This window comes from Methylobacterium sp. 1A (assembly GCF_058072805.1).
In genome coordinates, this window is sequence record NZ_JBYQVE010000001.1 from 1,052,186 (window position 1) to 1,948,118 (window position 895,933).

838 protein-coding genes, 10 tRNA genes, 1 other RNA gene, 42 pseudogenes, 2 riboswitches and 4 other annotated features (2 of these 897 cut by a window edge) are annotated in these 895,933 nt (G+C 69.1%); of the genes and pseudogenes, 455 read left to right on the forward strand and 436 right to left on the reverse strand.

What is annotated here, in order from left to right; genetic code table 11:
* The 3 genes from ACX9MN_RS05120 to ACX9MN_RS05130 all read right to left on the reverse strand — a co-directional run.
* A protein-coding gene (locus tag ACX9MN_RS05120) for a lytic transglycosylase domain-containing protein (protein WP_489723841.1) crosses the window boundary here: on the reverse strand, positions 1-93 show its 5' end (the start). Its footprint begins 1,017 nt before the window's first position; only the first 93 of its 1,110 coding nucleotides appear in the window; it begins with the start codon at positions 91-93; its stop codon lies beyond the left edge, outside the window.
* A gap of 89 nt (positions 94-182) precedes the next feature.
* Positions 183-812 carry a flavin reductase family protein gene (locus tag ACX9MN_RS05125; RefSeq protein ID WP_489723842.1) on the reverse strand — a complete coding sequence of 210 codons (630 nt, stop codon included), beginning with the start codon at positions 810-812 and terminating at the stop codon, positions 183-185.
* Between the two features lie 11 nt (positions 813-823).
* A complete protein-coding gene (locus ACX9MN_RS05130; RefSeq protein WP_100251030.1) occupies positions 824-1,387 on the reverse strand; it encodes a nitroreductase family protein in 564 nt (187 codons plus the stop codon).
* A 153-nt stretch (positions 1,388-1,540) separates the two neighbouring features.
* Between ACX9MN_RS05130 and ACX9MN_RS05135 the strand changes: the two genes are divergently transcribed.
* Positions 1,541-2,458: a hypothetical protein gene (locus ACX9MN_RS05135; protein WP_489723843.1), complete on the forward strand. Its 918-nt coding sequence runs from the start codon at positions 1,541-1,543 to the stop codon at positions 2,456-2,458.
* Positions 2,459-2,488: 30 nt separating this feature from the next.
* On the opposite strand, the gene ACX9MN_RS05140 is transcribed toward ACX9MN_RS05135, so the two are convergent.
* A complete protein-coding gene (locus ACX9MN_RS05140) occupies positions 2,489-3,376 on the reverse strand; it encodes a DMT family transporter (RefSeq protein WP_489723844.1) in 888 nt (295 codons plus the stop codon).
* Positions 3,377-3,655: 279 nt separating this feature from the next.
* Here ACX9MN_RS05140 and ACX9MN_RS05145 point away from each other — a divergent pair, with 279 nt between their 5' ends.
* On the forward strand, positions 3,656-4,054 hold the full coding sequence (locus ACX9MN_RS05145; protein ID WP_020091631.1) for a PRC-barrel domain-containing protein: 399 nt from the start codon (positions 3,656-3,658) through the stop codon (positions 4,052-4,054).
* A 51-nt stretch (positions 4,055-4,105) separates the two neighbouring features.
* Here the strand turns inward: ACX9MN_RS05145 and ACX9MN_RS05150 are convergent, their stop codons facing one another.
* On the reverse strand, positions 4,106-4,348 hold the full coding sequence (locus ACX9MN_RS05150; RefSeq protein WP_020091630.1) for a hypothetical protein: 243 nt from the start codon (positions 4,346-4,348) through the stop codon (positions 4,106-4,108).
* Between the two features lie 281 nt (positions 4,349-4,629).
* Here ACX9MN_RS05150 and ACX9MN_RS05155 point away from each other — a divergent pair, with 281 nt between their 5' ends.
* The 4 genes from ACX9MN_RS05155 to ACX9MN_RS05170 all read left to right on the forward strand — a co-directional run bounded on the left by ACX9MN_RS05155 (position 4,630) and on the right by ACX9MN_RS05170 (position 6,071).
* Entirely contained in the window at positions 4,630-5,124 is a 495-nt protein-coding gene (locus ACX9MN_RS05155) for an HD domain-containing protein (RefSeq protein ID WP_020091629.1), read from the forward strand.
* Positions 5,125-5,233: 109 nt separating this feature from the next.
* Complete coding sequence (locus tag ACX9MN_RS05160; RefSeq protein WP_020091628.1) at positions 5,234-5,440, forward strand: hypothetical protein; 207 nt, start codon at positions 5,234-5,236, stop codon at positions 5,438-5,440.
* 120 nt (positions 5,441-5,560) lie between these two features.
* A complete protein-coding gene (locus tag ACX9MN_RS05165; protein ID WP_489723845.1) occupies positions 5,561-5,818 on the forward strand; it encodes a hypothetical protein in 258 nt (85 codons plus the stop codon).
* Between the two features lie 94 nt (positions 5,819-5,912).
* Positions 5,913-6,071: a hypothetical protein gene (locus ACX9MN_RS05170; protein ID WP_165923055.1), complete on the forward strand. Its 159-nt coding sequence runs from the start codon at positions 5,913-5,915 to the stop codon at positions 6,069-6,071.
* 185 nt (positions 6,072-6,256) lie between these two features.
* On the opposite strand, the gene ACX9MN_RS05175 is transcribed toward ACX9MN_RS05170, so the two are convergent.
* From ACX9MN_RS05175 to ACX9MN_RS05220, 10 genes are all read right to left on the reverse strand, one after another.
* On the reverse strand, positions 6,257-6,445 hold the full coding sequence (locus ACX9MN_RS05175) for a hypothetical protein (RefSeq protein WP_020091625.1): 189 nt from the start codon (positions 6,443-6,445) through the stop codon (positions 6,257-6,259).
* A gap of 344 nt (positions 6,446-6,789) precedes the next feature.
* Entirely contained in the window at positions 6,790-8,478 is a 1,689-nt protein-coding gene (locus tag ACX9MN_RS05180) for a methyl-accepting chemotaxis protein (RefSeq protein WP_489723846.1), read from the reverse strand.
* Positions 8,479-8,705: 227 nt separating this feature from the next.
* Positions 8,706-9,155, reverse strand: a complete 450-nt coding sequence (locus ACX9MN_RS05185; protein ID WP_020091622.1) for a DUF3617 domain-containing protein — start codon at positions 9,153-9,155, stop codon at positions 8,706-8,708.
* Positions 9,156-9,415: 260 nt separating this feature from the next.
* Positions 9,416-10,684 carry an MSMEG_0569 family flavin-dependent oxidoreductase gene (locus ACX9MN_RS05190; RefSeq protein WP_489723847.1) on the reverse strand — a complete coding sequence of 423 codons (1,269 nt, stop codon included), beginning with the start codon at positions 10,682-10,684 and terminating at the stop codon, positions 9,416-9,418.
* A complete protein-coding gene (locus ACX9MN_RS05195) occupies positions 10,681-11,862 on the reverse strand; it encodes an MSMEG_0565 family glycosyltransferase (protein WP_489723848.1) in 1,182 nt (393 codons plus the stop codon). The genes ACX9MN_RS05190 and ACX9MN_RS05195 overlap by 4 nt, the downstream gene beginning before the upstream one ends.
* Positions 11,859-12,854, reverse strand: a complete 996-nt coding sequence (locus ACX9MN_RS05200) for a sll0787 family AIR synthase-like protein (RefSeq protein WP_489723849.1) — start codon at positions 12,852-12,854, stop codon at positions 11,859-11,861. The genes ACX9MN_RS05195 and ACX9MN_RS05200 overlap by 4 nt, the downstream gene beginning before the upstream one ends.
* Positions 12,851-13,393: an MSMEG_0567/Sll0786 family nitrogen starvation N-acetyltransferase gene (locus ACX9MN_RS05205; protein ID WP_489723850.1), complete on the reverse strand. Its 543-nt coding sequence runs from the start codon at positions 13,391-13,393 to the stop codon at positions 12,851-12,853. The genes ACX9MN_RS05200 and ACX9MN_RS05205 overlap by 4 nt, the downstream gene beginning before the upstream one ends.
* On the reverse strand, positions 13,393-14,496 hold the full coding sequence (locus tag ACX9MN_RS05210) for an MSMEG_0568 family radical SAM protein (protein ID WP_489723851.1): 1,104 nt from the start codon (positions 14,494-14,496) through the stop codon (positions 13,393-13,395). The genes ACX9MN_RS05205 and ACX9MN_RS05210 overlap by 1 nt, the downstream gene beginning before the upstream one ends.
* Positions 14,450-15,526, reverse strand: coding sequence for a Nit6803 family nitrilase (locus ACX9MN_RS05215; RefSeq protein ID WP_056521589.1), 1,077 nt, complete (start codon positions 15,524-15,526; stop codon positions 14,450-14,452). Before ACX9MN_RS05215 ends, ACX9MN_RS05210 begins: the two co-directional genes overlap by 47 nt.
* A 69-nt stretch (positions 15,527-15,595) precedes the next feature.
* Positions 15,596-16,078, reverse strand: a complete 483-nt coding sequence (locus ACX9MN_RS05220) for an MSMEG_0572/Sll0783 family nitrogen starvation response protein (protein ID WP_020091615.1) — start codon at positions 16,076-16,078, stop codon at positions 15,596-15,598.
* Between the two features lie 359 nt (positions 16,079-16,437).
* Between ACX9MN_RS05220 and ACX9MN_RS05225 the strand changes: the two genes are divergently transcribed.
* The 3 genes from ACX9MN_RS05225 to ACX9MN_RS05235 all read left to right on the forward strand — a co-directional run bounded on the left by ACX9MN_RS05225 (position 16,438) and on the right by ACX9MN_RS05235 (position 20,795).
* On the forward strand, positions 16,438-17,877 hold the full coding sequence (locus ACX9MN_RS05225; RefSeq protein WP_489723852.1) for an aminotransferase-like domain-containing protein: 1,440 nt from the start codon (positions 16,438-16,440) through the stop codon (positions 17,875-17,877).
* 443 nt (positions 17,878-18,320) lie between these two features.
* Positions 18,321-19,805: a methyl-accepting chemotaxis protein gene (locus tag ACX9MN_RS05230; RefSeq protein WP_489723853.1), complete on the forward strand. Its 1,485-nt coding sequence runs from the start codon at positions 18,321-18,323 to the stop codon at positions 19,803-19,805.
* A gap of 171 nt (positions 19,806-19,976) precedes the next feature.
* Entirely contained in the window at positions 19,977-20,795 is an 819-nt protein-coding gene (locus ACX9MN_RS05235) for a hypothetical protein (protein ID WP_091978477.1), read from the forward strand.
* Positions 20,796-20,874: 79 nt separating this feature from the next.
* Here the strand turns inward: ACX9MN_RS05235 and ACX9MN_RS05240 are convergent, their stop codons facing one another.
* The 3 genes from ACX9MN_RS05240 to ACX9MN_RS05250 all read right to left on the reverse strand — a co-directional run bounded on the left by ACX9MN_RS05240 (position 20,875) and on the right by ACX9MN_RS05250 (position 25,143).
* The gene (locus ACX9MN_RS05240; protein ID WP_489723854.1) at positions 20,875-21,588 is read right to left on the reverse strand and encodes a hypothetical protein; all 714 of its coding nucleotides are present in this window, start codon (positions 21,586-21,588) and stop codon (positions 20,875-20,877) included.
* Positions 21,589-21,676: 88 nt separating this feature from the next.
* The gene (locus ACX9MN_RS05245; protein WP_489723855.1) at positions 21,677-23,461 is read right to left on the reverse strand and encodes a glycosyltransferase; all 1,785 of its coding nucleotides are present in this window, start codon (positions 23,459-23,461) and stop codon (positions 21,677-21,679) included.
* The gene (locus ACX9MN_RS05250) at positions 23,461-25,143 is read right to left on the reverse strand and encodes a hypothetical protein (protein WP_489723856.1); all 1,683 of its coding nucleotides are present in this window, start codon (positions 25,141-25,143) and stop codon (positions 23,461-23,463) included. Before ACX9MN_RS05250 ends, ACX9MN_RS05245 begins: the two co-directional genes overlap by 1 nt.
* 173 nt (positions 25,144-25,316) lie before the next feature.
* Here ACX9MN_RS05250 and ACX9MN_RS05255 point away from each other — a divergent pair, with 173 nt between their 5' ends.
* The gene (locus ACX9MN_RS05255) at positions 25,317-26,312 is read left to right on the forward strand and encodes a glycosyltransferase family protein (protein ID WP_091978474.1); all 996 of its coding nucleotides are present in this window, start codon (positions 25,317-25,319) and stop codon (positions 26,310-26,312) included.
* Positions 26,313-26,344: 32 nt separating this feature from the next.
* The gene (locus ACX9MN_RS05260; protein ID WP_489723857.1) at positions 26,345-29,548 is read left to right on the forward strand and encodes a glycosyltransferase family protein; all 3,204 of its coding nucleotides are present in this window, start codon (positions 26,345-26,347) and stop codon (positions 29,546-29,548) included.
* A 55-nt stretch (positions 29,549-29,603) separates the two neighbouring features.
* Here the strand turns inward: ACX9MN_RS05260 and ACX9MN_RS05265 are convergent, their stop codons facing one another.
* A complete protein-coding gene (locus tag ACX9MN_RS05265) occupies positions 29,604-30,698 on the reverse strand; it encodes an aldo/keto reductase (RefSeq protein WP_489723858.1) in 1,095 nt (364 codons plus the stop codon).
* A gap of 95 nt (positions 30,699-30,793) precedes the next feature.
* Between ACX9MN_RS05265 and ACX9MN_RS05270 the strand changes: the two genes are divergently transcribed.
* A complete protein-coding gene (locus ACX9MN_RS05270; protein WP_489723859.1) occupies positions 30,794-31,705 on the forward strand; it encodes a LysR family transcriptional regulator in 912 nt (303 codons plus the stop codon).
* A 53-nt stretch (positions 31,706-31,758) separates the two neighbouring features.
* Here the strand turns inward: ACX9MN_RS05270 and ACX9MN_RS05275 are convergent, their stop codons facing one another.
* Positions 31,759-32,637 (reverse strand): SDR family oxidoreductase, encoded by an 879-nt coding sequence (locus tag ACX9MN_RS05275; protein ID WP_489723860.1) that lies wholly within the window; start codon positions 32,635-32,637, stop codon positions 31,759-31,761.
* Between the two features lie 122 nt (positions 32,638-32,759).
* On the opposite strand from ACX9MN_RS05275, the gene ACX9MN_RS05280 reads away from it, so the two are divergent.
* Entirely contained in the window at positions 32,760-33,650 is an 891-nt protein-coding gene (locus tag ACX9MN_RS05280) for a LysR family transcriptional regulator (RefSeq protein ID WP_489723861.1), read from the forward strand.
* Positions 33,651-33,702: 52 nt separating this feature from the next.
* Here ACX9MN_RS05280 and ACX9MN_RS05285 read toward each other — a convergent pair whose 3' ends face one another.
* Positions 33,703-34,656: a LysR substrate-binding domain-containing protein gene (locus tag ACX9MN_RS05285; protein ID WP_489723862.1), complete on the reverse strand. Its 954-nt coding sequence runs from the start codon at positions 34,654-34,656 to the stop codon at positions 33,703-33,705.
* A 108-nt stretch (positions 34,657-34,764) separates the two neighbouring features.
* Here ACX9MN_RS05285 and dsdA point away from each other — a divergent pair, with 108 nt between their 5' ends.
* Positions 34,765-36,054, forward strand: a complete 1,290-nt coding sequence (dsdA, locus tag ACX9MN_RS05290; RefSeq protein ID WP_489723863.1) for a D-serine ammonia-lyase — start codon at positions 34,765-34,767, stop codon at positions 36,052-36,054.
* 115 nt (positions 36,055-36,169) lie between these two features.
* Here the strand turns inward: dsdA and ACX9MN_RS05295 are convergent, their stop codons facing one another.
* The 3 genes from ACX9MN_RS05295 to ACX9MN_RS05305 all read right to left on the reverse strand — a co-directional run bounded on the left by ACX9MN_RS05295 (position 36,170) and on the right by ACX9MN_RS05305 (position 37,423).
* Positions 36,170-36,421: a PilZ domain-containing protein gene (locus ACX9MN_RS05295; RefSeq protein ID WP_020091601.1), complete on the reverse strand. Its 252-nt coding sequence runs from the start codon at positions 36,419-36,421 to the stop codon at positions 36,170-36,172.
* Positions 36,422-36,538: 117 nt separating this feature from the next.
* Positions 36,539-36,844 (reverse strand): hypothetical protein, encoded by a 306-nt coding sequence (locus tag ACX9MN_RS05300; RefSeq protein WP_020091600.1) that lies wholly within the window; start codon positions 36,842-36,844, stop codon positions 36,539-36,541.
* 291 nt (positions 36,845-37,135) lie between these two features.
* The gene (locus tag ACX9MN_RS05305) at positions 37,136-37,423 is read right to left on the reverse strand and encodes a hypothetical protein (protein WP_489723864.1); all 288 of its coding nucleotides are present in this window, start codon (positions 37,421-37,423) and stop codon (positions 37,136-37,138) included.
* A 590-nt stretch (positions 37,424-38,013) separates the two neighbouring features.
* On the opposite strand from ACX9MN_RS05305, the gene ACX9MN_RS05310 reads away from it, so the two are divergent.
* Genes ACX9MN_RS05310 through ACX9MN_RS05325 form a run of 4 tightly spaced genes read left to right on the forward strand, consistent with a single transcriptional unit; the run spans position 38,014 to position 44,894 of the window.
* The gene (locus ACX9MN_RS05310) at positions 38,014-41,280 is read left to right on the forward strand and encodes an efflux RND transporter permease subunit (RefSeq protein WP_489723865.1); all 3,267 of its coding nucleotides are present in this window, start codon (positions 38,014-38,016) and stop codon (positions 41,278-41,280) included.
* Positions 41,280-42,665, forward strand: coding sequence for an efflux RND transporter periplasmic adaptor subunit (locus ACX9MN_RS05315; protein WP_020091597.1), 1,386 nt, complete (start codon positions 41,280-41,282; stop codon positions 42,663-42,665). The genes ACX9MN_RS05310 and ACX9MN_RS05315 overlap by 1 nt, the downstream gene beginning before the upstream one ends.
* A 5-nt stretch (positions 42,666-42,670) precedes the next feature.
* Positions 42,671-43,522 carry a response regulator transcription factor gene (locus tag ACX9MN_RS05320; protein ID WP_489723866.1) on the forward strand — a complete coding sequence of 284 codons (852 nt, stop codon included), beginning with the start codon at positions 42,671-42,673 and terminating at the stop codon, positions 43,520-43,522.
* Positions 43,509-44,894, forward strand: coding sequence for a sensor histidine kinase (locus ACX9MN_RS05325; RefSeq protein WP_020091595.1), 1,386 nt, complete (start codon positions 43,509-43,511; stop codon positions 44,892-44,894). Before ACX9MN_RS05320 ends, ACX9MN_RS05325 begins: the two co-directional genes overlap by 14 nt.
* A 78-nt stretch (positions 44,895-44,972) precedes the next feature.
* On the opposite strand, the gene ACX9MN_RS05330 is transcribed toward ACX9MN_RS05325, so the two are convergent.
* Both ACX9MN_RS05330 and ACX9MN_RS05335 read right to left on the reverse strand, forming a co-directional pair.
* On the reverse strand, positions 44,973-45,266 hold the full coding sequence (locus ACX9MN_RS05330) for a hypothetical protein (RefSeq protein ID WP_091677772.1): 294 nt from the start codon (positions 45,264-45,266) through the stop codon (positions 44,973-44,975).
* A gap of 562 nt (positions 45,267-45,828) precedes the next feature.
* A complete protein-coding gene (locus tag ACX9MN_RS05335) occupies positions 45,829-47,427 on the reverse strand; it encodes a porin (protein ID WP_489725207.1) in 1,599 nt (532 codons plus the stop codon).
* A gap of 754 nt (positions 47,428-48,181) precedes the next feature.
* Between ACX9MN_RS05335 and ACX9MN_RS05340 the strand changes: the two genes are divergently transcribed.
* From ACX9MN_RS05340 to ACX9MN_RS05355, 4 genes are all read left to right on the forward strand, one after another.
* Positions 48,182-49,954 carry an ethylbenzene dehydrogenase-related protein gene (locus ACX9MN_RS05340; RefSeq protein WP_056521640.1) on the forward strand — a complete coding sequence of 591 codons (1,773 nt, stop codon included), beginning with the start codon at positions 48,182-48,184 and terminating at the stop codon, positions 49,952-49,954.
* A 14-nt stretch (positions 49,955-49,968) separates the two neighbouring features.
* Complete coding sequence (locus ACX9MN_RS05345) at positions 49,969-51,006, forward strand: 2Fe-2S iron-sulfur cluster-binding protein (protein ID WP_489723867.1); 1,038 nt, start codon at positions 49,969-49,971, stop codon at positions 51,004-51,006.
* A gap of 75 nt (positions 51,007-51,081) precedes the next feature.
* Positions 51,082-51,891, forward strand: coding sequence for a PstS family phosphate ABC transporter substrate-binding protein (locus tag ACX9MN_RS05350; RefSeq protein WP_489723868.1), 810 nt, complete (start codon positions 51,082-51,084; stop codon positions 51,889-51,891).
* The gene (locus ACX9MN_RS05355; RefSeq protein ID WP_489723869.1) at positions 51,888-54,749 is read left to right on the forward strand and encodes a putative bifunctional diguanylate cyclase/phosphodiesterase; all 2,862 of its coding nucleotides are present in this window, start codon (positions 51,888-51,890) and stop codon (positions 54,747-54,749) included. Before ACX9MN_RS05350 ends, ACX9MN_RS05355 begins: the two co-directional genes overlap by 4 nt.
* 42 nt (positions 54,750-54,791) lie before the next feature.
* Here the strand turns inward: ACX9MN_RS05355 and ACX9MN_RS05360 are convergent, their stop codons facing one another.
* The 4 genes from ACX9MN_RS05360 to ACX9MN_RS05375 form a co-directional block, all read right to left on the reverse strand.
* Positions 54,792-55,274, reverse strand: coding sequence for a DUF1203 domain-containing protein (locus ACX9MN_RS05360; protein ID WP_489723870.1), 483 nt, complete (start codon positions 55,272-55,274; stop codon positions 54,792-54,794).
* 97 nt (positions 55,275-55,371) lie between these two features.
* The gene (locus ACX9MN_RS05365; RefSeq protein WP_447680399.1) at positions 55,372-56,427 is read right to left on the reverse strand and encodes an adenylate/guanylate cyclase domain-containing protein; all 1,056 of its coding nucleotides are present in this window, start codon (positions 56,425-56,427) and stop codon (positions 55,372-55,374) included.
* Between the two features lie 33 nt (positions 56,428-56,460).
* On the reverse strand, positions 56,461-56,820 hold the full coding sequence (locus tag ACX9MN_RS05370; protein WP_026604690.1) for a response regulator: 360 nt from the start codon (positions 56,818-56,820) through the stop codon (positions 56,461-56,463).
* A 49-nt stretch (positions 56,821-56,869) separates the two neighbouring features.
* Positions 56,870-59,797 carry a response regulator gene (locus tag ACX9MN_RS05375; RefSeq protein ID WP_489723871.1) on the reverse strand — a complete coding sequence of 976 codons (2,928 nt, stop codon included), beginning with the start codon at positions 59,795-59,797 and terminating at the stop codon, positions 56,870-56,872.
* Between the two features lie 338 nt (positions 59,798-60,135).
* Between ACX9MN_RS05375 and ACX9MN_RS05380 the strand changes: the two genes are divergently transcribed.
* From ACX9MN_RS05380 to ACX9MN_RS05435, 12 genes are all read left to right on the forward strand, one after another.
* The gene (locus ACX9MN_RS05380; RefSeq protein WP_020091585.1) at positions 60,136-60,345 is read left to right on the forward strand and encodes a hypothetical protein; all 210 of its coding nucleotides are present in this window, start codon (positions 60,136-60,138) and stop codon (positions 60,343-60,345) included.
* Positions 60,346-60,644: 299 nt separating this feature from the next.
* Positions 60,645-60,785, forward strand: coding sequence for a hypothetical protein (locus ACX9MN_RS05385; protein ID WP_020091584.1), 141 nt, complete (start codon positions 60,645-60,647; stop codon positions 60,783-60,785).
* Positions 60,782-61,045, forward strand: coding sequence for a hypothetical protein (locus ACX9MN_RS05390; protein ID WP_056521660.1), 264 nt, complete (start codon positions 60,782-60,784; stop codon positions 61,043-61,045). Before ACX9MN_RS05385 ends, ACX9MN_RS05390 begins: the two co-directional genes overlap by 4 nt.
* Positions 61,046-61,106: 61 nt before the next feature.
* Positions 61,107-61,256 carry a hypothetical protein gene (locus tag ACX9MN_RS05395; protein WP_489723872.1) on the forward strand — a complete coding sequence of 50 codons (150 nt, stop codon included), beginning with the start codon at positions 61,107-61,109 and terminating at the stop codon, positions 61,254-61,256.
* A gap of 11 nt (positions 61,257-61,267) precedes the next feature.
* A complete protein-coding gene (locus tag ACX9MN_RS05400; protein WP_020091582.1) occupies positions 61,268-61,357 on the forward strand; it encodes a K(+)-transporting ATPase subunit F in 90 nt (29 codons plus the stop codon).
* 23 nt (positions 61,358-61,380) lie between these two features.
* Positions 61,381-63,096 carry a potassium-transporting ATPase subunit KdpA gene (gene kdpA / locus ACX9MN_RS05405; protein WP_489723873.1) on the forward strand — a complete coding sequence of 572 codons (1,716 nt, stop codon included), beginning with the start codon at positions 61,381-61,383 and terminating at the stop codon, positions 63,094-63,096.
* 1 nt (position 63,097) lies between these two features.
* Positions 63,098-63,292 (forward strand): hypothetical protein, encoded by a 195-nt coding sequence (locus tag ACX9MN_RS05410; RefSeq protein WP_091677801.1) that lies wholly within the window; start codon positions 63,098-63,100, stop codon positions 63,290-63,292.
* A gap of 106 nt (positions 63,293-63,398) precedes the next feature.
* Positions 63,399-65,489: a potassium-transporting ATPase subunit KdpB gene (gene kdpB / locus ACX9MN_RS05415; protein WP_489723874.1), complete on the forward strand. Its 2,091-nt coding sequence runs from the start codon at positions 63,399-63,401 to the stop codon at positions 65,487-65,489.
* A 21-nt stretch (positions 65,490-65,510) separates the two neighbouring features.
* The gene (locus ACX9MN_RS05420; protein WP_489723875.1) at positions 65,511-66,116 is read left to right on the forward strand and encodes a K(+)-transporting ATPase subunit C; all 606 of its coding nucleotides are present in this window, start codon (positions 65,511-65,513) and stop codon (positions 66,114-66,116) included.
* A gap of 184 nt (positions 66,117-66,300) precedes the next feature.
* Positions 66,301-69,018 carry an ATP-binding protein gene (locus tag ACX9MN_RS05425; protein ID WP_489723876.1) on the forward strand — a complete coding sequence of 906 codons (2,718 nt, stop codon included), beginning with the start codon at positions 66,301-66,303 and terminating at the stop codon, positions 69,016-69,018.
* The gene (locus ACX9MN_RS05430; protein WP_489723877.1) at positions 69,015-69,743 is read left to right on the forward strand and encodes a response regulator; all 729 of its coding nucleotides are present in this window, start codon (positions 69,015-69,017) and stop codon (positions 69,741-69,743) included. Before ACX9MN_RS05425 ends, ACX9MN_RS05430 begins: the two co-directional genes overlap by 4 nt.
* Before the next feature lie 45 nt (positions 69,744-69,788).
* Positions 69,789-70,235: a PTS sugar transporter subunit IIA gene (locus tag ACX9MN_RS05435; RefSeq protein WP_489723878.1), complete on the forward strand. Its 447-nt coding sequence runs from the start codon at positions 69,789-69,791 to the stop codon at positions 70,233-70,235.
* A gap of 16 nt (positions 70,236-70,251) precedes the next feature.
* On the opposite strand, the gene ACX9MN_RS05440 is transcribed toward ACX9MN_RS05435, so the two are convergent.
* From ACX9MN_RS05440 to ACX9MN_RS05450, 3 genes are read right to left on the reverse strand one after another with little or no spacing between them, the layout of a single operon-like run.
* Positions 70,252-71,592: an NCS2 family permease gene (locus tag ACX9MN_RS05440; RefSeq protein WP_091677815.1), complete on the reverse strand. Its 1,341-nt coding sequence runs from the start codon at positions 71,590-71,592 to the stop codon at positions 70,252-70,254.
* Entirely contained in the window at positions 71,592-74,327 is a 2,736-nt protein-coding gene (locus tag ACX9MN_RS05445) for a molybdopterin-dependent oxidoreductase (protein WP_489723879.1), read from the reverse strand. Before ACX9MN_RS05445 ends, ACX9MN_RS05440 begins: the two co-directional genes overlap by 1 nt.
* Complete coding sequence (locus ACX9MN_RS05450) at positions 74,324-75,163, reverse strand: FAD binding domain-containing protein (RefSeq protein ID WP_100250985.1); 840 nt, start codon at positions 75,161-75,163, stop codon at positions 74,324-74,326. The genes ACX9MN_RS05445 and ACX9MN_RS05450 overlap by 4 nt, the downstream gene beginning before the upstream one ends.
* Positions 75,164-75,336: 173 nt before the next feature.
* Between ACX9MN_RS05450 and pucL the strand changes: the two genes are divergently transcribed.
* Together pucL and ACX9MN_RS05460 are read left to right on the forward strand one after the other, a co-directional pair.
* Positions 75,337-76,179 carry a factor-independent urate hydroxylase gene (gene pucL / locus ACX9MN_RS05455; protein WP_489723880.1) on the forward strand — a complete coding sequence of 281 codons (843 nt, stop codon included), beginning with the start codon at positions 75,337-75,339 and terminating at the stop codon, positions 76,177-76,179.
* Positions 76,180-76,592: 413 nt separating this feature from the next.
* The gene (locus ACX9MN_RS05460; protein ID WP_489723881.1) at positions 76,593-78,077 is read left to right on the forward strand and encodes a methyl-accepting chemotaxis protein; all 1,485 of its coding nucleotides are present in this window, start codon (positions 76,593-76,595) and stop codon (positions 78,075-78,077) included.
* Positions 78,078-78,102: 25 nt separating this feature from the next.
* Here ACX9MN_RS05460 and ACX9MN_RS05465 read toward each other — a convergent pair whose 3' ends face one another.
* Positions 78,103-78,822, reverse strand: a complete 720-nt coding sequence (locus tag ACX9MN_RS05465; RefSeq protein WP_100250982.1) for an HWE histidine kinase domain-containing protein — start codon at positions 78,820-78,822, stop codon at positions 78,103-78,105.
* A 215-nt stretch (positions 78,823-79,037) separates the two neighbouring features.
* Entirely contained in the window at positions 79,038-79,226 is a 189-nt protein-coding gene (locus ACX9MN_RS05470; protein ID WP_489723882.1) for a hypothetical protein, read from the reverse strand.
* Between the two features lie 891 nt (positions 79,227-80,117).
* On the opposite strand from ACX9MN_RS05470, the gene ACX9MN_RS05475 reads away from it, so the two are divergent.
* Both ACX9MN_RS05475 and ACX9MN_RS05480 read left to right on the forward strand, forming a co-directional pair.
* Positions 80,118-81,848, forward strand: coding sequence for a methyl-accepting chemotaxis protein (locus ACX9MN_RS05475; protein ID WP_489723883.1), 1,731 nt, complete (start codon positions 80,118-80,120; stop codon positions 81,846-81,848).
* 36 nt (positions 81,849-81,884) lie between these two features.
* Positions 81,885-82,835: a substrate-binding domain-containing protein gene (locus ACX9MN_RS05480; RefSeq protein WP_489723884.1), complete on the forward strand. Its 951-nt coding sequence runs from the start codon at positions 81,885-81,887 to the stop codon at positions 82,833-82,835.
* A gap of 48 nt (positions 82,836-82,883) precedes the next feature.
* Here ACX9MN_RS05480 and ACX9MN_RS05485 read toward each other — a convergent pair whose 3' ends face one another.
* On the reverse strand, positions 82,884-83,012 hold the full coding sequence (locus ACX9MN_RS05485) for a hypothetical protein (RefSeq protein WP_489723885.1): 129 nt from the start codon (positions 83,010-83,012) through the stop codon (positions 82,884-82,886).
* A 55-nt stretch (positions 83,013-83,067) separates the two neighbouring features.
* Between ACX9MN_RS05485 and ACX9MN_RS05490 the strand changes: the two genes are divergently transcribed.
* Both ACX9MN_RS05490 and cydB read left to right on the forward strand, forming a co-directional pair.
* Positions 83,068-84,510 (forward strand): cytochrome ubiquinol oxidase subunit I, encoded by a 1,443-nt coding sequence (locus ACX9MN_RS05490; protein ID WP_489723886.1) that lies wholly within the window; start codon positions 83,068-83,070, stop codon positions 84,508-84,510.
* A gap of 4 nt (positions 84,511-84,514) precedes the next feature.
* Positions 84,515-85,528, forward strand: a complete 1,014-nt coding sequence (gene cydB / locus ACX9MN_RS05495; protein WP_489723887.1) for a cytochrome d ubiquinol oxidase subunit II — start codon at positions 84,515-84,517, stop codon at positions 85,526-85,528.
* A gap of 72 nt (positions 85,529-85,600) precedes the next feature.
* On the opposite strand, the gene ACX9MN_RS05500 is transcribed toward cydB, so the two are convergent.
* From ACX9MN_RS05500 to ACX9MN_RS05535, 8 genes are all read right to left on the reverse strand, one after another.
* Complete coding sequence (locus ACX9MN_RS05500) at positions 85,601-86,425, reverse strand: alpha/beta hydrolase (protein ID WP_489723888.1); 825 nt, start codon at positions 86,423-86,425, stop codon at positions 85,601-85,603.
* Between the two features lie 64 nt (positions 86,426-86,489).
* Positions 86,490-87,773 carry a hypothetical protein gene (locus ACX9MN_RS05505; RefSeq protein ID WP_489723889.1) on the reverse strand — a complete coding sequence of 428 codons (1,284 nt, stop codon included), beginning with the start codon at positions 87,771-87,773 and terminating at the stop codon, positions 86,490-86,492.
* Positions 87,770-89,554, reverse strand: a complete 1,785-nt coding sequence (locus ACX9MN_RS05510) for an alpha/beta fold hydrolase (protein WP_489723890.1) — start codon at positions 89,552-89,554, stop codon at positions 87,770-87,772. The genes ACX9MN_RS05505 and ACX9MN_RS05510 overlap by 4 nt, the downstream gene beginning before the upstream one ends.
* The gene (locus tag ACX9MN_RS05515; RefSeq protein WP_489723891.1) at positions 89,544-91,979 is read right to left on the reverse strand and encodes a glycosyl hydrolase 2 galactose-binding domain-containing protein; all 2,436 of its coding nucleotides are present in this window, start codon (positions 91,977-91,979) and stop codon (positions 89,544-89,546) included. Before ACX9MN_RS05515 ends, ACX9MN_RS05510 begins: the two co-directional genes overlap by 11 nt.
* 8 nt (positions 91,980-91,987) lie before the next feature.
* Positions 91,988-92,959, reverse strand: coding sequence for a DUF1839 family protein (locus tag ACX9MN_RS05520; protein ID WP_489723892.1), 972 nt, complete (start codon positions 92,957-92,959; stop codon positions 91,988-91,990).
* Between the two features lie 4 nt (positions 92,960-92,963).
* Positions 92,964-93,920 carry an amino acid--[acyl-carrier-protein] ligase gene (locus ACX9MN_RS05525; RefSeq protein ID WP_489723893.1) on the reverse strand — a complete coding sequence of 319 codons (957 nt, stop codon included), beginning with the start codon at positions 93,918-93,920 and terminating at the stop codon, positions 92,964-92,966.
* Positions 93,920-95,083 carry an acyl-CoA dehydrogenase family protein gene (locus tag ACX9MN_RS05530; protein WP_489723894.1) on the reverse strand — a complete coding sequence of 388 codons (1,164 nt, stop codon included), beginning with the start codon at positions 95,081-95,083 and terminating at the stop codon, positions 93,920-93,922. The genes ACX9MN_RS05525 and ACX9MN_RS05530 overlap by 1 nt, the downstream gene beginning before the upstream one ends.
* Positions 95,080-95,328 (reverse strand): acyl carrier protein, encoded by a 249-nt coding sequence (locus tag ACX9MN_RS05535; RefSeq protein WP_170855117.1) that lies wholly within the window; start codon positions 95,326-95,328, stop codon positions 95,080-95,082. The genes ACX9MN_RS05530 and ACX9MN_RS05535 overlap by 4 nt, the downstream gene beginning before the upstream one ends.
* A 390-nt stretch (positions 95,329-95,718) precedes the next feature.
* On the opposite strand from ACX9MN_RS05535, the gene ACX9MN_RS05540 reads away from it, so the two are divergent.
* The 9 genes from ACX9MN_RS05540 (at position 95,719) to ACX9MN_RS05580 (ending at position 108,321) form a co-directional block, all read left to right on the forward strand.
* A complete protein-coding gene (locus ACX9MN_RS05540; RefSeq protein WP_489723895.1) occupies positions 95,719-96,807 on the forward strand; it encodes an acyltransferase family protein in 1,089 nt (362 codons plus the stop codon).
* Positions 96,808-97,116: 309 nt separating this feature from the next.
* Positions 97,117-98,286 (forward strand): glycosyltransferase, encoded by a 1,170-nt coding sequence (locus ACX9MN_RS05545; RefSeq protein WP_489723896.1) that lies wholly within the window; start codon positions 97,117-97,119, stop codon positions 98,284-98,286.
* 11 nt (positions 98,287-98,297) lie between these two features.
* Entirely contained in the window at positions 98,298-100,493 is a 2,196-nt protein-coding gene (locus tag ACX9MN_RS05550) for a GumC family protein (RefSeq protein WP_489723897.1), read from the forward strand.
* On the forward strand, positions 100,490-101,716 hold the full coding sequence (locus ACX9MN_RS05555) for a glycosyltransferase (protein WP_489723898.1): 1,227 nt from the start codon (positions 100,490-100,492) through the stop codon (positions 101,714-101,716). The genes ACX9MN_RS05550 and ACX9MN_RS05555 overlap by 4 nt, the downstream gene beginning before the upstream one ends.
* A gap of 44 nt (positions 101,717-101,760) precedes the next feature.
* Positions 101,761-102,897 carry a glycosyltransferase family 4 protein gene (locus tag ACX9MN_RS05560; RefSeq protein ID WP_489723899.1) on the forward strand — a complete coding sequence of 379 codons (1,137 nt, stop codon included), beginning with the start codon at positions 101,761-101,763 and terminating at the stop codon, positions 102,895-102,897.
* On the forward strand, positions 102,878-104,134 hold the full coding sequence (locus ACX9MN_RS05565) for a glycosyltransferase family 4 protein (protein ID WP_489723900.1): 1,257 nt from the start codon (positions 102,878-102,880) through the stop codon (positions 104,132-104,134). Before ACX9MN_RS05560 ends, ACX9MN_RS05565 begins: the two co-directional genes overlap by 20 nt.
* A gap of 110 nt (positions 104,135-104,244) precedes the next feature.
* Complete coding sequence (locus tag ACX9MN_RS05570) at positions 104,245-105,468, forward strand: glycosyltransferase family 4 protein (protein ID WP_489725208.1); 1,224 nt, start codon at positions 104,245-104,247, stop codon at positions 105,466-105,468.
* Positions 105,465-106,976: a lipopolysaccharide biosynthesis protein gene (locus ACX9MN_RS05575; protein ID WP_489723901.1), complete on the forward strand. Its 1,512-nt coding sequence runs from the start codon at positions 105,465-105,467 to the stop codon at positions 106,974-106,976. Before ACX9MN_RS05570 ends, ACX9MN_RS05575 begins: the two co-directional genes overlap by 4 nt.
* 100 nt (positions 106,977-107,076) lie before the next feature.
* A complete protein-coding gene (locus tag ACX9MN_RS05580; RefSeq protein WP_489723902.1) occupies positions 107,077-108,321 on the forward strand; it encodes an O-antigen ligase family protein in 1,245 nt (414 codons plus the stop codon).
* Between the two features lie 38 nt (positions 108,322-108,359).
* Here ACX9MN_RS05580 and ACX9MN_RS05585 read toward each other — a convergent pair whose 3' ends face one another.
* The 8 genes from ACX9MN_RS05585 to mdcA form a co-directional block, all read right to left on the reverse strand.
* Positions 108,360-109,841 carry an aldehyde dehydrogenase gene (locus ACX9MN_RS05585; protein WP_489723903.1) on the reverse strand — a complete coding sequence of 494 codons (1,482 nt, stop codon included), beginning with the start codon at positions 109,839-109,841 and terminating at the stop codon, positions 108,360-108,362.
* 68 nt (positions 109,842-109,909) lie between these two features.
* Entirely contained in the window at positions 109,910-110,893 is a 984-nt protein-coding gene (gmd, locus tag ACX9MN_RS05590) for a GDP-mannose 4,6-dehydratase (RefSeq protein ID WP_489723904.1), read from the reverse strand.
* A gap of 176 nt (positions 110,894-111,069) precedes the next feature.
* Positions 111,070-111,996 (reverse strand): acyltransferase domain-containing protein, encoded by a 927-nt coding sequence (locus tag ACX9MN_RS05595; protein WP_489723905.1) that lies wholly within the window; start codon positions 111,994-111,996, stop codon positions 111,070-111,072.
* Positions 111,993-112,652: a malonate decarboxylase holo-[acyl-carrier-protein] synthase gene (gene mdcG, locus ACX9MN_RS05600; RefSeq protein WP_489723906.1), complete on the reverse strand. Its 660-nt coding sequence runs from the start codon at positions 112,650-112,652 to the stop codon at positions 111,993-111,995. The genes ACX9MN_RS05595 and mdcG overlap by 4 nt, the downstream gene beginning before the upstream one ends.
* A complete protein-coding gene (gene mdcE, locus ACX9MN_RS05605) occupies positions 112,645-113,361 on the reverse strand; it encodes a biotin-independent malonate decarboxylase subunit gamma (protein WP_489723907.1) in 717 nt (238 codons plus the stop codon). Before mdcE ends, mdcG begins: the two co-directional genes overlap by 8 nt.
* The gene (locus ACX9MN_RS05610; RefSeq protein WP_489723908.1) at positions 113,348-114,277 is read right to left on the reverse strand and encodes a biotin-independent malonate decarboxylase subunit beta; all 930 of its coding nucleotides are present in this window, start codon (positions 114,275-114,277) and stop codon (positions 113,348-113,350) included. Before ACX9MN_RS05610 ends, mdcE begins: the two co-directional genes overlap by 14 nt.
* A 2-nt stretch (positions 114,278-114,279) precedes the next feature.
* Complete coding sequence (mdcC, locus tag ACX9MN_RS05615; protein WP_020091538.1) at positions 114,280-114,588, reverse strand: malonate decarboxylase acyl carrier protein; 309 nt, start codon at positions 114,586-114,588, stop codon at positions 114,280-114,282.
* Positions 114,589-114,626: 38 nt separating this feature from the next.
* Positions 114,627-116,273, reverse strand: coding sequence for a malonate decarboxylase subunit alpha (mdcA, locus tag ACX9MN_RS05620; RefSeq protein ID WP_489723909.1), 1,647 nt, complete (start codon positions 116,271-116,273; stop codon positions 114,627-114,629).
* 227 nt (positions 116,274-116,500) lie between these two features.
* Between mdcA and madL the strand changes: the two genes are divergently transcribed.
* The 3 genes from madL (at position 116,501) to ACX9MN_RS05635 (ending at position 118,505) form a co-directional block, all read left to right on the forward strand.
* The gene (gene madL / locus ACX9MN_RS05625) at positions 116,501-116,932 is read left to right on the forward strand and encodes a malonate transporter subunit MadL (RefSeq protein ID WP_489723910.1); all 432 of its coding nucleotides are present in this window, start codon (positions 116,501-116,503) and stop codon (positions 116,930-116,932) included.
* A gap of 17 nt (positions 116,933-116,949) precedes the next feature.
* Positions 116,950-117,714 (forward strand): malonate transporter subunit MadM, encoded by a 765-nt coding sequence (gene madM / locus ACX9MN_RS05630; protein WP_489725209.1) that lies wholly within the window; start codon positions 116,950-116,952, stop codon positions 117,712-117,714.
* Between the two features lie 122 nt (positions 117,715-117,836).
* Entirely contained in the window at positions 117,837-118,505 is a 669-nt protein-coding gene (locus ACX9MN_RS05635; RefSeq protein ID WP_020091534.1) for a GntR family transcriptional regulator, read from the forward strand.
* 15 nt (positions 118,506-118,520) lie between these two features.
* Here the strand turns inward: ACX9MN_RS05635 and ACX9MN_RS05640 are convergent, their stop codons facing one another.
* Positions 118,521-119,405, reverse strand: coding sequence for an NmrA family NAD(P)-binding protein (locus ACX9MN_RS05640; protein ID WP_489723911.1), 885 nt, complete (start codon positions 119,403-119,405; stop codon positions 118,521-118,523).
* A gap of 74 nt (positions 119,406-119,479) precedes the next feature.
* Between ACX9MN_RS05640 and ACX9MN_RS05645 the strand changes: the two genes are divergently transcribed.
* Positions 119,480-119,914 carry a winged helix-turn-helix transcriptional regulator gene (locus ACX9MN_RS05645; protein WP_091677906.1) on the forward strand — a complete coding sequence of 145 codons (435 nt, stop codon included), beginning with the start codon at positions 119,480-119,482 and terminating at the stop codon, positions 119,912-119,914.
* Between the two features lie 72 nt (positions 119,915-119,986).
* Here the strand turns inward: ACX9MN_RS05645 and ACX9MN_RS05650 are convergent, their stop codons facing one another.
* Together ACX9MN_RS05650 and ACX9MN_RS05655 are read right to left on the reverse strand one after the other, a co-directional pair.
* Complete coding sequence (locus ACX9MN_RS05650; protein WP_020091531.1) at positions 119,987-120,358, reverse strand: cell division protein ZapA; 372 nt, start codon at positions 120,356-120,358, stop codon at positions 119,987-119,989.
* A gap of 42 nt (positions 120,359-120,400) precedes the next feature.
* Complete coding sequence (locus tag ACX9MN_RS05655) at positions 120,401-120,685, reverse strand: DUF4164 family protein (protein ID WP_091978416.1); 285 nt, start codon at positions 120,683-120,685, stop codon at positions 120,401-120,403.
* A gap of 452 nt (positions 120,686-121,137) precedes the next feature.
* Here ACX9MN_RS05655 and gap point away from each other — a divergent pair, with 452 nt between their 5' ends.
* From gap to ACX9MN_RS05690, 7 genes are all read left to right on the forward strand, one after another.
* On the forward strand, positions 121,138-122,142 hold the full coding sequence (gene gap / locus ACX9MN_RS05660; protein WP_012317185.1) for a type I glyceraldehyde-3-phosphate dehydrogenase: 1,005 nt from the start codon (positions 121,138-121,140) through the stop codon (positions 122,140-122,142).
* An 89-nt stretch (positions 122,143-122,231) separates the two neighbouring features.
* A complete protein-coding gene (locus ACX9MN_RS05665; protein WP_026604681.1) occupies positions 122,232-122,726 on the forward strand; it encodes a hypothetical protein in 495 nt (164 codons plus the stop codon).
* Positions 122,727-122,760: 34 nt separating this feature from the next.
* Entirely contained in the window at positions 122,761-123,963 is a 1,203-nt protein-coding gene (locus tag ACX9MN_RS05670) for a phosphoglycerate kinase (RefSeq protein ID WP_489723912.1), read from the forward strand.
* A gap of 91 nt (positions 123,964-124,054) precedes the next feature.
* Positions 124,055-124,279, forward strand: a complete 225-nt coding sequence (locus ACX9MN_RS05675; protein ID WP_331299571.1) for a hypothetical protein — start codon at positions 124,055-124,057, stop codon at positions 124,277-124,279.
* A 63-nt stretch (positions 124,280-124,342) separates the two neighbouring features.
* Positions 124,343-125,413 carry a class II fructose-bisphosphate aldolase gene (fba, locus tag ACX9MN_RS05680; protein ID WP_020091526.1) on the forward strand — a complete coding sequence of 357 codons (1,071 nt, stop codon included), beginning with the start codon at positions 124,343-124,345 and terminating at the stop codon, positions 125,411-125,413.
* Between the two features lie 20 nt (positions 125,414-125,433).
* Positions 125,434-126,078 (forward strand): thiamine phosphate synthase, encoded by a 645-nt coding sequence (locus ACX9MN_RS05685; RefSeq protein WP_489723913.1) that lies wholly within the window; start codon positions 125,434-125,436, stop codon positions 126,076-126,078.
* A 17-nt stretch (positions 126,079-126,095) separates the two neighbouring features.
* Entirely contained in the window at positions 126,096-127,127 is a 1,032-nt protein-coding gene (locus ACX9MN_RS05690; protein ID WP_020091524.1) for a tetratricopeptide repeat protein, read from the forward strand.
* A gap of 4 nt (positions 127,128-127,131) precedes the next feature.
* On the opposite strand, the gene ACX9MN_RS05695 is transcribed toward ACX9MN_RS05690, so the two are convergent.
* The 9 genes from ACX9MN_RS05695 to ACX9MN_RS05735 all read right to left on the reverse strand — a co-directional run bounded on the left by ACX9MN_RS05695 (position 127,132) and on the right by ACX9MN_RS05735 (position 133,913).
* Entirely contained in the window at positions 127,132-127,572 is a 441-nt protein-coding gene (locus ACX9MN_RS05695) for a cupin domain-containing protein (protein ID WP_020091523.1), read from the reverse strand.
* Positions 127,569-127,982 (reverse strand): carboxymuconolactone decarboxylase family protein, encoded by a 414-nt coding sequence (locus ACX9MN_RS05700; protein ID WP_489723914.1) that lies wholly within the window; start codon positions 127,980-127,982, stop codon positions 127,569-127,571. The genes ACX9MN_RS05695 and ACX9MN_RS05700 overlap by 4 nt, the downstream gene beginning before the upstream one ends.
* Positions 127,983-128,010: 28 nt before the next feature.
* Positions 128,011-128,436, reverse strand: coding sequence for a DUF779 domain-containing protein (locus ACX9MN_RS05705; protein WP_489723915.1), 426 nt, complete (start codon positions 128,434-128,436; stop codon positions 128,011-128,013).
* A gap of 162 nt (positions 128,437-128,598) precedes the next feature.
* Positions 128,599-130,122 (reverse strand): aldehyde dehydrogenase, encoded by a 1,524-nt coding sequence (gene adh, locus ACX9MN_RS05710; protein ID WP_020091519.1) that lies wholly within the window; start codon positions 130,120-130,122, stop codon positions 128,599-128,601.
* A gap of 308 nt (positions 130,123-130,430) precedes the next feature.
* Entirely contained in the window at positions 130,431-130,778 is a 348-nt protein-coding gene (locus ACX9MN_RS05715) for a DUF3325 domain-containing protein (protein ID WP_489723916.1), read from the reverse strand.
* Complete coding sequence (locus tag ACX9MN_RS05720) at positions 130,775-132,268, reverse strand: PepSY-associated TM helix domain-containing protein (protein WP_489723917.1); 1,494 nt, start codon at positions 132,266-132,268, stop codon at positions 130,775-130,777. Before ACX9MN_RS05720 ends, ACX9MN_RS05715 begins: the two co-directional genes overlap by 4 nt.
* 26 nt (positions 132,269-132,294) lie before the next feature.
* Positions 132,295-132,606, reverse strand: a complete 312-nt coding sequence (locus tag ACX9MN_RS05725; protein WP_489723918.1) for an iron transporter — start codon at positions 132,604-132,606, stop codon at positions 132,295-132,297.
* Positions 132,607-132,767: 161 nt separating this feature from the next.
* Positions 132,768-133,034: a hypothetical protein gene (locus ACX9MN_RS05730; protein WP_056521820.1), complete on the reverse strand. Its 267-nt coding sequence runs from the start codon at positions 133,032-133,034 to the stop codon at positions 132,768-132,770.
* Between the two features lie 96 nt (positions 133,035-133,130).
* Positions 133,131-133,913: a cold-shock protein gene (locus ACX9MN_RS05735; RefSeq protein ID WP_091677933.1), complete on the reverse strand. Its 783-nt coding sequence runs from the start codon at positions 133,911-133,913 to the stop codon at positions 133,131-133,133.
* A gap of 314 nt (positions 133,914-134,227) precedes the next feature.
* Between ACX9MN_RS05735 and ACX9MN_RS05740 the strand changes: the two genes are divergently transcribed.
* The 4 genes from ACX9MN_RS05740 (at position 134,228) to ACX9MN_RS05755 (ending at position 137,403) form a co-directional block, all read left to right on the forward strand.
* Positions 134,228-134,701: a response regulator gene (locus tag ACX9MN_RS05740; protein ID WP_012317168.1), complete on the forward strand. Its 474-nt coding sequence runs from the start codon at positions 134,228-134,230 to the stop codon at positions 134,699-134,701.
* Positions 134,702-134,811: 110 nt separating this feature from the next.
* The gene (locus ACX9MN_RS05745) at positions 134,812-135,894 is read left to right on the forward strand and encodes a Ppx/GppA phosphatase family protein (protein WP_489723919.1); all 1,083 of its coding nucleotides are present in this window, start codon (positions 134,812-134,814) and stop codon (positions 135,892-135,894) included.
* A gap of 10 nt (positions 135,895-135,904) precedes the next feature.
* Positions 135,905-136,630 (forward strand): RlmE family RNA methyltransferase, encoded by a 726-nt coding sequence (locus ACX9MN_RS05750; protein WP_100250946.1) that lies wholly within the window; start codon positions 135,905-135,907, stop codon positions 136,628-136,630.
* A gap of 11 nt (positions 136,631-136,641) precedes the next feature.
* Entirely contained in the window at positions 136,642-137,403 is a 762-nt protein-coding gene (locus ACX9MN_RS05755) for a hypothetical protein (RefSeq protein WP_489723920.1), read from the forward strand.
* A gap of 69 nt (positions 137,404-137,472) precedes the next feature.
* Here the strand turns inward: ACX9MN_RS05755 and ACX9MN_RS05760 are convergent, their stop codons facing one another.
* From ACX9MN_RS05760 to ACX9MN_RS05780, 5 genes are all read right to left on the reverse strand, one after another.
* Positions 137,473-138,510: a DUF4167 domain-containing protein gene (locus ACX9MN_RS05760; protein WP_489723921.1), complete on the reverse strand. Its 1,038-nt coding sequence runs from the start codon at positions 138,508-138,510 to the stop codon at positions 137,473-137,475.
* A 420-nt stretch (positions 138,511-138,930) separates the two neighbouring features.
* Positions 138,931-139,830, reverse strand: coding sequence for a peptide chain release factor N(5)-glutamine methyltransferase (prmC, locus tag ACX9MN_RS05765; protein ID WP_489723922.1), 900 nt, complete (start codon positions 139,828-139,830; stop codon positions 138,931-138,933).
* A gap of 8 nt (positions 139,831-139,838) precedes the next feature.
* Positions 139,839-140,924 carry a peptide chain release factor 1 gene (gene prfA, locus ACX9MN_RS05770; RefSeq protein ID WP_056521837.1) on the reverse strand — a complete coding sequence of 362 codons (1,086 nt, stop codon included), beginning with the start codon at positions 140,922-140,924 and terminating at the stop codon, positions 139,839-139,841.
* A 221-nt stretch (positions 140,925-141,145) separates the two neighbouring features.
* Positions 141,146-143,407: a phosphoenolpyruvate--protein phosphotransferase gene (gene ptsP / locus ACX9MN_RS05775; protein WP_020091506.1), complete on the reverse strand. Its 2,262-nt coding sequence runs from the start codon at positions 143,405-143,407 to the stop codon at positions 141,146-141,148.
* Positions 143,408-143,593: 186 nt separating this feature from the next.
* Positions 143,594-144,829: an aspartate kinase gene (locus ACX9MN_RS05780; protein WP_056521840.1), complete on the reverse strand. Its 1,236-nt coding sequence runs from the start codon at positions 144,827-144,829 to the stop codon at positions 143,594-143,596.
* Between the two features lie 226 nt (positions 144,830-145,055).
* On the opposite strand from ACX9MN_RS05780, the gene ubiG reads away from it, so the two are divergent.
* The 6 genes from ubiG to ACX9MN_RS05810 all read left to right on the forward strand — a co-directional run bounded on the left by ubiG (position 145,056) and on the right by ACX9MN_RS05810 (position 149,256).
* Positions 145,056-145,817, forward strand: a complete 762-nt coding sequence (ubiG, locus tag ACX9MN_RS05785; protein WP_489723923.1) for a bifunctional 2-polyprenyl-6-hydroxyphenol methylase/3-demethylubiquinol 3-O-methyltransferase UbiG — start codon at positions 145,056-145,058, stop codon at positions 145,815-145,817.
* 46 nt (positions 145,818-145,863) lie between these two features.
* Entirely contained in the window at positions 145,864-146,436 is a 573-nt protein-coding gene (locus ACX9MN_RS05790; RefSeq protein ID WP_489723924.1) for a YbhB/YbcL family Raf kinase inhibitor-like protein, read from the forward strand.
* 175 nt (positions 146,437-146,611) lie between these two features.
* Entirely contained in the window at positions 146,612-147,190 is a 579-nt protein-coding gene (locus tag ACX9MN_RS05795; protein WP_489723925.1) for a PAS domain-containing protein, read from the forward strand.
* Between the two features lie 177 nt (positions 147,191-147,367).
* A complete protein-coding gene (ykgO, locus tag ACX9MN_RS05800) occupies positions 147,368-147,493 on the forward strand; it encodes a type B 50S ribosomal protein L36 (RefSeq protein WP_003601867.1) in 126 nt (41 codons plus the stop codon).
* A gap of 138 nt (positions 147,494-147,631) precedes the next feature.
* Positions 147,632-148,243, forward strand: coding sequence for a tetratricopeptide repeat protein (locus ACX9MN_RS05805; RefSeq protein WP_489723926.1), 612 nt, complete (start codon positions 147,632-147,634; stop codon positions 148,241-148,243).
* Positions 148,240-149,256 carry an alpha/beta fold hydrolase gene (locus ACX9MN_RS05810; RefSeq protein ID WP_489723927.1) on the forward strand — a complete coding sequence of 339 codons (1,017 nt, stop codon included), beginning with the start codon at positions 148,240-148,242 and terminating at the stop codon, positions 149,254-149,256. Before ACX9MN_RS05805 ends, ACX9MN_RS05810 begins: the two co-directional genes overlap by 4 nt.
* Before the next feature lie 36 nt (positions 149,257-149,292).
* Here the strand turns inward: ACX9MN_RS05810 and pyk are convergent, their stop codons facing one another.
* The 3 genes from pyk to ACX9MN_RS05825 form a co-directional block, all read right to left on the reverse strand.
* On the reverse strand, positions 149,293-150,729 hold the full coding sequence (gene pyk, locus ACX9MN_RS05815; protein ID WP_056521857.1) for a pyruvate kinase: 1,437 nt from the start codon (positions 150,727-150,729) through the stop codon (positions 149,293-149,295).
* 139 nt (positions 150,730-150,868) lie between these two features.
* The gene (locus tag ACX9MN_RS05820; protein ID WP_170868104.1) at positions 150,869-151,351 is read right to left on the reverse strand and encodes a DUF1036 domain-containing protein; all 483 of its coding nucleotides are present in this window, start codon (positions 151,349-151,351) and stop codon (positions 150,869-150,871) included.
* A complete protein-coding gene (locus ACX9MN_RS05825) occupies positions 151,317-152,636 on the reverse strand; it encodes a glycerate kinase type-2 family protein (protein WP_091978400.1) in 1,320 nt (439 codons plus the stop codon). The genes ACX9MN_RS05820 and ACX9MN_RS05825 overlap by 35 nt, the downstream gene beginning before the upstream one ends.
* A gap of 190 nt (positions 152,637-152,826) precedes the next feature.
* Here ACX9MN_RS05825 and ACX9MN_RS05830 point away from each other — a divergent pair, with 190 nt between their 5' ends.
* From ACX9MN_RS05830 to ACX9MN_RS05845, 4 genes are all read left to right on the forward strand, one after another.
* Complete coding sequence (locus ACX9MN_RS05830; RefSeq protein ID WP_489723928.1) at positions 152,827-153,591, forward strand: N-formylglutamate amidohydrolase; 765 nt, start codon at positions 152,827-152,829, stop codon at positions 153,589-153,591.
* Positions 153,592-153,653: 62 nt separating this feature from the next.
* Positions 153,654-153,962, forward strand: coding sequence for a DUF1244 domain-containing protein (locus ACX9MN_RS05835; protein WP_091677964.1), 309 nt, complete (start codon positions 153,654-153,656; stop codon positions 153,960-153,962).
* 130 nt (positions 153,963-154,092) lie between these two features.
* Positions 154,093-154,371 carry a DUF2312 domain-containing protein gene (locus ACX9MN_RS05840; RefSeq protein ID WP_026604676.1) on the forward strand — a complete coding sequence of 93 codons (279 nt, stop codon included), beginning with the start codon at positions 154,093-154,095 and terminating at the stop codon, positions 154,369-154,371.
* A 64-nt stretch (positions 154,372-154,435) separates the two neighbouring features.
* Positions 154,436-154,648 carry a hypothetical protein gene (locus tag ACX9MN_RS05845; RefSeq protein WP_447680344.1) on the forward strand — a complete coding sequence of 71 codons (213 nt, stop codon included), beginning with the start codon at positions 154,436-154,438 and terminating at the stop codon, positions 154,646-154,648.
* A gap of 82 nt (positions 154,649-154,730) precedes the next feature.
* Here the strand turns inward: ACX9MN_RS05845 and ACX9MN_RS05850 are convergent, their stop codons facing one another.
* On the reverse strand, positions 154,731-155,768 hold the full coding sequence (locus ACX9MN_RS05850) for an aspartate-semialdehyde dehydrogenase (RefSeq protein WP_020091495.1): 1,038 nt from the start codon (positions 155,766-155,768) through the stop codon (positions 154,731-154,733).
* Positions 155,769-156,129: 361 nt separating this feature from the next.
* Here ACX9MN_RS05850 and ACX9MN_RS05855 point away from each other — a divergent pair, with 361 nt between their 5' ends.
* From ACX9MN_RS05855 to ACX9MN_RS05865, 3 genes are all read left to right on the forward strand, one after another.
* A complete protein-coding gene (locus tag ACX9MN_RS05855; RefSeq protein WP_489723929.1) occupies positions 156,130-156,933 on the forward strand; it encodes a hypothetical protein in 804 nt (267 codons plus the stop codon).
* Between the two features lie 136 nt (positions 156,934-157,069).
* The gene (locus tag ACX9MN_RS05860; RefSeq protein WP_020091493.1) at positions 157,070-157,492 is read left to right on the forward strand and encodes a hypothetical protein; all 423 of its coding nucleotides are present in this window, start codon (positions 157,070-157,072) and stop codon (positions 157,490-157,492) included.
* 157 nt (positions 157,493-157,649) lie between these two features.
* The gene (locus ACX9MN_RS05865; RefSeq protein ID WP_427507599.1) at positions 157,650-159,269 is read left to right on the forward strand and encodes a gamma-glutamyltransferase family protein; all 1,620 of its coding nucleotides are present in this window, start codon (positions 157,650-157,652) and stop codon (positions 159,267-159,269) included.
* Between the two features lie 4 nt (positions 159,270-159,273).
* Here the strand turns inward: ACX9MN_RS05865 and ACX9MN_RS05870 are convergent, their stop codons facing one another.
* From ACX9MN_RS05870 to ruvA, 8 genes are all read right to left on the reverse strand, one after another.
* Positions 159,274-160,242 carry a hypothetical protein gene (locus tag ACX9MN_RS05870; protein ID WP_020091491.1) on the reverse strand — a complete coding sequence of 323 codons (969 nt, stop codon included), beginning with the start codon at positions 160,240-160,242 and terminating at the stop codon, positions 159,274-159,276.
* 75 nt (positions 160,243-160,317) lie between these two features.
* On the reverse strand, positions 160,318-161,676 hold the full coding sequence (locus ACX9MN_RS05875) for a DUF817 family protein (protein ID WP_489723930.1): 1,359 nt from the start codon (positions 161,674-161,676) through the stop codon (positions 160,318-160,320).
* A gap of 13 nt (positions 161,677-161,689) precedes the next feature.
* Positions 161,690-162,337 (reverse strand): alpha-ketoglutarate-dependent dioxygenase AlkB, encoded by a 648-nt coding sequence (locus ACX9MN_RS05880; RefSeq protein ID WP_489723931.1) that lies wholly within the window; start codon positions 162,335-162,337, stop codon positions 161,690-161,692.
* Complete coding sequence (locus ACX9MN_RS05885; RefSeq protein ID WP_489725210.1) at positions 162,338-162,976, reverse strand: 2,3-bisphosphoglycerate-dependent phosphoglycerate mutase; 639 nt, start codon at positions 162,974-162,976, stop codon at positions 162,338-162,340. It lies immediately after the preceding gene.
* 17 nt (positions 162,977-162,993) lie between these two features.
* Positions 162,994-163,791, reverse strand: coding sequence for a 4-hydroxy-tetrahydrodipicolinate reductase (dapB, locus tag ACX9MN_RS05890; protein WP_489723932.1), 798 nt, complete (start codon positions 163,789-163,791; stop codon positions 162,994-162,996).
* A 119-nt stretch (positions 163,792-163,910) separates the two neighbouring features.
* The gene (bfr, locus tag ACX9MN_RS05895) at positions 163,911-164,408 is read right to left on the reverse strand and encodes a bacterioferritin (protein ID WP_012317139.1); all 498 of its coding nucleotides are present in this window, start codon (positions 164,406-164,408) and stop codon (positions 163,911-163,913) included.
* A gap of 44 nt (positions 164,409-164,452) precedes the next feature.
* Entirely contained in the window at positions 164,453-164,725 is a 273-nt protein-coding gene (locus ACX9MN_RS05900) for a (2Fe-2S)-binding protein (RefSeq protein ID WP_083916283.1), read from the reverse strand.
* Positions 164,726-164,918: 193 nt separating this feature from the next.
* Complete coding sequence (gene ruvA, locus ACX9MN_RS05905; RefSeq protein ID WP_020091486.1) at positions 164,919-165,536, reverse strand: Holliday junction branch migration protein RuvA; 618 nt, start codon at positions 165,534-165,536, stop codon at positions 164,919-164,921.
* 131 nt (positions 165,537-165,667) lie between these two features.
* Between ruvA and ACX9MN_RS05910 the strand changes: the two genes are divergently transcribed.
* The 16 genes from ACX9MN_RS05910 to ACX9MN_RS05985 all read left to right on the forward strand — a co-directional run bounded on the left by ACX9MN_RS05910 (position 165,668) and on the right by ACX9MN_RS05985 (position 179,384).
* Positions 165,668-166,300, forward strand: a complete 633-nt coding sequence (locus ACX9MN_RS05910) for a YceI family protein (RefSeq protein ID WP_100250929.1) — start codon at positions 165,668-165,670, stop codon at positions 166,298-166,300.
* 208 nt (positions 166,301-166,508) lie between these two features.
* A complete protein-coding gene (locus ACX9MN_RS05915; protein WP_489723933.1) occupies positions 166,509-166,913 on the forward strand; it encodes a hypothetical protein in 405 nt (134 codons plus the stop codon).
* A 189-nt stretch (positions 166,914-167,102) separates the two neighbouring features.
* Positions 167,103-167,417, forward strand: coding sequence for a 50S ribosomal protein L21 (gene rplU, locus ACX9MN_RS05920; RefSeq protein ID WP_489723934.1), 315 nt, complete (start codon positions 167,103-167,105; stop codon positions 167,415-167,417).
* Positions 167,418-167,503: 86 nt separating this feature from the next.
* Positions 167,504-167,770 carry a 50S ribosomal protein L27 gene (rpmA, locus tag ACX9MN_RS05925; RefSeq protein ID WP_012317134.1) on the forward strand — a complete coding sequence of 89 codons (267 nt, stop codon included), beginning with the start codon at positions 167,504-167,506 and terminating at the stop codon, positions 167,768-167,770.
* Positions 167,771-167,956: 186 nt separating this feature from the next.
* A complete protein-coding gene (locus ACX9MN_RS05930) occupies positions 167,957-168,553 on the forward strand; it encodes a GNAT family N-acetyltransferase (protein WP_132366200.1) in 597 nt (198 codons plus the stop codon).
* A gap of 88 nt (positions 168,554-168,641) precedes the next feature.
* On the forward strand, positions 168,642-169,670 hold the full coding sequence (obgE, locus tag ACX9MN_RS05935; RefSeq protein WP_489723935.1) for a GTPase ObgE: 1,029 nt from the start codon (positions 168,642-168,644) through the stop codon (positions 169,668-169,670).
* A 70-nt stretch (positions 169,671-169,740) separates the two neighbouring features.
* Positions 169,741-170,856, forward strand: a complete 1,116-nt coding sequence (gene proB, locus ACX9MN_RS05940; RefSeq protein ID WP_100250928.1) for a glutamate 5-kinase — start codon at positions 169,741-169,743, stop codon at positions 170,854-170,856.
* Between the two features lie 159 nt (positions 170,857-171,015).
* The gene (locus ACX9MN_RS05945) at positions 171,016-172,314 is read left to right on the forward strand and encodes a glutamate-5-semialdehyde dehydrogenase (RefSeq protein ID WP_489723936.1); all 1,299 of its coding nucleotides are present in this window, start codon (positions 171,016-171,018) and stop codon (positions 172,312-172,314) included.
* 19 nt (positions 172,315-172,333) lie between these two features.
* Positions 172,334-172,993, forward strand: a complete 660-nt coding sequence (locus ACX9MN_RS05950; RefSeq protein WP_489723937.1) for a nicotinate-nucleotide adenylyltransferase — start codon at positions 172,334-172,336, stop codon at positions 172,991-172,993.
* 129 nt (positions 172,994-173,122) lie between these two features.
* A complete protein-coding gene (gene rsfS / locus ACX9MN_RS05955) occupies positions 173,123-173,455 on the forward strand; it encodes a ribosome silencing factor (RefSeq protein ID WP_085986769.1) in 333 nt (110 codons plus the stop codon).
* A gap of 15 nt (positions 173,456-173,470) precedes the next feature.
* Entirely contained in the window at positions 173,471-173,965 is a 495-nt protein-coding gene (gene rlmH / locus ACX9MN_RS05960; protein WP_489723938.1) for a 23S rRNA (pseudouridine(1915)-N(3))-methyltransferase RlmH, read from the forward strand.
* 12 nt (positions 173,966-173,977) lie between these two features.
* Positions 173,978-175,333: a murein hydrolase activator EnvC family protein gene (locus ACX9MN_RS05965; RefSeq protein WP_489723939.1), complete on the forward strand. Its 1,356-nt coding sequence runs from the start codon at positions 173,978-173,980 to the stop codon at positions 175,331-175,333.
* Positions 175,333-176,670: a S41 family peptidase gene (locus ACX9MN_RS05970; protein ID WP_020091475.1), complete on the forward strand. Its 1,338-nt coding sequence runs from the start codon at positions 175,333-175,335 to the stop codon at positions 176,668-176,670. Before ACX9MN_RS05965 ends, ACX9MN_RS05970 begins: the two co-directional genes overlap by 1 nt.
* Before the next feature lie 175 nt (positions 176,671-176,845).
* Positions 176,846-178,081 (forward strand): divergent polysaccharide deacetylase family protein, encoded by a 1,236-nt coding sequence (locus tag ACX9MN_RS05975; RefSeq protein WP_489723940.1) that lies wholly within the window; start codon positions 176,846-176,848, stop codon positions 178,079-178,081.
* A 94-nt stretch (positions 178,082-178,175) separates the two neighbouring features.
* Positions 178,176-178,730, forward strand: coding sequence for an RNA pyrophosphohydrolase (locus tag ACX9MN_RS05980; protein ID WP_056521916.1), 555 nt, complete (start codon positions 178,176-178,178; stop codon positions 178,728-178,730).
* A 24-nt stretch (positions 178,731-178,754) separates the two neighbouring features.
* The gene (locus ACX9MN_RS05985) at positions 178,755-179,384 is read left to right on the forward strand and encodes a DUF2939 domain-containing protein (RefSeq protein ID WP_020091472.1); all 630 of its coding nucleotides are present in this window, start codon (positions 178,755-178,757) and stop codon (positions 179,382-179,384) included.
* Positions 179,385-179,413: 29 nt separating this feature from the next.
* On the opposite strand, the gene ACX9MN_RS05990 is transcribed toward ACX9MN_RS05985, so the two are convergent.
* Both ACX9MN_RS05990 and ACX9MN_RS05995 read right to left on the reverse strand, forming a co-directional pair.
* Positions 179,414-179,800, reverse strand: a complete 387-nt coding sequence (locus ACX9MN_RS05990; RefSeq protein ID WP_489723941.1) for a photosystem reaction center subunit H — start codon at positions 179,798-179,800, stop codon at positions 179,414-179,416.
* A 24-nt stretch (positions 179,801-179,824) separates the two neighbouring features.
* The gene (locus ACX9MN_RS05995) at positions 179,825-180,256 is read right to left on the reverse strand and encodes a response regulator (RefSeq protein WP_447680329.1); all 432 of its coding nucleotides are present in this window, start codon (positions 180,254-180,256) and stop codon (positions 179,825-179,827) included.
* Positions 180,257-180,463: 207 nt separating this feature from the next.
* Here ACX9MN_RS05995 and ACX9MN_RS06000 point away from each other — a divergent pair, with 207 nt between their 5' ends.
* The 4 genes from ACX9MN_RS06000 (at position 180,464) to ACX9MN_RS06015 (ending at position 184,111) form a co-directional block, all read left to right on the forward strand.
* Positions 180,464-181,138: a YoaK family protein gene (locus ACX9MN_RS06000; RefSeq protein WP_026604673.1), complete on the forward strand. Its 675-nt coding sequence runs from the start codon at positions 180,464-180,466 to the stop codon at positions 181,136-181,138.
* Positions 181,135-182,148 carry a WD40 repeat domain-containing protein gene (locus ACX9MN_RS06005; protein WP_489723942.1) on the forward strand — a complete coding sequence of 338 codons (1,014 nt, stop codon included), beginning with the start codon at positions 181,135-181,137 and terminating at the stop codon, positions 182,146-182,148. The genes ACX9MN_RS06000 and ACX9MN_RS06005 overlap by 4 nt, the downstream gene beginning before the upstream one ends.
* Positions 182,149-182,241: 93 nt before the next feature.
* Positions 182,242-182,766, forward strand: coding sequence for a DUF2937 family protein (locus ACX9MN_RS06010; protein WP_091678012.1), 525 nt, complete (start codon positions 182,242-182,244; stop codon positions 182,764-182,766).
* Positions 182,767-182,872: 106 nt separating this feature from the next.
* A complete protein-coding gene (locus tag ACX9MN_RS06015) occupies positions 182,873-184,111 on the forward strand; it encodes a peptide ABC transporter permease (RefSeq protein ID WP_489723943.1) in 1,239 nt (412 codons plus the stop codon).
* A gap of 4 nt (positions 184,112-184,115) precedes the next feature.
* On the opposite strand, the pseudogene ACX9MN_RS06020 reads toward ACX9MN_RS06015, so the two are convergent.
* Positions 184,116-185,129, reverse strand: a pseudogene (locus tag ACX9MN_RS06020) (alpha/beta hydrolase).
* Positions 185,130-185,243: 114 nt separating this feature from the next.
* Positions 185,244-186,626, reverse strand: coding sequence for an RsmB/NOP family class I SAM-dependent RNA methyltransferase (locus ACX9MN_RS06025; protein ID WP_489723944.1), 1,383 nt, complete (start codon positions 186,624-186,626; stop codon positions 185,244-185,246).
* 155 nt (positions 186,627-186,781) lie between these two features.
* Between ACX9MN_RS06025 and ACX9MN_RS06030 the strand changes: the two genes are divergently transcribed.
* Complete coding sequence (locus ACX9MN_RS06030; protein WP_165923052.1) at positions 186,782-186,955, forward strand: hypothetical protein; 174 nt, start codon at positions 186,782-186,784, stop codon at positions 186,953-186,955.
* A 21-nt stretch (positions 186,956-186,976) separates the two neighbouring features.
* Here ACX9MN_RS06030 and panE read toward each other — a convergent pair whose 3' ends face one another.
* The 3 genes from panE to ACX9MN_RS06045 form a co-directional block, all read right to left on the reverse strand.
* The gene (gene panE / locus ACX9MN_RS06035; protein ID WP_489723945.1) at positions 186,977-187,921 is read right to left on the reverse strand and encodes a 2-dehydropantoate 2-reductase; all 945 of its coding nucleotides are present in this window, start codon (positions 187,919-187,921) and stop codon (positions 186,977-186,979) included.
* Positions 187,922-187,928: 7 nt separating this feature from the next.
* Positions 187,929-189,422: an IMP dehydrogenase gene (gene guaB, locus ACX9MN_RS06040; protein WP_091924395.1), complete on the reverse strand. Its 1,494-nt coding sequence runs from the start codon at positions 189,420-189,422 to the stop codon at positions 187,929-187,931.
* Positions 189,423-189,640: 218 nt separating this feature from the next.
* Positions 189,641-190,531, reverse strand: a complete 891-nt coding sequence (locus ACX9MN_RS06045) for a DUF3313 domain-containing protein (protein WP_091678023.1) — start codon at positions 190,529-190,531, stop codon at positions 189,641-189,643.
* Positions 190,532-190,738: 207 nt separating this feature from the next.
* Between ACX9MN_RS06045 and ACX9MN_RS06050 the strand changes: the two genes are divergently transcribed.
* Positions 190,739-192,187 (forward strand): MFS transporter, encoded by a 1,449-nt coding sequence (locus ACX9MN_RS06050; protein ID WP_091924771.1) that lies wholly within the window; start codon positions 190,739-190,741, stop codon positions 192,185-192,187.
* Here the strand turns inward: ACX9MN_RS06050 and ACX9MN_RS06055 are convergent, their stop codons facing one another.
* The 4 genes from ACX9MN_RS06055 to ACX9MN_RS06070 form a co-directional block, all read right to left on the reverse strand.
* On the reverse strand, positions 192,188-192,715 hold the full coding sequence (locus ACX9MN_RS06055) for a DoxX family protein (protein ID WP_091924389.1): 528 nt from the start codon (positions 192,713-192,715) through the stop codon (positions 192,188-192,190). It abuts the gene before it with no gap.
* Positions 192,716-192,816: 101 nt separating this feature from the next.
* Entirely contained in the window at positions 192,817-193,983 is a 1,167-nt protein-coding gene (locus ACX9MN_RS06060; protein WP_489725211.1) for a multidrug effflux MFS transporter, read from the reverse strand.
* Positions 193,984-194,175: 192 nt separating this feature from the next.
* The gene (locus ACX9MN_RS06065) at positions 194,176-195,462 is read right to left on the reverse strand and encodes an MFS transporter (protein ID WP_489723946.1); all 1,287 of its coding nucleotides are present in this window, start codon (positions 195,460-195,462) and stop codon (positions 194,176-194,178) included.
* A 29-nt stretch (positions 195,463-195,491) separates the two neighbouring features.
* On the reverse strand, positions 195,492-195,908 hold the full coding sequence (locus ACX9MN_RS06070; RefSeq protein ID WP_489723947.1) for a MarR family winged helix-turn-helix transcriptional regulator: 417 nt from the start codon (positions 195,906-195,908) through the stop codon (positions 195,492-195,494).
* Between the two features lie 159 nt (positions 195,909-196,067).
* Between ACX9MN_RS06070 and ACX9MN_RS06075 the strand changes: the two genes are divergently transcribed.
* Positions 196,068-200,912: an NAD-glutamate dehydrogenase gene (locus ACX9MN_RS06075; protein ID WP_489723948.1), complete on the forward strand. Its 4,845-nt coding sequence runs from the start codon at positions 196,068-196,070 to the stop codon at positions 200,910-200,912.
* Between the two features lie 4 nt (positions 200,913-200,916).
* Here the strand turns inward: ACX9MN_RS06075 and ACX9MN_RS06080 are convergent, their stop codons facing one another.
* On the reverse strand, positions 200,917-202,092 hold the full coding sequence (locus ACX9MN_RS06080) for an MFS transporter (RefSeq protein ID WP_331299602.1): 1,176 nt from the start codon (positions 202,090-202,092) through the stop codon (positions 200,917-200,919).
* A 153-nt stretch (positions 202,093-202,245) separates the two neighbouring features.
* Positions 202,246-202,746 (reverse strand): Ros/MucR family transcriptional regulator, encoded by a 501-nt coding sequence (locus ACX9MN_RS06085; RefSeq protein WP_091924377.1) that lies wholly within the window; start codon positions 202,744-202,746, stop codon positions 202,246-202,248.
* Positions 202,747-203,062: 316 nt separating this feature from the next.
* Here ACX9MN_RS06085 and ACX9MN_RS06090 point away from each other — a divergent pair, with 316 nt between their 5' ends.
* On the forward strand, positions 203,063-204,841 hold the full coding sequence (locus ACX9MN_RS06090) for an outer membrane beta-barrel protein (protein ID WP_020091451.1): 1,779 nt from the start codon (positions 203,063-203,065) through the stop codon (positions 204,839-204,841).
* Positions 204,842-204,848: 7 nt separating this feature from the next.
* Here the strand turns inward: ACX9MN_RS06090 and ACX9MN_RS06095 are convergent, their stop codons facing one another.
* Positions 204,849-205,553: an SDR family NAD(P)-dependent oxidoreductase gene (locus tag ACX9MN_RS06095; protein ID WP_489723949.1), complete on the reverse strand. Its 705-nt coding sequence runs from the start codon at positions 205,551-205,553 to the stop codon at positions 204,849-204,851.
* A gap of 58 nt (positions 205,554-205,611) precedes the next feature.
* A complete protein-coding gene (locus tag ACX9MN_RS06100) occupies positions 205,612-206,100 on the reverse strand; it encodes a nucleoside deaminase (RefSeq protein WP_489723950.1) in 489 nt (162 codons plus the stop codon).
* 146 nt (positions 206,101-206,246) lie between these two features.
* Between ACX9MN_RS06100 and ACX9MN_RS06105 the strand changes: the two genes are divergently transcribed.
* The 4 genes from ACX9MN_RS06105 (at position 206,247) to rsmD (ending at position 209,208) form a co-directional block, all read left to right on the forward strand.
* Positions 206,247-206,438, forward strand: a complete 192-nt coding sequence (locus tag ACX9MN_RS06105; protein ID WP_020091448.1) for a CsbD family protein — start codon at positions 206,247-206,249, stop codon at positions 206,436-206,438.
* Between the two features lie 77 nt (positions 206,439-206,515).
* Positions 206,516-206,692, forward strand: coding sequence for a DUF1328 domain-containing protein (locus tag ACX9MN_RS06110; RefSeq protein ID WP_012317097.1), 177 nt, complete (start codon positions 206,516-206,518; stop codon positions 206,690-206,692).
* A gap of 132 nt (positions 206,693-206,824) precedes the next feature.
* Positions 206,825-208,654, forward strand: a complete 1,830-nt coding sequence (locus ACX9MN_RS06115) for a pseudouridine synthase (RefSeq protein ID WP_489723951.1) — start codon at positions 206,825-206,827, stop codon at positions 208,652-208,654.
* Positions 208,651-209,208: a 16S rRNA (guanine(966)-N(2))-methyltransferase RsmD gene (gene rsmD / locus ACX9MN_RS06120; protein WP_489723952.1), complete on the forward strand. Its 558-nt coding sequence runs from the start codon at positions 208,651-208,653 to the stop codon at positions 209,206-209,208. Before ACX9MN_RS06115 ends, rsmD begins: the two co-directional genes overlap by 4 nt.
* A gap of 7 nt (positions 209,209-209,215) precedes the next feature.
* Here the strand turns inward: rsmD and ACX9MN_RS06125 are convergent, their stop codons facing one another.
* The 4 genes from ACX9MN_RS06125 to ACX9MN_RS06140 form a co-directional block, all read right to left on the reverse strand.
* Positions 209,216-209,590, reverse strand: a complete 375-nt coding sequence (locus tag ACX9MN_RS06125; protein ID WP_489723953.1) for a cupin domain-containing protein — start codon at positions 209,588-209,590, stop codon at positions 209,216-209,218.
* Positions 209,591-209,646: 56 nt separating this feature from the next.
* Positions 209,647-210,087 carry a helix-turn-helix domain-containing protein gene (locus tag ACX9MN_RS06130; RefSeq protein ID WP_056521969.1) on the reverse strand — a complete coding sequence of 147 codons (441 nt, stop codon included), beginning with the start codon at positions 210,085-210,087 and terminating at the stop codon, positions 209,647-209,649.
* A gap of 397 nt (positions 210,088-210,484) precedes the next feature.
* The gene (locus tag ACX9MN_RS06135) at positions 210,485-211,423 is read right to left on the reverse strand and encodes an alpha/beta fold hydrolase (protein WP_489723954.1); all 939 of its coding nucleotides are present in this window, start codon (positions 211,421-211,423) and stop codon (positions 210,485-210,487) included.
* A complete protein-coding gene (locus ACX9MN_RS06140) occupies positions 211,420-211,959 on the reverse strand; it encodes a phasin family protein (RefSeq protein ID WP_489723955.1) in 540 nt (179 codons plus the stop codon). Before ACX9MN_RS06140 ends, ACX9MN_RS06135 begins: the two co-directional genes overlap by 4 nt.
* Before the next feature lie 220 nt (positions 211,960-212,179).
* Between ACX9MN_RS06140 and ACX9MN_RS06145 the strand changes: the two genes are divergently transcribed.
* Positions 212,180-213,832, forward strand: coding sequence for an AMP-binding protein (locus ACX9MN_RS06145; protein WP_489723956.1), 1,653 nt, complete (start codon positions 212,180-212,182; stop codon positions 213,830-213,832).
* Positions 213,833-213,872: 40 nt separating this feature from the next.
* Here ACX9MN_RS06145 and ACX9MN_RS06150 read toward each other — a convergent pair whose 3' ends face one another.
* From ACX9MN_RS06150 to ACX9MN_RS06185, 8 genes are all read right to left on the reverse strand, one after another.
* Positions 213,873-214,640: an SDR family NAD(P)-dependent oxidoreductase gene (locus ACX9MN_RS06150; RefSeq protein ID WP_489723957.1), complete on the reverse strand. Its 768-nt coding sequence runs from the start codon at positions 214,638-214,640 to the stop codon at positions 213,873-213,875.
* A 212-nt stretch (positions 214,641-214,852) separates the two neighbouring features.
* Positions 214,853-216,799 carry a DNA mismatch repair endonuclease MutL gene (mutL, locus tag ACX9MN_RS06155; protein ID WP_489723958.1) on the reverse strand — a complete coding sequence of 649 codons (1,947 nt, stop codon included), beginning with the start codon at positions 216,797-216,799 and terminating at the stop codon, positions 214,853-214,855.
* A 58-nt stretch (positions 216,800-216,857) separates the two neighbouring features.
* Positions 216,858-217,211 carry a hypothetical protein gene (locus ACX9MN_RS06160; protein ID WP_020091438.1) on the reverse strand — a complete coding sequence of 118 codons (354 nt, stop codon included), beginning with the start codon at positions 217,209-217,211 and terminating at the stop codon, positions 216,858-216,860.
* 144 nt (positions 217,212-217,355) lie between these two features.
* Positions 217,356-218,342 carry a branched-chain amino acid ABC transporter permease gene (locus ACX9MN_RS06165; RefSeq protein WP_489723959.1) on the reverse strand — a complete coding sequence of 329 codons (987 nt, stop codon included), beginning with the start codon at positions 218,340-218,342 and terminating at the stop codon, positions 217,356-217,358.
* Positions 218,343-218,362: 20 nt separating this feature from the next.
* Entirely contained in the window at positions 218,363-219,250 is an 888-nt protein-coding gene (locus tag ACX9MN_RS06170; RefSeq protein WP_489723960.1) for a branched-chain amino acid ABC transporter permease, read from the reverse strand.
* A 28-nt stretch (positions 219,251-219,278) separates the two neighbouring features.
* Positions 219,279-220,496: an ABC transporter substrate-binding protein gene (locus tag ACX9MN_RS06175; protein WP_020091435.1), complete on the reverse strand. Its 1,218-nt coding sequence runs from the start codon at positions 220,494-220,496 to the stop codon at positions 219,279-219,281.
* A 94-nt stretch (positions 220,497-220,590) separates the two neighbouring features.
* Positions 220,591-221,331: an ABC transporter ATP-binding protein gene (locus ACX9MN_RS06180; RefSeq protein ID WP_042674624.1), complete on the reverse strand. Its 741-nt coding sequence runs from the start codon at positions 221,329-221,331 to the stop codon at positions 220,591-220,593.
* Entirely contained in the window at positions 221,324-222,082 is a 759-nt protein-coding gene (locus ACX9MN_RS06185; RefSeq protein WP_026604669.1) for an ABC transporter ATP-binding protein, read from the reverse strand. The genes ACX9MN_RS06180 and ACX9MN_RS06185 overlap by 8 nt, the downstream gene beginning before the upstream one ends.
* Positions 222,083-222,293: 211 nt before the next feature.
* On the opposite strand from ACX9MN_RS06185, the gene ACX9MN_RS06190 reads away from it, so the two are divergent.
* On the forward strand, positions 222,294-223,172 hold the full coding sequence (locus ACX9MN_RS06190; RefSeq protein ID WP_489723961.1) for a 2-dehydro-3-deoxygalactonokinase: 879 nt from the start codon (positions 222,294-222,296) through the stop codon (positions 223,170-223,172).
* The gene (locus ACX9MN_RS06195) at positions 223,169-223,804 is read left to right on the forward strand and encodes a 2-dehydro-3-deoxy-6-phosphogalactonate aldolase (RefSeq protein WP_091978361.1); all 636 of its coding nucleotides are present in this window, start codon (positions 223,169-223,171) and stop codon (positions 223,802-223,804) included. The genes ACX9MN_RS06190 and ACX9MN_RS06195 overlap by 4 nt, the downstream gene beginning before the upstream one ends.
* A gap of 210 nt (positions 223,805-224,014) precedes the next feature.
* Here ACX9MN_RS06195 and ACX9MN_RS06200 read toward each other — a convergent pair whose 3' ends face one another.
* From ACX9MN_RS06200 to ACX9MN_RS06215, 4 genes are all read right to left on the reverse strand, one after another.
* Positions 224,015-224,257 carry a hypothetical protein gene (locus ACX9MN_RS06200; protein ID WP_091978360.1) on the reverse strand — a complete coding sequence of 81 codons (243 nt, stop codon included), beginning with the start codon at positions 224,255-224,257 and terminating at the stop codon, positions 224,015-224,017.
* 143 nt (positions 224,258-224,400) lie between these two features.
* Positions 224,401-224,574 carry a hypothetical protein gene (locus tag ACX9MN_RS06205; RefSeq protein WP_447697953.1) on the reverse strand — a complete coding sequence of 58 codons (174 nt, stop codon included), beginning with the start codon at positions 224,572-224,574 and terminating at the stop codon, positions 224,401-224,403.
* A 185-nt stretch (positions 224,575-224,759) separates the two neighbouring features.
* The gene (locus tag ACX9MN_RS06210; RefSeq protein ID WP_489723962.1) at positions 224,760-225,680 is read right to left on the reverse strand and encodes a histone deacetylase family protein; all 921 of its coding nucleotides are present in this window, start codon (positions 225,678-225,680) and stop codon (positions 224,760-224,762) included.
* Complete coding sequence (locus ACX9MN_RS06215; RefSeq protein ID WP_489723963.1) at positions 225,677-226,618, reverse strand: NAD(P)/FAD-dependent oxidoreductase; 942 nt, start codon at positions 226,616-226,618, stop codon at positions 225,677-225,679. Before ACX9MN_RS06215 ends, ACX9MN_RS06210 begins: the two co-directional genes overlap by 4 nt.
* A gap of 402 nt (positions 226,619-227,020) precedes the next feature.
* Between ACX9MN_RS06215 and ACX9MN_RS06220 the strand changes: the two genes are divergently transcribed.
* The 8 genes from ACX9MN_RS06220 to ACX9MN_RS06255 all read left to right on the forward strand — a co-directional run bounded on the left by ACX9MN_RS06220 (position 227,021) and on the right by ACX9MN_RS06255 (position 240,804).
* Positions 227,021-228,442, forward strand: a complete 1,422-nt coding sequence (locus tag ACX9MN_RS06220) for a tyrosine-type recombinase/integrase (protein WP_489723964.1) — start codon at positions 227,021-227,023, stop codon at positions 228,440-228,442.
* A complete protein-coding gene (locus ACX9MN_RS06225) occupies positions 228,435-228,737 on the forward strand; it encodes a helix-turn-helix domain-containing protein (RefSeq protein ID WP_489723965.1) in 303 nt (100 codons plus the stop codon). The genes ACX9MN_RS06220 and ACX9MN_RS06225 overlap by 8 nt, the downstream gene beginning before the upstream one ends.
* Before the next feature lie 12 nt (positions 228,738-228,749).
* Positions 228,750-229,118, forward strand: a complete 369-nt coding sequence (locus ACX9MN_RS06230; RefSeq protein WP_489723966.1) for a type II toxin-antitoxin system RelE/ParE family toxin — start codon at positions 228,750-228,752, stop codon at positions 229,116-229,118.
* A gap of 1 nt (position 229,119) precedes the next feature.
* Entirely contained in the window at positions 229,120-229,488 is a 369-nt protein-coding gene (locus ACX9MN_RS06235) for an XRE family transcriptional regulator (RefSeq protein WP_489723967.1), read from the forward strand.
* Between the two features lie 716 nt (positions 229,489-230,204).
* Positions 230,205-233,306, forward strand: coding sequence for an HsdM family class I SAM-dependent methyltransferase (locus ACX9MN_RS06240; RefSeq protein WP_489723968.1), 3,102 nt, complete (start codon positions 230,205-230,207; stop codon positions 233,304-233,306).
* Positions 233,306-233,932, forward strand: a complete 627-nt coding sequence (locus ACX9MN_RS06245; protein WP_489723969.1) for a hypothetical protein — start codon at positions 233,306-233,308, stop codon at positions 233,930-233,932. Before ACX9MN_RS06240 ends, ACX9MN_RS06245 begins: the two co-directional genes overlap by 1 nt.
* 144 nt (positions 233,933-234,076) lie before the next feature.
* The gene (locus ACX9MN_RS06250) at positions 234,077-237,430 is read left to right on the forward strand and encodes a helicase-related protein (RefSeq protein WP_489723970.1); all 3,354 of its coding nucleotides are present in this window, start codon (positions 234,077-234,079) and stop codon (positions 237,428-237,430) included.
* Between the two features lie 14 nt (positions 237,431-237,444).
* A complete protein-coding gene (locus ACX9MN_RS06255; RefSeq protein ID WP_489723971.1) occupies positions 237,445-240,804 on the forward strand; it encodes an Eco57I restriction-modification methylase domain-containing protein in 3,360 nt (1,119 codons plus the stop codon).
* A 204-nt stretch (positions 240,805-241,008) separates the two neighbouring features.
* On the opposite strand, the gene ACX9MN_RS06260 is transcribed toward ACX9MN_RS06255, so the two are convergent.
* From ACX9MN_RS06260 to ACX9MN_RS06280, 5 genes are read right to left on the reverse strand one after another with little or no spacing between them, the layout of a single operon-like run.
* Entirely contained in the window at positions 241,009-244,086 is a 3,078-nt protein-coding gene (locus tag ACX9MN_RS06260; RefSeq protein WP_489723972.1) for a C-terminal helicase domain-containing protein, read from the reverse strand.
* Positions 244,083-245,921, reverse strand: a complete 1,839-nt coding sequence (locus ACX9MN_RS06265) for a hypothetical protein (RefSeq protein ID WP_489723973.1) — start codon at positions 245,919-245,921, stop codon at positions 244,083-244,085. Before ACX9MN_RS06265 ends, ACX9MN_RS06260 begins: the two co-directional genes overlap by 4 nt.
* A complete protein-coding gene (locus ACX9MN_RS06270) occupies positions 245,918-247,147 on the reverse strand; it encodes a DUF6361 family protein (RefSeq protein ID WP_489723974.1) in 1,230 nt (409 codons plus the stop codon). The genes ACX9MN_RS06265 and ACX9MN_RS06270 overlap by 4 nt, the downstream gene beginning before the upstream one ends.
* Before the next feature lie 4 nt (positions 247,148-247,151).
* A complete protein-coding gene (locus tag ACX9MN_RS06275; protein ID WP_489723975.1) occupies positions 247,152-247,274 on the reverse strand; it encodes a hypothetical protein in 123 nt (40 codons plus the stop codon).
* 60 nt (positions 247,275-247,334) lie between these two features.
* Positions 247,335-247,946, reverse strand: a complete 612-nt coding sequence (locus ACX9MN_RS06280; RefSeq protein WP_489723976.1) for a hypothetical protein — start codon at positions 247,944-247,946, stop codon at positions 247,335-247,337.
* Positions 247,947-248,260: 314 nt separating this feature from the next.
* Between ACX9MN_RS06280 and ACX9MN_RS06285 the strand changes: the two genes are divergently transcribed.
* The 5 genes from ACX9MN_RS06285 (at position 248,261) to ACX9MN_RS06305 (ending at position 252,762) form a co-directional block, all read left to right on the forward strand.
* Positions 248,261-249,454 (forward strand): DUF932 domain-containing protein, encoded by a 1,194-nt coding sequence (locus ACX9MN_RS06285; protein WP_489723977.1) that lies wholly within the window; start codon positions 248,261-248,263, stop codon positions 249,452-249,454.
* Positions 249,455-249,629: 175 nt separating this feature from the next.
* On the forward strand, positions 249,630-251,774 hold the full coding sequence (locus tag ACX9MN_RS06290; RefSeq protein ID WP_489723978.1) for a ParB/RepB/Spo0J family partition protein: 2,145 nt from the start codon (positions 249,630-249,632) through the stop codon (positions 251,772-251,774).
* Positions 251,775-251,836: 62 nt separating this feature from the next.
* Positions 251,837-252,058, forward strand: a complete 222-nt coding sequence (locus ACX9MN_RS06295) for a hypothetical protein (protein WP_489723979.1) — start codon at positions 251,837-251,839, stop codon at positions 252,056-252,058.
* 72 nt (positions 252,059-252,130) lie between these two features.
* Positions 252,131-252,532 (forward strand): hypothetical protein, encoded by a 402-nt coding sequence (locus ACX9MN_RS06300; RefSeq protein WP_489723980.1) that lies wholly within the window; start codon positions 252,131-252,133, stop codon positions 252,530-252,532.
* Entirely contained in the window at positions 252,529-252,762 is a 234-nt protein-coding gene (locus ACX9MN_RS06305; RefSeq protein ID WP_018429571.1) for a DUF6117 family protein, read from the forward strand. The genes ACX9MN_RS06300 and ACX9MN_RS06305 overlap by 4 nt, the downstream gene beginning before the upstream one ends.
* Positions 252,763-252,765: 3 nt before the next feature.
* On the opposite strand, the gene ACX9MN_RS06310 is transcribed toward ACX9MN_RS06305, so the two are convergent.
* Positions 252,766-253,125: a hypothetical protein gene (locus tag ACX9MN_RS06310; protein ID WP_489723981.1), complete on the reverse strand. Its 360-nt coding sequence runs from the start codon at positions 253,123-253,125 to the stop codon at positions 252,766-252,768.
* A gap of 241 nt (positions 253,126-253,366) precedes the next feature.
* Between ACX9MN_RS06310 and ACX9MN_RS06315 the strand changes: the two genes are divergently transcribed.
* From ACX9MN_RS06315 to ACX9MN_RS06330, 4 genes are all read left to right on the forward strand, one after another.
* Complete coding sequence (locus tag ACX9MN_RS06315) at positions 253,367-253,804, forward strand: antirestriction protein (protein WP_489723982.1); 438 nt, start codon at positions 253,367-253,369, stop codon at positions 253,802-253,804.
* A 150-nt stretch (positions 253,805-253,954) separates the two neighbouring features.
* Positions 253,955-258,301 (forward strand): strawberry notch-like NTP hydrolase domain-containing protein, encoded by a 4,347-nt coding sequence (locus ACX9MN_RS06320; protein WP_489723983.1) that lies wholly within the window; start codon positions 253,955-253,957, stop codon positions 258,299-258,301.
* A complete protein-coding gene (locus ACX9MN_RS06325) occupies positions 258,301-259,347 on the forward strand; it encodes a DUF7146 domain-containing protein (protein ID WP_489723984.1) in 1,047 nt (348 codons plus the stop codon). The genes ACX9MN_RS06320 and ACX9MN_RS06325 overlap by 1 nt, the downstream gene beginning before the upstream one ends.
* Before the next feature lie 315 nt (positions 259,348-259,662).
* On the forward strand, positions 259,663-260,598 hold the full coding sequence (locus ACX9MN_RS06330) for a DUF2493 domain-containing protein (RefSeq protein WP_489723985.1): 936 nt from the start codon (positions 259,663-259,665) through the stop codon (positions 260,596-260,598).
* A gap of 10 nt (positions 260,599-260,608) precedes the next feature.
* On the opposite strand, the gene ACX9MN_RS06335 is transcribed toward ACX9MN_RS06330, so the two are convergent.
* Positions 260,609-261,169, reverse strand: coding sequence for a flavin reductase family protein (locus ACX9MN_RS06335; protein WP_489723986.1), 561 nt, complete (start codon positions 261,167-261,169; stop codon positions 260,609-260,611).
* Positions 261,153-261,437, reverse strand: coding sequence for a hypothetical protein (locus ACX9MN_RS06340; RefSeq protein WP_489723987.1), 285 nt, complete (start codon positions 261,435-261,437; stop codon positions 261,153-261,155). The genes ACX9MN_RS06335 and ACX9MN_RS06340 overlap by 17 nt, the downstream gene beginning before the upstream one ends.
* 68 nt (positions 261,438-261,505) lie before the next feature.
* Here ACX9MN_RS06340 and ACX9MN_RS06345 point away from each other — a divergent pair, with 68 nt between their 5' ends.
* From ACX9MN_RS06345 to ACX9MN_RS06485, 29 genes are all read left to right on the forward strand, one after another.
* On the forward strand, positions 261,506-261,673 hold the full coding sequence (locus ACX9MN_RS06345) for a hypothetical protein (protein ID WP_175506928.1): 168 nt from the start codon (positions 261,506-261,508) through the stop codon (positions 261,671-261,673).
* A 144-nt stretch (positions 261,674-261,817) separates the two neighbouring features.
* Positions 261,818-262,258, forward strand: a complete 441-nt coding sequence (locus tag ACX9MN_RS06350) for a hypothetical protein (protein WP_286771572.1) — start codon at positions 261,818-261,820, stop codon at positions 262,256-262,258.
* A 579-nt stretch (positions 262,259-262,837) separates the two neighbouring features.
* On the forward strand, positions 262,838-263,167 hold the full coding sequence (locus tag ACX9MN_RS06355) for a DUF736 domain-containing protein (RefSeq protein WP_314070618.1): 330 nt from the start codon (positions 262,838-262,840) through the stop codon (positions 263,165-263,167).
* Positions 263,168-263,355: 188 nt separating this feature from the next.
* A complete protein-coding gene (locus tag ACX9MN_RS06360; RefSeq protein ID WP_314070615.1) occupies positions 263,356-263,598 on the forward strand; it encodes a helix-turn-helix domain-containing protein in 243 nt (80 codons plus the stop codon).
* 114 nt (positions 263,599-263,712) lie between these two features.
* Positions 263,713-263,988 carry a DNA -binding domain-containing protein gene (locus ACX9MN_RS06365; protein WP_018429587.1) on the forward strand — a complete coding sequence of 92 codons (276 nt, stop codon included), beginning with the start codon at positions 263,713-263,715 and terminating at the stop codon, positions 263,986-263,988.
* 119 nt (positions 263,989-264,107) lie between these two features.
* Positions 264,108-264,398, forward strand: coding sequence for a transcriptional regulator domain-containing protein (locus ACX9MN_RS06370; RefSeq protein ID WP_489723988.1), 291 nt, complete (start codon positions 264,108-264,110; stop codon positions 264,396-264,398).
* Positions 264,373-264,867: a DUF2285 domain-containing protein gene (locus ACX9MN_RS06375; RefSeq protein WP_092160964.1), complete on the forward strand. Its 495-nt coding sequence runs from the start codon at positions 264,373-264,375 to the stop codon at positions 264,865-264,867. The genes ACX9MN_RS06370 and ACX9MN_RS06375 overlap by 26 nt, the downstream gene beginning before the upstream one ends.
* Positions 264,868-265,005: 138 nt before the next feature.
* Positions 265,006-265,287, forward strand: a complete 282-nt coding sequence (locus ACX9MN_RS06380; protein WP_018429589.1) for a helix-turn-helix transcriptional regulator — start codon at positions 265,006-265,008, stop codon at positions 265,285-265,287.
* Positions 265,288-265,298: 11 nt separating this feature from the next.
* A complete protein-coding gene (locus tag ACX9MN_RS06385) occupies positions 265,299-266,186 on the forward strand; it encodes a replication initiator protein A (RefSeq protein WP_489723989.1) in 888 nt (295 codons plus the stop codon).
* Between the two features lie 208 nt (positions 266,187-266,394).
* Positions 266,395-267,033, forward strand: a complete 639-nt coding sequence (gene parA / locus ACX9MN_RS06390) for a ParA family partition ATPase (protein WP_489723990.1) — start codon at positions 266,395-266,397, stop codon at positions 267,031-267,033.
* Positions 267,030-267,284 (forward strand): ribbon-helix-helix protein, encoded by a 255-nt coding sequence (locus tag ACX9MN_RS06395; protein ID WP_092160967.1) that lies wholly within the window; start codon positions 267,030-267,032, stop codon positions 267,282-267,284. The genes parA and ACX9MN_RS06395 overlap by 4 nt, the downstream gene beginning before the upstream one ends.
* On the forward strand, positions 267,281-267,799 hold the full coding sequence (locus ACX9MN_RS06400) for a DUF2840 domain-containing protein (protein ID WP_489723991.1): 519 nt from the start codon (positions 267,281-267,283) through the stop codon (positions 267,797-267,799). The genes ACX9MN_RS06395 and ACX9MN_RS06400 overlap by 4 nt, the downstream gene beginning before the upstream one ends.
* The gene (locus tag ACX9MN_RS06405) at positions 267,796-268,341 is read left to right on the forward strand and encodes a S26 family signal peptidase (RefSeq protein WP_489723992.1); all 546 of its coding nucleotides are present in this window, start codon (positions 267,796-267,798) and stop codon (positions 268,339-268,341) included. The genes ACX9MN_RS06400 and ACX9MN_RS06405 overlap by 4 nt, the downstream gene beginning before the upstream one ends.
* A gap of 45 nt (positions 268,342-268,386) precedes the next feature.
* Complete coding sequence (locus tag ACX9MN_RS06410) at positions 268,387-268,734, forward strand: DUF736 domain-containing protein (RefSeq protein ID WP_066115925.1); 348 nt, start codon at positions 268,387-268,389, stop codon at positions 268,732-268,734.
* A gap of 3 nt (positions 268,735-268,737) precedes the next feature.
* Positions 268,738-269,499, forward strand: coding sequence for a lytic transglycosylase domain-containing protein (locus tag ACX9MN_RS06415; RefSeq protein WP_489723993.1), 762 nt, complete (start codon positions 268,738-268,740; stop codon positions 269,497-269,499).
* Between the two features lie 244 nt (positions 269,500-269,743).
* Positions 269,744-271,483 carry a relaxase/mobilization nuclease domain-containing protein gene (locus tag ACX9MN_RS06420; RefSeq protein WP_489723994.1) on the forward strand — a complete coding sequence of 580 codons (1,740 nt, stop codon included), beginning with the start codon at positions 269,744-269,746 and terminating at the stop codon, positions 271,481-271,483.
* Positions 271,484-271,508: 25 nt separating this feature from the next.
* Positions 271,509-273,494 carry a conjugal transfer protein TraG gene (locus ACX9MN_RS06425; RefSeq protein WP_292510100.1) on the forward strand — a complete coding sequence of 662 codons (1,986 nt, stop codon included), beginning with the start codon at positions 271,509-271,511 and terminating at the stop codon, positions 273,492-273,494.
* An 8-nt stretch (positions 273,495-273,502) separates the two neighbouring features.
* Positions 273,503-273,937: a CopG family transcriptional regulator gene (locus tag ACX9MN_RS06430; RefSeq protein ID WP_242222627.1), complete on the forward strand. Its 435-nt coding sequence runs from the start codon at positions 273,503-273,505 to the stop codon at positions 273,935-273,937.
* A 217-nt stretch (positions 273,938-274,154) separates the two neighbouring features.
* Positions 274,155-275,090, forward strand: a complete 936-nt coding sequence (gene trbB, locus ACX9MN_RS06435) for a P-type conjugative transfer ATPase TrbB (RefSeq protein WP_428833432.1) — start codon at positions 274,155-274,157, stop codon at positions 275,088-275,090.
* Entirely contained in the window at positions 275,087-275,419 is a 333-nt protein-coding gene (locus ACX9MN_RS06440) for a TrbC/VirB2 family type IV secretion system protein (RefSeq protein WP_242222623.1), read from the forward strand. Before trbB ends, ACX9MN_RS06440 begins: the two co-directional genes overlap by 4 nt.
* Positions 275,419-275,700 carry a VirB3 family type IV secretion system protein gene (locus ACX9MN_RS06445; protein ID WP_489723995.1) on the forward strand — a complete coding sequence of 94 codons (282 nt, stop codon included), beginning with the start codon at positions 275,419-275,421 and terminating at the stop codon, positions 275,698-275,700. The genes ACX9MN_RS06440 and ACX9MN_RS06445 overlap by 1 nt, the downstream gene beginning before the upstream one ends.
* Positions 275,701-275,712: 12 nt before the next feature.
* Positions 275,713-278,169: a conjugal transfer protein TrbE gene (gene trbE / locus ACX9MN_RS06450; RefSeq protein ID WP_242222618.1), complete on the forward strand. Its 2,457-nt coding sequence runs from the start codon at positions 275,713-275,715 to the stop codon at positions 278,167-278,169.
* Complete coding sequence (gene trbJ, locus ACX9MN_RS06455) at positions 278,166-278,936, forward strand: P-type conjugative transfer protein TrbJ (RefSeq protein ID WP_242222616.1); 771 nt, start codon at positions 278,166-278,168, stop codon at positions 278,934-278,936. The genes trbE and trbJ overlap by 4 nt, the downstream gene beginning before the upstream one ends.
* A gap of 10 nt (positions 278,937-278,946) precedes the next feature.
* Positions 278,947-279,336, forward strand: a complete 390-nt coding sequence (gene trbK-alt / locus ACX9MN_RS06460; RefSeq protein WP_242222614.1) for a putative entry exclusion protein TrbK-alt — start codon at positions 278,947-278,949, stop codon at positions 279,334-279,336.
* A 4-nt stretch (positions 279,337-279,340) separates the two neighbouring features.
* The gene (trbL, locus tag ACX9MN_RS06465) at positions 279,341-280,705 is read left to right on the forward strand and encodes a P-type conjugative transfer protein TrbL (protein WP_489723996.1); all 1,365 of its coding nucleotides are present in this window, start codon (positions 279,341-279,343) and stop codon (positions 280,703-280,705) included.
* A complete protein-coding gene (trbF, locus tag ACX9MN_RS06470) occupies positions 280,705-281,388 on the forward strand; it encodes a conjugal transfer protein TrbF (protein WP_018429608.1) in 684 nt (227 codons plus the stop codon). The genes trbL and trbF overlap by 1 nt, the downstream gene beginning before the upstream one ends.
* Complete coding sequence (gene trbG / locus ACX9MN_RS06475; RefSeq protein WP_489723997.1) at positions 281,385-282,434, forward strand: P-type conjugative transfer protein TrbG; 1,050 nt, start codon at positions 281,385-281,387, stop codon at positions 282,432-282,434. Before trbF ends, trbG begins: the two co-directional genes overlap by 4 nt.
* Positions 282,431-283,651 carry a TraB/TrbI/VirB10 family type IV secretion system protein gene (locus tag ACX9MN_RS06480; protein WP_489723998.1) on the forward strand — a complete coding sequence of 407 codons (1,221 nt, stop codon included), beginning with the start codon at positions 282,431-282,433 and terminating at the stop codon, positions 283,649-283,651. The genes trbG and ACX9MN_RS06480 overlap by 4 nt, the downstream gene beginning before the upstream one ends.
* Before the next feature lie 2 nt (positions 283,652-283,653).
* Entirely contained in the window at positions 283,654-283,890 is a 237-nt protein-coding gene (locus ACX9MN_RS06485; protein WP_242223836.1) for a DUF2274 domain-containing protein, read from the forward strand.
* Here ACX9MN_RS06485 and ACX9MN_RS06490 read toward each other — a convergent pair.
* Positions 283,887-284,789 (reverse strand): LysR family transcriptional regulator, encoded by a 903-nt coding sequence (locus ACX9MN_RS06490; RefSeq protein ID WP_242222607.1) that lies wholly within the window; start codon positions 284,787-284,789, stop codon positions 283,887-283,889. The genes ACX9MN_RS06485 and ACX9MN_RS06490 overlap by 4 nt on opposite strands.
* A 190-nt stretch (positions 284,790-284,979) precedes the next feature.
* Between ACX9MN_RS06490 and ACX9MN_RS06495 the strand changes: the two genes are divergently transcribed.
* Entirely contained in the window at positions 284,980-285,600 is a 621-nt protein-coding gene (locus ACX9MN_RS06495; protein WP_311936242.1) for a MarR family winged helix-turn-helix transcriptional regulator, read from the forward strand.
* A 4-nt stretch (positions 285,601-285,604) separates the two neighbouring features.
* Positions 285,605-286,555: a YeeE/YedE thiosulfate transporter family protein gene (locus tag ACX9MN_RS06500; RefSeq protein WP_489723999.1), complete on the forward strand. Its 951-nt coding sequence runs from the start codon at positions 285,605-285,607 to the stop codon at positions 286,553-286,555.
* A gap of 47 nt (positions 286,556-286,602) precedes the next feature.
* Here the strand turns inward: ACX9MN_RS06500 and ACX9MN_RS06505 are convergent, their stop codons facing one another.
* Entirely contained in the window at positions 286,603-287,046 is a 444-nt protein-coding gene (locus ACX9MN_RS06505) for a DUF6314 family protein (RefSeq protein ID WP_242222600.1), read from the reverse strand.
* A gap of 13 nt (positions 287,047-287,059) precedes the next feature.
* Complete coding sequence (locus ACX9MN_RS06510; protein WP_242222598.1) at positions 287,060-287,548, reverse strand: YkgB family protein; 489 nt, start codon at positions 287,546-287,548, stop codon at positions 287,060-287,062.
* A 749-nt stretch (positions 287,549-288,297) separates the two neighbouring features.
* On the opposite strand from ACX9MN_RS06510, the gene ACX9MN_RS06515 reads away from it, so the two are divergent.
* Positions 288,298-288,792, forward strand: a complete 495-nt coding sequence (locus ACX9MN_RS06515) for a MarR family winged helix-turn-helix transcriptional regulator (RefSeq protein ID WP_004099028.1) — start codon at positions 288,298-288,300, stop codon at positions 288,790-288,792.
* 360 nt (positions 288,793-289,152) lie between these two features.
* On the opposite strand, the gene ACX9MN_RS06520 is transcribed toward ACX9MN_RS06515, so the two are convergent.
* The 3 genes from ACX9MN_RS06520 to ACX9MN_RS06530 are packed head-to-tail and all read right to left on the reverse strand — an operon-like array spanning position 289,153 to position 292,005.
* Positions 289,153-290,178, reverse strand: coding sequence for a zinc-binding alcohol dehydrogenase family protein (locus ACX9MN_RS06520; protein WP_489724000.1), 1,026 nt, complete (start codon positions 290,176-290,178; stop codon positions 289,153-289,155).
* The gene (gene msrA, locus ACX9MN_RS06525) at positions 290,156-290,740 is read right to left on the reverse strand and encodes a peptide-methionine (S)-S-oxide reductase MsrA (RefSeq protein WP_081623570.1); all 585 of its coding nucleotides are present in this window, start codon (positions 290,738-290,740) and stop codon (positions 290,156-290,158) included. Before msrA (ACX9MN_RS06525) ends, ACX9MN_RS06520 begins: the two co-directional genes overlap by 23 nt.
* Before the next feature lie 32 nt (positions 290,741-290,772).
* Positions 290,773-292,005: a bifunctional alpha/beta hydrolase/OsmC family protein gene (locus ACX9MN_RS06530; protein WP_242222592.1), complete on the reverse strand. Its 1,233-nt coding sequence runs from the start codon at positions 292,003-292,005 to the stop codon at positions 290,773-290,775.
* 228 nt (positions 292,006-292,233) lie between these two features.
* Between ACX9MN_RS06530 and ACX9MN_RS06535 the strand changes: the two genes are divergently transcribed.
* The 8 genes from ACX9MN_RS06535 (at position 292,234) to ACX9MN_RS06570 (ending at position 297,754) form a co-directional block, all read left to right on the forward strand.
* Entirely contained in the window at positions 292,234-293,109 is an 876-nt protein-coding gene (locus ACX9MN_RS06535) for a LysR family transcriptional regulator (RefSeq protein WP_011191349.1), read from the forward strand.
* Between the two features lie 146 nt (positions 293,110-293,255).
* Complete coding sequence (msrB, locus tag ACX9MN_RS06540) at positions 293,256-293,699, forward strand: peptide-methionine (R)-S-oxide reductase MsrB (protein WP_004099035.1); 444 nt, start codon at positions 293,256-293,258, stop codon at positions 293,697-293,699.
* Position 293,700: 1 nt separating this feature from the next.
* Entirely contained in the window at positions 293,701-294,240 is a 540-nt protein-coding gene (msrA, locus tag ACX9MN_RS06545) for a peptide-methionine (S)-S-oxide reductase MsrA (RefSeq protein WP_004099036.1), read from the forward strand.
* A gap of 132 nt (positions 294,241-294,372) precedes the next feature.
* Positions 294,373-295,077, forward strand: coding sequence for a glutathione S-transferase N-terminal domain-containing protein (locus ACX9MN_RS06550; RefSeq protein ID WP_004099038.1), 705 nt, complete (start codon positions 294,373-294,375; stop codon positions 295,075-295,077).
* The gene (locus ACX9MN_RS06555) at positions 295,074-296,042 is read left to right on the forward strand and encodes a magnesium and cobalt transport protein CorA (protein ID WP_018429622.1); all 969 of its coding nucleotides are present in this window, start codon (positions 295,074-295,076) and stop codon (positions 296,040-296,042) included. Before ACX9MN_RS06550 ends, ACX9MN_RS06555 begins: the two co-directional genes overlap by 4 nt.
* A 94-nt stretch (positions 296,043-296,136) precedes the next feature.
* A complete protein-coding gene (locus ACX9MN_RS06560) occupies positions 296,137-296,709 on the forward strand; it encodes a hypothetical protein (protein WP_018429623.1) in 573 nt (190 codons plus the stop codon).
* A gap of 87 nt (positions 296,710-296,796) precedes the next feature.
* Positions 296,797-297,246 (forward strand): hypothetical protein, encoded by a 450-nt coding sequence (locus ACX9MN_RS06565; protein WP_018429624.1) that lies wholly within the window; start codon positions 296,797-296,799, stop codon positions 297,244-297,246.
* Positions 297,247-297,325: 79 nt separating this feature from the next.
* Positions 297,326-297,754: a RidA family protein gene (locus tag ACX9MN_RS06570; RefSeq protein WP_018429625.1), complete on the forward strand. Its 429-nt coding sequence runs from the start codon at positions 297,326-297,328 to the stop codon at positions 297,752-297,754.
* A gap of 30 nt (positions 297,755-297,784) precedes the next feature.
* Here ACX9MN_RS06570 and ACX9MN_RS06575 read toward each other — a convergent pair whose 3' ends face one another.
* From ACX9MN_RS06575 to ACX9MN_RS06600, 6 genes are all read right to left on the reverse strand, one after another.
* The gene (locus tag ACX9MN_RS06575; RefSeq protein ID WP_322994130.1) at positions 297,785-299,056 is read right to left on the reverse strand and encodes an MFS transporter; all 1,272 of its coding nucleotides are present in this window, start codon (positions 299,054-299,056) and stop codon (positions 297,785-297,787) included.
* Between the two features lie 8 nt (positions 299,057-299,064).
* On the reverse strand, positions 299,065-299,556 hold the full coding sequence (locus ACX9MN_RS06580) for a DM13 domain-containing protein (RefSeq protein ID WP_018429627.1): 492 nt from the start codon (positions 299,554-299,556) through the stop codon (positions 299,065-299,067).
* 3 nt (positions 299,557-299,559) lie between these two features.
* Positions 299,560-300,030: a thioredoxin domain-containing protein gene (locus tag ACX9MN_RS06585; protein WP_322994129.1), complete on the reverse strand. Its 471-nt coding sequence runs from the start codon at positions 300,028-300,030 to the stop codon at positions 299,560-299,562.
* A gap of 151 nt (positions 300,031-300,181) precedes the next feature.
* Positions 300,182-300,472 (reverse strand): DUF1330 domain-containing protein, encoded by a 291-nt coding sequence (locus ACX9MN_RS06590; RefSeq protein ID WP_311936284.1) that lies wholly within the window; start codon positions 300,470-300,472, stop codon positions 300,182-300,184.
* A 62-nt stretch (positions 300,473-300,534) separates the two neighbouring features.
* The gene (locus ACX9MN_RS06595; protein WP_242222578.1) at positions 300,535-300,966 is read right to left on the reverse strand and encodes a GlcG/HbpS family heme-binding protein; all 432 of its coding nucleotides are present in this window, start codon (positions 300,964-300,966) and stop codon (positions 300,535-300,537) included.
* Positions 300,967-301,039: 73 nt separating this feature from the next.
* The gene (locus ACX9MN_RS06600) at positions 301,040-302,053 is read right to left on the reverse strand and encodes a zinc-binding alcohol dehydrogenase family protein (RefSeq protein ID WP_242222576.1); all 1,014 of its coding nucleotides are present in this window, start codon (positions 302,051-302,053) and stop codon (positions 301,040-301,042) included.
* A gap of 605 nt (positions 302,054-302,658) precedes the next feature.
* Between ACX9MN_RS06600 and ACX9MN_RS06605 the strand changes: the two genes are divergently transcribed.
* The 8 genes from ACX9MN_RS06605 (at position 302,659) to ACX9MN_RS06640 (ending at position 307,419) form a co-directional block, all read left to right on the forward strand.
* Positions 302,659-303,264 (forward strand): sulfite oxidase-like oxidoreductase, encoded by a 606-nt coding sequence (locus ACX9MN_RS06605; RefSeq protein ID WP_242222574.1) that lies wholly within the window; start codon positions 302,659-302,661, stop codon positions 303,262-303,264.
* Positions 303,257-304,000: a ferredoxin reductase gene (locus ACX9MN_RS06610; RefSeq protein ID WP_242222572.1), complete on the forward strand. Its 744-nt coding sequence runs from the start codon at positions 303,257-303,259 to the stop codon at positions 303,998-304,000. The genes ACX9MN_RS06605 and ACX9MN_RS06610 overlap by 8 nt, the downstream gene beginning before the upstream one ends.
* A 65-nt stretch (positions 304,001-304,065) precedes the next feature.
* On the forward strand, positions 304,066-305,331 hold the full coding sequence (locus ACX9MN_RS06615) for a thiolase family protein (protein ID WP_242222570.1): 1,266 nt from the start codon (positions 304,066-304,068) through the stop codon (positions 305,329-305,331).
* A 52-nt stretch (positions 305,332-305,383) separates the two neighbouring features.
* Positions 305,384-305,656 (forward strand): glutaredoxin 3, encoded by a 273-nt coding sequence (gene grxC, locus ACX9MN_RS06620; protein WP_242222568.1) that lies wholly within the window; start codon positions 305,384-305,386, stop codon positions 305,654-305,656.
* Between the two features lie 66 nt (positions 305,657-305,722).
* Entirely contained in the window at positions 305,723-306,004 is a 282-nt protein-coding gene (locus ACX9MN_RS06625; protein WP_242222566.1) for a DUF427 domain-containing protein, read from the forward strand.
* Positions 306,005-306,170: 166 nt separating this feature from the next.
* Positions 306,171-306,437, forward strand: coding sequence for a hypothetical protein (locus tag ACX9MN_RS06630; RefSeq protein WP_242222565.1), 267 nt, complete (start codon positions 306,171-306,173; stop codon positions 306,435-306,437).
* A gap of 259 nt (positions 306,438-306,696) precedes the next feature.
* Complete coding sequence (locus ACX9MN_RS06635; protein ID WP_142172135.1) at positions 306,697-307,131, forward strand: Dps family protein; 435 nt, start codon at positions 306,697-306,699, stop codon at positions 307,129-307,131.
* Positions 307,132-307,185: 54 nt separating this feature from the next.
* Positions 307,186-307,419, forward strand: coding sequence for a peptide-methionine (S)-S-oxide reductase (locus ACX9MN_RS06640; RefSeq protein WP_311936295.1), 234 nt, complete (start codon positions 307,186-307,188; stop codon positions 307,417-307,419).
* A 35-nt stretch (positions 307,420-307,454) separates the two neighbouring features.
* Here the strand turns inward: ACX9MN_RS06640 and ACX9MN_RS06645 are convergent, their stop codons facing one another.
* Together ACX9MN_RS06645 and bdcA are read right to left on the reverse strand one after the other, a co-directional pair.
* On the reverse strand, positions 307,455-308,135 hold the full coding sequence (locus ACX9MN_RS06645) for an NADPH-dependent F420 reductase (protein WP_018429643.1): 681 nt from the start codon (positions 308,133-308,135) through the stop codon (positions 307,455-307,457).
* The gene (gene bdcA / locus ACX9MN_RS06650) at positions 308,128-308,841 is read right to left on the reverse strand and encodes an SDR family oxidoreductase (RefSeq protein WP_026227545.1); all 714 of its coding nucleotides are present in this window, start codon (positions 308,839-308,841) and stop codon (positions 308,128-308,130) included. Before bdcA ends, ACX9MN_RS06645 begins: the two co-directional genes overlap by 8 nt.
* Positions 308,842-308,912: 71 nt before the next feature.
* On the opposite strand from bdcA, the gene ACX9MN_RS06655 reads away from it, so the two are divergent.
* Positions 308,913-309,506, forward strand: coding sequence for a TetR/AcrR family transcriptional regulator (locus ACX9MN_RS06655; protein WP_018429645.1), 594 nt, complete (start codon positions 308,913-308,915; stop codon positions 309,504-309,506).
* A gap of 488 nt (positions 309,507-309,994) precedes the next feature.
* Here ACX9MN_RS06655 and ACX9MN_RS06660 read toward each other — a convergent pair.
* Positions 309,995-310,079, reverse strand: a tRNA-Leu gene (locus tag ACX9MN_RS06660).
* 320 nt (positions 310,080-310,399) lie between these two features.
* Here ACX9MN_RS06660 and ACX9MN_RS06665 point away from each other — a divergent pair.
* Both ACX9MN_RS06665 and ACX9MN_RS06670 read left to right on the forward strand, forming a co-directional pair.
* Positions 310,400-310,981, forward strand: coding sequence for a YqaA family protein (locus ACX9MN_RS06665; protein WP_056522002.1), 582 nt, complete (start codon positions 310,400-310,402; stop codon positions 310,979-310,981).
* Positions 310,982-310,983: 2 nt separating this feature from the next.
* Positions 310,984-311,472, forward strand: coding sequence for a disulfide bond formation protein B (locus ACX9MN_RS06670; RefSeq protein ID WP_489724001.1), 489 nt, complete (start codon positions 310,984-310,986; stop codon positions 311,470-311,472).
* A 23-nt stretch (positions 311,473-311,495) separates the two neighbouring features.
* On the opposite strand, the gene ACX9MN_RS06675 is transcribed toward ACX9MN_RS06670, so the two are convergent.
* The 4 genes from ACX9MN_RS06675 to cpdR all read right to left on the reverse strand — a co-directional run bounded on the left by ACX9MN_RS06675 (position 311,496) and on the right by cpdR (position 313,559).
* On the reverse strand, positions 311,496-311,948 hold the full coding sequence (locus tag ACX9MN_RS06675; protein ID WP_091980542.1) for a DUF1178 family protein: 453 nt from the start codon (positions 311,946-311,948) through the stop codon (positions 311,496-311,498).
* A 20-nt stretch (positions 311,949-311,968) separates the two neighbouring features.
* Complete coding sequence (locus ACX9MN_RS06680) at positions 311,969-312,826, reverse strand: carbon-nitrogen hydrolase family protein (RefSeq protein ID WP_489724002.1); 858 nt, start codon at positions 312,824-312,826, stop codon at positions 311,969-311,971.
* Positions 312,819-313,088, reverse strand: coding sequence for a glutaredoxin 3 (gene grxC, locus ACX9MN_RS06685; protein ID WP_331299618.1), 270 nt, complete (start codon positions 313,086-313,088; stop codon positions 312,819-312,821). The genes ACX9MN_RS06680 and grxC (ACX9MN_RS06685) overlap by 8 nt, the downstream gene beginning before the upstream one ends.
* A 114-nt stretch (positions 313,089-313,202) precedes the next feature.
* Entirely contained in the window at positions 313,203-313,559 is a 357-nt protein-coding gene (gene cpdR / locus ACX9MN_RS06690; protein ID WP_003603128.1) for a cell cycle two-component system response regulator CpdR, read from the reverse strand.
* A 206-nt stretch (positions 313,560-313,765) separates the two neighbouring features.
* Between cpdR and ACX9MN_RS06695 the strand changes: the two genes are divergently transcribed.
* Positions 313,766-314,668, forward strand: a complete 903-nt coding sequence (locus tag ACX9MN_RS06695; RefSeq protein ID WP_489724003.1) for an N-formylglutamate amidohydrolase — start codon at positions 313,766-313,768, stop codon at positions 314,666-314,668.
* A 341-nt stretch (positions 314,669-315,009) separates the two neighbouring features.
* On the opposite strand, the gene galU is transcribed toward ACX9MN_RS06695, so the two are convergent.
* The gene (gene galU, locus ACX9MN_RS06700) at positions 315,010-315,879 is read right to left on the reverse strand and encodes a UTP--glucose-1-phosphate uridylyltransferase GalU (RefSeq protein ID WP_091924328.1); all 870 of its coding nucleotides are present in this window, start codon (positions 315,877-315,879) and stop codon (positions 315,010-315,012) included.
* Positions 315,880-316,050: 171 nt separating this feature from the next.
* On the opposite strand from galU, the gene galE reads away from it, so the two are divergent.
* The 3 genes from galE to ACX9MN_RS06715 all read left to right on the forward strand — a co-directional run bounded on the left by galE (position 316,051) and on the right by ACX9MN_RS06715 (position 319,759).
* On the forward strand, positions 316,051-317,043 hold the full coding sequence (gene galE, locus ACX9MN_RS06705) for a UDP-glucose 4-epimerase GalE (protein ID WP_489724004.1): 993 nt from the start codon (positions 316,051-316,053) through the stop codon (positions 317,041-317,043).
* A 4-nt stretch (positions 317,044-317,047) separates the two neighbouring features.
* Entirely contained in the window at positions 317,048-318,235 is a 1,188-nt protein-coding gene (locus ACX9MN_RS06710) for a lytic murein transglycosylase (protein WP_489724005.1), read from the forward strand.
* A gap of 93 nt (positions 318,236-318,328) precedes the next feature.
* Positions 318,329-319,759 carry an SGNH/GDSL hydrolase family protein gene (locus ACX9MN_RS06715; RefSeq protein ID WP_489724006.1) on the forward strand — a complete coding sequence of 477 codons (1,431 nt, stop codon included), beginning with the start codon at positions 318,329-318,331 and terminating at the stop codon, positions 319,757-319,759.
* A 35-nt stretch (positions 319,760-319,794) separates the two neighbouring features.
* On the opposite strand, the gene ACX9MN_RS06720 is transcribed toward ACX9MN_RS06715, so the two are convergent.
* Together ACX9MN_RS06720 and gltB are read right to left on the reverse strand one after the other, a co-directional pair.
* The gene (locus tag ACX9MN_RS06720) at positions 319,795-321,228 is read right to left on the reverse strand and encodes a glutamate synthase subunit beta (protein ID WP_020091416.1); all 1,434 of its coding nucleotides are present in this window, start codon (positions 321,226-321,228) and stop codon (positions 319,795-319,797) included.
* 102 nt (positions 321,229-321,330) lie between these two features.
* Positions 321,331-326,046, reverse strand: coding sequence for a glutamate synthase large subunit (gltB, locus tag ACX9MN_RS06725; RefSeq protein ID WP_489724007.1), 4,716 nt, complete (start codon positions 326,044-326,046; stop codon positions 321,331-321,333).
* A gap of 549 nt (positions 326,047-326,595) precedes the next feature.
* Here gltB and ACX9MN_RS06730 point away from each other — a divergent pair.
* Positions 326,596-327,456 carry a hypothetical protein gene (locus ACX9MN_RS06730; protein WP_489724008.1) on the forward strand — a complete coding sequence of 287 codons (861 nt, stop codon included), beginning with the start codon at positions 326,596-326,598 and terminating at the stop codon, positions 327,454-327,456.
* A 23-nt stretch (positions 327,457-327,479) separates the two neighbouring features.
* Here the strand turns inward: ACX9MN_RS06730 and fdhD are convergent, their stop codons facing one another.
* Positions 327,480-328,253, reverse strand: a complete 774-nt coding sequence (gene fdhD, locus ACX9MN_RS06735) for a formate dehydrogenase accessory sulfurtransferase FdhD (protein ID WP_489725212.1) — start codon at positions 328,251-328,253, stop codon at positions 327,480-327,482.
* Positions 328,254-328,623: 370 nt separating this feature from the next.
* On the opposite strand from fdhD, the gene coxB reads away from it, so the two are divergent.
* From coxB to ACX9MN_RS06785, 10 genes are all read left to right on the forward strand, one after another.
* Positions 328,624-329,463 carry a cytochrome c oxidase subunit II gene (coxB, locus tag ACX9MN_RS06740; protein ID WP_056522032.1) on the forward strand — a complete coding sequence of 280 codons (840 nt, stop codon included), beginning with the start codon at positions 328,624-328,626 and terminating at the stop codon, positions 329,461-329,463.
* Positions 329,464-329,513: 50 nt separating this feature from the next.
* Positions 329,514-331,142 carry a cytochrome c oxidase subunit I gene (gene ctaD, locus ACX9MN_RS06745; protein WP_020091411.1) on the forward strand — a complete coding sequence of 543 codons (1,629 nt, stop codon included), beginning with the start codon at positions 329,514-329,516 and terminating at the stop codon, positions 331,140-331,142.
* 215 nt (positions 331,143-331,357) lie between these two features.
* Positions 331,358-332,308: a heme o synthase gene (locus ACX9MN_RS06750; RefSeq protein ID WP_020091410.1), complete on the forward strand. Its 951-nt coding sequence runs from the start codon at positions 331,358-331,360 to the stop codon at positions 332,306-332,308.
* A 5-nt stretch (positions 332,309-332,313) separates the two neighbouring features.
* Positions 332,314-332,478, forward strand: a complete 165-nt coding sequence (locus tag ACX9MN_RS06755; RefSeq protein WP_020091409.1) for a cytochrome c oxidase system small membrane protein — start codon at positions 332,314-332,316, stop codon at positions 332,476-332,478.
* Between the two features lie 10 nt (positions 332,479-332,488).
* Positions 332,489-333,100 (forward strand): cytochrome c oxidase assembly protein, encoded by a 612-nt coding sequence (locus ACX9MN_RS06760; RefSeq protein WP_489724009.1) that lies wholly within the window; start codon positions 332,489-332,491, stop codon positions 333,098-333,100.
* Positions 333,101-333,247: 147 nt separating this feature from the next.
* Positions 333,248-334,111 (forward strand): cytochrome c oxidase subunit 3, encoded by an 864-nt coding sequence (locus ACX9MN_RS06765; protein ID WP_427507563.1) that lies wholly within the window; start codon positions 333,248-333,250, stop codon positions 334,109-334,111.
* A 115-nt stretch (positions 334,112-334,226) separates the two neighbouring features.
* The gene (locus tag ACX9MN_RS06770) at positions 334,227-334,637 is read left to right on the forward strand and encodes a DUF983 domain-containing protein (RefSeq protein WP_170855114.1); all 411 of its coding nucleotides are present in this window, start codon (positions 334,227-334,229) and stop codon (positions 334,635-334,637) included.
* A complete protein-coding gene (locus ACX9MN_RS06775) occupies positions 334,634-335,398 on the forward strand; it encodes an SURF1 family protein (RefSeq protein ID WP_489724010.1) in 765 nt (254 codons plus the stop codon). Before ACX9MN_RS06770 ends, ACX9MN_RS06775 begins: the two co-directional genes overlap by 4 nt.
* A gap of 212 nt (positions 335,399-335,610) precedes the next feature.
* Positions 335,611-336,726: a dimethylsulfone monooxygenase SfnG gene (gene sfnG / locus ACX9MN_RS06780; protein WP_489724011.1), complete on the forward strand. Its 1,116-nt coding sequence runs from the start codon at positions 335,611-335,613 to the stop codon at positions 336,724-336,726.
* Positions 336,727-336,768: 42 nt separating this feature from the next.
* A complete protein-coding gene (locus ACX9MN_RS06785; RefSeq protein ID WP_489724012.1) occupies positions 336,769-338,025 on the forward strand; it encodes an SfnB family sulfur acquisition oxidoreductase in 1,257 nt (418 codons plus the stop codon).
* Positions 338,026-338,033: 8 nt separating this feature from the next.
* Here the strand turns inward: ACX9MN_RS06785 and ACX9MN_RS06790 are convergent, their stop codons facing one another.
* From ACX9MN_RS06790 to ACX9MN_RS06800, 3 genes are all read right to left on the reverse strand, one after another.
* Positions 338,034-338,921: a cation diffusion facilitator family transporter gene (locus tag ACX9MN_RS06790; protein WP_427507558.1), complete on the reverse strand. Its 888-nt coding sequence runs from the start codon at positions 338,919-338,921 to the stop codon at positions 338,034-338,036.
* Between the two features lie 97 nt (positions 338,922-339,018).
* Positions 339,019-339,237, reverse strand: a complete 219-nt coding sequence (locus ACX9MN_RS06795) for a hypothetical protein (protein WP_489724013.1) — start codon at positions 339,235-339,237, stop codon at positions 339,019-339,021.
* Positions 339,234-339,491, reverse strand: coding sequence for a hypothetical protein (locus tag ACX9MN_RS06800; protein WP_489724014.1), 258 nt, complete (start codon positions 339,489-339,491; stop codon positions 339,234-339,236). The genes ACX9MN_RS06795 and ACX9MN_RS06800 overlap by 4 nt, the downstream gene beginning before the upstream one ends.
* 98 nt (positions 339,492-339,589) lie before the next feature.
* Here ACX9MN_RS06800 and queA point away from each other — a divergent pair, with 98 nt between their 5' ends.
* Positions 339,590-340,654: a tRNA preQ1(34) S-adenosylmethionine ribosyltransferase-isomerase QueA gene (gene queA / locus ACX9MN_RS06805; protein ID WP_020091399.1), complete on the forward strand. Its 1,065-nt coding sequence runs from the start codon at positions 339,590-339,592 to the stop codon at positions 340,652-340,654.
* Entirely contained in the window at positions 340,651-341,787 is a 1,137-nt protein-coding gene (tgt, locus tag ACX9MN_RS06810; protein WP_489724015.1) for a tRNA guanosine(34) transglycosylase Tgt, read from the forward strand. The genes queA and tgt overlap by 4 nt, the downstream gene beginning before the upstream one ends.
* A 7-nt stretch (positions 341,788-341,794) precedes the next feature.
* Here tgt and ACX9MN_RS06815 read toward each other — a convergent pair whose 3' ends face one another.
* A complete protein-coding gene (locus ACX9MN_RS06815) occupies positions 341,795-342,838 on the reverse strand; it encodes a hypothetical protein (RefSeq protein WP_489724016.1) in 1,044 nt (347 codons plus the stop codon).
* A gap of 211 nt (positions 342,839-343,049) precedes the next feature.
* Here ACX9MN_RS06815 and ACX9MN_RS06820 point away from each other — a divergent pair, with 211 nt between their 5' ends.
* On the forward strand, positions 343,050-343,802 hold the full coding sequence (locus ACX9MN_RS06820; protein ID WP_091678120.1) for a class I SAM-dependent methyltransferase: 753 nt from the start codon (positions 343,050-343,052) through the stop codon (positions 343,800-343,802).
* A gap of 148 nt (positions 343,803-343,950) precedes the next feature.
* Positions 343,951-344,661: a restriction endonuclease gene (locus ACX9MN_RS06825; RefSeq protein WP_489724017.1), complete on the forward strand. Its 711-nt coding sequence runs from the start codon at positions 343,951-343,953 to the stop codon at positions 344,659-344,661.
* Between the two features lie 781 nt (positions 344,662-345,442).
* On the opposite strand, the gene ACX9MN_RS06830 is transcribed toward ACX9MN_RS06825, so the two are convergent.
* Positions 345,443-345,519 (reverse strand) — tRNA-Pro (locus tag ACX9MN_RS06830).
* 85 nt (positions 345,520-345,604) lie between these two features.
* Positions 345,605-346,321, reverse strand: a complete 717-nt coding sequence (locus ACX9MN_RS06835) for a 4'-phosphopantetheinyl transferase family protein (RefSeq protein WP_489724018.1) — start codon at positions 346,319-346,321, stop codon at positions 345,605-345,607.
* Positions 346,322-346,451: 130 nt separating this feature from the next.
* Here ACX9MN_RS06835 and ACX9MN_RS06840 point away from each other — a divergent pair, with 130 nt between their 5' ends.
* The 3 genes from ACX9MN_RS06840 to ACX9MN_RS06850 all read left to right on the forward strand — a co-directional run bounded on the left by ACX9MN_RS06840 (position 346,452) and on the right by ACX9MN_RS06850 (position 351,183).
* Positions 346,452-347,744 (forward strand): MFS transporter, encoded by a 1,293-nt coding sequence (locus tag ACX9MN_RS06840; protein WP_489724019.1) that lies wholly within the window; start codon positions 346,452-346,454, stop codon positions 347,742-347,744.
* 64 nt (positions 347,745-347,808) lie between these two features.
* The gene (gene ligA / locus ACX9MN_RS06845) at positions 347,809-350,241 is read left to right on the forward strand and encodes an NAD-dependent DNA ligase LigA (protein ID WP_489724020.1); all 2,433 of its coding nucleotides are present in this window, start codon (positions 347,809-347,811) and stop codon (positions 350,239-350,241) included.
* A 72-nt stretch (positions 350,242-350,313) separates the two neighbouring features.
* A complete protein-coding gene (locus ACX9MN_RS06850) occupies positions 350,314-351,183 on the forward strand; it encodes a 3'-5' exonuclease (protein WP_489724021.1) in 870 nt (289 codons plus the stop codon).
* Between the two features lie 6 nt (positions 351,184-351,189).
* Here the strand turns inward: ACX9MN_RS06850 and ACX9MN_RS06855 are convergent, their stop codons facing one another.
* Both ACX9MN_RS06855 and ACX9MN_RS06860 read right to left on the reverse strand, forming a co-directional pair.
* Complete coding sequence (locus ACX9MN_RS06855; RefSeq protein WP_042674655.1) at positions 351,190-352,248, reverse strand: GntG family PLP-dependent aldolase; 1,059 nt, start codon at positions 352,246-352,248, stop codon at positions 351,190-351,192.
* Positions 352,249-352,263: 15 nt separating this feature from the next.
* Complete coding sequence (locus ACX9MN_RS06860) at positions 352,264-353,148, reverse strand: amino acid ABC transporter substrate-binding protein (protein ID WP_056522091.1); 885 nt, start codon at positions 353,146-353,148, stop codon at positions 352,264-352,266.
* A gap of 185 nt (positions 353,149-353,333) precedes the next feature.
* On the opposite strand from ACX9MN_RS06860, the gene ACX9MN_RS06865 reads away from it, so the two are divergent.
* Complete coding sequence (locus tag ACX9MN_RS06865) at positions 353,334-354,296, forward strand: LysR substrate-binding domain-containing protein (protein WP_489724022.1); 963 nt, start codon at positions 353,334-353,336, stop codon at positions 354,294-354,296.
* Here ACX9MN_RS06865 and ACX9MN_RS06870 read toward each other — a convergent pair.
* Positions 354,266-356,467 (reverse strand): 3-hydroxyacyl-CoA dehydrogenase NAD-binding domain-containing protein, encoded by a 2,202-nt coding sequence (locus ACX9MN_RS06870; RefSeq protein ID WP_489724023.1) that lies wholly within the window; start codon positions 356,465-356,467, stop codon positions 354,266-354,268. The two genes, ACX9MN_RS06865 and ACX9MN_RS06870, sit on opposite strands and share 31 nt — an antisense overlap.
* 113 nt (positions 356,468-356,580) lie before the next feature.
* Between ACX9MN_RS06870 and ACX9MN_RS06875 the strand changes: the two genes are divergently transcribed.
* Complete coding sequence (locus ACX9MN_RS06875) at positions 356,581-357,360, forward strand: EAL domain-containing protein (RefSeq protein WP_489724024.1); 780 nt, start codon at positions 356,581-356,583, stop codon at positions 357,358-357,360.
* A 30-nt stretch (positions 357,361-357,390) separates the two neighbouring features.
* On the opposite strand, the gene ACX9MN_RS06880 is transcribed toward ACX9MN_RS06875, so the two are convergent.
* The 6 genes from ACX9MN_RS06880 to ccmA all read right to left on the reverse strand — a co-directional run bounded on the left by ACX9MN_RS06880 (position 357,391) and on the right by ccmA (position 363,382).
* Positions 357,391-357,906, reverse strand: coding sequence for a hypothetical protein (locus ACX9MN_RS06880; protein ID WP_489724025.1), 516 nt, complete (start codon positions 357,904-357,906; stop codon positions 357,391-357,393).
* A 120-nt stretch (positions 357,907-358,026) separates the two neighbouring features.
* Positions 358,027-359,235, reverse strand: a complete 1,209-nt coding sequence (locus ACX9MN_RS06885) for an acetyl-CoA C-acetyltransferase (RefSeq protein ID WP_447693035.1) — start codon at positions 359,233-359,235, stop codon at positions 358,027-358,029.
* Between the two features lie 279 nt (positions 359,236-359,514).
* The gene (gene dnaA, locus ACX9MN_RS06890) at positions 359,515-361,011 is read right to left on the reverse strand and encodes a chromosomal replication initiator protein DnaA (RefSeq protein WP_020091382.1); all 1,497 of its coding nucleotides are present in this window, start codon (positions 361,009-361,011) and stop codon (positions 359,515-359,517) included.
* 489 nt (positions 361,012-361,500) lie between these two features.
* Positions 361,501-361,767 carry a 30S ribosomal protein S20 gene (gene rpsT, locus ACX9MN_RS06895; protein WP_007561677.1) on the reverse strand — a complete coding sequence of 89 codons (267 nt, stop codon included), beginning with the start codon at positions 361,765-361,767 and terminating at the stop codon, positions 361,501-361,503.
* A gap of 311 nt (positions 361,768-362,078) precedes the next feature.
* Positions 362,079-362,747, reverse strand: coding sequence for a heme exporter protein CcmB (ccmB, locus tag ACX9MN_RS06900; RefSeq protein WP_482958623.1), 669 nt, complete (start codon positions 362,745-362,747; stop codon positions 362,079-362,081).
* Positions 362,744-363,382: a heme ABC exporter ATP-binding protein CcmA gene (gene ccmA / locus ACX9MN_RS06905; protein WP_489724026.1), complete on the reverse strand. Its 639-nt coding sequence runs from the start codon at positions 363,380-363,382 to the stop codon at positions 362,744-362,746. The genes ccmB and ccmA overlap by 4 nt, the downstream gene beginning before the upstream one ends.
* Before the next feature lie 127 nt (positions 363,383-363,509).
* Here ccmA and ACX9MN_RS06910 point away from each other — a divergent pair, with 127 nt between their 5' ends.
* On the forward strand, positions 363,510-363,695 hold the full coding sequence (locus ACX9MN_RS06910; protein WP_056522110.1) for a hypothetical protein: 186 nt from the start codon (positions 363,510-363,512) through the stop codon (positions 363,693-363,695).
* On the opposite strand, the gene ACX9MN_RS06915 is transcribed toward ACX9MN_RS06910, so the two are convergent.
* Positions 363,696-364,481, reverse strand: a complete 786-nt coding sequence (locus tag ACX9MN_RS06915; RefSeq protein WP_489724027.1) for an RNA methyltransferase — start codon at positions 364,479-364,481, stop codon at positions 363,696-363,698.
* A gap of 206 nt (positions 364,482-364,687) precedes the next feature.
* Between ACX9MN_RS06915 and ACX9MN_RS06920 the strand changes: the two genes are divergently transcribed.
* Complete coding sequence (locus ACX9MN_RS06920) at positions 364,688-365,902, forward strand: NADP-dependent isocitrate dehydrogenase (protein WP_020091377.1); 1,215 nt, start codon at positions 364,688-364,690, stop codon at positions 365,900-365,902.
* A gap of 78 nt (positions 365,903-365,980) precedes the next feature.
* Here ACX9MN_RS06920 and ACX9MN_RS06925 read toward each other — a convergent pair whose 3' ends face one another.
* From ACX9MN_RS06925 to ACX9MN_RS06935, 3 genes are all read right to left on the reverse strand, one after another.
* Positions 365,981-366,160, reverse strand: a complete 180-nt coding sequence (locus tag ACX9MN_RS06925) for a hypothetical protein (RefSeq protein ID WP_020091376.1) — start codon at positions 366,158-366,160, stop codon at positions 365,981-365,983.
* A gap of 2 nt (positions 366,161-366,162) precedes the next feature.
* On the reverse strand, positions 366,163-366,786 hold the full coding sequence (locus tag ACX9MN_RS06930) for an acyl-homoserine-lactone synthase (protein WP_489724028.1): 624 nt from the start codon (positions 366,784-366,786) through the stop codon (positions 366,163-366,165).
* 175 nt (positions 366,787-366,961) lie between these two features.
* Complete coding sequence (locus tag ACX9MN_RS06935) at positions 366,962-367,690, reverse strand: autoinducer binding domain-containing protein (RefSeq protein ID WP_056522117.1); 729 nt, start codon at positions 367,688-367,690, stop codon at positions 366,962-366,964.
* Positions 367,691-367,840: 150 nt separating this feature from the next.
* On the opposite strand from ACX9MN_RS06935, the gene ACX9MN_RS06940 reads away from it, so the two are divergent.
* Positions 367,841-368,071, forward strand: a complete 231-nt coding sequence (locus tag ACX9MN_RS06940; protein ID WP_020091373.1) for a hypothetical protein — start codon at positions 367,841-367,843, stop codon at positions 368,069-368,071.
* A 31-nt stretch (positions 368,072-368,102) separates the two neighbouring features.
* On the opposite strand, the gene ACX9MN_RS06945 is transcribed toward ACX9MN_RS06940, so the two are convergent.
* Both ACX9MN_RS06945 and ACX9MN_RS06950 read right to left on the reverse strand, forming a co-directional pair.
* A complete protein-coding gene (locus tag ACX9MN_RS06945) occupies positions 368,103-368,540 on the reverse strand; it encodes a DUF3429 domain-containing protein (RefSeq protein WP_020091372.1) in 438 nt (145 codons plus the stop codon).
* Between the two features lie 138 nt (positions 368,541-368,678).
* The gene (locus ACX9MN_RS06950; protein ID WP_489724029.1) at positions 368,679-371,948 is read right to left on the reverse strand and encodes an SEL1-like repeat protein; all 3,270 of its coding nucleotides are present in this window, start codon (positions 371,946-371,948) and stop codon (positions 368,679-368,681) included.
* A gap of 301 nt (positions 371,949-372,249) precedes the next feature.
* Between ACX9MN_RS06950 and ACX9MN_RS06955 the strand changes: the two genes are divergently transcribed.
* Positions 372,250-374,037 carry an acyl-CoA dehydrogenase C-terminal domain-containing protein gene (locus tag ACX9MN_RS06955; protein ID WP_091980470.1) on the forward strand — a complete coding sequence of 596 codons (1,788 nt, stop codon included), beginning with the start codon at positions 372,250-372,252 and terminating at the stop codon, positions 374,035-374,037.
* A 128-nt stretch (positions 374,038-374,165) separates the two neighbouring features.
* On the opposite strand, the gene ACX9MN_RS06960 is transcribed toward ACX9MN_RS06955, so the two are convergent.
* The 3 genes from ACX9MN_RS06960 to ACX9MN_RS06970 all read right to left on the reverse strand — a co-directional run bounded on the left by ACX9MN_RS06960 (position 374,166) and on the right by ACX9MN_RS06970 (position 376,054).
* Entirely contained in the window at positions 374,166-375,446 is a 1,281-nt protein-coding gene (locus ACX9MN_RS06960) for an O-acetylhomoserine aminocarboxypropyltransferase (protein WP_020091369.1), read from the reverse strand.
* Positions 375,447-375,561: 115 nt separating this feature from the next.
* Entirely contained in the window at positions 375,562-375,777 is a 216-nt protein-coding gene (locus ACX9MN_RS06965) for a hypothetical protein (RefSeq protein WP_056522126.1), read from the reverse strand.
* Between the two features lie 34 nt (positions 375,778-375,811).
* Entirely contained in the window at positions 375,812-376,054 is a 243-nt protein-coding gene (locus ACX9MN_RS06970; RefSeq protein WP_020091367.1) for a hypothetical protein, read from the reverse strand.
* A 190-nt stretch (positions 376,055-376,244) separates the two neighbouring features.
* Here ACX9MN_RS06970 and ACX9MN_RS06975 point away from each other — a divergent pair, with 190 nt between their 5' ends.
* The 3 genes from ACX9MN_RS06975 to ACX9MN_RS06985 all read left to right on the forward strand — a co-directional run bounded on the left by ACX9MN_RS06975 (position 376,245) and on the right by ACX9MN_RS06985 (position 380,274).
* Positions 376,245-376,445, forward strand: coding sequence for a hypothetical protein (locus ACX9MN_RS06975; protein WP_056522129.1), 201 nt, complete (start codon positions 376,245-376,247; stop codon positions 376,443-376,445).
* Positions 376,446-376,735: 290 nt separating this feature from the next.
* On the forward strand, positions 376,736-378,574 hold the full coding sequence (locus ACX9MN_RS06980; RefSeq protein ID WP_489724030.1) for an ATP-binding protein: 1,839 nt from the start codon (positions 376,736-376,738) through the stop codon (positions 378,572-378,574).
* Positions 378,571-380,274: a putative bifunctional diguanylate cyclase/phosphodiesterase gene (locus tag ACX9MN_RS06985; RefSeq protein WP_489724031.1), complete on the forward strand. Its 1,704-nt coding sequence runs from the start codon at positions 378,571-378,573 to the stop codon at positions 380,272-380,274. Before ACX9MN_RS06980 ends, ACX9MN_RS06985 begins: the two co-directional genes overlap by 4 nt.
* Before the next feature lie 25 nt (positions 380,275-380,299).
* Here ACX9MN_RS06985 and ACX9MN_RS06990 read toward each other — a convergent pair whose 3' ends face one another.
* The 8 genes from ACX9MN_RS06990 to ACX9MN_RS07025 form a co-directional block, all read right to left on the reverse strand.
* A complete protein-coding gene (locus ACX9MN_RS06990; protein WP_489724032.1) occupies positions 380,300-382,174 on the reverse strand; it encodes a Hint domain-containing protein in 1,875 nt (624 codons plus the stop codon).
* 757 nt (positions 382,175-382,931) lie between these two features.
* Positions 382,932-384,833, reverse strand: coding sequence for a TRAP transporter large permease (locus ACX9MN_RS06995; protein WP_489724033.1), 1,902 nt, complete (start codon positions 384,831-384,833; stop codon positions 382,932-382,934).
* A gap of 12 nt (positions 384,834-384,845) precedes the next feature.
* The gene (locus tag ACX9MN_RS07000) at positions 384,846-385,862 is read right to left on the reverse strand and encodes a TRAP transporter substrate-binding protein (protein ID WP_489724034.1); all 1,017 of its coding nucleotides are present in this window, start codon (positions 385,860-385,862) and stop codon (positions 384,846-384,848) included.
* A 303-nt stretch (positions 385,863-386,165) separates the two neighbouring features.
* On the reverse strand, positions 386,166-387,188 hold the full coding sequence (locus tag ACX9MN_RS07005; RefSeq protein ID WP_056522138.1) for a transketolase family protein: 1,023 nt from the start codon (positions 387,186-387,188) through the stop codon (positions 386,166-386,168).
* Positions 387,185-388,036, reverse strand: a complete 852-nt coding sequence (locus tag ACX9MN_RS07010) for a transketolase (RefSeq protein WP_056522141.1) — start codon at positions 388,034-388,036, stop codon at positions 387,185-387,187. Before ACX9MN_RS07010 ends, ACX9MN_RS07005 begins: the two co-directional genes overlap by 4 nt.
* A gap of 13 nt (positions 388,037-388,049) precedes the next feature.
* Complete coding sequence (locus ACX9MN_RS07015; protein WP_056522144.1) at positions 388,050-388,799, reverse strand: SDR family NAD(P)-dependent oxidoreductase; 750 nt, start codon at positions 388,797-388,799, stop codon at positions 388,050-388,052.
* Positions 388,800-389,018: 219 nt separating this feature from the next.
* Entirely contained in the window at positions 389,019-389,915 is an 897-nt protein-coding gene (locus ACX9MN_RS07020) for a LysR substrate-binding domain-containing protein (RefSeq protein ID WP_091924202.1), read from the reverse strand.
* An 839-nt stretch (positions 389,916-390,754) separates the two neighbouring features.
* Positions 390,755-391,363: a PAS domain-containing protein gene (locus tag ACX9MN_RS07025; protein WP_489724035.1), complete on the reverse strand. Its 609-nt coding sequence runs from the start codon at positions 391,361-391,363 to the stop codon at positions 390,755-390,757.
* 170 nt (positions 391,364-391,533) lie between these two features.
* On the opposite strand from ACX9MN_RS07025, the gene ACX9MN_RS07030 reads away from it, so the two are divergent.
* Positions 391,534-391,842, forward strand: coding sequence for a hypothetical protein (locus ACX9MN_RS07030; protein WP_489724036.1), 309 nt, complete (start codon positions 391,534-391,536; stop codon positions 391,840-391,842).
* 67 nt (positions 391,843-391,909) lie between these two features.
* On the opposite strand, the gene ACX9MN_RS07035 is transcribed toward ACX9MN_RS07030, so the two are convergent.
* Positions 391,910-392,302 (reverse strand): Ivy family c-type lysozyme inhibitor, encoded by a 393-nt coding sequence (locus ACX9MN_RS07035; RefSeq protein ID WP_489724037.1) that lies wholly within the window; start codon positions 392,300-392,302, stop codon positions 391,910-391,912.
* Positions 392,303-392,522: 220 nt separating this feature from the next.
* Here ACX9MN_RS07035 and ACX9MN_RS07040 point away from each other — a divergent pair.
* Together ACX9MN_RS07040 and ACX9MN_RS07045 are read left to right on the forward strand one after the other, a co-directional pair.
* Positions 392,523-392,975 (forward strand): annotated as a pseudogene (locus tag ACX9MN_RS07040) (transposase); the annotation flags it as partial.
* Between the two features lie 200 nt (positions 392,976-393,175).
* The gene (locus ACX9MN_RS07045) at positions 393,176-394,393 is read left to right on the forward strand and encodes a flagellin N-terminal helical domain-containing protein (RefSeq protein WP_489724038.1); all 1,218 of its coding nucleotides are present in this window, start codon (positions 393,176-393,178) and stop codon (positions 394,391-394,393) included.
* Between the two features lie 445 nt (positions 394,394-394,838).
* Here the strand turns inward: ACX9MN_RS07045 and ACX9MN_RS07050 are convergent, their stop codons facing one another.
* Genes ACX9MN_RS07050 through ACX9MN_RS07065 form a run of 4 tightly spaced genes read right to left on the reverse strand, consistent with a single transcriptional unit; the run spans position 394,839 to position 397,104 of the window.
* Positions 394,839-395,045 carry a hypothetical protein gene (locus tag ACX9MN_RS07050; protein ID WP_244540100.1) on the reverse strand — a complete coding sequence of 69 codons (207 nt, stop codon included), beginning with the start codon at positions 395,043-395,045 and terminating at the stop codon, positions 394,839-394,841.
* A 58-nt stretch (positions 395,046-395,103) separates the two neighbouring features.
* Positions 395,104-395,247, reverse strand: a complete 144-nt coding sequence (locus ACX9MN_RS07055; RefSeq protein WP_489724039.1) for a hypothetical protein — start codon at positions 395,245-395,247, stop codon at positions 395,104-395,106.
* An 8-nt stretch (positions 395,248-395,255) separates the two neighbouring features.
* A complete protein-coding gene (locus ACX9MN_RS07060; protein ID WP_489724040.1) occupies positions 395,256-395,405 on the reverse strand; it encodes a hypothetical protein in 150 nt (49 codons plus the stop codon).
* 7 nt (positions 395,406-395,412) lie between these two features.
* Positions 395,413-397,104, reverse strand: coding sequence for a methyl-accepting chemotaxis protein (locus tag ACX9MN_RS07065; RefSeq protein WP_489724041.1), 1,692 nt, complete (start codon positions 397,102-397,104; stop codon positions 395,413-395,415).
* 1,117 nt (positions 397,105-398,221) lie between these two features.
* Here ACX9MN_RS07065 and ACX9MN_RS07070 point away from each other — a divergent pair.
* The gene (locus ACX9MN_RS07070; protein ID WP_489724042.1) at positions 398,222-398,671 is read left to right on the forward strand and encodes a Ros/MucR family transcriptional regulator; all 450 of its coding nucleotides are present in this window, start codon (positions 398,222-398,224) and stop codon (positions 398,669-398,671) included.
* Positions 398,672-399,088: 417 nt separating this feature from the next.
* Here the strand turns inward: ACX9MN_RS07070 and ACX9MN_RS07075 are convergent.
* Positions 399,089-399,178: transfer RNA gene (locus ACX9MN_RS07075), tRNA-Ser, on the reverse strand.
* A 178-nt stretch (positions 399,179-399,356) separates the two neighbouring features.
* Between ACX9MN_RS07075 and ACX9MN_RS07080 the strand changes: the two genes are divergently transcribed.
* The 10 genes from ACX9MN_RS07080 to ACX9MN_RS07125 all read left to right on the forward strand — a co-directional run bounded on the left by ACX9MN_RS07080 (position 399,357) and on the right by ACX9MN_RS07125 (position 410,088).
* Positions 399,357-399,430: transfer RNA gene (locus ACX9MN_RS07080), tRNA-Gln, on the forward strand.
* A 201-nt stretch (positions 399,431-399,631) separates the two neighbouring features.
* The gene (locus ACX9MN_RS07085) at positions 399,632-399,943 is read left to right on the forward strand and encodes a hypothetical protein (RefSeq protein WP_331299924.1); all 312 of its coding nucleotides are present in this window, start codon (positions 399,632-399,634) and stop codon (positions 399,941-399,943) included.
* Positions 399,944-399,982: 39 nt separating this feature from the next.
* Positions 399,983-401,359 carry a PepSY-associated TM helix domain-containing protein gene (locus tag ACX9MN_RS07090; RefSeq protein WP_489724043.1) on the forward strand — a complete coding sequence of 459 codons (1,377 nt, stop codon included), beginning with the start codon at positions 399,983-399,985 and terminating at the stop codon, positions 401,357-401,359.
* 76 nt (positions 401,360-401,435) lie between these two features.
* Positions 401,436-401,777, forward strand: coding sequence for a DUF2946 family protein (locus ACX9MN_RS07095; RefSeq protein WP_489724044.1), 342 nt, complete (start codon positions 401,436-401,438; stop codon positions 401,775-401,777).
* 53 nt (positions 401,778-401,830) lie between these two features.
* The gene (locus tag ACX9MN_RS07100; RefSeq protein WP_489724045.1) at positions 401,831-404,140 is read left to right on the forward strand and encodes a TonB-dependent receptor family protein; all 2,310 of its coding nucleotides are present in this window, start codon (positions 401,831-401,833) and stop codon (positions 404,138-404,140) included.
* 123 nt (positions 404,141-404,263) lie between these two features.
* On the forward strand, positions 404,264-405,241 hold the full coding sequence (locus tag ACX9MN_RS07105) for an ABC transporter substrate-binding protein (RefSeq protein ID WP_056527425.1): 978 nt from the start codon (positions 404,264-404,266) through the stop codon (positions 405,239-405,241).
* Positions 405,238-407,304 (forward strand): sensor histidine kinase, encoded by a 2,067-nt coding sequence (locus ACX9MN_RS07110; protein ID WP_489724046.1) that lies wholly within the window; start codon positions 405,238-405,240, stop codon positions 407,302-407,304. Before ACX9MN_RS07105 ends, ACX9MN_RS07110 begins: the two co-directional genes overlap by 4 nt.
* Positions 407,301-407,699: a response regulator gene (locus ACX9MN_RS07115; RefSeq protein ID WP_020096377.1), complete on the forward strand. Its 399-nt coding sequence runs from the start codon at positions 407,301-407,303 to the stop codon at positions 407,697-407,699. Before ACX9MN_RS07110 ends, ACX9MN_RS07115 begins: the two co-directional genes overlap by 4 nt.
* Positions 407,696-408,961 carry an adenylate/guanylate cyclase domain-containing protein gene (locus ACX9MN_RS07120; RefSeq protein WP_489724047.1) on the forward strand — a complete coding sequence of 422 codons (1,266 nt, stop codon included), beginning with the start codon at positions 407,696-407,698 and terminating at the stop codon, positions 408,959-408,961. The genes ACX9MN_RS07115 and ACX9MN_RS07120 overlap by 4 nt, the downstream gene beginning before the upstream one ends.
* 140 nt (positions 408,962-409,101) lie before the next feature.
* A complete protein-coding gene (locus tag ACX9MN_RS07125; RefSeq protein ID WP_489724048.1) occupies positions 409,102-410,088 on the forward strand; it encodes an ABC transporter substrate-binding protein in 987 nt (328 codons plus the stop codon).
* 63 nt (positions 410,089-410,151) lie between these two features.
* On the opposite strand, the gene ACX9MN_RS07130 is transcribed toward ACX9MN_RS07125, so the two are convergent.
* The 4 genes from ACX9MN_RS07130 to ACX9MN_RS07145 all read right to left on the reverse strand — a co-directional run bounded on the left by ACX9MN_RS07130 (position 410,152) and on the right by ACX9MN_RS07145 (position 414,061).
* On the reverse strand, positions 410,152-410,628 hold the full coding sequence (locus tag ACX9MN_RS07130; RefSeq protein ID WP_489724049.1) for a YidB family protein: 477 nt from the start codon (positions 410,626-410,628) through the stop codon (positions 410,152-410,154).
* 63 nt (positions 410,629-410,691) lie between these two features.
* On the reverse strand, positions 410,692-412,107 hold the full coding sequence (locus ACX9MN_RS07135) for a TAXI family TRAP transporter solute-binding subunit (protein ID WP_020096373.1): 1,416 nt from the start codon (positions 412,105-412,107) through the stop codon (positions 410,692-410,694).
* A gap of 94 nt (positions 412,108-412,201) precedes the next feature.
* Positions 412,202-412,384 (reverse strand): CsbD family protein, encoded by a 183-nt coding sequence (locus tag ACX9MN_RS07140; RefSeq protein ID WP_427507519.1) that lies wholly within the window; start codon positions 412,382-412,384, stop codon positions 412,202-412,204.
* 216 nt (positions 412,385-412,600) lie between these two features.
* Entirely contained in the window at positions 412,601-414,061 is a 1,461-nt protein-coding gene (locus tag ACX9MN_RS07145) for a helix-turn-helix transcriptional regulator (RefSeq protein ID WP_489724050.1), read from the reverse strand.
* 215 nt (positions 414,062-414,276) lie between these two features.
* Here ACX9MN_RS07145 and ACX9MN_RS07150 point away from each other — a divergent pair, with 215 nt between their 5' ends.
* A complete protein-coding gene (locus ACX9MN_RS07150; RefSeq protein WP_489724051.1) occupies positions 414,277-414,951 on the forward strand; it encodes a sigma-70 family RNA polymerase sigma factor in 675 nt (224 codons plus the stop codon).
* A gap of 89 nt (positions 414,952-415,040) precedes the next feature.
* On the opposite strand, the gene ACX9MN_RS07155 is transcribed toward ACX9MN_RS07150, so the two are convergent.
* Positions 415,041-415,538 (reverse strand): DUF6894 family protein, encoded by a 498-nt coding sequence (locus tag ACX9MN_RS07155; RefSeq protein ID WP_489724052.1) that lies wholly within the window; start codon positions 415,536-415,538, stop codon positions 415,041-415,043.
* A 796-nt stretch (positions 415,539-416,334) separates the two neighbouring features.
* Between ACX9MN_RS07155 and ACX9MN_RS07160 the strand changes: the two genes are divergently transcribed.
* Complete coding sequence (locus ACX9MN_RS07160; protein ID WP_056527464.1) at positions 416,335-416,622, forward strand: hypothetical protein; 288 nt, start codon at positions 416,335-416,337, stop codon at positions 416,620-416,622.
* Between the two features lie 55 nt (positions 416,623-416,677).
* Here the strand turns inward: ACX9MN_RS07160 and ACX9MN_RS07165 are convergent, their stop codons facing one another.
* Positions 416,678-416,875 (reverse strand): hypothetical protein, encoded by a 198-nt coding sequence (locus ACX9MN_RS07165; protein ID WP_091980151.1) that lies wholly within the window; start codon positions 416,873-416,875, stop codon positions 416,678-416,680.
* A gap of 690 nt (positions 416,876-417,565) precedes the next feature.
* Positions 417,566-417,641 (reverse strand) — tRNA-Glu (locus tag ACX9MN_RS07170).
* A gap of 103 nt (positions 417,642-417,744) precedes the next feature.
* On the opposite strand from ACX9MN_RS07170, the gene ACX9MN_RS07175 reads away from it, so the two are divergent.
* Complete coding sequence (locus ACX9MN_RS07175) at positions 417,745-418,749, forward strand: RluA family pseudouridine synthase (RefSeq protein WP_489724053.1); 1,005 nt, start codon at positions 417,745-417,747, stop codon at positions 418,747-418,749.
* A gap of 237 nt (positions 418,750-418,986) precedes the next feature.
* The gene (gene rpoH / locus ACX9MN_RS07180; protein WP_042672026.1) at positions 418,987-419,880 is read left to right on the forward strand and encodes an RNA polymerase sigma factor RpoH; all 894 of its coding nucleotides are present in this window, start codon (positions 418,987-418,989) and stop codon (positions 419,878-419,880) included.
* A gap of 75 nt (positions 419,881-419,955) precedes the next feature.
* Here the strand turns inward: rpoH and ACX9MN_RS07185 are convergent, their stop codons facing one another.
* The 9 genes from ACX9MN_RS07185 to hemB form a co-directional block, all read right to left on the reverse strand.
* The gene (locus ACX9MN_RS07185; protein ID WP_489724054.1) at positions 419,956-421,473 is read right to left on the reverse strand and encodes a histidine kinase; all 1,518 of its coding nucleotides are present in this window, start codon (positions 421,471-421,473) and stop codon (positions 419,956-419,958) included.
* Between the two features lie 280 nt (positions 421,474-421,753).
* Positions 421,754-423,046, reverse strand: coding sequence for an adenylosuccinate synthase (locus tag ACX9MN_RS07190; protein ID WP_489724055.1), 1,293 nt, complete (start codon positions 423,044-423,046; stop codon positions 421,754-421,756).
* Positions 423,047-423,203: 157 nt separating this feature from the next.
* A complete protein-coding gene (locus ACX9MN_RS07195; RefSeq protein WP_091681985.1) occupies positions 423,204-423,500 on the reverse strand; it encodes a hypothetical protein in 297 nt (98 codons plus the stop codon).
* Positions 423,501-423,612: 112 nt separating this feature from the next.
* Positions 423,613-424,470 carry a D-amino-acid transaminase gene (locus ACX9MN_RS07200; protein WP_489724056.1) on the reverse strand — a complete coding sequence of 286 codons (858 nt, stop codon included), beginning with the start codon at positions 424,468-424,470 and terminating at the stop codon, positions 423,613-423,615.
* A 79-nt stretch (positions 424,471-424,549) separates the two neighbouring features.
* Positions 424,550-425,857, reverse strand: a complete 1,308-nt coding sequence (gene purB / locus ACX9MN_RS07205; protein WP_026604876.1) for an adenylosuccinate lyase — start codon at positions 425,855-425,857, stop codon at positions 424,550-424,552.
* Between the two features lie 119 nt (positions 425,858-425,976).
* Positions 425,977-426,723, reverse strand: coding sequence for an arginyltransferase (locus tag ACX9MN_RS07210; RefSeq protein WP_091925038.1), 747 nt, complete (start codon positions 426,721-426,723; stop codon positions 425,977-425,979).
* A gap of 124 nt (positions 426,724-426,847) precedes the next feature.
* Positions 426,848-427,336, reverse strand: coding sequence for an RDD family protein (locus tag ACX9MN_RS07215; protein WP_042672022.1), 489 nt, complete (start codon positions 427,334-427,336; stop codon positions 426,848-426,850).
* Positions 427,337-427,445: 109 nt separating this feature from the next.
* The gene (locus tag ACX9MN_RS07220; protein ID WP_091681993.1) at positions 427,446-427,814 is read right to left on the reverse strand and encodes a hypothetical protein; all 369 of its coding nucleotides are present in this window, start codon (positions 427,812-427,814) and stop codon (positions 427,446-427,448) included.
* Positions 427,811-428,869: a porphobilinogen synthase gene (gene hemB, locus ACX9MN_RS07225; RefSeq protein WP_026604877.1), complete on the reverse strand. Its 1,059-nt coding sequence runs from the start codon at positions 428,867-428,869 to the stop codon at positions 427,811-427,813. The genes ACX9MN_RS07220 and hemB overlap by 4 nt, the downstream gene beginning before the upstream one ends.
* Positions 428,870-429,080: 211 nt before the next feature.
* On the opposite strand from hemB, the gene ACX9MN_RS07230 reads away from it, so the two are divergent.
* Together ACX9MN_RS07230 and ldtR are read left to right on the forward strand one after the other, a co-directional pair.
* Positions 429,081-429,539: a DUF6163 family protein gene (locus tag ACX9MN_RS07230; RefSeq protein WP_026604878.1), complete on the forward strand. Its 459-nt coding sequence runs from the start codon at positions 429,081-429,083 to the stop codon at positions 429,537-429,539.
* 160 nt (positions 429,540-429,699) lie between these two features.
* Entirely contained in the window at positions 429,700-430,212 is a 513-nt protein-coding gene (ldtR, locus tag ACX9MN_RS07235) for a transcriptional regulator LdtR (RefSeq protein ID WP_056527383.1), read from the forward strand.
* Positions 430,213-430,221: 9 nt separating this feature from the next.
* Here ldtR and ACX9MN_RS07240 read toward each other — a convergent pair whose 3' ends face one another.
* Positions 430,222-430,824 (reverse strand): exopolysaccharide biosynthesis protein, encoded by a 603-nt coding sequence (locus tag ACX9MN_RS07240; protein ID WP_267965786.1) that lies wholly within the window; start codon positions 430,822-430,824, stop codon positions 430,222-430,224.
* 293 nt (positions 430,825-431,117) lie between these two features.
* Between ACX9MN_RS07240 and bcsS the strand changes: the two genes are divergently transcribed.
* On the forward strand, positions 431,118-431,843 hold the full coding sequence (bcsS, locus tag ACX9MN_RS07245; protein ID WP_489724057.1) for a cellulose biosynthesis protein BcsS: 726 nt from the start codon (positions 431,118-431,120) through the stop codon (positions 431,841-431,843).
* On the opposite strand, the gene ACX9MN_RS07250 is transcribed toward bcsS, so the two are convergent.
* Positions 431,810-433,408 carry a cryptochrome/photolyase family protein gene (locus ACX9MN_RS07250; protein WP_489724058.1) on the reverse strand — a complete coding sequence of 533 codons (1,599 nt, stop codon included), beginning with the start codon at positions 433,406-433,408 and terminating at the stop codon, positions 431,810-431,812. The two genes, bcsS and ACX9MN_RS07250, sit on opposite strands and share 34 nt — an antisense overlap.
* A gap of 199 nt (positions 433,409-433,607) precedes the next feature.
* Here ACX9MN_RS07250 and ACX9MN_RS07255 point away from each other — a divergent pair, with 199 nt between their 5' ends.
* Both ACX9MN_RS07255 and ACX9MN_RS07260 read left to right on the forward strand, forming a co-directional pair.
* Complete coding sequence (locus tag ACX9MN_RS07255; RefSeq protein ID WP_091681999.1) at positions 433,608-434,471, forward strand: formyltransferase family protein; 864 nt, start codon at positions 433,608-433,610, stop codon at positions 434,469-434,471.
* An 82-nt stretch (positions 434,472-434,553) separates the two neighbouring features.
* Positions 434,554-434,895, forward strand: coding sequence for a hypothetical protein (locus tag ACX9MN_RS07260; RefSeq protein ID WP_020092859.1), 342 nt, complete (start codon positions 434,554-434,556; stop codon positions 434,893-434,895).
* Between the two features lie 16 nt (positions 434,896-434,911).
* Here the strand turns inward: ACX9MN_RS07260 and ACX9MN_RS07265 are convergent, their stop codons facing one another.
* Positions 434,912-435,955 carry a hypothetical protein gene (locus ACX9MN_RS07265; protein WP_091682001.1) on the reverse strand — a complete coding sequence of 348 codons (1,044 nt, stop codon included), beginning with the start codon at positions 435,953-435,955 and terminating at the stop codon, positions 434,912-434,914.
* A 407-nt stretch (positions 435,956-436,362) separates the two neighbouring features.
* On the opposite strand from ACX9MN_RS07265, the gene ACX9MN_RS07270 reads away from it, so the two are divergent.
* Positions 436,363-436,653, forward strand: coding sequence for a PilZ domain-containing protein (locus ACX9MN_RS07270; protein ID WP_020092862.1), 291 nt, complete (start codon positions 436,363-436,365; stop codon positions 436,651-436,653).
* An 18-nt stretch (positions 436,654-436,671) separates the two neighbouring features.
* On the opposite strand, the gene ACX9MN_RS07275 is transcribed toward ACX9MN_RS07270, so the two are convergent.
* On the reverse strand, positions 436,672-436,851 hold the full coding sequence (locus ACX9MN_RS07275) for a hypothetical protein (RefSeq protein ID WP_020092863.1): 180 nt from the start codon (positions 436,849-436,851) through the stop codon (positions 436,672-436,674).
* A 263-nt stretch (positions 436,852-437,114) separates the two neighbouring features.
* Between ACX9MN_RS07275 and ACX9MN_RS07280 the strand changes: the two genes are divergently transcribed.
* Complete coding sequence (locus ACX9MN_RS07280) at positions 437,115-438,053, forward strand: alginate O-acetyltransferase AlgX-related protein (protein WP_489724059.1); 939 nt, start codon at positions 437,115-437,117, stop codon at positions 438,051-438,053.
* A gap of 73 nt (positions 438,054-438,126) precedes the next feature.
* Here the strand turns inward: ACX9MN_RS07280 and ACX9MN_RS07285 are convergent, their stop codons facing one another.
* The 4 genes from ACX9MN_RS07285 to aroA all read right to left on the reverse strand — a co-directional run bounded on the left by ACX9MN_RS07285 (position 438,127) and on the right by aroA (position 440,692).
* Positions 438,127-438,414 carry a hypothetical protein gene (locus ACX9MN_RS07285; RefSeq protein WP_489724060.1) on the reverse strand — a complete coding sequence of 96 codons (288 nt, stop codon included), beginning with the start codon at positions 438,412-438,414 and terminating at the stop codon, positions 438,127-438,129.
* A 116-nt stretch (positions 438,415-438,530) separates the two neighbouring features.
* A tRNA-Lys gene (locus tag ACX9MN_RS07290) sits at positions 438,531-438,606 on the reverse strand.
* A 92-nt stretch (positions 438,607-438,698) separates the two neighbouring features.
* Positions 438,699-439,337, reverse strand: coding sequence for a (d)CMP kinase (gene cmk / locus ACX9MN_RS07295; protein WP_051123743.1), 639 nt, complete (start codon positions 439,335-439,337; stop codon positions 438,699-438,701).
* Positions 439,338-439,342: 5 nt separating this feature from the next.
* Entirely contained in the window at positions 439,343-440,692 is a 1,350-nt protein-coding gene (aroA, locus tag ACX9MN_RS07300) for a 3-phosphoshikimate 1-carboxyvinyltransferase (RefSeq protein ID WP_489724061.1), read from the reverse strand.
* Positions 440,693-440,959: 267 nt separating this feature from the next.
* Here aroA and ACX9MN_RS07305 point away from each other — a divergent pair, with 267 nt between their 5' ends.
* The 3 genes from ACX9MN_RS07305 to ACX9MN_RS07315 all read left to right on the forward strand — a co-directional run bounded on the left by ACX9MN_RS07305 (position 440,960) and on the right by ACX9MN_RS07315 (position 441,706).
* On the forward strand, positions 440,960-441,346 hold the full coding sequence (locus ACX9MN_RS07305) for a TIGR02300 family protein (RefSeq protein ID WP_026604880.1): 387 nt from the start codon (positions 440,960-440,962) through the stop codon (positions 441,344-441,346).
* Positions 441,347-441,499: 153 nt separating this feature from the next.
* Positions 441,500-441,575: transfer RNA gene (locus ACX9MN_RS07310), tRNA-Ala, on the forward strand.
* A 55-nt stretch (positions 441,576-441,630) separates the two neighbouring features.
* Positions 441,631-441,706: transfer RNA gene (locus ACX9MN_RS07315), tRNA-Ala, on the forward strand.
* 236 nt (positions 441,707-441,942) lie between these two features.
* Here the strand turns inward: ACX9MN_RS07315 and ACX9MN_RS07320 are convergent.
* A complete protein-coding gene (locus ACX9MN_RS07320; RefSeq protein WP_020092868.1) occupies positions 441,943-442,431 on the reverse strand; it encodes an Lrp/AsnC family transcriptional regulator in 489 nt (162 codons plus the stop codon).
* Between the two features lie 180 nt (positions 442,432-442,611).
* On the opposite strand from ACX9MN_RS07320, the gene mdeB reads away from it, so the two are divergent.
* From mdeB to ACX9MN_RS07350, 6 genes are all read left to right on the forward strand, one after another.
* A complete protein-coding gene (gene mdeB / locus ACX9MN_RS07325) occupies positions 442,612-445,296 on the forward strand; it encodes an alpha-ketoglutarate dehydrogenase (RefSeq protein WP_489725213.1) in 2,685 nt (894 codons plus the stop codon).
* Between the two features lie 75 nt (positions 445,297-445,371).
* Positions 445,372-446,748 (forward strand): 2-oxo acid dehydrogenase subunit E2, encoded by a 1,377-nt coding sequence (locus tag ACX9MN_RS07330; RefSeq protein ID WP_489724062.1) that lies wholly within the window; start codon positions 445,372-445,374, stop codon positions 446,746-446,748.
* Between the two features lie 11 nt (positions 446,749-446,759).
* The gene (lpdA, locus tag ACX9MN_RS07335) at positions 446,760-448,499 is read left to right on the forward strand and encodes a dihydrolipoyl dehydrogenase (protein ID WP_489724063.1); all 1,740 of its coding nucleotides are present in this window, start codon (positions 446,760-446,762) and stop codon (positions 448,497-448,499) included.
* A 319-nt stretch (positions 448,500-448,818) separates the two neighbouring features.
* Positions 448,819-449,427 (forward strand): hypothetical protein, encoded by a 609-nt coding sequence (locus tag ACX9MN_RS07340; RefSeq protein ID WP_489724064.1) that lies wholly within the window; start codon positions 448,819-448,821, stop codon positions 449,425-449,427.
* 34 nt (positions 449,428-449,461) lie between these two features.
* Positions 449,462-449,872: a DUF2147 domain-containing protein gene (locus tag ACX9MN_RS07345; RefSeq protein WP_020092873.1), complete on the forward strand. Its 411-nt coding sequence runs from the start codon at positions 449,462-449,464 to the stop codon at positions 449,870-449,872.
* 104 nt (positions 449,873-449,976) lie between these two features.
* Entirely contained in the window at positions 449,977-450,246 is a 270-nt protein-coding gene (locus ACX9MN_RS07350) for a hypothetical protein (RefSeq protein WP_012322495.1), read from the forward strand.
* 84 nt (positions 450,247-450,330) lie between these two features.
* On the opposite strand, the pseudogene ACX9MN_RS07355 reads toward ACX9MN_RS07350, so the two are convergent.
* From ACX9MN_RS07355 to ACX9MN_RS07400, 10 genes and pseudogenes are all read right to left on the reverse strand, one after another.
* Positions 450,331-450,995: pseudogene (locus tag ACX9MN_RS07355) on the reverse strand (IS630 family transposase); the annotation flags it as partial.
* 40 nt (positions 450,996-451,035) lie between these two features.
* A protein-coding gene (locus tag ACX9MN_RS07360; RefSeq protein ID WP_091713013.1) for an IS3 family transposase occupies positions 451,036-452,264 on the reverse strand; the annotation gives its coding sequence in 2 pieces (ribosomal slippage) (positions 451,036-451,976 and positions 451,976-452,264; 1,230 coding nt in all).
* Positions 451,867-451,983, reverse strand: a sequence feature (AL1L pseudoknot). (Overlaps the previous gene by 117 nt.)
* A 46-nt stretch (positions 452,265-452,310) precedes the next feature.
* Positions 452,311-452,595, reverse strand: a pseudogene (locus ACX9MN_RS07365) (IS630 family transposase); the annotation flags it as partial.
* Positions 452,596-452,792: 197 nt separating this feature from the next.
* On the reverse strand, positions 452,793-453,035 hold the full coding sequence (locus ACX9MN_RS07370; RefSeq protein WP_489724065.1) for a hypothetical protein: 243 nt from the start codon (positions 453,033-453,035) through the stop codon (positions 452,793-452,795).
* The gene (locus tag ACX9MN_RS07375; RefSeq protein ID WP_489724066.1) at positions 453,032-453,508 is read right to left on the reverse strand and encodes a hypothetical protein; all 477 of its coding nucleotides are present in this window, start codon (positions 453,506-453,508) and stop codon (positions 453,032-453,034) included. Before ACX9MN_RS07375 ends, ACX9MN_RS07370 begins: the two co-directional genes overlap by 4 nt.
* Before the next feature lie 112 nt (positions 453,509-453,620).
* The gene (locus ACX9MN_RS07380) at positions 453,621-453,935 is read right to left on the reverse strand and encodes a hypothetical protein (RefSeq protein WP_489724067.1); all 315 of its coding nucleotides are present in this window, start codon (positions 453,933-453,935) and stop codon (positions 453,621-453,623) included.
* An 11-nt stretch (positions 453,936-453,946) separates the two neighbouring features.
* Entirely contained in the window at positions 453,947-454,597 is a 651-nt protein-coding gene (locus ACX9MN_RS07385) for a BON domain-containing protein (RefSeq protein WP_482960229.1), read from the reverse strand.
* Between the two features lie 71 nt (positions 454,598-454,668).
* Entirely contained in the window at positions 454,669-455,016 is a 348-nt protein-coding gene (locus ACX9MN_RS07390) for a DUF1476 domain-containing protein (protein ID WP_489724068.1), read from the reverse strand.
* Positions 455,017-455,105: 89 nt separating this feature from the next.
* Entirely contained in the window at positions 455,106-457,709 is a 2,604-nt protein-coding gene (gene mgtA / locus ACX9MN_RS07395) for a magnesium-translocating P-type ATPase (RefSeq protein WP_489724069.1), read from the reverse strand.
* A gap of 38 nt (positions 457,710-457,747) precedes the next feature.
* Positions 457,748-458,854 carry a S41 family peptidase gene (locus tag ACX9MN_RS07400; RefSeq protein ID WP_489724070.1) on the reverse strand — a complete coding sequence of 369 codons (1,107 nt, stop codon included), beginning with the start codon at positions 458,852-458,854 and terminating at the stop codon, positions 457,748-457,750.
* Positions 458,855-458,896: 42 nt separating this feature from the next.
* Here ACX9MN_RS07400 and ACX9MN_RS07405 point away from each other — a divergent pair, with 42 nt between their 5' ends.
* Positions 458,897-459,166, forward strand: a complete 270-nt coding sequence (locus ACX9MN_RS07405) for a hypothetical protein (protein ID WP_489724071.1) — start codon at positions 458,897-458,899, stop codon at positions 459,164-459,166.
* A 94-nt stretch (positions 459,167-459,260) separates the two neighbouring features.
* Here ACX9MN_RS07405 and ACX9MN_RS07410 read toward each other — a convergent pair whose 3' ends face one another.
* A complete protein-coding gene (locus tag ACX9MN_RS07410) occupies positions 459,261-460,847 on the reverse strand; it encodes a bifunctional aminoglycoside phosphotransferase/ATP-binding protein (protein WP_489724072.1) in 1,587 nt (528 codons plus the stop codon).
* Between the two features lie 156 nt (positions 460,848-461,003).
* Here ACX9MN_RS07410 and ACX9MN_RS07415 point away from each other — a divergent pair, with 156 nt between their 5' ends.
* From ACX9MN_RS07415 to ACX9MN_RS07430, 4 genes are all read left to right on the forward strand, one after another.
* A complete protein-coding gene (locus ACX9MN_RS07415) occupies positions 461,004-461,405 on the forward strand; it encodes a DUF6455 family protein (RefSeq protein ID WP_489724073.1) in 402 nt (133 codons plus the stop codon).
* Positions 461,406-461,490: 85 nt separating this feature from the next.
* Complete coding sequence (locus ACX9MN_RS07420) at positions 461,491-464,115, forward strand: cation-translocating P-type ATPase (RefSeq protein WP_489725214.1); 2,625 nt, start codon at positions 461,491-461,493, stop codon at positions 464,113-464,115.
* A 51-nt stretch (positions 464,116-464,166) separates the two neighbouring features.
* A complete protein-coding gene (locus ACX9MN_RS07425; RefSeq protein ID WP_091682926.1) occupies positions 464,167-464,463 on the forward strand; it encodes a hypothetical protein in 297 nt (98 codons plus the stop codon).
* A gap of 115 nt (positions 464,464-464,578) precedes the next feature.
* Positions 464,579-465,439, forward strand: coding sequence for a universal stress protein (locus ACX9MN_RS07430; RefSeq protein ID WP_489724074.1), 861 nt, complete (start codon positions 464,579-464,581; stop codon positions 465,437-465,439).
* Positions 465,440-465,658: 219 nt separating this feature from the next.
* Here the strand turns inward: ACX9MN_RS07430 and ACX9MN_RS07435 are convergent, their stop codons facing one another.
* Together ACX9MN_RS07435 and ACX9MN_RS07440 are read right to left on the reverse strand one after the other, a co-directional pair.
* Entirely contained in the window at positions 465,659-466,681 is a 1,023-nt protein-coding gene (locus ACX9MN_RS07435) for an efflux RND transporter periplasmic adaptor subunit (protein ID WP_489724075.1), read from the reverse strand.
* Positions 466,665-468,365, reverse strand: coding sequence for an ATP-binding cassette domain-containing protein (locus ACX9MN_RS07440; RefSeq protein WP_489724076.1), 1,701 nt, complete (start codon positions 468,363-468,365; stop codon positions 466,665-466,667). Before ACX9MN_RS07440 ends, ACX9MN_RS07435 begins: the two co-directional genes overlap by 17 nt.
* A 937-nt stretch (positions 468,366-469,302) precedes the next feature.
* On the opposite strand from ACX9MN_RS07440, the gene ACX9MN_RS07445 reads away from it, so the two are divergent.
* Positions 469,303-470,250 (forward strand): LysR substrate-binding domain-containing protein, encoded by a 948-nt coding sequence (locus ACX9MN_RS07445; RefSeq protein WP_489724077.1) that lies wholly within the window; start codon positions 469,303-469,305, stop codon positions 470,248-470,250.
* Here ACX9MN_RS07445 and ACX9MN_RS07450 read toward each other — a convergent pair.
* From ACX9MN_RS07450 to ACX9MN_RS07485, 8 genes and pseudogenes are all read right to left on the reverse strand, one after another.
* Entirely contained in the window at positions 470,207-470,899 is a 693-nt protein-coding gene (locus tag ACX9MN_RS07450; protein WP_489724078.1) for a helix-turn-helix domain-containing protein, read from the reverse strand. The two genes, ACX9MN_RS07445 and ACX9MN_RS07450, sit on opposite strands and share 44 nt — an antisense overlap.
* A gap of 88 nt (positions 470,900-470,987) precedes the next feature.
* Positions 470,988-471,242 (reverse strand): hypothetical protein, encoded by a 255-nt coding sequence (locus tag ACX9MN_RS07455; protein WP_489724079.1) that lies wholly within the window; start codon positions 471,240-471,242, stop codon positions 470,988-470,990.
* Between the two features lie 91 nt (positions 471,243-471,333).
* The gene (locus ACX9MN_RS07460; RefSeq protein WP_489724080.1) at positions 471,334-471,702 is read right to left on the reverse strand and encodes an SPW repeat protein; all 369 of its coding nucleotides are present in this window, start codon (positions 471,700-471,702) and stop codon (positions 471,334-471,336) included.
* A gap of 448 nt (positions 471,703-472,150) precedes the next feature.
* A protein-coding gene (locus tag ACX9MN_RS07465; protein WP_100250497.1) for an IS630 family transposase occupies positions 472,151-473,094 on the reverse strand; the annotation gives its coding sequence in 2 pieces (ribosomal slippage) (positions 472,151-472,758 and positions 472,758-473,094; 945 coding nt in all).
* Between the two features lie 533 nt (positions 473,095-473,627).
* Positions 473,628-473,777, reverse strand: a pseudogene (locus ACX9MN_RS07470) (MFS transporter); the annotation flags it as partial.
* Positions 473,737-474,801: an ACR3 family arsenite efflux transporter gene (gene arsB, locus ACX9MN_RS07475; protein ID WP_489724081.1), complete on the reverse strand. Its 1,065-nt coding sequence runs from the start codon at positions 474,799-474,801 to the stop codon at positions 473,737-473,739. The gene arsB and the pseudogene ACX9MN_RS07470, both read right to left, overlap by 41 nt.
* 9 nt (positions 474,802-474,810) lie before the next feature.
* Positions 474,811-475,248: an arsenate reductase (glutaredoxin) gene (gene arsC, locus ACX9MN_RS07480; protein WP_489724082.1), complete on the reverse strand. Its 438-nt coding sequence runs from the start codon at positions 475,246-475,248 to the stop codon at positions 474,811-474,813.
* Complete coding sequence (locus ACX9MN_RS07485; RefSeq protein WP_489724083.1) at positions 475,241-475,603, reverse strand: ArsR/SmtB family transcription factor; 363 nt, start codon at positions 475,601-475,603, stop codon at positions 475,241-475,243. Before ACX9MN_RS07485 ends, arsC begins: the two co-directional genes overlap by 8 nt.
* Positions 475,604-475,642: 39 nt before the next feature.
* Here ACX9MN_RS07485 and ACX9MN_RS07490 point away from each other — a divergent pair, with 39 nt between their 5' ends.
* From ACX9MN_RS07490 to istB (ACX9MN_RS07500), 3 genes and pseudogenes are all read left to right on the forward strand, one after another.
* A complete protein-coding gene (locus ACX9MN_RS07490) occupies positions 475,643-476,152 on the forward strand; it encodes a DUF6428 family protein (RefSeq protein ID WP_489724084.1) in 510 nt (169 codons plus the stop codon).
* Between the two features lie 228 nt (positions 476,153-476,380).
* Positions 476,381-477,874, forward strand: a pseudogene (istA, locus tag ACX9MN_RS07495) (IS21-like element ISMex39 family transposase); the annotation flags it as partial.
* 5 nt (positions 477,875-477,879) lie between these two features.
* A complete protein-coding gene (gene istB, locus ACX9MN_RS07500) occupies positions 477,880-478,611 on the forward strand; it encodes an IS21-like element ISMex39 family helper ATPase IstB (RefSeq protein ID WP_043766072.1) in 732 nt (243 codons plus the stop codon).
* Positions 478,612-478,744: 133 nt separating this feature from the next.
* On the opposite strand, the gene ACX9MN_RS07505 is transcribed toward istB (ACX9MN_RS07500), so the two are convergent.
* From ACX9MN_RS07505 to ACX9MN_RS07525, 5 genes and pseudogenes are all read right to left on the reverse strand, one after another.
* On the reverse strand, positions 478,745-478,999 hold the full coding sequence (locus ACX9MN_RS07505) for a hypothetical protein (RefSeq protein ID WP_489724085.1): 255 nt from the start codon (positions 478,997-478,999) through the stop codon (positions 478,745-478,747).
* 144 nt (positions 479,000-479,143) lie between these two features.
* Positions 479,144-480,044: pseudogene (locus tag ACX9MN_RS07510) on the reverse strand (IS3 family transposase).
* A 53-nt stretch (positions 480,045-480,097) separates the two neighbouring features.
* A pseudogene (locus ACX9MN_RS07515) lies at positions 480,098-480,370 on the reverse strand (transposase); the annotation flags it as partial.
* 37 nt (positions 480,371-480,407) lie between these two features.
* A complete protein-coding gene (locus ACX9MN_RS07520; RefSeq protein ID WP_447701342.1) occupies positions 480,408-481,628 on the reverse strand; it encodes an IS256 family transposase in 1,221 nt (406 codons plus the stop codon).
* A gap of 58 nt (positions 481,629-481,686) precedes the next feature.
* Positions 481,687-482,225, reverse strand: a pseudogene (locus ACX9MN_RS07525) (IS5 family transposase); the annotation flags it as partial.
* Positions 482,226-482,995: 770 nt separating this feature from the next.
* Between ACX9MN_RS07525 and ACX9MN_RS07530 the strand changes: the two are divergent.
* Positions 482,996-483,550, forward strand: a complete 555-nt coding sequence (locus ACX9MN_RS07530; RefSeq protein ID WP_489724086.1) for a PAS domain-containing protein — start codon at positions 482,996-482,998, stop codon at positions 483,548-483,550.
* 270 nt (positions 483,551-483,820) lie between these two features.
* Here ACX9MN_RS07530 and ACX9MN_RS07535 read toward each other — a convergent pair whose 3' ends face one another.
* The 7 genes from ACX9MN_RS07535 to ACX9MN_RS07565 all read right to left on the reverse strand — a co-directional run bounded on the left by ACX9MN_RS07535 (position 483,821) and on the right by ACX9MN_RS07565 (position 492,392).
* Positions 483,821-485,344, reverse strand: coding sequence for an aspartate ammonia-lyase (locus tag ACX9MN_RS07535; RefSeq protein WP_489724087.1), 1,524 nt, complete (start codon positions 485,342-485,344; stop codon positions 483,821-483,823).
* 91 nt (positions 485,345-485,435) lie between these two features.
* Positions 485,436-486,332: an amino acid ABC transporter substrate-binding protein gene (locus ACX9MN_RS07540; protein WP_489724088.1), complete on the reverse strand. Its 897-nt coding sequence runs from the start codon at positions 486,330-486,332 to the stop codon at positions 485,436-485,438.
* An 88-nt stretch (positions 486,333-486,420) separates the two neighbouring features.
* Positions 486,421-487,752 carry a dicarboxylate/amino acid:cation symporter gene (locus ACX9MN_RS07545; RefSeq protein ID WP_489724089.1) on the reverse strand — a complete coding sequence of 444 codons (1,332 nt, stop codon included), beginning with the start codon at positions 487,750-487,752 and terminating at the stop codon, positions 486,421-486,423.
* Positions 487,753-487,857: 105 nt separating this feature from the next.
* Positions 487,858-489,039 carry an aminotransferase class V-fold PLP-dependent enzyme gene (locus ACX9MN_RS07550; protein ID WP_489724090.1) on the reverse strand — a complete coding sequence of 394 codons (1,182 nt, stop codon included), beginning with the start codon at positions 489,037-489,039 and terminating at the stop codon, positions 487,858-487,860.
* Positions 489,040-489,239: 200 nt separating this feature from the next.
* Complete coding sequence (locus tag ACX9MN_RS07555; protein WP_489724091.1) at positions 489,240-490,046, reverse strand: IclR family transcriptional regulator; 807 nt, start codon at positions 490,044-490,046, stop codon at positions 489,240-489,242.
* Positions 490,047-490,417: 371 nt separating this feature from the next.
* On the reverse strand, positions 490,418-490,999 hold the full coding sequence (locus ACX9MN_RS07560) for a cupin domain-containing protein (protein WP_489724092.1): 582 nt from the start codon (positions 490,997-490,999) through the stop codon (positions 490,418-490,420).
* Positions 491,000-491,309: 310 nt separating this feature from the next.
* The gene (locus ACX9MN_RS07565; protein WP_489724093.1) at positions 491,310-492,392 is read right to left on the reverse strand and encodes a catalase family protein; all 1,083 of its coding nucleotides are present in this window, start codon (positions 492,390-492,392) and stop codon (positions 491,310-491,312) included.
* Positions 492,393-492,645: 253 nt separating this feature from the next.
* Here ACX9MN_RS07565 and ACX9MN_RS07570 point away from each other — a divergent pair, with 253 nt between their 5' ends.
* Together ACX9MN_RS07570 and ACX9MN_RS07575 are read left to right on the forward strand one after the other, a co-directional pair.
* Positions 492,646-493,710, forward strand: a complete 1,065-nt coding sequence (locus tag ACX9MN_RS07570) for a catalase family protein (RefSeq protein ID WP_489724094.1) — start codon at positions 492,646-492,648, stop codon at positions 493,708-493,710.
* 374 nt (positions 493,711-494,084) lie between these two features.
* Positions 494,085-494,570 (forward strand): response regulator, encoded by a 486-nt coding sequence (locus ACX9MN_RS07575; RefSeq protein WP_489724095.1) that lies wholly within the window; start codon positions 494,085-494,087, stop codon positions 494,568-494,570.
* A gap of 279 nt (positions 494,571-494,849) precedes the next feature.
* Here the strand turns inward: ACX9MN_RS07575 and ACX9MN_RS07580 are convergent, their stop codons facing one another.
* Positions 494,850-495,257, reverse strand: coding sequence for a winged helix-turn-helix transcriptional regulator (locus tag ACX9MN_RS07580; protein WP_489725215.1), 408 nt, complete (start codon positions 495,255-495,257; stop codon positions 494,850-494,852).
* A gap of 86 nt (positions 495,258-495,343) precedes the next feature.
* Here ACX9MN_RS07580 and ACX9MN_RS07585 point away from each other — a divergent pair, with 86 nt between their 5' ends.
* Both ACX9MN_RS07585 and ACX9MN_RS07590 read left to right on the forward strand, forming a co-directional pair.
* Positions 495,344-495,967: an FMN-dependent NADH-azoreductase gene (locus tag ACX9MN_RS07585; protein ID WP_489724096.1), complete on the forward strand. Its 624-nt coding sequence runs from the start codon at positions 495,344-495,346 to the stop codon at positions 495,965-495,967.
* Positions 495,960-496,658 carry a DsbA family oxidoreductase gene (locus ACX9MN_RS07590; RefSeq protein ID WP_489724097.1) on the forward strand — a complete coding sequence of 233 codons (699 nt, stop codon included), beginning with the start codon at positions 495,960-495,962 and terminating at the stop codon, positions 496,656-496,658. Before ACX9MN_RS07585 ends, ACX9MN_RS07590 begins: the two co-directional genes overlap by 8 nt.
* Before the next feature lie 249 nt (positions 496,659-496,907).
* Here the strand turns inward: ACX9MN_RS07590 and ACX9MN_RS07595 are convergent, their stop codons facing one another.
* Positions 496,908-497,174, reverse strand: a complete 267-nt coding sequence (locus ACX9MN_RS07595) for a hypothetical protein (RefSeq protein WP_489724098.1) — start codon at positions 497,172-497,174, stop codon at positions 496,908-496,910.
* Positions 497,175-497,310: 136 nt separating this feature from the next.
* Here ACX9MN_RS07595 and ACX9MN_RS07600 point away from each other — a divergent pair.
* Positions 497,311-498,475, forward strand: a pseudogene (locus ACX9MN_RS07600) (IS3 family transposase).
* A 172-nt stretch (positions 498,476-498,647) separates the two neighbouring features.
* On the opposite strand, the gene ACX9MN_RS07605 reads toward ACX9MN_RS07600, so the two are convergent.
* Positions 498,648-498,722, reverse strand: a tRNA-Gly gene (locus ACX9MN_RS07605).
* 254 nt (positions 498,723-498,976) lie between these two features.
* On the opposite strand from ACX9MN_RS07605, the gene ACX9MN_RS07610 reads away from it, so the two are divergent.
* Entirely contained in the window at positions 498,977-500,746 is a 1,770-nt protein-coding gene (locus tag ACX9MN_RS07610; protein WP_489724099.1) for an N-acetylglutaminylglutamine amidotransferase, read from the forward strand.
* Between the two features lie 118 nt (positions 500,747-500,864).
* Positions 500,865-501,689, forward strand: a complete 825-nt coding sequence (locus tag ACX9MN_RS07615; RefSeq protein WP_489724100.1) for a class II glutamine amidotransferase — start codon at positions 500,865-500,867, stop codon at positions 501,687-501,689.
* Positions 501,690-501,699: 10 nt separating this feature from the next.
* Here the strand turns inward: ACX9MN_RS07615 and ACX9MN_RS07620 are convergent, their stop codons facing one another.
* Positions 501,700-502,038 (reverse strand): flagellar protein FlaG, encoded by a 339-nt coding sequence (locus tag ACX9MN_RS07620; protein ID WP_020092829.1) that lies wholly within the window; start codon positions 502,036-502,038, stop codon positions 501,700-501,702.
* A 254-nt stretch (positions 502,039-502,292) separates the two neighbouring features.
* Between ACX9MN_RS07620 and ACX9MN_RS07625 the strand changes: the two genes are divergently transcribed.
* The gene (locus ACX9MN_RS07625) at positions 502,293-502,811 is read left to right on the forward strand and encodes a TY-Chap domain-containing protein (RefSeq protein WP_489724101.1); all 519 of its coding nucleotides are present in this window, start codon (positions 502,293-502,295) and stop codon (positions 502,809-502,811) included.
* A gap of 22 nt (positions 502,812-502,833) precedes the next feature.
* Here ACX9MN_RS07625 and thiC read toward each other — a convergent pair whose 3' ends face one another.
* Complete coding sequence (gene thiC / locus ACX9MN_RS07630) at positions 502,834-504,720, reverse strand: phosphomethylpyrimidine synthase ThiC (RefSeq protein ID WP_091680898.1); 1,887 nt, start codon at positions 504,718-504,720, stop codon at positions 502,834-502,836.
* 71 nt (positions 504,721-504,791) lie between these two features.
* Positions 504,792-504,897, reverse strand: a riboswitch (TPP riboswitch).
* A gap of 114 nt (positions 504,898-505,011) precedes the next feature.
* Between thiC and ACX9MN_RS07635 the strand changes: the two genes are divergently transcribed.
* The 3 genes from ACX9MN_RS07635 (at position 505,012) to ACX9MN_RS07645 (ending at position 507,419) form a co-directional block, all read left to right on the forward strand.
* Complete coding sequence (locus tag ACX9MN_RS07635; protein WP_489724102.1) at positions 505,012-505,842, forward strand: alpha/beta hydrolase; 831 nt, start codon at positions 505,012-505,014, stop codon at positions 505,840-505,842.
* Positions 505,843-505,857: 15 nt separating this feature from the next.
* Positions 505,858-506,232, forward strand: coding sequence for an HNH endonuclease family protein (locus ACX9MN_RS07640; protein WP_020092825.1), 375 nt, complete (start codon positions 505,858-505,860; stop codon positions 506,230-506,232).
* Positions 506,233-506,348: 116 nt separating this feature from the next.
* The gene (locus ACX9MN_RS07645; RefSeq protein WP_489724103.1) at positions 506,349-507,419 is read left to right on the forward strand and encodes an acyltransferase family protein; all 1,071 of its coding nucleotides are present in this window, start codon (positions 506,349-506,351) and stop codon (positions 507,417-507,419) included.
* A gap of 6 nt (positions 507,420-507,425) precedes the next feature.
* Here the strand turns inward: ACX9MN_RS07645 and ACX9MN_RS07650 are convergent, their stop codons facing one another.
* Both ACX9MN_RS07650 and ACX9MN_RS07655 read right to left on the reverse strand, forming a co-directional pair.
* Complete coding sequence (locus tag ACX9MN_RS07650) at positions 507,426-507,671, reverse strand: hypothetical protein (RefSeq protein WP_020092823.1); 246 nt, start codon at positions 507,669-507,671, stop codon at positions 507,426-507,428.
* Between the two features lie 100 nt (positions 507,672-507,771).
* Positions 507,772-508,275 carry a hypothetical protein gene (locus tag ACX9MN_RS07655; RefSeq protein WP_489724104.1) on the reverse strand — a complete coding sequence of 168 codons (504 nt, stop codon included), beginning with the start codon at positions 508,273-508,275 and terminating at the stop codon, positions 507,772-507,774.
* Positions 508,276-508,459: 184 nt separating this feature from the next.
* Between ACX9MN_RS07655 and ACX9MN_RS07660 the strand changes: the two genes are divergently transcribed.
* Complete coding sequence (locus tag ACX9MN_RS07660; protein WP_026604872.1) at positions 508,460-508,843, forward strand: hypothetical protein; 384 nt, start codon at positions 508,460-508,462, stop codon at positions 508,841-508,843.
* A gap of 37 nt (positions 508,844-508,880) precedes the next feature.
* On the opposite strand, the gene ACX9MN_RS07665 is transcribed toward ACX9MN_RS07660, so the two are convergent.
* Entirely contained in the window at positions 508,881-509,597 is a 717-nt protein-coding gene (locus tag ACX9MN_RS07665; protein ID WP_489724105.1) for a YoaK family protein, read from the reverse strand.
* 4 nt (positions 509,598-509,601) lie between these two features.
* On the reverse strand, positions 509,602-509,820 hold the full coding sequence (locus ACX9MN_RS07670) for a hypothetical protein (RefSeq protein WP_042672292.1): 219 nt from the start codon (positions 509,818-509,820) through the stop codon (positions 509,602-509,604).
* A 96-nt stretch (positions 509,821-509,916) separates the two neighbouring features.
* Between ACX9MN_RS07670 and ACX9MN_RS07675 the strand changes: the two genes are divergently transcribed.
* The 4 genes from ACX9MN_RS07675 (at position 509,917) to ACX9MN_RS07690 (ending at position 516,121) form a co-directional block, all read left to right on the forward strand.
* The gene (locus ACX9MN_RS07675) at positions 509,917-510,786 is read left to right on the forward strand and encodes a LysR family transcriptional regulator (RefSeq protein WP_020092818.1); all 870 of its coding nucleotides are present in this window, start codon (positions 509,917-509,919) and stop codon (positions 510,784-510,786) included.
* A 92-nt stretch (positions 510,787-510,878) separates the two neighbouring features.
* Positions 510,879-511,822 (forward strand): IS630 family transposase gene (locus tag ACX9MN_RS07680; protein WP_100250497.1). Its coding sequence is split into 2 segments (ribosomal slippage): positions 510,879-511,215 and positions 511,215-511,822, totalling 945 coding nucleotides; the frame shifts between segments, so codons are not numbered across the junction.
* A 269-nt stretch (positions 511,823-512,091) separates the two neighbouring features.
* Positions 512,092-514,278 carry a transglycosylase domain-containing protein gene (locus tag ACX9MN_RS07685; protein ID WP_489724106.1) on the forward strand — a complete coding sequence of 729 codons (2,187 nt, stop codon included), beginning with the start codon at positions 512,092-512,094 and terminating at the stop codon, positions 514,276-514,278.
* A 235-nt stretch (positions 514,279-514,513) separates the two neighbouring features.
* On the forward strand, positions 514,514-516,121 hold the full coding sequence (locus tag ACX9MN_RS07690; protein WP_489724107.1) for a GGDEF domain-containing protein: 1,608 nt from the start codon (positions 514,514-514,516) through the stop codon (positions 516,119-516,121).
* Positions 516,122-516,134: 13 nt separating this feature from the next.
* On the opposite strand, the gene ACX9MN_RS07695 is transcribed toward ACX9MN_RS07690, so the two are convergent.
* Entirely contained in the window at positions 516,135-516,974 is an 840-nt protein-coding gene (locus tag ACX9MN_RS07695) for an aldo/keto reductase (RefSeq protein ID WP_489724108.1), read from the reverse strand.
* 297 nt (positions 516,975-517,271) lie between these two features.
* Between ACX9MN_RS07695 and ACX9MN_RS07700 the strand changes: the two genes are divergently transcribed.
* From ACX9MN_RS07700 to ACX9MN_RS07710, 3 genes are read left to right on the forward strand one after another with little or no spacing between them, the layout of a single operon-like run.
* Entirely contained in the window at positions 517,272-518,345 is a 1,074-nt protein-coding gene (locus ACX9MN_RS07700) for an adenylate/guanylate cyclase domain-containing protein (RefSeq protein ID WP_489724109.1), read from the forward strand.
* Positions 518,345-518,548, forward strand: coding sequence for a hypothetical protein (locus ACX9MN_RS07705; RefSeq protein WP_056527984.1), 204 nt, complete (start codon positions 518,345-518,347; stop codon positions 518,546-518,548). Before ACX9MN_RS07700 ends, ACX9MN_RS07705 begins: the two co-directional genes overlap by 1 nt.
* Positions 518,545-519,027 (forward strand): YaiI/YqxD family protein, encoded by a 483-nt coding sequence (locus tag ACX9MN_RS07710; protein ID WP_091978859.1) that lies wholly within the window; start codon positions 518,545-518,547, stop codon positions 519,025-519,027. Before ACX9MN_RS07705 ends, ACX9MN_RS07710 begins: the two co-directional genes overlap by 4 nt.
* A gap of 42 nt (positions 519,028-519,069) precedes the next feature.
* Here the strand turns inward: ACX9MN_RS07710 and ACX9MN_RS07715 are convergent, their stop codons facing one another.
* The 7 genes from ACX9MN_RS07715 to ACX9MN_RS07745 form a co-directional block, all read right to left on the reverse strand.
* Positions 519,070-519,330, reverse strand: coding sequence for a BrnA antitoxin family protein (locus ACX9MN_RS07715; protein ID WP_056527989.1), 261 nt, complete (start codon positions 519,328-519,330; stop codon positions 519,070-519,072).
* Between the two features lie 6 nt (positions 519,331-519,336).
* On the reverse strand, positions 519,337-519,654 hold the full coding sequence (locus ACX9MN_RS07720; RefSeq protein WP_020665400.1) for a hypothetical protein: 318 nt from the start codon (positions 519,652-519,654) through the stop codon (positions 519,337-519,339).
* Between the two features lie 299 nt (positions 519,655-519,953).
* Complete coding sequence (gene tolA / locus ACX9MN_RS07725) at positions 519,954-520,949, reverse strand: cell envelope integrity protein TolA (protein WP_489724110.1); 996 nt, start codon at positions 520,947-520,949, stop codon at positions 519,954-519,956.
* Positions 520,950-520,953: 4 nt separating this feature from the next.
* Positions 520,954-521,457 carry an ExbD/TolR family protein gene (locus ACX9MN_RS07730; RefSeq protein ID WP_489724111.1) on the reverse strand — a complete coding sequence of 168 codons (504 nt, stop codon included), beginning with the start codon at positions 521,455-521,457 and terminating at the stop codon, positions 520,954-520,956.
* 54 nt (positions 521,458-521,511) lie between these two features.
* Entirely contained in the window at positions 521,512-522,201 is a 690-nt protein-coding gene (locus ACX9MN_RS07735) for a MotA/TolQ/ExbB proton channel family protein (RefSeq protein WP_020092809.1), read from the reverse strand.
* A 132-nt stretch (positions 522,202-522,333) separates the two neighbouring features.
* Positions 522,334-522,804, reverse strand: coding sequence for a Tat pathway signal protein (locus ACX9MN_RS07740; RefSeq protein WP_489724112.1), 471 nt, complete (start codon positions 522,802-522,804; stop codon positions 522,334-522,336).
* Between the two features lie 74 nt (positions 522,805-522,878).
* Positions 522,879-523,358 carry a hypothetical protein gene (locus ACX9MN_RS07745; protein WP_020092807.1) on the reverse strand — a complete coding sequence of 160 codons (480 nt, stop codon included), beginning with the start codon at positions 523,356-523,358 and terminating at the stop codon, positions 522,879-522,881.
* 413 nt (positions 523,359-523,771) lie between these two features.
* Here ACX9MN_RS07745 and ACX9MN_RS07750 point away from each other — a divergent pair, with 413 nt between their 5' ends.
* Together ACX9MN_RS07750 and ACX9MN_RS07755 are read left to right on the forward strand one after the other, a co-directional pair.
* Positions 523,772-524,200 (forward strand): Hsp20 family protein, encoded by a 429-nt coding sequence (locus ACX9MN_RS07750; protein ID WP_012320108.1) that lies wholly within the window; start codon positions 523,772-523,774, stop codon positions 524,198-524,200.
* A 101-nt stretch (positions 524,201-524,301) separates the two neighbouring features.
* Complete coding sequence (locus ACX9MN_RS07755; protein WP_020092805.1) at positions 524,302-524,586, forward strand: BQ00720 family protein; 285 nt, start codon at positions 524,302-524,304, stop codon at positions 524,584-524,586.
* A gap of 41 nt (positions 524,587-524,627) precedes the next feature.
* Here the strand turns inward: ACX9MN_RS07755 and ACX9MN_RS07760 are convergent, their stop codons facing one another.
* Positions 524,628-525,395, reverse strand: a complete 768-nt coding sequence (locus tag ACX9MN_RS07760; protein ID WP_489724113.1) for an alpha/beta hydrolase — start codon at positions 525,393-525,395, stop codon at positions 524,628-524,630.
* 107 nt (positions 525,396-525,502) lie between these two features.
* Between ACX9MN_RS07760 and ACX9MN_RS07765 the strand changes: the two genes are divergently transcribed.
* The 3 genes from ACX9MN_RS07765 to ACX9MN_RS07775 all read left to right on the forward strand — a co-directional run bounded on the left by ACX9MN_RS07765 (position 525,503) and on the right by ACX9MN_RS07775 (position 528,401).
* Entirely contained in the window at positions 525,503-526,789 is a 1,287-nt protein-coding gene (locus ACX9MN_RS07765) for a glycosyltransferase family 4 protein (RefSeq protein ID WP_489724114.1), read from the forward strand.
* Positions 526,790-526,989: 200 nt separating this feature from the next.
* Entirely contained in the window at positions 526,990-527,511 is a 522-nt protein-coding gene (infC, locus tag ACX9MN_RS07770) for a translation initiation factor IF-3 (protein ID WP_020092802.1), read from the forward strand.
* 104 nt (positions 527,512-527,615) lie between these two features.
* Positions 527,616-528,401 carry a HesA/MoeB/ThiF family protein gene (locus ACX9MN_RS07775; RefSeq protein WP_489724115.1) on the forward strand — a complete coding sequence of 262 codons (786 nt, stop codon included), beginning with the start codon at positions 527,616-527,618 and terminating at the stop codon, positions 528,399-528,401.
* On the opposite strand, the gene ACX9MN_RS07780 is transcribed toward ACX9MN_RS07775, so the two are convergent.
* The 5 genes from ACX9MN_RS07780 to rpmI form a co-directional block, all read right to left on the reverse strand.
* The gene (locus tag ACX9MN_RS07780) at positions 528,390-529,271 is read right to left on the reverse strand and encodes a DUF1186 domain-containing protein (RefSeq protein ID WP_489724116.1); all 882 of its coding nucleotides are present in this window, start codon (positions 529,269-529,271) and stop codon (positions 528,390-528,392) included. The genes ACX9MN_RS07775 and ACX9MN_RS07780 overlap by 12 nt on opposite strands.
* 9 nt (positions 529,272-529,280) lie before the next feature.
* Complete coding sequence (gene pheT / locus ACX9MN_RS07785; protein ID WP_489724117.1) at positions 529,281-531,701, reverse strand: phenylalanine--tRNA ligase subunit beta; 2,421 nt, start codon at positions 531,699-531,701, stop codon at positions 529,281-529,283.
* A 67-nt stretch (positions 531,702-531,768) separates the two neighbouring features.
* Positions 531,769-532,851 (reverse strand): phenylalanine--tRNA ligase subunit alpha, encoded by a 1,083-nt coding sequence (pheS, locus tag ACX9MN_RS07790; RefSeq protein ID WP_489724118.1) that lies wholly within the window; start codon positions 532,849-532,851, stop codon positions 531,769-531,771.
* A 156-nt stretch (positions 532,852-533,007) separates the two neighbouring features.
* Positions 533,008-533,385, reverse strand: coding sequence for a 50S ribosomal protein L20 (gene rplT, locus ACX9MN_RS07795; RefSeq protein ID WP_012320099.1), 378 nt, complete (start codon positions 533,383-533,385; stop codon positions 533,008-533,010).
* 51 nt (positions 533,386-533,436) lie between these two features.
* Entirely contained in the window at positions 533,437-533,640 is a 204-nt protein-coding gene (gene rpmI, locus ACX9MN_RS07800; RefSeq protein WP_007561407.1) for a 50S ribosomal protein L35, read from the reverse strand.
* Between the two features lie 465 nt (positions 533,641-534,105).
* On the opposite strand from rpmI, the gene ACX9MN_RS07805 reads away from it, so the two are divergent.
* The 3 genes from ACX9MN_RS07805 to dapE all read left to right on the forward strand — a co-directional run bounded on the left by ACX9MN_RS07805 (position 534,106) and on the right by dapE (position 538,989).
* Positions 534,106-535,236, forward strand: a complete 1,131-nt coding sequence (locus tag ACX9MN_RS07805; protein WP_489724119.1) for a glycosyltransferase family 4 protein — start codon at positions 534,106-534,108, stop codon at positions 535,234-535,236.
* A 148-nt stretch (positions 535,237-535,384) separates the two neighbouring features.
* Positions 535,385-537,730, forward strand: a complete 2,346-nt coding sequence (locus tag ACX9MN_RS07810) for an amylo-alpha-1,6-glucosidase (protein WP_489724120.1) — start codon at positions 535,385-535,387, stop codon at positions 537,728-537,730.
* Positions 537,731-537,810: 80 nt separating this feature from the next.
* Entirely contained in the window at positions 537,811-538,989 is a 1,179-nt protein-coding gene (gene dapE / locus ACX9MN_RS07815) for a succinyl-diaminopimelate desuccinylase (RefSeq protein ID WP_489724121.1), read from the forward strand.
* On the opposite strand, the gene truA is transcribed toward dapE, so the two are convergent.
* The 4 genes from truA to recR form a co-directional block, all read right to left on the reverse strand.
* Positions 538,971-539,732, reverse strand: a complete 762-nt coding sequence (truA, locus tag ACX9MN_RS07820) for a tRNA pseudouridine(38-40) synthase TruA (protein ID WP_489724122.1) — start codon at positions 539,730-539,732, stop codon at positions 538,971-538,973. The genes dapE and truA overlap by 19 nt on opposite strands.
* Before the next feature lie 220 nt (positions 539,733-539,952).
* On the reverse strand, positions 539,953-540,882 hold the full coding sequence (fmt, locus tag ACX9MN_RS07825) for a methionyl-tRNA formyltransferase (RefSeq protein WP_489724123.1): 930 nt from the start codon (positions 540,880-540,882) through the stop codon (positions 539,953-539,955).
* Positions 540,883-540,889: 7 nt separating this feature from the next.
* The gene (gene def, locus ACX9MN_RS07830) at positions 540,890-541,405 is read right to left on the reverse strand and encodes a peptide deformylase (protein ID WP_020092792.1); all 516 of its coding nucleotides are present in this window, start codon (positions 541,403-541,405) and stop codon (positions 540,890-540,892) included.
* 104 nt (positions 541,406-541,509) lie between these two features.
* Positions 541,510-542,115 (reverse strand): recombination mediator RecR, encoded by a 606-nt coding sequence (gene recR, locus ACX9MN_RS07835; protein WP_020092791.1) that lies wholly within the window; start codon positions 542,113-542,115, stop codon positions 541,510-541,512.
* 415 nt (positions 542,116-542,530) lie between these two features.
* Between recR and ACX9MN_RS07840 the strand changes: the two genes are divergently transcribed.
* Positions 542,531-544,150, forward strand: coding sequence for a phosphoenolpyruvate carboxykinase (locus ACX9MN_RS07840; RefSeq protein ID WP_020092790.1), 1,620 nt, complete (start codon positions 542,531-542,533; stop codon positions 544,148-544,150).
* Between the two features lie 135 nt (positions 544,151-544,285).
* Here ACX9MN_RS07840 and ACX9MN_RS07845 read toward each other — a convergent pair whose 3' ends face one another.
* From ACX9MN_RS07845 to ACX9MN_RS07860, 4 genes are all read right to left on the reverse strand, one after another.
* Entirely contained in the window at positions 544,286-544,609 is a 324-nt protein-coding gene (locus ACX9MN_RS07845; protein ID WP_020092789.1) for a YbaB/EbfC family nucleoid-associated protein, read from the reverse strand.
* Positions 544,610-544,671: 62 nt separating this feature from the next.
* Positions 544,672-546,585 carry a DNA polymerase III subunit gamma/tau gene (locus tag ACX9MN_RS07850; RefSeq protein ID WP_489724124.1) on the reverse strand — a complete coding sequence of 638 codons (1,914 nt, stop codon included), beginning with the start codon at positions 546,583-546,585 and terminating at the stop codon, positions 544,672-544,674.
* A 37-nt stretch (positions 546,586-546,622) separates the two neighbouring features.
* Positions 546,623-546,721: signal recognition particle sRNA small type (gene ffs, locus ACX9MN_RS07855), an RNA gene on the reverse strand.
* Between the two features lie 75 nt (positions 546,722-546,796).
* On the reverse strand, positions 546,797-547,057 hold the full coding sequence (locus ACX9MN_RS07860; protein WP_489724125.1) for a PepSY domain-containing protein: 261 nt from the start codon (positions 547,055-547,057) through the stop codon (positions 546,797-546,799).
* 143 nt (positions 547,058-547,200) lie between these two features.
* Here ACX9MN_RS07860 and ACX9MN_RS07865 point away from each other — a divergent pair, with 143 nt between their 5' ends.
* Together ACX9MN_RS07865 and ACX9MN_RS07870 are read left to right on the forward strand one after the other, a co-directional pair.
* Complete coding sequence (locus ACX9MN_RS07865) at positions 547,201-548,739, forward strand: YifB family Mg chelatase-like AAA ATPase (RefSeq protein WP_489724126.1); 1,539 nt, start codon at positions 547,201-547,203, stop codon at positions 548,737-548,739.
* Positions 548,736-550,493: a bifunctional protein-serine/threonine kinase/phosphatase gene (locus ACX9MN_RS07870; RefSeq protein ID WP_489724127.1), complete on the forward strand. Its 1,758-nt coding sequence runs from the start codon at positions 548,736-548,738 to the stop codon at positions 550,491-550,493. The genes ACX9MN_RS07865 and ACX9MN_RS07870 overlap by 4 nt, the downstream gene beginning before the upstream one ends.
* Before the next feature lie 15 nt (positions 550,494-550,508).
* Here the strand turns inward: ACX9MN_RS07870 and ACX9MN_RS07875 are convergent, their stop codons facing one another.
* From ACX9MN_RS07875 to ACX9MN_RS07895, 5 genes are all read right to left on the reverse strand, one after another.
* A complete protein-coding gene (locus ACX9MN_RS07875) occupies positions 550,509-551,228 on the reverse strand; it encodes a glutathione S-transferase (protein ID WP_489724128.1) in 720 nt (239 codons plus the stop codon).
* Positions 551,229-551,276: 48 nt separating this feature from the next.
* Positions 551,277-551,726 carry a hypothetical protein gene (locus ACX9MN_RS07880; protein ID WP_091680812.1) on the reverse strand — a complete coding sequence of 150 codons (450 nt, stop codon included), beginning with the start codon at positions 551,724-551,726 and terminating at the stop codon, positions 551,277-551,279.
* Between the two features lie 135 nt (positions 551,727-551,861).
* Positions 551,862-552,320, reverse strand: a complete 459-nt coding sequence (locus ACX9MN_RS07885) for a hypothetical protein (protein ID WP_489724129.1) — start codon at positions 552,318-552,320, stop codon at positions 551,862-551,864.
* Positions 552,280-554,169 carry a methylmalonyl-CoA mutase family protein gene (locus ACX9MN_RS07890; protein WP_489724130.1) on the reverse strand — a complete coding sequence of 630 codons (1,890 nt, stop codon included), beginning with the start codon at positions 554,167-554,169 and terminating at the stop codon, positions 552,280-552,282. Before ACX9MN_RS07890 ends, ACX9MN_RS07885 begins: the two co-directional genes overlap by 41 nt.
* A 229-nt stretch (positions 554,170-554,398) precedes the next feature.
* The gene (locus tag ACX9MN_RS07895) at positions 554,399-555,202 is read right to left on the reverse strand and encodes an undecaprenyl-diphosphate phosphatase (protein WP_020094652.1); all 804 of its coding nucleotides are present in this window, start codon (positions 555,200-555,202) and stop codon (positions 554,399-554,401) included.
* Between the two features lie 253 nt (positions 555,203-555,455).
* Here ACX9MN_RS07895 and ACX9MN_RS07900 point away from each other — a divergent pair, with 253 nt between their 5' ends.
* The 3 genes from ACX9MN_RS07900 to ACX9MN_RS07910 are packed head-to-tail and all read left to right on the forward strand — an operon-like array spanning position 555,456 to position 558,183.
* Positions 555,456-556,148 carry a glutathione S-transferase family protein gene (locus ACX9MN_RS07900; protein ID WP_020094651.1) on the forward strand — a complete coding sequence of 231 codons (693 nt, stop codon included), beginning with the start codon at positions 555,456-555,458 and terminating at the stop codon, positions 556,146-556,148.
* 29 nt (positions 556,149-556,177) lie between these two features.
* The gene (gene queG, locus ACX9MN_RS07905) at positions 556,178-557,323 is read left to right on the forward strand and encodes a tRNA epoxyqueuosine(34) reductase QueG (RefSeq protein ID WP_489725216.1); all 1,146 of its coding nucleotides are present in this window, start codon (positions 556,178-556,180) and stop codon (positions 557,321-557,323) included.
* A complete protein-coding gene (locus ACX9MN_RS07910) occupies positions 557,320-558,183 on the forward strand; it encodes an SDR family oxidoreductase (RefSeq protein WP_489724131.1) in 864 nt (287 codons plus the stop codon). Before queG ends, ACX9MN_RS07910 begins: the two co-directional genes overlap by 4 nt.
* On the opposite strand, the gene ACX9MN_RS07915 is transcribed toward ACX9MN_RS07910, so the two are convergent.
* From ACX9MN_RS07915 to ACX9MN_RS07925, 3 genes are read right to left on the reverse strand one after another with little or no spacing between them, the layout of a single operon-like run.
* Entirely contained in the window at positions 558,184-559,008 is an 825-nt protein-coding gene (locus ACX9MN_RS07915) for a metal ABC transporter permease (protein ID WP_051123769.1), read from the reverse strand.
* A 47-nt stretch (positions 559,009-559,055) separates the two neighbouring features.
* Positions 559,056-559,853 (reverse strand): metal ABC transporter ATP-binding protein, encoded by a 798-nt coding sequence (locus ACX9MN_RS07920; RefSeq protein WP_042672223.1) that lies wholly within the window; start codon positions 559,851-559,853, stop codon positions 559,056-559,058.
* Entirely contained in the window at positions 559,850-559,984 is a 135-nt protein-coding gene (locus ACX9MN_RS07925) for a hypothetical protein (RefSeq protein WP_020094646.1), read from the reverse strand. Before ACX9MN_RS07925 ends, ACX9MN_RS07920 begins: the two co-directional genes overlap by 4 nt.
* A 124-nt stretch (positions 559,985-560,108) precedes the next feature.
* Between ACX9MN_RS07925 and ACX9MN_RS07930 the strand changes: the two genes are divergently transcribed.
* Positions 560,109-560,594 (forward strand): transcriptional repressor, encoded by a 486-nt coding sequence (locus ACX9MN_RS07930; protein WP_489724132.1) that lies wholly within the window; start codon positions 560,109-560,111, stop codon positions 560,592-560,594.
* A gap of 37 nt (positions 560,595-560,631) precedes the next feature.
* On the opposite strand, the gene ACX9MN_RS07935 is transcribed toward ACX9MN_RS07930, so the two are convergent.
* Both ACX9MN_RS07935 and hmuQ read right to left on the reverse strand, forming a co-directional pair.
* Positions 560,632-562,137 (reverse strand): undecaprenyl-phosphate glucose phosphotransferase, encoded by a 1,506-nt coding sequence (locus tag ACX9MN_RS07935; RefSeq protein WP_020094644.1) that lies wholly within the window; start codon positions 562,135-562,137, stop codon positions 560,632-560,634.
* A gap of 335 nt (positions 562,138-562,472) precedes the next feature.
* On the reverse strand, positions 562,473-562,820 hold the full coding sequence (gene hmuQ, locus ACX9MN_RS07940; RefSeq protein WP_042672224.1) for a heme-degrading protein HmuQ: 348 nt from the start codon (positions 562,818-562,820) through the stop codon (positions 562,473-562,475).
* Between the two features lie 355 nt (positions 562,821-563,175).
* Between hmuQ and ACX9MN_RS07945 the strand changes: the two genes are divergently transcribed.
* Positions 563,176-563,613 (forward strand): helix-turn-helix domain-containing protein, encoded by a 438-nt coding sequence (locus tag ACX9MN_RS07945; RefSeq protein WP_020094642.1) that lies wholly within the window; start codon positions 563,176-563,178, stop codon positions 563,611-563,613.
* A 60-nt stretch (positions 563,614-563,673) separates the two neighbouring features.
* On the opposite strand, the gene ACX9MN_RS07950 is transcribed toward ACX9MN_RS07945, so the two are convergent.
* Genes ACX9MN_RS07950 through cbiE form a run of 4 tightly spaced genes read right to left on the reverse strand, consistent with a single transcriptional unit; the run spans position 563,674 to position 567,384 of the window.
* On the reverse strand, positions 563,674-564,993 hold the full coding sequence (locus ACX9MN_RS07950) for a cobyrinic acid a,c-diamide synthase CobB (RefSeq protein WP_489724133.1): 1,320 nt from the start codon (positions 564,991-564,993) through the stop codon (positions 563,674-563,676).
* Complete coding sequence (cobM, locus tag ACX9MN_RS07955; protein WP_091680797.1) at positions 564,990-565,766, reverse strand: precorrin-4 C(11)-methyltransferase; 777 nt, start codon at positions 565,764-565,766, stop codon at positions 564,990-564,992. The genes ACX9MN_RS07950 and cobM overlap by 4 nt, the downstream gene beginning before the upstream one ends.
* Positions 565,763-566,185 (reverse strand): cobalamin biosynthesis protein, encoded by a 423-nt coding sequence (locus ACX9MN_RS07960; protein WP_489724134.1) that lies wholly within the window; start codon positions 566,183-566,185, stop codon positions 565,763-565,765. Before ACX9MN_RS07960 ends, cobM begins: the two co-directional genes overlap by 4 nt.
* A complete protein-coding gene (cbiE, locus tag ACX9MN_RS07965) occupies positions 566,164-567,384 on the reverse strand; it encodes a precorrin-6y C5,15-methyltransferase (decarboxylating) subunit CbiE (RefSeq protein ID WP_091978813.1) in 1,221 nt (406 codons plus the stop codon). The genes ACX9MN_RS07960 and cbiE overlap by 22 nt, the downstream gene beginning before the upstream one ends.
* A 13-nt stretch (positions 567,385-567,397) precedes the next feature.
* On the opposite strand from cbiE, the gene ACX9MN_RS07970 reads away from it, so the two are divergent.
* A complete protein-coding gene (locus ACX9MN_RS07970) occupies positions 567,398-568,195 on the forward strand; it encodes a cobalt-precorrin-6A reductase (RefSeq protein WP_489724135.1) in 798 nt (265 codons plus the stop codon).
* Here ACX9MN_RS07970 and cobJ read toward each other — a convergent pair.
* The 9 genes from cobJ to ACX9MN_RS08015 form a co-directional block, all read right to left on the reverse strand.
* Positions 568,162-568,923, reverse strand: coding sequence for a precorrin-3B C(17)-methyltransferase (gene cobJ, locus ACX9MN_RS07975; RefSeq protein ID WP_489724136.1), 762 nt, complete (start codon positions 568,921-568,923; stop codon positions 568,162-568,164). The two genes, ACX9MN_RS07970 and cobJ, sit on opposite strands and share 34 nt — an antisense overlap.
* Positions 568,920-569,699 carry a precorrin-2 C(20)-methyltransferase gene (locus ACX9MN_RS07980; RefSeq protein WP_091680789.1) on the reverse strand — a complete coding sequence of 260 codons (780 nt, stop codon included), beginning with the start codon at positions 569,697-569,699 and terminating at the stop codon, positions 568,920-568,922. The genes cobJ and ACX9MN_RS07980 overlap by 4 nt, the downstream gene beginning before the upstream one ends.
* Positions 569,699-570,391 carry a precorrin-8X methylmutase gene (locus ACX9MN_RS07985; RefSeq protein WP_280142561.1) on the reverse strand — a complete coding sequence of 231 codons (693 nt, stop codon included), beginning with the start codon at positions 570,389-570,391 and terminating at the stop codon, positions 569,699-569,701. The genes ACX9MN_RS07980 and ACX9MN_RS07985 overlap by 1 nt, the downstream gene beginning before the upstream one ends.
* Positions 570,388-571,647, reverse strand: a complete 1,260-nt coding sequence (locus ACX9MN_RS07990; protein ID WP_489724137.1) for a precorrin-3B synthase — start codon at positions 571,645-571,647, stop codon at positions 570,388-570,390. The genes ACX9MN_RS07985 and ACX9MN_RS07990 overlap by 4 nt, the downstream gene beginning before the upstream one ends.
* Before the next feature lie 74 nt (positions 571,648-571,721).
* Positions 571,722-575,051 (reverse strand): cobaltochelatase subunit CobN, encoded by a 3,330-nt coding sequence (cobN, locus tag ACX9MN_RS07995; protein WP_489724138.1) that lies wholly within the window; start codon positions 575,049-575,051, stop codon positions 571,722-571,724.
* Between the two features lie 46 nt (positions 575,052-575,097).
* Positions 575,098-576,132 carry a cobalamin biosynthesis protein CobW gene (cobW, locus tag ACX9MN_RS08000; RefSeq protein WP_489724139.1) on the reverse strand — a complete coding sequence of 345 codons (1,035 nt, stop codon included), beginning with the start codon at positions 576,130-576,132 and terminating at the stop codon, positions 575,098-575,100.
* Positions 576,129-576,530, reverse strand: coding sequence for a DUF1636 domain-containing protein (locus tag ACX9MN_RS08005; protein ID WP_020094630.1), 402 nt, complete (start codon positions 576,528-576,530; stop codon positions 576,129-576,131). The genes cobW and ACX9MN_RS08005 overlap by 4 nt, the downstream gene beginning before the upstream one ends.
* Entirely contained in the window at positions 576,523-577,275 is a 753-nt protein-coding gene (locus tag ACX9MN_RS08010) for a CbtA family protein (protein ID WP_132366460.1), read from the reverse strand. The genes ACX9MN_RS08005 and ACX9MN_RS08010 overlap by 8 nt, the downstream gene beginning before the upstream one ends.
* Before the next feature lie 16 nt (positions 577,276-577,291).
* Complete coding sequence (locus ACX9MN_RS08015; RefSeq protein ID WP_024829520.1) at positions 577,292-577,474, reverse strand: CbtB domain-containing protein; 183 nt, start codon at positions 577,472-577,474, stop codon at positions 577,292-577,294.
* A gap of 35 nt (positions 577,475-577,509) precedes the next feature.
* A riboswitch (cobalamin riboswitch) is annotated at positions 577,510-577,704 on the reverse strand.
* A gap of 161 nt (positions 577,705-577,865) precedes the next feature.
* Here ACX9MN_RS08015 and ACX9MN_RS08020 point away from each other — a divergent pair.
* On the forward strand, positions 577,866-579,230 hold the full coding sequence (locus ACX9MN_RS08020) for a discoidin domain-containing protein (RefSeq protein ID WP_489724140.1): 1,365 nt from the start codon (positions 577,866-577,868) through the stop codon (positions 579,228-579,230).
* A 22-nt stretch (positions 579,231-579,252) separates the two neighbouring features.
* Here ACX9MN_RS08020 and ACX9MN_RS08025 read toward each other — a convergent pair whose 3' ends face one another.
* The 4 genes from ACX9MN_RS08025 to secG form a co-directional block, all read right to left on the reverse strand.
* Positions 579,253-580,845, reverse strand: a complete 1,593-nt coding sequence (locus ACX9MN_RS08025; protein WP_489724141.1) for a S10 family peptidase — start codon at positions 580,843-580,845, stop codon at positions 579,253-579,255.
* Positions 580,845-581,297, reverse strand: a complete 453-nt coding sequence (locus ACX9MN_RS08030; RefSeq protein WP_020094625.1) for a DNA polymerase III subunit chi — start codon at positions 581,295-581,297, stop codon at positions 580,845-580,847. The genes ACX9MN_RS08025 and ACX9MN_RS08030 overlap by 1 nt, the downstream gene beginning before the upstream one ends.
* 58 nt (positions 581,298-581,355) lie before the next feature.
* Complete coding sequence (pyrG, locus tag ACX9MN_RS08035; protein WP_103985736.1) at positions 581,356-582,984, reverse strand: CTP synthase; 1,629 nt, start codon at positions 582,982-582,984, stop codon at positions 581,356-581,358.
* Positions 582,985-583,140: 156 nt separating this feature from the next.
* Positions 583,141-583,575, reverse strand: coding sequence for a preprotein translocase subunit SecG (secG, locus tag ACX9MN_RS08040; protein WP_042672232.1), 435 nt, complete (start codon positions 583,573-583,575; stop codon positions 583,141-583,143).
* Positions 583,576-583,880: 305 nt separating this feature from the next.
* On the opposite strand from secG, the gene ACX9MN_RS08045 reads away from it, so the two are divergent.
* Entirely contained in the window at positions 583,881-584,339 is a 459-nt protein-coding gene (locus ACX9MN_RS08045) for a nuclear transport factor 2 family protein (RefSeq protein WP_489724142.1), read from the forward strand.
* 55 nt (positions 584,340-584,394) lie between these two features.
* Here ACX9MN_RS08045 and tpiA read toward each other — a convergent pair whose 3' ends face one another.
* Entirely contained in the window at positions 584,395-585,156 is a 762-nt protein-coding gene (gene tpiA, locus ACX9MN_RS08050) for a triose-phosphate isomerase (RefSeq protein WP_489724143.1), read from the reverse strand.
* A 186-nt stretch (positions 585,157-585,342) separates the two neighbouring features.
* On the opposite strand from tpiA, the gene ACX9MN_RS08055 reads away from it, so the two are divergent.
* From ACX9MN_RS08055 to ACX9MN_RS08085, 7 genes are all read left to right on the forward strand, one after another.
* The gene (locus ACX9MN_RS08055) at positions 585,343-587,244 is read left to right on the forward strand and encodes a peptidylprolyl isomerase (RefSeq protein WP_489724144.1); all 1,902 of its coding nucleotides are present in this window, start codon (positions 585,343-585,345) and stop codon (positions 587,242-587,244) included.
* Between the two features lie 3 nt (positions 587,245-587,247).
* Positions 587,248-588,768, forward strand: a complete 1,521-nt coding sequence (trpE, locus tag ACX9MN_RS08060; RefSeq protein WP_489724145.1) for an anthranilate synthase component I — start codon at positions 587,248-587,250, stop codon at positions 588,766-588,768.
* Positions 588,769-588,874: 106 nt separating this feature from the next.
* Entirely contained in the window at positions 588,875-589,489 is a 615-nt protein-coding gene (locus ACX9MN_RS08065; RefSeq protein ID WP_042672235.1) for an anthranilate synthase component II, read from the forward strand.
* Between the two features lie 34 nt (positions 589,490-589,523).
* On the forward strand, positions 589,524-590,561 hold the full coding sequence (gene trpD / locus ACX9MN_RS08070; protein WP_489724146.1) for an anthranilate phosphoribosyltransferase: 1,038 nt from the start codon (positions 589,524-589,526) through the stop codon (positions 590,559-590,561).
* Positions 590,558-591,445, forward strand: a complete 888-nt coding sequence (gene trpC / locus ACX9MN_RS08075; RefSeq protein WP_056528117.1) for an indole-3-glycerol phosphate synthase TrpC — start codon at positions 590,558-590,560, stop codon at positions 591,443-591,445. The genes trpD and trpC overlap by 4 nt, the downstream gene beginning before the upstream one ends.
* A 3-nt stretch (positions 591,446-591,448) precedes the next feature.
* Positions 591,449-591,940: a cyclic pyranopterin monophosphate synthase MoaC gene (gene moaC, locus ACX9MN_RS08080; RefSeq protein ID WP_489724147.1), complete on the forward strand. Its 492-nt coding sequence runs from the start codon at positions 591,449-591,451 to the stop codon at positions 591,938-591,940.
* Positions 591,937-593,166 (forward strand): molybdopterin molybdotransferase MoeA, encoded by a 1,230-nt coding sequence (locus ACX9MN_RS08085; RefSeq protein ID WP_489724148.1) that lies wholly within the window; start codon positions 591,937-591,939, stop codon positions 593,164-593,166. Before moaC ends, ACX9MN_RS08085 begins: the two co-directional genes overlap by 4 nt.
* Positions 593,167-593,169: 3 nt before the next feature.
* Here ACX9MN_RS08085 and ACX9MN_RS08090 read toward each other — a convergent pair whose 3' ends face one another.
* The gene (locus ACX9MN_RS08090; protein ID WP_489724149.1) at positions 593,170-594,954 is read right to left on the reverse strand and encodes a hypothetical protein; all 1,785 of its coding nucleotides are present in this window, start codon (positions 594,952-594,954) and stop codon (positions 593,170-593,172) included.
* 208 nt (positions 594,955-595,162) lie between these two features.
* Between ACX9MN_RS08090 and ACX9MN_RS08095 the strand changes: the two genes are divergently transcribed.
* The 3 genes from ACX9MN_RS08095 (at position 595,163) to ACX9MN_RS08105 (ending at position 598,682) form a co-directional block, all read left to right on the forward strand.
* Positions 595,163-596,665: an NAD(P)/FAD-dependent oxidoreductase gene (locus ACX9MN_RS08095; protein WP_489724150.1), complete on the forward strand. Its 1,503-nt coding sequence runs from the start codon at positions 595,163-595,165 to the stop codon at positions 596,663-596,665.
* 267 nt (positions 596,666-596,932) lie between these two features.
* Entirely contained in the window at positions 596,933-598,216 is a 1,284-nt protein-coding gene (locus ACX9MN_RS08100) for a PQQ-dependent sugar dehydrogenase (RefSeq protein WP_489724151.1), read from the forward strand.
* Between the two features lie 148 nt (positions 598,217-598,364).
* Positions 598,365-598,682: a c-type cytochrome gene (locus ACX9MN_RS08105; RefSeq protein WP_091680759.1), complete on the forward strand. Its 318-nt coding sequence runs from the start codon at positions 598,365-598,367 to the stop codon at positions 598,680-598,682.
* A 107-nt stretch (positions 598,683-598,789) separates the two neighbouring features.
* Here ACX9MN_RS08105 and lepA read toward each other — a convergent pair whose 3' ends face one another.
* The 3 genes from lepA to ACX9MN_RS08120 all read right to left on the reverse strand — a co-directional run bounded on the left by lepA (position 598,790) and on the right by ACX9MN_RS08120 (position 601,865).
* Positions 598,790-600,592, reverse strand: coding sequence for a translation elongation factor 4 (gene lepA / locus ACX9MN_RS08110; RefSeq protein ID WP_042669970.1), 1,803 nt, complete (start codon positions 600,590-600,592; stop codon positions 598,790-598,792).
* A 225-nt stretch (positions 600,593-600,817) separates the two neighbouring features.
* Entirely contained in the window at positions 600,818-601,018 is a 201-nt protein-coding gene (locus tag ACX9MN_RS08115) for a hypothetical protein (protein ID WP_010682254.1), read from the reverse strand.
* 61 nt (positions 601,019-601,079) lie between these two features.
* Positions 601,080-601,865 carry a HugZ family pyridoxamine 5'-phosphate oxidase gene (locus ACX9MN_RS08120; protein WP_489724152.1) on the reverse strand — a complete coding sequence of 262 codons (786 nt, stop codon included), beginning with the start codon at positions 601,863-601,865 and terminating at the stop codon, positions 601,080-601,082.
* Between the two features lie 313 nt (positions 601,866-602,178).
* On the opposite strand from ACX9MN_RS08120, the gene ACX9MN_RS08125 reads away from it, so the two are divergent.
* From ACX9MN_RS08125 to ACX9MN_RS08140, 4 genes are all read left to right on the forward strand, one after another.
* Positions 602,179-602,889, forward strand: coding sequence for a response regulator transcription factor (locus tag ACX9MN_RS08125; protein WP_020094607.1), 711 nt, complete (start codon positions 602,179-602,181; stop codon positions 602,887-602,889).
* Between the two features lie 17 nt (positions 602,890-602,906).
* Positions 602,907-604,712: a sensor histidine kinase gene (locus ACX9MN_RS08130; protein ID WP_020094606.1), complete on the forward strand. Its 1,806-nt coding sequence runs from the start codon at positions 602,907-602,909 to the stop codon at positions 604,710-604,712.
* On the forward strand, positions 604,712-605,152 hold the full coding sequence (locus tag ACX9MN_RS08135; RefSeq protein WP_489724153.1) for an HPr kinase/phosphorylase: 441 nt from the start codon (positions 604,712-604,714) through the stop codon (positions 605,150-605,152). Before ACX9MN_RS08130 ends, ACX9MN_RS08135 begins: the two co-directional genes overlap by 1 nt.
* 174 nt (positions 605,153-605,326) lie before the next feature.
* Entirely contained in the window at positions 605,327-605,728 is a 402-nt protein-coding gene (locus tag ACX9MN_RS08140; RefSeq protein ID WP_010682249.1) for a PTS sugar transporter subunit IIA, read from the forward strand.
* Positions 605,729-605,738: 10 nt separating this feature from the next.
* Here the strand turns inward: ACX9MN_RS08140 and ACX9MN_RS08145 are convergent, their stop codons facing one another.
* From ACX9MN_RS08145 to ACX9MN_RS08175, 7 genes are all read right to left on the reverse strand, one after another.
* Positions 605,739-606,626, reverse strand: a complete 888-nt coding sequence (locus ACX9MN_RS08145; protein WP_020094603.1) for an EamA family transporter — start codon at positions 606,624-606,626, stop codon at positions 605,739-605,741.
* A gap of 161 nt (positions 606,627-606,787) precedes the next feature.
* On the reverse strand, positions 606,788-608,101 hold the full coding sequence (gene hslU, locus ACX9MN_RS08150) for an ATP-dependent protease ATPase subunit HslU (RefSeq protein ID WP_091680751.1): 1,314 nt from the start codon (positions 608,099-608,101) through the stop codon (positions 606,788-606,790).
* Positions 608,102-608,201: 100 nt separating this feature from the next.
* Positions 608,202-609,698, reverse strand: a complete 1,497-nt coding sequence (locus tag ACX9MN_RS08155; protein ID WP_091680749.1) for a SulP family inorganic anion transporter — start codon at positions 609,696-609,698, stop codon at positions 608,202-608,204.
* A gap of 60 nt (positions 609,699-609,758) precedes the next feature.
* Positions 609,759-609,814, reverse strand: a sequence feature (sul1 is cis-regulatory element that is thought to sense ions involved in sulfur or methionine metabolism; They are found in Alphaproteobacteria).
* A 129-nt stretch (positions 609,815-609,943) separates the two neighbouring features.
* Complete coding sequence (locus ACX9MN_RS08160; protein ID WP_489724154.1) at positions 609,944-611,614, reverse strand: methyl-accepting chemotaxis protein; 1,671 nt, start codon at positions 611,612-611,614, stop codon at positions 609,944-609,946.
* A 148-nt stretch (positions 611,615-611,762) separates the two neighbouring features.
* On the reverse strand, positions 611,763-613,451 hold the full coding sequence (locus tag ACX9MN_RS08165) for a methyl-accepting chemotaxis protein (RefSeq protein ID WP_331299853.1): 1,689 nt from the start codon (positions 613,449-613,451) through the stop codon (positions 611,763-611,765).
* 470 nt (positions 613,452-613,921) lie between these two features.
* A complete protein-coding gene (hslV, locus tag ACX9MN_RS08170) occupies positions 613,922-614,449 on the reverse strand; it encodes an ATP-dependent protease subunit HslV (protein ID WP_020094598.1) in 528 nt (175 codons plus the stop codon).
* 124 nt (positions 614,450-614,573) lie between these two features.
* Positions 614,574-615,383, reverse strand: coding sequence for an SGNH/GDSL hydrolase family protein (locus ACX9MN_RS08175; protein WP_489724155.1), 810 nt, complete (start codon positions 615,381-615,383; stop codon positions 614,574-614,576).
* 332 nt (positions 615,384-615,715) lie between these two features.
* Between ACX9MN_RS08175 and ACX9MN_RS08180 the strand changes: the two genes are divergently transcribed.
* The 3 genes from ACX9MN_RS08180 to ACX9MN_RS08190 all read left to right on the forward strand — a co-directional run bounded on the left by ACX9MN_RS08180 (position 615,716) and on the right by ACX9MN_RS08190 (position 617,611).
* A complete protein-coding gene (locus tag ACX9MN_RS08180; protein ID WP_489724156.1) occupies positions 615,716-616,942 on the forward strand; it encodes an MSMEG_0565 family glycosyltransferase in 1,227 nt (408 codons plus the stop codon).
* Entirely contained in the window at positions 616,935-617,213 is a 279-nt protein-coding gene (locus tag ACX9MN_RS08185) for an MSMEG_0570 family nitrogen starvation response protein (RefSeq protein WP_489724157.1), read from the forward strand. Before ACX9MN_RS08180 ends, ACX9MN_RS08185 begins: the two co-directional genes overlap by 8 nt.
* A gap of 98 nt (positions 617,214-617,311) precedes the next feature.
* Positions 617,312-617,611 (forward strand): hypothetical protein, encoded by a 300-nt coding sequence (locus tag ACX9MN_RS08190; RefSeq protein ID WP_489724158.1) that lies wholly within the window; start codon positions 617,312-617,314, stop codon positions 617,609-617,611.
* Between the two features lie 83 nt (positions 617,612-617,694).
* Here ACX9MN_RS08190 and selB read toward each other — a convergent pair whose 3' ends face one another.
* On the reverse strand, positions 617,695-619,632 hold the full coding sequence (gene selB, locus ACX9MN_RS08195) for a selenocysteine-specific translation elongation factor (RefSeq protein ID WP_489724159.1): 1,938 nt from the start codon (positions 619,630-619,632) through the stop codon (positions 617,695-617,697).
* Between the two features lie 375 nt (positions 619,633-620,007).
* On the opposite strand from selB, the gene ACX9MN_RS08200 reads away from it, so the two are divergent.
* The 10 genes from ACX9MN_RS08200 to ACX9MN_RS08245 all read left to right on the forward strand — a co-directional run bounded on the left by ACX9MN_RS08200 (position 620,008) and on the right by ACX9MN_RS08245 (position 630,290).
* Positions 620,008-621,525 (forward strand): CYTH and CHAD domain-containing protein, encoded by a 1,518-nt coding sequence (locus tag ACX9MN_RS08200; RefSeq protein ID WP_489724160.1) that lies wholly within the window; start codon positions 620,008-620,010, stop codon positions 621,523-621,525.
* 90 nt (positions 621,526-621,615) lie between these two features.
* On the forward strand, positions 621,616-622,782 hold the full coding sequence (locus tag ACX9MN_RS08205) for a carboxylate-amine ligase (RefSeq protein WP_489724161.1): 1,167 nt from the start codon (positions 621,616-621,618) through the stop codon (positions 622,780-622,782).
* Between the two features lie 230 nt (positions 622,783-623,012).
* Positions 623,013-623,474, forward strand: coding sequence for a tellurite resistance TerB family protein (locus ACX9MN_RS08210; RefSeq protein WP_489724162.1), 462 nt, complete (start codon positions 623,013-623,015; stop codon positions 623,472-623,474).
* Between the two features lie 117 nt (positions 623,475-623,591).
* On the forward strand, positions 623,592-624,857 hold the full coding sequence (locus ACX9MN_RS08215; protein WP_419545634.1) for a Zn-dependent hydrolase: 1,266 nt from the start codon (positions 623,592-623,594) through the stop codon (positions 624,855-624,857).
* A 99-nt stretch (positions 624,858-624,956) separates the two neighbouring features.
* Positions 624,957-626,240 (forward strand): beta-ketoacyl-ACP synthase, encoded by a 1,284-nt coding sequence (locus tag ACX9MN_RS08220; RefSeq protein WP_489724163.1) that lies wholly within the window; start codon positions 624,957-624,959, stop codon positions 626,238-626,240.
* Positions 626,237-627,004, forward strand: a complete 768-nt coding sequence (locus ACX9MN_RS08225) for an SDR family oxidoreductase (protein WP_489724164.1) — start codon at positions 626,237-626,239, stop codon at positions 627,002-627,004. The genes ACX9MN_RS08220 and ACX9MN_RS08225 overlap by 4 nt, the downstream gene beginning before the upstream one ends.
* A gap of 32 nt (positions 627,005-627,036) precedes the next feature.
* Positions 627,037-627,324, forward strand: coding sequence for an SH3 domain-containing protein (locus tag ACX9MN_RS08230; protein ID WP_482958387.1), 288 nt, complete (start codon positions 627,037-627,039; stop codon positions 627,322-627,324).
* A gap of 11 nt (positions 627,325-627,335) precedes the next feature.
* Positions 627,336-628,358, forward strand: coding sequence for a zinc-binding dehydrogenase (locus ACX9MN_RS08235; RefSeq protein WP_489724165.1), 1,023 nt, complete (start codon positions 627,336-627,338; stop codon positions 628,356-628,358).
* A gap of 140 nt (positions 628,359-628,498) precedes the next feature.
* Complete coding sequence (locus ACX9MN_RS08240) at positions 628,499-629,515, forward strand: lipid A biosynthesis lauroyl acyltransferase (RefSeq protein ID WP_489724166.1); 1,017 nt, start codon at positions 628,499-628,501, stop codon at positions 629,513-629,515.
* A 7-nt stretch (positions 629,516-629,522) separates the two neighbouring features.
* The gene (locus ACX9MN_RS08245; RefSeq protein WP_020094583.1) at positions 629,523-630,290 is read left to right on the forward strand and encodes a DUF1223 domain-containing protein; all 768 of its coding nucleotides are present in this window, start codon (positions 629,523-629,525) and stop codon (positions 630,288-630,290) included.
* A gap of 18 nt (positions 630,291-630,308) precedes the next feature.
* On the opposite strand, the gene ACX9MN_RS08250 is transcribed toward ACX9MN_RS08245, so the two are convergent.
* Positions 630,309-630,476 carry a hypothetical protein gene (locus tag ACX9MN_RS08250; protein ID WP_244526958.1) on the reverse strand — a complete coding sequence of 56 codons (168 nt, stop codon included), beginning with the start codon at positions 630,474-630,476 and terminating at the stop codon, positions 630,309-630,311.
* A gap of 276 nt (positions 630,477-630,752) precedes the next feature.
* Between ACX9MN_RS08250 and ACX9MN_RS08255 the strand changes: the two genes are divergently transcribed.
* From ACX9MN_RS08255 to ACX9MN_RS08275, 5 genes are all read left to right on the forward strand, one after another.
* On the forward strand, positions 630,753-631,469 hold the full coding sequence (locus ACX9MN_RS08255) for a DUF1194 domain-containing protein (protein ID WP_091680721.1): 717 nt from the start codon (positions 630,753-630,755) through the stop codon (positions 631,467-631,469).
* A 32-nt stretch (positions 631,470-631,501) separates the two neighbouring features.
* Positions 631,502-633,001 carry a M81 family metallopeptidase gene (locus ACX9MN_RS08260; protein WP_489724167.1) on the forward strand — a complete coding sequence of 500 codons (1,500 nt, stop codon included), beginning with the start codon at positions 631,502-631,504 and terminating at the stop codon, positions 632,999-633,001.
* A 120-nt stretch (positions 633,002-633,121) separates the two neighbouring features.
* Entirely contained in the window at positions 633,122-634,192 is a 1,071-nt protein-coding gene (locus tag ACX9MN_RS08265) for a malate/lactate/ureidoglycolate dehydrogenase (protein ID WP_427509845.1), read from the forward strand.
* 107 nt (positions 634,193-634,299) lie between these two features.
* Complete coding sequence (locus tag ACX9MN_RS08270) at positions 634,300-635,610, forward strand: MFS transporter (RefSeq protein WP_489724168.1); 1,311 nt, start codon at positions 634,300-634,302, stop codon at positions 635,608-635,610.
* 46 nt (positions 635,611-635,656) lie between these two features.
* Positions 635,657-637,180: a UxaA family hydrolase gene (locus ACX9MN_RS08275; RefSeq protein WP_489724169.1), complete on the forward strand. Its 1,524-nt coding sequence runs from the start codon at positions 635,657-635,659 to the stop codon at positions 637,178-637,180.
* Positions 637,181-637,323: 143 nt separating this feature from the next.
* On the opposite strand, the gene ACX9MN_RS08280 is transcribed toward ACX9MN_RS08275, so the two are convergent.
* The gene (locus ACX9MN_RS08280; protein ID WP_091926893.1) at positions 637,324-638,370 is read right to left on the reverse strand and encodes a saccharopine dehydrogenase family protein; all 1,047 of its coding nucleotides are present in this window, start codon (positions 638,368-638,370) and stop codon (positions 637,324-637,326) included.
* 141 nt (positions 638,371-638,511) lie between these two features.
* Between ACX9MN_RS08280 and ACX9MN_RS08285 the strand changes: the two genes are divergently transcribed.
* Together ACX9MN_RS08285 and putA are read left to right on the forward strand one after the other, a co-directional pair.
* Complete coding sequence (locus ACX9MN_RS08285; RefSeq protein ID WP_489724170.1) at positions 638,512-639,324, forward strand: polysaccharide deacetylase family protein; 813 nt, start codon at positions 638,512-638,514, stop codon at positions 639,322-639,324.
* 102 nt (positions 639,325-639,426) lie between these two features.
* Positions 639,427-643,113 carry a trifunctional transcriptional regulator/proline dehydrogenase/L-glutamate gamma-semialdehyde dehydrogenase gene (gene putA, locus ACX9MN_RS08290; RefSeq protein ID WP_489724171.1) on the forward strand — a complete coding sequence of 1,229 codons (3,687 nt, stop codon included), beginning with the start codon at positions 639,427-639,429 and terminating at the stop codon, positions 643,111-643,113.
* 16 nt (positions 643,114-643,129) lie between these two features.
* On the opposite strand, the gene ACX9MN_RS08295 is transcribed toward putA, so the two are convergent.
* The 3 genes from ACX9MN_RS08295 to ACX9MN_RS08305 form a co-directional block, all read right to left on the reverse strand.
* Complete coding sequence (locus ACX9MN_RS08295; RefSeq protein WP_482958378.1) at positions 643,130-644,722, reverse strand: ABC transporter substrate-binding protein; 1,593 nt, start codon at positions 644,720-644,722, stop codon at positions 643,130-643,132.
* Between the two features lie 149 nt (positions 644,723-644,871).
* On the reverse strand, positions 644,872-645,165 hold the full coding sequence (locus ACX9MN_RS08300) for a DUF2218 domain-containing protein (protein ID WP_012320003.1): 294 nt from the start codon (positions 645,163-645,165) through the stop codon (positions 644,872-644,874).
* Between the two features lie 258 nt (positions 645,166-645,423).
* Entirely contained in the window at positions 645,424-646,869 is a 1,446-nt protein-coding gene (locus ACX9MN_RS08305; protein WP_489724172.1) for an FAD-binding oxidoreductase, read from the reverse strand.
* Between the two features lie 137 nt (positions 646,870-647,006).
* Between ACX9MN_RS08305 and ACX9MN_RS08310 the strand changes: the two genes are divergently transcribed.
* The 8 genes from ACX9MN_RS08310 to ACX9MN_RS08345 all read left to right on the forward strand — a co-directional run bounded on the left by ACX9MN_RS08310 (position 647,007) and on the right by ACX9MN_RS08345 (position 652,670).
* Complete coding sequence (locus ACX9MN_RS08310) at positions 647,007-647,702, forward strand: fumarylacetoacetate hydrolase family protein (RefSeq protein ID WP_489724173.1); 696 nt, start codon at positions 647,007-647,009, stop codon at positions 647,700-647,702.
* 13 nt (positions 647,703-647,715) lie between these two features.
* Positions 647,716-648,180, forward strand: a complete 465-nt coding sequence (locus ACX9MN_RS08315) for an NUDIX domain-containing protein (RefSeq protein WP_042670671.1) — start codon at positions 647,716-647,718, stop codon at positions 648,178-648,180.
* Positions 648,181-648,287: 107 nt separating this feature from the next.
* Positions 648,288-648,362: transfer RNA gene (locus tag ACX9MN_RS08320), tRNA-Gly, on the forward strand.
* A 1,144-nt stretch (positions 648,363-649,506) separates the two neighbouring features.
* Entirely contained in the window at positions 649,507-649,845 is a 339-nt protein-coding gene (locus tag ACX9MN_RS08325; protein WP_489724174.1) for a hypothetical protein, read from the forward strand.
* Positions 649,842-650,216 (forward strand): helix-turn-helix domain-containing protein, encoded by a 375-nt coding sequence (locus ACX9MN_RS08330; protein ID WP_489724175.1) that lies wholly within the window; start codon positions 649,842-649,844, stop codon positions 650,214-650,216. The genes ACX9MN_RS08325 and ACX9MN_RS08330 overlap by 4 nt, the downstream gene beginning before the upstream one ends.
* A 3-nt stretch (positions 650,217-650,219) precedes the next feature.
* Positions 650,220-651,233 (forward strand): ImmA/IrrE family metallo-endopeptidase, encoded by a 1,014-nt coding sequence (locus ACX9MN_RS08335; protein ID WP_489724176.1) that lies wholly within the window; start codon positions 650,220-650,222, stop codon positions 651,231-651,233.
* 161 nt (positions 651,234-651,394) lie between these two features.
* A complete protein-coding gene (locus ACX9MN_RS08340) occupies positions 651,395-651,916 on the forward strand; it encodes a C1 family peptidase (protein ID WP_489724177.1) in 522 nt (173 codons plus the stop codon).
* Positions 651,888-652,670 (forward strand): hypothetical protein, encoded by a 783-nt coding sequence (locus ACX9MN_RS08345; RefSeq protein ID WP_489724178.1) that lies wholly within the window; start codon positions 651,888-651,890, stop codon positions 652,668-652,670. The genes ACX9MN_RS08340 and ACX9MN_RS08345 overlap by 29 nt, the downstream gene beginning before the upstream one ends.
* 104 nt (positions 652,671-652,774) lie before the next feature.
* On the opposite strand, the gene ACX9MN_RS08350 is transcribed toward ACX9MN_RS08345, so the two are convergent.
* From ACX9MN_RS08350 to ACX9MN_RS08360, 3 genes are all read right to left on the reverse strand, one after another.
* Complete coding sequence (locus tag ACX9MN_RS08350) at positions 652,775-653,341, reverse strand: uracil-DNA glycosylase (protein WP_489724179.1); 567 nt, start codon at positions 653,339-653,341, stop codon at positions 652,775-652,777.
* Positions 653,342-653,448: 107 nt separating this feature from the next.
* Complete coding sequence (locus ACX9MN_RS08355; RefSeq protein WP_489724180.1) at positions 653,449-654,603, reverse strand: nucleoside triphosphate pyrophosphohydrolase family protein; 1,155 nt, start codon at positions 654,601-654,603, stop codon at positions 653,449-653,451.
* 173 nt (positions 654,604-654,776) lie between these two features.
* On the reverse strand, positions 654,777-655,019 hold the full coding sequence (locus tag ACX9MN_RS08360; protein WP_489724181.1) for a helix-turn-helix domain-containing protein: 243 nt from the start codon (positions 655,017-655,019) through the stop codon (positions 654,777-654,779).
* 123 nt (positions 655,020-655,142) lie between these two features.
* Between ACX9MN_RS08360 and ACX9MN_RS08365 the strand changes: the two genes are divergently transcribed.
* Positions 655,143-655,658 (forward strand): metallophosphoesterase family protein, encoded by a 516-nt coding sequence (locus tag ACX9MN_RS08365; RefSeq protein WP_489724182.1) that lies wholly within the window; start codon positions 655,143-655,145, stop codon positions 655,656-655,658.
* 149 nt (positions 655,659-655,807) lie between these two features.
* Positions 655,808-657,379 (forward strand): annotated as a pseudogene (locus tag ACX9MN_RS08370) (IS1182 family transposase).
* A gap of 36 nt (positions 657,380-657,415) precedes the next feature.
* Here the strand turns inward: ACX9MN_RS08370 and ACX9MN_RS08375 are convergent.
* Positions 657,416-658,621, reverse strand: a complete 1,206-nt coding sequence (locus ACX9MN_RS08375) for an IS256 family transposase (protein WP_489724183.1) — start codon at positions 658,619-658,621, stop codon at positions 657,416-657,418.
* A gap of 432 nt (positions 658,622-659,053) precedes the next feature.
* Here ACX9MN_RS08375 and ACX9MN_RS08380 point away from each other — a divergent pair, with 432 nt between their 5' ends.
* Together ACX9MN_RS08380 and ACX9MN_RS08385 are read left to right on the forward strand one after the other, a co-directional pair.
* Entirely contained in the window at positions 659,054-659,752 is a 699-nt protein-coding gene (locus ACX9MN_RS08380; protein WP_489724184.1) for a cyclic nucleotide-binding domain-containing protein, read from the forward strand.
* Positions 659,753-660,515: 763 nt separating this feature from the next.
* Positions 660,516-660,755 carry a hypothetical protein gene (locus ACX9MN_RS08385; RefSeq protein WP_489724185.1) on the forward strand — a complete coding sequence of 80 codons (240 nt, stop codon included), beginning with the start codon at positions 660,516-660,518 and terminating at the stop codon, positions 660,753-660,755.
* A 23-nt stretch (positions 660,756-660,778) separates the two neighbouring features.
* Here the strand turns inward: ACX9MN_RS08385 and ACX9MN_RS08390 are convergent, their stop codons facing one another.
* The 5 genes and pseudogenes from ACX9MN_RS08390 to ACX9MN_RS08410 form a co-directional block, all read right to left on the reverse strand.
* Positions 660,779-661,159, reverse strand: a complete 381-nt coding sequence (locus ACX9MN_RS08390; protein ID WP_489724186.1) for a response regulator transcription factor — start codon at positions 661,157-661,159, stop codon at positions 660,779-660,781.
* Positions 661,160-661,268: 109 nt separating this feature from the next.
* Positions 661,269-661,880, reverse strand: a complete 612-nt coding sequence (fixJ, locus tag ACX9MN_RS08395; RefSeq protein WP_489724187.1) for a response regulator FixJ — start codon at positions 661,878-661,880, stop codon at positions 661,269-661,271.
* Complete coding sequence (locus ACX9MN_RS08400) at positions 661,873-663,441, reverse strand: PAS domain-containing sensor histidine kinase (RefSeq protein ID WP_489724188.1); 1,569 nt, start codon at positions 663,439-663,441, stop codon at positions 661,873-661,875. Before ACX9MN_RS08400 ends, fixJ begins: the two co-directional genes overlap by 8 nt.
* 436 nt (positions 663,442-663,877) lie before the next feature.
* A complete protein-coding gene (locus tag ACX9MN_RS08405; RefSeq protein ID WP_489724189.1) occupies positions 663,878-664,216 on the reverse strand; it encodes a c-type cytochrome in 339 nt (112 codons plus the stop codon).
* Between the two features lie 64 nt (positions 664,217-664,280).
* A pseudogene (locus ACX9MN_RS08410) lies at positions 664,281-664,907 on the reverse strand (divalent metal cation transporter); the annotation flags it as partial.
* A 472-nt stretch (positions 664,908-665,379) separates the two neighbouring features.
* On the opposite strand from ACX9MN_RS08410, the gene ACX9MN_RS08415 reads away from it, so the two are divergent.
* Positions 665,380-665,610, forward strand: coding sequence for a hypothetical protein (locus ACX9MN_RS08415; protein ID WP_489724190.1), 231 nt, complete (start codon positions 665,380-665,382; stop codon positions 665,608-665,610).
* Positions 665,611-665,686: 76 nt separating this feature from the next.
* Complete coding sequence (locus tag ACX9MN_RS08420) at positions 665,687-665,866, forward strand: Hsp20/alpha crystallin family protein (protein WP_489724191.1); 180 nt, start codon at positions 665,687-665,689, stop codon at positions 665,864-665,866.
* Positions 665,867-665,983: 117 nt separating this feature from the next.
* On the opposite strand, the gene ACX9MN_RS08425 is transcribed toward ACX9MN_RS08420, so the two are convergent.
* From ACX9MN_RS08425 to ACX9MN_RS08435, 3 genes are all read right to left on the reverse strand, one after another.
* Positions 665,984-666,358, reverse strand: coding sequence for a c-type cytochrome (locus ACX9MN_RS08425; RefSeq protein ID WP_489724192.1), 375 nt, complete (start codon positions 666,356-666,358; stop codon positions 665,984-665,986).
* Positions 666,355-666,576, reverse strand: a complete 222-nt coding sequence (locus ACX9MN_RS08430; RefSeq protein ID WP_489724193.1) for an SPW repeat protein — start codon at positions 666,574-666,576, stop codon at positions 666,355-666,357. The genes ACX9MN_RS08425 and ACX9MN_RS08430 overlap by 4 nt, the downstream gene beginning before the upstream one ends.
* 222 nt (positions 666,577-666,798) lie before the next feature.
* Positions 666,799-667,038: a biotin/lipoyl-containing protein gene (locus tag ACX9MN_RS08435; RefSeq protein WP_489724194.1), complete on the reverse strand. Its 240-nt coding sequence runs from the start codon at positions 667,036-667,038 to the stop codon at positions 666,799-666,801.
* Between the two features lie 407 nt (positions 667,039-667,445).
* On the opposite strand from ACX9MN_RS08435, the gene ACX9MN_RS08440 reads away from it, so the two are divergent.
* The 3 genes from ACX9MN_RS08440 to ACX9MN_RS08450 all read left to right on the forward strand — a co-directional run bounded on the left by ACX9MN_RS08440 (position 667,446) and on the right by ACX9MN_RS08450 (position 669,460).
* Complete coding sequence (locus ACX9MN_RS08440) at positions 667,446-668,093, forward strand: BON domain-containing protein (protein ID WP_489724195.1); 648 nt, start codon at positions 667,446-667,448, stop codon at positions 668,091-668,093.
* A gap of 85 nt (positions 668,094-668,178) precedes the next feature.
* The gene (locus ACX9MN_RS08445; RefSeq protein ID WP_489724196.1) at positions 668,179-668,991 is read left to right on the forward strand and encodes a universal stress protein; all 813 of its coding nucleotides are present in this window, start codon (positions 668,179-668,181) and stop codon (positions 668,989-668,991) included.
* A 22-nt stretch (positions 668,992-669,013) separates the two neighbouring features.
* Complete coding sequence (locus ACX9MN_RS08450) at positions 669,014-669,460, forward strand: host attachment protein (protein WP_489724197.1); 447 nt, start codon at positions 669,014-669,016, stop codon at positions 669,458-669,460.
* Between the two features lie 802 nt (positions 669,461-670,262).
* Here ACX9MN_RS08450 and ACX9MN_RS08455 read toward each other — a convergent pair.
* The 4 genes and pseudogenes from ACX9MN_RS08455 to ACX9MN_RS08470 form a co-directional block, all read right to left on the reverse strand.
* On the reverse strand, positions 670,263-671,246 hold the full coding sequence (locus tag ACX9MN_RS08455; RefSeq protein WP_489724198.1) for a zinc-dependent alcohol dehydrogenase family protein: 984 nt from the start codon (positions 671,244-671,246) through the stop codon (positions 670,263-670,265).
* 12 nt (positions 671,247-671,258) lie between these two features.
* Positions 671,259-671,903, reverse strand: coding sequence for a BON domain-containing protein (locus tag ACX9MN_RS08460; RefSeq protein ID WP_489724199.1), 645 nt, complete (start codon positions 671,901-671,903; stop codon positions 671,259-671,261).
* A gap of 151 nt (positions 671,904-672,054) precedes the next feature.
* A complete protein-coding gene (locus ACX9MN_RS08465) occupies positions 672,055-672,402 on the reverse strand; it encodes an ATPase inhibitor subunit zeta (RefSeq protein WP_489724200.1) in 348 nt (115 codons plus the stop codon).
* A gap of 159 nt (positions 672,403-672,561) precedes the next feature.
* Positions 672,562-673,262: pseudogene (locus tag ACX9MN_RS08470) on the reverse strand (PAS domain-containing protein); the annotation flags it as partial.
* A gap of 169 nt (positions 673,263-673,431) precedes the next feature.
* On the opposite strand from ACX9MN_RS08470, the gene ACX9MN_RS08475 reads away from it, so the two are divergent.
* The gene (locus ACX9MN_RS08475; RefSeq protein WP_489724201.1) at positions 673,432-674,286 is read left to right on the forward strand and encodes a universal stress protein; all 855 of its coding nucleotides are present in this window, start codon (positions 673,432-673,434) and stop codon (positions 674,284-674,286) included.
* Positions 674,287-674,811: 525 nt separating this feature from the next.
* Here the strand turns inward: ACX9MN_RS08475 and ACX9MN_RS08480 are convergent.
* The 4 genes and pseudogenes from ACX9MN_RS08480 to ACX9MN_RS08495 all read right to left on the reverse strand — a co-directional run bounded on the left by ACX9MN_RS08480 (position 674,812) and on the right by ACX9MN_RS08495 (position 678,676).
* Positions 674,812-675,254: pseudogene (locus tag ACX9MN_RS08480) on the reverse strand (Ros/MucR family transcriptional regulator).
* A 389-nt stretch (positions 675,255-675,643) separates the two neighbouring features.
* Positions 675,644-675,808, reverse strand: a pseudogene (locus tag ACX9MN_RS08485) (sigma-70 family RNA polymerase sigma factor); the annotation flags it as partial.
* 298 nt (positions 675,809-676,106) lie between these two features.
* On the reverse strand, positions 676,107-677,306 hold the full coding sequence (locus tag ACX9MN_RS08490) for an IS256 family transposase (RefSeq protein WP_489724202.1): 1,200 nt from the start codon (positions 677,304-677,306) through the stop codon (positions 676,107-676,109).
* A 407-nt stretch (positions 677,307-677,713) separates the two neighbouring features.
* A complete protein-coding gene (locus ACX9MN_RS08495; protein WP_489724203.1) occupies positions 677,714-678,676 on the reverse strand; it encodes a LysR family transcriptional regulator in 963 nt (320 codons plus the stop codon).
* A gap of 302 nt (positions 678,677-678,978) precedes the next feature.
* Between ACX9MN_RS08495 and ACX9MN_RS08500 the strand changes: the two genes are divergently transcribed.
* From ACX9MN_RS08500 to ACX9MN_RS08525, 6 genes are all read left to right on the forward strand, one after another.
* Positions 678,979-680,172, forward strand: a complete 1,194-nt coding sequence (locus ACX9MN_RS08500) for an ABC transporter substrate-binding protein (protein WP_489724204.1) — start codon at positions 678,979-678,981, stop codon at positions 680,170-680,172.
* A gap of 136 nt (positions 680,173-680,308) precedes the next feature.
* A complete protein-coding gene (locus ACX9MN_RS08505) occupies positions 680,309-681,184 on the forward strand; it encodes a branched-chain amino acid ABC transporter permease (RefSeq protein WP_489724205.1) in 876 nt (291 codons plus the stop codon).
* Positions 681,181-682,962: a branched-chain amino acid ABC transporter ATP-binding protein/permease gene (locus ACX9MN_RS08510; protein WP_489724206.1), complete on the forward strand. Its 1,782-nt coding sequence runs from the start codon at positions 681,181-681,183 to the stop codon at positions 682,960-682,962. Before ACX9MN_RS08505 ends, ACX9MN_RS08510 begins: the two co-directional genes overlap by 4 nt.
* Positions 682,962-683,699, forward strand: coding sequence for an ABC transporter ATP-binding protein (locus ACX9MN_RS08515; protein ID WP_489724207.1), 738 nt, complete (start codon positions 682,962-682,964; stop codon positions 683,697-683,699). The genes ACX9MN_RS08510 and ACX9MN_RS08515 overlap by 1 nt, the downstream gene beginning before the upstream one ends.
* Before the next feature lie 81 nt (positions 683,700-683,780).
* Positions 683,781-684,482 carry a cyclase family protein gene (locus ACX9MN_RS08520; RefSeq protein WP_489724208.1) on the forward strand — a complete coding sequence of 234 codons (702 nt, stop codon included), beginning with the start codon at positions 683,781-683,783 and terminating at the stop codon, positions 684,480-684,482.
* 53 nt (positions 684,483-684,535) lie between these two features.
* On the forward strand, positions 684,536-685,945 hold the full coding sequence (locus ACX9MN_RS08525; protein WP_489724209.1) for an amidase family protein: 1,410 nt from the start codon (positions 684,536-684,538) through the stop codon (positions 685,943-685,945).
* 293 nt (positions 685,946-686,238) lie between these two features.
* Here ACX9MN_RS08525 and ACX9MN_RS08530 read toward each other — a convergent pair.
* The 7 genes and pseudogenes from ACX9MN_RS08530 to ACX9MN_RS08560 form a co-directional block, all read right to left on the reverse strand.
* A pseudogene (locus ACX9MN_RS08530) lies at positions 686,239-686,762 on the reverse strand (tyrosine-type recombinase/integrase).
* Positions 686,763-687,116: 354 nt separating this feature from the next.
* The gene (locus tag ACX9MN_RS08535; RefSeq protein WP_489724210.1) at positions 687,117-688,007 is read right to left on the reverse strand and encodes an NAD-dependent epimerase/dehydratase family protein; all 891 of its coding nucleotides are present in this window, start codon (positions 688,005-688,007) and stop codon (positions 687,117-687,119) included.
* Between the two features lie 102 nt (positions 688,008-688,109).
* Positions 688,110-689,018: a LysR family transcriptional regulator gene (locus tag ACX9MN_RS08540; RefSeq protein ID WP_489724211.1), complete on the reverse strand. Its 909-nt coding sequence runs from the start codon at positions 689,016-689,018 to the stop codon at positions 688,110-688,112.
* Positions 689,019-689,381: 363 nt separating this feature from the next.
* Positions 689,382-690,563: an ABC transporter permease gene (locus tag ACX9MN_RS08545; protein WP_489724212.1), complete on the reverse strand. Its 1,182-nt coding sequence runs from the start codon at positions 690,561-690,563 to the stop codon at positions 689,382-689,384.
* A gap of 1 nt (position 690,564) precedes the next feature.
* Positions 690,565-693,330 (reverse strand): ribosome-associated ATPase/putative transporter RbbA, encoded by a 2,766-nt coding sequence (gene rbbA, locus ACX9MN_RS08550; protein WP_489724213.1) that lies wholly within the window; start codon positions 693,328-693,330, stop codon positions 690,565-690,567.
* Complete coding sequence (locus ACX9MN_RS08555; RefSeq protein ID WP_489724214.1) at positions 693,297-694,316, reverse strand: HlyD family secretion protein; 1,020 nt, start codon at positions 694,314-694,316, stop codon at positions 693,297-693,299. The genes rbbA and ACX9MN_RS08555 overlap by 34 nt, the downstream gene beginning before the upstream one ends.
* A gap of 301 nt (positions 694,317-694,617) precedes the next feature.
* A pseudogene (locus ACX9MN_RS08560) lies at positions 694,618-695,025 on the reverse strand (hypothetical protein); the annotation flags it as partial.
* Between the two features lie 339 nt (positions 695,026-695,364).
* On the opposite strand from ACX9MN_RS08560, the gene ACX9MN_RS08565 reads away from it, so the two are divergent.
* From ACX9MN_RS08565 to ACX9MN_RS08585, 5 genes and pseudogenes are all read left to right on the forward strand, one after another.
* Positions 695,365-696,546: an RNA-guided endonuclease InsQ/TnpB family protein gene (locus ACX9MN_RS08565; protein ID WP_489724215.1), complete on the forward strand. Its 1,182-nt coding sequence runs from the start codon at positions 695,365-695,367 to the stop codon at positions 696,544-696,546.
* A 305-nt stretch (positions 696,547-696,851) separates the two neighbouring features.
* Positions 696,852-697,043 (forward strand): helix-turn-helix domain-containing protein, encoded by a 192-nt coding sequence (locus ACX9MN_RS08570; RefSeq protein ID WP_489724216.1) that lies wholly within the window; start codon positions 696,852-696,854, stop codon positions 697,041-697,043.
* Between the two features lie 86 nt (positions 697,044-697,129).
* Positions 697,130-698,623: pseudogene (istA, locus tag ACX9MN_RS08575) on the forward strand (IS21-like element ISMex39 family transposase); the annotation flags it as partial.
* Between the two features lie 5 nt (positions 698,624-698,628).
* A complete protein-coding gene (gene istB, locus ACX9MN_RS08580) occupies positions 698,629-699,360 on the forward strand; it encodes an IS21-like element ISMex39 family helper ATPase IstB (protein ID WP_043766072.1) in 732 nt (243 codons plus the stop codon).
* Positions 699,361-699,537: 177 nt separating this feature from the next.
* Positions 699,538-699,948: a TetR/AcrR family transcriptional regulator C-terminal domain-containing protein gene (locus ACX9MN_RS08585; protein WP_489724217.1), complete on the forward strand. Its 411-nt coding sequence runs from the start codon at positions 699,538-699,540 to the stop codon at positions 699,946-699,948.
* A gap of 183 nt (positions 699,949-700,131) precedes the next feature.
* Here ACX9MN_RS08585 and ACX9MN_RS08590 read toward each other — a convergent pair whose 3' ends face one another.
* Positions 700,132-700,740, reverse strand: a complete 609-nt coding sequence (locus ACX9MN_RS08590) for a TonB C-terminal domain-containing protein (RefSeq protein WP_489724218.1) — start codon at positions 700,738-700,740, stop codon at positions 700,132-700,134.
* Positions 700,741-700,825: 85 nt separating this feature from the next.
* On the opposite strand from ACX9MN_RS08590, the gene ACX9MN_RS08595 reads away from it, so the two are divergent.
* Positions 700,826-700,987, forward strand: a complete 162-nt coding sequence (locus ACX9MN_RS08595) for a hypothetical protein (protein ID WP_489724219.1) — start codon at positions 700,826-700,828, stop codon at positions 700,985-700,987.
* Positions 700,988-701,155: 168 nt separating this feature from the next.
* Here the strand turns inward: ACX9MN_RS08595 and ACX9MN_RS08600 are convergent, their stop codons facing one another.
* Positions 701,156-701,413 carry a hypothetical protein gene (locus tag ACX9MN_RS08600; protein ID WP_489724220.1) on the reverse strand — a complete coding sequence of 86 codons (258 nt, stop codon included), beginning with the start codon at positions 701,411-701,413 and terminating at the stop codon, positions 701,156-701,158.
* A gap of 345 nt (positions 701,414-701,758) precedes the next feature.
* Here ACX9MN_RS08600 and ACX9MN_RS08605 point away from each other — a divergent pair.
* From ACX9MN_RS08605 to glgP, 4 genes and pseudogenes are all read left to right on the forward strand, one after another.
* Positions 701,759-702,225: pseudogene (locus tag ACX9MN_RS08605) on the forward strand (ABC transporter permease); the annotation flags it as partial.
* A 121-nt stretch (positions 702,226-702,346) separates the two neighbouring features.
* A complete protein-coding gene (locus ACX9MN_RS08610) occupies positions 702,347-704,746 on the forward strand; it encodes a phosphoketolase family protein (protein ID WP_489724221.1) in 2,400 nt (799 codons plus the stop codon).
* A 302-nt stretch (positions 704,747-705,048) separates the two neighbouring features.
* Entirely contained in the window at positions 705,049-705,240 is a 192-nt protein-coding gene (locus ACX9MN_RS08615; RefSeq protein WP_489724222.1) for a hypothetical protein, read from the forward strand.
* A 135-nt stretch (positions 705,241-705,375) separates the two neighbouring features.
* Entirely contained in the window at positions 705,376-707,880 is a 2,505-nt protein-coding gene (gene glgP / locus ACX9MN_RS08620) for an alpha-glucan family phosphorylase (protein WP_489724223.1), read from the forward strand.
* Positions 707,881-707,985: 105 nt separating this feature from the next.
* Here glgP and ACX9MN_RS08625 read toward each other — a convergent pair whose 3' ends face one another.
* The 5 genes from ACX9MN_RS08625 to ACX9MN_RS08645 form a co-directional block, all read right to left on the reverse strand.
* On the reverse strand, positions 707,986-710,079 hold the full coding sequence (locus ACX9MN_RS08625) for a glycogen debranching protein (protein WP_489724224.1): 2,094 nt from the start codon (positions 710,077-710,079) through the stop codon (positions 707,986-707,988).
* 156 nt (positions 710,080-710,235) lie between these two features.
* Positions 710,236-711,009, reverse strand: coding sequence for an enoyl-ACP reductase FabI (gene fabI, locus ACX9MN_RS08630; protein ID WP_489724225.1), 774 nt, complete (start codon positions 711,007-711,009; stop codon positions 710,236-710,238).
* The gene (locus tag ACX9MN_RS08635; protein WP_489724226.1) at positions 711,006-712,211 is read right to left on the reverse strand and encodes an acetate/propionate family kinase; all 1,206 of its coding nucleotides are present in this window, start codon (positions 712,209-712,211) and stop codon (positions 711,006-711,008) included. Before ACX9MN_RS08635 ends, fabI begins: the two co-directional genes overlap by 4 nt.
* The gene (locus tag ACX9MN_RS08640; RefSeq protein ID WP_489724227.1) at positions 712,208-713,653 is read right to left on the reverse strand and encodes a bifunctional enoyl-CoA hydratase/phosphate acetyltransferase; all 1,446 of its coding nucleotides are present in this window, start codon (positions 713,651-713,653) and stop codon (positions 712,208-712,210) included. Before ACX9MN_RS08640 ends, ACX9MN_RS08635 begins: the two co-directional genes overlap by 4 nt.
* Before the next feature lie 5 nt (positions 713,654-713,658).
* Positions 713,659-715,488 carry a PHA/PHB synthase family protein gene (locus ACX9MN_RS08645; RefSeq protein ID WP_489724228.1) on the reverse strand — a complete coding sequence of 610 codons (1,830 nt, stop codon included), beginning with the start codon at positions 715,486-715,488 and terminating at the stop codon, positions 713,659-713,661.
* Positions 715,489-715,689: 201 nt separating this feature from the next.
* Between ACX9MN_RS08645 and ACX9MN_RS08650 the strand changes: the two genes are divergently transcribed.
* Positions 715,690-716,409 carry a Crp/Fnr family transcriptional regulator gene (locus ACX9MN_RS08650; protein WP_489724229.1) on the forward strand — a complete coding sequence of 240 codons (720 nt, stop codon included), beginning with the start codon at positions 715,690-715,692 and terminating at the stop codon, positions 716,407-716,409.
* Positions 716,410-716,811: 402 nt separating this feature from the next.
* Here the strand turns inward: ACX9MN_RS08650 and ACX9MN_RS08655 are convergent, their stop codons facing one another.
* Positions 716,812-717,114, reverse strand: coding sequence for a helix-turn-helix transcriptional regulator (locus ACX9MN_RS08655; RefSeq protein ID WP_489724230.1), 303 nt, complete (start codon positions 717,112-717,114; stop codon positions 716,812-716,814).
* 253 nt (positions 717,115-717,367) lie between these two features.
* Between ACX9MN_RS08655 and ACX9MN_RS08660 the strand changes: the two genes are divergently transcribed.
* From ACX9MN_RS08660 to ACX9MN_RS08690, 7 genes are all read left to right on the forward strand, one after another.
* Entirely contained in the window at positions 717,368-717,796 is a 429-nt protein-coding gene (locus ACX9MN_RS08660; protein ID WP_489724231.1) for a hypothetical protein, read from the forward strand.
* A gap of 82 nt (positions 717,797-717,878) precedes the next feature.
* Positions 717,879-718,694, forward strand: a complete 816-nt coding sequence (locus tag ACX9MN_RS08665; RefSeq protein WP_489724232.1) for a hypothetical protein — start codon at positions 717,879-717,881, stop codon at positions 718,692-718,694.
* The gene (locus tag ACX9MN_RS08670; protein WP_489724233.1) at positions 718,691-720,760 is read left to right on the forward strand and encodes an AAA family ATPase; all 2,070 of its coding nucleotides are present in this window, start codon (positions 718,691-718,693) and stop codon (positions 720,758-720,760) included. Before ACX9MN_RS08665 ends, ACX9MN_RS08670 begins: the two co-directional genes overlap by 4 nt.
* Before the next feature lie 198 nt (positions 720,761-720,958).
* A complete protein-coding gene (locus tag ACX9MN_RS08675) occupies positions 720,959-721,813 on the forward strand; it encodes a hypothetical protein (RefSeq protein WP_489724234.1) in 855 nt (284 codons plus the stop codon).
* Between the two features lie 616 nt (positions 721,814-722,429).
* On the forward strand, positions 722,430-723,848 hold the full coding sequence (locus tag ACX9MN_RS08680) for a tyrosine-type recombinase/integrase (protein WP_489724235.1): 1,419 nt from the start codon (positions 722,430-722,432) through the stop codon (positions 723,846-723,848).
* On the forward strand, positions 723,845-724,564 hold the full coding sequence (locus ACX9MN_RS08685) for a tyrosine-type recombinase/integrase (protein WP_489724236.1): 720 nt from the start codon (positions 723,845-723,847) through the stop codon (positions 724,562-724,564). The genes ACX9MN_RS08680 and ACX9MN_RS08685 overlap by 4 nt, the downstream gene beginning before the upstream one ends.
* A gap of 434 nt (positions 724,565-724,998) precedes the next feature.
* Positions 724,999-725,130: a hypothetical protein gene (locus ACX9MN_RS08690; RefSeq protein ID WP_489724237.1), complete on the forward strand. Its 132-nt coding sequence runs from the start codon at positions 724,999-725,001 to the stop codon at positions 725,128-725,130.
* Positions 725,131-725,170: 40 nt separating this feature from the next.
* Here the strand turns inward: ACX9MN_RS08690 and ACX9MN_RS08695 are convergent.
* Positions 725,171-725,578: pseudogene (locus tag ACX9MN_RS08695) on the reverse strand (transposase); the annotation flags it as partial.
* On the opposite strand from ACX9MN_RS08695, the gene ACX9MN_RS08700 reads away from it, so the two are divergent.
* Positions 725,575-725,862, forward strand: a complete 288-nt coding sequence (locus tag ACX9MN_RS08700) for a hypothetical protein (RefSeq protein WP_489724238.1) — start codon at positions 725,575-725,577, stop codon at positions 725,860-725,862. The pseudogene ACX9MN_RS08695 and the gene ACX9MN_RS08700 overlap by 4 nt on opposite strands.
* Here the strand turns inward: ACX9MN_RS08700 and ACX9MN_RS08705 are convergent.
* On the reverse strand, positions 725,859-726,611 hold the full coding sequence (locus ACX9MN_RS08705) for an IS6-like element ISMpo1 family transposase (RefSeq protein ID WP_048464881.1): 753 nt from the start codon (positions 726,609-726,611) through the stop codon (positions 725,859-725,861). The two genes, ACX9MN_RS08700 and ACX9MN_RS08705, sit on opposite strands and share 4 nt — an antisense overlap.
* A 318-nt stretch (positions 726,612-726,929) precedes the next feature.
* Between ACX9MN_RS08705 and ACX9MN_RS08710 the strand changes: the two genes are divergently transcribed.
* Positions 726,930-727,223, forward strand: a complete 294-nt coding sequence (locus tag ACX9MN_RS08710; RefSeq protein ID WP_489724239.1) for a hypothetical protein — start codon at positions 726,930-726,932, stop codon at positions 727,221-727,223.
* Between the two features lie 165 nt (positions 727,224-727,388).
* On the opposite strand, the gene ACX9MN_RS08715 is transcribed toward ACX9MN_RS08710, so the two are convergent.
* Positions 727,389-728,617 (reverse strand): IS3 family transposase gene (locus ACX9MN_RS08715; protein WP_489724240.1). Its coding sequence is split into 2 segments (ribosomal slippage): positions 727,389-728,329 and positions 728,329-728,617, totalling 1,230 coding nucleotides; the frame shifts between segments, so codons are not numbered across the junction.
* Positions 728,220-728,336: a sequence feature (AL1L pseudoknot), on the reverse strand. It overlaps the preceding gene by 117 nt.
* A 372-nt stretch (positions 728,618-728,989) precedes the next feature.
* Positions 728,990-729,850, reverse strand: coding sequence for a metal-dependent phosphohydrolase (locus ACX9MN_RS08720; protein ID WP_408903610.1), 861 nt, complete (start codon positions 729,848-729,850; stop codon positions 728,990-728,992).
* A gap of 501 nt (positions 729,851-730,351) precedes the next feature.
* Between ACX9MN_RS08720 and ACX9MN_RS08725 the strand changes: the two genes are divergently transcribed.
* The 6 genes and pseudogenes from ACX9MN_RS08725 to ACX9MN_RS08750 form a co-directional block, all read left to right on the forward strand.
* Positions 730,352-731,632 (forward strand): AraC family transcriptional regulator, encoded by a 1,281-nt coding sequence (locus tag ACX9MN_RS08725; RefSeq protein WP_408902964.1) that lies wholly within the window; start codon positions 730,352-730,354, stop codon positions 731,630-731,632.
* Between the two features lie 52 nt (positions 731,633-731,684).
* The gene (locus ACX9MN_RS08730; protein ID WP_408902963.1) at positions 731,685-733,037 is read left to right on the forward strand and encodes an IS701 family transposase; all 1,353 of its coding nucleotides are present in this window, start codon (positions 731,685-731,687) and stop codon (positions 733,035-733,037) included.
* Positions 733,038-733,053: 16 nt separating this feature from the next.
* Positions 733,054-733,359, forward strand: a pseudogene (locus ACX9MN_RS08735) (hypothetical protein); the annotation flags it as partial.
* Positions 733,360-733,631: 272 nt separating this feature from the next.
* Positions 733,632-734,534, forward strand: a pseudogene (locus tag ACX9MN_RS08740) (tyrosine-type recombinase/integrase).
* Between the two features lie 6 nt (positions 734,535-734,540).
* Positions 734,541-735,438, forward strand: a pseudogene (locus ACX9MN_RS08745) (IS91 family transposase); the annotation flags it as partial.
* A pseudogene (locus ACX9MN_RS08750) lies at positions 735,438-735,668 on the forward strand (GNAT family N-acetyltransferase); the annotation flags it as partial. The pseudogenes ACX9MN_RS08745 and ACX9MN_RS08750, both read left to right, overlap by 1 nt.
* Before the next feature lie 203 nt (positions 735,669-735,871).
* Here ACX9MN_RS08750 and ACX9MN_RS08755 read toward each other — a convergent pair.
* Positions 735,872-736,690, reverse strand: coding sequence for a helix-turn-helix transcriptional regulator (locus tag ACX9MN_RS08755; protein ID WP_408902962.1), 819 nt, complete (start codon positions 736,688-736,690; stop codon positions 735,872-735,874).
* Between the two features lie 60 nt (positions 736,691-736,750).
* On the opposite strand from ACX9MN_RS08755, the gene ACX9MN_RS08760 reads away from it, so the two are divergent.
* The 3 genes from ACX9MN_RS08760 (at position 736,751) to ACX9MN_RS08770 (ending at position 738,624) form a co-directional block, all read left to right on the forward strand.
* The gene (locus tag ACX9MN_RS08760; RefSeq protein ID WP_489724241.1) at positions 736,751-737,332 is read left to right on the forward strand and encodes a carboxymuconolactone decarboxylase family protein; all 582 of its coding nucleotides are present in this window, start codon (positions 736,751-736,753) and stop codon (positions 737,330-737,332) included.
* A 64-nt stretch (positions 737,333-737,396) separates the two neighbouring features.
* Positions 737,397-738,206, forward strand: coding sequence for an IS5 family transposase (locus ACX9MN_RS08765; protein WP_408902960.1), 810 nt, complete (start codon positions 737,397-737,399; stop codon positions 738,204-738,206).
* A gap of 214 nt (positions 738,207-738,420) precedes the next feature.
* Entirely contained in the window at positions 738,421-738,624 is a 204-nt protein-coding gene (locus tag ACX9MN_RS08770; protein ID WP_408902959.1) for a hypothetical protein, read from the forward strand.
* Between the two features lie 580 nt (positions 738,625-739,204).
* Here ACX9MN_RS08770 and ACX9MN_RS08775 read toward each other — a convergent pair.
* Together ACX9MN_RS08775 and ACX9MN_RS08780 are read right to left on the reverse strand one after the other, a co-directional pair.
* Positions 739,205-740,401: an IS91 family transposase gene (locus ACX9MN_RS08775; RefSeq protein WP_408902958.1), complete on the reverse strand. Its 1,197-nt coding sequence runs from the start codon at positions 740,399-740,401 to the stop codon at positions 739,205-739,207.
* Positions 740,402-740,407: 6 nt separating this feature from the next.
* Positions 740,408-741,316, reverse strand: coding sequence for a tyrosine-type recombinase/integrase (locus tag ACX9MN_RS08780; RefSeq protein WP_408902957.1), 909 nt, complete (start codon positions 741,314-741,316; stop codon positions 740,408-740,410).
* A 1,152-nt stretch (positions 741,317-742,468) separates the two neighbouring features.
* Between ACX9MN_RS08780 and ACX9MN_RS08785 the strand changes: the two are divergent.
* From ACX9MN_RS08785 to ACX9MN_RS08800, 4 genes and pseudogenes are all read left to right on the forward strand, one after another.
* A pseudogene (locus ACX9MN_RS08785) lies at positions 742,469-742,642 on the forward strand (IS630 family transposase); the annotation flags it as partial.
* A gap of 312 nt (positions 742,643-742,954) precedes the next feature.
* On the forward strand, positions 742,955-745,573 hold the full coding sequence (gene clpB / locus ACX9MN_RS08790; protein ID WP_489724242.1) for an ATP-dependent chaperone ClpB: 2,619 nt from the start codon (positions 742,955-742,957) through the stop codon (positions 745,571-745,573).
* A gap of 231 nt (positions 745,574-745,804) precedes the next feature.
* Positions 745,805-746,716, forward strand: coding sequence for a DnaJ C-terminal domain-containing protein (locus ACX9MN_RS08795; RefSeq protein WP_489724243.1), 912 nt, complete (start codon positions 745,805-745,807; stop codon positions 746,714-746,716).
* Positions 746,713-747,039: a chaperone modulator CbpM gene (locus tag ACX9MN_RS08800; protein WP_489724244.1), complete on the forward strand. Its 327-nt coding sequence runs from the start codon at positions 746,713-746,715 to the stop codon at positions 747,037-747,039. The genes ACX9MN_RS08795 and ACX9MN_RS08800 overlap by 4 nt, the downstream gene beginning before the upstream one ends.
* Positions 747,040-747,287: 248 nt before the next feature.
* On the opposite strand, the gene ACX9MN_RS08805 is transcribed toward ACX9MN_RS08800, so the two are convergent.
* Entirely contained in the window at positions 747,288-747,554 is a 267-nt protein-coding gene (locus ACX9MN_RS08805; RefSeq protein WP_489724245.1) for a hypothetical protein, read from the reverse strand.
* Positions 747,555-747,999: 445 nt separating this feature from the next.
* On the opposite strand from ACX9MN_RS08805, the gene ACX9MN_RS08810 reads away from it, so the two are divergent.
* The 5 genes and pseudogenes from ACX9MN_RS08810 to ACX9MN_RS08830 form a co-directional block, all read left to right on the forward strand.
* Positions 748,000-748,815, forward strand: a complete 816-nt coding sequence (locus ACX9MN_RS08810) for a universal stress protein (protein WP_489724246.1) — start codon at positions 748,000-748,002, stop codon at positions 748,813-748,815.
* Positions 748,815-749,144, forward strand: coding sequence for a c-type cytochrome (locus ACX9MN_RS08815; RefSeq protein ID WP_489724247.1), 330 nt, complete (start codon positions 748,815-748,817; stop codon positions 749,142-749,144). Before ACX9MN_RS08810 ends, ACX9MN_RS08815 begins: the two co-directional genes overlap by 1 nt.
* 15 nt (positions 749,145-749,159) lie before the next feature.
* Entirely contained in the window at positions 749,160-750,023 is an 864-nt protein-coding gene (locus tag ACX9MN_RS08820) for a universal stress protein (RefSeq protein WP_489724248.1), read from the forward strand.
* A gap of 250 nt (positions 750,024-750,273) precedes the next feature.
* Positions 750,274-752,592: an HAD-IC family P-type ATPase gene (locus ACX9MN_RS08825; RefSeq protein ID WP_489724249.1), complete on the forward strand. Its 2,319-nt coding sequence runs from the start codon at positions 750,274-750,276 to the stop codon at positions 752,590-752,592.
* Between the two features lie 133 nt (positions 752,593-752,725).
* Positions 752,726-753,169 (forward strand): annotated as a pseudogene (locus ACX9MN_RS08830) (transposase); the annotation flags it as partial.
* A gap of 143 nt (positions 753,170-753,312) precedes the next feature.
* On the opposite strand, the gene istB (ACX9MN_RS08835) reads toward ACX9MN_RS08830, so the two are convergent.
* The gene (istB, locus tag ACX9MN_RS08835) at positions 753,313-754,044 is read right to left on the reverse strand and encodes an IS21-like element ISMex39 family helper ATPase IstB (RefSeq protein WP_043766072.1); all 732 of its coding nucleotides are present in this window, start codon (positions 754,042-754,044) and stop codon (positions 753,313-753,315) included.
* Positions 754,045-754,049: 5 nt separating this feature from the next.
* Positions 754,050-755,543 (reverse strand): annotated as a pseudogene (gene istA, locus ACX9MN_RS08840) (IS21-like element ISMex39 family transposase); the annotation flags it as partial.
* Positions 755,544-755,773: 230 nt separating this feature from the next.
* Here istA (ACX9MN_RS08840) and ACX9MN_RS08845 point away from each other — a divergent pair.
* The 11 genes and pseudogenes from ACX9MN_RS08845 to ACX9MN_RS08895 form a co-directional block, all read left to right on the forward strand.
* Positions 755,774-756,106: pseudogene (locus ACX9MN_RS08845) on the forward strand (response regulator transcription factor); the annotation flags it as partial.
* A 215-nt stretch (positions 756,107-756,321) separates the two neighbouring features.
* A complete protein-coding gene (locus tag ACX9MN_RS08850; RefSeq protein ID WP_489724250.1) occupies positions 756,322-757,383 on the forward strand; it encodes a histone deacetylase family protein in 1,062 nt (353 codons plus the stop codon).
* A gap of 64 nt (positions 757,384-757,447) precedes the next feature.
* Positions 757,448-758,789 (forward strand): annotated as a pseudogene (locus tag ACX9MN_RS08855) (IS1380 family transposase).
* Between the two features lie 207 nt (positions 758,790-758,996).
* A pseudogene (locus ACX9MN_RS08860) lies at positions 758,997-760,066 on the forward strand (IS630 family transposase).
* A 317-nt stretch (positions 760,067-760,383) separates the two neighbouring features.
* Positions 760,384-761,058 (forward strand): c-type cytochrome, encoded by a 675-nt coding sequence (locus ACX9MN_RS08865; protein ID WP_489725217.1) that lies wholly within the window; start codon positions 760,384-760,386, stop codon positions 761,056-761,058.
* 11 nt (positions 761,059-761,069) lie between these two features.
* Positions 761,070-762,326: a c-type cytochrome gene (locus tag ACX9MN_RS08870; protein ID WP_489724251.1), complete on the forward strand. Its 1,257-nt coding sequence runs from the start codon at positions 761,070-761,072 to the stop codon at positions 762,324-762,326.
* A 4-nt stretch (positions 762,327-762,330) separates the two neighbouring features.
* Positions 762,331-762,507, forward strand: coding sequence for a hypothetical protein (locus tag ACX9MN_RS08875; protein ID WP_489724252.1), 177 nt, complete (start codon positions 762,331-762,333; stop codon positions 762,505-762,507).
* Between the two features lie 12 nt (positions 762,508-762,519).
* A complete protein-coding gene (locus ACX9MN_RS08880; RefSeq protein WP_489724253.1) occupies positions 762,520-763,083 on the forward strand; it encodes a cupredoxin domain-containing protein in 564 nt (187 codons plus the stop codon).
* Complete coding sequence (locus ACX9MN_RS08885; protein WP_489724254.1) at positions 763,073-764,695, forward strand: b(o/a)3-type cytochrome-c oxidase subunit 1; 1,623 nt, start codon at positions 763,073-763,075, stop codon at positions 764,693-764,695. The genes ACX9MN_RS08880 and ACX9MN_RS08885 overlap by 11 nt, the downstream gene beginning before the upstream one ends.
* On the forward strand, positions 764,692-765,504 hold the full coding sequence (locus ACX9MN_RS08890; RefSeq protein ID WP_489724255.1) for a c-type cytochrome: 813 nt from the start codon (positions 764,692-764,694) through the stop codon (positions 765,502-765,504). The genes ACX9MN_RS08885 and ACX9MN_RS08890 overlap by 4 nt, the downstream gene beginning before the upstream one ends.
* 561 nt (positions 765,505-766,065) lie before the next feature.
* Complete coding sequence (locus ACX9MN_RS08895) at positions 766,066-766,542, forward strand: hypothetical protein (RefSeq protein WP_489724256.1); 477 nt, start codon at positions 766,066-766,068, stop codon at positions 766,540-766,542.
* Positions 766,543-766,868: 326 nt separating this feature from the next.
* Here the strand turns inward: ACX9MN_RS08895 and ACX9MN_RS08900 are convergent.
* Positions 766,869-767,027: pseudogene (locus ACX9MN_RS08900) on the reverse strand (universal stress protein); the annotation flags it as partial.
* A 120-nt stretch (positions 767,028-767,147) separates the two neighbouring features.
* On the opposite strand from ACX9MN_RS08900, the gene ACX9MN_RS08905 reads away from it, so the two are divergent.
* Positions 767,148-767,900 carry an IS6-like element ISMpo1 family transposase gene (locus ACX9MN_RS08905; protein ID WP_048464881.1) on the forward strand — a complete coding sequence of 251 codons (753 nt, stop codon included), beginning with the start codon at positions 767,148-767,150 and terminating at the stop codon, positions 767,898-767,900.
* On the opposite strand, the gene merB is transcribed toward ACX9MN_RS08905, so the two are convergent.
* From merB to ACX9MN_RS08940, 7 genes are all read right to left on the reverse strand, one after another.
* Positions 767,897-768,712 carry an organomercurial lyase gene (merB, locus tag ACX9MN_RS08910; RefSeq protein ID WP_489724257.1) on the reverse strand — a complete coding sequence of 272 codons (816 nt, stop codon included), beginning with the start codon at positions 768,710-768,712 and terminating at the stop codon, positions 767,897-767,899. The genes ACX9MN_RS08905 and merB overlap by 4 nt on opposite strands.
* A gap of 38 nt (positions 768,713-768,750) precedes the next feature.
* Positions 768,751-770,190 (reverse strand): mercury(II) reductase, encoded by a 1,440-nt coding sequence (gene merA, locus ACX9MN_RS08915; RefSeq protein WP_099957658.1) that lies wholly within the window; start codon positions 770,188-770,190, stop codon positions 768,751-768,753.
* Positions 770,187-770,450, reverse strand: coding sequence for a mercury resistance system transport protein MerF (gene merF / locus ACX9MN_RS08920; RefSeq protein ID WP_099957659.1), 264 nt, complete (start codon positions 770,448-770,450; stop codon positions 770,187-770,189). Before merF ends, merA begins: the two co-directional genes overlap by 4 nt.
* Positions 770,451-770,469: 19 nt before the next feature.
* Entirely contained in the window at positions 770,470-770,808 is a 339-nt protein-coding gene (locus tag ACX9MN_RS08925) for a cation transporter (protein ID WP_043075327.1), read from the reverse strand.
* A gap of 31 nt (positions 770,809-770,839) precedes the next feature.
* Positions 770,840-771,244, reverse strand: a complete 405-nt coding sequence (locus tag ACX9MN_RS08930) for a mercuric transporter MerT family protein (RefSeq protein ID WP_043075326.1) — start codon at positions 771,242-771,244, stop codon at positions 770,840-770,842.
* Positions 771,245-771,337: 93 nt separating this feature from the next.
* Complete coding sequence (gene hisI / locus ACX9MN_RS08935) at positions 771,338-771,754, reverse strand: phosphoribosyl-AMP cyclohydrolase (RefSeq protein WP_043075325.1); 417 nt, start codon at positions 771,752-771,754, stop codon at positions 771,338-771,340.
* Positions 771,755-771,863: 109 nt separating this feature from the next.
* Positions 771,864-772,793 carry a Vgb family protein gene (locus tag ACX9MN_RS08940; protein WP_489724258.1) on the reverse strand — a complete coding sequence of 310 codons (930 nt, stop codon included), beginning with the start codon at positions 772,791-772,793 and terminating at the stop codon, positions 771,864-771,866.
* Positions 772,794-773,007: 214 nt separating this feature from the next.
* On the opposite strand from ACX9MN_RS08940, the gene ACX9MN_RS08945 reads away from it, so the two are divergent.
* Entirely contained in the window at positions 773,008-773,436 is a 429-nt protein-coding gene (locus ACX9MN_RS08945) for a MerR family transcriptional regulator (protein WP_043075324.1), read from the forward strand.
* Between the two features lie 3 nt (positions 773,437-773,439).
* Here ACX9MN_RS08945 and ACX9MN_RS08950 read toward each other — a convergent pair whose 3' ends face one another.
* From ACX9MN_RS08950 to ACX9MN_RS08960, 3 genes and pseudogenes are all read right to left on the reverse strand, one after another.
* On the reverse strand, positions 773,440-774,783 hold the full coding sequence (locus ACX9MN_RS08950; protein WP_489724259.1) for a dihydrolipoyl dehydrogenase family protein: 1,344 nt from the start codon (positions 774,781-774,783) through the stop codon (positions 773,440-773,442).
* A gap of 319 nt (positions 774,784-775,102) precedes the next feature.
* Positions 775,103-775,900 (reverse strand): annotated as a pseudogene (locus ACX9MN_RS08955) (MFS transporter); the annotation flags it as partial.
* Positions 775,901-775,970: 70 nt separating this feature from the next.
* The gene (locus ACX9MN_RS08960; protein ID WP_010339851.1) at positions 775,971-776,513 is read right to left on the reverse strand and encodes a MarR family winged helix-turn-helix transcriptional regulator; all 543 of its coding nucleotides are present in this window, start codon (positions 776,511-776,513) and stop codon (positions 775,971-775,973) included.
* A gap of 104 nt (positions 776,514-776,617) precedes the next feature.
* On the opposite strand from ACX9MN_RS08960, the gene ACX9MN_RS08965 reads away from it, so the two are divergent.
* The 3 genes from ACX9MN_RS08965 to ACX9MN_RS08975 all read left to right on the forward strand — a co-directional run bounded on the left by ACX9MN_RS08965 (position 776,618) and on the right by ACX9MN_RS08975 (position 780,795).
* Positions 776,618-777,094, forward strand: a complete 477-nt coding sequence (locus ACX9MN_RS08965) for a YkgB family protein (protein ID WP_010339850.1) — start codon at positions 776,618-776,620, stop codon at positions 777,092-777,094.
* A gap of 133 nt (positions 777,095-777,227) precedes the next feature.
* Positions 777,228-777,812: a recombinase family protein gene (locus tag ACX9MN_RS08970; RefSeq protein WP_010339849.1), complete on the forward strand. Its 585-nt coding sequence runs from the start codon at positions 777,228-777,230 to the stop codon at positions 777,810-777,812.
* Between the two features lie 4 nt (positions 777,813-777,816).
* Entirely contained in the window at positions 777,817-780,795 is a 2,979-nt protein-coding gene (locus tag ACX9MN_RS08975) for a Tn3-like element ISMpo10 family transposase (RefSeq protein WP_012449407.1), read from the forward strand.
* Positions 780,796-780,843: 48 nt separating this feature from the next.
* On the opposite strand, the pseudogene ACX9MN_RS08980 reads toward ACX9MN_RS08975, so the two are convergent.
* The 6 genes and pseudogenes from ACX9MN_RS08980 to ACX9MN_RS09005 form a co-directional block, all read right to left on the reverse strand.
* A pseudogene (locus tag ACX9MN_RS08980) lies at positions 780,844-781,230 on the reverse strand (MFS transporter); the annotation flags it as partial.
* Positions 781,227-781,469: a heavy-metal-associated domain-containing protein gene (locus ACX9MN_RS08985; protein WP_043075330.1), complete on the reverse strand. Its 243-nt coding sequence runs from the start codon at positions 781,467-781,469 to the stop codon at positions 781,227-781,229. The gene ACX9MN_RS08985 and the pseudogene ACX9MN_RS08980, both read right to left, overlap by 4 nt.
* Positions 781,470-781,484: 15 nt before the next feature.
* On the reverse strand, positions 781,485-782,165 hold the full coding sequence (locus ACX9MN_RS08990; protein ID WP_052517025.1) for a cytochrome c biogenesis CcdA family protein: 681 nt from the start codon (positions 782,163-782,165) through the stop codon (positions 781,485-781,487).
* Positions 782,162-782,509 (reverse strand): heavy-metal-associated domain-containing protein, encoded by a 348-nt coding sequence (locus tag ACX9MN_RS08995; RefSeq protein ID WP_099957663.1) that lies wholly within the window; start codon positions 782,507-782,509, stop codon positions 782,162-782,164. Before ACX9MN_RS08995 ends, ACX9MN_RS08990 begins: the two co-directional genes overlap by 4 nt.
* Positions 782,510-782,523: 14 nt before the next feature.
* On the reverse strand, positions 782,524-784,974 hold the full coding sequence (locus tag ACX9MN_RS09000; RefSeq protein ID WP_489724260.1) for a heavy metal translocating P-type ATPase: 2,451 nt from the start codon (positions 784,972-784,974) through the stop codon (positions 782,524-782,526).
* A 33-nt stretch (positions 784,975-785,007) separates the two neighbouring features.
* Complete coding sequence (locus ACX9MN_RS09005; protein WP_236012845.1) at positions 785,008-785,691, reverse strand: MerR family DNA-binding protein; 684 nt, start codon at positions 785,689-785,691, stop codon at positions 785,008-785,010.
* Between the two features lie 294 nt (positions 785,692-785,985).
* Between ACX9MN_RS09005 and ACX9MN_RS09010 the strand changes: the two genes are divergently transcribed.
* A complete protein-coding gene (locus tag ACX9MN_RS09010; RefSeq protein ID WP_052517036.1) occupies positions 785,986-786,273 on the forward strand; it encodes a 2OG-Fe(II) oxygenase family protein in 288 nt (95 codons plus the stop codon).
* Positions 786,274-787,025: 752 nt separating this feature from the next.
* Here the strand turns inward: ACX9MN_RS09010 and ACX9MN_RS09015 are convergent.
* A complete protein-coding gene (locus tag ACX9MN_RS09015) occupies positions 787,026-787,415 on the reverse strand; it encodes a PIN domain-containing protein (protein WP_489724261.1) in 390 nt (129 codons plus the stop codon).
* Complete coding sequence (locus ACX9MN_RS09020; RefSeq protein WP_489724262.1) at positions 787,412-787,654, reverse strand: AbrB/MazE/SpoVT family DNA-binding domain-containing protein; 243 nt, start codon at positions 787,652-787,654, stop codon at positions 787,412-787,414. Before ACX9MN_RS09020 ends, ACX9MN_RS09015 begins: the two co-directional genes overlap by 4 nt.
* A 264-nt stretch (positions 787,655-787,918) precedes the next feature.
* On the opposite strand from ACX9MN_RS09020, the gene ACX9MN_RS09025 reads away from it, so the two are divergent.
* Positions 787,919-788,515 carry a recombinase family protein gene (locus ACX9MN_RS09025; protein ID WP_489724263.1) on the forward strand — a complete coding sequence of 199 codons (597 nt, stop codon included), beginning with the start codon at positions 787,919-787,921 and terminating at the stop codon, positions 788,513-788,515.
* A gap of 853 nt (positions 788,516-789,368) precedes the next feature.
* Entirely contained in the window at positions 789,369-790,883 is a 1,515-nt protein-coding gene (locus ACX9MN_RS09030) for a type IV secretory system conjugative DNA transfer family protein (protein ID WP_489724264.1), read from the forward strand.
* A 4-nt stretch (positions 790,884-790,887) separates the two neighbouring features.
* Here ACX9MN_RS09030 and ACX9MN_RS09035 read toward each other — a convergent pair whose 3' ends face one another.
* Positions 790,888-791,385: a hypothetical protein gene (locus ACX9MN_RS09035; RefSeq protein WP_489724265.1), complete on the reverse strand. Its 498-nt coding sequence runs from the start codon at positions 791,383-791,385 to the stop codon at positions 790,888-790,890.
* A gap of 92 nt (positions 791,386-791,477) precedes the next feature.
* Positions 791,478-792,197 (reverse strand): P-loop NTPase family protein, encoded by a 720-nt coding sequence (locus tag ACX9MN_RS09040; RefSeq protein WP_489724266.1) that lies wholly within the window; start codon positions 792,195-792,197, stop codon positions 791,478-791,480.
* 182 nt (positions 792,198-792,379) lie between these two features.
* On the opposite strand from ACX9MN_RS09040, the gene ACX9MN_RS09045 reads away from it, so the two are divergent.
* The 3 genes from ACX9MN_RS09045 to ACX9MN_RS09055 all read left to right on the forward strand — a co-directional run bounded on the left by ACX9MN_RS09045 (position 792,380) and on the right by ACX9MN_RS09055 (position 797,192).
* Positions 792,380-793,132: an IS6-like element ISMpo1 family transposase gene (locus ACX9MN_RS09045; protein WP_048464881.1), complete on the forward strand. Its 753-nt coding sequence runs from the start codon at positions 792,380-792,382 to the stop codon at positions 793,130-793,132.
* A gap of 133 nt (positions 793,133-793,265) precedes the next feature.
* Positions 793,266-793,658: a hypothetical protein gene (locus ACX9MN_RS09050; protein ID WP_489724267.1), complete on the forward strand. Its 393-nt coding sequence runs from the start codon at positions 793,266-793,268 to the stop codon at positions 793,656-793,658.
* A 252-nt stretch (positions 793,659-793,910) separates the two neighbouring features.
* A complete protein-coding gene (locus tag ACX9MN_RS09055) occupies positions 793,911-797,192 on the forward strand; it encodes a recombinase family protein (protein ID WP_489724268.1) in 3,282 nt (1,093 codons plus the stop codon).
* 39 nt (positions 797,193-797,231) lie between these two features.
* On the opposite strand, the gene ACX9MN_RS09060 is transcribed toward ACX9MN_RS09055, so the two are convergent.
* The 3 genes from ACX9MN_RS09060 to ACX9MN_RS09070 all read right to left on the reverse strand — a co-directional run bounded on the left by ACX9MN_RS09060 (position 797,232) and on the right by ACX9MN_RS09070 (position 800,409).
* Positions 797,232-797,765, reverse strand: coding sequence for a hypothetical protein (locus ACX9MN_RS09060; RefSeq protein WP_066924439.1), 534 nt, complete (start codon positions 797,763-797,765; stop codon positions 797,232-797,234).
* Positions 797,762-799,405 (reverse strand): anti-phage dCTP deaminase, encoded by a 1,644-nt coding sequence (locus tag ACX9MN_RS09065; protein WP_082773168.1) that lies wholly within the window; start codon positions 799,403-799,405, stop codon positions 797,762-797,764. The genes ACX9MN_RS09060 and ACX9MN_RS09065 overlap by 4 nt, the downstream gene beginning before the upstream one ends.
* Positions 799,406-799,668: 263 nt before the next feature.
* Positions 799,669-800,409: a DNA-binding protein gene (locus tag ACX9MN_RS09070; protein ID WP_230366169.1), complete on the reverse strand. Its 741-nt coding sequence runs from the start codon at positions 800,407-800,409 to the stop codon at positions 799,669-799,671.
* A gap of 374 nt (positions 800,410-800,783) precedes the next feature.
* On the opposite strand from ACX9MN_RS09070, the gene ACX9MN_RS09075 reads away from it, so the two are divergent.
* From ACX9MN_RS09075 to ACX9MN_RS09100, 6 genes are all read left to right on the forward strand, one after another.
* A complete protein-coding gene (locus ACX9MN_RS09075) occupies positions 800,784-801,626 on the forward strand; it encodes a metallophosphoesterase (RefSeq protein ID WP_082772982.1) in 843 nt (280 codons plus the stop codon).
* The gene (locus ACX9MN_RS09080; protein ID WP_066921159.1) at positions 801,626-801,931 is read left to right on the forward strand and encodes a hypothetical protein; all 306 of its coding nucleotides are present in this window, start codon (positions 801,626-801,628) and stop codon (positions 801,929-801,931) included. Before ACX9MN_RS09075 ends, ACX9MN_RS09080 begins: the two co-directional genes overlap by 1 nt.
* 420 nt (positions 801,932-802,351) lie before the next feature.
* The gene (locus tag ACX9MN_RS09085; protein ID WP_489724269.1) at positions 802,352-804,226 is read left to right on the forward strand and encodes an AAA family ATPase; all 1,875 of its coding nucleotides are present in this window, start codon (positions 802,352-802,354) and stop codon (positions 804,224-804,226) included.
* 117 nt (positions 804,227-804,343) lie between these two features.
* Positions 804,344-804,955, forward strand: coding sequence for a metallophosphoesterase (locus ACX9MN_RS09090; protein ID WP_066925647.1), 612 nt, complete (start codon positions 804,344-804,346; stop codon positions 804,953-804,955).
* A complete protein-coding gene (locus tag ACX9MN_RS09095) occupies positions 804,952-806,190 on the forward strand; it encodes an exonuclease SbcCD subunit D (protein ID WP_066925643.1) in 1,239 nt (412 codons plus the stop codon). Before ACX9MN_RS09090 ends, ACX9MN_RS09095 begins: the two co-directional genes overlap by 4 nt.
* A 26-nt stretch (positions 806,191-806,216) precedes the next feature.
* Positions 806,217-809,969, forward strand: a complete 3,753-nt coding sequence (locus tag ACX9MN_RS09100) for an AAA family ATPase (protein ID WP_066925640.1) — start codon at positions 806,217-806,219, stop codon at positions 809,967-809,969.
* Positions 809,970-810,022: 53 nt separating this feature from the next.
* Here the strand turns inward: ACX9MN_RS09100 and ACX9MN_RS09105 are convergent, their stop codons facing one another.
* On the reverse strand, positions 810,023-810,346 hold the full coding sequence (locus ACX9MN_RS09105; protein ID WP_066925637.1) for a hypothetical protein: 324 nt from the start codon (positions 810,344-810,346) through the stop codon (positions 810,023-810,025).
* A gap of 215 nt (positions 810,347-810,561) precedes the next feature.
* Here ACX9MN_RS09105 and ACX9MN_RS09110 point away from each other — a divergent pair.
* The 6 genes and pseudogenes from ACX9MN_RS09110 to ACX9MN_RS09135 all read left to right on the forward strand — a co-directional run.
* Positions 810,562-810,741 (forward strand): annotated as a pseudogene (locus tag ACX9MN_RS09110) (efflux RND transporter permease subunit); the annotation flags it as partial.
* Between the two features lie 65 nt (positions 810,742-810,806).
* The gene (locus ACX9MN_RS09115) at positions 810,807-811,283 is read left to right on the forward strand and encodes a DUF411 domain-containing protein (protein ID WP_066925634.1); all 477 of its coding nucleotides are present in this window, start codon (positions 810,807-810,809) and stop codon (positions 811,281-811,283) included.
* Between the two features lie 127 nt (positions 811,284-811,410).
* A complete protein-coding gene (locus ACX9MN_RS09120; RefSeq protein WP_082773261.1) occupies positions 811,411-812,133 on the forward strand; it encodes a TIGR04282 family arsenosugar biosynthesis glycosyltransferase in 723 nt (240 codons plus the stop codon).
* A 23-nt stretch (positions 812,134-812,156) separates the two neighbouring features.
* Positions 812,157-813,428 carry an MptA/MptB family glycosyltransferase gene (locus tag ACX9MN_RS09125; RefSeq protein WP_066925628.1) on the forward strand — a complete coding sequence of 424 codons (1,272 nt, stop codon included), beginning with the start codon at positions 812,157-812,159 and terminating at the stop codon, positions 813,426-813,428.
* Complete coding sequence (locus ACX9MN_RS09130) at positions 813,425-814,498, forward strand: radical SAM/SPASM domain-containing protein (protein WP_066925625.1); 1,074 nt, start codon at positions 813,425-813,427, stop codon at positions 814,496-814,498. Before ACX9MN_RS09125 ends, ACX9MN_RS09130 begins: the two co-directional genes overlap by 4 nt.
* Positions 814,495-815,238 carry a glycosyltransferase family 2 protein gene (locus tag ACX9MN_RS09135; protein ID WP_082773260.1) on the forward strand — a complete coding sequence of 248 codons (744 nt, stop codon included), beginning with the start codon at positions 814,495-814,497 and terminating at the stop codon, positions 815,236-815,238. Before ACX9MN_RS09130 ends, ACX9MN_RS09135 begins: the two co-directional genes overlap by 4 nt.
* 8 nt (positions 815,239-815,246) lie before the next feature.
* On the opposite strand, the gene ACX9MN_RS09140 is transcribed toward ACX9MN_RS09135, so the two are convergent.
* From ACX9MN_RS09140 to ACX9MN_RS09160, 5 genes are all read right to left on the reverse strand, one after another.
* The gene (locus ACX9MN_RS09140; protein WP_066925619.1) at positions 815,247-815,909 is read right to left on the reverse strand and encodes a hypothetical protein; all 663 of its coding nucleotides are present in this window, start codon (positions 815,907-815,909) and stop codon (positions 815,247-815,249) included.
* A 74-nt stretch (positions 815,910-815,983) separates the two neighbouring features.
* The gene (locus tag ACX9MN_RS09145; RefSeq protein WP_230366168.1) at positions 815,984-817,579 is read right to left on the reverse strand and encodes a PhnE/PtxC family ABC transporter permease; all 1,596 of its coding nucleotides are present in this window, start codon (positions 817,577-817,579) and stop codon (positions 815,984-815,986) included.
* The gene (locus tag ACX9MN_RS09150) at positions 817,576-818,244 is read right to left on the reverse strand and encodes an ATP-binding cassette domain-containing protein (protein ID WP_066925616.1); all 669 of its coding nucleotides are present in this window, start codon (positions 818,242-818,244) and stop codon (positions 817,576-817,578) included. The genes ACX9MN_RS09145 and ACX9MN_RS09150 overlap by 4 nt, the downstream gene beginning before the upstream one ends.
* A 10-nt stretch (positions 818,245-818,254) precedes the next feature.
* Positions 818,255-819,142, reverse strand: a complete 888-nt coding sequence (locus ACX9MN_RS09155) for a putative selenate ABC transporter substrate-binding protein (protein ID WP_082773259.1) — start codon at positions 819,140-819,142, stop codon at positions 818,255-818,257.
* A 158-nt stretch (positions 819,143-819,300) separates the two neighbouring features.
* A complete protein-coding gene (locus ACX9MN_RS09160; RefSeq protein ID WP_066925610.1) occupies positions 819,301-820,146 on the reverse strand; it encodes a class I SAM-dependent methyltransferase in 846 nt (281 codons plus the stop codon).
* A gap of 94 nt (positions 820,147-820,240) precedes the next feature.
* On the opposite strand from ACX9MN_RS09160, the gene ACX9MN_RS09165 reads away from it, so the two are divergent.
* Positions 820,241-821,278, forward strand: a complete 1,038-nt coding sequence (locus ACX9MN_RS09165; RefSeq protein ID WP_066925607.1) for a radical SAM protein — start codon at positions 820,241-820,243, stop codon at positions 821,276-821,278.
* Positions 821,271-821,525, forward strand: coding sequence for a hypothetical protein (locus ACX9MN_RS09170; RefSeq protein WP_489724270.1), 255 nt, complete (start codon positions 821,271-821,273; stop codon positions 821,523-821,525). Before ACX9MN_RS09165 ends, ACX9MN_RS09170 begins: the two co-directional genes overlap by 8 nt.
* A 30-nt stretch (positions 821,526-821,555) precedes the next feature.
* Here ACX9MN_RS09170 and ACX9MN_RS09175 read toward each other — a convergent pair whose 3' ends face one another.
* The 5 genes from ACX9MN_RS09175 to ACX9MN_RS09195 form a co-directional block, all read right to left on the reverse strand.
* Positions 821,556-822,308, reverse strand: a complete 753-nt coding sequence (locus tag ACX9MN_RS09175) for an IS6-like element ISMpo1 family transposase (RefSeq protein ID WP_048464881.1) — start codon at positions 822,306-822,308, stop codon at positions 821,556-821,558.
* A gap of 42 nt (positions 822,309-822,350) precedes the next feature.
* A complete protein-coding gene (locus ACX9MN_RS09180; RefSeq protein ID WP_489724271.1) occupies positions 822,351-822,608 on the reverse strand; it encodes a response regulator in 258 nt (85 codons plus the stop codon).
* A 127-nt stretch (positions 822,609-822,735) separates the two neighbouring features.
* Complete coding sequence (locus ACX9MN_RS09185; RefSeq protein WP_489724272.1) at positions 822,736-823,179, reverse strand: TadE/TadG family type IV pilus assembly protein; 444 nt, start codon at positions 823,177-823,179, stop codon at positions 822,736-822,738.
* Positions 823,176-823,739 carry a TadE/TadG family type IV pilus assembly protein gene (locus tag ACX9MN_RS09190; RefSeq protein WP_489724273.1) on the reverse strand — a complete coding sequence of 188 codons (564 nt, stop codon included), beginning with the start codon at positions 823,737-823,739 and terminating at the stop codon, positions 823,176-823,178. The genes ACX9MN_RS09185 and ACX9MN_RS09190 overlap by 4 nt, the downstream gene beginning before the upstream one ends.
* A gap of 14 nt (positions 823,740-823,753) precedes the next feature.
* The gene (locus ACX9MN_RS09195) at positions 823,754-824,158 is read right to left on the reverse strand and encodes a hypothetical protein (RefSeq protein WP_489724274.1); all 405 of its coding nucleotides are present in this window, start codon (positions 824,156-824,158) and stop codon (positions 823,754-823,756) included.
* A gap of 231 nt (positions 824,159-824,389) precedes the next feature.
* On the opposite strand from ACX9MN_RS09195, the pseudogene ACX9MN_RS09200 reads away from it, so the two are divergent.
* The 7 genes and pseudogenes from ACX9MN_RS09200 to ACX9MN_RS09230 form a co-directional block, all read left to right on the forward strand.
* A pseudogene (locus ACX9MN_RS09200) lies at positions 824,390-824,800 on the forward strand (ISL3-like element ISMdi2 family transposase); the annotation flags it as partial.
* A gap of 502 nt (positions 824,801-825,302) precedes the next feature.
* The gene (locus ACX9MN_RS09205) at positions 825,303-827,099 is read left to right on the forward strand and encodes a patatin-like phospholipase family protein (RefSeq protein WP_082772922.1); all 1,797 of its coding nucleotides are present in this window, start codon (positions 825,303-825,305) and stop codon (positions 827,097-827,099) included.
* Between the two features lie 103 nt (positions 827,100-827,202).
* Positions 827,203-828,549 carry a glycosyltransferase gene (locus ACX9MN_RS09210; RefSeq protein WP_230366164.1) on the forward strand — a complete coding sequence of 449 codons (1,347 nt, stop codon included), beginning with the start codon at positions 827,203-827,205 and terminating at the stop codon, positions 828,547-828,549.
* Entirely contained in the window at positions 828,550-828,765 is a 216-nt protein-coding gene (locus tag ACX9MN_RS09215; protein ID WP_066921024.1) for a ferredoxin, read from the forward strand.
* On the forward strand, positions 828,762-830,087 hold the full coding sequence (locus tag ACX9MN_RS09220; RefSeq protein ID WP_230366165.1) for an NAD(P)/FAD-dependent oxidoreductase: 1,326 nt from the start codon (positions 828,762-828,764) through the stop codon (positions 830,085-830,087). Before ACX9MN_RS09215 ends, ACX9MN_RS09220 begins: the two co-directional genes overlap by 4 nt.
* Positions 830,080-831,321, forward strand: coding sequence for a cytochrome P450 (locus ACX9MN_RS09225; RefSeq protein WP_063986898.1), 1,242 nt, complete (start codon positions 830,080-830,082; stop codon positions 831,319-831,321). Before ACX9MN_RS09220 ends, ACX9MN_RS09225 begins: the two co-directional genes overlap by 8 nt.
* A gap of 38 nt (positions 831,322-831,359) precedes the next feature.
* Complete coding sequence (locus tag ACX9MN_RS09230) at positions 831,360-831,671, forward strand: hypothetical protein (protein WP_063986897.1); 312 nt, start codon at positions 831,360-831,362, stop codon at positions 831,669-831,671.
* 290 nt (positions 831,672-831,961) lie between these two features.
* Here the strand turns inward: ACX9MN_RS09230 and ACX9MN_RS09235 are convergent, their stop codons facing one another.
* A complete protein-coding gene (locus ACX9MN_RS09235) occupies positions 831,962-832,795 on the reverse strand; it encodes a 3-hydroxybutyrate dehydrogenase (RefSeq protein WP_063986896.1) in 834 nt (277 codons plus the stop codon).
* Between the two features lie 160 nt (positions 832,796-832,955).
* Between ACX9MN_RS09235 and ACX9MN_RS09240 the strand changes: the two genes are divergently transcribed.
* The 6 genes from ACX9MN_RS09240 (at position 832,956) to ACX9MN_RS09265 (ending at position 838,149) form a co-directional block, all read left to right on the forward strand.
* Positions 832,956-833,885, forward strand: a complete 930-nt coding sequence (locus tag ACX9MN_RS09240; protein ID WP_489724275.1) for a LysR family transcriptional regulator — start codon at positions 832,956-832,958, stop codon at positions 833,883-833,885.
* Positions 833,886-834,018: 133 nt separating this feature from the next.
* Positions 834,019-834,522 (forward strand): cupin domain-containing protein, encoded by a 504-nt coding sequence (locus tag ACX9MN_RS09245; RefSeq protein ID WP_063986894.1) that lies wholly within the window; start codon positions 834,019-834,021, stop codon positions 834,520-834,522.
* A 27-nt stretch (positions 834,523-834,549) separates the two neighbouring features.
* Positions 834,550-835,788, forward strand: a complete 1,239-nt coding sequence (locus tag ACX9MN_RS09250; protein ID WP_082773257.1) for an MFS transporter — start codon at positions 834,550-834,552, stop codon at positions 835,786-835,788.
* Positions 835,789-835,833: 45 nt separating this feature from the next.
* Positions 835,834-837,033, forward strand: coding sequence for a patatin-like phospholipase family protein (locus ACX9MN_RS09255; protein WP_082773265.1), 1,200 nt, complete (start codon positions 835,834-835,836; stop codon positions 837,031-837,033).
* Positions 837,034-837,234: 201 nt separating this feature from the next.
* Entirely contained in the window at positions 837,235-837,501 is a 267-nt protein-coding gene (locus tag ACX9MN_RS09260; RefSeq protein ID WP_012457154.1) for a hypothetical protein, read from the forward strand.
* Positions 837,502-837,993: 492 nt separating this feature from the next.
* Positions 837,994-838,149 (forward strand): hypothetical protein, encoded by a 156-nt coding sequence (locus ACX9MN_RS09265; RefSeq protein ID WP_230366166.1) that lies wholly within the window; start codon positions 837,994-837,996, stop codon positions 838,147-838,149.
* 139 nt (positions 838,150-838,288) lie between these two features.
* Here ACX9MN_RS09265 and ACX9MN_RS09270 read toward each other — a convergent pair whose 3' ends face one another.
* Positions 838,289-839,830 carry a CYTH and CHAD domain-containing protein gene (locus ACX9MN_RS09270; protein WP_012457151.1) on the reverse strand — a complete coding sequence of 514 codons (1,542 nt, stop codon included), beginning with the start codon at positions 839,828-839,830 and terminating at the stop codon, positions 838,289-838,291.
* A 394-nt stretch (positions 839,831-840,224) separates the two neighbouring features.
* Positions 840,225-841,190: a selenoneine biosynthesis selenosugar synthase SenB gene (senB, locus tag ACX9MN_RS09275; protein ID WP_012457150.1), complete on the reverse strand. Its 966-nt coding sequence runs from the start codon at positions 841,188-841,190 to the stop codon at positions 840,225-840,227.
* 27 nt (positions 841,191-841,217) lie between these two features.
* Here senB and senA point away from each other — a divergent pair, with 27 nt between their 5' ends.
* A complete protein-coding gene (gene senA / locus ACX9MN_RS09280; RefSeq protein ID WP_066925594.1) occupies positions 841,218-842,522 on the forward strand; it encodes a selenoneine synthase SenA in 1,305 nt (434 codons plus the stop codon).
* Here the strand turns inward: senA and ACX9MN_RS09285 are convergent.
* The 4 genes and pseudogenes from ACX9MN_RS09285 to ACX9MN_RS09300 all read right to left on the reverse strand — a co-directional run.
* Complete coding sequence (locus tag ACX9MN_RS09285) at positions 842,519-843,322, reverse strand: nucleoside phosphorylase (protein WP_066925597.1); 804 nt, start codon at positions 843,320-843,322, stop codon at positions 842,519-842,521. The genes senA and ACX9MN_RS09285 overlap by 4 nt on opposite strands.
* A gap of 9 nt (positions 843,323-843,331) precedes the next feature.
* Positions 843,332-844,399, reverse strand: a complete 1,068-nt coding sequence (gene selD / locus ACX9MN_RS09290; protein ID WP_066925600.1) for a selenide, water dikinase SelD — start codon at positions 844,397-844,399, stop codon at positions 843,332-843,334.
* Positions 844,400-844,445: 46 nt separating this feature from the next.
* Positions 844,446-845,003, reverse strand: a complete 558-nt coding sequence (locus ACX9MN_RS09295; protein ID WP_489724276.1) for an HAD family hydrolase — start codon at positions 845,001-845,003, stop codon at positions 844,446-844,448.
* Positions 845,004-845,078: 75 nt separating this feature from the next.
* Positions 845,079-845,438, reverse strand: a pseudogene (locus ACX9MN_RS09300) (DDE-type integrase/transposase/recombinase); the annotation flags it as partial.
* 3 nt (positions 845,439-845,441) lie between these two features.
* Here ACX9MN_RS09300 and ACX9MN_RS09305 point away from each other — a divergent pair.
* A pseudogene (locus ACX9MN_RS09305) lies at positions 845,442-845,630 on the forward strand (hypothetical protein); the annotation flags it as partial.
* Between the two features lie 34 nt (positions 845,631-845,664).
* Here the strand turns inward: ACX9MN_RS09305 and ACX9MN_RS09310 are convergent.
* Together ACX9MN_RS09310 and ACX9MN_RS09315 are read right to left on the reverse strand one after the other, a co-directional pair.
* Complete coding sequence (locus ACX9MN_RS09310) at positions 845,665-846,456, reverse strand: EAL domain-containing protein (RefSeq protein ID WP_489724277.1); 792 nt, start codon at positions 846,454-846,456, stop codon at positions 845,665-845,667.
* 357 nt (positions 846,457-846,813) lie between these two features.
* Positions 846,814-848,394, reverse strand: a complete 1,581-nt coding sequence (locus ACX9MN_RS09315) for a GGDEF domain-containing protein (protein ID WP_489724278.1) — start codon at positions 848,392-848,394, stop codon at positions 846,814-846,816.
* A 590-nt stretch (positions 848,395-848,984) separates the two neighbouring features.
* Between ACX9MN_RS09315 and ACX9MN_RS09320 the strand changes: the two genes are divergently transcribed.
* Complete coding sequence (locus ACX9MN_RS09320; protein WP_489724279.1) at positions 848,985-849,137, forward strand: hypothetical protein; 153 nt, start codon at positions 848,985-848,987, stop codon at positions 849,135-849,137.
* 310 nt (positions 849,138-849,447) lie between these two features.
* On the opposite strand, the gene istB (ACX9MN_RS09325) is transcribed toward ACX9MN_RS09320, so the two are convergent.
* From istB (ACX9MN_RS09325) to ACX9MN_RS09350, 6 genes and pseudogenes are all read right to left on the reverse strand, one after another.
* Positions 849,448-850,179, reverse strand: a complete 732-nt coding sequence (gene istB, locus ACX9MN_RS09325) for an IS21-like element ISMex39 family helper ATPase IstB (RefSeq protein WP_043766072.1) — start codon at positions 850,177-850,179, stop codon at positions 849,448-849,450.
* A gap of 5 nt (positions 850,180-850,184) precedes the next feature.
* Positions 850,185-851,678: pseudogene (istA, locus tag ACX9MN_RS09330) on the reverse strand (IS21-like element ISMex39 family transposase); the annotation flags it as partial.
* A 60-nt stretch (positions 851,679-851,738) separates the two neighbouring features.
* Complete coding sequence (locus tag ACX9MN_RS09335) at positions 851,739-855,353, reverse strand: PAS domain S-box protein (RefSeq protein WP_489724280.1); 3,615 nt, start codon at positions 855,351-855,353, stop codon at positions 851,739-851,741.
* A 142-nt stretch (positions 855,354-855,495) separates the two neighbouring features.
* Positions 855,496-855,639 carry a hypothetical protein gene (locus ACX9MN_RS09340; protein ID WP_489724281.1) on the reverse strand — a complete coding sequence of 48 codons (144 nt, stop codon included), beginning with the start codon at positions 855,637-855,639 and terminating at the stop codon, positions 855,496-855,498.
* A gap of 39 nt (positions 855,640-855,678) precedes the next feature.
* Positions 855,679-856,884, reverse strand: coding sequence for an IS256 family transposase (locus tag ACX9MN_RS09345; RefSeq protein ID WP_489724282.1), 1,206 nt, complete (start codon positions 856,882-856,884; stop codon positions 855,679-855,681).
* A 41-nt stretch (positions 856,885-856,925) separates the two neighbouring features.
* Positions 856,926-857,315, reverse strand: a complete 390-nt coding sequence (locus ACX9MN_RS09350) for a response regulator (RefSeq protein WP_489724283.1) — start codon at positions 857,313-857,315, stop codon at positions 856,926-856,928.
* Between the two features lie 155 nt (positions 857,316-857,470).
* Here ACX9MN_RS09350 and ACX9MN_RS09355 point away from each other — a divergent pair, with 155 nt between their 5' ends.
* The 5 genes from ACX9MN_RS09355 to ACX9MN_RS09375 all read left to right on the forward strand — a co-directional run bounded on the left by ACX9MN_RS09355 (position 857,471) and on the right by ACX9MN_RS09375 (position 860,498).
* On the forward strand, positions 857,471-858,139 hold the full coding sequence (locus ACX9MN_RS09355; protein WP_489724284.1) for a LuxR C-terminal-related transcriptional regulator: 669 nt from the start codon (positions 857,471-857,473) through the stop codon (positions 858,137-858,139).
* 440 nt (positions 858,140-858,579) lie between these two features.
* Positions 858,580-858,939 carry an Hpt domain-containing protein gene (locus tag ACX9MN_RS09360; RefSeq protein ID WP_489724285.1) on the forward strand — a complete coding sequence of 120 codons (360 nt, stop codon included), beginning with the start codon at positions 858,580-858,582 and terminating at the stop codon, positions 858,937-858,939.
* A gap of 47 nt (positions 858,940-858,986) precedes the next feature.
* Positions 858,987-859,523 (forward strand): Ros/MucR family transcriptional regulator, encoded by a 537-nt coding sequence (locus tag ACX9MN_RS09365; RefSeq protein ID WP_489724286.1) that lies wholly within the window; start codon positions 858,987-858,989, stop codon positions 859,521-859,523.
* 427 nt (positions 859,524-859,950) lie between these two features.
* Entirely contained in the window at positions 859,951-860,193 is a 243-nt protein-coding gene (locus tag ACX9MN_RS09370; protein ID WP_489724287.1) for a hypothetical protein, read from the forward strand.
* A gap of 86 nt (positions 860,194-860,279) precedes the next feature.
* Complete coding sequence (locus ACX9MN_RS09375; RefSeq protein ID WP_489724288.1) at positions 860,280-860,498, forward strand: hypothetical protein; 219 nt, start codon at positions 860,280-860,282, stop codon at positions 860,496-860,498.
* 740 nt (positions 860,499-861,238) lie between these two features.
* On the opposite strand, the gene ACX9MN_RS09380 is transcribed toward ACX9MN_RS09375, so the two are convergent.
* A complete protein-coding gene (locus ACX9MN_RS09380; RefSeq protein ID WP_489724289.1) occupies positions 861,239-862,174 on the reverse strand; it encodes an IS110 family RNA-guided transposase in 936 nt (311 codons plus the stop codon).
* A 209-nt stretch (positions 862,175-862,383) separates the two neighbouring features.
* Here ACX9MN_RS09380 and ACX9MN_RS09385 point away from each other — a divergent pair.
* From ACX9MN_RS09385 to ACX9MN_RS09415, 7 genes and pseudogenes are all read left to right on the forward strand, one after another.
* A protein-coding gene (locus tag ACX9MN_RS09385) for an IS3 family transposase (RefSeq protein WP_408902965.1) occupies positions 862,384-863,612 on the forward strand; the annotation gives its coding sequence in 2 pieces (ribosomal slippage) (positions 862,384-862,672 and positions 862,672-863,612; 1,230 coding nt in all).
* Positions 862,665-862,781, forward strand: a sequence feature (AL1L pseudoknot). It overlaps the preceding gene by 117 nt.
* A 493-nt stretch (positions 863,613-864,105) precedes the next feature.
* Positions 864,106-864,345, forward strand: coding sequence for a hypothetical protein (locus ACX9MN_RS09390; RefSeq protein WP_408902966.1), 240 nt, complete (start codon positions 864,106-864,108; stop codon positions 864,343-864,345).
* Between the two features lie 267 nt (positions 864,346-864,612).
* The gene (locus ACX9MN_RS09395; RefSeq protein ID WP_408902967.1) at positions 864,613-864,795 is read left to right on the forward strand and encodes a hypothetical protein; all 183 of its coding nucleotides are present in this window, start codon (positions 864,613-864,615) and stop codon (positions 864,793-864,795) included.
* A 31-nt stretch (positions 864,796-864,826) separates the two neighbouring features.
* Positions 864,827-865,126: a hypothetical protein gene (locus ACX9MN_RS09400; RefSeq protein ID WP_408902968.1), complete on the forward strand. Its 300-nt coding sequence runs from the start codon at positions 864,827-864,829 to the stop codon at positions 865,124-865,126.
* Between the two features lie 201 nt (positions 865,127-865,327).
* Positions 865,328-865,828 carry a hypothetical protein gene (locus tag ACX9MN_RS09405; RefSeq protein WP_408902969.1) on the forward strand — a complete coding sequence of 167 codons (501 nt, stop codon included), beginning with the start codon at positions 865,328-865,330 and terminating at the stop codon, positions 865,826-865,828.
* Positions 865,829-866,693: 865 nt separating this feature from the next.
* Positions 866,694-867,467 (forward strand): sugar transferase, encoded by a 774-nt coding sequence (locus tag ACX9MN_RS09410; protein ID WP_489724290.1) that lies wholly within the window; start codon positions 866,694-866,696, stop codon positions 867,465-867,467.
* Positions 867,468-867,866: 399 nt separating this feature from the next.
* A pseudogene (locus ACX9MN_RS09415) lies at positions 867,867-868,252 on the forward strand (MucR family transcriptional regulator).
* A 57-nt stretch (positions 868,253-868,309) separates the two neighbouring features.
* Here ACX9MN_RS09415 and ACX9MN_RS09420 read toward each other — a convergent pair.
* The 16 genes and pseudogenes from ACX9MN_RS09420 to ACX9MN_RS09495 form a co-directional block, all read right to left on the reverse strand.
* Positions 868,310-868,654 (reverse strand): hypothetical protein, encoded by a 345-nt coding sequence (locus ACX9MN_RS09420; RefSeq protein WP_408902971.1) that lies wholly within the window; start codon positions 868,652-868,654, stop codon positions 868,310-868,312.
* Between the two features lie 962 nt (positions 868,655-869,616).
* Positions 869,617-869,727: pseudogene (locus ACX9MN_RS09425) on the reverse strand (IS481 family transposase); the annotation flags it as partial.
* Between the two features lie 155 nt (positions 869,728-869,882).
* Positions 869,883-870,107: a hypothetical protein gene (locus ACX9MN_RS09430; protein ID WP_408902972.1), complete on the reverse strand. Its 225-nt coding sequence runs from the start codon at positions 870,105-870,107 to the stop codon at positions 869,883-869,885.
* Positions 870,104-870,454, reverse strand: a complete 351-nt coding sequence (locus ACX9MN_RS09435) for a helix-turn-helix domain-containing protein (RefSeq protein ID WP_408902973.1) — start codon at positions 870,452-870,454, stop codon at positions 870,104-870,106. Before ACX9MN_RS09435 ends, ACX9MN_RS09430 begins: the two co-directional genes overlap by 4 nt.
* 134 nt (positions 870,455-870,588) lie before the next feature.
* Positions 870,589-870,723, reverse strand: a complete 135-nt coding sequence (locus tag ACX9MN_RS09440) for a hypothetical protein (RefSeq protein WP_408902974.1) — start codon at positions 870,721-870,723, stop codon at positions 870,589-870,591.
* Between the two features lie 72 nt (positions 870,724-870,795).
* Complete coding sequence (locus ACX9MN_RS09445) at positions 870,796-871,143, reverse strand: hypothetical protein (protein WP_408902975.1); 348 nt, start codon at positions 871,141-871,143, stop codon at positions 870,796-870,798.
* Between the two features lie 88 nt (positions 871,144-871,231).
* Positions 871,232-871,423 (reverse strand): hypothetical protein, encoded by a 192-nt coding sequence (locus ACX9MN_RS09450; protein ID WP_408902976.1) that lies wholly within the window; start codon positions 871,421-871,423, stop codon positions 871,232-871,234.
* Positions 871,424-871,650: 227 nt separating this feature from the next.
* The gene (locus ACX9MN_RS09455) at positions 871,651-871,827 is read right to left on the reverse strand and encodes a hypothetical protein (RefSeq protein WP_408902977.1); all 177 of its coding nucleotides are present in this window, start codon (positions 871,825-871,827) and stop codon (positions 871,651-871,653) included.
* Between the two features lie 1,151 nt (positions 871,828-872,978).
* Positions 872,979-873,296: a DUF1330 domain-containing protein gene (locus tag ACX9MN_RS09460; RefSeq protein ID WP_408902978.1), complete on the reverse strand. Its 318-nt coding sequence runs from the start codon at positions 873,294-873,296 to the stop codon at positions 872,979-872,981.
* A 54-nt stretch (positions 873,297-873,350) separates the two neighbouring features.
* Positions 873,351-874,580: pseudogene (locus tag ACX9MN_RS09465) on the reverse strand (ABC transporter substrate-binding protein).
* Positions 874,581-874,633: 53 nt separating this feature from the next.
* Positions 874,634-875,329 (reverse strand): glutathione S-transferase C-terminal domain-containing protein, encoded by a 696-nt coding sequence (locus ACX9MN_RS09470; protein WP_408902979.1) that lies wholly within the window; start codon positions 875,327-875,329, stop codon positions 874,634-874,636.
* A complete protein-coding gene (locus ACX9MN_RS09475; protein ID WP_408902980.1) occupies positions 875,326-876,048 on the reverse strand; it encodes a glutathione S-transferase family protein in 723 nt (240 codons plus the stop codon). The genes ACX9MN_RS09470 and ACX9MN_RS09475 overlap by 4 nt, the downstream gene beginning before the upstream one ends.
* A gap of 22 nt (positions 876,049-876,070) precedes the next feature.
* On the reverse strand, positions 876,071-876,646 hold the full coding sequence (locus ACX9MN_RS09480; RefSeq protein WP_408902981.1) for a carboxymuconolactone decarboxylase family protein: 576 nt from the start codon (positions 876,644-876,646) through the stop codon (positions 876,071-876,073).
* A gap of 18 nt (positions 876,647-876,664) precedes the next feature.
* The gene (locus ACX9MN_RS09485) at positions 876,665-877,123 is read right to left on the reverse strand and encodes an NAD(P)-dependent oxidoreductase (protein WP_408903611.1); all 459 of its coding nucleotides are present in this window, start codon (positions 877,121-877,123) and stop codon (positions 876,665-876,667) included.
* Between the two features lie 106 nt (positions 877,124-877,229).
* Positions 877,230-877,679, reverse strand: a pseudogene (locus ACX9MN_RS09490) (Rossmann-fold NAD(P)-binding domain-containing protein); the annotation flags it as partial.
* Positions 877,598-878,464: an alpha/beta fold hydrolase gene (locus ACX9MN_RS09495; RefSeq protein WP_408902982.1), complete on the reverse strand. Its 867-nt coding sequence runs from the start codon at positions 878,462-878,464 to the stop codon at positions 877,598-877,600. The pseudogene ACX9MN_RS09490 and the gene ACX9MN_RS09495, both read right to left, overlap by 82 nt.
* Before the next feature lie 314 nt (positions 878,465-878,778).
* Here ACX9MN_RS09495 and ACX9MN_RS09500 point away from each other — a divergent pair, with 314 nt between their 5' ends.
* The 4 genes from ACX9MN_RS09500 (at position 878,779) to ACX9MN_RS09515 (ending at position 882,080) form a co-directional block, all read left to right on the forward strand.
* The gene (locus tag ACX9MN_RS09500) at positions 878,779-879,669 is read left to right on the forward strand and encodes a LysR family transcriptional regulator (RefSeq protein WP_489725218.1); all 891 of its coding nucleotides are present in this window, start codon (positions 878,779-878,781) and stop codon (positions 879,667-879,669) included.
* Positions 879,670-880,604: 935 nt separating this feature from the next.
* On the forward strand, positions 880,605-881,177 hold the full coding sequence (locus tag ACX9MN_RS09505) for a chlorite dismutase family protein (protein WP_408902984.1): 573 nt from the start codon (positions 880,605-880,607) through the stop codon (positions 881,175-881,177).
* Positions 881,164-881,826: a sigma-70 family RNA polymerase sigma factor gene (locus ACX9MN_RS09510; RefSeq protein ID WP_408902985.1), complete on the forward strand. Its 663-nt coding sequence runs from the start codon at positions 881,164-881,166 to the stop codon at positions 881,824-881,826. Before ACX9MN_RS09505 ends, ACX9MN_RS09510 begins: the two co-directional genes overlap by 14 nt.
* Positions 881,827-881,852: 26 nt before the next feature.
* On the forward strand, positions 881,853-882,080 hold the full coding sequence (locus tag ACX9MN_RS09515) for a zf-HC2 domain-containing protein (protein WP_489724291.1): 228 nt from the start codon (positions 881,853-881,855) through the stop codon (positions 882,078-882,080).
* A gap of 7 nt (positions 882,081-882,087) precedes the next feature.
* Here ACX9MN_RS09515 and ACX9MN_RS09520 read toward each other — a convergent pair whose 3' ends face one another.
* Positions 882,088-882,351, reverse strand: a complete 264-nt coding sequence (locus ACX9MN_RS09520) for a hypothetical protein (RefSeq protein WP_408902986.1) — start codon at positions 882,349-882,351, stop codon at positions 882,088-882,090.
* A 184-nt stretch (positions 882,352-882,535) separates the two neighbouring features.
* Here ACX9MN_RS09520 and ACX9MN_RS09525 point away from each other — a divergent pair, with 184 nt between their 5' ends.
* Positions 882,536-884,521: an amylo-alpha-1,6-glucosidase gene (locus ACX9MN_RS09525; protein WP_408902987.1), complete on the forward strand. Its 1,986-nt coding sequence runs from the start codon at positions 882,536-882,538 to the stop codon at positions 884,519-884,521.
* Between the two features lie 11 nt (positions 884,522-884,532).
* Positions 884,533-887,244 carry an MGH1-like glycoside hydrolase domain-containing protein gene (locus ACX9MN_RS09530; protein ID WP_408902989.1) on the forward strand — a complete coding sequence of 904 codons (2,712 nt, stop codon included), beginning with the start codon at positions 884,533-884,535 and terminating at the stop codon, positions 887,242-887,244.
* A 237-nt stretch (positions 887,245-887,481) separates the two neighbouring features.
* On the opposite strand, the gene ACX9MN_RS09535 is transcribed toward ACX9MN_RS09530, so the two are convergent.
* The 8 genes from ACX9MN_RS09535 to ACX9MN_RS09570 all read right to left on the reverse strand — a co-directional run.
* Positions 887,482-888,723 carry a cytochrome P450 gene (locus ACX9MN_RS09535; RefSeq protein WP_408902990.1) on the reverse strand — a complete coding sequence of 414 codons (1,242 nt, stop codon included), beginning with the start codon at positions 888,721-888,723 and terminating at the stop codon, positions 887,482-887,484.
* Positions 888,716-890,041 (reverse strand): NAD(P)/FAD-dependent oxidoreductase, encoded by a 1,326-nt coding sequence (locus tag ACX9MN_RS09540; protein ID WP_408902991.1) that lies wholly within the window; start codon positions 890,039-890,041, stop codon positions 888,716-888,718. Before ACX9MN_RS09540 ends, ACX9MN_RS09535 begins: the two co-directional genes overlap by 8 nt.
* On the reverse strand, positions 890,038-890,253 hold the full coding sequence (locus ACX9MN_RS09545; protein WP_408902993.1) for a ferredoxin: 216 nt from the start codon (positions 890,251-890,253) through the stop codon (positions 890,038-890,040). Before ACX9MN_RS09545 ends, ACX9MN_RS09540 begins: the two co-directional genes overlap by 4 nt.
* 71 nt (positions 890,254-890,324) lie before the next feature.
* Positions 890,325-891,980: a patatin-like phospholipase family protein gene (locus ACX9MN_RS09550; RefSeq protein ID WP_408902994.1), complete on the reverse strand. Its 1,656-nt coding sequence runs from the start codon at positions 891,978-891,980 to the stop codon at positions 890,325-890,327.
* A gap of 251 nt (positions 891,981-892,231) precedes the next feature.
* Positions 892,232-893,452, reverse strand: coding sequence for a pyridoxal phosphate-dependent aminotransferase (locus tag ACX9MN_RS09555; RefSeq protein WP_408902995.1), 1,221 nt, complete (start codon positions 893,450-893,452; stop codon positions 892,232-892,234).
* 8 nt (positions 893,453-893,460) lie between these two features.
* Positions 893,461-894,159: a glycosyltransferase family 2 protein gene (locus ACX9MN_RS09560; protein WP_408902996.1), complete on the reverse strand. Its 699-nt coding sequence runs from the start codon at positions 894,157-894,159 to the stop codon at positions 893,461-893,463.
* Between the two features lie 3 nt (positions 894,160-894,162).
* Positions 894,163-895,215: a radical SAM protein gene (locus ACX9MN_RS09565; RefSeq protein ID WP_408902997.1), complete on the reverse strand. Its 1,053-nt coding sequence runs from the start codon at positions 895,213-895,215 to the stop codon at positions 894,163-894,165.
* A protein-coding gene (locus ACX9MN_RS09570) for an MptA/MptB family glycosyltransferase (RefSeq protein ID WP_408902998.1) crosses the window boundary here: on the reverse strand, positions 895,212-895,933 show its 3' portion. The gene runs 637 nt beyond the window's last position; 722 of the gene's 1,359 nt are visible here — the last part of the coding sequence; its start codon lies off the right edge, out of view; the stop codon is at positions 895,212-895,214. The genes ACX9MN_RS09565 and ACX9MN_RS09570 overlap by 4 nt, the downstream gene beginning before the upstream one ends.

Below are 895,933 nucleotides of genomic sequence, written 5' to 3' on the forward strand. Positions count from 1 at the left end.
GACCACCGGCCCGGAGGCGGGCGTGCCCGGCAGCGCCCGCGCCTGGGGCGGCGGGCTCTCCGGTGGGCTCGACGGCGTGGTGAACAGGAACATCCGGGCGGGCACGGTGCTGGAGACCGCCCGAACCTGCGCCCGCTATGGTAAACAAGTCCTCAATCGGCCGCGCGCGACCGGTTCCTGTTTCAGGACCCGGTGAACTCCCCCGCGCCCTTCGGCCGGCGCATCTGGAAGCGCGTGTCGGCGGTAGCGTGGAAGTAGTCGAAGTACCCGCCGCGCATGATCGGGTGCATCGCCGCCGTATCGACCATTCCGTCCGCGACGTACCGCTCGTCGACGTAGATCGATACCACCTGCCCGATCACCAGGAAGTTCTCCGCCTCCCCGCCCGAGAGGGGCACCAGCGGCACGGTCTGGAGCCACCGGCACTCCAGGGCCGCCGGCGAGGCGGCCACGCGCGGCGGCCGCACCTTCTGCGAGGGCGCGGTCTCCAGGTTGGCGAAGGCGAACTCGCTCGTTCCGCGCGGCAGCGGCGCCGAGGAATCGTTCATCCCGTCGCGCAGGTCCCAGGTGGCGAGGCTGCAGACGAACTCCCGGCCCTCCTCGGCGAAGGTCATCGCGTCCTTCCGGCCCGAGGAGGAGAACGCGACCATGTTGTCGGCCACAGCGTTGAAGAGCGAGTAGGGCGCGAGGTTGAGCGCGCCCGCGCGGTCCATGGCGCTGATCCAGCCGATCGGTCGCGGCGCGACGATGGCCTTCAGCGGGTTGTGCGGGAGGGCGCGCGACTCGCGCGGCAGGTCGAGGTCGTAGTGCACGGCCGGTCCCTTCAGAGGTAGGTGACGATCTCGTCGAGGGCCGGCCGCGGCCGGTCGGATGGCACCTCGCGCGCCCGGCCGATATGGACGAAGCCGGCGAGCTTCTCGGTGGGCGCGAGGCCGAGGGCGTCGAGCACGCGGCGGTCGTAGGCGAACCACTCGGTCAGCCACGACGTGGCGAAGCCGGCGGCGTTCGCGGCGATCACGAGATTCATGGTGGCGGCACCGGCGGAGAGCACCTGCTCCCAGTCCGGGATCTTCACGTGCGGACCCGCCCGCGAGACCACCGCGACGACGACCGGCGCGTGGGTCAGGCGGGCGCGTTCCTGCGCGAGCCGCTCGGGCGCCGCGTCGGGATTGTCGGCCGCGAAGGTCGCCGCGATGACCTCGCCCACCTTCGCCCGGGCCTCGCCGGCGATGACGATGAAGCGCCAGGGCGCGAGCTTGCCGTGGTCGGGCACCCGCGAGGCGGCCGTCAGGATGGTGTCCAGCTGCGCCCTGTCGGGCCCGGGTTCGTCCAGCAGCGCCGGCGGCACCGAGCGTCGGGTCTTCAGGAGATCGAGGGTGGCGGTCATGCGCTCCGTCCCGGTATCGCGTCCCGACCGGGATGTGGCATGCGCGGGCCGCCGGTGGAAGAGCGGCCTTGCCGCCGCCACGGTCGGGAGTCAGAGGCAGGCCCGGACGATCCGGTGCCGCGACCGGCGAGACGAGCAGAGAAGGGCCGACCGATGCGCATGAGGCTTGCAGCGACCGCGCTGGCGATGCTCGCCGCCGGCCCGCCGGCCGCGCTCGCGCAGCAGGACCCGTTCCAGAACCGGCTCGGCGGCGCCCTGCCCTCGCCGTCGATCACGACCCCGAACCTGCCGCCGTCCCTGCCCCCGGCCGAGCCGGACGCGCAGCTGTCCCTGTCGGCGCTCCTGTCGGGACCGGGCACTGCCCTGCGCCAGGGGCTCGCGTGGCGGATCTACGAGGATCGCGGCGACGGCACGCGGCCGTCGATCGTCGCCCGCTCGACCGAGGCCGAGCCGCATTTCACCCTCGCGCCGGGCTCCTACGTGGCGACCGTGACCTACGGCTTCGCCAGCGCCTCGAAGCGGATCGTGATGGGCGGGCAGCCGACGACCGACACGCTGCGGGTGGCCGCCGGCGCCCTGAAGCTCGCGGGCGCCGTGGGCGATCAGAAGATCCCGGCCGGTCAGGTGATGTTCTCGGTCTTCGTCCCGGTGGGGACCAATTCCGAGGGTCGGCTCGTGCGCGCCGGCATCAAGACCGGCGAGCTGCTGCGGCTGCCGGAGGGCACATACCACGTCGTCTCGACCTACGGAGAATCGAACGCGATCCAGCGCGCGGACCTGCGCGTCGAGAACGGCAAGGTCACGGAGGCGACACTCAACCACCGCGCCGCGACGGTGACCCTGAAGCTCGTCGCCGCCCCCGGCGCCGAGGCCTTCGCGGGCACCGCCTTCTCGGTCCTCACCCCCGGCGGCGACACGATCCGCGAGGCGATCGGCGCCTTCCCGCAGGTCACCCTGGCGGAGGGCGACTACGTGCTGATCGCCCGCCACGACGGGCAGGTTTACACCCGCGAGTTCAAGGTCGAGAGCGGGCTCGACCGCGACATCGAGGTCGTGGCGAAGTCCGGCTGACGCTCCCGGGCCGACAACTCCGCGCCGTTCTCAGGCGAAGCGCCGCGCCAGCGCCACGCAGGCGGCGACGGCCAGCGCTGCGGCGATCATCGCCGGCTCGATCCGCTCGCCGAGGACCATCGCGGCCACGCCGAGGCCCAGGAACGGCTGCAGCAGCTGCAGCTGGCCGACCGACGCGATGCCGCCACGCGCCAGGGCGCGGTACCAGAACACGAAGCCGATGAGCATGCTGAACAGCGCGACGTAGCCGAGGCCCGCCCAGGCCGGCAGCGGGATCGCCGCCAGCTCGGCCGGCCGGAGCAGCAGCGCGATGGGCAGGCTCACGGGCAGCGACAGGACGGTGGCCCAGGCGATCACCTGCCAGCCGCCCAACCGGCGGGCCAGGACGCCGCCCTCGGCGTAGCCGAGCCCGCAGAGCAGGATCGCGGCCAGCATGAAGGCGTCGCCGGGACCCGGCGGACCGTCGAGCCCCCGCGCGGCGAAGCCGACCGTGACCAGCGCACCGGTGATCGAGAGCAGCCAGAAGACCGGTGACGGCCGCTCGCCGGAGCGCAGCGCGCCGAACAGGGCGGTGGCGAGGGGCAGCAGGCCGACGAAGACGGTGCCGTGCGCGGCGCCGACCGTGCGCAGGGCCAGGGCGGTGAGGAGCGGGAAGCCGACCACGACGCCCGCCGCGACGATGGCGAGCGCCGGGAGATCGGTCCGGCGCGGGCGCGCCTGCCGGAGCGCCAGCAGGGCGGCCGCGCCGGCGAGGCCGGCGAGCGCCGCCCGGGCCGCGCTCAGGAACAGGGCGTCCATGCCGGTCAGCGCGAGGCGCGTCGCGACCAGCGACGCGCTGAAGATCGCGACGCCGATGAGGCCGTCCACCCAGGCGCCGGTCGCCGGTCCGCGCGTCGTCTCGATCACTCCCCCCGCCACGGATGTCCCCTCCCGATACGTGCGGGTCCCGGCATGCCGTGCCGGGGCGCGGTCGGCCAGGAACGGTCGGGGCGCCGCCGGCCAATCTGTCCCGGTCGATCTTCGATACAGTTAGCCACCCCGTTCACCGCGCCGGAGCCTCGTGAGGGGTGTCGCCGCGCGGGTCGCGCGCCGGCCGAAGGTTCCATGTTCCGCGCATTAACATTTCCGTGCAGTCGCGGAACGATGCGCCCGAGGCGGCCATTTCAGACCACCCATACCGGGCCACTGGAGTACACCATGCGCCGCCTCGTCATCGCCGCCTTCGCCGCCGCCGCCCTCGCCGGGCCCGCGCTCGCCGCCAACGAGGCGCCGCAGACGGTCGCGCCCAAATTCGAGACCGTGCCGCAGGACGCGGTGCTCAGCTACAACCTCATCGGCCTCAACGTGACCGACGCGCAGAACAACACGGTCGGCGAGATCAAGGACCTCGTGATCGATCACGGGAAGCTGGCCGGTTACATCGTCTCGGTGGGCGGCTTCCTCGGCCTGGGCGAGCGCTACGTCGCGGTCTCGCCGAGCTCGATCGCGCTCGGCTACGACGCCGACGCGAAGAAGTGGAAGGCCATCATCGGCGCCAGCAAGGACCAGCTGAAGGCGGCGCCGGAGTTCAAGTACGAGGGCAAGTTCAAGCGCTGAGGCGCACCGCCGCGGCCGGGCCCAGCGCCCGGCCGACCCGGCGCCCCGCACTCAGACGGAGGCGTCGAGGGCCTGTCGCGCCAGGCGGGCGACGAGGGCCTCCCGCTTGGCCTGACGCAGAACGATCCGCGCCGCGGCCCGCGCGTTGGACGCGCGCAGCTCGGCCCGCGGGCCGCCGTCGCGCAGGGCGCGCCACGCCAGCGCGCGGAACCAGCGAACGTTGGCCAGCGCCGCCGCCCTGCGGCTCAGCGGCCCGCCGACATCCAGCGGCTTCTCGAGTGTTCCGGACGTCATGGTCTCGATCCTGAAGCGCGACTCGCCGCTTGTCCGATTATGGAACAACAGATGGCGATTCCACGGGAGCTGAGCAATAGTGTTGCCAACGTGAACTTTTGAATCGAGCGCGAAGACTGCGCATCCACGAAATGAGGTAGTCCCGCCCCGGGACGGCATCCGGCGACGGGGCGCCCCGCGGCGGGCGACCCCGCGGGAACGCCGCGGCGGGGACCCGACTTCCCGGAACGGGAAGCCGGTGCGGCGCCGATCCGGGCCGGTCGATCTGGAGAGCCGGTCGCGTGCCGACGATTTTCGATGCCCATACCTTCGCCCTCACGGCCCATGCGGGTCAGCTCGACAAGGGCGGCGAGCCGTGCATGCGGCACCTGGAACGCGTTGCGAACGCCGCCCAGACCCGGGCCGGTCACGCCCGACTCATCGACGGGCTCGACATCGACCCGATGCGAGTCATGCAGGCGGCGCTCCTGCACGATGTGCTGGAGGACACGCCGCGCACGGCGGCGGACCTCCGCGCCGCCGGCTTCGAGGCCGACATCGTCGAGACGGTGACGCTTCTCACGAAGCCGCAGAGTCGGATCGCTTATTCCGAGCGGATCACCACCCTGATCGCGGCCGGCAACCTCGCCGCGCTGCTGATCAAGATGTCCGATACCGAGGACAACCTCTGCCCGACCCGGATCCCGCCGAACGCCGCGTTCCTGCGCGAGCGCTACGCGACGGCGTTTGAGCGCCTGAAGGCGGCGGCGGCGGCGCGCGGGTACACCGGCCGCTGAGCACCAACCCAGGCGGGGAACATTCGCGCGAGCGTCCGGTAGATCCTGCAACGCCCGGGCTGACCGCCGAGGTTCCGGACCCGGGGATGTGAGTGCCGGAGAAGCGCCGATGACACCGTCGACCCGTTCACCCGCCGCGATCAGCGACGAGGGGCGCCACGCCCGCGACCGCGGCGATCCGATCACCGCCAACCCCTATCCGGCGGATTCGGAATCCTGGGCCACCTGGGATCGCGGCTACCGGATGCCCGACGAGCAGGCGCGCGCCGCCACCCCGGCTGCGGTCCGGGAGGACGCGCCACCGGAAGCATCGTGATCCGGGACCCGTGCCGGCCGGTCGCCGACGCGGTCGGAACAGCGGCGGTGGCGCGGGGTTGCCCGCACGACCGGTAACGGCTCCGCGAGCGCGATTGCCGGACCGAGAGGGAGATCCGCCATGAAGGTCACGAGTCTCGCCATCGCCGCCCTCCTCGCGGCCGCGATTCCCGCCACGGCAGCAGAGAATGCCGGCAGCGCGACCAGCCGGTCGGGCACGGCAAACAGCACCGGCCCGAGCGACGCGGGGTCCGGCTCGACACCCGGCGCCGCCGGGAGCGGCCCGTCGACCGGCTCGATGAGCCGCTCCGGCACGACGAACAGCACCGGTCCGAACGATGCCGGATCCGGCTCCAAGCCGCTGGCCGGCGGCCGCTGACCGGACCGCGTCGCGCAGCGAGCGGCGCGGAGATCCTGTTTGGCGATATCGCCAAACAGGATCTCCGCGCCCTCACACGCCAAAGGGAGGATCCATGCCGCTAGGCACCCGCATCGCACTCGCCGCCCTTCTGCTGCTCGGCCTCGCCGCCTGCGACGACAAGCAGGCGCAGAACAACACGCCGACGAAACCCGACTCCACCAAGATGGAGCCGCAGACCGACCAATCGGCGCCGAACACGCAGAAGCGCTAGAGCCGTTCCCGAACGGGGCAGGTGCGGACGGGGACGCTCGCCGAGCCGCCGCTGTTCGTGGCGCGGGTCCGTTCCCTCTGTGGCGGAGGCCACACGTCTCTGCGGCCCGACCGGGGAACCCGATCATCCGGACCGTCGCGACACCTCCGGGGTCGGCACCGGTGACGGTTGAGAATCCCGGTCGGTCAAGTCCGGATCGGCGAGGGACTTGTCTCGGATTGGCCGGTGGTTGCGCCGGTCGGCGGATCGCCGGACGGGTCGGCGATCAGCGGTACGGCGGCGCCGAAGCCGAGAGCCGCCTCGACGAGGATATCGTCGAGTGCGTCCGCGACCCACACGGCGCCGTCGAGGACGGATGTCAGGATTCGAGTCATCGGCACCTCCCTCCCGCATCCCGGGTCGCCGCCGCCGGACGGCGGCGACCCGGGATGCGGTCTTCAACCGGTTCGCACCCGCCGTCTCAGACGAAGTGCATCGGGAGGGCACGGTCCAGGATCTCGACGTAGGTCCCGGCGAGAACCGCGACGGTGGCGGCGGCGACGGCCGTGGCGAGGGCGAAGCGGGCAACGAGGGTCATGGAAGTCTCCATCAGGTCCGCGACTGTGTTCGCGGTGTAACCCTGATGTAAGCTCAAGCTTTCCCCGCCGAGGTGCTGCGGCACACCCCGGCGATGAACTGGCCGGAGCGGCCTATATCGCCGGGCTCCTCAGTCGGCGCGTCAGGCGGCGCGCACGGTCGCGAGGAACCGACCGACCTCGGCGGACAGGTGCTCGGACTGGCGCGACAGCTCCGACGCCGCGCCGAGAACCTGGCTCGCCGCCGCGCCGGTCTCCTCCGCGGCGCCGGCCACGCCGGCGATGTTGCTGGTCACCTCGCCGGTGCCCTGCGCGGCCTGGGTGACGTTGCGGACGATCTCCTGCGTCGCCGCGCCCTGCTCCTCGACGGCGGCCGCGATCGAGGTGGCGACGCTGTTGATCTCGCGGATGCGCCCGGTGATCGTCCCGATGGCGGAGACCGCCTGACCGGTCACGCCCTGGATCCGGCCGATCTGACTGGAGATCTCCCCGGTCGCGCGGGCGGTCTGCTCCGCCAGCGCCTTCACCTCGGAGGCGACGACCGCGAAGCCGCGGCCCGCCGCGCCCGCGCGGGCGGCCTCGATCGTGGCGTTCAGCGCCAGGAGGTTGGTCTGACCGGCGATCGAGGAGATCAGGCCCACCACGTCGCCGATCTTGGCGACGGCGCCGCTGAGTTCCTGCACGAGGGCGCCGGTCTCGTCCGCCTCGCCGGCGGCGGAGCGGGCCAGCTCGGCCGAACCCTGGACCTGGCGCCCGATCTCCTGGACGGAGGCGCCGAGCTCCTCGGCGGCGGCCGCGACGGTGCTGACGTTCGAGGCAGCCTCCTCGGCGGCGGCCGCGACCGCCCCCGACTGCGCCGAGGTCTGGCCTGCCATGGCCGACATGGAGCCGGCGGTGGCCTGCAGCTCGGTCGCGGAGGCCGAGACCTGCCCGACGATGCCGCCGACCGCCGCCTCGAAGCTGTCGGCCATCTGGCGCATGCCGATCCGGCGCTGCTCCTCGGCGGCGAGGCGCGCCTGCGCGGTCTCGGCCTCCAGCGCCTTCATCTGGATAAGGCCCTGCTTGAACACCGCGACGGCCGACGCGATGGTGCCGATCTCGGTCTTCTCGCCCTGATGCGGGATCTCGGCCGACAGGTCGCCGGCGATCAGCGCCTGCATCGGCCGCACCACCGCGGCGATGCCGCGGGTGACGCCGAGGACGATGATCACGCCCGACAGAGCGGAGACCGCCACGGCGAGAGCGATCGCGACGAGGCTCACCGTCCAGGTCTCGTTGAAGACGGCGGTGCCCTGCGCCTGCGCGGCATCGGCGCCGGCGTTGTTGATGGCGATCAGCTTCTCGAGGGCCTTGGAGGCGGCGCGGCGCGGGATGAGGCCCTTCGTCTCGTAGAGCTGATAGGCCTCGGTCTTCTTCCCGGCGCGCGACAGGTCGACCACGTCGTTGCGCACCGTCTTGAAGGTCTGCGATTCCTGGTTGAACGCGTCGAAGAGCGACCGCTCTTCGGGCGAGCTGAGCAGGCCCTTGTAGACCCCGACCCGGTCGGCCAGCTTCCGGTCGAAGCTGTCCATATCCTTCTCGATGCTGGCGAGCAGCGCCGGATCGGTCGCCTGCGTGTGCCGCAGGAGAAGGCCGCTGCTGCGGGCGGTCAGCGTGTCGATCTCGCCCAGCGCCCGGATGCTCGGCAGCCAGTTCGTATCGATCTCGACCGCCTGCTCGCGCAATTTGCGCGTACTCACGAGCCCGAGCACGCCGAGCCCGATCACGAAAACGGTCAGGACCGAGAAGGCCACGACCAGCTTTGTACGAATGGAGACACTCTGTAGCGACACGGCGGCCTCGACGGAGCCGAATAGAACAATTCTGCGGCTGCACGACGCACGATTAGCGAAATGTATTTAATATCCGCTAATCAGACCTTCCCCTGCATCGCGGGCTGTCGCTCGCCGTCTCACGGAGGGATGCCGGTTTCGCGGCATGGATCTCCGCGGCGGCGCCCAGGGGGACGCGGGGCGGCACCCGACGGGCTCGCCCGCGCCCGAGGCGCCTGCCGGTGTGCCTATCGGGCCGCCGGCTGGGGCATCTTCACGATCTTGCCGTCGGGCAGGATGATGTCGCCCGGGCTCTGTCCGGCCGCGCAGGGACCGATGTAGGTGGCGTCGATCACCATCTGGCGTCGCACGGGCTCCTTGGCGTTCGGCATGCCGGTCAGCGTCGTATCCACCTCCATGTGGATCTTGCTGTTGAAGTCGCCGCTGATCTCAGTCGTGCCCGCGGCCGAGATCGGGCCGAGCTTGCACTCGGTCTCGCCCTTGTAGCCGGTGCTCGTCTTGACGATGGTGCGCTTCGCGCAGTTCTGGCCGCCCCCGAACGCGGCCTGCGCGATCTGATCGGTCTTCTCGTCGATGCATTGACGCGCGGTCGTGTTGCCGTCGGGCGACGTGGTCTTGCTCTCCCACAGGCCGGCCTTGCGTGCCGGCAACGTCTCGGCGGAGGCCACACTGGTCATCACGGACAGAATCGCCGCAATTCCGATACCGACGGTACGTGCTCGCATGGATGATCCCTGGATCTGACGCGACTCAGGCGCCGCAACGGGGCGTGGCTAACCGATGCGATACAGGCGAACAAGTCGATCCTGGACCAGCGTTCGCTCCGGAACACTGGAGGGGATCGGCACTTCGGCCGCGGATACCCGGCGTGACCGGTCCGAATGCCGGGATGACCGAGGGGAGGCCCCGCCCTGGTTCGACCCGGCGGTGATCCGGCTCACACCGCCCGCTTCAGGCCGACCGCACCGGCGCCGAGACGCGCCGCGATCACCTGCACGATGTACTCGGCGTCGCGGCCGACCGCGCCGAAGCGGCCCGAGCCCCAGGTGTTCAGCCAGGGCAGGCCGATGAAGGAGATGCCCATCTCGGCCGTGACGCCGCGCCTGTGCTTCGGCTGGCCGGCGCCGTTGAACACGGACGCGTCGAGCCACCGGAAATCCGGCGCGAAGCCGATGCACCAGACCACGCTGGCGATGCCGGACCCTTCGAGGGGGAGCGCGGTGACCGGCTCGCCCGGCTCCCAGACCGGCGCGTAGGGCGCCTGGACCGGCGCCGCGATGCCGGCCGCGTCGATATGGGCATCGATGGCCGCGTTGATGCCGTTGTAGGTCCGGTCGGCCTGGTCGAGCGCGGGCCGGAGGTTGTCCCGGAAGCGGAGCGCGCCCGCCGCGTAGTCCTCGAGCACGCCGTAGAGCGCCACGCCCTCCAGGGCGAAGCGGCGCAGGTCGATGTCCCGGCCGCCGTCGCGACCGGTCACGTAGTGGTTGGTGTTGTCCCGGACGCCGTCGCGCAGCGGGTGATCGTCGACGGTCTTCTCGTAGTAGCCCATGTCGGCGAGCCACGCGACGACGTCGCGGCCGCGGTAGAAGCGGGCGCAGCGGGGTGCGTCGCCCACGGCGAGATGTACCTGCCGTCCGGCGAGATGCAGGTCCTCGGCGATCTGCGCGCCGGACTGCCCCGAGCCGACGACCAGGATCGCGCCGTCGGGCAGCTGCGCCGGGTTCCGGTACTGGTTCGAGTGGATCTGGGTGATCGCGGGCGGCAGCTTCTCGGCCATGCGCGGGACGATCGGCGTGTGGTAGCCGCCGGAGGCCACCACGATCTCGTCGGCGGTGTAGTCGCCCTCCGAGGTCCGGACCGCGAACACGCCGTCGTCGCGCCGCGCCACGCGCGTGACCGCTACGCCCTCGCGGAGCGGCGGCCTCACCTTGACGACGAAGGCCTTCAGGTAGGCGACGATCTCGTCCTTCCTCATGAACCCGTCCGGGTCCGGCCCGTCGTAGGGGTGGCCCGGCAGGTCGCACTGCCAGTTCGGGGTGACGAGGCAGAACGTGTCCCAGCGCTGCGTCGCCCAGGTGTGCGCGGCCGTGTGCTTCTCGAAGACGAGGTGCGCGATGCCGCGCTGCTTCAGGTGGTAGCTGACCGAGAGGCCAGCCTGGCCGCCGCCGACGACGGCGACGGGAACGTGACGGGTCGTTGTCGTCATGGCTGCAACTCCGTGAAGGCTGCCGCGCCGCGGGCGCAGGCGGCGTAGGCGTCGCGGTGACGCGTCGCGCAGGCGCGCCAGGAATGGGCGGCCGCGCGCGCGAGCCCCGCCGCCCGCAGGCGGGCGCGGGTCCGCGGTTCCAGCGCCGCCGCCATGGCGGCGGCGATGCTGTCGGGGTCGGCGGGATCGACGAACAGCGCGTCGGCCGGCGTCAGGTACTCGGTGAAGGGCGGTCGGTCGGAGACGATCGCCGGCGTTCCGCAGGCCATGGCCTCCAGCACGCAGAGGCCGAACCCCTCGGTCCAGGACGGGAAGGCCAGCAGGTCCGCGGCCCGGTAGAGCGCCGGCATGTCGGCCTGCGCGACGGGCCCCGTCTCGATGACGGCCGCGCCGCGGCCCTCGTCCAGACCCGCGGCGACGAGGGTGGCGCGGCAGCGTTCGCGGTAGCCGGCGTGGTCGAGGAGCGAGGCGCCGCCCGCGACGACGAGCTGGGCGTGCGGGTGGCGCGTCCGCAGGCGCGCGAACCCCGCGATGATGCCGAGGCTGTTCTTGCGCTCCTCGAGGCCACCGACGCTGAGGACGATCGGACCCGCGCCGAGCCCCCAGCGCGCCCGCAGAGCCGCGTCGCCCTCCGCGGCCGCGGGGCGATAGACCGACAGGTCGACCCCGTTGCCGACGATCCCGGCCTCGGCGCCGATCGCGTCCCTGATCCAGTCGGCCCACAGGCGGCTGACGCAGAGCAGCCGGCCGGCCTCGCGGATCGCGCGGTCCTGCCAGCCCGCGAGGACGGGGTCGGCGAAGCTGTCGACGTGGTGGACGGTCCGGACGAAGCCCGGGATCAGGCGCCGGTGCTTCAGGGTCGCGAGGGCGTTGCCGCCGATGCCGTCATGGGCGTGGAACACGTCGAAGTCGCGGGCCGCCGGGCTCGCGAAGTGGCGCAGGTAATCGTGGATGCGGGCCCGCACGAGGTCGGTCGTCCCGCCAGCGACCGGCTCGGCGGCGACCGCCACGGTGGGGCAGGACGCGTCCCGGAAGAACCCGCGGCCGGACGGGTCGGGCGCGTGGACCACCGCCGCGTGACCGAGTTCGCACAGGGCCTCGGCGAGGGCGAGGCAGTGGGCGACGCCGCCGCGCGGGTTGGTGGAGTGGGTCAGGAGGGCGACGCGCAGCGGCTTCACGGCGTCGCCCCCGGGCCGTCCCTGCCGCAGCCGATCAGCGGGCCGGCGGCGAAGTCCCAGACGACGGCCTCGGCGCCCGAGGCGTCCCGCACCCGGACGGCCCGGCCGGCGTCGAGGCCCCCGATCCGGGCCGCCGCGATGCCGCGCTCGGCGAAGCGCGCGGTGACGGCCGCCGTGCGGTCGGGGCGGACGCTCACGAGGTAGCCGAAGCTCGGGAACGCCGTCAGCCAGCGCGCGAGCGGGACGTGGTCGGGCCGCGGGATCGCGTCGAGGTCGATGACGCCGCCGACGCCGGAGCATTCGAGCAGCATCAGGGCCGTACCGACGATGCCCGCCATGCTGATGTCCTTGGCGGCGCCGGCCAGGCCGTCCTCGGCGAGGCCCGGCAGCAGGGCGAGGTCGCCGCGCAGCCGCGCGCCCGGCGCGCCGGTCGAGGCGTCCCAGTAGGGGTGCGGGTCGCGGAAGCGCCCGCGCAGGTCGATGGCGGCGACGAGGTCGTCGCCGGGCGCGGCGTCGAAGCTCGTCAGCAGGCGCGGTCCCGCCCGGCCGAGCACCGCGACCGCGAGGTTGCTGGCGGCCGCGCGGGTGTTGGTGTGGCCGCCGACCACCGGGACGCCGTAGAGCGCGGCGGCGTCGGACAGGCCGGCCAGGATCGGGTCTGCGGCCCCAGCGTCCCGGGCCCAGAGGGCGTCGACGACGGCGAGCGGGCGCCCGCCCATGGCGGCGACGTCGCTCAGGTTGACCATGATCCCGCAATAGCCCGCGAAGTACGGATCGTCGGCCACGAAGCTGTCGAGGAAGCCCTCGATGGCCAGCAGCAGGTGCCCGTCGCCGTCGGGGATCGCCGCGCAATCGTCGCCGACCGGCACGGCCGCGTGCCGGCTCCCGAGCCCGAGCCGCCGCACCACCGCGTCGATGTCGCGCTTGTGGCCGACCCCGCGGGCCTCGCGGATCTGGCGGGCCAGCGCCCGGATGTCGATCCCGGCGGTCACGCGGCCCTGCGGAAGGTGAGGAGGCCCTGCTCGGGATCGTGCATCGGCGGGTAGGCCGCGAGGTCCGCCTCCATCAGGCGGTGGGGCCGCCCGTGCAGGTCCAGCGCGTCGAGGCTCTCCCAGTGCAGGGCCTCGAACAGCGCGACGTTGCCCTCCTGGACATGCGCGAGGAAGCGGGTGCAGCCCCGCGCGTGGGCCGAGGACACCGCGACCCGGATCAGGCCGGTGCCGAGGGCGGCGGCGCTGCGGAACGGTTTGGCGACGGCGAGACGCGAGCCCCACCACGTTCCCGGGCGCGCGCCGTCTTCGTGGATCCGCACGGTGCCGACGACGGCGTCCGCGTCGCCGCCGAGCGTCGAGAGGGCGCAGACCGGGATGGCGTGCGCGTCGATCGCGTCGCGATCGTCCGCCCTGAAGATCCCCTGCTCCGCGCAGAAGACCTGCCGCCGCAGGGCCGCGCAGGCGCGCCGCTCCCAGGGTGCGACCGCGAATTTCACCCGGAAGTGGCTGGGCCGGTACGGCGGAACGGGGTCGAACATCAGGCCGCCTCCCCCGCGCGCTCGTAGGTGGAGAGCGCCGAGCAGGCACCGCACCGGCCGCAGCCGGCCTTGATGTCGGTGGAGCGCAGGTTCGCCCGCCCCAGCATCTCCGCGAGCGGCTTCAGGACGGCGTGCATGAAGTCGGGCCCGGGGGCCGGATGGCTCTCCAGCGGCGTGCCGGAGATCGGCACGAAGGGCACCACGAACGGGTAGACGCCCATCCCGATCAGCCGGTCGGCCATCGCGAGGATCGCCTCCGGCGCGTCGCCGAGGCCGGCGAGGATGTAGGTGGAGACCTGGCCGCGCCCGAAGACCGGGACAGCGGCCGCGAAGGCGTCGTAGTACCGCTCCAGCGGCACGCCCGCCTTGCCGGGCATGATCCGCGCCCGCACCTCGGACGTGACGGCCTCGAGATGCATGCCCAGCGCGTCGATGCCCGAGGCCTTCATCCGCTCGAACCAGCGGTCGTCGTCGGGCGGCTCGCACTGGGCCTGGATCGGCAGGTCGACGGCCGCCTTCACCGCGAAGGCGCTCTCACACAGGATCGCGGCGCCGCGGTCGGTGGCGTTCGGCGTGCCGGTGGTCATGACCATGTGCTTCACGCCGTCGAGCAGCACGGCGGCGCGGGCGACCTCGGCGAGCTGCTCGGGTGTCTTGCGGGCCACCGTGCGGCCGGCCGCCAGCGACTGGCCGATCGAGCAGAACTGGCAGGTCTTCGCGCGGCTCTGGTAGCGGATGCAGGTTTGCAGCACCGTGGTAGCCAGCACGTCGCGCCCGTGCAGAACGGCGATTTTCGCGTAGGGCACGCCGTCGAAGGTGGAGAGGGCGTAGAAGCGCGGGCGGCCCGGGAAGGTGACGTGGCCGACCACGACGCCCGCGTGCTCGATCACCGCGATCCCGTCCGCGTCCGGCGGGCGCACGAGGAAGGGCGAGTCGAAGGAGGCCTCGGTGTGGACCGGCACCATCACGGTGCGGCCCGCGATGGTCATCGCCTTGTGGTCCGAGGGGCCGGCGCCGCCGCGGCGGCTCGGCGCGCCGGCGCGGCTGTCGGCGAGCCTAACGCCGCAGGATTGCAACGCGTTGATCAGGCGCTCCGTCGGCATCCCGATCAGGCCCGTCGGGGCCGTCGGGGATATGGGACGGCGCGTCGGAAGCGGGCTGCTGTTCATGGTCGGGGCTCCGGGGGGCGGTCTGCGAACGGGCCGGCCGCTGCACGAAGGCGGCCGGGCGGTCGTCGTGGAGCAGGCTGAGGAGCTCCGGCCGCGCGTAGTGGCCGACCGAGTCCATCATCCGCTTGCGCTTGGTCACCAGCGCGAGATCCATGTCGGCGATCAGGATGCCCTCGCCCGGTCCCAGGGGATCGGCGAGGTGCTTGCCCTCGGGCGACACGATGGCGGTGCAGTTCCCGCCGCGGCAGGCGCCGCGCAGGCGCTCGTCCGGGCAGACCTGCGCGACCTGCGCGTCGGTGAGCCAGCCGGTGGCGTTGACCACGAAGCAGGCCGCTTCCAGGGCGTGGTGGCGGATCGTCACCTCCATCTGATCGGCGAAGATCTGGCCGACGAGGGAGCCCGGGAACTGCGCGGCGTGGATCTCCTCGTGGCCCACCATCAGGGCGTAGCGGGCGAGCGGGTTGTAGTGCTCCCAGCAGGCGAGCGCCCCCACGCGGCCGACCGCCGTCTCCACCACGGCGAGGCCGGCGCCGTCGCCCTGCCCCCAGATCATGCGCTCGTGGTAGGTCGGCGTGATCTTCCGGCGCTTGAGCTTCAGGGCGCCGTCCGCGTCGAAGATCAGCTGCGCGTTGTAGAGCGATCCGTGATCGCGCTCGTTGACCCCGACCACGATCACGGCCCCGTGGCGCCGTGCGGCCGCGGAGATCGCCTGCGTCACCGGACCCGGCACGGCGACCGCACGCTCGTAGAGGCGCAGGTGCTCGGGCCCCTGGAGCGCGGGCGGGAGAACGAACGAGAAGTAGGGATAGTAGGGCACGAAGGTCTCGGGGAAGACCATGAAGCGCGCGCCCTTGGCGGCGGCCTCGTCGACGGCGTTGAGCACGCGCTCCAGGGTGCCGTCCGGGCGGTCGAGGTCCGGCGCGATCTGGATCGCGGCAGCCCGCACGATCCGGGTCTCTGACATGGGTGGTCCTCCGGCTGAGCCAGCGGCTGCGCGCGTCGCGCGCGGCCGCCGGGGGCGTTGGCGCGGTCGTCAGACGGTCCAGGTGTCGATGATCACCGCGTTGTCGCGCTTGTGCAGGAGGATGCAGTCGAGCACGTCGAGGGGGTTGATCATGCGAATACCCTCGATGAAGGCCGCCTCGCTGTGCCCATACAGGGCCTGTGTCGAGAAGCGGCAGGCGTAGACCTTGCCGCCCTCGGCCATGAACTTCTCGAGCTGGTTGTTGAAGTTGAGATGGCCCGGGAACGCCTCGTCGCCGAGCCGGGGGAACCCGCGCTGGACCCCGAGGGTGATGCCCGGGCCGTAGAGCAGGATCGAGGTCTCGAAGCCCTTGCGCTGCAGGCGGGTGGCCTGGAGCAGGTTGACGAGGCCGATCGAGCCCTCGAACGCGACGGTGTGGAAGGTGACGAGGGCCTTCTGGCCCGGTTCGGCCTTCACGTCCTCGAAGACCTTCTCCTCGTAGTCGACCAGGACGTCGCCCTTCTTGTGCGGCTCGCGGTTCACGGCAGGCATTGCTCACGCTCCTCGATGGTCTGACCCGCGGCAGGGGGTGCTGCGCACGTTCAGACAGTCGGATGGCAAGCCATGTGCCAGATCGGAGCCGTCAGGAATGCATTCAATAACGCGCCCTGCGATACATACAATGATGCGATCAATTGAGCGAGGTCGATCCGCCCAGATCTACTCGACGACGCACAATTCATCATCAGGATTTGCGCACGTCGTCGCCAGATGACGCGCGCTTCGGCGACGAGTATTGTACGCATTGCACGCATCGGTCGCGCCGTGATAGGCCGTCACGCGCCCGGTACGGCGCTTGCAAGCCATACAATCGATCATTGATCGGTTTTCAGGTCGCGGGTGCTGGACGGATGAAGGCTGGCGGGCGGGGAGGACGGTCGGTCGACCGGGGCGACGCGGCCGGTATCTGGACGCCGGACCTCAGGCGCTGGGGCAAGCCCCATTACCTGGCCATCGCGGACGCGCTGGCGGACGACATCCGGACCGGCCACCTGCTTCCGGGCACGCGCCTGCCGACCCAGCGCGCGCTCGCCGCCACGCTCGACCTCAACTTCACGACCGTGTCCCGCGGCTACGTCGAGGCCCACAGGCGCGGCCTGATCGAGGGCCGGGTCGGCCGGGGCACCTTCGTGGTCGACCCGGCGGATGCCGCCCGCACCGCTGGGCCAGCCCTTCCCCGGCGGCCGGGACCGGTCGACTTCACCATGAACCTGCCCCCGGAACCCGACCTGCCCGGCCTGCGGGCCCGCATGCGCTCGTCCTTCGCGGAGCTCTCGGGCGATCTCGCCGACCTCCTGCGCTACCAGGGCTTCGGCGGGACGGAGGCGGACAAGGAGACCGCGCTGCGCTGGCTCGCGGGTCGCGGGATCGCGGCGGCGCGCGAGCGCCTGCTGATCTGCCCCGGCGCGCACAGCGCCCTGTCCAGCATCCTGGGGCAGGTCGCGCAGGCGGGCGACACGATCTGCGCCGAGCGCATCACCTATCCGGGCATCCGGACCCTCGCGGCGCACCGGGGCCTGCGCCTCGTCGGCCTGCCGATGGACCGCCACGGGCTCGACCCCGACGCCTTCGCGGCCGCCTGCACGCGGGGGGCGCCGAAGGCGCTTTACCTCAATCCCCTGCTGCAGAACCCGACCACCGCGACCCTGTCCCGCGCCCGGCGCGAGGCCGTCATCGCGACGGCCCGCCGCTACGCGGTCACCATCATCGAGGACGACGCCTACGCGCGCATCTGCCCGGCACCGCCGCCGAGCTTCGCCGAACTGGCGCCCGAGATCACCTATTACGTGGCGGGCGTCGCGAAGTGCCTGGGCGCCGGCCTTCGCCTCGCCTTCCTGATCGCCCCGAACGCGCGGGCCGCCCTGCCCCTCGGCGACGCCCTGCGCGCCGCCACCGTGATGGCGTCGCCGATCTCGACCGCGCTGACGACGCGCTGGATCACGGACGGGACGGCGGACGCCATCGTGGATTTCGTCCGCGCCGAGTCGGCCGCGCGCCAGAGCCTCGCGGCCGCGCTGCTGCCCTCCGAGGCCTACGTCGCGGACCCGCACGCCTTCCATGTCTGGATCACCCTGCCGGCGGGATGGACGCGCTCGGCCTTCGCCAGCCAGGGCCGCGCGGCGGGTCTCGGGGTGGTCGGCAGCGACCCCTTCTGCGTCGCGGGGACGCCGCCCGAGGCCGTCCGCCTCTGCCTCGGCGGCCCTTCGACCCGGCAGCAGATCGCCCACGGGCTGGAGAGGCTGGCCCACGCCCTGGACGGCTCGCCGGCGCTGGCCTCGACCTACATCTGACGGAGCCGGCTGCGTCCCTTCGACCGCGGGCGTCGGGTCGGTCGAATCGTCCCGGCGCGTGGCATCCAGCCTCATCGAGTCGCGGTGCGCCGATCCGGCAGCGAAGACCAGAAATCCTATTCTACGTTAGCATATGAACTTCCGTGCAACCTGAGAGCATGACGGCACCGGATCTCGGCGTCGAAATCCGTACCCTCGATTGCATAGTTTACCGGCACTGAGATCGAAGATTGCGTAAAAATTTACTCCTCTGGTAGTTTTGCACTATCTCACACCCCCTCAATCTCGAACTATTGTGCCGTTCAGATTTAAGTCATCGTTCACGATTGTGCGCAATCATTATGCGAGGCCGTCATGCCGTGACAGTAAATCAGCGGCAGATCCCAAGAAGAACCGCGTGTTCGCACTCGGGATCCCCGGCAATGACAAGAAGGGATGGGATCATGCTCGGCGCCCTGCGCGGTCGTGAAGGTCTGGCGGCGAAATTCGACGCCCTCGACCGCTCACAGGCCGTCATCGAGTTCGAGCCGGACGGCACCATCATCACGGCCAACGCCAATTTCCTGACGATGATGGGCTACGCCCTGTCCGACATCCGGGGCCAGCGCCACGCCCTGTTCGTGGAGGCGGCGCACCGGGACAGCCCGGCGTATCACGCCTTCTGGGACGCCCTGCGGCAGGGCACCTGCCAAGTGGCCGAGTTCAAGCGGATCGCCCGGGGCGGCCGCCACGTCTGGGTGCAGGCGAGCTACAACCCGGTGCTCGACCGCGCGGGCCGCGTCGTGAAGGTCGTCAAGTTCGCGTCCGACGTCACGGCGCAGAAGCTGCTGATGCTCGACTACGCCGGTCAGATCGCGGCGCTGCACCGGTCGCAGGCGGTGATCGCGTTCGATCCGACCGGCACGATCCTGGAGGCCAACGGCAACTTCCTCGAGACGATGGGGTATCGCCTGGAGGAGATCCGGGGCCAGCACCACGGCGTGTTCGTGGACCCGGCCGAGCGGTCGAGTGCCGGCTACCGCGCGTTCTGGGAGGGCCTTGGCCGGGGTGAGTTCGCGGGCGGCGAGTTCCGCCGCATCGCGAAGGGCGGCCGTGACGTCTGGATCCAGGCGACCTACAACCCGATCCTCGACGCCAGCGGCTGCGTCCTCAAGGTCGTCAAGTTCGCCGCCGACATCACCGCGCAGGTCCAGGAGCGCCACCGGCGCGTCGCGGCGCAGCGGGCGATCGGCGTCGACCTCGACGCGATCGGCACCGCCGTCGAGGGCGCCAGCCGCCGGACCGCGGAGGCCGTCGACCTCGCCGGGCGGGTGTCCGGCGATATCCAGAGCGTGGCCTCGGGCGCCGAGGAACTGTCGGCCTCGGTGGGGGAGATCAGCCAGCAGGTCAGCCACGCGGCGCGGATGGCCGGCGAGGCCGTCGAGCAGGCCCGGCACACCAGCACGATCGTCGAGGGCCTGAGCGGGCAGGCGGCGCAGATCGGCGACGTCGTGACCATGATCCAGGGCATCGCGGCCCAGACCAACCTGCTCGCGCTCAACGCCACGATCGAGGCGGCCCGGGCGGGCCTCGCCGGCAAGGGCTTCGCGGTCGTGGCGTCGGAGGTGAAGGCGCTCGCCGAGCAGACCGCCAAGGCCACGGATCAGATCCGCGACCAGATCACCACGACGCAGGCCACCACGCGCGAGGCGGTGGCGGCGATCGGCTCGATCCAGGGCACGATCCGGGCGCTCGACGAGATCTCGGCGGCGATCGCGGCGGCCGTGGAGGAGCAGTCGGCGGTGACCCAGGAGATCTCCGGCAGCATGCACACGGCCTCCCGCGGGGTCGGGACCATCGCGGGCGGCATGGCGGCGATCGCGCGGGCCAACGAGCAGGTCGACGCGGCCACCCGCCAGGTCCGGGAAGCCGCGCGCGCCGTCGGCTGAGGTCGCCCGCCCCGGTTCCGGGGGCGCACCGGCGCTCGCGGGTCGCCGCGACCGGTTTCAGACGGGCGGATTCGCCAGCCGGGTGCTTTGGCCCGGACAGGCCGCCCATGATAGCGAGGGCGCGGCTCCGATGCCGGCCCGGGTCGGCGGCGCGACGCGCGGGAAACGACCTTGGCGGCGATTTGGCTGACGGCCCTGATCCGGGCGCTGACCTCAGGGACCGTGGTGGTGCTCGCCTCCGTCCTGGCCGAGTGGCTGGGACCGGTCTGGGGCGCGCTCGTCGTCAGCCTGCCGGTCTCCGCGGGGCCGGCCTACGTGTTCATGGCGATGGAGCACGACGCCGCCTTCGTGGCCGGGGCGGCCCTGAACGGCTTCGCGGCGAACGCCGCGACGGGCCTGTTCCTGATCGTCTACGCCCACCGGGCTGCCGGCCGGGACATGACCGCCACCCTCGGGCCGGCGATCCTCGCGTGGCTCGCGGCGGCCCTGCCGGTCTCGGCACTCACCTGGACGCCGACGACGGCGTTCCTGCTGAACGCCCTGGTCTACGGGGCCGGCGCGCTCTCGACCCGGCACGTCGTGCGCGCGACCCTCGTGCGGAGCGCCGTCGTCGCGCGGCCGCGCCCGCTGGATCTGCTGATCCGCGCGAGTGCCGTCGCGCTGTTCGTCGCGGCCCTCCTGGCGCTGAGTACGGCGCTGGGCCCCGCCAGGACCGGGGTCATCGCCGCCTTCCCGGTCACGATGACGAGCGCCTTCGTCATCCTCCATCGCCGCATCGGCGGGGCGGCGATGGCGCGGCTGGCGAGCGTCGCGATCCGCGGGGTGTTCGGCTTCGGCCTGACCCTGCTGACACTCCACCTGATGATCCAGCCCTACGGTGCCGCGCTCGCGCTGACGGTCGCGCTCCTCGTCTCGCTGATCTACTCGGCGGGTCTCCTCGTGGTGCAGCCCCGTCCCGGTCGGCAGGAGCCCGGCATCGTCACGCGCTGAGGCGCGCCGTCCGACCGGCCCCTCCCCACCCCTCGTCCCGGCGCCGCCGACCACGCGCCGCCGCGGCAGCCGCAGCGCCTCAGACGCGATCGTCGTCCCGCTGCAGGGCCCGCTTGCGCCAGGCCGTGAGCAGGCTGGCGAGCGCGTCGGGATCCAACCCATAGCTGTCCGGCAGACCCGCGTTGCGCCCGATCAGGTGCCGGTTCATCGCCCCGAGGCGCGTCGCGCCGGCGCTCGTGTCGTCGAACGTGACGAGGCGTTGCCCCGAACCCGGCATGGAGACCGGCTCGAACACGCTCACGTCACGCCACCGGACGCGCCGCGCGCGGCCCAGCTGCACGACGGTGAAGCCCGTCTCGTCGAGGTGCAGCGCCGAGCCGCGGATCGCCGTCAGGATGAGGAACGGGACGCCGCCGAGGAAGAGCACGACGCCCGGCCAGAGCAGCAGTTGCATCGCCGTGGAGGGCGCCTCGTGCAGCACCATCCAGAGCGTCACGCCGCCGAAGCCGGCGGCCATCAGGGCCAGGAACAGGAGTTTCCGCACCGAGGCGCGCAGGATCACGGGGCCGGGGAACTGCGCCGCCAGCGACCCCGCCGACCGGCTCTCGGATTCGAGCAGGTCCGGCCGCAGCTGCCACACGGCGACGGCCGCGCACACGCCGAAGAACACCGTCGTCGTGACGCCGCCATCCGCGCCGGTGGCGATCATCCCGAGGCCGGCGGCGACGAAGAGGAGGCTGATGCCGAGCAGCAGGACGTTCCGGCCACGGTCGCCGCGCGCGAGTTTCAACACGATCGCCCCGCCCTCCCGCGACGCCGATGGCCGGTGTGGCCACCCGATTCCGAGACGCGACCATACAGGCCGCGCCGCGAGGCGGCGATCACGCGCGCCGCGCCGTGTGGCCGCTCTCACCCAGCATCGCCAGCACCTGCGCGGCCCCCTCCTCCGGCGCGATGCGGGACGTGTCGAGGAGCGGCACCCGCAACTCCTCCGCGAGCGCCCGATAGCCGGCGATCCGGGCCTCGGTCATGTGCTCCGACGGGTTCGGGACGCCGCGCGCGACCATGCGGGCGATGGTGGTGGGACGGTCGGCCCAGCACATGACGGTGAACGGGCGCGGCTCCCAGCCCGGACGGAAGGCCGGCGAGAGGAGCTGCGAGGCGGTGAACCAGTGCCGGTCGAACACGACCGGTCCCGGCGGGGCGTTGGCGATCGCCGCCGCCACGGCCGCGTGCGCCAGGTCGTCGGCCAGCACGTGCTGCCCCGTCCGGGCGAGGTGGACCAGGATCGCGCCGACCGGACCGCTGAACGGGTTGAGCACCGTCGCGCCGAGCGCCTCGGCGACGTGCCGCGCGATACTCGACTTGCCGGAGCCGTCGAGCCCGTCGACCGCGAGCGCGATCCGCGAGGCCTGGGCGGACTTCTGCTGGGCCCGCGTCAGGTTGGAGGGGTAGATGCGCCCCTCGCGCCGGCCGTGCTCGAGGTAGTGCAGCTGCCCCTGCCACGCGTGCTCGAACAGCGCCGCGAGGTCGGCGTGCAGCCGGATATAGCCGAGGGCGTCGAAATCCTCCGGCAGGGGCCCGTCCCGGCTCGCGAGGTCGGCGAGGCGCAGCGCGGTCTCGCGCGGCGGGCCGGACGGGCGCGCCGCATCGGTCCGGCCCGCCCGCAGCGCGATCGCCTCCGCGACGACGGCGAGCAGGCCGTCCGCGTAGGTGTCCCAGTCGAGCGCCCGGATCCGCGCCCGTCCCGCCTCGGCCCGGGACGCGGCGCCGGCCGGATCGGTCGCGATCCTGTCCACGGCCTCCGCGATGGCCGCGCCCAGCGCCGCGTCCGGACCGTCCGGCACCACCAGGGCCGTGACGCCGTCCTCGGCGAAAGCCAGCGTGCCGTGCACGGTCGCGACGAGCGGCGTGCCGCAGGCCATCGCTTCCGCGGCCGGGTTGCACCAGCCGGCATGCGCCTCCGCGCTGCAGAACGCGTCGAGCCCGTGATACCACGCGGGCAGGTCGGCCTCGGGCAGCGGCCCGTGCACGACGAGGCGGCCCGACGCCACCAGATCGGCGCGCGCGCCCACCAGCCCCCAGTCCGGCCGTCCGAACCAGTGCAGGGCCCACGCGTCACCGAGCCTGTCGAGCGCCGCGAGCTGCGCGGCGGGGCGCTTGTTGGCGATGCCGCCGAGCCGGCGCCGGTCGCCGCGCGCGAGCGGCGAGACGGGCGGCGCGAACAGCCCGCTATCGACCGCACCGACGAGGCGCCGCCACGGCAGGCCGAGGGCCTGGAGGGCGGCGTCGTCCCAGTGGTCGTTGTTCGCCACGACGAGGTCGGGCGCGAGGGTCCGCGTGACGCGCGCGTAGGCGTCGCGCCGCACCGGCGCGTTGAGGAGGTGCTGGATCCGGGCGCCGAAGTTCGGGGCCCGGAGGTCCGCGAATCCCTCGATCGTGGCATCCGGGAATCCGCCGCCGGGCACCATGACGGCGTCCCAGCTCCCGCGCGCGGCGTCCTCGCGGTGCAGGACGGGCAGCCGCGTCTCGAACCCGTCCTCGCCGGTGCCCAGAGTCAGGTACGCGAACGCGTGACCGCGACGCGCGAGCACCCGCCCGACCCGCTCGAACCGGAGCAGGCCGCCCGTCAGCGCCAGGTGGTCACAGGCGACGAGCAGCCGCATCACGGGGTTCCTCTGATGAGACGCAGGAGGCGAAGGGACAGGCGGCTGCCGTCGCCGGCCGAAGCGCGGCGGGCGTCGAGGGTGTCCTGGAGGTGGTCGCGCGCGCGGTGCATCTCGGCCGCGTAGGCGATCACGCGGTCGGTGCGGCGGACGCTCTCGCGCGCGGCGGCCTCGTGCGCGGCGGCGTCGGCGGCGCGCGCGGCGCGCAGGGCCGCGTTCTCCTCGAGCAGCCGCGCGATCTCCGCGGAGGCCTCCGCGAGCGCCGCGCGCGGATCCGCGTCGATCCGGGTCTCAGTGCCGACCGGCAGGCGCGTCGCCGCCGCCCAGTCCAGGCCGCGCTCCGTCACCCGGTCGCTGACGATCGTCTGGAAACGGCTTTCCCGGGCCAGCCGGTCGGCGAGCTGCGCATCGTCCAGAGCCAGCCCGAGTCGCGGCAGCAGGGCGCGCAGGGCGTCCAGAAGGGTCAGCGTGGACGGCCCGCCGGGACGCCAGTCTCGTGCATCGGTCAGCGCGTTGACGAGTCCCCGCACGGCGAGGTGGCCAGCGTCCAGAGGGCCCCCGAGCTCCCATTCCAGGTCTATGAACGTGCCGTCGGCGCCCGAGACGAGATTCTTCGGGATGGCGTCGAGGGCCGGTCCCGGGAGGATCGTCTGGGTCTCGAGCAACGCTCCCGCCGCGAAGCGGCGTGAGACGGCTTGAAGCCACGTTCCGGCCCAGGCGGCGACGGCGTCCGGGCACCAGCCTTCCCGCGCCAGCCGCGCCTCGAGGACTTCAGACCAGAGGGAGCCCGGCACGTAGGTCTCCGACGGCAACAGGTTCGTGACGCCTCGAACCGCGGCGGGAAGGTCGGGATTCGCGCGCGCGCGGCGCACCGCGATCTGCGACCCGGCCTCCGCGAAGGTCACCAGCCGCTCGAATTCCGGCCGGCGGCGCAAACCCGCGTGGATCGCCAGCCGGTCGTCCGGCGGCAGCGGCTCCGCCGATGCCGCGACCACGAAGGCGGGCGCCAGATCGCCGATGAGCCCCTGCTCCGCCACCGTGGCCCAGGCGCGCCGCGGCGAGAACAGCGCGCCCGCGCGGGCTGCCGGATCCGGCCCGGCCGCGCCGATGGCGAGCATTCCGGGATCGAACCCGCCCGGCCGTGCGAGGCCCCGCTCGGCGATGAAGCTCACGGGCTCCTCCCGCCCCGGGAACGGGAACCACCATTCCTGATAGGCCAGGCCGCGGGCCTGCAGGGACCGTTTCAAGCCTGCCCGCGTGGGCAGCCGGAGGCCGTCCGACCTGAGGCGTCCCTCGAGGCTCGGGAAGCCGCGCTGCCCCACCGTCTCGGAGCCCGCAGCGAGTCCGTGAAGCGAGAAAGCGTTGTCGATGACGAGGATCAGCCGCCCGCCGGGCCGCAGCCGTTTCTGAGCCCAGGCGATCGTCGCGTCGAGCGCGTCCCGGCCCCCGTCGTCGCGACACGACAGCAGCCCCGTCAGCACGACGCCATCGAAGAGCGTGGAAGCCGGCAGGTCGGCGCCATCCGCAGTGGTGACGAGGGTGGCGTCGGACGCCCAGCGCGCGCGGTTCCCCGCGTCGGGCTTCGGGCCCAGCAGCAGGAGCGTGCCGGTCAACCACGGCAGGAAGGGGCGCAACGCCTCGGCGCAGGGCTCGCGCGGCGGGTGCGGCGCGCCTATTGCCACTTCATCCCGTGCCATACTTCCTGATTGCCAACATTGAATTGCCCGAAATTACCCAATCGCCAAGTCGTTGGGGGAAATTAATCGACGAAATGGACATGCGACAGTTGCGTGTCTACTTACAATTGGCATTAACCTGCAATTAAAACTGGCCCGTCTCGCCGAGGTCACGAGGGATGAATTTCGTCAGCGCGATCTCGTTGGCCGGGCCGCACGTCCTGGTCACGAGCACCTTCCCCGATGCGCTCAACAGGAATCCCGGGATCCGGAGCGATCTGGCCGACGGCTTCGCCGAACTGCTCGGCGCCGAGCGCGTCAGACACACCCCTCTGGAACTGGCGGTCGCGGCGGTCCGGGCGACCCGGCCGGATGTCGTGATCGCGGTCGGAAGTCTCGTGCCTGACCTGGCGGATCTGCGCGCGCTTCGGCGCGCCGCGGACGCCGTGGGTGCCGTCCTGATCTTCTGGCTGACGGACGACCCGTACGAGTTCGACTACGCCTTCAAGGCGGAACTCTACGCAGACATCGTCGTGAGCAACGATTCCTGGGCGGCGCAGCACTACCGGCACCCCGACGTCCACCACCTGCCGCTGGCCGCGGCGCCCGACCGGCATTTCCGGCCGATCGCCCCGGTGGCGGAGCGGGAGACAGTCCTGTTCTTCTGCGGCGTCGCCTACCCGAACCGCGTCGCCCTGATGCGCCGGATCGACGATCTTCTGTGCCGGCACGTCGTGGAGATCCTGGGCGCCGAGTGGCCGGACACGCTCCGATGCGCGGTGAACCGCCGCCTCACGCCGGCGCAGATGGCCGACTACGCCGCGGCGGCGCGGCTGACGCTCAACATCGGCCGCGACCTCGACGTGGCCAATCGCCGGCTGTCGCTCCCGCAGGCGACGCCGGGACCGCGCACCTTCGAGGTCGCTCTGTCGGGCTCGGCGCAGCTGTTCTTCGTCACCGGCCTGGAAATCTGCGCGCATTTCGAGCCGGACACGGAGATCCTGCTGGTGGACGGCGCGGCCGATATCGCGCGCGCCATCGAGCGGTCGCTCGACGAGCCCGCCGCGATCGAGGCGATCGCGCGCCGGGCGCAGGCGCGGGCGCTCCGCGAGCACACCTACCGGCATCGCGCGGCGCGCCTGCTCGATCTGAGCCGCCTGACGGTCCCGGCCTGATCACGCCGCCGCTGAGACGGACGAGACCGCGCATGTCCGACCTGTCGATCCTGCTGCTCGACACCGAGCCGCAGACCCACAACCGCTACCTCGTGCTCGCCATCGCGGACGCGCTGCGCCGGCATCCCGCGGTCGGCCGGGTCCATGTCGGCGGGCACGGCGATGCCCTGGCCGCCTTCGTCGAGCAGGGTCTCGACACGCTGATCGCTTTCGGCGGCGCGCGGGCGCACGCGCCCCTGGTCGGTCGCCTCGCGGGGCTCGCTCGGACCAGCGTGCTCTGGACCACGGAGGATCCGTACGAGCGCGAAGCGAACGTGCGCGGGTCCGGGGTCTTCGATCTGGTCTTCACGAACGACCTTGCCACGGTCCCGGCCTACGGAGGCCGGGCGCACCACCTCGCCCTCGGCGCCTCCTCGCTCTTCCACGATCTCCCGGTTCTCGAGGACGACGCGCGCTACCGCTACGATCTCCTCTTCATCGGAACGGCGTGGCCGAACAGAATCGCGACCCTGAACGCGCTCTCGGCCAAGCTGCCGCGGGACGTGAAGTTCAAGCTGGCGCTGCCGTGGAACGCGCATATCGGTCCGCCGGAGCTGGAGGACGAGGCGCTCGTCACGGACTGGCGCTGCGGCAACCGCGACTTCGCCCTCCTGGCGAACCGCAGTCGCGTCGTGCTCACTCTGCCCCGGATCTTCTCGGCGGCGCGCGCCGATCAGGCGACCGGTTCGACGCCGCCGCCGCGGCTGTTCGAGACGGCGCTGGCCGGCGGCTACCAGGTCGTGGTGTCGCCCGAGCCGGAGACGGCCGCCTACTACACGCCGGGCGCCGAGATCGCGCTCTGCGACGACGAGGCCGGTGCGGTCGAGGCGATCCTGACGGCCCTGACCGAACCGGAGGCCCGCATCGCGCGCGCGCGCGCCGCGCAGGCACGGACCCGCGCCGAACACCTCTACGACCATCGCGTGGCGACGATCCTGGACGCGGTGATCGACCGGCGCCGGACGCAGACGCGCCGGCCGCCCCTCGAACCGTCAGCGCCCCGCACGGTCCTGATGCTCACCCACAACCGGATGGGGCATCGTCCCGGCGGCGGGATCGAGGTCTATCAGGAACTGCTGACCGAGCTCGGCGAGCCGTACCGCGTCCTGTTCCTCTTCTCCGTCTTCGGCGACGGGCGCTGGTCGCTCCGGCTCGAGGGCCCCGGGATCGCGGAGAGCTTCGCCTGCGGTCCCGTCACGCCGCCGCTCTCGACGGACCCGTTCGTGGAGGGGATCTTCCAGAGACTGCTGTTCGAGCATCAGGTCGACCTCGTCCACATCCATCACCTGATGCACGTCCCGCTGTCGCTGCCGCTGATCGCGCGGGCCTGCGGCATACCCACCGTCTACCACCTGCACGACCATTTCCTGATCTGCGAGCGCTGGCTGCTGCTCGATCACACCGGCCGGTTCTGCGACGTCGTCAATCGCGGGGCGGACCAGTGCGACGCCTGCCTGGTCTCGGGAAACCAGTATCCGCCCGGCTCCAAGGCGCGCCGCGACGGCATGATGACCCTGGTGACCGACGCGATCGACGCCTTCGTCACGAGCACGCCCGCCACGGCGGGGTACCTCCGGCGCTACTTCCCCGGCATCCCCGCCGACCGGATCGTCGAGATCCCGATGGTGGCGCCGAACACCGCGCCGGCCGGGGCGCGGCCGGTGTCCAGGCGCAGGCGCGACGGCGATCGGCTGACCGTGGCGATCCTGGGCAATCTCGCGGCCCACAAGGGCGGTCAGCAGGCGATCGACCTGATCCGGAGCTGCGAGGCCTATCCCATCCATTTCAAGGTGATCGGCCGCATCGACGACCCGTACCGCGAGGCGGTCACGGGCTTCGGACCGGATCAAGTCACCGTGACGGGCGCCTACGAGCAGCACGCGATCGGCGGCCTGCTGGCCGGCTGCGATGTCTCGCTGCACCTCTCGACCTGGCCCGAGACGTTCGTCATCGCGCTGACGGAGGCGTGGCAGGCGGGCCTGGTCCCGATCGTCGCCGATATCGGGGCCCTGGCCGAGCGCGTCGAGGACGGGGTCGACGGGTTCAAGGTCCCGCCGGACGATGCCGGCGCCGTCCGCGCGCGCCTCATCGCGCTGCACTACGATCGCGCCCGCCTCGCCCGGATGCAGGCCTCCATCGGCCGGAAATCCTTCCCCGACACCGACGGCCACCTTGGGTCGGTCCGCGCCCTCTACGAGCGCCTGATCGGGGCGCGGCCGCTGCGCCACGGACGGGTTCCCAGCCACCTGCGGCACGGTTTCGACCTGCGGCTCGAGACCCTGGGATACCGGACGAACGCCGCCTCCTGGACCAGCGCGGCGATCGCGTGGGACGAGGCGGCCCGCGCGCCGGAGGCGTCGCCCGCCGTGACGGCGGCGGCGCGCGCGCGCCCGGTTCCGGAGCTGCCCGACGCGTTCCGGCGTCTGACGCTGAGGCCGGTCCGGCGCAGCGAGTGCGGCTGGAGCCTCGACGTGCTGCGCACGGACGAGCGCCTGAACCGGAGCCTGGATCTCTCGTCGGTCGTCGCGCGGGCCTCCGTGTTCCTGCGCGGCTGGCTGCACGTCTCCGGGCCGGCGCCGAAGGCGATCTACCTGCGGCTGACGGGTCGCACCGGGACATCGTGGGTCGCCCTGCAGAGCGATCTCCGTCCGGACGTGGCCAAGTGGTACGGTGAACCCGCTGCCGCGACGTCCGGCTTCACCGGCCAGATCGACGTCGCGGGGATGTCCTTCGGACGCTACGCGCTCGCGATCGTCCAGATCGCCGACGGTAGCCTGCGCATCCTCGAAGACGTCGCCTCGATCTTCATCGCCCCCGACACCGAGCCGCCGGCGCGCTTCGTTCCGGAGCCGCGCCATCTCGTCAGCGGCCCGCCGCACGTCCCGGATCTGCACCACAGCCTGCCGGATGCCGGCGACGCGCTCCGCGTGTCGCCGGGGCAGCTCTGGGCCGCGGAAGTCGCGTTCCCCGGGACCGCGCCCCGGCTTGGCAAGGACACGCTGGCGGTGTTCCGCGGCACGAACGGTCAGACGTGGCGGGCGCCCGTCCTCAAGATCGACGAGCGGACGGTGCGCATCACCGCCTCCGTCCCGAACATCGATCCGGGCGCCTACACGGTGTCCCTCGCCGAGCCGCACAACAGGACGTTGCGGACCCTCGCGACGCTGTTCCGCACCCAGGTGGCGCGTTCGGAGTGACGGGAATCACCGGCAAGCCCGGTCTCGATCCCCCGAGCCGATCGCGGACGCGGGTCTACCACGCCTCAACCCGTTCACCGCCGAAGATGCGCGACGTCGGCAGCTCGAAGATGAAGTAGGGATTGAGCTGCGGCGGAGCCGCGGCCTCATCCAGGCGGGACTGCTGCTCGGGCGTCAGGACGACCTCGAGCGCGGCGATGTTCTGCGCCAGCTGCTCCGGGCGGCTCGCCCCGACCAGGACCGAGGCGACGCCGGGGCGCCGCGCGACCCAGGCCAGCGCCACCTGCGCCATCGGTCGACCGACGTCCGCGGCGACCGCCCGCAGCACGTCCACCACCGCGAAGTTCGCCTCGGTGAACAGCATGCCGCCGAAGGGATTGTCGCCGTTGAGCCGGCCGTCGCTGCCGCCCTCGGCCGCGTCGCCGGCCCGGTCCGGGAGCGAGCCTGCCGGACCGGCCAGAGCGAGCTTCTCGCGCCCGTACTTGCCGGTCAGCAGGCCGGCCGCCAGCGGGCTCCAGGGCACCAGCCCGAGCCCGAGGGCGCGGCCCGCGGGCAGCACGTCGAGTTCCACGCCCCGGTCGAGCAGCGAGTAGGCGTATTGCAGGCCGATGGGTTCCGGGAGGCCGTGGGCACGGGCCAGCGCGGCGATCTGCGCGGCGTACCAAGCGGGCGCGTTCGAGAATCCGTAATACAGGATGTCGCCGCGCGCGACGGCGTCGGTCAGCGCCCGGAGGACTTCCTCCGGCGGCGTGGTCCGGTCCCAGACATGGGTCCAGTACAGGTCGATCCAGCCGGTCCTGAGACGGCGCAGGGAGCTCTCGAGACCGGAGCGGATGTTCCGCGCGCTGTTGCCTCCGGCGAGCGGCGTCCCCTGCGCGCGCGGAAAGCCGGACTTCGTCGCGACGACCAGGCGGTCGCGCAGACCGCGCGCCGCGATCAGGTCGCCGAGCATCGTCTCGCTCGCGCCGCCCGCGTAGACGTCGGCCGTATCGAGGAAGTTGCCGCCCGCTTCGACGTAACGGTCGAAGATGGCCGCCGAGACCGTCGCGTCGCTGCCCCAGCGGGCGGCGCCGAAGGTCATGGTCCCGAGCGCAAGGGGGCTCACGGCCAGACCCGAGCGTCCCAGGGTTCGATAGTGCCTCAGATCCATCGCCGCACCTCACTGTTGAGGACTGGGACGTAGTCCGCCGTAGGGATCGGGATTAGCAGTGCTATTCCGCATGCGTCTGTGAGCAGAGTTCAGGAATGCGGCGCGGCACCCTCGACGATCTGGCGGCTTTCGCGGCGGTGGCGCGCCATCGCAACTTCACGCGGGCGGCCGCGGAGATGGGGCTGTCGCCCTCCGCGCTCAGCCACACGATGCGGGCTCTGGAGGCGCGTCACGGCGTGCGCCTGCTGGCCCGCACCACCCGCAGCGTCGCGCTCACTCCGGCCGGCGAGCGGCTGCTGCGGTCGGTCGGCCCCGCGCTCGAGGACGTCGCGCGCGGGCTCGACGCGCTGGCCGAGTGGCGCGGCGCGCCGTCGGGGCGGCTGCGGCTGACGACCTTCGCGTACGCCGCGCGGGCGATCCTCGAGCCCAGACTGCCCGCCTTCCTGATCGATTACCCGGCCGTCTCGGTTGAGGTGATCGTGGACGACCCCCTGACCGACATCGTTGCCGCCGGCTTCGACGCCGGGATCCGCTTCGGCGAGACGGTCGAGCGCGACATGGTGGCGGTCCGGGTCGGACCCGACCTGCGCACGGTGGTCGTCGCGACCCCGGACTACTTTGCCCGCCATCCGCGCCCGGAGAGCCCGGCTGACCTGGAAGCGCATCGCTGCGTGAACTACCGGCTCGTCGGCGGCGGCGGGTTGCTGCCCTGGGAGTTCGCCCGCGACGGCCGCGAGATCCGGGTGCGCGCGGCCGGCCAGCTCGTCGTGAACGATGGCCGGCTCGCGGCCGCCGCGATCCGGGCCGGTGCCGGGCTCGGCTACATGCTGGAGGACGAGGCGGCCGACGACCTGGCCACGGGCCGTCTCGTCCAGGCGCTGGACGCGTGGTGTCCGTCGTTTCCCGGCTGCCACCTCTACTACCCCGACCGGCAGGTCACGCCCGCCCTGCGCAGCCTGATCGACGCGCTGCGGTGGCGGGAGGCGTCGCCGCCTCCCGGCCCGTGAGACCGTGCCCGCGTGACAGTGCCCGTGAGACCGTACCCGCGGGGCCTCCCCGCTCAGGCGCCCCGCCAGTCGCGGGCGACCTCACCCGCGAAGTCGCGGTAGCTGCGCGGCTTGCGGCCGAGGAGCCTCGCGAAGTCCGCAACCTCGGCCTCGGCCGCCACGGCGCCGTCCTCCTGGTAGCGGCGCATCATCACCCGCAGGTCATAGGCGAGCCAGGCGGGAGCGAAGCTCCGGAGCCGCTGCTCCAGCGCGTCGAGATCGTCTCCTCCGTAGCGGACCGCGCGCCCGAGCGCCTCGGACCAGATCTCCGCCAGGGCGTCGCCCGTCAGGGCGTCCGGCCCGACGACGTCGTAGGTCTCGGCCGGAAGACGGTCGGCCGCGCGCTCGCGGCGCAGCAGCGCGTTGGCCGCCGCCTCGGCGATATCGCGCACGTCGACCATCGAGACGCCGGCCTGCCCGAGGGGCACGGCATACAGGCCGGCCCCGAGGAGCGGCTCCTTCTGGGCGAGGTCGTTCTGCATGAAGTAGGAGGGCCGCAGCACCGTAGCGGGCAGGTCGAGGGCCGCGATCATCCGCTCGACGGCGTGCTTGCCGGTGAAGTGCGGGGCATCGACGAAGGCCTCGCTCTTGAAGACCGAGAGGTAGACGATGCCGCGCACGCCCGCGTCGCGGGCGAGGCTGAGCGTCGTGATCGCCTGGGTCAGCTCGTCCGGCGCGTTGGCGACGAGCAGGAACAGGGTGTCGACCCCGACCAGCGCCACGCGCATCGCGTCGATGTCGGCGGGATCGCCGCGGACGGCCTCGACGCCGGAGGGGAATCGCGCCTTCTCGGGCGAGCGGGTCAGAGCGCGCACGGCGGCCCCCTCGGCGACGAGATGATCGATGACGGCGGAGCCGATGCGGCCCGTGGAACCGGTGACGAGGATGGTCATGGCGGATCTCCTGGATGCGGGGCGGCCCCGAGCGGGCCGCCGATGACCCGAAGATGCGCCGTTCCTTTTCTGAGCCATAGTCGGCAAGATCGGGACTGGGTGTCCCGGATCTGGAACAGCACATGGACCTCGCGGCGCTCGCCGACTTCAATCTCGTCGCCGGCCACGGCGGCTTCGGCCGCGCCGCCCGGGCGAGCGGGCGGCCGAAGGCGACGCTGTCGCGGCGCGTCGCCGAGCTCGAGGCGAGTCTCGGGACGCGGCTGATCGAGCGGGGCGAGCGCAGCCTGCGCCTGACCGAGGCGGGGGCACTCCTCCACGCCCGGACTGGGCCGCTGCTCAGCGAGATCGCGGAGGCCGGCGCCGTCGTCGGTGGCGGCCTCGACCGACCCCGTGGGCGGCTCCGGGTGAGTGCGCCGCTGCTCCTGTCCGACACGCAGCTCGGCCGCGTCGCCGCGGACTTCGCCCGCGCCTATCTCGAGGTCGAGCTGGAGATCTCCGCCGAGGACCGGTTCGTCGACCCGATCGAGGAGGGTTTCGACGTGATCATCCGGGTCAATCCGAAGCCGGACGAGCGCCTCGTCGGGCGCTGTGTCCTGCGGGACGAGCTCTGGCTGGTGGCACCGCCCGAGGTCCCGCGTCCCGAACCGTCGGCCGGGACCGACGCGGCGACCGTGCCGGCGGCGGTGCGCTGGACGCCGCGTCAGGACGAGACGTGGCAGGTCCATGACGGCCGGACGCGCCGGTCCTACGCGCCCGTGCCGGTCCTGCGCCTGTCCTCGCTGCCGATGCTGCGCGACGCCGTGGTGGCGGGCGCCGGCGCGGCGCTGCTCCCGCGCTCGCTTGTCGGGGGCGACGTGGCGGCCGGACGCCTCGCCTGCTGGGGCTGGCTGGAGGGGCCGCCGACGGAGCTGTGGGCGCTCCACACGTCCCGGCGCTTGGTCAGTCCCAAGGTGAACGCCTTCGTCGCCCATCTGGCAGCCGCGCTGTCGACGGATCGACCCGCCGGGCGGTAGATCGAGCGTTCGAACCGAAGGGCGCCGAGCGCGGCGCGCGCGGGACGGTGCCCTATCCGCATTCCGCCGCACCGTCCCGACGCGGCGCCTCGGGCGAGCCCGGCGGACCCGCCATCGTCCGGCCGAGCCAGTCCACGAAGGCCGCCGCCGGCCCCGCGGGTGGCAGGGCACGCACGAGAACGAAGTACCGGAGCCCGTTCATGAGGGCCGCGTCGCAGGCGGGCACGAGGCGCCCGTCGGCGCGATAGGGCGCGACGATCAGCGATCGCCCCAGGGCGATGCCCGAGCCGCCGAGCGAGGCGCGCAGCGCCAGTTGCGCGAGGTTGAAGTAGAGATTCCGGACGCGGCCGCCCCAGGGCGCCCCGTGGACGCGTATCCAGCGATCCCACTCCTCCGAGACGCTCGCGGCCGCCTCCCACGGCGTCGCGTCGTGGAGCAGGACGACGGCCCCGCCGGGATCCGCCGCCTCCCGGTAGGCCGGGGCGCAGACCGGGTAGACCGGCTCGGGATGGTCGAAGACGACCGTCGCACCGGGAGGCGGCGCCGGGCCGTACCGGATCGCGACGTCGATACCGGACTGCGCCATGCGTCCCGGATCCAGGTCGTGGGTCTCCCCGAAGACGGCGACGTCGATGTCGGGATGCGTGTCGCTGAAGGCTTTCAGCCTTGGCGCGAGCCATTCCGAGGCCAGGGAGGGGACGCAACTGATCCGCAGCGTCGCCCGGCCCTCGCGCCGTTCCCCCCGGAGCAGGGCCTCGCCCATCCCGTCAAAGCCGCTCCGCGCCGCGGCGAACAGGTCGTGACCCGCGGCGGTCAGCCGGATCTCGCGGGTGCCCCGCTCGAGCAGCGGGTAACCGAGGCGCCGCTCCAGCCGCTGGATCCGCTGCGTGACCGCGCTCTGCGTGACGGCGAGGCGGTCGCCCGCACGGGCGAAGCCGCCCGCCTCGACCAGGACGCGGAAGAAGAACAGGTCGCCGGCCAGGCGCGCGTCGAGCCTCACGGGCATGCCCGATCATAAGCGGGCCTAATAGACCGCACCAGAGAATATAATTGGCCGCATGAGCGCCGCTCGCGCAGGGTCGGCGCGGACAAACCGGGCAGGATCGGGAGCGCCATGGCAGCCGTCGGCGGGATGGAGACTCGACTATCGGGCGACCGGATTCCGGAGGCGGTCAGGCGCGCCAGCCCCACGGTCTGGATGAACCCGGCGCTGGACGCCACCGCGTCCGTCCTGCCCGGACTCGCGACCGGCCGTGCCGACGTGGACGCGGCCGTGGCGCGCTGGCAGCGGTTCGCGCCGCTCCTGGCGCGCCTCTTCCCCGAAGAGGGCGCCGGCCGGATCGACTCGCCGCTCGTCCCGCTGGAAGAGCGCCTGTCCCGTGACGTCCTGGACGGCGCCGACGGGCGCGTGCTGGTGAAGGCCGACCACGCGCTGCCGGTGACCGGCTGCATCAAGGCGCGCGGCGGCGTCTACGAGGTCCTGGCCTATGCCGAGGACCTGGCCGCGCGGGCCGGGCTGCTCACCGAGGGGCGATCCTACGCGGCCTTCGCCGACTCGGAATTCCGCGCCCTGTTCGCCCGCCACGTGATCGCGGTCGGCAGCACCGGCAATCTCGGCTTCAGCGTCGGCCTGATGGGGCGCTCGCTCGGCTTCGCGGTCGAGGTCCACATGTCCCACGACGCCAAGGCGTGGAAGAAAGAGCGCCTGCGCGAACTCGGCGCCCGCGTCGTCGAGCATCGCGGCGATTACGGGGCGGCGGTCGCGGCGGCCCGCGGCGCGTTCGCCGGCCGCGCGGACGCCCATTTCGTCGACGACGAGGATTCCGTCGACCTGTTTCTCGGCTACGCGGCCGCGGCCCTCGACCTTCAGCGCCAGCTCGCGGAGTCCGGGATCGCGGTGGGCCCGGCGCAACCCCTGTTCGTCTACCTGCCCTGCGGCGTGGGCGGCGCGCCGGGCGGCGTCGCCTTCGGCCTGAAGCTCGTGTTCGGTGACGCCGTGCACCCGGTCTTCGTCGAGCCGGTCGCGTCCCCGTGCATGCTGGTCCAGCTCGCGGCCGGTCTCGAGCGCCCGGTCAGCGTCTACGATGTCGGCCTCGACAACCGCACCGCGGCGGACGGGTTGGCCTGCGCCTCCGCGTCGATGCTGGTGGCCCGGACGCTCGAGAAGCTGGTGGCCGCCGTGGTCACGGTGCCCGACGACGCGCTGTACCGCTGGCTCAGGGTGATGTGGACCGAGGCGGGCCTGCGCCTGGAGCCCTCCGCGGCGGCGGGCTTCGCGGCGGCCGGGCGCTTCGCCGCCACGCTGCCCGCGGCGGTCGGCGCCGCGGCCACCCACGTGATCTGGACGACCGGCGGCGCGCACCTCCCGGCCGAGGAATTCGAGGCGGCCCTCGCCCGCGGTTGAGGCGCGCTGGACGTCTTCTCAAAAACCGAGACCGCGCGGCCGCGGCTCCTCGATCGTACCCGATCGCCAGGCGATCCGCGGCCGATTCAAAGTGAGGGCCAGACCCGGCCGTCGCTCACTCCATCAGGTCGGTCAGGGCCCCGATCTCGTCGGCGTTCTTCCAGACCGTCTCGCAGCCGATCACCGTGTCAGTGGCGTCGATCGTCAGCGTGAACGCGGGGGGCACCCGCTCGGTCCCGACGAGCCGGAGGCGAACACCCCACCGCGACATGTCGTGCACCACGCAGGGGATGGCGGGATGGCCGGCCACCGAGATGCATCCGCTCAGGTTGACGGAGACGCGTCGGGCGTTGCGCTGGTTGTCCATAAGTACTCCGCGCTAGAGCGCCGGAGGATAAGCGGCGACCGATCAAGGGCCGGTTTACGAACTGAACTCAATTGCGCCTAAAATTCGCGTCGAGGTGGCCAATACCGAAGTCTCGACCTACCGATTGGGAAGCCACCGGGAGACGAAGGTCAGCGGACGCGACGTGCCGGCCCGGCCGTCGGCATCCGCACGCGCGTCCTCGTCCGGCAGCAGCGACCCGATCAGGCGGAGCAGCTTCTCCCGCTCCTCTCCGGTGAACAGCACGAGGAAGGAACCGAGATCCAGTTGGACCTCCGGCGCATCATCGCCTGGGGAGTGAGAGACGTAGGGCTGTCCGGTCTGGAGGTCGCGCATCAGGGCCCAGCGGTCGCCGCCGACGCCGACATGGAATTCGCGCGCTATCCGTGGGCCCTGTTCAATCATTGCTCATCCCGCACGCCGTCAACGTGCAATTTTCAACGGGATAGATCGTGCAAACGCCTTGCGATATAACCTGGCTCAAGAATTCACAGGTATCGTCGACTGCAGCCCCACCGGCGCGAGCCGCCGGTGGCGGGATGTCGGCGCGGTCTCGGGCTGGAGGTCAATGCACTTGCGGCGCAGGATCGCGGACGATCCGACGCCGGACTGACATGCCCCATCTCCGCGCGGCAGAGGGCGCGTTTTCGGACCGAGAAGGGCGAGCGCTCCGCTCTCGCCCGGTCGGCGCCGGCCCTAGCGATACGCGTGGGGGCGTAAGCGCTCGAAGGCGGCCGCGCAGGCCGTGTCGAAGAGCTTGCAGGGCGGCGGGGCGTCGCTCGGTTCGACGAGCATCGGCTGTCCGCGGATGTCTCCGGTGGCGTGAGCCTGCGAGTACCGTGACCGCGGGTCGAAGTAAGGATCCGAAGTGTAACTGCTCATGAAGGCGCCTCCTGCCGGCATCTCGCTCTCGGACAGCGCCACGCCGGTCTGCAGCGCCAGTGAGAGCACCGAGACCAGGATCAGCAGACATCGTCTGGTCATAGGCCCGCGCCTCCTCGCGCGCACGAGATCGGCAGCGCGGACGCCGCGCTCCGGATGTCCTGGATGTGTTCGACGGGACCGCCGCGGGCGTCAGCGGCCGGTCTCTGCGAGCAGGCCCGCCACAACGCGTGCGCGCTTCGGAACAGCCGCCCGACGGGATCACCGCGTGGCCGCGACTCACTGCCTTCAGCGACGTTGGCGGGTCAGCCCATCTCGACATTCGGAAGATGGCGCAAGCCGACCGCGCACTGCAATCAAATAGGCTTTTCAGCAGTGAAAACGGAATTGATTTGAGAAATTTTCTTTAAAATTCGATGCGCGCCCGTCCGGCCGCGGCCTGGGACGGAGACAGTGCAAGCATCGGATTCGTGCCGCACTTTAGAGATCCGCTGCCGCTTTAAGTTTCTTAAACGCGCTTTATTTTGTCGTGTCGAATTCATTCGAAGAGTGTCTTTGCCAGGACTATAACTTCGGCGTGCCGGGCATTCGCCCTGCCTTCTCTTCGCACACGAGGCTTGATCGGCTCCCAGTCCACGCGGGCACCCCGCGGGAATGGGAGCCGGGTCACGGCGGGACACCCGACTGATCACATGGAACTCGTCCGGTTCGCTCTGAAGTTCCGCAAGAGCTTCTATGTTCTTGCCGTCCTCATGTTCCTCGCGGGGCTCGGCTCGATCACCGTCGCGCCGAAGGACGTGTTGCCCGCCGTCGATATCCCGGTGGTGGTGGTGGTGTGGACCTATAACGGTCTCGACGCGACCGACATGGTCCAGCGCATCACGAACTACAGCGAGTTCTCGCTGTCGAGCAACGTGAACAACATCCGCCGGATCGAGTCGACGTCGATCCAGGGCACGGTGACCGAGCGGATCTACTTCGATTCCGCGGTCAGCATCGATCTGGCGATGACCCAGGTCGACTCGGCGATGAACGCGATCCGCTCGCGCATGCCGCCGGGCGTGCAGCCCCCCGTCATCATGCGCTTCTCCGCCTCGTCGGTGCCCGTCATTCAGATGGCGCTGTCGTCCTCGAAACTGCCGCTCACCAAGGTCTTCGACTACGCGCAGTACCGGACCCGCCGCCGGCTCGCCGAGGTGCCGGGCTCGACCCTGCCCTCCCCCTACGGCGGCGCGCCCCGTCAGGTCATGGTCGATCTCGACCCCGGCAAGCTGCGCGCGATCGGCATGACGCCGCTCGATGTCCTGAACGCGGTCCTCAAGCAGAACCTCGTCGTGCCCTCGGGCCTCGCGAAGATCGGGACGCAGCAATACACGGTGCGGCTAAACTCGAGCCCGCAGCTGGTCGATCAGCTCAACCGCATTCCCATCAAGGTCGAGAACAACCAGCCGGTCCTGCTGCGCGACGTCGCCCATGTCCGGGACGGCTCGCCCCCGCAGATCAACATCGTCCGCGCCGACGGCCACCACTCCGTACTGTTGCAGGTCCTCAAGAATGGCGCGGCCTCGACCCTGGACGTCGTGAACGCCGTCAAGGCCGCGCTGCCGGACATCCACGCGGCCGCGCCGAAGGGCATGACCATCACGCCGCTGTTCGATCAGTCGGTCTTCGTCTCGGACGCCATCTCCGACGTGGTGCGCGAGGCGGTGATCGCGGCGGGGCTCACCGGTCTCGCCATCCTGCTGTTCCTCGGCTCCTGGCGCTCGACCATCGTGGTGCTGGTGTCCATCCCGCTCTGCATCCTGACCTCCCTGTCGATCCTGGTTGCTCTGGGCCAGACCATCAACGTGATGACCCTGGGCGGCCTCGCCCTGGCCGTCGGCATCCTCGTGGACGACGCGACGGTCGCGATCGAGAACACCTACCGGATGTTCGAGGAGGGCTTCTCCTTCCGGCGCTCGGTGGTCGAGGGCGTGGCCGGCATCGCCAAGCCGGCCCTGATCTCCACGCTGGCGATCTGCTCGGCCTTCTCGGCGGTCTTCTTCCTCACGGACGCGCCCCGCTACCTCTTCGTCCCGCAGGCCGAGGCGGTGGTCTTCGCGATGCTGACCTCCTACCTCCTGTCGCGGACGCTGGTGGCGATCCTCATCGACGTCCTGGTCGCCCCGGAATACGCCCGGCATCACGGCCCGGCCGCCGAGGTCGATGAGGCGTCACCACCCCGCCGCCGCTCCGTCCTCGGCCGGATTCTCCGCGCGCCCACACGGCCCCTCGCCTGGCTGCTTCAATATCCGCTGCGCGGCGCCCTCGCCTTCCGCAACGCGTTCGAGCGCGGGTTCGCGCGCTTCCACGCGGGCTATGTCGGCCTCCTGTCCGCGGTGCTCGGCCATCCGGCCCGCGCGCTGTCCGGCGCGCTCGCCGTCTTCGCGGTGACGGCCGCGATCTTCCCCTTCGTCGGTCAGGACTACTTCCCGCAGATCGAATCCAGCCAGATGACCCTGCATATCCGCACGCGTCCTGGCGAGCGGATCGAGCAGGCGGAGAAGACCTTCGCGCAGGTCGAGGACGTCGTCCGGCAGGTCGTCCCGAAGGACGAGCTCGGGCTCATCCTGGACAATATCGGCCTCCCCGCCTCGAACTACAACTTCGCCTTCATGGATGCGTCGTTCGTCGCCTACAATGACGGGCAGATGCTCATCAACTTGAAGGGTGAGCATAAACCGATCTCCTTCTACGAGAAGCGGCTGCGCCAGGTCCTGCACCAGGCCTTTCCCGACGACACCTTCTACTTCCAGCCGTCCGACATCATCACGCAGATCCTGAATTTCGGGACCGTCGCGCAGATCGACGTGCAGGTCTCCGGGCGGCACGATGCCGAGGACCTCGCCGTGGCGCAGGACCTCGTCCGCCGCATCGCGGCGGTCCGCGGCGCCGTCGACGTCCACCTGCACCAGATCGTCGACGCCCCGCAGATGTACGTGAACGTCGACCGCAGGCTGGCCTCCGAGATGGGCGTCAGCGAGCAGTCCATCGCGCAGAACCTGAACGTCTCGCTCTCCGGCTCCTTCCAGGTCAGCCCGAACTTCTGGGCCGATCCCAAGTCCGGCATGCCGTACCAGCTCTGGGTCCAGACGCCGGAGTGGCGCAACGCCGACATCACACAGCTGATGAACACGCCGGTTTCGGTGCACACGGACGCGGGTGACAGGCCCGGCATCCCGATCCTGCTGTCGAACATCGCCACGATGCAGCGGCAGCCGGAGCAGACCGTGATCAACCACGTCAACCAGCAGCCGACCTTCGACATCCTCGCCAACGTCCAGAACGCGGATCTCGGCAGTGTCCGAAACGCCGTGGACCGGATCGTCGCCGAGGAGCAGGTCAAGCTCCCGGCCCCGGACAAGATCCTCGTCCGCGGCCAGATCGAGAGCATGGAGAGCGCCTTCTCGCGCATCGAGCTCGGGCTCGGGATCGCGCTGGTGGCGGTCTACCTGCTCCTCGTCCTGAACTACCAGACCTGGGTCGATCCCTTCGTGGTCATCGCCGCCCTGCCGCTGGCCTTCTGCGGCATCGTGATGAGCCTGTTCATCACCAGCACGGCGTTCTCGATCCCCGCCCTGTTCGGCGCGATCATGTCGGTCGGCGTGGCGAGCGCGAACTCGATCCTGCTCGTCACCTTCGCCAAGGAGCACCGCGAGGCCACCGGCTGCTCTGCCCGCGAGGCCGCCCTGATGGCCGGCCATACCCGCCTCCGGCCGGTGCTCATGACCGCCTCCGCGATGTTCCTGGGCCTGATCCCGATGGCGATCGGGTCCGGCGAAGGCGCCGAGCAGAATGCCGCCCTCGCCCGCGCGGTGATGGGCGGGATCGGGATGGGCACCGTCTCGACCCTGCTCTTCGTCCCCCTTCTCTACACCCTGCTCCGCCGCAACCCGATCAAGCCCCTCGAGGATTATTGATGACCCGTTTCAACGACGCCCCCGGGAGCGGCGCCGAGGCTGCCGCGCGGGCGCACCAGCACGCGGTCGAGATCGACCCGCTGCGGCAGGACGGGGCCGGCGAGGCCCTCGTCCACGCGGTGCCGCCGCCGCCGCGCAAGCGCCCGTTCCTCGTGGCGTTCCTCGCGCTCGGCAGCGCCCTCGGGCTCGGCGCCTGGCACCATTGGGAAACCTACCAGGCCTCCCTGGAGACCCAGGCCGAGGCCGTGAACTTCGTTCCGACGGTCCGCACCGGGCCGGCGCAGGTGGATGACGGGCCCATGACGCTGACCCTGCCGGGCCAGACCGAGGCCTTCGACCATGCCGACATCTTCGCCCGCGCCACCGGCTACATCGCCGAGCGCCGGGTCGACATCGGGTCGCGGGTCAAGAAGGGCGACCTGCTGGTCCGGATCGCCGCGCCCGACCTCGACCAGCAGGCCCGGCAGGCCGAGGCCCAACTCGGCCAGTTCAAGGCGCAGCTCGCCGTCGCGCAGGCGGATGTGGAGCAGGCCAAGGCCAGCGTGACGCTCGCGAACGTGACCGACGCCCGCACCGCGACCCTGGCCGGACAAGGCTGGGCCTCGAAGCAGAACGCCGACCAGACCCGCGCGGGGATGCTGACCGCCACCGCGACCCTCGCCGCCGCGCAGGCGAAGGTGAAGGTCGCGGAAGCCAACATCACCGCCCAGCAGGCGACCGTCGACCGGCTCCGCACGCTGACCACCTTCGAGAACGTCGTCGCGCCGTTCGACGGCATCGTGACCGCCCGCAAGGTCGATGTCGGCGACCTCGTCCACGGCGATGCCGGCTCCGGGACGCCGCTCTTCACGGTCGACAGCACCGATGTCCTGCGCGTCGCGGTGCAGGTGCCGCAATCGGCCGCCGTGGGCATCCGCGACGGGGTGAAGGCGCGCGTCCAGGTCGCGCAGATCCCGGACCGGACCTTCGACGGCACGGTCTCGCGCAGCTCGGTGGCTCTCCAATCCTCGGTGCGGACGCTGGACACGGAGGTCGACGTCGCCAATCCCGACGGAATCCTGCGGCCGGGCCTCTACGTCGCCGTCACCTTCGCGGTGCCGCGCACGCATCCGCGAGTGATCGTGCCGTCCGAGGCGCTCATCTTCGACGCGGAGGGGACGCGCGTGGCCGTGGTCGGGGCGGACGACACCGTCCGGCTCCGGCCGATCACGATCGCGCGCGATCTCGGCACGCGCCTCGAGCTGCGCAGCGGCCTCGACAGCGGCGAGACCGTCGTCCTCAACCCGCCCGCCGGCCTTCAGGACGGCAGCCGCGTCGTCCCCCGCGGCTCCGTCGCCTCCCAGGTCCCGACAGCCAAGCTCTCCGAGCAGGCGAGCGCGGAGTGAGGCGCATGGTCCAGATCCCTCGCTCCCTTGTAAGCTTCGCCGGCGGGATGACGCAGGGCGGCCGCCGCGACCGAACCGCATTTGACTCCGGCTCCGAAGAGGATAATTCCACCTCTCCCTCCGAGCCGCAGGAGACCAGACAGGGCCGGCGAATACAAAATAAGAAGGAAAAACGAATGGCCAGCGTATTGGTAGTCGAGGACGACCGGCGGGTCGCCGCGGAGATCGGTTCGGCCCTCGCGGAATACGGATTTCAGGTCGACGAAGCTCCCAGTGGCAGCATCGGACTACGCAAGGCCCTGGACGGTAACTTTGACGTGATCGTGCTCGACCGGATGCTCCCGGAGATCGACGGCCTGTCGCTGCTGACCGAGCTGCGCGCCGCGAAGGTCTCGACGCCGGTCCTGATCCTCAGCGCCCTGTCGGCCGTCAACGAGCGTGTCGACGGGCTGCGCGCCGGCGGAGACGACTACTTGGCCAAGCCATTCGAGTTCATCGAGCTGACCGCCCGCGTCGACGCGCTGGCGCGGCGCAAGATGGCCGCGGAGGCGGTGAACGAACTCGTCGTCGGCGACCTGCGCCTCGACCTGATCGAGCGCGTCCTCCACTGCGGGAACCGGGAAATTGAGCTCCTGCCCAAGGAGTTCGCGATCATCGAGTTCCTGATGCAGAACGCCGGCACGCTGGTGAGCCGGAAGATGATCTTCGAATCCGTCTGGGGCTACAGCTTCAATCACCAGTCCAGCGTCATCGACGTCCACATCGGCAAGATCCGCAAGAAGCTCGATCCCGACGGGCTGAACCCGCGGATCCACACGGTGCGCAACACGGGCTTCATCCTCCGTGCGCCTTCTTGAGGTCCGGCGCACCAGCGGCTTCCGGGTCGCGTGCCTGTTCTTCGCGACCTTTGGGACCGCCTCGCTGGCGCTTTCGGGCTTCCTCTACGTCGACACGCGCAGCTACGGCCGCAAGGCCGCGTTCGAGTGGGTCGAGTGGGAATCGAAGCACCTCCTGAACCTGTCGCCGCGCGCGCTGCGCGAGCGGATCGACGCGTCCGAGGATTTCGCCGAGGGCGGCCGCCCGCTCGTCCTGTTCGGGCCCGACCACGTGCGCCGGGCCGGCGCGCCGATCGCCTTCCCCGACAGGGCGCCGATCGGGAAGCCGTTCATCCTGGCGCAGCCGCTGGATCACCGCAGCCGCACGCTCTTCAGTCAGCTCACCGAGCTCCCGAGCGGCGAGTACGTGCTGGTCAGCCGCTCGGCCCAGGATCTCCAGTCCCTCGAGAAGGCGCTGGTCGAGACCTTCGTCTGGGGCATGGCCGCCACCATCGTGATCGGCCTGATCGGCGCCGTCGTGTTCGGCGCCGGCTCGCTGCGGCAGAACGATGCGATCACCAAGGCGGTCGAGCGCATCATGCGCGGCGACCTGAGCGAACGCCTGCCGACGCGCGGCGTCTCGGCCGACCTCGCTCACCTCACGCGCGTCGTGAACGACATGCTCGACCAGCTCGAGCGGCTGATGCTGGAGATCAAGGGCGTCAACGAGAACATCGCCCACGACCTGCGCACCCCGCTGACCCGGGTGGTCGGCACGCTGGAACGGTCGCTGCGCAAGGCCGACAGCGTCGCGGCCTTCCGCGCCTTCAACGAGGACGTCCTGGCCGAGGTCAAGAGCATCGTCGTCCGGTTCTCGGCCCTGCTGCGCATCTCCGAGATGGAGGACCGCCTGCGCCGATCGGGCTTCACCCAGGTGGATCTCGGCCGGCTGCTCGAGGATGCGGTGGAGTACTACGAGCCCCTGGCGATCGAGCGCGACATCCGACTTCTCTGGGACCGGCCGGACGGCCCGTGCGCGATCGAGGGCGACCGCAGCCTGATCTTCGAGGCGGTGAGCAACCTGATCGACAACGCCCTGAAGTTCACGCCGGCCGGCGGGCAGGTGACGGTCGCGCTGCTCCGGAATCCGACGGGGATCCAGGTCACCGATACGGGCTGCGGCATCCCAGCGGAGGAGCTGAGCGCCGTGCGCGCCCGGTACCGCCGCGGCGCGCTGAAGACCGACAAGAGCGGCTTCGGGATCGGCCTGAGCCTGGTCGATTCCATCGCGCGGCTGCACAGCGCCACCTTCGACATCGCCTCCGACGGGAGCGGCTGCCGCGTGACCCTCAGCTGGACCCACAGCGTCGCGGGTCACCCGTCGATCGACCTCCTGCCGGCCGCATCCCTCTGACGCCGTCGTCACGCCGTCGCGCCCGGCCGGTCCCGCATCGCGGGGCGTGCCGGGCGCGGGGCCGTACCGGGTGGGCGCTCAGTAGGACGGCTGGCCGCGGCGGCGCTCGCGGCTGTTGAGATGGCTCCACTGGCGATTGGCCGGGACGGTCTCGACCGCGCTGGGCCGCTGGATCGCGGCGCTGTAGCCGGTCGCACCTTCCCACATGCCGCCCGCCTTGTCGTTGCCCTCGGAGGCGGACCACGCGTCGAGGCCGCTGCCGTTGGTCCGGACGATGAGGCTGGGATCGATGGTCGCGCCACCGTCCTGAGCGAGAGCAGGTCCCGCGATCAGCATCGCGCCCATCGAGCAGGCGAGGACGATGTTCTTCATGATGATCTCCCGTTACACAAGCTGTCGCTCACCGGCGACGTGGTAGTAAGATGCTGCAATACCCATTTAAACTCTATATTTTATTGCGGAATAATTCTTTCGCTCTTTGGACGGGCTTCAATCTTGAAACGATTTTTGAATTTCTCGTGGAGGATGGCCTCAGGTCGGCCACATCCCGGTCACCGGGATCAGGGCTTGTGTCGCCCAAGCCTGACGGACAATCCTGCCCGGCTTGCGCCGGCAGCGAGCACGAAAAAGCCGACCGGTTGCCCGGTCGGCGAAGTCGTATGGGTCTGAAGCTCTGGGTCAGACCGGCCCTGCCCTGGTACCCGGGCCAGCCGCTCTGAAACCATAGCATCCGCTCGGTCGGCGGCGAAGCAAGCCGCTGAAGAGCTGACTCTCTTGTAGATGATTTTGCGACGATCGCAAGCAAAAGATCTTTTATTTGTTGAATATGGCCCAACTTGCGAGATAACTTACTTGGCGTTCCAAATAGAGAAGCCCGGCCTTGCGGCCGGGCTCGAGACTGGACGTTGCGCCTGCGAAGGCGCGTCGGATCGGTTCAGAAATCCCGCTGCACGCGGAACCGGAATTGGGCCGCATCCTGCGAATTGACGTAGCGCAGCGCGTTCTTCGAGATGTCCGGCGTGACGCCGCTGTTGAGCGCCGTGCGGATGTACTCGCCCTCGACGCCGATATCGAGATCCTTCACGGGGGTCCAGATCAGGCTGGCGCCGGTGATCATCTGGTTGTTGCCCCGCAGGATGGGACTCGTGGCGAAGGCCAGGGCATTCGACGCACTGGCGCCGGCCGGGGCGAAGCCGAAGCCGAGGAGGCCCAGAGCGTTGCGCCCCTTGGAGTTGTAGTCGATCTGCGCGTAGCTGCCGAAGAAGGCCGAGCGCCAGGCGGGCGACCAGTAATGGAGCAGGGAGGCGACAGCGGAGAACGAGGTCGACAGCTCGAGGCGGCCGGTCGCGGGATTGAGCACCGCGTCCGCGTAGTATTGCGCGAACGAGCCGCCGCCGACCGGCGCCGCGCCGAGGGCGTCGTACGGCGCCGTGTAGTTGGAGATGCCCGTATAGGCGATGGCACCCTGCCCGTAGGCGCCCTGGAGGTAGAGCGTGTCGCCCGTCGCGATGAACGGCAGGTTGACCTTCAGGCCGCCCTGGACCGCCCAGCCGTAGGCGTTCGAGGCGCGTCCCGTCGGCGAGATGCCGAGGCCGGTCGTGGCGGTGGAGATGCCCGCAACCGTGCTGCCGGCGTCGCCGGCATTGATCTCGTGGACGGAGGCCGAGAGCTGCGCCGAGCCCCAGGCCTGGTCGATGCGGGCCGCGCCGACGAAGTCCGGCATGCGGCTCTTCTGGGTGACGTCGACGAAGGCGACATTGCCGGGACCGACGACGATCGGCGCCAGCCAGGTCGAGGGGGTGAACGGGTTGAAGGCGTTGCTGTAGCCCGCGAAGCCGCCACCGGCCGTGAAGGCCCCGACGGCCGAGCCGGTGCCGAAGATCGGGAAGCGCCGGTAGGTCGGATCTTCCATCGAGGCCGTCAGCGTGATGCCGTTCCCGAGGATCGCCGAGTAGGCGAGCAGGTTCGTGCTGAACGTATCCGAGCCGGCCGTGCCGCCGATCAACTCGAAGTCGTGCGCGTAGAAGTCGAAGAAGGAGGACGCACGGCCCGCGGTGAGCCCGGCGAACTGAATGAAGGCCTTATCGGCGTTGACATAGGTCTGCGTGCGCCCGAAAGCGTCGGCGCCGAGGCCCGCGATGGCCAAGCTCTCGCGCTGCCGGGATCCCGAGGTCAGGAACGGGCCGCTGCGGTTGGCGACATCGATGCGCAGGAAGGCGCGCAGGGTTCCGTAATCGGTCTGGGTCCGCGAATCGAGGTTCAGACGCATCAGGCCGAGATAGCCGGTGAGGTCGCCGCCGCCGCCCGTGCGAACCTTGCTGGTCTGATACAGGAAGTCATACCGCGCCCGTCCGGACAGACGAATGCAGGTATCGGTCCCGGGGATGTAGAAGAAGCCGGCGCCGTAGGCGTTGCAAACGCGTACGAACTCGACCGGCGCAGCCTTGAACGTCGGGAGATCGGCAGCGTACGCACCGCCGATCGGGATCATCAGGGCCGAGGAGCCCAGTAACAGCGCCTTGATTCTGGTCATCATATCCCCGCATCCGACGCCGTGGTCGTGCCACTGCCAGCGTCAACCCAATGATCCGCGTTCACGCACGTGTACGGGTTCCGACACGGTGCGACGTCGCAGTAGTTTTTGAGAATTGGCCACTCTATCGCTCGGCAGCTTGACCGTATCCGTCAAGATTTGATTTTACAAATAAATTGCGATTGCGTTTTTCAACCGTAATTGACTTCCTAAAATTTGTTTATGTATCTGAATTGATCACGGAAATGGGAGTGCGCGGGCGAGGCGAGCTGCGGATCGCGGCCGCGTCGGCTCAGCGAGGCTGGTTGATGGTGCAGTCCATCGCGTGGACTCCGCCGACCGAGACCTTGAGTTCTGCGCCGTGGATGTCGCTATCAGGGATGAAGAGGCATCTGCCGCCCTATCAGGCCTGCTCCCTGAGATCCGGCGACAGATCCCGTGCCAGCGCTAGGAGACCCTGTCTCCAAGCATTCCTGACTGAGCGCTCTGTCATGACAGGTGGCTGAGGTGCCGCTCTGAGGCCGTACCCTGTCGGCCGCGTCCGCCTCCCATCGACGCGCGACCTGAAACGGTTTGCGCCGCGGCGGGGCGGAGCCACGGCATGCCCTGCTGACCGACCGGGCCGCAACCGCCGTTAAGCATATCGATCAAGAGTTATAGATTGCAAAGCTCGGCTATATCGCGCGGCCGGCATCATGATTTACAAAGTTCTAACGTAGCGCGTCCAATTTGCGGCGACGGTGCGGAGGATCGAATGTCGGAACCGCTGACCCTCGCGCCGCATCCGCCCGGCGGAGCCGAGACCGCCCCCGGGTGGCGTAGTACAGCCGCCGCGCAGGTCGACCGGCATCCCCGCTCCGATGTCGGGACCATCGTGATTCACTGGGTGGTCGCCATCGCCATGGTGGCGAGCCTGCTCACGGGCCTGCGCATCTCGGCCGACGCACCCGTGGCGCGGACCGCGAAGTTCCTGGCGCCCCTGCTTCCGCAAGGTGAAGTCTGGACGGTCCACTTCGTGGCCGGCCTGACCCTGTTCTTCGGAATCACCGCCTATCTGGTCTACCTCGTGCGCGGGCGTCTCACGGATCGCAACGGCCTGTCGCGGCTCCGCGCCCTCCGTGTCAGCGGGCGAAGCAAGGCCGCCCGGAAGGCACGGTGGGGCGGCATCAACGTCGCGCTGCACTGGCTGATCTACGCCGTCACGCTCGTCCTGACGGGTACCGGGGTCGCGCTCTACCTCGGCTATGGCGGCTGGGTGGTCTGGCTGCACGCCACCTGCGCGCTGGTCGCCCTGGCCTACATCGCGGTCCATACCCTCGCGCACTTCATGTACGGCGGCTTGTGGCAGCTGCTTCGGTTGTTCCGCCCGGCGGCCCTGGCGGACGGTGCGGCGCGGCGGCGACGCCCACTTCTGGCCGCCGCCATCATCGGCCTCCCCGTCGTCGGCGGCCTCGCCTTCGCGGATGTGAGAGGCCGCTCCACGCTGGTGATCGACAAGGTGTCGGCCGGGCCCGACCTGTCGAAGCTCCTCGAAGACCCGGTCTGGCGCACCGCGCGCCCGGTCTCGGTCCGGACGATGCAGGGGGCCAATTTCGGCGGGACCGGTGAGACCACCGTCGAGATCCGCGCCGTGCGCGACGCGACGAACGTGTATTTCGCCTTCCGCTGGTGGGACCCGTCGCGCTCGCTCAAGCGCGTCCCGATGATCAAGAAGGCGGACGGCTGGCACCTCCTCGACGCGGACGCGGCGCGCGCGGACGTGACCGCCTACTACGAGGACAAGCTGGCGGTGATCTTCTCGCGGTCCGACGCGTTCGGCAGCGGCGGGTCGACCCATCTCGGCGCCCGGCCGCTGCCCGACGCCCCCGCCCCGCTCAACGGCCGCGGCTACCACTACACCACCGACGGCAGCTACATCGACATGTGGCAGTGGAAGGCGGCCCGCGGCGGCATGCTCGGCGTCGTCGAGGACATGCATATCGGTCCGCCCACCGACCCCACCGCCGCCGAGCGGGCCGTGAAGGGCCGCTACCAGGCCGGCTACTGGGGCGATCCCGGCACCAGCGCGTACCGCTACAACTTCAAGTTCGAGGGTCCGGGCGGCTACGCGGGGGCGGTCGAGCCGCTGCGGCTTCCCAAGGACTGGCAGGCGACGGTGGCCAAGCTCGGTACCGTGGATCTGGACTTCGATGCCAGCACGTCGCCGGGCTCGGCGTGGTGGATGGTCGAGAAGACCGAGACGGTGCCGTACTCGGCGGCAGCCGACGCGGAGATCCCGGTCGGCACCGTGATGCCGGGCGTGCTCATGACCGACGGCTATACGGGGGATCGCGCCGGGATCTCGGCGGCCGCCGACTGGGCCGACGACCACTGGACCCTCGTCGCCGCGCGCAAGATCGCGACCGGCAGCAAGTACGACGTCGATTTCCTGCCCGGGAACACCTTCTATCTGTACGTCTCGGCCTTCGATCACACGCAGACGCGCCACACGCGGCACATGCGGCCGGTCGAAGTCCTTCTGCGCTGAGCCGGGAGCGCGCCGTGGCCGAACGCGTCACCCTCGTCATCAACGGAAGGCGGGTCAGCGCCAGCGCCGGCCAGACCCTGCTCGACGCGGGTCTGGCGGCCGGCCAGGCGATCCCGCACGACTGCGCCACTGGGCAGTGCGACACCTGCCGCGTCCGGATCCATGCGGGCGCGGTCGACGATGCGGGGACGCGCATCGGCGAGACCGTGCAGGCCTGCCGGGCTCGCCTGACCACCGACGCGGTCATCGAGTTCGACGAGGTTCCGGAAACCGTCCGGCGGGCCGGCACCGTGGACCGCGTCGTCGATCTCACCGCCGAGATCGTCGAGGTGACGGTCGCGCTGCGCAAGCGGCTGACCTACCTGCCCGGCCAGTATGTCCGGGTCTCCTTCGCCGGGCTGCCCGCGCGGGACTACAGCCCGACCCTGCGCGCGGACGGATCGGGCGAACTGAACGAATTGATCTTTCAGATCCGCCGCCAGCCCGACGGCGCGGTCTCGCCGCTGCTCGGCGGCAGGATCGGACCGGGAACCGCGGTGAAGGTCGAGGGCCCGTTCGGGACCGCCTTCCACCGGCTCGGGCGTGGCCGTCTCGTGATCGTCTCATCGGGCGTCGGCTGGGCGCCCGCCTGGGCGGTCGCCCGCGCGAGCCGGATGCGTGAGCCGGAGCGCGACCTGCTCGTCGTGGCCGGCGCGCGGCACCCGCAGAATCTCTACATGCGCCCGGCGCTCGACTGGCTGCGCGAGCGGGGGGCGACGACGGTCCTGACCTGCAGCGGCGGCAACCCGCCTCCGGATGCCCGGCCCGGGCGGCCGACGCTCCACATGCCGATGCTCACGCGCGACGACACCGTTCTCGCGGCGGGCGCCCCCGAGATGGTCGCGGCTGTCCAATTCCTCGCCGCGGCGACCGGGGCGACCTGCTACGCCGATCCCTTCTACGCGGACGCGCGCGGCGCGGACGGGAAACCGCCGTCCGACACCAACTTCCTGCAGCGCTTCCTCCAGCGCGTCGCGGGTCATCGGACCGCTAAAACGGAGCCTGTCGCCTAGCAGATCGTCAACCACACCTTCGGTGTACGGTATCCGGTGACCTCGGGTTAAGCACTCGAGGCGCATTCTCGGGTTATGGCACTGTTATTCACGTCTCTTCGGCGCATCATCGCGGGTGGAATCATCCTCCTGGCCCTGCCGGCCGCCGCGCGCGCGGACGACCTCGCGGTCGTCGGCACGGGCGACGGGATCGAGATGCTCCAGGCCGTGGCGGCCGCCTACAATGCCGACAGCGGCGACGCGCGCGTGTCGGTGCCGCCGAGCATCGGTTCCGGCGGCGCCGTCGCGGCCGTGGGCGGCGAGCGCCAGAGGCTCGGGCGGGTCGCGCGCCCGCTGACCGAGGCCGAGAAGGCCCAGGGACTCGTGGAGGTGCCGCTCGCCCGCATCCCCTCGGCGATCTTCGTCCATCAGGGCGTCGGCGTCACCAACCTGACCAGCGCGCAGACCGCCGCGATCTTCGCCGGCACGGTCGACAATTGGAGCGCCCTCGGCGGCCCCGATCTGAAGATCCGCGTCGTCCGGCGCGAGGACACGGACAGCACGCTCACGGTCCTGCGGGCCACCATGCCGGGCTGGCGCGACCTCGTCCTGACCAGCCGCTCGAAGACGGCGACCACGACCCAGGACGCGATCGCAACGGTGCGGGAGACGCCCGGCGCGATCGGCTTCGGACCGTTCTCGCCGGCGCTCGCGGGCGATCTCGCGGTCCTGACGATCGACGGCCGGGCCCCGCGCGATCCGACCTATCCGAGCGCCGTGACCCTCGCGCTGATCTACAAGGCCGCCACGCGCGACGCCGCGGCGTCGGCGTTCCTCGCTTTCGCGACCTCCGACCGCGCGGGACAGGTCATGGCGGAGCGGGGCGGCGCCCCGCTCAGGCCGTGACGGGCACCGTCTTCTCGCGTTCCCTGCGCGCGCGCCTCGTCGGCGCCACGCTCTCGACGGCCGCGATCGCGCTGGCGGCGTTGGTTTTCCTGGTGGTTCTGCGCTCCGGCCAGACGCTCCGCGAGCAGGCGCAGGAGGTCTCGACCTGGTCCGAGGCCCAGCTCTCCGACCGCCTGCTCAGCGACGCCAAGCTCGCCGCGGCGCGGCTGCAGATGCAGCGCGAGGACGTCGAGCGGCGCTTCGCCACCATGGCCAAGCGCTGGGACGTCGCGAAGGCGGTCTTCTCCGGCAACACGGTGGCGGCCTCGGAGCTTCTGCGGCCGGCTCTCGCCCTCGCCGACCTCGACGGCGCCATCGCCTTCGACCTCAATCTCCGCGCCCTGACCGCCGACCGCGTCGAGGCGGACCTCCTCGCCGCCAACGCGGCGTTCCGGACGTCGCCCGTCGCGGCGTCCCTGCGGGCCGTGCTCGCCCGCAACGATCGGGAGCACGCGGACGGGTTCGTGCTGTCGCTGCGCTGGGACGACGCGCTCGCGCGGGCGCTCGCCGCCACCGAGAGCGGAACGGTCGCCGACATCTTCGGCGAGCCGCTGTTCGACGATTTCGGCGAGGTGATCGGCGGCCTCGTCGGTTACCGGGTCCTGCGCGCGCACGAGCCGACCCTGACGGCGTTCGCGTCCCTCAGCAACCGCGACGTCCTGATCCTCGCCGACCAGAACCTCCTCTCCTCGGCGGGCTCGGAGGTCTCCAACGCCCAGCTCGGACCCGCGTCGGGCGCTGAGCTGCACGCCGTGCTCGGCGCCGAGAAGGTCGCGCGCTGCATCCCGCAGCCGCCCGACATACGCCTCTGCGTCGCGGCGCCGCTGCGGGAGCTGCAGCAACTCACCGGCAAGGTCGTGGGCATCGGCGAGGAGAGCTCGCGCGCGCTGCTGCAGACGCTCAGCGTCGTCGCCGGTCTCACGCTGTGCCTCGTCGCCGTCGTCATGCTCTTCCTGTCGAGCCGGATCACCCGTCCCCTGGTGCGCATCACCCAGACGGTCTCCGAGGTCGCGCGCGGCAACTGGCACGTCAGCGTGCCCGATATCGACCGTGCCGACGAGGTCGGCGATATCGCGCGGGCCGTCGTCGTGCTCGAGCATTCCCTCTCGGAGCGCGATCAGCTGCGCGACGACGTGTTCCGGCAGAACACGGTCCTGACGGAGCGCGAGCGGCAGCTGCAGGAGCAGAACGAGCGCTTCGACGCCGCCCTGAACAACATGTCCCAGGGCCTGTGCATGTTCGGCGTCCACGGCCGGCTCAAGGTCTACAATTCCCAGTTCTGCCGGATCTACGGGATCGCTCCGGGCGTGCTGGATCTCGACCCGACACAGGATGAGGTTCACCGGCTCGCCGGTCTCACGGACTGGTCGGCCGCGGAGAGCGGGCCGATCCGCCGGACCCTCACCCGGACGCTCGCCGACGGCCGCTGCATCGAGATCACGGTCGAGCCGATGGCCGATGGCGGCTGGGTGGAGACCCACGAGGACGTCACCGCGAGCGTCACCGCGCAGGCGCGGATCGCGCATCTCGCGACCCACGACGCGCTGACCGGCCTCTCGAATCGAGCGCTCCTGGCCGACCGCCTGGCCGCCGCCTTCGCGGACCATGCGGTCGGCGGCCGGGCGGTGACTGTCATCTGTCTCGACCTCGACGACTTCAAGGGCATCAACGACACCCTCGGACATCCGGCCGGCGACGAACTCCTCCGACAGGTCGGCCGCCGCCTCACCGGACTGTGCCCGTCCGGCGGCACGGTGGCGCGCCTCGGCGGCGACGAGTTCGCGATGGTCCTCTTCGAGGCAGACCTGCGGGACGGCGTCCTCGCCCTGGCGGAGCAGATCCTGATCCAGCTCAGGCGGCCATTCTTCCTCGCCGGCCAGTTCGTGGCCGTCGACGGGAGTCTCGGTATCGCCGTCTCCGGCACGGAGGATGCCGACGGCGACGATCTCCTGCGCCGCGCCGACGTCGCCCTCTACGCCGCGAAGGCCGACGGCGGTCGGCGCGTCCGCGTCTTCGAGCAGGAGATGGAGGAGCGTCAGAACCAGCGGCGCTGGCTGGAACGCGAGCTGCGGCTGGCGATCGGCACCGCGCAGATCGAGCTGCACTATCAGCCGCTGTTCGACCTGGCGACGAACGCGGTGACGAGCTTCGAGGCCCTCGCGCGGTGGCACCACCCGGAACGCGGGATGATCTCGCCCGGCGAGTTCATCCCGGTCGCCGAGGCGACGGGGCTGATCGACGCCCTCGGCGCCTACGTGCTCGAACGGGCCTGCGCCGATGCCATGACATGGCCCGGCTCCCTGCGGGTCGCCGTCAACATCTCGCCGATCCAGTTTCGCGAAGGCAATCTCGACCGGTTCGTCGAGGAGGTCCTGCTGAAGACCGAGCTGCCGAGTCACCGTCTCGAGCTGGAGATCACCGAATCGGTCATTCTGAGCCAGGATCAGGCGAGCTTCGAGATGCTGAGCCGCCTGCGCTCCTTAGGCGTGCGGTTCTCGATGGACGATTTCGGGACCGGCTACTCGTCCCTCTCCTCCCTGAACACCTTCCGATTCGACAAGATCAAGCTGGACCAGTCCTTCGTCCGGAACCTCCTGGAGAAGGACGAGGCGGCGGCGATCGTCCACGTCGTCGCCGAACTCGGCCGCAGCCTGAAGATCACGACGACGGCCGAGGGTGTCGAGACCCCGGAGCAGCTGGCCCGGCTGCGGGCGAGCGGGTTCTCGGAGGTCCAGGGCTACCTGCTGAGCAGGCCGATCCCGGCCGCTGACGTGGCGGCCTTCATCAACGCGCAGGAGCATATCCACGTCGCGGCCTGAGCGGGCCGCGCAACGGCCCGTTGGCGGCTCGGCGGCTCGCGCTCAGTCGGCGACGCGCTCCACGCGGGACAGGAGGCACCCGGGCCGCGCCGTGTGGATGTTGACGAAGCGGGTGCGCGGATCGTCGAGGGCGCGGCGGAGCGGAATCTCGACCTCGCTCCCGGGACAGACCTGTCCGAGATCGTAGAGGCAGAGATGGTCCGCGTCGTAGGCACGGACCGAGACCAGCGTGTTCGCGCGGACGATCGGCGCGAGGCCGTCGACCGCCTCGGCGCGCTTGCACTGGTCCGCGTGCAGGAAGATCGGACTGGGTGTCCAGTAGATCCCGCGCGGCTCGGGCAGATCGTAGGATCCGAGCAGCATGGTGTCGCCGGGCCGGCCGAGCCGCAGGCAGTGTCGGCAGGGAAAGCCGCCATCCGCCGTCGCGACGACCCGACGGACCGGGTTGCCCCGGTCGTCAAAGCCGGTGGTACGGAAGCGATCGGCGGTCTCCGTCGGGATCGGAACGCAGCGATAACGGGTCATGGTGCACCTCCGGGACGGGCCCTAAGCTCCGTCCCGGCGCGCCGCATCCCGCTTCTTGCTGCGCAATCCGGAACGCTCCGCGGCCGCCGCGGGCGTCTCAGGCCGGGGTCGCGTCGCCGGCCGCGAGGGCGTGGCAGTACACGTCGACCGCGCCCTTGCCCTTCAGCGTCACCGGGCCGATCGGCCGGACGTCGCGCGGGTCCGGCAGGCGCGCGAAGGCCTCGCGCGACAGGTGCAGCGCGCACCCGTCGCCGAGGCCCGCGAGCCGGGCGGCGACGTTCACGGTGTCGCCCCACAGGTCGAAGGTGAACTTCGTCCGGCCGACGATGCCGCCGACGACCGGCCCGATATGGATGCCGCCGCGGATCCGCCAGCCCGGCTCGCCCTCGGCCGCGATCGCCACCATGTCGGCGGCGCAGCGGATGGCGGCGGAGACCGGGTCGTCGTGCGGCCGCAGCAGGTTGGCCGTGGCCATGAAGGCGTCGCCGATCGTCTTGATGTTCTCCAGACCGCGCGCCTGCGCGACCACCTCGAAGGCCTCCGCGAGGCGCTGGATCTCCGCGACGACGACGTCCGGGCTCTGGTCGTGGCACCACGTGGTGAAGCCGACGAGGTCGATGAACAGGACGGCGACGTCGCCGAACAGCCGCGGCTTGACCTGCCCGGTCTCCATCAGCTCCGCCACCGCCGAGACCGGCAGGATGGCGTGCAGGAGCTCGTCGGCGCGCTTGCGCTCGCGCTCGATGGTCCGCAGATGCGCCACCTCGCGGTCGTGCGCCCGCTTCCGCTCCAGGCAGGACCGGATGCGCGCCTCCAGGATCACGGGCTCGAAGGGCTTCGGCAGGTAGTCGAAGGCGCCGAGCTCGATGCACCGGACGATGCTGCCGATCTCCATGAGGGCGGAGATCATCACGACGGGCGTGTGGCGCCAGGCCTCGTGGGCCTTCATCCGCTCGAGCACGGCGTAGCCGTCCAGGGCCGGCATCATCACGTCGAGGAGCACGAGGTCGAACGGCTCCTCGCTCAGCCGATCGAGGGCCGCCCGCCCGTTCGCCGCCCGCACGCTGGCGTGGCCGAGGAGCTCCAGCTCCTGCTCCAGCAGGTCGAGGTTGAAGGGCTCATCGTCGACGATGAGGATGCGGGCTGGCTCCACGGGTCCTCCCTTCCTGGCGTGAGACGGCCGCGCTCAGCCGAGCCAGTGCTGCAGCTTGGCGAAGAGCAGGTCCTCGTCGACGGGCTTCGTCATGAAGTCGTCGCAGCCGGCGGCCCGCGCGCGGTCCTCGTCGCCGGTCATCGCGTTGGCGGTGATCGCCATCACGGGGATGGCGGCGGTCGTCGCGTCGGCCTTGATGCGGCGCGTCGCCTCCCAGCCGTCGACGAGCGGCAGCGACAGGTCCATGAGTATGAGATCCGGCCGGTGCGCGATCGCCATGTCCACGCCGGCGGCCCCGTCGACGGCGATCAGGATCTCGTACTCGTCCTCGAGCAGCTGGGTCAGCAGATCGCGGTTGAGCGCGACGTCCTCGACGATGAGAATCCGCTTCATGACTCGGTCCCGCGCGATTCGGGCCGTCGCGCGCGGGTCGTTGCCGACCTCATCGGTCACCGTCGGCGGTCTCGGTCTCCAGGACCGGCAGCACGCGGCGGACCTCCCGGACCAGGGCGGCGCGATCGAGCCCGCCCTTGTCGATCAGTCCGAGCACCCGCTCGCGGAGCATGCCGCGCTCGGCGGGATCCAGGGACGCGGCGGTCAGGACCACGACGGGGATCGACCGGGCGGCGGGATCCGCCTGCAGGGCGTCCAGGAAGGCGAGGCCGTCCATCCGCGGCATGAGCAGGTCGAGGAGGATGACGCTCGGGCGGGCCTGCGCGATGCGCTCCAGGCCGGCCGCGCCGTCGGCCACCCAGTCGACGGTGCAGTGCTCCGAGTCGAGCAGCTGGCGCACGAGGTCGGGCACGTTGGGATCGTCGTCGATCACGAGGACGCGCTCGTTGTCGGGGGCGATCCGCGCGAGGGCGCCGATCAGGGCCTCCCGCTCGAACGGCTTCACGATGTAGTCGGTCGCGCCGAGCCGGAAGCCGAGCTCCTTCTGGTCGACGATGGAGATCAAGACGACCGGGATGTCCCGGGTCAGCGGATCGGTCTTCAGCGCGTGCAGCACCTGCCAGCCGTCGGTGCCGGGCATCATGATGTCGAGGGTGATGGCCCGCGGCTGCAGCTCCCGGGCCTTGACCAGCCCTTCCTGGCCGCTCGCCGCCCCGACCACCGTGTAGCCGGCATCGGCGAGGTTCTCCTTCAGCAGGTAGACGACGTTGGGATCGTCGTCGATCGCGAGCACGACCTTGGCGCCCGAGCGCGGCGCGGTGACGGCGGCGGGTGCCGGCTTCGGGGGCGGCGGCACCTCGGCGCCGCCGGCGATCCGCGGCGGGATGGTGAGCGTGAAGGTCGAGCCCTCGCCCTCGCGGCTCTCGACGCCGATCCGGCCGCCGAGCAGGCGCGCGAGCCGGTGGCTGATCGCGAGCCCGAGCCCGGTGCCGCTGTGGGACCGGGTCGCGCTGTTGTCGACCTGATGGAACTCCTCGAAGATCGCGCTCAGGGCGCCCGCCGGGATGCCGATGCCGGTATCCATCACGGCGAACTCGATGCCCTCATCGACCGAGCGGACGCGGAGCGTGACCGATCCGGCCTCGGTGAACTTGATGGCGTTGCTGAGCAGGTTGATCAGGATCTGCCGCAGCTTCTCCTCGTCCGTGCGCAGCATCGGGGGCGGGTCCCGGACGTCCCGGACGAGGCGCACGCCCTCGTTCTTGACGAGGGGCTCGACGGTGCGGAGGCACAGGTCGAGGACCGGCTCCAGGGCGAAATCCGAGGGTTTCACCTCCATGCGCCCCGCCTCGACCTTTGCGAGGTCGAGGATGCTGTTGATCAGCGAGAGCAGGTGCTCGGAACTCGCCAGGATCTTCTCGAGATTCTCGAACTGCTTGACCGGCAGGACATCCTTCGCCCGCCGCATCACCAGCCGGGTGAAGCCGATGATCGCGTTGAGCGGCGTCCGCAATTCGTGGCTCATGTTGGCGAGGAAGCTGCTCTTGGCGCGGCTCGCCTCCTCGGCCGCCTCCTTCGCCTGACGCAGGCTCTCCTCGGCCTGCTTGCGCTCGATCACGCGGCCGAGCTGCGCGCCGATATTGCTCATGACCCGGAGCAGCGAGGCGTCCGGCGGGGACGCGTCACGGGCGAAGAACTCCAGCACCGCGACGACGTCGCGCCCGACCGTCACCGGAAAGCCGAATCCCGCCCGAATGCCGTGCTCGACCGCCGCCGGCGCGCGCGGGTCCGCGGCCAGCGTCGGGTCCCCGACGCTCCATTCCGGCGCGCCCGAGACCAGAACGCGGCCGGCCAGGCCCGATCCGGCGGCCAGCGACGTGGCGGCCGTGGCAGCCTGGAATCGCGCGACATCCGCGCCGGGGTCGCAGTGCCAGATGCCGGTCGGGAGCAGCGTCCGCGTTCCGTCCCGGGCCAGGATATGGGCGTGACCGACGGGCCAGCCGGCGTGCTGCGCGACGCGCTCGAGGCAGAAGCGCAGGGCGTCCTCGACCGTCGGGGCCTCGTTGGCGGCCGCGGCGGCGGCCTGGAGCAGCTCGACGAAGGCGGTCTGCTTCTGCAGCGCCAGCTCGGCCTCCTTGCGCTCGGTGATGTCGCTCCAGGACTCGACCACCTCGACGGGCTGGCCCGTCGCGTCCCGCAGGAGGCGCTGCTCGTCCCGGACCCAGCGATAGGTGCCGTTCGCGTGCAGGAACCGGTACTCGATGACGTTGTGCCCGTCCGCGAGCAGGTGCGGGAACTCGGCGAGCACCCGGTCCCGGTCGTCCGGGTGAAGCCGCTCCAGCCAGAATTCCGGGCCCGCCAGGTAATCGCCGGGCTCGTAGCCGAGGAGATCGCGCACGTTCTCGCTGATGAAGGTCGGCGCGTTGCGGCCCCCCACCTCGAAGCTGCAGATCATCGACGGGGACGCGGTGAGCAGGTAGGTCAGCCGCCCCTGCGTCGCCTGGAGCACCTGCTCGGCGCGCTTGATCTCGGTCACGTCGGTGTAGACCGCGACGACGCCGCCGTCGTTGGTCTTGCGCTCGTTGACCTGGACCCAGCGGCCGTCGACGCGCTGCTGGAGAAGCGGACCGCGCGGCGCGCGGTAATGGGCGATGCGCTCGGCGACCCAGTCCTCGACGCTCATCCCGTCCGGCCGTACGACGCAGGTCTCCGCGACGGCGTTGGCGATGGCCTCGAAGGTCACGCCGGGCACGATGATGGCCGACAGGCCGGGATGGAAACCCTGGAAGTGCCCGTTGCACAGGACGAGGCGATCGTCCGGGTCGAACAGCGCGAAGCCCTCCGAGCTGCTCTCGATCGCCTCGACGAGCTTCTGCTTGGCGACCCCGGCCTCGTCGAGAGGCCCGGCGCTCCGGCTAGGGCCGGCGTCGGCGGCCCGACCTGTCTCGCTGGGTGATCCGGCCGGCGCGTGGGACATACCTCGAACCACTCCGACACCGACGCGCCAGGGGTGACGCCTTGCCCTGCCAAGCCTGATCTGCGCGATGCCCGAGGGCGCGCAATTCATTATTCGGCACCGTCGCATGGTCTATTTTGCGGATCAAGCTGTACGGGAATTGCTGTCCCGCCCCAGTCACGGGCTCGCCGTTCGTCGCCCGGTTCGTCGCCCGGTTCGTCGCCCGGTTCGTCGCCCGGTTCGTCGCCCGTCTGCCGGCTTCTCGCTTCCAATCCCGTCCGGAACGCATCGGTGCCATGTCTCGGCGCGGCGTGGCGGCACGTCGAGAAGGTGTATCTTCCGTGAAAACGGAGGAAACGATGGCTTACAAGATCACTTTTCGCCGCGGAAAACGCGAGAGCTTCACCAAGCTGTGGCCGTGCGACCTCGAGGCGGCGACGGCCTACGCGCTCGCACAGCTCCCTCTGCAGCAGCGCGAGAACGGGGCGACCTCTGTCACCGTGGTCTGCGAGCGGACCGGCGAGGTCGTGTTCAACTCGACCGAGCAGCCCGAGGCCGCGACGGTCTAGGGCGTCGCCCGGCCGCGGACCGGACGCTCACGGAGGGGCCGCGTCGTGCCACTAGATCCCCTCCGTGCGCCCGAGCCCGTCCCGGCCTCGGTGGGCCGCGCCGAACCGGGATCCGGCGCCCACGACTCACCGCCCCGCGTCCTGCACGCGCTCGATCCGCGCTTTCTCGGGCTGACGGGCGCGCCGGCCCCCCATCCTGATGACATCCCTATGCCGGACGCCCCGCGCGCGTCTTGGTCCCTCACGGCCGATGCGGACGTGGTCGCGCCATCGGGCATCAGCCCGGATGGAGCCTCCGCATGCCGATCGTCCGTTACATCCTCGCCGAGTGCAGGGCCGACCGCGTCTTCGCGCTGATGGTCGTCGCGCTCGGCGGGTGGTCCGCCGTGTCCCTCGCGCTGCTCGCGCTGAACGTCTTCGAACCCCTGCGGGTCCAGTGAGCGCCGGGGTCGCGCCGCCCTGTCGCGGCGACGCCGCGTCGCCGTCCGGCACGGCACCCCCGGGGTTATCCATCCAGCCGCTGGCGGGCCGCTGCCGCGTCTGCGGCCTCGCCTACGGCGGCATCCTCGGCCGCGAGGCGGGGGTGATCCGGCTCGATCGCGCCCGGTGGCGCCGTCTCTGCCCGGGCGCGGCGTGGCTGACCGTGCCGGCCGCCTGCGCGGGTCTCCGGGCCAGCTTCGGCGGCGACGCCGGATCCTAACGCGGCCCTTATAAACTCCCGCCCGGTCCTCGCTCGAACCCTAACGCGGTTCCCGGCGACAGTGCTGGTCGGCCAAGGCCGGCCGCGGAGCCTCCGCGGCCGGTCCGCCGAACCGGACCCGACCACCATGCTCGACATCGTCTTCCTCGCAGGGGGCCTCGCCTTCTTCGCCGCGGCGGCCGGCTACGCGGCCGCCTGCGACCGGCTTTGAGAGAGGCCGCCATGACCCTCGATCTCGCCCTCGGCGCCTGCGTGACCGCCGGCCTCCTCGTCTACCTCACCTACGCCCTCGTCCGCCCCGAGCGGTTCTGAGCGGCCCTGACGGATCTCCCCCCATGACCCTCAACGGCTGGATCCAGATCGCGCTGTACGGCGCGATCGTTCTGGCGCTCGTGAAGCCCCTTGGGTCGTACATGACCCGCGTCTTCACCGGAGAGCGCACCCTCCTCTCGCCCGTTCTCGGACCGATCGAGCGCGGGCTCTACCGCGTGTCCGGCATCGATGACCGCCAGGAGCAGCACTGGCTGACCTATACGGGCGCGGTCATCCTGTTCCATGTGCTGGGCTTCGCGGTGCTCTACGCGATCCTGCGCCTGCAGGCGGTACTGCCGCTGAATCCGGCCGATCAGAGCGCGGTCGCGCCGGATCTCGCGTTCAACACGTCGACCAGCTTCATCACCAACACCAATTGGCAGTCTTACGGCGGCGAGACCACGCTGTCGTACCTGTCCCAGATGCTGGGCTTGACGCACCAGAACTTCCTGTCGGCGGCGACCGGCATCGCGGTCGCGGTGGCGCTGATCCGCGGGTTCGCCCGCGCCTCCAGCGGCACGATCGGCTCGTTCTGGGTCGATGTGACCCGCGCGACCCTCTACGTGCTGCTGCCGATCTGCATCCCCTACACGCTGTTCCTGGTCTGGCAGGGCATGCCGCAGACGCTCAGCGCCTACGCGGACGCCACGACACTCGAGGGCGCCAAGCAGACCATCGCCCTGGGCCCGGTCGCGAGCCAGGTGGCGATCAAGATGCTCGGCACCAACGGCGGCGGCTTCTTCAACGCCAACGCCGCGCACCCCTTCGAGAACCCCACCGCCCTGTCGAACTTCGTCCAGATGGTCTCGATCTTCGCGATCGGCGCCGCGCTGACCAACGTCTTCGGCCGCATGGTCGGTGACGAGCGTCAGGGCTGGGCGATCCTCGGCGCGATGGGAATCCTGTTCCTGGCCGGCGTCGCCGTCACCTACTGGGCCGAGGCCAACGGCAGCTCGGTGCTCAGCAGCTTCGGGCTCACCGGCGGCAACATGGAGGGCAAGGAGGTCCGCTTCGGGATCAGCGCCTCGGCGCTGTTCGCGGTGATTACCACCGCGGCCTCCTGCGGCGCGGTGAACGCGATGCACGACTCGTTCACGGCGCTCGGCGGCCTGATCCCGCTGCTCAACATGCAGCTCGGCGAGGTCATCATCGGCGGCGTCGGCGCCGGCCTCTACGGCATGCTGATCTTCGTCATCGTGGCGATCTTCGTGGCGGGCCTGATGGTCGGCCGCACCCCCGAATACCTCGGCAAGAAGATCGAGGCGAAGGAGGTGAAGATGGCCATGCTCGGCATCCTCTGCCTGCCGCTGATGATGCTGGGCTTCACCGCCCTGGCGACGGTGGTGCCGGCGGGCCTCGCCGGCCCGGCCAATGCCGGCCCGCACGGCTTCTCGGAGATCCTCTACGCCTACACGTCGGCGGCGGCCAACAACGGCTCGGCCTTCGGCGGGCTGACGGCCAACACGCTATTCTACAACAGCACGCTCGCCGTCGGCATGCTGGTCGGCCGGTTCTTCGTGAAGATCCCGGTGCTCGCCATCGCGGGCTCGCTCGCGGCCAAGAAGACGGTCCCGGCCTCCGCGGGCACGTTCCCCACCCACGGTGGTCTGTTCGTCGGGCTGCTGGTCGGCGTCGTGCTGATCATGGGCGGCCTGACCTTCTTCCCGTCGCTCGCGCTCGGCCCGATCGTGGAGCACTTCGCGGGCGCGGCCGGCCAGACCTTCGCGACGGGGGGCTGAGATGCCGCGCGCTTTCCCCGCCCGGCGCGTCCCGCGCCACCACCTCGCGCTGCACCGCTCTCCACTGCGGCACGACCGCGGCGGCGCTCAGCCCCTGCGGACCTCCGACCTCATCCTGGCGCTCCTCGGCGTCGTGATGCTCGGCGGCTTCGCCCTGCTGGCCGCCTACGCGCTGACCCTCGGCGCCGGGGGCTGAGCCTCCGCAACCGTGATCGCGCGCGCAGCGAAGCGCGGCCCTGGGTTGCTTCGCTCCGCTCGCAAGGACGGCAGCCTCACTTCAATCTCTCCTCCGGACATCTCCCATGTCGCGTCAGACATCATCCCTGTTCAGCGCCGCCCTGATCGGGCCGGCCCTCCTCGGCTCGGTACGAAAACTCGATCCGCGGGCCATGATCCGAAACCCGGTCATGTTCGTGGTCGAGGTCGTGGCGCTCCTCACCACCGTGCTGTTCGTCCGCGACCTCGTCACCGGCGGCAGCGACCTGCTCTTCTCGGGCCAGATCATCCTCTGGCTGTGGTTCACCCTGATCTTCGCCAACTTCGCCGAGGCCCTCGCGGAGGGGCGCGGCAAGGCCCAGGCCGACAGCCTGCGGCGCACCCGCACCGAGATGACCGCCAAGCGCCTGACCGGCCAGGGCCGGGCCTTCGAGACGGTGCCGGGCACCTCGCTCAGGGTCGGCGACGTCGTCCTGGTCGAGGCCGGAGACCTGATCCCGTCCGACGGCGAGGTGATCGAGGGCGTCGCCTCCGTGAACGAGGCGGCCATCACGGGCGAATCCGCCCCGGTGATCCGCGAATCCGGCGGCGACCGCTCGGCGGTGACCGGCGGCACGCAGGTCCTCTCGGACGAGATCAAGGTCCGCATCACCGCCGCGGCCGGCTCGACCTTCGTCGACCGGATGATCGCGCTCGTGGAGGGCGCCTCGCGGCAGAAGACGCCGAACGAGATCGCCCTGAACATCCTGCTCGCCGGCCTCACCATCGTGTTCGTCTTCGCGGTGGCCTCGATCCCGAGCTTCGCGAGCTACGCGGGCGGGTCGATCCCCGTGATCGTTCTGGTCGCCCTGTTCGTCACGCTGATCCCGACGACCATCGGCGCGCTGCTCTCGGCGATCGGCATCGCCGGCATGGACCGGCTGGTCCGCTTCAACGTGCTCGCGATGTCGGGCCGCGCCGTGGAGGCGGCGGGCGACGTCGACACGCTGCTCCTTGACAAGACCGGCACGATCACCCTCGGCAACCGGCAGGCGACCGAGTTCCGTCCCGTCCGCGGCGTCACCGCGCAGGATCTCGCCGACGCGGCGCAGCTCGCCTCGCTCGCCGACGAGACGCCGGAGGGCCGCTCGATCGTGGTACTGGCCAAGGAGAAGTACGGCATCCGCGCCCGGGACATGGGCGGCCTCAACGCCACCTTCGTGCCGTTCACCGCGCAGTCGCGGATGTCGGGCGTGGACCTTCAGGGCACGTCGATCCGCAAGGGCGCGGTCGACGCCGTCATCGCCTCGGTCTCGGGCCAGCCGGTCGCCTCGCGCGGCTCCAACGTCGCCCTGGCCGTCCGCCCCGAGGCCGAGACCGGCGTCGTGACCGAGATCCGCGCCATCGCGGAGGAGATCGCCAAGGCCGGCGGCACGCCGCTCGCCGTGGCCAAGGACGGCCGCCTGCTGGGCGTGGTCTACCTCAAGGACATCGTGAAGGGCGGCATCCGCGAGCGCTTCGCGGAGCTGCGCCAGATGGGCATCCGCACGGTGATGATCACCGGCGACAACCCGATGACCGCGGCGGCGATCGCCGCCGAGGCCGGCGTCGACGACTTCCTCGCCCAGGCCACCCCGGAGGACAAGCTCGCGCTGATCCGCAAGGAGCAGGCGGACGGCAAGCTCGTCGCCATGTGCGGTGACGGCACCAACGACGCCCCGGCGCTGGCCCAGGCCGATGTCGGCGTCGCCATGAACACCGGCACCGTCGCGGCCCGCGAGGCGGGCAACATGGTCGACCTCGACAGCGACCCGACCAAGCTCATCGAGATCGTCGGCATCGGCAAGCAGCTGCTGATGACCCGCGGCGCGCTGACGACCTTCTCGATCGCCAACGACGTGGCCAAGTACTTCGCCATCATCCCGGCGATGTTCCTCACGCTCTACCCGCAGCTCCAGGCGCTGAACGTCATGGGCCTGGCCTCCCCGCAGAGCGCGATCCTGTCGGCGATCATCTTCAACGCCCTGATCATCGTGGCGCTGATTCCGCTGGCGCTGCGCGGCGTCACCTACCGGGCCGTCGGCGCGGCCGCGCTGCTGCGCCGCAACCTCCTGATCTACGGCCTCGGCGGCGTCCTCGTGCCCTTCGTCGGCATCAAGGCTATCGACCTCGCCGTCAGCGCCCTCCACCTCGCCTGAACCGGCCCCCGGAGACCTGCCATGCTCAACCAGCTTCGCCCTGCCCTGGTCCTGCTCACCGCTCTGACGGCGATCACCGGCCTCGCCTACCCCCTCGCGATGACGGGCCTCGCCGGCGCCATCTTCCCCGCCAAGGCCGCCGGCAGCCTGATCGCGCGCGACGGCACGGTCGTCGGCTCCAGCCTGATCGGCCAGAACTTCTCGGGTGCCGGCTACTTCCACGGCCGGCCCTCGGCGACGACGGCGCCGGACCCGTCCGACGCCGCGAAGACGGTGCCGGCTCCCTACAACGCGGCGAACTCCTCGGGCTCGAATCTCGGGCCGACCAGCGCCGCCCTCGCCGAGCGGGTGAAGGGCGATCTCGACGCGCTCAGGGTCGAGAACCCGGATGCGCCCGTCCCGGTCGACCTCGTCACGACCAGCGGCTCGGGCCTCGACCCGGACATCTCGCCTGAGGCCGCCTACTTCCAGGTTCCCCGCGTCGCCAAGGCCCGCAACATCCCGGCGGACAAGCTGCGCGCGCTGGTGTCGTCCCGCATCGAGGCGCGCACCCTCGGCCTCCTGGGTGAGCCGCGCGTCAACGTGCTGGCGCTGAACCTCGCGGTCGACGATCTCGCCCGTCGCTGAGGCGCGCCCGACAGCAGGGGGACCCCGAAGCTGCGCTGCGGATCCCGCTTCGTCTTTGCGAGCGAAGCGAAGCATTCCAGCCGCGCCACGCGCACCGGCGTCCCGCTGCCCTGGGTTGCTTCGCTCCGCTCGCAATGACGCGACGATCCCGCGTTGTCCGCGGCGTTTTGCTAAGATGGCGCTCATGCCCGAGACCGGCCGCGACCCGACCCGCCCCTCCCCGGACGCCCTGCTCGAAGCGGCGCGCCGCGAGGAACGGACGCGCGGCCGACTGAAGGTGTTCCTCGGCGCCGCCCCCGGTGTCGGCAAGACCTACGAGATGCTGACCGTCGGCCGAGCCCGGCTGAAGGCAGGGCTCGACGTCGTGGTCGGCGTCGTCGAGACGCACGGCCGCGCCGAGACCGAGGCCCTGCTCGACGGGTTCGAGACGATCCCCCGCCGTTCCGTTCCGTATCACGGCACCGTCCTGCAGGAGATGGACCTCGACGCCCTGCTGGCGCGCCGGCCGGCCCTCGCCTTGGTCGACGAGCTCGCCCACACCAACGCCCCGGGCTCGCGCCACCCGAAGCGCTACCAGGATGTCGAGGAGTTGCTCGATGCCGGCATCGACGTCCTGACGACGCTCAACATCCAGCACGTCGAGAGCCTCAACGACGTGGTGGCGTCGATCACCCGCATCCGGGTGCGCGAGACGGTGCCGGACGGCGTCCTCGACCGGGCGGACGACATCGAGGTCGTGGACCTCAACCCCGACGACCTGATCCAGCGCCTGAAGGACGGCAAGGTCTACGTCCCGACGCACGCCGAGCGCGCGCTCAAGCACTACTTCTCGCGCGGAAACCTCACGGCGCTCCGCGAGCTGGCGCTCCGGCGCACCGCCGACCGGGTCGACGACGAGCTGCTCGGCCACATGCGGGCCAACGCGATCGCCGGTCCCTGGGCTGCGGGCGAGCGCGTGCTGGTCTGCGTGAACGAGGATCCCCGCTCCGCCGGCCTCGTGCGCCACGCCAAGCGCCTGGCCGACCGCCTGCACGCCCCCTGGACGGCGCTCTCCATCGAGGGCGCGCGGGCGGCGGCCCTGAGCGAGGCCGAGCGCGACCGCATCGCCGAGGCCCTGCGGCTCGCCGACCGCCTCGGCGGCGACGCCGTCACCCTGCCGGGTGGGCGCCGGATCGCCGACGACGTGCTCGATTACGCGCGCTCGGCCAACGTGAACCACATCGTCGTCGGCAAGGCGAACCGCTCGTGGCTCTTCGAGCTGGTCAACGGATCGGTGGTGTACGACCTCGTGCGCCACAGCGGCGCCATCAGCGTGCACGTCGTCCCCGGCGAGGCAGTCCCGGACGAGAAGCCGGCGCGCCGCGCCGTGGCGGTGACCGCGCCGCGCCCGGGGCGCGACGCGCGGCCCTACGCGATCGGACTGGCGGCGATCGCCGCGGGCCTCGGCGCGGCCATCGTCGCGGAACCCTACGCGGGCGTCGAGAACGCCGACCTGTTCCTGCTGACCGCGGTCGTGGCCGTGGCGGTGCGCTGGGGCCTCGGGCCGTCCCTCGTCTCGGTGGTGGCGGCCTCGCTTGCCTACAACTTCTTCTTCCTGCCGCCGGTCTACACGCTCACCATCGCCGATCCGACCAACGTCGCGGCCTTCCTGCTCTTCACCCTGGTGGCCGTCCTGGTCTCGAACCTCGCCTCCCGCGCCCGCCGCGTCGCGGTGGTCAGCCAGGGCCGGGCGCGGGCCACGGAGCGGCTCTTCGGCTTCTCGCGGAAGCTCGCCGCCTGCGGCACCCTCGACGACGTGCTCTGGGCCACCTGCGCCCAGGTCGCCGCGATGCTGAAGGTGCGCGTCGTCCTCCTGCTGCCGGACGGCCAGGCCGTCACGGTGCGGGCGGGCTACCCGCCCGAGGACATGCTGGACGAGGCCGACCTCGCGGCCGCGCAGTGGGCCTTCGACAACGACCGGCCCGCGGGCCGGGGCGCCGACACGCTGCCGGGCGCCAAGCGCCTGTTCCTGCCGATGCGGACCGGGCGCGGGACGATCGGGGTGATCGGCCTCGATTCCGACGGCACCGGGCCGATCCTGTCGCCGGAGGGCCGCCGCCTCCTCGACGCCCTGGCCGACATGGGCGCCCTCGCCATCGAGCGGGTCCGGCTCGTGGAGGATCTCGACCGGGCCGAGCGCGCGGCCGAGACCGACCGCCTGCGCCAGGCGCTGCTCACCTCGATCAGCCACGACCTGCGCACGCCGCTCGCCTCGGTCCTGGGCGCGGCCAGCACGCTGCGCGACCTCGAGGCGGCGCTCCCAGCCGACGCCAAGGCGGAGTTGCTGGCCACGATCATCGAGGAATCGGAGCGGCTCAACCGCTTCATCGCGAACCTCCTCGACATGACCCGGCTGGAGGCCGGCGCGGTGGCGCCGAACCTCTCCGCGCAGGACGTGGCCGAGACCGTCGACACCGCCCTGCGCCGCACCCAGAAGATCCTCGCCGACCACCGCGTCGCCGTGGAGGTCGAGGCCGACCTGCCGCCGCTGGCGCTCGACCCGGTCCTGTTCGAGCAGGTCCTGGTCAACCTCCTCGACAACGCCGCCAAGTACGCGCCCGAGGGCTCGACCGTGACGGTGCGCGCGCGCCGCGCGGACGACCGGGTCCGGATCGCCGTGCTGGACGAGGGGGACGGCCTGCCGGAGGCGGATGTCGAGCGGGTCTTCGACAAGTTCTACCGCGTCCGGAAGGGCGACCGTGTCCGGGCCGGCACCGGGCTGGGCCTCGCCATCTCCCGGGGCTTCGTCGAGGCGATGGGCGGCACCGTCACGGCCGAGAACCGCCGCGACCGCGGCGGCGCCTGCTTCACCGTCAGCCTGCCGATTCCGGCCCGGAACGCGCCCAGGGACATCGCCGCATGAGCCCCACGATCCTGGTCGTCGACGACGAGCCGCCGATCCGCAAGCTCCTGCGCATGGGTTTGGCCACGCAGGGCTACGCGATCCTGGAGGCGCCCGATGCCCGGACCGCCCTGGCGCTGCTCGGCCGGGAGGGCGTCGATCTCGTGATCCTCGATCTCGGCCTGCCCGACATGCGCGGCCACGACCTGCTGCGGTCGGTTCGATCGAGCCATCCCGACCTCCCGGTCGTCGTCCTGTCGAGCCGCGACGACGAGAACGGCAAGGTCGAGGCGCTCGATCTCGGCGCCAACGACTACGTGACCAAGCCGTTCGGCATGGCGGAGCTGCTGGCGCGCCTGCGCGCCGCCATGCGCCACCAGCTCGCCGCGCGGGGCGAGCGGCCGATCTTCCGCGTCGACACCCTGTCCGTCGATCTGGTCCGCCGGATCGTGAAGGTCGACGAGGCCGAGGTGAAGCTGACGCCGCGCGAGTACGACTTCCTGCGCGTCCTGGTCCTGCATGCCGGCAAGGTGCTCACCCACGCGCAGCTGATGCGCTCGGTGCCGTCCTCGTCCGATCCGCAATACCTGCGCGTCTACGTGCGCCAGCTCCGCCAGAAGCTGGAGGCGGATCCCGAGCGCCCGCGGATCTTGCTGACCGAGACCGGTGTCGGCTACCGCCTGCGCGCGCCCGACGACGAGCCGGCCCCGCCGCACCGCGGCGCCGGCGGCGCGACCGCCCACTGATCCCGAGGACGACCCGATGTGTCCCAGCGCCCGCGATCACGCGCGATGAGTGTGGACCGGATCCTCGCGCCCTCCGACGCGCTCGTCGGCCTGCGCGCTGCCGGCAAGGGGCCGCTGCTCGAGGAGCTGGCGCGCCGCGCCGCCAACGCCCTCGGCCTCGCCGCGGAGGCGATCCTCCCCGCGCTGATCCGGCGCGAGAGCCTGGGCTCGACCGGGGTCGGCGACGGCATCGCCCTGCCGCACGCGCGGCTCGAGGGCATCGCGCGCCCCTACGGGATCCTGGCCCGGCTCCGCGACCCGATCGATTTCGACGCGGTCGACGATCGGCCGGTGGACCTCGTCGTCCTGCTGCTGCTCCCGGCCGTCGCCGAGGGCGAGACGCTGAACGCGCTGGCCTGCGTGGCGCGGCGCCTGCGCGACCCCGGGGCCGCCGCGGCGATGCGCGCCGCGCGGGACGCGGCGGCGCTCTACGCGGCCGCGACGGGCCGGTAAGGGCGCCGCGCGGCCGTCAGTGCGCGCCGCCGGTCTCGACGAACTTGAACAGGAAGACCGCCGCGATCACCCAGACGATCGGCTTCACCTCCCGGGCGCGGCCCGCCAGCAGCTTCAGCGCCGCGTAGGTGATGAACCCGCAGGAGACGCCGGTGGCGATCGAGTAGGTGAACGGCATCAGCAGGGCCGTGACGCAGGCCGGCACGACCTCGGTGATATCGTCCCAGTCGAGCTCGACCAGCTCGCGCAGCATCAGGCAGGCGACGTAGAACAGCGCCGGCGCCGTGGCGTAGGCGGGCACCGCGCCCGCGAGCGGCGCGAAGAACAGGCAGGCGAGGAACAGCACCGCCACGGTGGCGGCCGTGAGCCCGGTGCGGCCGCCCTCCTCGACGCCGGAGGCGCTCTCCAGGTACGCCGTCGTGCTCGACGTGCCGAGGAGCGAGCCCGCGAAGACCGAGACGGAATCGGCCATCAGCGCCCGGTCGAGGCGGCGCATCTTCCCGTCGGTCAGGAGCCCGGCCCGGCTCGCCACGCCCATCAGCGTGCCCGTGGCGTCGAACAGCTCCACCAGGAACAGGACCAGGATGACGTGGAGCAGGCCCGCCGAGAGGGCACCCGGGATGTCGAGGGCGAACAGGGTCGGGGCGATCGACGGCGGCAGGGAGACGATTCCCTGGAAGGTGTTGCCCGCGAAGACGAAGCTCAGCGCCGTGACGGTGAGGATGCTCGACAGCAGCGCCGCCCGCACCTTCCGGGCGGAGAGGACGGCCACCATCAGGAAGCCCAGCACCGCCAGGATCGCCTCGGGCTTGTGCAGGTCGCCGAGGGTGACGAAGGTCGCCGGGCTCGCCGCGACGAGGCCGGCGTTCTTGAGCGCGATGATCGCCAGGAACAGGCCGATCCCGACCGTGATGGCGATCCGCATGGAGCGCGGGATCCCCTCGACGATCAGCGCGCGCAGGCCTGTCAGCGTGACGATCAGGAAGCACACGCCCGAGATGAACACCGCGCCGAGGGCGGCCTGCCAGCTGAAGCCGAGCTGCTGGACCACCACGTAGGTGAAGTAGGCGTTGAGCCCCATGCCGGGCGCGAGGGCGATCGGGTAATTGGCCCAGAGCGCCATGATCAGCGAGCCGAGCGCCGCCACGAGGCAGGTCGCCACGAAAACCGCGCCCCGGGGCATGCCGGCATCCCCGAGGATGCTCGGGTTGATGAAGACGATGTAGGCCATCGTCAGGAAGGTGGTCAGCCCCGCCAGAACCTCCGTGCGCACGCTGGTGCCGTGCTCGGCCAGGCGGAAGGTGCGTTCCAGGAAGCCGGGCCTCGCCGCCGGCACCGCGTCCCGCGGGCGGTCCATCACGCGAGCCCGGCCCGGCCGGCCGCGACGGCCCGGTAGATCCTGTCGGGCGCGAAGGGGGTCGCGGTCAGGCGAGCCCCAGTCGCGTCCCGGATGGCGTTGCCGAGCGCCGCCGCCACCGGGTTGAACGGCGACTCGCTCATCGACTTGGCGCCGAGGGGGCCGACGCTGTCGTGGGTATCTGCGAAAAGGACCTCGGTGTCGGGCACGTCGGCGCAGGCGGGGATGTGGTAGTCGCGGAACGTCTGGGTAACGAGGCTCCCGTCCGCGGCGACTTGGACGTCCTCGTAGAGCGCCGCGCCGAGCGCCTGCGCGATGCCGCCCTCGACCTGACCGCGGCACTGCATCGGGTTGATCACCCGCCCGGCATCGGCGGCGTGGACGCTCCTGAGGATCTGCACCGCGCCGCTCACCGGGTCGACCGCCACCCGGAAGGCGTGGACGTTGAACGCCACCGAGCGCGGGCTGCCGTCGGCCCGGCCGGTCGCGTCCAGGGGACCGATCGCCGCCAGCGTGACCGGTCCGGCCGGCGTCTCGACCCGCTCCCCGTCGAAGCGGCAGGCCTCCGGCACCGCGCCCGCGATCTCGGCGGCCCGCGCGCGGATCCGGAGCGCGAGCGCCTCGGCGGCGCGCAGCGTCGCCAGACCCGCCACCACCGTGCCGGTGCTCCCGTAGGCGCCGGTGTCGTGCCCGACGATATCCGTGTCCGCGCCCGCGACACGGACACGTTCCGGCGCGGCGCCGAGCGCCGAGGCCGCGATCTGCCGATGCACCGTGCTGGTGCCGTTGCCGAACTCGGCCGTCCCGACGCGCACGGTGAAGTGCCCGTCGGCGTCCAGGCTGACCCGCGCGTCGGCGTGGTGGCCGCGCGGCGGGATCGTGTCGATCATCGCCATCGCCATGCCGGTCCCGGCGCGCCAGCCGGGCTCGGGCTCGGGCCCCGGATCGGCCCGCAGCGCGTCCTCGACCAGGGTGAGGCACTGGTCGAGCCCGTAGCTGCCGAAGATCACGTCGTGCGGTTCCAGGCTGTTCGACACCATGGCGTCGCCCGGCTTGACGGCGTTGCGCCGCCGCAGGGTGAACGGGTCGATGCCGAGTTCGCGGGCGACCTCGTCCAGGGCGGATTCCAGCGCGAAGATCGTCTGGCTCAACCCGTAGCCGCGGAAGGCCCCCGCCGGCACCGTGTGGGTGTAGACGGCGCGGCCGATCACCTGCTTGTTCGGGCAGACATAGGCGGCCAGCACCTCGTGGCAGGCGTGGTGGATCACGCCGCCCGCGTGGTTCCCGTAGGCGCCGGTATCGGACAGGACGTCGAGGCTCAGCGCCGTGAGGGTGCCGTCGCGGCGGGCGCCGACCTTCACGTCCACCCGCATCGGGTGGCGCGTCGTCGTCCCGACGAACTGCTCCCGGCGGGTCAGCTCCCAGCGCACCGGCCGGCCGGTGTGCAGGACCGCCAGGGCGACGAGATCCTCGGTCAGCATCTCCTGCTTGCCGCCGAAGCCGCCCCCGACCCGCGCGCAGACGACGCGCACCGCGTCCTTCTCGAGGCCGAACAGGTCCGCCAGCGCGTCCCGGGTCAGGAACGGCACCTGGGTGCTGGTGCGCAGCGTCAGGCGGCCGTCCTCGGCGCGCCAGCCGACGCAGCCGTGCGTCTCCATGGCGGCGTGCTGGACGCGCTGCGACCGGAACGTCCCGGCGTAGACGAAATGGGCCTCGGCGAGGCCCGCCGCCACGTCGCCGACCGCGCCGTGCACCTCGCCGGCGAGGTTGGGATGCTGTTCGAGGGGCGGCGCGTCCTCGCCCGGGCAGTCACGGGGATCGTGGACGCGGGCTGCGTCGGAGTCGAGGGCGCGCTCCGGATCGAGGAGCGCCGGGCGCACCTCGTAGGTCACCCGCAGGGCGCGGCAGCCGGCCTCGGCGGCGGCTTCCGTCTCCGCCACCACGGCGGCGACGCGCTGCCCGACGAACCGCAGGATCGGGTCGAGCACCCGCGTGTCCGAGGCGTCGTCGCGCGGGTCCTCGTGGCGGGCGGTCGAGAAGCGGCGCGTCGGCGCGTCGGCGTGGGTCAGCACGGCCACGACGCCCGGGACGGCGCGGGCGGCCGTCGCGTCGATCGCGACGATCCGGGCATGGGCGTGCGGCGAGCGCAGCACCTTGAGGTGGAGCGTGTCGCCGAGCGGTGCGTCCATCGTGAAGCGGGCGCGGCCGGACACGACCAGCGGCGCGGCCGGTGCCGCGAGGTTGCGGCCCACAGGATCGCCGCAGCCGCCGCTCTCGATCGAGCGCGCGCCGCCCGCGATGGCCTCGCGTACGGCGCGGTAGCCGGTGCAGCGGCAGAGATTGCCCTTGAGGGCGGTGCCGAGATCCTGCTTCTGGCCCTGATCGAGGCGCGCCGCGGTCATGATCATGCCGGGCGTGCAGAAGCCGCACTGGAAGCCCTGGGCCGCCAGGAAGGCTTCCTGCATCGGGTGGAACGCCGCCGGCTCGGCCGCGTCGGCGCGGCAGGGACCGGCCAGCCCTTCGATCGTGGTCACGCTCCGTCCCTCGGCGCGGAAGGCCGGTACCAGGCAGCTGTGCACGGGCTCGCCGTCGAGATGGACCGTGCAGGCGCCGCAATCGCCGGCGTCGCAGCCCTTCTTCACGCCGAACCAGCCGGCCTCGCGCAAGTAGGTCCGGAGGCACTGCCCGGCTCTCGGTGCGCCCTCGTGCGCGGCACCGTTGATCGTGAGCTTCATGACGCGGCTCCCGGCGACGGCGCCGCGTCGAGCGACCCGCGGATCTCCTCGGCGAAGTGCCGGGTCATGTGGCGGCGCCAGTCGGGCCGCCCGTGGACATCGTCGTGGTAGAGCGCGTCCGGGATCGCCTCGTCCAGCGCCCGCATCAGCGCGGCCGGATCCGGCAGACCGTCGAAGGCGAGGCGGAGCGGTCGTTTGACGGAGGCCGTGACCGTGAGCGCGAAGGCGCCGTCCGCGCCGCGCGTCCCGATCAGCAGCGCGCCGGAGCGCCCGTTCGGGCTGAGGCTGATGCGGCGGAAGGCCGTGCGACGCGCGAGCGCCGCGACCGGCATCGACAGGCTCCGCAGGATCTCGCCCGGTGCCAGGGCGTTCCGCTGCGGCGCGAGGACGAAGTCGAGGATCGGGAGCTCCCGCTCGGCCCCGTCGGCGGACCAGATCGTGCAGGTCGCGTCGAGGGCCGTCGCGAGGGCGATCATCGGCCCGGCCGGGAGGGCGAGGCAGACGTTGCCGCCGACCGTGGCCACGTTCCAGATCTTGAAGGAGCCGAGCAGCGCGCGGCAGCACTGGCCGACCAGCGGCGCCGCGTTCCATCCCGGCGGCAGTTCCAGCCGGTCGAGCTGGGCGATGGTGCAGGTCGCCGCGAGGGTCAGGCCCTCCGCGTCGACCGCGTGCGGTGGCCATCCGAGCGCCGCGAGGTCGACGAGGCGCCGCATCCCGACCTGCGGCTCGGAGAACAGCCACGTCCCGCCTCCCAGGCAGGCATCGCCGTCCGCCCAGGCGGGAAGCTCGGTCCGACTCCGCGGCCGGACGACGGTCTCGATCGTGTTGAGGTCCATGCCCGCTCGCCGGTCCGAGGCCGGTTCGGCCCGGCCCGACACTATGCCGGTTCTAATCGGGCCCCGGTCAAGCCGCGCCGGCAACTTCGAACCTTGGCGCCCCCACGTGCGTCGGCCTAGGATGAATCAGATTTGCGTGAGATGGCCGGCGGCGGTCCGGATCGGAGATCCCCATGGCCCTGACGGCATCGCGGTACGGCAAGGAACGGGTTCGCGTGCTGCGCCTCGCCCGCGACGGCGACCACCACACGCCGCGCGAGCTGACCCTGTCGGTGATGCTGACCGGGCGCTTCGAGGCGGCCTGGACAGAAGGTGACAACCGCGCCTCCATCGCCACGGACAGCATCCGGAACATCGTCAACGTGACGGCGGCGCGGCATCTCGGGCTCGACGCCGAGGGGTTCGTCGCCGCGGTCGCGCGGGTGCTGCTCGAGACCTACCCGCAGGTCGAGACCGTCACGATCGACGCGGAGGAAGTCCGCTGGCTCCGCCACGCGATCGCCGACGCGCCGCACGGCCACACCTTCACGCGCGACGGGAACGGCGCCGGCTACGTGGGGCTCACCGCCGACCGGACCCGGTCGACCCTGCGCTCCGGATTGCGCGGCTACACCTTCATGAAGACCACGCAATCGGGCTGGACGGGGTTCGTGGCGGACCAGTACCGGACCCTGCCCGACACGACCGACCGCATCGCCGCGACCAGCATGGACGCGACCTGGACCTGGGCCTCGGCGCCGCACGATTCCGCCGGAACCAACGCCCGCATTCTCGCGACGCTGTTGACCGTCTTCGGCACCACCTACAGCCGCGGGATCCAGGACAGCATGTACCGGATGGGCGAGGCCGCCCTGGCCGCCGTCCCGGAACTGGCCGAGATCGACTTCGTCATGCCCAACAAGCACTACCTGCCGATCGACCTGACACCGTTCGGCCTCGACAACCCGGGCGTTGTCTTCCTGCCGACCGACGAGCCCTACGGCCGGATCGAGGCGACCATCGGCCGGACAGGTTGATCAGTCCGCGCCGCGACGCCCTTCCCAGATTCCCCACGCATCATCGCGCGCCGCGTCGATCGGTGGGCTGTGGATCAGCGGTGCAATCCTACAACCGCAGGCTGGCAAGCGGCGGGCAAACGCGGGCGACGCACAACGCAAGATAGTCTCGCCCTTGATCTATGCTGTCCCATGGCTTTTCATTAAGTGGGACTGTGCATTTAGCGGCTCACCGCGAATATCTTGAGCAAAGCGAACCATTTTAACCGCCGCGCAACGGCATCCCATTATCGAAGCCCGCGCTAGAGCCGGGCATCGACAGGTTTATGGTGTCTCCCGGCGCAATAAAAATTTATCTCGATCAAGAAATTCTTGATCCGACCGGCTCGGTGCGCGCTTCGGCCGCACCCTCATCTCAGGATGCGGAGACATCGATGTTCGAGGGCGTTCTGGCTGGGAGGGATCACGCGGCCAAACTCGCGGCGTTGAGCCGGTCCCTCGCCACCATCGAGTTCGCGCTGGACGGCACGATCCTCGACGCCAATCCGAACTTCCTGGAAGCCATGGGCTACGCGCTCGAGGAGATCCGCGGCCGGCATCACAGCCTGTTCGTCCCGCCGGCCGAGCGGGAGAGCGAGGCCTATCGGGAATTCTGGGACAAGCTGCGGCGCGGCACCTTCGCCAGCGCCGAGTACAAGCGGCTCGCCAAGGGCGGGCGGGAGGTCTGGATCCAGGCCTCCTACAACCCGGTGCTCGACGCGCGCGGCGGACCGGTCAAGATCGTCAAGTTCGCCACCGACATCACCGCCCAGAAGCTCCGCGCCCTCGATCTGGAAGGGCAGATCAGCGCGCTGCACCGCTCGCAGGCGGTGATCGCCTTCGCGCTCGACGGCACGATCCTCACCGCCAACGCGAACTTCCTCGACGCGGTGGGCTATCGGCTCGACGAGATCGCGGGGCGGCATCACAGCCTGTTCGTCGGCGAGGCGGAGCGCGCCAGCGAGGCTTACCGGCTGTTCTGGGCCGCCCTGGCGCGCGGGGAGTATCAGTCCGGCGTGTTCAGCCGCACCGGCAAGGGCGGGCGGGAAGTCTGGATCCAGGCGACCTACAATCCGATCACGGACGCGGATGGACGGCCCGTCCGGGTCGTCAAGTTCGCCACCGACATCACCGCCCAGGTCCACGAGCGGCAGCAGCGCGCCGCCGCGCAGAGCGCCATCGGCGCCGAGCTGGACGCCATCGGCGACGCCGTGGCGGATGTGACGCGCCAGGCCGACGCGGCGGTCACGCGGGTGGACCGCGTGTCCGGCGACATCCGCTCGGTGGCCACCGGCGCGGAGCAGCTGTCGGCTTCGGTGGATGAGATCAGCCAGCAGGTGAGCCACGCCGCCGAGATGGCCGGGCAGGCCGTGGAGCAGGCGCAGCGCACCGGCCGGATCGTGACCGGCCTCAGCGACCAGGCCGCGCAGATCGGCGCGGTGCTGAGCCTCATTGCCGGCATCGCCGCGCAGACCAACCTCCTCGCGCTCAACGCCACCATCGAGGCGGCCCGTGCCGGCGAAGCCGGTCGCGGCTTCGCGGTGGTGGCGTCGGAGGTCAAGACCCTGGCCGCGCAGACGGCGCGCGCGACGGAACAGATCCGCCAGCAGATCGCCTCGACGCAGGCGGCGACCCGGGAGGCCGTCGACGCCATCGACACGATCCAAAGCACGATCCGGACCCTGGACGCGGCCTCGTCGACCATCGCGGCGGCCGTGGAGGAGCAATCCGCGGTGATGCGCGAGATGTCGGGCACCATGCGGACCGCCGCACAGGACGTCTCGGCAATCTCCGGCGGGATGACCACGATCGCGCGGGCGAGCGGCCGTGCCGACCGCGCGACGCGGCAGGTCCGGGAGACCGCGCGGGCTTTCGGCTGAGGCGATCCGGGCGGTCGCCGCCGGGTCAGCCCGGATCGCCGCCTTCGTCCGCGCGCTCGTCCTCGACCAAGCGCCCGATCCGGGGGATCAGCGGGCAGGTGACCGTGCAGCGCAGGCCGTCGGGCTCGAAGGCGAGCGCGACGGTTGCCCGCAGCTCGTAGCTCAGCATCTCGGTGAGCACCTGCATGCCGAAGCCGCGCCGGCTCGGCTGCGCGACGCCTGACCCTCCCGATTCCTTCCAGACGAGCGTCAGGTCGCCGGGCGGGCTCGCCCCGGCGCCGGCGACGACCCAGGTGACGTCGACACCGCCCTTCGAGAGACCGAAGGCACCGTGCTCGATCGCGTTGCTGCAGAGTTCGTGGACCGCGAGGGCCATGAGTTGCGCGGCCTTCGGCCGGAGGCGCACGGTCGGCCCCGCCAGCGTCGCCTGCTCGCCTTCGCGGATCAGGTGGATCATCAGCTCGTCGGAGATGAGCGTGTGCAGGCTGACCTCGCCGAACGTGTCTGCCGCGACCCGCACGCGCGCGATGGCGTCCAGCCGACCTTCGAGATGCGTCGCGTAGCCGTCGACGGTCTCGGCGGTCTCGGCCGAGAGACGCAGGACCGCCCGCAGCATCGCCAACGTGTCGCGCAAGCCGTGACGCAGACCGTCCGGTGTCCCGGACTCGTCCAGGAGGCGGCGAAGACGGGCATTGTCCGCTTCGAGGTGCGCGACGCGCGCGGCCATTGCTTGAGGCTCTGCCATGTTCGCTCTCTCAGCGCCGAAAGCCGGGAGGTTCCGTTCAGCTCACATAACGTATCGCGGACCTGCGCCAGCATCACAGACCGGAGATTTTCGCTGAACCGGGCGGGAAGTGCCGGCTCGTGCCCGTCTGACCTGAACACGCCCCGCCGCGGAGCGATCATCGAGCTCCGAGATGCTGTCAGCCAATACCGGCAATCATTCGTCCAGGTTTCAGGCTACGTTCTGACCAGAGGCCGATCTTCGACGAAGCACCTCCGAGCCGCACGCAAAGCTTCGGCCTTGATCACCCCGAGCGACAATCCGGCCGCGTCGACGGTCGCGATCATCCCGAGCCGGCCGAATGCCGGATGGCGGTTTCGGCATGATCCGAGCGTCATCGTCGGACCCGGTTCGACCTGCACCATCCGCCGGCGATCCGGAAAACGCCAGCGGTAGGGCGGCGGACGCGCCCGCCCAGGGGGCCTCGCATACGCCCCACGCCGGGCCGGAGTCCGACCCTTGTTTCGGTTCGGCTAACCATCCCTGCCCCGGTCGCCTACCCGTGGCCGCACTTCGTTGTGTGGGAGACGGATGCGTGGCGGGACAAAGCTTGCGGAAGGCAGGACGGCTGAAGCGGCTCTGGCCCGGGCGCGCGGCTGCCCTTCCGCCGGCACCGCGTTCGCCGGGACTGGCCGACCTGCCTGAACCGCCGCCGTCGCGCGGTCTCACGGCCTCCGAGCTGATCGCCATGGCGCGCCAAGCCCGGGCCATGTCCGATCAGAGGGATCCGGCAAAAACCACGAGCGTTTCCTGAGGTCCGCTGCGCGCTGTCGGGAGGTCGTCATGGGGCTGGTCGCCTTCATCGTCTTCGTCTGTCCCTGGATGGGCATCGCCGGCCTGCTGTGGATGCGGGCACAGCAGGCCAAGCCGCTCTGACCGAGGCTCCGTCGCCGCGTCGCCCGGCGATCGTCTCGGCTGCGATATGCCCTCCGAGCAGCCCGCCCAGAGGCACGCCATGGCCCGCGCGTCGGCCTGTATCGAGCCGGTCCTGAAGCTCACTGACGAGCGCGGCCGCGCGGCTCTCCGGCAGCAACAGAATCGGACGCCTAGCAGCTTCCCCTACAGTAATGCATCGCCCTCTCGCTCGCCATTCCGATATTTGTCTTATATAGTTTAATTGTGTAAATTATAAGTCTGCCGATATCAGCATATGATCCAGCTTAACCGAGTATCGAAGCGAAATTTCAAAAATTTTGACGCATTTGTTGGCCCATTGAAGGCAATTGATTTTTCTCGGTCCGTAACATAGACGCACCATGGTGATCCTTCCTAGGGTCAGGATTGTGGTGCCATTCATTATCCGAACGACCCATCGCTGCACCCTGCGTTTCAGAACGATCGTGATCGTCTTCGCAGGGTCGATGACCTCGCTCACATTTGGAATTGTCTACGTCCTGCTAGTGCAGGTCGGCGCGATCGACGCTGCCAGCCGCACCCTGGCTCAGGAGATCGGGGCTGTCCGGGCTCTCGGCACCATGAAGCAACGGACACAGGAGCTCGGTGCGTTGGAATGTCCTGCGCGCGCCGTATCGACCGAGGCCGACCCTCGGGAGGACATCGACCGGACAATTGAGCCGCACGAGGCATTCCTGAAGGCCTGGACCACCTATGTGTCGACGATCAGGACGGCGGACGAGCGGGAGCGCGCTCGAGGTCTGTGGGACGCGTGGCAGCATTTCCTCGCCGTGGAGGCGGAAGCGGCCGCCCTCGACAGGGCTGGGGAACGCGATCTCGCCGACAGGGTGCGGGCGACGGCGCTTCAGGCCGACGCGGCAGCCGTCGCACGGGATATCGACGCGCTGCTGACCGACCGCGACGCCGCGGTCACCGGGCAACTCGGAGCTGTCGACGCCGCCGGCTCGACCTTGCGCCCGCGCCTCGTGGCCGGCTTGTCCGCCGCTGCGCTGGCTGCCCTGGTCCTGGTGCAGGCCATCCTGCGCGGCGTCGCGCAGCCGATGACAGCGCTCGCCTGCGCCATGCAGCGACTGGCCGACCACGATCTCACCGTCGCGGTCTCGGCAGCAGCAGGCTGCACCGAACTCGGCGTCATGGCGGCCGCGACGAGAGCTGTTCAGGAAACGCTGCGGCAGGCCGTGTTGCGGGACGCCGAGGCCGATCGGTCGCGCGCTCAGAGCGAGCAGCGCCGCGCCGTGATCGAGCACGCGACCGAGCGGGTCGAGACCACGATCGGTGGCATGGTCGAGGCTGTGTCTTCGACCGCCGCGGCACTGCGCGTCACCGCCGACGACGTGGGCCAAGCGATCCGCGATGGGGCGGTTCGATCGACCACCTTGGGCGCCGCGCTCGCGCAGACGCGATCGAAGGTCCGGCAGATCACCGGCTCTGCCGAGACGTTCGGCGCGGCGGTCGAAGAGGTCGGGGCGCAGGCTGAGGCCACCGCGGCCCTGGCCGGAAGCGCCGCGGCGGACGCGGCCCGGACGACCGCCCGCGTTCAGGCGCTGAGCAGCGCCGTCGACCGGATCGGCGACGCGGTCCGCCTCATCGCCAAGATCGCCGCACAGACGAACCTGCTGGCCCTCAACGCCACGATCGAGGCCGCCCGGGCCGGCGACGCGGGCCGCGGCTTCGCGGTGGTCGCCTCCGAAGTGAAGGCCCTGGCCGCGCAGACCAGGGAGGCCACCGAGATCATCGGCCAGCACGTCTCCGAGATCCGAGGCTCGACCGACGCGGCGGTGTCGGCGATCGCGGGCATCACGGCGCGGGTCGAGGACATGAGCCGCGCGGCGAACGTTATCGTCGAGTCCGTGGAGCGGCAGGGTGCGACCGCGCGGGAGATCGTGACGGCCATCGCGGAGGCGGCCGACGGCACCGAGGGGTTCGACGCGAAGGGCGCGGGCGTCACCGAGATTCCCGAGGCGGCCGAGCCGACGACGGCCGTGTTGACCGCGGCCGACAGCCTGACCCAGGACGCCGCCCGTCTCGGCGAGGCGCTCGCTGGCCTCCTGGAGAGCCTCCGTGCGGCGTGAGGCGGGGCCCGCTGAGAGCGGGACGGAACTGGCCGCATGAACTGGATTGAGTGGGCACGCGGCCGCTCGATCGGCGGGTCGCTCCGGAGGGGATCCCTCGTCCTCGCTCTCGCGGCTTGGGCGCTGCCGGCCTCGGCCACCACCATCGCGTTCCTGACACCGGCGGGCGTCGCCCGGCGCCTGCACGACGGCCTCGACGAGCAGGCACGCGCGCGGGGCGTCGCGACTCGCTTCGCCTACGCGCCCGACGGTGCGGGCGACGAGCAGATCGCGCAGGCGCGGCGGCTGATCGCCGAGAGAGCCGACGCTCTCGTGGTCGTGCCGGTCGACTCCGCGGCGCGCGAGGAGATCACCCGGCTGGCCCTGGAAGCCGACGTACCACTCGTCCTCATCGGCCACGGCGCACGGACCGACTGGTTCGCCGGACGCGTCACCCAGGTCGTGCCGAGCGATCTCGTCGCCGGGCGGCTGCAGATGCGCAAGCTCGCCCAGATGTCGGGTGGGGCCGGACGCGTCGCGATCCTCGCGGGCAGCGCCACCGATCCCGTCTCGGCGCTCCGCAGCAGAGGTGCCAGGGAGGTGCTGGCGGAGAGCCCGCGCCTCCGCCTCGTCGCGGAGGCCGCGACGGATGCGAGCCGCGCGACGGCGCGGGCCACCGTCGCCGGGTGGCTCGCCCGAGGCATCGGCATCGACGCGATCGCCGCGACCAGCGACGAGATGGCGCTCGGCGCCGCCGATGCGGTCGAGGCGGCCGGGTTTCCGGCGGGCCGGATCCGCATCGGCGGGGTGGATGCCACCGCCGAGGGCATGCAGGAGATGCAGGACCTGCGCCTCGCCGTGACGGTCTTCCAGGACGCGGGCGTCCAGGGCCGGCGCGCGGTTGACGACGCCCTGGCGCTGATCCGTCGCGAGCCGGTTCCGCCCAGCGACTGGGTCCCGTCCGAGCTGATCACGGACCGCATGTCGACCACGCACTTCTCGCGCTAGACCGCGCCGGCGGGCAAACGCCAGTCGTCCCGGCGCCGGTTCGGCCCGTCAGTGCGCCATGAGGCAGCAGAAGGTGCTCGCCTGCAGGATGTCGCGGGTGGCGCGGGCGAGGGCCTTGATCCAGCGCAATCGCGCCGACGCCCTCAGATTCACGGCACCGGCCTTGAGCTGAATCAACGCGTCGCGATCCGGGCCACGGCAGAGCTGCCGCGTTCGTCCCCTGGAGACCGCGATGTCCGCCCTCGAACTGCCGAGTGCAGTCAATCTCGCGCGAGCCCAATTCGCGCTCACCGTCGTCTGGCACTTCCTGTTCCCGGCCTTCACCATCGGGCTCGCGAGCTACCTCGCCGTGCTCGAAGGCTTCTGGCTGCGCACCGGGAAGGCCGTCTATCTGGACACCTACCGCTACTGGCTCCGCATCTTCGCGGTCGCCTTCGCGATGGGCGTCGTGTCCGGCCTGGTCATGAGCTACCAGTTCGGCACGAACTGGTCGGTCTTCGCCGACCGGACGGCGCCGGTGCTCGGGCCGCTTCTCGGCTACGAGGTGCTCACGGCCTTCTTCCTGGAGGCGGGCTTCCTCGGCGTCATGCTGTTCGGCCTCGAGCGGGTCGGCAAGGGGCTCCACTTCCTGGCGACCTGCCTCGTCGCCGTCGGCACCCTGACCTCCGCGTTCTGGATCCTCTCGGCCAATTCCTGGATGCAGACTCCCACCGGCCACGTCGTCGCGCCGGACGGCCGCTTCAACCCGGCCGACTGGTGGGCGATCGTCTTCAACCCGTCCTTCCCCTACCGCTTCGCCCACACGGTCACCGGCGCCTACCTCACCACCGCGATGATCGTCGGCGCCGTGGGCGCGTGGCACCTGCTGCGGGACCGGGCCAATCCCCGGGCCCGGCTGATGTTCTCGATGGCCATGTGGATGGCCGCCGCTGTGGCTCCGGCCCAGCTGGTGATCGGCGACCTGCACGGCGGAAATTCCTACGCGCACCAGCCCGCCAAGGTCGCCACCATGGAGGGTCATTTCCGGACGGAGCGCCGGGCCCCCGCGATCCTGTTCGGGTGGCCGGACGCGGAGGCGGGCGCGGTGCGGGGCCGGATCGAGATTCCCGGCCTCGCCAGCCTCTACCTGACCCACGATCTCGACGGTGAGGTCCGCGGGCTCAACGACATGCCGCGCGACCTCTGGCCGACCAACCTCCCCCTGGTGTTCTGGTCGTTCCGGATCATGGTCGGCCTCGGCCTGCTGATGATCGCCCTCGGTCTCGCCGCGCTCTGGCTGCGCCACCGCGGGCGGCTCTACGACACGCCCTGGCTGCACCGCTTCGCGGTCGGCATGGGGCCGTCCGGCCTGATCGCCGTCACGGCCGGCTGGACGGTGACCGAGGCGGGGCGTCAGCCCTTCACCGTCTACGGCGCGCTGCGCACCGTCGACAGCGTGTCACCGGTGGCGGCCCCGGCCGTCGCCGCCTCGCTGGCGGCCTTCGCGGCGGTCTACCTCGCGGTGTTCGGCGCGGGCATCTGGTACCTCCTGCACCTGTTCAATCAGGCGCCGCACGCCCACGAGCCCGGCCCGCCGCCCGGACAGCCGATCCGCACCGCTGGCATCACGCCCGCCCCCGCCCTCGTCGCCGGCGCTCCGACCGCCGGCCGCCCCCTCGCGCAGCCCGCGGAGTAGCCCGATGCCCCTCGATCTCACGCTCATCTGGGCGCTCCTCATCGCCACGGCGGTCTTCCTCTACGTGGTGATGGACGGCTTCGACCTCGGGGTCGGCATCCTGTTCCCGGCGGTGCGCGGCAAGGCGGACCGGGACGTCATGGTCAACACCGTGGCGCCGGTCTGGGATGGGAACGAGACCTGGCTCATCCTCGGCGGCGGCGGGCTGTTCGCGGTGTTCCCGCTGGCCTACGCCACGATCCTGCCGGCGCTCTACATGCCGCTGATCCTGATGCTCCTCGCGCTGGTCTTCCGCGGCGTCGCCTTCGAGATGCGGTTCCGCGCGGCCTCGCCCGCGAGCCAGCGGACCTGGGACCGGTCCTTCTCGTGGGGCAGCTACGTGGCGACTTTCTGCCAGGGCATCTGCCTCGGGGCCCTGGTCCAGGGCATCCGGGTCGAGGGTCGCGCCTACGCGGGCGGCTGGTGGGACTGGCTGACGCCGTTCTCGGTGCTGACCGGGGCCGCCCTGGTCGCCGGCTACGGTCTGCTCGGCGCCTGCTGGCTGATCTGGAAGACGGAGGGCGAGCTCCAGCTCCGGGCCTACCGGCTCGCGCGCCGGCTCGGCCTCGTCACGCTGGCGGCCATCGTGATCATCTCGGCGGCGATGCCGATCCTCAGCGACGCGTTCCGCGCGCGGTGGTTGTCCTGGCCGAATCTCGCCTTGGCCGCGCCGGTGCCGGCCCTGGTCGCGCTGCTGGCGTGGCGCTTCTTCGTCGCGCTCGATCGGCGGGCCGAAGTGACGCCGTTCCTCTGCGCCCTGGGCCTGTTCCTCATGTCGTATGTCGGGCTCGGCATCAGTCTGTGGCCGATGATGGTCCCGCCGGTGGTCACGATCTGGGACGCGGCGACCCACCCGAGCAGCCAGGCGTTCCTGCTGGCCGGCGCGGTAATCCTGGTCCCGATGATCCTGGCTTACACCGGCTACGTCTACTGGCTGTTCCGCGGCAAGGTCGCGGCGGGCGCGCCGGGCTATCACTGAGACCCGCGGCCCGTCGGATGGGGATGCAGGGATCGGCGCGCCGCGCCGGTCCCTGCCCTCGCGCGCTCGGCCTCACGGGCCGGCACGGGCGCCCTTGACGAAACGCGCGACGTCGTCCGCGACCGAGTACCGGAGGCTGAACGGGAAGCTCATCGCGTGGACGATCTGCCCGTGCCCGAGACCCGGGTAGATCTTCATCGTCTCCCTGCCGTCGAAGCCGCGCAGCGCCCGGTCGAGCGCCAGGGTTCCGGCGGGGTTGACGTCGAGATCCGCCGCGCCGGTGGCCAGCAGCATCGCCGGATGGGGATCCGTGGCGTGGTTGATCGGCTGCAGGGCCGGATCGCTGCCCGCGAACACCTGGCGATCCAGCGGATCGGTCAGCGCCGAAGTCGCGTAGGGTCCGGCCAGCCCGACGATCCCGGCGAGCTTGGCGGGACTGGAGCCGGCCCGCTGGAGCCAAGTCGCGTCGAGGCCCAGCATCGCGGCGGCCCAGGCCCCCGAGGAATGCCCAACGACGGTGACGCGGGCGGGATCGCCGCCGTACTCGGCCGCGTGCGCGAGGGTCCAGGCGACGGCGGCGGCGTTGTCCGCGAGGATGTGCTGGAGGCTCGCCGCCGGCACGTGGCGGTACTCGGGGATGACCGCGACGACGCCCCGCCGCGCGAAGGCCGCGCCCACGTAGGCAACCTCGTCCTTCGATCCGGTCCGCCACCCGCCGCCGTACAGGAACACGGCGACCGGACGCGGCTTCCCGGCGGCTGGCCGGTAGATGTCGGCGCGGTGCGCGCTCCCGTCGGCATAGGGGACGCCCTTGTCCACGTGGACTTCGAGCGGCGCCAGCGCGTTCAGGACCGCGAGGGTCAGGCCGACGATCGTGTCACCCAGGTAGCTCAGCATGGATCAGGCCTCCGCGAGGGTCGGAGATCGGGCGCGTCACGGAACGACCCCGTCGGCGGCGACCCTAGGTGAGCTCGACGACGCCGAGGCGGTCCGTGACCGGGACCGGCACCCGCCTGTCTGCGGGAAGCTTCACCACGCTCACGGCGCCGTCGTCGTCGAAGCGATGGAGGCGCACCCGCCGGGGCTGCCGTGACAGCCGGAGCTCGGCGGTCCGCGCCGGCAAGTCCGGCCGGGGTGCCCGGCTACGCCGGTCCCAGCCGTCGAGGCCGAGCCAGATCGGGACGAGCGTCGCCCCGTCTCGCCGCGCGAACCGCGCGGTGATGAGATCGGGAACGGGGCTGCCGAGCGTGACATCGCGATCGGCCGGAACGGCGGCGATCTCCCCGGCGGGGGCGCCGAACAGCCGGACGAGGTTGCTCACCGCCGCGAAGGCGGGTGTGGGGCGACCGTCGTGGGCGAGAAGGCCGAAGCGGCTCTCGGGATCGGCGTCGCCGCGGTCGAAGCTGGAGATCAGCTCGTACAGGTAGGTCCGCCGCACGCCCTGGAGGTAGCTCCAGAGCAGCATCCGCGGGAGGTAGCGGGCGCGCAGTCCCGGCGAGATCGGCAGGTGGGCGCTGCCGGTGGCGAGCGCCGTGTGGTAGCCGTTCTCGGTCGCGATCACGGGCGCGTCGCCGAAGACCGGGCGCGCGGCCGCGACGAAGCGCGCGAGGCTGCCGCCGCCGTCGGTTTCCGGGGGCTCGGCCCCGGGATAGGCGTGGATGTTGGCGAGGTCGACGACCGCTGCGAGGTTCTGCGCCGCCGCGACGTTACCCTGGATGTAGCTCGGTCCGGCCACGCGGACGGCCTCGGCCCGCGTGTCCGCCCGCACCGCGCGGAACAGGGCCGCCTGATGATCGGCCGAGAGCCGCGCGAGGCCCGGCCGCGCCGCGACCGGCGGCTCGTTGCCGCCCTCCGCCACGATGAGCCCGTCGCCGGCCCAGCCGGCGATCTCGGCGAAGCGCTCCGGCGGCACCCGCGGCCCCGGCGTGAGCCCGTCGTAGAAGATCAGGCTGAAACGGTAGCCCCGGTCGGCCAGATCGGCGATGCGCTCGAACTGCCCGGCCGGCTCGTCGCCGACGAGCACGATGTCGTCGCGCAGGTGCCGGATCCCGAGTACGTCGAGCGCCTGGGCGCAGGCAGCGAAGCGGTCGACGTAGGGGGTGCCGCGATGGCCGAGATGCACGTTGACGCCGATCGAGTCGATCAGCGCCTCGCAGCGGTGCAGCGGCTCGGCCGCGGCGGCCCGCCCGGCCGCGAGGGCGCCCGCTGCCAGGGCGAGGGCCGACCGGCGCGTGAGACGGGTCACGTCCGGCCCGCCAGGGTGAGACCGCTTCCCGGCGCGGCGGCCTTCGCCGCGACGGTGCGCGTCGCGTGGGCGCGGCGGACGGCGCGCAGGAGGTCCTGCAGCGCCTCAGCGACCCGGGCCTGGGCCTCGCGGGAACCGAAATTGTGGTCCACGCCCGGTACCACCGTCACAGGCGCTCCGACACGGCGGTCGGCCGGTCCGGGCGAGCGTCCCAGATGGCGGCGGACGGCCGCGAGGCCCGGATCGCCCGCGCTGTAGAGCAGGCGGATCTCCGCGCCCCGCCGACGGAGGGCCGCGACCCGCCGGGCGGGCGAGCCCCCGAGCGGACCGGGGCGGAGAGCCCGGCGCAGGCGGCGGATCCCGGCCTCGATGCCGCGCCGGGCGAGGACCGAGGCGATGGCGGCGATCCGGATCTCGCCGCGGATCAGCCGGCGCCAAGTCGCGCCCCGCTTGAGCAGGGCCGCGTAGGTGGACGCGCTTCCGAAGGTCTGCCGGATGACCTGGTCGAGGTCCTGATCCGGGTCCCAGTCGAAGCAGTAGAGGTTGAGCAGGAGCGCGCCGTCGATCCGGCGGTCCCGGCAGAGCGCGTGGAAGGCCGCGTAGGCGCCGCTGCACCCGCCAACCAACAGGATCGGGCCGCCCGCGCCGGCGATCAGGTCGACCGCCGCCGCGACGTCGGCGAAGCCGTCCCCGGCGAAGAGGGGCTTGCGGCCGTCCGGCCGCTCGTCGCTGTCGCCGATGCCGCGCAGGTCGAACCGGACCGACGCGATCCCCTCCGCGGCGAGGCGCCGGGCGAGATCCGTGGTCTGGCGCCCCCATCCGGAATGCACGCTCATGCCCGTCGAGACGAACAGGATCGTCGGCGCCGCGCTTTCCGCCCGGTCGGGCCGGCAGCGGATGCCGATCAGGCCGCGCCCGAAGCGGACCGGCGCCTCCGCCCAGCCCGGTCCGGTCAGCCCGTTCCGGCGCCCGTCGATGGCGATGCCGCCGGGTCGCGGCCCGGCGGCCGCCATCCCGTCGGTCGCGAAGCCGATGACGCGGGCGAAATCCGCGGTCGGGACATCCGAGAAGATCGGATCGGCGACGAGCGCCGCGAGACCCGGGAACGCTCCCGTCGCCACGTCGCAGCCGAGAGCGCCGAGGTTCGCGGCCAGCGCCTTGGTCTCGGGTGCGAGGAGCAACGCGTGGCGGGCCGGCGCCCGCGCGAGCCGCGCGAGGTTCAGGTCGGCGAGATCGGTGAGGAACGCCGCCTCCATCCGGAAGCCGCCCACGGTGAGGCTGTCCGGCTCCTGCGCCGGGGCGGACCCATCCGGCAGGCGGCCGATCGTCTGCGCCCGCAGCCGCATCTCGCGCAGATACGCGCGCCCGGTCGTGACCGGCGCCAGCAGGACGAGGCGGTCGACGGCCTCCGCCTCGCCGGCCAGAGCCGCGAAGGTCGCGCCGAGCCGCAGGCCGACGACGACGATCTCCGCGACGCCGGTCGTCGCGCGCAGGTACGCGATGGCCCCACGCACCGCAGCGACGCAGCCAGCGACCCGCGCCTCGTCCAGATCGGCCGAGTCGCCCTCGCCCGGATAGTCGAAGCGCAGCGTCGGGCAGCCCGCCGCGGCGAGGCCCTCGGCCAGGAAGCGCCAGGGCCGATGCGCGGCCATCTGCTCGAAGCCGTAGGCCCCGCAGAGGACGACGCCCCGCGTCCCGGCCGCCGGATGAAGCCACCCGAACAGCCCGTCGAAGGTCACCGGCACCGACACCGCGGCCTCGGACCCGACTTCACCCGTCATGACCGAATTCCACGATCTCGTCGCTGTTGATGGCCCGCACGCGCCCGCGCGGGAACCGGGCGGCCTCCGCGAAGGTGATGATCCGGCTCGACCCCGGGGCGACGTGGAAGCCGCTGTCGGTCGGCCGTGCCCCCGGGGCCAGCACCTGGACGCCGCGGGCGAAGCGCTCGGTGCTGATCCGCAGACCCGGCCCCGCCGCGGTCGCGACAGCTTCGGCCCGGAGGCCGACGGCCGACCGGTCGAGCGGCCCCGCGCTCAGGATGTGGAAGCTCTCGGCGATCACGCGCCCGTCGGAGTCGGTCAGCCGCGCGTGCGCGAGATCGTGGATCCGGGGCCCGAATCGGTAGCTGTCGGTGGCGTCGAAGAAGCGCCCGAGAAGGGTCGCGGAGGTGAACGTGAGCGCCGCCCGCGGGCCGGCCACGAGATCGCGCTCGGCGCGCGCCGCGACGCGGGCCGCCACATCGCAGAAGATCAGGGACAGCGTCAGCGCCCGGGCCGTCGCCGTCTCGTTGAGAATGTGGACATGGAGGCCGTCGAGGCCCTCATCGGTGAGGAGGACTTGGACCGGGCGGAAGGCGCGCCTCAGCGCGTACCAGGCCGATTTCGGGCGCTGCGTCCAGTCGATCACGCCCCAGCCGGCTCCGGGCGCGAGGTCGCGCATCATCAGGACGAGGCCGCCGGCCGTCGGCGAGCGCGGCCGGCGCCACTCGGAGAAAGTCGCCTCCATGACCTCGGCCACCGCCGCGCGGCCGAGCTCGAGGTAGCGGTCCGGGTCCTCGGCGCGCAGGGTCGCCGGATCGACGCCGTAGAGCGCGCCGACGTAGTGGTCGCGCACCGTCTCGAAGTCCCAATCAGCGCCGCGGTCCTGCGGGATGCCGGCCTGCCAGAGCGGGTCGGCCGGTCCGGTCGGGCCCGGCGTGCCGGGTTCGGGCGGGTTGGCGAAGGCGAGGCACTCGCTAGCGAAGCCGACCTCGGCCCGGCGGGCATCTTCCAGGGGCCGTCGATAGGCGCCGACGCCGAAATAGTGCGTGCAACCCCCGCGCGGCGAGAACGGCAGGTCGCCGCCGGAGGGCGAGTTCGGCACGACGACGAGATCGGGCCGCCACGCTGCCACCCGCTCCGCCAGCGTCTCCGCGCAGTAGGCGTCGGCCCAGACGGCGCGCGGCGCCCCGAGCATCGCCGCCTGCTGCCAGACCTCGCTGCCGCCGCAGACCACGCAGAGCGACGGCGCGGTCTGCGTGCGGTCGAGGAATCCGCTCAGCTCGCGGTCGAGCGCGGCCGCGAAAGCCGGTTCGGCGTGCGGGTAGTCGAAGTTGGCGAGCATCAGGTCCTGCCAGACCAGGATGCCGAACTCGTCGCAGAGATCGTAGAAGTCCGGGGCCGGATAGAGCGTCGTCCCGGGCACGCGCAGCATGTTCATGCCGGCCTCGCGCGCCAGCTCGAGCAATGCGCGGGTGCCGTCCGAGCCCAGCCCGACGAGGTCCGGCGGCGTCCAGACGGCGCCCCGGCAGAAGAGCGGCACGCCGTTCACGGCCAGCGCGAGCCCCTCCGCGAACGGCCGCGTGAGCGACAGGGTCCGGAAGCCGACGCGGCCCAGGTCGATTTGCGCCCCGTCGACGCGGACTTCGACCGGGTGGAGGTTCGCTGCGCCGTGGGTATGCGGCCACCAGGGCGCGATGCCGGGCAGCGCCAGCGCGCCCGCGAACAGGCCCGGCTCGACCTCCGCGAGCGGGGCTTCGCCGCCGCCGCATCGGAGGAGGACGGTGCCGACCGGACCGTCGACCCGCAGGCGCACGGCCACCCGGCCGACGTCGCCGTAGAGGGTCGTGCGCACATCCGCGGCGCTCGCGCGGCGGCGGACCGGCTCGACGGTTATCGGGCGGTAGGGCCCGACGAGGTCGATCTCGGGACACCAGCCCGGCATGAAGCCGAGGACGCTGGTGCGCACGTGGCGCAGCGACCCGGGCGTGATCATCCGCGGCCGCCAGCGCCCGCGCTTGGCCGGGCGGTCGAGTTCCGCCCGGAGCGCGCGGAAGCAGAGCGCGAGCTCGGAAGCGCCGCCGAGGTCCACGTCGACGACGTGCTCCTCGAACATCGCGCGGGCGCACAGGACCGGGACGCCGTCGAGCCAGACTTCGGCGAGGGTGGCGAGGCCCCCGAAGCGCAGCCGGGCCGGGCCGGAACCGGAGATGCGTGTCCGATACCAGACGTCGCGGTCGTGGATCGGCTCCGGCGCCGCCTCGCTCCAGCGTCCGGCGGCTCGAAGGGCGCCGGCGGCGGTGCCCGGAACCTCGGCGACGATCCAGTCGGTGACCCCGTCCAGATCGCCGGGACCCGCGCAGGCGCCCGCCGGCGTCGCGGCGAGCCGCCAGGGCCCGAATCGGACCTCCGGCGCGCGGTCGTCGACGCTGCGGATGCGGGCCATGACGCCTCTCAGCGGTCCAGCGCGCGGTCGAGATCCGCGAAGACGCGGTCGTAGGTCGCCGCGAGGCGGTCGAGGCGCGGCGCCAGGCCCTCGGCCGAGCGGCGATGGAACGCGCGGGCGAGCTGGAACTGGAAGGCCTTGGCCTCGCGGCTCAGGTCCGCGGCGGCCGCGGCGGCAGGCCCGAATCCGCCGGCTTCCCGGGCCTCGAGCCACGTGAGATGGCTGGCCAGCATCTCGAAATTGCCGCCGAGCTGGCGCGTCGTGTTGAAGGCGTAGGCGTGGAACACGCTGAGCGGCCGGACGACCAGCTCGGCGGCCGTCGCCGCGAGGGTGTCGCGGAACGCCAGGACGGGGTTGCGCCGGGGCGCCCGGGCGCGATGCCGGACGAGCAGTTCGCGCGCGACCGCCGGCAGATCCGCCGGGCCAAGCGACGGTGCGACGGTCTTCACGAACTCGGCGTAGGGCGGCAGCGTCGCCGGCCCGAAGATCCCGGCGTAATCCTTCCCGGCGAGGCGGAAGCGACCCGCATTGTGGAGGTAATCGAGCTCCTGCGCGGCCGGATCGATGGCCTGGATCCCGATCGTGGTCTTGCCGTGCTCGCGTCCGTAGGTGGTCCCCTGGGTGTCCGGCAGGTAGATCGCGTCGACCTCGACCAGCACCGGCCGGCCGGCCGCGGCCTGGATCACGGCGTGGTTCTCAAGGCCGCCGTAGACCGCGAGTTCCAGCACCTCCAGACCGTAGAGGCGCTCGATATCGCCGGTCGGCGGTTTGAAGAAGGTGAACTGGTCGCCCTCGAAATCCTGCCTCACGGTGAAGCCCAGCATCGCCTCCGGCACGAGGCCGCGTCCGTGCAGGAGCTCGATCCAGAGGTCGACGTAGCAGTTCGTCTCCGGCCAGTCGCGGCCGGAATCGTGGAGCGAGTGCGGGACGTAGGGTCCCGCGGCTCCGAGACCCTCCGGCAGGCGCAGCGCGACGGTCACCGCCTCAGCCCCACAGCTCGGCGCGCACGGCGGCCGGCCACGCGGCGAGATCGAGCCCGTGGTGGCGCAGGAGCGCCAGCGTGATCCGCTCCAGGCCGAAACCGACGCAGGCCGTGTGGGCGACCTCGCCGTCGGCCTGGCGCAGCTCCCAGGTGCTGCCGAAATGGTCCTGGTGATAGTTGAAGCTGAGGCAGGCCGTCGGCTTGTCGACGCTGTTGACCGGGACGTTCAGCTCGAATTTCAGTCCCTGCGCCCGCTGGTTGTTGGCGAGCATCCGGCCGGCGCGGCCGAAGAACGGGTCGTTGGCCGCGTCGATCGCGAGGGGGAGACCGAGGGCGCGGATCATGGCCGTGCCGCGCTCGAGCCAGGCTTCGCGGAAGGCCAGGACCTGCTCGGGGCTACCCATGCGCACGTATTCGCGCATCCGGAACAGCTGCATCCGGGTCGGCTCGAGCGAGGGCTCGCGCCGGAAGCAGTAGGATTGCAGGTCGAACAGGCGGCCCTCGGCCGGCAGCGCGCCCCGCGCGGCGGCGACCGGGTAGACCGGGTAGCAGGCCGCGGGCGTCAGCACGATGTCGGTGGCCTCCTGCTGCCCGGTCCAGTCGGTCCCGGCCTCGAGGCAGGCGAGGATCTCGGCGTGGCCGCGCGCGTCGCCGCAGAAGCTGTGTACGGTGCCGGCGAGGTTCGGGAAGCCCTTCAGGTAGCCGCTGCGCTCGAAGGCCGGGCGGCTCATGGCCGGCGGGAAGCGCAGCACCTCGGCCTCCTCGGCGGCCCCGAGTCGCGTGATCATCCGGTCGAGGGCGTCGACGACGCTCTCGAAGCCGCCGCTGCGGCCGTAGAGGCCGTCGACGCCGGTCCGGACGAGCAGGCCGTGGTCGAACAGGCGGTCGAGGAAGGTGGGACCGCCGGCCGGCTCGTCCTCGAGCAGCACTTCGACGGGGGCAGAGGAGATCGATTCCATCACGCACTCATGAGCTGGCCGCTGCCCTTCTGCACGAGCAGGAGCTTGGCGGTGTTGGCGAGGATGCGGTCGTTGCCGATCATCAGCGGCGCGGAGAGGACATCGCGCAGCGGCCGCCCCAGGCTAAAGGGCGTGTCGTTGCGGTAGCCGGCGAGGCCGACGATCGCGAGTGCCCGCCGGACGATGTCGACCGCCATGTCGGAGACGGTGATCTTCAGGTTGTTGAGCATCACGCAGAAGCCGACCGCGCCGATCGTGTCGGCGTCCCCGTGCGCGTCCTCGAAGCGGCGCAGGGCCGACACGATGGTGCCGCGCATGGCCTGATGCGCGCTGGAGACCTCGGCGAGGCGCGTCGCGGTCGGCGGCACCTGCCCGGGCCGGCGCCGCGCCTCGGCCTGCACGAAGGCGCGGGCGCGGTCGACCGCGTAGGTCGCGATCCCGTACCAGACGCTGCTCCACAGCAGGTGCGAGGAGGCCAGCATCGACTGGGCGGCGATCTCCGCGAACGGCTTCGGCAGGATCTGCTCGACCGGGACGTTCCGCGCCTCCAGGCGGAAGCCGTCGCTGCAGGTCCCGCGCATCCCGAGCGTGTCCCAGTCGCCCGTTCGCGCGAGGGAGATCTGGTCGGCCATCAGCGCGACGAGGACCTGATCGGACGTCGCGGCGTCCGGATGGCGCCGGGCCGTGGCGAGGATCAGGTCGGCGTGGGCGCCGTAGGAGATCACCGACGCGTCCTTGCCGAGGGCGAAGACCTCGCCGGTCGTTTCCACGGCGCAGAGGCTGTTGCGCAGGTCCCCGCCGATGCCCGCCTCCGTGGTCGAGGAGGCGACCAGCAGCTGCTCGCGCGCGATGCGCTCCATCAGGCGCCCGTGCCACGGGCTGTCGAGGCCGTGGGTCACGAGGCTGGAGACCTTGATGTGGTGCATCGCGAAGACCATCGCGGCCGCGCTGCAGGCCTGCCCGAGCGTGCTGCACAGCTCGGCGATCTGCGTCAGCCCCGCCCCCTCCCCGCCGAACTGGCCCGGGATCTGGAGACCGAGCAGCCGCTCGGCCCTCATCGCGGCCACGGCCTCTGCGGGAAAGCGGCCTTCGCGGTCGACGGCGTCGGCGTGGTGCGCCGCCACCGCCGCGGCCCGCTCGGCGCGCGCGGCGAGCGTGCTCATGCGGCTTCCTGCTGGATCAGGGTGGAGACGGCCTCGCGGATCGCGCGGATCGACGAGAAGGACTTGCGGTTCAGGAGCTCGTCGGGGAACTCGATGCTGAAACGCTCCTCGAGGCCCAGCATCAGCTGGACGGAACCGAACGAGTCCAGCCCGAGATCGAACAGGCTGTCATCCTCGGAGAGCTGGTCGGCCTTCCCGGCGAAGGCTTCGTTCGCCCCGAGAATCTCACGGATGTCTTGAGCGATGTTCAAGGCGGAACTCCTTATTCCAGTTATCACGACGCTATTGAACGGATCGGCTCGGCGTCAAATTATCTATTGATTAATAGTAAATAGCGGTCCGTAGAGGGCGACACAGGGTTGCGCGCCGTGCAAACAGGAACCGGATGTGACCGGCGGCCTACATTCGGCGGCGCCACCTTTACGATCACTTTCCAGCTCTTGCTTTCGTGATCGTCCGTCCAGAGATTTCGCGGATTTAGCAACTCATGCGTGCAAATGCCCCGCCTGATCTTAAATTTGAGACGCGGGCCATTTAGGACGTTTCCGGACTCGTCGTGACGCGGCGGGGCCATCTCGGCCATAAGGGCGCGACGTCGCCCGTCCCGGGCGGGCCCAGCGATCAGCCGGCGCGCGATGATCTACAACCTCCAAATCCTGCGCGCCGTCGCCTCGTACCTCGTCTTCCTCACGCATTTCGGCCTCTACATCGGCCCCGTGCTGCCGAGGCCGGATCTGTTCGCCTTCGGCGCGAGCGGGGTCGACGTGTTCTTCGTGCTCTCCGGGTTCATCATGTTCGTGAGCACGAGCGGGCGCCGCGAGAGCCCGGGCGAGTTCCTGCTCCGCCGCGCGTCGCGCGTTGTCCCGGTCTACTGGCTCGTCACGCTCGCCCTGGCGCTGATCGCGCTGACGGGCCTGAAGCCCATCGGGATCGTGGAGATCCGGCCGGATTACGTCGTCCAGTCCCTGCTTTTCCTGCCGTTCTCCCGCGGCCGCTTCGTCGAGCCGCTGAACTCCGTGGGCTGGACACTCAATTACGAGATGTTCTTCTACGTGGTCTTCGCGGCGCTGCTCATGGTGCCGAGACCCGCCTTCCGGGCGCTCGGTGCGGCCGCGATCTTCCTGGCGCTGATCCTGCTCGGATTGCTGCCCGCGTCGAATCTCTACTGGGCGTACTACACGAAGCCGATCCTGATCGAGTTCGCCGCCGGCATCGGGCTGGGATACGCCTACCTGCGGCTCCGGGCGCCGGCCGCGGGCTTCCCGGTCCGGCGCGTGGCGTGCGCGGCCGTCGCGGCCGCTCTTCTGCTCATCCTCGGCGGCCAGATCGTGACCGACGCGCTCGGCGTCAGCCCCGAGCTGTCCGGCTTCGCGCGCCCGCTGATCTGGGGGTCAGCGGCCGTCCTGATCGTCGGTGCGATGCTGCTGCTGGAGCGGGGCGGCATCGCCCTGAAGTCGCGCTGGCTGCTGTCGCAGGGCAATGCCAGCTATTCCTTCTACCTGGTCCACAACCTGCTGCTGCACAGCGCCGCCAAGATCGCGGCGCTCGTCGTCGCGCCCGGCTTCGCGCGCGCCGCCCTGATCTTCGCGATCGCGTTCCCGGCGGCTGTCGCCGCCGGCGAACTGCTGTTCCGGTATGTCGAGACGCCGGTGATCGCGGCCCTGCGGCGCCGGCTCGACCGGCGGCCCTCGCCCGATCCCCTGCCCGTTCCGGCCGCTTCGTAGGCCGCGCAGCCGGGCCCCCGCCGCCGGTGTGCCGACCCGGCGCAGCGGGCGCCCACGGGGAATGATGTCGAAGATTGCAGGTCTGAGAACATCCTTCGCTTAACGTTAATTATTGGCAAAAATTAAGTTTACACGCCGCGTCTCGCGTCTAAACAGGCCCTATTTTCGACTGTTGCTGCGGCGGTGACCCCTTTTTTACAGATCACGCTGCTATTACCCTCTCGTGTGTGCCTTGGCCCGCTGTCACCGGCGGGACCGGCGGGACGGAATGCATGGTCCAGCGTCCGGCGCACCGACGAGGAAGCTGTGATGCGTGTCGCGATCGTTCACGACTGGTTGTACATCGTCGGTGGCGCCGAGCGTGTCCTCGAGCAGCTGCTGCGGATCTACCCGGACGCGGATGTCTTCGCGCTCTTCGACTTCCTGCCCGAAGCGGACCGGGCGCGGCTGGGCTACACCCAGGCGCATACGAGCTTCATCCAGCGCATGCCCTTCGCGCGGACGCGGCACCGCAACTACCTGCCGCTGATGCCGCTCGCGATCGAGCAGTTCGACCTTTCGGCCTACGATCTCGTCATCTCGAGCAGCTACGCGGTGGCGAAGGGCGTCCTCACCGGGCCCGACCAGCTCCACGTCTCCTACATCCACTCGCCCATGCGCTACGCCTGGGACATGCAGCACACCTACTTGCGGGAGAGCGGCTGCGACGCGGGCATGAAGAGCGTGCTCGCCCGGCTGATCCTGCACCGGATGCGCGTCTGGGATTTTCGCACGGCGGCCGGTCCCAACGCGATCGTGGCCAACTCCGCCTTCGTCGCCCGCCGCATCCACAAGGTCTACGGCCGCACCGCCGAGGTCATCCACCCGCCGATCACGCTGCCGAGCCAGCGGTATGACGGGCCGCGCGGCAACCACTTCCTCGTGGCCAGCCGGCTCGTGCCGTACAAGAACGTCGAGGCGGTGATCCGCGCGTTCGCGCTGCTCCCCGACCTCGAACTCGTGGTGGCGGGCACCGGGCCCGATGCCGCGCGGCTGCGCGAGATCGCGGGGCCGAACGTGTCGTTCTCCGGCTTCGTGCCCGACGCGGAGCTGCGCCACCTCATGGCCACGGCCCGCGCCTTCATCTTCGCGGCCGAGGAGGATTTCGGGATCATCGTGGTCGAGGCCACGTCGGAGGGCACGCCGGTCCTCGCGCTGGGCCGCGGGGGCGCCCGCGAGACGGTCCAGACCCGCGGCCCGCAGCGCACCGGGATGTTCTTCGACACGCCCGAGCCCGTGGCGATCGCCGAGTGCGTCCAGCGCTTCCTGCTGCAGGAGAGCCACTTCACCCGCGAGGCCTGCTGGGCGCAGGCCGAGATGTTCTCGGCCGAGCTGTTCCGCAGCCGGTTCTCGACCTTCGTCGACGACCAGATGGCGATGCACCGGGCCGCCTGCGAGACGCGCCCACGGATCCTGCCGCGCCTCGAAGCCGTCGGCTGAGGACGCGCCGCATGTCCTTCCTGACTGTCGATCTGGCCGACCGGACGCCGGTTCGCGCCCTCGCCCAGGAGCCGGCGCGCGGCGGTCCGCTGGCCGCGGCCCTCGCCCGGATCTGGCATCGCCGCTACCTGTTCGCGGCGGTGTTCGCCACCGTCCTCGGCCTCGCCGTGACCGCCCTGCTGATGATCCAGCGGCAATACGTGGCGAGCGGCTCGGTCATCGTGGCCGAGGCGGAACCGGGCGCCAACAACGCCTCGATGGCCTGGATCCAGAAGATCGGCGACCCGGCCGACATCGAGAGCCAGATCCTGGTGATCCGCTCGCCGCGGCTCCTGCGCCTCGCGATCGACGACAACCTCGTCGCCGCGGTGCTGGCCGAGTGCCGCTACGCGGCCTCGGGCGGGCATCCCGACCGGATCAGCGAGAAGAAGGACGCCGCCTGCACGAAGCTCACGACCGACCGCAACGCGCTCGTCGAGTACCTGCAGAAGCGCTACACGGTCCTGAGCTCCGGCCGCTCGCGCATCATCACCATCGGCTACAAGTCGCCGCTGCCCGAGACGGCGCAGACGATGGCCAACGGCCTGATCAACGCCTTCTTGGACGACCAGCGCGAGGCGCAGGCCTCGAGCCGCAAGGCCGCGGCCGACTGGCTGCACACCGAGATCAGCCAGCTGGACGCCTCGATCCGGGCCGACGAGACCCGCATCCAGACCTTCCGGCGCCGCAAGGGCCTGCTGAAGGGCTCGCTCGCCCCGATCAGCGCGGAGCGGCTCACCAGCATCAGCCAGCAGCTCGCCGCGGCCGAGACCGCCAAGGCGGACGCGGCCGCGCGGCTCTCCGAGATCGAGGCCAAGGGCGCCCGCGGTGCCGACAGCGCCCCGGCCGTCCTGGCAAGCCCGACCATCGTCTCGCTGAAGCAGCAGCTCAGCGGCGTCAGCGCGCAGCTCGCCAACCAGAGCACCCTGCTGGGCGCGAACCACCCGGTGATCCGGGCGCTCGAGACCGAGCAGGCGAGCCTGCGCGCGCGGATCGAGCAGGAGATCGGCAACGTCGCCAAGGGCCTGCGCAAGTCCTACGAGGCTTCGAACGCCCTGGCCAAGTCGCTGCGCGCCCAGCTCGAGACGGCGAAGACCGACGCCGCCGCCGCCATGGACGACGAGGCGTCGATCGAGGGCATGGTGCGCAACGCCGAGATCAAGCGCACCCGCTACGCCGATCTGGTCAAGCGGGCGGGCGAGCTGGAGACCGAGCGGCGCATCCTCACCGGCAGCACGCGGCTCGTCAGCCTCGCCGAGCTGCCGCAGGAGCCGTTCTCGCCCAAGGCCGTGCCGTTCCTGGCGGGCGGCATCGTGCTGGCGGGCGTGCTCGCGGCCGCCGCCGCGCTGCTGCGCGACTACACCGACCGGCGCGTGCGCACCTCGGCGCAGCTCATGGCCGGCACCGGCGCCCCGGTCTTCGCGCAGCTGCCGAGCCTGGAGCCCGCCGGCCTCGTCGGCCGCTTCTCCGAGCGGCAGCGCGAGCTCGACCTCGCGGAGGCCCTGGCGCGGGCGCGGGTCGACCCGGTGATGCAGAACGTCCTGCGCAACCTGCACGCCCATCTCGTGCTGGCGGGCGCCGGCAAGTCCCGCGTCATCCTGGTGACTTCGGCGAAGCCGCGGGAGGGCAAGTCGTTCACGGCCTTCGCGCTGGCCGGCATCGGCGCAGCGAGCGGCCGCCGGGTGCTGGTGGTCGAGTGCGACCTGCGGCGGCCGAACTTCGAGGCCTCCCTCGGGCTCGGCCGCGGCCCCGGCCTCGGCGGCGTGCTCCGTGGCGAGATCGACCCGGCCGACGCGGTGGTCCAGGCCGGACGCTTCGACGTCATCCCCGCGGGAACGCCGACGGCCGACTCGACCGAGCTCCTGATGGGCGACCGGATGGCTGACTTCCTCAAGTGGAGCCGCCGCTACGACCTCGTCCTCCTGGACACCCCGCCGACCAGCCTCCTGATGGATGCGGCGATGCTGGCCCGCCACGTCGACGGCGTGCTCTGCTGCGCCCGCTACGGCCGCTCGCAGCTCTCCGATACGGTCGAGACCGTGGCGAACCTGCGCCGCGCCGGTGGACACGTCCTCGGGATCGCCATGACGATGGTCCGCCCGGGCATCCAGTCGACCTACGACGTGATGCCGCTGCCCGATCCCCGCACGGCCGCGAGCGCGCGATGACCGAAGTGCTCCCCGCCGACGCGCTCGCGAAGCGCAGCCTCCTGGACCGGGCGCAGGCCGCGCGGTCCGTCGTCGCCGCGCGGCCGCGGGTCCTGTTCGTGAGCCATACCGGAACGATGTCCGGTGCCGAGCTGGTGCTCCGAGACGCAGTCCGGCCTTGGGCGGGCTCCAGCGCCTTCCTGTTCGAGGACGGCGCGCTGACCGCGGCCCTCCGCGACGCGGGTCTGGAGATCCGTCTCGCGCGCCGCCGGTCCGCCCTGGCAGGCCTCCGGCGGGACGTGTCACCGCTGAGCGCGCTACCGGTCCTGGGACAGCTCGGTTCCCTGGCGCTGGAGATCGCCCGATCGGCCCGGTCCTGCGACGTGGTCTACGCCAACTCGCAGAAGGCCTTCCTGCTCTCGTCTCTGGCCGCGCGCGCCGCCGGGCGCCCCCTGATCTGGCACCTCCACGACATCCTCGACGGGGCGCATTTCGGCCGGGCGCAGCGCATCCTGCAGATCCGGCTCGCCAATCTCTGCGCCGCCCGGGTGATCGTTCCCTCCGAGGCCGCCGCGCGGGCCTTCGTCCAGGCCGGCGGGCGCCGGTCGCTGATCCGCGTCGTGCCGAACGGCCTCGACGTCGATCCGGCACCCTGCTCCGCCGCCGTTCTGCGCGCGGAACTCGGCCTGCCGGACGGCCCCCTCGTCGGCGTCTTCAGCCGCCTCGCGCCCTGGAAGGGGCAGGACGTTCTGATCGAGGCGCTGGCGACCCTGTCCGGCCTCCGCTGCGTCGTGGTCGGGGCGCCGCTCTTCGGCGAGGATGCCTACGCGGCGCACCTGCGCGACCTCGCGGCGCGGCGCGGCCTCTCGGACCGGGTGCTGTTCCTCGGACAGCGCGACGACGTCCCCCGGCTGATGCAGGCGGTCGACGCGGTCGTGCACCCCTCGGTCGATCCCGAACCGTTCGGTCGCACCCTGGTCGAGGCGATGCTGGTCGGCGTGCCGGTGATCGCCACCGACGCCGGCGCCTCCGCCGAGATCCTCGACGGCGGCGCGGCCGGGACGCTGGTTCCGCCGCGTCGGCCGGATCGCCTCGCGGCGGCCCTGTCGGCGCTGTTCGCCGATCCCGGCGCCTTCAGGGCGCGCGCCGCGCTCGCGCGCGAGCGGGCGCTGTCCCGCTACGGCGCGGAGCGCATGCAGCGCCATCTCGTCGACATCATCCTCCAGGTCGCCGGCCGGGCCTGACGGGCCGGCGACCCCCCTTCCCGTTCGGAGCCGCCAGACCCGCCATGCCGCGCGTCCTCGTCAACATGCCGAGCCAGCATGCCGGTCGGCCGTCGGGCGTCGCGCTCGTCGCCTTCCGGGTGATCGCCGGCCTGGTCGCGCGCGGCACCTTCGCGGTGGTGCTCCGATCCCCGTGGCGCCGCGACCAGCTGCCGGCGTCGATCCGCGACCGCGTCGAGGTCGTGACGGTGCCGCGACCGCGAATCATGCTGCTCGACGTCCTGCGCCAGTGCCTCGCTGTCCCGCGGCTGTGCCGCGCCGGCGCCATCGACGTGGTGCTGAACATCGACCCGTACGGGGCGGCCTTCGGCGGCCGCGCCCGCGTCAGCGTGGTGCACGACCTCTATTTCCGCACCCTGCCCGAGCGCATACGCTCCCGCGAGGCCCTGACCACCGACCCGATCTTCCGCCTGGTCCTCGGCAACAGCGCCCGGGTAATCGCCGTCTCGGACGCGACACGGCGCGATCTGGAGTACCATTATCCGCGGCTCCGCGGCCGGACGCGCACCGTGCCGTCCGCGGCCATGCTGGACCCATCGGTGGCTAGTTCCGGCGCCGAAGTCCCGGCGGGGCCGTACGTGCTGGCCGTCGGCAACGCCCTCTACAACAAGAATTTCGCGACCCTGGCGCGCGCCGTGGTCGCGCTCGGGAGGCCGGAGATCGGGATCGTCCACGTCGGCGAGGATTCCGACGAGGCCGTCGCCGCCGCACTCGGCGACGCGCCGGTCCCCCTGACCCGCCTGTCGGGCATCGGCGACGACAGGCTGGCGGCCCTCTATCGCGGCGCGCTGTGCCTGTGCGTCCCGTCCTTCGCCGAGGGATTCTGCCTGCCCGTTCTGGAGGCGCAGGCCCTCGACTGTCCGGTGATCTGCTCGGACCGCTCCGCGACGCCCGAGATCGCGGGAGCCGGCGCCCTCATCTTCGATCCCGCCGACGCGGCGGCGCTGACCGAGTGCCTGCGCCGCCTGCTGGACGAGCCCAATCTCAGGGACACGCTGATCGCCCGCGGCCGCGACAATGTCCGGCGCTACGACTGGGCCGAGACCGCCCGCCGCTACGAGACGCTGCTGCTCGAGGCGCTGCGGGACGGCGCGGCGGCGCGCAGCGCCCGGGAGGTGCCGCATGCGCATCCTGCACCTTAGCTCCCTCTACGCGCCCGAGCAGGTCGGTGGCGCCGAACTGATGGTCGAGACCCTCGCCCGGACCCAGGCGGATCTCGGCCACAGCGTCGCCGTTGCCTGCGCGGCGCGGACCGAAGGCGAACCGGTCCTGCAGGACGGCGTCACCGTTTACCGGATCGGCTACGGGACGCCGTTCCACATCCTCGATTGGCCGCAGCGCGGGCGGGTCGAGCGCCTCCGCTACAAGGTCGCGGCGCAGTGGAACCGCCACGCCGTCGACCGGATGGCGCGGGCGGTCCGGGACTTCGCCCCCGACCTCGTGAATACGCATTCCATCTCCGAGCTACCGCCGGCGCTCTGGCCGATGCTGCGGCGGCTCCGGGTGCCGGTCGTGCACACGCTGCACGACTTCACCAGCCTCTGCACCAACGGCGCGATGGTGCGCCACGGGCGTCCCTGCGCCCAGCAGCATCTCAAGTGCCGCCTCTACGCCGCGCCGCACCGGCGCTGCCAGCGCGCCGTGACGGCCGTCGCCGCCGTGGGCTCGGACATCCTCGACCGCCACCTCGCCGCCGGCCTCTTCACCCACGTGCCGCCGGCGCTGCGCCGGGTGATCTGGAACCCGATCCCGCCCGGCTCGCCGGTGACGCGGGCGAAGCGGGCGCCCGGCGCGCCGGTCCGGTTCGGCTATCTGGGCCGGATCGAGGGTGCGAAGGGACTCGATGTCCTCCTCGACGCCTGCCGGCGCCTGCCGGAGGCGGGCTGGCGCCTCGCTGTTGCGGGCCGTGCCGTGGACGGACTGGACCGCTACCGAGCCCTGGCCGAGGGCCTGCCCGTGACCTTCCCGGGCTACGCCCAGCGCGACGCCTTCCTGGACGTTCTCGACTGCCTCGTGGTCCCGCCGATCTGGCCCGAGCCCTTCGGCCGGACGGTGGCAGAGGCCTACGGGCGCGGCGTCCCGGTGATCGGCACCGCGACCGGCGGCATCGGCGAGCAGGTCGGGTCCGGCCCCTGGCTGGTCCCGCCCGGCGACGCGCCGGCGCTCGCCGCCGCGATGGCCCGGATCATCGCGGAGCCGGCCCGTCTCGCCGAGGGGCTCGCCCGCGCCGCACGCATCCGCGCTGGCACCGATCCGGTCGCTGTGGCGACCGCCTATCTCGATCTCTACGCCGCGACCCGCGACGCGGCCTCCATCGAACCGCTTCCCGAGCCTTCCGCCCGCGCGGAGCGCCCGCACCTCAGCGAGTGCCGTTCATGATGACCCCCACCCTGTCGTCGAGCTACGCCCGGGTCCTCTCGGAGGAACCCCGCGCCCAGGACCGGGACCGCCCGAGGGATCAGGCGGCCGCGCGCGCGGTGACCGGCCCCCTGCGGATCCTGCATCTCAGCGCCCTCTACCCGCCCTACATCGTGGGCGGCGCCGAGCGCTCGGTGGAGCACCTCGCCGAGGAACTCGTCGCGGCCGGCCATACGGTGGCGGCGGCCTGCATCGCCCGGGAACCCGAGCCCAAAAGCGTGCGCGGCGGCGTCACCGTCTACCGCATGGCCCACCACAACGATTTCTGGCTTGAGGACTGGCCCCAGGCGAGCCGCTTCGGCCGCGCCTGGGCGAAGCTCAAGCAGCAGTGGAATTTCGCCGTCGCGGCCGAGTTCGGCCGCGTCCTCGACGATTTCCGGCCCGACATCGTGAACACGCACTCGCTGCTCGACGTCTCGACTCTCGTCTGGCGCGAGGCGGCCAAGCGCGGGATCCCGATCGTCCACACGGTCTGCGAGTACGACCTGATCTGCGGCAACGCCGCGATGTTCAGGGACGGCAAGCCGTGCGACCGCTGGCACCTGGGCTGCAAGGTGGTCAACGCCGCCAAGCAGATCACGAACCGGTCGGTGGACGCGGTCGTCAGCGTCGGGACCGAGATCCTCAAGACCCATGTCGACCACGGGTTGTTCGCGCATCTCGCGCCCGAGCGGCGCCGGGTGATCTTCTATTCCTGCACCGTCCCAGAGGGCGACCCGGAGGCCAGGCGCCGGATCGACCGGACCGGCCAGCCGATGACCTTCGGCTATCTCGGCCGGATCAACACCGAGAAGGGGGTCGGCACGATGATCGACGCCTTCCGGCGGATCGGTCCCGGCGATTGGCGCTGCCTCGTCGCCGGCCACGCGATGGACGACTCGATCGAGCGGTTCAAGGCGCAGGCCGAGGGCCTGCCCATCGACTTCGTCGGCTGGGCGAAACCCGCCGAGTTTCTCAGCGCGATCGACGTGCTCATCGTCCCGTCGTTCTGGGCCGAGCCGTCGCCGCGGACGATCTACGAGGCCTACACGATGGGCGTTCCGGTGATCGGGGCGGGCTCGGGCGGCATCCCCGAGCTGATCGGCGAGGACAACGCCGACTGGCTGTTCACGCCGGGCGACGACGCCGACCTCGCCGCACGGCTGCGGACCGTGATCGCCCGCGGCCGCGGTGACCTGCCGGACGAGCGCTCCTTCCAGCACGTCATCCGCGAATCGACCTCGGAGCGCGTCGCCGAGAAGTATCTCGATCTCTACGCCGAACTCGTTGCCGAGCGTCGGGCGAGCCGCCCGTGAGCGCCGCCGCGCCGGTCCTGTCGGAGGCGGCCGCCGCCGAGGAGGAGCCGGGGCTCGCCTCCGGCGCCGCGGTGACGCGGCGCTCGTTCGACGCCGCGCGCTGGGTGGCGGTGGCCTCGGTCGGCAACGTGGTCCTCAGCTTCGGGGCGTTCCTCGTGCTCGCCCGCCTCATCGGGCCCGCCGAGTTCGGGATGGTGGCGATCGCCGCCGTCTTTATCGACATCCTGCAGATCGTCGCCCGCTGCGGCCTGCCCGACGCGGTGGTCCAGCGCGCCGACCTCGACGAGGACTTCGCCGCCACCGCCTTCTGGGTGATGCTTGCCGCGGGCGTCCTGTGCGCCGTGGGCCTCGTGGCCCTGGCCGGCCCGATCGCCTGGATCTTCGACCTGCCGGCGCTGCGGCCGGTCCTGTGCGCGCTCTCCGCCTGTTTCGTCATCACCGCAGCGGGTGCGATCCACGAAGCGCGGCTCCAGCGGAGCTTCGGCTTCCGCAAGCTCGCCCTGCGGGCGCTCGGCGCCAACGTGCTCGGCGGCGCCGCGGCCCTCGTGCTGGCCCTCGACGGCTACGGCGTCTGGAGCCTGGTGGTGCAGCGGCTCGTCGCCGCGACCGCGACCACGCTCCTGACCTGGGCGGCGGCCCGCTGGATTCCGCCGCTGCGGCTGCACCTCGCCTCCGTGCGCGAGCAGATCGCGTTCGGCTCGCGGCTGTTCTGCACCTATCTGCTGCTCGTCGCCTCGATCCGGAGCCAGGAAGTCATCGCGGCCTACTTCCTGTCCGCCACCGATGTCGGCTACCTGCGCCTCGCGTGGCGCTGCATCGACCTCGTGAGCCAGGTCGCGGTCATCCCGCTGACTACGGTCGGGCTGACCACCTACGCGCGCCTCCAGGACCGTCCGGGCGAGCTGGCCGCGGCCTTCCACGGATTCACCGAGGCCTCCGCGTTCCTAGCCGTGCCCGCCTTCTTCGGCATGGCGGCCGTCGCCCCGACCCTCATCCCGTTCCTGTTCGGCGACCAGTGGCACGACGCGGCGCCGGTGCTGCGGACGCTCGCGCTCCTCGCCCCGGAATTCGTCGCCACCTCGATGCTGTGGATGATCTTCACGGCCCTGGGCCGCAACGGCACGGCCCTGCGGCTCGCCGGCGCGCAGTTCGGCCTCGGCGCCGCGGCGGCCGTCGTCACCGCGCCCTTCGGCCTCGCCGCCCTGGTCGCCGGGCACGTGGTGCGGGCCTACCTGTTCACGCCCGCGATCGTCGCCAGCGCCGGGCGCGTCGTCCCGGTCACGAACGGGCGGCTCGTGCGGCTCCTCGCGCCGATCACGCTCTGCGCCGGCGCGATGGCCGGGCTGGTGCTGGTCGTCCAGGGGCCGATCCACGCCGCCCTCGGGGACCGGGTCGGCCTGTTCGCGGCGGTCGGACTCGGGATCGCGGCCTATCTGGGCCTCGCCTGGATCTTCATGCGCGGCACGCTCCGTACGGCCGTCGGCCTGTTCCTGAAACGCTCCGCCTGATCTGCACCCTCCGCCAACCTTTGTGGGCGACACTGCCCGCTAGAGGCCGCGGCCGACGGAGGGTTCATCGGCGGCCGATGCGCGGGGACGGTGCAGGGTGATGGCGGGACAGGCGTTGCCGATCGAGACGCGCGCGCCGGCCGCGTCCCTCCTCGCGGACCGCTTCGCCGTGTTCCTGCTGGGCGCCGCCCTGAACTTCAACGTCCTGACCTCGACCTTCGGGCTGCCGTTCCAGCGCCTGTCCGACCTGCTGCCGTTCCTGCTCATCCCCTGGCTGGGCCTGCGCCGCGCCGTCGTGGCGGAGGCGCTGCGGCAGGCGGCGCCGCTCGCCGGCATCCTGGCGCTGATCGCGGCCTCGCTGGTGCTGAAGGCGCACAAGCAGGCGGGCGACGTCTACCTGACCCTCGTCCTGCTGCTCTACGTGGTTCAGGCATTCATCCTGCTGGTGATGTTCCGCGACCGGCGCGTCGAGGACGCATTCTGCGTTGGCCTGCTCGCCGGAATGCTCGCCTCCCTCGCGGTCCTGCTGCTCGCCGCCTCCGGCATGCCGCTCGACCGGTTCGGACTCGCGGTTCCCACGGACGGGCTCGACGAGGAGCTGAAGCTGTTCGTGCAGGACAAGCAGGGCGGCCTCTGGGCCTCGGGCAACGAGACCGGCCACGTCTTCGCACTGGCCGGGGCCGCGGCCCTGCTGCTCAGCCTGCGCTATCGCCTGAAGATCGTCTATCTCGCCTACTTCGCGGCCCTCCTGGCGAGCTTCCCATTCACCAACAACCGCGCCGGCCTGTTCATGCCGATCCTGTTCCTCGGCCTGCTGATGCGGCGGAACCTCAAGGCGCCCGCGGTGCTGGCCGCGCTCGGCGTCCTGGGCGTCCTGCTCGTGGCCTGGGCGGTGACGGGAGAGATCCCGCTGCCGGGGACGCTGTCCCAGGCGATCGAGCGGCGCTTCGCCGAGGACCACAACGTCACGGGCAATTTCGACGAGCGGTTCCTGTCCGGCGTGACCGCGCTCCAGCTGGTCCTCGAGTACCCGTTCGGCGTCGGCGAGGTCGCCCGCCGGGAGGAGCTGCAGGCCCTGACCGGGCTCGTGACACCACACAACGGCTTCGTGTCGCTGGCACTCCAGAGCGGCATCGCCGCGGCGCTGCTCCTCGTCGCCGGCCTCGGGCGAATCCTGCTGGCGCCCGCCGCCTTCGGGCCGTTCCTGACCTACAGCGCGGTGTTCCTGATCCCGTCGCTCATGTTCGAGGAATTATCGGTCAACCAGTACTTCCTCTTCTTCATGGGCTTCGTCCTGGCATCCCTCGCGCTGCCACCGGACCGCGCCCAATCGGCCCCGGATTAGGGACCGCGCCGCCACGGATCGCGGCGCGGCCCGCGTGCTCAGCGCATGACGAAGGGGTTCTCCGGGGCGTCGCGGCTCGTGGAGATCCAGACGCTCTTGGTCTCCAGGTACTCGCGGATCGACTCGATGCCGCTCTCGCGGCCGATGCCCGAGCGCTTCATGCCGCCGAACGGCATCATGTAGCTCACCGCCCGGTAGGTGTTCACCCAGACGGTGCCGGCCCGCAGACCCTTCGACATGCGCATCGCGCGGCCGATATCCTGGGTCCAGACACCCGCCGCGAGCCCGTAGATCACGTCGTTGCCGACCCTCAGCGCCTCGGCCTCGTCCTCGAAGCCGATGATCGACAGCACCGGGCCGAACACCTCCTCCTGGGCGATGCGCATGTCGTTGGTGACGCCCGTGAAGATCGTCGGCTCGACGAACTGGCCGCCGAGCACGCCGGGTCCGGAGGCGGGGTTGCCGCCGAAGACGCAGCGCGCGCCCTCGCTCTTGGCGAGCGCGATGTAGTCGAGCACCTTCGTGTACTGGGGCGGCGTCGTGATCGGCCCGATATTGGTGTCGGCCTGCATCGGGTCGCCGAGCTTGGCGGTGCGGGCCAGCTCGATCAGGCGCTCGGTGAATTCCTGGCGGATGCTGTTCTGCACCAGCAGGCGCGAGCCGGCGATGCAGGTCTGCCCGGTGGCCGCGAAGATGCCCGAGATCGCCCCCGCGGCGGCGGCCTTCAGGTCGGCATCGGCGAAGACGATGTTGGGCGATTTCCCGCCTAGCTCCAGGGAGACGCGCTTGATCTGCCGGGCGGCGGCCTCGTAGACTTTCGCGCCGGTGACGTCCGAGCCCGTGAAGGTGATCTTGGCGACGTCGGGATGCTCGACGATGGCGGTGCCGGCCTCGCCGCCGTAGCCGGTGACGACGTTGAACATGCCGTCGGGCAGCCCGGCCTCCTTGGTCAGGCGGGCGAATTCCAGCGTGCTCGCGGAGGCGAACTCGGACGGCTTCACCACGACCGCGCAGCCCGCCGCGAGCGCGGGCGCGCATTTCCAGGCGACGAACAGGAGCGGCGAGTTCCACGCCGTCAGCGCCCCGACCACGCCCACCGGCTCGTGCCGGGTGAACGCGAAGGTCTCGGGCTTGTCGATCGGCACCTGCGCGCCCTCGACCTTGTCGGCGAGCCCCGCGTAGTACCACCACCATTCCGGCTGGTAGCGGGTCTGGCCGTACATCTCGGCGAAGAGCTTGCCGTTGTCGCGGACCTCGATCTCGGCCAGCGCCTTGGCCTCGCGCTCGACGAGATCGCCGATCCGGCGCAGGACCTTGCCGCGGGCCGAGGCCGTCATGCTGGCCCAGGGTCCGTCCCACATGGCGCGCTTGGCCGCGGCTACCGCCCGGTCGACGTCGGCCCGCCCGGCACGCGGGATCCGGGCCCAGGGCTCGCCGCGATAGGGGTCGATGGACTCGAACCACGAGCCCTCGACCGGATCGACGGACTGGCCGTCGATGTAGAGCTGGTAGGTCTTCACGGCGCGCCTCTCCGTCCGGGGATGCGCGCCATATGGACCCGGAGCCCGCCCGCGGCGAGCCCGACGGCTCAGGCGTTGGCGCTGAGGCGCTTGATGTCGGCGTCGACCATCTCGGTGATCAGCGCCTCGAGGCTGGTCTCGGCCTCCCAGCCGAACGTCGCCTTGGCCTTGGCGGGGTTGCCCAGCAGCACCTCGACCTCCGCCGGCCGGAACAGCGCCGGGTCGACGATCAGGTGGTCATCCACCTTCAGGCCGACATGCTTGAACGCGATCTCGCACATGTCCCGCACGGTCGTGGTCCGGCCGGTGGCGATCACGTAGTCGTCCGGGCGGTCCTGCTGCAGCATCAGCCACATCGCCTGCACGTAGTCCCGGGCGTGGCCCCAGTCGCGCTTGGCGTCGATGTTGCCGAGCCGCAGCTCCTTCTGCCGGCCGAGCTTGATCCGCGCCACCGCGTCGGTGACCTTGCGGGTGACGAACTCGACGCCGCGCAGCGGGCTCTCGTGGTTGAACAGGATGCCGTTCGACGCGTGCAGCCCGAAGCTCTCGCGGTAGTTGATGGTCATCCAGTGCGCGTAGAGCTTGGCGACGCCGTAGGGCGAGCGCGGGTAGAACGGCGTCGACTCGCTCTGCTTGGCCTCCTGGATCAGGCCGAACATCTCCGAGGTCGAGGCTTGGTAGTAGCGCGCCTGGGGCGCCGCCGAGCGCAGGCATTCCAGCATGTGCACCGCGCCGAGACCGGTCACCTGCCCGGTGAGCAGCGGCTGCTGCCAGGATGAGGTCACGAACGACTGGGCGGCGAGGTTGTAGATCTCGTCCGGCTTGGCGGCCTGGACGATGCGCAGCAGGGCGGACTGGTCGAGCAGGTTGCCGTCGACCAGCTCGACGTCGTCGGTGATGCCGAGCCACTTCAACCGGTGGTCGAAGACGCCGGCGTGGCTGGAGCGCCGCACGATGCCGGTGACGGCGTAGCCCTTCTGCAGGAGCAGCTGCGCCAGATACGCGCCGTCCTGGCCCGTCACACCCGTGATCAGCGCTCGCTTGGCCGTCATGAACCCGTCCCGTCCCGAAGATGCCCGGCTGCTACGACCGCAACGGGCCGCGCGTCAAGGCGATGTGTCGACATCAGTATTGCGCCAAGCAAGCGGAGCCGGACCGGCACATCGCCAGACTAGCGTCGCAACTCGACAGCCATCTGCAATGGTCGTGCGGCCCCAGTGCGGCGCGGCTAAGGTCGCGCGAGCCAGTCCGCCACGCCGTCGAGCGTCCGGAATTCCTCGACGGCGTGGATGCGCGCCGCCGGGAGCGCGGTCCGGGCCATGGTGGCGAGGGCGTGGCCCGGCCCGAGTTCGAGCACGCGGTCCGCGCCGTACTCGCGGCACGCTTCCAGGCAGGCGGCCCAGTCGATCGTGCGCGAGATCTGGAGCGCCAGCTTGTCGCGACCCTCGGCATCCCGAAACACCGTGCTCCCGTCCAGCCCACTGATCAGCCGAGGCATGCGAGGGGGCGGGCGGCGCGGCGGTACCGCGGCGAGCGCGTCGCGAAAGGCCGCCGTCGCGGCGTCCAGCAGCGGCGTGTGCGACGGCGTGTGGACGGGTAGGACCACGGCGCGCTGCGCGCCCGCGCCGGTCGCCTCCCGGCACAGCACCTCCAGCGCCGCGCGCGGACCGCCGACGACGCCGCTGTCGGCCGCGTTGCGGATGGCGAGGTGACAGCCGTGGCGCGCCGCGAGATCCGCGAGCGTCGCGAGGCTCAGGCCGCGGATCCCCGCCAGCCCGAACCCCGCGCCGGACGCGGCGTCCATGGCCTCCGCACGCCGGGCGGCTAGGGCGAGCACGTCCGCGGTGTCGAGGCGCCCGGCGACGCCCCAGGCGGCCAGATCGCCGATGCTGTACCCGGCCACGATCGACCGGTCCGGCATCGCCTCGGCCAGGGCCCGCCACGCCGACAGGGCGGCGACGCAACACAGGATCTGCCCGGTCCGATTGGCGTTCAGGGTGTCGCCGCCCGCGCGGGCCAGGTCGCGCGGGTCGGCGCCGTCGAGGAGCGGTCTCGCGGCCGCGAACACGTCCTGGGCCGCCGGATGTTCGGCCGTGATGTCGAACATCGCCGGGTGCTGGCCGCCCTGGCCGGAGAGGAGGATCGCGAGGGTCATGCCGCGCCCGGGCCGCGCAGTCCCGCGACCGGCCGCAGAAGCAGCTGGTCCAGGCTCTTGGCGAGCACCGAGCCGTCCTCCGGCGCGTCGCGCAGCTCGCGCCAGTGCAGGTCGGCGCCGTCCGGCAACTGGATCTCGCCGTCGATGCCCATCGGCGCCGTCTCCGCCACGGCGGCGATGCCGTCGAGAAGGTCGACCGGCACCGGTGGTGGGCACGGCCAGAGCAGGTCGAGGTCGGAGGTGGCGCTCAGGTAGGTCAGGCCCGTGACTGCCTGCCAGAGGAGGCTGCCGAAGGGGCGCGGCACGAGGCCGTGCCGTCGGCCGAGCGCCGTCAGGGCGTCGAGGGTCGGGCCCCAGGCCGCCGGCGCGCAAGTGGCGGCCTGGGCGAGGGTCACCACCGGTGCGGGCGCCAGCGCCGATGCCGGCAGCGCTAGCCCGATCCGCCGCTTGCCGTCCGCGGGCGGCAGCGGCAGGCCGAGCGGCATCGCGTCGCCGGTCTCTCCGGGGACGCGGCGGCGGACGATCAGCGGCCGGCCCGCAGCGGCCCAGCCCTCGAGATGGGGGACGGCGCCGAGGTCGGGCCGGTCCGCGCGCCACGCCGCCCAGGCCGCCGGATCGACCCGGACGAGGTCGTGTCGTCGGAACGGCTCAGCCAAGACGGGCTTGGTCGGCCACGGCCGCCGCGACGGTGCGGGCGACCGGGCGACCGCCCCGCTCGGCGCCCAGCCGGTCGCGGATATCCTCCGCCGGCAGGGTATCGATCACCGCGCGGATCTGGCCCTCCAGGGACAGGTCCGGGTTTAGAACCACGTGGACGGCGCCGGTCGCCACCATGTTGTCGAGGCCGGGCGCGAAGACGGGCGTCGACTTCGCCATGTCCTTCAGCGTGTCGAGCGGCAGCTTGGTCACCCGCGCGACGGACGGCAGGTCCATCACGCTCGGGTTCGCCCCGGGTAGGGCCGCGAGGACCCGCGTCGCGAGCGCCGTGGCGATGAACGCGCCGGCGGCCGAGTGGCCGTAGATCAGCCCGATCGTGGGATGGCCCGACCGGTCGGCCAGGAGCAGCGCCTTGGCGAGATGCGCGAGGCACTCGTTGAGACCCAGCAACTCGTCACGGCGGCTCATGCGCTGGCTGTCGGAATCCACCGCCACGAGGATCGGCGCGCGCTCGCCGGCCCGGACGGCGTCGAGCACGGCGCGCGACAGGACCAGCGCCCCGTCGACGCCCAGGGGCGTGTCGCCGTCGACGCCGACCACGTGCATCCGGCCGTCCGCGAAGGGGCCGGTCCCGGTCACGAGGCCGTCGCGCACCGCCACCGCGTGTCCTCGCGGGAACAGGGAGGCGAGGATCTCAGCGAGCGTCATGGTCGGCCTCCGGGCTCCGGGCCACGGTCTCGTCGAAGGCGGTCGTGTCCATCGCCGGCACGGATTCGGGGTCGTTCACGCCGAGGCGCGCCCAGACATCCGTGGCGTCGCGGCAGTCGCCGAACCGCTCGATCCGGGCCTCCAGACGCGATTGCTCGGCCTCCAGGGTCGCCAGATCGAAGGCCGGCGCTCGGCCGACGAGGTCGCGGGCGGCCGCGCGGAAGGCCGCGACCTCGTCGGCGCAGAAGGCGTCGGCGCCCCCGATCAGGCGACGGTGCTTGCCACCCATGGTCCGCCAGACCAGAGCGCGGTCGCGGGAATCGAACTCCTCGGCGCCTTTGTTGGTCTCGATCACCTCGGGGCCGGAGACCGAGATGCGCCCGCTCTCCGACACGGCGAGCCGCGAGCAGGTGCCGGCGATGAGGCCGCCGCCGCCGTAGCAGCCGGCCCGCCCGCCGATCAGCCCGACGACCGGGATGCCGGCCGCGCGGACGTCGACGATGGCCCGCATGGTCTCGGCGATGGCCGTCTCGCCGGCATTGGCCTCCTGAAGGCGGACGCCGCCGGTGTCGAACAAGATAAGGACCGCCTTCGGCTTCATCTCCAAGGCCGCGCGGAGCAGGCCGACCAGCTTGCCGCCGTGCACCTCGCCGAAGGCGCCGCCCATGAAGCGGCCCTCCTGGGCGGCGACCAGGACCGGGTCGCCGTCGAGGCGCGCGCTCCCGACCACGATACCGTCGTCGAAGGCGCGGGGCAGGTCGAAAAGCGGCAGGTGCGGGCTCATCCGCCGCTCGGTCGGCGGCAGGAACTCGCGGAAGCTTCCCGGATCGGTGAGCGCCAGCACGCGCTGGCGGGCGGTGGCCTCGTACCAGCTCAGGGCGTCCGGATCGAAGCGCGCGGCGCGGTCGGCAGCCATGGTCAGGCCTCCATCAGCCGCGCGCCCTGGAGCAGGCGCAGCGACACGGTGTCGGGGCGGGCGCCGCCGTCGTTGATGCTGATGCGGAGGCCGCCCGGCTGCGCCCGGGCAACGAAATCGGCCACCACCGCCTCCCAGACGTCGCCGTAGCCGGCGATCGGGGTCTCGATGGCCACCTCGCAGGCATCCGGCGGCAGCACCCGCTCCAGCAGGATCTCCAGGTTGCCGGAGGCGACGACGCCGGTGATCGCGCTCGGCGCCGAGCCGGCCAGCGGCTTCTTGGTGGTGTGGCGGAAGGTCAGGGATTCCATCGCCGGCTCCTCGGGTGCGGATACGTCATCGCGCGACGCTACCAGTTCCGGAAGCGGGCGGGCGGCTCGTAGAGCCCGCCGGACCAGTGCACGAGATCCTTGATCGACTTCGCGGCGAGCAGTGCGCGGTCGGCGTCGAGCGGCTCGATGCCCAGATCCTCCGGGCGTCGGATGACGCCCCGGGCGCGCAGCTCCTCGACCTTCGCCCGGTCTCGACCGCGTCCAACCTCGGTGTAGCCGGCCACGCCCCGGATCGCCTGCTCGCGCTCGTCGGCGTCGCGGCAGAGCAGGAGGTTGGCGATGCCTTCCTCGGTAACGATGTGAGTGACATCGTCCGCGTAGATCATGACCGGCGCCAGCTCGAGGCCGATCTTTTTGGCCAGTTCGAGGGCGTCGAGTTTCTCCACGAAGGTCGGCACCAGCTTGTCGCCGAAGGTCTCGACCAGCTGCACGACGAGCTTGCGCCCGCGCATCAGTGCCGGATCGCCGACGATCTGGCCCTCGCGGCCGGCCTTCATCCAGGCGTCGGAGGGGTGGCGTCGTCCGTGCGGGTCCGACCCCATGTTGGGCGCCCCGCCGAAGCCCGCCACCCGCGACTGGGTGATGGTCGAGGAATGGCCCATCAGGTCGATCTGCAGGGTCGCGCCGATGAACATGTCGCAGGCGTAGAGGCCGGCGGTCTGGCAGAAGGCCCGGTTCGAGCGCAGGCTCCCGTCGGCGCCGGTAAAGAAGACGTCCGGCCGCTCGCGGATGTAGCGGTCCATCCCGACCTCGGAGCCGAAGCAGTGAACCTGCTTGACCCATCCGGACTCGATCGCCGGGATCAGGGTCGGGTGCGGATTCAGCGCCCAGTGCGTGGCGATCTTGCCCTTGAGGCCGAGCTTCTCGCCGTAGGTCGGCAGCAGCAGCTCGATCGCGGCCGTGCCGAACCCGATGCCGTGGTTGAGCCGCTTGATGCCGTACTCGGCGTAGATGCCCTTGATCGCCATCATGGCGATCAGGATCTGCGTCTCGGTCATCGCCGCCGGGTCGCGGGTGAAGAGCGGCTCCACGTAGAAGGGCTTGTCGGCCTCGACCACGAAGTCGATCCGGTCGCCCGGGATGTCGACTCGCGGGACCGCGTCGACGATCTCGTTGACCTGCGCGACCACGACGCCGTTCTTGAAGGCGGTCGCCTCCACGACGGTCGGCGTGTCCTCGGTGTTCGGCCCTGTATACAGGTTGCCGTTCCGGTCGGCCGAGACGCCGGCGATCAGCGCCACGTTGGGCGTCAGGTCGACGAAGTAGCGGGCGAACAGCTCCAGGTAGGTGTGCACCGCCCCGAGCTCGATCTGGCCGCCGTAGAGCATCTTGGCGATGCGGGCGCCCTGCGGGCCCGAATACGAGTAGTCGAGCCGCTTCGCGATCCCGGTCTCGAACACGTCGAGGTGCTCGGGCAGCACGATCCCCGACTGGACCATGTGCAAGTCGTGGATCTTCCCGGGATCGCAGGCGCTCAGGCCGCGGGCGAGGCAGTCGGCCTGCTTCTGGTTGTCGCCCTCGAGGCAGACGCGGTCGCAGGGCCGCAGGATGGCCTCCAGGAGGTCGACCACGGCTCCGGCCGGCACGACCTTGCCGTCCGCGTGGGCGCGCCCCGCCGCGATCCGCGCGTCGCGCGCCTGCCTCTCACCGCGCCACTCGCCCATCTGCGTGCTCCCACCGGTGTACCGAACATCATATAGCGGGCGGTCTGGTATTCTCAAACCCTTCCATATCACAGTTTCGTATACGGGATTGCGCGCCTGTCAAGATCTTGCATACTTTCACCAACGGCCCCCGAGGCCGATCCGGGAGGGCAACGCGCCATGTCGCATGCGTCCACACGGCCGTCGGATGCGGCCGGAAGAGCCGCTTCCTCGAAGGGGCAACGCCGATGATCGTCCTCGGTGTCGCCCTGCTCGCCGCCTGCACGCTGGTCGGCGTGTATCTCGGCGACCTCCTCGGCCTCGCCCTCGGCGTGAAGGCCAATGTCGGCGGCGTCGGCATCGCCATGATCCTGCTCATCGCCGCGCGCCTGTGGCTGTCCCGCCGGGGCCGTCTGACGAAGGGCGTCCAGTTCGGCGTCGAGTTCTGGGCGGGGATGTACATTCCGATCGTGGTCGCCATGGCGGCCCAGCAGAACGTCGTCGCCGCCGTGAGCGGCGGCCCGATCGTGCTGATCGCCGCGACCGGCTCCCTGGTCCTGTGCTTCGGCGCGGTCGCCCTGCTGAGCCAGATCGGCCGGCGCGATCCCGGCAGCGGCCCCGTCGAGCACGGCGGATCGGTGATCGGCGGCGACGCCGAACCCGTCGCCAGGAAGGGGTGATCGCCATGGGACACGACATCTGGCACGGCATCGAGCACGTCTTCGTCGAGCAGAGCCTCGTGGCCGCCTTCGCGGTGGTCGGCGCGCTGATCCTGGTCTCGAACTTCGCCGCCAAGCACCTGACCAAAGGCCGGGTCCACGGCTCCGCGATCGCGATCGTGCTCGGTCTGGTGCTCGCCTACGCCGGCGGGCTCTACACGGGCGGGAAGAAGGGCCTCGCCGACATCCCGGCGCTCGCCGGGATCGGCCTCATGGGCGGGGCGATGCTGCGCGACTTCGCCATCGTCGCCACCGCCTTCGAGGTGGACGTGATCGAGGCGCGGCGCGCGGGCCTACTGGGTGTCCTGGCGCTGGCGCTGGGCACGATCCTGCCGTTCATCGTCGGCACCCTGACCGCCGTGGCTTTCGGCTATCACGACGCGGTCTCGATCACGACGATCGGCGCCGGGGCGATCACCTACATCGTCGGGCCCGTCACCGGCGCGGCGATCGGCGCGGATTCCACCGTGATGGCGCTGTCCATCGCCACCGGAGTGACCAAGGCGGTGATGGTGATGGTCGGAACGCCCCTGGTCGCCCGGCTGATCGGCCTCGACAACCCGCGCTCGGCCATGGCGTATGGCGGCCTGATGGGTACGGTCAGCGGGGTCGCCGGGGGCCTCGCGGCGACGGATCCGAAGCTCGTCCCCTACGGCGCACTGACGGCGACGTTCCACACCGGCATCGGCTGCCTCGTCGGACCCTCGATCCTGTTCCTGACGGTGCGGGCCCTGGTCGGCTGACGCGTCGGCTCACCGGCTTCCCGGCCGAACAGCGGATCCGCACGCGCGGATTAGGGTATGGTCCCGTATCGTCTTCCCGAGGACGGGCAGGCGCCGCTCACGGGACGCTCGAGGAACGGCGGATGCACGGCGACTTCCAGAAGATCGACAGCGGGCTGCTCTCGGACCGGATCCGCGACGCGCTCACCGACGCCATCGCGTCGGGGACGATCGCGGCCGGCACGGCCCTCGACGAGCAGAACCTCGCTGATCGCTACGGCGCATCGCGCACGCCCGTCCGTGAGGCGCTGCGCCAGCTCGCGGCCTCGGGCCTCGTGGAGATCCGGCCCCGGCGGGGCGTGGTGGTGGCGCGCCTGACGCCGCAGCGGATCGCCGACATGTTCGAGACGACCGCCGAGATCGAGGCGATGTGCGCCCGGCTCGCCACCTACCGGATGACGCCCCTCGAGCGCGGCGAGCTGATGGAGCTCCACGAGGAATCCGCTAAGGCGGTCGAGGCGGGCGACGTCGACGCCTACGACCGGTTCAACCGCGCCTTCCACGAGGCACTCTACACGGCGACGCACAACGGCTTCATGGCCGAGCAGGCGCTCGCGATCCGCGAGCGGCTGGCCGCGTTCCGGCGCACGCAGCTCCGCCACGCCGACCGGATCCGCCGCTCGCGGGAGGAGCACGGCGAGATCCTGTCGGCCATCGCAGAGGGGGACGGCGAGACGGCCGCCCGTCGCATGCGTGCCCACATGCTCCGGGCCGCGGCGGCGCTGGGGCGCTACATCGCCGAGACGGAGTGACGGGCCGGCGCGGGTTCAGAGCCGTGCGACGGCGTCGCGCACCGTGGACCGGTAGGGCGTCGTCGGCCTGCCGATCAGCGCGCTCAGCTGACGCGTGTCGTCGTTGAGGGCGCCGCGGGCCGCGGCCGCGTCCGAGTCGGCGAGCAGCGCCGCGAAGTTTGCCGGCAACCCGGCGGCGACCAGCGCCGCCTCGTACTCGGCCTGCGGCAGATCGCGGTACGCGACCGGCTTGCCGGCAGCCGCAGCGATCGCCGCGGCGAACTCGGTCAGCGTGTAGGCCTCGTCGCCCGCCAGCTCGTAGACGCGGCCGCCCTGCCCGTCGGCGGTGAGGACCGAGGCCGCCGCCGCGGCGTAGTCGGCCCGCGCGGCCGAGGCGATGCGCCCGACGCCCGCGCAGCCGAGGACTGCGCCGTGGGCGAGCGCTGGCGCGATACCGGCGGCGTAGTTCTCCGTGTACCAGCCGTTGCGCAGCAGGACGAACGGCACGTCGGAGGCTTCGAGCAGCCGCTCGGTCCGGCGATGCTCCTCGGCCAGGGCGAGTGCCGACGTGTCGGCGTGCAGGACGCTCGTGTAGGCGATCAGACCGACACCGACCCGATTGGCGCTGTCGATGACGTTGCGATGCTGCGCCACGCGCCGGCCGATCTCGCTGGACGAGATTAGCAGGAGTCGCTGGATGCCCTCGAGCGCCGCGTCCAGGCTCGTCGGGTCCGCGTAGTCGGCCCGTCGGACCGCGACGCCGAGCCTTCGCAGGCTCCGTGCAGCCTCGCCTTCGGTGTCGCGCGCGCCGGCCACCACCGCGCTGGCCGGTACGCGCTGAAGGAGCGCCGCGACGACTTGGCGGCCGAGTTGGCCCGTGGCGCCGGTCACGAAGTAGGTCGGCTGACTGGTCGGGCTCATGCTCGCTCCTCATGGTTCAATATCGGAGCAAGGTCACTAGATGAGACCGCCAGCGCGGTGAAGGAGGCAGGATTTTGGGACCAGGTTACTCGGAGGAAACCGCGGTGCCGCTCGCCCGCGCCGAGCTGGCGGCCAAGTACGCGGCCTGGCAGGCCGGAACCCTCGATCCGGCGGCGTGCCCGGTGCGGGACGTGCTGGATCGGGTCGGCGACAAGTGGTCGATGCTGCTCCTGATCGCCCTGGCCGACGGGCCGCACCGGTTCAGCGCCCTCCTCCGGACGCTGCCCGACATCTCGAAGCGGATGCTGACGCAGACGCTCCGGGACCTGGAGCGGGACGGTTTCGTCGCGCGGACCGTGTTCCCGACGAAGCCGCCCAGCGTCGAGTACCGGCTCACGGATCTCGGGGCCGCCTTGCTCGAGCCGCTGGCGCGCCTCGTGCAATGGGCGGAGGAGCGTCACGGCGCAATCCGGGCGGCGCGGACCCGGTTCGACGCGGAGCCCTTCTAGGAGCGTCGCGCGCGGCCTGCCACGGCTTCTTGAGGACGTCCGGCCTCGCGCTGTCCGCCCGCGCGAAGAGGGTCAGGCCCGCGGCGCCGATCCGCCGAGGGCGTCGGCGAGCCGCCCGATATGCTCGGCCGCCCGGCCGATCCCGAACGCCGCCCGCTCGGCATCGTCGACCCGCCCGCGCTCCGCGGTCTCGGCGGCGGCGCGCAGCTCCGCCACGCTGCTCTCCAGCGACGCGATCCGCGACCGCAGTTCCGCGAGTTCGTCGGCGATGGTCAGCGCCGCCATGACCTGCAGGCGCATGTCGCCGATCTCGCCGAAGCTCTTGCGCATCTCGCCGATGCGCCCGTCGAGGAGGGCGGCGAGACCGGTGAGATGCGCCTCCTCACCCTCGCCGCAGGCCATGCGGTAGCTGCGGCCGTCGATGGTCACGTTGATCTGCGGCAAGGATCGCTCCGGTGGTCGCTCCGACAGGCTTGGGCGGTGGTGTCAGGCGCGTCCGAGCACATCCTGAACGGTCTCGATGGCCCGGTCGAGCCGGTGGCCGACCTCCCCGGTCGTCGCCGAGACCGTGGCGAGGCGGGCGCTCGCCGCGTCCAGGGCGGCCGCGAGCCGGGCCCGGTCCTCGTCCATCAGGGCAAGTTCCGCGTCCCGGTCGTCGGGCTGCGCGTCTGTCTCGAGGCGATGCTGGACGACGGCGTCGAGGCGGTTGATCGCCGCTTCGAGCCGGTTGAGGGCGTCGTCGATGGAACGGGTCTCGGTCTCGTCGGCCATGGTTCTTCGTCTATCCCGACGCGAAGCTTTCCGTCGAATGCAGGCGAAATTCCAGCGCGAAAACGCGTTCGATCCCCGATCCGGTCGCTGATCGAATGGATCGTCGCGATCCCTGTTTATTGGTCGGTGGATCGAAGGTCTTTGTCACAGCCACGCGTTTGACAGGTCGAGGCTCCATGCTAGACAGCCGCGCGATCCCGAGAGGGACCGCGCGAGACATGCCGGAGGGCCGGTCCGCGACAGTTCCGAGGCCTCAGCCAGCACCGTCCGAATTGACGGTCACGGGCGTGGAAGCCCGGCCTCTCCCGGTCCGGTTCATCGCAGGTTCAAACCCGCCCGCCCAGATCCCGCCCGGCCCGGCCCGGACGGTATGGCGGGCCGCCGAGACCGCTCCGCGGACCGCCCCCCTGAGGTCCGGCGCGCGGCGAGCCGCATCAGGAAGGAGTCACGCCGTGACGAAGGTTGCCATCAACGGGTTCGGGCGCATCGGCCGCAACGTCCTGCGCGCGATCGCGGAAGCCGGCCGCAGCGACATCGAGGTCGTGGCGATCAACGATCTCGGCCCGGTGGAGACCAACGCCCACCTGCTCCGCTACGATTCCGTGCACGGCCGCTTCCCCGGCGAGGTCGCGGTCGACGGCGAGTTCCTCGTGGTCAACGGCAAGCGCATCAAGGTCACGGCCGTGCGCAACCCGGCCGAGCTGCCGCACCGCGACCTCGGCGTCGACATCGCCCTGGAATGCACCGGCATCTTCACCTCGAAGGACAAGGCGAAGGCCCATCTCGACGCCGGCGCCAAGCGCGTTCTCGTCTCGGCCCCGGCCGACGGCGCCGACCTGACGGTTGTCTACGGCGTCAATCACGACAAGCTCACGGGCGAGCACCACGTCGTTTCGAACGCCTCCTGCACCACGAACTGCCTCGCCCCGGTGGCGAAGGTGCTGGACGAGGCCGTCGGCATCGAGCGCGGCTTCATGACCACGATCCACTCCTACACCAACGACCAGCCCTCGCTGGACCAGATGCACAAGGATCTGTACCGGGCCCGCGCCGCGGCGCTCTCGATGATCCCGACCTCGACCGGCGCCGCCAAGGCCGTCGGCCTCGTGCTCCCGGAGCTCAAGGGCAAGCTCGACGGCACCGCGATCCGCGTGCCGACCCCGAACGTCTCGGCGGTCGACCTCGTGTTCACGGCCAAGCGCGCCACCACGGTTCAGGAGATCAACGACGCCATCAAGGCGGCCGCCTCCGGCCCGCTCAAGGGCGTCCTCGGCGTCACCGACCGGCCGAACGTCTCGATCGACTTCAACCACGATCCGCACTCGTCGACCTTCCACCTCGACCAGACCAAGGTCATGGACGGCGTGCTGGTGCGCATCCTGACCTGGTACGACAACGAGTGGGGCTTCTCGAACCGCATGGCCGACACGGCCGTGGCGATGGCCAAGCTCATCTGAGCCGGACTTCAGCGGTCGCCGCCTCCCTTGAGGCCGGCGGCCGCACCTCTCTTCGGACGGCCTTTCTTCGAACCAGGGACTCTCCAGGGATGACCGACGCTTCGCAGGGCACGTCGAGCGGGCCGGCTGCCGTGCCGCCCGCCCCCAGGCCGGCTCCGCCGCCGCCCACCACCCAGACCGCACCACCTCCCGTGGCGACCGCCGCGCCCGCCGCCTCCGCGCTCCCGTCCCACGCGCTCCCGGCCAACCAGCTCTTCGATCAGCTCGCGCGCATCGAGGACAAGTGCTCGCGCATCGAGGACAAGTACGCCCGCTCCGAGGCGCTGCTGTCCCGCGTCGAGGACAAGGTCGAGAACGCGGCGAACCGGATGAACGAGTCCGCCCGCCAGTCCGACCTCGCCGCGCTCCGCACGGAGATGCGCGGCCTCGCCGAGCGCACCCGGCGCCTGCCCGGGACCGGCGCCCTCGTCCTCACCGCCGTGATCACCGCCATCCTGACCGTGGTCCTGATGGTCGCCGTCCAGCGGCTCAACCTCGACCGCCTGCTGCCGCAGCGGGCTACCATCGGCACCACCGCGCAGTAACCGCCCCGCCCCGAACAGGACCGCACAAGACCGCATGAGCGCCTTCCGCACCCTCGACGATGCCGGCTCCCTCAAGGGCAAGCGGGTCCTCATGCGCGTCGACCTGAACGTGCCCATGGAGAATGGGCGGGTGACCGACGCGACCCGCATCGAGCGCGTGGCGCCGACGATCCGCGAGGTCGCCGAGCAGGGTGCCAAGGTGATCCTGCTCGCCCATTTCGGCCGCCCGAAGGGCAAGCGCGAGCCGAAGGATTCGCTGGAGCCGGTGGTCCCCGCCCTCGGCGCGGCCCTGGGGCGCAGCGTCGCGTTCGCGGCGGACTGCGTCGGCGACGCGGCCGCGCAGGCGGTGGCGGCCCTGAAGGACGGCGATGTCCTCCTGCTCGAGAACACCCGCTACCACGCGGGCGAGGAGAAGAACGACGCGGCCTTCGCGGACGCCCTGGCGGCGAACGGCGACGTCTACGTCAACGAGGCCTTCTCGGCGGCCCACCGCGCCCACGCCTCCACCGAGGGTCTGGCGCACCGGCTGCCGGCCTACGCGGGCCGCGAGATGCAGGCCGAACTCGACGCGCTGACCAAGGGCCTGGAATCGCCCCAGCGCCCGGTGATCGCGCTGGTCGGGGGCGCCAAGGTCTCCTCAAAGATCGACCTCCTCGAGAACCTCGTCGCCAAGGTCGACATGCTGGTGATCGGCGGCGGCATGGCCAACACCTTCCTGCACGCGCAGGGCAAGGCAGTGGGCAAGTCCCTCTGCGAGAAGGATCTCGCAGAGACCGCCACGCGCATCCTGGCGGCGGCCGAGAAGGCCGGCTGCCGGATCATCCTGCCGGTCGATGCCGTCGCCGCGACCGAATTCAAGGCGCAGGCCCCGCACGAGACCGTGCCGGTCGATGCCGTGCCGGACTCGAGCATGATCCTCGACGCCGGTCCGCGCTCGGTCGCCGAGATCAACGCCGCCATCGACGGGGCCAAGACCCTGGTGTGGAACGGCCCGCTGGGCGCCTTCGAGCTCGCCCCGTTCGACGCCGCGACCGTGGCCGCCGCCAAGCACGCGGCGTCCCGGACCGAGGCCGGCCAGCTCGTCTCGGTGGCGGGCGGCGGCGACACGGTGGCCGCACTCAACCACGCCGGCGTGGCGCAGGACTTCACCTACGTCTCGACCGCCGGCGGCGCGTTCCTCGAGTGGCTGGAAGGCAAGGCCCTCCCGGGCGTCGAGGCGCTGCGGGCGAAGGGCTGAGACGGCCGCCTTGCTCTCCTCCCCCTTCGACCGAGCCCTATCTACGGGACCGGCCTCCATCGGCTGGGGGGCCGAGTCGATCGGTGACGACGTGGCGAACGCGACCTTCGAGATCCTGAAGGGCATCCGGGCGCGCGTGGCGATGCCGGCTATGGCGGGCGGCTTCGACGCGCGTGTCAGCGCGATCGCGGAGGCCGTCGTTGCCCTGGAGAACCGGTCCGGGTGCCGATCATCCGCCGAAAGAATGCCCTGCGACGCGCCGGAGATTGACCGAAAGCGAGGCAGCCGGCAGAGCGGCACGATACAGCTCAGCTGAGGGCCTCACGGGACCTCCGGCGATCGGGCGGACGACGAAACGGGAAACGGGAAGACACGCACGATGGCACGCATCACCCTCCGGCAACTCCTCGACCACGCCGCTGAGTACGAGTACGGCGTGCCCGCCTTCAACCTGAACAACATGGAGCAGGGACTCGCCATCATGGCGGCCGCCGACGCCACCGACTCGCCGGTGATCCTCCAGGCAAGCCGCGGCGCCCGCGCCTATGCCAACGACGTCGTGCTCGCGAAGCTGATCGACGGCCTCGTCGAGATCTACCCGCACATCCCCGTCTGCATGCATCTCGACCACGGCAACAACGAAGCCACCTGCGCCACCGCCATCCAGTACGGCTTCACCTCGGTGATGATGGACGGCTCGCTGAAGGCCGACGGCAAGACCCCGGCCGACTACAACTACAACGTCGAGATCACCCGCAACGTCACCAAGATGGCCCACTGGGCCGGCGTCTCGGTCGAGGGCGAGCTGGGCGTGCTCGGCTCGCTCGAGAGCGGCCAGGGCGAGGCCGAGGACGGCCACGGCGCCGAGGGCACTCTCAGCCACGACCAGCTCCTGACCGACCCGGACGAGGCGGTGAAGTTCGTCGAGGCCACCAAGGTGGACGCGCTGGCGGTAGCCATGGGCACGAGCCACGGCGCCTACAAGTTCACCCGCAAGCCCGACGGCGAGGTGCTGGCGATGAACGTGATCGAGGAGATCCACCGCCGCCTGCCGACGACCCACCTCGTCATGCACGGCTCCTCCTCGGTGCCGCAGGACCTGCAGGACATCATCAACCAGTACGGCGGCCAGATGAAGCCGACCTGGGGCGTCCCGGTCGAGGAGATCCAGCGCGGCATCAAGCACGGTGTGCGCAAGATCAACATCGACACCGACAACCGCATGGCGATGACCGGTCAGATCCGGAAGGTGCTCACCGAGAACCCCTCCGAGTTCGACCCGCGCAAGTACCTGAAGCCCGCCATGGAGGCGATGACGAAGCTCTGCAAGCAGCGCTTCGAGGAGTTCAACACCGCCGGGAAAGGCTCGAAGCTCCGCCCGATCTCCGTCGCCGAGATGGCCAAGCGCTACGCCAGCGGCGCCCTCGACCCGAAGATCGGCCCGCAGTAGGGCGCGGATTGTCGGCCGCGATGAGCAACAGCGCCCGCCTCGCCCTGCTCGGACCGCACGGTCTCGACGCGGAGGGCATCGCGGATTTCGTAACGGCCCTGAAGGCCGCCTGCGAAGCCGGCGATATCGCCGCCGTGATCCTGCGGCTCGCCGCCACCGACGAGCGCGGGCTGACGGCCCGCGTCAAGTCGGTCGCCCCGATCGTGCAGGAGCGCGGCGCGGCGCTGGTCGTCGCCTGCCCGGGCTTCGCCGGCGACCTCGCCACGGTGGCGATCCGCGGCGGGGCCGACGGCATCCACGTCGACAAGCCGCGCGACCTGAAGGACCTGCGCGGCCGGCTCCGGGACGGCCGCATCCTCGGCGCGGGCGGCCTCGAGACCAAGCACGGCGCGATGGAGGCCGGCGAGGCCGGCATCGACTACCTGATGTTCGGCGGCCTCTACCCGGACGGCGTCGCGCCCGAGGCGGAGACGGTCCGGGCCCGTGCCGCGTGGTGGGCCGAGATCTTCGAGACGCCGTGCATCGCGGTGGCGGCCGCCGCCGACGAGATCACGCCGCTCGCCGCGACGGGTGCGGAGTTCGTCGGCCTCGAGAGCGGCCTCTGGCTGCAGGATTCGGGCGCGGTCGAGCGGGCCCAGCGCGCCGTCCGGGAGATCGAGGCGTGAGGGGCCGCGACGTCCGCTTGGCGGCTGCTCTCGCCGGGGCTGCGCTGCTAGCGGCGCCGGCCTGGGCGGCCTCGGGGCCGGCCGATCCGGCCCGGACCGCGGCGCCCGGCTCGCTCGGACCCGCGGCGCAGACCGGCAAGGCGTCGATGCCGGAGCTGCCGAGCCCCTACACGCCGAACTACGCGCGGGGCGCCGTGCCGCCGCCGGGGAGCCAGCCACCGGATTTCGCTTACGGCGCCTATCAGAAGGGTCAGTACGTCACCGCCTTCCGCGAGGCGACGAAGCGCATCGAGGCGAATCCCAAGGACGCCGCCGCCATGACGCTGCTCGGGGAACTGTACAATCAGGGCCTCGGCGTGAAGCAGGACCCGGTGAAGGCGGCCGACTGGTACCGCCTGGCCGCGGCGCAGAACGACGCCTCCGCCATGGCGTCCCTCGGGTTGATGGCCCTCGACGGCCGCGGCATGCCGAAGGACCCGAAGGGCGGGCGGCGCTGGCTCGAGCAGGCGACGGCCCAAGGTTCGCCGACCGCGGCCTACAATCTTGGACTGATCCTGATCGGCACCGGCGCGACCGCCGACGAGGCGGCGGCGGCGGCGCAGTTCCGCAAGGCGGCCGACGCCGAGATCGGCCCGGCCCAGCACGACCTCGGCGTGCTCTACCTGCAGGGCCGCGGCGTGCCCAAGGACCCGTCGAAGGCCGCGGAGCTGTTCCGGCGCGGCGCCGACAACGGCGATCTCGCCAGCGAGGTCGAGTACGCGATCCTGCTGTTCAACGGCACCGGCGTCACCAAGGACGAGCGGGCGGCCGCGCGGTACTTCTTGCATGCGGCCTCGCGCGGCAACGCCATCGCGCAGAACCGCGTCGCGCGGCTCTACGCCGTGGGTCGCGGCGTCGCCAAGAATCCCGTGGAGGCGGCCGCCTGGAACCTCGCGGCGGCCGGACAGGGCCTGTCCGACGCGTGGCTGGATCAGACCCTCTCCGGTCTCTCGGCCGACGAGCGCACCCGGGCGGAGCGTCTCGCCAACGAGCGGATCGAGCAGCGCTGAGCCGCTAGACCTCGGCCTTCGACCAGTCGACGCCGGCCTCGAGGTGCGGCAGCAGGACGACGCTCTCCTGCTCGTTCGGGTCCGTCCGGGCGATCACCGCGGTGACGGGCTCCGTCTGGCTGCGGTTGTAGGGCAGGTGCGGCACGTCGGCGGCGATGTAGACGAACTCGCCGGCGCCCGCGATCGCGTGGTTCTCCAGCCGCTCGCCCCAGAAGCAGCCGGACACGCCCGACAGCACGTAGATCGCCGTCTCGTGGGATTCGTGCTTATGAGCGTGGGCCCGCTCCCCGGGCGGGATCTCCAGGAGCTGCATGTGCAGCGCCTTCGAATCCACGGACTCGGCCGAGACGGCCGGTCGGTAGATGTGCCCCTGCTTGCCGCGGAACGGCGCACTCTCGTGCACCACCCGGAACCCCTGCTTCTCCGTGCCGGACGCGGAACTCATGGACCTTCCTCCACTCTGAAGGCGGGATCGACGGGGATCTGCATGCCGTTGACCAGCGCGTTCGTCTGGTTGGCCATCCCGACGACCGCCAGGAACTCGCCGTGCTGGGCCTCCGTCAAGCCCTTGACCCGCGCCGCCGCGGTGTGGGAATGGATGCAATAGGGGCAGCCATTCGCGATCGAGACCGCGATGTAGACCAGTTCCTTGGTCAGGGGATCGAGGGTACCCGGGCCCATGACGGTCTTGAGCGTCGACCAGGTCCGCTCCAGCAGTGCCGGATCGTTGGCGAGGCCCCGCCAGAAGTTGTTGACGAAGTCGGATCCGCGGGTCGCCCGGATGTCGGCGAAGACCGCGCGGACGCGCGGGTCGGCCTCGGCCTCGGAATCGGACCAGAGCTTCACGGTCGCCATCGCAGTCCCTTCCTCGAAGCTCGCGCCGTCAGAGCCTGCACGCCTCCTCGAGCGCCCGGTTCTCCGCCTCGGAGAACAGGCGCGAGCGGATGTGGAAGCGCTTCTCCCGACCGTTCTCCAGCGAGAACATGCCACCGCGGCCCGGCACCACGTCGAGGAGCAGGTGCGTGTGCTTCCAGACCTCGAACTGCGACCGGCTGATGTAGAAGTCCGCGCCGCCGACGGTGCCGAGATGGACGTCGCCGTCGCTCACCAGGAAATCGCCGACGGGATAGCACATGGGAGACGAGCCGTCGCAGCAGCCACCCGACTGGTGGAACATGACCGGACCGTACTCGCCCCGCAGCTCGTCGATCAGCGCGAGGGCCGCCGGGGTTGCGGTGACCCGCAGCGGCGTCCCGTCGGCACCGGCCTGCTCGGCGACATTGGCGTCCACACTCTGCTCCGAACTCATGCGATCCTCCCGGTCGATGCCTGAATATGCGTGCGCCCCGGCCGGTTTCCACCACGCCGCCATCCGGAGCGCGGAGTGCATGGTCACCGGGTCCGGGATCGAAAAAGCCCCGGCCTTGCGGCCGGGGCTGAAGTTGTCTCGGGGGTTGACCCGGGAAGAAACTCAGAAGAATCCGAGCTTCTTGGCCGAGTAGCTGACCAGCATGTTCTTGGTCTGCTGGTAGTGATCGAGCATCATCTTGTGGGTCTCGCGGCCGATGCCGGACTGCTTGTAGCCGCCGAAGGCCGCGTGGGCCGGGTAGGCGTGGTAGCAGTTCGTCCAGACGCGGCCGGCCTGGATCGCCCGGCCGAAGCGGTAGGCGCGGGTCCCGTCGCGGGTCCAGACGCCGGCGCCGAGGCCGTAGAGCGTGTCGTTGGCGATGGAGAGCGCCTCGGCATCGTCCTTGAAGGTCGTGACCGACAGGACCGGCCCGAAGATCTCCTCCTGGAAGATGCGCATCTTGTTGTGGCCGCGGAACACGGTCGGCTTCACGTAGAAGCCCTCGGCGAACTCGCCGTCCTTGACGTTCCGCTCGCCGCCCGTGAGCAGCTGCGCGCCCTCCTGCCGGCCGATGTCGATGTAGGAGAGGATCTTCTCCATCTGCTCGCCCGAGGCCTGGGCGCCGATCATCGTGGCCGGATCCAGCGGCGAGCCCTGGGTGATCGCCTCGACGCGCTTCACCGCGCGCTCCATGAACCGGTCGTAGATCGACTCGTGCACGAGCGCGCGGCTCGGGCAGGTGCAGACCTCGCCCTGGTTGAGGGCGAACATCGTGAAGCCCTCGAGGGCCTTGTCGAGGAAGTCGTCGTCCTCGTTCGCCACGTCGGCGAAGAAGATGTTCGGCGACTTGCCGCCGAGCTCCAGCGTCACCGGGATCAGGTTCTGCGAGGCGTACTGCATGATGAGGCGGCCGGTAGTCGTCTCACCCGTGAAGGCGATCTTGGCGATCCGCGGCGAGGAGGCCAGCGGCTTGCCGGCCTCGAGGCCGAAGCCGTTGACGATGTTCAGCACGCCCGGGGGCAGCAGGTCGCCGACGATCTCGGCCAGCACCAGCACCGAGGCGGGGGTCTGCTCGGCGGGCTTCAGGACCACGCAGTTGCCGGCGGCGAGCGCCGGGGCGAGCTTCCACACCGCCATCAGGATCGGGAAGTTCCACGGGATGATCTGGCCGACGACGCCCAGCGGCTCGTGGAAGTGGTACGCGACCGTGTCGTGGTCAATCTCGGAGATCGAGCCTTCCTGCGCCCGCACGCAGCCGGCGAAGTAGCGGAAATGGTCGATCGCCAGCGGGATGTCGGCGTGGGTCGTCTCGCGGATCGGCTTGCCGTTGTCCCAGGTCTCGGCCAGTGCGAGCAGATCGAGGTTCTCCTCCATCCGGTCGGCCATCTTGAGGAGGATGCGGGCGCGCTCGGCCGGCGCCGTCTGGCCCCAGGCCTCCCGGGCGGCGTGGGCGGCGTCGAGGGCCTTCTCGACGTCCTGGGCGTCGGAGCGGGCGACCTCGCACACCACCTTGCCGGTGATCGGCGAGGTGTTCTCGAAGTAGCGACCGGCCGCAGGGGCGACCCACTGGCCGCCGATGAAGTTGTCGTAGCGGGCCGAGAAGGGCGACTTGACCTTCGAGTCGCCGAGGAATTCCGGCTTGTTCATCGCTGTGTTCCCTCCGTGGGCCCCGGCCTCGCGAACCGCGGCTCTTGGGCTTAAGCTGGCGCTCGGGCGACCGATCCTGGGGGTCGCATCCGCTTCCGCTCTGTTCGCAGCCAATGGCTTTTGGCCTGCCGAATCAAGGTGGACTTTTGGCCAGTGCGCGAGTGCGCCGATCCTACGCGCTTCCCGGCATCACCGCGAGCGGGCAAAAGAGCCTCGTCTCCGGCACCGTCCGGCCGGCCGCCGCGCGACGATCGGCCGGACCCGGCGACCGGCCGAATCGATGATGTGCCGAATCGGCGCGCCGTTCCTCAGCCGAGCAGGGCCAGCGGAACGGACGCCGCCGCGAGCGGGAGCGCCGCCAGGGCCGCGTTCCGCAGCCACGTGGGCCGGTACGCGACGATCGCCACCACGGCGAGGGCGGCGCCCGTCAGCGATCCGACCCACTGCACCGGGCCGAAATTCCAGCCCCCCGCCGCGACGGCCGCCGCGAACGAGAGGCCGAGCCCGCACCAGCCCGCCATCCGCAGGCTGCCGACCCGCGCCTTCGGCACGCCGACGCGGTAGGCGGCCCGGTGGTGCCGGTCGAGGCTGAGGGCCAGGGCCGCGAAGCCCGAGAAGCTCAGGAGCAGGCTGAGGATCAGCGCGGCGGCTGTCATACTTCGACCGTCCGGGACAGGGTTACCTTGGCCGGACGGGCTGCGGCCACGCCCCGCCGCGTGGCCAGCCGGGCCGCGAGGCCGAGCGCGAGGCCGACGGCCGCCATAGCGGCGTCGAAGGCGAGGAAGCGCTGCTGGCCGATGAGGATCACGTCCACCAGCGGGATCGCCAGGAAGGCGCAGGCCGGCACCGCCAGGGCGAGCGACCACGCGCGCCGTCGCGGGTACAGGGACGCCGCGAGGGCGGCCACGAGCCAGGCGGCGAAGAAGGCGCGCACCTCCCAGTCCGCCCGGGCCCCGAGCCCGTCGGGCAGCAGCCGGTTCGCCAGGAAATACGCGGCGAGGCCCACCGGCAGACCCGCGATGGTGCCGAGGTTGAGGAACCGCACGAGACGAAGGCCGAAACCTTCGGGATCCGCGCCCTTCGGCGCCCGGGCTACGGTCCAGAGCACGAGGCCGCTGGCGACCGTGGCGGCGCCCATCACGCCGCAGAGGAAGAACAGGAGGCGCAGGGGGGCGGCGGCGAAGTGCGCCTCGTGCAGCCCCACCATCACGGCTCCGGTCCGGGTCGCCGCGCCGGCCTCGCCGACCCGGGCGATCTCCGAACCGGTATCGGCCGCGTAGGCGATCTGCGGGTGCAGGTGCGCGAGCCCGTGCGGCTCCTCGAAATACGCCGTCACGGTGGCGCCGGCGTCGCCCGGCCGCGTGACCAGCACCACCTCGGGCACCTCGCCCCCGGCGGCCGTGGCGCGGGCGACGATCTCGCCGAGCGGCAGCGGCGTGCCGGGGCGCCCGACCGGGGCCGCGCCCGGGATCGCTAGGCCGGCCTCGGCGTAGTAGCGCAGCATGTCGTCGCCGTAGACGGCCTTCATGCCCCAGGGCATCAGCATCGCCGACAGGGTGACGAGGCCCGTGTAGACGATCATCAGGTGGAACGGCAGCGCCAGGACGCCGACCACGTTGTGGGCGTCGAGCCAGCCGCGCTGCGCCGAGCGGTCGCGCCGGAAGGTGAAGAAGTCGGCGAAGATGCGCCGGTGCGTCACGATCCCGGAGATCAGCGCGATCAGCAGGACCATGGCGCAGGCCGAGACGATCCAGCGACCCCAGATCGGCGGCAGGCTCAGCTCGAAGTGGAATCGGTAGAGGAAGTCGCCGCCGCGCGTGTCGCGGATGCGCGCGGGCTCGCCCGTGGCGGGATCGAGGAGCGCGTGGTGGAACGGGCCACCCGGACGCGGCCACCAGTAGACCTCGACGGCCGGGGTCTCGGCATTCGGCAGCTTGACCGACCATCCGGCCGCGTCCGGCATGGTCCGGCGCAGGAACGCCCCGGCCCGCGTCGCCGCTGCGGCGGGATCCGGTGCGGTCGCGGACAGTTCGGGCCGCATCCAGTGCGAGATGTCGGTGCGGTAATAGCTGGCGGTGCCGGTGACGAAGATCGCGAACAGCACCCAGCCGACCACGAGGCCGGACCACGTGTGCAGCCACGCCATCGCCTGGCGGACACTCCGCGCCGGGCTCACGCGGCCGCCCCGTGCGCGAAGGCGCCGGCGAGCCACAGGGCACCGGTCAGCAGGAGCGCCGTCAGCACCAGGACGACGGCCGCCCGGCCGAGCGTGCGGGCCGCGAACACCCAGATCGCCGCCCCCGCCATGATGGCGAAGCTCGCCAGCGTCCCGGCCGAGACCGCCTCGGCCCGCGGAAAGGGAAGAACCAGGGCCAGCAGCGCGCTCGACAGGGCGGCGACCGCGTAGCCGCCGAGGATCGCGAGCAGTACCCGGCCGGCGACCGCCGCGCGGTTTGCCAGCGTCGGCATGGCACGGGCGCTCATGGCGCCATCCCTCGTTCCCGTGAGCCCATGGCGCGACGTACCAGCGGTCCGGGCCGCCGCGCAACGCCTATGTTCCGGAACGATTCCAGTGTGAAAAGAGGCGTTTAGGACGCCGGAAAGCGGCGCGCTCCGAGGTCGGATCCGACGCTCGCCGCCCCGCGCTACGGGCCGGCGGTTCCCGACGCGCCGTCGCGGCTCGGCCTGCGGATCGCCACGGCCGCATTCCGCGCGCTCGGCGGCAGATCGGCCCCGGGATCGGGTTTGCTGAACGCCGCGGCCGATCCGGACGCCGGGCCGACCGCGCGGCCGTCGCGCGCGTGTCCCCAGCCATAGCCGGCGTTGATCCCCGCATAGAAGCCCGTGAAGTCCTCCGCTCGCGCAGTTCCCGCGAGCAGCACCAGGGCCGTGGACAGCACCAGGCGGCGCATCGATCGTCCCCGAACGAGAAAGGCGGCGGCCCCGCTCGGAGCCGCCGCCTCATGATCTTCGCGGAACGCGGCGGCAAAGAGACCGCCGCGGGATCCTCAATCCTCGACGTTGATGCTCTGGGCCTCACGACCCTTCTGGCCCTCGACCACGCCGAGCGTGACCTGCTGGCCCTCGGCGAGCGAATCGAGACCGGCGCGGGACAGCGCGGAGCGGTGCACGAACACGTCCTTGCCGCCGTCGTTGACCGAGACGAAGCCGAAGCCCTTGGCCGGATCGTACCACTTCACGGTGCCGCTCATCTCGACCGACGGGCCGCTGGCGAAACGGCCACCGCCGCCACCACCGCCGCCGCCGTAGCCGCCGCCACCGCCGTAACCACCGCGATCGCGGTCGCCGTAGCCGCCGCCGGCCCCGGCGCCGAAGCCTCCGGTGCGCGGACGGAACTCACGCCGGGGCGCGGGCGCCTCGGCCGTGGAGGTGTCGACGCTGGTGACGCTCGTGACCTGCGGGCCCTTCTGACCCTGGGCCGTCGTGACCGTCAGCCGGGTGCCCGGCATCAGATCGTCGTGCCCGGCCGCCTCGACAGCGCGGATGTGGAGGAAGGCATCGCCCGAACCGTCGCCGAGTTCGACGAAGCCGAAGCCCTTCTCCTTGTTGAACCACTTGACCGTCGCATCGCGCTCCGGTCCGGACGCGACGGGAGCCGCGCCACGCGACGGGCCGCGATCGAAACCGCCCCCGCCGAAACCACCGCCGCCACCGCCGAAACCGCCGCCGCCGTATCCGCCGCTGGGGGGAGCCTGATCAGGCCATCTCGGCTCGCCACTCTCGTCGAAGCCGCGCTTCTGCGGCCCTCTGAAATCACGACCACGTCCCATAGAAAGCTCGCAAAAACCGTCCGCCGCCCTTGTCTCGAATACCGCGTGCGCGCCATCCCAGACAGCCCACGCCCCGCACTATCATTACCCCAGGTCGCGGTAACCAAGAATAACGCCCCAGTCCTGACGCAATCGGGCCTTGACCGCAAGGACCTTCTTGGCTCAGAGGCGCCCGTTTCGTTACTTTCTTGCGGCAAACAACGGAGTCCGCCCCCGCTCCCGGGCCGGCCCTTTCTCATTCGAGGGAAGGCGTTAGCGAAACGCAAAGGCTGTCCGGCTAGACTCGGCCCCGCGCCCCGCAGAACCGGCCGGCCATGATCGCGACACCGACTTTCCCCGATCTCTCCGCTCTTGTGGTCGACGAGAGTCTCTACATCCGCCGAATCGTGCGCGACATGCTGATGCGCGTCGGCATCAAGCGTGTGCTGGAGGCGCCGGACGGGGCCGAGGCGCTGGGCGTGCTCGCCGAGAGCAAGCCCGACATCAGCATCATCGACTGGGACCTGTCGATCCTGTCGGGCGAGGAGTTCATCCGGCTCGCGCGTACCCCGACCACCTCCCCCTGCCCCACGATCCCGATCATCCTGATGCTGGCCCAGCCCCGCCGGAACGTGGTCGACCGGGCGGTGGCGCTCGGCGTCAACGAGATCATCGCCAAGCCGTTCTCACCCAAGACCCTGTGGTCGCGGCTGGACGAGGTGATCAACCGGCCCCGCCCCTACTCGCAGGTGAAGAGCCTCCTGCGGCCGATCCCGCGCCGGGCCAGCGCGATGAAGGCCGTCGCCTGAGCGCGACCGCGATGGGGCGTTGCAGTTCCCCGCCGAGCCTGTAGGGTCGCAGTCTAACAGAGTCCGAGCGCGCTGCTCAGGGCCGACCCGAAGGATCGACGGCCGCGCCGATGAGGGACGAGACCGCCGCGGCCGCGCCGTCCCGAATCCAGACCGGCGCGGTGCCGCTCCAGACGCAAGCCCCCGTGCCGGGCCGCGAGCGTCGCCGCGCCGCCTACGCGGCGCTCGACCTCGGCACCAACAATTGCCGCCTGCTGGTCGCGGAGCCGACCTTCAGCGGCTTCCGCGTGATCGACGCGTTCTCGCGGATCGTGCGCCTCGGCGAGGGCCTCGGCACGTCCGACCGCCTGAGCGAGGCGGCGATCGAGCGGACCGTGGAGGCCCTGCGGATCTGCCGGGCCAAGATGCAGGCCCGCGGGGTGCAGCGGGCCAAGATCATCGCCACGGAGGCCTGCCGCCTCGCGGTGAACGGCGCCGCCTTCGTGGAGCGCGTCCGCCGCGGCGTCGGCCTCGACCTCGAGATCGTCGACCGGCAGACGGAGGCGTATCTCGCAGTCACCGGCTGCGCGGCGCTCGCGGACCCGCTGGCCGAATCGGTCATCATCTTCGACATCGGCGGCGGCTCGACCGAGATCGCGTGGCTGGACGGCGCGGCCGCCAACCCGTCGACCGACCCGACGCTGCGGATCCGGGCCTGGGATTCGCTGCCGGTCGGCGTGGTCACGCTCGCCGAGCGGCACGGCGGCGCCGAGGTCACCCGGCGCATGTTCGAGGGCATGGTCGAGGAGGTGGCCGAGAAGCTCTCGGCCTTCGCGCTCCGCGCCGCGCCCGCGGCGACGGCGCCGCATTTCCACCTGCTCGGCACGTCCGGCACCGTGACGACCATCGCGGCGATGCATCTGCGCCTCGCCCGCTACGAGCGTCGGCGGGTCGACGGGCTGTGGATGAGCGACGACGCGGTCTCGACCGCGATCGACGACCTGCTCGACACGCGTCTGGAGCAGCGCGCCGACAACCCCTGCATCGGCCGCGACCGCGCCGATCTCGTGCTCGCGGGCTGCGCGATCCTCGAGGCGATCCGCAGGGCGTTCCCCTCGGAGCGCCTGCGCATCGCCGACCGCGGCCTGCGCGAAGGATTGCTGATGAACATGATGCGGGAGGACGGGGTCTGGAACCGGAATGCGGTCCGATGAGGGCGGCGCGATGAGCGACCGGCGCGGCGGCGCGAGTTCTGGCGGCGGTGTCCGGGGCGAATTGAAGCAGCGGGTGAAGACCGGCCGCGGACGGACCCTGTCCCAGAAGCGCTGGCTCGAGCGCCAGCTCAACGATCCCTACGTGGCCCGCGCCAAGCGCGAGGGCTACCGGTCGCGGGCGGCCTACAAGCTCCTGGAGATCGACGAGCGCTACAAGCTCCTGCGGCCCGGCCAGAAGATCGTGGACCTCGGCGCCGCGCCGGGGGGCTGGTCGCAGGTGGCCGCGCGGGTGGTCGGGCCGACGGGCCGCGTCGTGGGCATCGATCTCCTGGAGATCGAGCCGATGGCCGGGGTCGAGTTCATCACCCTGGACTTCCTCGACCCCGAGGCGCCTGACCGGCTGACCGGCATGCTCGGCGGCCCCGCCGACCTCGTCATGTCCGACATGGCCGCCAACGCCACCGGTCACAAGAAGACCGACCACCTGCGGATCATCGGCCTCGCTGAGACGGCGGCGGAGTTCGCCCGCGAAATCCTGGGCCCCGGGGGCGCCTACCTCGCCAAGGTGCTCCAGGGCGGCACCGAGGGCGCGCTGCTCACCGACCTGAAGCGCGACTTCGCCACGGTCCGGCACGTCAAGCCGGCCGCGAGCCGGGCCGATTCGAGCGAGCTCTACGTCCTCGCGACCGGCTATCGGGGTGCGCCGGGCCGGGCGGCGTCCACCGACGAGGGCTGAGCCGCCCGGCGATGCTCCTCGCCTGGGCCCTGTCCATCCTCAACCCGGCGCCGCTTCCCCTGCGCCGGCTCGGCTATGTCCGCCAGAGCGGCCTGCTCCACGCCCGCTCGCGCCGCTGCCGGGCGGCCTGGGCGCCGCACCTCGCGCGGGCCCGGTCCGTGATCGCGGCGGCGGCCGAAGCGACCCGGCAGCGCCGGCACGCGGTGGTGCTGGGCTCGGGCCTGCTCGACGACGTACCGCTCGACGCCCTCGCCCGCCTGTTCGACCGGGTCAGCCTCGTGGACGCCGTCCATCCCTGGCCGGCGCGCCTCGCCGCCCGCCGCGTCCCGAACGTCGCGCTGGCGACCGCGGAGATCAGCGCCGGTCTCGCGGGGGCCTGGGCCGACCTCTGCGCGGACGCCGACCTGATCGTCTCGGCGAATCTGCTGTCGCAGATCCCGCTCCTCCCGATCGAGGCCCACGAGACCCGGGGCCGCGAGGCCCCCCCGCGACTCGGCGCGCACCTCGTCGAGACCCACCTGGCGGCGCTCGACGCGCTCGCCGGGCGCGTCGAGCGCGTCTGCCTGATCACCGACACGGTACAGTGCGAGGAGGACCGGGCAGGCCGGACCGTCGACAGCGCCGACCTGCTGTTCGGGATCACGCTGCCGCCCGCGCCGGAAGCCTGGGACTGGGAGATCGCGCCGTTCGGCGAGATCGGCCGGCGTCGCCGCCTGATCCACCGCGTGCACGCCTACCCGGACTGGAAGGCCGCGCGGCGGTCTGCGCGCTGAGCCGCGAAAGAAGAAGGCCGCCCCGGTTCCCCGGAACGGCCTCGCTTCAACGTCATCCGCGATGTCGGATCACTCGGTCGGCACGTCCGCCGCCGGCGTGGTCGCGCCGCCCTCGTCAGCGGCGCTCTCGAAGCGCGGGCGCCGACGGCGGCGGGGCTTGGCGGCCGGAGCCTCGTCGGCCGCCGCCTCGGGCTCGGGAGCGCTCGACGGCTCGACCGCGGGCGCGGGGCGCGCGGGCGCCATCAGGAAGGCCGGCAGGCCCGTAGGCTCCTCGGCCTCCGCGGCGGGCGCGGTCTCGCGGCGGCGCTCGCGGCGCGGTGCGGCCTCGGCGCGGGGGGCCCGCTCCGGGCGAGCCTCGGGACGGGCCTCCTGCCGGGCCTCGGCGCGCCCGTTGTCGTAGCGGCCCTGGTCGCCGCGATTGTCCGGACGGTTGTCCGGACGCGCGTCCTGGCGGCCATCCTGCCGATTGTCCGGACGGTCCTGGCGATCCGGCCGGCCCTCGTGCCGCTCCTGGCGGTAGTCCGGACGGCCGTAATCCTGGCGGTCCTGACGATCCTGCCGGTTCTCCTGGCGATAATCCTGACGCTGGTAGTCCTGGCGCTGATAATCCTGACGTGGCTGGTCCTGGCGCCGGTAGTCCTGACGGCCGTTGTTGTCGAACCGGCGCTGGTCGCGGTTCTGGAACCGGTCGCGGCCCTGGCGGCCGTCCTGATTCCCGTCCGGACGGCTCTCGTAGGGCTGCGGCTGCTGGCCGGGATCGTTGTCGTCGTAGCCGTTATAGGCGTGACCGTTCTGCGACCCGCCATTGCCCTGGGCGTCGTCGTCGCCCTCGTCCATGTCGTCGTCGTAGGGACGACTGGCATAGCCACCGGTGTTAGCCGGTCGATTCTGGTCCTGCGCACCGGAGACAATACGGAAGTAGTGCTCGCCGTGCTGAAAGTAGTTTTCGGCGGCGACCGGATCGCCGGCGGCAAGGGCATCTCGCGCGAGCTGCGCGTACTTGTCGGCGATGTGCTGCGCGGTGCCGCGGATTTTGACGTCGGGACCGTTGGATTCGTAGGAGCGCGTCAGCGGATTCGGACCCTTCGGCCGGTTCCGGCCGCGCATCCGTCGATTCTGGTTTGGTCTCATCGGTCTGTTATGACCCTCGTTCACGCAAACGACTGTCTACGGAGGCGCCCGGGCGGATCTCGTGGCGCGAACCGGCCAAGCGCATCCGGCGGCGCCGCGCGTGGGACCGCTCTTCGGTCCGCGCGTCTGCCTGACCACCCTTCGAACCGGGCGCCCGGTGAAGGCCGCCGATCCTCAGTCGATTGTCAGGTTCGAATGTGTCGTCCCGCCGCGCTGGCACCGGCGCGTTCTGGTTCGACGGGTTAGGGGGATCAGCGAACCAATCGGCGACCCATGGTCACCACCGACCTTACAGCCGTCCGTCTTAACGGACGGTTCGCGATCTTCAAGCCGACTCTAGCGTTCCCCGGTTGATGCAACAAGCAATTTTTCGGTGCCGGGATGGTCGACCCAGACTTAGGCATCCCTGTGGCCGGATAAAAGACCCTCCGGCCGGTCGAAACACAGGACTCGGTCATGACCGGCAAGATCGCGGGTCAGCCCGCGCTCGCGATAGCCGGCGGCGCGCGCGAGCTCCGTGACGGCCGCCGCCTGATCGTAGCCGATCTCGAGCACGAGCAGGCCGCCCGGGGCGAGACGCGCGCCCGCGCCGTCCAGGATCCGCCGGTAGGCGTCGAGTCCGTCGGTGCCGCCGTCGAGGGCGGCCTCCGGGTCGTGGCCGCGGACCTCGCGCTCCAGGGTCGCGATCACGGCGCGGGCGATGTAGGGCGGGTTCGAGACCACGAGGTCGAAGCGGCCGCGCAGGGCATCGCACCAGTCGCCGGCGACGAAGCGCGCCCGGTCGTCGACGGCGTTCAAGACGGCGTTGTCCCGGGCGACGCGCAGGGTGCCCTCGGAGCGGTCGAGCCCGACGCCGGTGGCCCGCGGCCGCTCGGACAGGAGGGCCGTCAGGATGCAGCCCGTCCCGGTCCCGAGGTCCAGGCAGCGGAGCGGCGCGGCGCGCTCGGGCCGCGCCGCCAGCGCGACCTCGACCAGGATCTCCGTGTCCGGGCGCGGCACGAGCGTGTCGGGGCCCAGCCGGAACGGCAGGCCCCAGAACTCCCAGGCGCCGAGGATGCGGGCGACCGGCTCGCCGGCGAGCCGCCGGGCCAGCGCCGCCGCGAGGGCGGCCGCACCCGCCGCGCCGACGCGGCGATCTCCCTCGATCAGCAGGTCGCGGGTCTCCAGGCCGAGGAGGCCGAGCAGCAGGAACCGGGCGTCGCCCGCCGCCTCGGCGACGCCACCGGCGTGCAGGCGCGCCGTCAGCGCGCGCAGCGCCTCGCGGCGGGTCAGGTCCTGCATCACGTCCGGCGTCACGGCGCGGATCAGGCCATGCCCTCGGCGGCCAGCAATTCCGCCTGGTGCTCGGTGATGAGGGCGTCCACCACCTCGTCGAGGGCGGTACCGGCCATCACCTCCTCGAGCTTGTAGAGGGTCAGGTTGATCCGGTGGTCGGTCACGCGGCCCTGCGGGAAGTTGTAGGTCCGGATCCGCTCGCTGCGGTCGCCGGAGCCGACCTGCGCCTTGCGGTCGGCCGCCCGGGCCGAATCCTTGGCGCTGCGCTCGGCGTCGTAGAGCCGCGCCCGCAGGAGCGCCATGGCACGGGCCCGGTTCTTGTGCTGCGACCGCTCCTCCTGGACGAAGACCACGATGCCGGTCGGCAGGTGCGTGATCCGGATCGCCGATTCCGTCTTGTTGACGTGCTGGCCGCCCGCGCCCTGGGCCCGCATCGTGTCGATCTTCAGGTCCGCGTCGTTGACGTGGATGTCGACCTCCTCGGCCTCCGGGAGCACCGCGACGGTGGCGGCGGAGGTGTGGATCCGACCCTGCGTCTCGGTGTCGGGCACGCGCTGGACCCGGTGGGCGCCGCTCTCGAACTTGAGGCGGGCGAACACGCCCCGGCCCTTCACCTCGGCCACGACCTCGCGGAAGCCGCCGACCGTGCCCTCGCTCTCGGATATCACCTCGACCCGCCAGCCCTTCGACTCGGCGTACTTCGCGTACATCCGGAACAGGTCGCCGGCGAACAGCGCGGCCTCGTCGCCGCCGGTCCCGGCGCGGACCTCCAGGATCGCGCTCTTCTCGTCGGCGGCGTCCTTGGGCAGGAGCAGCAGCTGGAGGTCCCGGTGGGCGGCCTCGAGCGCCTCCTGCGCCTCCGGCTTCTCCTCGGCGGCGAGGGCCCGCATCTCCGGATCCGTGCCGGGCTCGTCGATCAGGGCCTCGACGCCCGCGAGGTTCTCCAGGGCGGCGCGGTAGGCGCGGATCGCCGCCACGACCGGGTCGAGGTCGGACAGCTCGCGGGAGAGCTGGACCACCGTCTCGGGATCGATCTCGCCGGAGGCGAGCTGCGCGGTGACGATGTCGTGCCGCGCCAGGATGGCGTCGAGGCGCTCGGTGGGAAAGGGGATCATCGCCCGTGTTTCTGCAGGTCTGCGCGTGCGGTTGCGGGCCGGGCGCGCGTCTCGTCCTGCGGGACGGAGCTGCGTGGCTTGGAGGGTGTAGGACCCGGCAGGACGTCCCCCAAATCCACGCCTCGTCCGTCCGAGAGCGGAAGCCGCGGCGCGTCGACCGAAATCGTCGTGGCGTTGCCGTACAACCCCGGCCGAATGTTCGGCAAGGGTCGCGTTCGCGCTTAGATAGGGATGCCGTGCGCGTGCGCGAAGGCCGTCAGCGCCGGGCGCAGGGAATCGCCGTCGTGCATCCGCGCCATCTCGGCGTCGATCAGCGCGGCGATCGCGGCCGCGTCGAGGCTCAGCACCATCGCCTTGACCGGGCCGATGGCGGCCGGCGACATCGACAGCTGTCGGTAGCCGAGGCCGATCAGCGCCATGGCGTCGAGGGGCCGGCCGCCGATCTCGCCGCACACCGTCACCGGGCAGGAGGCCGCGTTGGCCCGCTCGGCGATCAGACGGAACGCGCGGAGCGCCGCGACGCTCAGCGGATCGAACCGGTCGGCGACCCGCCGGTTCTCGCGGTCCACCGCGAACAGGAACTGCATCAGGTCGTTCGAGCCGACCGAGAGGAAGTCGGCCTCCTTGGCGATCTCGTCGATCTGGAACAGGAGCGACGGCACCTCGATCATCGCGCCGAGGCGGCAATCGGTCGGGAGCCGGTAGCCGTGGCGCTTGAGGTAGGCCTTCTCGCGCTCGACGATGCCGCGGGCGCGCACGAACTCGTCCACCGTGGCGACCATCGGGAACATGATCTTGAGCGGGTCGCCGTCGGCGGCCTTCAGGAGGGCGCGCAGCTGCATGCGCAGCAGCGCCGGCCGGTCGAGGCCGATGCGGATCGCCCGCCAGCCCAGCGCCGGGTTCTCCTCCTCGAGCTTGGCCATGTAGGGCAGGATCTTGTCGCCGCCGATGTCGAGGGTGCGGACCGTGACGGACTTGCCGGCCGAGGCCGCGAAGACCTTGCGGTACAGCTCCTCCTGCTCGGCCGCCGACGGCATGCGCTGCGCCACCATGAACTGCAGCTCGGTGCGGAACAGGCCGACGCCCTCGGCCCCCGTCTCCTGCAGGTGGCTGAAATCCACCAGCAGGCCGGCGTTGAGGTGCAGGCCGACGCGCACGCCGTCGCGGGTCTGGGCCGGGACGTCGCGCAGCGCCCGGTACTGCTCCTGCCGGCGGGCGCGCAGGCGCACCATCTCGGCGTAGGCGGCCTCGACCTCGGGACCGGGCCGGACATGGATCTCGCCGGCCACACCGTCGACGATGATCGCGTCGCCGGCGTCGCACAGGGCGGTGGCGTTCTCGACCTCGCCCACAGCCGGGATGCCGAGCGCCCGGGCGACGATGGCGACGTGGCTGGTCGGACCGCCCTCCTCCAGGACGATGCCGCGCAGGGTCGAGGCCTCGTAGTCCAGGAGCGCCGCCGGCCCCATGGTGCGCGCCACCAGGATGGCGTTCTCGGGCAGCACCAGGGCGCCGGCCGCCTCGGGGCCGATCAGCGTGCGCAGGACGCGGTTGGCGAGGTCGTCGAGATCGTGCAGCCGCTCGCGCAGGTACGGATCCGATTGCCGCATCATCCGGGCGCGGTTGTCCGACTGGACCCGCTCGACCGCGGCCTCCGCGGTCAGGCCCGAGCCCACGGCCTCGCGCATCCGGCGGAGCCAGCCCTTGTCGTGGGCGAACATCCGGACGGTCTCGAGCACTTCTCGGGACTCCGCCGTGCCGATCCGGTCGCCGCGCTCCACCAGAGCGTCGATCGCCGAGCGGACCTCCTCGATCGCCGCGTCGAGGCGCGCGACCTCGCGCTCGACGTTCTCGGCGATCAGCGTCTTCACGACGACGCGGGGCTCGTGCAGCACCACGTAGCCGAGGCCGATGCCGTCCGCGAGGGCGATGCCCCGGGCCAGGACCGGACGGCGGGCCGCGGTGCCGGCGTCCGGCGCGAGCCCCTCCAGCTCGCCCGAGGCGATCATCTCCGAGAGCACCATGGCGGTGGTCTGGAGCGCCTCGATCTCCTCCTCGGAGTAGACGCGGTAGGTCTTGTTCTGGACCGTCAGGACGCCGAGCGTGTTGCCGGCGCGCAGCAGCGGCACGCCCAGGAAGGCGTGGTAGGCCTCCTCGCCCGTCTCAGGCCGGTACGAGAAGGCCGGGTGGTTCTGGGCGTCCGAGAGGGAGAGCGGCTCCGCCGTGCGCGCGATGAGGCCGACGAGACCCTCGTCGGTGCGCATGCGGGTCTGGTGCACCGCCTCGCGGTTCAGACCTTCCGTGGCGAACAGCTCGAGGGTGTTGTCGTCGCGCAGCACGTAGACCGAGCAGACCTCGGCCACCACGTTGGCGGCGATCAGGACGACGATGCGGTCGAGGCGCGCCTGGGGGCTGACCGGCTCCGCCATCGCTTCGCGGAGGCGGCGCAGCAGCAGGCGCGGGCCTCCGGGCGCAGCGGGCATCGGTTCGTCGTTCCAGCGTCGGTGAGCGGCCTTGGCGTCGACCACCCTGCAACCTTGGCGCCAGACCCGGGACGGCCGGCGCCGGATGGACCGGGTCGCTGGTCCCAGAGGCGTTCTGGGATCGGCGGATCGGCCCGTGACTGTTCAGTTCACACCACGCGCCCCGCTCGAACCCGCGTCCCAGGCTCAGGCCTGATCCAGGCCGTATAGCGAGTGAAGCGTGCGCACGGCAAGCTCCGTATAGGCGGCGTCGATCAGCACGGAGAACTTGATCTCCGAGGTGGTGATCGCGCGGATGTTGATGCCCTTCTCGGCGAGCGCCCGGAAGGCCTTGGCGGCGACGCCCGCGTGGCTGCGCATGCCGACGCCGATCGCCGACACCTTCACCACGTCGGTGGCGCCCTCGATCTGCGCGTAGCCGATCTGCGCGCGGGCCTCGTCGAGGATCTTCCGGGCCCGCTCGTACTCGGCGGACGGCACCGTGAAGGTCATGTCGGTGGTCGACTGGTCGCCCGACACGGTCTGGATGATCATGTCCACGTTGATGTTGGCATCCGCCAGCGGCCCGAAGATCGCGGCGGCGACGCCGGGGCTGTCCTTGACCTTGCGCAGGGTGATCTGCGCCTCGTCCCGGGAGAAGGCGATCCCGGTGATGATCTGCTGTTCCACGATGTCGTCCTCGTCGCAGATGAGGGTGCCCGGGCGCGCGGCGTCCGGCGGATCGAAGGAGGACCGGACCGTGGTCGGCACCCGGTGGACCATGGCGAGCTCCACCGAGCGGACCTGCAGCACCTTGGCGCCCAGCGAGGCCATCTCCAGCATCTCCTCGAAGGTGACCCGCTCCATGCGACGGGCCTTCGGGACGATGCGCGGATCGGTGGTGTAGACGCCGTCGACGTCCGTGTAGATGTCGCAGCGCTCGGCCCCGATCGCGGCCGCCACGGCCACCGCGGAGGTGTCGGAGCCGCCGCGGCCGAGCGTCGTGACGCGGCCGGTCTCGTCGTGGACACCCTGGAAGCCGGCGATGACCGCGACCTCGCCCTTGGCGAAGCCCGCCTCGAGATTCTTCGGGTCGATGTCGGCGATGCGGGCCGAGCCGTGCGCGTCCGACGTCACGACCGGGATCTGCCAGCCCTGCCAGGAGCGGGCCTTGAGCCCGTCCTTCTGCAGGGCGATCGCCAGGAGGCCGGCGGTGACGAGCTCGCCGGACGCCACGACGGCGTCGTACTCGCGCGGATCGTAGATCGGGTTCGCGTCCTTGACCCAGTCGACCAGTTCGTTGGTCTTGCCCGACATGGCGGACACGATCACGGCGACGTCGTAACCGGCCGCCACCTCGCGGGCGACGTGGCGCGCCACGTTGCGGATGCGGTCGACGTTGGCGACGGAGGTGCCGCCGAATTTCATCACCAGACGGGGCATGGTCTCTCGGTCGCGGGTTCCCGGTGGCGATTGGACGGGCCGCTGCAGCCCCGTCCGGACGGTGCCCGGCGGGTACAAGCGGCCCGGAGGAGTGTCAACAACCGGCCAAGCATGGCGCCCGCGCGCCGCGGCGACTTCCGGGCGATCGCCGTGCTAGAGCGCGGGCACGACGCGGCCACGACGCCGCGCGGCGGATGCCGGCCGCCGGCATGAGGACGGAACACGCATGGACAGGTCAGCCACGGACCGGGTCACGGAAGGGTTCGTCGACCGCGGCGAGGTCGCGCGCTTCGACGCGCTCGCCGCCACGTGGTGGGACGAGACCGGCCCGATGCGCGTCCTGCACCGGTTCAATCCGGTGCGGCTCACCTACATCCGCGACGCCCTCTGCCGCAGGTTCGGCCGCGACCCGAAGGCACCCTTCCCCCTCGACGGGCTGACGATCTGCGACGTCGGCTGCGGCGGCGGCGTCCTCTCGGAGCCGCTGGCCCGGCTCGGCGCCCGGGTGACCGGCCTCGACCCGGCCGAGCAGAACGTCGCGGTGGCCCGGGCCCACGCCGAGGCGGCCGGGGTGCCGGTGGATTACCGCGGGCAGACGATCGAGGCGGTGGTCGCCGGCGGCGAGACCTTCGACGCGGTGCTGATCATGGAGGTCGTCGAGCACGTCTCCGACATGCCGGCCTTCGTGCGGACCGCCTGCGCGGCGGTGAAGCCCGGCGGAATGCTGTTCGGAGCCACCCTCAACCGCACGCTGCGCTCCTTCGCGCTCGCCATCGTCGGGGCCGAGTACGTGCTCGGCTGGCTGCCGCGCGGCACGCACGACTGGGAGAAGTTCGTGACGCCGGACGAGCTCGCCCGCGCGATCCGGGCCGGCGGCCTCGACGTCACCGACACGGTCGGCGTCGTCTACAACCCGCTGACGGACGGGTGGCGCACCAGCCGCGACAAGGCGGTGAACTACATGGTCGCGGCCGAGCGGTCGGCGTGAACGGGTCGCCTCCTCCGCCGTTGCCATCGCGGCGGAGGAGGCGGCGATGCTCGAGAAGATTCCCGGTGTGCTCGGCGAGGCGCTGTCGGGGCTGAAGGCGGGCTTGGAGAAGACGACGTCCCGCGCGGACTTCCCCGACGTGCCCGAGACCGTGACGCTGTCGAGCCCGGCCTTCGCCGACGGGGCGGACCTGCCCGCGCGCTTCACGGCCGACGGCGCGGGCGTGTCGCCGCCCCTCGCCTGGAGCGGGCTGCCGGCGGGCACCGCCGCCCTCGTCCTCATCGTGGAGGATGCAGGCAGCCCGACGCCCCGGCCGCTGGTCCATCTCATCGCCTGGTCGGTCCCGCCGGAGCCCGCCGGCCTGCCGGAGGGCGCGCTGCCGGGGCCCGGCCACGCGGGCACCGTGGAGGCCGTGGGCCGGAACAGCTTCCTGCGCGCGGAGTGGCTGCCGCCGGACCCACCGACCGGCCACGGGCCTCACCCGTACCTGTTCCAGATCTACGCGCTGCGGCAGCCCCTCGCCCTCGCCGAGGCGCCGGGCCGCGGCGCGCTGATCGAGGCTATGCGCGGTCAGGTCCTCGCGAAGGGGATATTGACCGGCGTTTACCATCGTCCCTGATCCGGCCGATACCGGTGCGATACAGCTCAGCCCTGCAGAACTCGCGCGTTGTGCCGCATTCGTGATCTCAGTATCGTGTCGACCAACGAAGCGGTCTGGGCAGACCGCCTGAAAATGGCTGGAGATCGAGCCTGTGGGCGTCGGCGTGCGCACGAAGCGGCGGGGCGGCAGCAGTGTGGCGCGCGCGTTCGTTGTGTCGGATGTCGGGACTTGGACCTGGCACATCGCCGACGATGTTCTGCGGTGCGACCCCGTCGCCGCGACGATGCTGGGCCTGCCCAGGACGAAAAGCGGCAGCGGCACGACCTTCGGAAGCTTCCTGGACCGCATCCACCCGGAGGATCAGCGTCGGATCGCGTCGACCCTCGATGACCTCCGCCGGCAGGGCGGCCTGTACATCGCGCAGTACCGGACCGTCCCGGAGCCGGGCGAGGTCCGGTGGATCCTCGCGCGCGGCCGCTTCATCCTCGACGCGCAGGGCGGCGTCAGCGAGGCCCACGGGATCGTCATCGACGTGACCGAGTGCGGCCGCGACGGCTTCCTCGAAGAATCCGCCTTCTGCGCGACCGACGTGGCGGCCGGCGGCATCGACCGGGTCGCCGAGATGGCCCTGGCCCTCTACAACGCCGCCGAGGTCGGCCTGCCCCAGCCGGGGTTCGAGCGCCTGAAGCCGCTGCTCGACGTGCTGCTCCACGAGATCGGCCGGCAGCTCGTGCTGGCACCGGCGGTGCCGGATCTCGACAGGGTTCACTGAGCCGCCCCCCCTCCGCCCGATGCCTGTCGCGCCTTGCCTTCCGGGGGCGAATCCTGATATGGCCGCGCCATCCCGCGATGCGTGAGCCGTGATCGCCGGACGCGACCCCGCGTCCAGCCTCGTGACCACGTTCCCGACACCCTACACAACGGACGGCCCTCCGGGCTCGAGAGACCCATGAAGATCCGCAACTCCCTCAAGTCCCTGCGTGGCCGCCACCGCGACAACCAGCTCGTGCGCCGCAAGGGCCGGGTCTACGTGATCAACAAGACCCAGAAGCGCTTCAAGGCCCGCCAGGGCTGAGGCCGCTCCGCCCGGTCAGGCCGGGTCGGACGACGATCGACGTTGGGACGGCCGTACCCGAAGGGGCGCGGCCGTTTCCGCATGCGCGCGGCACCGCGGCACGTTGACGGATCCCGGACCGGCGCACAGTCTGGCCGCATGACGCCGACCCGACTCCTCGCCGCCCTGGTCTGCCTGTCGGCCCTCGCCCTCGACATCCCGGCGGCGCGGGCGGCCCCGGAGGCCGGGCGTCTCGGCCGCGCCGCCCCCGAGGGGAAGCCGGCGCCCAAGCCGCCGAGCCTGGACGATCTGTTCGCCCGCCTGCGCGCCAGCGAGGATCCGGCCGAGGCCAAGGGCATCGCCCGGCTGATCGAGCGGCGCATGGCCGGGTCGGGCAGCCCGACCGCCGACCTCCTCACCGACCGCGCCCGTCAGGCGGTCACCGCACACGACTTCCCCCTGGCGGCCGAGTTGATGGACCGCGTCACCGCCCTCGAGCCGAACTGGTCGGAGGGCTGGAACCGGCGCGCGACGGTGTTCTGGCTCCTGTCCGACAAGGACGACGCCCTGGCGGACCTGCAGCGGGCCCTGGTGCTGGAGCCGCGCCACTTCGAGGCCTGGGCCGCGATGGGCCGGATCTACGAATCGCTCGACGACAAGGCGCGGGCGCTCGCCGCCTTCCGGCGGGCGCGGGCGCTCTACCCGCAGATGGAGAAGATCGGTGAGGCGATCAACCGCCTCACTCCGGAGGTCGACGGCCGCGACCTGTGAGCCGGGTGACCGCCGTCCTCCTCACCCTCCTGGCCCTGCCCCTCGCCCTCGCCGGGCTCGTCCTCGCGGCCGGCGCGCTGGCGACGCTAATCATCACCCTGCGGGTCGGCGCAGCCAACCCGCCGGCCGGCCCGTTCGTGGCAGTGACCGGCGGCCGGCTCGCGACCCTGCAGGACGGACCGGCCGACGGGCCACCCGTCGTGCTCCTGCACGGCGCTTCGGCCAACGCGTCGGATCCGATGGAGGGGATCGGCCGCCGGCTCGCGGCGCGGGGTTTCCGGGTCATCGCGTTCGACCGGCCGGGCTTCGGCTGGAGCGACCGGATCGGCGGCGACGACGCCGCGCCCCCGGCCGCGCAGGCCGCCCTGATCGCCGAGGCGCTGGAGCGGATGGGTGTCGGCCCGGCGCTCGTCTTCGGCCATTCCTGGGCCGGCGCCCTCGCCCTGGCCCTGGCCCTGGACCACCCGGACAGGGTCTCGACCCTCGCCCTCGCGGCGCCGGTGGCGATGCCCATGCCGGACCGGATGCCCGATCTGCCGTGGTACTGGCGGCTCGCCGTGACCCCGCCGGTGGCGTGGCTGCTCAGCCGGACGGTCGGGCCGCCCATCGCGCGACACTTCCTGCCCGAGGCGGCGCGCCGGGTCTTCCAGCCGCAACCGCCGCGGGCGGATTACCCGGACTTGGCGCGGTCGGACCTGGTCCTGCGGCCCGGAACGCTCCTCGCCAACGTCCAGGACCTGCTCGGCCTGCCGCGTGCCCTCGCGGCGCAGAGCCCGCGCTACGGCGCGATCCGCGTGCCCACCCTGGTGATCTCCGGCGAGGCGGACCCAATCGTCCGCGCCGACACGCAGGCGGTGCCGCTGGCCCGCGCGATCCCCGGCGCGCGGCTGGTTCTGCTGCCGGGCATCGGCCACATGCTCCAGTACGTCGCCGCCGATCGAGTCGCCGAGGAGGTCGCCCGGCTGGCCGGCGCGACGGGCGCGGCCGGTCCGGAGCCGGCCGTCGCGCACTGACGCGCCGGCCGGTCCCGCTCTCCTATCCGGGTGCGGTCACGCCTTCTCGGCGTGCTCGCGGGTGATGAAGGTCAGCCGCACGAGGTTGGTGGCGCCCGGCGTGCCGAACGGCAGGCCGGCCACGACGATCACTCGGTCCCCCACGGCAGCGAACTTCTCGCGCACCGCGAACTTGGCGGCGCGGAACGACATGTCGTCCACGTCGCTCGCGTCCTTGGTGACGATCGGGTGCGTGCCCCAGGCCAGGGCGAGGCGGCGGGCGGTCTCGCGCCGCGGCGTCAGCGCGATCACGGTGGCGTTCGGGCGCTCGCGCGACAGGCGCAGGGCCGTCGAGCCGGAATTGGTCCAGGCCATGATCGCGTCGAGGCTCAGCGCGTCGACCATCTGGTGCGCCGCCGCCGCGATGGCGTCGGCGGCCGTCTCGTCGGGGGTCGCGCTCTGCGCCCGGATGATCGACCAGTAGATCGCGTCCCGCTCCACCTGCTCGGCGATGCGGTTCATGGTCTCCACGGCCCCGATCGGGTGGGCGCCCGAGGCGCTCTCCGCGGAGAGCATCACGGCGTCCGCCCCTTCGTAGACCGCCGTGGCGACGTCGGAGACCTCGGCCCGGGTCGGCACCGGCGCGGTGATCATCGATTCGAGCATCTGGGTGGCGACGACCACCGGCTTGCCGTAGCGCCGGGCGCCGCGGGTGATGCGCTTCTGCACGCCCGGCACCTGCTCCAGGGGCATCTCCACGCCGAGGTCACCGCGGGCGACCATCAGCCCGTCGGAGATCTCGATGATCTCGTCGAGGCGCGCCAGCGCCTGCGGCTTCTCGATCTTGGCCATCACCAGGGCGCGGCCGGCGCAGACCTTCTTCACCTCGGCCACGTCCTCGGGCCGCTGGACGAACGAGACGGCGATCCAGTCGGCGCCGGCGTTCAGGCCGGCATCGAGGTCGGCCCGGTCCTTGTCGGTCATCGCCGGCACCGGGATCACGGTGTGCGGCAGGGACACGCCCTTCCGGTTCGAGATCCGGCCGCCGACCTCGACGCGGGTCACGGCCCGGTTGTGCGCCGTCTCGAGCACCGTCAGCCGCAGCTTGCCGTCGTCGACCAGGATGGCGTGGCCCGGCTCCAGCGCCTCGAGGATCTCCGGATGCGGCAGGTGGCAGCGCGCGGCGTCGCCGGGGGTCGGGTCGCCGTCGAGCACGAAGGTGGCACCGGCCTCGATCATCGCGGCGCCCTCCGCGAAGGTGCCGAGCCGCAGCTTGGGTCCCTGCAGGTCGACCAGGATGCCGATCGGCCGCTTGGCCTCGCGCTCGATGGTGCGGATCGCCTCCACCTTCTCGGGCAGCTTCTCGCGCGGCAGGTGGCTCATGTTGAGCCGGAATACGTCGACGCCCGCGCGGAACAGCCGCTCGATCATCTCCGGCGAATCGGAGGCCGGACCGAGGGTGGCGACGATCTTCGTGCGGCGGGACCGTTTCAAGCGTATTTCCTCCGTGTTCTCGTTGCCGCGCGGCGTCGAGCGCCGGCGGTTGAAAGATCTGGCTCAGGGAGCGCAGATCGGCTGTGAGCATCTCGGGCCGGACAGCGTCAAGACCGCAGTCTCGGCCGCCGCCTTCACATTACGGTTTCGCCGGCGCGTCCGGCCGGTTCGGATCCGTGAGCTGGATGGTCCAGCTCTTCTGCTCGCCGGTGTCGACTTCGAAGAAGCCGTTGCGGTCGTAGCCGCGAGCGAGACAATCCTCGATGCCGCGAATCGTGAACTCCGAATCGCGGGTGCACATCAGCGAACGGCCGCTCCACTCGCCGCCGCGCGTGTAGTCGACCGCGAAGACGTAGTAGAACCGCGCCGCCAGCGCGCCCTTGAGCAGCGTCTCGCAGGCCTTCGGCGCCAGATCCCACCAGCCCTCCGTCACCCAGCCCTGGGGATCGCGGTAGCCCAGCGAGATCCCGACCTTGCTGGCGGTCTGGTTGCACAGGCGCAGGTCCGCCTTGGCGGGGCTCGCGCCGAGGAGCGCGAGGCCGAGGACCGTGACTGCCGGGAGGAGCTGAGCCGCCGAGACGCGAGAGCTAATTGACGAGGATGATGCGGCAGTCGTTGACATTGGTACAGGTCGGACCGGGGTTCACGAGGTCGCCGAGGGCCGCGAAGAAGGCGGTGGAGTCGTTCTGCTCCAGCATCGCGGCCGGGTCGAGGCCGGCGGCCCGGGCCCGTTCGAGGGTCGTGGGGTCGACGAGGCCGCCCGCCGGGTCGGTGGCGAGGCCCCGCCCGCCGTCGGTCCCGTCGGTGTCGGCGCTGATGCCGAAGATGCCGGGCTCGCCGTCGAGCGCAACCGCCAGCGCCAGGGCGTATTCCTGGTTCGGGCCGCCGTGGCCCTCGCCGCGGATGGTGACGGTGAGCTCGCCGCCGGAGATCAGCGCGACGCGCTTGCCGGCCGCCTTGTGGCGCTTGGCCTCGGCCGCGTGCTCGGCTGCGACCTCGCGGGCCTCGCCCTCCAGGTCGGCGCCCAGCAGGATCGGCTCGTAGCCGGCCGCGCGGGCTGCCTCGGCGGCGGCGTTCAGGGCATCGATCGGCCGGGCGATGATGCGGTACTCGGCGCGGGCGAAGGCGGGATCACCGGCCTTCGGCGTCTCGTTGTTGGGGTCGTTCAGGAGGCGCACCGCCTCCTCGGGCAGCGGGATGCCGCGCTTCTCGCAGATGGCCCGGGCATCGGCCAGGGTCGACGGATCGGGCACGGTCGGCCCGGAGGCGATCACCGCCGGATCGTCGAAGGGCACGTCGGAGATCGCCAGCGTCAGGACGCGCCGGGCATTGCGGGCCGCGAGGGCTAGGCGGCCGCCCTTGATCCGCGAGATGTGCTTGCGCACCGTGTTGATCTCGCCGATCGGCGCGCCGGAGCGGAGCATCGCCCGGGTGATCGCCTGCTTCTCGATCAGCGTCAGGTCGCCGGCGGGGGCGATCCAGTTGGCCGAGCCGCCGCCCGAGAGCAGCACCAGGACCTCGTCGTCGGGCCCGGCCTCGGTGGCGAGCCGCAGCGCTTCGCGGGTCGCCGAGATGCCGGCCTCGTCGGGGACCGGGTGGCCCGCCTCGACCATGTGGATCCCCGGCGCTTCCTGCCCGTAGCCGTGCCGCGCCACCGCGAGGCCAACGATCCGGTCGTCACCCAGCCCGTGCTTCTGCCGGTAGAAGCGGCTCGCCACGGCGCTCATGCTGCCCGCGGCCTTGCCGGCGGCCAGGATGATCAGGCGGCCCGGGCTCGGCTCCGGCAGGTGCGGCGGCAGGCAGAGATCCGGATGGGCGGCGCGGATCGCGGCCGTGAGGATCGAATCGAGGAGCGCGCGCTGGTCCCGGGTGGCCGCGTCGGTGACGGGCGGAACGGTGTCGGTCATGGCGTCGAACGGGCTCCTCTCTCCATTGTGTCGCGCGATCCCCGCCCGTTTCTTCCCTGGGCGGCGGGCCCGTTTCTTGCCGTGAGCGCACGATCCTTGATAGGTGATCTGCCCGAGCGGCCGCGCGACGGCAAGCGCCATCGGTGCCCTCGCACAGATCTGAAGACCTCTCTGAAGACCTCGGAGCCCCGTGACCCGTCCGGAGACAGAATCGGCCGTCCCGCCCGCGCATCCCTGCGAGATCATCCCCGGCGACCCCGCCTGCGGCCTCGTCATCGCCTGCGACCACGCCTCGAACTTCGTGCCGCCGGACATCGCGCTCGGCGTGCCCGCCTCGGAATACGCCCGGCACATCGCCTACGACATCGGCGCGGCGGCGGTGACGCGGAGCCTCGCGGCGCAGCTCGGCGCCCCGGCGATCCTGACGAACTTCTCCCGCCTCATCATCGACCCGAATCGCGGGCGCGCCGATCCGACCCTGGTGATGCGCCTGTCCGACGGCGCCGTCGTGCCGGGCAATGCCCGGATCGACGAGGCCGGGAAGCAGGCCCGGATCGCGCGGTTCTACGCGCCGTTCGACGCGGCCATCGACGACGCGATCGCCGCCGCCCAGGCTGCGGGCCGGCCGCCCGTGCTCCTGACCATGCACAGCTTCACGCCCTACTGGCGCGGAATCGCGCGGCCCTGGCAGGTCGGGATCCTGTACGACCGGGACGACCGCTTCGCCCGCCCGCTGATCCGCGCGCTGGAGGCCGATCCGGCCGGGCTCACCGTCGGCGACAACGCGCCCTACGGCGGCGGCCTGCCGGGCGACACGATCGACCGCCACGCCACCACGCGGGGCCTCGCGAACGCCCTGGTGGAGATCCGCCAGGACCTGATCGCCGGCGCGGACGGCCAAGCGGAGTGGGCGGCGCGCTTCGCCCGCGTGCTGCGCCCGCTGCTCGCGGCTTGATCTCCGCCGAGCCGACCCCGAAATCGGGTGTGGCCCGCCCGACCCGAAGAGAGTTGCGACCGATGAGCGAGATCGATCCCAGGACCCAGACGGAACTCGAGGCCGCGGTCTTCCGCCGCCTCGTCGCGCATCTGCGCAACCGGACGGATGTGCAGAACATCGACCTGATGAACCTGGCGGGCTTCTGCCGGAACTGCCTGTCGAACTGGCTGAAGGACGCCGCCGACGAGACGGGCGTCGCGCTGACCAAGGACGCGAGCCGCGAGGCGGTCTACGGGATGCCCTACGCCGAGTGGAAGGCGCGCTTCCAGACGGAGGCGAGTGCGGAGCAGCAGGCGGGCTTCTCGGCCGCGCAGGCCAAGGACCATTGATCAGGGACCACTGATGCGGCGGCCGGACGGCGGCGAATCGGCTAAGCTTCCGGTAAGGCGGGCCCGTTAACCACGGGTCCAGGGCGCAATTGCGCCGTGCATTCGGGAGAGCCCCATGAACGCCCATTCGATGCCCACCGCCGCGCAGCGGCCCGGCGGCGACGTCTCGTCGGCCGAGGGTGTGGCCGCCGACGAGCTGAAGCAGTTCATCGAGCGCCTGGAGCGCCTCGAGGAGGAGAAGGCCGGCATCATGGGCGACATCAAGGAGGTGTTCGCCGAGCTGAAGGGTCGGGGCTTCGACGCGAAGGCCGTCCGGACGATCCTGCGCATCCGCAAGCAGGACCACAGCGAGCGCCAGGAGCAGGAGGCGATCCTCGAGCTCTACATGCAGGCCCTCGGCATGGCGTAGCCGGACCGGGCGGCGAGAAGGCCGCCCGGTCCGCGCCTGCGGCATCCGACGGAGCCGCACAACGGTGTTCGACGAGGCGACGGTCGGTAACAGCGATCGGGCGTCGGTGAACCGCCCCCCGGCCCGCTTCGGGCCGTCGATGACCGGGATGGTCGCGGCGCTCAAGGGGCTGCCGCGAAGCCTCTCGGCGATGAAGAGCCGGACCGAGCACGCAGTGCGGACACGCCGCGGACGGAAGGTCCGCGCGACCGATCCGCGTCACGATCCCGAGCCGTGACGGACGCGTGACGGATCCTCGGGACCGTCTCCCGAGGATCCGCCGGACAGAGCCCCCTCCCCCAGCGGGAGAGGAAACAGTCTCAGGCGGCGCGCTTGGCGCGGTTCAGCAGCTTGCGATTGACCAGCACCTCGGCGATCTGGATCGCGTTGAGGGCCGCGCCCTTGCGCAGGTTGTCCGAGACGCACCAGAAGTTCAGGCCGTTCTCCACCGTCGCGTCCTCGCGGATGCGCGAGATGTAGGTCGCGTCCTCGCCGGCCGCCTCGTGGGGGGTCATGTAGCCGCCGTTCTCGCGCTTATCGATCACCAGCACGCCGGGGGCGGCGCGCAGGATCTCGGTCGCCTTCTCGGCCGTGAGCGGCTGCTCGAACTCGACGTTCACCGATTCCGCGTGACCGATGAAGACCGGCACGCGGACGGCGGTCGCCGTCAGCTTGATCTTCGGGTCGAGCATCTTCTTGGTCTCGGCGACCATCTTCCACTCTTCCTTCGTGTAGCCATCCTCCATGAACACGTCGATGTGGGGGATGACGTTGAAGGCGATGCGCTTCGTGAACTTGCCGCCCTGCTTGATCTCGCCGGCGGTGAACACGGCGCGGGTCTGATTGAACAGCTCGTCCATCGCCTCCTTGCCGGCGCCGGAGACCGACTGGTAGGTCGACACGACGACGCGCTTGATCGTGGCCGCCTCGTGGAGGGGCTTCAGGGCGACGACCAGCTGCGCGGTCGAGCAGTTCGGGTTGGCGATGATGTTGCGCTTGGTGAAGCCCACCACCGCGTCGGCGTTCACCTCGGGCACGATCAGCGGCACGTCGGCGTCGTAGCGGAACGCCGACGAGTTATCGATGACCACGCAGCCCTGCTGGCCGATGCGGGGCGACCACTCCTTCGACGCCTCGCCGCCGGCCGACATCAGGCAGATGTCGGTGTCGGAGAAGTCGTACGTGTCCAGCGTTTTGACCTTGAGCGTCTTGTCGCCGTAGGAGACTTCCTGACCCTGGCTGCGGCGCGAGGCCAGCGCCACGACCTCGTCGGCGGGGAAAGCCCGCTCGGCCAGGATATCGAGCATCTCGCGGCCCACGTTGCCCGTGGCGCCGACGACGGCGACCTTGTAACCCATCTCTCGTCTCCGCGCGGAAAACCCCGACCGATCCGGGTGCCGCGCCTGTGCCAGTACAATCGGCCGAAGGATCGTTCGTGCCGGACGCGCCCGCCAAACGGGCGCGGCCGCAGACCCCGTCCTCCGCGGAGGTGGGGGCGACGGCCGGGTCGAGCAAGGCGCGCAAGGGCGCGCGCTGTCAAGGCCGCCGACGGCGCAACACTCGATTCACCCTGCCTCCGGAAACCCGGTGACGGTCTCGGGCCGGCAGAGGGAATTCAATCCTTCGGCGCGACGCTGGCGTCCACCCCGCGGCCTCCCGCCGCCACGGAGCACGACCCTGACCGGAACAGCGCCCCTCGTCGATCGGATCGGGCTCGGCGTGCCGGGCGGCCGGGCCGCGCGCGCGCCGGACGCCCCGGTCTCCCCGGGATCTCTCGGCCTGCGCATTGCCCTCGCCGCGGCGGCGATTGCCGTCCTGTGGGCCCTCCCCCGCTGGCCCGACGAGACCCCGGCTTCCGCGCCCGCGCCGCCGCCGGCCGCGGAGACCGCCTTCGTCCCGTCGGTCCAGGCCTCGCCGGCGCCGCCCGCGGCCTCGGTCGCCCAGTTCGGGCTCGCGGAACCCGGGCTCGATCCGGTGCGCGTGTCCGCCCGCGTCGATCCGCGGACCGGGCTGCGCGAGGACACCCTCATCCGGGGCGACGTCGCGGCGATCGAGGCGCCGGCCTTGCGGGTCCAGCTCACCCGCGGGCCCCGCTCGGGCGCACCGCCGACGCTCTTCGTCCTCATGGCCCGGCGCGCCGCGAACGGTCCTGCCCTCGACCGGCCGGCCCTGGCGGTGGCCCGGACCGGCGCCCGCGATCAGATCCGCACCAAGTTCGGCGCGGTCGAGACCCTGGAGGTGACCTTCGCGGGCCCCGCGCAGCGGACCTGCACCGGCTTCGTCACGCGCGACACGGCTTTCCAGCTCGACGGATGGCTCTGCGCGCCCCTCGCGCGCCCGCCGGAGCCGCAGGCCCTCGGCTGCATGCTCGACGCGCTGAGCCTCGTCGACCTCGCCGATGCCGCCACGACGGCGGCCTTCTCGGTCGCGCCCGATCCGGCGGGCGCGTGCCCGGCATCGGCCGCGACAGAGCCTCCCGGGAGGGTCGGATCGTTAATCCGGCGGTCGCAAAATAAAAAATGAGGCCGGAGTGTGGCAAAACGCACAAGCTCAGCCATAAGGGCGGAACAACAGCCTCGCCCAAGCGTCTTATCGTCAAAGGCGGCGAACTGTTAAGCTTCGGTCGCCATACTGATGGCACTCAAGGACAAGGTTGGCCATGCGCTCGCTCAAGATCGCCCTTCTCGGCGTCGTCGCCGCCACCGGCCTCGGCGCTCTGGCCTCCGCGCCCGCCCAGGCTCAGGATGGCTACGTCCCCGGCCCGATCTACCGGGTCAGCCGGCCTCTCCCGATCCGCGTGCGCCCGCGCAGCTGGCTCGATGCCGGCAACGTGCCGCTGACCTCGAACGTTCCGGGCGCCGGCGGCTCGCGCAACCCGGCCCTGAACCCCTATCTGATCGCGGCGTCCAACCAGCTGACCCCGCCCTACGGCCCGACGGACCGCTTCGGCCGCGGCATCCTGCCGGATCCGATCACGAACGGGCCGTTCATCGGCGCCCGCTCCTCGGCGATCCGCAACGTCGACCTCTCCTTCGTCGACCGGCTGGACCCGACCTCGCCGCTCTACGGCCGCCCCTACTAAGCGGCGCGACCAAGCTGCATCACGTTCGCGAAGCGCGGGTCCTCGGGCCCGCGTTTTTCGTTGGCGGACATGCCCGGCCGCGCCTTCACCGAAGCCGGATATCCTGTATGCCAAGTGGTGCGGGAGCGCGTGAGCTGCCGAGACCGGGAACTGAGCGATGAAGCCGTTCGACTGGGTGACCGGGTATCCGTCGCTGCGGATGCCGATGTTTGGGCGCAACTGCGTGGCGACCTCGCACGCGCTGGCGGCGCAGGCCGGCATCCAGATGCTCCAGGCCGGCGGCAACGCGGTCGATGCCGCGATCGCCACGGCGGCCGCCAAGACCGTCACCGAGCCGTGCAGCAACGGTCTCGGCTCCGACGCCTTCTGCATCCTGTGGGACGGGAAGGCGCTGCACGGCCTCAACGCTTCCGGCGGGGCGCCGGCCGCCTGGAGCCGGGACTACTTCCTGAAGAAGTACGGCGCCGGCGAGCGGCCGCCGATGCGCGGCTGGGACTCGGTCACCGTGCCGGGCGCGGTCGCCGCCTGGGCGGCGCTGAGCGAGCGCTTCGGCCGCCTCCCCTTCGCCGACCTGATGCAGCCCGCGATCCGCATCGCCGAGCGGGGCTACCTCGCGCCGGTGGTGGTCCAGCAGAAATGGGCGGCCGCGGCCCGGATCGAGGCGATCACCCGCCAGCCGGGCTTCTCGGAGTTCTTCCTGCCGCGGGGCCGGGCGCCGGATGTCGGCGAGCTGGTGACCTTCCCGGGCGCCGAGAAGACCCTTCGACTGATCGGCGAGACCAAGGGCGAGGCCTTCTACCGGGGCGAGATCGCCGAGGCGATCGCCGCGCACGCGCGGGCCAACGGCGGCGCGATGACCGCCGCCGACCTCGCGGCGTTCCGCCCCGAATGGGTCACGCCGACCGCGAAGGACTATCACGGCTACACGCTGCACGAGATCCCGCCGAACGGCCAGGGTATCGCGGCGCAGATCGCGCTGGGCCTCCTCGAGCAGTTCGACCTCGGCGGCCTGCCGGTCGATGGGCCGGAGTCGCAGCACCTGCAGATCGAGGCGATGAAGCTCGCCTTCAGCGACACCTACCGGTACGTCGCCGACCCCCGCGGGATGGAGGTGACGCCGGAGGCCATGCTCGACCCCGCCTACCTCGCGGAGCGCGCCAAGCTGATCGACCGGAACCGCGCCCAGGTCTTCGGGCCGGGCAAGCCGCCCGCGGGCGGCACGATCTACCTCACCGCGGCCGACGAGTCCGGCATGATGGTGAGCTTCATCCAGTCGAACTTCATGGGCTTCGGCTCCGGCGTGGTCGTCCCGGGCTGGGGCATCTCCCTGCAGAATCGCGGCTACGGCTTCGTGCTCGATCCGGAGAGCCCCAACGTGGTGGCGCCCGGCAAGCGCCCGTTCCACACCATCATCCCGGGCTTCCTCACGAAGGACGGAGCCCCGGTGATGAGCTTCGGCGTGATGGGCGGCAACATGCAGCCGCAGGGGCACGTCCAGACGCTGGTGCGGATGATCGACCACGGCCAGAACCCGCAGGCGGCCTGCGACGCGCCGCGGTGGCGGGTGAACGAGGGGCTCGACATCAACGTCGAGGCGGCGATGCCGGGCGCGACCCTGGAACGCCTGAAGGCCCTCGGCCACGAACTCGAGGTGATCGAGGACAGCTACCAGGATTTCGGTGCCGGCCAGTTCATCTGGCGGATGGGCGATCCGGCCGTCGAGGGCTACGTGGCCGCGAGCGACCCGCGCCGCGACGGGCAGGCCGTCGTCTGGTGACGCGCTACTTGACCTGAACGCTGTCCACCACCTGGCGGAACTTGGCGAGGACGCCGTCGCGCTGATCCTGCCGCACGACGCCGAGGGCGCGGACGTAGCCGTCCGGTGCGAACCGGATGGTCTGCATGACCACGACGGGCTGGTTGGTCGGCTGATCGAGGGCGCGGGCCACGATCTCGTGCCAGTCGACGCCGTTCGAGCGGTAGCTCTGCGCCCGCTCGATGACGAAGTCCTTGAGGGTCTGATTGGACGCCAGGGCGGCGCGGGCGAAGCCGTCCCGCTGCTCGGCCCCGGGCGGCTGCTGCACGGCCTGCGCGAGGACGAGGATCGGCTGTTCCAGATTTTGCATCTGGTCCTTCGGGCCGCTGGTGAGGAGGACCGAATTGCCGGCCATCACCCGCACGGGCCGGAAGCCCGCCATGTCGGCGATGCGGAAGGGCAGCGCGTCGACCTGCTGGGTCAGCGACAGGGCCGGCCGGAGGGTGACGCCGGTCACCATCTTGCGCATCGAGGCCTCGGTCTCGGCGTCGGGCAGCGCCTGGGCGATGATCAGCCCGGTCACGGTCGGCGTTCCGACGACGAGGATCCACTTCCGGATCGCCGGCGCGGACGAGCCGGGATCGGCGGGCTGCTCACCGGTGTAGAGCATGCCCTCGTTGTCGCCGATCTTGACCTCCTCGCGCTTCTCGACCGCGAAGCCTTGGCTCAGCAGGTTGGCGTCGGTGAAGCCGCTGACGAGCTCCGCGAAGGCGTTCGCGGGCAATTCGACGACCGACACGGTCGCGCCACCCTCTTTCCGCTCGAAGCCTGAGAAGCGCCGCGACAGCGACATGTCGGCGGGCGGGTCGAAGCCGAAGCGCGAGCCCGCGGGATAGACGGGATCGCCGGCCCGGGCGGCCGAGCCGAGGCTGGCCGCCAGCGCGGCTGCGCACAGAACCCGTCCGAGACGCAGCGTCAGGTTGCGCATCCGCATCGAAAACCGGTTCTCCTGGTGGACCCAACTTTGGGTTAGTCCGCACCCGATGGGTCTGCCGGGCGACCTATTCTGTCAAGCCGGCAACGCGGCGCGCCTGCGTTCACGATGAAGGGAAAGCGCGAGCGCGGCGGCGGCGCCGATCCCGACGCCGTAGGCGAGGAGATTCCACGGCGAGAAGATGGAGCCGAGGAGGAGCTGACCCGGCAGGGTCGTCCGGAAGGCGTCGAGGGCCGGCGTGTGGACGAGCCGGCTGCTCTCGATGAGCGCGGCGGCCGCGAAGGCGGCGATCAGGCAGGAGCGCAGGCCCCATCTGCCGGGTCGCAGGGCCGCGACCAGAAGGAACAGCATCGCCCCCCACAGGATCCCGCCGCCGTAATGGTGGATCGCGAGCGGCAGGCCCCAGTGCGGCACGCGCAGCAGCAGGCCGAGGGCGATCACCGCGGCCGCGAGGCCGAGATGGGTCGCGCGGGCCATCGGCAGCTCCCGACGCGCGGGCGCGGCCGGCACGGCCGGCCAGGTCGCGATGCCGTTCACCCGCGCGACCAGCGTGTAGGACACGATCATCAGCAGGAACCAGGACGAGAGCTTGGCCACCGGGACGATGGACCAGTGCTGCCGCTGGTTCGGGTAGAGCCACGTGCCGGACAGCGTGCCGAGATTCTCGGCGAACCAGATGAACAGCGCGACGAGCAGCAGGCCCAGCAGGAGCGGCATGGTGCGGTGCTCCCGCCAGACCTTGAAGTACACGGTCGCGGGGGCGAAGGCCGCGACCGCGACCGCGATGAGTCCGAAACGCAGGTCGATGCCGCGATGATCGATGAGGAAATTGACGTAGATCGCCACCGACAGGACCGCGAGCAGGCGCAGGCTCGGGTGCCGCGTGAACCGGAAATCGAACAGGCGCCACACGCGGGCGAGATAGCTGCCGACCGCCGCGTACATGAAGCCCGTGAACAGCGGGACGCCGCCGAGCCGGAACAGGTTCGCTTCCGGGTAGACCCAGCTGCCGATCGCGGTCTTGTGGATCTCCATGGCCGTGCCGATGACGTGGAAGACCAGGATCACCCGGGCCTCCGACCACGTCTCCATCCGCAGCCGCAGCATCGCGACCTGGAGCACGAGGGCGGCGAGGAACAGCGCGTCGTAGCGGGCGACGGGCGCGTGGGCCGGCCAGACGAGGCGCGTGCCGAGCATGAGCACCAGGAGCAGGCCGCCGAACAGGCAGGCCCAGCCCTGCTTTAGCCCGAACCGGACGAACTCGTAGAGCCCGGCCGTGACGCGCCCGCGCGCCAGGGCCGCCTCCTGGAGGCGGGCCTCGGCCGCGACGAAGCCGGCGAGCGCCGGCCACTGCGCGGCCGCGCTGACGCGCCCGCCGGGGATCGCCGGCGGCATCGCGGTCGGCACCGGCTCTAGGTCCCGCTCGCGCGTCATAGCGTGTCGCGCATCATGGCGTGGCCGGCACCGTGACACGTCGCAGGGTGAGATTGCAGCGGCCGCCCGGCGGCAGGAACCCGGGCCCGTCCGCCGCTTCCAGCAGGTCGCCGTCCGGGTAGAGCCGGTCGATGCCGTGGAAGACGAGCCGCGCGGCGCCACCCATCACCAGTGCGTCGCCGGCCTGCAGCCGGACCGAGCGGGTCGGGTCGGACCGGCTCGGACCGCCGTAGCGGAACAGGGCCGCCGCGCCGAGGGACAGCGACACGACCGGCGCGGCGAGATCCGCCTCGTCGCGGTCCTGGTGGAGGCCCATGCGGGTCCCCGGCGCGTAGATGTTGATGAGGCAGGCTTCCGGCGGGGCCGGATAGGCCGCCAGCGTCTCCCAGGCCGCGCGGGCGGTCGGCGGCAGGGCCGGCCAGGGTCGACCGGTCTCGGGATGGTGCGGCTGGTAGCGGTAGCCCGCGACGTCGGAGACCCAGCCGAGGGGTCCGGCATTCGACATCCGCACCGAGAACGGCTTGCCGGTGCGGGGCATGCGCGGCGTCACGGGCGGCGCCTCGGCGAGAATCGCGGCGATCTCCGCGGCGAGCCGCGCGCGGGCCTCCGCGTCGAGGAAGCCCGGATGGTGGATCAGGCCCGGTGCGAGTTCCGTCGCCACTCAGCGGTCCGCGTCGACGACCTGCTCCAGCACGGTCTTGGAGGCGACCGTGGTGTCGGCGTTCAGGCGGTAGACCAGCGGCACGCCGGTCCGGATCTGGAGATCGGGCACCTGCGCCTCGGTCAGTCCGTCGAGGACCATCACCAGGGCGCGGAGCGAGTTCCCGTGGGCCGCCACAAGGACCCGCTGGCCGGCCATCACGCGCGGCAGGATCGTCGCGACGTAGCAGGGCAGAACCCGCGCGGCCGTGTCCTTCAGGCTCTCGCCGCCGGGCGGCCGCACGTCGTAGCCCCGGCGCCAGGCGTGGACCTGCGCGTCGCCCCAGCGGGCGCGGGCCTCGTCCTTGTTGAGGCCGGAGAGGTCGCCGTAATCGCGCTCGTTGAGGGCGCGCGCGCGCAGGACCGGGATCTCGGACAGGCCCATCTCCTCGAGGATCAGCGCGCAGGTGCGCTGCGCGCGGACCAGCTCGGAGGTGAAGGCCAGGTCGAACCCGTAGCCGTCCCGCTTGAGGCCGCGGCCGGCGGCCCGGGCCTCGGCGACGCCGCGGTCGGTGAGGTCCGGGTCGCGCCAGCCGGTGAACAGGTTCTGCAGGTTCCACTCGCTCTGGCCGTGCCGGACGAGGACGAGGAGCCGCTCCATCGCCGTCGCGCTGCCGGTCACAGGCCGAGCACGTCGGTCATGGTGTAGAGCCCCGGCGGCTTGGGATGCGCCCAGAGCGCGGCCTTGACGGCGCCGGTGGCGAACAGGCCCCGGTCGGCCGCGTGGTGGCTGATCGTCAGGCTCTCGCCGGTGCCGGCGAAGATCACGCTGTGGTCGCCGACGACGCTGCCGCCCCGCAGGGTGGCGAAGCCGATATCGCCGGGCCGGCGGGCGCCGGTATGCCCGTCCCGGGTCGAGACCCGGACGGCCTTCAGGTCGACGCCGCGGCCCTCCGCGGCGGCCTCGCCGAGCATCAGCGCTGTCCCGGAGGGGGCGTCCACCTTCATGCGGTGGTGCATCTCGGCGATCTCGATGTCGAACTCGTCACCCAGCGCCTTGGCGACCCGCCGGACCAGGGCGGCCATCAGGTTGATGCCGAGCGACATGTTGCCCGACTGCACGATGCGGGCGTGGTACGAGGCCGCCTTCAGCTTGGCGAAATCGTCCTCCGAGAGGCCGGTCGTGCCGACGATGTGGACGATGCGCGCCTGGGCGGCGAGCTCGGCGAAGGCGACCGTGGCGGCCGGCGCGGTGAAGTCGAGGACGCCGTCGGCGGCCGCGAAGGCCCTGAGGGCGTCGTCGGTGACCGGCACGTCGAGGGGCGGCAGCCCGGCCAGCACGCCGGCGTCCTGGCCGAGCGCCGGCGAGCCGTCGCGCTCGATCGCCGCTGAGAGCGTGCAGCCCTCGGCCTGCGCCACCGCGCGGATCAGCATCCGCCCCATGCGCCCGTCGGCGCCGACCACCACGAGCCGCATTCCATTCCCCAGCTTGCCGTCTCAGGCGGGCAGGAACGCGGCCGCGCCGGCCCCACCCCTGCCCGCATCGCTGTCCGGGTCCCCGCTCCGCCGCGCGGGCGGCGGGAGCCCGGGCGCTCTCACTCCTTCTCGGGGGCGATCTGCTCGAGGCCGCCGATATGCTTCTGCGCGTAGAGCGGCAGGCCGATCTGCTTGATCAGCTCCAGCTGGGTCTCGAGGAAGTCGATGTGCCCCTCCTCGTCCTCGGCCAGATCCTCGAAGAGGCGCTTCGACACGCGGTCGTTGATCGAATCGCAGTACTTCGCGGCCTCGAGGTAGAGGCTGCGGGCCTCGTTCTCGGCGGCGAGATCGGATTCCAGGATCTCCTGAACGTTCTGGCCGATCCGCAGCGGGTCGAGCTCCTGCAGGTTCGGGAACCCGTCGAGGAACAGGATCCGGTCGATGAACCGGTCGGCGTGGTTCATCTCCTCGATCGATTCCTTGCGCCAGAACTTCGCCAGCTCGACGTAGCCCCAGTCATTGAGCATGCGGAAATGCAGCCAGTACTGGCTGACGGCCGTCAGCTCGCTGCGCAGGCCGCGATTCAGATACTCGATGACCTTGGTGTCGCCCTTCATGCCCCCGTACTCCTTACCGTGCTCTCAGGCGGGGGGTAGAAGCATCAGGCCGCGACTCCCTCATCCGCAGTTTGGAATTTCACCAAACTACAGGCGCTCGCGCAAGCCGTCGTGCAAGCATGGCTGCTCTCCGCCGCCGCGGCCTCGCCCAGCGCGGTCTGCATGATCGCGCGGATCGTGCGGGCGCAGCGCCCGCATTTCGGGCTGCAGCCGAGGCAGGCGTAGACCTGCGCGGGCGTGCGCGGGCAGCCGGGTCCGGGGGCGAGGCAGCCGCGCACGGCGCCGTCCGATAAGACGTTACAAGAACAGACGATCATGCGCGCCGCAAATCCCGTCATCCCCGTGCCCGCCGCGGTCGTCGACGACCGTCCGGGGCACCCGCGCCAGTTTAGAAGAATTGAAAAGTAGCTTGCTTTTCAATACCTTATTGGCCGCGGTCGACATGGCACCGCCGCCCGCGCGGGTCAAGGGCGTGCGATCTAAGTGCGCCCCAACTGTCAGGTCGGGCCGTCAGCGGGCGAGTTCGCGCAGGCCGAGCCGGATGAGCACCTTGGCCTCGGCGCCCTCCCCCGCACCCTTGAGCGCGGCCGCGATGGCGGCGGCGGCCTGGACCTGCGGGTAGCCGAGATTGACCAGTGCCGAGACGGCGTCCGCCACCGGCTGCGGGGCGGCGCCCTCCTCGACGGCACCCGCAAGGGCAACCAGCGCGGGATCGACGGGCGCGAAGGCCGGTGCCTTGTCCTTGAGCTCGGCGGCGAGCCTGGCGGCGAGGCGCGGCCCGACGCCCGGGGCCCGGCTGATCGAGCCCTTGTCGCCGGTGGCGATGGCGCTCGCCAGCGCCTCGGGCTCCAGCACCGACAGAACGCCGAGCGCCACCCGCGCGCCGACGCCCTGGACGGTCTGGAGCAGGCGGAACCACTCGCGCTCGGCGTCCGAGCGGAAGCCGTAGAGGCGGATCATGTCCTCGCGGACGTGGGTCTCGATCGACAGCGCCGCGGGCTCGCCGACCTTGGGCATGCGCTGCAGGGTCCGCGCCGAGCAGTGAACGATGTAGCCGACCCCCGACACGTCGAGGATCACGAAATCCTCGCCGAACGAGTCCACGACGCCCTTGAGCTTACCGATCATGCCACGCCTGCCGCTACCTCGGCTTGCCTACAGAACCGCGGCGGCCTTCGCCAGACGTGCTTGAGCGCGCAGGGAGATCATGAAATCACGGGCCCGCGCCGGCCGAGCTTGGCCGGTCACGGGGGGATGACATGCGCGCGCCACTTCTTGTCCTGATCGGCCTGCTCTGCGCCGGCCCGGCCCGGGCGGCGGACAACCCGGCAGCCCCGCCCGCACCGGTCGCGCCGAGCGCGGATCCGACGCAGGTCAGGCCCGGCAGCTACGTCCTCGATCCGGATCACGGCAAGGTCACGTGGTCGGTCTCGCATCTCGGCTATTCGACCTATTACGGCCAGTTCACCGGCCTGAGCGGCACGCTCCAGCTCGACCCGAAGGCGCCCGAGAAGAGCCGCCTCGAGGTAACTGTGCCGCTCGGCGGCGTCATCACCGGCAGCACCCGGCTGAACGAGCACCTCGCGGCCCCGGATTTCTTCGACACGGCCAAGTTCCCGAGCGCCACCTTCACCGCCACCAAGGTCGAGCCCACCAGCCCGACCACCGCGCGGATCACCGGCGACCTCAACCTGCGTGGGACGGTCCGGCCGTTCGCGATCGACGCCACCTTCAACCAGGCCGGCATCCACCCTGTGGACCAGCGCTACACCGTGGGCTTCGACGGGCGCGCGGTCGTCAAGCGCTCGGATTTCGGTATCAACGCCTACCTGCCGCAGCTCGGCGACGAGGTGAGCCTGCGCATCGAGGGCGAGTTCAAGGCCGCGCCCTGACGGCCGGTCCGTCTGCCGACCGCGCGCCGACCGCGCGCCGACGCGGCGGGTGACGCCCCGTCGCCGGACGTGTAGTCAGCCGCCGTCGCGGCGCCGCGGCGAGGGGCGCACCCAAGGGAACGCGCGTCTCCCGGTCGGCGCCCGGCATCGTCGCGAAGGTGCGGGCGCGCCACCGCGCCGATCGATGCTTACCCTGGAGGTCTCAGCCGTGCGGCGTGTCGGTGTCCCCACCCTTGCCCTGACGCTAGCCCTGACGCTGAATTTCGCGGGGACGGCCGCCGCGCAGGCGCCCGCCGTGCCGGCCAATCCGGCCGCGCCGGCCTCGGCCCTCGACAATTACGCCTCGGCGGCGGCCACGACCATCATCGCCGAGCAGGCCTGCCCGGGCGTGCAGGTCCGGGCCGGCCAGCTGACGACGCTCCGCCTCGCGGCACGCGTCAATGCCGGGCAGGAGGCGATCCTGGAGGAGAAGCTGCGCACCCGCGCCACGCAGGTGCGCCAGCAGCTCGCCGCCGACGGCCGGGAGACGTGGTGCGCGCAGGCCCTCGCCGCCTTCGGCCCGGCGGGCAGCGTCGCGAAGGGCATCCTGGCGACCGGCGCGCCGATCCGGTGACACCGCCCGGCAGGCCGCCGCGGATTGACACAGCGCCGCCGCGCCCGTACTGACCCCGCATGGCGCGCGGCCTCAGCTGGGGTCCGCGCGTTTCGCGTTGTCCGGGCCGAACGCCCGTTCAATGACTTCAAACAAGAAGCCGGTCCAGGGGCAGCCGCCCCGGAGGCCGTTCGAGAACACGAGAGAACGATGTTCGCAGTCATCAAGACGGGCGGTAAGCAGTACCGCGTCGCCGCCAACGACATCATCACCATCGCCTCCCTGGCGGGCGAGGCCGGCGAGGCCGTGACCTTCGGCGAGGTCCTCCTGTTCGCCGACGGCGCGGGCGCGACCCAGGTCGGCGCCCCGACCCTGTCGGGCATCAGCGTCACGGGCGAGATCGTGCGCCATGGTCGCGACAAGAAGGTGATCGCCTTCAAGAAGCGCCGCCGGCAGAACTCGCGCCGCAAGCGCGGCCATCGCCAGGACCACACGGTCGTGCGCATCACCGGCATCTCGGCCTGAGGCCGGCGCACCGCTGGGCGCGTAGCGGTCCCTGAGGACCCGATCCGCGACCGCATCCCGACAGATCAGAATTCGGAGTTCATCCCATGGCACACAAGAAGGCAGGCGGCTCGTCCCGCAACGGTCGCGACTCGGAAGGCCGGCGCCTCGGCGTCAAGAAGTTCGGCTCGGAGGCCGTCATTCCGGGCAACATCATCGTGCGTCAGCGCGGCACCAAATGGCATCCCGGCGCCAATGTCGGCATGGGTAAGGACCACACGATCTTCGCGCTGGTACCGGGCCATGTCCGCTTCGAGACGCGCCGCGGGCGCGCCTTCGTAGGTGTTACCCCGCTGGCCGAGGCCGCGGAATAAGAGGCGGGCGCCCTGAGTGGCGAAGCTGGCGTCCCGCCCGGTGTCCCACACCGGACCGGAGACGTCGTTGCCGAGCCCCTGACGGGCCAGGTCGGACGGAACACCGGGGAGGATGGGACGCCATCCTCCCCTTCGTCGTCTTGAGGCGGTGCCCCGGAGCCGGGAGCGCCGCCCTGCGAGGGCACGATGTTCCCCGATCTGACCCGTGATGACGTTTTCCGGATCGAGACGCGGCGGCTGTGGCTGCGCTGGCCGACCGCCAAGGACAGGGACGCGATCCTGAAGCTGGCCGGCGACCCGTCGGTCGCCGCGATGCTGGCGCGGGTGCCGCACCCGCTCCCGGCCCCGGAGGTGGACGCGTTCCTGCTGCAGGCGCGCTCGCGGAACGCCGCCGGTTCGGCGCTCACGCTCGCCCTCGCGCCGCGGGCGGCGCCAGGCAGCCTCATCGGTGTCGTCAGCATCGACGGGCGGAGCGACGGACCGCCGGAACTCGGCTACTGGCTCGGGCAGCCCTACTGGGGCAGCGGCCTGATGGCCGAGGCCGTGACGGCCCTGTGCCACGCGTTCTTCGCCTATACGGGCGGGACGGAACTCGCCGCCTCGGCCCGCACGGTCAACCCGGCGTCCCGGCGCGTGCTGGAGACCTGCGGCTTCGCGCAGGCCGGCAGCGCGATCCGGCCCTTTCCGGCGCGCGGCGCGGACCTTCCGGTCGATCTCTTCAGCCTCGACCGGCAGCGCTGGCAGACTCCGCCGTCCGAGCCGGCCATGACGCGGGCAGCCTGAGGCGGCCCCGCGGCGCCGGACTGGCCGGCGGCCGCCGACAGGGTGATGGTGCGGGTCGCGAATCCGCGCCCGACAAAGGATTCAGGTCGTGAAGTTCCTCGACGAAGCCAAGGTCTATGTCCGCTCCGGTGATGGCGGTCCCGGCTGCGTCTCGTTCCGGCGGGAGAAATTCATCGAGTTCGGCGGACCGAACGGCGGTGACGGCGGCCGCGGCGGCGATGTCTGGGTGGAGTGCGTCGAAGGTCTCAACACCCTGATCGACTACCGCTACCAGCAGCACTTCAAGGCCAAGAAGGGCGAGCATGGCATGGGCTCGAACTGCCACGGCGCCAACGGCGCCGACACGGTCCTGAAGGTCCCGGCCGGCACGCAGATCTTCTCCGAGGACGGCGAGACGCTGCTCGCCGACCTGACCGAGGTCGGCCAGAAGATCCGCCTCGCCAAGGGCGGCAACGGCGGCTTCGGCAACGCCTACTTCACGACCTCCACGAACCGGGCCCCGAAACACGCCAATCCCGGCCTGGAAGGCCAGGAGATGTGGATCTGGCTGCGGCTCAAGCTGATCGCCGATGCCGGACTCGTCGGGCTCCCGAATGCCGGCAAGTCGACCTTCCTGGCGAGCGTCACCGCGGCGAAGCCGAAGATCGCCGACTACCCGTTCACGACCCTGCATCCCGGCCTCGGCGTGGTGCGGTCGGACGGGCGCGAGTTCGTGCTCGCCGACATCCCGGGACTGATCGAGGGCGCCCACGAGGGCGTCGGCCTCGGCGACAAGTTCCTCGCCCATGTCGAGCGCTGCCGCGTGCTGCTGCACCTCGTCGACGGCACGAGCGAGCATGCCGGCAAGACCTACAAGCTGGTCCGCGGCGAGATCGAGGCCTACGGCAACGGACTCGCGGAGAAGCCCGAGATCGTGGCGCTGTCGAAGGCCGACGCCCTCGACGCCGACACGCTCAAGAGCCAGGTGGCCAAGCTGAAGCGCGCCGCCGGGCGCGCGCCGCTGGTCCTGTCCTCGGCGAGCCGCAAGGGCGTTCCCGAGGCGCTGCGCGCGCTTCAGGCCGAGATCGATGCCAGCGCCGAAGCCGAGCGGAAGCCGGCGGCCGCCTGGCAGCCGTAGCCCTCGACCGACTGTTCAAAGGGCGGGTCTTGGTTCACACCCGCCCCGAACGCGCCGTCCCGCAAGAATCATGATCCCTGCCCTCGAAGAATTCCGCCGCGTGGTCATCAAGGTCGGCTCGGCCCTGCTGGTCGACCGCAGTGCCGGCCGCCTGCGCCACGCTTGGCTCGCCGCGCTGGCCGAGGACATCGCGGAGCTGCACGGGCGCGGCGTCGACGTCCTGGTCGTGTCCTCGGGCAGCATCGCCCTCGGCCGGACGGTGCTGGGCCTGCCGCCCGGCGTCCTGCGCCTGGAGGAGAGCCAGGGCGCGGCCTCGGTGGGGCAGATCACGCTGGCGCGCCACTGGGCCGAGGCGCTGGGCCATCACGGCATCGTCGCCGGCCAGATCCTCGTGACGCCGCAGGATACCGAGGAGCGCCGCCGCTACCTCAACGCCCGCGCCACCGTGCTGAAACTCCTGGAGATGCGCGCGGTGCCGGTCGTGAACGAGAACGACACGGTGGCGACCTCGGAGATCCGCTACGGCGACAACGACCGGCTCGCCGCCCGGGTCGCCACCATGATCGACGCCGACGTGCTGGTGCTGTTCTCGGACATCGACGGCCTCTACACGGCGCCGCCCCAGAGCGATCCGGAGGCCCGCCACCTCGCTGTGGTCGACCGGATCACTCCCGAGATCGAGGCGATGGCCGGCGGCCCGGCCTCCGAGCTGTCGCGGGGCGGCATGCGCACCAAGGTCGAGGCCGCCAAGATCGCGGCCTCGGGCGGCACGCACCTGGTCATCGCGGACGGGCGCGGGAAGAACCCGCTGAAGGCCGTGCGGGACGGGGCGCGCTGCACGTGGTTCCTCTCGGGGTCCACGCCCACGGCCGCCCGGAAGACCTGGATCGCCGGCTCGCTGGAGCCGCGCGGCACCCTGACGATCGACGCGGGCGCCGAGCAGGCGCTCCGGAGCGGGGCCAGCCTGCTTCCCGTGGGCGTGCGCGCGATCGAGGGCAGCTTCTCCCGCGGCGACGCCGTGATGATCCGCGATCCGGAGGGTCGGATCCTCGGCCGCGGTCTGGTGGCCTATGACAGCGCCGAGGCCGCGCTGATCATCGGTCATCCGAGCGCGCGCATTCCGGAACTGCTCAATTATCCCGGTCGCGCCTGGATGGTGCACCGCGATGACTTGGCACTATTCTAGAAATCGTCGACACAAGCTAATCTATTTACAATTTTTGTCTCGATGATCGCCACCATTCCCGGCCCGGCACTCTTGTCGAGACGGCGCGCGATGTGCAAATACGGCGCTCTCCCCCCGTCCGGGCCGCGCGCGCGGCCGTCGACAACCGAGGACGCCAGCGTGCCCGTCCTGAACCTGAGATCGGACTTCGCCGAGGCCGATGCCCTTCCGGAGCAGATGGCGGCGATCGGCCGCCGCGCCCGGGCGGCGGCGCGGCGCATGGCGCTGGCCTCGGCGCGGACGAAGGACGTCGCGCTCAAGCTGATCGCCGAGCGGATCCGCGCGAGCCGCGACGAGATCCTGAGCGAGAACGCCCGGGACGTGGCCGCCGCCCGGAGCGCGGGCCAGACCGCCGCGCTGATCGACCGTCTCACGCTCGACCCCGGGCGCCTCGCGGCCATCGCGGACGCGGTCGAGAAGGTCGGGTCGCTCGCCGACCCGGTCGGGCGCCAGCTCGCCGCGATCGAGCGGCCGAACGGCCTGCTGATCGAGCGCATCGCGGTGCCGCTCGGCGTCGTCGGCGTCATCTTCGAGGCGCGCCCCAACGTGACGGCGGATGCCGGCGCGCTCTGCCTCAAGGCCGGCAACGCCGCGATCCTCCGGGCCGGCTCGGACAGCCATCGCAGCGCGATGGCGATCGCGAAGGCCATGAGCCGCGGGCTCGCCGATGCGGGCCTGCCGGAGGACGCGATCCAGCTGGTGCCGACCCGCGACCGCGCCGCGGTCGGGCTGATGCTCGCGGGCCTCGACGGCTGCGTCGACGTGATCGTCCCGCGCGGCGGCCGCGGCCTCGTGGAGCGCGTCCAGGCCGAGGCGCGCGTGCCGGTCTTCGCCCATCTCGACGGTATCAACCACGTCTACGTCGCCGCGGCGGCGGACCTCGACATGGCCCGCAGCGTGCTGCTCAACAGCAAGATGCGTCGCACCAGCGTCTGCGGCGCAGCCGAGACCCTGCTGGTCGACCGCGCCTGCGCGGCGACGCATCTCGCGCCGCTGGTTCAGGCCCTGCTCGACGCCGGCTGCGCCGTCCGGGGCGATGCCGCGACCCGCGCGGTCGATCCCCGGGTGACGGACGCTTCCGAGCAGGACTGGCACACCGAGTACCTCGACGCGATCATCGCGGTGCGGGTGGTGGACGGGATCGAGGCCGCCATCGAGCACATCGAGACCTACGGCTCGCATCACACCGACGCGATCATCACCGAGAACGACGCCGAGGCGACCCGTTTCCTGGCCGAGGTCGACTCGGCGATCGTCACCCACAACGCCTCCACGCAGTTCGCCGACGGCGGCGAGTTCGGCTTCGGGGCCGAGATCGGCATCGCCACGGGGCGGATGCACGCGCGCGGGCCGGTGGGCGTCGAGCAGCTGACCACGTTCAAGTACCGGGTCCACGGCAGCGGCCAGATCCGCCCGTGACGCGCACTGACGGTTCGGCGTGCGGCTGACCCTGCCGCCGAGCGCTCCCGGCATGCGGATCGGCCTCTACGGCGGATCCTTCAATCCCGCCCATCTGGGCCACCGGCACGTGACGCTCGCGGCCCTGCGTCGGCTCGGGCTCGACCGGGTCTGGTGGCTGGTGAGCCCGGGGAACCCGCTCAAGAGCCGGAGTGCTCTCCCCTCCGTCGCGGCGCGGTGCGATCAGGCGCGCCAGATCGCCCGGCACCCGCGGATCGCCGTGACCGGGATCGAGGCTGCGCTCGGCGTCCGCTTCACGGTGCAGACGCTGCGCTTCCTCACGCGCCGGTGTCCAGGCGTTCACTTCGTCTGGCTCATGGGAGCCGATTCCCTCGGGACCTTCCATCGCTGGAAGGGCTTCGCCGAGATCGCCCGCCTCGTGCCGATCGCCGTCATCGACCGGCCCGGCTTCACCATGACGCCGCTGAGTGCCCGCGCGGCCCGACGCCTGGCCGGTGCCCGGGTCCCCGAGGCGGCGGCGTCGACGCTCGCGCTGCGTTCGCCGCCGGCCTGGATGTTCCTGCACGGGCCGCGCTCGACCCTGTCGTCCACGCAGATCCGCGCGCGCACGGGTCGGGGGACGGCGCCGCCGAAGCCTGCGCGGTTGCAATCGCGGCCCGATACCGCCAATTTCACCTGATCCCGCAAGGCCCGACGTCGCCGTGCGGCAGAACGAGGAACCAGGACTCTGCCCGAAACCAGTCACACGGAGACGATCCGCACCCCCGTCCAGGCCCCGGTCGAAGCCGGTCAGGCGCGCTCGGACGACCTGAAGGCGCTCGCCCTCGAATGCCTCGACGACATGAAGGCCGAGGAGACGATCGCGATCGATCTGGCCGGCAAGACCTCGCTCGCCGACACGATGATCATCACGTCGGGTCGCTCGCAGCGTCACGTCGGCTCGATCGCCGACAAGATCATCCAGGAGATGAAGAATCGCGGCTACGGCAACGCCCGGGTCGAGGGCATGCCGGCCTGCGACTGGGTGCTGATCGACGCCGGCGATGTGCTGGTGCACATCTTCCGCCCCGAGGTCCGCGGCTTCTACAATCTCGAGAAGATGTGGGGCGCCGACCGCCCCGTCGGTATCGCGGCCGGCTAGGCCGGATCCGAATCCGTGCGTCTGGTCCTGGCCGCGGTCGGACGGCTGAAGAGCGGGCCGGAGCGCGAACTCGCGTCACGATATCGCGACCGCGCCGCGCAACTCGGTCGCGGCCTCGGCTTCCCGTCCTGCGGCAGCGTCGAGATCCCGGAATCCCGCGCCCGTCGGGCCCCGGACCGGTGCGTCGAGGAGGCGGCGGCGCTCGCGACCCATCTGCCCGCGGGCGGTGTCCTCGTCGCCTATGACGAGCGCGGTCGGGCCGATCTCGCCAGCGAGGCCATGGCCGAGCGCGTCGCCGCTTGGCGCGACGCGGCCCGGCCGGCCCTGGTCGTGGTGATCGGCGGCCCGGACGGGCTGGACGCCTCAATTCGGACGCGCGCGGAGCTGATCCTGTCGTTCGGGGCCGCCACCCTGCCCCACGGACTCGTTCGCGTGCTCGCCCTCGAACAACTCTATCGCAGCCTCACCATCCTGGCCGGTCACCCGTACCATCGCGGTGAGGCGGGCTGAGCGGCCGTGAGGATGTCCGAGCCCGAGTCGAAGCCTGGGTCGCGGCGCGCGCGCGCGGCACTCGCCCTGCTGGCCGCGCTGTCGATCACTGTCGCCGCGCGCGCCGAGACCCCGAAGCCCACGGATCCCGAGGCAATCCAGCGGGCCAACGAGGAGCGGGAGCGCCGGGCCGAGAACCTGAAGCGCGTGCAGGACGCCCTCGCCGCCAGCGCCGGACAGCGCGCGCAGTTCGAGGCGGAGATCGCGGCGATCGGGTCCGACCGCGCGAAGCTCGACACCGCCCTCCTCGACGCGAATCGTCAGGCGCAGGCGACGGAAGACCGCCTCAGCCGCCTGGAGGAGCGCCTGAAGGCGATGAGCGAGAGCGAGGCCGCGATCCGGCACTCGCTTCAGGGTCGGCGCGGCATCGTCGCCGAGATCCTGGCGGCGCTCCAGCGGATGGGCCGCCGCCCGCCGCCGGCGGTGCTGGTGAGCCCCGAGGACGTGCTGGCCGCGATCCGGACCTCGATGCTGCTCGGTGCCGTGGTGCCGGAACTGCGGGGCGAGGTGGACACGCTCGCGGCCGATCTCGCGGAAATGATCAGGCTGCGCGGTTTGATCGCGCAGGACAAGGAAGGCCTCTCGAACGACCTCGCCGGCTGGGCGCGCGAGCAGCAGCGCCTGCAGGCCCTGGTCGCCGCCCGGCGCGCGCGGCAGGCGGAGGTGGAGAGCGGCCTCACGGCCGAGCGGCGCCGCGCCACCGAGCTCGGCGCGCAGGCCAAGAACCTGAAGGACCTGCTCGACCGCACAGAGGCGGAGGTCGCCGCGGCGAAGCGCTCCGCCGAGGAGGCCAAGGCTGCCGCGGAGCGCGAGGTGCGCATCACGCAGGAGCGGTTCGCCGCGGCCGGCTTCCGCGATCCGGCGCGGCTCGCGCCCAAAGTGCATTTCGCCGAGGCGCGGGGCGAAGTGCCGCGGCCGGTGAGCGGACGCGTCGCACGCGGCTTCAATCAGCCCGACGGCAACGGCGGGACGACCCGCGGCGTGTCGTTCACGACCCGCCCGAAGGCGTCGGTCTCGTCCCCGGCCGACGGGTGGGTGCAGTTCGCCGGGCCGTTTCGGTCCTATGGCCAACTCTTGATCATCAACGCGGGCGACGGCTACTATCTTCTGCTCGCGGGAATGGACCAGATCAGCGTCGAGGTCGGTCAGTTCGTGCTCGCGGGCGAACCGGTCGGCAGCATGGGCGACAGGGGTGCGGGTCCCGGCGGGTCCGAGAGTGATCCCACGCTCTACGTCGAGTTCAAGAAGGACGGCGGCTCCATCGATCCGGAGCCGTGGTGGGCGAAGAGCCCGAATAATACGGTACTTGGCGAGAAGGTTCGCGGCTGATGCGCAAGACTTCCCTGATCATGCTCGGCGCCTTCCTCGGTGCCGGAACGTCCATGGTGGCGACCCAGACCGACTTCCTGTCGGGTCCGCGGGCCGTGGCCGCCTCGGCCGAGACCTACCGCCAGCTCAGCCTGTTCGGCGACGTCTTCGAGAAGGTGCGCACCGACTACGTCGAGAAGCCGGACGAGTCGAAGATGATCGAGGCGGCCGTCAACGGCATGCTGACGTCGCTCGACCCGCACTCGAGCTACATGGACGCCAAGGCGTTCCGCGACATGCAGACCACCACCCGCGGCGAGTTCGGCGGCCTCGGCATCGAGGTCACGATGGAGGACGGCCTGATCAAGGTCGTCACGCCGATCGACGACACCCCGGCGGCGAAGGCGGGTCTGCTCGCGAACGACATCATCACGCAGATCGATGACGACCAGGTCCAGGGCCTCACCCTGAACCAGGCGGTCGACAAGATGCGCGGCCCGGTCAACTCGAGCGTCAAGCTCAAGATCAGTCGCAAGGAGTCGAAGGACCCGATCGACGTCACGCTCACCCGCGACGTGATCAAGATCAAGCCGGTGCGCTCGAAGATAGAGGGCGGCGATGTCGCCTATATCCGCCTGACCCAGTTCAACGAGCAGACCTTCGACGGGATGCGCGCCGCCATCGACAAGCTCACGGGCGAGATCGGCGCCGACAAGATCAAGGGCTACATCGTCGATCTGCGCAACAACCCGGGCGGCCTGCTCGACCAGGCCGTGATGGTCTCCGACGCGTTCCTCGATCGCGGCGAGATCGTCTCCACACGCGGCCGCAACCCGGACGAGACCCAGCGCTTCTCCGCGAAGGCCGGCGATCTGACGAAGGGCAAGCCCATCGTGGTGCTGGTCAACGGCGGTTCCGCCTCGGCCTCCGAGATCGTGGCCGGCGCCCTTCAGGATCACAAGCGCGCGACCATCATGGGCACGCGCTCCTTCGGCAAGGGCTCGGTCCAGTCGATCATCCCCCTCGGCGGCTCCGGCGCCCTCCGGCTCACCACGGCGCGCTACTACACGCCGTCGGGCCGCTCGATCCAGGCCAAGGGCATCGAGCCGGACGTCGAGGTCACGCAGGACGTTCCGGACGAGCTCAAGGGCAAGGACGAGACCAAGGGTGAGGCCGGGCTGAAGGGCCACCTGAAGCAGAAGGACACCGACGAGCGCGGCGGATCCTCCGCCTACGTCCCGCCGGATCCGGCCAAGGACAAGCAGCTGATCTCGGCCGTGGACTTCTTGCACGGCATCCAGAAGGGCGCCGCCAACGGCACGCCCGCGCAGCAGCAGAAGCCGAGCCTGCCGAACTGATCGTTCGGCAACCCCGCGCCCCTCTGATCCGATCCCGTCCGGCCACCCGCCGGGCGGGATTTCCCGTTCTGGGACCGGGCGTTAGCGGAACGTTAACCATACCCGGCCGCAATGGATGCGAGGGTTAGGACCGCGCCGACCGGCGCAGGAACCGCGATCCCGTATCGAGAGCCGCTTGACCGAGTCCACCGACGATATCCTCACGCGCCCCCTCGGGGTGCCGGAGGCGGCGCCGGAGCAGCCCGCAGGCCGGATCGGACGGCTGATCGCGGCTGTCCGCAGGCCCCGGGTCGCGGCCGCGGCGCTCGCGGCCGGCTTCGCGATGGCGGCCGGCTTGGTGCTCGCGCTGGGCGACCCCCAGGGCGGTGAACCCCGGGTCCAGGTGGCGATCGCGATGCGCGAACCCGCGGCTCGTCCGGCCGCACAGGCCCCGGTCGCTCAGCAGCCCCAGGTCATCACGACGGCGCCGGGAACGGCGCCCCTCCAGCACAGCGCCGAGGAGGTCGAGACCGCGTCCGGCGTGACGGTCGTGCGCCCGGCCGGCAGCGGGCCGAGCGAGGCGGTGGTGATCCGCGTGCCGCCGCCGAGCGCCCCCCGTCTCGCCCAGGCCCCCGACCCGCGGATCAGCGAGGCGGGCCGCCACGGTCTCATGCCGAAGCTCGGCGAGGGCCGCATCCGCGCCCTCGACGTCTACGCCCGGACCGAGGAGGCCGGCAGCGGGCCGCGCATCGCGATCGTGGTGACCGGTCTCGGCGTCGGTCAGGCCGCGACCGCGGGCGCCACCGCGCGCCTGCCCGCCGCCGTGAGCCTCGCCTTCCTGCCCTACGGGGGCGAGGCCGAGCGCGCCGCGGCGCGCGCGCGGGATGCCGGCCACGAGATCTTCCTGCAACTCCCGATGGAACCCTTCGACTATCCCGACAGCGATCCGGGTCCGCAGACGCTGCTGACCGCGCTGCGGGGACCGGAGAACGCGGACCGCCTCGCCTGGGCGATGAGCCGATTCCCGGGCTACGTCGGCGCGGTGAACTTCATGGGCTCCAAGCTGATGGCAGACGCGGCTTTCGAGCCGGTCCTGCGCGAGATCGGCGCCCGCGGTCTCGGGTTCCTCGATGATGGCACGGCCCCGAAACCCGCGGCGGCGCCCGCCAACAAGGGCAAGACGCCGGTGGCCCGTGCCGAGATCGTCCTCGACGCCACGCCGCGCGCCGACGCGATCGACGCCGCGCTCGCCCAGGCCGAAGCCCGGGCCCGCGCCAACGGCTTCGCCCTGGTCTCGGCGACCGGGACACCGCTGAGCATCGATCGGATCGCCCGTTGGGCGAAGGAGATCGACTCGCGCGGGCTGCGCCTCGTGCCGGCGAGCGTGGCGCTGCGGGGCGCCCGCGACAAGCGGGTCTCGACTGCCGATTGAGCGTGTCCGTGTCCAAAGTCAGCGCAAGTAGATCCGGCGCCTTCCGGGCCGGTGAAGACTTGGTCGACGTTGCCGCCTCGCCTCCCCCTGACCTATGGTCGCCGCGATGGTAACGGATTCCGACCCGGGCATCGCCCTGCCCTACCGCCCCTGCGTGGGCATCGCCCTGATCGCGCCGTCCGGCGGCGTCTTCGTCGGGCGTCGCAGCAAGGATGCCGGTCCCGAGCACGTCGACGGTCCGCACATGTGGCAGATGCCGCAGGGCGGCATCGATCCCGGCGAGGACGCGGAGGCCGCCGCCCGCCGCGAGCTCTACGAGGAAACCAACGTTCCGCCCGAGGCCGTGAAGCTCCTGGCCGAGATTCCGGACTGGCTCCCCTACGATCTGCCGCCGGCGGTGATGAAGCAAGCTTGGAAGGGCCGCTACCGCGGACAGACGCAGAAATGGTTCGCCTACGGCTTCGTCGGCAGCGAGGATCTGATCGACGTGCTCCGGCCCGGCGGCGGCGCCCACAAGGCGGAGTTCGACGCCTGGCGGTGGGCGCGATTTTCCGAGCTTCCGGACCTGATCGTTCCCTTCAAGCGGCCGGTCTACGAGCGCGTCGTGGCCGCCTTCGCCGGCCTCGATCGATGGGCGGCGCGATCATGACCGCGCGGACGGGGCGCTGAGGCCGTGCGCTGGCTCGCGGTCCCGGTCGCCCTCGCCCTGGCGTGGCTCGCCTTCACGATGAGCCCGCTCTGGTCGCTCTACGACCTGGCGCAGGCGGTGCGCCGGCACGATGCCGCCTATGTCGAGAGCCACGTGAACTTCCGGACGCTGCGCCTGTCGCTCGTCCGGCAGATCACCGCCGCGATGCGCGCGGCGTCCGAGACCGATCCTGACCTCGAGCCCCGCGACCGCCAGCGTCTCAACGACGCCGCCTACGGCCTCGCCCTGGCGCTCGCCGAGACGATGGTGACGCCGGAGACGGTGATGGACCTGTTGGCCAATGGCTGGCCCGACAAGCTCGACCTCGAGCGCCCGGCCGGCACACGGCCGGAGGGGCTGGTCATCCGCGGCCTCGGGCGGCTCATGCCGTACTACGCGGCCCTGGAGATGCGCGGCTTCCGCGCGGTCGTGATCCCGATCCCGCCGGAAGGGTCTCGCGCCGAGCGCACGCGGATCCGGCTGCGCCTGCGCGGCCTGAGCTGGCGTCTCGTGGATATCGAGATGGCGGAGATGCTGCGCGCGCAGATCGCCGCCAAGCTCAGCCGCGCCCTGGCACGCGCCAAGATCGGAGCCAGTGCCGGCGAGGAGCGCTGAGGCGGCGCGGCGGCCCGGACGGCGAGGCGCTATTTCGCCTTCGGCTCGCCCGGCGCGGCCTTGGGCTCGCCCGCCGCGGCCTTGGGCTCGCGCGCCTCGATCAGGTCCTCGGCCTTCTCCTCGTCGGTGTCGCCGCTCTGCTCGATGGTCTTGCCCGGATTGGCCAGCAGGGAGCGCACGATCCCCAGCAGGACCTCGCACTCGCCGGGGAACTTGTAGCTCTCGAGGACGATCGCGGCGTCGCGCAGGGTCCGCAGATCGCGCACCAGCTGGGCGTTGGCGTCCTCGCGCAGCTCGCTCTTCTTGGCGATCGCCTCCTCGATCTGCGCGCCCTTCACGTCGCAGGCGGCCCCGGCCGGCGATGCAGCGAGCGCGGCGGCGAGTGCGAGACCGAGTGCGGGAAGAGAGCGCCACATGGCGGGTATCCTCGAAGATCCAATTCAGAAGGTGTGAACGGGCGCGGTTCGCAGGACGTCCTGCGTCAGCGCCACGAGTTGGCTCGGACGGTAGGGCTTCGGCACGAAGACCGAGCCCGGAACGGCCTCGCAGCCCGCCAGGGAAGCCCGGCCCCCGGAGGTGTAGACGACCGGGAGGTCGGGCGAGAGCCGGCGGGCGCACCGGGCGAGCGACAGGCCGTCCGTGTTGCGGGCCAGATCGATATCGGTGAAGAGCAGGTCGACGCTCTCCCGGGCCAGGATCGCCTCGGCTTCCCAGGCATCCGCGGCGGTGAGCACCCGGTACCCCTCTTCGAGGAGCGCCTCGGCGGCCAGCTCGCACACGGTCGGCTCATCCTCGACGACCAGGATCGTGGCGGCGCCCCGGTCCGGGACGGGCAGGGTCGGGCAGACGAACGCGGCGGCGAACGGAACCATGACGCAACTCCCACTCACCCGGCGGGGGCACGGTGTTCCCGAGCCGGATCGCTGGGGCAACGACCCCTTCCGACGCGGCGTTCACCGTGTTTGCATCGAATTGCTCGGGTTTGGTGAGCGGCGCGTTAACCGCGGCCCGTCACCCCTGAACGAAGGCGTCCGAATGGTTAACAGAGCGTTACCGATCTGCGACCGCGGGGCCGAACCGTGAACCGCCCGGCTCAGTTGGGCGTCGGCCTGCTCCTCACCGGTATGGCCGGCTACGTCGACGCCCTCGGCTTCGTACGGCTCGGCGGCCTCTACACATCCTTCATGAGCGGCAACACCACGCAGCTCGCCGTTCTCGGCGCCCAGGTCGAGCTGCACCACATGATCCTCCCGGCGATCCTGATCCTGGCGTTCCTGACGGGATCGGTCCTCGGGAGCGGGCTGGCGATCCTGGTGCCGCCGCGCTGGGCGACGCCGGCGGTCCTCGCCTACGAGTCGCTCCTGATCCTCGCCGGTCTGGGGCTCGGACTCCAGTCGCCCGAACTCGGCGTCGCGGCCTTCTTCGTCGCCTTGGCGATGGGATCCCAGAACGCGGTCCTGGCGCAGGTGAAGGGCTTCCGGGCCGGCACCACCTTCGTCACCGGCGCGCTGTTCAGCCTCGGCCAGAAGATCGCGCAGGCCCTGACCCGCACCGGAGATCCGCTAGGCTGGCTCGGCGACGCCTCCGTCTGGATCTCGCTGCTGTTCGGCGCCTACCTGGGCGCGCGGGCCTATCAGCAATTCGGTCTCTACGCGCTGATCGCCCCGGCGGCGATCTCGGGTGGCCTGGCGTTGATTACCGCCTTCCTGGTCTTGCGCACCGCGCCGCCGGCCGCAAATGTCCCCCCGACATGAGCAGCCCCGTCAGCAACCCGTCCCTCACCAGTCACGTCGCCGCGCTGGAGCCCGGCGAGCACGTGCTCGCCGCGCATTTCCTGAAGGACGTGCCGGCCCTGGCGCTCAGCGACGGCGCGGTCGCGCTGGTGCGGGAGGACGGGATCACCCGCGTCGCCGCGCATCCCGACAGCGGGATCCTCGTCGCGGCCGGCGGAGTCGACCGACTGCTCACCGGGGGCGACGACGGCCGCGTGGTGGCGATCCGCGCCGACGGCGCGACGGAGCAGCTCGGCCTCGCCAAGGGCGGCGCTTGGATCGACGCGCTCGCCGCCCATCCCGACGGCGCCGTGGCGTGGTCGGCCGGCCGGACCGTCGTGGCCCGCGACGCCAAGGGCCGCGAGAAGATCTTCGAGGCGCCGTCCTCCGCCCGCGGCCTCGTCTTCGCGCCCAAGGGCTACCGGCTCGGCGTCGCCCACTACAACGGCGTGAGCCTCTGGTACCCCAATCTGGAGACGCCGGCCGAGGTGATCACCTGGAAGGGCTCGCATATCGACGTCACGTGGTCGCCGGACGGGCGCTTCGTGGTGTCGACCATGCAGGAGAACAGCCTGCACGGCTGGCGCCTCCAGCCGGAGCGCGGGCACATGCGGATGTCGGGCTATCCCGGCAAGGTCCGCTCGATGTCGTGGTCGTTCGACGGGAACTGGCTCGCCACCAGCGGGGCCGAGGCGGCGATCGTGTGGCCCTTCGATTCCAAGGAAGGACCAACCGGCAAGGCCCCGCGGGAATGCGGCGTCCGCCCGGCCCGTGTCTCCCGCGTGGCGTTCCACCCGAAGGCGCCGGTCCTGGCCATGGGCTACGAGGACGGCTGCATCCTGCTCGTCCGCTTCACCGACGCGGCCGAGTTGCTGGTGCGACCGGCCGTCCAGGGGAGCGGCGTCACGGCGCTCGGCTGGGACGCGCGCGGCGGCCGCCTGCTGTTCGGCTGCGCCGACGGCAAGGCCGGCCTCCTCACGCTGCCGGGCTAAGACGCCGGGTCAGGGGTCGTCGCACCCGCGGCTGGAACCACCGCCCCGCGCATGCTCTTTGTCGGGGGTCGATTCACCCGCCGGAGGCCAGGCATGTTTCGCGTGTTCCGCACCTTCGGCCTCGCCCTCGGCCTGCTCGGAGGCGTGGTCGCCGCGCAGGCCCCCGAATTCGCGCAGCAATACGCGCAGCGCCTCGGGGGCGCCGCGGACGAGCTCCGTCGGCAGGTGGCGGTCCTTGAATCCGACGCGCAGGCGTCCGGGACGACGCGCGAGGGCGCCGTCGACCGGCTGCGCGCCAACCCGGACCAGCTCGTCGCCCGCCGTGGCGAGGCCGCGCGGGCCGACATCGCCCGTCTCGCCCGCCTCAGCGCCCAGCAGCAGGCCCTGAGTGCGGCGACGAGCCCACTCGGGCGCGTGGTGGCGATGCTCCGCGATCCCGACGTGCCGGTGGCCGAGGCCGCCTATCACGACTTCAGCCCGGCCGTGCCCACGAGCGCCGACGGCTTGGCCGCGGGTCTGATCGGGTTCTTCGTCGCGTGGGGCGGCTGGCGCGTCGCGTCGGATGTCGGCCGCCGGGCCGTACGCCGGCGCCCGCGGGAGACCGCGACCGTCGCGTGAGCGCGGTTCGCGCGGGCCAGACTGTGGCGCAACGTCTACAGCAGCTTGCGCGAGCCTTGCGTATCGAGCAGGGATCCGGCCGTCCCGGTCCGGGAGAAGGCGCAAGATGCCGCGCGCGTCGAACTCCACCACCATCGATCCGGCGCTCGACGCCGCCGCGCTGCTGCGGCGTATCGGCTTCTTCGGCCTCTTCGTGGTTCTCCCCGTCCTCGCGCAGGTCGCACGACGCGCCTCGGTGATCCTCGCGCCGATCGCCGTGATCCTCCTGATCATCGCCAGCGTCATCGACCGGCGCCAGCGTCCGGTCCGTCCGGCGACCTATCGCCTCCTGACGGCTCCGGCCTTCCTGGCGGGCATGCTGGTCGTGCTGTGGTCGGCGCTGTCGCTGACCTGGACGCCCTTCCTCGGGCCGGCGCTGGAGCGGCTGGCCAATCTCGGCGCAACCATCGGCCTCGCCCTCCTGGGCTACCTCGCCCTCCCCGACAGGATGCGCTCGGCCAACCTCTACCTCCTGCCGCTCGGTGTCGTGGCAGGCGCGATCGTCGCGATCATGCTCGGGCTGTTCGGCGCCCACATCGCGCCGCCCGGCGTCGAGGATGACGGGGCCCTCGATCGCGGGCTCGTCCTGCTCATCCTGCTGCTCTGGCCGGCCCTCGCGTGGCTGCGGTCCCGCCGCCGCGACCGGGAGGCGCTGGGCCTCGCGCTGCTCGTCGCCCTGGCGCTCACGGTCCAGCCGGACGGGACGCAAATCGCCGCCCTGTCGGTCGGCGCCGTCGCCTTCGCGGTGACGAGCTACCGGCCGAGGCTCGGAGTGACGCTCACCGCTCTCGTCTCGGCCGCCCTGCTGGCGGCGGCGCCGTTGCTCCCCTTCCTGGCGCGGCCGGTTGGCGCCGCTCTCTTCGGGCCGGTCGCACCCGCGGTGCTGTCGCTGAAGAGCTGGCAGAAGGTCGTGACCTCCGATCCGGTGCGGCTGATCACCGGGCACGGCTTCGAGACGGCCCTGCGCGGACGCCTGGTCGGCCTCCTGCCGGCCAACGCACCGACCACGGCGCTCTTCGAGTTCTGGTACGAGCTCGGCATCGTCGGCGCCCTCGCCGCCGCCTTCGCCCTCTACGCCTCGATCCGGCGGGCCGGCCGGGACGGCCCGGCCCTCGTTCCCGGCGCGATGGGCTGCTTCGCCGCCGCCTTCACGGTGGCCTGCCTGAGCGTCGGGCTGACTGCCGTCTGGTGGCTCACGACGGTCGCCATCGCGATCGTGGTCTTCGTCGCGGTGGAGCGCGGCCAGTTCCGGACCAGCCGGCCGAAGGTCGCCAAGCTGCATCGCATGCAGACGCGGGGGGAGTGAGCGGTCAGGCGCGCAGGAAACCGTGCAGGCGGATCCAGGCCAGGAAAAGGCCCGGCCAGGCCGCCACGGGTGTCCCGGGCGCGCCGAGCCCGAAGCCGTGGCCGCCGCGCTCGAACAGGTGCAGCTCGGCCGGCACCCGCGCCTTGCGCAGCGCCGAGAACATCAGCAGCGGGTGGTCGGCCACGGCGACGGGGTCGTCGATCGCCTGGACCAGGAAGGTCGGCGGCGTCTCCGGCCCGACCTGTAGATCCACCGAGTAGGTCTTCATCTCGTCGGGGGTCACCTCGTCGCCGACCAGGATGCGGCGGGTCGCGGTCCGGTCGAACGGCTTGCGCATGGTGATGACGGGGTAGATCAGACCGGCCAGCGCCGGCCGGATCGGCTGAGCGTCGGCGGTGTCGACGCCCGCGTACAGGTCCCGGGCGCTCCCGACGGCGGTCTCGCCCATCAGGTGGCCGCCCGCCGAGAAGCCGAGGACGCCGACCCGCGCGGGATCGATGCCGAACTAGGCTCCGCGCGCCCGGACGAGCCGGAGGGCGCGCTGGGCATCCTGGCGCGGCGCGTCCGACCCCGAGCCCCAGCCCTCCGCGGGCAGGCGGTAGACGAGGAGGAAGACCGTGATGCCGGCCGCGTTCAGGACGCGGCCGACCGGGACGCCCTCGTTGCCGAGGGCGATGAACTCGTACCCGCCGCCCGCCGCGACGATCATCGCGGCGCCGTTCGGGTTGTCCGGCCGCATGACCAGCAGACAGGGCCGCGCGACCCGGGTGACGTCGCCGAACGTCCCCTCGACGTAGCGGTAGCCGTCCGGGTTCGGCCCGTCGCCGCCACCCGGCGGCGCGCCGGGCCACAACTCGATCACCTGCAGATCCGCGCCGGGCAGCGAGCGCGGCAGCGCCCGCACCGACTCGTGCGGGGCGGGCTTCGGTACCGTCTCCGCGGCCGCCTCCGCCTGGGCGCTGCGCAGCCCGAGGACGCTCCCGAGACCCGCGAGCAGGAAACGGCGGTCGAGGCGCAAGAGCATCTCCGGACGAGGACGCGCGCGGGACCGCCGCCCGGCGAACCCGGCTCCCGCGGGAGCGCGGGTGCAACACCCCGGGAAGCGTCGCGGGTTCCGTCGGATCCGCGCGCCTCAGGCCTTCCGTGCGATGACCGCGACGTAGAAGCCGTCGGTCCCGGTCCGCAGCGGGCTCATCTGGATCCCGTGGGCCGTCGTCCGGACGGCGCTTCGGAGCGAGTCCGGCCCTGCCGCCAGCACCGCGTCCGCGGGAACGACGTCGAAGCGGCCGCGCCAGCCCGACAGGAGGCCGGAGACGGCGGCGTCGTTCTCCGCCGAGAGCAGCGAGCAGGTGATGTAGACGATCCGGCCGCCGGGCCTGACGAGCCGCGCCGCCCGATCGAGCACCTGGGCCTGCTCGGCAGTCCGCAGCGCGAGGCTCCCGGGCCGCAGCCGCCATTTGGCATCCGGATTCCGGCGCCACGTGCCGGACCCGGTGCAGGGCGCGTCGACCACGACCCGGTCGACCTTGCCGTCGAGATCCTCCAGGACGTCGGCGCGCGCCTTGCCGCTGCGCGGGGTCCGCACCTCTGCCAGCGCACCGGACCGGCGCAGGCGCTCGTGGATCGGCGCGAGCCGGCGCGGATCGCCGTCGGTGGCGATCAGGCGGGCGCCGTTGCCCGTCTCCGCCGCGAGGGCCAGGGTCTTGCCGCCGCCGCCCGCACAGAGGTCGACGATGGTCTCGCCGGCGCGCGGCGCGGCGAGGAGCGCGGCGAGCTGCGAGCCCTCGTCCTGGATCTCGTACCAGCCCTCCAGGAACTCGGCCTCGACGTGGAGCGCCGGACCGCGCCCGTCGGCGCCGATCGGGACGCGCAGGCCCGCCGGCGCGTGCGGTGTCGGCGCGGTGTCGTAGGCCGCGAGCGCCGGCAGGATCGCGTCGCGGTCGCCGCGCAGGGCGTTCACGCGGATATCGAGGGGCGCGCGCCGCGCCAGCGCCTTCAGCTCCGGGACGAGGTCGTCGCCGAGCGTAGCCGCGAGGTTCGGGAGCACGAAGGCCGGCGCGTCACCCGCCACCTCCGGCGGCGCGTCCTGCAGCGTCCCGCTGTCGAGGCGCGCGCGCTCGTCGTCGCTGAGGGGAGCCGGCGCGAAGCGCTCGCCGGTGAACAGGGTCGCGACCGAACCCGCCGCGAGCCCCTGCTGGAGGCGCAGCGTGCCGATCAGGACGGCCCGCGGCGTGTCCGCGCCCATGATCCAGGCCGCCGACGCCCGCCGCCGCAGGGCGTCGTACACGAGGCTGGCGATGCCCGCGCGGTCGCCCGAGCCGGCGAAGCGGTGGGCGAGACCCCAGTCCTTGAGGGCGTCGGCGGCCGGCCGGCGGCGCTCGGCGATATCGGTCAGGACTTCGATGGCGGCGGAGCAGCGAGCGGCGGGGGTCAGGGTTCGGATCCTTCGGAATGCCTCAGCGACGCTATGAACGACGCCGTGAACGATGACGCGAAACGGCCACGCTTGGCCCACGATGCCGCCACGTTACGGCCGAGCTTCCTGCACCTTCGCGGCGCAGACCGTGCTGCGGTCGGTCCGCCGTGCGGGCCGCCGCGTGTCGTATGGCATCCGCCCGCCCCGGACCAGACCGGTCCGTCGCCGAGCGCATCCCGGGAGTACCTCAGCCCATGACGTCCACCGTTCGCGTCGCCCTCGCGGCCCTGGTCACCGCCTCGCTCGCCGCCTGCGCGAGCGCGCCCGCCGCCCAGCCGGAGCTGACGCCGGTGCCGCGTCCGCGGGTCGATGCCAAGACGCAGCTGGAATACGGCAACCCGCCCCCGCCGCCGCCCGGCCGCTACTGAGACGTCCGCGCGGGGTGCGGCTCAGGCCGCCTCCCGCGCTCGGCGGGCCTCGTAAGCCTTGAGGCCGGTATAGACCGCGGCCAGGAGCGGGAACGGCACCTCCGGCGCCAGCCGCTGGCCGCGGGCGATCAGGTCGCCGATCACGTGGTCCGCCTCGATCCGCCCCTTGTTCTCGATGTCGCGCAGCATCGAGGCCGTGAAGGTGGACCCGGCCGCCGTCAGCTGCGCCCGCGCCCGCTCGGCCACGACGGCGCGCGGCTCGTAGCCGCTGGCCGCGGCGACGCTCGTGCATTCGGCGTGCAGCGCAGAGATCAGCGCGGTGCCCTCGGGCGCCGCCACGATGTCGCCGACCGCGGCGCGCATCAGCGTGGTCGCCCCGGCGAGCGTCGCCAGGAACACCCACTTCTCCCACATCTCCTGCAGGATCACGTCGCTCAGGCGCGGCTGGAACTTGAGGCCGCGCATCAGCGCGTCGACCGCCTCGATCCGCGCCGAGCGCGACCCGTCCCGCTCGCCGTAGGTGATGCTGCACAGCTCGCTCATGTGGCGGATCGCGCCGTCCGGCGCGAGCGTCGCGGCGATCGCGCAGGAGCCACCGAGCACGCGCCCGGCGCCGAACCGGGCGTCGAGCACGTCGAGATGCGCCATGCCGTTAAGCACGGGCAGGATCGCGGTGTCGGGGCCCACGGCCGGCGCGAGGTCCGCGACGGCGCTGTCGAGGTCGTAGGCCTTGCACGACAGCAGGATCAGGTCGAACCGCCCGGCCCCGGCCAGCTTATCGGCCGTGACGGTGGGCGGAGCGGGCAGGTGCAGGTCGCCGAGCGGCGAGCGGACGTTCAGGCCGTCCGCCGCCAGCTTCGCCGCCCGGGCCGGCCGGACCAGGAAGGTGACGTCGGCGCCCGCCTCGGCGAGGCGCGCCCCGAAATAGCCGCCGGTCGCGCCGGCCCCGACGATCAGCGTGCGCATCGGTCCCTCAGGTCCGCGACGGGTAGTTCGGGCTCTCGCGGGTGATCGTCACGTCGTGGACGTGGCTCTCGCGCAGGCCGGCATTGGTGATGCGGATGAACTGCGCCCGCTCCTGGAACTCGGGGATCGTGGCGCCGCCGACGTAGCCCATGGCGGCGCGCAAGCCGCCGGCGAGCTGGTGCAGGACATTGCCGACCGGGCCCTTGTAGGGGACCTGCCCCTCGATGCCCTCCGGCACAAGCTTGTGGGTGTCGTTCACCTCGGCCTGGAAGTAGCGGTCGGCCGAGCCGCGGGCCATGGCGCCCACTGAGCCCATGCCGCGGTACGACTTGTAGGAGCGGCCCTGGTAGAGGAACACCTCGCCGGGCGCCTCGTCGGTGCCGGCGAGCAGCGAGCCGAGCATCGCCACGGAGGCGCCGGCCGCGATCGCCTTGGCGAGGTCGCCCGAATACTTGATGCCGCCGTCGGCGATGACCGGGACGTCGGCCTCGCCGGCCGCCTCGACCGCCTCCATCAGCGCGGTGAGCTGCGGCACGCCCACGCCCGCCACGATGCGGGTCGTGCAGATCGAGCCCGGGCCGATGCCGACCTTGATGGCGTCGGCGCCGGCATCGATCAGCGCCCTGGCGCCGTCCCGCGTCGCGACGTTGCCGGCGATGACCTGCACGGCGTTCGAGAGCTGCTTCACGCGGGCGACGGCATCGAGCACCTTAATCGAGTGGCCGTGGGCGGTGTCGACCACGATCACGTCGCAGCCGGCGTCGATCAGGCGCTCGGCCCGCTCGAAGCCGCTGTCGCCCGTCGTCGTGGCGGCGGCGACGCGCAGCCGGCCCTGCTCGTCCTTGACGGCGTTCGGGTAGGCGACGCGCTTCTCGATATCTTTGACGGTGATCAGGCCGATGCAGCGGTAATGGTCGTCGACGACCAGCAGCTTCTCGATCCGGAATTGGTGAAGCAGCCGCTTGGCCTCGTCCTGGGTCACGCCCTCGCGGACCGTGATCAGGCGGTCGCGGGTCATCAGCTCGGCAACCGGCTGGTTGGAGTTCGTCGCGAAGCGGACGTCGCGGTTGGTCAGGATGCCGACGAGCTTGCCCCGCGAGCCGTTGGGGCCGCGCTCGACCACCGGGATGCCGGAGATCCGGTTGAGCTTCATCACCTCGAAGGCGTCGGCGAGCGTCTCGTCGGGGTGGATGGTGATGGGGTTCATCACCATGCCGGACTCGTACTTCTTGACGAGGCGGACCTGCTCGGCCTGCTCCGGCGGCTCGAGGTTGCGGTGGATGACGCCCATGCCGCCGTTGGCCGCCATGGCGATCGCCATCGGCGCCTCGGTGACCGTGTCCATCGCCGAGGCGAGGATCGGCAGGTTCAGCGGAATCGTGCGGGTCAGCCGCGAGGCGACGCTGACCTCGGTCGGCATCACCGAGGAGGCGGCGGGCCGCAGGAGCACGTCGTCGAAGGTGAGTCCCTCGATGATCGATGCGGTTTCTACTCGGGCCATGTGCCAACTTTCCTCGGACGGCAGCGGGCGTGGAGGCCGCGCTGCGGGATCGGGTTGGCAAGTGCCAGTATCACGGGCTCCGCGAAGGCGCCAATGCGCGGTTGATGCGTCGCAGCGCGAAAACGCGCATGGCTCGAGGCTTATCCACGCCCGCTCGACGGGCGCGGCAGTGCCGCGAACGGACGTCCGCGGTCAGCCGCGGAGACGGCGCGGGCGCCTCAGCGCATCGCCGGGCTGGCCGGGCCCTTGTCGGTGTACTCGGGCGGTAGGCCGATATAGTCGCCGAGCATGCCGTCGATGCCCGGCGCGCGGCCGAAGGCCTCGCAGTCCGGGTCGAGGGGGGCCTCGCCGAGGGTGGTGATGCGGATCCGGTCCCAGGTCGGGATCGTGTTGGGGGCGGTGAACGGGTCGTCGCCAGTCGCCAGCATGTAGCCGAAATCCTGGCCGAACTCCCCGGCGAGGTCGTAGGCGTCGCTGGCGCGGGAGAAGCGCGGCTGGCTGGTGAACGAGTTGGCCGCTCCGCCCCAGACCATGGCGGCCCGCTGCTCGCGGCGCCGGTCCAGAGCCTCGGCCTCGACCGTCAGGCTCCCGAGCCCGATCGGCACGCGCGGGATCGGCACGCGCCCGACACCCTCGGCGAAGCTCAGGCCGAGCTGCGAGGCGACCGTCACGCCCGCCGAGCCCGCGATGGTCGCGCCCGCACCGAGAAGGTCCGTCGGATCGACGCGGGTGACCTGCGCCCGCACGGTCAGGTCGGCGTCACGGCTGGTGACGATGTCGTACTTCAGCGACAGGTCGTAGCACAGCGCCCGGTCGGCGGCGTTGGCGATGAGCCGCCGCTCGGCGGCCGTCAGCGGGGCGGCGCCGGACACGTCGGCGTGGAACGCCGTCGGGATGATGCGGACGGTGCGGGCCTTCGCCAGGGCCGGCCGGTCGACGTAGATCCGCGAGGCCGAGGCGACCTGATCGCTGGACTTGAGCCGGTCGTAGCGCGTCAGCGAGCCGCGATCGTTGAGCAGGACAGTGCCGCAGGCGGCGACCATCGAGAGAAGGGCGACGCCGGCGGCGATCCGCGCCACGGAGCGGACCTTGCTGGGGCTGGACTGCATCGAAATCCTCGCGCGCCGGCCCCGGGCCGGCTGGAGCGGCCTCACGGACGCGTGATGGAAACTTAGCCATTGGCGCACCCGCAAAAAAGGTGGCTCCGCGCCGCGGCTCAACCTCTGTTGCACGGGGGATACATTCGCGAAACACGAGGGTGCGAGGTGGCCGCGCTGCCGTGCAACCGCGGCGGCGCCACATGCGTCTGCTGTATGATGCCCGCGACCACCCAAAGACCGCTCTGGATCGTCCCCCTGACGGTCGCGACCGCGCTGTTCATGGAGAACACCGATTCCACGGTGATCGCCACGGCGCTCCCGAGCATCGCCGCGAGCCTCCACGAAGACCCGATCGCCCTCAAGCTGGCGCTGACCTCCTACTTGGTCAGCCTCGCGATCTTCATCCCGGTGAGCGGCTGGATGGCCGACCGGTACGGGTCGCGGACGGTGTTCCGCGCGGCCCTCGTGGTGTTCATGGCCGGCTCGCTCGCCTGCGCGGCCGCGAACGGCCTCGCGTGGTTCGTCGCCGCGCGGTTCCTCCAGGGCATGGGGGGCGCCATGATGGTGCCGGTCGGGCGCCTCGTGGTGCTGCGCAGCGTGCCGAAATCGCAGCTCGTGACGGCCCTCGCCTACCTGACCTTCCCGGCGCTGGTCGGCCCGGTGCTCGGTCCGCCGGTCGGCGGCCTGATCACCACTTGGTTCGACTGGCGCTGGATCTTCTTCATCAACCTGCCGATCGGCTGCGCCGGGATCGTGCTGGCGAGCCTGTACTTCGAGGACGTGCGCGAGCCGGAGCGACCGCCCCTCGACTTGCTCGGCTTCGCGCTGCTCGGGACCGGCCTCGCCGCCCTGATGCTCGGCCTCGCCTCCCTCGGCCGCCACCTGCTGCCGGCGGAAGTGTCGTGGGGCTGCCTCGCCGCGGGCGCGGTGCTCCTGCCGCTCTACTGGGCACATGCCCGGCGGGTGCCCTACCCGATCGTCCGCCTCGACCTGATGCGGCGGCCGACCTTCCGGGTCGCGGTGCTCGGCGGCAGCCTGTTCCGGATCGGCACCGGCGCGATCCCGTTCCTGCTGCCGCTGATGCTGCAGGTCGGCTTCGGGCTCGACGCCCTGCAGTCGGGCCTGATCACCTTCGCGGCGGCGGCCGGCGCGATGTTCGTGAAGACTCTGGGTCCGCGGATCCTGCGCCGCACCGGCTTCCGCGCCCTGATGGTCTGGAACGCCCTGCTGGCCTCGGCCTTCCTGGCCGTCAACGGGTTCTACACCGCGCAGACGCCCCACTGGATCATGGTGATCCTGCTGTTCGTCGGCGGCTGCTCGCGCTCGATCCAGTTCACCTGCGTCAACGCCATCGCGTACGCCGACCTCGAATCGAAGGAGATGAGCGCGGCCACGAGCTTCGCCAGCGTTTGCCAGCAGCTGTCGCTCAGCCTCGGCGTCACGCTGGGCGCGCTGGCGCTCGAGGGGAATGCCGGGTTCCACGGCCGAACGGAAATCCAGGCCTCGGATTTCGGGCCGGCCTTCTTCGCCGTCGCCGTGATCTCGGCGGCCTCGGCACTGGCCTTCCGCAACCTGTCGCCGGATGCCGGCGCGGAGATCTCCGGGCGGAAGATGGCTGCCGCGCCGCCCGCCCCGACGACCGAGATGAGGCCGCGGCACGGCTGATCAGGCCGCGGCGCGGGCCGGCGGCCGGCCGGCAGCGCGTTTGCCGGCGTTCCGCGGCGCGCTACCCTTGCCGGAAGCCTTCGCGGGGGCGGGCTTCGCGCTCGGCGCCGCGGCGCGGGTTCCCGCGCGCCAGCCCTGCCAGCTGAGCGCGCCCGGACCGTTCAGGGCGTACATGAGGAACCCGCCCGCGAGGCCGAGATCGGCCAGCATCAGCGTGCGCTCGGCGACCGCGGCGGGTCCCACATAGTACCAGAACGGGTGGAGCACGAAGGCCGTCACGGCGGCGAAGAGCGCGAGCGCCAGCCCGGTCAGCCCCGGCAGGACGCCGAGGATCAGGGCGAGCGGTCCGAACACCTGCACCACCACGGCGGCGGTGGCGACGCCGTTGGGAAACGGCATCCCGGCCCCCGCGAGCGTCAGCGCGAACCCCGACACGTTGAGCGCCCGGGCGATCCCGGTCGGCAGGAGCGCGGCGGCCAGCAGCAGGCGCGCGACGAGGAGGGTTGCGTCCTGGGCGCGGGCGAGCATCGGCGTGTCCGGTCGGGTGGATCAGGACAGCAGTGTTGCAACTTTCCGCTGAAGACCCCGTTAAGGACGCCGCCTGAACCGACGCCTCAACCGCCGCCGCCTCAACCGCCGACGCCGCCGCGGAACAGGCGGCCACGCTCGGTCCAGGCGACGACGAGGAGCGCCAGGGCGCCGAGACTCGCGTAGCCGATCGCCACCGGGAGCACCGTGCCGTCGAAGGACTGACCGATCAGGAAGCCGCAGAACGCGCCCAGGATCGTCGTGTAGAAGCCGAGGAACGACGAGGCCGTGCCGGCGATGGCCCCGAGGGGCTCCAGCGCGAGGGCGTTGAAGTTCGGCATCGCGAAGCTGATCAGGAACTGGTTCAGCGCGAGGATCGACAGGAACACGGCCAGCGGCGGGTGGCCGTGATAGGCCAGCCCGACGCCGACCTGCGCGAGGCCGACGAGCGTGAAGGCGATGACGCCGCTGTGCGACATCGCCCGCATCCCGAGCCGCCGGACCACGCGGGCGTTGATCAGCGTCGCCGCGCCCATGGCGCCGGCCACGAGCCCGAAGGCCAGCGGGAAGAGCGGGCCGAGGCGGTACAGGCCGGTATCGAAGACCTGCTGCGCCGAGCCGACGTAGCCCATGATGCAGCCGGTCATCAGCCCGAGCGCGGTGGCGTAGCCGACGGCGACGCGGGTCTTCAGCGTCAGGCGGATCGCCTCCCAGGTCGCGGCCGGCGAGAGCGGCCGGCGATATTCCGGGTGCAGCGTCTCGGGCATCCGCAGGGAGAACCAGATCGTCAGCCAGAAGGCGAGGACCAGCATCGAGACGAAGACGTAGACCCAGGAGCCCAGCGCGAGCATCATGCCGCCGATCGCCGGCGCGATCATCGGGACAATCAGGAACACCATCATGGTGAGCGACATGACGCTCGCCATCTCGCGGCCGGCGAACCGGTCGCGCACGATCGCCACCGACAGCACCCGCCCACCGGCGGCGCCGATGCCCTGGATGATCCGGGCGGCGAGCAGCCAGCCGAAGCTCGGCGCCACCATGGCGAGGAAGCAGCCGATCACGTAGACGGCGAGGCTTGCCAGCAGCACCGGCCGTCGCCCGAGGGCGTCGGAGACCGGCCCGTAGACGATCTGCGCGAAGCCGAAGCCGATCATGTAGACGTAGACGAGGAGCTGCAGCCGGTTGGGATCGGCCACCGCGAACCGCGCCTCGATGGCCGGGAAGGCGGGCAGCAGGTTGTCGATGGAGATCGCCGTCACCGCCATCATCAGGGCGATGATGGCGACGAACTCGGCGAAGCCCGGCCCGGACCAGGGCCGCGGGGCGCGGACGTCCTGGACCGGCGGCACGGGCCGAATCGCGATGGTCACGGCGGGCTCTCGGGGTGCGCGGGAACGGGCCGATCAGGGCTCGTCCTTAACGGCACAGTTGTGACAACCCTGCCCGCACCGCGCAGTTCAGGCCGGCAGCGGGCGCAGGGCCGGCGCGTCGGGCTTGCGGCCCACGAAGGCGGCCATCAGGGCGGCGACGAGGCAGAGCAGGCCGGCCGCCACGAAAGCGCCGAGATAGGTGCCGCTCTCGGTCCGGACCATGCCGGCGAGCCACGCCGCGGACGCCGCGCCGATCTGGTGCGCGGCCGCGATCCAGCCGAACATCAACGCGGCGTTCTCCTCCCCGAAGGATTTGCCCGCGAGCTGGACGGTGGGCGGCACCGTGGCGATCCAGTCGAGCCCGTAGAAGACCGCGAACAGCGACAGGCCGTAGAAGCTGTAGTCGAACGAGTAGGGCAGGAAGATCAGCGAGAGGCCGCGCAGGCCGTAGTACCAGGCCAGGAGCTTGCGCGAGTCGAACCGGTCGGTGAGCCAACCCGACGCCGTAGTGCCGACCAAGTCGCAGATCCCCATCAGCGCCAGCAGGCCGGCGGCCGTGACCTCGGCGATGCCGTGATCGATGCAGGCCGGGATCAGGTGGGTGCCGATCAGGCCGTTGGTCGAGGCGCCGCAGATGAAGAACGTGCCGGCGAGCAGCCAGAAATCCCGGGAGCGCAGGCCGATGCGCAACCCGTGGAGCGCCCGCACGGCCGGGTTCTCGGTCAGCACCGGCGTCGGCGTCACCGCGTCCTCACCGTAGCGGGGCAGGCCGAGATCCGCCGGCCGGTCGCGCAGGAGCAGGGCCGCCAGCGGGATCAGCGCCAGGGTCGCGGCGGCGACCACCAGCGAGACGGAGCGCCAGCCCTGCCCCACCGCGATCGAGGCCAGCATCGGCAGGAAGACCAGCTGACCCGTGGCGCTGCTCGCGGTCAGCAGGCCGAGCACGAGACCCCGGCGCCTGGCGAACCAGCGCCCGGCCACGGTGGCGCCGAGCACGTTGGCCACCATGCCGGACCCGGATCCGACGACGAGACCCCAGAGCAGGACCATCTGCCAGGGCGCGGTCATCAGGCTCGTAGCTGCGGTGCCGATCGCCAGGATCAGCAGCGCGCCGCAGACCGAGCGCCGCAGGCCGAACCGCTCGATGATCGCCACCGCGAAGGGGCCGATCATCCCGTACAGGAAGATGTTGAGCGCGATGCCGACGCCGATCGTGGCCGCGGTCCAGCCGAATTCCCGCTCCCAGGGGACGATCAGCACGCTCGGCGTGGCGCGGACCCCGGCCCCGACGAGCAGGACCAGGAAGGTCACCGCGACGACGATCCAGGCGTAGTGCAGGCGCGACCCGGGGCGCGTCTCTGTCAGGGCGGTCATGGACGGGCTCCGGAAGCGGGGCGGATCGGTCAGGCGGCGGAGATCAGGGACTCCGCCAGGGCGGAGACGGTCGCGGGATCGACCCGGGCGTTGATGCGGCTCTGCGCCTCGCGCCAGTAGGGCGTCGCGGCCGCGAGGGCCTCGCGGCCCGACGCGGTCAGGGACACGCGGCGCTCGCGCGGATCCGACGTGCCGGGCGTGACCGAGACGAAGCCGCGGCGCTTGAGCGGGTCGAGATTGCGGCCCATCGTGGTGCGCTCCAGCGCCGCCTCGGCGGCGAGGCGGGAGACCGGGACCGGTCCGAGCCGGTCCAGCAGCCGCAGGATCGCGAACTGGGTCACGCGGAGCCCGGTCGGCTTCAAGGCGGCGTCGTAGATCGCCGTCAGCGCCCGCGTGGCGCGACGCAGGGCGGAGCAGGTGCACGGCTCGGGTGACGAAGCGCTCATGGTATGAGTGTATATGCACGCATCGGGCGTTCGGCAAGGCGAAGCTGACGGTTCGCAGCGATCGACACCCGTTGGCCCGGAAACGGGCGGGCGCTGTCATCGACACGGCCGGTCACGCTGCTATCGCTTGGGCGAGTGACCCGGTTCGGGAGAAGCGCGATGACACTCGAGACCGCGACGGCGTTGTCCTCCTCGGAGCAGAAGACGGCCCGCACCGGGCTGATTGAGGCGGCCGCCGACATCGTCACCGAGCAGGGCGGACCGGGCGGCTTCGTCCGCGACCTGTTCGGCCGCGTGACTCCGGAGGATCTCGCCCCCTACGACGCCTCCGTCCTGGCGGACCTCGCCGCCCGCGCCCGCGCCTTCCTGTCCGAGCCGCGGAGGCCGGGCGACCCGGCGCGGTTGCGCTTGAGCGACAGCCAGCTGGTGCGCGACGGCCGTCCGCGCGAGACGACGGTTCTGGAGGTGATCAACGACAACCGTCCGTTCCTGCTGGACTCGACCCTGGCCGAACTGACCGAGCAGGGCCTCGCCCCGCAGCTCGTGGCGCACCCGATCCTCGGGGTGGAGCGGGACGGCGCGGGCGGGCTCATCCGAGTGGTCGGGGAGACGACCGCGGACGCGCAGGGCAGTCTCGCGCGCGAGAGCTTCATCCACATCCACCTCGACCCCGTGGCGGCCGAGACCGGCGAGCGGCTCCTGAACGCGCTCGCGAAGGTCTACCGGGATGTCGCCCTGGCGAGCGACGACCACGACGCCATGCTGGCGCGCCTCACCGACCTCGCCGCCGATCTCGGGCGCGGGCCGACCCCGATGCCGGGACCGGAGACCGAGGAGGCGCGCGCCTTCCTCGAATGGCTGACCGACGGCCAGTTCCTTATCCTCGGCCTGCAGGAGCACGGCATCGCCGGCGACGCCCACCCGCTGGTCGAGGGGTCGAGCCTCGGCGTGCTCCGCGATCCCGGCGCGACGCCCCTGCGCCGCGGCCGGACGCCGGTGGACTACACGCCGGAGATCCTCGCCTTCCTGGAAGAGCCGCAGCCGCTGATCATCACCAAGGCCAGCGTGAAGTCCCGGGTCCACCGCTCGGCCTACCTGGACTATGTCGGCGTCAAGCTGTTCTCCGGCCTCGGCAAGCTGTCGGGCGAGGTGCGGATCGTCGGCCTGTTCACCGCCTCCGCCTACACGAGCCCGGCCCGCGAGGTTCCGGTCCTGCGCCGGAAGGTGGAGGCCGTCGTCCAGCGCGCCGGCCTCGACCCGACGAGCCATGCGGGCCGCAGCCTCCTCGCCGTGCTGGAGAGCTACCCGCGAGACGAACTCTTCCAGATCGACGGCGAGCGGCTCTACCGGTTCACCCTGGCCATCGCCGCCCTGGCCGACCGCCCGCGGGTCCGCGTGCTGTCCCGGCCCGACCGGTTCGGCCGCTTCGTGTCGCTGCTCGTCTACGTCCCGAAGGACCGCTACGATTCCGCGATCCGCGGACGGATCGGCAGCTACCTCGCCGAGACCTACGGCGGGCGGCTCAGCGCGTCCTACCCCGACTACCCGGAAGGCTCGCTCGCCCGGATCCACTACATCATCGGCCTGCCCGATCAGGGCAGCCCCGAGCACGATCCCGCCTCCCTGGAGGCCGGGATCGTCGCGCTGGTCCGGACCTGGGGGGACGCGCTGCGGGCGGCGCTGGCCGAATCCCAGGGGGGCGAACGCGCGCGGCAACTCGCCGCCCGCTACGGCGACGCGTTCTCGGCCGCCTATCGGGACAATTTTCAGCCTGAGGTCGCCGTCGCCGACGTGACGATCCTCGACAGCCTCGGCGAGACGCAGCCGCGGGCCGTCCATCTCGATCGGCGGCCCAGCGACCCCGCCGCACAGGTCCGCCTGAAGGCGTTCTCGCGCGGCACGGCGATCGCGCTGTCCGACCGGGTCCCGGCGCTCGAGAATCTCGGCTTCCGCGTCATCAACGAGCGCACGTACCAGATCGCGCCGTCCGGGACGGACGAGGCCGCGCGGGTCTGGCTGCACGACATGCTGATCGAGCGCGCCACCGGCGCCCCGATCGACCTCGCGGCGCTGGAACGCCCGCTGGAGGCCGCGATGCTCGCCATCGCGGACGGCATCGCCGAGTCCGACGGGTACAACCGGCTCGTCCTTGAGGCGGCTCTCCAATGGCGGGAGGCGGCCCTGCTGCGGGCCCTGGGCCGCTACCTGCGCCAGCTGCGTATCCGCTACGGGCAGGACTACCTCGCGGGCACGCTGAGCCGCCACGCCGGGATCGCGCGCGCGATCGTGGCACTGTTCCGCGCCCGGTTCGACCCGGCGCTCACCGGTGACCGGACCGCGCAGGAGGCCGAGGTACGCGCCGAGATCGAGACGGCGCTCGCCGAGGTCACGAGCCTCGATGACGACCGGATCCTCCGCCGGTTCGTCAACCTCGTCGAGGCGGCGGTGCGGACGAACTTCTACCAGACAGGCGCCGACGGGCAGCCGCGAGAGACGATCAGCTATAAGTTCGCCTGCGCCAAGGTGACGGCGATGCCGCTGCCGCGGCCGTTCTTCGAGATCTTCGTCTACTCGCCCCGCGTCGAAGGCGTGCACCTCCGCTTCGGCTACGTGGCCCGCGGCGGCCTGCGCTGGTCCGACCGGCCGGAGGATTTCCGCACCGAGATCCTCGGCCTCGTGAAGGCCCAGCAGGTGAAGAACGCCGTGATCGTGCCGGTGGGCGCCAAGGGCGGCTTCTTCCCGAAGCGGCTGCCGCCGGCCTCCGACCGCGCCGCCTGGATGCAGGAGGGGACCGAGAGCTACCGGATCTTCATCCGCACGCTGCTCGAACTGACCGACAACATCGTCGACAACGCCATCGTGCCGCCGCCCGACACGGTGCGGCACGATCCCGACGACGCCTACCTGGTGGTCGCCGCCGACAAGGGCACCGCCACCTTCTCGGACATCGCCAACGCCCTCTCGCTGGCGAAGGGCCACTGGCTCGGCGACGCCTTCGCGTCCGGCGGCAGCCAGGGCTACGACCACAAGGGCATGGGTATCACCGCCCGCGGCGCCTGGGAGGCGGTGCGCCGGCATTTCCGCGAGATCGACGTGGACGTGCAGACCGACCTGATCACCACGGTCGGCGTCGGCGACATGTCGGGAGACGTCTTCGGCAACGGCATGCTCCTCTCCGAGAGCATCCGCCTGATCGCGGCCTTTGACCACCGCGACATCTTCCTCGACCCGAACCCGGACGCCGCGGCGAGCTTCGCCGAGCGGCGGCGCCTGTTCGATCTGGGGCGGTCCTCCTGGGCGGATTACGACAAGAGCCTGATCTCGGAGGGCGGCGGCGTGTTCCCGCGCAGCCTGAAGACCGTGCCGCTCTCGGAGGCGATCCGGTCGGCGCTGGGCTTCGACCGGTCCGAGGCGACGCCCACCGAGCTGATGCAGGCGATCCTGAAGGCGCCGGCCGACCTGCTCTGGTTCGGCGGCATCGGCACCTATGTCCGGGCCACCACCGAGACCGACGAAGATGCCGGCGACCGCGCGAACGACGCCCTGCGCATCACCGGGCCGGAGCTGCGCGCGAAGGTCGTCGGCGAGGGCGCCAATCTCGGCCTGACGCAGCGCGGGCGCATCGAGGCGGCGCGCGCGGGCGTCCGCCTCAACACCGACGCGATCGACAACTCGGCCGGCGTGAACACGTCGGACGTCGAGGTGAACATCAAGATCGCGCTGATGACGCCGGAGCGGGACGGCAGGCTCAGCTACGAGGCGCGCAACACCCTGCTCGCCGACATGACCGACGAGGTCGGGCGCCTCGTGCTGCGCAACAACGAGTTGCAGACGCTCGCCCTGTCCCTCGCCCAGCGCGGGGGGCTGGGGGAGACCGGCTTCGCCATGCGGACGATGCAGGCACTGGAGGCGGAGGGCCGGCTCGACCGGGCGGTGGAGTTCCTGCCGGACGACGGCACGCTCGCCGAGCGCATGCGGCGGAACGAGGGGCTGACCCGCCCGGAATACGCCGTGCTGCTCGCCTACGCGAAGCTGTCGCTGCACGACGCGATCATTGAGAGCGCCGTGCCGAACGACCCGTACTTCGACCGGGAGCTGCAGCGCTACTTCCCGAAGGCACTGCGCGAACGCTTCCCCGATGCCGTCAAGGGACACCGCCTGCGCCGCGAGATCATCGCCACGGCGCTCGCCAACATCATCGTCAATCGCGGCGGCCCGTCGCTGGTGACGCGCCTCGTCGACGGCACCGGCGCGGACGCCGCGACCATCGCCAAGGCCTACGCGGTGACCCGCGACGCCTTCGGGCTGATGGAGCTGAACCTCGCCATCGACGGCCTAGCCGGTCGGGTTCCCGGCCAGGGCCAGCTCGACCTCTACGCGGAGGTGCAGGATCTGCTGACGAACCGGATCGTCTGGTTCATCCGCAACCTCGACCTGAGCGGCGGCCTCGCCCCGGTGGTCGCCCGCTACCGGGACGGCATCGCCGCCGTGGAGGCCGCCCTCCCCAACGTGCTCGGCGACGAGGCGCTGGCGACGATCGGCGCCCGCGCGGCGGAGCTGACCGGGCACGGCATGGCCCCGGCCCAGGCGCGGCGCCTCGCCTCGCTCAACGCGCTGGTCTCCGCCCCCGACATCGTCCGGGTCGCGGAGGCCAGCGGCCGGCCGGTCGAGGAGGTCGCGGCCACGCATTTCGCCCTGGAGCACGCCTTCCGCCTGGACGACCTCGCCGCCGCGGCGCGGACCGTCCCGGTGGCCGACACGTTCGACCGCGTGGCCCTGGAGCGCGCGGGCGCCGGCATTGCTGCCGCGCACCGCAAGTTGACGGCCGAGGTCGTGGCGGATCTCGGCGCCGGGCCGGACGCGGTGGAGGCCTGGATCCGGGCGCGCGGCACCTCGCTCGCCCGGATCCGCGAGGCCGTGGACGCGATCAGCGCCTCCGGCCTCACGGTCTCCAAGGCGACGGTGGCGGCGAGCCTGCTCGGCGACCTCGTCCGGGCCGACTGATCGATCAGGCCCCGGGCGCGGATGCCGGTATGACGCTCCGGCGTCCGCGGCCGACCGCGGTGAGCACCAGTCCGAGCCCGGCGAGCGACACCGCGGCGGCGATCAGCGGGAGCTGGCCGTAGCCGGCCCCGAGGGTCAGCGCCGTGCCCCCGATCCAGGCGCCGGTGGCGTTGCCGAGGTTGAACGCGCCCTGGTTCAGCGTGGAGGCGAGGTTCGGCGCGTCGCTCGCCGCCTCCACGACCCAGATCTGGAGGGGCGAGACCAGGGCGAAGACCAGGCCCGACCAGAGCACCACGACCGCCACCGTGAGCGCCGGATGGTGCGCGACCGCGGCGAGCACCAGCAGGGCCGCCACGATGCCCAGGAAGCTGCCGACGATGGTGGCCATCGGGCCCCGGTCGGCCAGATGCCCACCGAGGAGATTGCCGACGGTCAGGCCCGTGCCGGCGGCGAACAGCACGCCGGTCACGCCCTGCGGCGTGAAGCCGGTCACGCCGGTCAGGAACGGCGTGATGTAGGTGAACACCGTGAAGAAGCTCACCGAGGACAGCGTCGAGATCAGCATCGGCCGCAGCACCGGCCAGCGCCCGAGCGCGCGAAACTCGCTGACGAGCCGGCCGCGGGTCCCGGGAAGCCCGTCCGGCACGCAGAGCTGGATCGCGAGCCCGGCCGCGAGCCCGATCACGACCACCGCCCAGAAGGTCGAGCGCCAGCCCGCCTCCTGCCCGAGGGCGGTGCCCAGCGGCACGCCGAGCACGTTGGCGAGGGTGAGGCCCGCGAACATCAGCGAGACCGCCTGCGTGCGCTTCTCCCGCGGCACGAGATCCCGCGCCACAACGGTGCCGATGCCGAAGAACGCGCCGTGCGCGAAGGCCGTGAGGATCCGGGCGGCCATGAGCAGGGCGTAGCTCGGCGCCAGCGCGCAACCGAGATTGCCGGTCAGGAACACCGCCATCAGCGCCAGCAGCGCGGTCTTGCGCGGCAGGCCCGCGGTCGCGATCGCCACGATCGGCGCGCCCACGACCACGCCCATGGCGTAGCCCGAGACGAGGTAGCCGGCCTGGGGAATGGTGACGCCGAAGCTCTGCGCCACCTCCGGGAGCAGGCCCATGATGACGAATTCGGTCGTGCCGATCCCGAACGAGGCGACGGCGAGGGCGAGGATCGGCAGGGGCGGCACGAAAACGTCCTTCGGCGCGGGCTGAGCTCGATGGTGCAGAGCAGCATCGCAGCGCGGTCGCCGATGGATAGCGTCGGAGGCGCGGCGCACAGTTGCGCGGCGCGCAAGGGCCGCGTCGCGGATACGACGCGGCTTAGCCCCCGCTCGGACCTCTCACTCAGCCGGTACCTTCTTCCGCCTCCGCGACTTCGCAGTCGGCGCAGGGGGCGCCTCGATGGCGGCCGCGGCCCCTCCGCGGGTCTTCCGGCGCTGCTGTCCGAGCCCGAGGGCGCGTGCCAGCTCCGATCGCTGCGCCGAATAGCTCGCCGCGGTCATCGGATAGTCCCGGGGCAGGCCCCACTTCTCCCGGTAGGCTTCGGGCGTCAGGCCGCGCAGCGTCAGGTGACGCCGGAGCGTCTTGTACGGCTTCCCGTCCTCGAAGCTGACGATGTGATCATTCGTGACTGATTTGCGGATCTGCGACGGACTGAGCTTCTCGACGCTCGAGTTCGCGGCGCGACCTTGAGTTGTCAAACTGTTCAGCGCCGCGTGGATACCGCCGATCAATCCGGGAAGTTCGGAGACCGGAACGGAGTTGTTCGACACGTAAGCGGCGACGATATCGACCGCGAGCCCGATCGCCGGGCTGAGCTCACTGCCTGCGTTCTCACTCACGGCAAACCTCAAGAGTTACAATCATTCAGGCCGATCAATTCCTCTCGGAGTCGACCGAAGTCTGCACCTATGTAGCATAGTGCACGAAATAGCTCAAACGTATTCGTGATCGACAGGTGAGATCGGATCGATGGGCCGCAAACCTTCCGCCCCACCGCCGTTGACGGGGCATTAACCACGTCGCCGCTAGGGTTCGTTAACCATACCGGCACTGTTCCGGGGTGGTGTGACCTGCAATCTCCGCGCTCTGGCCGGGGACTTTGGCGGAGACCGGGATCAGGTGCGGACGGCGGCTGACCGGTGGGAACGGCGGAGGATGCGGCTTGCCGCCGCGGCGCTCGGCGTCACGCTCGCGGCACCGGCGGCAGCCCAGCGGTTCGACGCGACCAGCCCGGTTACCGGCCAGCCCGACAATCCCGGCATCGGCCAGGACACGGGTCCGAACGGCCTGCCCACACTCAAGCGCACCATCCCGGACGGCCTGAGCCGCGACCAGAATCGCGGGGCGCTCGGCGGCGACGCGGCGGGCGGCGAGCAGACCGGCGGTGACAGCCTCCGGTCGCCGCTCTCGCCCCCCGCGCAGACGCAGATCCCGGGTCAGCCCGGCGTGTCCCAGCTCAGCACCCGCGTCACCACGGGGGGACGGCGCACCGGCGGATCTTCGACGGCACCGGCCAATCTCGCGCCGTCGACCCTCCTGCGCACGCGCGCCGCTCCGCCGCGGCGGATCGGCTCGGCGACGCGGCGGGTCACTCAGGACGTCACGCAGATCCCGCCGCCGGCGCTGCGGCTGACGCCGGTGGTCCAGCAGGCGGTCGTCGGGGTCCCGAACCCGCAGGTCGTGACGCCGATCCGGCCGATCCTCCCGTTCCAGTCGATCGCGCCGGCCCTCGGCCTCCTGACCCCGGGCTTCATCCTCGGCACCGACCTGGCGCGCGCGATCCCCACCGATCCGGCCTACGCGCCGATCGGCTATCAGGTCGGTACCTTCACGGTCCTGCCCACCTTCGCCCAGAGCGTCGGCTACGATTCGAACCCGGACCAGACCACCCGCCAGATCGCCAAGGGCTCGGTCGCGCTGCGCACCGATGCCACGGTCGACTTCCGGAGCAACTGGTCCTCCAGCTCGCTGCAGGGCTCGCTCCGGGGCTCGTACCTCGAGACCCCGCAGAACGAGGCCGCGAGCCGCCCCGCGGCAGACGGCGTGGTCCGGCTGCGCATCGACGCCAACCGGGACCTGCGCATCGACGCGGAGGGGCGGTTCCTGGTGGACACGCAGCGCACGTCGAGCGCCAACCTCCAGGCTGCCACCGCCACGACACGGCCGCTCCTGGCCGTCTACGGCGGTTCGCTCGGGGCGACGGAGACGTTCAACCGCCTGTCGGTCACCCTGCGCGGGTCCGTCGACCGCTCCGAGTTCGACAATGCGCGTTTGGCGGACGGGACGATCGTCAATCAGTCCGACCGCAACCTGAACCAGTACAGCCTGCAGCTGCGCACGGCCTACGAGATCAACCCGGATTTCAGCCCGTTCATCGACCTGCTCGGCGACACGCGCGTCTACGACCGCCGCTTCGACGCGACGGGCGTCCGGCGCGACTCGGACGGCATCGCGGTCGCCTTCGGGACGAGCATCGGCCTCGCGCGCTCTGTAACGGGCGAGATCTCCGCCGGCATCCAGCATCGGACCTACGTCGATCCGAGCCTGCGCGACATCAACGCGCCGTTGCTCAACGCGGCCCTGGTCTGGGCGGCGAGTCCGCTCACGACCGTCCGTCTCACCGCCGCGACCGGCGTCACCGAGACGACGATCCCGGGCTCCAGCGGCGTGCTCACCGAGGTCGCGACGCTCGAGGTGCAGCACGACCTGCTGCGCAACCTCTCGATCGTCCTCGGCGGATCGTATCTCCGGAACGACTACCAGAGCAGCAGCATCCGCGAGAACGGGTTCTCGGCGACCGCGCGGCTCGACTACCACTTCACCCGCTGGCTGACCCTGCGCGGCACGTACATCTATCAGAAGTTCGACAGCACGGTCGCCGGGTCCAGCTTCCGGGAGAACACCTTCCTGCTCGGCCTGCGCGTGAATCCCTGAGGCGGCCTCAGAACCGCTCCGTCCAGGGACGCAGTTCCAGTTCGGAGGTCCAGGCGCTCCGATCCTGGCGCAGGAGGTCGCGATAGGCCCTGGCGATGGCGTCGGGATCGAGATGGCTGTCGGGGGCCTCCGGCGGCTCGCCGCCGCGGGCCGGATTGCGGATGGCGCCGTCGATTACGATGTGCGCGACGTGGATCCCGTGGGGCTGCAATTCCCGGGCGAGGCTCTGACCCAGTCCCCGCAGCGCGAACTTCCCCATCGCGAACGGGGCCGATCCCGCGAAGCCCTTCACGCTCGCCGAGGCGCCGGTAAGCAGGATCGCTCCGTGGCGATGCGGCAGCATGCGGCGCGCCGCGGCCTGCGCCACGAGGAAACCACCGTACGCGGACACCATCAGCGCCTGGGCGACCGCGTCCGGGTCGAGATCGGCGACCGGGCCGCGGAGACGACCGCTCGCGTTGTAGACGACGACGTCCGGCGGACCGCCAAGCGCCGGCTCCAGGCGGGCGAACAGCGCCTCGACCTCAGCGGGCCGGCTGGCGTCGCAGGCATGGACCGCCGCGCCCGTCTCCGCCGCCAGTGCGGCGAGCTTGTCAACGTTCCGGGCGGCGAGGCCGATCGTCATGCCGTCGGCCGCGAACAGGCGCGCCAGCGATGCGCTGAGGCCGGAGCCCGCCCCGACGATCAGGGCTCTGGAATAGGTCGGGATCATCCTCTCCTCCTCTGCTGACCCGCCCAGGGCCGTTGGGAACCTGTCCGCCCGCCCCGCGTCAGTCGCGGCGCTGCGCGAAGAACGCCCGGAGCAGATCGGCCGCCTCGCGCTCGCGGAACCCGCCGTAGACCTCGGGCACGTGGTGGCAGGTCGGCTGATCGAAGACGCGCGGCCCGTGCTCGACCCCACCCCCCTTCGGATCGGCCGCGCCGTAGTAGAGCCGCCGGATGCGCGCGAAGGATATCGCGCCCGCGCACATCGGGCACGGCTCCAGGGTGACGTAGAGATCGCAGCCGACGAGGCGCTCGGTGCCGAGGGCCGCGCAGGCCGCGCGGATCGCCAGGATCTCCGCGTGCGCCGTCGGGTCGTGCAATTCGCGCGGCCGATTATGCGCCACCGCCAGGATAACCCCGTCCCGGACCACCGCGGCGCCGACCGGGACCTCCCCGGCAGCGGCCGCGGCGCGGGCGGCCGCGAAAGCGTGATCGAGCGCGGTCAGCGGTCCGGACGTTTCCGCTCGCGCCGGATGGATCGGATCGGCAGTCAAGCTGTTCTCATCCCACTGACGCGACGGACCCAGGGCGGCGGGCTAACCTGACCCAAGTCAATGTTAAGGCCTGGAACATTCCGCCGACCGTGACCGTTTCAGGAACCAGTGCGGCGCCGCCGCAGATCGAACAAGAGGACAACGCCATGAGCAGCACCACCGACAAGATCAAGGGCGTCGCCAACGAGGCCGTCGGCAAGGCCAAGCAGGGCATCGGCGACGTGACCGGTAACGACAAGCTCAAGGCCGAAGGTGCCGCCCAGGAACTCAAGGGCAAGGCCCAGGGCACCGTCGGCGACGCCAAGAGCGCGGTGAAGTCCGCCACCGACAAGCTCTGATCGTCGAGCGCGACCGGAACGGAACCCGCCTCGGGCGGGTTCCAGAACTGAACCGACCCGAATAACGCGAGGATGCCATGATCGGCTGGGCTGTCACGTTTCTCGTCGTCGCTCTCGTGGCGGCGCTCCTCGGTTTCGGCGGCATCGCCGGCACGGCGATGGAGGCGGCCAAGATCGTCTTCTTCGTGGCGATCGCGCTGTTCCTGATCTCCGCCGTGTTCGGCGTGATGCGCGGGCGCTCGCCGAGACTCTGACGAATGCGGGTCTTCGACCCGCCATCCAAGTCTTCGAGGCGGTCCCGACGGGCCGCCTCTTCGCGTTGAGGCGACTCGCACCGGTGCACAACCCGTCTCGCCTGTCGGAACCGGCTCTGATAAGCGGCAGGCATGAGCGACTTGCCGAACGACGATAAGCCGGAGGGGACCGCCCGTCCGGCCCCCGAGTCAGCGCGCACCGAGAGCTGGGCACCGCCCACCGATGCGGGCCGTGCCGATGCCGACACCGAGCGGCCTGCCAGTTCTGCCGCGAAGAAGACGGCGCGGAAGGCCAAGCCGCAGCCCGCCCCGCAGGCGGAGCCTCTGTTAGAGCCGCAGCCGGAGCCAGGTCCCGAAGCGTCCGCGGACGCCGAAGCCCTGATCGAGACGCCGCCCGGCGAGCGCATCGCGAAGGCGATGGCACGGGCCGGCGTCGCCTCGCGGCGCGACGCCGAGACGATGATCCTGGCCGGACGCGTCAGCGTCAACGGCGAGACGCTGACATCCCCGGCCCGCAACGTCACCGAGAACGACCGGATCCTGATTGACGGCGAGCCGATGCCGTCGCGGGAGCGCAGTCGCCTGTGGATCTTCCACAAGCCGCGGGGCGTGGTGACGACCGCCCGGGACCCGGAGGGCCGCCAGACGGTGTTCGACGTGCTCCCGGAGGATCTGCCCCGGGTCGTGGCGGTCGGACGGCTCGACATCAACACCGAGGGGCTGCTGCTGCTCACCAATGACGGCGGGCTCGCCAAGGTGATCGCGCATCCCGACACGGGCTGGCTGCGCCGCTACCGAGTCCGCGCCCACGGCGACACCGATCAGGCGCAACTCGACCGGCTGTCCAAGGGCGTCACCATCGACGGAATGGAGTATGGCCCCGTCGAGGCGACCCTCGACCGCGTCCAGGGCGACAACGTCTGGCTGACGCTCGGCCTGCGCGAGGGCAAGAATCGCGAGGTCAAGCGCATCCTCGAGCATCTCGGACTGTCGGTGAACCGGCTGATCCGGCTCTCCTTCGGGCCGTTCCAGCTCGGCGACTTGGAGGTCGGCCTGGTCGAGGAGGTGCGGACCCGCGTCCTCAAGGATCAGCTCGGCAAGAGCCTCGCCGAGCAGGCCGGCGTGGATTTCGACAGTCCGGTCCGCGAGCCGATCTCGCCGTTCGGCGGCGCCCGCCCGGCGGATCGGGACGCCCAATCGGCGCAGCCGGCATCTTCCCGGCGCAATGCCGCGCGTCCCGCGCCGGCGCCGCGCGTCTCGACCGGGGGCACCGGTCCCGGACCGCGCAACTCCGCGTGGCGCGACGAGGACGCGGCCAAGCCGCGGGGGACGCGCATTCCCCGGCGCGGCGCGGATCCCCGGGCCGCGCAGGCGGCCGCGGCAGAACGCGGCCGCGAGCGCGTCGGCTCGATCCGGGCCGGCGACCGCCGGGTCGTCGTCGAGCGCCTGTCCGCAACGCCGGCGGAGCCCGAGCCCGTCGCCAAGCCGAAGCGCCGCTTCGCCGACCGGGGGATGCCGGAGCGGCAGGAGCGCCCCGCCGGTCGGCGCGATGAGCGCCGCGGCGATGAGCGCCCGCGCCGCGAGAGCGCGCGAAGCGAGGCTCCGCGGGACGACCGGCGATTCGACGAGCGCGGGGGCAAGCCCGGAGGCCGGCGCGACCGACCGTTCGACGCCGGGCCGGCGGAGGGCGCGTCGCGGAAGCCAGGCGGCTTCCGCGGCCAGAAGCCCGCTGCCGCCGGGGGCAAGCCCGCGTTCGGTGGCCCGAAGACCGGGGGTGCGCGTCCCGGCGGAAGCCGCCCCGGTGGCAAGCCCGGCGGTTTCGCCGGCAAGGGGGCTGGCCAGGGTCGGCGCAATGGACCCGCGGGCGGGTCGGACACGGGCGGTCGTCCCGGTGTTCGTCCCGGTGCGCCGCGCGGGGGCGCCAAGCCCGGCGGCGGCCGGCCGCCGCGCGGGACGCGGTGAGGATCGTCGGCGGCGCGTGGCGGGGCCGCAGGCTCGCCACGCCGCGCACCGACGCCATTCGGCCGACATCGGACCGCCTGCGGGAATCGTTGTTCAACGTGCTCGCCCACGCCTACGACGACGCCGTCGCCGGCGCCCGGGTCCTCGACCTGTTCGCCGGTACGGGTGCCCTCGGCTTCGAGGCGCTCTCGCGGGGCGCCGCCTACGCCCTCCTCGTCGACGAGGGCGCCGAGGCGCGCGCGGTGATCCGCGAGAACATCGAGGCCCTGGGTGCCGAAGGCGTGACGCGCCTGTTTCGGCGGGACGCGACCCGTCTCGGCTCGGCCTCCACGGCGGGCACCTTCTCGCTGGTCTTCTGCGATCCGCCCTACGGCCGTGATCTGGCGCCGCGCGCCCTGAAAAGCGCCGCCGAGGGCGCCTGGCTGGCGCCCGGGGCTCTCATCGTCGTCGAGGAGGTCGAGGCCGCGCAGGTCGTCTGGCCGGCCGCCTTCGCGGAGCTGGAGCGGCGCGTCTATGGGGATACAGCCGTGGCGATCGCCCGATTCGCCGCCTGAACCGCGCTTAGTCCCGATCGCGGGAAGCCGGATCCGTAGCGCCGACTTGAGACCCGAAATGGATCGCCAGCCAAACGGTGGGTGAGTCGGTCCACTCCACCCGGTGCCGACGATGCGGCGCGATCAGCACGGCGTCACCCGCGACGAGGCGACGGGCCTTCGCCTCGTCGGCGAACCGAAGGTCGGCCGCGCCCGTCAGGACGGCGACCCACTCGGTATCCGGCTGGTCGTAGTAGAATCCCGGCGGGCTCGCCTGACCGGTCGAGACGATGCGCTCCACCCGCAGGCCCGGCTCGGAGACCAGGACCGACACGATCTCGTCGTCCGCCCGGAGCGGCAGGTCGGCGAGCAGGTGGGTCACACGCGTCGGGAGAGAGTCCATGATCCCGCCTGCAGGGACCGCACGGCGCCGGATCGGCGCCGGGCAAGGCCCGGATGTCAGGAGTTGCGCGGAGCGCCGCCCGCCTGCGGTGCCGCGCCGTCCGACGTCTTGGTCTGACCGATCCGCGCCGCGGATTTGACGAGGGAGAGCACGTCGCGGCGCATCTGATCGTCGGCGATCTGATTGTAGGCCCGGAGCAGTTCGACGGCGCCGGCGACGCGCAGCAGCGCGGGACCGCTATCCGTCGTCGCCTCGGGCTCGGGCTCGAAGAAGCTCGAGACCGGAACGCCGAGCCGCTCGGCGATCGCCTGCAGGCGGCCGGCACCGACACGGTTCTTGCCGGTCTCGTACTTCTGGACCTGCTGGAAGCTGACGCCCAGCGCGCTGGCCAGCGCGGACTGGCTCAGTCCATTCGCCGCCCGAAGGAACGCGATGCGGCTGCCGACCCCGTGATCGATGGCTGTGGTCTGCTTCGGCTTGGGGGTTGGGTTCGCCATAGTTGGTAGTCCGGATGTTCTTGCTGTCTGCAGGCTTGCTCGCCCGGATCCAGGGCGCCAATCACAACCGACAGGTGCAACATTGCGCGGCCAAGATCCAGACCTGACATCTGTTAGTGCCACAGGTCAGCCGCGCGTGCAACGAATGGTTACGCTCTCGAAATCTTAGGTCCGGAAGACCGCAATTTGGGCCCTCCAGTGCCCGCCGCGAGAACAACTCAAATACCGGGCCCGATCAAATATAAGTGAGCGAGATCAGCTAAAAATTCACTCTCGAACACTGCCGGGCGATATCGGGTTGCCTGCGCCGCGTTGGGCCCGCCGGGCCGATCCCAGGGAAATCCGTACGACAGCAAACGGTCGACTCAGAGCTCGGTGGCGCGCGCCGGCGACGGAATCACGCCGCCGGGCCGAGCCAATCGAGGACGATTCGCAACTGGTCGTCGTCGAGCAACGCGGGCGCGTGGCCGCAATCGGGAATCTCGACGCGGCGCGTCGGCGGTCCTCGGCGCGTCATCTCGTCGGCCGTCGAGGCGAGGAGGAGTTCCGAGTGCTCGCCGCGGAGCAGCAGGACCGGACAGGTGATCGCGTCCCAGTCGCGCCACATGCTCACGCTGTAGACGCGGCCCGGTCGGAAGGCGTCTCCGATGCCGGGATCGTAGTGGGGCCGCCAGCCGCCGTTGGGCTCCTGGAAGAAGCTGTGCTTGGCGATGTGGCGCCACTGCTCGTCGGTGAGCGGCCCGAACGCGCCCAGCACCGTGCGCAGACGCGATTCGCCCGAGGCGAGGTTATGGTGCAGCCGGGGCGCGTCCCGCAGGCGCGACCCGATCTCGCGGATGGGCGCCCAGGGCAGGAACGGGCCGATATCGTTGATCACCATCCGGCGGATCGGGGTGCGGGCGGCCGCGGCCAGGACCATGCCGGTCAGGCCGCCGAGGGACGTGCCCACCCAGTCGATCTTCCCGAGGACCCGGAGATGGGCGATGAGCGCGGCCATGTCGGCGGCGTATTGCGGCAGGCCGTAGAGTTCCGGGTCCTTCAGCCATCCGCTGAGGCCGCGCCCGGGCAGGTCCGGGCATATCACCCGGTACCCGAGCTTCGCGAGGCGATAGCCGAGGGCGTCGAAATCGCGGCCCTGGCGGCTGAGACCGTGGACGCAGACGACGACGTGCGGGCTGTCCGGGTCACCCCATTCCACGTAGGCGATGCGGTGGAAGTCGTGGGGCGCGTAGGCCTGGAAATGGCCGGTCCGGAACGGCACGTCGGCGCGGCTCAGGTCGTCGAGCCGCGGCGTCGCCTCAGGTCCGGGAACGGGCGCCGCGGTGCCGGCCGTCACGGGGTCTCCGTGCGCGCGGCGGCCTCGCGGGCGAGACGGCCGGTCGTCTGATGGAGGTCGACCATCTGGTCGGTCAGCCGGCGCGCCTGCTCCTGCAGGAACGCGATGTTCAGCGCCGCGACCTCGCGGGCATCTGCCGCCTTGGCGACGCGGTCCGCGAAGTCGAGGCTCGCGCGGACATTGGTGTCGGAGGCCACGAGCATCCGGTGGCCGATCTCGCGCATCGCCGCCATGGCGTGGACGGCGTTGTCCTCGAACGCGTTGTAGAGCCGGGCGCCGGCGGCGTCCCACTGCTCGCGCACCCGGCGGGCGCCGGCCACGTTGCTGTCGGTGAGCTGGTGGGCGGTCTCGCGGCTGGAGCCCATCACCGCGCGCCAGCCCTCGAAGCTCTGCGCCATCGAGGCCTCGAAGGCGTTCAGGGCCATCTCGCCCGCCTCGGCGAAGCGCTCGTACGCCTCGCGCGCCCGGGCGACGCCGCCCTCCACCGCGGCGCGGCCGGTCTCCCCGGTGATCGCCGGCAGGTTGTCGTTCCCCACAATCGTCTCCCGCAGATGGGCCGGCCGCACGCGGTCCCGACAGCGCGTGGCTGGAATACGGGCATCCGCCAGGGGCGATCTCGCGTCAACAGGGCCCTGTAACAGAATCCGCGCGCGGCCCACATTGTCACGTTGGTCGCGATTGACAGGCACGACGGCGGCGAAATCTTCGTCGCGCGGAGCGCACGCCACGCCCGCCGCCCGATCAGAAGGCTGCACGATGACGGACACCCGTCCGACCCAGACCGAGGTCCGCGAGACGGGCTCTCATCCGTTCGAGGCCGGGCTCGCGCGCCGGCCGGCCAACTACATCCCGCTGACCCCCGTCAGCCTGCTGGCGCGGGCCGCCGCCGCGGCGGGCGGGCGGATCGCCGTGATCGACGGCCACCGCCGCCTCACCTACGCGGACCTCTACGCGCGCTGCCGGCGCCTCGCCGCGGGCCTCGCGGCCCGGGGGGTCGGGCCACTCGACACCGTGGCGATCCTGGCGCCGAACGTCCCGGAAATGATCGAGGCGCACTTCGCCGTGCCGATGCTCGGCGCGGTGCTGAACCCGCTGAATACGCGCCTCGACGCGGCGACGATCGCGTTCTCGCTGCGGCACGGGGGCGCCCGGGCGCTCCTCGTCGAGGCCGAGTACGCCGCGCTGGCCGCGCGGGCGCTCGCGGAACTCGCCGAGCCGGTCCTCGTCGTGGCGATCGGCGCGACCGGGATCGACGGGGCCCTGCCCTACGAGGATCTGCTGGCCGAGGGCCATCCGGACTACGCCTGGCACGGCCCGGATGACGAGTGGCAGTCGCTCTGCCTGCTCTACACGTCGGGGACGACCGGCGATCCCAAAGGCGCCGTCTACAGCCATCGCGGCGGCTATCTCCAGGCGCTCGGCAACGCCGTCACGTTCGGCCTAACCGGCGAGAGCGTGTATCTTTGGACGCTGCCGATGTTCCACTGCAGCGGTTGGTCCTACCCATGGGCAAGTGTCGCCGCCTGCGCCACGCAGGTCTGCCTGCGCAAGGTCGAGCCGGCGGCGATCTTCAGGCTGATCGCCGAGCACGGGGTGACGCATCTGTGCGGCGCCCCGATCGTCCTCTCGATGATCGCGCACGCGCCGGCGCAGGACCGTGTGCCGTTCCCCCAGCGCGTGCGCTGCGCGGTCGGCGGCGCGGCGCCGTCCTCGACGATCATCCGCACCATGGAGGAGCTCGGCTTCCAGGTGACGCATCTCTACGGCGCCACCGAGAGCTACGGCCCCGCGACGGTCTGTCTGGCGCAGCCGGACTGGACCGCTCTCCCCGACACCGAGCGACACGCCCGCATGGCCCGCCAGGGCGTGCCGCTGGCCACGCTCGAGGCGGTGAGCGTCGCCGACGTCGCGAGCGACGCGCCGGTGCCGCGGGACGGCACGACGGTCGGCGAGATCCGCCTGCGCGGCAACACGGTGATGAAGGGCTATCTCGGCAACCCGGGCGCGACCGAGGAGGCCCTCGCCGGCGGCTGGTACCGGACCGGCGACCTCGCGGTCTGGCATCCCGACGGGTCGGTGGAGATCAAGGACCGGGCGAAGGACATCATCATCTCGGGCGGCGAGAACATCTCCAGCCTGGAGGTGGAGGAGGTGCTGATGCGCCATCCCGCCGTGATGCTGGCGGCCGTCGTGGCGCGGCCGGATCCGACCTGGGGCGAGAGCCCCTGCGCGTTCCTGGAGGTGAAGCCCGGCGCAGCGGTGCCGAGCGACCAGGAGTTGATCGCGTTCTGTCGCGAGCACATGGCGCGGTTCAAGGTGCCGAAGACGGTGGTGTTCGGGCCGCTGCCGAAGACCTCGACCGGCAAGATTCAGAAATTCGTCCTGCGCGAGCAGGCGCGGACCCTCTGACCCGCGCCGGTCCCGTGACGGGAGCCGTTTCGGGCGATCACTACAGGCCGGAGACGAGGTGGCCGCCGTCCACCGCCAGGACGCTGCCGGTCATGTAGGCGCCGGCCTCCGAGGCCAGGAGCAGGAGCGGCCCGTCGAGTTCGGCGGCCTCGCCCAGCCGGCGCTGCGGAATGCGCCTGATCAGCGCCCGGCCGGCATCGCACTCGAAGAAGGCGTCGTTGAGCTCGGTCTTGATGTAGCCCGGCGCTAGGGCATTCACGCGGATCCCGTAGCGGGCCCACTCGAGCGCGAGGCTCTTGGTAAGCTGGACGACCGCCGCCTTCGAGGTGGCGTAGGGCGCGAGCCCGCCGGTGACCCGCAGCCCGAGGATCGACGCGATGTTGACGATGCTGCCGCCCGCCCCGTGCCGGACCATGCGCCGGCCGGTGGCCTGGGCGACCTGCCAGACGCCTTTGAGATTCGTGTCGAGCACCGTGTCCCAGTCGGATTCCGCGAGGTCGAGGGCCGGCTTCGTCGCCGTCACGCCGGCATTGTTCACCAGCACCGCCACCGGTCCGAAGCGCTCTTCGGCGGCGTCGAGCGCCCGCTCGACGCTCGCGGCGTCGGTGACGTCCATGACGACGGCGTGGGCCTCACCGCCCGCCGCCGCGACGCGATCGACGGTCTCGGCGAGGGCGTCGGCCCGGCGGGCGCCGAGCGACAGGCGCGCGCCTGCGCGGGCCAGCGTTTCGGCGAAGTGACGGCCAAGGCCGCTTGAGGCCCCGGTGACGAGGACGTGGCGGCCGGCGAGGTCGAACGAGCCCGCCATCTCAGCCTACCGACGCGGCGGCGGGTGCCGGGCACGTCGGCCGCGCGGCGGCGCGGCGCACGCCGAAGTTGTCGAGATCGGTCATGGCTCCGCGCCTCCCATGCGCACTGTCGGTTCGGGACGGCTGGCGCCCCGGTCTTCAAGCCGCGGCGTCACACGCCGTTGTGGACCGGCCCCGCGCGTGCCGCCAGCCGGATCGACGGCGTGGCGCCTCATCGGCGGCCGAACAGCCGCTCGATGTCGGCGAGCTTCAGCTCGATCGAGGTCGGGCGTCCGTGGTTGCACTGTCCGGAATTCGGCGTCGCCTCCATCTCGCGCAGGAGGGCGTTCATCTCCTCCGCCCTCAGCCGCCGCCCGGCGCGGATCGAGCCGTGACAGCTCATGCGCGACAGGACGGCGTCGAGACGGCGCCCCAGCGGGCCGCCCTCCGCGGCCGGAGCCCCGCCCTCCTCGTCGCCGCTGGCCTCCAGGGCGTCGAGGATGTCGGTGACGAGCTTGCGCGTCGAGGCGCCGATCAGCGCGGCCGGCACCTCGCGCACGAGCACCGCCCCCGGCCCGAACGCCTCGATGGACAGTCCCAGCCGGTCGAGATCCGGGGCGGCCGCGACCAGCCGGTCGGCCTCCTCGGGGCTCATCTCGACCACGTCCGGGATCAGGAGTCCCTGGCGGGCGATGCCGCCTGCCTCCCGCTCGGCCTTCATCCGCTCGTAGACGAGGCGCTCGTGGGCGGCGTGCTGGTCGACGATCACGAGGCCGTCGCGGGTCTGGGCGAGGATGTAGGTCTCGTGGATCTGCGCGCGGGCGGCCCCCAGCGGATGATCGAGCGCCTCCACAGCGTCGGCGACAACGCGGGTGTCGGCCTGGGGCGGGGCCGCCACGGCTTCGGGCTCGGGCCCGGCCCAGACGGCCTGAGCTGCCTCGCCGAAACCGGTCGGCTCGACCCGCGCCGGCTGCGGCGCCGGCCTCCACGCCGCCGAGGAACGGTAGCCGGGGGGCGCTGCCACCGAGGGTGCACCGCTCGGGAAGGGGCCCGGCCGCGTCGGCCGGAACAGGCTCGGCGCGGTGGCGCCGCTGTGGGTGGCGAGCGGCGCCCCGGCCGGGCGCAGGGCGTCGAGGGTCCGCGCGGCGCCGGTGGTGGCCGAGCGGGCGCCGCCGCGGCGCAGGGCGTCGTGGATCGCGCTCACGATTAGCGCCCGCACGAGGCCCGGCTCGCGGAAGCGCACCTCGGTCTTGGCCGGGTGGACGTTGACGTCGACGAGGCCGGGGTCGCACGCGACGGCGAGGCCGAGCACCGGGTGCCGGTCGGAGGCCAGCGTGTCGGCGTAGGCGCCGCGGATCGCCCCGAGCAGGAGCCGGTCGCGCACGGGGCGGCCGTTGACCGCGAGGTGGATATGGGTCGCCGCACCGCGATGGTAGGTCGGCAGGCCGACATGACCGGCCACCGCGAAGCCCTCCCGGGCCAGGGAGACCGGCAGGGCGTTGGCGAGGAAGTCCTGCCCCAGCACCGCCGCGAGCCGGCGCAGCTCCGCCTCGGCCCCGGTCTCGGCCGGCAGGACCAGGGGCTGCCCGGCATCGGCCCGCAGGGTGAAGCGGATCCCGGGCTGCGTCGCGGCGAGGCGGCGCAGCGTCTCGGCGATCGCGGCGTTCTCGGCCCGGTCCGACTTCAGGAACTTGAGCCGCGCCGGCGTGGCGGCGAAGAGCTCGGTCACCTCGATCCGGGTGCCGCGCTGGGCCGGGGCCGGGCGGACCTGACCCTTCAGCCCCGCCTCGACCGTAAGACTCGCCCCCGCCTCGGCCTCGGGCGTGCGGGTGACGATGGCGAGGCGCGACACCGCGCCGATCGACGGCAGGGCCTCGCCGCGGAAGCCGAGGGTGTCGATCGCCGTGAGGTCGCCGCCTGGCAGCTTGGAGGTGGCGTGCCGCTCGACCGCGAGGTCGAGATCGTCCGGCGTCATGCCGCGGCCGTCGTCGACGACCCGGATCAGTCGGCGCCCCCCGGCCTCGACGGTGACCTCGATCGCCCGGGCCCCGGCATCGATCGCATTCTCGACCAGTTCCTTCACGGCCGAGGCCGGGCGCTCGACCACCTCGCCCGCGGCGATGCGATCGACGAGGACGGGGTCGAGGCGGCGGACGGACGGCGCGGACAGGGAGGACATCGGCGCGCAGGATAGTCCCTGCGCGGCGGCGATCCAATCGGCCGGTCGTGCCGACCCGTCAGGCGCGGCGCTTCGACCCGCCCAGGGAGATGCGGCCGGCGCCCCCGCGCGGTCCGTGGCTCGCCGCCGCCACGGGACGGCGGGACAGGTCGTAGAGGACGTTCCCGACGAGGCCCGCGGTCCGCCGGAGGGTCGGGCCCTCGCAGGTCGCCGCGACGCGGACGCCGATCGCGTGGGTGTGACTGCGGCCGTAGAGCCAGACGGCGAGCCGGGCGCGCGTCGCCTCCGGGATCCCGTCGAGCAGAAGCGCGGCCCCGTCCGGGTCGGCCTTGATCAAGCGGCCGACCACGTCCGGTGCGACCGGGCAGTCGAGGGCCGGGTCGTCGATGCTGAGCGTTCGGTCCTGGGTCATGGTGGCCCTGACAGCGTGGAGCCGTCAGCGTGGGCAGTCTTGGTTAACGAAAGCTCACCACAAGTCGCAGCCCCGATCCGCCATTGCATGTCGCGACGGGGGCGTTGCCGCGCTGCAACCGCCACCCGCCCCGGATCCCGCGTCCTAGAGCGGCCGTCGGATCAGCCGGGCGATCAGGCCGACGATGCCCTCTCGGAACAGCAGCACGCAGAGCACGAAGACGCAGCCCTGGATGATCGTCACCCAGGCACCGAACTGCGCCAGGTAGGTCTCCATCGTGACGATCACCAGCGCGCCGACGATCGGCCCGAACACCGTCCCCATGCCGCCGACGAGCGTCATCAGCACCACCTCGCCGGACATCGACCAGTGCACGTCGGTGAGCGAGGCGAGCTGGAACACGATCGCCTTGGTGGAGCCCGCGAGGCCGGCCAGCGTCGCCGAGAGCACGAACACCGCGAGCTTGTACTGGCTGGCGCGGTAGCCGAGCGAGATCGCCCTCGGCTCGTTGTCGCGGATCGCCTTCAGCACCTGCCCGAAGGGCGAGTGGATGATCCGGTAGATCAGCAGCATCCCGGCCATGAACACGACGGCCACGACGGCGTACATCACCCGGTCGTCCGCGAGGCTGATCGCGCCGAACAGGTTGCCGCGCGGCACCGCCTGGATGCCGTCCTCGCCGCCGGTGAACTTCGCCTGCAGGGAGAAGAAGAACACCATCTGGGCAAGTGCCAGGGTGATCATCGAGAAGTAGATGCCCTGCCGGCGGATCGCCAGGGCGCCGAAGACCAGACCCAGCAGGGCGGCCGTGAACGTGCCGGCGAGGATCGCGAGCTCGGGCGTGAAGCCCAGGCTCTTGGCCGTGTACGCGCAGAGGTAGCTCGCCATGCCGAAATAGGCGGCGTGGCCGAAGGAGAGCAGGCCGCCGTAGCCGAGCAGGAGGTTGAAGGCGAGCGCGAACAGCGCGAAGCACAGCACCTTCATCAGGTAGACGGGGTACAGGACGAGCGGTGCCACGACGAGCAGCACCGCGATGCCCACGAAGATGAGGCGGTGGAGCGCCTTGTCGTCCCGACTCGTCGGCACGGCGGCGGCGATCGGGGCGGCGTCGAGGGCGGCGGTGTCGGCCATGGGGGTGCCTCAGATCGCGATCAGGCCGTGCGCCCGAACAGGCCGGCGGGTTTGACGAGCAGCACCAGCACCATGATCACGAAGATCACGGTGGCGGACGCCTCCGGATAGAACACCTTGGTCAGTCCCTCGACGAGGCCCAGGGCGAAGCCCGTGATCACCGAGCCGATGATCGAGCCCATGCCGCCGATCACCACCACGGCGAAGACCACGATGATGATGTCGGCGCCCATGTTGGGATTGACCGAGTAGATCGGCGCAGCGAGCACCCCGGCGAAACCCGCGAGCGCGACGCCGAACCCGTAGGTCAGCGTCAGGAACAGCGGCACGTTGACCCCGAACGCCTGGACCAGGGTCGGGTTCTCGGTTGCGGCGCGCAGATAGGCGCCGAGCTTGGTCTTCTCGATCACGAGCCACGTCGCGATGCAGACGGTCAGCGAGGCGACCACCACCCAGGCGCGGTAGTTCGGCAGGAACATGAAGGGCAGGCGCTGGCCGCCGGACAGCTCGGTCGGGATCGCGTAGGGCAGGCCCGACACGCCGTACTGGTTGCGGAACAGGCCCTGGATGATCAGCGCGAGACCGAAGGTCAGCAGCAGGCCGTAGAGGTGGTCGAGCTTGTAGAGCCGGGCGATGAGCACCCGCTCCAGAACGATGCCGAAGGCGCCCACCACGAGCGGTGCGAGCCCCAGCGCCCACCAGTAGCCGAGACCGACATAGGTGAGCAGCATCCAGGCCACGAACGCGCCCATCATGTAGAGCGCGCCGTGGGCGAAGTTGATGATGTTCAGGAGCCCGAAGATGATCGCGAGCCCGAGCGACAGGATCGCGTAGAACGAGCCGTTGATCAGGCCGAGCAGGAGCTGACCGAACAGGGCCTGCGTCGGCACACCGAAGATCGTGGTCATGGCCGGTCTCCGCGCCCCGAACCCACCGTCAGCCCTTCACCAGGGGGCAGTTGCCCTCGTTGAGCGGCCGGAAGACCTGGTCGCCCGGGATAGTCTCGAGCTTCTTGTAGAGGTCCCACTCGCCCTTCGACTCGGCGGGCTTCTTGACCTCGAACAGGTACATGTCGTGGATCTTGCGGCCGTCCGCGCGGATCACGCCCTTGCCGAACAGCGGGTCGTCCGTCGGCATCGCCTTCATCTTGGCGACCGTGGCGGCGCCGTCGGCGGTCGACTTCGTCTCGGCCACAGCCTTCAGGTAGTGGAGCACGTCCGAGTAGACGCCCGCATGGTTCGCGGTCGGCTTCGAGCCGTTCTTCATCTGCTTGGCGAACCGGTCCGAGAAGGCGCGGGTCTGGTCGTTCAGGTCCCAGTAGAACGGCTCGGTCAGCACCAGCCCCTGCGCCACCTTGGTGCCGAGCGAGTGCACGTCCGAGGAGAAGACCAGGAGGCCGGCGAGCGCCTGGCCGCCCTCGGTGATGCCGAACTCGCCCGCCTGCTTGATCGCGTTGATCGTGTCGGTGCCGGCATTGGCCAGCCCAATCACCTTGGCGCCCGAGCCCTGCGCCTGCAGCAGGAAGGACGAGAAGTCCGAGGTCGGGAACGGCGTCTTCACCGAGCCGACGACCTTGCCGCCGTTCTTGGTGATGACCGTGCTGGTGTCGCGCTGGAGGGTCTGGCCGAAGACGTAGTCGGCGGTCAGGAAGAACCACGTGTTGCCGCCGCGCTTGACCATCGCGCCGCCGGTGCCGTTGGCGAGCGCCACCGTGTCGTAGACCCAGTGGATGGTGTTCGGCGTGCATTGCGGGCCGGTGAGGTCGGCGGTGCCGGCGCCTGTATCGATGAAGACCTTGTTCTTCTCCTTGGTGACCTGGCTGATCGCCAGTGCCACCGAGGACGTCACGCCGTCCGTGATCATGTCGACGGCGTCGCGGTCGTACCATTGCCGGGCGATGGCCGCGCCGACATCCGGCTTGTTCTGGTGGTCGGCCGAGACGATCTCGACCTTCAACCCGTGCTGCTCGGGCTTGAAATCCTCGACCGCGAGCTTCGCGGCCACGACCGAGCCCTCGCCACTGATGTCCGAGTAGGCGCCCGAGCGGTCGCCCAGGATGCCGATCTTCACGTTCGTCTGCGCGGCTGCGGTGCCCATCATCAGGGCGCCGGCGAGGGCGGCGAGGGTCACGGGCCGGGCGATGCGTCCGAGCATTTTCGTTTCCATCCTCCAGCGGCGCGGCGGATCTCCGCCGGCCGAGTATCGGGTCGCCGTTTTCTGGCGCTTCTACGGTTTTCGCGTGCGAGATTCAGACGCCGAGATAGGCGTGCAGCTTGTCGATATTGGCGTCAAGCTCGGCATTGGGGATCATGTCGACCACCCGCCCCTGCTCGATCACGAAGTGCCGGTCCGCCAAAGTCTGGGCGAAGCGGAAATTCTGCTCCACCAGGACGATGGTGTAGCCCTGAGTCTTCAATTGCTGGATCGTCCGGCCGATCTGCTGGACGATGACCGGCGCGAGACCTTCCGTGGGCTCGTCGAGCAAAATCAGCTTGGCGCCTGTGCGCAGGATGCGCCCGATCGCCAGCATCTGCTGCTCGCCGCCCGAGAGCTTGGTGCCCTGGCTGCCGGCGCGTTCCTTGAGGTTCGGGAATAGCGTGTGGATATCGGCCACCGACATGCCGCCGGGCTTCACCCGCGGCGGAAGCATCAGGTTCTCGTGGACCGTCAGGCTCGCGAAGATGCCGCGCTCCTCCGGCACGTAGCCGATCCCGAGCCGGGCGATGTTGCGCGAGGCCATACGGACCGTCTCGACGCCGTCGTAGACGATCGAGCCCGAGCGCTTGCCGAGGATCCCGATGATCGCCCGGAGGGTCGTGGTCTTGCCCGCGCCGTTGCGGCCGAGCAGCGTGATCACCTCGCCCGCGCGCACGTCGATGTCGATGCCGTGGAGGACGTGGCTCTCGCCGTACCAGCCCTCGAGGCCGCGGACGGTCAGCAGCGCGTCGGTCGCGGCCGCCGGAGGTGTCTTCAGAGCCGCCTCAGGCATGTCCCGCCCCGATATACGCTTCGACCACGCGCGGATCCTTCGAGACCGTGGCGTAGTCGCCCTCGGCCAGCACCTGCCCGCGGGCCAGCACGGTGATCCGGTCCGACAGCGAGGCGACCACCGAGAGGTTGTGCTCCACCATCAGGATGGTGCGGTCCTTCGAGACCCGGCGAATGAGTTGCGCCGTGCGCTCGACGTCCTCGTGGCCCATGCCGGCCATCGGCTCGTCGAGGAGCAGCATCTCCGGATCGAGGGCGAGCGTCGTGGCGATCTCGAGCGCGCGCTTGCGCCCGTAGGACAGCTCGACCGCGAGCACGTCGGCGAAGTCGGAGAGGCCCACCGCCTCGACGAGGGCGAGCGCCTCGCCGTTCAGCGCGCGCAGGACCCGCTCGGGCCGCCAGAAGTCGAAGGAATCGCCGCGCCGCCGCCGCTGAAGGGCGATGCGGACATTCTCCATCACCGTGAGGTGCGGGAACACGGCCGAGATCTGGAACGAGCGCACGAGCCCGAGGCGGGCGACGTCCGCGGCCTTCAGGCCGGTGATGTCGCGGTCCTTGTAGCGGATCGTCCCCGCGGTCGGGATTAGGAACTTCGTCAGAAGGTTGAAGCAGGTGGTCTTGCCGGCTCCGTTCGGCCCGATGAGGGCGTGGATGGTGCCGCGCTCGACCTGCAACGCCACGCCGTTGACGGCCCGGAATCCGCGGAATTCCATCGTCAGGCCATCGGTCGCCAGGATTACATCCCGTGCCAAGCGTGTCCCTCCCGGGTTCGATTTCTTGCCGCCATATCGCCGATCCGCAGCCGCGCAGTCCATCGCAAACGCTCGTGGCGGCGCGACAATCCCCCGGGAGTGATATCAGTCGCCCTCCGTGTCACGACGGCCGTCGGACTGAACTTGACCGCGCCGCGCGCCGCACTTAACTCAGACAATTCATCGCGTGGCTCTTCTGAGAGAGTTCGGCATGGGCGATCGCCCGGCCTACATCGCCGTCGACTGGGGCACGACGAACCGGCGGGCCTTCGCCGTCTCGGAAACGGGCGCCGTCCTCGACAGCCTGCACGACGAGCGTGGCGTCCTCGCCCTGACGCCCGACGCCTATCCGGCGGAGATCGCGGCCCTGCGCGCGCGACTGGGCGCTGACCTCATCATCGCCGTCGGCATGATCGGCTCCAACCGGGGCTGGCAGGCGGCGCCCTACGTGGCCGCGCCGGCAACCCTCACCGCCCTGGCCGATGCCTGCCTCGAGCCCGCCCCGGGCGTCCGGATCGTCCCCGGCGTCGCTCTGCGGGGCGGAGGCCGCCCCGACGTGATGCGGGGCGAGGAGATCCAGGTCTTCGGGGCGATCGGAGCGGGTGCGGTGCCGGCGACGGCCCTGTTCTGCCAGCCCGGTACGCACAACAAGTGGATCGAGACCGTCGACGGGGCCATTACGGATTTCACCACCGTGATGACCGGAGAATTCTTCGCCCTCCTGCGGGCACACGGGATCCTGGCCGGGACGCTCGACGGCACGGTCGGGGATGGGGCCCCCTTCCGCGCGGGTGTCCGGCGCGGCCTCGCGTCCCGCAATCTCGCCGCCACCCTGTTCGAGGTCCGCTCCGGCCTCCTGCTCGACCGGCTCGCCCCGGAGGACGCGGCGGCCCATGCCAGCGGGATCCTGATCGGCGCCGATATCGGCACCCGGGACGACCTCCGGCGGCGCCCGGTCCATCTCCTCGGCGGCGGCCGCCTCGGGGCACTCTACGCCGCCGCCATCACCGAAGCGGGCGGGGATCCGGTGATCGTGCCGGACGGTTCAACCACGGCCGGTATCCACGCCATCTGGAGTCTGCGGGCATGACCATCCTCGACCGGTTCGAGGCGGCCTTCGCGGCCTGCCCCCTCGTCGCCATCCTGCGGGGGCTCACGCCGGACGAGGCACCCGCCGTGGGGGAGGCGCTGGTCGGAGCCGGGTTCACCCTCGTCGAGGTGCCCCTCAACTCGCCGGACCCGCTCCGGAGCATCGCGACGCTCGCCGAGCGCCTCGCCGGGCGGGCGCTGGTCGGGGCCGGCACGGTCCTGACGCCGACTCAGGTCGGCGAGGTCGCCGATGCTGGCGGAACCCTCGTGGTATCGCCAAACGCCGATCCGGCCGTCATCGGCGCCACCGTCGCGGCGGGCCTTGTCTCCCTTCCGGGCTATCAGACGCCCACGGAGGCTTTCACGTGCCTGGCGGCGGGAGCAACCGCGCTGAAGCTGTTCCCGGCGGATGTCGCGACGCCTCTGGCGCTCCGGGCGCATCGCGCGGTCCTTCCGCCGGACACGCGGGTTCTGGCCGTCGGCGGAGTCTTGCCCGAGACCATTGCGGGCTGGCGGCAGGCGGGCGCCGATGGATTCGGCCTCGGGTCCAATCTTTACCGGCCCGGGAAGGCGGCGGCCGACGTCGCCCGCGACGCCGCGGCCTACGTGGCGGCGTTCGAGCGCTCCGCCTGAAGACACCGACGGCGGGCCGTCCGGTCGGGCCGAGCTAGACACGGCAGAGCGTGTGGGCCGCGCCCCCTGACCTTCGCGCGATGCGCGCCTCCGCAGGCGGCCTGACCGCGCCTGCGCGACCGGTTCACAGCGCGATCGCCGCCGCGTCGTCGCGGTCGGCACTTCACGGGCGAGGCCCGGCCGCTCGTGGCAGGTTGCCGAGGTGTCGCGCTATCGGCGGTTCGCGATCTCGCGGGCCGGCCGGTCGGACCGGTCGACCACCGTCCGGCACGCACCGCTCAGCGACACCCGCTTCTCGCGGAGGCAGAGTGTGATCGCCCCCGCGTTCGGGATCTGGGCGGCGCACAGCCGCATCACGTCCGGCGTGCAGGCGGCCCGGTCCGCGCCGGTCTCCGCGAGCGCGGGCGCCGTGCCGACCAGGACCGCGAAGAGGGCGAAAGTGGCGGACTTCATCAAGGATGTCTCCTGAGCGGATCGGGGCCGCGAGCGGCCAAGCCTCGGCGTCCGGCGAGAACGCCGAGGCCGGAAAAGATATCCCGTCGTGCTTGTTTCAATCTGACGCAGGTTCGCGGCCGCGGAGTGAGGGGCCGCTGACGTCACGGACGTATCGCCGGTGCGATCGCACCGGTCGTCGCAGGCTCGACCAGAGCCGCGCCGGCGACCGGTTGTGATCTCTGGCGATCGAGCTTGTCCGCCGAGACGAGGGCGGCGGCGATCAGGGCCGACACCGCCAGCGTCGCCTTCACCACGTCCCAGACCCGCGTGAGCATGGTCGATCCCCAACGGCGTCATCGAGTGCGAGCAGCGGATCCGCCTCATCAATCCGCCTGCCCCGCATCCTCGACCGGAGCCCTTCCCAAAACCTTTCCCGTGAACCCGAGGACTGCATATCGACCGTCGCGTGATGCAATCCGGTCTCACCCCGAGAACTCGCGCAGATTTCCCGCGCAGCATCTCACGCGAGCGTCGGTCCCGCGGCCGCCTCGGCGGCCAGCGCCTCGAAGACCAGGGCGTGACGGCGCGCCAGGGCCTCGACATCGTGCGTGTACCCGCCGCCGATCACTGCGGCGAGCGCGATCCCACGGGCGCGGGCCTGCGCCACGACGTAGCGATCGCGAGCGAGCAGTCCGTCATTGGTGAGGCAGAGACGGCCGAGACGGTCGTCCCGATGGGGATCGACGCCCGCGTTATAGAAGACGAGATCCGGCGCGAGCGCGTCGAGGAGCGTCGGCAGGCGGGCGCGCAGGACATCGAGATAACCAGCATCATCGAGACGGTCGGGCAGACCGATGTCGAGGTCGCCGGCGATCTTCTGGGACGGGTAGTTGTTCTCGCAATGGATCGAGAGCGTGAACAGGTCGGGACTGAGGGCGAGGCAGTCCGCGGTCCCGTCGCCCTGATGCACGTCGAGGTCGACCACGAGGACGCGCCGGACCAGACCTTCGGCCTGGAGGGTGCGGGCCGCCACCGCGACATCGTTCAGCACGCAGAAACCGGCGCCCTGCCGGCGCCGCGCGTGGTGGCTGCCGCCGGCGGCGCTGCCCGCGAGGCCTTCCGCGAGGGCGAGGCGCCCGGCCAAGAGGGTGCCGCCCACCGAGGCGCGGGAGCGGCGGACAAGGGCGGCGTCGACCGGCAAGCCGATCGCCCGCTCAATGTCCCGGCCGACATCGCAGGCGAGCACCGCATCCACGTAGGCCGGATCGTGGGCGCGTAGCAGGATCTCGGCACTGGCGGGCTCCGGCGTGACGAAGCCCAGGGGCGCCAGACCCTTGGCGACCAAGGTTTCGGCGAGCAGGCCGTACTTGCGCATCGGGAACCGGTGGCCTGACGGGAGCGGCGCCTCGTAGGCCGGATGGAAGGCAATCGGCGGGATCACGCGGGCCGGCCCAGATCGGCCAGGAGGCACCGGGCCAGTGCCTGACCGCTGTCGTAGGCCGCCTCGATCCGGGCGCCGAGGCACCAATCCCCGCCTGCCCCGAGACGCAGGTCCGGATCGTACAGGCAGGGTTGCTCCAGGGCGGTCTCGACCTGGGCGTAGCGCCAGCGATGTGCCTCCGCGTGGGACGGCCGGAGCGTGGCGCCGAGGACGTCCTCGGCCGCTCCGAGAAGCGCGGCGATGACCGCCTCGCGCGGGGCCTCGAGATGTCCGCGGGACCAGGCGGGCGTCGCGTGCACCGTGAGCCGCGAGCCGGCAGGCCTCCCGGGCTTCGCAGAATCGTGCGCGATCAGGCCGATCGGATCGGTCCGAGGCTGGACGAGGACATCCCGCGGTCGCGTCTCCGTCGCCACCATGAGCGACCAGCACGGCGCATAGGTGGCGCGCCGGACACCGGGCAACGCGACGCCCGATACCTCGAGCAGCGTCGTGACCTGAGGGGCCGGGAAGGTGATCGCGACGGCGTCGAACGGGCCGTGCACGGTGCCGGCCGCGTCCTCGAGGTGCCAGCGCGCTCCCTGCCGTCGAAGCCGCACGACGGTCGTCGCGCTCGATACCGGAAGGTCCGAGAGCAGGGCGCGGACGGGCTCCGTCATGCCCGGCACGCCGACATGGCGGTCGGAGCCGGCCCAGGGCGCAACGATGCCCAGCCGCGTCCACCGGCCGAGCTCGGCCGCGAAGGCGGGCCCGCGCGCGCGCATGAATTGCGCGCCGTGGTCGAAATGCATCTCACCGACCCGCCGGGTCGCCATGCGTCCCCCGACCCCGCGCCCCTTGTCGAAGACCCGGACGCGGAGGCCCGCCTCGGCCAGCCGGCGCGCGGCGGCCGCGCCTGCCATGCCGGCTCCGAGGACCGCGACAATTCCGTGCTCGTTCACGCCCTTGCCCCGTCTGAACGACCGGCCCCGCCGCCGCGTGAGGGCGAAAATAGGGGCCGAGCCACGCGGCGTCAGAGCGACGGAATCGCGCTCGTCATGGACGGGATCGGTGTACGCGGCGCGGATACGGTCCGGCTGTCCGGCGAAGTCCCGCGGCGATCGGTTGCGCCGTGGTGCGGGTAGAGGGAATCGAACCCCCACGCCTTGCGGCTGGCGATTTTGAGAGACCGGATATACCCTATCCTTTGTGTATCCGGCAGTATCCGTTTTCCCGATAACCGATTGTCAGCACTAGCTTTTTTCGGTTCTCAGATCACACATACCTAGCCGGACGTACGCTACGGTTGGCTTTCTAGGTGCACCTATGTTGCTCCTGAAATCCGACCTCAACGGAGGTTAGGAATGCCCAAAATCAAGCTCACAAAGACCGCTGTCGACGCCGCAACCCCGCAGGAGCGCGATTACGAACTCCGGGATACGACGATACCCGGGTTCCTTGTCAAGGTCACCCCGGCCGGCCGCAAGATTTTCATGGTCGCCTATGTCGCCCACAACGGACAGCGCCGAAAGCCCGCTATCGGCCGCTATGGCGAGATCACCGTCGAGCAAGCCCGAGGCATCGCCCAGGACTGGCTGGCCGAAGTTCGTCGCGGCGTCGATCCCAGCGCTGAGCGGGCGACGGCCCGGCAGGCGCCCACGGTCAAAGAACTCTTCGACCGCTTCATCACCGACTACTCGGAAAGCCGCAACAAGCCGTCCACCGTCCATTCGAACCGTGGTTACGGCAAGCGCTACATCATCCCGGTGCTCGGCCAACTGAAGGTGCCCGACGTCACCCGCGCCGACATCTCGAACCTGATGAAGAAGATGTCGAAGAAGCCGACAAACGCGAACCGCGTCCTCGCGGCCGTACGGAAGATGTTCAACATGGCCGAGGTGTGGGGCATGCGCCCCGACGGGTCGAACCCATGCCGCCACGTCCCGAAGTACCCGGAACGGGGAAAGACCCGGCTGATCACCGATAGCGAAATGAAGAAGCTGTTCGCCTACCTCGCGCGCGCCGAGGCGGAGGGGCTTGAGCATCCATTCATCCTGCTGGCCATCCGGCTGCAGTTCGAATTCGCTGCGCGCATGTCGGAGATTCTCCAGCTCGAATGGTCGTGGGTCGATTATGACAACCGGCGCGTGGTCTGGCCCGACAGCAAGACCGGTGGCATGTCCAAGCCCATGAGTGCCGAAGCTCAGCGGCTCTTCGAGACCGCTCCGCTCCTTGAGGAATCGCCTTTCGTCTGCCCGTCCGTCTTCGACCCCAATTTGCCGATGTCGAAGCACACCTATTACCAGGGCTGGCGGCGCATCCTTGAGCGTGCGGGGCTCCCGCATATTGGAACGCACGGCATCCGGCATCGCTCGGCGACCGACATCGCCAACTCCGGCATCCCGGTGAAGGTCGGCATGGCGCTCACCGCCCACAAGACGGTGACCATGTTCATGAAGTACGTCCACACCGAGGACGATCCGGTACGGGCGGCGGCGGAAGCGGTGAACCAGCGACGGCAGGCTCTGCTTGGCGGTCACTCGGCGAGCCCGCCTCCCGCGCCGATGCCGGCGCCGATTGTGGAAGTGCCTTCGGTGGCGCCCGAGATTGAGGTTATCGAGCCGGTGTTGACCGCGACCGGCAAACCCCTCGGCTACGAGGACGGCCAGTATGGTTCCCGCACCAAGCTCGGAAACTATCGCCCGTTCCGTCATCGCTCCGGCGAGAACCGCGCCGTCCCTCCTGGGACCAAGCGCGATGAGCCAAAGGAGGCGAGCCATGCGTAAAGATGCCAACCAGCAGCGTCGCTGGCCTACGGCGGACATCCTGCGTCGCGCCAGGTTCGTTGATGACGCTGGGCCGATCCGCTTCGTCGATACCGAGGCAGCCGCCCGTTACCTCGCCCTCGAAGCGCATACGCTGGAATGCTATCGCTCCCTGGGTGGTGGCCCAATCTTCCACAAATTTGGAAAATGGGTACGGTACGCCATCGACGATCTTGATGCCTGGGCCGAGAGCTGCCGCCGTATCCCCACGGCGTCGCCGGCCGCTCCGCGCATCCTTCCCATTGACCCCGCATAGCTTGGAGGCTATATGACTTGGGAAGTCAGATTGCATTCGGCCTTTGAGGACGAGGTTCTGGCCTTAGAGCGAGACGTCCGTATCGCGCTGTTCGCCGCCGCCAAGCTGCTTGCCGATTTCGGCCCGCAGCTTGGCCGGCCCCATGCCGACACGCTCAAGGGGTCCAGACACGCCAATATGAAGGAGTTGCGGTTCGAGGCGGCCGATGGCGAATGGCGAGCAGCCTTCGCCTTCGACCCTGAGAGAAACGCGATCATGCTCGTGGCCGGTGACAAATCGGGTGGTAGCCAGAAGCGCTTCTACAAGAGCCTAATCGCAAAAGCGGATTTACGGTTTTCCGACCATCTGGAAAGCCTGCAATCCGTAAAGAAGGGAAAGTGAGATGGGCAGGACCATCGACGAGATCATTGCCGAGCTACCTGCGGAGGAGCAGGCGGCGATCGAGACCCGCTATCAGGAGATGAAGCAGGAAGTCGAAGGCCTGCGCGAGCTGCGCCAAATCGCCGGCAAGGCGCAGGCCGACATCGCCTCAGCCTTGCACATCAAGCAGCCGTCAGTTTCGAAGATCGAAAAGCAGGCCGACATGTATCTCTCCACGCTGCGGAGTTATGTCGAGGCGATCGGTGGTAAGCTTGAACTGACGGTGCAGTTGCCGGCTCGACCGCTGCTTCGGCTGCAGAGTCTGGGCGACGTCGCAGCCGATCAGGCGCCCCTCCTGCCTGCCGTCTCGCGGAGACGCAGGCCTGCTTAGCACCATATCGAAGCGAATCCTGGCACTGCACCGATGGTCTGTTAATACGCTTTCTACTCGCGAGGTTTGGCGGGCCGATCATCGCTGGGTGGTCCGGGGCCTCACCCGGAAGGCGTGGGCGGCCGGGCGGCCGGGCGGCGCGTGTAGAGACAGAGTCTGCACGCAACAACGAGAACAAAGAGGGTACTGATCGGGGGTTAACCCCGCATTGATCTGGGGATCATTCCCAGCTAATCTAGCTTAATGCGCTACACTCAAAGCCAGATTCGCGAGCTGCTTTCCATTTCAGTGGATGCCCTTCGAACTTGGCGGGATGCCATTCCGGCATTGGCTGCACACAAAGGGCATGCTCCAAGCTTCACACCTGGGGACGTCGTCGCGATGGCGATCGTGGCCGAACTGGTCAGAGATTTCGGTGTACGCGTTGGCACTGTTGGCCGCCGTTTCGATCAGCTGTTCAGCGAGTGTCGCGGCAAGTCTTGGCTCTCTTTGGAGACCTGCGTTGCCCTGATCGAAGCCGATAGCATCCGTCTCGTTGATGCTGGCACACCTTCGCGCTCGTCACCCGACGCCTCCACCTTGTGCGTTCCTTGCGCGCCCATCGTGTCGCGCTTGCGGTCGGCGCTCACGGCTACCGAAGCCGATCTGGCTCAAGGTTATCTAAAGTTTCCCCCGACTGCGGTTGGCCGGCAAACTGAACGACGTGGAAGACGAGCATGACCACGGCTCCGGCATCTGCGCTGGCGCCAGAGTGGAAAGAGCGCTTGGGTCTCACACATCGGCATTCGCCCGAACTCTATGAGTCGGCTGATGCGGTTAGCGATGTCCCGCACGCGCCCGCTATCCGCGCAGCACTCAATGAAATGGGCCTTTCAGCGATCTTCTGTGTCCAGGGAGTGCCCACAGTCGCAATTCTCGAAGCCGATCACTATGATCGCGCCTCCATCATCGATCTTCACGGCGCGCTCTGGAACCAGGGCCTGGCAAGCCTATTGCTGGTTATCGCCGACGACACTCTCAGAGCGTTTTCGCTCGCCCGCACGCCGCTTAGCGATCCGGGTGATGCGTTTGAGAACCGTTGTCTTATTGATAGCCTCAGCCTGACGACTGAAGCTTTGCGGTTCCAAAACCTCATCTATGGCGTGGAATCGGGACGGCTCTGGAGGGACTATAGCGACTACTTCCAACCCAAGGAGCGGATCGACCAGGTTCTACTCGACAATCTGAACGCGTCGCACGAATTATTGCAGGCTGCCGCGCTCGTTCCCGATGCGGCGCAGGCCCTGCTGATCCAAGCGATGTTTATCGCCTATCTCGAAGATCGCGAAATCGTAACGTCGGCCTATTTTACGGCTGTTTCAGACAAACGGGCTGAGAGCTTCTCTGAGCTTTTGGAAACGGGCGACGTAGCTCTCTTCCGATCCTTCTTCCGAACCCTGCATCATGACTTCAACGGCGACCTATTCGTCGCGCCGTGCTCCTTCGAGCCAAAAGCCGAGGCACCGGAGGTCACGCCGGCTCATCTTGCGGTCCTCGCGCGTTTCAGGTCGGGGCGCGAAGAAATGGCACATTCAGGCCAGCAGCGCTTTTGGGGCTATGACTTCCGCTATATCCCAATCGAACTCGTCAGCGCTGTTTATGATCGCTTTCTCGGAGAACGTGAGGCCGAGCGCCGCGCCAATGGTGCCTATTATACGCCAATGTTCCTTGCCGATACGGTGGTGTCCCAAGCATGGGAAATGTTGCCGGATGCTACGCGGACAACTGGAAGATTCCTAGATCCCGCATGCGGTTCGGGCGTCTTTCTCGTTCGCTCGTTCCAACGACTCTGTGAGCATTGGCGGACGAAGCACAAGACGCAGACGATTTCCTGGAAGACGCTGCTGTCGCTGCTGAACCAGATTCATGGCTGGGATTTGAACGGCGGCGCTGTTCGTGTCGCAGTGTTCTCGCTCTACGTTGCCCTGCTTGAGGAGGTTTCGCCCCGCGACATCCGCAAGCTCATCACCCGTGGGAAAATTCTACCGGAACTCTGGGGCAAGACCCTTGTCTGCCGCGACTTTTTCGAGGTCGTGCCGGACACTGCTCGGTACGAGGTCATCATCGGCAATCCGCCTTGGACCAGCCGTCGCGGACCAGCGCGCTCATCAGTGCAGTGGAGCAAGAAGACAAGCCATCCGATGCCTGGCGGCGAGGACGCTTGGGCATTCAGTTGGAAAGCCCTCGCGCACCTGTCTGACGGCGGATTGATCGCATTCCTGTTGCCGTCGATGGGATTTCTGCACAACCACGCCCAAAACACGGTCGAAGCGCGCGACGCGTTCTTCAGGAAATCCCAGGTTCGCCGCGTCATCAATTTTGCCGATCTTCGATTTCAGCTTTTCGAGAAAGCACACCGCCCGGCGGCACTGATAATCTACGGCAGCGCAAAACCAGACGCATTTCCCTATCGCTTCGATTATTGGGCGCCTAAGGCAGATCTCAATCTTCGTATCAAGCGTGTCATCACGCTGAGCAGCGCCGACAAAGTTCTTCTCGGAGTGGGATCCGTCTTGGATAATCCGCTCATATTCAAACAGCGGCTATGGATGCGTGAGCCGGACGCCAAACTGTTCGGTTACCTCGCACGGCTCCCCAAATTGGGAGCCTTTGTAACCGATTTTGGAAGCTTAAGCCGCCGCCGCGAGGAACCTGGCGACCGTTGGGTAATCGGGCAAGGCTACCAGCCTTTCAACGAGGACCGGGAAACGAGCGATGCCCCTCCTCTGCAAAGCACGTATGTCGGGCGCCTGCCCGACTTACCGATTACAGCATACTCGCGCTTGGCTCAAAAAGCGGAAGGTCTGACGCCAGCCGCTTCTTCGACGGTTCGTCGACGCGGGTTCGAGACGGGATTCGATGGTGCTCGTATCCTTATCCCTCGCGGAGTGGAGACTTCGCAAAATCGATTGCGAGCCGCCTTCTGCGATGAGCCCCTAACATTTCAGCATATCTTCCAGGCGATTGTGGTCCCTGAGGGGCATAGCGAACGCGCCAAAGTTCTGACAGCGATTCTCAATAGTCGGATCGCCGTCTGGTACGCATTCCATGGCACGGCTTCGTTTGGTTCGGATCGGCCCGAGGTCCAGCAGGCCGATTTACTACGCTTGCCGTTTCCTTCGCCTGCTGATGTTCCAGATAAGAGTGCGGCTGCTGAGGCCGCTCGTCAACTAATTACGATCGTTGACGACGCCAGAGAACGCGCCAAAGAACAGTTTTCGGCTCAGTTTGACGAAACAAAGATTCTAAGGGCAATTGATCAACTGTCATACCAGTACTTTTGCCTCTCGCCTGACGAAATTGCACTCATTGATGATACTGTCGAGTCAATCCTACCGGCGCTTCAGCCTCATGAAGGGCATTTCCCCAAACTTTGGAGCGCGCCCGACGAAGCGCAGCGTGCGGAATACGCGCATACACTGACGGCGAGTCTCGCCGAATGGTTCCGGGGCCAACGCATCGACGCCTGTCTTGTCGCACGCGGAGCAGACCTCGCGATCCTACGACTGCGTCTGGGCGGCCATCAAGATTATACCGAGGACGCGGGCGGTGAACTAGGATCAGTTCTCGAGCAACTGTCGACTCATATTCGTCGGCCTCTCGACGGTAATTTCCAGCTAATGCCGGACCTGCGTGTTTTCGTTGGCGACTGCCTGTACCTTATTAAGCCGATGCAGATGCGCTTTTGGCTACGCGCCACTGCACTCGCCGATGCAGACGGAATAGCGCTCGATCTCCAGCAGGCAGTAGCTTCACCATCACGGCGGAGCGCTATTTGATGCTGGTCGGCGACGTTCAGGGATGGGCCGACAGTTTCGTTACGTTCGATGATCGCTTCCTAGAGCGGATCGCGGAAGCGTGGCCGGTATGCATGTCGGTTCTTCCGGCTCAGCCTGGGGAGGATGATATCACCATCAACTTGGTCGATCGTCTTACCAAGGACGCCATCGTGCGCCGGATATGTCACTGGGTTGAGTATCAATTCGAACCTTTCGGCCTTGCCGCTGACGGCTCCAAATATAGCAAGGGCATAATTGACATCGCAGTACTCTTCGACTGGGAACGCGATCGTTATTTAGCCTACGAATGTAAACGGCTGAACGTAGTGAACTCGGGCAGCCGCAGTTCATTGGCGACCGTTTACGTCAGTCAGGGAATGATGCGTTTCATGACTGAACAGTATGCCGAGCATCTTCCAGTCGGATGCATGCTCGGATATGTGCTTGATGGCGACGTTCCATTTGCTCAGGCGCGGCTTGCAAACGCTATAACAAGTCATGCTTCTCTTGGTCTTGTCGATGGTCCGACGACGCTGACCACCATTCACACCGTCGAACGTTTCCGTACGCGCCACGCACGGCCGACTGGCTCGGAGATCGAGCTAAGGCATGCGCTGTTGTCATGATACAACACAATTACGCCGATTGCTCAACGAATATACTTGTCATCGGATGCAACGAATTGAACAACTATAACAAAAAAGGACTTGCCTATCCGAGTCCAATGGGAGGCGTTGTTGCCACGCATATTTGACAATATCGAGACTGGATTGCTACCAGCTCTGCGCCAAACCCTCGAAATTTCGGAACGTGGTGATTTCTGCGTAGGATATTTCAACCTGCGTGGTTGGAAGGCCGTAGATGATCTTATCTCAGCTTGGCCAGGCGGAGAGGGAAACCAATGCCGACTTCTTGTTGGAATGCAGCGTCTCCCACAAGACGAGTTACGGATAAGCCTAGGTTCCGGCAGAGAAGACCAAGCGCTCGATAACCAAACGGCGCTTCGCCTAAAAAGAAAGCTAGCTGAAGATTTCCGCGTTCAACTGACTTTGGGCATGCCTAGCAATGCGGACGAGGCTGGGCTGAGACGTCTTGCTAGCCAGCTGAAATCCAAGCAAGTGACCGTGCGCCTTTTTTTGAAGCATCCGCTGCATGCAAAACTCTATCTACTTTTCAGAGCAGATCCGAACAATCCACTCACGGGTTTTCTAGGCAGTAGCAACCTAACCTTGTCAGGCCTTTCGAAGCAGGGCGAACTGAATGTCGATGTGCTTGATCACGACGCCACGATGAAGCTCGCGCGATGGTTTGATGATCGCTGGTCGGACCGCTGGTGCATCGATATCACCGACGAATTGATCGAGGTCATTGAGGAAAGCTGGGCACGAGAAGAGCCGCTCGATCCCTACATGATCTACGTCAAGATGGCTTACCATCTTGCCCAGGAAGCGCGCGCTGGCCTCAATGAGTTCCGAATTCCCCCGGAGTTTGGCAAGCGGCTGTTTGCCTATCAAGAGGCCGCGGTCAAAATCGCGGCGCATCATCTCAACAAACGTGGTGGCGTTCTGATCGGCGATGTGGTCGGCCTCGGCAAAACGCTGATGGCGACGGCCTTGGCGAAAATCTTCCAGGACGATCATTTCACAGAGACGTTGATCATTTGCCCGAAGAACCTCGTGAAGATGTGGGAGGATTATGTTTCCGAGTACAGGCTGATCGCTAAGGTTCTTTCGGTGACACGGGCCACCCGGGAACTGCCTGAGCTTCGCCGCTATCGTGTGGTGCTTATCGACGAAAGCCATAATCTGCGGAACCGGGAAGGGCGCAGATATCGCGCGATCCAGGAATATCTCACGGAAAACGAGAGCCGCTGTATCCTCCTTTCCGCCACTCCTTACAACAAGACCTATGGTGACCTTTCAAGCCAGTTGCGGCTTTTCGTCCCTGAAGATCGCGACATCGGCGTCAGGCCGGAGCGATTGCTTCAAGATATCGGCGAAACGGAATTCATAAGACGCCACCAGTGCCCGGTTAGGTCACTCGCGGCCTTTGAGAAGAGCACCTACACGGATGACTGGCGCGAATTGATGCGCCTCTACATGGTTCGGCGTACACGCACGTTTATCCAGGACAACTACGCCCAGACCGACCCGGCCAACGGTCGGAAGTTTCTGACGTTCGAAGACGGGTCGCGCTCGTACTTCCCCGAACGCGTGCCGCGCACGCTTCGGTTCAAGATCAACGACAAGGACGCCAGCGATCAGTACGCGAGCCTCTACGCGGCGCCGGTCGTCGATGCCATCAATCAGATGCACTTGCCGCGCTACGGCCTCGGGAACTATGTCGCGCCCAAACCCCATAAGCCGCCGACGCCGAATGAAGCGAAGCAGCTCGATGACCTATCTCGCGCGGGTAAGCGCCTGATGGGATTCTGCCGCACCAACCTTTTCAAACGGCTGGAAAGTAGCGGCGAGGCTTTTCAACAATCGCTAGAGCGGCACGTCCTTCGAAACTACATCTTCCTGCACGCCATTGAGAACGATCTTCCTCTGCCGCTCGGCACCCAGGATGCCGGGCTCTTGGACACCGCGAACTATGATGAGGATGTCGACGATCAGAGCGCAGACGCCGAATTGTTTTCGGAAGGCGAAGACGAAAATACGCGAGATTCCGAAACGCTTGATCTGCGCGACGAGGCAGCCTTTCGGGCGCGTGCCGCGGAGACCTATCGCCTTTACGCCGGCCAGTTCAAGCGGCGGTTCAAGTGGCTGCGGGCCGATTTATTCGTCGCGCAGTTGAAGAAGGATCTGACCACGGACAGCGCCCGACTTCTGAAGATTCTCGATGATTGCGGCGATTGGGACCATGCAAAAGATACCAAGCTCACCGCGCTGATCGAATTGCTGACGAGGAAGCATTCAAAGGAAAAGGTCCTTGTTTTCTCGCAGTTTGCCGACACGGTTCGCTATCTTGAGCGGCGGCTTAAGGGCGCCGGCCTCAAGGATATGGCGGCTGTCTCCGGGGAAACGTCAGACCCGACCAGCTTTGCCTGGCGCTTCAGCCCAGGCAGCAACAACAAGCGGGACAAGGTTAAACCCGAAGAGGAATTGCGCGTCCTGATCGCTACCGACGTGCTCAGCGAAGGCCAGAACCTTCAGGACGGCGCGATCTTGGTGAATTACGATCTGCCGTGGGCGATCATTAGGCTTATCCAGCGTGCCGGCCGTGTGGATCGCATCGGGCAGAAGGCCGAGAAAATCCTCTGCTACTCGTTCCTGCCGGCCGACGGTGTGGAGCGCCTAATCCAGTTGCGCTCGCGCGTTCGTCAGCGCCTGAAGGAAAACGCCGAAGTCGTCGGAACCGACGAGGCGTTCTTCGAGGACGAAGGTGAGCATCAGGAGCTTGTCGATCTCTACAACGAAAACGCCGGGATACTCGATGGCGAGGCCGACACCGAGGTCGATCTCGCATCCTATGCCTATCAGATATGGAAGAACGCTATTGATGCGAATCCGGCGTTGCAGAAAGCCATCCCGGAACTTCCATCAGTCGTGTATTCAACGAAAGCATACACGCCGCAGGATGGGCGCCCCGACGGAGCTCTCCTGTATCTGCGTACAGGCCAGGGCAACGACGCACTGGCGTGGGTTGATAAAGACGGCGCCAGCGTTACCCAGTCGCAGTTCGAAATCCTGAAGGCCGCGGCGTGCGAAGCGAACACTCCGGCCTTAGCCCGACAAGAAAAACACCACGCCATGGTAGCCAAGGGTGTCGAGCACATTGCTGCGGAAGAAAAGCAGGTCGGTGGACAGCTCGGCCGCCCTTCCGGTGCACGCTTCCGAACCTATGAACGGCTCAAGCGCCATGCCGACAAGGTAAAGGGGACGTTATTTGATCTGCCCGAACTCGGCAAAGCGATCGAAGAGATTTATCGTTTCCCGCTCCGCCAATCGGCGACCGACACTTTGAACCGGCAAATCAAGATGGGTATCAGCGATGAAAAGCTGGCTGAGCTGGTTCTGGCACTGAGAGAGGAGGATCGGCTCTGCGTAGTCCAAGATGAAGAACAATCCGGCGAGCCGCAGATCATCTGCTCGTTGGGGCTCGCGCGGCTAACGGCGTAATGAAGGGAATGGGGATGGATTTCAACGCCGAGAATGCCAGGACACTGCTAGGCAAATTCGAGTTTGCAAAGCTCTTCATCGATGAATTGGGATGGGACCGGCACGGTGCCAACTTGTCTGTTTCAATCGCAGGTACAACATTTGGGTTGCAAGCCGTCGCCGAAAAGCGGGGGATGGTGGCGTGGGTTTGCGAAGCACCCTCTGATCTGCAAATTCCTGACCGCGCCACGCGAAAGAAAATCGAATCTCAAGTCGCCAAAACGACCCTCGAGCACCTAATCATCTTTACGGATTCGAGGCGCGCCGAGCAGATCTGGTGCTGGGCGCGCCGCGAAGCAGGTAAACCAGCGTCGGTGCCAGAGCACTTCTGGTACGCGAACTCAGGTAATCGCGGGTTCCTACAAAAACTTCATGCAATTGCCTTCTCGCTTGCCGAAGAGGATGCGCTAACGCTTGTCGATGTTACCGCGCGCGCCCGCGCCGCATTCGATGTCGAACGCGTAACCAAGCGCTTCTACGACCTGTTCAAAGCAGAACACAAAGCCTTCCTCGACTTCATTAGCGGCATAACGGATGTGGCAGACCGCGAATGGTACGCGTCGCTAATGCTGAACCGCCTTATGTTCATCTATTTTATGCAGCGAAAAGGCTTCCTGAACGGCGAGCGTGACTATCTCCGTGAAAGGTTGATTCGATGCCAGAAGGAAAAGGGACAAGGCAAGTTCTATTCCTTCTACCGCTATTTTCTGCTGCGCCTTTTCCATGAGGGACTCGGCGGCAAAGCGCGGAACCAGGAGCTCGACAAGCTTCTCGGCCGCATTCCCTATTTGAACGGTGGTCTTTTTGAAAAGCACGCGATCGAGGAACGCTGCCCGGACATAGAAATCCCGGACGAGGCATTTAGTCGGATATTCGCGTATTTCGATCGATACCAGTGGCATCTCGACGAGCGTCCGCTGCGCGACGATAATGAGATCAACCCAGATGTTCTCGGCTATATCTTCGAGAAGTATATCAACCAGAAGCAAATGGGCGCATATTATACGAAGGAAGACATAACTGAATACATCGCAAAGAATACCGTGATCCCTTTCCTGTTCGACGGGGCCAAAGCGAAGTGTAAAGTAGCTTTTGAAAATCCCGGCGGCCCAACGATTTGGGATCATCTCTGCAACGATCCCGACCGGTACATCTATCCCGCCATCAGGCACGGCGTAGAGCGCCCGCTTCCTCCAATAATTGCAGCAGGAATCGATGATGTTACGGCTCGGACGCCGTGGAATCGAACGGCGCCGGCTGATTTTGGCTTACCGACAGAAATCTGGCGTGAAGTTGTCGCCCGCCGGATGCGTTACGCCGATGTCCGTGCAAAACTCGCCGCCGGCGAGGTGCGAGAGATCAATGACCTCATCGTGCTCAATCTCGATTTGCGGCAGTTCGCGCAAGATGTCGTAGAACGCAGCGAAGGCCCCGACCTTCTACGCGCCCTTTGGAGCGCAATCGAGAGCGTAACCGTGCTGGATCCAACTTGCGGTTCTGGCGCATTCCTGTTCGCGGCATTGAACATTCTCCAACCGCTTTACGAGTCCTGTCTTGACCGGATGGAAGCATTCGTCGCTGACCTTGAGCGGTCTGCCGATCACTCACCTAAGAAATTCGCGGATTTCAAGGCAACTTTGGCAAAGATGGGTATGCACCCTAATGCCCGCTACTTCACCCTTAAGAGCATAATATTGAACAACCTATTCGGCGTCGATATTATGGAAGAGGCTGTTGAGATATGTAAACTTCGCTTATTTCTAAAGCTTGCTGCTCAAGTCGACCCCGATAAAGACCTCGAAAATCTCGGCATCGAGCCGCTACCAGATATCGATTTTAACATTCGTTCTGGCAACAGTTTGGTCGGCTATGCGACATACGACGAATTGAAGAAATCTCTTACGAGCAAGCTCGATTTTGACGACTCCATTACAATGATAACTCGAAGTGCTGCTGATCTGCAGGGCACGTTTGATGCATTTCGAGAAAAGCAAGTCCACGGCGATGGAAGCGTTCCACTTGAGGAAAAAGTTACACTTCGACAAAAACTTGCCGTGCTAGAGAACATACTCAATAAAAATCTTGCTGCTGAGACCGGCATAAACGTTTCTGACGACGAAGCGTATAGAAAATGGCTAAGAAGCCACTCACCATTTCATTGGTTCATAGAGTTCTATAAGATCATGGAACAGGGTGGCTTCGACGTCATAATTGGAAATCCACCCTATGCTGAAATACCGCGGGATCTTGATCGCCCGCTGTTACGAAGAACTTTCAAAAGCGCATTGGAGCGATGGAGTCGAGATGAAGACCTCTATACTCTCGTCGTAGAGAGAAGCCTTAAAATTATGCGCCCGGTGTCGGCGCAGTTTGGAATGATTCTGCCACTTTCTGTTGCGTTCTCGACTAAACGCCCATTCGCCGAGCTTCGGAAGATTTTGAGGAGCGAAGGGACGCTCGCAGCCTGGTCGCACTTTGATAGAATACCGAGTGCTTTGTTCGGCAACGAGGTGAGAACGCGGTGCACCATAGCAATCTTTTCTCGCGCCACTTCAATTGCGCGACATCGCAGCGTCACCACATCACTGCAGCGGTGGAACGCAGAATCGCGAGATGCTCTGTTCTCAACCCTAAAATATGCGGAGTTCTCTCTCGATATCTCGCCGCGAATCCCGAAAATCGGCAGTGTTGTTCAATCGGTAACGCTTGAACATCTTGTCACGCGAAATTTGCCGCTTGGCGTTGAGTTACGGGAATCAATCTCATTCTCGACGTTGGCGGAGGTTGCGCCGAATTTTCCTCAGCCCGCGGTTTATGTAGGCGGTACAGCCTACAACTGGTTTCCCGCTTGGCGTGATATTCCTAAAACGACGGACATTGATGGCAAGCCCTCTTTGCCCGCGCGCACCGCAGGTTATCGTTTTAGAACAGCTAGCGAAGCAGACACAGTATTCGCGCTGCTGTGTAGTTCATTTGGATATTGGTGGTGGTCGGTCGCGTCAGATGGCTTCAACCTTAAGAAATGGCTACTGGACTCGTTTCCACTATCTCCGGCAATGCTTTCTGCGAGTACGCGAGCAGAATTAGCTGCGCTCGGTGCGCAGTTACGAACCGAGCTCAAGAGAAATTACGTCTTCAAAGACAACCGAGGGCGCATTGGTAATTTTTTCCTACCTGCTTGCGCGGTTCAAATCGTGGCAATTGATAATGCGATCGAACAAGCCGGAATCGGAATTGTCCCGGGCTTTTTCGCCGATATCCGTGAGCACAACGCCATTTTTGCTCGATCCGGTCTGTCGGACGAAGGAAGTGATGAGCTGGACAGCGCTGAATGAGAATTGGCATTCTGGCCCGGGCTTCCTTATTCGCGATCCACGTGACCTTGCCATCGTCGATGCTTTCAGCCGGACGGACCGCAGCTTTCTTTGGAGGTTTGCAGGGTTTCCGGCCATGGAGGCCATCGACGCTCCCGCTTGACGCATTCTTCGTATGATGAGGATTGATGCCCGATCGAAGAGGCTGTCGCCTTGGTTCGAGGTTCAAAGCAGTTGGAGACCGGAATCGATCACGCATTGTGTCAGCGTGGGCGGCATGGTCGACCGAAGCCCCATGGCGGACAGGTCTAGAACGAGGGGCTGCAGTAGGGCGCGGGTGGCCTCACCCCCGCGTGACAGCACGTCGATAAAGTCCTCCTGGTTGGGCTGACCAAGCGCCAGCCGATAGATCATGCGCTGCTCGCGAAGTTGAGCAAAGCGCGCCACATCCCGGCCGAAAGGCCGCTCGAAAACGTGCCGGCTGATTTCCGCCTTTTCGAGCACCCACCAAGGACGGAGGCCGCTGGTATCGCCGAAACGCTCAGCATGACGCTGCAAGCATTGCCACGGCGAACCCTCTGCGGCGGTGACGTCTCTCAGCACCACGTCGCGCAGCATCGCCGAGAGCCGGCGCCTGACAGCCAGTCCAGCATAGCGCTGGATGCGACCCTCGCGCTGTTCAAGGTCAAGAGGGTTCGACGAGAGGTCCCAATGGACGACATGCGAGCACCAGGGGTGGAAATCCAATCCCTCTTGGCCGACGGATGTCGTGGCCAGCACATGCGGCCAAAATGGCGTGTTGAAGCTTCGGCGAATCTCATCGGGCCGAACTGGAGCGGTCTGCGCGACGCCGCCCTCCACTTTGACGGCAGGCTCAGTCTCGGCATCCCCGAAAGGTACGGCGACATGGCAGCGCACCGGTATTTTGTGCGGTTGACCGCCGATCCCATGAAAGCTGAAGCTGCCGGCCCGCAGTCCGAGTGAGGATTCCAAATCCTTGGCGAGACCTGCAGCGCCCTCAGGCAAACTCTGCGCGCGCAGCCAGAAATGCTCGTCCAAGACGCTTTCAAAGCCACCATCCACGACCGCGCTCATGACCTGTTCGACCGCCGTCTTGCCCAGCAGGGAGGACAAGATCACCGGATTGTCGAGATAGGCGCGCAGCCCCTGCCAACTGAGTTTGACCAGGGCAGGATAGCGGGCCGGAGTCAGGATCGTCGGATCGTGCCGGAGCAACGCCCGGCCAAGCGCCACGCCCGGTGCTCCGATCGCATAGTCAACGAGGTCCTCAAGTTCGATCGGAGAAAGCCTCTCAATCGGCTGTGCCTGCCGCCACTTCTGGACGGCAGACCGAGCGGCGCGATCATCGCCGATTGCACTGCTCCAACCCGCGGCCGACTGTTCCCCCATGCCGGCCCATCGTTCGATCGCGGCTATGACCTGCCCAATGGATCGATGCCGCCGCCGGGCCTTCAAGGTGTCCCGTTCGACAATCCGTTTGGGCAAGCCGGCCAGGATCTGTCGCCGCACGAGCTTACGAATGACGCTAAGCGGCTCCCCAGCTTTCTCAAGTGGGTCAGTGTGACGGATCAACCATGGTGATGGATGAAACGCAGCCATGACCGGGCCGGGTACCGCCGCCAATTTGAAGCGCCGCCGCTTATAGGCTTTCTCATAGCCACCTTTGTTTTTTGGAAGACAATGCGCCTCGACGCCAAAGCTTAAAAGTGCGGCGACGCTTGGCGGCGTTGCGCGAAACCGGCTGAACATCAACAGCTTGGGGTCCACCGCTGCGCTTTTCCAGCCGCCCCCAAGTGGCCACCACGGCAATGATGGCGCGACCCATGGCAGCGACAGGAGCTTGGGCGGGGCGACGCCGCTGAGCGCCCGAAGCTTTGCATCAGGCCATGCCGTTGGCGCGCTGAGTTTGTTCCGGCGCTCGCGCGTCATCCGTGTGAGTTTGGGCGCGGCCTTGATCTTTGCGCGCTTCCACGCCGTATAGCGCGGCCCCAGGGATTGGGCCGGCAACGGAACCGACGACCAATACGGCAGCGCCTCGTAGCGCACATCTTCGGTGAAGCTATCGACCAGATGCCGATAGACCTGGAAATCCTCGGGCTCCGGGTCTGCGTCGAGGAATTGCGTTCCGGCTAGCGGATCGGTCGACGCCACACTGTCCCGCTCTGTTCGTGACATCACTGGGGTCAGCAGGCTGCGTAGCTCGTCTCTGAGCTTCGCTGCCTCAACCACATCGTCCGCTAAATCCGGGCGGCTCGCATCGGCATTTGCCGCGATGTCACGCAACTTGTCGCCGAACTCGGAAAAGAGCGTCTTCGCGCGTTCGCGAACCCGGTGGCCGGCAAGGAATTCGATCAGTTCGAGAAGCTCGGCGTGTGCGAGCGCACCCTTCGTCTCCTCCCACCGAGTGCTCAGAAGCCGATAAGGTGTGGCGCTCAGTAATAGGATTGCGGGCGGAACGGTCGAGTTTGCTGGTTCAAGGAGCGCCTTAAGAAGTGGGTCGGCGTCTTTCTCCTCCAGAATCTGACGGTAACGCTGGAACTCGTCGAGAATGACCAGATCGGGCGGCTGATGGCGCAGCGTCGCCAGCGCCAGCGCGCGACGAAGATGGCCAACGAAGGTGGTCGGCTTCAACGGCTTGATCTTCTTTTCCGCATCGCCGAGCACGGCCAGCTCCAGCTTGGCGCGCACCGGCTCTCCGAACTCCGCCGCAAGCGCTTCGCGAAACCGCTGCGTGAGATGGGCGGGCGAACTCTCGAATTTCGTCTCCGCGTCCTTGACGGCCCAGTCCCAGTATCCCCGCGCACTCAGCCGCAAGATGTCCGGATCGAGATCCCGTGCGAATGCAGGATAGGCTCGCTCGAGCAGCACTTTCAGGAACGCGCGCTCTTCCTTGCGCCCGCCGGTTAGGCGCGCGCGCGCGCCGGGGAAGGAGGTTGCGGGAGTCAGCGCATAGATCAGAACCGGGTTGTCTGGCCGCTTCGCAACCGCGATCAACGAAAGCCGATCCGGCGTTTTGGTTGCCTTCTCCAACTGCCCATCGTCAAGGAAACTGACGATACGGCCTTTGTTCTGATGGGACACTGCGTGGCCGTTGGCGACGTAATAGATCACCAGAGGCCGGCGACCATCGTCCGCCATGCGCCGCGCCACCTCCTTCGCAACGACGGTCTTGCCCAGACCGACCTCATCGGCCACCAGAAAGCGCCGCCGCCCCGCCTGGTTCGCGAAAGCCGATAGCGCCGCATCGACCGCTGCTTCCTGAAACGGCTTGGGTACGCTCACCGATGTTTGCCCCTGACGTCAGCGCCGAGACCGATACGAAGCTTGGTCCACAGATCGTCGAAACGTCGCAGCATCGCTGCTGTCTGCGGGTCTTCGTCAGCGGCTAGCTCAAGCACGGCAGGGAGATAACCGGAGACTCTGCGCTCGATCTCGCGGAACTTGTCCCGGTCGCGCGCCCACGCCGCCAACATTTCTTCCAGGGTTGGCAGCGAGAGATCGAGCGCCGGATTTGTTCCCTGGCCTTTGCGGTCCTGCCGCCTTTCATCCGTCCAGTCGCCTTCGCCGAGCCGACCGTCATCGGCCAGCAAACCGGCCAACCAGAGAAGGAATCCTCTCGCTCCGAGAAAACGCACAAAGGCCGCGCGATCACGATCCTCGCCGAACGGTGGCTCGGCCGGCGCCCGTTGCAGCCACGAGAGGCCCTTGTCGCCGCGACTGACGCGCAAGCGCACAAACTCACTGCGCTCAGCGGGAACCACAGTCCCCAACCTCACCTCATCTTGCTGTGCAGACCAGACTATAAGCTCGCCATGAAGCGCCCCGACTTCGAGCACGATATCGGGTTCATCCGGATGCGGGCCGCCCGGATAACGACCGGAGCGATGGGTAAGGCATGCCTCATCTCCGTCGATGCTCAGCGTCGCGGCCCAGCGCGCTGCCACCTGCGCCCGCGCCCGCTCGAGCGCTTCCTCCTCCAACATCGCCGCGTCGGGTGCAAATTCTGCATCGGGCGCTTGAACCAGCCGGGCCGACCCCAAGAGCGCCTTCAGACCATTCTCAATCACCTCAGTGATGAGCAACTCGGCCGTCACCTCGGCGTTGCGTCCAGTCCAGGCGCGCATGGTGGCGTTCGCGCTTCCCAACCATAGCGTCCGCTTGCGACCGGCACGGGTGAACAACAGTTTTGCGTGAAGGCCCCGGCCGATCTGTTCTTCCTCGTCGTCATCGGCCACAGAAGCCGAGGAGACAGAATCGGGCTCGGGATCACCAACGGGATAATCGGGCGCGTCCAGCGCCAGCAGATCGTCGAACGACGCCAGCGACGGTCCGATCCGCTCAATCTCGCGCATCGTCGCCAGCAGTACGCGCCGTACCGGCTTTCCGCCCTTTGGCGTTTGACGCGCTAAGAAGGTCTTATCGACGAAGGGGCTCACGATCACGACTTCATCGGTTCCGGTCGGCGGGATGGGCGCGGTCCGATCTCCATTTCCCGCCGACCAGTGGATCCGTTCGACGCGGACACCCGCCGGCGGTCGCCAAGCCACCTTCGCGATCGTCGTGGCAAGAGAAGCCGAGCGCACGCCCTTGAGTGCGGCCCGATCAGCCAGCGCACGCGCCAGTTCGTCTGCTCCGGGGATCGGAGCACCGCCTTTTGCGCCGGAGGTGAGCAGGAGCCCGATGTCGCGATTGACGCACTCTGTAAGATTCCGGCTCCCGATCCATAGGCGCCAGCCGATGTCCCCTTCCTCACTGCGTGTTCGGACCAACGCGGCCTTGGGATGCCAGCTGTGGGTAGCCTCGTCGAAATCCACTTCGCGGACGAACTGATCCAGCACCGCCGCAATGCGCGGTGTCCGCCGCATCTTAGCGAGACGCCCGCGCTGGATGATGATCCGCACTTTGCCTCGCAACCGCTCGACCGCATCGGCGAAGTCGGACGGGCTGCCACGCCCCGCATCGCTGTCCTTACCCGCCAAGGCGAGCAAGGTCGCTCCGATCGTCCCTAGATCTGCCGAGTAGGACGCAAGCAGGGCCAGTTCGACGCATTCATCGGGACCGGGACGCAGGCCCTCCAGGAATGAGAGTGCTGGCCAACTCTGGACCCCGCCGCTCATGCAGCGTCTGCCAGATCGTTGAGAAGCGTGCTGACTTGCTCCCATCTATAGTGGAGCGGGCTTGCCAAGCCATGTTCGTCGCTCGACCATTCGAGGCGTCGAGCCCGTCCATTGGGCGTCGGAGCAAGCCGGGCGCGCGGCCCTTTGCGGGCCTCAGCCGCCGCATAGACATCGAATAGCTCGGCGGGATTGCCCGATCTCGAAGCAATCCAGTCCTTCGTCGCCGTTACCACAGCATGCAACTTGGTTGGCAGAGCACCGATGTCCGCCTCAAGCCCACTGATATCGAGCTTGGCTGCGAGAGGCCCGTGCGTTGCGATGATTCCAGCCAGATGATCGCGATGACGGGTCGCGATTTCCTGTTTGTCGGTGACCTCGACGACGCGCTCCAGCAACGCATCATAGACCGCACGACCCACGCCCGCGAGACTTGCCGCCTGCTGCGCTCGCATGAGCGGAGCCTGATCGGGTCCAGCGATCGCCTGAGTCTCGTCCGCCCACATTTCGGCAGGCGCCTCCGTCTCGGTTCTAATCAGCCGCGCGAGCAAAGACAGTTCGTTGCCGCCGTTGCGACGCAACTGAACAAGACGCTCGCGCAGAAACTCGGCTTCCTTAGCCGTCAGCCGAAGCGTGATATCGCCGCCCTGCCAATTTTCCGGACGCCCTGGAAGCGGCACGAAAGGCGGATCGAAACTGAGAAGCGGCTGACCGTCGTCGTCCGTTGCCGCGCCGGCGGTCCTGAGCTGCCTGTGCGCCTGAGCGCGCGAAATGGTCCGCTCATTCAATCGCGGACGCAAGATTCCCCACACCGCAAGCGCATTCCAATACACGGTTGACGGCGGCTGGCTCGATGGTTTTGGGAACACGCGTCCGCCGATGACCTGGGATTCACCCATCTCTCTTAGGCGGCCGGCAAGTTGCCGTTCGCGCTCCCGCAGAGCCCGCTGCGCCGCCGGTCCCGTCATCCCGGCGAGATCTTCGAACAGCCAGGGCACAAAGAGCGCGTAGCGGGCGCGTGTATGCAGCACTGAAGTGCCTGGAAAGAAACGATCGGCATAGCGCTGATGAATCGTCAGGAAGCCGATCTCATCGCGCACGCCCATGGATTCTTCATCCATTTGGGCTTTGGCGCGGGCCAGCGCCTCGCGGGACAAATAGGTCCAGCCCAAAGTGGGTTCGATCGACGGCGCGCGTTTGTTGCGGGATGAGCTTGCAGATTGTCGCACGAACTCAGCTCCACAAGCACGACAGGGTCGCCGCGGCCGCCGCCTGATTTACCCCCGGTTGGCACGGCTCGAAGTGCTCGATCTCGATGCCTTCGATCTTCTTGTCGGCGTAAGTGACCCTGGCCATTCGCACCCCCCTCATCCCCCTTTGCCCTTTCGCGTCGATCAGCGACTTAGCCCTACGATCTCAACCCGCAGGCGGCACAGGCCGCACATCCCTGACTTCGCCGCGGCTTCCTACCAAGGCGATCTCGATGCCGGCCAGCGCGCAACGCGGCGCTAGTCGTTCCGCCAAACGCAAGGTGCTTTCCGTGAAAGGGACGACGGCCACCTGCCGTCCTTGCGACGGTGTCGCCATCAGCATGCCGACCGTCTCGCACAGCCCCTTGTAGAGCCGGGACACCTGGCCCGAATGTCTTGTGTTGATAATCCCGCCCTTGCATTCGGCGGAGATGACATGGTTGCCGACCTCTGCGACCACATCACCAAGCCCCGGCTTCGGATTGACGGTGATCTCCTGGCCCGCTGAGTTCCGGTACGTGCCGCCATAGCTGGTGGTGCCAACGCTGGAGATCTTGATGAAGTCGCGTCGAAGCAGCCAGGCCGCGAAGTCGAATTGCTTGCCGTGCTCTCCATCGGGGTGAACACGGACGTGTTTGGTATCCTGCGTCCGCAACAGGTGCATGGCATAGGCGACCATGACCGCGCCTTCGTAGAGATGGTGTTCGTGTTCGCCATCGGATTTTCCGACCCGGTTTGGCGGCGGCGACAGCGCCGTAACGAGATCCTCGAAATCCATGACAATCCTCCCCGGCCGTTAGTGTAGCTGATGGGCCGAGAGTAATCGTCCTTCATCGCCGAATGGCTCAAGCTACTGGTAGCAGATTGAGCCCCGGTTCGTCCGCACTCTTTCTTCAGGCAGAATGTCCGAATTCTTGGGACCGCCAGGAGGGGAAAGCCTTCCCCTGCGCCCGAGCCTTGCGTCTCGGCCGACCCCTTCTGCGGGGCGGCTGCCCCGCAACGCCCCGCTGAGAGTGAGAGAGTGGACTGATTTCCGTGACGGGTTGAGGGTTGGAGAAGAGGTCTCCGACGCCCGTCATGGAGATTGGTCCCATGAACATGCAGGTCCTCGACGCCCGCCGCGACACCAGCGGCGGTTACAAGGTAGATGTCAGCCGGGGAGAGCAGGTCGGCCGCGTCTCGTCGGAATGGTTTTCCCGCCCCGCCGACGAGCGTTACCTGTCCTTGACCGAGTTGGGCCGTGCGGTTGGCGACCGTGCGGAACGTAGCCGGACGCGTGTGGTAGAGAGCGCACTCGTCCATGTAGAGGCGAACCGCAACGACCCGGAGCGGCTGGCGCTGATCCTTCCGGGCACCGACACTCCTATCGCGCCGACGCACTGGTCCTTCGGCCAACTCGCCAGCCTAGTCGGTGCGCCGGCCGCCTATCTTCGGCAGCTCCCGGCCGCCCTCGCTGGCATCAACCTGCAATACGGCCTGACCTCCAATCGGGCGGAGCAGATCAAGACACTCGAAACCGACAACGGCCGGGTCGAGCTGCGCGCCATCACCGGCCCGGATTATGGGAGGATATTCGACGCGGAACTGGTGGAAGCCGTGCAGCGCATCGCCGGCAACGGCACGGGCGATACCCGCTGGAAGGTGCCGGGTGTGCTCGACTGGTCGACCGGCATCTACAATCCGCGCGTCGACATCACCAAGGACACCACGACGCTCTATGCCTCCGACCGCGACGTTTTCTTGTTCCTGGTCGACGACCTGAACCCGATCGAGGCCGGCCGTCTGCCTGACGGCTCGCCGGATCTCTACTTCCGGGGCTTTTACTGCTGGAACTCCGAGGTCGGCGCCAAGACGCTCGGCATGGCGAGCTTCTATCTCCGGGCGGTCTGCCAGAATCGGAATTTGTGGGGCGTGGAGGATTTCGAGGAAATCACCATCCGCCACTCCAAATATGCGGCCAACCGCTTCGCGCACGAGGCGGCCCCGGCGCTGCTGAACTTCGCGAACTCCTCGCCCCTGCCGTTCGTCAACGGCATCAAGGCCGCCCGCGAGCGGATCGTCGCCAGAACCGATGAAGACCGCACCGACTTCCTGCGTCGGCGCGGCTTCTCCAAGGCCGAGACCGGCAAGATCATCGACAGGGTGCTGGCCGAGGAAGGCCGTCCGCCCGAGTCCATCTTCGATTTCGTGCAGGGCATCACCGCCGTCGCGCGCGACAAGCCCCATCAGGACGCCCGCCTCGACATGGAGGGCAAGGCCAAGAAGCTGCTCGATCGAGCTTCCTGATTTCCGCGAAGCCGGGGATGCGGTTTTCCGTGTCTCCGGCTTTGCGCTTCCGTGCCTTTCAGGTTTGCCGGTTCGTAGCGCTGCCCCCTTTAGAGGAAGAGGGCGGCGCTTCGCGTCGTGACGGGTTGGAGGTTGAGAGAGAGTCTCTCGGCCGCCCGTCGCGGAGTAAATCCCGATGGCTACTGCCGTTCAGAAGATCATCCTGTCGTCCTCGCGCGACATCCCCTTCAACAAGCTGGTGCTCAGCCAGTCCAACGTCCGGCGCGTGAAGGCCGGCGTCTCGATCGAGGACCTCGCGGCCTCGATTGCCCGACGTGGCCTGATCCAGAGCCTCAGCGTCCTCCCCGTCGTTGACGCCGCTGGCGTTGAGACCGGCATGTTCGAGGTGCCTGCCGGCGGTCGCCGCTTCCGCGCGCTCGAACTGCTGGTGAAGCAGAAGCGTCTCGCCAAGGTCGCGCCCGTCCCCTGCGTGGTGCGCGATCGCGACGGCGCCATCCTCCCCGAGGAGGTGTCGCTGGCCGAGAATATCGAGCGCGCCCCGCTCCATCCGCTCGATCAGTTCCGCGCCTTCCACGACATGCTGACCAAGGGCATGACCGAGGAGGAGATCGCCGCGGCGTTCTTCGTCCCTGTCAACGTGGTCAAGCAGCGGCTACGCCTCGCGACCGTTTCGCCCGTGCTCCACGATGTCTATGCCGACGACGGCATGACGCTGGAGCAGCTCATGGCCTACACGGTCTCCGAAAACCATGAGCGCCAGGTTCAGGTCTGGGACGCGATCAAGGACGCCTGGTCGAAGGAGCCCTATCAGATACGGCGCATGCTGACCGAGACCACGGTGCGCGCCTCCGACAAGCGCGCCGTCTTCCTTGGCACCGAAGCCTATGAGGCGGCCGGCGGCATCGTCATGCGCGATCTGTTCCAGGCCGACGATGGCGGTTGGCTGCAGGACGTTGGGCTTCTCGATCGCCTCGTCGCCGAGAAGTTGAAGGCCGAAGCCGAGGCGATCGCCGCCGAGGGCTGGAAGTGGATCGAGGTCGCGGTCAGCTTCCCCTACGACGCCGTGCGCGGCCTGCACGAGGTCTCCGGCACGCCGATCGATCTATCGGCCGAGGAGCAGGCGACCATCGAGGCGCTCACCGCAGAACAGGCCAGGCTTGAAGCGGAATATCAGGACGCCGACGAACTGCCCGACGAGGTCGACGAGCGCCTCGGCGAGATCGAGACGGCGTTGGCCGCCTTCGATGATCGCCCCGAGCAATTCGATTCCGCCGACATCGCCATCGCAGGCGTGTTCGTCAGCATCGACGCCGACGGATCGCTTTCGGTCGATCGCGGCTTCGTCCGGCCCGAGGATGTCCCTCAGGTCCGGACCGATGGCGAGGAAGGATCGGAGACGGACACGGAATCCGTCGACGCCGGTCGCCCGTCGGTGCAACGCGCCGTCATCACCATCGGCGGCCAGCCTGCCGAGTCCGATGAGGACGATGAGGACGACGGCATCAAGCCGCTGCCCGAACGCCTCGTCATCGAACTGACCGCCTACCGCACCCTCGCGCTGCGCAATGCCGTGGCGGACAACCCGCACATCGCCATGACGGCGCTTCTTCACAAGCTGGTCTCGGACAACTTCATGACCCGCATGTACACGGGCGCCATGGAGGCGGGGGTGAAGCACATCTTCTTCCCCGTTCAGGACGAGGCGCTGAAGGACAGCCCTTCCGCGCGGGCCGTGCAGGAGCGTCACGACGCCTGGGCCGCTGACATTCCGAAGGACGATGACGCCCTTTGGGATTGGCTGAATGGTCTCGACGATGCCAGCCGTATGGCTCTACTGGCGCATTGCGTCAGCTATGGCGTGAACGCGCTCTATGAGCGGCCGAACCCACACAGCGCGGGCGGCGTGTCGCAGCACACGCTCGACATGAGGCTCGCGCAGGCCGACCGGCTGACGCGGGCGACCGGGCTCGACATCGTCGAAGCTGGCTGGCGCCCGACCTTCGGCAACTACCTCAACCGTGTCACCAAGCCGCGTATCCTCGAAGCCGTCCGCGAAGGCGCCGGCGAACGGGCGGCCGAGCTTATCGGTCATCTTAAAAAGGGCGACATGGCCAAGGAGGCCGAGCGTCTCCTGGCCGACAGCGGTTGGCTGCCCGAGCCGCTTCGACTTGCTGGCGTTGACGGCGATCCCGCAGCGGACGCGGACGGAGGCGGTGAAACCGAGGTGGCCGAGCTGCCCGACTTCCTCAGCTCCGACGAAGAATCGGAAACGCCACCCGACGGCGAGGATGACGAACGTCACCTCGTCGCCGCCGAATGAGCGGCTCGCGGGGCGGCTTCGGCCGCTCCGCACCTCTCCCCCCCAATCGAAGGAGCGTTCGCATGGTGCAATTCAGCCCCGCGCCGATCCGGCGCGTCGTCTTCCAGTATTTCGTGCCGGTCCACGTCGAGGTCGAAGATGGCCTCGTTTCCCGAGTGACCGTTATCGACGAGACGCCTGTCCGCGATCCCACCGTGGTCGAGGGCGATCCCGAATACCTCACCCAGGCCCTGGCGGCCGGCGACGACGGGCAATCCTGGCCGTCCTGGCAGTTCGGCTACTAGCCCCTCCCAACTACGATTCGATCCTCACGAGCCCGGCCCAGCGCCGGGCTCTTTTCGTTTCAGGAGCCCGACATGCCCGATTTTCTCACCCGCTTCTCCTGCCTGCTCGACGTCGGCTCGGTCGCCAATGTCGCGCGGGCGTTCGACATCTACACCGCGCTGTTGGCCGAGAACGCTCGCGAGGATCCGCCCGCCGAGCCGTTCCTGCTTTCGCTGACGCCCGAGCACGGCGCGACGCGACTCTGGCTTCGCGACCCCGGCACTGCCGATCCGCAGTTGCTGATCACCTTCGTCACGCGCTGCGCCGAGACCTTCGCGCTCACCGGCACCTGGGGGTTTCAGTGGGCCGGCATTGCCTCGGACCCTGTCGTCGACGGTTTCTCCGGCGGCGCCCATCTGCTCGATCTCTCCACCGGCCGCACGATCGAATGGATCAGCACCAGCCGGTGGCTGGCTGAGGGGGGTGCGCGATGATTCCCGATCACGCGCGCGCCAACTTCCAGACCCTCCTTCGCGCAGCGGAAAGCGGCGACCTAGCGCTGATGGAATGCACGGACGCCGCGACCGGCGAGCCGCGCTATGTCATCTGTGCCGTCGGCCGTGACGGCGGCGACTATATGTTCACGCCATTCGGCCATCTGGCGGACGGCAATCCCTATGACGCTTACCTTCCGCCCGACACGGGCGACGAAACGGCTGTCTGAATTCTACCAGACGGCCACTTCCCATTGACCGTTGACGCGCGCGAAGCCGACCGGACGGTTCTGGGGCATGGCGTTCGCCCGGGTAGCATCCATCGTGAGCTGCGTCATGCACGTCACACCGGGTCCGACACCGCCCGGCGAACAATCCCCGAGCTTGAGCGTCGCGTTGGCGAGCGACGTCCCCGTGAAGAGACGGTGGCGGCGGACGGCCGCAATAGCCTCTTCTTCTGTTGGCTGCGCGACACCTGCGACAGCGGCGGCCGATGCGCCGCCGGGCGCGATCACCGGGCGGAGCGCAAAGCCCGCCCCGAAGCCCACAACGGGGCATCCTCCGGCCACTATGCCGATCACACTTCCCTTCATCACTGTCTCCCTCCGGGGCCTCGCTCGGTCGGGCGGACATGCGTCCCCGATCCCCCGGGTCGCAGTTCGCCATGTGCTGGATGAAGGAGTGTAGCGCCGCGCTTCCCACCTCGGAAGGCCGCGCGATCAGGCGGTCACGCGGCGCGTCAGAGCGAGAGGTTGGCCGGGACGGGTTCGAGCCGGTCGGGTCGAGAGAGAGCGCCGTCCGGGTCTTCCGATCCCGCTCTCCGGAGAAATCCCCATGCCCGACACTACAAACAGCATTGACGATTCCTCGGCGCGCGCCGTCGCCCTCGTACCGGAGGCTCGCCGGATGGGCTTCCTGCCGCTGCTCTTCGGCCGTGAGCATGTCCTCGTGGCGGAGATGATCGTCTATCACCTGATGGAGCGCCTGAGCCCGCTCGATTATCGTGGCGGTCTCTGGGACTTCTATGAGCGCGACGGGAGGCCGCTATATCTCGCGCCGACCTCGAAGCCCCGCTTTCAGATCATCTGCGACACCAACGGCTATGAGGGAGAGGTATCGGCCGACGCCGCCGGCATCATCGCGACGCTTTTTGCCTTCTCCCATCTCTCCTTCAAGTATCCGGTCGACGCGATGTCGGAAGGATATGGCCGCCTCTACGACTACGCCGCAGACCATCCGGAATCCGCCGAAATCTTCCAGGCGATCGACTGAAACTTGCCCTCTCTCAGCGCCCGGCCTCACGGTCGGGCGCTTTTTTATGTCGGCGGATCAGAGGAAGAGGACGGCCGGGACGGGTCGAGTCCGGGCGGTCGAGAGAGAGCGCCGCCGGCCTTGTCCCTTCCGCTCTCCCGAGGTTCCTCCATGAACATTCTGTCTCCCGTGGCCCTTCCGGCCGCGCCCGTCACCCCCGCGTCCTCGATCCTCAACGTAGCGCTACAGCTTCTCGATCATCTAGAACGCGGCCAGCGTATCGACGCCGCGATCCTCCGTGCAGCGATGGAAGAAGCCTTCGGCGCATCCGACACCAGCGGCGCCTGGAACTGGAAGGCCGCCTATGAGGCGTGCGAGGTCGCGACAGTCCTCTTCCTGCGCAAATACGGAAAGGCGCTTTTCCGTAAGGCCGCGTCTCCGGCTGCACGACTTTCCGCCGTCACGAAGATCGCCGGTCTCCTGCCGACGCATACGCGACGCTCGGAAGAATCGCAGGCGCTCCAGCAGTTCTCTACGCCGGCCCCGCTCGGTCTCGCCGCCGTGGCGGCCGCCTCCATTGCTGCTGGCGACGTCGTGCTGGAGCCGTCGGCTGGAACCGGCCTGCTCGCTATCCTGGCCGAGATATCAGGCGGAACGCTCCTCCTCAACGAACTGGCCGAGACCCGCGCCGATCTGCTCGCTGCGCTGTTTCCGGCCGTTGCTGTCACGCGCTTCGACGCCGCCCAGATCGACGATCATCTCGCGCCGGGAGCCGTCCCCTCCGTCGTGCTGATGAACCCACCGTTCTCGGCGATGGCAAACGTCTCCGGCCGCGTGGCCGACGCCGCCTATCGCCATGTCGCCTCGGCGCTGGCCCGGCTCGCCGATGGCGGGCGGCTGGTAGCGATCACCGGCGCCAACTTCGGCCCCGACCTTCCAGCGTGGCGCGAGGCCTTCGCCCGGCTTCAGGAGCGTGGCCGCGTCGTCTTCACCGCGGCTGTGGACGGCTCGGTCTATGCCAAGCATGGCACGACCATCGACACCCGTCTGACCGTGATCGACAAGCTGCCGGCCGACGATCGTTCGGCGTTTCCCGCTTCGCCCGGCATCGCGCCCGACGTCGACACGCTGCTCGGCTGGATCGAAACGCAGGTTCCCCCGCGTCCGACCGCAACCCTCCCGCCAGTGACAACCTCGGCGTCCGCCGCCACGCCCAGGACCGTTCGCGGATACCTCGCTCGCACCACCGCTGCACGTCCCGCCACGCCCGCGTCCATCGAGCCCGAAGGGATCGAACTCGCCTATGAGACCGTGGACTGGACGCCCGCCGAAGAAGGCCGGATCACCGACGCGATCTATGAAGAATACGGATTGCAGGCGATCCGCATTCCCGGTGCCCAGGCCCATCCGACCAAGCTGGTGCAATCCGTGGCGATGGCCTCTGTCGCGCCGCCCAGGCCGAGCTACCGGCCCCGGCTGCCCGCCAACATCGTCACCGATGGACTGCTCTCCGACGCTCAGCTCGAAACCGTCATCTACGCCGGCGAGGCGCACTCCGACTTCCTCGCCGGTTCATGGACGCTCGACGAAACCTTCGACGTCGTCTCGGCTGCGCCCGACGATGCGCCGAACGCTGTGCGCTTCCGCCGCGGCTTCATGCTCGGCGACGGGACTGGCGCCGGCAAGGGGCGTCAGTCGGCCGGCATCATCCTCGACAACTGGATGCAGGGCCGGCGCAAGGCGGTGTGGATATCGAAGTCCGACAAGCTGCTGGAGGACGCGCAGCGCGATTGGTCGGCGCTCGGCATGGAGCGCTTGCTGGTCACACCCCTGTCGCGCTTTCCGCAGGGCAAGGACATTACGCTCTCGGAAGCCGTCCTATTCACCACCTATTCTACGCTACGGTCCGACGACCGGGGCGAGAAGCTTTCCCGCGTCAAGCAGATCGTTGAATGGTTGGGCTCCGACTTCGCTGGAGTGATCATCTTCGACGAGAGCCACGCCATGCAGAACGCCGCAGGCGGCAAGGGCGAACGCGGCGACGTCGCCGCCTCGCAGCAGGGCCGTGCGGGCCTTCGGCTCCAGCACGCCCTGCCGAATGCGCGCGTCGTCTATGTCTCGGCAACCGGCGCGACCACGGTCCACAATCTCGCCTACGCCCAGCGGCTCGGCCTGTGGGGCGGCGAGGACTTCCCGTTCTCCACCCGCGCCGAATTCGTCGAGGCGATCGAGGATGGCGGTGTCGCGGCGATGGAAGTACTGGCCCGCGACCTGCGCTCGCTCGGCCTCTACACGGCCCGGTCTCTTTCCTATGACGGCGTCGAATACGAACTGGTCGAGCACCAGCTCACCCCCGAGCAGACCGGCATCTACGACGCCTATGCCGGCGCCTTCGCCGTCATTCATAACAATCTTGACGCCGCCATGCAGGCCGCCAACATCACTGGTGACGGCGGTACGTTGAACCGGCAGGCCAAGTCCGCCGCCCGCTCGGCCTTCGAGAGCGCCAAGCAGCGGTTCTTCGGCCATCTGCTGACCTCGATGAAGACGCCCACCCTGATCCGCTCGATCGAGCAGGACCTAGTCGACGGCCATGCCGCCGTGATCCAGATCGTGTCGACCGGCGAAGCCCTGATGGAGCGCCGTCTCGCGGAGATCCCCACCGAGGAATGGAATGACGTCCGGGTGGACATCACCCCGCGCGAGTATGTCGTGGATTACCTCGCCCATTCCTTCCCGGTGCAGCTTTATGAGCCGTTCACCGACAGCGAGGGCAATCTGTCGTCGCGGCCGGTGTTTCGCGACGGCCAGCCGGTCGAAAGCCGCGACGCCGTTGCCCGTCGTGACCGTTTGATCGAGAGGCTCGCTTCGCTGCCGCCAGTCCCCGGCGCACTCGACCAGATCGTCCAGCGCTTCGGCACGGATGTCGTGGCCGAGGTGACGGGACGTTCGCGGCGCATCGTCCGCAAGTCGGGTGCCGACTCCATGACCAGCCCCGGCGGCATCGACCGCCTCGCCGTGGAGAACCGCGCCGCCTCGGCCAATCTGGCCGAGGCGCAGGCGTTCATGGATGATCAGAAACGCATTCTGATCTTCTCCGACGCCGGCGGCACCGGGCGCAGCTACCACGCCGATCTGTCGGCGCGGAACCAGCGCCTGCGCGTCCACTATCTGCTGGAGCCGGGCTGGAAGGCCGACGCCGCCATTCAGGGCCTGGGCCGCACCAACCGGACCAACCAGGCGCAGCCACCGCTGTTCCGGCCGATCTCGACGAACGTGAAGGCGGAAAAGCGCTTTCTCTCGACCATCGCTCGCCGCCTCGACACGCTGGGCGCGATCACGCGCGGCCAGCGCCAGACGGGCGGTCAAGGCCTGTTCCGGCCCGAGGACAATCTGGAGAGCCACTACGCCCGCGACGCCCTGCGGCAGCTCTACCTGCTGCTGGTGCGCGGCAAGGTCGAGGGGTGCTCGCTCCAGATGTTCGAGGATGCCACGGGCCTCTCGCTGATGGATTCCACCGGCATCAAGGATGAGTTGCCGCCCATCACGACGCTCCTCAACAGGTTGCTGGCGCTGACCATCGAGCTTCAGGGTTTCCTGTTCACCGCGTTCGAGCGGCTGCTGAACGCCAAGATCGAAGGCGCAATCGCTTCGGGCAGCTACGACGTCGGGCTGGAGACGCTGCAGGCCGAGAGCTTCATCGTCACCGATCGCCGGACGATCCACGTTCATCCCGGCACCGGGGCTGAGGCTCGGCTGCTGACCATCACCCAGCGCCAGCGAAACCGTCCCGTGACGCTGGCCGAGGCGCTCGACCATCTCGATGACCCGGGCGCGAAGCTGCTGGTCAACGAGCGTTCGGGCCGCGCCGCCGTGCAGATACCAACCACCAGCATCATGCTGGACGATGGCGAGATCGAGCGGCGCATCCGGCTGATCCGGCCGATGGAGGCGCACAACATTCCCATCAAGGTGATGGACGAGACCCATTGGGTGCAGGCGGAGCGGATCGCCTTCACAGCGGCCTGGGATGCCGAGGCCGCCGAGGTGCCGGAGTATGCCGATAGCACCATTCATGTCGTCAGCGGGCTATTGCTGCCGATCTGGAAGCGGCTTCCGAACGAATCGACTCGGGTTTATCGACTCCAGACAGACGACGGCGAGCGCATCGTCGGCCGCCGCGTCTCCCCCGCATGGGTGGCCGGCGCGCTCGCGACCGGCACCTCGACCCTGACGCCCGACGACGCCTTCATGGCGCTGATGGACGGCAAGACCATCCTCGACCTCACCGAGGGTCTTCAGCTTCGCCGCGTCCGGGTCATGGCCGCCAACCGCATCGAGCTGTCCGGCTTCACCGACGCCATGCGTGATCGCCTGCGGGCCTACGGCCTGTTCCACGAGATCATCTCGTGGAAGCTGCGGATGTTCGTGCCGACCGATACGACCGGGGCGACCATCCTCGCCAAGGTGCTGGAGCGCTACCCGGTCGAGCGCGTCGGCGAGCGGGAGGCAGCGTAATGGCGCGGCACGATGCTTCCGAACTGGCGACCCGTCTCTGCAGACAAGCCGAGGCGGTGTGCCGCCATTACCTCTCTGCCGGTCATCGCGAGGGCCGCTATTGGCTGGTCGGCGACGCGCGCAATACGCCGGGCCGCTCGATGTTCGTGCGGCTGAAGGGCGGCGAGGTCGGCAAGGGCGCCGCCGGCAAATGGACCGACGCCGCCACCGGCGAACATGGCGATCTCCTCGACGTCATCCGCGAAAGCTGCGGACTGGTTGACTTCAAGGACGTCGCCGATGAGGCGCGCACCTTCCTGTCGATGCCCCATCCCGAACCGGACCGTCCGCATGGTGGCGAGCGCCAGTCACCGGCGCCGACCGGATCACCGGAAGCGTCACGGCGGCTCTTCGCCATGGCGCAGCCGATTTCGGGCACGCTCGTAAAGACGTATCTCCGGACACGCGGCATTACGGATTTGCACGGAACCGGAAGCCTGCGCTTCCATCCGCGCTGCTACTATCGGCCTGACGAGCACTCCCCAACCGAGACCTGGCCGGCGATGATCGCATCGGTCACCGATCTCGACGGGCATCAGACCGGCGCGCATCGCACCTGGCTCGCACCTGACGGCTCGGACAAGGCCCCGATCGACACGCCGAGACGGGCGATGGGCGACCTCCTCGGGCATGCCGTTCGCTTCGGTGTGGCGGGCGAGGTGATGGCGGCGGGCGAAGGCATCGAGACGATGCTGTCGCTCAGGATGGCGCTGCCGACCATGCCGATGGCGGCGGCGCTCTCGGCGGCGCATCTCTCGGCCATCCTGTTCCCCGGCACGCTGCGACGGCTCTACATCGCCCGCGACAATGATCCGGCCGGCGACGGTGCAATGGCGACTTTGATCGAACGGGCGAACGCGGCCGGGATCGAGGCGGTCGTGGTGTCTCCGAGTCTGGGCGACTTCAACGAGGATCTCCGACTGGCGGGCCTGGACAGCCTCCGGGCAGCAGCCCGGGTGCAGATCGCGCCACAGGACGTCCCACGCTTCATGGCGTTGACGGCATAGGCCGAGACGAGGTGCAGACGGCGGGTAGCGCCGTCGTCGGCATCGCTCGGATGATTCCCAGGTCGGAGAGAACCGCGCCCCGGCCTTCGAGAGGGCGATCGGCCAGCAAACGGCCCGGACCCGCAATGTCTGCGGCGGACTATTTTCCGGCGCGGCCGAGAGCCGCTTTCCATCGCGAGGCAAAATAGCCCGCCTTCGTCATCCTCCGCTGTGCTCCGGCCCTCCGCTTCGCTGCGGATGCAGGTCCGGCCCGCCCGCCGGCTTTCGTCGCCATGAAGGCCGCGAGGGTCGCGGTCGAACCGACGGAGCATCCCGATGAGCGAGCACGACGACTACGAACCGCACCACGCCTCTTCCCCCACCGACCATGTCCTCAGCGAACTCCAGCTTTACGGCTACCGCCCCTTCTCGGATGAACCCGATCCCCGACCGCTTCCGGAAGGCGACCACGTCGCCGGAGCCATCGCTGACATCTTCGACGCCCTGATCGCCACCCTGGAAGACACCCGCCTCGAGCCCGACCTCGACGATCTCCTCTGGTCGACCGTCAACCTCTTCCACCGGGCCAACGAACGGATCGAGCGCGAGCTGGACGACAATGAGCAGGCGCAGCGCCGCGGCCAGCGCGAACAGGACGGCAGTGAGGTGAAAGCTGTCGAGCTGGAACGCCTGACGGCCGAGGGGCAGACCCTGATCGAGCGCCGCAACGCCTTCGAGCTGATGCGCGACCAGGCCGCCGAGCATTATGAGCGCCACACCGGATCGAACTGGCGACCGCGCAGCGGATCGATGGTCAACCATCGCAACCTCACCTCGGCGATGATCGACAGCCGGGACTTCCTCAACGCCAAGAAGCGCGCCGACAATCAGGTGCTGCTCCCCGCCGGTCCAAAGATCGCCTTCACCGGCGGGCTCGACTTTAACGATCACCGCCTGATCTGGGCCAAGCTCGATCAGGTCCACGCCAAGCACCCCGACATGGTGCTGCTGCACGGCAAGTCGCCGAAGGGCGCCGAGAAGATCGCCGCGAAATGGGCCGACGCCCGCAAGGTGCCGCAGGTCGGCTTCGCGCCCGACTGGACGAAACACGCCAAGGCCGCACCGTTCAAGCGCAACGATCAGATGCTCGACGTCCTGCCGATCGGGGTCATCGTCTTCCCCGGCACCGGCATTCAGGACAATCTCGCCGACAAGGCGAGGAAGCTCGGCATCCCGCTGTTCGACTTCCGCCCGAAGGGAGGTGGCGCGTGAGCGCCGCCTCTCACAGCATCTCGGGTCGAAACAACGATCTGCGGCTGATGACCTTGCCTGACACTACGAACACGCCGTCGCCGGTGTAATGCAGCGTCTCGGGATGCTTCGGCGACACGGCGACGTGCGCCTTCACCACCTCGAAAATGAAGAAATTGTACTTCTCGACCAGCGCATCGTCGTGAAGGCGGCATTCGAAGCTGGCGTGGCATTCCCCGATCAGCGGCGCATCGACCGCGCTCGCGTCTTCCGCCGTGAGATCGAACTTGGCGAACTTATCGATGTCCGCCCCCGACGTGTTGCCGATCCCAACCACTGTATCGGTCAGCGCCGTCGTCGGCAGGTTGATCACGCACTCCCGGCTCTCGCGGATCATGCGGTGGCTATGATTGCCGCCGGAGATCATCAGGCCGACCAGAGACGGCGAGAATTCCAGGATCGTGTGCCAGCCGAGCGTCATGATGTTGGTCGCGCCCTGCCACTTCGACGACACCAGCACGATCGGGCCGGGTTCCAGATAGCGCCGCACCTGGCTGACGGGAAAGTCGATCTTCTCAGGCAACTTCGGCACGCGCGTCCTCTTCGGCTGTTGGGCTTTGCATGACCATACCCGCCCATGTCGGCGGCATCACGACCGGCAGCATGGCGACGATGCTTCGGCGCGAAAGCATTGAACGGGCGATCCCATCGTGGCCCCGGTCATGGCGGAAAACCATCTCCCGCTTCCATTGCGCTGATCCTTGGTCCAGCCGCTGGCCTGACGCCATCAACCCATAAAGGGTCGGACTACGCAAAGCGTGCCGCCGCTCCGGCTTCGCCTGCGCGGTGATTGCGGCCATCGGCCGGACACATCGGGCGCCTGTCGCGCGGGAGATGGCCTCCCGCCTCCAAGACAGGAGCCGGTCACATGTCCCTCAATCAAGCTCACGCCTTCGCCTTCAGCCTCGCCACCACCCTCATGGTCTCGATCGTCATCTTCCAGGCCGGCGACGGCACCATGGGCGTCATGCCCGCAGCCGAATATGACGGCGAACTCGCCGCCATCGTTCACGAGGTCGATCCCTTCGCCCCGTAATCGCGGGCAAGGCGTCGCGGCCGCAAGCGGAAGTCCCATGGGATTTCCGCTCCCGTCTCGTCTTCTCTTCGGCTATACTGGCAACGCGCCGTGGTGGTGGTGGAGGCGCGACCGTCAGACCTTTATCTCACGGAGAACACCACCATGGTTTTCATCGGCATCCTCTCCAGCATCGTGGCGATCGGCGCCCTGTGCTGGCTTCTATTCACACTGGCTGTCTTCGCGCTGCCGTTCTTCGCGGGCGTCAGCGCCGGGAATTGGGCCTTCCAGACCGGCGCCGGTTGGCTCGGGGCGATCCTCGTCGGCCTCGCCGTCGCCGCGCTGACGCTCGGCCTCGGGCAGTTCCTGCTCGCCTTCATCCGTCCGCTCTGGATACGGCTCGCGATCGCACTCGCCTTCGTCGCGCCTGCGGCGCTCGCTGGCTACCATGCGACACATGGCATCGTGAAACACACCATGCCCTCCGACACCTGGCAGATCATCTTCTCCGTCATCGGCGCGATTGCCGTTGGCGTAACGGCGCTGATCCGGGTGACAGGAATGGCCGCACCCGGGCCAACCGTGCAGAACGTCGCGCGCGCCTGACATCGTTGCCGGCGGCGGCAGGACGGTGGGTTGATGTCTTACGTGTCGCGCTCCTCGTCGGCAGGGTCATTCGCAATCGCGTTGATCGGATCGACGGCTAACCCAATTGACGCGCCATTCCCTCGGTGACGGTGCTTGGGGCAATGCCCTGACGGCGCGCCCAACGACGGTGCGGGTGCCGAGAGGGGGCGATCTCGTGGGCGACGGGCAGGAGTCGGCGGAACGGAGCGTCTGCTGGAGTTGGTTTGAACCGCCGTGTCAGGCGTCGCTAAGGTCCATCGGTTCGGGGTGGTCGCCACGTTCTCCGGTGATGCGTCTCTGTCAGGTCGACCGCTCCAAAACGGCCTCTTCAATGGGCTGATCTGGCCGAAGGTCGGCTGCGCCTCGATCGCCTATGCCGCAACAGCGGCGTCGAAACTTTCTTCCCCTGCCGGCTGCGCCGTCATTCCTCGCGAGCCAAGAAAGCCCCTCCTTTGCTGTCAGGCCCCTGCGGGGTGCGCCGTCAATCGCCTCCGGCCTGTCGATCGCCATCGAGGCCGCAATGGTGCGGGCTCGGAGCAGAGTTCAAGGAGAACTATCATGGCGACCATCGGCACCTTCAAGAAGACCGGCAACAACGAGTTCAACGGCGAAATCGTCACCCTCAGCCTGCAGACGAAGAACGTCCGCATCGTCCCCGAGGCCCGCGCCACCGGCGAGAACGCCCCCAGCCACCGCGTCTTCGTCGGCCGCGCCGAGATCGGCGCCGCCTGGTCCAAAACCTCCAACGAGGGCCGTGCCTATCTGGGCCTGAAGCTCGACGATCCTAGCTTCAACGCCCCGATCTACGCCAACCTCTTCGACGACGAGGAAGGCGAAGGCTTCAGCCTCATCTGGTCCCGCCCGAACGGCCGCCGCAACGGCGAGTAAGCCCAGCGCGAAGCCCCGCCCGGACAATCCGGGCGGGGCCAAACGCCTGACGATGAAGCGAATCACCTGCGGCATCCGATGCTGGAATCGCGCGGCAAAAGCCAGAACCGCTGGCCATTCCTAGCAAGAACGACTATTATAGCCGTAGTTCTGGCGCTCGCGTAGGTCCGAGTGGGAGGTGATCATGCATGATCACCGCCCGACAATCACGGGCCGCACGCGCGTTGCTCGGCTGGACACAGGAGACACTCGCTGACAAGGCCCGGGTATCACTGACCGCGTTGAAGCGCCTTGAATCCGACAGCGGACTCGAGGTGTACGAATCAACACGCGATCAGGTCCGTCGAGCCTTTGAAGGCGTTGGCATCGTCCTGCTCAACTCCGGCCAAAGCGTGGGAGTGATGCTGGTTGGTGACAAGGACAACCCTTGACGACTTTTTCGGGCGAACCCGTCCGACCATCCTGATTTTGCGTCAAACCGCGGCGGTGTGGCGCGGGATATCATTACGGTTAACAAACCGCTCCAGATTGGATACGAATGACTCGTGGGGCTCATCGTGACCAACGCAGAATATCTGGACGAACCGCCGCTCGGCGCGGCGCTCACCGCCTATGACCAGGCGCATCTGAAGCTGTACCTGAGGCTGCTCGACGCCGAGGCGGACGGCGCGACCTGGGAGGAAGTCGTGGAGCTTCTCTTCGGCCTCGATCCCGCAGCGGACCCCAACCGTGCTGCGAAAATTCATGCCGCTCACCTCGCTCGCGCGAAATGGATGACCGAAAACGGCTTTTGCGAGCTTCTCGGCCCCCGCCTCCATTGAGGTGATGCAGAACCTGCATCACGTTGATCCGACTTCGTTCTTCCCACGCCACGCTCAACTTGGGATCGTGACCGCTGCTTGACTCGCGTTGCGTCATAATTTCGCGGAGGCGGTGGAGGATGTCCGAAGATGAAAGTTGGCGGTCTGAGACCGCCTACAACTATATCGACAATCTAACTCCGGGTGACCTTGCCTGGGAATTCCTGCGCCGAAACCCCGGCTACCGGAAAGCCTATCAAGAGCTTGTGTCCAGCGGCCGACTCTCACTCGAAACGGCCGAAGAATTTGCGAACCTATGGGGGTTGCGATTTCGGCGCCGACCCTCTCATCGCGGCTCATGCCCAGCAGATTTTTTGGACCCCTCAAGTCGATCCGTCGGCAATAATGTTCGCCGCAGGTCCGCGCCCTGAAGGGTTTTCCATCACTGCCGACGAGTTACGCCTCCGTACCATATTCCAGCACGACCCTGCTCATCTCAGGCTCGATATCCGCGGCGAGCAGTATGATGTCACGCTCGCAGACCCGCAGGACGAGAACCCGCTCGCGGCGATGGTCATGTTCGATGCCCTCACACCGGATCGACAGACCGCGCTGACCCGGTTCTGGAGCGCGATCAAAGGCAAGCGCGTCCCGAACGACCCTCGAATGACGCCGCAGCGCCGCGAGCGCGCGCGCCAAATGCTGCGTGCGGTCGATGGACGTCGTGCCGGCGCGACATATCGATCGATCGGGGAGGTTCTGTTCCCTGGTCATAGAATCGACGCCGCCTCCTGGGCCGGGGACGCGCTGCGCGAAATCACGATCCGGCTGGCGCGCGACGGCGTGAAACTCGTTGAAGGCGGCTACCGCTCCCTCCTGCACCGACCCCGCCGATCATAGCCCGCCATCGACCGCCTGCGGCGTGTCGAAACTAGATTCCTATCTCCGACATCGTCCGACCCACCGCCTTCACGCCACCGTGCTCTCGAACCGCCGCCTGACGGCAGCGGCCCCCGATGAGACCACGGAGGCTCGACAATGGCCGATACGACCGCCGGCATCCCGCCACGCTACCTGCGCACGCAGGAGGCCGCTCGCTTCCTCGGACTGTCCGAGCGCACTCTGGAGAAGCACCGCACCTACGGCACCGGCCCGTCTTACAGGAAGCTCGGCGGCCGAGTCGTCTACGCCATAGAGGATCTCCAGACGTGGGCCGATCGCGGCCTCGTCAGTTCGACCTCTGATCCGCGCGGCACGGTGCTCCCCGCCAAGCGGCAGGAGCCGTCGGATCGCCGCTTCGCCGGCCGCCAGCCGCGCTGAGACGACACGCCATGTCGTCCCGTCACACACAGCACGACGAGCGTGCGCAGCTCGATCTGTTCCGGGCGCTGCCCGGCGATCTCGCGCCGCGCGACGCGCAGGACCTCATGGCCTATCCGTTCTTCTCGCTTGCCAAGTCGAAGCGCCTGACGCCGATCGACTTCAAGGCGGGTTCGATGAAAATCCGTGTCGAAGCCGTGCCCGAGCACGGCATGGCGACGATCTGGGACGCGGACGTTCTGATCTGGGCGGCCTCGCAAATCGTCGAGGCCCGTGACGTCGGCCTGCGCCCGTCACGCCTGATGGCGACCACGCCTTACGAGATTCTGAACTTCATTGGACGCGGTGTCTCGCTGCGCGATTACGACCGGCTTAAGGCCGCGCTCGACCGCCTCCAGTCCACCACCATAGCGACCTCAATCCGCCAGCCGACCGAGCGGCGGATGCACCGCTTCTCCTGGATCAACGAATGGAAGGAGCGAGCCGATCACCGCGGCCGCCCGCTCGGGCTCGAACTGATCGTGCCGGACTGGTTCTACGCCGCTGTCCTCGATGACGCGCTAGTTCTGACGATCGACCGCAACTATTTCAGGCTGACCGGCGGTCTGGAGCGCTGGCTCTACCGCCTCGTGCGCAAGCACGGCGGCAAGCAGGAACACGGCTGGAGCTTCGACTTCCCGCATCTCCACGCGAAGTCCGGCAGTCTCTCGCCGCTCAAGCATTTCGCCTACGACCTGCGCGACATCGTGCGCCGCCAGCCGCTGCCGGGCTATCGCCTGACCATCGAGCAGTGCCTCGGCGGCCCCGAAATCCTGTCCTTCGTACCCACCAATCCCGACGCGCTCGGCATCCCGCGCCGCCGTCGCCGCTCGACAACTCGACCTGGGGATAAGCTGTGAATCATCTCGTGCTATCAGGGACCGGCGCTATCGTGCCATCGGGGACCGGACTCTCGTGCTATCGGGGACCGGAATCGTCTATTCATCGCGCTGAATCAGCAGCTTGCCAGCCCCGTAACTTATCTAACCTAGATTCCTACGGAATCGTTCTAACGGACCCCGCTTTTTCGACCGCTGTGGACGAGTCCCCGATCGCCGGGAGACCGTCATGATCGTCGCGTTCCTCAACCAGAAGGGCGGCGTCGGAAAGACGACGCTCGCCCTCCATCTCGCCGGTGAATGGGCTCGGCATGGGCAGCGCGTCACGCTGATCGACGCCGACCCACAGGGATCGGCGCTCGACTGGTCACAGCAGCGCGGCCGGGAGGGATTGGAGCGGCTGTTCGGTGTTGTCGGCCTGGCTCGCGACACGCTCCACCGCGAAGCGCCGGAGCTGGCGCGCGACGTCGATCATGTCGTCATCGACGGACCGCCGCGTGTTGCCGGTCTTATGCGTTCGGCGCTGCTGGCTGCCGATCTTGTACTGATCCCGGTGCAGCCGTCACCGCTCGACGGCTGGGCGTCGGCCGAGATGCTGACGCTGCTCAGCGAAGCGCGGATCTATCGACCGGACCTCAAGGCGCGGTTCGTACTCAACCGCTGTGCAGCCCGCACGATCCTCGCCCGCGAAATCGCTGAGACGCTCGCGGAACACGATCCCCCGCCGCTCCTCACTACCATCGGTCAGCGCATCGCCTTCGCCGATGTCGTGCAGACCGGACGGCTCGCGGCCGAGCAGGACGAGACATCGCCCGCCGCGCGGGAGATTGCCGCGCTCGCCGCCGAAGTCACGAGGATCGGGGCATGAGCGAGCGGTCCTCGAAACGCAGTTTCGCGTCCCGGCCGGCCGATCCGGAAAGCTGGATCAAGGCGCCAGACCGTCCATCGCCGCGCGCGGACCCCGCCGCCGAATTTACCGCCAGGCTGACGATCGACGTCACCGCCGACATGCGCGGCCGGATCAAGATTGCCGCCTTCCAGCGCGGACAGACGGTCGCCGAGATGCTGCGCGCGCTGTTCGAGCGCGAGTTCCCCACCAGCGAAGGAGAGCCGCGATGATCGGTGTCGCCGACCCGTCGCTGCGCAGCGGCTTGCCGCCAGCGCCAGCGGCCGATGCACTGACCCATGTCGAGTTGACGTGGGTCGAGAAGAAGATCGAATTCTGGATCAGGTTCGGCCGCGAGATCGCCGAACAGATCCTCGACCGCCGCCGACGCGTCGTGTCGTTCGCACCGGACAGTGTTTTCGCCTTCGTTCGCTGGACCTCCAACGACTACGGCACCGCACTTTCTCGGCTCGACATCGTGCGCGCCGTCGGTGCGGGCGAGCGCTGCCACACCCTGCCATTCGTGCGCCCCGGCGGCGACATCCTGTTGCGCGCCGATGGCTGGCCGAAGGTCGAGCGCGTGCTCCAGCTCGTCGATGCTATCGAGGCGCGCGGCATCGATGCGATCGACGTTTCGCCCGATCACTGGCGACACGTCCACAACCGTCTGACGGCCGGTGAAGCACCGCGCGCCTACGACGCGCAGCAGCATCGCGCCTTCCTCCTGCGCCGGAGGATCATGCCATGAGCCGCTTTGGATACGTCATGACGACGTACTTCGCGGTGATGCTGATGGGCATCCTGTCGATCGTGTCGTTCGCGCCGAAGCTGATCTGGAATGCCTCCGCGAGCACGCCGATCGGCCTCTATGCCATCAGCGCCAGCGACGGATTGAAAGCGTCCGACCTCGTCGCCGTAGCGGCGCCGGAGCCGATTGCCACGTTCCTTGCCGATGGCGGATATTTGCCGCGCGGCGTGCCGCTGCTGAAGCGGGTCGCGGGTCTGCCCGGTCAACGTGTATGCCGATCCGGCCACACGATCACCGTCGACGGCCAGGCCATCGGCGACGCGCTCGATCGTGATCGCCGGGGCCGCGAACTACCGATCTGGCAGGGATGCCGCGTCATCGCCGACGACGAGCTGTTCCTGATGAACTGGCAGGTCCGCGACAGCCTCGACGGCCGTTACTTCGGCACGCTCCCCGCCAGCTCGGTCATCGGCCGGGCCACCCCCCTCTACACCGACGAGGACGGCGATGACCGCTTCGTCTGGCGCGCGCCGACGCGGTGACGGCACGCCCATGACCCCGTCCACCGCACAGCCAAGGAGAAACCCATGTCCCTCATCGGTCAATTCACGAGCGAAAATGACGGCTTCATCGGCCACCTAATGACGCTGACATTGCACCAGGACATCATCATCGTTCCGGCCGAACCGTCCGATGCCGAGAACGCGCCAGACTTCCGCGTCCATGTTCTCGACAGCATGAACAACGAAACCGGCGCGGAGATCGGTGCGGGCTGGAAGCGCACTGGCGAGAAGGCCGGCGACTATGTCTCGCTGCAGATCGACGATCCGACCTTCGGTCATCCGATCCGCGCTAACCTCTTCCAGTCCGCCGACGACAAGTCCGCCTGGGGCTTGCACTGGAATCGTCCGCCCAAGCGCGCAGAGCGGGACTGAACGATGTCGGTCCCGCTCCCCAAAGCTGTCGCCGGGCGGTCAAACACCGCCCGGCGCACAGTCCTCCTTCTCCTTTCCGGCCTTCTGCTTTCCGCACCGCTTTGCGCCAATGCGAATGCGCAGACGGTGTCCGCCGAGCGCCCCTCTCGCGTCGCTCCCTACGCCACATTCATCACCGAGGCCGCGCAACGCTTCGGCATTCCCGAGCACTGGATACGCGCCGTCATGCGCGTCGAAAGCGCTGGGGACGTGCGGGCGATCTCGTCGGCCGGCGCGATGGGCCTGATGCAAGTCATGCCCGCCACATGGGCTGATCTGCGCGCCCGTCACCGGCTCGGCGCGAATCCTTACGATCCACGCGACAACATTCTGGCAGGCGCCGCCTACCTGCGCGAGATGCACGACCGCTACGGTTCGCCGGGCTTTCTCGCGGCCTATAATGCTGGTCCCGGCCGCTATGAAGAGTATCTTGCTGGCCGTCCGTTGCCCGCTGAAACCCGCGCCTATGTCGCCGCGCTCGCGCCCATTATCGGCGGCGCAGACGCGCTTGCTCCCGTCACGGTCGCGGCCGCCGATCCCAACGCCTGGACGCGCTCGCCGCTGTTCATCGTGCAATCCGAGCGCGCCGCCACCGCTGTTTCGACGACCGGCGATAGCGCGTCGAATGAGACCCCGGTTGCAACTCCGGTGCGCGATGCCACAGCCATCGCTCCGCAATCCGCAGGCCTGTTTGTCGCCCGAAACGGCGATGGGGGGCCGCGATGACGGTGCTCGCAGTATTTCGTGGAATAGCGTGCTCTGGCGGAAGGATGGCGGTCCGAGGAGGGAGAGCAGGCAACACAACCGCACGATGGCGAGATAAAAGCGCGCGAGGTGCGGCTTGGTGCGGTCGTGTGTTTTCAGGGACTTATGGCGCATTGGCGCGAGGTGCGCCTGATCGGCGCAGCCTGCGCATCCGCCATTTCGCCAAGGATTACCGCGCGATTGCGCGATGTGCGGGGCCTCGGCCATGAGCAGCGAGGACGATTTCCGCATCCGGCCAGGCCGCATCCGCTCGACCCGCGCGCAGCAGGGGCGACCCTTCATCGCCCAAGCGCTGGCGGCTGCGCAGCGCGCCGGCGGCAGCGTCTCGCGGTCCGGCACGATCAGTTCGGGCAACCGCTCGCGTTTCGGGCGCGGCCAGCGCGCGACGGTGCAGGCCAACCGGCTGCTCACCAGCCGATCGCGCAACACCGTAATCAAGACGCGCGTCGTCCGTCATAGCGCGCGGACCACGCCGCTTTCCGCCCACCTTAGCTACCTGCGGCGCGAGGGTGTCACCCGGGATGGGGAGAAGGCGCGGCTGTTCGGTCCCGAGACCGAGGACGCCGATCCCAAGGCCTTCGCCGAGCGGACCCAGGATGATCGGCATCATTTCCGGTTCATCGTCTCGCCCGAGGACGCGACGGAGATGTCCGACCTCAAGACCTATGCCCGCGACCTGATGGGGCAGATGGAAAAGGATCTCGGCACCAAGCTCGACTGGGTCGGTGTCGATCACTGGAACACGGATAATCCGCACGTCCACATCATCCTGCGCGGGCGCACCGATGACGGCCAGGACCTCGTCATCTCGCGCGACTACATCAAGGAAGGCATGCGCGCCCGCGCGCAGGATCTCGCCACCCAAGAGTTGGGGCCGCGCACCGATCACGAGATACGCCGCAATCTCGAACGCCAGATCGAGTCGGAACGCTGGACCAATCTCGACCGCCAGCTTTCGCGCGACGCCTATCGCACCGGCGTCGTCGATCTCGCCCCGCATCCCGATCGCCAGCCCGACGAGTTCCACGCGATGAAGGTCGGCCGGCTGCGGAAGCTGGAGACGCTCGGCCTTGCGGATCAGGTCGGCCCCGGCCAATGGGTAGTATCGGAGAATGCCGAGGCGACGCTGCGCGAACTGGGCGAGCGCGGCGACATCATCAAACGCATTCATCGCGGCCTGACGGAACGCGGTATCGAGCGCGGCGCCGCCAGCTATGTGCTCGCCGGCGAGAGCCTCAACGATCCTGTCGTTGGCCGGCTGGTCGATCGTGGTCTCGACGATGAGCTGAAGGGCACCGCCTACGCCGTGGTCGATGGCACGGACGGACGGACCCATCATATCAAGCTGCCCGACCTCGACGCGGCCGGCGATAGCGCGCCGGGCTCGATCGTCGAGCTGCGCAAATTCGACGACGCGCAGGGACGCAGACGGGTCGCGCTCGCCATCCGCTCCGATCTCGACATCGAGAGGCAAGTCCATGCAACCGGCGCGACCTGGCTCGACCGGCAGGCGATCGCCCGTGAGCCCGTTCCGCTCGGCGGCGGCGGCTTCGGCGCCGAGGTGCGCCAGGCTATGGACCGCCGTGCCGACCATCTCGTTGGTCAAGGTCTCGCCGAGCGACAAACACGGGGCGTCAGCTTCTCACCCGGGCTGATCGACATGCTGCGGCAGCGCGAGGTCGACGCCCTTGGCGAGAAGCTCGCGGCCGAGACCGGCCGACAATTCTCGAAGGCCGCAACGGGCGAGTATGTGGCGGGCACCTACCGGCAGCGCTTCGCGCTCGCGTCTGGCCGCTTCGCCATGATCGATGACGGCCTCGGATTCCAGCTCGTGCCCTGGTCGCCGTCCCTCGAACGCCAGGTCGGTCAGCACGTCTCCGGCGTGTCGCACGGCGCCGGTGGCGTCGACTGGAGCTTCGGCCGCAACCGCGGCCTCGGCATGTAGCCCAATCAAGAAAGGAGTGCCCGCCATGTCGGCGACCAAAATCCTCTGGGGCCAGATCCTCACCGTCGTCCTGATCGTGCTGATGACAACCTGGGCGGCGACGCAATGGACGGCCTATCGGCTCGGCTTCCAGCCACAGCTTGGACTTCCGTGGTTCGAACTGGCCGGTTGGCCGATCTACTATCCGCCAGCCTTTTTCTGGTGGTGGTATTTCTACGATGCCTATGCTCCGCCGATCTTCATCGAAGGCGCCTATATCGCCGCGTCGGGCGGTTTCATTTCCATCGCCGTCGCGATCGGCATGTCCGTGTGGCGGGCGCGCGAAGCCAAGAACGCCGAGACCTTCGGCTCCGCCCGATGGGCCGATGCTCGCGAAGTGAGTGCCGCGGGCCTCCTGGGCGCGGATGGCGTGATCCTGGGCAAGTTCGAGCGCGACTACCTCCGTCACGATGGTCCCGAGCATGTGCTGTGCTTCGCTCCCACGCGATCCGGCAAGGGCGTCGGCCTGGTCGTGCCGTCACTGCTGACCTGGCCGGGCTCGGCCATCGTCCACGACATCAAGGGGGAGAACTGGACGCTGACGGCGGGCTTTCGATCCCGGCACGGCCGCGTGCTGCTGTTCGATCCGACGAACACGAAGTCGGCCGCCTACAATCCTCTGCTCGAGGTCCGCCGCGGCGAGTGGGAGGTCCGCGACGTCCAGAACATCGCCGATATCCTGGTCGACCCAGAAGGCTCGCTGGAGAAGCGGAACCACTGGGAAAAAACCAGCCACGCGCTGCTGGTCGGCGCCATCCTGCACGTCCTCTACGCCGAGGCCGACAAGACCCTGGCTGGCGTCGCCGCCTTCCTCTCCGACCCGAAGCGGCCGATCGACTCGACGCTCGCCGCCATGATGAGGACCGCCCATCTCGGCGAGGCTGGCCCGCATCCGGTGATCGCTAGTGCGGCCCGCGAGTTGCTGAACAAATCCGACAACGAGCGATCGGGCGTGCTGTCCACCGCGATGTCGTTCCTCGGCCTCTATCGCGATCCCGTCGTCGCCGAAGTTACACGCCGCTGCGACTGGCGCATCACCGACATAGTCGGCGGCAAGCATCCGACGACGCTCTATCTCGTCGTGCCGCCGTCGGACATCAACCGCACCAAGCCGCTGATCCGTCTGATCCTCAATCAGATCGGCCGGCGGCTCACGGAGGATCTGAACGCGAAGGGCAACCGCCACCGGCTTCTCCTGATGCTCGACGAATTCCCGGCCCTCGGCCGCCTCGACTTCTTTGAGAGCGCGCTTGCCTTCATGGCCGGCTACGGTCTCAAAGCCTTCCTCATCGCCCAGTCGCTGAACCAGATCGAGAAGGCCTACGGACCGAACAACTCGATCCTCGACAACTGCCATGTCCGCGTCAGCTTCGCGACCAATGACGAGCGGACCGCCAAGCGTGTCTCCGACGCGCTCGGCACCGCGACCGAGATGCGCGCGATGAAGAACTATGCCGGTCATCGCCTGTCGCCCTGGCTCGGTCACATGATGGTCTCGCGCTCGGAGACAGCCCGGCAACTGATGACGCCCGGCGAGATCATGCAGCTTCCGCCATCCGACGAAATCGTCATGGTGGCGGGCACCCCGCCGATCCGCGCGAAGAAGGCGCGATATTATGAGGATCGCCGGTTTCAGGAGCGCATCCTGCCGCCGCCGAATCTCGTCAAGCCGACCACTGCACGACCGGACGACTGGAGCACGCTGCCTCTTCCGGCGACACCGGTGATGGCAGCGGCCGCTAGCGGCGACGGATCGGAGGACGAGGATACGACCGACTCCGAGCGCCGGCACCAGCCGGAGTTGAGTCGCTCAAAACCCGTCGAGCCAAAGCAACCCATCGAAAACGAGTTTGAGATCGATCCCCGCGACGACGCCGACGAGGACGCCGCGCGCCTCTCGCGCATGAACCAGACGATGCGCCAGGTGGCGCGGCAGGCGTCGCTTGATCCCGGCGACGGCATCGATCTTTAGGAGGCATAATGGCGAAGCCCCCCAAAAAGCAGCGCCTGTCTGTATATCTCGAACCGGAGGTCATGAAGGCGCTCGCCGCGCACGCGGGCCGTCGTGATCAATCCCTCTCGCTGATCGCGGAAGCCGGCATCGCCTCCTTCCTGTCGCCTGATGCTGCCGAACGGCAGGAGGCTGCGACGACGAAGCGGCTCGACCAGATCGACCGGCGAATGGCGCGGATGGAGCGCGATCTCGGAATCAGCGTCGAAACGCTGGCCGTGTTCATCCGCTTCTGGCTGACGACAAACCCGCCGCTGCCGGAGCCCGCACAGGCTGCGGCGCGCTCGAAAGCAGGCGAGCGCTACGAGGCGTTCGTCACCGCCCTCGGCCGGCGACTCGCTCACGGGCCGAAGCTTCGCCAGGAGATTTCGGAAGACATCGCGCCCGCGCGCGACGCGGACTAATCACGACCGCGCCTACCACAAGTATTCCTGCGTTCCGCCGTTTCCCTGTATTTGTACGCCACAGTACGACGACCACAGCACGGTTGTTGTCAGGCCCTAATTTCTGCCTCTTCTACTCATCCCCGATCCAGGGCCGCGTGTCGCGGTCCCGCAAGAGAACGGGGACGACGTGGCGGCAACTCACCAGAAATCGGAAGCGCTCCTTCGCGGTGCCCGCATGCTGCGCACGGCCCTCGGGCCGGCGATCGCCCGCTTTCTGGAAGATCCTGCGATCGTCGAGGTGATGCTGAATCCCGATGGGCGGCTCTGGGTCGACCGGCTTTCCGAAGGGCTTTCCGATACGGGTGAGCTGCTGTCGCCTTCGGACGGCGAGCGGATCATCCGTCTCGTCGCGCACCATGTCGGCGCCGAGGTTCATCCCGGCGCCCCGCGCGTCTCGGCCGAGCTGCCCGAAACGGGAGAGCGGTTCGAGGGGCTGCTGCCGCCCGTTGTGTCCGCGCCCGCCTTCGCGATCCGCAAACCCGCCGTCGCCGTGTTCACGCTCGACGACTATGTTGCCGCCGGCATCATGGCCGCAGGTCAGGCTGAGACGCTACGCCAGGCTGTCGCAGACCGCCGCAACATCCTCGTCGCCGGCGGCACATCCACCGGTAAGACGACCCTTACCAACGCGCTGCTCGCCGAGGTCGCCAAGACCTCGGATCGCGTCGTCCTGATCGAGGATACGCGCGAACTGCAATGCGCCGCGCCGAACCTCGTCGCCATGCGGACAAAGGACGGCGTCGCTTCGCTCTCCGATCTCGTCCGCTCCTCGCTCCGCCTGCGCCCCGACCGCATTCCGATCGGCGAGGTCCGAGGTGCCGAGGCGCTCGATCTGCTGAAGGCCTGGGGCACCGGCCATCCCGGCGGCGTCGGCACCATCCACGCCGGCACCGCCATCGGCGCGCTCCGCCGCATGGAGCAGCTCATTCAGGAAGCCGTCGTCACCGTCCCGCGCGCCCTGATCGCGGAGACGATTGATCTCATCGCCGTGCTCTCCGGCCGCGGCGCATCGCGCCGCCTCGCCGAACTCGCCCGCATTGAGGGCCTCGGCTCCGACGGCGACTACCGCGTCACCCCCGCAACCCAGCCCCTCACAGGAGACCCGTCATGATCAAGCACGCCCTGCGCATCCGCCGCCATATCGCGACAGCGGTATCCGTCACATTCGTCTCATTGGCGATGGCGCCCGCCGCGCACGCGTCCGGTTCCTCCATGCCGTGGGAAGCGCCGCTGCAGTCCATCCTCGAATCGATCGAGGGGCCCGTCGCCAAGATCATCGCCGTGATGATCATCATCATCACCGGCCTGACGCTCGCCTTCGGCGACACGTCCGGCGGTGCCCGCAAGCTGATCCAGATCGTCTTCGGCCTGTCGATCGCCTTCGCCGCGTCCAGCTTCTTCCTGTCGTTCTTCTCGTTCGGCGGCGGGGCGCTCGTCTGATGGCCAACGGCGCTGACCATGACGGCGAACTGCCGGGTTTCTCGGTTCCAGTTCACCGGGCGCTGACCGAGCACATCCTGCTCGGCGGCGCGCCGCGCTCGCTCGCCATTCTCAACGGCACGCTTGCGGCAGCCCTCGGCCTTGGTCTTCGCCTCTGGCTGGTCGGCCTGGGCCTCTGGGCTCTTGGCCACTTCGCGGCCGTCTGGGCCGCCAAGCGCGATCCGCAGTTCGTCGACGTCGTGCGCAAGCATCTGCGCATCCCCGGCCACCTGTCGGTCTGAGGAGGAACGACGATGATGAACCTCGCCGAATATCGCAACCGCAACACCCGGCTCGCCGACTTCCTTCCCTGGGTCGCACTGGTTGGCGAAGGGATCGTGCTGAACAAGGACGGCAGCCTGCAGCGCACCGCGCGCTTCCGCGGCCCGGACCTCGACAGCGCCGTGCCGGCCGAGCTGGTCGCCGTCGCCGCCCGGCTCAACAACGCCTTTCGTCGCCTCGGCTCCGGCTGGGCGATCTTCGTCGAGGCGCAGCGCCATGGCGCCGCCACCTATCCGGCAAGCATGTTCGCCGACAGCGCATCCGCCCTCGTCGACGCCGAACGCAAGGCCGACTTCGAGGAAGCCGGCGCGCATTTCGAGTCCAGCTATTTCCTCACCTTCCTCTATCTGCCGCCGGCCGAAGACGCGGCGCGGGCCGAGACCTGGCTCTATGAGGGTCGCGATCACGCCGGCGTCGATGCGCACGAGATCCTGCGCGGCTTCGCAGACCGCACCGATCGCATCCTTCAGCTCATCGACGCCTTCATGCCGGAATGCGCCTGGCTCGATGACGGCGAGACGCTGACCTATCTGCATTCGACCGTCTCGACGAAGCGGCACCGCGTCCGCGTGCCCGAGACGCCGATGTATCTCGATGCGCTGCTGGCCGATCAGCCCCTGACCGGCGGGCTCGAACCCCGGCTCGGCGACGCACATGTCCGCATCCTCACCATTGTCGGCTTCCCGACCGCGACCACGCCCGGCATCCTCGACGAGCTGAACCGGCTGGCCTTTCCCTATCGCTGGTCAACACGCGCCGTCCTGCTCGACAAGACCGACGCCACCAAGCTGCTGACGAAGATCAGGCGTCAGTGGTTCGCCAAGCGCAAGTCGATCGCCGCCATCCTCAAGGAGGTGATGACCAACGAGGCCTCTGCGCTGGTCGATACCGATGCGGCCAACAAGGCCGCCGACGCCGACATGGCATTGCAGGAGCTGGGTGCCGACTATGCGGGCCAGGCCTATGTGACGGCGACTATCACCGTCTGGGACGAGGACCCGCGCATCGCAGCTGAAAAGCTGCGGATGGTCGAGAAGGTCATCCAGGGCCGCGACTTCACCGCCATGCCCGAGACGATCAACGCGGTCGACGCCTGGCTCGGCTCGCTGCCCGGCCATGTCTACGCCAATGTCCGGCAGCCGCCGATCAACACCTTGAATCTCGCCCACATGATCCCGCTGTCGGCGGTGTGGGCGGGACCGGAACGGGACGAGCACTTCGATGCACCCCCACTGCTTTACGGCAGAACCGAAGGCTCGACCCCGTTCCGGCTTTCCATCCATGTCGGCGATGTCGGCCACACGCTGATCGTCGGGCCAACGGGCGCCGGCAAGTCGGTGCTGCTGGCGCTGATGGCGCTGCAGTTCCGGCGCTATCCGCAGTCGCAGGTTTTCGCCTTTGACTTTGGCGGATCGATCCGCGCTGCCGCGCTCGCCATGCGCGGAGACTGGCACGATCTTGGCGGTGGCCTCACCGAAGGCTCAGACGACAGCGTTTCGCTTCAACCGCTCGCGTGCATCGACGATGTCGCCGAGCGCGCCTGGGCCTCCGATTGGCTGGTCGCGATCCTGATGCGCGAGAGCGTGCCGGTCACGCCCGAGGTGAAGGAGCATCTCTGGTCAGCACTCTCCTCGCTAGCGTCCGCGCCGGTCACCGAGCGAACGCTGACAGGCCTGTCGGTTCTCCTTCAGTCCAACGACCTGAAACAGGCGCTGCGGCCCTATTGCGTCGGCGGTCCTTATGGTCGGCTGCTCGACGCCGAGGCCGAGCATCTGGGCGAAGCCAATGTTCAGGTCTTCGAGACCGAAGGGCTGATCGGCACTGGCGCCGCTGCCGCCGTGCTTGCCTATCTCTTCCATCGCATCGAGGACCGCCTCGACGGTCGGCCGACGCTGCTGATCGTCGATGAAGGCTGGCTCGCGCTCGACGACGAGGGCTTCGCCGGCCAGCTCCGTGAGTGGCTCAAGACGCTGCGCAAGAAGAACGCCAGCGTCATCTTCGCTACGCAGTCGCTCTCGGATATCGACGGCTCAGCGATCGCGCCGGCTATCATCGAGAGCTGCCAGACCCGCATCCTGCTCCCCAACGAACGCGCGATCGAGCCGCAGATTACAGCGATCTATCGCCGCTTCGGGCTGAACGATCGTCAGATCGAGATCCTCGCCCGGGCGATGCCCAAACGCGATTACTACTGCCAGTCCCGCCGCGGCAACCGGCTCTTCGAGCTGGGCCTGTCGGACGTGGCGCTGGCGCTCTGCGCCGCCTCGTCGAAGCAGCACCAGGCGCTGATCGCCGCGATCCACGCCCGCAGCGGCACGGATGGTTTCCTTGCCGAATGGCTTGCCGAGAACCGGCTCGCCTGGGCCGCAGACCTCGTCGCCGACCTTCCCAACGTCATCCCCCAAACCGATCCGGAGACACGCCCATGACCCGTTCTACTCAATCCCGCTCGCTTGCACTGCGTATCACCGCAGCGCTCCTTGCCGCGCCGATCGCGCTTTCGCCGATCCTCAGCACTCCCGCCGCTGCGCAATGGATCGTCTACGATCCGACCAACTATGCGCAGAACGTCCTGACGGCGGCGCGCACCCTCCAGCAGGTCAATCAGCAGATCACCCAGCTTCAGAACGAAGCGACGATGCTGATCAACCAGGCCCGCAACCTCGCCAGCCTGCCATATTCCTCGCTCCAACAGCTTCAGCAGTCGGTGCAGCGCACGCAGCAGCTCCTGCAAGAGGCGCAGGGCATCGCCCTCAACGTCCAGCAGATCGACCGCGCGTTCCAGACCACCTACGGCAACGCGTCGATGTCGGCCTCCGATCAGGCGCTCGTCGCGGGAGCGCGCGAGCGCTGGCAGAACACGGTTGGCGGCTTGCAGGACGCGATGCGTGTCCAGGCCGGCGTCGTCGGCAACATCGACACCAATCGCAGCGAGATGTCGGCGCTGGTCGGCCAGAGCCAGGGCGCGACCGGCGCGTTGCAGGCGACCCAAGCCGGCAATCAGCTTCTCGCCCTGCAAGCACAGCAGCTCGCTGATCTCACCGCCGTCGTCGCCGCCAATGGCCGCGCACAGAGCCTCTCCGAGGCCGAACGGGCGGCAGCGGCCGAACAGGGCCGCGAACAGCGCCGGCGCTTCCTGACGCCGGGCACCGGCTATCAGCCCGGCAACGCCCGCATGTTCCCGAACGGCAACTGAGGGCGCAGCCATGGACGGCAAGATGCTCGCCCGGCTTGGCGCTGTCGTGTTTGTGGCCGTCGCGATCACCGCGACCGCGATCGAGATGAACCGGACAGAGGAAGTGCGGGAGGCGTGGCCGTCCGGCCGGACCACCCAAGCGCAGGGCGATCCGTTGCGCGACGAACTGATCCGCTGCCAGGTGCTCGGCGAAGCGGGGCCGCGCGATCCGGCGTGCCTGCGGGCCTGGGCCGAAAACCGCAACCGCTTCCTCGCGCCCGGCGCGCGACCTGCCGAGCGCTTGCCGGACATCCCGCCAGCGCCGCGAGACACTCTCACACCCCAATCGGACCGCACCGATCAGCCGGCCATCGAGCCCGCCGCACCGATCGCGCCGCCGCAGCTCGACGAGGCGAGATAAGATCATGGGCGGCACCGGCGTCATTGACCATTTTCTTGAGGTCTTCACCCGCTACATCGACAGCGGATTCGGGCTACTCAGCGGCGAAGTCGCCTTCATCGCCACCACCCTGATCGTCATCGACGTGACGCTGGCGGCGCTGTTCTGGAGCTGGGGCGCCGACGACGACATCATGGCCCGCCTGGTGAAGAAGACGCTGTTCGTCGGAGTGTTCGCCTACATCATCGGCAATTGGAACAACCTCGCCCGTATCATTTTCGAGAGCTTCGCCGGCCTCGGCCTGAAGGCTAGCGGCACCGGGTTCACCACGGCCGACCTCTTGCGCCCTGGCAAGGTCGCTCAGACCGGGCTCGACGCCGGACGGCCGCTGCTCGATTCCATCTCCAGCCTCATGGGCTACTGGTCGTTCTTCGAGAACTTCATCCAGATCGCCTGCATGTTCCTGGCCTGGGCGCTGGTGCTGCTCGCTTTTTTCATCCTCGCCATTCAGCTCTTCGTCACGCTCATCGAGTTCAAGCTGACGACGCTCGCCGGCTTCGTGCTGATCCCGTTCGGCCTGTTCGGCAAGTCGGCCTTCATGGCCGAACGCGTGCTCGGCAACGTCATCTCCTCCGGCATCAAGGTGCTGGTGCTGGCCGTCATCATCGGCATCGGCTCGACGCTCTTCTCAGAATTCACATCCGGTTTCGGCGGCCAGAATCCGACAATCGACGAAGCGATGGCGATCGTGCTCGCCGCGCTGTCGCTGCTCGGCCTCGGCATCTTCGGTCCCGGTATTGCAAGCGGCATCGTCTCCGGTGGTCCCCAGCTCAGCGCCGGCGCCGCAGTCGGCACTGGCCTGGCCGCAGGCGGCATGGTCGCGCTCGGCGCTGGCGCCGTCGGCGCCGCCGCGTCGGGTGGCGCTGCGCTGGCCGGTGGTGCGGCCGCCGCCGCTCGTGGCGGTGCTGCGATCGCTGGCGGCGCGTCCACCGCTTACAGCCTTGGCGCAGCCGGGCAGTCCGGCGCGGCCGGCGTCGCTTCCGGTCTCGGCGGGGTCGCCCGTGCCGGCGGCAGCGCCGCCGTCTCGCCCCTGCGCCGCGCCGCATCGCGTGCCGCCGAAAGCATGCGCTCAAGCTTCAACACTGGCGGCAAGGCCGCCTTCGAGGCGACAGGCGGCACTTCCACCATGGGCTCGATCGGCGGTGACGCGGCCGGTGATGGCGCCGCTGCCGCGGGTTCCACAAACGCAGGCGGTCCGCCGGCCTGGGCGCAGCGGATGCGCCGATCCCAGCACATGACCCATGCCGTCCAGGCCACGGCCCATGCCGTCCGCTCAGGTGATGCCCACGGCGGCGGCTCTTCCATCAATCTTTCCGAAGGCGATCGCTGATGTTCAAACGACCCTCTACCCATTATGGCAAGGCCCCCGAGCCGGAGACGCCCTATCAACGCGCCACCCAGGTCTGGGATGAGCGCATCGGCGCCTCGCGCGTGCAGGCCAAGAACTGGCGGCTCATGGCATTCGGCTCGCTGATCCTGTCGGCCGGGTTCGCCACCGCGCTCGTCGTGCAGTCAGCACGCGGGACGATCGTACCCTGGGTGGTGCAGGTCGATCGCATCGGTCAGGCGCAGGCCGTCGCGCCCGCCGAGGCCGACTATCGTCCGACCGATCCGCAGATTGCCTTCCACCTGGCGCGCTTCATCGAGCAGGTCCGGAGCATTCCGGCCGATGCGATCATCGTCCGGCAGAACTGGCTGCGCGCCTACGACTTCACGACTGACCGCGGCGCCATGGCGCTCAATGACTACGCCCGCTCCAACGACCCCTTTACACGGGTCGGCCGGCAGCAGGTCGCTGTCGACGTCTCCAGCGTCATCCGCGCGTCCCCGGACAGCTTCCGCGTCGCGTGGGTCGAGCGCCGATACGAAAATGGCCAGCTCGCCGAGACCACGCGCTGGACCGCGATCCTGACGATCGTCGTGCAGATCCCCCGAAACGCCGACCGGCTCAGAGCGAACCCGCTCGGCATCTACGTCAACGCCATCAACTGGTCACGGGAGCTTGGGCAATGAAGCCGTATTTCCGTAAAGCCGGAAACCCGGCTTCACACACACTCGTACTCCCGGCTCTCCGTAGAGCCGCATTCCCGGTCGTTCTGCTAGCGGCGACCGCGCTCGCGGGCTGCGCGACCACCAATCCGCCGCCGGAGATTTCCTACGACAATGCGGCTCCGGCGGTGCAGACCGTCGATCCACCCGCGCCGGTCACCGTGGTCGAGCTGCCCCGGCCGCTGCCGCTGCCTGGCCAATTGCAGCGTGTGGAGGAGACGCGGCGTGCCCCGGAGCCTTCTAATCCGACCGCTCGCGTCAACCAGGCAAACGAGGCGGCACGAGTCCAGCCGGTGCGCGACGGCTTCATTAACTCGATGCAGGTCTACCCGTGGACCCAAGGGGCGCTTTATCAAGTCTATACCGCCGTCGGGCAGATCACCGACATCGCGCTCCAACCCGGGGAGCAGCTTGTCGGCGCAGGCCCGGTGGCCGCCGGCGACACAGTGCGCTGGATCATCGGCGACACCGAGAGCGGATCGGGGGCAACGCGCCAGATCCACATCCTGGTAAAGCCCACCCGCGCCGACCTGATGACCAACCTCGTCATCAACACCAACATGCGCACCTATCACATGGAACTGCGCTCGACAGAGCGCACCTATATGGCGTCGGTCTCATGGCAGTATCCGCAAGACCAGCTCATTGCGCTGCGCCGCCAGAACGCCGAGGCGCAGGCGGCCCAGCCGGTGGCGAGCGGCGTCGATCTCGCGAACGTCAACTTCCGCTATGCGATCGAGGGCGACCGTGCGCCGTGGCGGCCGCTGCGCGCCTTCGACGACGGACGCCAGGTCTTTATCGAGTTTCCGCGCGGCATCGGTCAGGGCGAGATGCCGCCACTCTTCGTCGTCGGCCCCGAGGGCAACACCTCCGAGCTGGTGAACTATCGCGTTCGCGGCCACCACATGATCGTTGATCGTCTGGTCGCGGCTGCCGAACTTCGCTTCGGCTCCGGCCGCGAGCAGAAGCGCGTCAGGATCGTCCGCACAGACGGGAGGCCGACCTCGTGAGCGAGAACCCGCCCCGGAATGAGGAAGTGCCGGACGACGATGCGCAGCCCCTGACCGGCGAGCCGGTCGGGCCTGCGCCGATGCGGCTGCGGGCCGAACCGCCCCGCGTCACCCGGTTATCGCGGAAGGTTCTCGCCGGCCTCGGTCTTGTCGCCAGCGTCGGGCTCGGAGGTGCGCTGATCTACGCGCTTCAGACCCGTGACGCCGGTCGGCCGAACGACGAACTCTATTCGACCGAGAACCGCTCGACCGCTGACGGACTGGCCGGCCTGCCGCGAGATTACAGTGGCGTGCCGCAGCTCGGTCCCCCTCTTCCCGGTGACCTCGGCCGGCCGATCCTCAGTACCCAGGATCGCGGACAGCCGGTGCCCACACCCGGGACGGCCGCGCCCAATCCCGGCATCAGCCCGGAAGAGCAGCGCCGCCTTCAGGAAATCGAGACCGCGCGCACCAGCCGTCTCTTCTCCGGATCGGAAAGCCGGGGCGCCCCCGCTGCTGCGGGAGTTGCCCCAGCGCTCGCGCCGGGGCCGGATTTGGCGAGCATTGGCCTCGCTCCGCCGCCCGCCACGCCCTCGGCGCAGGACCGGCAGAACGCGTTTCTGAACGTGGCGGCCGATCGCAGGACGGTTGCGCCCGATCGCGTCGCTGCGCCAGTATCGCCGAACGTCCTTCAGGCGGGAGCAGTGATATCCGCGGCGCTGATCACCGGCATCCGATCCGATCTACCCGGCCAGATCACCGCGCAGGTCACCGAGAACATCTACGACAGCCCGACCGGCCGTATCTTGCTTGTGCCGCAAGGCACTCGTGTGGTCGGGCAGTACGACAACAACGTGCAGTTCGGCCAGAGCCGCGTCCTGCTCGTCTGGACTCGGCTCGTCTTCCCGAACGGGCGCTCGATCGTTCTCGAGCGCCAGCCTGGCGCTGACGCTGAAGGGTTCGCAGGGCTTCAGGATGGCGTCGATTACCATTGGTGGGATCTGGCCAAGGCTGCGGGATTGTCGACACTGCTGAGCGTCGGCGCCGAACTCGCGGTCGACAACGACGATCGGCTCGTTCAGGCGATCCGGAACGGTGGGCAGGACACCATCAACGACGCAGGGCAGCAGATTGTAAGGCGTCAGCTCAACGTCGCGCCCACAATCACTATTCGGCCCGGATTTCCCGTGCGCGTTATCGTGACGCGAGACTTGGTGCTGGAGCCATATGGAGGGTGATGATGTCGAAGCTTAAGCTAGGCCCCATCGCGGACGAAAAGCCACTTAAGGTACAGGTCGAGCTACCCGCAGCTCTCCACCAGGACCTTATTGACTACGCCCACCTATTGGGCCGAGAGCAAGGTCAGTCCGCTGTTGACCCAGCTCGGTTAATCGTCCCGATGTTACAACGGTTCATCGCGACAGACCGTGGCTTCGCCAAAGCCAGGCGAACGTTGACGCCGGGGAGCGTCGATTAGTCCGTGGTCCCCGCTCTAATGCTAGAGGGGGTGTCGAAACACTTCAGCAGCAGCGGCAGAGTCGGGTTGTCGTTGTCTCTGGACGAAATTATAGCGGCCGTCGGCGCCCGAGCCGATGGGAGCGGGATCAACGCGATATCCGGCCGGTATATCACGCTGGTGATGGTCAAGCCGAAGCCCTGTTCGACCATCGTCAGCAGGGTTTCTCGGCTGACTTGTTGGATCGAGAGTTGAACCGCTCCGTCTCCGGCGCCCACCATGCGCCGGAGTATGCCAGCGAGCTCACGCCCAGCACCATCCGAGCGAACGAGGAAGACTTCGTCACAAATGTCCTCCCACGACAGCTGTGGCCGTGCTGCCAACTCGTGAAGCGGGGACAATGCCACGAACAGATCTGGTTCGCAGAGACGTCGAACTTGGAACTGAGGGCTTTTGCTCGCACTCAGGCTGATTGCTGCGTCCAGTAACCCGCGGTTCACCCCCAAAGAGTTTTCTTCTGAAGTGCCTTCCTCAAGCTTTACCTCGATCGTCGGATGTCGATTTCTGAATGCCGCGAGAATGTCGATGATCGGGCACGCCGGAAACGCTTCAAGCATTCCAAACCTCACTAGCCCGGTTATGAGTTTTCGCGCGGAACGGATCTCCGTTGCGGCGTTACGAAGGTAGCGCGCTCCCACCACCGCTTGTTGAAGGAAGCGTTCACCTTCTGGAGTCAGCCCTGCCCCCGCTCGCGTACGCTTGAAGAGAGAAAAGCCAAGCTGGCGCTCAAACAGCTGCACACGTCGGCTGACGGTGGATTGCGATACCGATAGGCGTTCCGCCGCTCGGCGGAAGCTGCCGGCCTCGGCGACCTGAACGGCGTATTTCAGGTATCGGAGATCAAGAGTCAGATCGGGCATGAGACCCGTCCGATCATACCGGCGATCTCATTGGCGAACCGCCTGCGCCCGGTGAGAGGCATCCATGCGCGTCCACTTTCATCGAGCCCACCCCCGCTAGCGCCTGGGGTACAAGCACGTCCGTTGATCTCAGATGTGGAATCCGAGCTGAGCCCCTCAATGAGCATGACCATGTCCGAATCTGCCATAGATGCATGCGGCGGTCATACATTTTCGCACACTTGATGTCTATGCGCGATGCATATATTACTGCGGCATGGAGCCTGAGGTCGCCAAATACCATTTTGGTGCACTGGCGCTGGCGGTTGCTGACAGCATCGCCAGTGTCTCGGCCTCCTTTTCACCAAGCGGCCCGGCGACCGCGGTGATGGTGTTTCTCAGCATGGAGCCCGGCCTGCCGATCAGCGTATTGGCAAGCCGGATCAGGCTTTCTCATGCCGGAACGGTGCGATTGATCGATAGGCTCGAGCACGAACAGTTGGTGGAACGACGAAGACATATCGCCGACAGGCGCGCGCGCTTCATTCACCTCACCAATTCAGGGAAGAAGATAACGGAAGCCTTGCTCAAGGCACGGGAGCAGGTGATCTCCGAATGTGTTTCGCCCCTTTCGCCCAATGACCTCGACATTCTAGGCGTGCTGTCGGAGCGGCTCTTTGTGGCAAACGGCTTCGACAAGGATGGTTCGATCAGCCTTTGCCATCTGTGCGGCTACAGCAGGATCGCGCCTTCCCGTAGTAAAGCAAAGCCGGGCGCTCACGACGCCGGAACGTCGCACCAAACGGCTGACGATATGATCAGGCAGGCTTGATATAGTGGGATCGTTTGCGCTCGAACTTCTTCTATGCGTACTTGCCTTCGGGTTCGGATATGCCGCGAACCAAGGCGGAACCTGTTTAGTGGTGGCCGCTCATGAGTTACACAGACGACAGCCGCCGAGAATGTTCGTCGGATTTCTCGCAGCGTCGGCAGCGGCAGGCCTGGTTGCGGTCCCGATAGTCTGGACGGGAACACTGGGCGCAACACTCGCACCCTCGACCAGCATCAATTTCTTCCTGCTCATCGGCGCTATAGCCTTCGGCCTCGGCGCACTCATTAATGACACATGCCTGCTCGGATCGCTGGCGCGGCTTGGGGATGGGGAGATGCGACTTCTAGCTCTACCCTTGGGATTGGCGATTGGTATCTTGGCTGCCGACCATGGCAGGTTCGACTACGACGCAACATGGCCAAGCTTGATCTCCAGACCAAGCGTAACAGGCCTCGTTACTCTCCTAGCCTTCCTTGCTGTGCTCGTGCTGGCACTCGTTTTCGTTTCCATGAAGAGCGTTCTGCGAACAAAGCCGGGTTGGTCGTTCGGCGCTTCGATGATTGGACTCGGTATCACTGGTGGACTTTTATATGCATTCTCGCCGGCCTGGACCTTCGCAGACCTGATTCAACGTGGCCTTCCTCTCAGAATGTCGCCGGCCGGCGAGGTCGCGCTCACTGCGGTGATCTCTTCGATCGCAGGCGCCCTCACCGCCTCCTTTCGCCAAGGGAATCTGCGTCTCCAACTGCCGACAGCCAATGGCATTCTGCGATCTGTCGTCGGCGGCACATTGATGGGTATCGGCATTGCGCTCATACCCGGCGGGAATGATGGATTGATCCTCGCAGCGGTTCCGACTCTTTCACCTGGTGGGATAGTCGCCTACGTTCTGATGACGATGACAATCGTCTTCGGATTTGCAGCGCGTGGTAAGTTATTCCAGCGCCGCCTTTGAAGACCATGATAAGGGCAACAGAGGATTCTCCCACCTGACATGAGCATTTATCCCGACCGGGAGTATCGGCTGACTAGCTCGTATGCCTTTGCAGGCCCTTGGACCATGATGACCACTTCAAAGGCCGCCGGCCCCAGCATCCTGCAGGTTGCATGGTCGGTGTCATCTCCGCAGGCATGGACGTCACTCGCTTTCAACCCGCTTTCCGTCCGTGCGAAACTCAAGCTGAGGAACTGCGTCCCGATATGAGGTCCGTCTGCGAACTCGACGACAACAATGTCTTCGCTCAAGCGATAGCAATACTGCCGGTATGCGGAGAATTCACTGCCATCTGCCAGTGTGAGAATGCCGCTCTCTCGACAAGCGAGCGCGCCTTCGCCGACGGGAGCGAAGACCGCGTCGCCATGCAGCTGAGCGCCTCCGGGCTGGATATCACGACGGAGCATCCATGCCCCACGGAAGTTCTGCAGGATTTGCGCGCCCGCCTTCACGAAATGACCCCGGTCACGAGGGCACAAGCGCGCCTCTGTGGCGGACCGAAGCAAGCAGCAGCACGAGGGACGCCGCCAGCAGAACTGCGTCCTTCAGTAGAAACTGCCCTGGTGCAGCCGAAATCGCAGGAAAGCCGCCGGCGGTCGGCTCCGCTACACCGGGGGTGGTGATGAAAAAGGTCAGCGTGATCAGATATGTCGCCGCTGACATCAGTGCGCCGAGCGCAGAGAAGAGTGGACGAAATGCACCAAGGATCAGAACGAGACCGGTCGATAACTCGATAACGCCGATGAAATAGCTTTGCCCCTGCATCCCGAACATGCCCAGCCAATTCATGATCGGGCTGTGTTCGATAAACGGGGCGATACCATAGGCCTCGTACGCTGTGAACTTCATCGCGCCGAACCACAGAAATACGATCACGAGAGACCATCTAAGCAGGCCAAGATCCCTCCGACCGTGCTCGGGGACAAGAAATTCATAACGGTCGAAAATGCTCATCTAAAATTCCTCAACAGTGGTCCCGTGGGAACGTCACGAACGTCGTCTACGTGCTTCGGGCAGGCGTTGCAGTATATGCGCGACGCATATACTAATAAGCGAGATATGTCGAGCGGCTGGCTCGCGCTTCGCTGCCTCACGAAGCCATCCTCATCGGCGATGCCTTTACCCAGCAAACGCGCGACCTTGCGGGATTTTGACTTGATAGGGCTGGCGCTCCGGGTGGGCCTATAGCCCGTTGGCAAACGTCCAGCCTGTACGGATGGACGCGGCCCTGGACGAGATAACCGTGCCGACCGAAATCGTAGCAGCGATCGCCGCAATCCCCGACGTCGTGGAGCACGGACTGTTCCTCAATGGGATCGATACAATCGTGATCGCGCGCGGTGACACGATGGAAGTGCGACGCCGGGGACAAGCCAGGTCTCGCTGATCTGCACCTGCGCGGCCTGGATGACAGCGCTGACGCGGAGTGATTCTCGGGCGCGACCTACGGCGATTCCGAGCGAAAAGGCTTGCCCTATAGCCGCCAGGTATCAAAGGTTCCGCGGCCTTAATGAGCCGGACCCGTTTTTTTCGGCGCGCTCGATCAGTCGAAATCCTCCGAAACCCTTTTAAAACAGGACATTTTCCACAAGCCGCGCGGAGGAAGAGGACCACGGTATGGCTTGCTGTCTATGCTCCGCGCACATATAGATGTGGCAATGGATGGACCTCGAGATCGAAACATTTTCGGGGCGTTCGCACTCATGATCAGCGACGACATCGTTCGCGCTAGTTCATCGCGGGCGCCGGAAGCTGGACCCGCCGCCTCAGCGCTGGCGTTGCTCGCGCACAAGCCCGGGCTCTCGATCCGTATGCTTGCGATCGGGGTGGGCCTTTCACATGCTGGAACTGTTCGCCTGGTGGATAGATTGGTAAGCGAGGGATTGATCGAGCGCAGGGAGCATTCGACAGACGGGCGCGCGCGATCCCTCTATCTTACTCCAACTGGCAAGGTCGCGAGCGACGAGGTCCTGGCCTCGCGCGATCAAGTGATTGCCGAAGGGCTATCGATCCTTAATCCAGACGAACTGAAAACCTTATCGGACATCGCTGAACGCGTTCTCCGAAATCGCTTGGAAAACCTCGAGCAGTCATACCGCATCTGCCGCTTGTGCTGCTACGAGGGCTGCACGAACTGCCCCGTCGATGCCGAATTGCATGAGCGAGGTGTGGACCGCGAGAAGAACGACGACGCGTAGGAGACTCGCAATTGCGGCAGCTCAACGCTGCTCAGATAGCGGGCTTCATAATGTCAGCGAGCCTACCATCAGCCGCATTCTTTTGGCTACGCGTCAAGCCGGCCGATCGGGCATGGCGGTCTCATTCTAATATGTCGGTGATCGCCCCACTTTTAGCCGCTCAATTGATCGGAACGCGGTTTCGGAAGCGGCCGTTCAAACCACTCGCTGCATTCCCATTTCTCTATGTCCGATAGGTAGTTTCGGGGAAAAGCAGTCGGGAACAGGTTTCGGGAACGCATGCTCCGGCAGGAGCGCAGCGCGCGTCCCAAGCGCGTTTTCCCGGTAGAGCTTCCCAATCGGCAAAGTGCGGCTGGTCACTCAAGGCAGGGTAACGACGATTTTCGTTGCGGATACACCCGCCTTCAGGGCTTCCAAGGCAGCCTGGAGCATTTCAAGGCCCTGGCCCACGACCTTCGCCGGAGGGGCGGGGACGAACGTGCGCGCCGCGAGAGCCTGCGGCAGGAATTCGCGGTAGATCATTGGACCAAACTCGTCATCCTTGAGGCTCGTCCCGGAGATGTGCGTCGCCTCGACTCCAAATGGACGCTCGTCGGGCGGGGCCAGCGTCGCTGCCACCCGGCGCGAGCCCTCGCATCTCGCAATTGCGGCAAAACAGTCTTTCATGTGACCGGTCGCGTGAAGCGTTCCAGCGAGACTGCGCCCGCGCATTGCCTCAATCACGTCTTCCACGATGGCTGGACTCGAGTGGTCAAGAACCTCGCTTGCACCCAGCTCCTTCAACAGGCCGGCGTTGCGCGCCGAAGCGGTGGCGACGCACCTGTAGCCCGACGCCACCGCGAGCTGGATGGCGTTGCAGCCAACGCTCGACGATCCACCCCAGACCAGAACGACCTCTGGACGCGCGGTCGGCGAGTGTAACGGTGGCGCGAGAGCCAACTGTGTCCGTCCGTAGAGCCCGCTTGCGGCGGTGCCAAGGCCAAGCGGGAGGACTGCCGCATCAGCGAAGGCCATGTTGTTGGGGATCGGCGCCGCCATGTGGTCCAGCACGATCGTGTGGTGCTGGAACGCACCCTGCGCAGGTTGATTTACGGTTGTCCCGACCGCCTGTCCGATGACTCGATCGCCGACCTTGAACCGCTCGACCGCGCCACCGACCGCCGCGACCTCACCGGAGACGTCGCTGCCGAGAATCGCGGGATAGTCGAGCCATGGCAAAAGCGCGACGTCCTGCAGAATCCAGTCGAGTGGGTTGATCGCGATGGCCGCGTTGCGGATCAATATCTCGTTCGCCGCCAGATGCGGCAGAGCGGTGACACCGATCCTCAGTGGCTGCCCCGGCGCTTTCTGCCAGGCGGCCTGATTAGTCACGGTTTCGGTCATCATCAACTCTTTCTGTCAAGTATACAGCTGGGCGTTCGTCTGAGCGGTCCAACCGCCAGGTCGGGCGCACGAAGTGGCAGCTATAGCCCCCAGGATAGCGCACCAGGTATTCTTGGTGCTCTGGCTCCGCCTCCCAAAAGGGTTCTTCTGGGTTGATCTCCGACACGACCGGGCCAGGCCAGCTTCCTGATGCCTCGATTTCCGCGATAGTTGTGAGGGCGACTTCCTTCTGCACTTCGGTGGTGTAGAAAATCGCCGATCGATAGCTCGGACCGACATCGCTGCCTTGTTGCTCGTAGGTCGTGGGGTCATGGATCTGGAAGAAGAGTTCCAAGAGCGAGCGATAGGCGAGAACGGAAGGGTCGAAGGTCACTTCCACTGCTTCCGCATGGCCGTAATGTCTCGCGTAGGTCGGATCAGGCATTTCTCCGCCCGTGTAACCGACACGCGTCGAAATGACTCCCCTGGCTCGGCGCAGCAAATCCTCCATGCCCCAGAAGCAGCCGCCTGCGAGAATTGCTCGCTCTGTCGCGGCCGCCCTATTGCCGGTAGGCGATTGGCTCACAGTCCGTTCGCCCTCCTCCGTGTGCGCCACGGTCAAGCCAGCCTCGCGGGATCCGCAGCCTGACTGGCGCTCAAGAGTTCGGTCTGCACGTCCGAACCCCGGATGAGACTCAGATCGACGGGACACCGATCAGCGATCGCGAGGATCCGAGCGCGCTGATCATCACTCAGCGGCCCATCGAGGACAATGGTGCGGGTGAACCGGTCGGGTGGCATCATGTCCGGCACCTTCTCGTGCTGCACGGTCGTGCTCGCCCGTTCGAGCGGAAAGCCCTTGCGGTTCGCATAGAGACGCATCGTCATCACCGTGCAGGCTGCGAGGCCGGCAGATACGAGTTCATAGGGAGATAGTCCGGTCCCGAGGCCACCGACCGATGCTGGCTCGTCGGCGAACAGAGTGTGCTCGCCGCTGCGGACCTTGAGCTGGAACGTCCCTGCAAGAGTTTCGGTGGCGACGACGCCCTCCGCAACCTCGACCTGCGGAAGATCCGCGCTGAGTGGTGGGAGAAAGCGGCTCGCCCAAACCGCCACCATGGCCGCGGCGTAGTTCGCGTCCGCGACATCGGTGAGAAGGTGATCCGCGTTGTCGAGCGAGATGAAGCTTTTAGGGTGCCTGGACGCGACGAAGATGCGCGACGCGTGGTCGATGCCGACCACCTGATCCAGCGGAGAGTGCATGACCAGCACCGGCCGTCGCAGGGAGGCAATGGCCTTCTCGACGTCGATCCCCTCAACCGCCTCAAGGAACCCTCGGCGAATGAGGAACGGCCTACCGGCAATCTCCACCGAGGCCTCGCCCTCGCTCGCGATGGTGTTCAGATCATTCGGTCCGAAGAGGCGCAAGATATGCTGAAGGTCGGCCGGCGCACCAATCGTCGCGACCGCCGCAACATCAGGCATGTCGGCGGCGGCTACGATCGCAGCGGTGCCACCCAGGCTGTGCCCGACGAGGAGGGACGGTGACATGCCCGCCGCCGCCATCGCCTTTGCGGCGGCCCGAAGGTCCTCGACGTCCGACGCGAAGTTCACAGGTTCTCCCGTCCCACCGCCGATCCCGGTCCCGGCGAAATCGAACCTCAAGACCCCGATGCCCGCACGCGACAGCGCGCGCGAGATGTGAACAGCGGCGCGACTGTCTTTCCCGCACGTGAAGCAGTGGGCGAAGATCGCCCAGCCCCGCGGCGTCCCTTCCGGCGGTTCGAGGTGCCCGGAAAGCGGAGAGCCAGCCCCACTGACAAACGTAAATGATCTTCCTGCCATGTCCATCAAACCTCCAGCACGCGGCTCGGCGGTTGCGCTCTCAGAACCTTCGACGGAGCTGAGCGGAGCGCACCGCCAACCGCTAATCGTCATCTCAGGCTATCATTTATATGTCTGGCGCATATAGACAAGCCCCTATACCATGATTATATGCGCCAAGCATACTTCTGCGACCTGCTTTCCAAAGGCGGTCTCACGGAAGAGGTATCAGTCAGGCGCGTGGGCCAAAGGACTATGGAACTCAATCAAGTCAGCTATTTCATCAACTTGGCCGAGACGCTGAATTTCACAGCGGCCGCTCGCTTGAGCGGTGTTTCACAGCCAAGTCTGACCCGCGCGATCCGCCGCTTGGAAGATGAGCTTGGCGGGCCGCTGATCTATCGCGACGGGAAGAACAGCCGCCTGACTGGCCTTGGCCATGACGTCGAGGCAGAATTCCGGCGTATGGTGGTCGCGATGAAGAGCGTTCGCAATCACTCGGAGCACTGGGCGATGGGGGGGCACCGCGTGCTGGATGTCGCCGTCGCGCCCACCGTCGGACCAAAGGAATTTACGGCATTCTTCGAGAGCGCATTGGCGGAGATGCCATCCATCGAAATCAAGCTGCACTCGCTCCAGTCGAACGAGGACACATCGGAGGTGCTTTCAGGAAAATACCACGCGTGCATCATGCCGCGTGAAACAAGACCGGAACGCAAGCTGGATGTGCATCCTCTATTTCGGGAGCGCTTCGTGCTCGGCTGTTCTGCAAACCATCCCTTGGCTGCCAACGAGATCGTGCGCGGCGAAGACCTGCTCGAGTTTCCTTTCGTCGATCGCCTGAAATGCGAGTTTCGCGATCGGATCCTCGATCACTTCGCGCGACGGGACTTGCTCATGCGACCTCGCTTTCGATCAGATCGCGAGGACTGGGTGCAACGGGTCGTCGCTGACGGCCACGCCATATGCATTCTTCCGGAACGATCGCCGACCGTGCAAGGCCTCGTCACTCGGCCGATCGACGGATTTGTCTTGGAGCGCGAAGTCGTGATCGCGACAGTATCCGGCTCCACGGCAACGGTCGAGATACGGAACATCGCGCAGCTGGCAGCCCGGTATGAGTGGAACTGAATCACGACGTGAAGAGCTTCGGCGCTATGGAAACTATACGCGCAGCGTATTGGATAAATCTGGGGCGCACTGCGATAGTCGGTGCAATGACTGCAAAGATAAATGACAGTGTGTCGAACTCTCTAGATTAATTATTGGAGACTATCATGAAGTTTGAGAAGTCACAGGCAGCAGTTGACCGCCTGACCCCCGAGCAACGCCGGATTACCCAGGATTCGGGGACCGAAAGGCCCTTCACGGGTGAGCACAACGACAACAAGGAGCCTGGCATCTACGTCGACATAGTGTCGGGAGAGCCGCTGTTCGCTTCAACGGACAAGTTCGATTCGGGTACTGGCTGGCCCAGCTTCACCAAGCCGATCGTTCCGGCAAACGTGAACGAGGTGCGGGACAGTGCACACGGCATGGTCCGGACGGAGGTCAGGTCGGTACACGCCGACAGCCATCTGGGCCACGTGTTCCCGGACGGTCCTTCCGACCGCGGCGGTCTGCGCTACTGCATCAACTCTGCGTCCCTTCGCTTCATCCCGCGCGACGAGATGGAGTCCGAGGGATACGGTGAATATCTCGATCAAGTAGAGGAGGCTTAACATGCATCAGCGCGCTGTTCTCGCAGGAGGATGTTTCTGGGGCATGCAGGATCTGATCCGCAAGCGGCCCGGCATCATCTCGACCCGTGTGGGTTACACGGGCGGCGATATTCCGAACGCCACGTATCGTAATCACGGCACGCATGCCGAGGGGATCGAGATTGTCTTCGACCCGACAGTGACGAGCTACCGGCACATCCTGGAATTCTTCTTCCAGATCCACGATCCGACGACGCTGAACCGCCAGGGCAATGATCGTGGGCTCTCCTACCGGTCGGGCATCTATTATGTCGACGAGGAGCAGAAGCGCGTCGCCGAGGATACGATTGCCGATGTGGATGCCTCGGGGCTGTGGGATGGCAAAGTGGTGACCGAGGTCCAGCCGGTCGGCGAGTTCTGGGAGGCCGAGCCCGATCACCAGGATTATCTGGAGAAGCGGCCGGGCGGCTACACCTGCCACTTCGTCCGTCCCGACTGGGTTCTTCCAAAGCGGCATGAGGCCGGCGATGTGAGCCCTGCGGCCGGGGCTGCAGCGGAATAGGCTTCGCTGCCGTCAGTGCCGCGCCGATCCGGTTCGCAACCTCCGACGACCGCGTCAATCGACGCGGTCGTCGGACCCGGCCTTGAAGCAGATCATTCCATTCAGCCGCCGTCGCAGTGCCAGGATCCAGATATGACAGACCTCTCCTCCTTTCCCATCACGCAGCGCTGGCCAGCATCTTATCCGGATCGCTTGCAACTATACGCGGCCCCCACGCCCAACGGCGTCAAGGTCTCGATGATGCTGGAGGAGACTGGCCTGCCGTATGAGCCCCACTTCGTCGACATCTCGAACAACGAGTCGAAGGATCCAGCGTTCGTGTCGTTGAATCCCAACGGCCGCATACCCGCGATCATCGATCCGGCTGGCCCTGACGGCCAGCCCATTGGCATATGGGAAACCGGTGCGATCCTCATCTATCTGGCCGACAAGACGGGGCAGCTCATCTCAACAACACCCGCCCAGCGGTACGAGACTCTGGCCTGGGTGTTCTTTCAGGTGTCGGGCGTTGGGCCGACCTTCGGACAGCTAGGCTTTTTCCTGCGATTTGCCGGCAAGGACTATGAGGACAAGCGACCTCGGCAGCGCTTTGTTGATGAATCCAGGCGTCTTCTCGGGGTCCTGGATCACCGGCTGGAGGGCCGCGAATGGATTGTCGATGATTACTCGATCGCGGACATTGCGACGTTTGGCTGGGTGAATGCGCTGGTCGAATTCTACGCAGCGGGCGACATCCTCGGCCTAAGCAGCTATTCGAACGTGCAGGCATGGCTCGAACGCGGGCTGGCGCGACCGGCTGTACAGCGTGGCCTGCGAATTCCTGCGAGGCCTGCATGACCATTATCGCCGCATATTATTACAACGAAGGTAAGCGAGTCCGTGAAATCAGGCTCGATGAGCACGTCGAACTAAACGAGAATCGCTCGGGCTTCTGCTGGATCGCGCTTAGCGAGCCCACCGCAGACGAACTCAGCGCGATCCAGACGACGTATAACCTCCATCCTTTGGCGATCGACAACGCCATGCACCCGCTGTGCCCGCCCAAGCTCGAGGTCTACAACGATGAGTTGTACGTCGTCGCCCAGACCGCCGAGCTGGTCGGCGACCGGATCAGCTACGGCAAGATGGCGATCTTCACCGGTCACAATCACCTTATCACCGTGCGGCACGGCAATGCCGGAGCGCTGGGCAAACTTCGGGAGCAACTCGAGGCGTCGCCGACGCAGTTCGGCAAGGGTGTCGACTATGTGCTGCACGCGATCTTGCACCGAGTGGTCGACCAGTATCTGCCCATCTTCGAAATGATCGAGGACGACGTCCTGGCGATGGAGCGACGGTCGCTGCACGATTTCCTCGGGCCAGAAGAGGTGGCGCGAATCTTCGAACTAAGGTCCGAACTCACGCGGTTCCAGCGCACGCTCGGGGCTATGGCCGAGCTGGTGCGAAAGCTCGTTCGCGGCCACTTTCCCTGCATCAGCGCCGAAATGACACCATATTTCCACGACGTCGCGGACCATGTCCACCGAGTGCAGTCCATGGTCGACGGCCTCCTGCATGTCCTGTCCACGGTCTTCGAGGCCAGCAGCCTTCTGGAAGCGCAAAGGATCGGTGTGGTCACTCGCCAGCTCGCGGCCTGGGCGGCGATCTTGGCGGTCCCGACGGCGATCGCCGGAATATATGGCATGAACTTCAAGCACATGCCGGAACTGGACACGCCATATGGCTACTTCGTCGTGCTCGGAGTGATAGCGGTGTTCTGCCTTCTCCTGTTCATGCGCTTCAAGAAGGCCAAGTGGCTATGAGTAACGCACTTCGCGAGCTTCTCCGTCCGCCGCCGAGTCACAGCGCGCTTTGTGCGCGAGCGTGTCCAATCCAGTTCAAGATGAAGGTGCTTCCATGACCTCCCAGGTGACCGATGTTCTAGAAGCAGTCCAGTCATTCATCGCCAAAGGCTATGACCGCGAATACCGCGTCAAGGACGGCAATCTCGTCGATCTCGAACTAGGGTCAACCCTCGATGCATGCAGCATTCGCGTCGATGCGGCGTTGCGCCTCGAGAGCGGGGACGACGGCGAAGATGCCTCCAACATCTACGCGATCACCGATCCGGCGACAGAGCATAAAGGCCTGTTGATCGACGCCTTCGACGTGTTCCACGAAATCTGCCCCCGCGACTTGTCCGAGCGCCTTGTGGCGCATCGGGAAACAGCACCGGCAGGTGACCAGGACGCGCCGAGCAAGCACGGACTACGGAAAGTCTACAAGAGCGAGTTTCACAGCGATCCCGAGCGTTACGTTCTGCGCGAAGGCTTTCCAGACTTCCCGCCATGCCCTTTCGGCCAATCCTTCAGCATCCTCGGCTTCGATACCGCCGAGCAGGAATATGTCTGGCTCGTCACGAGCATCATTCGAGATGCTCGGCTGATCAGGGTTCCATACCAGGGCGAAGACGTCATCAGCGACGAATAGCGGTGTCGCTTAGCCGGAAAGGCTGACCTTCCTGGCCCACACATCTGCAGGCTGAACTTTAAGAACATCGAAAATTAGGAGGTGATTATGGACTGGAACAAGGACCACATACGAGAAACTATGCTCTTGCTGGAGACAGCAGCGCTGCACAGCGCTCGCGAAAACTACCTGGACTATGTCTCTACCGCTCGGCTCGATCGGAGCGAACCGATCGAAAACGACGAACTAGCTCAGGCCGAGGTCGCGAGCGACTTCGCTGAAGCGCTCGATGACACGCTCCATGACTACGCCGATAAACTCGAAAAGCTCAGGACAATCGATTTCGGCCCCAAGTTGGCCGTCAACGAAGGCGCTGTCGTCAAGCTGTCCGGCCGCCACTTTGTGATCGCGGTGTCAACGAGCAAGTTTACCTGTCAGGGGCGTGAGCTCATGGGCATTTCCACGATGGCGCCGATCTTCGAAGCGATCGAGGGTGCCCGAGCCGGGGAGACCGTGCAGTTCAACGGCCGGGACCTCACCGTAGAAGACGTGGAATAAAGCCCTCCACCGCAGCCGGCGCGCTAGTGCCGAACGCCCTGCATCTCTTTCTGCATGCATACGGTCACTTGCAGCCGCATTGACCTGGCTCATCAAAGGCAAACTCATGACAACACCTTCATTCTTCATCACCCCCGGATACGGGACGCGCCTGCATGACGCGCTTCATTATTCTCAGGCAATGCGCATTGGTGACCGCGTGGAGATCTCCGGACAGGGCGGATGGAACGACGATCTCGTCATTCCGGAGTCGATTGAGGAAGAGATCGAGCAGGCGTTCAAGAACGTGGAACGGACGCTCGCGACCGCCGGAGCACGCTGGCCGCATGTGGTCCACGTCAATTCCTATCACGTCGGTGGATTCCCTCCCGTGATCAACGAAACAATGGCCAAGCTGTATCGCCACTACATGCCCGACCGCGCTCCAATCTGGACGCAGTTGGGAATCGAAGCGCTGGGGCTTCCAACCATGCGTATCGAAATTCGCGTAACAGCTATCATCGCCTGACCCCGCGGTTCGTGCAGGCGCCGTGCCGCGCTAATCCCGCACGCCCTGCGCCCGCTTCTCCATGCATATCATCGTATCGAGAGATCCGGTTATCATCGGCGTGCTCGGAGAACGGGGGGCCGCCTTGGCCTGGTTGGCGCGCCTCGGCTGCCTGCGGGCGATGGCCAGCACTGCCAGGAGCGTGAGCAACGCCGCCGCATAAAGGAACAGGCCGCCAGGGCCGACGATATTCATTGCAGCTGCTCCTATTAGGGGGCCAGCGGCTGTCCCGATCCCGTTGAGCAACAGAAGCCCGCGCGCGGTGCCGAGTAGCCGACCGACCGGAAGATCGTCGTTTGCGACGGCGAGACACAACGAATAAATCGGGATGCCAAAGCCGCCGAACAGCGCACCCGCCGCAAGGAGCAGCGGCAGAGGCGCTTCCACCGCCAACGCTACGCCGATGGCAGACGCTGCGGACGCCAGCGCCGCACCGGCGATGACAAGATTCCGGGGCACTCGATCCGAAAGCCAACCGAGTGGCCAATGGAAGGCAAGCGTTCCACCAAGAACCGCAGCCATGAAGGCGGAGATACCGCCCACATCGAGGCCGATGCTCTGGGCGAAGTTCGCGCCCATGCCCCAGAAACCACCGATAGCCAGGCCGGCCAGGAAAGCGCCAGCCGCAGCGAGAGGTGATACGAGGACGAGGTCCCTGAACGCGACCCATTCCTGTTCCACCTGGGCCGGCGGATGACTGGGCAGCAAGGTGATCGGAACCACCGCCGCTGATATCAGCAGCGACACGATGAGGAACAATGTCACGTCGGCGGGCGGTGCGATGTTGAGTAACGCCTGCCCGATTGCCCATGAGCCCATAGAGACAACTCCGAATATCGACAGGAGCTGCCCGCGCGTGGATGGCAATGCGTGGGCGTTGAGCCAACTCTCCGTTGCGAGGATCATGCCCGCGTAGGCGAAGCCGGTAATCAGGCGAAGCGGCATCCAGGCGACCGGCTCCACGAACGCCACATGGAGAAGGGCGGTCATCGAGGCAATGGCCGCGAAGCCGGCGAAGGTTCTGACATGTCCCACGGAGACGATGATCGGTGGCAACACGAGCGCGCCGATCGTGAAACCCGCGAAGTAGAAGGACATCATCGCGCTGATCGCGCCGGTCGAGAACCCCTCATGGCCGGCTCTCACGATCAGGAGCGTGCTCAGCAGGCCATTGCCCAGCAGCAGAGCGGCGACGCTCAGCAGCAGCGCCGCCACCGGCGCGAGAACGAGGCCGCGCTTGCCCGCCGACCTCATGGTATCCATCGCCGGGCTCATTCTCGGGCCTGACTTGAGGGTTGATACTCTGCCGCACTGATGAACTGGTCGAATGCTTCACACCAGATGACGACCGTGTTGTAGGCACGGACATCGATGCCGGCAGGCACCTCGACGATGAAGCCGTTGAACGTCTTCACGTCGCCCACGCGGACTGATCTGTCCTTGATCAGGAGAAAGGCCTCCTTCGTGTCGACGAAACGTGGTGCGAGGTAGAGCTTGTAGTCAGGACCAGGGGCGAGGCGCCCGATATGGGCGATACGGTCGCGCGAGACCCGGATCTCGCCTTCCCCCCAGTGAAGCAGGTCGCTGCCTTTGAGATCGCGGGCCAGACGCCCTGCGTAGAGCGTCTCGGCTGAGATGGTCCGCAAGTCCGCCGCGTCCGGGGCCTGGGGGGCGGTCAGGATCGGCAGCGTGTAGACACCGCCCGCGAAGCCCATGGCGAGCATCGCGAGATGGGTGGCAATCAGGATGACCCAGCGCCGCATCGGTTACACCAGCTCCAGTCCCTTCACGAGCTGATCGGCGTCGAGATGGAAGTCCGAGAATACGATGCGGCCGCCAGCGTCCATTACGGAGAACCAGGGCGTTCCCCGCGTGCGGTAGTCCTCCATGAAGGTGGGAAGCGTCGCGCCGGCAGGTGGCTCGTCGTGACCGAACGCGACAGGAAGCGCATACTTGAGCTGGTTCACGCGCAGCTTCTCGAAGGTGTTCTCATCCGCTCCTTCGAAGACGGTCTGGACCACCGCGAAGCCCACGCCCTTGGCGCTCAATGCACCATGCAACCTTTGTAGCGTCGGAAATCCATGCAAATGGCAGCCACGGCACCAGTGCTGGAAGGCGAAGAGGACTTTCGGGCCGGTGCCGAGATCCGATAGCTTGAGCGGCGCGATGCTTTCTCCACCCACGCCAATCCATCTCTGCACCCGCAGCTCGGGGGCTTGTCGTTCGTCGACGCTCATCTGATCCTCCAATTCCGATGCAGAAGTCCGATGAGTGGTCGCGTGTGGCGATGGCACGCGAACCTCACCGCCTTGATCCCCTACAGGTTGTAGGATGCGAGTTCGCCGACAGATACCTCGTGGCCAGCGCCGCCGTTCTTCCGTCGGCGTGTCACCGCCGCCCCTCAATGACAAAGGCGCGATAGCGGGAACCGGCGAAACGGTGCGCAGCGATGGTTTGGTAGGCGGGGCTATGATACCAATCACGGGCGGCCTGCATCGTCGGGAACCGCAAAATTACGGCCCCTTCGACGGGCGGCCCCTCCAAATGCTCCATCGCGCCATAAGCGGCGAGAAAGGTTACGTCGTGGCCATCGAACGATGGGCCGACGCCTGAAGAATAGGTTGCGAGTTCTTCCGGATCGGTGGTTTCTTCGCGGGTGAAGACGACGAACGCTTCCATCTTAAAGTCTTTCATAAGGTCGGATCTGCAGGCCACCGCCGCTGGCGATGGCCTTAAAGTCGTCAGGCTGGCAGCTCGAACCCGATTTTCGTGAGTGCCTCGACGCACGCATCCTGATCCTGCTGATAGTTGCCTCCGGAGATGCCGATCCCGCCGATCAACTTCCCGTCATCCAGGATCGGATAGCCTCCGCCGACAGCGACCATCCGGGGGCGATAGGCTAGCGGCGCCACTTTCGGATCGTTCGAAACATAGTCGTTCCAGACATGGGTCGGATACCCAAACGAGGCGGAACTCCAAGCCTTGTCGATGGCAACATCGACGGTGAGAAACGGCGCGTCATCAGTGCGCTCGAACGCGCGCAGGTTACCGGTGGCGTCGACGACGGCGACCGCAGCCGGGATGCCGATTGTACGTGCCGCGGCGATCGCCGCGTCGATGAGGGCGACGGCGGTTTCGCGGTTGATCGAGGCGGTGGCAATGGATTTCGTCATGGAATTTCCTTCGCCGTGGCGTAATCCGTCCGGCGTTCTTGAGGTTAGAAAAGACGTTCGGCGGTGGCAGTCATCAGAAGCCTTCGAGGACAATCTTGCCTCTTGCTGCGCCACTTTCGATCAGTGCGTGCACCGTCTTCAGATTGGCGGCATTAATTGGCGACAATTTTTCGGTTAGCGTCGTGCGAATTTTGCCGTCGTCCACCAGCACCGCCAGCGAATTGAGGATCTTGCCCTGCTCATCCATGTCGGGCGTGCCGTAGAGCGACCGTGTGAACATCAGCTCGTGGTGGATCGACACTGCCTTGCGCTTGAACAGCATGACGGCGAGCGCCTTGGGATCGTCGATGAATCCGAACCGTCCTTGCGGGGCGATCAGTTCGGCGATGTCGGATGCATGCTGCTCGGTATGCGTGGTCGAGAACACGAAAGCGGGAGCGCCGATGTTGAGCTCGGCAATCTGTGGCGCGAGCGGCCGAGAGTGGTCGATGACATGATGAGCCCCAAGCCCTTTAACCCACTCCTGGGTTTCCGGCCGAGAGGCGGTGGAGATGACGATGAGATCAGTGCGCTGTCGAGCGATCTGGATGGCGATCGACCCGACCCCACCCGCACCACCGATGATGAGGATCGCCGGCGCCGCCCCGGGAACGGGCTTCGTCACGTCCAGGCGATCGAACATGGCTTCCCAGGCCGTCAACGTCGTGAGTGGCAGCGCCGCCGCTTCCGCCCAGTCGAGCGACGCGGGTTTACGACCGACGATCCGGGCGTCGACGAGATGGAACTCCGCATTGGTGCCCGGCCTTATGAGCGATCCGGCATAATAGACCTCGTCGCCTACCGCGAACTGCGTCACTTCGGGGCCGACCTCTTGCACGATCCCGGCCGCATCCCATCCCAGCACTTTCCAATCGCCATCAGCGGGCGGCGTGCTGCTGCGGATTTTGTAGTCGACCGGGTTGACCGAGACAGCCTTCACCTCAACCAGGATATCCCCTCCTTCAGCGACAGGCCGAGGCAGATCAATGTCGACCAGAGAGGCGTCCTCGGCGATGGGTCCCGGAACCTTGTAACCAACGGCTTTCATCGGTGTCTCCAGCTTGCTGTATCCTGAAGTCTTATCGATCAGATCGAAATTTCCTCCGAAATATACTCAGGATGCAAAGATTTCGCGTCTCAGACTATGAAGGTATGCGCGCAACATATCCAATAGCGGTACGACATAGTTTCCATACCTCGGAGCCGGATTCAGAACTTTATCGAAAATAGCGGTTTATTGCTGTTCGGCGGGTGAGCATCCGGATGGAGGCGATAAGCGCCCAAGCGGTTGAGGAGTCGACCTCTCAGCGGTCGCGTTGGCAGGGGCGATCTCGCCCGCCGGTCTCACACCAAAGTTGGCAAGCGACGGCGTCCGCTCGAAATCCGCTGACGGGGATACGCCTGCAATGCCGGTTCGAAGCTATCGAAACTATAGCGACAGGGTATTGGGAAATCATACTGGACTGACGCTATAGTCTTCACGCATAACCACGACTCAAAATGGTCCAACACTTTTCTCTACGCTAATAGAGAATCCGGTATTCTGATTTTCAGTGAATTGGCTCGTTCGGCGGTTGTGCGCGCAAAGATCTTTTACAGAATTCTGAACTGAATCCGGTTCTGGTCTGTCGTGACAAGCAAGGGGGTTTCGCTATGGTCACCAGAGGTTTCACAGGCCGCGGTCCAGGCGGCGACCGGTCCGATCGGATTCCGCCGGGTCAGCATCTCGTGGAGAATTTCCCTGTTCTGACGGCCGGGCCAACGCCGAACGTGGAGCCCTCCGATTGGAAATTCACCGTCAAGATCGGTCCGAAGCCGGTCAAAGTGTGGAATTGGAGCGAGTTCAACGCTCTACCGAAGACCAAGGTGACCCGAGACATTCACTGCGTCACGTCCTGGTCCAAGCTGGATACCGCGTGGGAGGGCGTACTCGTAGAAGACATCCTTGCAGATGCAGGGCTCGATCGGCCCACCGATTTCGTCTTGGCGCACTGCTACGATAACTACTCGACAAACATCCCGCTGGCGGATCTTCTCTCCGGGAAAGCGATGGTCGCCCTCAACTATGCGGGCAAGCCGCTTCCCCGCGATCATGGAGGGCCGGCGCGTCTTCTGGTTCCGCACCTTTACTTCTGGAAGTCCGCCAAATGGGTGAACGCGCTGCAATTCACAACGCGTGACGAGGCCGGATTTTGGGAGCTGCGCGGCTATCACATCTACGGCGATCCGTGGCGCGAGCAACGATACACCAATGACTGAAAACGGCGCGCAAATCGCGTGGCAGCCATGCGTAATCGACGAAATCGTCCAACAGACCCCGAGTATCAAGAGCTTCTTCCTTCGGTTGAGCAAACCGTTCGCGCACATCGCAGGGCAGCATGTCGATGTCCGGCTGACCGCGCCCGGTGGCTACAGTGCGATGCGGAGTTACTCGATCGCGTCTTCGGCAATCTCGTCTCCGATCGTCGAGCTCGCTATCGAGCGCCTACCGGATGGCGAAGTTTCGCCGTTCTTTCACGATGTCGCAGCGATCGGCGACGAAATCGAGCTTCGTGGTCCGCTCGGCGGCCATTTCCTATGGCCTGAACCTGCCATAGACCCAGTGCTGTTGATCGGGGCAGGCTCGGGCCTCGTGCCGTTGATGGCAATGATCCGGCAGCGCCGCGCACTAGCCCAGGTCGTGCCGACAGCGCTGCTCCTGTCCGCACGAACCGCTGAAGACGTTCTCTTCTCAAAAGAGCTTCATTCCATCGAAGTCAGCGATCCGGCATTCGTCTTGGCGCTGGCAATTACGCGCGAGAACCCGGTCCGCGCATCGGACTTTGCGCGACGGATCGACGGCGTGATGGTCCAAGAAATTCTGGCCCGGCTTCACCGAAAGCCCACACAAGTATTCGTTTGCGGGTCCAACGGTTTCGTCAACATCGCGACCGAGGGCGCGCTGCTGGCCGGCCTGGACCCCACCATTATCAAAACCGAGCGCTACGGTGGTTAGCGGCCCAAGCGACTGCGCGTTCCGCCGTCGCGGAAGTGCAGCCCAGAAATAGTTTGGAGATCATAATGAGCCGCTTTGCCAAACCCGTCTTCGTTGCAGCCGGCCTTCGGACCCCTTTCGGCCGCGGTGGAGGCGCGTTGGCGGCTTACGACGCCATCTCTCTGTCCGTGCCTGTCGTACAGGCGATGGCGGCGCAGGCGGAGCCCGATCTCCTCGTCTGGGGAACCGTGATCCCGAATTTGGGCTGGAGCAATATTGCTCGCGAAACCTGGCTTGATGCCAAGCTCAATCCGACTGTTCCGGCGTTCTCCGTCGTCCTGGCATGCTCGACCAGCATGACGGCGACCTTCGCTGCGGCAGGGATGCTGGGCGGAGGAACCCACCTCACCATGGTCGGCGGGTCCGAAGTCATGAGCCGGCCGTCAATCGCCCTGACGGCCGATGCATCGAAGCGGCTCACCGACCTCTTTGCGCAGGATGCGACCGCCGCGCTTGCCGCCCTCCAGTCTCTGACGCCACGAGACTACGTGCTCCCCACAAAGGGCTGGGCCAACCGGATCACCGGAAGGACGATGGGTGATCATATGGAGGAGACCGCCAAGGCTTGGCGGGTCTCGCGCGTCGCGCAGGATGATTGGGCGCTCAAGAGCCACCAGCGGGCAGTCGCTGGTTGGGAACGTGGCTTCTTCGACGATCTCGTGATTTCGCTGCCTGAGCTGGCGCGCGATGCGAACCCGCGCGCCGATACGTCGCCCGAACGGCTGGCCGCACTCAAGCCCGCCTTCGATCGCGACAGCGGGAGGGGAACCCTGACCGCCGGCAACAGCTCACCGATTACGGATGGAGCCGCCGGGTGTTGGGTCGCTACCGAAGCCGGTGTGGCGAGACTCCCGGCGGGCACCCCCTACGCGCGGCTCGTCGACTACGAGATCTCTGCCGTCGATCTCCACACTGAGGGCCTGCTGATGGCGCCCTCCTATGGCATTCCGCGCCTGCTCGCGCGGCATCAACTCAGCTTCTCCGACATCGCACTCTGGGAAATCCACGAAGCCTTCGCAGCCCAGGTCCTGGCGAACGTCGCGGCCATCACCGATCGGGAGTGGGTGCGCGCGACAGCCGGTGTCCAGGCGGCTATGGGCGATTTCGACTGGGACCGCGTCAATCCCAATGGAGGCTCGGTCGCCCTGGGTCATCCGTTCGGCGCTACAGGCGCGCGCGACCTCAGCCAAGCGGTGAAGGAACTTTGGGCCATGCCGCCCGGATCGCGCGCAATTGTCAGCATCTGCGCCGACGGCGGTCAGGGCACAGTCGCCCTCCTCGAACGCGGCTGACGGTAGATCAACGCCATGACAGCGATCCGCTTCCAACTGTCGGAGACGCGATATGACAACTGATGTGCTGCTGTACATCACGAACTGGTGCCCGTTCTGCCGCCGGGCGAAGACGCTCCTCAAGGAGAAGGGCGTGCAATGGAAGGAACTCGATATCGAGGCGGATCCGGTTCACCGGCAGGCCATGACGGAAGCGTCGGGTCGAAACACCGTGCCGCAGATCTTCATCAACGGCACGCATGTCGGTGGCTCCGACGAGCTTTTCGAGCTCGATGTCAGAGGCGAACTCGACAAACTCCTCGGGCGCACGCCGCGCGCCAACTGAGGGGGCGCGGCCCGGGCAGACACCCCATGACCTCGTGCCGGTTTTTGAATGGGAAAGGAGAGTCCGTTGGTCTCAGCTATCTGGAATGACGCCACCATCGCCACAAGCAACGAGACGGTCGTCGTCGAGGGAAACCACTACTTCCCACCGTCGGCGGTCGATTTTAGCCTGCTTGAGATGAGCCCGCACACGTCCGTCTGTCCGATCAAGGGCACCGCGCGCTACTTCCATGTTCGTGTGGGCGATGCGCTCAACGCGAACGCGGCCTGGACCTATCCCGATCCGACGCCGGAAGCCGAGGGCATTCGGGATCACGTCGCTTTCTGGAAGGGCGTGGACGTTGCATAGCAGACTGGTCAGGCGGCGGCTTCGCTGATGGCCCTGTGCAAGCGCCGGCATCTCAGATCTTCCGCCCATCCCGAAGCGGCTCGGCTGAAGGACACTGCCCCGGGCCGTTCGGCGCCAACAGCGTCGAATCCTTGCGTCTCTGCCGGATCAAGACGGGTGGATTGAGATGGAGCATGCCGGGTTCGATGCTGCTTTCGCCAAGCTTGCGGAGGGATACAGCGAAGGCGCCTACGAAGGCCGGCGTTTCGGCCTGACTGTCCGGCGATCCGGGGATGGGCGCCGCAACAGCCTGTTCGCCAGGGAGTTGGCCGGGACCGACATTGTCAGCTTCAACCTCTACCGCGTTACGTCAGACAAAACCTTGCTGAAGCCGTGCGAGATGTCCGCCGAAAAGGTCGTGGCGTTCGTGCTGGATTTCCGACCGGACCCCTGACGGGCAGGTGGAGGTCCAGGCCGACCGGTCCGCCTGCGACACCCGCCCCCCAACGATTGCGCATGTCGCTCAAAGGCATCGAAACTATAGCCGCTGATCATTGGACTTCGTCTGGCGATGAATTCATCTTCTATACATCGCCATCCGTGGGGGAATCGGCGCTGGATCCCGTGTAAGCCAGATTGAGAAAGTCTAATCGATGACGAACAATAATGACGCCACCCTTCCAACACCTTCTGATCTTGACGGATGCGCGGCGATGACTGTCGCCGACGCTCTGAAGATTATTTTGGCGAACAGCTACGCGATCTACCTGAAGACAAAAAATTTCCACTGGCACGTCTCCGGACCCTACTTCAGGGACTATCACCTGCTTCTTGATGAGCAGGCCGCAGAGATCCTCGCCGCCACCGATGCGATCGCCGAGCGCGCCCGAAAGACGGGCAACACCACCATACGATCGATCGGCGATATCGCGCGCCACCAGACCATCAAGGACAATGATGCTGAGTTCGTGACGCCGCAGGACATGCTGGGTGAGCTCCGCGCCGACAATCTCCACATGGTCGAGTCGTTTCGCCGCGCAAAGGACGTCGCGGACAAGGCGAAGGATAATGCGACGTCCGGCCTGATCGATGCTTGGACGGACGAGGCTGAGCGCCGTGCCTGGTTCCTCTTCGAAATCAGCCGCTAGCGCTTTACCGGGCAAACCTACGTCAGGAATGACGCCTGGGCGTGCGAGGTGATGATGGCGAAGGCCGGCTTTGGAGGGGGATGCCATTGGTGCACAGAGGGAGTGTTCCAGGCGTTGCGCGGCGTCGACCAGGTCGACCAGGGCTTTGTCCGGTCGGACGCGCCGGCAGATAGGCCTTGTCGGCGGGATCGCGGATCGCTGCTGCCCTCTCAGCGATACCGACCGCGGCAGGCGCAGGCCGACATGAACGTGATGCCGGCGCGGGCGAGAACGGCGAAGACCTCGTAGGCATGGGCGGTGTGGTCGGGCAGAGGCAGTCTGCCCTATCTCGGTGGGAGCGGTGTCGCCTTGGCAAGGTTCGCAATCAGCGCGGGACGCGTTTGATGGTCGTGCGCGTGCCATGCGGGCTGACCCGGAGCGCTCCGCCAGGACTCGCTAAGCGGGCTGTTGTCCGCCGTGTCGAAGCCGAACTGGTCGTACAGTCGCGTGACCAGCGCCACCGCTTCGGGATAGTCGCTCGACACCGACAGCGCGTGCCGCCCCGGCGTGCCAGCGGGCCGCGCCGACAGCAACAGGCGCGGTGCCTGGATATGCGTGAACGCCTTCGCGACCTTGGACGTTGGCAGCTGGTCCTGCCGCAGTTCGTGCTCGGTCTTCGCGCCGGTATCGACGAGGGCATAGCGCCCGTCGCGCCACGGCATATAGTTGTTGGTGTCGAGCACGATCTTGTTCGCCAGTTGCGCCACGGGCATGTCGTTGACCAGCTTGAGCGGGACCGCGATCACGACGAATTCTCCCGCCTCCGCCGCACCGGCAGCGGTCGCGGCGCGGGCAGGCGGCCCGAGCTCCGCGACCAGCCCGGCCAGGGTTTCGGGCCCCCGCGAGTTGGCGATGACAACCCGATAGCCGTTGGCGATGGCGGCGCGGGCAATCTGGCTGCCGACCTCGCCCGCGCCGATGATGCCGATGGTGGTCATCGGCGCGGGCGAGGTCGGATCAGGCACCGAACGCGCCGTCGATGGTGTGCATGGCGCCCGTAACGAACCCCGCCTCCGGGCCGGCGAGGTACGCCACCATGCCCGCGACTTCCTCTGGCCGGCCGTGGCGCTTGATCGCCATGAAGCTGTGCAGCAGCTCCTTCATCGGTCCGTCCGCCGGATTGGCGTCGGTGTCGATCGGGCCGGGCTGCACCACATTAATCGTGATCCCGCGGGACCCGAAGTCGCGTGCCAGCCCGCGCGCCATCCCTTGCAGCGCAGACTTGCTGAGCGCGTAGGAGGACATGCCTGGAACGGGCATCCGGTCGCCGTTCACCGATCCGATGACGATGATCCGGCCACCCTGGGGCATCTGGCGCGCGGCCTCGACCGAGGCATGATAGGGCGCGTGGATATTGATCCGGAACAGCCGGTCGATTGCGTCCGGATCCTGCTCCAGAGAATCGCCGAAAACACCGATTCCGGCATTGACGACCAGCACGTCGAGCGCGCCACTGTCCTTCACGCGCGCGATCACCGCGTCGCGATCCGCGCTGTCCGTCTCGACAGCGGTGCTGCCCGTTTCGGCCGCCAGCGCGTGGGCCGCGTCAGGCGAACCGGAATAGGTAAAGGTCACCTTCGCGCCATCTGCCACAAAACGCCGAACGATCGCCGCGCCGATCCCCCGACTGCCACCCAGCACGAGAACGGATTTCGCCTCAAACACACCCATCGGACTTTCCTTGATCAATAACTTACGACTCGCTACATAAACGACTTGAAAGACCCGTCAAGGTATTTGTAGTGGTTCATACAAAATTATCCCGCGCACGCGGCAGACCGCGCCTGTTCGACCCGGACGAAGCGGTCGCGACCGCCCAGCGGCTGTTCCATTCGCGTGGCTATGATGCCGTCAGCATCGCGCACCTGACTCAGGCGATCGGGATAAACCCGCCCAGCTTCTATGCCGCCTTCGGCAGCAAGGCCGAGCTCTACAGCCGCATTCTCGATCGCTATGCCGGTACCGGCGCGATCCCGCTGTTCGATCTGCTGAACGCCGATCGCCCGGTCGCGGAATGCCTCGTCGCGGTGCTGGAAGCGGCGGCGCGGCGCTATGCCGCCGATCCGGACGCGGCGGGGTGCCTCGTTATCGAGGGTGTGCGCTGCACCGACCGCGAGGCACGCGAGGCGGCCGGAACGTTCCTTGCGGCGGCGGAGGAGGCGATCCATCGCTTCGTCGCCGCGCGCCATCCCGAACAGGCCGAGCGCGTGACCGACTATATGAGCACCGTCATGGCCGGCCTGTCCGCCAGCGCTCGCAACGGGCACGATCTCGATCGCCTGCTCGCCGCCGCCCGGCTCGCCGGGGCTGGTCTTGAGCAGGTGGTTCGCGGCTAATCCGCAAGCTCGGCAAAATGACCAGGACGTTATCGACCGGAAAGGTTGGTCGCGAACACCGCGTCGCGCTGCCGCTTCAGCGTTTGCGTGCCATCGGAGTTGGACACCTGGATATGGCCGATGGGCAATGCGCACTCCGCCAGAAAAGACTGAAGCTCCCGGGCATATCAGCTTATCGTGCGGACGCGAAGCTGACATGCTGAAGGTCCGAAACGAGTCACTAGCGGAACTTGGGTTCAGTGCCGGAAGCGGACACTCCACGCGAGTCGGTCACAAGTACAAGCCGCCGGCTCCAGAGGCTATCGTGCCTCTGCTTCCGGCCTTATCAGACCAGGCCCAAAGGCCGACAATGCATTAGACTGAACCCGGACCACTCAATAGGGGCAGGCCAACCTTCGATCCGAACAACGAAGCGATCCGTGTGCCGAATGCGGCGAGCCGGGTGAGATTCGAACTTTTTGGCCGTCGGTTTACCTTGAGATTAAAGGTGGTGCGGGTGGTCGGAATCGAACCGACACTCCTCTCGGAACCGGATTTTGAATCCGGCGCGTCTACCAGTTCCACCACACCCGCACATTTGCCGCCGATTCTAGCCGACGCTCTCTGCACCTATACTGCACCTAGAGCGAAAACCGAATATCGCCAGCCTCTTTTCCTTCCTTCTCAACCCCCTGAAAACACGCCGCTTTCAACTCGTCGTGTTTTTCTGTGGATTGGTAGACAAACCACTTTTTGAGTCGCCCGCGTCTACCAATTCCGCCATACCCGCGTGCCACGGCTCTTCGCATAGGTCGGCGGCTCCGGCCAAGTGTTGTTTTGCGTCGATCGGCGATCTGGCCAAGGCGGGGCGCCTATGCTCAAAGGGCGGCCGATCTAATAATCCGGGACCTTGAATGCTCCGCCGGCTCTACGCGTGGATCCTGGCCCTCAGTGACCGGCCGTCCGCGCCCTACGCGCTCGGTGCCGTGGCCTTCGCCGAAAGCTCCTTCTTTCCGGTTCCACCGGACGTGATGCTCGTCCCGATGGCGGTCGCCCGGCCGGATCGGGTCTGGTTCTACGCCACGATCACGACGGTCGCCTCGGTCCTCGGCGGTCTGGTCGGCTACGCCATCGGAGCCCTGCTGTTCGACTCCGTCGGTGAGTGGCTCATCCGCCTCTACGGCTTGCAGAACTCGGCCGCCACCTTCCAGGACTCCTACGCGCGCTACGGCCACTGGGTGATCCTGCTGAAGGGGCTCACGCCGATCCCCTACAAGCTCGTGACGATCACGTCGGGTTTCGCGCATTATAGCCTGTTCTGGTTCACGATCCTGTCGATCGTGACCCGCGGCGCCCGCTTCTTCATTCTCGCCGGACTGCTCGGCCGCTACGGTGTCCAGATCCGCGGCGTGCTCGACCGGCACCTGAACGCGGTCGCGGCGATCTCCGTCGCCGTCATCGTCCTCGGCTTCCTGCTCTTCAAGGTGATCCTGTAGCGATGAACACGGCGGCTGCCCTGCGCCTCAAGACCGCTGGCCTCTGGCTCGCGATCGCCTCCGCCCTCACCGTCGTGGCCGCGCTCGTCCTCCAGTACGGATACGGCTACGCGCCGTGCAAGCTCTGCCTGACCGAGCGGCTGCCCTACTACGCCGCCGTGCCGCTGGGTCTGCTGGCCCTGTTCCTGCCGGAGCGCTTGGCGCGGATCGCCCTCGGGCTCGCGGCCCTCGGCCTGCTCTACGGGGCCGGGATCGGGGTCTACCACGCCGGCGCGGAATGGGGCTTCTGGCCGGGACCCGCCGATTGCGGCGGCGGCACCGGCGCCAATCCGGGCCAGGTCGGCGACTTCCTCAACAGCCTGCAGACCACGAAGGTGGTCGACTGCTCGGTGGCCGCGCTCCGGGTGCTGGGCGTGTCGCTCGCCGGCTGGAGCGCCGCGATCTCGGCCGTGCTGGCCTCCTTCGCGGGGACCGCCGCGCTGCGTTCCTGACGCGCGCGGACCGGCGAGGCCGATCAGTTCCGGTCGTCGGGCAGGACCGGAATCGCCGCCACCTCGATGCCCTCGTCGATCAGGGCCCGCGCCTCCGCGGGGCTCGCTTCACCGTAGATCGAACGCCCCTCCGCCTCGCCGTAGTGGATCTTGCGCGCCTCCTCGGGGAAGCGCGCCCCGACATGCTCGGCATTCGCCACGACGTGCTCCCGGAGCGCGCGCAGCATCGCCCGCACCTGACGTTCCGGCTCGGCGATCATGGTCACCGGCGCCTCCGCCTTCGGGATCGGCGGCGGCGCGCGCTCCCGATCCGTGCGGGCGACGCTCGGCACCATCAGGGCCTTGCTCACCTTGGCGCTGTCGCAGACCGGGCACGTCACGAGGCCGCGCGTGACCTGCGTGTCGTAGGAATCGGAGGACGGGAACCAGCTCTCGAAGCCGTGCGCGGCATCGCAGACGAGACTGTACCGGATCATTCTGTTGCTTGCTGTGGTGACTACTGCGCGGCGCGAGTCCGCGGACCGACGCGCTCGACGGTGAAGGGCCGGCCGTGCTGCAGCGAGGGGATGCGGGCCCGGGCCTCCGCGACCTGCGCGAGGTCGATCTCCGCCAGGATGATCCCCGGCTCGTCCCCTCCGGCATCGGCCAGGACCCGGCCCCAGGGATCGACGATCAGCGAGTGGCCGTAAGTCTCGCGCCCGTCCTCGTGCCGACCGCCCTGCGCCGCCGAGATCACGAAGGCGCCGGTCTCGATGGCCCGGGCCCGTTGCAGGACGTGCCAGTGGGCCTCGCCGGTCTGCCGGGTGAAGCAGGCGGGGGCCGTCAGCACATCCACGCCCGCCTCGGCGAGGGCGCGGTACAGCGCGGGGAAGCGGATGTCGTAGCAGATCGTCAGGCCGAGCGTGGCCCACGGCGTCTCGGCGAGCACCGCGCAGGCTCCACCGGAATAGGTCGCGGATTCCCGCCAGCGCTCGCCGCTCGGCAGGTCGACGTCGAAGAGATGCAGCTTGTCGTAGGAGGCCAGGATCTCCCCGTCGGCGCCGATCAGGTAGGCGCGGTTGGCGATCTTGTCGCCGGCCCTGACCGCGATCGAGCCGATCTGGACGACCGTTCCGGTCTGACGCGCGGCCTCGCGGAGCGCCGCCAGGGTCGGGTCCTGCTCCTCGGTGGTGACGTGGGCGAACAGACGCTCGCGGCTCCGCTCCACCAGGGACGTCATCTCGGGAGTCTGCACGTAGGCCGCGCCCCGCGCCGACGCCTCGCGCACGCCCGCCACGGCCGCGTCGCGATTGGCGGCCGGGTCGCGCCCCGACCGCATCTGCACGCAGGCAGCCGTGAAGCGGGGCTCAGGCATCGGCCGTGTCCTTGAGCAGCGGGTCGAGCTTGCCGGCGCGATCGAGGGCGTACAGGTCGTCGCAGCCGCCGACATGCGTGGCGCCGACGAAGATCTGGGGCACGCTGGTGCGGCCGCCGGCGCGCTCGACCATGATGGACCGGGCGCCCTGCACGCGCTCGACGTCGATCTCCTGGAAGGCGACGCCCTTCTCCTTCAGCAGGCTCTTGGCCGCCGAGCAGTAGGGACACCAGGCCGTGGTGTAGATTGTGACCGGCTGCATCGCGATCGTCGTCCCGCGCGTGAACTCGGGACATATAGGAGCGCGGGGCGCGCCTTGCCTATGCCCGTGTGGTCACAGGGCAACGCGCGCGCCGTCGACGAAGCATCGGCAGGATCAGGCGGCCAGGAGCTTCTCGACCTCGTTGACGAGGTCGCGGAGGTGGAAGGGCTTCGACAGGACCTTGGCGTCCTTCGGGGCCTTCGAATCCGGGTTGAGGGCGACCGCCGCGAAGCCGGTGATGAACATCACCTTGATGTCGGGATCGAGCTCGGTGGCGCGGCGAGCCAGCTCGATGCCGTCCATCTCGGGCATCACGATGTCGGTCAGCAGCAGCTCGAACGGCTCCTCGCGCAACCGGTTGTAGGCGGAGAGGCCGTTGTCGAAGGACAGGACATCGTAGCCCGCGTTCTGCAGCGCCTTGGCCAGAAACCGGCGCATGTCGTTGTCGTCTTCCGCCAGCAGGATTTTCATCGGCCGGATCCGAGCCTTCGAGTCGAGAAGTTGATCCCATAAAGGGAGGCGATGGTAAACAAGGTGTTAGGATGGAGCGCGCAGCCGCCGCCGCGTGTCTCCCGGGCGACTGCGTCGGCCGCCGGTGCGGAGTGGACAGGCGATCGATCGCACACCACAGTGAGCGCCTGCCGTCCTCGTTCAACCGCCGGGGTGTCCACCAGCCGATGACTGCAACCGAGCCGGTACAGCCAGACGCCTTCGGATTTGCCCCGGCCTTCGCGGTCGACGAGCCCGCAGCGCACACCCTGCCTTTCGTCTTCAATACCGGTCATTCCGGGGCCGTCTACCCCCCCGACTTCATCGCGGCCTCGCGGCTCGACGCGCTGACCCTGCGCCGCTCCGAGGATGCCCACGTCGACCGCCTGTTCAGATCGGTCGTCGGACTGGGCGCGCCGCTCCTGAGGGCCAACTTCCCCCGCGCCTTCCTCGACGTGAACCGGGAGCCCTACGAACTCGACCCGCGCATGTTCGAGGGGCGCCTGCCGCCATTCGCCAACACCCGGTCGATGCGCGTCGCAGGCGGTCTCGGGACCGTGCCCCGGGTCGTCGCCGACGGCCAGGAGATCTACGCCCGGCGCCTGCCGGTCGCCGAGGCGACCGCCCGGATCGAGAGCCTGTACAAGCCGTATCATCGCGCGCTGCGCGGACTGGTCCAGCGCACGGCGCGCACCCACGGCCACTGCATGCTCGTCGATTGCCACTCGATGCCCTCCTCGAGCCTCGGCCGCGATCCGGACATGAAAGCCGACGTGGTGCTGGGCGACCGCTACGGCACGGCGTGCGCACCCGTCCTGATCGACGGATTCGAGGCCGCGTTCCGGGCCCGGGGTTTCCGCGTGGTCCGCAACAAGCCCTACGCCGGCGGCTTCATCACGGAGCATTACGGCGAGCCGAACCTCGACCGCCACGCGCTCCAGATCGAGCTGAATCGGGGCCTCTACATGAACGAGGCCAGCCTCGCGATGACGGCGGGCTTCCCGGCACTGGTCGAGGCGCTGCGCGGCGTCGTCGCCGATGTCGCCAAGGACCTCGACGATCTCGTCCCCCGCCGGATGGCCGCGGAATAGGGACGCTGCCCCGACCGTTCACGAAGAAGAGCGGCGGTATGCCGGAAAGAAAAAAGGCCACTCCCGAAGGAGCGGCCCGAAGTCTAGGGAGGAAACGCCCAAGAAGGGCAGCGAGACCGCGACGCCATCGCGATCTCGCAACGCACAAACTAAAGTGCGCCGCACAAGAAGCAAGCGCAATTCGCCCGCCGCGGCCGCTCTGCGCGCATACCTGAAGCGCGTTCGCTGGCCACCGCGCGCGTCGCCGCGTGCAGGCGTAGCTCGGACCAGAGCGAGAACCGATGCGGTCGAACGTGTCGCCCAGCGGGGCGCGGTGATCGGATCCGCGCCCGCAGCGCCGTTCAGCCCTGGCTCTTGAACAGCTTCTCGATCTCGGCCCGCAGGGGTCCTGCGAGATCGTTCCGCTCCAGGGCGTAGGCGAGATTCGCCGTGAGGAAGCCGAGCTTCGAGCCGGTATCGTAGGTCCGGCCCTCGTAGCGCATGCCGTAGAAGGCCTGCTTCTCCATCAGGTCGATCATGGCGTCCGTGAGCTGGATCTCGCCGCCCGCGCCCTTCTTGCCGTGCTCGAGGATCCCGAAGATCTCGGGCTGGAGGATGTAGCGCCCGGAGATGATGAAGTTCGACGGCGCCGTGCCCTGCTTGGGCTTCTCGACCATCCCGGTGATCTGGAAGGACTGGCCGTAGGTCTCGCCCACGCTGACGATGCCGTACTGGTGCGTCTCCTCGGGCGCCACCTCCTCGACGGCGATGATGTTGCCGCCGTGGCGATCGTAGGCGGCCAGCATCTGCTGCATGCAGCCGCGGCTCAGCATGTCGGGGAGCAGCACCGCGAACGGCTCGTCGCCGACGATCTCGCGGGCGCACCACACCGCGTGGCCGAGGCCGAGCGGCGCCTGCTGGCGGGTGAAGCTGGTCTGGCCGGCCTTCGGCAGGTCCTTCTTCAGCTCCTCGTATGCGGCCGTCTTCCCGCGCTCCTGAAGGGTGTGGTCGAGCTCGAACGCGATGTCGAAATGGTCCTCGATCACCGCCTTGCCGCGGCCGGTGACGAAGATGAAGTGCTCGATCCCGGCCGCGCGCGCCTCGTCGACGACGTGCTGCACCACGGGCCGGTCGACGACCGTGAGCATCTCCTTCGGGACCGCCTTCGTGGCGGGCAGGAAGCGCGTGCCGAGGCCCGCGACGGGGAGGACGGCCTTGCGGATCGGTTTCATCGAGCGGTAACCCCGGAACTGGATGGAACGACGTGGTCAGCTGTGCGGTCAGTGAGATAGCTTAACGCGAGCCGTCGCAAGCATGTACATCGTTAGTATGAGGCGGCGGGGCGTAAATTTCCCGTCTGCAAAGGCGTAAGCAGTTGCCGGGATGGCGGCAGTGAGGGCGAGATGGCGGTTCTGGTGACGGGGGGTGCCGGCTACATCGGCAGCCACATGGTGCTGGCGCTCCTCGACGCCGGCCATGAGGAGGTCGTCGTCCTCGACGATCTCTCCACCGGCTTCGACTGGGCGGTCCCAGAGGGTGTGAAGCTCGTCGTCGGCGACGTGGCCGACCAGGCCCTCGTGACGCAGACCATCCTGCAGCACCGCATCGATGCCCTGGCCCACTTCGCCGCCAAGATCGTCGTGCCCGAATCCGTAGCCGACCCCCTGGGCTACTACCTCGCCAACACGGTGAAGACCCGCGCGCTGATCGAGGCGTCGGTGCGTGCCGGCGTCAAGAATGTCATCTTCTCCTCGACCGCGGCCGTCTACGGTGAGCCCGAGGCCTCGCCGGTTCCCGAGGACCTGCCGCTGAAGCCGATCAATCCCTACGGCCGCTCGAAGCTGATGAGCGAGTGGATGATCGCCGACGCCGCCGCGGCGCACAGCTTCTCCTACGTGGTCCTGCGCTACTTCAACGTCGCCGGCGCGGATCCGGAGGGACGGTCCGGCCAGTCGACGCCCAACGCCACGCACCTGATCAAGGTGGCCACGCAGGCGGCGCTCGGCCAGCGTGCCCGGCTCGACGTCTTCGGGACCGACTACCCGACCCCGGACGGGTCGTGCCTGCGCGACTACATCCAGGTCTCGGACCTCGCGGAGGCGCATCGCCTCGCCCTCGACCATCTGCGCTCCGGTGGCGAGAGCCTGACGCTGAACTGCGGCTACGGGCGCGGCTACTCGGTCCTCGAGGTCGTCGAGGTCGTGAAGCAGATCTCGGGCCGCGACTTCGAAGTGCGGCTGTGCCCGCGCCGGGCCGGCGATCCGGCCCAAATCGTCGCCGAGGCGGCGCGCATCCGCGATCGCCTGGGCTGGCAGCCCCGGCACGACGACCTCGACGCCATCGTCGGCCAAGCCCTCGCCTGGGAAGAACGCCTGGAGAAGCGCAATCGGATCTGACCGGATGCATTCCCGTCGATGGATCCTGGCCGCGGCGGCGTGCCTCGCGACCGGCCCGGCCCGCGCCGAGGACGCCTTCCGGGCGTTCGTCGAGGCCCTGCGTCCGGACGCGGCGGCGCGGGGCGTCTCCGCCGCGACCTTCGACGCGGCGTTCCGCGGGATCACAGGACCCGATCCCGGCATCCTGGCGCGAACCCGCCGCCAGAGCGAGTTCAGCCGGCCTGTCTGGGAGTACCTCGTCGGCGCGGTCTCGGCCGGCCGCATCGCGCGCGGCCGCGACCGCGCCGCCACCCTCGCGTCGACCCTGACGGCGATCGAGGCCCGCTACGGCGTTCCGGGTCCGATGGTGATGGCGTTCTGGGGCGTCGAATCGGATTTCGGAGCGAGTGCGGGCAACGTCCCGACCGTCCGGGCGCTGGCGACGCTCGCCGAGGCGCGGCACCGCGGCGGCCTGTTCCGCGACGAGCTCCTCGCCGCCCTCACGATCCTGCAGCGCGGCGACATCGCGCCCGACCGGATGAGCGGCAGCTGGGCTGGCGCGATGGGTCAGGTGCAATTCCTGCCCTCCACCTATCTGGCCCACGCGGTCGACTTCGACGGCGACGGCCGGCGCGACATCTGGACCAGCGCGGCGGATTCGCTGGCCTCGATCGCCGCCTATCTCAAGGATCTCGGCTGGAATCCGACCCTCTCCTGGGGCTACGAGGTGCGCCTGCCGAAGGAGTTCGACCTGAGCCGCTACGCGGGCGAACTCGCGAGCTTCGCCGAGCGCGGCGTTCGCCGCACCGACGGGCAGCCGCTGCCGGGGGCCGGACGCGCTAGCCTGTTCCTGCCCGGAGGCCTCGGCGCGCCGGTCTTCCTGATCACCGACAATTTCGAGGTGGTCCGGGGCTACAACACCTCGGATTCCTACGCGCTGGCAGTGGGTCACCTTGCCGACCGCCTCGCCGGCGGTCCGCCGCTGGCCGCGCCGTGGCCCGCCGGAGCCCGCCTCGACGGGCCGGGCCTCCGCGCCCTGCAGACCGGCCTCGCGGCTTCCGGCTTCTACGACGGGCCGACGGATGGGCGCGCGGGCCCGAAGCTGCGCGAGGCGGTGCGGCGCTATCAGATCAGCGTGGGATTGCCAGCCGACGGGTACGCGACGCCGGCCCTGCTCGCCCGCGTGGCCGGGAAGGCAGCGCCGCGACGCTGAGCCCGGCGAGAGGTTTAGACCCGCGCGCGGCTTCCACCTATAGTGGCCGCGGTCCGAACGGGCCCGGTTCGGCGTAAAGCGTACGGGATGCGCATGGTCCTCGCTCGTCGGCGTCCTTCGGAACGCCCCCTCATCCTCGGGCTCTCGGTCCTGCTGGGGCTCGCGGAGGTGTCGACTTTCGGGGGCGGTCCAGCCCGCGCGCAGTGGGGCGACAGCTACCAGCAGCAGCAGGGCGGCACCTATTACCAGGCGCCGCCGCGCCGGCGGCCGCGGGACGCCTATTACCGCGACGACGGGACGTCCGGGCGCCAGCCCCGCTACGCGCCGCAGCAGGAGGCGCCGCGCCAGTTCTACTGGCCCTGGGAGGACAGGCCGCAGCCGGTGGCGCCGCAGCCGGAGCGCACCTACCGGGCCCCGCGCCAGCGAACCAATCCCTACGCGACCGGAGAGGCGCAGCGTCCGCCCCCCGCGGTGAAGCGGCGGGTCCGTCCGGCCCGGGCGCCGACACCGCCGAAGCCCGCGGTCGCCAAGACCGAGCCGAACGTCCAGATCGCCGTCTTCGGCGATTCCCTCGCCGACCATCTCGCCAAGGGCCTCGACGACGTGTTCGAGGACAATGCCGACGTCGCCGTGATCGACCGCGCGAAGGGCGACAGCGGTCTGGTGCGCAAGGACGTGATCGACTGGCCGAAGGTCGCGCAGGACTACCTCCAGAGCAACGCGAAGGTGCGCTACGCCCTGGTGATGTTGGGCGCCAACGATCGGCAGCCGATCCGCGAGGGCGACGAGACGGCCGATCCCCTCACGGACCGCTGGCGCGCCCTCTACCGCGCCCGGGTGGAGGCGCTGGCGAAAGTCTTCACCGACCGCAAGATCCCGCTGATCTGGGTCGGGCTGCCGCCGGTCCAGAGCGAGTCCCTGAGCCGGGACCTCGCTTCCCTGAACGACATCGTCCGGGACACCGTGACCAAGGCCGGCGGGACCTACGTCGATATCTGGCCGGGCTTCGTCGACGACCGGGACCGGTACGCCGCGTCGGGCCCGGATCCGGAAGGCCAGATCGCCAAGCTCCGTACCGCGGACGGTGTCCATTTCACCAAGGCGGGCGATCGGAAGCTGGCCCACTTCGCCGATGTCGAGCTGAAGCGGCTGATGGGCGCGGTGCCGAGCACGGCCGAGCCGTCGCCGACCGCGACCGTGGCGCCGACCGCACCGCCCGCGACACCCGGGCCGAGCCTCGACGGTACCGCAACGGCCACCGATACCGCGGCGATCGATCGTCAGATCACCGCGATGCTGCCGAGCCTGCCGGAGCCGCCCGGCGTGCCGGCGCTCCCGGTGAAGCCCGCGGCCGGCCCCGTGGTACCGTTGAGCCGGAGCGAGGTGTCGCCCGGCGGCGCGCTGCTGAATGGGCGTCCGCGCGATCCGGACAATTCCGGGACCGTGGAGCGGACGCTGCTGCGCGGCAACGCGCCGATGCCGCAGCCCGGCCGAGCCGACGATTTCCGCTGGCCGCCCGGCTGAGCCGGGCGGGCCCTTCGCGCGCTCTCAGCAGGCCGTCAGCGCGGCAGGACGCTCGCGCCCATCAGCATCTCGTCGATGGCGCGCGCCGCCTGACGGCCCTCGCGGATCGCCCAGACCACCAGGGACTGGCCGCGCCGCATATCGCCGGCGGCCCAGATCTTCGCGTCCGACGTGCGGTAGTCGTCCTCGTTCGCCTCGACATTGCCACGCTTGTCGACGCCGACCCCGGACTGCTCCAGCAGCCCCTTCTGGACCGAGCCCGCGAAGCCGATCGCCATGAAGACGAGGTCGGCCGGCAGCACGAACTCGGTGCCGGCGATCGGCTGGCGCTTGGCATCGACGCGGGCACAGACCACGCCGGTGAGCTGGCCCTTCTTGTTCCCCTCGAGCCGCAGGGTCGCGGCCTGGAACTCGCGCTCCGCGCCCTCCGCCTGGCTGGACGAGGTCCGCATCTTGGTCGGCCAGTAGGGCCACACGGTGAGCTTGTCCTCCCGCTCCGGCGGGCGCGGGCGGATGTCGAGCTGCGTCACCGACAGGGCCCCCTGGCGGAACGCGGTGCCGACGCAGTCGGAGGCGGTGTCGCCGCCGCCGATGACCACCACGTTCTTGCCCGCGGCCAGGATCGGTTGCTCGCCGTTGCCGCGCATCGGCTCGGCGCTCACGCGCCGGTTCGACTGGACGAGGTAGGGCATCGCGTAGTGGACGCCCTCGAGGTCCTGGCCGGGAAGCTGCGGGTTGCGCGGATCCTCGGCGCCACCGCAGAACATCACGGCGTCGAACTCGGCCTTGAGCTCGTCGACCGACTTCGTCACACCGATGTTCTGGTTGTAGTGGAAGACGACGCCCTCGGCCTCCATCTGGCGCACGCGCCGGTCGATGTGGCGCTTCTCCATCTTGAAGTCCGGGATGCCGTAGCGGAGAAGGCCACCCGCCTTCGGCTCGCGCTCGAACACGTGGACGTCGTGCCCGACGCGGGCGAGCTGCTGCGCCGCCGCCATACCGGCCGGTCCGGAGCCCACGATCGCGACGCGCTTGCCGGTGCGGGTCTGCGCCGGCTCGGGCTTCACCCAGCCCATGTTCCAGGCGCGGTCGGCGATCGCCTGCTCGATCGTCTTGATGGCGACCGGCTGGTTCTCGAGGTTGAGCGTGCACGCCTCCTCGCAGGGCGCGGGGCAGACGCGGCCGGTAAACTCCGGGAAATTGTTCGTCGAGTGGAGGTTGCGGGACGCCTCCTCCCAATCCGACTGGAAGACGAGGTCGTTCCAGTCCGGGATCTGGTTGTGGACCGGGCAGCCCGTCGGCCCATGGCAGAACGGGATGCCGCAATCCATGCAGCGCGCGGCCTGTTTCGTCAGGTCGTGCTCGTCGAGCGGGAGCGTGAACTCGCGGAAGTGCCGGACTCGGTCGGCGGCGAGCTGGTACTTCTGCTCCTGCCGGTCGAACTCGAGGAAGCCTGTGATCTTGCCCATTGGTCAGCCCCTGGGCCGGCCAGTCTCTGACTGCGCTGCCCTCGTCGTCGTCTCGTGTGGGTGCGTGACCGGGCGGGAGCCCGCCCGGTCTCAGGAAGCCGCCTACTCGGCGGCCACCGGCATCCGCGCCATCTCCATTTCGCGCAGCGCCCGGCGGTACTCCACCGGCATCACCTTCACGAACTTGGTGCGGTAGCCGCTCCAGTCGTCGAGGATCGCCTTGGCGCGGGGGCTGCCCGTGTACTTGAGATGGTTGGTGATAAGCTGCGTCAGCCGCTCCTCGTCGTGCCCGGACATGTCGGCCAGGATGTCGACCCGCCCCTTGGTCTCCAGGTCGCCGTCCTGATGGAAGCGACGCATCAGGTCGTCCTCCTCCTCGACCGGCTCCAGGTCGACCATCGACAGGTTGCAGCGCGCTGAGAAGGAGCCGTCCTCATCGAGCACGTAGGCGATGCCGCCCGACATGCCGGCCGCGAAGTTGCGCCCGGTCTCGCCGATCGACACGACCACGCCGCCGGTCATGTACTCGCAGCCGTGGTCGCCCATGCCCTCGACCACTGTGATCGCGCCGGAGTTCCTGACCGCGAAGCGCTCGCCCGCGGAGCCGCGGATGTAGCACTCGCCCGCGATCGCCCCGTACAGCACGGTGTTGCCGACCATGATGGTCCGGTCCTGCGGCGACTTCAGCGCGTCGCTCGGCCGGATGATCAGCTTGCCGCCCGACAGGCCCTTGCCGACGTAGTCGTTGCCGTGGCCGGTCAGCTCGACGGTCACGCCGGCCGCCACCCAGGCGCCGAAGCTCTGGCCCGCCGTGCCGGCGAGCTTCACCACGATCGTGTCGTCCGGCAGGCCCTCGTGGCCGTGCGCCTTGGCGACCATGCCGGAGAGCATCGCGCCCGCCGCCCGGTCCGAGTTCCGGATGGTGTCGGTGATGACCACCGGCTCGCCGGTCTCGATCGCGTGCTGCGCCTTCTCGATCAGGCGCCGGTCGAGGACCGTGTCGATCGGGTGGTGCTGCACCTCCACGTGGCGGATCGCCGTGCCCTCGGCCACCTTCGGCCGGTGGAACAGCTTGGTGAAGTCGAGCCCGCGCGCCTTCCAGTGAGCGATGGCCTCGACCTTGTCGAGCACGTCGGAGCGGCCGACCGCCTCCTCCAGCTTCGTGAAGCCGAGCGAGGCGAGGATCTCCCGCACCTCCTCGGCCACGAAGAAGAAGTAGTTCACCACGTGCTCCGGCGTGCCCTTGAAGCGCTTGCGCAGCACCGGGTCCTGGGTGGCGACGCCCACCGGGCAGGTGTTCAGGTGGCACTTGCGCATCATGATGCACCCGGCCGCGATCAGCGGGGCGGTCGAGAAGCCCATCTGATCGGCGCCGAGGAGCGCCGCGATGATCACGTCGCGCCCCGTCCGGATGCCGCCGTCGGCCTGCAGGGCGACGCGCCCGCGCAGGTTGTTGAGCACCAGCGTCTGCTGGGTCTCGGCCAGCCCGGTCTCCCAGGGTCCGCCCGCGTGCTTGAGCGAGGTCAGCGGCGCCGCACCCGTGCCGCCGTCGAAGCCCGAGATCGTGATGTGGTCGGCGCGCGCCTTGGCGACACCGGCCGCGACCGTGCCGACGCCGACCTCGGAGACGAGCTTCACCGACACGTCCGCCGACGGGTTCACGTTCTTCAGGTCGAAGATCAGCTGGGCCAGATCCTCGATCGAGTAGATGTCGTGGTGCGGCGGCGGCGAGATCAGGCCCACCCCCGGGGTGGCGTAGCGGACCTTGGCGATCTTGGCGTCGACCTTGTGGCCGGGCAGCTGGCCGCCCTCGCCGGGCTTGGCGCCCTGCGCGACCTTGATCTGCATCATGTCGGAATTGACGAGGTACTCCGTCGTGACGCCGAAGCGGCCGGAGGCGACCTGCTTGATCGCGGACCGGCGCGAGCGCCCGTCCGGCAGCGGCTTGAACCGCTCGACCTCCTCGCCGCCCTCGCCCGAGTTCGATCGCCCGCCGAACGAGTTCAGCGCGATGGCGAGGGTCTCGTGCGCCTCCTTGGAGATGGAGCCGTACGACATGGCGCCCGTGGCGAAGCGCTTGACGATCTCGGAGGCCGGCTCGACCGAGTCCAGCGGGACCGGCGCGCGACCGAGCTCGGCGGCGGACTTGATGCGGAACAGGCCGCGGAGCGTCTTCAGCTGGTGCTCCTGGCGGTTCACCAGCTCGGCGTATTCGCGGTAGCGCTCCGGCACGTTGAGGCGCACCGCGTGCTGCAGCGTCGCCACCGTGTCGGGCGTCCAGGTGTGGGTCTCGCCGCGCAGGCGGTAGGCGTACTCGCCGCCGACATCCAGGGCGTTCCGGTAGACCGGCGCGTCGCCGAAGGCGTCGCGGTGTCGGCGCGCGGTCTCCTCGGCGATCTCCGCCATGCCGACGCCCTCGATGGTCGTCGCCGTGCCGAAGAAGTCGCGGCCGACGAAGGTCGAGTTCAGGCCGACCGCGTCGAAGATCTGCGCGCCGCAATAGGACTGGTAGGTGGAGATGCCCATCTTGGACATCACCTTCAGCAGGCCCTTATCGATCGCCTTGATGTAGCGGTAGATGATCTCGTCGTCGGTGAGGTCCGGCGGGAACTCGTCCTTCATGTCGAGCAGCGTCTCGAAGGCGAGGTACGGGTTCACCGCCTCGGCGCCGTAGCCGGCGAGACAGGCGAAGTGGTGCACCTCGCGCGGCTCGCCCGACTCGACCACGAGGCCGACCGAGGTCCGGAGCCCCTTGCGGATCAGGTAATTGTGCACGGACGCCGTGGCCAGCAGCGCCGGGATCGGGATCCGATCCGGCCCGACCGCCCGGTCGGTGAGCACGATGATGTTGTAGCCGCCGCGCACCGCCGCCTCGGCGCGGTCGCAGAGGCGGTCGAGCGCCCCGTCCATGGCCGCCGCGCCGGTCTCGGCCGGGTAGGTCATGTCGAGGGTCTTGGTGTCGAACCGATCCTCGAAATGGCCGATCGAGCGGATCTTCTCCAGATCGGCGTTGGTGAGGATCGGCTGGCGGACCTCCAGGCGCTTGCGCCGGGACGCGCCCTCCATGTCGAGCAGGTTCGGCCGCGGCCCGATGAACGAGACGAGGCTCATCACGGCCTCCTCGCGGATCGGGTCGATCGGCGGGTTCGTGACCTGCGCGAAGTTCTGCTTGAAGTAGGTGTAGAGCAGCTTCGACTTCTCGGAGAGGGCCGAGAGCGGCGTGTCCGTGCCCATAGAGCCGACCGCCTCCTGGCCGGTGACGGCCATGGGCTGCATCAGCAGCTTGAGGTCTTCCTGCGTGTAGCCGAAGGCCTGCTGGCGATCGAGCAGGCTGACGTCGCCGCGGGACTCGCGCGGCTGCACCGGGCGCAGGTCCTCCAGGACGATCTGGGTGTTCTTGACCCAGTCGGCGTAGGGATGCGCGGCGGCGAGCTCGCCCTTGATCTCCTCGTCGGAGACGATGCGGCCCTTCTGCAGGTCGATCAGCAGCATGCGGCCCGGCTGCAGGCGCCAGGACTGGACGATCTTCTCGTCCGGGATCGGCAGGGTGCCCATCTCGGAGGCGAGCACCACGAGGCCGTCGTCGGTGACGATGTAGCGCGCCGGGCGCAGGCCGTTGCGGTCGAGGGTGGCGCCGATCTGGCGGCCGTCGGTGAAGGCCACGGCGGCGGGACCGTCCCACGGCTCCATCAGGGCGGCGTGGTACTCGTAGAAGGCGCGCCGCTCCTCGCTCATGAGCGGGTTGCCGGCCCAGGCCTCCGGGATGAGCATCATCATCGCGTGGGCGAGCGGGTAGCCGCCCTGCACGAGGAACTCGAGGGCGTTGTCGAAGCAGGCGGTGTCGGACTGGCCCTCGTAGGAGATCGGCCACAGCTTCGAGATGTCGTTGCCGAACAGGTCGGAATCGACGCTCGCCTGGCGCGCCGCCATCCAGTTGACGTTGCCGCGCAGCGTGTTGATCTCGCCGTTATGCGCGACCATCCGGTAGGGGTGCGAGAGCCGCCAGGTCGGGAAGGTATTGGTGGCGAAGCGCTGGTGGACGAGGGCGATCGCCGAGACGAAGCGGTCGTCCTTCAGGTCCAGGAAGTAGCCGCCGAGCTGCGTGACCAGCACCATGCCCTTGTAGACGATGGTCCGGGTCGACACGGAGACCGGGTAGAACTCCTTCACCCGCGGATCGTCGAGGCCGTAGACCTTGTTGGAGATCACCTTGCGGGCGACGTAGACCCGGCGCTCGAATGCGTCCTGGTCGGTGACCGAGGCGGGTCGGCCGATGAAGACCTGACGGTGGTGCGGCTCGGTCGCCTTCACGGCGTCGCCGAGATCCTCCGGGTCCACCGGCACGTCGCGCCAGCCGAGGAGCGGCAGGCCCTCGGCCGCCAGGGACGATTCGACGATCTCCTGGATGATCGCCCGCGGCTCCTCCGCCTTCGGCATGAAGAACTGCCCGATGGCGTACGAGCCCGCCGGCGGCAGCTCGAAACCGAGGCGTGAGCACTCCTCGGCGAAGAAGCCGTGCGGGATCTGCGTGAGGATGCCGCAGCCGTCGCCCATCTTGGGATCGGCGCCCACCGCGCCGCGATGATCGAGGTTCTCCAGGATCTTCAAGCCCTGCTCGACGATCGCGTGGGTCCGGCGGTCGTGCATGTCGGCGATGAAGCCGACGCCGCAGGCGTCGCGCTCGCGGGCCGGATCGTAGGAACCCTGGGCTTTCGGAAAGGCGGGGTCGCGCACGATGAGCGGCATCGCGCCGCCGCGGGGGGCGGCAGCCTGGGCCGTGGACGCAGCAAACTCTTCGGCGGGTCTGCGTTGTGACATGCTTCGTCTCGTCCTTCCCTCGAACCCGTCCGCAGCCAAGAACCCGCGAGCATGTTTCATGCCCGCAAGCCGTCGGCGCCACGCGCCCGGCCTCTTGCCGCAGGCCATCCGGCCGGTCCGGGAGGACACGTCCGTCGGCCTGCGTTCATCGAGGACCCGGACCGCTCGGAGAGCGGTGCGCTGGCGCGCCCGTGTCCGTCTGCCGAAACTTCTCGCCCGCGCGCGAGACGGCGACGGCCGGGATGCACGGCCGATGGGACAGTTGTGCTGTCCTAAGTCGCGAAACTGCCAGATTGAAATGTTTTCAGCAAGAGACTGCGGGCCGCGACGGTGTCGCCGCTCTGAATGACGGGCCGGAACCCGCTCCCCGCCTCCGCAATCTCGCCCGAATCGCGGGTTCTACGGGTCGTGCCGAGCACAAGCGGCATGCGGGGCAACGACCTCGCCGGCATGGTCGAGGTCCGGGTCTACCGGCCCGGACCATGCCGGAACCGGACACGAACCGGACACTCTGCCGGGTCTCCAAACCCAGAACGCACAAGAGTGACGATGACGAGCAGAGCCGCTGCGCGCTTCCCACGCCCGATGAGCCGGACGCTTCGCGCCGCGTGCCTGTCGGCGCTCGCTCTCTTGGGCGCATCAGGCGGCGCGCGCGCGCAATTCGCCTTCGAGGAAGAGGTCCTCCCGCCTCGCGTCGTCGCTTGGCGCCTCGCAGATCGCGGGTTCAGCGGCCTGAGCCGCCCGCGCTTCGACGGGCGGGTCTACGTGGTCGACGCCGTCGGTCCCGCCGGCGCGCCCGTCCGGCTGTTCGTCGATCCCATGACGGGCGGGATCGTGGGCCGCCGGCCGATCGGTGCGCCCGAGACCGTCGCTCGGCTGGAGCGACCCGCACCGGGCTTCGGCTGGACCGAGGACGAGGTCGTGCCCCGCCGCGCGATGCGTCCGGTCCCGCCCGAGGACGGTCCGGTGGCGCGGCCCCAGCGCCGGCCGGGCACCGAGGCCCTGCGGCCCGAGGCCAATCCCGAAGGCGTGAATCCCGACAGCGTCGGCCGGACCGCTCCGCCCAACGCTCCGCCAAAGCGGGTCGCGCGCGGAGCGCTCGCCCGGACGCCGGAGCTGAAGCCGCCGCCCCGCACGTCTCCCGAGGCACCGGCCCCCAAGCTCCCGCCGGCCGATACGGCCAAAGCGGATCCGAGCGCCGGTCCCGCGCCCGAGACCGAGGCGGCGGCGATCGAGAAGGCCCTGGCCCCGGTTCCCGCTGCGCGACCCGCCGCGCCGTCGAAGCCGGCCGACGCCGCCGTGGCCGAGACGGCCAAGCCGGCCGCGAAGGATTGGAAGGATCCGCCCACGGACAAGAAGCCGGTTCGGGTGATCGGCGGCGCGACCATCGTCCCGGGCCAAGCCGAGTAAATTCGGCGGACGGAACCGGCGCGTCACGCGCCGTCCGTCAGCCGCTCGGCTCCCGTGAACACCGTCACGGTGTCGGCCCGCGCGATGGCGCAGAGCGTCATGCCGTAGGACCGGGCCCGGTCGAGGGCCAGCGACGTCGGCGCGGAGATAGCGACGATCACGGCCGCGCCGAGCCGCGCGGCCTTCTCGACCATCTCGAACGAGCAGCGGCTGGTGATGACCAGGAAACCCGAGTCCGCGGGCGTCCCGGTCCGCATCAGGGTGCCGATCAGCTTGTCCAGAGCGTTGTGGCGGCCGACATCCTCGCGCACAGCCGCGAGGCCGCCGTCGAGGCGCGCCCAGGCCGCGGCGTGGACCGCGCGCGTCTCCGCGCCGAGGCGCTGGGCGCTGTCGAGATTCGACAGGGCGCGGGCGATAGCGGGCAGCCCGACCCGGACCTCGGAATCCGCCCGCTTACCGGCCTGCGGCAGTTGCGCCAGGTCCTCGATGCCGCAGACCCCGCAGCCGGTGCGGCCGCTGATGGCGCGCTTGCGCGCCAGATGCTCGCGGAGCCGGCCCGGCGCGAGCTCGACGTGGAGGCGCAGACCGTCCGACGCCGTCTCCACCCGGGTCGCGCGGATCTCCTCCGCGCTGTCGACGATGCCCTCCGTCAGGCTGAAGCCGTAGGCGAAATCCTCGAGGTCGGCGGGCGTCGCCATCATCACGGCGTGCGGCACGCTGCCGTAGACGAGGTTGACCGGCGCCTCGACGGCCAGCGCCCGCGTGTCCGGCCTCGGCGCCGAGCCCGTATAGGTCATCACCTGCATCGGCGCCGGCACTGCGCAGGGCAGAGGACCGGAGGTGGGGCTGCCGGTTTGGGTGGACATCTCGAACTCCGCAGGCGTGGCACGAACGCGTCGCGACGCTTCATCCCCGGCGCGACGCGACAGGGAACGATTTCGCCGGCCCCTAGTGCGCCGACGCCACGAGGCGCCGTCAACTGGCGGGAAAGCGCGCGATGCGACGCTTGTGCGGTTGCACGTGGCCGGCCCTTGTGGTCTGAAGCGCCGGTCGGATAATGCCGGGTGACACAACCGGTACTCCGTCACGTCGGTACAATCCCGCACGCGTTCAAGACGGGGAGGTCCGGCGGCAGCCAGACAGTTTCAGGGGAGCCACGAGAGGCAGATGCGGACGGTGCGGACGATCAACCGGTCACTCTGGAGCCTCGCCGCTCTCGGCGCCCTGCTCTTCCCGATATCCGGCGCGCAGGCCGCGGGCTTCGGTCAGCCCGTGCCGTGGGAGATGGACCGGCAGATCCCGGTCACCGAGAACGCGCGCGACATCCTGAACTTCGAGATCGGCCTGCACTGGCTGTCCCTCGCCATCTCGGTGTTCGTCCTCGGGCTCATCCTGTGGTGCGTCTACCGCTTCGGTGAGAAGCGCAACCCGACCCCGTCCCGAACCACGCACAACACCGCCATCGAGGTCGCCTGGACGATCGTGCCGGTGCTGATCCTGGTCGCCGTGGCGATCCCGTCCTTCCGCCTGCTGCGCACGCAGCTCTCGGACCCGAAGGCCGACATGATCGTCAAGGTCGTCGGCCACGCCTGGTACTGGTCCTACGAGTACCCGCAGACCGAGGCCGGCGGCGGCTTCACGTTCGATGCCAACATCGACGAGGACAAGCAGCCGCGCCTGCTCCAGACCGACAACGAGATGGTCGTTCCGGTCAACAAGATCGTGAAGATCCAGGTCACCGCCGCCGACGTGCTGCATTCCTGGGCGATGCCGGCCTTCGGCTTCAAGATCGACGCCGTCCCCGGCCGCCTGAACCAGATGTGGTTCAAGGCCGACAAGGAGGGCACCTTCCACGGCCAGTGCTCCGAGCTGTGCGGCCAGCGCCACGCCTACATGCCCATCGTGGTCCGCGTGGTCAGCGAGCAGGCCTACGCCGACTGGCTGAAGGAGGCGAAGACCAAGTACGCCCGCATCGACAACGGCACGAGCTTCGCCGAGGCCCGCTGAGCCCCGGCTGATCGAACAGACCCCATCAGATCCACAAGGCATTCGAATCCATGGCTACAGCCGCAGCCCATGCCGGGGCCCATGAGGTCCACGACCACAAGCCGTCGTTCTTCGCCCGCTGGTTCCTGTCGACGAACCACAAGGACATCGGCACCCTCTACCTGCTGTTCGCCTTCTGCGCCGGAATCATCGGCGCGTTCCTCTCCTTCGGCATCCGGATGGAGATGGAGGCGCCCGGCCTGCAGTATTTCTCGAACCCCGCGACCTACAACGTGTTCGTCACCGGTCACGGTCTCATCATGGTGTTCTTCATGGTGATGCCGGCGCTGATCGGCGGCTTCGGCAACTGGTTCGTGCCCCTCATGATCGGCGCGCCCGACATGGCGTTCCCGCGCATGAACAACATCTCGTTCTGGCTGACGGTGGCGGGCTTCTGCTCCCTGCTCTGCTCGCTGTTCGTCGAGGGCGCGCCCGGCGCGTCCGGCGCCGGCACCGGCTGGACCGTCTACCCGCCGCTCTCCACCGCCGGCCATCCCGGCCCGGCCGTCGACTTCGCGATCTTCGCGCTCCACCTGTCGGGCGCGGGCTCCATCCTCGGCGCGATCAACTTCATCACCACGATCCTGAACATGCGCGCCCCGGGCATGACGCTGCACAAGATGCCGCTCTTCGCCTGGGCCGAGCTGGTCACCGCGTTCCTGCTGCTGCTCTCGCTGCCGGTGCTCGCGGGCGCCATCACGATGCTGCTGACCGACCGCAACTTCGGCACGACCTTCTTCGACCCGGCCGGCGGCGGTGACCCGATCCTGTACCAGCACCTGTTCTGGTTCTTCGGTCACCCCGAAGTGTACATCATGATCCTGCCGGCCTTCGGCATCGTGTCGCACATCATCGCCACCTTCTCGCGCAAGCCGGTCTTCGGCTACCTCGCGATGGCCTACGCCATGGTGGCGATCGGCGTCGTCGGCTTCGTCGTGTGGGCGCACCACATGTACACGGTCGGCCTGTCGCTGCAGACGCAGTCCTACTTCGTGTTCGCCACGATGGTGATCGCGGTCCCGACCGGCGTGAAGATCTTCTCGTGGATCGCCACCATGTGGGGCGGCTCCATCCGCTTCACCGCCGCCATGCACTGGGCGGTGGGCTTCATCTTCCTGTTCACGGTCGGCGGCGTCACCGGCGTCGTGCTGGCCAACTCGGCGGTCGATAAGTACCTGCACGACACCTACTACGTGGTCGCGCACTTCCACTACGTGCTGTCCCTCGGGGCCGTGTTCATCATCTTCGCCGGTGTCTACTACTGGTTCCCGAAGATGACCGGTCACATCATCCCCGAATGGGCCGGCAAGCTGCACTTCTGGCTGGCCTTCATCGGCGCGAACGTCCTGTTCTTCCCGATGCACTTCCTGGGCCTCGCCGGCATGCCGCGCCGCTACGCCGACTACCCGGACGCATTCGCCCAGTGGCACAAGGTGTCGACCTACGGCGGCCACATCTTCGCGCTCGGCATGTTCGTGTTCGTGATCGGCGTGATCCTCGCCTTCCGCTCGAAGGAGCGGGCCGCGGACAACCCGTGGGGCGAAGGCGCCACCACCCTCGAGTGGACGCTCTCCTCCCCGCCCCCGTTCCACCAGTTCGAGACGCTGCCCCGCATCGTCGACGAGCCGGGCGCGCACTGATAGACATCCCGCGAGGGCCGCGTCCGCGGCCCTCGCCCTTCCCCGGAGGCCGGTCGGCCGACCTCCCGGCAAGGGCGAGCGATGAGGGCGACCCGCACGGGCCGAGGGAGAAGTCCCGGGCCCCGCTCACGCCGATCCTTGGAACACGTCGATTTCGAGACACGACTCGGCCGTGACGCGCGCGGCCGGGCGCCGACACAGCAGCGGCAGACGCGATGACGAGCCTGACGAACACGATCGGACCGGACGTTCCGGCCCCGGCCCTCACGACCGCCGGCGGCGACGTTCCGGACTACTTCGCCCTGCTGAAGCCGCGGGTGATGGTCCTCGTGATCTTCACCGCGCTGGTCGGAATGGTGGTCTCGCAGGGCCATGTGCAGCCGGCCATCGGCGCGATCTCGCTCCTCGCCATCGCGGTCGGCGCCGGTGCGTCCGGCTGCCTCAACATGTGGTGGGACGCCGACATCGACGCGGTCATGAGTCGGACAGCAACCCGGCCGATCCCGTCGGGCCGGATCACCTCCCAGGAGGCACTGGGTTTCGGACTGTTCCTCTCGGTCGCCTCCGTGGTGGTGCTCGGTCTCGCCGCCAATCTCCTGGCGGCCGCGCTCCTCGCTTTCACCATCGTGTTCTACGCCGTGGTCTACTCGATGTGGCTGAAGCGGGCGACCGCGCAGAACATCGTCATCGGCGGCGCCGCCGGAGCCCTGCCGCCTGTCATCGGGCAGGCGGTGGTGACCGGGTCGGTCGGCGTCGAGTCGCTGATCCTGTTCGCCATCATCTTCATCTGGACCCCGCCGCACTTCTGGGCGCTGGCCCTGATCAAGGCCGACGAGTACGCCCGCGCCGGCATCCCGATGATGCCGAACGTCGCCGGCCCGGCCTCCACCCGCCGCCAGATCGTGTGGTACTCGCTGCTGCTCGCCCCCCTCGGCCTCGTCCCGGTGGCCCTGGGCTTCGGTGGCCTCGTCTACGCGGTGGTCGGCCTCGTCGGCGGCCTGGGCATGGTGGCCTTCAGCATCCGCGTGCTGCGGAACCGCGAGGGCGATGCCGAGCGGCGCGCCGCCATGGGCATGTTCGGCTTCTCGATCCTCTACCTGTTCGCGCTGTTCTCGGCGCTCCTGGCCGAGCAGAGCTTCGGCCTGTTCCGCCCGGTCCTGGGTTGAGCGCCATGGCGGATCCCGAGATCCAGTACCGGCCGCTCACGCCCGAGCAGGAGGCGCGCCGCCGCAAGCGCTCGATCGCGATCGCGCTGGCGCTGGGAGCCTGGGTCCTGCTGTTCTTCGTGCTGACGATCGTCAAGCTCGGCCCTCAGATCCTGACCCGGCCGCTCTGAGGCGCCCCCGATGACAGTTCCTCCATCAGGATCGAATCGGGCCGCCACGCGCACCGCCCTCGCCTGCGCGGGTCTCGCCGTGGGCATGATCGGCCTCGCCTTCGCGTCGGTGCCGCTCTACGACGCCTTCTGCAAGGCGACCGGCTACGACGGCACGCCCCGGCAGGGACCGGCCCTCTCGGCCTCCGCGGCGCGGACCGACGACAGCATGGTCGTCCATTTCGACACCAACGTCGCGCCGGGGCTGCCCTGGAAATTCATCCCGGAAGTGCGCAGCGTCGAGGCGAAGCTCGGTGAGACCAAGACGGTCTTCTTCCGCGTGCAGAACACCGGCAGCACGCCCTCGGCGGGTGTGGCGACCTTCAACGTCCAGCCGGGTCTGATGGGCGGCTACTTCGTCAAGATCGCGTGCTTCTGCTTCAACGAGCAGACGCTCCAGCCGGGCGAGACGCTGGACGTGCCGGTGGTGTTCTACGTCGATCCGGCCGTTCGGGACGACTCGAACACCGCGCATCTCTCGGAGATGACGCTGTCCTACACCTACTTCGCCTCCAAGAACGGTGAACCCGTGAAGGCGACGGTGGCGAAATCGTCTTCCTCGGGAACGAAGGGCGATTTCTGATCGCGGACCCGTGACAACACGGGGCCGCAGCGACTAAAGCTGCCAGCAAGCTTGGGCGTGGTGCGTGCCGCGCCCGGCCTAGGGCAGGCAACGAACAGCGTAAGGCCGGGAACGGCGCAGGGCGCAAGGGTGAGGAGCGACGGGACGATGGCCGAGGCGCACGCCAAGAATCACGACTACCACATCCTGAATCCGAGCCCGTGGCCGTTGATCGGGGCCTTCTCGGGCTTTCTCATGGCGTTCGGCGCCGTGTTCTGGATGAAGAGCCTCACGATCGGCACCCTGGCTCCCGGTCCCTACATCTTCGGGGCCGGCACGATCGGCGTCCTCTACACCATGTACTCGTGGTGGAAGGACGTCGCGCACGAGGCCAATTCCGGCGACCATACCCGCGTCGTCCAGCTTCACCACCGCTACGGCATGATGATGTTCATCGCCTCCGAGGTGATGTTCTTCGTCGCGTGGTTCTGGGCCTACTTCGAGGCTGCCCTCTACACCGCCGACCCGATCCAGGTCTCGCGCGTGGAGTTCACCGGCGGTGTCTGGCCGCCGAAGGGCATCGAGGCGTTCGATCCCTGGCACCTGCCGCTCCTAAACACGCTGATCCTGCTGACCTCGGGCACCACCGTCACCTGGGCGCACCACGCGCTGATCGAGGGCGACCGCAAGGGCCTGAAGTACGGCCTGTGGCTGACGATCATCCTCGGCGTGCTGTTCACCGCCTGCCAGGCCTACGAGTACAGCCACGCCGAGTTCGGCTTCTCGGGCAGCATCTACTCGTCGACCTTCTTCATGGCGACGGGCTTCCACGGCGCCCACGTCATCATCGGCACGATCTTCCTGGCGGTGTGCCTGTTCCGCGTCTACGCGGGCCAGTTCACCCCGCGTCAGCACCTCGGCTTCGAGTTCGCCGCCTGGTACTGGCACTTCGTCGATGTCGTGTGGCTGTTCCTGTTCGCCGCCATCTACGTGTGGGGTTCGGGGGTCTTCCACGGCGGCGGCGCTCACTGAGCGGAACCATCCCGCCGCCGCATGGCGGATCTGCGAAGGGCGGCTCAGGCCGCCCTTCTGCGTTTCCGACGCCGCGCGAACCCCGTATCGACGAGAGCGGCCCGCGCGCGGGTCGATGGGGTCCCGCACGGAACAGGTCTGGAGTGTGCCCGTGAACAACCGAACCTACTCGCCGCCGCCGCCGATCCCGACCGGCCTGCGCGGCCGGTGCCCGCGCTGCGGTGAGGGTCACCTGTTCAAAGGGTTCCTGAGCCTGCGCCCCTCCTGCGAGGCGTGCGGGCTCGACTACGCGCATTTCGACTCCGCGGACGGGCCGGCCTTCTTCGTGATGTCGATCGTCGGCCTGATCGTGGTCGGTCTCGCCCTCTGGCTGGAGATCACCTACGAGCCGCCGATCTGGGTCCACGCCCTGGTGGCCCTGACCCTCTCGGTCGGGCTCAGCCTGATCCTGGTGCGGCCCCTCAAGGGCCTGCTGATCGCCCTGCAGTTCAGCAATCGGGCGGAGCAAGGGCGCTTCGAGCCGTGACCGCGAGCGGACCGCACCGCGCTGGCTGGCGCGACCTGGTCGCGCCGGGGCTCGCCTCGCTGGTTGCCCTGGCCATCCTGCTGGGGCTGGGAACTTGGCAGCTCGAGCGCAGGGCCTGGAAGGAAGACCTGATCGCCCGGATCGTACGTCAGGGCCGCGCGGAGCCGGTGGCGCCGCCGGCCGCGGCGGCCTGGGATCCGGCGCGCGACGAGTTCCGGCACGTTCGGGTCAGCGGTCAGTTCCTCAACGACCGGGAAACCCTCGTGCACGGGCTGGCGCCCGGCGAGACGCCGGGCCGCGCCCTGCAGGGCTACTACGTGCTCACGCCATTCCGCCGGGAGGACGGCGGCGTCGTGCTGGTCAACCGGGGCTTCGTCCCCACGGAGTTGAAGGCGCAGGGCGACCGCCGGGACGGCCTGATCGAAGGGCCGACGACGGTCACCGGCATTCTCCGCGCCAGCGAGCCCCGTGCGATGTTCGTGCCGGAACCGGATCCCGCCCGCGGGGAGTGGTTCAACCGGGACATCGCCGGCATCGCGGCGGCGCGCGGCCTCGGAACGGTCGAGCCCTACCTGATCGAGGCCGACGCCGTTCCCGGGCAGACGACGTGGCCGCGCGGCGGCCAGCTCCGGGTCGACCTGCCGAACAACCACCTGCAATACGCATTCACGTGGTTCGGCCTCGCCGCCTGCCTGATCGGCGTGTTCTCGGTCTTCGCGTGGCGCCGCCTGCACGATTCGCCCGCGGCCCGCGCCGCCTAGGACAAAGCCGCGCGCGCAGGATCTCGGCGAAGAAAAGTCTCGCCGAGATCGGCTTAAAAACGGCAACCCGTTCCTTTGACCGACGGCCATCGCCCCGGAATACTTTCGGTGTTCTTGAGCGATCGGCCGCGTTCTGCATAGTGTATTCAGTTCGCGGCGATCATCCGAAGACGACACGGCGCCCGACCGCCGTACAACTGAGGTAACGCCGGATGACCAGCCATCTCGCCGACGCGGCGGCGCGCGAGCCGATCCGCTTTGCCTACTGGGTGCCCAACGTCTCCGGGGGGCTTGTCATCAGCAAGATCCCCCAGCGCACGAGCTGGGACGCCGAGTACAATCGGAAGCTGGCGCAGATCGCCGAGGAGGCAGGGTTCGATTACGGGCTGACGCAGATCCGGTTCACCGCGGGCTACGGCGCCGAGTACCAGCACGAATCGGTCGCCTTCAGCCACGCCCTGCTGGCCGCGACCACCAAGCTCAAGGTGATCGCCGCGCTCCTGCCCGGTCCCTGGCATCCGACCCTGGCCGCCAAGCAGATCGCCACGATCTCGCAACTCACCGAAGGCCGCATCGCGGTGAACATCGTCTCCGGCTGGTTCTCGGGCGAGTTCCGGGCGATCGGCGAGCCCTGGCTCGACCACGACGAGCGCTACCGCCGGTCGGAGGAGTTCATACGGAGCCTGCGCGGGATCTGGACGCAGGACAGCTTCACCTTCCGCGGCGACTTCTACCGCTACAGCGACTACACGCTGAAGCCGAAGCCGGCCCAGCTGCTGCCCGAGATCTTTCAGGGCGGCTCGTCGCGCGCCGCGCGCGACATGGCGATCCGCGTGTCGGACTGGTACTTCACGAATGGCGGCACGCCGGAGACGATCCGCGCCCAGGTGGACGATATCCGCGCCAAGTCGGCCGAGACCGGCAATCATCCCCGGATCGGCGTCAACGCCTTCGTCATCGCCCGCGACACCGAGGAGGAGGCCCGCGCCGTCCTTCAGGAGATCATCGACAACGCCGACCCGGACGCCGTGAAGGCCTTCGGTCACGAGGTCAAGAATGCCGGCAAGGCCTCGCCGGAAGGGGAAGGCAACTGGGCCAAGTCGAGCTTCGAGGATCTCGTTCAGTACAACGACGGCTTCAAGACCGACCTGATCGGCACGCCCGACCAGATCGCCGAGCGGATCCTGGCGCTGAAGGATGCGGGAGCGGACCTCGCCCTGTTGGCCTTCCTGCATTTCCAGGAGGACGTCGCGTATTTCGGCGCGCACGTGATCCCGCGGGTCCGCGCCCTCGAGGCCGCCCGCGACCGGCGCGCCGAGGCCGCCTGAGCGCCGCCCGCCGAACCGTATCCCGACTGATCGGAGTGAGCCATGAACATCGCCGTCGATGCGCGCACGCTCGAGCCGGAGCACCGCCCGGGCGCTCCCGGCCCCGCGCGGCCGCCCTCACCCGCCCACGTGATCCGTGACGACGCCGAGGCGCTGGCCGTGGCTCACGGGCTCGCGGCCGAGTTCCGGGCCGGCGCGTCGGAGCGGGACCGCCACGCCGTGCGGCCGCTCAAGGAGCTCGACGCCTTCTCGCAGAGCGGCCTCTGGTCGATCAACGTGCCGCGCGCCTACGGTGGCCCCGAGGTTTCGTACCGGACGCTGGCGCAGGTCATCGCCATCGTGGCGGCCGCCGATCCCGCCATCGCGCAGATCGCTCAGAACCACCTCGGCATCCTGGCGGCCATCCGGACCGTGTCGAACGAGGCGCAGAAGCAGCTGCTGTTCGGCGAGGTCCTGCGCGGAACGCGGTTCGGCAACGCCTTCTCGGAGCGCGGCACCAAGCGGGCGGCCGATTTCGACACGCGCTTCACCGATCACGGCGACCACGTCGTGGTGCGGGGCCGGAAGTTCTACGCCACCGGCGCCCTCCTCGCGCACCTGGTCCCGATCGTTGCCCTCGATGCCGAGGGACGCGCCTGGTACGCCATCGCCGAGCGGGACGCGCCCGGCCTCACGGTGATCGACGACTGGTCGAGCTTCGGCCAGCGCGGCACGGCGAGCGGGACCGTGCTGATCGACGACGTGCGCGTGCCCAAGACCCATCTGGTGCCGGCCTGGAAGGGCTACGCGGCGCCGACCGCCGACGGCGCCGTGTTCCAGATCATCCAGGCCGCGGTCGATGCCGGGATCGGCCGCGAGGCCCTGGACGACACCATCGGCTTCGTCCGCGAGAAGGCCCGGCCCTGGATCGACAGCGGGCTGGAGCGGGCGGCCGACGATCCCTACACGATCCAGGCGGTCGGCGACCTGACCATCCGGCAGCACGCCGCCGAGGCGCTGCTCGACCGGGCCGGTCTCGCCCTCGACGCGGCGGTCGCGCGGCCGGACGCCGAGACGGTCGCGGCGGCCCAGATCGCGGTCGCCGAGGCGAAGGTGCTGACCACCGAGGTCGCCCTGGCGGCGTCGAACAAGCTGTTCGAGCTGTCGGGGACCCGCTCGACTCTGGCCGCCGAGAATCTCGACCGTCACTGGCGGAACGCGCGCACGCACACGCTGCACGATCCCGTCCGCTGGAAATACGCGATCGTCGGCAACCACGCCCTCAATGGCGTGAACCCGCCGCTCCACGCCTGGAGCTGATCGGCGGCCTACAGCACCGGCAATCCCCGCGCCTTGGCCTCCTCGCCAGGCTCGACGTGGATGGTCACCACCGCCCCGGGGATCGTCGTCTCCAGGGCGGATTCCAGCCGGTCGCAGATCGCGTGCGAATCCTCGACGGTCATCGCGCCGGGGACGACGAGGTGGAAGTCGATGAAGGTCGCCTGACCGGCGGAGCGCGTGCGCACGTCGTGCGCCTCCAGCGCGCCCTCGCCGTGCTGGGAGATGAGTGACCGGATCTGGCTGACCATCTCGGCCGGGGCGGCCCTGTCCATGAGGCCGTCCACCGACTCCCGGACCATGCGGAAACCGGACCACAGGATGTTCATGGCGACCAGCCCGGCCACCACGGGGTCGAGGACCGGATAGCCCGTCACCACCACGGCGCCGACGCCGGCCAGGACGCCGCAGGACGTGATTACGTCGGCGAAGACGTGGCGCGCGTCGGCGATCAGGGCCGGCGACCGCCACCGCCTTCCCCAGCGCATCAGTGCCGCCGCCCAGACCGCGTTGACGATCCCGGCCGCAAAGTTGATCGCGAGGCCGACCGCGGGCGCGTCGAGGGGCTTCGGGGCGAGCAGCCCGAAATAGGATTCGCGCAGGATCAGCAGCGCCGCCACCACGATCAGCGCGCCCTCGATCACCGCCGAGAAGAACTCGGCCTTGTGGTGACCGTAGGGATGGTCCTCGTCCGCCGGGCGCGCGGCGACCCGCAGGGCCACGAAGGCGCCGACCGCGGCGACCACGTTGATGATGCTCTCCAGCGCGTCGGAGTACAGGGCGAGGCTGCCGGTGAGCCACGCCGCGTAGAACTTCATCGCCGTGACGGCGAGGCCGATGCCCGCGCTGAAGAGGGCGGCTTTCTGGGTGCGGTCCATGGTTCGCGCCGTTGGGGTGACGCCGCGCCCATACGGCACCGGCCGCGGCCAAGGCCACGGCAAAGGTTCGACGCCGCCGAAAACGTGTTAGCCGCGGCTAAGTCTCCGACGCGCCGCCGTTGTCGCGGGCGGCCTCGCGCCGCCGGCTCGGCTCCGCCTTGGCGCGCGCGGCCTCCGCCTTGCGCAGGTAGCGACGGCGCTGCCAGGCGAAGCGCGCTCCGGCGGCGAGGGTCTCCAGCCGGGCGGCCTCGCGCTCCCAGTACCCGAGGAGCTGCCCGTCGAGGGTGACCCGCCGGGTGCGACCGCGGGGCGTCACGCGTCGCTCCCCCGCGGCGCCGGCGGCTCGCCCGTCTCGGCCACGACCAGGGCGTCCGGATCGCCGCGGAAGCTGCCGACGCCAGTATTCGGCACCGGGATCCCGGGGCTGCCGAAGGGCTGGCTCGGGTAGGCCGATTCGAACTTCGCGCGGGCGGTGTCGGGATCCTCGGCCTTCAGCACGATCTCGGACGTGCCGGGGAGCGGCCAGCGGGGATCGGCGGCGTCACGGGGGCGAACGGCGTACCAGGGCATGGATCGGGAGCCTCGCGTCTCGGTGACGCTGGAAACGGACGCGCTCCCCGGCGGTTCCGCGGTTGAAACCGCGTGCCGTTCGGTGCAGGCAGCCGGCGATGCGCGTGGACCTCTTCGATTTCGATCTGCCGGAGACCAGCATCGCCCTGCGCCCGGCCGAGCCGCGCGACGCCGGGCGGATGCTCGTGGTCCGACCTGGCGCGCCGCTGGCCGACCGGACCGTGCGCGACCTGCCCCAGGCCCTCCGGGCCGGCGACGCCCTGGTCTTCAACGACACGCGGGTGATCCCGGCCCGGCTGAACGGCGTGCGCACACGGCCCGGCGCCCCCGGCCAGCGCACCGAGGTGATGCTCCACCTGCGGGAAGCCCCCGACCGCTGGCGCGCCTTCGCGCGTCCGGCCAAGCGGCTCGCGGCGGGCGACGCGCTGCGCTTCGGCGATCTGGCGGCGACCGTTCTCGAGAAGGCCGAGGCCGGGGAGATCGTCCTCGCCTTCGACCGGGCCGGGCCCGACCTCGACGCGGCCATCGCCGCGGAGGGTGCCCTGCCGCTGCCCCCCTACATCGCGGGCAAGCGCGCCACGGATGACCGCGACGCCACCGATTACCAGACGGTCTACGCCCGCAATCCGGGGGCGGTCGCGGCTCCCACGGCCGGCCTGCACTTCTCCGACGCGCTGCTGGCCGATCTCGACGCCGCCGGTCTGCGGCGCCACCACGTCACGCTACATGTCGGCGCCGGGACCTTCCTGCCGGTCAAGGCCGAAGATACCGAGGCCCACCGCATGCACGCGGAGATCGGCATCCTCGACGCCGCCACGGCCGAGGCCCTGAACGCCGCGCGGGCCGCGGGCGGCCGGATCGTCGCGGTCGGGACCACGGCGCTGCGGCTGCTGGAGAGCGCGGCCCGACCGGACGGCACGCTCGCGCCCTTCTCGGGACCCACCGAGATCTTCATCACGCCGGGCTACCGGTTCCGCGCGGTCGACGCCCTCGTGACCAATTTCCACCTGCCGCGCTCGACGCTGTTCATGCTGGTCTCGGCGTTCTCAGGTCTCGCGACGATGCGCGCGGCCTACGCGCACGCGATCGCCGCCGGGTACCGGTTCTACTCCTACGGCGACGCCAGCCTGCTCTTCCCGGGCCCGGGCGCGGACACCCCATGACCGACAGCGCACCCTTCCGCTTCGACCTGCTGGCCCGGGACGGCACCGCCCGCACCGGCGTGATCGGGACGCCGCGCGGCGAGATCCGGACCCCGGCCTTCATGCCGGTGGGCACGGCCGCGACCGTCAAGGCCATGTACCCCCGCCAGGTCCGCGATCTCGGCGCCGACGTGGTCCTGGGCAACACCTACCACCTGATGCTGCGGCCCGGCCCCGAGCGTATGGCCCGGCTCGGCGGCCTTCACCGCTTCATGAACTGGGACCGGCCGATCCTGACCGATTCCGGCGGCTTCCAGGTGATGTCGCTCTCCGCACTGCGGAAGATCGACGAGCAGGGCGTGACCTTCCGCTCGCACATCGACGGCACCGCGCATCACATGAGCCCGGAGCGCTCCATCGAGATCCAGGGTCTGCTCGGCTCCGACATCCAGATGCAGCTCGACGAGTGCGTCCGCCTGCCGGCGGACCACGGGGCCATCGAGAAGGCCATGCACCTGTCGCTGCGCTGGGCCGAGCGCTGCCGCGTCGCGTTCGGCGAGCAGCCGGGACGGGCCCTGTTCGGCATCGTCCAGGGCGGCGACGTGCCGGCCCTGCGCGTCGAGAGCGCCCGCGCGCTGACGGATCTCGATCTCAAGGGCTACGCGGTGGGCGGCCTCGCCGTCGGCGAGCCTCAGGCGGTCATGTTCGCCATGATCGAGACGGTCGAGCCGCACCTGCCCGCCGGCAAGCCCCGCTACCTGATGGGCGTCGGCACGCCGGACGACATCCTCGGCGCGGTCGCCCGCGGCATCGACATGTTCGACTGCGTGATGCCGACCCGCGCCGGCCGGCACGGCCTCGCCTACACGCGCCACGGACGGGTCAACCTGCGCAACGCCCGCCACGCCGAGGACACCGCGCCGCTCGACGAGACCTCGACCTGTCCGGCCGCGCGGGACTACTCCCGTGCCTACCTGCATCACCTCGTGCGCTCGAACGAGATCCTCGGGATGATGCTGCTGACCTGGAACAACCTCGCCTACTACCAGGACCTGATGGCCGGCGCGCGCGCGGCGATCCGGGACGGCCGCTACGCGGAGTACTGCGCCGAGACCCGCGCGGGCTGGGCGAGCGCCGAGCGCGCCGCCGCCTGACCGGGCGTCACGGGTGCGCGAGCACCCGGTAGATTCCATCCGGATCGTCGCGGCCGGTGGCGACGGCGCGCGCGAGATCCGAGACGACGCGCGCCGCCACGGGCAGGCGGTAATGCAGCACGTCCCAGTAATTCGCGTCCCGGGTCGTCAGCGGCGAGATCCGGCGAAAATCCACCACGACCGCGCCCCGGCGCTTCCCGATCGCCGCGGCGCGCGCCTTGCAGGCTTCCTCGCGACGGCCCGCCGCCGATCCCGGTGAACCCTGCGCCCCCGCATGCACCGGCATGAAGGCCACGATCTTCAGGGCCTCGGCGGGCACGCGACCGAGGAGATCGTCCAGGCGGTCGAGGGCCGGCATCGGCATCTCGGGGGCGTCCGCCGCTGCCGAGTCCACGCGGCCTGCGCGGATATGGGCCTGGGCGCGTGCGAGGTCGTAGCGCGCCTCGGGCGGCGTGAAGACCGCGTAGCCGTCTCCGCGAATCCGCGCCCGCGTCAGCCCGAGATCGGCGAGTCCGGCCCGGACGGCCGTCGTGACCGAGCGCATGCTGACCTGACGCAGGACATCGCCGCGCACGCGGTCCGCGTAGAGCCAGTCGGGAAAGGCATGGGCGGTCCGGGCCGGCGGATCGGCGGCGCACCACGGGGCATCGAGGCCGAACAGGACCGCGCGGATCGGCCGGCGGGCCAGGAACAGCGCGGCGAGCCGACCCTGCTCGTCGGGCGTCGCGGCATTCACCGCCAGATTGGCGAACCGGACACCGAAGGCCGCGTCGAGAGCCTGCGGGTCGAGCAGTCGCGCCGTCGAGGTGCCGAAGACCGCCGCGTCGAACGGCCCCCCGCGGGCGATCTGCGGATAGGAGAGCCGCTGATTGGCATCCATGATCGGTCCCGGCGGATGCCCGGGCGCGGCCCGCAGTCCGTAGGGATCGACCGCGGCCACGAAGCCGATCAGCGCCAAGCCCATGAGGGTGGCGCAGCCGAGGAAGCTGCGCGCGAAGCCGACCCATCCAGCGGGTCGCCGGCCGGCTCGATGGTGAGAGGACGGATCCATCGGGCGGCTACATACGCCGTTCGACGGGCCCCGTCGCGGGCATCGCGTGCCCGGCCGCACCGTGGAGGCGGCGGTCGCGCCGACCTGACCCATCCCGCCGGTCGACCGTTCGATACGGGCGAAACGACAAAGCGCGTGAACCGATCGGCCGCCGCCCGTATAGACGGACGAAGGCGTTGCCCGGCACGAGTGGGCGGCGTGGGGAGTCGGCATGACGTTCACGGCACACAACATCCGCCTCGCGGACGGGTCCGAGACCTTGCCCGAGGCGGGCTGGCTGATCGCCGACAGCCCCTGGACCCAGGCGGCCCTGCGCTCGCTCCGGCTGTTCTACGGGCACAGGCTGGCCGGCCGGTCGATCGTCGATCTGGGCTGCCTCGAGGGCGGCTACACGCTCGAATTCGCCCGCGCCGGGATGCGCGCCACCGGTGTCGAGGTGCGCCGCTCCAACTTCGAGAACTGCCTGCGGGTCAAGGAGGGGACGGGCGTCCCCGGCCTCGCCTTCGTCAACGACGACGTGTGGAACCTGGCGGCCCACGGCCCCTTCGATGCCGCCTTCTGCTGCGGACTGCTCTACCACCTCGACAGGCCGGCCGCCTTCATCCGCCTCATGGCCGAATGCGTCCGTGACGTGGTCATCCTGCACACGCATTTCGCGACCGAAACCAACGAGGCCCTGTTCCAGCTCTCACCGCCCGCCGAGAACGAAGGTCTGCCGGGTCGCTGGATGCACGAGCACGATCTCGACGACACGAGCCAGCTCGAGGCGCACAAATGGACCTCGTGGAGCAACAAGCGCTCTTTCTGGCCCACCAAGCCGGCCCTGATTCAGCTTCTGAAGGAGTGCGGCTTCGACATGGTCTACGAGCAGTACGACATGCTGGGGCACGACATCCGCGGCTCGATGGAGAGCGGCTACTACCACCAGCAGGGCCGGAGCATGTTCGTGGCTATGCGGACCTGAGCGGCTGCGGGGCGGACATAAATTTAGAATTCACCATCTCCAAAGACTTGCGCTGATCGGTTCAGTAGGCATGTGACCGGCAATGTCCGCTTAATTCCTGCGGCGGATAAATGGCGACATCGGCCTTATTTCGCAAAGTCCCGCCGCCATGTTCGCGACGAGCCTCGCCCTGTGGGTGATAGCCATCCTGCTTCTGCTCTCTTGGTTGCATCTGCAGGAGCGGGTCACCGAGCGGTGTCGCCGCGCGATCCGACCGCAGATCGAGCGCCTGATCATCGAGAACCGGTGGATGGAGCACCACGCGCGCGGAGCGGTCGCGTTCGAGGCGCTCTGGGACCGGGAACTCGTCAGGCTGCACCGCGCCCATCTCTCGCGCCCGCTCCGCGCCGTCGTCCGGTTCCGCGGCTTCAGGCGTCTGGTCAGCGCGGAATTCGCGTCGATCCTGCCGGCCGAGGTCGCGTCCTGGACCTTCGTCGACCGCGTGAGCGCCTCGCAGGCGCATTACGAGGCGCTGATGCTGCGGTGCCTGAAGGCGGCCGGCTGGCGCCTGGATTACCAGGATCAGGACCACTTCGTGCTCCTCCGGGCCCGAACGCGCGTCGTCGTTTGCCTGCATTGGGCGGACCGCGACGTCGCGTGTCTCCCGATCTCGGACGTCGCGGCGGCGGCGGAGCGCGCCGGGTCGACCACGGCGTGCGTGATGACCAATGGCCGGTTCAGCGGCGCGGCGCGCGCCATGGCGGAGGAGCAGAACGTCCTGGCGCTGCACTGCTCGCAGATCGACCTGCTGCTGCCCCGGGACAAGTCGACGGTCGCGCCCCGCACGGCCCGCGGAACCGGTTTCCGGCTCGCCGCCTGACCGCGCCCGGACCCCGCGTCGTGCGATGAGGGCCCATGAGAACGACGACATCCCGCACGGCCGCGCGCCGGGTCCATTCCTCGACGCGCCTCTCTCTGTCTCGCCTATGAACTGACCGGCTCACTTGCTTTCGTCAGGGACAGGCGCGTGCTCCTCTACGCATCGAGCGCCCCGGGCCTCGCCCGCCGGTCCGCCGTTGCGGGCATCGTCTTCCGCGATCGGACTAACGCTCGCTTCACCATCCCGGCCGGACGCTGAGGCCGAATCGTGGTCCGAGCCGTTGAGGCGCATGGATCAGTCCGCAGCCCTCAGAACGGACCACCCCGCGACCGAACAGGACGCTCTCGCCGAGTTGCCGGCGGGCGATTTCGTCAGGCGATGGCGGCAGATCACCGGCGAGCCGCCGGCCATTCTCCTGAGCTCACGGTCCGAGATGATCGCGCTGCTCGTGAAGAGCGTGCCCATGGCGCCCCTGATCCCGCAGGGCGAGAGCCCCGGCACGGCGGGGTCCGGGGAGACTCCGTCCCAGGATCGCGGCTCGGACGGGCCAGACGGGGCGGCCTCAGGATCCTCCACGCGCAGTAATCAGCGCGGCGCGAGACAGGGACCGGCCTGATACGGAGCCGGGATGGCGCGACGCCTTCGGTCCGGTCGAGGTGGCCGCTTTCGCGACAGTCTGGGAATCCGCGGACGCTGACCAGCGAAGCCACTCGTCATCAGTCCGCGAGGCCCTTGCGAAGGATGACCGTTCGTCTCGCTGAACTTGAGATCGCGGGAATTTTGGTCGGAGTGGCAGGATTTGAACCTGCGACCCCCACGTCCCGAACGTGGTGCGCTACCAGACTGCGCTACACTCCGAAGGCCGTCCCGCGTGTCCGCCAGGGCCGGCGAGCGGGTGTATAGCCGCGCCTTTCCCGCACCGCAAGCGCGCTGTTGCGCCTTTTCAGCCCAGATGATCGGGCCAGTCGTCCGGGAGACGGTGGCAGGTGATCTCCGCCTCCGCGGATCGGGACGCCACCGTCGCGACGTGATCGCGCCCGCAATCGACCTCGGCGAAGCTCCAAGGACCGTCCAGGTTCCAGGACGCGTCGCCGGCGGCCCGGAGAAGGCGTGGCGCTTCGGGCGGAACGCTGACGCTGAACCGGTCGAGGGGCAGCGACAGGCCGCTGCCCAAAGCCTTCACCACCGCCTCCTTGCGGGTCCACAGTCCGAAGAAGCGCCGCTCGACCGCGCTTCGCGGGGCTCCGGCCAGGGCCGTCACCTCGTCGGCGGCGAAATGGGCCGCCGCGATCCGCAGCGCGTCCGCGATCGGCCGCACGGCCTCGACATCGACGCCGATCGCCGCGCCGCGGGTGAGCCCGATCAGCGCGCGCGCCCCGGAATGGGAGAGGTTGAAGTCGGCGGCGCCCCGTGCCGGGGCCGCGAGCTCCGGCTTGCCGCCGGCTCCGGCGGCGAACTCGACGTCGGCCGGCGCGAGACCGAGCGCGTCGCCGAGGACCAGCCGCAGCGCGGCGTGGCTGGCGCGGAACCGGGCCCGATCCGCCGGGCGCAGGAAACGGTCAGCCCGCGCGCGCTCCGCGGCGTCGAGGACGGCATCGCACCGGTCAACCTGGCTCGGAGACAGAGCGAGGTCGACGATCCAGACCTGCACCGCGCTCACGCGACACCTCGCGAGGCGGGAGCTGGGGCGCTAGCGTCGGGAGAGCGAAACGGCACGGGCGACGATCCGATGGGGCAGGAATGAGCAGCATCGGATCGCGGCCCGTCTCCTGCAAGAAGCGCCGCGCGCGGTGACGCGGTCCAGCGCGGCTCGCCGCGTCGGCCTCGCGGGTCGGCCGAGCCTCGGCGTGCGGCCCGTCCGCTACGGGGTGTTCTTCGCCACCTACCTCTACCAGGGCCTCATCGCGGGTTTCTCGCTGACAGCGCTCGCCAACCACCTGGCGGCCAGGGGCGTCCCGGCAACCGAGGTCGGGCTGCACTTCGCCCTGGCCGGCCTGCCCTGGACGCTGCAGCCGCTGCTGTGGGGGCCCTGGGTGGACCGGGCCGGGGACACGCGGATGGGACGGCGCCGGCCCTTCGCGGTCGCCGCGCTGGTCGGATGCCACGCGACGCTGGCGCTGCTCCTCGTCGCCGGGGGCGACGCCGTCGGCGCGCTCGGCTTGGTCTTCCTCGTCCACAGCCTGTTCGCGTCGCTCCTCGATACCGCCTGCGACCGGATGATCATGGACCACGTCCCCACCCGGGAACTCGGCCGGGTCAGCGCCTGCACCCGCGCGGGCTTCGTGGCCGGAACGAGCCTCAGCGCCGCTGTCTTCGGATGGACGCTCGCGAATTGGGGCTTCGCCGCGAGCGCCCGCTGGCTGCTCGTCGCCGCGATCGTCGCGAGCCTGCCGATGCTGCTGGTCCGCGAGGCGCCGGCCGATCCGCTCTGGTCGCTCGAGCGCCGGGGACCGGCGCCGCGGCGCCTGCCGTTCCGCCGCTTCCTGCGCCGCACCGTGATCGCCCTGCGCCGCCCGCGCGCCCTGCGGCTGCTCGCCCTGTGCTTCGGCCTCGACGCGGCCCTCGGCCTGTTCGAGCTGCCCTTCTCGATCGACCTCCTCCAGCGTCAGGGCTGGGAGGCCGCGAGCCTGTCGCGTCTCCAGGCTTTCCTGACCCTGGTGAGCGGTACGGCCGGTGCGGTCGCGGTGGGACTCTGGTCGGACCGCGCGGGCGCGGCGTCGCCGCTGCGCGCCCTGCTGCTGGGCAGTGCCGTCACCTTCGTGCTGGCCGGGATCCTGATCGGCGGCGGGCTCGTCGGGGCCGCGGCACCGGCGATCCTGGCGCTCACCAGCGTGCTGCCCGGCCTGCTCATCGTCGCCCTGATGCCGGCCCTGCTCGCGGCGAGCCGGGGCCGCCCGGGCGCGGCCACGCAGTTCGAGGTCTACATGGCGGCCATGAACCTCGGCTCGGTCGCCGGGACGGCGGTCGCGGGCTGGCTGGCCCCGGTCCTGCCCCTCCAGGCGGTCGCCGCCCTCGTCGCCGCGACGTTCTTCGCGGCCTTCCGGATGGCGGGGCGCGGCGATCTGCTCGGCGCCCGCCGGTAAGGGAATCGGGGATCGCGCGCCGCAGCCGACTCCCCGCCGGCCGCCGATGCGTTAGAACCCCGGCATGGCCGCCACGAAATCCGAACCTCTCGATCTCGACCTCACCGCCGAGGAAGCGCGCGCCGAGTACGCGCGGCTGTCGGACGCGCTCCTGGAGGCCGACCGCCTCTACTACCAGGAGGACGCGCCCGAGATATCGGACGCCGAGTACGACCGGCTGCGCCGCCGCCTGGAGGACATCGAGGCCCGCTTCCCCGATCTCGCCGGTACGGGCGCCGCCAGCACGTCGGTCGGCGCCAAGCCCTCGGAGAAGTTCGCCAAGGTGCGGCACGCCGTGCCGATGCTCTCGCTGGGCAACGCCTTCGACGACGCGGAGGTGGCCGAGTTCGTCGCGCGCGTGCGCCGCTTCCTCGGCTGGCCGGACGACGCCCCCCTCGCCTTCACGGCCGAGCCGAAGATCGACGGCCTGTCCCTGTCCCTGCGCTACGTGAACGGCCGGCTCGACACCGCCGCCACCCGCGGCGACGGCGAGGTGGGCGAGAACGTCACGGCCAACGCCCGCACGGTGCAGGACATCCCGGCGGTGCTCGCGGGGTCCGGCTGGCCGGAGATCTGCGAGGTGCGCGGGGAGGTCTACCTGTCCCACGCCGACTTCGCTGCCATCAACGCCCGGCAGGAGGCGGCCGGCAAGCCGCTCTTCGCCAACCCGCGCAACGCCGCCGCCGGCAGCCTGCGCCAGCTCGATCCCGCGATCACCGCGTCCCGGCCGCTGCGATTCTTCGCCTATGCCTGGGGCGAGCTGTCGGCGCCGATCGCCGACACGCAGACCGGCGTGCTGGAGCACTTCGCGGCCTGGGGCCTGCCGGTGAACCCGCGGACCCAGACCTTCACCGACACGGAGGCGATGCTCGCCCATTACCGCGGCATCGAGGCCGACCGGGCCGGGCTCGGCTACGACATCGACGGCGTCGTCTACAAGGTCGACGACCTCGCGCTCCAGAAGCGGCTGGGCTTCGTCTCGCGCTCGCCCCGCTGGGCGCTCGCCCACAAATTCGCCGCCCAGGAAGCCACCACGGTCGTCGAGGACATCGTCATCAATGTCGGCCGCACCGGCTCGCTGAACCCGCTCGCCAAGCTCCGTCCCGTGACGGTCGGCGGCGTCGTCGTGTCGAACGCCACCCTGCACAACGAGGGCTACGTGAAGGGCGTCGGCGCCGACGGCGAGCCGATCCGCGACGGCCGCGACATCCGCGTCGGCGACACGGTCACGGTGGTCCGGGCCGGCGACGTCATCCCGAAGGTTATGGATGTCGACCTGACGAAGCGCCCGGCCGACTCGCGGCCCTACGCCTTCCCGGAGACCTGCCCGGCCTGCGGCAGCCGCGCCGTCCGCGCCGTCAACCCCCGCACCGGCCGGCCCGACGCGGTGCGCCGCTGCACCGGCGGCCTGATCTGCCCGGCGCAGGGCGTCGAGCGGATGAAGCACTTCGTGTCGCGCAACGGCTTCGACATCGAGGGCTTCGGCGAGACCTATATCGAGGTCCTGTTCGAGGCCGGGCTGGTGCGCCAACCCGCCGACCTGTTCCGCCTCGACTTCGCGGAACTGAAGGCCGCCATCGTGGCGCGGCGCGAGGCGCTGTCGGCCGAGCGGCGCGCGGACTCGGGGACGGCCGAGCCGCCGAAGAAGGCCGCCAAGAAGAAGGGCGACGAGGACGACAAGGCGATCCGGAACCTGCTCGCCGCCGTCGAGGCGCGGCGCGCCGTGCCGATGAACCGCCTGCTCTTCGCCCTCGGCATCCCGCAGATCGGCGAGGCGACCGCCAAGGCGCTGGCGAAGCGCTTCGCCGACATGCCGACGCTGATCGCGGCGATCCGCGAGGCCGCGGCGGCGCAGCCTGGTCCCGACTGGGTCGAGCTCACCGCGGTGCCGCGCGTCGGGGGCACGACCCGGGACCGGCTCCTCGATCTCGGCTTCCCGGAGGACGACGCGGCGCCGGCCAAGGAGCGGGCGCGCCTGAGCGCCGTCCAGCGCGAGAACCTCCTCGCCCATTACGGCGACGTCGACGCGGTGCGCGCGGCGATCGCGCGGGCTGCGGCGCAGCGTCCCGGCGACGCCTACCGGGTCTTCGCCGACGACGGCGAGATCGGCCCGGTGGCGACCGACGCGCTGCTCCTGTTCTTCGCCGAGCCGCACAATGCCGACGCCGTCGCGGCCCTGCTCGACGCGGTGGCGGTGCAGCCGATGGAGCGGGCCGCCGCGGCCTCAGCGTTCGCGGGAAAGACCGTGGTCTTCACCGGCACCCTGGAGAAGATGACCCGCAACGAGGCCAAGGCGGTGGCCGAGCGCCTGGGCGCGAAGGTCTCGGGCTCGGTCTCGGCCAAGACCGACCTGGTGGTGGCCGGCCCCGGTGCGGGCTCGAAACTGAAGGACGCGGAGAAGCACGGCGTCCGGGTCGTCTCGGAGGACGACTGGCTGGCGATGGTGGCGCAGGGTTGAAGCCCGAGTCCGGGCGGCCTAGACCTCTCGGGGAACACCCCGAGAACTTCCACCCGGCATGGTTGAGCCTCGATGACGGTCCTGGCCCTCGACTTCGAGACGGCCAACGAGCGGCGTGACAGCGCCTGCGCGGTGGGTCTGGCCTGGATCGCCGACGGCCGCGTCGTGCGCCGCGAGAGCCACCTGATCCGGCCGCCCGAGATGCGGTTCGCACCGGGCAACATCCGCGTCCACGGGATCCTTCCGGCCGACGTCGCCGACAAGCCCGACTTCGCCGCCGTCATGGCGCCTCATCTCGGCGATCTCGGGCGGGGGCTGATCCTGGCGCACAACGCGAGCTTCGATATCGGCGTCCTGCGCGCCGGGCTGACGCGGGCCGGCCTGCCGGTCCCCGATCTCGCCTATCTCTGCACGGTCCAGGTGGCACGCCGGGTCTTCCCGGCGCCGGAGGGCTGCGGGCTCGGCAAGGTCGCGCGGCGCCTCGGCATCCGCTTCGAGCACCACGACGCCGGCGAGGACGCCTTCGCCTGCGCGGAGATCGCGCTCGCCGCGATGCGCGAGCGGGCGGTCGCGGACGTGCACGCCCTCGCGGCCGCGCTCGGCCTCCCGGTCGCGCGGGCGGTCGGCGGTCCCGCCGTGCCGCGCCGCGTGCCGGGTGCGATCAGCGCCCGGGCCGTGGCAAGCTTCCCCGACGCGCCGGCGGCCCTGCGGTTCGCCATGCGCGGCTCGACCGGCAACCGCTACCACGTCAGCCTGGAGGAACGGCCGGGGGGCCCGGAGCTGCGCTGCACCTGCACGGCCGGCCGCTACGGCATGCGCTGCCGCCACGTGAAGGCGCTGGAGGTCGGCGACATCACCGACCTGCTCTCGGACAATGCCGGCGACGTCGTGCTCCTCGCCCGCATGCTCGGCGCGAAGACCCGGGTCGCGGGCGCGGCCTGACCGGGCTCAGGCCGCGTCGAGGCAGGCGCGGAAGGCCGCGACGGCGCGGTCGATGTCGGCCGCCGCGATGTGCCGGTGCGTGACGAGCCGCAGCCGCCGCGGGCCGAGCGGGCGCGTGCGGATGCCGGCCGCGTCGAGATCGGCGACCCAGCGCGCGCTGTCCCGCCCGGTCCGAGAGAGGTCGACCTGCACGATGTTGGTCTGCGGCAGGTTCGCCGCGAGGCGCGGCAGGGCGTTCAGCCCGGCGCTCAGCTGCCGGGCCCGGTCGTGGTCCTCGACGAGGCGCGCGCCCATGACGGTGATCGCCTCGAGGCCGGCGGCCGCCACGATCCCGACCTGCCGCTGCGTCCCGCCGATCATCTTCCGCAGGCGCCGTGCCGCCGCGATCACCGGTCCGTCGCCGGCGAGCACGGCGCCGACCGGGGCGCTGAGGCCCTTCGAGAGGCACAGAGACACGGTGTCGACATGGGCCGCGAGGTCCGCCGGCGCGACCCCGAGATGGGTGGCGGCATTGAACAGGCGGGCCCCGTCGAGATGGACCTTAATGCCGCGCGCGCGGGCGATCTGCGCCACCGCGGCCATGTGGTCCGGCGGCAGCACGGTGCCGCCGGCGGCGTTGTGCGAGGTCTCCAGCGCGATCATGGCCGTGCGCAGCGGGCTCGCGCCGGGCCGGAGGGCGTCCTCGAGCCGGTCGAGGTCCATGGCACCGTCGGTCCCGGCGATCCCGTCCAAGAACGCCCCGGTCAGGGTGGCGGCCCCGCGCTCGGTGTGAAGCATGTGGGCCTGGGCCTCGAGCAGGACCTGCTCGCTGCGCTGAACCTGGGCCAGGATCGCCAGCAGGTTGCCCATCGTGCAGCTCGGCACGAACAGGGCCGCCGCCTTGCCGAGCATCGCGGCGGCGGTCTCCTCCAGTGCGCGGGCGGTCGGGTCGGCGTCGAGCCCGTCGTCGCCCAGCGGCGCCGACCGCATCCGGGCGTACATCGCCTCGGTCGGCCGGGTGACGGTGTCGCTCCGCAGGTCGACCGCGGACGGCGCGTCCGTGGCTTCGCCGTGATCGTCTCGCATGTCGGTCTCGCCGCCCTACCGGTAGGCCGCCTCGTCGCCGGAATCGGTCGGGTTGGCGAGCGCCCGCTTGAGCACGTCGCTCATCGGCAACTCCAAGTTGATACCCTTCGGCGGGATCGGCTGCTCGAAATACTTGCCGTAGAGCCGCGCCACGGTCCCGTCCTGGATCAGCTCGACCACCGCCTTGTCGACCGCAGCCTTGAAGGCCGCGTCGTCCTTCGGCTCCAGGATCCCGTAGGGGGCGAATTCCAGGCCCTTGGTGCCGATCTTGTAATCCGCCGGCCGCTTGGCGCCCGCCACCGTGGCGTGGGCCAGGGCATCGTCGTTGATGGCGCCTGCCGCGCGGCCGGTCTCCACGAGCAGGAACACCTCGGCGGTGTCCTTGGCTGGCATCACCTGGATGTCGAGCTTGTCGCGGACGTTGATCCGGGTGGCGACGCGCTGGGTCTCGCCGCCGGCCTGGGCCGAGATGGCCTTGCCGCGGAACGACGCGATGTCGTCGACATCCACCGGCGTGTCCTTCTTGGCCACCAGCACCACCTGCGCCACGAAGGTTGTCGGCGCGAACGAGACCAGCTTGTGCCGCTCGGGCAGGTTGCTGGCGGTGCCGCATTCCAGGTCGATCGTGCCGTTGTTGATCAGCGGGATCCGGGTCGCCGACATCACCGGCACGTGGCGCACCTCGAGCTTGGGCAGGCCGAGCGCGGCCTTGAGCTTCTGCGCGACGTGTTCGCATATCTCCAGCGAATAGCCGACCGGCTTGGCGTTCTGGTCGAGGAAGCCGAAGGGCGGCGACGCGTCCGGGAAGCCGAGGCTGATCTGTCCGGTCGCGCGGATCTTGTCGAGGCGCCCCTCGGCGACCGACGGCGCGGCGAGGCCGGCCCAGCACAGAGTGGCCAACAGAAGCGGCAGCGTCCTCGACACGATCCGAACCCCCTCGCTATGTCTGAACCGGCGAAGCGCCCGGCCGCCCCGACGGGGAGTCGGCCCGAAGCTTTGCCGACCGATCCTAGGAGCGGCCGCGCGCGGGCGTCCAATGCCGATTCACCTGCCGAGCATACGGATCTGATATGGCCGAGCGGCGCATGACCTTCCGGCACATCGAGGCCTTCCGGGCCGTGGTGGCCACCGGGTCCATGACCGAGGCGAGCCGCCGGCTCCACACCTCGCAGCCGCAGGTCAGCCGGCTGATCGCGCAGCTGGAGGTGATCACCGGCCTGCCCCTGTTCGACCGCAGCGGGAGCCGGGTCGTCCCCTCCCTCGACGGGACGCGGTTCCACGCGGAGGTCGAGCGCGCCTTCGTGGGCCTCACGAGCCTGGAATCGGCGGCCGCGCGCATCCGCGCCTTCGGGGCGGAGCGGCTGCGGGTGGCGGCGATGCCGCGACTGGCGGGCGGGCTCCTCGCGCGCGCGGTCGTCCGCTTCCGGGCCGCGCATCCGGACGTGATCGTGGCGATCCATTCCGGCGACGACGAGACCGTGAACCACTGGCTCGCCACCGGCTCCTGCGACGCCGCGCTGACGATGCTGTACGGCGACGCCCCGGAGGCGCGCGCCGAGCATGTCGAGACGCGCGCCTGCGTCGCCGTCCTGCCGCGGGACCACGCCCTCGCCGCGCGGGAATCGCTCGCGCCCGTGGATTTTCAGGGCGTGTCCTTCGTCGCCGCGTCGCTCGGGAGCGCCCTGCGCGACCGGACCGAGGCCGTCTTCGAGGCCGCCGGCATCGGCCTGACCATCACCGCCGAGGCCGGCTTCGGCGCCTCGATCTGCACCCTCGTCTCGGCCGGGCTCGGGGTCAGCGTGATGAACCCCCTGGCCGCCCACGAGGAGGCGAAGGTCTCGCCGATCGCGATCCGGCCCTTCGCCCCCGCCCTCCCGGTGCATTTCGCGCTGCTCTTCCCCCCGGACCACGCCCGGGGGCGGCTGATGCGGGCCTTCGGTGCCTGCGCGCGCACGGTCCTGCTGGAGGAGCTCGCCCAGCTGCCGGACGCCGCGAGCGGGCGTCCGGCCGACGTCGCTCAGGCGGCGCGCTTCTCGGCGCCGGCGTAGAAGGTGCCCCCGCGCTCGGCCATGGCGGCCAGGTTGTAGGGCACGTGGAAACGGGGCCCGTGCTTGGCCTCGAGCGTCCGCGCGAGGTCGACGAAGGCCGCCGCGCCCATGAAGTCGATGTACGACAGGGTCCCGCCGGTGAACGGCGCGAAGCCGAAACCGAGGATCGAGCCGACATCGGCCTCGCGCGGGTCGGTGACCACGCCCTCGCCGACCGTGCGGGCGGCCTCCAGCGCCTGGACCACCAGGAGCCGCTGCTTCAGCTCGGTGAAATCGACGGCGTCGGGGTCGAGGCGGTTCGGCTGCAGGTCCTTCAGGCCGGGCCAGAGACGCTTCGGCGCGCCCTCGGGATAGTCGTAGAAGCCCTTGCGGTTCTTGCGGCCGAGCCGGCCCTGGTTCTCGACCATCTCGGCGAGGATCGCCTTCTGCGCCGGGTCGACGGCGCCCTGCCCGACCTGCGCCTCGGTGGCCTTGGCGATCTTGAGCACGAGGTCGAGGGCGACCTCGTCGTTGAGCGACAGCGGCCCGACCGGCATGCCCGCCTGGCGGCCGGCGCTCTCGATCATCGCCGGCGGCACGCCCTCGAAGAGCATCTTGTGGCCTTCGAGGATGTAGGCGCCGACGCAGCGGTTGGCGAAGAAGCCGCGGGCGTCGTTGACGACGATCGGGGTCTTCTTGATCAGCCGCACGTAGTCGAGGGCGGTGGCGAGCGCCGCGTCCCCGGTCGCCTCGCCCTTGATGATCTCGACGAGCATCATCTTCTCCACGGGCGAGAAGAAGTGGATGCCGACGAACTGCGCGGGCCGCTGCGACGCCTTGGCCAGGCCGGTGATCGGCAGGGTCGAGGTGTTGGACGCGAAGATCGCGTCAGGGCGGATCACCGCCTCGACCTTCTGGATCACCTCGGCCTTCACCCGCGGATCCTCGAAGACGGCCTCGATCACGAGGTCGCACTCCGCGAGGGCGCCGTAATCCGCCGTGGCCTGGATCCGGCCGAGCAGCGCCTCCCGGTCGGCGGTCTTGGCGCGGCCCTTGTTGATCTGGCCGGTGATGAGCGTGTGGGCGTAGGCCTTGCCCTTCTCGGCCGCCTCGACCGACTGGTCGACCAGCACCACCTCGATCCCGGCCTGGGCGGTGACGTAGGCCACGCCCGCGCCCATGAAGCCGGCGCCGATCACGCCGACCTTTCGCAGGTTCGTGGCCGGCACGTCCTTCGGGCGGCGCGCACCCTTGTTCAGCTCGCCCATGGAGATGAACAGCGTGCGGATCATCGCCGCCGCCTCGGTCGAGCGCAGGATATGCGCGAAGTACCGGCTCTCGACCCGCAGGGCGAGGTCCATCGGCAGCTGAAGGCCCTCGTAAACGGAGGCCAGGATCGCCTTGGCGGCCGGGTAATTGTCGTGCGTCTCGCGGCGGTAGATGGCGTTGGCCGGCGGCCAGATCATCATGCCGGCCGGCGAGTAGACCTTGCCGGACGGCGCTTTGAACTTCGGCACATCCCAGGGCGCCACCGCCGAGCCGCCCTCGCGGATCCAGGCCTTGGCGCGCTCCACGATCTCGGCCTGCGGCGCCACCGCGTGGATCAGCCCCATGCCCTTGGCCATGGGCACGCGGATCTGCTCGCCCTTGAACAGGATCTGCAGGGCGTCGCCGGTCTGCATCAGGCGGGCGACCCGCTGCGTGCCGCCGCCGCCCGGGAAAAGGCCGACCTTGATCTCCGGCAGGCCGACCCGGGTCTTCCCGTCGTCGGAGGCGACGCGGTGATGGCACGACAGCGCCAGCTCGAAGGCGCCGCCCAGGCACAGGCCCTGGATCGCCGCCGCGAAGGGCTTGCCGCAGGTCTCCAGCCGCCGGAACAGCAGCGACAGGCGTCGGGAGGCCTCGAAGAAGTGGCGCATCGCCACTTCCTCGCCCTGCTCGGCCTTCAGCTGCTCGTAGGCCCGGCCCAGGCCCTGGAGCATGGTGAGATCGGCGCCGCCGGAGAAATTGTCCTTGCCGGTGGCGATGACGCAGCCCTTGATCGCCGGGTCGGACGCGACCTGCTCGATGATCTGCTCGAGCTGGTCCATCACACCTTCGGTGATCACGTTCATCGAGCGGCCGGGCATGTCCCAGATCGCCAGAGCGACGCCGTCGGGATCGGTCTCGAAGCGGAAATCGGTCAGCGTCACGGTGCCGTCCTCCCTGGGTTCCGCCGACGATCCGCCGGCGCATTTGCGTTAAGGTTGTGTTGAGCGCGTCCGGCCATTGTCTGCCGGCCGGGGTCACTCACCGAAAGCCACACATGACGAAGGATTCCGGCTGCCGCGCCTGTCGCGCCGGCACCAAGCTCGACTTCAACTTCACGATGGCGTTCCAGCCGATCCTCGACCTCGCGGACGGCAGCGTCTGGGCCTACGAGGCGCTGGTGCGCGGCCCGAAGGGTGAGCCGGCCTACACGATCCTCGACCGGGTGACCGACGAGACCCGCTACCAGTTCGACCAGGCCGCCCGCGTCAAGGCGATCGAGCTCGCCGGCACGCTGTTTCCCCGCGACAGCGCCACCCGGCTGTCCATCAACTTCATGCCCAACGCGGTCTACGAGCCGAACGCCTGCATCCGCGCGTCGCTCGAGGCGGCGCGGCGCATCGACTTCGCACACCGGCGGATCATGTTCGAGTTCACCGAGCAGGAGCGCTTCCGGGACATCGATCACGTCAAGGGCATCGTCGCCGCCTACCGGAAGCAGGGGTTCCTGACGGCGCTCGACGATTTCGGCGCCGGCTTCGCGGGCCTGAGCCTGCTCGCCAATTTCCGCCCCGACCTGATCAAGATCGACATGGACGTGCTGCGCGGCCTCGACAGCGACGCCGGGCGCTACGCCATCGTCTCGGGCGTGGTCGCCATCGCCCGAGCCCTCGACGTGGCGGTGCTCGCCGAGGGCGTGGAGACCGCGGCGGAGCTCGACGCCCTGCGCAGCATCGGGATCACGCTCGTCCAGGGCTACCACTTCGCCAAGCCCCTCCTGGAGGGGCTGCCCCCGGTCGCGGGCTTCACCCCCATGGTGGCCGCGCGCGCGGCCTGACACCCGACCGACGCGCGCGGCGCTCATCGCCTACTTCGGCGCCGGGGCCGGAGCCGCGGCCGGCGGAATCGTCGGCGCCGGCGGGGCGCCGGGCTTCGGTCCGTTGTCGGTCGCCGCGGCCACCGCCAGCATGTTGAGCAGCTTGGTGACGGAGTTCTGCGAGATCGCCGTCACCGACGAGTTCGGATCGGCGTTCATCGTCTGGAACTTGAGGTAGGTCGGGTCCGAGTAGATCTCGTCGAGGTGCTTGAGCTCGGCGAGGCTGAACTTCTCGGCGTAGTCCTTCGAGAGCCCCTGGACCATGAGGGTCCGCTGCTTCTCGAACTCGTCCAGCAGTTCCTTGCGCACGGCCTCGGCGCGGGCCTCCGGCATCGGCGCCACGGTCTTCTCGAGGGCGACGTTGAACCCGGTCTGGAGGTTCTTGATCAGGGTCTTGTTGACGAGGTTGGTGGCCGCGGCGACGCGGTCCGCCGCGTCATCGGCGCGGGCGGCCACCGGCAGGCTCAGGGTGACGCCCAGACAGAGCGTCGCAATCAGGCGGTTCAAGGGCTTGTCTCCCGTTGTTTTATCGTCCGGACCGCGAAAGGGCCGAGCGTCGCCCGCGCCTCTAGCAGCGTTCCCGGACTTTGGGGAGCGGCGCGGCGCCGCTCCCGGGCGCGCGGGGGTTCACACCCGCTCGATGATGGTCGCGGTGCCCATGCCGGCGCCGATGCACAGCGTGACCAGCGCGCGCTCCTTGCCGGTCCGCTCCAGCTCGTCGAGCGCGGTTCCGAGGATCATCGCGCCTGTGGCGCCGAGCGGGTGGCCGAGGGCGATGGCCCCGCCGTTCACGTTGACCGCCTCCGGGTCGAGGTCGAAGGCCTGGCAGAAGCGCAGGACCACGGCCGCGAAGGCCTCGTTGACCTCGAACAGGTCGATGTCCGACAGGCTCAGGCCCGACTTCGCCAGGACCTTGCGGGTGACGTCCACCGGCCCGGTGAGCATCAGGGCCGGGTCGGACCCGATATTGGCGAAGGCGCGGATCCGGCCGCGCGGGCGCAGGCCCGCGGCCTCGCCGGCAGCGCGGGAACCGATCAGCACGGCGGCGGCGCCGTCGACGATGCCGGAGGAGTTGCCGGCGTGGTGGACGTGCTCGACGCTCTCCACGTCCGGATGCGCGTCCGTCGCGACGGCGTCGAAGCCGCCCATCTGGCCCATCTGCACGAACGAGGCCTTCAGCGCGGCGAGCGACTGCATGTCGGTGCCCGGACGCATGTGCTCGTCGCGGTCGAGCAGCGTGATGCCGTTCACGTCGCGGACCGGAACCACCGAGCGGTCGAACAGCCCCTCACCCCAGGATTTCGCGGCGCGCTCCTGGGAGCGGACCGCGTAGGCGTCGCAATCGTCGCGTGAGAAGCCGTACTTGGTGGCGATCAGGTCGGCCGAGACGCCCTGCGGCATGAAGTAGGACTTGATGGCGATCGCCGGGTCGACCGGCCAGGCGCCGCCCGAGGCGCCGATGCCGATGCGACTCATCGATTCGACGCCGCCGCCCACCGCCATCTCGTGCTGGCCGCTCATGACCTGCGCGGCGGCGAAGTTCACCGCGTCGAGGCCGGAGGCGCAGAAGCGGTTGATCTGCACGCCTGGGACGTGCGCGCCGTAATCCGCCACGAGGGCGGCAGCGCGGGCGATGTCGCCCCCCGCCTCGCCCACCGGATCGACGCAGCCCAGCACCACGTCGTCGACGAGGCCGGTATCGAGTCCGTTGCGGTCCTTGAGGGCGCGGAGCGCGGTCTCGGCGAGCCGCAGGGCGGTGACTTCGTGGAGGGAGCCGTCCGCCTTGCCGCGCCCGCGCGGCGTGCGAACGTGGTCGTAGATGAAGGCGTCCGTCATCAGCACTCCCCCGGGGCGTCGATCTTCGCCGGTCGGCGACGCGGCCTTACAGGGCCGTCTCGGTTCGCGCCAGTCTGCCACGGCGCGCGCGCCCTCGGCCAGCCCCGATAGCGGGGAGCCGGCGAAGGGCGCGTGACAGCGGGGGTGGTTTGGTCGTGCTCGTCCGGGCTCGGCCAGATCAGCCGGGTGCCCGGCCGTCCCCGCGCCCGCCCGGATCGAACCTGCTCCTGAAAGAGCAAACTCAGCCCGGACGCGATGCGGGAAATCTCGCGCGTTCGACTAGTCCTGAAGCATCCGCTTCAGCAGCTCGACCTCGTCGCCGAGCACCGAATCTTCGCCGATCTGCTTCTCGATCTTGCGCACGGCGTGCAGCACCGTGGTGTGGTCGCGGCCTCCGAAGCGGCGGCCGATCTCCGGCAGCGAGCGCAGCGTCAGGACCTTCGACAGGTACATGGCGATCTGGCGCGGCTTCACCACCGCGGCGGTGCGCCGTTCCGACAGGATGTCGGACCGCGAGACGTTGTAGCGCGAGGCGACCAGCTTCTGGATGTCCTCGATCTTGATCCGCTTCGGCTCGCGGTTCTTCACGAGGTCGCGGATCGCGCTCTCGGCCGTCTCCATCGTCACGGCGGTGCCGGTGAGCGTGGCGTGGGCCAGCAGGCGGTTAACCGCGCCCTCGAGGTCGCGGCCGTTGGCGGTGATCGCGCGGGCCACGTAGGCCGCCACCTGCGGCGAGACGTCGAAGCCCGGATGCGCGGCCCGCACGGCGGCGAGGCGTGCCGACAGGATCGAGACGCGCAAAGCCTCGTCGAGCGCCGTGATCTCGACCACGAGGCCACCGCCGAGCCGCGAGCGCACCCGCTCGTCCAGGGCCTCGAGTTCGGTCGGGGGCCGGTCGGAGGCGACCACGACCTGACGGCCGGCATCGATGAGCGCGTTGATCGTGTGGCCGAACTCGGCCTGGATCGACTTGCCCTGGATGAACTGGACGTCGTCCAGGATCAGCAGGTCGATGCCCCGCAGCCGCTCCTTGTAGGCGAGCGCCGACTGGGTCTTCAGGGCGTTGACGAAGCCGTACATGAAGCGGTCGGCGGTCAGGTAGATCACCCGGCGGCCGGCCTCGCGGGCGGCGTGGCCGATCCCGTGCAGCAGGTGGGTCTTGCCCAGCCCGACGCCCGCGTGGAGGTAGAGCGGGTTGTAGAGCGCGCCCTCCCCCTGGTGATTGGCGACCCGCTCGGCGGCGGCGTGCGCCAGCGCGTTCGAGCGCCCGATCACGAAGCTCGCGAAGGTCAGCCGCGCGTCGAGCGGCGTGCCGCTCAGGTCACCGCCGGCCTCGGCGCCGCGCGCCTCGGGCGTCGGCGCGACCGCGGCGACCGGCATCGGCGCGCTTGTCGCGTGGAGGCGGGCGAGCGGGCCGCTGACCGGGCCTGCCTTCGCGGCTCCGACGGCGACCGGACGGACCGGCGCCCCGGTCCCGCGCACGCCGACCTCGATCCGCGCGATCTCCTCGACCTCGGCCTTGAAGGTGTTGAGGACGCGGTCGAGGTAGTGCGACTCGATCCAGCTCTTCAGGAAGCGGGTCGGGACCGTCAGGCGGGCCGTTCCGCCGGCCACGGCCTCCAGCTCCAGCCGGGCGAACCAGCTGGCGAACACGTCCTCGCCGAGTTCGGCCCGCAGCCGGCGCTTCACCCGGGCCCAGGCAGACCCGTAATCCGTGTTGCCGCCGCCGTTGCGGCCCCCGTCGTCGTCGCTCGCCACCGTTCCGTCGACACGCATCACTGGCTCTCCCGACGCTGCCCACGGAATCCCGCAGGCGGCGCGTACGCACGAATTACGCCCTCAGCGTCCCGCAAGAACGGGCGGGACAGAGTCCTCTGGACGGAGTCAACCCCACCGCGAAGAACTTTTGCCGATTGGGAGAGCCTATCAACAATTACCTACGGTTCCTTTAACAGTGGGACTTGTGGGGACGGCGCCGATTCCCATTCGCAAGTGTTCCCGCGGGAGCTGAACACGGCGGCTAGAGTCTTGGCGAATCAGATCGATTCGCTGGAGTCCCGAAATCGTCGTGTTTTGCTTGTCCGGTGTCAGTTTCTGTTAAGTTACACGCCGTTTCCGGGAACCGCAATCGTGCCGATTCTTGGATAGGGTTAACGCTTTGGACTCATGGCGCCGCCGGCAGCGCGCGGCCCGATCCGGACAGCGCGCACGAAAAAGCCCGGCGCGAAGGCCGGGCTCGAAACCGTCTCGGTGGTGTGTGGCGTCTTAGGCGGCGAGCGCCTTAACGCGGGCGGCGAGGCGCGAGACCTTCCGCGAGGCATTGTTCTTGTGAACGATGCCGTGTTGTGCAGCGCGCATCATCTCGGGCTCGGCGGCGCGGAGGGCGGCCAGCGCGTCCTGCTGGTTACCGGTGGCGATGGCCTCCTCGACCTTGCGGACGAAGGTCCGCATGCGCGAGCGGCGCGAGCGGTTGATCGCCGTGCGCTTGGCGATCTTGCGGGTCATCTTCTTGGCCGAAGCGGTGTTGGCCATGTACGTCCTCGTGTTTCTCGTCGGGCGATGCCGACGGGCCGGCTGTGCCGGAAATCGGTCGTCGCGTCAGGTTGTCTGGCGATGGCCGAGACGCAACGCGCGCAAAATCGCGGCCCCTCGGCGAAGCGGCTTCTATAGTCAGGGGGGCGCCGCGCGTCAACGCGCTCGGAGGCGAAACCGGATCGCGGGCCTCGGCCTCAGTCCGGGCGCCGCGACGCATACGGCAGGCTTCTTTGAAGACGTCGGATCGCGCGAGGCCGCATCGCCGCGACGATGACGGGCGCCGGCCGGCTCTCGCAGGAGCGCTCCGGCTATTCGGGCCAGCGCAGGGCCGCCGCCGCCGCCAGCGTCCCGACCACGGCGGCGATCAGCGTCAGCGCCGCCAGCACCGCCAGCGGCACGAGGAACGGCACCGTGCCGCCGCTCGCCGCCTGCGCGGCCGAGACGCCGAAGATCAGCGTCGGGATCATCAGCGGCAGGACCAGCACGGCCAGGATCAGGCCGCCCCGGCGAATCGAGGCGGTGAGCGCCGCGCCCACCGCGCCGATGAAGCTCAGGGCCGGGGTGCCGGCGAGCAGCGTCAGGGACGTCGCGCCCATGGCGGTGCCGTCGAGGGCCACCAGCAGCCCGAAGAGCGGCGCGGCCAGGGCGAGCGGCAGGCCCGTGGTCAGCCAGTGCGCCGCGACCTTGCCGAGCACCACAAGCTCGAGGGGCACCGGCGCGGCGGTCATCAGGTCGAGGGAGCCGTCCTCCTCGTCGGCCTGGAACAGGCGGTCGAGGCCGATCAGCGTCGCCAGAACGGCGGCGAGCCACAGGATCGCCGGGCCGATCCGCGACAGCAGGTTGAGATCGGGCCCGAGGGCGAAGGGCACCAGCGCGACGATCATCAGGAAGAAGACCAGCGACAGGGCGCCGGAACCGCCGACCCGGCCGGCAAGGCGCAGGTCGCGGGCGATGAGGGCGATGACCGCGCGAATCACGCCCACTCCTCCAGCGCGTCCGCGACCGGTGCCGCGGCCGCGGTCTCGATGCGCAGCTCCGCCGCCCCGGCGAGGCCGAGGGACTGGTGGGTGGCGGCGATCACGAGGCCACCGCCGGCCCGATGGCCCTCCATCAGCGCGGCGAGCACCGCCTGCGAGGCCGTGTCGAGGGCGGCGGTCGGCTCGTCCAGGAGCCAGAGCGGACGGGCGCAGACGAGGAGCCGCGCCAGGGCCACGCGCCGCCGCTGGCCCGCCGAGAGATAAGCCACCGGCAGGTCGTGCGCGTGGCCGAGGCCGAGCCGCTCCAGCGCGGCGCGCGGGTTCAGGCGCGGCGCGCCCAGGAGCCGCTGGGCGAACAGGAGGTTCTCTCCCGCAGTGAGCGAGCTCTTCAGCCCGTCGCGGTGGCCGACCGTGTGGAGGCACTCGGGCAAGCTCGCCTCGCCGACGTCGGAGACGTCGACCCGCCCGGCATCGGCCCGCAGCCGGCCCGACAGGATGGCGAGGAGGCTCGACTTGCCCGCGCCGTTCCGCCCGGTGATCGCCAGGGCGTCGCCGGGTCCGAGGGCGAAGGACAGGTTGGCGAAGATGCGGCGGCCGGAGCGGCGGCAGGCCAGATTGTCCACGCTGAGCCGCACCCGATACCCCGCCCTCGTCCCGCCACCGCGCGGCCGCTCCGCGAATCGCCGACTCCATGCCCGATTGCGCCGCGGAACGGAACCGCACGGCCCAGCTGCGCTTTCGTTCTGCAACGGAGGATTGCCCATGGCCGAGGCGAGAAACCCGAGCGAGACCGAGGTCGCAGCGACGCCCGACGCGGTGGCGGGACGCGCCAAGGTCGAGGCGCGCATGGCGCAGTGCACCCCCGAGGAGCAGACGGCGTTCTGGGAGGCGGTCGGCCGCTGCTTCGGCGGCGGCAAGCCGCCGGAGATGACGCCGGCCTCCGGCTGATCAGCCGCCCTTCCGCGCCAGGGCCCGCAGCGCCCCGCGAAACGTCCGCACATCCTGCTCGGTCAGGCTCATGCGGTGGAGCATGTCGCGCATGTTGCGGGCGATGATCTCCTTCTTCTCCGGCGGGTAGAAGCCGGCCCCGTCGAGCGCCGACTCCAGGCTTCCGAACAGCGCGATCAGCGCCTCGCGGGTCGCCGGCGGCGACAGGAGTTCGCCCGTGAAGGGCAGGCGCGCCCGGCCGCTCGCCTGCCGCCACGCGTAGCCGATCAGCAGGACCGCCTGGGCGAGGTTGAGCGAGGGAAAGTCCGGGGAGACAGGGAAGGTGACGATCGCGTCGGCGAGCGACACCTCGTCGTTGGTGAGGCCGACCCGCTCGCGGCCGAACATCACCGCGGTGCGCTGGCCCTCGCGGGCCGCGAGCTCGCCCATGGCCTCCTCGGGTGCGAACACCCGCTTCATCTGCCCGCGCTCCCGCGCCGTGGTCGCCAACACGTACCGGCAGTCGGCGATGGCCTCGGCGACGCTGCCGTAGATCGTGGCCGCGTCCAGGACGTGCGTCGCGCCCGAGGCCGCCTCGCGCACGCCCTTCTTGGGCCAGCCGTTCTTCGGGTTGACGAGGCGCAGCTCCGAGAGGCCGAAATTCGCCATGGCACGGGCGGTCATGCCGATGTTCTCGGCGAGTTGCGGCTCCACCAGGATCACCGCGGGGGCGATCCCGGGCGGCAGTTCGGTGACCTTCCTCGGGGAAACCTCGGGGGCGTCGCCCTGTGCGTCTCGGCTCGTCATGGCGGCCGTCTGGCACGGCGGGCCCGCACCCGTCGAGGGCCGAGTGACGATGCCGCCCGGATGACAGCGCGCGCCTTCCGTCGCCGGAAGGGCCGCGCTATGTCGCGGGGCGATTCCGGCCCGGGGCGCCCGTCAGGCCACCCGGGACAACGACCGCACGGCCCTTGCATGCCGTGCGCGGGGACAACGCGGGAAGGCATCGGTCCATGGCGAAGATCAAGGTAGCGAACCCCGTCGTCGAGCTCGACGGCGACGAGATGACCCGGATCATCTGGGCCGAGATCAAGAACAAGCTCATCCACCCCTATCTCGACGTCGATCTCGAGTATTACGACCTCGGCGTCGAGCACCGCGACGCCACCAACGACAAGGTCACGGTCGACGCCGCCGAGGCGATCAAGCGCCACGGCGTCGGCGTGAAGTGCGCCACCATCACCCCCGACGAGCAGCGGGTGCAGGAATTCGGCCTCAAGGAGATGTGGCGCTCGCCCAACGGCACGATCCGCAACATCCTGGGCGGCGTGATCTTCCGCGAGCCGATCATCTGCAAGAACGTGCCCCGCCTGGTGCCCGGCTGGACCCAGCCCTTCGTGATCGGCCGTCACGCCTACGGCGACCAGTACCGCGCCACGGACTTCAAGGTACCCGGCAAGGGCCGCCTGACCATCAAGTTCGAGGGCGATGACGGCACGGTCATCGAGAAGGAGGTGTTCAAGTTCCCCGAGGCCGGCGTCGCGATGTCGATGTACAACCTCGACCAGTCGATCATCGACTTCGCCCGCGCCTCGATGAACTACGGCCTCGCGCGCAAGTACCCGGTCTACCTGTCGACCAAGAACACGATCCTCAAGGCCTATGACGGCCGGTTCAAGGACCTGTTCCAGAAGGTCTACGAGGAGGAGTTCGAGTCGAAGTTCAAGCCGCTCGGCATCACCTACGAGCACCGCCTGATCGACGACATGGTGGCCTCCTGCCTGAAGTGGTCGGGCGGCTACGTCTGGGCCTGCAAGAACTACGACGGCGACGTGCAGTCCGACACGGCCGCGCAGGGCTTCGGATCCCTCGGCCTGATGACCTCCGTGCTGATGACGCCGGACGGCCGGACCGTCGAGGCCGAGGCCGCGCACGGCACCGTCACCCGCCACTACCGCGAGCACCAGAAGGGCCGCGAGACCTCGACCAACTCGATCGCGTCGATCTTCGCCTGGACCCGGGGCCTGTCGCACCGCGCCAAGCTCGACGGCAACGACGATCTGGCGAAGTTCTCCGCGACCCTGGAGAAGGTCTGCGTCGACACGGTCGAGGCCGGCCACATGACCAAGGACCTCGCCCTCCTCGTCGGACCGGACCAGAAGTGGCTCTCGACCACCGGCTTCCTCGACAAGGTCGACCAGAACCTGAAGACCGCGATGGGCGCCTGAGGCTCCAGCCTCGACGCGAAACGCGGCGGGCGTCCTCCGGGACGCCCGCCGCTTTCACATCCGCGTGCCGCCGGCGCCTCAGGCGCCGCTCGCCTGGTCCTGCGGACCCGTCTGGGCGAGGGCCCGGGCGACCTCGAGAAGCAGGAGGTCGATGGCGGCCCGCATCAGCGGATCGCCGACCGAGTCGATGAGTTCGCGAACCCGCAGGCACTGCGCGGCGAGCGCGTCCAGCGCGGTATCCTTGCTGTCGAAGATCATGTTCAGGCCACCAGGTAAGCGGGTTCGGAGACGAGGACCGAGCGACTGTCGCCGCGGACGGCGCGGAGCTTGGCCAGGGTGCGGGCGTCGAACCGGGCGGTCGCCGCCATGATCTCCTCGCCGGCGATCTGGACGGGCAGGCCGAGCGGCTGCGGGCGGAAATGCAGCTGGATGACGTGGATCATGTAGAGGGTCGGCATCTGCAGCAGCAGGCTGTTGACCCCATGGGCGAGGCCCCACTCCACGATCCCGGTGAGCAGCGCGATCGAGACCGGATTGACGACGCGGCCCTTGGACCGGTGCGAGCGGGCGACGCCCTGGCGGGTCCATTCCCAGATCTGGGGGCCGACCGGCCGCTCGCCCTCGCAGAGCTGCGGCAGGACGTCCGACAGGAGATGCGGGCGCGTGGTCGGCAGGAGCCGGCTGTAGCCGACGACGGTGTCGTCCTCCATGGCGAGGAAGTGGATCGCGTGCGGCGTGTCGAACTGGTCGATCTCGCGGCCGTCCGGCCTGGCCAGCTCGCTCCAGCCCTTCTCGGCGACGAAGATGTCGTGGCGCAGGCGCCAGGCCTGCTCCATCGCGTCGGCGTAGCGATCCGCGTTGGCGGGGGTGACGATGTGGATCACGAGCAAACCTCACGTTGGTCTGGCGTGAGTCTTCGTCGTTTCACCGGGGGCTGTGTACTACGAGAAACCGTAGGGTCCGCGCGCGCAGCCGGCAGCGGCGCCAAGGACTTGCCGCGGCCCGAACCGCGTTCACCGATGCCGGGCCGCGGAATGTGCAGACCGCGTGGCGCGTTCTCTAGGTTATCAGACCCGCTCGGAGCGCCTGTGCCACGGTGTGGGCGCGGTTGACGGTGTCGAGCTTCGCCCGGGCCGAGCGCAGATGGTAGTCGACGCCGGCGGCGGTGATGCCCATGACGATGCCGATCTCGACGTCGGTCTTGCCCTCCGCCGCCCATTGCAGGGTCTCGCGCTCCCGCGGCGAGAGGCGCACCGGCGCGCGCCCCGTCGGCCGGCTGTTCATCAGCAGCAGTTGACCGACCGCGTAGGTCGCGACGAGGTTGAGGGCGACGCGCTCGGCCGGATCGATCTCGATCCGCTCCCCCGAGACGCTGATCCCGCCCGGCTCGCCGTCGAGGGTCACGAACGGGATCGTGATGCCCGCGCGTATGCCGAAATCGCCGGCCTCGTTCATGACGCGCCCGGCCGTCGGGGTATCCGGCAGCACGGCGCTCCAGTCGAACGGTGTAGCCGTGGTGCACAGCCGGCGGACCGTGGGGTCGTGGAGGGCGTAGCCCTGCGTCACGTACCGGCGGGCCCAGCCTTCCGGCATGGTGCTCGCGAGCACGAACCCGGCGTGCCGCCGCTTCGGCAGGCCGGGTTCCGGGACGATCCCGGCCATGATGTACGAGACCCCGTAGCGGGTGAAGGCGTCGACCAGGAGCCGCGCGATCTCGTCGGGCGAAGCGGCCCGTTCCAGATCCCGCAACACGCTGAAGGTCCTGTCGAGGTGCTTCGAATGCGGCATGCCCTAGCTCGAAATTGATGCACGCACTGCGACAAATGATGAGTCGAACGCAACCTGAGGATGGCATCGCCGCCGCTGAAAGGCTAGGGTAGCCGCGGAAAGCTCTGCCGTTTGAATCGGTCCAGCGGGCGGAGTGCGAGTTTCAACGGTATGACTGACGACGCGACCCCGCCGACGACGCGCTGGCTACTGGAACGGATCGCAGCCACGCTGAATGTCTGTCCGACCTACTTCCTCCAGACGGAGCGGCCCGACGAGACCGCGGCGGACCAGGACGCGCGCGACTGCGCGGAGGTCGCCGCGCTGTTCCAGGCGATCAAGTCGCCGGCGCGGCGCACCGCCGTCCTGAACCTGCTGCGCGAGATGAGCCGCGAGACCTGACGGCGCGTGCCGCACGGCCGCCGCTCCGCGGTCAGGCCGCCACGAGGAGCGCGGCCCCGGCGACGCCCGAGAGGACCAGGCGCAGGCGGCCGAGCCAGAGGGGCGTGAGCCCGCGGCGGGGCAGATCCTGATCGATGAGGCCCCAGGCGAGCACGAGGCCGCCGAGGATGCGCAGGTCCCACGGTGCGGGGGCGGCCATCGCGGCCCAGGCGACCAGGGACGGCACGATGGCCACGAGATAATCGCCGTTGCCGCCATTGCGCGCCGCGGCGGCGCCCCAGCGGATCCCGCCGAGGAACGAGGCGATCACGGCGCCGTAGGCCGACAGGATGGTGCGCGGCGACAGGCCGATGCTGCTCAGGCCGCCGTCCGTGCCCGACACCGCCAGGGCAGCGAAGCCCAGGAACGGGATGAGTCCGGCCACGCCGAGAACGATTGCGCCGATCGGGACAGAGTTCCGGTGCGCCATCCATCCTCCGGGCATCGGCAAGGGTTGGCGACCCGCGCGATCCGACCCCGGTCCGACGCCGCCCTGCCGCAGCGTTCCCGCATCGCGGCGTGGCGGTCAAGGTCGGACCCGCGGCCGGGCCGCAGGCCCGAAGTGGCGTCAGCTCCGGCGCGGCGGCGCCGTGAACGGGACAGCGCCGGGCATCGGTGCGCCGAGGAGGGACATCGGCGCGCTCGCCGGCATCTTCGGCGCGGGCGGCTCGTTGACCGCCGCGTCGATCTTTCGCGGCTTGAAGTTCGCCGCGAGGCTCTTGGCGCTGGCGAGGTCGGCGGGGCTGAGCTTGTTGGCCACGTCGTCGCGCTTCTTGCCGGCATCGTCGTCGCCCTGGCTCGCGGCGGCGGAGAACCACGCGTAGGACTGGATCAGGTCCTGCGTCAGGCCGAGGCCGCGCGCGTAGAGGACGCCGAGATTGTACTGGCTGTCGCGGACGCCGAACTCGGCGCCCTGCCGGAACCACGAGGCCGCGGAGGCGAAATCCGGCTTGCCGTTGGCGGCCGGGTTCTCGGCGTAGAGCACCGCCAGATTGTGCATGGAGCGGGCGTGGCCCTGCTCGGCGGCGCGGCCGTACCAGAGCTTCGCCTTGTCGAGGTCTCGGACGACGCCCGAGCCCTTCTCGTAATGGCCCGCGACCTTGTACTGGGCGGGCGCGTAGCCGGCCGCGGCCAGCTTCTCGAAGAGCTTGGCGGCGATCGACAGATCGCGCGGCATGCCGCGGCCATCGGCCTCCCGCGTCGCGAGGTCCCAGATCGACGCGCCGTCACCGTCGAGGGCGGCGAGCTTCACCTTCGCCAGCGCCGGCGGCAGGTTGCCGAACTCGGCCTGCAGGCTGTTCATCCCCGAGACCTGCGGCACCGCCGCCTTGGCATTGGGCCGGGCGTCCGAGGGAACGGAGTTGGGCAGAGACTGAGTCGTCGTCGGATCAGCCGGCGTCGGCTTCGACTCCGCGCTCTCCTTGGCGGCGTCCTTCGAAGCGTCCTTCGAAGCGTCCTTGGAGACGTCCGCACTGTCCTTCTGGACCTCCGCGGCATCGCCGCGGGACGGCGCGACCTGGCTCGTCGAAGCCGCCGGCCGCGGCTCGTCCGCGCCGCGCATGGTGATCGCCTGGAGCGCGCCGAGAGCCAGCACGATGGCCGCGAGGCCGAGCAGCAGCGGCCGGCGCCGGCGATCGATCTCGGCGCGCAACCGTCCGAGGCGGCCGGTCGCCGCCCCCTGGAGAGCGGCGACCCGGTCACTCCGGGCTTCCCGGCGCTCGGCAGGCGCCTCGGCGGCCAGCTCCGCCTGGGCAGCCTGGGCCGCCCGGCGCGCGGCCGCGATGAAGCTGGTCTTGATGTCGGTCTCGGACTTGGAATCGGCCGCGGATCGCGCTGCGGCGACGTCGCCGAGGCGCTCCTGCACGGCCCGGCGGGCGGAGGGCTCGCGGGCAGCGCGCGGCTCGCGCGGCGGCCGGCCGCTGCCGGGCTCCAGAAGGTCGTCGGCGAGGCGGGATGCCTCGGCATTGTCGCGCCGCGACCTTGCGCGCGCCTCGACGGGCGCGAGGGCCACATCCGGGCTCGTCGACGACATCAGGCGCTCGTCGAGGGACGGCCCCCGCGCCGGGACGGCCTCGGCGGGCCCGAGCCGGACGAGGAGCCGCTCCAGGGCCGACTGAACCCCGTCGAGGGTCGCGCCGAGGCGCTGATCGGAGGCCACCTGCCGGGCCTGCATGTCCGCGAGGCTGGCGCGCAGGAGGCCGATCTCGCCCGACTCGGCGGCACCGAGGCCGGATGTCTGCAGGCTCTGCGCGACCGCGTTGCGGGCGGCACGCTCCACCACGGCCTCGCTCGGCGCCGATTCCCGGAGCGCCGTGACCTGCCGCAGCAGGTCGCCCATCGTGCGCTCCAGCCCGGCCAGCGCCGGATCGGCGCTGTGCGGCGCGTCGAGGCGGCCGGCCAGCGAGACCACCTGCCGCTCCAGGGCGTCGAGGCCCTCGTGCTCGGACCGGGTGCCGACCTGATCGACCTTGTCGGCGAGGCTGCGGAGCATGGCGTGGATGGAGGCCATGTCGCCCGAGCGGGCCACGTTCACGTCGCCGGTGCGCTCGGACCAGTCGTCCCGTGCGCAGAGCACGTCGACCTTCTCGGCGAGTGCCTGGATCTGCTCCGCCAGCGCCGCCGGCGCGGCGATCTTCACGTCGCTGCGGATCTCCTCCAGGATCGGCCGTAGGTCGGGGCCGGCGGCCGTCCGCTGCAGCTGGGCGATCTGCGCGCTCACCGCCTGCAGGCTCTGCGCGAGTCCCTGGATGCGCTCCGGGCCGGCGAGCGCGGCGATCTGACGGCGGATCTCCTCGAGTTCGGCGAACAGGCCTGCGAGGGTCCGGTCGTCCGGACCGGCGGCGCCGGTCGCGGCGGCGGTGTCGAGGCGCTCGGCGAGGCGCCGGACGTCCTCCGCGACGCGGCTGTGGACGTTCTCGGCCACCTCCTCGGCGAGGCGCTCGACCTGGGCCCGGACCTGCTCGATCGGCACCGCGATGGCGGTGAGATCGGTCCCCGCCTGGGCGCGCTCGATGCCGCTCGCCAGGGTGACGACGGCCTGCTCGAGGGCGCCGATGTCCCGGCTCGTCGCGAGCTGGTTGATCGCCTCCCGCAGGCGCGTGGTCTCCTCCTGAAGCTCGATCAGGGCGGTCGACGGGGCGACGCCCTCCTCGATCCGCGCCTCCAGGCGGCGGGCGAGGTCCAGGCGCATGCTGGCGACGACGCCGCCATCGGCCGCGGACGCGGCGAGCGCCGGCTCGGCGCCCTGTGCCAGCTCGCGCTGGCGCTGGCGAATGTCCTGGACGGCGCTGCGGATGTCGGCGGCGGCGGGACGCGGGCGACGGCCGGGCGGCCGGGTCGCGGCGACCTGCTCGCCGAGCTGGGACATGCGGCGCTCGATGTCGCCGAGCCGCTCGGTCACCTGCTGGACGGGGGCCGCCTTCAGGGCGCGCTCGATGCGGGCCTCGATCTCCGCGAGGCGGCGCGCCTCGGCGTCCTGGGCGGCGCGCCGCTCGTGGTCGAGGGCGCGGTCGAGACCGTCGAGGCGGTCCATCAGAGCGGCGATACCGTCGCCGTAGCCCTCGGCGCGCGGCGCCGTCCCGTGAGCCCTCTGGTCGGGCGAGGCCGGCGGGAGGGCGCGCTCGGCCGAGGCCTCGGGCCGGTTGCCGCCGAGAGCGAGCTGCTCGGCGCGGTGGCGCCGCCGGTGCCGGCGATTTCCCTGACCGGCCGATTGCTGCTGCGGCACCACCGACGCGATCCAGGTCTCGAGCGGGACCCCGGCCCGCGCCGCCACGTCGCGGGCCGCGTCGAGCACCTCGGGATCGAAACTGTCGAGCTGCGGCATCGCGTTGCGGGTCATCGGTGGCCTGTCGTCGGCAGCGTTCGGCGTCCGTTTCCTCGGCGCAGAGCGGGACCGGAATTCGGTATCCACGGACGCACGCGTCGGATCGTTCGAGCGTGACCATTAACTTTCTTGGTAAACACGAAGTTAAGGTTTGATGGGCCCGGTAATAGCCGCGACCACGCGGCTGCTGAGGAACGGCCGCGCGTGTCGCGCTCAGGGCGGGCGGAGCCGTTGCTCCGGGAGCGGCGCGGCGTTTACATGCGGCCAACGCGGCGGGCCGTTCCGAGAGGCCCGCACCAGACGGGGGAAGCCAGAGATGCCGCAGTATCGCGCTCCGGTCGAGGATACGCTGTTCTTGCTCACCGACGTCCTCGGCTTCCACGCCCGGGACAACCTGGCAGGCTTCGCCGACGCCTCGCCCGACGTGGTCGAGGCCGTCCTGCGCGAGGGGGCGAAGCTCGCCGAGGAGGTGCTCGCCCCGCTCAACCGCACGGGCGACGTCGAGGGCTGCCGCCGCGAGGCCGACGGGACGGTGCGCACGCCGACCGGCTTCAAGGCCGCCTACGACACCTACGCCAGCGGGGGCTGGATGGGCCTGTCGGTGCCGGAGGCCTATGGCGGCCAGGGCCTGCCGCACACCCTGAACACGGCGATCCAGGAATTCGCCTCGGGCGCGAACCTCGCCTTCGGCATGTATCCCGGCCTGACGCAGGGCGCGATGGCGGCGCTGCTGGTCCACGGCTCGGAGGAGCAGAAGGCGCTGTACCTGCCCAAGATGGTCGAGGGCGCCTGGACCGGGACCATGAACCTGACCGAGCCGCACTGCGGCACGGATCTCGGGCTTCTCAAGACCAAGGCCGTGCCGAACGGCGACGGCTCCTACAGCATCACCGGCACCAAGATCTTCATCTCGGCCGGCGAGCACGACCTCGCCGAGAACATCGTGCACCTCGTCATCGCCCGGATCGAGGGCGCGCCCGCCGGCACAAAGGGCATCTCGCTGTTCGTGGTGCCGAAATTCCTGGTGAACGCCGACGGGTCCCTCGGCGCGCGCAACGGCGTGTCCTGCGGCTCCCTCGAGCACAAGATGGGCATCCACGGCAACGCCACCTGCGTGATGAACTACGACGGGGCTACGGGCTGGCTCGTGGGCCAGGAGAATCGCGGCCTCAACGCCATGTTCGTGATGATGAACGAGGCGCGGCTCGCGGTGGGCGTCCAGGGCCTCGGCCAGTCCGAGGTCGCCTACCAGAATGCCGCCGCCTACGCGAAGGACCGGCTCCAGGGCCGCGCCCTGACCGGCGCCAAGGCGCCCGAGAAGGCCGCCGACCCGATCATCGTCCATCCGGACGTGCGCCGCACGCTGATGCAGATCCGCGCCTTCAACGAGGCGGCCCGGGCCCTCATGCTCTGGACCGCGCTCCAGGCCGACATCCTGCACCGCTCCGAGGATGCCAAGGAGCGGCAGGCCGCCGACGACCATCTCGGCCTGATGACCCCGGTGGTGAAGGGCGTATTCACCGACCGCGGCTTCGCCAACGCGGTCGAGGCCCAGCAGCTCCTCGGCGGCCACGGCTACATCGAGGAATGGGGCATGTCGCAGTTCGTGCGCGATGCCCGCATCGCCATGATCTACGAGGGCGCCAACGGCATCCAGGCCATGGACCTGATCGGCCGCAAGCTGCCGAAGGACGGCGGCCGGGCGATGATGACGTTCCTGGGCGAGGTCCAGACCTTCCTGAAGGACCACGGCGAGGATCCCGCCATGGCGCCGTTCACCAAGCCGCTCCAGGCCGGGCTGAACGACCTCCAGGGCGCCGTGATGTGGCTGATGCAGAACGCGTTCAGCAAGCCCGACAATGCCGGCGCCGGCGCGACCGACTTCATGCACCTCTTCGGCCTCGTGGCCCTCGGCTACATGTGGGCGAAGATCGCAAAGGCCGCCCAAGCCAAGCACGCCGAGGCCCCCTCCCCCCGCTGGGAGTCGAAGCTCACGAGCGGCCGGTTCTTCATGGAGCGGATGCTGCCGGAGACCGCCCTGCGCCTTAACCGGATCAAGGCCGGGGCCGAGAGCACCATGGCGCTGGAGGCGGAGGCGTTCTGAGCAGCCCGCCGGCTGTGCGCCTCGCGCCAGCCGGCGGCTTCTGGTCAGATCGCTGGAAGCACCGCCGTCCTTGCGAGCGGAGCGAAGCAATCCAGGGTCGCTTCACCGCGCTCGCGATGTCGCCGGGCTCACGCACCGAGCGCCGCGTCCAGATCCTCGATCAGGTCGGCCGGATCCTCCAGGCCGATCGACAGCCGCACCACGTCGGGTCCCGCACCCGCGGCGGTCTTCTGCGCGTCGGTGAGCTGGCGGTGGGTCGTCGAGGCCGGGTGAATGATCAGGGAGCGCGTGTCGCCGATATTGGCGAGGTGCGAGAACAGCTGCAGGCTCGACACCAGCTTGACGCCCGCGTCGTAGCCGCCCTTGAGCCCGAAGGTGAAGACGGCCCCCGCGCCGTTCGGCGTGTAGCGCCGGGCGAGCTGATGGTACCGGTCGGTCTCCAGGCCGGGATAGCTGACCCACGACACCGCCGGATGCGTCGACAGGTGCTTGGCCACCGTCAGCGCGTTGTCGGAGTGGCGCTGCATGCGCAGCGGCAGCGTCTCGATCCCGTTCAGGATCAGGAAGGCGTTGAACGGCGACAGCGCCGGTCCGAGATCGCGCAGGCCCAGCACCCGGCAGGCGATGGCGAAGCCGAAATTGCCGAAGGTCTCGGCCAACACCATGCCGGAATATTCCGGCCGCGGCTGGCTCATCATCGGGTAGCGGGCGTCGCCGGCCCACTGGAACGAGCCGCCGTCGACGATCAGGCCGCCGATCGAGTTGCCGTGGCCGCCGAGGAACTTGGTCGCCGAGTGCACCACGATGTCGGCGCCGTGCTCGAACGGCCGGATCAGGTACGGCGTCGCCATGGTGTTGTCGACGACGAGCGGGATGTTGTGCTTCTTGGCGATCTGCGACAGCGCTGCCAAGTCGGTGATGACGCCGCCGGGATTGGCGATCGATTCGCAGAAGATCGCCTTGGTGCGCGGCGTGATCGCCGCCTCGAAGGAGGCGGGGTCATCGTTGTCGGCCCAGGCCACCGACCAGCCGAAGTTCTTGTACGAGTGGTTGAACTGGTTGATCGAGCCGCCGTAGAGCTTGTTGGACGCCACGAACTCGTCGCCCGGCTGCATCAGGGCGTGCATGGTCAGGAACTCGGCCGCGTGGCCGGAGGCCACCGCCAAAGCTGCGGTCCCACCTTCGAGCGCGGCGATGCGCTCCTCGAGGACAGCGTTCGTCGGATTGGTGATCCGCGTGTAGATGTTGCCGAAGGCCTGGAGCCCGAACAGCGACGCGGCGTGGTCGACGTCGTCGAACACGAAGCTGGTGGTCTGGTAGATCGGCGTCGCCCGCGCGCCGGTGGCCGCGTCGGGGGCGGCGCCCGCGTGGATCGCCAGCGTGTTGAAGCCGGGCATGCGGTCGGACATCGTCGGGTCTCCTCAGAGCACCCGAGCCTGTACGCACGCCTGGGAGTGCGGCGCAAGACTCGGGCGCGAAGACTCGGGCGCGAAGACTCGGGCGCGACCGAGCGCTTCGCAATCCCTAGGCGTCCGGCCGGTGGCCGATGTCGATATGCGGCTGGCCCGCGTCGACCAAGGCACGGTCCACGGCCTCGATGGCGAGCAGGGTCCGGGTCAGGTCCTCGGCCATGGAGATCGGCGCCAGGTCGAGGCCGCCCAATCGCCGCGCGATGGCGTTCCGCTGGCGGGCCAGGGCGGCGCGCGCCCGGTTCAGATCCTCGATCTCGTCGGCGGTCATCCGCGCTCCTTCTCGTCGGGGTCCCTCGCCGCGCTCAGGCGCCCGGCGTCCAGTCGATGTTCGGGCGCTGGGCCAGCATGCGCTCGAAGTAGTTGGCGACGGCCTGCGCCCCGTCCGTGTGCATCATCGCGACCGGATGCGCGAGGTAGGCGCGGGCAAGATCGACCGGAATCCGGCCGCCCTGGAGCGCGCTCAGCACCTCGTCGATGAAGGCGTCGTTGGCCTCGTTGAAGTCGTTCGACAGCTTCTTGCGGTCGTTGAGGGCCTTGATCGGCATGCAGCATCCTTGTCGCGCGGAGCCGGGTCGCGCCCGGCCGGAGGGCTCGGCCCGAACCGGGCCGCGGTGGGGAAGGTTCCGGCCACGGAACCTGACGGACAGGTCCAACTGGCGTGCGCGCCCACACCGCTCGGTAACCTTCCACACACGATCCGTGGAGCGGAGTCCCGCGCTCGAGCGTTTACCGGTCATGACGACCGAAATCACGCGCTCTCATACCGTCGAGATCGTCCCGTGCCTGGACGATCCGCGGTGTTTTCGCTGGATCATCCGCAGCCGCGGCGGCGCAGTTGTGGAGCACTCGCCCTACGCGTTCGTGACGCAGAACGGAGCGCGGATCTCCGGAGAGTGCTGGATGCGCGAGCATTTCGGCGACGGTCAGGTCGCGTAGGCTGCGGCCGCAACCGGCTGGGGCGGACACGACCTTCCATGTGGAATTTGCGCGGGTGTTTCCGCGCTGCGCCGGCGTGTCGATGGCAGACGACCTCGCTGGATCATGCGCCGACCGGTCCGCGTCCTCCCACGCGACCGTCGCGGCGGCCATCAAATACAACCTTGACGATGCTTACGAACCGTAAGGCATCGGTTAAGCATTGTTTCGCTGGCCATATTTCTTTGTCAGAACTTTAATCACGCCCGACCAGTATCGCGCCGATTCTGTTTCTGACCAGGGTGCGAACGATGCTGAGCGGCGACGGAACGGTCCGGCACGACGATGCCGCGTCGCCCATGGGCGCGGTGACGTCGATCGAGGGATCCAAGGTCCATCTCGAACTCATCGTGCAGGGCGGCCGGCCCAGGGTGCGCGTCACCGTCGGCAATCTGGTCCGGATTCGTGCCGGAGAGGCGATCCTCGTCGGCATCGTCACCACGCTGTCCTCGGGCAGCGAGCGCGGGCACCGGCCGGGCGCCTACGCGAGCCTCGACCTGCTCGGCGAGATCCACGCGGCGCACGGCGCGCACCGCTTCAGCCGCGGCGTGAGCTGCTACCCGGCGATCGGCGACGATGTGGAACTCCTGTCCGCCACCGATCTCCGGATCGTCCATCAGGTCTCGGCGACCGGCACGGCGGCCGTGGGCGCGCTCTACCAGGATCCCGAGACCCCGGCCTGCATCAAGATCGACGACCTGCTCTCCAAGCACTTCGCGGTGCTCGGCGCGACCGGTGTCGGGAAGTCAAGCGGCGTCACCGTCATCCTCGATGAGGTGATGCGGGCGCGACCGTCCGTGCGCGTCTTCCTGCTGGACGTGCACAACGAGTACGCCGCCAGCTTCGGCGACCGCGCGAGCGTCATCAGCCCGCGGACCCTCAAGCTGCCGTTCTGGCTGTTCAACCTCGAGGAGATCGCCGACGTCATCTACGGCGGCCGGCCGGCCGTGGACGAGGAAATCGAGATCCTGGCCGAGGTGATCCCCCTCGCGAAGAGCAAGTACGGGCAGTACAAGGAGGCGAGCGACCGCCAGATCGTGAAGCGGCCCTTCGGCAAGGGCGCCGGCTACACGGTCGACACGCCGGTCCCCTATATGCTGCAGGATCTGCTCGCGCTCATCGACGAGCGGATGGGTCGGCTCGAGAACCGCGTCTCCCGGATGCACTATCACCGGCTGATCACCCGGATCGAGGCGATCCGGAACGATCCCCGGCACGGTTTCATGTTCGACAACGCCAATGTCGGCGGCGACATGATGGGCGAGATTTTGGCGCACCTGTTCCGGCTCGATCCTGACGGGCGGCCGATGACGATCATGCAGCTCGCCGGCCTGCCGATGGAGGTCGTCGACGCCGTCGTGTGCGTGCTGTGCCGCCTCGCCTTCGAGTTCGGCATCTGGAGCGAGGGCGCCGTCCCGCTGCTGTTCGTCTGCGAGGAGGCCCACCGCTTCGCCTCGGCCGACCGATCGGTGGGCTTCACGCCGACGCGGCGCGCCCTGGCGCGGATCGCCCGAGAGGGCCGCAAGCACGGCGTCCATCTCGGGCTGGTCACCCAGCGCCCGGCCGAGCTCGACGCGACGATCATGTCGCAATGCAGCACCCTGTTCGCCATGCGCATGACCAACGCGCGCGACCAGGCCTTCCTGGCCGCGGCCGTTTCGGACGCCGCCAACCTCCTCACCTTCGTGCCGTCGCTGGGGACCGGCGAGGTCATCGCCTTCGGCGAGGGCGTCCCGATCCCGGCGCGGATGACCTTCCGGCCGCTGCCGTCGGCCCGTCACCCGCGCAACGACGCGAGCGGCAGGGCCGCCGAGGACGACGCGACCGTCGCCGGCGCGGCCTTCGTCGGCGCCGTCGTCGAGCGCTGGCGCGGCGCCACCATGAACAAGGTCGCCGGGTACGACGGCGATCCGGCCGCGGCGGCGCGCCTCGGGCGCGAGGCGGGCTCGGACAGCCCGCACGGCGCCGCCCTCGAGCAGGTGCATCGCCGTCTCCTCCGCCGCCCCCTGGAGGGCGGCGACCAAGCTCAGACCGGCACCCAGACTGGCACCCAGACTGGCAAGCCTCTGTGGCAGCAGGGCGGGGCATGAGCGAGCCCGCTTTCCCGGAGCGTCGAACCCTGCTCGAGGCCGCCATCCAGGCGCTCCCTGTCGGGGTCGTGGTCCATGACGGCCAGGGTCACTGCGTCCTCGCCAACGCCGCCGCGCGCGCCCTCGGGGACAGGGCCGTCCAGGCGCTTCCCGCCGCGGCGGCCGGGGCACGGGACGCCGGGACCGTCGAGGCAGTCGACGACCGGATGCTCGAGGTGCGGACGCGGCCGGTCGCCGAGGACCGGGACGGTTTCACGCTGACGACCCTGATCGACGTCACGCACCATCACCGGATCCAGCGGGAGCTGATCACCAAGGCCTTCATCGACGCCCTGACCGGCCTGCCAAACCGGACGATGTTCGAGCAGAGCATCGCGGATGTCCTGGCTGGGTCCGCGCCGGGGGACCGGTTCGCCCTGGCCTTCATCGATCTCGACAACTTCAAGCACATCAACGACTACTACAGCCACGCCGCGGGCGATGCCCTGCTGCGCAAGGTGTCCGACCGGATCGGCGGCGCGCTGCGCCCGAGCGACCTCCTGGCGCGGATCGGCGGCGACGAGTTCGTGCTGCTCCTCGCTCCCGTCACCGACGGGGACGCGGCGCTGGCCGCCGTGCGCGCCATCTCGGAGCGCCTGAAGCAGCCGTTCTTCATCGACGGGCACGAGATCTTCGCCTCCGCCTCCATCGGCGTCAGCCTCTTCCCGGAGCACGGCGACAGCTACGAGACCCTCGCCCGACAGGCCGACAACGCGATGTACCGGGTGAAGGGCGAGCTGAAGGGCGGCGTCAGCGTCTTCGACGACGCGATGAGCCAGGCCGCCACGGCCCGCATGGCCGTGGAGCAGCGCCTCCGGCTGGCGATCCGCGACCGCTGCTTCTGCTGCGCCTTCCAGCCCAAGGTCGACATGCGCTCCCACGCGGTCACGGGCGTCGAGGTGCTCCTGCGCTGGCGCGACGAGGTCGGCATGATCCAGGCGCCCGGCGATTTCATCGCCCTCGCCATCGAGCTCGGGCTGATCAACGAGATCACCCTGCAGCTCCTGGCCGAGACGGTGCGGGCGATGCCCGACATCGACGAGGTTTTCGGACCCGACGTCACCGTGAGCCTCAACATCGCCGCCAAACAGGCCTGCGACGTGCCGTTCATGACCGCCTTCTGCGCGGCGCTCGGCGAGACGGGACTCGCGGAGCGCTTCGTGCTCGAACTGACCGAGGAGGCCTTCTTCACGACGGGCCGCTTCCAACGCGAGGTCCTGCCGAAGATCCGGGCGATCGGCGCGCGCGTCTCGATCGACGATTTCGGCGTCGGCTACTCGTCCCTCGCGGCCCTGGCGGACATCACCGCGGACGAGTTGAAGATCGATCGCTCGTTCATCACCGACATCGACAAGCGGCCGCGCAGCCAGATCGTCCTGAAGGCGATCGAGTCGCTCGGTGCGGCGCTGGGCATGACGGTGGTGGCCGAAGGCGTCGAGACCTTCGAGGAGGTCGCCTACCTGCTCGGCGCCACGCAGATCCGCTGCGCCCAGGGCTACTACTTCGCGCGCCCGCTGCTGCTCGACCAGATCCGGCAGGCCGAGCCGCCGCGCATGGTCGGGTCGCGCGGTCCGGCCGCGCGCGGCCGCGCGTCGGACCTGCGCGCGTCGGACCTGCGCGCGTCGGACCTGCGCGCGTCCAGCCTGATGCGGCGCGCCTGACCCGCCACGCGGCCGCGGTGGCGCGTCAGGCGGCCAGCAGGGGCCGCCACACGCCCGCCGCGTCCGCGGCCATGGCGCAGATGACCGCCTCGTCGATCGAGCAACGCACCTCGACCACGTGCGGCACACCGGGAGCAAGGGGCGCCTCGACGCCGAGGTCGAATCCGTGCCGGCCGTCGCCCACGCCCGCCGCCGCGATGTCGGCGCGGTACTCCGCCGCCACCGTCACCGCCACGATCGTCCCGTCGACCACGATGTCCAGGCATACGGGGGCGTCGGGCTGCGCGGCGTCGTGGGCCCAGCCGGCCACGCGCAGCGCGCCGTCCGCGCGCAGCGCGCAGCGATCCAGCCACGCCCGCACGGCGCCCGGACGCGACGTCGCGCCGGCCCGACGGATCAGCCGCCTGCGCAGGGCGGCGAGCTGGGGACCGAGCGCGGTGCGCGGCGCGTAGGCCTGCGGACCGATCGCGCTGTCGTCCGGATCGCGGCCGTCGAAGAGCCGCCGGAGGCCGGGAGCGGGCAGGAAGCTCTCGGCCGGCGCGCCCTCCGCCAGCAACAGGTCGTGGCTGTCGAGCTCGACATGCCAGTAGGTGAGATCGATCACGCGCTCACCGCGGGTGATGCTGGTTCCGTTGACGAGGTGGCCGGCGGCGACGAACAGCCCGTCCAGCCAGACGGCGTGGTCCGGCGAGACGAGCAGGTCGCGGGCGGGGACGCCGTCGTCGAGCGCGCCGGCCCGGATGCGCACAGGCCGCTCGGTCGGCGGGGCCGACGATCCGGGATAGGTGCGGCGACCGATCCACCGGATCGGCCGATGCAGGCCCGCGGCCGTGACGACCCTGTCGCCCACCGCGAGCCGCTCGACAGCGACGTCGCCGCGGTCGGTCCTGATGGACGTGCCGGTGCAGTAGCACGGGGCGTTCCCCGGCGCCGCGGTCCCTTGAGCCGTGCCGGAGGACGATTGAGAAGATCCATTCGACCCGTTAGCGCCCGATGCAGGCGCCGTCGAACCGGAGTTCGACCCGGTCGCGCCCGGCTGCGCTCCGGCCGCGCCGGCGCCCGACCGGAGACCGGCCGTCGCCCCGTACAAACCCGGGTCTCGGCCATCCGGCGACGACACGCGGTCCTGCGGCACCGCGACCGCGTTGGGGTTGTTCGAGTAGACGCGGATATAGTCGATGCTCGAGCTGAAGTGGGTGCCCGTCGTCGCCGTGCTCTGCACGGCCAGGTTGGCCAGCAGATACATGGGGCTGTGCAGGTCGGACGGCGTCGCCTGCGAACCGACGAGCTGACCGTCCACGTAGAAGCTGATGCGATCGGCCTGCCAGTTCATGCCGTAGGTGTGATACCCGTTGGGATTGGGCATCTCGCTGTAGACTTGGCGGGTCTGCTGCCAGGTCGTTCCGGGCGGCTGCGGGTCGGTCGTGTGGATCGTGCTGTAGACGCCGCGGTCGTTGTTTCCGTAATGCTCGACGACGTCGAGCTCCTGGTGCCCGTTGGCGCTGCTCGACTGCGGGCTCTGCTGATTGGGCAGCAGCCAGAAGGCGTCCCAGGCATCGGGATTGTTGGAGAAATCCGCGCGGATCTCGAAGTAGCCGTAAGTCTGCGAGAAGTTGCCCTGCGTGCTGATGAGCCCGGACTGCCAGCTCCCCGGATAGCCGGACGCGCTCGTCCCGGGCGGCGCCGCCGTGATCGTCAGGACACCGTTCTGGACGCTGAAGGGATCGTAACCGGACCCGGAATCGAGGAACGAGGACCGGCCGAAGCCGATGTCGGAGTTGGCGTCGTACCGCCACTCGGCGCGAATATCGCGGTAGGTCGTCCCGACGCCGTTCTGCGAGATGCTGCGCGCGTTGAACTCGTCGTCGTAGGTCAGGCGATAGCCCGTCAGATCAAGCATCGACGCCGTCTCATCACCGTTCTGGTTCGCCGGACGTGGCGCGCTGTCAAATCAAGATTGCCAACAAGCAATCCGCGAATAGTTAATAATGTCCTGCGTGTCGCGCGGACGAAGTGAGCATCGGCTGCGACAGGCCATCGCCTGAACGCCCGCCGGTCGCGTCGCGCCATCGAGCAGGCAAAGACGACACGGTTAAGGCTGACTAACCGTATCGGCCACGTGGCGCAAATCAGTCACGGCGCCGCGCGGCTGCGGCCGTACTGGCTGACGGTCAATCGAGGCGCCGCACGGAACGGCCGTGACGGGCTGGAGGCCCGGTGACGGCGGGGGCCTCTACCGCGTCATCGCGGCCAGCGGATCGGAACGCTGGGTGATGCTCGACCGGATGCTCGGACGTCGCCGCGCGATGAGCCTCGGGTCCGCCCCTGCTGTCGCCGTAGAGGCTGTTCAGGCAGGCGATCGGTGCCGGCCCGCAAGCCATTTCAGCTCCGATCTTCCGGGCCAGAACGCGCGTGCAGTGGAAGGAGCCCGCGCAGTCGCACGCGATCGCGGGGGCAAGCGGCGATTCGATCCAGCACGTGGCCTTGTCCAGGGCGACCGATGAGCGACAGGCCGCGCTCACTGCCCTCTTCGGTCGGGCCGTGCGGCCTCGCGGGTCGGCGGCACCTCACAGGATGTGCTGATCGGACAGTCCCCCGACGAGGAAGCGGCTGCATCCCAGTGAATGCAGTCGCGCCCCGGATCGCGTTGCATCGCCTCAGAGGAACCCGATCGAGAACCAGGGGACGAGGATGATGGCGAGCAGCCCGACCAGCAGGGCCAGGACGTAGCCGACGATCGGGCGCATCCCGGCGTCAGGGTTGATCCGGCTGATGGCGCAGGCGGCGTAATAGCCGACGCCGAAGGGCGGGGCGAACAGGCCGATGCCCATCGCGAGGATCACCACCATCGAATAGTGCACCTCGTGCACGCCCACCGCCCGCGCGATCGGGAACAGCAGCGGCCCGAACAGCACGATCGCCGGGATGCCCTCCAGCACCGAGCCCAGGATGATGAAAGCGAAGGCCGAGACGAACAGGAACCCGAGCGCGCCGCCCGGAAGGCCCTTCATCACGACGGCGAGCGTCTCCGAGAAGCCCGACTGGGTGAGCGCCCAGGCCATCCCGGTGGCCGCGCCGATGATCAGCAGGATCGCGCCGGACAGGGCGGCGGTGGTCACCAGCATCGGGTAGAGCCGCCGCCACTCGAACTGGCGGTAGATCAGCAGGCCGGCCAGCGCCGCGTAGACGATGCCGATGGTCGAGACCTCGGTGGCGGTGGCGATGCCCTCGACCACGGCGAAGCGGATCACGAACGGCAGCGCCAGCGCCGGGATCGCCACCAGGAAGGCGCGACCGATGACCCGGCCGGACGGCCGGGCGACGTGGCTCAGGTCCTCGCGGCGGTAGCGCCACCAGACCAGCGCGCAGAGCGTCGCGGCGAGGACGAGGCCCGGCATCAGGCCGCCGGTGAACAGCGCGGTGATCGACACGCCGGTGACCGAGCCGATGGTGATCAGCACGATCGAGGGCGGGATCGTCTCGGTCTGCGCGCCGGTGGTGGCGAGCAGGGCCACGAGGTCGCCCTCCTTGGCACCGCGGGCCTTCATCTCGGGGAACAGCACGGGGGCCACGGCGGCCATGTCGGCGGCCTTGGAGCCGGAGATGCCCGAGACGAGGTACATGGCCCCGACCAGCACGTAGTGCAGGCCGCCGCGGACGTGTCCCAGCAGCGAGGCCAGGAAGCCGACCATGGCTTTCGCCATGCCGGTCATCTCGATCAGCAGGCCGAGGAACACGAACAGCGGCACGGCGAGCAGGATGAGGTGGCTCATGCCCTCGTCCATGCGGCCGACCACCACCATGGATGGCGCGTCGGTGGTCAGCGTGATGTAGGCGAAGGTCGAGAGGCCGAACGCGAAGGCGATCGGCACGCCGGAGAAGACCAACGCGCCGACGCCGACGACGAAGAACAGCAGCAGGTTGAGGTTGCCGAGCCCCGCCAGCCAAGGCTGGAGGGCGACGAGCCCACCCGCGACCGCAACGCCGAGCCCCAAAGCGCCGGCCGTCATCCGCCAATCGGCCGTTTCGAAGAGGCGGATGACGGCGACCAGCAGCATCAGGCCGAGGCCGATCGGCAAGGCAGCGGCGCGCCACGCATTGTTGAGATCGAGGGCCGGCGTCTGGACGTAGATTTCCTCGGCCGCGAACTCGTAGGCCGGGTGCAGGACGAGGCTCACGAAGATCAGGCCGGCCACCAGCGCGACTGTTTCCAGAAAGGCGCGGGTGCGGGGTCCGGTCATGGCGACGATCGCCGTCATGCGCATGTGCTCGGCGCGCCGGAAGGCGACCACGGCGCCCAGCATGGCGAGCCACAGGAACAGGATGCCGGCGAGTTCGTCCGACCAGACGAGCGGCTCATGGAAGACGTAGCGGCTCACGACGCCGGCGAGCAGCACCCCGATCTCGGCCAGCACCAGCAGGGCGGCCGGGATCTCGACGAGATGACCGAGGAACCGATCGGCGGTCCCGAGCCATCGGTGACCGCTCAGCGGGGGCCCGTGCAGGCCGTGACTGGGCGTTGCCTCGACAGAGGCGGCGGCAGCGATACCGACGTGCATGACACCCCACCCTCAACCGAGCTTGCCGGATACGGCTTCGAGGTGGCTCCAGCCGACTTCACCGAACTTCGCCTTCCAGTCCTTGTAGAAACTCGTCTTGGCCAGAGCGTCACGGAAAGGCTCGCGGTCGACAGCGATGAACCTGATCCCCTTCTCTGACAGGGTCGTGCGCAGAGAGTCGCTGAGCCTGGCCACGTCCGCACGCTGATCCTGACCCGAGCGGTCGAACTCCCTGGTCACGATCGCGCGCAGGTCCTCGGGCAGCTTCTGCCAAGCGCGCTTGTTTCCGAGGATCCAGTAGCCGTCCCAGACGTGGCCGGTCAGGCTGCAGGACTTCTGCACCTCGTAGAGGCGCGTCGTGGCGATGATCGGCAGCGGGTTCTCTTCGCCCTCCACGACCTTGGTTTGGAGCGCCGAGTACAGCTCGTTGAAATTGATGGGCGCGGCCCCGGCGTCGAGGGCCTTGAAGAGCGAGGTCAACATCGGTGCTTGGGGCACGCGAATCTTGAAGCCCTTCAGATCCTCGGGCGTCCTGATCTCACGGGTCGAGGAGGTGATCTGACGGAAGCCGTTGTCCCAGCTCTTGCAGATGGTCGTGATCGGCGTCTTGGCGATCTCGGCGCGGACATAGTCGCCGAGCGCCCCGTCCATGGCCTTCCAGACGGCATCGTAATCCTTGAAGGCGAAGCCGGTGTTGGGCAGGCTGGACGCCGGCACGAAGGTCGACAGGATCGAGTGTGAGAGGTTGAAGAACTCGACCGAGCCGTTCCGCACCTGCGACAGCAGGTCGGTGTCCGAGCCGAGTTGATTGGCCGGGAACAACTTGATGTCGACGCGCCCGCTCGTCGCGTCGCGGATCCGGTCGCACGCTTCCTGCGCCCGGACGTTGACCGGATGGGTCGGGTCCTGCCCGGTGGCGAGCTTGTAGCCGAATTCGGCGGCCTCGCCCCGGCGCGTGATGATGCCGAAGATCGGGACAGCCGCGGCGCCGGCAAGAAGTGTCCGACGGCTTATGTTGAATGTGCTCACGATTTCACTCCCTGATGATGCTCGGTGGCGCGATCCCGCCTGCTACGGTCTTTGAGATCGCCGGCCTCTGCCCATGCGTGCAGGTCGCCCTTTTGCTGAGCGTTTTTATTGTTTTGATCGATTATTGAAGTCGTTAATTGTTTTCAGGCGCGCATCATCGCTCAGAGCGCGCGATGCGACCGAATGAATAGAGAAATCTTTCTACGGCACAGCATGATCGCGGACGCGGAGATCCGCGATCATCTCAATTCAGCTCAGTTGTGGGTGCGAGTAGTCGCTTGTTGTCGCGAGCGACGGCTGCGCCTACAGCCAACCGCGGATGCTTCGAGCCATCGCCTCGGTCGAGATGCCGTAGCGGTCGTGAAGGGTCGGCAGCGCTCCGGCGTCGAGGAACTCGTCCGGCAGGCCGACTTGACGGAAGCCGCGCTCCGGCAGGGTACCGTCGCGCATCAACAATCCCGCCACCGCCTCGCCGAGGCCGCCGACCACCGAGTGGTTCTCGGCAACGACCACGAGGCGCCCACCGCGACGGGCCTCGGCCAGGATCGTCGCCGCGTCGAGCGGCTTGATCGTCGGCACGTGCAGCACCGCCACGTCGACCCGATCCTCGCGCAGGGCCTCGGCCACCTCCAGGGCGCGCATCGTCATCAGGCCCGACGAGATCACCAGCACGTCGCGGCCATCGCGGATCGTCTTGGCCTTGCCCCACTCGAACCGGTAGCCGTACTCGTCGAGCACCAGCGGGACGTTGCCGCGCAGCAGCCGCAGGTAGACCGGGCCCTGGTGGGCGACCATCGCCGGGACCATCTGCTCGATCTCTTGCGCGTCGCACGGGTCGAGGATCGTCATGTTCGGCATGCCGCGGAAGATCGCGACATCCTCGGTCGCCTGATGGCTGGGCCCGTAGCCGGTGGTCAGGCCGGGCAGCGCGCAGGCGATCTTGACGTTGAGGTTCTCCTCCGCGATCGCGAGGCAGATGAAGTCGTAGGCGCGCCGCGCCGCGAACACCGCGTAGGTGGTGGCGACCGAGACGAACCCCTCGCGGGCGAGGCCGGCGGCCGCGCTCATCAGGAGCTGCTCGGCCATCCCCATCTGGTAGAATCGGTCAGGGTGGGCCTGCGCGAAGATGTGCAGGTCCGTGTACTTGGCCAGATCCGCCGAGAGGCCGACGATGTCGGGCCGGGTCTTGGCGAGCTCCACGAGGGCGTGGCCGAACGGGGCGGGCTTCGTGCGCTGCCCAGGGGCGGCCAGCGAGGCGATCATCGCCGAGGTCTTGGCGCCGCCGCCGACGCGCGGCGCGGGCCTCTCATATTTCGAGCGTCTCACTGCACCCTCCCCTCGTCCAGGATCTCCAGCGCCTGCGTCCACTCGGCCGGCTCGACCCGCAGGAAGTGGTTGCGCTCGCGCTCCTCGAGGAACGGCACGCCCTTGGCCATCTTCGTGTCGCAGATGATCACCCGGGGTTCGGGACCCGGATGGTGCCGGGCGGCATCGAAGGCCTTCACGAGCGCGTCGAGGTCGTTGCCGTCGACCCGCTGAACGAACCAGTTGAACGCCTCGAACTTCGGCGCCAGCGGCTCGAAGTTGAGAACCCCGTGCGAGGGGCCGTCTGCCTGCATGCCGTTCACGTCGACGATGCCGATCAGGTTGTCGAGCTTGAACGACCCGGCCGACATGGCGGCCTCCCAGGTCGAGCCCTCGTCGAGCTCGCCGTCGGAGAACAGGTTGTAGACGAAGCTCTTCGCGTTCTTCCGCTTCAGGCCCAGCGCCATGCCGACCGCGATCCCGAGCCCGTGGCCGAGCGACCCGCCGGTGATCTCCATGCCGGGCGTGTAGGCGGCCATGCCGGACATCGGCAGGCGGCTGTCGTCGCCGCCGTAGCTTGTCAGCTCGTCCTCCGGGATGATCCCGGCCTCGATCAGCGCCGCGTAGAGGGCGATGGCGTAGTGGCCGATGGAGAGGCAGAAGCGGTCGCGGCCCTCCCATTCCGGATCCTCCGGACGGTAGGTCATCGCGTGGAAGTAGCTCACCGCCAGCACATCGGAGATCCCCAGCGCCTGGGCGATGTAGCCCTGGCCCTGGACCTCGCCCATCAGCAGGGCGTGGCGGCGGATATTGTAGGCCCGGTCGGCCAGCGAGATGTTCGAACCCTCGTGGGGCCGTTCGGTTGACATGAGGTCCTCCCTCTCAGTGGATCAGCATGCCGCCGTTCACGTCGATCACCGCGCCGGTGATGTACGCGGACAGGTCGGAGGCCAGGAACAGGCAGGCATTGGCGATGTCGTCGGCGACGCCGAGGCGGCCGAGCGGGATGCCCTTGGCGATCTCGACCTTGAGCTCGGGGGTGAGCTTGTCGCCGGTGATGTCGGTCTGGATCAGACCGGGAGTGACGGAATTGACCCGGATGCTGTCAGCGCCCAGTTCGCGGGCCATGGCCTTCTGCAGGCCGAGGACGCCGGCCTTCGCCGCGGAATAGTGCGGACCGCCGAAGATGCCGCCGCCGCGCTGGGCCGAGACCGACGACATGCAGACGATCGAGCCGGATTTCTGCTTCCGCATCTGCGGGACCACGGCCTGGCTCATGTAGAGCGTGCCGCGCAGGTTGACGTCGGTGACCGCGTCGTAGTTCTCCGGTCCCACATCCATCAGCTTGAGCGGCTGGGTGATGCCGGCGTTGTTGATCAGCACGTCGATCGAGCCGAGGCGGGCGATCGTCTCATCGGCGGCAGCTTGGCATGCGCCCCGGTCGGTGACGTTGCAGGCGAGGCCGAGATGGCCGTCACCGAGGTCGCGGGCGGCCGCCTCGGCCTGGCCGGCGTCGAGGTCGAGGATGACGACGCGGGCGCCCTGCTTCGCGAAGAGCCGGGCGGTGGCCTTGCCGATGCCGCGGGCGGAGGCCGCCCCGGTGATCACGCAGACCTTGTTCTCGAGAAGCATGTAGACCCTCCCTGCAAACCGGCCGAACCCGGCTTCTTCTGCGATGGGAGGCGGAGAAAGCTTGGCATGAAGCCAGCTCACCCTCTTCGGCCGCGCTCTGACGGGCGTCGACGTCCGAGCCGTTTCCTCGCGTCCTATCGTTGACGCCCTTATGGCTGCCCGAGAGGCAATGAACAAACGCGAAGATTGCATTCAAACATGAATGAAATTCATTAAACGCTATTCCAGCTCCGAGCTCGGCGATACAGACAGTTCTCTAGCGAGCCAGCGTGCGAAGATCCTCAGAGGTTCGCGCCGTCGCGATGATGGCGGAAAGACGAGATGGTGACCGGTGTAGTGGATATCCACTGAACGACCTGCAAGCGGTGCCACAAGGCGTCCGATCGTCATTTCCCGTTCCGCGAGACGTGTCGACTCCAGGGCGACGCCGAGGCCGTCGGCCGCTCCGGTCAATGCCAGGAAGCTGCGGTCGAAGCGCAGGGCTGCGGATGCCGGCGCCGTCAGGCCGTTCTTGTCGAACCAGTGCGGCCAGCGCACCAGCTTCGTGTCGCTCTGGATCAAGGGATGCCGGAACAGATCGGACGGCTTCTTGATCTGCTCTGCTCGCGACGGGTCGCAGAGCGGTGTCACCGTTTCAACGCCGAGAGGCATGCGCAGCAAGCCCTCGCCGCGCGGGGGGCCGTAGACGATATCGGCATCGAACTCGTCGTTGGTGAAGCGCGCGTAGTCCATGCCTGCGGCCAGTCGCACCTCCATCCCAGGATGGTCGCGCAGAAAACCCGACAGCCGGGGCGTCAGCCACTGTGCGGCAAAGCTCGGGGCGCAATGCAGGCGCAGCAATTGCGAGCCGCGGGTCGAGATCATGTCGAGCCCGCGGTGCAGCTCGGCGAAAGCCCGGCTGACGTGATCGAGGAGCGCCTCTCCCGCTGTCGTTGGCGCGATACCCTGCCCGACGCGCTCGAAGAGAGGCACGCCGAGCGACTCCTCGAGCTTGCTCATGGCGTGGCTGACAGCGCTGGCCGAGAGGTTCAGCTCGCCGGCAGCCTCCTTGAAAGAGCGACGTCGCGCCGCTGCCTCGAAGATGCGGAACGCGGACAAAGGAAGATCCGAAGCCATGACGCTATCTTGAAGTCCCCCATTTTATGAGAGTATCACATCGCCTATTTGCGAGCAGTTTCCTCACGATGCTTGATCTTATTGCGCTGACTGCATCCGGGACAATGAATAACGCGTCACGATGCCCTACTCGCCTTATGACCGGTCGCCTTCTGGATTGAGGGTCTAGGCATTCCATAGGGGCACCTCCCGCATGAGATGATGCGCCAGTGTTTGGTCGAAGCAACACCTATCGGACCGCTTCCCCTTCTGTCCGCGGGGAACCAGCGCGCATCGGTCCAATCAGCAGGATCGAACCGGAAGGCAGCACATCCGCTTCGAGACGAAAGCGCGACATCCGATTGCGATCCTGAGCGGACAATCAGGACCGGCTCCGGCAGCTCGACACGGTCGTCGCGTTCCTCGCAAGCCCACCCTTCTGGACGCGCTTCGGATCCGGGGACTGGTCGCGCGAAAATCCATGAGGCCGTACAAGCTGGACGAGGATAGACCGGGCCGCCCCTCGAACTCGGCTCGACTGGTATCGGTGACGCTGTACTCGACGTTCTCAAGATTAGTCGACCCGGTGGCGACGACCAAGCCGACCACCTACAGGCCACGCAGGTAACCGCTCACCTGATAGAAGCGGCGTCGGTCTGAGCGAGCGTGCGGAGCCGGCAGAGGCTTGCAGGCGAGATTCGGTACATCGGCCGCGAGTCTATAGATCGTCGGCTCACCCGTCAGTGGAGATGGCGTGGTAGCCGCCGGCCATCTTGCCGATGAGCGGCCTCGCGTCGCGGCTCACACGCTGGTGACGTCGGGCGCGCTTCCGCGTCGTGAGGGGGCAAGAGCGCCCTCGATCAGTTCATCTTCCGGCGCCGGTCCTGCACCTCTTGCTGCGCAAGCTTCCGGCCCAGCGATATCAAGAGCGCGTCGGCCAGCGCTTTCAGAGCCGGATCTCGCAACTCCACAATCGCCTCCTGTGCGGCGATGGCGTGATCGGCGGCCCGGTCGAGCGCGGTTTCATCGGGGCGGCGCGTGCCCTCCGCGAAAGTGCCCTCGCTCATCCGCAGTGAGGTGATGTCCACGAGGATGCCGCCACCGCCGACCGGTCGCCCTTGATGATCAGCGGTGAAGCGGCCTCGCGCCAGAACCCAGCGGGTCTGGTGGTCGACTGAGATGACCCTGTACTCGGTCAGGAAGGTGCTACCTTCGCCGGCGCTGCGCCGGATCAGATCGAGAACCCGCACCCGATCCTCGGGGTGTATGGCTTCGACGTATTGGGTCAGTGGAACGCCCGCCTCCGCCTGCTGCGGGTCGACATCGAAGAGCAGCGCCACGAAGGCGTCCGAGCGCGCGCAGTCCGTCGCCGCGTCCCACTCCCACTGGCCGATGACGTCGAGTTCATCGAGCGCCGACTGAAATGCCTTCGGACACGTCTGACCGCCAAGGGATCGGGGCTTCGGCACGCCGTACCTGCTCTCGCTGTTCGCTCACACCCGTGTGAACTGTCGCACGACACAACCACAAAGGGCAAGCTTTGCGCTAGCACAACCGTTGCGCTTCACACGCATTCAAATAGAATTTGAAACGGTATAACAGTGTACACGGCGCGTCCGGGACGCCGAGACGGAGGCCTATGAGCAGCAAGACGCCGCCCCCCAGCGCCCTTCATCATGAGGAGGACTGCGGGGTCTCGACGCTTCGGCAACAGAGGACGGAACGGCTCCTGAGTCGTATCGCGGAAGCGGTGCAGGTGCCGCCCTCTGCGTTCTACAGGCCACCGAACGCCGTCGATGCGAGAGCGTCCGCCGCGGCCAGTCCGGTGGCTTCGGTCGCCAGCGACGCTGAGTGCGCGGAGTTGCTGGCCGCTTTCAACCTGGTCCGTGATCCTGAGGATCGACGCAGGCTCCTGGAACTGGTTCAGAAGACGGCCGAGCGCGCCTGAGGTTAAACAGCCGGCCCTCCGCCCGGTGAGCCGATCGGGGCGTGGCGACGTGGAATATGCGACCGCCTCAGAATTCGATCCGATCGGCCGCCTTCCTGAGCGCCGGCGATGGGCTGCCTATCCAGCTGGTGCGGCCATTCTCGTACAGCCGGCCCCACGCGCGCCGCCCGCCCGGCGCGAATATCACCTGAAGCTTATGGTCGAGGCAGTCGTGGACCTTGCACACGTCAGTGAGCAGGTAGGTTTCGCCGTCCGCTTTGATTTCTCTGGAAGGTTGGGACGGTCCGTTCGACGTGCGGCTATAGGCCGTCACCCACTTCGGCGCTGAAGGACCACTTCTCAGCATCGCGTTGTAGGCGCGCTTGTAGTCGGGTCGGCGCAGCAGATCGAACAGGTAGACGTCCGCAGCAGCGGCCTGTCCGACAGCGACGAGACTGAGTACAGCGAAGACTGTGCGCATAAGAATGAGAATAGCTCAGCCGCTGGCGCCGGCAACTGCTGGACCCAACACGTCAGGCTTGGCAATATGGTCCGCGGTATGCGGCGCCCGTCTGGTTCTTCCAGACCATTATCTCCTGCCCCGCCCACACCACCGCGCGGGGCTATTGTGCGTTCTGCTCTTCAGACGCGCTCTCAGGCTGTTAGGGTCCTGATTGGGGCTGATGCTCGGATGGGTGGGGTTGAGCCCTGCCCGCGAGCCGTATCAGTCCGACGTTTCCGATGAGGAGCGGGCGCCGGTCGCGCCCGAAGTGACGCTGCTGCGCGAGGATGCCGGTCAGCGCGAGCACCCGTTGCGGGAGGTGTTCAGCGCGCTGCGCCACATCGTCAGGAGCGGCTGCCCGTGGCGGCTGAGGCCGCACGACCTGCCGCCCCGGTTTGCCGTGTATCGGCAGGCGCAGCGCGGACTATCAGGTGGCTGCTTCGAGCAACGGGCCGAGGATCCGCGCGCGGTGCTGCACCTCGCCGCGGGTCGGGCGCCGGAGCCGACCGCAACCATGCTCGACGGCCGGACCTCGCGCTCCTCGCCCGAGAGCGGCGAACGAGCGGGCTACAATGGGGCCAAGCGCGAGAAGGGCTCGATGCTGCGCATGGCGGTGGAAACCCTCGGCCCTCTCCTGACGCGGCACGTCACTTCAGAATCAACCCTTGGGCGACTCGACGTGTCTCAGTTCCATGAAAAGTATAGTCGCCGGCAACGCGCGTCGTTATATTTCTGTTCACTTCGGTAATTTAATTTCTGCATTGTTTCCGAGTCGAGCTTGATCAATTTCGAGCGCCGTTGTCCATGAGCCCGCCGAAAAAGCGGCGCGTTGAGTCAGAAAGATAGCGATCCATGTCTTCGATCACCCTGTCGGCCGCGACGCGCCAGAACCTGCTCTCGCTGCAGGACACCGCCCAGCTGATGTCGACCACCCAGAACCGGCTCGCGACCGGCAAGACCGTCAACTCCGCCCTCGACAACCCGACCAACTTCTTCACCTCCCAGGCCCTCGACGGACGCTCCTCGAGCCTGAACTCCCTCCTCGACGGCATCTCCAACGGCATCCAGTCGATCCAGGCCGCCAACCAGGGCATCACCTCGATCCAGAAGCTGGTCAGCCAGGCCAAGTCGATCGCCAGCCAGGCGCTCTCGACCCAGCTCTCCACCACCGGCACCGCCGCCAACGCCTACAGCGCCAGCACCGCCTCCTCGACCGTGCTCCTGACCATCAACGGCAGCTCGGTCTCGGCCACGGTCGCCGCCTCCTCGAGCATCAGCGCCACCGTCGCGGCGCTCAACGCCGCGGTCAGCTCGGCCTCGACCGCGTCGAGCGGTGCCTTCGGCGCCGGCGCGATCTTCTCGGCCGACAGCACCGGCACCAAGATCGTCCTGAACGCCCAGGCGGACGTGGAATTCCAGAACTCGGGCAGCCAGACGGCGCTCGGCTTCACCGCCTCGGCCACCACCGCCTCGACCTACGGCACCGCCGCCAGCACCGTGGTGTCCAGCGACCTGTCGATCTCGGGCGTGACGCAGCGCGCCTCGCTGGCCAACCAGTACAACAACCTGCTCAACCAGATCACGCAGCTCGCCAGCGACGCCAGCTACAACGGCGTCAACCTCATTGCCGGCAAGGGCAATGACATGAACATCAAGTTCAACGACACCGGCAGCTCGAACCTGAACGTCGCCTCGGTCGACGCGACCTCCAGCGGCCTGGGCCTGTCGTCGATCACCAGCTCGAACAGTTCGTCGAGTCAGAACGGCCTCGGCAACTTCCTGCTGAACGCGGACGTCAACAAGACCTTGTCGACACTGACCAAAGCCGACGCGACCTTGAATTCCGCGGCGAGCGCGCTGGGCTCGAACCTGTCGGTGGTTCAGAACCGCCAGGACTTCTCCAAGCAGCTGATCAACGTGCTGCAGACGGGCTCGGCCAACCTGACCAACGCCGACCTGAACCAGGAGGCGGCGAACTCGCAGGCGCTGTCGACCCGCCAGTCGATGGGCATCTCGGCCCTGTCGCTGGCAAACTCCGCCCAGCAGGGCGTCCTCCAGCTCCTGCGGTAAACCTCAGCCTGAGCGTCTACACCACGCCCGGAGCTCGGCTCCGGGCGAACGCATTCCAAGGTATGGATGGTGGCTCCCGGCTACCGGCGATCGATTGCCGGGCGCCGAAAGCTCGCAGAAGCGAGACGATTACAGCGCTACTGCCCGGAACGTAGGGGAATCGTAGATCTGGAAGCAGCCTGCCGAGTGCAGGGCCAGAGATGCTCCAGGGCTCTATGTTGAGGAACCCCAATTCATTCTGAGCCGATGTCGATGACTGACCGGCGGATGGCTGCCTTCGGGATCAGCCAGACAGCTGTCCACAAAGCGGTGTGGGTCGGCACCAGTCCGTTCGGTCCTGGAGCCGGTCGATCCGATCCAGCAGCCGCTCGAGCACGGACAGGGCCGGGAGGATGTCGGTCGGAGCGAGGAGCCGGGCCTGGGCCTCGGCGCGGGCAGCGTTGCCTTAGGTGAGAAACAGAAACGGGGCGCCGGTCGCGCGCAGCGGCTCCGAGGTCAGCCCGGCGACGTCGCCGACGATGAGGTCCGGCAGCTCCGCCGGCGCGATGTCGTCATACAGGTCGTGGACGGTGCAACGCCGCGCGGGGCCGAGGGAACGTGCGAGGCGCCCGGTCCGGGTCAGGTCATCAGAGATCAGCAACAGCCCGCCCAAGGCGGCCTCCGTGCGACGACGGGGCGGTGCAGCGTCCAGCTTCGATTGGCGGCCACAGTCACAGAGTGGGCGGAAACCGCTGCGCCGAGTTGGCAAGCTCCTCTGCCGCGCTCACGAAGCTTCGCAAGGCTTCGATCGTGGCCGCATCCTGCAGCCCAAGCTCATGGAGCGAGAGATCCATATCCTTGATCGGGTGCTCCAACGCGCGGCTCAGTTGGAGCGGCCTTTCGCCGCCGGCCTGGATGTGCGGCGCGCGCCGAGATCCTCGCCCCGCGCGTACGCGGCAGCGAGATTTGCGTGCAGCCGGTCGGACTGGTCTGAGCCGTTCGGCCGGGCCGGGACGACGCGGATCTCGGTCATGGCGACCTCAGGCGGCGCGCACGGTTGCGAGGAAGCGGGCGACCTCGGCGCCGAGATGCTCGGATTGCCGCGACAGCTCCGAGGCCGCCGACAGGACCTGCGAGGCCGCCGCCCCCGTCTCCTCCGACGCCTGCGCCACGCCGGCGATGTTGCCCGTCACTTCGTTCGTCCCCGCCGAGGCCTGGGCCACGTTGCGCACGATCTCCTGGGTCGCCGCGCCCTGCTCCTCGACGGCGGCCGCGATCGAAGTCGCCACGCTGTCGATCTCCCGGATCCGCCCGGTGATCCCGCCGATCGCCGTCACCGCCTGCGCGGTCACCCCCTGGACCTCGCCGATCTGACGGCTGATCTCTTCCGTCGTCTTGGCAGTCTGGTCGGCGAGCGCCTTCACCTCGGAGGCCACCACCGCGAAACCCCGACCCGCGGCACCCGCCCGCGCCGCCTCGATCGTGGCGTTGAGCGCCAGCAGGTTGGTCTGGGCGGCGATGCCGGAGATCATCCCGACCATGTCGCCGATCCGCGCGGCGTTCTGGCTGAGCGCCTGGACGAGGTGGGCGGTCTGGTCGGCTTCGCCCACCGCGGCCTGGGCGAGGTGGGCCGAGCCGGTCACCTGCCGGCCGATCTCCTGCACGGAGGAGCCGAGCTCCTCGGCCGCGGCCGCGACCGTGTTGACGTTGGTCGACGCCTCCTCGGCGGCAGCGGCCACGGTGGTCGACTGGGATGCGGTCTCCTGGGCGGTGGCGGTCATCTGCTGGGCGGTGGCCTGGAGCTCGGTGGCCGCGGACGAGACCAGGCCGACGATGCCGCCGACCGCGCGCTCGAAACCGTCGGCGAACTCGACCATGGTGCGCTTGCGCTCGGCGGCGGCGGCCGCGTCGGCGCGGCGCCGGACCTCGGCCTCCTCGGCGGCCTTGCGGGCGACCATGGCCTTGATGCCCTCGACGGCCAGGCCGACGGCACCGATCTCGTCGCCGCGGGCGGCCTCGCGGATCTCGGCGTCGACCGCGCCCTTGGCCATTCGCTGCAGGACGCCCACGAGGCTGCCCAGCGGGCGGGTGATGCCGAAGATCACGATCAGCGCGGAGAGCGCGACGGCGCTGACGAGGCCAGCCACGGAGGCGCCGATCAGCACGGTCTTAGCCGTGGTGACGGCCTGCTCGGAGTCATCGCGGGCTTGGCGAAGCTCGGCGTTCAGCCGCGTGACGCGACCTTGAACAAAATCCCGCATCTTGGTGCGCGCGGCAGAAGCGTCAGTCAGAAGGACCTTAGCAGCAGCTTCATTGTCATTCTTGAGGCCGAGCGCGTTGGATTTATCCAGAGCAGAGTAGAATTCCTTGAGAATACTCTGGAGAGTTTCGTTGGTGACCTTCCGATCGGGCGTGTCCGCCATCGCGATCAAGGTGTTCGCAGCATCGAGTGACGTCTTTACAGCCGCATCGTACCGCACTTTATAGCCGGCCATCTCCTGCTCGCGGGTTTCGAGAATGAGGTTGCGCGCCTGGATCGCTGCATCGTTGGTGTTGACCTGGACAGCCAAGATCCGTTCGAGGCGGACCGCCTGCGTGTCGACGATCTCGCGCATTTGCCCTGCGAGCAGATTGAGCTCTCCGATGGCGTAATGAACCAGGCCGGCGGCGACTGCGGCCATGATCAACAGCGGAACACACGCCTTGATCAGGATACTGGAGTTTCGCAGCATAGAGGTACCACTTTATACTTCTTAAAGTGCCACAAAGTAATCTACATTACTTAAAATAAGGTTAAAATACATTGATTATGCAGATCATGCATCAGAGATTTCGATATCATATTCGATAATAGAATGGTAGAGCAGATTATGAGTGTGCATTTGAATATCGTTGTCTGGAGATACGACAACGCAATCAATCGATGCTTAATGGCGAATATCGGTATCCAGGATGCATTCGCGAGACAGGTCACGCTCGATGGCTGGCTGCCTCGGCATCATCATCGGTGTAGCAGATTTGATCGCGGTCACCGCCGCCTCATGGCGCACCGCATGCCTGATCCTTAACATTCAGCGTCGGGGTAAGCTCCAAGACAGCCGACGCCCTCTTAAGCCTCATGGCAGTTGACGTATCTGACCCGTCAACGGTCCGAGGCGTGACGCGATCGCGGCCAGGCGATCGGCGATTGCCGAAAACTTGCAGCTTCATCCCGGCTACCGGGATATCCTCTGGAAGAAGCCCGCACCCGAGGGTCTGACGGTCTCTATAGAGATCCAGAAGACTTGCCCCACGGCAATCGCGTTCCGGTATGTGAGACCGCACTCAATCGATGGAGTCCGACGATCCGTGGAAGGCCGCTTTCAGGAACCGTCAGCTCCGTTCCGGCCGTCTGGGTTGGGTCGCGATTGGCCGTGAGCATAGTCACGCTGACAGGGCACTGTTCCGAGCAGCCAAAATCCGGCGCTGGAGCGCTGTTATGCGACCGGCCGCGGGCGTCGGGAAGGGATTCAGACTCGTCAGGGCGGAAACGCGGTGAGCGACTCTGATCGTCTCGCGACGAGTCGAGCCGCCCGCAAGACGCGGCCTGCTGTGAGGCGCGTCATGCGCTCGACGCCACCCTGCGTTGAATGACGATAAGCGCATTGTCCTAAGCACGCGATTCCGAGTGCCTCGAAGCGCTGTATCGCCCAGATATCAACCACCGATAGCCATTTCAACGCGAGTGCCTTTACCTAAAGTAGTCATTATGAATACATTACATTAATGTGGATTAGATTTCATATGCGCCGCGTCTTACTAAGACGTATAGACCTTTTTCGACCAAAATTTGTGGGAGTAGACAGAGAAATGAATAATGATGCGGCCAACGCATGCAACGTCTCCCTCGATTACAGCGCAATGACGGCGAACCTCGTGGCGGCCTACGTGTCTCACAATCGCGTCGCAGCCTCGGAGATGCCGGCGCTGATCGCGACGGCGGCCGCTGCCCTGACCGGCCTTCAGCCCACCGATCCGTCGACCGCGGATGGAGACAGGAAAGCGACACCGGTGATGGTCCGGGCGTCGATCACACGCGAGGCACTGATCAGCTTCGAGGATGGTAGGCGGTACAAGACGATCAAGCGGCATCTGACCGCCTGTGGTTTGACGCCGGAGACGTACCGGGCGAAGTGGGGCCTGCCGAACGACTACCCGATGGTCGCTCCTGCCTACGCGGCGAAGCGGTCCAGGATCGCCAGGAACTTGGCTCAGGGTCGGTCCCAGCGCGATCCCGGTCCGGAAACTGCAGCCGGATAGCGGGCGCATTCCGACGCTTCGTGCCCAGTCATGAAGTTCGCGAAATATTCGAAAGGTGATGGCTGGCCAGAGTGGTTCTGCCCCGGTCCGCTTTCAGGGGGCAGAGGCAAAGGAGCGGACATCGCCATTCGGCCCGCTGCCGATCCTGGACCGATCTGAAGCCGGTGCGATCCCCTTCCGTGATCGGGTGAATAACCCGGCAGGGCACGCCTGCGGCGACGATATTCGGCGGTATGTTCTTCGTGACGACGCTGCCCGCCCGGACGATGCCGTGATCGCCTGATCCGTGATCTCGGCGGCCTCGCGCAGTCCGGAGACGGTCGCGGGTCCCTGAGCCAACGAGTCCCGTCAGCTGATGGGGCAGACGGTGGGGTGGACCGCCAAACGGCGGGAAGCTTGTCCACGATCCAGGCCTGCTGGCGGAAGGGGTGGGATTCGAACCCACGGTGGAGTTGCCCCCACGGCGGTTTTCAAGACCGCTGCCTTAAACCACTCGGCCACCCTTCCTGGCAGCATCCGCGACCTCACGGTTACGGCCGCGGCCGAGGTGGCGTCAACAGCAGAACAACCGGTTGACCTCCCGAACCATTCCGCCTATCTCACCGCCCACGCCCGGAGCCGCTCGATGCGCTGTGGGCTCTGCCCCGCCATCTTCGAAACCGGATGCGCAGGGCTCACGGCTGATTGGGGGATAGTTTAACGGTAGAACGGTGGACTCTGACTCCTCTAGTCCTGGTTCGAATCCAGGTCCCCCAGCCACCGCGCCGGCCCGCCTGATCTCCGATCCGGCGGGTTTTTTCTTGCCCGGAGCCCGGCGCATCCTCCTCTGATCCTCAGCGAGGTGTGGGTCTGGCACGGACCGAACAGCGGTCGGCCGTTGACGCGCCGCGGCGCGGCCGCCTAGATCGGTCCATGCGCCGGTGCCAGCCTCTCACGGTTCGAGAACGCGCGATCATCGGCTTGGTCGCGCTCTACGCGCTGCTGCTCCAAGCCTTCCTCGGCTTCGCCACCCCGGCACAGGCCTGGGTCGATCCGGACGCGGCGATCTGCGCCGGTCACGCCTCGGGCGACCCCGCCGGCCCGGTGGCGCACGCGCATCCGTGCTGCACGCTCGTGCAGGCCGGCGCGCTGGTCCTGCCGACCGTCGACCCGACCTCGACCGGCTGGCCCGTCGCCGCCGAGACGCGCCGCGCGTGGCGCCCCGAATCCGAGATCCCGACGACCGGCCCGCCGGCCTCGACGGGCACCGCGCGAGGTCCACCCAAGGCCTGACGATCCCGCTCCCGATCGTTCAGGCCCGGACCTCCCATCATGTCGATTGTTCTCCACGGCGACGCCCCCGCGTACGGGGCGGCGGCAACGCGGCGACTGTCCCGCGACGCCGTCTATCGGGCCGTCTGGCGGTGGCACTTCTACGCCGGCCTGCTCTGCCTGCCCTTCCTGATCGGCCTCTCGGCCACCGGCGCGCTCTACCTGTTCAACGACGAGATCAACGGCAGCCTGTTCGCGTACCGGACCCGGGTCGCGCCGCAGGCGACGGCGCCGATCGGCCCGGACCGGCTGATCTTCAACGCGCTGCAGGCCGTGCCCGACGGCGCGCCCGCCACCTACATCGACCCGGCCGCGCCGGACGCCGCGGCGCGAGTGACGCTCGCTTCCGGCGACCGCCGGATCCACGTCTACCTGAACCCCTATACCGGCGACGTGCTCGACCGCGTCGACCGTGACCGCGAGCTCATGGCGGTGGTCCGCGGACTGCACAGCCTCGCCCTGGTCGGGCCCCTCGCGAACGCCGCCATCGAGATCGTCGCCGGTTTCGCGATCGTCCTGGTGTTGACCGGCGCGTATCTCTGGTGGCCCCGCGGCCGCGCGGGCGGCGTCGTCACGGTGCGCGGCGACCCGCGCCGGCGCGTGTGGTGGCGCGACCTTCACGCCGTCACCGGGTTCGTGGCCGGCGGCGGGCTGCTCTTCCTGGCCCTCACGGGCCTGCCCTGGTCGATCTGGTGGGGGCAGGAACTGCGCGCGTGGTCGAACGCCGCCGGCCTCGGGCAACCGGCCGCGCTCTGGGCGAATCGGCCGGTCTCGACGGTGCCGCTGCGCGACCGGCTGGAGGATGCCGGGTGGACCCTGCAGGACGCGCCGGTGCCGCGCTCCGTGCCGGCCGCGGCCGCGAGCGTCGGGATCGACGACGCCGTGGCGATCCTTCGACATCTGGGGATGCCCCCCGGCTTCGAGCTGGCGCTGCCCGTCGGCGCGGACGGCGTCTACGCCGCCGCGATCTACCCGCGCGACGTCACGCGCCAGCGGGTCATCACCCTCGACCAGTATTCCGGCCGCCCGCTGGTGGACGTCCGTTTCACCGATCTCGGACCGGTCGGCCGGGCGATCCAGTACGGGATCGGCATCCACAAGGGCGAGCACTGGGGCCGCGCGAACCAGCTGGCGATGCTGGGCTTCTGCCTCGCCACATTCCTGCTCGCCGCCACCGCCGGGACGATGTGGTGGAAGCGGCGCCCGGCCGGTGGCCTCGGCGTGCCGCCCTGGCCCGCGGATCGGCGGGTGGCCGCGACCGTGACCGCGATCATCCTCGGCCTCGGGGCGCTCTTCCCGCTGACCGGGCTCGCCATCGCCGCCATGGTCGGTCTCGACCTCGCCGCGGGCCGGCTCCGAAGACGGTGGGCGCGCTGAGCCGGTGCGGGCGGGCGCCGTGCCCGTGCACACGTCTCCACGCCTGAGACGCGGGCGCCCGGGCCTCCCGGGCGCCGTGCTGATCGCGCTCGCGCTCTGGATCCAGGCGCTCGCGCCGGCCGTCGCGCTCCGGATGGTGCAGGCGGATCGGGGCGCGCTGCCCGGCCAGATCCTGTGCGGGCACGCGCCGGATCAGGCCGGTGACGCAGCGGTCGGCTCGGGCGCGCCGGCACCGGGGTCCTGCGCCCTCTGCGGGCTGTGTCGCGCCGGTGCCGTCCCGCCGCTGCTCCCGCACGCGCCCGGCCTCGCGTGCCGCCTGCGCTGGACGGCGGTGGCGTGGCCGATCCCGCCCCCCGTCCGGACCGCGTCGGTCCCCGCCGTCATCGGCCAGCCCCGCGGGCCGCCCCGCTCCGCCTGATCGCCCGTCCTCCGGGCGCCGCCGCTCGCCCCATCGATCAGACGAGACCTCCGATGACCTCCGACTCCCCCGTCCTGCGCGGCGGCGCCCTCGCGCTCCTGCTCGCCGGAAGCCCCCTCCCCGCCCTCGGCCAGGCCGCCGTCACCCTCGAGGAACTCTCCGTGGAGGGCGAGGCCGCGCCCGTTGCGGGCCGGCCCGCCGCGCCGGCCTTTGGCGTGGCGGCGCCGCCGGGCTCGGCGCCCGCGGTGATCGAGCACCCGGTCGGCGAGATCGTCACCGGCATCGGCCGAGACGACACGATCGCGAACCGGCCGGCGACCAGCATCGGCTCGGTCCTGGTGAACAGCCCCGGCGTGACCGTGCGGCAGGGGAACGGCGGCCGCGACGTGGTCATCTCGATCCGCGGCAACAACGCCCGCTCCACCGGCGTGATCAAGAACACCGTCGTCCTGGAGGACGGCTTCATCCTCACCCAGCCGGACGGGGCGGCGCGCTTCGACCTCACGGACCCCCGCGCCTACGGCCGGATCGACGTGTTCCGCGGGCCGCAATCGCCGCTCTTCGGCAACTACGCCACCGGGGGCGCCATCGCGTTCCGGACACGCACCGGGCGGGAGATCGACGGCTACGAGATCGGGGTGGATGCCGGCAGCTTCGGCTACCTCAGCAACTATTTCACCGTCGGCGGCGTCAGCGGCCCGTTCGAGATCAGTCTGTTCGCCAGCGATGTCCGCGCGAACGGCTACCAGGACCACGCGAGCTACGACACGCAGACCATCAACCTGCTCGCGAGCTACACCCCGACGCCGGACAACCGCTTCACCCTGAAGGTGATCAACAACACCCTCGACGCCAACCTGCCCGCCCGTGCGTCCCTGGCCCAGTACCGGATCAACCCGTACCAGCGCGGCTGCGCCGCGGCCGCGAGCGCGGCCCCGGGCTGCACCACCTTCAACCTGTTCCGGAACGGGGCCTTCGGCGCGACCGTGCCGGTGACCGCCGACGAGGGCGGCTTCGGGCGCAACGACCGCCGGACCATCGTCGCCGCCCGCTGGGAGCACGACCTCGATGCGTTCACCACGTGGCGCACGCAGCTCGGCTTCGACGAGCGCAACTTCGACCAGCCTTTCTACACGACCGCGTCGCGGGGCTCCTACCCGTCCTGGAACTTCCTGACCGACCTGACTCGGCGAGGCGACGTGTTCGGCCTGCCGGCGACGGGCTACGTCGCGCTCGCCTACAACACGATCGACAACCACATCACCACCTTCAACCGGGCCCCCTACGTCGGCCCGCGCCTGGGGGCGCTGATCGGCGATCAGTCGGCGGTGCAGTCCAATCTCGGCGGCCGGGCGCGGCTGGAGCTGGGCCTGTCGGACCAGTGGACCGGCATCCTCGGCCTGAGCGCCGAGACCACGGCGATCACCGGGCGCAACGTCGCCTACGCGTACGCGGCGAGCGGCACGACGCGGACGGTGGCGGACGCGAACCGGTCCTTCCTCAACGTCGCCCCCGAACTGGCCCTGGTCTACCGGCCGGACGCGGCCTGGGCGCTGCGCGGCCGGGTCGCCACCGGCTACACCACGCCGGCCGCCAGCAACCTGTTCATCACCCCGGCCGGGCTGCCCGGCAACAACACGCAGCTCCGGACGCAGGAGAACCTCGGCTTCGATCTCGGCGCCGAGTGGAGCCCGGTGACCGATCTCCGCCTGAGCGTGACCGGGTTCTACGAGTTCTTCCGCAACGAGCTGGTCTCGCAATCGCCGGGGGCCGGGCTCCTCGCGTACACGTTCAACGCGCCGGCCTCGGAGCATCGCGGCATCGAGGTCGGCGCCGACTGGGCCTTCGCGCCCGGCTGGCGCGGAACGCTGGCCTACACGTTCGACGACCAGATCTACACCCGCTACGCCGAGCAGCTCAGCGCCGGCAGCCTGAGCCGGTCCTTCGACCGGGCCGGGAACCGGATCCCCGGGGTTCCGGCCCACCAGCTCCTCGCCCGCCTCGGCTACGACGTGCCGAGCGGCCCGCTCGCGGGTCTCGGCGCCTTCGTGGAGACGGTCGTCCAGGGCGACTTCTACCTCGACAACGCCAACCTGCTGAAGGCGCCGGGCTACGCGGTGGTCAACGCCAACCTGCACTACGCCACGGAGCTGACGGGCGGCTACGCGAAGCGGCTGAGCCTGTACGTCGAGGTGCGCAACCTGTTCGACACGACCTACGTCGCCTCCGCGCAGAACCTCGCCAACAGCATCAGCGGCACGACCGGACTCCAGAACGGCGCCGCCGTGCTGGCGACCACGACGGGATCGGTCTTCGCGGGGGCTCCGCGAAACATCGTCGGCGGCATGCGGCTGGCATTTTGATAACTGCGCGGCGGCTCGCGCGTGGTGTCGCCGTCGAGCGTGCACTATGCTTCGGCAGTCGATCGCAGGGCGGGGCCTGAGCGCGCGGCGGGGCCGTGGGCGGGGATGTGGCGCGATGGTCCGATGAGGCGGCGAACCGTACTCGCTGGGTTGCCCCTGGCGCTCGCCGGGTGGCCGCGCACCGTGCTGGCGCAGGGTCAGGCCCATGTCGCGGCCCTCTGGCCGTTCGCGGAGGGCGATCCCGAGGGCCGGGTGCTGGCGGAATCGTTCCATGCCGGCCTGCGCGACCACGGTCATCCCGATCAGCGGGTCGACGATCGCTGGACCGGGGCCGACCGCGAGCGCACGCGTCTCCTCGCGACCGAACTCGTGGCCGCACAGCCGCAGGTGATCTTCGCCTACCTCAGCGCGCAGCTCACGGCCGTGGCGGCCCTGACGAAGCAGATCCCGATCGTGTTCGTCGGCGCCTCGAACCCGGTCCGCTTCGGGTACGTGGAGAGTCTCCAGCGCCCGGGTGGCAACATCACCGGCTTCACGCTCTACGAGGCGCCGCTGGGCGGGAAATGGGTGGCGGCCCTCAAGGAGGCTGTTCCGAGCCTCAGGCACGTCACGCTCCTGTCCAATCCGAGCACCGAGATCCGCGGCGAGAACCTCTACGCCGAGCCGTTCCGCGCCACCGCGGCCGCGCTCGGGATCGAGCCGGTGGTGGTGAAGATCGACAAGGCGGCCGAGATCGAGCCCGTGATCGCCGCGCTCGCGCGGCGGGGCGACGGGGGCCTGATCGTCGCCCCCGGCACGTTCAGCGAGGCCAACGGCGACCACATCGTCGCGCTCACCACGAGTCTCCGGGTCCCCGCGGTCTTCGCGATCCGGCGTTTCGCCTACCGAGGCGGCCTGATGTCGTACGGACCGGATCCGGTGGAGACGGTCCGCCGGGCCGCCGCCTATGTCGGCCGCATCCTGCGCGGCGAGAACCCCGCGACCCTGCCGGTCCAGGCGCCCACGAAGTTCGACTTCATCGTGAATCTCAAGACGGCCCGCAGCATGGGCGTGACGATCTCGTCGGCGCTCCTCGCCCAGGCGGACGAGATCGTCGAATGACGGCGCCTCGCCCGACAGCCTCCCCGCCGGCCGCGACAGCGCCGCCGCGCTGGTTCCGCCTGCCGCTCGCGGGGAAGTTCGCGGTGGCCTTCGTGGGCCTGGTCAGCCTCGTGCTGCTCATCAACGGCGCCGTCGACCTGACGCTGAACTACCAGGACGCCAAGCGGACCGCGATCGAGACGCAGCGCACCAAGGCGCGCGCCGCCGCCGAGCGCGTCGACGCCTTCCTATCCTCGATCGAGGGCCAGATCGGCTGGACGACGCGCGCCGAATGGCGGCGCGTCTCCCCCGAGCAGCAGCGCTACGACTTCATCCGCCTGTTGCGCCAGGCGCCGGCCATCACGGAGGTGGCCTACCTCGATCCGGCCGGCAAGGAGCAGCTGCGCGTCTCCCGACTGGAGCCGGACTCCGTCGCCAGCGGCAAGGATTTCTCGACCTCGCCGCGCTTCACCCAGGCGCTCGCCCAGAAGACGTGGTTCGGCCCGGTCTATTTCCGGCGGGGGTCTGAGCCGTACATGACCGTCTCGGTGGCCCATGCCGGCCGCGACCCGGGCGTGACCGTCGCGGAAGTCAATCTCAAGCTGATCTGGGACGTGGTCAGCGCGATCAACGTCGGCGAGCACGGCTACGCCTTCGTGACGACGGCGACCGGTCGCCTGATCGCGCACCCGGATCTGAGTCTCGTCCTGCGCGACACCGACCTCTCCGGCCTGCCCGAGGTCGCGGCGGCCCTGCCCGGCTCCCGCATGGCGGGTCAGGACTACGAGATCACGACCGGCCTCGACGGCGGCTGGGTGCTGGCGGCTCACGCCACCATCCCGCGGGTCGACTGGATCGTCTTCGTGCAGGAATCGCTGCGCGACGCGATGGGGCCGGCGCTCGAATCCGTGATCCAGACCACGTCGCTGATGGGTCTCGGCGTCCTGCTGGCGGCGGTGGCGGGCACCTTCCTCGCGCGGCGCATGGTCGTGCCCATCCGCGAGCTCGAGGACGGGGCGGAGCGGTTCGGCGCGGGTGACCTGTCCGAGCGGATCGTGATCCGCACCGGCGACGAGATCGAGACCCTCGCGCACCGGTTCAACACGATGGCGAGCCGGGTTCAGGATTCCTACGAGACGCTCGAGGCCAAGGTGGAGGAGCGGACCCGCGACCTCAACCAATCGCTCGACGATCTCCAGCGGGCGCAGAGCCGGCTCGTCCAGTCCGAGAAGCTCGCCTCGCTGGGGCAGCTCACCGCCGGCATCGCCCACGAGATCAAGAATCCGCTGAACTTCGTCAACAACTTCGCGTCGCTCTCGAACGAGCTGGTGGACGAGCTGCGGGAGGTGCTCGAACCGACGACCCTCGACCCGGACACGCGCGCGGAAGTCGAGGAACTCGCCGGCCTGCTCAAGGGCAATCTCGAGAAGGTCGTCCAGCACGGCAAGCGCGCGGACTCGATCGTCAAGAACATGCTGCTCCACTCGCGCACCGGGTCCGGCGAGCATCGCCCGGTCGAGGTCAACGCGCTGGTCGAGGAGAGCCTGAATCTTGCCTATCACGGGGCCCGTGCGGCGAAACCCGGCTTCAACGTGACCCTCGTGCGCGGTTACGATCCGGCGGCCGGCCTCGCCGACCTGTACCCTCAGGAGATCACGCGGGTCCTGCTGAACCTGATGTCGAACGGATTCTACGCCACCGAGAAGCGGGCCGCCGACGGCGAACCCGGCTATGCACCCACGCTCTCGGTCGCCACCCGGGACCGGGGCGACGGCGTCGAGATCCGGGTGCGCGACAACGGCACCGGCATCCCGGACAGCGTCAAGGCCAAGATGTTCGACCCGTTCTTCACCACCAAGCCGGCCGGTGAGGGAACGGGGCTCGGCCTGTCGCTGAGCCACGACATCCTCGTCAAGCAGCACGGCGGAACGGTTGACGTCGCCACAGAACCGGGTGCCTTCACGGAATTCATCATCACCCTGCCGCGGCAGAGTGTTACGCCGGACGCGCCGCCTCGGCCACCGACCGTGGCGGCGACAGAGCCGGCGACCGAGGCGGCGACCGAGACTGAGAGCCAGCCATGAACGTCCTGATCCTCGTCGTCGATGACGAACCCGACGTGACAGACCTTTTCCGGCAGCAGTTTCGCCGCGAGCTGCGCGCCGGACGCTTCGCGATGGCCTTCGCGCACTCGGCCGCGGAGGCCCTGGAGCGGATCAACGGCTCGAACGAGCCGAGCCTGATCCTGATGCTGTCGGACATCAACATGCCCGGGATGACCGGCCTCGAATTGCTGCCGCTGGTGCGCGCGGCCCGGCCCGACGTGCCGGTGATCATGATTACGGCCTACGGCGACGCCGAGACGCGCGAGAAAGTCCGCGCCGCCGGCGCCGTGGGCCTGATCACCAAGCCGATCGACTTCGCCGTTCTGAAGGCCGAGATCGATCGCCGCCTGTCCGCCTTCGCGGGGACCGAATGACGCCCGGCGCCCCGAGCGCCAAGATCCTCGTCGTCGACGACGAGCCGGATCTCGAGGCGCTGATCACCCAGAAGTTCCGCCGCCAGATCCGGCAGGGCCTCGTCACGTTCCTGTTCGCCCACGACGGGCAGGAGGCGCTGGACCGCCTGGCCGAGAGCCGCGACGTCGATCTGGTCGTCTCCGACATCAACATGCCGCGGATGGACGGGCTGACCCTGCTCGCCAAGCTGCAGGAGCTGGCCGAGCGCCCCTCGATCATCATCGTCTCGGCCTACGGCGACATGGCGAACATCCGCACGGCGATGAACCGGGGCGCCTTCGACTTCCTGACGAAGCCGATCGACTTCGCCGACCTCGAGACGACGATCGAGCGGACGCTGCGCCACGTCGAGGACCTGCGCGAGGGGCGGCGGCGGCAATCGCTCGCCGAGCGGGCCCACGCCTCCCTGGCCCGGTACTTCTCGCCGAACCTCGCCGAGCGGCTCGCGGGGGACGCGTCGGGCCTCGAACTCGGCGGCCACCGCCGCGACGTGGCCTCCCTGTTCACCGACATCGCGGGCTTCACCAGCCTGGTGGAGAGCCTCGACCCGGCGCAGCTCGCCGAGATCCTCAACGGCTACTTCGCCGAGATGACCGACGTGGTCTTCGCCCACGAGGGGACGGTGGCCAAGATCGTCGGCGACGCCCTGCACGTCCTGTTCGGCGCGCCGGGGGATCAGCCGGACCACGCGGCGCGGGCGGTGGCCTGCGCCCTCGCCCTGGACGAGGCGGCCGAGGGCTTCCGCAATCGCTGGCGCGAGCGGGGAATCGAGATCGGCGTGACGCGGATCGGCGTTCATGCCGGCCCGGCGATCGTGGGCAATTTCGGCGGCGGCCGCTACTTCGACTACACGGCCTACGGCGACACCATCAACACGGCCGCCCGTCTGGAGAACGCCAACAAGGCCTTCGGCACGCGGATCTGCGTCAGCGACGCCGTCGTGATCCGCGCCGGAAAGTTCCGCGGCCGCCCCCTCGGCGACCTCCTCCTGCGCGGCAAGCAGACGGCCCTGCGCGCCTACGAACCCCTGACGGAAGCGGCCTACGGCGACGCGCTGCTCGCCCAGTACCAGGACGCCTACGCCAAGCTCGATACCGGGGAGGCCGGCGCGCTGGCCGCCTTCGCGGCCCTGGTCGGTCTGCGCCCCGACGACGGGGTGGCGGCCTTCCACCTGAAGCGGCTGCTGAACGGCGGCAGCGGCAGTCGGGTCGAGGTCCGCTGAGTCGCGCGCGCGCCCGGCTTCCCCGTCGCCCGCCCCGATAGCCCCGCCTTAAGGCAGCGCCTATTACCGTCCGAGGGCGTGCGATCGGAATCCCTCCCGATCGGCGATGCTCGGAACGGGTTCGGACGGGAGACCGGCGGATGAGACGGCGCGACGTCATCGCGGCCCTCGGCGGCGCGGCCGCGTGGCCGGCCCTCGCCGCCGCGCCGGCGAAGGGTCAGCGTCGCCTGGGGATCCTGCTGGTCTACGGCGAGGCGCATCCCGACAGTCCCGTCATCGTCGAGACGCTGAAGGAGAGCCTGAAGCGGGCCGGCTGGATCTGGGGTGAGAACCTCACGGTCGACCTGCAGTACGGCAACGGCGACGCCGAGCGGATGCGCGTCCAGGCGGAGGAGATCGTCGCCCGCGCGCCCGACGTGGTGCTCGCGCAGGGCGTCGTCGGCGCGACCGCGCTTCAGCGGGCGACCACGACGGTTCCGATCGTCTTCATGATGCTTCAGGACCCGGTCGGCGGCGGCTTCGTGACGAACCTGTCGCGGCCCGGCGGGAACCTCACCGGCTTCACCAACTTCGACTTCGTCCTCGTCGGCAAGTGGCTGCAGCTCCTGAAGGAACTCAGCCCCGGCGTGACGCGGGCGCTCGCCCTCATCAACCCCGATTACCGGGCGCGCTTGGCGGGCTACACGGCCGAGATGGCCCGGATCGGCCCGGCACTCGGGATCGATGCCCGGATCGCGGGCGTGCACGACGCGGCCGAGATCGAGGCGGCGATCGCCGGCTTCGCCGCCCAGCCGAAGGGCGGCCTCATCGCCCTGCCGGACGCGGTGACCGGGGTGTACGGCCAGCTGATCGTCGATCTGGCGGCGACCCACCGCCTGCCGGCCGTGTACGCCTACGCGGCGCCGGTCCATCTCGGCGGCCTCGCCGCCTACACGACCAGCGTCGAGCAGGACGTGCAGCGGGCGGCGGGCTACATCGATCGGATCCTGCGCGGCGCGGTGGTCGGCGACCTGCCGGTGCAGGCGAGCGAGCGCTTCATCACCATGCTCAACCTGACGACGGCCGCCTCCCTGGGATTGACCATCTCGCCCTCGCTGATGGCGAAGGTGGACGAGCTGGTCGAGTAGCGGCCGCCGGAACCGGTGCCGGTCGTCGCGGCGGCACCGCCGCGACGACCGCGACGGAGCGGATCAGCTGAAGGCCGGCAGGCGTCCGTCGGGCGAGTAGCGGTCGATGGCCGAGGGCAGGTCGCGCGAGAGGCGCGCCAGCAGCTCGCCCTTGCTCAGGCCGGTGCGCTGCTCCAGGGCCGCGAGCGTGTCCGGTCCGATGGCGCGCTCCAGATCCGCGGTCGGGATGTCGCGGTTCGGCCCGTGATTGATCCAGGACTGGGCCGTCTCGGCGTGACCGCCCTTGGTGAAATGGTCGACCAGCTCGGTCAGGCCCCCGGCGATGAGGCCGCCGACGCCGCCTGCGCTGGCGCCGCCGAGAAGCCGATCCAAGTTCGCCGGGATGGTCGAACCCGTCGCGGGCGGGACCTGCGGCGCCGGCGACCGGGACGCGTCCTTGGCGTGGCCGCCGAGCCACTCGGCGATCCGGTCGCGGTTCTGGTAACCGGCCACGGCCAGCAGGCCCAGCAGGGCGGTCATCGAAGGGTATCCCTTGCTCATCGCGTCGTCCTCTTGAGGCGGGCCCTCGGCCCGGGTGGTACGGCGGTCATCCACCGCAATGGGTCAGGCCCCGCTCGGGCCCGCGTCGCTCGCGACCGTCCGGCCAGCCAACGCGGACCCGTCCTCCGCGCTCCGGCCGGTCGTGATGGCGCGCTTGACGGTCGAGCGGGCGGCGTCGATGGCGATGGCCGCGGCCGACATGGTCCGCGCCTCGGTCGGTCGCTCGAGGGCATGCTTGGCGATGTCGCCCGCGAGGTCGTCGATCTCCCGGGCGAGGCTCTCGAGACGCGCCGGGTCGGTCGTCTCCTGCGCCTCCTGGCGGATCCTCAGCAGGCGGTCCGTCGCTTCCTCGACGCGCTCCCGGCGCAGGCGCGACAGGCGCTGGCCGATCCAGGCGAGCGCGGAGCCGATACCGCCGCCGAGGAAGGCGAGCAGGTAGATCCAGGTCTCGTAGCGCTCGATGAAGCTCTGCTGCTCGCGCTCGTAATAGTCGACGGCGCCGGGATGGATCGGCAGCCGGGCGCTCGTCGCGCCGACGGTCCCGTCATAGGCGGGCGCCTGAAAATAGTCGGCCGCGGGCGTGACGTTGGCCATGGCGCTGCGCAGCTCGAACAGGTGCTGGGTGACGTCGGCCGCCACCGACCGGGCGAGGTTCGCGCGCGCCATCAGGCGGTACGAGGCGCCGACCGTGTGAACCTCCTCGTCGGGCACCTTGGGGCTGCCGCCGAAGGTCTCGGCCGGCATGGTGACGACCTGCAGCCGCGGTAGACGGGCAACGATCGCCTCGGCGTTCTCGACATCCACGAAGGAGATCTTGCGATCGCGGCTGGCCGCCTGGACGAGGCCGACGATCCGCTGCGCCGTCGGCGCGGTCGGCGCGATGACCGAGATCACCGCGTCGACCCGCTTCCGGGCGAAGGCCGCGCCCAGGTCGCTCTCGGCCATCTCGACCAGGGCGACGTGGCGCGGCGGCAGCGCGCCTGCCGGCTCGGTGGTCACCAGCGTCAGACCGTAATGCTCCAGCATGGCGCGGATGAGCGCCTCGTCGGCGTCCCTGTGGGCCAGGATCGCCAGGCGCTTGCGGTCGAGATCGGGGAAGCGGGCGATCCCGGCGGATTCCGGCGACGCGATGATCATCGCCTGGTCGCGCAGGATCGCCAGCGTCAGGCCGTTATCCGGAAGCTCCACATCCGGCCGCACGATCGCCAGATCGGCGCGGCCGTCGCCCAGCGCCTCGGCGCTGTCGCGCACGTCGTCGAAGGGCAGGATCTTGAGGCGGATCTCCTTGTGGCGCTTGGCCAGAGCGTCCGCGTAGGCCTGGATCAGGGCCGGCTCGGTTCCGTCCTTCGGGGCGACAGCGATCGTCAGGACGGTGGCCCGCGACGCCCAGTAGGCCACGCCCGCGCCGACGCTCAGCAGGATGGCCAGCATCAGGAAGACGAATTCCTGACGCAGGAAGAGGCTGGCGAAGCGCCGCATCGGCTCTGCTCTCGCGCATCGAGCGGCCAGGCCCGGCACCGTGCCGGGCAAGGGCCTGAGGGCGGCGCCGAGGGGACGGCGCCGCGGGACGGGCTCAGTGCTTGCCGGTGATCTTGTCGGCGACGGACTTGGCGCCGTCCTTGACGTCGCCGACGGTCTTCTGCGCCTTGCCCTCGGCCACCAGCTTGTCGTTGCCCGTCGCCTTGCCGGCCGCCTGCTTGACGTTGCCCACCGCCTCGTTGGCCAGGCCCTTGATCTTGTCGGTCGTGCTGCTCATCGCGTGCGCTCCTTCACGGTCGTGGTGGCGGTCGTACTCGTCGGTCGAGAGGTCCGGTCGGGCGCGCGGCCCACCGGGATAGACGGCCCCCGCATGCACGCGGGGGCTGAGAGGATCACCGGGTGACCGGAGAACGGTCCGCCGACGGTGAGATGGCGGTCAGATGATGGCGACGCCTGGTGGATCAATAGTTCCAAATTACCAGTATAGTGAAATTCAGCCACCGGGTCCTTGGAGTGGAAATCCGTTCTCCCGGCCCCAAACAACCGCTTCGGTCCGGCGATGGACTCCGAGCTTCCGGTACAGTGCGGCGCCGTGATTGCGCACCGTGTTGCGCGACAGCCCGAGCTTGCGCGCGATCGCGTCGTCGCTGAGCCCCGAGCAGATCAGGTTGAGGATCTGGCGCTCGCGCACGGTCAGGTTCGGCGCCCCCGCGTCGCCGCCCTCCCGGCCAGGCCGGCGCAGGTTCGCCAGCTTCTCGATCAGCCCGCGGCTGAACCACGACGTGTCGGCCATCACCGTCTCGATCGCGTCGAACAGCTCCCGCTCCGAGTGCTTGCGCGCGGTGATGTCCTGCAGCACCAGAAGAAGGAAATCGGCGTCGTTGATCGTGATCCGCTCGGCCGAGACCAGGCAGTCGAGGTTCGCGCCGCTCTCGTGGCGCAGGCACACCTCGGTACCCAGCACGTAGCCCTCGCTCACCAGCCTCTTCTCGAAGGCTTCCCGCTGAGACGACGTCACCCACAGGCCGGCCTCCTCCAGCGAGCGGCCGACGACGCGGTCCTCGCCCAGGCCGAAGGCCCGGCTGAACGCCTCGTTCACGCCCGTGACCTGGCCGTCCTCGGCCCGCACCAGCACGGTCGGGATCGGCGTCAGCCTGAACGCCTTGGCGAAGCGCTCCTCGCTCTGGCGCAGGGCGGCCTCGGCCTTCCGGCGCAGTTCCAGGTCCGCGAAGGTGAACAGCATGCAGGGCTCGTCGCCCATCTCGATCGGCTGCCCGGCGACGATCACGAAGCGACGCCCGCCGTCGGGCAGGTCGAGGCAGGCCTCCATCTGCGGGATCGTGCCGCCCGCGTTGAGCCGCGCGACGGCGAGGTCGCGGTTGCGCGCGCCGGCCAGGACGTCGACCTCGTAGACGCTGCGGCCGATGACGGCGTCGCGGGTGTGGCCGGTCATCTCCAGGAAGCCGAGATTGACCCTGACGTGGCGCAGATCGGACAGCCGCGTGATCACCGCCGGGGCCGGGTTGGCATTGAAGGTGCGCTCGAACCGTTCCTCGGCCTCGAACTGGTCGGAGACGTCCTTCAGGATCAGCGCGAGGCAGCTCGGGTTGCCGTCGCGGTCGGTGGCGACCAAGCCTCTGAGGGAGTGAACGAACTCGACACCGGGCCGGTCTGTCCGCGTGACCTCGACCACCACGTCGTGGAAGGTCTCGCCGGCGATCACGCGCTCGATCGGGTAGTTCTCCGGCTCGTGATTGTTGCGGTAGCGGAGGCAGAAGCGGTCGCGATAGGCGTCGACGGTGGGGCCGAGCTCGTCGAGGCTCTCGGCACCGTGCATCGCCAGGGCGGCCGCGTTGGCGTAGGCGATGGTCTGGTCGGGCTCGACCAGGATCACGCCCTCGCTCAGGCCGGCGATGATCTGCCGGAGCTCATGCCTGTCGACACTCGCCGTCACGATCCGTCCGGTCCCCGCCGCCTCGACGCCGCGCCCCTCGCAGCGGGGCACAAACGGGTTGCGCGCAAGCAGGTTCCGCCCGATCCGCGATTTTCACTGGTATACCTGCATCATTGACGTCGTCGAGATCAACCAGAGATAAGTTCGCAGCCCTCCCGAGAGATGTCGTGCCCGTCGCGACGCTGTCTCCACCCCATCGAGCCCAGAGCTTCACCGTGAAGCCCGCTGTCGAAGAGCGCGATCCGGCCGGTGCGTCCGATCCCGTCATCTCGTATATCCAGGCGCAACTCGGTCATCGGCTGCGCCAGTACTATTCAGAAGTTGCACCGATCGAGATGAGCTCACGGTTGGCCGGCGTGCTGGGCCGCCTGTCCGCGGCCCTGGATGCCGCCGAGTCCGAACGGCAGGTTCCCGGTGCTTTCAAGGACGATCTGATCGCCCTGGTGCCGCGCCTGCGCCGCTACGCCCTGTCGCTGACGTTCGACGGCGTCGAGGCCGACGATCTCGTGCAGTTCACGCTGCTCAAGGCGTGGGAGCACCGGCAGCGCTTCCAGCCCGGCACGAGCCTCGTGGCCTGGCTGTTCACGATCTTGCGCAACGGCTTCATCAACGGACGACGCAAGCGACGCTTCGAGGTCCCCGATCCCGACGGCGCGCACGCCGTCACCCTCTCCGAACCGGCCGCCCAGGAGCACAGCATGGGTCTGAAGGAGGTCCGGGCCGCGATCGACCGGCTCGACCCGGCCTATCGCGAGGCGCTGATCCTCGTGGCCGTGGACGGTCTTGCCTACGAGGCCGCGGCCTCCGTGATCGGGTGCCCGCCGGGCACGGTGAAGAGCCGGGTCAGCCGCGCCCGCGACCGCCTGCTTCACGAGCTGGGCGAGCGCTGACACACGCGCGACTCCGGTGGCCAGCGCAGGATGCTGGGCCATGGTCGCGAGCCAGCAATCGCGGGGACGCGAACGCCGCCCCCGATCGATCAGGCGGAGCGGCGGTCGGGCCGTGTCTGCGCGGGCGTCCGCTCGATGGGCAGGCGCGCGACCGAAGCCCCTCTGGCATCGCGCACCACCAGCACCCAGTCCTCCGCGTAGCCCTCGTCGGCGAGCTCCTGGACCATGTCCCGGATCACGCTCCGGGCGTCGTCGAGCGCCTGGTCGATGCTCGTGGCCTCGATGCCGATCTCGTCCTTGATGATCTCGCGACCGTGCTCGATATCGAAGTAGAGGCGCCGCGGAACGAGCCGAAAGTCGCTGCGGTCGCCGCTCGTGAGCCTGTCGATGTCGAAGATCTTCGCCGGATCCCGCGAAGTCCGGGACCTCGCGACCTTCAGGAGCGCGAGTCCGCCACCCACCAGTACGGCGGCTGCACTGGCGACACAGGACGCGAGTATTACTGTGTAGAAGCCGAACGTTTGCCAGCCAAAGGCAAGCACAGGCAATCCGCCGCACAGGGCGGCTAAGATGACAACCAGCGGCATCCCCCCGGCCCTCGATCGCGCGTTGGCTCTCCGATGTGGGGTATACGGCAAAACTCCGGTCCGCAAGAACGTCCTGACAATCGGTGCGCGTTCGACGGGACGGGCTGAAATTAACGCTACTCGAGCGACCGACGGATCGAGTATCCCGCGTGAAGAGCGAACACAGGGCGCCGAAATCCGTCTCGCGCGGTAGCTGGTCGATGGTTCATCCAGCGATCGGAACGCGGTCGAGCGCTCGGATCGCGAGATCTGGCGCACGCGGAGAGGCACAATCTCGTGAGCCTGCACGTGTCGACTGACGGGACCTCGCGCGCCACGCACCGCGCAGTCTGATCGAAGGCCTATCGGATCTCAGCGGCGCCTCTGTCCACGCCTTGCCATCACCGTGGGCGGCAAAATCATCGTATGTCGCCAGGACGGCCCTGAACTTGGCGACGAGCGGGCTGTCGACCGGGTCCGCCAGCTGGTCGAGACTCGCGACGCTGCCGCTCGGCAGGGTCGCCGCCGCATTCGCCTCGGATCGCGCGTCGCTCGAATTGCGCCACTGTCTGCCATTCTCAGCAGGACGAGGCCGCTCCGGTTCGTGCGCGGGAGGAGCCGTTCGCGCATCCAGGGCCCATGCGCGAGCTGCATACAGCGCGAGGCACAGGGCGATGAGGTGACCGCGGCGCATAGTTCAGATCCCGTTTTCCGCGTGTTTCCCGCGCGACGCCACGCGCCGCGTGGCGGGGCCCGCCTGTGCCAGGGCGGAGCCGTCCGTGATACGATGGCATACGACTGCGCGATGAGGACAGGGATGCGCGTGCGCGGCGTCGACAACCGAGAGCGTAGGCACTGGTTCTACGACAGCCGACTAATGGTCTTCGGCTTCTGCTTGACGGCGTTCGTCGCGATCTTCTGGCAGGTCAGCCGGTTCGAGGGCTTTCAGCCGATCTTTTCCTGCGCCCGCACGACGGACGTCGATCGTCAATTGTTGCGCCTGGGAATGGATGCCTGCATGGGCAACGCGCGCACCCAGTCGGATCGCGAGGGATGCATGCGCACCGTCCATCTGCTCGCTTGCATGAAGGAGCGCTGGCGCTGATCGACCCCGGCCGCGGCGCGAGAACCTGCAGCGGGGTTGCAGCGGACGCGATCACCTACAGCAGGCCGCTCGACGCGCCCCCGTTCAGCGAGCGGCTGGCGCGCGCGACCAGCTTCGCGAAGGCCAGAGCCGCGGCCGAGGCCTGCGTCCGGGAGGGAAACGACCGGTCGGATTCGGCCACCGTCATCTCGGTCGCGTCGAGGAGCACCCAGGTCCAGAGATGCTGTCCGGTGGCTTGGATCCTGAAATGCATCGCGAACTCGCAGGCTGAGGCATCAAGCGATCATGCCCGGCGGAAAGTCGCGCCGTGTTAATGGGTTGCGCCGCGCAACATCCTATGTCGGTGGGATCGCGTTCCATCCCCGATATCCCCGCCGATCACAGGCTGCGACGCTCGGCAGCGATCGATCGAAGATTCGCACGACGCGCTGAGCCGGCAATCCGATCGGCGCGTAGGCATCTTTTGATGAGGACAGCGACGGCGGATGTTGGTCGTAAGGCACCGTTGTCGCCGACCGCATCCATGGGGCCCCGAGCGCCTCGGGCGAGCAGCCTTCGGGCATGCGTTCGGCCGGAGATGCTTCCGCCTCGCTCATGGATCAGATCGCCCCCGCTCGTCCCGGCCGCACCCGCAGGAGGCCTCATCCGGCCCTTGTCGTGGCGTCTGTCGCCCTCGCCATCGGCCTCTGGTTCGTCATCTACGCGGTGGCCGGACGCGCCATCTGGTTCTGGTGATGCGGGACACCCGGCCCTGTCCCGCCGGAGCTTCCCAGCCCTCGGGAGGACGCGACAGGGCCGGCGCAAACCATCGCCTGTAAAGAAGCTCAGCGGCTGGACGACGCGCGTGCCTCGAGGGCGCAGATCGGCCACGGAACGAGCCGGACTTTCCGCGCGATCAGGTTTCTCTGAGAAAGTTCGCAGGTTCTGGTGACTGCCAGCGCGCTGGCGCTCCCAAGGGGAATCGAACCCCTGTTTTCGCCGTGAGAGGGCGACGTCCTAGACCGCTAGACGATGGGAGCTTTCCGGCGGCGCGGGGCTGCTATAGCCACCACTCGGCGGGGGAGCAAGTGCCTTCGTCAGGAAATCCGCCGCGGCGGGTCAGATCGGGGGCGAATAGCGGTCGTGGTGGACAACGTGCAGGACGAGCGGGCCGGGATCGTGGCCGAGGGAGGCGTGCGGCTCGACCGGGCGCTGGTCGCGCTGTTTCCGGATCTATCCCGGGCCCGGCTGCAGGATCTGATCCGCACCGGCCGGGTTCAGCGGGACGGTCTCCCGGCGCTCGACCCGGCCGCCAAGGTCGCCGTGGGCGCGCGCATCGTGCTCACGGTGCCCCCGGCAGCCCCGGCGGAGCCGGTGGCCGAGGCCGCGGATCTGCCGATCGTCCACGAGGACGACGACCTGATCGTCATCGACAAGCCCGCCGGCCTCGTGGTCCATCCCGCCCCGGGCCACGAGAGCGGCACGCTGGTCAACGCCCTGATCGCCCATTGCGGGGCCAGCCTGTCGGGCATCGGCGGCGTCCGCCGGCCCGGCATCGTCCACCGCCTCGACAAGGACACGAGCGGCCTGATCGTCGTCGCCAAGAACGACGTGGCCCACCAGGGCCTCACCGCCCAGTTCGCCGATCACGGCCGGTCCGGACCGCTGGAACGCGCCTACGCCGCCGTGGTCTGGGGCCTGCCCCAGCCGCGGGCCGGGACGATCCAGGCAAGCCTCGCGCGGTCGCGCTTCCACCGGGAGAAGATCGCCGTCGTCTCGGACGCGAGCGGGCGCCACGCCGTGACCCACTACGCGGTGGCCGAGGCGTATCGCGAGGCCGCCCTCGTGCGCTGCCGCCTGGAGACGGGCCGCACCCACCAGATCCGCGTGCATCTCGCCCATCGCGGACACCCCCTGCTCGGGGACACGGTCTACGGCGGCGCCTTCCGGACCAAGGCGGCCCGCCTGACGCCGGAGGCCCGCGCCGCCCTCGCGGCGCTCGGGCGCCAGGCACTCCACGCGGAACTGCTCGGCTTCAGCCACCCGCGGACCGGCGCGACGCTGCGGTTCGAGAGCCCGCTACCGCCCGATATGGCCGCGCTGGTGAACGCCCTGAGGGCGGAAGAGGACGGGGCGCCGCGCCCGTAAACGCCGCGTCGCGGCGTGCGAAAGATCACGCCGTACCGCGTCACATCGTGACATGGTACGACCAAAATCGCCGGTGGCGCGTTGTTGACGACGTGGGTGTCATCGACCGCGACCGGCTCCCCGGCGTCCCGTACGAGATGGGGGGCCGGCAGGGTCGGCTCAAGAGCGGCCCGAGTGGACGGCACTGTTGTCCGTCGCGTCCGCCCGACAGGGGGACATAAGGTCCAGGAGAATGCCATGGCCGGTACGCTGCCCGTGCTCGCCAACGAAGGTGGCCTCTCGCGCTACCTCGACGAGATTCGCAAGTTCCCGATGCTGGAGCCGTCGGAAGAGTTCACGCTGGCGAAGGCCTGGCGCGACGCCGGCGACCGCGAGGCCGCGCACCGCCTCGTGACGTCGCACCTGCGCCTGGTCGCCAAGATCGCCATGGGCTACCGCGGCTACGGCCTGCCGATCGGCGAAGTCGTGTCGGAGGGCAATGTCGGCCTCATGCAGGCGGTCAAGCGCTTCGATCCCGACAAGGGCTTCCGTCTGGCCACCTACGCGATGTGGTGGATCAAGGCGGCGATCCAGGAATACATCCTGCGCTCGTGGTCGCTCGTGAAGATGGGCACGACCGCGAACCAGAAGAAGCTGTTCTTCAACCTGCGCAAGGCGAAGGGCAAGATCTCGGCCCTCGACGAGGGTGACCTCAAGCCCGATCAGGTGAAGCAGATCGCCACCCGTCTCGGCGTGCCCGAGCAGGACGTGATCGACATGAACCGGCGCTTGTCCGGCGACACGTCGCTCAACGCGCCCCTGCGCGAGGAGGGCGAGGGCGAGTGGCAGGACTGGCTCGTGGACAACAGCCCGAGCCAGGAGACCGTGCTGGCGCGGGAGCAGGAGGGTCAGAACCGCCTCTCCGCGCTCAAGGACGCCCTCGGTGTGCTCAATCCGCGCGAGCGCCGCATCTTCGAGGCCCGGCGCCTCGCCGAGGACCCGATCACCCTGGAGGATCTCTCCGGCGAGTTCGGCGTGTCTCGCGAACGCGTCCGGCAGATTGAGGTCCGCGCCTTCGAGAAGGTGCAGGAAGCGGTCAAGCGCAACATCGCGAGCCGCGAGCTGCCCCGGACCGGCATCGAGGCCCGCTGAGCCGCGCGCCCGGCGCGCGACGCGCCGGGCCCGCCGGTTCGGGTCAGGGCTCGGACGGCGGGCGCCGTCGACCGATCACTGCCAGGCGTCGAAGGCGTTCTGCATCACCTGGGCGCCGGCGGCGCCCTTCTCGAAGGTCAGCACCGCCCGGCGGCCGGACGTGTAGCGCAGCGCGATATCGAACCAGTTCCGGTGGAGGAGCAGGTCGGTGTTGCGCTCGACGTCGTTCTGAAGCGACGACAGGCCGATCAGGAACAGGTTGTCGCGGACCCGAACCGGCAGGCCCGAGACCGGCGAGCCGCGGGCGCTCTGCTCATCCTTGGCCTGGAGCAACCCGACATCCTGGACGGTTCTGGACGCGGCGTTGCTGCCGCTCTGGCTGAAGGCCAAGCTCACCGTGTGGGAGGCCGGCAGGGTCGCGTCGAGATTGCGCTGGATGGTCATCACCAGCGTCAGGCCGGCATCCGGGATGGTCACGGTGGCGACGACGGCGTTCTGGACCGGCTGCCCCTGATCCCCGTTGACGGTCTCGAGCCGCCACGTCACCCGCCCCGGCGTCACGGTCGGCTGACCGCCCTCGGCCCCCGTCGCCTCCTCGACGAGTTCCGCCCTCTGCGCGACCGCGACGCCCGCGTCGGCCGGCGCGGGCGTGGCCGCGGCCCGTGCCGGCGCGCCGTTCTCGACGCGCGTCGGGGCCTTGGGGGCCGGGGCGGCGTCACCGCCGACCCGGTCGCCGAACTTGGTCTCGCCGCCTTCCGGCTGCTGCGTGTCCGCGGTCTCCGTGCCGCTCGACGGCAGGTTCTGCGGCCGGTCGCGCAGCAGGAAGGCCGCGACGGCGATCAGGCCGATCACCACAGCCAGGACACCGCCCACGAAGACGTTGCGCAGCACGCGCGACCGACCGGTGCGCGGGGGGACCACCTCGATCCGCGGACGCTGACGCCCGCCCGCGCCCTCGGCCGCCTCAGCATCAGGGTCCTCGACGGCGGGCACCTCGACGCCGGACGTCTCGGCGCCGGACGTCTCGGCGACCGGCGGGGCCGTGTCGGGCGCGGCCGTCTGCGGCGTGCCCGGACGCGGCGGCGCGATCGGGATCGGTGCCTCGCGCGGCCCGTCCTCGGCCTCCCGATCCCCGTCGCGGGCCGCCACCGCGAACGGCGGCTTCGCCGACGGGAGGATGGGCGCCAGCGCGGGACCGGATCCCGGCTCCGGCGGGGACGGCTCCGGGATCTCCGGCTCCGTCGCCGCAGGCACGATCGGCTCGGGGACGGCGGGTTCTGGCGCGGCGGGTGCGGGCACGGCCGGTGCTGGTGGCGGCGCCGAAACCGTGGCCGGAGCGGGCGTCCCGGGCGCCTGCGCGGCATCGTTGGCGGGGGCCGGGAGGCCGCCGTGATCGACCTCGAGCCGCTCGATCGCGGCGTCGAGCGCCCGGCGCTCGAGATCGATATCGGCCTCCGACAGCGGCGGATCGAGGGAGCGCAGCTGGCTGATCAGGGCGTTGCGCGCGCGGTCGTAGACCGCCTTGCGCAGGGCGGGCGTTCGGTCCGGCAGCGCGTCGAGCGCGCGGGCCAGAAGCGGGTAGTAATCGGCCATGATACTCTGGTCCGCCCCTTCGGCCGCCGTCCGGCAAAGCCGGTCGGAGGCCGGGGACCGAGGTCCGCGCCCGCCCGACAGGTCCGGTCGCGGCCGTCGGCCGGTTTGTCGTATCCCGCCGCGCGGGATCAGGGCCCGCGCGCCGGTTGCCTTCGAGACGGCGGGCGGATCGCGATACGGACCGCCCGGCCGCCAGCCCGTTCTAGATCAAGCCCGCGCGGACTGGATACAGGCAGGGCCGCCGAAAACACGCGTCGTCAACGGGATAGCGCGCGAAGGGTCAATCCTCGAACGGGTTGTGCATGAGGATCGTGTCGTCGCGCTCGGGCGATGTCGACAGCAGCGCCACCGGCGCCCCGATCAGCTCCTCGATCCGGCGCACGTACTTGATCGCCTGCGCGGGCAGATCCGCCCAGGACCGGGCCCCCGCGGTCGTCTCCGACCAGCCCGGGATCACCTCGTAGACCGGCTCGATCCGGGCCTGCGCGGCCTGGCTCGCCGGCAGATGGTCGATCGGCTGGCCGTCCAGCATGTAGCCGGTGCAGACGCGGATCTCCTCGAAGCCGTCGAGAATGTCGAGCTTGGTCAGCGCGATGCCGTGGATGCCGGAGGTCCGGACCGTCTGGCGCACCAGCACGGCGTCGAACCAGCCGCAGCGGCGCTTGCGCCCGGTATTGACGCCGAACTCGCGCCCGCGGCTGCCGATGGTCTCGCCGATCTCGTCGAACAGCTCGGTGGGGAACGGTCCCTCGCCGACGCGGGTCGTGTACGCCTTGGCGATGCCCAGAACGTAGCCGATCGCCCCCGGGCCGAGGCCCGAGCCCGTGGCCGCCTGGGCGGCCACGATGTTGGAGGAGGTCACGAACGGGTAGGTGCCGTGGTCGACGTCGAGCAGCGCGCCCTGCGCGCCCTCGAACAGGATGCGCTTGCCGGCCCGGCGCTCCTCGTCGAGCAGCGACCAGACGGTGTCGGCGAAGGGCAGGATCTTCGGCGCGATCGCCTTGAGCTCGGACAGCAGCGCCTCGGCGTTGACCTCGTCGATCCCGAGGCCGCGCCGCAGGGCGTTGTGGTGGGTGAGCACGCGCTCGATCTTGGCCGGCAGCGCGTCGGGATCGGCGAGGTCGACGACCCGGATCGCGCGGCGGCCGACCTTGTCCTCGTAGGCCGGCCCGATGCCGCGCTTGGTCGTGCCGATCTTCAGGCCGGCATTGGCCGTCTCACGGAAATGATCCAGCTCGCGGTGGAGCGGCAGGATCAGCGTGGCGTTGTCGGCGATCCGCAAGGAGGACGGCGAGACGTCCACGCCCTGCGCCTTGATCCGCTCGATCTCGTCGATCAGGTGCCAGGGGTCGACCACGACACCGTTGCCGATGACCGAGAGCTTGCCGCCGCGGACGACGCCCGACGGCAGCAGCGCCAGCTTGTAGGTCACGCCGTCGATGACGAGCGTGTGGCCGGCGTTATGGCCGCCCTGGAAACGGACCACGATGTCGGCCTGCTCGGAGAGCCAGTCGACGATCTTGCCCTTGCCCTCGTCGCCCCACTGGGCGCCCACAACGACGACGTTGGCCATGCCTGCCTGCTTACCCGCGACGGAAACCGGGACGGCGCCGCCCACGGGTGCAGGCGACGTACGTCGTGAGCCGTTTCCGCGATCCGGGCAACGAAATCAAGCAAGGGGCCGCATGTTCGGACCGCATGGCGGTCGGCCGGAGCCGGTCACGACCGGCTTACTTGGCCTCGGTACCGGGGTCGCGACCGGGCAGTTCGTGCGGCTTGATCACCGGCATGGAGCCGGACTGATCGGGCTTCACCACAGTGCCGGTCGTGCCGGAATCCGGCGGCTTGATCACGCCGTCGTTCTTCTGGAGCTTGTCGCTGAGCGACTGGTCCTGCGGCGGCGCGTCCGCGTTCGGGCGCACGCGCTCGGGCGGCGCCGGGCTGGTCGTCTGGGCGCGGGCGGGCGCCGCCGCGACGGCGGCCGCTAGGGTCGTCGCGAGGGCGGCGAGCAGGGTCTTGTTCGGCACGAGGGCCTCCCCGATTCGAGACACGAATTCGGGGAGGAACAGCCGGGAACGGGATCCGTTCCTGTCCGCGGCGGGGTCCGATGTCCCGTCCTGTGGACGGGATAGAGCGGCCTCAACCCTGGCGGGCGGCCTCGATGTAGAGCTCGCGCAGGCGCCGGGTCAGCGCGCCCGGCCGCCCGTCGCCGATCGCGCGCCCGTCGATCTCGACCACCGGCATCACGAAGGCCGAGGCGCTGGTGTAGAAGGCCTCCTGCGCCGCGTAGACCTCGTCCACCGGGATCAGCCGCTCCTCGATCCGCAGGTCGGCCTCCTGCGCGAGGCGCAACACCGAGGCCCGGGTGATGCCCGGCAGGAGCGCCGTGGAGAGCGGCCGGGTCACGAGCACGCGGTCGCGGCTGATGATGAACGCAGTCGAGGAGGAGCCCTCGGTGACCGCGCCGTCCTCGATCATCCAGGCCTCGGCGACGCCGGCCTCGGCCGCCTGCTGCTTGGCGAGCACCTGCGCCAGCAGGGCCACCGACTTGATGTCCCGCCGCTTCCAGCGCAGGTCCTCGACGGTGATCACCCGGCCGCCGCTCTCGGCGAGCGGGTTGGCGAGCACGGTCTTGGCCTGCGTGAACATCACCACGGTGGGCTCGGTGCCGGCCTTCGGGAAGGCGAAGTCGCGCTCGGCCACCCCGCGGGTCACCTGCATGTAGACGAGCCCCTCGGTGACGCCGTTGCGGGCGACGAGCTCGGTCTGCAGGCGCTCCCAGCCCGCCGCGTCGTGCGGGTTGCGGATGCCGATCTCGCCGAGCGAGCGGTCGAGGCGCGCGAGGTGCGCGGCGTTGTCGACGAGCTTGCCGTCGATGATCGCCGAGACCTCGTAGATGCCGTCGGCGAACAGGAAGCCGCGGTCCATGATCGGCACGCGCGCCTCCTCGTAGGGGAGGAACTGGCCGTTGAGGTAGACGATGCGGGGAGCGGTCACGGGGAGCTGTCCTGTGTTCGGCGCAGGCCCGGAAACGCGGGCCCGCGAGCGCGGGTCGAAGCAGGAATCGTGCGGAGTCTCAGCGGTCGCCGAAGACCCGCCCGAAGATCGTGTCCACGTGCTTGAAGTGGTAGCCGAGATCGAAGCACGCCTCGATCTGCTCGGCCGGGAGCGCCGCGGCGACCTCCGGGTCCGCCTTGAGCAGCGCCAGGAAATCGCCCTCGCCGCGCCAGACCGGCATCGCGTTGCGCTGGACCAGCCGGTAGGAATCCTCGCGGGAGACCCCGGCCTGGGTCAGCGCCAGCAGCACGCGCTGCGAGTGGATCAGGCCGCCGAGCCGGTCGAGGTTCTTCTGCATGTTGGCCGGGTAGACCAGCAGCTTCTCCATCACCCCGGTCATCCGTGCCAGGGCGAAGTCGAGGGTGACGGTGGCGTCGGGGCCGATCATCCGCTCCACCGACGAGTGGGAGATGTCGCGCTCGTGCCAGAGGGCGACGTTCTCCAGGGCGGGGGTGACGTAGCCGCGCACCATCCGGGCGAGGCCCGTGATGTTCTCGGTGAGGACCGGGTTGCGCTTATGCGGCATCGCCGAGGAGCCCTTCTGCCCCTCGGAGAAGAACTCCTCCGCCTCGAGGACCTCGGTGCGCTGGAGGTGCCGGATCTCGATCGCCAGCCGCTCCAGCGACGAGGCGACGACGCCGAGGGTCGCGAAGAACATGGCGTGCCGGTCGCGCGGGATCACCTGGGTGGAGACCGGCTCGGCGGTCAGGCCCATCTTCTCGGCGACGTACTGCTCCACCCGCGGGTCGATGTTGGCGAACGTGCCGACCGCGCCCGAGATCGCGCAGGTGGCGACCTCCTCGCGGGCCGCGACGAGGCGGCGGCGGTTGCGCTCGAACTCGGCGTAGGCCTGGGCGAGCTTCAGACCGAAGGTGACCGGCTCGGCGTGGATGCCGTGCGACCGGCCGATGGTCGGGGTGAGCTTGTGCTCCAGGGCCCGGGTCTTCAGGGCGGAGAGCAGCGAGTCGACGTCGGCGATCAGGATATCGGCGGCCCGCACCAACTGCACGTTGAGGCAGGTGTCGAGCACGTCCGAGGAGGTCATGCCCTGGTGGACGAAGCGCGCCTCGGGACCGACGATCTCGGCGAGGTGGGTCAGGAAGGCGATGACGTCGTGCTTCGTCACCGCCTCGATCGCGTCGATGCGGGCGACGTCGAAGACCGCGTCCTTGCCCTTGGTCCAGATCGTCTCGGCCGCCGCCTTCGGCACGACGCCGATCTCGGCGAGCGCCGTGGTGGCGTGGGCCTCGATCTCGAACCAGATCCGGAAGCGGCTCTCGGGCGACCAGATGGCCGTCATCGCGGGGCGGCTATAGCGGGGGATCATGGGGGCCTCGGCACGGTCCGGATTGCGTGCGTGGCCGGTAGCATGCGCCGGGCCGGCCGCTCAATGCGCATCGGGCATGCCGGGACGGCAACCGACGTGAAACGCGCGCCGCGCCGGGCTCAGTCGATCCGCACCCAGCCCTGGCCCATCAGCCGTTCCTGCGGCCGGAAGCGGGACTTGTAGTCCATCTTGCGCGAGCCCTCGACCCAGTAGCCGAGATAGAGGTACGGCAGCCCGAGCCCGCGAGCCCGGCGGATGTGGTCGAGGATCATGAAGGTCCCGGGCGAGCGCGCGGCCTCCGCGGGATCGTAGAACGAGTAGACCATCGACAGGCCGTCCGAGAGGACGTCCGTCAGGCAGAACGCGAGCGGCGGTCCGGAGCCGCGGCCGGTGATCGCCGTGTCCGGCCCGTGCCGGCGATAAGACACGAGGTGCGTGTCGACGTGGCTGTCCTCGACCATCATGGCGTAGTCGAGCACGGTCATGTCGACCATGCCGCCGTCGCCGTGCCGGGCGTCGAGGTAGCGGCGGAACAGGGCGTACTGCTCGGAGGCGGGCCGGTTCGGCTCCGGAGTGCCGACCCAGTCGGCGCTGCGCGCCAGGATGCGCCGCTGGCTGGCGCTCGGCTCGAACTCGTCGACCACCACGCGGACTGAGACGCAGGCCCGGCACGTCTCGCAGGCCGGCCGGTACGCGATGGTCTGCGAGCGGCGGAAACCGCCCTGGGTCAGGATCTCGTTCAGGTCGCGGGCGCGCCGTCCGACCAGATGGGTGAAGACCTTCCGCTCCTCCTGCCCCGGCAGGTAGGGGCACGGCGAGGGGGCGGTGAGGTAGAATTGCGGTGTGTCGCGCGGGTGGCTGGTCACGCTTCTCACAGACCCTGCGCCGGGTTCATCCTCGCGGCGCCGGCGTGACAGTGTACAGGCGACCGGCCGGGGCTCAATGGCCCGGCCGGTCGCACCGTCAGATTTTCATCAGCGGAATCGCGGCTCAGCGCGCGTGGACGACGGCGAGGCCGAGGAGCAGGTCGTGCCCGAGGCGGCGGTCGGAGCGCATGAGCCCGAACGCGATGTCGACGCACCAGAGCAGGAAGGTCGAGATCGCCACGTAGAACAGCAGCGCGTGGACCGCGGCCGTGATGACGTCGACCCGCGCGCCGCTCTCGGGCGCGACGGTCCGCAGGCCCATCATCCGCTGGCCGATCGTGCTCTGCTTCGGGCCGCCCACCGTGATCGCGCTGTAGATGATGCCGCTCGCCGGAAGGACTGCGAACAGCGTCCAGCCGAGGCCGAAGGTGACCACCCCGATCACGGTGATCGCGAGGGTCAGCAGGGCCGTGAAGCCGAAGATGAACAGGATGTCGAGGAGATAGGCGACCGTCCGGCCACCCAGGCTCGCCCGCACGAACGGGATCGGCAACGCGGTGGCGTAGCCGGGCGCTTCGAAGCGCTGCGCGTATCCGGGTTGTGGGTTCTGCATGGTGTCGCGTCCTGCAAGCGAGGCTGCGGACGTGAAGGTGGGTGCGCGTCGCGGAGGCCGCAAGGGGATCCGGTGCCGATGCGGGTCGGTCGGCGGGCGTGGGCGCGCCTCAGCGCCCGGCCGGGTCTCCGGCCGCGGCGTCGGGCGTGTCGAGGTAGAAGCGCTTGAGCATGTAGAGGGACGGGCCCGACAGGGTGCTCGCCTCGGTGGCGAGGGCGACCAGGGTCGTGCCGGCATCGAAGCGGCAGGTCAGCCAGTGCTGCCGGTTCCCGTCGGCGTAGTCGACCCGCACCGAGTTCGCCGCCGGCCCCGGCGCCGCGCGCAGGAGCCGGATCCCGTCCTGCGGCGCGACCGCCGGGAGCGCCCGGCGGCAGGTGGCGACGCGATCCCGGCGCAGGGTGTCCTGGCAGGCGACGAGCCCCGCGAGGAAGCCGACCACGACCGCGGCCCCGAGGAGCCAGCGGTGCCCGCGCTTCACGGATGGTTGCGCAGGCGCTCCGCGACCCGCGGCGCGTGATAGGTGAGGACGCCGTCGGCGCCGGCCCGCTTGAAGGCGAGGAGCGCCTCGACCATCGCGCGGTCGCCGTCGAGCCAGCCGTTGCGGGCGGCCGCCTCGATCATCGCGTACTCGCCCGACACCTGGTAGGCGAAGGTCGGCACCTGGAACTCGTCCCGCACCCGGCGGATGATGTCGAGATAGGGCAGGCCCGGCTTCACCATCACCGAATCCGCGCCCTCGTCGAGGTCGAGCCGGACCTCGCGCAGGGCCTCGGCCGAGTTGCCGGGATCCATCTGGTAGGTGCGCTTGTCGCCGACCAGTGCCGCCTTGGTGCCGATCGCGTCCCGGAACGGCCCGTAGAAGGCGCTGGCGTATTTCGCCGCGTAGGCCATGATCTGCACGTCGAGGAAGCCGGCCTTGTCGAGGCCCGCGCGGATTGCGCCGACGCGCCCGTCCATCATGTCGGAGGGCGCGATGATGTCGGTCCCGGCCTCGGCCTGGATCAGGCTCTGCTCGACGAGGACCGCGACCGTCTCGTCGTTGAGGATCGCGCCGTCCCGCATCAGGCCGTCGTGGCCGTGGCTCGTGTAGGGATCGAGCGCCACGTCGGTCATGATCCCGATCTCGGGCACGGCCCGCTTCACGGCGCGGACCGCCCGGCAGACGAGGTTGTTGGCGTTCAGCGCCTCCGAGCCGGTCGGGTCGCGCAGCGACACCTCCGTGTAGGGGAAGAACGACACCGCCGGGATGCCGAGCTTCGCGGCGCGCTCCGCGTCGCGGACGATCTCGTCCACCGAGAGGCGCTCGACGCCCGGCATCGAGGCGACCGGCTCGCGGCGGCCCTCGCCGTCGATCACGAACATCGGCCAGATCAGGTCGTCGACCGTCAGGGTGTGCTCGCGGACGAGGCGACGCGACCAGTCGGCCTTCCGGTTCCGGCGCGGGCGCTGGGTGATCTTCAGACCCTCCACGCGGGCGCCCTCGCGGGCGGCCTCCACGGCGAGAGGGCGCGGCTCTGGCAGGGTGTCTGACATGCGGCTTCGCTACCGTTCGCGCGGACCACGCCGCGGATCGCGCGGCGCCCGTGCGCCGGAGGCGATCGACTACCACACCGGGCCGGCGCAACGAAACCCGACCGTTGACGCCGGACGGCGGAACCGCTTCAACCCGGCGACCCCCGCCCGATCGATCAGGATCCCGGCCCTTCGCCATGAACCGGCCCCCACCATCCGCGAGCGCTCGATAGTGCCCAGCTACTTTCCGATCCGGCGCAGGACGCCGCGGCCGGGCGGCATCCCGAGCGACCGCATCGAGCGGGCCCAGGGCCCCGCGTCCGGCACGTGGGACACAGTGCTGATCTGGTTCATGCGGCTCACGGCCCTCGTCTGGCTGCTGAAGAGCGTCTTCGCCTGGGCGACCATCCTCGACGTCCTGCCGGGCGTGCGCCCCTTCGAGGCCGAGCCGTTCGGCCGGCAGTCCGCGATCGTCTACTTCGCGGTGATCGACGCCGCGGCGGCGATCGGATTGTGGCTGACGAGCGCCTGGGGCGGCGTGATCTGGTTGCTCGCCGTCACGTCGGCTATGACGCTCGCTGTCCTGACACCGCAACTCTTGCCGTTATCGGTGCCGCTGCTCGTATTCGGGGGCTGTGTTGTGACGTTGTACTTCCTGCTGTCCTGGCTGGCCGCACAGGAAGCACGGTGAACGAACCGTTCTTGTCTTCATTCAGTTTGTCTTTACCGCGAAGAGTAAATCGCGAATTCATCCTGTCGCTTAAATCGCCTTTCATTCCCGAGCCCTAGCTTAGCCATCATCAACGGCGCCGCATCCAACGGGTGCCGGATCATCGGATGGCGAGGCAGAGATGAAGACCCAGAACGCCCGAGTCGCGCAGATCGAGGCCCCCGAGGAAGCCGCCTCCACCAAGGGCTCCTACCTCGAGGCGCTGCACCTCGTGGAGCGGCTGCATCGCCGGCTGCTCGACGTGATCAAGGACGAGTTCGAGCGCCGCGGCCGCGAGGACGTCAACAGCGTCCAGGCGCTGCTCCTGTACAACATCGGCGACAAGGAGCTGACCGCGAGCGAGCTGCGGACCAAGGGCTACTACCTGGGCTCCAACGTCTCGTACAACGTGAAGAAGCTTGTCGAGGCCGGCTACCTCCACCACGCCCGCTCGAAGACCGACCGGCGCTCCGTCCGGATCAGCCTGACCGACAAGGGCCGCCAGGTCCACGAGATCATCCAGGGGCTCTACGACAAGCATGCCCGGACGATCACGCCGATTGGTGGGATCTCGGAGGAGGATTTCATTCGCCTGAACCAGGCCCTCACCCGCCTGGAGCGCTTCTGGACCGATCAGATCCGTTACCGCCTCTGAGGCGCGCCCTCAGAGGTTCAGCAGGCCGATGATCCCGGCGATCACCGCGTAGGCGAAGCCGGCGTTGATGGCGACGCCGAACATTCCGATCACGAGACCGCCCAGCACGACCAGACCGTCGCGCTCGACGAGACCGAGCCCGACCAGGCAGACGGCGAGACCCAGCGGGATCTGCCCGACGATGGGCGCGGCCACGATCAGCGCCAGCGCCAGGGCGAGCAGGACGATCCCCATGCCGCGCATGCCGAGCGCGGTCTCGAACACGCTGACGCGGGGACGCGACCAGCGCTCCAGGCGGCGCAGGATCGGCACCGCGCGGGTGACGGCGCGCCGGACATCCGTCAGGGCGATCGAGCGGCCGAGGAGCATCCGCGGCAGCCACGGCGCCGACATCCCGGCGGCGATCTGGATCGCCACGAGGAGCAGGAGCAGGCCGCAGATCAGCGGGATCGGCGGCGGCATGGGCAGGCAGTTCGGCAGCCCGAGCAGGACCACGAGCAGCGCGAAGGCACGGTCCCGCAGGACCGCGACGATGTCGCCCACGGTGAGGCGCTCGCCCTCCTGGCTCGCCAGCACGGTGAGGACGTCCGACGTTCGTGCACCGGAGGTCAAGGATCTGCCAACCTTCGCTTTCCCGCGGGGGCTCTAGCCGAGAACATCTGGCACGCCAAGCACGGCAGATTCGCGACAGCGCGATGGCTTCCCGCGGGCGGACGCGCGGCGGACGGCCCGCGAAGTCCCGGCCAGCACAGCGCGCGCACCGACGGACCTTTCCGAAGCAACCTCGTCCCTGCGACACGAAGATCGGCGCGCGAATCCGACAATTCCGGGGGATCGCGAGCGGATCGCGATGAAACGCGGTTAATTTTCTCTTACCGTCCTCCGTAAACGTCGGAGGCTCGACTGTGCCGAACCAGCGCCCTTGCCCGAAGATCGCTGGACGCGCGCCCGTTCTCGCGGTTCTGCTCGCGGGACAGGCGGCCGTCTCGCATCCCGCCGGCGGCAGCGAGATCGACACGCTGCTGTTCGGCAGCCTCGACGCCGGCGGCGACACCTTCCTGACCGTCGGGGCGAAGGCCGGCCTCACCTCCCTCGCGCAGGACGGTTTCACCGCGCTGGCGAGCGTCGGTGGCGGGCGGCGCGCGGAGACCGGTCCGGACGGCCCCCGCACGCGCTACACGGTCGCCGCCGCCGCCCTGGCCGGGTACCAGTGGGTCTTCGACTGGGGCGCGGTCGCAGCCTTTGCCGGGCCCGAGATCGCGCGGGAGATGCTGATCGCGGGGCCGCTCTTCGACGCCCTGCCGACGCGCTTCGGGCTCCGGCTCCACGGCGAGGTCTGGGCGCGCCCGAGCGAGGCGACGCTGCTCCAGGCGAGTGCCGTCGCCGGGTCGGCCCGCGACAGCCTGTGGGCGCGCCTCGCCTGGGGCTACCGGCTCTGGGAGACCTATCTGGGCCCCGAGGCCGCCCTCTACACGGACAGGACCGGCTACGCGAAGTGGAGCGTCGGGCTGCACGGGACCGACTTCGCCCTCGGCCGGTACAGCTTCCGCGCGTCGGCGGGCCTCCAGTCCGAGAGCGGCCGGGGTCGCGCCTGCCCCTACCTGAGCCTGTCGGTCTGGTCGCCCCTCTGATCGGCGCCCGGCCGGGCCTCGAGGGCGTCGAGGAACGCGGCCGCGTCGCGGCGGATCTCGGCGCGGCGCCTGTCGCCCAGCCCGCGGAGCGTCCGGTACGGCATGGCCATCCGCTGATTGCCCGCCAGCCGGTCCTCGTTCTCGATGAGGAAGTTCCAGTAGAGATAGTTGAACGGGCACGCCTCCGGCCCGGCCTTGACCTTCACGTCGTACGCGCAGGACGCGCAGTAATCGGACATCCGGTCGATATAGGCGCCCGAGGCCGCGTAGGGCTTGGAGCCCATGACGCCGCCGTCGGCCCACAGCACCATGCCGTGGACGTTGGGCAGCTCGACCCACTCGTAGGCGTCCGCGAACACGATCAGGTACCATTCCTCAACCTGAGCCGGGTCGAGGCCGGCGATGAGGGCGAAGTTGCCGGTCACCATCAGGCGCTGGATGTGGTGGGCGTAGGCGTGGGCGCGCGTCTCGGCGACGACCTGCGCGACGCAGTTCAGCGCCGTCTCGCCGGACCAGTAGAACCACGGCAGGTCGCGGCCCGCGCCGAGGGCGTTGCTGTCGCGGTAGGCGGGCATCCGGGCCCAGTAGAGGCCGCGCACGTATTCCCGCCAGCCGAGGATCTGCCGGATGAAGCCCTCGACGCAGTGGAGCGGCGCCGCGCCGTCGCGGTAGGCGCGCTCGGCGGCCCAGCACACCTCCTCGGCGGTGAGCAGCCCGGCGTTGAGGGCGGGCGACAGGAGCGCGTGGTACAGGAACGGCGCGCCGGTCTTCATCGCGTCCTGATAGTCGCCGAAGGTCGGCAGGGCGTCGGCCAGGAAGTGCCGGAGCGCCGCGAGGGCGTCGGCCCGGGTCACCGGCCAGGAGAAGCCGGTGAGATCGCCGAAATGGTCGCCGAACTCGGCCTCCACGAGGGCGATGACCGCGCGCGTGACGGCATCGGGCTGGAAGCCGATCCGGTCCGGCGGACGATGCCCCCTGGGCAGGCGCTTGCGGTTCTCGGGGTCGTAGTTCCAGCGGCCGCCCGCGGGCTCGCCGTCGTCCATCAGGAGGCCGGTCCGGCGCCGCATGCCCCGGTAGAAGGTCTCCATCCGCAGGTGATGCCGGCCCTCCGCCCAGCGGGCGAAATCCTCCCGCGGGCACAGGAAGCGGTTGTCGGCACGGATCTCGACCGGGATCGCCAGGGTCTCGCGCCAGTCCTGCATCATCTCCCAGACGCGCCACTCGCCCGGCTCGGTCACCACGACCCGCTCCGGCCGGTGGCGCGCCACGGCGCGCTCCAGCTCGCCGGTGAAGCTGCCCGTGTTGCCCGCGTCGGTCAGGCGCACGTACGCGACCGTGATGCCCTCCGCCTCCAGCTCGGCCGCGAAGTGTCGCATGGCGGCGAACAGGAAGGCGATCTTCTGCTTGTGGTGGCGGACATACGTCGCCTCGTCGCGGACCTCGACGATCAGGACGACGTCGCGCTCGGCGTCGAGGTCGACGAGGCTCGACACCCGGCGGGTCAGCTGATCGCCGAGGACGAAGCGCAGGGTTCCGGACGGCGCGGCGCGGCGTTTCCCGGCCATGCCTAGACCTTCCCGTCCGGGGCGGAGCGGCCGCCATCCGCGGCGCGGCCGAACCCTCCGGTCCCGCCGTCGAAGATCACCCGAACCACGCCGTTCCCCCTTGCCACCGCCGCCGGCCCAATCAAGGTAGGCCCGGGGACGCGGCCGGGCAGGCGGCGGACCCGCGCCCTCCACGTGCACAAGGTCGCAGGCGGCAAGCATGAAGTTCGCGTTCGCCGGCATCGACTTCCTCGGCGGGGTCTTCGAGGGTCTGCTGGACGCCGGCTGGACGCCGGTGAAGCTGTTCACGCGCCCCTGCGACGGGGTCTACGACCACAACGAGGTCGTCGTCGCCCGCGCCCGGTCCTTGCGGCTGCCGATCCAGCTCTCGCGGATCCGCGAGCGGGACATCGAGGCGCTCCAGGCCGAGCACGGGCGCGACTGGGCACTCGTGGTCGCGGGCTATCCCTGGCTCATCAAGGGCTGGAAGGGCCGCGCCGCCTACGGCCTCAACTTCCATCCCTCCCCGCTCCCGACGGGCCGCGGCCCCTACCCGCTGTTCCGGGCCGTCCTCGACCGCTACGAGACCTGGGGCGTCACCGCGCACGTGCTCGCCGATGGGTTCGACACCGGCGATATCCTGGCGCAGGAGATCTTCGCCCTGAGCCCCCGCGAGAGCCACGAGACGCTGCTCGCCAAGTGCCAGATGGCGGCGCGCCGCCTCGCCGCGGGCCCCCTCGGCCGCGACCTGCCCAATCGCTGGCGGCGCTCCGAGCCGCAGGGCGACGGCTCCTACTGGCCGCGCGCGACCGACGCCGACCGGACGCTTGACTTCCGGCAGGACGTCGAGACGGTCCTGCGCCGGGTGCGGGCCTTCGGCACGGTCGAGACGATCGCGCGGCTCGGCGATGCCCGGGTCTACGTGGCGGAGGCGCAGGGGTGGCAGGAGCGCCACGCGCACACGCCCGGAGCGGTGGTGCACCGCCACCGCCGCCACGTCGTGGTGGCGGCCCTCGACGGGTACGTCCAGCTGACCCGCTGGTCGCCGGTTCCCCTCGCGGAGGCCGGGCAGATCGGCCGCTGACCGGCCCGTCCGGGAACCCGAACGCCGACCCCGATGTTTCCGGCGGCCCGGGCACTCCGCCGGGGCCCCACGGGAGTCCGCCATGTCGACCCGCGCCAGCCTCGCCGCAGCCCTCGGTTTCGCCGCGCTGTTTACCGGCTCCGCCCTCGCGCAGGCGGTGATCGTCACGCCCGACGAGTTCGGCCCCGACGACGACGTGGTGGTGCGCGACTACATCGTGCGCCGGCCGGTGGGTCCGGGCCCGATCGTCGGATCGATCCCGCTGCGACCCGGCAGCATCGTGCCGCCCGACGTGCGGCTCGCGCCCTTCACGGAGGCCCCGAACCCGCGCCTGCGCCGCTTCGGCTACTTCGTGGCGCCGGGCGACAAGATCGTGGTCGTCGATCCCGACACCCGCGCGGTGGTGCGCATCCTGGACCGCTGACGGCCGGCGACGGCGCTCACCAGTCGCTGAGCACCGCGCGCTTCCAGCGGTCGGGCGCGACGCAGCGGTACTCGTAGGCCTCGTCCCAGGCGTGGTCGCCGGGGGTGCAGGGCGCGCGGCTGCTCGCGGGCGGCCGCGGCAGGCTCTCGCGGAGGGAAGCGGCCTCGATCTGCCCGTTGTCGCTCACGCGCATGACCGGCCCGGCCGCCGTGCCGTAGACCAGATCGCGCCCGTCGAAGCCGAGGCTGCGGGAGAAGCCGCCCTCGCGGTTGCCGTCGAGCCCGATCGCCTGCCCGGCCGCGAGCAGCATCGGGACGCCAGTGAAGCGCGCGGCGGCGGCGTCGATGCCGATGCCGTAGGTCCCCTCTCCCTGGAACGAGATCGCCCGGTCGGTGATGGAGCCGGTCAGGTTGCCCATCAGGATCCCGTAGCCGGTATGGGCGCCCGGAACGCCGCCGGTGGAGATCTGCAGTCCGACCCGCTGGCGATTGCGGTCGGTGGTCGGCGACTGCGCCGAGACGTCGATCTCGGCGCCGATGCAGGAGGCGACCGGATCGGCCTCGTCGGTCATGTCGACACAGTTGAAATTGCCGGCCCAGGAGGGCCCGACCGGCCCCAGCCCGTTGGGCTCCTTGAAGATCGTGCCGTTGACCGCGACGTTCTGCGCGCCGGTGCTCGCGAGGGCGCGGTTGTGCAGCTCGCCCGTGATCGTCCACTCGTAGCCGGCATTGTGCGGGCCGGTGGATCCGAGCGCCCAGAGCGCCTTGTAGGTGTGGGTGGCCTCGCCCGACCCCTCCGGCACGTGCCGGTCGACCCGCAGCGTCGAGACCGGATCGAAGCCTTGGGGCCGGTTCCAGAGGAAGACGTGGCCGCCATCGAGGCCCATCACCCCGGTCCCCTGCACGCTGCGGGAGAAATTCGGCGGCCACGGCTGCGGTGCGGACGCCGGATCCGTCGCCGGCGCGGCGCGCGGCGGCTGTCCGGGCGCCTCGGCGGCCGCGACCGTCGGGACGCCGATCGCGAAGCACGCCATCAGGGCGGTGCCGGGGCGGATGCGCATGATCGTCTCCGGATATCCTCTCAGCGCGGCCTCGCCCGGGATCGCACTGGCAGAACCCGCCCGCGGGACCAGATAGGTTACAGCATCGCATCGGCGACGCCGGCCACGGGCGCCCGCGGATGCGGCACCCGCCGCGCCATGGGAGCGAGCCGATGACCGCCCTGCGATTCCTGCGCAATTGGTTCCTGGTGTCGATCCCGCTCGGCCTCCTGATCGGCCGGTTCATCAAGGCCGGCGAAGGGCCGCCGAGACGAGACCGGCGGTGATTACCGGAGACCGGGCCGATAGACAGGGCGCGACTTGCTATTCTGACGCTCGGATGTCGATCATCAATAACATGTTAGCGAATCCGGCGCATTTTTACTGATATCGCGCCATACCGGCCGACCAGGGCAGGAACTTCGGCCGTGTCCCGCAACGCCAGCACCCCTGCCGCCGTCGCGGAACGCCGGGCGACCGAGCGGAGACCCACCGCCCTGCTGGCCTTCGCCCAGCAACGGGACGGCGCGCGCTATCCCTGCCAGGTCATGAACATCTCCGATCGCGGCGCGATGCTGGAGTTCCTGGGTTCGCAGGCGGTGCTGCTGGAGGACGTGTTCGACCTCGTGCTGGCGAGCGCCGAGATGCGCTACGCGGTCCAGCTCGTCTGGCGGAAGGAGCGGACGGTCGGCGTCCTGTTCTGCGGCGAGGCCGTGTGAGAGGTCGACCCTGCGGGCTCAGACCGCGAGCGTCGCCATCAGCGTGAGCCCGACGGCCGGCAGCGCCAGCGCCAGGACCGCGAGGGTGTCGAGGGGTGCGGGCCGGCTCGCCGCGAGCCAGCGACGCTCGGCGAACTTCTCGGCCGCGAACCCGGACAGGACCAGGCCGCAGCCGACGAACGTGACAAGCGCGGACATGGGTCGACCCTTCTTCGCAACGCCGCGCCGTGTGATGCGCCTGACGGGAGTACCCGCGGCGCGGCCATAAAGTTTCACCGCGGCGCGGATACGCCGGCGAAAGCGGCGGCGCGCCGGGAAAGCCGCCGGCGCGCTCCCGCCTCTCCCGGGGACGAAGGGGTTGCAATCCCGCGCGGATCCGTCGAGGCGGGAGCCCAGCGTCATCGACGGGGATTGTCGCGGGCGGCGGGAGGCCGGAAGCTTTGAAGACGAGCGGCAACGGCGTGGCCGTCGGACACGATGGCTGGCTGTACTGGGTCGGACGCGCCCGCGAGGTCGAAGCCTTCTACGGCGACACCGCGACCTCGCGGCGGATCCTGAAGCGCTGGACGCGGCTCATCGGGCGGCGCGCGCGGCGCCTCGACGACCTCGGGATCCGGCACGTGCACACCGTCGTCCCCGACAAGCTCGCGATCTATCCGGACCTGCTCGGCCGCCCCTTCCCGGGGCTCGACGATCCGCCCGGGGTTCGGCTCGCCCGGCTGGTCGCCGGGGACAGCGGGGCCCCGATGGTCGACCTGCAAGCACCGCTGCTGGCGGCGCGGGCCGAGGAGCCCGTCTACCTGCGGACGGACACGCATTGGACCTACCGCGGCTACCTGACGGCGTACCGCGCGCTCTGCGAGGCCCTGGACGCGCCGGTGGCGGCGCACGTCTTCGCGGGGACCGGCGCGACCGAGCGCTTCACCTTCGACCTCGGCGAGAAGCTCGTCCCGCCGGTCGACGAGGCGTACGTCGCCTACGACTTCCCGCGCCGCGCGGCTCGGATCGACGCGAACGCCCTGGTGGCCGTGCGGGAATCCGGCCGGGCGGCGCGGCCGCGCGGATTGTTCGTCGGATCCCGCGTCGTCCTGAGGAACCCGGAGGCGCCAGATCGGCGCCGCGTGGTGCTGTTCGGCGATTCCTACATCTACAGCCCGGGCGCCCGGCTCACGGCGATGCTGGCGGAGACCTTCGCCGAGGTGCACGCGATCTGGTCGGCGAACATCGACTGGGCCTACGTCGAGGATGTCCGGCCCGACATCGTCGTCTTCGAGATCGCCGAGCGGTTCCTGCGGCAGGTCCCGAACGACAGGATCCGCATCGATCGCTTCGCGGCAGCGCGCGCGCGGCGGGCCGTCCGCCCGACGCTCCGGGAGCGGATCCGGCGCTGGCTGCGCTGAGGCCGGCCGCTTCTAAAAGCGAGAGCCCCGCCGCGGTGGCGGCGGGGCTCTGCTCCCTCAGGTGCGCGGCGGCTCAGTAACCGCGGCCGTAATAGCCCGGGCCCCGGTCGAAGGCGCCCGCCGCGGCGGCGCCGGCGGCCGCGCCCGCGATACCGAGACCGATGGCGGCCCCGGTCGACAGGCCGCGGTGACGGCGGTAGCCGAAATCGCGCCGGTGGCCGTAGCCGCGATCGTAGCCGCGGCCGTAGCCGTAGCCGTGGTGGCCGCCGTAGCCGTAGCCATAACCCTGCGCCTTGGCGCCGGTGGCGCCGAGCGCGCCGAGGGACAGGGTGACGGCGGAGATGAGAGCGAGCTTGCGCATCGGTGACTCCTTCGCAGTTGCGTTGGGACCCCAACCCAAAGCGCAACCAGGGGTTCCGATTTTCATGTGGGCAGGGCGCCGACCGCGCCGGAAGTCAAAAGTGAGGATCGAGGATGTGGTGAGCGCGCTGGGACTCGAACCCAGGACCTACAGATTAAAAGTCCGTTGCTCTACCAGCTGAGCTACGCGCTCGCGTCCCGGGCCGCGCGGCGGCCCGTCGGGGACGGCGCGTCCGCAATAGGTGAGCGGGACCGGGGGGTCAACACGACGGAGGTGGACAACCCTCAGGCCGCGTCGCCGCGGGTGCGCTCCACGATGTCCCGGGCCTCGTCGAAGGCCGCGTCCGCGTCGAGCTCGGTGGTGTCGAGCCGGACCGCGTCCTCGGCCATGCGCAGGGGCGCGGCGCTGCGCGACGCGTCCCGGGCGTCGCGGGCCTCGATGTCGGCCAGGATCGCCGCGAAGGTCGCCGCCTCGCCGCGGCCGGCCAGTTCGCGGTGGCGACGGCGGGCACGCTCCTCGGACGAGGCGGTGATGAACAGCTTCACCGCGGCCTCGGGGCACACGACCGTGCCGATGTCGCGCCCGTCGAGCACCGCCCCCTGCGGGTCGGCGGCGAAGCGGCGCTGCCACGCGAGCAGTCCGGCGCGGACCTCCGGCACCGACGAGACGCGGGAGGCCGCCTCGCCCATCGCCCGCTCGCGCAGGCGCGGATCGTCGAGCCGACCGGCGTCGAGGGCCTGGGCCGCCCGCGCCGCGGCGGCGGCATCGTCCAGCGACAGGCCGGCGTCGATCAGGGCGAGCGCCACCGCCCGGTAGAGGAGCCCGGTGTCGAGATGCGGCAGGCCGTAATGGTCGGCCAGACGCTTGGCGAGGGTACCCTTGCCGGACGCGGCCGGTCCGTCGATCGCGATGACGAGCGGCATGGCGGTCACGCCCCGATCCGGCCGCCGAGGGCCTGCATGGTCGGAAGGAAGCTCGGGAAGCTCGTGGCGATCATCGCGCCGTCATCCACCGTGACCGGGTTCCGCGCCGCGAGCCCCATCACCAGGAACGCCATGGCGATGCGGTGGTCGAGGTGGGTCGCCACCGTCCCGCCGCCCTGCGCCGCGGTGCCGTCGCCCTCGACCACGAGATCGTCGCCCTCGACCGCGTGGCGGACGCCGTTCGCGGCGAGCCCGGCCGCCACGGCCGCGAGGCGGTCCGATTCCTTCACCCGCAGCTCGTGCAGGCCGTTCATCCGGGTCCGGCCCTCGGCGAAGCTCGCCGCCACCGCCAGCACCGGGTACTCGTCGATCATCGCGGGCGCCCGCTCGGCCGGGACGTCGACGCCGGTCAGGCGGCTCGCGCGCACGCGCAGGTCGGCCACGGTCTCGCCGCCCTCCTCCCGCTCGGCCATGCGCTCGATCTGCGCGCCCATCTCGAGGAGCGTCGTGATCAGCCCGATGCGCAGCGGGTTCATCATCACGCCCTCGATCACCACGTCGGAGCCGGGCACGATCAGCGCCGCCACCAGCGGGAACGCCGCCGAGGACGGGTCGGCCGGCACCACCACGTCGGTGCCGCGCAGCGTCGGCTGGCCCGTCAGCGCGACCTTGCGGCCGTGGCCGCCCGGACCGTGCGGCTCGACGCTGACCGCGGCGCCGAACAGGCGCAGCATCCGCTCGGTGTGGTCGCGGGTCGCAGCCGCTTCGATCACGGTCGTGACGCCGGGGGCGTTGAGGCCGGCGAGCAGGACCGCCGACTTGATCTGCGCGGAGGCCGCCGGGGTCTCGTAGGTGATCGGGATCGCCTCCCTAGGGCCCCGCAGGGTCAGGGGCACGCGGCCGCCCTCGGCCTCGGCCAGGACCTGCGTGCCCATCCGGGTGAGCGGGTCGAGGATGCGGCGCATCGGCCGCGAGCGCAGGGAGGCGTCGCCGTCGAAGGTCGCGGTCACCGGCTGCCCGCCGACCACGCCCATCATCAGCCGCGAACCGGTGCCGGCATTGCCGAAATCGAGAACCTCGGCCGGGTCGCCGAGGCCGCCGATCCCGACGCCCCGGACCCGCCAGCTCCCGGCCCCGAGGCGCTCGACCCCTGCCCCGAGCGCCTTCGCGGCGGCGGCGGTGCGCAGGACGTCGTCGCCCTCCAGCAGGCCTTCGACCCGTGTCTCGCCCTGGCTGAGCAAGCCGAGGATCATCGACCGGTGCGAGATCGACTTGTCACCGGGCGGGCGCAGGCGTCCGCGCAGCGGGGCGCCCGGCGCGGCGGTGAGGGGCTGGGGGGTCGAATCGTGCGACACGGGACGTCCGTTCGGGCTCTGAGACGTGGGCCTGGATCCGGCGCGTCGCGCGGCCCTGCCGCGGCGCTGCAATCGGACGGTGAAATCGCCGCGCCGTTAACACGGGCACCGCCCGCCGTCATCCATCCGCTGCCCGCGCCGATCCCGGGCGCCGCACGCGGGGGTGCGCCGCCCGAAACGCCCTGCGCGGGCTCGATTGACAGGCGCTTTCACCGCGACTAACGGGGCGCCTCCCCCGAGACAGTACTGACGACGAGGTGTCCGCCCGTGGCCCGACCGGAACTTGGCTTGAAGCGCCAGTGCATGAGCTGCGGCGCGAAGTTCTACGACCTCGCCCGCGATCCCGCGGTCTGCCCGAAATGCGGCGCGGTCTATCAGGCGGTGGCCACCTCCAGCCGTGCGGCCCCCCCGGCGCTGTCGCGGGGCCCGGCCAACACCGACGATGAGGACGAGACGGACGAGAAGGGCCCGGAGATGGTCTCCCTCGACGAGGTCGAGGCCGCCGAGGACGACGCCGATCCGACGCCCGAGGACGACTCGGTCGAGGACGGGGAATCCTCCGACGACGATACCTTCCTGGAGGAAGAGGATTCCGGCGACGACGACGTCTCCGACCTGATCGACGGCGATATCGAGAACGACGAGGAGGGCTGAGGCGGCCTCCGTCTCTCCCGACCAAAAACCCCCGGCGGCAGCGAAAAAGGGGGTTGAGTCCGCGATGCGAGCCGCCTATAGAACCGGCCTCGCCGACCGCGACCCGGACCGGCGAGACCCCGCGGTACCCAAACCGCGGTGGATGTAAAAAGTGGGGCCTTAGCTCAGCTGGGAGAGCGCTTCCATGGCATGGAAGAGGTCATCGGTTCGATCCCGTTAGGCTCCACCATCCCACCCTCGCGCGACGCGGCCCTGTCGGGGACGCGGACCGCGTTTAAAAATATGGGGCCTTAGCTCAGCTGGGAGAGCGCTTCCATGGCATGGAAGAGGTCATCGGTTCGATCCCGTTAGGCTCCACCATTCCTCGCAGGCGGGACGCGGCCGTCCGGGCCTTCCGCGCCGTCAGGCAGATCCCCACAGCACCGTCCCTGCGCGCGCAGCGAAACGATCCCGTCGGCGCGACGACTAAGGTCGCGCGGTCCTGAGTCGCCACGCGTTGCTCGTGATGGCGGAGAGGACATCGCCCGAGGGTTTCAGGCGGAACCCGTCCCGGCCGACCAGGCCCGCATCGGGACTCCTCGCTGTATCAATCCGGCTCAGCGGGTCAGGTGACCGAGCGGCAGCGCGGTCGTGTACTTCACCTGCCCCAGGGCGAAGCTCGAGCGGATGTTGGCCACGCCGGGGATCCGCGTGAGGTGGTCGAGGACGAGCTTCTGGTACTGGCCCAGATCCTCGACGACGACGCGCAGCATGTAGTCGGCCTCGCCGCTCATCAGGTAGCACTCCATCACCTCCGGGCGGCTGCGCACCGCCTCGTCGAAGGCCTGGAGCGCGGCCTGGGTCTGCTTCTCAAGCGACACGTGGACGAAGACGTTGACCGCGAGCCCGAGGCTCAGCGGGTCGACCACCGCCACGCAGCCGCGGATCACCCCCGCCTCCTTCAGGTCGTTGACGCGTCGCCAGCACGGCGACGTCGACAGGCCGACCCGCTCCGCGAGATCCGCGATGCTGATCTCGCTGTCCTGCTGCAGGCACTCGAGGATGCGCAGGCTCGCGGCGTCGAGGGCGGCCGGTCGGGCGGGCATGCGATCGGTCTCCGGTCGGGATCCGCGTGCGCGGCCTGAGGCGCAGGATGCGGCATGTTTTGCCGACTACAGCCCGTATCAGGGAATATCAATCCGCGAACCCCGGCATCGCGGCAAATATCCGGCATGTCCCGCCGCCGCGATCCTCGTATGATCGCGCCGACCAAGGAGGCCGCGCCGATGAACGCCATACCGCCGAAAGCCACGATCGCGCGGTCCGCCGAGGTGGATCACGATCCGGCCGAGACCCAGGACTGGCTCGCCGCGCTGGAATCCGTCTTCCGCACCGAGGGCGCGGCCCGGGCGCGCTTCATCCTCGATCGCCTGGAGCGGCGCTCGAAGGAGATCGGCATCCTCGACGAGGCCCTGCCCTACTCGCCCTACCGGAACACGATCGCGCTGGAGAAGCAGCCGCGCTACCCCGGCGACCTCGACATCGAGGAGCGCCTGACCTCGATCATGCGCTGGAACGCGCTGGCCATGGTGGTGCGTGCCAACATGGCCTACGGCGAGCTCGGCGGCCACGTGGCGAGCTACGCCTCGGCAGCGGAGCTGTTCGAGGTCGGCTTCAACCACTTCTTCAAAGGCGGCACGGACGGCGACCTCGTCTATTTCCAGCCGCACTCGGCGCCGGGCGTCTACGCGCGGGCCTTCCTCGAAGGCCGGCTGTCCGAGGAGCAGCTGAAGCACTACCGCCAGGAGATCGCCGGCGACGGGCTGTGCTCCTACCCGCATCCCTGGCTGATGCCGGATTTCTGGCAGGTCCCCACCGGCTCCATGGGCATCGGCCCGATCCACGCGGTCTATCAGGCCCGGTTCATGCGCTACCTCGGCGACCGGGGCCTCGCCGACACCACCGGCCGGCACGTCTGGGGCGTGTTCGGCGACGGCGAGATGGACGAGCCCGAGTCGATCGGCGGCCTGGCGCTCGCCGCGCGCGAGAATCTCGACAACCTGACCTTTGTCATCAACTGCAACCTGCAGCGGCTCGACGGACCGGTGCGCGGCAACGGCCAGATCATCCAGGAGTTGGAGAGCCTGTTCCGCGGCGCCGGCTGGAACGTCATCAAGGTGCTGTGGGGCTCGGAGTGGGACGGGATCTTCGCCCGCGACACCAACCACGCCCTGCTGCGCCGCTTCGCCGAGACGGTGGACGGCAAGTACCAGACGCTCGGTGCCAAGGACGGCGCCTACAACCTCGCGCACTTCTTCGGCGAGGATCCGGAGGTGCGCGAGCTCGTCGCCCACATGTCGGATGCCGACGTCGACCGGCTGAAGCGCGGCGGCCACGACTTCCGCAAGCTCTACGCGGCCTTCGCGGCCGCCAAGGCCACCAAGGGCCGGCCGACGGTGATCCTGGCCAAGACCAAGAAGGGCTACGGCATGGGCGGCGCGGGCGAGTCGCGCATGACCGCCCACCAGGCCAAGAAGCTCGACGTCGACGCGCTGCGCGCCTTCCGCGACCGCTTCGCCCTGCCGCTGTCGGACGCGCAGGTGGAGGGCCTGGCCTTCTACAAGCCGGCCGAGGACGGCGCCGAGATGCGCTACCTGCGCGAGCGGCGCGAGATGCTCGGCGGCGTCCTGCCGGCCCGCCGCCGCACGGCGCCGACGGTCCCGGTTCCGGAGCTCTCCACCTACGCGGGCTTCGCCCTCGAGGCTGGCGGCAAGGAGATGTCGACCACCACCGCGGTGGTGCGCCTGTTCGGCAACCTCCTGAAGCACAAGGATCTCGGGCCGCGCATCGTGCCGATCGTCGCCGACGAGGCGCGGACCTTCGGCATGGCCAACCTGTTCCGGCAAGTCGGGATCTACGCGCCGCAGGGGCAGCTCTACGAGCCGGAGGATGCCGGCTCCATGCTCTACTACCGCGAGGCCCGGGACGGGCAGCTCCTCGAGGAGGGCATCACCGAGGCCGGGGCGATCTCGTCCTGGACGGCGGCGGCCACGTCCTACAGCGTCCACGGCCTGTCGATGCTGCCGTTCTACATCTACTACTCGATGTTCGGCTTCCAGCGGGTCGGCGACCTGATCTGGGCGGCGGCCGACCAGCGGGCCCGCGGCTTCCTGATCGGCGCCACGGCGGGCCGCACGACGCTCGGCGGCGAGGGCCTGCAGCACCAGGACGGTTCGAGCCACATGCAGGCGGCCGCGATCCCGAACTGCCGGGCCTACGATCCGGCCTTCGCGTACGAGATGGCGGTGATCGTCGACCGGGGCGCCCGGGCGATGATGGAGGAAGGCGAGGACGCCTTCTACTACCTCACGGCGATGAACGAGAACTACGCCCAGCCGTCCATGCCGCAGGGGGCGGAGGCCGGGATCCTGAAGGGCATGTACCGCCTGTCGGGGCCGGAGGCCGGACAAGGGACGGGCGCCGCTGTGCGGCTCCTGGGCTCCGGGGCGATCCTGCCGGAGGTGATCGCGGCGGCGACGATGCTCGCGCAGGATTTCGGCGTCGCGGCCGAGGTGTTCAGCGTGACGAGCTTCAGCGAGCTGGCCCGCGACGCCCGCGAGGCCGAGCGGCAGGCGATGCTCAACCCGGAGGCCGAGGCGCCGGTCAGCCACGTGGCGGCGCTGCTGCCGGGCACGGCGCCCATCGTCGCGGCGAGCGACTACGTCCGGGCCTACCCGCAGCTGATCGCCTCCTATGTCGGCGCGCGCTTCGTCACCCTCGGCACCGACGGGTTCGGGCGCAGCGACACCCGCAACGCGCTCCGCCGATTCTTCGAGGTCGACCGGCAGCACGTGGTCATCGCCGCCCTGCACGCCCTGTCTGAGGCCGGCACGATGCCGCGCGCCACGGTGGCGGACGCGATCCGCCGCTACGGCGTCGCGGCGGACGCGCCCGCGCCCTGGACGATCTGAGGCCGGGCGCCCCGTCGAGGGGCGCCGCCCGCCCCACCCCTTTTCCGAACGCCCGACCCACGGACACCCGACCGCATGAGCGCCGCGCTGCAGATCGCCCTCCCAGATATCGGCGACTACCGGGACGTGCCGGTCATCGAGCTTCTGGTAAAGCCCGGCGACCGCCTCGCGGTGGACGACCTGATCCTCAGCATCGAGTCCGACAAGGCCACCATGGAGGTCCCCTCCCCGGTCGCCGGCATCGTGCGCGAGTTGCTGGTGTCGGTGGGGACGAAAGTGTCCGAGGGCACGCCGATCCTCACGGTGGAGCCTGCCGAGGGCGGCGGGGTCGAGACCGCGGCGGCACCGCCTGCCGCGGCCGCAGCGCCGTCGGTTTCCGGGCAGGGCGCGGGTCCCCGCTCCCGTGCAGGAGAGGGACAGGGTGAAGGATCCGGGTTGTCCGGAGACGGCCACCCCTTCACCCCAGCCCTCGCCCGCACGGGAGAGGGAGCCGGTCGCGCCTCGCAGGAGCCGATGCGGGCCGACCCGATCCAGGCAACAAGCGGCGACGTGCATGCCAGCCCGTCGGTCCGCCAGCTCGCGCGCGAGCTGGGCGTCGGGCTCGACCGCGTCGCCGCCACCGGCCCGAAGGGGCGGATTCTGCGCGAGGACGTGCACGCCTTCGTCAAGGCGGCCCTCAACGCGCCGGTCCAGGCGCCCGTCGCCGCGTCCGGCATCGGCGCCGGCCTGCCGCCCTGGCCGGAGGTCGACTTCGCCAAGTTCGGGCCGGTGCGGCGCGAGCCGCTCTCGCGCATCCAGAGTCTCTCTGGGGCCAATCTCAGCCGCAACTGGCTGACGATCCCGCACGTGACCAATTTCGACCGGGCCGACGTCACCGAGATCGAGTCGTTCCGGGTCGGCCTCAACACGGAGACGCGCACGCCGCCCGCCCGGGTCACCATGGTGGCCTTCCTGATCAAGGCGGCGGCCTCGGCGCTGCGCGCCTATCCGCGCTTCAATTCCTCCTTGGAGGGCGGCGACCTCGTCCTGAAGGACTACGTCCATGTCGGCTTCGCGGTGGACACGCCGAAGGGCCTGATGGTGCCGGTGGTGCGCGACTGCGACCGCAAGGGCCTCATCGAGATCGCCACCGAGATGGCCGCGATGGCCGAGAGGGCTCGGGCCGGAACCCTCCCGGGTTCCGACATGCAGGGCGGCTGCTTCTCGGTCTCGTCGCTCGGCGGCATCGGCGGCGACGGCTTCACCCCGATCATCAATGCCCCCGAGGTCGCGATCCTGGGCGCGGCGCGCTCGCGCACCGAGGCGGTCTGGGACGGCGCGGCCTTCCAGCCCCGCCTGATCCTGCCGCTCAGCCTGTCCTGGGACCACCGCGTCGTGGACGGCGTCGCCGCCGCCCGCTTCCTCGGCCACGTGGCCTCGGTCCTGTCGGACCTGCGCCGCGCCCTCCTGTGACCGCCGCCGCCATGCCCGAGACCCTCGACATCCGCGTCCCCGATCTCGGGGACTACGCCGACGTGCCCGTCATCGAGATCCCGGTGGCGCCCGGCCAGCCGGTCGCCAAGGACCAGACCCTGCTGGTGGTCGAATCCGACAAGGCGACGCTGGACATCCCCTCCCCCGCGGCGGGCCGCCTCGTCGAGATGCTGGTCGGCCTCGGCGACACGGTCTCGGCCGGCACCCTCGTCGCCCGCCTCGCGGTCGAGGCGACCGACGCGCGCGGCGAACCGGCCCCTGCCTCGGCCCCGACCTCCGCGCCCACGCCCACGCCCACGCCCGCCGCGCCGCCGCCGAAGCCGCAGGCCGGCGCGGGCTGCGATCTCCTGGTGATCGGCGGAGGACCGGGCGGCTACTCGGCCGCCTTCCGGGCCGCCGATCTCGGGCAGCGGGTCATCCTGGTCGAGCGCCACGCGACCCTCGGCGGCGTCTGCCTCAACGTGGGCTGCATCCCCTCGAAGGCGCTGCTCCACGTGGCCGCGGTCACCGAGGAGGCCGTCCGGCTGGCCGCGCACGGGATCAGCTTCGGCGCGCCGACGGTCGATCTGGAGAAGCTGCGGACCTTCAAGGCCGGCACCGTCCGCCGCCTCACCGACGGGCTCGCCCAGATGGCGCGCCAGCGCAAGGTCGAGGTGGTCCGCGGGACAGCCCGCTTCACCGGGCCCGACACGGTCTCGGTGATGCTGCACGACGGCGGCACGCGGGACGTCACCTTCACGGGCGCCGTCGTGGCGGCGGGCTCGGCGCCGGTGGCCCTGCCGATGCTCCCGGACGATCCGCGGATCGTGAATTCCACCGGGGCGCTGGAACTGCCCGCCGTGCCGCGCCGGCTCCTGGTGATCGGCGGCGGCATCATCGGCCTGGAGATGGCGACCGTCTACAGCGCCCTCGGCGCGCGGGTCGACGTGGTCGAGCGCCTGCCCGGCCTGCTCGAGGGCGTCGACCGGGATCTCGTCGTCGTCTGGACGAAGCGCAACGCTCATCGTTTCGACCGCGTCCTGACGGGGGTCGAGGTCGTCTCCGCCGAGGCGAAACCGGACGGGATCGCCGTGACCTTCTCGGGGGAGGCCGAGTCCGGAACCTACGACCTCGTGCTCCAGGCCGCCGGCCGCCGGCCCAACGGGGCGACGCTCGGTCTCGACGCGGCCGGCGTGGCGCTGGACGGCGGCTTCGTGCCGGTGGACGCCCAGATGCGCACGAACGTGCCGCACATCTTCGCCATCGGGGATTGCGTCGGCCAGCCGATGCTCGCCCACAAGGCGGTGCATCAGGGCCACGTCGCCGCCGAGGCGGCCGCCGGCCACAAGGCCGGGTTCGACGCCGCCGTGATCCCGTCGGTCGCCTACACCGACCCGGAGATCGCCTGGGCCGGGCTCACCGAGACGGCCGCGAAGGCGGCCGGGCGGGCCGTCGAGGTGGCGCGCTTCCCCTGGGCCGCTTCGGGCCGGGCCATCGCCAACGGCGCCGATTACGGCCTGACCAAGCTGCTTTTCGACGCGCAGACCAAGCGCGTCGTCGGCGGCGCCATCGTCGGCCCGAGCGCCGGCGACATGATCGGCGAGGTCGCGCTGGCGATCGAGATGGGCGCCGACGCCACCGATATCGGCCGGACGATCCACCCCCACCCGACCCTCGGCGAGACGATCGGTCTCGCGGCGGAGGCCGGGCTCGGCCTCTGCACCGACCTGCCGCCAGTCGCCCGTCGGTAGACACGACGTCGGCGCCGGGCCGGTCCGCCCGGCGGCTCGACGGATCGCCGCGTCTTGTATAGATCTCGGCCCGCGTCGCCGGCTCGGCCGGGAAGCCGTCCGGTCGGAGCGTTCTGCCGGGCCTCGATGCGGCGGCACGTGGCGAAGATCTGGTGGTTCAGCTGGGAGGATATGATCCGAGATGCTGTGGCACACCGGAAAGTCTTTCCGCCATGCCGTCCGCATTTTGCCATTACTGGCACGGGATCGATCGGCGCGCGGGGCCCCGCGGCCCGCAACGGCCGCACAGGCGTTCCGGGTACCGCCCCTGGTCCTCGCCGTGCTGCTGGGATCGGGCGCGGTGACCGGGGCGCCGAGTTGGGCGCGCGATGCCGCCGAGGCGCCGAAGCCGGCCGATACGCCGTCCGCCGCCGACGGGCCGCAGGCGCTCATCGCCTCGCTGCGGAGCCGTATCCTCGCGGCGCACAGCGCGACCTTCGCCCTCGAGAGCTGGTGTGCCGACTACAAGCTCACCGGGGACCCTCACCTCGTGGCGGAACGCGTGCCGGTCGCCGACAAGCCCCTGACGGCCGCGCAGCGCGCCCGTCTCGCGATCGGCCCGGACGAGCCGGTGCGCTACCGCCGCGTCCGCCTCGCCTGCGGGGACCGCGTCCTGTCCGAGGCGGATAACTGGTACGTGCCGGCCCGGCTCACGCCGGAGATGAACGCGACGCTGGACACCACCCGCACGCCCTTCGGCCGGGTCGTGCGTCCCCTCGCCCCGGTGCGCAGCACCGTCGAGGTGCGCGCGCCGGTCCGGAGCGCCACCCCCGGACCGGACGATCCGCTCTTCGAGATCGACGCCGTGCTGTCGACCGGGGCCGGGCAGCCGTTCTGCGAGGTCGTCGAGACGTATCTGGGCGGTGCGCTGCCGCAGGCATCGCGGTAGAACCCAGCCGCGTTCTCGGTTGGGAGGAACAGGTATGGGTTCGAGGTTTCGTCGCGCGGTTCTGGCCCTGCTCGCGACGGGCGCGGCGTGCGCGCCGGCCCTGGCGGCCGATCCGGCCGGCGTATGGCTGACGGAAACCGGCAGTTCGAAGGTCCGCATCGCGCCCTGCGGCGGCGGCTTCTGCGGCACGATCATCAGCGCACCCGGGAAGGGGCTCGACGCGAAGAACCCGGATCCGGCCCTGCGTGGCCGCAGCGTCGTCGGCGTCCAGATCCTCGACGCGCGACAGCCCGAAGGCGGCGGCTTCTCGGGGTCGCTCTACAACCCGAACGACGGCAAGACCTATTCCGGTTCGCTGAAGCTCACGGGACCCGACTCGCTCGAGGTCTCCGGCTGCGTCATGAGCGTGTTCTGCAAGCGGCAGACCTGGACGCGCGTGAAGTGATCGCGCGCGGCGGGCGCCGGGGCGAGGCGGTGCCGCGTCGCAACAACGCGGGATCGATCGCGCGCGACTGAGGTTGCCTGAGCCTGGAACCAGCAAGGATTCTCATGACCCGGACATGTCTCGCCGCCCTTCTCGCCCTCGCCACCGTCGCGCCGGCCAGCGCCCAGGTCGAGGCCCGGCCCGTCGCGCCCGCTCCCGGCGCGCCGGGCGTGGTGAGCCAGCAGATCGACGCCACCGGGAACGAAGCCGCCGTGAGCTACTCGCCCACCGGCCGGCCGGCCGACACGATCTCCAACAACTCGGCGGCAGCGGGCAACGCCAACCAGCCGTCGCGGGTCGCGCCGCAGGGCGGTGGCGGCGGCGGCAGCCGGTGATCTCGCCTGATCCCCGGTGACCCGAGCGGCGCAGGACCCGCGAGAGGGGCCGTGATATCTGCCCGCGGCTAGAGCGGTTTCGGTTTAATCGGGGTCGTATCCTGCCGCGACGAAGAAGTTTGCGGCCTCGTCGGGCGTAACGGCATCGACGAGCCGCCCGATTGTGGTCCAGAGCCCTTCGCGCGTGCGCGCCGCGGCCTTGCGCAGCCCCGCCTTCAACTTCGAGAACGCCATCTCGATCGGATTGAAGTCCGGCGAGTAGGGCGGGAGGAACAGGAGCCGCGCGCCCGCCGCCTCGATCGCCGCGCGCACGGCCGGGCCTTTGTGGCTGCCGAGATTGTCCATGATCACGATGTCCCCGGGTGCGAGTTCGGGCACCAGGACCTGATCGACGTAGACTTGGAAGGCGTCGCGGTTGATCGGCCCGTCGAGCACGAACGGCGCGGCGATCCCGGACAGGCGCAGGCCCGCCACCAGGGTCGTGGTCTTCCAATGACCGTGCGGGACGGGGGAGCGCAGCCGCTGGCCGCGGGGACAGCGCCCGCGGGTGCGGGCCATGTTGGTGGCGGTCCACGTCTCGTCGAGGAACACCAGCCGGTCCGGGTCGAGATCGGGCTGGCTCTCGAACCACGCTTCCCGGGCGGCCTTCACGTCCGGCCGATCCTGCTCTGCGGCGTGGGCCGTCTTTTTTTGTACGTCAGGTCGCGCGCGTCGAGGAAGGCCCACAACGTGCCGAGCCCGACGGTGAGGTGAATCGCCCCGGGTTTTCCGGAGGCCGTTTGGTTTGGCTCAGGCGGCCAAGGCTTGGACCTCGGCCTGGGCATAATAGCGTGCCTCCGCCTCGGCGGGAGGGATGTGGCCGATTGGTTCGAGCAGCCGACGGTGGTTGAACCAGTCCACCCATTCCAGCGTGGCGTACTCGACCGCCTCAAAGGACCGCCACGGCCCGCGTCGATGGATGACCTCCGCCTTGAACAGGCCGATCACCGTCTCGGCGAGAGCGTTATCGTACGAGTCGCCAACACTGCCGACGGAGGGTTCGACGCCCGCCTCGGCCAAGCGCTCGGTGTAGCGGATGCTCACATATTGCGATCCGCGATCCGAGTGACAGACGAGGCCGCTGCCGGCGAAGGGGCGGCGCTCGTGCAGGGCCTGCTCCAAGGCATCGAGCACGAAGTCGGCCCGGGCCGAGCGCGACACACGCCAGCCCACGATCCGGCGGGCGAAGACGTCGATCACGAAGGCCGCATAGACGAAGCCGCCCCAGGTGGCGATGTAGGTAAAATCCGCCACCCATAGCCGGTTCGGGCATTCGGCCCTGAACTGTCGATTGACCCGGTCGAGCGGGCAGGCCGCCGCCGGATCGGGAACGGTGGTGCGAACCCTCCGCCCCCGGACGACGCCAGCCAAGCCCATCGTTCGCATCAGCCGGACCACCGTGCAGCGCGCCACAATGATCCCTTCGCGGGCGAGCTGCCGCCAGACCTTGCGCACGCCGTAGACCCGGAAGTTTGCCTCGTACACGCGCCGGATCTCGACCATGAGTGCCGCGTCCCGCTTGGCTCGAGCCGACAGCCTCCCGGGATCGGCTCGTCGCGCGGCATGGGCGTGGTACGTCGACGGGGCGATCGGCAGAACCTTGCAGATCGGCTCGACCCCGTAGAGCGCACGATGATCGTCGATGAAGGCGATCATGACCGGAACCGGCGGTCGAGCTCCGCCTGGGCAAAATACGCGCTCGCCTTCCTGAGGATCTCGTTGGCCTGCCGGAGCTCGCGGTTCTCCCGCTCCAGCGCCTTGATCCGCTCGCGCTCATCCGTCGTCGGTCCGGCCCGCACGCCCCGGTCGCGCTCGGCCTGACGGACCCACTTGCGCAGCGTTTCGCCAGAGCAACCGATTTTGGCCGCGATCGACTGGATCGCGGCCCATTGCGAACCGTGCTCGCTCTCATGCTCCCGGGCCAGCCGGACTGCCCGCTCGCGAACCTCAGGGGAAAAGGGTGGGGTATGCTTCGTCATGGCTCCAGTCTCTCAAGAGTTGGAGCCTCCGAAAATCCCGGGGCGATTCAAGGCCATGCTCGTCCTGCAACCGGGCGCGCATCTCCTCCAGGGTGATGTCGACCGTCTCGTCGATCAGCGTACGCAGGAACGTCTCGTACGGGTCGAGCTTGGAGCGGCGGGCACGCCCCTGCGGCCGGGCGGCCACCGTCCCAGTCGCGGCGAGCGCCGCCATCCAGCGGATCGCGGTTGCTTGGCCGACCCCGAAGCGGGCGGCCGCCTGACGGCGCGAGGTCGCCGCAGCCGCGGTCACCACCCGCTCGCGCAGGTCCAAGCTGTAGGGGCGGCCCATGCATCACTCCGGCTGTCGACCGGCCTGAGTGAATCAGCCTCCCAGCGCCGCGTGAACCCCACCAAGCCGACTCAGCCCAAACCGAAAACGCTCTAGGCTTTCCCGACCCTCCAAACTATGCTGGACACCACCGCGGGCTGGCTTGACGATCAATGTCGATTGCATAGCCTGACCGAGTTCGGAACCAGGTTCGGCAGTCACTGACGCTGGCTGTCCTGGACCTCGTCTATACGATCTGCGTCTCCGATATCGAGGCCGAGAAGACGGTCCTCGATATCCGCAGGCTGTATCCATCGGTACAGAAGCCGGTCGACTTCGCTTGCCCAGGCCAGCGGGAGGTCGAGCCAGAACGTGCGCCAGAGCGTCAGCAAGGCATTCTCGGCGAGTTCGAACTCCGAGGACGGAGGGCGCGCCGGAAGGTCCGACGACCCTCGCGTCATGACTTGATCCTTGCCTCGACGCGGCTGACGTGGGTGACGCGGAAGGTGCGCTCAGTCCCGTCACCGGCATCGCGGATCGAGACGTATTCGCCCTCGACGAAGGCATGGGTCCCAAGACGATAGCCGGGCTCGTCGTCTTCGGCGGTGCGGTCATCATAGTCGATCAGCCAGGTCGCGCCGCCCTCGCCGCCGGCGCGGTGCACGAGCCGGCCATGCCGGTCGCGCTCGCCGATCCAGAACCGCCGAGCGCGGCAATGGTCCCGGGTTTCCCGCCACAGCGTCGCGTCGAGGTGGCCGTCCGGTCCGAGCGGTGCCACGATCTCGTAGCCCCGTCCGCCGCTGCCGTCCGGATGCTCCGGGCAGCGCGCCAGCGTCAGGGTCACGCGCTGCAGCGTGGCGGGTGCGCTCGGTTTGCCCGTACGCGGTACCACACCCGGGGCGATGGCGTCCGCTTCATGCGTTCCATGAGCCATTGTGAGCCTCCTCGTTTCAGAACGATGTGCGTCCCGAAAACCGGACGCAGAGCAACTGTCAGGCGGATCCTCGATGTGGCGCCGCCGCCGTGGCGCGGACGAAGGGCCGGTGTCAGCGTAGGCAACCGGCACAGGTGCCCCGCGTGACCGCATCGTCGCGCTCCTGTTCGGGCGTCCGCCGCTGGATGTCGCTGCCCGGCCTGAGGTCGAGCTTGTCCGGCCGCGGCACCGTCTCGCCGCTCTTGGTCACGTAATCGGAGCGGCTCGACGCAACCTGGTTCGATCCCGAGCCGTCGGCGTCTTGTCCGAGCACCGACAGCGGGACACAAAGGCCAAGGAGGATCCCCGCGACGCCCAACGGGAGGGATAGCGCCGTGACCTTCGTCTCCCTCCAGGAGCCACCACGCGAGCACGTGCCGTGGAACATGGCCGCTCTCCTCAACTCAGGGCGACGATGCGGTCCTCGACGGCACGCACGCCCGGGACCGACCAGGCCGCACGCTCGGCGGCGTCCCGCTCCGCCCAGGCCGATACGGCGCCCTCCAACGTGACCTTGTCGCCCGAGACGGTGACCTTGATCCCGTCGGCCTCGAACATGACGCTGCGCCTGAACGCCTCCAGGATCTTGTCCTTGACCGCCGTCGGCGGAACCCGCGGCCTGACCTCGACGAGGTTGGTCACGCCATGGACGCCCGACAGCTTCCGCACCGCCGCCTCGGCGCCCGCCATCTGGTACTGCCAGTCCACCGTGCCAGTCAGCGTGACCCAGCCGCCGGCGACCTTCACCTGAATGGCCTGCTTCGGGAGGTGCACCGACCAGTCGATGATGGCCAGCGCCCGCGCGGCGATCTGGTCGTCGGCGACCTTCTTGTCGTCGGCGTAGCGGACCTCGATCTCCTGGGCGATGGCGCGCACGCCCCTGACCCGGCGAACGGCGCGCTCGGCCTCGACCTTCTCGGCGTAGCTGCCGACGTGGCCGGTCAGGGTCACCACGCCTTCCGAGACGGCGACGCCGATGGCGCCGGCATCTAGGCTGGGATCGAAGTCGAGCTCGTCGAGCACGTCGCGGCGCAGATCCTTGTCGGTCATGGCGTCCTTCCTCATGACGTCTCTCCTATTCGTGCCAGGTGGCAGGAATGGTTGGGTCGATCCTGCGCGGCCTAGCCGGAGGAGCCTTGATCCAGCGCAACCCCGACGCGCCGCTCGGCCTGTGCCAGCGCGGCGCACCGGGTCATCTCCGTGCTCAAGCGAACTACCGTCGCCTCGATGCCGGCCGCCTTCAGGTCGGTTTGAAGCCTCGCGATCAGCGTGTCGTCGTCGGTGACGACCGCGCCCTCCGAGAAGGACGTGACGTAATTCTCGGCCGCCGTGCCGGTCAGGCGCATCCGTTCACAGGCCCAGGTCGCCAGGAGCCGGTTGCGCCGGTTGCGGGCGTGAAAGCGCGCCTCCTCCTGCTGGACGAAGCGGCGCTCGGCGGCCCGCTCGCGCTCGTCGAACGTCGTGGTCATGGAAGCCTCCAACCCGGTGCAGCGCCGGACCGGACCGGCGGCCGACCAGCTATCTTTCGACCGGTCCCGGCGGCCAGCCTTGAGGCAGATCAAGCTCCCGGACGTCGGCCCTGCGCGTGGTGCCGCGGGCGGACGACCCATGATTTCACGGCCTCGACCGCCGCCAGGTACGCGACGGTGATCAGCCCGATGGCGAGCAGGGTCGGCAGGTCTGGGATCTGGAAGCCGAACCAGCTCCCCAGCGGCGAGAACGGAAGGGCCAACGCGGCCCCGAGGGCTGCGAGCGATGAACCAACCAACGCCGCGCTCGGACGGTCCTCCCAGGGATGCCCGTTTGTCCGGATGACGAAGATCACCAGGATCTGCGTCGCCATCGACTCCAGGAACCAGGCCGTGCGGAACTCCTCGGCCGAGGCGCCGAAGACGAGAAGCAGCACACCGAAGGTCAGGAGGTCGAACAGCGACGACAGCGGCCCCATCACCGCGGCGAAACGGAGTACGTTCGCCATGTCCCAGACCTGGGGCCGGGCGGTCGCGGACGAGGCCACCCGGTCGAACGGGATGCCGACCTCCGAGAGGTCGTAGAGCAGGTTGTTGAGGAGGATCTGCGTCGGCAGCATCGGCAGGAACGGCAGCGCCACCGAGGCGACCGCCATGGAGAGCATGTTGCCGAAGTTCGAGCTCGCCCCCATGCGGACGTACTTGAGGATGTTGGCAAAGGTCCGCCGTCCCTCCGCGACGCCGTCGGCGACGACCTCTAGGTCGGAGGCGAGCAGGATCATGTCGGCGGCGGCCTGGGCCACACCGGTCGCGCCGTCGACCGAAAGGCCGATGTCGGCCTGCGCGAGGCCGGGCGCGTCGTTGATGCCGTCGCCCAGGAAGCCGACTACGGCGCCCTTGGCCTGGAGCGCCCGCACGACGCGCGCCTTCTGGTCGGGCGTCAGCCGCCCGAAGGCGTCCACCTTCCGGACCCGCACCGCGAGGGCCGCGTCGCTGAGTGCCGCGACCTCGGGGCCGGACAAAACCGTGCCGGCATGCAGCCCGACGAGACCTGCGAGACGGCGCACGACCACAGGGTCGTCGCCGGACAGGATCTTCAGGCGCACGCCCGCCCGCGCGAGCCGCGCGATGGCGGCCGCCGCCGTTGGTTTCGGCGGATCGGCGAAGGCACAGAACCCCTCAAAGACGAGGTTGACCTCGTCCGTGCCTCCGGGCGGTGTCACGTGCCCGGACCAAACCCGCGAGGCGACGGCGATGCTGCGCAATCCGTCTTCTGCCAGCGTTCGGACCTGCCCGAGGGCCTCGCCGCGCGCTGCCGGGGTCATCAGTTCCGTCCGCTCGCCGGCACGGCGCGCGGTGCACAGCGCGAGGACGGCTTCCGGGGCGCCCTTGAGGATCAGCAGCGTCCCTTCCGGTCCCTGCGCGATGACCGACCCGGTGCGGCGCCCGTAGTCGAACGCCCGCCGGCCGGAGAGGCCCCACCCCTGCCCGGCGTTCGGATGGGCTTTGGCCAAGGCGGCGTCGAGCGAACCACGGTCGCCGCCGAGGTCGGCGGCGACGGCCGCGAGCCGCGCCGGCCGCGCATTGTCCCGGCCCGCCGGGTCGAGGCTGCGCGCCAACGCGATCTCGGCGGAGGTCAACGTCCCGGTCTTGTCGGTGCAGAGCACGGTCATCGCGCCGAGGTCGTGGATGGCGGCCAGGCGTTTCACGATGACCTTGCGCGCCGCCATGCGCAGCGCGCCCCGGGAGAGCGTCACGGTGGTGACCATCGGCAGAAGCTCCGGGGTCAGCCCGACCGCGAGGGCCACGGCGAACAGGAGCGAATCGAGCACCGGCCGGCCGAGGACGACACGGAACGCCAGGACGGAGAGCATCAAGCCGATGGTGAGCCGGGCGACGACGAGCCCAAACGCGTGCAGGTCACGCTGGAAGGGCGAAGATGCCTGAGCCTCGACCAGCGCCGAGGCTGCCGCGCCGAACATCGTGGAGCGACCGGTCGCGACGACGAGGGCGGTCGCCTCGCCCGTCTGGGCGACGGCGCCGCGGAAGAGGGCGTTCGAGGCCTCGGCCGGCTCGGAGGCCGTCACAGGTCCGGGGCGCTTCTCGACCGGGTAGGGCTCACCGGTCAGCGCGGCTTCGGCGGCCGTGAACGCATCGCTCTCGATGATGACGGCGTCTGCCGGAACGATGTCTCCTGCTCGAACGCGCAGGAGGTCGCCCGGGACCACCTGTTCCACCGGGACGGCGACGAAGTGGCCGTCGCGCCGTACCTCGGCCTTCAGCGCCACCGCGTGGCGCAGAGCCTCCGCCGCCCTCGTCGCATGACCCTCCTGCACGGTGTCGAGACCGACGGACAACCCCAGGATGGCGACGATGATCGCGCCCCACACGACGTCTCCGGTCGCAACCGACACGAGCCCGGCCGTGAGCAGGATCAAGGCGAGCGGTTCGAGCAGGCGGCGCAGCACAGCTCGCAGCGCGCCATCAGCCCGCGCGCCGGCATCGCTGTTCGGCCCGTAGCGTTCGAGCCGGCGCGCCGCTTCGGAGGAGTCGAGCCCGTCGAGCCCGCACCCGAGCTCGGAGCAGAGCGCCTCGGATCCGCGCGTCCAGAAAGCCGCAGCGGACACGGATGGCGGCTGGTCCGGCAGCGAGGAGATGTCCCGGGCGAGGACCGGAGCCGCTGTCATTTCCATGGGGCAGGTCCATCGCCTTCCGCTCGTGGCGGACGACATCATCGGCGGGCGATGGGGTCGTTGCGCTGGATCAAGCCGCCGCCCTGGCCGGCTGCCCGCAGATACCTCAGGCTGGCGGTCAACTGCCGGTCCCGCGTCGGGTCGATCAGGCCATCCTCCACGATGCCGTCCTGCAAGGACCCGCCGTTCCCGTACGGCCTCTCCGGCGGTCTTCCGCCATCTTCCGCCGCCATTCCGTCAGGCGGCACTTCGCGGTCGGGCTCGATGCCGTTGCCTTCCACGCTGCGGCCTGCGGGCGTGACGACCCAGGCTGTGGTCAGCCGCAGACCGCGCCCGTCCCGGTGCGTGTAGGTGGTCTGAACGGCGCCCTTGCCGTAGGTGCGCGTGCCGATGACGGTCGCGCGTCGGTGGTCCTGGAGCGCTCCGGCGACGATCTCGGCCGCGGAGGCCGTGCCGCCATCCACGAGCAGGACGAGCGGAAGTCCATCGATCAAGTCACCTCCCGTCCCGTCCAGCGCGAACCGCTCGACCTTGTCGGGACCGCGACCGACTAGGCGCACGATCTCACCGTGCCCAAGGAAGGCTCCGGCCACCGCAACGGCCTGCACCACGAGGCCGCCTGGATTGCCGCGTAGGTCCACCACGAAGCCGCGGAGCCGGTCCCGACCGATGCGGTCCTTCAGGGTCGCGATCGCGCTGACCAGCCTGCCGATGGTGAACTCGTCGAAGTGATCGACACCGATATAGGCGATGGCATCGAAGACCCGTATGCGGATCGGGTGCAGCGGTAGCCATTCCCGGGTCATGATCACCTCGACCGGGGCTGGCGCCTCTGCTTGCACGATCCGCAGTCGCACCGTGGAGCCCGGCTCGCCCCGCAAGCGGCCGGCGACTTGGTCGACCCCGAGGTCTTCTACGGCGTCGCCATCGATGCGCACTATCACGGTCCCGGGCTTCAAGCCGGCTCGCGCCGCGGGGGCGCCTGGAAGCGTGCTCCGAACCCGCCCACCTGCCTCGACTTCCAGGCCGATGCCCGCGTAGGTCCCGGTATTCTGCTCGTCGAGCCGGCGAAACTCGGTCGCCGTCAGGTAGCGTGAATGCCGGTCCAGGGATGCGACCATCCCGGCGATGGCCGCGTCGACCAAGCGCCCATCGGTGGGGATGTCGACCGCTCGTGTTCGGACGACGTGGAACGCGGCCCCGAAGGCGAGCAGATCCTATACGAGGACTCGCGCGATCGGTCGGGCCAAGTGCCGGCATCGGGTGAGCCCGGCGTCATCAGGACCGTGCCGACCGTCCCGGCTAACCCGGCCAACCCGACGATCAAGCACGTGAGACCGCGACCGGGCGTTGACCGGTCGCGTGCCGGCTCGCCTTCGGTCGATCTGAACGGCATCGTCTGGCCCGAATTGCTGATGCGCTTTCAGGGTGGCTATGCGCACCCGGCATCGCATTGACGTGCGTCAACGGACGCCGTGGTGCGCGCCCCTCTCGACCGTCCCTGGCCGGATCTCGGGACCGCCTGAGGAGGACGGGCGGTCGGCTGCCCCGTCACGGCGACGGCCCGTCGAGAGACAGGACAGTCGAGCGCAGAATGTCCAGCGGCACGTCTGACTGGAGACGATGCCACGAGAGCGCGCCGCAACCGCGTGCGACCTGGGCCGTCAGGACCGCCGCGGTCGCGTCCGAGGGGTCACCGACACGCTTCTCGATGCGGCTTGCGAGCGTCGCGGCCGGCGCTTCCAGCCAAACGCCGAGGAACCCGGCATCGTTGTCCCGGGCGACCGCCTCGATGCCTTCACGTTCCGCAGGGCGGTCGAAGACGGCATCGGCGACGGCGCAATGGCCAGCGGCCAGGACACGTGCCGCCTCCAACCGCAGGATCTCGTAGACTCGACGAGACGCGGCGGGAGCATAGGCCGATGCCGGCAGCCGCGTGAGGGCGTCGACGCCATGCAGGCGCTTGCGGATGCGGTCGCTCGACAGGATGCGGGCACCCGGGGCCGCCCCGATCCACGGGGCAACTGCGACCGCGACGGTCGACTTGCCGGAACCGCTGAAGCCGCCGACCGCCAGGACGACGACTGGCTTGTCGGTAAGCAGGCTCTCCGCGAGGGCCAGATAGGCTTGCCCCTCGGCCGTCTTCGCGGCGGCGACATCGCCGGTTCCATCCGCTGCTTGCGCCGCAGTGACGTGGGCGCGGATCACCGCGCGCAACGCCATCAGGAACGGCAGCAGCCCGATCCCGTCGGTCTCGTCCGCCAAATCGAGGTACCGGTTGAGGAGGAGGTTGGCGAGGTGGAAGCGCTCGCGGTGCCAGAGATCCATGAGGGTGAAGGCGAGATCGTACAGGACATCAGTCGTCGCGATGGTGTCGCTGAATTCGATGCAGTCGAACGGCGTCGGTCTTCCCTCGAACAGGCAGATGTTGCGCAGGGTCATGTCGCCGTGGCAGCGGCGGACCTTGCCTGCCGTGCGGCGCGCATCCAGCAGAGGGGCGTGCCGCGTCAGGTGCGATTGGAACCGAGCAGTGAGAGCCTCCGTCCCCTCGGCCGTGAGGAGCCCCGTCGCCCGGAGGGCGGCGTCGTTCATGTCGACGAGCGTCGCCATGGCGGCGGCCCCGCCTCCGTCCCGGTGGATCTCCGCGTTGGCATGGAAGTTCGCGATGACCTGCGCGAGTTCCGCGACGTGGCTGGGTCCGAGGCGACCGTCGCGCGCCATGGCGTCGAACAGGTCCGCCTCCGGGAAGCGGCGCATCTCCACCACGGCGTCGACGAGATCCCCGGACCCGTCGAAGGCCAGTGTCCCGCCCGGTTCGCGCGTGATCCGCCGGGCGCCGAGATAGAGCGTAGGAGCCGTGCGCCGGTTGAGGGCCACCTCTGCCTCACAAGCCGCGAGCCGGCGCTCGGGCGTGGAGAAATCGAGGTAGGGAAAGCGCACGGCGCGCTTGAGCTTGAATACGCGGTCCCCTGCCAGGAACAGCCTGGAGATGTGCGTGGTTGCCGTGTCCACCGTCCCCGTGCGCGATAAGGCCTGCTTCAGGAACTCGCCAACACAAGACTGATCCAAGGGCGACATGCGGGTTGGTCCTCGGGAGCCTCGACCTTGGACGCGGCGCAGGCCGAGGTCGACGTGCATCAGCGTTCGGGCTCCGTGTGCGACTGGCGAGACGCGGTCGCCCGGTGACCGGCACCCGTCGGTTGAGCCTTGCGTCGGCACCACCTGATCGACCTTGAGATGGATCAAGGGAGCCGCGGCCCGAGAGGTGCAGTCAGGGGCTTTGCGGAGGCCGCCATGGCCGCACGAACCGACAAAACCGACCCGTTCGACCCGTTCGGCGTCGCCGCCTCGATGAACGAATGGTGTTGTTCGCTGAAGGCGGCCCGAGAACTCAGAGACATCGACCAGGAGATGATGGAGGCGATGACGGAGGCTGACGCCTCATCTTCCATCGGTCTGTCGCCGGAAGCCGCCGCGAAGGTCCGCAACATCGCAAACCTCATGCGAAGCCTGAACATCGACCCCGAAGCTGTCCGGCTGCACCAGCCCGGGGCCATGCGAGAGCTTGAAGCGGCCTGCCTGAAGTGTACGGAACGCAGCCGTTGCGCGCGCGAGCTCTGGGCCGGAACCGCGTCCGACGCCTACCCGGAATACTGCCCGAATGCCGTTCGCCTCGACCGGTTACGACATGCTTGAACCGGGAGCGGCCATCGAACCCTTGTCGTCCGACCCGCAGGTGGCGACCGACCGTGACATGCCGGCTATGGGGCAGGCTCATGCCATGCCGGTCGAGGACGTTCCCGGGCACTTCGGGACGAGCGTGCACATGGGCCTTACGGAGGCGCAGGTCCGGCAAAGGCTCGCCCGAGCGGGTCGAAACGTAATCGCCACGAAGGAGCCGACCGGCGCGCTCGTCCTGTTCCTGCACCAGCTTGGCAGCCCCGTCGTCTACCTGCTGGCGGCGGCCGGTGGGCTCTCGCTCTACTTCGGCGATTGGCGGGAGGTCGTCGCCGTCGTCGCGGTCCTGGCCGTCAACACCGGTCTCGGCTTCTTCACCGAGTTGAGGGCGGTGCGGTCCGTCGAGGGATTGCGGGCGCTCGGGACGCACTCGTCCCGCGTCCGTCGTGACGGGCAGGTCCGGGTGCTGGCGGCCGAGGATCTCGTCCCGGGCGACATCGTGCTGGTGGAAGGCGGGGATGCGGTCCCGGCCGACATCCGGCTGGTCGAGACTTCGAACCTGGGCGCGGACGAGTCGACGCTCACGGGGGAATCCGTGCCCGCGAACAAGTCGGCGGACCCGGTCGCTCCGGACGTGCTCCTGTCCGAGCGCTCGTCGATGCTCTTCCGGGGAACGCTGGTCACCCGCGGAAGTGCCACCGGCGTTGTCGTGGCGACCGGCGCCGGAACCGAGCTCGGCGGCGTCTCCCGCCTCGTGGAGCAGGCCGAGCCGGAGAGATCACCACTGGAGCGTCGCCTGGAACACCTGTCCCGGCAGATGGTCTGGGTCGTCCTGATGGTGGTCGTTTCCCTCGCCGGCGTCGGCGTGGCGACCGGGAAGGACCTCCGCCTGATGATCGAAGCCAGCATCGCACTGGCGGTCGCAGCCATTCCGGAAGGGCTGCCCATCGTGGCGACCCTGACGCTCGCGCGCGGAATGTGGAGGATGGCGCGCAGGAACGCGCTCATCGAGCGCCTTTCGGCCGTCGAGACGCTCGGGGCCACGACCCTCATCCTGACCGACAAGACGGGCACGCTCACCGAGAACCGGATGACGGTGCGGCATTTGTCGTCGCCTTCGGGCGATCTGCCCGTATCCGAGAGAGGGTGCGACCCGTCCAGCGAAGCCCGACGCCTGCTCCGCGTCGCCGTGCTCTGCAACGATGCCGCCCTCGGAGCAGGCGTCGGAGAGGGCAGCGGCGACCCGATGGAACAGGCGCTTCTGCGAGCGGGGCGGTCCGTGGGCCTCGACCGCGAAGCCCTACTGCACGACCGGCCGAAGGTGGGGAAGCACGCCTTCGAGGCGGACACCCGCATGATGGCGACCGTCCACGCTTCGGGGCCGCGCTACTTGGTGGCGGTCAAAGGCGCTCCGGAGGCCGTGCTCGCCGCCTCGCGATGTACCAGCGCTGGAAAGCGCGACCGCCCGCTCGACGCTGTCGACCGCCACCTGTGGCGGCGGCGGGTCGAGGATCTCGGCGCACGGGGCCTGCGGGTCATCGCCTGTGCCGAGAAGATGGCGGACGAGAGGGACATCCATCCGTTCGAGGAGCTCACGTTCCTCGGGCTGGTCGGGTTGGAGGATCCCGCCCGGGAGGACGTTCCAGGGGCGCTGGCAGCCTGCCGCGCTGCCGGCATACGCGTCGTAATGGTCACCGGCGACCACGCTGTCACGGCGCGGAGCATAGCGCGCGCAATCGGGCTCGCCCGACCGGAGGACAAGGTTGCGGAAGGGGCTCCCGCTGGCGGCCTGCCGGACGGGCACGAGGACATCGCGGTCTTCGCACGGGTGAGCCCGGCCGAGAAGCTGGCGCTGGTGCGTGCCTATCAGGACGTGGGTGAGGTCGTCGCCATGACCGGCGACGGCGTCAACGACGCCCCGGCCCTGAGGCAGGCGGACATCGGTGTCGCGATGGGTCAGCGGGGGACGGACGTGGCGCGCGAGGCAGCCGCCATGGTCCTCCTCGACGACGCGTTTCCGGCCATCGTCGGCGCGATCCGGGAGGGACGGGTCATCTTCGACAACATCCGCCGGTTCGTCGCCTACCTCCTAGCCTGTAACTTGAGCGAGGTGATGGTCGTCGGGCTGGCGGTCGTGTCGACCTTGCCGTTGCCGATCCTGCCTTTGCAGATCCTCTACCTGAACGTCGTCACCGATGTCTTCCCGGCATTCGCGTTGGCGTTGGGAGAGGGTCGCGACGACATCCTACTGCGGCCGCCGCGGGACCCCAAGGAGCCCATCCTCGGGCGAAATCAATGGGTCCGGATCGTCCTGCATGCCGGCGCGATGACGGCATCGACCTTCGGCGCCTTGGCCGTTGCCGAGTTCTGGCTCGCCCTCGACCGAGCCTCCATCGTGACGGTCACGTTCCTGATGCTCGCCTTCGCGCAGCTCTGGCAGGTGTTCAACATGCGTGCCTCCGGTTCGAAGCACTTCCGGAACGAGGTCACGCGCAATCCCTGGGTCTGGGCCGCGCTGCTCCTGTGCACGGCGCTGCTCGTCGGACCGGCCTACCTTCCTCCCGTCGGCGCCGTGCTCGGCCTTGCCTCTCTCGGCTGGAGCGGCTGGGCAATCGTACTACCGGCGAGCCTCGCGCCGCTCCTGGTCGTCCAATTCGGGACCTTCGTCGCAGGAGCAATCAAGCGGTCCGCGCGAGGGCCGCACCGTTTGAGGTCCGACGGTCTTTGACACCGGCGACGTGGGTATCCTTGCGAGCTTTCAAACTGGAGCAGGATAGCGATGAACCCGATTGCGGCCGATTGGGATGCACGGGTTGAGCGGTTGACCGGCCGCCTTCCCGTGCGCCTGCGCGAGGCGGTCACGTGGCTGAGAAAGCCATCGCGGCGCCCGGTGCGGCTTGCAGCGGCGCTCGCGCTGATCGGGGGTGGCCTGCTGTCGTTCCTGCCCATCCTCGGCCTCTGGATGCTACCCCTTGGCCTCGCCCTCCTGAGCGAGGACATCCCGTCGCTGAAGCCGCGGCTTGAGACGCTCGCCAGGGCCGTCGAGCGCGCCGTTTCCCGCTTCCGGAAGCCGTGATCGGGCCGGATGCAGATGACCTGGCGCAGTCGTTGAACGTCCCGGTGTTGCGCTGGATCAAGGCGGGCCCGCCGCTACGATGGAGACTTGGGCGACAAGGCAGTCTGGACCCCTCATGTCCCTCCCGTCCTCCTCCCCCCTCGCCGCGTTCCGCGACATTCTGGTCGCCGTCACCGAGGAGGGCCGCGGCGACGAGCCCGAGACGGCGCTCGGCTATGGCCTCACGTTTGCCGCCACGGCGGGCTCCCACCTGACCGTGCAGTCCGCTGCACGTCGTTTGACCATGGTCGGCGGAGCGGGTTTGGGGTTCGTCAACGACCTCGTCGCGGGCGAGAACCGGCGCTTACGCATCCTAGCTCAGTCCGTTGCCGATCGCGTAGCCGGGGACGCCGCGAGCGCGGGCGTGACCTGTACGACCGAGGCGCCTGCGCTCGCCTATCCGGACCTGATCGCACGAGTCACCTCTCGCGCTCGGCTCGCCGACCTGACCGTCCTGGATGCCGAGTCGCGGGAGGTGGATCTCGACCGCGACCTGATCGACGGGGTCCTGTTCGGGAGCGGACGTCCGCTCGTCGTCGTGCCCGCGGGCCGCTCGGCGTTCTCCGCGCGGCGGGTCGTCGTCGCCTGGGACGGAAGCGCACAGGCTGCCCGGGCCGCAAACGACGCGCTGCCGTTCCTGCGCGCTGCCGAGGCGGTCGAGATCGTATCGGTGGTCGGCGAGAAGGACTTGTCGGCCTCGGCCGCCGGCGCCGAATTCGCGCCGCACCTCGCGCGTCATGGCGTGAACGTTTCGGTGAACGTCCTGCCTGTCGTCGATGACGTTGCGGAGACGTTGAGGGCCCAGGTCGGACTGTTCCGCGCGGACATGCTGGTGATGGGAGCCTACCGACACCCGCGCCTGCAGGAATGGTTCCTCGGCGGCGCAACCCGGTCACTCCTGACCCGAAGCCCGGTACCGCTGTTCCTCGCCCATTGAACGATCACGCGCCGGGTGTCGCGCCCGGGCTTTTCCGGCACCTGCGCCCAAAGCTTCGCGAGGGTCGGAAGACTCCCTGGCGCGCAGACGCTGACACCGGCACGCCATAGTCCGGCGCCACACGCGCTCCGCAAGGCCTATCCCGGCACAGGAGGCAGCTCGGCCCCGGACAGCCATTCGGCCTGGGCTCCGTCCCCGCTCCGCTTTTTGGGCGATCTTTCAGGACGAAGCGCTGGGCTGCTTTGGAAACTCCAGCGGGAAATTGTTAAGCACCCGCCAGAGCTCGTAGCCCATCGACACCGTCTCCATCCGAATCCAGCCCCGCGCCTTTGCTCCGAGCGGGATGAAATCAACTTCAGGCCATGTGGGTCGCTCGGGGTCCTGCTCGACCAGCACGCGAAACAAGCCGCTCTGTTGCGCCGAGGGATCAACAGCACGGACCCGCCCATCGAACATGCCGTGGGCTATCGAGGGCCAGCCGCTGAACTGGATGGCGGGCCAGCCCTCGAAGGCGAGGCGCACGCTCTGACCAGGCCGGATCAGGGCGATGTCTCGCCCGTCGACCATCAGCTCGACGACGCGTTCCGGCGCGTGCGGCGCGAGGGTGGCCAGGGTGTCCCCCGCGTTCACCAGCGTACCGGCCGCGGCGGCGTTGATGTGCAAGATGCGACCGTCCCTCGGGGCGCGCACGAGCTGCGCCGATTGGCGGTTCACTGTCACGTCGAGGCGGCTGAGCTTGGCCTTGGCCCCGGCCAGCTTGGCGCGCTGCTCCGCCACGCGTATCTGCGCGGACTCGAAGTTGCGCCGGGTCACGAAGCCCTTCTCGGCGGCCTCGCGCGTCTGGCTGACCTGGCTCTCCGCCACCTTCACGGCTTGATCGGCCGCCGCGATCTCGGCCTCGATCTGCTCCCGTTCGGCGGCGAGCCGCTTGAGAAGGAACGGATCGTTGTCGACGAGACGGGCGATGGGATCGCCGGCGCGAACCCGCTGGCTATCCTCAACGTACCATTGCTCAACCCGGCCCTGGACCAGGGCCGTGACCGTCTGGACCCGGTCGGCTGGGTTCGGCGCGATGATGCGCCCGATCCCAGCCGATGTCTGAACCCAGGGCAAGTAGAGGAGGATCAGGACCGCGAGAACGGTCCCGATACCGATGATCCACCCGAGGGCGACCGCCGCGCGGGGAGGCCGGATCCCGGTCAGGGTTGGGAAATGACGGATGTGTTCAGGCCGCGACAGCATGCGTCCTCTCCCTCAAAATCGCCTTATCGTGCGGTGCCTCACGTTCGGTGGAGCGACCATAACCGTTGGGACCCAGCCGGATCTGGTCGTCGTGGACCGGCAGCAAGGGGCGGCCGGTGACGTGCAGCACCGTCGTGCCCACCGCTCGAAACCCTGCGAGCGCTGCCGCCACGCGATCCGGTGGCAGCAGGTCGAACAGCGCCGAAAGGAAGACGAGCTTTGGGGGATGGAGCAGGACTGCGGCCAGTTTCAACGCGACGGCCTCGCCCGGCGAGAGCGGCGAGCTGGACGCGGATAGGGTGGTGTCGAGCCCGGAGAGCAGGCGTCGGATGCGGTCTGCCAATCCGACACGATCCAGGCACTCGTGGATCCTCGCGGGGCACGTCCCATTCCCGGCCGACAGGTACTCGCGGATGGTCATCTCGGCGAGCGTCGGCCGGTCCAGGACGACGATTTCCGAGTGCAGCCGCTCCGCACCGAACGCCGCGATGTCGGCTCCCCCGACCATCACCCATCCATGCTGCGGCCGGACCCTCCGCTCAATGAGTCCCGCGAGCGTCCGCTCGACACCCTCGTCCGCGGCAACGGCGAGGATCTCGCCGCTCTCGACTGCGAAGTCGAAGCGGAGGCCGTCGTGCTCGACGTCGCGCAGGCGCAGGTTCCCGTCGACGGGGCCCGGGCCGTTCCATCCGTCGCCGCCCACCTGCTCGATACCCTCGAACAGCGAAAGCTCGTGGAGCGCGGCGGCGAGGTCGTAGAAGGTCCTCGCATGGGAGCCGAGTTGCGAAATCCCGTAGAAGGCACTCGACAAGACGAGTTCCGCGGCCACGAGTTGTCCGAGCGACAACTGCCCTTGCAGGATCAGCCAACCGCCCATCGCCAAGAGGCCGGCGCTCGCGACCGCGTAGACCAGGAGGAAACCGATGGTCTGTGCGAAGGTGTGTCGGAAGTGGCGGCGATGCACCTTGGCGTAGGTGGCCGTCAACGCCTCGGAACGGGCCAGAGCGGTCGTGAGCCGGCCGCCGTGCCTGTAGAAGCCATTCGAACTGCCGATGCTCTCAAGCCAGCACGCCGTCTCATGCTTCGCATGGCTCAGCGCCGCGCCGGACCGGACCGCCGGCCCCGCCCAGAGGAGTGCGATGACGACGAGCACGGTGGCAACCACCAGATTGAAGGCGAGGAAGAACGGGTGATAGAAGCTCGTTAGGACGAGACCCATCCCGGACTGCAGCAGGATCGCAAAGCCGCCGACCAGAAGATGTGGGACCGCCTTCTGGACCGTCATGAGGTCGAAGAAGCGATTGAACAGGTCGCTGCGGCGGGCATCGTCGAAATGTGGGTTCCTGGCATGGAGGGCGCGAAGGGTGATGTCCGCGACGGTTCTCGCGAACACGCGCCGCTCGAACAGCGCCAGGACATAGATCCGCGCGGCGCTCAGCAGAGCGGCGGTGAGCAACAGGCCAAGGAGTAGCCCGGACAGGACGAACAGGGGCGCCGGCAGCGCCGTGTTCGCGACCGAGTTGATCAGAAGCTGAACAGACACCGGCACGGCGAGGCCCAGGAGCGCCACGGCAATCCCGTAGACGACCGCCGTCCCGACGAAGCCGGCCTCCGGCTTGAGAAGGCGGCAGATGAGCCCGCAGGCTTTCGCGACCGTCAGGGGTGTGTGGTGCGTGGCATCCATGGGGCGAGAGCTTTCCAGCCTGGAACGAGGGCGTGCGAGGAGGACGGCGATTCCGGCCAAGTGCGGAGCGCGGCCTCGGAGAACGCTGAAAATCGTGGTGGTGCAGGATTGCGAAACCGGCTCGGGCCGCCTGGCTTGGGCGACGCTCGATTCTCACGGGCTTGGACCGAAGAGACAGGCGGTCAGCCGCCGGGCGTGCGGCGGATGCCCTGAAGGCAGGGATTGCAAGCGCGGTCCGCCATACCGGGTGGCACGGCGGACCGCGTTGGCGACGGCTATTGCCGTGAACCGGACGGCTATCGGGTCAAGGCAGGGCACTCGCTTCAGCAGCTGTAGCCACCTGACGTCTGGCCGTACTGCTGCACAGGGAAGTGCTGCTGGTCGGCGTTGCCTTCCTGGGCCGAACTCCGGCGGCAGCCTCCGACCGCGGGGGTCAGGACCTCACCGGGTAAGATCGAGCCGGTTGAGAGGCCGTCCCATGTCGTCTGCGGGAGGGGCCGCGATCCAGGGCCTACGCGCAAATCGGCGAACGCAGCGGAGAGCGGCGCGACACTGAGCGCGGTCGCGACGGACACGACGGATAACTTCTTCGACGCCTTCATCGCTCGTCTCCAATCAGGTTTGCGGTCGTTATGACCTTCCCGTGGATCAAGGTTGGAGGGGATCCACATCACCAATATCGCTCGCCTCATCCACGCGACTGATTTGTAGCGATGAGCTACGATCTACAATTTCCAGACTTCAATGTGAGTCATTGCAAAAGCAAATGATACTCAATGCGATGTAAAAGGCCTTTCGATGTTTAATCCTCGTTCGCAGCATCCAATGAGCAGCCGATGTGTGTTGAGTCACATGGCGCCATCAAGAGTCGGTCCGACCTTGTGGAGGCTCGATCTGGGAGCTTGAGATCCGGCCCCGACGACCTGACGTGAGGTCGATGCCCGGCCCATCATTGCCTTTCGACCTCGACCTGCTGCGCACCTTTGTCGCCATCGTCGACAATGGGAGCTTCACGCGCGCGGCCAGCAGGTTGCGCCTGACACAGTCGACCGTGTCGCTTCAGATCAAGCGCCTGGAAGACGGCCTCACCTGTCGCCTGTTCGACCGTAACGGCCGGGGACTCAAGCTGACATCCGAGGGCGAGGTGCTGCTCACCTATGCACGGCAGATCCTCAAGCTGGGAGCCGAGGCCCTTTCTCGGATCGTCACTCCGGAACTCACGGGGGTGGTCAGGCTGGGAACGCCAGAGGATTTCGCGACCACGCACCTGTCGGAGGTTTTGGCGTGCTTCGCCCGCTCTCACCCGCAGGTTGCGCTCGAAGTGAAGTGCGACTTCACGGTCAACCTGCTCGATGACTTCTCAAAGGGCCGGTACGACCTGATCCTGTTCAAGCGAGAGCCGCAAGGTCCAGCCGGCGGGACGAAGGTCTGGCGGGAGGTGCTCGATTGGGTCGCGTCGCCGCGTCTGGTCGCGGGAGACGGCGGCCCGATCCCGCTCGTCCTTTCACCGGCGCCGGACGTCTATCGCAAGCGCGCACTGTCGGCCCTCGATGCCGCGGGTCGGGATTGGCGCATCGTTTACACCAGCCCAAGCTTGGCCGGATTGCAGGCTGCCGTGCAGGCCGGTCTCGGGGTGACGGTGCTGCCGACGGAGATGATCCCAGCGGACATGGTGTCAATTTCGGGCCGCTTCGGGTTGCCGAAGCTCCCCGATACGGAGATCGTCCTCTACCAAGCTCCGGGCCACGTCCCGCCGGCAGCGGAGCTTCTATCGACGACGGTCATCGCCGCGCTGGAGCGGCGGGTCGCCGTCCCCAGCGCAAGTCTATTCGAAGGCCAGCTCAGTCCTCGACCACGCGGCGGAGCCGGGCGCGCCTCAGGCTAACCTGACGGCCGCCGACGCGTTGCAGGGCGCCGTCCTCCTCAAGCTGCGAGAGGGTGCGCGAGACGGTCTCGATGGTCAGGCCGAGGAAGTCGGCGATGTCGCGGCGGGTCATCGGTAAGGCGAACGTCCCGGTGCCGCCAAGGCGCTCGTCCACCTCGATGAGGAAGGTCGCCACGCGCTCCGCCGCCGAGCGGCGCCCGAGCAGCAGCATGTGGTCCTGGGCGTGCCGCAGGTCGTTCGTGGCCATGCCCCAGAGCTGGCACGCGACCTCGGCACTGCCGGTAGCGGCGCGCTCGACCTGCCGGCGCTTGAAGATCAGCACCTTGGTATCGGTCAGGGCCTCGGCGGTGTGGCGATGACTTTCTTCCTGCTCAAACCCGAACAGGTCGCCGGGCAGGTGGAAGCCGGTGATCTGTCGCCGGCCATCGCTCAGCAGCTTGTGTGTGCGCACCGCGCCGCCGACGACCTTGTAGACATACTCGGCCTCCTCACCCTCGCCGTAGACCTCCTCCTCGCGGGTGTAGGAGAAAGGCGTACCGATAACCTCGGGACAACCGGCGAAAAGGACGCTTTCGTTGAGGCCCGGTACGGGAGCGAAATGGCCGACCGGCACCCGCGTGGATGTCCGTGCCGTGTGCTCGGTGCTCATCGCTTCGCTCCTCACCTGCGTCGATGAGAGGAGATTGGCGTCGGTCGTGGATCGACGAAATTCCGGTCGGCTTCTTAAGCGGGCCCGCTTAAGGGCAACCACGTAGCGTCGTTGGCCGCGGTCGGATGCTGGCGGTCGCCACGAGCGCCCAAGCGGGAACGGGATCGGACAAACCGAGCAGACCGCTGCGTCCCGCGAGCATCCAGCCGATGGCGGTGGTGAGCTCGTACGCCAGACCGCTCAGGACGAGCGTGACGACGTCGGCGTGGCGGCGAAGGTCATGGATGCCGGCGCAGCCGGCCGTGAAGGTCGCGGCGGCGAGCGCGACTGGGTCGAGTGACATGGCGGCCTCCGGGAAGGGGGGCTCTGGGGAGATCGGCCACGGCCGCATCGGGCGAGGTACCGGCGCGGCCGCTGCGGCGACGGACGGTCGGTCAGACCGAGCGCGCCTGGGGGGACACGAACAGCCGCCAGAGCTCGAATGCGGCCAGGGCGGCGACCGCGAGCCCGATCACGACGTGTGTCCACGTTGGCACGGCCGAGTCCGCGAAGCCGAGCGCCCACGGGGCAATGGACACCCAGAGGTCGACGGCGAGGATTATGTACTCCTCCCAGTCGTAGGACTTGCTGAGGGCGAGCACCGCGATAATTGCGATGGCCATCCCGCACACGAAAGCGTTTCGGGCCCCGGCGGTCTCGCTTCCGAGGCTCAGGTACCAGGGCATCATGAGCAGAGCGACGCCGAGCAAGGCATTGAGGGCGTTTGGGATCATGTCCTCGGTTCGGTTCTCGATGGTTCGCATCGTTGCCTCCTTACGGAAGAGGGGAGAACCGGGACCGGACACGCTGAACACGGCGCCTCGGGGCGGCAGACGGCCTGCCGCCTTCCTGAGATCGAGCATCCGACCATGTCGCTTCGAAGCATTGATGTGGCTCAAGATGAGCGAGGAGCTCCCGTCGCCTTAGCCCGCAGGCACTCGGCATGCGTGGAGCCGGCGGCCCGGCCCGTACCTGATCAGATGATTGATTGACGGTCCCCAAGCGTGCAGCCCGCCGCGGGACTTCGCGGGCGCGGTGGCTTACGCGGAACGGCCCAGGGCCCAACGTCGAAGGGACCCCGTGTGCCTGCCCTGTTCCGGCTGGCTTCCAGGCTGGCGTGAAGGCCGCCAAACGACCTTGAACTGGCGCAATCCAGCTATGGTCACAGACGGCCCGAGGATCAGGTCGAGCGCGTGCTAGAGCGGTTTCGGTTTAATCGGGGTCGTATCCTGCCGCGACGAAGAAGTTTGCGGCCTCGTCGGGCGTAACGGCATCGACGAGCCGCCCGATTGTGGTCCAGAGCCCTTCGCGCGTGCGCGCCGCGGCCTTGCGCAGCCCCGCCTTCAACTTCGAGAACGCCATCTCGATCGGATTGAAGTCCGGCGAGTAGGGCGGGAGGAACAGGAGCCGCGCGCCCGCCGCCTCGATCGCCGCGCGCACGGCCGGGCCTTTGTGGCTGCCGAGATTGTCCATGATCACGATGTCCCCGGGTGCGAGTTCGGGCACCAGGACCTGATCGACGTAGACTTGGAAGGCGTCGCGGTTGATCGGCCCGTCGAGCACGAACGGCGCGGCGATCCCGGACAGGCGCAGGCCCGCCACCAGGGTCGTGGTCTTCCAATGACCGTGCGGGACGGGGGAGCGCAGCCGCTGGCCGCGGGGACAGCGCCCGCGGGTGCGGGCCATGTTGGTGGCGGTCCACGTCTCGTCGAGGAACACCAGCCGGTCCGGGTCGAGATCGGGCTGGCTCTCGAACCACGCTTCCCGGGCGGCCTTCACGTCCGGCCGATCCTGCTCTGCGGCGTGGGCCGTCTTTTTTTGTACGTCAGGTCGCGCGCGTCGAGGAAGGCCCACAACGTGCCGAGCCCGACGGTGAGGCCATGCTCGTCCTGCAACCGGGCGCGCATCTCCTCCAGGGTGATGTCGACCGTCTCGTCGATCAGCGTACGCAGGAACGTCTCGTACGGGTCGAGCTTGGAGCGGCGGGCACGCCCCTGCGGCCGGGCGGCCACCGTCCCAGTCGCGGCGAGCGCCGCCATCCAGCGGATCGCGGTTGCTTGGCCGACCCCGAAGCGGGCGGCCGCCTGACGGCGCGAGGTCGCCGCAGCCGCGGTCACCACCCGCTCGCGCAGGTCCAAGCTGTAGGGGCGGCCCATGCATCACTCCGGCTGTCGACCGGCCTGAGTGAATCAGCCTCCAGCGCCGCGTGAACCCTACCAACCCGACTCAGCCCAAACCGAAAACGCTCTAGGCCCTCACGGCTACGCCCGGTGTCCGGTTGAATTGGGGGCCACTCCACGGGCGAAGTGTGCCGGACTGCGGCTGGCGCTCTCCAGATCGATCATCTGCCGACGAAACTCAGTGGTTAGGGAGAACGGGCTGAGGCATCGGGAAAGCACCTCACGCGAAAGCGTTCTTTGTCTACATCGAACCTGGGCAATCCTACTCGCTGCAAGTCCGATCTTCTGGCTCCGGGTTCCGAAAGCGGACTGGCAGAAATCCACCATACCCAGCCGTCCGGGGCGTCCACTCACGCGACTGGAGCTGGCCGTAAGCTGCCGGTCCGCTTCGGAGAACGTCCGCGGGAAAAGCAGACGGCCAGCTACCGACTCAACGCCGCCCGGACCGCCTACACTGCCTCTCCAAAGCGGCCGTCGTCTGCCCTCCAGGTACATCGGTCGGGGACCTGAGCGACAGGCCCGGCGATCACGGCTGGCAGGTAGAAGGACGAGCTCTGGGTGAGGATCTCGATCACGCCCAGGGCGCTGATGATCGTCAGGCGGCTCCGACCGCCCGCATCAGATCTTACGAGGAACGGTCTTGAGCGCCGCGTTCCGATGGGCGCCGCGCTCGTACCAACCCTGGCTCCGGTTCACGATCCAGACCACGGTCAGCATCACCGGCACCTCGATCAGAACGCCGACCACCGTCGCCAGTGCCGCGCCCGAGTGGAACCCGAACAGGCTGATCGCCGCCGCCACCGCCAGCTCGAAGAAGTTCGACGCGCCGATCAGCGCCGAGGGACCGGCCACGCAGTGCTGCTCGCCGGCGATGCGGTTGAGCAGGTAGGCGAGCCCGGCGTTGAAGTAGACCTGGATGAGGATCGGCACGGCCAGCAGGGCGATCACCAGCGGCTGCGCGATGATCTGCTCGCCCTGGAAGCCGAACAGCAGGACGAGCGTGGCCAGGAGCGCCACCAGCGACACCGGCCCGAGCGCCTTCAGGAGACGATCGAGCGCCGCTTGCCCGCCCGACGCCAGGAGCGATCGCCGCACCAGCTGCGCTACGATCACCGGGAGGACGATGTAGAGCACCACCGAGAGCATCAGCGTGCTCCAGGGGACGGTGATCGCGGACAGGCCGAGCAGCAGGGCGACGATGGGGGCGAAGGCCACCACCATGATCGTGTCGTTGAGCGCCACCTGGCTGAGCGTGAAATGCGGCTCGCCCTTCGTCAGGTTCGACCACACGAACACCATCGCGGTGCACGGCGCCGCCGCCAGGATGATCAGGCCGGCGATGTAGCTGTCGATCTGGTCCGCTGGCAGGTAGGGCCTGAAAAGCCAGCCCACGAACAACCAGCCCAGCACCGCCATCGAGAACGGCTTCACCGCCCAGTTCACCAGGAGCGTCACACCGATCCCGCGCCAATGCCGGCCGACCTGACCCAGCGCCGCGAAGTCGATCTTGAGCAGCATGGGAATGACCATGAGCCAGATCAGCACCGTCACCGGCAGGTTCACCTGGGCGATCTCGGCCGAGCCGATCGCCTGGAAGGTGCCCGGCATGACGTGCCCAAGCGCCACGCCGGCCACGATGCAGGGGGCCACCCAGACGGTGAGATAGCGTTCAAACGTCGACATCGGCGCTCCTCAGGCGGTGGCGACGCGGCGACCGTGCTCGTCGACCACGCGCTCCCCATCCTCCTTCACGAACTCGCCCTGCTGCGCCGGCAGCAGGTCCAGCACGGCTTCCGACGGCCGGCACAGGCGCACGCCCCTGGGGCTCACCACCAGCGGCCGGTTCATCAGGATCGGATGCGCCTCGATCGCGTCGAGCAGCTGATTGTCGGTCAGTGCCGAATCGCTCAGGCCCAGCTCGCCGTAGGGCGTGCCATTCTCCCGCAGCACCTCGCGCACCGTGAGGCCGGCGCGGGCCACGAGCTGCTTGATTAGCGCCCGGTTCGGTGGGGTCTTCAGATACTCGATGACGTGCGGCTCGATGCCAGTGCTGCGGATCATCGCCAAGGTGTTGCGGGACGTGCCGCAGTCGGAGTTGTGGTAGATTACCACGTCGAACGTCTCAGGCATGACCGGCCTCCGTCAGGGGGTTGCAGCAGCTCGACAGCGAGGCGACGGCTAGCGTGCAGACCTCCGGGCGCCCCTGGCAGCAGTCGCGCATCAGGAAGGCGATGAGGCCCGAGAGCGCCGGGTAGGCCGCGCTGTAGATGATCGACCGGCCCTCGCGCCGCGCCTGGATCAGACCGGCGCGGTCCAGCTCCTTCAGGTGGAAGGACACGGTGGAGGCGGACACGCCCACCTCGCCGGCCAGAGCCCCAGAGGCCACACCTTCTGGTCCGGCCTGCACCAGCAGCCGCACGATCTGCAGCCGGGACTCCTGGGCGAGGGCAGCGAAGGCATTCAACGCTTGACGCTCGTCCATCATGCGATAATCCTACGATTGTTTGAATGAGGAGTAGCAACCATGCTGGACGCTGCCAAGATCGATGTGGCGGTGCCGCCTCGTAGGACCGCCGACGACATTCAGATCGGCGCCCTGCTCGCCACCTGCGACGAGCACCCGGCGGTCCCCCTCGTGTTCGTCTACGACGGCCACGCCGTGCGTCCCGGCTACCACGTCACCGAAGTGAAGGCGGGCCAGTTCGCCGCCCTCGACTGCGGTGGCAATCCCGAGTCTTGGACGGAGATCTTCATCCAGCTGTGGGACGTGATCGACGGCGATCGTATCCACATGACGGCCGGCAAGTTCGCGGCGATCATCCGCAAGGTGTCGGAGCACGTTGGCCTCGATCCAGCCGCGCGGCTCACCTTCGAGGTCAGCGACGGCGTGGTGCCGATGCAGCTCCACTGCGCCGATACCCCCGAGCTGATCGACGACGTCCTCCAGGTCGCGCTCTCGCCGCGCGCTGCGAGTTGCAAGCCGCGCGATCGCTGGCTTGAGGCAAAGCGAACGGAGAAGGCATGCTGCAACTAAACGGCCACTACTACTTCAGTTCTCGGCATTGCCGGAGCACAGCTTGAACTTCCGAAAAGGGTTGGGAGCGGGCGCGGCGATGACGTCCGCTCTGTTCTGTTGCCGCTCGAATGTGTTTCGGCGTGCAACTTTGACCCCTTGAGGCGGGGGATCGGCGTCCAATTCTGACCCCCTAACCTCGTTCTCGCAGACTGCCCTCTGGTGCGGCCGGAAGGGTGGTGCAGGGGGATGAAGGGCGTGGACACGATTGCGCGCATCCGGCGCGAGTTCTTCACCCGCGGCCGCGCGATCAAGGACATCGTCCGCGACCTGCACGTCTCCCGCAACACGGTCCGGAAGGTCATCCGGTCGGGGGCCACCGCCTTCACCTACGAGCGCGACGTGCAGCCTCTGCCCAAGCTCGGGCCGTGGCGCGACGATCTCGATCGGATGCTGACCACCAACGCCGGCAGGTCCGCCCGCGAGCGACTGACGCTGATCCGGATCTACGAGGCGCTGCGCGGGCTCGGCTACGAGGGCGGCTACGATGCCGTTCGGCGCTATGCCAAAACCTGGAAGCGCGAGCGCGCCTCGGTCACGGCGCAGGCCTTCGTGCCGCTCATCTTCGCCCCAGGCGAGGCCTACCAGTTCGACTGGAGCCACGAGATCGTGCTGATCGGCGGCACGACCGTCACGGTCAAGGTCGCTCACGTCCGGCTCTGCCACTCGCGCATGCTGTTCGTGCGGGCTTATCCGCGCGAGAGCCAGGAGATGGTGTTCGACGCCCACGACCGGGCGTTCGCGTTCTTCCGCGGCACCTGCCAGCGCGGCATCTACGACAACATGAAGACCGCGGTGGAGACGATCTTCGTCGGTCGCGAGCGCGCCTACAACCGTCGCTTCCTGCAGATGTGCTCGCACTACCTCGTCGATCCGGTCGCCTGCACGCCGGCCTCGGGCTGGGAGAAGGGGCAGGTCGAGAACCAGGTCGGGCTGGTGCGCGAGCGCTTCTTCACCCCGCGCGTCCGGGTGAAGAGCTACGACGAGTTGAACGCGCTCCTACTCGATGGAGCTATCGCCTACGCCAAGGCCCATCCGCATCCCGAGGAGCGCGAGCGCACCGTCTGGGAGCGGTTCGAGGCCGAGCGGGCGGCGCTGGTGCCCTATGCTGGCCGCTTCGACGGCTTCCACGCCGTCACCGCTTCGGTGTCCGCGACCTGCCTCGTACGCTTCGACAACAACCGATACTCGGTCATGGCCTCCGCCATTGGCCGCCCGGTCGAAGTGCGAGCCTACGCCGAGCGCATCGAGATCCAGCAGGACGGGCGCGTCGTCGCCGAGCACGCGCGTGCCTTCGGCCGGGATCAGACCGTGTTCGATCCCTGGCACTACGTCCCTGTGCTCGCCCGCAAACCTGGCGCGCTCCGGAACGGCGCACCGTTCAAGGACTGGGTGCTGCCCGCCGCCCTCGACCGGGTTCGACGCAAGCTCGCCGGCAGTGCCGGGGGTGACCGGCAGATGGTCGAGATCCTCACCGCTGTGCTCGGTGACGGGTTGCCGGCGGTCGAGGCGGCCTGTGCCGAGGCCCTGCGCGAGGGCGTCCACTCGGCCGATGTCGTCCTCAACATCCTCGCCCGGCAGCGCGAGCCGACCACGCCCGTCACCATCCTGACGCCCGAGAGCCTGCGGCTGCGCCACGAGCCGGTCGCCGACTGTGCCCGCTACGACAGCCTAAGGAGAGCACCATGATGGAACGCCAGCAGATCCTCGCCACCATGGGCGATCTGAAGCTCTTCGGCATGAAGGCCGCCTACGACGAGATCATCAAGGTCGCAGTGAAGCGCACCCACGAGCCGCAGCAGATCGTCGGCGACCTGCTCCAGGCAGAGATCTCCGAGAAGCAGGCACGCTCGATCCGCTACCAGATGACCATCGCCAAACTGCCCCTGGCCAAGGACATCGCCGAGTTCGCCTTCGACGGCACTCCGATCAACGAGGTGCTGGTGCGTGATCTCGCCGGCGGCGAGTTCCTGGCGCATCAGCGCAACGTCGTGCTCGTCGGCGGCACCGGGACCGGCAAGACCCACCTCGCCATCGCCCTTGCACGAGCCTGCATCCGGGATGGCATGCGGGGCCGGTTCTACAACGTCGTCGATCTCGTCAATCGGCTCGAAGCCGAGGCACGCGCCGGCCGGCACGGCCGCATCGCCGACCATCTGGCGCGGCTCGACTTCGTGGTGCTCGACGAACTCGGCTACCTGCCGTTCGCGCAGTCGGGCGGCCAACTCCTGTTCCACCTGATCAGCAAGCTCTACGAGACGACCTCGATCGTGGTCACCACCAACCTCGCCTTCGGGGAATGGCCGAGCGTGTTCGCCGGCGATGCCAAGATGACCACCGCGCTCCTCGACCGGCTCACCCACCACTGCGAGATCGTCGAGACCGGCAACGAGAGCTGGCGCTTCAAGAACCGCGCCTGAGGCCAGCACACACGTCGCGCCTGCTGGACCCCTGATCAGCCCGGCTGCGCCACCCCGACCCGCCTTCGCCGGGCTGATCAGGGGCGTCCCGCCATACCCATCCAGGGGGTCAAAGTTCGACGCCGATCCAGGGTCAATGTTCAACGCTGTTTGACACGTCGCCCTTCGCCAGGCTCGTCACAACCTGGAACACGAGGGCTCCGAGGACCGCCAGGGTCGCGAGGGTCCAGGCCGCCGCCGCGATATCTGCCCGACCGATGACCTGCACAGCCAAACCGACACAGAGGCCGGCAAGCGGCAGGGCTGCAAGCCACCCGTGCACGCCCGGCATCCATCCGGTGGTCACCGGTCGATCCGTACCGGGCGAGCTTAGGGCTGACGTCTTCATGTCTGCCCCTCCCGTTTGAGCCTACGAGATGAGCTCGGTCCGGCTTTGCAGGCCTTGCGCTGGATCAACGCGTCGCGGCGGGACCGCGGAGTCAGCTGAAGTTGGAGTTGACCCGTTTTGGTGGAGCGGTGGAACGCTTGCGGATCAAGGGTTGGCGAGCATCTCCTGTTCGTAGCGGATGGGTAAGCGATAACCGAGCGCGGAGTGCAGGCGCACGGGATTGTAGAAGCCCTCGATGAAGGTGAACACGGCCATGCGGGCCTGTGCTTGAGAGGCGAAGCGCCGGCGGTCGAGCAACTCGCACTCCAGTGTCGCGAAGAAGCTCTTGCACATTGCGGTGTCGTAAGCGTCGCCCACCGAGCCCATGGAGGGCCGCACGCCCGCTTCGCGGCAGCGACCGCCGAAGGCCAGCGAGGTGTCTTGCGATCCTTGGTCGGAGTGGTGGATCACATCGCGCGGTCGGCGCTGCATGATGGCCATCTCCAGTGCATCGAGCACGAGTTCGGTCCGCAGGTGGCTGGCCATCGACCAGCCCACGACGCGCCGGCTCCAGGCGTCGACCACCACGGCGAGGTAGAGGAAGCCCGCGGCGGTCGGCACGAAGGTGATGTCACCGACCCAGAGCTGGTTGGGGGCCTCGGCCGAGAAGGTGCGGTCCACGAGATCGGGCGCGGGGCGAGCCTCCCGGTCGCGTCGAGTGGTCACGACGCCTCCGCGCTGGCGGCTGACGCCGACAAGGCCCGCCTCGCGCATCAGCCGCGCAATGCGCTTGCGTCCGTGTCGTGCGCCCTGCGCTGCCAGCGTAGCGTGCACGCGCGGCGCACCGTAGATTTCGCCCGACCCAGCGTGAGCGGTGCGGATCTGCTTCAACAACGCGGCATCCGCCACGGCCCTCACCGCGGTCGGCTTGAGCGCCCCAGTTGCGGATGGCCTGGGCGGAGGGCTCGAACTCGCGGGCGAGATCGGCCGGGTCGCGTCCAGCGCGGACCAATTCGACCATCTGGCGGCGGAACTCGGGAGCGTAGGGCGGGCGTGTATGAGGCATGGAGCGCACCTCGTGCGGAAAGTCTGGAGGGCTCCACGAGACCGGGTCAACTCCATGGCGAGGTAGTTTGCGGCTCGCTTCTCGTAGCGGGTGGAGATGCGGCGATACTGTTTGAGCCGACCGATCAACCGCCCGACCTTGTTGCGCTGGCGATAGGCGGCTTCGTCGAAATCGAGCTGGCGGGGCTGATCCTTGCGGGTGGGGATCACCGGCTCGACCCGGCGTTGTCGGAGGCGACGACGGGCCGGCGGACTGGAGTAGCCCTGGTCGCCTGCCGTCCGGCGGGGACGCAGGCGCGGGCGGCCTCGCCCTGGACGTGGCAGGGACTGTCAGGAATTCCGTGTGCGGGCGGCGGGTTGAACATCAGGCCGCCATGGCCCGTGTGAAGCGCTCGCCGAAGATGACGGCGAACTGCGCCTTGGCCATGACCCACTCACGTGGCCCCATCTTCCACGCCTTCTCGGAGCGGTTCAAGACCAGGTAGAGCAGCTTCAGCGCGGCCTCGTCGGTCGGGAAGTGCCCGCGGGCGCGCACAGCCCGGCGCAGCGTGGCGTTCAGGGCCTCGATGGCGTTGGTCGTGTACAGGATCCGGCGCACCTCGCCGGGGAAGGCGTAGAACGGGACCACCTCGCCCCAGGCCCGTCGCCAGCTCTGGGCGATGGCTGGGTAGCGCCGACCCCATTCGCTTGTCTCGAAGGCCGCCAACGCCGCCTCGCCAGCCGCGGCATCGAGCGCGCGGTAGATGTCCTTCAGCGCCGCGGCCACGAGCTTGCGGTCCTTGTAGGACACGAAGTCGAGGCTGTGGCGCAGGAGGTGGACGATGCAGGTCTGGACCAGCGCCTCGGGGAACACCGCCCGGATCGCATCGGGGAAGCCCTTCAGGCCATCGACCACGGCAAGCAGCACGTCCTCGACGCCGCGGTTCCTGAGCTCGTTCATGACCCGCAACCAGAACTTGGCACCCTCGTTCTGCTCCAGCCAGAGGCCGAGGATCTCCTTAGAGCCGTCGGCGCGCACGCCCAGCGCGATGTGGACGGCCTTGTTGCGGACGACGCCCTCGTCACGCACCTTGATCCGCAGGGCGTCGAAGAACACGATCGGGTAGACCGGCTCCAGCGGCCGGGCTTGCCAGGCGGCGACCTCCTCCAGGACCGCGTCGGTCACCGCGCTGATCAGGTCGGGTGAGACCTCGATCCCGTAGAGCTCGCGCAGGTGCGCGGCGATCTCTCGGGTGCTCATGCCACGCGCGTACATCGACACGATCTTGTCGTCGAAGCCCGGGAAGCGGCGCTGATACCGGGCGATCACCTGCGGGTCGAACGTCGCCTGCCGATCGCGCGGGATCGCCAGTTCGATCCGGCCCGTCTCGGTCGTGACCGTCTTGCGACCGTAGCCGTTGCGCGTGTTGCCGGCGTCCTCGCCCGCCAGATGATGGTCCATCTCTGCGTTGAGCGCCCGCTCGGCCAGGGCCTTCTTCAGCTCGTCCAGCAGGCCATCGGCCTCGAAGGCCGTCTTCGGATCGGCCCCGGCCAGGAGCTGGTCCAGAATCGCGTCAGGGATGCGGGGTGCTTTGCGTCGTGCCATCGGGAACCTCCTTCGGGTCCACTATGGCCGCCCCCACACGAAATTCCTGACAGTCCCGACGTGGCACCGCGCCCCTTCATGAGAGCATCCAACGCAAACTGCTCGTGGCGCTCGCCCGCCGCCAGCACCGCCGTGATCGGCTTACCCCCGCCCTCGGCACGCAGATGCAGCTTGGTCGAGAAGCCGCCCTGGCTGCGCCCGAGCGCTTCGCACACGCCCTCGACGGTCGCCTCACCCCCCGATGGCGCCGGACCGGCGTGCCCCGGCGGCGTGCTGGTGGGCGCGCACCACCGTGGCGTCCACGAAGTGCAGATCCCAGTCCAGGGCGCCGCGGGCGTCCGCCTGCGCCTGCAGGCGCTGCAGCACCCGGTCGAACACGCCGGCCTTGCGCCACCGGTAGAACCGGCCCGACACGGTTCCGACCGCCCCGTAGCGGGCCGGCAGGTCCTCCCAGGGAGCACCGGTACGCAGGATCCAGAGCATGCCGTTGAGGACTTGCCGGTGATCCTCCGCAAGCCGGCCCGTGCGCGGCTTCTGCGCAGGCAGCAGCGGGGCGATCTGCTCCCACTGCGCGTCAGTCAGTTCAAAGCGTCGCATCAGGCCCACATGGGGCCGATCCCGCGGCCTGTGAACCCTTTGCAGAGACGCCCTAGGCCCAAGATGACGGACGCGGCGAAGGTGGTGGGCTACTTCGACCTTCAAGGCACTGACGGCGGTTGTCATCGCCGGTGCGATGATGGCGCTGTCCGTGCGTTTCGCCATGGACGGCGCTTGGAAGCAGGGGGACGGCGGCCTCGCCGACGAGGCTGGGCAGGTGCAGGAGGCCACCAAGGCCCTGGACGGGCTCGGGACCTGATCGGGGCGACCCCTCCGGGGGATGTCGTGGCCGCCGGCTTGATCGATGTCTGCTTCGGAGACGCACAAGAGGGCCATCTAGTGACTGGAATGGGCGCGCAGCCGAATGTCAGGTCCTGCGCGCCGGTAATTCGGCGTGACGAAGTATGGCCGAAAGCCGCCGGTCCGCTTCCGTGAAGGTCCGCGAAAAAAGCGGACGGCCCCCTATCGACCCATACCAACTGCTTGGGCCGCCGTCGGTGCGTCCCGGAAGCGGTCATTCGCACTCGTCCTCCCTTGCCATCGATACTGCCGAGGGCACACCCGCTAAGAACTGTCCGTGGGGTACGCCGTACGCCTAAGCGGTTTTCCGAAACGCCGCCTGCCTGCGGGATCGCACCCCGTTCATGATGGTGCCGAGGCCCCTCGCGCAGAAAGTGTCTCAGAAAGCGCCTGTCAACTTCTGGACGAAGCCAATCTTTTATACAGCTTACGGTCCGACAACCCACCATTCGGCTCTCGGATATATCGAAATGATCTTCGTCACACAGGCGGACGGCCGCGTGACCTACGTCAGCCCCGAGTGGGCCGCATTCACCGGCCAAGCAGCTGCTGAAGCCGTGGGACACGGATGGCTCACCTGCATGCATCCTGACGACTACGAGACTGCCGTCACTTTCCTGCGCAGCGTCCGTGATCAGCAGAGCGAGTACAGCCTCCGCACTCGCCTACGTCGGGCCGATGGCAGCTACGCCTGGGTGATGATCGGCGCGGTGCCATCCTATGGTCCACCGGGGCACACCTTCCTGGGCTACCTAGGCTCACTAACCGAGATCATCCCCAGTGGCTCGGAGCCGCTGAGTGCCTACGGCACCCTCGCGCGCTTTGTCCCTCCGCCTATGAGCCCGACGACGCCACCCGGCTCAGCTCTGGAAGCCGTAGCTGACTACCTGCTGATCGCGCACGGGCTCATTGAGCAGGACAGCGCCAAGGAAATGCTCCCTGTGCTGAGACAGGCACTCGTGGTGGCGGGCATTCTGCTGGCGCGGAGCATGAGCTCGTCTGAACCGCCCGACCGCTTCCATTGAATGGGCTGCTGTTCGCCCAAGGATGCCATAAAGTCGGCCCTTGGCTGTTTCCGAGAGCGGCTATTCGTAAGCCCTCCGGAAATTTCGGCTCGGGATGGGAAGCGAGCCCTGACCCAATGCACTGAAACAGACGGCCCGCCTTCGACCCATAGCAGCCGTGCGCACAACCGCTGGCGCTCCCTGAAAGCAGACACTTCCCCCTGCGTTAATGAGCAGCATCCAACGCCGCCAGCGACGCCCCCAAATACACTGCGAACGCAATGTAACGACCTATGGCGCGGTGGCCGCTTTCTGGCGTCGTGTCGGCTGGATCATCGCCTCCAGTTCGAGCAGCTTGTTGAGTTCCGTCTCGGTGAGCAGCCCTTCCTCCAAGACGAGCTCGGCCACCGGTCGGTTCTCCTTTAGCGCGCGTTGCGCGACCCGAGAGCTAGCTTCGTAGCCAAGCGTCGGGGCGAGTGCCGTCACCAACCCAATCGAGCCTTGCACCAGAGCCCGGCAGCGCTCCCGGTCAGCCTCTATGCCCTCGACGCAACGCTTGGTCAGCGTGTCCACCGCCGCCGTCAGCATCCGAAGGGACGACAGCACGCAGTAGCCGATCGTCGGCTCGAAGGCGTTGAGCTGCAGTTGCCCGCCCTCGGCGCAAAGCGTCACGGTGAGGTCCTGGCCGATCACCATGTAGGCGACCTGGTTCACCACCTCCGGGATCACTGGGTTGACTTTGCCCGGCATGATCGAGGAGCCGGCCTGCACGGCCGGAAGCCGGATCTCCCCGAAGCCCGTGCGCGGGCCCGAGGACAGCAGCCGCAGGTCGTTGCAGATCTTCGAGAGCTTGACCGCCACGCGCTTCAAGGTGCCGGAGAACAGCACGAACGCGCCGAGGTCGGAGGTCGCCTCGATAAGGTTCGAGGCCAGCACCATCGACTGGCCGGAGACCCGTGACAGTTCCTCCACGGCCAGGGCGGCGTAGCGCGGATCGGCGTTGATGCCGGTCCCGATGGCGGTCGCGCCGAGGTTCACCTCGCGGAACAGGGCGACGATCTCGCCGAGGTGCGCCACGTCCTCCTTGATGGTGGCGTGGAAGCCGTCGAACTCCTGCCCAAGGGTCATCGGCACGGCGTCCTGGAGCTGAGTCCGGCCCATCTTGAGCACATCGGCGAACTCCACCGCCTTGCTCTTGAACGCGTAGGCGAGGTCGTCGAGCGCCTTCACCAGCGGCTGCGTCCCGAAGATCACCGCCAGCCGCAGGGCCGTCGGGTAGGCGTCGTTGGTGCTCTGCGCCATGTTCACGTCGTCGTTGGGGTGGAGCGCGGCGTAGTCGCCTGGCTTCCGTCCCATCAGCCCGAGGGCGACGTTGGCGATCACCTCGTTGGTGTTCATGTTGGTCGAGGTGCCGGCCCCGCCCTGGATGGCATCGACCACGAAGGCGGCGTCGTAGCCCCGATCCTCGGCGACCAGGGTGCAGGCCCGCTCGATCACGTCGGCCTTGCCGGGCTCCAGGTAGCCCAGGCGCCGGTTCGCGCGGGCGGCGGCCTGCTTCACCAGGGCGAGCGCCCGGACGAATTCCGGAAAGTGGCCGACCGGCACGCCCGTGATCGGGAAGTTGGTCACCGCGCGCTTGGTGTGGATGCCCCAGAGCGCGTCAGCCGGGACATCACCGTCGCCGAGCAGGTCGTGCTCGGAGCGGGTCTTGGCGGTCTGCAGGTCCACGGTGCGGACCGTGGCGACCGCCAACTCGGTGGGTGCATCCCGCTGAACCGATGCCTCCGCCGCCGGCTCTCCGTCTTCCTTGATCACGTCAGGCTGCCTCTTGGACATGTGAGTGGCCCCCTCCAGGAAACGCTCGGCCCGCATTCGTCGGGATGACATCATAGTCCCGGGCGGCCGGTCAAAAATCGACCGAGTCGCTCGGGTGCGCGACGCGTTCCTTCAGGGCGTCGGACATCGGGAAGTTCAGGTTCTCGTTGTGGGGCGGGATCGGGCTCTCGAACCACTTGGCGTAGAGCTTGGTGAAGGCACCGGAGGCCATCATGCTCTTGAGGACGTCGTCGGCGAGCGCCTTGAACTCGGGGTCGTCCTTCGGCAGCATCAGCCCGTAGGGCACAAGCGTGTAGGTCTCGGCCAGGAAGGCGTACGCGGCGGGATCGGGCGCGCGGGCCTTCAGGCTGGCGAGCAGGATGTCGTCCTCCATGAAGGCGGCGGCGCGCCCGCTCTGGAGCGTCAGCATGGACTCTGCATGGTCCTTGCCCTGGATAATGTTGAATGTGCCGCCCTTGGCCTTGATGCCGAACGCGAAGCCGGTGGCGTTCGAGCCCTGCGTGACGACCACGGTCTTGCCGTCGAGTTCTCTTACGTCGTGGATGCGGGAGGAGACCTTGGTCAGCCACCTCGCCGACGAGACGAAGATCGCGAGCGTGAAGGAGACCTGCTTCAGCCGGGCGGGGCTGCTCGACGTCGCCCCGCATTCCATGTCGATGGTCCCGTTCTGGACAAGCGGGATGCGGTTGGACGAGTCGACCGGCTGAAGCTTGACCGCGAGCTTGTCGAGCTTGAGGTCGGTCTTGATCCTGTCGACGACCTGCGCGCACAGGTCGAGGGAGAAGCCTACGGGCTTCTGGCCGTTGTCGAGATAGGAGAACGGGATCGAGGACTCCCGGTAGCCGAGCGTCACGCTGCCGGTTCGCTTGATCTTGGCCAGCATCGGGCTCTCGGCCGATGCCGCCGTGGTGGCGAGGCCGAGTGCGAGCGCGCAAGACAGCCGTACGAAGTTCTTGCCCTGAAACATCGATCATCTCCTCTGGATAGATACGGACCTCGGTCGGGTCTCGGGGGGCCTGACCACACGGCGCGCGCCGTGGGACGGGTTTGGTCGGCTAGGCTGGAGCACTTTGAGCCGCGCCGGTCGGCGTCACGACGCCGACCGGGGACAGGAACTCGGCATCGTCCTCGACCGGGGCGCCGAGCTCGTTCTCCCACTTGGCGACGACGGCGGTCGCGACACCGTTGCCGATGACGTTCGTCATGGTGCGGCCCATGTCGAGGAAGGCGTCGATGCCGACCAGCAGGACGAGACCGGCGGCGGGGAGGTTGAACGAGGGGATCGTCGCCGCCACCACGACCAGGGAGGCCCGGGGCACGCCGGCGATGCCCTTGCTGGTCACCATCAGGACCAGCAGCATGGTGATCTGCGTCGAGAGGTCCATCTCGATGCCGAAGGCCTGCGCGACGAACAGGGCCGCGAAGGTCTGGTACATCATCGAGCCGTCGAGATTGAACGAGTAGCCCAGCGGCAGCACGAAGCCGGTGATGCGCTCCGAGACGCCAAACTTCATCAACTGCTCGACCATCTTCGGGAAGGCGGCCTCGCTGCTCGACGTGGAGAAGGCGATCATCATCGGTTGCCGCAGCAGGCGCAGCAGGGTCTTGATCGCCCCGCCGAGCACCACGGTTCCGGCCGCGATGATGACGACCCAGAGAACCGCGAGGCCGAAGTAGAAGGCGCTGACGAACTTCCCGTAGGTCACCAGCACGCCGACGCCCTGCGTAGTGATGACGGCCGCCATCGCAGCGAACACGCCGACCGGCGCGAAGCGCATCACGTAGTCGGTGAACTTGAGCATGATCGGGACGATCTCGTCGATCGACTTGGCGACGGTCGGGGCGAGCGAGGTCTTCACGGAGCTCAGGGCGAAGCCGAAGAAGACGGAGAAGACGAGGATCTGAAGCACCTCGTTGGTCGCCATCGCCTGGACGATGCTGACGGGCACGACGTGCGCCACGAAATCCTTGAGGTTCAGGGCACCGGTCTGCAGGTTCGTGGTGGCGCTGGCTTCAGGGAGCGGCAGATTCAGGCCGTGACCGGGATGCAGGAGGTTGGCGAGCAGAAGGCCGATGGACAGGGACACCACGGAGGCGGTGATGAACCAGCCCAGCGCCTTGAAGGCTACCCGGCCGACGGCGCCGCCACTCGCGCCGAGGCTGGAGATGCCGGAGACGATGGTGGCGAACACCAGCGGTGCGATGATCATCTTGATCATGCGCAGGAAGACATCCGACACGATGGTAAAGTACCCGGCAATTGCCTTGGCCTCGGCCGGCGTCGCGAAAGTGTTGCACAGGTAACCGGTCGCTATTCCGAGAAACAGGCTGACCATGATGTAGGTAGTCAGCCTGTTCGAGGCGTGAGGTTTGCTGCTCACTTGCATGACGTCGTCCTCCGCGCCACCGAGTGGAGCGGCAATCGAGCGTGGCGCTTGTTTTTATTGCGTCTCGGCTGCCGGCAACGATCAGGATTGGAGAGGCTCGTCGGCCTATCCGAGCTTGGACAGCACAGCGGTGCGCGCCTGCGTCGAGGGCACGTTGCGGGCGCGGACCGCCTCGATCAGCCGATCGATGTCCGCCGTGGTGTTGAACATACCGAGCGACACCCGGATGCCGTCGCGCTCGGGCGAGACGCGGATGCCGTTCTGCGTGAAGTAGTCGAGCCACTCGGCCGCCGGCAGGGCGATGACGTAGATATGCGGCGCGCGGTGCTGGCGGTCGCGCGGGCCGACCAGGCCGACATCGAGTTCGTCGAGGCGCTCGATGAGGTAGTCGCCGAGGTCGAAGCAGTGGCCCTCGATGTTCTCGATGCCGACCGTGTTGATGAGGTCGATGGCGGCACCCAGGCCCTGGATGGCCGGGAGGTTGTAGTTGCCGAGCTCGAACCGGCCCGCCGTCGCCGGCAGGGCCATGTTGTCCTCGCGGGCGATGAAGTCGGTCGGCGGCTCGGCGAGGCTGGCCGCGGCGAGGTAGGCCGGCTCCATCTCGATCTTGGAGGAGTCCCAGTAGAGCAGGCCCAACCCCTGGGGCACCAGCAGGCCCTTGTGGGTGCCCGAGCCGATGAAGGTCGCCTTCATCGCCTTGGCGTCGATGGGTGTCACGCCGATGCCCTGCATCACATCGACGACGAAGTAGAGGCCGTGCCGCTCGCACAGCTCGCCGACGCTCTCGACATCGAACCGATGGCCGGCGTGGAAGGAGACGTGCGACATGGAGATCGCCCGCGTCCTGTCGTCGATGTGCGAGCGGAAGCTGTCGGCGTTCACCACCTGGGTCATCGGGATGAACACGACCTCGACGCCCTTCTTCTTCAGGTTGAGGAAGGCGTAGGCGTTGTTCGGATGGTCGCCGTGGATCATCAGCACCTTGTCGCCGGCCTTCAGCGGCAGCGCGTTGGCGGCGATGTTCATGCTCTCCGAGGTGTTCTTGGTGAACGCGATCTCGTGGGGCTGCGCGCCGAGCAGCGTCGCGACCTTGGCGCGGGTCTCTTCGAGGCGGCTGAGCCAGACCTGCTTGGGGCCGGCGGTCTCGAACCCTTCGCGCAGGAAGCGCTCGTACGCCTCCTTCACGGGGCGGGAGAGCGGGGTCTGGAAGCCGCTGTCGAGATAGACCACGTGCTCGGCGGCCGGAAACGCCTGGCGAACGGCGGCGACGTCGTAGTGCTGGGTCATGATACCCTCCGGTAGCGCAGACGCGACGAGGCGTTGCGCCGGAAGTCCCGGTGAGCCTTCGACCCATCTCAAGATTTGAATGGCGGCAGTGCTGCTTTATCTGCCAATCCGTGCCCAAAAGCCGGGCATGTCAGTGGCATGACAAGAAAATACACTACATCCGCTACGCGTCGAGCCGGATCACCATGCAGTGGTATTTTTCATTCCGAAAATTGAGAATTATCGAAATCGTCGTTGTCTTGCAGGATGGTGCTGGACAGGAGGGCGGCCGCTTCCTGCAGGGGCCCAATGAACGCGTCGAGGTCCTCGAAGCCGACGCGGGCGGAGGGCACCGACACGCCCAGGCAAGCGATCAGGTCCCCCTTTGGCGAGACGATGGGCACGGCGCAGCCGACGACGCCGAGTACGTATTCCTCGTTGGTTTTCGCCCAGCCCCTGCGCCGGATCACGTCGAGCTGAGCGAGAAGCGTCTTCGGGTCCGCGATGGTCGTCGGAGTGTACTGCGCGAGCGGAAGGGAGTGAGCGAGTCGTTGCCGGACATTGGTAGGCAGCCGGCTCATGTAGATCTTGCCCGTCGAGGTGCAGTGGAGCGGTGCGGCTGATCCGGGATTGAACTGCAGGCCCTGCTGTTGCTTCGTCTGCACGCTGTCGACGTATGCCACCGCGTTGTCGCGGACGATGCCGATCTCGCACTGCTCGCCGATCCGGTCGGCCACCGCGCTCAGGACCGCATGCCGCCGCACCGTGCGGAAGGCTGCCCCGATGGTCTTGGCCGAGAGGGTGACCAGCGTGCTCCCGACGACATAGCGCTTCGTGCCGAGGGCCTTCTGGATTAGACCGCGGTCCTCAAGGTTGCCGATAAGTCGATGCGCGGTGGGAAGCGGCAGGGCGAGGGCCGAGGCGATCTCGGCCGTCGACAGTGCCTTCCGTTGCTCGGCCACGAAGGTCAGGATGGCCAGGGCCCGATCCAGTGGCGCGTCGCGCGACCTGTCAAGTTCATCGGCCACGTTGGCTTCCTCGTACGGCTTACGCTCGGCTGTGCCCTAGTTGCACGAACATGCAAGGGCTACCGACCGGCGGGGATGCCTCATCGAGACCTGAGCTCAAAACGCAAACTCTCGCCCTACTGCCTCCGGGAAGGCTGCGTCCGCCTCGGTGTCTTTCTGCCCGAAAGCGGACCGGCGGAAATTCACCCTGAGCAAACGGTATCAGGCCGGCGCAGATGGACGGGAGGACAGGGCACGGATCTGCAGTCTCCTTCGACTCCTCGACGCGGCCGAATAGCGGCGCCTCCTCAACACGACAGAGGGGCCATTGCGGGCGCAGTGTCCGTCGTAGCGGGCACCTCGGATGAGGCGTTTGGTACGAGGGACCAGATCTACTGAACCGACTTGCTCGGGTCGTCGGCGGGGTTGATGTAGTTCAGCCCGAAGGGCCCAGAGCCATTCACCTGAAGCTCTACCGGCTGCTCACTGGTCCAGAGCGAATGCGGCATGTCCTTGGGCAGGAACACGAACCCGCCCGCGCGCAGCTCCTTGCCTTTCGCCTTGTCGATGGTCGTGCCGTGCTCGTGATAGATCGAGCCCGAGAGGATCGTCAGCGTCTCGGCTTCGGAATGAGTATGGGGCGCGATCACCGTGTGGGAGGGAAATTTCACCCTTAGGACAAAGGGGCCAGGCTTGCTCGGATCGCCTGAGACCATGCTGATCTGCGTGCCCTTCGGTAGGTTCGGCGGTCCCGGTTGGTAGGTCGCGCTCGCGGCATCCGGCAGCGCAACCGCGCCGTGCGTCCCATGGTCCTGCGCGAGGCCCGCGCCCGTGCTGGCGATCAAGGCCGCGAAACCGGTGGCAATGGTCCGAAGGCGGTTGGTCATGGATCGTCCCCCGCCCGTTGGCGACAGGCTCGAGGACCAGTTAGCGCACAATCGAGTCTCGGCCACCCTGGCGGTGTCGAGGGCCATCGTCTCGCTCCCCGCAATGCGCGCAAGGGACGCGTCGGCTGGATCGTTGATCAAGCCTCGGGTAGAATACTTCCCGTAAGACTGCCATACAGTTATTAGCAATCGTATGTTGTGCGGCCGTTGCTTGCAAATATGCCGTAAAGTACAGATAATTTCGGTAAAAGGCGCCAATGGAAGGCGCAAGCCACGTAGCTGGTCCCGCCTCCGTCGTACCGAGGCCGAAGCCGCTCCTGAAACCGTCGAGGCTTTCAGCGTCCCTCAGGTTGATGGGACTGCTATCGGTCCATTCGGGACGCTGAAGGAGTCGGCCTCAGGCCGGAATGCTCTCCGGCGATGCGGTGTTCTCGGCGGTGACGCCGTTCTCCCGGTGGCGGAAATCGCTCAGCGCCCGGTAGACCTGAAGCCGCGCCCGCATCACCGAACCGAGCGGCTGGTGCGCCGTGAGGCTGTGCGCGGGGCGGAAGGTCATCACCTCGTCGAAGTAGCGAACCCGCTTAGGGGAGTAGGCATCCTGCTGGGGCAGGCGGAGCGTCGCCACCGTGCGGTACGAGCTGATCGCGACCGGCCAGTCGACCGAGGCATCCTCGATGGGCTGGCGCTCGGCATCCGCCCAAAGCTGCGCCTTTAACTCGTAGACCACCTCGTTGTCGCGGAAGAAGGCCGCGGCCGCGTGACGGAAACCGTCCTCGTCCCCGTGTGGATCAAGGCGCCATTCGGCGAGGTTACGTTGGGCGGGCGAAGCCGGGACCGCCCCGATCTTGGCGACGTAGTCGCCGAACCGCATCGGGGCCTGACTGAAGTAGCTGTCGGCGAGCGGGTGGCTGTAGGGATGGCCGAGGAAATCGGCCATGGCGCTCTCCGTGCCGAACGCGTGCAGAACCCGATTGAGGTTGCGCGCCGTGGCCGCGACGACGCTCTTCACGCCCTCCGGCAGGCCCGTCGATTTCCCGATGACCGTGCCGTCGCGCAGGAAGCCCGCCGCCGTGCCCGACGGGAAGGTCGTACCGGTGGCCAGCACGAAGTCCTGGGTGTCGACGTCGTGCCCAGGCAGCTTCTCGCCCGGCACCCCGAAGACCTTGATCGACATGCCGCGGTGCGTGGACACCCGGTCACCGAGGGTCTCGCCTGGGCCCTGCGCGAAGCGCACGGCCACCTTGTACGTTCCAGGCTTGGCGAACAGGCCCTGCGCGAGTTCCGGGGGCAGGTTCTCCGGAACGACCAGATCCCCGACGACGCAGGCGGAGCTTTTGGCGTGGCTCGCGCGTACCGCGTGGTGCTCGCGCTTCTCCACCACCTGCGACTGCTGCGTCATCCCCTGGATGATGCCGTCGATGGACTTCTGCTCGTCCGGGGCGGGCGTCTCGACGTCGGGGGCGTAGCGAAGGAATGTCATCGGCTTATCCTCGACGTGTCGTCCGCCTGCAGGATGGTTTGACGAAGGCTGGGATCGGGACGCGGGGTCCGAAGGCTGCCGGATCGCGGCCGTGCCTGGGCGGAGAGAGACCGCACTGCCGACAAGCCGCGCCGGCCTCCTGCCGTTCCACACCTCGTTCATGGGCGATTGAATGTCGCACAACCCGGAACGTGGCCGGGGGAGCGGGTGTTCTGTCCTGGCCGCCAGCGGGAGACAGACCTTGCGATCACCGGTGCGATACGCTCCTGACGTCGAGGCGGTGACGCCGGACGAAGGGCAGACCATCAAGCAGCTCAACCAGACCTTCGATAAGATCCTGAACCGGGTCGCGGCGGATTCCGGGCACGCCATGCGCTCGGTTCACGCCAAGTCCCACGGCATCCTCGAAGGGGTGCTCACCATTGATGCCGGCCTGTCCCCGGAGCTGGCCCAGGGCCTGTTCGCCGAGCCAGGCCAGCACAAGGTCTATATGCGGTTGTCGACCAACGCCGGCGACATCCTCCCCGATGCGGTCTCCCTGCCCAGAGGCCTCGCCCTCAAGGTGCTGGACGTCGAGGGCGAGCGCCTGCCGGATGCGGAGGGGACGACCCAGAACTTCATCATGGTCAACGGCAAGGTGTTCCAAGCGCCGAACGCCGAGAAGTTCCTGGGCAGCCTCAAGCTGCTGGCCGGCACCACGGACCGCGCCGAGGGGCTGAAGGTCGCCGCCTCCACGGTCTTACGCGGCGTCAACAAGGCTCTGCATGCGGTGGGCATCGACAGCCCCACCATCGGTTCCCTGGGCGGCGCGCCCAATGTCGATCCGCTCGGCGAGACCTACTACAGCCTGACCCCGTTCCGGTACGGCGACTACATCGCCAAGTTCTCGCTGGCCCCCGTCGCGCCGGCTTTGACCGCCCTCACCGGCACTGAGATCGATGCCTCCGGCCGCCCGAACGCCATTCGCGAGACGGTGCAGTCTGAAATGATCGGTCTTACCGGTGAATGGGAGTTCCGGGTCCAACTCTGCCGCGACCTCGAACGCCAGCCGGTCGAGGACCCGACGATGGAGTGGAAGGAGGACGAGACACCGTTCCAGCGGGTTGGGGTCGTCCGGGTTCAACCGCAGGACAGTTGGGACCCCGCCCGGGTGCAGGCGGTAGACGAGGAGATGCGCTTCAGCGTCTGGACCGGCCTTGCAGCTCACCGCCCCCTCGGTAACATCAACCGCGCCCGCAACGCCCCCTACAGGCATTCGGCCGGGTTCCGCGAGCGGTTCAACCGCTGCCCGATCCACGAGCCGGGTGCGGCGCGCTGAAGCGATATCCTGAAGTTCCAACTGCCGTAGGTATCGTGGGTCGAGCTCGACGGCGATGTCTGCTTCACCGCTAATCCGCTCGAAACCAGACAGGCAGAAATCCACCCTTTCCGGTCATTCCGCGACCGACCCACTCGGGCCGTACAGATCTGCATTGACGCTTCCCGAAAGCCGCCATTCATCGACAGCCCGGCGACGTCCGTTCGGGGAAGGCGGCCTTGCCAGGGTACGCCCGTAGGAGACGAGCCGCCACAAACCACGGTCATCGCCCTGGGCGAATAAATAGCGCATAAGGGGTCATCACTGGCTTCGGACCCGGCCGTCAGTGCCTGAGAGCGGTGAGCGCTCCCGGCCTGATCATACGGAGCACGGTTTTGGCTAACAGCAGGCCTTTAGCCATCCTCATCGCGGAGGCTGATGAGGTCGTCCGTATGGTCACGGCCGACATGCTGGAAGACGTCGGCTTCCAGACCATAGAGGTCCGCACAGCCGCCGAGGCGCTGGCGGTTCTCGAAGGACCGATGCCTGTGAGCATGCTGATCACTGGACGCGGCATCGTGGGCGATGGTGTTGCCCTTGCCCACCTCGTTCATCACCGTTGGCCCACTGTCGGCATTATCGTCACCTCGGGAGCCGGATCAGATCTCCGAGAGGAGTTGCCGCCGGGCACGCGACTGCTCAGCAAGCCCTACGACTTTGCAGACCTCATCCATGAGGTGGAAGCTGGCCTCGCACAGGTACAGGACGAGCCCTCAGGCGCTCCCGTGCTCCCGAGCGGCGTGCCGCCCCATACCGGGACGGAGATGGGCAGCGGGATGGGCGTTGTCGCAGCTTCCACGACCGAGCCGGACAAAACGTAGCCCCGGGCGTCAGGCCGGCTAAGTCTGAACACATTCGGCTTGGCTGCCACAATGTCGGTGCGGGCGTCGAGTGGGCGGGACGGCGATATCGTCTTTGACGACTTTCAGAACCTAAGCTGACTGAAATCTACCCAGAGGGGTCCTCCCGCGACCGACCCAACACAGACATTCAAGTCGCCGTCCGTGCAACCCAAAAGCGGCCACTTCTTGGTGGTGTAGGGCGCAGCTTGATGGCGCGGCTCGCCTAAGAACAAAGACGAAGCCGCCGTCAGCGTCAGGCTACTGTGCGGGCTGTCCCGCGCGCACGCCCTGGCTTTCATCATATCGGACTCCGGCGCGTTGGATGCTGCCCTGGTTGGTGTTCGCCCAAGTCACGAGAGCCATAACCGGAGTGAACAGGGTCCGCCCCATATCCGTTAATTCATAATCCACGCGCGGCGGAATAGTCGCGAATAGTGTCCGCTTGACCAGGCCGTTGCGTTCCAGTCCGCGCAAGGTGATCGTCAGCATTCGTTGCGAGATCCCGTCGATCCGACGCCGCAGCTCATTGAACCGAACCGGTCCATCCTTGAGCGTGGCGATGACATACAGGCTCCATTTGTCGGCGACGAGATCAAGGATTTCGCGAACCACCCGGCAATCGCCACCTTCGCCGGGGGTAGGAAAATCGATGTCACCAAGTGTCATAGGAATGCCTTCTTGCGAGGGTCGGAGCAGGCACTTTAATAGGGTCGGTAACAATAAATTACCGTTCTGTTCGTGTCGGATCAACGATGGCCTCCATACTCCTTGTCACGTCGAGCCCCCGTGGCACCGATAGCCTATCCACCCGCTTCGCGACCCAGATCGCTGAAGGCTTGATGGTTCGCACAGGCGGCACCCTCTCGATCCGCGATCTCACGGCCGCCCCGCTGCCGCATATCGGACAGGCCTACATCCAAGGCCGTGTCGCGCCCCCCGAGGAGCGCACGCCCGAGCAGGCCGAGGCGGTCCGCCTTGCCCAGGAGCTTGTCGATGAGGTGAAGGCCGCCGACTCGATCGTCCTGGGCTCTGGCATGATCAATTTCGGCCCGCCGTCGCAGCTCAAGGCCTGGTTCGATCACATCACTTGGCCGGGCGTGACCTTCGGTTACGGCGAAGGCGGCAGGCCGCGAGGCTTCCTGACCGGCAAGAAGGTCTATCTCGTTGCCGCCGCAGGCGGCGTCTTCTCCGAAGGCGAATGGGCCCCCTTCGATTTCCAGACCGGATATCTGCACCACCTGCTGGGCTTCATCGGACTGACCGACGTCGAACTCGTCCGGGTGGAAGGCACCGTCTTCGGGCCGGAGGCGGCCCGGGCCGCCATCGACGTCACCGCAGGCCGGGTCCGCTCGGTCCTGGAAACGCTGCATGCGTGATCTGAGTGGTCCCCAGTCCCGTCGGCCCGATCAGGGTGATGCCATGACGCTGCCAATCGACCTTTACACCGAGGTCACTTGTCCCTGGTGCATCATCGGACACCATCGTCTCGACAAGGTCCTGGCGGAGCGTTTTTCCGAACTCGACGTGGACATTCGTCAGCATCCGGTCCTCCTGCTTCCCGATGCGCCCGCGGAGGGCCTGCACATGCCCGACCTTCTCCGCTCGCGCTATGGCGTGACCGACCCGAAGGTGTCGTTCGCCCGGCCCGAGGCGGAGGCGCGGGCGTCCGGCCTCGACCTAGACCTGAGCCGCCAAGCCTGGACCTACAGGACGCAGGCGGCGCACGGGCTGATCCTCGCGGCGCGGGAACGCGGTACGCAGCACCGGCTCGCAGTCGCGATTACCGGTGCCCATTTCCTAGAAGCCAAGAACATCTCGGACGCCGATATCCTCGCCGATATCGCCGTGGCCTACGGGTTCGAGCGTCAGGAAGCCCGCGCGCTGGCGCTCGATCCCGCGCAGCACCGACGCGTCGAGCAGGAGGCGGCCCGGTCGGCAGCCGCCGGTGTCAGGTCGGTCCCTCACTTTGTCTTCGGAGGCCGCTTCGCCGTTAGCGGGGGACGCAGTGAGGAGGAGATTGCCTTGGCCATCCAACAGGCCACTGGTGGGGCTACGACCAACCATTAGGGATCGTAAGCACGCTGATAGCCCGTGAGCAAATGGATCGAGCGTCGTTCGACTGAATGAGCAAGATCTGCGCCGGTCGACGGTCGGAAGCGGCAGAAGATACAAGCTCCGCTTCTGTCCGTTGCTGCTCGGAAACGGACCGGCGGAAGCCTACCCACCTCGGCCACTCTGCGGCTCTCACCAACTCCTTGAACCGGCGGCTTGCCGCGCAAGACTCAGGTCGGCCTCCACCACGATGTCATTGAAGGTTTACCGGGGGATCGTGCGTATCGGAGCGAGATCCGCGAAGACACCCGCGAAGCCGCCTTCCGGCGCATCGCTGTCGGTGAGGGCGTTTAATTCTCGGCCAAACCCCCTGAAGCTGGCGGCATCGACCTCGCAAAGGTAGATCTGGTTCCGCCCCGTTCTGAGGGCGGGGTCCTGAAACAGCACGACAGCCGTCTCCATGGCCCGGAACGTGCTGAACTGGCCGGACGCGACGAGCCTGCCGGCGGCGAATCCGATATGGCGCCTCATGACGTCCCCGTAGCCGGCCAGATCTCCCGGCCAAACGTCTATGAATTCAAGCGAAGCCTGCCGGTCGGACTGACCTGATCGGCTGGCTTTGGACCGGGCTGATTGAGAGGATCAGTTGGGACCGAGGGAGTTGGACATGCGGCGAGGTCAGAAGACGAGTGCGGAGCAGGTGGTGCTGAAGCTGCGCCAGATCGAGGTGCAGACGACCCAGGGCAAGAGCTTGGCGCTGGCGTGCAAGGAGGCGGAGATCTCCGAGCAGAGCTATTTCCGCTGGCGCAAGGAGTACGGCGGTCTCCAAGTCGATCAGGCCAGGAAGATGAAGAGCCTGGAGCGCGAGAACGCGCGGCTGTGGCGGCTGGTAGCCGATCTATCCTTGGAGAATCAGGTGCTGGCGGACGTCGCCTCGGGAAACTTGTAGCCCCCGAGCGACGCCGGCAGGCGGTGGACGGGATCCGGGAGAAGTACGGTCTCTTCCGAACGTCACGCCTGCCGGATCGTCGGTCAGCACCGCGGCATGCAACGCTACGTGCCGACCTTGTTGGCGGACGAGGATGAGCTGACCCGCGCCATCATCGCCCTGGCGTCCGAGTACGGGCGCTATGGCTATCGCCGCGTCACCGCGCTCCTGCAGGCGGCAGGGTGGCAGGTGGGCAAGGACCGGGTTCATCCTTCGAGAACCTCAGGATGAGGGCATCTGGCGTCGCGAGGGGCTGAAGGTCCCGCAGAAGCATCGGCCGCGCAGCCGGTTTTGGCTGAACGACGGCTCGGGCAAACGGCTGCGCCCGCTCTGCCGCAACCACGTCTGGAGCTTCGACTTCGTGCAGGCCCAGACGCACGACGGCCGAACCTTGCGCATCCTGACGCTGATCGACGAGCACAGTCGGACATGCCTGGCGCTGAAGGTGGCCCGACGCATCAACAGCGTAGGTGTGATCGAGACGCTGGCCGATGCGATGTGCCTGCACAGCATCCCGGAGCACATCCGCTGCGATAACGGCCCCGAGCTGATCTCGAAGGCGCTGCGCCAGTGGGTCGCCAAAGCTGGATCGCAGATCCCGTACATCGCACCGGGATCGCCGTGGGAGAACGTGTACTGTGAGAGCTTCAACGGTAGGCTGCGCGACGAGTGCCTACGCAAAGAGATCTTCGACTCGCTGAAGGAGGCGCAGATCGTGATTGGTCTGTGGCAATCCACCTACAACCGCGTCCGACCGCATTCGTCGATTGGCTATCGGCCACCTGCGCCTGTCAGCTTCCCAGATCTGGTCTTCCGGCTACCCATGGCCGCTACCATGCAGTAGCCTCCCACTCGGCCCGGGCCAAAATACCGGCCAGGTCAGGTGAGGGTCGTCGTCCCGGCAGCGTGGCAGTTCGCGGGCGCTCGGACAACGCGGAAGCGAGCGTTGATTCGGCTGACGGTGATACGCTCGCCTGTCAGCGTACCACGGTCCCCTACGAAGTGATTATGAGGATTGGAGCGGGCGATCGGGATCGAACCGACGACATTCAGCTTGGGAAGCTGACGTTCTACCACTGAACTACGCCCGCCGACATGGTCGGCACGGATACGGTCTGTCGCGGAGCGCGAACTCCGAACGGCGCCGTGCGCTCATGTACGGCCATGATCTAGCAGTTCCACGGCGACGGCGTCAAACGGGTCCGGCATCTCCCGGTCGTGATCCCCGGGCGACCCCGCGTGAGCCCGGCGCGGCGTCCCGGCCGGGTCGGCGGAACGCCGCGGCGCGCGAGCCGTTTCGCTCGAAGGAGCGCGCGTGGCGCCGGACCGAGACCCTGCTGACACCATGTGCGGAATCTGCGGCGAGATCTGCTTCGACCGGCCGGCGGACCCCGCCGCCGTCGACGCGATGATGGGATCTCTGCGGCCGCGCGGGCCCGACGCAGCGGGGCTCTTCGGTTCCGGCCGGGTCGTTTTCGGCCATCGCAGGCTCAAGATCATCGACCTGTCCGAGGCCGGGCAGCAGCCCATGATCGATCCCGCCCTCGGGCTCGCGATCGTGTTCAACGGCTGCATCTACAATTTCCGCGCGCTGCGCGCCGAACTCGAGGCGAAGGGCTACGCGTTCTTCTCGACGAGCGACACCGAAGTGGTGCTCAAGGCCTTCCACGCCTGGGGACCTGCCTGCGTCGAGCGCTTCGCCGGCATGTTCGCCTTCGCGATCCTGGAGCGGGATTCCGGGCGAGTCGTGCTGGCGCGCGACCGGCTCGGCGTGAAGCCGCTCTATTACAGCGAGACGAAGGGCCGCTTCCGCTTCGCCTCGTCGCTCCCGGCCCTGCTCGCCGCCGGAGACGTCGATACCGCGGTCGATCCGGTCGCGCTCCACCACTACATGAGCTGGCACGCGGGCGTCCCGGCCCCGCTCACCATCCTCAAGGGCGTGCGCAAGCTGCCACCGGCGACGATCCTGACGATCGAGCGGGACGGGACGCGGCACGCGTCGACCTACTGGACCCTGGCGATCGGCCCCCGCGCGGCCGACCGTGGCCGGACCGAGGCGGACTGGCGCGAGGCCGTCCTCGACGCCCTCGGCACCGCGGTCGAGCGCCGGCAGGTCGCCGACGTCCCGACGGGGGTTCTCCTCTCGGGCGGCCTGGACAGCTCGCTGCTGGTGGCCCTGCTGGCGCGCGGTGGCCAGCGCGGCCTCAAGACCTTCTCGGTGGGCTTCGACGCGGTGAACGGCGTCGAAGGCGACGAGTTCAAGTACTCGGACATCATCGCCGAGACCTTCGCCACCGACCACACGAAGCTCGCGGTCGACGGCACCCGGACGCTGGAGGCGCTGCCCGCGGCCATCGCGGCGATGTCGGAGCCGCAGATGAGCCACGACGCGGTGGCCTTCCTCCTGCTCTCGCAGGAGGTCGCCAAGCACGTGACGGTGATCCAGAGCGGGCAGGGCGCCGACGAAGTATTCGGCGGCTATCACTGGTATCCGAAGCTGATGGGCTCGACGGACCCGGTCGCCGACTACGCGAAAGCGTATTTCGACCGCGACCATGCCGAGATGCGGGAGGCCCTGACGCCCGACATGGTCGGCGGCGATCACAGCACCGACTACATCGCGACCTTCTTCGCGAACTCGCGGAGCGACAGCGCCATCGACAAGACTCTGCAACTCGACCAGGAGGTCATGATGGTCGACGATCCGGTCAAGCGGGTCGACAACATGACGATGGCCTGCGGCCTCGAGGCGCGGGTGCCGTTCCTCGACCACGAACTCGTCGAGCTGGCGGCCCGCATCCCGGCGGAGCTCAAGGTCCGGGACGGCGGCAAGTACATCCTCAAGGAGACCGCGCGGACGGTGGTCCCGGCCGAGGTGATCGACCGCGAGAAGGGGTATTTCCCCGTTCCGGCGCTGAAGCACATCCGCGGCCCGTTCCTCGACTACGTCCGCGACGTGCTGGACCGGCCCGAGGCGCGCGCGCGCGGCATCTTTAACCGCGCCTACGTCGATCACCTGCTCGCCGATCCCGACGGCACGCTGACGCCCAAGGGCAACTCGAAGCTCTGGCAGGTTGCCCTCCTGGAGAGCTGGCTCCAGACGCACGGCGTCTGAGGCGGGCCGCGGCACGGCTTTCGCGACCGATCGTGATCGATCGCGCGCTCAAGGTGCCGCGCTTTGTCCACGATCGTCTTGGATCAGCCGGTCGACAGACACCCGGAGAAGCCCGTCGATGTGCCGCTGGATCGCCTATGCGGGACGCACCATCCCGCTGGAGCACTACGTCACCGAGCCGTCCCACAGCCTCGTCTCGCAGAGCATCGCGGCGCTCGAATCGACCGCGGCGACCAACGGCGACGGGTTCGGGCTCGGCTGGTACGGCGATCACCCGGAGCCCGGCCGGTACCGCGAGGTCCAGCCCGCCTGGTCGGACGAAAACCTGCGCTACCTGTGCCGGCACCTGCACTCGCACCTGTTCTTCGCGCACGTGCGCGCCGCGACCGGGACGCCGATCACCCGGCCGAACTGCCATCCCTTCGCCTGCGGTCCGTGGCTGTTCATGCACAACGGCTATATCGGCGACTGGAGCCGCCTGCGGCGGCCGGTCGAGGCGCTGATCCCGGACGAGCTGTACCCGTCGCGCGCGGGGACCACCGATTCCGAGGCGATCTTCCTCGGGCTGCTGGGCTGCGGCCTGATGGGGCCGGGGCCGCGCCGTGATCCGGTCGAGGCGACGGTGCGCGCGCTGGCGCGGCTCACGGACCTCGCCGGCCCGCATCCGTTCCGGTTCACGGCGGCGCTGGCCGACGGCCGCGATCTCTACGCGTTTCGGTACGCCGCCAACGACAAGGCGAACTCGCTCTATTATCGCGTATCGGAGGGCGGCGTGGTCGTCGCCTCGGAGCCGCTCGACCGGGATCACGGCACCTGGACGACGGTCGCTGAGAACAGCGTGCTCGTCGCGCGGCGGGACGCGCCGGTGGAGATCCTGCCGCTGGCGCAGTTCGGCCTAGCCGCGCCGCCGGTCGATGACTCGGTCCGCCGGCTGCGCGCCTGAGCGACTCCGCTTAGGCGACGCGGGAGAGGCTGCCGCTCTGCGAACCCTGCGTGCTGCGGGCGGAATCGTAGGCGCGATTGCGCAGGGCGGTCTCGCTCGGGAGCTGGTCGATCACGTTGCCGGACGACGGATCGACCACCTGGAACACGATCGAGCTGGTGTCCGGATCCTGTATGTACCGCGCCTTGCCGCCGTTCGTGCCGATGTCGAGCTTCACCGCGGGCTCGAGCGGCTTGGCAGAGGTCTCGGGCTCGGGCGCCTGCTGGGTCACGGCGGCGGCGGCCGTCGCTCCGAGCGCGTCGAGGCCCTGCGGCCCCGGCGTCGTGGATGTCAGCGTTCGGATCTCCATCGCCGGTCTCCTGCGATCCTGTGATCGAAGGATTGAGGCGCGGTCCTGCCTAATCGTTCCTTAATGGCGACCGCCGGTCCACCGGATGATGCGGCGGGATCGGAGATGCGATGAACATCGCGTTACCGGGGCGACACAAATCCGTGCTGAATTTTCTCCTGGGTCGACTCGGCGCCCAGCCGGTTCGTCTTCCCGCGACGGGGCCGCGGCCCGCCCCGCGCAGCGTGGAGCACGCGATGTACAGGATCTCGGCGATGCTCGTCTTGGTGACGAGTCCGGCGCTCGCCGCGCCGGCCGCGACTGGCGATCCGGGTACGCGCGCGCTGTTCATCCGTGAGCACCGCTGCGCCGTCGCGGAGCGGCTCGACGCCATCCACAGGCGCGGGCCGGTCGACGTCTCGCGCGACCGCTTCATCGTCGTGGCGCCGCACGGACAGGCGCAGCGCTACGTCCAGTGCATCTTCCAGGATCGGGATACGCGGATGTTCTGCGAGGCCGCGTCGGGCGCCTACGGACCACCCGGCCGAAGGCGCCTGCGGCTGGATGCGACGGCACGGCAGGCTCTGGCGGCGCTCGGATACGTCCAGGCGGACCCGGCGGAGAACTTCGCGCGCCTCGTGGAGCTGGGATCGCCGCCCGACACGGGCATCGCCGCGGATCTGATGCTCGCGGCGCTGCACGATGCCTACGGCGCCCGCCCGGGCGACATTCTCGATATCGAGGCCCCGCACGGCGGAACGCCGGGGCGGGGCTGCGGCGCGCCCGAATCCTGAGCGGACCGGGCGCGCGCCCGTCTCACTCGGCGGCGTCGACGTAGAGCTTGCCGCCCTCGGCCAGAAATTCCTGCGACTTCGCCCGCATGCCGGCCTCGGCCTCGGCCTTCGACATCGCGGGCGCCGCGCCCACGACCTCGCCGGCCTCCTCCATCGCCAGCACCTCGGCGCGCAGGTCCTGCGTGATCTTCATCGAGCAGAATTTCGGCCCGCACATCGAGCAGAAATGCGCGACCTTGTGGGCGTCCTTCGGCAGAGTCTCGTCGTGGAAGCGCCGGGCGGTATCCGGATCGAGGCCCAGGTTGAACTGGTCCTCCCAGCGGAAGTCGAACCGGGCGCGGCTGAGCGCGTCGTCCCGGAGCTGCGCGGCGGGATGCCCCTTGGCGAGGTCTGCGGCGTGGGCGGCGATCTTGTAGGTGATGACGCCGGTCTTCACGTCGTCCCGGTCCGGCAGGCCGAGATGCTCCTTCGGGGTGACGTAGCAGAGCATCGCGGTGCCGAACCAGCCGATCATGGCGGCGCCGATGCCCGAGGTGATGTGGTCGTAGCCGGGGGCGATGTCGGTGGTCAGCGGGCCGAGGGTGTAGAACGGCGCCTCGCCACACTCCTTCAGCTGCTTCTCCATGTTGACCTTGATCTTGTGCATCGGCACGTGGCCGGGGCCTTCGATCATCACCTGGCAGCCCTTGTCCCAGGCGACCTTGGTCAGCTCGCCCAGCGTCTCAAGCTCGCCGAACTGGGCGGCGTCGTTGGCGTCAGCGATCGAGCCCGGGCGCAGGCCGTCGCCCAGAGAGAACGAGACGTCGTAGGCCCGCATGATGTCGCAGATCTCGTCGAACCGCTCGTAGAGGAACGATTCCCGGTGCCCGGCTAGGCACCAGCGGGCCATGATCGAGCCGCCGCGCGAGACGATGCCGGTGACGCGCCGCGCGGTCAGCGGCACGTGGGCGAGGCGCACGCCGGCATGGATGGTGAAGTAGTCGATGCCCTGCTCGGCCTGCTCGATCAGCGTGTCCTTGAAGACCTCCCAGTCGAGCTTGAGCGGGTCGCCGCCGACCTTCTCCAGCGCCTGGTAGATCGGCACCGTGCCGATCGGGACCGGGCTGTTGCGGATGATCCACGAGCGGATGTTGTGGATGTTGCGGCCGGTGGACAGGTCCATGACCGTGTCGGCGCCCCAGCGGATCGACCAGACGAGCTTCTCGACCTCGTCGGCGGCCGAGGAGGTCACGGCGGAGTTGCCGATGTTGGCGTTGATCTTGACCAGGAAGTTCCGGCCGATCGCCATCGGCTCCAGCTCGGTGTGGTTGATGTTGGCCGGGATGATCGCCCGGCCGCGGGCGATCTCGTCGCGCACGAATTCCGGGGTGATGAAGGGCGGGACCGAGGCCCCGAAGCTCTGGCCGTCCGCGAGCGCGGCCTCGGCGCCCGCGAGCATGGCCTCGCGGCAGACGTTCTCGCGATGGGCGACGTAGATCATCTCCTCGGTGATGATCCCCGCGCGGGCGAACTCGTACTGGGTCACCATCTGGCCCGGGGCCGCCTTGCGGATGGTCCGTTCGGCGGGGCAGGGGGCCACGAGCTTGTCGCCCGCGAATCCGTTATCCTCGGGCTTCACCGCGCGCGGCGCGACGGCCGCGTAACCGCGGGCCGCGACCCAGGGCTCGCGCACGCCGGGAAGGCCGGCGTTGAGGTCGATACGGGCATCGGTCTCGGTATAGGGGCCCGACGGGTCGTAGACCCGCACCGGCTCCTCCTTCGGATCGGAGAGGACGATCTCGCGATAGGGAACGCGGATGTCCGGCCGCCCGGCCGGGTTCGCGTACGCCTTGCGCGATCCGGTGACCGGACCCGTGGTCACGGTCTCGGGGCTGCCTTTCACGTCCTTCGGGAGAACGGGTGCGTTCATCGTGGGCCTCTCCTCGTGCTGGAGCGGTCCGGTCCACGCGATGGCCGAGATGAGATGAGGTCGCGCGAGATGCGACCGCAGGTTCCCGTCCCTCCGCCGGTATGAGCCGGATCAGGTTCAAGGGTCAGGGCAGCGTGCCCAATCTCAGCCCTCTTCAGGGCCCCCCTCGGAACGGTTCCAGACTCGGGCCCGCGGACGGCTTTGTCAATGCTGACCGGCCGCCCTAGAAAACACATCCCCGAAACCGTTCGTCCGAACGCACGCGTTCTCCCCCGCCGCAATCGTACCGCAATGCGCCTCATCGCCGGCCTCCTGCTCGCCGCGCTCCTCCTCTGCGGGCTGGCCTGCGCCGCGCTCGCGCTCGGGCAGCGCCGGTTCCTCTATCCGGGTGCCTTCGGGTCGCAGAACCCGTGGACGATCCCGCCGGGCCTCGCGACGATCACGGTCGCGACCCCCGACGGCGAGACCCTGCACGGCCTGTGGCGGCCTCCGCGGCCGGGCTGCGGCGTCGTCGTGAGCTTCCACGGCAACGGATCCCGCCCCGAGCCGCACGCGGCCCGCTTCGCCGCGGAGCCCTGGCGGGCGCGCGGCTGGGGCGTGCTCACTGTGGCCTATCGCGGCTATCCCGGCTCCACCGGCAGCCCCAGCGAGGACGGGCTGATCCGCGACGGGCTGGCGGCCGTCGAGGCCGCGCGGGCGCGGGCGCCCGACGCGCCGATCCTCCTCCACGGACACTCCCTCGGGGCCGCCGTGGCCGTGGCCGTCGCCGAACGGGTGCCGACGATCGGCCTGTACCTGGAGGCGCCGTTCGACTCGATGACCCACACCGTGCGGCTGCATGTCCCGCTAGCCCCGATCTGGCTCCTGCGCGACACGTACCGCTCGGACCTGCGCATCCGCGACGGGTCGGCGCCCGTGCTGATCGTGCAGGGCCGCGACGACACGGTGGTGCCGGCCAAGCTGGCGCGGAACCTCGCCGCGGCGGCCGGCCCGCGGGCGCGGATCGACGTGATCCCGGGGGACCACGTCTCCATCCTGGGGAGCCGGGATCGCGAGGCCGAAGCGCTGTTCGGACAGGGCGTCGGTCCGGCTTGCCCGCAGCCGGTGGACCAGCAGGGGTAGGAGAGGGAGGCTCGCGTGGTCGGACGGCGCTCGCAGCGCTGGAGCGCCGAGGATCCGGACGCGCCGGGCGTCCCGGGCCCGCCGGACCCGGTCTGCCCCCTCTGCGAGCGCCCGATCCCGCGCCGCGCCCGCTCCAGCCTCCATCACCTCACGCCGAAGCTGAAGGGCGGGACCCATCGCGGCACGGTCCGGCTGCACCAGATCTGCCACTCGGCGATCCACGCCCGCTACAGCGAGGCGGAGATCGCCAAGCGCCTCGCCGACGTCGAGGCCCTGCGCGCCGATCCGGAGATCGCGCGCTTCCTCGTCTGGGTCCGCGGCAAGCCCGACGATTTCCACGCCGCCACGCGCATGACCCGCGAGCGGAAGTCGGCGCGCCGCAAGATCTGACACCTGCCCGGCCGGCGTTTACCCGGCGTTCGTCACATCCGCAGGTGGCCGCCGCCCCGTTCCTTGCCGTCAACCCGAACCGGTCCAGGATCGCCCCGATCGCGAGGGTTCGGACGATGGCCGGGGTCGGGGATACGGGGGATCGGCTCGCCTGGGTCGATATCGCCAAGGGGATCTGCATCCTCCTGGTCGTCATGATGCATTCGGTCATCGGCACCGGCGAGGCCATGGGCGGCGAGGGCTTCCTCCACCCGGTCGTCGCCTTCGCGAAGCCGTTCCGCATCCCGGACTTCTTCCTGCTCTCCGGCCTGTTCGTGGGACGGGTGATCGACCGCGACTGGCGCCTGTTCTCCGACCGCCGGGTCGTCCACTTCGCCTATTTCTACCTGCTCTGGCTGGTGATCCAGTCGGTCGCAAAGTACGGCAAGATCGTCGGCGATGCCGGTCCCGCGGCCTTCGCGGCGCATCTCGCCCACGCACTGATCGAGCCCTATTCCAGCCTCTGGTTCATCTACCTGCTGGCGGTGTTCTCGGTGGTCACCAAGGCCCTGCGCCGCGTGCCCGGCGGCGTGCTCCTCGCCGGCGCCGCCCTGCTGCAGATCGCCGACATCCGCAGCGAGTCGACCCTGATCGAGGAGTTCTGCGCCCGCTACGTCTACTTCGTCGCGGGCTACCACTTCGCCGGGCGGATCTTCGCGCTCGCCGACGCGGCGCGCCGCCGCGTCCCGCTCGCCCTCTGCGGCCTCGGCGCCTGGGCGGTCCTGGAAGGCTGGCTCGCGCTGACCCCGTCGGGCCTGCCGGATCATCCGAACCTCGCCAGCCTGCCGCTGGTGAGCCTCGCCCTCGGCGGGGCCGGTGCCCTCGCGATCGTGGTGGCGGCGGCTCTCATCGGCCGCGCCGGCGGTCCGGTCGCCGAGGCGGTCCGGACCTGCGGCCAGCGCTCGATCGTGATCTACCTCGCCTTCTCGCTGCCGATGGCGGCGACCCGGGAGATCCTCGTGCGCACCGGCGCGATCGCCGATATCGGCCTCGCCAGCCTGACCGTCATGGCGATGGCGGTGGTCCTGCCGCTCATGCTGGAGCGGCTGGTCCGCGGAACGGCGCTCGACCTGCTGTTCGTCCGGCCGCGCCGGTTCCGGCTGGCCGGGTCCGGGCCTAAGCCGAGCCCGGCCCTGCAGGCGACCTGAGGGACCTCAGCCGTCGAAGGCGATACCGATCCGCCGGCTGCGCCGCCACGCCACGGTGGCCGGGCGCGGTTCGGTGCCCGTGCTGACACGAAGCGCGAAGCGGTCCGGCACGGCCTGATCGTCCTCGACCTCGATCTGCGCGCCGACGTCGGTGGCGTCCCAGACCAGGCAGCTCACCTCGCCGCCGTCGAGCAGCACGGCGCCGAACGTGAAGGCGTTCTTCCGGAAGGTGCCGCGGCGATTCTCCGTCATCAGCTCCTCCGTCCCGTCTCGTGGCTCCGCGGAGCCGGACGATGCCGGATCGCGGTTAACAGGGCAAATACGTTCCCGTGCCTGCCCTGCTCGACCGAGATCAGTACTCGTCGGGATCACCCCGGTAGCGGCGTGGCCCCGGCCCGTAATCGTCGTCGTAGGAGCGGCGCGGCGGCGGGCGGTCGTAGTCGCGGCGGTCGCGGTAGGCGTCGCGCCGGTCGTCGTAGCCGTCATTCCGGTAGCCGCCCCCGCCGCCGTAGGCACCCCCGCCGCCACCGCCGTAGCCTCCGCCGCCGTAGCCCCCACCGCCGCCCGCGTTGATCCGCGGGGCGTACCAGCAGCTCTTCGCCTGGCCCGGCGCCGGATCGCCGAAGGTCTGGGTGTTGCAGGGCACGACGCCGCCCTGCGGGAACGGCCGGCCGTTCGTCCGGCCGGGCACGCCGTAATAGACGTTGGTGGGATAGGGCATCCGGCAGACGCCGCCCTCCTGCGCGCAGCCGACCAGGTTCACCGTGTCGAGCTGGTAGGCCTGGGCCGGGGCGGGTGGCAGCGCGCCGCCTCCCAGCGTGATGGCCCCGAAGGCCAGAGCGATCCGAATCTGCACGTCCCCGATTCCCCCGTGGTTCGCGGTGCGAGTGCCGAATAATCTGGTCGGCGGCTTCCGGCCAGCGGCCGCGCTCGCTATGGCGTCGCACAAGGATGCGCGCGGGCCGGTCCGCGGCCGGCGCGACGGTGATCGGGCGGAACGCCCCGTCGTCGGACGGGAGACGGCGCCCCGGGAGGCCTTGATGAGGGATGCGTCCGCGCAGGAGCTTCTGCTGCTCAGCGCACTCCAGGAATGCCGGATCCAGCTCGACGCGGCGCGCAAGGACGAGGCGGCCCGCGCCGCCGTCCGGGAGGAGCTCGAGGCCGCGCTCCGGCGCGAGGCCGCTCTCGCGGCGGCGATCGTGGAGGAGCGCGAGCGGACCGAGGCCGTCCGCCTCGTGCTTCAGGCGCTGCTGATGAGCGTCCGCCGGTTCGGTCTGCGCCGGCGCCTGTTCGGGGCGCGCATCGCCCGGCTCGGCCGGGAGACGCCGGATTCCGGTCCGCAGGCGGCCCGCCATCCCGTGCTGCTCGCCGAGGCGCGACGGGTGCTGGGTAAGCCATCGCCCGAACCGCCGGCCGAGCGGTGACGGCGGTCGCCGCCCGAGCGCCGCGCGGCGCGGCTCCTCACGGCCCGGCGCCGGCGTCTCCGGGCGCCGCGGCCAGGACGATCAGGGCCGTCAGAACGCCGAGCGGCAGGACGATGCTGCCGAAGGCGAGATGGGCGATCCCGAAGGCGCCGAACAGCGCGCCCGCGGCGAAGGCCGCGATCGCCGGGAGCACGCGCAGGAACCTCTCCCGGGTCTGATCGCGCTGTGGGCCGCGTCCCAGGACGAGGTCGGTCGCGTCGATGACGGCCTGGCTGACGCTCACCGTCATGACCGTGGTGGGGGCGAGATGGCCGAGAGACAGGCGGCCGATGGCGTTCTGTAACCCCATGGCCGCGACCGCGAGCATGCCGACGGCGATGGAAGCGGCACTGTCCGCTCCGCCGAGGGGCGACCACACGGTGCCACACAGCCCGAATCCCGCGAGCAGGGTCACCTCGACGGCGAGGAGCCAGGGCAGGGGGTCGAAAGCCCGCCGCTCCAGCGCCAGGGCCAGGATTCGAGCCCCCGCCACCGCTCCGACGAAGACGGGCAGCGCCAGGAGCTTGGCAACCACGCCGCTGGAGCTCGCGACCAGCTCGGCGCCGATCAGGACGAAGTTGCCGGTGACGTGAGCGGTGAAGAGTCCGGTCAGGGCGATGAAGGCCGCCGCGTCGACGAAGCCGGCGACGAACGCCAGGGCGGCGCCGGCGAAGAGACCGCTCCCCGGTCTCCGAGCTCGCGCGGGACCGGTCATCGTCTCAGTCGGCGAAGGGCGTCGCCGTCAGGCCGACCGGCATCCGCGGATTGGCGAAGTAGTCGGGCCAGCGATCGCAGAGATACAGGATCGCGACCAGCACGGTGGCGATCGCCAGCAGGGAGGCGAGCACCTCGGTGACCTGCGTCGCCCATCTCCCGAGCGTCGGGATCGCCATGAGGCCGCCGACGAACAGCGTGGTCACGATAACGGGTGCGGACATCGGGCAAGGCTTCGCGGCGCGGATCTGGGACGGGGCTGTCCCGAACCCTAACGCCGCGCGGCGCCCGCAGGTTACCGATATCGGTTATCGTGACTCATGATAGGCAACCCGAACATCGAGCTGCTGCGCTCGTTCCTGGCCGTCGTCGAGAGCCGCAGCTTCACCGCCGCGGCGCAGGCTCTCGGTCTGCGGCAATCCACGGTGAGCGGGCACATCGCCCGGCTCGAGCAGGCGCTCGGTCGCGCGCTCCTGACGCGGGACACCCACCGGGTCGCGCCCACGCCGGACGGTCAGGCCATGATCGGCTTCGCCCGCGACGTGGTGGACGCGCAGGACCGGCTGCGCGCCTTCTTCTCGCCGGAAGGCTTGCGCGGCCGCATCCGGCTCGGCGTCTCCGAGGACTACACCCTGTCGACCCTGGCACAGGTCCTGGCCCGCTTCGCCGATCGGCACGACGCGGTCGATCTGCAGATCACGGTCGGGCTGAGCCGCGCCCTCTATCAGGGCTACGATGCGGGCGAACTCGACGTGATCTTCTGCAAGCGGCGGCGCGGCGACCCGCGCGGGACCTTGGCCTGGGCGGAGGATCTGATCTGGACGGGCCGGCCCGGCCTCGTGCCGGATCCGGCTAAGCCCTTGCCCCTCGTGCTCTACCCGCCACCGTCGATGACCCGCACCTTGGCGCTCGACGCCCTCGAGGCGGTGGGCCGGTCCTGGCGGGTGGCCTGCACCAGCGGAAGCCTGATGGGGCTGCGGGCCGCCGTCGAGGCGGGCCTGGGCATCGCGCCGCACTCGGCCAAGATCCTGCCGCCGGGCCTCGCCGCGATCTCCGAGGCGGCCGGCCTGCCGCCGCTCGGCGCGGTCGAGTTCGTCGTGCTCGGCCCGGGTCGCCACCACGCGGCGGCGACCGCGCTGCAGGAGACGATCCTGGCGAGCACGGGCGAGCTTCAGGGCGCCGCGCGCTAGAGCGTTTTCGGTTTGGGCTGAGTCGGCTTGGTGGGGTTCACGCGGCGCTGGGAGGCTGATTCACTCAGGCCGGTCGACAGCCGGAGTGATGCATGGGCCGCCCCTACAGCTTGGACCTGCGCGAGCGGGTGGTGACCGCGGCTGCGGCGACCTCGCGCCGTCAGGCGGCCGCCCGCTTCGGGGTCGGCCAAGCAACCGCGATCCGCTGGATGGCGGCGCTCGCCGCGACTGGGACGGTGGCCGCCCGGCCGCAGGGGCGTGCCCGCCGCTCCAAGCTCGACCCGTACGAGACGTTCCTGCGTACGCTGATCGACGAGACGGTCGACATCACCCTGGAGGAGATGCGCGCCCGGTTGCAGGACGAGCATGGCCTCACCGTCGGGCTCGGCACGTTGTGGGCCTTCCTCGACGCGCGCGACCTGACGTACAAAAAAAGACGGCCCACGCCGCAGAGCAGGATCGGCCGGACGTGAAGGCCGCCCGGGAAGCGTGGTTCGAGAGCCAGCCCGATCTCGACCCGGACCGGCTGGTGTTCCTCGACGAGACGTGGACCGCCACCAACATGGCCCGCACCCGCGGGCGCTGTCCCCGCGGCCAGCGGCTGCGCTCCCCCGTCCCGCACGGTCATTGGAAGACCACGACCCTGGTGGCGGGCCTGCGCCTGTCCGGGATCGCCGCGCCGTTCGTGCTCGACGGGCCGATCAACCGCGACGCCTTCCAAGTCTACGTCGATCAGGTCCTGGTGCCCGAACTCGCACCCGGGGACATCGTGATCATGGACAATCTCGGCAGCCACAAAGGCCCGGCCGTGCGCGCGGCGATCGAGGCGGCGGGCGCGCGGCTCCTGTTCCTCCCGCCCTACTCGCCGGACTTCAATCCGATCGAGATGGCGTTCTCGAAGTTGAAGGCGGGGCTGCGCAAGGCCGCGGCGCGCACGCGCGAAGGGCTCTGGACCACAATCGGGCGGCTCGTCGATGCCGTTACGCCCGACGAGGCCGCAAACTTCTTCGTCGCGGCAGGATACGACCCCGATTAAACCGAAACCGCTCTAGGGCGGCGTCCTCCCGGCACGCGGTGGCCGGGCTCGATCCCGACCGTCCGGCGCGGTCCTTAACGGATTGGCCAGCCTTTTTCCGCACCGTACCGCGAAGCGGTCACAAACGGTTTCGACAAGGATCGCCGGCGGTGCCGGCCCCGGTGTCGTTGCCGGATGGGGCGCGAAACCGCCGCATTTGGCGTGCGGAAACCGTCCTGCGGCGTGCCTGACGGTCGCGCGTCGCGGCGGAACTTTCGAGAACGGGATGCATGGCCAAGGGTCGGGGCAGGATTGAGCCGAACTTCGACGTGCCCGAAGGGCGCGCGCGGGATCGCGGCGAACTCGACCTGCGCCTGACCCGTGAGGACCGCCCCGGGGCAGGAGACGGCGTGGCGAAGCGATCGGGCGGCGGAGCGCGGCAGCCGAACAAGGCGCCGGCGCGGACAACGGGGCGGGCGAAGGCCTCGGGTCGCGGCCGACGCCGGCGTTCCTGGCTCGGCCGCATCGTCTACGGCTGCGTCGTCCTCGGCCTCTGGGGGGTGATCGGGCTCGCGGGGCTCATCGCTTACCACGCCTCGCAGCTGCCACCGATCGACCAGCTCGCGGTGCCGAAGCGTCCGCCCAACATCGCGATCCTGGCGAGCGACGGCTCCCTGCTCGCCAATCGCGGTGAGACCGGCGGCCGCGTCGTGTCGATCAAGGAGCTGCCGCCCTACCTGCCACGCGCCTTCGTGGCGATCGAGGATCGGCGCTTCTACCAGCATTTCGGCGTCGACCCGGTCGGCATCATGCGGGCCATCGGCCAGAACCTGACCCGGCGCGGCGTGGCGCAGGGCGGCTCGACCCTCACCCAGCAGCTCGCCAAGAACCTGTTCCTGACCCCGGAGCGCTCGGCCTCGCGCAAGATCCAGGAGGCGATCCTCGCGCTCTGGCTCGAGCACAAGTACACGAAGGACGAGATCCTCGAACTCTACCTGAACCGCGTCTATTTCGGTGCCGGCGCCTACGGCGTCGAGGCGGCGGCGCAGCGCTATTTCGGCAAGCCCGCCAAGGAGGTGAGCCTCGCGCAGGCCGCGATGCTCGGCGGCCTCGTGCAGGCGCCCTCGCGCCTTGCCCCGAACCGCAACCTCCCGGCCGCCCAGGCCCGCGCCGCGCAGGTGCTCGCCGCCATGCAGGAGCTGGGCTTCGCGTCGGCGCAGGACGTCAAGGTGGCGCTCGCCCAGCCGGCGAAGCCCGCCAACGCCCGCGGCGGCGGGTCGGCCAACTACGTCGCCGACCTCGTGATGGACGTGCTCGACGATTACGTCGGCAAGTTCGACACCGACATCACAGTCCAGACCACGGTCGATCCGAGCCTCCAGGCGGCGGCCGAGAAGGCGCTCACCGACGAGCTCAACGCCAAGGGCACGCGCTACAACGTCAGCCAGGGGGCGCTGGTCTCGATGCGGCCGGACGGCGCCATCCGCGCCCTGATCGGCGGCCGCGACTACGCGCAGAGCCAGTTCAACCGGGCCACGACCGCCAAGCGTCAGCCCGGCTCCTCGTTCAAGCCCTTCGTTTACCTCGCGGCCGTGGAGCACGGAGCCACGCCCGACACGGTCCGTGAGGACGCGCCGATCCGGATCGGCAACTGGGCGCCGGAGAACTACTCCCACCGCTACGAGGGGCCCGTCACCCTGCGGACGGCGCTCGCCCAGTCGCTCAACACCGTCGCGGTGCGCCTCGGCCAGGAGGTCGGGCCGAAGACCGTGGTCCAGACCGCCCAGCGGCTCGGCATCACCTCGCCGCTCCAGGCCAACGGCTCCATCGCCCTCGGCACGTCCGAGGTCACGCTCCTGGAGATGGTCGGCGCCTACGGGGCCTTCGCCAACGGCGGCATCGGCGTGATCCCCTACGTGGTCACCGCCGTGAAGAGCCAGGACGGGAAGGTCCTCTACAAGCGCTCCGACAACGGTCTGGGCCGGGTCATCGACGCCAACGCCGACGGCATGATGAACGCCATGATGCACGAGACCTTCGTCAGCGGCACCGGCAAGAAGGCCGACATCCCCGGCTGGGACCTCGCGGGTAAGAGCGGCACCACCCAGGATTATCGCGACGCGTGGTTCATGGGCTTCTCGGGCAGCCTCGTGACCGGCGTCTGGCTCGGCAACGACGACGGCGAGCTCACCAAGAAGGTCACCGGCGGCAACCTGCCGGCGGAGATCTGGAAGACGTATATGACCCAGGCCCTGAAGGGGCAGACGCCGGTCCCGCTCCCGGGCCTCAACCGCTGGCGCCGCCAGCCGGAGACGACCGCCTCGGTGGCGAGTGCCGCCCCGGCGGGCCCGGGCGGGCTCCTGGGCCAGATCCTCGGCGAGTCGGACGCCCCGGCGCCGCGCCAGGCCGCGCCGTCGCGGCGCCCCCCGAAGGACGACCGCAACTTCATCGAGAAGCTGTTCGGCATCGGTGACTGACGCTCCGCGGTCTCCGCATTCGTCGGGACCAGGCGGCGGCGCGCGTCGCGGGCGAGAGGCGGCCCGCGGCGCGCGCCGTCGCGCATCCGCGCGACTACGCCCGGGCTCCGGCCCAAGGCGACCGCGTCGAGGCGGGACTGACAGCCGCGGCGGCCTGTATTTGTATTAGCGGCGATTCAGCGCTTCTTAGTGCCGCCAATAACCGCTTTTTCAATCTTCGTGGACGTAAGATCGGGTGAACAGTAAGCCCGTCAACCGCAATGGCGCGGTTCGTGGCAGCCCGATCGAGCCCATGCTCCTGCGCGCCACCGCTACAGCGATCAGAGCTCACCTGGACGATCGCGCCTCGCGCACGATCGCGGCGGCCGGCACGTGCCTGCTGCTCTGCCTCGCGCTGCTCGGCGCCTATCTCTGCTTGGATCTGCGGGACGTCGCTTGGCACAACGCGCGCCGCAACGCCGGGAATCTCCTGGCGGTGATCGAGGAGGGCGTCGGCCACAGCCTGCGGGTCTACGACCTCTCGCTGCGGAACTCCGCCCGGCTCGCAAGTCGCGCCGACATCGCGGCCCTGGACCCGGATATTCGGCGCCTGGCGCTGTTCGACACGGCTGTGGCGGGCTCCGGCCTCGGTCCGATCGCCGTCACGGACGCGGCCGGCGACGTCCGGCTGACGAGCGATCCCGGCGTGCGGACCCGGCCCAACATGCGCACGCTGCCGGAATTCGAGTTCCATCGGTCGAATCCCGAAGGCGGCCTGATCCTGTCCGGGCCGACCGTATCTCTCATGACCGGTGAGCCCATCATCCGCATGACCCGGCGGATCCGGACGCCCGACGGCTCATTCGCCGGGATCGTGTCGGGATCGATCAGGCTCGCGCATTTTCAGGCGCTGTTCGAGCGCCTGCACTTCGACGACGGCATCGCTCTGAACGTCTTCCACCGGGACGGGACGCTGCTGATCCGGGCGCCGGCACGGCCGGAGGCGCTCGGCCAGAACATCAGCGCGAGCCCCGGCTACAAGATGTACCGGGCCAAGCCGCGCGGCGAGTTCCAGGGACGCTCGTTCCTCGACGGCGTCGAGCGGGTCTACAGCTTCGCCGACCTCGACGACCTGCCGCTGATCGTGACCGTGGCGACGGACGTCGACAGCATCCGCAGCGTCTGGATCTACAAGGCGGCGATCGTCGCCGTCCTGATCCTGTGCCTCTGCCTCCTCGCCTTCGGCTTGACGATCCTGCTGCACCGGGAGGTCGGGCGCCACGTGGCCGCGGAAGCCTCCAGCCGCGAGGCCAACGCCGCGCTCGCCGTGCTCGCGCGGACCGACGGCCTGACGGGCCTGCCGAACCGGCGCAGCTACGACGAGCACTTCGCCGTGGAGTGGAAGCGGGCCGCACAGCTGCGGACGCCCCTGGCGCTGTTGATCGTCGATGCCGACCACTTCAAGCAGTTCAACGACCGCTTCGGTCACCAGCGCGGCGACGAGGCGCTGAAGGCGGTGGCGGAGTGCCTGCAACGTTCCCTCGATACCGCCGGGCTGAGCTTCCGGATCGGCGGCGAGGAGTTCGTCGCCCTGTTGCCGGGCGTCGACGCGACCGCCGCCAGCGTCGCGGCGGAGCGCGTCCGCCGGGCCGTGGTGAACCTCCGCATCCCCCACGCCCCGGAGGTCGGTGGCATCGCGACGGTGAGCATCGGCGTCGCCTGTGCCGATCCGGCCGGCGGCGATCCGCCCGAAGGGCTGTTCACGGCGGCCGACGGGGCCCTCTACGCGGCCAAGAAGGCCGGGCGCAACCGCGTCCGCGCCGCCGCGCCGGCGGATCCCGTGGCCCTGGCGCTGCGGGCCTGAGCGGCCCCGCGGCTCACAGCATCGGCAGCATCCGGGGCCGCGGTCCGCGGGGGAAATGCGCGTCGATCAGGGCGATCTCGGCCGCACCGAGGTGCAGGTCCGCCGCGCCGGCATTCTCGACGGCCCGGTCCGGGCGGCCGGTCTTGGGGATCGTGAACGTGCCCGGCAGCCGGGTCAGGTAGGCGAGGGCCACCGCGTAGGGCGTCGTGCCGTGGTTCTGCGCGATGCCCGCCAGGACGCGGCCGCCCGCGCTGGCCGGATCGGGGAAGTCGCCGCTGCCGAAGGGCGAGTAGCCCACCATGGCGACGCCGTGCTTCTCGCACCAGGGCAGCACGGCGTGCTCGATGGCCCGCTCGTTCAGGTGGTAGAGGACCTGATTGCAGGCGATCCGGTCCGGCCCCGCGATGGCCCGGACGCGATCGAGATCCTCGACGTCGAAGTTGCTGACGCCCCAGGACAGGATCTTGCCGGCCCGGCGCAGATCCTCGAAGCCCGCGATCGTCTCCTCGAGCGGGTGCTGACCCGGCCAGTGCAGCAGGTAGCAGTCCAGCCGGTCCGTCCGCAGACGCTGGAGCGACGCCTCACAGGCCCGCGCGACGCCCCGGCGCGTCGCGTTACCGGGCACCACCTTGGAGACGAGGAACACCTCCTCGCGGCAATCCGCGACGGCGGCGGCGACGACCGCCTCCGCGTCCCCGTACATCTCCGCGGTGTCGATATGGGTCATGCCGGCGTCGATCCCGGCCCGCAGCGCCCGGACCGCGTCCGTCCGGTCCGAACTGTCGATGTGCCACGTGCCCTGGCCGATAACCGGCACAGAGACGCGCGTCGCGCCGAAGCTTCTGGCGTACATGGCAGCGCTCCCTCTTCGCTGTCACAGGGGGTTGCTGGCGGCGGTCCGGTCGAGTCCCGGGCCGCCGGCGTATCACGGCTCGGCCGCGCAACAACCCGGCACGCCTTACTCGCGCCATCTTGGGGCGTTGAGCAATGGCATGCGGCCTCCCGCGGCGCTAAACTTTAGGCCCATGCCCGAAGTCCGGCGGCGCGGGCTTGCCGAGTCTGCGCCGCCCCGCGCAGTGCCGCCGCGCAGGGCCACGCGACGCCCGGACCCGCGCACGGTCCGTCGGCTGGCCATGCTGGAGATGCCTCGATGCTGCCGGCCCACCGGATATTCTGGGGTCTGATCCTGCTGGCGGCGGCCGGCGCGGGGTTGCTCTACAACATCATCTTCGCGGCCGGCGCCTCGCCCCTCGCCGGCTTCACGTACGGCCTCTGCATGGGCGCCACGGTGCTGGCCTTCGACCGCGGGCTGATCCTGGCCGGCCTGCAGGCGAAGATCCGGCGGCTGCCGGCCTGGCTCTACGTGCTGGCCGCGGAACTCGCCTACGTCCTGATGATCATGGCGGGCAACGCCCTGGGCGGCCTGCTCGTCTGGGCGTTCGCCCTGACACCGGACGACCTCACGACCGCGACCCGCATGACCGCGCGGGTGCTCGCCTACGCCCTCGCCGTGTCGGGCCTGCTGGTCTTCGTCATACGGATGCGCGACCTGATCGGCGGCGAGGTGTTCGTGAACTTCATGATCGGCCGCTACCACAAGCCGGTGGCGGAGGAGCGGGTCTTCCTGTTCCTCGACGTGGTCGGCTCCACGGCCTTCGCGGAGACCCACGGCGACCTGCGCGCGCAGGAATATCTCAGCACCGTGTTCGCGACGCTCGCCGAGCCGGTGCGGCGCAACGCCGGCTCGGTGGACGACTATATCGGCGATCTCGCCATGGTGACGTGGCCGATGGCCCGCGGCCTCAAGGACGCGCGCTGCGTCACCTGCGTGTTCGAGGTGCTCGACCGGATCGAGGCCGACGCCGCGGCCTGGACCGCCCGGTTCGGGACGGTCCCGCGGCTCCGGGCGGCGCTGCACGGCGGCTCGGTGGTCACGGCCGAAGTCGGGGTCGACCGCCACAAGATCGCGTATTTCGGCGACGCCGTGAACGTGACGTCGCGGATCGAGGCCCTGTGCCGCCCGCTGGGCGTCGGCATCCTGATCTCGCAGGATCTGCTCAACCGCCTCCCGCGCCTTCCGGCCGGCGTCCGGGCACGGTCCCTCGGCGCCCACGCGCTCCGCGGCCGCGGCGCGCCGCTGTCGGTGGCGACGCTCGAGCGCGGCCCCGCCGAGACCGCGCCCGTGGCGGATCTCGCGCCGCGCCGCGCCGCGGTCGCCCGCTGATGGCCGGGGCGAGCACCGCGCGGGCGAACACCCTGATCGCCGTGAAGATGGCGCTGCGCTTCGGGCTGCCGCTGATCGGGCTCGCGGTCTTCGGCCGCGCCGTCGTTCTGTCGGTGGGCGGCGATATCGAGCACGGCCAGTTCGCCCTGGGCGTGCTCCTGATCCTGGCGGGTTTCACCTCGAAGCTGGTGCCCCGGCCATGAGCGACGCGCCGGCGCGCCCGCCGATCTACCTCGACGCCGATGCCTGCCCGGTCAAAGACGAGACCTACCGGGTCGCCGAGCGCTACGGCCTGACCGTCCACGTCGTCGCCAACAGCGTGCTGAATCTACCGCGCGAGCCCTGGATCGAGCGCGTGGTCGTCGGCCCGGAACTCGACGCCGCCGACGACTGGATCGCCGCGCGGGCCGGACCCGGGAGCATCGTCCTCACCGCCGACGTTCCGCTGGCCGCGCGCTGCGTGAAGGCGGGCGCCACGGTCCTGGCGTTCACTGGGAAGCCGTTCAGCGAGGCCGGGATCGGTCTCGCCCTCGCGACGCGCGACTTGATGCAATCGTTGCGCGAGGCCGGGACCATCACGGGCGGGCCGAAACCGTTCTCGCGCGCCGACCGGTCGGCCTTCCTGTCCGCCCTCGACCGGGCGGTGAACCGGATCCTGCGCGAGCGGCCGAAGCCGGTCTGAGCACCGGTCCCAGGCGCGACGGCGTTCCCCGCGCGGGAGGTCTCAGGCCTCGGCCGCCGGGACGAGGGCCTTGAGCGCCTCGTTGATGCGGTCCTGCCAGCCAGGGCCGTCCTTCTGGAAATGCGCGAGCACGGCGCTGTCGAGGCGCAGGCTTACCACTTCCCGGGAGCCCGGGACCGTTGCCGGCCGCGGCGCGGCCTGCGGCGGCGGAGCGGCCGTCTTCGGGCTCGTGGCGGCCCGGAAGGCCGCCTCGGCTGCCGCGCGCGGGTCGGTGAAGCGGCGGCGGTTGCGGTCTTCGGCCATCGACCCCTAGCCCTTCGCGGTCGTCTTCTTCGGCGCGGCCTTCTTCGCGCTGCCCTTGGCGGCCGCCTTGGCTTCCTTCTCGGCCGCCTTGGCCTGCGCGTCGGCGGCCTCCTTGGCGAGACGGAGCGAGCGCAGCCGCACCGTCCGCTCGTCCATCGCCTTGATGGCCGCGTGGTGCTCCGCCATCGCCTGGGCGCCCTCGCGAGCCATGCGCTCCGCCCGTTCCGCGCGCTCGGCGCGGTTCTCCGCCCGGGTCTTGGCTTCCGCCTCCGCGTCGCGGGTGGCATTCACCTCGTCGAGGTCGTACTCAGTGTCGTCGTTCATCCTGTCCCTTTCACCCCGGCTCGACGGGTCCGACCCGGCGCAGCCTGCGCGGGACGGGGTCTGAGCGGGTCCGGCCTGTTCGAGGGGCGGGGGGCAAGGCCGGATCGGCGCCCTCCCGCATCGCCGTCAGGCGCGCGGGGAAGGCAGGTTCACGAAGGCTTTAGCATGCCCGCGCGGCCGATGGCGAATCCGGATCGCCGGGTGGGACTGACGGCGCACACCATTCGTACGCGTTCGCCGGACGATCCGGATCGGGCTCGCGGTCGGCCGGGCGGGATCCGGCCCGGATCGTCCTCCGATCAGCGCACGCGGAAGTTGAGCGGAATGGAGACCGAAAGGCTGGACTGCGTCACACCGGGGGGCGCCGCCGGCATCGAGCCGCGCACCGCCGCGAGGGCGGCGCTGTCGATCTGGCCGACGCCGCTGGACCGGGCCACGCCGGCGCCTGTCACCTGACCCGAGCGCATCACGGTGAAGCGCACCACCGCGGTCCCGCCGCCGGTGCCGACGGCCGCGTTCACGTTCATCCGGCTGTGGATCGCCGCGCTGATGGCGCCCTGCCACTGGCGCATGGCGCTCGGATCGTTGCCCGCGGCGGCCCGGCCGGCCGCGTTCGCCCGCGAGGCCGACGCCGAACTCCGCTCGGCGCCAGCCCGCGCCTTGGCCTCGCGCGCCTTCGCCTCGCGCGCAGCCTTGGCCTTCGCCTCGCGGATCTCCTCCAGGCGCTCCTGCCGCGCCTCCTCGCGCTTCTGCTCGCGGAGCTTCTCCTCCCGGATCTTGCGCAGCTTGGCCTCGCGCTCCGCCTTCAGCTTCGCCGGATCGAGCGTCGGCTTGGGCGGCTCCTCGGACTTGGCGACCTCGGTGGGCGGCGGCGCCAGCGGCTCGGCGGCCTCGGACGCGGAGGTGATCACTTGGCTCTGCGCCTCCACGGGTTGAGCCTCTTGCGGCATCTCGATTGCCTGGGTGTCCTCCGGCTTCACCTCGGTCATCTCGGTCGGCGGCGGCGGCTGGACGGCCTCGTCGGGCGGCGTGTCCACCGGCTTCGCCTCCGGCGGGGCTTCCTGGCTCATCTGCTGCTCCGCCGGGGCCTCGGTGGCCGCGTCGGTCATGAGCGGCGCGAGGTCGACGGTGATCTGCTGCTCGCCGGGCGGTGCAGGCGGGGAGAGACGCAGGAACATCACGGCGGCGAGCACGCAGGCGTGCAGCCCGAGGGCGACCAGGAAAGCGGCGAGCAGCCCGGACGGGCGGCGCTCGCCGAGACCGGCCGGCATATCCGTCGACGTGTAGGTGCTCATCGGCTCAGCGCGCGGTCCCTGCGGGGGCGGCGGGGGCGGCCGGGGCGGCCGGGGCGGCGCTTGGCGAGGCCGGAGCGGCGCCGCCGGGCGACTGCGCGATCAGCGACACCTTGGTGAAGCCGGCCTGCCCGACGAGGCCCATGACCTCCATGACCTTGCCGTAGGGCACGTCGCGGTCGCCGCGCACGAGGATCACCTGATCCTTGTCGGCCGCCGCCATCTCGCGCAGGCGCGGCACGATGCTCTCCATCGTGAACACCTCCTTGGCGATGGACGGGTTGCCGTCCTTGTCGACCGTCACCTCGGCGGGCTTCTTCGACTGCGCGACCTTGGGCGCCGCGGTCTTCGGCAGCTGGACCGGCACGCCGGTGGTCATCAGCGGCGCGGCGACCATGAAGATGATCAGCAGCACGAGCATCACGTCGACCATCGGGGTGACGTTGATGTCGGACATCGGCACATCGTCGAGGTCGTCGTCGTCGTTCGCGCGAATGGATCCCATCGCCATGGGGCGTCTCCGGTACCTTTACGTTCGGCTCTCTGGGGGCTGGCGCCGGCCGCGCTACTCGGCGGCCGCGCGGTGGGCGCCGGCGCGGTCGCGCGCGAGGCGGTTGCCCAGGACCGAGATATAGGACGAGAAGGTGCTCTGGATGCCGCTCACGTCGCTCGAGAGCTTGTTGTAGGCCATCACCGCCGGGATCGCGACGACGAGACCGATCGCCGTGGCGAACAGCGCCTCCGCGATGCCCGGCGCCACGACGGCGAGGGAGGTGTCCTGGCTCCGGGCGATGGACGAGAACGAGTTCATGATGCCCCAGACGGTGCCGAACAGGCCGACGAACGGGGCCGTGGAGCCGGAGGTCGCCAGCAGCGACAGGCCGGTGCGCAGGCGCTTCACCTCAATGGCGAGGGCGCCCTTCATCGCCCGCTCGATGCGGTCGCGGCGCTCGGCCCGGGTCTCGGAGGAATCCTGATCGCGCCACGCGTCGATCGCCGCCTTCACCACGTGGCCGGCGATGCCGCGATGCTCGCCGTCGAGGCTGCCCCCGGAGCGGACCAGATTCGCGAAGGCCTTGGCCTGGCGCCGCGCGGCGGCGAGCCGGATAACCTTCTCGAACACCACCGTCCAGCAGGCGATCGAGGCGATCACCAGCAGGATCATCACGCCCTTCACGATCGGGTCCGCCTGCAGGAACAGGCCGAGGAACGAGAAGTCGTGGGCCGCCTCGATCGGGGCTTGTGTCGGGTCCATCGCGGGCTCCTGGCGTCCTGGTCTCACGCGGCGTCGCGCCGCCATCGTCTCGGGGTGCGGCGAAAGCCGCAGGCCGCCCGGCGGCTCTCGCCGCCGGGCGGTTTGGTCTCGTCAGCCGTCACACCATCCGCATCAGCGGTCGAACGGCAGGCCGGCCTTGCTGTCGGTCTCGGTCCGCTCGAGGCAGGCCTCGCGGCCCGGATCGCCGCCGTCGCAGGTCAGGACGTCGTTCAGGAGGACGCGACCGACCTTGTTGCAGGCGATGCCGGGGAAATCGAAGATCTTCACGGTGGTCTTCTTCGGCGGCAGCGGCCCGAGTTCGACCGCCACGCGCTTCTGCGCGACGCCCTCGGGGTCGAAGGCGAAGAGATCCACCTTGTAGGACTTGAGGCCCGAACCCTTGTTGTCGATCACCATGGTGATCCGGCAGGCCTCGCCCGCGGTCTCGACCTTGTTGAGCTGCAACTTGATCGGCGCCTTCTCGGACGCGTCCTGCGCCAGGGCCGACACGACGAGCAGCGCCGAGAGCGCGAAGCAGGCCGCCGTGTCGAGGGCGACAAGCCCGATCCGACGGCGGTACAGGGGAGCGCGCAGGGCAAGCACCGTGACAAAGTCCTCTTCGAGTTCGCGCCGGCCGGCGGCTCGGGCCGCGCGGTCCGGGGTGACGGGGAGCCGGATCAGTGCAGCACCGTTCCGGCGGGGCAGGAGGCCGGGGCGAGGCGCTCGGCCGCCGCGTCGAGCGGCCCGACCGCGGCGCGGACCGCCGCCACGAGGCGCGGCGCCGCGTCCTGGCCGGTGATCTCGGCCGCGGCGGCCTCGAGATCCGCCCAGAGGCGCTGCCGGCCCCGGTTGATCAGCTTCACCAGCGCGCATTCGTGGCCGGTCACGCGGCAGCAACTCGCCGGCATGAACGACCAGTCGCCGTCGCGTTCCGCGCGGAGCGCCCGGATGATCGCGACCACGCAGGCGACGAAGCGGCACCCTTCCGTCGGCCCGAGCAACTGCTCGGCCCCGTCGAAGGCCGCGTTCCAGCAGGCGACGTCGCTGGTCATGTAGCCGGCCGCCACGAAGCGGGCCACCGACAGCGCCAGGATGTCGGCCTCGTCGCCGCACACGTCTGCGACGCGCCGCATCGCCGCGTGGTCCGACGGGGTCATGGGCGTGCTCACGGCTCCGGCGCCTCGCGGAAAAGGATCGCGGCGATCGAGCTCGGGAGCCGGATCGTCGCCTGCCGCGGCAGTATCCAGGCCCGCCGCCCGGATCAAGGCCCGGCGAGAAAATCAGAGCAGTTCCAAACTGTTAGAAGAAAGCGTGGCCGTTGCGGGCTTTGCCTATCGATCCCGCATAAATTTGCCGAAACTTCCCGGAAATGCGCGACCACGGGTCGCCGTCGATTCCGGTCCCCTCCCTTGATGGCCCGGAAGGCCTTGGCCATATCTCCGAGTTGCCGGCGTCGTCGCGTCCGGCGGAGCGCTGCCCCGGGCGGGCTCCTGTCGACGAGGTGCTCGAGCATCCCGGGATTGCGGCAGATCCCGGGGTCGGAGGCTTCGCTTTCTGGATGATGGCCGCGATGACTCGATCCTCGCCCTTCGGGCACCCGTTCCTGCTCGGCTTCGACGAGATCGAGCAGGCCCTCGACCGGGTCTCCAAGGCCGCCAACGACGGCTACCCGCCCTACAACATCGAGCGCCTGCCCCGGACCGAGAGCGAGCCCGAGCGCCTGCGGATCACCCTGGCGGTGGCCGGCTTCACCCGCGATCAGCTGGACGTGATGCTGGAGGAGAGCCAGCTCGTCGTGCGCGGCCGGCAGGTCGACGAGCGCGAGCGCCACTTCCTGCACCGCGGCATCGCGGCGCGGCAGTTCCAGCGGGCCTTCCTGCTCGCGGACGGCATGGAGGTCCTCGGCGCCGACCTCGCCAACGGCCTCCTGTCGATCGATCTTGTCCGGCCGGAGCCGGACCGCATCGTGCGCAAGATCGATATCGGCGCCCGCGGCTGACGCCGACCGATTGATTGGCCGGCGCGGATCCCCACATCAGGGTGGAGCCGCCGATGCCTTCAGGATCGGCGGTGGACGCTCTGCCACCCCAGGAGGGCTTTATGACCGATCTGAATCCGTCTCCTCTGACCCCCGCCGATCTCGATCCGGCCGATTTCCAGCCGGCCGATCTCGCGGCGCTGGGCGAGGGGCACATCGCCTACGTCCGGCCGATCCGGTCCGACGAGGTCCGCCGCTTCTTCCCGCAGGCCCCCGAGCTGACGCCCGGCCTCGACCTGTTCGCCCTGCTCTCGGCGAGCGGCGCGCCGATCATGCTCGCCGATTCGCGGGACGTCGTGCTGGCCAACGCCGCCGCTCACGACCTGCAGCCCGTCAGCCTGCATTGACCCTGCACCCGATCCGCTGAGAGGCCTGGCCGGGAGACCGGTCAGGCGATCTCGGCGACCGCCGCCACGAGCCGCGCGATGTCCTGCGGCCGCGACAGGCGGTGGTCGCCGTCGGCGATCAACGTCAGCACCGTTCCTTCGGCCGGCAGGCGGTCGAGGATCCTCAGGGCGTGCGTGTAGGGGACGTCGGTGTCCCGCATGCCCTGGAGGATATGCACCGGGCAGCCCGGATCGACTTGGCCGCCCAGCATGCAGTGCTGGCGGCCGTCGTCGATCAGGGCCCGCGTGATCGGGTCCGGCTCCGGCGCGTAGTCGCTGGGCTTCCTGAGGACGCCGTCTCGGATCAGCATGGCGCGCGCCGCCTCGCTGAGGCGGTTCCAGATCAGCTCCTCGGTGAAGTCGAGGGCCGGCGCGATGAGCACCAGCCCCGCCGTGGCCTCCCCGCGCGCGGCCCGGTCGCGGGCAGCGAGGCAAGCGATCCAGCCGCCCATCGACGAGCCGACGAGCACCGGTGCCTCCGTCGCGTAGGCCGCCAGGACCGCCTGCGCGTCCTCGAGCCACGACGAGATGGTGCAGTCCGTGAACGTGCCGCCCGAGGCACCGTGCGCGGCGTAGTCGAACCGCACGAGCGTCCGGCCCGTCCGTTCGGCCCAGGCATCGAGCGCCGTCGCCTTGGTCGCGGTCATGTCGGAGCGAAAGCCGCCGAGCCAGACCACCGGCGGCCCGCCGCCCGCGCGCACCCGCACGGCGATGCGGCGGGCCGCGTCGCCGATGCCGACGGTCAGGAACTCGGGGGCCGTATCCGTCATCGTTCTCTCCGGTATCCCTGTCTCGACATGGAAGAAGTCCGGTCCTGAACGGTTCGGCTTCAACTCTCGTTTACCGGACCGTAAAGCCCGGCGGCGATGCTGGATCAATGGCAGCGAGCATTTGGCAGATACCGGCCGGGGGCCTGCGCGTCCTCGCCGAGGGCCCGCGAACGGGCGACGGACCCCACGCCCTGTCGGGGTTCCCGGCGGAGGTCGGGGCGCTGGCCGGCGCCCGCATCCTGCAGATCATCCCCGAACTCGATGCGGGCGGCGCCGAGCGGACCACCGTCGACGTCGCGGGCGGCCTCGCGGCCGTGGGCGCCCGCGCCCTGGTGGCGACCGAGGGCGGACGGCTCGTCGGCGAGTTGCAGGCCAAGGGCGGGCACTGGCTCCGATTCCCGGCCGCGTCGAAGAACCCGGCGTCGATGGCGGTGAACGTCCTGCGGCTGATGGCGCTCTGCCGCCGCGAGAAGGTGCAGATCATCCACTCCCGCTCCCGCGCGCCCGCCTGGGTCGCCCTCGGGGCGGCGCGCCGGCTCGGGCTCCCGTTCGTGACCACCTATCACGGCAGCTATTCCGGCCGGACCGGCGTGAAGGTCCTCTACAACTCGATCATGGCCCGCGGCGACGTGGTGATCGCCAACTCGCATTACACCGCGGACCTGATCCACCGGCTGCACGCCGAGCAGGCCGGCGACCGCGTGCGGGTCATCCACCGCGGCACCGACCTCGCGGTGTTCAACCCGGTGGCGGTCGGGGCCGCCCGGGTCGAGGCGCTGCGACGGAGCTGGAACGTGGCGCCGCACGAGCGGGTGATCCTGCTGGCCGCCCGCCTCACGGCCTGGAAGGGCCACCGCGTGCTGATCGAGGCCGCCGCGCGGATGCGCGATCGCGGTGTCCCGGACCTGGCCGTGGTCCTCGCGGGGGATCCGCAGGGTCGCGCCGCCTACGAGCGCGAGCTCGACGCGCTGATCGCCGCGCGCGGGCTCGAGGGCATCGTCCGCAGGGTCGGGCACTGCACCGACATGCCGGCGGCCTTCCGCGCCGCATCGGTGGTGGCGGTGCCGTCCGTGGAGCCCGAGGCCTTCGGCCGCTCGGCCGTCGAGGCGCAGGCGCTCGGCGCACCCGTGGTCGTCTCGGATCTCGGCGCGGTGCCGGAGACGGTGCTGGCACCGCCCGAGACCCCCGCCGGCCAGCGCACCGGATGGCGCGTGCCGCCCGGCGACCCGGCCGCGCTCGCCGCCGCTCTGACCGAGGCCCTCTCCCTCGGCGCGAGCGCCCGCGACGCCCTCGGTCGGCGCAGCCGCGCGCATGTCGAGGCGCACTTCTCCCTGGAGCGGATGGTCGGCGACACGCTGGCGGTCTACGCCGAGCTGCTCGGCCGTTCGACCTGAGGGCATCGGGCTCGAATCGCGACGCGGCGGCCGATTATTTCCGGCGTCGCGATGGTAGCCGGTTGACTCTGGCCGCGGTTCCACCAACGTTGTATGTCCGGATGAGACCGGAGCGGCTGGCGGTCAGGAGATCTTCCTGAAGATCCGCCGTTTCGCCGTTGCAGCAGGAGACCTAAGCCATTCGTAGACCGATGAGAGCCATGCCGGCCCCGCAGAAGGACGGGCCGCGCGCCAACCGCGACATTCGCGGTGTGCGGGAAGTGCAGCTGATCGACGACACCGGGCAGAACCGCGGCGTCGTTCCCTTCTTCGACGCCCTCAATCTGGCCGAGGAGGCCGGTCTCGATCTCGTGGAGATCGCGCCGAACTCCGTGCCGCCCGTCTGCAAGCTGCTCGATTACGGGCGCTTTCGCTTCAACGAGCAGAAGAAGCAGAACGAGGCCCGCAAGCGGCAGAAGACCGTCGAGGTGAAGGAGATCAAGCTCCGCCCCGGCATCGACAAGCACGACTACGACACCAAGATGAAGTCGGTGCACCGCTTCTTCGAGGAGGGCGACAAGGTCAAGGTGACCCTGCGCTTCCGCGGTCGTGAGATGGCTCACCAAGATATCGGTCTGCGCCTCCTGGAGCGCGTGAAGAGCGAGACCGCCGAGATCGCCAAGGTCGAGAGCGAGCCGATGCTCGAAGGCCGGCAGATGATCATGATCCTCGCGCCGCGCTGAGCGGCCCGGATCCAGAGACGCGAGACCCGCGCCGCCTCCTCACCGGGGCGGCGTTGTCTTTTTCAGCGCTTCCGATCGGCGGCGCCGCGGATTATGGGCAGGCGATGGCCCTCGCTCCCGATGAGATCGAACGCTACGCCCGCCACCTCGTCCTCGCGGAGGTCGGCGGTCCCGGTCAGGCCCGGCTCAAGGCCGCCCGGATCCTCGTCGTTGGGGCGGGCGGCCTCGGCGCGCCGCTGATCCAGTACCTCGCCGCCGCGGGGATCGGCACGATCGGCCTCGTCGACGACGACACGGTCTCCCTGTCGAACCTGCAGCGGCAGGTGATCCACGGGACGCCGGATCTCGGTCGGCCGAAGGTCGAGAGCGCGGCCGACGCGGTGGCGCGCCTCAACCCGCACGTGTCGGTGGTCCCGCATTCGTTCCGGATCGACGCGGACAACGCCGTCGACCTTATCGCCGGCTACGACCTCGTCGCGGATGGGTCCGACAATTTCGCCACGCGCTACGCGGTGTCGGACGCCTGCTTCCGGGCGCGTCGGCCGCTGGTCACGGCGGCTCTGGGCCGCTTCGACGGCACGCTGACCACGATCCGGGCCCACGAGACGGGGCCCGACGGGACGCCGAACCCGACCTATCGCTGCCTCTTCCCGAACCCGCCGCCGCCCGGCAGCGTGCCCGCCTGCGCGGAGGCCGGCGTGCTCGGCGCGCTCGCCGGCGTCATGGGCTCGCTGATGGCCATGGAGGTGATCCGGGCCGTGGCGGGCTTCGGCGAGCCCCTCGTCGGGCGCCTCCTCATGGTCGACGCCCGCGCCATGCGGTTCGAGACCCTGAGCTACGGCTGGGATCCCGAGAACCCGCTCAGCGGCAGCGGCGCCTCAGCGGCCTAGGGGTTCCGGCGGCATCCAAGGCCCCTCCGCCTCCGCCTTGCCGAGGCAGCACTTCTTGAACTTCTTGCCCGAGCCGCAGGGGCAGGGATCGTTGCGGCCGACATCCTTGAACGGGTTGCGCTGCGGCTCGCCCGCGCCCTCCTCGGCCCAGTCGAGAGCCTCGACCGGATCGTCGAGGTAGCCGTACTGGTAGGGCCCGAGCCGGTCCCGGTCGTCCGGCTTGGTCTCGGCCTTGCGCAGGGCCTCCTTGAACCAGTCGGCGTCGCTGATCTCGTCGGTGAGCCGTCCGTCGGCGCGGGCCGCGGCCGCGCGGGGCGCGAGGTCCCGGAAGCCGAGATGCGCGATCGTCTCCTCCCAGCCGACCCAGGCCGGCCCGTCCTCCACGGCGGCCTGCGCGTCGTCGAAACGGACCAGCAGGTCGTGCAGCGCGGCCCGGTCGATCCGTCCCTCCAGGGTCAGGAAGGTGCAGGCGCACATCAGCGCCATGCGCGCGTGATCGTCGACCGTGCTGTCCAGGATCAGGCGGAACAGCGGCTGCGGATCGCCGTCGAACAGGCTCGCCACGACCTTGGCCAGCGTCGCCGTGACGGCGTCCCCCAGCACCGCGTCGAGGGTCTCCTCGTCGTGCCGGAGCAGCCTGAGGAGCGGCGCGAGGGCGCGCGTGTCCCGGGCATGGGCCATGACGTGCAGGCCCCAGAACAGGAGGTTCGTCTCCTCCGCTGCCAGCTCGCGCCCGTCGGCGGCCGCCTCCAGCAGCGGCAGCGTCGCCTCCGCGACGGCGGCGGGGTGGTTCAGGGCCTCCCGCAACGCCGCCTTCGGCCGGTACTCGGCCGCCGCGAGGTCGTCGATGAGCAGGGCGATCCGGTCCATGGCGGCGCCTCAGGCCCGGAGCGTCGCGCCCGTCTTGCGGGTGACCTCGGCGACGATCCTGGCGCTCACCGCCTCGATCTCCGCGTCGGTCAGGGTCCGCTCGACGGGCTGGAGACGCACCGCGATCGCCACCGACTTCGCGCCGTCCGGCACGCCCGGCCCCTCGTAGAGGTCGAACACGTCGACACCCGTCACCAGCTTGCGCTCGGCGTTCTGGGCGGCCTTGACGATGTCACCCGCCGGCACGTCGCGGCCGACCACGAAGGCGAAGTCCCGCGACAGCGGCTGGAATTCCGACAGTGCCAGGGCGGCCTTGGCCTTGGTCGGCTTGAGCTTGGGCAGGGGCAGGGCGTCGAGGACGATCTCGAAGGCCACGAGCGTTCCCTTCAGGTCGAGGGCCTGCAGCGTTCGCGGATGCACCTCCCCGAACCAGCCGATCTCCGTCTTCGGACCGAAGCGCAGCGTGCCGGAGCGGCCGGGATGCAGCCAGGACGGGCCGCCGGGCGTGATCTGGAGGCCGCCGGTCGGCACGCCCAGGCTGCCGAGCAACGCGATGGCGTCCGCCTTGGCGTCGAACGCGTCGACGGTCGCCGCCGTGCCGTCCCAGTGCCGCCCGGCGCCGGCCAGGGTCGCGCCGCCCCGTCGGACCGCCGCCGCGCGGACGGTCTGGCCTTCCGGTACGTCCGAGGCGAAGCACTGGCCGACCTCGAACAGGGCGGCGTCCGGGTAGCCGCGGTCGGCATTGCGTTGCGCCGCGCGCAGGAGGCCCGGCACCAGGCTCGGCCGCATGTCGGACAGCTCCGAGGCGATCGGGTTGGCCAGCACCAGGTCGGCTCCGCCGCCGCCGAACAGGACGGCGTCGTCGTGCGGCACGAACGACCACGTGACCGCCTCCATGAGGCCGCGGCTCGCCAGGGCGCGCTTGGCGAGGCGGGTCCGCTTCTGCATCACGGTGAGCAGCGGGCGGCCGATCCCGGCGAGCGGCGGCATGGGCTCGGCCACGATCCGGTCGAGCCCGGCGATGCGGACGACCTCCTCGACGAGGTCGGCCTTGCCCTCGACGTCGGGCCGCCAGGACGGGGGCAGCACCGTCACCCGGTCCCCGGTGCCGGAGACGTGGAAGCCCAGCGTCTCGAGGATCTGCTGCATCTCGGTGCGCGGCACGTCCAGTCCGGCGAGGCGGCGGACTTCGGTCCAGGGGAAGTCGATGCTGCGCCGGGATTCGGGCGGCGCGCCGGCGACGTGCGCCTCGGTCGGCGTTCCGCCGCAGAGATCGACCACCAGCCGCGTCGCGAGGTCGAGGCCGGGAACCGTGAAGGCCGGGTCGACGCCCCGCTCGAAGCGGTAGCGCGCGTCGGTGATGATGCCGAGCCGTCGGCCCGACTGGGCGATGTTGGTCGGGTCCCACAGGGCCGACTCGATCAGCACGTCCACGGTGCCGGCGTCGCAGCCCGACGCCTCGCCGCCCATGATGCCGGCGATGGATTCGACGCCGTTCGCGTCGGCGATCACCACGGTGTCGTCGGTCAGCGTGTGGGTCCGGCCGTCGAGGGCGCGCAGGCTCTCGCCCGCCCGCGCCCGCCGCACGGTCAGCGTGCCGGCGACCTTGGCGGCGTCGAAGACGTGCAGTGGCCGCCCGCGGTCGAAGGTGACGTAGTTGGTGATGTCGACGAGGCTGTTGATCGGCCGCAGGCCGATGGCGCGCAGCCGCGCCTGCATCCAGGCCGGCGACGGGCCGTTCCGGACGCCGCGCACGAGCCGCAGAGCGAACATCGGGGCGAGGTGCCGGTCGGCCGGATCGAGGGCCAGCTCGACCGCGACCGGGCAGGGACCCTCGCCGCGCAGGCCCGGCAGCGCCTCGCCCTTGAGCGTGCCGAGGCCGGCCGCCGCGAGGTCGCGGGCGATGCCGTGCACGGAGGTGCAGTCCGGCCGGTTCGGCGTCAGGTTGATCTCGATGACCGGATCGTCGAGCCCGGCGTAGAGCGCGTAGGCCTGGCCGACCGGCGCGTCGGTCGGGAGTTCCAGGATGCCGTCGTGGTCGTCGCCGAGGCCGAGCTCGGCGCCCGAGCACAGCATGCCGTGGCTCTCGACGCCGCGGATCGTGCCCACCGACAGGGTGATGTTCTTGCCCGGGACGTAGGTGCCGGGCGGCGCGAAGACCGAGACGAGGTCGGCCCGGGCGTTCGGGGCGCCGCACACCACCTGCACGGGGGCGCCCGCGCCGGTGTCGACCGTGCAGACCCGGAGCCGGTCTGCGTTCGGGTGCTGCTCGGCCGTCAGGATCCGGGCGATCACGTAGGGCCTGAGCGCGGCGGCCTTGTCCTCGACGCCCTCCACCTCAAGGCCGATCCGCGTGAGCGTCTCGGCGACGGTGTCGAGGGAGGCCTCGGTGTCGAGGTGGTCCTTGAGCCAGGAGAGGGTGAATTTCATGATGGACCTTCGAGAGCCCGGTATCGGCTCGACCGTCGGAGGAACAGGATCGCGGGGCCGGGGCGGCTCAGCTCGTGAGGCCGCCCACGAGGCTCGGCACGTCGAGCGGGCGGAAGCCGTAATGGTCGAGCCAGCGGACGTCGGCCTCGAAGAACGGGCGCAGGTCCGGCATGCCGTATTTCAGCATGGCGATGCGGTCGATGCCGACACCGAAGGCGAAGCCCTGCACGGCGTCCGGGTCGAGCCCGCAATTGCGCAGCACGTTCGGGTGGACCATCCCGCAGCCCAGGATCTCCAGCCAGTCGTCCCCCTCGCCGAAGCGGATCTCGCCGCCCTTGCGCGAGCACTGGATGTCGACCTCGGCGGAGGGCTCGGTGAAGGGGAAGAAGGACGGGCGGAAGCGCATCTTCACGCCGTCGACCTCGAAGAACGCCTTGCAGAACTCCTCCAGCACCCATTTCAGGTTGGCGATGTTGGCCGCCTTGTCGATCACCAGCCCCTCGACTTGGTGAAACATCGGCGTGTGGGTCTGGTCGGAATCGTGCCGGTAGGTCCGCCCCGGGATGATCACGCGGATCGGTGGCGTCTGCGCCCGCATGGTCCGGACCTGTACAGGCGAGGTGTGGGTGCGCAGCACCTTGCGCTGCCCGTCGCGGTCGGGCGCCAGGAAGAAGGTGTCGTGCATCTCGCGGGCCGGGTGGCCGGGCGGGAAGTTGAGCGCCGTGAAGTTCAGCTCGTCCGTCTCGATGTCCGGACCCTCGGCGACCGCGAAGCCCATGTCGGCGAAGATCGCGGTGATCTCGTCGATCACCTGGGAGATCGGGTGGATCCGGCCGCGCACCTCCGGGGCCTCGCGGACCGGCAGGGTCACGTCGACCCGCTCGGAGGCGAGCCGGGCCTCCAGGGAGGCTTCGGCGAGTTCGGTCTTGCGGGCGGTGACGGCGCCCTGGACCCGGTCGCGCAGCCCGTTGATCAGGGGCCCGCGCTCCTTGCGCTCGTCCGGCGTCATCGACCCGAGCGTCTTCAGCAGATCCGAGACGCTGCCCTTCTTGCCGAGCGCGGCGACGCGGACCGCGTCGAGGGTGGCCTCGTCGGAGGCCGCGCTCACCTGGGCCAGGAGGTCGCGTTCCAGGGTGTCGAGATCGGTCATCGCTGTCTTCGAGCAGGGTTGGCGGAGTCGGCCGTCGGGCCGTGCTCTCGCGCGTTGCGGGCGCCGGCGCAAGCGCGGGGCGCGGGACCTCGTAAACGACGAAGGCGCGGCTCCCTGGGGAACCGCGCCTTCCGTCCGTCTCGCCTCAGGCCTGGATCAGGCGGCCTTGGCGGTGTTCTGCGGCAGCGCGGCCTTCGCCTTCTCGACGACGGCGGCGAAGCTCGCCGGCTCGTGGATCGCCAGCTCCGACAGGGCCTTGCGGTCGACGACGATGCCGGACTTCGCCAAGCCGTCGATGAAGCGCGAGTAGGTCAGGCCGTGCTCGCGGACCGCCGCGTTGAGGCGCTGGATCCAGAGGGCGCGGAACGTGCGCTTCTTGTTCTTGCGGTCGCGGTAGGCATACTGCATGCCCTTCTCGACCGCCTGCTTGGCGATGCGGATCGTATTCTTGCGCCGGCCGTAATAGCCCTTGGCGGCCTTCAGAACTTTCTTGTGCTTCGCGTGACTGGTCACGCCGCGCTTGACGCGGGCCATCGGTTATCTCCTGGATTCGACGAAAGACAGTGGCAACGGGTGTTGAAGGACTTACCGCGCGTTCGGCAGGAAGTACTTCTTCACGTTGGCGGCATCGCCCTCGAACAGGGTCGTGGTGCCGCGCAGGTTGCGGATCTGCTTGGTCGTCCGCTTGATCATCCCGTGGCGCTTGCCGGCCTGGGCGTACATCACCTTGCCGGTGCCGGTGATCTTGAAGCGCTTCTTCGCGCCCGATTTCGTCTTCAACTTGGGCATTTGGCTCTCCGTTGCGCGAAATGATCCCGGACCGACCCGGGAGGATCGGATGGGGTTCGCGCGCTGATGCTTCTGGTGGAGCAGCACGAGCCGCCACGGCAGCCCTATCGGCCGGGCGGTTCGACGCGGGGCGGCTTATGACAGAAAGCTGACGCGGCGGCAACGCCCGCGGATCGGAGCACGAGATCGAGATCCGTGGGAACGCGTCGCCGGGCTCCGGCGTAACGAGCCCTGGGACCGGGCTTCTCTGCACACACCCGCGCCGGCGAGCCGGCAACGGCGGGGCAGCGGCCGTTTCGCCCGTGCTGATTCGGAGGAATTCGGGGACGGCTTGCGCGCCGCACAAAACGGCGAGGGACAGCGGGTGCGCCAGGAACCATAACCTTAGCCGTCGGTTTCATTCATGTCCCGCTCAGGCCGGCAGGGTTAGACCCCCCGTCAAATTGGCCAACCAGGAGACACTTCGTGCGCATTGCCCAGATCGCTCCGTTGTCGGAGGCCGTCCCTCCGAAGTTCTACGGCGGCACCGAGCGCGTCGTCAGCTGGATTACAGAGGAACTGGTTCGCCAGGGCCACGAAGTCACGCTGTTCGCGAGCGGTGACTCCGAGACGACTGCCAAGCTCGCGGCCTGCACGCCCGAAGGCCTGCGCCTGCTCGGCTACCGGGATCACACGGCCAGCCACTTGGCGATGCTGCATCAGGTGCACCGCCGCGCGCACGAGTTCGACATCCTGCACTTCCACATCGACCTGCTTCAGTACCCGATGTTCGAGGATCTGAACCATAAGTGCATCACCACGATGCACGGTCGCCTGGACGTGCCGGACTTCATGCCGGTCTACCGCACCTTCACGGGCATGCCGCTGGTCTCGATCTCCGACAACCAGCGCCTGCCCATGCCGCCGACCTCGAACTGGCTGGCGACGATCCATCACGGCCTGCCGGCCGAGAACTGCCCGTACTACCCGGACGCCAAGGGCGGTTACCTGGCCTTCCTCGGCCGGATCTCGCCCGAGAAGCGGCCCGACCGCGCGATCGAGATGGCGATCCGTTCCGGCACGCCCCTCAAGATCGCCGCCAAGGTCGACAAGGCCGACCAGGATTACTGGGACGAGGTCATCGAGCTGATGATCCATCACCCGCTGATCGAGTACATCGGCGAGATCAATGAGGAGCAGAAGAAGGAGTTCCTCGGCAACGCCCTGGCGCTCGCCTTCCCGATCGATTGGCCGGAGCCCTTCGGCCTCGTGATGATCGAGGCGATGTCGGCCGGCACCCCGGTGATCGCGTTCCGGAACGGCTCCGTGCCGGAGGTCATCAAGGACGGCGTGGGCGGCGTTCTCTGCGAGAACATGGACGACGCCGTGGCCGCGGTCGCCAAGGTGAAGACCATGAGCCGCGCCGGCGTGCGCCGCCACTTCGAGAGCGCCTTCACCGCCGAGTGCATGGTGAAGAAGTACGTCGCCGCCTACGAGGACCTGCTCGCCCGCGGCGCCGACGTGATCAAGCTGCCGAAGTCCGGCTTCATGCCGCAGTACGGCGAGGTCAACGGCTCCGCGCGTCCGGCGATCCCGGTCGCCGCCATGCCGGCCTGAAAGCCGGCACCGGGCTTGCGAGGCGGGGCCGGCTCGGCCTAGCGTCTTAAAGGCGACTCATCCGTAGGGTGAACAAGGGCTGCTGCATCGAAGGGATGCAGCAGCCCTCTCGATTCGCACCCCTCACTTGCACCCGGAGATGCCCTGCATGGCGGCGGACAACACGGCAGCGGCCCACGATGCGAAGGCCCGGACCGCGGCGAGCGCCGGAAGCGTGGCGCACGGATTCCAGGACGCGGACGACGTCCTCCCGACCTATCACATCGAGGCGCAGACCTCCCTGGTCGAGCGGCCGCTGCGCTCGCTGAAGTTCGGCGAGGCCTTCGGCGTCCTCGATTCCTACGGCGACATCGGCGTCCAGCCCGGGCCGGAAGGCCTCTATTTCCAGGACACGCGCTACCTCTCGCGCCTGGAGGTGACGGTCGAGGGCCAGCGCCCGCTGATGCTCTCCTCGGTGATGCAGGACGATAACGGCGCCCTCAGCGTCGACATGACGACGCCCGACATCCGCATCGACGCCCACGACGAGACCTCGATCCCCCGCGAGACGATCGCGATCGAGCGCACCAAGTTCCTGTTCCGCGGCGCCTGCTACGACCGGATCGGCCTCCGCTCCTACGATTCGAAGCACCGGCGCCTGCGCATCGCCGTCACCTTCGACGCGGATTTCCGCGACCTCTTCGAGGTCCGCGGGACAGATCGACAGGAGCGCGGCAAGCGCGGCGTGCTCGTGGCGAGCGACCGCGAGGTGCAGTTCCGCTACGTCGGCCTGGACGAGATCGTCCGGACGACCTCCCTGCATTTCGGCCCGAAGCCCGATTCGATCGAGCCCGGCAGGGTCGTGTTCGACGTGTCGCTCCCGCCGGAGGGCCGGACCTCCCTGTTCATCCGCGTCACCTTCGAGGCGCACCGGGCCTTCACCAAGCCCCCGACCGACACGATGGTCGGCGAGGACGCGGCCGCCAAGCTGACGCTCGCCGCCAATGCCGGCGGTGCCCGGCGCGAGCCGAAGGATCTCGGCGAGGGGACGATCTTCGCCCGCGCCTACCGCGATTCGCGGCGCGACCTGCGGGCGCTGACGGCGGGCATCACCACGATCATCTCGTCGAACGACCAGTTCAACGAGGGGCTGTGCCGGGCGACCGCCGACCTCTACATGCTCGCGAGCCGAACCCCGGAGGGCATCTACCCCTTCGCCGGCATCCCCTGGTACTCCACGGTGTTCGGGCGCGACGGCATCATCACCGCGATGATGGCGCTCTGGATCGACCCGAAATTCGCCCGGGGCGTGCTGCGCTACCTCGCCTCGACCCAGGCCAAGGCGGTCGATCCGGCCGCCGACGCGCAGCCCGGCAAGGTCCTCCACGAGACCCGGCGCGGCGAGATGGCGATGCTCGGCGAGGTGCCGTTCCGGCACTATTACGGCACCATCGACGGCACGCCGCTCTTCGTGATGCTGGCCTGGGAGTACTACGCGGTCACGGGCGACCTCGAGACCGTGCGGGCGATCTGGCCGGCCCTCGAACTCGCGCTCGAATGGATGGACCGCTACGGCGACCGCGACGGCGACGGCTTCGTCGAGTACGCCCGCGACACCGACAAGGGTCTGGAGAACCAGGGCTGGAAGGACAGCCACGACTCGATCTTCCACACCGACGGTCACCTGGCAAAGGGCCCGATCGCCCTCTGCGAGGTGCAGGGCTACGTCTACGCCGCCAAGAACGGCATGGCGAAGCTCGCGGCGCTCCTCGGCCACGACCCGATGGCGGAGCGCCTCACCCAGGAGGCGGCGAGCCTGCGCGAGCGGTTCGACGCGGCGTTCTGGAACGAGGAGATCGGCACCTACGCGCTGGCGCTCGACGGCGCCAAGAAGCAGTGCGCGGTGCGCTCCTCCAATGCCGGTCACGCCCTGTTCACCGGCATCGCCAAGCCGGAGCGGGCGGCGCGGGTCGCCGAGACGCTGCTGTGTAAAGACGGCTTCAACGGCTGGGGCGTGCGCACGATCGCCAAGGGCGAGGCGCGCTACAACCCGATGTCCTACCACAACGGCTCGATCTGGCCGCACGACAACGCGCTGATCGCGATGGGTCTGGCGCGCTACGACCGCAAGCACGAGGCCGCGCGCATCTTCCAGGGGATGTTCGACACCTCGCTGTACCAGGACCAGAAGCGGCTGCCGGAGCTGTTCTGCGGCTTCATGCGCCGCAAGCAGCGCGGCCCCGTCTCGTACCCGGTCGCCTGCAGTCCGCAGGCCTGGGCGGCGGCGGCGCCGTTCGCGTTCCTGGCGGCCTGCCTCGGCCTCGAACTGGACCACGAGCGCAACCGTGTCCGGCTCAAGAACCCGATCCTGCCGGGCTTCCTCGACGGGGTGACGCTCTACAACGTCAAGCTCGGCGGCTCGCGCCTGGACATCCGGTTCCAGCGCTACGACGACGACGTCACCGTGTCGGTGCAGCGCCGCCACGGCGACGTGCAGGTCGTGGTGACCAAGTAGGGCCCGGGACGGGAGTTCCGGGGCGGCCCGCTTCGGGTTAAGCGGGCCGCGCGGCACGTCGCGCCGCCGAGGACGGGTTCATGCCGGCAGATCATCACGCCCTCGACGCGGCCCTGCGCCTCGCGCAGGACCTCATCCGGTGCCCGTCCGTGACGCCGGAGGATCGGGGCGCCCTCGACGTCGTCGCCGACGCGCTCCGGCCGGCCGGCTTCGCGATCGAGCGGCCGGTCTTCTCGGAGCCGGGCTATCCCGACACGCCGAACCTCTACGCCCGCGTCGGGCGGGACGGTCCGTGCCTCGTCTTCGCCGGCCACACCGACGTCGTGCCGGAGGGCGAGGGCGCGTGGCGCCACGATCCCTTCGCGGGCGCCGTGGCCGACGGGATGCTGTACGGCCGGGGAGCGGTCGACATGAAGGGCGGCGTCGCCTGCATGCTCGCGGCGACCCTCGCCTTCCTCGACCAGCGCGGCGCCGTTTTCGGCGGCTCCATCGCGTTCCTGATCACCGGCGACGAGGAGGGACCGGCGGTCAACGGCACCGTGAAGCTCCTCGACTGGGCGCGGCGCCGGGGCGAGCGGTTCGACCACTGTGTCCTCGGGGAGCCGACCAATCCGGGCCGGCTCGGCGAGATGATCAAGATCGGTCGGCGCGGGTCGCTGACCGGCAAGCTCACCGTTCTCGGCCGGCAGGGCCACGTCGCCTACCCACACAAGGCCGAGAACCCGATCCCGGGCCTGCTGCGCCTCGCCTCGGCGCTGGTCGCCGAGCCGTTGGATCGCGGGACGGCGCATTTCGACGCCTCGAACCTCGAGTTCACCACGATCGACGTCGGCAACCCGGCCACCAACGTGATCCCGGCCACCGCCCGGGCGACCTTCAACGTCCGCTTCAACGACGACTGGACGGCCGAGAGCCTGGGCGAAGAGATTCGTCGGCGCCTGGAACAGGCGGCCGGGAACGCGGTGCGCTTCAGCCTGGATCTGCAGCCCTCGAACGCGCCGGCGTTCCTGACGCGGCCGGACGCCTTCGTGACGCTGGTCGCGGAGGCGATCCGGGCCGAGACCGGCCTGACCCCGACGCTCTCCACGACGGGCGGCACGTCGGATGCCCGCTTCATCAAGGATGCCTGCCCGGTGATCGAGTTCGGCCTCGTGGGCGAGAGCATGCACCAGACCGACGAGTGCGTGGCGGTCGCCGACCTGGAGCGGCTGACGGCGATCTACGGGCGCGTGCTCGACGCCTACTTCCCCGGTTCGTAGTCGACGCCCACGAAGGTCAGCCCCGCGGCCGGGGCCAGCGGGCCGCAGCGGCGCTTGTCGCTCGAGGCGAGGATCTCGGCCACGTCGTCCGCCGAGAGGCGGCGGCAACCGGCGAGCATCAGCGTGCCCACCATCGCCCGGACCTGATGGTGCAGGAAGGAGCGCGCCGAAGTCGCCACGACGATCTCGTCGTGGAGCGCCATCGGCGCGCGGGCGACGTCGAGCTGCTCCAGCGTGCGGATCGGGCTGTTCGCCTGGCACTCGGCGGCCCGGAAGGCGGAGAAGTCGTGGCGGCCGACGAGGCGCTGGGCGGCTTCGTGCATCAGCTCCGCGTCGAGGGGCCACGGCACGTGCCAGACATGGGCACGCGTCAGCGCCGCGGGGCTGCGCCGGTTGAGGATGCGGTAGCGGTAGTGCCGGCGGATCGCCGAGTGGCGGGCGTCGAAGCTCTCCGGCACGGTCTCGGCGGACAGGATCGCCACCGGCTGCGGCCGCAGATGGGCGTTCAGGGCATCCCGCACCGTGTCAGTCCGCCAGTCCTTGGCGAGGTCGAGATGGGCGACCTGATGGATCGCGTGCACGCCGGCATCGGTCCGGCCCGCGCAGGTGAGCCGGGCCTCCTCGCCGGAGAAGCGCGTGACCGCCGCCTCGATCGCGCCCTGGACCGTGGGATCGTCCGCCTGCCGCTGCCAGCCGCAGAACGGACCGCCGTCGTACTCGATGACGAGCTTGTAGCGGGGCATCAGCCGGCGCCCTCAAGGTCTCTCGATAGCGCTCCGATGTTCGATCTCGCGATACGGCACAGAGCTTTGAAATGATGCGCCCGCGATCGATTCTGCGAGCGAGGCGAAGCGATCCGGCGTCGCGCCGAGCCTCGCCAGGGTGCGCTGCCCTGGGTCGCTTCGCCTCGCTCGCGATGACGGGTCGGGCCGCGTGCCGAATGCCGTGAACGGGCGACGCGCATCAGCCGAGGCGGGCGCCGGGCGTCAGGCGGGCGCCGCGGACGAACTCGGCCCCGCTGGCGCTGCCGCTCTTCCCGGCGCGGCGCAGCTCCAGCAGCCGGACGGCGCCGTCCCCGCAGGCGACGGTGCCTTCGGAATCGCGCAGCGTGCCCGGCGCGCCCGAACCCTCCGCCGGGGCGGCGCGGAGCACCTTCACGCGCTCGGAGCCCTTGCCGAGATCGACCTCGAAGAAGGCACCGGGGAACGGCGACAGCCCGTTGATCCGGTTGGCGACCTCGGCCGCCGGGCGGAACCAGTCGATCCGCGCCTCGTCGTTGGTGATCTTATGGGCGTAGACGATTCCGTCCTCCGGCTGCGGCGCGAAGGTCAGCGTGCCCGCGTCCAGCGCCGCGAGGGCCCGCGCCATCAGGTCGGCGCCGAGGGTCATGAGCGCGTCGTGCAGGGCGCCCGCCGTCATGCCCGAAGTGATCGGCAACCGCGCCTCGAGGGCGACCGGGCCTGTGTCGAGACCGGCCTCCATCCGCATGACGCCGACGCCGCTCTCGGCGTCGCCCGCCATCACGGCGCGCTGGATCGGCGCCGCGCCGCGCCAGCGCGGCAGCAGGGATCCGTGCAGGTTGAGACAGCCGTACCGCGGCGCGTCGAGGATCGCCTGCGGCAGCAGCATCCCGTAGGCCACGACGACCGCGACGTCCGCCCGGTGCGCCGCGAAGGTCTCGGCGGCTTCGGGCGTGCGGAGCGTCGCGGGCGTCAGGACCGGCGCGCTGAGCGTGTCGGCGCGCGCGTGGACCGGGGAGGGGCGCAGGCTCATGCCGCGGCCGGCCCTGGCGGGCGCGCGGGTGTAGACCGCCGCGATGTCGTGCCCGTCCTGCGCGAGCCGCGCGAGCGTCGGCACCGCGAAGTCCGGCGTGCCCATGAAGACGACGCGCATGGCCGGCTCAGGCCGCGTCGCGCTTGGCCGCCTTGGTGAACTTCTTGATCACCCGGTCGCGCTTCAGCTTCGACAGGTGATCGATGAACAGCACGCCGTTCAGGTGGTCGATCTCGTGCTGGATGCAGGTCGAGAGCAGGCCGTCGGCCTCGATCTCCTGCTCCTTGCCGTCGAGGTCTCGGAACTTCACGCGCACCCGGTCCGGGCGCTCGACCTCGGCGTAGTAGTCCGGGATCGACAGGCAGCCCTCGTCGTAGACCCGCTTCTCCTCGGACGACCAGACGATCTCGGGATTGATGAAGACTCGCGCGTCGCGGACGCCTTCCTCCTTCGACGTGTCGATCGTCACGACGCGCTTCGCCACGCCGATCTGGATCGCCGCCAGCCCGACGCCAGGAGCGTCGTACATCGTCTCGAACATGTCGGCGACGAGGGTCCGGATCTCGGCGGTAATCGGCCCGACCGGTTCGGAGCCCAGGCGCAGGACGGGATCGGGAAGGATGACGAGCGGGCGGATGGTCATGGCGGGAACCGGCAGGGAAGGCGCCGGCACGGGTCCGGGCTCACCGTCGAATAGGATGCGGCCGAGGACCGGTCAAATACCGGTTCGCGACCTGTCGCCGGCCCTCAGAACACCGTCCGGCTGCGGATCGCCGCCGAGAGCGTGCCCTCGTCGAGGTAGTCGAGCTCGCCGCCGACCGGCACGCCGTGGGCGAGGCGCGTGACCTTCACGTCGCAGTGCCGGATCGACTCCGTGACGTAGTGGGCGGTGGTCTGGCCGTCGACGGTGGCGTTGAGCGCCAGGATGACCTCGGTCACCTCGGGCCGGGCCACGCGCTCCACGAGGCTCGCGAGGTTCAGGTGCTCCGGACGGACGCCGTCGAGCGCCGAGAGGACGCCGCCGAGCACGTGGTAGCGCGCCTTCACGGCCCCGGACCGCTCCAGCGCCCAGAGGTCGGACACGTCCTCCACCACCACGAGCGTCGTCGGATCCCGCTCGGCGTCGCGGCAGATCGTGCACGGGTCGGAGGTGTCGACGTTCCCGCAGCTCGTGCACACGATGATGCGGTCGGCCGCCACCCGCATCGCGTCGGCGAGGGGCCCGAGCAGCGTGTCGCGCTTCTTGATGAGCTGCAGGGCAGCCCGCCGCGCCGAGCGCGGTCCGAGGCCCGGCATGCGGGCGAGGAGCTGGATCAGGCGCTCGATCTCGGGGCCGGCGACGGCTTGGGGCATCGTGCCTCTGGGGCGAGGAAGGGGCTGCGGATCGGGACGGGCATAGACGGCGCCGGGCGCCGCGCAAGGGTCCGCGCGCCGATGCGGTCCATCGTATGTGGTATATGGGTATTCCGACGCCGCTTCGCCGGTGGCATTATGCTGCACGACGAACGGAACTGCTTACAGACCTGGGTTCCTGAGTCCACGACTGTGGTCTAACCTGTTTGTACACGTTGCGGGCTCCCGGCGGAGCCCATTATGACAGCGAAGCTTCGCCGCCTACGCGTGAGTGGGATGGCGAGCGGCCGGGAACGGAGAACCTGCGTGCGGCGGTCCTGTACGACCGCACGGACGTCTCCCGGGCAAACCCGGACGGCGGTGCCGTCCGGCTCAGTCGCGTCGACGGTCGAACAGGGGCCCGGGAGATACGATCATGACCAACATCGGTGATCACAACGCGGCCCACGGCGCCGAGGCGGCGGGCTTCCGCGACCTCAAGGCCGTCCACTGGAATTTCGAGGCCCCGCGCCTCTACGAGGAGGCGCTGTCCCGCAAGGAGGCGCAGCTCGCCCGCGGCGGCGCCCTCGTCGCCACCACCGGCAGCCATACCGGCCGCTCGCCCAAGGACAAGTTCGTGGTGCGCGACGCCGGCACCGAGAACGAGGTCTGGTGGGACAACAACGGCGCCATCACGCCCGAGCAGTTCGAGACCCTGCGCCAGGATTTCCTGAAGCACGCCGAGGGCAAGGAGCTGTTCGCCCAGGACCTCTACGGCGGCGCCGATCCGGCCTACCGGGTCAAGGCCCGGGTCTTCACCGAGTTCGCGTGGCACTCGCTGTTCATCCGCAACCTGCTGATCCGTCCGGATCGCTCCGAGATCGCGTCCTACGTGCCGGACATGACGATCATCGACCTGCCGAGCTTCCAGGCCGATCCCGCCCGGCACGGCTGCCGGTCGAAGACCGTGATCGCCATCGACTTCTCGAAGAAGCTCGTGCTGATCGGCGGCTCCGCCTACGCGGGCGAGATGAAGAAGTCGGTCTTCACCTACCTGAACTACATCCTGCCCGGCCAGGGCGTGATGCCGATGCACTGCTCCGCCAACGCGGCGCTCGATGCCGAGGGCGGCTCGGCGATCTTCTTCGGCCTCTCGGGCACCGGCAAGACGACGCTGTCGAACGACAGCTCCCGCCAGCTGCTGGGCGACGACGAGCATGGCTGGTCGAACGAGGGCATCTTCAACTTCGAGGGCGGCTGCTACGCCAAGACCATCCGCCTCTCGCGCAACGCCGAGCCGGAGATCTACGCCACCACCGAGCGCTTCGGCACGGTGATGGAGAACGTGATCATCGATCCGGTCACCCGCGCACCGGATTTCGACGACGCGTCGCTCACCGAGAACACCCGCTGCGCCTACCCGCTGGACTTCATCGCCAACGCCAGCGCCTCCGGCCGGGCCGGGCATCCGAAGAATATCGTCATGCTGACCTGCGACGCCTTCGGGGTGATGCCGCCGATCGCCAAGCTCACCGGCGCCGAGGCGATGTACCACTTCCTCTCGGGCTACACCGCCAAGGTGGCCGGCACCGAGCGCGGCCTGACCGGGCCCGAGGCGACCTTCTCGACCTGCTTCGGCGCGCCGTTCATGCCGCGACATCCGAGCACCTACGGCAACCTGCTGCGCGACCTCATCGCCAAGCACAGCGTCGATTGCTGGCTGGTCAACACGGGTTGGACCGGCGGCGGCGTCGGCACCGGCCGGCGGATGCCGATTCGCGTGACGCGCCGCCTGCTGAGCGCCGCCCTCGACGGCTCGCTGGCGCAGGCCGAGTTCCGCCGCGACCCGTATTTCGGCTTCGCGGTGCCGGTCTCGGTTCCGGGCGTCGAGCCGCACATCCTGACGCCGGTGAAGACCTGGGCCAACAAGGGCGCCTTCGTGGAGACGGCGGCGCGGCTCGTGAAGATGTTCGACGACAACTTCAAGCGGTTCGAGGCCCATGTCGACGCCGACGTACGCGCCGCCGGGCCGACCGCGCAGGCGATCGCGGCGTAAACCGAGAGCGGGCGGCCCGCGGGGCCGCCCGTCCCGTTCGTCTTCGCGAGCGCAGGGAAGCAGCCCGGTCGCGCTACGCTGGATTGCTTCGCTGCGCGCGCGAAGACGGTTCGGACGTCCTGTCCGGGATGCGTCCTAGAACGGCAGCTTCATGCCCGGCGGCAGGGGCAGGCCCTTGGTCAGCTCGGCCATGCGCTCCTGCATGGTCGCCTCGGCCTTCCCGCGGGCGTCGTTGCAGGCCGCGACGATCAGATCCTCAAGGATCTCGCGCTCGTCCGCCACCATCAGCGAGGGGTCGATGCTGACTCCCTTCATCTGGCCCTTGGCGCTCATGGTGACCCGGACGGAGCCGCCGCCGGAGGCGCCGGTCACCTCGATCTCGTCCATCTCGGACTGCAGGTTGGCCATCTTCTCCTGCATGGCCTGAGCTTGCTTCATGATGCCCATCAGGTCGCGCATGCGGCTCTCTTTCCGTTTCCTCGTCTGATCTGGGTATGGCGCGGCCCGGGCGCCACCGTGCGTCAGGCGTCGTCGTCCTCGACCTCGCCGACCCGCGCGGCATCGCCTTCCCCGAGGATCTCCTGCTCGGCGGAGGGGAGGGCCTCGGAGATTGTCTCGCGCACGTCGACGATCTCGGCCCCGGGGAAGCGCGTCAGGACCTCGCGCACGAACGGGTCGGCGGCGGCGTTCTCCCGGCGGGTCTCGGTCGCGGCGCGGGCGGCCGCGTCGAGGGTCGGGGCGCCCTCGTCCTTCGACAGGGCCACCACCCAGCGCCGCCCGGTCCAGCGCTCGATGGCGGCGGCGATGTCGTTGGCGAGGCTCGACCGGCCGCCGGAGGCGAGGCGGAACTCGATCCGGCCCTCCTCGAAGCGCACCAAGTGGACGTCGCGCTCCAGCGCGGTCCGCAGAAGGATGTCCCGGTTGGCGTCGGCCAGCGCGATCAGGTCCTCGAACCGCCCGAGACGCGGCGTCGGCGGTGCCGCGGGCGCCGGCCTCGGCGCCGGCGCACTGACGGACGCGCTGATCGGGACGCTCGCCGGCGCATTCACCGCGACGGGCGCGGCCAGGGGCGCCGCGACCGGGGCGGGCTCCGGCGCGACCGTGCGGGGTGCCGCGGCGAGCGCCGCGGAACCGCCGCCGCGCAGGTCGGGAATCGGCGGGAGGGGCGGCCGGGCCGACGCGGCCGGAGCCTCGTCCGCTGGCGCGGCGGCGGCCTCGGCCCTGAGCTGGCGCAGGGCCTCGTCGGGTGTGGGCAGGTCGGCCGCGTAGGCGAGGCGCACGATCGCCATCTCGGCGGCCGCGAGGGGCCGGGGCGCCGCCTGGACCTCGGGAATCGCCTTCAGCAGGATCTGCCACGCCCGCGACAGGGCGCGGATCGAGAGCTTCTCGGCGAACGCGGCGCCGCGGACGCGCTCGGTCTCGCTGAGCGTCGGGTCGGCGGCGGCTTCCGGCACCACCTTGAGCCGGGTGACGAGGTGCGTGAAGGCCGCGAGATCCGAGAGCACGACCGACGGGTCCGCGCCGGAATCGTACTGCGCCCGCAATTCCGCGAAGGCGGCCGGCACCGCGCCGCGCATCACCGCCTCGAACAGGTCGAGGATTCGGGCGCGGTCAGCCAGGCCCAGCATGTCGCGCACGCTCTGCGCCGTGATCGTGCCGGCGCCGTGGGCGATCGCCTGGTCGAGCAGCGAGAGCGCGTCGCGCACCGACCCTTCCGCGGCGCGCACGATGGCGCCCAGAGCCTCGTCCTCGACCGATACGCCCTCGGCCGCGCAGACCTTCGCGAGATGCGCGTGCAGGGTCGGCGCCTCGACCCGGCGCAGGTCGAATCGCTGGCAGCGGGACAGGATCGTCACCGGGACCTTGCGGATCTCCGTGGTGGCGAACACGAATTTCGCGTGCGGCGGCGGCTCCTCCAGCGTCTTCAGGAAGGCGTTGAACGCCTTCTCGGAGAGCATGTGGACCTCGTCCACGATGTAGACCTTGTAGCGCGCCGAGACCGGCCCGTAGCGGATGCCGTCGATGATCGCCCGGACGTCGTCGATGCCGGTATGCGAGGCGGCGTCCATCTCCAGCACGTCCATGTGCCGGGATTCCATGATCGCCGCGCAGTGGAGGCCGAGTTCCGGCATCGACACGGTCGGGCCGGTGTCGGGCTGTCCGGCGCGGGCGTAATTGAGGCCGCGCGCCAGGATGCGGGCCGTCGTGGTCTTGCCGACTCCACGGACGCCGGTGAGCATCCAGGCCTGCGGGATGCGGTTGGCCGCGAACCCGTTGGCGAGGGTCCGCACCATCGCGTCCTGGCCGATCAGGTCGCCGAAATTGGTGGGGCGGTACTTGCGCGCGAGCACCCGGTAGGGCGTCGCCGCGGCGGGGGGCGCTGGAAACCCGGGCAGGCCCGGCTCGTCGTCAGGCGTGCCGGTCGTAGCGTCCATGCCGTGTCTGGGTCCGGCTGCCGCGCGCCGTGGAATGAGGTGGGAGGCTGGACGAAGACCCGCTCGGTCTCGTTAGGGCTGCTTCCTTCCGGACCTGACCCGGTTGGCGAGTGAAACGTCCCTCGCCAACCCCCCGCCGGCTATATGGCCGGGCCTCGGCCCGAACGCAAGCGCTGCTGAAGCCGAGTCGAAGCGCAGCCGAAGCGCTGCCTCACTCGGCCTTGCGCTTCACGATGGCCAGGGTCTTCGGATCGAGCTTCAGGTCGAACTGCTTGCCGCTCGCGTCGATCGCGTCGTCGACCTCGATCATGCCGTCGTCGAGCTCGATCTCCTTCCACTTGGTGAAGCCCTCCTGCTTGAGCATGGCCTCGACCTTGGCCTGCTGATCGGGCGGAAGCTTCTCGTCGGCGCGGGCGGTGAGGCCGGTGCCCGCGATCAAGGTCAGGGCGAGAAGGGACGTGGTCAGGCGCATGGCTGTCTCCGATCCGGCAATTGTTTCCGGCTGTGAACAGGCGTGCCGCGGCGGAGTTCCATGGCGACGATCCCCTTGAGCCGCCCCCGAATCTGCCGCACATCTTGGCCGTACCGGAACGCGGCGGCGAGGACACTGCACGAATGGTCACCCGCGTCGCCACCGTGGCCTTCGAGGGCATCGAGGCGCGGGCGGTGGACGTGCAGGTCCAGATCGTGCCGGGCTCGGTGGTGTTCACCGTCGTCGGTCTGCCCGACAAGGCGGTGGCGGAATCGCGCGAGCGGGTCCGCGGAGCGCTGATCGCCTCGGGGCTGGCGCTGCCGGCCAAGCGCATCACGGTGAACCTCGCCCCGGCGGATCTTCCCAAGGAAGGCTCGCATTTCGACCTGCCGATCGCGCTGGGCGTCATGGCGGCGATCGGCGCGATCCCGGCGGACGCGCTCGCCGGCTACTGCGTCCTGGGCGAGCTCGCCCTCGACGGCAGCATCACGGCGGTGAGCGGCGTGCTGCCAGCCGCGATGGCGGCGGCCGATCGGGGGCTCGGGCTCATCTGCCCGGCGTCCACCGGGCCGGAGGCGGCCTGGGCGGGGGGCGACCTCGACGTGCTCGCGCCGCGCTCGCTGATCCAGCTCGCCAACCACTTCAAGGGCAGCCAGGTGATGGCGCGGCCGGAGCCCGCCGTCGCCGCGCCGGCCGGGCCGCTGCCGGACCTCGCCGACATCAAGGGGCAGGAGGGCGCCAAGCGCGCCCTGGAGATCGCGGCCGCCGGGGGCCACAACCTGTTGATGAACGGGCCGCCCGGCTCGGGCAAGTCGATGCTGGCGGCGCGTCTTCCCTCGATCCTGCCGCCGCTCACGCCGCGCGAGCTGCTCGACATCTCCATGATCCAGTCGGTGGCGGGCGCGCTGAAGGACGGGGCGCTCTCGAACCGCCGGCCGTTCCGGCAGCCGCACCATTCCGCCTCGATGGCGGCCCTGGTGGGGGGCGGCCTCGGGGCGCGGCCCGGTGAGGTCTCCCTGGCCCATGGCGGCGTGCTGTTCCTGGACGAGCTCCCCGAATTCTCCCCGCAGGTGCTCGACAGCCTGCGCCAGCCGATGGAATCCGGGGCGGTGATGATTGCCCGGGCCAACCACCGAATCACCTACCCGGCGCGGTTCCAGCTGGTCGCGGCGATGAACCCGTGCCGCTGCGGCCAGGGTCTCGAACCGGGCTACGCCTGCCGGCGCGGGCCGAACGCGCGCTGCATGGCGCAGTATCAGGCGCGGATCTCCGGCCCGATGCTCGACCGCATCGACCTGCGCGTCGAGGTGGCGGCGGTGACGGCCGCCGACCTGATCCTGCCCGCGCCGGCCGAGGGCTCCCGCGAGGCGGCCGCGCGGGTGTCGGCGGCCCGCGCGCTCCAGGGCGCGCGCTACGCCGCGCGCGGCCTGCCGGAATCCACCACCAACGCGACCTGTCCCGCGACGCTGATCTCGGACGTCGCGAGCCCCGACGCCGACGGGACGGCGCTGATCCGCCAGGCGTCCGAGAGCATGCGCCTCTCCGCCCGCGGCTTCCACCGGACGCTGCGCGTCGCCAGGACCCTGGCCGACCTCGACGGCGAGGCGCAGGTCCGCCGGCTCCACCTCGCCGAGGCGCTGTCGTACCGCGGCCGGGGCGACAGCGCGGCGGCCGCCGCTTGAGCGCCGGACCGCGCGGCCCGGCCGACCTGACGGTCACGATCGGCCAGCACAGCAGCGCCGGCCGCAAGGCCGCCAACCAGGATTTCAACGGCGCGCTGGTTCCCGTCCAGCCGGCGCTGGGCCTGAAGGGGGTCGCGGTCGCCCTCGCCGACGGGATCAGCAGCAGCGCGGCGGGCGCGGCGGCGAGCGAGACCGCGGTCAAGAGCTTCCTCAGCGACTACTACGCCACGCCGGACACGTGGTCGGTGAAGACCTCGGCGCAGCGCGTGATCGCGGCCACGAATTCCTGGCTCTACGCCGAGACGCGGCGCGGCGCCGATCCGAACGATGCCGACCGGGGCCACGTCACGACCTTCGACGCCCTCGTGCTGAAATCCCGCGTGGCCCACCTCTTCCACGTGGGCGATGCCCGGATCTGGCGGGTGTCCGGCCGGTCGCTCGAGCAGCTCACCGAGGACCACCGGGTCGTCGTCTCCGCGGCGGAATCGTATCTCGGCCGCGCCCTCGGGGCGCAGGGCCGCGTCGAGATCGACTATCACGCCGTGGGCGTCGAGGCCGGTGACACCTTCGTGCTGACGACGGACGGCATCCACGAGCATGTCCGGCCCCGCGACATGGTCGCGGAGATCGCGCGGGCCGGGACCCTGGACGCGGCCGCGCGGGCGATCGTCGAGATGGCCCTGGCGGCCGGCAGCCCGGACAACCTGACGATCCAGATCGTGCGGGTCGAGACCGTGCCGGAAGGCGAGCCGGCCGACCTCCTCGGCGAGGCCGAGGGGCTGGACCCGGCGCCGCTCCTCGACCCGCCCGCGGAACTCGACGGCTTCCGGCTGCTGCGGATCCTCCACTCCGGTCCGCGGAGCCGCGTCTACCTGGCGCTCGAGGCGGAGACCGGTGCGCAGGTCGCGCTGAAGGTGCTGTCGCTGGACCTGCGGGACGATCCCGCCCAGCGGAAGCGCTTCGTCATGGAGGAGTGGATCGCGCGGCGGATCGACAATCCCCACGTGCTGAAGGCCCATCCCCAGGCCGGCCGCCGCAGCCACCTCTACACGGTGATGCGCTACGTCGAGGGCCAGACCCTGACCCAGTGGATGCGCGACCACGCGGCGCCCGAGCTGGAGGCGGTGCGGGGGCTCGTCGAGCAGCTCGCCCGGGGCGTGCAGGCCTTCCATCGGCGGGAGATGGTCCACCAGGACCTGCGGCCCGACAACGTCCTGATCGACGCGGCCGGCACCGTCCAGATCATCGATTTCGGCGCGACCCAGGTCGCCGGCGTCGTCGAGGGCGACCCGCGGATCGACCCGGCGGAGATCCTGGGCACGGTGCAGTACACGGCGCCGGAGTGCTTCCTCGGCGCCCCGGGGACCGCCCAGTCGGACGTCTTCGCGGTCGGCGTGATAACCTACCAGATGCTCACGGGGCGGCTGCCCTACGGCGACGCGGTGCCCCGGGCCCGGACGCGCGCGGCGCAGCGGCGGCTGCGCTACGCGTCGGCGCTGACCGTGCGCCCGCTGCTGCCGGTCTGGGTCGACGGCGCGCTGCGCAGGGCCGTCCATCCCGATCCGCAGCGTCGCTACGCGACCGTGTCGGCCTTCGTCCACGACCTGCGCCACCCCAACCCGGCTTTCACGGATGGCCGGCGGGCGTCGCTCCTGGAGCGCGACCCGCTGCTGTTCTGGCGCCTGCTGTCGCTGGTGCTCGGGCTCGTCGCGCTGGTGCTCGCGGCGATCCTGATCGCCGGCCCGCGTCGGTGAGCCCCGGCTCGCGTCTCAGGGATCCAATTCCGGGTAGCGGCGGAAGATGCCGTCCTCGTTGAACGGGATCCGGCGCGCGCTGGCGAGGTAGGCGGCGAGCCGCGGGCGCCGCGCCACGGTCTCGTGGAGCCGCGCCACCTGCGGGGTTCTCCGGAGGGCCGCAGCGGTCGCCTTGGGGAAGGCGTAGAGCAGGCCGTCGACGAGCTGGAACAGCGACAGGTCGGCGTAGCAGAGATCCGCGCCGACGAGGCGGCGGCCGCCGTTGGCCGCAAGCACGCGCTCGAAATAGCCGAGATATTTCGGGATGCGATCGTCCCGGAACTCGGCCGCCCGGCGCAGCGCCTCGGCCTTCTGATCCGCGTAGTACAGGCCGACGCCGACGGGATGGTGGGTGTCGTGCGCCTCGTCGACCGCGTCGGCGACGGTGAGCTGGAGCTGATGGGTCCAGATCCGGTCGCGCTCCGACGGGCCCACGAGCCCGAGGCGCGGTCCGAGATAGAGCAGGATCGCGGCGCTCTGCCCGACGACGACGTCGCCGTCGCGCAGGAAGGGCGGTGCCAGGGGCGGTCGCGGATCGGCGGGGTCGGACAGTCGGTCGAGCATCGGTCCGATGCCGCCGGAATCGTCGTCCTGGCGGGCCACGTCGACGTAGTCGGCGCCGGCCTCCTCGAGGGCGAGGCGGACGAACTCGCCGCGCCCCTGGATCATCGGCCAGTAATGGAGCTCGTAGGGCATCGCCGCCTCCGGGTCGGGGAAGGCGCGGCGACCCCGGACGGTTCCCGCTCAGTTGTTCTCGGCCGGCTCCTCCGCCGAGGCCTTCTCGAGCGGCGGCTCGGCGCTGGCGACGGCCTTGCGGGCGAACATCGGCTGAAGGCGCTCGGCGAGCTGCTGGTCCAGATGCTTGACGTACGCGCCCTTGAAGTAGCGCTCACCGGTCTTCGCGCCGTAGAGGTTGTCGTGGGTCCGGATCATCGCGGCGACCTCCGGGCGGCACAGGAAGCCCGTGATGCCGACGGCCTCGTACCAGCGGCCGGCGCGCGCCTCTGCCGTCGCCTTCGGGTTCGACAGCACCGTCTCGGCGAAGCACGCGGTGGCGGCCTGCCGCAGCGGCGCCAACACCTTCTCGGCCTCCGCCGCGTTCACCTTCGGGGCGGCCGGGTGCCGGTGAGGCCGCGCCTCGGCGGCCGAGACGAGCGCGAGGACGGCGAAGGTGGCGAGGATCGAAGTCTTCATACGGGCGGCCTCGTCGGGTGTCCGAACCGTGTTCAGCTCTCGCTCATGATTGCGTCGGGATCGGGGCTGGCGGTTCGGTCCGGGTGCCCGATTCCGGGCAAGATCCGGGCTGTTTCGGGACGGCCACAGCCGCGCTCAGCCGCGCCGCTCCGCGTTCCAGTGTCCCCGGCAGGCGAGGGCCCCGGTCGAGACCCAGGTTCCGGCACCCAAGCCGTCCGAGCCCAGGCGTCCCCGCACGTCGGCGGTGGCGGCGCCGTTGGAGATCGAGCCGCGGATCGCCCCGTTCCGCGCGACGCCACCCTCCACCACGAAGGCAGTCCCGATGAAGCGCGCCCGCCCGCGCTCGATCCGCACCGGGTAGCGGTAGGCACGGTCGCAGTTCCCCGTCTCGGTGATGATCTCGACGCTCCAGGTGCCGTCGAACCGATCGGGCAGGTCGGCGGCGCGGGGGGCGGACGCGGCGGGCAGCGTGCCGGCGAGGAGCAGGGCGACGGCGATGCGGGGCGTCAGGCGGATCTGGAGTGCCGGGAGCTTCGGGGAGACCGGCGCCCCGTCAGCGCGGCGCCTGCGGCGCGGGCGTCCGCATGGCCGCACGGAGTGCCGCGTTGAGGAGAGCGAGGAGGTCACAACCGACATGCAGGAAGGCGGCCACGCCCGCCTGCTTCAGCGGCTCGGCCAGGTCCGTCGGCTTCCCGGCGAGGTAGACCGGTCCGGCGCCGGCCCGGGTCAGCGCCTCCGCGGTCGCGACCGCGCGCTCGGCGTAGATCCCGTCGGTGGAGCAGATGCAGGCGAGGCTCGCGCCGGATTCCCGGAACGCCGCCGCCGCCGCCTCGGCATCGGGGAAGCCCTCGTTCGACAGAGCCTCGAGCCCGCCGGCCGCGAAGGCGTTGGCCGCGAAGGTCGCCCGGGCGTTGAAGGCCGCCACCGGGCCGAGATTGGCCAGGAACACGATCGGCCTGCGACCGGTCTTGGCGAGGAAGGCGTCCGAGGCGTCCCGCAGGGCCTCGTAAGGCTCCGCGAGGCGCTGGGACGGCAGCGCGTCGCAGGCAACCGCCGAGCCCGCGCCGAAGTTGGATCCGCGCACCGCCGCCACGGGCGGCACGTCGAGGACCGTCACCGGCTTCTCGGGGAGGTTCGGGAACTCGCTCGCACCGGTGAGCGGCTCGCGGCGTGTGGCCACCGCCTTGGCGCGGGCCTCGCGGGTCAGCTCGATCCGCCGCTGGAGCTTGCCGACGCTGAGCGCGGCGACGATCCCGCCCTCGGCCTCGATCGCCTGGAACGCCGCCCAGCCCGCCTCGGCGAGCTCGGCCGTCAGGGTCTCGAACCCGCCGGCGCCGGCCGCGGGGTCGCTGACCCGCGCGAGGTGCGATTCCTCGATGAGCACGATCTGGCTGTTGCGCGCCACGCGCCGGGCGAAGGCGTCGGGCAGGCCGAGGGCCTGCGTGTACGGCAGGACCGCGACGCTGTCGGCGCCGCCCATGCCGGCCGAGGCCGCCGCCATGCCGGTCCGGAGGATGTTCACGAACGGATCGCGCTTGGTCATCATCCGCCACGCGGTCTCGGCGTGGAGGCGCAGCGGCTTCGGCTCGAGGCCGCAGGCCTGCTCGACGCGCGCCCAGAGGCGCCGCATCGCGCGGAACTTCGCGACGGTGACGAACTCATCGGCATCGGCCGCGAGCAGCACGGCCACGCAATCGCGCGCGCTCGCGAGATCGTGACCGGCCGCTTCCAGGGCGCGCAGGTAGGCGACGGCGGTGGCGAGCACCGCGCCGAGTTCCGCCGCCTCGCCGGCGCCGGCCTCGTGGTAGGGCCGGCCGTCGGCCAGGAAGGCCCGGCCGCGGAAACCCGCCGCCTCCAGCTCGGCCACGACCTCGGCGAGGCGGGGCGCGATGTCGGTCCAGACGGCTCCGAGGCTGCCGGTGGCCGCCAGGACGCCGACGGGATCGAGCCCCAGATCGACGTCGTAGGTCGAGAGATCCTCGCCGCGGCGCTCCGCCAGCGCCTTGACCAGCCGGGCCACCTCCAGGCCGCGACCGCCGGCATCGATCCGCAGGGCGATCAGCGGCAGCATCACGCCCTTCAGGGCGGCGTCGAGTTCCTCGACGCTCGCCGCGGTGAGACCGTAGCCGCGGGCGCCCGGCGCGCCCGCGACGGCGAGCACGAGGGCATCGGCCCCGCCCTCGAGGTCGGTGAGCGCCTGCGTGTTCGCGGTTCCGATGTCGGGATGGTCGACCCGCTGGGCGATCCGCCAGGGTCCGGGCTCGCGCACCGGCTGCGCCGCCGGCTCGGCCGGTCCGTAGAGGGGCTCGATCCGCAGTCCGTCAGCCGTCCGCGACACCAGCCGCTTCTCGAAATCGGCGCCCTTCAGGACGCCTTCGACGAGGCCGAGCCAGCGCGCCCGGTCTGCGGGCTCGAAGAGGTCGGCGAGCGGTCTGTCTTCCATCGGTACGTCCCAGGGCGCGGCGTCTTCTGCACCGCTTTCATGCGTTTGCCTCGCACGCCGCTCCGCCGCTGGCAATCGCCCGATGGTTGAGGAAAGCTCAAGCCGCGGATCACCGATTTTTGAGTGATGCGGCGCAGGTGCGGTGAGGGGCACCTGTCGATCCGGATCGCGAGTCCGAGCCGCTGCCGGCGAGCCCGGACCGACCGAACGGGGCGCGACCCCGCCCGCGTCAGCCGAGGATGATCAGGCCGGCGAAGCCGAGGGCGCCGACGATGATCCGCCACCACGCGAACAGCCAGAAACCGTGGCGGGAAACGTAGTCGAGGAGAAACCGCACCACGAACAGCGCCGAGACGAATGACACGATGAAGCCGATCGCGATCAGCCCGACATCGTTGCTCGAGAGGTATTTATAGTTGTCGAGCAGGTCCTTGGCGAAGGCGCCCGCCATGGTCGGCATCGCGAGGTAGAAGGAGAACTCGGTGGCCGAGCGCTTGTCGGCGCCCATCAGCATGGCGCCCACGATCGTGGCGCCCGAGCGCGAGACCCCTGGGATCATCGCCAGGCACTGGAAGATGCCGATCTTCAGGTCCATCGGCAGCGAGAAGTCGTAGACGTCGGTCTTCTTCACCTCCAGGTCGGTGTCGTCGATGACGAGGAGCACGAGGCCGCCGGCCACCAGCGTCGCGCAGACGATCCACGGGTTGAACAGGTAGGCCTTGATCAGCTTCGAGAAGAGGCCGCCGATGATCGCCGCCGGCAGGAACGCCACCAGGATGCCGAGGACGAAGCGGCGCGCCTTCGGATCGGACGGCAACGCGGTGGCGATCCCCAGGAGGCGGCGGAAATACACCAGCAGGATCGCCAGGATCGCGCCGAGCTGGATCAGCACCTCGAAGGTGTTGTTGGGCGAGTGGAAGCCGATGAAGTGCCCCACCAGCAGCTGGTGGCCGGTGGAGGAGACCGGGATGAACTCGGTCGCCCCCTCCACCAGGGCGAGCAGCACTGCTTTGCCGATGCTTGCCGGATCCATCGCGACGCCCTGTGCCGCGCGCGCGGAGGCCCCCGTCGGGCCACCACCTGCCACGCGAAATGGTTGTACCCGAGGCTTCGCCGATCAGGGTTGACGGGCAGTTACCGGGCCGGGCCGCGCGTGTTAAGGGCTCGGCAACGGTCGGGCAATAACGCTCGGTCCGAAGTCCTCTGCGCCGAAGACCCGCGCTTCAGGACCCACGACGAGCGCGGGACCGGCCGCGCTGGCAGACCGAACGTCCCGCACGGCCTCGATGGCAACCCTCTACCATTTCCCTTTCTGCGCGAATTCCCGTTTCATCCGTCTCGTGCTCGCCGAGATGGGAATGGAGCCGACGCTGTTCGAAGAACGGCCTTGGGAACGGCGCGACGACTTCCTGCTGATCAACCCGGCGGGCGTCACGCCCGTGCTGCTGGAGCAGAACGGCCTCGTGGTTCCCGGCGCCGGCGTCATCGCCGAGTACCTCGACGAGACCCGCGGCCTGGGGCTCTCGGGGCGCCGCATGCTGCCGGAGGACACCGTCGAGCGCGTGGAGGTACGGCGCCTGCTCGACTGGTTCCTGGTCAAGTTCGAGTCCGAGGTGACCGCCTACCTCGTCAACGAAAAGATCTCGAAGCGCTTCATGTCGGCCAACGAGGGCGGCGGCCCGCCCGACATGAACGCGATCCGCGCGGCGCGCTCCAACGTGCGCTACCACCTCAAATACATCGGCTACCTCATCGCGCGACGGCGCTGGATCGCCGGCGACAACCTGACCTATGCCGATCTCGCCGCGGCCGCCCATCTCTCCTGCGTTGACTACCTGGGCGACGTGCCCTGGGACGAGGACGAGATGGCGCGGAACTGGTACGCCCGCGTCAAGTCGCGGCCCTCGTTCCGCGCCCTGCTCGCCGACCGGGTGGCCGGGATGGCACCGGCCGCCCACTACGCGGATCTGGATTTCTGAACGCCCGACGGACCTACCACGGCGCCGACCTGCGCCGCCTCGTCGAGACCCGGGCGCGGACGCTCGGGTTCTGCGGCCTGCGCGTGACCCGACCCGACCGGCTGCCCGACCTGCCCGGCCGCCTGTCCGCCTGGCTCGCCGAGGGCGCGCAGGGCACCATGGACTGGATGGCGGAGCGGTCCGATCAGCGCGCCAGCCCGATCGCGCTGTGGCCCGGTCTGCGCAGCATCCTGGTCCTGGCGATGAGCTACCGGCCGGAGCACGATCCCCTCGACCTCGTGGCGCGTCGCGACCGCGGTGCCGTGGCCGCCTACGCGCAGCGGCGGGACTATCACGAAGTTTTGAAGGGCCGCCTGAAAGAACTGGGTGGGTATCTGTCGGCCAAGGGCGACGTGCGGGTGAAGGTCTTCTGCGACACCGCCCCCGTCATGGAGAAGACCCTGGCGGAGGCGGCCGGCCTCGGCTGGCAGGGCAAGCACACGGTGCTGATCTCCCGCGGGCACGGCAACTGGCTGCTCCTCGGCGCGATCTACACGAGCGCGGAATTCGAGCCCGACCCGCCGGAGCCCGACCGTTGCGGCTCGTGCCGCGCCTGCCTGGACGTCTGCCCCACCGACGCCTTCCCGGCGCCCTACCGGCTCGACGCCCGCCGCTGCATCTCGTACCTGACGATCGAGCATGCCGGGCCGATCCCCCCGGCGTTCCGGGAAGCGATCGGCAACCGGGTGTTCGGCTGCGACGATTGCCTGGCCGTCTGCCCCTGGAACAAGTTCGCTTGCACCGCGGCGGAGAGCCGGCTCGCCGCGCGGGCGGACCTGGCGGCCCCGGCGCTCGCGGATCTCGCGGGCCTCGACGACGCGGCGTTCCGCACCTTCTTCGCCGGCACGCCGGTGAAGCGCACCGGGCGCGACCGCTTCCTGCGCAACGTCATGATCGCGATCGGCAATTCGGGTGACCCGTCGCTGGCGGAGTCGGCCGTCGCGCGGCTGCGCGACCCGTCCTCGCTGGTGCGCGGCATGGCGGTCTGGGCCTGCGGCCGGCTGCTGGCACCCGAGGCCGTGCGCGCGCTCGGGCGGCAGCACGGCGATTCAGAGACCGACGCCCACGTGCGGGACGAGTGGCGGGCCGTCACCGGCTTGACGGAACCGCGGACGGACGAGACATCCGCGGCATGAACCTCTTCGTCTTCGGGCTCGGCTTCACGGGCCGTCACTTCGCCGAGCGGGCGCGGCCGCGTTTCGGGACCGTCCGCGCCACGGTGACCGACCCCGCGGCCGCCGACCGCGTCGCCGCGGAGACGGGCTTCGCCATGCGCGCCTTCGGGCCGGAGGCCGACGATCCCCGGATCGCGGCGGATCTCGCCGACACGGACGTGCTCCTCGTCTCGGCGCCCCCCGGCGAGGCCGGCGACCCGGTACTGGCCCGCTACGCCGACGCCGTCGCGGCGAGCCGGATCCAGTGGATCGGCTACCTGTCCACCATCGGCGTCTACGGCGACCAGGGCGGCGCCTGGATCGACGAGACCACGCCGGCGACCCCGCGCAGCGCCCGGTCCAAGGTGCGCGTCGACGCCGAGGCGGCGTGGCTGGCGCTCGGCGCCGCGACCGGCAAGGCCGTTCAGGTCTTCCGGCTCTCGGGCATCTACGGACCCGGGCGCAACCCGATCGTGAAGCTGCGGGAGGGCCGCTCGCAGCGCATCGTGAAGGCCGGGCAGGTCTTCAATCGCATCCACGTCGACGACATCGCCACGACGCTGCTCGCCTCGATCGACCGGCCGCGGCCGGGGGCGATCTACAACGTCACCGACGACGAGCCGACCGCGCCCCAGACCGTGACCGAGCACGCCGCGGCCCTCACAGGCCTGCCGCTGCCGCCCGAGATCGATTTCGAGACCGCCGACCTGTCGCCGATGGCGCGCAGCTTCTACGGCGAGAACAAGCGCGTCCGGAACCGGCTGATCCGCGACGAACTCGGCGTCGCGCTCGCCTATCCGACCTACCGCGAGGGGCTCGCGGCGCTCAAGGATCAGCCCTGATCAGGCCTCGAGGTGGCGCGGCCGGACGAGGCGGCGGAGCAGGCCGTCGCGCGGGCCGACCATCATCGAGGCGACGTAGAGGGCACCGGCCGCCAGCACGATGGCCGGCCCGCTCGGCACGTCGTACCGGTACGACAGGCTGAGCCCCGACACGCTCGCCAGGGCCGCGATCAGCATCGAGACCGGGATCAGCCCGGCCAGGTCGCGGGCCCAGAACCGGGCCGCCACCGCCGGCAGCAGCATCAGCCCCACCGCCAGCAGCGTGCCGAGGGCCTGGAACCCGCCGACGAGGTTCACCACCACCAGCGCCAGGAAGGCGAGGTGAACCGGGCCGCCGCTGCGGCTGACGCTCCGCAGGAACAGGGGATCGACGCATTCCATCACGAGCGGCCGGTAGATCAGGGCCAGGGCCAACAGGGTCAGCGTGCTGATGCCACCGAGCAGCCACAGCGCGGCGTCGTCGAGCGCCAGGACCGAGCCGAACAGGAAATGCATGAGGTCGATCTGCGAGCCGCGCAGGGAGACCAGCAGTACGCCGGCCGCGAGCGAGATGAGGTAGAAGGCCGCGAGATTCGCGTCCTCCCGGACGACCGTCGCGCGGGTGACGGCGCCGGCCAGGAGGGCGACCGCGAGGCCGGCGACGAGGCCGCCCAGCGTCATCGCCGGCAGCGACAGGCCGGCGACGAGGAAGCCGACCGCGGCGCCGGGCAGGATCGCGTGGCTCATCGCGTCGCTCATCAGGCTCATGCGGCGCAGCGTCAGGAACACGCCGATGGGCGGCGCCGAGACCGACAGGGCGAGGCAGCCCGCCAGGGCCCGGCGCATGAAGCCGAACTCCACGAACGGCGCGAACAGGGATCCGAGCGGATCGGTCACGCGGCGTCCTCGTGGTGGTGATGGTCCGCGCCGCCGTGGTCGTGCGCCGCCGCGACGGATCGCGGCCCGGCGCAGATCGCCGCGCCCTCGTCCCAGGCCTCGGACAGGTTGCGGGCGCGCGCGAGGTTCTCGGCCGTCAGGACCCGCGCGGTCGGTCCCCAGGCCACGGGCTCCCGGGCGAGCAGCAGCGTCGTCGGGAAATGCGCGCGGACCTGCTGGAGGTCGTGGAGGGCCGCCACCACGGTCCGCCCCTCGCCGTGCCACGTGCGAATCAGCGCCAGGAGATCGTCCACCGTCCGCGCATCGATGCCGGTGAACGGCTCGTCGAGGAGCACGACCGGGCAGTCCTGCAGGATCAGACGGGCGAACAGGGCGCGCCGGAACTGTCCGCCCGACAGGGTGCCGATCGGCCGCGCCGCGAAGCCGTCGAGGCCGACCGCGGCCAGCGCCGCCTCGATCGCCGGGCGCCGCCGGGTGAGGCTGCGCCACGCCCCCGCGCGCCGCCAGAGGCCCATGCCGGCGAGATCCATGACGGTGAGCGGGAAGCTCCGGTCGATCTCGTCGACCTGCGGCATGTAGGCGAGGGCGCCGGCGCGCTCGATGCGCCCGTCCAGGCAGCGGATTTCCCCGGCCATGCCCTTGAGGAGCGTCGACTTGCCGGCCCCGTTCGGGCCGACAAGGGCGAGCAGGTCGCCGGCCCGCACGGACCCGTCGAGGTGGTGGACCGCCGGATGCCGGTCGTAACCGAGGGTGAGACCGACGAGGCGGATCGGATCCGGGCGCGCGCCGCTCATGTCGCCAGCGCCCAGGCGATGGTCAGCCAGACCAGCGCCGAGAGCAGCGCGGCGAGCGCCAGCCGCAGGCCGATCCCGCTCTGGAACAGCGATCGCCGCGCCGCGTGTCTCGGGCTGGGAATGGTCGGCACGGGGTCCTCGTCGCGCGCTCACGCCGGCGCGGGCACCACGCGGGGCTACTGGTGCGGTGCTGGGCGGCGGTGATACACTGTAACAAACCCGCGGGACAACCTGCGGATCACGTCTGGAGCGATCATGCACCGTCACGAGGGTCACGACGCGTGCCACGCCGGCACCGGTGACATGCTCGCGCGGGCCGAGGCCCTGTGTCGCGAGCGCGGTCTTCAGTTCACGCCCCTGCGCCGGGAGGTGCTCGAGGCCGTAGCCGAGTCCGCCAAGGCTCAGGGCGCCTACGACATCGCCGAGCGGCTGAGCGCGCCGGGCAAGCGCGTGGCCCCGGTCTCGGTCTACCGCGCCCTCGACTTCCTCATGGAGCAGGGGCTGGTCCACCGGATCGCGAGCCGCAACGCCTTCATCCCCTGCGCGCACGGCCACGCCCCCGGGGAGGGGGTCATCTTCCTGATCTGCCGCGCCTGCGGCGGCGTCGACGAGGCCTCGTCGGAGGAAGTCGAGGGCAGCCTGGGGCGGACGCTGGAGCGGGCTGGCTTCACCCCGACCCACAGCATCCTGGAGGTCGAGGGCGATTGCGGCGCCTGCCGGGAGCGGAAGCAGGCCCCCTGAGGCGCCACTTCCAGGGCGGACGGCCGCCGGGTGCCGGTCAGAAGGCGTTCTGGTAGGCGCGGCGCGAGACGACCGTCTGGATCATGATCTGGATGTCGAACCAGATCGACCAGTTGTCGATGTAGTGCAGGTCGCAGGCGACGCGCCGCTCCATGGCGAGGTCGGTCTGCGTCTCGCCCCGGTATCCGTTGACCTGGGCCCAGCCGGTGATCCCGGGCTTCACGTTGTGCCGGCGGGCGTAGAGGGCGATCCGGCGCTCGAAGCTCCGATCGTGCGCCAAAGCGTGCGGACGGGGGCCGACCAGCGACATCTCTCCGCGCAGGACGTTGATCAGCTGGGGCAGCTCGTCGAGGTTCGTCCGGCGCAGGATCGCGCCGATCCGGGTGATGCGGCTGTCGTTGCGGGTCGCCTGCCGGAAGGCGGCGTTCGGATCCGCCCGCATCGACCGGAACTTGAAGACGCCGAACGGCTGCTGGTTGAAGCCGTAGCGCTTCTGCCGGAAGAAGACTGGGCCGGGGCTGTCGAGCTTGATCGCCACCGCGATCGCGGCGAGCAGCGGCGACAGCGACACAAGGGCGATGGTCGCCACCGTCAGGTCGAGGGCGCGCTTCAGCATGACCTCGCCGACGTTGAGCGGGCGGCGGCCGATGTTGATCCCCGAGACGCCGCCGACCCGGGCGACCTGCAGGTCCGGGAACCGGTCGAGGACCGCGCCGGGACGCAGGTGGAGGGCCGAGGGCACCCGCAGGAAGGCGTCGATGCAGCGCTCGACCTCCGCGGTGTCGGCCCAGGGCACCAGCACGAAGACGTCGTCCGGCCGCAGGAAGCGGACGACGGAGACGGCGAGGTCGAGATCCTCCTGCAACTGGTCGTGGCGCGTGGCCGCGTCGGCGCCGGGATCGACCCGCCGCAGGTAGCTCGTCCCGATGATCCGCGAGCCGAGCTGGTCGACCTCCTTGCCGGCGTAGAAGCGCGCGATGTCCTCCTCGTAGCCCACGAGGTGGATCCGGCTGGCGGTGGCCGATCCGGCGCTCAGCCGCTCGCGCACGAGCCGGCGCACCGCGGCCCGCGCCGCGATGAGCACCGGCAGGCCGGCGGCGAAGATCCCGAGCGAGACGAGCCGCGAGTAATCGTTGGTCGTCTTCGTCATGAAGCTGACGACGAGCACGGCGGCCCAGGCGATCAGCCAGAGCGAGGCCACCCGCTGGACGCCCGGCTTCTGCGCCATCACGTTCTCGAGGCTGTACTCCTCGCGCAGGACGTTCGTGGCGACGATCACCAGCGCCAGCAGCGCCGACAGCCGCGAGCCGCGGACGAGACCCGCCCACACCGTGCCGTCCTGCGCGAGGACTTGGTAGGCGCATTCGAGGCCCAGCGTGACCGCCACGATCGCCGCGATGTCGGTGGCGGCGAGAGTCATGGACAGGGCGATGCGTGCCAGCGCACGGCCGCGGCGCGGCAGCAGGGCCGACCACACATTGCGGCGGCGCTCCGCCGAGGTCGGTAGCGCCTGAAACGTCTCCGGAAGCCGATCGTGAAACATCTGACCCGCAACGTCCCGTCTTAGTCGGACTCTGTACCAGTCTGAGACACGAAAGGTTTCAGCGCCGCCTGGTGACGGTCACGGAGCAAGCCGCGGGCCCGGCGGGTTCACGATCGCAGTCGCGGATGAGCGCTGCGACTTAGGGCCTGCTTCCGGAGGAGGCAATACATAGTTAATGCTGAGTGACTGTTGGGCGCAGCCGGCCGTCGCGAGGTTTGACGGGGGACCGTTTTCGCCGGAGCTATTTCAATTCACGCGGGTTTCTTTCATCGCGGTTTCAACCGGATCGGCGCCTCGAATGACCCCGGCCGAAGGGCGGCCGGGGTCCGCCGCGTTCAGACGGCGTCCGCGTCCTGGCGCGCATCGGCCGTGCCGCCGACCGTCTGGATCGTCTCGAAACCCTCGAATTGGGGGTGGCCGAGATACAGGGGCTTGGTCGAGGGCACGCGGCCATGCGCCTTGCGGAACTGCTCGGACCGGGTCCAGGCCTCGAAATCGGCACGCGATCGCCAGATCGTGTGCGAGGCGTAGAGCACGTGGTCCTCGTGCTCGGGGCCGCGCAGCAGGTGAAACTCGACGAAGCCCGGCATCTCGCCGAGGTGGCTGTCGCGCCCGAGCCAGACGGCCTCGAAATCCGCCGTCGCGTCCTTAACGACCTTGAAGCGATTCATCGCGATGAACATGCGTGCCTCCTGCGCGGTACCGAACCTACATGCCCCTGTGGTCCTAAGGGGTACCGCCGCGCGGCGACAAGGCGCACCTCGAAAGCAGCCCTGACCTCCACGTCGACATTTGAGCAACAATGTTGCAAAGATGTGTGGGCTTAAACTAGAAGATGTAACCTTCGACTTGCGAAGCTTGACAACTTGGTGTCCTACTGCGCCGCGGTTCATCTGTGTCGGGATCAGGGCTATAGCCGGACATCGGCACGGAGTACCGGCAACCTGGCGTGCAGGACATGCGACTAAGGGGCGGACGGTGAAGCGGCGCGACAGCGAGGCGAAGACACCCCGTCCGCAGGAGGATGCAGCCCACGCCATGGACAAGGATTCCTCCGGCCAGACGATGCCGAAGCAGACGACGGACGTCGATCGCCTCGTCGGCATCCGGATCACAGCGCTGCGCAAGGCTCGCGGCATGAGCCAGACCGCGCTGGGCAACGCGGTCGGCGTGACCTTCCAGCAGGTTCAGAAATACGAGAAGGGCCAGAACCGGGTCGGGGCCGGCCGGCTGCGCGAGATCGCGCGCCTCCTCGAGGTTCCGGTCTCCGCGTTCTTCGAGGAGAACGAGCCGCGCGAGAACGCGCAGGAGGACGTGTTCGGCTTCCTCAGCGCCCACGGCGCCATCGAGCTGCTGCGCGCCTACGCCCAGATCGAGGACGAGCAGATGCGCCGCGACGTGCTCGCGCTGGTCCGCAGCGCCGCACGACTCGCGCAGAACCGCGGCGCAACCGCGCCGACGACGGATCCGGCCTGACCGGCGCGCGAAACAGGCTTCACCTCGGGGACCTTCGAAGCGGCTGCGCCGAGCCCGGCGTCACGGCGGATCGGTCGCGATCAGGTGGAAGAAGCTGCCGGTGACGGGTCCGACCCGGTGGCCGGCCAGTCCCAGATCGACACCTTCGGCATCCGTCACGCGGGCAAGCGCCGTTTTCTCCGGCGCGATCGGCGAGAGTTCGCTGGCGTAGTGGAATTCGTGGCCGACGAGGCGCGTGCCCGCGGCGCCGAGCAGGCCGGATTCGCAGAGTTGCGCGACGCGATAGCCGAGATGCAGCTTGCGCCGGTGATACGAGGTCGCGACCGGTAGCAGTCCGGCCATGGCATGGGTCGCTCCATCGGCATCCTGCAACGTCTCGCCCAGGACCATGTAGCCGCCGCACTCCCCATGGACCGGCCGGGTCCGCGCGAAGCGGCGCAGCCCGTCCAGGAAGCGGGTCGCGCCGGCGATCGGGCCCGCGTGCAGTTCCGGATAGCCGCCCGGCAGCCAGCAGACGTCGCAATCCTCGGGCGGTCCCTCGTCGGTCAAGGGCGAGAACGGCACGAGTTCGGCGCCGGCCATCCGCCACCCGGTCTCGAGATGCGGGTAGAGGAAGCTGAACGCCGCGTCCCGGGCGACCGCCACGCGCTGTCCGGGCGGCCGGGGCAGGCGGCCACCGGAGGGCGGTACGGTGCCGCTCGCGCAGGCCGCCACGGCGTCGAGGTCGATGCCCGCCTCCGCGAGGTCGGCGAGCCTGTCGAGGCGCGCGGCGAGATCCGCGGTCTCGCCGGCCTGCACGAGCCCCAGGTGGCGCTCGGGCAGGACGAGCTGCGCGTCGCGCATCAGCGCGCCGAGCACCGGCAGTCCCGCGCGCTCCATGCCGGCTTCGACGAGGCGCCGGTGACGGGCGCTCGCCACCTTGTTGAGGATCACGCCGGCGATCCGGATGCGGGGATCGTAGAGCTTGCAGCCGAGCGCCACGGCGGCCGCCGATTGCGCCGCGCCCGACACGTCCACCACGAGCACCACCGGCCAGCCGTAGCGCGCGGCGATGTCGGCATTCGCCCCGGCGCGGTTCTCGGCCGCGCGGACGCCGTCGAACAGGCCCATGGACCCCTCGGCGATCAGCAGATCGGCCGCCGCCGCCGTCGCGCCCGCCAGCGCGTCGAGGAGCGGCGGCGCCATGGCGAAGCTGTCGAGGTTGAAGCTCGGATGGCCGGTCGCGGCGTGGTGGAAGGCCGGATCGATGTAGTCCGGGCCGCACTTCGCGCCGCGCACCCGCAGGCCGCGCCGGATGAGGGCGCGCATGAGCGCGAGGGCGACGGTCGTCTTGCCGGAGCTGGAGCGCGGCGCCGCGACGAGGAGGCCGGGGGCGCTCACGACCGCGACCCCACCGTGCCGCCGGGCCGGTAGCGCCGGTCGTAGTCGGGCGCGTAGAGAGCGCTCTCGCGGAACTCCGCGGCGCCCAGCGCCGGTCCGACCAGGATCAGGGCGGTGCGCTCCAGACCGGCCTCCGCGACGAGCCCGGGCAGCGCGGCGAGATCGCCCACGAGCGCCCGCTCGTCCGGCCAGGAGGCTCGGAACACCGCCGCCGCCGGGCAGGACGGGCCGTAGAAGGGGATCAGCTCGGCGGCGACGGCCTCGACGACGTGGATCGACAGGTGAATCGCCAGGGTCGCGCCGGTGGCCGCGTAGGCCGCCAGCGTCTCCCGCTCGGGCATGGCGCTCGCCCGCCCGGAGGTGCGGGTCAGGACCACGGTCTGGGCCACGCCCGGGACCGTCAGCTCCCGGCGCAGCAGCGCGGCCGCGGCCGCGAAGGCGGGGACGCCCGGCGTCACCGTGTAGGGAATGGCCAGCGCGTCGAGCCGGCGCATCTGCTCGGCCAGGGCGCTCCAGATCGACAGGTCGCCGGAATGCAGGCGCGCCACGTCCTGGCCGGCCGCGTGCGCCGTCCGGATCTCCGCCAGGATGGCGTCGAGGTCGAGGGGCGCCGTGTCGACGATCCGGGCACCGGGCGGGCACCAGCCCAGGATCTCGGGGGCGACGAGCGACCCGGCGTAGAGGCAGACGGGGCAGGCCGCGATGCGGTCGCGCCCGCGCACCGTGATCAGGTCGGCCGCGCCGGGGCCGGCGCCGATGAAGTGGACGGTCATGATTCCCGTGTCGTGTCGTATCGGACAGCCAGGGCGCAAGTGGCGCCGCCGCTCGCGATCCGGGGTAGGGCGAGGCGGCTCCGGGGCCCGGCGCCGGCGAGGGCCGCCGCCTCGGCCAGCGAGCCGACGCCGCGCAGGCGCTCGATCCGCGTCGAGCGGGTGACGACCTCGGCGTCGCGGGCCTCCAGCGCGGCTGCGGCGATGGAATGCGGTGCCAGGCCGAACCGGGCCGTCGCCGCGCGGATCGCCGGGTCCGACGCCCGGTCGTCCGCCGTGGCCACAGCCGCGAGGCTCGACCGCGCGGCGCCGACCAGGGTGAGGGCGCGCTCGATCAGCTCCGCGATCTCCTCGGCCTCGGTGCCCCGGCGGAACCCGATGCCGGCGACCAGCGCTCCGGTCACGGCTTGGTCCAGGCCCACTGGATCACCGTCATGGCCGGGCGCCAGCCGTGCATTCCCCCGACCGGGCTCGCCCGCTCCACGCCGTAGCGGCGCAGGCTCCCGCCATGCGCCGCGAAGGCCGCGAGCAGCGCGGCCTCGCCCTCGAGGGTCACGGCGTTGGCGACGCAGCGACCGCCGCCCCGCAGCGCCGCCAGCACGGTCGCGAGGACCCCCGGCTCCGAGACGCCGCCGCCGATGAAAACCGCGTCCGGCGCGGGCAGGCCGGCGAGCGCGCCCGGTGCCGTGCCGGCGACGACGGCGAGGTCCGGGGCGCCGAGCGCGACGGCGTTGCGGCGGATCCGCTCGACGCGGTCCGGCCTTCCCTCGATCGCGGTGGCGCGCAGGCTCGCGTGGCGCAGCATCCACTCGATCGCGATCGAGCCGGCGCCCGCACCGACATCCCAGAGATGCTGTCCCGGATGCGGGCGCAGCGCCGACAGGGTCAGGGCCCGGATCTCGGACTTGGTCAGCTGCCCGTCATTCTCGAACAGGTCGTCGTCGAGGCCCGGTGCGAGGGGCAGGGCGCAGCCGGCCCCCGCCACCGCGAGCGCCACCGTGTTCAGCGGATCGAAGTCGGCGCCGTCGAACGCTTCGGCGCGGAGGGTGCGGACGCGCTCGCGCGGCCCGCCCATCGCCTCCAGCACCGTCAGCGTCGACGCGCCGAAGCCCCGGTCGCGCAGCAGGGCGGCGAGGGCGCCGGGCGTCGTGCCGTCCCAAGACAGGACGAGGAGCCGCGCCCCCGGCTGGAGATGCGGGACGATCCGGGTCAGCGCGCGACCGTGGAGCGTGACCAGGGCGCACTCGGCGAGCGGCCAGCCGAGCCGGGCACAGGCGAGGCTGAAGGCCGAGGGCTGCGGGAAGGCGCGGATGTCGCCCGCGGGCACCAGCCGGGCGATCTCGGCGCCGATGCCGTAGTGGAACGGGTCGCCCGTGGCGAGGATGCAGGTCGGCTGGCCGCGCCGCGCCAGGATTTCCGGATAGGCCTCGTGGATCGGGCTCGGCCAGGGCCGCGTCTCCGCGTCGAGCGGCCCGGCGAGGGCGAGGTGGCGCCGGCCGCCATAGACCACGCGGGCGGCGTCGAGCGCGGCGGCGGCGGACGGCGTCAGCCCGGCCCGGCCGTCCTCGCCGATCCCGACGATCGACAGCCACGGGGCGCTCGACAGCGGGTTAGCGCTCATGGACAAGGCGCCCATGAACACGCCGCCCCCGATCACCGGCACGATGCGGATCCTGATCCTCGGCGGGACCGGCGAGGCGAGTGCCCTGGTCCGGTCGCTCGCAGGCGGCGCGGATCGCGCCGTGACGCTCTCGCTGGCGGGACGGACGGCGGCGCCGAAGCTTGAGCCTGTGCCGACCCGGATCGGCGGCTTCGGCGGCGCCGAGGGTCTCGCCGGCTACCTGCGGGCGGAGGCGATCACCCGGCTGATCGACGCGACCCACCCGTTCGCCGCGCGGATGTCGGCCAACGCCGCGCGCGCGGCGGCCCTGACGGGCGTGCCGCTCCTCGCGATCCGCAGGCCGGCCTGGAGCCGGGAGCCCGGCGACGACTGGGTCGAGGTCGACCGGATGGAGGAGGCGGTTGCCGCCCTCGGCCCCGAGCCCCGGCGCGTGTTCCTGACGATCGGCCGGCAGGAGGCCGGGGCCTTCGCGGCGGCGCCGCAGCACAGCTACCTGGCGCGGACGGTCGAGCCGCTGGGCGGGATCCTTCCGGTGCCGCATCTGACCGCCCTGGAGGCGCGCGGACCGTTCGACGCCGCGTCCGAGACGGCCCTGATGCGGGCCAGCCGGATCGAGGTCGTGGTCAGCAAGAACGCGGGCGGCGCGGCGACCTACGGCAAGATCGCGGCGGCGCGCGGCCTCGGCATCCCGGTCGTGATGGTGCGGCGGCCGGGCAAGCCCGACGTGCCGAGCGTCGCGGACGCCGCGGGCGCGCGCCGCTGGCTGGACGCGGGCGATCACGCCGGTCCCTCAACCTTGCGGGCGGTGTAGACGAAGGGCGGCCGGCCTTCGCGCGGGATCAGCCGGGTCGTCGAGGCGCCCAGGATCACCATCGTGGCCATGTCGGCTGGCACCGCGGGCGCCTCGGCGAGAGTCGCGACGCGGATCGCCTCGTCCGGCCGGCTGACGGCGCGGGCGAACATCACGGGCGTCTCCGGCGCGCGGATCCCGGCCGCGATCTCCAGGGCCGCCCCGAGCTGCCAGGGCCGGGCGGTGGAGATCGGGTTGTAGAGCGCCACCACGAAATCCGCGCGCAGAACAGACTCCAGCCGCGCGGTCACGACCGGCCAGGGCTTCAGGTTGTCGGAGAGCGAGAGCGCGCAGAAATCGCCGCCGAGCGGGGCCCCGAGCCGGGCCGCGGCGGCGAGCATCGCGGTTATGCCCGGCTCGACCGAGATGGCGAGGTCGCGCCAGCCGGCCTCGCCGTACTCGACCGCCTCGAACACCGCCGCCGCCATGGCGAAGACGCCGGGATCGCCGCCGGACACGACCGCGACCCGGCGCCCGGCGGCGGCGAGCTGCAGCGCGTGGCGCGCCCGGTCGACCTCCACCCGGTTGTCGCTGGCGTGCCGGACGAGGCCGGGACGCTCGGGAACGCGGGCCACGTAGGGGAAATAGCCGACGACGTCCTCCGCCGCGTCCAGCGCCCGGCGGGCCGACTCGGTCAGCAGGGCCGCGTCGCCCGGCCCGAGGCCGACGACGGTGAGGCACCCACTCACGGCCGGCGGCCCTCTCCGGGCAGGAGCACCATCGAGAAGTAGGGCGCCTCGTCGTCGGCCTTGTCGGCCAGCATCACGACCCGCTCGCCCGCCATCGTGCCGCGCTCCACGTAGACCGCGCGCGCGAGCAGCCCGGCGGCCGACAGGGCGGCCCGCACCTTCGGCAGGTGGCGCCCGAGCTTCATCACCACGGCCGCGTCCGTGCCGCGCAGGCGCTCGGTCAGCGCGTCGAGCGACAGGGTCGCCGGCAGGACGGTGAGGACGTCGTCGCCCCAGGTGATAGGCGTGCCGGCCCGGGTCCAGCAGCCCGACATGCCGGTGACGCCCGGGACCACCTCCACGGGGAAGCGGTCCTTCAGGCGCCGCCACAGGTGCATGAACGAGCCGTAGAAGAACGGGTCGCCCTCCGACAGGATCGCGACGTCCCGCCCGGCGCCGAGATGATCGGCGAGTTGCCCGGCCGCGTCGTCGTAGAAGCCGGCCAGCGCCGCCACGTAGTCCGGGTGCTCGGGGTGGATCTCGGTCGTGTAGGGATAGGCGAGGGCCATCTCGCGGGCCGGGTCGCGCAGGATCGCGTCCGCGATGGTGCGGGCGTTGCCCCGCCGGCCGCGCTTGCAGAAATGGACCAGCACGGGCGCGCGCATCAGGATGCGCTGGGCCTTCACGGTCAGCAGCTCCGGATCGCCCGGACCCATGCCGACGCCGTAGAGCGTGCCGGTCACGGCGGCCGCGGGGATCTCCTCGGTCGGGCCGTCGAGGCGCTCGAAACCGTCCATCACTCGACCTCGCTGGCGAGCGCGTTGACCGCCGCGGCCGTCATGGCGCTGCCGCCGCGCCGCCCGTGCACGACCACGAACGGCACGCGGCCGTCCCGCGCCAGGGCCTCCTTCGACTCCGCCGCGCCGACGAAGCCCACCGGGATGCCGATCACCGCGGCGGGCGGTGCCACGCCGGCATCGAGGAGTTCCAAGAGGCGGAACAGGGCGGTCGGGGCGTTGCCCACCGCCACGACGCTGCCCGGGAGATGCTCCCGCCACAGCTCCATGGCGGCCGCGGACCGGGTCGTGCCGAGGCTCTTGGCGAGATCCGGCACGCGCGGGTCGCCCAGGGTGCAGATCACCCTGTTGTCGGCGGGCAGGCGCGCCCGGGTGACGCCGTCGGCGACCATGCGGACGTCGCACAGGATCGGTGCGCCGGCCTTCAAGGCCGCGACGCCGGCCTCGGCGAAACCGGGCGCCATCTCCACGTCGGCCGGCAGGTCGGTCATGCCGCAGGCATGGATCATGCGGACGACGACGCGCTCGGCGGCGCCCGACCAGCGCCCGAGATCGGACTCGGCGCGGATCATCGCGAAGGAGCGCGCGTAGATCGCGCCGCCGTCGCGGATATAGTCGTAGCGGGACGGGGACTCGTGGGCCGCGGCCGGCTCCGATCCTGTCTGGCGCAGGGCGTTCTGGCTCGCGCTCATGCCGGTCTCCTGGTCCTCCCGCATTCTGAAGGGGCGGTCTCCGGCGCGAAGGCGGCGGAAAGCCCGTCGATCTCGGCCCTTCCTAGCCGCTCCAGCACGGCCTCGATAGGGAGATCCATCGCCGGCTCATCGCCGGGCGCGCCCCCGATCACCACGCCGTAGAGGCCGTCGTGGCCGACGAGGGTCAGGTCCGCCGGACCCGGCCGCGCGCAGCCCTTGGCGCAGCCCGACACGTGCGCGGCATGGCCCGCGGCCGCCAGGGGGCCGAACGCCTCCGCGAGGCGCGCCGCGTCGGCGAGCGTGGGGGTCGATCCGGAGGCGCAGCCCGGCGCCCCCGTGCAGGCCGCGATCGCGCGCCGCGGATCGTCGGGGACGACGATGAACTCCGCCGCGAGCGCCGCAATCGCGGCCGCCGCTTCGGCAGCGGCCGGCGCCAGCATCACGAAGCCGCGCGTGGGGGAGAGGCGGATCTCGTCGGAGCCGATCGCCGCTGCCGTAGCCACGATCCGGTCGAGGGCGTCGGCAGTGCAGCGACCGAAGGGCGCGTCGACGGCGACGCTCCGAAGGTCGTGTCCGCCCGCCGGACGCGCCGGCTCCTGTTCCGGAGCGAAGCCCTGGTACGCCTGCGCCGGTCCGGCGCGGGTATCTCCTGACGGAAGCGCCACGGCCAGTGCCGCCAGTTCGTCGTCCGACAGGTCGCGCATCCGGCGCCGACCGGTCCGCGCGAAGGCGCGGAGCAGGGCCGCCACGTGGCCGGGCGCCGCGTCGGCTGCGCAGGTCAGGAGCTTCCGCGGGGTCTCACCCTGCGCGACCGCGATCGCGACGCGGCCGGGTCCCTCGGCGACGACGCAGAAATCCGCTTCCGGCAGCGCCCGGCCGGGGCGGCCCTCGACAGCGACCAGGGTCTTGGCCGGCAACCCCGGGATCGCGAGCCCCGCGGTCTCGATCGCCCGGGCGAGGGCCGGCACGTCGATCGTCTCGTTCGGGTCATGGCCGGCCAGGGGGCTCGTGAGCGTCAGGCGCTGGGGGCCGCCGTCGGCGCGCACGTCGCCGAGGCCCCGGGCCGCGAGCCAGGTGGCCAGCGGCGCGCGCGTTGCCTCAGAGACGCCGCGGATCTGGAGATTCGCCCGTGCGGTCAGGTCCAGGTGCCCGTTCCCGAAGCGGCGCGCGCCCTCCGCCACGGCGCGGGCCTGATCGAGGGTCAGGATTCCGAGCGGCGGGTGGACGCGCGCGAGCAACCCGTCGCCCGTCGGCATGGGACGCGTCAGACCGGGGCACCAGCCCCGGCGGGCGGGCGCCTCGGGCAGGGCGCGCCGATGCGGGGCCGCGCTCACTCGGCGGCCTCGCGCATCAGGGCGTCGGCCGGGAGGGCGTTGCGTCGGCTGTGCCAGAGGCCGCGGTCCCGGGCGGCGTCGAACCGCTCCAGGATCGCGCGGGCCGCGGCGGGGTTGGCGGCGCGCAGGCACTCGAACACCTCGGCGTCAGCGATCCAGGCCGCGTAGAGCGCCTCGAAGCCGGCATCCGTCACCGCGTCGCTCGCGGCGGCCAGGACGAAGACCGCGTCGAGACCCTGGGCGAGTTCCTGCGCCCCCCGGTAACCGTGGCGCAGCTGGGCCGCGATCCAGCGGGGATCGGCGAGGCGCCCGCGGATCAGGCGGGCCGCGTCCTCGCGGGCCGTCCGCGCCTTCGGCCGCTCCGGGACCGACACGTCGACGCTGTAGAGGGCGGGGCTCGCCCCCTCCAGGGCGGCGGCCGCCGCGAAACCGCCCATCGCGTCGACGGCGGCGTCGCCGTCGAACAGGTCGCGCTCGGCCACGTCGAAGGCGTGGAGATAGGCGTCGGCCGCCGCGACCCTGGCGGCGAAATTGGCGTCCGGCCCCTCGCGGTCGCCGTAGGCGTGGCCGCTCGCGGCCAGGTAGGCGCGGCCGAGATCGGCGCGGTCCTCCCAGGCGCCGTCCAGGGCCGTGGCGGCGGTGCCGGCGCCGTAGCGGCCGGGCGCGGCCCCGTAGACGCGCACCGACGCGTCGCCCCGCCGGCGCGCCGCCGCGAGGGGATTCTCGTCGTCGGTCTCGTCCCGGTCCGCCACGGCGCGGGCAGCGCGGTCGAGCAGCGCCAGCGTGTCGGGGAAGGTGTCGCGGAACGCGCCGGAGACGCGGACGGTGACGTCGATCCGCGGCCGGTCCAGCATGGCGAGGGGCAGGATCTCGAAGCCGGTGACGCGGGTGCTGGCATGGTCCCAGACCGGCCGCACGCCCATCAGGGCCAGGGCGTGGGCCACGTCCTCGCCACCGGTGCGCAGGGTCGGCGAGGCCCAGAGATCCATGACGATCCGGGCCGGATAGGCGCCCTCGTCCTGGAGGTAGCGGGTCACCACGGCGGCGGCCGCCCGCTCGCCGAGGAGCGCGGCGGCGCGGCTCGGGATGGCCCGCGGGTCGAGGGTCGCGAGGTTGCGCCCGGTCGGGAGCACGTCGGCCCGCCCGCGCGACGGCGAGCCCGAGGGGCCCGGCCGGACGAACCGCCCGTCGAGGGCCGCGAGCAGGCCGGCCCGCTCGGAGTCCGCGCTCGCCGCGACGGCGTCCGCGGCCCGGTCCGGGGCGCGGGCGAAGACGTGCAGTCCGTCGCGGAAGACGGTCTCGCCGAGATCGCAGAGATGCGCGTCGAGCCGCGTCAGCGCCTCGTCCATCGGCGTGTCCGGGCCGATCCCGGCACCGTCCAGCAGTCCGGCCGCCCCGGCCTCCTCTAGGATGGCGCGGGCGATGAGGTTGGCGCGGCGGGGGTCGAGCACGCTGGCGGCGGAATACTCCTCCACCAGCTCGCGGAGGCGGGCCGCCTCGGGCGTCAGCGCGTGGACGGCGGTGTCGGGCGTCAGGTGCCCGAGCGCGACCCCGCCCAGGCGGCGCTTGAGCGGCGCGGCCTCGCCCGGGTCGTCGACGATGAACGGGTAGATCACCGGCAGCCCGCCGACGCAGAGCGCCGGGAAGCAGGCGGGCGACAGGGCCACGGCCTTGCCCGGCAGCCACTCCGCGGTGCCGTGTGTGCCGAGCTGCACCAGGGCGTCGAATTGCTGCCGCAGGCCGAGATGGAAGGCCAGGTAGGCGTGGGTCGGGGCGCGGTCGAGGTCGTGGTAACCGGTCTTGCGATCGGGATCGCGGCCGCGGTCGGGCTGGAGGAAGACCGCGAGGGCGCCGTCCCGGACCATCCGGAACCGGAAGGCGCCGTCGACGCAGGCCGGGTCCGCCTCGGCTTCACCCCAGCTGTCGGTGACCGCGGCGCGGACGTCCTCGGAAAGCGTGCGCCACCACGCCGCGTAGGCCGCGAGCGGCACCCGGAACGCGGCCGGGCCCTCCGTGAGCGCCGCCATCAGCGCTCCGGGCTCCGGAAGCGCGCCCGCCGCGTAGCCCGCGGCCGCGAGGTCGGCGGCGATCGCGCGGGCGCTCGCGGGCGTGTCGAGGCCGACCGCGAACCCGGCCCGGCCGCCGCGGGCAGGGTAGTCGGACAGGACCAAGGCGACGCGCCGCGCCGCCCGGGGCAGGGCGGACAGCCGCAGCCATCCCGCGGCCCGGTCGGCCAGCGCGGCGATGCCGGCCTCGTAGGGCACGGCGCGCCGCTCGGCGAAGCCGGCGATCTCGGCGCTCTCCTCCTTGAACGAGATCGGGAAGCCCGAGAGCCGGCCGTCGAATTCCGGCAGCGCGACCTGCATGGCGAGATCGGCCGCGCCGAGACCGCGGGCGGAGGCCTCCCAGGCCGCGCGGGGCGACCCCACCGTGAAGGCCTGGAGAACCGGGCAGTCGCCGCCGTCGAGCACGAAGCCGGTCTCGTCCTCGCGGGCCGAGAAGGCGGTGGCGGCGATCACGAGATCGGGCCTGCGCGCGCGCACGGCCGCGGCGACCGCGGCGGCGGCCTGCGGCTCCTTCAGGCTCGACACGGCCATCGGCAGCACGCCGATCCCGCGCGCCCGCAGGGCGGCGGCGAGGGCGACGAACGGGCCGGTGTCGCCGCCGAGCACGGCGGAGCGGTAGATCAGCAGGAGCGCGACGGGCTCTGCCGCACTGCGCGCTCCGGCGAGCGGGACCGCGGTCGCGGCCGCGGCGAGGGCTGCCTCGAGGGGAAGAACTCCGCAGCCGGGGCACCAGGGAAAGCCGCGCGGGAGCGGCTGCGGCGGCTCGACCGGGCCGTCGGCGCCCAGGCGGATCGCCAGGCGCCGCAGCATCCGCCGCAGGTTGTCGGGGCCGCCGGCCCGGAAAAAGGCGTCGAGCTGCCCGGCGAGGTCGGGATCGGTGGAGAAGGCGGCGAGACGCGGATCCGGCCGGTCGTCGCCCGGCAGGACCGCGAGGACGACGCCGTGCGCCCGCGCGGCCTCTGCGCAGCGCTCGATCCCGTAGCGCCAGTAATCGAGGCCGCCCAGGCAGCGGATCACCACCGCCTTGGCGCGCGCCACGACGCGCTCGACGTAGAGGTCGACCGAGAGCGGGTGCCGCAGCCTGGCGAGCTTCGCGAGCCGCAGGCTCGGCAGGCCGGGCTCCGCGGCGTGGGCCTGCCCGACCGACGCGAGGTCGCTGTCGGTGAAGGACAGCACCACGAGGTCGCCGGGCTCCTGCCCGAGATCCACGGCCGCCTCGCCCTCGTCGAGGGAGACGGCATCGATGCGCACGAGATGCACCGCGGCGGCCCCTAGCGCGAGTCCGGGCGGGCGTGCGCGACCGGCCTCATCCCGCGAGGGCCGCCGCGACGGCGTCCTTGTCGAAGCCTTTGAGGCCGATCACCACCAGCGTCCCGTCGCGGGCTTCCCCGGACCGCCAGGGGCGGTCGAAATGATGGGTCACGCGCCGGCCGACACCCTGCACCACGAGGCGCATCGGCTTGCCCTCGACCTCGGCGAAGCCCTTGATGCGCAGGACGCCGGCGGCCTCGGCCGCCGCCTCGACCCGGGCCGCGAGATCCCCCCCGGTCACCGCCGGGCGCACCGGCAGCGCGACCGTCTCGAAATCGTCGTGGTCGTGGTCCTCGCCCTCGCCGTGGTGCGAGGGGCGGGCGTCGAGGTCGTCCTCGGCGGCCGCGCCGAGACCGAGCAGCACCCGCGGGTCGATGGCGCCGTTCTCGGTCTCGACCACCTTCACGGCGCGGGGCAGGTGCCCCTCGACCTCGGCGCGGACCCGCGCCCGCGTCGCGGCGTCGATCAGGTCGGCCTTGTTGACGACCACGAGGTCGGCGCAGAGGAGCTGGTCCTCGAACACCTCCTCCAGGGGGTTGTCGTGGTCGACCGACTGGTCGGCGGCGCGCTGGGCCGCGAGGGCCTCCGGGTCCTCCGCGAAGGCGCCCGAGGCTACCGCCGGGCCGTCGACCACCGCGACCACGCCGTCGACGGTCACCCGCGAGCGGATCGCCGGCCACTGGAATGCCTGGACCAGCGGCTTCGGCAGGGCGAGGCCGGAGGTCTCGATCAGGATGTGCTCCGGCGGCTCGGCGCGGCCGAGAAGGGTCTCCAGCGCCGGCACGAAATCGTCCGCGACCGTGCAGCAGATGCAGCCGTTCGGCAGCTCGACGATGGCGTCCTCGGTGCAGCCCTCGACGCCGCAGGCCGCCAGGAAGGACTTGTCGAAGCCGATATCACCGAACTCGTTCACCAGGATCGCGAGGCGGCGCCCCTTGGCGTTCTCGACCACGTGGCGGACGAGGGTCGTCTTGCCGGCCCCGAGGAAGCCGGTGATGATGGTGCAGGGGATCTTGTTCACGAGGGTCATTCCGCGGGCTCCAGGGTGCCGGCGGGGACCGGGCGGGGTTCTGGGAAAGGGGGAATGCGGGCGATCACGCCCTTGCGGAACGCCTCCGGACGCTCGCGCCAGGGCACGATGCCGTCCGGGGTCGCCGCGTAGGCCGCGAGCCCGCCGAGGATGATCTCGGCCGAGGCGGCGGGATCCATGTCGCCGTAGACGTAGGTCCAGCGGTCGGCCGCGGCGACCGCCACGGTGCAGGGCCGCTTGCAGACCGACAGGCACTCCACCGCCTCGACCCGCAGGTCCGGCGTGGCGCCGCTCCGCGCCCGGAGCGCCTCCAGCAGGCGGGCCCCGGCGCGGGGCCCGTCGGGGTCGTCGTCCGGCCGGCGGCAGGTGGTGCAGACGTAGAGAACGGTCTCAGGCACGGGCCGCTCCCCGATCCGCGCCGCGGGCGAAGGCCTGCCACGCCCAGCCGAGCCCCAGCCCGATCAGGATCCAGAACACGAAGCTGATGGCGAGCGACCGCGCGGCGAATTGCGCGGCGAGCGCCGCCGGAAGTTCGGACGCGGCCTCGGGCGCCTGCGGGGCGCCGACGACGTGCGGCGCGATGATCAGGACGAGCCCCCCGAGGATCGTGATCAGCGCGCGGCGGATCGTGATCAGGTAGAGCCCCATGCCGGTCGCCGCGGCGGTCATCACCCACCACGCCTGGCGCGTCGCGAGCGGGGCCGCCGCGCTGCCGGGCAATTCCGGCGGCAGGCCGAGGCCCGGCGCGAGGGCGACGCTGGCGAAGCCCGCCACCGCGAAGGCGAGGCCGACCTGCGGCGTGGGCTCGCGGCCGCAGGCGAGCATCACCGCGCCGAGCAGCAGCGCGTAGCCGACGCCGCCCACGAGGGTCGCGAGCCCGGTGAAGGCCATCCGCGGCAGGCCGGGCGCGGGCTGCCATTCCGGCGCGGCGTCGGGGGCGGCGTGGTCGTGCCCGGCATGAGCCAGCACGATCGGGAACGCCTTGATCGGGAGCGCCTTGGCAGCCCGGTTCGGCGCCTCCTGCTGCTCGTAGCGCTCGGCCGCGACGATCAGCGGCGAGGTCAGCGTGAGTTCGAGGCCCGTCACGATGGCAGCCGCGAAGAAGCCGGCGGCGAGGGCCGCCGACAGGAGCCGGATGATCATCCCTGGTCCGGGGAGGTCAGTGGCAGGGGAAGTTCTGGGTGTGCCGGAAATCGTGCGCCGCGTTGTGGAGCGCGATCGCCGGCGAGAAACCCGCCATGAACAGCAGGCCGAGGCCCAGCACGGCCGCGAGCGCGACGGCGATGGGGCGCTCCGACGCGCGGGTGCCGGCGGCGACGGGGGCGAGGGTTTGCGTCGTCATCAGAAGCGTCTCCAGCCGCCCCACCGGCGGCATTGCGGGATCCTGTCGCGACGGCAGGTCTCCTGGCTCGCGGCTCGGCGCGCCCACCGCCTTCCCGGATCGCTCCGGTGGCGCATGGCGGGCGCTCGCCGCTCACAGTTGCGGGGGCAGCCGCGGAATCGGGGCCTCAAACCCCTCACCGCATTCCCTTTTCACCCCGTCTCCGGGGCACCGTCGCCCGGCCGTTGTAGACGCATGGCCGCCGGGACACAACGGAGGGGCGCCGGATCGCGGCCGTTTCCCGCGCCCGCCCCGCGATCGGGGCGGGCTTGACGGCCGCGCCCCGGAGCGGGCACCGCCGCACCCGATACCCGCCCGGCCCCGGCGCGGGCGCTGAACTCCCGGAGACCCGATGGCCCCGACAGACGATCCGACCCCGGTTCTCGTCGATCTCGCGGCCGGCCGTGAGCCGCGGATCGTCTCCGATGCGGGCACGGGAACGACGTGGCTCGAGGTCGACCTCGGCGGCCGCTTCCCGATCCATTCCGTCGCCCTGCGGCCGGGGGAGGGGGCGGTTCCCGCGGAGCCCGGCGACGTCGCGGTGGCGGTCTCGCAGGACGGCGTGACGTGGGCCGAGCCGGGCTTCGCCGGCTGGACCGCGACCCCGGACGCCCTCGTCGCCGCGATCGTCCCCGACGAGCGGGCCTGGGCGCGCGCGGTCCGGATCGCCGCGCCCGAACCGGCCCGGATCGCCGGCATCGGCATCCGCGCCGACGAGGCCGCGGTCGACCTGATCGCGCTGCGGGCGATGCTCGACCTCGACGTGACGCTCCTGAACGAGAAGCCCGGCGCCAACGTCTACGTCACCTACGCGCTCCAGTCGGCGCCCGACCGCGCCAGCCACGCCCTGGTCGGCCTGGCGCTGTTCGAGAACGGCGCCTTCGGCAACTGCCTCGTCCAGTACATCATCGCGGTGTCCATCGCGAAGGCGCTCAACCTGAAGTACATCAAGGTGCCCAAGGTTGACCGCAGCAAGGTGATCTTCCTGACCGAGCGGCTGACCTGCGACGGCATCACCTTCATCCCGCCGGACGAGCCGCTGCCGTCGGACGGCTACTTCCTGTCGGGCCTGTATTTCGACCCGACGCAGTTCGAGCGCGTGACCGCGCTGCGGGGGCCGACGGATTCGCGCGCGATCGTGCAGAGCGTGATCCGGCCGCTGTTCAACGGCCTGCCGAAGAGCTTCCCGGTGAAGCCCCACGACCAACTCCTGATCCACATCCGGTCGGGCGACATCTTCAGCACCTGGGTCGATCCGCACTATCCGCAGCCGCCCTTCGCGTTCTACCGGATGGTCATCGACCGGCTCCTGGCCGAGGGTCGGATCCGCTCGGTCAAGCTCGTCTTCGAGAACAGGCTGAACCCGGTCATCGCCGAGGTGGAGGCGTACGCCGAGCGGCGCGGACTGCCGGTGGAGATCCAGAGCGAGTCGCTGATCTCCGACGTCGCGGCGCTGGTGAACGGCCGCTACCTCGTCTTCGGGCTGGGGACCTTCGGGCCGGGGATCTGCCACCTCTCGGACCACGTCGAGCAGGTCTTCTACTTCGCGTCGAACTGGCCGCAGGGCTTCCAGTCGATCCCCACCATCGGGAAAGTGGTCGAGGTCCGCGATCTCGAGGGCCGCTACATGAAGGTCGGCGAGTGGCAGAACACCGACGCGCAGCGCCGGACGATGGTGGATTACCCGGCCGAGGCCCTCGCCTTCGACGACGCGTGACCGGCGCGGCGGGCCGGAGGCGCTACGGCGCGGTCCTGAGATGTTCGGCGGGGGCTCCGGCCGGACGGGTCGAGCCGGCGTCGCGCACCTTCAGGGCGTCCGTGTACATCCGCTCCACGTCCGTCCGGAAGGCGGCGCGCGAATCCGGACGCGTGTAGAACATGTGCCCGCCCGGATAGACCGCGAGGCTCAGGCGGCCGGCGGCGTAGGCGGGGACCTGCGCCAGCAGGAGCTTCGAGGCGAAGTAGGGCGTCACCAGGTCGGTGAAGCCGTGCGCCACGAGGACGCGCAGGTGCCCGTCGAGCGCCAGATCGCCCTTCAGGTTCGACAGGACCTCGGGCGCCTGCCGGCCCGAGCCCCAGCTCCAGCCGCGATTGACGGCGTTGTTCAGGAGCTCGTAGCGCATGTTGGTCACCGGCCATTTCAGCGTCCGCGCGTAGAGGTCGAGCATCGCGCTCGTCAGCGGTGCCTGGAGGGCGGTGAGCTGGGGATCCTCGAAGCTCGACTGGGCGGCGTCCGGGTTCGGGTCCCAGCCGGTGATGCCGGTGTCGTAGGCGCTGGTCACGCGGCCCTCGGCGCGGTCGATCTCGCGCTGGACGCTCCGGGTCGCGAGGCGCGCCGCCTGGGCACGCACCAGGGCGGGGTCGAGACCGACGAGGGGCGCGACCTTCTCGGTCATCCGGGCGACGGCGGCCGTGTCGCTCGGCCCCTTGAGCAGGTCGCTCAGGTACGGGCCCGAGGCGTAGGCCTCCGCGTCGCCGAGCAGGGTTGGCGTCGGCACCGTGCCGGCCCGCTCGAGCGCGCCCGCCGCCAGCGAGGGCAGCTTCAGCACGTAGCCCCACGGGTTGGCCCGCGGCGTCTCCAGCCACGCGAAATCGAGCACCGGCGAGAGCAGCACCATGCCGGACAGGCCGACGCCGATCTCCTCCTGGAGCTTCTCGGCGATCAGCGGGCCGCGGAAGCCGCCGTAGCTCTCGCCGACGAAGAATTTCGGGCTCGCCATGCGGTCGTTGATGCGCAGGTAGCGCGCGATGGTCGCCGCCAGAGTCGAGGCGTCGGAATCGATCGACCAGTAGGCCTTGCCGTTCCCGTCCGCGGCCCGGCTGTACCCGGTCCCCACGGGATCGAGGAAGATGAGGTCGGTGAAGCCGAGCCACGTCCCGTCGTTGGGCGTCAGCGTCACCGGCTGCGACGGGCTGATGCTGTCGCCGCCGACCGGCAGCCGCCAGGGCCCGATCGCCCCGATATTGAGATAGGCCGAGGCGGCGCCCGGGCCGCCATTAACCGCGAAAGTGACGGGACGCTCCCGGCCGGCCTGCGGCGCCATCGTGTAGGCGACGTAGGCGATCTCGGCCTGCAGCTTGCCCGCCTCGTCGACGAGGGGCAGGCTGCCGGCGGTGGCGGTGAAGTCGAGGGTCCGGCCGTCCGGCAGCATCACGCTCTGCTTGGTCGTCGAATCGGGCGGCAGGCGGCGCCCCTCCGGTCCGCGCTGCGCCGGTTTGCTCTCCGCGGGATGGCCGTGCGGCGCGTCCTGGGCGAGGGTGGCCGGGGGCGCGGCCAGAGCCAGGGCGAGGGCGAGCGCGGCGCGCGCGAGACGTGCGTGGGGGGCCACCATCAAGCCTTCTTGTTCCAGCGTCCGGACTCGTCCTGCTGCCAGTAGGCCACCGCGTGACCGGCGTCCTTGGCCTGCTTCCACTGCTCGCGGGCGCGCAGCAGCGCGTCCTGGTCGGTCCCGTCGAACAGGATGCAGATCCGCTCGTACTGCCCGGCGTCGGGCGGCAGGTCGGCGCCCTCCACCAGGAAGCGGATCGAGGCGGTGTTGGGATTCACGTCCCGGAGCGTGAGCACCACCGGCTGGCTCGCGGCGTCGGGCTCGCGGTCGGTGCCGTGCGGCAGGAAGCTCTCGTCGGAATAAGTCCAGAGGTGGTCATCGAGCGCCTGCAGGCGCTCCTCGCTCGCCGCCTGGATCGCGGCCTGCCAGCCGCGGTCCAGCGAGCGCTCGACGAGGTTCGGCAGCACCTTCTCCAGGGGCTGCCGCTGCATATGGTAGAAGAGGATCTCGGTCACGGCACCGAGGATATAGGGCCGCGGGCCGCCGCGCGAGCAGCGGCGCGCCGCCGCGGCCTCAGACCAGGCGGCTCTGCTCGATCGCGGCGCCGACGAAGCCCTTGAACAGCGGGTGCGGCTCGAACGGGCGCGACTTCAGCTCCGGATGGAACTGCACGCCGATGAACCACGGGTGCCCGACATGCTCCACCGTCTCGGGCAACAGGCCGTCGGGGGACACGCCCGAGAAGCGCAGGCCCTTGGCCTCCAGCCGCTCGCGATAGGCCATGTTGACCTCGTAGCGGTGGCGGTGGCGCTCCGAGATCTGATCGGACCCGTAGATCTGGGCGATCTTGGACTGGGGGTCGAGCTTCGCCTCGTAGGCGCCGAGCCGCATCGTGCCGCCGAGATCGCCGGCCGCCGCGCGCCGCTCAAGCTCGTTGCCGCGCAGCCACTCGGTGAGCAGGCCGACCACCGGCTCGGCGGTGTCGCCGAACTCCGTGGAGTTGGCCTCCGGCATCCCGGCCAGCGAGCGGGCCGCCTCGATCACCGCCATCTGCATGCCGAAGCAGATGCCGAGATAGGGGATGCGCTTCTCGCGGGCGTAGCGGGCCGCCCGGATCTTGCCCTCGGCCCCGCGCTGGCCGAAGCCGCCCGGCACGAGGATCCCGTTGAGGCCTTCGAGGAAGGGCGCCGGATCCTCGCGCTCGAACACCTCGGCCTCGATCCACTCGAGATTGACCTTCACCCGGTGGCTGATGCCCCCGTGGGTCAGCGCCTCGGTCAGCGACTTGTAGGCGTCCTTCAGCCCCGTGTACTTACCCACGATGGCGATCGAGACCTCGCCCTCGGGATTGCGCACGCGCTCGGCGATGGTCTGCCAGCGGCCGAGATCCGGCTCCTCGCCGTGCTCCAGGCCGAAATGGCCGAGCACCTCCCGGTCGAGGCCCGCGGTCCGATAGGAGAGCGGCACCTCGTAGATCGAGGCCACGTCGAGGGCCTCGATGACCGCGGTCTGGCGGACGTTGCAGAACAGCGCGAGCTTGCGCCGCTCGTCCATCGGGATCGGCCGGTCGCAGCGGCAGAGCAGGATGTCGGGCTGGATGCCGATGGAGCGCAGCTCCTTCACAGAGTGCTGGGTCGGCTTGGTCTTCAGCTCGCCGGCGGACGGGATGTAGGGCAGCAGCGTCAGGTGGACGTAGCAGCAGGTGCCCCGCGGCAGCTCCTGCCCGAGCTGCCGGATCGCCTCGAAGAACGGCAGGCCCTCGATGTCGCCGACCGTGCCGCCGATCTCCACCAGCACGAAGTCGAAGCTGTCGTTGCCGTCGAGGACGAAGTCCTTGATCGCGTTGGTGACGTGCGGGATCACCTGGATCGTGGCGCCGAGGTAGTCGCCGCGGCGCTCCTTGGCGATGATGTCCTGGTAGATCCGGCCCGTCGTGATGTTGTCGGCCCGGCTCGCCGGAACGCCGGTGAAGCGCTCGTAATGCCCGAGGTCGAGGTCGGTCTCGGCGCCGTCGTCGGTGACGAACACCTCGCCGTGCTGCGTCGGGCTCATCGTGCCCGGATCGACGTTCAGGTAGGGGTCGAGCTTGCGCATCCGGACCCGGTAGCCGCGGGCCTGGAGGACCGCCGCCAGGGCCGCCGAGGCCAGGCCCTTGCCGAGGGATGAGACCACGCCGCCGGTGATGAAAACGTACCGCGTCATGGGCCTCGGTCCATAAAGAAGCTGCTGGCATTTGCCAAACGACGGAGGCCCCGACCCGCGCATGGGCTGGGGATCGCGGAACGCATGGCGTGGACCGGCCGAGCGCCGGTCCGTCGGGACAAGGGTCGGACGCTGCGCCGCTCGCGGCGCGCGCCGTCAGCGCGACTGCGGCGCGTCCGGAACCGCCGGCTGGGCGGGGGCCGGCTGCGCGGGGGCCGGCTGGGCCGGGGCGTTCGCGGGCGCCCGGTCCTGCTGCTGGCGCAGCGTGTCGAGCAGGTTGTCGGCACCGGTCGGCTGCTTGGCCGGCTGGCCGGAGGTCTGCGGCGCGCCGGTGTCGAGGATCGACTTCGGCGCCGCCGAGCGATGCGACAGGATCGCGAGGGTCAGGCTGGTGGCGAAGAACAAGGCCGCCAGGATCGCGGTGGCCCGCGTCAGGGCGTTGGCCTGGCCGCGGCCGGTCATGAACCCGCCGACGCCGCCACCGCCGCCACCGCCGCCGAGCCCGAGTCCGCCCTCGGAGCGCTGGAGCAGCACGACGCCGATCAGCGCGAGCACGATGATGAGGTGGACGACGATCAGGACGGTCTGCATCGGTGTTCCGGGATCTTCTTCAGCGCCGCGCGCCGGCAGCGGGCACCGGAAGACGAACGCACGAGGGCCGGAGCCCGCGATCGTCCACGAACCGCCCCGACGCACGGGCGTGCGGCGGGGGCTTCGGGGGACGCTTCGGGCGGACCGGCCGGAATTCGGCGACGGCATACACCACCGGTCGCCCGCCGCCAACCTGACGCGCGCGGCCGACTGTCCGCTCCGACCCTCGCCTTCGTCGGCGCACCGTGCTCTCTGCCGGGGCAGGGCGGCCGACCGAACGCGCCGCCCGGTCCGGGAGGCAAGCCATGTCCGTGTCACGCCGTGCGGCGCTCGCCGCCGCCATCGCCGCACCCGTCCTGATCCGCCCGGGCTCCGGCTCCGCGGCCGGAACCGATCCCTCCGCCCGGGGCGCCGCGGTCGAGCAGGCGGTCGACGCCCTCACCAAGGCTCTCCTCGCCGCCGACGGTCCGGCCCTCGACGCCCTGACCCTCGACGGGCTGAGCTACGGCCATTCCAGCGGTCAGGTGCAGGACAAGGCGGCCTTCATCGAGACGCTGACCAGCAAGCGCTCGACCTTCCCGAGCATCACCCTGTCGGACCGCTCCGTCTCGGTGGTCGGCGACGACGCCATCGCGCGCCACGTCTTCACCGGCGAGGTGGTCTCGAACGGCAAGACGTCGCCGGTCCATATCGGCGTGATGCAGGTCTGGCACAGCGACGGCGGCCGCTGGCGGCTGCTCGCCCGGCAGGCCTTCAAGATCTGACGGTCGCGCGGCGCGTCTGTCGCGCCGCGCTCCGACAGGCTTCGCGGGCCCGCGCTCAGGCGTAGGCGGCGCAGATCCCCAGGAAGTCTTCCGCCACGAGGCTCGCGCCGCCCACGAGCGCGCCGTCGACGTTGTCCACCGACAGGAGTTCCTTGGCGTTGCCGGGCTTCACCGAGCCGCCGTAGAGGATGCGGATCTTCTGCGCCTCGTCGCCGACGAGCTTGTCGAGCATCTCCCGCAGGGAGGCGTGGACCTCGGCGATGTCGCGCGGCGTCGGCGTCCGCCCGGAGCCGATCGCCCAGACCGGCTCGTAGGCGATCACCGTGTCGGCCGCCGTCGCGCCCTTCGGCAGGCCGATGGCGAGCTGGGCGCGGACGATGTCGAGGGCGCGGCCCTGCTCGCGCTCCTCGATGGTCTCGCCGACGCAGACGATGCCGCACAGGCCGGCGCGGCGGGCGCCCAGCGCCTTGGCGTGGACCCCGTCGTCGGTCTCGTGGTGGTAGGCCCGGCGCTCGGAATGGCCGACGATCACGTACTTGGCGCCGAGATCGGCGAGCATCTCGGCCGAGATCGAGCCCGTGAAGGCGCCGCTCGGCCGGGCGTGCAGGTTCTGGCCGCCGATCGCGATCGGCGATCCGGCCGCCGCCGCCACGCAGGATCCGATCAGCGTCGCAGGCGGGCAGATCAGCACGTCGATGCGCGACGCGAGGTCCGGCGAGAGCCGGTCGCGAATCGCCTCGACAACCTGGATGGATGCCCGGGTCCCGTTCATCTTCCAGTTGCCGGCGACAAGCGGCTTGCGCCCAGACTGCGTCATTCCTGCCCTCGCTCCGCCGCGGCTTTCTCGAAGTCGCCGGGGCCTACCAGAGCGAGCTTGAGCGTGCAAACGGCCGGGACCGCCCGAGCCTTTGCCTGTGGACGCGAATGGTCTATCGCGGTCGGCTCTCAGGGACAGCGCCGGCCCGGTGACGGGGCGGCTGCCGAAGGTACTCGATCACAGACCATGCTTCAGGGCATCCGCAACGCCAGCCAGCACTGGCTCGGCAAGATCGTCTTGACGATCATCTTCACGCTGCTGATCGCCGGTGTCGGCATCTTCGGGGTGGAGGAGTTCTTCCGCGGCGGCGCGAGCAACAAGGTGGCCACGGTCGGCAGCACACCGATCACGGCCGAGCAGGTGCGCCAAGCCTACCAGAACCAGCTGCAGCGCTATCAGACCCAGCTGAAGCGTCCGCTGACGCCCGACCAGGCGCGGATGCTCGGCCTGGACCGGCAGGTGATGTCGCAGCTGATCACCGAGGCCGCCCTCGATCAGAAGACCCATGATCTCGGCCTCACGGTGCCGGATTCCTCGGTGATCAAGGCGATCCACGAGGAGAAGAGCTTCCAGAACCAGCAGGGTCAGTTCGAGCCGCAGCTCTTCTACCAGACCCTGCAGCGCGCCGGCCTCAACGAGGCCCTGTTCGTGCGCGAGCAGCGCTCGGTGATCGCCCGCCTCCAGCTGGCCGAGGCGGTGTCGTCGGATCTGCACGTGCCGCTCGCTATGCGGGAGGCCGTCCATCGCTACACCACCGAGCGCCGCGCGGCCGCCTACCTGATGCTGACGCCCTCGGTGGCCGGCCAGATCCCCGAGCCGACGGACGACGAGCTGAAGACCTGGTACGAGGCCAACAAGTCCGGTTTCCGGGCGCCGGAGTTCCGAGCGGCCAACCTCCTCGTGGTCGAGCCCGAGGCGATGGCGAAGCCCGACGCGATCACCGAGGCCGACGCCCGCGCCGCCTACGCGCTGAACAAGGACCGCTACGGCACGCCCGAGAAGCGCACGATCCAGCAGATCGTGTTCCCCGACGCGGCCGCCGCCGAGGCGGCCCGCAAGGCGATCACGGACGGCTCCAAGACCTTCGACGCGGTGGCGGCCGAACGCGGCACCGACGAGAAGGACCTAACCCTCGGCACGCTGACCAGGAGCGAGCTGTTCGACAAGGCCGTCGCCGACGCCGCCTTCGCGCTGCCCGAGGGCGGCGTGAGCCAGCCGGTCCAGGGCCGGTTCGGCACCGTGCTGCTGCGCGTGACCAAGATCGAGGCCGGGACGGTGAAGCCGTTCGAGGCGGTGGACGGCGAGATCCGCAAGGCCCTCGCCCTGGCCCGTGCCCGCGACGCCATGGAGACCACCCGCGACGCGATCGAGGACCAGCGGGCCGGCGCCAAGCCGCTGGCCGACATCGCGGCCGAGCGCGGCCTCAAGGTCGTCGCCGTGAAGGCGGTGGACGTGAACGGCAAGGGGCCTGACGGGCAGCGGATCACCGACATCCCGGACCCGGAGACCACCCTGCCGGCCCTGTTCCGCGCCGAGATCGGCGGCGACAACGAGCCCCTGCGGACCAAGACCGGCGGCTACGTCTGGTACGACGTCACCGGGATCGACGCCGCCCACGACAAGCCCCTCGACGAGGTCAAGGACGGCGTGAAGGCCGGCTGGACCGCGACCGAGATCGCCAAGCGCCTCCAGGCCAAGGGCCGCGAGCTCGTCGAGAAGATCAACAAAGGCGAGACCATGGAGGCCGCCGCCCAGGAGGTCGGCGTCAACCTGCAGGAGGCGCAGGATCTCGCCCGCAACCAGGCCAAGGACATGCTCACGGCCGACGTCGTGAATCTGATCTTCGCGACCCCGGTGGGCAAGGCCGGCACGGCGGCTGCCGGCGATTCGCGGGCGGTCTTCAAGGTCTCGGCGGCGACGGTGCCGGCCTTCGTGGCCGATAGCCCGAGCGACAAGCAGATCACGCAGAGCTTCCAGGCGGCGCTCGCCGACGACGTGCTGTCCGAGTACATCAGCGAGGTCCAGAAGAACGCCGGCGTGAAGGTCGACCCGGCCGCCCTGCGGCGCGCCATCGGCGGCGAGTACTGAGGCATGGCCGACGCGCCCGATTACGCGGCCTTCGCGGCGCGCTACGAGGCCGGGCAGCCGAGCCTCGTGGCGGTGAGCCTCGTCGCCGATCTCGAGACGCCGGTGGCGGCGTTCCTCAAGCTGCGCGCCGGCCATGCCGGGCCGGCCTTCCTGCTCGAATCGGTCGAGGGCGGCGCCGTCCGCGGCCGGTACTCGATGATCGGCCTCGATCCGGACCTGATCTGGCGCTGCCGGGCGGGCGCGCCCGCGATCGCGCGCGGGGCCGATCTCACGCGGTTCGAGCCGGATTCGCGGGCACCGCTGGCGAGCCTGCGGGCCCTGATCGCCGAGAGCGCCATCGGCGAGTCGGACGGCCAGGACCTGCCGCCGATGGCCGCCGGCCTGTTCGGTTACCTCGGCTACGACATGGTCCGCGCCATGGAGCGGCTGCCGGAGCCGAACCCGGATCCGTTGGGCGTGCCGGACGCGATCCTGGTGCGCCCCCGGGTGATGGTGGTGTTCGACTCGATCCGCGACGTCATCACGGTCGTCTCGCCGATCCGGCCCGCCCCCGGTACCGCGGCCCGGGCCGCCTACGAGGACGCGCTGCAGCGCGTCGACCGGGTCGCCGCCGCCCTCGAGGGCCCGCTGCCGATCGAGGCGCGGGTGGACCCGTCGGCGGTCGCCCCGCCCGAGCCGGTCTCGAACACGCCGCCGGACGATTTCTTCGCCATGGTGGCGCGCGCCAAGGAGTACATCGTCGCGGGCGACGTCTTCCAGGTGGTGCTGTCCCAGCGGTTCTCGGCGCCGTTCACGCTGCCGGCCTTCAGCCTGTACCGCTCGCTCCGGCGGACCAACCCGGCGCCGTTCCTGTGCTACCTCGATTTCGAGGGCTTCCAGATCGTCTGCTCCTCGCCGGAGATCCTGGTGCGGGTGCGCGACGGCGTGGTCACGGTCCGCCCGATCGCGGGCACGCGTCGCCGCGGCGCGACCCCGGCCGAGGATTCCGCCCTCGCCGACGAGCTGCTCGCCGACCCGAAGGAGCGGGCCGAGCACCTGATGCTGCTCGACCTCGGCCGCAACGACGCCGGCCGGGTCTCGCGGATCGGCAGCGTCCGCGTGACCGACTCGTTCTTCATCGAGCGCTACAGCCAGGTCATGCACATCGTGTCGAACGTCGAGGGCGACCTCGACCCGCGCCACGATCCCCTGGACGCCCTGGCGGCGGGATTCCCGGCCGGCACGGTCTCGGGCGCCCCGAAGGTGCGGGCCATGGAGATCATCGACGAGCTGGAGCGCGAGAAGCGCGGGCCGTACGCGGGCTGCATCGGCTATTTCGGCGCGCGGGGCGAGATGGATACCTGCATCGTCCTGCGCACCGCGGTGGTGAAGGACGGGACCATGCACGTCCAGGCGGGGGCCGGGATCGTCTACGATTCCGATCCCGCCTCCGAGCAGCAGGAATGCGTCAACAAGGCCAAGGCGCTGTTCCGGGCCGCCGAGGAGGCGGTGCGCTTCGCCGCGCAGGCGAAGCGCGGGCAGTAGCGCGGGCCGTAGGGCGGACGCGCGGCTGCACCGCCGTCCGACGCCGACGGTTGACCGCGCGGGTGCGAGCGGTCACATCGCCTGCATGCCCGAGCGTGCCGCCGTGATGCCCAACGTCCTCGTCATCGACAACTACGATTCCTTCACGTGGAATCTCGTGCACCTGATCGGGCCGCTCTGCGGCGCGGTCGAGGTCGCGCGCAACGACGCGCTCACGATCGCCGACATCCGCGCCAAGGCGCCCGACGCCATCGTGCTGTCGCCCGGGCCGTGCACGCCCACGGAGGCGGGGATCTGCCTCGACGTGGTCCGCGACCTGTCCGAGGAGATCCCGATCTTCGGCGTGTGCCTCGGCCTCCAGGCGATCGGTCAGGCCTTCGGCGGCGACGTCGTGCGCGCGCCGCTGCCGCTCCACGGCAAGGTCTCGACCATCCGGCACGGCGCGCGCGGCCTGTTCCGCGGCCTGAACGACAGTTTCGAGGCGACGCGCTACCACTCCCTGGTGGTCGACCGCGCGACCTGCCCGACGGCCCTGAGGGTCACCGCCGAGGCCGACGGCCTGATCATGGGCCTGGAGCACGCCGACCGGCCGCTCCACGGCGTCCAGTTCCATCCCGAGAGCATCCGGTCGCAGCACGGCACGGAGATCGTGAAGAACTTCCTCGATCTCGCCGCCGCCTGGAACACGGCGCGTGACAGGACGCGTGCCGACGTGCATTGACGCCGGGGGCCGGGGCGGCCCTCCGTAAGAACCCATGGACAGCTTCAGACCCCATCTCGCGAAGGTCGCCGGGGGCCTCGCCCTCGACCGCGCCGAGGCCCGCGCCGCCTTCGACGACCTGCTGTCGGGCGAAGTCACGCCGGTCCAGGCCGGCGCCTTCCTGACCGCCCTCAAGGTGCGCGGCGAGACCGTCGAGGAGATCGTCGGCGCCGCCGAGGCCATGCGGGCGCGCATGACCCGCGTCGCGGCGCCCGCGAACGCCGTCGACGTCGTCGGCACCGGCGGCGACCATTCCGGCAGCGTCAACGTCTCGACCCTCGCGGCGATCGTCGTGGCCGCCTGCGGCGTGCCGGTAGCGAAGCACGGGAACCGGGCGGCGACCTCGCGCTCCGGCGCCGCCGACGTGCTCGCGGCCCTGGGCGTGCGGCTCGGGCTCGACCCCGCCGCGCAGGCCCGCTGCCTCGCCGAGGCCGGACTCTGCTTCCTGTTCGCGCAGGCCCACCACCCGGCCATGCGCCACGTCGCGGCGGTCCGGTCCGAACTGCCCGTGCGGACGATCTTCAACCTGCTGGGGCCGCTGAGCAACCCGGCCGGCGTCGGCTACCAGCTCTTCGGCGTCGCCCAGGAGGCGCTCGCGGAGCCGCTGACGCGGGTCCTGGCCGAGCTCGGCAGCCGCCGGGTCTGGACCGTCCACGGGTCCGACGGGCTCGACGAGATCACCGTCACGGGCCCGACGCGGGTGGTCGCCCTCGACGAGGGGCGGCTGTCTCACTTCACCATCGACCCGCGCGACTTCGGTCTGGCGCTGCGCGCGCCCGAGGAGCTGCGCGGCGGCGACCCGGCCGACAACGCGCGGTCCCTGGAGGCCGTCCTGGCGGGTGCGCGGAACGCCTACCGGGACATCGCGGTCCTCAACGCGGGGGCGGCGCTCGTGGTCGCGGGGGCCGCGCAGGCCCTGGCGGACGGCGTCGCGCAGGCGCAGGATGCCGTCGATTCCGGGGCCGCCCGGGCGACGCTCGCCCGCCTCATCCGGGCCTCGAACGACCACTCCAACGGGCAGGAGGGCCGATGAGCTCGCTGACGCACGAGGCGACCCCGGAGACCGGCGCCGGGACGCCGACCGAGCGGCCGAACGTCCTCGCCCGCATCGAGGCCTACAAGCGCCGCGAGATCGCCGAGGCGAAGCTGCGGGTGCCGCTCGCCAAGCTGGAGCGGAAGGTCGCGCAGGCGGAGCCGGTGCGCGGCTTCGCGGCGGCGATCCGGAGCCATCTCGCCGCGGACCGCCCGGCGCTCATCGCCGAGGTGAAGAAGGCCTCGCCCTCGAAGGGCCTGATCCGCGCCGATTTCGACCCGGCAAGCCTCGCCGCCGCCTACGAGGCCGGCGGCGCCACCTGCCTGTCGGTGCTGACCGACGAGCCCTCGTTCCAGGGGCGGCCGGAGTACCTGACGGCGGCGCGCGCCGCCTGCGCGTTGCCCGTCCTGCGCAAGGATTTCCTGTTCGAGCCCTATCAGGTCTACGAGGCCCGGGCCTGGGGCGCCGACTGCATCCTGGTCATCATGGCCTGCCTCGACGACGACGAGGCCGTCGCCCTGGTCGAGACGGCGCACCTCCTCGGGATGGACGTCCTGGTCGAGGTGCACGACGAGGCCGAGCTGGCGCGGGCCATCCCCCTCGGCACGGCGCTGATCGGCATCAACAACCGCAACCTCAAGACCTTCGAGGTCTCGTTCGAGACCGCGATCCGGCTGGCGCCGGGGATCCCGGCGGACCGGATCGCCGTGGCCGAGAGCGGGATCGGCGACCACGCCGACGTGGTCCGGCTGCGCGACAACGGCCTCGGCGTGGTGCTGGTCGGCGAGAGCCTGATGCGGCAGCCGGACGTCGCGGAGGCGGCCCGCGCCCTGCTGTTCGGCGCCGCGGAGGCCAAGGGCGGCAAGCCGCGGAAGAAGGCGTAAGGCATGCGGCCGGGCTCGACGCTGACCCATCTCGACACCAGCGGCGCGGCCAACATGGTCGACGTCACCGACAAGCCCGCCACCGACCGGACGGCCCGGGCGGAAGGCCAGATCGTGATGAGGCCGGAGACCCTGGCCCTGATCCGCGAGGGCGACGCCAAGAAGGGTGACGTGATCGGCACGGCCCGGCTCGCCGGCATCATGGCGGCCAAGCGCACCCACGAGCTGATCCCGCTCTGCCACCCGCTGCTGCTGTCGAAGGTGCGGGTCGAGTGCGAGCCCGACGACGCGCTCCCGGGCCTGCGCATCGCCGCCGAGGTCCGGGTCCAGGGCCCGACCGGCGTCGAGATGGAGGCGCTGACCGCCGTCTCGGTGGCCTGCCTGACGGTCTACGACATGGTGAAGGCGGTCGATCGCGGCATGCGGATCGAGGGGATCCGGCTGACCGCCAAGGACGGGGGCCGCTCGGGCAACTACCGGGCCCCGGCGGAATGAGCGGCCTGATTCCGGTCGCCGAGGCGCTGGCGCGGGTGCTCGCGAGCGTCGCCGCGCCGGTCGAGCCGGAGAGCGTCCCGCTGGCGCAGGCCTGCGGCCGGACGCTCGCCGCGGACGTCGTCGCCTCACGGACCCAGCCGCCGTTCCCGGCTTCCGCCATGGACGGCTACGCCGTGCGCGGCGCCGACGCCGGGGAGGTCGGGGCGATCCTGCGGCTGATCGGCGCCAGCGCGGCCGGTCACGGCTTCTCCGGCCGCATCGGCCCGGGCGAGGCGGTCCGGATCTTCACCGGGGCGCCGGTGCCGGAGGGCGCGGACGCGATCCTGATCCAGGAGAACGCCGCCGCCGAGGCGGGCGCGGTGCGTGTCCTGGAGCCCGTGGAGCCGGCGCGGTTCATCCGCCGGGCCGGCCTCGACTTCACCGCCGGCGAGACCCTGATCCCGGCCGGCATGAGCCTGGATGCGCGGCGGCTGGCGCTCGCCGCGGCGGCCGGTCATCCGCGCCTCACGGTCCGCCGCCGGCCGCGCGTCGCGATCCTCGCCACCGGTGACGAGCTGGTGGAGGCGGGCGCGACGCCCGGCTGGGACCAGATCGTCGCCTCCAACAGCCTCGCGCTCGGTGCCCTCGCCGCGGAGGCGGGCGCCGACATCGTCGATCTCGGCATCGCGGGGGACGACCACGACGCCCTGGCGGACGCGTTCCGTCGCGCCCGCGCGGCGCGCGCCGACCTGCTGATCACCCTCGGAGGCGCCTCCGTCGGCGACCACGATCTGGTTCAGGCCGCGCTCGCCAAGGAGGGGTTGGAGCTCGGCTTCTGGCGGGTCGCCCTCCGGCCGGGCAAGCCGCTGATGCACGGCCGCCTCGGCGACATGCTGGTCATCGGGCTGCCGGGCAACCCGGTCTCGTCCATCGTGTGCGGGCTCCTGTTCGTGGTGCCCGCCATCCGCGCGCTCCAGGGTGATCCGCGGGCCGGCGCCGACCGGAGCGAGCCGGCGACGCTCGGCCGCGACATGCCGGAGAATGACGGCCGGGCCGACTACATGCGGGCGAGCCTCGCCCACGAGCCCGACCGTCTACCGGTCGCGACCGCCGAGCGGCGTCAGGACTCGTCGATGCTCGCCGTCCTCGGACGGTCCGAAGCCCTGCTGATCCGCGCCCCGCACGCGCCGGCCGCGCGCGCCGGCGATCCCTGCCGGATCATCCGCCTCGATCGGCGCCTGCTCTGATCGTCAGGGCGCGACGCGCCAGACCTTGAGGGGACCGGGCACGTCCAGCGGCACGAGGCGCGCGCTCCCGGCCGTGCCCGCGGCGAGCCGCGTGGCGAACGCCGTCTCCGCCTGAAGGTCCTCGGCCGGCCGGGCCGGGCAGGCGACGAGGTAGCGGACGTCGAACGCCGTCAGCACCCGGTCGAGGTCGGCCTCGGTGCCGCCCAGCCCCTCGATCGCCGCTTTGAGGCCGGGAATGGCCCGGTGATAGGGCGCGGCGACGATGCTGTGCGGGGTGCGGAGGAGGATCGACGGCCCCATGAAGATCGGGGCGAGCACGGTGCCTTCCGGCAGGTGCGCCAGGGGGCGGACCGCGGTGTCGCCGAGGCAGGCATTGGTCTCGGCCGCGTCGGGCGCGGTGCACAGGCCGGGCGCGAGGGTCTCCGCCAGGAGCGCCGGGATCATCCAGAGGCTGCTGACCATCGCGGCGCCGAGGAGCGCGACGGGCCAGCGCCGCGCCCCGGCCGGCAGGGCTGCCCGTGCCAGCGCGCGGTCGAGGACCACGCCCGCCACCAGCGGCACGAAGCCGGAGACGATGTAGAGTCCGCGGAACTGCGCGACGCCGAGGATCAGCCCCGGCCACAGGAACAGCGCGACCACCGACCAGGCCCGGCGTTCGGGGCCGCGCCATGCCATCCCGGCGGCCGTGAGGCTCGCGAGGATCACGACCGGGTAGAAGACCAGCGCCTCCCACTGGCCGCGGGCCACGAACTTCGCCAGCGGCGCCATCTCGTTGACCGTGAGCAGCCAGTGGATCCGCACCAGCGGCGGCATGTCGGGGAACGGGCCGCCGAGGCAGGACGGGAAGGCGGCGACGAACCCGGCCAGCAGGACGCTGCCCGCGAGGCCCGCCAGGGCGAGGCGCGCCGGAACCGTCGCGAGGCGCTCGCCCGCGCCGGCGGCGATCGCGGCGAGGGTGAGGCCGCCCAGGGTGAGCCAGAGCCAGGGTGGCGAGAGCGCGTCGCAGTGGGAGACACCCCAGAGCGCGGGGGCCGTCTGGACGGCGAACAGCGCGGGGGCGGCGAGGCCGAGACCCAGGCCGAAGCCCGCGAGCGACGCCAGCGCGGGCCGTCCGCGCAGGCACCAGTCGCCCGTGAGGAAGAGCGCCGCCAGCGCGACGAAGGGCAGGCCCTCGAGCCCGATCGCCAGCGACACGGCCGCCAGGATCCCGCCGATCAGGCCGGGTCGCAGGCCGCCGCGGATCATGCAGAAGGCGAGACCGAGGATCGAGAGAATCTGCAGATTGTGGTGGTCCACCCGCCCGGCCTGGAACTGGATCGTCACACCGAAGGTCTGCGTGGCCGCGATCAGGGCCAGCAGCGCGGCACGGCTGCCGAAGCTGTGCCGGACCCCGCGATACAGGAGCCAGCCGTAGACCCCGAAGAGCAGCACGGGCCAGAGTGCCGCCGTCAGGCCCTCGGCGAGCGCGGGTCCCGTCAGGGGCGTGAGCGCCAGGATCAGGCCGGCAATGGGCGCGTCGACGAGGCGCGACCAGTGGCTCGGCACGCCGCCCGGGGGCAGGAATCGGTACTGGACGTTGTCGTACCAGCCCTGGCCGGCCAGCAGGTCGCGCACTTCCACGAGGCGCATCGCGTCGTCGGTATCCGGGACGCGCAGGTGCTGGACGGTTTCCCAAACCGCGTGGGGCGCGTTCATCGTCGCGATGCAGAGGGCGGCGAGGATCCACAGCAGCGTGCGGGCCTCGATCCGCCCGCGCGGTCGGGAGAGGGGTAGCGCCGGAGCCGGCATGGTTGGTGGATCACCCGGGCGGGCGGTCGATGCCCTCGCCGGCATGCTCGCGCGGTTCCGCTTAACGCGCGGTCAAAGGGCACCGGACGCGCGGCCCGGCCGTCGATCCGGCCCCGCGGCGCCAGCGATTCCTTAACCACGACCGGGCATCCTGGCGACCGGTCGGCGTCCTGCGCGTCGCGCGCCGCACCAATCGCCGGAGCATGGGATGAGCCACCACACCGAGACGCTGGTGATCGGCGCCGGGCCTGCGGGTCTGACTGCCGCCTACCTGCTGTCGAAGAAGGGCCGCTCCGTCACCGTCCTGGAGCGGGATCCGGCGCAGGTCGGCGGGATCTCGCGCACCGTCTCGCACAACGGCTACCTGTTCGACATCGGCGGCCACCGGTTCTTCTCGAAGTCCCAGGCCGTGGTCGATCTCTGGGACGAACTCCTGCCCGACGACTTCATCGAGCGCCCGCGCCTGTCGCGGATCTACTATCGCGGGCGCTACTACGCCTACCCGCTGAAGGCCTTCGAGGCTCTGCGCAACCTCGGGATCCTCACCAGCGCGGCCTGCGTCGCCTCCTACCTCTACGCCCGCCTGCGGCCGGTGGCGGAGCCCAAGACCTTCCACGCCTGGGTCCGCAACCAGTTCGGCGAGCGCCTGTTCTCGATCTTCTTCAAGACCTACACCGAGAAGGTGTGGGGCATGTCGTGCGACGCGATCTCGGCCGACTGGGCGGCGCAGCGCATCAAGGGGCTCGACCTCGGCGCGGCGATCCGCGACGGCATCAAGCGGTCGCTGGGCCTGCGCAAGGCGCCGAAGGCCGGCGGCCCCGTCATCAAGACTCTGATCGAGTCGTTCCGCTATCCCCGCCGCGGCCCCGGCATGATGTGGGAGGCGGCAGCCGCCAAGATCCGCGCCCAGGGCGGGCAGCTGAAGCTCGACCGCGGCGTCGACTCCCTCAGCTACGATGCCGGCACCGGCATCTGGACGGTGGCGGCCCGCCGCTCGGACGGCAGCCGCGAGACCTTCACGGCCCGCAACGTCGTCTCGTCCGCGCCGGTCCGCGAGCTCGTCGACGCCATCCGCCCGCGGCCGCTCAGCACCTTCAACGCCCGGGCGCTGAAGTACCGCGACTTCCTGACGGTGGCGCTCATCGCCAAGTCGGACAAGAACTTCCCGGACAACTGGATCTACATCCACGACCCGTCGGTGAAGGTCGGCCGGGTGCAGAATTTCCGCTCCTGGTCGCCCGAGATGGTGCCGGACGCGGACCACACCTGCCTGGGCCTGGAGTATTTCTGCTTCGAGGGCGACGGCCTCTGGAACGCCGACGATTCGGAGCTGGTGGAGCTCGCCAAGCGCGAGATCGGTCAGATCGGCCTGATCGACCCGGCCGACGTCATCGATGCCTGCGTGGTCCGCCAGCCGAAGGCCTACCCGGTCTACGACGAGGAGTATGCCGGCCACGTCGTCACCGTGCGGCGGGAGCTGGAGCGGGATTTCCCGAGCCTGCACCTCGTGGGCCGCAACGGCATGCACAAGTACAACAATCAGGACCACGCGATGATGACCGCGATGCTGACCGTGGAGAACATCCTCTGCGGCCGGCGCCGGCACGACGTCTGGCGGGTGAACGAGGACGCCGAGTACACCGAGTCCGGGGTGTCGGGGGCCGACGCCGCCCTGGGCAGCGAGCGCCTTGTCCCGCGCAAGGTGGCCTGAGGCCAGTTCCGGTCGGCCTCCCGTCTTTGCGAGCGAAGCGAAGCAATCCAGGGCGGCGCTGAGCGCCTCGAAGTCGCGCTGCCCTGGGTCGCGTCGCTTCGCTCGCGATGACGGAGGGTGCGCCCCCCTGAGGTGACGGCCGGAAACCCCGCGGACAGCGACAGGGCTCCTGCCGCGTCACCGGCGCGGCTTGCCGGTCTCTGCGGCGCCCCTATCGTTCCCTCCCGGTAATGCCCTGGTCCAAGGGCCGCCGGGAGGATTCTATCGATGCGATCTCTGCTTCTCGCCGCGCTCTTCGCGGGCGTGGCCATGCCGGCGGCGGTGCTCCCCGCCCTGGCGCAGGGTGCGGCCCCTGCCGAGACCAAGGCCAAGACCGACGACCTCGAGAAGCTCGAGGGCTTCCACAGCACCGACACCCAGGCCGCCGCGGAGATCCCGCAGACCGGCCGCCGCCCCGACGCGATCCGCAAGAACCTGTCGAAGATCAAGCTGCCGGACGGCTTCAAGATCGACCTGTACGCGGTGGTGCCGGACGCCCGCGCCATCGCGGTCGGTCCCAATGCCGGGGTGCTGTTCGTCGGCACGCGCAAGAGCAAGATCTACACGGTCACCGACCGCGACAAGGACCGGGTCGCCGACGAGGTCCGCCCCTTCGCGCCGGGCATCACGTTCAAGATCCCGAACGGCGTCTGCTTCTCGAAGGACGGCGTGCTCACCGTGGTCGAGCAGAACCGCGTCCTGGCCTTCCCGGCCGCCGAGTTCTTCTACGAGAACCCGGACGTCGCCGCCGGCGTGCTGGTCAAGCAGGGACAGCTGATCCCGGCCTCCGAGGAGAGCTTCAACCACACGGCCCGGGTCTGCCGGGTCGGGCCGGACGGCAAGACCTACATCGCGCTCGGCCAGCCCTACAACGTGCCGCCCGCCGAGAAGGCGGACCTCTACAAGAAGACCGGCATCGGCGGCATCATCCGCATCGACGCCGACGGCAAGAACCGCGAGGTCTACGCGACCGGCATCCGCAACTCGGTCGGGATGGATTTCAATACCGACAAGTCGCTGTGGTTCACCGACAACCAGGTCGACGGCATGGGCGACGACAAGCCGCCGGGCGAATTGAACCGCTCCACCAAGGCGGGCGAGAATTTCGGCTTCCCGTGGTTCGGTGGCGGCTCGGTCCGCACGGTCGAGTACAAGGACCAGACCCCGCCGGCCGACGCCGTCGCCCCGCAGGCCGAGTTGCCGCCGCACGCGGCCGATCTCGGCATGACCTTCTACAACGGCAAGCAGTTCCCGGCCGCCTACAAGGGCGGGATCTTCATCGCCGAGCACGGCTCGTGGAACCGCACCGAGCCGGTGGGCGCCCGGGTGATGTTCGCCAAGCTCGGGGCCGACGGGAAGGTCGAGTCGGTCAAGCCGTTCGCGGAAGGGTGGCTCACCGGCGACGGCGAGTATCTCGGCCGCCCGGTGGACGTCGCGGTGATGCTCGACGGCTCGCTGCTGGTCTCGGACGATTCCGCCGGGGCGATCTACAGGATCTCCTACGAGAAGTAGTCTCTTGTGACCTGGCGCCTCTCCGCTCGTGAGGCGCCAGGTCGCGGAAAGCCGCAACGCGCCCTCTCTGACGTGCGGGAGAGGGCGCGCGTCCCGTTCCGACGCGAGCGGACAAGTCTTCACTGATCTCAGAGTTCGAGCCCGCCCGATGATCCGCCCGCTTCTCGTCCTCGCCGCCACCCTCGTCCCGCTCTCGGCGCAGGCCGGCGACGCGGCCGCAGGCAAGAAGCGCGCGACCGCGTGCCAGACCTGCCACGGCATGGACGGGCTCTCGAAGCTGCCGGAGGCGCCGAACCTCGCCGGGCAGGTCGAGCCCTACCTCGTGAAGGCGCTCACCGAGTACCGGGACGGCAAGCGGCAGAACGAGATCATGAACGTCGTGGCGAAGGAACTGTCGGACGCCGACATCGCCAATCTGGCGGCGTACTACGCGGGCATCCAGATCGACGTGCTGCCGCCGGGGTAAGCAGCACCACCGTCATTGCGAGCGCAGCGAAGCAACCCAGTTGCGCAACGCTCACCGATGTCGCGCGACCCTGGATTGCTTCGCTCCGCTCGCAATGACGCGGTGGATCAATCGTCCATCTTCAGGGCGGCGATGAACGCCTCCTGGGGGATCTCGACGCGCCCGAACTGGCGCATCTTCTTCTTGCCTTCCTTCTGCTTGTCGAGAAGCTTGCGCTTGCGCGAGATGTCGCCGCCGTAGCACTTGGCGGTGACGTCCTTCGACAGCGCCCGGATGGTCTCGCGGGCGATGATCTTGCCGCCGATCGCCGCCTGGACGGGGATCTGGAACAGGTGGCGGGGGATCAGGTCCTTCAGCTTCTCGCACATGGCCCGGCCGCGCGACTCGGCGCGGGTGCGGTGGACCAGCATCGAGAGGGCGTCCACCGGCTCGGCATTCACCAGGATCGACATCTTCACGAGGTCGCCCTCGCGGTAATCCGACACGTGGTAGTCGAACGAGGCGTAGCCCTTCGAGATCGACTTCAGCCGGTCGTAGAAGTCGAACACGACCTCGTTCAGCGGCAGGTCGTAGACCACCATGGCGCGCTTGCCGACGTAGTTGAGGTCGATCTGCACGCCGCGGCGGTCCTGGCAGAGCTTGAGCACGCCGCCGAGATACTCGTCGGGCGTCAGGATCGTGGCGCGGATCCACGGCTCCTCGATCGTCTCGATCTTCATGATGTCCGGCATGTCGGCCGGGTTGTGCAGCTCCTTGGTCTCGCCGTCGCGCATCTTCAGGTGGTACACCACTGAGGGCGCCGTGGAGATCAGGTCGAGGTTGAACTCGCGCTCCAGCCGCTCCTGGATGATCTCCAGGTGCAGGAGCCCGAGGAAGCCGCAGCGGAACCCGAAGCCCAGCGCCGCCGACGTCTCCATCTCGTAGGAGAACGAGGCGTCGTTGAGCCGGAGCTTGCCCATGGCGGAGCGCAGGTTCTCGAACTCGGCCGCGTCCACCGGGAACAGGCCGCAGAACACCACCGCCTGGACCTCCTTGAAGCCCGGCAGCATCTCGGTGGTCTGGCGCTTGTCCTCGGTGATCGTGTCGCCGACGCGGGTGTCGGCCACCTCCTTGATCGAGCCGGTGAAGAAGCCGACCTCGCCCGGTCCCAGCGCGTCGATGTCGGCCATCTTCGGCCGGAACACGCCGATCCGGTCGACGCCGTAGACGGCGTCGGCACCCATCATGCGGATGGTCATGCCCTTCTTGAGGGTGCCGTCGATGATCCGCACCAGCACCACGACGCCGAGATAGGCGTCGTACCAGCTGTCCACGAGCAGCGCCTTCAGGGGCGCGTCGCTCCTGCCCTTCGGCGGCGGCAGGCGGGTGACGATCGCCTCCAGCACCGCCTCGATGTTGAGGCCGGTCTTGGCCGAGATCGGCACGGCATCGGAGGCGTCGAGGCCGATCACCTCCTCGATCTGCTCCTTGACCCGGTCCGGCTCGGCGGCGGGCAGGTCGACCTTGTTGAGGACCGGGACGATCTCGTGGTTGGCGTCGAGCGCCTGGTAGACGTTGGCGAGCGTCTGCGCCTCGACGCCCTGCGAGGCGTCGACCACCAGGAGCGAGCCCTCGCAGGCGGCGAGCGAGCGCGAGACCTCGTAGGCGAAGTCCACGTGGCCGGGCGTGTCCATCAGGTTCAGGACGTAGTCCTTGCCGTCCTGGGCCTTGTACTCCAGGCGCACGGTCTGCGCCTTGATGGTGATGCCGCGCTCCTTCTCGATGTCCATCGAGTCGAGCATCTGCTCGCTCATGTCGCGGAGCGCGACCGTGCCGGTCGCCTGGATCAGCCGGTCGGCCAAGGTCGATTTGCCGTGGTCGATATGCGCGACGATCGAGAAGTTGCGGATGGTGTCGATCGGGGCTGTCATCGGCATTCCGTTCGGGCGCGCGCCGGCGCGCACCGTCTGACGTCGGGACGTGTTCGGATGGAGCGGCTCCCGCGCGAGATAGCAGCGCGGCGGGAAGGCGCCAAGCGCAGCCTGAGCGCCCGGGGGGAGAGCGGGCCCGGTCGGTGATCGCACGCAAGCGAACGGGGGCCGGAACGAGCCGGCCCCCGAGTCACGATCGTGTCTGGCGCCGAGGAGCGATCCGGCTCAGCGACCGCGGTCGCGGATCAGTCGCTCGATCTCGGCCTCGCCGTGGGAGCGCGCCTTGGCCTCGGTCGGATGCTTCCGGTCCGAGCGCTGGTGCAGCTTGCCGTGCTTGCGGATGCTCCACTGGAACAGGGAGCCGCTCTCGCCGACCGGCTCCACGTCGAGGCTGAAGGGGTAGGTATCTGTCTGGGTATCGCTCATGGGGCCGATATGGGGCGGTCAGCGACCTTTCGCCATGCCTGATCGCCAAGTCCTTGCGCGTTTACGCGTCCGCACCGGTCGCGCGCGCCCGCGCGGCCATGGCAACGAGGCTTTTGCGCAGCGCACCCATGTCGGTGACGCGCTCCGGATAGGGGACGCGCACCGTGCGGTCGGCCGCCATCAGGTCCATGCCCTCGGGGTCGAGGCCGGTGAGTCGCCAGGGCAGGTCGGCCGCGCCGCCGGCGCCGGCAGCGTAGAGCGCCAGCGCGTCGGCGTGGTCGGCGTTCATGTGCTCGACGGCGCCCCGCTCGCCCGCCACGATCGCCTGCGCGTCCGAGAGGTCGAGGAGGAGCTGGTCGCGGGTCAGGGTCGCGGCCTTGGCGAAGCCGCCATTGAGGTGGCCGGCCTCCGGCGCCAGGGCGAAGAAGCCGAAATCCGGGAAATCGGCGTAGAGCTTGGCCTTCGGGTGCCGGGCCAGAAACCGCTCCCTGGCCCGCGCCTCGGCGGTCTGCAGAGCGCGTCCGACCACGGTCAGGCGGGGATGGGCGAGCGGGTCGCCCTTGCCACCCTGCGAGAACAGCAGCGAGCAGCGCGAGTCGGCCAGCAGGTTGCGGGTGTGGGCCGACAGCCGCGACAGCAGCATCAGCGGCGTGCCGTCCGCGTCGGTGGCGATGGTGACGAGGGAGGCGAAGGGCGTGCCGTCCGGCTCCAGGGTCGCGAGCGCCCCGGACCGGACGCTGCGCAGGAGCGTGCGCGCCAGGCCGATCGCGTCGAACGGCGCCGCCTCGGCCGGCAGCGGACGGGCCGGTCCGCCCGCGCCGGGACCCGTGTCGATCGTCTCGCCCATGCGCGATTCCTCCCCTCCGGACAGCCGCCCGGTTTCGCCGCCACGTTAGCGGCGCAGCGTCGGCGGCGCGAGGCACCGCGACCGCGTCAGATGGGCCGCGGAAGGACCGGTGCGCTCCCGTGTTACGGCCAAGCTATGACCGCCGCTCGCTTTTTCCGATCGGCCGTACTAAAGCACCTGTCCCTTTGCGTGTGCCGGGCTGCGCCCAAACTGCCCGGTTCGCGTTTTTGTCTGCCCCCTCGGGGCCGGGACGTGGCGCGGCCTGTGCGAAGAGCCGGGACCGCGCCTGAGCCCGTTCAGTCAGGGACCGCGCATGCCGACCATCGCCCTCGTCGACGACGACCGGAACATCCTCACCTCTGTGTCGATCGCGCTGGAGACCGAAGGCTACCGCATCCAGACCTACACGGACGGGGCCTCCGCGCTGGACGGTCTGCGCCACTCCCCGCCCGATCTCGCGATCTTCGACATCAAGATGCCGCGCATGGACGGGATGGAGCTTCTCCGACGCCTGCGGCAGAAATCTGACCTTCCCGTGATCTTTCTGACGTCGAAGGACGAGGAGATCGACGAGCTGTTCGGCCTCAAGATGGGCGCGGACGACTTCATCCATAAGCCGTTCTCGCAGCGCCTGCTGGTGGAGCGGGTGAAGGCGGTGCTCCGGCGCTTCGCCAAGGAGGCCCCCGGCAGCACGCCCCGCGGCGAGGCCGAGGTCGCGGCCCGGTCGCTCGAGCGCGGCGCGCTGATGATGGATCCCGAGCGGCACACCTGCACGTGGAAGGGCGAGCCGGTGACGCTGACGGTCACGGAGTTCCTGATCCTCCAGGCGCTCGCCCAGCGCCCCGGCGTCGTGAAGAGCCGCAACGCGCTCATGGACGCGGCCTACGACGACCAAGTCTACGTCGATGACCGGACCATCGACAGCCACATCAAGCGGTTGCGGAAGAAGTTCAAGGTCACCGACCAGAGCTTCGACATGATCGAGACGCTCTACGGCGTCGGCTACCGCTTCAAGGAGGCATGATCTCCAGGATCAGCCCCGTGGCCGCACGTACCCAGACCCAGACCGAGGATGCCCCGCCCCGCGCCTCCCTGGCCCAGACCCTGTCCCGACCGCTCGGCTGGCCCCGCGCCGTGTGGGAGGCGGTCGGCCAGCGCGCCTCGTCGAGCCTGACGCGCCGCATCGTCGTCCTCAACCTCGTCGGGCTGATCGCGCTCCTCGTCGGGTTCCTCTACCTCAACCAGTTCCGCCAGGGCCTGATCCAGGCCCGGATCCAGAGCCTCGCCATCCAGGGCGAGATCATCGCGGGGGCGATCGCCGCCTCGGCCTCGGTGGACACCGACACGATCCGCATCGATCCCGACAAGCTGCTCCAGCAGCAGGCCGGCGAGGCGGCGGAGGAGGAATCGCAGCCGCTCGCCTTCTCGCTGAACCCCGAGAAGGTGGCGCCGCTGCTGTCGCGCCTCGTGACGCCGACGGGCAACCGCGCCCGGGTCTACGACCAGGAGGGCGGCCTCCTGTTCGACACCCGCACCCTGTTCAAGCGCGGCGATGCCAGCCGGCCCGACCCGCTCGAGCCGAAGCCCCACAAGCCCGGCATCCTCGAATCCGCCTTCGAGGCGGTCCAGTCCAAGCTCGGCGGCCTGTTCCGCAGCCGGTCCGAGACCACCGAGGAGACGGGGCCGGTGAACGGGCACTCGCTCCGGGAGGTCCAGGCGGCGCTCGGCGGCAACCGCGGCAGCCTCGTGCGCCGGAACAAGCTCGGCGAGACCACCGTCTCGGTGGCGGTGCCGATCCACCGGGCGGGCTCGGTCCGCGGCGCCCTCCTGATCTCGACTCAGGGCGACGCCATCGACCGGGTCATCGCTTCGGAGCGGTTCGGTCTGCTGCAGGTCTTCCTCGTCGCCTCGGCGGTGATGGTGGTGCTCTCGTTCCTGCTGGCGGGTGCGATCGCGGGACCAGTCCGCCGCCTCGCGGAGGCCGCCGAGAAGGTCCGCATGGGTATCAAGACCCGCGAGGAGATCCCGGACTTTACCGAACGCACGGACGAGATCGGCCACCTGTCGGGCGCCCTGCGCGACATGACTCAGGCCCTCTACCGGCGAATCGACGCGATCGAGAGTTTTGCGGCGGATGTCAGCCACGAGTTGAAGAACCCGCTGACCTCGCTCCGCAGCGCGGTCGAGACACTGCCGCTCGCCAAGACCGACGAGTCCCGTGGCCGGCTGATGGCGATCATCCAGCACGACGTGAAGCGCCTCGACCGTCTGATCAGCGACATCGCCGACGCCTCGCGCCTCGACGCGGAGCTCGCCCGCGCCGAGGCCCGGCGCGTCGATCTCCGGCGGCTGCTCACCACCGTCGTGTCGGTCGCCAACGAGCGCCGGCGCCCGAAGGATTGCCTGATCCAGCTCGACGTCGAGGCGACGGGCTCGGAGCAGGACGCGCCGTTCACGATCATCGGCCACGACAGCCGGCTCGGGCAGGTGGTCAACAACCTCCTCGACAACGCCCGCTCGTTCTCGCCGACCGACGCGAAGGTCCGGGTCGTGCTGCGCCGCGTGCGCGGCGAGGTCGAGATGATCTGCGAGGACGAGGGACCTGGCATCCCGGAGCACGCCCTGGAGCGGATCTTCGAGCGCTTCTACACCGACCGGCCGGAGCAGGGTTTCGGCCAGAACTCCGGCCTCGGCCTGTCGATCTCCCGCCAGATCGTCCAGGCCCATCGCGGCACGATCCGCGCCGAGAACCGGCCCGGCGCCCCCGACGAGGACGGCGAGCCGACGGTGCGCGGCGCCCGCTTCATCGTGCGCCTGCCGGCGGCGCCGCGGCAGCTTCACGCCTGATGGTCACCCTGCACGGCGCCTGCGTCGCGCTGTGCGGGGCCGGGATCCTGATTCGGGGTCCCTCGGGTGCGGGCAAGTCGAGCCTCGCGCTCCTGCTCGCAGCCGCGCCGGACGGGTCCTTCGTGGCGGACGACCGGGTCGTCTGCGCGATTCGCGACGGGCGAATCACGGCCGGTCCCCATCCTGCGCTCGCCGGACGTGTCGAGGTCCGCGGCCAGGGGATCCTGCCGGCGGCCGATCTCGGCCTGGCGGTGCGGCCGGAGGCGGTGCTGCATCTCGCCGTCGACCTGGTGGAGACGGCACCGCGCCTGCCCGAGCCGCCGGAACCCGCCGACATCCTCGGCCTCGCCGTTCCGCGCCTCGTCCTCGATCGGGGTGCGCGGGCGGCCGGCATCGCACCGCTCCTGGTTCGTGCGGCGCTGCGAAAGCCGCGGCCGTGACTTCGCAGCCGCACAGGCGCCTCGATTCGCCCAAGACTGGTATCCCCCATGGCGCACACGCGGCGGCCGTGGCATGATCGCACCAATGTCCGGGCAAAAAAGTCGCGATCGCCTTGTGGGGGGCTGTGCGATGCACAACATGGCGGCACACACAGGACGTTGGAACACGTGTCGATGATTGGCATGGTGCTCGTCACCCACGGACTCCTGGCGACCGAGTTCAAGGCCGCGCTGGAGCACGTGGTCGGTCCACAGGATCAGATCGAAACGATCACGATCGGGCCGGAGGACGATATGGAGCTGCGACGCCGGGACATCATGTCCGCGGTCTGTCGCGTGAATACCGGGGACGGTGTGGTGGTGCTGACCGACATGTTCGGGGGCACGCCGTCGAACCTCGCGCTGTCCTGCATGAACGGCGGTTCGGTCGAGGTCGTGGCGGGGATCAACCTGCCGATGCTGATCAAGCTGGCCAGCGTCCGCGACGAGGAGAAGCTCGGCGACGCCGTGCTGCACGCGCAGGAAGCCGGCCGCAAATACATCAACGTCGCTTCGCGCGTCCTGGCGGGCAAGTAGTTCTCCGGGATCACGCTTCCAGGACAGCCGCCGGCGGAGCCGCGCGCCGCGCGCTCACGGTGATTCCCACCGATGCCGCGATCACCAGCGCGATCGCCAGCCACTGGACGGCGCTGATTCGCTCTCCCAGCAGGACCAGACCCGCGCAGGCCGCCACGGCGGGCTCCAGGCTCATCAGCACGCCGAAGCTCTTGCGGTCCAGGCGGCGCAGGGCGACCATCTCCAGCGAGTAGGGCAGGGCGCTCGACAGCAGCGCCACCGCGAAGCCGGCGATGAGGAGTCCGGGCGCGAGCAGGGCCGGTCCGGCCTCCGCCACGCCGAACGGCGCCACGACGAGGGCCGCCGTCAGCATGCCCAGGGACACGGCCTGGCCGCCGTCGATCCGCCCCGCGCGCTGCCCGAACAGGATGTAGAGCGCCCAGCACAGGGCCGCGCCGAGATCGAGGGCGACGCCGACCGGGTCGAGGCCGTCCGCGCCGGCGATCGGCAGCAGCAGCGCGAGCCCGGCCACCGCCACGCCGATCCACAGGAAATCCGAGCGGCGGCGCGACGCGATCAGCGCGACCGCCAGCGGCCCGACGAACTCGATGGCCACGGCCGGTCCGAGCGGCAGCCGTGCCAGCGCGAGGTAGAACAGGAGGTTCATCAGCCCGAGGGCCGTCCCGTAGAGGGCGATCCAGCCGGCCTCGCGTGCCGGGAGGCTGCGCCGCCAGGGCCGCCAGACGGCGATCAGGATCAGCGCCGAGAAGCCGACCCGGAGCGCCGAGGTCCCCGCCGCGCCGAGCGCCGGGAACAGGCTCTTGGCGAAGGTCGCGCCGCACTGGAGCGACACCATGCCGGTGACCAGCGCCGCCACGGACAGCACCGTATCGCCGAGGCCGAACCTGTTGCGTGACACGGGGACGACATTCCTGAGGACCGGGACCCGGCGCGGGCATAGCAGATGCCGGGGCCGCCGCGGCCCACGCTCGACCTCATGGCACACGCCATCCTCGCGCACGGCTCGCCGTCCTGGGCCAGCGGGGCGTCCGCCGGCCCGGCGTGATCCGTGACCGGCCCTTACAGGATGAAGCGGCTCAGATCCGCGTTCGAGGCCAGATCCTGCACCCGGTCGCGCACGTAGGCCGCGTCGATCGGGACCGTCTCGCCGGACCGATCGGTGGCGGTGAAGGAGACCTCGTCGATCACCCGCTCCAGCACCGTCTGGAGCCGGCGCGCGCCGATATTCTCCACCGACGAGTTCACCTCCACGGCGACCCGCGCGAGGGCGTCCACGGCGTCGTCGGAGAAGGTGAGGGTGACGCCCTCCGTCTCCATCAGCGCGACCGTCTGCTTGAGAAGGCTCGCCTCGGTGGCGGTCAGGATCTGCTTGAAATCGTCCACCGTCAGCGGCTGCAATTCCACCCGGATCGGCAGGCGGCCCTGCAACTCGGGGAGGAGGTCCGCCGGCTTCGAGACGTGGAAGGCGCCCGAGGCGATGAACAGCACGTGGTCGGTCTTCACCGGCCCGTGCTTGGTGGCGACGGTCGTGCCCTCGATCAGCGGCAGCAGGTCACGCTGCACGCCCTCGCGCGAGACGTCGCCGGACGAGCGGCCCTCGCGGGCGCAGATCTTGTCGATCTCGTCGAGGAAGACGATGCCGTTGTTCTCGACCTCGCGGATCGCCTCGCGGACGAGCGCCTCGTCGTCGACGAGCTTGTCGGATTCCTCGGCCATCAGCGGCGCGTAGGCGTCCCGCACCAGCACACGGCGCGGCTTGCCGCGCTGGCCGCCGAGCGCCTTGCCGAGCATGTCGCCGATGTTGATCGCGCCCATCGAGGCGCCCGGAACGCCGGGAATCTCGAACATCGGCATGCCCGCGGGGGCGCCGGAGGTCAGTTCCAGCTCCACTTCCTTGTCGTCGAGCTCGCTGTTGCGGAGCTTGCGCCGGAAGCTGTCGCGGGTGGCCTGGCTCGCCGTCGGGCCGACCAGCGCGTCGAGGATCCGGTTCTCGGCTGCCGCCTCGGCCTTGGCCTTGACGCCCTCGCGCTTGACCTGCCGCGTCAGGCCGATCGCCACCTCGACGAGGTCGCGGACGATCTGCTCGACGTCGCGGCCGACGTAGCCGACCTCGGTGAACTTGGTGGCCTCGACCTTCAGGAACGGCGCGTTGGCGAGCCGGGCGAGGCGGCGGGCGATCTCGGTCTTGCCGCAGCCGGTCGGCCCGATCATCAGGATGTTCTTGGGCGCGACCTCCTCGCGGAGCGGACCGGTCAGCTGCTGGCGCCGCCAGCGATTGCGCAGCGCGATCGCCACGGCGCGCTTGGCGTCGTGTTGCCCGACGATGAACCGATCGAGCTCGGACACGATCTCGCGGGGAGAGAACGTCGTCACCGCTTTGCCATCCCTGTTCCCGGCCCGAAAACGGCCCCGCGCCGGGAATGGGGTCGCGCGCGGCCCCGCGCAAGGGGCCACGCGTCGGCCGGTCGCCGCCTCAGTGCGCCGCCGGGACCGCCGCGGCGTCGCCCTTGTCGTGCCGGCCGAACCGCTCCAGCAGGGTCGCGCTGGCCTCGTTGAGGCCGATGACCGCCACGTCGCGGCCCCGGGCGCGGGCCTTGAGCACCACCCGGTCGAGGGCCGCAATGGCCGAGATGTCCCAGAAATGCGCCGCGTGGACGTCGATGACGAGGCGCTCGACCGGCTCCAGCACGTCGATCGCCTCCGAGAAAGTCCCCGCCGAGGCGAAGAACACCTGCCCGGTGACGGTGTAGGTCCGGGTGCGGCCGTCGGCCGAGAGGGCGGACGTGATCCGGTTGAGCCGGGCGACCTTGCCGGCGAAGAACACGCCGGACAGCAGCACGCCGACCAGCACGCCGATCGCGAGATCCTTGGTGGCGACCACGACCAGGACGGTCGCCAGCATCACCGCCGAGGAGGGCAGAGGGTTGGTGCGCAGCCGCAGCAGCGAGCGCCACGAGAAGGTGTTGATCGAGACCATGATCATCACGGCCGTCAGCGCCGCCACCGGCACGACGGCCAGCAGGTCCTGCAGTGCCACGAGGAGCACCAGCAGGAACGCGCCGGCCACGAGCGTCGAGAGGCGGCCGCGGGCGCCCGACGAGACGTTGATCACCGACTGGCCGATCATCGCGCAGCCGCCCATGCCGCCGAACAGGGCCGAGGTCATGTTGGCCACACCCTGGCCCATGCACTCGCGATTCTTGTCGCTGGCCGTGTCGGTCATGTCGTCGACGATCTGCGCCGTGAGCAGGCTCTCAAGCAGGCCGACCGCGGCGAGCGTCGCCGCGTAGGGCAGGAGGATCCGCAGGGTCTCGAGGGTGAGGGGCACGTCCGGCAGGGCGAAGCTCGGCAGCGTCGAGGGCAGGGCGCCGAGATGGGCGACCGTGCGCACGTCGAGGTGGAAGATCGCGGTGATCGCCGTCAGCACCGCGATGGCGACGAGCGGCGACGGGATCGCGCGGGTGATCCGCGGGAATCCGTAGATGATCGCAAGACCGAGGGCGATCAGCCCGTAAGTCGCCGGCGTGACCCCGGTGAGCTCGGGCAACTGCGCCAGGAAGATCAGGATCGCCAGCGCGTTGACGAAACCGGTCATCACCGATTGCGAGACGAACCGCATTAGCCGGCCCAGCCTGAGCAACCCGGCCAGGATCTGGATGACGCCCATCAGGATCGTGGCGGCGAAGAGGTACTGGACGCCGTGCTCGCGCACGAGGTCGACCATCACCACCGCGGTGGCGGCGGTGGCGGCCGAGACCATGGCCGGGCGACCGCCGGCGAAGGCGATGGTGCAGGCGATGACGACCGAGGCGTAGAGGCCGACCTTCGGGTCGACTCCGGCGATGACCGAGAAGCCGATGGCCTCTGGGATCAGCGCGAGGGCGACGACGATCCCCGACAGGGTGTCGCCGCGCAGGTTGGAGGTCCACGACCGGAGATATCCGGCGTTCCGGGCTGCGTGTGTTGACATCGATGAATCCGCACGAGCGGCGTGCCCGCGTCGCTGGCGGGTCAGAGCGCGTCTCGAATGCGTGGTCCGGCGGATTGGCGGCCGGAAGAGCCACCCGGGCTTTCACCGGGTCCTTGCGAATGCGCCGACCCTAGGGGCGCGCGCGCTGCAATGCAACAACGTGGCGGGAAACGCTCGGCGACGCTTCCGTCATCGCGGGTCCGGCTCTGCGGTTCCGAAATGACGGGCGCGTCGGTCCGGCCGCCTCAGGCCGCGCGGACCTGGGTCACGAAGCCCGCGACCTCGCCGCCGAGCCCGTTCGAGCGGCGCGCGATGTCGGCGGCGGCGTCGAGGACTTCCGCGGCGCTGGCGCCCGTCTCGCGGGCCGCGCCCAGGACCAGCGCCATCGTGTCTGTGACGGCGCGGGTGCCGCTGGCGGCTTCGGAGACGCTGCGGGCGATCTCCTGGGTCGCCAATTGCTGCTCCTCGACAGCGGCGGCCACGCCGAGGGCGATCCCGTGGACCTGCTCGATCGTGCCGCCGATCTCCTCGATCGCCGCGACGGCGTCGTGGGTCGCGGTCCGCATCGCGGCGATCTGCCCGGCGATCTCCTCGGTGGCCTTGGCGGTCTGCGTCGCGAGATCCTTCACCTCGGTTGCGACGACCGCGAAGCCGCGCCCGGCCTCGCCGGCCCGCGCCGCCTCGATCGTGGCGTTGAGCGCCAGCAGGTTGGTCTGCCCGGCGATGGTGGAGATGAGGGAGACGACCTGCCCGATCCCGTCGGCGCTGCGGGCGAGGGCCTGGACGCTCGCCCGGGTCCGCCGCGTCGCCTCGACGGCGCTCTCGGCGGCCGTCGAGGTCTGGGTCACCTGGACGCCGATCTCGCTGGCGGTGGCGGCGAGCTCCTCGGTGGCGGCGGCGACGGCCTCGACGTTGTGGGCCGTCGTCTCGGCGGCGCGGGTGACCGCCTGCGACTGCGTGCCGGCGTGCTCGGCGTTGCCCGCCATGGTCGCGGCGGCACGCTCCAGCCCGGCGGCGGCCCCGGCGAGGTGCTCGACGAGTCCGCCGATGCTGCCCTGGAACCGCTCGGCGAGCCCGGCCATCTCGGCGCGCTTGCGCGTCGCCGTGTCGGCCTCCAACCGCTGGTGCTCGTGCCGCAGGCCCTCGGCCTCCCGCATCGTGTCGCTGAAGACCTGCATGCTCGTCCAGATCGCGCCGATCTCGTCGCGTCCCGGCTTGACGGCGGGCAGGGTGTGGTCGCCGCGCGAGAGGCGCTGGATCGCGTCCGAGACCGCCCGCAGCGGCCGGGCGATCTGCCGCTGACCGATGAGCAGGCCGAGGGCGCAGCAGATCACGGTGCCGATCAGGGCGAGGCCGAGCAGGAGGACGGTGCGCGTCTCGAACAGGGCCTGGGTGTCGGCCTTGATCGCCGCCATCTCGCCCCGGCCCTGCTTCACCAGGGCGTCGATGCTGGCCTGGAAGGCCTTGCGGTTTGCCCGGTTGGCGTCGTTGAACCCGAGCTCCGCGGCCGCCTTGGGGCCGGTCGTGTCGCCCGCGTCCGCGAGGGCGCTGCGGAGGGCGCGGAACGCGTCGGCGTTGCGCACCATCGTCTCGAAGAGCGGCCGCTCGGCCTCGGTCACCCGCGGTGCCCAGTCGGCCCGCAGCGCGTCCATCTCGGCGAGACCCTTGCGGATCCCGGCGGTGTACTTCGCGGCTTCCGCGCGGTCGGCGGAGGCGTAGACGCCGCGCGAGTCCATGGTGACTTCGGCGGCGAGGCGGTTGAAGTTCGCGGCGTCGAGCGCCCGGATCGACGCGCTCTCGACGCTCGTCAGCGAGCGCTCGAAGCTCTTCAGCGTCGCGACGCTGACCCCTGCCACGACCAGCGTCGTCAGGCTGCAGGCGCCGACGAAGCTCAGGAGTTTTCCGCCGATTTTCATTGCTATCCGACCGTCGAGGCGCGATTGGCGTCAAAATGCCGGTTATTCGTCAAGACGTCGTAAACTGAGCTGATCCGGAATTATTTGTCACGCCTCTGAGCAGGGTCCTGATGAGGAAGGGGCGCGGCGGGCGCCGCGCCCGACCCGATCAGGCCGCCCGGACGGTGTCGAGGAAGCGGCTGACTTCCGCAGTCAGGTGCTCGGATTGCCGGGACAGCTCCGAGGCCGCGTCGAGGACCTGGCCGGCGGCGACGCCGGTCTCCTCGGCCGCGCCGGCGACGCCGGAGATGTTGCTCGTGACCTCGCCGGCGCCGACGGCCGCCTGCGCGACGTTGCGGACGATCTCCTGGGTCGCCGCACCCTGTTCCTCGACCGCGGCGGCGATCGAGGTGGCGACGCCGCTGATCTCGCGGATCCGGTCGGTGATGCCGGCGATCGACGTCACCGCCTGCCCGGTCGAGGCCTGGATCTGCGCGATCTGGCCGGAGATCTCGTGCGTCGCCTTGGCAGTCTGCTCGGCCAGGGCCTTCACCTCGGAGGCGACGACCGCGAAGCCCTTGCCGGCGGCCCCGGCGCGGGCCGCCTCGATGGTGGCGTTGAGGGCCAGAAGGTTGGTCTGGCCGGCGATGTTCGAGATCAACCCGACCACGTCGCCGATCCGCGACACGGAATTGCTCAGTTCCTGGACGAGCGCGCCGGTCTGATCGGCGTCGGAGACGGCCCGCTGCGCCAGATGCGCCGAGCCGTCCACCTGCCGGCCGATCTCCTGCACCGAGGAGCCGAGTTCCTCGGCCGCGGCCGCGACGGTGTTGACGTTGGAGGCGGCCTCCTCGGCGGCCGCCGCGACCGTGTTCGACTGGCTCGAGGTCTGGGACGCCGTCGCCGACATGGTCCGGGCGGTCGCCTGCAGCTCGGTGGCCGAGGACGAGACCATGCCGACGATGCCGCCGACCGCGCGATCGAAGCTGTCGGCGAGTTCGATCATGGTCCGGCGCCGCTCGGCCGCGGCGGCCGCGTCGGCGATCCGCTTCATCTCGGCCTCCTCGGCGGCCTTCTTGGCGACCATCGCCTTGATCCCGTCCACGGCACGCCCGACCGCGCCGATCTCGTCGCCGCGGGCGGCCTCCTTGATCTCGGCCTCGATCTCGCCGCGGGCCATGCGCTGCAGCACGGCCACGAGGCGGCCGAGGGGGCGGGTCAGCATGGCGAAGACGAGGAGGGCCAGCAGCCCCGCGATGACGACGCTGGCGACGCTGCCGAGCAGGCTCGCGAGGTAGGCGGCGCCGAAGGAGCGCGCCTGCTCGTCGCTTCGGGCGGCGAGGAGGTCGCGCTCCGCTTTCTCGGCCTCGCCGATCTTGGCGCGCAGGGCGTCCATGGACGCCTTGCCGGCGCCGCTCGCCTCGATCTGCCGGGCCTTGTCGAGATTGCCGGCCTCGACGAGGGCGATCTCCTTGGCGGCGATGTCGCTCGACCACGTCTCCGCCGAGCCGCGCACGGCCTCCAGGCGCGCCTGCTGGGCGGCGTTGTCGGCGGTGAGCGACTTGGCGCTCTCCAGGGACACCTTGAAGGACTTCTGGCCGGCGCGGAGCGGCTCCAGGAATTTCGGATCGCCCGCGATCAGGTAGCCGCGCAGGCCGGTCTCCTGATTGACCATCGCCTGCGTGAGGCCGTCGAGGGCGGAGATGACCTGATAGGAGTGCTCCGTGAGATGATTGACGCGCTCGATCGAAGACAGGTGACTGTATCCGATGGCGCTGATCCCCACCGTGACCGCCGCCAGGCTGCCGAATGCGGCAGTCAGCTTCGTTACGATCCGGACATCGTTGATCGAGCGCATAGTCAGTCCCCAGGGCCCCATTCGGGAATTCGGATTTGGTTCCCTGGCGGTTGTGATAAATTATACGCTGTAAATTTTGTCTTACAGCGGGCTGTATCGCCCGGATGAACCCGGTTGAACGGCGGTTGAAAACCTGCTGTCAGCAATCGAGCGTCGGTGATCGTCCCGCGCACTGTTGTCGTCGGCGAGTACAACCTGAGATAAGAGGCGCCGAGCCGGATTTCGTTGCGGCGCTACGATTCGTGCGCGGCTTCGAGGAAGGTTTGCAGGATGCGAAGACCGGCGCCGCAGCGTATTCGCCCGCGGCGCGTTTCGCGCGGAAGCTGTGATGACCCGCGTAGAGCCGGGCAGACCCCGCGCCGATGCGCGAGCGCCCGCGACGGGATCCCGGCGACACGGGCACACCGTGAGCGATCGAGCGCGCGGCGACGGCGGCGGAGCCGGCGAGCCCGGCTCCGCCCGGCCGGGTCTCAGGTATCCAGTGCCTCGATGACGAGGTTTCCGTTGGTGTAGACGCAGATCTCGGCGGCGATCGTCATGGCCCGCCGCACGATCGCCTCGGCGTCGAGGTCGCCGTCCTCCAGCGCGCGGGCGGCCGCCAGGGCGTAATTGCCGCCAGACCCGATGGCCATGACGCCGCTCTCGGGCTCCAGTACGTCGCCCGAGCCCGACAGGAGCAGGCTGACCTCGCGGTCGGCGACCAGCATCATCGCCTCGAGCCGGCGCAGGTAGCGGTCCGTCCGCCAATCCTTGGTGAGTTCCACGCAGGCCCGGGTCAGCTGACCGGGATACTGCTCCAGCTTGGCTTCGAGGCGCTCGAACAGCGTGAACGCGTCCGCGGTGGCGCCGGCGAAGCCGCCGATCACCGCACCCTTGGCGAGGCGCCGGACCTTGCGGGCGTTCCCCTTCACGATGGTCTGGCCGAGGCTGACCTGACCGTCGCCGCCGATGACGACGCGGCCGCCCTTGCGGACCATCAGGATCGTGGTCGCGTGCATCTGGGGAACGGCGCCCCGGTCATCGTACCTGAATGCGTCCTGGCTCAAGATTCGGCTCCGCTCTCGATCGCGCCGAGATGGGGAGCTTCGCCGGCCGAGTCCAGCCGGTGCCGGGATCGCGCGCCTACTCGGCGACCGCCTCGGGGCTGCGCGCCGGGCCGGCATCCTGCAGGATCGACTGCGCGGCGGCCTCGGCCAGGAGCGCGTAGCCGCGGTCGGCCATGTGCAGGCCGTCGGCGGCGAAGAGCTGCTTGGTCGTCAGCTTACCCTCGCGCACCCAGCCGTGCATCAGGTCGGCCCGGCGGATCACCGGCACGTCGAGCTCGTCGCCGATGCTGCGCACCGCGTCGCGGAAGCGCGAGGCGCCCGGCGTGGATTCGAGCTTCGGGCACCATTGCGGCTCCATCAGCACCACGTCGATGCCGGCGTCCCGGATCCGGCGGATCGCCGACACGGTGGCCTCGCGGAAATGGTCGAGCGACACGCCGCGCAGCGGGTCGTTGCTGCCCGTCTGCCAGATGACGAGCTGGGGCTCGGCCGCGATCACGTCGCGGTCGAGGCGCGCCAGCATGTCGTCGACGTGCTCGCCGCCGATGCCGCGGTTGATGACCGCCACGTCCATCCCGTGCAGCTTCTTGCGCAGGTCGATCTGCAGGCGGGCCGGGTAGGCGTTGGCCGGGGTCGACGCGCCCACGCCCTCCGTCGAGGACGACCCGAAGGCGACGATCTTGAGCGGGGCGCCGATGGCGATCTGGCGAGCGACGTGGGGCAGGTCCGGGCTGTCGCCCAGGTCGAACCCCAGCATGTCCAGGGATTCGGGCAGCAGGTCCGCGTAGGCGAGGACCGCCGTCGGAAGGACCAAGAGGGCGCCCAACAAGCCCAGGCGGCGCAGCATCCTGCGGGCGGGGAAGACAGTGTTCAGCGTCTTGGACACGGGACCGACGGCTCCGGCTCTCGTGAGCGGTAGATACAATCTGACACAGGGCCCTGAAAAGAGCGGTTCCGGGCAGAGTTTGAAAACGCACTGAATTCGTAACGCAAAATTAGGCATGATTGGGGAGGCGCGCCCTTGCCCGAGGATTCCCGGCAACATCGGCGCGGCGGGTCTACCTCAGCGACGTTGGCGTCGCGGCACCCGCACGCCCGACGCCGAGTCGGCATGAACCATGCAGAACAAACCCGACGCGTCTCCGACAGGGCGGCGGAGCGCGCGGTCGGGGCCGCGGCGCGTCCCCCGACCGGCCGCGGGGCTCCGTGAGCCGTCCCATGGTCGACCGCTTGCGCATCGCGATCCTCACGCACTCGACCGACCCGCGCGGCGGCGTGGTCCATGCTCTGGCTCTCGGGGAGGCCCTGGGCAGGCTCGGCCACGAGGCGGTGGTCCACGCGCCCGACCCGACCGGCGGCGGCTTCTTCCGCGCGGCGCAGTGTCCGGTGATCTCGGTCGCGGCCAAGCCGGTTGCGGGACCGGCCGCCGCCCTGGTCGGCGCCCGGATCGCCGACTACCTGGCGCATTTCTCGACGCCCGCCGCCTGCGACTTCGACGTCTTCCACGCCCAGTGCCGGATCAGCGGCAACGCGCTCGCCACCCTGACCCGGCGCCGCCTGATCCCGGGCTTCGTGCGCACGGTCCACCGGATCGACACGTTCACGGATCCGCGGCTCGCGCAGTGGGAGGAGCGGGCGATCCTCGATGCCGGGCGCCTGCTCTGCGTCAGCCGGACCTGGGCGGCGACGCTGGCGGCCGAGTACGGCGCCCGGGCCGACGTGGTCGGCACGGGCGTCGACGGGGCGGCCTTCACGCCCGATCCCGGGCCGGAGGACGACGCGCTCCGCCGCCGCCTCGGCCTCGGCGGCGGCCCGGTCTTCCTCAGCGTCGGCGGCTTCGAGGCGCGCAGGAACACGCTGGCGATCATCGAGGCCTTCGCGGCCCTGCGCCGGACCTGCCCCGACGCGCAACTCGTCGTGGCCGGCGGCGCGCCGCCCCTCGATCAGGCCGGCTACGAGGCCCGGTGCTGCGCCACGCTCGAGCGCGAGGGGCTCGAGGTCGGGCCCGGGCTGCCGGTGATCCGAACCGGCGCCGTCGCGCAGGCGGACATGCCGGGCCTCTACCGCCTCGCCGACACCCTGGTCTCTCCCTCCCTCGCGGAGAGCTACGGCCTGTGCGTTCTGGAGGCGATGGCCTGCGGAACGCCGGTGATCGTGTCGGGCCGGCCGCCCTTCACCGAGTACATCGCCCCCGGCGAAGCCCTGTCGGTGAACCCGGACGACACCGACGCCATCGCGTCGGCCATGCGGGCGAGCCTGGAGCCGAGCCGGCGGGCGCGGCTGCGCAATGCCGGCCGGGAGGTCGCCCGGGCCCATGTCTGGGACGCCTGCGCGGCGCGCCACCTGCCGACCTACGCGGAGCTCGCGCCCGGGGACGCGCCCTTGATGGCCGCGGCCACGGGGGCGGCGGCCTGGAACACGCTGCGGGTCCCGCGCGATGCCTGAGATGCGCTTCCATATCCGGTGGCCGGACGGGACCCGCGAGGCCTGCTACTCGCCGTCGCTGGTGATCAAGGACCACCTCGCGGTCGGGCAGGACTACCCGCTCGACGAGTTCGTCGCGCTGGCCCGGCTGGCCCTGGGCATCGCCAGCGAGCGCGTCCGTGCCCGCTACGGGTTCCCGTGCGGCCGCGCGCAGGCGCAGCTCGCCCGGATCGAGGAGGGCGCCCGCCGCCAGGAGCCCGGGACCGTCCACGTCGAGGCCTTCGAGGACTGATAAGGGCCCGCGGCTTCGCCGTGCGGCGAGGCGACGCGGCGCGCACGAGCGGCGCGCCGGGTTGTCCGCACGACCCACGGCGCGCGGAGGCCCAGGCGATGATGACCCGGATTGCGGCAGTGCTGGTGCTGGCCGCGTCACCCGCGGCGGCGCAGACGCGGCCGTCCACCACGGCGATGACCTGCCAGCAGACGATCCGCCTCATCCAGGCCCGCGGAGCGCTCGTCCTCGGGATTGGCGGCATGACCTACGATCGGTTCGTCCGTGACCGCTCGTTCTGCGAGCCCACCGAGATCGCGCGGCGCGCCTTTCGGCCGACCCGCGACAACCCGAACTGCCTGATCGGGTACACCTGCTACGAGCCCGGACGCGGCGACTGGTTGGGTGTGGACGACTAGCACCGTTCCCGATCGCGCTGCCGCGTTTCTCGAGCGTGGAAGAGGGGTGAAGTGCGGGGCGCCGGCGCAGCGAGCGCGCCGCGTCAGCCGGCGTCCGGGACCGCCCGACCGGGTTCGAGGGCGACGATCACCCGACGATCCCCGGCCCGGCGGGTGAATCCCGTGGCGTCGAGGTGCTCCAGCAGCGGGATCGAGAACTTGCGCGAGATTCCCAGGGTCGCGCCGGCCTCGCGGGCCAGGAATCCGGTCTCCGCCGTCCGCGCCGTCGGGAAGGCGTCGATCAGGCGGCTCTTGGCGGTGGCCACCGCTTCCCGGTGGAACAGCACGGCGCGGCGCTGCACCCGGTCGACGGCGCGGATCACCGTGCCGGCTCCCACGAGGTAGGTCAGCGCCTCGCGGCGGCGCACGTCCCGGCCGATGGCCTCGGCCTCGTCGGGCGGGCTGAGGCCGGCGCGGCGGAAGACCTGCTCTAGCCGGCGGGCGGCCTCGCTCTCGTTCCGCGCGGGGTCGAACTCGGCCCGTCGCCACAGGGCGCCCGCCTGGGCGACGCAGCCGGCCGCCGCGAGGTCGCGCAGGACCGCGCCGGTCACCGCCTCGGGCAGCGCCAGGGCGCGGGACAGGCGCTCCAGGGCGATGCCGTGCTCCATCGGGTAGTCGCGGTGATGGTGTGCCAGGGCGGCCAGCGTGCCGGTGCGCAGCGCTTCGAAGGCCGCGGCCCCGACGAAGCGGTCGCCGATCGCGCGGGCACCGTCTTCGGAGAGCGCCTGCCGGGCGCGGTCCGGCGCGATACCGGCGATCCGGGCGAGCTCGTTCAGCGGTGCCCCGGCCGCGCCGAGCTGCCCGAGGCGGACCGTGATCGACTCGGCGGGACCGCCCGCCGCTAGGGCGGCGAGGTCGGCCATGACCCGGGGATCGTGGCGCCGGCGGCGGCGGCTCGCCGGGTCGAGGATCCGGCCGCCCGCCACCGTGACGGAGGGCGAATCGAGCCGCAGCACGAAGGGCTCCCGCGCCGGCACCGCCACCGGCTCGCCGAGGTGGAGCTGCGCCTGGGTACTGGCGCCCGGCTCCAGGGCGTCGCGGTCGAGCAGCCGCAGCCGCGCCTCGACCTCTGTGGTGCCGAACAGCAGGCGGCAGGCCGTGCCGCCCGCCAGAGCATCCGGCAGACTCGCGGCCGCGGTGATCGCCACGTCGAGCCACGGGCTCTGCGCGAGCAGGCCCGGCAGCGACAGCGCCTGCCCACGGGCGATCTGGTCGAGGTCGATGCCGCGCAGGGCGACCGCCGTGCGGCGCCCCGGCTCGGCGCGCTCGACTGCGCGCCCGTGGATCTGCAGGCCGCGCACCGTGGCGGTGCGGCCGCCGGGGGCGATCTCGACGGTGTCGCCGACCGCGAGCGGCCCGCGTCGCAGCGTCCCGGTCACGACGGTGCCGAAGCCCGGCCGGGAGAAGACCCGGTCGACCGGAAGGTAGGGGAAGCCGTCGTCGCGGACCGGTTCCGTCTCCGCCACCAGCGCCGAGAGGGCGGCGGCGAGCTCCGGCAGGCCGTCGCCCGTCACGGTCGAGGTGGCGATGACCGGGCCGGCCTCGATCCCGGCCCGGGCGGCCGCTGCGGCGATCTCGGCGGCGCGCGCGGCCACGGTCTCGGGCGTCGCGAGGTCCGCCTTGGTCAGCGCCAGGACACCGCGGCGCACGCCAATGAGGGCGGCGATCTCGAGATGCTCCACCGTCTGCGGCTTGATGCCCTCGTGGGCGTCGACCGCCAGCAGAACGGCCCGCATGCCGGTGGCGCCGGAGATCATGGCGCGGACGAACCGCTCGTGGCCCGGCAGGTCGACGAGGTCGATCTCGCCCTGCGCGGCGGTCAGCAGCGCGAAGCCCGGCACGATGGACACGCCGCGGGCGCGCTCTTCCTTGAGCCGGTCGGTCTCGACGCCGGTGAGCGCGCGGACGAGCGCCGTCTTGCCGTGATCGACGTGCCCGATCACGCCGACGAGGAGTGTCTTCAAAGCAGCCACCGACCGCATCTTCTCCGCGGTGCCGCCGTCCACAAGGGGCGCACCGCTCGCTCGAAGGGGAATCCGCCGCGCCGGCGCGTCGCGGCGCCGTGTGCGCCTCCGGGCGGTCGGGGCCGGGGCTGCGAGGCAGATGGATTGTGGACAATTTGTCTTGCCACGCCGTGCCGTTTTGGGAAAGCGCGATTTTAACGCAGCGCAGCATCCATCCGCCGCGGGCGACCGGTCCCGTCCCAGCTTGACGACGGCGGCGCCGCCGCCTTTGCTGCCGCGGGTGCGTCGGACGGTCACGCCCCGATGCCGGTTCCGCGAGATGCGACGCAGGATGCGATGCAACCGGAGCCCATCCCTGGCTCGTTAGCCGGGGCAGGCGACGAAGAGGAGCGTATGAGCGACACCGATAGCCACGCCGCGGCGGAGCCCCGCGAGGTCGAGCTGAAGCTCGACTGCGCCGGGCCGGATCTGACGGCGCTCGCGTCCCATCCCCGGTTGAAGGACGCGTCGGCGACCGAGCCCGAATCCCTGGTGACGACCTACTACGACACGCCCGATCGCGCGCTCCGGAAGAACGGCCTGACCCTGCGCGTCCGCGCCAAGGGCGACCGCCATATCCAGACCGTGAAGGCCGGGAGCGGCGGCGTCGGCCTGTTCGACCGGGCCGAGTGGGAGAGCGAGATCGCCGGGCAGGCGCCGGAGCCCGCGGCCTGGGCCGACACGGCCGCCGGGCCGGTCCTGCGCGAGGCCGACGCGCCGCTGGAGCGGCTGTTCGCCACCGTGGTGCAGCGCCGGGAGGTCCCGGTCGCGCAGGGCGAGTCCCGCGTGCTCGTGACCCTCGACGAGGGCCGTGTCGAGAAAGACTCGGGCGTCGCGCCGCTCTGCGAAGTCGAGCTGGAACTCCAGTCCGGCGATCCGGCTGACCTGTTCGCGCTGGCGCGGGAGCTGGCCGAGACCGTGCCGCTGCGCCTCGGCGTGAAAGCCAAGAGCGCGGTCGGCTACGCGCTCCTCGACGGGATCGAGCCCGGCGTCGTGAAGGCCGAGCCCGTGGATCTGCCCGAGGGCGCGAGCGCCGGGGAGGTCTTCCGCCGGGTGGCGCGCGTCTGCCTGCGCCACATGCGCCTCAACGAGACCGCCTTCCTGGAAGGCGGCCGCCCGCCCGAGGCGCTCCACCAGATCCGCGTCTCCCTGCGCCGCCTGCGCTCGGCGCTGTCGCTGTTCGGGCCCATGCTGGAGAGCGATCCCCGGGCGGCCGGCTTCAACGACGAGATCAAGCGCGTCACCGAGCCCTTCGGCCACGCCCGCAACCTCGACGTATTTCTGAGCGACACGCTGCCGGATCTCGCGGAACAGCGCCCCGACGAGCCCGGCCTGGACGCCCTGCGCGCGCGCGCCGAGGCGGAGCGCGCCACCGCGTACGACGCGGTCTCGGAGACCCTCGAGAGCCCGCAATGGCGCGCGCTCGTCATCGACTTCGCCGGCTGGGTCGAGGCGGGCTCCTGGGCCGCCGGCCCCGACGCGGCCGTCGACGGGCGCCACTTCGCCGCGCAGGTGCTCGACAAGGCGCGCGCGCGCCTCAAGAAGCGCGGGCGCGGCCTCCGGCACCTCGATCCGCACACGCGGCACCGGGCGCGGATCGCCGCCAAGAAGCTCCGCTACGGCGCGGAGTTCTTCGCCGGTCTCTACCGGAAGAAGAAGGCTGTCCGCCGGCAGGAGAAGTTCGGCGCCGCGCTCTCCGACCTGCAGGACCATCTCGGAGCGCTCAACGATCTGGAGACGGCCCGGACGATGACCGAGAGCCTGTCGGGACCACCGATGCCGGGTCCCGACGATCCGGGGGCACAGAAATTGCTCGACGCGGCCGCGGACGCACGGTCCGAGCTCCTCGACGTCAAGCCCTTCTGGCGCTGAGGCTTCTCGCGCTGCCGGCCCGGTCGGAACCCGGCCGGTGCGGCGGCGTTCGCCGGACGCGGATCGGCCCGTCCGGGGCAGGGAGCGCGGATGGCCCACGCCTACAGGTTCGGCATCGAGGAGGAGTTCTTCCTGGCCGATGCGCGCACGCGCGGCACGCCGCGGGCCGGACTACGGGCCTTCCACGCCGCCGTGCGGGCCCGCCTCGACGACGCTGAGCGCGAGCAGCTCCAGTGCCAGGTTGAGGTGGCCTCGCCGCCGACCGCCGATCTCGCCGAGGCGCGGGGGCATCTCGCGGATCTGCGCGGCAGCCTCGCGGCGATCGGCGCCGAGCGCGGGATCCTGACCTTCGCCGCGGGCACGCATCCGATCGCCCGGTGGCGCGACCAGCGCCCCACCGACAAGGCCCGCTACCACGGGATCATGGCCGACCTCCGGATGCTCGGCCGGCGCAACCTCGTCTGCGGCCTTCACGTCCACGTGGAGGTCCCGGACCCCGAGGCGCGGATCGGGCTGATCAACCGGCTGCTGCCCTACCTGCCGGTCTTGCTCGCGCTCTCCACCGGCTCGCCGTTCTGGCAGGGGCAGCAGACCGGCCTCGCCGGCTACCGGATGCGCGCCTACGCCGAGCTGCCGCGCACGGGCGTGCCCGAGCTGTTCGCGAGTGCCGACGACTACGCCCGCTACGTCGACGTGATGACCCGCTCGGGCGCCATCGCGGATGCCAGCTATCTCTGGTGGCACGTGCGCGCGTCGCTGAAATATCCGACCCTCGAACTGCGGGTCGCCGACAGCTGCACGCGCCTCGACGACGCGCTGTGCATCGCCGCGCTGTTCCGCTGCCTCGTGCGCCGGGTGGTCCGGGATAAGCGGCTCAATGCCGGCCTGACCGCCGCCTCCCGCGGCTTCGTCATGGAGAATCTCTGGCGGGCCGAGTGCGACGGCGTGCGCGCGACGCTCATCGACGAGGCGCAGGTCCGGACGGTGCCGGTCTCCGCGCTGGTCGAGACCCTCCTCGCCGACATCGCCGAGGATGCCGAGGCGCTGGGCTGCGCCGCCGCCTGCGGGCACGCGGCGCGGATCGTGGCGGAGGGGACCAGCGCCGACCGGCAGATGGGCGTGTTCGCGGCCGCGCGCCGGTCGGGCGCGCGAGAGCGCGCGGCTCTGTCGGCGGTGGTCGATCATCTCGCGGCGGAGACCGCCGCCGGCTCGAGGTCCGGGCCTGGGGGGCACCCGAACATCGCTCCGGCGGCGTGACGACGGGCGCGGAACCGGCTGAGGGGGGATCGTCGAGGCCGCGTTCCGTCGGCCGCGCTCGAGGACGCGGTCGGCCGTATGAGTCGCATGGCCATGTTGCCGAAGGATGTCTGGCCGCCGGTACCGCGCGCCTTTATGGCCGGTCGCGCGGCGACGGGTTCCCTCCGTGCCGTCCTCTGCTATCCCTCGCGTCCCAGCAGCCACCCCGACTCCGCGGCCGACCCTCCGGAATGAGCCTCCTGCGCGACCTCTTCGGCCATGTCGGCCGTACCGTGACGGCCTATGCCGGCGACAAGGCGTTGATGCTCGCGGCGGTCTCGGCCGCCGCCAACGTCATCGTGGCCGACGGCGAGGTCGCGGGCCCCGAATTCGACGCCGCCCTGCATGGCCTGAAGGCCGACCCGGTCCTGATGAAGGGCTACGACGCGCTCATGCTGGAGACGGAGCTCTACGAGGGCATCGCCCGGGCTCGCACCCGCCTCGGCCGGGCCGAGAACCTGCGCAACGTCGCGGCGGTCGCCGAGCGGCCCGCGGCCCAGCGCGAGAACGTCTTCCTGATCGCCGCGGACGTCGCCGACCAGGACGGGATCAGCAACATCGAGGCGGGCGCTCTCGGCGAGATCGCCGTCGCCCTCCGGGTCGACGCGATCGCGCTGCTGCGCGCCAACCCGGTGCGGCGCCCGCTGGCCTGACCGGCCCGGTTGGCACCGCGGTTGCTCTCGGGTGCGCGTGATGGGAGCGCTGCCAAGTCGGCCGCGCCCGCCTATAACGTCAGCGTCGCACGGCGACCCGCCGTGAAAGGAACCGGCATGGCCGAGATGAGCCTCAGCAAGACCCACAACCTGCGCGCCGACGGAGCGCGCCTCTGGGCGACGATCCTGGAGACCGCGGAATTCGGCGGCACGCCGGCCGGCGGCATCAACCGCCTGACGCTCTCGGCCGAGGACGGCCAGGTCCGCGACTGGTTCCGGGAGGCCTGCGAGGCGGCCGGGCTCACCGTGTCGGTCGACGCACTCGGCACGCAGTACGCCCTGCGGCCGGGCCGCGACATGGGCCGCAAGCCGATCGCCTTCGGCTCGCACCTCGACACTCAGCCGACCGGCGGCAAGTTCGACGGGGTCCTCGGCGTGCTGGCGGGGCTCGAGGTGATGCGCAGCCTGAACGATGCCGGCATCGAGACCGAGGCGCCGCTCCTCGTGGTCAACTGGACCAACGAGGAGGGCTCGCGCTTCGCCCCCGCCATGATGGCCTCGGCGGCCTACGCGGGCGACTTCACCACGGACGAGATCCTGGCCAAGCGCGACGCCGCCGGCACCACGGTGGCGGAGGCCCTCGACGCCATCGGCTACCGCGGGGTGGAGGCCGTCGGCACACGGGAGATCGGCGCCTTCGTCGAGTTGCACATCGAGCAGGGACCGATCCTGGAGGCCGAGGGCAAGACCATCGGCGTGGTCGAGGGCGGCCAGGGCATCATGTGGTTCGACGGCGTGATCACCGGCTTCGAGAGCCACGCCGGGACGACGCCGATGCCGCGCCGCCGCGACGCGCTGCTCGCGCTCTCGGAATTCGCCCTGGCCGCCGAGCGGATCGCGCTGAGCCACGCGCCCACCGCGGTGGCGACGATCGGCGAGGCCGCGATCCTGGCGCCCTCCCGCAACGTCGTGCCGGGCCGGGTCGCCTTCACGGTGGACGTGCGCGATCCGCGCTCCGAGACCCTCGACGCGATGGAGGCGGCGCTCGGCGAGGCGGCCGCCGAGATCGCGGCGCGGCGCCATCTGGAGATCGCGCTGACCCGGATCTGGCGGAAGGAGCCGGTGCCGTTCGACCCCGCGATCGTGGCGGCGATCGACGCGTCCGCCGAGAGCCTGGGGCATCCGCGCCGCCGGATCATCTCGGGTGCCGGCCACGACGCCTGCAACCTCGCCGCGAAGGTCCCGGCGGCGATGATCTTCGTGCCGTGCAAGGACGGCGTCAGCCACAACGAGTCGGAATCGGCCACGCAGGCCGACTGCGCCGCCGGCGCCGACGTCCTGCTGCAGACGGTGCTCCGCCTCGCCAACGCGCCGCGCGCCTGAGGCTTCCCGCCGGGACGGCGCCCGTCGTCCCGGCGCCGGGCGCGCCGCACCGCCCGCGCGGAGGTGTACCGCGGCGGAAAATCCCGTAAGGACCGCTCCATGAGCGCGCGATCCTACCGCGACGCCAGGGGCCGGCCGCTCGTCGCGGTCACCGGCATCGGCGTCGTCTCCTCCCTCGGTCAGGGACAGGCCGACACGTGGGCGGCCATGACCGAGGGCCGGTCGGGCATCCACGCGATCGCGCGGTTCCCGACCGACACGCTGCGCACCCGCATCGCCGGGACGGTGGACTTCCTCGACACCGATCCGCTCGTCGCGCCGCTCCTGTCCGAGCGGTTCGCCGCCGTCGCCGCCGAGGAGGCGGTGGCGCAGGCCGGGATCGGCGCCAGGGGCGATTTCCCGGGCGCCCTGTTCATCGCGGTCCCGCCGGTCGAGATGGAGTGGCCGCAGCGGCAGGCCCTGGCCGAGGCCGCGGGCGGCGACGGCCCGGTCGACTACGCCGGCCTCCTGCGGGCGGCGGCGACGCGCCGCTTCGATCCCTGGCACGACCTGTTCATCTTCGGCACGGTCGCCGATCGCATCGCCGACTGCTTCGGCACGAAGGGCTCGCCGATCTCGCTCTCGACCGCCTGCTCGTCGGGGGCCACGGCGATCCAGCTCGGCGTCGAGGCGATCCGGCGCGGCGAGACCGCGGCGGCGCTCTGCATCGGCACGGACGGCTCGGTGAACCCGGAATCGCTGATCCGCTTCTCGCTGCTCTCGGCGCTCTCGACCCGCAACGACGAGCCCGCGACCGCCTCGAAGCCGTTCTCGAAGGACCGGGACGGGTTCGTCATGGGCGAGGGCGCGGCCGCCCTGGTGCTCGAGGACGCCGAGGCCGCCGTCGCGCGCGGCGCCGCGATCCTCGGCTACGTCCTCGGCTGCGGCGAGAAGGGCGACGGCTTCCACCGCACCCGGTCCAGCCCCGACGGCGCGCCGATCATCGCGGCGATCCGGGCGAGCCTGGACGATGCCGGTGTGGCGGCCGAGGCGATCGACACGGTGAACGCGCACGGCACCTCGACGCCGGAGAACGACAAGATGGAGGCCCTGGGCCTCGCGGCGGTGTTCGGCGACCGCGCGGCCGCCCTGCCGGTCACCTCCAACAAGTCGATGATCGGCCACACCCTCACGGCGGCCGGCGCCATCGAGGCGGCGGTCTCGCTGCTGACCATCCGCCACGGCCGCATCCCGCCGACCATCAACCACCGCGTGCCGGACCCGACCATCGCCCTCGACATCGTGGAAACCGCCCGCGATCTGCCGGTGCGGACCGTGCTGTCGAACTCGTTCGGCTTCGGCGGTCAGAACACCTGCCTGGTCCTCGGCGCGGAGCCCGCGTGAGCGCCGCCGACACCCCGCGCCGGGTCCTCGTGACCGGCGGCGCGTCCGGCATCGGCGCCGCGATCGTCCGCGCGCTGGCGGGATCCGGCCTCGGCGTCGACTTCACCTACCGCGCCTCGGCCGAGGCCGCCCAGGCGCTGCTGGTCGAATTGCGGGCCACCTACCCGGACCGGCCCTTCGCGGCCCATCCCCTCGACCTCGCCGACCGGGCCGCGCTGGACACCTTCTGCGAGACCGCCGAGGCCGCGGGCTACTACGGCCTCGTCCACAATGCCGGCCAGTCCTGCGACGCCCTCGCGGCGATGCTCGATCAGGAGCGCGCCGAGGCCGCCATGCAGGTCAACTTCTTCTCGCTGACGCGCCTCGCCAAGGCGCTCGTGCGGGAGATGACCCGGGCGCGCGCGGGCCGCATCGTGGCGATCGGTTCCGTGGCCGCCCTGCGGGCCAATGCCGGCAACGCCGCCTACGCGGCGACCAAGGGCGCGCTCATCGCCTATTGCCGCACCCTGGCGATCGAGACGGCCAAGCGCGGCGTGACCGTCAACGTCATCGCCCCGGGCTTCGTCGACACCGCCATGATGGAGCGCTACGCCGCCTACCGCGACGGGATGGAGCGCCAGATTCCCGCCGGCCGCTTCGGGCGGCCCGAGGATGTCGCGGCGCTGGCGGCCTTTCTGATGGGCGAAGGGGCATCCTACCTCACCGGGACCGTGCTGCCCGTCGATGGCGGCCTGACCGCCATGATGGGTGTCCACCGGACCTGACGGTGGCGCCGCCGAACCGGACGATTCTGCCGATGCGCGCCAGCCTCGCCCTCACCGCCGCCCTCTGCGGCGCGGCTCTCCTGGCCCCGGGCCATGCCCGGGCGGAGCCGCAGGTCTACCGGATCTCCGGCCTGCCGCCGGGCGAGCCGCTCAGCATCCGCGCCGAGCCGGACCCGTCCGCCGAGCAGATCGGCGAGATCCGCAGCCGCGCCCTGGTCTTCGGCTGCACCAACGACACGCCGAGCCGCACCACGTGGTGCCGGGTGAAGGCCGGACGCGCCCTCGGATGGGCGCGGCGGCGCTACCTGGCGCCGGAGTGACGAGAGACACGATGCGAGCCCTCCAACTGTTCGGCGACCGCGACCTGCGCCTCACCGAGATCGAGCCGCCGCCCGCGCCCGGCCCCGGCGAGGTCCGGATCCGCATCCGCGCGGTCGGCCTCAACTTCATCGACGTCTGGGGCTTCCGCGGCATGGCCTTCGCCAAGCGGAAGATGCCGCTGATCGTCGGCGCGGAGGCGGCCGGGACCGTCGAGTCGGTCGGGGCGGGCGTCACCGTCCTCGTCGCGGGCGACCGGGTCGTGCCGTACGGCGCCATGACCTGCGGCGAGTGCAAGGCCTGCCGCGAGGGGCGCGACAACCTCTGCGAGGACGTGTCCGGCGTGATGGGCTTCCATCTCGACGGCTTCGCCCGGGAGCTGGTGACCATGCCGGCCCGCCTCGTCGTGAAGGTGCCGGACGGCGTCAGCGACACCGACGCCGCCTGTGCGGGCATCGCCTTCGGCACGGTCCAGCACATGCTGTTCGACAACGCGCGCCTTGAGCCCGGCGAGAGCGTGCTGGTCCATGCCGGCGGCTCCGGGATCGGGACCGCGGCGATCCGCATGGCCAAGGCGATCGGCTGCACCGTCTACACGACGGTCGGCGACGACGAGAAGGGTCGCAAGGCCGCCGAGCTCGGCGCCGACCACGTCATCAACTACCGCACCGAGCGCTTCGAGGGCGAGGTCCGCCGGCTCACGAAGCGCAAGGGCGTCGACGTGGTGTTCGAGCATGTCGGCGCCGATACCTGGAACGGCTCCCTGCTCTGCCTGAAGCGCGGCGGCCGACTCGTGACCTGCGGATCGACCTCGGGCGTCTCGGCGACCATGAACCTGATGCAGCTGTTCCAGCAGCAGTACCGCATCACCGGCTCGTTCGGCTGCTCGCTCGCGAATATCGGGCAGGCCCTCGCCAAGATGGAAGCGGGCATTCGACCGGTGGTGGATACCGTGTACCCGCTGGCGGATTTCGCGCAGGGTCTGGAGCGCCTCGAATCGCGCCGGGTGTTCGGCAAGATCCTCGTCAGCCTGTAGCGCCGGCAGCGGCGCACCCGCCCGGCGCCGCACCGTCACCGGGTGCGGTGATCCGCATTTCGCGCTGCGGGAGACTTGTCGTAAACGTCGCTGTACGGGTGCGCTGGGGGGGCCGCCCGGACCGTATCCTGGAATCGACTGTGCTGCGTCTCGCCCTCCTGCTCAAACGGTCGTACCCGCGCCTCGCGGGCTTCGCGATGATCCCGGTGATCCGCGCCCTGGTGCTGCTGGCCCGGATCCTCGGGCCGGTCCGGTCCACGGCATTCGGCGCCGCGCTCCTGCGAACCCTCGGACCGCTCCTGCCGGCGCACCGCACGGCGATGGCGAACCTCCGGGCGGCCTTCCCCGACATGTCGGAGGCGGAGCGGAAGCGGATCGCCCTGGAGGCCTGGGACAATCTCGGCCGGACGGGGGCCGAGTACGCCCATCTCGACAGCCTGTTCGATTACGATCCCGCCGCCACCGGCGACTTGCGGACGGAGGTCGCCGGGATCGAGCACTTCTACGCCCTGCGCGACGACGGCCGGCCCGGTCTGATCTTCTCGGCGCACTTGGCGAACTGGGAATTGCCGGCGATCTGCGCGGCCAAGTTCGGCCTCGAGGCCACCGCGGTGTTCCGACCGCCGAATAACCCCGCCGCCGCGCGCCTCGTCCAGGAGGTCCGCCGCCGGACGATGGGCGGGCTCGCCGCCTCCACGCCGGGCGCCGTCTTCGCCATGCGCGACGTTGTCGAGACCGGCGGCCACCTGGGTCAGCTGATCGACCAGCACTTCACCCGCGGCGTCGTGGTGGAGTTCCTCGGCCGGCCATGCCTCGCCAACCCCCTCTTGGCCAAGCTCGCCCGCCACTACGACTGCCCGGTGCACGGCGTGCGCGTCGTGCGCCTGCCGGAGGGCCGCTTCCGCCTCGAGCTGACGCCGCCCCTGGACCTGCCCAGGGCGGCCGACGGGACCATCGACGTCGCCGGCGCCATGCAGGCGATGACGGCCGTGGTCGAGGGCTGGGTGCGGGAGAATCCCGGCCAGTGGCTGTGGATGCATCGCCGCTGGCGGCCCGACATGCTGCCCAAGCCGAGAGTGGCGCCGGCGCCACTTCAACCGACAGTAGAGATCTCTCAAGCCAACGTGATTTCACCTTCGGCCTCGCAGACGGTCTGATGGATCGATGACGCCCCGGCACCGCGCCCCGACCCGCGACCGCCGCGCGCTCCGCGCCGCGCTGCTTGCCTGCGCGACGCTGGCCGCGATGCCGGCGCGGGCCGAGCCCGTCCGCGCCGTGGTCGAGCTCTTCACCAGCCAGGGCTGCGGCGCCTGCCGCTCCGCCGACCCGGTCCTGCGCGACCTCGCCCACAAGCCCGGCGTCATCGCCCTGACCCTGCCGGTGACCTACTGGGACTATCTCGGCTGGAAGGACACGCTCGCGCTGCGGCCGCTGACCGAGCGCCAGCGCGCCTACGCGCGGGGCCGCGGGGCCCGACAGGTTTTCACGCCCCAGGTCGTGGTCGACGGCAACGGCTTCGCTGTCGGGTCCGACCGGCCGGCCCTGGAGCGCCTGATCCGCGATGCCTGCCAGCACGGCGGGCTGCCGGTGCCGGTGCGCGGGGAGACCAACGGCGACCGGATCCTGGTGGAGGTCGGGGCGGCCCCGGAGGCCAAGACCGAGATCCGCGGCGACGTCTGGCTGGTACCCGTGCTCCGCAGCCGCGCCATCGCGATCCAGTCCGGGGAGAACGGCGGCCGGACGGCGACCTACGTCAACGTCGTCCGCGGCATGCAGCGGCTCGGTCCCTGGACGGGCCAGCCGACCCGCTTCGAGGTGCCCGACACCCAGGCCCGCGTCGCCGACGCGGACAGCTGGGTTGTCCTGCTTCAGGGCGCGGCCGACGGCAAGCCGGGCCGCATCTTCGGGGCCGCCAAGGGACCGGGGCTCTAGGAGCGGGGTCGCGCGCTGCTACTCCAGCGAGATCGGGTCGATCTGCCGGCGGCCCTCGCGCCGGTGGCGCGCCCGGGACGCGTCGGCGAGCGACGACAGGCGAGCGTCGAGGCGCTCGGACAGGCGGCCCACCAGCCCGATCAACCCGTCGATCATCCGGCTGACGCCTGCGACCGTCCCGGTCACGGCTCCGACGATCCCGTTCTCGATGGCACGACCGATTCGGCGAACACGCTGCATGACGACTGTCTCTAGGTGGGCGGCGCCGGCGGCGCCCCGATCCGCGGCAGGTAGGGCGGCCGCCCCGGCCCGTGATGCGGCCGAAAGCGGCGCGGGTCCGCGCCGCGGGAGCGGAACCTTCGCGCGGCGCGGCCGGAGCGCTCGAACCGGCGGGTCGGCAGGCTCGTTGCATGGGTGAGCCGCCCGCCGTCCCGCGCGGGCGCCCCAGATCGAGGGTCGGCCATGCGGCGACGCCCGTTCCTGTCCGGGATGTTCGCCGCCCTGTCGCTGGCCGGCCGCCCCGCCCGCGCGGCGGATACGGGCGTCGACCTCCTCCTCGTCCTCGCGGTGGACGTGTCACTCAGCATCAGCGAGGCCCGGTTCGACCTCGAGCGCCGCGGCTACGCCGAGGCCTTCGGCGACCCGCGCGTGCTGCGCGCCATCGGCGACGGCCCGACCGGGCGCATCGGCGTCGCCCTGTTCGACTGGGCCGGACCCGGCGAGCAGCAGGTCGCGGTCGACTGGATGGTGATCGCCTCGGCGCAGGACGCGGCCGCCTTCGCGGCGCGCCTCCGCGCGGTGCCGCGCCCGTTCTACGGACGCACCGCCATCGGCTCGGCGATCGGTTTCGCCGCCGACCTTCTGGCCCGCGCGCCGTTCCGCGCCGAGCGCCGGGTGATCGACATCTCCGGTGACGGCACCGGCAATGCCGGGCGGCCCATCGCCGAGGCCCGGGACGCCGCCGTCGCGGCCGGCATCACGGTCAACGGCATCGTCATCCTCACCGAACCCGAGGGGATGCCGGCCTTCCTGAAAGAGCATACCAATCCGGCGGGCGGCCTGGCCGCGTATTACCGGAGCGTCGTGATCGGCGGGGAGGGCGCCTTCGTGATGACCGCCGAGAGCTTCGCGGCCTTCGGCCGCTCGCTCATCGCGAAGCTCGTGCGCGAGATCTCCTGACCGTCAACCGGATCCCAGAGGACCGACCATCGATGCGCCTTGCCGTCCTCCAGTTCACGCACGAGACCGTCACGTTCCTGCCGAACGACACGACCCGGGACGACTTCATCTATCCCGGCTCACCGGCTGCCGGGGCCGCGCTGCTCGCCACCGATCCCAAGGGCTACATGGGCGGCTTCGTGCAGGTGGCGCGGGAGTACGACGGCGTCGAGCTCGTGGGGATCACCTCGCCGCTCTGGCCGCGCACCGGCACCGCCTCGGGCTGGATCACCGCCGACGCCTACGCGCATTTCCTCGGGCAGATGGTGGCGGAGCTGCGGGCGCAGGGCCCGTTCGACGGGGTCTACCTCGCCCTGCACGGCGCGATGGCGGTGCGCGGCGTCCCCAGGCCGGAGGCCGACATCGCCCGGCAGGTGCGCGCCGCGGTGGGCGAGGGGGTGATCCTGGTCGGGACCTTCGACCTGCACGGCAACGAGGACGCCGCCTTCCTCGACCACGCCGACATGGCTTTCGCGGTGAAGTACTTCCCGCATTACGACGGCCACCTGCAGGGGCAGCGGGCCGCCCGGATGCTGGTGCGCGCCGTGCGCGGCGACTTCCGGCCGGCGCACCGGACCCTCAAGGTGCCGATCCTCTCGCCGACCGTCGTGCAGTGGACCGGCGCCGCACCGTGGTCCGACCTCGTGCAGCGGGCCCTCGTCTGGGAGGCGCGCGAGCCGGACGTGTACGTCAACGTCTTCTTCGGCTTCCCGTGGGGCGACGCCCCGGACGGCGGGATGACCGTGCAGGCGATCACCGACGACGACCCGGCCCTCGCCGAGCGGGTGGCGCGGGACGTCGCGGATTTCGCGTGGCGGCAGCGGCGCGCGCTGCTCGAGGCGACGCGGATCCACACGATCGCCGACGGCGTGCGCCTCGCCCGGGCGGCGGTGGCGGAGGGGGCCGCCCCGGTCGTCCTCGCCGACCACAGCGACCGGTCGGGCCGGGCGACCTGGCTGCTGCGCGAGATCCTCCGGCAGGGCCTCGCCCGCACCCTGGTCGCCACCGTGGCGTCGCCCGACATCGCGACGGGGTCCCTCGCGGCCGGCGACCCGTTCGACGCGCCGGTCGGCGGTGGCGGCGACCCGTCCGCGGGCGACCCGGTGCGCATCACCGGGACCGTGCTGCGCGTCGTCGCCGCGCCGGAGCCCGGCGTCGCCGGCAGCGGCGGCGGAGGCACCTGGATCTGCGTCGCGTTCGGGGCCGGCAACGTCCTCGTGCTGAGCCCGCAGCTCGCGCAGATCGTCGAGCCCGACGAGCTGTGGCGGCTCGGCCTGGACCCGGCGGATTTCGACGTCGTGGCGATCAAGTCGCGGGTGCATTTCCGGCGCGGCTTCGACGACAGCGGCTACGCCCGCACGATCCTGCTGGTGGAGCCGCCGGAGCCGTTCCTCGGCACGGTGCGCCTCGATCACCTCGCCTACGCGCAGATGCGGGCCGCCGACTTCTTCCCCTACGGCGACCCGCCCGGGCCCGTCCCGTCCGACCCGTGACCGGTCCGGCGGGGACGACAGGTGGCGGCCGCCGTCACCCGCCGGTGCTCGCCCCGCACGTGCGAGGGCGCTAGGTTCATCCCGCACGCGCTCGGTGAAGCGCGGCGAGGGAGAGACGGGATGCGGATTCCGGCCGACAGGCTGACCGCCTACGTGCGGGACATCTTCGTGCGCGAGGGCTGCGCCGAGCCGGAGGCCGAGCGCATCGGCCGCTTCCTCGTGGCGGCGAACCTCACCGGCCACGACAGCCACGGCGTCGTCCGCGTCACCCGCTACGTCGAGTGGCTGCGCGCCGGCGAGGTCGAGGCCGGCCGCACGCCCGAGATCGTGACCGACGCGCCGAACTTCGCCCTCGTCGACGCCCATTACGGGTTCGGGCAGACGGCCGGCCCCGTCGCCGTCGATCTCGGGATCGCCAAGGCGCGGGCGAACGGCGTCGCGATCATCGCCCTGCGGCATGCCGGGCATATCGGCCGGATCGGCGAGTGGGCCGAGCGGGCGGCGGCGGCGGGGCTCGTCTCGGTCCATTTCGTCAACGTGGCGGGCAGCCTCCTCGTGGCGCCGTTCGGCTCCGTGGAGCGCCGCTTCTCGACGGCGCCCTTCGCGGCCGGCTTCCCGGTCCCGGGGGGCGACCCGATCATCCTCGACTTCGCCACCTCGCTGGTCGCCGAGGGCAAGGTGCTGGTGGCTTCCCGAGGCGGCAAGCCGCTGCCCGAGGGCGCGCTGATCGAGCCCGACGGCCGCCTCAGCGCCGACCCGGCGACCCTGTTCGGCCCGCTGGAGGGCGTCGAGCGCGACAACCAGCGCGGGGCGGGTGCGATCCGGGCGTTCGGCGAGCACAAGGGCTCCGGCCTCGCGCTGATGTGCGAGCTATTGGCCGGCGCGCTCACTGGCTCCGGCACGGCCGGGCCCGGGCAGCGGCGGATCTGCAACGGCATGCTGTCGATCTACGTCACGCCGTCGGCCCTCGGCACCGAGGACGCCCTCGCGGCCGAGACGCGGGCCTATCTCGACTTCTTCAAGAGCGCCAAGCCGATGCCGGGCGCCGAGGTCCTGCTGCCCGGCGAGCCGGAGCGACGGATGCGCGCCGAGCGCCTCGCCGAGGGCGTGCCGCTGCCCGAGCCCGTCTGGGAGACCCTGCTCGCCGCCGGCCGGCCGCACGGCCTCGACGGCAACGCCTATCGCACCTGAGCCGGGAACGACCCGGCACGACACCACGCTCGGCGGCGACCCCCGGCCTCAACGGGGGCGCCGCACGGACCGGGGACGCCATACCCGGAAGACGGGAGGAGCCCACGATGCCTCGCTTGCGCTGGCTCATGATCGGCCTCTGCATGGCCGCCAACGCCATCAACTACATCGACCGCGCCAATCTGGCGGTCGCCGCGCCGTCCATGTCCAAGGAGCTCGGGCTCGACGCCACCGACATGGGCCTGATCCTGTCGGGCTTCTTCTGGACCTACGCGATCATGCAGCTGCCCTTCGGCTACGTGGCCGACCGGGTCGGCGCGCGGCTCTCCCTCGTCGTCGCGGTGGTCTGGTGGTCGGCCTGCACGGCGCTGACCGCGGTGGGACGGGGGTTCCTGTCCCTGCTCGGCCTGCGCATGCTGCTCGGCATCGGCGAGGCCGGGGCCTACCCGTCCTTCGCCAAGGTCGCGGCCTCGTGGTTCCCGCGCGGCGAGCGCAGCTTCGCGAGCAGCATCTTCGACAGCGGCTCCCGCGTGGGCTCGGCCCTGGCGATCCCGCTGGTCTCCTGGGTCATCGCGACGCTGGGCTGGCGGGAATCCTTCGTCGTCACCGGCGTGCTGGGCTTCGTCTGGGCGGTGTTCTGGATGTGGCTCTACCGCGAGCCCGAGAACCACCCGAAGGTGTCGCCGGAGGAGCTCGCCCGACTGCGGGCCGCGCAGGAGCGGCCGAAGACCGTCGACGCGGCGGATGCCCAGAACCAGGTGCCCTGGTTGTCGCTGTTCCGCTACCGCACGGTCTGGGGCATGATGGCCGGGTTCTTCTGCCTCAACTTCGTGATCTACTTCTTCATCACGTGGTTCCCGACCTACCTGGTCAAGGCGCGGGGCTTCTCCCTTGCGGAGCTCGGAACGCTCGGCAGCCTGCCGGCCCTGGCGTCGATCCCCGCGGGCTGGCTCGGCGGCTTCGCGTCGGACGCGCTCTACCGCCGCGGCTGGAGCCTCACCGCGGCCCGCAAGACCTGCCTCGTCGGCGGCATGCTGATGTCGTCGGTGATCACCCTGTCGATCATCGCCCCGAACATCTACGTGGCGCTGCTGTGCTTCGCGGTCGCCTACGGCAGCCTCGCCTTCACGGCGGCCTCGATCTGGGCGCTGCCCGGCGACGTGGCGCCGACCCCGGCCCACGTGGCCTCGATCGGCGGCATCCAGAACTTCGCGTCGAACGTCGCCGGGATCGTGACGACGACCTTCACCGGCGTCATGCTGACGGTCACCCAGGGCTCGTTCGTGATCCCCCTGATCGTGGCCGGCGGCTTCTGCCTGCTGGGCGCCTTCATCTACCTGTTCGTGGTCGGCGAGATCGCGCCGCTGCCGGTCCGCGACGCTCGCGCCCCGGCCCTGCGCCCCGAAGCGGCGCGGTGACGGCGCGGTGACGGCGACTGGCGCGACGGCATCCGAGGAGAGACCGATGTCCACGTATCCCGTGATCACCCTCCGCCCCGCCGACGGCGTGGCCGTGGCCCGCGGCGCCATCGAGCCGGGAACGCCGGTCGCCGACGGCGTCGCGGCGGCGGAGCGGATCCCGGCCGGCCACAAGGTCGCGGTCCGGGCCCACCGGAGCGGCGACCCGGTGACCAAGTACGGGCAGATCATCGGCTTCGCCAAGGCGGACATCGCGGCCGGTCGCCACGTCCACGTCCACAATCTCGGGATGGGCGAGTTCGCCCGGGACTACGCGTTCGGGGTCGATGCGACGCCGACCCAGCTGGTGACGCCGCCCGCGACCTTCCAGGGCATCCGCCGACCCGACGGGCGCGTGGCGACGCGCAACTACGTCGGCATCCTCACCTCGGTGAATTGCAGCGCGCACGTCGCCGACCTGATCGCCGACGCGTTCCGGCGGCACCCGATCCTCGGCCTCGACCCGCTCGCCCCCTATCCCAACGTCGACGGTGTCGTGGCGCTGACCCACAAGACCGGCTGCGGCATGGCGATGGGCGAGCCGCTCCGGCTCCTGCGGCGGACGCTCGCGGGCTACGCGCGGCACGTCAACTTCTCCCACATCGTCATGATCGGGCTCGGCTGCGAGGTGAACCAGATCGGCGCCTTCCTGGAGGAGCAGGGGCTCGGCGGCCGGATCCGCAGCATGAACATCCAGAGCCTCGGCGGCACCCGGAAGACCGTCGAGGCCGGGATCGAGTTCGTGACCGGCATCCTGACCGAAGCGAACGTGGTCCACCGCGAGCCGGTGCCGGCGAGCGAGCTGATCGTCGCCCTGCAGTGCGGCGGCTCGGACGGGTATTCCGGCGTGTCGGCCAACCCGGCGCTGGGGATCGCCAGCGACCTCGTGGTGCGGAACGGCGGCACGGTGATCCTGTCGGAGACCACCGAGACCTACGGCGCCGAGCACCTGTTCACCCGCCGCGCTATCAGCCCGGAGGTCGGCCAGAAGCTTGTCGACCTGATGCACTGGTGGGAGGAGTACACCCGCAAGGAGGGCTCGGAGATCGACGCGAACCCGTCGCCGGGCAACAAGGCCGGCGGCCTGACCACGATCCTGGAGAAGTCCCTCGGCGCCATGGCGAAGGCCGGCAGCACCAACTTGGTCGACGTGCTGCGCTACGCCGACCCCGTCACCGCCAAGGGCTTCGTCTTCATGGACACGCCCGGCTACGACCCGGTCTCGGCGACCGGGCAGGTCGCGGGCGGCGCGAACCTCGTCTGCTTCACCACCGGCCGCGGTAGCGTGTTCGGCTGCAAACCGTCGCCCTCGATCAAGATCGCCACCAACTCGGCCATGTACCGTCGACTCGAGGAGGACATGGACGTCAATTGCGGCACGATCCTCGACGGCGCGGAGAGCGTGGAGCAGGCCGGCCACCGGATCTTCGACCTCATCCTGCGGGTCGCCGGCGGCGAGCGGACGAAGAGCGAGCAGTTCGATTTCGGCGCATCGGAATTCGCCCCCTGGCAGATCGGCGCGACCGTGTGAGGGAGCGGGGCGCGCGCTCCGCCGTCATCGCGAGCGCAGCGCGGCGATCCGGGGAGGCGAAACTTCGGTGAGTGTGGCGCAGCCCTGGATTGCTTCGCTGCGCACGCAGAGACGGCCATTCCGACCGCCGTGCAGGCCTGGTCTCAGAGGTCGGTCCGGACCACGTGCGGGAAGCTCAGGATGAAGTCGGGGCCGAAGGCCGTGACCGGCGTGTGGAAGCCGGGCGCGACGGTGCCGGCAGCGACGCGGCGGGCCGCCTCCAAGGCGGTCCAGACGGTGAGCGTATAGCCCTCGGGCGTCTCCATCCGGCTCGCCGCGCGGCGGCCGGCGCCGTCCCAGGCCTCCGCCAGGAAGGTGCTGCGGGCCTTCTCGCGCGCGGCGGCCGAAGGGCCCTCCGGCAGCCGGTCGATGCCGCGATTGATCAGGCGCTGCGCGGTGCCGCCCGCGATGATGCGGCGGATGCCGGCGGGCAGGCCGGCCGCCGCCGCCATGGCGGGGAAGGCCTCGAAGTAGACGTCGATGTTCGGGACACCGGTCGAGTACCACGCGCTCGACACGTCGCCCCAGCCGAGCCCGACGGTCCGGCGCGGTCCCGTTCCGAAATCCGCGGTGGCGCGCGGCGGGCTCGGCAACTCGACGATGCGCCCGTCCCGGCGCACCCGCGTGCCCCAGGCGATGCCCTCCACCATGGTGCGGGCGGTGCCGCGGCTGAAGCCGCCGAACCCGCCGATGGAGATGCGCAGATGCGTCGCGCCGGGAACGCGGCCGGCCACGTGGGCGGCGAGGCAGTCGCTCGGCACCACGTCGAAGCCCGCCGCCGGCAGGAGGACGATGCCGGCCGCCTTCGCGGCCGCATCCTTGGCCGCGAGGGCCTCCAGCACGGCGATCTCGCCGGTGATGTCGACGTAGTGCGCGCCGGCCGCGAGGCAGGCCTCGGCCATCGGCCGCGCCGTCCGCGAGAACGGGCCGGCCGCGTGGATCACCGCCGCCACGCCCGCGAGGGCGGATTGCAGGCCCGCGGCATCGTCGAGCCGCGCGGCCCGCATCTCGAGGTTCAGCCGGGCCGCCAGCGGCCGCAGCTTCTCGGGATCGCGCCCGGCCAGGATCGGGCGCAACCCCTGCCCGACGGCGTGCGCGGCCAGGAGCTGCCCGGTATAGCCGGTGGCGCCGTAGATCAGGATCGCGGTCATCCCGGGGTTCTGACACCGCTTCCGCCGGTGTCAAAGCGCGCGCCGCGTCGCCGCCCCGGATGCTAGGGCTGCGCCGATCCGATCGTCCCGCGGCGGGGATCTGACACCCTCCGTCCCCGCCCGAACAGGAGCCGAGGCACGATGTACGAGCGTAACCTCCCGCCGCGCGCGCGCCGCGCCAGCCGCCGGATCGTCTGCCTTGGCGCTGTCCTCCTGGGCCTGGCCGCGCCCGCCCAGGCCGGTGACGGGCCGGTGGTCCTGAAGGCGCCGTCGGACGCGAGCCCCGGCATCGCCGCCATGCCGCAGATCGCCGCGCCGGCCGACGAGGCCGAGCGTCGGATCAACGCGGCGCTGAAGCGCCTCGACGCGCGGGCCCTGAAGGCCGAGCAGGCGTGCAAGGATCAGGGCGGGAAGAACAGTTCCTGGGAGCGCACCGTCCAGGCTCCGATGCGCGGCCCGCGCTTCCTGAGCTTCGTCATCTTCGACAGCGGGTTCTGCGGCGGCGCGCACCCGAATAGCGGCACGATGTCGATCGTCTACGATCTCACCACCGGCGCCCCGGTCGACTGGACGACCCTGCTGCCCAACTCCCTGACCGGCAAGCTCGCCCTGGCGGAGGGCCCGGGCGGGACCAAGATGGTGACGCTCGCGTCGAAGAGGCTGCACGCCCTCTACCTCGCGGGCTATCGTCCGAAGACGGGCGATCCGAAGGCGGACGACGCCGACAAGGAGTGCCGCGAGGCCGTCGCCGAAACTTATGACGGGCAGCCGCCGGCCATGATGGCGTGGCTCGACGCCAAGACCGGCGGCCTCGCGGTGCAGTTCGACCTCGCGCACGTCGTCCAGGCCTGTGCCGACCCGGTGGTGATTCCCGTGGCGACGTTGCGTCGGGAGGGTGCGCAGCCGCTCCTGGCCGTCGCGCTGGAATCCGCCCACGCGCAGGCCTCGAAGTGACGCGATCGGCCACAGCGTGTTCGGCCTCGACGCGGGCCCCCGACGGTGTAGCGTGAGTCCGCGACGGCGCGATGCCAGCGCGCCGTGTCCGAGGGGCGGCCCATGTCCGGATCCGGCGTAGTCGACGAGGCGGCCGCGGCGGCGAGCGAGCCTTTCGGCGCGTTCGCGGCCGGCCTGACGGACCTGTCGCCCCTGCGGCGGGCGGTGGTCGCGGCCTGCCGGCGGCCCGAGCAGGACTGCGTGCTCCCGCTCCTCGAAGAAGCGCGCCTGCCGCCCGAGGCGGCTCGGCACGTCGCCGAGGACGCGCGGCGCCTCGTCGAGACCCTGCGGCGCCAGGGCACCCGCGGCGGCGTCGAGGGGCTGATCCACGAGTACGCGCTGTCGAGCCAGGAGGGCGTGGCGCTGATGTGCCTCGCCGAGGCGCTGCTGCGCATCCCCGACGCGGCGACACGGGACGCGCTGATCCGCGACAAGATCGCCGGCGGCGACTGGGCCGCCCATCTCGGGCACAGCCCGTCGCCCTTCGTCAACGCGGCGACCTGGGGCCTGCTCGTGACCGGCAGGCTCGCGGCGACCCGGGACGAGGCCGGCCTGTCGGCCGCGCTCACCCGGTTGATCGCCCGCGGCGGCGAGCCCGTGATCCGGACCGGCGTCGATCTCGCCATGCGGATGATGGGCGAGCAGTTCGTGGCGGGGCGAACCATCGCCGAGGCCCTGCGGCACGCGGCGCGGCTCGAGGCGAAGGGCTTCACCTACTCGTACGACATGCTCGGCGAGGCCGCCGTGACCGCCGAGGACGCCGAGCGCTACCGGCGCGCCTACGCGGACGCGATCGCGGCGATCGGCGCGGCCTCTGCCGGGCGCGGCGTGCTCCGCGGCCCTGGAATCTCGATCAAGCTGTCGGCGCTCCATCCCCGCTACGCCCGCGCGCAGCGCGACCGGGTCCTGGCCGAACTCTATCCCCGCGTGCGGGACCTCGCCCGCCTCGCCGAGGGGCACGGCATCGGTCTCAACATCGACGCCGAGGAGGCCGACCGCCTCGACCTGTCGCTCGACATCCTGGAGCGTCTCGCCGCCGAGCCCGATCTCGCCGGCTGGGACGGGCTCGGCTTCGTGGTCCAGGCCTACGGCAAGCGCTGCCCGTTCGTTATCGACGTGCTGATCGACCTCGCGCGGCGGTGCCGCCGGCGGCTGATGGTGCGCCTCGTGAAGGGCGCCTACTGGGACAGCGAGATCAAGCGGGCGCAGGTCGACGGTCTGGCGGATTTCCCGGTCTTCACCCGGAAGGTCCATACCGACGTCTCGTACCTCGCCTGCGCGCGCCGGCTGCTCGCGGCGCCCGACGCGGTCTTCCCGCAATTCGCCACCCACAACGCCCAGACCCTCGCGAGCATCGTCGAGATGGCCGGCCCGGATTTCCGGCTCGGCCAGTACGAGTTCCAGTGCCTGCACGGCATGGGCGAGCCGCTCTACGAGGCGGTCGTCGCCGGCGAGATCCTGCAGCGGCCCTGCCGCATCTACGCGCCCGTGGGCACCCACGAGACCCTGCTCGCCTACCTGGTGCGGCGCCTCCTGGAGAACGGGGCCAACACGTCCTTCGTCAACCGGGTCGCCGACAAGGCCGTGCCGGTGGCGGATCTGATCGCCGACCCCGTCGTCGCCGTCGAGGCCGCGCCGGATCCCGGCGCGCCGCATCCGCGGATCGCGGCCCCCCGGGCGCTCTACGGCCCGGCCCGCGCCAACGCGGCCGGGCTCGACCTCGCCGACGAGGCGGCCCTCGCCCAGCTGTCGGACGGGTTGGCGGCGAGCGGCCGCACCGCGTGGCGGGCGGCACCCTCGGGCGCGGACGACGCGGCGGCCGACGAACCCGTCCGCAATCCCGCCGACCGCCGGGACATCGTCGGCTTATACCGGGCGGCGACGGTCGAGACCGTGGCGGTCGCCGTGGCGCGCGCGCAGGCGGGCGCGGCCGGCTGGGCGGCGACGCCGGCGACCGCGCGCGCCGCCTGCCTGCGGCGGGCCGCCGACGCCCTCGAGGCGCAGATGCCGCCGCTGATCGGCCTCGTCGTGCGGGAGGCGGGCAAGACCTGCGCGAGCGCCGTCGCGGAGATCCGCGAGGCGGTCGACTTCCTCCGCTACGCCGCCGCCGAGGCCGAGCGGACCCTCGGGGAAACGCACGCGCCGCTCGGTCCGGTCGCCTGCATCGCGCCGTGGAATTTTCCGCTGGCGATCTTCGTCGGTCAGGTCGCGGCCGCCCTGGCGGCGGGCAACACGGTCCTGGCGAAACCCGCCGAGGAGACCCCGCTGATCGCGGCCGCTGCCGTCCGCGCGCTGCACGCGGCCGGGATTCCCGCCGAGGCGCTGCACCTCCTGCCGGGCGGCGGCCGGGTCGGCGCCGCCCTGGTCGAGGATCCGCGCGTGCAGGGCGTGATGTTCACCGGATCGACGGCGGTGGCCAAGGGCATCCAGCGCGCTCTGGCGGAGCGGCTGAACCGTTTCGGCGAGCCGGTGCCGTTCGTGGCCGAGACCGGCGGCCAGAACGCCCTCGTGGTCGATTCCTCCGCGCTCGCCGAGCAGGTGGTGGCCGATGTCATCGCCTCGGCCTTCGATTCCGCCGGGCAGCGCTGCTCGGCGCTCCGCATCCTGTGCCTGCAGGAGGAGATCGCCGACCGGACGCTGCACATGCTGAAGGGCGCCCTGCGGGAGCTGCGGGTGGGCGACCCGCGGGCCCTGCCCGTCGATGTCGGGCCGGTCATCACCGCCGAGGCCGCCGACCGGGTCGTCGGACACGTGGCGCGGATGCGCGCGCGTGGCTTCCCGGTGGAGCAGTTTCCCCTGCCGCCCGAGGCCGGCGCCGGGACCTTCGTGCCGCCGACCCTGATCGAGATCGGGGCCGTCGCCGATGTCGAGCAGGAGGTGTTCGGGCCGGTGCTGCACGTGCTGCGCTACCGCCGCGACGGCCTCGACGCGCTCCTCGCGGCGATCGACGCGACCGGCTACGGGCTCACCTTCGGGCTGCACAGCCGCATCGACGAGACCATCGACCGGGTCCTCGATCGCGTGCGGGCCGGCAACCGCTACGTCAATCGCAACATCATCGGCGCGGTGGTCGGCGTGCAGCCCTTCGGCGGCTCCGGGCTGTCGGGGACGGGCCCGAAGGCCGGCGGCCCGCTGGCCCTCGGCCGCCTGCTACGGCGATCGCCCGCCGCCGCCCGCGACGGGCTGCCCACCGACGACGGGGCGCTGCGTCCCTACACGGCGTGGCTGCGCTCGCGGCACCGCCACGACCTCGCGGACAGGCTCGAATCCGTCCGCTATCCCGGCCGCGCCGCGATCGCGCTGGCCGGTCCCGTCGGTGAGAGCAACCTGTACGCGCTACGTCCCCGCGGGCGCGTCGCGGCCGTCGCGGCCACCGAGACGGCGCTCCTGCTCCAGCTCGGCGCGATCCTCGGCACGGGCAACGCGGCCGTCGTCATCGGGCCGGACGGGCGCGATCCGGTCCTGGACGGTCTGCCGGAAGCGTGCGCGGCGCGGCTTGCCCGGGCGCCGGATCTCGGGCGCGCAGGCGCGATCGCCGGAATCCTGTTCGCGGGCGACGCCGACGACCTGCTGGCCCTGAACAGGGCCGTCGCGGCCCGCGAGGGCGCGATCCTGCCGATCCAGGCCCGCTGCCCCGAGGCGCTGGCTTCCGGCAATCTCTACGATCCGGCCGGCCTGGTGGAGGAGGTCACCACCACGATCAACACCGCGGCGGCCGGCGGCAATGCCAGCCTGATGAGCGTCGGGTGAGCCCGGAACTGCCCGGTCAGGCCGACCGGCGCAGGTTCCAGAACAGCGGCAGCCCGGTCAGCATGCCCTCCAAGTCCCGCCGGTAGGCGGTCGGCTGGAAATACTGGCCGCAGGGCAGGTAGGCGCCGACCTCCAGCGCCCGCGCCTGGATCCGCGCCGCCAGCGCCTTCTGGGCGTCGAGGTCCGGCGCGTCGAACCACGCGCCGCGCAGTTCCTCCAGGGGCGCGTCGGTCAGCCAGCTCGGCACGCCGGCCCGGCCGTTCCCGCGGGCGGCCAGATGGTAGGCCGGCGAGAGGTGGTCGAGCCCGCCGGAGAAGATGCCGAACATCGACCAGCCACCCTGGTCCAGGGGCTTGGCGTTCAGGATCCGCTGGTTGACCGTCCCCCAGTCGGTGGCGACGACGTCGAGGTTCATCCCGATCTTGCGGCAGGCATCGGCCATCACCTCGCAGATCGCGTTGATCCGCGGCACGTCGGTCCCGGAGAGCAGCACGACGCGCTCGCCCTTGTAGCCCGCCGCCGCCAGCGCCCGCTTCGCGGCGGCGAGGTCGCGGGGGGCGGTCAGCGCCTCCATGCCGGCCGAGGACGCCATCGGCCCGCCGGCCGTGAAGATGCCGACGGGCCCGCGCCGGATCGCCGGGTCGCTGCCGGCGACGGCGTCCATCATCTCGGTCTGGTCGACGGCCGCGAGCAGCGCCCGGCTGATCGCGGGATTGTCGAAGGGCGGCAGGGTGTGGTTGAGGCGGATCTGGCCGATCAGCCCGGCGGTCTCCACCAGATCCACCCGCACGGCGGGCTGGCGGTTCAGGTCCGGTACGAGATCGACGAGGGGCTGCTCCCACCAGTCGATCTCGCCCGAGCGCAGGGCGCCGGCCGCGGTCGCGCCGTCGGGGATCGTGCGCCACTCGACGCGGTCGAAATGCGCGATCCGCGGCCCCGCCGTGAAGCTCGGCGTGCCGTCGGGGCGCGGTCGATAGGCCTCGAACCGGCGGTAGACGTTGAGCGAGCCCGGGACCCGCTCCTCGGGGACGAAGCGGAACGGGCCGCTGCCGACGATCTCCGGCACCGGCTGCGTCGCGGGCGTCGCGCTCAGGCGCTCCGGCATGATCACCGGGACGTAGGAGGTCGGCTTGGCCAGGGCGTCCGGCAGGAGCGGGAAGGGCCGCTTCAGGCGGAACTGCACCACCGTGTCGGAGGGCGCCGAGAGTTCGTCCACCGTCGCGAACAGGGCCCCGCCATAGGCATCGCGCTGCGCCCAGCGCTTCAGGCTCGCCACCACGTCGCGGCCGAGGACGGGCGTCCCGTCGTGGAAGCGCAGGCCGTCCCGCAGGGTCAGGCGCCACGTGAGGCCGTCGGACGCGACCTCGTGGCCCGCCACCATCTGCGGCTGAGCGCGGTAGGCGGTGTCGAGGCTGTAGAGCGTGTCGAACACCATCAGCGCGTGGGTGCGCGTGACGTAATTGGTGGTGATGATCGGGTCGAGGAGCGCGAGGTCCGCGTAGGGGACGAACCGCAGGGTCGTCGCGGAGGCCGCCCGGACAAGGGCCGGCCGGGCGAGAGCCCCGGCCATCAGGGCTCCGGCGCCGGTCAGCAGGGTGCGTCGCTTCATGAATCGATCCCGGTCACGGCGGCGTTCGATCTGGCCGCAAGCCGGGTTCGCGTGCAAGTGGTGCGCCACTGCCGCGCTTCGATCGGGATCTCAGAACCCGCCCGGGCCGGGAGCCGGACGGGTCGCCCGTGATCGCGCTGCGCGGGCCCTCAGGCGGCGCGCGACCAGCGGATGTCGCCGAGGCTCTCGCGGAAGGCGAAGCGGGCGAGATGGTCGGCCACGACGTTCTCCAGCCGGGTGAGGTTGACCGGGTCGGAGCTGTCGATGCGCATCACCAGCGCGTCGGGCTCGGCATCGAAGGTGCAGACGCGGTCCTCGCCGAAGGGCACGGTGCCGTGAACGGGGGTCGCCTCGACCTTGAACTTGTGGCTCCAGTGCCGGCAGAGCTGCTGCAGGTAGCGGCTCGCCTCGGTGGTCTGCACGCGGGCCTGGGAGGTGGGCATTCCGTCGGTCTCCAGATGGATGTGAAAACAGCCTGTCGGTGACGGTTCGTCGTTCGATCTCGCACGTGCGAGATAGGGAGGCCTCAGAGCAATTGCCATGCCTGGCGCCGACGGATCCGTCTCCGCCGTCTGTATTGAGCGTGTGTCCGAAGCGTTAGCAGCGGCTTAACGCGACGGGCCGCCCCGGCGGTTCGCGGCGCGGCGTGGCTGTCCTGCACCCGTCTCCGCGCCGAATTATGGCGCGATGCACAAATTCACTCAGGCCGGCGGCGCACCGCGATCGGTCGGGGCGAGCACCTTGCCGGGGTTGAGCAGGTCGTCCGGATCGAGCGCGGCCTTCAGGCGCCGCATGAGGTCGAGCCCGACCGGGTCGCCGTAGCGCGCGAGTTCCTCGCGCTTGATGAGGCCGACGCCGTGCTCGGCCGCGATGGAGCCGCCCAGGGCGTGCACGAGGTCGTGAACGATCCGGTTGAACCGGCCCCAGGCGGACAGGAACGCCGCGGGCTCCATGCCGGGCGGCTGTGACAGGTTGAAATGGATGTTGCCGTCGCCGAAATGGCCGAAGCCGCAGGGCCTCAGGCCCGGCATCTCGGCGAGGCAGGCCGTCCCCGCCCGCTCCAGGAACTCGGGCAGGCGGGAGAGCGGCACCGACACGTCGTGCTTGATCGAGGCGCCCTCGCGGGTCTGCGCTTCGGGAACGCCCTCGCGCAGGCGCCAGAGCGCGGCGTTCTGGGCCCCGCTGGTCGCGATGGTGGCGTCGGCGATCAGCCCGTCCTCCAGGGCCTGCCCGAGGGCCGATTCAAGTTCGGCCCCCGTGTCGGCGTCCGGGCGCGCGGACGCGACCTCGATCAGCGCGTAGGCGCCGTGCGCGCCGTCTAGCGGCCGCACCGTCCCCGGGACGTGGCGGAGCACGATCTCGAGGGCGAAGGGCGGCAGGTACTCGAAGGCCGTGAGGTCGCGGTCCATCCGCGTCCGCAGGAAGACGAACAGGTCCAGAGCCGCCTTCGCCGAGTCGAGGCCGACGAAGGCGACGCTCGTCGAGCGCGGCCGCGGGAACAGCTTCAGCACCGCCGCCGTGACGATGCCCAGCGTGCCCTCCGAGCCGATGAAGAGCTGCTTCAGGTCGTAGCCGGCATTGTCCTTGCGCAGGGCCCTGAGCCCGTTCCAGACGCGCCCGTCGGCGAGCACGACCTCCAGCCCGAGGACGAGGTCGCGGGCGTTGCCGTAGGCGAGGACCGCGATCCCGCCGGCATTGGTGCTGACGCCGCCGCCGATCCGGGCGGAGCCGCGCGACGCGTAGGAGAGCGGGAACAGCATGTCGGCGGCCTCGGCCGCCTCCTGCACCTCCTGCAGGATCATCCCGGCCTCGACCGTGATGGTGGCGTCCACCGGGTCGACCGCGCGCAGGCGGTTCATGCGTTCCAGGGACAGGACGACGCCGCCCTGCGGCACGCCGGCGCCGGTGAGGCCGGTATTGCCCCCGAGCGGCACGACGGCGATCCCGGCCTGCGTGCAGGCGCGGACCGCGAAGGCGACGTCCTCGGTGCTCCCCGGCCGCAGCACGGCCAGGGCCGACCCGGTGAACAGGCGGCGGCTCTCCGTCAGGTAGGGCGCGAGGGCGTCGGGATCCGTCAGCACGTGCCGCGCGCCGAGCCCGTCCCGGAGCGCGGTCAGCAGGGTGTCGAGGGCGGCTGTCGGCGTCATCGCGCGGATTCTGTAGGCCGGAGCAGGCCGGACGCAAGCGCCGGTATGGCGCGCGCCGATGCGGACCTTACAACGATGATGTAGGGCCCGGGCGTCGTCGCGCCGGTCCACCCGGACGATCCACCGCAGAGGCAGAGATGCTCTCCGTCATCCAGAACCCGCCCCGCATCGCGCTCCCCATCGTCGGCAGCAGCGACTTCTATCCCGTCCGCCGCGTCTACTGCGTCGGGCGCAACTACGCCGCCCACGCCCGCGAGATGGGCGCGGACCCGGACCGCGAGCCGCCGTTCTTCTTCATGAAGCCCGCCGACGCCCTGCAGATCGTCGGGCCGGAGCCGACGGCCCACGCCTACCCGCCGAAGACCGCCAACTACCATTTCGAGGTGGAGATGGTCGCGGCCCTCGCGAGCGGCGGCAGCGACATCCCGGCCGCGACCGCCCTGGAGCACGTCTACGGCTACGCCATCGGCCTCGACATGACCCGGCGCGACGTCCAGGACGAGGCCAAGAAGATGTCGCGGCCCTGGGACACCGCCAAGGCGGCCGACGGGTCGGGGCCGATCGGCGCGCTCCACCCGGTCTCCGCCATCGGCCACCCGGCCAAGGGCGCCATCACCCTGTCGGTCGACGGCGAGATCCGCCAGAAGGGCGACCTCGGCGACATGATCTGGTCCGTCGCCGAGCAGATCGCCTACCTGTCGGGCTACTTCGCCCTGCAGCCCGGCGACCTGATCTTCACCGGCACGCCCTCCGGCGTCGGCCCGGTCCAGCGCGGCCAGCGCATGGTCGCGGCGATCGACGGTCTCGGCGCCATCACCCTCGACGTCGTCTGAGCCGCGCGGCCGCATGCTCCTCGATCGGCCGCTGCTGCGGCGCCTGTTCCACCTCGGGGCGCTCGCGTCCCGGGGCATGACCCTCGGCGTGCGCGGTGTCGCCCTCGACGGGGCCGGGCGCGTCGCCCTGGTGCGCCACACCTACGTGAGTGGCTGGCACCTCCCCGGCGGCGGCGTCGAGCGCGGCGAGACCGCGCGCGACGCGATCGTGCGGGAGTTCCGCGAGGAGGCGGAGATCGTCGCCGAGGGAGAGCCGCGCCTGCACGGCCTCTATCGGAACGTGGTCGCCGCGCCCCGCGACCACGTGGCCCTGTTCGTCCTGCCGGCCTTCACGGTCCTGCGCCCGAAGGCGCCGGACCGGGAGGTCGCCGAGTGCGCCTTCTTCCCGATGGACGCGCTCCCCGAGGGGACCACGCGCGGGACCCGCGCCCGGCTCCGGGAGATCCGCGACGGCCTCCCGCCGGAGCCGAACTGGTAAATCGTGACGGTTCGCGAAAAGGGCGCTTGCGTCGCCCGGCGGAATGGTGTTTAGAGAGCCGCGCCGGGGGCCGCCGGCACGAAAGTCCGGGCGGCGCGGCACAGTGAGCGGGTGTAGCTCAGGGGTAGAGCACAACCTTGCCAAGGTTGGGGTCGAGGGTTCGAATCCCTTCGCCCGCTCCAAATCTTCAATTATCGCAGTCACCTGCAGGATTGCTGCAACGCTTCACCCGGGCGTTGCAGCTTTCCAGGCGGCACCGAGGCGGCACCGCGCCTGCCATGATGCGGGATCTGCATCCGGATCCGCTCCCGAAGGAATGGGCGAGCGACGGCTCTGTCCGATTTTCCGGACTCCGCCGCTCGATCTCCCGACGCCCGCGACGCCTTTCCGTAGCTCGATGTCGACGAAGGTGCGGGATACGGATCCTACGCATTCCTTCCGACCTGCTCCGTAATCCGCTGCCATCGGTCCACGCGGCTGCGCCGCTCGCCGGCCGGCGACGCCCAGGGTCGGATGCAGTCGCCGTTCCAGACCTTGCCCACGGCGATGCTGATCAAGGGTACGGTGCTCCGCGGTCGATGGGGCGACTTCTTCGTCCAACGGCGAACGCGGGTTCGAAGGATGGCCGGTGCTTCCTTCGCACTCGACGCGTGCAGGTCGGCAGCCGAGATCGCGCTCCGGGCGCGGTCACTCTGTGGGAGATCGAAGACGTCCTGCAGTCCTACGCGCACGAGGTCGTCTTCGGCCCACGGAAGGATCGGAACGCCCTCTGGGGGCGGTGCCGTCTCGGCTCGCGTGCGGATCGGTTCGATCCACCAAGAGACCGAAGCGTCGCCCGTGACGTCCGTCGCCCGCATCCGGATCTCGCGCCGCGTATCGGCCTCCCGCTCGCCGCAAGGCATGCCGGGTGTGCGATGGGTCGCCTGAAGCAGCGCCGTCGGCCGAGATCGGTCGTCCCGCCGCTGCCGCGGCTCGGCCAAGGTGGGACACGCCATGACCAGTTGCGGAGCCGGGTGGCGTTCCAGTCCCGAGGCCGGATGGTCGTGGGTTTCGCAGGTCGGGTGATTGATCCGTTCGGGCTAGGGTCCGGTCGCTTCCGCTTCCGGAGCTCGATCGACGACCTGTCGCGAGGCCACGAAAGGTACGGCTCGGTGTCGTGTCACCCGGCCCAAATCGGATGCGGCATTCCAGACGGGCGTGGCAGCGGTTGGTCGTCCAACGCTCGTTCAGGGCATCTGAAGCCGTTTCGAGTCGCAGCCGGATCGCCCTTGCATGTCGAAAAATTCGACATTATCATTCTTGGGAAGTCACGGATTTCGACAGGCCATGCCACTCGCTCCGATTGCCGCTCCATCCGTCGCGTCCTTCCCGACACCCGAAGTCGAGAAGTGCCTGCGCGACGAGCTGATCGAGGCGGTCAAATCGGAGGCGGCCGTCAAAGGCGACGCCCTGCCGGCCACTCCGGCGGCGATCGCCACGACGACGTTTCAGATCGACTCTCTGGTAGTGGTCTCGCTGCTCACCGCAGTCGAAGCTGTCATCGGCTGCAACCTGCCGGATATCGTCGTACGCGCGGGTGGCTACACGTCGGTGGAGCAGGCCCTGGAACAGCTTGTTCCGCGGATCGAGAATCACTGGGCCAAGATCAACGGAGTGAAGACGTGACCCAAGCCTCGAGCCCTCCGGGCAGCGACGAGGAGGAACGCAGGAAGCTGGGCGATCGGCTGAAGGAGGCCAGGAAGTATCTCGGCCTGAAGCAGGAGGAGGTGGCGAACTACCTCAAGATCCCGCGCACGGCCTTGACCGATATCGAGAGTGGCCAGCGCCGTGTGGAAGCCATCGAGCTGACGCGCTTGGCCAGACTCTACCGTCAACCTGTGGGCTACTTCACCGGAGAAGACGAGGCCTCTTCGCGACTGCCGATCGACGTCGCCCACTTGGCGCGGCGGGCGGCGGCGCTCTCGGAGAAAGACAGAGAGGAACTCGGTCGCTTCGCGGAGTACCTGCGGGCCAGATCGCGGCCGGACCAAGGCTGAGCGATGGTTTCGACAACCTACGCAGGAGCGGTCCGGGTCGGCACACAGGCCGCCGCGCGGCTTCATCGGGACCTCGGCATTCGATCGCGGGTCGAAGCGCACGGAGGCAATGTCGACGTATTCGCATCGATTGGAGCGCTCGACCTGCCACTCCTTATGCGTCCCCTGCAGGGCCTCCTGGGAGCCTATCTGAACGATCCGGCTCCGGGAATCCTTGTGACTACACAGCGTCCGATGAGCATCCAGCGCTTCACGGCGGCCCACGAGCTCGGGCATTTCTCCCTCGGGCACGAGCCCAGTCTCGACGACGAGGGAATTCTGCGGCGCATGCCGATGGCTGGCGAGAGGGTGCCGAAATTCCAGGAGGTCGAGGCGGATGCCTTCGCGGTCGAGTTCATGATGCCGCGCTGGCTCTTCTTCGCGCACGCATCGCGTCAGGGTTGGGCGGCCAGGGACTTCGTCCGACCCGATCGCGTCTACCAGCTGTCTCTGCGTCTGGGCGCCAGCTACGCGGCGACCTGCTACACGCTCGCGAGGCGTCGTCTGATCACCTCCGGACAGGTCGACGCACTCCTGGAGACGAAACCGCGGGAGCTCAAGGCCGGGCTTCTGGATCCCTACCGCCCGGACGACTATCGAGGCGACGTCTGGCTTCTCACGGAACGCGACGCTGGAACCCGCATCGATGGAAGCCGCAACGACATCTTCGTGCTCCGCTTGAAGGAGCACAGCGGCGGCGGGTACCTGTGGGATATCGATCAGCTCAAAAACAGCGGCTTCGCGATCGTCGAAGACGAATTATCGGAGCCACCCGAAGACAGCGTCGGCGACAACGTGCTCCGGCGCGTCACGGCCGCGCCGCCGGATGACTTCCGCGGGCTGATCGAACTCGCCGAGTTTCGGCCCTGGGATCCGGACGCGATTCTGAACAAGTTGGACGTCGAGATGGACCTGACCGGCCCCGAGGAGGAAGGCCTCTCGCGTGCCGAGCGGCGGAGCTTGCTCGGGGCGGCATGAGCGGCGTCGAAGTTTTCGTAGACCTGAGGCCGCGCTTCGGTCATGCCCGAGACCAGGGCCCCCGGCCGACCTGTCTCGCATTCGCTGCGAGCGACACCCATGCCGGGGTTCGGCCTGGATGGCTCCCCCTGTCGTCCGAGTACGCGTTTCACCGGGCTCAGATGCGCACGGGCAGCGGCCCGGACGAAGGGGCCACGCTGGCTTCGATGCTCGACGTGCTGCGTGAGGACGGGCAGCCAGAGGAGCACGGTTGGCCCTACCTTCCGGCCACGCCCGTCGATGCTGCGTCCTGGGTCCCGCCGGGCGACGTCGGCCCTCTGTTCAGATGCGGATCCGAACGTCGCCCGGTCGGCTTCGACTTCATCGTGGGCGAGATCGAGCGCGGCCAGCCGGTCATCGTCCTGATACGGCTTTCCCGCTCCTTCTTTCGACCGAATGCGGACGGCGTGATTCATCCCGCCACCGGCGAGATGCCGGAGATGCTGCGCCGTCACGCCGTGGTCGCCGTCGGCCACGGAAAGGCCGGCGGCCACCGTGCGATTCTGGTGCGGAACAGCTGGGGCGCGAAGTGGGGCGAGCGAGGCCACGCTTGGCTTACCGAGGCCTTTCTCGGCCCGCGCATCTATGCTGCCGCGAAACTGACGGAGGATGTCGTTGTATCTCCCGATTCCCCAGCAGCCTGATTGCATCAGCGCATGGCGCGAGGCCGTGCGGATGGTCGAAGCGCAGCCGGGCCACTACGCCTATAACGTCGTCCTCGACATCGCCGATCCGACGAGGAACACGACGCTGCGGGATCCAGGCGTCGCGCTGGTCGACGACTTCCTCCGTCAACGGGGTCAACAGGCGGTCGAAACCGTGGCGAACACGATCTTCCCTGCCGGTCTCTATCACCGATACCGCGCCCCGGCCTTCTTCGACGTCTTTCAGGAACGGGTGTTGGGAAGGGTTCGGCGCAACGAGCGGTGGTCTGGCTACTACTTCGAGCGGATGATCGACATTTCGGTCCCGGAGGGGAAGAACCCGAATCAGCTTTGGGACATCATCGGACGGATCAACGACAAAAACGTCAAATCCCTCAACAAGTTCGAGCTTCCATTGTTCGATGCGGCGCGCGACGTCGACAACTCACCCTACGGAGGACAATGTCTCAGCTTTCTGAGTTTCAAGGTGGTGCCCGGAGCGAAGAAGAGCGGCAGGAAGCTTGGGCTTACGGCGATGTATCGGAACCACTTCTACGTTGAAAAATTGCTCGGAAACCTCATCGGCCTCGGGCGCCTGATGGATTTCGTCTGCCGGGAGACGGGCCTCGATATGGGCGAACTCACGATCGTCTCGACGCGCGCAGAGGTCGATCTGCCGAAGGGCACCCGTCGCAACGACATCAAGACCCTTCTAAGCCAGGCCCGGGATGCCGGCCAGAAATGCGCGGCCTGACCGATGCCGCGGATCGAGGGGGCGCCGCGGCCACGTTCGTCGCATGGGAGCCGGTCGGCTCGGATAGGGCCGCCGGCGGCCTCCCGCCAGGCCCGCAGGACTGTTCAGAAGGGCAGGCTCGCAGTCGTCGGCCGCTCCTTGGTCGTCTGGGCGACGCCGTAGAGCGAATGCACGCCCGCGATGAACTCTGCCTGTCCGCCGTAGCTCGGGTGGCGGACGACGGAGAGCGGGATGTCGATACCGGAAAGGGCCAGCGCTGCATCGCGCCCGATCGCCACGATGCGCTTCGGCGCGACCATCGCGATCAAGGCCTCCGTGAAGCACCACGTGGCGTCGCGCTCGGCGCGGGTGTGGCATCGGTTCGAGAACGGGTTCGTCGGCTCGTGAGGGTGGAGCGGGAAGACGTTCCATAGGACCGCGGGCTCGCCTATCCGGGCGAGAACACGCCAGATGATCGCCGCGGTGCGCTCGGCGACGACGGGGCCGCGGGTGGCGCGCTTGAGGTCGATGCCGCCCATCAGAGCGCCGGCCGACTCGAGATGGACCTCGTCCGTCAGGGGCAGTCCGGTCCGGCGGCCGCCGCGATATCCGAGATCGCGGGCGATCCAGATCGTATCGACGTTGGCGTCGAGTGCCGCTTCCAGGCAGCGTGTGAGGTTGCGTCGACGCACGGTGGCGGCATCGGCGCGATCATGCCCCGGGCAGACGTCTCCGTACGGATTGAAGACCGAGGGCAGCCGAACGTCGGCGAGCGCTGCAGCGAAGGATGCGGGCGTTCTCAAAGCAAGTGCTCGATCGAGAGGCGGCGGTTGATCATGTCGATGTGGATACGCCCGCGCCGATGTTCGCGCAGGAATCGGAAAGCCGCATAGCCCTGAAGAATGGCTTCTTCCCACATCCAAAGCGGGCAGCGCTCCGCCTCGTAGCCCGCCGCGAACTGGCGGACGTGCTTCAGGAGGTCGAACGGGATGTCGCCAGGCCGAGCGCCGGCGAACAATTCCAGGTTCACCGCCTGCCCGAAGATCCAGGTCGTGATTCCCTCCTCGATCAGGATCGCCCGTGCGCCGTCCTGCGCCTCGTCCACTTTCGGCGCGCTCTTGCGCTTCACCCGGAGCAGGGCCCGGACGACCGGCGACCAGCCGAGCACGGCGACGTAGGCGTAGTGGAAGACGTCGTGGAAGCGGTAGTCGTCCTGGAGCATGGCGTTGTCCGTCAGCCGGTCGCCGATGTTGATGCCGTTGCACCGCTGGTAGACGTATTTGCGATCGCGAACGTCGCGTTCGAAGATGTCGACGTACAGGTCGCGCGGCAGCTGCTCCGCCGGATCGGACTGCGCATCGAGCGGCACCGGATAGATCCGCTCATGCGGCCACCTGTCGAAAATCTTCTCCAGGTTCTTCACTGCCGCAGCCTCGAGCGTCACTCCCGCTTCGGTGGCGGCCTCGACCAAGGACCGTGTGATCGATCTCAACCGATCGGCAAGCAGATCGCGTTGTCCGAGGCGCTCCTCGTGCTGGTCGGCGAGCAGCACACCGACCTCGCTGGCAAGCTGGAGAAGCGTCCTTTCGAAAGCCGCGTTCGGCGACTCCTGTCGCGGCATGATCGCGGGCTGGAGGGATGCGAAGGTCGCCGCACCAGTCTGGGTCGGGCTTGCGAAGATCTCCTCCAATCGAAGTCCGCCGCGTGAAGCGACCGCGGTCAGGTACCAGAGGACATCACCGAGTTCTTCGACGACGGCGCTGGCGTATCCGAGATACGAGGCCCGATCACGTTGTTTCTTTTTAACTTCGCTGAGAAGGCTGCCCGTTTCCCCGAAGAGCCCGAGCAAAGGGAACGCCAGCGAGCCACCGTCGCTTCGCTGGTCGGTGGACGAGGCGAGCGAGGCGTAGCCCGCGATCGTGAGAGGTGAAAATTCGTCCATCGGCGCAGTCATAGAGCAGATCCTAGCCGTGCGGCCGTAGCCTGTCGCCAGCTACCATGGCGGTATCTCCGGTAAGCGCTGGTGCCGTCGCAGCGACCGTCGCAGTCGTTACGATGGGTGCAATCCCGAGCCGCCCTTCGCCGGCCTGGGGTTCCTCGACGAGGATCAGTCGGGCTGAACCGACATCAAGCGGGGATCGCGCGAACTGCGTTCACGACCAACGTCGCGTCGATCTCCAATGCGTCCGCGATCTCGAGGAATTCAACGAGATCGACCCGCCTTCCCCCTCCTTCGATCGCGGCAACGACAGATTGATATCGGCCCAGTCGCGAGGCGAGCTCGCTTTGGGTCAAGCCCGACCGCTCACGAGCTTCGACGAGGAGTTCGATCAATTTTCGATGACGTGCGCTTCTGAGGGTCTTGGGCATCGGCCCGACGGCGGGATCGAGAAAGCCGATCTGTCAGCTAAACCAGATGGAAAATTATCGGAAAATCTGATTTTCTTAGCGGCCGTCGATCGCGATTCCGCGCTCGCATTTCGGGAGGGAGCCATGACCCTCTGGTTCACGGCAGATCACCATTTCGGTCACGCCAACATCATCCGCCTCTGCCATCGTCCATTCGCCGACGTGGCCGAAATGGACGAAGCGATGGTCGAGCGGTGGAATGCCGCCATCGATAGCTGCGACGAAGTCTGGCATTTGGGCGATTTCGCTTACCGCTGTGGTCCCAATCGTCAGGCAGAGATCTTCAGCCGTTTGCGCGGTCGAGCGATCCATCTGGTGCGCGGCAACCACGACAGTGGAAGGACCCTCGCGCTGCCTTGGGCTTCGGTGCAGCACTACGCCGAGATCGTCGTGGATGACCGCTTGCTCGTCCTGTTCCATTACGCGATGCGCGCGTGGAATAGATCCCACCGCGGATCTCTGGCTCTGCATGGACATAGCCACGGAACCTTGCCGAGCCTGCCTGGCACTTGCGACGTCGGAGTGGATGTTTGGAATTTCCGGCCGGTTTCGTTATGCGAAATTCTTCGGAAGATCGCGCCGGATCCGCCGTCGTCATGACGAGGTCGCCCAGCTCATTCTGTTGGCGCGCCGCGTCGTCCGCGCGCGGAGCATTGGCATAGGCGCTCTGCACAGCTGCCGCGTGGACGCGGCGGATCGCGTCGAGACTGGCCCCCCTCGGCAGTGCAGCTGTACGGGACGGAAACGGTCTGCATGCGCGAGCGCGTCTGTTCGCGATCCGGAAGCTCCGCGATGCCCTCGGTCCGAACTACGCCGATATCCAGCTCGCCGACCTGTTCGCTCGCGTCGGACAGCCCGCAGCCTGCCCCTGGCGGCTGGCATTAATCACGCTGCTGCAGTTCTCCGAGAACCTGTCCGACCGCCGCGCAGCCGACGCCGTGCGGGCCCGCATCGACTGGAAGTACCTGCTCGGCCTCGACCTGACCGATCCCGGCTTCGACGCCTCGGTCTTGAGCGAGTTCCGCTCCCGTCTCGTGGCTGGCGGCGCTGAGGCTCTGCTGTTCGGCACCCTGCTCAACCTCTGTCGCGAGCGCGGCCTCCTGGCCAAGCGCGGCCGCCAGCGCACCGACGCGACCCATGTCCTCGGAGCGGTCCGCGGCCTCAACCGCCTCGGCTGCGCCATCGAGACCCTGCGGGCCGCGCTCAACGCCCTGGCGGTCGCCGCACCGGACTGGCTGCGTGCTCATACGGAACCGAGCTGGATCGAGCGCTATGGCCGTCCCATCGACGATTTCCACATCCCGCAGGGCGAGGCGGCCCGCCGCGCCTGCGCCGAGGAGGTCGGGTCTGACGGGCATCGGCTGCTTGTGGCCATCGACGCTGGGACCGCGCCGGGCTGGCTGCGCGAGGTGCCCGCTGTCGTGGTCCTGCGCCGGGTCTGGCTGCAGAACTTCCGCCTCGGCGAAGGGAGCGATGCAGGTCCGCACGGAGGCGATCGGGTCCGGTGGCGGACGGAGGCCGACGGTATCCCGCCCGCCCTGGCGATGGTCGCCTCGCCCTACGATCCGGATGTCCACTACGCCAAGAAGCGCGCGACTACCTGGATCGGCTACTAAGTTCACGTGACCGAGACCTGCGACGACGGTCGGCCGCCGCTGATCGTCCATGTCGCGACGACTCCGGCCCCGGTCGTGGACCGCGCGGTGCTCGACCCACTGCACACGGCGCTGGCGGCGAAGGACCTGCTGCCAGTGCGCCATCTCATCGATGCCGCCTATATCGGCGCCGACGGCCTCGTGATCGCAGCACGCGATCACGGCGTCGCCCTGACCGGGCCAGTGTCGAAGGACAACCACTGGCAGGCACGCACGGCCGGCGCCTTCACCCTCGAAGCCTTTCACCTCGATTGGGATCGGCAGATCGCAATCTGCCCAGCCGGACATAGCAGCCGGAGCTGGCACCCGAACCACAATCTCGGCCGTACGGTCATACGCATCCGCTTCGCCACGCGGGACTGCGAAGCCTGCCGCCTGAAGCCCCGCTGCACACGCTCGGGTCGCCGGCTCCTGACGCCGCGCTCGCGTGAGGAACACGAGGCGCTCGTCGCGGCACGGGCCGGAGAGGCCTCACCGGAGTTTGCAGCCGACTGGCGGCGGCGAGCCGGCATCGAGGGTACGTTCTCGCGCGGCGTACGGGCGATGGGCCTGCGTCGCAGCCGTTATCTCGGTCTGGCCGGAACGCACCTGCAACAGCTGTTGACGGCCACGGCAATCAACTTCGGCCGCCTCGCCGCCTGGAGCGACGGTCGCGTCCGTCAATGAGGTGGACTTTTGGGGTGGAATTGGAGCGGCCATCGGTCAGGCGGCCTGCGGTGGAAGGGTGATGGTGTCGTCGGTCAGTGCCGGCGTGAGGCCGACCATGCCCTCGACCTGCATGTAGCGATGCTGGAGCTGCCACTCGTCGTTTGCCTCCAACAGCACCGCGCCAATCAAGCGTTGGATCGAGTCCGTATTGGGGAAGATACCGACCACGTCGGCACGGCGCTTGATCTCCTTGTTGAGGCGCTCCAGCGGATTGGTCGAATGTAGCTTCGTTCGATGCTGGATCGGGAAGCTGAGGTAAGCCAGGACATCGTCGCTCGTGCCTTCGATGAAGCCCTTCAGCTTCGGCCAGCGATTGTGGAGTTGCTCGGCCAGATGCTGGAGCGCGGCGCGGGCCGCGTCCTGATCGGGCTGCTGGAAGGCGCTGCGCAGACCGGCCGCCACCATGGTCTGCTGCGCCCGCGGCACGTAGGCCAGGGCGTTCCGGGTCCAATGAACGCGGCACCTTTGCCATGTCGCCTTCAGCACGCGCCGGATGGCGGCCTTCAGGCCCTCGTGGGCGTCGGAGACGACGAGCTGCACGCCCGCGAGGCCGCGCTTGACTAGGCTGCGCAGGAAATCGGTCCAGAACACCTCCGCTTCCGACGGGCCGATATGCAGGCCAACGATCTCCCGCCGGCCCTCGGTGTCGACCGCCACGGCGACTATGGCGGCCACCGAGACGATCCGCCCGCCCTCGCGTACCTTCAGGTAGGTGGCGTCGAGCCAGAGATACGGCCACGCGCCCGACAGCGGGCGCGTCAGGAAGGCGTTCACGCGCTCGTCGATGTCCTTGCAGAGCTTGGACACCGACGACTTCGAGATGCCCGACAAACCCATGGCCTGAACGAGATCGTCCACACGCCTGGTCGAGACGCCGGCGATCCATGCTTCCTGGATTACCGCCACCAGCGCCTTCTCAACCGTCTTGCGTGGCTCCAGGAAGCCGGGGAAGTAGCTGCCGGTGCGCAGCTTCGGGATCTTCAGGTTGAGCGAGCCCAGCCGGGTGTCGAGGCTGCGCTCGCGATGGCCGTTGCGGTAGGTGCTGCGCTCGCCCGACCGCTCGTAGCGCCCGGCCCCGATCAGCCCGTCCACGTCGGCCTCCATCAGGATCTGCAGGACCGTCTCGGCGATCGAGCGCAGGAAGTTGCCGTCGTCGGCCTTCTGCAGCGCCTCGATCAGTGCCACTCTGTCGTCGGTCATCGGGGTTACCTCGGCTCGGGTTGAAGTCCGCAAACTCCACCTTAGCCGCCAGCCCCGATGGCCACCCCAATCCCCACCCGAACGGACCCGGAAATTACACCTCGTTCGCGGACGCTACCTGGAGCGACGGCACGCCCGCTGTCCGAACCCAACGCTCCGCCTTCGCCCGCCTCATGGCTCAGCCAATGGCCGCGTAGGAATTCGCCAGCAGTGTCTAAACCGAGGCAAGTCCACCCGTGGCGCAGCGGAAAAGTTGTGGTTTCAGACCTCTTGGCTGAATGGATGTTCGTGGCTGGTGCGTGACCTCGACCCGGTGCGCCACGCCTACGTAGTTGCCCTTAAGCGGCCCCGCTTAAGATGCCCTCCGGAATTTCGGCGCCGCCCTACCTCAGGCATCCAAGCCGTCATCCAACACGGATGAGGAGCAAACCGATGCCGAGCGCGATCTCCCTGCCCCAGCCCTCTCAGGCGGCCGCGAGCTTCGATGCGCCGGTCGGCGGCATCCACGGGAGCGCTCAATTCGCGGGCTGCCCGGAGCTCATCGGGACGCCGTTCTCCTACGCCCGCGAGGAGGAGGTCTACGGCGAGGGCGAGGACGCCGAGTTCGTCTACAAGGTCGTCGAGGGCGCGGTGCGCACCTACAAGGTCCTGAGCGACGGCCGGCGGCAAATCACCGGCTTCCACCTGCCCGGCGACCTTTTCGGCTTCGAGCAGGGCGAGACTCACCGGCATACGGCGGAAGCCCTGTCGGACACCAAGGTCCTGATCTTCAAGCGGCGCCAGATCGAACGGGCCGCGGCCCACCGCGCCGAGGTCGCTTGTCAGCTTTGGAGCATGGCAACGAACAATCTGCGTCACGCCCAGGACCATATGCTGCTGCTCGGGCGCCGGTCGGCCACGGAGCGCGTCGCTTCCTTCCTGATGGAGGTGGACGAGCGCCTGGGCGGCACCGGCACCTTCATCCTGCCGATGACCCGGCGCGATATCGCCGACTACCTCGGGCTGACCATCGAGACCGTGTCGCGCACCATCACGCAGCTTGAGGGCGACGGCGCGCTGCTACGCAGCAGCTGCAGCAACCGGCAGTTCAGCCTCTGCCGCGGCCGGATGCGGCGCGCGGTCGAGGACTGAGCCGCTCGCTAGTGACAGCTGGTGGCAGTGAGACACATATTTCGGCACGGCGGCGGGTCGCGTGGCGCGGCATTCTCGGTGCCGCGGCCATTTTGGCAATGGCGGAGCTGACCGCGCGGCTTGCCTACTCGGATGCGGTTGTCGCGGTGCAGATAGAGGCTGCCGTCCGACGTACCAATCACGACATGGCGCTCGCGAGCCCAACGGATCCACGCGCCGTGTTCTCGCGAGGGAATCAACGGTTCGCGGCTGGCCCGTGAGGATGTGTCGCTCATAGAACACCAACCCCCCCCGCTCCTGAGAGGTTACCTCCCGTCCTACGCATCGATTGCGGTGCCAAGCCGTACCATGCGGATCCGCGACAGACACATGGCGCTCTCAACGGCGACCTGTCCCTTGGCCCGGCAGCGTCTCTTCTGTTCGCGGAGCGGCCTCTCTTAGCCGCTTGTTGCCCGGCGGCCGTATGGGATCGTAGCCATACCCGCCCTATTCCCCATCGAAGTCGCCCCGTTGCCTGTCTGCCACTAAGACAGGCGAGCGCGTCGGGCCGACACCGGGCGACGCGATAGGCTGCCTCCTGGCGAGTGGTCATCCCGTTCGCCGGGTTCTGCTCCGGTCTGGTCGGGCAGGCGTTCACTGCATACTCTGGACCGCTCCGGGTACGCCGCGCAGAGGATGGGCCGACTAAGCCCCGAAAACTTGCGCTGGATCGAAGATAATCGCGCTCCTGGCTGCTTGAATAGCCAAGCTAGAGGAGGCGGCCATGTTCACACAATCTCAGCTGCGCGACCCCTACAATGTGTTCCTGCGCAAGCACAAACCCGGCCTGTGCTGCGCCGTGCGCGAGGACATGCCGGTTCCGACCTTTCTCAACCCAGAGAACTGGTCCTACGGCTACACGGCTCGAACCAAGACGGATCTGCCGGTCGGCTTCCAGCGTGGGGCTGCCCGCGATGCGACTGGGCGGCTTGGCTTCTACCTCTTCCAGCACATCTGTGCCTGATCGAGCCCCGGGGCGTGCCGGGATCAGTGTTGTGGGCTCGCACGATCCGCGGCGGGCCCTGTGCGGGCGGTCTCGATGGCACAGAGCAGGTCCGGCAAGAGTGTCTTCTCGACCAGCGGCAGGCCTACCGCTTCCGCGCGTTTGCGGATCAGGGGGTCGGGATGCCCCGTGGTCAGCACGACAGGGGCCTCGACGTCGAGCTCGCGCAACCGGCGGAACACCTCCACTCCGTTCAGGCCCGGCATCACATAGTCGAGCACCACGCAGCTTGGCTCAGGGCCCGGGAACGCTGAAAGCAGTTCCGCGCCACTTCGGAACGCCGCGACCGTGTAGCCTTCGCCCTCCAGCAGGAAGCGCAACGCGTCCAGCACTGCCGAATCGTCATCGGCGATGTAGATCGGCACGGTTGTCGTCCTTGAACGGGTTCGCTGCGCACGCAGGCTTGGTGACCACGTGAGCGCCATCTTCGACCGGCAATCTGACTTCGGGCCGGTCCCGCAGCCTTGATCTCACTCAAGCGGGTCCGAGGCCAGCCAACACCGACCAGCGCACCAGTTCGGACAGGCTGCTCGCCTGGGTTTTCGCCATCAACTTGGCCCGGTAGATCTCGACGGTGCGCGGGCTGATCTCGAGCGCGCGGCCGATCTCCTTGCTGGTGGCGCCAGCGACCAGATGGTCAAGAACCTGCCGCTCGCGCTCGCTCAAGGTACCGACCCGGCGGACGAACTCCTGAATGGCAGGATCTGCGGACGGAGACGGCTGCCCTTGTTCGAGAGCCGAACGAAGCGTCTGAAGCAGCGTTTCATCGCCGAACGGCTTCTCGATGAAGTCGCAGGCCCCGAGCTTCATCGCCTCGACCGCCAGCGGCACGTCGCCATGTCCCGTCATCAGGACCACTGGGAGCGCGCTGCCCCCCGTCCGCAGGCGACGCAGGAGCTTCAGCCCGTCCATGCCAGGCATGCGTATATCCGACAGGATGCAGCCACCGCCCAGGTGCGGTAGGGCGGCAAGCACCGCCTCTGGGCCGTCGTAGAGCTTCACCTCGAACCCCGTACTGGCCAGCAGAAACCCGACGGCGTCTCGGACTGCCTCGTCGTCATCGACGACATGCACGAGGTCAGCCATCGTTCAACTCCCGCTCGTGTACGGCCGGCAGCGTCAGGCGGAATGTCGCCCCACCAAGTCGGTTGCGCTCGACCGTGAGTTGCCCGCCATGCGCCTCCGCGATGGTCCGGCAGATCGACAATCCCACGCCCATCCCGGTCGGCTTCGTGGTCACGAAGGGCTGGAACAGCTTGTCGGCTACCGCCTCCGAAATGCCCGGCCCGGTATCCGACACCAGGATCTGGATCATCTCCTGGGTGACCGGCTTTGCCTCGACGATGAGCTCGCGCTGTTGGCTCTCCTGCATGGCCTCGCGCGCATTGCGCATCAGGTTGACCAGGATCTGCTGGATCTGCACGCGGTCAGCCAAGACGGACTGGACCCGTGGGTCGAGCCTGATGTGAGCCGACACGCCCTGCTCGCGCGCTCCCACCAGCGCCAGTGCGCTGGCCTCCTCGATCAGCCTGGAGACAGGCTCGATCCGCTTCTCGGTCTCGCCGCGCGAGACGAACTCACGGAGCCGCCGGATGATCTGGCCGGCCCTGAGCGCCTGCTCCGCCACTTGGTCGAGCGCCTCCTTCGTTCCCGGTGGAACGGTGACACCTTCCCGATCCAACAAGCGGCGGCAGCCCTTGGCGTAGCTGCTGATCGCCACAAGTGGCTGATTCAGCTCGTGCGCGAGGGTGGAGGCCATCTCTCCCATGGCACTCAGACGTGAAACCTGGGCGAGCTCGGACTGGAGCTCCTGCAGCTGTGCCTGGGTCTGCTGCTGCTCGGTCAAGTCGTTGATGAAGCCGGTGAAGAAGACCTGCCCGCCCGAGCGCATCTCGCCGATGGCAAGATCCATCGGGAAGGTCGAGCCGTCCCGCCTCTGGCCCGTGACCATCCGTCCGGTGCCGATGATGCGGCGTTCTCGGGTGCGGCGGTACCGGTCGAGATAGCCATCGTGCTCGCTCCGCATCGGCTCGGGCATCAGCATGCGGACGTTCTGACCGACCGCCTCATCCGCCGTGTAGCCGAACAGGCGCACGGCTGCGGCGCTGAACGAGTGGATGATCCCTGCCTCGTCGATGACGACCATGGCCTCCGGTACGGTGTCGAGGATGGATTGCAGATGCGCCTCGCGGGCCCGCAGCTCCGCCTCGGTCCGCTTCTGCTCCGCCTGCGCCCGCTTCTGGACATCGATGCTGAACATCACGCCCCGGTGGCGAACCGGATCACCGGCCGCGTCGAGCTCCACCCGCCCGCGCGAGCGGGTCCAGCCAATCTGCCCGTCGGGGCGCAGGATGCGCAGGTCGACCTCGTAGGTCCCACCCTTCTCAAGCGCGTGCTGGATCGCCTGCGCACGCTTCTCCCGATCGTCGGGATGGATGATCTCCTGCAGGGCAGCAAAGCTGGTCAGCTGCTCGGGCCGAACACCGAGGAGGCGAATACTGGTCGCGGACACGGTCACTTTGCCTGTGGCCGGCTTCAGCGACCATGTGCAGATCCCGGCTGCGTCGAGCGTCTCGCGCAGCTCTTCGGCTGATAGGGCCGGTGCCTCAGCAGGAGGCGTGCCGGTCGGATCAACCGAACGCGGCATCGCAGCCCGTGGGCCCAATCGGGTTCGCGCGGAGCGTCATAGATCGAACAACCTGCCCTAAGACGAGAGTGGGTAGAGCAATCAGGTGCATTTAGCACATCGGCAGCCGCTCCTAGCAATCCGAAGTTGTGCCCAGATGACAGCCCGCGCGTTAACGCAGCACATATGAGCCATGTCGCAGACGCAAGGCTCCGTGGCCTCGTACGCGCCTTCAAAGAAGGTGGCAGCCGTTCAGCTGACGACCAAAATGCTCGCGGCGGCGTGCAGCCAAATAATCGCTGCGACTCCGCCCGCCGTCTACCTTCTGAACAGCAAGAAGCAGCAGCGGCAAAGATGATTCCGCCGCACGCTCCGTGCAAGACAGCATTATAGATTGTCTAAAGTTTCTGGATCCGCCGTCTGTCGCGTCAACATGGCTATCGTGTAAATTTCATGCTCAACGCTCTAAGCTCGTCAGGTATCGGATCACATCCTCGACTTGGCCTGGGTCAAGCTGGAACTCCGGCATGCTCGGGTGGCCCGTCCGGATACCCTCGGCCAGCGCCTCGGCAAGGTAGGTGACGGGATAGCGCGTGTGCAGATCACGGAAGCGGGGCGCTTCCGCCAGCGGGCTCTCGCCCGTGCGGCCGACCGCGTGGCAGCGGGCACAATGGGTCTGCACGAAGGTGCGCCCGCGCTGGACATGGGGATCCTCCGCCGCCTCAGCGGCCCCCGTGCACAGGGTCAGGCTTGTGAAGAGTCCCGCGCCAGCCAGGGCGGAGGTGGAAACGCGCATACAGGTCTCCTGCAGGTTGATCGAACGCGGCCAAGTTCTCTCAGTCCTCACGGAGGGACAAGCCTCAGCCGACCAGGGTCATGATGATCCCGACGGCGGCGAGCGCCATGACCAGTGTAGCGAGCCAGCCCAGCCCCTTCAGCCAGCCCGTCACCGCGAAGGGACCTATCACATCGGTGCCTGCGGCGAGCCGCATCATCACGGTCATCACCGGCACCGCGTCGACGCCGTTCAGAACCGCGCTCCAGAAGAGTGCATGAACCGGATCGACGTTCGGCGTGAGACTGATCAGCATGCCGACAAGGGTCGCGAGCCCCACCACGCCGTAGAGAGCCTTGGCCTCCTGTACCCGGCGCGAGAAGCCGACTGGCCAACGCCGCGCCTCACCGACGGCATAGGCGGATGAGCCGGCGAGCACGGGCACGCCAAGCAATCCCACGCCGATCACGCTCAGCGCGAAGACCGCCTCGGCAAACCGCCCCGCCACCGGCAAGGCCGCAGCCGCCTCTGCGGAGGTCTGGATGTTCAGGGTACCGTGCGCATGGAGCGCGGCCGCCCCAGTGCCCAGGATGGAGAGCGCCACAAGATTCGACATCCCCATCCCGGTCAGGGCGTCGATCTCGATCCGGCGCAAGGCCGGGGGGGCCTGTTCGGGCGCGTGGAGAAGATCGCGCCGCCGTGGATAGACGTGAAACCACCCGAGCTTGCCGCAACCGGATGGCGTGGGAGGATGTATGTAAAAACCCTTAAGCGAGCAGCCGGAATATCCTTCCCCTCCGAATTCAAAGACTATCCACCTGCCCAGCTGGTGCACTTCTTGTGCCCCGTGCCGAGAGGCTCGACCGCGATTCGAGAAGGAGGTTCCGTGGTTCCCCGCAAGCGATCTGGCCTCCTGACGAGCGCGATGAGAGCCGCGCTTTGCGTGTCAGCTATCTTGGCCGCTGAGGCTAGCGTCCAATTTGTCTACTCCGGTCCCGTGCCCGATCCGCAGGCAGAAGGCGTCACCCGGCAAGTAGATGCAAAGATCGGCGTGCAGGCGGAGAGGGCTGCAAGGCGACTGGCCCCTGCCGCCGGACTGGGTTTTGGCGGCGATGACGACCGCAGTGGTGTCCGGGTGATCCTCGCCTCACCCTACGCGCGCTGACCTGCAGAGGACGCCGACCATGATCTTCCCCGATGCCTCGCTGCTCGACGACGAAGCCGAAGAACTCGCGATATTGCGCAAGGTTCTCCAAGCGAGCGGATCGAGAGCATCGTGGCGGCAGCCCTGCAGTGCCAGCAAGTCCCCCGCTTCCGTTCAGTCGCTTGAACGAGCTGAAGCGATGAGGGCGGCCCTGAAGCGTGTCTCTTGCTCGCCACCGCAGGAACTCAGCACTCCTGCTGCAGCATCATGACCCTGCGGACCAACTCAGATAGGCTTCCTGCCCCCACTTTGCTCGTCACGTGAGCTCGGTAGATCTCGACTGTTCGGTGGCTCATGCCCTGTCCGAGCGCTCCTACGGTCGGTTCTCGCGCGCGCTGGAGTTGCCGCCGGGCACCAAGGCCGAGGACATCGTCGCCCGCATGGACAAGGGCGTGCTCACGCTGGAACTGCCCAAGCCCGCGCTAAGACAGCCCGAGACCAAGCGCATCGAGATCAAGGCTCCCTGAGGACCCGGCGAACATAGTGGCCAGGTGTTCCTGCCTGGCCCGACGGTGGAATGGTGGCCGCCCGCCGACCACTCCGCGTTGGCCGCATGTCCCGGCGGGCCGTCTGTCCGGCCCCCGTCAGTCGTTCGGCACTTCGTTCCCGACGCCGCCCGCTTGATCGGCCTTGAGGCTGAGGATGTAGTCGACGACCGCGTCCCTCTCGCCCCGGTCGAGTTGCAGGCTCGGCATCCGCTGGTGATGGCTCTGCAGGAAGACGTTGAGAGACAGGGCGGTCGTCGACGGCATGTTGGCGACCCGAAGGAACGCCGGGCCGACAAACTCGCCTGCCTGCGCCTCGCGACCGATGACGTGGCACTGGCTGCAGAGTTGCTCGGCCACGGTCCGGCCCCCCACGTGGTGGTCCTCCGCGGGACCGGCGGCCGAAGTGGCAATATTGACCTCCAGCAGGCCAGCAAAGATGGCCCAACGGAGGATGCCGGACGGAAACGTCATGGCTGCCTCCTCTCGCTCTTGAGCCAGGTCGCCGCGGACATCATGGCAAGGCTCCCCGACGTGACGTGCGCCCAGAGCGCGCCCTCGTTCGCGGCGAACTCGAAAGCCCAAGGCGCAACGATTGTCCAGGCCCCTACAAGCCGAATCGTCTGTTCGAGCACGGCCCGGAAGCGGGTCTGATTGGCGCCGTAGAGGGTGACGATCAGTAAACCGGGCAAGAGCGCGAAGACGTCTGGGAGGTATGATCAGTGAAGACCAGCAACCACGCCGTCAGCACTAGTGCGACGCCAAGTGTGCTGTAGGATGCCGAGGAGGATCTCGCCGCTCACCAGATCGGCGGCCAGGGTGCGGCCATGTCCACGCGGGCCATGTTTGCCTCCGTTCCGCCCAGCTTGAAGCCGCGCCACGACCGGTCTCAAGCAGGTCGCGGCGGCGAACCGTCAGGCGTGGACCTCGGCGATGATGCAGCCGGGGTCGACCACCTCGTTGACCGGCGCGAGGACCATCAGGCGCCCGCCAGCGGGTGACACGATGTCGTGCAGCGCCTCGCCGATGCGCACGGCAGCCACGGCCTCGCCGGCCCGCACCTGCGTCCCATCCGCCACAAACCACCGTTCCAAGATGCCCTCGGGCAGCATGCCCGTTGACCAGAGTTCCTCGGCAACATGAACATCCGCCATGGTCGCTTCCCGTATCCAGGCACCCGTCGCAGGGCGCATCAGGCAGGTGAGGCTATCCGGAGAGTGACCTCATTGATTTGAATCACGGCTCGGCGTCCGAGTGTTTTGAGCCATGTCCCGCCGCGCATGCGCATCCTCGCCTTCGTAATCATGACCTTAATCGGGATACCGTCGCAGTCTGGATTCACAACGCGCTCCTGTTCGACCGGCTGTTCGATGGGCAGGATATGGTTGCTGCCGTGCCGCTTCCTGCACGGTTCCGAGCTGCCGCGACGGCGCCCGGATCTGCCGGAAGCTGCGCCGGACCGCGGTGAGCGCCCCTTGCGCTGGATCAATGTCCGACTGTCTGCCGTGGCTATAGTTAGCTTTGTTCAAGCATGACTTGGACTTGGTTGAGGAGATCTATGATGGGTGACAAGCTGATCCGCCAGGATGTCATCGATGAGCTCGATTTCGAGCCGAGCATTGATGCGGCCAATATTGGCGTCGCGGTCGAGAACGGGATAGTCACCCTCACGGGACATGTCGGGACCTACGCGCAGCGCGTGGCCGCCGAGAAGGCGGTCCGGCGGGTGCGCGGCGTGCGCGGCGTCGTGGAGGAGATGAAGGTCCGCTTGGCCGGCGAGACGCCGCCCCGCGACGAGGATCTCGCCCAGCGCGCCGTCCAGATGCTCGACTGGTCTGCGACCGTGCCGAAGAAGACCGTGCAGGTCCAGGTGCAGGACGGCTGGGTGACGCTGACCGGACGGGTCGAGTGGCAGTACCAGAAGGAAGAGGCCTACCGGTCGATCCGGCGCCTCGCGGGCGTCGCCGGCATCATCAACAAGATCGAGGTCGCTCCGAAGGCGAGCGCCCCCCAGGTACAGTCCAAGATCGAGGCGGCGCTCAAACGCAACGCCGAGCTCGAGGCGAACGCCATCAAGGTCACCGTGAAGGATGCGAAGGTGACCCTCGAGGGCAAGATCCACGCGTGGTACGAGCGCGAACTCGCCGAGAACGCCGCATGGTCGGCACCCGGCGTGCGCGCCGTCGAGGATCGCCTGACCCTGGGTTGAGCTGCCACGCGGGGCGGCAAGACCATCGTGCTCGCGCGCCCCGTGAACGCCTTCAACCACTATCATCGCTTCCGGAAGACGTCTCATGACCTATGCGAGCATCATGGTCGCCATGGACTTGGCGGATCAGGCGCGGAACCGCGTGCGCCTGGCCGCCCACTTGGCCGATACCTTTCACGCTGGCCTGATCGGCGTTGCGGCGGAGCAGCCGGCCTATGCGGTTCCGCCGGTCGGGCCGACGCCGGCGAGCGCCTACGCCCTTGAGACGTCCAGCGAGATGGTCCTGAACGACCTCAGATCCGCCCACGCGATCTTCACCGACATCGCCGGAACGCGCAGCCGCATCGAGTGGCGCTCGAACATCGACCTCCCAGATTCCTTCCTGATCGCGCAGGCGGCCGCCGCCGATCTGGTCGTGGTCGGGCGTAAGACGGAGTCCGGACCCGCGCTGTTCGCGGTCGATCCGGGCGATCTCGTGATGCAGGTCGGCCGGCCGGTGCTGGTGGTGCCGCCCCATATCGATGTCCTCGATGCCAAGCGCGTCGTGATCGGCTGGCGGAACACCCGGGAGGCCCGCCGCGCCGTCTGGGACGCGCTGCCGTTCCTGAAACGGGCGTCGCAAGTTCTCATCGTGTCGGTCGATGAGAGCGGCGAGGTCGCCGACGGTCAGGACATCCTCGGCCTCGTCCGCGCCCACGACGTCCATGCCACCGCGATCCAGAGAAGGACCCACGTCGCCACGGCGGCGGAAGCGCTGATCGAGGTCGCCGCCGAACAGGGTGCCGACCTGATCGTGACCGGCGCCTATGGGCACGGCCGCCTGCGGGAATGGGCGTTCGGCGGCGTCACCCGGACACTCCTGGCCGGTGCCCCCGTCTGCTGCCTGATGAGCCACTGAGACAGTCGCAGGGATGGGCGCCATGACTGGCAAACGCAACCTCATGATCCCGAACGGGGGCTACGTCGTCGTAGGCGACGGTCACAAGGCCTTGGTGCTCCTTAACGAAGGCCACCCTCTGAACCTGAACCTCCGCGTGCAGAAGGTCTTCAAAGCACCACCGAATCCGCCGACCCGCGAACAGGGGACGGACACGCCCCCGCGGGTCAGGCTCGGCGACCGGCGCAGCGCCATCGAGCAGACGGACTGGCACGAGATGGCCGAACACCGGTTCACCGAAGAGGTCGCTCGGGCGCTGGATCGGCTCAACCCCGTTCCCGCCCTGGTCGTCGTCGCCCCGCCGAAAACGCTCTCGGAGTTGCGTCTCGCCCTGCCCGAACGGCTCAAGCGCGCAATCATCGGGGAGGTCGACAAGGACTTGACCAAGCATACGGTCAACGAGATTCAGAGACATCTCTGCGCGGCGTGAGGCCGCCCCTGCGACGCTGGTTTCTTGGCCGGGACGCCGCGTCCGAACCTGTCCCCGGGTTGACCTCCGTCTCGCCTTAACACTGATCCGAAGATGCGGGCATGGGGCACGCGACCGTCTGCAGTGCGGCGATTGCCCTTCTCGGTATGGAGGTGACAGAGCGCGGACCGGTGGAGGGGGCGCGACTGGCGCAAGGTACGAGCGGCTCGGTTATCCCGCAGGATCTAATAGACGGCTCCGCGCGTCTGCTCCGTTCGTCCGCTGGCGACGAAGATGCGCCGCGTATGCTTGAGGAACAGGACATCATTCCGGGCACCCATCTGACCGCGGCGGAGCAGACGCCGTCAGCGCCGCCAACGTCAGGTCATCGTGCGGGATTGCGGAACGGGGCCGAAAGATGATGCCTCGCTTGGTCCGAACGTCACTCGCAGCTTCGGTCCTGTCGGGCCTCACTTCAGTGCAGATCCTGGCCCAAATAGCGAACACAGGCGCTGGCGGCGACCCGCGCACCTCGGTCGTGCGGCCGGAGGTATCGGGCAAGCCATCGGCCGTCGCCACCACCTCAATCCAATCGTCCTTTGGAGGCACCATGCTCCTGATCGGCGACTCGGCCGGCCAGATCATCGCCCACTACCGCGAGCTTGTGGGCGACAACAGGTGACGCCTCACGGCAGGCGCCTGAACGGGGCTGGCCATGAAGGGCTTGCTGGATTAGCGAGCAGGGATGGTTGGGGCTGATCCCCGTCCTCTGGGAAGGGGATTTGAGCGGACCCTATAGGCAGGCGCGGGGGCGGGCCTTGCATCAAGGCACGAGGACGGCGGCGCCCCGCAGGCGCCCGGCCCGGTGCGCCGCGAGGGCCTCGTTCGCCCGGGCGAGCGGATAGGTGCTGGTATGCGTGACGATGCCGACGCGCGGCACGATCGCGAAGAAATCGCGGGCATCCGCCCGGGTGAGATTGGCCACCGAGAGGACGGCACGCTCGCCCCAGAGCCGGTCGTACGGGAAGGCCGGGATGTCGCTCATGTGGATGCCGCCGCAGACCACCCGCCCCCCCTTGCGCACGGCCTTGAGAGCGGCCGGGACGAGGCGTCCGTCCGGGGCGAAGATCAGGGCCGAGTCCAGGGGTTCGGGCGGGTCCTCGTCGGAGCCGCCGGCCCAGACCGCGCCGAGCGCGCGGGCGAAGGCCTGGGCATCGCGGTCGCCGGGCCGGGTCAGCGCGAGCACGCGGCGGCCCTGCCACCGGCAGACCTGGGCGACGATATGGGCGGCCGCACCGAAGCCGTAGAGTCCCACCGTCCCCGTCGCACCGGCCATCTGGAGGCTGCGCCATCCGATCAGACCGGCGCACAGGAGCGGCGCCGTCGCGACCGGGTCGAGGTGCGGGTTCAGCGGGATCGTGAAGGCGGCCTCGGCGACGACGTGGCTCGCGAACCCGCCGTCGCGCGTGCAGCCGGTGAAGCCCGGATCGTCGCACAGATTCTCGCGGCCGGTCTCGCAGTAGCGGCAATGGCCGCAAGCATGCCCGAGCCAGGGCACCCCGACTCGCAGGCCCGGGGCCGGATCCCTCACGCCCGCGCCGACGGCCTCGACGATGCCCACGATCTCGTGGCCCGGCACGACCGGGTAGACGGCCTGCGGCAGCTCGCCGTCGACGACGTGCAGGTCCGTGCGGCAGACCGCGCAGGCCTCGACACGGATGCGGACCTCCCCGGGGCCGGGCTCCGGGTCGGGCCGCACCTCGGGTACGAGGGGGCCTCCAACCTCACGCAGGACCATCGCCAGCATCGCTCGACCTCGTCACGCAAGCGTCAGGCGGTCCTCGACGGCGCGCACGCCCGGCGCCGACCACGCGGCCCGCTCGGCCAACTCGCGCTCGCTCCAGACGTTCACGCATCCGTCGAGGATCACGCGGTCCCCCTCGACCTGCACGCGGATCGTGTCCGGATCCTTGGCGCTCCGCTTCAGGGCCGCGAGGATCCGCGTCTTGACCTCGGCGGGCTTGGCGCTCGGTTTCACGGCGATCAGGTTGACGATGTCGGTGACCCCGGCGAGGCGCCGCAGGGCTTTGTCGACCTCCGCCTTCTGATGGTAATAGGGCACGCAGCCCTTCAGGGTGACGCAGCCCTTCTCGACCTTGATCTCCACCGACCGTTCCGGGATCTGCACGTGCCATTCGAGCACGCGGGCACACCGATCGGCCAGGGCCTCGTCGCCGAGGCGGACGTTGTCGGGGTAGCGCACCTCGATCTGCTCGACCACGGCGCGGACGCCGCGGACCCGGAGCGCGACATGTTCCGCGATGCCCTTCTCCGCGTAGCTGCGGACGTGCCCGGAGAGCGTCACGATTCCGTTCTCGACCGCGACGCCGATCTGCGCCGCGTCAATCATGGGGGCATAGGCCAGCTCGTCGATGACGTGCTGGCGCACGATATTGTCGTCCATGGCCGGTTCCTCGATTCGGTCGGGTGATTTGAAGTGCCAGCGCCTGCAGGCTGCCGATGGATCGGGATCGCCCCGTGTCCGTGACGTGTCTCAGGCGGGTGGCAGGTGGGCAGGGTAGTCCCCTGGGCGATCGCGTGTGATCCTGCGCGACCTAGACGGAGGAGCCTTGATCCAGCGCAACCCCGACGCGCTGCTCGGCCCATACCAGCGCGGCGCGCTGCTCCATCTCCTTGCGCAGGCTCGGCAGCGTCTCCTCGACGCCTGCGGTCTTCAGCTCCGCCTGCAGCATAGCGAGGAGCGGCTCATCGGCTGTGACGATGCCTAGGTCTGTGAAGGCCTCGATCAAGCGGGCAGCCGCGTCGTTGCGAATTCGGATCCGCTCACAGGCCCAGCCTCCCAGGAGCAGGTTCCGCCTGACGCGAGCGCGGAACCGCATGTCCTCCTCTTGGACGGAGCGGCGCTCGAAAGCCTGCTCCCGCTCGTCGAACGTCGTGCTCATGGAACTCTCGTCCCTAGATTGCCGCGGGCCGTCCAGGCAGCGGATCACGCATTCTCTGATCGGCTAAGGCGGCGAGACTTGAGGCACATCAAGAGCCCAGGCGAGGCGTTCAGCTCGGCATCACCAGCCTTCCGTGAAGGCTTCGAAGTGTCTGAGTCCGGCGACGGCTTCGGGATCTGACCGCGCCAGCAGGCGGCAGCAGTCCTTGGTGTAATTGCCGACCGCGCCGAGCGGCTGATTGATCTCCTGCACCAAGGTGGAGGCCATCTCGCTCAGGCGCGAGATGTGGTTTGGTTCTGACTGGAATTCCTGGTGGCATGCCTAAGTGCGCCGGAACTCGGTGACGTCGTCGACGAAGCCGGTGAAGAAGACCTGCTCGCCCGACCGCATCTCGCCGATGGCAAGATCCATCGGGAAGGTCGTGCCGTCCCGCCGCAACCCGGTGACCACCCTGTTGGCTCCGACGATGCAGCGCTTCCGCTTCCGGCGGTACCAATCGAGATGCGCTTGGCCGCGCGAGCGCAGCCAATGGGTGTGCCCATCCGGCCGCATCACCCGGCAGTCGGCTTCGTAGCTGCCACCGATCTTCAGCGCCCGCGGAATGGCCCCCGGGCCTGCCGGTCGCGGGGGTGCACAGGGGCCCGGGACGCCGCGAAGGTCGTGATTGCGTCGGCTGGCACGCCGAAGAGCCGCGCGGAGGCCAGCGAGACCGTAGCGAGCCCGGTCGGGGTATCGAGGAACTAGCCGCAAATGCAGACCTCGTCGAGCGTCTGCCGGAGTCCCGCGGCAGTCTTCGCGCCGTCGCCATCTGGACCCGTGCAAGGGGGGCTGTGGGGTCCGTCGTCGCTCGCACCCTTCAAGGCAAACTTGAGCCCCGCGCCGCATCGAGATCTCACGCGGGCGAAGCTACTTCGTTATTACTTCACGATGGAACGCGGGGGGAGTCCACGACTGGGCCGCTTCTTGAGTTGGATCAAGGCCCGCCATCCGGGGCCGGTCAAATCATGGGCTCCGAACCGGAGACGACCCATGACTCAGAACTCCCCGCTCGCCGCCATCCGCGACGTCCTCGTCGGCACCACAGTGGAGGGCGAGCGCGACCCCGCCTCGGCGGCCATCGGCTACGGGCTGACCCTGGCCAAGGCGGCCGGTGCACACCTGACCGTGCAGTCGGCATCCTGGCGCCTCTCGGGCGACGACGCCTGGATCGGCGAGTTCGATGACGAGGGCGTCGCCGTCAGCGACCGGTGTCTCGACGCGCTGGCGCGATCCATCGCCGAGCGCGCGGCCGGAGATGCGGCCCAGGCCGGCGTGGTCTGCACGACCGAGACGCCGAGCCTGACCTATCCGGACGTCGTCAGCCGTTTGGCGGCGCAAGCGCGCCTGCACGACCTCACCGTCCTGGACGCGGGACCGCGGACCTACGACCTCGACCTGGAGACGGTCGAGAAGGCGCTGTTCCTGAGTGGCCGCCCGGTCATCGCCGTCCCGCCCGGGCACTCGGCGTTCGCCATGCGGCGCGTCATCGTAGCCTGGGACGGCAGCGCCCAGGCGGCGCGGGCCGCCAACGACGCGCTTCCCTTCCTGAAGGCTGCCGAGGCGGTTGAGATCGTGTCGGTCGTCGACAAGGAAGTCATCGAGGATACGGTGCCGGGGGCCGAGTTCGCACCCCACCTCACGCGGCATGGCGTGAACGTTTCCGTCAATGATTTGCCTATGGGCGACGGCACTGCCGACACGCTCCGCGCCCAGGCGGCCCTGTTCCGGGCCGACATGATCGTGATGGGAGCCTACCGGCATTCCCGCACGCGGGAGTTCCTCTTCGGCGGGGTCACGCGCTCGCTCCTGCGGAGCAGCCCGGTGCCGCTGTTTCTGTCCCACTGAGTTCCGGCAGGTCGGAGATGCTCAGGCGTAGATCCTTCCGAATCGGCGCGACCGTCAGAGTGACGCGCGAGCGCAACCGCCCGCAGCGAGCACCTCGGACTGCAACGGCTCAGCCCGAGCCCGCACAAGTGCCAGCCCAGGTGCGCGCACCCAACAGTGTCGATTGGGCGGACCCGCTGAATGGAGAGGAGCTCCGTGCCTTGAAGGCTGGCTGGAGTTTCGTCGAGTGACGGGGGCCGGAGAAGCGCCGTAGCGTATCGCGAGCCCGGCCCATCAAAGCTGGGCTCGCGCGAACTCCTCGATGGCTTGGATGAGGCGGCGCAGGTCGACCGGGTGTGGCAGGGCAGTGGCTTGTTCGGCCAAGGTCCCGATCCGCCGGCCGACGTAAACGGAGACGCCAGAATAGGCTGGCTCAATTCAGGTCATCCCCGCCCAACCTGCGTCGTCATGCTGGCAAAGGCCCAGACCTATGGCCATCCGGCGCGGCGAGCGCAGTTGGTCGCGCGGCGATCGGGACGCCTTCTGTCAGGCCATCAAGCGTGCAGCCATGGCACCGGAGCGCCCCAGACCGATGGCCCTGGCGATGGCGGAGCGCTGCTCGGCGTAGCTCGGGGCGACCATCGGGTAATCGGCCGGCCGTAGCGGTCGCGATAGCTGCGCGGGTCGAGCCCGTGGCTGGTCAGGTGGCGCTTGAGCGTCTTGTAGGTCTTGCCGTCGATGAAGCTGACGATCCCGTCGGGGCGGACCGACTTGCGGATCTGGACAGGCGTTGGCTTCTCGATCTCCGCGTTCGGAGCCGCAGCACTCGCACTACCCGCAGTGGTCAGGCCAGCAACCGCCTCACGAACCCTCGCGATCAGGGGCGGCAGCTCGGCTGGCGGGAGGGGATTGTTCGCGACGTAGGCTGAGACGATCCCGGCAACCAGATCAGCGAAATTGAGGCTGGGTTCTTGTAGTTCCTCGTTCAAGGCTGTCGCTCCTGCAGTTGTCTACGCCTTCGAAGATGTTGCAGATCTGACGAGGAAGGCCGTCTCAAGTCTCAATCTCGCATAAGTAGATACAGCAGTCGCGATAAACATTAAGCATTAATGAGAATTTTGCAAAAGGGAAGTGGGATTTGCCTGAACTTGCATTGACGCTCTGCGTGTGTGAATTGCCGTCGGTGGCAGCGAGAACGAGCGCGAGCGCCTGTAATTTGCTGCAATCTCTTGGAGCGAGCATGCAATTTGCGCATACCAGGGCTTGTTCTTTCGAGTACCCACAGTCGGTTGCCGCCGTCTCGGATCAGCGCGATCAAGCAATCGACCCTTCAGGCAAGGCTCTCGACGAGAAAAGCCCGTGCGCGGCTCACGCGACTCTACACGGCCCCGGTCTGGCAGCCCATGACTTCGGCTGCCGGTTCATGCGTCAGGCCTTGTGTGCCCACGAGCAGCATTGCCTCGCGCAGAAGATTGGTCAGCTTGACGATCCTCGACCAGAGCGCCCGGAGGTCCGAACCATGCTCCTGTGCAACCGGAGCGATCGTCACTCTACCGGCTGGAGGTGGCCATCCTGATCGTGTGAGGGCCAGAGCGCTCCCGCGGGTTCTGGAACTCCGTGAGCCGCCCTTATGCGAACGGCTCAGAGCGTCGCAGCCGTCACGGTGAACGTCCGTTACGGGGGAGTGTCCGAGGCCCCCTGAATGACCGGGATGGGCGCCAAGCCGAACGTCCGGTCCTGCGCGCGATGGCGGTCCGGCATGACGTAGTCTGACGGTTGTGTCCCCTGGCGTGGTGTAGCTTCGGCGTGGCCACCACGATCACCGGCCGGGGCCGGATTGATCAGGCTGCCAGGGTGGGCAGGCTGACGAGGGGATCATCGCCGATCGGGGCGATGCTTTCCAGGGTGAGGTAGCGGGAGCGCTGGACGGCCCACTCGTCGTTCTGTTCCAGCAGGATCGCGCCGACGAGGCGCGTGATGGCAGCCTCGTTGGGGAAGATGCCGACCACCTCGGTCCGGCGCTTGATCTCGCCGTTCAGGCGTTCCAGCGGGTTCGTGGAGTGCAGCTTGACCCGATGCTGGGTAGGGAAGCCCATGTAGGCCAGCACGTCGGGCTCCGCCTCGTCCATTAGGGCTGCGAGCTTGGGGACCTTCGGCCGGAGTTGGTCGGCCACGCGCCGCCACTGGAGCCGGGCCGCCTCGGCGTCGTCCTGGGCAAATGCCGTGGCGATGAAGGCGGAGACGACACGCCGCCCGCTGCGTCCGGCATGGGCGAGCACGTTGCGCATGAAGTGGACGCGGCAACGCTGCCAGGTCGCGTTCATCACCTTGGCCACCGACGCTTTGATGCCCTCGTGGGCGTCCGAGATCACCAGCTTGACCCCGCGCAGGCCGCGGCGCGCCAGCTTGCGCAGGAACGCGGTCCAGAAGGTCTCAGCCTCGGAGGGGCCGACGTCCATGCCGAGCACCTCGCGCCGGCCGTCAGTGTTCACGCCGACCGCCACGATCACCGCCACCGAGACGATGCGGCCGTCCTGGCGCACCTTCACGTAGGTCGCGTCGATCCAGAGGTAGGGCCACTCGCCCTCGAGCGGCCGGTCGAGGAACGCGCTCACGCGCTCGTCGATTTCCTGGCAGAGCCGGCTGACCTGGCTCTTTGACACGCCCGTGCCGCCCATCGCCTGGACGAGATCATCGACCGAACGGGTCGAGATGCCCTGGATGTAGGCCTCCTGGATCACGGCGGTGAGCGCCTTCTCGGCCATCCGGCGCGGCTCCAAGAAGGCCGGGAAGTACGACCCCTTACGCAGCTTCGGGATGCGCAGTTCGACCATGCCGGCGCGCGTCTGCCAGTCTCGGTCACGGTAGCCATTGCGCTGGACCAACCGCTCTGCGCTCTTCTCGCCATGGGCGGCGCCGGTCAGGCCACCCACCTCCAACTCCATCAGCCGCTCAGCGGCAAAACCGATCATCTCGCGCAGGAGATCTGTGTCGGCGCTCTTCTCCATCAGCCCGCGCAGGGCCATCATCTCGTCGGTCATCGGGGGTCTCTCGGGTTCGGGGTTGGCGCTCGCAACCCGACCCTACCCGGCAACCGCCGATGACCACCCCGCGGGGAGCCCCGCCCGCCACAGCCCTGTGGAAGGCGCGCGGACGGGCTTCCTCGCTACCGCCGAGCTACACCACCATCAGGGACACGACCTAGTCTGACCGAATGCGGCCTGTCCGCTTCGTGACTCGGGTTATCGGTAACCGGACGTCCGGCGCGGCTCATGTGAAAGCCTCGAGATGACCCTGAACGGTCATTGACTCGAATGAATGCGAAGGGCTGCTCAACGTGGCGCAGCGGAACTTCGGATGACAGTTGAATGGCAAGCCAAGCTCAGATTCGCTACGCCCCAGCTCATTCTTACGGTTCGCAGCGGTTGGCTGAAGCAGGCAATGCCATTCAGGCGCGAGCGCGCAAAGGGGCCGGACGCTCCGACGGCTTGAGGCGAGCGCGCCAGACGGACCGCTCGACGAGATCTCCGATTACGCCCGCCAGGACTTCGGCAACGGCCTCGCTGCCGCGGGCATTCAGGGTACGCTGGGATACAACGACCGAGAGCCGCCAGGATGGGGTCGGATCGACGATGGGAATGGCGACTATCTCGCCGCGCTCGATCTCCGCAGCTAAGGCAAAATGCGGCATGACGGCCGCGAAGGCCTGAGCGCGCACGAGTTCCGCGATTGCAGGCAGGCTCTCGCAGTCCGTTGCTACCGGTGTGATGTCGTGGCGGGCTGCAAGTTGCTCGATAACGGCACGAAGGACGTTCGGACGCCCGGGAAGGACTACCGGAAGTGCCTGCTGAAAGACCTGCCCGAACCCGATCTCGCGGCGCGCGGCCAGCGGGTGGGAAGCGGGGACGATGAACATCAGGTCCTCGACCATCATCTCGGTCCAGGCCACGTGCTCGAACGCCTTGTGGTCGTAGAGCAGCGCGACGTCCAGACGTCCGGACTGGATCCACTCGTCCAGCGTTCCGCTCATCGCCTCGACGATGTGCAGGCTGATGTTGGGCAGCGCCGCCGTCACTGTCCGATAGAGAGGCAGCGATAGACCCCGGCAGGCCGAGGTCGGCAGCCCAACCGAGATGCGCCCGCTCGGACTTGTGGCCTGAGAGCGTACGACCTCCTTGGCCCGCTCGACCTCCTGTAGAATACGTTGCGCGTGCTCGTAGAACTTGAGCCCGAGTTCCGTGGGAGTCACTCCGCGAGCGTGCCGGAACAGCAGATCGACGCCGAGTTCATCCTCGAGGTTGCGCATCTGTTGGCTGAGGGAAGGCTGGGCGATGCGCAGCACCTCGGCGGCCCGAGAGACGTTTCCACTCTCTGCGATCTGCGCGAAGTACCGAAGCTGACGAAGATCCATGGCGATCCTGCCCAGAGTTTCTGCACGATCCGCCGATTCCCACGACCATGTCAAACTGCTCTAAGACCACGCAATCTGCGCAAGCTATGTGCATCGCGTCAAGAATTCCGATTGCGGCGCAATAAGTTAACGTCCGCCTGACTTTTCGTACTCCGCCTATGATGCTTGCTCATAGGATTTTCCGATAGCTCATATCGGAAAATGGTCTTTGATGTCCGTTGTATTCGCCGCGTAGCTTCGCGCCAATAGACGGAGCATCGGGGACCAGCCCGGGCCGACATCAGAAGATCGGAGCTCACCGCATGGATGCGCACAAGTATTTGCGCCGCCTCATTCTGGCCGCGCCTCTGACTCTCTCGATCCCTGGTTCGGCACTGGCACAGCAGGAACCCTGCATCGGCAACTCCGCCGCGATCACCGGTCCGGCGGCGTTTGGCGGCCAGGCGATCAAGATGGGCGCGGAAATCGCCATCGAGGAGATCAACGCCAAGGGCGGCGTGCTCGGCAAGCCGCTGCGCTTCGTCCAGTACGACGATGCCGGCGCGCCGCCGCGGGGCGTCGACAACACGCGACGCATCGCGCTGGCCGACAAGTGCGTGGTGGTCCTGGGCGGATACCACTCCACCGTTTCCGTGGCGCAGGTCGAGCCGGTGCACGCCATCGGGATCCCTTTCGTCGGCGTGCTCGCCGCCAACACCCAAGCGATCGAGAACGGCCGCAAGCCGAACTACATGTTCCGGGTCTCCGCGAAGGACAAATGGGTCGCCCGCTATCTCGTCGAGCAGGCCTCCAAGGTGTCGAAGACCGGTAAGATCGCGTTCTTCTACGAGAACACCGGCTGGGGCAACGGTGCCGTACCGGACGTCAAGGCCGCGATAGTCAAGGCCGGCAAGGAGCTCGTCGCCACCGAGACCTTCAACTGGAACGACCAGGACATGACCGCCCAGGCGATCCGGGCTCGGGATTCCGGTGCCGACGTGGCGCTGTTCTGGGCTCTCGACCGCGAAGGCAACCAGCTCGTCCGCTCGATGGACAAGGTCGGCTACAAGCCCACCATCATCGGCGCCTGGGGCATCGCCGGCAATCTCGGCGAACTCGCCGGCCCGCTCGCGAACGGCGTCGAGGTCGTGCAGACCTACAGCTTCATGGGCGACCTCGATGCCAAGGGACAGGCGCTCTGGCATAAGATCCAGGCCAAGTACGGCCTGAAGGACCCGTCGCAGATCAAGATGGGCTCCGGCATCGCCAATGCCTACGACGCCGTCCACATCGTGGCGCAGGCGATCGAGAAGGCCGGCGCCTACGACTGGAAGAAGGTCCGCGAGGCGCTCTACCAGGTCAAGTACGACGGCCTCGTCGCCAAGTACGACCCGGCCTTCGACGCCTCCGACCCCGAGCGCCAGGACGCGATCCTGCCGAGCTACTACAAGCTGACCGTCTGGTCCGACGGCAAGCTGCTACCGATCGCGCAAACCCCGTACGGCAAGACGAACTGAAGGCGCGCGCGCCTCTCGCTCCTTCCTCAGCGGGAGGGGCCGGGGCGGTTCGTCCGGATCCCCCCTCACCGGACCGGACCGCCCCGACTCCGCTGAACGACCCGCCCGCCTCGCATCGGGAGCCCCCGCGGAAGCCATGACGACCGCCCTGCAATACACCCTTTCGGGCCTCGCGATCGGGGGCATCTACGCCCTGGTCGCCCTCGGCTTCCACATCATGTGGTCGGCCGCCAAGGCCGTGAACTTCGCACACGGCGACACCCTGATGATCGGCGCCGTGCTCGCGGTGATGGGGGTCGATGCCGGCCTGCCGCTGCCGCTCGCCTGTCTCCTGGCGATCCTGGCCGGGGCCCTGTTCGGCGTCGTGCTGGAGCGCTTCGCGGTGCGGCCCTTCATCGGCGCCAACGCCTCGATCGGCTGGATGCTGACCACGATCGCGGTCGGGATCATGGCGGAATCGCTCGCCACCATGCAGTTCGGCGGGTTCTCCCGCCCGCTGGCCTCGCCCGGCGTGGCCGGGGCCGTCTCCATCCTCGGTGCGGGCGTCTACCCGCAGGAACTCGCCATCCCGGCGGTCGCAGTGCTGGCCATGGTGGGCCTCCACGCGATGCAGCGGCGCACGCTCGTCGGCCGGGCGATGCAGGCGGTGGCCCACAACCGGCAGGCGGCGGCCCTGATGGGCATCGACGTCGACCGGATCGTGATGTTCTCCTTCGGTCTCTCCGCCCTGTTGGGTGCGGGTGCGGGCGTGCTCGTCGCGCCCGTCATCCAGGCCTCGGCCAGCATGGGCGTGCTGCTCGGGCTCAAGGGCTTCGCGGTCGCCATCATCGGCGGCATCACCAGCGGGCCCGGTGTCGTCCTGGCCGGCCTCGCCTTCGGCATCATGGAGAAGTTCGTCGAGGGCTACGTCTCGACGGCCGCGCGAGAGATCGTCGGCTTCAGCGCGATGATCCTCGTGCTCCTCGCCTTCCCTCAGGGCCTGTTCGGCCGCCGGGAGATCTTCAAGGTATGAAGGCGCTTCACACCCTCGGCTTCGCGCTCCTCGCGGTCATCCTCGTCGCCGTGCCCCTGACCTCCGGCAACGAGTACGAGCTGCGCCTGTTCATGCTGTTCCTGATCTACGGCGTGATCGCGGTCGGTCTGAACGTCCTCGTCGGCCTCACCGGCCTCGTCTCCCTCGGCCAGGCGGGTCTGTTCGCGCTCGGCGCCTATACCGGCTCGATCCTGGCGATACGGTTCGGTCTCGACCTCATGCTCGCGACCGTCGGTGCGGCGATCGTCGCCGGCCTCTTCGGCGCGGCTCTCGCCTATCCGAGCGTGCGGGTGCGGGGCGTCTATCTCGCGGTGGTGACGATCGCCTTCGGCCTCATCGTCGAGAACGTCGCCATCGAGTGGCAGAGCCTCACCGGCGGCACCACGGGGCTCACCGGCATCCCGGGCCCGAACCTCTTCGGGTATCCGCTCTCCGGCTACGCGTTCTACGCGGTGCTCGCGACCACGCTCTTCCTCGCCACGCTGGCGGCGCACAACCTGAAGCACTCGGGCTACGGCGGCGCCATGCTGGCGGTCGCCCAGAGCGAGACGGCCGCGCGCAGCCTCGGCATCGGCGCCACCGGGATCCGCACGCTGGCCTTCGCGGTCGCGGCGGTGACGGCCGGAGTTGCCGGCAGCTTCTACGCCTTCCTCAACGCCTACATCTCGCCCGACATCTTCACGTTCTCGGATTCCGTCCGCTTCCTGCTGATGGTGATCCTAGGGGGAGCGGCCTCGACCTTCGGGCCGGTGCTCGGGGCCTTCATCCTGACCTATCTGCCGGAGGTGCTGCAGCGCTTCGCCGAGTGGCAGAAGTTCGCCTATGGCGCCCTGCTCCTCGCGGTGATGTTCGGCCTGCCGGGCGGCATCCTGGGCACGCTGGGCCAGCTCTACGCCCGCCTGCGTCCGGGCCCCCGCAGCGTCGACCCTCTCGAGGGCATCCCCGCCGCCGAGACCCTGGCGGGCCGCGAGCCCGCGAGCCTGGAGACCGTCGGCCTCACCGTTCGCTTCGGCGGCCTTACGGCGCTGAGCGCCGCGAGCATCCGGGTCGCCCCTGGCGAGATCCACGCCCTGATCGGTCCGAACGGAGCCGGCAAGTCGACCTTCGTCAACACGATCTCGGGCTTCTACCAGGCGAGCGAGGGGGGCGTGCGCCTCGACGGCACCGATCTCGCCGGACGCAAGGTCCACGGCATCGCTCGCCTCGGCCTCGCCCGCACGTTCCAGAACACCGAGCTATTCGGGCAGATGACCGTGCTGGAGAACGTCCTGGTGGGCGGCTTCAGCCATCTCGGCTACGGTCTGCCCGGAGCGATCCTGCGTACGCCCCGCTTCCGCCGCGAGGAGTCCGCCTGCCGCGCGGCCGCGATCGGCCTGCTCGACTTCGTGGGCTTGAGCGAGGCGGCCAACGAGCAGGCGCGCTTCCTGCCCTTCGGCCACCAGCGCCGCCTGGAGATCGCCCGGGCGCTCGCCACGCGGCCGCGCCTGCTGCTCCTCGACGAGCCCGCCGCCGGCCTGACCACGCACGAGATCGACGAACTCGAGGCGATGATCCGGAAGATCGCCGGTCTCGGGGTCTCGGTGCTGCTGATCGAGCACCATGTCGATCTGATCATGGCGGTCGCCGACACCGTGACGGTGCTCGATTACGGCCAGATCATCGCGAGCGATCGCCCGGAGGCGGTCCAAGCCGATCCGCGGGTGATCGAGGCCTATTTCGGCGGCCCGTCCGCCATCCTCGACGAGGAGGCGGCCTGATGTCCGATGCATCCCTGCTCGCGGTCGAGAACCTGGAAGTCCGCTACGGTGCGGCGACGGCGCTCCGCGGCGCGAGCCTGACCGTGCGGCGAGGCCAGCTGGTCGCCGTGATCGGCAACAACGGCGCCGGCAAGACGTCGCTGATGCGCGGCCTCACCGGGCTCGTGCGCCCGAGCGCCGGCCGCGTCCTGTTCAATGGCGAGGAGGTCACCCGGCTGCCGGCCCACGCCAAGGTCGCCCGCGGCCTCGCCATGGTGCCCGAGGGCCGGCTGATCTTCCCGGACCAAACCGTCGAGGACAACCTGATCCTGGGTGCCTACGCCCATGGCGGCCTGAAGGGCGTACGGGCGAGGGCGACGCTGGAGCGGGCGCTCGCTCTGTTCCCGCGTCTGCGCGAGCGGTTGCGTCAGCCCGCCGGCAGCATGTCGGGCGGCGAGCAGCAGATGCTCGCCATCGCCCGCGGCCTGATGGCCGAGCCCGAGCTCCTCGTCATCGACGAACTCTCGCTCGGCCTCGCGCCGCGGGTCGTCGAACAACTGATCGGCGTCCTGCGCGACCTCAACCGCCAGGGGCTCACCATTCTTCTCGTCGAGCAACTCGCATCCTACGCGCTCGCCATCGCCGACCATGCCTACGTGGTGGCGCAGGGGCGCGTGGTGCGGGACGGCCCGAGCGGGCATCTCGCCCGCGATCCGGAGGTCATGGAGACCTTTCTCGGCAAGAAGAAAGCCGCCTGAGAGCGGCATCTCCGGAAACCCGATCCGACGCGGCATCCGTCGATTCCGCGAACGATCCCCCACGACCTGTAAGGACCCGCCATGCCCCAGCGCGTCGTCGATCTGAGCCTCCTGATTGAAGACAACATGCCGGCCCACAAGCTCTTCCAGCGGCCGGTGCTCACCACCCATCTCAGCCACGAGAGCTCGGCAGCCCTCGGACTCGGCGTCCCCGGCGACGCGATGACCTTCCAGACCAACTTCATCGCGATGCTCGACCACGTCGGCACCCACGTGGACGCGTTCCTGCACGTGAACCCGAACGGCCAGCCCGTCGACGAGATGCCGCTGGAGATGTTCATGGGCAAGGCGGTCTGCTTCGACCTGCGCCATATCCCGGACCTCGGCGACATCACCGTCGCCGACATGGAGGCGGCCGAGGCCAAGAGCGGCGTGAAGGTCGACGGTCACATCGTCCTGCTCTGCACCGGCTTCCACGCCCGCAACTATCCGAGCGTCGACTCGGTGTGGAAGAACCCGCTGCTCACGGCCGAAGCGACGAAGTGGCTGTACGAGCGCGGCTCGAAGATGCAGGGCGTCGAAGGTCCCTCGACCGACAAGCCGAGCGACAACATCTTCGCCCAGCACCGCCTCTGCCGCGATCTCGGCATGAGCCATTGGGAGTGGCTGGTGAACCTGGAAGAGCTCGTGGGGAAGGGCGAGGTGCAGTTCTTCGGCGTCCCGCTGAAGTTCAAGGGCGGCTCCGGCTCGCCGGTCCGTGCCTTCGCCATCGTCAACGACTGACGCGCCTGCGGCGCCCTACGGGGCGCCGCACCTCGACTGCGGAGAGCGGAGCGATGACGAACGACCTCGACTTCATGACCGCGCTTGAACTGAGGCGCCTGATTGCGACCCGCGCGGTCTCGCCGGTCGAGCTCACGGAGCGCGCCCTCACGCGTGCCGAGGCGAGCCAAGCCTCCTTGAATGCCTTCTGCCTTCTGATGCCGGAGGAGGCCCGCGCCGCGGCAAGGCGGGCCGAGGAAGCCGTGATGCGAGGGTCCCCTCTGGGGCTGCTCCACGGTCTGCCAGTCTCGGTGAAGGACCTGATCGCGGTGGCGGGCGTCCCCTACGCTTCGGGCTCGCGCGCCATGGCGGGCAACGTCGCCGCCGTCGACGCGCCCTCGGTCGAGCGCCTGCGGGCCGCCGGCGCGATCATCATCGGCAAAACCACGACGAGCGAGTTCGGGGCGAAGCCCGTCGGCGACTCGCCGCTCACCGGCATCACCCGACATCCCTGGGACCTGACGAAGACGCCGGGCGGGTCGAGCGCCGGGGCGGCCGCATCGGTGGCGGCCGGAATCACGCCCTTCGCGCTGGGCACCGATGGCGGCGGTTCCTTACGCATCCCGGCCGCGCTCACCGGCCTCGTCGGCCTCAAGGCGCAGTTCGGACGCGTCCCGGTCTGGCCGACCTCGGCAACGCCGACCCTGGCTCATGTCGGCTCTCTCGCGCGCAATGTGGCTGACGCCGCTTTGCTGACGACGGCGGTTGCCGGCCACGATCCGCGCGATCCCTTCGCAGTGTCTGGCCCGGTGCCCGATCTGCTCGGCGCCGCGAAAGCTTCGGTGGCCGGCCTGCGGGTCGCCTGGAGCGCCACCCTCGGCTACGCCCGTCCTGATCCGGAGGTGGCCTCGATCGCCCGCACGGCCGCCGTGGCGCTTGCCGACCAAGGCGCGGTGGTCGAGGAGGTCGAGACTGTCTTCGAGGCCGATCCGGCAAATCTCTGGACCGCGGAATTCTACGCCGGCATCGGGACCAAGCTGCGCGGCGTTCTCGAAAGCCGCCGTGATCTCCTGGACCCGGCGGTCGCAGACGTGCTCGACGCTGCCCTCGCCCAGGAGATGCGCGCCTACTACGAGACCGTCTTCGCGCGCTATGCGCTGCGAGACCGAATGGTCAGCTTCTTCACCAGCTACGATGTCCTCCTGTCGCCGACACTGCCGATCTCGTCCTTGGAAGCAGGGCGGAACATTCCAGACGGGCTGGAAGATCGCAGCCTCGTCTCGTGGGCCTTCTACACCTATCCCTTCAACCTCACAGGCCAGCCAGCAGCCTCTGTATGCGCGGGGATTGCCTCGGACGGGATGCCCGTCGGCATCCAGATCGTGGGCCACAGCCTCGGCGAGGTCGACGTGGTGCGGGCGGCTGCGGCGATCGAGCGAACGAGGCCGCAGGGCTATAATCTTCGGCCGTTTACGCGACAGTGAAGAGGGGCTGCGGCGGGAATGGTCGGAGGTGGGCTCCAGCTCCGGCGAAATTGTTTGGAGCGGCGTTGCTGCTGCTCTTTCGGACAGGGAGAAGTTGATCCCTTACGGTCGGGGCAGATCTCAATTCAGCCAAAGCCGAAAATCCGGTCGTGGCGCAAGTGGGATCTGTGATTCGGGTTGTGGCGACGTCCGCTTTGAGGATGCCGTCAAAGGCCGACGAATGGCCCAGATGGGCGCACTCCAGTCCGACTGCTTCCCTAGTTCCTCGACGCTGCCGTCGACGGGCCGAGCGCTCAAATCTCAGTCCTTTCTGCCATCGTGAGAGCATCCTCGATGTCGACGCCGAGGTAGCGCACCGTGCTTTCGATCTTCGTGTGGCCGAGCAGGATCTGCACGGCGCGCAGGTTGCCGGTCTGCTTATAGAGCAGCGACGTCTTCGTGCGACGCCGGGATTGGGTACCATAATTCTCCCGCCTCAGTTCGGTGCCCGTCACCCCTAATCTACCAGCTGGGCGTACTGCCGCGTTCCGATGTGGGTCGTGTGGTCCGCCCAACTGGGGAAGGCAAACTCGTCAAGCGCGCCGTCTCGGCATTCCAACCAAGCCACGATGCTGGTGCGCGCGTGTTTCAGCAGCTCGAATCGCACGGGCCGCCGGGCCTTGCGCTGAGCGACGATGGCGCGCGAGCGGATGCGCCCGCTGCTGACGAGGTCGCCGATTCTGAGAGTGACAATATCGCAGCCGCGCAGCTTGCGGTCGAGGGCGAGGTCGACCATGGCGTGGTCGCGTACGCGCCGCTCGTCGTGCCAAAAGCGTATGGCCCAGACCTACTGCGGTTTGAGGACACGCTTGTCACCAAGCTTGCGGCCTGCGTTCCAGGACCGTCGGTTCCTGAAAGCCGGATCGTGTTCTGAATGTCCCGTCGCTCAACTTCCAGTCCGTCCATGCTGGCCGGAAGATGAAAGTCGCTATGAACGCAGCGACGTAGTGACCGGCCGGCGGTAGTGAATCCGCTCCAGGCAGGCGCATCCGGAAAGCGGTCCGGCTTCCACCGACCCGTCATGGCCGTTCCGGCCCGGTAGGATGCTTCCTGGAAGCGGCCATACCGCCGTTGGCCAGCCAACGTCGCCTCGGCCGTTGATCCGCCGGCAGCTGACGTCGTCTCGAAACGTTCAGGCGGTTGCCAAACGGTAGGAGCGCAACTCGTCGACGGTCGAGGCGCGTGACGGACGCCAACCGAGTTCGCGCTCCGCCTTTGCCCCGGAGACTACCTGATCGCAGGCGATCGCGTCGGTGAACGACGAAAGCACCAAGCGTGCTTCGTCGAGCGGCCACGCCTCGACGCGGCCGCTGCCGCTAGCCGCCTCGCTCGCCGCGCGTGCGATCTCGACGAGGGGTATCGTCGCTCCGTGCACGCCGTTGAAGACCGAGCCCGCTGGCGCCCGTTCGAGCGCCAGCGCGTAGAGATCGGCCAGGTCGTCGGCGTGCACCGTCGTCCAGCGGTTCCGCCCGTCGCCGACGTGGCGCGCCACGCCGTGCTCCCTGGCCGCGCCGACCATCATCATTCCGGTGCCGCCCCGGTTGCCGTAGACCCAGCCCGGCCGGATCAAGATCGGGTGAACCCCGTCGGCCGCCGCATCGAGGATCTCCCGTTCGAGGCCCTCGCGGAAACGGACGAGTTCGATCGCCTTCAGAGGGCTGTCCTCGGTCGCGGGCGTGTCGCCAGTCGGTCCGTAGACTAGGCAGCCGCTCGTATAGAGGAACCGCGTGGACGTGCCGCGGAGCGCATCGATGATCGCGCGCGTCGCCGCCACGTCGTATGCCGCCGTGTTCAGGTCTCCGGGCGAGGCGGCGTGGACGACGGCATCGACCCCCTGGGCTGCGTCGGCGACGCTGGCCGGATCGGAGCGATCGCCGCGAACGACCGCGAAGCCCTCCTCGCCCAGCCTGACCGCGCTCGCCTCGGAGCGGGCGAGCCCCACGACTTCGTGCCTGCCCTCCTTCAAACGGCGGGCCACGGCGCCCCCGATCAACCCCGTCGCCCCTGTCACCAGAACACGCATGTCCACCACCGCTTCGACTTCGACGAGGCCGTTCCAAGCGGAACTGCGGGCCGGATGGAAATCGTACGATCCGATGTGCCGAGATCGCTCGCGCCAATGGTCTCAGATCGTGGCGGCGACCTCGGCGATGATGTTGCGCAGCCAAACGGTGCCTGCGTGCGCGTCAGACCGTCGGTGCCACATCAGCGCGAGCGGCCAATCGGGCAGGGCGACCGGCGTCTCGTGCACGTCGATGCCGGCTCCGATGGCGGCGAACCGCCGGGCGACGCGGGCGGCGAGCATCGCGACGAGGTCCGTCTCGGCGACGACGAAGGGCGCGACCAGGAACTGCGGCAGGCTCAGCACCACGCGACGTTCGAGCCCTAGCTCGGCGAGCTTGCTGTCGACCAGTCCTGCGCGGTCGCCCTCGGGGGAGACCAGAAGGTGCGGCGCGTTCACGAAGGCACCAAGGTCCGGACCGTATACGAACGCGGGGTGCCCACGGCGGGCGACACAGGCCAAGCCCTCCAGGAGCAGCGGGCGCCCGAGGATGCGCGCGGACGCTTCGACCGGAATGCCGACCGCGAGGTTCGCCTCGCCGCCGTCGAGGAGTTCGACCGCCTCGCCCCGGCCGAACATTCCGCGCACGCGCAGGTCGATGCCGGGCGCCTCGACGCCGAGGCGCGCCAGGAGCGGCGGCAACAGGACGAACGCGGCGTAGTCGCTCATCGCGACCGTGAACGCACGTTCGGCGGTCCCAGGCGCGAAGCCGTCGGCCCGCAGCGCGCCACGTACGAGGTGCAGCGCGTCGGCCACTGGCCCGGCCAGGTCGTCGGCGCGGGCGGTGGGCTGCATTCCGGACGGTGTCCGCACGAACAGCTCGTCCCCAAACAATGCGCGTAGGCGGGTGAGGGTGCCGCTCATCGCGGATTGGCCGAGACCGATGCGCAGCCCGGCGCGCGTCACATGGCGCTCGGCGTGAAGGGCGTCGAATGCCTTCAACAGGTTCGGATCGAAGCTACTTATGTCCATTCCAACGAACTTAAGGCAGTTCGCACAGCGTCCGCTTCGCTGATTCCCGGTCCGAAAATCGACCGTCGCAACCCCCCCAACCCAGCCGCTCAGCCGAGCACGCCGGCATCTCCGAACGTAGCCGGAAGCAGATTGGTCTCTTTCGGGTAGGCGGCGCAACGAGCCGGACACGACAGCCCGTCCCGCTCGAGTTGGCCAAGGCGCGGTAGTCCATTACGGCATGTTGCCTGGTTCGTCCGCCTGGTAGGAGCGTGCGACGGTGGCAACCCGCGCCAATCCGTCCATCAGCGCATCCGGCTCCTCCGCTGCGCCGGGACACGAAGTCCGCCGAGGAGGGAGTGAACGAGTGCTTTCACCCTTAGGTCAGTCCCCGAAGATTACGCGGCGGAAGCGGGCGAGCGCGACAGTGAAATAGGCGCTGCCCAGCGCCGCGAGGGCGAGCAGCTGCGGCCATACGATGGAGAAGCCAGCGCCACGGTAGAGCACACCTTGGGCGAAGGCGACGAAGTGCGGCGTGGGGCTGACGGTCTGCACCACATATTGTAGCCAGACCGGCATGCTTTCCATGGGCGTGCTGCTGCCCGAGAGCAGTTGCATCAGCAGCAGCACCGGGATCGCAAGCAGGCCGAACTGTCCCATGGAGCTTGCGACAGTGCCGAGCAGGATGCCGAGCGCCGCCACCGCCAAGGCGTAGAGGCCGGTTCCGACCAGGAAGAGGGCGAGGGAGCCGGCAATCGGCACTCCGAGCCACCATTCCACGACGAGCACCAGCGAGAGCCCGGCCGCGACCAGGATCACGAATCCGTTGGCGACGACCTTGGCAAGCATGATCTCGATGGGAAGGAGCGGCATCACGAGCAGATGCTCCACCGTGCCTTGTTCGCGTTCCCGGATCAGCGCGGCCCCGGTGAGAATGACTGTGAGGAGCGTGATATTGTTGATGACTTGCATCACGGAGGTGAACCAGCTCGACTCGAGGTTCGGGTTGAACTTGGCGCGCGTTACCACTTGGATCGGAACAGAGGTCGGGAGGTCGCGGCCCGATGCGAATTTGGCGACCTCTTGGGCTATGATGGTTTGGAGGTAGACCGCTCCGTTGCCGGCCTGGGTCATGGCGGTGGCATCCACCTCGAGTTGAACGGTGGCTGGCCGGCCGGACAGAAGGTCCATTTGCAGACGCGGCGGGAAGTCGAGCACGAAGACGAGCCGGCCGGAGTTCATGGCCGCGTCGACTTCGGTGGGCGTGAGGGACACGACCTGTTTGAACAGCGGCGGCCTGAGTGCGCTTGCGATCTGCCGCGACAGCTCGGACCGATCCTCGTCCACCACACCGACCATCAGGTCGCGGGCTTCGATGGGTACGTTGGAGGCCACCATGTAGATGGCGAGCGAAAAGGCATAGGCAACCAGGCACAGCATGACCGGGTCCGCCCGGATGCTGCGCAGTTCCTTACCGATCAGGCGGAACACATTTACGACATGGGCGCCGAATCTGGCGCGAAACATCGGGATGACGGTCGAGGTGCCGCGGTCGATCCTCGTCATCTTACGCCTCCTGCTTGCGCAGGAGTAGCTGCGACACGATCAGGAACAGAAGCGCGAAGCCTGCCAGCACCAGCATGTTTGGCGCGAGTTCCAGAAAGGGCAGCCCCTTGGCGAGGGTGCCGGTCGTGATCGGCTGGTACCAAGCCGGCGGCAGCCCGAGCCCGATCAGCCGCGCTCCTCCCGAGAGAGAGGAGACCGGAACCAGAAGCCCGGAGAAGTTGACAGCCGGGATCACCGACAGGAGGGCCGTGGCGAAGACGGCCGCGACCTGAGTTCGCGTGAAAGTCGAGATGAGTTGGCCGAAGCCGGTCGTAGCTGCGGCATACAGGAGCGTGCCGAGAACGAGGGCGAGTAGCGAGCCCTTGACGGAGATATCGAATAGAAATCTCGATATCGCCATCAGCAGCGCAAAGCTGATCATGGTGATGCCGATGTAGGGCAGCTGTTTGCCGACCAGGAATTCGAACTTGGTGGTAGGCGTAGAGCGGAAATTGGCGATCGATCCTGTTTCCTTCTCGCGCACGACCGCAACGGCGGACATGACAGCGGGGATCAGGACGAGCAACAGCATGATGATGCCAGGCACCATGGCGTTGACGCTTTTGAAGGCCTGATTGTAGCGGAAGCGCGTCTCCACGCTGACGCCTGCGCCGGCCGAACCGGTCCTCCTGCGGTCGCGGGACAACTGATCGGCATATTGGGCCGCCAACCCGGTGACGTAGCCTCTGGTGGTCTCGGCCCGGAATGGCATCGCGCCGTCGAGCCAGACGGCGACCTCAGGCAATCGACCCGATTTGAGATCGCTGCCGAAGCGGGGGGGGATCTCGACAGCGATCTGCACGCTGCCGCTGCGAAAGCGCTGGTCGAGCTCGCCCGGACTATGGACAGGGCGCTGCTCGCTGAAATAGCGCGAGCTGGTGAAGGCGTCGACCAGCTGCCGGCTGTCCGGACTGTTGTCTTGATCGAAGGCTGCGAAACGCAGGTTCTCCACATCGAAGGAGATGCCGTAGCCGAAGGCCAGCATCAGCACGATGGGCCCCACGAGCGAGAAGGCGATGCGGATCGGGTCGCGCAGCAACTCCATCGTCTCACGCCGAGCATAGGCCCACAGCCGACGCGGATCGAGCCCGCGTCGATGCGGAGCGATGCGGGCCGGAGGTGCTTTGGTCGCCGCCTTGACCTTGGCGGGCGCCTGCCGGTCGATGCCGGCTGCCTCGGCCAAGTAGTCGACGAAGCAGTCCTCAAGCGAAGCGCTGCCGCGCGCCTGGACCAGCTCGGCCGGCGTGCCGACGGCCAGCACCTTGCCGGCATGCATCAGCGAGATGCGGTCGCAGCGCTCCGCCTCGTTCATGAAGTGGGTGGACAGGAAGATGGTGACCCCTTCGTCACGCGAGAGATCGATCAGCGTCGTCCAGAACGCGTCGCGGGCGATGGGGTCGACGCCCGAGGTGGGCTCGTCGAGGATCAGCATGGCCGGCCGGTGCAGCACCGCGACCGCTAGCTGCAGCCGCTGCTTGATCCCGAGCGGCAGGCTCTCGGGATGCGCATGCTTCACCGGGCCGAGTTCGTACCGCTCGAGGAGTTCCGCAATCCGGACCGGGATGTCGGGAGGCGGCAGGTGGTACAACTGAGCGTGCAGCTCGAGGTTCTGCAGTACCGTCAATTCGTTGTAGAGCGAGAAGGCCTGCGACATGTAGCCGACGCTGCGGCGCGTTTCCATGTCGCTGCCGCCGACGGGGCGTCCGAAAAGCCGCGCGGTTCCTGCCGACACGGGCAGCAGACCCGTGAGCATCTTCATGACCGTGGACTTGCCGCAGCCGTTCGAGCCGAGAAATCCGAAAATTTCGCCGCGGCCGATCCGGAAGCTGACGTCGTCCACGGCCGTGAAGTTGCCGAAGCGCCGTGTGAGGTGCTCGGCCTCGATCGCGGGCGCGGCGTCGAGTTCTGGCGGCCGCGAGCGCAGCACCACAGGCTTGTGCTGGGCCTGCTTCTCGGCCGGGAGAAGCGAAATGAAGGCGGCTTCCAGATCGGGCTTGCCGGTCTTGGCGAGCAGATCCGCGGGGGTGCCAGACGCGATGACCTTGCCCCCGTCCATGGCGACCAGCCATTCGAAGCCCGAGGCCTCGTCCATATAGGCGGTCGCGACGAGGACGCTCATGCCGGGCCGCCGCGCCCGGATCGAGCCGATCAGGTCCCAGAACTGTCCGCGCGAAAGCGGATCCACGCCCGTGGTCGGCTCGTCGAGGATCAGGAGATCGGGATCGTGGATCAGCGCGCAGCAGAGGCTGAGCTTCTGTTTCATGCCGCCCGACAATTTCCCGGCCGGGCGGTCCTCGAAGGGGTCGAGTCCTGTTGCGTTGAGCAGCTCGGTGATGCGCTCGCGCCGCTCCGCCGAACCCTGGCCAAAGAGCCGGCCGTGGAAGTCGATGTTATCGAGGACGCTAAGGGTCGGGTAGAGATTGCGTCCGAGGCCCTGGGGCATATAGGCAATGCGCGCGCATGCGGTCCTGCGGTGGCCCCTCTCCGCCATGTCGCCGTCGAGCGCCAACACATGGCCCCGCTGGATCCGTCGCACGCCGGCGACGAGCGCCAGCAATGTCGACTTGCCGACTCCGTCGGGTCCGATGATCCCCACCATGCGGCCGGCAGGCAGCGACAGCGACACGTCGTCGAGCGCGACCGTGTTGCCGTAGCGATGCGAGACGCGGTCGAGTCGGGCGGCAGCCTCCTCCGTCACGGCAGCCTCACGGCCAGGTCGTCCGGCCATGGGACGTCGGATCTGGTACGGACGAAGCCCATGCCGCGGACGCCGGTCTTCACCCGGTCGTGGTAGGTCTTCAGAACTTTCGGGTCGATCTGGAGCTTGACCCGGAAGGTGAGCTTCTCGCGCTCGTCAGCGGTCTCCACCGTCTTGGGCGTAAATTGCGCATCGGCCGCCACAAAGCTGATGGTCGCGGGTACGACATATTGCGGGACGGGATCGAGTATGAGGCGGGCTTCGTCGTTCAGCTTGAGCGGGCCGGCCTGAGCAGCCGGCAGGTAGATCGTCATATAGACGTCGCTGAGATCCAGGAGCGTCAGGATACGGGTGCCGGCACCCACCACCTCGCCCTGCTGCGCGAGCTTATACTGAACGCGCCCGTCGCGCGGCGCACGCAACACGAGGTCCACCAGCATGGCCTCAAGCCGCTGAACTTCGGCCTCGGCGCTCTGGACGGAGGAGACGGCCTGTTCGCGCTGGGCCACGGCGGCATCGAGCCCCGCCTTGGCGGCGTCCGCTCTGGCTTGACGTTGGTCGAAGATCTGCTTGGTCATGTAGCCTTTGCCGACCAGCTCCTTGCCTCGATCGAGGTCGGCAACGGCGAAGGTGAGGTCGCTGTTGCGCTGTGCGATCAGAGCCACGGCTTCCGCACGGCTTTGTTTGGCACGCAGGACTTGGGCCTGAGCGCCCCGCAACTGCGCCTCGGTCTCGGGCGAGGAGATGATGGCGACGACTTGGCCCGCCCTGACTTCGTCGCCTTCATAGGCGAGCACCTCGGAGAGGCGCCCAGCATACTTGGCCGCGACGTCGACTTGGGTCGCCTCGATGCGGCCGTTGGTTTTGGCGATGCCCTCCGGCATCGTGGCGCCGCGCAGTTTGTCGATCAGCTGCATGAGGCGCGATTGCCCCGAGGCGGGCAGGGGAGGCGACAGCGTGCCGGCAGCCACGCCAGCGACAAGCAGGATCGCGCAAAGTGGGCTGGTCCGGCTCATGCCACCGGTCCCGGCGTGGTCCGGCCCCTCGGGCGCGCCGTGTGCCTTCCGATCATAGGCTCTTCTTCAGTGGGTGATGGCCCGGTTTCGCACCCGGTGCCGGGTGCATCGATCCTTTCCGAGCCGGGGCGGTTCGCGTCATTGCTCAGGATCAATCCAGCCCGGCTTGGCGCAGGGATGGCGTGTTGCCGGACCTCGGCCGCGCTCCCGACAATGCCGGCCGTGAACACGAAAGCCTCGAGGCCACCGGATTTGACGCCGGGGGTTGCGCGGCGCGGCGGCACCGGCTGAGGTTAACAGGTTGGCTCACGGCGTCGAGCCGGTTCGGCGCCTCGACGCCTGCAAGCACCGCGCCTGGATCGGGGCCGCCGACAGGCGCGGAGGGCATCATCGCCGCACCGGAAGCAACCAACCCAGCCAGGAGCCGCAGCTCCTCCGGCTGCCTCGGATCGTCGGCCACGCGTCCAGCCTCGACCTGAAGGCGGAGATTGCAGGCCTTCGACGGCAGGGCGCCTTCGGGCGTGCACGCGTCGTGCCGGGCGCAGGCGGCGTCCAGCGCGTCGATGGGAGCTGCGGGCGCGTTGTTGCCGGGGCCGCAGTAGTTGCCGTGCAGGAGCAAGGTGGGACGCCGGACGACGGACGCGCCTTGAGCCATGACTGGCATTGTCAATCCTGCGAGCAGGGCAAGCGGAAGAAGCAGTCGGATCATCGAGAGCGGTCTCATGTCGATGGACGATCGCTTCTGAGCGGACCTCGGCAAGAACGCAAATGATAATCCGGCGTTCCCTTTCCAAGGCTCCGGGCGTACTTGGTCTTGTGGAGGCAGGGAGTAAAGACCTGAGGCGGGCGGAAGTCCTGGCCGCTGCAAAGGCGATCAGGCCGACCTTCGCTCGGACGCGGGACCCCCGCACGACAGCCCGGAGCCCGCCGACCTGCCCGACCGTTCCAGGCGCCGCGCACCGCCTTCGGCGGTCGTTGGACCAGCGCTCGGCATCGCCCTCGACCCCGCCTACAGGATCGGCCGGTCCATCGTCGAAAGGAACAGACCATGATCATCGCCCGCGGCTTCCGCTACAAGCTGGAACCGCTGCCCGAGCAGGAAGCCCTGTTCCGGCAGTTCGCGGGTGTGTGTCGCCTCGTCTACGATCTTGGGCTGGAGCAGAAGGCGACCCGGGGGGCGGAGGCACCGCCTCGGCTACGTTGCCCAGGCCGCCGATCTGACGCGCCTGAGGGCCGCGTTCAACTGGGTGCGCGCCGTTTCCGTGTCGTGCCAACAGCAGGCTCTGCGCACCTCGACCGGGCCTTCGGCAACTTCTTCGCGGGCCGGGTGAGCTTCCCGCGCACCCGCAAGCGCGGTGTCGATGACAGCTTCCGCTTCCCTGGTCGCGAAGTCGCGGTGAAGCGGCTCAACGCCAACTGGTCGGCCGTGCGCCTGCCCAAGATCGGCTGGGTGAAGTACCGCGACAGCCGCCCGATCCGCGGTGTCGTGAAGAACGTCACCATCTTGCTCGACCCGCTCGGCTGGCCCATCGCGTTCACCTGCGAGATCGCGCACGACGCGCCCGCGCCAAGCTCCGAAGTCGTCGGGATCGACCGGGGCGTGGTTACAACGCTCGCCCTGTCCACCGGCGAGATGCCGACCATGCCTGCAAGCCCGGAACGGATAGAGCTCCAGGAGCGCAGGGCGCAGGCCCGCGTCGCCCGGCTCCAAGCCCGGCAGGCGCGCATTCGGCGCGACTTCCACCACCGCGCCGCGCTCGATATCGCGCGCAGGTTCGGCGTGGCCGTACTCGAAGACCTGACCACGCGTGGCATGACGGCCAGCGCGCGGGGTACCATCGTCGAGCCCGGTCGCAATGTCCGCCAGAAAGCCGGGCTGAACCGGGCGATCCTGAACGCGGGCTGGCATTGGTTCGCGGCGATCCTGACCGACAAGACGGAGGAGCGCGGCGGGCAGGTCGCGACTGTGCCTGCCCGGTTCACGTCGCAGACCTGCGCGGCGTGCGGTATGGCCGATGCGAGTAGCCGCGAGAGCCAAGCGCGCTTCACCTGCATCGGCTGCGGCCACACCGACCACGCCGACGTCGACGCGTCGGTCAACATCGAACGGCGGTGGAGCGCCCCGTTGTTCGACGTGGAGGGTGTGCATCGGCAGCCCTGTGAAGCGTCAACTGGACGAGGTCTTACGATCTCCGAAAATCCCCGTCCTTCAGGGCGGGGAAGATGTTAAGTATTCCACACCCAAATCCGGATAGCGGCTAGAAGCGTGGGCTAGGCGTTACGCGACGGCGACGGCGACGGCGACGGCGACGGCGCCACGTCGCCGATACGGCTCGTACCGGACGGCCAGGGGAGGGAGCATTGCGGACGAAGGGTGACAAGCCCGACCGTGACGATGGCGAGTCGCGGAGGTGCCGCGTTGCCTCGGCCGGGCGCCGCACCGTCGGACGTTCCCCTGCGGGCGCGACGAAGGCGTCCGCGAAAAACCCGCGTCGCCTCGGCCGGCCGCCTCGCGGGACGGAGCGGGACATCACGGTGCGCATCCTGGATGCGGCAACCCACGCCTTCCTCGCGGAAGGCTACGAGGCAACCAGCATCGATGCCATCGCGACGTCGGCCGGCATCTCGAAGAAGACCTTCTACGCGCGCTTCGCGTCCAAGGCTGATCTGTTCGAGGCGTTCGCCACGCGTTTCATTGTGTTTCGGCGTGCAACTTTGACCCCTTGAGGCGGGGGATCGGCGTCCAATTCTGACCCCCTAACCTCGTTCTCGCAGACTGCCCTCTGGTGCGGCCGGAAGGGTGGTGCAGGGGGATGAAGGGCGTGGACACGATTGCGCGCATCCGGCGCGAGTTCTTCACCCGCGGCCGCGCGATCAAGGACATCGTCCGCGACCTGCACGTCTCCCGCAACACGGTCCGGAAGGTCATCCGGTCGGGGGCCACCGCCTTCACCTACGAGCGCGACGTGCAGCCTCTGCCCAAGCTCGGGCCGTGGCGCGACGATCTCGATCGGATGCTGACCACCAACGCCGGCAGGTCCGCCCGCGAGCGACTGACGCTGATCCGGATCTACGAGGCGCTGCGCGGGCTCGGCTACGAGGGCGGCTACGATGCCGTTCGGCGCTATGCCAAAACCTGGAAGCGCGAGCGCGCCTCGGTCACGGCGCAGGCCTTCGTGCCGCTCATCTTCGCCCCAGGCGAGGCCTACCAGTTCGACTGGAGCCACGAGATCGTGCTGATCGGCGGCACGACCGTCACGGTCAAGGTCGCTCACGTCCGGCTCTGCCACTCGCGCATGCTGTTCGTGCGGGCTTATCCGCGCGAGAGCCAGGAGATGGTGTTCGACGCCCACGACCGGGCGTTCGCGTTCTTCCGCGGCACCTGCCAGCGCGGCATCTACGACAACATGAAGACCGCGGTGGAGACGATCTTCGTCGGTCGCGAGCGCGCCTACAACCGTCGCTTCCTGCAGATGTGCTCGCACTACCTCGTCGATCCGGTCGCCTGCACGCCGGCCTCGGGCTGGGAGAAGGGGCAGGTCGAGAACCAGGTCGGGCTGGTGCGCGAGCGCTTCTTCACCCCGCGCGTCCGGGTGAAGAGCTACGACGAGTTGAACGCGCTCCTACTCGATGGAGCTATCGCCTACGCCAAGGCCCATCCGCATCCCGAGGAGCGCGAGCGCACCGTCTGGGAGCGGTTCGAGGCCGAGCGGGCGGCGCTGGTGCCCTATGCTGGCCGCTTCGACGGCTTCCACGCCGTCACCGCTTCGGTGTCCGCGACCTGCCTCGTACGCTTCGACAACAACCGATACTCGGTCATGGCCTCCGCCATTGGCCGCCCGGTCGAAGTGCGAGCCTACGCCGAGCGCATCGAGATCCAGCAGGACGGGCGCGTCGTCGCCGAGCACGCGCGTGCCTTCGGCCGGGATCAGACCGTGTTCGATCCCTGGCACTACGTCCCTGTGCTCGCCCGCAAACCTGGCGCGCTCCGGAACGGCGCACCGTTCAAGGACTGGGTGCTGCCCGCCGCCCTCGACCGGGTTCGACGCAAGCTCGCCGGCAGTGCCGGGGGTGACCGGCAGATGGTCGAGATCCTCACCGCTGTGCTCGGTGACGGGTTGCCGGCGGTCGAGGCGGCCTGTGCCGAGGCCCTGCGCGAGGGCGTCCACTCGGCCGATGTCGTCCTCAACATCCTCGCCCGGCAGCGCGAGCCGACCACGCCCGTCACCATCCTGACGCCCGAGAGCCTGCGGCTGCGCCACGAGCCGGTCGCCGACTGTGCCCGCTACGACAGCCTAAGGAGAGCACCATGATGGAACGCCAGCAGATCCTCGCCACCATGGGCGATCTGAAGCTCTTCGGCATGAAGGCCGCCTACGACGAGATCATCAAGGTCGCAGTGAAGCGCACCCACGAGCCGCAGCAGATCGTCGGCGACCTGCTCCAGGCAGAGATCTCCGAGAAGCAGGCACGCTCGATCCGCTACCAGATGACCATCGCCAAACTGCCCCTGGCCAAGGACATCGCCGAGTTCGCCTTCGACGGCACTCCGATCAACGAGGTGCTGGTGCGTGATCTCGCCGGCGGCGAGTTCCTGGCGCATCAGCGCAACGTCGTGCTCGTCGGCGGCACCGGGACCGGCAAGACCCACCTCGCCATCGCCCTTGCACGAGCCTGCATCCGGGATGGCATGCGGGGCCGGTTCTACAACGTCGTCGATCTCGTCAATCGGCTCGAAGCCGAGGCACGCGCCGGCCGGCACGGCCGCATCGCCGACCATCTGGCGCGGCTCGACTTCGTGGTGCTCGACGAACTCGGCTACCTGCCGTTCGCGCAGTCGGGCGGCCAACTCCTGTTCCACCTGATCAGCAAGCTCTACGAGACGACCTCGATCGTGGTCACCACCAACCTCGCCTTCGGGGAATGGCCGAGCGTGTTCGCCGGCGATGCCAAGATGACCACCGCGCTCCTCGACCGGCTCACCCACCACTGCGAGATCGTCGAGACCGGCAACGAGAGCTGGCGCTTCAAGAACCGCGCCTGAGGCCAGCACACACGTCGCGCCTGCTGGACCCCTGATCAGCCCGGCTGCGCCACCCCGACCCGCCTTCGCCGGGCTGATCAGGGGCGTCCCGCCATACCCATCCAGGGGGTCAAAGTTCGACGCCGATCCAGGGTCAATGTTCAACGCTGTTTGACACGTTTCATCGAGCAGCGGGTCATGCCCGTCGAGCAGGAAGCCGCCCGGGCCGGCTCGACCCACGAGTGCCTGCACGCCATCGCCACCGCGGTCCTGGGCGTGGTCTTGACGCCCGAGGTAGTCGCACTCGACCGCATCGTCACCGCCGAGGCGAAGCGCTTTCCCGAACTCGCCCGGGCGGTGCACGAGTTCGGCATGTCCCGGGTCCTTCCGGCCATCGAAAGATGTTTGGAGGAAGGGGGGCGTCGCGGCGACGTCGCAGTCGCCGACATCCGGTTCACGGCCGACTACTTCGTCAACTCCCTATGCCGGCCGCCTCTGCACCGCGCCGTGCTCGGCCTGGAGCGGCCGGAACTCACCCATGTCAAGCGCGAAAATCTAAGCCGCGGCCTGGAACTCTTCATGCGGGGGTGCCAGCCGCGGCCGGGTTGACTACCGGTCGATGCTCGGCTCAGCGGGTGTGATGCTAGCCCACTCCTGCAGGGGGCTCGCCTGCCTACGCATTCACGATCGGCCTGCCGGAGGGGGCGATTCAGCAGGCCGATCGCTTCTCGCGAGGCTCCGAAGCCCCGCGATCCTCGCCGTCGGAGCCCGAGTGCGGGCCCGACGCATCCGTCATTGAGCTTCGTCGATCTCCACGGGAAAGTTCAGCTCTGTCGAGCTATCCGCCGCGAGCAGCTCGCGGGGCGGAGGCGCGAAGGGGCCGGCCGTCGCGATGGTCGCCTTGACACGCTTCTCGATAAAGTTGTCCGAGATCGGGTGCTCTACCTCCACGCCGAGAACTGAGCCGTCCGCCGCCACGCGAATGCGGATCTCGATCGTTCGGACTTTTCCCGTCGGGTCATGCGTTTCCGGGCGCGCCACTTCGCTGACGCGTGTCACCACGGCGGACATCCACGCGTGAGCGGCGCGGCTGACGCCGTCGTGCGCCGAGGTCGGCGTAAGTAGGCAGGCTAGGCAAGCGACGGCTGCAAGCGCGCGTGATCGCATGGGCGAAACCCTTCGAGAGAGCGATATAAACCAATGCGTTTCCTTTTCAAAGGGTCCCTTGGAGAAAGGCCCGCACGGCTTCCGTAGCTCTTCTCTGCCTCTGCTCCCGCCGCTGAACTCGAACATAAAGCTCTCAGTCTGTGATGCGGGAGGCAAAGGAACATACCATCTTCTTTCACGCGCCATCGGGTCTTGGCCCCGGCAAGGGCTTAGCCAGCATGAGACGCGAGTCATTCCATACGCAGCTCAAAACCTGTGGTGCTCCGGCAGGAAGGAGGTGTACCTCCGGTATCACGTTGGCGGGTATGAGCGCCGAACCTTGCGCGAGGCGCTCGATTTCATCCTGATCGCAGGCGAGCCCAATGGCGTTCTCGGGGCGCTCGGCTCGACGAATGCGGTGCCGCCTCGTGCCGACCACGGTCCGCGAGACTGCAGGCTCCGGGGCGCGAGCGAGATCGTGATCAGGTGCATCGGCGCCTGAACTTCCGGATGGCTTCGGACATACAGAAACCACGAGCGCTGCGGCCATTTATTGAGTGTCCGGGCTCCCGGGGCCATGTCGGACGTAAAATCGAGAGAAGTAGCGCAAAGACCATTCGAAGCGTACGCGCTGGATGAACCGATTCCTCGTCGTTTCCGGTTGATGTGCTCAGCCCCGGAGAGCGGGCGTGTCGAGCACCTCAACCGCCGGGTTCAGCGCGAGGTGCTGGGCATCGCGCTCTGCCGGCGTCGGGATCTTGAGAGGCTGCTCTGCGGCTTCAACGCCGCCTACGACGGTTGCCGCCGGCGCGTACACAAAGGCCTCTGGCCCGAGATGGTGCTGCGCCAGCACCTTGAACCCGATCCCGCGCCGGCCGATCCAGCTTGCAGATCGCCTGATCCCGGCGTCATCAAGCGCGCCTTTCACGTCGTCGCAGATGCCGAGAGGGTCTCACAACCACAAACTGGCGCCCATGACATCGTCTCTTCGGCGTGCAATCGAGACGATGCCCTCGCCGAAATGTGCTGCGGACATTATGCACGATACGCGCCATACGATGGCGTTGCGTTTTCGATGCCGTGCAGCTTGCGACAACACACGACTTTCAGGGTTGCCCGCGGAGCCGGGAAGCATATAAGGGCCGGATTGGTTTCTTATTTGAATCGGCCTCTCGATGGCGCGCAGTGAAGACGAGGAGGTACATCCGGTCTCTCAGCGGACTAACCCGCTCGACAGCGCGAGTTCCGATGCAGTCCGGTCTGACGGTTCGCGCCGGCCGAGATCATGCTGGCGAAGATATGGTCCATGGGGCTGGTCGTGCTCCTGGCCTCCTGGTTCTCGCTCATGACAGTCGTGCAGGGCTTCCTGCGCGTTCCGATCGAAGGCTCGGTAGCCTTTTCATGGGCGGGGCCGCACTCCAGCTCTTCGCCACGACCTCGATGGGGATCTTCCTCGCCACGATCGCGGGCTCGATGCCGCAATTCGGCATGCTGCTGATGCTGGTGCTCCTCCCGCTTCAGGTCCTGTCGGGCGCCACGACGCCGCGGGAAAGCATGCCCGAGGCGGTGCAGACCCTGATGCTCGCCGCCCCGAACACGCATTTCGTCATGCTGGCATGGGCCATCCTATACCGAGGGGCCGGCCCGAGCGTCGTCTGGCCACAATTGCTCGCGCTCCTCACGATCGGTTCGGTGCTCTTCGCGCTGTCCCTCGGGTTCTTCCGTCGGTCGCTCAAGTGATGTAGACAGACGGCTTCCTCGAAAAGCCCGCTCGATCAGCATATAGCCGACTTATGACTTAGGATAGATTCAAAGTCTAAGCACTATTGGCTTCGGTTCAGTTTCAAGCATGGAGCGTTGCGTGAGCAAAAAGCTTGAGAGCCCCGATTTTGGTGGGACGCCAGACGAGAACCAGCCCTTGGGCGCGGATGAACTGCGCAGGATGGATGCGTGGTGGCGTGCCGCGAACTATCTCAATGTCGGGCAGATCTACCTGATGACGAATCCGCTGCTGCGCGAGAAGCTCAGCGCCGAGCACATCAAGCCGCGCCTGCTTGGGCACTGGGGGACGTCGCCGGGGTTGAACCTAGTCTACGTTCACATGAATCGGCTGATCCGGAAATACGATCAGGACGCGATCTACATGGCAGGCCCCGGTCATGGCGGCCCGGCACTGATCGCGAACGTCTGGCTCGAGGGCAGCTACACGGAATACTTCCCCGAGATCACACGGGACGAAGCCGGGATGCTCAAGCTGTTCCGGCAATTCTCGACACCCGGCGGCGTGCCAAGCCACGTCAGTGTGCCGACGCCAGGCTCGATTCATGAGGGTGGTGAGCTTGGCTATGTGTTGGTGCATGCCTTCGGCGCGGTGATGGACAATCCCGATCTGCTCGTGGCGGCCGTGGTCGGCGACGGCGAATCGGAAACCGGGCCGCTCGCGGGCAGTTGGAAGAGCATCGATTTCATCAATCCGCAACGGGACGGCGCGGTGCTGCCGATCCTGCATCTCAATGGCTACAAGATTTCGGGACCCACCGTTTGGGGCCGGCGAAGCGACGCCGATCTCGCCAATTTCTTCCTCGGCCAGGGCTACGAGCCGCACTTCGTGGAAGGCGACGACCCCGCGAAAGTGCACCAGCGATTCGCCGCCGTGCTGGAAGGCGCCGTACTGAAAATCCGCGCCATCCAGAAGGCCGCGCGCTCGGGCAGTGCAAAGGAGCGGCCACTCTGGCCGGTGATCGTGTTGCGCACGCCGAAAGGCTGGACGGGACCCAAGGTCGTGGACGGAGTCCCGATCGAGGGCACGTTCCGCGCCCATCAGGTGCCGGTCGCGGAGGTGAAGACCAATCCCGAACATCTGCGCATCCTGGAAGAGTGGATGCGCAGCTACAGGCCGGAAGAACTGTTCGACGAGAGAGGCGAGTTCCGCAGCGAGTATGCCGCGCTCGCCCCGGAAGGCACGCGCCGGATGGGATCCAATCCGCACGCCAACGGCGGCCTCCTGCGGGTGCCGCTTTCTCTGCCGGATCACAGAGACTACGCCGTGACATTCAACGCGCCGGCGCGCGACCGAATCGGTTCGACGGCGGTCCTCGGCCGGTATCTGCGCGCGGTGTACGAGGCCAATCCGAACAACTTCCGCCTGTTCTGCCCGGACGAGACGAATTCGAATCGGCTCGGCGCGGTCTTCGACGTCTCCGATCGCTGCCTGACGAGCAAGATCCTGCCCGGAGATGACCATGTCTCTCACGACGGGCGCGTCATGGAGGTGCTGAGCGAGCATTGCTGCCATGGCTGGCTCGAAGGCTACACGCTGACCGGGCGCCACGGATTGTTCGCGACCTACGAGGCCTTCGCCATGATCGTCGATTCGATGGCGATGCAGCACGCCAAATGGATCGAGCACGCGCGGCGGGTTCCGTGGCGCGCGGATGTGCCCTCGCTCAACTACCTGCTGACCTCGACCTGCTGGCGCAACGACCACAATGGGTTCAGTCATCAGGGCCCGGGCTTCATCGACACCATCATCCACCGCAAGCCGGTCGTCGCGCGCGTCTATCTGCCGCCCGACGCCAATTGCCTGCTCTGCGTCGCCGATCACTGCTTCCGCAGCGTGAACTATCTCAACCTCATCGTGATCGACAAACAGCCGCAACTGCAGTGGCTGACGATGGACGAGGCAGAGGATCATTGCGCACGCGGTGCGGGGGTATGGCCGCAATACAGCCACGAGCCGGACAAGCCGGACGTGATCCTGGCTTGTGCCGGCGACATCCCGACCCAGGAGGTCATCGCCGCGGCCTCGATGCTGCGCCGCTACGCACCGGGCGTGAAGTTCCGTGTGGTCAACGTGGTCGATCTGATGCGCCTCTGCCCACCGGACCGACACCCTCACGGGATGAGCGACGAGGAATTCGTCGGCATCTTCACTGCGACCGCGCCGGTCGTCTTCGCCTTCCACGGCTACCCCGGCGTGGTGCACGATCTTCTGCATGGCCGCGCCGCGCACGACCGCTTCCATGTGCGGGGCTACATCGAGGAGGGTACGACGACGACGCCGTTCGACATGGTGGTGCTGAACAGGATGAGTCGCCTGCATCTCGCGCTCGACGTGGCGCGCTACGCGCCCAGCCTGCTGCAGGACGGGGTCGCGCTCGTCGAGCGCTGCAACGCGCTCCTCGCCCAGCACGAGGTCCACATTCGCGAGCATCTGGAAGATATCCCGGAAATCAGGGATTGGGTCTGGACCGCGCATTGAGCGCGGCAAGCCCGGCAATCGAAGGGCGGGATGCCTGCCGGATCCGCATGCGCCGGCCGACATTCTCCGCCTGGTCACCGCCTATGACGTGGAGCAGTCGGAACCGGCCGTCTCGACGGGCTGCCTTCCCTTCGGCACGTCGAGCCGTCGAGTCTCGTCGCCCAGTCGGAGCTTCAACGAGCGGCATAGCCTCGGATCATGCAGGCGATCTGCCTGTTCCAGCACGTGGAGGGAATCGACGGGCCCCTTTCGCCCGGCTGCGATACCCGCGCAGCCGACCACTAAGCTGGCCGACCGCCGAGTTGGGCCCGTCCTTCAACCGCCGCGACGACGGTCCTGCCGGCGCGAGGATGCGCGAGGGGTTTTCGACGCTGACGCCGGACAGCTTCGCCCGCCCGGGCCTCGCGACTGAGGCGGTCGAGCAGCTGCTGATGCCGACGTGCGGCGGCGACGGCCCGATCGGCGGCACCAGGATCGTCACCGGCAGCGGATGATTGGCGGCGGCGCCCCCGCCACCGAGGACGCCTACGAAATCCATTGCGAGAACTTCACGAGCGCCGCGCATCTCAACCGGATCGAGAGAGGCGCGCGCCTTCGCGGCGGACGCGATCACAAGTGGGAGATAGTGGATGAGCGACCCAGTCGGTCAGGACGCGCTGCGCGAGTTGGCGCTTGATCTACGCTGGTCGTGGAACCATGCGGCCGATGTGATCTGGCGCACGCTCGATCCGGAATTGTGGGAGGCCACGCAGAATCCTTGGGTGATCCTGCACACGGCGTCCCGCGAGCGCATCGCAACGCTGCTTGCCGATCCCGCCTTCGCGCGCATGCTGGACGCGCTTCTGGTCGAGAAGCGCCGGATCGCGCAATCCCCGGCCTGGTTCCAGCAGACGCATGCTGACGCCGGGCTGCGGACGGTCGCCTATTTCAGTATGGAGTTCATGCTCACCGAAGCGCTGCCGATCTACTCGGGTGGGCTTGGCAACGTCGCGGGCGACCAACTCAAGGCGGCGAGCGATCTCGGCGTTCCAGTTGTGGGTATCGGGCTGCTGTATGCGCAGGGCTATTTCCGTCAGGCGATCCGGGAGGACGGCAGCCAGGAGGCGCTCTACCCTGCCAACGATCCCAGCCAACTCCCGTTGCGTCCGCTGCGCGATGCGAACGGTGCGTGGCTCCGCCTACGCTACGAGCTGCCGGGCGCGACCTTGTGGGTCCGCGTCTGGGAGGTGCAACTCGGACGAAGGACGCTCTATCTGCTCGACACGAACGATCCAGCCAACCTGCCCGCGCATCGCTGCATCACGAGCCAGCTCTACGGCGGTGGCCCGGAGCTCAGGCTGCAGCAGGAGATGGTTCTCGGGATTGCCGGCTGGCAGCTTCTGCGCAGAATCGGCCTCGACCCCGAAGTCTGCCACCTGAACGAGGGTCATGCGGCGCTCGCTGCGCTGGAGCGGGCCGGACATTTTCGCGACGAGAACGGCTGCTCCTTCGCGGAGGCCCTGGCGGCGACGCGCGCCGGCAACGTCTTCACCACACACACCGCAGTAGAGGCGGGTTTCGACCGGTTCGCACCGGCGCTCGTGCGCAAATACCTGTCGCGATATGCCGAGCTGCGGCTCGGCATATCCATCGACGAGCTGCTCGCGCTCGGCCGCCGCGATCCGCGCGACAGTACCGAGCCGTTCAACATGGCCTATCTCGCCGTCCGTGCAAGCTGTGCCGTGAGCGCGGTGAGCGCACTGCACGAGCAAGTCAGCAAGCGCATCTTCGAGCCGCTGTTCCCACGTTGGCCGACCGCCGACGTTCCGATCGGGCACGTTACCAACGGCATCCATGTACCGAGCTGGGATTCGCCGGAGGCGGATCGGATCTGGACGGAGGCGGCGGGCAAGAACCGCTGGCGCGGCGATCTGAGCGGCAACCAGGCCGGGATTCGCGCCGTCGAAACGTCCAGGCTTTGGGAACTGCGCTCCAATGCACGGCAGAGGCTGATCGGCTATCTGCGCGGCGAGCATGCGCGGCAACTCGCGGAGGCGGGCGCGGGCGAGAGCGAGATTGCTGCCGCGCGCAGCGTTTTCGATCCCGCGGTGCTGACGCTCGGCTTCGCCCGGCGCTTCGCCACATACAAGCGTCCGAACCTCCTGCTGCACGACCCGGACCGTCTGGCGCGCATTCTGCTCGACAAGAACCGTCCGGTGCAGCTCGTCGTGGCAGGCAAGGCGCACCCCGCCGATGCCGGCGGACAGGCGCTGGTGAAGCGGTGGAGCGATTTTGCACGACGCCCGGATGTCCGTTCCCGTATCGTCTTCCTTGCCGATTACGACATGCTGATGAGCCAGTCGTTCGTGCAGGGTGTCGACGTGTGGATCAACACGCCGCAACGACCGTGGGAGGCAAGTGGCACGAGTGGAATGAAACTGCTGGCGAATGGTGGGCTGAACCTGTCGGAACTCGATGGTTGGTGGGCGGAGGCCTACGCGCCGGATGTCGGCTGGGCGATTGGCGACGGACGTGAGCATGGCGGCGACCCTGCCGTCGATGCCGCGGAAGCCGACATGTTGTACTCGCTCTTGGAACGGGAGATCGTGCCGGAATTCTACGACCGCGGCTCGGACGGAATGCCCGTGCGCTGGGTCGCACGGATCCGCGAGAGCATGGCCCGGCTCGCGCCGCGATTCTCCGCCAATCGCGTTGTGCGGGAATACACGGAAAGCCTCTATCTTCCAGCGGCCGCCGGCTACGTCGCCCGCTCCGCGAATGGCGGACGCAAGGCGCGGGAACTGGTGCGCTGGATGGAGGAGATTGCCAGCCGCTGGTCCGGGCTTAGCTTCGGTGAAATGCGGACCAGCATGGCAGGGGAAGCACGCAAGGTATCCGTCGAAGTCCTGCTCGGCGAACTCACTCCGGAGATGGTCGAGGTCGAACTCTACGCGGAAGCAGAGGTCGAAGGTGGGCCGCCGTTCCGCGCGGTGATGGAGCCGCAGGCGGTCCAACCCACGGCCGCAGGCGCCCTGCTCTACGCCGTCACCGTTCCAGTGGGCCGACCGGAATCGAGCTTCACGCCGCGCATCATGCCGCGACACCCGGCATTGCATCGTCCGCTCGAAATCCCTTTGATTCTCTGGCGGAGATGAGGGTGTCCCGTGTCAACAGGCGCATGCCGCCTGAGCGCAGGGGAAGGCAACACAACCTCGAATCCTGGATAGCCGAATCTTCCGGAGCCGGATGTATGGAAGTTGTCAAGCCGCACCTCGTCTCTCCGGGCAGATCAGGACGACGACGGAGCGGCCCTGCACGAAGTAGCAGTCTGCAGCTACTTTCGGTTCCGAGCCTGCCTCGCCGACGTCGTCGGGCGCTGCACGAGCGGTATCCATCGCCCGATGCCAGCCGATTCCGGGCAGCCTGAACCAAGCACCGTCCGGATCGCAATTGATGATGATGTAGATATCCTGATCCTGCTGCGAGGCCCCGCGCAGATGCACGGCGAAGCGAGCAGCACGCGCGCCATGATTCACCGGTCCGTTCTCGCCATGCCAGGACACGTCGTCCCGCCAGAACCGGCTCCGGCCAAGTGAGGGATGACGCTTGCGGAACGCGATCATAGCCTTGCAGAAACGGAAGATTTCGGCGTGCCGCGTCAGCCGGTTCCAATCGAGCCAAGTCGTCGGGTTGTCCTGATTGTAGGGATTGTTGTTGCCGTGCTGCGTGTGCAGGAACTCGTCGCCTGCCAGCAGCATGGGCGTGCCATTCGCGAGGAGCAGAATCGCGAGATGATTCTTCGCTTGACGGCGGCGCAGCTCAAGCACCGAGTTCGGCACATCGACATCGCCCTCCCAGCCGCAATTCCAGGAGAAATTCTGGTCCGGCCCGTCGGTGTTGCCGTGGCCATTTGCCCAATTATTCTTCCGGTTGTAGGCGAGTAGGTCGTAAAGACAGAACCCATCGTGACAGGTGACGAAGTTCACGCTCTGATAGGCATGATAAGCCCCTTCCAGCGTGTCCGGAAATAGATCGTCGCTTCCATAGAGTCGCTGCATCAGTTTGCCGGTGTGGCCAGCGTCGCCGCGCAGTGCCGCGCGAACCTGGTCCCGGAACTGCCCATTCCATTGCAGCCAACTCAGGCCGGGAAAGGATCGGCCGAGCTGATAGCTCGACATGTCCCAGGCCTCGGCGATAAGCCGCACATCGGCGAGATCCGGATCGCTCTGGATCGCAGAGATGATCGGCGGATCGTTCAGATTGACGCTGCCATCATCCGCGCGCGTGAAGAGGGAGGCAAGATCGAAGCGGAACCCGTCGATATGCATCTCGCGCACCCAGTATCGCATGCTGGCCAGTACCATCGCTTGTACGTGACGATTGGCCGTGTGGAGGACATTGCCGGTGCCACTGTCGTTCCGGTATCGTGAACGATCTTCTTCGAGTAAGTAATATGTGCTGTTGTCGATGCCGCGAAAACTGTATGTTGGACCCGTTTCATTGCCCTCTGCGGTATGGTTATAGACCACATCCAGAATGATCTCGATATCAGCTTGGTGCAACGCCTTCACCATGGCGCGGAACTCGTCGATCTCCTCTCCCCGGCCTTGCGACATCGCATAGCCCTGATGCGGGGCGAAGAAGCTCAAGGGCATGTAGCCCCAGTAATTTCCTTCGCCCGGATCGAATTGGAAGACGGGCAACAATTCCACCGCCGTCACGCCCAGTTCACGGAGGTAGGGAATCTTGTCGATCACGCCTGAATATGTCCCTGCTCGCCCCGACGCCACCCCGGAATTCGGATTGCGCGTAAAGCCACGGACATGCAGCTCGTAGATGACCGTGTCGTGCGAATGGCGCGGCCTGCGATCCCCGGTCCAGTCGAAATCGCGGGTTACAGTCGGTGCGATTCCAAGCGGTGGACGCCCCGGATCGCGGCCTAGCCGGGATACGCTCATGCGGCTGAAGTCGGGCGGAAAAGCTACAGCGCGTGCGAACGGATCGAGTAGCACCTTGCCTGGATCGAAGCGGTGCCCGGCAGTAAGATCGTGTGGTCCGTCCACGCGATAGCCGTACAGCGGCGCCTCTTCAACCTGGGCCGCCGGGATACGGCAGTGCCAGATGCGTCCACTCTTGTGAACAAGTGGATCGAGGCGGTACTCGTGGCGAGGAGCTATGTCACCGTCACTCGCGAAGAGCAGCAAAGTCACGCTGCTCGCGTGTTTTGAATAGAGGGCGAAATTGTAGCTGTTCGATTCCGGGACATGGTGGCTTCCGAGTGGGCGCGGAGCTCCCTCCTTGGCGATCCAGCGATTCTCGGCCGGCGCGAATAAGGGCGAGAACAGTGCCGTCATTGTTTAAGTGCCGTACCCCATGAAAGTTGGGTGCCTTGTCTTTTGGATAAAGTCACCCCTCAATCGCGCGTCTCTCTTTTGGGGCGCCTTTGAAAGAACGGGCACAAAATCAGCGAGAGTTCCGTTGAACTACCGTGACGCGGGCAGGTCTCCGGCTCAAGCCATCAGGTGCTGACCGCTGTCCACGGGGATAATGGTGCCGGTGATACGGCGGGCTGCGTCGCTGACCAGGAAGGCGGCGAGCGCGCCGACGTCGGCGACGTCCACCAGTTGATGCTCGGGGACGGAGGCCGCAGCGCGGTCCATCAGCTCGTCGAAACGGTCAATGCCCGATGCCGCCCGCGTGCGGATCGGACCGGGCGAGATGGCGTGGACGCGAATCTCCTTGGGCCCGAGCTCGGCGGCGAGGTACTTGGTGGCGCTCTCCAGGGCTGCCTTCACCGGGCCCATGAGGTTGTAGTGCTCGACCACTCGCTCAGAGCCGTAGAAAGTGACAGTCAAGAGGCAGCCGCCGTTCGGCATCAGCGGCTCTGCCAATTTGGCCATGCGGATAAACGAATGGACGGAGACCTCCATGGCGGTGGCGAAGCCCTCCGCCGAGCAGTCCGCCACTCGTCCATGCAGGTCCTCCTTCGGCGCGAAGGCGATGGCGTGCAACAGGAAGTCGAGGCTGCTCCACGCCGTCCGGATGTGCTCGAACAGAGCTTCCAACTCGCCGGGCTTGCGTACGTCGCAGGGCGCGAGCAGCTCCACATCGAGGGGGTCGGTCACCGCCCGCACGTAGGGCAACGCCTTGTCGTTGAGGTAGGTGGCCGCAAGCTGTGCCCCGGCGTTGTGGAAGGCCTGGGCACAGCCGGCCGCGATGCTGTGCTCGTTGGCTATGCCGGCCACCAAGCCGCGCTTCCCGGTAAGGTCGACCAGAGGCGTCATGAGATCTGCCGCAGTTTGAGGTTGTCGAGGACGTCAAGCGTGTGGATAGCGATCATCCGCTCTTCATCCGTGGGAAGGACCCGGACCTTCACCCGGCTCGAGGGTGCGCTGATCACCGCAGCGCCCGCAGCGTTGGCTTCTGCGGCAAGCTCCACGCCGAGCCAGGAGAGCCGCGCGCAGGCTGCCGCCCGTATCGCCGGGGCGTGCTCGCCGATGCCCGCAGTGAAGACCAAGCCATCCAGGCCGCCGAGCGAGCCCACAAGTGCGGCCGCTTGGCGGCTGATCTGATAGACGAACAGCTCGACGGCCTCGGCGGCCCGCGGATCGGGGCTCGCGACCAGGGCGCGCATGTCGCTGGACACGCCGGAGACGCCGAGCAGGCCCGAGCGGCGGTAGATCAGATCCTCGATCTCCTCTCCCGTGTAGCCGTGGCTCTGGATCAGATAGAGGAGGACGCCTGGATCGAGTGCCCCACAGCGCGTGCCCATCACGAGGCCGTCCACGGCCGTGAAGCCCATGGTGGTGTCCAGGCTCACCCCGCCGGACATGGCGCAGAGGCTAGCGCCATTACCGAGATGTGCGGCGACGATCCGTCCCCGGGCCATCTCCGGGTCGAGGACTGCCAGGGTGCGGGCAACATATTCGTAGGACAGACCGTGGAAGCCGTAGCGCCGCACGCCTTCATCCTCTAGGGCCCGAGGCAGGGCGAAGCGGGTGGCAACCGCCGGTTGGGTGCGGTGGAAGGCCGTGTCGAAGGCCGCGACCTGGGGCAGGTGCGGTCGAACGGCCTGAGCGGCGCGCACGGCCGCCAAGTTGTGCGGCTGGTGCAGGGGCGCGAGCGGCGACAGTGCGGCAAGCTCGGCCATGACCGCATCGCTCGCCAACACGGGGCCGTCGAACCGCGCCCCGCCGTGCACGACCCGGTGGCCGACCCCGATCAGTTCATCACCGCCAAGGTGATGCTCGATCCAGTCGAACAAGTCGCCGAAGAAGGCCTCGTGGGCCATGGTCGCGCGGTCCGGCCAGCGCCGCTCGGTCATGATACGGCCGTTGAGGTCGCGGGCGATGAGGTGCGGAGCGGTGCCGATCCCCTCGATTTCGCCCCGGACCGCCGGCGTGGGGTCGCCCACGGCGGCCACCTCGTACAGGGCGAACTTGAGGCTGGACGAACCGGCGTTCAGGCTGAGGACGGCATCGTTCATGCGGCGACCGGGTCTATCTGAGGGCCACCCGGCGCGGCGGCAACCCTGGCGCGCGCAACCAGAACGGCGAGGGCGCAGGAGGCGATGCGGGTGCGCGCCGAGTCCGCCCGGCTGGTCAGGACGATCGGCACGCGCGCACCCAGGACAACCCCGGCCGCGTCGGCACCGGAGAGGAAGGTCAACTGCTTGGCCAGCATGTTGCCGGCCTCCAAGTCCGGCACGAGCAGGATATCGGCTTGGCCAGCCACGGGCGAGACGATGCCCTTCTCTTTGGCCGCATCGGGGTTGACGGCGTTGTCGAAGGCCAGCGGACCATCCAGGATCGCGCCGGTGATCTGGCCCCGGTCGGCCATCTTACACAGCGCCGCGGCCTCCAGAGTGGAGCGCATCTTGAGATTGACGGTTTCCACCGCTGCCAGAATCGCAACCCGTGGCGTGGCGATGCCGATGGCGTGAGCCAGCTCCACCGCGTTCTGGATGATGTCGCGTTTGGCTTCGAGGTCCGGCGCGATGTTGATCGCCGCATCGGTAACGAGAAGGGGACGCGGATAGCCCGCCACATCCATCAGGTAGACGTGGCTGACGCGCCGCTCGGTGCGCAGGCCGCCTTGCGTCGACACCACCGCCGACATCAATTCGTCCGTATGCAGGGAGCCCTTCATCAGGAGCTGGGCCTCGCCGGAGCGGGCCAGCACCACGCCCTGGGCTGCCGCCGCGTGGCTGTGGGGGGTTGCGATCAGCCGGAAGGTGCCGATATCGACGCCCGCCGCAGCGGCTGCTGCGCGGATCTTGGCTTCCGGCCCGATCAGGACGGGCGCGATCAGGCCGGCGGCGGCGGCTTCGCTCGCCGCGAGAATGGCGGTGGCATCGCAGGGATGCACGACCGCCGTCACCGTCGGCGCCTCGCCGGTCTGCGCCTGTGACAGCAGAGCGCGCAAACGGTCGTGGCGGGTCAGGCGCACCTCTGGAAGGGCGACGCGCGGCCGGCGGACCTTCTCGGTCGGTGCCTTGACCACCGCCTGGCCGCTGATGACCTCCTCGCCACGCTGGTTGGTGCAGCGGCAGTCGAGCAACACGATCTGGTGGGACGGCTTCTTCTCCGCCACCGTGACCGTGGCCGTGATGGCATCGCCGATGTCCACCGGGCGGGTGAATTTAAGGCTCTGATCGAGGTAGATCGTGCCGGGTCCCGGTAGCTTGACGCCGAGCACGCCGGAGATCAGCGCGCCGCCCCACATGCCGTGAACGATCACCCGGTGGAAGATGTCGGTTTGGGCGAAGGCGGGATCCAGGTGGGCGGGGTTCACGTCGCCGGACACGGCTGCGAACAACTGCACGTCTTCGGCGGTGACGCTGCGTGTGATGCTCGCGCTGTCGCCGACCTTCAATTCGTCGAAGGTGCGGTTCTCAACGTAGTTGTCATCGGTGGCGGGCGACGTCATGGGCCTCAGCGCTCCAAGATGTAGGTGCCAGGGGCGTCTTGAACGGGCGCGTAGCCCTTTTCCGGCGCGCCCATCGCGGGCGGCGACTGGTCTCGGGGGCCGGAGCGCGCGTCGAGCCACGACAGCCACGCGGGCCACCATGATCCTTCACGCCGCTCGGCCGAGGCGAGCCATTGCTCGGGGCCGACGTAATGGTCGCCGGCCGCGCGTTGCCGGATATGGAAGCTCCGGTGCGGGTGACCCGGCTCGCTGACGATGCCGGCATTGTGGCCGCCGGTGGTCAGCACGAAGGTGATCTCGCCCTCGTTCAGGAGGTTGATCTTGTAGACCGAGTGCCAAGGCGCGACGTGGTCGGTCTCGGTCGACACGACGAAGAAGGGAATGCGGATGTCGCCGACCGAGACCGGAGCGCCGTCCGCAAGCAAGCGGCCCTCGGCCAACTCGTTCCTCAGGAACATCTTGCGGAGGTACTCCGCGTGCATGCGCGCAGGCATGCGGGTGGCATCCTCGTTCCAGGTCATCAAGTCGTTGGCGTGCTCCTGCTCGCCGAGCCAGTAGCTCTTCACCACCCGCGACCAGATCAGATCGCGCGAGCGCAGAAGTTCGAACGCGCCGGCCATCTGCTTGCCATCCAGGTAGCCCTTGGCGCTCATGATGTCCTCCAGGAAGGACACCTGGTCTTCGGTGGTGAAGAGCTGCAGCTCGCCGGCCTCGGTGAAGTCGGTCTGGGCGCAGAACAGGGTCACGTCCTGCAGCCGGTTATCACCGTCGCGGCTCATCGCTGCCGCGCCGACCGAGAGCAGCGTGCCGCCGAGGCAGTAGCCGCAGGCGTGGACCTTCGCACCGGGCCGGATGGCGTTGACCGCGTCGAGCGCCGCCATCAAGCCGTGCGACCGGTAGGCATCGAAGGCCGTGTCGCGCAGCTCCGCGCCGGGGTTGCGCCACGAGATGCAAAAGACCGTGTAGCCCTGCTGGACCAGATACCGGGTCAGCGAGTTGTGCGGCGACAAGTCGAGGATATAATATTTCATGATCCAGGCCGGCACGATCAGCACCGGCTCGGCGTGAACCGTTTCAGTCTGCGGCGAGTACTGGATCAGTTCGATCAGCTCGTTGCGGAACACGATCTTGCCTGGGGTGATCGCCAGGTCGCGCCCGACCGCAAGGCCGTGGTCACCGCTCTCAGCCGCCCGACCACAGAGCTTCGCGAGATCGCGCAGATAGTTGCTGAACCCGTCCGCGAGGTTGCGGCCGCGCTTCGCCTGTGTGGCGGTCTGGATCTCGGGGTTCGTCCACGGCAGGTTGGACGGGGCGAAGACGTCCATCCACTGGCGGGCGGAGAAATTCACGATCCGCTCGTTCTCCGGGCTGACCCCCTGTAGCCCGGTCGTGGCTCTTTCCATCCAGCCCTGCGCGAGCAGGAAGGCCTGCTCGTAGGCGGTGAAGGGCGCCGTCTTCCACTGCGGGTCGGCGAAGCGGTGGTCACCCGGACCGGGCTGCACGGTCGCGCCACTGAACAGGCCCGTCCAGAAGCGCAGCGCCGTCTTGGCGGCGTCGGCGGCGAGTTCCACCCGGTGAAATGGGGCGTTGGCCATATGCGCGCCCCAATCTACCGAGGCGAGCCACAGGGCTGCGGGCGAGATGCCCTGCGTCAGCTGGCCTTCCGCTGCATGGAAGCGGCGGTCCAGCTCGGCGCATAATGACCGAGCGTCGGGCGGCACGATGCCTGCAGCGATGGCGGCATCGAGCGCTCGTCCGACTGGCCTCGGGACATCCGGGACTGCGATCTCGATCGGCGCGGTATCCCGCTCGGAAGGCTGGCCGCCGTCGTCCATCTGATGCGCTCCGTCGTGGCTGATGGCGGGTCCCGTAGGCGTGAGCCCGAACCGAAGCCTTGATGAAGATCAAGCGGCCGCCCGTTCGGGGGCGGGCGGAGAGCGACAAGACGAACTCAGAAGCTCGCCGATCTGACGAACCTTCGCGCCGAACGTTTTCAGGCGCAGGAAAGGTCGAAGCGGCGGCACTGCTCACTGAGCATGGGCGCGCCGAGGTGCCCAACTTGGTGCCTTCTTGCGAACTATGCGACCGGAAGACCGGTCTATCGGTCCGGCGAGCCTTCCGACTTCGTCTACCTATCGGAGAAAGGAGTGGTTCGCATGAGCCGAGCTACTTTGCAGGGTGGCGGGGAAGTTATTGCCTTCATGTGCTCGGCGGACGCTTTCGGGGTTTCCGAGAACGGCTGTTGCGTCGACACCGCCGAGATCCTCACGGCAGTGCGTGCGCACCGGCTTCCGGCGCGAAGGCTCGAGCGCGTGCTGCAGCAGGATGCGGAGCTCTCCTTCCACGTTTTGGTCAAAGGCGCCCACGAGGTGCGCGCGGCCCAACTCCACGTCCTCTGCCTCGGCCAGCATGATGCGGTTCGGAGGTTGGCCAGGGTCCTGCTGGATTGCCGCTCGGAGGCCGCCTGCTTCGACGATGCTACCGCCATGCTCGTCTTGCCCGTGAGCCGCACCGACATCGCCGACTACCTCGGAACCTGCTCCTCGCGTCTTCGGCCTGTCGCTCCGGCGTGGACTTCTCGGGCAGAAAGTCTGGGCCCGATCGACTGCCGTTGTGGACGGCCACATTGCGGGCGCACCCTGTCGGGTTGGGCACGTCACCGCTCCGAGTGCCGCCGGATCGTGGCGCGTGGTCCGCGCGAGCAGAGCCGAGGGCTCGCCTCCTGCTTCGATATCGCCGTCGCGAACGAGGCGTGAAGGCAGGACTCCGTCCGTCCTCGTATTCACCGGCTCGATCGCCATGGTGGTGGCAAGCAGGGCTTTCCTAGTTCGTTTTTCGATGTCCGCAAACGACGAGAAGGCCTTCCGAGACGAGTTGAAGCACACGCTGACCGCGGGCTCCGGTAACCTTCGCCGTTCTTCACAAGAACAGTGAGCAGCCAACGCCGACTGCCCGCTCCGCGACGGACTGATGGAGCCGGCGTCGCGGCTGGTCCGGGCCTGCGCAGGCCGGCGGCGAAGCCGGTCAACGGTAAGGAAGGCTGGCGAAACCTGCCGGACTACGGCACGGACGTGCGCGACACCGGCACTGGGTCGATACCATCCAGGAGGTCGTCTCCGGGTTGTGGCCGAGATTTCGAATTTCGAGCAGCGTAAGCTCTACATCTCGTCGGACCGCGCCCTCGATTCGTCGGCGGCATTAGAACTTCTGACAAGCTTTATGCCGATCCCGTCGGCGTCCACGTTCCGGAATTCTATCCCCGCGGCCGAAAGCGTGGCAACCAGACGCTCGAGAGTCTCGGGTTTCGGTATGCTGGTGCCGAGCTCCAGTCCGGCGATACTCCTCTTGGCGACGCCGGAGCGAGCGGCAAGGTCCTTCTGTGTCCAGCCGAGCATGGCCCTGGCGCCTCGGATCTGCGAAGCTTCCACTTTAGCCGCGGGAGATACTTGACGCGGACGCATCTCTGGTGCAGCCTGCGGATCGCTGGAAGACGGAGCCGGAACGCCAATTGCGAAAGGCGTCTGTCCAGAAGACCTGATCTTTGGCCGACCTGCAAGTCCGTCGAAATCGGTCCACGCCGTTGCTACGGCGATTCCTTCGATGCTTGTCGAAGACGACGCGCTCTCCTGGCGCCAAAGGCGCAAGGAAGCGACGGCACCCTGAAGCTTGGCAGCCTAGTTCCTCCGCTCCTTCGGCGGATCGGGAGATTGTGCCATGTCGAAGCCTTCCGCCGGGTCTGGCGACGCCATCGTCGCCGGCATCCACGACAGCCTGTGTCGCAGCATCCGCATCACGGGCGAGCGCATCCGAATGGCCCGTGAACTTGAGATCGTCGCGAGATCGCGGGACGACGTCCTGTCCGTCCTTCCCGAGGGCTTGGAAGACATCCAGTCCTACAGAAAGCTCGCCGACCACGGCTTGGCGCACGCCACTTTCCGGAGTGCCCGAGGCACCGTGATCGTTCTGGCGGCCGCCACTCGGGTCTGGCGCAGGCCGGATCTGAGACGTCGGCTGATGGCGGTGAAGCGCGACGCCCGGAGGATCGGCCGTCGTGTCGTGCTCGTCACGAGGAGAGGCTTGCTCCGCTTGGCCGGATCCCGGTGCGACTCGCGAAGCCGTGAAGCGCTCCGTCCACTCGACTGACCTTTTGGTCGTCCTTCGGGCAGCAGGCTTCGATCCCCGCGTGCGAACGCTGCCGACACTCTCCGGACCCGACAGGTGCCCCATGCGGAACGAGAACGTCGTCGAGTTTCCGACCGGACGGCCGATCAAGCGGCCGGCGAAGGCCCGGAAAATGGTTGCGATCATGGTTCGGAAGCTGGCGGCCGGAGTTCGACTTCGGCAGCCCGGACCCGGGCGCCAGCCCATATCCGTCCAACTTCGCGATCTGACCGGCGTAGCGGACGAGACCGTGGACACGTTGGCGAGTCTCGCCGGAAGCCGGGTTCTGACGCCGGCGACGGCGGCGAGGCTCGCGTTGCGTCATGCTTTCGAGATCGGGCGCCCATACTCGGAAGCCGCTGGTGCGCACGAGGCGCGCACTCACGGCCACCGACTCGTACTCGCCGGCGACGTGTTCGGCAGTTTCGCGATCAGAATCGAGGATCGGGCGAGCGGGGCCTGGGTAGCTCGAAGCCGGTTTTCCGATCTCGACCTGCTCTCGGGTTTGTGCCCTGCCGGAAGCGTCTCGCTCCACCTGATGACCGGCCCCGATGCGGGGGACCCGCCTATGATCGACGTGCGCGCGCCACGGGCTCGGCGTGTCGACCCGGCGCATTCAGCCGACGGATCCGACCGGATCAAGGAGCGGCAGCTCCTGATCGTGGGCGGCCTCCCTCGGTCGACCCGTCGCAGGGCCGCGGTCGTCGCCGCAATCGAGGATGCGCTGCGGCGCGGCGGAATGCGGGTTCGGACCTCGAACGCGTCCTCCCGCATCGCGACCGCCGGGGCGGAAGAGCGGGCGCGGGAAGCCCGCCGTCACCTCGTCCTGATCGAGATCGCGTGCCCGGGGCTCGTCGGAGCGAGCGGAGGAACGCGATGACCGGCCACGATTCGATCCCGTCGCCCGACATTTCAGGAGGCGCGCGGAGGAAGGCCGAAGGCGAACCGCCGCGGATGGACGCCCGCTTCGCGGACCATCGCTCCACCGGTCCCGAGACGATGCTTCGGCTGCTGGATCCGGGAAGCCGGTCCAGAGATGCCGATCCCGACCTGGATTCGGAGTATTTCGAGTCCGGTGTCTCGGGGACGCCTTCGTCCCTCCTCGCCGAGGATCCGGCCGCGATCGCTGCAGCGGTCCTTTTCGGTCGCGCGCTCGACCGGACTCCCTCGATCCTGGACCGCGTCCGCAACGGCTCGCCCGTTCTGATCGTGGACTGCCCGAGCGACGGCTTGGTCGAACCGATGGCCGAGGTTCTCGAGCGCTGCTTCGGATCCCGCTCCACGGGTCCGAAGAACCGGGAGAGTGCGCACATCGGTGCCGCTCGCGCGGTCGTCGTCAAGGCTTGGGCGCAGAAGGCGGGGGTCGGAGGCCAGCCCCGCGAGACGGACCTCTGGCGGGCGTTCCGCGGTTTCCGACCCTTGATCTGCGTCGCGGCGCCTGAACGACCGCATCTGCCCGTCGCGGTGGAACGCTCCTGGGAGGAGCGGATCGCACTGGGTCCGCTCGATCCGGCCGATCTCACCTTGATCACGCGGCAGATCGTCGGTTCCAATCCGACGACGACCGTTCCGACCTGGATCGCGGCGCAGGTCGATGCGATGGATCTGCGGATCGCCCTGCATCGCGAACGCGGGGCGGACGGAGCCATCGACCGTCTGAGGACGGTCGTCGAACGCAGGGCGGCGAGGCCGACGGTCGACGATGCGCCCCGACTGTCGGACCTCACAGGCTACGGTGCCGCCGCGGAGTGGGGAATCGCGGCGGCTGCCGACCTTGCGGCGTTCGGCCGAGGCAAACTCCCGTGGTCGGAATGCGAACCCGGCGTGCTGTTAAGCGGTCCGCCGGGGGTCGGAAAGACGATGTTCGCCTCGGCCCTGGCGAGAGAGGCGGATGCACCTTTCCTTGCCGGTTCGCTGGCGCAGTGGCAGGCCGACGGCGAAGCCCATCTGGGGACCACGCTGAAGGCGATGCTCGCCTTCTTCCGCAAGGCGCGCGAGATCGCCCCATGCGTCGCACTCGTCGACGAGCTCGACTCCTTCGGGGATCGCCGCAGGCTCACGGACCACAACCACAGCTATGGCGTTCAGGTCGTCAACGGCTTCCTGGAATGCCTCGACGGCGGTGACGGTCGAGCCGGCGTGCTGATGATCGGCGCGACCAATGACCCTGCCGCAATCGATCCCGCGATCCTGAGGGCGGGGCGGTTCGATCGCGTCATCGCGATCGCCCGGCCCTCGCTCGAGGAGCTGCCCTCCATACTGCGCCACCATCTCGGATCCGATCTGGCCGCCTCCGATCTGCAGGACGCGGCCCGTAGGGCTCTGGGCGGCACCGGCGCCGACTGCGCCGCGTGGGTGAGACGGGCCAGAGGCCGCGCGCGCAGGGCCGGACGCGCCGTCGTCGAGGACGATCTCCTGCAGGAGATCGCAGGGGCTGCCGGGGCCGCATGCGTCGAACAGGAGAGATGGGCGGCGATCCACGAATGCGGGCACGCCGTAGCTGCGCGGACGCTGGGCCTGTCGGTCGGCGATCTCGTCCTGCGTTCGCCCGGCCACGCGGGCAACGGATACATGGTATTTCCCACGCCCATAGTCGTGACCCGACGCGTAATCCGGGACATGCTCGTCGTCCTCATGGCAGGGCGCGCCGCCGAGATCCTGGTGTTCGGCAGCCCGTCCACCGGAGCGGAGGCGGATCTCCTCCACGCCACGAGGCTCGCGCACGACATGCACGTGCGCTGGGGCTTGGGCCGACGGCTGTCCGCGGACGGCGGCCGGTCGACGGACGCGGCGTCGGGGCTTCTCGTCGAGCAGGCGCTGCAATCGGCTTCGAGGGCCGCCCTGGCTCTGCTGAAGATGCAGCGCGGGAGGCTCGAGCGTCTGGCCAGGCTTCTCGAGGCGCGAAGGTCGCTCCCGGCAGTCGAAGTCGAGGCACTGCTTCGTTGATGTTCCCACGATCGCCGGCGTCGGCCCGGTGATCGTCCCCACGGCCGATGCCTTCGGACGCCGTTTCCGGGCTTCGGTTCGAGCTTCGGGCGCGACGAACGACCTCGCGCGAGACTCGAAAGGGACCGGCCGCGGTCTCCGCCATCCGAATCCATGAGGCATGCGATGCCCGAGAACCGTCCACGTCCATTCCGAGGCATGATGGAGGGCACCCGGGACGAGGGCTACGTCTCGCTCGAATTCGTGTCTTCCGGCGTCGCGCTTCACGCGTGCCCGATCTGGTCCATCGATCGGCTGCTTGATCTCCCGGCCATGCTCGGTCCCGGCCTGTACATCCTGGTTGGGATGTCGGCACCGGGAACGTCGAAGCTCCGAGCGGTGGTCGGCGAATCGGGGATGCTTCAGGAACGGCTGGCAGCCCATGCCGTGGATCCTACGCTGGATTTCGTCTGGGACGCGTGCGTCGCGACCGGCCCGCGCGTCATGAACGACACCGTGCGCCTGATCCTCCAGCGCGCCTTCGTCGACGAAATCGCCAACCACGGCTTCGCGGCGGTCGCGAACCGGCAGGATGCGGAGAGGTTCACGGCCACGGAACACGACATCGCCACGGCGGCGCAGGTGACCGAGGATCTTCGCCCGCTCCTCGACATGGTGATGCCGGGCCTCGTCGCGGCGGTCGAACCGGTGAGGGTGCCGATCGGCGCTCGGTCGGTGAAGTCCCCGCGGGGCCTCGATCCCCTCGGACTTGTCCGGACCACCCATACGATGCGCTGGCGGGGTGCGCTCGCGACGGCGACGATGCGCGGCGGCGAAACGGTGCTTCTGCCCGGTTCACGCGTCGTGGCGGACGTCTCCACGAACACGCACTGGCTGCGGGAGAAGAGGGCCGAGCTGATCGGATCCGGCGTCCTCGTGCCTAGCGGGGACGATCGATATCTGACGGTGGCCGCCTTCGTGACCTTCCGGACGGCACGTGAAGCCACCGCATTCGTCACCGGCGGAGCTTCGGCGTCGGCGCGTCTGACCTGGATGCCGATCGATGAAGTCTGAACGTCCCGGACCGGACGCGTTCGCTCCCGAACGCGGACGAGCAGTCGGCGCGTGCCAGACCCGCGGAGAGCTGCAGCCGGGTCGGCGCGGCAGGAACGCCCGTGCGGATCCGTTGCGCCGCCTCCGCGAGCGGCCTCGCGTCGGTCAATGGGCCGACGACGAGTTGCTGTCCCTCGAGGAGGCGTGCTCCCTGTTTTTCCCGCACGGACCTCTGACCGTGAAATCGTTGCGTTCCGCGATCCGCCTAGGCCAGCTCGCGTCGGCGTCGATCGCGGGGCGCCTCTACACGAGTCCTTCGGCCGTCCGCGCGCTGCTCAAGCCGCAGCTTGGTCGGAGCACGAAACCTTCCGGGACGATGGCCGGCTGCTCGGGAGTCGATCTCCCGAAACAGTTGAAGGTACCGGAAGACGAGCCGCCCGTCGGCCGCAGGGGTAGAAAGCCGAAATTTCTGAAAAGATCTCGTTGATCCCAACGAGCCGAGCGGTTCGGCTTCTAACGAACCGAATTGTATTTCGTCAACCAACGTCGCCGACGTCCTAGACGGAAGATCGTGCTGTTAACAGCTTCGGCACGACTGCGACTGAATCGTCGGTCCATCGCAGGAGCTGACCCTGACATGGCTGGAAGGAAGAAGCAGGCGGGCGCGAGACTGTGGTTGCGCAAGCGCGACGAGCAGGATCCCTCGACATGGATGTGGTACATCATAGACGGCAAGGCTCAACTCAGCCTCGGCCTGTTCTGGGATCCCGCCGATCCGGAAGGAACGAAGGCCGACCTCCTGCTTGCCGAGTACAAGGTCGACAAAGCCAAGACCCGGCCCAAGCCGGTACGTGCGCTGACTTTGGACGAGATTCCGCTCGACGCCATCCTGGACCACATGGAAGCGTCCAACCCCGAGAAGGCCGGTTCCACCGACGCGGAAATCCGCAATCGCAGGAACCTTCTGTTCGGCATCGCGGAACTTCGGAAATTCTGGAGCGGCAGAAACCTGTCGGAGGTCACGGTACAATCCAGCGCCGAATACCGGAATCACAGAACCGGGGTACGCTGGAGGAACCAGACGAAAGAGACGGATTCAACCAAGATCCGCAAGACCGGCACGCAGTCGGCCAGGAGGGAGCTGGAGATCCTCAATTCGGCGATCAAGCTCTTCGCTCGCGAGCACGACCTTTCGGCGATCAGGCAGGCGGAGATTCCTCCGAAAGCGCCGCCCAGGGAGGAATGGCTGACGTACGACGAGGTCGCTCGGCTCCTTCTGGCCTGCCGGGGGCGTCGATGGAATCATGAGACCGACGATTGGCTCCGCGACACCCGGGGCCAACTGATCATCACGAATCCCTACGCACGGCGGCGGCGTGCCGGGATCGCTCGCTTCATTCTGTTGGCATCCTGGACCGGAACGCGGCACGACTCGGTTCTTCGGCTGCGTTGGGAGAAGAACGACTGGGCCGGGTACGTTTCCAAGGATCTGACGACGCTGTTCCGGAAAGGTGACCGCGAGATCGACTCTTCGAAGAGCCGCACGCCCTGCAAGCTCCCGGCGAATCTTCGCGGCCATCTGAGACGCTGGTTCAAAAACGACGACGAACGCGATTTGCTGAACGTCGTGCATCAGCAGAATGGAACAGGCTACAATGTCTATATCGGGGTCACGTTCAGGCAGATAGTCAAAGATGCTGGTTTGGATCCGGGGCGTATCACTCCTCACACCCTCCGGCATACATGTGCGCACTGGATGAAAAACGAGGGCGTCCCGATCTGGATCGCCGCGGATTATCTCGCGATGACCGTCGAGACGTTGCAGAAAGTCTACGGATCGCACACGCTTCACTCGCATGACATGGTCCTGGATGCTTTCGCCAACCGCAGAAGGGACGTGTCCTCGCGCCGAAACCGCAGGATCTCGGTGTCGAAAAGCGTCGATTCCGCGGCGACCGCGGAGCGGGGCGCATCCGCGAAGACGACCGGACGTGGCGAGAGGTGGATCCGCGACTGGCGCACGGCTCAGCGGCTGAGGCGGCGACGCAAGCCATGACGACTTCCTTCGCCGCGCTGCCGTTCGATCGGACCGCTGCCTTGGCCCTCATCGATCCTGCCGTACATGCGCGGCCGGGTATCGCGCCTCCGACCCAACGCTGTCTCGCCGCGGCGTTGGCCGTCGCGATAGGAACCGGAGCGGGACCCGACGAAATAGCCGCTATCGAGGCCGGCGACCTCGGGCACGACGCCGGAATCGCGACAGTCGTCATCGGAGCGCGCCGCTCGATCCACGGTCGGGACGCCGCCAGAACGGTTCCTCTTCTCAAGCCCGTCCGGAAAGCCGTCGAAGCATACATGCGCGACCGCCGGCGATATCCGAACGAAGGCGGCCTGTTCCTGTGGTCGGCGGCGAGACCCGTCGGCGTCGCCGATCTCAGGACCGCGGTCGCGCAGTTCGCGCGAGAAAGATCCCTCGGCAACGCGGCTCAGATCCGGTCGGCGCGGCTGACCTTCGCCGCGGCTCTCATGCGGGCACGAGCGGGCGAAGATCTGATCGCCTACCTGACGGCGCGGGGCGGTCGCGCGCGGCGTTCGAGCAAGGAGGCCGACCTGCGCCTTCGTTCGCCGCAGTTCGTCATGCCTCTGCTCAACCGGCATCATGTATTCGGCGCGCGCTACGACGAAGCCGCGCGCTCATCGGCATCGCGGCCGGCTGGCGAAGGAGGGGGGCTGGAGCTTCCGGGCGAGTTCGACGGCGACGTCGGATCCTGAGCCGATTCCTGCGGATGAGACGCGGGTTCGTCGCCCGAAGGCGTCGACGCCCGACGACGGTGCCGACGCCGCGTCGAAGATCCGTGCCGCGACCGGCAAGGCAGGCCTGCGACCGAACCCGACCTGTCCCGGGCCGGAGCCTTGCGGGCGCCTGTCCGGGGCGGGACAGGGGGGAACTGGCCGGACCGGAGGGGAGGGCGCGTGCGGGATGGCGGCGCTCCCGACGCCGCGCGATCCGTCCCGACTACGGCCGGCGACGGCCGACGCGGAGTCGAGTCGTCCAGAGGCGGTGGGCGTCTCCGGACCAACGACTCCGGATTCGTTGCCTTCATCCGACCGGCGCGTCGGATCAAAGGTCCACGCCCAAGTCCGTCCTACACAAGGGCTCCGGGCCCTTTTCAGACCTCGCCCGCATCGCCGCCAAACATCGCCGCTTGGCGGACGATCTCGATCGGATCGCCCGCGGCGGCCATCCCGGCAATGCCGATCTGCTGGACGCGCCGCTCTTCCTGGAATGGAGGCTATGGTTCGCGCCCGTGCCGCACCTCGTCGGCATCGTGCTTTGATCCGCCCCCACTGAGGTGGTTCATCGCCAGGTTTGTTGGTTCAGGCCGCGAGGAGGAGACGACGGCGCATTAGATCGAGCTTGGCGCGGCCGTACATGGAGCGCTTCAACAGCTTGAGGCGATTGACCTGCCCCTCGGCCTGCCCGCTGCTCCAGGGCAACCGTAGGCCGGCGCGGACCGCGGCCCGATCCTGCCGGAGGCTGGTGGCGAAGCCCTCGACCACGCGCTCACCGCACGTGCGGGCGTCGCCCAGCCACGCATCGAAGGCGGCGATGGTACCGGGCTCGGCCTCCGCGCCGCCGCAGCAACCGCCCACGATCCGGCAGAATCGGCGAGCCAGGTCGACGACCCGGGCCGCTTCCTCCTCCTGCAGCACGCGCGCGACCGCCGCTGCAGCGTCGGTGTCGAGGTCCTTCAGCTCGCGCAGCGGATGCCAGGACGCTGATGGGCCTGGGCCGTCCTGTCCTGGTGGTCCCGCCGGGCGTCGCGCATCTGGAGGCGAGACACATCCTCGTCGGCTGGAAGAACACGCCCCGGACGCGCAGGGCCGTGTCGGATGCCCTGCCGCTGCTCAGGCATGCGGAGACTGTCCAAGTGCTGCAGGTGGCCGACCACAGCGACCGGTCCGAGATCGAGGACGTCGCCCAGTACCTCTCGCTGCACGAGGTGAACGGGGCCTGTCGCAAGCCGTGCCGTAGGCCGCAGCAGAGGCTAGATCTGTCTCGTTTTTAGGCTCTGTTAACCGCCTGAAGGCCGAAGCAGACCCCGAGCAGTCGGTTCTGCTCGCGGATGGTCCATGCGCCGGCAAAGCCGAAGCCCTTGCGCAGCCACAGCATGGCCTCGAACCCCTGGATCGTGCGCCGGGCAGTGCGGAAGGACTGGAAGCCGCCGATCCGGGGCATGTTCTTCTTGACCCGAAAGTGGTCGCTCTCAATGCCCTGCTGCAGGTGCTTGGTCACATAGTGGAGCGGCGCGCGGGGTAGAAGGCCGTCGTTCCTCGCAGCCAAGATGGCGGGTGGATAGGTGCCGGCGCCATCCGTGCCGATGCGATCCGGGGCGAGCAACGGCTGATCCTGCAGCATCTTGCGGAAGAAGCGCTTGGCGGCATCGAGATCCCGATTGGCGGTGAGCAGGAAATCGACTGGATTGCCGTGCTTGTCGATGGCCCGGTAGAGATAGCGCCACTCCCCCCGCACCTTGATGTACGTTTCGTCGATGCGTACCGAGCCGCAGTGCGGTTTGCGGAACTGCCGCAACCGCTTTTCGATCAGCGGCGCGTAGGCCAAGACCCAGCGGTTCAGGGTGGAGTGGTCCACATCCATGCCGCGTTCCAGGAACAGCTCCTCGATGTCGCGGTAGCTCAGCGGGTAGCGCAGGTACCAGGAGACGGCCTGGACGATCAGGGCAGCCTCATAGTGCCGGCCCTTGAAGTCAGCCTTGGCACGCTGCTTCAGCTTCGCGGCGATGGCGGACAGGATCATGGGGTGGCCTCCGGGACTGGAGGCACCATGCGGGCTGCATGGTCAACGCGGGGTAAACGCTGCGGGTTTGCGACAGGCCCGGCAATAGACCTCCAGGAGCATTGAGACGTTCCCCGAGAGGTACGTCGGTTTAAGCGGGACGACGTTCCGCGTCGTGCCCAGCGCCGAGAGCGTCTCGCAGCGCTGGCTGCAGTCGAGCGGGTCATCGTTGTGCGCGTCGACCAAGATCGCGCAGGTCACGTGAATTGAGTTCGAGTTGCTGAGGGTTCAGCCCGGCCTTCCGCTGGAACCAAAGCCCCATGCTCGGGTTACCGGCCCATGGTTCGCTGGCTGTTCCCGCTCGGTCTCATCCTGATCCTGTTTGGCGTTGCGCTTGCCCAGTGGGAAGCATCGGCGCCGGAGACCGGCACAGCGCCCGACTCGACGCGGACACCTGCCCGGGAGGCGAGCCTGAACCCCGGTGGCGTTGCTGCGGCATCGACCGCGCCTGACGCACAAACGAGTGGCGGCACCGGCCAGTTGGTCCAGCAGCACCAAGCATTAGTTCAACACCGCCGGTACCGCCGACTCCTCCTCATCCAGCAACTGCCCCAGGGCATCCATAGCGCGTGACGACAGCAACTGGGGATCTACTGTAGGCCCACGGTAACGTATTTTCCGTTCTCGTCGAGCTGCGTTCCCCAGATCATATGCGACGCCTGATGCTCGCTCGGACCGAATTTTAGCGCCGTCCCTAACTGAACCGCTCCGGGTTTCCCGGAGGCCGTTTGGTTTGGGTCAGGCGGCCAAGGCTTGGACCTCGGCCTGAGCATAATAGCGCGCCTCCGCCTCGGCGGGAGGGATGTGGCCGATCGGCTCAAGCAGCCGACGGTGATTAAACCAATCCACCCATTCGAGCGTGGCGTACTCGACCGCCTCGAACGAGCGCCACGGCCCGCGTCGATGGATGACCTCCGCCTTGAACAGGCCGATCACCGTCTCGGCGAGAGCGTTATCGTACGAGTCGCCAACACTGCCGACGGACGGCTCGACGCCTGCCTCGGCGAGGCGCTCGGTGTAGCGGAGGCTCACATATTGCGATCCGCGATCCGAGTGACAGACGAGGCCGCTGCCGGCGAAGGGGCGGCGCTCGTGCAGGGCCTGCTCCAGAGCATCGAGCACGAAGTCCGCCCGAGCCGAGCGTGAGACACGCCAGCCCACGATCCGGCGGGCGAAGACGTCGATCACAAAGGCCGCGTAGACGAAGCCGGCCCAGGTGGCGACGTAGGTGAAATCCGCCACCCACAGCTTGTTGGGGCATTCGGCCCAGAACTGCCGATTGACCCGGTCGAGGGGGCAAGCTGCCGTCGGATCTGGGACGGTGGTGCGGACCTTCCGCCCTCGGACGACGCCAGCCAAGCCCATCGTCCGCATCAGCCGGGCCACCGTACAGCGCGCCACCACGATCCCTTCGCGGGCGAGCTGCCGCCAGACCTTGCGCACGCCGTAGACCCGGAAGTTCGCCTCGTACACGCGCCGGATCTCGGCCATCAGCGCTGCGTCCGAGCGAGCCCGGGCCGGCAGCCTTGCAGGATCGGCCCGCCGCGCGGCATGGGCGTGATACGTCGACGGGGCGATCGGCAGCACCCTGCAGATCGGCTCGACCCCGTAGGTGGCGCGGTGCTCGTCGATGAAGGCGATCATGACCGGAACCGGCGGTCGAGCTCCGCCTGGGCAAAATACGCCGACGCCTTCCTGAGGATCTCGTTGGCCTGCCGGAGCTCGCGGACCTCCCGCTCCAGGGTCTTGATCCGCTCGCGCTCGTCCGTGGTCGGTCCGGCCCGCACGCCTCGATCGCGCTCGGCTTGGCGAACCCACTTGCGCAGCGTCTCGCCAGAGCAACCGATCTTGGCCGCGATCGACTGGATCGCGGCCCATTGCGAACCGTGCTCGCTCTCATGCTCCCGGGCCAGCCGGACTGCCCGCTCGCGAACCTCAGGGGAAAAGGGTGGGGTATGCTTCGTCATGGCTCCAGTCTCTCAAGAGTTGGAGCCTCCGAAAATCCCGGGGCGGTTCAATCCACGCCTGAGCAAGGGCCTTGGATCGCTCACTGAGGGGCTGAAAAGCCGTCCAGCAGCGCCTTCAACTCAAACGGATTGTCGCTCGACCACAAAAGGTCGCTCCAAGCGATGGAACGCCCATTCTCGCAAGATTGGGGGGCACCCGAGCGCAAAGCCCATTCCCAGCGTTTTGACACGGACTGCCGAGCGTGAAAGCGAACGTTGCGCGAATGGCGAGGCTTGGCCGTAAGCGGCCTATCCGCTTCCGATCATGCAATGTCTCCAAGCGGAATGCGGCTCCGGCTCTGCGAAGCCGACGACCAGCGGCACAAACCGCTCTTACCAGTTCTCAAGCCCCTGGGATTGCCCGAAGGTGGTCGAGCGTTCCGCCCGAAATACATTGGCCTGGAGGCCGGCGATCCACTGACGGCCGCTCACCGTCACCTCCAAGTACTTTAGCGCACTCCCCAGATGCGAGGATACGCTCTGCCAAAAGAACTCGGGGTAGCGTTCGACCAGATCGGCAGGCGATGTGTAGCCCAGGGTGGCATTCGTCCCGGCCTCCTCGAACTCGTGGAATAGCGCATTGACTTTACGGAGGTAGAGGAGGTCGCCCATCTGCCCGATCAGATCCGCCGCCCGGACCAGGCAGGCCTCATCGTCCGAACGGCTGTCGGAATTGCTGGGCTTGGCGGGAAAGCGGGTTTGCTCGATGGCACGCATGACGCGGTTCGCGTCCAGGATTTCCGATTGGCCAAATCGCGCGGCGACAAACAACTTGGACCGGTCGACGTGGTAGGCGGTCAGCGCCGCGTCCGAGGCGCCGCGCGGCAGCACGATGCGGTGGCCCGCATCGTCGATGATATATCCCTTCACAGGGCAATCGCCTTTCAGAACGCCTCGAACGTATCCGATGTCATGAAAGAGACAGGCGGCCAGCAAATGTGCCCAATCTTCGGGCGAAGTGAACTCTAGCAGAGTTTTGCCGCGCAAGATGTCGAGGCCGACCTGCGTAACGAGCAGGGTGTGCTCTAGGTCGTGGTAGAGCGCGTCAGAGTTCCCTAAGCACTCAAGGGCAAGGCGCGCAGCGGCGCCGACCCTCTCGGCCAAGGGTGCTTGGCTGGAGCCGAACGTGCTCTGGAGTTCGGTCGCTAGGTGGTCGCCGAGTGCTCGTGAAGCAAGATGAGCGGTGGTAATCATGTTGGGCGCTCCAGTCGCATAAGCTTGCAGTTTTTGCACCCGCTGCTTGATCTTACGAGACACGGCCGTCGGTCGGTTAGGGTTTTTCGAAAGATTTTCGGGTCCGCTGCTCACTAAGGCGGCGGTCCGTATTTCCACCGTTCATTTCGGGGTCTGACCGACTGGCTTTGGACCGAACTGATTGAGAGGATTGGCCGGGACTAGAGGAGCTTGAGACGAAGCGAGCAGGGCGGCTCTCCCGCGGACGGCGGACCTTCGCCGACTGAATGTCATGGAGCGTCTTCTCGCCCGCCTGTTATAGGGCGGTGTTGCATGCGATCAGAGGTGCCCAGTTCGATCAAGCCACCCTGGCTTATCCTGGGTTAAGTGCGTCGCTCGCGCCGACTCGGCGTTCAAACAGAGGGGGGGCTCATGTCCTCTTCTGTGGCAGCAGCCTCGCCTGGACCTTCAGGTCGGCCGGCCGGAACCGAAGATCCCAGCGCGAACAGGAAGCCGTTCCCTGTGGCCTTGGGCCGTCCAGGGGTTGGGCAGGCGATTTACGCCGCCCTTGTCGATCTCGGTGCCGATCCCGACGACCTTCTTGCCGAACTGGGGCTTGATCCCGGGTTCTTCGACGGCGGCGCGCCCGTCCCATATGCGGACCTCGGCTGCCTGATCACCCTCGGGGCCGAGCGGACGAACTGCCCTCATCTCGGGCTGCTCATCGGCCAGCGCGCCACCCTGGCTTCGCTGGGGCAGCTTGGCCTGTTGATGCGTCACTCGGACACTATCGGCGGCGCTTTGCGGGTTCTCGAAGCGTACTCTTACACGCAGAACTGGGGCGCAGTGATCGGGCTTGGCACCCGCAGCGGCACTACCGTCCTCAGCTACGCCCCTTATGGTCCGGAAGCCGAGAGCGCTGCCATCCATTCGGAGAGAGCGCTCGCCACAATGACCAACGCCCTTCGGGCGCTGTGTGGGTCTGGGTGGGCTCCAGAGGAGGTCCTGCTGCCGCACTCCAAGCCCCGCGACACGCTCGTCTATGACCACTTTTTCCGAGCGCCCGTCCGATTCGATCAAGAGATGGCTGCGTTGGTGTTCTCGGCCGAACTTCTTGAGCAGCGTATCGCCGGTTCAGACCCGATTGTCCGCCAGAGGGCAGAGGACCGCCTCTGCCCTCTTGGGAGCGATCAGTCGTCCAACTTGACGGATGAGCTTCGCCGCTACCTCCGGACCCAGGTGACCCGACAGCGCTGTCATGCGGAGCGCGTGGCGCGCATACGGCTGATTACGCCACGCACCTTGTGCCGCCGGCTGAAAGCCCAGGGAACGACCTTCACAAGGCTTGCTGACGAGGCGCAGTTCCAAGTGACCAAGCAGCTCTTGGCCGACACCCGAGTCAGCGTGACGGAGATTTCGGCGGTGTTGAATTTCTCCGAGCCTGCCGCCTTCACCCATGCTTTCCGGCGCCGGTCGGGCATGACGCCGAGTGCGTGGCGGCGCGAGAACCAGCCGGTCGAAACAGCTCGGCTCCCGAATGCTCAGAACTCGCCGAGACAGCCGAGCTCATCATCCCAAGCGAGCAAGCCGTGTAGGACAGTCAAAGAGGCTGATGCGCCATCGGAGAAGATCTCGATGAGAACCGCGCATGTCACGGGAGCCGCTGTGCTCGGGCTCGGCCTCGCAATCCTGTCTGAGGTGCCCAACGCATGGGCGGTTCAGGCCAGCCTGCCGGAATATCAGGGCGCCTGGGTCTTAGCTCGACTTTGGCCAATCGGAGGGGTCGTCGAGGATGTGAGGTGACGAAGCGGGTGTGACGGATAGGCTGGTGGCGTCCCCGCCAAGAGACACCGCCATGCTGGACCTGCCCACCCGCTTCGCCGGGATCATCCTGGCGTTCGCGCCGCTGTTCGTCCACCGCTCGTGGCGCCATGCTCAGCTTCTGCTGATCGGCGCGATCCTGACGCCGGGCCGCCGCACGGTGGCGAGTGTCCTACGCATCATGGGCCGCGCGCAGGAGCGGCGGTTCGTGAACGCCCACCGCATCCTCAACCGGGCGGCGTGGTGCCCGCGCAGCGGCAGCCGCATTTTGCTCGGGCTCCTCGTCGACGCGTTCGCGCAACGCGGCCCCGTGGTCCTGGGACTGGACGACACGATCGAGCGACGCCGCGGCAAGCGGATCGCCGCCAAGGGCATCTACCGTGATCCGGTTCGCTCCTCCGACAGCCATTTCGTCAAGGCGAGCGGGCTGCGCTGGATGAGCCTGATGTTGCTCGCCCCGATCCCCTGGACGGGGCGCGTCTGGGCGCTGCCGTTCCTGACCGCGCTGGTGCCATCAGAGCGCGCCTGTCGCGTCCGGGGCCGTCGGCACAAGCCGTTGCTCGACGTTGGACGCCAACTTGCCCTCCAGGCCCGCCGCTGGCTGCGCGCACGCGACCTCGTGGTGGTGGGCGACAGCGGCTTCTCGGCCTTGCTCTTCCTCGACGCGATGCGCCGCGCCCGCATCACGGCGATCACCCGCCTGCGGCTCGACGCAGCGCTCTACGATCCCGCCCCGCCGCGGCCGCCCGGCACGATCGGGCGCCCGCGGACCAAAGGCGCTCGGCGGCCGACGCTCGCCGCGACCCTCGCGGCCAAGGACACGCGCTGGCACGCGGTCGTGGTGCCGGGCTGGTACGGGGCGGGCGAGCGCACGATCGAGATCGCCTCGGACACCGCGGTGTGGCGGCACGGCGGTCTGCCGGTCGTGCCGATCCGCTGGGTACTCATCCGCGATCCCAAGGCACGCTTCCCGCCCCAGGCCCTGCTCTGCACTGATCCGACGCGCGAGCCCACGCAGATCGTGGGGTGGTTCGTGCGGCGCTGGACCGTCGAGGTCACCTTCCAGGAAGTGCGCGCTCATCTCGGCGTCGAGACGCAGCGGCAGTGGTCCGACACGGCAATTGCCCGCACCACACCCTGCCTGCTCGCCCTGTTCTCGATCGTCACGCTGCTGGCTGCACGGCTCCCGGCCCGCCAACGGCGACGGATCGCTGCCGCCGCGTGGTACCCCAAACCGCGCCCGACCTTCGCCGATGCCCTGGCCGTCGTGCGCTGTGCGATCTGGCGCGAGCGGACTTTGGCAACATCACCGCGCCGATCCGCCCGAACAAAACCCCGCTTCCGCTTGCCAGCGTCCTGGGCCTACGCTCTCTGCCACGCCGCATGAATGGCCAAAGTCGAGCTTAGAGGGACGCGACTGCGCGGATGTCTATGCCTCCGACGGAAAGGCGACGGCGTTCAAGAAGCCGGTCGATATCTTCGCGCCCGCCTTCATCGTCCCCGGCAAGCGCCTGAGAACCCCGATGGCCTCATGCCAGATCAAATCGGTCCGACCAACCGGGGACCGTCAGCTTCTTCTCCTCGACTGCACGAATGCCGTGGCTGGTAACGAGGTCAGGGTCCTGATGGCGCCTGCGAGCGGGGCTCTCAAGCGCTACTACAATGATCAGGATACGACAGGGATCGGCTACCAGCGCTGCTCGCGATGAGGCGCGAGAGATCAGGTTGACGGCCCCTTGGAGTTCGACCTCCGTTTCGGAGAGCCCGACCGCGCCTTCTGTGCGGCGGCAATGGGCGCAAGGCTGAATGTCGGCTTTCCGGCGGCAGGCCAAAGTCAGCTCACCACCCATGCACGAACCCGCTTCGCGGGAGGGACCTTGAGGCACGGTTGAGGGCAAGTAACGAGAATCGATGAACAGTTGAGCGGGTCCGGGCGGGGCTCCGAGCATGAAGTGGCACCTTCATCCCGGAGTAGACCCCGATGCCCCAACCGACCCCCTCGTCCATCAGCCCGCTACGCCAACGCATGCTCGAAGACATGAGCCTGCGCGGCCTGCGAGAGGAGACCCAGCGGGACTACATCCGCTTCGTGCGCAGCTTTGCGGCTTTCCTCAAGCGCTAGCCCGATAGCGCGACGGCCGAGGACATCCGGCGCTTTCAGGTCCATCAGGCCGAGAGCGGCGTGCAGCCGCCCACCGTCAACAGCTCGGTGTCGGCGCTGCGCTTCCTCTTCACCGTCACGCTCGACCGGCCGGATCTGGCGCGCCGCTTCGTCCTGGTCCGTCAGGCCCGCAAGCTCCCGAACGTGCTGAGCGTCGAGGAGGTCAGTCGGCTGCTCGAAGCGGTGCCGGGGCTGAAGGACAAGGCCGCGCTCGGCACCGCCTACGGCGCGGGCCTGCGCGTCTCGGAAGTCGCCGCCCTCAAGGTCGACGACATCGACAGCACCCGCATGCTGATCCGGGTCGAGCAGGGCAAGGGCCGCAAGGACCACAACGCCATGCTGTCCCCGCAGCTGCTGGGGCTGCTCCGGCTGTGGTGGCGGGAAGGCCGGCGCCGCAACCTCATGCTGCCGCACGGGTGGCTGTTCCCAGGCCGGAACTCCGTCGCGCCGATCTCGACGCGCCAGATCAACCGCGCCATTCACGAGGCCGCGGACGCCGCCGGCCTGCGCAAGCGGGTGACGCCCCATACGCTGCGCCACAGCTTCGCCACCCATCTTCTCGAACAGGAGGTCGACATCCGCGTCATCCAGGTCCTGCTCGGCCATGCCAAGCTCGACACCACCGCGCTCTATGCCCGGGTCGCGACCAAGACGATCCGCGCCGTCACCAGCCCGCTGGAGCGTCTCGCGTTGCTGATGGAAGGTCAGAGCAGGAGCGGCTGACCCGGCGTGCGACCCGCGCTCGAGGTCGCCGACATCTTCCGCGCCGCTGGTCCGGCCTATCGGGCGGCCCGGGCCGGGCATCTGAGCCTGCACCAGCGCAAGGTATGGCGGCGATCGAGACCTGCCGCACCGCCGCGCTGGGCGGCCACGTCGAAGGCTGCGAGGCCTGCGGCCACACCCGCATCGCCTACAATTCTTGGTCCGCAACCGGCACTGCCCCAAGTGCCAGGGCGCGGCGGCCCGCACGTGGCTGGCTGCGCGCGAGGCCGACCTCCTGCCGGTCGGCTACTTCCACGTGGTCTTCACCCTGCCCGCCGAGGTCGCCGACATCGCCTTCCAGAACAAGGCCGCCGTCTACGACCTGCTGTTCCGGGCGGCCTCCGAGACGATGCTGACCATCGCCGCCGACCCGAAGCATCTCGGTGCACGCATCTGGCGGACCGCCGTGCTCCACACCTGGGGCTCGGCCATGACGCACCATCCGCACGTCCACATGATCGTGCCCGGCGGCGGCCTCGCGCGCGACGGGAGCCGCTGGATCTCAGCAAAGCCCGGCTTCCTGCTGCCGGTGCGCGTCCTCGCCAAGCTGTTCCGGCGGCTGTTCCTGGCCGGGCTCACCGCCCTGCACGCGGCCGGACGGCTCGCCGCCTTCGGCAGCCTGGCGCCCCTGGCCGAGCGCCGCGCCTTCCTGCGCCACCTGGCACCGGTCCGGACGAAGCGCTGGATCGTCTACGCCAAGCCGCCGTTTGCCGGGCCCGAGGCCGTGCTGGCCTACCTGTCGCGCTACACTCACCGCGTCGCCATCTCGAACCGACGGCTGGTCGGCTTCAACGAGGCCGGCGTCACCTTCCGCTACAAGGACTACCGCCGCGATGGAGCCGATCGGCAGAAGGTTATGACCCTGACGGATTGCGCGGTGGCGGCGTCGGCAGAAGGCTGTTGACCGCCGCTGTGGACTTCTGCGAGCGGCAGGCCTTCGACGCCGTCCACCTTTGGACGTTCCAGGGCCTACATGCCGCCCGTCACCTGTACGAGTCGCACGGCTTCCGGCTTGTAGAGGAGCGGCCGGGACAGCAATGGGGGGTAGAGGTGCTGGAGCAACGTTTCGCCCGGCCGACCACGCGGGCGGGCTGACCCTCAGACGCAACGGCGCTCAATGGGCGGCGTTTTCGCCTGACTTGGGTCGGAAGCGGAGCGTTCGCTGTTCCGGCGGCCCTTCTCTGAAGCGGGCGGACCGGAATCGGCCAGCTCCTGCTAGCGTCAAGGGGTAGCTGAACGCCTTGGATGGGTGGATTTCCGCCCGACCGCTTCCGGAGGGCGGATGCATCAAAGCAGGCTTACTCAGGAGATGCGCTGTCCTGTTGTTCGCGCGGTGAGTGCCCGACGATGCGGGAGAACACCCGCGAAAACGCAGCGGGGCTGTCGTAGCCGACCTCCGCGGCCACGCTCTTGACAGACTTGCCCTTGGCGAGGCGCTGGCGCGCCACTGTCATCCGCCAGAGCGTGAGATAGTCGATCGGTGTCCGGCCGACAACGACGCGGAAGCGCTCCGCGAAACGGGTGCGCGACATGCCGGCCACCTCGGCGAGGTTCTCGAGGGACCAAGGCTTGCCCGGCGCCTCGTGCAGCGCGGTGAGCGCACGCGCCAGCCGGGTGTCGGCGAGCCCCGCGAGGACGCCGCCGTCGACGAGACCGCTCCTCACCACGTGCCGCACGATCAGTATCAGGAGGTAATCGAACAGCCGGTCGAGCGCCGTCTGCCGGCCGTCGCCCTCCGCGAAGGCCTCGTCGACGATCAGGTCGCAGGTCGGCCCGAGCGCGGGATGGCTGGCGAGCGGCAGCACCACGAGCGCCGGCAGCCCCTCGCCGATCGGGCTGCCCGCTTCGCCGCCGAGGTCGACGGCAGCGCAGGCAAGGTCGGCGCCACGCTCGGGGTCGACGAGAAAGCGGTGGGTGCGGCTGCGCGGGAAGAACAGCAGCGTCGGCTCTGAGAGCATAAGGTCGGGCTCGCCACGTTGCGCGAGCGTCAGCGTGCCGGCGTTGAGGAAGTGCAGGTGGCCGCCTTCGGCGAATTCTACCGCCTGGCATAGGTTGCCCGTGAAGAAGGTCCGCGCGGTGGGCGTGGCGTGGGCGAAGAGGGCGGCGAGGTGATCCATCGGGACGATCGGCAACGTTCTCGGGACCTACGCTACCGCGTCGTTCGGCACAGAGCGGGCGTGCAAGCCGCACAAACCAAGACGAGGATCTCGCCGATGCCCCGTATCGCTCCCATCGACACCGCCCATGCCGCCGCCGAAGTCCAGGCGACGCTCTCGGCCGTGAAGGCCAAGATCGGCATGGTGCCGAACCTGTTCACCACCTTCGCCCAATCGCCCGCCGTGCTGAAGGGCTATCTCGGCTTTTCCGACGCGCTCGCCCACGGCGCGCTGACAGGCAAGCAGCGCGAGATCATCTCGCTCGCGGTCGCCCAGGCGAACGGCTGCCACTACTGCCTCTCGGCCCACACGCTGATGGGTAAGGGCGCCGGCCTCTCCCCCGAAGGCATCGCCGCGGCCCGCCGTGGCAATGCGCAGGACCCTCGAGACAACGCGGTCGCGACATTCGCCCGCCGCGTGGTGGAGACGAAGGGTCAGGTGACCGACGCGGACGTCGCTTCGGCGCGTTCCGCCGGGCTCGACGACGCCCGCCTCATCGAGGTGATCGCGAACGTCGCGCTGAATGTGCTCACCAACTTCACCAACAACGTCGCCCACACCGACATCGACTTCCCCAAGGTCGACGTCGCGCTCTCGGCCTGATCCGCTGCTGGCGCGGCGTCTAGAGCGTGTTATGAACCCCTGATGCGGCTGTGCGTTTCCGAGGATGAGCTTGGAACGCGCCGCCTACCCGTCCGACGTCAGCGATGAAGAGTGGGCGCTTGTGGCGCCCTATCTGGCGCTGCTGCGGGAGAGTTCGGGGCAGCGTGACCACGACCTGCGCGAGGTGTTCAACGGGCTTCGGTTCATCGTGAAGACGGGCGCCCCGTGGCGGTTCATGCCGCACGACCTGCCGCCGTGGGCGGCCGTGTATCAGCAGACGCAGCGCTGGCTTTCGGCGGAGTGCTTTACCGATGTCGCGGGGGATCTGCGGGCGGTGCTGCGGATGGCGGGGGATCGGGAGCCGGAGCCGTCTGCGGTGATCCTGGACAGTCGGACGTTGCGGTCCTCGCCCGAGAGCGGCGAGCGAGCGGGCTACGATGGGGCCAAGCGCAAACGAGGTTCGAAGGTGCATCTGGCGGTCGACACGCCCGGGCACGTGGTGGCGCTGCATGTCACCCCGGCCGATGCCGACGATCGCGGCGAGGTGGATCGTCTAACCGGCGCGGTGCAGGCGGAAACGGACGGGAGCGTCGAGACGGGCTTTGTCGACCAAGGCTACACCGGCGACCGGGCGGCGGACGCGGCTCAGGCGCACGGCATCGCCTTAGAAGTGGTCAAAGCGCCCGAAGCCAAGCGCGGGTTCGTGCTGCTGCCGCGCCGTTGGGTGGTCGAGCGATCCTTCGCCTGGGCGACGCGTTGTCGGCGCTTGGTCAAGGATTACGAGCGTTATGCCACAACGTTGGCAGGGCTTCACATGATCGCCTTCGTTTGCCTCATGTTGAAACAGGCCGAACGACTGATGACAGGTTCATAACACGCTCTAGCCGGATGCCGCGCCTGCTCTTCCCCAGCCAGCCACTGCGGCGCCTCGCCCCGTCGAGCTCCGCGAACCAATAGGAGAGAGTCACCAACCTCCGTTTCGTCACCAAGACCGTTCACGCTTACCTCGACTATCCGGTCGCGTTGAGCCTGGTGATCACGCCGTTGCGGCCTTCGCACTGACCTTCCTAACCGACCACAAGACCGGCGTGATCCGCGTGCGGCCCTACTGGCTTCATGTGGCGGTGGATCGCCCGGTCGGCATCTCCTTCATCGTCGCACCGTTCGTGCTCGGCTTCGAGGGCCTCGAAGCGATCTACTACTGGGCCAACGGCGCCGCGGTGCTGCTGGTGACGTTCGTCCTGAACGCGCCCGAGACCAAGGACCGCGCTCCGGTTCTCGCCGACGCTTGAGCTCCGGATGACCAGTCCTGAGGCGGCTGGACGCAGGCTCGGCCGCCTTTTCATTCGCCTGGATCATCCTCGGGTGGGTTAGGCCGATGCGCAGGCGGAGAGGAGCCGGACATGACGACCGCCATGGACGCGCGGCTCGTCGAGGCGCGTCGGTGGGTTGTCTGTGTGCTGCACATACCGCGGGGATCCGCTGTCGATCGTGCAAGCGGGTGCAGGCGGCTGACTGCCCGCTTCTCCGGCGTACTTACGGCAAAGCGGATCAGCGGCTTTCGTGAAGAGTTTCGGGCGCCGGGAGGCGTACGAAAGTCCCCGAAGAACGAACCCGCGGGGACCGAGGCGCTCGGCTATGGGGATTGTGCGATCCGGCCTGATGGCGCGGGCGGGCGCGGCGCTTGGTGGAGGCGGCGCGGCGGTCGGCTGGGCTGGGAGGATGGCTGGCCGAGGGTGGTCGGGGCGCTGATCGACCGGTCTCGGCCCGGGTCGGGCGACCAAGAGCACTGCTCGCCCCGGCCTGCGCACAACGATCCTCCGCCCGCGGCGCGAAGGCCCCCGGCGTGGTGGTGGCTGATGGCGTGCCGGGTCATGCCGCTCTCATCCCGGTCGGGGTGGATGCGGTCGGCGGGCCGCGCGGCTGCATGAAGCGGCCGAAGATCTCGACGACCGTCATGCGTCCGCCGCAGCACCGACAGGGGGTCAGACGGTCGGGCGGCGCCGTGGGCTCGGGCGAGATCACCGGCGGCGGGACGGCGAGCAGGTTGCGGATGCGGGCGAGGTTGGCCCGGCGGCCGGTGCTGGCGAGCAGACCGTAGTGGCGGATGCGATGGAAGCCTTTGGGTAGGACGTGCAGCAGGAAGCGGCGGATGAACTCGTCCGTGCCCAGGGTCGTGATGCCGTAGCGCTCGGGCCCGTCGCGGCGGTAGTCCTTGGTGCGGAAGGTGACGCCGGCCCCGTCGAAGGCGACCAGCCGTCGGTTCGAGATCGCCACGCGGTGGGTGTAGCGCGACAGGTAGGCCAGCACCGCCGCGGGACCGGCGAAGGGTGGTTTGGCGTAGACGACCCAGCGCTTGGTCCGGACCGGTGCGAGGTGCCGCAGGAAGGCGCGGCGCTCGGTCAGCAGGGCCAGACTGCCGAAGAAGGCGAGCCGACCGGCCTCGTGCAGGGCGGTGAGCCCCGTCAGGAACAGGCGGCGGAACAGCTTGGCCAGCACCCGCACCGGCAGGAGGAAGGCCGGGCGCGAGGACACCCAGCGCGCGCCGTCCATCGAGAGCCCGCCGCCCGGCACGATCATGTGGACGTGCGGATGGTGCGTCATGGCCGAGCCCCAGGTGTGGAGCACGGCGGTCAGCCCGATGCGGGCCCCGAGGTGCGTCGGGTCGGCGGCGATGGTCAGCATCGTCTCGGAGGCGGCCCGGAACAGCAGGTCGTAGACCGCAGCCTTGTTGTGGAAGGCGATGGCGGCGATCTCGGCCGGCAGGGTGAAGACGACGTGGAAGTAGCCCACCGGCAGCAGGTCGGCCTCGCGCGCGGCGAGCCACGTGCGCGCGGCCGCGCCCTGGCACTTGGGGCAGTGCCGGTTGCGGCACGAGTTGTAGGCGATCCGCCGGTGGCCGCAGCCGTCGCAGGCCTCGACGTGCCCGCCCAGCGCGGCGGTGCGGCACTGCTCGATCGCCGCCATGACCTTGAGTTGGGCGAGGCTGACGTGACCGGCCTGGGCCGCCCGGTAGCCGGCGCCCGCGGCCCGGAAGATGTCGGCCACCTCCAGCGTGGAGGCCGGCACGGGGCGTCAGCCGCCGGGCGCGATCTCCCCGATCCGGAACAGCCCGAGCTTGTCGAGCGGACTGGTCACGGTGCGGACCGTGCGGGTGGCGACCTTGGTGTAGAAGGCGGTGTTCTCCAGCTTGGCGTGGCCGAGCAGGACCTGGATCACCCGGATGTCGATGCCGTCCTCCAAGAGGTGGGTAGCAAAGCTGTGGCGCAGGGTGTGCGGGCCCACCCGCTTGGCGATGTCGGCCGCCCGGGCCGCCTCGACGACGATGCGGTGGAGGTGGCGAGTGCTGATCGGCTTCATCGGATGCTGGCCCGGGAACAGCCAGCCGTCACGCTGCATGACGCCCTGCTGGCGTCCGACCTTCCACCACTGGCGCAGCAGGGTGAGCAGGTCCGCCGGGAGCAGCGCGTTGCGGTATCGTCCGCCCTTGCCGCGCTCGACCCGGATGAGCATGCGCGCGCTGTCGATGTCGATGACTTTGAGCGCTGCGACCTCGGCCACGCGCAGGCCGGCGCCGTAGGCCACCGACAGAGCAGCCTGATGCTTGAGGCAGGTGGTGGCGTCGAGCAGCCGGGTGACCTCGTCGCGGCTGAGCACCACCGGCAGCGTGAGCGGATAGGCGAGCCGGACGAGCTGGCGCGCGAGGTCGGGCCGGTCGAGGGTGTGGGTGAAGAAGAAGCGCAACGCCGAGACGATGGCGTTGAGGGTCGGCACCGGCACGCCGGCCTCGCGCTGCTCGACCTGGAAGCGGCGCAGGTCCTCCGCGGTGGCCGTGTCGGGCCGGCGCCCGAGGAAGGTGGCGAGGCGGCCGACGTCGCGGATGTAGTTGCGCTGGGTCGCGTGCGAGAACCGGCGCAGGCTCATGTCGTCGATCAGGCGCTGGCGCAGGGGGCTGACCGCGCGGGCGGGGAGAAGATCGTGCATCGTGGGGCTCCGCGGATGAAGGAGCCGCGATGCTCGGCCCGCCGCCGACGGGCCTCAAACGAGGCGCGACGGTCCCGACCCTCCCGCGCCCTCACCACACGCACCCTCCCGCGCAGCGGGTTCGTTCATCGGCCATTCTCGGTCGTCCCGGCGCCAATCAGATTGCCGGCAATCAGACCGTCCGAAAGCCTGGTCGGAAGCAGCCCCTCGCTACGGATACCAAGCATTGATTTCCGGCCGGTAGCCGCGCCGGAGAGCGACCTTACTCGGAAGCCACCATGTCCTTTCCACGAGAACTTCATCAGACGACGGTACGCCGAACGCGAAGCTAAATGCCGAACTTCCGGCACTCGATCCGCTTCCGACCTCGCGCCCTCATCCGGGCGCTCCGCAATCTGAGGTAGTACGTTCGGAGGCAGACTTCGCGGCCGTCACGAAGGAACGATCGACCGGGACTATTGCGCGATCGTGCATCGGGCCGAGGCCGGCGGGTTTGGTGCACCGTTCCATCAGGTCTGGACGGCCAAAAGGAACAGGGCAATCCATTGCCAGGCAATCGATACCGCGGCACGGGAGGGCACCGGAAGGAACCGGAAAGGAGCGGAGGCCGCACTTCGACCGCCGCTCCAGGCTGGGCCGCGATGTGCAGCGCCGGAGTCGAGCGAGTCGGCCCTAATAGAAAGTTTGGTTTTCTCCCCTCTGAGAACGGGCCAAAACGGAGGTTTTGGCAATGGTTTTGGCAATGAAATGCCGAGGGTCCGCGATGGCGTGCCGACGCCAGGGTTCGGGACCCGCATCGCGGCTCGTGGTACGATGTGAAGGAGTGCGCCGGCCGGCCCACCGGACGCCGCCGTACCGGCTCCGGAAAGCCCGTGCGATCCCCTCCCGCAACCTGGACTTGTACGCCGGTTCGGATCCGGGCGCGCGGTCGGGATTGCCGCACCACGTCCTCGTTCGGTCGTGACAGGCGCATTTCCGGATCGCCGCGCATGCCTGGGGCCGAGCCGATGGCCGCACCATACCGCTTCGACGGAAGCCAAGGACGCCCTCCCCGCCCTGCCGCCTACGCTCGGAACCAGCGCGGCGCACAGCTGTCGCCGCCGTGCACGACGGACTTCCGTCGGACGACGGTCGAAGCAGCATCGCCTTTGGCCGCGCCATCCCGCCTTCTCAAAGCTCAAGGCGCTCCTGCGCAGCGCGGCGGCCCGCAGGGTCAGCAATCTCCGGGCGGCGATCCAAAAAGCCTTCACGCGCTTCTCGCCTGAGGAGTGCCGCAACCACTTCGCGGCGTCCGGCTACGAGGATGACGCCTATGCTACAAGCTGATCGGGGCGCGCTCTAGCCCGCACACGTTCGATTGGGGCCGCTACCGGAGGCCGATCATCGCCACGGCGAGCAATTGGCGGAGCACCCATCCCACAAGCCGTACGGACACGGCCTACTCGCCCGAGCAGGAGCTGCTTTCCGGAGGAGTGTTGATCTAAATCACAGAAGATATCGAGCGTGCCCCCATATAGAGGTCGCCGCAGAATCCAGATTGGCCTGCAGCCTGAGCCAGCCATGAAAGCTGCGCGTTCACGGGTCACTCCATTCTTCTCTCGATGAACTGGAGTGCCACTTGGATTAAGAGACCCGCGCATGAATTTCGAGAAGTACACCGAGCGCGCCCGCGGCTTCGTGCAGGCGGCTCAGAATCTCGCGATGCGCGAGGGGCATCCCCAGCTTCAGCCGGGCCACCTGCTCAAGGTGTTGCTCGACGATCCGGAAGGCCTCTGCGCCGGCCTGATCGACCGCGCGGGCGGACAGTCGCGCGTGGCGCTCGCACAGACCGAGCAGTGGCTCGCCAAGCAGCCGAAAGTGTCCGGCAACGCGGCCGCCCCGCAGGCGACGCGCGAGCTGATGCGCCTGTTCGACACCGCCGAGAAGGCCGCCGAGAAGGCGGGCGATTCCTACGTCACGGTCGAGCGGCTGCTCCTCGCCCTGGCGGTGGAGAAGGATTCCGAGGCCGGCCGCGCGCTCCAGGCGGCGGGCGTCACCCCCGCCTCGCTGAACGCCGCGATCAACGCGCTGCGCAAGGGGCGCACCGCCGACAACGCCTCGGCCGAGAACGCCTACGACGCGCTCAAGAAATATGCCCGCGACCTCACCGAGGCCGCCCGGGACGGCAAGCTCGACCCGGTGATCGGCCGCGACGAGGAGATCCGGCGGACCATCCAGGTCCTGTCCCGGCGCACCAAGAACAACCCGGTCCTCATCGGCGAGCCCGGCGTCGGCAAGACCGCGATCGTCGAGGGTCTGGCGCTACGCATCGTCAACGGCGACGTGCCCGAGTCCCTGCGGGACAAGAGTCTCCTCGCCCTCGACATGGGCGCGCTGATCGCCGGCGCGAAGTACCGCGGCGAGTTCGAGGAGCGGCTGAAGGGCGTACTCTCCGAGGTCACGGCGGCCGAGGGTGGCATCATCCTGTTCATCGACGAGATGCACACGCTGGTCGGCGCCGGCAAGGCGGACGGGGCCATGGACGCCTCGAACCTGCTGAAGCCCGCGCTCGCCCGCGGCGAGTTGCACTGCGTCGGCGCGACTACCCTCGACGAGTACCGCAAGCACGTCGAGAAGGACGCGGCTCTGGCCCGGCGCTTCCAGCCGGTCTTCGTGTCGGAGCCGACCGTGGAGGACACGGTCTCGATCCTGCGCGGCCTGAAGGAGAAGTACGAGCAGCACCACGGCGTGCGCATCCAGGATTCCGCCCTGGTGGCGGCCGCGACGCTCTCGAACCGCTACATCACCGACCGCTTCCTGCCCGACAAGGCCATCGATCTGGTGGATGAGGCGGGCTCGCGCCTGCGCATGCAGGTGGATTCGAAGCCCGAGGAGCTCGACAACATCGATCGCGAGATCGTCCGGCTGAAGATCGAGGCCGAGGCGCTCAAGAAGGAGTCCGATTCCGCCTCCCGCGACCGGCTGGTCCGGCTGGAGAAGGAGCTCGGCGACCTGGAGGAGCGCTCGGCGGCGATCACCGCCCGCTGGAAGGCCGAGAAGGACAAGCTCGGCACCGCCGCGGGCCTGAAGAAGAAGCTCGACGAGGCCCGCAACGAGCTGGCCGCGGCGCAGCGCCAGGGGCAGTACCAGCGCGCGGGTGAGCTCGCCTACGGCGTCATCCCGGGCCTGGAGAAGCAGCTCGCCGAGATCGAGGCGAAGGCGGAGAACGGCCGCGACGCGATGATGGAGGAGGCGGTCACGCCCGCCCACGTCGCCGCGGTGGTCTCCCGCTGGACCGGCGTGCCGGTGGACAAGATGCTGGAGGGCGAGCGCGAGAAGCTGCTGGCCATGGAGGACGCGCTGTCGAAGCGCGTCGTCGGCCAGCGGGAGGCGGTGGAGGCGGTCTCGACCGCGGTCCGGCGCGCCCGCGCCGGCCTGCAGGATCCGAACCGGCCGATCGGCTCGTTCATGTTCCTGGGCCCGACCGGCGTTGGCAAGACCGAGCTGACCAAGGCGCTCGCCGGCTTCCTGTTCGACGACGACACGGCGCTCGTGCGCGTCGACATGTCCGAGTACATGGAGAAGCACGCGGTCGCCCGGCTGATCGGCGCGCCTCCGGGCTATGTCGGCTACGAGGAGGGCGGCGCCCTCACCGAGGCCGTGCGGCGGCGGCCCTATCAGGTCGTGCTGTTCGACGAGGTCGAGAAGGCGCATCCGGACGTGTTCAACGTCCTGCTGCAGGTTCTCGACGACGGGCGGCTCACCGACGGCCAGGGGCGGACGGTCGATTTCCGCAACACGCTGCTGATCATGACGTCGAATCTCGGGGCCGAGTACCTGGTGAACCAGCCTGCGGGCCAGGACACCGACGCGGTCCGCGGCGAGGTGATGGGCGTGGTCCGGAGCCACTTCCGGCCGGAATTCCTGAACCGGGTCGACGAGATCATCCTGTTCCACCGCCTCGCGCGGTCGGAGATGGGCACGATCGTCGAGATCCAGCTCGGGCGCCTGCAGAAGCTGCTCGACGACCGCAAGATCACCCTCGACGTGGACGAGGATGCCAAGAACTGGCTCGCCGACAAGGGCTACGACCCGGCCTACGGGGCGCGGCCGCTGAAGCGGGTTATCCAGAAGAACGTCCAGGATCCGCTGGCCGAGCTGGTCCTCTCCGGCAAGGTCCACGACGGCGAGACGGTGTCCGTGACGGTCGGGACAGCAGGTTTAATCATTGGTCGCGACCCGCCTGCATCGTCGATGCGACCGGGACTGGCCGCGTGAGAAGGCGGAATTTGTAACATTTGCGGGTGTGCGGCGCCGGTTTGGCAACCGCACGTTCGATGCCGCCTGGACCATTTCAGCACAGACCGCAGCCGGCTTCGCGAATCGGCGTGAGCAGGCTGCGGGCGGGCCAGTTCAGCAGGCCAACGCCGCGACGGCGTAGCGCTGTCGGTCGGGGAGCCCTGTTCTCATTTTCGCGTATCGGGCCTGCTCCTGAGGAAATCTCGACCAATGAGCGACGACCCTTACGAAGTGCTTGGGCTGACGCGGGACGCATCCGCCGAGGCAATCCAGAAGGCATTCCGCCGTCTCGCCAAAAAGCATCATCCCGACCTCAATCCGGGCAAAGCCACAGCCGCCGACGCATTCAAGCGCTTGTCTGCCGCCTACGAGATCCTGGGCGATTCCGAGAAGCGCGAACGCTTCGACCGTGGTGAGATCGACTCGTCCGGAGCGGAGCGACCTCACCCGCATTACTACCGCGACTTCGCCGAAGCCGGCGGAGAGCACCCCTACGCCTCTTCAGCCGGGTTTGAGGACATTCTCGGCGAAGACGACCTCCTTTCCGAACTCCTGCGCCGCGGCACGCGGACGAACGTCCGGATGCGCGGTGCGGACGTCCGGTTGCGGATGACGATCGACCTCCTCGAGGCGGTCAATGGCTCGACCAAACGGGTGACGCTTCCGGATGGAGCCGTGCTCGATCTCCCTATTCCTCCGGGTGCCGAGGACGGTCAGGTGCTTCGGCTCCGCGGCAAGGGCGAGCCCGGGTTCAACGGCGGCGCGCCAGGTGACGCCTACGTTGAGTTGGCGATACGGCCCCACCCCATCTTCCGCCGAGAGGGCGACGACCTCCGCCTGAATCTCCCGATCTCGCTTTCCGAGGCCGTACTCGGCGGCCGAATCGAGGTGCCGACGCCAACCGGGAAGGTCGCGATGACCCTGCCGAAGGGCTCCAATACCGGCCGGGTGATGCGCCTGCGGGGCAAAGGCGTGCCTCGGGCGGACGGGAGCCGCGGCGACCTGTACGTGGAACTCCGGGTCACCCTTCCGGAGAACGATCCCGACTTGACGGCCTTCGTCGAGCAATGGAGCGCCGGCAAGAACCACGACCCGCGCCGCGACATGGGAGCCGATCGATGACGCTCGATGAATTCTGCTTCGCGTCCGGGATCGGAAAGCCCACGCTGCAAATCTGGCTCGAGGAGGGCTGGCTCACGGCAGGAGGCATGCGGGAGCGCACCGTCGCACCCGCCCACTCCGAGGCAGAGTGCGTCCTTTCGGAGGTCGACCTCGCCCGCGCCCGCCTCATCCGTGACCTGATCGATGAGATGGGCGTCAACGCGCCCGGCATCGGCATCATCCTCGATCTTGTCGATCAGGTCCACGGACTCCGAGCCGCCCTGCGGCAGGCGTCCGGAGCGTACGCGGCACAGGTCAATGCCCTGCTCGCTGGAGATGCGTGACGGGCACCCGGCAAAAGTCCCGCGTCAGCGAGTGGCCTGAGCAAGCAGTCCGGATGACCGGCGACATGGGGACGTCTTACCGAAGTTAAGCTTCGATAGCATATCGCCTCATCATGCGCCGGCTGCTGAAGAACGGACCAATTCTGCTGATCGCTCTCTTCATGATACCTATCCAACTCGCACGGTCTTCGAAGAACGGGGGCAGAACGGTATTCTCCAGTTTAGAGTGGAGCTCGTCGGCATGTCGCTCAGGATTTCCACCCGCCGGCAGACCTATTGCCCACCCGGTAATTCCTTCCTCGCAGACTTCGGTCCACCAGCCGTCCAGCACGCTCAGGTTCGGCACCCCATTGAGCGCGGCCCTCATACTGCTGGTTCCCGAGGCCTCCCTTATCGGCCGAGAGCAGGAAGATGCGGGCGCGCTGGACGTGCTTGAGGGGTGAGCGCGATCCTCGCTGATCGCGCAGCCGTGCCTTCTCGGCCTCGGTGACGATCACGCAGACCGTCTGAGCCATGCCGCAGGCTCGCATGGCTCACGCCCAATGTGAACCTTCCGAATGCGTCAGTGCACTATGGCGTCCGCATGGTGGTCCGGGAGCTTCCCCCGGGAAGGCCTTCGTTGACGATGCGCCGCTGCAGCCCAAGAGGCACCAGGTCCGCCACGAAGAGGACCATCGCCATCAACCCCGGGGCGAGCTGATGGGACCCGCTCGCACCCTTGATGATGGCCGGAAGTGTCCGCGGCGTCGCGAGCCGATGAGGGTCCCCCGGATCTTTGTCCGGCAAGGACGGGCGTTGCGCTCGATCAATCATCCCGGACGTCCTTCCCTCCCCGCTCCAGGGAGTTCGCCCACTTTGGTTGCGGTGACCCGGTCCCGTTGAGATGGATCAAGGTCCGGGCCGTACTCGCAAACGAGGGTGCGTCCCGCCGGGCCGGCGAGCCCGAACGCGGGGGCAGACATGCGAATCTCCAACGTCATGGTCTCGGTCGATCTCGGGGCCGCGTCCGCGGACTGTGTCCGGCTCGCCGCCTGCATCGCCGAGCGCTTCGAGGCCACGCTGACCGGCGTCGCGGCCCGGCAGATCATCACCGTGATCCCGGTCGAGAGCCCCGATGCGTCGGAGCGCATTATCGAGATCGAGGAGGCGCGGGCAAAGGAGGAGTTGGCCGAGGCGCACGCGCTGTTCAAGCGCGAGGCCGGCGAAGCCAGTCGGACCGCGTGGCGCTCCGCTCTGGCCGAGCCGTCGGGCTACCTCGTCGAGCAGGCTCGCGCCGCCGACCTCGTGGTGGTGGGCCGCCACGGGCCGGCTGACGGCGACCAGGGCCTGATGGGCGCCGCAGCGGGCCCCCTGCTGATGGAGGTGGGCCGTCCCGTCCTCGTGGCACCGCCCGGCCTTAAGCGCCTCTCAGCCAAGCGGGTCGTCGTGGCCTGGAAGGACACGCGCGAGGCCCGCCGGGCCGTTCACGACGCCCTGCCGTTCCTGGTTCGGGCCGAGCAGGTCCACGTCGCGGTGGTCGCCCCGGACGCCCGCCACGAAGGCGCGGCGGACATCGCCGCCTACCTGGCGAGCCATGGCGTCAGCGTCGCCACCCATCTGCTGCGCGAGCCCGAGATCGGCACCGCGGACGAGATCCTCCGGTTCGCCCGGCGCGAAGACGCGGACCTGATCGTCATGGGCGCCTACGGGCATTCCAGGCTCCGCGAGTGGATCTTCGGTGGGGCGACCCGGGACATGCTGGGGGGCACGTATCTCTGCTGCCTGATGAGCCACTAATGCGCCCGGCTGCCGCCACCGCGGTCGCGATCTTCGCGATGTTGCCTGTCCTCGCCGGTCCCGCGATGGCTTGGGACCGGCAGGTGCGCCAAGGCGAGATCCTGGCCCGGACCAACTGCGCCCGGTGCCACGCGGTCGGGCGGCTCGGAACCAGCCCCTTGCGGGAGGCGCCGCCCTTCCGCGAGCTCCACACGCGCTACCCCGTCGAAGACCTCGGCGAGGCCCTCACCGAGGGTATCCGGACCGGTCACCCCAGCATGCCCGAATTCCGCTTCGATCCGGACCAAGCGCAAGATCTGATCGCCTACCTCAAATCCCTGGAACGTTGAACGAGGAGAACCCCGATGTTCCTGCGCTGCCTTCTTGTCCCCACCGCCCCCGGTATCGACGCTACGCGCCGGCTGGAGGCTGCCCTGCGTCTCGGCCGGCGCCTGCACGCGCACATCGGCGTCTGCTTCATGGCGCCCGGGCCGGAACACGTGCTGGCCGGCATGGCGAGCATCGCGCCCATGGTGGACTGTACGACCATCGAACTCATCGAACGGGGCGTGCGCGAGGCGGCGGCTGACGGCAGGTCGGCCCTGGAAGGCTGGTGCGAGCGCGAGGGTGTGCCGCTGATCGCGAAGCCCGAGCGCCTCGACGCGACCTTCGCGACGTGGACGGAACTCTCCGGGGAGGTCGAGCCTCTCCTGACGCTTACCGGCCGCGTCAATGACCTCGTCATCGTCGACCGACCCGACCTTAAGGTGCCGTTTACCGGACGCGCGCTCGACACCGCGCTGTTCTCGGTCGGGCGACCGACGCTGATGATCGGCGAGCGTGTCCCGCACGATCTGCTGGAGCACGTGGTGATCGCCTGGAACGGCAGCCTGGAAGCGACGCGGCTGATCGGCCAGTCCATCGACCTGCTGCATGAGGCGACGCGGGTGACAGTCTTGCATGCCGAGACGGAGCGCTTCGACGAGGCGCGGGCCGCCGACCTGTGCGGCTACCTGCAATGGCACGGAGTCGTGTCAGAGCCTGTCACCCTGCCGGCCCAGGAGGGGGTACCGGTCGGCGCGGCAATCCTGGCCGAGGCCGAGCGGCGCGGCGCCACCATGATGGCGCTGGGCGCCTACACCCACAGCCGCGTGCGCGAGTTCCTGCTCGGCGGGGTCACCCGCCACGTCATCGACAACGCTCACATTCCGGTGCTGATGGCGCATTGAGGGGGCAGAGCGATAGCCACCTCAGGCGAGGACTGCATCCTCCACGGTCCGCGTCCGTGCAGACCGTCGGGGACGGCGCGAGGGCAGTCGAGCGAAAAGATGCCAGGCTCGGATCAACGAGGCATGCCTGCAAGACAGCCGCGATGCAGGATTTGCCAAAGGTCGTGCGGAGTAGGTCGTCGAGATGAATAGCGATTTGCTCCCGGTCTCGACTCGGCTCGGCATAGCTTCGGTCCGAAAGGCTCCCGTTGTGGATCAGGCCCCCGTCGACGAGGGACTCACTTCTGAGGAAGCGCGTCACCGCTTGGCGGTGTACGGGCCGAACGCCACGCCGGATGTCACCATTCATCCGTTACGCCTCGTGGTCGGCAAGTTCGTCGCTCCGGTGCCGTGCCTCCTGGAGGCAGCGATCGTGCTGCAACTCGTCCTCGGTGAATACATCGAGGCTTCGGTCGTCGCCGTGCTGCTCGTCTTCAATGCCGCGCTGGGGTTCCTGCATGAGAGCCGGGCTCAGGCCACCGTTGCCGCGCTCAAGGCGCGCCTCGCGCTCGTGGCCGGCGTCCGTCGCGACGGACGCTGGATTTCGGTGCCCGCCGCGGAGCTGGTACCTGGTGATGTCGTCAAGCTCTCGCTCGGTACGGTGGTCGGGGCCGACGTCCGCATTACGGCGGGCGATGTCCTGCTGGACCAGTCGACAATCACGGGCGAGTCGCTGCCCGTCGAGGCGGGTCCGGGTTACGAGACCTATGCCGGCGCGCTCGTCCGCCGCGGCGAGGCCCTTGGCCTGGTCACGGCGACCGGCACCCGCACCAAGTTCGGCAAGGCAGCCGAACTCGTCCGCACGGCACATGTCGGCAGCGCTCAGCAGAAGGCCGTGCTCAAGGTGGTGCGCAACCTCGCCCTGGTGAACGGCGTGATCACGCTTGGACTCCTGGCCTACGCGCTGGCGATCGGGATGCCGCTGCCCGAGCTGCTGCCGCTCCTGCTGATCGCGGTTCTTGGCACCGTACCTGTGGCGCTGCCGGCCACGTTCACGCTCGCCACCGCGCTCGGCGCGCGGGCCTTGGCGCGCGCGGGGGTGCTGCCCACCCGCCTGTCCGCGGTCGACGAGGCGGCCAGCATGGACATCCTCTGCTCCGACAAGACCGGCACGCTGACCCGCAACGCCCTCGCGGTCACGGCCGTGCGTGCCATGCCGGGCTTCAGCGAGGCACGCGTGCTCGCGCTCGCGGCGCTTGCCAGCTCGGACGGGGGACAGGATCCCGTCGACAGCGCAGTGCGGGCCGCCGCTTCGACCGCCGAGCCGGAGCTTCCAAAGCTTGCCACCTTCACGCCATTCGATCCGGCGGTGAAGATGTCCGAAGCCATTGCCCTGGATTCATCCGGCGATTCCGTGCGCATTGTGAAGGGCGCTTTCGCGATGGTAGCGAACCTTTGCGAGCCGACGCCCGACGCAACTGAAATCGCGCGGTCGTTGGAATTGGATGGCCACCGCGTGCTCGGCGTCGCCGTCGGTTCGGACGGGCACATGCAGGTGGCTGGGCTTCTCGCGCTCAGCGACCCGCCGCGGGACGACGCCGCCTCGGCAATTGCGGAACTCAAGCGGCTCGGCGTCCGAGTGGCGATCGTCAGCGGCGATGCACCCGCGACGACCGGCGTGGTCGCCGAAGCCATTGGCTTGACGGGTCCAGTCTACTCCGGGGCCTCGATCCGCGAAGACATGCGGCCGGACGACTACGCGGTCTTCGCCGGCGTGCTACCGGAGGATAAGTTCCGGTTGGTGAAGGCACTGCAGAGCGAGGGCCATACGGTCGGGATGTGTGGCGATGGCGCCAACGACGCGGCTGCCTTGCGCCAGGCCCAGATCGGGATCGCAGTCTCCACCGCAACGGATGCGGCCAAGTCCGCGGCTGGCATCGTGCTCACCGAGCCAGGGCTTGGCGGTATTGTGACGGCCGTCCGCGAGGGACGCGTCACCTTCCAGCGCATCCTGACATACACGCTGCGCTCGCTGATCCACAAGGTCCGTCAGGTATTGTTCCTCTTTATCGGCCTCGTGATGACCGGTCACGCAGTTCTGACGCCGATGCTCATGGTCCTGTCTATGATCACGGGCGATTTCCTGGCGATGTCGGCGACGACGGATAATGTCGAGCCTTCGTCCCGCCCCAATACGTGGCGCATCGGCAACCTGACCATCGCGGCCGTCGTGCTCGGCGTCATTGACCTCGCATATTCGGCGGCTGCTCTGGCAGCAGGCAAGTTCTGGTTCAACCTCAGCATGCCGGAACTGCAGACGCTCACATTGGTGATGCTGGTATTCAACGGCCAAGCCGTTTTCTACGTGGCACGTGAACGGCGCCGGATGTGGGCGTCCCGTCCGAGCGGGATCGTGGTCGCGTCGTCGGTCGTCGACATGCTTCTCATCCCCCTCATGGCCTGGCGTGGCGTCCTGATGGCACCGCTTCCGCTGTCTTGGATCGGCAGCCTGTTCGGATCTGCCCTGATGCTGGCCCTCCTGCTCGACTTAACCAAGGTCGGACTGTTCGGGCGCCTCCGCATGGCCTGAGCGGAGCCAATGGGCACTAGGTCGGGTCGCAAGCGGCCCCTCGCCGCAGGTACCAAGCGTCAGACTTGGACCGCTAGGAGCGCGTCCGAGTAACCGTCTCGACGGCGGCACCCAGAGGTGATTCACTCGGCTCATGGCCAAGGTGTTTCGCTCCTGGGACGTCGATCAGGGCTGGCTGCTGCCGCCCTCGCTGCACGAGTTCGTGCCGCCCGGGCACATGGCGCACTTCGTGCGGGACACGGTGCGGGAGGCGCTCGACCTCTCGGCCATCCTCGACACCTACACGGAGGAGCGCGGCTACCCGCCCTACCATCCCGGCATGATGGTGGCCCTGCTGCTCTACGGCTACAGCCGCGGCCTGTACTCCTCGCGCCAGCTCGCCCGGGCCTGCGAGGAGCGGGTCGACGTCATGGCCGTCACCGGCCTGAACCGGCCCGACTTCCGCACCATCGCCGACTTCCGCAAGCGCCACCTCGTGGCCCTGGACGAGAGCGGGCCGGGCGCCTCGTCGGGCATGCGCCGGCAGGGCCGGCCGCTGCGCGGGGAGGACGGCGGTCCGCCCGATGTCAAACAGCGTTGAACATTGACCCTGGATCGGCGTCGAACTTTGACCCCCTGGATGGGTATGGCGGGACGCCCCTGATCAGCCCGGCGAAGGCGGGTCGGGGTGGCGCAGCCGGGCTGATCAGGGGTCCAGCAGGCGCGACGTGTGTGCTGGCCTCAGGCGCGGTTCTTGAAGCGCCAGCTCTCGTTGCCGGTCTCGACGATCTCGCAGTGGTGGGTGAGCCGGTCGAGGAGCGCGGTGGTCATCTTGGCATCGCCGGCGAACACGCTCGGCCATTCCCCGAAGGCGAGGTTGGTGGTGACCACGATCGAGGTCGTCTCGTAGAGCTTGCTGATCAGGTGGAACAGGAGTTGGCCGCCCGACTGCGCGAACGGCAGGTAGCCGAGTTCGTCGAGCACCACGAAGTCGAGCCGCGCCAGATGGTCGGCGATGCGGCCGTGCCGGCCGGCGCGTGCCTCGGCTTCGAGCCGATTGACGAGATCGACGACGTTGTAGAACCGGCCCCGCATGCCATCCCGGATGCAGGCTCGTGCAAGGGCGATGGCGAGGTGGGTCTTGCCGGTCCCGGTGCCGCCGACGAGCACGACGTTGCGCTGATGCGCCAGGAACTCGCCGCCGGCGAGATCACGCACCAGCACCTCGTTGATCGGAGTGCCGTCGAAGGCGAACTCGGCGATGTCCTTGGCCAGGGGCAGTTTGGCGATGGTCATCTGGTAGCGGATCGAGCGTGCCTGCTTCTCGGAGATCTCTGCCTGGAGCAGGTCGCCGACGATCTGCTGCGGCTCGTGGGTGCGCTTCACTGCGACCTTGATGATCTCGTCGTAGGCGGCCTTCATGCCGAAGAGCTTCAGATCGCCCATGGTGGCGAGGATCTGCTGGCGTTCCATCATGGTGCTCTCCTTAGGCTGTCGTAGCGGGCACAGTCGGCGACCGGCTCGTGGCGCAGCCGCAGGCTCTCGGGCGTCAGGATGGTGACGGGCGTGGTCGGCTCGCGCTGCCGGGCGAGGATGTTGAGGACGACATCGGCCGAGTGGACGCCCTCGCGCAGGGCCTCGGCACAGGCCGCCTCGACCGCCGGCAACCCGTCACCGAGCACAGCGGTGAGGATCTCGACCATCTGCCGGTCACCCCCGGCACTGCCGGCGAGCTTGCGTCGAACCCGGTCGAGGGCGGCGGGCAGCACCCAGTCCTTGAACGGTGCGCCGTTCCGGAGCGCGCCAGGTTTGCGGGCGAGCACAGGGACGTAGTGCCAGGGATCGAACACGGTCTGATCCCGGCCGAAGGCACGCGCGTGCTCGGCGACGACGCGCCCGTCCTGCTGGATCTCGATGCGCTCGGCGTAGGCTCGCACTTCGACCGGGCGGCCAATGGCGGAGGCCATGACCGAGTATCGGTTGTTGTCGAAGCGTACGAGGCAGGTCGCGGACACCGAAGCGGTGACGGCGTGGAAGCCGTCGAAGCGGCCAGCATAGGGCACCAGCGCCGCCCGCTCGGCCTCGAACCGCTCCCAGACGGTGCGCTCGCGCTCCTCGGGATGCGGATGGGCCTTGGCGTAGGCGATAGCTCCATCGAGTAGGAGCGCGTTCAACTCGTCGTAGCTCTTCACCCGGACGCGCGGGGTGAAGAAGCGCTCGCGCACCAGCCCGACCTGGTTCTCGACCTGCCCCTTCTCCCAGCCCGAGGCCGGCGTGCAGGCGACCGGATCGACGAGGTAGTGCGAGCACATCTGCAGGAAGCGACGGTTGTAGGCGCGCTCGCGACCGACGAAGATCGTCTCCACCGCGGTCTTCATGTTGTCGTAGATGCCGCGCTGGCAGGTGCCGCGGAAGAACGCGAACGCCCGGTCGTGGGCGTCGAACACCATCTCCTGGCTCTCGCGCGGATAAGCCCGCACGAACAGCATGCGCGAGTGGCAGAGCCGGACGTGAGCGACCTTGACCGTGACGGTCGTGCCGCCGATCAGCACGATCTCGTGGCTCCAGTCGAACTGGTAGGCCTCGCCTGGGGCGAAGATGAGCGGCACGAAGGCCTGCGCCGTGACCGAGGCGCGCTCGCGCTTCCAGGTTTTGGCATAGCGCCGAACGGCATCGTAGCCGCCCTCGTAGCCGAGCCCGCGCAGCGCCTCGTAGATCCGGATCAGCGTCAGTCGCTCGCGGGCGGACCTGCCGGCGTTGGTGGTCAGCATCCGATCGAGATCGTCGCGCCACGGCCCGAGCTTGGGCAGAGGCTGCACGTCGCGCTCGTAGGTGAAGGCGGTGGCCCCCGACCGGATGACCTTCCGGACCGTGTTGCGGGAGACGTGCAGGTCGCGGACGATGTCCTTGATCGCGCGGCCGCGGGTGAAGAACTCGCGCCGGATGCGCGCAATCGTGTCCACGCCCTTCATCCCCCTGCACCACCCTTCCGGCCGCACCAGAGGGCAGTCTGCGAGAACGAGGTTAGGGGGTCAGAATTGGACGCCGATCCCCCGCCTCAAGGGGTCAAAGTTGCACGCCGAAACACAAGCATCCCGCCAGCCAGCCCGGCGCACAGGAGCACGGCAGCCCAATTGAGGTGCATCAAGTCGTCGCTTTGGAATCCGGCCGAATCGGAGGGAATTAAGCATCAGGTGCCGTCATGGAAAAGCAAACAGGGCCGGTACTGGTCGTCGACGACGATGAAGCCGTCGGCCGTTCGTTGCAGTTCGCACTTGAGTGCGAAGGCCTCGATGTACGTCTCTACCAGTGCGCAGCCGACCTCCTCAGCGACGTGGCGCTGCCCCGGACGGGATGCCTCGTCCTGGATTATTGGATGCCCGACATGGACGGACTTCAGCTCGTCGGCCGGCTGCGGGAACGCAATATCGGCCTGCCGGCCAACCTGATAACTTGGCGACCTTCAGACGATTTGCACCACTGCGCCGAGGCGGCCCGCTTTCGCTGCGTCATCGAGCAGCCGTTCGAGCACGACTTACTTCTCGATGGCGTCCAGTATGCGCTGGCGGCCGACGCTCGAGTGATGCGCGCAGATCTCCGGAGCCCGCTTGGGAAAATATCCGGAGTCTCGGGTGAGCTGTGGTCATGGGGCCACGATGCGCCGCTCGAAGGCTGCCGGGCAGACTGCTCTCGTCTCGAGGAATATCGTGCCCGGACTGGGCGGGTCGCGATCGGCGAGGGAGGCTACGTATGGCCACCCTGCGCCTCACGCACACATCCGCGCTCGCCGATCTTGGGCCTCCCTGGCATCCCGAGCGCGCCGACCGTATCAGGGTCGTCGAGCGCTGCCTGGAACAGGAACGCTTCGCCAGCCTCGTGCGCAAGCAGGCCCATGTCGCCTCTGAGACCGCGCTGGGTCGCGTGCACGAGGAGGCTTACGTAGAGGCCACGATAGAGGGCCTGCGGAACGGAACCCTGGCGCTGGAGGACGAGGACACTCACGTCGCGGCCGGCACGTTGGAGACCGCGTTGCGCAGTGCCGGTGCCGCGGTGCAGGCCGTCGACGAGGTCATGACGGGAGCGGTCGGCAACGCCTTCTCGGCCATGCGGCCGCCCGAGCATCATGCCGGCCGGGCGCGAGCTGCCGGCTTCTGCTTCTTCAACAACATCGCCGTCGCGGCCCGTCGTGCTCAGGCGGTACACGGCGTGGAGCGCGTCGCAATCCTGGATTGGGACGCCCACCACGGAGATGGAACTCAGGAGATATTCTGGAGCGACCCGAGCGTACTGTTCTGCTCGACTCACCAGTGGCCGTTCTACCCCGGCACCGGCGCGGCCTCCGAGCGTGGCGAGTACGATACGGTCGTGAACATTCCGCTTTCCGCCGGCGCCGACGGAGCCATATTCCGCGATGCTCTCCGCACGACGGCACTCCCCCGCATCGCGGCTTTCCGGCCGGATCTCATCTTGATCTCGGCCGGCTTCGACGCGCATTGGCACGACCCGACGACCAACCTCGCGCTCACGGAATCGGATTTCCGGTGGGCGACGGACCGTGTCGTGGATCTCGCCGATCGGGCGTGTGGCGGGCGTATCGTCTCGTTACTGGAGGGCGGCTACGACCCGATCGGGCTGGCACGCTCGGTGGAGGCACACGTTACGGCCTTGCTCGAATCACCCAACTGCCGCACCCGAGAGACGGCTGGCAGTTCTCCGAAGCCCCTCGCTGCGGCCTGCGCCCCACAAATTCCTAGCCCGTCTTATTCACGAGGACGGTGGATCTTGGGTGGTGAGCGTAGCGTAAGACATTGATGTGGCTTAAGGATTGGGTGCTGACGCCAAGACCTGTGACCCCATCGAGCCCGCCACGCCCGCCATGTCCGATCCTACGGTGCTGCCGTTCGCGTTTCCATCCGTCCGGGGCAAGAAGCTGACAGCCGCCTTCGACGGCGGACGCCTGACCTCGGACGGTGGCATCCTGCTGTTGGCTCAGGCCGCACGACGGCTCGGCATCGCCGAGAAGCTCGCCGCCGTGATCCCGGACCGTCGTGATCCGAGCCGGGTTCTGCATCCCCTGCCCGAGATCGTGCTGGCCCGCATCCTGGCCATCGCCTGCGGGTATGAGGATGCCGACGACCTCGCCCACCTGCGCGCCGACCCTGCGTTCAAGCTCGCCTGCGGACGCCTGCCCGAGAGCGGCGCGGACCTGATGAGCCAGCCCACCGTCTCCCGGCTGGAGAACACGCCGGGCTTACGCGACCTGATCCGGCTCGGGCGGGTGCTGGTCGATCTGTACTGCGCCAGCTACGCCAAGCCGCCAGCCGCCGTCACCCTGGAGATCGACGATACCTGCGACGTGGTCCACGGCCAGCAGCAGCTGTCGCTGTTCAACGCCCATCACGATGACCGCTGCTTCCTGCCGATCCACGTCTACGACACCGCCACCTCGCGCCCGGTGGCGGTGATCCTGCGGCCGGGCAAGACGCCGTCGGGCCGCGAGGTGCGCTCTCATCTGCGCCGCCTGATCCGAGCCATCCGCCGGCACTGGCCCAACACCGCGATCACTCTCGGCGGCGACGGGCACTACGGTCGGCCCGAGGTCATGGTAAGGTCGCGAGGACAACGGCGTGGCTTACGTCTTCGGCGTGACCGGCACCAAGGCGCTGGCGGCCAAAGTCGAGGAGACGGCCGATCACATCCGGGTTGAGCGGGCCCTCAGCGACATGGATGCCGTGCGCGGCTTTGCCGAGACCACGCATGCGGCCAAGTCCTGGCGGCAGCAGCGCCGTGTCGACGCCCGCATCGAGGCGACCCGGCTCGGCCTCGACATCCGCGACAGGGTCACCAACATCACGACCGGCACGCCCGAATGGCTCTACGCCGAGCTGTACTGCGCCCGCGGACAGGCCGAGAACCTGATCAAGCTGCACAAGAGCCAACTCGCTTCCGATCGCACCTCCTGCCGGCACCCCGCTGCAAACCAGATGCGGCTGGTTCTGCATACCGCCGCTTACTGGCTGATGCTCACCGTGCGGGACGCCATCCCGAAGGCGCACCGCTTGGCACGGGCCGAGTTCGCCACGATCCGGCTGCAGCTCCTGAAACTCGGCGCTCGCATCCGCGAGAGCGCTGCTCGCGTCCGCCTCGCCTTCGCCGCCTGCCCGGAGGCTGACCTGCTGCGCCACCTCGCCGGGGCTCTGGGACCGGCACCGGCCTGAGCCACGGGGCTGAGACGCCCCGACGAGCCCGCTCCCGTTCCTCAAGCCTTGCCGAAACAACCCAGCTTCACAGCGTCGAAGGCGCAACGATCACGCGCGGCCACATCGCAAAAACCCGATCCGCCGCCTACCTGGTGAATAAGATGGGCTAGTGCATTGACGCATTCAGAGGATTCACAAGGCTCGTGAGGCATGCGAGTCTGAGGCATGGCTCAGACTGTCTGCGTGATCCCCAGCGCCGCCGACCTGGCGCGCCTGTCCGCCATCGTCGTCGATCGGGCCCGGCCTCTCAAGCACATCCAGCGCGCCCGCATCGTCCTGCTCTCGGCCGAACGCCTCTCCGTCCTCGACGTCGCCCACCAGGCCGGCGTCAGCCGGCCAGCCGTCTGGCGCTGGCAACAGCGCTACGCCGAAGAAGGCGTCGAGGGCCTCTTGCGCGATAAAACCCGTCCGCCCGGCAAGCCGCCTCACTCCACCGACACCGTCGCCGAGGTGCTCGCCCTGACCTGCTCCGAGCCGCCCGGTGAGGTCACTCACTGGACCGGCCGCGCCCTGGCGCAAGCCATCGGGATCTCCTTGCGATCGGTCCAGCGCATCTGGGATGCCCACCGCCTCCAGCCGCATCGGGTCCGCAGCTTCAAGCGCTCGAACGATCCGGCCTTCGCCGAGAAGGTCGAGGACATCGTCGGCCTCTACATGGATCCGCCGCGCCACGCCGTCGTGCTCTCGCTCGACGAGAAGAGCCAGATCCAGGCCCTGGAGCGCACCCGCCCAAGCCGACCCGTCACGCCAGGTCGTCCCGAAACCCAGACCCACGATTACGTCCGTCACGGCACCACGACGCTGTTTGCCGCGCTCGACGTGCTGGAGGGCACCGTGATCGGCCGCTGCATGCAGCGTCACCGCCACGACGAGTTCCTGCGCTTCCTCAACACCATCGAGCGGCGGTGCCGGCCGGCAAACTGATCCACGTGATCCTGGACAACTATGCCACCCACAAGCACCCGAAGGTACGGGCCTGGCTAGCCCGGCATCCGCGCTGGATCTTCCACTTCACCCCGACCTCGGCCTCATGGATGAACGCCGTCGAGGGCTTCTTCTCGGCCCTGACCCGGCGCAGGCTGAAGCGGGGCAGCTTCAGCGGGATTGTCGACCTTCAGGCTGCGATCAACCGCTACATTGCCGAGCACAACGACAGGCCGAAGCCCTTCGTCTGGACCAAGCCGGCCGCCGCCATCCTCGATGCCGTCAATGGCAACGCTGCACCATCCGAATGAGTCAGTGCACTAGTGGCAGACCCGTTCTCGCTTAAGACGAAGCTTCTGCGCCCTCGGCCTCCGTGAGTGAAATGACCTAACGCACACGACAAGCGCCGGCTAAGTTTCAGAACCGGCAGCTCACCCCTCAGCCCATCCGCTCTCATAGCGCACAAATTAGTCGTGCTCTAAAATGTAAGATCTGGCTTGATCAGCCTCGAAGCACACACTAAAGCTCCAGCTTTGGGAACCGGGCTTTCCGCCGCTAGGTTTGAGAACTGGGCAAAAAGAGCCGGAGAGCGGTCTTGCACCTGATCCATGGGGTTGCTGTTGCGTCCGTGTTGACGGTCTTGGCTCTTGAGCCGGCGCACGGCGAATCTCGGGCATCTCCCCCGGATACGATGGCCGAGCGCGTGCTGGCCTGTGCTCCTTGCCACGGTGCACAAGGCGAGGGAACGCGCGACCCCTACTTCCCGCGTCTCGCGGGCAAGCCCGCAGGCTACCTCTTCAATCAACTCGTGGCGTTCCGGAACGGCCGGCGACACTACCCGCCCATGAACTACCTTCTGGCGTATCTGCCGGAGACCTACCTCCGAGACATGGCCGAGTACCTGGCCAGCTTGAACCCGCCCCTCCCGCCTCCGGCCGTTCCAGCCGTCGGGGAAGAGGTTTTGACAACAGGAAGGAAGCTGGTCACCCAGGGCGACGCTGCGCGTAACATCCCGGCCTGCACCAGCTGCCACGGTCCCAATCTGACCGGCATGGAGCCGGGCATTCCCGGCCTCCTCGGCCTCAAGCCCAGCTACATCAGCGCACAGCTCGGCGCCTGGCGCTACGGCACGCGGACCGCCCTCTCACCGGACTGCATGCAGGTCGTCGCGGGGCACCTCACTGAGGCGGATGTCGCGGCCGTCACCGCATGGCTCTCCTCGCGACCCGCGCCGGAGGAGCGCCGCTCCGTTCCGAAGGGGACCTATGCACTTCCCTTCGCCTGCGGGAGTCAGCCCCAATGAGGAGGGACGTCGTGGCCAGCCTGGCCCGCAGGGCTCTTCCGGCCCTGCTCGCCTCGCTCCTGGGCACCGCCGCTGAAGCTCAAACGGCACCGGCTGCCCGTCCCGATGCGGGCGTGCTCGCGAAGGGCGAGTACCTGGCGCGGGCCGGCGATTGCATCGCCTGTCACACTGCGCCCGAAGGCAAGCCCTTCGCCGGCGGCAGGCCTATGGCGACCCCCTTCGGCACGCTCTTCACCTCCAACATCACACCTGATCCGGAGGCGGGCATCGGCAAGTGGACGGCCGACCAGTTCTACCAGATGATGCACACGGGCCGCTCGCCCGACGGCGGGCTGCTCTACCCGGCCATGCCCTTCGGCTCGTACACGAAGGTGACCCGGGCCGACAGCGACGCGATCTACGCCTACCTGATGTCGGTCGCACCGGTGAAGCAGCCGAATCGACCGCACGACCTTAGGTTTCCGTACAACAATCGCCAGCTCATTCTTGGCTGGCGCACGCTGTTCTTCCGCGAAGGCGAGTTCAAGCCCGACCCGAAGCAATCGGCAGAGTGGAACAGGGGCGCCTACCTGGTCGAGGGTCTGGGGCATTGCGGGATGTGCCACACGCCCATCAATGCGCTGGGTGGCAACTCGGAGTCCCAAGCCTTCCAGGGCGGGCTCATCCCGATGCAGAACTGGTACGCGCCCTCGCTCACCTCCAACCGCGAAGCTGGGGTCGGCGACTGGAGCATTGAGGAGATCTCCGACCTGCTGCGCACCGGCGTCTCGCGGCGCGGCGCCGTCTATGGACCGATGGCGGAGGTCACCTACAACAGTCTCCAGTACCTCACGCCCGAGGATACCCGGGCCATGGCGGTCTACCTCAAGAGCCTCGGCCAGGAGGTCCCGCCACCAGTCACATCGTCCGTGCCAACCGCTGAGAGCAGCCTGCTGCTCTCGCTCGGCAAGACCGTCTACGACGCCCATTGTGCGAGCTGCCACGGTGCGCAGGGACAGGGCAAGCCGCCGGCATACCCGCCGCTGGCCGACAACCAATCCATCCAGATGTCGTCGGCCGTGAACGCGATCCGCATGGTGTTGAACGGCGGCTATCCTCCGGGCACTCAGGGCAATCCGCGCCCCTTCGGCATGCCGCCCTTCGCCCAGTCGCTCTCGGACAACGAGGTCGCGGCCGTGGTCACCTACATCCGGACCACCTGGGGCAACCGCGGTGCGGCCGTCACCGCCCAGGAGGCCAATCAGCTCCGCTCCGCCCCCCTGGACTGAGGCCATGCTGAACTCGCCCCTGCCGCAGCACCGCGATGAGGAGACCGAGCACCGCGAGGTGGCCGCCGCCGTGCGGGCCGGCCCATCGGGTGCCGTGACGCTCGCGGCCATCGCCACGGCCATCGTGGTGGCGTGCTGGTTCGCCTTCTACCTGTTCGTCTTCCTGCCGCGCGGGAGCTGACCCGGAGCGCCGATGACAACTTACGACCACGTTGACGAAGGCGATCGCGTCGCTGAGCGGGTCGAGCGCCGATGGGCAATCTTGTCCATCGCCATCATCGTCCTTCTGGCGGGGCTGGCGGCTTTCGCCGGCATCCATCAGGCGACGATGCCCCAGGCCCGCGTCGAGACGATCAAGCCCCAGACCCTCCACTTGGGCGGCGAGTTCGTCGAGAGCAATCTGGGCAGCGCGGTCGAGCCGGACGGTTCGGTGACGGTGCGGGCCGTCGGCCAGCAATACAGCTTCACGCCCCAATGCATGGTGGTGCCCACCGACACGCCTGTGGTGTTCCGCGCAACCAGCCCCGACGTCGTGCACGGCTTCCTGATCCAGAATACCAACGTCAATACCATGCTGGTGCCTGGCTACGTCTCTGAGATCCCGGCCAAGTTCAGCAAGCCGGGCGAGTACCTGATGCCGTGTCAGGAGTTCTGCGGTGTGGGACACGAGGGCATGTGGGCCAAGGTCAAGGTGGTCGACAAGCCCGCGTTCCTGAACATGACCTCGGCCAAGGGGAGGGTCACCTGTGTTGAGTAGCAGGAGGCTCGTCCTCGCCCACTTCTGGCTGGCCTTCGCGGTCTTCGGTCTCGCCCTGCTGCTCGGGGCTTGGCAGATGTTCATCCGCAGCCCGCTGCATACCTGGATCAGCAACCCCGAGTGGTACTACCGCTCGTTGACGGCGCACGGCACCGTCATGGGCTACGTGTTCCCGACGCTGGTGGCCATGGGATTCGGCTACGCCATCAGCGAAGTCTCGCTGAAGCAGCGCCTCGTCGGACTGCGCTGGGCCTGGGCGGGGTACTGGCTGGTGGTGGTCGGTGCGGTCACGGCGATGATCCCGGTGTCGCTCGGCCGGGCCTCGGTGCTCTACACCTTCTACCCGCCCCTGATCGGCAGCCCTTTCTACTACCTCGGCGTGGTGCTCGTGGTTGTGGGCTCGTGGATCTGGGTCGCCCTGATGTCGGTGAACCTTCACATCTGGAAGAAGGCGAACCCCGACACGCCGGTGCCGCTGCCGATGTTCGCCAACGTGGCGGGCTCCTACCTGTGGGGCTGGACGGCGGTGGGCGCTGCGCTCGAACTGCTCCTTCAGATCCTGCCGGTCGCCTTCGGCCTGACATCGACCATCGATGCGGGATTGGCGCGGGTGTTCTTCTCCTGGACGCTGCACGCCATCGTCTATTTCTGGCTGATGCCGACCTACATCGCCTACTACACCATCGTCCCGCGGGCGATCGGCGGCCGGATCTACAGCGACACCATGGCCAGGATTTCGTTCATCCTGTTCCTGGTGGTAGCGATGCCGATCGGCATGCACCACACCTTCACCGACCCGCAAGTTGGTGCCGGCTTCAAGTTCATCCATTCGGCCTTCACGGCGCTCGTCGCCTTGCCGACGCTGCTGACGGTCTTCACCATCTGCGCCTCGGTCGAGATTGCCGCCCGGCTGCGCGGCGGTCGTGGGCCGTTCGGCTGGATCAGGGTCCTGCCGTGGTCGAACCCGATCATGCTCGCGGTGGCGTTCTCGTTCGTGATGCTCGGCTTCGGCGGTGCCGGCGGCCTCATCAACATGAGCTACCAGCTGGATACATCGATCCACAACACGCAGTGGATCACGGGCCACTTCCACCTGATCTTCGGTGGCGCGATCGTCATCATGTACTTCGCGATCGCCTACGACCTGTGGCCGCACCTCACTGGCCGTGCCCTCACCGACCTGCGCCTGATGCGCATCCAGCTCTGGCTGTGGTTCATCGGCATGATCGTGACCACGTTTCCCTGGCACTGGGTGGGGATTCTCGGCATGCCCCGCCGCATGGCCTACTTCGATTACGGTGATCCGGCCATCGCCACGCAGGCCTTCTCGGTGGCGCTCTCAGCGATCGGCGGCTTCATCCTGGTCGCGTCGGGGGCTCTGTTCATCCTCGTGCTGATCCGAGGTCAGCGCGCGCCGCGCGAGGAGGCCGGTGTTTACCGGTTCGCCACCGCCCTCCACCCGCCGCTGTCCGTGCCCGCGCTCAACAGCTACGCCCTGTGGCTCGCGCTCATGGTCGGCCTCACAGTGACCAACTATGGCTACCCCATCGCGCAACTCGCGTTGCGCAGGGATACGTCGGTACCGGCTGTTTACGTGGGGGCAAACCCATGAGCGACGACGGCCTCCTCTCGCCGAGGAACCCTTGGTTCACCGGTCCGGTTGCCATCACCGTTGCCCTGCTCGCCGGGACAGCGCTCGGCGGCTTCGTGCTGCTCCCTTATGCCCAGCCGGACCTCAAGCTCGCCGGTGTCTGGGACGCGATCTGCAGCGCTGCGGGCGTGCCGAAGGCATCCTCGTCGTCGGCTCCGGTTCAGCCGGACGGCAAGCTCACGAAGGTGGTGGTCACCTCGACGCTGCCGAGTGCTGCGGACCCGGAGGCGGTCGGACGCGGCGCGACACTCGCCCAGCAATGCGCGATCTGCCATGGACCGACCGGGGTGAGCCGGGCCGACTCGCCCAACCTCGCCGGCCAGTACGCGCCCGTGGTCTACAAACAGCTCGCCGACTTCAAAGCGGGCGTGCGGGTCAATGCCACGATGACGCCGTTCGCGGTGAACCTGTCCGAGCAGGACATGGCCGATCTCGCAGCGTACTACGCGTACCTGCCCCGGCTGCCCGGGTTCCACCCGGCCCGCGACAAGCCCGCCCCGCGCATCGTGATCAACGGCGCACCGTTGCGGAATATCGCGCCTTGTGGCTCCTGCCACGGTGTTCTCGACAACAAGACGGGGAGTCCGTGGCTGGAGGGGCAGCCTGCCGCCTACGTGAAGTCTCAGCTACAGGCATTTGCCTCGGGTGCGCGTCGCAACGACATCAGCCAGCAGATGCGGAACATCGCCCGGAAGATGACCCCGGAAGAGATCGACCAAGCAGCGGAGTGGTACGCATCTCAGCCATCGACGACCATCCACACTCAGTGATGTTCTCGGCCTGGCAAGTTTGATTGCTATGAACGCGTGCTCAGGCTGAGTTGCACTTCCTTTGCCCGGCCCGTCCACCGCGTCTCGCTCGGCAGCGCACCTCCTCGTGCGACCATGCGCCGAGAGCTCATCCAACGGATCGCGGGGAACTCGCTCCGCCGCATGAGGACTCTGAGACCTTGGTCGCGTTCCATCGATCTGCAGGAGACCTGCATGCGCGTTTCCACCTCCGCCCTGGCTGGAGCAGGCCTCTTCTCAATCTTGACTCTCTGCCTTGACTCTCTGCGCCGGGTCGTCCGAGGCGGCCGAGGATCCCCATCTCCAGCGCGGGCGCACCTTCGTGCAGACCCATTGTGCCCGCTGCAACGCGGTCGGCCGCACGGGCGAGAGTCCTCGGGCAGAAGCGCCCCGCTTCCGTGATCTGCACACGCGAAATCCAGTCACCGACCTTGCCGAGGCGCTGTCCGAGGGTATTCGGACGGGCCACCCAGGCATGCCAGAGTTCCAACCGCGTCCGTACTGCCGATCCCGCCTCTTCCCTGCCCTCGGAGACCGATCATCATGAAGCGAGCCACCGCCGTTTTTCTCTGCAGCGTCGTCTTCTGCACCGTCGCCGAGAGCCAGCCGTCCCCGTTCGCGCAGCCTTCCTCCGCATCGCCGCCCAACTACTCTCAGTTGAGCCTCGGGAATATAATGCTGCTGATCCAGGCCCGGCATGCCAAGATCTGGTTCGCGGGACGTGCGCAGGACTGGGCCTTGGCCGATTACGAACTCAATCACATCGCGGACGACCTCACCGCCGCGGCCATGCTGTACAGGGATATTCCGGTCGAACTCGTGACGAGCGCCGGCCGGATCATCGTCCGTATGAAAGATGCGGCCAAACGGAAAGACTCATCGGGTCTTCAATCCGCCTTCACCGATCTGACGACGGCATGCAACGCCTGCCATGCTGCCGGCGGTGTCGCGTTCATCCGTATCCAGACTCCGACCAACCTGCCGTTCACGAACCAGCAATTCCAGTCCAGCGCCCGTTAAGCGGTCACGGCAGAGGGGCTCGACAGGAGGCCTGACGGTCTCTCGTGCGAAGGCGAACTGTAGAACTTGCGTATCCGGTAGAAAGCCGGGACGCGCACACCTGCGGTCGGTCAGGACACGATCTCGGGCGGCATCCCGCCCGGAAAGCCGAGAGGCTCGTTCGCCGGTGGCACGTCGTCCGGTTCCGAGGGCGGCACGCCCAAGGGCTCTGGACGCGGGCTCTGCCCCGGCACCGGCGGATGCGTCGGGAAGGGCGGCGGGAATTCCCGGGCGGGTCGGCCCGGGTCGCGTGGATTGCCCGGATCGGCCCCCGGCATGCGCTTCGTTCAGTGGCTCATCAGGCAGCAGACCGACGCCTCGGCCAAGAGGTTGCGCGTGACCCCGCCGAAGAACCACTCCCGCAGGCGGCTGTAACCGTAGGCGCCGGTCACGATCAGATCCGCCTCAGCCTCCACCGCCGCCTTCTGCAGTTCCTCGGCGACGGTCCGGCTCGACACTTCGGACAGGCGTGTGGTCGCGTTCACCGGGCCTGTCGCAAACCCGCAGCGTTTACCCCGCGTTGACCATGCAGCCCGCATGGTGCCTCCAGTCCCGGAGGCCACCCCATGATCCTGTCCGCCATCGCCGCGAAGCTGAAGCAGCGTGCCAAGGCTGACTTCAAGGGCCGGCACTATGAGGCTGCCCTGATCGTCCAGGCCGTCTCCTGGTACCTGCGCTACCCGCTGAGCTACCGCGACATCGAGGAGCTGTTCCTGGAACGCGGCATGGATGTGGACCACTCCACCCTGAACCGCTGGGTCTTGGCCTACGCGCCGCTGATCGAAAAGCGGTTGCGGCAGTTCCGCAAACCGCACTGCGGCTCGGTACGCATCGACGAAACGTACATCAAGGTGCGGGGGGAGTGGCGCTATCTCTACCGGGCCATCGACAAGCACGGCAATCCAGTCGATTTCCTGCTCACCGCCAATCGGGATCTCGATGCCGCCAAGCGCTTCTTCCGCAAGATGCTGCAGGATCAGCCGTTGCTCGCCCCGGATCGCATCGGCACGGATGGCGCCGGCACCTATCCACCCGCCATCTTGGCTGCGAGGAACGACGGCCTTCTACCCCGCGCGCCGCTCCACTATGTGACCAAGCACCTGCAGCAGGGCATTGAGAGCGACCACTTTCGGGTCAAGAAGAACATGCCCCGGATCGGCGGCTTCCAGTCCTTCCGCACTGCCCGGCGCACGATCCAGGGGTTCGAGGCCATGCTGTGGCTGCGCAAGGGCTTCGGCTTTGCCGGCGCATGGACCATCCGCGAGCAGAACCGACTGCTCGGGGTCTGCTTCGGCCTTCAGGCGGTTAACAGAGCCTAAAAACGAGACAGATCTAGCCTCTGCTGCGGCCTACGGCACGGCTTGCGACAGGCCCGCGCGGACACGGGCTCCCTGAGGATCGGGGCAAAGATCGCGCGACCGAGTTCCAACCCCTCGTTCATGCTCAGCCGAACTCCGGCCCTTGCCGGCTCCTGCCCTTCCAGCCAGCGACGGAGATGCTCGTCCGAGCAGAAGAACGCGATCGACGGGCAGCAAGAGGAGGCCGCGCTGTCGCCGTAGGCAAAGTCGTACCAGATCACCGCCCCGGCAGGAGCGACGCTGCCCAGCTTGCGGCCTTGGTCCGTCGTGACGACGCTGATCGTCTCCCCGCAGGATCGGCACTGCGCCTGGACCCTGATGTCCGTCCGATACATGTCCCCAACGCCAAGCGCGTCGATCGCGCAAAGGGCGCTGAGAACATGCCGACCGAAACCAACCCGGTGCCCGGTTTCGCTTTCCGTGAACGGGTAGGCGTGCCGGATCTTATCGGACTCGTTTTCGAGGCCGACAAGGTCGCGCAACTGCAGCTTGCGCAGCAATGCGCCGACCCGGTCACTGGGGATGCCCGTATCGCCGGCAAGGTCCGCCGCTTGGGGAGGCCGGCCCATGGTGGCGTATCGCTTTAAAATATTCCGCCACACCAGATCCTCGTCGGGATCCAGGGCGTGCGACCACTTGTCGAGCAGGCCAGCACGTGCCGACATACGCCCGCTCAGCGCATTGCGGGCGGCCGGGGTTGTCACGGCGGACCAGTCCGGCCGCACCACGCCCGGCCTGATCTCGGTCGCGAGCTCTTCCGCTTTTGCGACCATTCCGTCTCCGTCGCCCGCGCAAGCGTCTTGCCCCGGCATCAACCGGCGCAACACGAAAGCCTCTTCACGTCCCGATCGAAGGTCTGAGCCGCGAGTTTCAGGCCCTCGACCGTGGTCAAATACGGAAAGATCGTCTCGGCCAAATCGTCGATCGTGAGCCCACCGCGTATCGCCATTGCGGCGGTCTGGATGCTGTCGGCCCCCTCGGGTGCTACGATGTGGCTTCCCAGAAGCTTGCGGGTCCCCCGGTCGGCGACGAGCTTGATCAGACCGCGCGTGTCACGAGCCGCAAGCGCCCGCGGCACATTGTCGAGCGAGAGCACCGAAGTGCGAACGTCGTGCCCGGCAGCACGGGCCTGGGCTTCAGTGAGCCCAACGCTTCCGACCTGCGGGTCCGTGAACACCACGGCCGGCATCACCCTGTTGTCGTAGCGCAGGCTGTCACCGTTGAGGGCGTTCTTGGCGGCCAGTTTCGCGCCGTAGGCCGCCATGTAGACGAACTGGTCCTTGCCGGTCACGTCACCCGCCGCGTAGACGCCCAGCTTCGAGGTGCGCATGCGGTCATCGACCACGATGGCGCCCGTCGGCGTCTGGGCCACACCCGCTTCCGCGAGGCCGAGGCTCTCGGTGTTGGCCGAACGCCCGGTCGCGACGACGATTTGCTCGGCCGTGACCGTCTCGCTGCGTCCGTTTCGTCGGACCGTGAGGCTCACGCCTTCCTCCGTTCGGCGCACGGCCTCGTAGGCAAGGTCGCCCAGGACCGTGATGCCTTCTTCCGCTAAGTAGCCGGCGAGCGCCGCGCCAATCTCAGGCTCTGCCTCGGGCAGAAGCCGGCTGCGGAATACAAGGGTCACCGCGACCCCGACCCGTGCGAACATCTGCGCAAGCTCCGCACCGATGTAACCGCCGCCCAATACGATCATCGAACGCGGCAGCTGAGTCAGCGCAAGAGCTGCCGTGCTGTCGAGAGCCGACACCTCCGCGATGCCCGATATGGCTGGTAGGGCCGGGCGTGTACCGGTGGCGATGATGATGCGGTCCGCGGAGAAACGTTGGCCACCGGCCTCGACCCCGCCTTCGACCAGGCGCGCCTCGCCCTCGTGGTAGGCCACGTTGTTGTAGGCCGGCAGAAGGTCGGCATACTTCGCATGCCGCAGGCCCTCGACCAAAGCATCTTTCTGGGCAACCTGTGCACGCCAGTCGACCACCCGCGCCTCACCCTGGACGCCTTCGAAGCGGGTGCTGGCGGCGTTGGCGTGATGCACGGCTTCCGCAGCCCGGATCAGGGCTTTCGACGGGACGCAGCCCACGTTCACGCAGCTGCCGCCAATCGTCCCGTATCCGATGAGGGCGACCTGTGCGCCCTGCTCGGCCGCCGTGATCGCGGCCGAGAACCCAGCCGACCCGGCGCCGACGACGACGAGGTCGTAGCGGCCCTTGCCGTCGCTCTCGCGCTGAGTGTTGCAGCAATCGCTCATGGTTTCAGCTTTCGTGTGTCATCGTCCGCGTCGCAGCAATCGGATGCCGCCGGGCTCTTTGATGTGTTTCGTCGATAGAGTCCGATCCCGACCAAGCCGACCGAGGCGACGAGCACTGGGATCAGGACGTAATCGGCCTTGGCAGCCCAGGCCGCGAGCCCGACCGCACCGAGACCAACCGCCAAGAAGGGCGTCACGCAGCAAAGCGCGGCCACAACGGCGCCGGCGATGCCGGTTCGTACAAGGATGCGGTCTTCCATGACGAAGCTACCCCACCGCTCAGCGCGCCTGGGCGGTGCTGCCCGTGGTGTCCGCACTCGCGTTCCTCACCTCCTTCACCGAAGATGGGTATCCGGCACCGGTGGTTGCCTGGGAGAGCGCCTCGGCTGTGATCTTGTCGTCGTCGAAGGTGACGGTCGCCGTCGCCGCGCCGCCGTGCTCGACCACTGCCACCTGGGTGACGCCGGTCAGACGTGACAACGTCTTCTTGACGATGGGCGCGCAGGTCACGCAACTCACGTTCTGCACGTCGAGAATGGCCGTGCGAGGAGCGGCGGAGGCAGCGCTGGCCGATATCAGGATCGATGCGGCGAAGGTGGCACGGAGCAAGGTTTTCATGGGTGGTCTCCTTCGATCGTGGCGGTGAAGGTCAGAGAAACAGAGGCGCGGTGTAGGGGAAGGTCACAGCCGCGAGGATGAGCGCGGCGGCCACCCAGAGCCCGATCCGGGCGACCCGGCTGGAGCCTGGCCGCGCGCAAGAACCTTCATCTGAACACGTCGCGGGTCGGCGGTAGGCCCGCCAGAAGCCAAAACCAAGAAACGCGACCGCCGTGGCGATGAAGAAGGGTTGGTAGGGGGCGAGCGCGGTCAGGTTGCCGATCCAGGCCCCGCTCACGCCGAGGCTGAAGAGCACGAGCGGCAGGATGCAGCACGAGGAGGCGCCGAGCGCAGCGAGGATACCGCCGACGACCGCGAGCTTCTGTCCCTTCTGTCCCCCTTCGCTCCTCGGTACGACCGCGTTTCCGCGAGGAGCCGTGCCAGCCAATTTGTCCATCAGAGTTTCCCTCACCGTGAGAGTGTACGACCTGTAGTAACTACAGGTGCAAGAGCTAATTTCGGAAGCTCACTCGCCCTCGTCCGAAGAGCTTCAGGACTGTTCCGCAGGGCGTCCGAGGGCGACCGGGTCGAGGGCAAGCATCGGCCCGCTCACGACGCGACGGTAGAAGCAGCTCGAACGGCCGGTGTGGCAGCAGCCCGCCTGTTCGGACATCCGAACCCTCAGCCAGATGGTGTCCTGGTCGCAGTCGACCCGGATCTCCTGGATGCGTTGGACCTGCCCGCTCGTTGCGCCCTTGTGCCAGAGACATTGCCGGGACCGGCTCCAGAACCAAGCCTCGCCCGTCTCGATGGTCCTGCCGAGCGCCTCGGCGTTCATCCAGGCGAGCATCAGCACGGTTCCGGACACCGCGTCGGTGACGACGGCCGGAAGAAGCCCGGCGCCGTCGGACCGCGGAGTGAGCGCCAAGCCTTCCTCGCGAGCCTGGATCTCAGAATGGCCGGACATGCAACATCTGTTCTCTGATGCGAGTTCTCGGCCATCTGGGCTGACGCGAGTTTTCATGCCCGGGGCGGGGGGGCCCGAAACGAGTCAGTGAGGAACCTGGAAACAACGCTCATTTCCCGTCGTTCTTGGGCCGGTGGCGGCCGATGCCGTTCGAGCGCGCGAGAGCAAACCAGACAGTGTCGTCCCGATCGACCACAATCCCGTTCGGGGCTCGCAGCCCGTCCAGCCCGACCTCGCTGAAGTGTCCGTCTGGCGTGAGGCGGCTGAGCCTTCCGCCGCAATGCTGCGTCACCCACAGGGCGTCCTTGCTCGACGCGATGCCGTAGGGAGACTTCGTGCTGGTGCAACGCGAGGGACGGCCATCCTCCGAAGGAGAACCAGGCAGGCACGATGGCAGCGCGAGCTCGGTCACCTTGCCGTCCGTCGTGATCCGACCGACGCCGTCCACGGCGGCTTCGGTAAACCAGAGGCTCCCGTCGGGGCCGGCAACGATATTCTGCGGCGCGCTGTCGAGGGTCGGGAGCGGGAACTCCGAGACTTGGCCGGTCGGCGTGATCCGGCCGATGGTGTTGCTGTTGAAGCCCGTGAACCAGAGATTGCCGTCGGGGCCGGCCGTGATGCCGTAAGGGGTCAGCGTCTTGCCGAGCCCAAACTCGGTAACCTGACCATCGACCGTGATCCGGCCGATCCGGTTCGTACCGGACAAGGTGAACCATAGGGCACCATCGAAACCCATCACGATGCCGAAGGGATAGCTCGCAGGTTCCGATAGCGGGAACTCCGCGATTTCGCCCGCGGGCGAGATGCGCCCGATCTTGTTGCCGCGGTTCTCCGTGAACCACAGGTTCCCGTCAGGACCCAAAACGATGTCCTGAGGCCGGCTGTCCTGCGTGGGGATAAAAAACTCGTTCAACTGTCCGTCGGGCGCGAGACGTCCGATCTTGTTGCCTTGCTTCTCCGTGAACCAGATGGCGCCGCCGGGTCCGACGGCGACACTCTCTGGATAGCTATTCGGGGTCGGAACCTCGAAAAGCTTCACGCCTTCCGCACTCGCCGGGGCTGTCAGGACCAAAGCGGCATAGAGGCTTCCTAGGCGAAGCATCCGAGCGCCGAAACACGCGATGTCAGGGGCGGCCGTCGGGGCCAATCGGCGCGCTGCTTGGATGACATGATTAATTGCTTCGAACATGGCTTTCCCTCGAACCGCAGAGGGCGTAACATCTGTACCAACTACAGCTTCAAGGTAAATTTCGATGGGTGCGCTACCAGCGACACGAGGGCCTGCTTCCTTGACTATCGGCGCGCTCTCGGAGCGCACCGGCGTCAACATCGAGACGATCCGGTACTTCGAGAAGGTGGGCCTGCTCCCCCGTCCCCCACGCACCGAAGGGGGGCATCGGTCCTACGATACCGAGCATGTGCGCACCCTGGCCTTCATCCGGCGTGCGCGCGAACTCGGCCTCAACCCCAAAGAGGTTCGGGCGCTCCTTGAATTGCGTCAGCCCGGCAAGGCGTCCTGCTGCGAGGTGCAGGAAATCGCGGTGCATCACCTCGACCGGGTGCGTGCGAAGATCGCCGACCTGACCCGGCTCGAACGGCTCCTGACCAGGACCATCGACCAGTGCTCGGGTGAAGCGGCTCCCGAATGCCCTGTGCTCGACATGATCGATCACTCGGGGTGAGCGTCACAGCATGTATCCGATATCTGAGGATCCGGTTGGATAGGCGAACATCGTGGATTTCAGATCGTCGGCCGTCAGCCCATGCCGGATCGCCAGGGCGAAGACGTTGATGGTCTCGTCCACGTGCGGGCCAACGAGATGGGCTCCCAGGATGCGCCCGGTCCCTTCCTCGACCACCGTCTTGTAGCCGTAGACCCGTTCGGCTTCGCGCCGCGCCGTGAACCAGCCCGAGGTGAACTCGGACTTGATGCGGACGCGCAGGCCGCTCTCCCGAGCTGCGGCTTCCGACATGCCGACCGCTGCGATGGGAGGCGAGGTGAAGGCGACACTCGGCACGCCCGTGTAGTCCGGCTTCGCGTGATTGCCTTCGAGCAGGTTGGCGGCGGCGACCTTCGCATCGTGACTCGACACGGGCGTAAGCGGCGGCCCGACCAGCGCGGCATCCCCGGCCGCGTAGATCGCGGGGTTCGTGACGCTCTGAAGGTACTCGTTCAGCTTGAGCCGTCCGTGCTCGACCGTGACATCGGCGGTGGCCAGATTGAGCTTGTCGAGCGCGGGCCTGCGCCCGGCTGCGTGGACGACGAGATCGGCTTCGAAGGTCTCCTGGCCCGCGTCGGAGGATGCCTCGACCCGGAAGATGTCACCAGCCCGCTGGATCGCCGTGACGGTCGTCCGGGTGCGCACATCGACGCCCATCCCGTCGAACGCTTTCATGAGCCAACCGACGAGATCGGGGTCGAACTGCAGGAGCATCCGCTCTCCCCGCTGAAGCACCGTGACTTGTGCCCCGGCTCGTGCCGCGATGCGCGCGAACTCGGCCGCGATGTAGCCGCCACCGACAAGGACGATGCGAGACGGTAGGTGCTCCAGAGCAAGGAACTCCTCGCTCGTCGCCAGATGCTCCTCGCCAGGAATGCCGAGTGGCACCGGCACTGCCCCAGCCGCGATCAGGATGTGCCGTGCCTGGATCGCCGTTCCGGCGACATCGAGCGTGGTGCGGCCCGTGAACCGGGCCTCGCCGTGGAAAGTGTCGATGTCCTTGTCGGCATACCGGTGCTCGTTCTTCACCGGCACCGGATCTGTGAAGGTGCGCTTGAAGGCGATCAGGTCAGGCCAGTCGATCCGCACATCTCCGACGATGCCATGACCGCGCATTCGCCCTGCGGCGTCCATCACCTCGGCTCCCGCGATAAGCATCTTCTTCGGATCGCAGCCCCGTAGTGCGCAGGTGCCGCCGAATGGCTTGTGGTCAATCACGGCGACATTCCAGCCTGCACCACGAACACGCATGGCCGCGACCATGGCCGCCGTGCCGGTGCCGATGATCGCGAGATCATAGATTTTCATGTCGGGTCCTCCAGCATTCTGAAGGACAACAAATCTGGAGTTGGTATAGGTTCCGGGCGATTACATTCTGCCTTTTGCGCTGGACACCGTCATCGACGTTCTCAAGGCCTCGGTCACGGCCTTTCTCTTGTCGGTCGGCGGGTGCGCCCGGCTCTGGTTGAGGTCCGCAGACGTCGGCCCGCATCGTCATCGTCGCCCCGCCCCGTGTCTGCGAACGCTCGCGAGATCGAAGCAGGGCCGACAACGTTCTGCACCTGCCTATCATTTCGTGCCACGACCCCGTGTTCAGGATTTAAAGGGCGTAAGGCAGGGAGACACGTTATCCTCGGGCTTCCGTGGCTGGCCGGGTCTCTGCTCGGAAGAGCCGGATTGCGGTGATGGCAAGCGCCAGTTCCGCGGCCGCGAACAGCGCCAGGGCAATCCCGAAGTCGTAGCGAAGCGCCCAGCCGAAGAGCAGGCTGCCCACTCCAAACCCGACGAAGAGGAGACAGACGTTCAGGCCCATGGCCTGCCCCGGGCGCTTGCCGCCGAACGCCGTGACGATGCCGGCGAGGAGGGGCTGGGTCATGTCGTAGCCGAGGGATAGGACCGTCACCGCCAGCGCCGCCGGGAGCAGGGGCGCGTCGAGGATCAGCGCCGCCGCCGCGAGCGAACCCAGGAGGAGCCCAAGCGGCAGGAGGCGGCCGCGGCCCTGCCGATCTGCCATCCGGCCGATGAACGGGCCGAGCAGGAGCCCAGGAATGCCGTAACCCAAGAGGGCGAGGCCGACCCCCATTGGACCTAGGCCGTAGCGTCGCTCGAAATACAGCCCGAGCCAGGTGAACACGCCGGAGTGGAACATCGAGTTCAGCAGGACGGTGGCGTAGGTGCGCCGCCCGCGTGAGGAAGCCAGAAGATCCCGATACCCGCGTACCAACATACCGAGGCTTGCCGCGTTCGACGTTGCGCCTGGGATGATTCCGCGGGCCGGTATGAGAACGAACAGGATCGCCGCCCCTGCCGCCCCGACGGCCAGGAAGAGGCCGCGCCATCCGAGATAGGGTTCGAGCAGCGCGCCGAAGGTCGATCCGAAGGCCATGCCGCCGGCCATGGCGCCGAAGAGCCAGCCGAGGGGGCGCCCGCGTCGCTCGTAGGGGGGTCAGGACATAGAACGGGCACAGATATACGCTAAGCGTCTCTGCGCGCACTTATGGGTCGACTCTATGCGTCGACGACTCCAGCATTCCAAAGGCATCCATCGGACAGTTGTAGCATCGCCTCTCGTCGCAGAGCCGGCATATCGTCAGCGCCGAGACAGCGTCGTCAGACATCTGCGCAAGTATTGTCTCGGCAATACGTTCCAGCACGAGGCGGTCAGCATTCGAGACATGGCTAAGGATTTCGGATAAAGTCTCGTTTCTTCGTTGCAGGATCGCAGATAGGCGAGTCTCGCCTGCCTCAGTGAGCATCAGCGCTACTGCACGACGGTCCCGTAGCGCTTTGGATCGAACGGCGAACCCGGCTGCAACCAATCGATCGACAAGCCGCACCGTCCCCGCGTGGGACAAGCCTAGCACCCGTCCTAATTCGTCGATCGAAAGACCGGTCGCGTGACCGATGACGACGATCGCCGCGGTGGTTTCGCCACCGCCGGGTATCGTCGGGTCGAATGCCGCCTTCTTAATTCGATCGGTGATGCCCACTGCGAGGGCGCCGAACAGATTGACGAGCCGGTCCGAGAGTACGTTCAAAGGGTTGCCTCATTCATTGACGGCGCATAGTGTATGCGCAGCGCATATATCACGCCTGTCTAAGCATGAAGGCAGGTCATGCGCCATGATGAAAGCGAGGCACCATGTTTTCGACATTACACATAGCTGAAAAGACGACCGGCTCTCGCGGGTCTCTCGCGTTGCTGCGCTGGGCGCTGGTGGTCATCTTTCTCTGGTTCGGTTGCATGAAATTCACGAGCTATGAAGCGATGGGCATCGCGCCATTGATGAAGAACAGTCCGATCATGAGCTGGATTCCGGCCGTTTTTGGGGTGCAGGGTGGAAGCTATTTTATAGGCACCGTCGAGCTCGCGACGGCCGCTGCGCTGATTATCGGTGCTTTCAACAAGACGGCCTCCGCTCTCGGCGCGGCGATGTCATGCCTGACTTATGCCGTGACACTGACGTTTTTCCTGAGCACGCCTGGCGTCGCCGAGCCGACCGCTGGCGGGTTCCCGGCGATTTCGGCCGGAACCGGACAGTTCCTGTTGAAGGACCTGGTGCTTCTTGCGGCATCAGCGTGCCTTCTACTTGCGTCCATACGGACAGCAGACGCGTGACGGCAAACAGGTGATAGGCGACGCTCCGGACCTGCGCTTTTGCCGAACCATACCCGCCTCAGCCCATAACGATCGACAAACCCTGTCGCTTTGATAGGGTGTTCGAAAACATGCTTTCGAGGGTTTGTCGTACATGCTGGTCGGATATATGCGGGTGTCAACGACCGATGACCGCCAAACGGTCGATCTCCAGCGGGACGCGCTCGTCGCAACCGGGGTCGATCATCGGCATCTCCATACCGACAAGGCATCCGGCGCGCGCGACGACCGACCAGGCCTGAAAGCCTGCCTCGACTATCTGAACGCGGGCGACACACTGATCGTGTGGAAGCTCGACCGGCTCGGACGCTCGCTGCCGCACCTGCTGACGATCGTCACCGATCTGAAGGCGCGCGGCATCGCGTTCCGGTCGCTGACCGAGCAGATGGATACGACCACGCCGCACGGCGAATTGCTGTTCTCGCTGTTCGGTGCATTGGCACAATATGAGCGTGCGCTCACGCGCGAACGGGTGATGGCGGGACTGGCTGCTGCCAAACGCCGGGGACGCCAAGGTGGCCGCCCGCCGATGATCGACGCCGAAACGCTCGAGCGGATCACCGCCGCGCTGGATGGCGGGGCCAGCAAGGCGTCCGTCTGCCGGACCTTCAAGGTGCCGCGTTCGACCCTTCTCGGCACGCTTGCCCGGATCGGCTGGACCGCACCGGCCAAGGTCTAAGCCGATGCCGCGTCGCGCCGTCCTGTCGGACGAGCAACGCGCGGCGTTGCTCGCGCTTCCCGACGACGAAACCCTGCTCGTCCAGCACTGGACATTGAGCCGGGACGACTTGGCCATCATCGTCCGCCGGAGGCGACCGCATAACCGGCTGGGTTTCGCGATCCAGCTTTGCGCGCTGCGCTATCCTGGCCGTTTCCTGCGACCCGGTGAACTGATCCCTGATACGCCGCTCGCGTTCGTCGCAGAGCAATTGCAGGTCGGACCCGAGGTGCTGGCCGACTACGCGACGCGCGGCCCGACCCGGTACGAACAGCTCGATGCACTGCGCGATGCATTCGGCTTCATGCCGCTCAGTCGGCCGCTGCGAACGACGTTGCAGGAATGGCTCCTGCCGATCGCGCTGACGACGACCAGCGGGGCTAGGCTGGCGCGCGTGATGCTGGATGAGTGCCGGCGACGGCGCATCATTGTGCCGGGCATCAGTTCGGTCGAGCGGATGGTCGCACAGGCGTTGCTCGATGCCGAACGCCATGTCGCCGAGCATCTGACCCGAGGACTCGATGCTCGACAGCGCCGGCTGCTCGATGCGCTTCTCCTGCCCCACACAGGCACGAACTTGAGCGATCTGGCCTGGGTGCGGCAGTCACCCGGCAAGCCCGGCCGAAAGACATTCGCCGCCATCATCGAGCGACTGACACTGCTTCGGGCCATCGGGATCGATCCGGATATCGCCGTAGGCGTCCATCCCGAGCGCCTCCGACGCCTGTGCCAGGAAGGCGTGCGGCTGACCGCGCAACATGTTCGGACGCTGCAAGCGACGCGGCGTCGCGCCACATTGGTGGCGACCATCCTCGAAACCATCGTTACCCTCACCGACGATGCGGTGCTGATGTTCGATCGCCTGCTTGGGCAGATGTTCCGGCGCGAACAGAACAGCGCGGACACGACACTCAAGCGCAACCGGCGCACCATCAACGGCAAAATCCGGCTGCTTGCCCAACTCGGCGCTGCCTTGCTCGCCGCCAAGATATCAGGTGGCGATATCGGCGCTGCGGTCGAGGCAGCGATCGGATGGAATGATCTCGGCCGCGAGGTCGATGAAGCCCGCAAGCTGATCCGCCCCGATTCGGTCGATCCCGTCGCGGTCGCCGCGACCAATTACCCCGTCCTCCGACAGGTCGGTCCCTCGTTCATCGCCTCGTTCACATTCGGGGCGGTGCCAGCCTGCCATGCGCTCGCGCGAGCGGTCGCGATCATGCGCGACCTTCATTTTGGTCATCTGCGCAAATTGCCTGCAGGCACGCCAGTCGGCTTCATCCGGCAAGCTTGGCGTCGGGCGATCGGCACCGGCATTCCCGATCGCAGGATCTATGAATTGTGCGTGCTGGTCGAGCTTCGCGACCGGCTTCGCGCCGGCGACATGTGGGTCGAGGGAAGCCGACGCTATCGTGCTGTCGAGCAGCAACTCATTCCTGCCCCCGTATTCGCCAACATGCGCGCGGCCGGCCCCTTGCCGATACCGGCACCGGATACGGCCGATATCTGGCTGGCCGAACGACGCGCCCGCCTCGCCCGTCGATTGGCCGAGGTCGAGCGAAAGGCGGAGACGGACGCGCTGGAAGACGTGCAGCTCAGCTTGGGCAGGCTGCGGATTTCGCCCTTGAAGGCGATTACTCCCGAGGAATCCGATACCGCCCTTGCGCCGCTCTATGCGCATCTGCCCGCGATCCGCATCACCGACCTTCTTGCCGAAGTCGATCGATGGACCGGGTTCAGCCAGTGCTTCACGCATCTGCAAAGTGGCCGTGCCGCGGATGAACCACGTGCGATCCTCACGGCGGTGCTCGCCGATGCCACCAATCTGGGCCATACGCGCATGGCGGAAGCCTGCAATCTCGTGACCCAGCGCCAACTCGGTTGGCTCGCCTCATGGCATCTGCGCGAGGAAACCTACGGTCGCGCGCTCGCCCGGCTTGTCGACGCCCAACACACCGCGCCGCTGGCCGCGCTGTTCGGGTCCGGCACCTCGTCCAGCTCAGACGGTCAGAACTTTCCGCTCGACCGCCGCGCCCAGGCAACCGGCGCAGTCAATCCGCACAAGGGGACAGAGCCGGCTGTCTCCTTTTACAGCCACGTCTCGGATCGCTACGCGCCGTTCCATTCCACAGTTATCTCCGCTTCGGCGAGCGAGGCGGCACAGGTGCTCGACGGGCTGCTCCACCACGGCGCCGATCTGCACATCGAAGAGCATCACGTCGATGGCGGGGGCGTCTCCGACCATGTGTTCGCGCTATGTCATCTGCTTGGGTTCCGGTTCGCGCCGCGTATCCCGAATATCGCCGCACGCCGTTTGCACCTGTTTAACGGCATCGAACCCGGCCCCGATATTGCGCCGCTGGTCGCGGGCCGCATCGACGAAGGTCTGATCGAGGCACACTGGGACGACGTGCTGCGACTGGGAACCTCGATCCGCACAGGCGTCGTCAGCGCCTCGATCATGCTGGAACGGCTCGGCTCCTATCCACGCGCCAACGGCCTGGCACTGGCGTTGCGCGAGATCGGTCGCGTCGAGCGTACCCTGTTCACGCTCGACTGGATCGAGCAGCCCGAACAGCGTCGCCGCGCCACCCGCGAACTCAACAAGGGAGAAGCGGAAAATGCCCTGAAACGCGCCATCTTCTTCCATCGCATCGGCCGTATCCGCGATCATGCGCTGCAAGCCCAAAGCCATCGGGCGAGCGCGCTGAACCTCGTCGCCGGTGCCATCGTCCTGTGGAACACGACCTACCTGCAAGCCGCCCGGATGCATCTCGCCAACCTCGGCCGGCCGGTCCCGCCGGACCTGCTGCAACACCTATCACCGCTCGGTTGGCAGCATATCAATCTCACCGGCGATTACCTCTGGACCGATCCCGATGCGCCATCCACCGCGCTCAGACCGCTTCGCCAGATGCGCGCCGTCGAAGGCACGGCAAAACCTTAGCGTATATCTGGGTCCGTTCTGTGTACCGACCCCGTAGGGGAAAAGCCGGGCGACGAGGACGAGCGCCAGCGGAACGACGCCGCTCGCCCCGAGCCCGGTCAGTACCCGCCAAAACGCGAGTTGCTCGACGGACCCAGCCGTGGTGGTCAGGACGCTCAGTACGGCGAAGGCCGTCAGGGAGGCCGCCATGATGCGCCAGATGCCGAGGCGGTCCGCCAGGAGGCCGTAGACCAGCGTCGCCACCCCGTACGGGACCAGATAGGCCGGCACGATCAGGCCGACCCTCTCCGGCGAGGTCCCGAACGCCGCCCCGAGCTGCGGCAGGATCGGGGCGACCATGAACGCCTGGAAGAAGATGACGAAGGTGGCGGCCGCAAGCAGCCGAAGCAGGCGCTCCAGCTGGATATCCGGCAAGTCGGGTGTCGCTGACATCATGCCCGGGCCTCCTCGCTCTCGAACCCTTTGTCCGCGAGGGCCGACCGGATCTCTGCAGGCCCGACCCGGGACGGCTCGAAGCGGACGGAGGCACGCTTGCGCCGGGCGCTGGACTTCGCCTGCCGGACGCCGGGTACGGCCAGGAGCGCGTCCCGCACCTTCTCGGCGCAGCCGTCGCACATCATGCCCGGCACGGACAGCGTGACCTCCGTGAGAGGGGCGTTCGTGTCGTTGCTCATCATGACTTCCAAGGTTCAGACAAGGTCCGCGTAGACCTGGGCGTAGTAGGCGCCGACCATGAGAAGGGCCCCGCCGCTGAAGATTTGCAGGGTCCGGCCCCATAGGCCGAGGCGCGCCAGCCGCGTGACGGCCCCTCCGGCCACCCCAGCGGCCAGGAACGGCAGACCCCGGCCGAGGCCGAACACGAAGGCGAGCAGGATGCCCCGTCCCAGGTCCCCGTCAGACGCGGCGACCGTAAGCAGGAGAAGCAGGGGCGCCACCGAGGTGCCGACGCTGAACACCAGCCCGTAGGCGAAGGCGCCGAAGAGGCCGGGCCGGCGCCAGGCGGTGAGACCGTCGATGCGCATCCGGGGCCACAGGAACGCCAGCAGCGCCGACGCGAACGAGAGGAGGGCCATGAAGAGGGCCCAACCCCTGCCGAACGCCTCGGTGGCCAGGGCGCCGAGATGGCCCGCCACCGCTCCGAGAACGGCGAGGCTCAGGACGATTCCGGCGAAGAAGGCTCCGGCGACCTGAAGCCCTGAGCGTCGCGATCCGGCCTCGGAGGCGCTCGCCACGCTGGCGAGGCCGAGCCCCACCGGTAGCGTGCAGGGGCAGACCGCGCTGGCCAGGAGCCCCGCCAGGAAGGTGACCCACAGCGCCGCGGGTCCGCCAACGCCGGACGCGAGCGGCTGGATCAGTCCTTCGAGCGTCACGGTTCGAGAACCGGAGTGCCGGGCTTATAGCCGAGGCCGACGATGGCGGTGCTCACCCGGCCGAGGAGAAAGACCTTTCCGGACGCGTAGGTTACGCGGAGCGAACGGTGGACGAAGTCGATCTCGGCGTCGGTGACCCCGTCGACCTTCCTGACGGCCTTCTTGATGGAGGCGGCACAGGAAAGGCAGACCATTCCTTCGACCGGGATGGTCGCGACCTTTAGGCCGGTGGCCCGCACCGACATGGGCGGCGGATCCTCGACGGCTTGCGCCAGGTTTGCCGTCACGAGCGACATCAAGGCGGCGGAGAGCGCAGCGGCCACGCCCGAACGCTGGTTTTTCATCGAGTGAGCTCCTCTCAGGTCAGGTTGCTGCGTGACGCCTCGGGCACGTGACCGACGTTCATGATCGCGCCGAGGAAGAGGCCCGGTTGTCCCCAAAGCGAGTTGAGGAAGATCGCGGTGACGCTGACAGCCATGGCGACCATCGCCCAGATCGGGTTGACCAGGCCGGTGGCGGCCACCGGGATGCCGATCCCGTTGAAGGCGAAGGCCAGCCAGACGTTCTGGAGCATCTTGGCGTAGCTGCGGCGGCTGATCCGGCGAGCGACCGGTAGGGCTGCAAGGCGGTTCGACAGGATGATGATGTCGGCGGCCTCGATGGCGATGTCCGTGCCGCCGCCCATGGCGATGCCGACGTTGGCCTGCATCAGCGCAGGGGCGTCGTTGATGCCGTCGCCGACCATCGCGACCTTGCCCAAGACCTGGAACCCACGAACGATCTCGGCCTTGCCGTCGGGCAGCACCCCGGCATGGACCTCGTCGATGCCCGCTTCTGCGGCGATCCGACGTGCGGCCCGCTCGTTGTCTCCGGTGAGGAGAACCGTCCGCAGGCTCTCCTTGCGCAGGGCCGCGATGGCCTGCACGGCATCGGCGCGTAGCCTGTCGTCGAGGGCAAGCAGGCCGAGTAGGCGCCCGCCGCGTCCCACCACGATGACGGTGCGCCCAGCCTCTTCCAGGGCACCGATGCGGAGCCGGGCGAACGAGAGGTCGATACCTTCGCCGGAAAGGAAGGCGGGGCTGCCGACCAGCACGTCGCCATCCCCGATCCGGGCTACGACCCCCTTGCCCGGAATAGCCTCGAACGCGTCGACCTCCGGAGGCACGGCACCGTGCCCAAAGGCGGCCTTGACCACGGCTTGGGCTAACGGGTGCTCGGAGGAGGCTTCGGCCGCGGCGGCGAGGGCCACGAGCTCGGCCTCGGTGCCTGCAAACGCCTCAACCTCGCGAACCACGGGCCGGCCCTGGGTTAGGGTCCCGGTCTTGTCGAGCACGATGGTGTCGACGAGGCGGTAGCCCTGGAAGGCCTCGCCCGTCCGCATCAGGATGCCGTGCCCAGCGGCCTCTCCGGCACCCCGCACGATGGAGAGCGGGGCCGAGATGCCGACCGCGCACGGGTATCCCATCACCAGGACGCTGAGGCCCGCGAACACGGCCCGCGCGACGTCTGCCTCACCACCGAGGAGCCAGGTGCCGGTAAGCCAACCCGTGAAGGCGAGTGCGGCCACCATGAGCACGGCCGGGGTGTAGACCTGCAGCACCCGGTCGACGAGATGGAGCAGGCCGGGCTTGAGGGCGCGGGCGTCCTCGACCTCGCGGATGACCTTCTGCAGGAAGCTCCCGGCCCCGACCGCCGTCACGCGAACCAGCAGGGTGCCGGTGCCGTTGATCGAGCCGCCGATGACAGCGTCGCCTTCGGTGCGTTCGACCGGGATGGGCTCGCCGGTCACGAGGGCCTGGTCGACGGCGGAGCGCCCAGAGGCAACTGTGCCGTCGACGGGTACACGCTCCCCGGGGCGGATGCGGACGAGGTCGCCAACCGTCACCGCTTCCAGCGGAAGGTTCTGCTCCAGGCCGTCTCGGACCACGCGGGCAGTCTCGGGTTGTAGGTCCAGGAGGCGCTTGACGGCTTGCGAGCTGCGCGTCTTGACGATGAGCGACAGCCACTCCGAAAAGATGTGGTAGGTCACGACCATCACCGTGACAGCGAAGAACGGGGCCGTCGGGTAGCCCGGCTGGTCGAGTACGAGCCCGATCACGCCGCCGGCCATGCCCGCGAAGGCGCCGATCTCCAGCAGGGCATGCTGATTGAGGATGCCCCGGCGCAGGGCCTGGAAGGCCATGTGCAGGATGTGGCGCCCGACCCCGAAGACGAGGATCACGGCTAGCGCCGCGACGAGCCAGGGTGCAGACCTAGTGAGGTAGCCCTGCAGGTTCAGGTAGAGCAGGCCCAGCGCCAGCGCGGTCAATCCGGCGGTGCTGGCGACGGCAGCCACGAGGCTCGTCTTCTTCAGGACGAGGAACACCATCGCGCCGAGGCTGATGCAAACCAGAGCGGGCAGGTAGCCGATCCAGCCGAGTGTCGGATCCGCGATGATGGGGATGGAGGCGACGCTCAGGGAGACCGCGACTACGAAGCGGCGGCTCTCACGGACGAGGTCCTGCTCCTCCTCCTCGTAGGGCCGGACCTTACGCGGGTCCGAGATCGTGTAGCCGATGTCGCGCAGGATCCCGAGCAACGCCGCAGGGCGGGCGACGGCCGGATCGTACTCGACGAGCGCCTGCTCGTGCGTCAGGCTGACGGCGACGTGGTCGACGCCGCGCTGGCTGCCGAGCGCCTTCTCGATGGTGCCTGTGCAGAGCGAGCAGTGCAGGCCGCCGATCCTGGCGCGGATGCGGGCTCGGTCGGGCCGGCTGGCCGGTTCCTCGCTCCAAAGCGGCGGTTCCAGATCGAGCATCGCTGAGGCCATCGGGTTGTCTCCAGACCACGTCGGATGAGCAGATCAGGCCGGGTCGCGCGCCACGACGCGAAAGCCGCGCTTCTCGATCAGCGCGACGAGGCGGTCCTCGCTGGTGGTCGCGGGGTCGTAGAGAACGCGGGCGCGTCCCTCCTCGAACGAGACGTCGACGCTGCGGACGCCGGCATGGGCGTCCAGCAGCGAGCCGACCGAGGCGGCGCAGGACGCGCATCGCAGGCCCACGACCTTCAGGGTGACGGTCTTCATGGTGGTGTCCTCTCTCGGTTCGTCGCATCCGCACGGCACTGGTCCGTGCTTCGGATCTTCCAGGGCTTCCAGGATGGTGCATCCCTCCAGGCCGCCGTGCCCGGGGCAGGAGGCGACGACCGCCTCCAATGCTGCGCGGACCCGCAGCAGCTCGGCGATCCTCTCGTCCACCACGGCGATCTTATGCTCGGCCTGGGCGCGCACCTCCGCGCAGTCGGCGTTCGGGTTGGCGCGCAGGGCCAGGAGCTCCCGCGTCTCCTTCAGGGAGAACCCGATCCCCTGGGCCTGCCGTATGAAGCGGATGCGGGCGACCACCTCAGGTGCGTAAGTCCGGTATCCGGCCCCCTTGGCTGGCTGCTCGATCAAGCCCTTACGCTCGTAGAAGCGGATGGTCTCTACGCCTACGCCGGCGTCCCGGGCCGCTTTCCCAATGGTTAGATCCCTCATCGCCGTTCCCGTCATCGTAACCACTCCATCACCCTACGGTCCGTACCATGGTACAGAGTCAAGGGGGCTTTCAGAGGGCGATGGCGTCTGTTGGTGCGGGATTACTTGCTCAAGGACCGGAACGACACCGCGTCAGTTTCGGGTATAGTTTCAGAGGTGCCCAAATGCATTTCAAGGAAGTCAGCACACATGCTACGACGAGGGGAAGCAGTACGGCACCCACGTCGACGACGCCTTGATGCAGGGTATGCGCACCGACGTGTCCTTCACGCTCTTCCTGGCCGAGCCCGAGAGCTACGTAGGGGCGAGTTGGTCATCGAGACGAGCGCTGGCGAGCAGCCCTTCAAGCTATCGGCCGTCTCGATGGTGATCTACCCTTCGACCACCCTGCACCGCGTCGCGCCGGTCGAGAGTGGGATGCGGGTTGCGGCGGTGGGCTGGGCGCGTAGCTACGTGCGCAGTGCGGAGAACCGCGAGATCTTGTTCGACCTGGAAACGTTGCGCCGCGATCTGTTCACCCGAGAGGGCAAGACGGGTGCCTTCGACTTTCTCTCGAAGTGCAGCGCCAACCTGCTGCGTCTTTGGGCGGAAGACTGAGACGTTTTGAGCGGGTGTAGGTGGAGTTCGCGAGGAATGACCATGACAACATCCGAGCCCCTACACCTTGGAGTAAAGGGCAAGCAGGTGTGAAAGTCAGGACTTGATCTGTCGGACAGTGTCAGGTTGAGGCGCGATCGAGGGGAGAGTAGTGCCCCTACTGCAAGCCATTTTCGGCCCGAAAACCTCTGGCTTGGTTCGGTCAGGCGGTCGGGCCGCGAAGCCGCGAAGCGGTGCGCCGCAGGCGCAGGGCTTGAGGGCGTGACCGCACGCCAAGCCATTCTCGGTCGGGCTGAAGGGAAGTGAAGCTGACACTGTCTGTCTAATCAAGTCCAGGTTTTTACAAACCTCGTCGGGGGTCTCGCGATGCTTATATCCAGCGTAGTTGCCGGTGCAGTCTGGGACTCGTACGAGCCCACCATGACCTTCCTTGCCGGAGCCGGATTTACGATCCTGTCCCTCATCGGGCTGATGCGTGTTCAGCGTCGGCTCGTTAGGCCCATCTAAACGGCGATCCCATTATGCTTGACCGCATAGAACGTTCCAAATCCCACTGCCGCGCATGTAGATAAATCGACTGTTTCCCGACGGTTTGACGGGGCGGGTTGCGAGCTGTCTCAAACAGCCCCGTTTCCGTCGGAAAAACGCGTCGGCTTTTCTATTGCCGGGCAAACGCCGGTTTGGCACGATCCCGACATGCTCATCGGTTACGCCCGCGTCTCCGCACTCGACCTGGTCCTTCAGCGCGGCCCTCAGCGGATCATTTCGACCACGACGCCGGCCGCCTCAGCGATCATCGACCAGCGCCGCTCCGCGGTGAGCGCTGGCCGACCTTCACGTTTGGCCAGGGCCAGGCAGTAACGATCCCCGAGCGACAGGCCTCCCTCGACCGTGAGCGGACGCAGCATGCCGGCCTCGTACGACAGCGCGGCATCGACGGCAGCCCATCGGATCGGCAAGGGACGCAACAGCGCCTCGATATCAGGGCGCGCAGCCCCGAGTTTGGCGTAGTGGCTGACCACCTCAGCCAGATTGACGGTCGTCATGACGGACCCGTCGAGCCCAGCTTTGACCCGAGCCGCGCCCGGCTCAGCCAGCAGAAGGGCGAGCAGCGCGGACGCGTCGAGGACGAAGCCCGTCATTCGGCCTCCGCCTCACGGGCCCGGTCGGCGAGGAAATCCGCCACGGACGCGCCTGCCGTGTCGCCGACCAGCCTGCGGCTCAGAGCCTGTGCCCGGGCGACCACCTGATCGAGCGTCCGCAGCACGATGGCGTCGCCCGTGTCCTCGACGATGACCTCACCCCCGTGACTGAGGCCATGCCGCTTGCGGAGATCGGCCGGCAGGCTCACGCGCCCGTCGGGCATCACCTTAGCTTTCATGGGACGCCTCCACTGTCCGCCATGCGAGTGAATATACGCCAAAAACACCGGTTTACGCCAGGATGATGGGCTGACGCCATCTCCTCGCGATGCTGGGGTATTCTGGATGCGTCGTGCCCCCTTGCTGTGTCCGCAAGGGGATCGGTGAGCGGACGCTCGGCCGAGCCAATCGCGAAGGCTCGATCCGCCTGCGCGGCCCGCGTCTCAATAGAATGGTACGATAAAAATTGCGGTGAAGGGGCCCTGTACGTTACAATCGGGCCCATGGCACATGTGCTGATCGGCTACGCCCGCTGTTCGACCGACAAGCAGGACCTCGCGGCCCAGCACCAAGCGCTGGTCCAGCTTGGGGTGGCAACAGATCGCATCTACACGGACAAGGGCTTCACCGGGACGAACCGGGCGCGTCCGGGCCTCGACCAGGCGCTGGCGGCAGTCCGGAGCGGCGACACCCTGGTCGTGCCCAAGCTCGACCGGCTCGCCCGATCGGTGCCGGACGCGCGCGCGATCGGCGACGCGCTCGCGGCCCGGGGTGTGAAGCTCCAGCTCGGCGCCAGCGTGCATGACCCGGCCGACCCCATGGGCAAGCTGTTCTTCAACATCCTGGCGACATTCGCCGAGTTCGAGGCGGACTTGATCCGGCTGCGTACGCGCGAGGGCATGGCGGTGGCTCGCTCCAGGGGAAAGCTGCGCGGCAAAAAGCCTAAGCTCTCGGATCGGCAGCAGAAGGAGCTGCGCCGGATGTACGACACGGGCGACTACGCAATCAGTGACTTGGCTGAGCTGTTCTCGATCTCCCGGCCGACCGTCTACCGCACCCTGGAGCGCCAGCCCGCTGCCCTTGCTACCGTGACAGCCTGAGCGGTCATCGCACGGCGCTCGGCACCGGGCTCACACCTCACTGGTGCCCAGGATCCAGGGTGACAAAGACCGCTGATAATCAGTGTCAAATAGCAATCAAAGTCACACATTTATCATGCATGTACGACAAGTCTATTAGAATCTTCGATGTACCGCCTTAGCATTTGTGGATTTATTTCTTCACTTGCATAGAAAATTAAAATCCTAAGCAATAATAGTACATTGTCTGTTATCGCAGGCCTCAAATTATTATCGTGCGCTGCGGTCTGCAGGTAGGTATTAAGTTCGGATAGGACTGAAATTTTCTCGTGAGGATGCGTGGGAAGTTCAGTGAATTTAACCAACCTCGCTAGTTCGATGATCGCACCAGTTGCCTCCGGAGCGTCTAAGCGGCTCACATTACCGCTTATCGACTGTACGTCTGTACATAGAGTAATGATTTGCGATACAACTGAATGAGAGTAGTTTGGATTCCGCCTGCGGGCATTTTCAATATTGCGACATGTTTCGACTTTCAGATCTGCGATGGATCTCGGTGGCATTTCTCAGCTCGCTTTCTAAAAATCCTGTCCAACTCCATGTTCTGGTTTAATTTGACAATTTTGACGGTTTATAAATAAATATCAATAAAATTTTGTAACAGTTTCTGCTCAAAGAGAATTTTTGCATGTATCGCACTGGTTTACTTCCTCGCTCAATTTTCGCCTTCCTAATCTTGTTGGCAATGCTTGTGTTTGGTTATCCAGCGGCTTTCATCGCGACCCATGGCGTCGATCCAGCTGGGTGGCCGTCAGTTCCAGGAACGCCTCAAGCTTGGTTCTCGCCGAAAGGTGCGAACCTGGGCGAGACGACCATGGTCTTCGTTCAGCGCCTCGGCAGAACGTACACCAACATGATGCTCGGGCGATCGGAGGGCCTTCCCGGAGGCGGACGCGTTGCTCTGGCTGGGATTGTTACAGGTGCGGCAGTTGCCATCGTCATTGTTCTAATGAGCGGCAAGCTCGTGCCGCTCCGCCATCGCTCGAAGCGCTACGGCGATGCCAAGTGGGCCGCTCCCCAGGATCTGGCCCGCATGCGCAAGGGGCTGGAGCTCGGCATCGATCCCGAAACCGGTGGGGCGGTCCGCATCCAGGTGGAGGGTAACCTCGTCACCATCGCGCCGCCACGGTCCGGCAAGACATCCGGGCTGATCCTGCCCAACCTCATCCTTCCGGAGCCCGGTGCCTGGGCGGGCCCGGTCGTAGTCGTCGATCCCAAGGGCGATGTCGTGCGCGCCGTGCGCCGCCGGCGTGAAGCGCTGGGGCGCAAAGTTCGGTGCATCGATCCCGTCGGCATCGCACAAGGCGCGGATCGCTGGAACCCCTTGCTCAAGCGGGATGCCGGCGACGTGCTCTATCTGCAGAGCATGGCCCGTGCGTTGCTGCCGGACCGGGTGCAACCTTCCGATGGCGGCGAGTTCTTCAAGGATCGCGCCGTCTCGGTCGTCGTCGCGGCGCTGAGCGTATCGATCCGTGAAGGCCGCCACGACGTGATCGAGGCCGCCGACCTACTGCGCGATCCCGATCGCCTGCGAGCGGCTCTGCAAGGTCGGACCGATGCCGCGGCACGCGATGCGATCGGGGTTCTCGACTCGTCCGACGATCGGTCGCGCGGAGCGATCCTCTCGACGGCCGCGCAGGTGTTCAGCTGGGCGCTCGACGAACGCATGCAGCAGGTGGTCACGGATCACACCTTCGAGCTCTCCGACCTGTGCCGCGGCGATACCGACGTCTTCATCGTGCTGCCGGCCGACGACCGGCGGAAGATCATCGCACCCTTCGTCCGGTGGTTGCTCGCCGACACGTTTGCTGCCGTGCGAGCGGAGCGGGTTTCCGAGCGCATCGTTACGATCATCGATGAGGCCGCCGTACTCGGCCCCTTCGATGCGATCCTGCGCGGTGTCGGCGAGCTGCCCGGCTACGGCATGTCGCTGTGGACGTTCTGGCAGACTCGCTCGCAGATGATCGAGCTCTATGAACGCACCGGCGCCGATACAATCCTCGGCACGGCCGAGGCTCTGATGCTGTTCAACCTGTCGAGAGCCGAGCGCGACGAGTGCCGGTACTGGTCGGATGCGCTCGGCATCTATACCGGCGTCGATTCACGTCCGGGCCGCAATGGCGGCCCCGACATCCAGGACGTACCCGTCGCCGTTGCGTTGATGGCCCCGACGGAACTCGCATCCAAGACCCAGGACCATGCGATCGTGTTCCTGAACTCCGGCCGTTACACCACCGACCCGCTCAAGCTGCGCAAGACCAAGTACGACGATGCCCGCTTCAGGCGGCTGCTCGATGGCGCCCCACCGATCGGACCGACTCAATCGTGACGCCCTAGCGCTGGAACTGCAGGGCAGCTCGCGGGACCGCTGCCGTGGCGTACCCGAGGCGCGGGTACCATACCCCGATTACCGGATCGGCGGTTCTTTGGTCGAATACCGTCACCGTTGACCCCTTGGATAAGGCAACGACCTGTTCGCTGCCGTCGGGTAGCCGGAAGCTCGCGACCCCGCGCTGTGCCATCACGGCCAGCGGTCTCGTGTTCTGCCACGACAAGGCGAGCCAGGGACCGCCGACCACGATCAGGCCGAGGGTCAGGGGCGACAGCGCCGCGCGAACCAGAAACGACCGCGCCCGGCGACGCCCTCGCCCGGGTCGCCCAAGACGGGGCAGCGGGATCTTGCGCCGCTCGGGCACGAGGCTCGCCTCTACCGAGCGGCGCAGCGCGACGCGATCGGCCGAGACGAGATCGGGATCGTCGAGGTAGCGCAGGCGCTCGGCTGGCGCTAGGCGAAGGCAGTCCATCAAGCGCTTCGCGCTGACCGCCGCCACGACGCGCTCTGCCGCGCCGGCCTCGGCTTGCGCCCGCCGCACAGCCTGATTGGGACCAGGCCGTTTCGGGCGGGGTTGCGCCTCCGGCGGTCTCATCCGACGAGCCACTCGGCGGCCGGTTTCACCGCCGCCATCGCCTCGGCGCGAAAGCGGGCGAGGTCGCGCCGGATGCGGGAGCCCAGCGCCAGCCCATGGCGCTCGTTCAACTTGGCCGCATCGATCTGCGGGATCGAGGCAAGGCCACCCGCCTGCAGGATCTCGACCGCCTTGTCCTCCATTACCTGCTCGGCGAGCATGGTCACGGTCACCCCAGTGCCGAGCTTGGCCAGGGTCTTGGCATCTACCGCGCCACGCAAGCGGTTCTCAATCACGAACCGGGCCGCAGCGAACGGCTCAGCGAGCTTGAGCAGGCGCGGCGCTTCAGCGAGCGCACCCGGCTCGGCCGTGACCAGAACCAGCACGCCGATTGCGATGCCTGCCTCCCTCAGATCTGGAGCAAGATCGGCCAGGAGCGCAAGCAAGCTTGCCGAGGTGTTAGCGCCGATATCGGCGATGGTCGGCAGGGTCGCGGACGTCATCGTGGTAATGACGGGGTCGAACTCGGCTCTCGCCGCGCGCCCGCCGGTACGCTCGATGTCCTCACGGGTGGCACGCATGGGGAAGAACTGCACGCGATCGTTCAGTTCGAGGAGCCGCTGCGAGGCGTCGACTTCGATCAGCGGCGCCTCCGGCACAGCTTCGGCCAGCGCGCGGGCGACGATCGACTTGCCGACGCCACCCTTGTCCTGAACCACGAGGAGGATGCGAGGCATGGGGTCAATCCTTCTTAGAGCCCGTCCGATAAGGGTGGGGTGTGGGGTTGAGTGGCCGGGATGGCGGTGTTTCCAGGAGGGTGCTGAAGCCTGATCTGGAAAGGGCCTGTCGCAAACCCGCAGCGTTTACCCCGCGTTGACCATGCAGCCCGCATGGTGCCTCCAGTCCCGGAGGCCACCCCATGATCCTGTCCGCCATCGCCGCGAAGCTGAAGCAGCGTGCCAAGGCTGACTTCAAGGGCCGGCACTATGAGGCTGCCCTGATCGTCCAGGCCGTCTCCTGGTACCTGCGCTACCCGCTGAGCTACCGCGACATCGAGGAGCTGTTCCTGGAACGCGGCATGGATGTGGACCACTCCACCCTGAACCGCTGGGTCTTGGCCTACGCGCCGCTGATCGAAAAGCGGTTGCGGCAGTTCCGCAAACCGCACTGCGGCTCGGTACGCATCGACGAAACGTACATCAAGGTGCGGGGGGAGTGGCGCTATCTCTACCGGGCCATCGACAAGCACGGCAATCCAGTCGATTTCCTGCTCACCGCCAATCGGGATCTCGATGCCGCCAAGCGCTTCTTCCGCAAGATGCTGCAGGATCAGCCGTTGCTCGCCCCGGATCGCATCGGCACGGATGGCGCCGGCACCTATCCACCCGCCATCTTGGCTGCGAGGAACGACGGCCTTCTACCCCGCGCGCCGCTCCACTATGTGACCAAGCACCTGCAGCAGGGCATTGAGAGCGACCACTTTCGGGTCAAGAAGAACATGCCCCGGATCGGCGGCTTCCAGTCCTTCCGCACTGCCCGGCGCACGATCCAGGGGTTCGAGGCCATGCTGTGGCTGCGCAAGGGCTTCGGCTTTGCCGGCGCATGGACCATCCGCGAGCAGAACCGACTGCTCGGGGTCTGCTTCGGCCTTCAGGCGGTTAACAGAGCCTAAAAACGAGACAGATCTAGCCTCTGCTGCGGCCTACGGCACGGCTTGCGACAGGCCCGCCGGCGCTCAGGTCGCCAGCACGGCAAACCCCTTTACGGAGGTTCGCGACCTGCGCGATCTGCGAGCGCTGGAAACGGTGGCCGATCGCGTTCCCTGGCACCTGGCCGGCGCCCTCGCCCTGGTGATGGAGTGTTGCGCGCCGTTGGCGGACGAGAAGGCCCGTAAGGCGGTTCTGGCGGCGGTCTTGAAGGGCTCCGCGCATACCGTGGCCAACAAAGGTGCCGAACCGCCGGCGGCCGTCGTGACGGCGCTGCGGTCACACATGGTTCTGGCCATCGCCGACATGCGCGGGCGGGACGCCAAGGCGCTCGACCGGATCCACAAGATGCTCGCTAAGAGCGGCCACCTGCCAACCGCGATCGCGGATTTGGCCAAGCACGCTCAGGCTGAAGACAAGCTCCGGTTCCCGGACTACGCATGGCTGCGCCCGGTTAATACGATCCTGCACACAGAGATCTGTAGTCTTTGACGCTGACCGTGTCGTCACCGCAGACGACACGGTCGATGTCGACTGTCACCGTGATCGGCAAGCCTTCATCACCCCTTTTGTCGGTCGAGGGGTTACGATAATACAGAGCGCTGAGCTCAATCGCGCGCAATGCAAGCTCTGTGTTATACATAATATGCGTTGGCTTGTTTATACTATTTTCAGGCTTGCTGGTATTGTTGTCAATTCCGGCAAGCGGCTTGTCCGGGTGTAGGCTCGCCCGAGGCAGTCCGGATGCTCGTATCCAAACTTGGAAAGTTCACGAGCGATCAGTCCGGCGGCATTGCGATCATATCCGCCTTCGCCCTACCGGCTGTCCTGGGCATCTCCTGTCTTGCCGTCGAGTACGGTCACGGCTTGCTTGTGCGTGGGCAGAACCAACGCACGGCTGATCTTGCAGCGTATGCCGCCGCGCTGACCTACAACGACACCAACTCCGACAGCAGCATGCTTGCGGCCGCCAAAAGCATCGCGGCGATCAACGGCGTGGCGCAGGACGCGGTCACGGCCAGGATCGTCGAGTCCCCGCGCGGGAACGGCAATCAGGCCATCACTGTCAGTATCGTCACCCAATCGCAGATCCTGCTCGGGGCGGCGCTCGGCTGGCAGAAAGAGGTCGCGATCGCGGCCGTGAGCTTTGCAGAGATGCCCGTATCGGCACCGGCCTGCATCATCGCCCTGAGTGGTCAGGAAACCGGAATCACCCTGAGCGGGGGCACGAACCTGTCGGCGCCGAGCTGCGGGATCGCGTCGAACAGCACGGTCACGGCCCCGTGCGGGACGACAATCAAGACCGCTTCGCTGACCTACGATGCGAACGCGGCCCCAAGCCAACCCTGCGCTGGGATACAAAATCCAACCGGCGGCCCGGCCAAGATCACCCGTGTCGTCACGGCGGACCCGATCGCGAACAGCAGCGCGCTGAGCCAGGCCGTCGCGCGCTTGACCACGGTTCAGGCGATGATGGCGCCAAGGTCGCCGAGCGTAGCGAACGGACCCGATATCAACTTCGCCTACCAGGTCGCCGCGACCCAGAACCAGGCGATCCAGGCCGGGTGCACGGCGAGCTTTGCCAGCCCGGTCTGGACCCTGACCTGTCCGCCCCTGCCGAGCTACAGCTTTGGGTCCATCAGCATGGGCGGCGGTATCACCGTCCGCTTCAATACCACCGGCGCCGCGAACGCCCTGTATAACTTCAGCGGCTCGATCACGAACACCGGCACCCTGTCGTTCGGGCCGGGGACGTACAAGATCGCAAAGGGCCTCTACACCACGGGCGGCAGCACGACGACGTTCGGGGCTGGCGAGTTCCAGATCGGCCAGGGTACGGCCGGCTGCAACGGCTCGGTCAAGTACAGCATCTGCCATCAGGGCACGGCCTTGAGCTTTGGCGGGCCGAGCCGCTTCCGCCTGGCGAGTGGCCTCTTCGTCAGCGGAGGCGCCAGCCTCACGCTTGGCAGCGGCATCAGCAACAGCTTCGAGATCGGCGCCGGCACAGCTGGCGACGCCCTCGTGCTCTCGGGCGGCTCGAACGTGACGCTCGGGGACGCCACGGCCTCGGACAGCGTGTTCCGGATCGCCGGCAACATCAACGTCACCAGCGGCGGCGGTTCATGCCTCACGCTCGGCCCCGCCGCACAGCACGACATCCGCGGCAACCTCGCCACGGCGGGGGGGACCGTCCTGGGCGCCGGCATCTACACCGTGACGACGATTGGCAGGGTTGGCCGGCAACGTGTTAGGAGGGTCGCATCACGCAAGAAAGCCTGGACTTCGATGGGTCTTCCCTCCGGCCTCCCCGCCGACCCCGCACCGGCGATCGCCTATTCCTACTTGCGCTTGAGCTCGAAACGCCAAGTCAGCAAGGGCGATGGCGAACGCCACCGCGACGGTTTCCGGAGACAGATCGAGTTGCGCGACGCCTACCTCGCCGAGAACCCGCATCTCACGCTCGACACCCGCTTCAACCTCCATGACATCGGGGTTTCGGCCTACACCCGCGCCAACATCGCCAAGGGCGGAACCGGCAAGCTCAGGCTTTTCGTGGACGAGGTCGAGGCCGGAAGGATCGCGGTGGGGAGCTATTTCCTCTGTGAGTCCCTCGACCGCGTCTCGCGGGCGGAGATCAACATCGCGCAGGAACTGCTCCTGCGCCTGGTCAACAACGGCATCATCGTCAGATCGATCATCGACAGGCAGACCTACCACGCCCAGTCCGACCCGATGCAATTCATCATCTCGATCGTCTACCTGATGCGGGCGCACGACGAGTCGTTGATGAAGGCCGCCCGGCTGAAGGAGACCTGGATCCGGAAACGGGCGGACATCGGCAAGCGTAAGCTCACCGCGAGGATCCCGTCCTGGCTTGAGGTCGACGGCGACGGCTTCAAGCCGCACGAGGTACGGGCGCCGATCGTGAGGCGGATCTTCTCCGAGCTCGCCGACGGCCGAGGGCGCGATGCGATCGCCCGGGGGCTCAACAGGGACGGGGAGCCCACTTGGGGCAAGGGCCGCGCATGGCACGGGGGCGTGATCCAGAAGATCACCGATACCCGCGCCGTCCTCGGCGAGTTCCGGCCCCACAGGATGGAGGCCAGCATCAGGAACGGGATCAAGGTCGGCACGCGGATCCCCGCCGGCGACGTGATCCCGGACTACTATCCGGCGGTGATCGACGATGATCTGTGGGACCGGGCCCGGCGCGTGGCCGACAAGCGGCGGCTGGGCACTACGCCGAACGCTGGCGGCCGGCAGGGCACGCGCATCTCGAACCTCTTCGGGATGGTGGCCACGTGCGCGACGTGCGGCAACCCGATGAACTACCGGGACCGGGGGAAGCGCTCGACCATCGTGCTCATCTGCTCGTCGAGCCGGGCGGGCACCTGTGGGAACGACGTCCGCATCCCCTACCAGGAGACCGAGGACGCGGTGCTGTCGTGGTTCCTGCAGCTTGACCTTTCGAAGGCCGATGCCGGCGAGATGCAACGTCTCGAACAGGCCTTGCGGGAAGCCATCGCCCGACGGGACGGCCTCCAGGCAGAGGCGGAGACCCTGATGCGGGCCTTCGGGCGCGGGGACCGGTTCGCCGAACCTGCGATCGAGAGGATCCGTGGCGAGGTCGCCACCATCGAGGCGGGGATCACGGAGAACTCCGCGACCCTGCTTGCCCTGAGGGATGCCGGCAAGTCCGACGGTCGGGAACCTGCCATCGCCCTGATGCTGGAACTCGAACGCGCGAACGCGTCCGACGAGGAACGCTTCGCGGTGCGCATCCGTGTCCGGCAGATGCTGCGCGACACCGTCACGTCGATGCGATGCGGACAGGACGGACACATCGACATCGTTGCGATCGACGGATCCGGGCACCGATTCCGGGATGGGTACTGGCTGCACGATGGGCGGTGGCATCCTTCCGGGCCCGGGCTGTTCGGCTTCTTCCGCAAGATCACGAAGAAGGAGGAGGAGCGTCGGCGTGCATGGTTGGAGCCCGCGGTGGCCGCCTATGGGGATCCATGACGGGTCCGGCCACATCAGTGGACCACGAAACCCCGGACGTCAGCTCGAAAGGCCGGGAACCCCTTCCAGGGTCTCGACACGCCAGTGGACCGGTCTGCCGGCCTCCGAGTGTCGCAGCGCCTCGTCGAGGACATCCACGTCCGTCCGCCCGTTGAGGAGCACGGCGAGACAGGTCACGGTCCGGTCGGACGGCTGTGCGAACGCCGTCAGGACATCCATCGCCGTGCCACGCACCCTCCACCGTCCGCACTGGTCGCTCGGTGGCCTCAGGTCGATGTGCCTATGGACATAGTGGGAACTCGTGTCCTCGAACAAGCTGAACGCCCTCTGGCGGCTGAGGGCGTTGAGGTCGAAGTAGGGATAGGCCCGCGCATCGATCACGATGGACGGCCTGGCAAGGCTGAACACGCGGGCGAAGACCTCACCGTGCAGGTCCGCCATCGGAAAGCAGATCACGCGCTGTACGGGTCGGAAATCGAAGAGGGACAGCTGCTCGTGATGCGTCCGCGGTGCGACGGCGGGAGCCTCGTCGCGGGCCGTCTCGGCCACGAGACGAAGGTGCGGATGGCTCATGCTGGGCGAATCCCGAGGTCCCGTTCGAGGTCTGTATAGCGTAGCTTGAAGAGGTCCGACGGACCACCCCAGTCCGGCTCGCCCATGGCGAAATCGCCGGTCACCTTGTCCTTGTAGTCACGGTCCTTGAGGAACACCCTCGCGTACATCCGGGGCGCGACGCCGACGAACGGCCTGAAAAGGACCTTCGGCCGGGGCTTCGCAGGCTCGCGGATCGCCCCGCGATCGCGCGGGGATTCATGCCGGAAGCGGGACGGAGGTTCCCAATCCTCCGACACGGTGGTGATCGCGTCGCAATGCAGGTCGAGCGCGCGGCTCTTCGGGTAAGGCTCGATGTACTGGACCTCGTCGATCCCCGCCGACACGATATGGCGGGCGCAGTAGTGGCAGGGGAACGCGCTGACGAAAAGTCGCGTGCCGCGCGGCGAGACACCCGTCCGCGCCGCCGAGAGGATCGCGTCCATCTCGGCATGGACGGCACGGCTGAACTCGATCAGCCCACCCAGCCGCGTGCGCCGGAGTTCGGCGACGACCACGGACCTTTCCCGGTCCGCGAGCAGCATGGGATACGCAACGAGCAGCGCGTCGATGATGGCGTTCTGTTCCCGGTTGCTGCTGCAGTACCTGTTCGGCCTGAAGGCACACCGCTCGTCGTCACCGGGCTCGAAGGCCTCGCCGTAGACACCTCCCCCGGCCTTGGGCACCTCGTTCGTCCCGGTGGCGATGACGTTGCCCTGCGCGTCTACCAGGGCCGCGCCGACCTGACGCGAAAGGCATGCGCTCTTGAGCTGCGCCGAATGGGCCTGGTGCATCGCCGTCTCGGCGACGTTCGGCCGGATGACCTCGCTCAGGGTCAGGAGCCGGACCAGACGTCGGAGCGGTTCGTTCATGGCGGTGTTGTTCGGGTCGTCCTCGGCGTCCTTCGAGTTGTCGACGAAGAAATCCGCCTCGTGGAAGGTGTCGACGACGTGCTGGCCATGCTTCTCGGGGGCGTCGGCATCGCGGTCCATGAAGGCGGCGATCGCCGCCTTAGTGGCCTCCGTCTGGCGGTCGTCGAGGTTGTAGAGTTCCGTTCGCAGCCTCCTGCTTCGTTTCTCCGGATCGCACACGACGCCGACGAGCGTGAACGCGTCCTGATAGAGACGACGGAGAAGGTGCGCCTCGGCCGGATGCCGCAAGGAGTCGATGATGTAGGCGCGGGGCTTGCCGTCGAGCTCGCCCTCCGCGAGGCCACTCGCCTCGGCCCTAGCCACCCTGATCCCCCCGACCACGGCCCGCGCCACGGCCGCGTTGTCACGCGCGGCGAGCCGCATGGCATCGCCGTGGTCCTGCATGGCGATGATGCCGTCGAGGGTCTTGCGCGCCCCGTCGCCGGCGACCGCCCGCCCCTCGGCGCGGCCCCACGCCTTGATGGCGGAGCTCGCCTTCACGACATGGACCTCGTAGCGCGACGCCCCGGCTTCCTCCAGGAATTGCTTGATGATCTTCGCGGCCCGTCCGGCCCCGGCCCCGACGGGCCCCACGACGGCGATGAAGAGCTCGTTTCCCCGCGACCGCTTCAGGACTTCCTGACTTGTTTCCCCGGCATTCCCCACCGTGGCGCCCGCGACCGGGCGGGCGACACTCACGCCGTTGACCATGCTGACCCGCCCCACCGTTACAGAGTATGACCGGCCCCGAGGCGCTTGAGACAATCATGGGTTCGGAGCCAGTCGCCGATATACACTTTCCGGACGATCGTACATGTCCCGTGACCAGCCCAGGCGAACGACCTGTTGAACACGGAACGAACCGGATCGGTCCATCGATCGACAGGATCGGCACGATCGACCGATCCACTTTTCTCGTCGCACCCGCGTGGGTCTCGCCGCGCCCGCTTTAGGAGGAACGGCGAGCTCCGATCCTATGTCTCGCCATGCGCTGTCCCGGCGAGATGGCGTGGTTCTCGCTGATAGGTCCTGTCGTAGTTCCTAGCGAAGAACTTCCCGTGTTTGACCCGCACGTCCATTTTCTTGCGCAGCGTCTCCACGTCCAACGGCTCGCGGTGGAGCCGGGCCCCCCGGCGCGTCGATTGCCGCAGCCTCGGAAGGATCCCCTCCACCGTCATCGCCCCCCGCGGCGGGATGATCGCAAAGACCTCGCGCATCACCCGGTCCCAGAACTCTTCCGCCCGGATGTGTTCGAGGCGCCTGCTCACGCGTCCCACCTCCGCCCGGAGCGCCGCGTTCTCCCCGGTCAGCCGGACCGCTTCCGCGTCCCTGAGCAAGCCGGTCGCCTCTTCTCTGTCAAGCTTGGCGCCGGCCTCTCGCAGGAGTTCGTCGGTGGCGAGCCGCTCCACCTCCGCCAGCCTACGCAGGTTTTCGAGCCGTGCCGTCGCCTCGACCATCGCCGCCTCCCAGACCGTCTTGGCGAGCTCGGCGAGGCCCGCCTGCAACGGCTCGGGCAGCACCCGCACGTCGAGCCGCGGCTTGTACGCCCGCTCCACCTTCCACCCCCGCACGTGCAGCATGACCGCCCCACGGGCCATAGCGCGGTAGGGGGGCTTGCGCTTCATCTCGTCGATCACCGCCTGGACATCGACGTCCTCCTTGCCCTCCGCGCTGATCCGGTCGCAGACCTTGTAGACCCTCTGCTGCGGCGTCATCGCGAACCCCTCCGAACCTCAGGATAGATTGGCCGAACCTTGGTTAAGGTGCCCTGAAAATTCGAGGAACGGGAATGCGGAACGTTCCCCGTTCCCGTTCCTCGCGGATTCTCAGTTGATGCACGGCGGAGGGGTTCCCGTTAACCAACGGTCAACCATGATCCGCATCGCCCGCTTGACCACGGGCCCGCCCGCGTCCACCTGGGCCCCATGACGAACGTGCCCGCCTGTACCCGAATGAAAGCCGCGCGGGCCGCATAACGGCCTGCGCTTTAGGGCGCGTGCACCAGGCCCCATGGGCCGACCGAGGGCGAAGGCCCCGGGTATCGTCATCACCACGGCCTCGAAAACCGTGGGCATCGGAGGGCCGCAACATGCGCCTCTGGACACTATCCGACCTACATCAAGAACACGTCGCGAACGCGTGGGACCCTGCCGCGCACGTGCCGGCCGGGGGCTTCGACGCGGTCGTCATCGCAGGGGACGTCCAGGTTCCGCTCGTGCGCTCGCTCGAATGGATCGCCGAACGCTTCCATGGCGTCCCCGTGGTCTACGTGCCGGGAAACCACGACTTCTGGTGGGACCGCGGCGAGGTCCGCTACACCCTGTCCGACCAGGTCCGCCTCGGCCGGGCCGCCGCCGATCGCCTCGGCGTCCACCTGCTGATGGACGACGCCGTCACGATCGGGGGCGTCACCTTCGTCGGGGCGACGCTATGGACGGACTTTCGCCTCGGCGCCTTCGGCCTCCTCCACGGGCTGCGGTCGGCCGGCGGACGCGAGGGCATGCAGGACTATCGCCGGATCCGCACCGGGCCGACGTCCAGGCATCGCATCGAGCCCGAGGACGTCCTTCGCCTGCACCGCGCGAGCCGGGCCTACGTCCAGGGCGCGATCCGGCCGGCGCCGGAGCGCACCGTCGTGGTCACGCACCACGCACCGTCCCGGCGGAGTTTGTCCCCGCACGAGAACCTGGCGTGGTGCTACGCCACCGACCTCGATGACCTCATCGGGACGTGCCGCCCCGCCCTATGGGTCCACGGCCATGTCCACCGGCATGCGGATTACCGGATCCACGACACCCGCATCGTCTGCAACCCACGCGGCCACGTCGAGGAGGCCACCGGCTTCATCCCAGGTCTCGTCGTCGAGGTGCCCGACCGGCAGGCCGACGCCGACACGCAGCCGAGAACGAACGGAACGGAAGGAACGAACTGATGATCGACGTCCACGACGACCTGCATCTCGCGGTCGAATTCCTAAACCGCGCCGCGGTGATGCGAGACGAGATCGGCGTCACCGCGTACCGTCGGGCCATGCACCGGGCCCTCGTCGCCCTCGGCGACGCGGTCATCGACGAGGCGGAACGCATGGCCGGCGCCTCCGCCCGCGCCCCGAGCGGCACCGTGGTCCCGTTCGGCAGGACCTCGCGGGCGATCCGACGCTCAGGCGACGCCGCCGACCCGGAGGGTTCCAAACGACGGGCCGGAAGAGCGGATCCTTCCACCGGACCGGCACGATAATCCGTGATCCAACCGAATATCGGGCATCCGCCGAAGAGGTTCCGATCCGCTTAGACTTGGTCTTATAGCCGGTTATCCACAGATGCCAATAAAATATCCGTCAGATAGAATTTAATCTTGACGCGAATTCAATCGATACTGTAATCATCCCCCATCGCTCATCGAGCGACATACGCTCCCGGCACCGGCCGGAGCCCACACCGCCCTCGTAGCTGACGTTCGGGCGGCCCTCGCCCCAAGATGAAACCCCATGACCCATCGCCCCTCTGCGCCGAAACGCGCGCCCCGGCCTGTCCGCAGGCCCGCCCGGCCCGTCGGCATCGCCGCCCGGCCGCGCTCCCCCCACGCGATCCCGATCCCCCCCGAGGCCTGACCAGCACCGCGATCGCGGCCGGCTGCCTCGTTCAGGAGGCAGCCATCATGTCCCTCATCGAATCCGCACGGCGCGTCGCCGCCCAGGCCGCCCTCGACCTCGGCGACGATCGCCACCCGGCCGACGACTTCGACACCGTCTACGTTCAGGCCGGCCTGGCCGGTCGCCAGGACGCCCGGGACGCCCTGCCCGTCGCGGCCCTGCTCGACGCACTCGGCCCGGCGGGCCTGCGCCGCGTCCAGGGACACGGGGCCCTCGCCCTCGTGATCGAGGTCCCGGCACCCGATTGGGGCAGCCGGGTCGAACTCGCCCTCCGCGACCTGGGGTCGTTCGCACAGGTCATCGTCAGGATGGGCGCGTCCCGCTCCGAAAGACCCACCGAAGGAAACGGCAACGTCTCCGCCGTGCTGTCGCGGGGCGCACGCATCGCCGGCATCAGCCCGGCACCCGCGCGCTACCTGCCCGCCACACTCGTCCAGGCCGCCGACCTCTTCGTTCGCATCGGGCCGCCGTCGAACCGCGTCATCGCATCCGTGATCCGGGCGGTGACCGGCAAGCGGGCGCGCCGGCTGCCGCCCGCGGTCGCCACCGGTCTCTCGTTCGACGACATCACGGCGGCGATCCGGATGGGTACCTCCCCTGCTTCCTGCATTGCGCGGTTACAGTCGTCCACCCGGGCCCTATCGGCCGGCGACGCGCTCGGCGAGGATATCCCCGAGCTTGCATCGCTCCACGGCTACTCGGCCGCGATGGATTGGGCCCTCGCCCTCGTGCGCGACCTCGGCGAATGGAGGGCCGGGCGGCTGGAATTCTCTCAGATCTCGAAGAACTGTACGCTCTACTCGGACCCCGGTCTGGGCAAGTCCAGCCTTATCCGCAGTGTCGCCAAGGCAGCGAAGGTTCCGCTCATCTCGGCGAGCGTATCCGAACTCTTCACTTCGTCGTCCGGTCATTTGGATGGAGTCCTGAAGGCATGGGAAGCGAAGCTTGCACAAGCTGCGGCAATTGCGCCATGTATTTTATTTCTAGATGAGATAGACAGCATTCCTAACAGAGCAGCAATGGATAACCGTGCGCGCGACTGGTGGAGTCCTGTCGTTAACGGGATACTTGCAAGTCTAGACTCTACTTCATCAAATATAACCTCAAAGGTTATTGTAATCGGGGCGACGAACCATATCGGCCTCCTCGACGCGGCCCTGATCCGCCCCGGCCGGCTCCATCCGGTGATCCGGATCGACCGGCCGGACGCCACCGCCCTTGCGGGGATCCTGCGCCAGCATCTCGGTGTCGACCTCGACGGCGTCGACATCTCGGGCGTCGCGCAACTCGGAGCCGGGTCGACCGGCGCCGAGGTCGTGGCCTGGGTCAAGGGCGCGCGCTCGACCGCCCGTGCCGAGGGCCGCCGCATGGTCCTGGCGGACCTCATCGCCCAGGTCGCCCCTACGGAGACCCGCACCCCGGAGGAAATCCGGGCCATCGCTGCCCATGAAGCGGCGCATTGCGTCTGTGCCGTCGTGCTCGACGTGGCATCCATGTCCACGGTAACGATCGCCCACCGGCAATCGAGCGAGGGGGCCGCCAGGGGGACCCTGACCCCGCGGGCCTTCCTCACGCGGACCCAGATCGAGCGCATCGCGGTCGTCGCACTCGCCGGCCGCGCGATGGACGCTCTTGTCGGCGTGCCCCACACCGGGGCGGGCGGAGGCCGCGGCTCCGACCTCGATCGCGCCACCACGACTGTGGTCTCGCTGCATGTGGAATATGGCCTCGGCGACAGCCTCGTCTATCGACCCGGTGGGGCCGAGGAGGCCATGCGTGCCGATCCCGCCCTGCGCCGCACGGTGGAGGCCGACCTGCTTCGCCTCTACGCCCACCCGTGGAGTCTCCGACCTTGCGCCGGGGCCACGTCCAGGAAATAAGGAATCGTCGTCCGAGGAGCTTCCCGATGAAACGCATAGGCCGTCCTTCGCCCCCCTGAATTCCGGAGTGCAGACGACCCATGCGTCGAGCCTCCGCGCACTTGCGAGGAGCTCGAAATGCCGCCACGAACCCTGTTCACGGCCGACCATCACGTCGGGCACCGCCAGATCCTGAGCCCCCGGATGGCGCTCAATCGACCGTTCGCCACCATCGAGGAACACGACGAGACCCTGGTTGCGAACTGGAACGCCGCCGTCCGCCCCGAGGACACGGTCTGGCACATCGGCGACTTCTGCTACCGCTGCACCGAGGCCCACGCCCGCGCGATCCTTTCGCGACTGAAGGGTCGTATCTTCCTTGTTCGCGGCAACCACGACCGCATCAGCGTGAGGCTTCCATGGGCCGGGCCCGTCGTCGACGTGGCCCGCGTGGTCGTCCAAAATCTCGATGGGTCGCCACAGGGACTTTTCCTCAGCCACTACGCGCACCGGGTCTGGCCGAGGATGCACCGCGGCGATATCCACCTTTACGGCCATTCCCATGGCACCCTGCCGGGGACCGCCGCGAGCACCGACGTCGGCGTCGACTGCTTCGATTACCGCCCCGTCACCCTGGACGAGATCCGCGTGCGCCTGGCCGAGAACGCCGACGCCCTCTCGCGTGTACCGGCTTCGGACCACGCCCAAGGCCGCAGGCACGACGAACGATCGACGGAAGTGATGCCATGATCCGCGTCCTGCACACCGGCGACTGGCACATCGGGCAGACCCTGCGGGGTTTTCTGCGCGAGCATGAGCATGCGCGGGTGTTCGACGCGCTCGTCGCCCTCGTCAAGGAACGGAAGCCGGACGCCTTGGTGATGGCCGGCGACGTCTTCGACAGCCAGAACCCGTCCGGCGAGGCCCAGCGTCTGTTCTACGAGACGCTGGTGCGCCTGCATCGGGCCCGGCCCGCGATGACGATCGTGGTCACCGCCGGCAACCACGACGCGGCCGGCCGGCTGGAGGCGCCGCGCGCTCTCCTCAATGCGATCGGCGTCCATGTCGTCGGCAACGTGCGGCGTCCCGGCGGCGCCATAGACCTGTCGGGCCATCTCGTCCCGATCCGAAAGGACGGCGCGGTGGCGGGTCACGTGCTCGGGGTCTCGTATCCCACCGCCGCCTGCCTGCCCGGCCTCGCCGCCCGCCGCGTCCGCGAGGGGGCCGGGTCCCCCATCGTCGGGGCGGTGCGCGATCTCTACGCCGCGCTCCACGAGACCGCCCGGCCTGAGCTTGCCGGGTTGCCGTACCTTGTCACCGGCCACCTGCACGTCGCCGGCGGGCTGGAATCCGAAGGGGCGGAACGCCGGATCCTCGTAGGCGGGGAGCACGCCGTCCCGCCCGACGTCTTCCCGGAGGACGCCGACTACGTCGCGCTCGGCCACCTCCATCGGGCCCAGGAAGTGGGGCGCCCGATCGTGCGCTACTCGGGCTCCCTGATCCCCCTCTCGGCCACCGAACTGGCCTACCGTCACGGGGTCAGCCTCGTCACCCTCGGCGACGGCCCGGCACGGACGGAACACGTCGTCATCGACCGGCCCGTCCCCTTCCTGCGGCTGCCGGATGCAGGCGACACGACGCTGGGCGAGCTCGGCGACCGGCTCGCGGCCCTCGACCTCGATCCCGACCTGCCGGTCGAGGCACGGCCCTTCCTGCAGATCCGGCTCGCCCGCGACGGGCTGCCCGCGGCCTACCGGGCCGAGGTGGATCGGATCGCCGAAGGGTTCCCGGTGAAGGTCGTCGACGTGCGGGTCGCGAGCGTCGATGCCCCGTCGCCCGACCTCGCGCCGGTGGGCGATCCCATGGTCCGCCTTGCCGAGCGGGACCCGGAAGACCTGTTCCGCATGGCCTTCTTCCGGACCCACGGGATCGAGCCGGCCGCCCCGCACCTCGACGTGTTCCATCGCGCCAGGGCAGGCGCATGAACCGTCCGCAAGCCCGGGCCTGACCGATGCGCATCCTCGCGATACGCGGCGCGAACCTCGCGAGCCTCGCCGCACCGTTCGACATCGATCTCGCCGACGGTCCCCTCGCCGCCACCGGCATCTTCGCCATCACCGGGGAGACCGGCGCCGGCAAGTCGACCATCCTCGACGCGCTGTGCCTCGCCCTCTACGGCCGGTATCCCCGCGTGAGCGCCGGACGCAACGAGGACGTGCCCGACCCGGGTGGCCAGGCCATCAACTCCGGCGATCCGCGCGCCATCCTCCGGCGCGGGGCCGGCGAGGGCTTCGCCGAGGTCGACTTCCGAGGCCGGGACGGTGTCGCCTACCGGGCTAGGTGGACGGCCTACCGAGCCCGGAACCGGGCCAACGGGCGCCTGCAGGCCGAGACCCGAAGCCTGTCCCAAATCGGGGACGGCGCCGCAGTCGCCACCGGCAAGACCGCGGTCAACGAGGCCGTCGTCGCCCGGACCGACCTGACATACGACCAGTTCCGCAGGACCGTGGTCCTGGCCCAGGGTGAATTCGACGCCTTCCTGCTCGCGAGCGAAGGGGATCGCGCCGACCTGCTTGAGAAGATCACCGGGACGCAGGTCTACACGGAGATCTCGAAGCGGGTGCGCGCCGGCGCCGACGAACGACGCGCGGCGTTCGCTCTCCTCGTCGCGCGTCGCGACGCCATCGGTCTCCTCGACGCGGCGGCACGAGGGGAGAGGACGGCCGAGCGCGACGCGATCGACGCGGCGATGCCGGCGCTCGCGGCCGAGCATGCCTTACACGTCGCCGCCCTCGACCACGCCCGCAGGTCGGCGGCGGCCGAGGCGCGGTTCGCCGAGGCGTCCGTGCTGGTCGAGCAGGCCGCCTCCGCCGTCGCGGAGGGCCGGGACGATGCCCTGCGGTTGGCGGCGATCGAGGCCGTCGAACCCTGCAGGCGCCCCGCCGATGCCCTGTCGGCGGCCGAAGCCGAATGCGCTGCGGCCGAAGGCGTCCTGGAAACCGCCCGGGCGGACGTCGACGCCACCGGCCTGGCGCTTGCGGAAATCCGCACGGGATTGGCCATGGCGCGCGCGGCCGACGAAGCGGGCGAGGCGGCGTTCCGCGGTTTCACGCCGACGTGGAGCGCGGCCGACGCGCTCGACGCCCGCATCGGGGAACTCGCCCGCGAGGCGGACGCGGCCGTCGCCAGGGCCGAGGACGCGAAGACGACCCTCGACGGGGCCCGTACCCGCCGACTGGACCTGGACAAGGCCTACGACACGGTGTCCGCATCGCGCGATGCGACGGCCGCGCGGATCGCGGCGGACGTGGCCATGAGGCCACTCGCTGACAGGGGGGCCGAGATCGCCGGCCTATTCGAGAAGCGGAAGGCCCTGGCCCTCGAACGCGATGCCGCCCTCGTCGCCCTCAAGGACGCGGAAACCCGGATCGAAGAGGCCGACGCCGCGACCGCCTCGGCCCGGGAGCGGGCGACCTCGGCCCGCGAGACCCGCGACGGGCACATCGCCGAACGCGCCATCCGCGAAGAGGAATATCGCGCGTTCGACGTCGACGGCACGGAGGCGGTCGATGCCCATCTCCGGAGCCTTATGGAGCGCATGACCCTCGTCTCCGACCTGGCACGGCGACACGACCGGGCCTGGGCCGAACAGGCCCGCGCACGCGCGAGCCAAGCCGATGCCGGCGCGCTGCGCGAGGCAGCCGAGGCGCGACGCATCGAGGCTGAAACCACCCTCCGCGTGGCTACCCGTGCCCGGGCGGAGATCGCGGCGATGGCGGACCTTGCAGAACGCGGCGCATCGGTCGAGGCCGCGAACCTGCGAAGCGTCCTGGTCCATGGCCAACCCTGCCCGGTCTGCGGCTCGACGGAACATCCCATCGACGGGGGGCACGGGTCTGACGCCCTGACCCTTCTGGCCGAGACCATGCGCGGACGGCGGTTCGAGATCGACGCCGAACTGGCCGGCGCCGGTCGGGCCATCACCGTCGCCGCGACCGCATGGGCCGACGCATCGGCACGTTTCGAGGGCGCCGCACGGGAGGATGCACAGGCAGGGGTGATCCTCCTAAGCTGCGCCGAAGCCTATGCCGGACACCGTCCCGACCTCGCGGCGGCATGCGTCCGGGCCGGGATGTGGGAGCCGCCGGACGCGTTGGGGTCCGGGGCCGTCGATCACCTGGGGTCGATCGCCGAGGCCACGGCAGGCCTGCGCGCGTTGCTTGCCGCGAAGCTCGAACGGGCGCGTGCCTTGTCCGCCGAGATCCGCGTCGAGGGGAAGGCCATCGCGGTCGCAGAGGGCGTGATCGCCGCCGCGGACCGGGTCGTCCTGGCGGAAGCCGCCCCGCGTCAGGCCGCGGCCCTCGCCGCCGAACGCGAACGGACCCGGGCCGCGGCGGCGATCACCCGCGTCGAATCCATCGTCCGCGAGCTCGGACCGATCCTCGCCCCCGCCGGCCTCGACGAGGCGCACCTCGCCCGCAATCCCGACGGCACGGCCCGTCGCATCGCCGAGCTCGGGGCCGCCTACCGCGCGGCACGGGAGAACCACCACGACCTCGTTGCGGCGTTGAACGACCTCGTGCCCGACAGGGCCGTGGCGATCGAGGCCGAGGCCACCGCCACGGGCCTTCGGGAAACGGCGGTACGGGCCGCCGACGATCGGGCGACGGCGCTCGGGGATGCCCGGCGGGACCGGGCCGGGCTTCTCGGGGGCGAACCCACGGACAGCCATCGTGCCCGCATCACGTCAGACCGCTACGTGGCCCGCGAGAACCACCGGATGGGGCTTGAGGCGTCCGGTATCGCCGCCGCGCTCCATGCGACGGCCACGGGCTCCGCGGAGCATGCCGATGCCCAACACCGACGCGCCCGGAACGTCCTGGCGGAGGCGCAGGGTCGGTTCCTGGCGAAATGCGGCCTCCGTGAACCCGATACCGTGCTCGACCTCCTGGCGGTGCCCCCGGAGGCCCTCACGGCCCTGCGCGAGGCGCGGGACCGGTTGCTTCGGGCGCACGAGGCAGCCGAGGCGGGATTGGCCGCCCGTCGCACGGACCTCGACGCGCTGCGCTGCCTCCCGCCCGTCGACGTACCCGGCACGGAGGCCGCCGCCGTCGCGGTCGCCGGGCTCATCGCCACCCATCAACGGCGCAGGGGCGCACTCGACGCCGAGCTCGCCCGCGACGACGATGCCTGCGGCAAGTCCGCGGACCTTTCGCGCGAGATCGCGACCGCGCGCGAGGGTCTCGACGGGTGGGAGATGGTCGATGCCGCCGTGGGCTCCGCGAACGGCGATCGGTTCCGACGCTTCGCGCAAGGGGTCACGCTGGAGCACCTGGCGCATCTCGCGAACGAACAACTCCGCATCCTGAGCCCACGCTACGCCCTGGTTCGCGGTCAGGACGCCGACCTCGCGTTGCACGTCCTCGACCGCGACATGGGCGACGAGCTGCGCGGCACCCGCAGCCTCTCGGGCGGCGAGCGCTTCCTAGTTGCGCTCGCCCTGGCGCTGGCGCTCTCCGGCCTGGAAGGACGGCAGGCCTTCGTCGACACCCTCTTCATCGACGAGGGGTTCGGCTCATTGGATGCCGAGACGCTGGACATCGCCGTCGACGCACTTGAGACCCTGCAGGGCCAGGGACGCAGGGTCGGGGTCATCACCCACGTGGCCGCGATGATCGATCGCATCGCCGTCCAGGTGCGCGTCGAGCGGCGCGGCAACGGGCGAAGCACCGTGCGGGTCGTCGACGGATGCTTGCCGGGTTAAGCCCATTTTCCAGGGGCAGCACCTCGTCGCCCCGGGGTAGGCCGGGCATGTCTTCAGCGCTGGGGCGGCACGTCGTCCTCGTCGAACGACGTGCCGTGCTTGAACCCGGGTCGCACCTCCTGCACGAGACGCAAGCGGGGTAGCCGGTCGAGCAGGGTCCGCTTCATGGAAGGGGGGATGGGCATGTCCCGGAGCGTATCCGGCCATCGATCCAGGGCCTTCCCGACAGTGACCCTCACCTCCCTTTCGAGGAGCCCCGAATCGAAGCCGATGGCCGTCGCGGCGTCGCGGAACTTGCCGAGCCCCATGACGAAGGGGTTTCTTCGTCTCCCGAACTGCAGCGCCATGGTGTCGTCGCTGAAGAGACTTTCCTCCATAGCGAAAACCTCCCCACTCTCTTTTTCATCATAACGAAAATCCGTCCATCGCAACTTTTTTCTTCAAAGCGAAAGAATGAAAGAGAATTTCGTTATAAAGAAAATTATTTGGACCGCGATTTCTTTTTTAATGCGAAGTTTCGATGGCCGGGACGGATCGGGCCAACCATGCAGTCGTCGCGGCACCGCGGTCACCGAGGCCGGACCCTTCTCAGGTTGCCATCATGGCTGGGCTCCTACCCATCCTGTGGAGCACTGGCTCAGGCTCCGAGGTCATGCAGCGGATCGCGGTCCCGATGATTGGCGGCATGGTCTCGTCGACAGTCCTAACCCTGGTGGTGATCCCGGCGGTCTATGGCTTGGGTGAAAGGCTGACGGCTCGCGTAATTCGATAGTTCGATGGAATCCTTCAAACATCGAAATTTGTCATTGGCGGCGGAATGAGACCGGGAGATCGACCATGAACGAGACGATGTGGATGACCCGACGCGCCGTGGTTCTGGGCCTAGCAGCATCGACCGCATTTGGGCGCCATGCCCTCGCTCAAGACCTGACGACGGTCGCGGTGACCAAGGACCCGACCTGCGGGTGCTGCGAGAAGTGGATCGCCCACCTTCGCGAAAGCGGGTTCACCGTGGCGGTGACCGAGGGGCCCGTGAACCCGCTCAAGGTCCGCCTCGGCGTGCCGCGGGACCTCGCCTCCTGCCACACGGCGCAGGTCGGCGGCTACGTCATCGAGGGGCACGTCCCAGCCGGTGCGATCAAGCGCCTGTTCGCCGAGAAGCCCCAGGGCACCGGGCTGGCAGTTCCGGGCATGCCCTCAGGCTCCCCCGGCATGGACGTCGAGGGGATGGAGCCCGACACCTACGACGTCGTGCTATTTGGCCCAGTGGTGCGGATCATGTTCGCGCGCTATCGTGGATCGGAACCCCTGTGAGTGTCGCCTCCTCTTTAAAGACGGATAAAGCGCTTTCGGCTGACAATGGAAATCAAAAACTCGCTCGTCATCGCATCCCCGATCCTGAGCGATCAGGTGCACTTCCGGATCGCCTGATGGCCCGCGCGTGCGCGAGGAAGCCATGACGATAGCTCTTGGCATCATGTGCAAGGCCCCACGTCCCGGTCATACCAAGACACGACTGGCGGCCGTCATCGGTGCGGAACAAGCGGCCGCGTTGTCCGGCTGCTTCCTTCGCGACGTTGCCGACACGATAGCGGCGATGCATGTCCCTCTCGGCTGCCAGGGATATGGGGTCTATGCGCCGAGTGGTGCGGAGGTCGAGCTTCAAGGCTTGTTGCCCACCTCGTTCCGACTTTTGCTGCAGGAAGGCGCCGACTTCGGAAAGGTTCTGGCAACGGCTGCGCGCAGGCTCCTGACCTCGCCGGATCACGATGCGGTGGTGCTGATCAATTCGGATTCCCCGACTCTTCCCCCGGCGCTTCTGGCCCAAGCGGTAGAGGCGCTACGTCGAGACGGCGATCGCGTGGTCCTCGGCCCGGCCACGGACGGCGGCTACACGTTGATAGGCGTCAAGCGGGATCACCCTGAACTTTTCGCGGATATCCCATGGAGTACGTCCGATGTGTTTCGTTTGACCTTGGAGCGGGCGGCATCCATCGCCTTGGCGGTCGAGACGTTGCCGATCTGGTATGACATCGACGATGCGCTGACCCTACAGTACCTTCGCGACGAGATTACCGGCAGCGCCCTTCCATTCGCCTTGCCTGACCTTATCGGCGGACCGGCCTTGGCGACGCGGACGCTGCTTGCCGGAATGCCCGTGTGATGGGACCTGCGTGGCGGCTCTCCATGATGGGCATAACCGCGACGATCCTCGTCGCGCTCGGCATGCCGACGCTGCAGGGTCTAGGCGACACCGCCTTCCTACTGACCGCTATCCCGACAGGGATCTTGGCGGCATCGGCGGCACGGATCGAGGGCGTTGACGAGCGCCGGGCCGTTGCCATCATCGTAATCGTCGGCCTCGCCATGCGCCTCATCGCGCTTCCCGCTCCACCGCTCCTCTCGACCGACATCTTTCGCTACGTCTGGGACGGGATGGTCCAAGGCGCCGGCATTAATCCCTATCGCTACGTCCCGGCCGATCCGGCCCTCACCTTCCTGCGCGACGAGGCCGTCTACCCCTTCATCAATCGCGCGGACTACGCGGTGACCATCTACCCGCCGGTGGCACAGGCGTTCTTCGCGCTCGTCACGCGGGTCTCGGAAAGCGCCCTTGCGATCAAGTTGGGGCTCGTCGCCTGCGAGGTCGTCACGGTGTTGGCAATTCTCGCCCTGCTGCGGCGGCTGCGCCGGCCAGCGACGCGGTTGGCGGCCTACGTTTGGCACCCTCTGACCATCTGGGAGATCGCGAGCCAGGGCCATGTCGATGGGCTGATGGTCGCGCTGGTCATGCTCGGGCTCTGGCTCACCCTTGCTGCCCAACGAAGATATCTGGGAACCGCCGCCGTCACGTTCGCAGCCATGGTGAAGCCGTTCGCCCTGATCGTGATGCCGGCGCTGTGGCGTCCATGGGATTGGCGAATGATTCTACTCGTCCCGGCCCTGATCGCGTCGGCATATCTGCCTTACCTCTCGGTCGGCTGGGGGGTCTTCGGCTTCCTGACCACGGGATATGTTCAGGAGGAGGGGCTCGCCTCAGGCTGGGGCTTCACGCTTCTGCGACTGTTCCGGGAATCCGTCGGGGAGTGGAGGTATGACACGGCGGTCTATGTGGCTCTCTCACTCGCGACGCTTGGGGGATTAGCGCTGCGAGCCGGGTTCCGGCAGGAGCGCACGCCGGCACGAAGCCTGGGCGACATCAATCTCATGGTGCTGACGTTACTCTTTCTGTTTTCGCCCGAATTCCCTTGGTATTTCCTGATCGCGGTGCCCTTCCTGGCGCTCGTCGGGTCATGGCCCGGATGGGTCCTCACGGTCGGTGGCTTCATGCTTTACAAGGTGGTCGATACGGTGCCGTCCTACGATGTCCGCTCCGCCATCCTCGCCGGCCTCGTCGCCGCGGCAGCCGTGGCCTCCCGCGTTCGATCGCCCGCTGGCCGGAAGGAATCGCCGCAATGACCGCTGCCACGCAAGGCATCCTGCTAGCCCTCGATCCCCGTCGCTACCACGAGGCCGCGCCTGAGGCGGTGAGCCGGGAGGCCGAGCGGCCGCCGGTCTGTCTCTACCTGGAAGTGACAAACCGCTGCAATCTCCTCTGCACGACCTGCCCGCGCACCTACGTGGAGCTGGAGCCCCCCGCCGACATGAGCTGGGAGCTGTTCACGTCCATCGTCGACCAGGTCCCCAACTTAGCGCGCGCGGTCCTCCACGGGGTCGGCGAGCCGATGCTGGTCAAAAACCTGCCGCGGATGGTCCGCTATCTCAAGGATCGCGGCACCTACGTCCTCTTCAACACCAACGGCACCGTGCTCTCGGAGAAGAACGGCCGCGCGCTAATCGAGGCCGGCCTCGACGAGCTGCGCGTTTCCCTCGACGCCTCGACCCGCGCCTCCTACCTCGCGGTCCGCGGCAAGGATTACTTCGAACGCATCCTCAAGAACGTCCGCGCCTTCCGAGCCATGCAGGAGCGGGAGGGCCATGCCAAACCCCGCGTCTCGGCTTGGCTCACGGGCCTGAAGGAGACCCTGCACGAGCTTCCCGCCTTCGTGCGGGTCGCGGCCGAGACCGGCGTCAAGGAGGTGTACCTTCAGCGCCTCGTCTACTTCGAGGACGAGGCCATCGGTATGGCCCGGCCCGACCAGGCCCTCTACGAGCGCATGGACCGTGAGGAAGCCGGTATCCTCGAAGAGGCGGAGGCCACCGCCCGAGAGCTCGGGCTCACCTTCTCCGCGTCGGGCGCGGCGAGCGAGCCCGGCATGAGCCTGAAGCGTAAGGACGACGGCTCGCCCTGGTCGCTCTGCCGACGGCCGTGGAACGTAATGTACTTCACCGCCAACGGCCGGGCGCTCCCGTGCTGCATCGCCCCCTTCTCGCAGCGCGGCTACGAAAATTACACACTGGGTGACGCCACCCAGCAGTCCCTGCGCGAGATCTGGAACGGCGCCGCCTACGTCGATTTCCGCGAAGCGCTCCTGTCGGACAAGCCGCCTCAGGCCTGCGGCAGCTGCGGTATGCGCTGGAGCCTATGAGCGGCCAGATCCGGCCGCAACGAGACATGGCGGTGGTCTCGGCCATCGTCCCGTGCCTGAACGAGGAGGCCGCCATCGGCGAGGTCGTGGCCGGCCTGCTGGCGAACGGAGCGGATGAGGTCGTCGTCGTCGATGGCGGCTCGCGGGACGCGACCTGCCAATTGGCGGAGGCTGCCGGCGCGAGGGTCGTCGCCGAGCGGCGTCGCGGCTACGGCCGGGCGATCCAGGCCGGCATCGCCGTTGCGCGTCCGGATGCCGGCATTCTCCTCTTCGTCGACGGCGATGGCAGCGACCGGATCGACCGGGCGCCGCTCTTGATCGGGCCGATCCGTGCGGGCCGGGCCGATTTCGTCCACGGTTCACGTGTGCGCGGTGACCGTGAGCCCGGTGCGATGAGCCTGCCCCAGATCGTGGCCGGTCGCCTCGCCGGCGGGCTCCTGCACCTCGCCTACGGGGCAAGCTTCACGGACATGTCGCCCTTCCGTGCGATCCGCCGCGACGCGCTGGACCGGCTCGGGATGCGCGACGAAACCTACGGTTGGAATCTGGAAATGCTCATGCGTGCCGCCGCCGGCGGCTTGCGCTGCGAGGAGGTTGCGGTCGGCCAGCGGCCGCGACGGGGCGGAGTCTCGAAGGTCTCGGGCGATTGGCGCGTGTCGATGCGGGCGGCCTGGGTCATCGCCACGACGTTCCTTCGGTTGGCCCGTGAACTCTCGCGGGAGCGGTCCGCAAGCACGTGAGGGTGTGCTCAGGTCGCCAGTCGCACGAACGCGCCGATGGCGCCGTTTGTCATGTCGGGTGGGTAGCGTCGGCGCAGGTCGCCGTCGAGGCCGAGACTGCGGCCAGCGCCGAAGACGCTGAACAGACCCATGAGGCCCGCCAGGAAGACGTAGGTCCAGGGCCATTCCATGGGATGAAGGTAGAGGCCGAGCCAGAGCTGCGCGACGAACAGGACCCCGATCACGCCGATGACGCGCACGCCAAGCCCCAGGATGAGCGAAACCGCGAAGGCGAGCTCGGTCAGGAAGACCAGGACGTCGAGGACGTAAAAATTGGGCAGCGGCAGGAGCACGTGCTGGACCAGGTCGCGATGCCACTGGAAGGCGGCGTTCTTCACTTCCTCGCCGGTCCAATAGAAGAGACCGTTCTCGGTCGAGAGGAAGGGCAGCTTCCAGAGCATGTTCTGGAACCACATCCCTCCGACGAGGCAGCGCAGGAACCACATGGTGAGGTCCCGGCCGTTGCGCTGAAGTGGATCGGCAACCCATTCCCGAGCTGCGATTAGGATGCTCGTCAGGATCAGCCCGATGAAGAGTGCGACGACGAGCCACCGCCAGACGCCCAACGCCATCTGGTCCCCGTGCTGCCCGCTGAGGAACAGCCAGGTGTCGTAGAACGGATCGGTGCGCATGGGGCTGTTCCTTCTGTCTGGGTTGGAGGCCGATGCGTGGAGATGCCCTTCGTTCGCGGGCCGTCCATCGCGCGTTACGTCGAACCGCGTGCCGGAAGGCACCCTTCCGCCTTGAGGGGTGCGGTGGCACCTAGCCCGTCGCAGCGCCGGTCGACATCGCTGCCCTCGGTCGAGAGCCGTGTTGGCAGGTCATTGATGCGCAGCGCCCTGCGAAGGAACCGTGACAGGGCATCGACCCCGGCGGCCATCAAGGCGGTCGCGACGATGAGCACGACGGCGACATCGAGGCGTAGCTCGGCGATCGCGGCGTCCACGTAGTAGCCGAGCGTCGTGACACCGAGGATGCCAAAGATCGCGCTCTCGCGCAGGATCAGCTCCCAGCGGTACAGCAGGTAGGCAAGGAACTGCCCGTAGAGCCGCGGCACGGTCTCGTAGGCGTAGAGGTCGAGGCCCGAGGGCGCGTCGGCACGGTAGCTCAGGGCATCGGCGTGACGGCCCATGAGGTAGCCGATGATGCCCGAGTTGTGGATGGTGAGGGCCAGGATGGCCGGCAGCATCGAGGGGCCGAGGACCTGGAGCAGCACGTAGGCGAGCATGTATTCCGGCGTCGAGCGCACGACGACGAGAATAACGCGACCGAGCGGATGGCCGATAGGCCCGGCAAATCGCCGAGAGACGAGCGGAAACAGCAGGAGCGCGCCGATGGCGGTCGCGACCAGGGCGATCTGCGAGAGGATCAGCGTCTGCGCGGCGCCCGGCAGGATCTGCTGCGTCAGGATCGGCCCGAACCACCGGCCGAGACGCATCCATGTCTCGACATCGAGCAGGCTTGCCGCGCGTAGGGGGGCAGGGACGATGTCATGGGTGAAGAAGCGAACGAGGCTCGCGCCGATGTTCGTCGAGCCCACGGTTTGGGGCAGGACGAGGAAGCTTCCGACCGCGAGGAATGGCAGCGTCGCCGTGCGAACCCAGAGCCGGCGCGAGCCGATCAGCGCGTAGAAGACGAGGAGCAGTGCGCCGGCCTCCGCGTAGCGACCCTGGCGGAAAGCCGATTCCAGGTAAAATCCCATCGTCGGCAGACCGATGAAGCCGAGGATCAGCGTCGAGCGCATGGCGCATTCGAGACGGTAAAGCGTGTAGTTTCGGAAGGCCGAGGCGACGTCGGGCAGGCGCGCGTAGGCGAAGGCGGAGAGCGCGCCGGTCCCGTCCGGCAGAACGCGCAAGGCGGCGAGGTCGGCCTCCTCGATGATCTCGGAATAGACCTTGGCGCAAATCCCGGCATAGGGCAGCGCGATGGCGAGGATGCCGGTGGTTGCCGAGAGGCCGAAGACCTGCATCAGGAGCAACGCCCAGAACAGCTCGTGCACGGACCGCAAGCCCGTGCAGACGACCCGCACGAACCGCGACCGCGCGAACGGGATCGCCAGCAGGAAGCCGGTGCCCGCGCCGAGGCCGACGCCGAGCACGGCGAACGCGACCGTGTAGACGACGCTCCAGACTTCGACTGAGAGTAGATCCGGGCGAACCAAACCGTCGAGCAGGCGCCGCAAATCCGCCCACGGATGCAGGCTCGTCACGGCGAGGTCGGCCACAAGCAAGGCCGCAAGCGCGAGGGCGAAGAACAAGCGGCTGATGGCCCCGTAGCCGAAGGTGCCCAGTCGCGCGCTCATGCAGCCGCCCGATAGAACGGAGCGAGGGCATCCGCATCGAGGTCGCGGGTGGGTCGGTCGAGGACGATGCGGCCGCCGTCGAGCACCACGATGCGGTCGGCATGGGCGAGGGCCAGCGCGATATCGTGCAGCGCGAGGATCAGTGTCTCGTGCCGCTCGGCGAGGCGGGCCAGAACCGATCCGCCCTGCGCCTGGTCCAGTGCCGAGACCGGCTCGTCACCGATCAGGATCGGCCGCCCGTTGTAGAGGGCGCGCGCAACCGAGACACGCTGCTGTTGGCCGCCGGAGAGCGCACCCGCCTTGGCGTGGAGGGCGTCGGCCATCCCGACCCGCCCGAGCACCTCGGCGACCTCGGATACGTCCGCGCGGGCCGGAAAGGCTAGGGTGCGCAGGTTGTGAAGGGTCGAGCGCCGGTCGAGACGGCCCATGTAGACGTTGTGGAACACCGAAAGCGTGCGCACGAGGGCACTCGCTTGTGGGATCAGCGCCGCGTCACGCGAGACCTGCGCGTGGATGAGGGCGAGCAGCGTAGACTTGCCGGACCCCGACCGTCCCATCAGCGCCACGCGTTCGCCGGTCCGGATGGTCAGGTCGATCCCGGAAAGAACGGTGGTCCCGCCGTAGGCCGCGTGGGCATCGGCAAGGACGATGGCGGGCGTTGTCACTGGCGCGCCGTCAATCTAGCAACCCAGTCGATTTCGCGACGCGTTCCACGGGTTCATAGTCGGCGTTCGTCGCGGAGATGAACTTCGTTCGGGCGAAAGGCGCGAGGATGGCAGGGTCGGTGATGCCGAGAAGCGCCTGCTTCAGCGTCTCGGTGAAGCCGGCGCCGTAGGTCTTGTCCACATCGCCTCGCACCGTCCACTGGTAGTCGGGGAAGGTCGGGCTTTCCCAGATCACTGTGACGTCCTTGCCCTCGACCTTGCCGGCCTTGCTTTCCAGATCCCAGACCGAGTAATCGACCGCCCCGACCTCGAAGGCGCCGGACTGGACGAGTTGGATCGTGCGGCTGTGATCGCCCGAGAATCCCACGCGGGAGAAGATCTCCTCCGGCGTCTTGCCGGGAAACGCTTCCCGGATGAAGTGCTCCGGCATCAGGCGGCCCGAGGTCGAGGCGCGGGAACCGAAGCTGAACGTCTTGCCGGCGACATCCTTCGGAAAGTCCTGGGATTTGACGAGACCCGTCTTGGTATTGGCGATGAAATAGGTTTTGAAGGCGGCATCCTCGGCACCCTGGGCGATTGCCTGCGAGCCGGGGACCGCCTTGCGGGCCTGGACGCCCGTGAACCCGCCGAACCAGGCGAGCTGGACCTGCCCGTTCGTGAAGGCCGTGACGGCCGCCGGATAGTTCTTCACCGGGATGTACTTGACCGGTACGCCGAGCTTGCCTTCGAGATAACCGGCGACCTTGCCGAAGCGCTCGACGAGACGGCTTTCGTCCTGATCGGGGATGCCCGTGAACACGAAGACGGGCATTTCTCTATCCTGCGCCTGAACCGGACCGCAGCCGAGGACGTAGCCGACCGTCGCGAGGACCGGCCATATCTGCTTCAATCCGAGCATCCAACTATCCCTGCTTGATCCGCCGCAGCCAATGCGCAGCTTCATTCCTGGCGTAGCACATACGGGTCTACCGCCGGCAGCTCCGGACGGTGCGATAAGGCCACGCAATCAGCTTGGCCGCAAATCACGGAGGGCGTTCGTCGGTGCCGATCCGGCGGTTACGGGCGGGTTGCCGAATTTACCGGAGGGGCGCAGGCGACACCGAGGAAAGCTATGGCACGCAGGGCGACGGGTCCCTGGCCCTGGTCGCGCTCCAGGTCCGTGACGAAGCGTGCGAGGACCGCCGCTCGATCCTCGCCCTGGGCCGCCAGCAAGGCCGCGATGCCCGGAGCGAAGTCCAGTCTCTCGGAGAGCCAGAGGGCCGAAGGCGCTTCGAGCGCGGCCTCGATCCGCGTGATGCCATCCACCTCCAAGCTCGCGGACCCGAACAGGGTGCGGAAGGCGGCGTCATCGCTGAAGCGAAGCTGGGCCGGGGTGCCCGGAAGGGAAGGCTGCGGTCCGCGCACCGCTGCGATGGCGGCCAGCAGCCGGGTGATGAGTTCGTAGTTCTGCGGCTCCGTCCAGGTCACGATGGCGATTTTCCCGCCGGGCCGGACCAACCTGGCCGCCTCCTTGAGCGCACGCACCGGGTCCGGACACAGGATGATGCCGAAGATTGATAGGGCTGCGTCGAAGCTTCCGTCATCCAGGGCGAGGGCCTGCGCATCCATCGATGCCGCCTCGACCGGCAGCCCGCTCCTCATGGCTCGCAATCGGATGCGGTCCACCATGCCCGGCGCCGCATCGATGGCCAGGACGGTGGCCCCTTCTCGTGCGGCCATCAGGGCCGCGCCGCCGGCGCCCGCGGCCACGTCGAGGCAGCGCTGGCCCGGTGCCAGGCCAAGGGCGGCGACGGCGGCTTGCGCGAAACGGTCGGTCAGGGGCTCGAAGACGGCCTCGTAAGCGTCGGCATGCTCGCTCCATAGGTCTGGCTGCTGGTCGGGTTGAAGGCTCGATGTCACCATTCTGGCCTCTGGCGCGAACAACCCTTTATAAGCCTTCAGGCCGCGTGTCTCGCGGTCGCCTTCTCCCTTTGTCCGCGGTTATCGGCAGGACCGAATGACAGCCACGCCCATGCCCGCGCCCGATCCAGTCCGCACCTTCTCGCTAGGCCTGGGGCTGACGAACGAGTGCAATCTCGCCTGCAGCTTCTGCTATCGCGATCCGGACAGGGTGGACCGCCTGGGTCCCACGCAGGTCCGTGCGGTCCTCGACCGCTTGCCGGTCCGGTCGGTCAATCTCGGCACCGGCGAGAATGGGATGCATCCGCAGTTCCCGGCCCTGCTCGACCTGCTGCGGGCCGAGCCAATCAAGCTCACCATCACCTCGAACGGCCACTCCATCGCGATGATCGACGATGCGGCCGTGCAGGCTTTCGCCGACATCGAGTTCTCGATCGATTATCCGACGAAAGCCGAGCAGGATGCGCAGCGGGGCGACGGCAACTGGGACCTCGTCATGGAGCAGGCCTCGCGCTGCAGACGGCTCGGCGTCGGCGTCACCTTCATCGCGGTCATGATGCGCACCAACTTCGACCGCCTGCACGAGATCGCTGCCATCGCCAAGGCCTTCGACGCACCGCTGCGCATCAACGTCTACCAGGCCGTGCGCACCGACGCCTTCGCCCTGACCTACGAGGAATACTGGAGCGGGTTCGAGCGCCTGTTGGCCGAGACCGACGTCATTGCCATCGGCGAGCCCCTCGTCCGGGCCATGGCCGGAATGCCAGCGCGCAAGGGTGGATGCGGGGTCGGGACCGTGCGCGTGACACCGCGCGCCACGGTGCAGCCCTGCGTGTACTGGGGCGCCGGGCAGAGCCTCGACACGCTGCTCGAAGCCGGTGCCGGCATCCTCGACACCGCGCCCTTCGTGGCGGCCAGGTCCCTGCCCGAGCCGTGTCGCGGCTGCATCCACGAAGCGTCCTGCCACGGGGGCTGCGCCGGCCGGCGGCGCCTCCTGGATCGCCTCGACGAGGTGGACCCTTATTGTCCCATCGTGCGGGGAGAGGATCGTCCGCTCGCAGTCACGATGGCGGCGACCCGCGACCTGCCGAAGCTTGAGAGCGCCTGCACGACCATCGTCCAAGCCCGTGGCTGACACGGCCGAGCCGATCTCCGGTCTCGGCGAACTCACCGGGCGCTACGACGTCCTGCTCTGCGACGTCTTCGGCGTCCTGCACAACGAAGGGCAAGTTTTCCCCGCGGCTACGGCAGCCCTGACCGCGTTCCGGGCCTGCGGTGGGACGGTGGTGCTCGTTTCGAACGCCCCGGAACCCGGGACCCGGCTCCTTGGGTCTCTGGCCGCCCGAGGGGTCGCGCCGGGCCTGTCGCAAGCCGTGCCGTAGGCCGCAGCAGAGGCTAGATCTGTCTCGTTTTTAGGCTCTGTTAACCGCCTGAAGGCCGAAGCAGACCCCGAGCAGTCGGTTCTGCTCGCGGATGGTCCATGCGCCGGCAAAGCCGAAGCCCTTGCGCAGCCACAGCATGGCCTCGAACCCCTGGATCGTGCGCCGGGCAGTGCGGAAGGACTGGAAGCCGCCGATCCGGGGCATGTTCTTCTTGACCCGAAAGTGGTCGCTCTCAATGCCCTGCTGCAGGTGCTTGGTCACATAGTGGAGCGGCGCGCGGGGTAGAAGGCCGTCGTTCCTCGCAGCCAAGATGGCGGGTGGATAGGTGCCGGCGCCATCCGTGCCGATGCGATCCGGGGCGAGCAACGGCTGATCCTGCAGCATCTTGCGGAAGAAGCGCTTGGCGGCATCGAGATCCCGATTGGCGGTGAGCAGGAAATCGACTGGATTGCCGTGCTTGTCGATGGCCCGGTAGAGATAGCGCCACTCCCCCCGCACCTTGATGTACGTTTCGTCGATGCGTACCGAGCCGCAGTGCGGTTTGCGGAACTGCCGCAACCGCTTTTCGATCAGCGGCGCGTAGGCCAAGACCCAGCGGTTCAGGGTGGAGTGGTCCACATCCATGCCGCGTTCCAGGAACAGCTCCTCGATGTCGCGGTAGCTCAGCGGGTAGCGCAGGTACCAGGAGACGGCCTGGACGATCAGGGCAGCCTCATAGTGCCGGCCCTTGAAGTCAGCCTTGGCACGCTGCTTCAGCTTCGCGGCGATGGCGGACAGGATCATGGGGTGGCCTCCGGGACTGGAGGCACCATGCGGGCTGCATGGTCAACGCGGGGTAAACGCTGCGGGTTTGCGACAGGCCCGGGCAAAGCCGTTTCGCGGCCCCGGCATTTCCACGTCCGTGAACAGCAACACGATCTTGGCATGGTGCTCGATCAGGATCGCGAGCGCCGCCTCGGGATCGGCAGCCTCGAAGGTACGGAACCCCGCATCTTCGAGGATGCCCATCGCATCCGTGCGGATGAGCCAATCGTCATCTACGACGAGGGCGTAAGGCGAGTCTTCGTGCAAGGCGGTATCCATGCACCTCAATGGCCATACCCTCGGAAAAGCTCCCAGATAACGTAGTTCTGATCAGCAGCTCGCCCATAGGATTGCTGCATCCCGATCCAATCAATAAACAACCATACTGTCTTATGGGAATGGCGGCCTATATGGCCCTGGGGAAGCAGGCGGTATGCTTGACGATGGTCCCGGAGGCGAGCGCCTGGATCAGCGCCGGCACCGCGGTCTGGAACGTGTAGGTGATTGAGACTTCGCTGAAGCCGTCGACGCCCCCGCAGGCGGTCGCGTTCGTCACCGCAACGCCATCGTTCGGCAGAACGAGGGACCAGCGCTCGGCCTGGGCCTGGGCATAGAGCGTGGCCTTGCCGGCGTCATAGACGCCGTTGGTTGCGCAGGCGCTTGCCAGGATGCCGACACACCGGGCGCTCGCCGCCGCTGTCTCGGCAATGGCGTGATGGGCCCACCCCAGGCGGGCAAACTCGATGCTGCCGAACACGATCAACAGGAACGGGCCGATCAGAAGCGCGAACTCGACGGCCGATGCGCCGGAGCAGTCGTCGCGAAGGTTTGCCCGACGCTTCGGCATCATTCGGCCTGGACGGCGGCTTGCGCCGTGATCACGCCATCGGAAACGATGCCCCAGCCCACGAACAGGTTGGTATAGGGCTTGGTCATTCGGACGGTGACGTACTTGCCGGGCGCGCTCCCGGATGGGCAATTCGCCGTACAGAGCACGCCGGCACCCCAGATCATCCCGCCCGCGTCGTAAGTCGGGCAGTAGCAGCTTCGCGCATTGGCAGCCGCTCCGCTCGTTGTCACGCTGTCGTTGGTCGAGCTGGCAGTGATGCCGTTGTTGATGCTGGCCGTGGCCGTCACGGGCGTGCCCGCATGGCCCTTCGTCAGGATCTTGACGAGGTTCCCGGCAAAGTCCGATCCCGACCCTGTCGTCATCTGGGCGCGATTGAGCAGCGCGTACTGCGCCGCGGCCGTGACGGACGCGTTCAGCCGGAACTTCGTGTAGACCATGCTTGAGATGTCGACGGTCGCTGCGAGGACCAGCAGGAAGACCGGAGCGAGCAAGGCAAATTCGAGGATGACCGAGCCGGCCTCGTCGGCAAGGCCGTCCCGGTGGCGCGATCGGGGCGTCATCGGTTCGCGGGCACTCACTGGACGAGGACGATCGAGCGATTGCCGGCCGAGGACCCGATCCCGGCGCAGGTCGAGCCCGCGGCGGTTCCGCCGCTGAGCGAGATGCGGGAGGCGATGATCTGCAGGCACTGGCCCGAACCGTTGCCGACGCTGGCCCCGCCCGTGAGGGCCACTGGCCCGTTGGGGAAGTAGAACACCCCCGACAGGCTGGTGTTGGCCCCCTCCGCGAACAAGGCCCCGGCCCGGGCGCTGGCCGCTTGCGGGCCGATCGCCAGGAACTGCGCGGTTGGCCCGACGCTTGGCGCCGTGGTCGACACGGTGCTGTAGCCGGCCGCAACGCAGTAGGCTTGGCCCGTGCAGGTGCCGGATGCGGGGAGCTGGCTCCCGCCAAGCACGAAGGTGACGTCGCTGGCCCGCAAGCCCACGGTGGCGCCGTTGCAGCGGACGTCGCCGCCGCCGTTGAGGCCGAGGCCGGCAAAGCCGGTGACAAGTGCAAGGGTTGGCCGGCATTTCCTGGACGCGTCCCTTGCAGCAGGAATGCGTCATCGATCCAGGGCCGTCGATCTAAGGCATGGCTGATCCCGGATCGCTCTCCGTGGGGATCAATGATTCGCGGTCCTGCAGACCAGCTCAGGTCATCCCCAAGGCCCGGAGGTCGACCTCGGCCGGAGTACACAAGGATGCCAGGGCCGGCGTGCGGGTCGACCGCCCGACGCGCCATCACCAGTGTCTTGTCGTCGTCCGTCCGTTCGGTGACCCTCTCGCTGTCGAGGAAATCCCTCAGATGGGTGGACAGCCCACGCTGCCGCCCAACCGATCTGCTGCGGCAGGATGATCCGGCAGGGCCGGAGCCCTGGCTGGACGCGGCAGCCGCAACGGGATTGCAGGGCTTCGCTGCCGGCCTGCGCCAGGATCTGGATGCCGTACGGGCTGCGATCACACAGCCCTGGAACGACGGGCCGGTGGAAGGTCAGGTCAACCGCCTTAAGCTGATCAAGCGGCAGATGTACGATCGTGCCGGCTTCGACCTTTTGCAGCAGCGGGTGCTCCATGCGGCGTGATCAACGGCCAGGAGCCGGTGCAACTTAACCAATCACCCGTCAGCAACAGAAGTGCGGCTGAATCAAAGTTCGGTGCTTATCGACACTTGGCATTGCGGGCGGTGAGGTAGAGCCGCCGACGCTCGCGCGAGAACTGCAGTCCGTCAAGCTTTTATTCAAGCTATTGGACACCCGGGTCAGGGCTGGCTGGGCCACGTCGCAGCGGTCGGCCCCTTTATAAAACTCCCACGGATCGACACTGCCAGGAAATGACGAGATTCGTGCAATTCCAATGCCGCTGCCATCCGCCATTGTAAAGCGGAAGAGCGAATTCGTTTCTTTCCAATGCCGTAATGGCATCGACAAGAATGTTTAAGGGCATTGGCGTGAGCCAAGCGAGGCATCCACCCTCCGACCGCCAAGACTGCCGTCGATGGAGGAGACGATGCCGGCGGCCCAGGATCGCGAGCGTCAAAAAGATCGCGCCGACGTAGCCTCACCAGAGCCCGCCAGGATCCGCATCATGCACGAGCGACAGACGGAGGCAGAATGCCTCGACGCCTGCAACGCACCGCCCGACCCGGCACTTGCCGTCTCGGAGCGCGCTCAGATCCCGTTCCTGTCCGGCCTCGACGAGGACGCCGCCGACGCGATCCGGTCGCGGATGACCTCGGTTGCCGTCGCCGGGGGGCGGACGCTGTTCAGAGAGGGGGACGAGGCCGACGCGCTCTATACCCTGGTGAGCGGCTCGGTGGGCCTCTCGACGCGCGACCCGCGGGACGGGAGCGTTCGCCGCCTCTTTCGACTCGCCCCCCCGGACAGCGTCGGCGAACTTGCCCTGCTCGCCGGCGAGCCGCGCTCGGTCACCGCGACGGCGCTCCGCGACAGTCACCTCCTCCGGCTCCCTCGGGCGGGGTTCGAAGATCTGATCACCCGCCATCCCGGTACGCTGCTGTACTTCGCCCGCATCCTGGCGAAGCGGCTGACCACCGCTCATACCGGAGTGACCCTGGGGCATGCGCCGCGGAGCTTCGCCTTGATGGCGGTGACGGAGGGGCTCAGGGCCGCGCCCTTCGGCGAGAGGCTGGCCCACGCGCTGGATGCCGCGCTTCCCGGGCGGACCGGCTGCCTCACCGAATGGCCGCCGGAGGCCGATGAGGCATGGTTCCACCGCTACGAGCAGGCGCACGACCGCACGGTCTTCGTCGCGCACCGGATCGACTGCCCCTGGTGTCAGCTCTGCCTACGCCATGCCGACCACGTCCTGCTGCTGGCCGAGCCCGGCGCTCCGCCCCGGCCCGGGGCCGCTGCCTACCTAGCCTCGATCCGCTCCGACTGGATCCGCATGGACCTTGCAGTGGCACAGCCGGCCGATATCCGCCTGCCGCGCCCCCTCCATCCCGAGGTCGCCGCGCTGCCTTTCGCCCTGCGCCTGCAGGTCCGGGAGAACCACGGGAGCGACTTCGCGCGGCTGGCCCGCATCGCCTCCGGCCACGCGCGTGCCCTCGTCCTCGGCGGCGGCGGGGCCCGCGGCCTCGCCCATCTCGGCGTGTTGCGGGTCCTTGCCGAGGCGGGGCTCGACATCGACCTCGTCGGCGGCACCAGCATGGGCTCGATCCTGGCCGCCAGCGTCGCGATGGACTTGAGCCTGGACGAGATCGAGACCTACACGGTGGCATCCTTCGTCGGGCGCAACCCCCTCAACGATTACACGCTGCCGTTCCACGCACTGACCAGGGGCGCCAAGGTGGATGCGGGGCTGGCCGAGCGGTTCGGGGATGCCCGCATCGAGGATCTCTGGCGTCCCTTCTTCTGCGTGTCCTCGAACCTGACGACGGGCACGGCCATGGTCCACCGGGTCGGCGCCCTCGACCGGGCAATCCGTGCCAGCATCGCCATTCCCGGCCTGCTGCCGCCGGTGGCGAGCGAAGACGGCATCCTCGTCGATGGCGGCATGATGAACAACCTGCCCGCCGACGTGATGGCGGACCTCGACCGCGGCCCGGTGCTTGCCGTCGATGTCGGCAGCGACAGCGCCTTCCAGGCCATGCCGCGGCGTGGCATGGGCGCCCGGGCGGTCCGACGCATCCTCGGCATCTCGGATCAGCTCCCCGGTATCGCCCATCTGCTCCTGCGCTCCGCGACGGTGTCGAGCGGCGCCCAGACCATCGCGGCCGTGACCCGCGCGGCGATCCTGCTCAAGCCCGCCCTTGCGGGGGTGGACCTACGGGCGTGGTCGAGCTTCGAGACGACGGCCGAGCTCGGCTACCGCTGCGCCCGGGAGGCGCTGGAGACGGGCCGCCTGCGGGCCTGGACATGAGCGTCCCCGGTGCTTGGGCGCACGCGATGGATTCGCGCACGGTAACAGAACCTTTCCTGTCGCGAATGAACGGGCATCCATTCCGGTGCTTCAGGAGGCTACCGTGAAAGTCCTGCTCGCCGCGACGCCGCTCACGGGCCACGTCAATCCCATGCTCGCCGTCGGCCGCCTGCTGGCCGACCGAGGTGACTCGGTCACCTTCGTCACCGATCCCGCCTTCGCCCCGCAAGTCCATGCAGCGGGTTTCCACTTCATCCCTTGCCCGGACCATGGGGCTGCCAGCTACCTCGAACCCCACCTGCCGCCCGGCCCGGAGCGCTGGAGCAACGAGTTCGCCCGGCGCTTCATCGACCCCATGCCGGGCCAGGCCGCCCTACTGCGCGAGCTGATCGAGGACGAGGCTCCGGATATGATCGTCGCCGGCAGCATGTTCCTTGGCGTGCTGCCCCTACTCCAGTCGAGCCGGCCGCGGCCGCGCATCGTCGTCCTGAACGTCAGCGTCCTGTTCCTCGACAGGGCGGACGGCGCCCCGGTCGGTCTCGGGCTGCCCCCCGCCCGGGACGAGAACGAGCGCGCCCGCTACCTGACGCTCGGCGCCGCCATCGACCTGGGGTTCGTGGGGCCTGTTCGGGCCCATGCCGACGGGCGGCTCGCGGCGTTGGGTCTGCCGCCCCTCCCAGCTTCCCTCACGCAATCCATCGTCCAACTGCCCGATGTTTTCCTCCAGCAAGGCGTGCCGGGCTTCGAGTTCGAATGCCGGGCACCGCCGCGCAACCTGCGCTTCATCGGCCTTCTCCCCCTTGGCCGGTCTTTGGCGCCGCGCCCGTCCTGGTGGGACGAACTGGACGGCGACAGGGCAGTGGTCCTCGTCACTCAGGGTACCCTGGCCAACGGTGACCTCACGCAGCTCGTCGTGCCGACGCTCGCCGCCTTGGCCGACCGGGACGACCTCCTCGTCGTCGCGACGACCGGCGGGAAGTCCGTCGATGCCCTCGGGACGAAGCTGCCGCCGAACGCCCGGGTCGCATCGTTCCTGCCCTTCGACGCGATCTTCCCCAAGGTCGACGTGTTCGTGACCAACGGGGGCTACGGCAGCGTCCTGCAATCGCTGGCCGCCGGGGTGCCCATCGTGGCGGCGGGCAAGACGGAGGACAAGGCGGAGGTCGCCGCCCGCGTCGGCTGGTCGGGTGTCGGGATCGACCTCGGGACGAGCACGCCGACGGGCGCGGTCCTCGGCGGGGCCATCGACCGGGTGCTCTCCGAACCCGGCTTCCGGCGCCGGGCGCAGGCGATGGCTGCCGACTTCGAGGAGCTGGATGCCGGACGGGAAATTCTCGGCGCCATCGACGAGCTCTTCCACCGCGACAAGGCTGCCTCGCCCGCCTCCCTGCCGCAGAAAACATCCGAGCCTCGCCCCCGCTCATCCGTCCACACGTTCGGAGCCTCGTGAATGCGCGTCGTGGTCGATCTCAACCGTTGCCAGGGCTACGCCCAGTGCTGCTACGCTGCCCCCGAGCATTTCGAGGTGCGGGGCCACGAGATCCTTTTCTACGACCCCGCCCCGCCGGAGGCGAAACGGGAGCAGATCGAGCGGGCGCAACAGGCCTGCCCCGTCCGGGCCATCGAGGTCGAGTCCGCGGGCCTGACCGAGGAGGCCGAACTGTGATCGGCGTGCAGCGCCCGGGCATCGTGGTGGTAGGGGCCTCGCTCGCCGGGCTGCGGGGCGCGGAGGCGCTGCGCGACGGGGGCTACGATGGCCCCCTGACGATCGTCGGCGACGAGCCCCACCGGCCCTACGACAGGCCGCCCCTGTCGAAGCATGTCCTGGCGGGGGAACTCGCGCCGGAGGCCACCGAGCTGCCCCAGCTCCGCAGCCTGCGCGCCCGGTGGCGGCTCGGCCAGCCAGCGGTGGCCCTCGACCGGGAGCGACGGGTGGTTCGCCTCGCCGATGGCGCGACGCTCCCCTACGAGACGCTGCTGATCGCCACCGGCGCGAGGGCGCGGACATGGCCGGGCGAGGGCGCGGACCTCGCCGGGATATTCACGATCCGCACGGTGGAGGACGCCCGCTCCCTGCGGAATGCCCTCGCGCAGCGTCCCGGTCGCGTCCTCGTCGTCGGTGCCGGATTGATCGGCTGCGAGGCGGCCTCATGCTGCCGAGACCTTGGCTTGGACGTCACCCTCGTCGACCCCAACCCGACGCCCCTCGCTCGCCTGCTCGGGACCGTCATCGGTGGCACGCTCGCCGGGCGGATGAGGGACGCCGGCGTCGACATCCGCATGAACACCAAGATTCACTCGTTCTCCGGCGAGAAGGGCGGGGTGCGCCGCGCTCACTTGCCGGGCGGCGCAACGATCGCGACGGACCTCGTCATCGTGGCCCTCGGCGCGACGCGCGAAACCGGATGGCTCGCCGCGGCGGGCCTCCGCGCCGATGCGGGCGGCCTGACCTGCGACGCAGCCTGCCGGGCGATGACCCTCGCGGGTGAGCTCGATCCCGCAATCTACGCGGCCGGCGACGTCGCGCGCTGGCCCAACCCCCTCACCGGCAATCGCCCGATGACGGTCGAGCACTGGGGAAACGCGGTGGACCAAGCCCGGCACGCGGCCGCCAACATGCTGGCCCGTCCCTCCGAACAGCCTCCGTACGGCCACCTGCCGGCCTTTTGGTCGAGCCAGTTCGGCCTCAACATCAAGCTCGTCGGCCTCACCGAGGGGGCGGACGCCCTGGCCGTCGTCCAGGGGGCGCGGGCCTCGCAGCGGTTCCTGGCGGTTTACGGCAGGGCCGGGCGCAGCGTCGCCGCCGTCTCCTTCGATCAGGCGCGCTGGCTACCCGCCTATGCCGAGGCCGTCGCCGCAGGGTCGGCCTTCCCGCCGATCCTCGGCGCCACCGACCAGCCGCGGATCGAGTGGCTGGAGCCTGGCTTCCCCGTCCCGCGGCGTTCCACCGACCAGGCCGCGCCGACCCTGGAGGCGGCCCATGGGTGACGACACGCTGTTTGCGCAGGTCCTCGACCCGAGGAACCGGCCGGATCCCTACCCGCTGTACGGAAGGTTACGCGAGACGCCGGTCTCCCGCCAAGCCGACGGCAGCTTCGTCGTCAGTACCCATGCCGCAGTGAGGAGCCTCATCTTCGATCCCCGGCTCAGCTCCGAAGACCTGCCGCCCTCCCGGCGGCCCCCCACGGGCAACCCCCTGAGGGACTGGATCCTCAACCCGATCAGGAACCGAGTGGTCAACGCCCACCGTCCGCTGATCTTTCGCGACCCGCCCGACCACGACACCCTGCGCGACTTCGTGATGAAGGAGTTCACCATCGCCCGGGTGCGGGAGTCCCACGCCAAGGTCGCCCGGCTCGTCGATACCCTGATCGACGCGTGCCGGGGCCGCGACACGGTCTGCCTCGTGGACGACCTGTCCTATCCCCTTCCCGTCGCTGTTATCTGCGAGCTTCTCGGCGTGCCCGAGGCCGACGAGGCGCAGTTCCATGCCTGGGCGATCCGCCTCGCGACGGCCCTGGAGCCCGACGCGCGCCACGACGAGGCGGGGCGGCGGGAGATCACCGCGACCTTCGATGCGATCTCGGACTACATGCGCCGGCTGATCCGCGAGAAGCGTCGGCGGCCGGCTGACGACATGCTCAGCGGCCTCGCCGCCCGTGGCGGCCAAGGTCGTCCGGCGATGGGGGACATCGACCTCATCTCGACAGCGATCCTGCTTCTCGTTGCGGGCCACGAGACGACGGTGAACCTCATCACCAACGGAATGCTCACCCTGCTCAGGCACCCGGACGAGCTTGAAAGGCTCAAGGTTGACCCCGCGCGAGCACCCCGCGTGATCGAGGAGATGCTGCGCTACGAGCCCCCCGTCCACTTTCGCACCCGCAAGGCGCTGGGTGCCATCGACGTGGCGGGGGTGACGATCCCGGCGGGATCGCCAGTAATCCTGCTCTTCGCGTCCGCGAGCCGTGACCCGGCACGCTTCGCGGACGCGGACCGGTTCGATCCGGATCGCCGGGACAACCAGCATTTCGGGTTCGGCGGCGGGCTTCACTACTGCGCCGGGGCACCCCTGGCGCGCATCGAGGCTGAGATCGCTCTCGTGACGCTCTGCCGGCGCCTCGTCGCCCCCCGGCTCCTAGATGACCCGCCGCCTTACCGGCCGGGCGCTTCCCTCCGCGGCCCGAAGAACCTCGGGATCACCATCGCGGGGATTACCTGACCTTTCCAGCGAAAGGTCGCCCTTGATAGGAAAATGAAATGTCTCGCAATTTCCGTATTCCCGTCGCCGCTCTCGCCCTGATGGGCGCTCTGACGGCCTTGCCCGCGACTTCCGAGACGCTCAAGGAATTGAGCGTCGCCGGTTCGGACGTCGAACTCAGCCCGTTCGAGACCCGACAGCTTCCCGTCGCCACCGCCAAGGACAAGAAGACCGGGCGGACGTTCAACGTCGTCAAGTTACCGAACGGCAAGATGATGGCCATGCAGTCGATCGAGAAACTGGGAGACCGGCTCTCCTATGCGGACGATTCGGAAATGATGTATGGCAACCATACCGGCTCAACCCGCTGACATCCGTCCCGGGGAGCTAAGATCCGCCGTGTGGCGACAGATATCGCCGCACGGCGCCGCCCTGCCTCCGGCCCGCCGGACGCTCGTTCGTAGCCGTCGCTCAGGAAGACTTGCCAACCCGACGTTCAGGCGTGCTTGTTCCGGGCGCCTGAGGTGCGCCGATGCCCGCCAGGGGGAGCAGCGTTCCTTACCCGTATGACCGCGAGGCCGAAAATGGACCTCCCCAGCCTAAAAGCCGCCGGTTGGAGGAAGGCCAGCGTTGCATGGGGAAGGGTCGGCGCGCTGCCTCCTCAATGGGCCGTCCAGCCACCGTCGACGTTGATCGAGGCGCCCGTGATCGAGGCCGCTGCCGGGCTGCATAAGAAGGCGACGGTACCGGCGATCTCCTCGACGGTGACGAAGCGTTTGTTCGGTTGCTCGGCGAGGAACACCTGACGCACGACCTCCTCCTCCGAGATGCCGTGCGCGGCCGCCTGCGCGTGCACCTGATCCGCGACGAGCGGGGTCCAGACGTAGCCGGGACAGACCGCGTTGCAGGTTATGCCGACCTCGGCAGTCTCCAGGGCCGTGACCTTGGTCAGCCCCACGACGCCATGCTTGGCCGCCACGTAGGCGCTCTTGAACGGCGATCCGATCAGCCCGTGCGCCGAGGCCACGTTGACGATCCGGCCCCAGCCGCGCCGACGCATGTCGGGCAGCACCGAGCGCGTCGCGTAAAACACCGCCGAAAGATTGATGGCCAAGATAGCGTCCCACTTTTCGGGCGGGAACTCCTCGATGGGGCTGACATGCTGGATGCCGGCATTGTTCACGAGGATCTCGACGGGCCCGAGTGCGCGCGCCGAACGGTCGACGAGGTCCATGACGGCGCCGGGCTGCGAGAGGTCGGCATCGTCGTAGCGCACGGACGTCTGGTGCCGCTCGCTCAGATCGTGACAGAGGCGCGTGATCTCGGCCTCGTCGCCGAGGCCATTGATTACGATCAAGGCGCCCTGCTCGGCCAAGGTGTTGGCTATGGCAAGCCCGATGCCGCTCGTGGAACCGGTGACGATGGCCACGCGCCCGTCGAGCGGACGCGTCGTTCCGGTCCGGTCGAGCCCGGCCGACTGAAGTATCCGTAACATTGCTGTTGCCCTGATGGACTATGGCGGGTTCCGATGGAGATTGATCGCTCAAGTCTCGTGCGCGCCAATGCCGAGGCGTAATTGGGTCGATGCGTTTTCATTATTCGCAATCGCCGGTGTCGAGGGCGAGTTGAAAAGCAACGGGGGGTAGGAGGCGGCGATGGAGTTCCACGAGATCCGTTACTTTCTCGCGGTCAGCGAGTTAGGCAACTTCACCAAGGCGGCCGAGCGCTGCAGCGTGACGCAACCCGCGCTGACCCGGGCGATCCAGAAGCTGGAGGACGAACTCGGTGGGTTGCTGTTCTCGCGCGAGCGCGGTCACGTGCACCTGACCGATCTTGGACGTCTGCTTGAGCCGGAGTTCAGCGAGATGAACGCGGGACGCGAGCGCGCCAAGCGGGCCGCCTCTCGCTTCCTGCGCCTGGAAGGGGCGCAGCTCACGCTCGGCGTGATGTGCACCATCGGGCCGATGCGCTTCGTCGGCTTCCTGAACCACTTTCGGGTGGCTCATCCGGGCATCGAGTTGACCTTGATCGAGGGCGTACCGGCCCGCCTGTCGGAGATGCTGCTCGCGGGCGAGCTCGACGTGGCGATCATGGCGCAACCGGACGGGTTCTGCGACAATCTGCGAGCGAGCCCGATCTACGAGGAGCGCTTCACGGTCGCCTGCGGGTTGCTCCACGAATTCGCCCGCCGTAACGCGATCTCGATGAGCGACATGGAAGGTCAGATCTATCTGCAGCGGATCAACTGCGAGTACCGCGACCGGCTCGCCGAACTCCTGCGCGAGCAAGGCACCGGAATTCTTCGGTCCCATCGCAGTGAGCGTGAGGACTGGATCCAGAGCATGGTGGCGGCCGGGATGGGAGTCTGCTTCTTGCCCGAGTTCTCCGTCACCCTGCCGGGCATCGCCTTGCTGCCGGTGATGGACCCGGTCGTGTCCCGGCAGGTCTGTCTCGTCACGGTTGCGGGCCGGCGCTGGTCATCGCCACTCGCGGCGCTCGTGGCGGCGCTCGGCCGATATCGCTGGCCTCCCAGCCGGTTCGATCTGGGCGAGGAGGTTACTCCTGAGCCGCTGGTATCCGCGTGAGGCGGGCGCCGAGCCGATAACCGCAAGGCATCGTCCCTACGCCGTAACGGCATTTCTGCCGCGGCCGCTACCCTCGGATGATCCAGGCGCATCCCGACCGGGATGGTTCCGACGTCCATCCAGGAGGGCAGCGATGGCCACGATCCCGAAGATCCGCAATGCGGTCAGATGCAACCTGCGAAGCTCACTCATCACGATTGCGGCCATCGCGCTCGGCGCCAGCACGGCACAGGCTGGTTCCTGCCCGGCGGACAAGGTGGCCGCGAGCGGCAATGGGCAGGCCGAGAGCAAGGCCTTGGCCAAGGGCGTGACCGACACCGTGATCGCCTCGACCGACCTCGTGAAGGAGCCGGTTGGCATAAAGGACCGGCAGTTCCGGTTGCGGCGGCTGGTGATCGAGCCAGGCGGCATCGTCCCCTGGCACAGCCACGGCGACCGCCCGGCCATCATATACGTCGTCGCAGGCGAGGTGGTCGAATACGCGAGCACGTGCGCGGTGCCGATCACCCACAAGGCCGGCGAGGCGACGACGGAGACGCACGCCACCGCGCATTGGTGGAAGAACACCGGCAGCACGACCGCCGTCCTTCTGTCGGCCGACCTCTTCCACGTGAAGGGCGATCCTCACGAGATGTGAGGCCGCGAGAAGGCAAGGAGGCGGGCCATGACCCATCCCGGTACGGTCGGCCTGAACGGGCCTACGCTGCGCGAGGGCAGCTACGCGGGTGACCTCGTCCGCAACCTGGTCATCGGCCTGATGGCATTCCTGACCGTGGTGGACCTGTTCGCAACCCAGGCCATCCTGCCGTCCCTCGCCCAGGCCTACGGGGTGAGCGCCGCCACGATCAGCTTCGCCGTCAACGCGACCACGCTCGGCATGGCCCTCGGCGGTCTCGGAGTAGCCCTGCTCGGTCGGCGTATCGACAGACGCCGCGGCGTGGTCGTCAGCCTGTTGCTTCTCGCCATCCCGACAGCGCTGCTCGGTACCCTGCCGGACCTCATGACCTTTGCCGCGCTCCGGGTGCTGCAGGGCATCTGCATGGCGGCGGCCTTCACGCTGACCCTCGCCTACCTGGGCGAGGCTTGCTCCGCGTCGGCCGCGGCCGGTGCCTTCGCGGCATACGTGACCGGGAACGTTGCCAGCAACCTTGTCGGCCGGCTCGTCGCCGCCGCCCTCGTCGACCACCTCGGGCTGGTCTCGAACTTCATCGCCTTCGCGCTGCTGAACCTCGCCGGCGCCGGCCTCGCCGTGCTCGTGCTGAGAGCCCCCCCGCCCAAACCGAGCGCAGACATGGGCCGGCACGGGCAAACCTCGCCGTTCGCCGTCTGGGCTGAACACTTCGCCAACCCGACGCTACTGGCCGCCTTCGGCATCGGCTTCTGCATCCTGTTCGCCTTCCTGGGAACGTTCACCTTCGTGAATTTCGTCCTGATCGGCTCGCCCTTCCTGGTCGGACCGATGATGCTGGGCTTCGTCTACTTCGTCTTTCTGCCCTCGTTGGTGATCACGCCGCTGGCCGGACGCGTGAGCGCTCGGCTCGGGCTCCGACGCGGCTTGGCCGTGGGCCTGCTGATTGCCGGGCTCGGCCTGCCGCTGCTGACGTCCATGGCCCTCCCGCTCGTCCTGGCCGGTCTCGTCCTCGTCGGGGTCGGCACCTTCCTGGCGCAAGCCATCGCCACGAGCGTCGTCGGCCGGTCCGCAACGGGAGAGCGGACGTCGGCGAGCGGGTTGTACCTCTTTTTCTACTATCTCGGCGGCCTCGCTGGCACGGCCGTCCTTGGACAGGTGTTCGAGCGCTGGGGCTGGGGCGCCTGCGTCCTCGGCGTGGCGGCCTCGCTCGCCCTGGCGGCGGCCCTGACATTGGGCCTGCGCGAGCCGAGTTCGGCCCGAGGTGTGACATAAATCCGAAGCCCGGCGGATCGAGCCCGGACCGCGATGGAGGATGCCATGCTCGATACGGTCCCACCTCAACCTCCCACGAACTCGTCTTCCGCGCCAACGGCACCCGAACCCGAGTCGCTCGCCCATGGCCTGCGCAGGCGATTCGGGCAGATCGTGCTGGTGTTACAGGGAGGCGGGGCTCTCGGCGCCTACCAGGTCGGCGTCTACCAGGCCCTGCACGAGGCCGGGATCGAGCCCGATTGGGTCATCGGCACCTCCATCGGTGCCATCAACGCCAGCCTGATCGCGGGAAATCCCCTGGAGCGCCGCCTCGAACGTCTCGATGCGTTCTGGAGCCGGGTCGAGCATGGTCCGCTGCATCGGACTTTGTCGGCGCTGCCGGTGTTCGGCACCTACGCCGCCAACTGGCTGACGATCACGCAAGGGATCGAACCGTTCTTCACTCCCAACCCGTTTGCCTTTGCCGGGCCGCATGTGCCGCTTGGTGCCGAGCAGGCGGGCTACTACTCGACCCGCCCGCTTGAGGCGACGCTGCGGGATCTCGTCGACCAACCGACGCTGAACCACGGCGGCTGCCGCCTCACGGTGGGGGCGGCGAACGTGGGCACCGGGCAGATGCGTTACTTCGACAGCCGGGACATGCGTCTTGACCTACGCCATGTCATGGCCTCCGGAGCGCTGCCTCCAGCCTTCCCGGCGGTCCGCATCGACGGCCAGCTTTACTGGGACGGAGGTATCCTCTCGAACACGCCTGTCGAGGCGGTGTTCGACGACAACCCGCGCCGGAACTCCCTGGTGTTCGCGATCCATATCTGGAATCCGGAGGGAGCGGAGCCAACCAGTATCTGGGAGGTGATGGGCCGCCAAAAGGACCTGCAATACGCGAGCCGCGCCCATACCCACATCACTCGGCAGAAGCAGTTGCACCGGCTCCGCCACGTCGTCGCGGAGCTCGCCAGGCGCCTGCCGGAGGAGGAGCGACAAACGCCGGAGGTGCGGGAGCTTGAGAGCTTCGGATGCCTGACGCGCATGCATGTGGTGCGGCTCCTCGCACAGCCGGTGGAGGGCCAGGACCATACGGGCGACGTCGACTTCAGCCGCGACGGCATCGCGGCGCGGCGGCAGGCTGGTTACGAGAACACCCGTAAGGCACTCGCCGACGCGCCCTGGGAGCGGGCGGTCGACGAGGTGGAAGGGCTTGTCCTCCACGAGAACGCGTCCGATCCGTCCGTCGGGTCGCTCTGAGATCCCGGAGCGGTTTCCTATCGGAAGTGCATACGATTTGGCCCGCTCCAGCAGGTTTGCGCGGGATCAGCCGCGTCGGGTTGGACCGCACGTCCTCGAAGTTCGAAGCCGGAGGGCATCGTCTTGATGCGCAATCGGCATTTCACGGCGCTGGTACATTCCTCGAAAGTCTAAATCCAATAATAACTTTGGAGTTATGTCATGATGAAAACACTGACGCTCGCCGGCGCGCTCATTGTCACAACATCTGGATATGCTTTGGCCCAGCAAACCTTTTCAGCGTGGGGGCATGACTTTACCGTCTCGCAGTTCGCGCCCCAGCAGATGATGGTCGGCGTCGCGACCGACAGCAAGACGGGGCGAAAGTTCAACGTCGTGAAGCTGAAGAACGGGAAGATGATGGCCATCTCGCCGATCACCGGCATGCAGGGCATGCCCGAGATGGCCCAGGACGACATGGTCCAATAGGCCGGATTTAGGGCTCACTCATCCCTGATGGTTCGGGTGCCTCATGAAAACGCCTTCGAACGTTCTCGGGGCGCCCGTTCCGTTGTTCTGATCCAGATCGGGTGCGTGGCCAGGATCAGGCTCTGAAGCGCTAGGCATCCACCTGTGCTCGACGACATGGTCACCCTGGTCGGTGCGCGGTTCACGGGGCACGCACTGTGGACGCACTTCCGCCTGGCCTCGTTCAACCTAACGCACGGCTTTAGGAGCGCCCATGGGCGCGGGGGCATGGTGGACTACTGCTTAATAAGGACGGATCACTTAGGCGCGTCCGCGTCCTGCAAGATCATATTGCTCTTCGTTGGCGTCAAACACCGGTCACGTGAGCATTGTAGTCCATAGCACTTCTGCCAGGATCGTGATGCCATGCAAATCCATGACCTCGATCAGGCGGCCGCGTTAACGGTCTGGCCTCGTACGACTCCCGCTAGGATTGCGCGGAGCAAGGACTATGTGACCCTTCGCGAGGCGCTCGATGCGGCCGGCAAGGCCATGGCGGCGGAGGACGTCCGGACCTGGATCATCACAGAGGCCGGCGACATCCTGTCCCCGAGCTGGATCGAGGCTCGTGTGGGGACGCCCCTCGCCGGCCGCCGTCCCCACACATGACAAGCGCCAATCTGGATGCATACACGGGCGAACGGTTCGTAACTGCCCTCGTCCCATGCCGAGCAGTAAGCCACCTCAGGCATCCGCCGCCCGCATTGACGCACGTCCTCGCCGGCACCGTCTTTGGCTGGGCACTGCATCAACGCCAGAATGGCCGCACGTCGATCAATGCCTCATGCGCCTTCGCTGCCGAAGCCACGAGCTTCGTTGCCCTTGCCTCGATATCCGCGGCCGTCATCCCCGCCGCGAACAACGCCGAGCCCGAACCGGCCTCGGTCAACTCGTTAAGCAACTCGTGACCGGTGGTGATATCGTTAAGATCGCCCAGGCTGTCTTGCAGGTCTTCGAGTGCCGCAACGAACGCCATGTGGCGCTTGCTGGCTTTCTTATCAATGTAAAGGCCCGCGAAGAACTCGGCGCCATAACGCAGCTTCTTCGCCGCGATGCGGACGTTATGGCGTTCCTCGGCGTTAAGGCTCTCAAGGTCTCGACCACGCTTCTTGACCTGACGCCTGCGTTTCTCCAGCACGCCGGCCGCGAACGCAATCGCCGGCTGATCACGGCGTCGGGCATCCCTGTCGTCGCCGGACGTGAGCCATGATCCGGCGTTGATCCAGGCCACCAGTTCGAGGATGAACCTGCGCCATTCCTCCGAGGCCAGGGTCTTCCGGACGGCCTCATAGGCCTCGGTGCGCTGGGCTTCGAGGTGCTTCTCCAGGTTGAGCAGCCCACCCTCGTCCGGATGGCGCGCACGCTCGGCGGGTAAGGTCCTGGTTAGGAAGACATCGAGGTTGCGTGCCCGGCCCAGCGGCGCCGAGAGCCGCTTGAGGGCGGCCCGCATGGCCTCGCTCCGGCCGTCCGCGATCATGTCGCCGAAGAGCGAGAACGCCGACCGCAGGCGGCGGATCGCGACACGCGTCTGGTGAAGGGCGCCGACATCGCGACGTTCGAGGATGACATCCTCGTTGAGACGCATGTGCCGCAAGCAGGCGTGGGCGATGCTTCGGAAGGCGTCGGCCGCCGTCATCTCTTCCAAAAGCAGGACCGGCTCCGCCTTGCGCATGCCGTTCGGTTCACCGTCGATCAGGGCGAACCCGCGCTCCGGCTTGGTCCGGACCCCGAGCCTCACAGAGACCTGGGAACACATCTCGTGGGCGAGGTCGAAGAGGTCGGCCGGCGAACCCTCCTTCAGTTCGAGTTCGATCTCGCTGATGGTCACGGCGTCGGAAGCGCGCTTCCCGGCGGTCTGAGTGATGCGGCCTTGATCCAACGCGACCTCGATGCGCGAGGCACCCTGTTCGACATGATAGGCGAGGCGCTCGACGGCAACCGTGAACATAGGCGCGAGCTTCGTGTTCTTTCCCAGCAACTTGGCCAGGGGCGTACCTTCCAGGGCGTCGCGGTCGGGTTCCGGTCCCTCGACCGGCCGCTCCCACTCCGACCGTTCGAGCAATCCGTCGCCGGCGCCCTTCGCGGTCTGCACGTATCCATCCTTCGTGCCCCGCACCCGCAGGACGTATCCGGCCTCGCGCAGCCGCCCGTCGTGCGTATCGAAGTAGACGGAGTTCAGCTGATCCCGCTCCTCGCCGACGGCGCCCCGAAGACGCGGGTGCTCCCGCAGAATGGTCAGGTCGGACGCGTCGCAGACCAACTTAAGTTCGATTTCTTTCGGTGCTGTCATCGAATCGTTGTATCGCTCTGAACGCGACCCTTAAAGAGGGAGCGCCATCGAAAGGCGAAAATCCCCTTGGGAATGAGGTGCTCGGGAGCTGGCGACGGATCTTGCATTTCGATGGTGATGTCGACCCAGCATCGACTGCGTGGTGGAGGCACTCGATTGCCCGGGGTCCCTGAGGCTGACCGACACGGGTCCAGAATGGCGCCTTATCGGTCTAAATTTCCTGCGGGTCTGAAACTGCTTCCAAAAATTGACCCTACCCTAGAGCAGGGCTAAGCCATTGCGGGCTTAAGAATTTCGGATAGCTAGGCAGGGTCACGATCGACGTCGATCGTGACCCTGCCTCGACTTTTCATGTTCCCGAAGTTTCAAGTTCTTAGAGCGAGTTCTACTGGGGTCAAACTTCTATGCTTATCGACACGACGACGCGTCGTAGAGATTCGCGCTCCTGCGCCGGTGAAAACAGATATGCGCGCGCTGCACCTCCATTGCTCAAAGCTCGGAGAAATTGTGGATCCTCTTCGGCTCGCAGAAGCATGCCGGCGAGGGCGGCGTCGTCACCGATCGGGAAGTAGCCCGGATATGCGGGACCAAGCAGACCGATGGTACCGGGAATGCCGGAGGCGATGACCGGCAGTCCGGCTGCGATAGCCTCCGATACCACGTTGGCGCCGCCCTCCTGACGCGAACTCAGAACCATGACCCGGCCACGGGTCAGCCAGCGCCGCACCAAGGATTGGGGACGATCCCCGAGCCATAGGTATCGCGAATTGTCAGCCATCTCGGCCCGTGCCCGGGTCGCCCAGACTTCCTCATGGGCACCACCGAGATGGACGATGCGGATGTGGGACCGCACCGGAAGCCTCCGGGCCGCACGGGCGGCGCAGAACGGGTCTTTCTCGGTGCGTAGATGCCCGATCACCAGGACTTCGAAAGCCTCCTCGGAGGCCGCCCAGCGCCGTCGACGAGGCAAGGCGGATTGGAACACCACGTCGACCTTTTGGCGATGGCGTTCAGGAAGTGCGGCGGGGACCAGATCGTGCAGGCCAATCAGCCGGTCCGCGAGGTCGAGCGAGCGCAGGGTCGGCTCGGGATCCGCGGCGAGATAGTGGTAGATGTCCGTGCCCGTGAGGGCGACGATGAGCGGCCGTTCCGGATGGCGCGCCTTGAACCGCGCGATGGACGAGGAGCTGCGCCAGGCGTGCAGCGCCAGCATCAGATCGGCGTCCGCATCGTCCTCATACGTCGTCGCCACATCGACTTGATGGCCGAGATCGCCGAGGATGCGAGCCCAGCGCACTGCCGTGGTCCGGTTGCCGGCGCGGGATGTCTTCGCGGCCGGCGTGATGAGGCTGATCTTCATGGGTTCGACAGGCTTCCGGGACGATTGATGAACGCACAGGTTTCCGCCGCCGGTCTCGTGGCTATGCTGCAGGATGCCCGGGCGCGAACGCTTGAATTGGTGGCAGGCCTCGACCGTGAGCGTCTCATGGGGCCGCAGCTCGACATCGTGAATCCCCTTTTGTGGGAAATCGGGCATCTCGCCTGGTTTCACGAGCATTTCATCCTTCGCGGTCTCGACGGGCAGCCGCCCCTGATGTCGGAGGCCGACGGGCTTTACGATTCCGCGCGGGTGCCCCATGGGACGCGCTGGTCGATCCCGCTGCCCCCACTGGTCGACACCCTCGCCTACATGGCGAGCGTTCACGACGCGCTGGTCCGGCGCCTCGCTGGCCGCGAGCCCACGCCGCAGGAGGCCGAACTCTACCAGCTCGTCACCTACCACGAGGACATGCACGACGAGGCCTTCACCTATTCGCGCCAAACCCTCGGCTATCCGGCGCCGACCTTCGCAGTATCCACCTCAGCACGGGCCGCGGGTTCCGGCCCCTGGCCCGGCGACGTCCCGGTCAGCGGAGGCATCTGGCGGCTTGGGTCGGAGCCTGGCGACGGCTTCGTCTTCGACAATGAGAAATGGGCGCATCCCGTACCGGTTACGCCGTTTCGCATCGCTCGCGCGCCGGTGACGAACGCTGAGTTCGCGGCGTTCGTCACCGATGGCGGTTACCGTGAGGCAGCCTACTGGGACCCGGAGGGGGCGAAGTGGCGCGAAGGCTGCCGCGCCGAACACCCAGTTTACTGGACGCGCCGTGGGGCACGGGAGTGGACCGTGCGGAGGTTCGACCGCGAGGAGCCGCTGGCGCCCGATCAGCCGGTCATCCACGTCAATTGGCATGAGGCGAATGCCTATTGCCGCTGGGCGGGCCGCCGCTTGCCGACGGAAGCCGAGTGGGAGGCCGCCGCCGCAGGTGCGCCGGCGCTCCCCGACACCTTGAGCGAGACCAAGCGCGCCTATCCTTGGGGCGTCGAGGTTCCGACGCCCGAGCTTGCCAATCTCGATGGCGGTCACCTTGGCTGCGTCGATGTCGCGGCCCATCCCGAGGGCGACAGCGCCTGGGGTTGCCGACAGATGATCGGGAACGTCTGGGAATGGACGGCGAGCCCGTTCCTGCCTTTCCCCGGCTTCGCGCCCGACGCCTACAAGGAATACTCGGAGCCTGCCTTCGGGACGCGCAAGGTGCTACGCGGCGGCGCCTGGGTGACCCGCTCGCGCATGGTCGACAACGCCTATCGCAACTTCTTCGGCCCGGAGCGTCGCGACGTTTTCGCGGGCTTCCGGACAGTGGCGCTCTAACGCCTCGCGAACCAGGCCTTGGCGACGGCGGCAACGAGACGGAGCGCCGCCGTCGCGCCGTTGGCCTCGCCCTTCTCGAAGTCTCCGGCTTGCCCCATCTGGTTGGTGACGTGGGCAAAGCATAGGACTGCCTTGTCACGCGCTTGCGCGAAGGCATAGAGCGCTGCCGCTTCCATCTCGACGGCGAGAATGCCCCGCGCCCGGGCCGCGTCGATGGCCTGCCGGGTCTCCCGATAGGGCGCATCGGTCGTCCAGGTCGCACCTCGCTCCACCGGTTCGCCGATCTCGGTCAGGGCGGGGGCGATGGTGGCAACGAGGCCGGCCGACGCCTGCGCAAATTCGGCCGGCGGCAAGTAGTGATAGCTCGTACCCTCGTCGCGAAGCGCTGCCTCGATCAGGATGAAGTAGGGCGGGGCCCGCAAGTCCGTGATCTGACCGGATGACGTCACACTGATCAAAAGTTCGCAGCCCGCGGCGAACATCTGCTCGGCCACCAGCACGGCATAGGGCGCGCCGACCGCGCAGCCGACAATGCCGACATCATGCCCTTCGCGTTCGAACCGGTGGAGTTCACTGTGATAGCAGGCCCAGTCGGGATCGAGCCGCCCCTGGTCCGTCGCACGCAGGTAGCGGACCATGTCGCCGTCCGGGTCGAGCACGCATAGGGCGGGCACGGATCGCGCGGCGAGCCCGCGCTGCCGCCGGGCCTCACGAAGGAGGCTTTCGGGCGTGAACTCCGAGGCCCGCTCGTGCGCCTTGTCGCGCATGATTGGGGCGAGTTCCGCATCGCTCGGCTGCATCGGGGCGCCTCAGGCCTCGACCCGGATGCCGGCGGTCCCGGTTTCGAACCGCCCGACGACGGCGGCTTGGGCAAAGCCCGCGGCCCGGATTTGGACGAGGATCGCCTCGGCGCGCGCGGGCGTGCAGGTCACGAGCAATCCCCCGGATGTCTGGGGATCGGTGAGAATATGCCGGCGCCAGTCCGGCAGGTCTTCGGGAAGGGTGACCTGGCCGCCGAAGCTCGCCCAATTGCGGTGCGAGGCACCCGTGACGAAGCCGTCCTGCGCCAAGGCCTCGGCCTGTGGCAGAAGCGGGATCGCGCCACCGTCGATGACGAAGGTCAGGCCGGCGCCTCGCGCCAGTTCCAGACCATGTCCAAGGAGACCGAAGCCGGTGATGTCGGTCATGGCGTGGACCTCCGCATCGCACGCCAGATCCGCCCCGACCTTGTTAAGGCGCGTCGTGGTGGCGACGAAGTCGGCATAGCCCTCGCTGTCCAGCGCCTCGCGCTTGATCGCGGCGGAGTAGATCCCGACGCCAAGGGGCTTGGTCAGGATCGCGACGTCCCCGGCCCGCGCGTCGGCATTGCGCCTGACCCGGGCACGGTCGCACAGCCCGATGACCGCGAGGCCGTAGATCGGCTCAGGCGTATCGATGGAGTGGCCGCCGGCGATCGGGATGCCCGCCTCGGCGCAGGTGCTCGCACCGCCTTTCAGGATCCTGGCTACGACCTCAGGGGCGATCTTACCGACGGGCATGCCAAGGATGGCGAGCGCCAGAATCGGCTTGCCGCCCATCGCGTAGACATCCGAGATCGCGTTCGTGGCTGCGATGCGTCCGAAGTCATGCGGATCGTCGACCATCGGCGTGAAGAAGTCGGTCGTGGCGATGAGGCAGGTGCCGTCGTCGAGCGCCCAGACCGCGGCGTCGTCCGCCGTCTCGTTCCCGACGAGCAGGCGCTCAAACGGACCCGCCGCCGGCTGATCGGCCAGCAAGGTGCGCAGGACCTCCGGGTCGAGCTTGCAGCCGCAGCCGCCGCCATGGGCGAGGCTCGTCAGCCGGACCGGGGGCATATCGAGCTTGGGATCCTCAGACATTGCGACCTCTGACAGATGGAAACACGGGATTGTCGTAAGGCTGGTCCTACCAGACCAGGGCGGGCATCCGGTACAGGCGACCAACGCGGTCGCCAGGGGGCGTCGGCGTGTCAGTGCCGATATGCAAGGCTGAGAACCCGTGTGCGAGTGCTCCCAGGACGTCGAGCGCGTAGGTGTCTCCGACGCCCAATACGCGGCTTGGGTCGACGGCGCGATCCAGCATCGCTTCCGCCTGAGCGATGCCATTGCCGTAAATGAGGCCTCCCGGCTTGCCGGTCTCCACGACCACGCCGCCGATGTCGCGGTAGCGCCGGGCGACGAGGCCGGCAAACCGCAAACGTTTGTCGCCGACCACGAGGCTGGTGTCAGGGTTGGTGCAAAGCATCTGGAGGCCGCGCCTTAAGGCGACCGCGAGCACCAGGTCCAGGTTATGGTCCGTTTCGGGATACCCGGTGCACACGACGAATTCGGCGGTCTCCGGTTCAGCGAATGCGATGGCCAGCCCCTCGAAGAGGCACCGGTCGCGAAGCGGGCCGATATGCAGGACCGCTCGCCGGTCTTGGTCCTTAAGCAGGATTCGGGTGACGTCGGCGGCGGTGGCCACGCTGTCATAGGCAGGCGCGACGGGCGTGTCGCAAACCCGACTGTGAGCCGCGGAAGGGCATCTACCGCCCCGCTTTCACGCTTTGTTCGTGACGGGAAGTCCGAAGTGGCAGGCCAGCAGCTGGTTCTGCTCGCGCACGGTCCACGCCCCTGAGAAGCTGAAGTCTTTGCGCAGCCACAGCATCGCCTCGAAGCCGCAGATCGTGCGCCGCGCGGTGTGGAAGGACTGGAAGCCACCCACCCGCGGCATCGCCCGTTTCACCCGCAAGTGGTCGCTCTCGATGCCTTGCTGCAGGTGCTTGGTGACGTAGTGGACCGGCGTGCGGGGCAGCAGGCCCGCCTCACGGCTCTCGGCGATCGCTGATGGGTACGGGCCAGCACCATCGGTGCCGATGCGATCTGGGGCGAGCAGCGGCTGATCCTGGAGCATCTTGCGGATCGGACCCGCGTCGTCCTAGCCGCTGCCCATCGCGATCACGACGCCTCGAACAACGCGGACGGCAACCTCGCGGCCTTCTGTCAGCGATGCCACCTCATCCACGACCGGCCCGAGCACCAACGTAGGCGGTGGCGCACGCTGTTCCAGCGGAAGGCACTGGGCGACCTCTTTGGTGGCCCTTACGCCTGAAGGTAGCGCGCCAGCCGTAGGTTCTCAGCCGTCTTCACGCAGCATCGGACCGAGCGGGAGTTTCAGCCGGTATGACAGGGGACGTGGGTAAGCGGACGGCCGGCAGGCTGGCCACTGCGGGCGTGGCGAAGAGGTAGCCCTGGAACAGCTGGATCCCAGCTGCACGAAGAGCCGCCAGCTCAACTTCCGTCTCGACGCCCTCGGCGATCACGGCCACGCCCAGCTGCCGCGCCATCATGATCACACCGGCGACGATGGTTTGCCGGGCTGGCGAGGTCGCGACCCCGCGGATCAACCCCATGTCCAGCTTGATGAAGTCGGGTTGGAAGCTCGCCAGCAGGTTGAGCCCTGCGTAACCTGCACCGAAGTCGTCGAGAGCGGTCACAAAGCCCTGCTTGCGGTACTCAGCGATGATCCGCTGGACGTGGGCAACATCCGTCATGCGCTCGTTCTCGGTGAACTCGAACATGATCTGCCGGTGCGCAAAGCCAACGCGGCGAGCAGCGTCGAGTGTGGCGCGGATGCAGGCGGCCGGCTCGTAGACGGCGTTGGGCATGAAGTTGATCGACAGCCGGGTCTGGTTGTCTGGGAATAGGGAGCCGGCGAGTTCAATAGCCCTCACGCGGCAGGCTTGGTCGAACTTGTAGCGATTATGCTCGTCGACCATCCCGAGGATCTGCCCAGCGCCCTGACCTTCCGTGCCCCTGACCAGAGCCTCGTAGCCCCAGACGGCGTTGCGCGAGAGATCTAGGATGGGATGGAACGCCATCGTGAACTCGAACGGCAACGGGTTGCCATCTTTGCAACCTTGGCAGGCGCGCGTCATATATCAGTCTTTCAGAACGCAATCCCCGAACTGACAGCGTATGTCGCGGTTGTTTATTTCAAGTAAACCGGCTTAGATTGACGAAAAGCAACATTTGTTTGTTTGACTGATCGCTGCCTAGAGTGATCTCAGCGAAGGCGACCTGCTCAGTGGCATTTTGGGCATCCCATCCTGCTCGAAGGAGGCCCTATCCCTTCCATTCCAATAACCGTTTCGTGCTGGCGCGGTGCTCTGGATCGCGCGGGAGCAGGCGTCACCTCGGGCAGCCCAATCAGCCGCGATGGCAACAGGGAGTGCGCGGGTTAGAGGTGAGGCGCTGAGCAAGCATGGCGTTACATCACTGCCCGGGCAGCTTGATCAGCTCACGAGGCGCATGGCCTTCTTGCTCGGTTCGGCAGCACGAACCTGGTTCCGGCCGGCGCCTTTGGCCGCATACAAGGCCGCATCAGCCTCCGCAACGAGCGCTGCTGCGTTGTGCGCCAGGATCTCAGGAACGGTGGCCACGCCGCAGCTCACCGTGAGCACCGCGTGCGGTCCCGCCGTGTGAGGCATGGCCCAGCTCATCACCGCCGTCCGGATCCGCTCGGCCACGACCGCAGCGCCTGCCAAGTCGATCTCGGGCAGGATGACCGCGAATTCCTCGCCGCCGATGCGACAGGCCGTGTCACTGGAGCGGTTGGCGGCCGCCCGGATCGAGCCAGCGATCAGCCGAAGTGCCTCGTCGCCCCGTTGATGGCCGTAGGTGTCGTTAAAGCCTTTGAAGCAATCCGCATCGATCAGGATCAGCGCCAGCGACCGCCGACCTCGCACGGCACGGTCCCATTCCTGTACTAGCGCCTCGTCGAAGCGCCGCCGGTTGCCGAGAGCGGTCAGCGCGTCGGTGGTTGCCTGCGCCGCGAGATGAGCATTAGCAGCGACCAGCCTCATCTCGGCCAGCTCACGACGGCTCAACTCGCGGCGAAGAAGCCATGTCAGGCCGACCGTGACACCGCATAGGCTGAGCAGCACCATGCCCAGGCTGAGTGCCTGCCGTTGCCACTCGGCGTAGATCACAGACGGTTCCACGGCGATACTGAGGGTGAGGGGCTCCAAGCCTAGGCGTGCGAAGGTGAAGTCCCGCTCGCCATCCCCAAGCATCGCCGGCCCGACGAAGCTGCCCTCCCGCACCGCGATCATGCGGCGGTAGCTCGGAGTATCAGCCACACTCACGCCGATTGCGCTCTGATCGAAGGGCTCGCGCATCAGGACGATGCCCTCCGGTCCGTAGAGCGTCACGGTTCCAGCATGCTCGGCATCGACCGAGGCGAACAGGCGGCGCAGGTAGTCGATCTTGATACCGCCGACGACGACGCCCGCGAATGAGCCGTCCGAGTTCAGCAGGCGGCGGGAGAGCATGATCATATGCTGGCCGCTCACCCGCGAGATAGCGGGCGGGCTAATGTGCAGGCCGTCATCATTTGGTTGGGCGCGGAAGTGGCGGAAATACTCGGCCTCAGCCCGGTTGAGCCCCTTCGGCACCAAGCGATCCGAGCCGGCGACGACGACGCCGTGTGTGTTGAGCAGCAGCAGGAACGCGAAGCCCGGTGCCGAAGCGGCTCGATCAAATAGGATCAGTTGGCGCAGCTCGGGCGAGGCTTGTGCGACGTCGGTTCGGCCGAAGCTTTCGACGACGGCCTGCAGTGACAGGTCATAGAGCTCGACGTTGCGAGCGATATCGCGGCCGAGCACCTGGACGAGGCTGTTCGCTGTCAGCTGGCTGCGACGCTCAGCGTCCGCGCGCATCTGCCAGAGCAGAAGCGCGGCCACGCTGACCAAACCGGTGACGGTGAGGAAGTTGGCAAGCGCCAGCCATCGGGCGAAGGACGACCCGAGCCACGAGCGATCAAGGTGCCCTGGCGGGCTGGTCTCAACGTGCACCACCTCGGGCCTGCGCGGCATATTCTTTCCAGCGCAGTAAACCAAGAACCGGTTGCCAATCGCTTAGCGCGACAAGAGGAATTTGTGCGATAGAGGACGAGAGGCTCTGCGGCGTCCCTGTGCGTGTTGGCAGGACGTGGCGACATTGGTGACGGTCACGCGAGGTTCGTGAAGAGTCGCCGAGATCAGGTGAGTCCTATGGGCAGATCGAGGAACAGCGGCACGTCATGCTGCACAACCTTGCGACGTATGCTGGTCCGGCGAGAGCCCGGCTGCGTCTATCTCTCCCCGACGCGGCGCGTCTGGCCGGCCTCGCACCGGAGGACCTCGCCGCCATCGAGAAAAGCAGCGACTGCACGCTGCCGCTCGCGACGCTGACACATTTGGCTCTGTCCCTTGGCCTCACCGACATAGGTGTGCCACGTCCTCAGCCGCCTGGGGTGCAGTAGCCGGTTCACGAGTGGTGAGGATCTCTACCGACGCGCACATGAAGGTCGACGCTCCGCCGTTCGGCATACCGTCCGGCCACATGACGCCACGGCAACGCTCTGCTCATGCCGAACCGAAGCGTTGCCGTTGTCGGCTTGAACCCTCGCCGCTACAGCCCGCCCATGTCCGACAAGCTCGCCACCATCCTCGAACGTCTCAAGGCGCACCAGCGCGATCTCATTCTCCCGATGGCCGACCATGAGGGAATGCCGGCTGGCAGCGCGCTGCGTCAGTGGCTGAACTGGAGAACGCCATCGCCGCCGTCGAGGCAGTGATGGATGAGCAAGCCGAGAGCGCGGCGTAGGGGCCCCGCAGTTTAACGACAGCGAGGCCGGTGCCGGCGTGATTACATGCGGGAGTGATGACCGTGGTGGCGCCGATTGCGCCGGTGACGGGTCATGTGCTTCCTGCCCATTATGCCAGTGTGGCTGTCAAACAGCGTTGAACATTGACCCTGGATCGGCGTCGAACTTTGACCCCCTGGATGGGTATGGCGGGACGCCCCTGATCAGCCCGGCGAAGGCGGGTCGGGGTGGCGCAGCCGGGCTGATCAGGGGTCCAGCAGGCGCGACGTGTGTGCTGGCCTCAGGCGCGGTTCTTGAAGCGCCAGCTCTCGTTGCCGGTCTCGACGATCTCGCAGTGGTGGGTGAGCCGGTCGAGGAGCGCGGTGGTCATCTTGGCATCGCCGGCGAACACGCTCGGCCATTCCCCGAAGGCGAGGTTGGTGGTGACCACGATCGAGGTCGTCTCGTAGAGCTTGCTGATCAGGTGGAACAGGAGTTGGCCGCCCGACTGCGCGAACGGCAGGTAGCCGAGTTCGTCGAGCACCACGAAGTCGAGCCGCGCCAGATGGTCGGCGATGCGGCCGTGCCGGCCGGCGCGTGCCTCGGCTTCGAGCCGATTGACGAGATCGACGACGTTGTAGAACCGGCCCCGCATGCCATCCCGGATGCAGGCTCGTGCAAGGGCGATGGCGAGGTGGGTCTTGCCGGTCCCGGTGCCGCCGACGAGCACGACGTTGCGCTGATGCGCCAGGAACTCGCCGCCGGCGAGATCACGCACCAGCACCTCGTTGATCGGAGTGCCGTCGAAGGCGAACTCGGCGATGTCCTTGGCCAGGGGCAGTTTGGCGATGGTCATCTGGTAGCGGATCGAGCGTGCCTGCTTCTCGGAGATCTCTGCCTGGAGCAGGTCGCCGACGATCTGCTGCGGCTCGTGGGTGCGCTTCACTGCGACCTTGATGATCTCGTCGTAGGCGGCCTTCATGCCGAAGAGCTTCAGATCGCCCATGGTGGCGAGGATCTGCTGGCGTTCCATCATGGTGCTCTCCTTAGGCTGTCGTAGCGGGCACAGTCGGCGACCGGCTCGTGGCGCAGCCGCAGGCTCTCGGGCGTCAGGATGGTGACGGGCGTGGTCGGCTCGCGCTGCCGGGCGAGGATGTTGAGGACGACATCGGCCGAGTGGACGCCCTCGCGCAGGGCCTCGGCACAGGCCGCCTCGACCGCCGGCAACCCGTCACCGAGCACAGCGGTGAGGATCTCGACCATCTGCCGGTCACCCCCGGCACTGCCGGCGAGCTTGCGTCGAACCCGGTCGAGGGCGGCGGGCAGCACCCAGTCCTTGAACGGTGCGCCGTTCCGGAGCGCGCCAGGTTTGCGGGCGAGCACAGGGACGTAGTGCCAGGGATCGAACACGGTCTGATCCCGGCCGAAGGCACGCGCGTGCTCGGCGACGACGCGCCCGTCCTGCTGGATCTCGATGCGCTCGGCGTAGGCTCGCACTTCGACCGGGCGGCCAATGGCGGAGGCCATGACCGAGTATCGGTTGTTGTCGAAGCGTACGAGGCAGGTCGCGGACACCGAAGCGGTGACGGCGTGGAAGCCGTCGAAGCGGCCAGCATAGGGCACCAGCGCCGCCCGCTCGGCCTCGAACCGCTCCCAGACGGTGCGCTCGCGCTCCTCGGGATGCGGATGGGCCTTGGCGTAGGCGATAGCTCCATCGAGTAGGAGCGCGTTCAACTCGTCGTAGCTCTTCACCCGGACGCGCGGGGTGAAGAAGCGCTCGCGCACCAGCCCGACCTGGTTCTCGACCTGCCCCTTCTCCCAGCCCGAGGCCGGCGTGCAGGCGACCGGATCGACGAGGTAGTGCGAGCACATCTGCAGGAAGCGACGGTTGTAGGCGCGCTCGCGACCGACGAAGATCGTCTCCACCGCGGTCTTCATGTTGTCGTAGATGCCGCGCTGGCAGGTGCCGCGGAAGAACGCGAACGCCCGGTCGTGGGCGTCGAACACCATCTCCTGGCTCTCGCGCGGATAAGCCCGCACGAACAGCATGCGCGAGTGGCAGAGCCGGACGTGAGCGACCTTGACCGTGACGGTCGTGCCGCCGATCAGCACGATCTCGTGGCTCCAGTCGAACTGGTAGGCCTCGCCTGGGGCGAAGATGAGCGGCACGAAGGCCTGCGCCGTGACCGAGGCGCGCTCGCGCTTCCAGGTTTTGGCATAGCGCCGAACGGCATCGTAGCCGCCCTCGTAGCCGAGCCCGCGCAGCGCCTCGTAGATCCGGATCAGCGTCAGTCGCTCGCGGGCGGACCTGCCGGCGTTGGTGGTCAGCATCCGATCGAGATCGTCGCGCCACGGCCCGAGCTTGGGCAGAGGCTGCACGTCGCGCTCGTAGGTGAAGGCGGTGGCCCCCGACCGGATGACCTTCCGGACCGTGTTGCGGGAGACGTGCAGGTCGCGGACGATGTCCTTGATCGCGCGGCCGCGGGTGAAGAACTCGCGCCGGATGCGCGCAATCGTGTCCACGCCCTTCATCCCCCTGCACCACCCTTCCGGCCGCACCAGAGGGCAGTCTGCGAGAACGAGGTTAGGGGGTCAGAATTGGACGCCGATCCCCCGCCTCAAGGGGTCAAAGTTGCACGCCGAAACACAGGCGGAAGTCAGGGCGTGCGCGTCGCGCCGGATCTCATCGCGCGCGGCGGCGCTCTCGATCGAGCCGGCGAAGCCGGGCGACATTTCCTCGATCAGGAGTTCCAAGAGATCGCGCATCTTGGCAGCGCCGAGATCTCGCCGAAGCTGATCGAACGTGCTCTGATCGACTGCGACCGAGGACGCATCGCGTGGCTGGGGAGCCGCAGCACGCCCGTCCCTCAACCACCGATCGATCGTGGCGAGCAGTACCTCGCGCTCGAACGGCTTGGCCACATGGTCGTTCATGCCGGCCGCCGCGAAGGCCTTCACCTGCTCCGGGAGGACGTTCGCCGTCATCGCGAGTATCGGAACCTTGGCCGATGGTATCTTGAGGCGCCGGATCATGCATGTGGCCGTGAGGCCATCCATGCCGGGCATCTGCACGTCCATTAGAACGAGATCGTAGCGTCCCTCCTCGACGGCGATCACGGCCGCAGCTCCATCGCTCACGACGTCGAGACGGTGGCCGGCCTCCTGGAGTATGGCTTGGGCGATCGTCTGGTTGATCTCGGAATCTTCGACGAGCAGGAGATGCCCCGCCCGCCTCGGATGAGCCGAAACGGACGGGCGATCATCCGCGGTCGGCATCGTCGCGCGCGGCAGCGTGACGGTGAACCAGAACGTCGAGCCGCGACCGTCGCGCGAGGCGACACCGATCTCGCCTCCCATCAGTTCGACGAGGCGCTTGCAGATGGCGAGGCCGAGACCCGTCCCGCCGAAGTCGCGATGGATGGAGCTGTCGACTTGGCTGAAGCGCTGGAACAGCCTGTCCTGCTTCTCAGGTGGAATGCCGATGCCCGTGTCGATGACGCTGAAGCGCAGCTGTTCGCCACCGATCAGGCGCCCCTCATGGCGCACGACGAGCGCGACCGAACCGGCGTGCGTGAACTTGACCGCGTTGTTGAGCAGGTTCAGCAGGATCTGCTGCAAGCGGGTCTCGTCACCCAGAAGTGCGACCGGCAGGTCCGGCTCGACGATGGCATGCATGTCCAGGCCCTTGGGTTTGGCGAGGCCGCGGACGATCGACAGGCAGTTCTCGGCGAGCGCCGCCGGGCTGAAGCCGCGTGGATTGAGCTCAACGGCTCCAGCCTCGACCTTCGAGAAGTCGAGGATGTCGTTGACGATCGTCAGCAATGCCCGGCCCGAGGAGCGAACGAGTTCCGCGTTCCGCTGCAGATCCGAGGGAAGGCGACCGGAACTGGCCATCATGTCGGTGAAGCTGAGGATCGCGTGCAGCGGCGTGCGGATTTCGTGGCTCATCGCGGCGAGAAAGTCCGACTTGGCCGCGCTCGCCCGTTCCGCCTTGAGCTTGGCCTCCTGCAGCGCCCGCGCCTGCTCCCGCCGCTCCGAGATGTCGCGGAAGGTCGCCACGATGGTGGGCTCGTCTCCGACCGCCCCGGGGATGCGGCGGAAGACGCCCTCGATCCAGGTCCACCCACGCGCCTTGTGTCGAGCCCGGTACTCGCAGGAAGCCTCCGCCCGATCGGGGCCGAGGCTGCGGGTGGCGGCGTAGAGCCGTTGCACGTCGTCCGGATGGACGTAGTCGCGCAGCCGCATGGCCGCGAGTTCCTCCGGCGTGTAGCCGAGCAGGCGCATCGAGGCCGGCGAGATGTAGGACCGCCGGCCATCGTCGTGGCCGAGCATGATCAACTCGCTCGTATTCTCGGCGAGCACACGGAAGCGGTACTCGCTGTCGGTGAGCGCCTTCTCCGCCGCCACGCGCCGGGAGACGTCGCGCGTGCACGCCACGCAGCCTATCGGTTCCCCGTCGGGATTGTGGATCATCCGGTAGCTGACCTCGACCCAGACGTAGCTGCCGTCCTTGCGCCGGTAGCGCTGGCGCTTGAGCGCCTGCTTGCGAGCCCCGCTCCTCAGATCGTCCAACAGCGCCGCGACCGCGTTGCGGTCCCCGGGATGAACCATGTCGAGGGATTTGCTGCCGATCAGTTCCTCCGGCTCATAGCCGAGGAGATCCCGCGAGGCCGGAGAGACGTAGCGGCGGGTCGTGTCGAGATCGACCTGCACGATCATGTCGCTGGTGTTGTCGGCGAGCATCCGGAACCGGGCCTCGCTGTCGACTGCGGCGCGCTCGGTGCGGCGCAGCTCGGTCACGTCCATGATCGTGCCGAATACCGCGGTCGTCGTGCCCGAGGCGTCGACCTCGCAGACGCCGCGGCAGGAGACGTCCCGCAGGGAGCCGTCCGCGTGGACGATCCGGGCCGAGAACGCGAAGCCGCGCCCCTCGCGCACCGCTGCGTCGACGCAGCGCTCCACCTCGGCCTGATCGTCGGGCGCGTAGGTGGCGATCGCGTCCGCGATCGTAGGCGCTCCGGCCGCAGGAGAGCGGCCGAAGATCGCGAAGACCTCCTCGGACCAGAACAGCGTATGCTCGGGCAGGCCGATCCGCCAGTGTCCGATGTGCGCGATCTGTGCGGCCAGAGTGAGCAGCCGGTTCGCCTCCCGAGCCTGAGCTTCCGCGACGCTCGTCGCAGCCTCCCTGGCAGCCAACATCGCCTGCTGACGCCGCCCGTTCTCGAGACCTCGGATCAGGAGAAGCAGCGTGGCCAGGAGCACCAGCGTCACGCCGGTGCCGGCCAGGACGGCACGGCGGCGCTCGCCGGCGAGCGGCGCGAGCACCTCGTCCACAGATTTGCCGACGGTCACGATCAGCGGCAGCGAACCGACGGTGCGATACCCGAAGATGCGCGTGACCCGATCAAAGGCGCTTCCGACCTCGTAGGTCCCCGACGGCCGCTCCCGCACATGGGCGAATACGCCCCTGCCGCTGCCGAAATCGGTGACGTCGCGCTCGTACATGCCGTCCGCTTGCGGGTAGCGCGCGCGGACGAACCCATCGGTTCCGAAGATGGCGATGCTCCCGTGCCGGCCGACGTCGAGGGCCTTGAACTGGTCGGCGAGGTAGTCCGGGTCGATGGACGTCACGATCACGCCGGCGAAGCTGCCGTCGTGGTTGCTGAGCCGTCTTGCCGTCTGCAGGACGTAGCGGCCGGTGATCCGACCTTTGAGCGTCCGATCGATGTAGAGGCCTCGCTCGGCGCTCGCCTGCAGCGCCTGGAAATAGTCCCGGTCCCGGATGTCGAACCGCGGCGTATCGGGAGGTGGAGGCGTGCGTGAGGCGAGGAGTTCACCCCGTTTGTCGAACAGCGAGATCTGGTGGGCGACGCCTCGCAGCGACGTCGAGCGCTTGAGCCAAGCGGCGAAGTCGAAGGTATCCGGGTCGCTCGCGTAATCGTCTGCGATGAAGCGCATGACCTGATCGACGCCCACGAGGAGGCGCTCGACGTGCTTTTCCACTCCGATCGACAGGTTCGCCACGTCGCGGTGCGTCTGCTCGCGGACGGCTACCTCGCGCAGGTGCAGGTGGTACAGGATGCTGGTCCAGACGAGGCCGACAAGCGCGAGACCAACCACGAGCACGGGCGCCTGCAGGCGATCCGTGCGCCGTCTCGGCTTCAAGCGAGAAGCCGGGTCGATCATTCGCTGGACGAGGTTCGACATCGCCGTGTTCCGATCGAGGCGCTACCGCGAGTGTTCGGGAGACCTGCATCCGGAGCCTAGCCGCGCGGGTTCCATGTCGAAGTTTAGCAGTGAGCTCCTGAAGTTTGACTGACTCCGCCCTGCTCTGCGCGAGGGTTCGGCATCATGGGATCCGGAGGTCGAACCGCAGCTTCTTGGTCGGTTCCGGGGCGGTCGCCTCCGCACCGATCCCGAGGCAGTCCCGGATCGTCCACTTGATGTGCTCGATCATCGGCGGCGGGCGCACGACGTGGGTCGCGTCCGTCAATGAGGTGGACTTTTGGGGTGGAATTGGAGCGGCCATCGGTCAGGCGGCCTGCGGTGGAAGGGTGATGGTGTCGTCGGTCAGTGCCGGCGTGAGGCCGACCATGCCCTCGACCTGCATGTAGCGATGCTGGAGCTGCCACTCGTCGTTTGCCTCCAACAGCACCGCGCCAATCAAGCGTTGGATCGAGTCCGTATTGGGGAAGATACCGACCACGTCGGCACGGCGCTTGATCTCCTTGTTGAGGCGCTCCAGCGGATTGGTCGAATGTAGCTTCGTTCGATGCTGGATCGGGAAGCTGAGGTAAGCCAGGACATCGTCGCTCGTGCCTTCGATGAAGCCCTTCAGCTTCGGCCAGCGATTGTGGAGTTGCTCGGCCAGATGCTGGAGCGCGGCGCGGGCCGCGTCCTGATCGGGCTGCTGGAAGGCGCTGCGCAGACCGGCCGCCACCATGGTCTGCTGCGCCCGCGGCACGTAGGCCAGGGCGTTCCGGGTCCAATGAACGCGGCACCTTTGCCATGTCGCCTTCAGCACGCGCCGGATGGCGGCCTTCAGGCCCTCGTGGGCGTCGGAGACGACGAACTGCACGCCCGCGAGGCCGCGCTTGACTAGGCTGCGCAGGAAATCGGTCCAGAACACCTCCGCTTCCGACGGGCCGATATGCAGGCCAACGATCTCCCGCCGGCCCTCGGTGTCGACCGCCACGGCGACTATGGCGGCCACCGAGACGATCCGCCCGCCCTCGCGTACCTTCAGGTAGGTGGCGTCGAGCCAGAGATACGGCCACGCGCCCGACAGCGGGCGCGTCAGGAAGGCGTTCACGCGCTCGTCGATGTCCTTGCAGAGCTTGGACACCGACGACTTCGAGATGCCCGACAAACCCATGGCCTGAACGAGATCGTCCACACGCCTGGTCGAGACGCCGGCGATCCATGCTTCCTGGATTACCGCCACCAGCGCCTTCTCAACCGTCTTGCGTGGCTCCAGGAAGCCGGGGAAGTAGCTGCCGGTGCGCAGCTTCGGGATCTTCAGGTTGAGCGAGCCCAGCCGGGTGTCGAGGCTGCGCTCGCGATGGCCGTTGCGGTAGGTGCTGCGCTCGCCCGACCGCTCGTAGCGCCCGGCCCCGATCAGCCCGTCCACGTCGGCCTCCATCAGGATCTGCAGGACCGTCTCGGCGATCGAGCGCAGGAAGTTGCCGTCGTCGGCCTTCTGCAGCGCCTCGATCAGTGCCACTCTGTCGTCGGTCATCGGGGTTACCTCGGCTCGGGTTGAAGTCCGCAAACTCCACCTTAGCCGCCAGCCCCGATGGCCACCCCAATCCCCACCCGAACGGACCCGGAAATTACACCTCGTTCGCGGACGCTACCCACGACGTGCGAGCCGGATGCCGTGCGATCGGCGCAACGCAGTCGCGCCGACAGAAGGACGATCGGTAGGCTGGGCCGCTGCCGTCGAGCTTCTGCGTCGAGGGAAAACCCCTCGACGCCATGCGACATGTCGACGTCGGTCACGAGGACATCGGCACGCTCGCCGATCGCGAAATGTCTCAGGACGGAGAACGCGTCGGAACAGGCGACCACCGTGAATCCGGCCTGAGACAATTCCATCGTGAGAACTCTTCGGACGCCGGCATCGCTGTCTGCGAGTACCACGACGGGCTTCCTCCTGGACGTCGTCACCGAAGCTGCTCCGCTCCTCGCGGTCCATCGAGAACCAGGGCGTGAGCCATAGGGTATCGAAGCTGGGCCAAACTATTCGGCCTGACGACCGTCGCGGTTGGCGGCCCCTGGTCGATTGGGTTATGCCATTTGGCCAAACCCCGTCGGGCCGACATATGGGTGCGAAGGTCGAGCGAGCCCTGATTGCCGACGACGATCCGTTCTTCCGGATCGCTCTATCAGCAATCCTGCGTGAGACGCTGGGCTTTGCCGACGTCATTCAGAAAGGTTCCCTCGACGAGGCCGTCGACGTGCTCGCCGGCGTGTCCGAGATCAGCCTCGCCCTGTTCGATCTGGCGATGCCGGGCATGGCCGATGCCACGAGCCTGCGGGCGGTTCGGGAGTGCTTTCCGCACGTCACGACCGCTGTCGTGTCGGGTTCGCTCAGGCGTGAGGATGTACTCCTCGCTCTCGATGCCGGCGTCCACGGCTTCGTGCCGAAGGCGGCGGGAGTCGATGAGCTCGTGAAGGCGTTGACCGCGATCGTGGACGGGTGGATCTACGTTCCACCCTTCATCGCGCATGTTTCGGCTGGAGACGGTACCGGTTCGAGGTCAGGCGCTGTTGTGCCTTCAGGCCTGGACCGTTCCGTCGGGCCTTCTCTGACGCCGCGGCAGCGTCAGATCCTGGATCTCATCGTGGCCGGTCAATCCAACAAGGCGATGGCTCGGGTCCTCGACGTCAGCGAGGGCACGGTGAAGGTCCATGTCGCGGCACTGCTACGCGTTCTAGGTGTCCAAAACCGATCGGCCGCGGCCGCTTGGGGAGCGCGGCATCGAAGATAGCTGGTCCGACTAAGCCGTGAGGCCAGCTCGACGGCATCGATGAAGTGCGAGAGGAAGACTCGACATCCACCAGGTGCGGCCATGACCGAGTTCGGTCCCACCTCCGTCCTCGGGCGATCGATGATCGGTGCCGCCTTCGGCATGGCCCACGGGACAGTGGAGTGTCCCAAACCGGCAGCTCATGTCCGGCCCGCGCGCTCCGCGCCGTGTCGTCCCGTGACCGCGATGTCGCATTTCGATGGGGCGTTCCTGGTCGGAGCGGCCGTGGCGCTACTGCACGCCGTGATCCGAGAAGGTCGGAGGTCGTCTTCCGTACCCCTACCGTCGATGGAGGTCTCGGCAGGACCGCGTCGAGCTGCCGGATCGCGACGATTGGCTCCGCGGTGAAAGAAACCTGCTTCGGCGCGAACACGGTCGCGCCTGTTCGGGCGAGGTGTGGTTTGAGTCAGATCGTGCCGATCCTCGACGATGGGCTGTTCCGGCAAGTGCTCACGATCGTGAAGCCGGCGCGCACCTGCGAATTGCTGGAGATTCTGCGCGCACGCATCGTCGCATTGTCGGAGGCGAGCGACACGGACATCGCAGGGCCGGACGGCCGGTTGCTGGCCCATAGATTGGCCTCGGAGGCAGGGCTTCTCGGCTTCCGCCGCCTATCGCTGATCTGCAGGATCCTGGAGAGCCAGAACGACAGATCCGCCTCCGCGATGGCCGAGCCCTGCCGACAGCTCCGAGCGATCCTGAGTTCGACGCACGCCGAGGCTCGGGCCCGCCTCGCGGCCCTTGCGGTGTCGAACACCTGAAGGCGCACTTTGCGGCCCCCCCCCATATACGGACCGGAGTTTCGGTGATGTTGTCTCGTGAGGCCGAGATCGACCCTGCAACCACGTTGAGCTGTCGTCTCGTCGTCGCCTATGTCAGCCAGAACGTGCTGCCGCGGGAGCAAGTCGCACGTGTCCTCACCGAGGTTCATCGGGCGATCCGCGGATTGATGCAGCCCTCGTTCGCTGAACTGCCGGGGCTCGGTTTCGCCGGACCTCGGGAAGCGGCTCGACCGACCGTCCAAGAGATCCAGGCGTCGATCTCCGATAATGGCCTGATCAGTTTCGAGAACGGGCGATGCTATCAGTGCCTGAAACGGCATCTCACCAGCCTCGAGCTGACGCCGGAGACCTATCGGAAGAAGTGGGGGTTGCCGAAATCGTATCCGATGGTCTGTCCGTCGTACTCGGCGCGACGCTCGGACATCGCGAGAGGGATCGGGCTCGGCCACGTCAGTTCAAGATCCGGCGCGCCGGCCGCCCAACAGAAGGGGCAGAATAGGAGGGCTACATCAAGGGCTCGACCACATGCATCGAACGCGCATCCGGAACCTCCTGGCGACTGAAACCTCCGACGACCCGGATTGCCTGAGACCACCCTCCCCATCTCGGATGCAGAGACCGTGATCGGCTTTTGCCTCGACTCGGAAGCGGTCGCTTCATGCGCCGCGGGACCCGCCCGCAGATGCGGCCGTCGTCGGACGCTGCCTCGCCGACAGGGCCTACAGCGCCCGCCGTTCGAAGCCAGGAGCCTGACATGGCCATTCTTACCGCCCGGATCGTCGAAGCCCAGTGCTCTTCCGGCCGGTTGGAGATGCTGCTCACGTGCGGGAACTCCCACGCGGTCGTCCTTTAGATCCTGGCGCGTCGGCGCGAGCGCCTCTTGGACGATCTCGGCCGCCTCGACGCGCACCGCGCCGCGGTGTACCGGCGGCGGGCAGCGATGAAGCTTCCTGCCCGAAGAAGCCTGGACGGCCGACGTGGGAGCACGACATGACCTTGACCGCGACGCTCAAGGAAATGGACCGGTTGATCCTGGAGATCGAACTCCGGACGACGGCGCAGGCCGAAGCGGTGGCGGTCCTGGTTCGGGGCCAGGGCGACGCGACCGAGGCCATGCAGCACCTGTACGAGCAGATGGACCGGCTGGCTGCCCTACGCCTGGAGCGGGCAGGAATCGAGCGCCTTGTCGGAGGCGACTCCGGCGCCGCCTCGAAATTCGGGACTGCGGTCTGAGCCCTCATGCATCCTGCCACCCGGCCTGCGCGACGATCCCGGACCCGGACTCCGGCAGCGAAGGGGATGAGGCCCGAGGATCGGCGATGTCGGACGACTGGACCCGGAGGCTGCTGAGCCTGAACATTGAGATCGTGAAGGCCGACGCAAGCCTCGCCGTCCGCCTGCGCGATCACTTCGCGCGCTCGACTGCCGAAAAGGAAGCCATCGAAATCAAGGGACAGATCGCGACCGCGGTGGCACGCCTCGCGCTCCTACGTAGATTGCGCGATCGTCACCTCCGGAAGCTGAGGGAGCCAGGATGATCCCGCTTCCAGATCCTTCGCAGGCGGAGCTCAGCCCCGTCCCCGGACTCGGTATGCTCGAAGGGTTCGTGGCAGGAGTCGACCGGCAGGCCCGCGCCACCATCGACACGGTCCGCGCCTACACGCGGCCGACCGGCGGCGTTTAGCGGGGTGGTACGCCGCCCGCGGCCTCGATCCTCTCACCGTGGCCGTGGTCGGTCTCCATCCCGCCGTCGACGATGGCCGACCCAAGTCGTCGCTGGAACCGCTTCCCACCTGCGCCGTATCGTCCAAGCGACCGGCGTACGGCGGCTTCGAGAATTCCTCTCACCGTTCCGCGTGCCCGGCATGGGTCGAGGCCGCCGTCCAATCGTCTCGCACGAAGCAAGTCCTTTGAAATCGTCGGGTTGTCGCTTGCGTTGAGCGCGGTCGCCTTCGCGGTCGGTATGAGCCGCCGCATGACGGGGCTACGTAGGATGAAGCTTCCGATGTGTATGAAGTGGGTCCCTAGGGGTGGACGGATCAGGCGAGGTTGTGCGACCGGTTCGCTGGGTCGTCGGAGGATGAAGCCAAGGACCCGACATCGTGCCCGCGGCGTCGCGTTCAAGCGTCTGATCGCGCAGGAGTACCTGTCGGGCGAGACGCTGCACGGCTTGGCCAAGCGCCATGACCTCTCGCGCACCCTCTCGCGCACCCTCTTGCGCGTCCGGGTGCGGAAGTACCAAGTCGGCGCGTTCGACCAAGACAAGTATCCGTGTTGGTCAAGCGTGGTTTGGAGCCCACGGCCGATTGTCTCTGATGAGGGCATTTGCCATGATGATGAGCCTACGCATGATGGCCACGAGAGCGACCTTTTTCTGCTTTCCGGCGGCGATCAGCCGATCATAGATAAGCTTGAGGTCGACGTTGAAGCGCGCGGCAACGATGGCGGGAAAGTAGAGCGCTTGGCGTAGCGCAGCCCGCCCACCTTGAATCCGCTCCTTTCCTTGCCATCGCCCTGATTGTTGCGAGACAGGAGCAAGTCCGGCCAGGCTAGCGGCCTGCTTGCCTTCCAGTTCGCCGAGTTCCGGCATGTCGATGATAAGCGTGACGGCGGTGACCTCGCCGACCCCAGGAATGGTTTGCAGAATGGCAACTCGCCTCGAGAGGTCGGGGTCCAGTGCGGCCATCCTCGCCAGTTCGGTGTCGATCCGCTTCACATCCTTGTCGATCCGGGCAAGACGGTCTTCCAGCTGCCGGTTGAGCAGAGGAAGTGTCGCGACGGAGCGGCGAATTTTCGCGGCGGCCCGATCCTTGATGAGCGCTCGGCGTGCTGCGAGCAGCTCCCTCAGGTCGTGGAAGCTTTTCGGCCTCGGCGTCTGAGCCTCCAATTCAAGAGCGGCGCCCATCCGAGCCAGCATGGCAGCATCGACGCGGTCGGTCTTTGCCAGGCGGCCGGTTGCCTGAGCAAATCGGCGCGCCTGCTTCGGGTTGACCTTGACGAACGGCACGTCTCGGCTGCCGAGAACAAGCTCGAGCTCGCGATGATAGGGTCCTGTGGCCTCGAAGACGATCAAGGTCTTCTGAAATGCCCCGATCCATTTCAGAAGCAGCCGATGACATTCACGATTATTGCCGACACTTAGCCGGTGTCCATCGCCCAACCGGTAGGCGTCAAGGGTATCCTTGGCTATGTCGATCCCGATGGTCTGCTGCATGTTTCGCCTCGCCGCTTCGTCTTGTCATACGGGCCCGAAGCCCCTGTATCCGTTCAAGTCGGTGAAGGTTGTGGAGAGCGGCCACACTCAAGAGCGGTCCCGTGTCGACCAAGAGAATTTCGGCCCACATCCCCTGCATGACGGGCAAAGACCCTTCGATGCAGCCCCAGCCAAGGAGCCATTCCTCCATAAGGCAAGAGACTGGAGCCATGACGAAGCATACCCCACCCTTTTCCCCTGAGGTTCGCGAGCGGGCGGTCCGGCTGGCCCGGGAGCATGAGAGCGAGCACGGTTCGCAATGGGCCGCGATCCAGTCGATCGCGGCCAAAATCGGTTGCTCTGGCGAGACGCTGCGCAAGTGGGTTCGCCAAGCCGAGCGAGATCGAGGCAAGGGTACAGGGCCGACGACGGACGAGCGCGAGCGGATCAAGGCGCTGGAGCGGGAGGTTCGCGAACTCCGGCAGGCCAACGAGATCCTGAGGAAGGCGAGCGCGTATTTTGCCCAGGCGGAGCTCGACCGCCGGTTCCGGTCATGATCGCCTTCATCGACGAGCACCGGGAAGCCTACGGGGTCGAGCCGATCTGCAAGGTTCTGCCGATCGCCCCGTCGACGTACCACGCCCATGCTGCGCGACGAGCCGATCCCGAGAGGCTGCCGGCTCGAGCCAAGCGGGACGCGGCACTCATGGCCGAGATCCGGCGCGTGTACGAGGCGAACTTCCGGGTCTACGGCGTGCGCAAGGTCTGGCGGCAGCTCGCCCGCGAAGGGATCGTGGTGGCGCGCTGCACGGTGGCCCGACTGATGCGCACCATGGGCTTGGCCGGCGTCGTCCGGGGGCGCCGGGTCCGCACCACCGTTCCCAATCCGACTGCGGCCTGCCCCCTCGACCGGGTCAACCGGCAGTTCAGGGCCGAGTGCCCGAACCGGCTATGGGTGGCGGATTTTACCTACATCGCCACCTGGGCCGGCTTCGTCTATGCGGCCTTCGTGATCGACGTCTTCGCCCGCCGGATCGTGGGCTGGCGTGTCTCACGCTCGGCCCGGGCGGACTTCGTGCTCGATGCTCTGGAGCAGGCCCTGCACGAGCGCCGCCCCTTCGCTGGCAGCGGCCTCGTCTGCCACTCGGATCGCGGGTCGCAATATGTGAGCCTCCGCTACACCGAGCGCCTCGCCGAGGCGGGCGTCGAGCCCTCCGTCGGCAGCGTCGGCGATTCGTACGATTACGCTCTGGCCGAGACGGTGATCGGCCTGTTCAAGGCGGAGGTGATCCATCGACGCGGGCCGTGGCGCTCGTTCGAGGCAGTCGAGTACGCCACGCTCGAATGGGTGGATTGGTTCAATCACCGTCGGCTGCTCGAACCGATCGGCAACGTGCCTCCCGCCGAGGCGGAGGCACGCCATTATGCCCAAGCCGAGGTCCAAGCCTTGGCCGCCTGACCCAAACCAAACGGCCTCCGGAAAACCCGGAGCGGTTCATTAGGGCAAGTGGTAGGATTGCCGGACAGTTCGGGTGTTTGGCTCTGCGCGGCGACGAACCGCAGTGTCCATGGCGTAATCCGCTTCGAATTCGCGGAGCGCTCTGATAGCGTTCGCCAATCGCTTTTTCATCAGCGCCGCGTCCTTTCCGTTGCGCAGTTCGTGGGTCCGATCGGGATCCCGCCCAAGGGCTGCCGCAGGCGTTACAATCAGGAACAGTGATAGAACAGAAATTCGGCACATGCCCGTAATATGGCGCCGCCCACTCCTGTATCGAGTGCCGCGCATTGAACGTCAAAACTGTAGGTGGCAGGCGAACACGCCCGGGCCGGATCTGCCGCCGGTGAAGTAGCGCACCGTGGAGTAGCAGCTACGGCAGCGGGCGACGCCGACCAAAGCGACTTCCGGAGATGCGTGGTGAGGTGGTATTTGTGGGCTGACGACCCGTAAGCACATGCAGCACTATCGCTTCTGTGTGGCCCTTCGACGGCCCGATGGAACCCTCGACACGCCTGTGCGCGAGGAGATCATCGCCGCTACGCGCGCGGAAGATGCTGTCTTGGCGGCCAAGCGCATCCATGTCGACATGATCGGCACCGGCACGAACGCGATCTACCTCCTCGACCCGATCGGGCACGTGATCTGGTCGCTTCGCATGGGGGACGTGTGGCTGGATCCCGATGACGAGGACTAGCGGGCGGCCTCGACGTTGCGCTTCAGCCGGATTCGGCGCGCCGGGCACCTTCAGTGCGTGGGGTACGATGCCCCTCCCGCAACCGCTACCGCGATCCTACCGTCGCAATGCTGAGACCTACCGTGCAGAGCCGGCCACCCGGCGGACCAAACAGCACGAGTGGTGGGGCGGGCAGAGCCACGCGCTGACTGCCGGTGCGCGGAAGAATGGCGCGGGGCCGCGACGAAGTCTATCCTGATCCCGCAGCGCCATCAGACGGAGGTCGGCATGACCTTCATCGTCACCGGTTTTAGCCGGGTAGGTCCGGCTCTCGTCGGCTGCGACACCGAAATCGCGGCACTGGAGAAAGCCGTGGAGCTGATCCACGCCGGTTTCGTCCAAGTCCTGATCGCAGACGGCCAGGGTGTCCAGTACACGCCCAGCCAGTTCCTCCGCGCCTTCCATCTCTGATCAGGGCTGCGAGCGACCGGAGGATGGTGCGATGTGCGAGAACCTCGCCTTGCCACTCGTGCTGGCAGCCGTGTTCACAACCAGCTGCATCCTGATCCAGCGGCTCGAGCAGCATGCCGAGTGCGTCGAGGACGTGTTTGTCCCGGCGTTCTTGATCGTGGCGTCGCTGGCGACGGTCGTTTTGCTCGGGCGCTACGCCGATGGTGCGCGTGCCTTTCAGCGGTCTCCACCCGGGCAAGTGCAGGTTTCGGAAGCACCGCGATCGTCGTCCAAGACTGGTCTAACCGGGGTCGTTTCGTATCCGCCGCGATTCAGGCAGCCATGCTGTTGAACGCTTAGGTTGCCGCCAACAGACACTGGACAGTTCCAAGCGCGCGAAAAATAAAATCTCGCAATTCCGAATTGGTATGTACCGGTATCGGATGAGAATTTACAATCAACGCCGTCGTCCTAGCAGAAGCTAGGCCGCATCGCAATCATTCGAAGAGCGCGAAGTCGCTCCAGCGGGGCCTAAACACAGGAGGAGGTGCCCATGTTGTTTTTCGCGCTTCTCTTTGTAGCCCTCGCCATCGTCGGCGCGTGCGTTGGCCTCGGCACGATCGGCCAGCCCATGTATGGCCAAGCGCTCAACAGCTACGGTTGGGCGCTTTGCATCAACGGTGCAGCTCTCGCCACCTTCTTCGTGCTCACATTGGTTCGGCGATTGCGGCGCCGTGCGATAGGAGTGAATTCACGTCGTCCCCACAACGCAACCAAAGGGGAGTTTTACATGCGCACGCCACATCTGATCGTGATGGCCATGCTGATAAGTGTGACTTCGCTCTCTGTGCTTGCCCAAACTGTGGATCAGACAGGCACAGGTGGTGGGCCCGCTACAACGATGACGGCGCCGTATACCGCTACGACAGGACAAACGGTGCCGAACCCGAGCGTGGTCAACCCGAGCGAAACCAGCAGCATCGAGCAACGCTCCCGAGAGGAAGAGCGGATGGATGCCATCACGCGCGGCATCTGCATCGGCTGCTCACGCTGACCGGCCAAGGCGTCACGCAACGCATGCTCGTCCGGCTAATGGTCTGCCGCCGCCGGTGCAGTAGTCGGCCTTCAGCGCCTTGACGCCGTGTGCATGACCGTCAGCGGCGCAGACGTCTCATCGGCCTTTGCGATGCTCGGAGGTTGGGTGCTGTCCGCGGCGGAGGCGATCTCCGGGTTCGCCTGAGCCTGCGCTGACGTGAGGGCGCAGGCGGGGATCACGAGGCCGCTCGGACCGGCATAGATCGTGACCGTGCGCGCGGCTGCAGCGGCGGGCGCGGGTGAAACCAGGACGGACGCGATGGGCAGGGCAGAGACGCAGAAGGTCTTCTTGGCGCTACATCAATGCCTGGCGGTTCGTTGTGGATAACCGCCAAGCTGTTACTGCGCTCCGCTTAGGCTTCTTGAGGGGCAAGATGCATCGCGTTGCCGCGGTTCCGCCTCGACGAAGCCGACCGAAAACAAGCCTTTGTTTCTCCTGCAACCCTTTCGGCCTCCTCACCGATTCTATGCCCGCTGCAGTGCGAGATCAGCTCGGATCCGGCCGTAAACTCGTGCCGAACCCTTTATGGACCGTCAGAGGCGGCTTGACGCCGAGGTATCAGCGGAGGTGCGCGCGCTGATGTCACGTTCGGCCGTTTAGTCGGTCGCTTCGTCTATTTCGTTAAGAAGTACCTAGTGTGCCCCCTTGGATACGGGAAGTCGTGCCCTTTGATCTGCCCTAGACGCGCATCCTTGTACGATATGGTCAAGCTGGGCCGGACGATGTGCTGAATTTCTGGTTGAATAATTGGCTGCGATGCTCTACACTGCGCGATAATCAATTATCAACCACCGCCATTGGCCTCATTTGAGGTGCTGAGACGATGCAGAGCCATGCCGAGCCCTCCGTCTCTGCTGGTTTGACTGCGCCGCAATATCGCGAAGAGATTTCCGAGGTGGCCGGGCACGTTGTGTGGCAGGTGAGCGATGCCGCCGATGCAGCTCTGCCGGAGGTACCTCTCGTGGCACAGGGCCTGCGGCTGGACTGGGCCGCCAAGCGCGGTCTGGACGTCGGTGTGGCGGTGGCCGCCCTGTTCCTGCTCCTGCTCCTGCCGCTGCTGCTGCTCATCGCACTGATCGTCTGGGCCGGCGACGGTAAGCCGCCGATCTACCGGCACATGCGCATCGGCCGCGACGGGCGCACGTTCGGCTGCCTGAGGTTCCGCTCGATGGTCGTCGACGGCGACGCCGTGCTGTCCGCGCATCTCTCCGCCAACCCGCAGGCCCAGGCCGAGTGGGCGGAAAGCCACAAGCTCAGCCATGACCCACGGATCACGCCGATCGGCCAGGTGCTGCGCAGGACCTCGCTGGACGAGCTGCCGCAGCTGTGGAACGTGCTGCGCGGCGAGATGAGCCTGGTCGGCCCGCGCCCGATCGTGCCGGCGGAGGTGGCCCGCTACGGCCGGGCCTTCGCCACCTGCTTTGCCGTGCCGCCGGGGGTGACCGGGCTGTGGCAGGTCTCGGGCCGCTCCGACACCACCTATGCCGAGCGCGTGGCGCTGGATCTCGACTACGCCACCCGCTGGAGCCTGCGCCGGGATCTGGCCATCATGCTGCGCACCATCCCGGCCGTCCTCGCCCAGCGCGGCAGCCGGTAGCCCATCATCAAAGGATGGTGACGCGCTCGCCTCAGTTGTCGGTGCATCGTTGCACAGGCGCCAGAACTCGATGAGGCCGGCAGCGTAGGCGGCTACGACGACGCTGATCCAGGACACGGTCGAGTCCCTCCGCACTCACGGCGCGTCGCCGCACCGACGAACTCGCCGTTCACATGAATCCATTCAGCCAACACGGTTTCGCACTATAATGTTCAATTCCGTTCTCCCTCGACAAGGGACCGGCAATTTAATTCAAAATACACCGATAGCGTATCGACCCGGTTTCTCGATGCCAAGGAAACGCGAAAAACATTTCTGACTCCAGGAAGTTGTCGAGCTGGCGCGGAACCCGCATGCTCGTTCCCTCTCAGGGGAACCTAGGCCGTACGGGGCCTTGGGGTGGCCAGGGGAGCCCCGTGGTGGCGTTCGTCCGCTTCCACGTGGCAGACGCCGGCCCGGAGCTGCCGCCCGTCACGGGCCGCGCTATTGCACAAGATACGCGAAGGCCAGCCGATCACTGGGATGCGCGGTGATCCGGTGATCGAAGCGGAGATTAAGCGTTCTATCAGCCGTGATACCCTGACCAGTTTCGAGGACGGAAGAAGTCATAAGGCGCTGAAACGGCATCTCACGGCGCGTGGGCTGACACTGCGCAGTATCGTGAGAAATGGGGTCTGCTGAGAGACTACCCGATGGTGGCATCAGAATACGCCGAGCGACGATCTGCTTTGGCAAAGGCGATCGGCCTTGGACGGCCAGCGCAGATTGTTGCTCGCGGAGGCTGACCGGATAGTCCATAACGGCTCGAAGCGCAGGATCTTCAGCAAGACAGCCTGCCGCCGCTAGCGCCGCAGCGTTTCGATCCAGGCTTTGACCGGATTCACCACGAAGGCGAGGTACGCCGCCCAGGTCTGCGCCCAACGACCCAGGGGCAAGTCGTAGGCTGGGCGTGCCGACATCAGCGCCGCCACGTAGGCGTCCTCGTGTGCCTGGCACTCGTTCAGCGCGTTGCGCTCCCTGCCGGCTCGGCTGCCGTGCTCGGGCTGATGGTCGTACGCGTCGCGCACGCAGCTGTGCCACGCCTTTTCCAGCGCCGGCAATTCGGCCGGCTCGGCCGAAGCCGGCCCGGTGCTGGTGAGCGCAAGGAGGATGGCGGCACCCCCGACGTACGACGTCGGCTCATTCACCGTTGCGCGTGCCGGCTGGCTGTTCGACCGTCGCGGCAGACGCGACAGCCGTGGCCTGCCAAACCATCGGCGACACTATGCTGCACAGGAACTGTTTATGCGCGACATACGAGTTCCGTCGTTAGCGCTTGCTGCCAGATATGCGCCGGCCGGACCTTATGACGGGGAACGCCGTCCGTCAGCGCCACAAAGACAAACATGATCAGCCCCAGGGCGAGGGCAACGCGAACAAGGAGCAAGCGGGTCGGCATCGGCGGTATCCAGGGACGCCGCCAGCGTATCAGAGATCCTTGGGTACGGCTGCCGCGCCCAGGGCACAGTTGTTACGAGATGCGAACGGCTCCGGGGCCTGTCCCGCTTGCCTTTCCGGCAGGTGCTGGCGGCAGCTCATGAAAAAACCCGCCGACCTAAAGGCGGCGGGTGATTGCAGGGCCCACACTCTTCGATCCGGCCGGGGTCACCGCCCGAAGAGCCACTATCCCTGCCGGTCGTGATCGGGTGGACCGTCCTGCTCCGCATCGGCGATGCGCGATGTTCGGGGGCTGGTGCCGTGATGTCTCATGGCTAACCTCCTCTCCGGTGCTGGCGCCGCATGCGAGGCGCGCCGAGACATTCAGGCTAGAAGCGTCCGTCAGGGATAGCAAGGGCCGGCACGGATGGCCGTCCTCGGAGGCGTGAACGGCCTGACGCGTATCGGCGCGCATGGCCGTAATCCAACGGATCCCCCCGGGGCGGCCACGGCTGAGCGGCCGCTACCAGCCTCAGCTGGAATGGTGAAGGGGTCGTTGCTGGTAGACGCGGACGCACGCCAGGACCCGGGCCGTCATCCTCGAGGCTTGCGCGACCCACGGGTAAAAAACCTCGCCAAAGCTCGGGCGTTTCCCTGTTCCACGCTCGCATAAGACGGGCGCGTGAAGCTCAGGGAGGCCGAGCCATGCGCGGTGTGAGCGTGCGCGCCGCGTGTTCGGTCCCGGCATGCGGTGTGACGAGTCGAGCCTGAAGCGGTCGAGCTCTTTCGCCCAGGTCTGACAGATGAACTCGCAGGGCGTGAGGCCGCGCAGTGAGGGAAGTCGCGCCGGATCCGCGCCTGGAGGCGGGCGACACGCGCTTGAGCCCGCCGCCTGCGGATCGAGCCCCGCTTTCGTTGGGCGGCGATTCGCTGTGCCTTGCGCTTGTGGGGCTCTACCCGCTCCAGACTCCCAGGCATCGTCGGCATCTCGCCCGTGGATCAAGCGAGGGTAGTTGCGACGCCGCGGTCGATGCCGACCTTCTCGGAGCACGGCGCGGGTACCTCGTGCGCGATCGCGCAGGTGAACGCGACGTGCCGGCCGAGAGCGTCGAGCGAGACGGTGACGTTCTTCAGGACACCACGGACCGCTCGGCTGTCGCAGCACTTGACCCAGCCGATCTTGGGCAGGCGCAGGGCCGACCAGTTCGGGTTGAGCCGCTTCATCGCGACCTCGCGCCCGGGGAAGCGGGAGCGGTCACGCACCCCGCGGCGGCGGGCGCGAGGGAAGGTCGCCCCATCCGCGAGGAAGTTCCGGAACGCTCGGTCGAGATCGCGGAGCGCCTGCTGCCGGCAGGACACGTAGCCGGCATGATCCAGTCGAACTCGGCCCGCAGCCGCGTCAGGTCGGCGGCCTGGGCGACATACCCGAGCCGATGCTTCCCGCCCCAACTCGCCCGCTGCTCCAGGGCGAGGTTGTAGGTCGGTCGGCACACGCCCGCGAACTGCCGGAACAGGGCCTCCTGCTCGGACAGCGGTTCCGGCTTGTAGCGGAAGCCGCGCGCGATGGTCACGATCTGTTCCTATCATGAGCCCGCATCTCACCCACCCTTCATGCCGCGCCGACGCGCGGCATCCCCGACCTGAAGGCCGAATTTTCGGCTATCCGGATTTCAGTGTGGAACCGGCTGCTTCGCACTCCGCGTCTTCACCCGCCAAATCGGAGGGAAGTTGGCGCAGGCGCCTCGATCTCGTGGTCGGCGAACAGGCTCGGGATGAGGCGGTCACGGTAGTCCAGAGAAAATGCGACCCGCACCGGCGACTTCGGAGTGCGGGACTTCATGAACCCCTCCTCGACGCGTTTCGAGAGCGTCGATCGAGCGGTCCGCTGCGAAACTCCGAGCACCAATGCCGCTCAACCTCTCTCCATTTCACCGAACCTCGGCGCCGTCGAGGCGAATTCACCGGCCTTCGCATCGTGGCCGAACTCTCTGAGCGGCCTTCGGTAACGATCCTCTAGGGTTTCGAACCTGAACGCGGCAGACGTGAACCGGACCTGATCCAGCGCCACCGACAGAAACCAGGCGCAGAATGCCCGCAGTGCCGCCTCGGACATGTTGCCTCGGCCATCCCGTGAGCCTTGCCGTGGCATGTCGGCGTGATCCATCATGCGCTTATACTCGCCTTTCTCTTCCAGACCACGTGCGAGGCCGCGTGAGATGGACCAAAGCCCCTTTCCTCCGATACCGGCCTTCAATGCCATGGCATGCGCCACCGGGCGGCTGACCCGGCCGTCGCCGTCCACGAAGGTGGGATGTAGTTGAACCGATGATGGGCAGCGGCAATCGCGATCACGCGAGTACTTGCCCTGCTTCCGCCATGCCGAAGCGCTTGGCGAAATGCGCCATGAAGTCGACCACGGTTTCGGATGATGGTCGGTCATGCCTTCCGACCGCTACGTTCTCTTCCGCCTTGTTGCGGAAACGGCCCGGCACGATCGCCGCGTTGTGGCCGCCGGGCAGAAGAATGCATCGGAACTCCAAGGGCATCTCCTCGTAGAAGCGCCTGTGCACCCAGAGGATGAACTCAACGGAGGTCGGAGACGGCAACCTTCCTTCACGGTGAAGTGAGTCGATCTCGCGGTGGATCTGGACGTGAGTGCGCGCATCGAGTGCAAGTGGGCGCGTCTCATACTCCAATTCGGCGCCGGTCAGGGCGCGTTCGATGTCCTTGGGCGGGCGTCGTGGCCGTCGATGAGGTTTGAGTAATATCAGTTCGTGACCCGGACGAATTCGGCCAATTCGGCCACCGAATCCGGATGCAGGGATTTTCCAAGATCGGCTGCGGCAGAGTGGATCTCGACGACCAGATCGGCAACGGCTCGAGGGATGTCGCCTTTGAAAAAGCAGGGCTCTATACGCGAGGTGTTTTCCAAAAATGCGGACATCCTGCCGATCAGGGTGGGCTTGAAAGTTACGATTTCCAAATAAGTTAGACGCGCATCTCATGCAAGATCGCCGATATCCGTTGCCGATCTTCGTCCGGCTCGGCCGTCCTGAACCGAGGAGGTCGTCCATGGGCTGTGGAATGACGGGAGTCAGCCCAACGCGACGCTGCCGCAGCATGCGTGCGGATGCGCGCAGTGGTTGGCCGAGAGATCGAAACGGCAGCCTTTCACGTCCGCCTCCTCTCGGGGCTTGCTCCGGATCGCCGGCCCCTGTCGGCTACGTGGCTGGCAGCGTAAGCGGAGCGTCATCCGGGGCTGCGCCGTCGGTCGGGGCTCGTAGCCCGGTCTCTCGTGCGGCTGCAGGGGAGCCGAGATAGTCTCGACCCCGGTGTGGAACAGCTCTGGCGTTTCACATCGAAATCCGGATAGCCGAGTCTTCGAGGATTACCGATGAAGCGGCAGAGGTCGGGAAGGGTCCCGTTCGACGGGTCACCGCACTCCGGGTCGGAACCGCGCAGGATGCAGGCGGAGAGCGCGGCCTCCTCACTCTCGCTGAAGCGCACCACCGCGTCGCGCAACGCCTTCCGCTCGGTCCCGGCCGTGCGGGCCGCGTGCGCTCGGCTCATGCCGTCAAGTGCGTTGGCGAGCGCCGGCGTGCGAGGTCCATCCAACGGCGCGCCTCGCGCTTGGCCAGCCGCCGCGAGTCGGTCGCGGACACCGCGTCCGTCCTGATCGACGGTCATGGTGCGCCCATGTCCGTCCCCTGACCTGAGGCGGACACCGGATCACCTCCCGAGCCGAACGGAGACCCTCGTCGAGCCGCCGGCAGAGCGCGGCGGGATCGGACGAAGCGCAGCAACCCGTTTGCGGTCGAGCGAGGTAGGGTGGATCGAGAGGGGTCATGATCGTGGCAGATCGTGATCCCTGGCATTTGACCGGTTTGTAGATCGCAGCAGGAACTTGCGACCTTTCGGAGCGGGGGCGCTGTACAGAACCGATCGAATGGCGGTCAAAGAATGCTCTTTTCGACAGCGCGGATCTCCTCGGCCATTTCTCCCGCCCACGAGCGCATGTTTCAGTCAGGCGCCGGCGTAGGAAGCGATCCAGTTCCTGCGGCAAGGACTTCCGCCGCCGGCATTCAGCTGTCTGGATCAGAGTGGTCCGCTGGCGGTAGGATCGGGCGCGCAACCGTCCACAAGGATGAAATCGAAGTCCGCGCAATCCCGCCGATGCGGGATGATGGCCTGATAGGCGGCCGACCGATAGCAGCGCTCGGCGCTCGCGAAATCCGGGAACTCGGCGATGACGATACGGCGGGTCTCGGGTGGACCCTCGAACGTCAGGGTGCGCCCGCCCCGTGCGATGTGTCGGCCCCCGAACATCGCGAGGACCCCGGGCGAGCGGCACGCGTAGGCCTGATAGGCGGCTGGATCGCGGACATCGGCCCTGACGATGAAATAGGCTGACATGAGTCCCTTCCCTCGCCGCGCGTTCGAGAGCGCCTCGGCATCCGCCTCCGTACGTCACCGGGCGAGCTTGAAGCCGCTCTCCTCGAAGGTCTCGAAAGCCACCTCGCTGGAGATGGTCCGCAGCGGCTTGTAGTAGTCCCATCGGCCTTTCGAGTCGTTCGGTGACTTCACCTGCATGAGATGACAGTCGTAGACCATGCGCCCGTTCGGCAGGATCTTGCCGTCGTCGGTGTACGCGTCGCGCACGGGCAGCTCCCTCAGCTTCTCGGCGACGCGTCTCGGGTCGTCCGTCCCGGCGGCGGCGACGGCCTTCAGATACTGCAGCGTCGCCGATTAGACGGCGGCCTGGATCATCGTCGGGGGCGCTCCGTGCCGCGCGCGGAAGCGGGCGGAGAACGCCCGGGTGCGCTCGTTCAGATCCCAGTAGAAGCCGGTCGCGAAGACGAAGCCCTGGGCCGCCCCGAGGCCGACCGCATCGATGTCCGTCTCGAACACGAGTAGACCGGCCAGGCGCTGCCCGCCGTCCCCGATGCCGAACTCGGCCGCCTGCTTCAACGCGTTCGAGAGGTCCGTCCCGCCGTTCGCGAGCGCGATCACGCTCGCCCCGGAACTCTGCGCCTGCAGGAGGTAGGAGGCGAAGTCGGCGGTGTTCAGCGGATGCCTGACGCTGTCCACGACCTTGCCGCCGAGCCTCGCCACCACCGCGGCCGTGTCCTTCTCGAGCGACTGGCCGAAGACGTAATCCGCCGTGATGAAGAACCAGCTCCTGCCGCCGGCCTCGGTCATCGCGGTTCCCGTCCCGACCGCCAACGCATTCGTGTCCCAGGCCCACTGGAAGCCGTTCGGCGAGCAGTCCGCGCCCGTCAGGCGCGTGGTCCCGCCCCCGACGATGATGTTCAGCCTGTTGGCTTGGCGCGCCAGCGACTGCACCGCGAGCGCCACGGGCGAGTTGCCGAGGTCGGTGATCATGTCGACCTTGTCGATGTCGAATCAGCGGCGGGCGAGGTTCGAGGCGATGTCGGGCTTGTTCTGGTGGTCGGCGCCGACGATCCGGATGGCGACCCCGGGCAACAGCGCCGCCGCCTCCTCCGCGGCCATGCGGGCGGCCAGCTCCGAGCCCGCGCCCGACTTGTCCGCGTAGACGCTCGATCGGTCGCTGAGCACACCGATCTTGACGACGCCGTCGGAGTAGGCCTCCGCGGCCGGAGCACCGGTCGGGACGAGGGCCGCCGCGAGCGCGCGGAACGCGGCGGCGCGGCCGCGCCCGCCGAACCGTCCGGTCATGGTCGTCCTCCCCGTGTCGTGACGCTCGGGCTTCGGAAGCGTGGTCGCGGCGCTCAGCCGCCGCGGCGTCCCTGGCCGAACAGGATGGCCTTCGACTCCTCGGTGACGGTCGGAGTCGTGTTGACGGCCTTACCGGCCGCGTAGGCGCGCTGCACGGAGGGGCGCACCGCCAGGGCATCGAGCCAACGGCGGACGTTCGGGTACTCCTCGATCCGCTGACCCTGCCGTTCCCACAGCAGGCACCACGGGTAGGCCGCCATGTCGGCGATGCCGTATGCGTCGCCTACGATGAAGGGGCGATCGGCCAATCGCTCGTCGAGGACCCCGTAGAGGCGCGACGTCTCCTTGACGTAGCGTTCTATCGCATAGGGAATGCGCTCGGGCGCGTAGTGGCTGAAATGGTGATTCTGGCCGAGCATGGGGCCGAGCCCGCCCATCTGCCACATCAACCATTCCAGCGTGGTCTTGCGGCTGCGCGGGTCGTCGGGCATCAGGCCGCCGAGCTTCTCGGCGAGGTAGATCAGGATCGCGCCGGACTCGAAGACCGGAACGGGCTCGCCGCCGTCGGCCGGCGCGTGATCGACGATGGCCGGCATGCGGCCGTTCGGGGAGATGCGCAGAAAGTCGGGTTCGAACTGCCGGCCCTCGCTGATGTTGACCGGCACGATCCGGTAGGCCGCTCCAGCCTCCTCCAGCGCCAGCAGGATCTTGTAGCCGTTCGGGGTCGTCCAGAAATGCACGTCGATCATGGCGGAAAATCCGATCCTTCGTTGGAGAGGTGGGCGCGAGCCGCCCTCGCAGCCAGGCCGTCGAAGAGGGCGAGCGACCGGTCGCGCCAGGTCGCGACCGGGTCGTCCGCCGCTAGGAGTCCACGCGGCGACGAGCATCGAGCCCACTGAAACGCGGCGAATACGATGTAGTCGGCAAAGTTCGGGCGCTCGCCCCCCAGGAAGGGTTGCGACCGGATGGTCGCGCGGAGCGGCTCGAGGGAGGCCCGGAAGGCGGGCAGGGCCTGATCGGCGCCCGCCGCGACCGCCTCGAGCGTCGCCCCGAACCGCGCCTCCCGCGTGCGCCTGAAGTATTCTTGGTCGCGCTCGTGCAGGATGGTCCAGACGTCCAGCACGATCTGGCGCCCGATCTCGGGAATCACGACCCCGTCGCACCAGTTCCTGACGAACACGATCCCGGCTCGGGCCTCGCGCGGACCCAGCAGGGACGGCCGGTCGGGATACTTGGCGTCGAGATGACAGGCGATCGACCAGGAATCGACGATCACCGCGCCTTCGTCCACTAGGACGGGAACGCGATCCTGGCCCGAGAAGGCGATGGCCGCCTTGTCGGTGAAGCGCCACGGCACCGTGTCGGCCCAGAGGCCCTTGTGCGCAAGCGCCAGACGCACGCGCCAGACGAACGGACTGAACCGGACGCGCTCGTCGGCCGCCGCGAGATCGTAGAGCTTCAGCGCCATCGGACCCGTCCCACCGCGCCATTCAGGCCGCGTCGGCCTGCTGGCCGGGTTCGAGCTTGCTCCACGCGTAGGCCTCGAACGCCGCGTCGAGGGGCGTGGCCGCGACGTGATCGATGTCGTTGCCGAGCACCTCGTACCCGATGGCGACGATCGCCTCGAGCAGGTTCTCCCGCGTGTAGCCGACCGCTTCGAAGCGATCGAGCTCGGCCTGCCCGACTTGGCCGCGGGTCCGGGTCATGGCGGCGGCGAAGCTGCGCAGCGTCTCTAGCTTCGGGTCGGCCAGCGGGTCGCCGTGGCGCAGCGCGGACAGAATCGCCCCGGGAATTCTCTCGCGCGTGGCGATCGGCGAGTGCACCGCCATGCAGTGATGGCACTCGTTCTCGTAGTCGATCGCCCGCAGGACGATCTGGCGTTCGAGCGCGGACAGGGTGCGCCTGGCAAAGGTCGCGCCGGTCTGCCGATAGATTTCGTACATCACCGGCGACTCGGCCATGATCCCGTGCAGGTTCGGCAGGAAGCCGTAGCGCTCGAGCGAGTCGGCCGCGATCGGCTTCGACCGCTCGGGCGCGGTCCCGGGGGTGTGGATGGTCAGGTCCATGACGGTGCCTTCCTGCGATCAGTGGACGGGATTGAGGGCTGGCTCGCCGCGCAGCGCCCGGGCCTCCTCCTCGGCGGTGCGCCTCTGGAGATCGACCAGCGATTCCTCCGAGTAGAAGGCGAGGTGCGGCGTCACGATGAGGTTGGGAACGGTCCCGATCCAAGTCTCCGCCGTCGGCGGCTCGGTCTCGAGGACATCAAGCGCGGCGCCGCCTAATCGCCCCGATGCCAGCGCCGCGCACACTGCGGGAAGGTCGACGAGGCCGCCGCGGGAGGTGTTGACGAGGAGGGCCCCGGGCTTCAGCCGCGCCAAGCTCTCGGCGTTGACGACGTGGTGCGTCTCGGCCCCCAGCGGCACGTGGAGCGAGAGGATGTCGGCCGCCTCCCAGGCCTCGTCGCGTTCGACGCGGCGGGCCCCCAGCCCCGCGATCGGATCCTGAGGGACGAACGGGTCGCACACGAGGATGTCCAGGCCCAGGGCGCGCGATGCGCCCGAACCCGAGCAGGACGAGCGTGCGTGCGCGGTGGCGGTGGAGAGGCGCGACGGCGGCCACGTTCCACCCGCCCGCGCGGGTCTGGTCGATCCCGCGGACCAGCCCGCGGGCGAGCGCCAGCATCAGCGCCAGGGTGTGATCGGCGACTTCTTCGATGCAGTAGTCCGGGACATTGGTCACCCGGATGCCCTTGTCCCGCGTCGTGGGCAGCGGGATCGTGTCCACGCCGATGCCGTAGCGCGCGATGATCGCGCAGCGCTCCAGTTGCTGGACGAGGGTCGGCGGAAGCCTCGCGTAGCAGTTCAGCAGAGCGTCGGCATCGCGGCAGACCTCCGGCAGAGCTTGCGGGTCCGTGGACGGCGCGACGACCAGATCGGCCAAGCCGTCGAGGATTGCGCGTTCGGGCTCCAGGTTCGGGAATACGTGGTCGGTGACGACGACCTTCCGCCTTGTCATGGTCAGCCCCGCCACGGCTCGAGAAAGGCAAGGAGTTCCGCGTTGACGCGGTCGGGCCGCTCCTCTGGAGGCAGGTGCCCGCATTGCGGAATGGCGACGCCGCGCACGTCTCCGGCCATGCCCTGCCACACGGTCAGGACGTCGAAGGTCCGGCCCACGAGGTCGAAGTCGGCGCCCCAGATCGCGAGGGTCGGGCACGCGATCAGCCGGTCGGCGTCGGCCTCGTCCTGCGCGAGGTCGACCGGTCCTGCCCGGTAGTCCGCGAAGGCGCCGCGGAAGGCGCCGGGCCGAGAATAGGCGCGGACGTACTCCGCCACCGCCTCCTCGCCGATCGCACCCGGCGCGTAGGACCAGCTATCGAAGAAGTGCCGCAGGAACATCTCCTCGCGCCCTGCGACCAGCGCCTCCGGAAGATGCGGCACCTGCTGGAAGTAGAAGAACCAATAGAGCTTGGCGAGCCGCGCGTCCGTGGCCTGGAAGAGCACGCGCGTCGGGATGTTGTCGATCACGACGAGGCGGTCGATGGCCTCCGGGTAGTCCTTGGCGAACCGTGTCGCGACACGGGCGCCGCGGTCGTGACCGACGAGGGCGGCATGCCCGATGCCGCAATGCGCCATCAGGGCCCGGACGTCTCCCGCCATCGACCGCTTGTCGTATCCCGTATCGAGCTTGTCGGTCGCGCCATAGCCGCGCAGATCCGGAGCGATGACCCGATACCGCTCGGCCAGGACGGGCCACTGATGGCGCCGCGCGAAATGCGTCTCCGGATAGCCGTGCAGCAGCAGCACGGCCGGGCCCGCACCCGCGTCCAGGTAGTGCATCCGGATGCCGTTGACCTGGGTCGTATGGTGCCGTGCATCCGGAGCCATGAAGGTCTCCCCTTTGCAACAAGCGTGCGGACAATCGGGATTCGTGAGAAGAGGTGACGCGGGAATAGGATCTATACGCGACCTGTATGAGTACGCGCTGGAAGATCCTGGGCGCTCGTGGCGACCAGGACCGTGGCGGCGCGAGCGATGCGGCGCGTGGCGAAGGATGCGTCGGTCTCGCGGGGCGTCGCAGCCCGCCGGAATCCATCGCCTCGATCGGCGGTCATCGGTGACCGGTCCGCCGCGGTCGGCTACGGGGTGTCGGAGCTCCGGACGATACGGGGACGGTATGGATGAACGACCTGATCACGGCCATGCGGACCTACGTGCGGGTCGTGGAGGCCGGCAGCTTCACCGCCGTGGCGGCCGAGCTCTGTACCACCCAGCCGACGATCAGCCGGCAAGTGGCTTCGCTGGAACAGCATCTCGGCACGCGGCTCATCACCCGCACGACCCGCGCGCTCGCCGTGACGGAGGACGGTCGCGTCTTCTACGAACACGCCCTGCGGTCGCTCGAGACGCTGGCCGAGGCCGAAGCCGCGGTCGGCAGGCGCAAGGGCCGGCCGTCCGGAACGCTGCGGCTCACCGTGCCGGTCGTGTTCGGGCGTCTGCACGTCGTGCCGCGCCTTGCGCTGTTCGCGGAGCGCTACCCGGACATCCGCGTCGATCTCATCATGAACGACGCCTTCTCCGACCTGGTCGAGGAGGCGATCGACCTCGCGATCCGGGTCGGCGAGATCACCGATCCGGGCCTCGTCGCGAAACGGATCGGGATCACGCGGCGCGCCACGGTCGCCGCCCCGGCCTATCTCGCGAAATGCGGCGAACCCACGTGCCCGGGCGACCTCGCCGCCCATGACTGCATCGTCTACACGCGTCTGGTCGCCGGCCACCGCTGGTCGTTCACGAGCCCGGATGGACCCGTCTCGGTCGACGTCGCGGGTCGTTTCCGGGTCAACAATTCGGAAGGGGTGCGCGAGGGCGTCATCGCGGGCCTCGGCATCGGCGTCGTGCCGATCTGGGCGTTCCGCGACGAGATCGAGACGGGACGGGTGAAGATCATCCTCCCCGCTCACCACCCGATGCCGTTGCCGATGCAGGCCGTCTACCCGTCGCGCCGGTTCGTTCCGCTCAAGGTGCGGGCAGCCATCGACTACCTGAGAAGAGAATTTCTGCAGGACGCACGGATCTCTGGCGCCGGTTGAGAGCGTTCGAGGGGCTTGGCCTCACCTCGGCTCGAAGGGAAAGTTTCCGCAACTGGTCGATCATCGGTCGTTTGAATGAGCGACGAGAGTCGGGATGTCGTACAAGTGCCCGACTCGCGGATCCACGCGTTTGCGGCGGTCCTCGTCGTGTGCACGGTCGGGGACCATGCCGATGGCCGATTCGCGAGGACGTATCCGCGGAAGGCCGATGAGCGGCTCGTCGACCGATCTTTCGACGCCGGCGTCTTCGCGAACCTTCCACCGTCGATCCTACGGAACGGGACCAGGATCGCGGTGGTCGAAGTCTGCGTCGACGGGCGGAGCGAGCGCGCGGACCTTAGCCGATCCGATAAGCCATGACCTGATGCGCTCCCTTCATGGGCGCGTACGGCCCGGTGCGTCCCATCCGGCGTTGCACCGGGTGACGAGCCCACGAGTTTCTTAGCTATCCGGATTGCGGTGTGGAATGCATCAGGTGCTCCTATCGGTCTCCCGGCTGTTTCACCCCCTCAAGCAGCCCGCTCGGCCGGGTGACAAGTCCCGGTCGACGGCGCAGTCCCAGACGACGCGCCGCGTACACTGCCCGCCTCGCCGCAGGCAAGGGCCCGATCATCGTCGCTGCGGATCGGCACGAAACACAGGATCTGGCCCACCCGATAGAAATGGTGCCTCGACAAATGAAACCTTCTCCGACCTATCCTTCTCGCCACGTTCTTGCCGACACGAACGCGGCGTTTGATATTTGTCAGAGATGGAACACACCTTTGCTCAACGTGGAGGGTTTGCATCAGCGGCCCTATGTAGCGTCAACTGGACGAGATCTCACGGTCTCCGAAAATCCTCGTCCTTCAGGGCGGGGAAGATGTTGACTGCCTTCGCCTGTGTAACGCGGCGAGCCTTGCAAGCGAAGCGGCCTTTACCGAGAGGATGGCGGAATGATCGACCTGATCGAGTTCGCGGGTGGCGATGCAGGCCCTTGGCGGGTGACGCGCGTGGAGTCGCCGCTTGGGGAGCGTCTGCCCAGCGCAACCCGCCTTTCCGTCAGCCTTCCGATCGGCAACATGGAACAGCGGACCGGTCCTTCGACCGGCACGATCTGGCGCTTGCGCGGGGTGGTGAGCAATCTGCGCTATACAACCAGCAACGAGGCGCAGCGGCTACGCGCCGTGCAGCCACCTCTCGATCGACCTTCGGCGACGCGGGCCGCCCTGATCCCGATCAGGAAGTCGGCGCGCTGGTGGGAGCTGGCTCAGGACGAGCGCCGGGCGATCTTCGAGGAAACCTCGCACCACACGAGCATCGGCCTCGGCTACCTGCCGGCGATCGCACGGCGACTCCACCACAGTCGTGACCTCGGCGAGCCGTTCGATTTCCTGACGTGGTTCGAGTTCGCGCCGGAGCACGAGGTAGCCTTCGAGGCGCTCGTCGCAGCGCTACGCGCTACCCGCGAGTGGACCTTCGTCGAGCGCGAGGTCGACATCAGGTTGACCCGTGATGCGCCAGGCTGATCCGGTGATGACGGCCGATCTGGAACCGAGCGACGACCTGCTGCTTCCGCGGCTTCGGCTCGGCGAGGAGGGCGCTTTCCGGATCCTCGTGCGGCGCTATCACGTGCGGCTCGTGGCGATCGCCCGTGGCGCACACCTGACGCGGGAGGCGGCGGAGGAGGCGGTGCAGGAGGCCTGGATCGCGGTGATGCGCAACATCGCGGGATTCGAGGCGCGCTCGTCGCTGCGCACGTGGCTGACCGGGATCGTCCTGAACATCGCGCGCAAGGCCTCGGTCTCCGCCAGGCGCACCGCGACCTTCGCGGAACTCACGCCCCGGCATGACGAGGACGAGGGATCCGGTTTCGACGCCGATGCCTTTCTCGCCGACGGCCACTGGCGCGAGGCGCCCTGGCACTGGAGCGAGATCGACTTGGAGCGCGGGCTCGCGGGGCGGCAGGTCTGGCAAGCGGTCGAGGCGGCCATCGCCGCTCTGCCGCCGGACGAGGCCGCCGTGATCCGGCATCGCGACATCGAGGGTTTCGGCCCGCGCGAGACGGAGGAGTTGCTCGGCCTCGGCGAGGCGCGTCAGCGCGTGCTGCTCGATCGAGCGAGGCTGAAGATCCGACGGGTGTTCGAGGCGTTGACCCGCGACGCGGCGCGAGCGTGACGAGCGGAACGGGCGAGGATCATCGGATGCGGTGTCGAGAGGCGGCGGAGCAGGCAGGCGCGTTCGTGGACGCGGAGGTGTCCGGACGCGTTCGATGGCGCATCCGGCTTCATCTCGCGACCTGCAGGAATTGCCGGCGTTTCGTGCGGCAGATCGCACTCACGCGCGACGCTCTCGGCCGGCTCCCGCCTCCGCCCCTCGACTCCGCCCGCGAGGACGAACTCGTGGCGGCCCTGCGGGAGGCCTCGCGGTGAGCGCCGGTCAGCAACCGGTGCAGATCGAGGTTGCGATCAGGTTGTGCAGAGCGCGACTCTTCCGGTCGAGCGCCGCGGTGGTCCCACTGCGCCCGTCGAGGGCCGAGCCCCCCGGCTTCGTCGTACCGTTCGACGTCACTTGGCGGAACAGCGCCCGCTGCATCGTCGATGCCGAACCGACCGCGGCCGGCAACTGATCGACTGGCGCGGCACTGACCGGGAACGCAGCGAAGGTGATGAGAGCGATGGCGGCGAAAACGGAGCGGGTCATGATCTTTGTCCCTACGAGGTTTGAAGCGGGAAGCGTTCAGGCGAAGGCGACGACCATCAGGCTGAAGAAGGCCGCGATCGCGCCGACGATCGGAGGAAGGGAGCGGGCTGGATCGAACATCGGGGTTCTCCGCGGCGCGACGATCGCGCCATGATCCTGAGTGCCTGCAGGAGGCCGGATCCGCGTGTGGCTGCGCACGCCGGATGGCGCGGGGACGGAGCGGGACACCGGGATGCCTGACGCGGTATCCTTGCCGCTTGAGGAGTCCGAGTGGCTGGAGGCCGACGGGCTCGGCGGCTTCGCCTCCGGCACTGTGGCGGGTGTCCGGACCCGGCGCTATCATGCGCTGCTGCTCACCGCGGCGCATCCGCCGACCGGACGGACGGTGCTCGTCAACGGTATCGAGGCATGGGTTGAGACGACGACTGGCCGCTTCGATCTCAGCACCCAGCGCTACCTGCCGGACGTGATCCATCCGCGCGGTTTTGAGCGAATTACGAGCTTCACTCACGAGCCCTGGCCGTCTTGGACATTCGGCCTGCCGGATGGCACCGAGATCACCCAGGAGATCTTGGTTGATCCCGATGCCTGCGACACGCTGCTGCGATGGCGGCGGATCTCAGGCGCCGGTCCTTGCACGCTCGTCGTCGTCCCGCTGCTCTCGGGACGGGACTACCACAGCCTGCAAACCGCAAATCCCGCTTTAGACTTCACGCCACAAATCGGCGGCGCGGAGACCGGAACCTGCGTCACGTGGCATCCCTATCCGGATCGACCGGCGATCTCCGCCCTGACCACGGGCACCTATCGACATGAACCGGACTGGTATCGCCAGTTCCTCTACGCGGCGGAGCGGGCGCGGGGACTCGACTGCGTCGAGGATCTCGCCGCGCCCGGCAGCTTTCGCTTCGATCTCGCGGGGCCCGAGCCCGGGCTGATGCTGCTACGCGCTGGCGAGAGCGGGCCGGTCCGCGTCCGAGCCTTGGCTGACCGGATGATCGCCGCGGCGCGCGCGACGCGGGCCGGTCCGGATCTTCGCCGAAGTGCCCTGAGCTACCGAGTTGATCGAGGACGGGGCAGTACCCTGGTGGCAGGCTTCCCTTGGTTCACGGATTGGGGGCGTGACACCTTCATCGCGCTGCGCGGTCTGCTGCTGGCGACCGGCGAACTCGACACCGCGGAGAGCATCCTCAGAGCCTGGGCGGGCGTCGTCAGCGAGGGCATGATGCCCAACCGTTTCCCGGATTCCGGCGAGGTACCGGAATACAATTCCGTCGACGCCTCGCTCTGGTACGTGGTCAGCGTGTACGACTTCTTGACAGCCTGCAGGCTGGTTGGGCGCTCCGTCCAGTCTGAGCCAGCTCTGCGTACAGCCTGCCTCGCGATCCTCGATGGCTACGCTGCCGGTACCCGTTTCGGCATCCGGGCCGATGCGGATGGTCTGATCGCGGCCGGTCAGCCCGGATGGCAACTCACCTGGATGGACGCCAAGGTCGGCGATTGGGTCGTCACGCCCCGTATCGGCAAGCCGGTCGAGATCCAGGCCCTCTGGATCAACGCCCTCCACATCGCGGCGACGCTGTGGGAGCCGCGCTTCTCCGAGGCCGAGACCGCGGCGCGAGCGAGCTTCGCGCAGAAATTTCCAAACCCGGTGGGTGGCTTATTCGACGTCGCCGATGTCGACCACGTCCCCGGCACGCACGATGCGGCGGTGCGTCCGAACCAGATCTTCTGCGTCGGCGGTCTGCCGTTTCCGCTCCTGACTGGGGAGCTCGCCAAATCCGTCGTCGATGCGGTCGAGCACAGGCTTCTGACGCCGCTCGGCCTGCGCACCCTGTCGCCGGACGATCCCGCCTATGCCGGTCATTACGGGGGCGACGCGCGGACGCGAGACGGTGCGTACCACCAGGGCACGGTCTGGCCCTGGCTGCTCGGTCCCTTCGTCGACGCGTGGCTCTCGGTCCGCGGCCGCAGCGAGGCGGCCCTGACGGAGGGGCGGGCTCGCTTTCTGCCGCCGCTGGAGCAGCACCTCGGCGAGGCCGGCCTCGGTCATATCAGCGAAGTCGCCGACGGCGATGCGCCCTATCGACCCGGCGGCTGCCCGTTCCAGGCCTGGTCGCTTGGCGAATATATCCGCCTGCGCCGGATGCTCGGCCTCGAAGCGTTCTGACGGAGACCGCAATGCCTGAGGGCCCGAACGCATCCCACCTGTTCGAGACCGAGGAAGGACGCCGTCTTCGGGCCTGTGCCGCGGACGGGTGGCACCGCTGGGGACCGTATCTCGCCGAGCGGCAATGGGGGACGGTCCGCGAGGATTACAGCCGGGACGGCACCGCCTGGGACTACCTGCCCCATGATCACGCGCGCTCGCGGGCCTACCGCTGGGGCGAGGACGGCATCGCCGGGTTCAGCGACGACAAGCAGCTGTGGTGTCTCGCGCTGGCCCTCTGGAACGGGCGGGACCCAATCCTCAAGGAGCGGATGTTCGGCTTGACCAACGAGGAGGGCAACCACGGCGAAGACGTGAAGGAACTCTACTGGCTCCTCGACGGCACGCCGACGCACTCGTACATGCGGATGCTCTACAGGTACCCGCACGCGGCGTTTCCCTACGCCGAGCTCGTGGCCGAGAACCGACGGCGCAAGGGCCGCGACATGCCCGAGTACGAGCTCGCCGACACCGGTGTACTGGCGGAGAACCGCTGCTTCGACGTCACGGTCGAGTACGCCAAGGCCGCCCCCGACGACGTGCTGATGCGGGTCTCGGTCGTCAATCGCGGGCCGGAAGCGGCCGAAATCCACGTCCTGCCCCATCTGTGGTCGCGCAACACGTGGTCGTGGCGCGAGGATCCGAAGCGGCCGCTCCTCCGGCTCGTCGAGGGGCCAAGCGTCGAGGCGACCCGCGCCGCGGGTCCCTGTCGGCTGTTCAGGGCCCTACAGCCGGCCGAGTTCCTGTTCTGCGAGAACGAGACCAACACTGCTCGCCTGTTCGGCGTGAGCGGATCGTACCACCCCAAGGACGCGATCAACGACGATGTGGTGGCGGGAACCCGCACGCGGGTGAACCCGCTCCACGAGGGCACCAAGTGCGCGGCGCTGAGCCGCCACTCGCTAATGGCCGGCGAGACGATCGTCTTGCGCTACCGGTTGTCCCCGGCCGACGCGCCGGGTCTCGACGACGCGGGTTTCGAGGCGGTGTTCGCGCGTCGGGTCGCGGAGGCCGACGCCTTCTACGCCGCCCTTCAACGCGACATGACGGACCCCGACGCACGCCTCGTCCAGCGCCAGGCCCTGGCCGGCATGCTCTGGTCGAAGCAATTCTACCACTTCGACGTGCGCCGCTGGCTGATGGGCGATCCGACGCAGCCGGAGCCCCCAGCGGAGCGGCGACACGGACGCGACAGCGAGTGGGCGCACCTCAACAACGCCGACATCGTCTCGATGCCCGACACCTGGGAATACCCCTGGTACGCGGCCTGGGACCTCGCCTTCCACTGCGTGACCTTCGCGCTGATTGACCCAGAATTCGCCAAGGGCCAACTCGTGCTGCTGACGCGCGAGTGGTACATGCACCCCAACGGCCAGCTGCCGGCCTACGAGTGGGCCTTCGGCGACGTGAACCCGCCGGTTCATGCCTGGGCGGCGCTGCGCGTCTACCAGATGGACGCCGCGCTCACCGGGCGACCCGACCGGACCTTCCTGGAGCGGGTGTTCCACAAGCTGATGCTGAACTTCACCTGGTGGGTGAACCGGAAGGACGCGGACGGGCGCAACGTCTTCCAGGGCGGCTTCCTCGGACTGGATAATATCGGCATCTTCGACCGCTCGGCGCCGCTGCCCACCGGCGGCACCATTGACCAAGCCGACGGCACCGCCTGGATGGCGATGTACACGCTCAACCTGATGCGGATCGCCCTCGAACTGGCCGCCGAGGACCCGGTCTACGAGGACATCGCGACCAAATTCTTCGAGCACTTCCTCTACATCGCCGAGGCGATGACCGACATCGGCGGCAGCGGGGTCGGCCTCTGGGATGAGGCGGATGAATTCTTCTACGACGTTCTGAACCTTCCCGACGGCCAGATGCTGCCGCTGCGGGTTCGCTCGCTGGTCGGGTTGATCCCGCTTTGCGCCGTCGAGGTGCTCGACATTTCCCTGCGCGACCGATTCCCCGGCTTCGCGCGCCGGGCCGAGTGGATGCTGCGTAACCGCCCCGACCTCGCCGCGTTGGTCTCGCACTGGAGCCAAGGCGAGGGTGAGGGACCGCCGCCCGGCCCGGGCGGCGACCGGATGCTGCTCTCGCTGCTGCGCCGGCACCGCATGAAGGCGCTTCTGGCGCGGATGCTCGACGAGACCGAGCTCTTCTCCGACCACGGTATTCGCTCTCTGTCGAAGGCGCATGCCGAGCACCCGTTCGTTCTCGATTGGAGCGGTGCCCGCTACTCCGTCGACTACGAACCAGCGGAATCGACGACCGCCACGTTCGGGGGTAACTCGAATTGGCGCGGCCCGGTCTGGATGCCGATTAACATCCTCCTGATCGAGGCGCTCGACCGCTTCGGGACGTTCTATGGCGACGACACGCGCTTCGAGTGCCCGACCGGCTCCGGCCGTTATCTCAGTCTGCCCGAGATCGCCGACGAATTGAGCCAGCGCCTCTGCAGGCTATTCCTGCGCGGGCCAGATGGACGCCGGCCGGTGCTCGCCTCCTATGGCGCTCTCGCCGACGATCCGCATGTGTGCGACTGCATCCCGTTTCACGAGTACTTCCACGGCGATACCGGCGCAGGGCTCGGCGCGATGCATCAGACGGGCTGGACAGGCCTAGTAGCACTACTCCTGAGGCCCGGGCGCCTGACCGCACTGCCGATCACCCGCGCTATCCCGTCCTGACGATCGGACCCGCGGCTCCGGTGTCCTATCCTGCGGGGGAGACATCGCTTCGCTGAAGTCGTCCATCACCAGCTGGTTCGGCGCGCAGATGAAGGAGGACCGCTCCCGGCTCCTCGATCCAGACGAAACGACGAGGAGCATCCAGACCGACGCAAGTCCAGAGCTGACGTACCCCGCTCCGCAAGACGACCGCGCTTGGCTCTCGCCATCGTCTCAGAACCGTTCGCGCCTGTAGGATCACGCGATCCCCGCTATGGCGATGCCGAGGTGCTGTGGACCGCGGAGGGAAGCGCCCGGTCGGTAAGGCGGCGGGTCGTCCAGGAGCCTCGGTGCGATGAGGCGCCGGCAGAGCGTGACAAGGGCGATCTCGGCCTCGATCCGCGCGAGGGGCGCGCCCACGCAGTAATGGAGGCCACCGCCGAACCCGAAATGCTGGTTGTCCGTCCGGTCGGGATCGAACCGGTCCGGTTGCTCGAACCGCGCCGGGTCGCGATTTCCGGCCGCAAAGAGCAGCACCACCGACGATCCCGCCGGGATCGTCGTTCCCGCCACCGCGATGGCGCCGAGCGCCTTGCGGGTGCGGAAATGGACGGGGGGCTCGTAGCGCAGCATCTCCTCGATCACGCGGGGGGCCCGCTCGGGGTCGGCCTTCAGCTTTCCCAGCTCCTCCGGATGCCTGAGCAGGGTGAGCATGCTGTTGGTGATGAGATTCACCGTCGTCTCGTGACCCGCGACGAGGAGCAGGATCGCCGTCGCGATCAGGTCTATGTCGCCCATGGCCGCGTTGCCTCGGCCACCGCGAGCGGCGAGCCCGCTGAGCATGTCGTCGGCCGGATGGCGGCGCTTCTCGCGGATCAGCCGACGCATGTAGTGGGAGATCGCGTCGAAGGTTGCGGCAATCTCCCGCCGCCCCGCCTCGTCGTGGCGCGCGTCGGGCTCCAGGGCCGTCGCGAGGCGGATCGCCCAGACGTGGAATTGCGCCTCGTCGGCCTCGGGCACGCCGAGCAGCTCGCAGATGACGGCCACCGGCAGCGGATAGGAAAGGTCCTCCACCAGGCAGACGGTGTCGCGGCCGTGGCACTTGTCGATCAGGGCATCCACGAGCTTCGCAACCTTGGCGTGAGACTCCCGCACCCGGGCGATCGTGAACTCCTTCATCACGAAACCGCGCAGGGTGTCGTGGTCGGGCGGATCGCGGAAGATCAGCGGGCGATGGCCGTTGACCACCCGATTCCGGATCGGGTTGAGGATCCAGTCCTTCAGAGGGTTGCCCGTTCTGGGTCGCCGCGAGGGCGGCAGGTCTTCCGAGCTCAGCCGGGGATCGAAAATCAGGCTCTTCAGCGCGGCATGGGTGCTGACGACGTAGCTGCCGTCCGCCTGCAGGGACACGGGCGTCTCGCGCAAGCGTGCGTAGAGGGGATAGGGGTTCGCCCGGTTTCTCGGATCGAGAACCTGCGCGAACAGCGTCTCGTCAGGCATGGGCCGTCTCCAGAGCCGTAACGGATCGGTCGGAGGATCGCCGCGGGCTGGGAAAGCCGGGCTCCAGGGTCTCGATCCGCGGCTGGTCGGTGGCGCCGAGGATCGGCGGGAAGGCCGCCCCGTCAGCCACGGCCTCGGCATAGGCGGGAAGCCAGCGTGCCTGATCGAAGGAGAGGGCCGCGACGGTTCGCCCGGCCCGGCCATAGACGGCGAGGAACCGGTGCGAGGCCCGCGATCCCTGGACGATCGCGAGCGCCTCCGCCCCCTCGGTCAGGCCGGCGAGCTTGATGTTGAGACCGAACTGGCTCGACCAGAAGGAAGGCACGTGCTGGTATTCGACCTGGCCCGTGGGCGGAGCAAGCATGTTCGCCGCCGCGTGCCGGGCCTGGTCCACCGCGTTGCCCCAATGCTCGACGGTCACCAAGCGGCCGTCGGTGAGTGGGTTCGGCCAGCGCGCGACATCGCCGGCCGCGTAGATGGCGGGATCGGGCTCCCCCGTCGTGGTCAGGGCGCGGCAGGCCGCGTCGCAGGTCAGGCCCCCCTGGTCGGCGACGAGGCCGGCCGCGGCGAGCCAGCCCGTGTCGCGCGTCGCGCCGAGGGCGACGATGACGAGATCCGTCGCGATGTCCGCACCACCCGCCAGGTGGGCGCGGCGGACTTGTCCATCCTCGCCGGAGAAGGCCAGCACCTTGACGTTCGGGCGGAGGTCCACTCCGGAAGCCCGCATCCGCCCGGCGAGCGTGGCCCCGATCACCGTCCCGAGGAGGCGGGCGAGCGGCGTCGGGTTGGGATCGACGAGCGTCACCGCCAGGCCGAGATCGCGGCAGCAGGAGGCGGCCTCGCAGCCGATCAGGCCGGCGCCGACGATGAGGACGCGGCTTGGCCGCAGCGCCAGCGCGCTCCGCAGGGAGCGGGCATCCTCCAGGGTCCGGATCGTGAAGATCCCGGCGAGATCGGCGCCTTCTCCGGGCCATGGCCGCGCCCTGGCGCCGGTGGCGATCAGGAGCATCTCGTAGGGAAGCGTCGCGCCGTCGGCGAGGCGCACCACCCGGCGGTCCCGGTCCAGGGCGACGGCCGGCAGGCCGAGCCGCCACTGTGCGCGCAGACGAGTGAGTTGCGGAAGCGCGGTCGCGTCGGGGTGAAGCTCGCCCGCCAGGACGTGCTTGGACAGAGGCGGCCGGTCGTAGGGCCGGTGCGGCTCGTCCCCGACCAGGGTCAGAGGGCCGTCATAGCCGCCGTCCCGCAACGCCTCCGCGCCCCGCAGGCCGGCGAGGGAGGCGCCTACCACGACGATGCCCGGTCGCTGCCCGTCCGTCACGGCTCGTCACCCTCGGCGAGTCCGGCGGGCTCGATCGCGATGGCCCGGACGGGGCAGGCCTGCTGCGCCCGCTCGACCTGCGACCTCTTCGCCTCGGGCGGCGCCGGATCGTAGAACAGGATCTCGTGACCGCGCACCTCGAAATGCTCAGGGGCGGCGTAGCAGCACTGCGCGTAGCCCTGGCAGCGGTTGAGATCGACGACGACACGCATTCAGGGGCTCCGAAGAGATGTGCGGATGACCGGTCGGTCGGGAGCTGCGCCTGCCCGAACATCGGAGCGGCTCATGTCCAGGCTCCCAGGCGGCCCGACTCCAGCGCTTCCCGGGCGCAGCGATAGCCGAGTTCGGCCGTCGTCTCGAAGCTCGACGACGCCCGCAGATCGACCCCGGCCAAGGAGGGCTTGAGCAGGACCGCAGCCCGGGTGACGGCCGCCATGGTCTGGGCGTCGCTCGACACCATCGCGGAGCGCAGGAGCAGGTGGGCGATGCCGGGGAGCTGGTCCGAGATGCCGAGGAGGCGCCGGAACGCCCGCGCGCTCCGGCCCTGCCGCGGCATGACCTGGAAGGCGGCGTCGCTGCCGACATCCACGGCGAGAACCGGCCCGCGGTCGAGATCGGCCATCACGTCGGCAGGCAGGTTGTTCATCATGCCGCCGTCCACGAGGATGCCGTCCGCACTCGCCACCGGGGGCAGCAGGCCGGGAATGGCGATGCTGGCGCGGATCGCCCGGTCGAGGGGGCCCGCCCGGTGGACCATTGCGGTGCCGGTCGTGAGGTTCGAGGACACGCAGAAGAACGGGCGCCAGAGATCCTCGACGCGGGCATCGCCGAACCGCTCGGCCAACCCCGCATCCACCTTGGCCCCGCGCGTCAGGGCGTGGAACGGCAGGGTGTAGTCGTCGAGGGGGTTGCGTCCGACGAAGGAAGCCACCGTGTGGGTCTCGATCGCGTCTAGGCTCCAGTCAAGGGCGACGCTGGCGGCCAGGATCGAGCCCATGCTGGTGCCGCCGACGAGATCGATGTCGAGCCCGGCCTCGCCGAGCGCCCGCAGAACGCCGAGATGGGCGAGGCCGCGGGCGCCGCCGCCGCCGAGGACAAGGGCGCGGGCATGGCCGGACGCGATCCGGGCGAGCCGGGCGAAGTCACCACCGTGGTTCTCGCGAACCTGGAGCCGCAGGGAGAAGGGCAGCGCGGCGACGTCGGGGTGCAGAGGGCGCGGCAGGCGCGCCTCGGCGGGCTGCGCCACGGCGAGGTCCATGCGGATCCAGTCGGAGCGGATCGAAGCGAGATAGTCCGCGGCGCCGGGTCGTGGCGGCGCGCCTGGCTCGGCCAGCAACAGGACGTGGTCGGCGTGGCGCAGGCAGAGCCGGCACCAGGGGCAGTCGATCTGGTGGGCGACGAAGACCGTGCGGTCGTGCGTTTGCTCGTAGCTGTGGAACCACGCCTCGTCGGCCTCGGGGGGCCATTCGGAGAGGCAGCCGGTCCGCCCCGGCAGCGCAGCATCGAGGGCCTGCGCCAGCCGCTCGCCGAAGGCCGTCGCCTTGCGGCCCTCGGTCACCGCCAGGACGGCGAAGCTCCGCGGCGCATGGCTCAGGGTCACGCCCGTATGGGCGGTGCGCAGCCGCGCGGCCAGGATCCGGGCGAAATAGAGCAGCGTCCCGGGATGGGCGGCGATCAGATCCTCGAACGACGCGCGGGAGAGCCGCAGGAGGTGCGTATCGCGCAGGGCCGTTGCCGTGATCGAGCGCGGCTCGCCGGTGAGCAGGGCGAGTTCGCCCACGGTATCCGGTGGGGCGAGACGGATGAGGCGGCGCACGCTGCCGTCGCGCGGGTCGCGGATCGAGAGGCCGACCGCGCCGCTCACGAGCGTGTAGAGGGCGTCGGCCTCGTCCCCCTCCTCGAACAGCGTCCGCCCTCCGGCGACGGCGACGGAGGTCATCTGCGCCCGGATCGCGACGTCGGCGTCTCCGTCGAGGGCGGCAAGAAACGGAATCTCCGTGCGCCCCGGAGCCCGGGCGGCAGGGACGGGCGCCACGTCGCAGGTGCCGAGGCGTTCGGCCTCCGTGGGTGGTGCTGATAGGCCGCCGAGCCCGGTGAGCCTCGGGGAAGCGGCTGGGGCCGCGCCCGGAGGAACGGAACCGAGTTGCTCGATGCTCTGCGCGATGCTCCGGTCGCGTCCGATCTCGGCACTCATCGGCCGGCGCGCCGCTGCAGATGATCCTCGAGGATCCCGAGCGCCGCGTCGCTGCCGACGCGACCGAGGCCGAGGCGCAGGCGGTCCGTGGGGACCGGCGCCAGCGCCGAGTGCCACAACGCGGAGGGCAGCACGAGGACGCCGTCCTCGGACGCGAGAGCCTTCGAGAACTCGGTCGCACCCTCTCGCCCACGGAAGCGGGGGCAGGCGAAGGCGAGATTCGTCGGTTCTTCCGGATCGAACAGGTTCGGGTAGCGATCGAGCAGAGCGCGCAGACGGTGGTGGTTGCGCCGCCCGATCGCGCGGGCGCGGCCGGTCAGGCGCGGCTCGGCCCGCAGCGCGACCTGCGCCAGGATCTCGCTCGGTCCGGCGAGGCAGCTCGACAGCAGGCTCTTGACCGTGAGGACGCGGTCGAGCGCCCCGCGGTCGCGACAGGCGGCCCAGCCGACGCGCAGGCCCGGAAGCCCGAAGCCCTTCGACAACCCGTTGATGGAGATCCCGCGCTCGTACACGTCGACGACGGGTGGGACGGCTCGCTCCGGGTCGAGGTCCGTCTGGCGGTAGACCTCGTCGTTGACGAGCCAGAGCCCGTGTCGGCGGCAGAGGTCGACCAGCCTCTCCAGGGTCGTTCGATCCAGCGACGCGCCGGTCGGACTGTTGGGAAAATTCATCAGCACCAGCCGCGTGTTCGGCCGGATGGCGGCGACCAGCCCGTCGAGATCGAGGGTCCAGGCCGGTTCCGGGCGGAGGGCGACGCCATCGGCCGCGCACAGCCGCGACACGACGAGCTCCGAGGGTTGGTAGATCGGCACCACCACCACCGCGTGGTCGGCCGGACCGAGCAGCGCGCTCAGCACGCAGGCCACTGCTTCCTGCGCCCCTGCGCTGACCAGCACGTCGTCGGCAGCGAGCCGGCGGTAGCAGCCGGCGATCGTGGCGCGCAGCCAGGAGGCGCCGCGCGGGTCGGCGTAGCCGAGGTCGGCCCTCCGCCAGCGCAGACGATCCTCCGGGCCGGCAAGGCGCAGCAAGGCGGCGAGCGACAGCGGCTCCGAGTCCGAGGCGGCGAGGTCGGGATGCGCGCAGGCCGACCAGCGATCCAGGTACGCCGCCAGCGCGAACGACCCTGCGGGCGCGATCCCGTGGTCCGTATCGGGGCCGGGCGCCTCCGTCCGGGCGCCGGCCCACAGGCCCGGTGCAGCGTCATCCTCGAGCGCCATCGCCGGCCTCACGCGCGCCGCTCCGAGCCGGCGGCGACGCGCAGATAGGTCGCGCCGATCCGTGTGGCGGCCCGCAGCGTCCCACCGAGCGAACCCGCGACCTTCGAGGATCCGCCCAACCGGCGCCGGTAGGGCATAGGCACCTCGCGGATGCGCAGGCCGGCTCGCGCGGCCTGCATCTGCATCTCGATGTTCCAGCCGTAGGTCGGCTCGCGCAGGGCGAGGGCCCGCAGCGCGGCGCGGTCGATGGCGCGGTAGGCGCACATGTCGGTGTATCGGACGCCGTAGCGTAGGCCGATGCCGAGGCCGGCGAGCCGGCCGGCGAGCACTTGGTGCCAGAGCATCGATCCGGGCTCGCGGCTGCCCAGCGTGCGCGAGGCGAGGACGAGGTCGTGGCGGCCGGCGAGCACCGGCCCGGCGATCCGGTCGATCAGGTCGCCGCGATCCGCGCCGTCGCCGTCGAGATATACGATCACGCGCGAGGCCGGATCGGCCGCGGCCGCCCCGAGCGCGCAGGCCCGGCCGTAGCCGCGTTCGGCCTCGATCACCCGGGCGCCCGCGGCCCGGGCGACGTCCTGCGTCCCGTCGGTCGAGCCGCTGTCGGCGACGACGATGTCCGCCGCGTAGGCCGGCGGGATCTCGCGGATCACCGCGCCGATCGCTTCGGCCTCGTTCAGGGTCGGGATGACGATGCTGACCGGGTGCATCGCTCAGAGACTCCACCGCAGGCCGCAGTTCCGGCACGGGGCCGGCGGCGCGTCGGAGAGGAGGGCGGCGCGGAAATCGCGGTAGGCCGCGCCGTTCCAGATCTCCCGGAGCGTGGCCTGCGTCGCGTCGCCCAGCGTGTAGTTGGAATAGCCGCGCACCGAAAACGGCGCGATGCAGCAAGGCAGCGCCCGTCCGTGGGCCGTGACATACATCAGGGACCAGGGCCGCCGGCAGGTGGCCCAGGCGCGATCCTCCTGCCGCTTCAGGCTGATCCCGGGCTCGGTCGCGCCCGAGGCGTCGAGCGTCACCCCTAGCGAACGGCCGATCGCCTCGGCCTCGGCGATGGCGTCGGCCTCCTCGGCTCTCGCGCTCTCGAACAGCGACAGGTCGGCGCGGGCCATGCCGTACCCTGCCTCATCGAAGACGAGGCGCTGCAGGTGCACCTCGGTCACACCCATCTCGGCCGCGAGCCGGACGAAGGACGGGAGCTGGTCCACCGTCTCCTTGAGGCCCGTGAGCCAGAGCGAGACTCGGGGCGTCGTAGCGCCGGTCGCCTTCTGAAACGCGACGAACTTGCCGACGTCGCGCACGATGCGGTCGAAGAAGTCCTTGCCGCGCACCCTGCGGTACGAGGCCCGGTCGGCGGCATCGAGGGAGACGCGCAGCTCGTCCAGCCCGGTATCGATCAGCTCCTGAAAGCGCCTCGGCTGCATCAGGGTGCCGTTCGTGTTGAACAGGACGTAGGTTCCGCGGTCCTTGAGGTAGCGGACCATCCGCGGCAGGTCCTTGACCAGCATCGGCTCGCCGACCCCGTGGAGCACGACCCGGGCGACGTTCGGCACCTGGTCGACGATCCGCGTGAACAGCGCCCAGCTCATGTCGGCCGGGGGCTCGAGGGTCTCGAAGGTGCGCGGGCAGGTTTCGCACAGCAGGTTGCAGCGGTTCGTGACCTCCAGATAGAGGCAGACCGGCGGTGACGCGGCCTCGGAGACGCGGTCCGGGCCGACCTCCTCGAAGTAGCGGCGCGGATCCTTCAGGGCGGCTGAGGCCGTCATCGGGCGGTTCCTTGCGGGAGGGCAGCCAGGGGCGCGGTGCGGGCCTGCCGCAGGGAGCGCGCGGCCAGGACGAGGGCCGGTACGAAGACCAGCGACGGCCAGAGGAAGCGGTCGTTGAACGGGTCGATCAGGAACAGGATCGGCGCCGAGCCGAGCCAGATGATCGCTGGGACCGGCGCGACCACCGCGGGCAGCGCCAGCCAGGGGTAGTACCAGGCGTAGTGGGGGCTCGCCGCGCAGACGGTGAGGGCGGCGAGGATCCCGGCGTCGCGGCACAGCGCGACGGCGTCGGGCGCGGTCTGCCGGTTCGGGCCGAAGGCGATCCGGAGCGCGAGGGCGGCGAGCGTCAGGCCGGCGCAGACCAGGTAGGTCCGCAGCAGGCTCGGGGGGCTGAGCCCGAGATGCCCGAGACCGGCGAGCAGCCAGTAGCCCGCGCCGGTGTCGTAGCCCTCCTCGGCCCCGTAGCCGCCGGCGAAGCCGAACACGTTCGGGCCGGCAGCGAGGTAGGGCAGGTACAGGACGGCGATCACGGCCGCCCCGGCGAGCATAGGCCGCCACAGCCGGCCACCACGGACGAAGGCGGGCGCGACCGCGACAGGCAGAACCTTCACCAGCGTCGCCGCGCCCAGGAGCGCGCCCGCGAGCCCGTACCGACGACGGGTGCGGGCCAGCAACGCGATGCCGAGGAGGCCGATCGCCACGGCGTCGACGTGCCCGT

What these genes read in the sequence shown, in the direction of transcription:
- ACX9MN_RS05130 (WP_100251030.1), bottom strand. Translation starts at nt 1,387, where the DNA reads ATGACCGCCACCCTCGATCTCCTGAAGACCCGACGCTCGGTGCCGCCG.
- ACX9MN_RS05135 (WP_489723843.1), top strand. Translation starts at nt 1,541, where the DNA reads ATGCGCATGAGGCTTGCAGCGACCGCGCTGGCGATGCTCGCCGCCGGC.
- ACX9MN_RS05145 (WP_020091631.1), top strand. Translation starts at nt 3,656, where the DNA reads ATGCGCCGCCTCGTCATCGCCGCCTTCGCCGCCGCCGCCCTCGCCGGG.
- ACX9MN_RS05150 (WP_020091630.1), bottom strand. Translation starts at nt 4,348, where the DNA reads ATGACGTCCGGAACACTCGAGAAGCCGCTGGATGTCGGCGGGCCGCTG.
- ACX9MN_RS05160 (WP_020091628.1), top strand. Translation starts at nt 5,234, where the DNA reads ATGACACCGTCGACCCGTTCACCCGCCGCGATCAGCGACGAGGGGCGC.
- ACX9MN_RS05165 (WP_489723845.1), top strand. Translation starts at nt 5,561, where the DNA reads ATGAAGGTCACGAGTCTCGCCATCGCCGCCCTCCTCGCGGCCGCGATT.
- ACX9MN_RS05170 (WP_165923055.1), top strand. Translation starts at nt 5,913, where the DNA reads ATGCCGCTAGGCACCCGCATCGCACTCGCCGCCCTTCTGCTGCTCGGC.
- ACX9MN_RS05175 (WP_020091625.1), bottom strand. Translation starts at nt 6,445, where the DNA reads ATGACTCGAATCCTGACATCCGTCCTCGACGGCGCCGTGTGGGTCGCG.
- ACX9MN_RS05185 (WP_020091622.1), bottom strand. Translation starts at nt 9,155, where the DNA reads ATGACCAGTGTGGCCTCCGCCGAGACGTTGCCGGCACGCAAGGCCGGC.
- ACX9MN_RS05190 (WP_489723847.1), bottom strand. Translation starts at nt 10,684, where the DNA reads ATGACGACAACGACCCGTCACGTTCCCGTCGCCGTCGTCGGCGGCGGC.
- ACX9MN_RS05205 (WP_489723850.1), bottom strand. Translation starts at nt 13,393, where the DNA reads ATGTTCGACCCCGTTCCGCCGTACCGGCCCAGCCACTTCCGGGTGAAA.
- ACX9MN_RS05210 (WP_489723851.1), bottom strand. Translation starts at nt 14,496, where the DNA reads ATGCCGACGGAGCGCCTGATCAACGCGTTGCAATCCTGCGGCGTTAGG.
- ACX9MN_RS05215 (WP_056521589.1), bottom strand. Translation starts at nt 15,526, where the DNA reads ATGTCAGAGACCCGGATCGTGCGGGCTGCCGCGATCCAGATCGCGCCG.
- ACX9MN_RS05220 (WP_020091615.1), bottom strand. Translation starts at nt 16,078, where the DNA reads ATGCCTGCCGTGAACCGCGAGCCGCACAAGAAGGGCGACGTCCTGGTC.
- ACX9MN_RS05225 (WP_489723852.1), top strand. Translation starts at nt 16,438, where the DNA reads ATGAAGGCTGGCGGGCGGGGAGGACGGTCGGTCGACCGGGGCGACGCG.
- ACX9MN_RS05230 (WP_489723853.1), top strand. Translation starts at nt 18,321, where the DNA reads ATGCTCGGCGCCCTGCGCGGTCGTGAAGGTCTGGCGGCGAAATTCGAC.
- ACX9MN_RS05245 (WP_489723855.1), bottom strand. Translation starts at nt 23,461, where the DNA reads ATGCGGCTGCTCGTCGCCTGTGACCACCTGGCGCTGACGGGCGGCCTG.
- ACX9MN_RS05255 (WP_091978474.1), top strand. Translation starts at nt 25,317, where the DNA reads ATGAATTTCGTCAGCGCGATCTCGTTGGCCGGGCCGCACGTCCTGGTC.
- ACX9MN_RS05260 (WP_489723857.1), top strand. Translation starts at nt 26,345, where the DNA reads ATGTCCGACCTGTCGATCCTGCTGCTCGACACCGAGCCGCAGACCCAC.
- ACX9MN_RS05265 (WP_489723858.1), bottom strand. Translation starts at nt 30,698, where the DNA reads ATGGATCTGAGGCACTATCGAACCCTGGGACGCTCGGGTCTGGCCGTG.
- ACX9MN_RS05270 (WP_489723859.1), top strand. Translation starts at nt 30,794, where the DNA reads ATGCGGCGCGGCACCCTCGACGATCTGGCGGCTTTCGCGGCGGTGGCG.
- ACX9MN_RS05275 (WP_489723860.1), bottom strand. Translation starts at nt 32,637, where the DNA reads ATGACCATCCTCGTCACCGGTTCCACGGGCCGCATCGGCTCCGCCGTC.
- ACX9MN_RS05280 (WP_489723861.1), top strand. Translation starts at nt 32,760, where the DNA reads ATGGACCTCGCGGCGCTCGCCGACTTCAATCTCGTCGCCGGCCACGGC.
- ACX9MN_RS05285 (WP_489723862.1), bottom strand. Translation starts at nt 34,656, where the DNA reads ATGCCCGTGAGGCTCGACGCGCGCCTGGCCGGCGACCTGTTCTTCTTC.
- dsdA (WP_489723863.1), top strand. Translation starts at nt 34,765, where the DNA reads ATGGCAGCCGTCGGCGGGATGGAGACTCGACTATCGGGCGACCGGATT.
- ACX9MN_RS05295 (WP_020091601.1), bottom strand. Translation starts at nt 36,421, where the DNA reads ATGGACAACCAGCGCAACGCCCGACGCGTCTCCGTCAACCTGAGCGGA.
- ACX9MN_RS05300 (WP_020091600.1), bottom strand. Translation starts at nt 36,844, where the DNA reads ATGATTGAACAGGGCCCACGGATAGCGCGCGAATTCCATGTCGGCGTC.
- ACX9MN_RS05305 (WP_489723864.1), bottom strand. Translation starts at nt 37,423, where the DNA reads ATGACCAGACGATGTCTGCTGATCCTGGTCTCGGTGCTCTCACTGGCG.
- ACX9MN_RS05310 (WP_489723865.1), top strand. Translation starts at nt 38,014, where the DNA reads ATGGAACTCGTCCGGTTCGCTCTGAAGTTCCGCAAGAGCTTCTATGTT.
- ACX9MN_RS05315 (WP_020091597.1), top strand. Translation starts at nt 41,280, where the DNA reads ATGACCCGTTTCAACGACGCCCCCGGGAGCGGCGCCGAGGCTGCCGCG.
- ACX9MN_RS05320 (WP_489723866.1), top strand. Translation starts at nt 42,671, where the DNA reads ATGGTCCAGATCCCTCGCTCCCTTGTAAGCTTCGCCGGCGGGATGACG.
- ACX9MN_RS05330 (WP_091677772.1), bottom strand. Translation starts at nt 45,266, where the DNA reads ATGAAGAACATCGTCCTCGCCTGCTCGATGGGCGCGATGCTGATCGCG.
- ACX9MN_RS05335 (WP_489725207.1), bottom strand. Translation starts at nt 47,427, where the DNA reads ATGACCAGAATCAAGGCGCTGTTACTGGGCTCCTCGGCCCTGATGATC.
- ACX9MN_RS05340 (WP_056521640.1), top strand. Translation starts at nt 48,182, where the DNA reads ATGTCGGAACCGCTGACCCTCGCGCCGCATCCGCCCGGCGGAGCCGAG.
- ACX9MN_RS05350 (WP_489723868.1), top strand. Translation starts at nt 51,082, where the DNA reads ATGGCACTGTTATTCACGTCTCTTCGGCGCATCATCGCGGGTGGAATC.
- ACX9MN_RS05360 (WP_489723870.1), bottom strand. Translation starts at nt 55,274, where the DNA reads ATGACCCGTTATCGCTGCGTTCCGATCCCGACGGAGACCGCCGATCGC.
- ACX9MN_RS05370 (WP_026604690.1), bottom strand. Translation starts at nt 56,820, where the DNA reads ATGAAGCGGATTCTCATCGTCGAGGACGTCGCGCTCAACCGCGATCTG.
- ACX9MN_RS05375 (WP_489723871.1), bottom strand. Translation starts at nt 59,797, where the DNA reads ATGTCCCACGCGCCGGCCGGATCACCCAGCGAGACAGGTCGGGCCGCC.
- ACX9MN_RS05380 (WP_020091585.1), top strand. Translation starts at nt 60,136, where the DNA reads ATGGCTTACAAGATCACTTTTCGCCGCGGAAAACGCGAGAGCTTCACC.
- ACX9MN_RS05385 (WP_020091584.1), top strand. Translation starts at nt 60,645, where the DNA reads ATGCCGATCGTCCGTTACATCCTCGCCGAGTGCAGGGCCGACCGCGTC.
- ACX9MN_RS05400 (WP_020091582.1), top strand. Translation starts at nt 61,268, where the DNA reads ATGACCCTCGATCTCGCCCTCGGCGCCTGCGTGACCGCCGGCCTCCTC.
- kdpA (WP_489723873.1), top strand. Translation starts at nt 61,381, where the DNA reads ATGACCCTCAACGGCTGGATCCAGATCGCGCTGTACGGCGCGATCGTT.
- ACX9MN_RS05410 (WP_091677801.1), top strand. Translation starts at nt 63,098, where the DNA reads ATGCCGCGCGCTTTCCCCGCCCGGCGCGTCCCGCGCCACCACCTCGCG.
- kdpB (WP_489723874.1), top strand. Translation starts at nt 63,399, where the DNA reads ATGTCGCGTCAGACATCATCCCTGTTCAGCGCCGCCCTGATCGGGCCG.
- ACX9MN_RS05420 (WP_489723875.1), top strand. Translation starts at nt 65,511, where the DNA reads ATGCTCAACCAGCTTCGCCCTGCCCTGGTCCTGCTCACCGCTCTGACG.
- ACX9MN_RS05425 (WP_489723876.1), top strand. Translation starts at nt 66,301, where the DNA reads ATGCCCGAGACCGGCCGCGACCCGACCCGCCCCTCCCCGGACGCCCTG.
- ACX9MN_RS05430 (WP_489723877.1), top strand. Translation starts at nt 69,015, where the DNA reads ATGAGCCCCACGATCCTGGTCGTCGACGACGAGCCGCCGATCCGCAAG.
- ACX9MN_RS05435 (WP_489723878.1), top strand. Translation starts at nt 69,789, where the DNA reads ATGAGTGTGGACCGGATCCTCGCGCCCTCCGACGCGCTCGTCGGCCTG.
- ACX9MN_RS05440 (WP_091677815.1), bottom strand. Translation starts at nt 71,592, where the DNA reads ATGGACCGCCCGCGGGACGCGGTGCCGGCGGCGAGGCCCGGCTTCCTG.
- ACX9MN_RS05445 (WP_489723879.1), bottom strand. Translation starts at nt 74,327, where the DNA reads ATGAAGCTCACGATCAACGGTGCCGCGCACGAGGGCGCACCGAGAGCC.
- ACX9MN_RS05450 (WP_100250985.1), bottom strand. Translation starts at nt 75,163, where the DNA reads ATGGACCTCAACACGATCGAGACCGTCGTCCGGCCGCGGAGTCGGACC.
- pucL (WP_489723880.1), top strand. Translation starts at nt 75,337, where the DNA reads ATGGCCCTGACGGCATCGCGGTACGGCAAGGAACGGGTTCGCGTGCTG.
- ACX9MN_RS05460 (WP_489723881.1), top strand. Translation starts at nt 76,593, where the DNA reads ATGTTCGAGGGCGTTCTGGCTGGGAGGGATCACGCGGCCAAACTCGCG.
- ACX9MN_RS05465 (WP_100250982.1), bottom strand. Translation starts at nt 78,822, where the DNA reads ATGGCAGAGCCTCAAGCAATGGCCGCGCGCGTCGCGCACCTCGAAGCG.
- ACX9MN_RS05470 (WP_489723882.1), bottom strand. Translation starts at nt 79,226, where the DNA reads ATGGTGCAGGTCGAACCGGGTCCGACGATGACGCTCGGATCATGCCGA.
- ACX9MN_RS05475 (WP_489723883.1), top strand. Translation starts at nt 80,118, where the DNA reads ATGGTGATCCTTCCTAGGGTCAGGATTGTGGTGCCATTCATTATCCGA.
- ACX9MN_RS05480 (WP_489723884.1), top strand. Translation starts at nt 81,885, where the DNA reads ATGAACTGGATTGAGTGGGCACGCGGCCGCTCGATCGGCGGGTCGCTC.
- ACX9MN_RS05490 (WP_489723886.1), top strand. Translation starts at nt 83,068, where the DNA reads ATGTCCGCCCTCGAACTGCCGAGTGCAGTCAATCTCGCGCGAGCCCAA.
- cydB (WP_489723887.1), top strand. Translation starts at nt 84,515, where the DNA reads ATGCCCCTCGATCTCACGCTCATCTGGGCGCTCCTCATCGCCACGGCG.
- ACX9MN_RS05500 (WP_489723888.1), bottom strand. Translation starts at nt 86,425, where the DNA reads ATGCTGAGCTACCTGGGTGACACGATCGTCGGCCTGACCCTCGCGGTC.
- ACX9MN_RS05510 (WP_489723890.1), bottom strand. Translation starts at nt 89,554, where the DNA reads ATGACGGGTGAAGTCGGGTCCGAGGCCGCGGTGTCGGTGCCGGTGACC.
- ACX9MN_RS05515 (WP_489723891.1), bottom strand. Translation starts at nt 91,979, where the DNA reads ATGGCCCGCATCCGCAGCGTCGACGACCGCGCGCCGGAGGTCCGATTC.
- ACX9MN_RS05525 (WP_489723893.1), bottom strand. Translation starts at nt 93,920, where the DNA reads ATGGAATCGATCTCCTCTGCCCCCGTCGAAGTGCTGCTCGAGGACGAG.
- ACX9MN_RS05530 (WP_489723894.1), bottom strand. Translation starts at nt 95,083, where the DNA reads ATGAGCACGCTCGCCGCGCGCGCCGAGCGGGCCGCGGCGGTGGCGGCG.
- ACX9MN_RS05540 (WP_489723895.1), top strand. Translation starts at nt 95,719, where the DNA reads ATGATCTACAACCTCCAAATCCTGCGCGCCGTCGCCTCGTACCTCGTC.
- ACX9MN_RS05545 (WP_489723896.1), top strand. Translation starts at nt 97,117, where the DNA reads ATGCGTGTCGCGATCGTTCACGACTGGTTGTACATCGTCGGTGGCGCC.
- ACX9MN_RS05550 (WP_489723897.1), top strand. Translation starts at nt 98,298, where the DNA reads ATGTCCTTCCTGACTGTCGATCTGGCCGACCGGACGCCGGTTCGCGCC.
- ACX9MN_RS05555 (WP_489723898.1), top strand. Translation starts at nt 100,490, where the DNA reads ATGACCGAAGTGCTCCCCGCCGACGCGCTCGCGAAGCGCAGCCTCCTG.
- ACX9MN_RS05560 (WP_489723899.1), top strand. Translation starts at nt 101,761, where the DNA reads ATGCCGCGCGTCCTCGTCAACATGCCGAGCCAGCATGCCGGTCGGCCG.
- ACX9MN_RS05565 (WP_489723900.1), top strand. Translation starts at nt 102,878, where the DNA reads ATGCGCATCCTGCACCTTAGCTCCCTCTACGCGCCCGAGCAGGTCGGT.
- ACX9MN_RS05580 (WP_489723902.1), top strand. Translation starts at nt 107,077, where the DNA reads ATGGCGGGACAGGCGTTGCCGATCGAGACGCGCGCGCCGGCCGCGTCC.
- gmd (WP_489723904.1), bottom strand. Translation starts at nt 110,893, where the DNA reads ATGACGGCCAAGCGAGCGCTGATCACGGGTGTGACGGGCCAGGACGGC.
- ACX9MN_RS05595 (WP_489723905.1), bottom strand. Translation starts at nt 111,996, where the DNA reads ATGACCCTCGCGATCCTCCTCTCCGGCCAGGGCGGCCAGCACCCGGCG.
- mdcE (WP_489723907.1), bottom strand. Translation starts at nt 113,361, where the DNA reads ATGACGCTCGCTGAGATCCTCGCCTCCCTGTTCCCGCGAGGACACGCG.
- ACX9MN_RS05610 (WP_489723908.1), bottom strand. Translation starts at nt 114,277, where the DNA reads ATGGCTGCCGACCGCGCCGCGCGCTTCGATCCGGACGCCCTGAGCTGG.
- mdcC (WP_020091538.1), bottom strand. Translation starts at nt 114,588, where the DNA reads ATGGAATCCCTGACCTTCCGCCACACCACCAAGAAGCCGCTGGCCGGC.
- mdcA (WP_489723909.1), bottom strand. Translation starts at nt 116,273, where the DNA reads ATGGGCGAGTGGCGCGGTGAGAGGCAGGCGCGCGACGCGCGGATCGCG.
- madL (WP_489723910.1), top strand. Translation starts at nt 116,501, where the DNA reads ATGATCGTCCTCGGTGTCGCCCTGCTCGCCGCCTGCACGCTGGTCGGC.
- ACX9MN_RS05635 (WP_020091534.1), top strand. Translation starts at nt 117,837, where the DNA reads ATGCACGGCGACTTCCAGAAGATCGACAGCGGGCTGCTCTCGGACCGG.
- ACX9MN_RS05640 (WP_489723911.1), bottom strand. Translation starts at nt 119,405, where the DNA reads ATGAGCCCGACCAGTCAGCCGACCTACTTCGTGACCGGCGCCACGGGC.
- ACX9MN_RS05655 (WP_091978416.1), bottom strand. Translation starts at nt 120,685, where the DNA reads ATGGCCGACGAGACCGAGACCCGTTCCATCGACGACGCCCTCAACCGG.
- ACX9MN_RS05665 (WP_026604681.1), top strand. Translation starts at nt 122,232, where the DNA reads ATGACCGACGCTTCGCAGGGCACGTCGAGCGGGCCGGCTGCCGTGCCG.
- ACX9MN_RS05670 (WP_489723912.1), top strand. Translation starts at nt 122,761, where the DNA reads ATGAGCGCCTTCCGCACCCTCGACGATGCCGGCTCCCTCAAGGGCAAG.
- fba (WP_020091526.1), top strand. Translation starts at nt 124,343, where the DNA reads ATGGCACGCATCACCCTCCGGCAACTCCTCGACCACGCCGCTGAGTAC.
- ACX9MN_RS05685 (WP_489723913.1), top strand. Translation starts at nt 125,434, where the DNA reads ATGAGCAACAGCGCCCGCCTCGCCCTGCTCGGACCGCACGGTCTCGAC.
- ACX9MN_RS05695 (WP_020091523.1), bottom strand. Translation starts at nt 127,572, where the DNA reads ATGAGTTCCGCGTCCGGCACGGAGAAGCAGGGGTTCCGGGTGGTGCAC.
- ACX9MN_RS05700 (WP_489723914.1), bottom strand. Translation starts at nt 127,982, where the DNA reads ATGGCGACCGTGAAGCTCTGGTCCGATTCCGAGGCCGAGGCCGACCCG.
- ACX9MN_RS05705 (WP_489723915.1), bottom strand. Translation starts at nt 128,436, where the DNA reads ATGAGTTCGGAGCAGAGTGTGGACGCCAATGTCGCCGAGCAGGCCGGT.
- adh (WP_020091519.1), bottom strand. Translation starts at nt 130,122, where the DNA reads ATGAACAAGCCGGAATTCCTCGGCGACTCGAAGGTCAAGTCGCCCTTC.
- ACX9MN_RS05715 (WP_489723916.1), bottom strand. Translation starts at nt 130,778, where the DNA reads ATGACAGCCGCCGCGCTGATCCTCAGCCTGCTCCTGAGCTTCTCGGGC.
- ACX9MN_RS05720 (WP_489723917.1), bottom strand. Translation starts at nt 132,268, where the DNA reads ATGGCGTGGCTGCACACGTGGTCCGGCCTCGTGGTCGGCTGGGTGCTG.
- ACX9MN_RS05725 (WP_489723918.1), bottom strand. Translation starts at nt 132,606, where the DNA reads ATGAGCGCCCGTGCCATGCCGACGCTGGCAAACCGCGCGGCGGTCGCC.
- ACX9MN_RS05730 (WP_056521820.1), bottom strand. Translation starts at nt 133,034, where the DNA reads ATGCGCCGCCTGGTGCTGTCCACGGCCCTGGTGCTGCTCGCGGGAACT.
- ACX9MN_RS05735 (WP_091677933.1), bottom strand. Translation starts at nt 133,913, where the DNA reads ATGGGACGTGGTCGTGATTTCAGAGGGCCGCAGAAGCGCGGCTTCGAC.
- ACX9MN_RS05740 (WP_012317168.1), top strand. Translation starts at nt 134,228, where the DNA reads ATGATCGCGACACCGACTTTCCCCGATCTCTCCGCTCTTGTGGTCGAC.
- ACX9MN_RS05745 (WP_489723919.1), top strand. Translation starts at nt 134,812, where the DNA reads ATGAGGGACGAGACCGCCGCGGCCGCGCCGTCCCGAATCCAGACCGGC.
- ACX9MN_RS05750 (WP_100250946.1), top strand. Translation starts at nt 135,905, where the DNA reads ATGAGCGACCGGCGCGGCGGCGCGAGTTCTGGCGGCGGTGTCCGGGGC.
- ACX9MN_RS05755 (WP_489723920.1), top strand. Translation starts at nt 136,642, where the DNA reads ATGCTCCTCGCCTGGGCCCTGTCCATCCTCAACCCGGCGCCGCTTCCC.
- ACX9MN_RS05760 (WP_489723921.1), bottom strand. Translation starts at nt 138,510, where the DNA reads ATGCGCGGCCGGAACCGGCCGAAGGGTCCGAATCCGCTGACGCGCTCC.
- prfA (WP_056521837.1), bottom strand. Translation starts at nt 140,924, where the DNA reads ATGATCCCCTTTCCCACCGAGCGCCTCGACGCCATCCTGGCGCGGCAC.
- ptsP (WP_020091506.1), bottom strand. Translation starts at nt 143,407, where the DNA reads ATGCCCGCTGCGCCCGGAGGCCCGCGCCTGCTGCTGCGCCGCCTCCGC.
- ACX9MN_RS05780 (WP_056521840.1), bottom strand. Translation starts at nt 144,829, where the DNA reads ATGCCCCGTCTGGTGATGAAATTCGGCGGCACCTCCGTCGCCAACGTC.
- ubiG (WP_489723923.1), top strand. Translation starts at nt 145,056, where the DNA reads ATGGACAGGTCAGCCACGGACCGGGTCACGGAAGGGTTCGTCGACCGC.
- ACX9MN_RS05790 (WP_489723924.1), top strand. Translation starts at nt 145,864, where the DNA reads ATGCTCGAGAAGATTCCCGGTGTGCTCGGCGAGGCGCTGTCGGGGCTG.
- ykgO (WP_003601867.1), top strand. Translation starts at nt 147,368, where the DNA reads ATGAAGATCCGCAACTCCCTCAAGTCCCTGCGTGGCCGCCACCGCGAC.
- ACX9MN_RS05805 (WP_489723926.1), top strand. Translation starts at nt 147,632, where the DNA reads ATGACGCCGACCCGACTCCTCGCCGCCCTGGTCTGCCTGTCGGCCCTC.
- ACX9MN_RS05820 (WP_170868104.1), bottom strand. Translation starts at nt 151,351, where the DNA reads ATGTCAACGACTGCCGCATCATCCTCGTCAATTAGCTCTCGCGTCTCG.
- ACX9MN_RS05825 (WP_091978400.1), bottom strand. Translation starts at nt 152,636, where the DNA reads ATGACCGACACCGTTCCGCCCGTCACCGACGCGGCCACCCGGGACCAG.
- ACX9MN_RS05835 (WP_091677964.1), top strand. Translation starts at nt 153,654, where the DNA reads ATGAGCGAGATCGATCCCAGGACCCAGACGGAACTCGAGGCCGCGGTC.
- ACX9MN_RS05840 (WP_026604676.1), top strand. Translation starts at nt 154,093, where the DNA reads ATGCCCACCGCCGCGCAGCGGCCCGGCGGCGACGTCTCGTCGGCCGAG.
- ACX9MN_RS05850 (WP_020091495.1), bottom strand. Translation starts at nt 155,768, where the DNA reads ATGGGTTACAAGGTCGCCGTCGTCGGCGCCACGGGCAACGTGGGCCGC.
- ACX9MN_RS05860 (WP_020091493.1), top strand. Translation starts at nt 157,070, where the DNA reads ATGCGCTCGCTCAAGATCGCCCTTCTCGGCGTCGTCGCCGCCACCGGC.
- ACX9MN_RS05865 (WP_427507599.1), top strand. Translation starts at nt 157,650, where the DNA reads ATGAAGCCGTTCGACTGGGTGACCGGGTATCCGTCGCTGCGGATGCCG.
- ACX9MN_RS05870 (WP_020091491.1), bottom strand. Translation starts at nt 160,242, where the DNA reads ATGCGGATGCGCAACCTGACGCTGCGTCTCGGACGGGTTCTGTGCGCA.
- ACX9MN_RS05875 (WP_489723930.1), bottom strand. Translation starts at nt 161,676, where the DNA reads ATGACGCGCGAGCGGGACCTAGAGCCGGTGCCGACCGCGATGCCGCCG.
- ACX9MN_RS05885 (WP_489725210.1), bottom strand. Translation starts at nt 162,976, where the DNA reads ATGGAGCGGCTCCTCGTCCTCGTCCGGCACGGCCAGAGCGAGTGGAAC.
- dapB (WP_489723932.1), bottom strand. Translation starts at nt 163,791, where the DNA reads ATGCGGCTCGTGGTGGTCGGCGCCGACGGGCGCATGGGGCGGATGCTG.
- bfr (WP_012317139.1), bottom strand. Translation starts at nt 164,408, where the DNA reads ATGAAGGGCGACACCAAGGTCATCGAGTATCTGAATCGCGGCCTGCGC.
- ACX9MN_RS05900 (WP_083916283.1), bottom strand. Translation starts at nt 164,725, where the DNA reads ATGATCGTCTGTTCTTGTAACGTCTTATCGGACGGCGCCGTGCGCGGC.
- ruvA (WP_020091486.1), bottom strand. Translation starts at nt 165,536, where the DNA reads ATGATCGGTAAGCTCAAGGGCGTCGTGGACTCGTTCGGCGAGGATTTC.
- ACX9MN_RS05910 (WP_100250929.1), top strand. Translation starts at nt 165,668, where the DNA reads ATGCGCGCGCCACTTCTTGTCCTGATCGGCCTGCTCTGCGCCGGCCCG.
- rplU (WP_489723934.1), top strand. Translation starts at nt 167,103, where the DNA reads ATGTTCGCAGTCATCAAGACGGGCGGTAAGCAGTACCGCGTCGCCGCC.
- rpmA (WP_012317134.1), top strand. Translation starts at nt 167,504, where the DNA reads ATGGCACACAAGAAGGCAGGCGGCTCGTCCCGCAACGGTCGCGACTCG.
- ACX9MN_RS05930 (WP_132366200.1), top strand. Translation starts at nt 167,957, where the DNA reads ATGTTCCCCGATCTGACCCGTGATGACGTTTTCCGGATCGAGACGCGG.
- proB (WP_100250928.1), top strand. Translation starts at nt 169,741, where the DNA reads ATGATCCCTGCCCTCGAAGAATTCCGCCGCGTGGTCATCAAGGTCGGC.
- ACX9MN_RS05965 (WP_489723939.1), top strand. Translation starts at nt 173,978, where the DNA reads ATGTCCGAGCCCGAGTCGAAGCCTGGGTCGCGGCGCGCGCGCGCGGCA.
- ACX9MN_RS05970 (WP_020091475.1), top strand. Translation starts at nt 175,333, where the DNA reads ATGCGCAAGACTTCCCTGATCATGCTCGGCGCCTTCCTCGGTGCCGGA.
- ACX9MN_RS05980 (WP_056521916.1), top strand. Translation starts at nt 178,176, where the DNA reads ATGGTCGCCGCGATGGTAACGGATTCCGACCCGGGCATCGCCCTGCCC.
- ACX9MN_RS05990 (WP_489723941.1), bottom strand. Translation starts at nt 179,800, where the DNA reads ATGTGGCGCTCTCTTCCCGCACTCGGTCTCGCACTCGCCGCCGCGCTC.
- ACX9MN_RS05995 (WP_447680329.1), bottom strand. Translation starts at nt 180,256, where the DNA reads ATGGTTCCGTTCGCCGCCGCGTTCGTCTGCCCGACCCTGCCCGTCCCG.
- ACX9MN_RS06005 (WP_489723942.1), top strand. Translation starts at nt 181,135, where the DNA reads ATGAGCAGCCCCGTCAGCAACCCGTCCCTCACCAGTCACGTCGCCGCG.
- ACX9MN_RS06010 (WP_091678012.1), top strand. Translation starts at nt 182,242, where the DNA reads ATGTTTCGCGTGTTCCGCACCTTCGGCCTCGCCCTCGGCCTGCTCGGA.
- ACX9MN_RS06015 (WP_489723943.1), top strand. Translation starts at nt 182,873, where the DNA reads ATGCCGCGCGCGTCGAACTCCACCACCATCGATCCGGCGCTCGACGCC.
- ACX9MN_RS06030 (WP_165923052.1), top strand. Translation starts at nt 186,782, where the DNA reads ATGACGTCCACCGTTCGCGTCGCCCTCGCGGCCCTGGTCACCGCCTCG.
- panE (WP_489723945.1), bottom strand. Translation starts at nt 187,921, where the DNA reads ATGCGCACGCTGATCGTCGGGGCCGGCGCGACCGGCGGCTATTTCGGG.
- guaB (WP_091924395.1), bottom strand. Translation starts at nt 189,422, where the DNA reads ATGGCCCGAGTAGAAACCGCATCGATCATCGAGGGACTCACCTTCGAC.
- ACX9MN_RS06045 (WP_091678023.1), bottom strand. Translation starts at nt 190,531, where the DNA reads ATGCAGTCCAGCCCCAGCAAGGTCCGCTCCGTGGCGCGGATCGCCGCC.
- ACX9MN_RS06050 (WP_091924771.1), top strand. Translation starts at nt 190,739, where the DNA reads ATGCCCGCGACCACCCAAAGACCGCTCTGGATCGTCCCCCTGACGGTC.
- ACX9MN_RS06055 (WP_091924389.1), bottom strand. Translation starts at nt 192,715, where the DNA reads ATGCTCGCCCGCGCCCAGGACGCAACCCTCCTCGTCGCGCGCCTGCTG.
- ACX9MN_RS06060 (WP_489725211.1), bottom strand. Translation starts at nt 193,983, where the DNA reads ATGGCGGTGACGGCGATCTCCATCGACAACCTGCTGCCCGCCTTCCCG.
- ACX9MN_RS06065 (WP_489723946.1), bottom strand. Translation starts at nt 195,462, where the DNA reads ATGACCGCCCTGACAGAGACGCGCCCCGGGTCGCGCCTGCACTACGCC.
- ACX9MN_RS06070 (WP_489723947.1), bottom strand. Translation starts at nt 195,908, where the DNA reads ATGAGCGCTTCGTCACCCGAGCCGTGCACCTGCTCCGCCCTGCGTCGC.
- ACX9MN_RS06075 (WP_489723948.1), top strand. Translation starts at nt 196,068, where the DNA reads ATGACACTCGAGACCGCGACGGCGTTGTCCTCCTCGGAGCAGAAGACG.
- ACX9MN_RS06090 (WP_020091451.1), top strand. Translation starts at nt 203,063, where the DNA reads ATGCGGCTTGCCGCCGCGGCGCTCGGCGTCACGCTCGCGGCACCGGCG.
- ACX9MN_RS06095 (WP_489723949.1), bottom strand. Translation starts at nt 205,553, where the DNA reads ATGATCCCGACCTATTCCAGAGCCCTGATCGTCGGGGCGGGCTCCGGC.
- ACX9MN_RS06105 (WP_020091448.1), top strand. Translation starts at nt 206,247, where the DNA reads ATGAGCAGCACCACCGACAAGATCAAGGGCGTCGCCAACGAGGCCGTC.
- ACX9MN_RS06110 (WP_012317097.1), top strand. Translation starts at nt 206,516, where the DNA reads ATGATCGGCTGGGCTGTCACGTTTCTCGTCGTCGCTCTCGTGGCGGCG.
- ACX9MN_RS06115 (WP_489723951.1), top strand. Translation starts at nt 206,825, where the DNA reads ATGAGCGACTTGCCGAACGACGATAAGCCGGAGGGGACCGCCCGTCCG.
- ACX9MN_RS06125 (WP_489723953.1), bottom strand. Translation starts at nt 209,590, where the DNA reads ATGGACTCTCTCCCGACGCGTGTGACCCACCTGCTCGCCGACCTGCCG.
- ACX9MN_RS06130 (WP_056521969.1), bottom strand. Translation starts at nt 210,087, where the DNA reads ATGGCGAACCCAACCCCCAAGCCGAAGCAGACCACAGCCATCGATCAC.
- ACX9MN_RS06145 (WP_489723956.1), top strand. Translation starts at nt 212,180, where the DNA reads ATGACGGACACCCGTCCGACCCAGACCGAGGTCCGCGAGACGGGCTCT.
- ACX9MN_RS06150 (WP_489723957.1), bottom strand. Translation starts at nt 214,640, where the DNA reads ATGGCGGGCTCGTTCGACCTCGCCGGCCGCCACGTCCTCGTCACCGGG.
- mutL (WP_489723958.1), bottom strand. Translation starts at nt 216,799, where the DNA reads ATGTCCTCCCTGTCCGCGCCGTCCGTCCGCCGCCTCGACCCCGTCCTC.
- ACX9MN_RS06160 (WP_020091438.1), bottom strand. Translation starts at nt 217,211, where the DNA reads ATGACCCAGGACCGAACGCTCAGCATCGACGACCCGGCCCTCGACTGC.
- ACX9MN_RS06165 (WP_489723959.1), bottom strand. Translation starts at nt 218,342, where the DNA reads ATGGCCGACACCGCCGCCCTCGACGCCGCCCCGATCGCCGCCGCCGTG.
- ACX9MN_RS06170 (WP_489723960.1), bottom strand. Translation starts at nt 219,250, where the DNA reads ATGACCACGATCTTCGGTGTGCCGACGCAGGCCCTGTTCGGTCAGCTC.
- ACX9MN_RS06175 (WP_020091435.1), bottom strand. Translation starts at nt 220,496, where the DNA reads ATGCTCGGACGCATCGCCCGGCCCGTGACCCTCGCCGCCCTCGCCGGC.
- ACX9MN_RS06180 (WP_042674624.1), bottom strand. Translation starts at nt 221,331, where the DNA reads ATGCCTGAGGCGGCTCTGAAGACACCTCCGGCGGCCGCGACCGACGCG.
- ACX9MN_RS06190 (WP_489723961.1), top strand. Translation starts at nt 222,294, where the DNA reads ATGGGCGATCGCCCGGCCTACATCGCCGTCGACTGGGGCACGACGAAC.
- ACX9MN_RS06195 (WP_091978361.1), top strand. Translation starts at nt 223,169, where the DNA reads ATGACCATCCTCGACCGGTTCGAGGCGGCCTTCGCGGCCTGCCCCCTC.
- ACX9MN_RS06200 (WP_091978360.1), bottom strand. Translation starts at nt 224,257, where the DNA reads ATGAAGTCCGCCACTTTCGCCCTCTTCGCGGTCCTGGTCGGCACGGCG.
- ACX9MN_RS06205 (WP_447697953.1), bottom strand. Translation starts at nt 224,574, where the DNA reads ATGCTCACGCGGGTCTGGGACGTGGTGAAGGCGACGCTGGCGGTGTCG.
- ACX9MN_RS06220 (WP_489723964.1), top strand. Translation starts at nt 227,021, where the DNA reads ATGCCCAAAATCAAGCTCACAAAGACCGCTGTCGACGCCGCAACCCCG.
- ACX9MN_RS06225 (WP_489723965.1), top strand. Translation starts at nt 228,435, where the DNA reads ATGCGTAAAGATGCCAACCAGCAGCGTCGCTGGCCTACGGCGGACATC.
- ACX9MN_RS06230 (WP_489723966.1), top strand. Translation starts at nt 228,750, where the DNA reads ATGACTTGGGAAGTCAGATTGCATTCGGCCTTTGAGGACGAGGTTCTG.
- ACX9MN_RS06235 (WP_489723967.1), top strand. Translation starts at nt 229,120, where the DNA reads ATGGGCAGGACCATCGACGAGATCATTGCCGAGCTACCTGCGGAGGAG.
- ACX9MN_RS06240 (WP_489723968.1), top strand. Translation starts at nt 230,205, where the DNA reads ATGACCACGGCTCCGGCATCTGCGCTGGCGCCAGAGTGGAAAGAGCGC.
- ACX9MN_RS06245 (WP_489723969.1), top strand. Translation starts at nt 233,306, where the DNA reads ATGCTGGTCGGCGACGTTCAGGGATGGGCCGACAGTTTCGTTACGTTC.
- ACX9MN_RS06255 (WP_489723971.1), top strand. Translation starts at nt 237,445, where the DNA reads ATGGATTTCAACGCCGAGAATGCCAGGACACTGCTAGGCAAATTCGAG.
- ACX9MN_RS06265 (WP_489723973.1), bottom strand. Translation starts at nt 245,921, where the DNA reads ATGAGCGGCGGGGTCCAGAGTTGGCCAGCACTCTCATTCCTGGAGGGC.
- ACX9MN_RS06275 (WP_489723975.1), bottom strand. Translation starts at nt 247,274, where the DNA reads ATGGCCAGGGTCACTTACGCCGACAAGAAGATCGAAGGCATCGAGATC.
- ACX9MN_RS06280 (WP_489723976.1), bottom strand. Translation starts at nt 247,946, where the DNA reads ATGGATTTCGAGGATCTCGTTACGGCGCTGTCGCCGCCGCCAAACCGG.
- ACX9MN_RS06285 (WP_489723977.1), top strand. Translation starts at nt 248,261, where the DNA reads ATGAACATGCAGGTCCTCGACGCCCGCCGCGACACCAGCGGCGGTTAC.
- ACX9MN_RS06290 (WP_489723978.1), top strand. Translation starts at nt 249,630, where the DNA reads ATGGCTACTGCCGTTCAGAAGATCATCCTGTCGTCCTCGCGCGACATC.
- ACX9MN_RS06295 (WP_489723979.1), top strand. Translation starts at nt 251,837, where the DNA reads ATGGTGCAATTCAGCCCCGCGCCGATCCGGCGCGTCGTCTTCCAGTAT.
- ACX9MN_RS06300 (WP_489723980.1), top strand. Translation starts at nt 252,131, where the DNA reads ATGCCCGATTTTCTCACCCGCTTCTCCTGCCTGCTCGACGTCGGCTCG.
- ACX9MN_RS06305 (WP_018429571.1), top strand. Translation starts at nt 252,529, where the DNA reads ATGATTCCCGATCACGCGCGCGCCAACTTCCAGACCCTCCTTCGCGCA.
- ACX9MN_RS06310 (WP_489723981.1), bottom strand. Translation starts at nt 253,125, where the DNA reads ATGAAGGGAAGTGTGATCGGCATAGTGGCCGGAGGATGCCCCGTTGTG.
- ACX9MN_RS06315 (WP_489723982.1), top strand. Translation starts at nt 253,367, where the DNA reads ATGCCCGACACTACAAACAGCATTGACGATTCCTCGGCGCGCGCCGTC.
- ACX9MN_RS06320 (WP_489723983.1), top strand. Translation starts at nt 253,955, where the DNA reads ATGAACATTCTGTCTCCCGTGGCCCTTCCGGCCGCGCCCGTCACCCCC.
- ACX9MN_RS06325 (WP_489723984.1), top strand. Translation starts at nt 258,301, where the DNA reads ATGGCGCGGCACGATGCTTCCGAACTGGCGACCCGTCTCTGCAGACAA.
- ACX9MN_RS06330 (WP_489723985.1), top strand. Translation starts at nt 259,663, where the DNA reads ATGAGCGAGCACGACGACTACGAACCGCACCACGCCTCTTCCCCCACC.
- ACX9MN_RS06340 (WP_489723987.1), bottom strand. Translation starts at nt 261,437, where the DNA reads ATGGCCGCAATCACCGCGCAGGCGAAGCCGGAGCGGCGGCACGCTTTG.
- ACX9MN_RS06345 (WP_175506928.1), top strand. Translation starts at nt 261,506, where the DNA reads ATGTCCCTCAATCAAGCTCACGCCTTCGCCTTCAGCCTCGCCACCACC.
- ACX9MN_RS06350 (WP_286771572.1), top strand. Translation starts at nt 261,818, where the DNA reads ATGGTTTTCATCGGCATCCTCTCCAGCATCGTGGCGATCGGCGCCCTG.
- ACX9MN_RS06355 (WP_314070618.1), top strand. Translation starts at nt 262,838, where the DNA reads ATGGCGACCATCGGCACCTTCAAGAAGACCGGCAACAACGAGTTCAAC.
- ACX9MN_RS06360 (WP_314070615.1), top strand. Translation starts at nt 263,356, where the DNA reads ATGATCACCGCCCGACAATCACGGGCCGCACGCGCGTTGCTCGGCTGG.
- ACX9MN_RS06370 (WP_489723988.1), top strand. Translation starts at nt 264,108, where the DNA reads ATGTCCGAAGATGAAAGTTGGCGGTCTGAGACCGCCTACAACTATATC.
- ACX9MN_RS06375 (WP_092160964.1), top strand. Translation starts at nt 264,373, where the DNA reads ATGTTCGCCGCAGGTCCGCGCCCTGAAGGGTTTTCCATCACTGCCGAC.
- ACX9MN_RS06380 (WP_018429589.1), top strand. Translation starts at nt 265,006, where the DNA reads ATGGCCGATACGACCGCCGGCATCCCGCCACGCTACCTGCGCACGCAG.
- ACX9MN_RS06385 (WP_489723989.1), top strand. Translation starts at nt 265,299, where the DNA reads ATGTCGTCCCGTCACACACAGCACGACGAGCGTGCGCAGCTCGATCTG.
- parA (WP_489723990.1), top strand. Translation starts at nt 266,395, where the DNA reads ATGATCGTCGCGTTCCTCAACCAGAAGGGCGGCGTCGGAAAGACGACG.
- ACX9MN_RS06395 (WP_092160967.1), top strand. Translation starts at nt 267,030, where the DNA reads ATGAGCGAGCGGTCCTCGAAACGCAGTTTCGCGTCCCGGCCGGCCGAT.
- ACX9MN_RS06400 (WP_489723991.1), top strand. Translation starts at nt 267,281, where the DNA reads ATGATCGGTGTCGCCGACCCGTCGCTGCGCAGCGGCTTGCCGCCAGCG.
- ACX9MN_RS06405 (WP_489723992.1), top strand. Translation starts at nt 267,796, where the DNA reads ATGAGCCGCTTTGGATACGTCATGACGACGTACTTCGCGGTGATGCTG.
- ACX9MN_RS06410 (WP_066115925.1), top strand. Translation starts at nt 268,387, where the DNA reads ATGTCCCTCATCGGTCAATTCACGAGCGAAAATGACGGCTTCATCGGC.
- ACX9MN_RS06415 (WP_489723993.1), top strand. Translation starts at nt 268,738, where the DNA reads ATGTCGGTCCCGCTCCCCAAAGCTGTCGCCGGGCGGTCAAACACCGCC.
- ACX9MN_RS06420 (WP_489723994.1), top strand. Translation starts at nt 269,744, where the DNA reads ATGAGCAGCGAGGACGATTTCCGCATCCGGCCAGGCCGCATCCGCTCG.
- ACX9MN_RS06425 (WP_292510100.1), top strand. Translation starts at nt 271,509, where the DNA reads ATGTCGGCGACCAAAATCCTCTGGGGCCAGATCCTCACCGTCGTCCTG.
- ACX9MN_RS06430 (WP_242222627.1), top strand. Translation starts at nt 273,503, where the DNA reads ATGGCGAAGCCCCCCAAAAAGCAGCGCCTGTCTGTATATCTCGAACCG.
- trbB (WP_428833432.1), top strand. Translation starts at nt 274,155, where the DNA reads ATGCTGCGCACGGCCCTCGGGCCGGCGATCGCCCGCTTTCTGGAAGAT.
- ACX9MN_RS06440 (WP_242222623.1), top strand. Translation starts at nt 275,087, where the DNA reads ATGATCAAGCACGCCCTGCGCATCCGCCGCCATATCGCGACAGCGGTA.
- ACX9MN_RS06445 (WP_489723995.1), top strand. Translation starts at nt 275,419, where the DNA reads ATGGCCAACGGCGCTGACCATGACGGCGAACTGCCGGGTTTCTCGGTT.
- trbE (WP_242222618.1), top strand. Translation starts at nt 275,713, where the DNA reads ATGATGAACCTCGCCGAATATCGCAACCGCAACACCCGGCTCGCCGAC.
- trbJ (WP_242222616.1), top strand. Translation starts at nt 278,166, where the DNA reads ATGACCCGTTCTACTCAATCCCGCTCGCTTGCACTGCGTATCACCGCA.
- trbK-alt (WP_242222614.1), top strand. Translation starts at nt 278,947, where the DNA reads ATGGACGGCAAGATGCTCGCCCGGCTTGGCGCTGTCGTGTTTGTGGCC.
- trbL (WP_489723996.1), top strand. Translation starts at nt 279,341, where the DNA reads ATGGGCGGCACCGGCGTCATTGACCATTTTCTTGAGGTCTTCACCCGC.
- trbF (WP_018429608.1), top strand. Translation starts at nt 280,705, where the DNA reads ATGTTCAAACGACCCTCTACCCATTATGGCAAGGCCCCCGAGCCGGAG.
- trbG (WP_489723997.1), top strand. Translation starts at nt 281,385, where the DNA reads ATGAAGCCGTATTTCCGTAAAGCCGGAAACCCGGCTTCACACACACTC.
- ACX9MN_RS06485 (WP_242223836.1), top strand. Translation starts at nt 283,654, where the DNA reads ATGTCGAAGCTTAAGCTAGGCCCCATCGCGGACGAAAAGCCACTTAAG.
- ACX9MN_RS06490 (WP_242222607.1), bottom strand. Translation starts at nt 284,789, where the DNA reads ATGCCCGATCTGACTCTTGATCTCCGATACCTGAAATACGCCGTTCAG.
- ACX9MN_RS06495 (WP_311936242.1), top strand. Translation starts at nt 284,980, where the DNA reads ATGCATGCGGCGGTCATACATTTTCGCACACTTGATGTCTATGCGCGA.
- ACX9MN_RS06510 (WP_242222598.1), bottom strand. Translation starts at nt 287,548, where the DNA reads ATGAGCATTTTCGACCGTTATGAATTTCTTGTCCCCGAGCACGGTCGG.
- ACX9MN_RS06515 (WP_004099028.1), top strand. Translation starts at nt 288,298, where the DNA reads ATGATCAGCGACGACATCGTTCGCGCTAGTTCATCGCGGGCGCCGGAA.
- ACX9MN_RS06520 (WP_489724000.1), bottom strand. Translation starts at nt 290,178, where the DNA reads ATGATGACCGAAACCGTGACTAATCAGGCCGCCTGGCAGAAAGCGCCG.
- ACX9MN_RS06530 (WP_242222592.1), bottom strand. Translation starts at nt 292,005, where the DNA reads ATGGACATGGCAGGAAGATCATTTACGTTTGTCAGTGGGGCTGGCTCT.
- ACX9MN_RS06535 (WP_011191349.1), top strand. Translation starts at nt 292,234, where the DNA reads ATGGAACTCAATCAAGTCAGCTATTTCATCAACTTGGCCGAGACGCTG.
- msrB (WP_004099035.1), top strand. Translation starts at nt 293,256, where the DNA reads ATGAAGTTTGAGAAGTCACAGGCAGCAGTTGACCGCCTGACCCCCGAG.
- msrA (WP_004099036.1), top strand. Translation starts at nt 293,701, where the DNA reads ATGCATCAGCGCGCTGTTCTCGCAGGAGGATGTTTCTGGGGCATGCAG.
- ACX9MN_RS06550 (WP_004099038.1), top strand. Translation starts at nt 294,373, where the DNA reads ATGACAGACCTCTCCTCCTTTCCCATCACGCAGCGCTGGCCAGCATCT.
- ACX9MN_RS06555 (WP_018429622.1), top strand. Translation starts at nt 295,074, where the DNA reads ATGACCATTATCGCCGCATATTATTACAACGAAGGTAAGCGAGTCCGT.
- ACX9MN_RS06560 (WP_018429623.1), top strand. Translation starts at nt 296,137, where the DNA reads ATGACCTCCCAGGTGACCGATGTTCTAGAAGCAGTCCAGTCATTCATC.
- ACX9MN_RS06565 (WP_018429624.1), top strand. Translation starts at nt 296,797, where the DNA reads ATGGACTGGAACAAGGACCACATACGAGAAACTATGCTCTTGCTGGAG.
- ACX9MN_RS06575 (WP_322994130.1), bottom strand. Translation starts at nt 299,056, where the DNA reads ATGGATACCATGAGGTCGGCGGGCAAGCGCGGCCTCGTTCTCGCGCCG.
- ACX9MN_RS06580 (WP_018429627.1), bottom strand. Translation starts at nt 299,556, where the DNA reads ATGCGGCGCTGGGTCATCCTGATTGCCACCCATCTCGCGATGCTCGCC.
- ACX9MN_RS06585 (WP_322994129.1), bottom strand. Translation starts at nt 300,030, where the DNA reads ATGAGCGTCGACGAACGACAAGCCCCCGAGCTGCGGGTGCAGAGATGG.
- ACX9MN_RS06590 (WP_311936284.1), bottom strand. Translation starts at nt 300,472, where the DNA reads ATGGAAGCGTTCGTCGTCTTCACCCGCGAAGAAACCACCGATCCGGAA.
- ACX9MN_RS06595 (WP_242222578.1), bottom strand. Translation starts at nt 300,966, where the DNA reads ATGACGAAATCCATTGCCACCGCCTCGATCAACCGCGAAACCGCCGTC.
- ACX9MN_RS06600 (WP_242222576.1), bottom strand. Translation starts at nt 302,053, where the DNA reads ATGAAAGCCGTTGGTTACAAGGTTCCGGGACCCATCGCCGAGGACGCC.
- ACX9MN_RS06605 (WP_242222574.1), top strand. Translation starts at nt 302,659, where the DNA reads ATGGTCACCAGAGGTTTCACAGGCCGCGGTCCAGGCGGCGACCGGTCC.
- ACX9MN_RS06610 (WP_242222572.1), top strand. Translation starts at nt 303,257, where the DNA reads ATGACTGAAAACGGCGCGCAAATCGCGTGGCAGCCATGCGTAATCGAC.
- ACX9MN_RS06615 (WP_242222570.1), top strand. Translation starts at nt 304,066, where the DNA reads ATGAGCCGCTTTGCCAAACCCGTCTTCGTTGCAGCCGGCCTTCGGACC.
- grxC (WP_242222568.1), top strand. Translation starts at nt 305,384, where the DNA reads ATGACAACTGATGTGCTGCTGTACATCACGAACTGGTGCCCGTTCTGC.
- ACX9MN_RS06630 (WP_242222565.1), top strand. Translation starts at nt 306,171, where the DNA reads ATGGAGCATGCCGGGTTCGATGCTGCTTTCGCCAAGCTTGCGGAGGGA.
- ACX9MN_RS06635 (WP_142172135.1), top strand. Translation starts at nt 306,697, where the DNA reads ATGACTGTCGCCGACGCTCTGAAGATTATTTTGGCGAACAGCTACGCG.
- ACX9MN_RS06640 (WP_311936295.1), top strand. Translation starts at nt 307,186, where the DNA reads ATGGCGAAGGCCGGCTTTGGAGGGGGATGCCATTGGTGCACAGAGGGA.
- bdcA (WP_026227545.1), bottom strand. Translation starts at nt 308,841, where the DNA reads ATGGGTGTGTTTGAGGCGAAATCCGTTCTCGTGCTGGGTGGCAGTCGG.
- ACX9MN_RS06665 (WP_056522002.1), top strand. Translation starts at nt 310,400, where the DNA reads ATGCTCCGCCGGCTCTACGCGTGGATCCTGGCCCTCAGTGACCGGCCG.
- ACX9MN_RS06670 (WP_489724001.1), top strand. Translation starts at nt 310,984, where the DNA reads ATGAACACGGCGGCTGCCCTGCGCCTCAAGACCGCTGGCCTCTGGCTC.
- ACX9MN_RS06675 (WP_091980542.1), bottom strand. Translation starts at nt 311,948, where the DNA reads ATGATCCGGTACAGTCTCGTCTGCGATGCCGCGCACGGCTTCGAGAGC.
- ACX9MN_RS06680 (WP_489724002.1), bottom strand. Translation starts at nt 312,826, where the DNA reads ATGCCTGAGCCCCGCTTCACGGCTGCCTGCGTGCAGATGCGGTCGGGG.
- grxC (WP_331299618.1), bottom strand. Translation starts at nt 313,088, where the DNA reads ATGCAGCCGGTCACAATCTACACCACGGCCTGGTGTCCCTACTGCTCG.
- cpdR (WP_003603128.1), bottom strand. Translation starts at nt 313,559, where the DNA reads ATGAAAATCCTGCTGGCGGAAGACGACAACGACATGCGCCGGTTTCTG.
- ACX9MN_RS06695 (WP_489724003.1), top strand. Translation starts at nt 313,766, where the DNA reads ATGACTGCAACCGAGCCGGTACAGCCAGACGCCTTCGGATTTGCCCCG.
- galU (WP_091924328.1), bottom strand. Translation starts at nt 315,879, where the DNA reads ATGAAACCGATCCGCAAGGCCGTCCTCCCCGTCGCGGGCCTCGGCACG.
- galE (WP_489724004.1), top strand. Translation starts at nt 316,051, where the DNA reads ATGGCGGTTCTGGTGACGGGGGGTGCCGGCTACATCGGCAGCCACATG.
- ACX9MN_RS06710 (WP_489724005.1), top strand. Translation starts at nt 317,048, where the DNA reads ATGCATTCCCGTCGATGGATCCTGGCCGCGGCGGCGTGCCTCGCGACC.
- ACX9MN_RS06715 (WP_489724006.1), top strand. Translation starts at nt 318,329, where the DNA reads ATGGTCCTCGCTCGTCGGCGTCCTTCGGAACGCCCCCTCATCCTCGGG.
- ACX9MN_RS06720 (WP_020091416.1), bottom strand. Translation starts at nt 321,228, where the DNA reads ATGGGCAAGATCACAGGCTTCCTCGAGTTCGACCGGCAGGAGCAGAAG.
- gltB (WP_489724007.1), bottom strand. Translation starts at nt 326,046, where the DNA reads ATGTCACAACGCAGACCCGCCGAAGAGTTTGCTGCGTCCACGGCCCAG.
- ACX9MN_RS06730 (WP_489724008.1), top strand. Translation starts at nt 326,596, where the DNA reads ATGACGAGCAGAGCCGCTGCGCGCTTCCCACGCCCGATGAGCCGGACG.
- fdhD (WP_489725212.1), bottom strand. Translation starts at nt 328,253, where the DNA reads ATGACCTATACGGGCTCGGCGCCGAGGCCGGACACGCGGGCGCTGGCC.
- coxB (WP_056522032.1), top strand. Translation starts at nt 328,624, where the DNA reads ATGCGGACGGTGCGGACGATCAACCGGTCACTCTGGAGCCTCGCCGCT.
- ctaD (WP_020091411.1), top strand. Translation starts at nt 329,514, where the DNA reads ATGGCTACAGCCGCAGCCCATGCCGGGGCCCATGAGGTCCACGACCAC.
- ACX9MN_RS06750 (WP_020091410.1), top strand. Translation starts at nt 331,358, where the DNA reads ATGACGAGCCTGACGAACACGATCGGACCGGACGTTCCGGCCCCGGCC.
- ACX9MN_RS06755 (WP_020091409.1), top strand. Translation starts at nt 332,314, where the DNA reads ATGGCGGATCCCGAGATCCAGTACCGGCCGCTCACGCCCGAGCAGGAG.
- ACX9MN_RS06760 (WP_489724009.1), top strand. Translation starts at nt 332,489, where the DNA reads ATGACAGTTCCTCCATCAGGATCGAATCGGGCCGCCACGCGCACCGCC.
- ACX9MN_RS06765 (WP_427507563.1), top strand. Translation starts at nt 333,248, where the DNA reads ATGGCCGAGGCGCACGCCAAGAATCACGACTACCACATCCTGAATCCG.
- ACX9MN_RS06770 (WP_170855114.1), top strand. Translation starts at nt 334,227, where the DNA reads ATGGGGTCCCGCACGGAACAGGTCTGGAGTGTGCCCGTGAACAACCGA.
- sfnG (WP_489724011.1), top strand. Translation starts at nt 335,611, where the DNA reads ATGACCAGCCATCTCGCCGACGCGGCGGCGCGCGAGCCGATCCGCTTT.
- ACX9MN_RS06785 (WP_489724012.1), top strand. Translation starts at nt 336,769, where the DNA reads ATGAACATCGCCGTCGATGCGCGCACGCTCGAGCCGGAGCACCGCCCG.
- ACX9MN_RS06790 (WP_427507558.1), bottom strand. Translation starts at nt 338,921, where the DNA reads ATGGACCGCACCCAGAAAGCCGCCCTCTTCAGCGCGGGCATCGGCCTC.
- ACX9MN_RS06800 (WP_489724014.1), bottom strand. Translation starts at nt 339,491, where the DNA reads ATGCCCTGGTACGCCGTTCGCCCCCGTGACGCCGCCGATCCCCGCTGG.
- queA (WP_020091399.1), top strand. Translation starts at nt 339,590, where the DNA reads ATGCGCGTGGACCTCTTCGATTTCGATCTGCCGGAGACCAGCATCGCC.
- tgt (WP_489724015.1), top strand. Translation starts at nt 340,651, where the DNA reads ATGACCGACAGCGCACCCTTCCGCTTCGACCTGCTGGCCCGGGACGGC.
- ACX9MN_RS06815 (WP_489724016.1), bottom strand. Translation starts at nt 342,838, where the DNA reads ATGGATCCGTCCTCTCACCATCGAGCCGGCCGGCGACCCGCTGGATGG.
- ACX9MN_RS06820 (WP_091678120.1), top strand. Translation starts at nt 343,050, where the DNA reads ATGACGTTCACGGCACACAACATCCGCCTCGCGGACGGGTCCGAGACC.
- ACX9MN_RS06825 (WP_489724017.1), top strand. Translation starts at nt 343,951, where the DNA reads ATGTTCGCGACGAGCCTCGCCCTGTGGGTGATAGCCATCCTGCTTCTG.
- ligA (WP_489724020.1), top strand. Translation starts at nt 347,809, where the DNA reads ATGGCCGCCACGAAATCCGAACCTCTCGATCTCGACCTCACCGCCGAG.
- ACX9MN_RS06850 (WP_489724021.1), top strand. Translation starts at nt 350,314, where the DNA reads ATGACGGTCCTGGCCCTCGACTTCGAGACGGCCAACGAGCGGCGTGAC.
- ACX9MN_RS06855 (WP_042674655.1), bottom strand. Translation starts at nt 352,248, where the DNA reads ATGCGAGACGATCACGGCGAAGCCACGGACGCGCCGTCCGCGGTCGAC.
- ACX9MN_RS06865 (WP_489724022.1), top strand. Translation starts at nt 353,334, where the DNA reads ATGACCTTCCGGCACATCGAGGCCTTCCGGGCCGTGGTGGCCACCGGG.
- ACX9MN_RS06875 (WP_489724024.1), top strand. Translation starts at nt 356,581, where the DNA reads ATGACGAAGGATTCCGGCTGCCGCGCCTGTCGCGCCGGCACCAAGCTC.
- ACX9MN_RS06885 (WP_447693035.1), bottom strand. Translation starts at nt 359,235, where the DNA reads ATGACGGACGCCTTCATCTACGACCACGTTCGCACGCCGCGCGGGCGC.
- dnaA (WP_020091382.1), bottom strand. Translation starts at nt 361,011, where the DNA reads ATGCGTGTCGACGGAACGGTGGCGAGCGACGACGACGGGGGCCGCAAC.
- rpsT (WP_007561677.1), bottom strand. Translation starts at nt 361,767, where the DNA reads ATGGCCAACACCGCTTCGGCCAAGAAGATGACCCGCAAGATCGCCAAG.
- ACX9MN_RS06910 (WP_056522110.1), top strand. Translation starts at nt 363,510, where the DNA reads ATGGCCGAGGCGAGAAACCCGAGCGAGACCGAGGTCGCAGCGACGCCC.
- ACX9MN_RS06915 (WP_489724027.1), bottom strand. Translation starts at nt 364,481, where the DNA reads ATGACGAGCCGAGACGCACAGGGCGACGCCCCCGAGGTTTCCCCGAGG.
- ACX9MN_RS06920 (WP_020091377.1), top strand. Translation starts at nt 364,688, where the DNA reads ATGGCGAAGATCAAGGTAGCGAACCCCGTCGTCGAGCTCGACGGCGAC.
- ACX9MN_RS06925 (WP_020091376.1), bottom strand. Translation starts at nt 366,160, where the DNA reads ATGATCTTCGACAGCAAGGATACCGCGCTGGACGCGCTCGCCGCGCAG.
- ACX9MN_RS06935 (WP_056522117.1), bottom strand. Translation starts at nt 367,690, where the DNA reads ATGCCGCATTCGAAGCACCTCGACAGGACCTTCAGCGTGTTGCGGGAT.
- ACX9MN_RS06940 (WP_020091373.1), top strand. Translation starts at nt 367,841, where the DNA reads ATGACTGACGACGCGACCCCGCCGACGACGCGCTGGCTACTGGAACGG.
- ACX9MN_RS06945 (WP_020091372.1), bottom strand. Translation starts at nt 368,540, where the DNA reads ATGGCGCACCGGAACTCTGTCCCGATCGGCGCAATCGTTCTCGGCGTG.
- ACX9MN_RS06950 (WP_489724029.1), bottom strand. Translation starts at nt 371,948, where the DNA reads ATGACCCGCAACGCGATGCCGCAGCTCGACAGTTTCGATCCCGAGGTG.
- ACX9MN_RS06955 (WP_091980470.1), top strand. Translation starts at nt 372,250, where the DNA reads ATGCCGCAGTATCGCGCTCCGGTCGAGGATACGCTGTTCTTGCTCACC.
- ACX9MN_RS06960 (WP_020091369.1), bottom strand. Translation starts at nt 375,446, where the DNA reads ATGTCCGACCGCATGCCCGGCTTCAACACGCTGGCGATCCACGCGGGC.
- ACX9MN_RS06965 (WP_056522126.1), bottom strand. Translation starts at nt 375,777, where the DNA reads ATGACCGCCGACGAGATCGAGGATCTGAACCGGGCGCGCGCCGCCCTG.
- ACX9MN_RS06970 (WP_020091367.1), bottom strand. Translation starts at nt 376,054, where the DNA reads ATGCCGATCAAGGCCCTCAACGACCGCAAGAAGCTGTCGAACGACTTC.
- ACX9MN_RS06975 (WP_056522129.1), top strand. Translation starts at nt 376,245, where the DNA reads ATGACGACCGAAATCACGCGCTCTCATACCGTCGAGATCGTCCCGTGC.
- ACX9MN_RS06980 (WP_489724030.1), top strand. Translation starts at nt 376,736, where the DNA reads ATGCTGAGCGGCGACGGAACGGTCCGGCACGACGATGCCGCGTCGCCC.
- ACX9MN_RS06985 (WP_489724031.1), top strand. Translation starts at nt 378,571, where the DNA reads ATGAGCGAGCCCGCTTTCCCGGAGCGTCGAACCCTGCTCGAGGCCGCC.
- ACX9MN_RS06990 (WP_489724032.1), bottom strand. Translation starts at nt 382,174, where the DNA reads ATGCTTGATCTGACGGGCTATCGCCTGACCTACGACGACGAGTTCAAC.
- ACX9MN_RS06995 (WP_489724033.1), bottom strand. Translation starts at nt 384,833, where the DNA reads ATGCACGTCGGTATCGCTGCCGCCGCCTCTGTCGAGGCAACGCCCAGT.
- ACX9MN_RS07010 (WP_056522141.1), bottom strand. Translation starts at nt 388,036, where the DNA reads ATGTCAACCGAACGGCCCCACGAGGGTTCGAACATCTCGCTGGCCGAC.
- ACX9MN_RS07015 (WP_056522144.1), bottom strand. Translation starts at nt 388,799, where the DNA reads ATGCTTCTCGAGAACAAGGTCTGCGTGATCACCGGGGCGGCCTCCGCC.
- ACX9MN_RS07020 (WP_091924202.1), bottom strand. Translation starts at nt 389,915, where the DNA reads ATGGCTTCGGATCTTCCTTTGTCCGCGTTCCGCATCTTCGAGGCAGCG.
- ACX9MN_RS07030 (WP_489724036.1), top strand. Translation starts at nt 391,534, where the DNA reads ATGAGCAGCAAGACGCCGCCCCCCAGCGCCCTTCATCATGAGGAGGAC.
- ACX9MN_RS07035 (WP_489724037.1), bottom strand. Translation starts at nt 392,302, where the DNA reads ATGCGCACAGTCTTCGCTGTACTCAGTCTCGTCGCTGTCGGACAGGCC.
- ACX9MN_RS07045 (WP_489724038.1), top strand. Translation starts at nt 393,176, where the DNA reads ATGTCTTCGATCACCCTGTCGGCCGCGACGCGCCAGAACCTGCTCTCG.
- ACX9MN_RS07060 (WP_489724040.1), bottom strand. Translation starts at nt 395,405, where the DNA reads ATGACCGAGATCCGCGTCGTCCCGGCCCGGCCGAACGGCTCAGACCAG.
- ACX9MN_RS07065 (WP_489724041.1), bottom strand. Translation starts at nt 397,104, where the DNA reads ATGCTGCGAAACTCCAGTATCCTGATCAAGGCGTGTGTTCCGCTGTTG.
- ACX9MN_RS07070 (WP_489724042.1), top strand. Translation starts at nt 398,222, where the DNA reads ATGAATAATGATGCGGCCAACGCATGCAACGTCTCCCTCGATTACAGC.
- ACX9MN_RS07090 (WP_489724043.1), top strand. Translation starts at nt 399,983, where the DNA reads ATGTCGATTGTTCTCCACGGCGACGCCCCCGCGTACGGGGCGGCGGCA.
- ACX9MN_RS07100 (WP_489724045.1), top strand. Translation starts at nt 401,831, where the DNA reads ATGACCTCCGACTCCCCCGTCCTGCGCGGCGGCGCCCTCGCGCTCCTG.
- ACX9MN_RS07105 (WP_056527425.1), top strand. Translation starts at nt 404,264, where the DNA reads ATGAGGCGGCGAACCGTACTCGCTGGGTTGCCCCTGGCGCTCGCCGGG.
- ACX9MN_RS07110 (WP_489724046.1), top strand. Translation starts at nt 405,238, where the DNA reads ATGACGGCGCCTCGCCCGACAGCCTCCCCGCCGGCCGCGACAGCGCCG.
- ACX9MN_RS07115 (WP_020096377.1), top strand. Translation starts at nt 407,301, where the DNA reads ATGAACGTCCTGATCCTCGTCGTCGATGACGAACCCGACGTGACAGAC.
- ACX9MN_RS07120 (WP_489724047.1), top strand. Translation starts at nt 407,696, where the DNA reads ATGACGCCCGGCGCCCCGAGCGCCAAGATCCTCGTCGTCGACGACGAG.
- ACX9MN_RS07125 (WP_489724048.1), top strand. Translation starts at nt 409,102, where the DNA reads ATGAGACGGCGCGACGTCATCGCGGCCCTCGGCGGCGCGGCCGCGTGG.
- ACX9MN_RS07130 (WP_489724049.1), bottom strand. Translation starts at nt 410,628, where the DNA reads ATGAGCAAGGGATACCCTTCGATGACCGCCCTGCTGGGCCTGCTGGCC.
- ACX9MN_RS07135 (WP_020096373.1), bottom strand. Translation starts at nt 412,107, where the DNA reads ATGCGGCGCTTCGCCAGCCTCTTCCTGCGTCAGGAATTCGTCTTCCTG.
- ACX9MN_RS07140 (WP_427507519.1), bottom strand. Translation starts at nt 412,384, where the DNA reads ATGAGCAGCACGACCGACAAGATCAAGGGCCTGGCCAACGAGGCGGTG.
- ACX9MN_RS07155 (WP_489724052.1), bottom strand. Translation starts at nt 415,538, where the DNA reads ATGCCGCTGGTTGTCATCTTAGCCGCCCTGTGCGGCGGATTGCCTGTG.
- ACX9MN_RS07160 (WP_056527464.1), top strand. Translation starts at nt 416,335, where the DNA reads ATGCGCGTGCGCGGCGTCGACAACCGAGAGCGTAGGCACTGGTTCTAC.
- ACX9MN_RS07165 (WP_091980151.1), bottom strand. Translation starts at nt 416,875, where the DNA reads ATGCATTTCAGGATCCAAGCCACCGGACAGCATCTCTGGACCTGGGTG.
- rpoH (WP_042672026.1), top strand. Translation starts at nt 418,987, where the DNA reads ATGGCCGGTACGCTGCCCGTGCTCGCCAACGAAGGTGGCCTCTCGCGC.
- ACX9MN_RS07185 (WP_489724054.1), bottom strand. Translation starts at nt 421,473, where the DNA reads ATGGCCGATTACTACCCGCTTCTGGCCCGCGCGCTCGACGCGCTGCCG.
- ACX9MN_RS07190 (WP_489724055.1), bottom strand. Translation starts at nt 423,046, where the DNA reads ATGGCCAACGTCGTCGTTGTGGGCGCCCAGTGGGGCGACGAGGGCAAG.
- purB (WP_026604876.1), bottom strand. Translation starts at nt 425,857, where the DNA reads ATGATCCCCCGCTATAGCCGCCCCGCGATGACGGCCATCTGGTCGCCC.
- ACX9MN_RS07215 (WP_042672022.1), bottom strand. Translation starts at nt 427,336, where the DNA reads ATGCAGAACCCACAACCCGGATACGCGCAGCGCTTCGAAGCGCCCGGC.
- hemB (WP_026604877.1), bottom strand. Translation starts at nt 428,869, where the DNA reads ATGTCAGACACCCTGCCAGAGCCGCGCCCTCTCGCCGTGGAGGCCGCC.
- ldtR (WP_056527383.1), top strand. Translation starts at nt 429,700, where the DNA reads ATGAAGACCCAGAACGCCCGAGTCGCGCAGATCGAGGCCCCCGAGGAA.
- ACX9MN_RS07250 (WP_489724058.1), bottom strand. Translation starts at nt 433,408, where the DNA reads ATGGCCGGGAAACGCCGCGCCGCGCCGTCCGGAACCCTGCGCTTCGTC.
- ACX9MN_RS07255 (WP_091681999.1), top strand. Translation starts at nt 433,608, where the DNA reads ATGAAGTTCGCGTTCGCCGGCATCGACTTCCTCGGCGGGGTCTTCGAG.
- ACX9MN_RS07260 (WP_020092859.1), top strand. Translation starts at nt 434,554, where the DNA reads ATGTCGACCCGCGCCAGCCTCGCCGCAGCCCTCGGTTTCGCCGCGCTG.
- ACX9MN_RS07265 (WP_091682001.1), bottom strand. Translation starts at nt 435,955, where the DNA reads ATGCGCATCCGCCCCGGCACCGCCCTGATGGCGTGCTTCGCGATCGGC.
- ACX9MN_RS07275 (WP_020092863.1), bottom strand. Translation starts at nt 436,851, where the DNA reads ATGTCCGCGCTTGTCACGTTCGTCGGCTGCGGCCTGGTCCTGTCCGGG.
- ACX9MN_RS07285 (WP_489724060.1), bottom strand. Translation starts at nt 438,414, where the DNA reads ATGCGCAAGCTCGCTCTCATCTCCGCCGTCACCCTGTCCCTCGGCGCG.
- cmk (WP_051123743.1), bottom strand. Translation starts at nt 439,337, where the DNA reads ATGCCGCTCGTCATCGCGATCGACGGACCGGCCGCGTCCGGCAAGGGT.
- ACX9MN_RS07320 (WP_020092868.1), bottom strand. Translation starts at nt 442,431, where the DNA reads ATGCCCGCCCGACCGGCCGCCCTCGACGCCGCGAGCCTGCGCATCCTC.
- mdeB (WP_489725213.1), top strand. Translation starts at nt 442,612, where the DNA reads ATGAACGCCATACCGCCGAAAGCCACGATCGCGCGGTCCGCCGAGGTG.
- ACX9MN_RS07330 (WP_489724062.1), top strand. Translation starts at nt 445,372, where the DNA reads ATGAGCGCCGCGCTGCAGATCGCCCTCCCAGATATCGGCGACTACCGG.
- lpdA (WP_489724063.1), top strand. Translation starts at nt 446,760, where the DNA reads ATGCCCGAGACCCTCGACATCCGCGTCCCCGATCTCGGGGACTACGCC.
- ACX9MN_RS07345 (WP_020092873.1), top strand. Translation starts at nt 449,462, where the DNA reads ATGGGTTCGAGGTTTCGTCGCGCGGTTCTGGCCCTGCTCGCGACGGGC.
- ACX9MN_RS07350 (WP_012322495.1), top strand. Translation starts at nt 449,977, where the DNA reads ATGACCCGGACATGTCTCGCCGCCCTTCTCGCCCTCGCCACCGTCGCG.
- ACX9MN_RS07370 (WP_489724065.1), bottom strand. Translation starts at nt 453,035, where the DNA reads ATGACGCGAGGGTCGTCGGACCTTCCGGCGCGCCCTCCGTCCTCGGAG.
- ACX9MN_RS07375 (WP_489724066.1), bottom strand. Translation starts at nt 453,508, where the DNA reads ATGGCTCATGGAACGCATGAAGCGGACGCCATCGCCCCGGGTGTGGTA.
- ACX9MN_RS07380 (WP_489724067.1), bottom strand. Translation starts at nt 453,935, where the DNA reads ATGTTCCACGGCACGTGCTCGCGTGGTGGCTCCTGGAGGGAGACGAAG.
- ACX9MN_RS07385 (WP_482960229.1), bottom strand. Translation starts at nt 454,597, where the DNA reads ATGACCGACAAGGATCTGCGCCGCGACGTGCTCGACGAGCTCGACTTC.
- ACX9MN_RS07390 (WP_489724068.1), bottom strand. Translation starts at nt 455,016, where the DNA reads ATGACCACGACGTTCGACGAGCGCGAGCGGGCCGCCGAGCGCCGCTTC.
- mgtA (WP_489724069.1), bottom strand. Translation starts at nt 457,709, where the DNA reads ATGGAAATGACAGCGGCTCCGGTCCTCGCCCGGGACATCTCCTCGCTG.
- ACX9MN_RS07410 (WP_489724072.1), bottom strand. Translation starts at nt 460,847, where the DNA reads ATGCACGTCGACCTCGGCCTGCGCCGCGTCCAAGGTCGAGGCTCCCGA.
- ACX9MN_RS07415 (WP_489724073.1), top strand. Translation starts at nt 461,004, where the DNA reads ATGGCCGCACGAACCGACAAAACCGACCCGTTCGACCCGTTCGGCGTC.
- ACX9MN_RS07420 (WP_489725214.1), top strand. Translation starts at nt 461,491, where the DNA reads ATGCCGGTCGAGGACGTTCCCGGGCACTTCGGGACGAGCGTGCACATG.
- ACX9MN_RS07425 (WP_091682926.1), top strand. Translation starts at nt 464,167, where the DNA reads ATGAACCCGATTGCGGCCGATTGGGATGCACGGGTTGAGCGGTTGACC.
- ACX9MN_RS07430 (WP_489724074.1), top strand. Translation starts at nt 464,579, where the DNA reads ATGTCCCTCCCGTCCTCCTCCCCCCTCGCCGCGTTCCGCGACATTCTG.
- ACX9MN_RS07435 (WP_489724075.1), bottom strand. Translation starts at nt 466,681, where the DNA reads ATGCTGTCGCGGCCTGAACACATCCGTCATTTCCCAACCCTGACCGGG.
- ACX9MN_RS07440 (WP_489724076.1), bottom strand. Translation starts at nt 468,365, where the DNA reads ATGGATGCCACGCACCACACACCCCTGACGGTCGCGAAAGCCTGCGGG.
- ACX9MN_RS07445 (WP_489724077.1), top strand. Translation starts at nt 469,303, where the DNA reads ATGCCCGGCCCATCATTGCCTTTCGACCTCGACCTGCTGCGCACCTTT.
- ACX9MN_RS07450 (WP_489724078.1), bottom strand. Translation starts at nt 470,899, where the DNA reads ATGAGCACCGAGCACACGGCACGGACATCCACGCGGGTGCCGGTCGGC.
- ACX9MN_RS07455 (WP_489724079.1), bottom strand. Translation starts at nt 471,242, where the DNA reads ATGTCACTCGACCCAGTCGCGCTCGCCGCCGCGACCTTCACGGCCGGC.
- ACX9MN_RS07460 (WP_489724080.1), bottom strand. Translation starts at nt 471,702, where the DNA reads ATGCGAACCATCGAGAACCGAACCGAGGACATGATCCCAAACGCCCTC.
- arsB (WP_489724081.1), bottom strand. Translation starts at nt 474,801, where the DNA reads ATGTCGACGTTTGAACGCTATCTCACCGTCTGGGTGGCCCCCTGCATC.
- arsC (WP_489724082.1), bottom strand. Translation starts at nt 475,248, where the DNA reads ATGCCTGAGACGTTCGACGTGGTAATCTACCACAACTCCGACTGCGGC.
- ACX9MN_RS07485 (WP_489724083.1), bottom strand. Translation starts at nt 475,603, where the DNA reads ATGATGGACGAGCGTCAAGCGTTGAATGCCTTCGCTGCCCTCGCCCAG.
- ACX9MN_RS07490 (WP_489724084.1), top strand. Translation starts at nt 475,643, where the DNA reads ATGCTGGACGCTGCCAAGATCGATGTGGCGGTGCCGCCTCGTAGGACC.
- istB (WP_043766072.1), top strand. Translation starts at nt 477,880, where the DNA reads ATGGAACGCCAGCAGATCCTCGCCACCATGGGCGATCTGAAGCTCTTC.
- ACX9MN_RS07505 (WP_489724085.1), bottom strand. Translation starts at nt 478,999, where the DNA reads ATGAAGACGTCAGCCCTAAGCTCGCCCGGTACGGATCGACCGGTGACC.
- ACX9MN_RS07520 (WP_447701342.1), bottom strand. Translation starts at nt 481,628, where the DNA reads ATGGCACGACGCAAAGCACCCCGCATCCCTGACGCGATTCTGGACCAG.
- ACX9MN_RS07530 (WP_489724086.1), top strand. Translation starts at nt 482,996, where the DNA reads ATGATCTTCGTCACACAGGCGGACGGCCGCGTGACCTACGTCAGCCCC.
- ACX9MN_RS07540 (WP_489724088.1), bottom strand. Translation starts at nt 486,332, where the DNA reads ATGTTTCAGGGCAAGAACTTCGTACGGCTGTCTTGCGCGCTCGCACTC.
- ACX9MN_RS07545 (WP_489724089.1), bottom strand. Translation starts at nt 487,752, where the DNA reads ATGCAAGTGAGCAGCAAACCTCACGCCTCGAACAGGCTGACTACCTAC.
- ACX9MN_RS07550 (WP_489724090.1), bottom strand. Translation starts at nt 489,039, where the DNA reads ATGACCCAGCACTACGACGTCGCCGCCGTTCGCCAGGCGTTTCCGGCC.
- ACX9MN_RS07560 (WP_489724092.1), bottom strand. Translation starts at nt 490,999, where the DNA reads ATGGCCCTCGACACCGCCAGGGTGGCCGAGACTCGATTGTGCGCTAAC.
- ACX9MN_RS07565 (WP_489724093.1), bottom strand. Translation starts at nt 492,392, where the DNA reads ATGACATTCCTTCGCTACGCCCCCGACGTCGAGACGCCCGCCCCGGAC.
- ACX9MN_RS07580 (WP_489725215.1), bottom strand. Translation starts at nt 495,257, where the DNA reads ATGACACTTGGTGACATCGATTTTCCTACCCCCGGCGAAGGTGGCGAT.
- ACX9MN_RS07585 (WP_489724096.1), top strand. Translation starts at nt 495,344, where the DNA reads ATGGCCTCCATACTCCTTGTCACGTCGAGCCCCCGTGGCACCGATAGC.
- ACX9MN_RS07590 (WP_489724097.1), top strand. Translation starts at nt 495,960, where the DNA reads ATGCGTGATCTGAGTGGTCCCCAGTCCCGTCGGCCCGATCAGGGTGAT.
- ACX9MN_RS07595 (WP_489724098.1), bottom strand. Translation starts at nt 497,174, where the DNA reads ATGAGGCGCCATATCGGATTCGCCGCCGGCAGGCTCGTCGCGTCCGGC.
- ACX9MN_RS07610 (WP_489724099.1), top strand. Translation starts at nt 498,977, where the DNA reads ATGTGCGGAATCTGCGGCGAGATCTGCTTCGACCGGCCGGCGGACCCC.
- ACX9MN_RS07615 (WP_489724100.1), top strand. Translation starts at nt 500,865, where the DNA reads ATGTGCCGCTGGATCGCCTATGCGGGACGCACCATCCCGCTGGAGCAC.
- ACX9MN_RS07620 (WP_020092829.1), bottom strand. Translation starts at nt 502,038, where the DNA reads ATGGAGATCCGAACGCTGACATCCACGACGCCGGGGCCGCAGGGCCTC.
- ACX9MN_RS07625 (WP_489724101.1), top strand. Translation starts at nt 502,293, where the DNA reads ATGCTCGTCTTGGTGACGAGTCCGGCGCTCGCCGCGCCGGCCGCGACT.
- thiC (WP_091680898.1), bottom strand. Translation starts at nt 504,720, where the DNA reads ATGAACGCACCCGTTCTCCCGAAGGACGTGAAAGGCAGCCCCGAGACC.
- ACX9MN_RS07635 (WP_489724102.1), top strand. Translation starts at nt 505,012, where the DNA reads ATGCGCCTCATCGCCGGCCTCCTGCTCGCCGCGCTCCTCCTCTGCGGG.
- ACX9MN_RS07645 (WP_489724103.1), top strand. Translation starts at nt 506,349, where the DNA reads ATGGCCGGGGTCGGGGATACGGGGGATCGGCTCGCCTGGGTCGATATC.
- ACX9MN_RS07650 (WP_020092823.1), bottom strand. Translation starts at nt 507,671, where the DNA reads ATGACGGAGAATCGCCGCGGCACCTTCCGGAAGAACGCCTTCACGTTC.
- ACX9MN_RS07660 (WP_026604872.1), top strand. Translation starts at nt 508,460, where the DNA reads ATGAGGGATGCGTCCGCGCAGGAGCTTCTGCTGCTCAGCGCACTCCAG.
- ACX9MN_RS07665 (WP_489724105.1), bottom strand. Translation starts at nt 509,597, where the DNA reads ATGACCGGTCCCGCGCGAGCTCGGAGACCGGGGAGCGGTCTCTTCGCC.
- ACX9MN_RS07670 (WP_042672292.1), bottom strand. Translation starts at nt 509,820, where the DNA reads ATGTCCGCACCCGTTATCGTGACCACGCTGTTCGTCGGCGGCCTCATG.
- ACX9MN_RS07675 (WP_020092818.1), top strand. Translation starts at nt 509,917, where the DNA reads ATGATAGGCAACCCGAACATCGAGCTGCTGCGCTCGTTCCTGGCCGTC.
- ACX9MN_RS07685 (WP_489724106.1), top strand. Translation starts at nt 512,092, where the DNA reads ATGGCCAAGGGTCGGGGCAGGATTGAGCCGAACTTCGACGTGCCCGAA.
- ACX9MN_RS07695 (WP_489724108.1), bottom strand. Translation starts at nt 516,974, where the DNA reads ATGTACGCCAGAAGCTTCGGCGCGACGCGCGTCTCTGTGCCGGTTATC.
- ACX9MN_RS07700 (WP_489724109.1), top strand. Translation starts at nt 517,272, where the DNA reads ATGCTGCCGGCCCACCGGATATTCTGGGGTCTGATCCTGCTGGCGGCG.
- ACX9MN_RS07705 (WP_056527984.1), top strand. Translation starts at nt 518,345, where the DNA reads ATGGCCGGGGCGAGCACCGCGCGGGCGAACACCCTGATCGCCGTGAAG.
- ACX9MN_RS07710 (WP_091978859.1), top strand. Translation starts at nt 518,545, where the DNA reads ATGAGCGACGCGCCGGCGCGCCCGCCGATCTACCTCGACGCCGATGCC.
- ACX9MN_RS07715 (WP_056527989.1), bottom strand. Translation starts at nt 519,330, where the DNA reads ATGGCCGAAGACCGCAACCGCCGCCGCTTCACCGACCCGCGCGCGGCA.
- ACX9MN_RS07720 (WP_020665400.1), bottom strand. Translation starts at nt 519,654, where the DNA reads ATGAACGACGACACTGAGTACGACCTCGACGAGGTGAATGCCACCCGC.
- tolA (WP_489724110.1), bottom strand. Translation starts at nt 520,949, where the DNA reads ATGAGCACCTACACGTCGACGGATATGCCGGCCGGTCTCGGCGAGCGC.
- ACX9MN_RS07730 (WP_489724111.1), bottom strand. Translation starts at nt 521,457, where the DNA reads ATGGCGATGGGATCCATTCGCGCGAACGACGACGACGACCTCGACGAT.
- ACX9MN_RS07735 (WP_020092809.1), bottom strand. Translation starts at nt 522,201, where the DNA reads ATGGACCCGACACAAGCCCCGATCGAGGCGGCCCACGACTTCTCGTTC.
- ACX9MN_RS07745 (WP_020092807.1), bottom strand. Translation starts at nt 523,358, where the DNA reads ATGACCCCGTCGGACCACGCGGCGATGCGGCGCGTCGCAGACGTGTGC.
- ACX9MN_RS07750 (WP_012320108.1), top strand. Translation starts at nt 523,772, where the DNA reads ATGACTCGATCCTCGCCCTTCGGGCACCCGTTCCTGCTCGGCTTCGAC.
- ACX9MN_RS07755 (WP_020092805.1), top strand. Translation starts at nt 524,302, where the DNA reads ATGACCGATCTGAATCCGTCTCCTCTGACCCCCGCCGATCTCGATCCG.
- ACX9MN_RS07760 (WP_489724113.1), bottom strand. Translation starts at nt 525,395, where the DNA reads ATGACGGATACGGCCCCCGAGTTCCTGACCGTCGGCATCGGCGACGCG.
- ACX9MN_RS07765 (WP_489724114.1), top strand. Translation starts at nt 525,503, where the DNA reads ATGGCAGCGAGCATTTGGCAGATACCGGCCGGGGGCCTGCGCGTCCTC.
- infC (WP_020092802.1), top strand. Translation starts at nt 526,990, where the DNA reads ATGCCGGCCCCGCAGAAGGACGGGCCGCGCGCCAACCGCGACATTCGC.
- ACX9MN_RS07775 (WP_489724115.1), top strand. Translation starts at nt 527,616, where the DNA reads ATGGCCCTCGCTCCCGATGAGATCGAACGCTACGCCCGCCACCTCGTC.
- ACX9MN_RS07780 (WP_489724116.1), bottom strand. Translation starts at nt 529,271, where the DNA reads ATGGACCGGATCGCCCTGCTCATCGACGACCTCGCGGCGGCCGAGTAC.
- pheT (WP_489724117.1), bottom strand. Translation starts at nt 531,701, where the DNA reads ATGAAATTCACCCTCTCCTGGCTCAAGGACCACCTCGACACCGAGGCC.
- pheS (WP_489724118.1), bottom strand. Translation starts at nt 532,851, where the DNA reads ATGACCGATCTCGACACCCTGGAACGCGACCTCCTGGCCCAGGTGAGC.
- rplT (WP_012320099.1), bottom strand. Translation starts at nt 533,385, where the DNA reads ATGGCCCGCGTCAAGCGCGGCGTGACCAGTCACGCGAAGCACAAGAAA.
- rpmI (WP_007561407.1), bottom strand. Translation starts at nt 533,640, where the DNA reads ATGCCCAAGTTGAAGACGAAATCGGGCGCGAAGAAGCGCTTCAAGATC.
- ACX9MN_RS07810 (WP_489724120.1), top strand. Translation starts at nt 535,385, where the DNA reads ATGGCGGCGGACAACACGGCAGCGGCCCACGATGCGAAGGCCCGGACC.
- dapE (WP_489724121.1), top strand. Translation starts at nt 537,811, where the DNA reads ATGCCGGCAGATCATCACGCCCTCGACGCGGCCCTGCGCCTCGCGCAG.
- truA (WP_489724122.1), bottom strand. Translation starts at nt 539,732, where the DNA reads ATGCCCCGCTACAAGCTCGTCATCGAGTACGACGGCGGTCCGTTCTGC.
- fmt (WP_489724123.1), bottom strand. Translation starts at nt 540,882, where the DNA reads ATGCGCGTCGTCTTCATGGGCACGCCGGACTTCGCGGTGCCGACGCTC.
- def (WP_020092792.1), bottom strand. Translation starts at nt 541,405, where the DNA reads ATGACCATCCGCCCGCTCGTCATCCTTCCCGATCCCGTCCTGCGCCTG.
- recR (WP_020092791.1), bottom strand. Translation starts at nt 542,115, where the DNA reads ATGCCCCAAGCCGTCGCCGGCCCCGAGATCGAGCGCCTGATCCAGCTC.
- ACX9MN_RS07840 (WP_020092790.1), top strand. Translation starts at nt 542,531, where the DNA reads ATGACCAACATCGGTGATCACAACGCGGCCCACGGCGCCGAGGCGGCG.
- ACX9MN_RS07845 (WP_020092789.1), bottom strand. Translation starts at nt 544,609, where the DNA reads ATGCGCGACCTGATGGGCATCATGAAGCAAGCTCAGGCCATGCAGGAG.
- ACX9MN_RS07850 (WP_489724124.1), bottom strand. Translation starts at nt 546,585, where the DNA reads ATGGACGCTACGACCGGCACGCCTGACGACGAGCCGGGCCTGCCCGGG.
- ACX9MN_RS07860 (WP_489724125.1), bottom strand. Translation starts at nt 547,057, where the DNA reads ATGCGCCTGACCACGTCCCTTCTCGCCCTGACCTTGATCGCGGGCACC.
- ACX9MN_RS07865 (WP_489724126.1), top strand. Translation starts at nt 547,201, where the DNA reads ATGGTCACCCGCGTCGCCACCGTGGCCTTCGAGGGCATCGAGGCGCGG.
- ACX9MN_RS07875 (WP_489724128.1), bottom strand. Translation starts at nt 551,228, where the DNA reads ATGCCCTACGAGCTCCATTACTGGCCGATGATCCAGGGGCGCGGCGAG.
- ACX9MN_RS07880 (WP_091680812.1), bottom strand. Translation starts at nt 551,726, where the DNA reads ATGAAGACTTCGATCCTCGCCACCTTCGCCGTCCTCGCGCTCGTCTCG.
- ACX9MN_RS07890 (WP_489724130.1), bottom strand. Translation starts at nt 554,169, where the DNA reads ATGGAAGACAGACCGCTCGCCGACCTCTTCGAGCCCGCAGACCGGGCG.
- ACX9MN_RS07895 (WP_020094652.1), bottom strand. Translation starts at nt 555,202, where the DNA reads ATGGATCCGGCAAGCATCGGCAAAGCAGTGCTGCTCGCCCTGGTGGAG.
- ACX9MN_RS07900 (WP_020094651.1), top strand. Translation starts at nt 555,456, where the DNA reads ATGGCAACCCTCTACCATTTCCCTTTCTGCGCGAATTCCCGTTTCATC.
- ACX9MN_RS07910 (WP_489724131.1), top strand. Translation starts at nt 557,320, where the DNA reads ATGAACCTCTTCGTCTTCGGGCTCGGCTTCACGGGCCGTCACTTCGCC.
- ACX9MN_RS07915 (WP_051123769.1), bottom strand. Translation starts at nt 559,008, where the DNA reads ATGCGCCGGGCCCTGGCGGGCTGCCTCGCCCTGTCGGTCTCGGCGCCG.
- ACX9MN_RS07920 (WP_042672223.1), bottom strand. Translation starts at nt 559,853, where the DNA reads ATGAGCGGCGCGCGCCCGGATCCGATCCGCCTCGTCGGTCTCACCCTC.
- ACX9MN_RS07930 (WP_489724132.1), top strand. Translation starts at nt 560,109, where the DNA reads ATGCACCGTCACGAGGGTCACGACGCGTGCCACGCCGGCACCGGTGAC.
- ACX9MN_RS07935 (WP_020094644.1), bottom strand. Translation starts at nt 562,137, where the DNA reads ATGTTTCACGATCGGCTTCCGGAGACGTTTCAGGCGCTACCGACCTCG.
- hmuQ (WP_042672224.1), bottom strand. Translation starts at nt 562,820, where the DNA reads ATGTTCATCGCGATGAATCGCTTCAAGGTCGTTAAGGACGCGACGGCG.
- ACX9MN_RS07945 (WP_020094642.1), top strand. Translation starts at nt 563,176, where the DNA reads ATGGACAAGGATTCCTCCGGCCAGACGATGCCGAAGCAGACGACGGAC.
- cobM (WP_091680797.1), bottom strand. Translation starts at nt 565,766, where the DNA reads ATGACCGTCCACTTCATCGGCGCCGGCCCCGGCGCGGCCGACCTGATC.
- cbiE (WP_091978813.1), bottom strand. Translation starts at nt 567,384, where the DNA reads ATGAGCGCTAACCCGCTGTCGAGCGCCCCGTGGCTGTCGATCGTCGGG.
- ACX9MN_RS07970 (WP_489724135.1), top strand. Translation starts at nt 567,398, where the DNA reads ATGAACACGCCGCCCCCGATCACCGGCACGATGCGGATCCTGATCCTC.
- ACX9MN_RS07980 (WP_091680789.1), bottom strand. Translation starts at nt 569,699, where the DNA reads ATGGACGGTTTCGAGCGCCTCGACGGCCCGACCGAGGAGATCCCCGCG.
- ACX9MN_RS07985 (WP_280142561.1), bottom strand. Translation starts at nt 570,391, where the DNA reads ATGAGCGCGAGCCAGAACGCCCTGCGCCAGACAGGATCGGAGCCGGCC.
- ACX9MN_RS07990 (WP_489724137.1), bottom strand. Translation starts at nt 571,647, where the DNA reads ATGCCGACGGGCGACGGGTTGCTCGCGCGCGTCCACCCGCCGCTCGGA.
- cobW (WP_489724139.1), bottom strand. Translation starts at nt 576,132, where the DNA reads ATGACCCTCGTGAACAAGATCCCCTGCACCATCATCACCGGCTTCCTC.
- ACX9MN_RS08010 (WP_132366460.1), bottom strand. Translation starts at nt 577,275, where the DNA reads ATGATCATCCGGCTCCTGTCGGCGGCCCTCGCCGCCGGCTTCTTCGCG.
- ACX9MN_RS08015 (WP_024829520.1), bottom strand. Translation starts at nt 577,474, where the DNA reads ATGACGACGCAAACCCTCGCCCCCGTCGCCGCCGGCACCCGCGCGTCG.
- ACX9MN_RS08020 (WP_489724140.1), top strand. Translation starts at nt 577,866, where the DNA reads ATGGCCCCGACAGACGATCCGACCCCGGTTCTCGTCGATCTCGCGGCC.
- ACX9MN_RS08025 (WP_489724141.1), bottom strand. Translation starts at nt 580,845, where the DNA reads ATGGTGGCCCCCCACGCACGTCTCGCGCGCGCCGCGCTCGCCCTCGCC.
- pyrG (WP_103985736.1), bottom strand. Translation starts at nt 582,984, where the DNA reads ATGACGCGGTACGTTTTCATCACCGGCGGCGTGGTCTCATCCCTCGGC.
- secG (WP_042672232.1), bottom strand. Translation starts at nt 583,575, where the DNA reads ATGCAGACCGTCCTGATCGTCGTCCACCTCATCATCGTGCTCGCGCTG.
- ACX9MN_RS08045 (WP_489724142.1), top strand. Translation starts at nt 583,881, where the DNA reads ATGTCCGTGTCACGCCGTGCGGCGCTCGCCGCCGCCATCGCCGCACCC.
- tpiA (WP_489724143.1), bottom strand. Translation starts at nt 585,156, where the DNA reads ATGACGCAGTCTGGGCGCAAGCCGCTTGTCGCCGGCAACTGGAAGATG.
- ACX9MN_RS08055 (WP_489724144.1), top strand. Translation starts at nt 585,343, where the DNA reads ATGCTTCAGGGCATCCGCAACGCCAGCCAGCACTGGCTCGGCAAGATC.
- trpE (WP_489724145.1), top strand. Translation starts at nt 587,248, where the DNA reads ATGGCCGACGCGCCCGATTACGCGGCCTTCGCGGCGCGCTACGAGGCC.
- ACX9MN_RS08065 (WP_042672235.1), top strand. Translation starts at nt 588,875, where the DNA reads ATGCCCAACGTCCTCGTCATCGACAACTACGATTCCTTCACGTGGAAT.
- trpD (WP_489724146.1), top strand. Translation starts at nt 589,524, where the DNA reads ATGGACAGCTTCAGACCCCATCTCGCGAAGGTCGCCGGGGGCCTCGCC.
- trpC (WP_056528117.1), top strand. Translation starts at nt 590,558, where the DNA reads ATGAGCTCGCTGACGCACGAGGCGACCCCGGAGACCGGCGCCGGGACG.
- moaC (WP_489724147.1), top strand. Translation starts at nt 591,449, where the DNA reads ATGCGGCCGGGCTCGACGCTGACCCATCTCGACACCAGCGGCGCGGCC.
- ACX9MN_RS08085 (WP_489724148.1), top strand. Translation starts at nt 591,937, where the DNA reads ATGAGCGGCCTGATTCCGGTCGCCGAGGCGCTGGCGCGGGTGCTCGCG.
- ACX9MN_RS08090 (WP_489724149.1), bottom strand. Translation starts at nt 594,954, where the DNA reads ATGCCGGCTCCGGCGCTACCCCTCTCCCGACCGCGCGGGCGGATCGAG.
- ACX9MN_RS08095 (WP_489724150.1), top strand. Translation starts at nt 595,163, where the DNA reads ATGAGCCACCACACCGAGACGCTGGTGATCGGCGCCGGGCCTGCGGGT.
- ACX9MN_RS08100 (WP_489724151.1), top strand. Translation starts at nt 596,933, where the DNA reads ATGCGATCTCTGCTTCTCGCCGCGCTCTTCGCGGGCGTGGCCATGCCG.
- ACX9MN_RS08105 (WP_091680759.1), top strand. Translation starts at nt 598,365, where the DNA reads ATGATCCGCCCGCTTCTCGTCCTCGCCGCCACCCTCGTCCCGCTCTCG.
- lepA (WP_042669970.1), bottom strand. Translation starts at nt 600,592, where the DNA reads ATGACAGCCCCGATCGACACCATCCGCAACTTCTCGATCGTCGCGCAT.
- ACX9MN_RS08115 (WP_010682254.1), bottom strand. Translation starts at nt 601,018, where the DNA reads ATGAGCGATACCCAGACAGATACCTACCCCTTCAGCCTCGACGTGGAG.
- ACX9MN_RS08120 (WP_489724152.1), bottom strand. Translation starts at nt 601,865, where the DNA reads ATGGGCGAGACGATCGACACGGGTCCCGGCGCGGGCGGACCGGCCCGT.
- ACX9MN_RS08125 (WP_020094607.1), top strand. Translation starts at nt 602,179, where the DNA reads ATGCCGACCATCGCCCTCGTCGACGACGACCGGAACATCCTCACCTCT.
- ACX9MN_RS08135 (WP_489724153.1), top strand. Translation starts at nt 604,712, where the DNA reads ATGGTCACCCTGCACGGCGCCTGCGTCGCGCTGTGCGGGGCCGGGATC.
- ACX9MN_RS08140 (WP_010682249.1), top strand. Translation starts at nt 605,327, where the DNA reads ATGATTGGCATGGTGCTCGTCACCCACGGACTCCTGGCGACCGAGTTC.
- ACX9MN_RS08155 (WP_091680749.1), bottom strand. Translation starts at nt 609,698, where the DNA reads ATGTCAACACACGCAGCCCGGAACGCCGGATATCTCCGGTCGTGGACC.
- ACX9MN_RS08160 (WP_489724154.1), bottom strand. Translation starts at nt 611,614, where the DNA reads ATGAAAATCGGCGGAAAACTCCTGAGCTTCGTCGGCGCCTGCAGCCTG.
- ACX9MN_RS08165 (WP_331299853.1), bottom strand. Translation starts at nt 613,451, where the DNA reads ATGCGCTCGATCAACGATGTCCGGATCGTAACGAAGCTGACTGCCGCA.
- hslV (WP_020094598.1), bottom strand. Translation starts at nt 614,449, where the DNA reads ATGCACGCGACCACGATCCTGATGGTCCGCAAGGGCGGCCGCGTCGTC.
- ACX9MN_RS08180 (WP_489724156.1), top strand. Translation starts at nt 615,716, where the DNA reads ATGGTCGACCGCTTGCGCATCGCGATCCTCACGCACTCGACCGACCCG.
- ACX9MN_RS08185 (WP_489724157.1), top strand. Translation starts at nt 616,935, where the DNA reads ATGCCTGAGATGCGCTTCCATATCCGGTGGCCGGACGGGACCCGCGAG.
- ACX9MN_RS08190 (WP_489724158.1), top strand. Translation starts at nt 617,312, where the DNA reads ATGATGACCCGGATTGCGGCAGTGCTGGTGCTGGCCGCGTCACCCGCG.
- selB (WP_489724159.1), bottom strand. Translation starts at nt 619,632, where the DNA reads ATGCGGTCGGTGGCTGCTTTGAAGACACTCCTCGTCGGCGTGATCGGG.
- ACX9MN_RS08200 (WP_489724160.1), top strand. Translation starts at nt 620,008, where the DNA reads ATGAGCGACACCGATAGCCACGCCGCGGCGGAGCCCCGCGAGGTCGAG.
- ACX9MN_RS08205 (WP_489724161.1), top strand. Translation starts at nt 621,616, where the DNA reads ATGGCCCACGCCTACAGGTTCGGCATCGAGGAGGAGTTCTTCCTGGCC.
- ACX9MN_RS08210 (WP_489724162.1), top strand. Translation starts at nt 623,013, where the DNA reads ATGAGCCTCCTGCGCGACCTCTTCGGCCATGTCGGCCGTACCGTGACG.
- ACX9MN_RS08215 (WP_419545634.1), top strand. Translation starts at nt 623,592, where the DNA reads ATGGCCGAGATGAGCCTCAGCAAGACCCACAACCTGCGCGCCGACGGA.
- ACX9MN_RS08220 (WP_489724163.1), top strand. Translation starts at nt 624,957, where the DNA reads ATGAGCGCGCGATCCTACCGCGACGCCAGGGGCCGGCCGCTCGTCGCG.
- ACX9MN_RS08230 (WP_482958387.1), top strand. Translation starts at nt 627,037, where the DNA reads ATGCGCGCCAGCCTCGCCCTCACCGCCGCCCTCTGCGGCGCGGCTCTC.
- ACX9MN_RS08235 (WP_489724165.1), top strand. Translation starts at nt 627,336, where the DNA reads ATGCGAGCCCTCCAACTGTTCGGCGACCGCGACCTGCGCCTCACCGAG.
- ACX9MN_RS08245 (WP_020094583.1), top strand. Translation starts at nt 629,523, where the DNA reads ATGACGCCCCGGCACCGCGCCCCGACCCGCGACCGCCGCGCGCTCCGC.
- ACX9MN_RS08255 (WP_091680721.1), top strand. Translation starts at nt 630,753, where the DNA reads ATGCGGCGACGCCCGTTCCTGTCCGGGATGTTCGCCGCCCTGTCGCTG.
- ACX9MN_RS08260 (WP_489724167.1), top strand. Translation starts at nt 631,502, where the DNA reads ATGCGCCTTGCCGTCCTCCAGTTCACGCACGAGACCGTCACGTTCCTG.
- ACX9MN_RS08265 (WP_427509845.1), top strand. Translation starts at nt 633,122, where the DNA reads ATGCGGATTCCGGCCGACAGGCTGACCGCCTACGTGCGGGACATCTTC.
- ACX9MN_RS08270 (WP_489724168.1), top strand. Translation starts at nt 634,300, where the DNA reads ATGCCTCGCTTGCGCTGGCTCATGATCGGCCTCTGCATGGCCGCCAAC.
- ACX9MN_RS08275 (WP_489724169.1), top strand. Translation starts at nt 635,657, where the DNA reads ATGTCCACGTATCCCGTGATCACCCTCCGCCCCGCCGACGGCGTGGCC.
- ACX9MN_RS08280 (WP_091926893.1), bottom strand. Translation starts at nt 638,370, where the DNA reads ATGACCGCGATCCTGATCTACGGCGCCACCGGCTATACCGGGCAGCTC.
- ACX9MN_RS08285 (WP_489724170.1), top strand. Translation starts at nt 638,512, where the DNA reads ATGTACGAGCGTAACCTCCCGCCGCGCGCGCGCCGCGCCAGCCGCCGG.
- putA (WP_489724171.1), top strand. Translation starts at nt 639,427, where the DNA reads ATGTCCGGATCCGGCGTAGTCGACGAGGCGGCCGCGGCGGCGAGCGAG.
- ACX9MN_RS08295 (WP_482958378.1), bottom strand. Translation starts at nt 644,722, where the DNA reads ATGAAGCGACGCACCCTGCTGACCGGCGCCGGAGCCCTGATGGCCGGG.
- ACX9MN_RS08300 (WP_012320003.1), bottom strand. Translation starts at nt 645,165, where the DNA reads ATGCCCACCTCCCAGGCCCGCGTGCAGACCACCGAGGCGAGCCGCTAC.
- ACX9MN_RS08305 (WP_489724172.1), bottom strand. Translation starts at nt 646,869, where the DNA reads ATGACGCCGACAGCCGCCCTCGACACCCTGCTGACCGCGCTCCGGGAC.
- ACX9MN_RS08310 (WP_489724173.1), top strand. Translation starts at nt 647,007, where the DNA reads ATGCTCTCCGTCATCCAGAACCCGCCCCGCATCGCGCTCCCCATCGTC.
- ACX9MN_RS08315 (WP_042670671.1), top strand. Translation starts at nt 647,716, where the DNA reads ATGCTCCTCGATCGGCCGCTGCTGCGGCGCCTGTTCCACCTCGGGGCG.
- ACX9MN_RS08325 (WP_489724174.1), top strand. Translation starts at nt 649,507, where the DNA reads ATGCCACTCGCTCCGATTGCCGCTCCATCCGTCGCGTCCTTCCCGACA.
- ACX9MN_RS08335 (WP_489724176.1), top strand. Translation starts at nt 650,220, where the DNA reads ATGGTTTCGACAACCTACGCAGGAGCGGTCCGGGTCGGCACACAGGCC.
- ACX9MN_RS08340 (WP_489724177.1), top strand. Translation starts at nt 651,395, where the DNA reads ATGCGCACGGGCAGCGGCCCGGACGAAGGGGCCACGCTGGCTTCGATG.
- ACX9MN_RS08355 (WP_489724180.1), bottom strand. Translation starts at nt 654,603, where the DNA reads ATGACTGCGCCGATGGACGAATTTTCACCTCTCACGATCGCGGGCTAC.
- ACX9MN_RS08360 (WP_489724181.1), bottom strand. Translation starts at nt 655,019, where the DNA reads ATGCCCAAGACCCTCAGAAGCGCACGTCATCGAAAATTGATCGAACTC.
- ACX9MN_RS08365 (WP_489724182.1), top strand. Translation starts at nt 655,143, where the DNA reads ATGACCCTCTGGTTCACGGCAGATCACCATTTCGGTCACGCCAACATC.
- ACX9MN_RS08375 (WP_489724183.1), bottom strand. Translation starts at nt 658,621, where the DNA reads ATGACCGACGACAGAGTGGCACTGATCGAGGCGCTGCAGAAGGCCGAC.
- ACX9MN_RS08380 (WP_489724184.1), top strand. Translation starts at nt 659,054, where the DNA reads ATGCCGAGCGCGATCTCCCTGCCCCAGCCCTCTCAGGCGGCCGCGAGC.
- ACX9MN_RS08385 (WP_489724185.1), top strand. Translation starts at nt 660,516, where the DNA reads ATGTTCACACAATCTCAGCTGCGCGACCCCTACAATGTGTTCCTGCGC.
- fixJ (WP_489724187.1), bottom strand. Translation starts at nt 661,880, where the DNA reads ATGGCTGACCTCGTGCATGTCGTCGATGACGACGAGGCAGTCCGAGAC.
- ACX9MN_RS08400 (WP_489724188.1), bottom strand. Translation starts at nt 663,441, where the DNA reads ATGCCGCGTTCGGTTGATCCGACCGGCACGCCTCCTGCTGAGGCACCG.
- ACX9MN_RS08405 (WP_489724189.1), bottom strand. Translation starts at nt 664,216, where the DNA reads ATGCGCGTTTCCACCTCCGCCCTGGCTGGCGCGGGACTCTTCACAAGC.
- ACX9MN_RS08415 (WP_489724190.1), top strand. Translation starts at nt 665,380, where the DNA reads ATGATCTTCCCCGATGCCTCGCTGCTCGACGACGAAGCCGAAGAACTC.
- ACX9MN_RS08425 (WP_489724192.1), bottom strand. Translation starts at nt 666,358, where the DNA reads ATGACGTTTCCGTCCGGCATCCTCCGTTGGGCCATCTTTGCTGGCCTG.
- ACX9MN_RS08435 (WP_489724194.1), bottom strand. Translation starts at nt 667,038, where the DNA reads ATGGCGGATGTTCATGTTGCCGAGGAACTCTGGTCAACGGGCATGCTG.
- ACX9MN_RS08440 (WP_489724195.1), top strand. Translation starts at nt 667,446, where the DNA reads ATGGGTGACAAGCTGATCCGCCAGGATGTCATCGATGAGCTCGATTTC.
- ACX9MN_RS08445 (WP_489724196.1), top strand. Translation starts at nt 668,179, where the DNA reads ATGACCTATGCGAGCATCATGGTCGCCATGGACTTGGCGGATCAGGCG.
- ACX9MN_RS08450 (WP_489724197.1), top strand. Translation starts at nt 669,014, where the DNA reads ATGACTGGCAAACGCAACCTCATGATCCCGAACGGGGGCTACGTCGTC.
- ACX9MN_RS08455 (WP_489724198.1), bottom strand. Translation starts at nt 671,246, where the DNA reads ATGCTGGCGATGGTCCTGCGTGAGGTTGGAGGCCCCCTCGTACCCGAG.
- ACX9MN_RS08460 (WP_489724199.1), bottom strand. Translation starts at nt 671,903, where the DNA reads ATGGACGACAATATCGTGCGCCAGCACGTCATCGACGAGCTGGCCTAT.
- ACX9MN_RS08465 (WP_489724200.1), bottom strand. Translation starts at nt 672,402, where the DNA reads ATGAGCACGACGTTCGACGAGCGGGAGCAGGCTTTCGAGCGCCGCTCC.
- ACX9MN_RS08475 (WP_489724201.1), top strand. Translation starts at nt 673,432, where the DNA reads ATGACTCAGAACTCCCCGCTCGCCGCCATCCGCGACGTCCTCGTCGGC.
- ACX9MN_RS08490 (WP_489724202.1), bottom strand. Translation starts at nt 677,306, where the DNA reads ATGACCGACGAGATGATGGCCCTGCGCGGGCTGATGGAGAAGAGCGCC.
- ACX9MN_RS08495 (WP_489724203.1), bottom strand. Translation starts at nt 678,676, where the DNA reads ATGGATCTTCGTCAGCTTCGGTACTTCGCGCAGATCGCAGAGAGTGGA.
- ACX9MN_RS08500 (WP_489724204.1), top strand. Translation starts at nt 678,979, where the DNA reads ATGGATGCGCACAAGTATTTGCGCCGCCTCATTCTGGCCGCGCCTCTG.
- ACX9MN_RS08505 (WP_489724205.1), top strand. Translation starts at nt 680,309, where the DNA reads ATGACGACCGCCCTGCAATACACCCTTTCGGGCCTCGCGATCGGGGGC.
- ACX9MN_RS08510 (WP_489724206.1), top strand. Translation starts at nt 681,181, where the DNA reads ATGAAGGCGCTTCACACCCTCGGCTTCGCGCTCCTCGCGGTCATCCTC.
- ACX9MN_RS08515 (WP_489724207.1), top strand. Translation starts at nt 682,962, where the DNA reads ATGTCCGATGCATCCCTGCTCGCGGTCGAGAACCTGGAAGTCCGCTAC.
- ACX9MN_RS08520 (WP_489724208.1), top strand. Translation starts at nt 683,781, where the DNA reads ATGCCCCAGCGCGTCGTCGATCTGAGCCTCCTGATTGAAGACAACATG.
- ACX9MN_RS08525 (WP_489724209.1), top strand. Translation starts at nt 684,536, where the DNA reads ATGACGAACGACCTCGACTTCATGACCGCGCTTGAACTGAGGCGCCTG.
- ACX9MN_RS08535 (WP_489724210.1), bottom strand. Translation starts at nt 688,007, where the DNA reads ATGCGTGTTCTGGTGACAGGGGCGACGGGGTTGATCGGGGGCGCCGTG.
- ACX9MN_RS08540 (WP_489724211.1), bottom strand. Translation starts at nt 689,018, where the DNA reads ATGGACATAAGTAGCTTCGATCCGAACCTGTTGAAGGCATTCGACGCC.
- ACX9MN_RS08545 (WP_489724212.1), bottom strand. Translation starts at nt 690,563, where the DNA reads ATGACGAGGATCGACCGCGGCACCTCGACCGTCATCCCGATGTTTCGC.
- rbbA (WP_489724213.1), bottom strand. Translation starts at nt 693,330, where the DNA reads ATGGCCGGACGACCTGGCCGTGAGGCTGCCGTGACGGAGGAGGCTGCC.
- ACX9MN_RS08555 (WP_489724214.1), bottom strand. Translation starts at nt 694,316, where the DNA reads ATGAGCCGGACCAGCCCACTTTGCGCGATCCTGCTTGTCGCTGGCGTG.
- ACX9MN_RS08565 (WP_489724215.1), top strand. Translation starts at nt 695,365, where the DNA reads ATGATCATCGCCCGCGGCTTCCGCTACAAGCTGGAACCGCTGCCCGAG.
- istB (WP_043766072.1), top strand. Translation starts at nt 698,629, where the DNA reads ATGGAACGCCAGCAGATCCTCGCCACCATGGGCGATCTGAAGCTCTTC.
- ACX9MN_RS08585 (WP_489724217.1), top strand. Translation starts at nt 699,538, where the DNA reads ATGCCCGTCGAGCAGGAAGCCGCCCGGGCCGGCTCGACCCACGAGTGC.
- ACX9MN_RS08590 (WP_489724218.1), bottom strand. Translation starts at nt 700,740, where the DNA reads ATGACTCGCGTCTCATGCTGGCTAAGCCCTTGCCGGGGCCAAGACCCG.
- glgP (WP_489724223.1), top strand. Translation starts at nt 705,376, where the DNA reads ATGAGCGACCCAGTCGGTCAGGACGCGCTGCGCGAGTTGGCGCTTGAT.
- ACX9MN_RS08625 (WP_489724224.1), bottom strand. Translation starts at nt 710,079, where the DNA reads ATGACGGCACTGTTCTCGCCCTTATTCGCGCCGGCCGAGAATCGCTGG.
- fabI (WP_489724225.1), bottom strand. Translation starts at nt 711,009, where the DNA reads ATGACGCCTCTGGTCGACCTTACCGGGAAGCGCGGCTTGGTGGCCGGC.
- ACX9MN_RS08635 (WP_489724226.1), bottom strand. Translation starts at nt 712,211, where the DNA reads ATGAACGATGCCGTCCTCAGCCTGAACGCCGGTTCGTCCAGCCTCAAG.
- ACX9MN_RS08640 (WP_489724227.1), bottom strand. Translation starts at nt 713,653, where the DNA reads ATGACGTCGCCCGCCACCGATGACAACTACGTTGAGAACCGCACCTTC.
- ACX9MN_RS08645 (WP_489724228.1), bottom strand. Translation starts at nt 715,488, where the DNA reads ATGGACGACGGCGGCCAGCCTTCCGAGCGGGATACCGCGCCGATCGAG.
- ACX9MN_RS08650 (WP_489724229.1), top strand. Translation starts at nt 715,690, where the DNA reads ATGGGCGCGCCGAGGTGCCCAACTTGGTGCCTTCTTGCGAACTATGCG.
- ACX9MN_RS08655 (WP_489724230.1), bottom strand. Translation starts at nt 717,114, where the DNA reads ATGCGTCCGCGTCAAGTATCTCCCGCGGCTAAAGTGGAAGCTTCGCAG.
- ACX9MN_RS08660 (WP_489724231.1), top strand. Translation starts at nt 717,368, where the DNA reads ATGTCGAAGCCTTCCGCCGGGTCTGGCGACGCCATCGTCGCCGGCATC.
- ACX9MN_RS08665 (WP_489724232.1), top strand. Translation starts at nt 717,879, where the DNA reads ATGCGGAACGAGAACGTCGTCGAGTTTCCGACCGGACGGCCGATCAAG.
- ACX9MN_RS08670 (WP_489724233.1), top strand. Translation starts at nt 718,691, where the DNA reads ATGACCGGCCACGATTCGATCCCGTCGCCCGACATTTCAGGAGGCGCG.
- ACX9MN_RS08675 (WP_489724234.1), top strand. Translation starts at nt 720,959, where the DNA reads ATGATGGAGGGCACCCGGGACGAGGGCTACGTCTCGCTCGAATTCGTG.
- ACX9MN_RS08680 (WP_489724235.1), top strand. Translation starts at nt 722,430, where the DNA reads ATGGCTGGAAGGAAGAAGCAGGCGGGCGCGAGACTGTGGTTGCGCAAG.
- ACX9MN_RS08685 (WP_489724236.1), top strand. Translation starts at nt 723,845, where the DNA reads ATGACGACTTCCTTCGCCGCGCTGCCGTTCGATCGGACCGCTGCCTTG.
- ACX9MN_RS08700 (WP_489724238.1), top strand. Translation starts at nt 725,575, where the DNA reads ATGGGCCTGGGCCGTCCTGTCCTGGTGGTCCCGCCGGGCGTCGCGCAT.
- ACX9MN_RS08705 (WP_048464881.1), bottom strand. Translation starts at nt 726,611, where the DNA reads ATGATCCTGTCCGCCATCGCCGCGAAGCTGAAGCAGCGTGCCAAGGCT.
- ACX9MN_RS08710 (WP_489724239.1), top strand. Translation starts at nt 726,930, where the DNA reads ATGGTTCGCTGGCTGTTCCCGCTCGGTCTCATCCTGATCCTGTTTGGC.
- ACX9MN_RS08720 (WP_408903610.1), bottom strand. Translation starts at nt 729,850, where the DNA reads ATGATTACCACCGCTCATCTTGCTTCACGAGCACTCGGCGACCACCTA.
- ACX9MN_RS08730 (WP_408902963.1), top strand. Translation starts at nt 731,685, where the DNA reads ATGCTGGACCTGCCCACCCGCTTCGCCGGGATCATCCTGGCGTTCGCG.
- ACX9MN_RS08755 (WP_408902962.1), bottom strand. Translation starts at nt 736,690, where the DNA reads ATGGATCACCTCGCCGCCCTCTTCGCCCACGCCACGCCCACCGCGCGG.
- ACX9MN_RS08765 (WP_408902960.1), top strand. Translation starts at nt 737,397, where the DNA reads ATGAGCTTGGAACGCGCCGCCTACCCGTCCGACGTCAGCGATGAAGAG.
- ACX9MN_RS08780 (WP_408902957.1), bottom strand. Translation starts at nt 741,316, where the DNA reads ATGCACGATCTTCTCCCCGCCCGCGCGGTCAGCCCCCTGCGCCAGCGC.
- clpB (WP_489724242.1), top strand. Translation starts at nt 742,955, where the DNA reads ATGAATTTCGAGAAGTACACCGAGCGCGCCCGCGGCTTCGTGCAGGCG.
- ACX9MN_RS08795 (WP_489724243.1), top strand. Translation starts at nt 745,805, where the DNA reads ATGAGCGACGACCCTTACGAAGTGCTTGGGCTGACGCGGGACGCATCC.
- ACX9MN_RS08800 (WP_489724244.1), top strand. Translation starts at nt 746,713, where the DNA reads ATGACGCTCGATGAATTCTGCTTCGCGTCCGGGATCGGAAAGCCCACG.
- ACX9MN_RS08805 (WP_489724245.1), bottom strand. Translation starts at nt 747,554, where the DNA reads ATGGCTCAGACGGTCTGCGTGATCGTCACCGAGGCCGAGAAGGCACGG.
- ACX9MN_RS08810 (WP_489724246.1), top strand. Translation starts at nt 748,000, where the DNA reads ATGCGAATCTCCAACGTCATGGTCTCGGTCGATCTCGGGGCCGCGTCC.
- ACX9MN_RS08815 (WP_489724247.1), top strand. Translation starts at nt 748,815, where the DNA reads ATGCGCCCGGCTGCCGCCACCGCGGTCGCGATCTTCGCGATGTTGCCT.
- ACX9MN_RS08820 (WP_489724248.1), top strand. Translation starts at nt 749,160, where the DNA reads ATGTTCCTGCGCTGCCTTCTTGTCCCCACCGCCCCCGGTATCGACGCT.
- istB (WP_043766072.1), bottom strand. Translation starts at nt 754,044, where the DNA reads ATGGAACGCCAGCAGATCCTCGCCACCATGGGCGATCTGAAGCTCTTC.
- ACX9MN_RS08850 (WP_489724250.1), top strand. Translation starts at nt 756,322, where the DNA reads ATGGCCACCCTGCGCCTCACGCACACATCCGCGCTCGCCGATCTTGGG.
- ACX9MN_RS08875 (WP_489724252.1), top strand. Translation starts at nt 762,331, where the DNA reads ATGCTGAACTCGCCCCTGCCGCAGCACCGCGATGAGGAGACCGAGCAC.
- ACX9MN_RS08880 (WP_489724253.1), top strand. Translation starts at nt 762,520, where the DNA reads ATGACAACTTACGACCACGTTGACGAAGGCGATCGCGTCGCTGAGCGG.
- ACX9MN_RS08890 (WP_489724255.1), top strand. Translation starts at nt 764,692, where the DNA reads ATGAGCGACGACGGCCTCCTCTCGCCGAGGAACCCTTGGTTCACCGGT.
- ACX9MN_RS08895 (WP_489724256.1), top strand. Translation starts at nt 766,066, where the DNA reads ATGAAGCGAGCCACCGCCGTTTTTCTCTGCAGCGTCGTCTTCTGCACC.
- ACX9MN_RS08905 (WP_048464881.1), top strand. Translation starts at nt 767,148, where the DNA reads ATGATCCTGTCCGCCATCGCCGCGAAGCTGAAGCAGCGTGCCAAGGCT.
- merB (WP_489724257.1), bottom strand. Translation starts at nt 768,712, where the DNA reads ATGGTCGCAAAAGCGGAAGAGCTCGCGACCGAGATCAGGCCGGGCGTG.
- merA (WP_099957658.1), bottom strand. Translation starts at nt 770,190, where the DNA reads ATGAGCGATTGCTGCAACACTCAGCGCGAGAGCGACGGCAAGGGCCGC.
- merF (WP_099957659.1), bottom strand. Translation starts at nt 770,450, where the DNA reads ATGGAAGACCGCATCCTTGTACGAACCGGCATCGCCGGCGCCGTTGTG.
- ACX9MN_RS08925 (WP_043075327.1), bottom strand. Translation starts at nt 770,808, where the DNA reads ATGAAAACCTTGCTCCGTGCCACCTTCGCCGCATCGATCCTGATATCG.
- ACX9MN_RS08930 (WP_043075326.1), bottom strand. Translation starts at nt 771,244, where the DNA reads ATGGACAAATTGGCTGGCACGGCTCCTCGCGGAAACGCGGTCGTACCG.
- hisI (WP_043075325.1), bottom strand. Translation starts at nt 771,754, where the DNA reads ATGTCCGGCCATTCTGAGATCCAGGCTCGCGAGGAAGGCTTGGCGCTC.
- ACX9MN_RS08945 (WP_043075324.1), top strand. Translation starts at nt 773,008, where the DNA reads ATGGGTGCGCTACCAGCGACACGAGGGCCTGCTTCCTTGACTATCGGC.
- ACX9MN_RS08950 (WP_489724259.1), bottom strand. Translation starts at nt 774,783, where the DNA reads ATGAAAATCTATGATCTCGCGATCATCGGCACCGGCACGGCGGCCATG.
- ACX9MN_RS08965 (WP_010339850.1), top strand. Translation starts at nt 776,618, where the DNA reads ATGTTTTCGACATTACACATAGCTGAAAAGACGACCGGCTCTCGCGGG.
- ACX9MN_RS08970 (WP_010339849.1), top strand. Translation starts at nt 777,228, where the DNA reads ATGCTGGTCGGATATATGCGGGTGTCAACGACCGATGACCGCCAAACG.
- ACX9MN_RS08975 (WP_012449407.1), top strand. Translation starts at nt 777,817, where the DNA reads ATGCCGCGTCGCGCCGTCCTGTCGGACGAGCAACGCGCGGCGTTGCTC.
- ACX9MN_RS08985 (WP_043075330.1), bottom strand. Translation starts at nt 781,469, where the DNA reads ATGAGCAACGACACGAACGCCCCTCTCACGGAGGTCACGCTGTCCGTG.
- ACX9MN_RS08995 (WP_099957663.1), bottom strand. Translation starts at nt 782,509, where the DNA reads ATGAAAAACCAGCGTTCGGGCGTGGCCGCTGCGCTCTCCGCCGCCTTG.
- ACX9MN_RS09000 (WP_489724260.1), bottom strand. Translation starts at nt 784,974, where the DNA reads ATGGCCTCAGCGATGCTCGATCTGGAACCGCCGCTTTGGAGCGAGGAA.
- ACX9MN_RS09005 (WP_236012845.1), bottom strand. Translation starts at nt 785,691, where the DNA reads ATGACGGGAACGGCGATGAGGGATCTAACCATTGGGAAAGCGGCCCGG.
- ACX9MN_RS09015 (WP_489724261.1), bottom strand. Translation starts at nt 787,415, where the DNA reads ATGACGGGCTTCGTCCTCGACGCGTCCGCGCTGCTCGCCCTTCTGCTG.
- ACX9MN_RS09020 (WP_489724262.1), bottom strand. Translation starts at nt 787,654, where the DNA reads ATGAAAGCTAAGGTGATGCCCGACGGGCGCGTGAGCCTGCCGGCCGAT.
- ACX9MN_RS09025 (WP_489724263.1), top strand. Translation starts at nt 787,919, where the DNA reads ATGGCACATGTGCTGATCGGCTACGCCCGCTGTTCGACCGACAAGCAG.
- ACX9MN_RS09030 (WP_489724264.1), top strand. Translation starts at nt 789,369, where the DNA reads ATGGTCTTCGTTCAGCGCCTCGGCAGAACGTACACCAACATGATGCTC.
- ACX9MN_RS09040 (WP_489724266.1), bottom strand. Translation starts at nt 792,197, where the DNA reads ATGCCTCGCATCCTCCTCGTGGTTCAGGACAAGGGTGGCGTCGGCAAG.
- ACX9MN_RS09045 (WP_048464881.1), top strand. Translation starts at nt 792,380, where the DNA reads ATGATCCTGTCCGCCATCGCCGCGAAGCTGAAGCAGCGTGCCAAGGCT.
- ACX9MN_RS09055 (WP_489724268.1), top strand. Translation starts at nt 793,911, where the DNA reads ATGCTCGTATCCAAACTTGGAAAGTTCACGAGCGATCAGTCCGGCGGC.
- ACX9MN_RS09060 (WP_066924439.1), bottom strand. Translation starts at nt 797,765, where the DNA reads ATGAGCCATCCGCACCTTCGTCTCGTGGCCGAGACGGCCCGCGACGAG.
- ACX9MN_RS09065 (WP_082773168.1), bottom strand. Translation starts at nt 799,405, where the DNA reads ATGGTCAACGGCGTGAGTGTCGCCCGCCCGGTCGCGGGCGCCACGGTG.
- ACX9MN_RS09070 (WP_230366169.1), bottom strand. Translation starts at nt 800,409, where the DNA reads ATGACGCCGCAGCAGAGGGTCTACAAGGTCTGCGACCGGATCAGCGCG.
- ACX9MN_RS09075 (WP_082772982.1), top strand. Translation starts at nt 800,784, where the DNA reads ATGCGCCTCTGGACACTATCCGACCTACATCAAGAACACGTCGCGAAC.
- ACX9MN_RS09080 (WP_066921159.1), top strand. Translation starts at nt 801,626, where the DNA reads ATGATCGACGTCCACGACGACCTGCATCTCGCGGTCGAATTCCTAAAC.
- ACX9MN_RS09085 (WP_489724269.1), top strand. Translation starts at nt 802,352, where the DNA reads ATGTCCCTCATCGAATCCGCACGGCGCGTCGCCGCCCAGGCCGCCCTC.
- ACX9MN_RS09090 (WP_066925647.1), top strand. Translation starts at nt 804,344, where the DNA reads ATGCCGCCACGAACCCTGTTCACGGCCGACCATCACGTCGGGCACCGC.
- ACX9MN_RS09095 (WP_066925643.1), top strand. Translation starts at nt 804,952, where the DNA reads ATGATCCGCGTCCTGCACACCGGCGACTGGCACATCGGGCAGACCCTG.
- ACX9MN_RS09100 (WP_066925640.1), top strand. Translation starts at nt 806,217, where the DNA reads ATGCGCATCCTCGCGATACGCGGCGCGAACCTCGCGAGCCTCGCCGCA.
- ACX9MN_RS09105 (WP_066925637.1), bottom strand. Translation starts at nt 810,346, where the DNA reads ATGGAGGAAAGTCTCTTCAGCGACGACACCATGGCGCTGCAGTTCGGG.
- ACX9MN_RS09115 (WP_066925634.1), top strand. Translation starts at nt 810,807, where the DNA reads ATGAACGAGACGATGTGGATGACCCGACGCGCCGTGGTTCTGGGCCTA.
- ACX9MN_RS09125 (WP_066925628.1), top strand. Translation starts at nt 812,157, where the DNA reads ATGATGGGCATAACCGCGACGATCCTCGTCGCGCTCGGCATGCCGACG.
- ACX9MN_RS09130 (WP_066925625.1), top strand. Translation starts at nt 813,425, where the DNA reads ATGACCGCTGCCACGCAAGGCATCCTGCTAGCCCTCGATCCCCGTCGC.
- ACX9MN_RS09135 (WP_082773260.1), top strand. Translation starts at nt 814,495, where the DNA reads ATGAGCGGCCAGATCCGGCCGCAACGAGACATGGCGGTGGTCTCGGCC.
- ACX9MN_RS09140 (WP_066925619.1), bottom strand. Translation starts at nt 815,909, where the DNA reads ATGCGCACCGATCCGTTCTACGACACCTGGCTGTTCCTCAGCGGGCAG.
- ACX9MN_RS09145 (WP_230366168.1), bottom strand. Translation starts at nt 817,579, where the DNA reads ATGAGCGCGCGACTGGGCACCTTCGGCTACGGGGCCATCAGCCGCTTG.
- ACX9MN_RS09155 (WP_082773259.1), bottom strand. Translation starts at nt 819,142, where the DNA reads ATGCTCGGATTGAAGCAGATATGGCCGGTCCTCGCGACGGTCGGCTAC.
- ACX9MN_RS09160 (WP_066925610.1), bottom strand. Translation starts at nt 820,146, where the DNA reads ATGGTGACATCGAGCCTTCAACCCGACCAGCAGCCAGACCTATGGAGC.
- ACX9MN_RS09165 (WP_066925607.1), top strand. Translation starts at nt 820,241, where the DNA reads ATGACAGCCACGCCCATGCCCGCGCCCGATCCAGTCCGCACCTTCTCG.
- ACX9MN_RS09175 (WP_048464881.1), bottom strand. Translation starts at nt 822,308, where the DNA reads ATGATCCTGTCCGCCATCGCCGCGAAGCTGAAGCAGCGTGCCAAGGCT.
- ACX9MN_RS09180 (WP_489724271.1), bottom strand. Translation starts at nt 822,608, where the DNA reads ATGGATACCGCCTTGCACGAAGACTCGCCTTACGCCCTCGTCGTAGAT.
- ACX9MN_RS09185 (WP_489724272.1), bottom strand. Translation starts at nt 823,179, where the DNA reads ATGATGCCGAAGCGTCGGGCAAACCTTCGCGACGACTGCTCCGGCGCA.
- ACX9MN_RS09190 (WP_489724273.1), bottom strand. Translation starts at nt 823,739, where the DNA reads ATGACGCCCCGATCGCGCCACCGGGACGGCCTTGCCGACGAGGCCGGC.
- ACX9MN_RS09205 (WP_082772922.1), top strand. Translation starts at nt 825,303, where the DNA reads ATGCACGAGCGACAGACGGAGGCAGAATGCCTCGACGCCTGCAACGCA.
- ACX9MN_RS09215 (WP_066921024.1), top strand. Translation starts at nt 828,550, where the DNA reads ATGCGCGTCGTGGTCGATCTCAACCGTTGCCAGGGCTACGCCCAGTGC.
- ACX9MN_RS09225 (WP_063986898.1), top strand. Translation starts at nt 830,080, where the DNA reads ATGGGTGACGACACGCTGTTTGCGCAGGTCCTCGACCCGAGGAACCGG.
- ACX9MN_RS09230 (WP_063986897.1), top strand. Translation starts at nt 831,360, where the DNA reads ATGTCTCGCAATTTCCGTATTCCCGTCGCCGCTCTCGCCCTGATGGGC.
- ACX9MN_RS09235 (WP_063986896.1), bottom strand. Translation starts at nt 832,795, where the DNA reads ATGTTACGGATACTTCAGTCGGCCGGGCTCGACCGGACCGGAACGACG.
- ACX9MN_RS09240 (WP_489724275.1), top strand. Translation starts at nt 832,956, where the DNA reads ATGGAGTTCCACGAGATCCGTTACTTTCTCGCGGTCAGCGAGTTAGGC.
- ACX9MN_RS09245 (WP_063986894.1), top strand. Translation starts at nt 834,019, where the DNA reads ATGGCCACGATCCCGAAGATCCGCAATGCGGTCAGATGCAACCTGCGA.
- ACX9MN_RS09250 (WP_082773257.1), top strand. Translation starts at nt 834,550, where the DNA reads ATGACCCATCCCGGTACGGTCGGCCTGAACGGGCCTACGCTGCGCGAG.
- ACX9MN_RS09255 (WP_082773265.1), top strand. Translation starts at nt 835,834, where the DNA reads ATGCTCGATACGGTCCCACCTCAACCTCCCACGAACTCGTCTTCCGCG.
- ACX9MN_RS09260 (WP_012457154.1), top strand. Translation starts at nt 837,235, where the DNA reads ATGATGAAAACACTGACGCTCGCCGGCGCGCTCATTGTCACAACATCT.
- ACX9MN_RS09270 (WP_012457151.1), bottom strand. Translation starts at nt 839,830, where the DNA reads ATGACAGCACCGAAAGAAATCGAACTTAAGTTGGTCTGCGACGCGTCC.
- senB (WP_012457150.1), bottom strand. Translation starts at nt 841,190, where the DNA reads ATGAAGATCAGCCTCATCACGCCGGCCGCGAAGACATCCCGCGCCGGC.
- senA (WP_066925594.1), top strand. Translation starts at nt 841,218, where the DNA reads ATGAACGCACAGGTTTCCGCCGCCGGTCTCGTGGCTATGCTGCAGGAT.
- ACX9MN_RS09285 (WP_066925597.1), bottom strand. Translation starts at nt 843,322, where the DNA reads ATGCAGCCGAGCGATGCGGAACTCGCCCCAATCATGCGCGACAAGGCG.
- selD (WP_066925600.1), bottom strand. Translation starts at nt 844,399, where the DNA reads ATGTCTGAGGATCCCAAGCTCGATATGCCCCCGGTCCGGCTGACGAGC.
- ACX9MN_RS09310 (WP_489724277.1), bottom strand. Translation starts at nt 846,456, where the DNA reads ATGACGCGCGCCTGCCAAGGTTGCAAAGATGGCAACCCGTTGCCGTTC.
- ACX9MN_RS09315 (WP_489724278.1), bottom strand. Translation starts at nt 848,394, where the DNA reads ATGCCGCGCAGGCCCGAGGTGGTGCACGTTGAGACCAGCCCGCCAGGG.
- ACX9MN_RS09320 (WP_489724279.1), top strand. Translation starts at nt 848,985, where the DNA reads ATGTCCGACAAGCTCGCCACCATCCTCGAACGTCTCAAGGCGCACCAG.
- istB (WP_043766072.1), bottom strand. Translation starts at nt 850,179, where the DNA reads ATGGAACGCCAGCAGATCCTCGCCACCATGGGCGATCTGAAGCTCTTC.
- ACX9MN_RS09335 (WP_489724280.1), bottom strand. Translation starts at nt 855,353, where the DNA reads ATGTCGAACCTCGTCCAGCGAATGATCGACCCGGCTTCTCGCTTGAAG.
- ACX9MN_RS09345 (WP_489724282.1), bottom strand. Translation starts at nt 856,884, where the DNA reads ATGACCGACGACAGAGTGGCACTGATCGAGGCGCTGCAGAAGGCCGAC.
- ACX9MN_RS09355 (WP_489724284.1), top strand. Translation starts at nt 857,471, where the DNA reads ATGGGTGCGAAGGTCGAGCGAGCCCTGATTGCCGACGACGATCCGTTC.
- ACX9MN_RS09365 (WP_489724286.1), top strand. Translation starts at nt 858,987, where the DNA reads ATGTTGTCTCGTGAGGCCGAGATCGACCCTGCAACCACGTTGAGCTGT.
- ACX9MN_RS09370 (WP_489724287.1), top strand. Translation starts at nt 859,951, where the DNA reads ATGACCTTGACCGCGACGCTCAAGGAAATGGACCGGTTGATCCTGGAG.
- ACX9MN_RS09375 (WP_489724288.1), top strand. Translation starts at nt 860,280, where the DNA reads ATGTCGGACGACTGGACCCGGAGGCTGCTGAGCCTGAACATTGAGATC.
- ACX9MN_RS09380 (WP_489724289.1), bottom strand. Translation starts at nt 862,174, where the DNA reads ATGCAGCAGACCATCGGGATCGACATAGCCAAGGATACCCTTGACGCC.
- ACX9MN_RS09390 (WP_408902966.1), top strand. Translation starts at nt 864,106, where the DNA reads ATGCAGCACTATCGCTTCTGTGTGGCCCTTCGACGGCCCGATGGAACC.
- ACX9MN_RS09395 (WP_408902967.1), top strand. Translation starts at nt 864,613, where the DNA reads ATGACCTTCATCGTCACCGGTTTTAGCCGGGTAGGTCCGGCTCTCGTC.
- ACX9MN_RS09400 (WP_408902968.1), top strand. Translation starts at nt 864,827, where the DNA reads ATGTGCGAGAACCTCGCCTTGCCACTCGTGCTGGCAGCCGTGTTCACA.
- ACX9MN_RS09405 (WP_408902969.1), top strand. Translation starts at nt 865,328, where the DNA reads ATGTTGTTTTTCGCGCTTCTCTTTGTAGCCCTCGCCATCGTCGGCGCG.
- ACX9MN_RS09410 (WP_489724290.1), top strand. Translation starts at nt 866,694, where the DNA reads ATGCAGAGCCATGCCGAGCCCTCCGTCTCTGCTGGTTTGACTGCGCCG.
- ACX9MN_RS09430 (WP_408902972.1), bottom strand. Translation starts at nt 870,107, where the DNA reads ATGAAGCGGCTCAACCCGAACTGGTCGGCCCTGCGCCTGCCCAAGATC.
- ACX9MN_RS09440 (WP_408902974.1), bottom strand. Translation starts at nt 870,723, where the DNA reads ATGAAGTCCCGCACTCCGAAGTCGCCGGTGCGGGTCGCATTTTCTCTG.
- ACX9MN_RS09445 (WP_408902975.1), bottom strand. Translation starts at nt 871,143, where the DNA reads ATGGCATTGAAGGCCGGTATCGGAGGAAAGGGGCTTTGGTCCATCTCA.
- ACX9MN_RS09455 (WP_408902977.1), bottom strand. Translation starts at nt 871,827, where the DNA reads ATGTCCGCATTTTTGGAAAACACCTCGCGTATAGAGCCCTGCTTTTTC.
- ACX9MN_RS09460 (WP_408902978.1), bottom strand. Translation starts at nt 873,296, where the DNA reads ATGTCAGCCTATTTCATCGTCAGGGCCGATGTCCGCGATCCAGCCGCC.
- ACX9MN_RS09470 (WP_408902979.1), bottom strand. Translation starts at nt 875,329, where the DNA reads ATGATCGACGTGCATTTCTGGACGACCCCGAACGGCTACAAGATCCTG.
- ACX9MN_RS09475 (WP_408902980.1), bottom strand. Translation starts at nt 876,048, where the DNA reads ATGGCGCTGAAGCTCTACGATCTCGCGGCGGCCGACGAGCGCGTCCGG.
- ACX9MN_RS09480 (WP_408902981.1), bottom strand. Translation starts at nt 876,646, where the DNA reads ATGGACCTGACCATCCACACCCCCGGGACCGCGCCCGAGCGGTCGAAG.
- ACX9MN_RS09495 (WP_408902982.1), bottom strand. Translation starts at nt 878,464, where the DNA reads ATGGCTCCGGATGCACGGCACCATACGACCCAGGTCAACGGCATCCGG.
- ACX9MN_RS09500 (WP_489725218.1), top strand. Translation starts at nt 878,779, where the DNA reads ATGCGGACCTACGTGCGGGTCGTGGAGGCCGGCAGCTTCACCGCCGTG.
- ACX9MN_RS09505 (WP_408902984.1), top strand. Translation starts at nt 880,605, where the DNA reads ATGATCGACCTGATCGAGTTCGCGGGTGGCGATGCAGGCCCTTGGCGG.
- ACX9MN_RS09510 (WP_408902985.1), top strand. Translation starts at nt 881,164, where the DNA reads ATGCGCCAGGCTGATCCGGTGATGACGGCCGATCTGGAACCGAGCGAC.
- ACX9MN_RS09515 (WP_489724291.1), top strand. Translation starts at nt 881,853, where the DNA reads ATGCGGTGTCGAGAGGCGGCGGAGCAGGCAGGCGCGTTCGTGGACGCG.
- ACX9MN_RS09520 (WP_408902986.1), bottom strand. Translation starts at nt 882,351, where the DNA reads ATGACCCGCTCCGTTTTCGCCGCCATCGCTCTCATCACCTTCGCTGCG.
- ACX9MN_RS09530 (WP_408902989.1), top strand. Translation starts at nt 884,533, where the DNA reads ATGCCTGAGGGCCCGAACGCATCCCACCTGTTCGAGACCGAGGAAGGA.
- ACX9MN_RS09535 (WP_408902990.1), bottom strand. Translation starts at nt 888,723, where the DNA reads ATGCCTGACGAGACGCTGTTCGCGCAGGTTCTCGATCCGAGAAACCGG.
- ACX9MN_RS09545 (WP_408902993.1), bottom strand. Translation starts at nt 890,253, where the DNA reads ATGCGTGTCGTCGTCGATCTCAACCGCTGCCAGGGCTACGCGCAGTGC.
- ACX9MN_RS09550 (WP_408902994.1), bottom strand. Translation starts at nt 891,980, where the DNA reads ATGACCTCCGTCGCCGTCGCCGGAGGGCGGACGCTGTTCGAGGAGGGG.
- ACX9MN_RS09555 (WP_408902995.1), bottom strand. Translation starts at nt 893,452, where the DNA reads ATGGCGCTCGAGGATGACGCTGCACCGGGCCTGTGGGCCGGCGCCCGG.
- ACX9MN_RS09560 (WP_408902996.1), bottom strand. Translation starts at nt 894,159, where the DNA reads ATGCACCCGGTCAGCATCGTCATCCCGACCCTGAACGAGGCCGAAGCG.
- ACX9MN_RS09565 (WP_408902997.1), bottom strand. Translation starts at nt 895,215, where the DNA reads ATGACGGCCTCAGCCGCCCTGAAGGATCCGCGCCGCTACTTCGAGGAG.